We start from the raw sequence: 922,746 nt of genomic DNA, 5'->3' as shown, positions 1-922,746 counted from the left end.
ACGATAGAGCAGAAAATACCGTGATTCTCGCGCAAATCGAAGGTTATTTGGGTTGCGTCGGGAATCTGGCCGTTCAAAAACACGGGCGTCACGGGCGAAGTCGTGGTGCCGATGTTGAAGCCTTTTTCGCGCAAACCGCTCTGTAGGGCCCGTACTACGGTCCAGAGGTTGTCTTTCAGCTCAGGCTTGGTGCGCAGCAGCTCCAGGCGCTTCAAAGCACCTACCACGAGCGGCATGGGCAGGGATTTGGCGAAAATCTGGCTCCGCATGTTGTAGCGCAAATATTCAATTACGCTTTCCGGCCCGGCGACGAAGGCGCCGATGCTGGCCATGCTCTTGGCGAAGGTCGAAAAATAAAGGTCGATACCGTCCTGTACGCCCTGTTCTTCGCCCGTTCCGGCGCCCGTAGCGCCCATCGTGCCGAAGCCGTGGGCATCATCGACGAAGAGGCGGAACTCGTATTTTTCCTTCAGGGCTACCACGCCGCGCAGGTTACCCTGGTTGCCCGACATGCCGAACACGCCCTCCGTAATGACGAGCACGCCGCCGCCGGTTTCGTCGGTGATGCGCTTGGCGCGCTGCAGCTGCTTCTCCAGGCTCTCCATGTCGTTGTGGGTATACACGAAGCGCTTGCCGGCGTGCAGGCGCACGCCGTCGATGATGCAGGCGTGAGACTCGGCGTCGTACACAATCACGTCGTGGCGGCCCACCATGGCGTCGATAATCGATACCACGCCCTGGTAGCCAAAGTTGAGCAGCATGCAGTCGGGTTTCTGCACGAAGTCGGCCAGCTCACTTTCCAGCTGCTCGTGCAGGTTCGAGTTGCCCGACATCATGCGTGCGCCCATGGGCAGGGCCATGCCGTACTGGGCGGCGGCGTCAGCGTCGGCCTTACGGACTTCGGGGTGGTTGGCCAGGCCCAGGTAATTATTCAGACTCCAGGTAAGAACCTCTTTGCCGCGAAAAATCATACGGGGCTCGATTTCGCCTTCCAGCTTGGGGAAGGTGAAATAGCCGTGGGCGTAGTGCGAATGGCTGCCCAGTGGGCCGCGGTTCGCGGCAATCTTTTCGAAAAGATCCACGAGGGAATGGGTTAAATGTGAAAAGGAAACAGATGGGTGGCTGGGGGTTCAACCATCCGATAAAGTACAAAGTTATGGCAATCTGCAAAAGTAGCCCCTGCGCGCGAGGCTTCCAACTCCACGAAAAATAGCCTTCTCGTTTTACGGAGTAGGTAGAATGGCGTTTCTTTGGGCTGGAATTGATTTTCGAGGGTCTTTCCCCAAACGTCACCAATAGGATGTCATTCTAAGCCCAGCGAGGAATCTCGCCTGCATTCGTAATAATACAGCCTTATAACGACTGCGCGCGGGAGGTCTCTTCTCTGCTTGAAGCGCAGAATGGTCGACATGATGTTCTTTTACCCTTTCCCTCTCCTTCTACGCCTTCCTCTCTACTCCCACCGCATGAAAGAAATCAAGAAGCTGCTGGTCGCCAACCGCGGCGAAATAGCCCTGCGCGTGCTGCGCTCGGCCAAGGAAATGGGCTTGCAGACCGTGGCTATCTATAGTGAGGCCGACCGCCAGGCCCTGCACGTGCGCTACGCCGACGAGGCTGTGTGCGTCGGTGGCCCGCAGTCGTCGGAAAGCTATTTGCGCGGCGACGCCATCCTGGAAGTGTGCCGCCGCCTGAACGTGGATGCCATTCACCCCGGCTACGGCTTCTTGTCGGAAAACGCGGAGTTTGCGCGCATGGTCACCGAGGCCGGGCTGATTTTCGTGGGTCCTTCGCCCGAGGCCATGAACATCATGGGCGACAAGCTCTCGGCCAAGCAGGCCGTAAAAGCCTACGACATCCCGCTGGTACCCGGCACCGACGAGGCCATTTCTGACGTGGAGGAAGCCAAGCGCATTGCTTCGGAAGTAGGTTTTCCCATTCTGATTAAGGCCTCGGCCGGCGGCGGCGGCAAGGGTATGCGCATCGTCAATAACGCCGAGGAGTTTGAGGAGCAGATGCAGCTGGCCATCAACGAGGCCACCTCGGCCTTTGGCGACGGCTCGGTGTTTATTGAGAAGTTTGTGACCGGCCCGCGCCACATCGAGATTCAGGTTCTGGGCGACGAGCACGGCAACATCGTACACCTGTTTGAGCGGGAATGCTCGATTCAGCGCCGCCACCAGAAAGTCATTGAAGAGGCGCCGTCCTCGGTGCTCACGCCCGAGCTGCGGGCCGAAATGGGCCGTTGTGCCGTGGACGTGGCCCGGGCCTGCAACTACACCGGGGCGGGCACCGTGGAGTTTCTGCTCGACGATCAGCGCAACTTCTACTTCCTGGAGATGAACACCCGCCTGCAGGTGGAGCACCCCGTCACGGAGCAGATTACCGGCCTCGATTTGGTGAAAGAGCAGATCCGGGTGGCCCAGGGCCTGCCCCTGCCCTTCACCCAGGACGAGCTGACCATCACCGGCCACGCCCTGGAGCTGCGCGTGTACGCCGAAGACCCGCAAAACAACTTCCTGCCCGACATCGGAACCCTGACCACCTACGTGCGCCCCCAGGGCCCGGGCGTGCGCGTCGATGACGGCTTCGAGCAGGGCATGGACATCCCGATTTATTACGACCCGATGATTGCCAAGCTCGTCACCTTCGGCAAGGACCGCACCGAGGCCATCGAGCGGATGCTGCGCGCCATCGACGAGTACCAGATTACCGGCATCCAGACCACCTTGCCCTTCGGGAGCTACGTGCTCCGGCACCCGGCCTTCGTCAGCGGCAACTTCGACACGAACTTCGTGCGCGACCATTTCACCGCCGCCGACCTCGACGCCAAGCCCGACGAAACCACCGCCAAGCTCGCCGCCGTGCTCACGGCCCTGCTCATAAGCGAAAAGAAAGCCCCGGCCGCGGCCAGTAATGCCCCGGCTTCGACGCAGGGCTCGGGCTGGAAGCGCAATCGGCTGGGCGTACGGTAGAGCGTTTGTTTAGTATAGATTTGAAAAGCCCGGCTGGTTGGCCGGGCTTTTTATTTAGCTCGTCCCCAATTCAAGGCAACATGAGATACGTGTTTAGTGCGCTTGTTGTATTAGCCGTGTCCTCTTGTTCACATGATAAAGCGAGCAAGGCTGCACGCCAGCCCGAGCCGTTCCCAGCTATTCTGAGCAAGCAAGAAGTGGTCAGGGAAATTGGCTTGTATGCGGACAGAAATGCGGAAGAACTGACGTCCAAGCTATATCCATCCCTGGTATACATTGAAGTAGCGCAGGATAGTGTCCGTGCTTCCATCACCGTTTCGTCGGTTTCAACTATCAAGTTCTTCGAATACTATCAGCCGTGCGCCCTGAAAAACATAAACAACCACTACGTCTTGGTCAAATACAACCATTGCTTGAATACCATCTCGCCTACTCAACGGCAGTGGGTAAACCAGCATTTAAAGGACGATAGACCTAAAAAAATACTCAAAAGCAACGGCGACACGATAAATCTGGAGACTTATGTTTTATCCCATCCGGAAGTACTGACCATATTTCTACGCGACGGAAAAATCATTCACAAGACGTCTCAGCAGGGCGGCTAAGAACTAGGCCGCACTGCCTGTGTGTAGAGACGCAACCTTGCGTCTCGTCGGTGAACGATACCCTGGACCACTTTTACTGGCCCGTGGCCGCGGCTACCAATACGCCGGGGCTCGCGCGGCAGCCTACGGCCGAAAAGCACCTGGTCCGGGCAAACGACTTGTGGTCCGCCGCAGAATCACCCTAAAAAACGCACGGGGAAGGTAGCAACTAAGGTAGCCGCTGCGTAAGCAGAGTAGAGTATCTTCGCCACGCCCGCGGGCTTTCCTGACTTGTACGCCTATGCCCGTTGCGCCCGAAGCAGCCCTGCTGTTCACTGCCCTGCCCCGGCCCTTTATGCTGTTTTCGCCCGACTTCGTGATTGAAGCCGTGAGCGACGCCTACCTGCAGGCCACGCTCAGCCAGCGCGAGCAGGTGGTCGGGCGAGTGGTGTTTGACGCCTTTCCCGACAACCCGCTCGCGCCCGAGGCCCGCAGCACCCACAACCTGCGCGCCTCCCTGGAACAGGTCCTGGCTACGAAGCAGCCCCACCAGATGGCCCAGCAGCACTACGACGTGCCCGACCCCGACCACCCCGGGCAGTTTGTCGAGCGGCACTGGCAGGTGCTCAACACGCCCGTGCTGGATGCCCAGGGGGCCGTGGTCCAGATCATTCACATGGCCCAGGATGTCACGGCCGAAGTGCAGGGCCAGGCGCGCCTGCGGGAAAGCCAGGCCCGGGAACGAGTTGCCCAGGCTGCGGCCGAGGCCCAGCGCGCCGAGTTGCAGCGGGTTTTTGAGCAAGCTCCCATTGCCCTGTCCCGGTTGCGCGGCCCCGAGTTTGTGGTCGAATGGGCCAACGCCCGCATGGGCCAGATCTGGGGCCGCCCCCTCGACCAGATTGTGGGCCGCCCCCACTTCGAGGCCCTGCCCGATCTGGCGGGCCAGGGCTTTGAGGCCGTGTTTGCCGGCGTGCTGCAAACCGGCGAGCCCTACTATTTCCGGGAGCTGCTCGTGCGCATCGAGCAGGCCCACCAGTACTACCAGGGCTACTTCAACATCACCTACCAGCCCGCCTACGACGAGCAGGGCGGCATTACGGGCCTGATTGCCTCGGCCATCGAGGTAACCGACCAGGTGCGGGCCCGCCAGCAGGTGCAGGACCTCAACCAGGAGCTGGCTACCAGCAACGAAGAGCTCCAGGCAGCCAACGAAGAATACCTGACGGCCAACACCAATCTGAGCGTGACCCAGCAGCGGCTCGAACTGCTCAACCAGCAGCTGGAAGCCCGGGTGCAGGAGCGCACCCGCCAGCTGAGCGAACAGCAGCAGCTACTGCGCCTTATCCTGGGGCAGGTGCCGGCCGCCATTGCCACCTTCAGCGGCCCCGAGCACCGCTACACGTTCTTCAACGACGCCTACCAAACCTTGTCCGGGGGCCGCGCCCGGCTGGCGCAGCCCGTAGCCCAGGTCTTACCCGAGGTCATGGCCCAGGGCTTCGTGGGCTTGCTCAACGAGGTCTACGCCTCCGGTCAGCCCTTTATCGGTACCGAGATGCCCATCATGCTCCTGGACGCGGCCACTGGCCAGCCCGAGCCCCGCTACCTGGATTTTATCCTCCAGCCCCTGGCCGACGAGCACGACACGAGTACCGGGATTCTGGCTTTCATTGTCGACGTGACCGACAAGGGTCGGGCCCGCCAGCAGGCCGAGGCCCTGCAGGCCCAGCTGCTGACCGCTGCCCGGCACCAGGCCGCCGAGCGCCTGGCCTTCTTTTACATCTTCGAGCAGGCCCCCGTCCTGGTGGCCTTGCTGCGCGACCCCGGCCACCGCTTCGAGTACGTGAACCCGGCCTATCAGGCCCTGTTTCCCGGCCGCCGGCTCGTGGGCCTGACGGTGGAGGAAGCCGTACCCGAAATGCTGGCCCAGGGCTTTGTGGCCCTGATGGACCACGTCTACCAGACCGGGGAAACCTACGTGGGCCAGCAGATGCCCTTCTTGGCCCAGCCCGCCCCCGGGCAGCCGCCCGGCCCCGTGTGCTACTATACCTTTACCTACCAGGCCTACCGCGAGAACGGCCAGGTGGCAGGCATTTCCATTTTTGCCCACGACGTGACCGAGCAGGTTCTTATCCGCCAGAAGGTGGAAGGCCTCAACCAGGAGCTGGCCGCCATCAACGAGGAGCTCACGGCCACCAACGAGGCGCTGCTCGACACCAACCAGCAGCTCGTGCGCAGCAACGTGGACCTGGACAACTTCATCTACACCGCCTCGCACGACCTGAAGGCGCCCATCTCCAACATCGAGGGCCTGCTGCTGGCCCTGGAGCACGAGCTGCCCGCCGCCGGCCGCGTCGGCAACGTGGACCAGATGCTGACCATGATGCAGGGGGCCGTAGAGCGCTTCAAGCGCACTCTCCGCCACCTGACCGAGGTTTCGCGCCTGCAGCAGGAATACAAGCAGGCCAGCGCCCCCGTGGAGCTGGCCGGCGTGATTGAGGCCGTGTACCTGGATTTGCAGCCCCTGGTGCAGCACACCCAGGCCCAGGTGGAGGTGCAGGTGCCGGCCGGCCTGACCTTGCTCTTCTCGGAAAAGAACCTGCGCTCGGTGGTCTACAATCTGCTCAGCAACGCCCTCAAGTACCGCGCCCCCGACCGGCCCCCGCGGGTGCGCATCCGGGCCTGGCCCCAGGCAGACTACCAAGTGCTGGCCATCGAGGACAACGGCCTGGGCCTGGACCTGACCCAGCGCCAGGACAAGCTCTTTGCCATGTTCCAGCGCTTCCACGACCACGTCGAGGGCACCGGCATCGGGCTCTACATGGTCAAGAAGATGGTCGAAAACGCCGGGGGCCGCATTGAGGTGGAGAGCCAGCTCGGGCAGGGCAGCACCTTCCGCGTGTACTTCCTGCGCGAACAGCAAGCCCCCGGCAGTGGCCAGTAAGGCTACCGGGATTCGGCCTGGAAGCGGAACCGGCTGGGGGTGCGGTAGAGGGGTTGACCTGGTCAGTTTTGAAAACCCTGAGTAGTTAGCTCGTCTTTACCCAGATTTTATAAAGCGTTCCGGCCATAATCCGGAACGCTTTATAAGTATGGTTGGCAGGCTCTCAGAAAGCAGGAAGTATAGCCCGTTGAGTGGTACCCACCGCTCTTTTAGCGAAAACGACCGTTACCGTGTACACGCTAGTAGTGCATACCTCAGGGATATGAAGTTTTTCTAGTGGTTGGTACAAAGCAGGATAACCCGCAAACAAGCGGCTTGACAGCGCGCGGGTAGGCTGACGGGTGCTTATCCTCTATACTAACTACTTGACTCGATCAACGTACCACCGCCGGCCGATGGTGGTTAATCTTGCCTCGGCATTACGCAGGGCCTGCGCTTCGGCCGCCGCCCCGAGCGCGACCGTCCGGTTGGCGCCGACAATTTCGTATTCGCCTACTTCGGTGTAGGAAAAAATGGCGTTATACGTGGCCGGCAGCGTATCGCGATACGCATACTGGTTGCCTTCGTACAGGCCGGCCGAGGAATACAACGCCAGCGCTTTCTTGCCTTGCAACAGCCCAACCTGTTCGGGCCGGTAATCAAACGCCTTGCCCTTCTGCAGCACGGCATCGAGCCAGAGCTTGACAGGACCTGGTAACGAGAAATTATGTAGGGGATGAGCCAGGATCAGAATATCGGCCGCCAGCAACTGTTCTGTCAACGCATTGTGCGGGGCAATAGCCGCCGCTAGGAGGTAAGTGGAAGATGTTGATTGTATTTTACTTACGGCTGCACCCATTCCGCTTCGGGCAGCTGCATCAGTGCCTGCAAGGCATCTCGAAAAAGGTCTTGTCAACGGAGCTCAAACAGCTAGAAGCCGACGGGTTGGTGAGCCGGGAGCAGCAGGGCCAGTACGTGCGCTATACCCTGACGCCACTTGGGCAGACGGCCGTCCCTATGATTGAGGTGGCGGCGCACTGGGGCAGCCAGTTTCCTGATGAGTCAGATGCGCCGACGGCTGTCGCGAAATAGCGCTTGCAGGCACCTTGAGCTACATGTCTTCCGTTCCCCTATCCTTCATTGCCCGCTGTGGTGCGCTCGACGTGTACTGCGGGTTCCACTTGGGGGCTATGTCGTGCGGGCCCCTGATTTGATTCCGTAGTACGGACATTTACCCTAAATCCAGCTATTGACAACCTACGCCGGTAAGTGCTACTCGAAGGCCCAAGACGCGTGAACCAGTAGCTAGACTGCGGAACTAGGAACTAGCTTCTCTCGCTTGCCAACGTGCGCAGCGCTTGTGTAGATGCCCAGGAGCTTTTTTATAGCCGCTGGGACTAAAATTACGCTAAGCCGTCCCCGATGAGATGCGTTTTACAGACGCATACTAGGCAGAGCCATGAGGAGGCGCTGCCTAGCTTAGCCGCCGGAAAGTTTATGTCGCTTCGCAAAAACAGTCGTGTGCTGCCTGGGCCAACTCCCGCAACTGCTGCTGCAGTTCCGGCGGCGCGACAGCCGTAAACGAGCCGGCCTGGGGCAGCAGCCACGCGGCTAAGTAGCGCAGCCCACCGGGCAGAAAGGCCATCTCCACGGTGCCATCGGGCCGTACTTCTTCCTGCACCCATCCATACTGGTGCTTGGTGTCCTGAATAGTGCGCACGGCCGCGGCCTGAAAGCGCACACGGGCTACTTCCAAGGCTTGGCGGCGCACGGCCTGCGCCGACCAGTAGGATTGCAGCGTTTCCGGCCGCTCTGCAAATGTTTCGTCGCGTACTTCCAACTGCTCGATGCGGTCAAAGCGGAAGTCCCGAAAATCCTGCCGCAGCTGGCAGTATGCGATTAGGTGCCACTGCTGCTGCAGGTAGCAGCCAATCGGCTCGACGTCGCGCGTAGTGCTGGCCTCAGCCAGGCCGGCGCGGTAGCGCAGCCGCACCACGCGCCGGGCCATCGTGGCTGCTAGTAGGCGCTGGTGCATCCCGCTGTCGGCGACAGGCGTCGCCGGCTGCGTGCGCAAACGTCGCACCTCCAGGCGGGGGGCCAGGGCGTCGAGGTAGTCGCGGTCGGGTCGGCGCAACACCGCCCGCAGCTTGTCCAGAGCCGAGCGGCTGTGGGCGGCGGTCTGTTCGTCGGTGAGGCGGGCAGCCAGCTTCTCGCCGGTGAGTAGGGCCACGGCTTCATCGCGGGTGAACATGACGGGCGGCAGACTGTAGCCCTCGGCCAAGGAGAAACCAACCCCGGCTTCGCCGTAGAGCGGTACGCCGGCCGCTTCAAGGGTGCGCAAATCGCGATAAATGGTCCGCAGACTCACGTCGAACCGTTCGGCCAGCGCCTGGCCGCGCACCACGCGCCGGGCCTGCAATTGCAGCAAAATACCGGTAATACGGTCGAATCGATTCATGCAAAACGGAGGAGAGAAAGACAGATTACCGCCCGAAAGCGGGCCGCAAGCGGCGCGCTTTCAGGCTACTGGGCAGGCCCCAACATACGCAATAATGCGCGAAAGAAGACGCCTAGGCCCTGCTGCTGGAAATAGGGCGCGGATGGGGGTTGCCAGCAGCATCGCAACAAAAAAACGGGCGCGCCGCGGGCTGCTGACACACTGCTGTCGCAGTCGCCTTTTTCCTTTGCCGAAGGCTGAAAGGCCAGCTCGTGCTCTTCTATTCTTCCTGCTTCTTACTTCCTGTTCACACTCCATGGCCTCGTCCCCGCTCGCCTTATCCCCCGATTTTGTATCCACCTTCGGTTGCATCGAAGTGCGCGGTGCGTGCGAGAATAACTTGCAACACGTCTCGCTCGACATTCCCAAGCGCCGCATTACGGTGTTTACCGGCGTGTCGGGTTCGGGCAAGTCGTCGCTCGTATTCAGTACCCTGGCGGCAGAGTCGCAGCGGCTGCTCAACGAAACCTACCCGGCCTTTGTGCAGGGCTTCCTGCCCCGCTACGGGCAGCCACACGCCGAATCGCTTACCAACCTCTCGGCCACCATTGTCGTGGACCAGCAGCGGCTGGGGGGAAATTCCCGCTCCACCGTGGGCACAGTCACCGACACCTACGCCCTGCTGCGGCTCGTCTATGCGCGGCTCGGAACGCCCGCCGCTGGGGGCGTTAGCGCCTTTTCCTTCAACGAGGTGCAGGGCATGTGCCCGGCCTGTGGGGGCCTGGGGCAAGTAACTACCGTGCGGCCCGAGCAGTTAACTGACCCCAGCAAAAGCCTCAACGAAGGCGCGTTGCTGTTTCCCACGTTCAGCGTCCATTCTCCGTTCTGGACCATCGTCGCGCAGTCGGGTTTCTTCGACCCCGACAAAAAGCTGCGGGACTACACCGAACAGGAGTGGCATCAACTGCTGTACCTGCCCGAAATCAAGGTACAGCTGGCCGGCGCCCTGGGCACAGGTAAGACCACCTACGAGGGCCTGGTGCCCAAGTTCCGGCGGGTGTACTTGTCGAAAGATGCCAACCAACTGCAGGCCCACCTGCGCCCGGCTTTTGAGCGCATGGTGACGCAGGGAGCGTGCGGCACCTGTCACGGGGCCCGCCTCAACCAAGCCGCCCTGAATTGCCGTATCGGCGGGGTCAACATCGCCGAGTGCGCGAACCTGCCGGTCAGCGAGTTGGCCGCGTTTGTGCGGCAGTTGACCGCGCCCGCGCTGGCCCCGCTGCTCACGGCCCTGGCCACGCGCCTGGAGCAACTGGTTGCCATCGGCCTGGGGTATCTGACGCTGGGCCGGGAAAGCGCCACGCTTTCGGGCGGCGAGTCGCAGCGGGTGAAAATGGTGCGCCACCTGGGGTCGAGCCTAACGGATTTGACCTACGTGTTTGACGAGCCCAGCATCGGCCTGCACCCTCACGACGTACCACGCCTCAACGCGCTGCTACGGCAGCTGCGCGACAAGGGTAACACGGTGCTGGTAGTAGAGCACCGACCCGCTGTCATTGCCATTGCCGACCATGTGGTAGACATGGGGCCGCAGGCCGGCCGGGGCGGCGGGCGGATCGTCTACCAGGGCTCCTACGCCGGGCTGCTGGCGGCCGATACGCGCACGAGCCAAGGCCTGCGCCATCATCAGCCCCTGAAGGCTGTGCCCCGACCACCCACCGGCCAGTTGCAGCTGCGCAACGCCTCGCTGCATAACCTCCGCGATGTGTCCCTCAACTTGCCAACCGGCGTGCTGACGGTGGTCACCGGGGTGGCCGGCGCCGGTAAAACGTCGCTGCTGCTGGGTTGTTTGCCGCAGCAGCACCCCGAGGCCATTGTCATCGACCAACGCATCAGCCGGGGCTCCAAGCGTTCCAACCCGGCCACCTACCTAGGTTTGCTCGACCCTATCCGCAAAGCATTTGCCGTGGCTAACGGGGTAAGTGCCGCCTTGTTTAGTGCTAACTCCAAAGGGGCTTGTCCGAACTGTCAGGGCCTGGGCGTGGTGTACACCGACCTGGCCCACCTAGACCCGGTGGCCACCGTCTGCGAAACCTGCGAGGGTAGGCGCTTTACGGCGGAAGTGCTTGGCTATCGGCTGCGCGGTAAGACCATCAGCGACGTGCTGAATCTCTCTATGGACGAGGCAGGGACGTTTTTCACGGAACCCGCGGTTGGTAAAACGCTCCAGGCCCTTGTGGACGTGGGCTTGCAGTACCTCACGCTGGGGCAGCCGCTGAATACGCTCTCGGGTGGGGAGCGGCAGCGGCTGGAACTGGCCGGTGAGTTGGGCAAGACGGCGCAGGTGTACATCCTGGACGAGCCGACCACCGGCCTGCACCTACACGACGTGGCCACGCTCCTGCAGCTACTCAACCGCTTGGTGGACAACGGCAGCACCGTGCTGGTCGTGGAAAACCACCTGGACGTGATTTCTAGTGCCGACTGGGTCGTGGAGTTGGGGCCGGGGGCCGGCAGCGCCGGGGGCCGCGTCTTGTTTGAGGGTACTCCGGCGGCCTTGCTTACTGCTGCCGATTCGGTCACGGCCCGCTATTTGGCCCAGTACCACCGCACGGGCAGTACAGCCGCCGCCGCACCGCTTTCTCATCCGGCCGGCCCCAATGATTGAAAATGCCCGCTCCCGGTTCCCGCCTATGGCCTGGTAGAAAATAGTTGCTCCCTGCTGACACCTAGTTGTCGCAGTCGCCCAATTCCTTTGCCCGCACACTCACTTTAACCCTTATTACATGCGAACCATTCAAGAAATTGCCGACCGGTATTACGCACTAGCCCAGCGAGGTCAAATCCACCAGATTCAGGACGAGCTGTACGCCCGCGACGCGGTCAGCATCGAGCCGGAAAACGTGTCGCAGCTTCCTATTACGGTCCGGGGCATTGAGGCCCTCCGCGACAAAGAAGCCCTTCTAGAAGCGCAAATCGAGGCGCGTCACGGTGGCTTTTGCGGTCAACCCATCGTGGCTTCGTACTACTTCGCCTGTACCATGGGCATGGACGTAACGCTGAAAGACCGAGGCCGTGTGCAGAAAGACCAGGTGGGGGTATTTGAAGTAGCTGACGGCCACATCGTGAAAGAACAGTTCTTCTATAACGACGCCGTGTATTAAGTATCCGATGCCCGTGGGCGGTTGTACCAACTGGCTACCACCCACGGGCTTCTTTGCTTACCCTTCCTGTCCCATCTCATGCCCGCTCCCTTGGTCACTGTGCCCCCGGTTTTTGAACTAGACATCCACGCCATCGAAGTCTACCGAACAACCCTCACCTCGGCGGAACACGCCGCCGTGGTACTGAAGGCGCTTTCCACATCGTGCCCGGAGCTGACGGCGAGCGTTGATTTGGATGACTGCGACCGAATCCTCTGTCTGCGGTGCCGCCGACCTGGTCCCACCTGTTGGGATCAGGCGTTGGCCGTGGTACGCAAGTTGGGAATTGATATAGAGGTACTTCCGGAATAAAAACGCAACGAGTAGTTGATACACTTGGCCAGTATAGTGATGGATGCCAATCGTAATGGCCTTCCCCGGCAGTGAGTAGATAGAATAGCGTACGCTCTTCCGGCTCGACAACTCATCACGTAAGCGCGGTCTGCAGATGCTTCTAATAGCGCTTGACGCTGAAGAGGCAGATGCCAGTCCTTTCCACAGTTTCGGCCCAAATAGGCTTTTTCAGCACTTTTCTTCCTTGGATTAGGTTGTCGGCATCGAGTTCTTTGGGCGGGCCGATGGGCTTACCCAGGGCGGCAGCAGGTTGTTGGCCGGCCGGGGTCTTCTCCAGGATGTTCTGGCGGTTGTACACGGCCAGCAAGGCCAAGATGGAGAGCATGAACTTGCCCACCGGCGTCGTGGTGCTGATGCCTAGGTCCAGTGCCTTGAAGTGGATGGCGCGCTCGTGCTCTTGTCAGCCTCCATCCTAAGGCAAGGACGTTTTAAACCACCGTTAAAATAAACTGTCCTCTGCTTCTCGGACAGTTTCACGTGGGGCTTAAAAATCGGTGGTGAACGCCACCCAAAACCACCACATGCCCGCCACCAAGTACAGTGCCCCCACCGCTCGGAACCACTTGGGCCCAATAGCCAACAATACGCCGCCGCACAGCAGTAACAGCAGCGGACCGAAAAAGAAAGAAAAAGGCATGCCCAATGCCGTTTCCAGCGGCAGGTGCAGGTGGAGGTAGGTGCGGGTAAATGCTCCCAGCACGGGGTAAAACCCAAATATACCTACGAGACTAGTTAAGAAGGGTACTCTGTCGTCGTTCACGCTGCAAGCTACTTAATGGCAGGTAGAGCACGAAAGAAGTGATTACCAGCAAGACGCTCCTTTCGGTAGAACGACCGTTTTCTTGAACGTTAGAACTCGCTCCTATTCCCCGAGCCTCTGATGGCTGGGGCTGCGTGAGGATACTACCCAGTAGGGTAAGTCACTCCGCTAAGAATACCCAGTAGCTTGGCTACGCAGCCAGCAGAAGAATCGGTATACGTCTGCTGGCTGTAGTATCTTTACGCAGCGCTACTCGATAGGAGAAGTAGCGCTGCTGATCCAGTAACCTTTTTGGTCGATGATGCGTCGTGTTCGCTTTTGGAGGGTGCTGGTCGTGGTCGTACTCCTCATCGTGGGGCTCTTCTGGCGAGTAACGGCGTGGGAAGATGAGCGGTCCGCCAGGTGGTATTCTAGCTCCGTGACCGAAGCACGGGCGAACGGGGTCTTGGTCGAGCAACTGACGGTCTACCCGCCGCAACTCCGCTTTCGCCATTGCCAAGTCGACTCGCTGGAAGCGTGGATCGAACAGGCCAGTCAGTGGGAGCACCGGTTTCTCTTTACCAAAAGCCGCAAGCAACTTCCTGGAAGACGGTTGATCGTGCAGTGGCGGGGAAGGAAACTAGCGCCGGCCCAGGATTCCACTTGTAGTCAACCGTACCTGGTTTTAGAAGGAGAAGGCAGGGGCACACCCATGGTTGACATGCACGAATACATCCAGGTTCTGGAGCCACACGAAAAGCTCGGGCAGGATACGCTACACTTCAGCGTGCTCTGTGATTGGCAGGGACCACGAGCCAAAAACATTGTTGTGTATTCGACCAGGTAGCCTGACTGATGTGCTGTGTGCAGCCACGAGCAAGGGCTAATTGCTCTGTCCGAAAAGTCACCTTATGCTAAATAGCGGCAGTACGACAGTTGCTTATACCACCATTTTCTTGAACTATAGGTGCATACATAGAGCGTCTAGTGTGGGTACATTCGTCGCTGCATACTCTTAGCTTTTCCTACTCCGTGTCCGTTTTCCTTCTTGCTCTTCCTATGATGCTTTCGGAGATGACGTGGAGCCAAGGGCCGACTAATTACCTCGCCCTGTTCGGGTTCCTGGTGGTGGGCTTCTTAATCGGCACCGCACTATGGTGGAGTGCGCTAAAATTATACCGGAGTATGTATCGGGACTGGCGCATCCTCGGAACCTTCTTGATAGTGGTTGCTGCGCTATACAGCATTGCTTTCGTCGTCTTTGTTGTGCTGGCCTTGGTCTTTGCTTAATAAGTACGATTTGTTCCCGTTGTCAACTAAACCAATTGGCTCCTTTCGCTAGAACCACCGTTTTAGTGAACATAAGGGGACTTTTCAGCCAGCCGTGTAAGCTAATATGTATGAACAAATTCATCGGCGTGCTCGCGCTACTTTTGAGCGTGGTGGGATATTGGTCTTTGGGGCAAACGCCGGAAGTTTCGCAACAAGAAGCCATTCGTGTAGCCGAAGCGTTTGTCCAAGACAATGGCTACACTTCCAAACCAGCTCGTTCGGCAACCCTGCATTACGAACTCTTAGACGCCTACGCGAAGGATGCTGGGACCATTCTCAAAGCCAGGAGCAACACACTTCATCCCAACGCCTTTTGCATCGCCGAAGACCCTGAGAGCTGGCACGTTGGTTTTTTATTGACCCGCGTGTCGTTTTCCACGCTGAGTGCTGGACAGAAACAAGCAGACCTTGCCGGGAGAGTAGTGATGGTAAACAAGCGCGACAAAACAGTCAAGATGGCGCATAAAGACCCCTTGTTCTCCCACTTTAAAAAGTTGTAGATAAGCGCTTACGCTCATTTCGGTAGAACCACCGTTTGCGTGAACACAAGCGGACTTCTCGGACATGCTCAGTGTAAGAAAGTGTTCCTTCCCGCGCTTCTCTATCTTGGCTTACTTGTTTCACATGATTACCGCCATGAAGGGTTCCTGTAACTATTGGTCCCGACTTTCTGCTTTTGCCTTAGTACTGAGCACGCTGGCCTTATTGTCTTGTGAGGCGAAGCTGACGTCCGCACAGTCTGCTGTCAACTCTTCCATTCCCTCAAAGGAGATCTATCACGTGCTACAACAGTTTCTGGCCGCCGACACCCTCGACCCGGCGCCTAAAGTACACGTGGCATTCCTTCGTCCAGATACGCTGGCGGGAGATCTATCGGTTTACTTGCTGGATGTGTACAACTCGAATGGTGAGCTGAAGATATTGCCCCTGACCACCTGGCGGGTTGACGAAAAAATTATCTTCGTCTTTACCGGTTTAGAGGCCATCACCTCTGGAGGTGATACTACCTATCATCATCTTATCCGCGCAACCGAAGCGGCGAACAAGGAAAATACAATATGGTGCCCGCCTTTTCGGTGTTGGCGCCTTGATGTGCAAGGCCAGAAAGTGACCAGCATTGACAGGCAAGTCCGAATTTCTCCCGCTTCCTATCCTTTCATTCGTTTCGCTCCTCCACCACCTCCGCCAAAATTTCGTTAATCTGCCTTGCCAGGAATAAGCTATTTGGACCCTTTTCTTGTACCCAGATTACAACATCAGGTAACATCTCAACCAATGTCCTATTCGACGCAGTGGGTTCGATTTCTCCAAGCAGAAGAGGCGTTCTTCACCTGCAGGCAGGAAGTAGTCCAAGATGAAACGGCACTCGGGCACGACCTACAACAGGCACTGGCTAGTATCGAGGGCCGGGAAACGGCCTTGCGCTTGTTAGCGGAAACAACGCTGGCTCTCGCCGTGGTCCAGCCATTACTGGCCGACCTGGTGGCCACCGCCCTCGACAGCAGCAACCTGACGGCTATCGGACTGGCCCGGCAGGTACTGGCCCGCTACAAAGCCGAGGCACAAATCAGAAGCACCATACCGCAGCTGGCCTCGCGATACCTGGCCGAGAATGACGAATGGCACTATCGTCGACTCGCCGAGTTGTACGGGGGCCTTAACTACGAGGAAGAGCTAACCGATTTATTAATGCTGTGCCAAGCCCACCCGAACGCAGAAATTCGGGAGATACGAGCCAACTATCTCCCCACGCAAGAGTAAACCAATCCGCTCCTTTTCGCTAATTAGACCGTTTTTGTAGACAGTATCGGAACATTGCTCCCGAATAGAAGCATGCATCTTTGTCTTATGTCCGAGCGTGTTCACCAGTTCCTTAGCTTCCTTCTATGCTTAGTCTTGACAGTCATGTTTTCGCTGGCGTTGCCCAACAAGTTGCAAGAAGTTGCCGTGGCAGAAAGAGGGAGCTTGGCAACAGTTGAACTACTGGGAGGCTCCGAAACACGCCTCAGTAAGCGACCCAGCTACCAGTTGCACTTTCGATACAACGGCCAGGAACATTCGACGCGCGTCAGTGTGGAGTATTTCCAATCGGTGAAGGACCAACCAACGGCGCAATTGCTTCACCTCGCCGCCTATCCCCGTATCTTCTTTGCCCCTGGACATAGTGAGCAGGGCCAAGTCTTCTCTTGCATCCTGCTCATTGTCTTTTGCGCGGGAGCAACGCTTTGGAGATTTTTTAAGCTCGTAAAGGAAGCCTAAATAAATGCTCCTTTTACTAGAATTCACCGTTTTGGTGAACCTAAGCAAGTTGCACAGTACTTTCGTTTCATGTGGAGCGACCTCCGTGCTGAAATTGACCAAGCCCGCCAACAGCTGCAGCTTTCTGAGCAGGACTTTGCACCCTTGCCCTTTACGACCCATTGGGCGAAGTTGGAAGAGAACCTCTACCAAGCGTTCTGCCGCTTGGACCACCCCACCGTACGCCCACTGTGGTTATGGGAACGGTTTCGGCCAGGCGCCGTGGGCCTGGTGTGCGATGACGAACCCCACACCCGCCTAACCTCTTTGGTGGACCCGGGAGAAGTGGTCTGGCTCATGCTGAACGAAACGGTCAACATGGGAGATAAATTCTGGTTTTACCAAGGGACTCCCCGCGCCATCGGCCGCGTGCTGGCCGAGTGTTACTACTTGGACGAGATTTACTTGATATCGAAAAAGTATTCGTGGCTGCTGTGCTTGAACCACCACGACGTGCTCTTCGGTATTGGGGCTCCTATGCAGGAAAGACTATTGGCCCAGGGAGCGCAGCTTATTACTTGAAACGCTCCTTTCGGCGGAACGACCCTTTCCGTGAACCTCTTACTTTGACGCATGGAAACCAAACCACCGCCTTTCCTTTTTGGTCAGAAAGGCATCATCAGAGGCGGCGAGCACCCTGGCTGGAGTATAGAGATTGTCGACGATACAGCAGGGGAAACGGGCGGCTACTTCATTTATGTCCAAGACCCTAACCCAGAATCAGAAGATTTCATGGGGTTTGATTGGTGGCTTCAACACGCAGCAAACATTCCGGGATTCATCGAGGACATGGAGTGGCAAATTGAGTGGCCAGCTGCCAGTTAAATGCTACTTTCGGTAGAACCACCGTTTGCGTGAACTGAAATTAGCTTCGGGGTTACTTTTGGCAAGCGCGTGAGCCTTCGGTACCTTGGAGTTAGGGTAAAGAACAGCCAGTTAGGTCAGGGCTTGGTGCAGTTCAGCGGCCAGCGTGCGAACCAACTCCGCGGCCGGCAATGCCCGTGACCGGCCTACGCCCGTCCCGGCCCATTGCACGGCAAAGCCTGGTTCTCCAGCCTGCTGGGCCGCGGCAACTAAGGCTTTGCCCGCTTGGTAAGCCCGTGAATAGGCCGCCACGGGTGGGCGGCCCGGCTGGTCAATATCCTCCATAAAGCGGTTCACAAGGCCCCGGGCCGGCCGGCCGGAGATAACGGCCGTGAGCTCGGTGGACAACGGCGGTCGGTGTAGCAGCGCCGCTCGGTAGGCCGGGGAAGCAGCGGATTCGGGGCAGGCCGCAAAGGCGGTGCCGAGTTGCCCGGCCACTGCCCCGGCGCGCATCGCCGCGGCCAAATCAGCCCCGTCCATGAGCCCTCCCGCCGCGATGACTGGCAGGCGCGAATGCTGCACCAGTTGCCGAGTCAGGTCCAGTGTCGCTAGGTTGGGCTCGAAGGCCGGGTCAAATGTGCCCCGGTGCCCGCCCGCTTCCACACCCTGCGCCACGAGCATGTCCACCCCAGCCGCTTCCGCTGCCTGCGCCTCGGCTGGGGACGTCACACAGGCCAGCAGCATGGCACCCGTTTGCCGTAGGGCGGCCAGTTGCGCCGTCGTGGGCAAGCCAAAGTGGAAGCTGATGACACGGGGCCGGGCCTGCACCAACACGGCCAGCAGCGTGTCATCCGTCCGAAAGCTGGGGTAGACTTCCTGCAGCTGCGAGGGGGGCATGCTGTCCAGAGCGGAGAAAAAGGGGGCTAAGTAGCCTAGCCACTGCGCGTCGTGCGCCGGGTCGGCCGGGCAGGGCTGATGACAGAACACGTTGACATTAATCGGCCGGTTTGTGGCTGCAGCCAGCGCCGCAAGTTGTTGTGCGAGAGCTTCGGGATGCGGCAGGGCGGCGGCAGCCAGCGAGCCTAGGGCCCCGGCCTCCGACACGGCCACGGCCAGAGCCGGCGTGGAGACGCCCGCCATCGGGGCCTGAATGATGGGGTACGACAAGCCGAGGGGTTCACAAAAGGAATTCATCACAGACGGAGCTGGGGTATAGCCGGAATTAACGGGGATGGGTGGGGCGAGTTACAGGACCAGCGTGGCCGATACCCCCAGGGACGTTGCTCTAATAAGACTTGATGTTTGATACCCTCCTTTGCCTGAATCGCTACCATGTATATCTAGTAGAGTGGCAAAGTGGCCCAACAGCCCAGGTTGAGTTCAAGAAACTGGTTTATCTTTCAAAGTTCACGAAACCCAGATTAACGATGAGTTTCGTGAACTCCCCACAGTCGCCCACGGGCACGCCGCTACCGCGCCCGTTGCAGGTCGTTCGGGTGGGCGAGTCTCCAGACTCGCGGCGTGAGTAAGGCGCGAGGCACGGCTGCGCCGAAACTCGCGCCAGGAGCGCCGTCACTTGGCTGTTGCCGAGCGCCGGCGCCAGTTCTATCGTTCAACGACAAGACGCCAGTAGGCGTCTCTACCCACAGGAGTTAGGATGTTGTAAGGTTCCTCGTATTTTTTTGACGAACCCTACAAAATTTGTAGGGTTCATCTTATTTTTATCGGTAACCCTACAAACTTTGTATGCCCCGCAAGGCCCTTCCTTCCAACAGCCTTTCGGCAGCCGTTAGAAACCACTTTGGTCTTACCCAGGACGAGCTGGGGCGGTTTCTGGGCGTGAGCGGGGCGGTAGTAGCCCACGCCGAAGCCGGGCGACGAACCTTGCCGGCCCCGGCCCAGCGCCGCCTGCGGCCCCTGGCCCTGCTGCTGCCCGCCCCCGACGGGCTAGGGCCGGCCTACCCTGCCCCGCCCCCGGCCACAGAAGCCCCCGCCGACCTGGGGCCCCTGGACCCGGACCCGGTGCGGGAGCGCCTGCGCCGGGTGCGCTACCTGGCCGGCAAGACCCGCTTCGAGCTCGAAAACCGCCGCCTGCTGCACCAGGCCCGGACCCGGCGCCGGTGGGGCCTGGCGGTGCTGGCCGCCCTGCTGGCCCCGGCTCCCGAGGCCGCGCCCACGCCCGCCGCCCTGGCCGCCGATCCGACCCTGGACCCCACCGCCGACCGCCCCTGGGTGGAGCGCCTGCTAGCCGATACCGAAGCGGTGCCCCCACCTTTATCGGCTACCCAGGCCGCCCTGCTGGCGTTGCGCCTGCGGCTGCTGGAAGCCGAAGCCGACGCCCTCACCGAGCTGCTGGCTGGAGCCGGGTAGGCAGCAAAATAAAAGTGCGCGCCGGCTGGCTATTGTATTCAGCATCGTATATATTAAAACGTTCTTATATACTCACTTTTCCCTTTTTCTAGTTTTTATGACTTATTCGCTTTCCCAACTCACGACCAAGGCCGACTGCGACCTGGTACTGGCCTACATCGCCGACGAGCTGCGTGTGCTCACCCAGCGCCAGAGCGAGTTTATCTACCAGCGTGACACGGCCACCAAAGCCGCCGCCGAGCTGACGGCCGAACTCACGGCCCTGAACGCCGACATCGATTACCTTACCCCCCTTATCCCGACGCTGCCGGTCAGTAAGAAGCGCAAGCAGCGCGAAAATGACCTGCGCACCAGCATCGACCGGCGCGACGAGCTGGTCGCGCGCCAGAACGAGCGCGGCGCGGTAGGCCTGCTCATCCGCGAGCTGGAGCTGGCCCAGATCGAGGTGCAGCTCACCGAAACCCAGGCGCTCGAAACCAGCATCACGGCCCACCGGGCCACCCTCCAGAACTAGGCTATCCCCTATTGCAACTACCCAGGCAGCCGCCCCGAGCGTATCGGGGCGGCTGTTTTTTGCTCGGGCAGCCCCGCACGGGCCGCGCCGCGCCGGCGGGTCTTGGCTGCCGGCGCGGGCCTATCTACCGGGTCGGGCCTACCTTTACCGGTCGGGCACGTATCTTCACGGTCCCTTCTCCCGCCGCCTCCATGCCTTTTGCTTCCTCGTTCCCGGCCGCGGCCCAGTTTGCCGCCGACTCCTTGCTGCCGGCCCTGCTCGACCTGGCGCCCAATGGCCTGGTGTTGTGCACGCCCGTTTACGACGCGACGGGTGGCGTGGTACAGGATCTGGCCTTGGCCTACCTCAACCCCGTCGCCCAGGCCCTGCTCGGACTGCCGGCCCAGCCGGCCGACACCTTCGCCCGGCAGTTTCCCGGCAGTGCGGCGGAGGGAAGCTGGGCGGCGCTGCACGACGCGTTTCTGAGCGGCGAGTCCGGCCCGTTTGCGCTCAGCCTTGCCGCGCCGGGCGTCCGGCAGCCCCTGCCGGCCGTCGGCCAGCGCGTCGATGGCGGCCTGCTCCTGAGCCTGACCGCCCCCCACGCACCGGCGGCCGTTACCTCGGCCGAGAGCCTACGCCTGGAGGAGCGCAGCCGGCAGCTGGAGCGCTTCGACACGGTGCTCGAAGGGCTGCAGGAGTTCGTGTATCTATTTGATCTGGAAGGCCGCTTCCGCTACGTCAACAAGCCCCTGCTGAACCTGTGGGGCCTCACCCTGGAGCAGGCCCTGGGCAAGAACTTCTTCGATCTGGACTACCCGCCGGAGCTGGCCGCGCAGTTGCAGGCCCAGATTCAGCAGGCCGCGGCCAGCGGGCAGCCCGTGACGGGCGAGACGCCCTACACCAGCCCGGGCGGCGAGACGGGCTACTACGAGTACGCCTTCGTACCCCTGCTCGGGGCCGACGGCGCGGTGGAAGCCGTGGGGGGCCGCACCCAGCCCCGGACCGAGTACCGGCGGGCCGCGGCCGCCCTGCGCGAAAGCGAAGCCAAGTACCGCGCGCTCTTCGACAGCATCGACGAAGGATTCTGCCTGATTGAGGTGCTGTTTGAGAACGAGCAGCACCCGGTGGATTACCGATTTTTGGAGATAAATCCCGCCTTCGAGCGGCAGACCGGCTTGGTAGCGGCTACCGGGCGTACCATCCGGGAGCTGGCACCGGGATTCGAGCAGCACTGGTTCGACATCTATGGCGCGGTAGCGCTGAGTGGCAAACCCACGCGCTTCGAGCAGCGGGCCGAGCAGCTGCACCGCTGGTACGACGTATACGCCTTTCGGGTGGGCGAGCCGGGGCAGCATCAGGTAGCCGTGCTGTTCAACGATATTTCCCAGCGCCGGCAGGTGGAAGAAGCCCTGCGCCAGAGCGAGCAGCAGCAGGCCTTTCTGCTCCAGCTCAGCGACCAGCTGCGGCCCCTTTCCGACCCGGCCGATATTCAGTACCAGGCCGCCTGTGCCCTGGGCCAGTACCTGGGTGCCAGCCGCGTGGGCTACGCCGAGGACCAGGGCGACAATGCCCACATCGTCGTGATGCGCAACTACACCCAGGCCGGGGTACCCAGCCTGGAAGGCCGCTACCACTACGACGACTACGGGCCGGAATTGCTGCAAGCCTTCCACGAGGGCCGCACCGTGGTCCGCCCCGACATTGCCCACGACCCGACACTCAGCGCCGAAGAAAAGCAGGCCCACGCCGCCTTGCAGCTCGGGGCTACCGTGAACGTGCCCTTGCTCAAGGACGGGCAGCTCATGGCGGTGCTCTTTATGCACTATCCCCAGGCCCACGCCTGGACCGACTACGAGTTGGCCTTGCTCCAGGAAACGGCCGAGCGCACCTGGGACGCGGTGGTGCGCGCCCGCACCGAAGCGGCCCTGCGCGAGTCGGAAGAGCGGTTTCGGATCATGGCCGACGCCGTGCCGCAGATCGTGTGGATTACCGACGGGGAAGGCCGCACGGAGTTCTTCAACCGGCAGTGGAGCCGCTACACCGGCGTGCCCTATGAGCCGAGCACGGCCGCGGAAGTATCCGCCGGGTTTGTGCACCCCGCCGACGGGCCCCGCACGGTGCAGGCCTTTGAGGAAGCGCGGCGCACCGGCTCCGTGTTCCAGGTCGAGCACCGCATTCGGGCCGCCGACGGCGCGTACCGGTGGTTTCTGGTGCGGGCCGAGCCGTTTCAGGACCCGATCAGTGGGCAGATCACCCGCTGGTTTGGCTCCTCGGTCGACATCCACGACCGCCGGCAGGTGGAGGAAGCCCTGCTGCGCAGCGAAGAGCGCCTGCAAAAGGCCCTGTCCATCGACACGGTGGGCATTCTCTTCTTCGACCTGGAAGGCCGGATTCACGACAGCAACGCGGCCTTTGAGCGCATGAGCGGCTATGCCCACGCCGAACTGGCCAGCGGCCAGGTAAGCCTGAGTACGTTGACCAGTCCGGAGTTTCTTCCGCTCACCCAAAAGTCCCTGCACGAGCTACGCACTACGGGGGAGAGTACGCCGCTGGAAAAGCAGTACCAGCGGCCGGATGGCTCGCGCTGGTGGGGTTTGTTCTCGGGCAAGCGCCTGAGCGAAACCGAATGCGTCAAGTTTGTGCTCGATATCACGGAGGCCAAGCGGGCGGAGGAAGCCCTACGCCGCTCGGAACAGCAACTGCAGCACTCCAACAAGCAGCTCACGCGCACCAACCAGGACCTGGACAACTTCGTGTACGCCGCCTCCCACGACCTCAAGCAGCCCGTCAACAACCTGGGCGGCCTGTTCGCCGAACTCTACCGCAGCATCCGGTTTACCGATCCGGAGGAAGAGCAGATATTGGTGCCCCTGATTCAGCAGGGGCTGCAGCAGCTGGGCAGCACCATCGACGAACTGGCGGCCCTGGGGCAGGCCCAGCAAGCCGGTGAGGTCCCGGCCGAAACCGTGGCGCTGACCGAGCTGACCGAGGAGGTGCTGAGCCTGCTGGAACCCCAGATCCGGGCCGCCCGGGCCCGCATCACCACCGACTTCGCGGCCTACCCCACCGTTTCCTTCCCGCGGGTCAACCTACGCACCGTGCTGCTCAACCTGCTGAGCAACTCCCTCAAGTATGCCGACCCAGCGCGCCCGGCGCGGATCCACGTTTCGGTATGGGTTGATGGCGGGCTGCCCGTGCTGGTCGTGGAAGACAACGGCCTGGGCTTCGATGCGCAAAAGTACGGCGAGGAGTTGTTTCACCTCTTCCGCCGCCTGCACCGCCATACGGCCGGCTCCGGAGTAGGCTTATACTTGGTCAACCGCATCGTACAGGCCAACGGCGGCCGCATCGAGGTCGACAGCCAGGAAGGCGAAGGCGCCACGTTCCGCGTCTGGCTGGGCCAGCCCCCGCAGGGACAGTAAGGCTTAATTCACCAACCCGTCGGTGCGGGCTACCCTTGTCACTCATCACTCCCCGGCGGAGCCGTTTACCACCTGCCGGGCAATGTCTGCGGCAGCGGCCAGTACCCGGCCAGCGGTATCGGCCAGCGGGTCGTAGGAGGCAAAGGTAAGCGCCGTGACGCGCAGGTGCTGCTGCACGGCCCGCACGACGCCCAGCACCTGTTCCACGGTGAGGCCACCGGGCTGGGCGTAGGTATTGGCCCGACCCACTTGCTCGGCATCCAACACATCGAGGTCTACGTGCAGGTAGCACTCGGGCACCTGGGCGGCCAGCTGGGTCAGGGCAGCGCGCAGGGCCGGTGACCCGGAGCCGGTTATTTGCCCGGGAGCTACCACTTGCACACCGGTCTGGAGCAGGGCCGCTTGCTCGGCGTTGCCAAAATCCCGCCCGCCAACGTGGACTACATGGGTGGGTGACACTGGTGCAAAGCCGGGAATAGATGCCGCCAGAGGCCGCCAGCACTGGCCGGTGAGGATGGCCAGGCCCATGCCGTCGAGGAAGCCGCTGGTACTGGTTTCGGGCGTGTTAAAGTCACCGTGAGCGTCCAGCCAGACGACGCCCGCCTGCGGGGCTCCCACGCCGGCTACAGTGCCCAGGGCTGCCCCGCAGTTGCCGGCCAGCACGAGCGGAAACCGCTGCTGCTCCCGGGCCACCCGCACTTGCCCGGCCAGCGCCTGGTAGAGCGTAAAAGCAAAGTTGATTTCGGCCGGCAAGGCGTCGGCTATGCGCACCACAGTGGTAGTGGTGGCATGGCCGGCCTGGCTGAGTTTTTCCTCCAGAACCGGGAGAAGCCGGGCCGGACCCGCCCCCATGCGCCGGCCTTCGTGCCCCGAATCGTAGGGCAGGACCAAAAAAGATATATCCATCACACTCAGGTTAGGCGAAGCTATACGGCCGCCCGGAGCTAATGGTGTGGATTCGCTCACCCCCGGCGGCCAAAACCTGCCCGGGCATACCGGGAAACGTTGGGGGAAGAACGACTTATAAGCAGTCCGTTTCCTTCGAGCGGAAGTCCTTGAGGGTTTCCAGCTCACGCGCTACCCGCTGCTGCCATACCTGCTGGGGCTCGGTCAGCAGCCCGTGGTTGGTTTCGACATCGTATAAGTCGTCCAGGGCGCGCCGGTCTTGCAGCAGGCACTTGATTTCTTCCCTGAGTAGGGCCTGCTGCAACCCGGCTCGGAGTGGGTCCGGGGGCAGACTATTGCGCTTCGCCTGGTAGGCGGCATGCAGCTTCCGGATCCGGCGCGCAATCAACTCAGCCAGGTCGAAGTGCAGCTGCTCATGGGCCAGCAGCCGCTCGGGGTTGCGCACGACGCTGATAAAGTTGCCCTGGGTCTGGCCTGGGTCGAACCACGACTTATCCTTGAGAAAGCGCACGGTGACGTTGAACACTACTTTTTGCTCGGCCGTGGTAAACGACCAAACCCGCACCTCGGAGTAAGACGACGCCAGAAAAGGCTTTCCCACGGTGGGCAGAATTTCGGGTGAGGCGGTAAAATCGCGCTGCTTCAGCCGTTGGTTTTCCTGCCAGCAGATGCTATTCAAGGGAGCTTGCCCCAGCACAGGCTGGGCAAAAACGGCACAACACACAACCAGGCTTTTCCCTACTACGCTCCTCAACCGGCGCATTCGGAGACCAAAGGGCAGCGGAATCATCATATCGGCTTTACAGGAAATTGGCATACCTGACGATACTGTTCCAACACGCCGGCGGCCCCGTTTCGTTCGGTTCTGCCGCCCCCACATCCGGCCCCTCTTACGCCCTACAAACAAAGAGCCGCCCCAACTGTAGCGGGGCGGCTCTTTGGGGCTCTGACCCCAGCGGAACTAGTCTGATTCGTGCGCCTGAATGAGGCTAAAGCAGGGCCGTAATGTCGCGCACGCCCACGGGCCGCTGGCGGGTGAAGCCTTCCCCAAACTCAACGCCGATGATGTGACCAAACTCCCGGGCCCGGGCTTCCATAAACTGGCTGAAGACCGGCGTGGAAAGGTAGGTCACTGGCTCCTGGCTGTTGGGGTCGAAAAACTGGGTTTTGTAGGCCTGAATGGAAGCCCATTTGCCGGGCCAGAACTCGGAGATGTCGACCACGAAGTCGGGGGCAATTTGCCGGTCCTGGATGTAGTGGTACACGGTGCGCGGGCGCCAGGGTTGCTGGGGCTGGCCGTCGGCATCGAAGGTTTCAATCATGCGCAAACCGCTCAGAAAGCAGGCTTCCGAGGCCAAGCTAGCCCCGCGGCCGTGGTCAGGGTGCCGGTCATGAATAGCGTTGCAGAGCACTACGTCGGGCTGGTAGCGGCGCAGGGCGGCAATAAGCGGCAGCTGGTGTTCCCGGTCGTTGCGGAAGAAGCCGTCAGGCAACCCCAGGTTTTCGCGCACGCTCAGGCCCAGAATCCGGCTGGCAGCTTCGGCTTCGGCGGCCCGGGTAGCCGGTGTGCCGCGGGTACCCAGCTCCCCGCGGGTAAAGTCCACGATGCCGATTTTCTTGCCCAGAGCCGCCGCCGCCAGCAACGTACCGGCAGCCGACATTTCTACGTCGTCGGGGTGGGCGCCAAAAGCCAGGATATCAAGTTTCATTGGTACAGGGTGAGATGATGAGCTAGGAAATTGGTGAGTTTTGCCCTCGGCCTTTTTGCCGCCCGTCATCCTGAATGCCGTGAAGCGCCATGCCGAACTTTGCTCACCAGTCCCACAAAAGTCCGGTAAATGTACAAAGCCCTTTACCGAACACTCGGCAAAGGGCTTTGCTGGATAACAAGAATGCTTAATTCGATGAAATGGGGTTTACCACGGTAGAGCGGTATTCGCACTGCACCTCACTATTTACTTAATCCGCAGGGTTTTGCCGGGGCGCAGGGTTTTCACGTTGCCATTCAGGCGCCGGATCTGGGCCTGCGACACGCCGTATTTCTGGGCTACTTCCGAAATCGTGTCGCCGCTGCGGATGCGGTGCGTAACTACGCGGCGGGCCGCTGAGGCGGCCGAGGCGCTGCGCTGCTTGGCAGCCGCCTTGGCCCGCAGGGCTTTGCTGTAGTAGTCAAACAGCGCTGAGGTAATCTGAAAGTTGTCTTTAAGCAGCTTGTAGTCGGGAAAGTCGTACATCCGCTCCGGGTCAATCGGGTTGCCCTCGTAGCGTACTTCAAAGTGCAGGTGGGAGCCGGTGCTGCGGCCGGTGCTGCCCCCACGCCCGATCAGCTGCCCGGCCTTGACGAAAGTACCGGGCGCCACCAGGGCCTTGCTCAAGTGACCGTAGAGCGTTTCGACGCCGTTGTAGTGGCGCACGAGCAGGTAGTTGCCGTAGCCCCCGCCGTCCCACTTCGAAATGCGCACTACCCCATCAAAGGCAGCCCGCACCGAGTCGCCGGTGTTCAGGTCGAGGTCCACGCCGTAGTGCCAGCGGTAGCCCCGGAAGCCGAAGTCGGAGGTCAGCGGGGTCGTGCGCAGGGGCATCTTGGCAAAGCGCTGCTTTTCTGGTTCGGTCAGCCGCAGGTTTAGGGTATCCCGGATACGGCGACCATCCACCCGGTAGGGGTTGATGTTGCGCGTATCCCAGATAGCATAATAGCCGGCCACCTTAATCCAGGAGCTGTCGATCAGCACCTCCTCCGACATTTCCACAATCTGCTGCTCGCCCTCATTGAGCGTAGTTGTGTCCTCGCTCACGATGGAGAGCTTCTTGGCCGGATTGAAGAAAATCGACTTGGCCTCGTCCGAATTATCGTCGGGCAGGTCCTTGGTTTCAATCAGAATCGTGGTATCAGGCCGCACATAGCGGATTTTGGGCGACTTGATGCGGAAGAAGTCTTTCTGCCTGCCCGCCGAGCCCGCCTTGGCTTTGGGCTGCGGCACCTTCCGGCGCTGGGCTGCTAGCCGTTCCGGCACCGCCAACAGCAACACCAGCAGCACCAGCCCAAGCCAGTATTTCACAAATTTCAACAAGAGCAAAGAAGTGAATGAGTGAATCGGTGAATGAGTGAGTGAGTGAATGAGTGGGTTGGCTGTTCTACTAGCATTACCTGCGCAAATAGAACGACAACTCACTCATTCACTCATTCACTCACTCACTTCTAATGAACTCCCAGCGCGGCCAGGTAGCGCTCGGCGTCGAGGGCGGCCATGCAGCCCGAACCGGCGGCTGTCACGGCCTGGCGGTAGGTATAGTCCTGCACGTCGCCGCAGGCAAAGACGCCGTCAACGTTGGTTTTGGCCGAACCGGGAATCGTTTTGAGGTAGCCCTGCTCGTCGTGGTGCAGGTAGGGCTGGAAAATCTTGGAGTTGGGCTCGTGGCCGATGGCCACGAAAAAGCCTTCAACGGCCAACTCGCGCGTTTCGTGCGTGAGCAGGTTTTTTACCCGCACACCCTCTACGGCAAACTGTCCCAGGATTTCGTCGGTAGCCGTATCAAACAGCACCTCAATCTTGGGGTTGTCGAGCACGCGTTTCTGCATGATTTTGGAGGCGCGCATCTCCCCTTTCCGCACCAGCATGTAGACCTTGTTGCAGAGGTTGGCCAGATACGTAGCTTCCTCGGCGGCGGTGTCGCCGGCCCCGACGATAGCCACATCCTTACCGCGGTAGAAAAACCCGTCACACACGGCGCAGGCCGATACGCCCGAGCCGTTTAGCCGCGCCTCCGACTCCAGACCCAACCACTTGGCCGAAGCCCCGGTGGCAATAATCACGGCATCGGCGGTAATCTGCTTGGTTTCATCGATGGTCACCCGGTGCGGGTGGCCCGAGAAGTCGACGGCCGTGGCCAGGCCGTAGCGAATATCGGTTCCGAAGCGGGCGGCCTGTTTCTTCAGGTCTTCCATCATTTCCGGGCCCATAATGCCGTCGGGGTAGCCGGGGAAATTTTCTACGTCGTTGGTAATCGTCAATTGGCCGCCGGGCTGCAAACCCTGGTACATAACAGGGGCCATATTGGCTCGGGCGGCATAAATAGCGGCCGTATAGCCCGCGGGCCCCGAACCGATAATCAGACACTTCACGTGTTCCGTGGTATTCTCCATGAGAGTAGGTATGGCAATTTTGAACTGCAAAAGTAAGCTTCCGCGGCATTTCAACCGCCGGCCGCTACCATTGGGTAGCTCTTAGCTTAAACTGAGCCACAGCCGAGTTTATGCCGAAACGGCAGAGCCACCGCAGCAGCAGGCCCAGAACGTCAGGTGCTGCCGGGCCCGGCAGCATCGTAGCGGGACCGGGCTGTACTTTTCCGGCGATATTGGCTTACCCACAAAGAAAAACCCCAACGATCTGCTGGGGTTTTTCTCGGCGGATAAGTAAAAACTTATCCCAGGTAGGGCTTAAGTGCCTTGCTGCGCGAGGTGTGGCGCAGGCGGCGGATGGCTTTTTCCTTGATCTGGCGAACCCGCTCGCGGGTGAGGTTGAATTTCTCGCCAATTTCTTCCAGGGTCAGGGAATGCTCACCATTGAGGCCGAAATACAGCGTGATGACGTCGGCTTCGCGCTTGGTGAGCGTGCTCAGGGCGCGCTGCACTTCCTTGCGGAGTGAGTCGTTCATCAGGCCAGTATCGGGCGACTCTTCGTCTTCGTTTTCCAGCACGTCCAGCAGGCGGTTCTCCTCACCTTGCACGAAGGGAGCATCTACCGACACGTGACGGCCCGAAATCTTGAGCGTGTCCACTACTTCGGAAGTCGTGAGCTCCAGTACTTCGGCAATTTCTTCGGGTGAGGGCTCCCGTTCGAATTTTTGCTCCAGCTCGGAAAACGACTTGGAAATCTTATTCAGTGACCCGACGCGGTTCAAGGGCAGACGCACAATGCGGGACTGCTCGGCCAAAGCCTGCAGAATCGACTGGCGAATCCACCATACGGCATAGGAAATGAATTTGAAGCCCCGGGTCTCGTCGAAACGCTTGGCCGCTTTGATCAAGCCCAGGTTGCCCTCGTTGATCAAGTCGCCCAAGGACAAGCCCTGGTTCTGGTATTGTTTGGCCACCGACACCACGAAGCGTAGGTTAGCCTTGGTCAGCTTCTCCAGCGCTTGCTGGTCGCCTTCTCGTATGCGTTGCGCCAGCGTTACCTCCTCGTCGGGGGTTAGCAAATCCACCTTACCAATTTCCTGGAGGTATTTATCCAGCGACTGGCTTTCGCGGTTGGTGATTTGCTTGCTGATCTTTAGCTGTCTCATTGCGGGCGCGGAAGTAGAGTATTTCTGAAAATGTTAAAATCGTGTCCCTTTTACGGGTATCGGCTAATTGTGACCAACAGACCGATACCCGCGAAAGTTCTACTACAGGAAAATGGTTAGGCCTGCGCTTCGCCGTTGCTGCTGGCAGCACGCTCGGGCTTGGGCAGGAGCACCTTGCGCGAGAGACGGTATTTACCCGTTTTCTTGTCGATATCCAACAGCTTCACGTCAATTTCCTGGCCTACTTCCAGCACGCCTTCCAGCGTGGCCAGCCGCTCGTGCGACACCTCGGAAATGTGCAACAGACCATCTTTGCCCGGCATGATTTCCACGAAGGCGCCGTAGGGCTGAATGCTGCGCACCTTGCCTTTGTAGGTCTCGCCCACCTCGGGCGTCGCGGCAATGGCGCGGATCCGGCTGATAGCGGCTTCCATGTCTTCCTGGTTGGAAGCATAGATGCTCACGTGGCCTTTCTCGTCCTTCTCCTCGATGATAACCGTGGCGTTGGTGTCCTTCTGAATCTGCTGGATGACTTTGCCACCGGGTCCAATTACGGCACCGATGTACTCCTTGTCGATCAGCATCTTGTGCGAGCGGGGCGTGTGCGGCTTCAGCTCGGCCGCTGGCTGGCTGATGGTCTTAGCCATTTCGCGCAGGATGTGCAGGCGGCCTTCGCGGGCCTGGTGCAGGGCGGCCGTCATGATTTCGGCGCTCAAGCCCTGGATCTTGATGTCCATCTGGCAAGCTACGATACCCTTCTCGGTGCCGGTTACTTTGAAGTCCATGTCGCCGAGGTGGTCCTCGTCACCCAGGATGTCGGAGAGCACGGCGTATTCGCCGGTTTCCTTGTCCTGCACGAGGCCCATGGCAATGCCCGAAACGGCTGCGCGCACCGGGATACCGGCATCCATCAAAGCCATTGAGCCGGCGCACACCGTAGCCATCGACGAAGAGCCGTTCGACTCCAGGATGTCCGACACGATGCGCACGGTATAGGGGTTCTCGTCGTCGGAAGGCATAACCTTCTTCAACGAGCGCAGGGCCAGGTTGCCGTGGCCGATTTCGCGGCGGCCGGGGCCGCGGTTAGGCTTCACCTCGCCGGTCGAGAAGGCCGGGAAGTTGTAGTGCAGCATAAACTTGCTGTAACCCGAGGTCATGGCCGTGTCGATGATCTGCTCATCGAGCTTGGTACCAAGGGCTACTGTGGTCAGCGACTGGGTTTCGCCGCGGGTAAACAAGGCCGAGCCGTGGGCACCGGGCAGGTAGTTTACTTCGCTCCAGATGGGGCGGATTTCGGTGAGCTGACGACCATCGAGGCGAGTGCGCTCTTTGATCATCATGTCGCGAATAGCTTTTTTCTCAGCCGAAGAGTAGTAGCGGCCGAACATCTTCATGTCCAGCTCGGGCTGCTCTTCCAGCAGTTTCTCGGTCAGCGACTTTTTGATGGCGCCAAAACCTTCCTTACGGCCGGCTTTGCTGGTATTGCCCGATTTGGCTACTTGGTAAGCCTGCTCGTACACCCCTTCCAGGATGCGCTTCTTCAGGTCGTCGTTTTCTTCGTACTTGGGATACTCGCGCTTGGTGTGGGATTTCTCCACTTCAGCGGCCAGCTCCAGCTGCACGCGCACTTGCTCCTTGATGGCTTCGTGGGCAAAGGCAATGGCTTCTACCATTTCTTCCTCGCTCACTTCGTTCATCTCGCCTTCCACCATGGCAACCGAGTCGGCAGTAGCACCAACAATCAGGTCAATGTCGGCGCGGGCAATGTCGGCGGTCAGGGGGTTGATTTGCAGCTTGCCGTCGATGCGGGCCACGCGAACCTCCGAGATGGGGCCGGCGAAGGGAATATCCGAAATCGAGAGGGCGGCCGAGGCGGCCAGAGCGGCCAGGGCGTCGGGCTGCACGGTCTTGTCGGCCGAAATCAGGGTAATCATCACCTGCACCTCGTAGTGATAGTCCTTGGGGAACATCGGGCGCAGGATGCGGTCAACGATGCGGCAGACCAGAATCTCGTAGTCCGACAGGCGGCCTTCGCGGCGCTGGAACGAGCCGGGGATGTTGCCGGCGCCGCCGAACTTTTCTTGATAGTCAACCGACAGGGGCAGGAAATCCACGTCGCCGCGGGCGCTGGGCTGCGACACAACGGTAGCCAGCAGCATGGCGTCGCCGAGGCGCACGACTACGGCACCATCCGCGAATTTGGCCAGTTTGCCGGTTTCAATGGAAATCTGCCGACCATCGGGCAGGGTAACGCTCTTGGTAATAGCGGTGTAATTGGGCATCTTCTCAGTTTGCTTGAAAAAGCGACAGCGGGCGAGCAGCCTGGAAAAACCAGGGCCGGCGTTGGGCCTGGTTTTGCTCTGGGTATTAGGAATCGAAAGGGCAACAACCCGCTGGTACCGATTCGTTACCAGTCAGGCCAAAAAAAGAGCAGGGAACCTTCGTAAAAAGGCTCCCTGCTCCAGGCGGGCGAGGTTACTTGCGGATACCCAGCTCTTTAATGATTGCGCGGTAGCGGTTGATTTCGCGGTGCTGCAGGTAGTCCAGCAGACGGCGACGCTTACCAACGAGCTTCAACAGGCCCAGACGGGTCGAGAAGTCTTTCTTGTTCACCTTCAGGTGCTCGGTCAGGTGATTGATGCGGTGCGAAAACAGGGCAATTTGCGATTCGGCCGAACCGGTGTCGGTTGCGGTCTTGGTCAGGCTATTCTTCGCGAAAATTTCCTGCTTAAGTTCGGTAGTGAGTTTCATCGGCAGATAGGTTTCCCCGTCTTGGATTAAATATGAAAGAAAAAACACCCCGCACCTCGGGGTGGCTGCAAAGGTAGGCATTTTATATTGATCGTGCTAATGCATGGTCAATGTGCGAATGGGAGGAATGTAGGGAATGTGCTGAATGTGGAGTGAATACGTCCTTGCGAAGCCTGAGCCGCAGCCATCCATCCTCTGAACTGGGCTGAATGCCCTTAAGCCAAAAGCCCTTTCCCGTACGCAACGGGAAAGGGCTTTCTGGTAAAAGAGCGTTTGTCGCTAGTACTAGTAGAGGACGGATGGCCGCGCTTCGCTCGCAAGGCCCTACTTCCCTACATAAGCACATTCAACTGATATTAGTACATTAAGAAACCGCCTTTTTATAGCCACTACGGAAGGGCAGCTTGAACTTGCGGAAGAAACGACCAAAGATGTCGGTTTCGAGCAGTCCGGAGTCGCGGCGGGCCTGGTTAAGGAAAAACAGCCCAACGGGCAGCAGCAGTACGGTAGCCATCCATACGCCCGAAGCGACGGGCATTACGCCTTCCCGGGCATACTTCTCGCCGATGATGGATAGCACGTAGTAAACGATGAAGAAGACAATAGAAATCAGCACGGGGATGCCCAAACCACCTTTTTTGATGATGGCCCCAAGCGGAGCGCCAATTAAAAACATCAGCAGCACGGCCACCGACTGGGTGTACTTCTTATAGATTTCGATGCGAAAGTTGCCGGCCTCCTTGGCCAAATTGCTCATGTGCTCGGTGGAGCTGCCCACGTAGGTACGCAGGTTGCGAACCCGGTTTTCGGCCTGGTCTAGCAGGTTGGTATTCACGACGGGCAGCTTGGTAGTAGGCACCTGCCAGTTTTCGACCCGCTGGCGCAGGGTCTGCCCGGTCGTATCCAGGCGCACATACACGTAATACGGATTGAGCTGGCGCGGAAACTGCTGCCGCTCGACCACCAGCTTGTTGTGCAGCGAGTCGGTGAACTGCTGGAGCTGGGGAATATTCTTCATCATCTTGTTTTCCTTGAACAAGCTCTTGTCGGTCAGGCTCAGGTCGAAGGAAGACAGGGAAAACGTAATCAGGTTGCGGTCAAAAGCCTGGCGGTAGAAAGAGGCGCCGGCCCGGTCACGGGCGTCGGGCTGCTCAATATAGGTGCGGCCGTGGAACAGCTCCAGGCTCAGGTAGCCGCCCCCGAAGCGGGTAAACATCCGCCCCGAATCGGCTAGAATGACCGTGGCGTTGCCTTGGCCATTGCGGTGGTCGTAAATCATGACGCCCTTGAGCCGGTCGCCGTTCTCACCTTCCTTTTGGTTGACCTTGATGGTAATGCCCGGCAAGCCGTTGTAGAACACGCCCTCCCGAATGTCGAGGGCCAGTTTCTGCTGGCGCACGTCCCAGAGCAGGCTGAAGGTTTCGAGGTTGGCGCTAGGCACGATACGGTTGTTGAACCAGAACGCCAGGCCGGCCAGAAACACGCTCAGCAGCAGCACCGGGCGCAGAATGCGGATCAGCGAAATGCCCGAGCTTTTGATGGCTGTCAGCTCATGGTGCTCGCCTAGGTTGCCGTAGGTCATCAAGGACGACAGCAGCACGGCCAGCGGCAGGGCCGTGGGAATGGTAATCACGCTGAACATCAGAATCAGCTTGGTAATTACCTGCCAGCCCAGGTCTTTGCCGATCAAGTCGTCCATGTACTTGAGCAGAGTCACCATGAGCAGAATGAACTGCACTACCGCGAAGGTGAGCAGGAAGGGCCCGGCAAAGGCCCGCAGAATCAGTTTATCGAGTTTTTTCATGACAGGCACTCCCCTGTCCGCCCACTCTGTGTGGGCGCCACAAGGGAGCAAAAGACAAACGAAGATACGGCCCGTTTTGCTCTTGCTCCCCTAAGTTTATTTTTCGGGTTTCAGCCCCCGACCAACTCGCGCAGCTTCAGAATGAGGCTTTCCCACATTTCCTGCAGCTCGATATCGTCGGTTTCCTCCGAGTAGTCAATCACGCGCAAGTATACTTCTTGCGTCAGTTGCGACTCTTCCAGGCTAAAGTCGAGGTAGTTGGCGTCGGGCGTGTGGCGCTTGTTGTGGTCGAGAAACACGTAGCGCACCGAGCGGTTGGTGCGGTGGGAGTTCATCTCGGCAAAGTGCGACTGGTTGTCCCAAATAAAATTGTAGCGGTGGTCTTCATCGATACGCACATCCTGGCAAAACCACTGCGACAACCCCGACGCCGACGCCAGATACGGGTAAAGAATTTTGGGAGAAGCGTTTACGGGCAGCTCGACCGTGAAACGGTGCTTGGAACGAGTAGCAGAAAGCGGCATAAGCAGAACAAAATGGGAGAAAAAGGTAAGAAAACAGGGCGGAGCCGCTATGGGCTGAGCCAATATACACGGCTTTTTTTTTACACAAGACTTGCGCTAGTCGAAATCTTGTCATTACCTTTGCACCACCAAAACAGGGCGGGGTAGCTCAGTTGGTTAGAGCACAGGATTCATAACCCTGAGGTCACGAGTTCAACTCTCGTCCCCGCTACGAAAAAGGCCTTCCTATTACAGGAAGGCCTTTTCTTTTTTCAGCCACGCCTTGCGCGCTCTACTGCACCCGCCGAAACCCAATAACCCAGACCCACTCATTGCGCACCCAAGCTGAAGGATATATTGAGTCGATGAGGGTGCGGAAGGCGGCCAGGGCGGCGGCACCGTCAGAAGCGGCGAGGCCCTCAGCCTGGGCTTCAGTGGCAGTGATGCCTTGCAGTTGCTCGGCCCGCACGCTGCAGACTTCCAGCACTAGTTCGGGTGCTTCCACAACCTGGAGCAGGTCACCGGGCTGCCCGAAGGGGCAGGTAATGCGCAGGGCGGCGGGCATAGCAGCAGATGGGCGGGGTTCAAACCGGGCTACATCGGCGTCCATCCCACCGAACAGGTAGGCGTCGGGGGCCTCATGCAGGGGCAGACCAGCAGCAAGGCGGCGGCGCGTGACGGTTTTGCGGTTGGCGCGGACAGCTTCGAGCATGGCGGCGTTAAAGGAAATACTGCGGGTAACCGGGGTGCGGGCAGACATAGCGCTAGGTAGCAAAAGAGTAACAGCTGGAGCTCGGAATTTGCCCCGGCTTGGTGGCAAGTAAACCGGACCACTTTGCGCCAGAAAACTATTGACGAGAGTATAGCCCGCAAATCGAGCTAGCCGCCAAGTTACGGCGGTGATATGCCTTATTAACTTCAGAGCAGGCTGTGGCTACCAGAGCCTGGTACGACAGTGAGGAGCAAGCGGCCCCTAGCCCTCTCTTAGCAGACGGGAAATCTACTGCGCCTAATCGGAGAAAAGCTTACCACCTAGCGGCCGAGCTACAGGCACCTGGCGGACACGCCACGCTGCCCAATCGGACGCCGAACTCAACCTCAGGTACGCAGGCTTGCCTATAAAAGCCCACTCACCCTCTTACTAGGCGCACTTTAAGCAAAATCCTATATTTCCTTTACTCCTTAAGCGCTACCGTGCCTGTCACCTGTTTTGCACTTACAACCTCTGTTCAGTTTAGCTACCGTCCAGGTTAGAAGCCTCGCCACGTTGTTCCGTAAGGACGCGGGCAGAAAATAAAAAGGCCCAGGGCGCTTGCCCAGGGCCTTCGTGAGCTACCGGAGTAGCCTAGCTGAACACTGCCAGAAGACCACGGTTAGGATTACCCGGACCTTTGTAGCGCTTATAGTTGGGCCGGTGGATATATCGGCCTGAACGCGTCTTGTCTTTGGGAGCCCTCTTGAAGAGTGGTTGGGCTTCAATCGTCGCGGCAGACTGAACAGCCGCCGAAACGGTCAATTCAGCAGCCAATGAAAGAAGAAGAAGGAGTAGTAGTTTTTTGCACATAATAAGTTTGTTTGCAGATCAGAGTATAAACAAAAGTAATCTTCAAGCAAGCCAAAGTCAACTAGTTACGCAATATAATTGTATTATTTAAAGCTATAATAAATTAAGTACAATTCATTATTTTATCAGTATTCCAAGGATATAACAACACTCCTGATTATAGATCGATTTTCGAATTAAGCGCAAGAATTCTGGTTTGATATATAGGGATTCGTTTTTTGCAGCTTACTTTATCATTGCGCTTTTTTCACCTGCCTCTATGCTCAGCTCGTATCCTTTAACCTCTCCCATCCCCGTAATTCCCACCGCTCGCCTGCTACTACGGGAGCACCGCTTTGCGGACTTGGCCGCCTTCACCGCCATCTTTCAAAAGCCCGACTTTTATGCCTTTCTCGGCGGGCAGCCCTTGCCGGAAGAAGACGTCTGGACAAAGCTGCTGCGCAACAACGGACACTGGTCCCTGCTGGGCTTTGGCTACTGGGCCGTGGAAGAAACCGCGACCGGCCGTTACATCGGCACCGTTGGCTTCGCCGATTGGCGCCGGGCCATGGATCCTTCCCTGAAAGGAGAGCCCGAAATCGGCTGGGTGCTCGACCCGGCCATTCACGGCCGCGGCTACGCTACGGAAGCCGTAGCGGCGGCCCTGGCCTGGGGCGAGGCGCATTTTGCCTGCTCACGCACTGTGTGCATCATCGACCCGGATAATGCCCCTTCCCTGCGGGTGGCGGCCAAGCATGGCTACCAGCCCATTGCCGAAACCATCTACAAGGAAAAGCCCATCGTCGTACTGGCCCGCCCCCAATAACCGGAGGCGGCGCTAGCCCAAAAAAACAAAAAGCCCTCAACCGTTGATGGCTGAGGGCTTTTTGTTTTAGTATTCCGGCTGGCTAGCCAGCGTGGGCTACTTACTTAATCTTGTCCACAATGCCTTTGAAAGCAGCGGGGTGGTTGAGGGCGAGGTCGGCCAGAACCTTACGGTTCAGCTCGATGCCAGCCTTCTTCAGGCCGCCCATCAACTGCGAATACGACAGACCATGCTCGCGGGCACCAGCGTTGATACGCTGAATCCAGAGGGCGCGGAACTCACGCTTCTTGGTTTTCCGGTCGCGGTACGCGTAGAGAAGACCTTTCTCAACGGCGTTTTTGGCTACGGTCCATACGTTCTTGCGACGGCCGAAATAGCCTTTCGCCAGACGCATTACTTTCTTACGGCGGTGGCGCGAGGCCACGTGGTTTACACTTCTTGGCATAACCTACTTTGTTTTTGGCGGCCGGTGACTATTCAAGTGAAGTCTTCGAGACCGGACGCCGGGTTGAAAATTTGGTGATTGTTGGTGGTTGGCTGTCGATGGTTAAACTAATAACAACTGACAATCAGCTTTTTACAATCAGATAACCAGCATGTCCTTCACGCGGTTCATGTCCGCGGAGCTAACCAAGGTTACGTGCGTCAGGTTACGCTTCTGCTTGGTCGACTTTTTGGTCAGGATGTGGCTTTTGAAGGCGTGCTTCCGCTTCACCTTGCCCGAGCCGGTGAGCGAGAAACGCTTCTTAGCACCGGATTTCGTCTTTACTTTCGGCATTGTGGTATGAATTGAGAAAAAAGAAAATGCGGGGATGCAGGCCCGAGCCTATTCCTGTTCCTTGGGCTGCGCTTCTTTGGGAGCCGGAGCTCCTTCTTTCGCGGCCGGGGCAGCAGGCTTAGCCTTGGCAGGCGTGGGCGCTACTTTGGGAGCCAGATACAGGAACATGCGCTTGCCTTCGAGCTTAGGCAGTTGCTCTACTTTGGCGAGTTCTTCCAAAGCCTGAGCAAACTTGAGCAGCAGGATTTCGCCCCGCTCCTTAAACACGATGGAACGACCCACGAAGTGAACGTACGCCTTGATTTTGGCGCCTTCCTTCAGGAATTCCTGGGCGTGCTTGAGCTTGAATGCGAAGTCGTGGTCGTCGGTGTTGGGTCCGAAACGAATTTCCTTCAGAACTACTTTCGTAGCCTTGGCCTTCATTTCGCGGGTACGCTTCTTCTGCTCGTACTTGAATTTCGAGTAGTCGATAACGCGGCACACCGGGGGCACGGCCGTGGGCGAAATCTCAACCAGGTCGAGGTTCTGCTCCTGGGCCATGCGACGGGCCTGCTCAATTGAATAAATGCCTTGCTCGACGTTTTCGCCGACCAGGCGTACTTCCCGGGCCGTAATCTTCTGGTTGATTTTGAACGGCTCCTCGACCTGAGCGCGGGGAATGTAGCGGCGGTTTGGGGTTGCTATGGGTTGGTCCTCCTTCTGAAAGGTGAGCTAATTAACTTTTAAGCTGGTTGAACTCAACCTTTGCCGGAGCAGTGTGGGTTCAATCAGCGGGCGAATATCCGCCTTTTTTTTCAAACCCTCAAAAAAGGCTATATAAAATTGCCCTGGCGAGGGACATTCGCTGGGCGTATGTGCTGGTCGGAGATGGTCGAACCAGGGGCATTGTGTGCAGTGAGAGGTAGCCTGGACGGTAAAATGGGGCAGACATTGCAAGCTAAAAAGCCTCTGACTAGGAGTATAGTCAGAGGCTTTTTGGTGAAAGGGAACTACTCACTGCGCAGAGGCGGATTGCTTCGCTTCGTTCGCAATGACCAAACCTGATTAAACAGCCATCATTTCAGCGACCTGCTCCTGGAAGCTGCGGATGAAGGCTTCCAGGGGCATGCTGCCCACGTCGCCTTCGCCGTGCTTGCGCACCGAGACGATGCCGTTTTCCTGCTCCTTCTCCCCTACGATGAGCATGTAAGGAACCTTGGAGATTTCGGCATCCCGGATTTTACGGCCGATTTTCTCGTCGCGGGCGTCCAGGGAGCCGCGCATTTCGGCCTGTACCAGCTTGTCGTACACCTGCTGGGCGTAGTCCTGGTACTTTTCCGAAATGGGCAGCACGGCAAACTGCTCGGGTGAGAGCCACAAAGGGAAGTTGCCGGCGCAGTGCTCGATGAGCACGGCTACGAAGCGCTCCAGTGAGCCGAATGGGGCGCGGTGAATCATCACCGGCCGCTGACGGGAGTTGTCGGAGGCCACGTATTCCAGCTCGAACCGCTCGGGCAGGTTGTAGTCGACCTGAATCGTACCGAGCTGCCACTTGCGGCCGAGCGCGTCGCGGACCATGAAGTCGAGCTTGGGGCCATAGAAAGCCGCTTCGCCCAGCTCCGTAACGGTATTCAGGCCTTTTTCGGCGGCAGCTTCCTGAATGGCGGCTTCGGCCCGGGCCCAGTTCTCGTCGGAGCCAATGTACTTCTCCTTGTTTTCCGGGTCGCGTAGTGAAATCTGGGCGGTGAAGTCGGGGAAGTCAAGGGCCTTGAGCACGTAGAGCACGATGTCAATCACCTTGAGGAACTCCTCCTTTACCTGATCGGGGCGGCAGAAGATGTGGGCGTCGTCCTGGGTAAAGCCGCGCACGCGCGTCAGGCCGTGCAGCTCACCCGACTGCTCGTAGCGGTACACCGTGCCGAACTCGGCCAGACGCAGCGGCAGGTCGCGGTAGGAGCGCGGCTTGGTCTTGTAAATCTCGCAGTGGTGGGGGCAGTTCATGGGTTTGAGCATGAACTCCTCGCCCGGATTTGGGGTCTTTATGGGCTGGAACGAGTCGGCGCCGTACTTCTCGTAGTGGCCCGACGTGACGTACAGCTCCTTCGAGCCAATGTTAGGCGTTACGACGGGCAGGTAGCCGGCTTTCACCTGGGCTTTGCGCAGAAACTGCTCGAGCCGTTCGCGCAGGGCAGTGCCCTTAGGCAGCCACAGGGGCAGCCCCGCTCCTACTTTCTCCGAAAAAGCAAACAGCTCCAGCTCCTTGCCTAGCTTGCGGTGGTCGCGGCGCTTGGCCTCCTCCAGCTTTTCGAGGTACTCGGTGAGTTCCTTGGCTTTGGGGAAGGTGATGCCGTAGATGCGCGTGAGCTGCTTGTTCTTCTCATCGCCGCGCCAGTAGGCACCGGCCACGTTGAGCAGCTTCACGGCCTTAATAGGCGACGTGTCGGGAATGTGCGGACCGCGGCAGAGGTCGGTGAAGTCACCCTGCTGGTAGAAGGTGATGCTGCCGTCTTCGAGGCGCTCCAGCAGGTCGAGTTTGTAGGGGTCAGCCTTTTCGGTGAAGTAGGCAATGGCATCGGCTTTGCTTACTTCACGACGCTCGTAGCGGCTCTTGTTTTTGGCCAGCTCCAGCATTTTCTTCTCGATTTCGGGGAAGTTATCCGTCGAAATCGTGCGGCCTTCGCCCAGATCAATGTCGTAATAGAAGCCGTTTTCGATGCTGGGACCGATGCCGAGCTTCACGCCGGGATACAGGGCCTCGAGGGCTTCGGCCAGCAAGTGAGCCGAGGAGTGCCAGAACGTGGACTTGCCATCGGTGTCGTTCCAGGTCAGGATTTCGAGCTTGGCACTGTGGTCGATGGGGCGGTTCAGGTCGCGAACCTCCCCGTTTACGCGGACGGCCAAGGCGTTGCGAGCCAGCCCTTCGCTGATGCTGGCGGCCACATCGTAGCCGGTAGCGCCGGCTTCAAACTGGCGGACCGAGCCGTCGGGAAGCGTGATGTCAATCATGAGTGGGAAATAAAGTAGCTATACAAACAGCGTTAGCCCGCAAGTTAGCAGCTTGGGGCGGTTTTTAGCGGCTAAGCATAGAATTGGCCCGATATGGACTAAGATTTTTCGGCTTTGATTACCTAACACTTGTCGGTTCCCGAGCTCCAGTGCGCCAGCCGACTTAGTTAATTACTGACGGCTTGAAACGCTGCACCAAGGGCGCAATGGGCTCCACGGGTCGGCGGCGGTAGAGCGAGTCAGCGCGCAGCTGGCGGGCCTTTTCGCCGGCTTTCCAGACTTTGTAGGTCCAGTGGCGGTTGCCGGGGTTTTCCGCTACCAGCAGCCGGTACTGAGCCAACGCGTCGGCGGGGCGGCCCACGCTTTCGAAGCTTTCGGCCAGCATCGGGCGGGCTTCGGGCAGGCGGGGGGCCCGGCGCACGGCCCGCTGCAGGTGGGGAATGGCCACGGCGTAGCGGCGCTGCTTGAAGGCGGCCAGGGCCAGGCGGTAGTCGGCGCGGTAGAGCGTAGTATCGAGCTGAATGGCCCGCGAATAACAGCGCAGGGCGCTATCAGGCTGGTTTTGCAACTCAAACTGCCGGCCGTGGTCGTACCAGAGCAGGCCGTAGGTAGGCGCCAGCTTCAGCCCACGCTGGGTATAGGCCAGCGCTTCGGCAGGCAGGCGGTAGGCATTCGACAGGAAAGCTAGCTGGTGCAGGGTTTCGGGCTGGCGCGGGTCGCGGGCAATGCTGGCACGCAGGTACTGCAGAGCCTGCACGGTGTCGGTCAGAGCCAGGTAGGCTACTCCCTTGTAAAACAGGGCCCCGGCATGATCGGGCTCCTGCTGCAGGGTCCGGTCGAGCTGGTCGATGGCCTCCTGGTAGTGTCGGGAGGCCAGCTGGGTTTCGCCCACGAGCAGGTTGAGCTCAGGCGAGGAAAAGCCGCGGCGGGAAGCCTCTTGGGCGGCGGCCAACGTCGCGGGCAGGCGGTTTTGGGCGCGCAGGGCCCGGGCCTTGGTGAAATAGAACTCCCCCGGCGCGTCATCAAGGTCAATGGCCCGGTCGATGTCTTGCAGCGCGGCCACTACCTGGCCTGCGTCGAGGCGAAAAGCGGCCCGGCGGGCGTAGAGCGAGGCATTGCGGGGCTGGCGGGCAATGGCGCCTTCGAGCTCCTGGGCCTGAATCTGGGGGCCGCTCTGGACCGTGGCCAGGTTTACCATGGTTTCGGCCCGGCTGGCCGGCGCACTCTCGCAGGCGCTCAGCAGCGCCGCGCTGGCAGCTGTACCCAGAACCAGAAAGAGACGAAGGAAACGCACGGTGGAGAGGGAAAAATACGGCACTGGCGCAAAGATACTCGGCGGCAGCTTGCAGCAGGCGGCTAGAGTGTCTTTTTGACCTTCTGGTGGAGCTGCTTGAGCATTTTCCGGTTGAGCTGAATCAGCATGACACGGCAGCGGCGGCTCATTTCCAGCTCCTCACTCGTGACGGGCGTGAGCTGGGCGGCCTCCTGTAGCACGTTGCTGGCGCGGGTACGCTGGCCCTGGTTGAGGTGCACCCGGGCCAGATCGTAGCAGAACTGAATCTTCTTGGGCTCCAACTCGTGGGCTTTTACCAGGGCTTCAATGGCCTTGGGCGTACTGGCACTGCCAGGCATACCGCCCAGGAAAAACTGGCTGTAGAACTTCTCCAGCGGGTTGTAGTGGTCGACGCGGTAGTGCCAGCGGCCCAGCAACTGCCAGGCATCGGCCCAGTTGGGAGCTTTTTCTACGGCCTTGAAGGTGTAGGGCTTCATTTCCTTGTAGGCTACCAGCCGGCCCCGGGCGCTGAGCAGCGTCGCCTGGTTGACCAGGGCCAGGGCCTCGGCGTAGTTCGACTCAGCTCCTTCCGGCTGCACCACCAACGAGCGGGTCGAATACAGGCGGGCGGCGGCGAAATAAGCGGCTTTTCGGGTTTCGTCGGTGTAGCGGTTGCCGATGTGCACGCTCAGCACGGCGGCCTGCCAGAGCGCCTCGTAGTTGCCGGGAGCCTGCTTAAGCACTTGCTCATACTTGGCCAGGGCCTCCGACTCCTTATACTGCTTCTGCAGCGCCCGGCCCTCGGTAAGCAGCCGGCTGATGTCGGCAGCGCTGGGCTGGCCCAGCGCCCGGGCACCGCTCGACAGCACCGCTCCTGCCGTCAGCAGCAGGAGCAGAAACCATTTGGAAACGTAACGAACCGGGTAAGCGGGCATTGAAAAGATAAGCAACGAACAACGGCGGCCCGGGCTTGGAGCTACCGAATCTGGTCTGGTTCTGCAAGAACACAAAAAGGCCCCGGCTTCTCAACCGGGGCACTTTTTTATTTAAAACAAGCCTAGCTGAGCTTTGGGGCGGCGCAGAATGGCCTGGGCCCGTTCCACGTCTTCACTGGTAACATCCACCGGCCCCGCCATTTCGGGTAGCGGACCAGCTTCCTCCCCTCCACCGGCTCCGGCCGGGCGCGGAATAGTAGCCGGGCCTTTCTTTTTGGCTACCTGCCGACGCTCGGGCTCGGGGCCCTCGTCGGTAGTAAGAGTCACGGTGTGAATCTTGAAGTAGTTGAGCTTGTTGCCCATGGCCTTCCAGCCTTTCACGTCGATAAACTCGTGCAGGTGGAGCTTTTCGGTTTCCTTGTCGGCCTTTTTGTCGCGTTGCAGCTTGATTTCCACCTGGGGTTCGCCAAAGCAGGTAGCACAGAGCAGTTTGGAGCCTTTGGTTTCGGAAATAAAGACGAAGCGCTTCTCCAGGGTGCTGGTTTCAATCTTGAACCGCTTGATGTAGTGCGTCTTGGTTTCACCCTCGGCGTACACGGCGCTGAGCACCGTGTCGGGCTCCAGCTTGCGTAGTAGCACGATGTTGGGCACGTCGAAATGGTGGGCCGGGTCGGGCGACTTAAGCTCGTAAGAACCATCCTTGTAAACCACCAGCACTGTATTATCGGTGTCGAAAGTACCCAGGTAGCGGCCGTGGCCGGCAGTATTGAGGCGGCCCACCACGGAGTCGAAGAAGACCTCCCGGCCACCCAGGGTGGAGTCGCCGAGGCTTTTCTGGGTGATTTTCTTGATGGGCTGCTTGGTCACGATGTTGCCCATGGAGCCCTTGCCCTTGATGGCCAGCTCGGCAAAGTCGAAGTCGAACTGCTTAACCCGGGCCGGGGCCTTGTCCGAAAGCTGGATGCTCACGATTTCCGACTCCGAGTTAGGGTTGGCCGTCAGATACAGCGTCTTCGAGCCTTTGGTGGCCTTGGTCAGGTCGTAGGTTTTGTCGCGGGTGATGCCCGTCACCAGGAAGCGCTTGGCGAAGCTGATGCCCGAGGCGCCGTCCAGGTAAATCATGTTATACACCAACCGGTCGTCGTTCTTGTTGTAGACGCCCACGTGCAGGATGTCCTTGCCCACAAAGGTTTTCTCGGCAATCTTGGTGACCATGAACGTGCCGTCGCGCTTGATGGCAATGATGTCGTCCAGGTCGGAGCAGTCGCACACGAATTCGTCCTTCTTGAGGCCGTAGCCCACGAAGCCGTCCTGACGGTTGACGTAGAGCTTCTGGTTGGCTACGGCTACTTTCTGGGCCGTTACCACGTCGAAGGTGCGCAGCTGGGTTTTCCGCTCCCGGCCCGCGCCGTACTTTTTGAGCAGGCCGTCGAAGTAGGCAATGGCATAGCGGGTGAGGTTGGCCAGGTTGTCGGCTACTTCGGCCAGCTCGGTTTCCAGCTTCTGGATGTACTCGTCGGCCTTGAAGCCGTCGAACTTGGAGATACGCTTGATGCGGATTTCGGTCAGGCGGGTCAGGTCGTCCTCGGTGATGGGGCGGCGCAGCACGATGCGCTGGTCGTCGGCCTTGGCCTTGGAGCCTTGCACGCGCACAAACTTGCTCAGGCCCTTCTCAATCGTGTCGAGAATGTCCTGCCAGGTTTCGCACTCCTCGATTTTGCGGTAGATGCGGTTTTCAATGAAAATCTTCTCCAGCGAGGCCGAGTGCCACTTTTCCTGGAGCTCGTCCTGGCGAATTTCCAGCTCCCGCTCCAGCAGGCGCACCGTTTTCTGGGTGCTCAGGCGTAGCATGTCCTCCACGCCCACAAACCGCGGCTTCTCCTCGATAATCACGCAGGTGTTGGGCGAGATGGAGATTTCGCAGTCGGTGAAGGCGTACAGGGCGTCCATAGTCAAATCCGGCGACACGCCCGTGGGCAGGTGCACCTGGATTTCCACGTCGGCCGCCGTGTTGTCGACCACCTTCTTGATCTTGATTTTATTGGCTTCCGAGGCCTTCACGATGCTTTCCATCAGCGCCGTGGTGGTGGTGCCGTAGGGAATGTCGCGAATGACGAGCATGGTCTTATCAACCTTCTCAATGGTAGCGCGCAGGCGGATTTTGGCCCCGCGCAAACCGCCGTTGTAGTTGGTTACGTCGCAGAGGCCGCCGGTCGGAAAGTCGGGAAATAACTGAATATCCCGGCCCCGGAGCACGTCGATACTGGCCTTGCACAACTCGCGGAAGTTGTGGGGCATAATCTTGGTGCTCAAGCCCACGGCAATACCTTCTACGCCCTGGGCCAGCAGCAGCGGAAACTTCACTGGCAGCGTGGTCGGCTCGCGCTTGCGGCCGTCGTAGCTCATCTGCCACTCGGTGATGTCGGGGTTGAAGACCACGTCGAGGGCAAACTTGCTGAGGCGGGCTTCGATGTAACGTGGCGCGGCCGCCCCGTCGCCGGTACGGATATCACCCCAGTTGCCCTGGGTTTCGATCAGCAGATCCTTCTGACCCAGGTTGACCATAGCATCCCCAATCGACGCGTCGCCGTGGGGGTGGTACTGCATGGTCTGGCCGATGACGTTGGCGACTTTGTTGAAGCGGCCGTCATCCATTTCCTTCATGGCGTGCAGAATGCGGCGCTGCACGGGCTTGAGGCCGTCCTCAATGGCGGGCACCGCCCGCTCCAGAATTACGTAGGAAGCGTAGTCCAGAAACCAGTTCTGGTACATACCGGCCACGGTGGCCACGTCGTGAATCGTTTCGCCGGGGGCAAACTTGGGCTCCTCCTCGGTTTCCTCCGTCACGGGGGTGGGCTCGGTCACGGCCTGCACATCGTCGGCCGACTCAGCCAGCAGCAGCTCGCCGGTTTCACTAACGACGAATTCGGGGGCTTCCTCGCCGGCGGCATCGTCGGCATCCTCGGGCGTGGCGGACCCAAACTCAAAGGAGTCGCCGGCGCCAAACAGGTTGGGCTGCTCTTCGGAATTGGGGTCTTGGGGGTTCTTCTCTTCTGACACGGTGGGGTGTGGCGCTTGCCACGATTTATGTTCTTGTACCTCTCTCCCGGCCTGGGGAGCCGGAAGGCTTTTCACGCAACAAACCCGCCCGAAAAAGGGTGCGGGCACTCAAACTGTACGCTTTATCTCATGGTGGTAGAATGAAGGCAACGATGAAACCAGCAGCGCCTCAAGCCGCCACCGCGGAACCTAGGAATATCAAAAGTACCGTTAGCGGCGCAGAACGCAATATTTCCAAGGCGCAGAGCGTGCATAAAGTTCCTAATTTTATTAGCTAAAGGCAAATCTACAGGTAAGAATAACATCTATAAATCCTTACAAATAACGACTAATCAAGCTTTCATCTGATCTAACAAAGCTAACCACAGTAGTTTTTACAAACCATACGAGACGCCTTTGTTGCGCTGGTTCTAGTTTGGCTGACCACGCAAGCTCAGCGGCGGCACCCGGTGGGTTATTGGATTTCCAAAAGATTATCTGGACCGGTATAGTTACTGTATATATATTTATCTATTCTTCTATTCTTATTTACTGTCGCCATGCCTAAATCCGTACACTGCTTAATTATCAAACCGTTACAGCTGCTATCCTTGCTGGCAGTACTCGGCGGCTTATTACCCGGCTTGGCCCGGGCCCAGCAGCTCCCGACCCGGGCCTATGCCTTTGCCGCCAGCACTGCGCCCTACCAGGACCTGACCAACATCAGCGGGTTTGCGCAGGATATTATGCAGGATAACAACGTTTCGCGGCCCTACCCCATCGGCTTTGCTTTTTCCTATGAAGGCGGTACCTATTCCCAGTTCATTGTATCATCCGACGGCTGGCTTAGCCTGAGTAGTATTTCGAGTAATAATCCGGCTGCCAACAACCTGGATAATACCAATGGGGGCTTACCACTGCCCTTACTGGCGCCATTCTGGGATGACCTGGATATTACCATCAGCAGCTCGGCTCAATACGCAACGCTAGGCACGGCTCCCAACCGGGAGTTTGTGATGGAGTGGCGCAACTGGGGCTGGCCCAGCAACCGGCCCAACCAGCCCAGCTCGATTATCTCCTTTCAGGTGCGGCTTTTCGAGGCCACCGGCGCGGTGCAGTACAGCTACCGGCAGGGCAACGGGGTGCCCGGGCCAGCCAACCAGCTGTCGGCCTCTATTGGCCTGACCGGCAGCGGCGGGTTTCTGTCGCTCAGCGACGCCTCGGCAGCTCCCGCGGTCAGCAGCACCGTATCGACTAATACTATTGCGCAGCGCCCCGCTACGGGCCAGGTATATACTTTTACTCCCCCTGCTTCCTGCCCCCGGGCTACCAACCTCGCCGCTACGGCAACTTCCGCAACTACGGCCAGTGTGAGCTTTGTACCGGCCTCCGGCAACAGCAGCTACGTGGTAAATTACACGGATGTGGCTACGGGCCAGCCCCAGACGGCCACCGGCACGGCTTCGCCCGTCCTGCTTACTGGCCTGACTCCCAACACCCTCTACCAGATTTACCTGGTTAGCACCTGCACCAGCGGCTCGTCCTCGACCTTTACCGACCCTATCTACCTGACGACGCCTCCCGTGCCCAACACAACCGTTACCTGGACCGGGACGGTAAGTACAGCCTGGGACGTGGCGGGCAACTGGAGCACCGGCTCGGTACCCACCCTTACCACCGATGTGCTTATCCCGGCCGTAGCTCGGCAGCCCGTGGTAAGCGGCCCCCAAACGGCCGGCGCTGTAACGCTGCAAACTGGCGCCACGCTGAGCTTGGCTACAAGCAGTGCTGCCCCGGCCACCCGGCTCACCACCAGCGGTACGGTGCTCCTACCCAGCGGCAGTACCCTGGTTCAAGCAGCCGGCACGACACTTTTGGTGGGCGGCGACCTGACCAACAACGGCGCGACGCTCACACTAGCCCTTACCAGCACGGTACTGTTTGAGGAAGGCCAGCACGCGGTAAATGGCTCAGCGGCCACTAGCCTACCTAACTTGACGCTGGGGGAATTGACGGCGCAAAGTCAGGTGGATATTGCCGCGCCGGTGAGCGTGCAGCGGCTGCTCAAAGTCAGCCAGAGCAGTGAGGTGCAGGTGGCGGCCGGCGGCTCGTTGCGGCTGCTGAGCACGGCTCAGGTGGTGCGCGACGCCGACAGCTTCGTGAATGGTGCCGTAACGGCCGAACGGCAGCTGTCCGGCGCGGGGCGGCACTACTACGCGGCCCCGGTGCGCACGGCCACTTTCAGCCAGTTGGCCGCCCTGGGCTTTACACCGGTGGTAAATCCGGCGTACAATACCAGCACCACGCCGGTGACGCCCCTACCCACGGTATTCAGCTACGACCAAAGTCGCATTAGCTCCAATGTGGATGGCTTCGCCGATTTCGAGCGGGGCTTTGCCTCGCCGTCCGCCCTGACCGACGCCTTTGTAGCCGGCCAGGGCTACCGCCTCGATGCCTCAGGGCCGGCCACAGTGGCCGTTACCGGGCCGCTGAACTTCACGACCGTCACCCGCAGTGGCCTCACCCGGGCTACCTTGCCGCAGTCGGGCTACCATTTGCTGGGCAACCCCTTCGCCGCCGCCCTCGACTGGAACGTGGTAACCGCTGCTGCCACGACGACCGGTCTCGACGCGGCCGTATATGTGTACCAGCCCACGGGGCCGGGGGCCGGGACCTATCAGAGCTACGTGAACGGCGTGGGTGGTCCCCGCTACCTGCTGCCGGGCCAGGGCTTTTTCGTGCGGGTCAGCGCGGCCAGCACCCCGGCCAGCGTGGCTTTTACCCAAGCTACCCGCCTTTCCGAGTACTACGACCCGGCCAACCCGCCGGCGGCCGCGGCCGAAACCCGGCCCCTGGTGCAACTAACGCTGGCCGGGGCCACCGGGGCCACCGATAACGCCACGGTGTACTTTCAGGCGGGCGCCTCGACCGGCTTCGACCGGGCCTTCGACGCCCACAAGCTCCCGACCAGTGGGGTGCCCTACCTAGCCTTGGCCGGTCCTGAGCCATTGGCCATCAGCGGCCTACCCGCCTTGGGTACCGCCGAGGTGACTCTACCCCTCGACGTACGCGGCACGGGCGCGGGCACCTATACCCTTACGGCCACTCAACGCCTGAATCTGCCCGCCGACACCTACCTCTACCTGCTCGACGTTATTACCGGCAGCGCCCAGGACCTGGCGCAGCAGCCCACGTATTCTTTCCAGCTCAGCACGGCAGCTGTGCAACGCTTTTCCCTGCTCTTCACCCGCAGCCGGATTCTGCGAACCTCCCCGGCCAGCTTGAGCCAACAGATAGCGCTGTATCCCAACCCGGCCCAGGGCGTGGTCCAGCTGGCAGTGCCGGCCGAGCTGCACCGGCCCCCTTTGGTTGCCACATTGCTTGGCTCCCTGGGTCAAGTAGTACGCATTTTTGAACTGGGCGCGGCCACCGGCCCGCGCAACCTGGATCTGACGGGCGTCGCCCCGGGCCTGTACAGCCTGCGCCTAACCACTCCCCAGGGCACCGTGACCAAGCGCCTGGTCGTGGAGTAGTGGTACCTTGGGTGCTCGGTTCAGTAACCCAAACTGCCTCCTTGACCCTGGCAAGGCCGAGGGGGCCGTTCGGGTTTAATTAGGCCAGCAGGTGGTTTTTCCTGTTTAGTTTTCTCAACAGACTAAGCCTGCCCGGAGACTATTTTATGCGCAACCCCGACTGAATTGCCCAGAATTTGGCCGAAGAGACCCATATTTAAGCCCTGCTGCCACCCTTTTGTCTTCCACCTTTTGGCCTTCTCTCATGCTCGACCTAGTTATTAATGCCCGCCAGGCTTCCATCAGCGCCGGCTTCGATGTGAAGCGGATTCTGCCCTTTCGGGAGCGGCGCATGGTAGGTCCGTTCGTGTTTATGGACCATGCCGGCCCCGTCAGCGTGCCAGCTTCCCAGCTGCAAAGCCTGGATGTGCTGCCCCACCCCCACATCGGCCTGAGCACGGTCAGTTACCTGTTTGGGGGCCAGGTGATGCACCGCGACAGTCTGGGCGTGGAGCAGATCATCCGGCCGGGCGAGGTCAACTGGATGACGGCGGGCAGCGGCATTGCCCACTCCGAGCGGTTTGAGGACCCGGCCACGCTGGCCGGCGGGCAGCTGGAAATGATTCAGACCTGGGTAGCGTTGCCCGAAGCCGACGAGGAAACGGCCCCGAGCTTTACCAACTACCAGCCCCAGGAACTGCCCATCTTCACCGAGCCCGGCGTGTGGATGCGCCTGATTGCCGGCGACGCCTACGGCCTGCGCAACGACGTCCGGACTCACTCGCCCTTGTTTTACCTGCACGTGGTGCTGCAGCCCGGTACCCGCTTCGGCCTGCCCCAGGGCTACCAGGAGCGCGGGGCGTACGTGGCCAAGGGACAGATTGAGGTAGCCGGCCACTTCTACTCGGCCGGGCAACTGCTGGTCTTCACGCCGGGTCAGGACCCGGTCATCATTGCCCGCGAAGCCACCACGCTGATGCTGCTGGGCGGTGAACAGCTCGGGCCGCGCTTTATCTGGTGGAATTTCGTGTCATCGCGCAAGGAGCGAATCGAGCAGGCCAAGGCCGACTGGGCCGCGGGCCGCATTGCTCTGCCGCCTACCGACAACCACGATTTTATTCCTCTGCCCCAGGATAAGTCGCGGCCGGCGTCCTCGGCGGCTCCTGAGCCCCTGTCGTAGTTGGGCGGGCTGCGCAGGCGGGTGGCAGGCAGTAGCCATCTGATTTCGGCGCCGGCCGACGCGGAAACCAAATGAGCCGCTTTCAGGAAGCTGAAAGCGGCTCATTTGGTTTGGTTCGGGATGAGGATTTTACTCAGTTGGTGCTACTGGCCCCAGCCGAAGGAAAACGTCGGGCGGCTGCCCTGCGAGTTCCCGGCTTTGAGGTGACGGCTGGCCAGCAGCAGGCCCAGAAGTACCAGGAGCAAGAGCCAGCCCATTGCCCGCTGCCGCCAGGGCGAGGCAGTGGAGGTGCCGGAGTGGCGGGAGGTGCCCGCGCCGTAAGAGGGTAGTGTTGATGCCATAGGGTTGAGGTAGGAAAGAGCGAGGACCTGCGCAGCGCAGGACGTACTACAAAGAACGAATCTGCATGTATACGGCGGTATCGCATAAAGATGTAGCCGCCTTAGACGAAGCCCGGAAATATGGCGTCGAAACCGGGCTATGACGACGACGAACCTCCACGGCTGGCTAGGGTGCTGCGCATCTACTATATTTCAACCTACGCCGCCTATCAAGCCCGCCCTGGGCCTGACGCGCGGCCCCTGCCGGTGCGCCCGATTAGCAAACCGCCCCACCCGGCTCAGGCCAGGTGGGGCGGTTTTGTGTAGGAGAAAAAGAGGAAAGGAACCCTTATTGGACGACCAAACGAGTGGTCTGGGTGCCGCTGCGCACCACATACACGCCGGTCCGCAGGGTAGCGGGCAACTGTAGCCGAGCCGTGCCGGTGGCATCGGCCGTGGTGGTGAGCACCGGGCGACCCAGCACGTCGAGCACCTGCACCAGGGTCTGAGGCCGGGCCCCGCTCAGGGTGGCGGCTGTGTGGACCGGGTTGGGGTAGAGCGCCAGTGGGGCAGAATCGGAAGATTTGGCCATGGCCAGCGTGGGCGAAGCTGGCACGTAGCTAGCTATATTACTGGCCGCCAGGCCGCCGGCTGTAAGAAATGCTCCGCCCACGTACAACGTATTGCCGCTGCTGGCCAGCGCCGCAACACTATAATTGGTTCCGTTGGTGGCACCGGTACCCAGGCTGCTCCAGTTGGTACCGTCCCACCTGGCCACCCAGTTGGCGGGCTGGCCACCGGCTATGGAAAAGTCGCCCCCGGCGTAAAGAGTGTTGCCGCTTACGGCTAATGAAAATATGGGCCCAGCACCCTGGGTACCGCCGCTGGTACCGGTGCCCAGATTACTCCACTGGGTACCGTCCCAGTGAGCCACAGATGTCGTCGACAAGGTTCCGACCGTGGTAAACCGGCCACCGACATACACTCCCGTACTGCTAGCGGCCAAGGCATTCACGGTGCCGGTGACGCCCGCGCCCAGGCTGCTCCAGCTGGTGCCATCCCACTTAGCTACCTTGCTGACGGGCTGACCACCGGCCCTGGTAAAGTCGCCCCCGACGTAGAAGGTGGTACCGCTTACGGCCAGGGCGAACACCCTACCATCAACGCCGCCGCCTACCCTGCTCCATTGCGTACCATTCCACTGGGCTAGATAGGCGACATCTTGGCCACCGGCCGTCTCGAACTGACCGCCCACGTAAACCGTACTACCGCTCACGACCAGCGAGAATACCGTACCGCCGACGCCGTTGGCGGCACCCGTACCCAGGCTGCTCCAGTTGGTACCGTCCCACTTGGCCACCCGGTTGGCCGTTACACCGCCCGCACGAGTAAAGTGTCCCCCCGCATATAGGGTGGTGCCACTCACGGCCAGGGAAGTGACGCCAAAGTTCATGCCCGAGCCCAGGCTGCTCCAGCGGGTGCCGTCCCATTTCGCTACCCGATTGGCCTCGACCTCACCGGCCTGGGTGAAGTTACCGGCCACGTACACATTCGTACCGCTGACGGCCAGGGCGGTGACAGTACTATTTACCCCGTTTGGAGTGCCAGGCCCCACGCTGCTCCAGGACGTGCCGTTCCATCGGGCTACGTAATTGGCCATGGCCCCGCCCGCGGTAGTGAATAAGCCACCGACCACCAGCGTGTTATTGCTAACGGCCAAGGCCCGTACTTGCTCATTGACAGCACTGGCCGTACCAGTGTTCAGACTGCTCCAACTAGTGCCGTCCCACTGGGCAATCTGCTGGGTGCCAGCCACGCCGGTGCCGGTGAAGAACCCACCCACAAAGAGCCGGTTCCCAGCCAGGGCCAGGGCCCGTACACCATTATTGACGCCATAGCCACCCAGGTTGCTCCACTGCGTGCCGTCCCATTTGGCTAACCGGCTGGCATCAGCTCCACCGGCCTTGGTAAAGTCACCGCCCAGATACACAGTGTTGCCATCCACAGCCAGGGCATGCACCCAATCACTGACGCCGTTAGCCGTGCCCGTGCCCAGGCTGCTCCAGCTAGTGCCGTCCCACTTAGCCACGCGGTTGGCCGTACTACCACCAGCGGTGGTAAACTGCCCGCCCACGTAGACTGAGGTACCGCTCACGGCAATGGCCTGGACGATATTTCCCACTCCGTTGGCCGTGCCGGTTCCTAGACTGCTCCAACTGGTGCCGTCCCACTTAGCCACGCGGTTAGCCGTAATCCCTCCGGCAGTCGTAAACTGCCCACCCACGTAGAGTATGCCCCCGCTGACGGTTAGGGCAAAGACGTTGCTATTGACACCGTTGGTGGTGCCCGTACCCAGGCTGCTCCACTGTGTACCATCCCACTGGGCCACGTAGTTGGTTGATACGCTGCCAGCGGAGGTAAAATAGCCGCCTGCGTAGAGGATGTTGCCGTTAACGGCCAGTGCATTAACTGGCCCCCCAACGCCGTTGGCCAAGCCGCTCCACTGCGTGCCGTCCCATTTGGCTACGAAGTTGGCCGGCACGCCGCCTGCCATGGTGAAGCGCCCGCCCACGTAGATGGTGCTGCCGCTCACGGCCACGGCATCAACAAAGCTGATAGTGCCATTCTGTTGGCCCGGAGCAGCGCCTCCCAGGGGGCTCCACTCCGAAGCACCGGGGCGCAATACGGGCTGGCCATTCTGCCCGTAGCTGAGTTGGTAGCCCTTGGCATCGAAGGAGCCCTGGGCACCAGAACGCAGGGTGCCGTCGGCGTTCAGCACCGTGCTGATGGCTGGTGCCTGGGTCCACCCCAGCCGAGGCAGCGCCAGCAGTGCCAGCAGAAGAAGTAGGAAAAACGGGAGAGCCTGGTGGCTCCGTGGCCGCCAGGTAGCAGTTAGGTAGACGTGTAGCATAGGTGAAAAAAGAAATTAAGTAAACAAGAATTAAAAGAGTATTTCTGTAGCAGAGAGGCAGGCGACAAGCCCTGAGGCAGCCTGAATTCCGAGCTAAAGTAAGCGGATAATTCAGCCATACTATAGGACACAACCATGTTTCGGCTGGCTTACCTTAAAGCTGGCCCCTACAGCCCAGTACCACGCAAAAAAACCCCTTACCAGGTATTGGCAAGGGGTTTTGCGTGGTACTGAGCCAGAATGGGGTCAGAATATCTTATCATTAAGTTGAACCCATAGGCAGGTACTGCCTTCCGTGGCTCTCGGCTACTACAGTGCCCCTGGGCCGGGGCGCGACGGGAATGCTGCCAATTGGTAAGAGCTTTTTAGGCAAAGGCCAGGTCTTCCTCGGCTACTTCGCTCACGGGCAGCACGTCGGAGGTCACCAAGTCTTTCTCCAGGCGCAGGTTGTCGATGATAAATTCCTGGCGGGCCGGGGTGTTCTTGCCCATATAGTAGGTCAAGACCTGCTGAATGGAGCGGTCCGACTGCAGAATCACGGGCTCGAGCTTGATGTTGTCGCCGATGAACTTGCCGAACTCGTCGGGGCTGATTTCGCCCAGGCCCTTGAAGCGGGTGATTTCGGGGTTGCGGCCCAGCTTGCGCATGGCTTCCTGCTTTTCCTGCTCGTTGTAGCAGTAAATGGTGGTCTTCTTGTTGCGCACCCGGAACAGCGGAGTTTCCAGAATAAAGACGTGGCCATTACGCACCAGGTCGGGGAAGAACTGCAGGAAGAACGTCAGCAGCAGCAGGCGGATGTGCATCCCGTCTACGTCGGCGTCGGTGGCAATAACCACGCGGTTGTAGCGCAGTCCCTCGATGCCCTCCTCGATGTTGAGGGCGTGCTGCAAGAGATTCAGCTCCTCGTTTTCGTAGACAATTTTCTTTTTGAGCCCGAAGCAGTTCAGAGGCTTACCGCGCAAGCTGAATACGGCTTCCGTTTCCACGTTGCGGCTCTTGGTAATGGAGCCTGAGGCCGAGTCGCCCTCGGTGATGAAGAGCGTGGTCAGGGCCTCACTTTCCTGCTTGCCCTCACCCAGGTGGAAGCGGCAGTCGCGCAGCTTGCGGTTGTGCAGGTTGGCTTTCTTGGCGCGCTGGTTGGCCAGCTTTTTCACGCCTGCCATGTCCTTGCGCTCCCGCTCACTCTGCTCGATGCGCTTCTTGAGGGCCTCGGCTACGGCCGGGTTCTTGTGCAGGTAGTTGTCGAGGTGCTCCTTGAGGAAGTCGAGGATGTAGCCGCGCACGGTGGGCCCGTCCTCACCCATATTGATGGAGCCCAGCTTGGTTTTGGTCTGGGATTCAAACACGGGCTCCTGGACCCGCACCGAAATGGCCGCCACGATGCTGGCCCGGATATCAGCCGCATCATACTCCTTCTTGTAGTGCTCCCGCACGGTCTTGACCACCGCCTCGCGGAAGGCCGCCAGGTGAGTACCGCCCTGAGTGGTATACTGCCCGTTGACGAAGGAGTAGTACTCCTCGCCGTAGTCGTTGCCGTGGGTCATGGCCACCTCAATGTCGGGCCCCTTGAGGTGGATGATGGGGTAGCGGACCGTCTCGGCGTCGGCTTTGCGGGAAAGCAAGTCGAGCAGGCCGTTTTCGGAGTAGTATTTCTGCCCGTTGAAGTTGATGGTCAGCCCCGCGTTGAGGTAGACGTAGTTCCAGATCTGGTTTTCCAGGTACTCTGGAATGAAGCGGTAGTTTTTGAAGATGGTGTCATCGGGCTGGAACACCATCAGCGTGCCGTTGCGCTGGCTGGTTTTGACCGGCTTAGGGTCCTGCTTGAGGATGCCGCGCTCAAACTCGGCGGCCTTCATCTGGCCCTCGCGCACGCTCTGCACCAGGAAGTAGTTGCTCAGGGCGTTAACCGCCTTGGTACCGACCCCGTTTAAGCCTACAGACTTCTGGAAGACTTTCGAGTCGTATTTGCCGCCCGTATTAATCTTACTGACTACATCCACCACCTTGCCCAGCGGAATTCCCCGGCCGTAGTCGCGCACCTGCACCCGGCTGTCGGAAATCTTGATGTCGATAGTGCGGCCGTGGCCCATCACGTGCTCGTCGATGGAGTTGTCGATAACTTCTTTCACCAACACATAGATGCCATCGTCGTAAGCGGAACCGTCGCCGAGCTTACCGATGTACATGCCGGGCCGCAGCCGGATATGCTCGCGCCAGTCCAGAGAGCGGATGCTGTCCTCGGTGTAGCCGTGGTCGGGAATTGCAGCGATGGGTAGTTCTTCGTCAGCCATGGTACTTTTCGCAAATCAAATTTGAGGTAAAATAACGCAGAAAATCGAGGTTTTCCGCGCCTTGTTTTCGCTACTCAAGTTAGCAAAATCGTTCTTCACAACCTACAAATTTGTCACAAGGTTCAGCAATAAGCCCGCCTTTTCGTTTCCAGCCCCCTTTTCACCACTCCCACATTCCCTAATTTTCTTAGCAATATGCTTCCTCCCGTTACCCAACACCATTTGCCGCCTTCCGGCCATAAGCCCCAGCCCGAGGTCAAGCAGCGCCCCATTGTGCAGTTTACCTTCGTGCTGCTGGCCGGGGTGCTGCTGGTGTACTCGCTCCGCGTACTCGACGACGTGCTGCTGCCCCTGGCCTTTGCCGGCGTCTTTACCTTGTTGCTGCTGCCCATCTGCCGGTGGCTCGAAGCCAAGGGCCTGGGGCGGGTCTGGGCTATTATTCTGTGTTTGCTGCTGCTAATCGTGCTTTTTGCGGGTATCGTGCTGGCCTTTGGCTCCCAACTGACCCAGTTCAAGGACGAGATTCCCAAGCTGCAGACCAAAACCGTGGAGTTCTTCAACCAGGCCCAGGAATGGGCCCACCAGCGGTTTGGCTACAAGCCCATGAGTATTGAGGAAGTCAAGGAATCGACGGTCAAGGCCCTGAAAAAGTCGGGTGGCACCTACCTGGGCACCACCCTGAACACCACCACCAATGCCCTGAGCAACTTGGCCCAGGTCCTGATTTACATTTTCTGCTTGCTGCTCTACCGGGACCATCTGCGCCAGTTCATGTTCCGCTTCGTGGCCCCTGACAAGCGCACCGTGGTGCTGCACACCGTGGACAACATCCAGACCGTGGTGCAGGCCTACATTTCGGGCTTGTTCAAGGTAATTATCATCGTGGCCGTGCTTAATGGCATCGGGCTGCTGGCGCTGGGTGTCAAGTTTGCCATCTTCTTTGCCATTTTCGCCTCGGTGCTGGCCGTTATTCCCTATATCGGCATTATGATTGGGGCCACGGTGCCAGCCATTATTACTCTGGTCGAAACCGGTTCGCCCCTGCACGCAGCCGGTGTCATTGGCGTTTTCGTGTTCGTGCAGTTCTTGGAAGGCAACTTCATTACGCCCATGATTACGGGCTCCCAGGTGAGCATCAATCCGCTGGCCGCCATTCTGGCTCTGATTCTAGGCAATGAGCTCTGGGGCACGCCCGGCATGATTCTGAGCATCCCGATTATGGCCGTTATCAAGGTGGTGCTGGACGCCAACAAAACCACCGAGCCCTGGGGCTTCCTGCTCGGCGACACGGCCGAAGGAGAAGACTCGACCAAGCCCGACAAAGACAAAAACAAAGAGCTCAGCTGGTGGGCTCGGCTGCTGGGCCGCAAACCCAATGCGGCCAACTAGTCCTTGCCCTTACCAGGCACTTTTGCTACCCCGCTGGCTTCGGCCGGCGGGGTATTTTTTTGGCCGGCAGTCTTGGTATCAACCAACGCCACCTAAATTTTATAACATCTTTTTGGTAACCCTACTGTCCGGCTCAGGGTATAAAACCACAGTCGGCCACTTCTGGCTGGCGCCCCGAACCTCTTTCCACCTAAACTTTTCTTGTCTTATGGCAACTATCACCTCGGAAACCGCCCGCGCGTATAACGACCTCGTAGAAATCAACAAAACGGCCGCTAAAGGCTACCAAGAAGCCGCCGAAGGCGTGAGCAGCCCCGATCTGAAGTCGAAGTTCAGCGAGCTCAGCCAGCAGCGCTCCCAGTTCGTATCGCAGCTGACCCAGCAGGCTCAGCAAATCGGCATCAATGCTCAAGATGGCAACACCATTGAAGGTGTAGTCGCCGATGCCGCCGCCGCTGTACACCGCGGCTGGATCAACATCAAATCGGCCATTACGGGCCAGGACGACTCGGCCATTCTGGGCGAGTGTGAAACCGGCGACGCGACGGCCCTTGCCGCCTACGAAACGGCCCTGAAGTCGCAGGAAATTCCAGCTCAGGCCCGCACCGTAATTGAGCAGCAGCACAGCGAAATTCTGTCGGCCAAAAACTGGATTACCCAGCAGAAAGGCCAGCGCTAGGCTTTCCTAGCAAGTTGTATAAAAAAGCCCGCCGGAATCGGCGGGCTTTTTTTGTGGGTGCAAAAGCCGCATTGGCCGACAAATGAATCTTATACCCCAGTGTCTACCCAATCTTAGGCCGGGCGGCGGAGTATCCGGGGCGCAAACTTTGGGGCGTGCAACCTTTGGGAGTGCTATCTTTGTTAGTAATTCTAGCAATACCTTCTCTTACCAGAATCCGCGCCGCATTTGTACGCCATCATTGACCTTGAAACTACCGGCGGGCAGCCTACCCAGGACCGCATTACGGAAGTTGCCATATTTATTCACGACGGCGACAAAGTCGTTGATCAGTACAGTACGCTCGTAAATCCGGGCCGGCCGATCCCCTTCTTTATCACCCAGCTCACTGGCATTACCGACGACATGGTGCGCGACGCACCCAAGTTTCACGAGGTAGCCCGCAAGATTGTCGAGCTGACCGAGGGCTGCGTATTTGTGGCCCACAACGTGCGTTTCGACTACTCCTTCATGAAAAAGGAGTTTGCCGACCTGGGCTATAACTACTCGCGCAAAACCCTGTGCACCGTGCGCCTGAGCCGCTCCCTGATTCCGGGACAGCCGAGCTACAGCCTGGGCAAGCTCTGCCAGAACATCGGCATTCCGCTGGAAGGCCGGCACCGCGCCGCCGGCGACGCTGCCGCTACGGCCATCTTGTTTGACCGCCTGCTCAAAATCAGCCAGCAGGACGAGGCCCTGCGCAACCCGACCGTATCGGCCGCCGACACGCTGGCCTCGGTAGACGCCCTGGCCCCGGCGGGCCGCAGCAAGAAAGCAGCGGCTCCGGCGGCCTCTCCTGCCGGCGTTACGACCAAGCAGCCCAGCCCCCGACGCGTGGCGGCGGTGCAGGAAGCCATTCGCACGGCTTTGCTTCCGCCCAATATTACGCCCGAGAAAGTCGCGTCTTTGCCCCAGGAGGCGGGCGTGTATTACTTTCACAACCAGCAGGGCGAGGTGATCTACGTCGGCAAGAGCATCAACATCTACAAGCGGATTCAGCAGCACTTCGCCGTCGATTATAAGTCGCGCAAGTCGCTGGAGTTCAAGAACAGCATTTCCGACATCACCTGGGAGCTGACCGGCTCGGAGCTGGTGGCCCTGCTCTACGAGTCGGCGGAAATCAAGCGCATGAAGCCGCTCTACAACCGGGCCCAGCGCCGCTCGGTGTTTCCGGCCGGCATCTTTCTGCGCACCGACGAAAACGGCTACAAGCGCCTTTACTACGGCCGCGCCGACGACCACGCCGAGTCCCACCCGCTGATTGCGTTGGGCAACCAGTACAAGGCCAAGGGCTTTCTGTTTCATAAGGTGGCCAAGTTTAATTTGTGCCAGAAGCTCTGCGACCTGTACAAAACCAACGGTTCCTGCTTCGACTACCAGGTGCACCGCTGCAAGGGCGCCTGCCTGGGACTAGAGCCCGCCGAGGAGTACAACAAGCGCGTAGAGGAAGCCATAGAGAGCTTTACCTATGAGCACGGCTCCTTTGTTATTATCGGCAAGGGCCGGCGCGAGGACGAGAAAACCGTGGTAGTCGTGGAGCATGGCCGCTACCTGGGCTTCGGCTACGTGGACGGCGAGTTTTCAGCCCGCAAGCTCAACGATTTCAAGGAAGTCATTACCCGATATAACGACAACAAGGATGTGCAGCAGATCATCCGGCAATATCTGCGCACTAAGCATAAGGATAAAGTCAAGGTATTTAAATAGCCTAACGTTTTAGCAACAGCAAGGCCTGCTTCTTCCGGGAGCAGGCCTTGCTGTGAAAGTAGTTGCATCTTTTACTGTCGAGCCTGGGTTATGATAGGATTTTACCTATATTCAGTACCCTAGAAATTATGCCCGCGCTTTTCCTTCAGTAAACTGTTCCTGCTATGCAAACACTGTTTACCGCTCCCTTCCTACAGATTCACCACGATGGGTTTGGCCACGCGCTGGAGTTGGAATGGCTCGACTTTGCTAATAGTGCCGAACTGCGGCAGGGTATGAATACGGGTCTCACCTTGGCCCGGCAGTACCACGTGCGCGCCTGGATTGGCAACCTTAAGCACATGCGCGTTATTCGCCCTATCGACCAGGAGTGGATCAATGCCGACTGGTTTCCGCGCTTTGCCCAGCTCGACATTCTGCACATGGCCGTGGTGGAGTCGGACGACGTGCTCAACCGCCAGGGCGTAACCCGCGTGATGCACAAGGCCAACGGGCTGGCGCCGCTGAGTACGGCGTATTTCAGCAACGTGGAAGCCGCCCGCCGCTGGGTCAGGACTACGGCCTATGCCCTGCAGCCGTAAGCTCCGGTTAGTCAGGCTTTTTCGGGTTCGGCAGCCTTCCTATCTAAGGTAAAGATGGGCAAGCAGTTACTAATTAGCGCAAAATAAAGCACCGCAAAACGGCCTTGGCTCAGCAATTACCTGTATTATAGTATTCCGCTCTGCTTACCGCCTCCATTTTGCCAACTGCCGCAACTATTCGTTTTTGCTTATTCTGATTTAGCTTTCCCATCTATGGCTGACTTGCGGTATCCTGCCAACGCGTCCCTGTATTATCATAACGAGCTGGCCAACGTGGTGGAATTCACCTTCGGCTACGTACGCATCGACTGGAACCCCGTCCCCATTACCAGTGCAGCCCTACGGGCCGTATACGAACAGGCTCTGAACCTACTGCGCAGTAGGGGCCTTTGCAAAATCCTGACCGACCACCAGCTGATGCCGCCCGTACCGGCAGGCGAACAGGAATGGCTGGTCCAGGACTGGGCGCCGCGGGCTATCCGGGAAGCGGGGTACCGCTACTGCGCCGTGGTGCAGTCCTATGATGTGCTCAATCGGCAGAGTACCCAGCAAATTGTGCAGCGCCTGGGCAAGGAACCGTTTACGGTACGCTACTTCGAAGACGACCAGGCGGCAGAAGACTGGCTGCGCGGCACCGATACTGCCTGCCACGCCATGGGAAAAGTGGCCTAGCCCAGGGTTAAAACAGCCGGTGGCGCAGCAGCCAGCCGGCCGCGTCAAACTCGGTGGCGGCGGGCACGTAGGTCTCCACTTTCACGGGTTTGGCCGCCCGTATCGTGTTCCCGTCGCCGCTGTCGTACACCGTCACCGACGTGTGGGCTTTGGCAACGTCGGTGGTGGTTTTGAGCTCTACCAGGTCCTGCCCGGCTCCGTCGTAGATACCGATGGCAAAGCGGTGGTCGGGCAAGCCCCGCAACTCGAATACGTCGTTGCCACCCAGGCCAAACACCTTGATGGAGCGCGTCTGCCGGTAGTTGAAGGTGCGCTGGCCGACTAGGCTGTCGGGGCGGCCGGTGTGCAGGCTGTAGTGGCTTACGCGCAGCAGTCCGGGCCCCGTAGGTTCCAGCACAAACCGCTCGGGCGCGTCGGTGCCGGGAATTTCGACGTCCTGGGCCAGCAGCTCGTAGAAGCGGGCCGCTACGGCCGGGAGCTGCTGGCGGCGGCCGCGCAGGTTTTCGGTAAACTCACCCCCGGCCTCAGCATACACGGCCTTGGGCCACAGCGCCAGGGCATTGTGAATCACCTGGTCGGACAGGTTGCGCTGCAGGGAATCGGCCACCTGCTGAAAGTCCTGGGCCGTGAGGTAGACCAGCAGTGACTTATCCATGGGCCGGGCGGCGCGGTTAAGGCCTTCCACGTCAGCCAGGCGAATTTTCTGGTGAAAGCTCTGGTAATTGGATTTCACCCAGCCGATGATATGAGTAAAGACCCCGTCGTCGAACTTGAAAAACGCATGGTCCCGGTCGCGCGGGATGGGCCGGTACACGGTAGCGCCGCCGGCTCCCGGAAAGCTGGCCCAGCGCCACTGGTCTTCCCGCCGGCTCCAGTCGCCGAGCCACATATCAAACAGGCGGGCCCGCAGATACCAGCGTGCGTCGATGCGGTGCTGATTGTTGGTCACCAGGTTGGTGAACACTTTGCGGGAGCTTTCCACCTTGGCCGAGCGGCCGAAGCTGCCCACCGTGCGCTGGTCGCCCTCGGGGCGTTCCTCAAACAGGTACAGGGCATTGGCAAAGCTCTGCCGAAACTCGCCCAGGGCCGGGTCGTCGGCCACGTACACCAGCCGCGGATTAGTATGGTACACGCCGGCGGCAGCGGCCAGCGGGGCCACAATGTAGGCCCCGTAGGGGTTGATAACGCTGGTCTGATCCTTCATCAGCTTGCCGATGGGCCCGTCGCGCAAGCCCTCGGGCAGGGCTTTGGTGGCGTCCTTATCGACGGAGCGCAGCACGTACTGCACCCCGTTCTTATCAACCAGGCGCAGGTTCTTGGTTTGGAAGCTGCCGCCTTCCTGCACCGGCGTGAGGCCGCCGGGCACGGCCGTGCGCAAGTTGAACACCGGCGCCTCGACGGGCGTAGCCCAAAGCTTGCGGTAGTGCTTGCCCCAGAAAAAGCGGTGCACCGGCCCGCGCATGTACTGCGTGCCGGCCGCCACCTGCACCGTAGAGTCGGGGCCGATGGTGGGCGGCGGACCGGCGGGGGCCGCCGGGGCCGAACAGGAATCCAGAAGCAGCACGCTCAGCAAGGCACTACCCAGCAGGGTCGGGCTACACACATTCGGAGAAAAAGACACGGGCGCGGGGGAAAGGCGAAAAAATGACCGGCCGCAGCCAGTCCTGCCCCTTATAGCGCAAAGCAGCGGGTAGCGGTTGTGCTTCCTTACTGTCGACTTTTGCGCGAAACCTGCGTTGAAGGACTCAAGCCCTGCTTTTCTTCCGCCTCAATGACCTACCGTTACCTTTGGCTGCTGCCCGTCATGTGCTGTGTTTCCTGCGTCCGGCAGCAGTTTTTTCAACCCGATGCCCGCCTACCCGCTGCCACCGGCCCGGTCCTGACCGACACAGTGCGCGTCACGGTGGGCCGGCATTATCAGCGCGGCGGCCTGCATAATATATTCTGGGGCAAGCACTACCGCCACATCTGGGCCACGCCCGTCACCCTGCCCGTATTTGACATGCGCAAAACGGTGCCCGGCGGCCTGCAGGCGGGCAAAATGGGCGGCGGTTTTCAGAGTACCAGCATCACGCTCAATGCTGCCCAGGGCCGGCAGTACGCTTTGCGCACTCTCGACAAAGACCCCTACAAAACCCTGCCCAAGGTGATGCGCAAGTCGTTTGCGCTTAACATCGTGCGAGATGCTACTTCGGCGGCCAACCCCTACGGAGCGTTTGTGGTAGCGCCCCTGGCCGAAGCCGCCGGCGTGCTGCATACCAACCCGCGCCCCTACTATGTGCGGCCCGACGAAACCAATCTGGGACCCAACTCCAACCTGTTTCAGGGCAGGGTGGTAATGCTGGAAGAAAAGTACGAAGGTCCCGAAAACCTGACCCCCGCCTTCGGCAGTGCCCGCGACCTGGAAGACAGTGACCAAATGCTGGAACAGCGCTACGCCGACCCGACCCACCAGATTGACCAGCTAGCCTTTGCCCGCGCCCGGCTGCTCGACCTGTGGCTTGGCGACTGGGACCGTCACGAGGGTCAGTGGCAGTGGGCCGTGTACGAAAAAGGCGGGCGCACCCTGTACCGGGCCGTGCCCAAAGACCGGGACCAGGTTTTCTACCGGTTCAGCGACGGGCTGGTGCCGTGGCTAGCCAGCCGCCGCTGGGCCGTGCGCAAGTTTCGCACCTTCAAGCCCAAGTACGAGGACATCGGCGGGCTGGTAAAAAATGCCCGCTTCATCGACGAAAGGGCCTTATCGGAAGTAAGCCGAGCCCAGTTTCAGACCATAGCCCGCGACTTGCAGCTGCGCCTGACCGATACGGTAGTGGCCCGGGCCCTGCGCCGGTTTCCGGCCCCGGTGTACGCCCAGGAAGGCGCCCGCACAGCCGCCGCCCTGCGGGCCCGCCGCTCCGAGCTACCCAGAGCCGCCGACACGTTTTACCAGCTCCTGGCCCGGCACGTGACGGTAGCCGGCACCGACCAGGCCGAGCACTTTGTGGTGGAGCGGCAGTCGGATACGGCGACGGTGGTGAGCGTGTACCGCATTCCGGGCAAGAGCGAAAAGGCACCCGGCGACACGTTGCTGTACCGCCGCAGCTTCCACCCCAACGAAACCAAGCGTATTGTGCTGCACGGGTTGCGGGGCAAAGACCTGTTTGAAATCCGGGGTGAGGTGAAGCGCAGCATCCGGGTCGACGTGTACGGCGGGCCCAACGAGGACGCCATTATCAACACCTCCCGGGTGCAGCGCGGGGGCAAGATGACGTTTTACTACGATACCAAACGGGGCAACACCATCGTACGGGGCCACGATTTCAAGGACAAAACTGAGCATGGCGTCAGCATGCACGCCTACGACCGGGAAGGCTACTGACGCTGCTTTTAGAAGAACATACGCACCAAACAGAAAGGGCCACTGGATAAACCAGCGGCCCTTTTTTATGACGAACTGCGTACCGTTTTACCTGACCTTATCGACTTCCTGCAGCATGTCGAGCACCATGTGCTCGGTGGGCGTGAGCAGGTCATTTTCGGCGGGGTTGGCGTCGTGGCGGCGCAGGTAGTCGATGAGCTTGTCGGAATGGAACAGCTCGACTACCTGCGGATGAATGTAGTACTTGCTGCACACGGTGGGCGTATTGCCCAGGCCCGCCGCTACGTCTTTCACCGCCCGTTTCAGCACCTTGTCCTTGGGCAGCTCCGGCTCCTGATTCAGGACCGACTCGAGGCACTCCACCATTTTTACCGTACCGCCCCAGGTCCGGAAGTCTTTGGCCGACAACGGCAAACCAGTCACCTGCTGCAGGTACTCGTTCACGTCGCCTGATTCCAGCTCGGCGCGGTGCCCGTCGGGGGCGTAGTACTGGAACAGGTGCTGGCCGGGAATTTCCTTGCATTTCTGCACCAGGCGGGCCAGTTTCCGGTCGTGCAGGCTGACGTCGTGGGGCACGCCTTTTTTGCCTACGAAGGTGAAATGCACCTCGTCGCCGGCCACCTGCACGTGCCGGTCACGCAGGGTGGTCAGGCCGTAGCTTTTGTTCTTTTTGGCGTATTCCTTGTTGCCCACCCGGATAAAGGACTGGTCCATGAGGGTGAGCACCAAGGCAATGACCTTCTCCCGGTCCAGCTTGGGGCGCTTCAAGTCGTGCTGGATGCGCTGGCGCAGCTCGGGCAGCTTGTCGCCGAAGGCACGCAGGCGGCTGAACTTGGTCAGGCTGCGCGCCTGGTCCCAGGCCGGATGGTAGATGTACTGCTTGCGGCCCTTGGCGTCGCGCCCGGTTACCTGCAGGTGGGCATTGGCTGAGGGGGCAATCCAGACGTCGGTCCAGGCCGGCGGAATCACGAAGCTACCGATGCGGCTGAGCGTCTTCTCGTCGGTGACTTTGTCGCCCTTGGCATCTACATATGAAAACGAGCCCGTGCGCCCGGCTTTGCGGGTAATGCCGGCTTTGGTATCGGGCAGATAGCGCAGGCCGGCCAGTTCGGCCTGCCGGGCGGGGTCTTTGTACAAATCGTGGGCTTCCTCCAGGGGCAGCAGGTGTTTTTTCTTGACTTTGGGGCGGGGCGCGGCAGTGGTAGGCATAGGGGCACAGAATACGCCGCCGGCCGGAGTTGGCACGGCGGATTTCTCTCTACGCAGAATAGTCTGGAAAGTAAGCTCAACGCTGCGGCAACCTTCGCGTGGCCACATCAGGCAGGCCTAGTGAGTACCGGCCTACGCTACCAGGTGCAGAATGGCCGGGGTAGTACTTTTTTTGTTGGGCAACACCGCTCATCAGTAACTCCGGCCTGGGCCGGATAAGCTACCGAAAATCAGGCCTAAACCACGGGCTGCGGTGCATAGCTTGCCCTAAAAATGCGGGTTAAAGCAACGGAAAGGGCTTTCGGGGCGTATCGGGCGAAAGACTTTTGGCACTGTTTTTTCTTCGCCCTGGTCATTCCCGCTTCCTCTACTCCTTTATATTGCCTTCCCCATGCATCGTTCATTCCTCAAGCCTTTATTCCTGGTTGGGTTTGCGGCGGCTTCCTTTGGTGCCGCTTCCTGCTCAAAAGATGGCGACGGCGTCGTCTTATTCTCGGTTCAGGACGATATTGCTCTTGGTGACTCAGTAGCTCAACAAACCGATGAGCTCATGCGCACTAACCCCACTCAGTACGGCCGGCTGCTGGACCGTGCCAACAACGCTGAAGCTTACCGGGCCCTCGACAACGTGGTTAACACGGTACTTAACAACGGCAAGCTTACTTACCGCAACGAGTTCGTCTGGGACGTGAAGATTGTGCAGAAGGACGATAAAAATGCCTTTGCCACGCCCGGCGGCCACATCTACGTGTACACCGGCCTGATTAAGTACCTCGACCGGGAGTCGCAGCTGGCCGGGGTGCTGGGCCACGAAATTGCCCACGCCGACCGCCGTCACACTTCCAAGCAGCTCCAGACCCAGTATGGCATCGATTTTCTGCTGAGCCTGGTGCTGGGCAACAATCCCAACCAGCTGGCGCAAATAGCGGCCGGCCTGGGCCAGCTCAAGTTTAGCCGCGACGCGGAAAGCGAAGCCGACCAGTACTCGGTAATCTACCTACAGAACACGTCCTACACCTGCGACGGCGCGGCTGGCTTCTTTATCAAGGCGCAAGCCGAAGGTCCTAGTAGCACGCCTGCCTTCCTGAGCACCCACCCCGACCCCGACAACCGTATTTCTTCTATTCAGGCCAAAGCCAAAGAGCTGGGCTGCGTGAAATCGACGGAATCGGACACGAACCTGACTACGCTCAAGCGTGTGCTGCCCTAAACAGCTCTGCCACATACCTTTCAAGGCCCGTCCGGTTTCCGGACGGGCTTTTTTTATGGCCGAGAATACCAGTGGTGGGCAACTTGCCCGTGGGCTGCCTGCGTAAGGGTTTGCGAATTGCTTCTTTTCTTTACCCGTACCTATGGCTCCTCTACTCGATAAACTCGGCGACTGGGCCGAAAAAGCCGACGACCTGATCCTGCGGGCCCGTACCCGCCTCGGCCTGCTCGACCCGCTCCAGATTGTACCCTACCGCAGCTACGGCACGCCCACCCGCCTCTACGTAAAAGGCCGGTTGCTCACCGACAAGGGCATCGGCGAACCCGACCCGAACGACTCGCGCTGGCACAACCTGCTGAATATGTACCGGCGGTTTGAGAGCAACGAAATTGCCGGTGCCCAACTGCTAGTGCGCCCCGCCGATGAGTCGGAGCACCTGGTCGTGACCGACGACGAGGGCTATTTTTCCCTGAACCTGGCGCCTCAGGCCCTACCCGAGCCCATCGACTTCATGTGGTACCCGGTCGACGTGCTGCTACAGGCCGTGCCTCCGCCCCTGCCGCTGCCGGCCGGGCTCAAGGCACAGGCGCCGGTCCTGATTCCGCCGGCCGACGCCGAGTACGGCATCATCAGCGACCTGGACGACACGGTGATTCAGACCTCGGCTACGGACATTCTGCGTATGGCCCGCACGGTGCTGCTGCGCAATGCCCGCTCCCGCCTGCCTTTCAAGGGCGTGGCTGAGTTTTATCGGGCTCTGCAGCTGGGTCGCAATGGCAAGCGCAACAACCCATTTTTCTACGTCAGCAGCAGCCCCTGGAACCTCTATGACCTGCTGGAAGACTTTCTGAACCTGAACCAGATTCCGCCCGGTCCGCTGTTGCTGCGCGACTTCGCCGTGGTGCGTAAGGCCGCCAAGGACCCTTCGGAGCACCACGGGCACAAGCTGCGCGAAATCGACAACATCCTACTCACCTACCCCACCCTGCCTTTCGTGCTCATCGGGGATAGCGGGCAGGAAGACGCCAACATTTACCGCGAAGTCGTGCGCCGCCACCCCGGCCGCATCCTGGCCATCTACATCCGCGACGTGCTCCGCCCCGACCGCGCCACGCTGGTCGAGAAGGTATCAGAAGAGCTGCGCGGCGACAAAGTAGAAATGCTACTGGTGCAGGACACGGTACAGGCCGCAGAGCACGCCGCCCAGAAAGGGTTGATTTTCACCGAGGCCATTCCGGCCGTAGTCGAGGAAAAGCACAAAGACGAAACCACGCCCGAGGAGCCTGAAGTTTAAATGTGCTGAGGTGCTAATTGCCTGTCATTACTAACAGAGCAAAGCAATCCGTCCTCTACTAGTGACAAACATTATTTTACCCAAAAGCCCTTTCCCGTTGGCACGAGAAAGGGCTTTTCATAGTAGAAGGCTCCCTACATTCTCTCCATTCGTCTTATCAACTAGAGTGGTCAGCGACAATCACCCACTGGCCGTTGATGCGGCGGAAAATGAGCAGGTAGTGGCCGCTCAGGTCGCCGGCGGCGGGGCGGGCCAGATGCCAGCGGCCCACCACCTGAGCTACTCCGTTGTCCAGGGGGGTGATGCGCAGGTTGGAAAACGTGAGCTGGCCCATGCCGGCCGCCCCAGGGTAGCTACGGCGGTAGTTGTCGAGCGTAGGCTGCCAGCCATAGGTCAGGCCACTCTTGCCAATAAACACCAACGAATCAGACTGCCAGTAGCCCTGCATGAAGCTGGTCAGGTCACCGCGGTTCCAGGCCGCCGACTGCGTGGCCAGCACCTGGGCAATGGCGCGGCGAATCTGGTCCGGGCGCTGGGTTTGCTCCGACTGGGGCTGCTGACCGGGTTGCGACGGCGCGTGGTTGCAGGAGGTGAGGAAAGCGCCGAGGGTAGTAAGGAAAAGCAGCTTTTTCATGGAGTTGGCAGGGTGTAAAGGCCCAAATGGCTTATTCTTCAATTAGCTCGCGCACGTAGGTCGTGCCGCCCAGGCGGCGCATGTTGCGCATCACGCGGCGCTGCTTGGCCCGGGCTGCGGGGCCGGGGTTGCTGGCCCGAAACCGTAGCGGATTGGGCAGCACGCCCGCCAGCAAGGCTGCTTCGGCGGGCGTCACTTGGCTGGCTGGCTTGTGAAAATACCGCTGGGAAGCCGCTTCCACCCCGAAAGTACAGTCGCCCATTTCGGCCACGCTCAGGTACATTTCCATGATGCGGCGCTTGTCCCAGAGCAGTTCGATGAGCATGGTAAAATACGCCTCGGCGGCCTTGCGTACGTAGCTGCGGCCGTGCCATAAGAACACGTTTTTGGCCACCTGCTGCGAAATCGTGCTGCCGCCTACCAGCTTATGACCGTCCTGCATGTTGGTTTTTACGGCCTTCTGCAGGGCGTTGAAGTCGAAGCCGTGGTGCTTGAGAAACAGCTGGTCTTCGGCCGCAATCAGAGCCAGGGGCACGTGGGGCGACACCTCGTCGAGGCCCTTGAAATCGTAGCTGATGCGGCGGCCTTCCTCCCGGATGCCGTAGTAGCCCTTGCCAACCGGAGCGTGGGCCCGGCGCTCCAGCATCAGCCAGGTGGCCGGCGGCGACACCCAGCGGTACACCAGTACCCAGGCAATGGACGTCAGGAATAAAGCAGCCCCTACCTGCAGGCCGATCCGCCAGGCTTGGCGCCAGTACTGTGAATAATTCGCCACTCGTTGCGGGTTGTGCTGATTTCTTTTTCAAAGGCCTGCGCTAGGCCCGGCGGGCAAAAATAGCGGAATTGTGCCCGCACCGCCGTACCCGCCGGCCAATTCGCCGTACTTTTTATCGGTTTCTCTGTTCTGTCTGTATGCCCCGACTCCTAGCCCTGTTTCCCCTGAACCTGGTCGTCTTTCCCGGCGAAAAACTCAACCTGCACATCTTCGAGCCCCGCTACCGGCAGCTGGTACACGACTGCGTGGAAACTGGCGTCACGTTTGGCATTCCGCCCTACCTCAACGATGGGGTCAGCGAGTTGGGCACCGAAATGCGGCTGGTGGGCATCGACAAACAGTACGAAAACGGAGAAATGGACATCCGCACCAAGGCGGTGGGCGTGTTTCGTATCCGGGAATTCCATCGACAGGCTCCCGGCAAACTGTACGCGGCCGGCACGGTCGAGGATATTGCCGATGACCCCGACCAGGATGCGGCCCTCAAAACGCGCATCACCGAGTACGTACAGCAGCTCTATACGGCCCTGGGTCTGCGCAAGCTCTTCGTGGAGTTGCCTCCCACTTACCGCATCTACGACGTGGCCCACAACCTGGGCCTGACCACCGAGCAGGAATACCAGTTGCTGGCGACTACCAGTGAGCTGGAACGGCAGGAAATCGTGCTGGAACACTTGGAAAACATCCTGCCCGTCATCATGGAAACTGAGCGGCTCAAGGACCGCGCCCGGCTCAACGGCCACTTCAAAAACCTGACGCCCCCGAACTTCTAAGCCCGGGGCCCTCCTACTCCTTCACTCTTCCTGACGCCGCTCCTGCTTGGTTACCGTAGCCCAACTCGTATATTTTACCCTGGCCCTGGTGGCCGGCCTGGCCCTTTGGCTGCTATACCGCTTCAGCCTGGAGCGGCGCTACCGACGGCAGCCTTTCGTGGCGCCTGCGGAGGCCGGCTGGGCCAGCCAGACGCCCCAAACTGGCCAGTTACGCCACCGCCTGGCCCTGGTCGGCGACCTGGGCGCGGTGGCCACCGACGGGCAGGACCCGGTGCTCAACCTGCTGCAGCACTGGCTTGGGGAGGCCGGGGCCGAGAGCAGCGTGGTCCTTCTGGGCGACAATGTGTACCCAACCGGTATTCCGGCTCCTACGCACCCGGGGCGGGCGGCGGCAGAAAAACGGCTCAATACCCAGCTCGACGCCTTTCAGCAGTATGCCGGCCGGGTTATTTTCCTCAGCGGCAACCACGACTGGAACAAAGGACGTCCCGACGGTTACCAGTACCTGCTGCGGCAGGAAGCTTACGTGCTGGAGCATCTACCCGCCGCACATTACCTGCCCGCCAAAGGCTGCCCGGGCCCGGTTACGCTGCAGCTGGCCGAGGGCTTGCTACTAGTCGTGCTCAATACGCAGTGGTGGGTGCAAAACGGCCCGCGGCCCCTGGGGCCCGAGTTTGGCTGCACGGTGAGTAATTCAAAGGAGCCCTTTGCGCAATTGCAGGAAATTCTGGAGCACAACCGCCACCAGCAGATAGTAGTGGCCGGACATCACCCCTTGTACTCGAATGCCATGCACGGGGGTAAATTCACGACCAAACAGCACTTGTTTCCCCTAACGGCGGCCCACAAAAAAGCCTACGTGCCGCTGCCTATCATCGGCTCCCTGTTTCCGGCGTACCGCAAGCTCATCGGGGCGGCCGAGGACATGGCCCACCCGCGCTACCGCAAGATGCGCCGCCGCCTGCTGCGGGTGCTACACCAGTTCCCCAATATTATTTACGCCGCCGGCCACGACCACAACCTGCAGTACTTCCACTACCGGCAAGGCCACTTTCTGGTGAGCGGCTCGGGTAGCAAAACGGCTTTCGTGCAGCCAGGCGGCAAAGCCACATTTACCCACGAGCACAAGGGGTTTTTCGCCCTGGAATTTTACCAGGGTGGCGAAGTCTGGCTGCGCACCTACGAGCCCGGCACCAGCGCCGCTGAGCCCCTAGCGGCCGAAGTGTTCCGCAAGCAACTGGTGCCTGCAGCCCCACCGGCTCCTACAGCGGCAGCAGCACCCGCAGACTCTGGGGCTCAATCGTGACCTGCAGGGGTAGCCTGGCTTGCTGCGGCTCTCCATCTACCTGCACTAGTACCTGGTCGTGGCCGGGCACTTCAATGGTGGCCCGGCGGCAGCGCAGTCGCCGGGTATACACCGATTCATCGAAGGCATCGGTGTAGAGCTGGTAGAGAATACCCAGCGCGGCGGTACCGGGAAAGGGCTCAATCAGGCAGATTTCAAACTCCCCGTCGTCGAGCCGGCTGTCCGGATTGATGACTACGTTGCTGCCGAACGTGTTGGCGTTGGCCACCGTGACCATAAAGGCAGGGCCCTCGTAGGTTTCCTGGTCGGTAATAATGCGGTAATGGGCTGGCTCGTAGCCCAGGTACTCCTGCATGGCAATCCGCACGTAGGCCCCCGGGCCGCGGGTGTCGCCGCTGCAGAACCGCTCCACGACCAGCGCGTTGAAACCCAGATCGGCCAGGTGGGCGCAGAACGTGCCGCCTACGCGCAGGGTATCGATGGCGCGTACCTGGTGGTCCCAGATCAGGTGCAGGGCTTCCTGCTGATCCTGCGGAATGCCCAGGTCCTTGGATAAACCGTTGCCCGAGCCCAGCGGAAGTATGCCTAGCGGCAGGTTGGTTTCGGTCAGGGCCTCGGCTACCAGGCTGACCGTACCGTCGCCACCGGCGGCAAATACGGCATCGTATGAATGCTCCCGGATATGTCGCTGCAGCTTGGTCAGGTCATTCTCGCCGGAGGTGTGAAAAAAGGTAACGGTGCGGCCTCGTTCCCGGCAAAAGCTGGTGATGGTATCTTCCAGTGAGGACTTGTCGATATCGCCCGAAATGGGATTCAACACAAACAACAGCCGGAGTAAAATGGGTGGGGCAGCCATGGTGGGAGAAGTTCTAAACTAGGGTAGTTGCTCGCTAGTACGGGATTAAACGCGCTGTGGCCGAGCTTGCGCCCGGCCACAGTTGAAGATAAGGGTTGTTAAGCCATTACAACTACGGCTTGAGGCCCGCGGGTAGTCCCTGCGGAAAGTCGGCGGCAATGGCCTGCTGAATCTCCCCAATACGGTTCCCCGGGTTAGGGTGGGTGCTCATAAACTCCGGCGTGCGGCTGCCGCCCCCGGTTTGCTCCAGGATTTGCATTACCTGAATCATAGCCTCGGGGTTGTAGCCGGCCTGGGCCGTAAAGTCCACCGCTAACCGGTCGGACTCCAGCTCGTCTTCGCGGCCAAAGCGCATCGTTACGAGTTTGGCAACCATAGCCGTGGCGGCCGCGGCCGCAGCCGTGCTGGGGCGGTCCGGGTCGTAGACGGCAATGGCGGCGGCCCCGGTCAGGCCCTGGGTCAGGTTGGATTTAGCTACCTGCTCAGCCGAGTGCCGACCCACTACGTGGCCAATTTCGTGGGCCAATACTCCGGCCACCTGTCCTTCAGTCCGCAGGTTTTTGAGCAAGCCCGCCGTAATGAAAATCTGCCCGCCGGGCAGGGCAAAGGCGTTAATCGTGTTTTCGTCGGCCAGCAAATGAAACTGGAACTTGTAGGGGGTCTGACTGGCCTTGGTGCTGCGCACGAGCTGCTGCCCGATTTCCTCGACCCGGGCTGCAGCTTGCCGGTCGGGATGCAGGCCACCGTACTGCTGGGCCATTTCGGGGGCGGCTTGTAAGCCCAGGGCTATTTCCTGCTCGGCCGTCATATCGACGTGCTGCACCTCCCCGGTTACTTCGTTGGTGGAGCGCTTGCAGTAGTAGGTTATGAATGAAAACCCGGCCAGAACCAGGGCAATTATGTAGCGAATGCTTCCTCTCATGGTGGTGTGGATGTGGAAATGGGCGGATGGAAAATCAGCCCCGAGGAGCTGTTTCGCTTGTAACGCGAAGCAAGTAGTAGGGTTGTGCTAGCTCTATATACCCAAATGGCAGGTATCTGCGTATCAGGCCAAGACCGGTTTGCTGCCGGGCTACTATTTTTCTTTTGATCCTTAATCTTTCCCTCTATATGAACCAAAAACGCACCTTCGGCGCAATCCTGACCATTCTGGGTATCCTCGGCATCATTGCCGGAGCCCTGGGCTTTCTGCAAATCGGTGGGTTGGGCCTGAGCAAGATGAACTCCCTGGTACCGTTCGCCGTGGGCCTCATCTTCTTCTTCGCTGGCATTAACCTGGTGAAGGCCACCGGCGACCGGGCTTAGCACCGGCGCTGACTCTGCTATTGGCTATTCAGCCCTAAAAAGAAAAACCCAACCGTACGGCTGGGTTTTTCTTTGAACGAACAACAAACAACTAGAGGAACAATTTAAAGCTTGGCTAAGCCCTGAGTGCGGGCAAAGGCGGTGAGAGCGGGGTCCAACTGCAAAAACGAGGACGTATAGTTGACGGCAGCCGGGGCGTGGGCGTAAATCACTGAGCCGCCCTTGATGGTGCGAATGATGCTGCCAGCTTGGTCGGTAGGCAGGGCTGGGCAACCCTGGCTACGCCCCAAGCGGCCGTGCTGCCGCACGAAATCCTCGCACACGTACTCGGCCCCGTGCACCACTACGGCCCGGCTGGCGGCATTGCTGTTGTAGCGGGGTTCCAGGCCCTGCAGCTTCAGTGAGAGGCCATGCTTGCCAGTGTAAGTGTTGCCAGTCAGGTAAAAGCCGATGCTGCTCTGCTCCGACCCGTTTACGTTGGAAAACGCTTTGGCAAACTCCTCGCCGGTGTTTTTACCGTGAGCCACCAACGTATTAAACAACACCCGCTGTTTTTTCAGATCAATCACCCACAGGCGCTTCAGGCGGCTGGAGCGGCTAAAGTCGATGACCGTCAGCAAAGGCTTCGTGGCCGAAGCCAGGCCCCGCTGCTGCAGGTTGTAGTAGCCAATCAAAGCCTGCCGAAACACGCTCATCGACAAGCCGCTCTGGGTCAGCCCGCTCTGGGTGTAGGTCAGCAGCATGTGCTGCTCAAAAGCGGCGGTATAAAAAGCTTTCCGGGCCGCGGCGTTGGCCGCAGCCGTGATTTTCTGGGGGTTCCGCGGGTCATCAGTAGCCGAGGCCGGCGCGGAGGGCATAAGAAACGAAAGTGCGGTCAGCAGTAAGCCCGCAAAGGCAGTCCGTGGGGTGGGCATGGGCTGAAATCGGCCTAAAATGACGGGGATAGAAGAACTCCAGGAGCGTGGCTAGGCAAATCTAGTACTTTCGTGCTTCCGTTGCATGCTTCTTGGCGTGTCTAACGAGTCTTTCTTACCGTCGGTTCCCGGTTGTTCTCAGGTTATGCATATTCGTCCGATTCTTCTTTCCGCACTTGGCATGGTGCTACTCTGTAGTTGCGGCCATTCCCTGCCCGAGTTGCCCGGCTTCGATGCCGAGGTGTGGCGCCGCGACCCCTACGCCTGCCAGAACCGCCGCCAAGCCCAACTACCCGCTCTGCAGCAGCACCGGGAGCTGCTCTACGGCACCCGCGCCGACGACATCGACGCGCTGTTTGGCCGCCCCGATGAAGAGGAGCTCAGTGAGCAAACCGAAAAGCTGTATTTCTACTATCTGGAGCCCGGCACCCAATGTGAGCCCGCGCATCAACGTTCCTCGGCCAACAAGCTGGTGCTGCGCTTCGGGCCCCTGGGCACCGTCACCGAGGTACTCTACGAGCGGGCCCCTATCCGGCATTAACTACGCCCGTAGCCCAGCAAAAAGGCGGCTTCCCGGGTGAGGAAGCCGCCTTTTTAAACTTAGCAGAACAACAGCTTAGCCAATGCCGCCTTCGTTGGTGACGGGCCGCTCGGGCTCCGGGTCGCGCTGCTGCTGGGTGTGAAACAAACTCAGCTGGGAAGGCGTCAGAATGCGGCTGCACTCGGCTTCGTACTGGGCTTCGAGCTCGGCAATCTTGGCGTGCTGCTGGCCGGGCTCCGATTTGTACTGCCACTGAATCTCGTCGAGGCGGGACAACTTGATACGGTTAGCCTCGCGCAGGCGGATGTACTGGGCCTCATTCAGGTGGAGCTGGTTGCACATCTGCCGGGTTAGCTCGGCCACCCGGGCTTCGGAGATTTGCTCGGAACCGGGCATCTCGGCGTGTTTATCTTTCTTCTGGGCGCTGGCCACCGTGGCCAGGCTCAAAAACAGGGTCAGTGTGAGCAATAGGGATTTCATAGGAGCGGTAGTGAAAAGCGTACAGGCTGTGAGCTGATAAAACGTAGTGTTAAACGGGACAGAGTACTAACGCCCCGAACTGACCACCATATATATTATCCAAATATATATTCATTTTGTCAAAATCGCAACCGCATTATCAACATCGATTTCAATTACCAAGGTTCCGTATCCAATGGCTTTTAGCAATAAAAAAGGCCGATTTCAGCATCTGAAATCGGCCTTTTTCAACTAAGTCATACTAGACTACTCAATACCTTCGAGCGGCTTGTGGTCGGGGCTCTTAAAGTACTGCATAGCAACCAACGAAATGATAACGCCCGACATCACGCTTTGCAGCATAATGGCCAAAAATGCAATGACTACCGACAGGTCGGCGCCAAACAAGTCTCGGGCCCGCAGCTGGTTCATGATGGAAGGATTGATAACCGTGTACACGACAAAGAACAACCCGAATACCACGGCAGCTACGATAGAAGTAATGATACCCGTGCCGAAGCCGTGCAGGTAAGGCATCCGGTCGTGGCGCACGCTCTTGTAGTGCGAAATAGCCATGCAGATACCGATGGCTAAAACTACGCCGTTTAGAAAACTAAACTCAACCCGGTCGGTGAGGTGCAGCAGCGAGGCCAGGAAGAAATAAACAATCATACCACCGGCCGTCAGCAGCCCATAGCGGAATCCATTTTTTTCGGGGGTGAGGTTTGCACTGTTCATACTTCAGAAGAGAAAAAGTGTATGAGTTAAGACGAAAGAGTGCTTCGGAACTGCAACTTCGTGGGGACTGTTGAAGAAGCCCGCTCACCGCACGTACCAAAGCAGTTGTGATTTATATACTTGGTTCTGAGCAAGGATGTTGTCCCGGGATTTATTTTTTTAGCGGCGCACACCCGTTTAGGGACGGTATTTCCTGGCTTTGCTCCGACTCCGGGGCCTCACTTCGGGTGCTCCGCCCCGCCTCAAATCCCGGCGGGAGCTCCCGAAATATTATGCCCCACGCATTTTGTCTATTTTCGCACTCTGATTGACTTATTTGCCCGCTTTTGCGGTGGGCCCAACCCTGGTTTTCTCGCTTTTCTCCGCATATGATCAGTACCTCCAACGTAAGCCTGCGCTACGGTAAGCGCATCCTGTTCGAAGACGTCACCATTAAATTCCTGCCCGGCAACGTGTACGGCCTTATTGGGGCCAACGGGGCCGGTAAATCCACCTTCCTGAAGATTCTCTCGGGCGAGATTGAGCCCAACACCGGCTCGGTCGACATGCCCGCCGGGGCCCGCCTCTCGGTGCTGCGCCAGGATCAGTTTGCCTACGACCAGTACCCGGTCCTCCAGACCGTGATTATGGGTCACACCAAGCTGTGGAAGGTGATGGAAGAGAAAGACGCCATCTACGCCAAAGCCGACTTCTCGGACGCCGACGGTGAGCGGGCCGCCCTGCTCGAAGGCGAGTTTGCCGACATGGAGGGCTGGAACGCCGACTACGAAGCGGCTGAACTGCTTTCGGGCCTGGGTATTGGTGAAGACAAGCATTACACGATGATGGGCGACCTGGGCGGCTCCGACAAAGTGCGGGTGCTGCTGGCTCAGGCTCTGTTTGGCAACCCCGACGTGCTGCTGCTCGACGAACCAACCAACGGCCTCGACGCCGAGACTGTGCTGTGGCTGGAAAACTTCCTCGACTCATTCCAGAACACGGTGATTGTGGTCAGCCACGACCGTCACTTCCTCGACGCAGTGTGTAACTACATGGCCGACCTGGACTTCTCGAAGATTACCATGTACCCCGGCAACTACTCGTTCTGGTACGAATCGAGCCAACTGGCACTGAAGCAGCGCCAGGAAGTAAATAAGAAGACCGAGGACAAGCGCAAGGAACTGGAAGAATTCGTGCGCCGCTTCTCGGCCAACGCCTCCAAGTCCAAGCAGGCTACTTCGCGCCAGAAGCTGCTGCAAAAGCTGACGCTGGAGGAAATCAAGCCGTCGTCGCGCAAGTACCCCTACATTGCCTTCAAGCCCGAGCGCGAAGCCGGCAACCAGCTGCTCACGGTCGAGAACCTGAGCAAGTCGGTGGAGGGCCAGGTGGTATTCCGTAACGTGTCCTTCTCGCTCGACAAGAAGGACAAGGTAGCCATCATCAGCCGCGACGACCGGGCCGCTTCCCTCCTCTTCGACATCCTGTTTGAGCAAATCAAAGCCGACTCGGGTGACATGAAGTGGGGCACGACCATTACCCCGTCGTATTTCCCGCGCGAAAATGCCGAGTTCTTCGACACCGACTTGAACTTGGTCGACTGGCTGCGGCAGTATTCTACGGAGAAAGACGAAAGCTTTATCCGGGGCTTTTTAGGTCGGATGCTGTTCTCGGGCGAGGAGTCGCAGAAGAAGTCGAACGTGCTCAGCGGGGGCGAAAAAGTACGCTGCATGCTCTCCAAAATGATGATGGAATCGGGCAACGTGCTCGTGCTCGACGACCCAACGAACCATCTCGACCTGGAAAGCATTACGGCTCTGAACAACAGCCTGCGCGACTTCCAGGGTACTTTGCTTTTCTCTTCGCACGACTTGCAGTTTGTCGAAACCGTGGCCAACCGCATCATCGAGCTCACGCCCGACGGCATCATTGACCGCCGCATGACCTACGAGGAGTATCTGGCCGATGACCAAATCAAGGCGTTGCGGCAGCGCAAATACCAACTCGTCTCTTAATCTCGTTAGCATCCTGCTATGAAACGAATTCTGATTACGCTGGCCCTCGCGGGGGCCAGTCTGGCAGCGGCTCCGGCCGCCCAGGCCCAAACCGATACGACCCGTACCTCGACGCAGAAGCCCCAGCTGAACACGGCGCCGCCCGGCACCAGTGCGCCCCGGCCTTCGCAGCCCGCGCCGCGCCAGGCCGTACCGGTACCCGCGCCCCCACCCGTGGACGAGCCGTTGCCGACCCCGCGTAATCCGAATTCGCCCTCGGGCCTGGAGTTTCCCAAGGGTAGCCGGGCTTCCGAGCAGCCCAAGCCGCTGCAGAAATACTTTTTGTATACCAACGTGGGCCTGGGCTACAGCAGCTATGCCGGCCAGGGGCAGTTCAACGTGAGTTTGGCTCCGGCCATTGGCTACCGGGTAAATGAAAAGTTCTCCATTGGCCCCGGAATTAGCTACTCCTATAATAGCCTGAGCTACTCGGAAGATTACCGGCAGCTGCAGCGCCTCTACAACAATGTGGAATACCCCAAACGGGTGCTGTCCAACAACGTGGGATTGAAGGTTTTTGCCCAGTACATGGTCATCAACCAGTTTTTTGCCCACTTGGAGTACGAGGTAACGCGCACTATGCTCAAGGCCGAGTACGACGCCTCTACCGGCCGGCTCAACCGCACTCTGAACACGCCGTTGGCCGGGGCTGGCTACCGCAGCCAGCTCGGCGACCGGATGGCCGCCGACATCGTAGTGCTCTACAACTTCAATGACGGCATTGATGCCCAGGGCTTCCGCACTTCGCCCTACGGCCAGCCCGAAATTCGCTTCAACTTCCTGTACAACCTGACCAAGTAGCGCCGCGCTACTTGGTTATGGTAGCCTTTGGGCAAAACAAAGAGCGGGCTCCCACTTTCGTGGGAGCCCGCTCTTTGTTTTTTCAGACTAAAGCAGCAGCCGTAGTTACACTACGCGGCCGCCGCGGATAACACGCAACAGGATGGCAATGATGGCAATTACCAGCAGCACGTGAATCAGGCTATTGTTGGCCAAACCTCCGCCGAGAATGCCGAAGAAGCCCAGAGCCCAGATGATGATCAGAATGACGGCGATGATATAGAGCAGATTTCCCATGGTGGTTGGTGGTTGGAATGGAAGGTGAAAGAAGGAAAAAAACAAATCCTCTTTGCAGCAGTTGTTAAGGGTTGGAAGTTGCTGTAAGGTGATTTGCGGTTTTGTACGCGGGCCTTAGCAAAAGGATATATCGTGTCAGAAAAATTTAATTAATTCCAGGCTTGTCGAGCTTGAAAAGGGCTATTCCGCGGTGGAAACCGGCTTTTACCGTTCCCTAGATTTTTTCTCACCCCTCCCTTTCCTTTCCGTTTTCTGCATTGGGCTGACCGTAATTTCAGGTTAGCTTTGCGCCGTATTTCCCGGCCGCCGCGCCGGAAGTAGTCCGCAGTTTTCTTTCCCACCCTCCTTTCTCCGCTTTCCATGATGAATGTTGCCGTTATTGGCTCGGGTACTATGGGCAATGGCATTGCCCACGTATTTGCCCAGCATGGTTTTTCCGTTGCCCTGATTGACATCAGCCAGCCCGCGCTGGACAAGGCCTTGACCACCATCGGCAAAAACCTGGACCGTCAGGTGGCCAAGGGCGGCCTCTCCGAAGACGATAAAACGGCCACCCTGGGCCGCATCACTACCTTTACCAGCGTGGCCGAAGGCGTGCAGAACGTGGAGCTGGTGGTAGAGGCCGCCACCGAAAACGTCGAGCTGAAGCTGCAGATCTTCCGCGACCTGGACCAGCACGCCCCTGCCGGCGCCATCCTGGCTTCCAACACTTCCTCGATTTCCATCACTAAGATTGCCGCCGTGACCAAGCGCGCCGACAAGGTCATTGGCATGCACTTCATGAACCCGGTGCCGGTGATGAAGCTGGTGGAGGTAATTCGCGGCTACGCGACTTCCGATGAGGTGACGAGCCGCATCATGGAGATTTCGCGGCAGCTGGGCAAGACGCCCACTGAGGTAAACGACTACCCCGGTTTCGTAGCCAACCGCATCCTAATGCCGATGATCAATGAGGCCATCATTACCCTGTTTGAGGGCGTGGCCGGCGTGGAGGAAATCGATACGGTGATGAAGCTGGGCATGGCCCACCCGATGGGCCCGCTGCAGCTGGCCGACTTTATCGGGCTGGACGTGTGCCTGGCCATCCTGCGGGTGCTGCACGAAGGCCTGGGCAACCCCAAATATGCCCCCTGCCCGCTGCTGGTCAACATGGTCATGGCCGGCCGCTTGGGCGTGAAGTCGGGCGAGGGGTTCTACTCCTGGGGCCACGGCACCAAGGACCTCATCGTGGCCGACCGGTTCAAGAAGTAAGGGCCCAGGGCCTGCCACTCTGCGGTGTCCTGGCACCGATTAGAAAAGTCCTTCCTGAGCAGTCAGGGAGGGCTTTTGCATGAATATACATGCATCCTGCCTGGTCAGCACCAGCTTTTATAAGCTGTAGAAGGCCTGCTGACCAGCCAGCAGGCCTTTTCGGGCTTGGTACAAGGGCTGCTGGCTGGTCAGCAAGGGGTTCAGGAATGCATGACGGGCCTGCTGGCTGGTCAGCAGGCATTTCCGCACGTTGTGGAGGCAGCGCTGACCTGCCAGCAGGCCCCTGGAAACTTTTGCAGAGTACTCTGCCGGACTAGCAGGCACAGTTGGTAGTGAGTTCGGAGCTCAACCCTGCCCGGCGGCCAGCTTTAGGAAATCAATAAGGCCGAGCTTGAAACCTTCAGAGCTGGAATTTGCTTATAGAGTATTCAGTATTTGACTTGGACTTTAGAAATAGAAGAATGGAACAGGCCACATTTGGCGGCGGGTGCTTCTGGTGCACCGAAGCCGTTTTTCAGAACTTGAACGGGGTACAGAAAGTGGTATCGGGCTATACCGGCGGGCGCATTGCCAACCCTACCTACAAGGAAGTGTGCAGCGGCCTGACCGGGCACAACGAAGTCATCCAGGTGACTTACGACCCGCAGGTTATCAGCTACGAGGAGCTGCTGGAGGTGTTCTGGAAAACCCACGACCCGACAACCCTCAACCGCCAGGGCAATGACGTGGGCACGCAGTACCGCTCGGGAATTTATTTTCAGAACGCGGAGCAGCAGCGCCTGGCTGAGCAGTACAAGCAAAAGCTGACCGAGGCCAACGCCTTCGACCAGCCGATTACCACCGAAATTGTGCCGCTCAAGGAGTTCTATCCCGCTGAGGACTACCACCAAAACTACTACAACCTGAACGGTAATCAGCCCTACTGCCAGTTCGTGGTCAAGAGTAAGGTCGACAAGGTGAAAGCCGTGTTTGGCGACAAGCTCAAGAAGTCGGTAGCGTAGCGCTTCTGCGCAAGCTCAACATAACAAAAGCACGGCCCGGGCCGTGCTTTTGTTGTTTTCACCCTTTTCACCCTGCCTGTCATGCCTGACTCTCCCACCAAACGCAAATACGTACTCGTTATTCACGGCGGCGCCGTCAACACCGACCCTTCAACCATTCCCCCGGAAAAAGAAGAGAAGCTGAAACAGGGCCTGAAAAAGGCGCTGATGGCCGGCTCCGAAATCCTGGCCCGCGGCGGGGCCGCCCTCGACGCGGTGGAAGCGGCCGTGAAAAGCCTGGAAGACAACGAGCTGTTCAACGCCGGCCGCGGGGGCATGTTCAACATCAACGGGGAAGTCGAAACCGAATCTTCCATTATGGATGGCAGCACGCTGCGCGGTGGAGCCGTAAGCGGCCTCAAGCTGGTGAAGAACCCCGTGAGCCTGGCCCGCCTGGTGATGGAGAAGTGCAAGCATTCCTTCCTCACGGGTGAGGGCGCCCAGGAATACGCCCTGTCCCAGGGCCTACCCCTGCAAGACCCCACCTACTTCAAAACCGACGCCCAGCGCGAGGAGTGGATGGAGATAATCCAGGAGGCCGAGGTAGAGCACGCCAACAAGCACGACACCGTGGGGGCCGTGGCCCTCGACCAGAACGGCAACCTAGCCATGGCTACCTCTACCGGCGGCATCGAGGGCAAGCTGCGCGGCCGCGTCGGCGACAGCTGCATCTTCGGCGGCGGCGGCTACGCCAACAACGAAGTCTGCGCCGTCTCGACCACCGGTGATGGGGAAATCATCATGCTGGCTGGCGTGGCCCACGAGGTGTATGCCCTGCGCAAGTACAAGAAGATGTCTATCGACAAAGCCGCCCGCGAAGCCGTGGAAATGTACGCCGACAAGCTCGCCGGCGACCGGGGCATCATTGCCGTCGACCCCGATGGCAACTTCACCATCGAGTCGAACACGAACGTGATGCGCTGCGCCTACCAAACCGACGCGGAAGAGCCGTTCGTGGCGGTCTGGAAAGAAGAAGTAGACAAGCAACTGAAGTAGCCGTTGGGTCTTCAAGCCAGACTACAAGCCAAACAAAAAAGCCCGCTACTTAGCGGGCTTTCTTGTTTGACTCAATTCGCTTACCAAAGAACCGGTTAAGCTGTACTAGGTCTTTTCTGAGCCACCCATCAACCATGGGGGTGACTTTAACCACTATTTCCGGGCCGTTCGCCAGAGCCCAGTACTCGTGCTTCACTCCTTTTACAGTAGTATGCCCGAAGCCGCTGGTAAGATGACTCAGGTCAAATGTCTGGGGGCTGCGAAGCCAGCGGCTCACGACTACCGTTCCGGCAGCAGAATCAATGCTGATGCCGGTCAAGGGTGGTTTCAGCAGGGAGTGCACTAACAGGAATGCATTCATCAGGCAAGGCACTACCAGTAACGCTGGCACCGACCATTTCGGATCTTCTCTATTAAGCCACTTTCCTATTCCCAGGCAAACGAGGATAAACAAGTTTACCTGTAGATAGGACTTGACAATCAACCGGGGCCGGTAGCGGAAGGTAGCTGCAGTTGCGTGCTTCACGGCCGGCTTAAACCGAGACGCCGAAGTCGCGCAGGGCGTCGTTCAATGAGGTTTTCAAGTCCGTGCTGGGCTTGCGCTGGCCGATAATCAGGGCGCAGGGCACCTGGTACTCGCCGGCGGGGAATTTCTTGGTAATGGAGCCCGGAATTACCACCGAGCGGGCCGGCACGAAGCCTTTGTACTCCACGGGCTCAGCGCCTGTCACGTCGATAATCTTGGTGCTGCCGGTGATGGTCACGCCAGCCCCGATTACGGCTTCCTTGCCCACGTGGCAGCCTTCCACCAGAATGCTGCGTGAGCCGATGAAGGCGCCGTCCTCGATGATAACCGGAGCGGCCTGCACGGGCTCCAGCACCCCGCCGATACCCACGCCGCCGCTCAGGTGTACGCCGGCCCCAATCTGGGCGCAGGAACCTACCGTGGCCCAGGTATCGACCATGGTACCCTCACCTACCCAGGCACCGATGTTGACGTAGCTGGGCATCAGGATAACGCCCGAGGCCAAGAACGCGCCGTAGCGGGCCGTAGCCGGGGGCACTACGCGCACACCCTGGCTGGCGTAGTCGGTCTTGAGGCGCATTTTGTCCCGGTACTCAAAGGGCTTCAGCTCGATGGTTTCCATCTGCTGAATGGGGAAATACAGGATAACGGCCTTTTTTACCCAGTCATTCACCTGCCACTGCCCGTCGGCGGTGGGCTCGGCTACGCGCAGGCGGCCCTTGTCGAGCTCTTCGATTACGGCGTGAATGGCGTCGGTGGTGGCAGTTTGCTGCAGGAGGCTGCGGTCGGCCCAGGCAGCTTCTATGGTAGCTTGCAGGTTGGTCATGCGAAAGAGTGCAAAAAATGTAGGGTGCAAAACTAGCAGCAAAATGCTCGGGGTTGGTACTCGAATGCCGTAAAACATCCGGGCGCGGCCCCCGGGACGGGTCGGCAAATCCGCGGGCGGCCTCTACCTTTACTTGTGCTTACCCGCTTATGCCCAATTCTAGAGTGCGAGCTGCATGGATATAAGAAGCCTGCTACCCCTTGTCAGCCTGCTGGCCGTCTTTATTTCCTGCATTCTGGCCGTGTTTCTGCTCACGGTCCGGACCCGCAGCTGGCTGAGCAATGCGCTGCTGGCCGGCTTTATCCTGCTCAACGCCCTGGACATCAGCTCGTGGTTTGTCAACCGCTTTTTGGTGGACTACCCTACGCTGTTGCTGCTCAAAATCAGCCTGAACACGCTGATTAATCCGCTGTTCTACTTCTACGCCCTGGCCCTGTGCTACTCCGACTTCCGGCTGCGGGCCAAGCACCTGTGGCACCTGTTGCCCTTCGCGGTGCTGACGCTGGTGCTCATGCCCCGGTTTTATCTGGTGGATGCGGCGGCCAAGCAGGCTTTTCTGGCCCACTACGGTGGCACGCCGGAAGCTACATTCAGCTTTGTACTGGGCCACCTGCAATTCGTGTTCTACATCACGGCCACGTTCCTGACCCTGCGCAAGTACCGCCGCACCTACGAAGAGAATTACGCTGATACCTCGATTATCACCTACCGCTGGCTGTTTCAGCTTACCGTCGTCGATACTGTGCTGCATAGCATTATCGTGGTCAAGGATCTGCTGGGCTTCACGCCTTACAGCCAGCTTTTTAACGGCCTGGAGCTGCTGGTCGGACTCAATGCAACCTGCATTCTGTCGTGGTTTGTACTCAAGGCCCTCTACAACCCCACCCTGTTTCGCAGCATCGACTCAAGCCTGCCACCAGTGGAGCAACTCATCGCCCAGGCACAGGTGGCAGCGGCCCCGGCTGCCATGTCCGAGCCGGCCGCCGACCAAGCCCGGCAGGCCCTGATCCATCGGCTGCGGGCCCACATGGTGCAGGCCGAGCCCTACCTCAACCCCGACCTGACCGTGCAGGATTTGGCCCGGCAGCTGCAGCTGCCCGCGCGGGAGTTGTCGGTGCTTATCAACCACCACCTGGACCAGCACTTCTTCGACTTCGTGAATGAGTACCGCATCAACAAGGCCAAGCACCTGCTCAAGGACCCCAGCCAGGGCAAGCTGACGGTGCTGGAAATTCTCTACGCGGTGGGGTTCAACTCCAAGTCGTCGTTCAATACTTCCTTTAAAAAGCAGACCGGACTAACCCCAACCCAATACCGTAGCACCTGATTCGGGACAGGTTGAGATTTGACTAAAACAACCATTAAGCCCTTATTCATTAGAGTATAACACAAAAGTCGAACGTCTACTGAGTGAAGTCGAACTCATTTTTCGGGAGGAAAAGGGTTCGACTTTTTTTAGTCAGTCGCGGGGCCCGGGGCGGCACCTCACCTTTGGCAGACTTGGCGCTGATGCCAAGCTCTACCAGTCTTTTGCCGCCATGCTTACCGTGCTTGCCCACTTCCTGACTACTACCTTTTCCCGGTCCTTTTCCCGCTCCTGCGCTTCCCTCCTAACGCCACTTGGCTACCTGCGCCACGTTGGGTGCGGCCTGTTGCTGGTTGCCTTTTTACTGTCCAATTCGGCGGCGGCCCAAAACACGATAAGCGGCAATATAACAGATGGCGCAGCGCCCATTGGCTGGGCCAACGTGGTCTTGTTCGGAGCCGATGGAAAGCTGGTAGCCGCCACCGTCAGCACCGAAGCCGGAAGCTTTGCCCTGACGGCAGCCCACGGCACCTACAAGCTCCGGGTCAGCTTCCTGGGGTTCACCGATTGGGAGCAGGATGTGCCGTTGAGCAAGAGCCTTACTATTGCCCCAATCGTGTTGCAACCTAGCACGGCCAGTTTGCAGGAAGTGGTAGTAGTAGGACGCAAAAAGCTAGTCGAATACCAAACCGACCGGGTCGTGTTCAACGTGGAAAACAGCGTGGCCGCGGTGGGTGGAGACGCTGTAGGAGCCCTGGCCGCCGCGCCGGGGGTACTCGTCCGCAACGGCAGTATCAGCATGCTGGGCAAAGGCTCGGCCCGGGTGATGGTAAACGGGCGCCTACTGGAGTTGTCGGGCGAGGAGTTGGTGGCCTACCTCAAGTCGATTCCAGCCAGCAGCATCCGCAACGTGGAGGTGATTACCAATCCGCCGGCCCAGTACGAGGCCAGCGGCGACGGGGGCTTGCTGAACATCAACCTCAAGCAAGGGCCGACCAACGCCTGGCAAAACACGACAACCCTGGCCTACGAGCAAAACAGCTTCGGGGCCGCTACGCTGCAAAACAACCTGGTGTACAGCAAAGACAAGCTGCGGCTCACGCTCAGCGCCAGCGGCAAGCAGGGAAATACCCGGGTAAAGCAACGCCTGGACACCTACTACCCCGCCGGCTCCTGGGAGCTGCGCTACGCCGCCAGGCAGCAAACAGGTACTGCTGCCGGCCAGCTGGCCCTAGACTACGACCTAACCCAGCACACCACCATCGGCCTGCAGTACGCGGGTAGCTCTACTTCGGCCCCCAGCAGCCAGGACCACACCCGAATCGGCCTGTTCAACCCCGCTCACACCCTGGATTCGGTGCTGATGATTACTGGGACCCGGCTGGTGCGCACCAACAGCCACGCCGCCAACGCCCACGTCGTAACTGTGTTGGATACGTTGCAGCGCAGGATTTCCCTCGATGCTGATTACTTCTCCTACTGCTCCGAGGTGGATAACCGTTTTGCCTCCGCCAGCTTTTCCCCCGCACAGGAGTTTTTGAACCCGAATCTGGCGGCCCAGAATATTTCCGGGCAGCAGATTCAGAATTTCAGCGGCAAGGTCGATGTAGAGCACCCGCTGAAGTGGGCCAGGCTGAGCTACGGAGCGAAAGTCAGCCTGATTCAAAGCCGGAGCGCCCTGCAGTACTACAATACGCGGCCAGCTAGGCCCATCCTGGACCCCAGCCAGTCGAACAGCTTCGAGTACCGGGAGCAGACCCAGGCCCTGTACCTGAGCGGGACCCGCCGCCTGAGTACCCACTGGAACCTGCAACTGGGCCTGCGCCTGGAGCAAACCCAAACCCGGGGCTACTCGGCCACGCTGGACCAGCGCACTACTAATGACTACCTGAAAGCTTTTCCCAGCGCCTACCTTACTTATCAGCCCAGCGAGAATCAGCAGATGCAGGCTACCTACGGGCGCCGGGTAAACCGCCCCGGCTTCGCCCTGCTCAACCCGTTCCGCTCCTATATCAACAGCACCAGCTACTCGGAAGGCAACCCGTTTCTGCAACCCAGCTTCGTCGACAACCTGGAGCTGACCCACACTTTCCGAGAGGCGCTGCGTACCACGGCCTTTCTGTCGCGCACCACCGACGGTTTCGGGCCCGTTTTCACGGCCAACCCGACCACGAATACTCTGGTTATCAGCCGCCAAAATTACTTCCGGGAGCTTGCTTTCGGGCTGGGCACTACCTACTCGGCCACGCCAACTAGCTGGTGGCAAACCCACAACACGCTCTACCTGCTCGGTTCCCGCAGCCGCTTTACCGGGGCGCTGGCCGCGGTACCCCGCAACACGCCCCAGCTCTACGCCGCTACCAGTCATACCTTTACCCTGAGCCCTACCACCAAGCTGCAGGCCGACTATACCTATAGCTCCCCGGTAACCCGGGGCCTGTACACCACGGGCTACCTGGCCGGCCTGAACCTAGCCTGGCAGCAGCGCCTGTTTCGTAACCGGGTGCAGGCCACCCTGCTGCTCAATGACGTATTTAACACGGCCTATCTGAAAGATTACACGTCCACGGTCAACGGCGTCAAGCAGGTGTACAGCGAGAACAACAGCAGCCGGTTTGTGCGCTTGTCCCTCTCCTACGACTTTGGCAATCGGCAGCTAAAAGTCGCCCCCCGAGAGTTTGGCAACGACGCCGAGCAGCGGCGGACCAACTAAACCAACTTCCCTGAAGCAGCCGGCCGCTTGGTTTAGTTCGTGGCGCTGAGCAGCCGACAGTGGTTCCAACCTTCGGGAAGCCAAACTATTTCGCAGAACCGGCATCTTTGCACTCAGCAATGCAGCCGACTACCTTCCTTCTGGCCTCCGTCCTCAAACCTCTGGACGACACGCGCATGTACGGCAAATTTGGCCGCACGCTCGTAGAGCGGGCCGGTGAGCAGCATACGGTCCACATTGCCGGCCGCTGGGCGCCTGCCCCCGCAGATACCCCGGTCGGCATCCGGTTTCATTCCCTGCTCCGGGGCAGCCGGTTGAGCTGGCAGCGCTTAGGCGCCCAATGGCGCTACTGGCGCCTGCTCCACCAAGTACAACCCGACGTGGTGCTCGTTCATGCCCCTGAGCTGCTGCCCCTGACCCTGCTCTGGCACCGGCTGGGCTCCGGGCGGAAGTTTCTTTATGACGTGCGGGAGAATTATGCCTTAAACATCCGGACCCAGCAGGTATACCCGCCCTGGCTGCGGGGCCTGCTGGCCGGCTTGGTGCGCGGCCTGGAAACTATGGTCGCCCGGCGGGCGGCGGGCATCATCCTGGCCGAGCGCAGCTACGCCGAGGAGCTGCCCTTTGCCAAGCCCCGGCGCACGGTGGTGCTGGAAAACAAGTTTGCATCCGAACCCGAAACGCCAGCCGCTGCCCCAACCCGCCTAATGTTAATGCCCCGGCCCGGCGAAACACTGCGGCTGCTCTATTCGGGCACCATTTCGGAGCTGAATGGCGTGTTCGAGGCCGTTGAGTTCACGCTCCGCTTGCGCCAGCACTGGCCCCAGGCCCACCTGACCATTATCGGGTTTTGCCAGCGCCCCGAGCAACTTCAGCGCCTGCGCACCGTCATTGCCGCCAACCCCGGCGCGGTGACCCTAATCGGGGGCGACGCGCTGGTGCCCCACGCCCGGATTGTCGCCGCAATTGCGCAAAGTCACCTGGGTTTGCTGCCCTACCGGCCCCACCCCAGCACCTGGCGCTGCGTGCCTACCAAGCTTTTCGAGTACCTGGCCAGCGGCCTGCCAGTGCTGATTCCAGATAACCCCTACTGGACCGGCATCGTGGCCCGGCACCAGGCCGGCGCGGTAGTATCCTTTGATGAAACTTTTGCGGTACCAGCCGTTGTAGCACAGCTCACGGCCGCCCCGTTTTACCCATACGGCGTGCCGGCGGAGGCTTTCTGGCAGTCCGAAACCACAAAATTGTGGGCCCTGCTGGATAGTATCCGGTAACTGCCGACCTTTGCCGGCCGTTAGCGCAGATGAGGGCTAGTTTTTACTATCTTCGCCTCCTTTTTTTCGCTCCGTTTTCCTCGACTATTCCCACTTACCTGATATGAGCACCCTGCGTCATTCCGAAATTGCCGGCGTCGGCCACTACGTTCCGTCCCGCGTTGTCACTAATGCCGACATTACCGAACTCATGGAAACCACCGACGAGTGGATTCAGGAGCGGACCGGTATTAAGGAGCGGCGCTGGTTTGAGGAAGGAAAAGACACCACAGCTAACATGGGCGCCAACGCGGCCCGTAAGGCCCTGGAAATGGCCGGCCTCCAGCCCGACGACGTGCAGATGATTGTCTTTGCCACCCTGTCGCCCGACTATTTCTTTCCCGGCTCGGGCGTGCTGCTGCAGCGCGAGTTGGGCATCAAGGACCCCATCCCAGCCTTCGACGTGCGCAACCAGTGCTCGGGCTTCGTGTATGCGCTGAGCATGGCCGACCAGTTCGTCAAAACCGGCATGTACGACACGGTGCTGGTAGTTGGCTCCGAAATTCACTCCTCAGGCCTCGATATCAGCACCCGCGGCCGGGCCGTATCGGTCATCTTCGGCGACGGTGCCGGCGCTGTCGTGCTGCGGCCCAGCACCCGCGAAGGCCACGGCATTCTGAGCACCCACTTGCATTCCCAGGGCGAGCACGCCGAGGAGCTAATTGTGAAAGAACCCGGCTCGAACCGCAACAACCGCGTGGAATATGTAGTGGCCAACGAGCTAGACATGTACCCTTACATGAACGGCCAGAACGTGTTTAAGCACGCCGTGGTCCGCTTCCCCCAGGTGATTAAGGAGGCCCTCGACCAGAACGGCTACGAGTCGAAGGACATCGACATGCTGATTCCCCACCAGGCCAACCTGCGCATCACCCAGTTTGTGCAGCAGAAGATGGGCCTGACCGACGACAAGATTTACAGCAATATCCAGCGCTACGGCAACACCACCGCCGCCTCCGTGCCGATTGCCCTGAGCGAGGCCGTAGCCGAAGGCAAAATCAAGCGTGGCGACCTGGTTTGCCTGGCCGCCTTCGGCTCGGGCTTCACCTGGGCATCAGCGTTGATTAAGTGGTAAAGCAAGCTTAGGACCCTGCCCCGCAGGAACAGTAAGAGGCTTTCGAGAACAGGAGGTGGCAGGCCAATTCAGGCGGCCACCTCTTTTTTGTTAAGCCGGCTAACGAGGCCTCTTGCCTAAACTTGAGTTTAGAATTTCTACTTTTGAAGCCTAACTTTCTTCTCTTGCCCAGCTACACCGAGGAAAACTACTTAAAGGCCATTTTCAAGCTGGCCGAAGCCGAGCCCGGCTCGGAAGTCAGCACCAACCGCATTGCCGAGGTGCTACAGACCCGGGCCGCCTCCGTAACGGATATGCTGCGTCGCCTGGGCGAGAAAGGACTGCTCAACTACACCCGCTACCGGGGCGTGTCGCTCACGCCGGAAGGCCGGCGCCTGGCGTTGCTCACCATTCGTAAGCACCGGCTCTGGGAAGTATTTCTGGTGCAGAAGCTGGGCTTCAACTGGGACGAGGTGCACGAGGTGGCCGAGGAAATGGAGCATATCCAATCCCCGCTGCTGGTGCGCCGCCTCGACGAGTTCCTGGGCTTTCCGCAAACCGACCCCCACGGGGACCCTATTCCGACGGAGGAAGGGGCCATTCTGCGCCCCCAAAATCGCCTCGTAGCTGACCTTACACCCGGCGACTCCGGCACCGTCGTAGCCGTTAAAAACACCTCAGCGTCGTTTCTGCAGTACCTCGATAAAGTCGGTTTGTGCCTGGGCGCCCACCTTGAAGTTCTAGACAAAGTCAGCTTTGACAACTCCCTGGAAATCAAAGTTAATAAACAAAAGACTACGCTGATTTCGGCCGAGGTCAGCCGCAACCTTTTCGTTACCGGCTAGGTGGTCCGGAGCATGAAGCATCGGCTCCGCGCAGCGTTGAACAGCAATCAGTAGCCCAATCCTGTCACTGCGGTTAGTCGCCCTGCTAAGCGGGAGCTAGCGGCCAGGTTGCGTACCTTTGCGGCTTCACTTTTACGGTTTACCGTTTCGCCGTGGCCCTTCCGCTTCCTCCCGCGCTTTCCGATACCATCGTTGCCCTTTCCACCCCACCCGGTGCCGGGGCCATTGCCATGCTGCGCCTGTCGGGCCCCGAGGCTATTGCCATGGCCGATGCCGTGTTTGCCGGCAAAAAGCTTCAGGACCAGGCCAGCCACACCCTGCACTTCGGCACCATCCGCGACGGGGCCCGCATCCTGGATGAAGTTGTTATCTCGCTTTACAAGGGCCCCAACTCCTACACCCGCGAGGATGTGGTGGAAATCAGCTGCCACGGCTCCGACTACATCGTCGAGCAAATTCTGACTTTGCTCACCCGCCGCGGGGCCCGCCTGGCCGAAGCCGGGGAATTTACCAAGCGCGCCTTCCTGCATGGGGCTTTCGACCTGGCCCAGGCCGAAGCCGTGGCCGACCTGATTGCCGCCGATTCGGCCCTTTCCCACCAGGTAGCCTTGCAACAGATGCGGGGTGGCTTCAGCCAGGAGCTGCGCGACCTGCGCGGCCGGCTGGTCCAGTTTGCGGCCCTGCTGGAGCTGGAGCTGGACTTCGGCGAAGAAGACGTGGAGTTTGCCGACCGTACCGGTTTGGTCAAGCTGCTGAACGAAGTGCAAACCCTGGTCCGCCGCCTGCTCCGCTCCTTCGAACTCGGCAACGTCATCAAGAACGGCGTCACGACCGTTATTGCCGGCCGGCCCAACGCGGGCAAATCCACCCTGCTCAACGCCCTGCTCAACGAGGAACGCGCCATCGTCTCGGCCGTGGCCGGCACCACCCGCGACCTGATTGAGGACGAGGTCAGCATCGAGGGTATCCGCTTCCGCTTCGTGGATACGGCTGGCCTGCGCGACACCGCCGACGTGGTCGAATCCATCGGTGTGGAGCGCACCAAGAAGCGGGTTACTCAGGCAGCCCTGCTCATCTATCTGTTTGATATTACGAGCACAACACCCCAGGCGCTTGAAGCCGAAATTGAAGCCTTGAATCCTGGCCGCACTATCCCGGTGCTGGCCGTCGGCAACAAGCTTGATGTGGCCTCTGATCCGGAAATTGAAGCCTTCCACAATCAGCCCGACGTGCTGCTCATTGCCGCTGCCCGCGGCGACGGCCTCGACGAATTGCGCGAAGCCCTACTGCTGAAAGTGCGCGGCGAGGGTCTCGACCGCACCGGCCAAAGCACCATCGTCACGAACCTGCGCCACGCCCGCAGCTTGGAGCAAACCAACCAGGCTCTCGACGCGGTGTTGCTCGGTATTCAGGCTGGCACCGGCACCGAGCTGCTGGCCGCCGACCTGCGCCAGGCCCTGGCTGCGCTGGGTGAAATCACCGGCGAAATTTCCTCCGACGACCTGCTGACCAGCATCTTCACCCAGTTCTGCATCGGTAAGTAACCTGGTGCCTAGCGGTGCTGGTCGTACTGATTCGGCGACAACGCCCGCCGTAGAGTTTGTAGCTGGGCGGTGCTCAAGGGTACTTGTTGTCCGGACCGGATGGCATCATCAAGCTGCTCAGCGGTTCGAATGCCGAGCACGGCGGAAGCAATAACGGGCTGGGCCAATACGAAGCCCACCGTTACTTCGGCGGCCGTTTGCTGTAAGCTGTCCGCAACCTGCCTTATTGCCGCCGCGGCCTGCTCTACCTGTTGCGGCGCGTAGGTCAGGTAGGGCTTGGCCGGTTTACCCACCAGTAGGCCCTGGGCGTAGCTACCCCGCGCCAGCACACTGATCTGGTGCTGGTGCAGCAATTCCAGACAGCTTTCCTCAGGCCGCCGGTCCAGCAGGCTGTACTGCATCATCACGCTGGCAATGCTGGACTTGCGTACGTACTCCCGGATGACACTGGGTCGAATCGAGGAAATGCCGTATGCCCGGATTTTACCCTGCTCCTTCAGCAATTCAAACGCCTCGATGGTCTCGTCTATCGGGTCGTCGAGGGTGCCGCCGTGCAACTGGTATAAGTCGATATAGTCGGTTTGCAGGCGGCGCAGGCTTTGCTCTATGGCCTGCAGCATATAGGTTTTGCGCGGGTTCCAGTCCCAGCCACTGCCGTCGGGGCGCCACTGACTACCGACTTTGGTAGCCAGCACTACCTCCTGCCGCCGGCCCTGCAAGGCTTTGCCAACGGTTACTTCATTCCCGCCCTTATCATAGAGGTCAGCTGTGTCAAAAAAGGTAATACCCGCATCCAGGGCCCGGCGTAGCAGGGTGGCATTGGCCGTATGGTCTGGACCCAGCGACATGCAGCCGAAGCTGATTTGACTGACCTGAATTGAGGATTTACCCAACTGATTGTAGTTCATGCCGTATAGGTTGCAGCCCGGTTATCGGGATTGTTTTTGTGATTATCCTACCGTTTTCGGGCATTTTGGTTAAGGTACTCTGGCTTTTTGTCCGAAAAACAGGCCCTTGAGGGTGGTTTACAAGTAACTTTTCCGGAATAGTAGAATCTAACCCTTCTTGGGCGTAATTTGCGCGGCGGCCCACACTGAGCCGTCTTGTATCCAAACAACACCCTGGGGCAAGCTGTAGTAATGGTGTTTCTCTCCCGCACTTGCCGGCTCGCCGGTTTAATCTTTAGTTTCGCCCCGCAACCACCTCTCTAACCCAGTCCTATGGCAGAGTCTGCTGAACTGATCCTCGACGGGAAGTCCTACTCCTTCCCCGTCACCGAGGGCACCGAACACGAAAAGGCAATTGATATTGCCAAGCTGCGTGACCAGACCGGTTACATCACTATCGATTCGGGCTACAAAAACACGGGAGCTACCAAGAGCGCCATTACGTTCCTCGACGGCGAGGAAGGCATTCTGCGCTACCGCGGCTATCCGATTGAACAACTGGCCGAGCAGTCCAGCTTTCTGGAAGTTGCCTACCTGCTGATCTACGGCACGCTGCCCACCCAGGCCGAGCTCGACAACTTCAGCCACCAGATCACCAAGCACACGCTCGTGCACGAGGACGTGCGCAAGATTTTTGACGGCTTCCCCTCGGCCGCTCACCCCATGGCCATCCTGAGCAGCCTGATCTGCTCGCTGACCGCCTTCTACCCCGAAAGCGTGTCGCCGGATCTGAGCAAGGAAGAAATTGACCTGAACGTGATTCGTCTCATGGCCAAGATTTCGACCATTGCCGCCTGGACCTACAAGAACAACATGGGTCACCCGCTGAACTATCCGCGCAACGACCTCGACTACTGCTCGAACTTCCTGTACATGATGTTCAGCTTCCCCACGGAGAAGTATGAAATCGACTCGCGTATCGTATCGGCCCTCAACAAGCTACTCATCCTGCACGCCGACCACGAGCAGAACTGCTCCACCTCGACCGTGCGTCTGGTAGGCTCAGCCAACGCTAGCCTCTATGGCTCGGTATCGGCTGGTATCAACGCCCTGTGGGGCCCCCTGCACGGTGGTGCCAACCAGGAAGTACTGGAGATGCTGCAGGCCATCCAGAAGGACGGCGGCGACACAAGCAAGTTCATTGCCAAGGCCAAGGACAAGAATGACCCCTTCCGCCTGATGGGCTTCGGTCACCGCGTCTACAAGAACTTCGACCCCCGCGCCAAGATTATCAAGAAAGCTGCCGACGACGTACTGGGCGCATTGGGCATCAACGACCCCCTGCTCAAGATTGCCCAGGAGTTGGAGCAAGCTGCTCTCACCGATGAGTATTTCGTTGAGCGTAAGCTGTATCCAAACGTTGACTTCTACTCCGGCATCATCTACCGCGCCATCGGCATCCCGACCGAGATGTTCACGGTAATGTTTGCCCTGGGCCGCCTGCCCGGCTGGATTGCCCAGTGGAAGGAAATGCGCGAAAACAAAGAGCCCATCGGCCGTCCCCGTCAGGTATACACCGGTGAGTTGGAGCGCGACTACGTAAGCATCGAGCAGCGCTCGTAATTTCGTACTGCCCCTAATGAAAAAGACCCGCTTGCAGCGGGTCTTTTTTTGTATCAGTTCCTTGAAACCAATGCTGAGAACAGCGCGGGCTACTTACCAGCTAGCGGCCATTGAAGGCCATAACATTCAGTTTCGACTGCGTATAGGCAGCCATCTGCCGGGGCCACAGGATGGCAGCTAAATCCCACTCATAGCGCATCTGCACTTGGGCCAGTTGCTCATCCAGGGCGGCGGTGCCACCGTAGCGGGCCTTTAACTCGGCAACCTCGCTGAGCATGCGCAGATTCAGCTGCTTCACCTTCAGGTATTGCCCTTCATCGAGCTTAGTTGTTTCGGACATGCGCCGGGTCAGGGAGGCGGCCCGGCCCTTCAGAGCCTCGTCGCCACTGCCGGCCTGCGTGGTGAATGGAACGGCGAAACTTGCCAATAGGATGGCAACTACGTACAGCTTTTTCATAGCGGTGGGAAATGGTTGAGTTGGTGGTGGAGCTGCAAACTGACTATACCTGTAAGGGCTTAGTAACCAAAGCACTCAGGGCGTTTAATCATATAGTGAATATACTACTTGTATTAAATAAAAACAATAAAATATGGATATTTTCTAGCGTATAATTTACTCCTTAGTATAGTCCTCTCGTCTTACTGGTTCTAGAGCAGCAAGCACCCGAAAAACAAGAAAGAGCCTGTTGCGGCAGGCTCTTTCTTGTTTTTCGGGCTATTTGGCAGCTCCCAGAGCTGTCATGCTGGTGCGGGCCTGCTGGTAGACGGCGTACTGGGCAGGCCGTAGCACGGAGGCTAGTTCGGCCTCATAGCGGGCCTGGGCGCTGGCCAGCTGCTGATCCATAATGGCGGGGTCGGCGGCGAAACGGGTTTTGAGGTCATCCACTTCCGTGAGCATGCGCAGATTCAGCTGCTTCACTTTCAGATACTGACCTTCGTCGAGCTTGGCTTGCTGAGCAATCGTGCGCGTCAGAGTCGTTGCCCGGGCCTGAAGGCCAGAAGGACCATCGGGGTCAATGGTAGCCAGAGCGGCGGTTTGCGTGCCTAAGGCCAGCAAAGCCAACAAATAGACTTTTTTCATAACAGTGAAAGGGGTAAAGTGAACATGGTAGTTAAAGCTTGCAGTCCTTCAAAAACCACTGGCAGAAACTAAATCAGCTAACTGGGCTTGGAGGCTGGTTTTCTGAAGAACGACCAAACATAACTTCAAATATTTAATAATACAAAGAATTTTTATAATTATTTTATTCAAATACTTTCATAGATGTTTATTATATATTTGATTGTCAGCATTATAATATTCATACCACAAAGACATACTCCAATAAAAAAACCTGGCCGTTGCGGGCCAGGTTTTTGTTCTTTAGCGGAAGAGCTCTAAAGGATCTTCAGTTCGATACGGCGGTTCTGCTGCCGATGCGCATCCGAGTCGTTGGCTACCAGGGGCTTAGTCTCGCCATACCCCTTATAGCGCAGGCGAGTGGCCTTTACCCCGTGCTCTACCAAGTAGGTGTACACCGACCGGGCCCGATTCTGCGACAAAGTAATATTGTCCGCGTCGGCCCCCACGTCGTCGGTGTGGCCCGATACTTCTACCTGCACATCCTGGTACTGGCGCATGAACTGAATCAGGCGGTTGAGTTCGGTGCGGGAAGTAGGCTTAAGCTCATACTCATTCGTGTCAAAAAACAGGTTATTGAGCACGATGCTGCGCCCGGCCCGCACGGGTTCCAGGTAGATATCCAGGGTCAGCGGGTCGAAGGTGCGCTTGTCGGAGTAGTCGAAACTCAGGCTCTTCATTAGGTACTTGTCGGCCACGGCGTACATGGCATATTGCCGGCCTTCGTTGAGGACCACAGTATAGTCGCCGTTTTCTGAGTCGGAGGTTACATACTGGGTCAACTCATCGGTTTGCAGGTCATAGAGCTGCACGTCGGCCTGAATGGGCTTTTTGGTAGTAGCGTCGAATACCCGGCCCTGGGTGTAGGTGCTGGTTTCACGGGCCTTGACGGGCTGGGGCACTTCGAAGGCAAACAATTCGACCGGCCGGTCACGCTCGGCTTTCATGCCTACTTCCGGGGCGCGGGAGCGGCTGCAGAAGCCCCGGCGGTTGTCGGAGCTGATAAACAGGGAAGCCTCGTTCTCGAAGGTGTTTAGTGGGTAGCCTAGGTTTAGCGGGTCGCTCCACTTGTTGCCGGTTTGCAACTCGCAGCGGTACACATCCAGGCCGCCCATGCCTACCAGGCCGTCGGTGACGTAGTAGAGCGTAGTACCGCTGGCGTGGATAAACGGAGCCATGTCCTTGCCCGGTGTGTTGACCGGCTCCCCCAGATTTTTAGCGGCACTCCAACTGCCGTTTTCTTGCAGGGTGGTCACGTAGAGGTCTTCCTGCCCCTTACCACCGCGCCTAGTAGAAGTGAAGTACAGTGTGCGCCCATCGGCCGACAAGGTGGGCTGGGAGTCCCACTCTACCGAATTCACGTTGCGGCCCAGGTTCTGAGGCTTGCTCCAGGTGTTGCCGGTGCGGCGGGAGATGTAGAGGTCGCAGTTGCCCACCGCATTAGGCCGGTCGCAGGAGGCGAAAACCAGGGTTTTGCCGTCGCCGGAAATCGTACCAGCGCCTTCGTTGTAGCTGGTATTGATGGCAGCCGAAATCGGGACGGGGTTGCCCAGGGAGCCGTCCTTGTTCTGCTTGGCAATAAACAGGTCCTCGTTGCTTTGCACCGTGGCCCGGGCCGTGTACAGCAAAAAACGGTTATCGGCTGTTAGAGCAGGAAAATACTGGTAACGGAACGTGTTCATGGGCTCCGGCAGGCGCGTAGGCTCAATACCAACGGGGTTGGCCATGGCTTTCACGGCAAACTCACAGTTGAGCAGTTGGCGCTGGGCCCGAAAGACGAAGCGCTGCCCCTTCGGCGCCGTTTTGACGAAACGCTTGTAATTGTCGCCGGCCGTGGCATAGTCGCCGAAGCTCATGGCCAGGTCGGCCAGGGTATAGTAATCCAGGGAGCGGGCCGGGTCGAGGGCTACTTTGCTCAGGCCGTCGCGGTAGGCTTCGTAGGCGCCGCGGTTTTCCCCCATAGCCTTGAGCAGGGAACCTTTCATAATGTAAGGCTCTCCGAGCGAGGGAAATTTCTGATTGAGGGTGGTCAGCGTTTCAATGGCCTTGTCAAACTGCCGTTCCTTAGCCTGGGCCTGCGCTTTATCGTACAGGTTTTTGGCTTTGGTGTTGGAGCTCGACAGTTTGTTCTGCCCCACTGCCGCTGAAGGCAGGAAGAAACTCAGACCAAATAGCAGCAAAAGGGGAATTGGTAGCAAACGGCGCATAGGGCAGGAAGCTACGGAATATCAAGGTATTTATGCGTCTGCAACGACACCTGCCAGCGCGGATTTTCTTTTACATAATCCACTATCAACGGCATCATTTGCGAGGCTTTGCTCCATTCGGGCTGTAAGTACAGGCGGGTGTGCTCCCCCACCAAGGCCGCGTGCTGCTCGGCCCACTGAAAGTCGCTTTTGTTAAAAACGATAATCTTGAGCTCGTGGGCCTGCTGCAATACCGAAGGCAGCGGGGCCTTGAATTTCTTGGGCGACACGCAAATCCAGTCCCACTGCCCGGTGAGCGGATAAGCGCCCGAGGTTTCAATCCAGTTCTGGCAACCCGCCGCGTGCAAAGCAGCCGTGAGCTGGGTCAGGTCGTGCATGAGGGGCTCGCCGCCGGTAATGACTACGTTGCGGCCGGCATGAGCCGTAGCGGCGGCTACCATGTCGGGGATGGCCACGCGCGGGTGAGCATCAGCGTCCCACGACTCTTTTACGTCGCACCACACGCAACCCACGTCGCAGCCGCCCAGACGCAGGAAGTACGCGGCGCGGCCGGTGTTATAGCCTTCGCCCTGAATCGTGTAAAACTGCTCCATCAGGGGCAGCGCGGCCACCGCCGGCTCTGCGGCCAGGGGTGCCGACGTAAGTGGAAGTACGTGCAGCAAAACGAGAGAAAAACGGGTAAGTCCGGCCGCGGCCCAACGAAGCAAAGTGCGTCTGCACTATGCTCCTGAACCGCAACCGGACCTCAAAAGTACGATAACCGCCTGTATTTCGAAAGGTTGAAGGCCTATTTCCGCCGTTTAGCGCGGGTATATCTCCCCTTTCGCTGCCCGCAGCGTGTTGAGCAGCAGCATGGCAATGGTCATGGGCCCTACCCCGCCGGGTACGGGCGTAATGTAACTGGCTTTGGGAGCCACCTCCTCAAAATTCACGTCGCCTTTCAGGGCCCAGCCAGCCTTTTTGGTGGCATCTTCCACGCGGGTGGTACCTACGTCAATTACCACGGCACCAGGTTGCACCATATCGGCTGTGACGAAGCCCGGGCGCCCCAGAGCAGCCACCACGATGTCGGCAGTGCGGGTAATTTCGGCCAGGTTCTGGGTACGGGAGTGGCATAAAGTAACTGTACAGTTACCTGGCTCCAAGTTCTTGGCTAGCAGAATACTAACTGGCGTACCCACGATGTTACTACGCCCAATTACCACACAGTGCTTACCGTCGGTTACCAACTCGTAGCGGCGCAACAGCTCCACGATGCCCGAAGGCGTAGCGGGCAGTAAGGCCGGCAAACCAGCCACCATTCGGCCAATGTTCATCGGGTGAAAACCGTCCACGTCCTTTTCCGGCCGAATGGCTTCGATGACCTTATTGGGGTCGATGTGCTTGGGCAGGGGCAGCTGCACGATGAAGCCGTCAATCTGCTCGTCCCGGTTCAGCTCGTCGACCTTAGCCAGCAGCTCAGCTTCGGTGATGTCGTCTTCGTAGCGTAGCAGGGTGCTTTCGAAACCAACCCGCTCGCAGGCCAGCACCTTGTTGCGTACGTAGGTTTCGGAGCCGCCGTCATGGCCTACGAGGATGGCGGCCAGATGGGGCACTTTCAGGCCGTCGGCCCGGCGCTGGGCTACTTCGGCGGCAATTTCCACTTTGATGTCTTCGGCGGTCTGCTTGCCGTCGATGAGGCGGTAGGTGGCGGGTGCTTCAGGAGCAGTGGTCATGCTTTATCAGGTTAAGTTATACTAATCCTTGGTCGGGGTTGGGAGTTGTGGGGTGGGCTTGCTGGTGGCGGGCAATGGCGGCAGCGCCTTCGGTCAGAATGGCCTGCTCCATCTGGGGCCAGTCGTCGCGCCACCGGAACTTACGCTCCTGGCCTTTGACAATTTTTTCCAGCTGAGCCTGGCTCGTGCAGTTCTTGGTGAGGGAAGTAGACATGGGATAAGGGAAAGTCATACGACGCCTTTGCAAGAATTGTATGAGGTGAAAAAAGAGGGAATGTGGGTAAAAAAAAACGCGCCCCGAAGGACGCGTTTCTGAAATCAGTCGAGTTTAAGGACGGCCAAAAAGGCTTCTTGGGGTATTTCCACGGAGCCCACCGAGCGCATCCGCTTCTTGCCTTCTTTCTGCTTTTCGAGCAGCTTGCGCTTACGGCTGATGTCGCCGCCGTAGCACTTGGCAATTACGTTTTTGCGCAGGGCCTTCACCGTTTCACGGGCAATGATTTTCTGCCCGATGGAGGCCTGAATGGCAATATCGAACATCTGACGGGGCAGCAGCTCACGCAGCTTTTCGCAGATGCGCTTGCCCCACTCATACGACTTGGAACGGTGCACGATGGCCGACAAAGCATCGACCTTCTCACCGTTTAGCATGATGTCGAGCTTGACCATGTCTGACTCGCGGAAGCCGATGAGCTCATAGTCGAGCGAGGCGTAACCGCGGCTGATGGTCTTGAGCTTGTCGAAGAAGTCGAACACGATTTCGGACAGGGGCAGCTCGAAGTTCATTTCCACCCGGTCGGAGGTCAGGTAGCTCTGGCCCTTGATGATGCCGCGCTTCTCCATGCACAAGGTGATGATGGCGCCTACGTAATCCGAAGCCGTGATGATCTGGGCTTTGATGTAGGGCTCCTCGATGTGCTTAATCAGGTTTGGCTCCGGCATTTCGGAGGGCGCGTTGATGGTCAGCAACTGGTCTTTAGTGCCGGTGGCGTGAAACTGCACGCTGGGCACGGTGGTAATGACCGTCATGTTGAACTCGCGCTCCAGGCGCTCCTGCACGATTTCCATGTGCAGCATGCCCAAAAAGCCGCAGCGGAAGCCGAAGCCCAGGGCCGCCGAGGTTTCGGGCTCCCACACCAGGGAGGCGTCGTTGAGCTGCAGCTTTTCCATCGAGGAGCGCAGCTCCTCGTACTCGGTGGTATCGACGGGGTAGATACCGGCGAATACCATGGGCTTCACGTCCTCGAAACCGACAATGGCCTCCTGAGTGGGACGGGCTACGTGGGTAATTGTGTCCCCTACTTTTACTTCCCGGGCTTCTTTGATGCCCGAAATCAGGTAGCCTACGTTGCCGGCCGCAATTTCCTGGCGGGGCTCCTGGTTCAAACCCAAAATACCGATTTCGTCGGCACCGTACTCCTTGCCGGTCGCCATGAAGCGGAGCTTGTCGCCCTTGCGCATGGTGCCGTTCTTAATGCGGAACAGTACTTCAATGCCGCGGTAGGAATTGAACACCGAGTCAAAGATCAGAGCCTGCAACGGAGCTTCCGGGTCGCCTTTGGGGGCCGGAATACGGTCGCAGATGGCGTTGAGAATATCCTCGATGCCGATGCCGGACTTGCCCGAAGCCGGAATGATTTCGTCCCGGTCGCAGCCGATCAGGTCCACGATTTCGTCGGAAACTTCTTCCGGCATAGCGTGGGGCAAATCGATTTTATTCAGAACCGGAATAATGGTCAGGTCGGAGCCGATGGCCAGGTAGAGGTTGGAAATCGTCTGGGCCTCAATACCCTGGGAGGAGTCGACGATCAGCAAAGCGCCTTCGCAGGCGGCAATGGAGCGCGACACCTCGTAGCTGAAGTCGACGTGGCCGGGGGTATCAATCAGGTTGAGCGTGTACATCTCCCCTTTGTAGGGGTACTGCATCTGGATGGCGTGGCTCTTGATGGTGATGCCCCGCTCCCGCTCCAGATCCATATTATCGAGCAGCTGAGCCTGCATGTCGCGCTTCGACACGGTGCTGGTGAATTCCAGGAGCCGGTCGGCCAACGTGCTTTTGCCGTGGTCGATGTGGGCAATGATGCAGAAATTGCGAATGTTCTTCACTAGTGGCGTATTTTCAAAGACAAAGGTAGGCAAAACCGCCCGCAAATGCTATTCGGGAGCCGCCGGAGCCTGCTGGAACTCAACCCCAGACTCACTACTTTTAGTCCGCGCTAGGCTTTTTAATTTCTCCACCATGTCTGCTCCGGCTCCGGCTGCTCCCTACAGCTCTACTACCAAAACCACCATTACGGCCCTGAATAGCACTGCTATTTACTTGCTGGCTTACTTATTGGTGAACGGGCTTTACCAGCTAGCCACTGTGCGTATGGCCGTGCGTCTGAGTATTCCGGGCGTGTGGCAGGTAAGCAGCGTCAAGTTCAGTATCACCGACCCGGAATGGTGGCGCTCGGCCGTTATTGCTGTTTATGGCGTAGGGCCGGCAGTATGCGCAGTGGTGGGAATAGTAGCAGCCGGGTGGTTCTGGAAGCGGGAACGGGGCCAGCGGGGCTTGTTTAAGCTCTTTCTGGTCTGGGTAGCCTTTCATGCCTGCAACCACGTACTGGGCGCCATGGTGGGCGACACAGTTACCGAGTCGGGCTTTTGGTATGTGCCGAGCTGGCTGTTTCTGGCCGGCAATATTCCCAACCTTATTGTAGCTGTAGTCTTCGGGATTGCACAGATGATTATCGGCTACTTCGCGGCAGTTGGCTTTCTGCAAACTCACGACTCTATTACCCTAATGCAGTATAACAACCGCCGCACCCTGATTATGGCCACCATCTTGGTGCCCTGGGTGGCGGGCAGCATACTGCTAACCCTGCTTAAGCTCCCTGACCTGAGCATGAATGAGCGGCTGCATTTTCTGACCATGGGCCTGCTGCTGCTCCCCTTGAGCGTGGGCTGCCTAAACGAGTTGTTTGAGTTTACCGTGGAGGCCCCGCAGAAAACCCGCCTGGCTTCGGGGCTGATGTTGCTGCTACTGGTAGTGGCAGCGGGCTGGTGGGCCGTTTTGCACCAGGGCATTCATTTCTAGCCGGGGCGGACTAACCTTCCGCAGCATTAGCTGTTGGTAAGGCTCACCCCAACCTACCCCCGATGAGCATTCTTCTCGAACAAGCCCAAAGCGCCGTGCGCGCCGCCCAGCAAAAAGCCCTGGAAATGGGCGTCAAAATGAACATTGCCGTGGTGGATGCCGGGGCCAACCTCACGGCCTTTGCCCGCATGGACGGTGCCTGGCTCGGCTCCCTGGACATCTCCATCAGGAAGGCCAAGACGGCCCGCTTCTTCGATATGCCCACCGGTGAACTGGGCAAGATTTCCCAGCCCGGCGGCCCGCTCTTCAACATTGAACACTCCAACGGCGGCCTGATTACCTTTCCCGGCGGTATCCCGATTACCGACGGCAACGGCCAGGTAATCGGGGCCATCGGCGTGTCGGGTAGCACCGTGGAAGACGACCACGCCGTGGCCGAGGCCGGCGTAGCAGCCCTGCGCTAGATTTCGCCAAAGGCTCCCTTTTCGCAACAGCCGAACTTCCGCCCGGAGGTTCGGCTGTTTGGGTTTCGGGGCAAGCTCTCCGTCAACCAAGGGCCTGCCTGAACGTACTGTCTGCGTATGCCCGGGGTGCCACCCGGGAGCCTCTCTCTCCTACCACTACACCACACTCCATCATGAGCGTCAAACTTAATTCCGCGGCCGTAACCTACGCCAAGCAGCTGATTCAGGACGGTAAAATCAAGAACGACGAAGGCCACTGGGGCGAGCATAACCCCGACTCCAGCGCCGAAAACAAGTTCCTGGACAAGCACGAAATGGATGAGTACGCCAAGTGGCACCTGGGCCAGGACGCCAGCCACGGTGAAGACAGCAAGGGCCGCTACAAGTTTCCCTTCGGCGACTTCAAAACCGTGCACCGCGACGGCCTTATTGCCGCCAAGGAGCGGGCCGCCCAGCAAGGCTATTCCGACATCGAAAAGGCCGCCGACGAGCTGCTCCAGGCCCTGGAGAAAAAGGCCGCCCAGTAGCCCCGCCTGCTTCTAAAAACGATTCTACGCAGCCCCGGCCTACCAAGAGCCGGGGCTGCCGGCTTTTCCCCTAAGCAACCATTTGCCCGGCGGGCAGCATCTACTTCCAAAACTCTCTTACCTGGTTGTATGCCTGCTGCTCGTTTTCGCTTGCTCCTGAGCCTGGGGCCTTTGCTTTCTTCTCTCAGCGGCTTGGCCCAAACTGAGTCCCTGGGCCAGGTCGCCAGCCGCAGCGGCAGCCCCGTTCCCTACGCCTCGGTGGGCGTGAAGGGCAAGGCCGTGGGCACTGTGGCCGACGAGCAGGGTCAGTTCCGCCTTTCTACCCTCGACCGGGCCCTGCCTACCGATACAGTCGTGGTGTCGTGCGTGGGTTACCAGCCCCAGACCCTACCCCTTAGCCAGCTGCGCCAGCGCCCCCGCCTGGCCCTGGCACCGGCCGCCACCGCCCTGCGGGAAGTGGTGGTGCGCAGCAAACAAGGCAAGCAAACCATTCTGGGCCACAACGGCTGGAGCCGGTTTACGGCCCTGAACTTCTACACCACCCGCGACACGGTGCCCCACGACCGACTCGGGCGCGAAGTGGGCGTGCTTATGCCCGTGAAGCACCGCAGCCAGCTGGAAAGCTTTCATCTGTACGTGGCCAGCAACCAGTTTTCCTCCGTCACGCTGCGCCTGAACCTCTACGCGGTACAGAACGGCATTCCGCAGGGCTCTTTGCTGCAACAGGACGTTATTTTCGAGGTTAAAAACCTAAAGCGCGGCTGGCACGAGGTCGACCTTCGCCCCTACGCCATTGAGCTGGCCGGCCAGCAGCAGGTGGCTGCCTCGGTGCAGTGGCTCAGCAGCCAGACCGTCGACGGCAACCACCGCTACTTCGGCATTTCCACCGACCTGAGTCCGTTTCACACCACCATCCTGCGAGACAAAAGTCAGGAAAACTGGGAGCGAATCAAGACTAACACCAGCCTCTACTTCACTGCCTGGGCCAGCCCGGAGTAAGCCAGCTGTAGCTGGACTTGGCCGGGCCAATGTTTTCCATCCGGCCAGCAATACAACCCGCTGGGAAAGCCGTAGATTTATAGTCCGGCCGGGCCGCGTTCAGCACGCCTGGGGCCGGCAGTACTTCTCCGCTCTAATTCTCCCACCGAATGCTGCCTCGCCTGCTGGCTAGCCTATTGCTGCTTTTGTTTTCCGCTTCCGCCTGGGCCCAAGCCGTCATTGTCACCGGCCAGGTGCTCAATGCCTCAACCCACGAACCCGTGCCCTTCGCCATTCTCGGCATCCGGGGCAAGTCCATTGGCACGGCCGCCGACGAGCAGGGCCGCTACCTGCTCCGCCTCCCCTCGCCCGACCTGCGCGACACGCTCATCGTCTCCTGCGTGGGTTTCGAGCCGCGCCTGGTGCCACCGGCTCAGCTTGTGGCCGGCCAACGGGTGTTTCAGCTCACACCTCAGCCACAGGTGCTCAAAGGAGTTACCATCCAAAGCCGCAAGGTGAAGCCCGGCAAGCTGGGCCGCACCACCGACAAGGCCGATGTGCGCTGGCTGGGCGGTAGTTCGGGCAAAACCACCGTCGACGACGAGTGGGGCTGGGAAATCGGGGCTCTGCTGACGCCCGAGCGCCGCTCTACCTTGGAAGAGCTCCACGTCTACTTCACCGATAACAAGTACGAGCTGCTGCGCTTCCGCCTCAACCTCTACACCGTCAAAGACAACCGCCCCGACCAGCTCCTGAGCACCCAGGACGCGCAACTCATCTGCCCGCCCACCCGCAAGGGCTGGCTTAAGCTGGATCTGCGCCCATATAATATCGTGCTCGACGCCCAGCCCGTAGCGGCCACCCTGCAATGGCTGCAAAGCGAGAAGAAAAATCCCGAAGACAAGTACTTTTCCATCCCCGTCGTGCGCCAGAAGCAGCCCGGCATGGTGGAGCGCGAAAACGGCCACGCCGCCTGGACCATCCACAACCTGCTCCCCAGCCTCTATTTCACCGTCCTGACCGAGCAGAAGTAGGAAGTAGCGGCAGTATCTAACGTATCAGTAACGTCTTTTTAGTAGCGTCTGGTTTAACAACGTCTGTCATCCTGAGGCGCAGCCGAAGGACCTTCCTCACCTCCACCACCAAGCCTAATACCAACGCCTCATAACCTTCTCCCGCCCCCAAAGGCGCAGCAGGTGCAGCAGAATCCGGGCTAACCGCCCGCAGCGGGCCACCGACGCCAGGCACTGGCTCCTACCCGTAAGAGTCATGCCACCTCCGTTGAAGCGCATGTCAGCTCCCGCGAAGCGCATGTCAGGCCCGTTGAGGTGCATGTCACGGTATTTCAACCTCATGTCACCCCCATCAAGGTTCATGTCATGCCTGTTGAACCTCTTGCCACCTTGGGTGAAGTCCATGTCACGCCCGTTGAGGCTCTTGTCACCGGCGTTAAAGTCCATGCCACCCCGCCACCAGCCCTTGCCAGGTCGGCCGAAGCCGATGACACTTGGGCAACGAACCAAACTCTTCTGCACCTAGCTAATACACCTCCGGCTCGTAGAAGAATGTATTGGGGGTGGCTACCGAATAATATCCCAAGCCTGAGTAGCCAATAAACCAACTGTCGTCGTCTTTAAAGGGAGCATCATTCCAGATATGCAGCGAAGAGCCGTTGGCGAAACCAACGGTTAAGTCGCCCCATTCCGTTAAAACGGCACTGGTAACCGGAACCCCTTCCAGCTTCTTCAAAGCAGGCGCTAAGCTGCTATCGGCATCTTCCTGCCACGTGCAGAGAACACGCCCCGGTTCAACGATTCGCCAGGCGCAGTAAACCATCAAGGAGAATTCACTTTGGGGAACATCCGACTGTAGCGCGGCCTTAAATTCCATAGTAAATATGGAACCCGTACCGGACCCGGCGTTGCTGCGCCAAGCCTGCTGCCCGGGCAATTCCTGGATGACTTTTTCAAACTCAAGAAAGGAAACACTGCGTTTACCTGGTTCAGACATTACGTAATGAATACGAAGGTTTAGGTCTTGAAATGTAGCACAACCTGACGTGAATAGCCCCATTCCTCTCGCCGGGGCTTTTTTCGTACCTTCGCCTACCCAAATTCCACCCCATTCCCCCGCGCTATGCAAGCAGCTCCCGCCGCTCCCTATAAGCCGAAAAACCACATCCGCATCGTCACCGCCGCCGCGCTGTTCGACGGCCACGACGCGGCCATCAACATCATGCGCCGCATCATCCAGAGCAGCGGCGCCGAGGTCATCCACCTGGGCCACAACCGCTCGGTGCAGGAAATCGTGGACTGCGCCATCCAGGAAGATGCCCAGGCCATTGCCATTACCTCCTACCAGGGCGGCCACAACGAGTACTTCAAGTACATGCACGACCTGCTCAAGGAGCGCGGGGCGGGCCACATCCGCCTCTTCGGCGGCGGCGGCGGCGTGATTCTGCCCTCCGAAATCGAGGACCTGCACGCCTACGGCATCGAGCAGATCTACTCCCCCGACGCCGGCCGCGCCATGGGCTTGCAGGGCATGATCAACGATTTGCTCCAGCGCTGCGACTTCCCCACCGGCCAGAACCTGAACGGCGAAGTAACCCACGTCAAGGAAAAAGACGCCCGCAGCATCGGCCGCCTCATCTCCGCCGCCGAAAACTTCCCCGAAGAGTTCGAGCGGGTCAAGTCCCAGCTCGTCGCCGACTTCCAGAAGGTCGAAGGCACCGCGCCCACGACCACCGCGCCGCAACCCACCACAACTCCCATCTTGGGCATCACCGGCACCGGTGGCGCGGGCAAGTCGAGCCTGGTCGATGAGCTGGTGCGCCGCTTCCTGATGGACTTCCCCGAAAAGACCATTGCCATCATTTCGGTTGACCCCTCGAAGCGCAAAACCGGCGGGGCCCTGCTCGGCGACCGGATCCGGATGAACTCCATCAACTCGCCCCGGGTGTACATGCGCAGCCTGGCCACGCGCCAGAGCAACCTGGCCCTGAGCAAGTACGTGCAGGACGCCGTCGACGTAGTCCGGGCCGCCGAGTTCGACCTCATCATCCTCGAAACTTCCGGCATCGGGCAGTCCGACACCGAAATCATCGAGCACTCCGACGCCAGCCTCTACGTGATGACGCCCGAGTACGGGGCCGCCACCCAGCTGGAGAAAATCGACATGCTCGACTTCGCCGACGTCATTGCCCTCAACAAGTTCGACAAGCGCGGCGCCCTCGACGCCCTGCGCGACGTGCGCAAGCAGTACCAGCGCAACCACGGCCACTGGGACAAGCCCCTGGACGAAATGCCCGTGTTTGGCACCATCGCCTCCCAGTTCAACGACCCGGGCATGAACCGCCTCTACCGGGCCATCCTCAGCATGATTGAGACTAAAACGGGCGTTCCGTTTGCCTCTCAATTGGCTACGACCAAAGAGGACTCCGAGAAAATCTATATCATTCCGCCGCACCGCACGCGGTATTTGTCTGAAATCGCCGAAACCAACCGCCAATATGACCAGTGGGTTCTCAAACAAGCTGACACCGCTCAGCAACTCTACGGAATCAAGCAAGCCATCGGAGCCGTCCAAAGTGTCGGCAACCCCGCTGCAGGACCTGGCGCCGGGAACGGCAGCAGTGGACCCGACCCCGGAAGTCTCGTGGCCGGCCTGGAGAGGACCTTCGAGGAGGTCAAACTCCGCCTGGACGGGCAGAACTGGAAGCTCCTGGAAACCTGGCCGCAAAAGGTAGCCGCCTACAAAGCTCCGGAGTTCGTCTTCAAGGTGCGCGACAAGGAAATCCGCATCCAGACCCACACCACTAGCCTTTCCAACCAGCAGATTCCCAAAGTCAGCCTGCCGCGCTATACCGCCTGGGGTGACCTCTTGCGCTGGCAGCTCCAGGAAAACGTGCCCGGCGAATTCCCCTACACCGCCGGCGTGTTCCCCTTCAAGCGCGAGGGCGAAGACCCCACCCGCATGTTTGCCGGCGAAGGCGGCCCCGAGCGCACCAACCGCCGCTTCCACTACGTGAGCATGGGCCTGCCCGCCAAGCGCCTCTCCACGGCCTTCGACTCGGTGACCCTCTACGGCGAAGACCCCGACCACCGACCCGACATCTACGGCAAAATCGGCAACGCCGGGGTGAGCATCTGCTGCCTCGACGACGCCAAGAAGCTCTACTCGGGCTTCAACCTGGCCAACCCCAGCACCTCGGTGTCGATGACCATCAACGGCCCCGCCGCTACCCTGGCTGCCTTCTTCATGAACGCCGCCATCGACCAGCAGTGCGAGCTATACATTAAGGAGCAGGGCCTCGAAGCTGAAGTAGAAGCGAAGATCAACCAGATCTACGCCGACAAGGGCCTCAACCGCCCCCGCTACCAGGGCGAATTGCCCCAGGGCAACGACGGCCTGGGCCTGATGCTACTCGGCGTTACCGGCGACCAGGTGCTGCCCGCCGACGTGTACGAAACCATCAAAAAGCGCACCCTTTCGCAGGTACGCGGCACCGTGCAGGCCGACATTCTCAAGGAAGACCAGGCCCAGAACACCTGCATCTTCTCCACCGAATTCGCCCTGCGCCTGATGGGCGACGTGCAGGAATACTTCATCAAGGAGAAGGTTCGCAACTTTTACTCGGTGTCCATTTCGGGCTACCACATTGCCGAAGCCGGCGCCAACCCGCTCACCCAGCTGGCCCTGACGCTGAGCAACGGCTTCACCTTCGTGGAGTATTACGTGAGCCGGGGCATGAGCGTGAACGACTTCGCGCCCAACCTCTCGTTCTTCTTCTCTAACGGCATCGACCCCGAGTACGCCGTCATTGGCCGGGTAGCGCGCCGCATCTGGGCCAAGGCCATGAAGCTCAAGTACGGCGCCGACGCCCGGAGCCAGATGCTCAAGTACCACATCCAGACCAGCGGCCGGAGCCTGCACGCCCAGGAAATCGACTTCAACGATATCCGCACCACGTTGCAGGCCCTCTACGCCATCTACGACAACTGCAACTCCCTGCACACCAACGCCTACGATGAGGCCATTACCACGCCCACCGAGGAATCGGTGCGCCGGGCCATGGCCATTCAGCTCATCATCAACCGGGAGCTGGGCCTGGCCAAAAACGAAAACCCGCTGCAAGGCTCCTTCATCATCGAGGAACTCACCGACCTGGTGGAAGAGGCCGTGCTCATGGAGTTTGACCGCATCACCGAGCGCGGCGGCGTGCTGGGCGCCATGGAAACCATGTACCAGCGCGGCAAGATTCAGGAGGAAAGCATGCACTACGAGATGCTCAAGCACACGGGCGAGTATCCCATCATCGGCGTGAACACCTTCCTCTCCTCCAAAGGCTCGCCCACGGTGGTGCCCGCCGAGGTTATCCGGGCCACGGAAGAGGAAAAGCAGTACCAGATTGAGATGCTGCAAAACCTCCACACCCGCAACGCCGACCAGACCGAAGCTCGCCTCAAGCAGCTCCAGCAAGTCGCCATCCAGAACGGCAACCTCTTCGCCGAGCTAATGGAAACGGTGAAGTACTGCTCCCTGGGCCAGATTACGAATGCCTTGTTCGAGGTTGGCGGGCAGTACCGGCGGAATATGTAATTCGCCTATCCAACTAAGTAAAAAGGGCGCTACCTTGCTGGGGTAGCGCCCTTTCTCTTTTCTATGGAAACCATTGAAGTTCGTTTTACTGACTTACGCCGCATGGCAATGCAAGTACTAGCCTTTGTGGAAACACAGTTAGCTTGTGAAGCCCAAGAAAGGTTACGCACCAGCATAGAAGACGATATGGGCAGTTATGGCGACGACACAGTAGAATTGCTAGAGAATTTCGCCAAGCAGTTCAATGTTGATGTTACGAAGTTCGATTTTACTGGCTTTATCAGCCCTGAAGGTTTCGAAGATGGCAATCCACTTCATCTGATTGTATTCTTACTCTTTATCTCGGTTTACGCCGTAGCCTGGGCTACTAAGCTAATGATGGGACTTACCTATTTGCCCTTTAACCCCAAAGCAGCTATAAGCCTTATCAAAGTGCCCATTGGCAACCCTTTCGCCCCAACACACGCACTACATCCCAAGTCCCGTCATGACACCCTGACCATCGGCGACTTTGTAGCTTCCGCCGCTGCAGGGCGCTTCGTGAAGCGGGAGCGGGTACGTTTTGTGTTGGTGTAGCTTAGCTTAAGGAGCCATTTGCTTGGGCTTCTTAAGCTAAGAATTCTGGATAATATTGGTTTACCAAAGCTAACCCTTCATCAATGATGCTGATGGTTACTGTCTCTTCATCATCTAGTTCATAAGTTCCGCTTAGACCTCCAATCAGATTTGCGCCGCCACAAGACTGGTATACTTCACGAAGTCGCTTTAAATGGTGAGGACGGAATATGCGAAATGAACTTTGGGTAAAAACTCGATAAATTACTTCATGAACTGTATGCAAATGGATTTCGGTCGCTTCGTCGTAGAACTCTTTTAGAAGGAAAGAAAACTCCCAGTACCCTTTATTGGACTTCTCTTCAGTTTTTGTTCTGCGAAGTATCAATTTTAGTGTACGACGTACTGCAGGGGGCATTTCATTTATAACCTCTCGCACATTATAATACTTTTCTGGAAAGCATGCTTCACCTTCTGGAAGCTCCATCGTGAATTCGCGAAACTCAGTCTTTCGCTTAATCTTATTTTCACTTTCCACTCGAGCTTGCATGGCTCTATGTATTTCTTTAAGCGTCGATGGAATCTTCGTTTCGACTTGTTTAGATTTAATTATTCGAAAAGGGGTTATTTTTACTGGCTTAGGATTAACAATTAGATTAGTTTCAATGCTATTTTCTTCCACCAATGCTTTAATGTCATCGGTGTAGTGAAACCATTCTCCACGGATACGCGAATCGTGAAATCTTTCATGAAGCTGAGCTTCAACATTACCGGCCACGGCCATGATCACCACTAATTCCGACGAATTAGAACATTGATGACTTTTCAGACGAGCCATAACATCGTCAGTACGGCCAATTTTAACTTTCCCGGAATCAACTTCCTTGATTATGTATGTAAACATGATTGAGAAATGAATTAGAAAAACAATTATTTTCAACTTCAACTACCGTCTGAGAAAATTACTTATGTTTTTTTCAAATTTTTAGATACTTATCGTATCACCCTGCTCTCCTAATCTCAGCAGGGCGGAGTGTCGTGCATAAAGGTGCACCACCCGCCTGGGCAAGCTGGATGGAGTAGAGATTCTACAACAGCTTCTCACGCCTCTTCAGCCATTTCAAAGACGGCGCTGGGGTGCGGGCGCGCCAAGAGTCGTTCTATCATTTCACCACTATATCCTATCGTACCGTATCTGCCGCGCTAGCGGCAAACCCATAATCACGACGCCTGGAGAAATCCGGGCGGCTTTTTTATGCTCTACAGATGCGAAACACCCCAGCGCCACGCCAGCTACCCTCTCCCAACCTCTCCCCAGAACTTTCGTCCCCGCCTCTGGTTAGCAACCCAATCCCCTTTACCCACACAACCAAACCCCGATGAAATCTAACCTTATCCTCGCGGCGGCTCTGGCGGCGCTTGCTACGCAGGCGCAGGCCCAAACTGCCCCCGCCCCGCGCGCCGCCGCCGACCAGATTGCCACCAAGAAAGGCCCGCTCACGGTGCAGCCCATCACCCACGGCAGCGTAGTGTTTACCTGGAACGGCAAGACCATCTACGTGGACCCCTACGGCGGAGCCGCCGCCTACGCCGGCCTGGCCGCCCCCGATGTCATTCTCATCACCGACATTCACGGCGACCACCTGGACCCCAAGACGCTCTCGGGTCTTTCCGTGGGCAAGGCCCTGATGATCGTGCCCCAGGCCGTGGCCGATAAGCTGCCCGCCGAGTACAAAGCCCAGGTCCGCATCCTAGGCAACGGCCAGAAACTCGACACCCTGGGCATGGTAGTTTCGGCTATTCCGATGTACAACCTACCCGAAGCCGCCGACGCCATGCACACCAAAGGCCGGGGCAACGGCTACGTGCTCAGCCTGGGCGGCAAGAACGTGTACCTCTCCGGCGACACCGAGGACATTGCCGAGATGCGCGCCCTCAAGAACATCGACGTGGCCTTCGTCTGCATGAACCTGCCCTACACCATGGACGTGAATCAGGCCGCCCAGGGCGTATTAGCCTTCAAGCCCGGCATCGTGTATCCGTATCACTACCGGGGCCAGAGCGGCCTGAGCGACGTGGAAAGCTTCCGGAAAACGGTGACCACAGCCAACAAGAAAATCGACGTGCGGCTGCGCAATTGGTACCCGGCGGCTAATTAAGCTAACGCAATAACGCAGCACGGTTTACCAAGCACCGGGCGTAGCCGGACCCCAAACTGGCGCGAGTTATGGCCTAGCCGTCACTCGCGCCTACCTATGACTTAGAGGGTGTACCTCTATTGTCGTAACCCGCCAAACCCACAACCGCACCGCCTCCCGGCAGGCATACAGTATGGCCTCGCTAAATGGGTAGCAACCGCACGGAAGCAACTATTCTTTTTCCATGAGTGACGAGAGCAATAATTCCGTTCAACACCATTGGCGAGCTAACCGGTTACTGGGCTTGAACAGCATAAGTTACGGCAATGACACGGTCACTTTGCTGAATATATTCTCCTCGTATGACGCCAGCAAAGACGTCAAAACGCATTATGCATTCCCCCTAGCCGACACGACAATTGCCGGCCTGGAGAAATACAACGATGATTTATGGACCGAAATCCAGTTGTATACCTCTCAGGTAACAACAAAGGACCTGACCATATCGTGTGGGGAAGGCGCGATGGGCAACGAGGGCTGTATCGTCGCCACTACTAACCATAATGAAGTAGTTTGGGCCCTTTTTTCTACAGAATCCAATCCATTCCTGAGGCTAGAACTAGTTGACGATGTCTTAATGGCCTACTCTGATTATGTAGTATACACCATCAACCTTGCTAATCTCACAGATATAACTGTCAAGCAATCTACCCCAAAGTGGCCCTAATGGGCGCGAGTTTTGGCCCTGCCGTAACTCGTGACCAGCCATAACGTGGAGGCCACCCCTCCACTGCTGCAACACGGCAAACCAAAACCACGCCGCCCAGAGAAATCCGGGCGGCGTTGTCATGCTGATGAAGCCCACTCTCTTCCGGCCATTTTACGCCCACAGGCAACGCCGGGCCGTCCGCTGCCATCTGGGGGAATACGCACTACCGCGCCCCCTGTACAGCCCCCGCATGAAAGCCCTCTTCCTTGCCCTGCTGATCCTGCTCAGCCTCCCCACCCTCAGCCAGCAGCTCCCTCCGGGCGTGGTGGGCGACTACACCCCGGGCACGGCCAAAGACGCCCAATACGGCGTCCTGGTGCTCGGGGGCGCGGAAGGGGGTAAGCCCACCGCCCTGGCCAGAATGTTCATCGACCAAGGCTACCCGGTCTTGTCCCTGGCCTATTTCAAGACCGCACCCCTGCCGGCCGAGCTGGAGAACATTCCCCTGGAGTACTTCGCCACCGCCATCAAGTGGCTGGCCCAGCAGGCCCCCGGCAAGCACAAAGGTGTACTCATTGTCGGCTGGTCGAAAGGAGCCGAGCTGGCCCTGCTGCTGGCCAGCCGGTATCCGGCCGTGAAGGGCGTCGTGGCCATTTCCCCCAGCTCCGTGGTGTGGGCGGGCATCCTCAAGGACTGGAAAAAGACGCCGGGCTCCAGCTGGACGGCCCACGGCCAGCCCCTGTCATTCGTGCCGTTCAAGTCCGAGAGTGCCACTTCCCTCCTGACGCTGTACGCCAACTCCCTCAACAATGAGCCGGCGGCCGCGGCGGCCACTATTCCCTTGGAGCAAAGCAAAGCCGCCGTATTGCTGCTTTCCGGTTCGCAGGATGCGGTATGGCCCGCAGCCCTCATGTCCGAGCAGCTGATGGCACGGCTCAAAGCAGCGAACTACTCCCGCTCCTATAGCCACCTCAATTACCCGGAGCTGGGCCACCTTCTGAATGAAAAATTCCTCAGCGCCACTCCCGAGCACCCCTCCCGGTCCGCCATCCTCTCCTTTCTGGGCTCAGTAGAATGAGCCCAAGTCGCTGCTGCCGGGCGAGCCGCCCCGTATGTACACCTGCAGGCGGTGTTGACGGCCCGGCACAATCGGCTTTAAACCAAAGAACCGGCCCGCTCCCCAACCAGGGAAGCGGGCCGGTTCTATTTCCACTCACTCTCTACGCCTCCTGCGCCTCCTCACTCCGGCGGCCCGTCGTTACCAGCTTGCGCGTCTGCCGATACCCCTCATACAGCTCCCGGTTCAGCAATTTGAAGGCTTTCATATCCGCGTCCAGCTCCCGGATTTCCACCATCAGCTCATTCACCAGGTCTTCGAGGGCGGCCCCGGCCACGACCCGCTCGTTGATGGCCTTGCGCGGGGCCGGAGCCGCCGCTGTAAAGGCCGTCAGCGCGTCGCGCAGGGGCTGCAGCGTGGCCGGTTTGAGGCCCTGCTTAGCCAGCTCGGGCACTACGTCGGCGCGGGCGCTGCTTTTCAGCACCGACTCGGCTACCCCGACCAGGCCCAGGGGCCGCAGCTGCTTCAGCTTCTTGCCGCTCAGCGTCACCGCAGCCAGCAGGTCGTTGTCGCCGAGGCGGGTGGCAATCCGCTCCAAGGGACCTAGCAACGCTGGTAGCAGCTCCAGGAGCGTTTTCTTGGCCGCTTTGGCTTCCTGGCTCAGGGCCTTGGTTCGCTTAGCCACGCTGCCCCGCGCCTGCCCTACCAGGGCATAGAGGTCCGTTAGCTGAACGGCCTGTTCTTCGGCCGCCGCGCTGGCCGCAATGGCATCCTTATTCTTAGTCACAAAATCCACCACCTGTCCACACATCACCACCTGATCTTCCTTGTATTTTTTCATTAGAAATAGATATATCTGGCGAAACCACTCCGCCGGGCGTGGTAAACCCTTGCCTACCAGCTCCAAAGTAGCCCAATAACTCAGCAATAGCAATCCTGCTTTATCCTCTTTTCGCCCCTTCGAAACCACACCCGCCCGAACTGAAACCACCCCTGCCCACACGCAAAACCTTACCGCCCTAGCACGAAACAGTAGGGCCCAAGGACAGAACACCTCCGCCCGGCTCGGAAACACCCCCGCCCCCTTCCAAAACACCTCCGCCCGAAGTGAAAACACTCCCGCCCACACGCAAAACCTTACCGCCCCCATCGAACACACCTCCGCCCCAAACCGAAACCCTACCGCCCCCGGCCCGGACAGCGGCAGGCCGGTTTAGATATACCCACAAGTGGGTATTGCCGCCCCTGTACCCGGCCTCTACCTTTGCCTTATACTTCACCAATTCTGCTCCTAGCCCCATGAAGCACACCTACCCTTACCATTCGCTGCTCGCTTTTTTGCTGCTTTGCCTCAGCCCGCTGGTGGGCTGCTCCGAGAAAGAAGAAGAGGCTCCTACCCCCCCGACATCACCGTCTCCGGCTTCCTCGACGGCACTCAGGCCGACCGTAACATCGGCCAATTCACCCTCAAAGTGGATAACCTGAAGGTAGGCGACGCCAAGATTTTCGTCTCCTCGGTTTCGCCCAGCTCCTTCGGCGACAAAATCGTGCTCAAAGACAACAACGACTACTCCTTTGAGCTGAGCTACCAGATGGGCTTCATCACCAACCCTTATACCAAAACCACGTATTCGGGCAGCATTCCCAAGGCCCTGTTTACCAACACCACCAAGCCCAACGTCTTCAAGGTTGCCGTGGTGGGCACCCAGCCCACGCTCTACCTCAACGACACGAAGCTGGCCAACCCCACGGCCGGCTCGGGCTCGGGCGGCTCCGGCGGTACCGGTAGCACTTGCTACGTAGGCACCTGGAAAACCAGCGGCGGCTGCACCACCGACCCCAGCAAGCAGCTGGTCTACGTCTTCGGCCCCCTCGACAGCAACGGCGTGGGTCGCGGCTCCTCCCAGGGCCCCGACTGCAGCGGCATGTGCACCTCCGCACCCAAGTTCAACTTCACCTACACCGTATCGGGCAACACGATCAGCTACTCCTTCACCGGCGTCGACCCGCCCGTGTGCAGCGTGGCCGTACCCCCGATAGCCACGCCCGCGGGCAAATTCTCCATCACCTACACCTGCGGCAACAACGACAATGAGTTGGTGACCGAAGCCGTTAACGTCCAGACCGGGGTACGCACGGTGCTGAAGTTCACCCGCGGCTAATTTCGTAGGTCCCGCTGTCATAAAAGCCTGAATTGGAAGCCCCGATTTAGGCTTTTACTTTTGCCGGTTTCCCCCTCCCCGGCAGCTAGCCCGCCTCTTGTGTAGCCGCCCGGCGCCCCATTTACCCCTAAGACGACGAATAGCAAGTATGAAAAAAGCCTTCCTGACGGCCCTGGTCCTTGTTGGCCTGCCATACGCCCTGCATGCGCAGGTATCCATCAACACCGCCGGCACCGCCCCCCACACCAGTGCCATGCTCGACGTCAGCTCCACGACCAAAGGACTGCTACTACCGCGCATGACCCAGGCACAACGCACTGCCATTGCCTCGCCCGCCACCGGCCTGGTCGTGTACCAGACCGACGCCTCGGCCGGCCTGTATTGCAACAACGGTACTCCCACCGCCCCGCTGTGGCAGCTCCTCTCCGCCCGGGCCCAGCCCGTCTACGGGCAGTATGGCAGCGCCTTTGGTCAGCCGATTCCCGCCAACGGCACCTTCCTCACCGTCGACCTGGCCACGGCTTTAGAGGCCTCGGGGCTCACGTTTAATGCGGGTGCCGACCAGGTCACCATTATTACCCCGGGCCTGTACCGGGCTTTCTACAGCGTGAGCGTCTACGCCCAGTATGCGGGAGCATTGGGGGGGCAGGTATATAAAAACAATGCCCCTGTTGGGCGGACCGCCTACACAGGCCTCCTGCAAAACAACGTCACGTCAATAAGTGACGAAGGGCTCTACACGCTTGCTGCTGGCGACGTAATCACGTTGCGGGTTTCCAATTTCAACGGGGGCAATGCCCAACACTACGGGGGCACCCTGACGCTGGTGCAGATTCAGTAGCGGCAGTGTATGCCCCGGTTTATACAGCCACGGCCCCTGTTCAGCGAAAAGCCCCCGGTTGAAGCCCGGCAATTGCCTAGCTTTACCCCATGCGCATTGCTAACCACCGGTGGAAAAACGTCCTGCTAGCCCTGCTAGTGACTTTCACCGCCTGCTCTTCCCCCGACCAGCCCACCAGCGCCCCCGTTCAAGACCCTAGCACCGGCGAAGTCTACACCCCAAGACGCGTTGTGGTTTCCGATTCCCTCATCCGGGGCCGCCTCCTCGACCGGAACGACTCCGTGCTGGTCGATACCCGCCTCCAGTACCTGCTTAAGCTGCCCCGCCGCGCCCTCGACACCCTGGCCCTGGGCGAGCTGCTGGGCTGGGATTCCACCACCGTCCGCCGACGCATCCAGGAGGCCCTGCCCTATAAAGATGCCTATGGCGTCGCCGTCCAGCTCCGCCTGACCAAGAAAGAAGCCGAGCGTATCCGCCGCGACAGTAGCGCCACCGTGCCCCAGCTTACTCTCACCGAGCGGTACCAGCGCACCTATACTACCCCTGCCGGGGCCCCCGTGCTGGGGTACCGCAGCGCCGAGGCCCAGGCCTTCCTGCGCCAAGCCCGGCGTTACCGGCGGGGCCGCTTCTACCGGCTGCGCAACGGTGGCGTCGAGGCTTATTACAACGGCTTGCTCACCGGTCACCACGGCTACCTGCATCCGCTGCTCGACAAGAAAGGCCAGCCGCACGGCACCTGGGCCAAGGACACCGTCTTCCAACAGGGCCAGGACCTGCACCTGACCATCGACGCCAAGCTCCAGGCCTACGCCGAAAAGCTGCTCGGCAACCGCCGCGGCTACCTCGTGGCCCTGGACCCGCGCACCGGCGAAATCCTGGCTTACGTGTCGGCCCCGGTGTACCCGGCCGCCACCATCACCGCCCCCGACCAGGCCGCCGCCCGCGCCGAGCTGCTAGAACACGAAGACCTGCCCCTGCTCAACCGGCCTGCCATGCTGGCCAACCCACCCGGCTCGGTCTTTAAGCTCGTGAATGCCGCCATTGCGTTGCAGATGAACGCCATTACCCCCGGCTCGGCCTTCCGCTGCGACCAGACCTTGGTGAGCTGCGTGCACCACCACAAGCCGGCCACCAGCCTGACCAAGGGCCTCAAGTACAGCTGCAACCCCTACTTCTACCAGGTCATGCAGAGCCTCATCGACTGCGTACCCGATTCCCTGGCCCAGGACACGGTCGGCGCCCGGCACGCCAACCTGGCCCAGTGGCGGCGCTACGCCCGTTCCTTCGGCCTCGATTCGGTGCTGGGCGTGGACATGCCCCGCGAAGCGCCCGGCTTTCTGCCCACCCCAGCCTACTACGACAAGGCCCGCCGCACCCGGGGCTGGACCTACCGCTCTATCTACTCGCTCAGCATCGGGCAGGGCGAAATCAACCTGACGGGCCTGCAAATGGCGAATATGGCCGCCATTATTGCTAACCGCGGCTGGTATTACCCGCCCCACCTGGTGCGCGGCATCGGCGAGAATGGCCCCTTGCACCGCTTTACCCGCAAGCGCCACACCCTGATCGACAGTGCCCACTTTGCGGCCCTGGTGCCCGGCATGGTGGCCGTGATGCAGCGCGGCGGCACCGCCGACGCCTCCAGCCTGGCCGACGTGGGCATCACCGTGGCGGGCAAAACCGGTACCGTCGAAAACGACGAGGGCGACGACCACGCCGCCTTCGTCGGCTTTGCCCCGGCCGATAATCCCAAGATTGCCGTGGCCGTCTACCTCGAAAACGCCGGCTTCGGGGCCACGGCTGCTGCCCCCTGTGCCGTGATGGTAATGGAAAAGCACCTGCGCGGTTACATTGCGCCCAAGCGTAAGCGCTGGGAAAAGCGGATTCAACACCGGGCGAAGCAAGGCTACTAGGTCACTTATATCTTCGCGAAGCCAGGCTACATTTGCTTATTAAACAGCTGGGTAATTCATCTAAATCTTATCGCTTACGCTTATCATCCACAGAATGAGGACACGCCTAACCTTAGTTATATTCTCGCTTTTCTTATTCAGCTGCTCCAAGCCCACTGATGATCCTCAACCCGTGGCAGGGCCTCCGTCTATAATAGGCAAATGGGAACTTACGGCGGACGTAATCGTCACTTCCTATGATAATGGGTTTAAACCATCTACTCAAACACTTTCGGTAAGCGCCGGGGAAGTAGTGGCTTCGTTCAGCTCACAAGGAATATTTGAAAATACAATTCAGGGCTCTGTTCAAGCCCCCTGCGCATATAACCATACTGGAAATAAGCTAACGTTTACCTTTTCGGCTAATAATTACTCAGAAGCAACGGTTGATGCTCTCACCGACAAAAAATTGGCGTACACCTACCATTCTTATGTAACGGCCCGTGGAGAAAGCTATGCCAGAACGCTTACCTACAAGCGCCTGTAAGCAGCCTACTTACAGCCTCTCATTCTCAAAATACTACTATTTAATACCTATCAATTGGGGTAACCGCATGTAGTAGCGGCGGGCACGGCATTGTTGGGCTTTGAGGAAAAAGCCCTAAGCTTACCGCTATAAACCACCTCGACAATGCAATATTTCTACCCCGTGTCTAGCTCTAGCATCAACAAGTTATTGGCGGCCCTGCTGCTGGCCGTCCCGCTCAGCTCCTGTGGCAGCCTGTTTGGCAAAGAGGTAGCCCGCCTACCCATCAACGCCATCAGCACGCCGGAGCAAGAGGTGGTCAAGGAAGCCGCGCTGCCGCTACAGAAAGGCGAGGAGCTGGCCTTATGGTCGGATATGGATATGGCCTACGAGGGCGAGGCGCCGGTGCGCTTTCAGGTGCAGGTCCTCAAAAACGGCACCGCCTTTCAGCAGCTGGAATTAGACCCCACAGACAAAAACGTAACCGTTGGGGAAGTGAAAACGGCCGTGAATGGCAAGACTACCTGGAGCTTCACCGGCAAGAACGGCAGCCTTACGATTCCGGAAACGGGCACGTACACCTTCAAAGCCCGCCTGGTAGCGGCCGCCAATCCCACCCTGAAAATCACGAAGGCCGAGCTGGTGCTGAAAAAGTAAGCCCTATGCTTTATAAAGTTTGCTTTCCGCTGCTGTTTTTCGGCGGGCTCTACTTTCTGATTCTAAGCATAGGACGCACTATCGCGCTCTACAGCCAGAATCAGCTGGAAGTGGATGCCACCCAAGAAGCCTTTGTACTGACTCTGCCTCAGGCCGGGGAGTATGAAATAGCCACCAAGCGCAGCCAGTTTGCCGGGCTGGCTCCCTCGGATACGCCCTTTGAGGTAGTAGTGAAGAGTACCGGGCAACGCCTGCCCGTCCGGCGCCTGTACAACCTGATGAACGTCAAGCGCATCAATATGTCGGGGGAGCGTATTACGGCGGTGGCCACGTTTACCATGCCCACAGCGGCCGAAATAGAACTGCGCAGCCCGCAAGCCCATACCTTTCAGCCCAAAGACCGGCTGCTTATCATGCCCAGCACGGAAGGGAAAGCCCTGGGGCTGATTTTGGCCATGGTGTTCTCAGGCATTGCCACAATTGGCGGCCTGATTGCCAGCATCATTTTTCTTAGCCGAAGCTAGAGCCCTACCAGCGCGGCTGGCAGTTACCTAAGGCCGTAGCGGAACTTGCCTGAACTGCCTGCAGGAGCTACCACATGGTAAAGCGCCATAACCAACGCTTCCCGAGCGCTGTTTGGCAGGTGGTTCTTTGTTTTACCCTTTCTGCCCGCCAGGCCATGACCACCACAGCCGCCCCAACCATTACCATTGCTCCCCACTCGGCCCAGCCGCTCCCTGTTTCGCGCCTGGGCTACGGCACCATGCGCCTGCCCGGCCCCGAGGTGTGGGGCGAGCCCGCTAACCGCGCCGAGGCCCTGCAGATTCTGCGCACGGCCGTGGAATTAGGCGTAAACTTTCTGGACACGGCCGACTACTACGGCCAGGATGTAACCAACCGCCTGATCCGCGAAGCCCTGCACCCCTACCCGGCCGACCTGGTTATCTGCACCAAAGTAGGCGCCACCCGCCGCCCCGATAAAAGCTGGGTGCCCTATAACCGTCCCGAAAATCTGCGCGCCAGCATCGACAACAACCTGCGTACTCTGGGCCAGGACCAGATTCAGCTGGTACACCTGCGCCTGATGGGCCACGGACCGGTGCCACTACAGGAGCAGCTGGAAGCTATGTTCGAGATGCAGCGGGAAGGCAAGATTCTGCACGTGGGCCTGAGCAACGTGACCCGGCCGGAGCTGGAAGAAGGCCTGCGTCTGGGGCCCATTGCCAGCGTAGAAAACATGTACAGCTACGCCCAGCGCACGACCGTGCAGCTGCCTCACGGCGCTAACCCCGGCGGGGAGGAAGTGCTGGACTTGTGCGAGCAGCACGGTATTCCGCTGATTCCCTTTTTTTCCCTGCTGCACGCCCTGCCCAAAGCTGACAACCGAATCGGCGAAATAGCGCGCAAGTACCAAGCTTCGGAAGCCCAGGTGAACCTGGCCTGGCTGCTGCATAAGTCGCCCGTGCTGCTGCCCATCCCGGGCACGTCCTCCCTGGCCCACCTGCGCGACAACCTGCAGGCCCGGGACCTGCAACTCAGCGCCGAAGACATGGCGTATCTGGGCTAGCTCCCGGACGGCGTGCTGACCTGATTTTTATATGTTTGTCGCATGCTAACCGAAACCTTACGCCAGCTTTTCAGCCGCGACCTGCACCGCCTCCGCCAGGAAATCACGCTTTACCAGGACGAGCGTACCCTCTGGCTGACCGATAAAGCTGTAACCAACTCGGCCGGCAACCTGTGCCTGCACCTGGTGGGCAACCTGCGCACCTACATCGGGGCTGAGCTGGGCGGCGTGGCTTACGTCCGCCAGCGCGACCTGGAGTTTTCCGCCAGGCACGTACCGCGCACCGAACTGCTGGCGCTGCTAGACGAAACGGCCCGCCTCGTGGAGGAAACGCTGCGCACGCTGCCCGCCAGTAAGCTGGCCGAGGAATATCCCTTGCTGGTTCTTGAGGCCCGTACTTCAACCGAGTATTTTCTGGTACATCTGGCCTCGCACCTGGCCTACCATCTGGGGCAGGTCAACTACCACCGCCGCCTGCTGGATTGCTGAGGCAGGGCGCGGACGCAACTAAATGCCCCCCGGCCCGCGTCTTAGGGGCACGGCACTGGATTCTGTGCCTAAACCAGCTTTACTTCGGGGCATGAAACGCAGCTTTTGGTATGGCATTGTGGGCCTGCTACTGGCAGGCCCGGCACACGCCCAGTCCCTGGCGGGCGTCTGGCAGGGCGTGGAAACCGACACCGGAGAGCCCGGCACGACCTGGCCCGCCGTGCTCCGCATTCAGAAAGGCAAGGGTACTGGCCTGTTTGGGGTGCTCTACCAGGAAGTCAGTGGGCAACCCAGCACGTCGGTTACTTTTCAGGTGCAGGGTACGCCCACGGCGGGCGGCCTGCGGGTGGAACACGGGCGCAAGCTCAACGAAACCGGCGGCTCCGCCTTTACTTATTGGTGCGACGGCGCCATCACCTTTACCTACGACCCGGCCCAGGAAAAGCTGTCCGGCAAAGCCACCTACCGGCCCGTCGGCGACTGTGACGTGGGCAGCTTCACGTTTTACCGGGTTAAGCTCAAATCGGCGGCGACGGTGGCGGCCGGCGCCGAAACCACGATTCGCGTCACGGGCCGCAACGTGCTCTGGTACGCCGACGCGGAGCTGAAAAAGCCCGTCACAACGGGCAACACTTACCGCACCAAGCTCAGCAAGACCACCACGTTTTACCTGGCCCAGGGCTATTATCCGACCAAGCAAAGCCCAGTGGTGCCCATCACCATCCGGGTGACGGGCAGCGCCCCCACGCCCAAGGCCGCGCCCCCGCTAGCGGCCCTGCCTACACCGGAACCCTCGCCGGTACTGCCGCCCCTGGATACGGCCCGCCCCGCCCCGGCTCCCGCGCCCGTGGTAGTAGCGCCAGCTCCGGTAGTGCTGCCTACGGTGCTTTTTAAGCTGGGCACGGCCGAGCTGCTGGCCGACGGAATTCCGGCGCTTAACCAACTCGTGGCCGAGCTCAAGGCCCGGCCCGCGCTGCGGGTGCGCATTGCCGGTCATACCGACAAAGTCGGGGAACCGGAGAAAAACCAGGCCCTTTCCGAGCAGCGGGCCGAGGCCGTAAAAGTCTTCCTGGTCAAAGCTGGCATTGCCGCAGACCGTATCAGTACCATCGGCTACGGCGACACCCGGCCGCTCTACTCCTCGCCCGATGCCCGCAACCGGCGGGTAGAAGTAGAAGAAGTAAAATAGCATAAGCCGGTCCGCAAAGCCGGCTTATTTTTTTGATGGCAATACCTAAAAAGTGAGCCCGCAATACCCTAGCTTACGCCTGCTTTACTTTGCTTTCAATGACGTTACTTCATCGTTAGACTGGTTGTTGCTACTTCCCATTTTGGCCATCCTGCGGGCAGCAGCTCTCTTACCGCCAAGCCCTGCTTTTATATATGGCAAGAAAATTAATCGGGGGCATACTCGCCTGTATGCTACCCATTCCGGCTGCGGCCCAACAGCTGAATGGCGTGTGGCAGGGAGTAGAAATAAGTCCACCCAAAACGGACTTTTACCCCGCCGTGCTTACCGTGGGCTCCTACTCCGGGGAAACAGTAACGGGCGTGCTCTACGAGGAGGTTCAGAAAGCTCCAGGCTATAGCGCCACGTTTCGCATGAGCGGCACCGTCAAGGGAAACGTGCTGCAGCTTTCCCATTCCAGTGTGCTGCAGGAGTCGAGTGAGCAGGGCTATGGCTGGTGTCAGGGCGTTATCCTCTTCACCTACGACGCAACTGAAGAAAAGCTCAGTGGCCGAGCCATGTACCGCCCCTCCCACTCTGATTGCGACGGAGGCCTGTATACCCTCTACCGGGTGCGTCTAAAGTCGCCAGCCACGGTACTGGTCGCCGTACCCACCACCCTGCGCGTGACGGGCCAGCAGGTGCACTGGTACGCCGATGCAGCCCTGCAGCATCCCTTGGCCACCGGCAACGAGTTCCGCACCAAGCTCAGCAAGACCACCACGTTTTACCTTACCCAGGGCTTTTTCCCGACCCACCGGCCAGCGGGAGTACCCATTACGATTCGGGTGGCGGAACCTGCTACGAAGGTCCTGGCAAAAAAGCAGCCGACCAAGGCGGCCCCGCGACCGGCTCGGGCAGCAGCGCCAGTAGTATTGCCTACGGTGCTGTTCCACACTACCACGGCTCAGCTCTTGCCGGAATCGGCCCCGGTGCTGGATAAGCTGGCCCAATCCCTGAAGGCCCGGCCCGCCGTGCAGCTGCGCATCGCCGGCCACACCGATCAGATTGGCGAGGCCGCCAAGAATCAGGTGTTGTCTGAGCAGCGGGCCCAGGCCGTGAAGCAGTATCTGGTGCAGGCCGGCATTGCCCCCCAGCGCCTTAAAACAGTAGGCTATGGCCATTCCCGCTTGCTCTACCCCACCCCCGATGTCCGAAACCGCCGGGTGGAAATCGAGGAAACCCCGTAGCCTTGGGGCAGGCTCCGGCTGGATTTACAGGCGTAAAGACCTGGGATTCCTCGTAGATTCGCCTTCCCTCCTTGTTTTCTCTTGCTGATGAAAATTCCGCTTCTCTTGCTGCCAGGTCTGCTTTGCCTAGGTACTGCCGCTACTGCCCAGGCCCAAACCACCAGCGTGTGGAACAACAAGCAGTGCGCCGTGGTACTGACCTACGATGACGCTCTCGACTCGAACCTGGACGTTGTGGTGCCGGCCCTCGACTCGGTGAAGCTGCGCGGCACGTTCTACCTGATTGGCTCCTCGCCGGTGGTGGCCAAGCGCCTGCCGGAGTGGCGGCGGGCCGCCCAGCGCGGCCACGAGCTCGGCAACCACGCCCTGATGCACCCCTGCGACGGGAGCCGGCCCGGGCGCGGCTTCGTAACGCCCGACACCGACCTGAGCAAGTACACCCTGACCCGGGCCGTGAGTGAGGTGCGGGCCTGCAATACCCTGCTCAACGCCATCGACGGCAAAACGGCCCGCACCTTTGCCTACCCCTGTGGCGACCTGACCATCGGCGGGGTGAAGTTCTACGACCAGCTCCAAAACGAATTTGTGGCGGCCCGCGGCGTTACTTCGGGCCTGCAAACCCCGGCTCAGATTGATCTGACCAACATCGACGCCTACATGATTAACGGGCAGTCGGGCGACTACCTGGTGGATTTGGTAAAGCAGGCCCAACAGTCGCACACGCTGCTGGTGTTTCTGTTTCACGGCGTGGGCGGCGGACACGGGCTCAACGTGGACCTGAAAGCCCACCGCCAGTTGCTGCGCTACCTTAAAAGCCAGGAAAAGAACATCTGGGTGGCCCCTATGGTCGACGTAGCCACCAAGGTAAAGGCCAGCCAGACGGCTCCGGCCGGCAAACGCTAACGGCATGGTACGTTCCTGGCTTCTACTCCCCTTCTGTATTGCTTTCTTGGGCCCCGGGCTAAGTAGTTCGGCGCAGGCCCAGCGCCGCTTTAAGCTATCCAACGGTTCGGCGCAGTACTCGGCGGAGCTCACAGTAGCCGGCTGCGCCGAGGATCAATGCCAGGGCCGGGGCACGGTGCGGCTGTTCAGCAAGCAAACCAAGCAGCTGGTACAGACCTTCACATCGGCGGATCTGAATTTCTTTCTCGACAACGCCAACCACACCCAGCCGACCGTGAATGTGGTGCAACTCTACGGCGAGCAAAGCCCGCTGATTTTTGCCGACTTCAACTTCGATGGCACCGAGGACCTGGCCATCCGCAACGGCAACAACAGCAGCTACGGCGGCCCCTCCTACGACGTATACGTGTACGCCAGCCGCCCCCGCAAATTTGTACCGAGTGCGGAGCTGACGGCCCTGGCCACCGAAAACCTGGGCATGTTTCAGCTGGACACCAAGCGTAAGCGCATCATTACGTTCGAGAAAAGCGGCTGCTGCTGGCACCTGACCACCGAGTATGCCGTGGTGCCGGGCCAGGGTCTGGTGGAGGCCAAAACAGTGGAAGAAGACGCTACCGGCGCCGGGGAGCAGGTCGTCGTCACGACCAAGGAAAAGGTGCAGGGCCGTTGGCGCACCACGGTGCGGCGCTTTCCCATCAAGGAGTACTACAAGGACTAGCGGCAGCCGGGCTCACTTTGTTTAATCTATATAGATTTGCCGCTATAAGAGCTTTCATCCGGGTATTACCCGGGCCGAGGCTTATTCCTTTCCTATCATCCTCTCCCTTTTTAGTATGCACACTCGTTCCTTTCTGGCGGCCCTGCTGCCCGCTACTGTAGTTCTGGCCACCAGCTTTACCCCGCCGGCCGATACTTTTACCCAGGGCGTAATCACCACCCGCGTTTCGCTGCCGGGCAACCCCTACGACAAAATGCTCAATAGGCTCGACCCGGCCAAGGGCGACCTGCAGGGCCAGGTGCAGCGGCTGGCTGCCAGCCTGACGCCGGCCGAGCAGCAGCAGTTTCAGGCCGAAGCCGCCCAGCTGAGCCCAGCCATGACGATGGGGGCCTTCATGCTGCCCCGCAAAGGCACGCTCTACTGCCGCGGCTCCCAGGTTCGGGCCACCACCGACGCGCTGTCGTATCACCTGGAAAACTTCTTCGACAGCGCCAAAAACACGGGCCTGCTGCTGCTTGCCGCCCAAGACAAACCCAACCAGGTGGCCTACACCTACGATGCCGCGACGGTGAAGCGCAGCTGGCAGAGCATTGTGGTAACCGAAGTGGATTATACGGTGAAGCCGACCACCGAAACGGCCCTGGTAGCCGGCCTGCCCAGCCAGAAAACAACGTATACGCTGAAAAGCTCCGCGGCCAGCACCTCCACCGACCCGGGTGAGATGGGCCAGAAACCCACCGCCCTCGACGTGTGGACCTCGGCTCAGATTCCGGCCGCGTTGAATTTTGCCCACCCTGTCTACGTCAAAGAAAAGCAGGGTATCACCAAGCTGGTCGTTTACTTCGATAAGGAGCGAAAGCAGCGCATGGTTTACGAGTTTGCCAGTGTGCAGCGCAAGCCCGTTACCGACCAGGACCTCAAAATCAAAACTACCGGCCCGGTGCTCGACTACGCCAAGGACGAAATGCAGATTGCCGGCCAGTCGCTGGGCATCATGCTCGGCGGCGCGGGTGGCCCCAGCCGCCAAGATCAGGACTAACTACTAATCTGACCGTTAATCTGGCACAGCCGGCCCGCTCCCGTCAATCGGAGGCGGGCCGAGTTGTTTCTAATGCCTTACTCTTGAGCCGCTAAACTCCCCTTGTATAAGTCTCATTTTCCCGGTCCCCACACTGCCGAGCTTAATCATACGCCCCGCTTTGGAAATCAAGGGCCTGGCTGTACCTTTCCGGGATAGTAGGAGCGGCTTTTGGGCCTCCTATCTTCTTATCTGCTCTTCCTGCTGTTCATTTTCTACCTGTTGCTGCTTCCTACGAATGGATGATTTAGGCATTGCTGGCCTCGCTATCCTGGCGGTTACCTTTCTGGCTTCCTACCACGGCTTCAAAAACCCGCAGTATTACGACCGGTACCTGTTCCGGGTCAACGACATTCGCTACGGCAAGCAATACCACCGGCTGATTTCCTCGGGCTTTCTGCACGCGGGCTGGTGGCATCTGCTGATTAATGCCTGCACCTTCTACTGCTTTAGCAGCGGTATCGAAGACAGCGTGGGCGTCGGCAACTACCTGCTTATCTACTTCGGCAGCCTGGTGGGCGGCAACCTGTTCTCGCTCTTTCTGCACCGTCACGATTCCGAATACTCGGCCGTGGGGGCTTCCGGAGCTATTACGGGCCTGGTATTCGCTACTATTGCCCTCTATCCCGGCATCCGCGTGGGACTGCTGGGCGTGTATCTGCCGGGCTGGCTCTACGGGCTGCTGTACGTGCTTTACTCGGCCACCGGCATCACTACCCGCCGCGACAATATCGGCCACGACGCCCACCTTGGCGGCGGTATTGTGGGCCTGCTAGCCGCCGTGGCTATGTTTCCGGAGCTGCTCCGCCTCAACTACGGACCTATTGCGGCCCTTCTACTGCCCACGGTAGCCTTTGTATACTTGTTGCTGAAAAAGCCCCAGGCATTGCTGGTAGGCAATATTTTCGGGGCTGCTCCCGAGTACCAAACCCTCGACGACCGGTACCAGGCCCGCAAGCGTCAGCAGGAAGCCGAACTAGACCAGCTGCTCGACAAAATTAGCCGCCAGGGCCTGAACAGCCTGAGTGTCCGGGAGAAAAAAGAACTGGAAAAGCTTTCCAAATAAGCCGCTTTTCTTTTTTGATTGCGCTGCCCTTACTACTTCGCTATAACAGCAAAAGGCTATATTGGCCGAAAATTCCCTGACATTCACTTTTACCTGCTTATGTCATGCGAAAACCATCCGTCACTATTTCCACGCTGCTTTTGCTCGGCGGTGTAGGCTCACTAGGCTTGCTCTGGGCACGGCTCCGCCAACTCAATCTGCGGTTCGACCTCCACGACGAAGACGCGGACACCTACTGCTAGTCGTTGGTTAGTGGTCAGTTGTTATGACAAAGGCGTCAATAATTTGCTCATTTCCGTCAGCCGCCCAGCCCCGTCTCCGACGGGGCTGGGCTTTTTTTAGCCCCTTGCCCAGCTGCTCACCAGCACTGGTGTGGGCTGGTTGCCCTTGTTGGCTGGGCCGCCCCGGGAGCCAAGCGGAGCATACGAAACCGGGTAGTGCCGGGGATAAAAAAGTTATGCTTGCATAACAATTACCTAACCTTTACGTACTATCTTTGCACCCAACAAGCTGAATTGCTTCCACATACCTGCATACTCATGAAAAAGACCACTGCCTTATCGTCGCTGCTGCTGCTGGGCGGCCTTGGATCCTTGAGCTACCTGACGGCTCAACTCAAAGACCTCAACCTGCATTTTGACCTGCGGGGCGAAGACCAGTGCTACTACTGCTAAGCTCCTCGGCTGGCCAATTGTGATGAAAAGCTCCGCCCCGGCGGGGCTTTTCTGTTTTTACACCGGAAATAATCCGCCTGTCAAAATCAGGGGGTTAGAAAACAAGAAATAAAAAAACCACATCCATTCACGCCGGTTTTCGGTACTTCACAGTTCAGCGGCCCGTGCGGGGCGGCTGGCATTGTTTCACCCACCGACTTTTTCCGCGCTGAGCCCACTGTGCTGCGCCGGCCCGGAATATGCGTACAACCTCACCGGTTTATGAACTTAAACAGCCTCCAGGAGCAAATCAGCTACATTATTGGGCGCGATTTGGCCCGCAACTTTGCCCAGCAGGGCTTGCAGCTCGACATCGACGTGCTGGCCGCCAGCCTCAAGGAAGGCCTAGCCGGCGAACCCAGCCGCCTGAGCCAGGAGCAGATGCGCAGCGCTATGGAGCAGCTGCAAGCCCAGATGGGCGGCCCTGAAGAAGAAGACACCCAAGATTCTCAAGATATGAGCAACAACAAACAGGCCGGCGAAGACTTCCTGGCCGAAAACAAGAACAAGCCCGGCGTAACGACCCTGCCCAGCGGCTTGCAGTACGAAGTGCTGACCGAAGGCAACGGCCAGAAGCCCGGCCCCCGCAGCTCGGTAACTACCCACTACCACGGCACGCTCATTAACGGCACCGTCTTCGACAGCAGCTACCAGCGCGGCCAGCCTGCTACGTTCGGCGTCAACCAGGTTATTGCCGGTTGGACAGAGGCCCTGCAACTGATGCCCGAAGGCTCGAAGTGGCGCCTCTACATCCCCTCCGACATGGCCTACGGTAAGCGTGGTGCCGGCCGCGACATCGGGCCCGACTCGGCCCTGATTTTCGACGTAGAGCTGTTGAAAGTAAACAACTGAAGCCCTGCTTCGGCCTCTCATAACGCTAGTGCCACCCAGCCACCGCGCTGGGTGCGCACCAGCACGGCCGAAGTAAAGCAACCCGTTGCCCCGGCAACCATGTCTGCTCCCCAAACGCCTGAGTTGCCCGCGGGGCCCACGCCGGCTCCGTCGTCATTCCCGCCCTTGCCACCTCCTACCCCGCTGGTGGAGCCCAGCAGCCCGCCTCAGCCCACGCTGCGCAGTGAAAACGGCCGCCTGGAGCTAAACGCCGACAGCCTGACCATTAACGGGCAGCGCTACTCCCTGCTCGAGCTGGAAGGCGTGGAAGTACACCCTGTGCGCTGGCTGCTGTGGTTTATGCTCGGGGGCCTGGTACTGGCCGGCTTTACGCTGGCTTTTTTGCAAAACTGGCTACGTACCATGCCCGCCATGTTTGGCATGGCCCTGGGCGCCCTGATTCTGGCCTACGGCAACCGGGGCGCCAACCGCCTGCGCCTGTACCGGCTGGGCCGTGAAGCAGCGTATTTCTCTTTTTCCGGTGACTCGGAGCCTTGGCTGAAACTGGCTGCTGAAGCCAACCGCCGCATCCGCCAGCGCCACGACGAAGCCGCTGCCGCCGCGGCAGCCCTACTACAAGCCGAGCTGGATGCGGCTCAGGCCAGCACCGATCTTACCGATTCTCCTATTCCTTTCTAGCCAGCGGTCCGCCCCGTGCCAGGTCCACAGTATCTTCATCCTTCGTTTAGCCGGTTTGCCCTACCTTTGCCCGCTTTTATTTTTTCAAGGCAAGCTTCTCCTTTACCCCCTACCATGGACGCCAAACATCGGCACACTGCCATTTCCACTGCTGGCTTACTGATTGCCCTCGGAATTATCTACGGTGATATTGGCACCTCGCCGCTGTACGTAATGAAGGCCATAGTGCCCGAGCTGATTGACCCGCGGCTGGTACTGGGTGGTATTTCCTGCGTGCTCTGGACCCTGACGCTGCAAACCACCATCAAATACGTGTTGCTCACGCTCAATGCGGACAACAACGGCGAAGGCGGTATTTTCTCGCTCTACGCCCTGGTGCGCCGTCGGGCAGCTTGGCTGACCGTGCCAGCCATTATCGGGGGAGCTGCCCTGCTGGCCGACGGCGTTATTACGCCACCCATTTCGGTTTCGTCGGCTATTGAAGGGCTCAAGCAGGTCTATCCGCACCTGAGCCAGGACGTCATTGTCTACATCGTCATTGCCATCATTGCCGCCCTGTTTTTCCTGCAGAGCTTTGGCACCCAGATTGTCGGCAAGGCATTTGGACCCATTATGTTTCTGTGGTTCAGCATGCTGGGCGTATTGGGCGTAAGCTGGATTGCCCAAAACCCGACCATCCTGAAGGCCGTCAACCCCTACTACGCCTACGAGCTGCTGGTGCATTACCCCGGCGGCTTCTGGCTGCTGGGCGCTGTATTTCTGTGCACCACCGGGGCCGAGGCTTTGTATTCGGACCTGGGCCACTGCGGCAAGGGCAACATCCGCATCAGCTGGGTATTTGTCAAGACTTGCCTGGTGCTCAACTACTTCGGCCAGGGTGCCTGGCTGCTCAGCAACCAGGGCCAGCAGCTGGCCGGCCGCAACCCGTTCTATGAGCTCATGCCCGACTGGTTTCTGCTCATCGGTATCGGCATTGCCACTATTGCTGCCATTATTGCTTCCCAGGCCCTGATAACAGGCTCGTTTACGCTGGTAGCCGAAGCCATCCGCCTCAATATGTGGCCCAAAGTAAAGCTCAACTACCCCACCGACGTGAAGGGCCAGCTCTACGTGCCCAGCATGAACCGCCTGCTGCTGCTGGGCTGTATCGGGGTGGTACTGTACTTCCGCGAGTCGTCGAACATGGAAGCCGCCTACGGCCTGGCCATCACCCTGACCATGCTCATGACTACGCTGCTGCTGACCGTGTGGCTGCGCTCCAAGCGAGTACCACTCATCGTCGTGGTGGTCTTTGCATTAATCTACGGTGGTATCGAGGGCTCTTTTCTGGTGGCCAACTTAATTAAGTTTCCCCACGGAGGCTGGGTTTCTTTGGCCATCGGCTCGACCCTGATTGGGGTGATGTACGTGTGGCTGCGGGCCTACTACATTAAGCGCCGCCTGACGGAATTCGTCAAGATTGACCCCTACATGGACGCCCTAAAGGAGCTCAGCAACGATGAGTCGGTGCCGAAATATGCCACCCACCTGGTGTTTATGACCTCGGCTGAACGGGCCTCCGAAATCGAATCCAAAATCATCTACTCCATCTTCCAGAAGCGCCCCAAGCGGGCCGACATCTATTGGTTTGTGCACGTCGATACCACCGACGAGCCGTATACCATGGAGTACAAAGTGGTAGAGCTGGCCCCCGACGACGCCTTCCGTATCACGTTCCGTCTGGGTTTCCGCGTTGAGCAGCGCATCAACCTGTATTTCCGCAAAGTGGTGGAAGACCTGGTGCGCAACCGCGAAGTAGACATTACCTCCCGTTACGAGTCGCTAAGCAAGCAGCACGTCACCGGCGACTTCCGCTTCGTGGTGCTGGAGAAGTTCCTCTCGGTGGAAAATGACTTCCCGGTGGTCGAGAAGCTGGTTATGCAGGCCTACTTCTATATCAAACAGTTTATTGCCTCGGAGGATAAGTACTTCGGCCTCGACACGTCCTCGGTGAAGGTGGAAAAAGTGCCGCTGGTTATTACGCCCGTGCGCGACGTAGCCCTGAAACGGGTGATGTAAGTATTTTTCCCGGGGCCGAGAAAATCGGCCGACTACCAAAAGCCCCGCTCATCTCTGCAGCGGGGCTTTTTTGTTTGGGCTGGGGCAGCAGCTACGTGCCGGAAAGCCCAAAAGTTATGCTAGCAGCATATTGCATATCATCTATGTTTTGCGTCCATTCGCTTAGTACTCTGTTCTTTCTACCCCAAACACCCACAACTCTATGCGTACCATTACCCTTCAAGCGGCCCTGCTTGGGCTGTTTCTGGCCGGCTGTCAGCAGCCGGCCGACGACCAGCTGCTGCCCCAGCCGGCCGAAAACCCTAAGGAGGCGCTCAGCAGCCAGCAGCTCGACGAGCAAATCATCCAGAAGCTTAACCAGGACGGCCGCTTCGACTGGAACCGGACCACGCCCCACTTCGTGTGGAGCGCCCTGACCCGCTCCGACTACGTGCTGTCGGTGGGCTACCAGCCCCTGGACTGTAACACCGATATTCCGGAGGATGCCGCCACTGACCCCACCTGGCAGGCCGCCCGCCAGCGGGTGCTGGAGCTGATTCTGGCCGAGGAGCGCAAAACCCGGCCCGATCTAACGCTCAACGACCTGATTGCCTACGAGGAAAACGTGCTGCCCGTGCTCGACGTGACCGTGCGCGAGCTGAGCACCATTCAGCGGCTGCGCAGCTCCAAGCTGGTCCGCTACGCCGAGCCCATGGGCTATGAACCCAACCGGCCCGCTACCACGGCCAACAAAGGTGCGGCCGCGCTTAGCAGCAGCGGCTGCGGCAACAACACGGCCACGGCCGGCCTGGTGGCCGGCTCCGACTACACCACGCTCAGCAACGGCAGCAAATCGAGTTGGAACCAGGCCGACCAGTACCACGGCATCCGGGCCAGCTGGAGCCAGAGCACCGGCCAGGGCGTGAAAATAGTCATCATCGATTCAGGCAGCTCCGACGCCCAGGAAAACCTGGGTTCGGCCTTCAACCAGGGCTTGAGCAGCGGCCGTACCATTGAGCGGCTGGTGACACTGCCCCGCAATTCCGTCTTCGGCATCCCGTACGGCGACGCTGAAACGCCTAACGACGGCTGCGGCCACGGCACCAGTATGGCCGGCGCCGCCGCGGCCCCCCGCGGTGCCGACGGGGCCTCGGTGGGCGTAGCTTACAACGCCAGCCTGATAACCATCCGGGCCGCCGAGGACGTGTTCATTGATGGCAGCCGGGAAGTGAAGGGCGTGTCGGACGCTTACATTCTGGCCGGCAACCGGGCCGACGTGCGCATCATCAGCATGAGCATGGGCCGCCTGACTTCGTCCTCGCAAATGGCCGACGCCATTCGCTACGCCTACGGCAAGGGCAAGCTCATCTTCTGCGCCGCCGGCACTTCCTTCGACTGGAGCGCGGGCATAGTCGGGGTAATTTACCCGGCCTCGCTGGCCGAAGCCGTGGCCGTAACGGGCGTGAAAGACAACCTGACGACCCGCTGCGACGAGTGCCACACCGGTGCCGACGTAGAATTCACTGTGGTAATGCAGCGCACCAGCAACGACCGGCGCCCCCTGACACTGGCCATGAGCGGCGACGCGCCCAGCACCGTGGGCGGCTCGTCGGTGGCTACGGCCAGCATGGCCGGTATGGCTGCCGTGGTGTGGTCGCGCTACCCCTCCGAAACCCGGGCCCAGATTATGAGCCGTTTGGTGGCCAACAGCAGCAACCGCGCGGCCCGCAGCAGCAGCTTCGGCTGGGGCCGCGTGAATGTAGGAGCCGCCGTAGGAGCATTGCCGCTGTAAACAGCTCTGATTTTCAACAAAAAGGCCGCGGAGAAAGTCTCCGCGGCCTTTTTATTTCGGGCAGGCTTACTTTTCTACTTAGTGCGTAGCCACTTGCTGAACACCGTTTGCTGAGCCGCTGTGGGGTTGGGCAGCTTCTCGATACGGTAGCGCTGGGTGGCGTTGGCTACCAGCGGCAGGCTCAGCTCCTTGATTTGTCCGTCGCGGTTAACGAGCAGCATGATAGTCGCGCCGGCCGGGGCACCGGTCAGCAGCTTGTTGGGGTCGTCGGTGAGGCGGGTGCCGTTGATGGCCAGAATTTCATCGGCTACGCTCAGGCCACCTTGCCAGGCGCTGCCGTTGCGCACTACGCTGGTCACGGTGTACTTGCCGCCCGCGGTGCTGACGTTGGCGCCCAGAGCAGCATCCGATGATACGGGCGTGGTGGTTAGCGTCAGCCCGGCGTAGCCCAGAGCCGTGTTGTAGGGCAGGGTTTCGGTGCCGTACACGTTTTTGCGGAAGAAGTCGTCGAAGCGGCGGCCGGCCACTTTGGCCACGGCATCCTGGTACTCGTCGTCGGTAAAGCCCCGGCCCAGCTTCTTGTAGTACTGGTCGTAGAGGTAGCGCATCACGTCGTCGAGGCTTTTCTGGCCCTTGGTCTCGTTGATAATCATCAAATCCAGCACGGCCCCGATTACCTCACCCTTATCGTAGTAGCTGATGCCGGTATTCTGCGAGTTTTCATTGGGCCGGTAGTACTTGATCCAGGCGTCGAAGCTCGACTCGGAGGCGGCCTGCTGCTTGTTGCCGGGCGTATTCTCGACCCGGCCGATGCCGTTGCTGAGGTCAGCCAGGTAGCCCTCGGGCGTTACAAAGCCGGCCCGCTGCACAATCAGGTTGCTGAAGTACTCGGTGCCGCCTTCACTCACCCACAGCATGCGGGTGTAGTTTTCGGCGTCGTAGTTGAACGGACCCAAGGCTACGGGGCGGATGCGCTTCACGTTCCAGAGGTGGAAATACTCGTGGGCCACCAAACCCAGGAAGCCTTTCCAGCCTGCCTCCGAGCTATACGCGTTGCGCGAAACCGACAGGGTGGTCGAGAACAGGTGCTCCAGGCCGCCGGTCCCCCGGTCAATGTTGTGAATGATGAACACGTAGCGGTCCAGCGGGTTCTGGCCTACCACCCGGTGGGCCTCCTCGCAGGTGCGCTTCATGTCGTTGAGCAGCCGGGCCTCGTCATACTGGGGGTTGCCGAACATGGCAATGGTGTGGGGCGTACCATTGGCCTCGAAGCTGAGCACCTTGTGGGTCCCGATTTCAATGGGCGAGTCGGCCAGCTCGTCGTAGTTGGCCGAGCGAAACGTGAAGGCCCCGCCGGCGGGCTTCAGACTGGTTGTCACCTGAGTCCAGCCCTGGGCCGGCTGTACCGTGAGCGTGCTGGGCAACTGCAGCCCTTCTGCCGGGTACATAAATACGCTGGTGCCGTTGAGGTAGCCGTGGGCCGCGTCGATAAAGCTGGTGCGCACGCTCAGCTCGAAGGCATACACGCGGTAATGCACTGTAAAATCCTTGGCTTTCGGGTGATATACCCGCCAGGTGTTCTTGCTGACTTTCTCGGTCCGGAGGGTTTCGGTGCCAGCTTTGGCTTCGAAGCCCTCCACGTTTTTGGCAAATTCCCGTACTAGATAAGACCCTGGTGCCCAGACGGGCATCTTTACGTCCGTGTACGCCTTGCTGAAGCCGCCCAGGGCCATATCGACCTCGAAGTAGTGCGTCTGTGGGGCCGGCATCGATAGGGTGTAGCGCAACGTGGAGGCTGCCCGAGCCGGCGCAAACTGGCTCAGCAGCAGTACCGCAGCTACGGCCAGCAGCCGGCGGAAATAAGAATGCATCATGCGGAAAAAGGGAGTGAGTAAGGAAAGGAACCACAGGCGGCAGCCGCCACTTCCCCGACACCGAAAAGCGGCCGGGGTTGCAAGATAGCGCCGAAACCGAGCCTTAGGCCGCCTAGTAGTGCGGCACCTGCTCAAAAAGCAGTAGGAACCCGCACTCGAGCTCCGCCGTTAGGGCTAACCGGCACCAGAGTATTTCCCAGTGCCTATGTTTTTTGTAGTATGCGTTACGTCTGGCTTACATTTCTTACCCTGGTCACTGGAATCCTGGCTTTTTTCGGCTGGCAGCACTTTCATAAGCAGCCGGGTCGCGTGCTGGCCATAGTCAGCCCCAGCGTCCCAGCCCGGCCCGTTTCCGATACCATGGCCCCGGCTACCCTGGCGGCAGGGGAACTGCCCCAGGCCGAGCGCCTCGTCGACTTCGCCATGCAGCAGCTTGGCTCTCCTTATACTTACGCGGGCACTACTCCCAGCGGCGGCTTCGACTGCTCGGGCTTTTTGATGTACGTGTACAACCACGTAGGCGTGGCCGTGCCGCACTCCACGGCCCTGCTCATCGATGCGGGCCGGGCGGTGCCGCGGGAACAGGCCCGGCGCGGCGATATGGTTATCTTCACCGGCACGGCCAAAACCTCGACTACGCCCGGCCACGCGGGCATTATCATCTCCGAACCGGGCGAGCCGCTACGGTTTATTCACTCCTCCTCGGCCCGCCGCGAGTCAGGCGTGAAAATCAGCCAGGTAGAAGGCACCGACTACGAGCGGCGGTTTATGGGCGTCCGGCGGGTGCTGGGCATAGGGCCTGCTACTGCTGCCCCGGCTACTACGGCGGCTAACTCGGCTCGTCCGGCAGCAGTACCAGCGCTCCGGCCCAAAAAACCTCAAGTGGCCACCAAGCTGGTAGTAGCCGCCCCGAAAGTCATTCACCGCCCTGTGAAGCGCACTAAAACCAAGACGATGGTAAAATCGGCCCGTACCACGCCTTCCAAAAGTAAAGCGAAGGTGACTACGCGCAAGCCCGCAGCCAAACCAGCGGCGAAGAAGCCAGCGCCTAAAAAGCCAGGCACAAAAAAGCCGGTAGCTCCCAGAAGCTAACGGCGCGGCGGCTCAAAACCGGTACAAAAAACGATACCCGGCTTGCCTATGCAAAACCTCCAGGGAGGCTGCTGGGCAAAACCGGGTATCTAATCCTTCAAATCTTACCAAGCGACGAGCCTGGGGTACAGCCCCGTCATCTGTTGAGTAAGACCTTGCCAGAATGCGGGAACCCGCCCTGAGGGGCTAACAGAGGTTCCGCGCGAAAGCTGTTGTTAAGCGCGTCCGGCGGTGAAGCGGACTACATTCGACAGGCTTGGCAGGATTTGTTTGGGACTACTAGACATTTTGTACCTCCTTTCTTTAGATCCGACATCCCCCATCGGCGCTACCCAGCACCTTAGGGCTGCTTAGATGGGGTCGTAGTACTCACTACTGGCTGTTAAAGTAAATAGAGGGTGGGATGGTTCAAAATAGAAACTGCTTTTTTTAGGCGGATTGCGAAGGTTTTTAGTCATACCACTGACCATCAGCACCTTTTTTTCATTAAAAAATTTCTAATGAGGTCTCCCCGGACGCTGATTGTATCTTGGCCTTAAACTTGCAATTCTGGTCCCGACGCGAAAAAACGTGTGCATACCGCTCATTTCGCCGTTTTCTCCTATCTTTTTCCCGTCAACACTCCTCTCACCCCCTATTTCACATGAAAAAAACCCTGTTCCTCTGTCTGGCGCTGCTGTTGGGCTTTACCAGCCTGGCGTCGGCCCAAAAACTCTCTCCCCTCGGTATCTGGACCAACGAGGAAAAGAAGGCTACGTTCGAAATTTACCAGCAAGGCGACAAACTCTATGGTAAAATCGTGTCGCTGACCGTGCCCAATGACCCAGCTACCGGCAAGCCCAAGCTCGACACCCAAAACCCCGATACCAAGCTGCGCAACCGGCCCCGTCTGGGCCTGGTGTTCATGAAGGATTTCAAGAAGGACAGCGAAAACAAGTGGGACGACGGCACCATCTACAACCCCGAAGATGGCAAAACTTACTCCTGCTATATGAAGGTACTCAATGCCAATACCATGGAAGTGAAAGGCTACATCGGCTTCTCTTTGATTGGCAAGTCCCAGACCTGGACCCGGGTGAAATAACCGCCACCCAGTCCCGCAACGACAAGCGACGCCCTATTTCGGGGCGTCGCTTTTTTTGTGCTACCTTCCACCGGAAACCTTCGCCGGCCGGCTGCGGTTACGTCTATCCATGCCCATCCACCTTGAAAACTTTCCTGTTTAGTCTGCTTTTCTTTCTGGCCTGCTCGTGGGGAGCCGTGGCCCAAACGACCGTGCCGCTGGGCGTCTGGGCCGATGATGCCGGCGAATCGCACATTGAAATCTACCGCTGCGGTGAGTTGTTGTGCGGCAAGCTGGTGTGGTTGCAAGAGCCCCAGGAAGCCACCACAGGCAAGCCCAAGCTGGACGCGCACAATCCCGACCCCGAAAAGCGCACGACCCCGCTGCAGAATATGCCGGTATTGCAGGGCCTGCGCTACAATCCCAGCTCCGACCGGTGGGAAGACGGACAGATCTATGACCCCAGCAACGGCCGCACTTATTCCTGCTACCTGAGCCTGGCGGGCAAGGATAAGCTGGAGGTGAAAGGTTACATTGGCTTTTCTCTAATTGGCCGCTCTCACTACTGGATGCGGGTCAAGTAGCGCCCTGGACGGTTTCTGTCTGCCAATTAAAAGACTTCCTCAATGCGGTAGGGTTTGCCGCGGAAACTAAAAGTGTCGCCGACCCGACTCTGAGCCATGGCTTGATAAAGCGGGGAAAACGCGGAAATAGCAAAGTACGGCTTTCCATCTACCTTGATTTCGCCCAGGCTCACGGAAATGTAGAAACACTGGGAGTCAGTCACGACGACGGAACCCACGCCAGGCTGGTCCTTGGGGGGCCGGGCCTCGGGCACCCGCTGCAGGGCCTGCAGACCCGTCAGAGCCTCGTCGAGCTGACGGGCAAACAGGTCGCGCTGAATATGGCAGGCTTCCCGGAACGACTCAAACTTATCCTCAATGGCTCCCTGACTTTCGTTGGCGCTTTCCTGCACATCGAGCATGGCCTGGCGGGCATTATCGGCCTTGAGCTGCTGCACGCGGCGGCATTCTGAAAGCAGCTCTTTCTTAAGAGCGGTACGTTGTTTGGTAGTCATAAAAAGTAGCGGTAACAGTAGAATAGAAAGCGAAAGACCCCAATTTGCCGGCCGGGGCTGCGCGTCCTTCAAAAACTATTTGGAGGCGCTAGTGTTTCATTCTCAAACTCACTCCCTTCCCTTGCTTTCTTTTTTCAAGAAGATATTCGCCAGCCCGAATGCGGCGGGGCCTACCAGTTGGCAGCCCCTAACGCGCACCAAGGCCCAGCAGCGCGCCCACGAGCAATGGGTGGCGCAGCAGGTGTATCTGAACTGGATGGGACCTTTCTTTAAAGCCTACCACTTCCAGAAAACCGGCGTGTGCGCCAAACAGTTGCGGGTGCAGCTCATCCGGGACGAAGCCCGGCAGGGCGCGCTATTTTTCTACGACCCCAGCATCGGACCCGGCAACTTCCGCCACCTCTTTGACTTTATCCGGGACCGGATGGTGGCCCTGGGCTACAACGCAGCCGTGTCGGACAAACGCTTCGTGAACCACGAGCGGTACGCGGAGTGCATCGAGAAGCACTTCCTGAAGCCCCAGCCCCACGACTGCACCGCCACTGGCCGCTGCAACCAGCGTTTTGGCAACGTGACGGTGGATTTGGTCAGCATCAATGGGCAGCCGGGCTTTATCCGGTTTTTCGCCAACCCCTACCAGGACGCCATTTTTACGCCGGCTGCCCCCTTTGACTCGCTCATGGACACGCTGTTCAACCTGCCCCCTGCCCCGCCGGCAGTGCAAGAGCTCATTAAGCAGTATTATAAGTAGCCTCCAATAAAAAGCCCCGCCGGATGTACGGCGGGGCTTTTTATTGGCAAGAAACGCTGAAGCCTACTCGCGCACAAACCGAGCCAGCGAAACCTCGCCTTCCGGAGTTGTTACCTGCAGGTGATAGATTCCCGGAATCAGGGCAGCCGTGGCGAGCTGGGTGTGGCTGGCGCCTACGGTCTGGCGCAGTACCACGCGGCCGGTCATGTCCGTCACCACGGCCTGAGCCGTGCGCATGGTCAGGTTGCTCAGCTGCAGCACCTCGCGGCAAGGGTTGGGGTATACTGCCAGGGGCAGCATGGTAGCGGCCGCTTTGGTTGAGAGCGTATTGTCGCGGCTGACCGTGCCAGGGGCGTTGAGCAGCCACTGGTCGGGGTCTACCTGGAGGCTGGTCACGGTGCCGGCCACGGGCACGGTGAAGCTTGTTTCAGCCTGGCTTTGCCGCAGGCGGACCGTCTGGCTGGTACCATTGCTGTAGTTGATTTTGTAGTCGACCGGGGTATCGAAGAAGGGCGTTACGGTGGGCATCGACACCATTTCGGAGGTTTTCAGATAGAGCGAGCTGCCGGCCTGAGTCCAGCGCACGTTGAAAGTCGGGTAGCCTTCGCCACGGTACCACTGGCGGAAAAAGGTATCGAGCGAGCTGCCGGCTTCGGCTTCGAAGATGCGCTGCAGGTCGCTGGTGCGGGCCGTGCTGCCGGAAAAGCGCGTCTGGAAGGTGCGCAGGGCCCGGAAGAACTTCACGTCATCGTTAAGTAAATAGCGCAGCATGTGCACTACGGCCGCGCCTTTCTTGTAGCTAAGCCGGGTGCTGAAGATGCGGTTGACGCTGGTCGTATCGGCCACGTACACGCTGCCACCGGGGTTCTGCATGGCTATAGCGTGGGCGTTGTCCATCCAGCCGCGGGCCTGGGCCGGCGCTGCAAAGGCATTGAGCGAGAGATATTCGCCGTAGGAAGCAAAGCTCTCATTGAGCCAGATATCCTGCCAGGAAGCGCAGGTCACGTTGTCGCCAAACCACTGGTGAAACAGCTCGTGGGCCGTGAGCGTGAAGTTGAATCCATCCTGGGTGGTCATCGTCTGGTGCTCCATGCCGCCGCCGATGGGTGCCATGGAATGCCCGTACTTTTCCTTGGCAAACGGATAGAGGCCCACTAGATTAGAGAAGTTTGCAATAAAGCCCGGGGTCCGGTCCAACTCCTCGCGGTAGTCATTCAGCGCCGCCGTATTGTAAACGTAGTTGACGATGGGAATGGTGGGCCCACCAGCGGGGTTGGCGTAGTTCACGTACTCCACGTAGGGCGCCACAGCCACCGACACCAGGTAATACGCAATAGGGTAGCGGGACTTCCACTCGTAGCGGCTTTTGCCATTGGGCCGGGGCGTGACCCGCTCCAGAACGCCGTTGGAGCCAACCTTGTTGAGGCTCGAAGTCGTCACCCACACGTCGGAGGAGTCGGCTTTGTCGGTAAGCACCTGCTTGCAGGGCCACCACTCGTAGGCATTGAATGGCTCACTCAGACTCCAGGTCACGCTGGTGCCATAATCCGGGTCTACTTCCGTGTCCAGGGCGTTGCCGATGGCGGCCGAGTTGCCGTTGGGCGCCGTGCCGCGGTAGTAGATGTAAGCATTGAAAAGCGAGTTGGCTGGCACGGCCTGGGCCAGGCGCACGGTCACGTCGCCGAGGGCGCGGCGGGTACCCACTACTTTTTTGCCATTCACTACTACCGAATCAATCGTGAGCGTGGGATACAGCTCAAAGGCCAGCGAATCGAGGCTCGGGCCGCTTTGGGCCAGCATACGCACTGAGCCACCCACGTTGCGCGAGTTGTTTTCGAGGGCAATGTCAAGCTTATAGTACTTCACGTCGTAACGCTCCATCTTCTGGCGGTGCCGAACCGTGGCGGCGGGCTGCCGCAGCGCTCCCTGCTGGTGGGTAAGGGCGCAGCTGCGGGCGGCCGTGCCGTCGAGGTCGGCGCGCTGAGGCTGGTAGCTGGGTATCTGAGCCTGGGCAGCTCCGGCCAGCAAACCGCTGGTTAATAAGGAGTAAAGAATACGACGCATGCGAAACGGAAAAAAAGAGGCCGCCCGGACAACCGCTCTGGTACCGGTGATAAGTGCAGCTAAGATACACACCGGGGCGCAAACTCCCGATGAAACGCTGGGGCCACGGCTTCAGGTTTTGTATCTTTCGAAAGCACTTAGCATTTCCGCCTATGCCTCGTTTTTTACCTCGCTTTTTTCCTGTTCTGCTGCTGCTGATCCTGGGCGCTTTGCCGGGCTGGGCCACCCATATTGTGGGCGGAGAACTGGACCTGCAATACCAGTCGGGCAGCACCTACCGCCTCAACCTCAACTTGTATTTCGACGCCGTGTATGGCAACCCAGGCGCGCTGGACAGCGACCTGTCGGTAGGCATTTTCGAAAAGGGCACCGACCGGCGGATGCAGAATTTGGTTTTACCGCTGGTGTCCAACACCAATGTGGCGTACTCCGATATTGCCTGCACCCTGCCTGTTCTGAGCACCCGCCGCATTCAGTACAGCGGCCCGATTACGCTGGCCGCCGACCGGTATAACAACCCGGCGGGCTACTACGCAGCCGTGGAGCGGTGCTGCCGCAACAACAGCATCCGCAACATTCGCAACCCCGGCAACGCGGGCCAGACCTACTACCTGGAGTTTCCGGCCGTGGTACGCAACGGGCAGCCATTTATCAACTCTACCCCCCGGATTTTTCCGCCCCTGAGCGACTATGCCTGCCGTGGAGAGCTGTTTTACTACGATTTCGGTGGTCAGGACGTGGACGGCGACTCGCTGGTTTATGAGCTTTCGACACCACTGAACGGGCACTCCGATACCAATATGCCCAAGCCCGAGCAGGCCCAGCCCCAGCCCTATGCCCCCATCCAATGGATGCCGGGCCTGAGTGTTCTCAACCAGATTCCCGGCACCCCGGCCCTGAGCGTGAACCGCTTTAGTGGGCGGCTGGAAGTACGCCCTAGTCAGCTGGGACTCTTCGTGTTCGGTATCAAATGCTCGGAATACCGCAAGGGAATAAAAATCAGCGAGGTGCGCCGCGACTTCCAGCTTCAGGTCATCGACTGCCCGCGCAACACCAAGCCCGAGGTGAAAGTGTTGCTGCCGGGCAGCAACCAACCCTACCAGCCCGGCCGGGACGTGCTGCAACTGGGGCCCAGCAACGGCCGCTGCCTGAAGCTGCGCTTCACCGACCCCGACCCTACTTCCCGGCTTAGCCTGTCGATCCGCCCGGTCAACTTCACTGCCCCGCTACCCACGTTCACCGTGTCGCAGGGTATGGTGCGCACGACCGGCGCGCCCGACACCCTGTTTTCGGAGCTGTGCTTTTCCAAATGCCTCGACACGAAGGGTCGAGTGTATCTGCTCGACGTCATTGTGGCCGACAACGGCTGCAGCCTGCCCAAGCGCGACACGGTGCGCCTGGCCTTTACCGGTATCCCCGACCCCAATAGTGTGCCCACGGTAGCCACCACGGCTGGGCCCGGCCTGCCCCTTCGTGTGCGCATCGGCGACCTGGTGACCTTCCAGGTGACGGGCCGGGACCCCGACTCCGACCCCGTAACGCTGGAGATGATCGGCCGGGGCTTTACGCCGGGCAGCGTGGGTGCCACGATGGTGCAGAACACGACCGGCGCCTCGGTAAACGGCACCTTTACCTGGCGCGTGCCCTGCCCGCCGACGGATAAATTTCTGTACGAATTCGAGTTTAGGGCCGCCGCTAAGCCCTGCGACGAACGCCAGGCTTCGCCGCCGATAGTGGTGCCCATTCAAATCGAATACGCCAACACCCCCCCGACGCTCACGGCCTCTGACGCGGCCCCACTTATCCGGCACCGGTTGGGTGAGCCTTACCAGCTTACCCTCGAAGGCCTCGATGCGGATAATGACCAACTGACCTTGACGGCCTCCGTCGACGGACTTACGCTGGCCGAAGCCGGGATGCGCTTTACCGCCCGCAACGGCGCGGGCAAGGCAACGGCTACTTTCGAGTGGGACCCGAGCTGCACGGTGGCCCAGCGCGAAATCACCGAAGTCACGTTTCAGTTGCAGGAAACTACTTGCCGGCCGGTGCCCATTAGCCGCACAATGCGCTTTGAGGTGCTGCGGCCCGAGTATCCGCCCTTCATGCCGGCCAACATCTTCACGCCCAACAACGACGGTAACCACGACTTCTTCGAGCTGCCCACCCTGCCGCCCGACTTCTGCGACTCCCGCCTGGCCAACATCAAAATTTTCAGCCGCTGGGGAAATATGGTGTACCAGACGACCAACCGCACCTTTAAGTGGGATGGGGGCGGCCTGCCCGCCGGCGTTTACTTTCTGCTAATTGAGTTCACCGACAAAAGCTACCGGGGCACCGTAACCATTGCGCCCTAGACGGAGCTGGTGCTGTAAAGATGCCTATTGGCGTCGCGCCGGTGCACGACGACTACCAGCTTCAGCAACGCCTAAGCCGCGAATACGCGCCTCTACCCCCTCTCTGATCTGCATAAAAAAGCCCCGATGTGAGATTCACGCCGGGGCTTTTTTTATTGGGCTGTAGCAGCCTGGCAGACTTAGTACAAGAACAGAAACACGCCGAACAACGCTACCCAGAGGGCATCAATGAAGTGCCAGTAAATATTCAGCATCCGCAACTGCCGGTGGCGGTACGGGTCCCGGATAAATACCAACGAGCGAACCGCGTCTCGGGAGGCGTGCATGGTGCGCAGCATCAGGGCCAGCAGAAAGAGCATGCCGCCCAGCAAGTGCGCCACGTGCAGGGCCGAAATTAGGTAGATATACGTGCCGCTGGCTTCCCCGCTGAAAAAGACACCCTGGTTCATCAGCTCCCGCCAGCCCAGGATCTGGAGGCCCGCAAAGATGCTACCCAACAGCAGCGTGGCTCCTAGGCAGCGGGTAAGGGTGCGCATATCGTCGGAGCGGTAGATGCGCTGAGCTTGACTAAGGGTGTAGCTACTAATAAGTAACACAATGGTACTCAGAGAAAAATAGCGCGGCAGCGGATGGGCACCGGTGGCCATTCCGTTCAGGTGGCGGGTCTGGATATAGGCCGCCACCAGGATGACGAACATCACCGAGATGCCCACCATGGCCAGGTACAGGAGCATGAGCAGCGGCGGTACCCGCTCGATGCGGGTGAAGGCCGACGCCGGCCGGCCGGCACCTACTTTGTCTTTACGTTCTTTGTCGGAATTCATCATCGGGGCAGAGAGGGGCAACGTACGTTCTGGAAACCAATCCAGGAGCCATAAGTTCCGTACTCGACCTCGCCGGCGGCCTTAGTGGCTATAGAGCAAGATACGTAAAATGCCATTCCGCGGCCGGCCTTATTTTGGGTTATCCGCCCTTAAAAAAGGACCCGATTTTTCCCAGCACGGCGTTGAGTGTAATCTTGGCTGTGCGGCCTGCCCCGAAGGTGACATAGGTTTTGCCGGCCACCCGCAAATCCAGGATCAGGCCCAGCTGCCGGGCCAGGTCGTTGAGCTGCTGCAGGGGTCGGGCGCATTGCCGGCTGGGGGCTTGGGCTTTTTCGCCCCCGGCGGCTTAGGAGGCCCGCTGGTGAGCTTGTCGAGCACCCGCTGGTTGGGCAAGTTCACAATCAAGTAGGAGCCCGAGCCGGCAATCTGGATGTCGTCCCCATCCATGGTCACTACCAGGCGCGCCTCAATGTCGAGGCCGCTAGCCAAGGGGCTCCGACTTGGCGGCGGGCAACTGGGGGGCAGCCGGGCTGGCGGCGGGGTTTTCGCCGCGGGTGCGGATGCGCAACGAGCCGTTGAGGCGCCAGGTACCGGCCGGGCCGTTAGGGTTTTGGGCATTGGGCACCTGCAGCTCCATCTGGTCGAAAGCTAGGTTCAGCTCGACGCCACCGGAAAGCTTGGAAAGCAGCGAAGCGGCCGTGTCGGCCCAGCTGCCGGATGATTGGGAAGAATCAGCCATGGGAAGAAAGAAAATAGGTAAATGAAAGGGTGAGTGCTACCGGGCAAACGTACCCGGTCCGCGCAAGTTACAGGGCCTAGCCCCGCCGCAAGCCTGGCAGGCCGTTTGCCGTAGCCGGCGTAAATCTAAATAAAGTTGCCTGCGTATGTTGCCCAGGCCCCGCTCCTACTGTTCACCTTCTCCCGCCATGTCTGCCTTCCCCGCTTTTCGCCTGTTATCGTCCCTGTTGCTGGCCCACTTGCCCCTGACGCCGCCGCTCTGGGCCCAGGTAGCGCCGCCCGCTGCCGCCCGCCCCGCCGCAGCCACCACTGCCCCCGAAACGGCCCCGGCCGCCACCGGCCTCGACTGCCACCACCCCTTTGGCCTTACCGACAACAACGAGCGGGTATACCGCCTGACCTCGGCCGACGGCAAGCCCACTGGCGAGGTGCGCATGCGGGTGGTCAGCCTGAGCTCGGAAATGAACAAGAAGAAGACCGTCGAAACCCATAGCGTGCTGCTTAAGAGCGGCCTCTACGATACCAAGAGCCGCTTACTCAACATGCAGGACCTGACCATTTCCTGCCGCCAGGACACGAGCTTCATCGACGGCATGAGCGAGTTTAAGCCCGAAAGCATCCGCTCATTCCGGGACCGGAAATTCGTGTACTCCCCCGTGGCTCTGGCCTGGCCCCACCAGCCCCAAGTTGGCTCCAGCCTGCCCGCCGGCGGCAGCGAGGTACAGGTCAGCAGCTCGGTGGTCGATATTGCCAAGGTGAGCAGCTTTGCCCGCAAGCGCAAAGTCGTCAGCGGCCCGGCCCCGGTAACCACCCCGGCCGGCACGTTTTCCTGCTACACGATTGAGTCGGAGCATGAGGATGCCACCCAGGCCCGCAAGGACATGGTGATGCGCACTACCTATAAGGTCGTCGACTACTACTCGCCCACGATGGGCATCGTCAAAACCGAAGTCTACGACAAGAAGGGCAAGCTCAGTCAGACCCGCACCCTAGCCAGCGTCAACGCCGGCCAGGGCCAGTAGTACTTTGCGGAAAACCACTAGTTTAGGGGCCGAATCTTCGGCCCCTTTTTCGTTTCTCTCCCCATGACTCTCAAGCACCTTGCCCTGGCCGCCAGCCTACTGGCCCTGGCTTCCTGCCAATCGTCTTCTACTCCCGAAACCACTGCCGCCGACGCCCCGGCCCAGCCCACAGCCGCCGCATCGGCCGCCCCCGGCAAAACCTACGGCGCGGCCATTACCGCCGCCGGCGCCCGCCCCATGAGCGAGCTGCGCCAGGTACTGGGCGGGCAGGATTCGGCCCAGGTGAAGCTGGTGGGCACCGCCGCCGAGGTTTGCCAGGCCAAGGGCTGCTGGCTCACGCTGACCACCGCCGAGGGCAAAGCTATGCGGGTGCGCTTCAAAGACTACGCCTTCTTCGTGCCCAAGGACATCAGCGGCAAAACCGTGGTTATCAATGGCTGGGCCCACCGCGAAGTCGTGCCCGTCGAGGACTTGCAGCACTACGCCAAGGACGCGGGCAAGTCGGCGAAGGAAGTAGCGGCCATTACCCAGCCCGAGGAGCAGCTCAACTTCGAGGCCGATGGCGTGCTAGTGCAGGACTAAGCCACAGACTCAACCCGCTGTAGCGTGAACTGCGTAGGTGGTGCTACGCATTTGCAACCCAAAGGCAGCCCGCAAGAGCTGCCTTTTTCGTTCCTCCCCGGCGAAGTAGCATCCAACTACGACGGCGCAATTACTTACCCCAACGGAGCAGCTTCCCGCCCTGACGGATAAGGCTTCTACCCTGACGGAGAAGCTGCCAAGCCCGGCAGAGCAGCTTTCTACCCCAACGGGGGAGCTGCCAACCCCAACGGAGAATGTTTCTACTCAACGGCGCCCCACCGAACCACTGACACCAAACAACCAGCAACTAAAACTGCGTACACTGTCCGCAACCCGGTTACTTTTGCCCTATGTCCGACACTACCGCCATCCAAGAGAAAATTACGGCCCTCACCGAGCGGCTGCACTACCTCAACCACCAATATTACCAGCAGGACACCTCCGAAGTCAGTGACCAGGAGTTCGACCAGCTGCTGGCTGAGCTCCAGCAGCTCGAAAAAGACTACCCCGAGCTAGCCCTGCCCAACTCTCCCACCCAGCGCGTGGGCGGCACCATCACCAAGCAGTTTCCCACGGCCCCGCACAAGTACCCCATGCTCAGCCTGGGCAACACCTACTCCGAGGCCGACCTGCGCGACTTCGATGAACGGGTGCGCCGCGGCCTGGAAGGCGCCGAGTTTGCCTACGTCTGCGAAATGAAGTTCGACGGCGTAGCCATGAGCCTGACCTACGAAAACGGCCAGCTTACCCAGGGCGTCACCCGCGGCGACGGCACCCGCGGCGACGTGGTCACGAGCAACGTGCGCACCATCAAGAACCTGCCCCTGCACCTGCGCGCCGCCGGCCCCGCCCAGCCCGCCGAGTTCGAGGTGCGCGGCGAAATCTTCATGCCCCTGCCCGTCTTCGATGACCTCAACAAGGAGCGTGAGCAAAATGGCGAGGCCCTGCTGGCCAACCCCCGCAACGCGGCCAGCGGCACGCTCAAGCTCCAGGATTCGGCCCTGGTAGCGGCCCGCCGCCTGCGCTTTTTCGCCTACAGCTTCCTGAGCCCCGTCCGCGGCGTCTTCCCCACCCACAGCGCCTCCCTGGAAGCCCTCAAATCTTGGGGCCTGCCCGTGTCCGACACCTGGCGCCAGTGCCACAGCATCGAGGAAGTCCTCGACTTCATCCACCACTGGGAAAAGAAGCGCTTCGAGCTGCCCGTCGCCACCGACGGCATCGTTATCAAAGTCGACGACTTCCAGCAGCAGGAAGTGCTGGGCTTCACCTCCAAAAGCCCCCGCTGGGCCATAGCTTACAAGTATCCGGCCGAGGCCGCCCGCACCCGCCTCAACAGCATTCAGTACCAGGTTGGCCGTACCGGGGCTGTCACGCCCGTGGCCATGCTCACGCCCGTGCCCCTGGCCGGCACGGTCGTCAAGCGCGCTTCCGTGCACAACGCCAACCAGATTGCCGCCCTTGACCTGCGCCTGGGCGACATGGTCTTCGTGGAGAAAGGCGGCGAAATCATTCCCAAAATCACCGGCGTCGACCTTACCGCCCGCGAGGCCGACAGCCAGCCCATCCAGTATCCCACCGAGTGCCCCGCCTGCGGCACTCCTCTGATCCGGCCCGAGGGCGAGGCCCACTTCCGCTGCCCCAACGACACGGGCTGCGCGCCCCAGCTCAAGGCCAAGCTGGAGCACTACGTTTCGCGCAAGGCGCTGAACATCGACGGCCTGGGTGCCGAAACCGTAGCCCGCTTCTTCGACCTGGGCCTGGTCCGCACCCCGGCCGACATTTACGACCTTTCCGCCGACAAGCTCACCGGCCTGGAGCGCCTGGGCGAAAAGTCTATTCAGAACCTACTCAACGGAGTGGAAGGCAGTAAGCAAGTGCCCTTCGACCGGGTCCTGTTCGGGCTGGGCATCCGCTACGTGGGCGAAACCGTGGCCGAAAAGCTGGCCAACCACTACCGCTCGATGGACGCCATCCTGCAGGCCGCGGCTCCCGAGCTGGGGGCCGTGCCTGAAGTCGGCGGCGTCATTGCCGAGTCCCTGGCTGCCTGGACCCAGAACGAGGCCAACCGTGCCCTGGTCGAGCGGCTGCGGGTAGCCGGCGTGCAGCTGGCTCTCACCGGGGAAGCCCCCCAGGCCGTCAGCGACCGGCTGGCCGGGCTGACTTTCGTGCTTTCGGGCGTATTCGAGGAGCACAGCCGGGAGGAATTGCAGCAGCTTATCGTGCTCAACGGGGGCAAAATCACCGGTTCCATCAGCAAGAAGCTCAGCTACCTGGTAGCCGGCGACAAAATGGGCCCAGCCAAGCGTGAAAAGGCCACCGAGCTCAAAGTGCCCATCATTTCCGAAACCGACTTGCTGGCCATGATTCCAACCGTGACGCAAAACGAGGAAGAGGAAGAAATTTTAACCTCCCAAAACCTCGATTCCAGCGCGGAAACGGCCTCCACTGAGACTTTTCCGGCCCCTGAGCCCACTGCAAACGATTTAGGTCAGTAAGGTTCCCTATTTTAGCGGCTGAAACCACTGTTCCGGTGGTATTTTGGCTTTCAACCGTGAGCCGGACCGCGCCTTGCTGCAAGCCGGTCGATTCCCACCCCGGCTCACGGTTGTAACGCCTTCTGGCGGCGCACTTTGTAGCCCCCGGCTGTTTGCTACTAGCCTGAAAGCCTTCTTCTTACTTATTCCGCTTATGCTTCGCCCCGCCTTTTCGGCAGCTGTGCTCTGCGCGCTGCTAAGTGCTTCTGCGGCTTTTGCCCAAACCACTCCCGCCGGTGGCAACACCCAGCCTATTACCACCGGCCAGCAAACCGCGCCGACCTCTACCGCGCCCAGTCGGCCCATCACGTCCCCGGCCGAAACCCAGAAGCTGCTCAAGAAGCGTAACGTAGTGGTGCTGGATGTGCGCACCCCCGAGGAATTTGCCACTGGCCACCTCCAGGGCGCCCAGAACCTGAACTTCCGCGACCCTAACTTCCCCACCCAGCTGGCCAGCCTCGACACGACCAAAACCTACGTGCTGTACTGTGCCTCCGGCAACCGCAGCGGCAAAGCCGCGGGGCTGATGCAGGAAAAGGGCTTCCGAAAGCTAGTCAACGCCGGTGCGTTCAAGGACTTGAAAGCCGCGGGCGTAAAAACGGAATAGTCCCCGGTCCGGGCGAGCCTAGCGCAGCTGGTTCCATCCTTTTATCAGAAGGCCCTTTTCTACTTCGGTGGAAAAGGGCTTTCTGCTGCATAGCGAAGTTCTTGGCGAAACCTTAGATTGGAAGTTGCTGGGAATATACCCCGTTCTGAAATTCCCAATAGGCGGCCGGTACCAAAGCAGCCACTCAACTGACGCATTCTTGGCTTGTACGCTCTGACAATGTTTCAACACAGGTAATACTATATATTCAAACTCCTAGTTTGCATCGTCTCCGCTAAAGAACTTCTCTTATGGGCATTATCCCTCGTGGGCACCTACTTACCTGCCTGGTTTTCGTGGCTGCTCTGTTGGGCAGATACCTGTTCGCCCAGGCCCGGGTTGCCGAGCCGGCGCCGGCTGATCTGGCACTGGTCGGCGCAAAAATCTACCCTTCTCCGGAGGCCAGCCCCATTCTCAACGGCGTAGTGCTGCTACGGCAGGGTAAAATTGCAGCTGTGGGAACGGCCCGGCAGGTGCGCATTCCGGCCCATACCCCCCTCATTGATTGCCGCGGGATGGTCCTGACGGCCGGGTTCTGGAATTGTCACGTCCATTTCATAGAGCCCAAGTGGCTGAGGGCCGATACCATTGCCGCGCCGCGCTTAAGCCGGCAGTTGCAGCAGATGCTGACCCGCTACGGCTTCACCTACGCCTTCGATCTGGCCACGCTGGACCTGAAGAACCTACTGCGGCTGCGGGCGCGCATTGCTACGGGGCTAGTGCCCGGCCCCACTATTCTCTCCGCCGGTGAGCCTTTTACGCCGCCGGCCGGCAACCCAGCCTACATTGAGCCGCTACAGCTGGCCGAAGCAAACTCGCCCGAGCAGGCTGCCCAGCACGTGCAAGGGCAACTGGCCGCTGGCGCCGATGCCATCAAAATGTGGTCGGCCTCACCTACCGGTCGGGCAGTCGTACCCATGCCCCTAGCTACCATTCGGGCCGCGGTAGCGGTGGCTCATGCCCATCAGAAACCAGTTTTTGCCCACCCAACCAATTTGCTGGGCGTTTCCCTCGCGGCCCAGGGCGGGGTCGATATCCTGACGCACGTGGCTCCGGACGACCGGCGGGTGTGGGATACCCAAACCGTGCAGGCCATGCGCGCGGCCAACATGGCCCTCATTCCGACGCTGAAGCTCTTTAAGTGGGAACTGGAGCAGGCCGGCATTCCTCCCGACAAAAACGCCTTGTTGCAGGTGGGCCAGCAGCAACTGAATGTGTATGCTCAGGCCGGTGGGGAAATTCTTTTTGGTACGGATGTCGGCTACATGCGGGATTATTCGCCCGCCGATGAGTACCTGCTCATGAACCAAGCTGGCCTACGCTTTCCCCAGATTCTGGCGGCTCTAACTACCGCTCCCGCCCGACGCTTTGGCCGGGACGCCCAAACGGGCAAAGTGGCCAAGGGCATGAGTGCGGACTTGGTCATCCTGCGCAGCGACCCGGCTACGGACGTCCGAGCCTTCGCCGATGTGGCCTACACGCTTCACCAGGGCAAGCTGCTTTACAGCCAAGCAAAAAAGGAGTAGGCCCGTCCGCTGCGCAGATTCGCCAACCCCTTTTTCATTGTCATTGCGAGCAAGGCGAAGCAATCCGTCGTCTGAAGTGTGCTGAGCCTTCTAATGTAAAAAGCCCTTTCCCGTACGCAACGGAAAAGGGCTTTCTGGTAAAAGAGCGTTTGTCGCTAGTACTAGTAGAGGACGGATGGCCGCGCTTCGCTCGCCATGACACCGACAAATACTTGCGACCGAGCGTTAGAAGCTCTGTACGATGCTGTTGTGCAGGGTCCGGGGCTTCCAGTAGCCGCTGGCAATGATGCGGCGGATGGTGAACAGCGGGTCTTGCGGGTCGCGCTTCTCGGCCAGCACGAAGGCCGCCACCATACCGCGCTGCTTGAGCTGCGGGATGGCCTCGGGGTTCCAGAGGCCGAAGGGGTAGGCGAAGTACTTGATGTCCTTGCCCGTAATTTCCTCCAGGGTCTTGGTGGGCTTCTCAATCTGGGTTACCCAGTCTTCGCCCTGGTACTTCTTCACGTTGTGGTGGTCCCAGGTGTGGGAGCCGATGACGTTGCCCTCATCCGAGAGCTGCTTCACCTGGGCCTTGCTCATGTAGTTGGGGCGACCTAGGCTCACGGTCATCACGAAGTACACGGCCTTGTAGCCGTATTTATCGAGCGTGGGGCGGGCTACCGTGAACTGGTCGAGGTCGGTATCGTCGAAGGTGAGCATGATGGGCTTGCTCGGCAGTTTGGCGCCCGTGGTCAGGTAGGCATAGAGCTGGTCGGGCAGAATGGTGTGGTAGCCCGAGTCGGCCAGCATCTTGATCTGGTCCTTGAACTGCTGCACCGGAACGATGTAGTCCTTAGCGCCTTTTGAGTCCTTGGCGCGCCAGTCGCGAATCTGGTGGTAGCACAGAATCGGCACCTGGGGACGGGCCGTGATGGTGGCCGCGTCGGCAATCTTGTTGGCCGGAATGCTGCTCGGGTCGGGCGCGGGCGTGGCGTTGGCTTCCTCATTAGTCGTGGCCGCGGTGCCCGACATAGCCGCGGCCGTGGCGGCCGAATCCGACGTTACGGCTTCAGCCGTGGGGCTGCCGGCTTCGGAGGCCGTGGTGGGCTTGGTGTCGCAGGCGGTGAGAAATGAGCTGGCTGCCAGGGCTGCGGCGGCCGCGAAAAGCGGGGTACGGAACAAAATCATTCGGTGAATTGCGGCGGCACAAAGCCAGACCCGGTACTTTTGGGGAGAAAATGCCGGAAGCCAACCGTGACCAAGCGCGTTGTATCTTCGCCACCGGCCTTCCAAGTCACAAAACAACAGCTAATTCCCCGCATGGACAAACTTCGCGGCACGGGCGTTGCGCTCATCACGCCCTTCACCCCCGCCCCCGACCACGCCGTCGACTACCCCGCCCTGCGTCGCCTGCTCGATTTCAACATTGAGGGCGGTGTAGAATACCTCGTTATCAACGGCACCACGGCCGAGTCGCCCACGACGACGGCCGAGGAAAAGGCTGAAATCCTGCGCGTGGTGAAAGAACACGTAGCGGGCCGCGTGCCACTCGTGTACGGCATCGGCGGCAACGACACGGCCGGCCTCGAAACCCTGCTGCGCACCACCGATTTGACCGGCATCACCGCCATTCTCTCGGCCAGCCCCGCGTACAACAAACCCAGCCAGCAGGGCATCATTCAGCACTACCTGCGCCTGGCCGACCTGAGCCCGCTGCCCATCCTGCTCTACAACGTGCCCGGCCGCACCAGCTCCAACCTGACCGCCGAAACCACGCTGCGCCTGGCCCAGCACCCCAACATTATCGGCATCAAGGAAGCCAGCGGCAACCTGGAGCAGTGCATGATGATTGCCGCCCGCCGGCCTGAAGGCTTCCTGCTCATCAGCGGCGACGATATGCTGACCACGCCCATGATTTCCTTCGGGGCCGAAGGCGTGATCAGCGTGCTGGGCAATGCCTACCCCAAGCGCATGAGCGACATGACCCGCCTGGCATTGGCCGGCAACTACCAGGAAGCGACCAAGCTGCTCTTCGAGTTTCTGCCCCTGAACCCGCTCATGTACGAGGAAGCCAACCCTGTGGGCATCAAAGCCGTGCTGGAGGCGCTGGGTATCTGCTCCCCCGCCGCCCGCCTGCCCCTGCTCGAAGCCACCGAAGGCCTGAAGCAGCGGATTCAGAAGCTGCTGTAAGTCTAACATGTCCTTGCGAGGACGAAACAATCCGTCCTCTGCGCAGGCAGAAACGTTCTTTTACCAGAAAGCCCCTTACTCCACGTGGTAGTAAGGGGCTTTTCAGTTTAGAACACTCGGCACATTTCAGAGGACGGATTGCTTCGACCTTTAGCCTCGCCATGACACGCAGCTTCGTCCTGCTTCCCCGCTATGAGCGGCTTATATTTTACCACCCACTAGCCAGCACATCAGCCACATGCATGGTTTTGATGGGCTTTTTCTCCCGGCGGATGTAGGCGTCCAGGTGCATCAGGCAGCTGGTGTCGGTGCTGATGAGGTAGTCGGCGCCGGTGGCCAGGGCATGCTCGACCTTCTGCTCGGCCATAGCTACCGAAATGGCCTCAAACTTCACGGCGAAGGTGCCGCCGAAGCCGCAGCAGGTTTCGGTTTCGGCCATTTCCAACCGCTCCAGGCCCCGTACGGCGTCGAGCAATTGGCGCGGAGCTTCCCGGATGCCGCACTCCCGCAGGGCCGAGCAGGAGTCGTGGTAGGTGTACTTGCCGGGCAGCTGGGCCCCCTGAATGGCAGATACGCCCAGTACGTCGACGATAAACTCGGTCATTTCGAAGATGCGACGCTGCACGCTGTGGTACTGGCCTTGCTCGGGCGTGTTCTCGAAGAGCTCGGCGTAGGTGTTGCGCACCATGCCCACGCACGACGCCGACGGACTCACAATGTAGCGGCCCGTGTCGGAGGGGAAGTCGCGCAGAAACTTGGTGGCTACCGAGCAGCTTTCAGCCTTGTAGCCGGCGTTGTAGGCCGGTTGGCCGCAGCAAGTCTGGTTGCCGTTGTAATGCACCTCGCAGCCCAGCTTTTCCAGCACTTTCACCATGTTCATGGCGGTGTCGGGAAAAAGCTGATCCACGAAGCAAGGAATGAACAAGTCGACAGCAGTAGGCATGGCGTGTGGTTTGGAGTATGGAGACGCATAATTGCGTCTCTATTGTTGCAAAGGGTGTTTATTCTGCTTTTTACCCAGAAAGCATTTCAATGATGGTAGTTCGATGACGAGATGCAACTACTCGTCCCTACAAGCAAAATAGCTCGTCACCCCTTAAAAATGAAACACCGAGCCGGCGGCCTGCCAGGCCTGGGTCAGGGCTTTGGGGTCGAGGCCGGTGTCTTCCCCGATTTCGGAGAAGTAAGCCACTAGGTTTTCCGTGGGCATGTTGCCGGTCAGCTCGTCGGCGGCCATGGGGCAGCCTCCGATGCCGCCCAGGGCCCCGTCGAAGCGGCGGCAGCCGGCTGAGTAGGCCGCCTGCACTTTCTCGCGCCAGGTGCCGGGCGTGGTGTGCAGGTGGGCTCCAAACTCGATGCCCGGAAAGGCCGGAATCAGCTGGCGAAACAGGGGTTCGATAGTAGCCGCCGACGAGGCCCCGATGGTATCCGAGAGGGCTACTACGCGCACGTCCATGTCGGCGAGCTGCTGGGTGAAGTCGGCCACGGTTTCGGGGCTCCACGGGTCGCCGTAGGGGTTGCCGAAACCCATGGACAGGTAGGTAACCAGCGTCTTGCCCGTTTTTTCGCACAAATCCTGCATGGCTGCCAGCTCACTCAGGGCCTCGGGAATGGTTTTGTTGGTGTTGCGCAGCTGGAAGGTTTCGGACACCGACAGGGGAAAGCCGATGTACTGAATTTCGGGGAAGCTGGCTGCCGTTTCGGCCCCGCGTAGGTTGGCCACGATGGCCAGCAGCTTGGTGCGGGTCTGGCTCAAATCGAGGCCAGCGAGTACCTCGGCCGTGTCGCGCAGCTGCGGAATGGCATTGGGCGAGACGAAGGAGCCGAAGTCAAGCGTATCGAAGCCCACGCGCAGCAGGGCGTTGAGGTAGCTGATTTTGGTGGGAGTCGGGATAAACTCGGTCAGGCCCTGCATGGCGTCGCGGGGGCATTCGATGAGCTTCATAGGGCAGAAAGGTTGGGTGGAAGAGCAAAGTAAACGGTTTTTACGCGCTGCCGCCCCCTTGGAACGCCCGACCACTGGCCTCCCAGCTCCCGCGGAGGCCTCGGTACGCGCGGACCAGGAGCTCCGCAGCGCCTGGGCTGTCAGGCGAACCACTAACCCGGATTTAGGGTTTAGACGGATATATCAATCCCGCTCGATGTCCGCTATCCGCCTGTCGCTCCGCTTTCTGTTTCTTATTGTTTTAACCACCGCCTGTAGCCAGCAGCAAACCCTGCAGGGTCTCTTCCAGAAAAGCACGCCCCACGAAGCCTACGCCCGCCGCCTGCGCCAGGCCCAGCTCGACGAAACGGCCCTGGGCCGCGACTGGCTGGCTGCCGCCGACCGTGCCCTGCGCGACTCGCTGGTCGTGACCCTACCCTTCCAGGAAACCGGCCTGTTTCGGGCCGACCGGGCCATGGCCGCCTCCTACCGCTACGCCGTGCGGGCCGGGGAGCGTATCAACATCAGCCTGACGCTGGCCGCCGGCACTGATGCCCACGTTTTTCTGGACGCCTACGAGCTCAGCCCCAACCGCCTGCCCAGCCCCATAGCCTCGGCCGATACCACGGCCCTGTCGTTCAGCTACGACGCCCCCGATGACCAGCAGCACCTCTTGCGGGTGCAGCCCGAGCTGCTGCGTGCCGGCCGCTACACCCTGCGCATTCAGCGGGCTCCATCCTTGGGCTTTCCGGTGAAGGGCAAAAACGACGTGGCCGTGGGCAGCTTCTGGGGCGCCGACCGTGACCAAGGTGCCCGCCGCCACGAGGGCATCGACATCTTCGCCAAGCGCGGCACGCCCGCCGTGGCCGTCGTGTCGGGGATGATTACGCGCACGGGCGTGACCAAGCTGGGCGGCAACGTGGTATGGCTGGCCGATGCCCAACACGGGCAGCACATCTACTACGCCCATCTCGATAAGCAGCTCGTGCAGCCCGGCCAGGTGGTAAAAGCCGGCGACACGCTGGGTCTGGTGGGCAATACCGGTAATGCCCGCACTACCCAGCCCCACCTGCACTTCGGCGTGTACCGGGCCGGCCGCGGGGCTGTCGACCCCTTCCCCTTTGTGCGCCATGCCGACGCCTTGCCGCCGGCTCCGCGGACCAAGCCCGAGCGCCTGGGCCAGTGGGTGCGGGTAAAAGAGAAAACCACCAACCTACGCCGCAGCCCTGCCACTAAGGGTAGCGCCGTGGTAGCCATGAGCCGTAATACGCCCCTATTTGTGCTCGGCAGCCAGGCCAGCTGGTACCGCGTCGAGCAGCCCGATGGCCGCATCGGCTACGTGGCCGCCGAGGCCGTGGTGCCCGCCGCTGCGCCCGCCCTGCGCCGGGAGGCCCTGGCTGCTACCGCCGATTTGTACGCCTACCCCACGGCCGCCGCGGCCCCCCTCGACACGCTGCCGGCCCGTAGTCAGGTAGCGGTGCTGGGTGAGTTCCGGGGGTTCCGCCTAGTACGCAGTACCTCGGGCGCTATTGGCTGGCTAAGCAAAATGGCTATTAAGCAAGGATAGAAAAATGCGACTTCACCCAACCCTCATGTAAGCAGTGAAATCTTGCGCCCAGGTGATTGGATTTAGACATGGCGTGGCTCCTTGGTTGGGGGCCGCGCCATTCTTTTTTCCGCAGGTCCTCCGCCCCGATTTTATACTGTTTGCTCCCTATTCGTAGCCTTATCAGCCGGGCTTATGTTGCTTACAATGCCAACGCTACCACCGCTACGCGCCCCAGTTAAAAGCCTTCAACAGCTGTATCCTACCCTTTAGCTCAAAGCCATTTCCCTTCTGATAAACACCACCTTATTACGTAAAACAACCTTCTTTCTTCGGGACCACTAAAATCGTTAGCACCGGGTCTGCGGTTTGGCCGCTCAGCCAAAAACAAACAAGCCCCGCTGCGAAGGCAACGGGGCTTGGGTAGAGCTCTGGCAGCTCCAATAATCACTATTCTACTCGGCAATTACGACGGCCTTCTGCAGCTTTTTGGCGTAGGCAATGCGGCGCTCTTTGCCGCCTACGGTGATGTAGTCGAAGCCCACGGCCTTGTTGTCTTCCTTTACCGCCGACCAGTTTTGCGGGTCAATTTCGGCGGGCTGGGCCGCGGTCTTAGGCACGGCGGGCTGGGTGAAGCGGTCCTCGCGGAAGAAGTTGTTCATGCCCTTGAGAATGGCAATTTCCTTGTCGCGCACGGTAGCAGCCTGCGGGTCTTCCAGCTCCCGCTCGTCGAGCAGGGCGCTGGCCGGCATTACTTCCTTGCGCAGGGTATCGCCGGTACTGCTGACGATGATGAACTTGGCCTGGGCATTCAGGATCTTAGGCCCCTGAAGCAGCAGAATGAAGTTGTCCTTGGTTTTGGTATTGGAAAAGTAGTGCGTGGTCTGCACCTTGTTAAGCACCGTACGGCTGCTGAGGCGGTTGGTATTCGTGGGGGGCGTGTATACCTTATCCGCGTTCTGTGATGTTCCAACCTCCCGCTCCGTGTTGATACACGAGGTCATTTGCAGCAGGAGAGCCGCACAGGCAGCGGGGAGAACGAGTTTTTTCATTGTGGGGTAATCAACCATCTTCAAATCAGTTCGGCAAAATACAAAACGTCCCGAACAGCCTAGCTACCTGAACAGGAAATCAGCGGCAATTATGCAGCAAAGCAGGGTTGTTGGGTGCATGTACCACAAAAACGAACTGAAGGTTGCCTTTTCACGGCCGGGTATTTTACAAATTACAGCCAGCCCAGCTCCAGCCCGATAACCCAGCGCGGCAGCTCCGGATATTGGGGTTGGGTGGCGGCCGTAAACACGTCCGAAAAGCGGTACCGGGCCGTCAGGGCGTAGCGGCTGGAGCCCGCCCGCAAGCCCGCGCCATAGCTCCAGCGGCGCAGGTAGTTTAGGCCGTGTTCGGTCACGGTTACGCGCTTAGCCCCGGCCCCAGGCCGGTCTTCGTAGTGGTGAGCCGTGCTAATCACCCAGCCGCCCCAGCCACTCACGTCCACGTAGCGGCCGATGACGTTACCGCGCGGACCGTAGTTGAGACGCACGAAGCCTTCGAGCTGGGCCTGGGGCAGGGCCAAATACTCGCGGTAGTGCTGGGCAGAGTTGGGCACCACTTTCTGGGCGTTCTGGGCCAGGTAGTAGGTCACCCGGGCGTAGCGCATATCCAGCCCCAGAGCCAGCGTCTGCGACATCCGAAACTTGTTGCGCAACCCCACCACAATTTCAGCCGAATTGCCGTAGCGCAGCTCGGCCCCGGGCCGGGCACTGCCGGGGCCAGCCACCAGGCCGTAGCCCAGGTAAAAATGGTTGTAGTATGCCCGGTTGGGACCAAACACACTGGCTACGGTATCCTCAGCCGGGTTTTCGCGCAGCAGAATACGTTGGGCCTGCGCGCGCCCGGCCCAGCCCAGCAGCAATCCAATCAGCAGCACAAAGCGGTAGGTGGTCATTGCACGGAATAGCTTTGGGTGATGCCCCGGTAACAAACGCGCACCGTGTCACCGGGGCGCAGGGTGCGTAGCGGAATCTGGAGCACGGCACGCTGGGTTACCTCCCGCACTTCGTAGCTACGCAGCACGCCTCGGTCGTCGGCCACGTGCCAGTAAAGGTAGCCGGGGCGCACCAGCGGCACCAGCACCGGGTCGGCATCCGAAGGCAGCTGGCTCTGGGCGGGGCGTTTGCCCCCGGGCTTGTTCAGCGGCGGAGCCAACTCCTCTCGGCCCGGGGCCGGCCCGGCACCAGGGCGCAGCACCGTGCCAATAGTAACCGAGTCGGCGTACAGGGGCAGCACCTGGGCCGGAATGACGGCCGCTTCAGGTCGAATCAGCACGGCCAGCACGGAATCCTGCCGCACGAAGTCGACGCTGGGGCGCAAACTGGCTGCGGAGGCCGCCGGGCGCAGGAAAGCCGCGGCCTGGGGCAATCCGTAGCCGTGGGCGTAGTCGAAGTACGGATAGAGGTCGGCGCAGCGTTGGAGCTGCTCAAACAGCTGCATAACCGTCAGGTTGCGGTTTTGCTGCCAGGCACAGGCTGCAAAGCCCGCCATCAGCGGACTGGAAAAGGAAGTGCCCTGGGTGCGCAGGTAGCCGCCGGGCGCGGCGGCCAGCACCGTTCCGAAGGCAATAACGTTGGGCTTCAGTCGCCGGTCGGCGCTGGGGCCGTAGCTGCTGAAGTCGATGTGCAGATAGGTGTCTGGGTCGAGGCCGCCCACGGCCAGCACCGAGTCGGCATCGGCGGGCGTGCCGATGCGGTGCCAATCGGGGTCGTCGCCGTCGTTGCCAGCGGCATTCACGACTAGTATCCCCTTGCGCACGGCCAGTTCGGCGGCCCGGGCTACTAGGCTGGTACGGCCGTTCATCTGCTCGGGGAAATAGCGCCGGTCGGTGTAGCCCAGCGAGGAGTTGATAATGTCGGCCCCGTTACGGTCGGCCCACTCGGCGGCGGCCAGCCAGGCTTCTTCCTCGGCGTAGATTTCCCGGTTGAGCCGCTCGGTGCGGGCCAGCAGGAACTCGGCCTGCGGCGCTAGCCCCAGCGGGGTGCCATCGGGCAGCAGGCCGGCAATGCAGGAGAGCACCTCGGTGCCGTGCGTGCCGCTGACAAATACGTTGGGCCGGTTTTTCACGAAGTCGTGGGTGGCAACTACCCGCTTTTCGGCCAGCAGGCGCTGGAAGGCCGGGTGCTGGGCGGCCCCCAGGAAGCCCACGTCGAAAATGGCGATGCGCAGCCCCTGCCCGCCCAGGCCCGCCCGCTGAAAGGCGGCCCCGCCCAGACTGGCCGTTTGGCGACGGGCCAGCTGCTGGTCGTCGGCGGAGATGCTCATGCTGCCCCGCTCAGCAGCGTTTTTGGTTGAAGCTACGAGCGGAGTCTGGGCTTCCCATTTTTCCACGCTGAGCACGCCGGGCAGCTGGCGCAGGCGGGCGACCTGCTGGGGCGTGGCCCGGCACGCCACGGCGTTGAACCAGCGGCTGACCAGCGTCACGGAGTCAACGGTGGCGGTAATCTGGCGCACGAAGTCGGGCCGGACGGGGAAGTCGGAGCTGTCGCAGGCGGGCAGGTGCTGGCGTTGGCGGCGGGCCTGGGCGGCGGGGCTGAAGTACGTGGCCGGGGCGAACTGCACGCCGGCCTTGTGGCGCAGCCGCACCCAGTAGCGGGCGGCAGGCGGCGGGTTGGGCAGGGCCAATGCCGGGGCTACGCTGCCCAGGTTGCCCAGCACCAAACCGGCGCCGGCCAGGAGTTTGCCCCAGCGGGCCGCAACCCAACGAGTAGCCGGAAAAGACAAAGCAGTAGCCAAGCAGAAGCGGAATGAGAAACGGAAGGTACGAGGCCAATACGAAAACCCGGTCCAACCCAGTAAAAATCCAGGTTTTTAAGCGAATAAGCAGATTCAGGCGCGGCGGCCCACTGCCCGACCAAGCCTGCCCCGACCAGTCAACTCCGCCCGAAGCTCAACAACTCCGGGCACGCCTGGCCCGTTTGAAGCAGGACTTACCCGTTTATGTACGCTAATTTATTGCCATGAACCATTCCTTTTTCCGCCCTACCCTTGCCCTATTGCTCAGCACCAGCCTGCTCACCTTGGGCACGGGCTGCGTGTCCCAGAAAAAATACACCGCCCTGCAAAGCCAGTACGACGAGCTGACCAGGTCGCGGGAGCAGCTGCAGGCCCAGAAAACCGCCCTGGAGCAAGACAAAGCCCGCAGTGAGGATGCCCTGCGCTCCAGCCTGCTCAACAAGAATCAGCAGGTAAACCAGCTCAACGACAACCTCAGCGGAGCCCAGGCGGCCAACTCCCAGCTTTCGGCCGATCTGCGTTCCAAGGAGCAGCGCATTGCCGAAATGCAGCGCATTCTCGACCAAAAAGACGCCGCCGTGAAAGCCTTGCGCAAGAAAGTGGGCGACGCCCTATTGGGTTTCAACGCCAATGACCTGCAGGTAAACGTGCGCAATGGCAAGGTCTACGTGTCGTTGTCGGAGCAATTGTTGTTCAAATCGGGCTCGACTAAAGTGGACCCCAAAGGCCAGGATGCCCTGAAAAAGCTGGCCACCGCCCTGCAGGGCAACCAGGACGTAAACGTGCTGGTGGAAGGCCACACTGACAACGTGCCGATAACCAAAGGCACCCTGGGCATGAAGGACAACTGGGATTTGAGCGTGCTGCGGGCCACGGAAATTACCCGGATTCTGACCGAGTCGGGCCTGAGCCCGGCCCAGGTGACGCCCTCGGGCCGCTCCCAGTACGTGCCGGTAGCGGCCAACACCACGCCGGCCGAGAAAGCCCTGAACCGCCGCACCGAAATCATCCTGACGCCCAAGCTCGACGAGCTGTTCCAGATTCTGGAGGCCAACTAAGACCACGGATTCCGGCGGATGCTAAGGAGTGGCCGGATGTTGTGGCTGGCCCTGGGAGGCTGTTTTCCGGCTTTTCTGACTGAACCCGCTGCTTAACCGCCGCTGCTTCTCTTGCGAGGCAGCGGCGGTTTGCGTTTAGGCCGACAAGGAAAATTCAGCTACATTTTGCCACTTCTGTCCGTCGTGGCGAAACAGCACGAAGCTGTGGACCTCGAACGTGGCCTCATAGTGGCGGTGGGCAAAGTCGGCCTTGAGTTCGGGCACAGCGGAGGTGGGCAGGTCGCGGGTGGCCAGGGTCATGTGGGGCGTGAAGGGGCGGTTTTCGCGGGGCACCTGGGGCAGATGCTCGGTGCACCACGCCGTGAGGGCCGCGTGAAAAGCCTGTACCGCCTCGGGCTGGGCCACGTGCACAAACAGGGTGCGGTTGCCAAACCAGCGGAAGTCGCGCAAGCCGACGCTAAACGGACGTTGGGTGCGGGCAAATTCGGCCAGGCCCGCCCGAAACTCCTGCTCAAATGAGTCGGGCTGGCGCAGGGGCGGCACCAGGGTAATGTGCGGGGGCAGGCGCACGGCATTGCGGCTGCCGGTGCGCTGGTGCACCTCCTGCTTCAGGGCCCACACTTCCGAATAAACCGGCTCGGGCGGTAATAGCGCGACGAGGAACATTCTGTTAATGTGCTAAAGTGGGGAAATGTGCTGAGGTGCTAATGAAAAAGGGCCCCTTGCGGGGCTGAAGGCCGAAGCCATCCGTGCTCGGCGAAGGTAGTCCCGCTCTTTACCCACAAAGCTCCTTTCTGGTTTCTGCCCCTCGGGGTAGCTCCTGAAAACAAAAGCCCGGCTTCGAAAGCTATTCAGCCGACTTCCGAAGCCCAACCGAGGGGTTCGAAAGTGGAATATTGGTCTTAAAATGACAAGCCCCAACGCCGGGCGGGCATCGGGGCCTGATAAGAAGATTGGGCGTCGGGGTTCAGGCGTGTGGGCTTGCCGGTAGAAGAACGGGGCTACCTGCGCCGAGCACGGATGGCTTCGTGTTACTCGCTATGACACATTCTCCACCTCAGCACCTTCTTTACATTAGCCTACAAACCGTATTTGCTCATTAGGTAGATCAGGCTGGCCATGCTGGCGCCGCCTAGTTCCAGCTCGCGACGGTTGACTTTGTCGAAGGTGTCGGCGGCGGTGTGGTGGATGTCGAAGTAGCGCTGATCGTCGCAGTCGTATCCGATGAGGGCCTTGGCCTGGTCCTTTAGCGGCTCGATGTCGGTGCCGGAGTGGCCGGCTTTAAACTCGGTGCTGCCGTAGGGCCGGAACAGGGGCTGCCACTGCTGCACTTTCTTCACCGTGGCGGCGGGAGCCTCGATGTTGAAGCCCCGGGGCGTGAAACCGCCGCCATCCGACTCCATAGCGGCCAGGTGCTTCTCCCCCGCCGCCTTGGCCAGCTCGGCGTACTTGGTGCCGCCGCGCACGCCGTTTTCCTCGTTCATAAACAGCACGGCGCGCACCGTGCGCTCGGGCTTGAGGCCAGCGGCGTTGAGCAGGCGCAAAGCCTCAATGCTTTGGACGCAGCCCGTGCCGTCGTCGTGGGCACCCTGGGCCAGGTCCCAGGAGTCGAGGTGGCCGCCAACGACAATAACCTCGTCGGGGTACTTGGAGCCCTTGATTTCACCGACCACATTATAGCTTTTCACCTCAGGCAGGGTTTCACACGCCATTTCCAGCTCGAAGGTCAGGCCGGGGTCGGCTTTGAGCAGCTGGCTGAGCTGGTCGGCACCGTTGGTGCTCAGGGCGGCGGCCGGAATCTTGGTCACCTTCTCGTCGTAGCGCATGGTACCCGTGTGGGGAAAGTCGTCGTGGGCCAGCGTGAGCGAGCGGACCAACGCCCCCACGGCCCCGCGCTTGGCGGCCTCAATGGCCCCGTTGCGGCGCTGGTCGCCGGCGTCGCCGTAGGCCTGGCCGGTTTCGATGAAGGTCGGGTTCATGGGACGGTTGAAGAGCACAAACTTGCCCTTCACCTGGTCGTCGCGCAGGGCGGCCAGCTCGGCCCAGCTTTTGACCTCCACCACCTGGGCCTTGATTTTGCCGTTGGTGCCCACCGAGCCACCCAGGGCGCAGACGTTCATTTCCAGCCCCTTGCCCTTGGCTGGCTTGATTTCGGCTTTTTCCTTGGCCCCGCGCACCCAGTGCGGCACCATTACTTCCTGCAGGTACACCCGGTCGAGGCCCAGCTTTTCCATGGTGGTTTTGCCCCACTGCACGGCCTGCTCGGCCTGGGGCGAGCCGCTTAGCCGCCCCCCGATCTGGCTGGTGAGGTAGCGCAGGTTTTCGTAGCTCTGGCCCCGCAGCAGGGCCTCATCATATATTTTGCGCAGACTCACCGAGTCGGCTTTGTTGACTTTGGTAGCGGCGGCCGTTTGAGCCTGAGCGGTAAGGGTCAGCAGACCAAGGCCCGAGAGCAGCAGCCCACGGCGGAAGATGGAGCGCATAGCAGCAGAAATCTAGCGAGTAAAAGAACCGGTAAAGCTGCCCCAGCGGGCCGGCAATGGGCTCGGGGGACGGGCTAAGGTAACACGAAACGCGGGCGGGCTGCGTAGCCGGGCTACTTTTTTGGCAACAGCCCCCGCTCCCGCAGCACCGGCGCCAGCGGACCTTTGCGCCGAATCAGGGGCAAAAGCTCCTCGTAGGAAAGCACTACTTCCAGAAATCGGTCGGCGTGGTCGGCTCCGGGCTTGCTCAGGGAGGGAGCGTCCCGGTCGTCGTAGGTGAAGACCAAGCCCGCGGGAACCAGCACAAAGCCCCCGGTGGGAAGCCGCGGCGCGACGCCACCCAGCGGCCCGTAGCCGGGCGCGGCGGCCAGGGCCCGCGTCAGCCCCCGCCGAAACAAGGCCAGCAGACGCTTTTTGTAGTCGGCCACCAGCAGGTCGGCCAGGCGCAGGCGCTGCCCGGTCCGCAGGTCGAAGGTGGCGCCGTCGTACCACTCGTGGGGCTCGTAGTAGGGCCCCTGCTGGAAGCTGGCCACCCGCATTACCGAAAACAGGTTGTTGCCATTGTATACCACGTCGGTGAAGCCGTGGAACTGGTAGTGGTTGTGCTGCTGCTGCCGCCGGGCCAGCAGGGTATCTAGGTACAGGGGCATCAGGTCCGGGGCAAAGGGGGCGGCCAGAGCCCGGCGCAGGCGCTGCTCGGCCCCAGGGCTTTTGGGCAGGCTGACCCGCACGTAGAGCTGGTGAAAGAAGGCCGAGTCCAGGGGAATATAGCTCGTGTCGCGCCGCACGGTGTAGCGCCACATTTCCCACAGGTCCTGCTCGTAGCGGGCCGCCCCCAGGTAGGTTTCGCGCAGCAAGAACGGGGCCTGGCGACGGCCATCCGCATTTTCCCAGGTGCCCCGGACCGGGGTAGCAGCCTTGGGAGGCAGGCGCAGGCGGCCGGTCAGGTCCCCGACCGGCGTTTCGCACAAGTTCAGGGTGCGGGGCCCCGGGGAGGCATCGAGGCGCACTTCCAGCCACCGCCCCGCCCGGTCGTAGTAAAAGCCGCCCGTGTAGCTGGTAGCCGCCGAGTCCAGCTCCACGGTCACGGGCTGCTTGCCGATGGTGCCCCGCAGCCGGCGCGGCCCCGGGTACCGCTCGTGAAACAGCAGGTTGGGCCGCGCCGCACTATCCAGGGGCCCAATCAGGCTATACTTGCGGGCCAGCGTATCAACCACGGGCGGCGGAGTGGCGGGCGGGCGGGCGGTATCGGGGGGCTGGCCGATGCCCTGGGCTACCGCCAGAAGACGGCCGCTCAACAGCCCTAGCAGCAACAACAGGCGCACTCGGCTCATTTGCTGGCCGCTGGCACGGCGGCCGCCCCGTACTGCCGAACCGTAGCGGCAGCGGCGCCCGTGGCGGTCAGCTTCACTTCCAGCAGGTAGCTAAACTCATTGTCGGCCACGGCAGGCACGGGCCGGGTGGCACCCAGGGCTTCGGCGGTTTCCAGAATCGTGTTGGAGTGGCCCACTACCAGCACTTTTTTGCCCGCAAACTCCGTCTTGATTCGCTCTACCAGCGCGCTTTGCTGCCGGGCGTCGTAGACCTGGGGGGTGAGGTTGAGCTTCTGGGCCAAGGGAGCGGCCGTGGTGCGGGTCCGGATGGTATTGGTAGTAAAAATGGCCGCAATGGGCTCCTTCCCCAGGGTTTCGCGCAAGGCCAAGGCCCGCTGCTCCCCGGCCGGCGTCAGTACCGGGTCGGCCAGGCCGGGCGTGGGGTCCTTCTCGGCGTGGCGCACGATGTAGACTGTTGTAGAACCGTCGTTGGCAGCCGTAGGCCGGGAAGCTGCGCAGCCCAGCAGGCTCAGCCACAACATGAATAACAGCCCACTCAGGGCCAAAATTCTGTTTTTATCGGAAAGTAGGAAAGCAAGTTTCATAGAACGGAGCGGATTACTTCAGGCTCAGAATCTGTTGCAGCTCGGCGGCCGACACGGTCAGTAGCCCCACCTTGGGCAGCCGCTCGGTGAGGGTGCGCCAGTTAGGTTCCTGCTTGAAAATGGGTTTCAGCAAGGCCAGCGCGGCGGGCAGCTGCTGCTTGTTGGCCAGGGTAATGGCGTGCCAATACTGCATTTCCAGGTTCTTGGGAAACATCTTCTCGGCCGCCTGATATTCCTCAATGGCCTTGGGCATGTCGTTCTTCTCCACGGCCAAGTCGCCGGCATTCATGTGCTCGTAGGCGCGGGTCAGGCGCAGCAGGCGGGCCAGCTCGGGCAGCGGCGCGGCATTATCCTCCACGCGCAGGTCGATGAGCCGGTCGTCCCAGGGCGCGGCGGTGGCTTTGCCGCGCACCACCAGCAGGGCCGCCGACTGCCGCCCACGAATGTCGCCGCCCGCAGCTTCGGCCGCCTCCAGCGCCGACAAAACCCGCTCGGCGAAGGGCAGCTGGGCATTTTTCTCATAGGCCTGGGCCATGGCGGGCCACACCTTGTCGGTGAGCATCATGTTGGCCTGCACCGAAAACTGCTTGCCCTGCTGGTGACCGGCCATATCGACGCACTTCTTGCCGGTGTGGGTGGCCACATTGCCCTGGGCATCCAGAATGGCCACTTGGCGCACGTCGCGGCCTTCGTCGGTAGCCAGCAACTCGTCGAGGGCCTGCTGAGCCGTTTTGCCGCTTTTGAGCAAGGCCAGGCCACGGGTGCCAAACGACTTATTGGTAAATGACTGGGTAGCCACCACTCCCACCCCGGCCTCCCCCACGATACGGCCGTGCCCACCGAAAACCAGTGACTTTGCACGGCCACGGCCATGTCGCCGGTGGCAGGGTCGCGGGCCACAATGGAGTAGGTGTGGGCCAGCGGATCGGTGGCGGTGTAGACCTGGGCCGTGGCGCGCTGGCTCAGGCCCAGGGCCAGCAGAGCCGCCACAAAAAAGCGGGGTTTCAGCAGCATCAGAAAGAAAAGCAGAGTGAATTGGGTGGGGAAGATAACGCACAAATGCCGTTTTCGGGGCTGAACCGCAGTTCTACCCCAAAAACGGCATTTGCGTTGGCAGTTTCAGATTTACTTCTTGCTGGCTTTCTTGGCGGCCGGCACTGCTTTGGCCGCCTTGGCCGGTTGGGGCGAGGTAGCCTTTTTCGTGGCCACTTTGGCTTTCGGCTCGGCTTCGTCCAGGGCCAGCTGCCACTGCTCGTTCATCTGGGTCAGGCCGTGCAGGGCGGTCAGGTCGAACTGGCAGGGCACAATAGAAATGTAGTTCTGGCTCAGGGCAAACTCGTCGGTGTCCTCGCCCTGGTCCTCGTTCACGAAGTTGCCAATCAGCCAGTAGTAGGGGCGCTTGTGCGGGTCGAGGCGCACGTCGAACTCCTCGGCCCACTTGGCCCGGGCCTGGCGGCAGAGCTTGGCTCCGGCAATGGGCTGGGCCTGCTTCTTGGGAAAGTTCACGTTCAGGGCCGTACCCACCGGAATGCCGTTTTGCAGCGCCTGGCGGGTAATGTGCTCGACCCACTCCTCGGTGTGGGAAAAATCGGCCTGGTGACCGTAGTCGCAGAGGGAAAAGCCGATGGCGGGCAGGCCTTCAATGGCGGCTTCAATGGCGGCCGACATCGTGCCCGAGTACAGCACATTTACCGAGGAGTTGGAGCCGTGGTTGATGCCCGACACGACTAAGTCGGGCTGCCGGTCCTTGAGCACCATGTGCTTGGCCAGCTTTACGCAGTCGGCGGGCGTGCCGCTGCACTCGTAGGCCTCGATGCCCTCGAAAATGGTGCTCGGGTCGAGGCGCAGGGAGCTGCCGATGGTAATGGCGTGGCCCATGCCCGACTGCGGGGAGTTCGGCGCCACGACTACCACTTCGCCGATGCGGCGCATCACGCGCACCAGCATGGCAATACCGGGGGCCGTAATGCCGTCGTCGTTGGAAATCAGAATCAGCGGTTTGCGGGGTTTGGCAGGCACGGGCGGCTTGGGTTAAAGGTCAGAAAGTACGGGCAAAGGTAGACAAGGTGGCGGTTTGGCCGGTTACTACTACGTTAAGCCGGGCGTAATGTCAACGCGCCGCGGGTTACGCCCGTATTTGCTGCCAACCATGACCAACACCACCTATCTATACGGCGCCCTGCTGCTGGCCGCCCTCAGTGCCTGCGACTCGGCCTCCAACCGTACTCCGGCCGCCTCTTCCGGCTCGGAAGCGCCGTTTGCCGGCGGCTCAGGTGCTACGGACCCGGCCGCGCTCAGCCCCTCGGCCACCCGCCTGCCCGACTCCCTGCATCTGATTAGCCCGAGTCAGGTGGGGCGGCTGCGCCTGAATATGAAGGAACGGGAGTTGCTGGCCGTGGTGCCCGCCGCCCAGCTCACCAAAACCAGCTACACCTATAAAGGAACCGCCTACCCGGCCTACCGCCTGCGCGACGCCCAACAGCCCCAGGCACCCGAAACGGTGCTGGAGTTTATTCGCAGCGGGGCCGACTCGGTCATGACGCTGCGCCGCATCCGCGTCTACGACCCGCAGTACCGCACGGCCGAGGGCATCGGGGTAGGGTCGCCGTTTGGGGCGGCCCGGCAGGTGTACGGTCTGACGCGCGTGCGCCAGGACGAGGACGATTTTGTAGCTATATCCGGTCAGATGCGCATTGGCTGGATTCTGGACGAGAAATCCTTGCCGACGGGCCACGGCAATGACCTGAGCACCGCCGACATTCCGCCCGCCACCCGCATTATTGGGGTGCGGGTGCGCTAGCGCAGTGCCGGCCCGGCCTGAGCTCGGCGCTAGCACTTATGGGATTCTATCATAATTCTTGTACTTTGGCAACGATGGTGGCTTTGCTATATACCCTCGCGCCACCCCCGCCCCGCCTTTTAGCTCGTCCTTTCTTCCCCTATGGTCCTGTTTGAAAACCGCTACCGCACGCACGATATGGGCTTGTTACTGCTCCGTATCGGCATTGGGGTGATGTTCACCATTCACGGCTATCCTAAGCTGATGGGCGGCCCGGCAATGTGGACTCAGGTAGGAAGCGTGATGAAAATGCTGGGTCTGAACTTTGCTCCCGCGGCCTGGGGCCTGCTGGCGGCCGTGGCCGAGGCCGTGGGCGGACAGTTACTGGCCCTGGGGTTGTTTTTCCGCATTGCCTGCCTGCTGCTGCTTATCACCATGATTGTGGCCACGCTGATGCACGTGCTCAGCGGCGACGACTTCAACGCCTATTCCCACGCCCTGGAATCGGCGTTTCTGTTTCTGGGCCTGCTCTTTGCCGGCCCCGGCCGCTTCAGCCTCGACCAGGCGTTGTTCCCGGCCCGCCGCCGTTTGTATTAGCGCCAATTCTATCGGCGTTCTTGCTTTCACGCAGTGTTTCGCCGTGGTCCGTTGAACGACACGGTGAGCCACGGCGAAACACTGCGTGAAATTTTACTTAGGAAGCAAAGCCCCCCAACTGGTAGTTTAATTCTAGCTTCGCGGCTCTTTGCTACTTTCGTTTGCATGCTCGCCTTCCTGCTTTCCACGCTCCTGGCCGTTTCGGCCCCCACTGCCCCGCGGCCCGCGGCCGACTGGCGCACGCCTTTTGAAAAAGGCAACGGCAATATCACCACCACCCACGCCGAGTGCATTGCCTATTACCAGCGCCTAGACGCGGCCTACCCCGAAATAACCCTGCGCGAGACCGGCACTACCGACATCGGCCAGCCCCTGCACGAAGTGGTAGTATCGCTCGATGGCGACGCGGACCCGGCCTCGGTGCGGCAGAAAAACCGGCGAGTGGTCTTTATCCAGAACGGCATTCACCCCGGGGAGCCCGAAGGCATCGACGCGGCTATGATGCTGGCCCGCGACTACGTGCAGAAAAGGGAGCTGCGCCGGCAGCTGGAAAACGTGACCCTGGTTATCATCCCAATTTACAACGTGGATGGCTCTTTGGTGCGCAACTCTACCACCCGGGCCAACCAGAACGGGCCTGAGAGTTACGGCTTCCGCGGCAACGCCCGCAACCTGGACTTGAACCGCGACTATATCAAGCAGGACTCGCGCAACGCCCGCGCCTTTGCCCAGCTGTTTCAGCGCTGGCAGCCCGACGTGTATGTAGACACCCACACCTCCGACGGGGCCGACTACCAGTACACGATGACGCTCATTGCCACCCAGAAGGACAAGCTCCACCCGGTGCTCAGCCAGTATCTGCAGCGCCGTTTGCTGCCGGCTTTGTACGCGGGTATGGACAAGCGCAAAATGCCGATGACGCCTTACGTGGACTTCGAGGGTCGCACGCCCGACGCCCGCGGCCTGCAGGGCTTTCTGGAAACCCCGCGCTACTCCACCGGCTACACCACCCTGTTTAACACCATCGGCTTCGTGACCGAAACCCACATGCTGAAGGCCTACACGCCCCGGGTGCGGGCCCAGTACGACTTCCTGGACTTACTAGTGCGCTACGTGCACCAGGACGCTGCCGCCCTGGCCGAGGCCCGGCAGCAGGCCCAGCAGCAGCTTCAAACCCAGACGCAATTCCCCCTGGCCTGGGCCATTGACACGACGTCGTTCGAGAAAATCAGCTTCCGGGGCTACGAGGGCAAAACCAAGCCCAGCGCCGTGAGCGGGCAGCCCCGCCTCTGGTACGACCGGCAGGCGCCCTACACCCGCCAAATCAACTATTACAACACCTTCCGGCCCACAGTGAGCGTGGCGCGGCCTCAGGCTTACATCATTCCCCAGGCCTGGGGCGAAGTGCTGGAGCGCCTGCGCCTGAGCGGCGTGCAGCTCAAGAGCCTCACCCGGGACACCACGCTGACCGCCGAGGTCTACTACATTGCCGACTACAAAACCGGCCAGCGGCCCTACGAAGGCCATTACCTGCACAACAAAGTAGAGCTGCGCACCGAACAGCAGCCCCTCACCTTCCGCCGCGGCGACTTTGTAGCCTCGCTCGACCAGCCTGCGGCCCGCTACCTCGTCGAAACCCTGGAACCGCAGGCCACCGACTCTTTCTTCGCCTGGGGCTTTTTCGACGGAATTCTGCAGCAGAAAGAGTATTTCTCCGACTACGTCTTCGAAGACGTGGCCGCCGAGCTGCTCAAGCGTGACCCAGCCCTGCGGGAACGGCTGACTAAGCTGCAGCAGGCCAATCCTGCCTTTGCCGCAAGCGGGGCCGCCCAGCTCGACTTTATGTACCGCCAGTCGCCCAACTACGAAAAGTCCCACCTGCGCTACCCCGTCGTGCGGTGGCAGGGCGGCAAGCTGCCGCTTGAATAGTTATTAGTTACTCATTATCAGTTGTTAGGAGTTATTTGTTGGTTATAGCGTGCTTATGCCTGACAACTAACAACGAGCAACTCATAACTGAAATAACTAACAACTGACAACCAATAACTAACAACTAACGCATGGCTGTTCTTGAGCTCGATAATCTTTCCAAGCGCTACGGCGGCACCACGGCCTTGCGGGGGCTGACCTTGCAGGTGGAGGAAGGCAGCGTGTATGGCCTGCTGGGGCCCAACGGTAGCGGCAAAACCACCACGCTCGGCTTGGCCCTGGGTGTGCTGCAAGCCGATGGCGGGGCGGTGCGCTGGTTTGGACAGCCCTTGTCGTCGCAGAGCAAGCGGCGGGTGGGGGCCTTGCTCGAAACGCCCAACTTTTTCCCCTACCTCTCGGCCCGCCAAAACCTGCTGCTGGCCGCCGACGTGAAGCGCGCCGACCCGCGCACTGTGGACGCTGCCCTGGAAATGACTGGCCTCGCCGCCCGGCAGCACGACGCTTTCCGGGGCTTTTCGTTGGGCATGAAGCAGCGCCTGGCCCTGGCCTCGACCCTGCTCGGCACTCCGGATGTACTGGTCCTCGACGAGCCCACCAACGGCCTCGACCCCCAGGGTATAGCCGAAGTGCGGGAGCTGATTCAGCGCCTGGCCGCCCAAGGCAAAACCATTCTCATTGCCAGCCACCTGCTCGACGAGATTGAAAAAGTATGCACCCACGTGGCGGTGCTGCAGCGCGGGGAATTGCGTACGGCCGGGCCGGTAAGCAGCATCCTGGCTTCCTCCGACCGGGTAGTGCTGCGCGTGGAGCCTGACCTGAATCCGGTTTCCCTGTTGCACGCCTTGGGCCAGCTGCCCTGGGTGAGCGACGTGCGCCCCGAAACCGGCGGGGGCCACAGCGCCGTGCTAGCCCCCGGCCATACCCCGGCCGAGCTGAACCGGACCTTATTTGCCAGCGGCGTCGTGCTGGCCGGCCTCGAAGTACGCCACCGCAGCCTCGAAGCCCAATTCCTGGAACTCACCAAATGAGGTGAAATAGTGAGTTGGTGAACTGGTCAGCTGTCGTCCAAATTGCGCAGCTTGCGCCAAACAGCGCCATCAGAACACTAAACTCACCAATTCACCATCTCACTATTTCACTGCTTTATATGTTTCGCGCTGAGCTTCGGAAGATTCTGCCCTACCGCACCGTCTGGGTTATTTTGCTGCTGTACGTGGTGCTGCTGGCCGGCTTCGTGTCGGTGGGTGGCAGCGTGACCGTGAACGGGCAGCAGCTGGGCAATACGCTCTACGCCTTTCCCGAGCTCTGGAGCCGCCTAGCCTACGTGGCCAGCTACTTCAACCTGCTACTGGGCATTCTGCTCATTATCCTGATTACCGACGAGTTCCAGTTCCGTACCTTCCGCCAGCAGGTCATTGATGGCAGCTCGGTGGCGGGTTTGGTGCAGGGCAAGCTGGCCGTATCGGGGCTGCTGGCGCTGTATGGCGTGCTGGCCGTGCTTGGCGTGGGCTTCTTCTTCGGCCTCACCCGCTCGGCCGAAACTCTGGGACGGGCCACCGAAACCATCGGCGCGGTGCTGCTCTACGGCGTGCAGGCCCTGGGCTACGTGTCGCTGGCCGGGCTGCTGGGCTTTTTGCTGCGCAAAGCCGGCCCGGCCTTTCTGGGCTTTTTGCTCTACGCCTGGGTTGTGGAGCCCCTGCTGCGCTTCGGCACCCCCGACCAGCTTGACCGGTTCTTTCCTGTCAAGATTCTGGACAGCCTCACCCCTACGCCCGGTCGGGAGCTGCTGGCTACCGTCGCGGGGCCGTCCAGCGCCCTGTTGCCCACCCAGGCCGCACCCCTAGCCCTGGCCTACATCGGTTTGTTCTGGCTGCTGAGCTACTTGCTGCTGCGCAGCCGGGACTTATAAGCCCGCCGCTTCCTGTCCACAAAAAAGGAGCCCTGACGAGTAGTCGGGGCTCCTTTTTTGTGGAATAAACTGATTGACTACTGCTTCGGCTGCAGAGAATTGGCATAGTTCACGATGAAGGCCAGTTCCCGGGCATCAGTGAAGTCGAGCTTGTTGTCCTTGGCGTACTGCTCGATTTGCTTGGCCTGTTGGCGAAAGGCGGCCAGCAAATCTTTCTTCGGGCTGCGTAGGGGCAGCACGTTGCCATTGGGCAAGCCCAGGTAAAAGGCATCCTTGATTTCGCGGTAATATGAAGTGCGGGGAACCCCATACGGGTTGCCGTAGCCATAGCCGTAGCCGCCGTACATAGGCCCGTTGTTCATGACGCGCTCCACCAACGCCTCCCGCCGCAGCAGGATGTTGGGCCCGCTGCTGAGCTGCTCAAAAAAGGCCGGCGACTTAAAGTCGCTGTAGTCCTTGTCGTGGTTCCAGCGGTAGGTCCGGAACACGCGCACCAGGCTGGTGTCGGTTTTTTCCAAAAGGCGGCGCGGCGGCATGTCGTAGTAGGGGCTGCCGCGGTAGAAGCCAGAACGGGTGTCGTAAAAATCTTGGTAGACCAGGTTGTTGTCGCGCTTGGCGGCCTTCACGGCAAAGCTCTGCACGGCCACCGCCGACAACGTATTAACCGTGTTATCAGGCATAGTGAGCAGGATAACGTCCTCGTTGCGGTGCAGCGCCAGCGGACCACGCAATGTGTCGCCAGTGGTCAGCAGCACGGTGCTGCCCGCAAACTGCTGGGTGAAGCTGGCCCGCTGCTGGGCGTGGGCCCCGACACTACCACCCACGGTGGCCGCCAGGGCCAGCAGGCTAGAAACAAGGGAGTAACGCAGTCTTTTCATAACGGAAGAAAGATACCCTAAAAATCGGTTTTCATCCACCAGCCAGGCTTGTATCAAGTGCGGCAGCGCCACGAAAAAGCCTGGTACCGGCAGTTGCTTTCGTAACCATTACGGTTAGGCGCGGGTTCACGCGGCCCACGGCTTTTGCGCGGCCCGGCTTCCGCGCCCCCGTGGGGCACGGCCCGCTCGTGGGGGTGTATCGTTTTAGTACCCAGCAGCGAGTTACTGCTCCAAGGCCTGCAGGTAGTACTCGTGAACCACAATATGCTCGGGCAGAACCGAGTGCGAAGAATAATACAGATCGACACCGAATTCGTGGACCTGGTACTGGGTAACGGCGTACGTAGCCTCGTAACGGATGGCTAGAAAGGCACCCTGCGTTAACACAATCTGTAGCTGCTCGGCTAGGGGAAGGCCACAAAACGATTCCTGAGTGAGTGACATAATTGTAGCAACTAAGTAGGCAATCTGCTATATAGAATACCTACCTAACGCCGCTTTTGCTCAATAGCTGCATCCGCCGACAAATTCCTTTGGCACTTTCCCGAGCTGCGGGCCGCGGCCCGCACGCAAAAGGCCCTGTACTGCGCGAGTACAGGGCCTTTTGCGTTGGTCAATTAGTCAGTGACGACCAAAACTTTGTGGTTACCCGACCGGCACGGCCGAGTCGGGGTCGGCATGGGGCTGGCGGTCCTTGGTCAGGATGGTGTGGCCGAGTTTGTCGCGCTTGGTCGTTAGGTAACGCTCGTTGTGGGCGTTGGCGGCAATTTCAATCGGCACCGTGTCCACGATTTCCAGGCCGTAGCCCACCAGGCCGGTGCGCTTGCGGGGGTTGTTGGTGAGCAGGCGCATCTTGCTGATGCCCAGCTCACGCAGGATTTGGGCGCCCACGCCGTAGTCGCGCTCGTCCATGCCGAAGCCCAGTTCCAGGTTGGCTTCCACCGTGTCGCGGCCCTGCTCCTGGAGCTTGTAAGCCCGCAGCTTGTTCAAGAGGCCGATGCCGCGGCCTTCCTGGTTCATGTACACAATCACGCCGCGGCCTTCGCGCTCGATCTGCTCCATGGCGCGGTGCAGTTGGGGGCCGCAGTCGCAGCGGCAGGAGCCGAAAATGTCGCCCGTAACGCAGCTGCTGTGCACGCGCACCAGCACGGGCTCGTCGCCGCTGATGTCGCCTTTGACCAAGGCCAGGTGCTGGGCGTTGGTGGAACGCTGAGTGAAGGCAATCAGCTCGAAGTCGCCGTGCTCGGTAGGCAGCTGCACCGCAATTTCACGGGTGATGAGGCTTTCCTTCTGCAGGCGGTACTTAATCAGGTCCTGCACCGAAATCAGCTTCAGGTTCCAGCGCTTAGCCACTTCCTGCAAATCGGGCAGGCGGGCCATTTCGCCGTCTTCCTTCAGAATCTCGACCAGCACACCAGCCGGCTCGAAGCCCGCCAAGCGGGATAGGTCGATGGCGGCTTCCGTGTGACCAGCGCGGCGCAGCACGCCTTCCTTGCGGGCCTTGAGCGGGAAGATGTGGCCCGGCTTGCCCAGTTCCTCGGGCTTGGTGTCGGGGTCAATCAGAGCCAGGATGGTTTTGGAGCGGTCCGAAGCGGAGATGCCGGTCGTCACGCCGTTTTTGAGCAGGTCGATGCTCACGGTAAAGGGCGTGGAGTGCAGGGCCGTGTTGCGGCCCACCATCAGCTCCAGGCCGAGCTCCTCGCAGCGCTGCTCGATGAGCGGAGCGCAAACCAGGCCGCGGCCGTGGGTGGCCATAAAGTTGATGACCTCGGGCGTGGCACAACGGGCGGCGCAGATAAAGTCGCCTTCGTTTTCGCGGTCTTCGTCGTCCACTACTATTACCACTTTGCCGGCGCGGATATCGGCAATGGCATCTTCAATCGAGTCAAGCATGAGATTGGGGGAGCAGGAGAGTAATGCCCCGGCAGCATAACCACCGACGGCGGCGCGAAGTTACGAGGCTTCAGTTATCTTCTCGGCGTGGGCTCTGGAAATGGACTGTGCAACCCATTTCAGCACCCTACACCCTAGCGTACTACTTCCCGCGCAGTAGGCTTAGTCAACCAATTGCGCTATCTGGTCCGATTCAACCCACACTGCCAGCACGTCCACATCTATTTTACGGATGAACTAGCGGGTTTTCACCGACGCTTTGATCTTGGGCAATCAGCCGAGCGGTGAAGCGGCCCTACTCATGATACTCTAAGCCAAGCTCATAATAGTTAATGATGCACAGCTTGAGCGGGGGATTGTCGGCACCGAGCACGAAGTGAAGGAAGTTGTAGCCCTACCATTCGCCGAACACAAAGCCGCCAGCCTCCAACATGCTATAGCTTTCAGCCAGCCGGGCACGAGCAGACTCCCGGTTATACGTCAGAGCATCAAGCCGAAAGTCCTGGTCGAGGCAGTTTAGAGTGGTGAGGCCGCACCACTTCAGAAACAGACGGTAGGCAAGCGGAAACGGAACGCCAGAAGCTTGTTTCTGCGTGGCTATTTCGGCTTGGGAGCAGCTAGGTTGTAAAAAGCCTGCAGAGACATAGGTGTTTGTTTAGATGTAGCCAACCCCAGTTCAGTAGGCTCAACGGCAAAACCTGTGTCTGCCTCGCTTGCCGCAACCCGCCCCTACTCCCCAAACAGCGCTTCGAGCTTGCCAGTGGCGGCGGCCCAGTTGTAGTGCTGGCGCACGAAGGCCTGGCCGCGGGCAGCCAGGGCCGCGGCGGCTTCGGGCTCGGCAAGCAGCTGGCTGATGCCGGCGGCTAGTTCGGCGGCCGCCTCCCCCACTAACAGATCCTGGCCAGGCACGCCGCGCAAAGCGTTGTTAGCCAAGGGCGTCGTGAGGCAGGGCAGGCGCATGGCCATGGCTTCGAGTAGCTTGTTTTGCAGGCCGGTGCCCACCCGCATGGGCGCCACAAACACCCGGGCCGCCGCGTAGGCGGCCCGGATATCAGGTAGCCAGCCGCTGATAACCACGGCCTCGGAGGCCAGGGCCAGAACCCGGGGCGCGGGCGTGGTGCCGGCAATGAGCAGGCGGGCTTTGGGGTGCTGCTGCCGCACCAGGGGCAGGATTTCCAGGGCCAAGAACTCGGCCGCGTCCACGTTGGGGTGGTAGCTCATGTTACCGCAGAATACCAGCTCGTATTCTTTGGCCGTGTCGGTGGGCTGGAAAAAGTCGGTATCGATGCCGTTGAGCACCACGTGAATCTGCTGGCGGCGCGGGTGGTTGATGAGCTGGCGGTCCTGATCGGAAATGATGGTGTGGTGCCCGAACCACTCAAACACGGCGGCCTCGTAGGCCAGCAGGCGGCGGGCTTCGAGGCTGATGATGGGCCGCTGCCAGCTCGGGGCCTGGGTGGCCCGCCGCTGCATGCCGGCCGAAAACACGTCCATGTAGTCGAGCGTCATAGCATAGCGGCCGGCGTGGGGCCGCAGGTACTCGGCCATCCGGATAAGCTGGCAATACACGTGCGCGGGCTCAAATTCCCAGAGCAGGGTGTCGAGGCGGCGCTGAGCGGCCGTATCGTAGAAGTAGCCCACCTGGGCCGGCAAGCCCTTGACCAGCGCCCGGGCCATGTTCAGGGCAATACCAGGCTTACCCAGCGCGTGTACATGCAGGCCGCCCCGGCACAGAGGGCGCACGGCCGCGTACGACTCCTCGGTCACGGGCTCGTCGGTGAGGGCCAGCAGGCAGATTTCGTGGTGGCGGGCCAGGTGGCGCAGCTGGTGAAAGGCGCGGAGCTTGTCGCCCTTATCGAGCGGGTACGGAAACCGGGACAGCAGAACGAGCAGCTTCATCAGGTGGGAATCGGGAGGGTCGGAACTTAGCCGCGCGGGGCGAGTTGGGCGCGGCTCTGGGCGATGCTGTACAAATCGAGGAAGCCCTCCATGACCCGGCGGTTGTCGTAGAGGCGGGCAATGGTGCGGGCGGCCTCCTGCCCGATGGCCTGCTGGCCGAGCTCCCCGTAGTAGTAGCGGCGCAGAAACTCTACCCAGGCCGAGGGCTCGTCGCCGAGGACAATGTCGAAGCCGTTGCGCACGAAAATGCCCTCTGAGCCCAGCCCGGTGCTGATAATACACTTGCCCAAGGCCATGCCCTCGATAATCTTGATGCGCATGCCGCCGCCCGAGAGCAAAGGCACTAGCATTACCTCGTACTGTTGCATAAACTCGGCGGCCGACTCCACGAAGCCGTGCACAATGACATTCTTCCTGGTCAGGCCCTGCAAGCGGGCGGGCGTGTTTTTGCCGGCAATGTGCAGCTCTAGCCCGGGCAGCTGCTCGTGGGCCTGGGGCCAGACGTGCTCCAGAAACCAGTCGAGGCCTTCCAGGTTGGGCAGCCAGTCCAGGGAGCCTATCATAAACAGTGTCCGGGGCTTGGCCTGGATGCTGGGATTGACCTGGAAACGGGCCAAATCGACGCCGGCGGGCACAAACACGACGGGCTCGGGGCAGCCCAACGCCCGCAGACGGCGCTGGTCGGGCTCGGTAATGGCGGCCACCGCGTCGAAGCGGGGCAGGAAGTCTTCCTCGAATTTCTTTAGCCCCTTGGCCAAATGGCGCAGGTACAGGCGCTTGAGCGGGTTGGCCTCGCCCTGGGCCAGCATCTGCCAGATAGTGTACTCCACGTTGTGAGCCCGCAGCACCACCGGCAGCTTGGAATTCTCGCGCTTGATGACGTCGACGTACCAGGCGACGAAGGTGCCTTCCACCTGCACCACGTCGAACTGCTCGGTGCGCAGGAGTTCCACCAGCCGAGCCTCCACCGCCGGACTGATAAAGCGCTCCACGTTGTAGGGCACCGTGCCCACAAGCAGGTTGCGCAGGGCCTTCACCGGCGAAAGGCGGGTATCGACGGGCACCGTGACGAGGCGCACGCCGGGCAGGTGACTCAGCACCGTGTCGGGCTGGAAGTGCTTGGGCGTGTTGATGGCCAGCACCGTGACCTGGTGGCCCGCGGCAGCCAGGCCGGCCGCCACGTCGTGCATGGCAATAGCCCCGCCATCATGGGGTGGAAACGGAACGCGCGGACAGAGTTGAAGAATATGCACTACGGAAGACAAACGGTAGAGAGCAGGCAGGGCGGAGGGCAAAGCTACGCAGAAGCCTCCGGATGGGCACCCCACCCCAACCCCTGCCCTCCGGGAGAAGGACTTATTTTACTGGTACAACGCCTTTCTGCGCCAGGCTTCGGCAGCCTTTCTTTTCTGCCGGCCTGAAACAGAATACCCACGTCCGGCAACTGAAGCAAGCTTTCCGGGGAAGGATTTTGACCGCAGCAGTGCGCCACCGGCCCTACCGCCAAGCTAAACTAGGCCCCTCTCCCGGAGGGGAGGTGGCTGGGGTGGGGTTACACCCGAAACTGCACGGCCAGGGCGTGAATCTGCTCCTCGGTGCCCAGCACCAGCAGTACGTCGCCGGGGCCGGGGCGGGTGTCGGCGCTAGGACTGACGGTAAACTCGCCAGTGCTTTGCTTGAGGCCGATGACGGTGGCCCCGGTCCGGGAGCGGATGTCCAATTCCCGGATGCTGAGGCCCTGGTAGCTGCGCTGAATCTCGCGGTAGCTGAGCTCTTCGAGCCGCAGCTTGTTGGGTCCCAGGCCGTTCATCATTTCCAGAAAGCGGATTACCTCGGGCCGCATCACCAGGTTGGCCATGTGGGAGCCCCCGATTTCGTCGGGCATCACCACTGAGTCGGCTCCGGCGCGCAGCAGCTTGCTTTCCGAGGTTTTGAGGCTGGCGCGGGCAATGATTTTCAGGTTCGGATTCAGCTCCCGGGCCGTGAGGGCCACAAATACGTTGTCGGCATCCTTGGGCAAGGCCGTAATCAGGGCCCGGGCCCGGCGGATGCCGGCAGCCAGCAGGGTTTCGTCGGTAGTAGCGTCGCCGATGACGGTGGCAATGGCCCCGCTCCCATTTTCCGAGGCATCGCGCACCAGCTCGGGACTTTGCTCCACGACTACCACCGTGGCCCCGTTGGCCCGCAGCTCGTGGTAAGCCTTGCTGCCGTTGCGCCCGAAGCCGCAGACGATGACATGGTCGTGGTAGCCCCGGATTTCTTGGTCGGTCTTAAACATCTTGAAAATAGTACGCAGCTCGCCGTCAAAGATATAGGTCGTGAGTACCGAGACGAGGTAGGCAATGACCAGCAGGTTAAAGAAAATATACACCGACACGAACAGCCGCCCCGCCCCGAGAGCGGGTGCAACTCGCCGAAGCCCACCGTGGAGATGGTAATCATCGTCATGTAAAGCGCATCGAAGAAGTTGTAGCCCTCGATGGTCATAAAGCCGATGATGCCCGTCGCAAATCCGCCCACGGTCAGCAGCACGGCAATGACGAAGCGGCTCAGATTAGCGCGTTTCCACATGTAGGTTGGTTTCTATTCAATAGGTGCCATCTCGCGTGCAATGGTAAAATCAGTTACTACTGCACGCGAAATGTCTCCCGATGGTCGACAGGACGGGCTCATTGGCTGAGAAGCCTTCCATCGCCTACCCATTTACCCGCGGAATGACCGTGCCGAGCATGTTGCCCAAATCGTCGTCCATCTTCTTGAGCAGCTTGATGGTGTGCAGGGTTTCGAGCAAAGCCAGCTCGTCCATGGGGTGGCGCAGGGCTTCGAGGCGGATAGACAGCTCGCGCTGCACGTTCACCTTGTTGAGGCGCAGAATGGCGTTGTCGCAGGCCTGCTGAAGCTGGTCGACTTCCCGGGGCACGTAGATCTGGTGGGTGCTCCAGTTGGGGCTCAGCTCGTACTTCTCGGTAGCCAGGTCGCTGACCAGCATGCGGATGTCGCTGCGGCCGTGCTGGATAAAGGTGCGCACCTCGGGCCAGCGGCCTTCCTCCATTTCCTGGCGGCAAAGATGGAGCAAGTCGGCGTAAATCGGGGTCTGGATGGGCGTTTCCTCCAGCTGCCCGAAGATGTACTGAGCCACGGCTAGGTCCTCAGTAAGTGGCTGGGCGGCGTAGAGCAGCAACAGGCGCACCACTTCCCGCTCACAGGCCTGCAACACGTCGGGCACGGGTTCCACGTCGGTGTCGGCCTCCGCGCCGGAGCCGCCGGCCGCGGCCAGCTCGTCGGGCGTGGCGCCGTACATGGCCATTTCGGCCTCTTCCTCGGGGCTCAGGCCGCCGCTGGCTGCCGGCTGACTCGAGCTAGGTGGCGAGTATGGGCGGCTGCCCGACTGCGGTCGGTTGCCGGCCCCGCTCCCACTGCTTTGGCTTCCTTGGCTGCCCTGCCCGCCGCTGGGGGCGGCACGCTGGGAATCTTTCTTGACGAGCTTATTATACTCGGTGATGAGCACCTGCTCGTCGATGGCGAAGGTGGTGCTGGTTTGCTGCAAAAACACCTGCCGCTTGATCGGGTCGGGCACTTTGGCAATGCTCTGGAGCACCTCCCGGATGGCTTCGGCTTTCTTTACCGGGTCGTGGGCCGCTTCCTGCGACACTAGCCGGGTCTTGAAGGAAATGAAGTCCTGGCTGTTCTTATCCAGGTACTCCTTGAAGCGCTGGTCGCCAACTTTACGGATATAGCTGTCCGGGTCGTCGCCGTCGGGGAACAGCACTACGCGCACGTTCAGGGCGCCTTCGAGCAGCATGTCGATACCGCGCAGGGAGGCCCGGATGCCGGCTGCGTCGCCGTCGTAGAGCACCGTTACATTGTCGGTATAGCGCCCGATGAGGCGAATCTGGCTTTCGGTGAGCGAAGTGCCCGACGAGGCCACCACGTTTTTGATGCCGCCCTGGTGCAGGCTTAGCACATCGAGGTAGCCTTCCACGAGGTAGCACACCTCCTCGGTCCGAATGGCCTGCCGGGCCTGAAACAGCCCGTAAAGCACATCCGACTTGTGGTAAATGTCCGACTCGGGTGAGTTGAGGTACTTGGCCGTCTTGTCGTTGGCCTTGAGCGTGCGGGCCCCAAAACCAATGACCCGGCCTGAGACGTTGTGAATCGGGAACATGACCCGGCCCCGGAACCGGTCGTAGCGCCGGTTGGGGTCGTCCTCGCGCACGATGGTCAGGCCGGTTTTCTCCAGGTACTTGGCCTCGAAGCCTTGTTTCTGGGCGGCCTTGAGCAAATCGTCCCACTGGTCGAGGGAGTAGCCCAGCTCGAAGGTTTTGATGGTGGTCTGGTTCAGGCCGCGCTGCATCAGGTAGCTCAGCCCGATACTCTCCCCTTCTTCCGACTCGTGGAGCAGCTTCTGGTAGTGGTCCTTGGCCCAGTTGGAGACGATGAACTGAGAGTCCTTCTCGTTCTGGACGAGCTGCTCCTCGGGCGTCTTTTCCTCTTCCTGGATGTCGATGCCGTACTTTTTGGCCAGGTACTTCAGGGCCTCCACGTAGCTGGTGCCCTCGATGTCCATGATGAACTGCACCACCCCGCCGGCCTTGCCGCAGCCAAAGCACTTGTAAAGCCCTTTGGCCGGCGCCACCGAGAAGCTAGGCGACTTTTCGTGGTGAAACGGGCAGCAGGCCCACATATTCTGGCCCTTGCGCTTCAGGGTTACGAAGTCACCCACCACCTCGACGATGTCGGCGTGGTGAATGATCTGGTCAACGGTTTCTTTCGGGATACGGGCCAAGGGTACTCGGGGCAACAGGTTTCAAGGACGCGGGAACGGGTGTACGAAGGTACGAGGTTCGGAGGGCAGAAAGCTAGAATTTCGTTTGGGGGTCCGGGCGCGAATTCGGGGCCGGTGGGCTGCTTAAAACAGCGAAAGGCGGCCCCTGCTCGTGCAGAGGCCGCCTTTCCTAGGGTTGTCAGCCGCTTTTTCGCCCAGCTGCGGCCGACGGTTTCTACCGTATCGGGAGCCCGCCACTCACAAGCGGACCGCCAAGACGCCTCGGGGGTGTTGCAGCAACCCGGCAGCGTGGTAGAGCACTGGTTTCTTTTTTCCCATAGCGGTAACCCGGGGTGGAAGGTTACATAAAAATGCAGGCCTCTTCGCAGATTGCAACCACTTCAGGGGAGCTTACTTAGCCTTGCGCAAATAGATGTTGCCCATCAACGACTTCATCATAATCTCGGCCCCGCCCCCATTGAGCTTGCCGTAGGTCCAGCTGTCGATGTTGAGGCGGTAGACGCCGTCCTGGGTGGTGCGGTTGACCTTGGTCGGAGCCTTGTCGGGGGCCAGATCAAAGTCGCTATAAACCTCGCCCTGGTCCGATTTGAGCTTCAGCGAAGCCTTGGCCGCGGGCGGTAGCGTCACGTCCACGGCGCCGTTGACGGTGGAAAAAGCCATGGGCGCGCCGGCCGTTACGGTCTTGAAGAAGGCCTTGATAGGGCCATTGACCGTGTTGGCTACTGCCGAACCCGAAACCTGCCGCATAACGATGGCTCCGTTTACGTTGCTGAGCTCCAGTTCCCCGTTCACGTTTTCCACCACAATGTCGCCCTCATTCACGGTTTTGAGTTGCAGGGAAAACCGCTGCGGCACTTTGACGGTCATGTGGATGGGCTGTTGCCAGGAGTTGGTCTTGACGTAGACCTTGTTGTCTTTTTCCTCCACCGTCACGTCGAAACCGGGGTTAGGAGAAATACGCCGCAGGCCCTTGGCACTTTCCTTTTCGTCCTCGTCCCGGTCGTCATCGTCGTCGCGTGAGCGGCCGGGGCTGCTGACGTCCACCACGACGTCCTTGCCGCCGTAGCCCACCACGCTGATGGAGCCATTGACCAGTTTTACGCTCAGCAGGCCGGGCTTGCCGGGGGCGCTCAGGGGCACCACGAGTTGCTCCTTGCCCTGGGCTGCAGCGGTGAGGGAAAGAGGAAATAGGAGCAGAAGCACGCCGGCCCGAAGCCGGCAGAAGAAGGTTTTCATTAGGGTCGTCGTTTGATGGTCACGTCGCCGTTGAGGGTCTCGAAGCGGAAGTCGTTGCCGCCCTTACCCAGCCGCACGGCCGTGCCTTTGGAGAGTTTATACCTGGTGCCGCCGGTGCTGCTTTCCTTGTTTTGCACTACCTGCACCGGCAGGTTTTCCACGTTCGGGAAGTCGGTCAGCAGCTCGCCGTGCATGCTTTTGAAGCGCACGTCGGCGGCCACGTCGGCCGGGTACTGCACGGTGATGTCGCCGTTGATGGTGCTGTAGCGGCAGCTGCCGGTGGGGCTGCTGGCGTAGGCCGCGTCCACGTTGCCGTTGATGGTGGCCGCGTCGGTAGTGCCCTGCACGTTCTTGAGCGTCACGGCCCCGTTGATGTTGTGGGCCTTGAGCGGGCCGCTGACGTCCTGCACCGTGACGGCCCCGTTATTGATGGTCGACACGTTCAGCGTCATCTGGCTGGGCACTTTGATGACGTACTCAAACGTGTAGTGGTACTCGATGTCGTCGTGGTTGAAATGGCGGCCGTTGCGGCGGGGCCGGGAGTCGTAGGGGCCGGCCATGTAGGCCACGATACTGTCGTTGCGCTGCAGAAAGCCCGGTACGGCCTCCTTTTTACCCCGCTCCAGGTCGGCCTCGTTGTCGGCCCGGATGAGGCGGGTTACTTCCACTACTACTTTGTTGCCGCTGGTGCCCTGCACGCGCACCGGCCCGTCAATGTTGTACACGGCCAGCACGCTGCGGGCGGGGTCGGCGGTGAGGGTGAACTCGCGGCTGACCTGCTCTCGGAATTCGCGTTTCTGAGCCTGGGCCTGGCAGCTAGACAGCAAGACCAGCAGGGCTATTAGGCTGGGATGAATAAGTAGTTTCATGAGATGGTTCGGTCGTTGAGGGCGCGGCAGCGGGCCGGCCAGTGGAAAGGTGTTTGATGCTTTCTTCAATCTTGCTTTTGACAGCCTCGTTCAGGTCGGGCTGCTGGAGCAGGCGGCGCAGGGGCTGCACCGAGCGGCGTTCCTGCAGCTGCACCATCACGTCGGCCAGGGCGCTCTGCACCAGGGGCGAATCCTGGTTTTTGAGAGCTTGTACCAAGCCCATCCGTACCTTAGGCTCGTGGGCCAGCTGGGCCAGGGCTTCGAGGGTAGCCAAGCGCACATTCACGTTTTCGTCGTGATTGAGCGTGCTCAGCAGGGCTTCAATTACCTTGTCGTTGGCCCCACTCAGTTCCTTGGTGTAGCTCACGGCCCGCAGCCGCTCGGTGGCCGAGGGGTTTTCGATGAGCGAGAGCAGCATCACCTGCCGCATCTGCTCCACCTGGCTGGTCAGGGCCGCCAGTTGCTGCTGGTCGACCGAGGCCGGAGCAACTTTCGGGCTGCTACGGAGCCAGTAGCCCGCCGCCAGGCCCACCACCAGCAACCCCAGACCGTAGGCTAGGCGCAGGGCCGGACCAGGCACCAGCAGAGCCCGCAGTTTTTCCCAGAAGCCCACCAGCTTGGCTTGCGGCGTCGACTCCATTTCTTCTTTATAAGAAGCCAGCATCGAGTAAAAGGCTGGGCGCAGGTTTTCACTCGGCGCGGGCTCGGGCTCGGCGCCCAGGGTTTGCCACACCCGGCGCACGGCCTGCAGCTCCTCCTGACAATCCGTGCACTGGGCCAGGTGGGCATCCAGGCGGGCCTGTTCGGTGGCGTTGAGCTCCAAGTGTAAGTAGTCAATCAGCTGTTGCTGAGCTTGCTGGCAATTCATGTCCATCCCGTCAGTTTTCAATGCGCAGGTAAATTGTTTTCAACTCGTTCAGGGCCCGGTGCACCCGCACTTTCACCGCGCCTTCGGTTGTATTCATCACCCGGGCTATTTCCTCGTACTTGAGCTCCTGAAACCGGCTCAGGATGAGCACCTCCCGGTTTTCGGCGCTCAGCCGGCCCAGGGCCTTGTGCAGGGTAGCTACTTCCTGCTCGCGCTGCAGCCCTTCGTCGGCCCGGGTGCCCCCCCGATTTTCTCGGCGAAGTCCTGCACGTCGGCGTGGTGGGTGCTGTGGCGGTTTTTCTTGATGTGGTCGGCCAGTACGTTGCGGGCCAAGTGGTACATCCAGGTCCGGAACTCGCCCTCGCCGGTGTAGGTGTGCCGGTATTTGAGCATGCGGTAAAACACGGTCTGCACCAAATCTTCGCTGGTATCCGCGCGGCCCAGCATGTGGTAGAGAAAGGAATACAGCTTGCGGTGGTAGCGCTCAAAGAGCAGACCCATCCGGTCCACATCCCCGGCCTTGACCCGGAGCATAAGCGCGTTATCTGACAGCGAGTCCAACCGGAGTAGAGGTGGTAGGTGGTGGGTTATTTGGTTGTGGACACCGCCCTGCGAGGGGAAGGTTACAGCAAAGCAGAAATTATTTTTTGACTTGGCAGCATGCGTCAGCAAAACGTCATGTCTCTCGCTGGTCGACATGACGTTCTTAGTGGACTGTATCTGCTTCCCTTTTTATAAAGCCAGCCTGGCAACTTCCACCCGCATTTGTGGGTTATCTTTGCACCCTGCATTCTGCATTTCTGACCTATGGCTATTACCAAAGAAGACGTCCTCAAGGCCCTGAGCTACGTGGAAGAGCCCGATCTGGGCAAAGACCTCGTGACCCTCAACATGATTGAGGACGTGCATATCGACGGCAAGACGGTGTCGTTTTCCGTGATTCTGACCACGCCCGCCTGCCCGCTCAAGGAGCTGATTCACAACGCCTGCGTGCGCGCCATCCATACGATGGTCGACAAGGACGCCGACGTGAAAGTGAACCTGACCTCGCGCGTCACTACCGCCCGGGCCGCCAACTCGGCCGTGCTTAACGGCGTCAAAAACATCATTGCCATTGCCTCTGGTAAAGGTGGCGTGGGTAAAAGCACCGTCACAGCCAACCTGGCCATTGCCCTGGCTCGCACCGGCGCCAAGGTCGGCCTCGTCGACGCCGATATTTCCGGCCCCAGCATGCCCGTCATGTTTGGCGTAGAAGATGCCCGCCCCCACGTATTCCAGGGCCCCGACGGCCGCAACCTGATTCAGCCCATCGAGAAGTTCGGCGTCAAGCTCATCAGCATCGGCTTTTTGGCGCCTTCCGATAGCGCCATCGTGTGGCGGGGCCCCATGGCTTCCTCGGCCCTGAAGCAGTTCATCACCGAAGTGGATTGGGGCGAGCTGGACTACCTGCTGCTCGACATGCCCCCCGGAACCTCCGACATTCACCTTACCCTGGTGCAGACGGTGCCCGTAACCGGCGCCCTCATCGTAACCACGCCCCAGAAAGTGGCCCTGGCCGATGCCCAGAAGGGGTTGCAAATGTTCCGCCAGCCCCAGATCAACGTGCCCGTGCTGGGCATCGTGGAGAACATGGCCTGGTTTACGCCCGCCGAGCTGCCCGACAACCGCTACTACATCTTCGGCGAAGGCGGCGGCAAGGCCCTAGCCGACAAGCACGAAGTGCCCCTGCTGGGTCAACTGCCGCTGGTGCAGAGCATCCGTGAAAACGGCGACTACGGCACGCCCGCCATTACCCAGCCCGGTACGCCGGCTGCCATTATGTTTGAGCAACTGGCTGAGGAACTGGCCCGGCAGGTGTCCATTCGTAACGCCGTGGCGCCCCGGACGCAGGTGGTTGAAATGAAGTCCTAAGCTCGACTATACTTCCTGCTTTTCCCGTATTGGGTAACTTTGTGGCCTTTCCCGGTGTTATTTCCGAGCCAGCCGAAAGCTGTATCTTTACCCGCCTACCCCCTGATTCCGGCGTCAGGGTCAATTTACTTCCCATGAATTCTACCGCTGTTTTAGAGCATCCTTTGTTGTCCCGCGTCGAGCAGGCCCTGGACACGATTCGCCCCTACCTGGCGGCCGACGGCGGCAACGTACGCGTGCTGAACATCACCGACGAGCTGGTGCTCCAACTGGAGCTGATGGGTGCTTGTGGCACCTGCCCCATGTCGCCGATGACGCTCAAAGCCGGCGTGGAAGAGTCGGTAAAAAAGGCCGTACCCGAAATCATCCGGGTAGAGGCCATCAACGGTACTCCCTTCGCCGAGCAGCCCGCCGGCCAAACCGGCCACCCCGTGTCGCCGGCTCCGGTGCCCACGCCGGAGTTTTAGATTTGCTTATTAAGTTGAAAAGCCAGCTTCCTTGTGGGGAGCTGGCTTTTCTGTTTATTACGTTCTTACGCCCTTCTCAGCCGTCGTAGGCACTATTCAAATGAATAAAGCCCTTTGCCTGATTGCTATTCTATATTGTTTAACGGTGCAGGATATCAAAGCCCAGGCTACGAGTAGCTATGAGCAAGCGGCTTTCATTTTTTGTTTAGATAGTGTACTGGCAAAAAGCAACCTTAAAGCATGGATCTATTTCTCGGGTAAGACAAACAATAGCCTTACTCAATCCTACTTTTACAGTAAATCATGCTTCAATCAGATAAACAGTCGTTTGCAATCAAATGAAGGCCAAGCCGAATCTAAGGTTATTACCATCCCTACCCATATTAAGTATATCAAAACATCAAAAAAGCAAACAATAAAAAATTAAGAATGGAAGTATTCAACTCAATAGAAATTGAAAACATTCATTATGTGCGAATCAGCATTATCAAGAGACACGACAGCGCCGCGCATTATTTCTTTATGCTAAATAAAGACCAAAGTATTGTTAAGTGGTGCTATATTCCTGAAATATTTTAAACATCGTTTCTTGTCACTGCTGTCAGTTTTAAATGTACTAATCTGACCAATGAAAGAAAAAATCAAAAACTTCATATGGCTTATCAGCAAGCACGGTCCTAATTCCAATATTAAAATCAACTTGTTGTGCAAGCTCTTCCTTTGTTAGCAGGCTGTACATGTATATATCAAATACACCTTTTACTTTCTCAATTTCTTCCCTCCATAATTCAGCATCAACCTCGTCGATACTTTTGGATCTTATAAACCCTGATGATCCACCTACATATTTCCCATTCTCTTCCGACACGGACCACTCAGAGGCTCCATAATACCAATAAGGAACCAGGTTGGAAACATAAATCAAAATTCCTTTTGTCCAGTGGGTCAGTCTGTTTTTATACTGCTCCGTCTTTATGCCGGACCCATCCTTTTTAGAAATTTTAATAGTTATGTAGGAGCCAAATCCACTGCCATAATAGGTAAAGTCAGGCTCTACGAGCAATTGATAATTATCTTTAATCCTGCCTACAATTGCTTTGATATAATTTTCAACTTCCGAAATACTACCGGTAGTAAATGGAAAAAACTCCCCCATTACCTTATCCTTAGCCAGTTGTTTTAAGAACTCTTCGCTGTACATGCTTACTAGGTTATTTGGCCTTGCTTCAGATGTAAAAGTACCCTGTAGGCTACTGCTACTGCTCTTGGTCAGGGAGCCACGGCCCAAGGTAGCCGCTTCCCCGGATTCCGCCTAACAGCCGCGCCGTTCAGCTCCCTACCCTATCTTTGCCCATCACCCTACGCTATTCCTTTCCTATGCCCAACCCGAATAACCCGGCCCTGCACTCCTGGATTGATATTGCCCCAACCAGCGACTTTCCCATTCAGAACCTGCCCTTTGGTGTGTTTGAAACTCCAGAACGCGGCCCGCGGCTGGGCGTAGCCATCGGCGACTACGTGCTGGATTTATACGCCGTGAGCCAGTTCGGCTTTTTTCAGGACCTCGATATTCCGACCCAGCCCAAGGTGTTCCGCCGCCGCTCCCTGAACCAGTTTATTGCCCTGGGCCGGCCGGTGTGGCGGGCCGTGCGCCTGCGCGTGTCGGAGCTGCTGCGCCACGACAACGGCGAGCTGCGCGACAACGAGGAAGCCATGCGCAGCTGCCTCGTGCGGCAGAGCGAGGTGCAGATGCTGCGCCCGGTGAAGCCCCACAACTACACCGATTTCTACTCCAGCATTGAGCACGCCACCAACGTGGGCATCATGTTCCGCGACCCGGCCAACGCTTTGCTGCCCAACTGGCGCCACATCCCGATTGGTTACCACGGCCGGGCCAGCAGCATCGTGGTCAGTGGCACCGATATTCGCCGGCCCAATGGACAGCGCAAAGCTCCCGATGCCACGGCACCCACGTTTGGACCCTCGCAGCAGCTGGACTTTGAGCTGGAAGTGGCCTTCGTGTGTGGCAAAAGCACTGAGCTAGGGCATTCTATTCCGCTGCAGCACGCCGAGGAGCACATTTTCGGACTGGTCTTGTTCAACGACTGGAGTGCCCGCGACATTCAGAGCTGGGAATACGTGCCGTTGGGGCCGTTTCTGGGCAAGAGCTTCGGCAGCAGCGTTTCGCCCTGGGTGGTGACGCTCGACGCGCTGGAGCCCTTCCGCACGCCCGGCCCGGTGCAGGAACCTGAGCCGCTGCTTTACCTGCGCCAGGTAGACCAGCACAACTTCGATATTAACCTGGAAGTGGGCATTCAGCCCGCTGGTGCGCCCGAAACCACCGTGTGCCGCTCAAATTTCCGCTACATGTACTGGAGCATGGCTCAGCAGCTGACCCACCAAGCCAGTAATGGCTGCAACCTGCAAGTCGGCGACTTGTACGCCAGCGGCACCATTAGCGGCCACACCCCCGACTCATTCGGCTCGATGCTGGAGCTGGCCTGGAAGGGCACCAAGCCCCTGACCCTGACCGACGGCTCGGAGCGTAAGTTCATCCAGGACGGCGACATGGTAACCATGCGCGGCTTTGCCGAAAAGGACGGAATCCGCATTGGCTTTGGGGAAGTGCGTGGCACGGTGCTACCGGCCAACCCGCTGTAACGCACTCGATACTTTACTGCCGAATAAAAAGAGCCGCTGGAATCTTCTGACGGCTCTTTTTATTCGTTTTGCCCGTTGGGAGCGGCTGTGGCCAGCGGAGTTTGGTCGGGTTCGTCCAGCAAATCCAACTCGTGCAGGGCCGTAGCGGGGTCGAAGGCGTGCAGCAGGCTAAAGACTGATTCTTCCATTATTTCGGGCGGCGTGGGCTGGGCGGGCATCTGGCTGCCGGTGGGCTGGGGCTCATTCATCGTACAAGGGGTAAAGGACTACTTTTACTTGCTACGTAATTAACTGTTATATAGGCGCTAAATAACCGAAACTTCCAGACCGCGGTAGTAGCAGTTCAGGATGGAATCCATGGGCTGTTGGCCCGCCGCCACGGCTGCTACCGTACTCTGGTACTGCGTATCAAGCAAGGGTAGCAGCGGTTGCTCCACGCGGTTGAACTGCTCGAAGGCGGCCAGCAGCTTGGCATCCCACTCGGCGTGAAAGTGCAGCAAATCGTCGGGCAAGACGCGGGTGCGGGAACTGCCGGGCTCGGGCAAGGCATCAAACGGCTCCCAGACGTTGAGGTAGCCGTAGTCGTCGGTGAGCTCCTGGCCGGGGTGAATATCGCGCACGGCCAGTTCGAAGTTGTATGGCGTTGAAACCAGCTGGAATTGAACGAGTGATTTACGAAGCGGGAATTGTCCCAGCACAGCACAAAGTTGCCCCGGGCGTCGCGGTAGCTATACTTGTTGAGAATGTCGCGGTGAATCTGGCCGAGCTGCTGCACCTGGGCGGGGGTGAAAACCTGGTCGAAGGCGTCGAAAATCCAGCAGATGGTGCCCTTGGGAATAAAGCGGGTGGCTACCACGCCATAGCCAATTTCGGGGCTGATAAAGCGCAGTTCCGTGTGCGGATGAATCATAGAGCAAAACCTAAAAACGAGTTGACCCGGCGCCAACTGGCAAATGAGCTTTGTAGCGTAAATGACCGTTTTCCGTTATAGCCGAGCTTTTGGGACGTAGCGGCTGGCACAAACTACCTGTTTGGGGAAAGCAAAGCCAAATCGACAGCGCCGCTTGAAAGACGGGGTCATACTCAGTATTTATCCCAAAATGCACCACGGATAAATACGTATTTACTAACAGTTGTACTTAAACTTTAAACTCTATAATTCTAGGTCAGTACTATCTGTTGTCGACGTTGGCAGCCTCGGGCCGGTAGTTCCTGCCCGGTGGCTCCGATACGGCCCTCACTCCATCCACCACTAACCAACCAAGATTCCTATGTTAGCAATGGAATATCGGGGCCCCAAAAGGGTCCGTGCCGTGCAAAAACCAATGCCGGAAATCAAGCATCCCCAGGATGCCATCGTTCGGGTGCTGCGCACCTGCATCTGCGGTTCCGATTTGCACCTATACAACGGCAACGTACCCGACACCCGCGTAGGCTCCACTTTTGGCCACGAGTTTATCGGTGAAGTGGTAGAAATCGGCTCGGAAGTAACCAAGCTCAAAACCGGTGACCGGGTTATCGTGCCCTTCAACATTGCCTGCGGTGAGTGCCACTTCTGCCGCCAAGGCATGTTTGGCAACTGCCACGAATCTAACACTGAGGCTACGGCTGTCGGTGGTATTTTCGGCTACTCCCACACGGCCGGTGGCTATGATGGCGGCCAAGCCGAGTATGCCCGCGTGCCTTACGCCAACGTAGGCCCCACCATCATTCCCGAAGGCATGGACTTGGATGATGCCGTGCTGCTCACCGACGTAGTACCGACCGGGTATCAGGCCGCTGAAATGGCTGGTATCCAACCCAATGACACGGTAGTAGTATTCGGCGCGGGTCCGGTAGGCATCATGGCCGCCCGTTGCGCCTGGTTGTTTGGGGCCGGCCGCGTCATCATCATCGACAAGCAAGACTACCGTCTGGAGTTTGCCCGCAACTACTCATACTGCGAGGCTTACAATTTCGAGGAAATTGGTGACCCGGTCGTGTTCATTAAGAAAATTACCGACTGGATGGGTGCCGACGTCGTAATCGACGCCGTGGGTGCCGAAGCTGCTGGTAGCGCCATGCAGACCATCACGGGCCGCAAGCTGCTGCTGCAGGCCGGCTCGGCTACGGCCGTGCACTGGGCCATCAACTCCGTGAAGAAAGGCGGCGTGGTATCGATTGTGGGTGTATATGGTCCTACCGATAACCTCATTCCGATTGGCAACGTGCTCAACAAGGGCCTCACTATCCGGGCCAACCAGGCTTCGGTGAAGCGCCTGCTGCCGCGCCTGATTGAACACATCCAGAACGGCACGCTCAACCCCAAAGGGCTGATTACGCACCGCATTCCGCTGGCCGAAGTGGCCGACGGCTACCGCATGTTCTCCGCTAAGCTGGACAACTGCATCAAGCCGGTGATGATTCCCTAACCTGCCAATCTGAAACGCCGAACGACCATGGAACCGAACGTAGTAAATACCCCCATCGACCCGAAGCAGATTCCCGGCTGGGGTGTGGATGCGGACCCGAAGAACGACCCGACCTACCCCATGCGGGCCCGCATGAACGTGACTCAGGACCCGGACCCCAAACACCGGCCCGACACGTTGCAGCCGGTGGACGTAGAGAAGCTGCGCTCCATTGAGCGCCCCAACATAACGGCTGTATATGGCACCACCGTACCGCCCATGGGGCTGAGCGGGGCCATTCGCCGGCTGGCTTTCAAGTACAGCGAAAACCGTTACCGCCACTGGCTGCCCCTGATTGTGGCCGACCGCGTGCAGGTAGTGGAAGGCATCCTGGATGATTTGGTGCATGGCAAGGTGCCTAACATCTGGGCCGAGAAAGGCTACGACGTGGAGTGGAAACACAACCGCTCGGCCTTTGTCACCAAGATGGCCACCATTGCGGCCGTTACGGCCGGCACGATCATCTGGCTCAACTCAGGCAGCAAGAACAAAGGCTTCCGGCGCCGCGACAACCAGCGCCGCTACTAGTCACTGTTAGCCTCTCACTTACTAAAAAGCCCGCTCGGAACTGCTCCGGGCGGGCTTTTTTGGTTAAAATCAGTGCTACCGGTTCACGTAGTCGAGCAGGAACTGGCCGCTCTGGTAACGTATTTTGGTTACGGAGCCGTAGTCAATATTTAAGCGAAACGCGTTGGCCAGCGGCAGACCCAGGCAGTGACAGAGCAAGGTCCGAATGAGGGCAGCGTGGGCAAAAACCAGCACGTCGGCATCGGGCTCGGCAGGTTGCGTTAGCACGTCGGTGAGGAAGGCTACGGCCCGCTGCTGCACCTCGGTAAAGGTTTCGCCCTCAGGAGCACGCTGGGTCACGAAATCGGCTTTCCAGGGCTCCAGCTCGTGGCTGGGCAGCTCGGCCCAGGCCTGCATTTCCCAGCGGCCGAAGTGGTATTCCTTCAGGCGCTCATCCAGGCAGATAGGACCTTCCACCACATCTTCAGCCAGCCGGCGGCAGCGCGACAGTGGGCTGGCGTAGGCCCGCACCATTCCCGCGCCCAGCCCAGCGGCCAGCACCCGACACAGCCGCGCTTTTTCGTGCTCGTAGCGCGGGCTAAGGCCCACGTCGGTCTGCCCGTAGCAGATGCCCGGCGCCGTTTCCACGCTCGTATGTCGAATCAGGTAGATATCCATGTAAAAGTAACTGCCGCCGAAGCAGCAATCCTCTAAGATACGCGGCCAGTTGCAGTCTGGCAGAAATAAGCGGAGACAAAAAGCCCGGCTGGTAGGCGTACCAGCCGGGCTTTTGCTTAACGAAGAATTACTTGCGGCCGTTGATAATTTCCTCCACTACGGCCGGGTCGAGCAGGGTCGTCACGTCGCCGATGTTGCTGGTTTCGCCCTCGGCCACTTTGCGCAGGATGCGGCGCATGATCTTGCCCGAGCGGGTTTTGGGCAGGCCTGATACCATCTGAATCTTGTCGGGCTTGGCAATCTTGCCGATCTGGGCCACCACGGTCTCAATGATGCTGGCTTCCACCCGGGGCTTGTCGGCATCATTGGCACAGGCTCCGTCGCGGCAGATGACAAAGGCGTAGATGCCCTGGCCCTTCACGTCATGGGGGTAGCCGACTACGGCGCTTTCTACTACGTTGTCGTTTTCGTTGATGGCATTTTCGATTTCGGCCGTGCCGAAGCGGTGCCCACTCACGTTGATGACGTCGTCCACGCGGCCGATGATGCGGTAGAGGCCGTTTTCGTCGCGCCGGGCTCCGTCGCCGGTGAAATAGTAGCCCGGATACGGCCCGAAGTAGGTTTGCTTGGCCCGCTCATGGTCGCCGTAGGTGGTACGGATGATGCCCGGCCAGGGCCGCTTGATGGCCAGGTAGCCTTCCTGGTCGTTGCCTTCCAGCTCCTGGCCTTCCTGATTCAGCAGCACCGGCTGCACGCCCGGCAGGGGCTGGCCCGCGTGGGCCGGCTTGGTAGGCGACACCCCGGCCAGGGCTGAAATCATGATGCCGCCGGTTTCTGTTTGCCACCAGGTATCAATGACCGGGCAGCGCTCCTTGCCCACGTGGGTGTGGTACCAGTGCCAGGCTTCCTCATTTATCGGCTCTCCCACCGAGCCCAGAATGCGCAGCGAGTCGAGCGAGTAGCTGAGCACGTTGTCGAGGGGCGTGGCCATTAGACTGCGAATGGCCGTGGGCGCGGTGTAAAATACCGTAACGCCGTGCTTGTCAATCACCTCCCAGAAGCGGCCGGCATCGGGGTAGGTCGGCACGCCTTCGAACATGAGCGTGGTAGCCCCGTTGAGCAGGGGGCCGTAGAGCAGATACGAGTGACCCGTGACCCAGCCAATGTCGGCGGTGCACCAATAGATGTCGTTTTCCTCGACCTGGAACACGTTGCGGAAGGTGTAGTCGGCCCAGACCATGTAGCCGGCCGTGGTGTGCACCACGCCCTTGGGCTTGCCGGTGCTGCCCGAGGTATAGAGGATGAAGAGCATATCCTCGGCGTCTATTTCCTCGGCCGGGCAGGTTTTGGCTGCTTCCTGGGCTTCTTCGTGGTACCACACGTCGCGGCCTTCCTGCATGTGCACGGGCCAGCCCAGGTGCTCCACTACAATGACGCGGCGCACCGAAGGGCAGCTTTCCAGGGCCTCATCCACGACGCGCTTCACCGGAATCTGCTTGGGGCCGCGGTTCAGGCCGTCGGAAGTCAGCACCACCGAGGCCTGGGCGTCGTTGACCCGGTCGGCAATGGCGGTGCTGCTGAAGCCGGCGAAGATGACCGAGTGCACGGCCCCAATCCGGGCGCAGGCCAGCACGGCAATGGCCAACTGCGGAATCATGGGCATGTAGAGGCACACCCGGTCGCCTTTTTCCACGCCGTTGTTGAGCAGCACGTTGGCAAACTGGCACACCTGCTGGTGCAGCTCCCGGTAGGTGTAGCGAATCTGCCGGGTCTTGGGGTCGTTGGGCTCCCAGATCAGGGCCAGCTTGTTGCCGCGGGTGGCTAAGTGGCGGTCCAGGCAGTTTTCGGTGATGTTGAGCTTGGCGCCGCCGTACCATTCATTGTGGCCGTCGACCATATCGGCTTTGAGGACCGAGGTCCACTTGCGGCGCCAGGTAAAGGGCTCGGCCACGTCGGCCCAGAACTGCTCGGGGGTTTCAACGCTGCGACGGTAGGCATCCTGGTAGTCTTCGAAAGTGCGGATGCGGGAGTGTTCGAGGGGCATAGTCGGGGTCTTGGTCGGGGCTTGGAGGTCTGAGCGGCAGTTTACGAAAAAGTTGGGCCCCATCCCTCCCGTATTGTCGCAGTTTGCTTTGGGCAAATAGCAGAGTGCGCCTCCCACCAGCTTTGGTGCACCAGCCAGCCCCGGCGAAAAAAGAGCCTGCGCCGTCGTCGCCCACTCCCCTTTCGCCAGGCCTTTCCCCTATTTAAGCCAACCTCAGCCTACGGGGCTGCTGACCAATTCGCGCATCCAGGCCAAGCCACCGGCCGAGTGCAGCCGTTCCATCGACACGATGGACATATCGGCGGCTTCGGCAGCGCGGGCGCGCATGGTCATTTCGTAGTGGCTGATGGCCTCGCGGGCACTGCTAAAGCCCGTTTTGGTCAGGCACTCGCTCAGCTCCAGCGCGTCGAGCATGGCCATGTTCACGCCTTCGCCGGCGTAGGGCGGCATGAGGTGGGCCGCGTCGCCGAGCAGGGTAATAGTAGGCTGGGCTTCCCAGTACTGGTCGAGGGGCATGCAATACTGGGGCCGGGGCACAAAGTAGGCCGCCGCAAACAGCTCCCGCCACACGGGGCTCCAGGCAGCAAAATCCCGAGCAAACCAGGCCGCAACCTGGGCCGAGTCGTGGAAGTCGATGCCGCTGGTCTGCACCCAGTTTTCGGTGCTGGGCTGGCAGGTGTAGAAGGCCAGGCTACCGTCGCCCTTGGCGCTGAGGATGATGGACTGCTCTCCCTCCAGGGCAAACACTTTCCCGCCCCGCACCAGCTCCCACAGGGCCGGGGCCTGCCGGGCCGCGTCGTACACGTTGCCCTCCACGATGGTAAAGCCCGTGAAAAAGGGCGGCAGCGGCGTCACTTGGGCCCGCACCTTGGAGTTGGCCCCATCAGCCCCCACGACCAGGTCGGCGTACACCGCGGGTCCGTCCCGGAACTGCAGCTGCCAGCCGTCGGCCGCGGGCTTCAGGCCCAGCAGCTGGCAGTTCCAGACGATGGTGCCGGGCCGCAGCGAGTCGATGAGCAAGTCGCGTAGCGGCCCCCGGTCAATTTCGGGCCGAAAATGCTCGTGCCCGAAGTCAGCTGGGGTGCTGGTTTGCTGGTGCTGGTCGAAGTGAATAGTGGCCTGGGCGTCGGTGAGGCGGAGCTTGTCGGCGCCGGGGCGGTAGTGGGCCCGGAAGGCGTCGAGCAGGCCCGCCGCGCGCAGGGCCCGCAGGCCGGATTCGTCGTGCAAATCCAGCGTGGCACCCTGCTGGCGGGCGTGGCGGTCGGCGTCGCGCTCAAAGATGGTTACGTCGGCGCCGTGTTGCTGAAGCAGGCGGGCCAGGGTCAGGCCACCGGGGCCGGCGCCGATAATGGCGGTTTTCTTACCAGTAAGGAGCATGGTCTTCGTAAGTTAAATGGGTACGAAGGCAAAGCTATTCCTGGGGCCAAGCGGAAAATTGTATAAATCGGTCGTCGGCGTTGCGGGCCAGATCCTTGGGCCGGACGCCGGCAAACTTGCGCACTTCCCGGATAAAATGCGCCTGATCGGTGAAGTCCTGCTCCGGAAACAGCCGCCCCGCTTTGAGCTGCGGAAACGAGGCCCGAAACCGCAGAATGGCGCAGTAGGACTTCAGCGACAACCCAAAATACTCCTGGAAGTAGCGGTTCATCTGCCGGCTGCTCCAACCCGCCTCGGCCGCCAGCTGGTGCACCGGCGAAGCCCCATCGGTAGCATAAATCTGCTCAAACAGCCGCAGCTTCCGCAGGTCCGTGGCCGGGCTGAGCAGCGTGGGCAGGGTGGCGTTGAGTTTGGCGTAAAACTGCCGGAAGTCGGTCAGGTCTGCCGCCGTGATACCCCAGAAATCGGAGGGCAGCGGCCGGGCACTGTTCAGGATATCGGCCACGCGGGTGCCAAGCAGGTATTCGGCCGCCGGCAGCCGCAGACTCACGGCGCACATCACCGTTTCGGCGGCCAGCGTGACTTGCTCGGCCTCGGTGCCCAGTCCCATAAGCATTACGTGCAGGGGCTCGGTGCGGGAATACGAAAAGAGCACGTCGAGGCGGCCATCGGGCAAGAGCAGTACCGGCTTATCGACTACGGCGCCGGTTTGCAGCCGCCAGAAGCTTTCCACGATGGGTGCTAGCGTTGCGGCCGGCGGCTGTATTTCGTAACTCAGCTTATGCATAGAATCCTGGAATAAAGCGGTTACCCGGCCGGGCGGCGGGTTTTGGGCCTGACGTTTCAATGCATCTGATACTTTAAGAACGTCATTCTGAACCTGAGCCGGGAGCCAAAGGCGTGGCTAACCTTGCGGGCTGCCGTTGTTTAGGTTGTCATCCCTCATCTGACGTCCGCCTGCGAAGAACCTTGTTCTCCTCCCTCCCACTACGCTTGATACCAACGTGCAAAAGCCCTCTACCAGCGGCTGGTAAAGGACTTTTATGTGTTGAATGCTGCTTATCAGAATAGGGAGAAAGGTCCTTCGCTATGTTTAGGATGACAGACAAAACAACGACTGCACGCTAATCCATAATCCGCACGTTGCGCACGTCTTTCATGTACTTCATGCCCACCACGAAGCAAATCAGGGCAATGAGGACCGGATAGAGCAGGCCCGAGAGGCTGCTGTGGTCTTTCCAGAACGTGCCCGCCGGCTGGGTGGCGGCCCACACCGAAATCCAGGTAGCTACCAGCGGCACGAAGCCCCCAAACACCCCGTTGCCGATGTGGTAGGGCAACGAGAGTGAGGTGTAGCGCACTTTGGTCGGAAACAGCTCCACGAGGTAGGCCGCAATGGGCCCGTAGACCATCGTCACGAACAAGACCAGGCAGAAGGTGAGGGCAATAAGGGCCGGCAGGTTCGGGGTCAGGGCCTTCAGCACGGCGGGCACGGCCTTACCGGCGGCATCCACGGTGGCCGGCGTTACTTCCGTGAGCGGACCAGCAAAGGCTTGGATGCCGTGAAAGAGCGGTACCGTGAACAAGGCCCCGCAGAGCATGCCGGTCATGATGATGCGCTTACGCCCGATACGGTCCGAGAGACTGCCAAAGTACACGAACAGCGGGGTAGCCAGCAGCATGGCCGTGACGAGCACAATGCTGGCGTCGACGAGGTCCATTTTCAGGGTGTTCTGCATAAAGGAGTAGGCCTGAAACTGGCTGGTGTAGAAAATCACGCCCTGCCCCATCGTGACGCCAAACAACGCTACGAGCACCAAGCGGCGGTTCACCGGATTCACGAACGAGTCGCGCAGAGGGTTGGTACTGGTCTTGCCCTCGGCCTTGGCTTTGGCAAACAGCGGCGACTCGTGCAGCTTGAGCCGAATGTAGTACGAGGCCACCACCAGCAGCGAGGAAAGCAGGAACGGCACCCGCCAGCCCCAGTCCTTGAAGGCTGCCTCGCCGGTGAGCTTGCGGGTAAGGACGATAACTAGAATGCTCAAAATCAGCCCGCCGGTGGCCGTAATCTGGATAAAGCTGGTGAAGTAGCCCCGGCGCTTGTCGGGGGCATGCTCGGCCACGTAGGTAGCGGCCCCGCCGTACTCCCCGCCCAGGGCCAGGCCCTGCAACAGGCGCAACACCAGCACGATCAGGGGAGCGGCCAACCCGATTTTGTCGTAACTCGGAATCAGGCCCGTGATGACCGTGGAGCCGCCCATGATGAGCAGGGTGAGCAGGAAGGTATACTTGCGCCCGATCATGTCGCCGACTCGGCCGAAGAACAAGGCCCCAAACGGCCGCACCACGAAGCCGGCCCCGAACACGGCCAGCATGCCCAGCAGGGTTTCCTCGGGCTTGCCCTGGGAGCCAAACAGTACCGGCCCGATAATGGCCGCCAACGAGCCGAAGATGTAGAAGTCGTACCACTCGATGACGGTGCCCACCGAGGAGGCGGTAATCACCTGCCAGATTTTGCCGGTTTCAACGGCGTTGTTGTCGTGGGCCACCGGCGCGTCGGCGGGGGCGGCGGCATTGAGGTTAGGGCTGGGCGTATCGAGGCCGAGTTCCATAAGCGGGAAGGGGTTGGGATGAGCGGGCCGGCACCTGGCCATAACCACGGGAAGGACAAGATTTTCAACCTCAGCCTGCTAGGCCTGGCATTTCCCAAGTAAAGCGAAAAATCCGGTTCCGGGCTCCTGTTCCCTCCTGCCGGCCTAGCTTTTTTTCCCGGCGGGCCCTTCCCAGCGCATCAGCAAGAACTTGTCGCCGGCTTCAGTCACGACCGTACCCCCGCCCACGAGGTTCTCGGGCTGCTGAAAATACGCTTGCAGCTCGGGTAGCGTCAGCACCTGGGACGAGGGCCGGGTCTCGGTTTGGCGCGGGGCCTGCACAGCGTACTTTTTCACCCAGTTCATCACGCTCACGTGGCTCACGCCCAGCAGCCGCTCAATCTCCCGGTAGCTCACGCCCTCCAGGTAGAGCTGCAGGGCCTTGACCACATAGTAGGTATTGACTTCCCTGCCTATCTTGGCCACCGTGAAGTGGTAGCCGCAGTTCTTGCAGCGGTAGCGCTGCCGCCCCGCGATGATGCCGCTCTTGGTGGCGTCCTTGTGTTGGCACTTGGGGCAGACGGGCTGGTTCATAAGCAGCCTATACGCAGGAAACAGCTAAAAGCTATAAGTAATTAGCAAAAATATAACAGATTTAGCACCTATGATTCCTTACCGCAAGGGCACCAGCTTCGTGATAAAAAAGAAAGGACGGGGAGGCAAGCGCCATTTGCGCCGGTTGCAGCACGACAGCAAGACTCCCGGCTGGCTCTGGCTTCCTGGACTGCAGAAATGGCATTACCAGTATGAAAAGCTGGGCCTGGCACCTTGGCACTGGCATCATCGGCAGCCACCGCGTATCGTGCGGCAGCTAGCCGCCCAGCACTTACTGACTACCTTTTTTGCCTGGCAACCTGAACTGGCAGCGCTCAACGAGCCTGTATACTCTGCCGTGTGGCTAGTGGAGGCTGAGTTTGCCCACAGTTCGCAAGTGGCAGTTGGTATAAGGGAATGTGTGGCTGACTATCAAAACCGGCATGGAGACCCAATAGACAATGCTCCCTCCCTGCCCACCGAGTACCAGCAGCTGCCGGGCGCCAACCGACTATCCTGGACTACGCACTCCTGGCAAGTACTGCACGAGGATTGTGACTATCCCAACGGCTGGCCCCACTACCTGCTTCGCCTTCCCCACTACGATTACCACTGGCAAGGTCGCACCTTTTTGGTCGTGCAAACGGGCTGGGTCTGGGTAGGGCAGTTACCTGAGCAAGGCACAAGTGCGCAGCCCGGCACTGTCCTTTAGATACCGTAGCAGCTTGCCCTACTCTTTACGCCGAATACCCTGCAACTCCCCGCCCGGCCACCCGCACTACAGCCCCAACACCACCGCCAGCAGGGCTTCCACGCTCAAACCCAGGCGGCGCATATCGAGCCGGTTGAGGGTGTCGGTGGGTTCGTGGTAGTGCTTGTTGCGGTAAAAGGCGGTATCGGTGAGCAGCACGGCCGGGTAGTCGAACTGCCAGTAGTTGAGGTGGTCCGAGAAGTCGATGCCAGGCAGCCAGGCCGGGGCCTTGAAGCGCTTCACGGGCACGGCTGCCTGGGCTTTGTAGCGGCGGGCAAACTGCCGACCGAAACGCCCGTTGCCGAATTTCTGGGCCACCGTCACGTAGTTGCCCCGGCTGCCATACACCAATTTGAGCGGCCCGAAGGGGTAATCCTGGGTATGTTTCCGCTCGTCGTAGTAGCCCAGCATTTCCAGGGCCACCATGCCTTTGACTTTTACCCCGGCATCGTGCAGAAACTTGGCGTGCACGTAGCTGCCCATGTGTTTAGTCCGAAAAAAGGGCGGCTCTTCCAGCGTGTAGGCCACCAGCTCTACGCGGTAGGGCAAGCTGGGCTGCTGGCCCAGCAGGCGGGCCAGCTCTAGCAGGGCCGCTACGCCGGTACCGTTGTCGTCGGCCCCGGGCTGCTCCCCGCACACGTCGTAGTGGGCCCCGATAATCAGGCGGGGGCCGGTTTCCGGGCCGAAGGAGCCAATCAGGTTGCGGTAGGTATTGCCCTGCACCACGTAGGGCTGCTCACTGAGGCGGGCCCCGGCCAGTTGCCACTGTTGTTGAATATACCCTGCAGCTTGGTTGAGGCTGGCCAGGTGCTGGTAGTTGCGGGGCTCCGGCGTGCTGGTCAGGGCCAGCAGGTGCTGGCGCAAACGCACCGTATCGGCCGGCGCGACGGGGCGGGCCGTACTATAGAAGGCCGACCAGAGCAGCGGCAGCAGCGCGGGTAAAGAGCGTTTCAGAGGCACCATAGACGACGGCGGATTTTTCCAACGAATGATGTAGAGAGGCGAATACACGTCTGAATCGTTGCACGCACGACTGCACTCACCGGGCTCCAGCGGCCATACAAACGGTGTCCGCAACGATTCAGACGCAACTTACTTCACCACCAGCCGGGCCTTTTCCGGGGCCACGCCGATGGTGGCAATAGCGCCGGCGTTGAACTGCAGAAAGTCGGTTTCTACCCCGTCGGAGAAGATGACCCCGTTGCTGGGCATAAAGGACTCAAGCAGCAGCGGCTCGTATTCGCCCAGAATCCCGGTTGTGATACCGGCCTGGGTACGCTTGCTCTGGAAGGCCTCCCGCACCACGAACATCAGCTCATTTTCGGCTAATACCGGCTGGGGCACTGGCTCCTCATCCGGGTCGAGGTACCGCCGCATGCCGGCCGTCATGTTGAAAATGGAGCTCAGCCAACCCGTGGAGCCCGACTTGGTCGAGACGATAACGCCCGAGGAAGAGTGGCTTTCCTCCTCGTCCAGGTAGCCGATGCGGTAGCGGGCCGACACGTGGGAGGCGGCCCCGATAAAGAGGTCGTTGAAGGCCAGCAGGCGCTGGCCGTCGTTGAGGCGGGCCTCGGCCAGGGCGGCTTCCCGCACCTTGTGCTTCCCCGCCATCACGCGCTCCACGGCCCGCAGAAAATCCTCGGGCGTGAAGGGCAGCAGCACCCCGTCGTAGCGCTCCGGGTCGGGGTTGACGGCAATAATGGGAATGCCGTTGACGTACTTGGCCGTGTTGGCCACCAGCCCGTCCTGCCCTACCACGACCACCAAATGCTTGGAACTAAACAGGAAAGACGGCAAAAAGGCGCGCTCCACCACCTTGTTCTTCACCACCGACGAGAGCCGGCGCTGCACCAAAGAAAACGACTCCTGGAACTGGTCGTGCTCCTGCTCGTAGTCGGCAAATTCCCCACCCAGGCTTTCGATGTAGAACCGGGCCTGCCCCTGGGTATTAAACCGCTCGATGAGCTGCTCCAGCCGGGTTTTGTTGCGTACCAGGATGGCGTAGTCGATGCCGCTGCTCATCGTCTGGGCTGCGGCTGTTGCGGATTGGGCCGGGGCTGGTCGGAGGCGTCACTGACCAGGGAGTCGAGCAGGTCGGGCGAGATGTTGAGGGTACCGATTTTGGCGGCGTTTTCGGCCAGCTCCCGGAAAGCCAGGGCAATGTTGAACTTAGGGTCGGGGTTGTTGCTCAGGGCCACCAGCAGCTTCCAGTCCATGTCCTTGTAGGGCCGCAGGGTGGTTTCGAGCACGTAGCCGCGGGTATCGGCCTCGCGGCGCTGGTTTTCGGCGTTCTGCTCAATCAGGAACTTGCGCTGCTCTTCCACAGCAATATCGGCCTGCACCTGCATTTCGCGCAGCTGCCGGTTGCTGGCGGCCCGCTGCATCTCGCCCTCGATTTGCTTCTCGGCAATCTGCTTGTTCTTTTCCTCCACCGCAATTTCGGTGTTCAGCTCGCTCTCCTTGATTTTGCGCTCCTGCTCCACGGCAAAGTTGCGGCGCTCAAACACGGCCTGATCAGCCTCCTGCTGGAGCTTTTCGCGGGTCTCGGTTTCCAGGGCCCGGCCCATTTCCGGGGTGGCCTTCACGGCCAGAATATTCACGCCCAGTACCTCGATGCCCAGCAGCCCCACGGCCCGGGAGGCAGCCAGCCCCTCCACAATGTTCACCTCAATAGCCTTAGCCGCCCGCATGGCATCCTTCAGGCCCAGGCTCTGCACGAAGGTGGCCGTGGCCGTCTGGGCCTCGTTCACGATGCGCTGATGCAGCTTTTCCAGGTCGTTCTTCTTGTACACGCCCCGGCTGTCCACGGTGAAGTCGAGCACCTCGGCCAGCTGCTTGGGGTTGCCGGCCTTGTAGGTTATCTGGCCCTGAATCGAGACAGTCTGGTAGTCGTGGGTGGTTTCGTTAAAGATGAAGGGCAGGTCATTACTGCCCATGGGAATGGCCACAATGGAGCTGTTGGGCCCGAAATAATAGAACGACAAGCCCCGTCCCTCCTTCGCAATGCGGCCATTCTTATAGTGAATGGCGTAGGTCATCGAATCGAACTTGATATGGTTTATTCCGAACATAGCAGGTGTGGTAAGGAAGGTGGCGCGCCGGTAAAAGTATCCATAGTTGCCAATATTGGCTTGCTGAATAGCAAAAGAACGTCATGCTCTATCTGGTGTCTGCGCCGCCGAAGCAAGACGCGCTTTTCCCGACAACGACATAGCAACGTCCGCCCGCGAGGTTCCTCGGCTGCTTGGCCTGACGTTCTACCGACAACTATTTGCCTATAATCCCTGAACTTCGCCCGCTCAACCCAGCCCTGACCTATGCTCTCTTCTGTTCCCACCGCCTCGTTCCGCACCATCGATCCGGCCGTTATCAAGCCCAGTGAGCTGCACCCGTTTCTGGTGGGCGCCGTGGCCCCGCGGCCGGTGGCCTTTGCCAGCACCATCTCGGCCGACGGCAGCGTAAACCTGAGCCCCTACAGCTTCTTCAACTGCTTTGGCTCCAACCCGCCGATTCTGGTGTTTTCGCCCGCCAACCGGGTGCGCGACAATTCCCAGAAGCACACCCTGCAAAACGTGCGCGAGGTGCCCGAAGTCGTCATTCACATCTGCGACTACGCCATGGTCGAGCAGATGTCGTTAGCCAGCACCGAGTATGAGAAGGGCGTTAATGAGTTTGTCAAGGCCGGCTTTACCCAGGTACCGAGCCAGAAAGTGAAGCCGCCGCGCGTAGCCGAGGCCCCGGCCGCCTTTGAGTGCGTGGTCGAGCAGGTTATCGAGCTGGGCCAGAACAACGGGGCCGGCAACCTGGTCGTCTGCCGGGTGGTGCTGGCCCACTTCCGCGAGGACATCGTGCTGCCCTCGGGCACCGGCATCGACCCATTCAAGCTCGACGCCATTGCCCGCCTCGGCGGCGACTGGTACTGCCGGGCCGCGGGCAGCAGTTTGTTTGAAGTGCCCAAGCCCAACCGCAACATGGGCATCGGCTACGACCAGCTCCCCGAGTTCCTGCGCACCTCCGACCTGCTCACCGGCAACAACCTGGGCCGCCTGGGCAACATCGAGCGCGAAGCCTTACCCACGCCCGAGCAGGTAGCCGCCTTCCGGCAGGAGCCGCTGGTAGCCTACACGCTCAACAAGTACCGGGAGCAGCCCCAGGAATTGAAGCAGCAACTGACGCTACTAGGCAAGCAGTTTCTGGAGGAAGGCAAGCTGCTGGAGGCCTGGAAAGTGCTGCTGCTGACCGAATAAGCTAGGGTAGAGACGCACATTTGCATCTCATCGTTCGGTACCACACCAACGGTTGTCGTTCAACGGCGAGACGCAAGTATGCGTTTCTACCCTAGCGTACACTCCATTTCATACAACGACAACTCCATCGGCTCCCACCCGGCGGCTTGCAGAAATTCGTAGCCAGGGCCCGGAGTTACCATCGGCATTGTCAGCGGCGGCCCGGGGAAGGCGGCTTCTACGGCCCGTAGCAGCTGGCGGCCCCAGCCCTGCCGCCGGTACTCGCGGCGCACAAGGATGGTCTGCACCAGGGTCCGCTCGGCCTCGGGGCGCAGCAGCGCAAAGGCTTTATCATCCAGCGAAAAGGCCCGCGTAGGTGCCGTAGCCGCCATCAACGACTCAGCCGAGAACATCCAGGGCAAATTTTCTTCGCCTTCCCGCAGCACCAGATGAGCCACGGCCAGCGGGTCGACTTCCGTGAGTTGGGCAGCAGCTTTTACCTGTTGCGGCACGCACCGGAAAGTAAACAGCTCCCGGGTATTGCGGAAGCCCAGCCGCTCGTAAAGACGGCGGGCCCGTTCGTTGGGCACGAATACTTCCAAAAGTACCGACCGGTCGCCGCGGGCCCGGGCTTCGTCGAGGGCCGCTTGCAGCATCTGTCGGCCGTAACGCTGGCCCCGGGCTTCGATAACCAGGCCCATGGCCGCCACCCGGCTCGTGTAGCCCCGGCGCGCAATGAGCACCAGGCCCACCAGCTCCTCGCCCCGAAACCAGACCTTGCTGGCCAGCGCATCGAGGTGCTCGGAGCGGAAGCGCCGCTCGAAGGTTTCGGGCGTAAACACCAGGGGCACGAAGTACTCCTCGAAAGAGCGGTTCATGGCCTCGGTGACTTCAGCGGAAGGAAAATCGAGGACGGGGCGGGCGGTAAGCTGGACAGAGGTAAGAGCAGAATCCATAAACATGACGTTGAAGCCGCTAAAAAAGCAAAAAGCCCGCACCACAGCGCAGGCTTTGCCAAAATTGAATCCGACTGCAAAGTCCGACCAATTCGTAAAATCCGTCGAATCCGTGGTTCAGGCTAATTCCGCACGGCTATCATCAGGCCCAGCTCCTTGTAGCGCATGTTGAACTTCTTGGCAATGGAAGCATTGGTCAACGAGCCTTTGTAGACGTAAACGCCCGAGCGGAAATGCTCATTGGTAAACAACACCTCGTTGATGCCCCCATGCTGGCTGATTTCCTGCAGGATGGGCGTAAAGATGTTGCTCAGGGCATTGGTAGCCGTGCGCGGCACGCGGGAGGCAATGTTGGGCACGCAGTAGTGCACCACGTCGTACTTGCGGAACACGGGCTTGCTGTGGCTGGTCATTTCCGAGGTTTCGAAGCAGCCGCCCTGGTCGATGCTCACGTCGATAATAACCGAACCCGGCGCCATGCTGGCCACCACGCTTTCGGGCACCATAAACGGAATCCGGCCTTCCTCGGCGTTCAGCGCCCCAATCACCACGTCGGCCCGGCGGATCTGCTGGTTGAGCACGAAGGTGTCAAGCGTGCTGGTATAGAGCATGGTGCCCAGGTTTTGCTTGAGGCGGCGCAGCTTATAGAGGTGGTTGTCGAAGACCTTCACCTCGGCACCCAGGCCGGTAGCGGCGCGGGCGGCGTACTCGGCCACGGTGCCGGCCCCCAGAATCACGACCTGGGACGGGGGCACCCCGGTAATACCACCCAGAATGACGCCCTTGCCCTCGTTGGAGCGGGCCAGGTACTCGGCCGCCACCAGCATGACGGTGGAGCCCGCAATTTCGCTCATGGCCCGCACCACCGGCCGGGCCCCCGAAGGGTCCTTAATCAGCTCGAAGCTAATGGCGTTCACCTTCTTGCGCAGAATGGCGGTGATATACTCGGCCGTGAGGGAGCCAAACTGCAAAGCCGAAATCAGGGTCTGGTTGGCCTTCAGAAACTCAATTTCCTCCTGGGTCGGCGGGGCCACCTTCAGGATGATGTCGGCCTCGTATACTTCCTTAGCGGAGTAAGCAATGGTGGCCCCGGCCTCGGAGTAGTCGTGGTCGGAGTACTTGCTGGGTTCCCCGGCCCCACTTTCCATCACCACCTCATGGCCCTCGTTGACGAGGTGCTTCACGGCTTCGGGCGTCAGGCAGATGCGGTTTTCCTGCAAGGAGGTTTCCCGGGGCAAGCCGATAAAGAGCTTGCGCTTGCGCGTTTCCACGGCCAGCATGGATTCCTGGGTGAAGTAAGCGCGGCTCGTGGCCAGCGACTCAAATCCGGGGGGTATTGCTTCGGGCATTGGGCAGGTAAGGGTTCAGCGGCTCAGTCGGCCAGCGGTTCGAGTTGCAACAGGCGCGACTCGGGCCCGGTAACGGTGAGCGTGACGAGCAGCCTCTTCGGGGGCAAAAGCGCCTCCACGCGGCTTGGCCACTCTACCAGGCAAAGATAGCCAGAATCAAAGTACTCTAGCACGCCAATGTTTTCGGCCTCTTCAGGCTTCTCAATTCGGTAAAAGTCGAAATGGTAAATCGGCTGGTCGTGGGCGTCGCGGTACTCATTGACCAGGGCAAAGGTGGGGCTGCTCACGTCGTCGGGTACGCCTAGCTCCCGGCACAAAGCCTTGATAAAGGTGGTTTTACCGGCTCCCATTTCGCCCTCAAACACCAGAATGGAGTGGCCCGTCAGCAAGGGCACTACCTGGGCCGCGGCCTGGGGCAGGGCCGCCAGCGTCGGAATCGTAATTTCAGTCACGGACATAGCAACAGGGTTTCAGGACGCAAGTTTAGCATTCTGCGGCGGCAAGGCCCATCTTTAGGCTTTGTAGCTTTACCCGGCTGCCCGTGCTCCGCCTTTCGTTCCGACTATGAAACTGCTCCGCTCCTACCTGCTGCTGTTGCTGCTGCCCGCGCTGGCCTGCTCCCGCCCGCCCCAGCCCACTACCGCAACCGCGCAAGAGCCAACAACTTACTACCCCGGCCCGGGCAACCGCTGGCAACGCCAGCAGCCCGAACAGGCCGGCTTCGACCCGGCCCGCCTGCAGGAAGTCGTGGCCTGGGCCCGGCAGCAGGAAACCACCCAGATGACCCCCAACTTTTCAACTCAGGCCGACATCTTCGGGACGCCCCTGGGGCCCCTGCCCGCCAGCCGGGCCGCTACCAACGGCCTGATCTTGCGCCACGGCTACATCGTGGCCGAATGGGGCGACACCGAACGGGCCGACCCAACCTACAGCGTGGCCAAAAGCGTGCTGTCGACTATTCTGGGCCTGACCCTGGAAAAGGGCCTGATTAAAGACATTCACGCCCCGGTAGCCAGCTCCATCCACGACGGGGGCTACGACTCGGAACACAATAAGAAGGTAACCTGGGAGCACCACGTGCGCCAAAGCAGCGAGTGGGAAGGCTCGATGTGGGGCAAAAATGCGGATTTCATCGGCAAGGAAGCCTTCGGCAAAGGCGAGCGAAAACCCCGTGCGTTGCAGGAGCCTGGCTCCTACTACGAGTACAACGACGTGCGCATCAACCGCTTTGCCCTGTCCTTGCTGCAGCTCTGGCGCCGGCCGCTGCCCGAGGTATTCCGCACCGAAATCATGCAGCCCATCGGTGCTTCCAACTCCTGGCAGTGGGTGCACTATGCCAATTCCACGGTCCAAATCGACGGCAAACCCATGGCCTCGGTAAGCGGAGGCACGCGCTGGGGCGGCGGCCTGTGGATCAGTGCCCGCGACGAGGCCCGCTTCGGCTACCTGTTTCTGCGCCAGGGCCGCTGGCAAAACCGGCAACTGGTGCCCGCCGCATGGGTGCAGCAGGCCACCACGCCCGGCGGCCCCGGCCCCGACTACGGCTACCTCTGGTGGCTCAACTCCCAGCGCAAGGCCTGGCCTGACGCACCGGCTACGAGCTACGCGGCTCTGGGCGCGGGCTCCAACACCATCTGGGTCGACCCCGAGCACGACCTGGTCATCGTGTGGCGCTGGCACAACGGCAGCCCCAACGAGCTGATTAAGCGGGTGCTGGCCGCCCTGAAAAGTTGATGCGCAGTGGAGGGGCTGCCTTCCTGCTCTCCTTTTACGAGGCTCCAAGAAAAATCTTTTTGTCATGAGGCAACCTTCATGATATATCATACATCTATCTATTACCGCTGGAATCTTCCCTCATGCTCTCTACCGTCCTCTTTTACTCGCTCGACAAGGCCATCAAGCAATACCGGCGTTTTGCTCAGGCCAACATCGACCGGGCCGGCATCGCCATTACCATCGACCAGTGGCTGGTGCTGCGCGTGATTCTGGAAACCGACGACCTAACCCAAACCGAAATCGGCGACCGGGTCTTTAAGGACCAAGCGTCCGTGGCCCGTATTATCCGCCTGCTGGCCGAGCGGGGCCTGCTGGCGGCCGAGGCCCTGCCCTACGACGGGCGCCGCACCCAGCTGCGCGTGACCGAAGAAGGCCAGCGCATCCTCGACGCGGTGCAGCCCATCGTGCTCAGCAACCGCAGTATTGCCCTACAGGGCCTTTCCGATACGGATAAGGCCGTGCTGCACCAGCTGCTGGAACAGATTTACCGGAACTGTACCCCGCCCTCCGCCTAGCCGCTTATGGTAAAGGCAGGCTGAGGGAAAACGAAAATATTCATCAAGTCTTTTGAATATACGAAACACTTCGTATGTTTGATACGAAATAATTCGTACTGCTCTTTTCTCCTGTCGGTCGGCCGCGGGCGGGAGAAGGTGGGTCCGGCCGGCCCACGCTGCAGTGCTTGGTTTCCCTGCTTAACGCCTTGGGTCCTTATGGGGGCCTGTGGCTGAATTCTCAGCGCGTTAGCCTCACCCCTCCTGCCTTTTTCCATGAAACCATCTGTCTCCGGACGGCTCCTGCGGCCTTCCCTCCTCGTGCTGCTCGGTAGTTTGCTGTTCGGCACTACAACTTACGCCCAAACCCGCACCCTGATTACCGGCCAGCTGACGGCCGCCAGCGGCGCACCCATCGACTACGCCACCGTGACCCTGCACCGCGCCACCGACTCGACGGTGGTCAAATCGGAGTTTAGCGACGAGAAAGGCACGTTCCGCTTCGAGCAGACTGCCGCCGGCAATTACCTCGTATCGGCCTCGCAGGTGGGTTTTGTGCGCACCTGGAGCAAAGCCTTTACTGCCGGAGCCGAAACCGTAGCGCTGCCGGTGCTGACCTTGCCGGCCAGCGGCGCCACGACCCTGAAGGAAGTGAAAGTGGTGGGCCAAAAGCCGCTGTTTGAGCGCGAGGCCGACCGTACCATCGTGAATGTGGAAGGCTCGACGCTGGCCGCGGGCAATACCAGTCTGGACGTGCTCAGCCGCTCACCGGGCGTAACCCTGGACGGCAACGACAACATCGGGCTGCGGGGGCGGCAGGGCGTGCTGGTCCTCATCGACGGCAAGCGCCAGCCCATGACGGGCGCCGAGCTGGCCGACTACCTGCGGGCGTTGCCCGCCGAGCAGCTCAAAAGCATAGAGCTCATTACCAACCCGCCGGCCAAGTACGAGGCCCAGGGCAGTGCGGGCATCATTGCTATCAACCTTAAAAAGGATCAGCGCGTGGGCACCAACGGCACGCTCAGCAGCAGCTACGGCCACGGCCGCTTCGGCCGCTTCACCTCGGGCCTGACGCTGAACCACCGCACCAAAAAAACCAACACCTTCGGCTCCTACACCTTCGCCGACCGCCGCAACTACGGCGCCCTGACCATTCACCGCGACTTCTACCGACCTACCGACCAGGGCCGGGAGTACAAAGGCAGCACCGACCAGGACAACTACGGGGCGGGCCACAATCTTTCCCACACCTGGAAGGCCGGCCTGGACTACACTCTCTCGGAACGGACGGTGCTGGGCGTGGCGGTAAACGGCCTGCAAAACCGCAACACCCAGCGCGGCAGCAACCTGACCACCCGCACCGACTCCGCCGGCAACGCCTTGCGGGGCTACAACTCGACCAACAACCGGGAGGCAACTTTCCCCAACGTGGCTGGCAACCTGAACTTCAAGCACACCTTCCCGGACTCGGCCGGTACCCGGGAGCTGACGGCCGACGCCGACTACGCCCGCTACGACACCCGCCGCCGGCAGTTTCTGGACACCTACCAGGATCGGGAACCCATTGAGCTCCTTACCCGCCGCAACGGCGACCAGCAGGGCCAGCTCACCATTCAGAGTGTCAAGGCCGACTACACCCACCCGCTGACCAAAAAGGCCCGCCTCGATATGGGCGGCAAGGTGAGCTGGGTGCATTCCGACAACGACGTGGAGTTTACCATTCCCTTCGTGGACCCCACTTCCGGCGCCGTAAACCTGAGCTATCTGGTGCGCGACCCGAAACTGTCGAACCGCTTCCGCTACGACGAGAACATCAATGCGGGTTATATCAACTACAACCAGACCCTGCCCGCCTGGACCCTGCAGCTGGGCTTACGCGGGGAGCACACCAAGGGCGTGGGCAAGTCGGACAATGCCCAGCAAGATGCCAACTTCAGCCGCAACTACTTCCAGCTCTTTCCCAGCGCGGCCGTCAAGCATACCTTCACCGACAAGCACGAAACGTCCGTGTCGCTGAGCCGGCGCATCGACCGGCCGGGCTACGGGCAGCTCAACCCTTTCCGCTCCTACATCGACGCCACCACCTACGGCTCGGGCAACCCCGAGCTACGGCCCCAGACCAGCTATAATGTAGAGTTTACCCACACCTACAAGCAGAAATACAGCCTGGGGGTAAGCTACAGCCAAACCACCAACCCGATTGTGGGCACCGTGCAGCCGGAAACGGACAGCAGCCGCATCGTGGTATCGACCTCGCGGAACCTGGGCACCCAGTACTACTACGCCCTGACGCTGACGGCCCCGGTGGAGCTGGCCAAGTGGTGGAACGTGTACAACAACGGGGTATTCTACTACAACCGCTACGTGGGCAGCATTGCGGGCACCACCCTGGGCCGCAACAGCGCCCGACCGGCCTTTTCGCTCAGCAGCAACAGCACCTTCACCTTCGGCAAGGGCTGGAGCGCCGATTTGAACGCCAACTACCAGTCGCGGGAGCTGTCGGGCTTCTTCGACACCCGGCCCTTTGGGCAGGTGGCGTTCGGCATCCAGAAAAGCTTGTGGGAGCGCAAAGCCAACTTCAAGCTCAACGTGACGGACGCCTTTTACACCGGCGCCATCCGGGCCACCTCCAGCTACGACAACTACGTGGAGCGCTTCTACCAGCGCGGCGACTTCCGGGTAGCTACCCTGGCCTTTACCTACCGCTTCGGCAACGACAAGCTGGCTCCTGCTAAGCGCCGCAGCGGCGGAGCCGAAGACGAGAAGCGCCGGGCCGGCGGCTCCTAAGCCCTCTTCTACCACTGTTTGCAAACGGCCCCGGATTCTGCAATCCGGGGCCGTTTGCTTGGCGGGCTACCGTTTGGAGCGAGAACAAAACCGGCCTACCACATATATATGTTATTCTATATTATGGGGTAAATGCGTATCTTCACTCTCCCGATTCCCTACCGCCCACCCTGCCCGTGGCGAGCCAGCTTGTAGCAGCTGCCAAGCCCCGCCCCGTACCCGCAGGCCTGCTTGCCGCCTATTGCAAAGCCCCCCGGCGCCATCTTTCGCCGGGGTTAACCCGGGCCCCGTGCCGCCCGCAACTCTCCTTTGCCATGGCTGAATACAGAGTGTGGTTTAAGCCTTTCACCCGCGACAATTCCCGCCTGCTGCGCATCCTGGAAGCCCTGGAGCAGGTCGGCGTAGGGCTGCAGGCCGTGCACCTGGGCGACACGCCCGAGGGGGCAGGCATCATTTTTCTGGATCATCAGGCCTCGCTCGAGGAAATTCAGGAAACCCTGGAAGCCTACACCCTCTACGCCGACACCAAAATCATTGCCGTGGCCGTGAGCCTGCTGCCGACCTCCAGCACCTGGGCCCTGCTGCGCAGCGGCGTGGTGGAGGTTTTTTCCTGGTTTGAGGTCGAGAAGCCGGTGCAGATAATTGTGTCGCGCCTGCAGTACTGGCAGCTGCTGGAGGAGAAAGTGGCCTACCTGCAGCAGCGCATGGTGGGCAAAAGCCGCTGCTGGCTGAACACCCTGCGGCAGGTGGTGGACATGGCTTTATCCAACTGCCAGGTGCTGATCATGGGCGAGAGTGGCACCGGCAAGGAGCTCGTGGCCCAGGAAATTCACCAGCTCGACCCCCGCCCCGCCAAGCGCGACTGTGTGGTGGTCGACTGCACCAACCTGATTCCGGGCTTGTCGGGCTCGGAGCTGTTTGGCCACGAGAAAGGCGCCTTTACCAACGCCATCAGCACCCGCGACGGCGCCCTGGCCCTGGCCCACGAAGGCACGCTGTTTCTGGACGAGCTGGGCGAATTGCCCCTGCCCCTGCAGGCCGAGCTGCTGCGGGCTCTGCAGGAAGGCACCTACAAGCGCGTGGGCAGCAACACCTGGCGCAAGGCCCACTTCCGCTTGGTTAGTGCCACCAACCGCGACCTGCTGGCCGAAGTCCACAAGGGCACGTTTCGGCAGGATTTGTACTACCGCATTTCGGGCTGGACCTGCCAGCTGCCACCCCTGCGCGAGCGAAAAGAAGACATTGTGGTGCTGGCCGAGCACTTTTTCCGCCAACAGCACGGCCTGCACCAGCCCGTGGACCGGCAAGTGTACGACTTCCTGCTCCTGCGCGACTACCCCGGCAACGTGCGCGAGCTACAGCAGCTCATCAACCGCATTGCCAACAAGCACCTGGGCGAGGGGCCCATTACCATCGGCGACATTCCGCGCTCCGACTGGCCCGACTTTGCCCGCCTGGGCCCCACGCTACAGGGCAGCGACCTGGAAGCCGGCGTGAAAGGCTTGCTCTACCAGGGCCTGGGCCTGAAGGAAATCAAAGACCAGGTGACCGAAATAGCCAAGAAAGTGGCCATTACCCACGAAAACGGCAACCTGAAGCTGGCCGCCCACCGCCTGGGCTGCAGCGAGCGAATCCTGCAGATGCACCGGCGCGGCGAGCCGGAAGTGGCGGGGGCGCCGGGGTAGAGCAGCACCGTTGTGACTGGCCCCAACCAGCTTGAATCAGGACATTCCCTGGGATGCGTTTGGCAGCAGAACAATGCGTTGCTTGCTTCTAAAGCCGCTCTATTGCCGCTACTTGTTAATTGGCACGCTTCGGCAATAGCCCTACCGTAAAACCACCCACTATTTAGGTCAGCTAAGCGTGCGGCACTTATCATTGATGCTATTTTTCTTGTTTTTCACCGGTTGCCGACACCGCTATAGGGCAGCAGTAGAACTCACGCAAGAATTCAACAACAGGTCCACCCAGAAGATGGATACGCTCGTTGTTGAACACCATGAGTGCACAGAATGCCTGGACCTATACATACGGCAGGGAAATATTACGATTCCGACTGCTATAGCCGCCCGCTTAACTAACGCTTCCAACCGGGACCTAAACGTCTGCGGGCACTTTCCCCTGGACCTAATTGACGTGACCTCATTCAATTTTGACCCGAATCGCAAGTTTAAAGTTATTGGCAAAGTAATTAAGGCTGATACAAGCGCCACGGGCGTTGTTCCCTTATTTTATGTTGAAAGCTGGGCCTCAACCCCGCTTTACAAGTGAAGCCCGAAATTACCACTGCTCTTACTTCAGTCACGGGTTGAACCTGGCATTCTACCCTGCCTAGCTCAACCCGAACCGGGCCAATAGCGCCTCCTTGTGCTGCTTGCCGATGGGCAGCTTTTCGGGCAAATCATATAGCTCGGCCTCGTTGCCGCTGATGGCCCGGATGGCGTCCATGCGCACGATGTAGGACTTCTGGATGCGGGTGAAACGGGTGGCCGGCAGTTGGTCTTCCACCCGGCTCATGCGTAAATACGTGATGATGACGCGGTTTTTGAGGATGATTTTGATGTAGTCCTTCATGCCCTCGATGTAGTAGATTTCGTCGAAGAGCACCCGCTGCAGGCTGTGACCTTCCTTGACGAAGAGAAACTGGGGCTCCTGTGGGGCCACGGCCAAGGGGCGGCTGTTGATGATCTGCTGGGCCTTGTTCACAGCCTTGAGAAAGCGCGGAAACGAGACGGGCTTGACGATGTAGTCCAGCGCGTCGAGCTCGAAGCCTTCGAGGGCGAAGTTGGGGTAGGCCGTGACGAAAATGACGTAGGGAGGATTCTGCAGGGAGCGGATAAACTCGATGCCGTTGACCTGGGGCATGTTGATATCGGAGAAAATCAGGTCGACTTTCTGCTGCTGGAGCACTTCCAGCGCGTCGAAGACATGCTCGCAGCTGGCCAGCAGGTGCAGGCCTGGAAACTTGGCCACGTAGCCTTCCAGCAGCTCCCGGGCGAAGGGCTCGTCGTCGATAATGAGGCAATTAATCATGGCGAAGGGGTAAGCGGGGATTGCTGTAGCAGGTTGTTGGACTGAAGAAAACTCCGGGCTCGTCACACCGGGTCGAGGCGCAGCACTAGGGCCACGCGGTAGGCTTGGCCGTCGGGCTGGGGCCCGAGGTGCAGCGCGTACTCCTGGGCCGGGTAGTGCAGGGCCAGGCGCTTTTGCACGTTGGCCACCCCCACCCCGCCAAATTCACGCTTGGCGCCGGTGGGCGTTAGGCTGTTGCTCACCTCGAAATGCAGCTGCCCACCCTGCACGGCCAGGGAAATAGTAACCCAGCTGGCATCCAGGCTGCTATCCACACCGTGCTTGAAGGCGTTTTCCACGAAGGGAAAGAACAGCAGCGGGGTAATCCGAAACTGGTCCAGCGGCCCGGCCTTATGGTACTCAATACTGACTTTGCGGCCGTAGCGCAGGCGCTCCAGCTCCAGGTAGTCTTCCAGAAACTCAACTTCCCGGCGCAGCGGCACCTTTTCCGCGTCCGACTCATACACGGTATAGTGCATCAGGCCGGTGAGGTGCTGCACCATGGTGGGGGCACGCTCATCCTGCTTGACGACCATCGTGTAGATGTTGTTCAGGGTGTTGAAGAGAAAGTGGGGGTTGACCTGGGCCTTGAGGAAACTTACTTCCAGCTTGAGATTTTCGCGTTGCAGGCGCAGGCTCTGGTTGCTGGTGGTCAGCAGAAACTGCACAAACCGGATCAGGACGGCGGGCAGGGTCGTGACGGAAAAGTCGCTGATGCCCATGCTAATGGCCCGCCACGAGAAGACGCCACCCCAGAGGCCATAATCGATAACGCGGTGCATGTAGTCGTAGGAGTTTTTGGAAATCAGCCCATACTGGTCCAGCAGCAGGTAATACACGAAGGAAGTCAGGCCCCAGATGTAGTAAACTCCCAGCAGCCCCAGGGCCATCAGCAGCCAGCGGCGGGGCAACACGAAGCGCGGCAGCACGACCAGGGAAAAGAAGTAATAGGCCAGAATGGTGGCCACCACATCCTTGACTACGAAGCCGCCGGTGACAATGGCCGTTTCCTCCCAGCCGCTGAAAACCACCCACTCATAGAGCATAAACAGGCCCCACCAGAACACGGGGGTAGCCCAGCGCATAAGGGCCGGGGGCAACAGCGGGCGGCGGGACCTTTGCAGGGCAGCAGTTTCCATGGCTTAAGCTAGCTGAATGGTAAGCAGAACGTGCACCTGCCGGGGTGTTTCGGTAAGCTCCAGCGTGTGCTGCCCGGGGTACTGCAGCTCCAGGCGGCGCCGGGCCGCCAGCAGGGCCGCGTCGGTGGCGTAGGGCTGGGGCCAGGGTTGCTCGGCGGTGCGCCGCAAGTCCAGCGTCAGGGTATGGGAACTCACCCGGAGCTGGCTACGAAACGCTACCGGCCCGGCCGGGGCCGCCTCCAGGCCGGCAAAGAGCCGCTCCAGAAACGGGTGCAGCAGCAGGGGCGCAATCAGCTCGGTGGTGGCCGTGCCGCTCACCTCGTGCTCAATGACGGTAGTAGCCGGACTGCGCAGCCGCTCCAGGGCCAGGTAATCGTCGAGAAACTCCAGCTCCCGGCTTAGGGGCACCCGCTCGGCCTCGGTTTCGTAGAGCGTGTAGCGCATTAAGTCAGCCAGGTGCAGCACGACGTCGCCGGCCCGCTCGTCGCGGGCCTGGGTCATGGCGTTGAGGCTGCCCAGGGTGTTAAACAAAAACTGCGGATTGATCTGGGCCTTGAGGTAGCTGCGTTCGAGTCGCAGATTGTCGCGTTCCAGGGCCAGGCGCCGCCGGTCGACCACCAGGGCGTACGCCAGAAAGCTGATGATCAGCGGAAAAAGCATGGGGGCCAGCATGCCCGCGAAAGAGGCCAGCATGCCCATGGGGCTGACCAGGTTGGTCCTCAGGTTCTCGACGTAGTACCCGTGCAGGGTGCGGCGCAGAACCGGGTCGAGGGCCACGTAGGTTTCGGCCAGGCGGGAGCCGGCGTACATCCAGAGGCGGTAGCCATACATCAGGGCCAGGGCCCCGGCCAGGGCCGGCCACACCCGGCCTTGCAGCAGCCAGCGCGGAATAATAAGATACACCAGGCTATTGAAGAGCACGACGGCAAAGCCGAGCTCCATCAGAATCAGTGGCCAGATGGGACCGGCGAAATGGTAGTTGGGGCGGCTGTTCCACAGAATGTAGAAGCCGGTGAGCAACCCCCACAGCAGCAGCTGGAGCAGGAGGGCACTGGCGCGGGGGCTGAGCTGCTGCCCGCGCCGGGCCAGGCGGTGGAGCAGCTCAGTCATGAAAAAAGGCAGACCACTTCGTGCTTTGGTGGTGTGGGGCCATACGTTGGTCGAATAGAATTCCAGGCCTTAAAGCTGCGCAATTTCTTTGACCCAGATTCAACCCCCAACTAAAGAAACTGCCCCATGCTCCTCTCCTGCTCCTGGCTGCGCACCTTCGCCCTGACTGCCTCTGCCACCCTGCTGACCTCCGCTGCCGCCCTGGCCCAGGACAGCACCCTGACCCGCCTGATTCAGAAAAACCAACTGCCCATGCTGCAAACCGGTCGGCAGTTTGCGGGCACCGGCTGGGACAAGCTCCGGCAGGAAGTGGCCCAAAGTCAGTTTGTAGCCGTGGGCGAGGCTCACGGCACGGCCCAGATTCCGCAGTTTACCGCCGCCCTGGCCCAGGTCCTGCAGCCCAAGGTATTTGCCGCCGAAATCAGCCCCACCGAAGCCCAGGACCTGACCCGCGTCATCGACCAGCCCGCCACCCACCGGGCCTTTCAGCAGCAGCATCCCTTTGCCCTGTCGTTTTTCAGCTGGACCGAGGAAGCGGCCCTGGCCCGGCAGCTGCGCGCCCAGAACGTGCAGATTATGGGCATCGACCAGAATAACATGTTTGCCGCGGGCCGCTTCTACTCCCGCCTGGCGGAGCTGAGCACCGGTAAAGCCGCCAAAACCTACCTGCTACGCCGCGCCGCCGCCATCCAGGCCCACGACCGGGCGGTGATGGGCAGCCAGGGCGAGCAACTGACCATGCTGCAGCAGTCGGCGGCCAGCCTGGATAGCCTGGTAAGCCTGACGCGCAAGGAAAGCGCCCAGGTGCAGGCCCTGGTGCAGGGCTACGTGACCAGCGCCCGGATTTACCAGAACAACGTTAAGCCGGCCACCAACGCGGCCAGCCACCTGGAGCGTATCGGCCTGATGAAGCACAACCTGCTCCGCCAGCTGCGCGCCTACCAGCCCACCGGCACCGAGCCCCTGCCCAAGATGCTGCTCAAGTTTGGCGCCGAGCACAGCGGCCGGGGCCTGAGCCGCTCCGGCGTCTACGACGTGGGCAACCTGGTAGTCAACCTGGCCGACATGCAAACCCAGAAAAGCCTGCACATCATCGTGCTGGGCAAGCAGGGCACTACCACCGCCGGCTTCAATCCCGAGGATGCCAGCAAAAACACCCAGTCCTACCAGGCCGACCCCACCAGCACCTACAAGTTGTTCCTGGACCAGACCGGCCCGCAGGCCTGGAGCGTGGTCGACCTGCGCCCCCTGCGCCGCGCCCTGAATAGCCGCAAGCTGCAAGTAAGCAGCACCACGCTGGAACGCATCATCCAGGGCTACGACTTTTTTGTCATCATCCCCGAAACCACGGCCAACCCGGTGCAGTAGCCAGCTTCTGTATAGCTAGCCCGATTTTTACCCTTTTCATTCCTACGCTACCCAGCCGGACCGGAGCCTATTCCGGTCCGGCTTTTGGCCTGTAGGCCCGGTGGCCTTGCGGGGCGCCGCTACCGGGGGCAGGGCAGACGTTCGGACTTTGGTCATGTGGTGGGTGGCGCCAGTAGTTTGGTGGGCCGCGGGCAGCTAAAAGGGCGGACGACTTCGCACTTTGGTGGTGTGGGCCCGTTGCTTGGTCGAATAAACTTCCGGCCGCAGGGCCACCGCAGTTCCTTTGGGTCAGATACTTCACTACCCCAACCAGCCCCGGAATATGCGTTACTTCGCCCCTACCGCCGCCCCCGTTACAACTAGCCTGCGCCGCGCCCTGCTCCTGCTAGTGGTGCTGCTCACCGCCACGGCCGCCCGCGCCCAGACCACGCTCACCGGCCGGGCCATCGACCTGCGCACCCAGGAAGCCCTGAGCTTTTCGACGGTGGTGCTCAAAACCGCCGGCGAACCAGCTACCATCGTTACCTCGGCCCTGGCCGATGCTCAGGGCAATTTTGTGCTGAAGGCCAGTCAGGCCGGCAACTACCAGCTGCAGGTGCTGATGCTGGGCTACGCCACCCACACCCAGCCGGTGGTGCTGGCCGCCGGCCCGGCAACGGTCAGCCTGGGCACCATCGGCCTGCAGCCCGCTACCCAGCAGCTGGGGGAGGTAACCGTGACGGCCCAGCGCCAGCTGCTGCTGCAGAAACCCGACCGGGTGGTGATGAACGTGGGGGAAAGCCTGTTGGGCGCCGGCAACGACGCCTACAGCATTCTGGGCATGGCGCCCTCGGTGCAGCTGCTGGAAGGCAAACTTACCTTCCGGGGCAAAGCCAACGTGCTGATTTACCTCAATGGCAAGCGCCTGCCCGGAGCTAACCTGGAAGCGGTGCTGGCCAGTATCCCCGGTGACCAAATTGACCGTATCGAGCTGATCAGCAACCCTTCGGCCAAGTACGACGCCGACGCCTCGGGCGGGGTTATTGAAATCTATACCAAGCGCAGCAAAACGCTGGGCTGGAACGCCAACCTGGGCGGCAATCTCAGCCAGGGCCAGCGCCGCGGCAGCGGCCTCAACGGCGGCCTGCGCCTGAGCTCCCCCAAGCTCGACTTCGTGACCAACGCCAGCCTGGCCAGCAAGGGTGGCTTCGAGCGGGGCAGCTACCGCCGCACGCTTTACCAGGGCTTTATGCCCGTGGCCAGCCTGGAGCAGCAAAACGACCTGGACAAAACCCTGCGCGACAACAGCTTCAGCACCAGCCTCAACTACCACTTCACCCCCAAAACTACCATCGGCTTCGACTTCGACCTGACCCAGGGCAGCCTGACCGGCGCGGGCTGGACCCGGGCCACCGTGACGGAGCGGGCCGGCCTGACCCGCAACCGCGTGGAGGACGAGGTGTACCTGAGCCAGACTTTTGTGAACTACACGCTTTTTGCCAAGCACCAGCTCGACAGCCTGGGCTCCAGCCTGCTGGTGAGCGGCAACTACGCCCGCTTCAGCAGCACCCAGCAGCAAACCTTCGGCCAGTACCTGCAGGTGCCTTCAGACTCGCTCGAAACGCGCAGCAGCTTCCGCAACGACATTCCGGCCACCTACCGCATCTACACCGGCGTGCTGGATTACGCCAAGATCTGGAACGCCTGCACCCGCCTGGAGACGGGCCTGAAGTACACCGCCACCCGCAACGAAAGCCGGCAGCTGATTCAGACCCTGCAGAACGGCGAATGGCCGGCCGGCACTACCAACCTGACGGGCTACCAGGAGCACATCGGAGCCGCCTACCTCAACCTGAACCAGACCGTGGGCAAGCTCAGTCTGCAAGCCGGCCTGCGCGGCGAACTGACCCGCTACCGGGTGGGCGCCGGCCCCGACTCAAGCTACGTGAACCTGTTCCCGAATCTGCGGGCCGACTACCAGGTGTCGGACAGCTACTCGACGTCTTTGGCCTACGCGGAGAACATTCACCGCCCGGCCTACGAAAGCCTGATTCCCTACGAGCGGCTGCTCGACACGTACACTTCGACCAAGGGCAACGCCGCCCTGCGGCCCGAATACGCCCACAGCCTGAGTTGGAACCACCTCTACAAGGGCTACGGCCTGCAGCTCAGCCATACGATTACGCCCAACGCCATTTCGTCGGTCTACACCTACGACCAGCCCCAGCAGCGGCTGGTATATACCCAGCAGAACGTGGCGCGGCAGCACCTGACCAGCCTCACCCTGACGGCTCCTTACTCGCCGGCCAAGTGGTGGAGCATGACCAACACCGGCAACCTCTACCACCGGGAACTGAGCTTCCCTAACCCGCTCGACAACGCTGCGGTCCTGCGCAAAAGCAAAACCTACTTCACCCTCAGCTCCGACAACACCTTCAACCTGGGCCACGGCTGGAGCACCCGCCTCTACGCCCTCTACAACTCGCCTTCCTTCAACGGCCTGACGGATTACGACTCCTACTCGTACGTGATGCTCTCGGCCAAAAAGAGCTTCTGGGACAAGAAAGCCTCCCTCAAGCTCGACGTCCTCGACCTGTTCTACCAGCTTAATTTCCAGGTTAGCTCCAACGTGGTGCCGGTCGTCAACACCAGCATCAATTACAACGATACCCGTCGGGTGCGCCTCTCATTTACCTACAACCTGGGCAAGACCGACCTGAAGAGCAAGCGCGTCGAAACCACGGGCAACGCCGCCGAGCGAAACCGCCTGGGCCAGTAGGCGGGCCCGGCCCACCTTATCGGGCAAACGGGCGCGGAGGGCCGCTACATAAAGCTCCTTCCCGCCTACCCCAGTCAAGTCACCCACCACCGGGGCCAGGCTCTCTACCACCAGCGTAGTAAAGACCTGGTCCCGCTGAATCCAGCTGGCCGCCTGGGCCGGAATGGCTTTTCATTCTCCTCAAGATGGCTGAAGATACCAGCTGCAGGCGCCTTTAGGGCCGCACCAGCCACGGGTCGCGCCACTCCTGGCTGAGCTCGGCCGCCGGCACCGCAATCCGGCGCAGGGCCGCGGCGTTCGGCTGGGCCTGCACGGTGCTGAGCAGGCCCAGCAGGTTGCCGGCCACTACTTGCTGGGCTTCTTCCCGGCTCAGGTGCAGGGCCTTGATTTTGGCCAGCTCCACGCCCGGGTGCAGCCAGGGACCATCGGAGCCAAACAGGAACTTGTGGGCCCCGGCCCGGTGCACGGCCCGCTGCAGAATGTCGAAGCGCCGCACCCCGCTGGTGTCGGTGTAGATGTTGGGAAAGCGCACGAGGTGGTCGATAAGGCCAGCCTGGGCCCGCCAGTCGTCGGAGAAGGAGCCCAGGTGCGGGATGATGAAATTCACGTCGGGGTACTGCTCGCCCAGCAGCTCTACTACCGCAATTTCGCCCACCACGTCGTAGAGCACCGGCAGGCGGAAAGCCCGGGCCACGTCGCAGATTTCGCGGCTGATGCGGGCGTCGAAGCGGTGGCACTTGATACCGCAGAAACCGTACTGTTGCACGGCCGTGCCCACCAGCTCCCGGATGCGGCCCCGGTCGCGCTGGGCGTGCACGAAGGCAAAGCCGTAAAACCGCTCGGGCTGCTGCCGCACCAACCGGGCTACCTCGGCGTTGGCCACGGCATAGTCGGAGTGAAAAGCGGCGAAGAGCACCGTGCGCTGAATTCCGGCCTCGTCGGCCCAGGCCAGGTAGGGCGCCAGGGGCGCGTCGGTGTCCCAGGGGCCGGTCAGGCCGTCGCCTTGGCCGGCGTGGCAGTGGCAGTCGATGATGAGCATAGCGGGGCGGAAGTAGAAGTGAGCTGGCCCAGACGGCGCAGCAAAAACAGGCTGGTGCGGATGCCGCGCCAGAAGTTGGGCAAATACAGAAACTCGTCGGGGCCGTGCTTGTGGTCGTCGGGCAGGCCAAAGCCCATGAGCACCGTCGGGATGCCCAGGTGCTGCTCGAAGAGGCTGACGACGGGAATGGTCCCGCCCGAGCGTTGGAGCACCGGCCGGCGCCCGAAGCCGTGGGCGTAGGCCTGGGCCGCGGCCTGCATCACCGGCAGCCGGGGCGGCACCGTGTAGGGCGGAGCATGCAGCTGGGCCGCTACCGTCACCTGCACCTGGGGCGGGGTTAGCCGGCGCAGAAACGCCCGCAGCTGCTGCTCCACCTGGTGCGGGTTCTGGCCCGGGGCCAGCCGGAAGCTAAGCTTAGCCGAGGCCCGGGCCGGCACGATGGACTGCACACCGGAACCCTGGTAGCCGCCCGTCAGACCGGTGATGCTCAGCGAAGGCCGCAGCACCGTGCGCTCATACAGGGAGTAGCCCGGCTCACCCCAGCCCTGCGCCACCTGGGCCTCGCGCCGCAGCTGGGCATCCGCGGGGCCGTGGTGCCGCAGGTAGGCCCGCTCGGCCGTCGAAGCCGGGTGTACCGAATCGTAAAAGCCGGGAATGGCCACCCGCCCGGCTTCGTCGTGCAAAGCGGCCAGCAGCGTGCACAGGGCTTGCAGGGGATTGAGCACCGCGCCGCCGAAAATACCCGAGTGCAGTTCCGCACGGGGCCCCGTCACGGTCAGCTCGACGGCCAGGGAGCCGCGCAACCCGTAGGTCAGGGCGGGCCGGGTGGCCGACAGCAGGTTGGTATCCGAGAGCAGGGCCCAGTCGGCGCGCAGCTGCCGGCGGTGAGCCCGCACGAATGCGGCCAGATTGGGGCTGCCGATTTCCTCCTCGCCTTCCAGCAGGATTTTCACGTTCAGCGGCAGCGGCCGGCCCGAGTTGAGCAGCAGCTCCAGGGCTTTTAAGTGGATAAAAAACTGCCCTTTGTCGTCGGAAGCCCCGCGGCCGAACAGCTGGTTGCCGCGAATCAGCCCGGCGAAGGGCGGCACGGTCCAGGCGGCTTCGGGGCGGCGGGCTGCACGTCGTAGTGGCCGTAGATGAGCAGCGTGGGCAGCCGGGAACTCACCAGCTTTTCGGCGTAAACAATGGGGTGGCCGGGCGTAGAATACACCTGCACGCCGTCGAGGCCAAGGCCGCGCAGGTGGCGGGCCAGCCAGGCGGCGCAGGCCCGCACGGCGTCGGCGCAGCGCGGGTCGGTGCTGACGCTGGGAAACCGTACCAGCTCTTGCAGATCAGACAGGAAAGCGGCATTCATGGCGCAGGCCCAATGGGAGAGGAAACAGCCCGGGCGTTAGAACCCGGTTTCGGACACCAGGTCCTTGTTCAACCCCACGGCAAAGAACAGCTCCCCATCGGCCGTCCAGCCCTTGGCCTTGTGGTCCTGGATGTAGCGGTTGGTGACGTAGTAAGCCGATAACTGCCCCTGCTCGACCCACTTGCGGGCCGTTTCCACGTCCACGGGTACGCCTTTGATATTGATGACCTCGATTTTGGTGCCCTTACCAGTGATGCCCATCTTGGCCCCGTCGGAACGGTTGAGGCTGCGGTCCTGAATGGCCAGGTGCTCTTTGGTGTGGCCCTTGGCCGCCAGCGTCATGACGGGCGTCACGTGGCCGGCATCCACGCGCCGGTCTTTGGCCGTGCGCCAAGCGGGCTTGCCCCCTTGCCATCCTTGACCAGGAACTGCAGCGGGTGCTTGGGGTCGGAGTGAATTTGCTGGGCCATAGTGCGCCTGAACTTCTGGTTGAAGCGGCGGTACTCTTCCTCCAGCTCCCGCTGCTCCTGCTCCCACTCCCGCTCGGTCAGGATTTCGCCCAGCAGCTCGTCGAGCACCGTGCGGGGCGCCGGGGCCGCAGCACCCTGGCAATGGCCGCAGCCGCAGCTACACCCCGGCGCGTGCGGGTTGGAGCGTACGAGCCGCAGAGTGGCCCCGCGGAAAAACCGGTTCAGGAACCGTTGCAGCCCCTGCCGGCAGGGCGCGCAGCCTCCCGCCGGCCCCACGACGAGCAGCACGCTGCGCACCCGCACCGGAAAGCCCGGCTCGGCCGCGGCCCGGCGCTGCAGCCAGCGCAGCAGCTGGGTTTCGGGGTGGCCGGCGCACCCGCGGCTGGCTTCCGGAGCCGGCCGCAGTGGGACGCGCAGGGTGGCCCCGCCCCGGGTATAGATGGTGGCGTGGTCGGGACTTACACCGGCAAAACGGCCCACTAGGTGGCGGTTGGCACCGGGGGCAAGCGGCATATCAAGGTTCATGGCAACAGCAGCGTAGAGCGGTGAGAAACAGAAAACCAATCGGGGCGCCGGGCCTGAGCGGCCAGCAGCCCGGTCAGGCGGCGCAGGTCGGCGGGGCGGTGGTCGGCGCGCAGGCAGAAGGCCACCTGAGGCACAGTAGGCCGGGCCGCATCAGCCAGCAGCAGGGCCTGAAAACCTTCTTCGCGCAGCAGCTGGTAGAGGCCCAGGCTGGCCGAGGCCCGGGGCAGCACCAGCTTTTGCACCGGAAACCACCCGCCCCGCAGCCGCAGCCCGGCGGCCTGCAGGTCCTGCCGAAACTGCCCGATATGCCGGGTCAGCTGGTGCCGGGCCGCTTCACCGTGGCGAGCGTCGTGCTGCAGCACCTGGGCCGCGGCCGCCGCGTGCCAGCCCGACACCGGACTGGTGTGCACCCGCACGGTGCTGCACTGCTCGTAGTGACGCAGCCACGCCCGGGAGCCGGCCAGCACGGCCACGGGCACACCCAGCCCTTTGGCCAGGGAAGTAATGGTCAGAACCTGGGGGTGCCGCACGCCCAGATAAGGCAACGTGCCGCCCCCACCCTGCCCCAGCGGCTGCCGGACCGAGGGCCGGGCCCCCAACACCCCGAAGGCCTGGGTGTCATCAACGAGCAGCGCGGAGGCCGAATCGGGAGAAAGCAGCTGCAAGTAGCGGGCCAGCGGGGCCGGACCTGCACCATTGAGTCGCCAGCCGTCGGTGAGCAGCCAGGGCGTGCGGCCCTGCGCTCGGTAGGTGTGCAGCTGCCGGGCCAGGGCGGGCAGGTTGGCCGCCGAAAATGGCACGACGGGCAAGCCCCGCAGCACGGCCCGGGCCGCACCCCACTGCCCCACCGGGTACATGGTTTTATCAATAAAAACCACGCCCGAGCGGGGCAGCAGCGTCAGCACGTCCCAGAACAGATGCAGCGTTGAGGGCGCCAGCAGGCCGGTTTCCAGGCCCTGCCGCCGCGCCACTTCCCCGGCCACCCGCCGGTGCCAGTCGGGTTCCTGCAACGCCGCCGGCCGGCCCGTGGTCAGGGGCAAGCCAGCGGGCAGCTGCAGCCGCGGCGGACCTAAGTACAGCGCAGAAGTAAAGTCAACCATGGGCCCCACAACGACAAGCCCGTCGCGCGGGCCGACTACCAGGCGGCAGCCGGCCCGCGCGGCGGACACCTTACCCGGGCAGGACGTTGCGCCGGGGCACGGCCACGCCCTGGGGCAGGTTGGGGGCCAGGGCATTGACGCGGGCCGGGGCCAACTGCCCGCGGCGGCGCAGCTGCTGGTGCTGCATGGCCGTTTGCCGCTCAATGAGCTGGGCCGGCTGCAGGTAGCGCTCCTCGTTGTCGGCCGTGTTCAGGCGGGCATCCACGATGTCGGAAGCCAGGTCTACCCCGGTTACGGCCTTGTAGGCGTGGATGTAGCGCTGAATTTCCTCCCGCCAGTAGTAGGCCCAGTTGGCGGCATTGGTAGCGCCCACGCCGGGACTGTTCCAGGAGCCGTAGCGGATGCTCAGCAAGAGCTGCTCGCCAAACGCGCCCAGGTCGTGGAAGTGGCTGATGTTGGCCGGGTTCCAGCCCTGGAGCTGCTTCATGTTGTCGACGCGGTCCATCCAGGCCTCGGTGTAGGGCACCATGATGCGGCCCCCCAAGAACTCGCGCACCTCGGGCCGGGCCAGCAGCCACTGCTGCACCAGCATTTCGGAGCGGGCCGTCCAGGGCAGGTCGCCGTACTGGTTGTGGGCGCCCTCGGCCAGGGTTAGGTGCACCTCCCGCAGGTGGTTCAGAATCGGGAAGCCGTCGGGAATGACGGTGGTGAAGTTGGCCTGCTGGTAAAACTCGGTGGCGGCCCGCAGCAGGCTGTGGAAGCCGCGCAGGAAAAAGGCCCGCGACTCAGCCACCGGAATGTCCTGAATGCCGCGCCCAATGAGCCCGAAGCCGTACTCGTAGCGGTACTCCAGGTTGCGGCGGTTCATGCTCAGCCGGAACCGCTCGTCCTCGATATAGCCCCAGAACAGGTTATTCAAGGGGCGCAAGGGGTCCAGGTTCAGGTTGGCCAGCGGGTCCTGACCAGGGCCGCCCTGGCGCACGTTCTGGAAGCGCAGGCTGATGGCGTTCATGGTTTGCACCAGCCCGCCTTCCTCGTGCCAGTACGACCAGATCAGCTCCATCAACGGCGGGGCCTGGAGCTTGGACTTGAGAATACCGTAGCACACGTCGGCGCCCAGCGGGCCCAGGTCGGCCGTGTCCTTGAGGGGCACTTCAGCGAGCTTTTCCCGGATCAGCTTAAAGTAAGGCAGCACTTTGCCTTCCTCGTTTTCGAGCTGCTCCAGGTATTCCTCGCGCAGCTCGCTGGGGCTAAACGTGCTACCTCCCAACCGGCGCGACTCGGACGAGTCGTGGCGGCGGGGCAGCACGTTCAGGTTGCCGCTGCCCTCCTGCTTGGGCTCGGGGGCCAACCCCGTTTCCTGCATCAGATACAGCTCGGTGGCCGCCTTGAGCATGGAGTAGGAAGCCAGGCGGTTGAAGGGCACAAACAGGCGGCCACTGGTGGCGCCCGAGAGCTTGTCCCGTTTGGCCTGGTCCGTGTTGTGGGCGCAGAGCACGCTGTCGATAAAGGCCCGGTAGCGGTTAAAGTCGACGGTGCGGTGCCGGATCAGGCTCCACAGGGGCTGGTCGTTGGTTTCCTCCCGCTTGGCTTCACCCAGGCTTACGCGCACCGGCCGGTCGGCCTCGCCGTCCATTACCACCAGCTTCACGGGCCCGAAGTCCTGCTTCTCCCCGTCCACGTCGCCTTTCACGAGGTAGGTGCCGGCTTCGTCCCACTCGTTGAGGCTCCAGATAATGTCGACGGCCTGCTTGTTGTGCAGCGAAACCGAGTCGCTCTTGAGCTTGATCCGGTCAAACAAGCTTCCTCCCAGGGGACTGTCCCCGTCCCGCAGCCGAATTTTCAGGCGGTTGTCGGCTTCGATGGAGTAGACAAAGTGAAATTTTACCGGGTCGTGGTCGGTGGTCAGGTTATCGAAAGTGAGCAGAATAGTGCCGCCCTGGGCATTCAGGGCCGATTGCACGGTGCCGCCTGGGCTTTCGGCACTCAGCTCCAGCGTCAGCACTGAGTTGTCGCCGAGCGAAACATGGGAAGCGTCGAGGCTTAGTTCGCGGTTCATGGATTCTAGGAAGTTAAAGAGTGAGAAGTAGGCGCCCCCAGACGCGGGGCCGGGGGCTGCCCGTAGGTGCGGGCCCGGTTCAGGGCCCAGCGGGTGAGCTGCCGGGTCAGCAGCTGGTATTCCTGGGGCGCGGTGAGCACCCCATCGGCCCGGGCCTGCCCGATGACGGCAAACACTAGGGACGGGGCCGCCGCCTCGCGCAGCTCAGGCTGCTGCTGCCACTGCCGAAACAGGGCCTGCAGCTGGGCGGGCTGGCGCTCGGCCACGGGAAACAAGTCGGCCAGGCGCTGCTTGCGCAACGCTTTGGAGCGGTGGTTGAGCACGAGCTGGGCAAAGCGCGGCAGCAGGCTCACCAGCAGCTCAATGAGGCGCTGTTTGCTGGCCGTCAGCCCGGCGGTTGGGTACAGGTCGCCCCACTGCCGGGTCAGGGCAGCCCACTGCGGGTGCGGGTAGAGGGCCTCGCCCAGGGCCAGGCTCAGGCGCACCCGAATCCAGGGAAACGGGTGGGGCCCGTCGGTACCGATGCGGAAAACGAAGTAGCTGGGCAAACTCACCACGCTCATCAGCCCGTAGGTGGCCCCGATGCCCAAGTGGCCCAGGGCCCAGAAGTCGGACAGAACTTCGTTGAGCCAGCGGTTGAGCAAGAGCCACCCGATTTGCTCGGGCCCGCCCTTGGCGGCTTCCTTGTCCAGCTCGGCCCGCAGGGAGGTCGTCAGCTCCAGCAGCTCGGAGCCCTGGTGGCCCACCTCGTGAATGAGCGACGAGGCAATGCCGCTGCCCACCATTCGCTCCCGCGGAATCTGAATGACGCCCACCGGGTTGTCGTCGCCGCCGGGCAGGCGGGTGCGGGCCCGCCGAATGGCCGCCCCGTGCCCCCGCTCCACAAAGCAGATCAAGGGCGGCGGGTCGTAGTAGTGCCCCGGCAAACACAGCGCGTCCTCGGCCAGCACGTCCAGCCCCGCCAGCCAGGTGCCCGTGCCGTGCTCCCCGCGCTGGCTGAGCACGTCGGCAAAAATGTCGACCTGGTCGAGCAGGTTGTTGAAGCGCAGCTTGAGCAGCACGAATTTGGCCTGGGCCTGGGCCGTAGTCAGGTTTTGGCTTTCCTCGGCCCGTATCCAGCGGATAAATTCCTTGAGGCGGCGGCGCAAATCGAAGGCTATGCGGGCCAGGTGGGCGTTGATGGCCGTTTGGGCCGGGGCCGACACGGCCGCCGCCAGCACCATAGGCATGTTGAGCGTGAAGGAGCGCACCGTCTGGAGGCGGCTGAACAGCGCCAGGGCCTCGTTCACCAGAAACTGCGTATCGGCGGCGCGGCGCATAGCTCAGAGCTGAATAACGAGCGTCCGGCCCCGGCGCATCCAGGTGCCGCGGGTGGCGCGCCCGGTGGGCATGGGGGCGTAGTCCTGGTCGGCGCCGCCGCTGGCATCCTGCCCAAAGCCCGAGGGGTCGAAGTTGAAGCTGTCGTCGTCGCCACCGCCTGGGCCGTCGGGGCCCGGCTGCGTCTGGGCAAAGCTGCCGTTCACGTTCAGGTTGCCGCCGCCGGTGCCGGCGTAGCCGGTTTGGGCAAAGGGCACGCCGTAAGGCCGGCCGGGGCCGCGCCGGCTGCTGCCGCCATTGGGGCTGATAAAGCGGCCGTTGGCACCGCGGGTGGGTTGAGTCCGGTTGCGCAGCAAACCCGGGGCGTACTGGCGGGCGGCCTGGCTCAGGGCCGTGCGGGCCAGCGCCGGAGCTGGTACGCCGGGGCGCTGCCGCTGCAGGGTGGCCCCGCGGCGCACGGCGGCATTGGCAAAGCGCACGTAGGCCCGGGCCGTTTCAAACTCCCGGTCCTCGGGACTGAGGCCTTCGAGCTCCAGCTCAAAGAGGTTGCTGGCCATCGAGCCCAGCTTGCCCCCGATCATGCCGCCCACCGGGCCGCCTACGAAGGTACCCAGGGCCTTGCCGGCCAGCGGAATAGCGACCTTGGCCACCGACTTCAGGGCCCCGCCGATGCTGCGCCCAATGGGCGAGTTGGCGAAGTTGCCGATGGCCCGGCCGGCGCCTTTAATCAGCTTGCCCAGGAACATGTTCAGCTCATGCTCATTGCTGACTTCGAGCAGCTCGTGGGCCAATTCCAGCTCCTGGGTTTCGTGCAGCTCCCCGCTCATTTCGTACGACTCGCCGCTGGTTTCGCCCATGAATTCGGGGTTGAACTCAAAGGTTTCCTGCGAGCTGCCGTACTCCTGCTCCTGGCCGAGGGCTTGCTCAAATTCCTGTGAAAACTCGTTGTTATACATGGTTCGAAAGGTGAAGGGGTGAGATGGTGAATTTGTGAAATGGTGAATCTGGAAGTGGTGAAATGGAAGCCGGATAGTCTGATGGCGCGGGCCGCACTGCTATTCACAACTTCACTTTTCACTACTGCACCGCCGCTCAGACGTCGTAGAGCACCAGGGTGCGGCCGCGGCGGACCCAGGTACCGCGGTTGGGCTGGGCCGAGCCATTGCCATTGCCATTGCTATTACTGCCGTAGCCGGGCGAGCTGGGGGCGGCGGGAGCTATGCCTTCGGTCAGGCCCGGGGCCAGCTGGGGCACCGAGACGCCCAGCACCTGGCGGCCGAGCTGGGCCGGGGTCAGGCGGGGGTTCTGGCGGGCCAGGCGGGCGGCGCGGCGGCTCACGTCGGAGGCGAAGCGCACGTAGGCCCGGGCAATTTCCAGCTCCTGACTTTCGGGGTTCAGGCCTTCAAATTCGAGGTTGAAGACGCGCTGGGCGTTATTGGCCAGCCAGTTGCCGGCTTGGGTGCCGGCCCAGCCGCCCACGGCCCGGCCTGCCGCCTGCCCGGCCTGATTGCCGAGCCAGCCCCCGGCTTTGGCGCCCAGGGGCCCGAGCCGCCCGCCCAGGGCCGCACCGGCCCGGCTGCCCAATGCTCCGCCGGCCTGGCCGCCGTACTGGGCGCCGAGCTGAGGCAGGGTGTTGCGGCCCACGTCCACGAGGTAGTTGCCCACGCTCTTGCCCACGGGCGAGGCCACGAAGCTCGAGGCGGCACCCTTGACGGCGCTGGCGGCCTTGCTCACCAGGTCGCCTAGAAACTGATTGAGCTCCTGCTCATTGCTGACTTCGAGCAGCTGGTAAGCCATTTCCAGCTCTTGGTTTTCCTGCTGGCTGGCTTCGCCGCTGAATTCCTGATTGAACTCCTGGCTGAACTCGTGCCCGAACTCCTGCCCCATTTCCTGGCCGTACTCGCCTTGGGTTTCAAATTCGAAGCTATTCTCGTACTCGCCGGTTGTGGCGCTCGACTCCAGCTCCTGGAGGGTCCGATCAATATTGTGCATGACTGACAAGCGGTTAGGGTGAAGGACTAGTGCTATCCTCCTTTTTCCAAACCCGGTGCCAGCTTGCCAAACCCCGTTTCCAGCCCCTGGGAGGCCCTGCCCCCGAAATAGATTTCGGTCTGCCGCCTGCGCCGCCTAATCGGCGAAATGCATTTCACCACTTCTCTGTCCCTGGCCTCACTGCGACTCCTCATCGGGACTTCGCGGCTCCGAGCCGCGACATTGCGACTCCGAGCCGCAATACTGCGATGCCAGACCGCGACAATGCGGTTCAGCACCGCGCCGGGGCGGTGCTGAACTGGGAAAACGTATAAAGCTGCCGATTAGGCCCGGATGCGGCGCAGGGCCGGAATTTCGAGCAGGTGGCTCACGGTGTGCGTGGGGTGCAGGGCCCGGCACTGGTCGTCGTCGCCAAAGCCGAAGGTGACCCAGCAGGAATCAATGCGGCTGTTGCGGGCAAACTGCAAATCGGCGGTGGTGTCGCCCACCATCAGAATCCGGTCGGTGGGCACTTCGGGGAAGCGGGGCAGCACCACCTCGTGAAACACCATGGGGTCGGGCTTTTTGGCCAGCTGCTTTTCCGGCATGGTCCCGTCGCCGATAACCAGGGCCACGAAGGGCAGCAGCCCCTGCTGAGCCAGGGAAGCTTCCAGCACCGCCGCGCCCTTGTTGCTGAGCACCCCGATCAGCACGCCCCGGGCCGTGAGCTGGGCAAATAAATCGTAGGCTCCGGGAAAGGGCGTGACCAGCGGCTCGGCCTCCCGGGCGTAAATCCGGCGGTAGGTAATGACCCATTCTTCCAGCTCCGCAGCCGAGAGCTCCGGCCGCAGTTCATGCAGCATCTGGCCCAGCACCAAGCCCCGACCTATCATTGAGTATACCGTTTCGGGAGCCGGCTGCGGCACCTGGTAATGCTCGAAGGTGCGCTCAAAGCCGTGAAGAATAGCCTGGCGGGTGTCGCACAGTGTGCCGTCGTAATCGAAGAGGAACAGGGAGTAAGGCATGCGGGCGTAAGGTAAAGGCCGTGTAAGCTACGACGGGCAACCCGAATGCGGACAGCCTGCGCTTGTAAAATAAATATTATCCGTACTGTTGTGGATTCTATTCTACGGCGGCATCAGAGCAGGCAGAGGCCTCACCAATAGGCTTCCTACCGCTTAATTCAGTCCATACAGTTTACCTCTATCCCCAATGGCTCATCCTACCCAACTCCTGACTGCCGGCATCCTGCTTTTCAGCCTCGTAGCCCAGGCACACACCCCAGCATTTAGCCAGTCCCGTCCGACAAAAGGCGACTCGGCCCAGCAGCAGCCCCCACGAATTATTTGCGCTCAATTGCCTGTTCCAACCAAGCCATTGTGCGTGGTGAACGGCCGCCCAATGCCGGAAACCTTTACACCGGATGCTATTCCAGCCAAGTATATCAAGGAAGTAAAAGTACTAACGGGAGGAGCAGCCACGGCTATTGGTGGTGCCCGCGCCGCCAATGGCCTGGTGCTCATCACCACTAAGCGCCCGTACCCGCCAACCGTCAACTAAGGCTTCTGCTTTCACCCATGAAACGCCACCGCACCACTTGTCACGAGCTGTAGGTACCAACCTACAACTCAGATGAAACAACCCAAAAAGCGCTGGGCCTGGACGGCCCGGCAGCACGGCCGCAGCCGGCTTTACAGCAGCTTCTCGTACCAACTCTACCAGCCCAGCCGATCCTCTCGTGAGCGGCACTGGGGCCAGCACCGCACGCAGACCCGAACCGCGCTGCACCAGCTTTGGCAGGGTGCCGAGGAAACGGAAGTGCAGTTTCCGTATCAGCATAAGTACTCCGCTCACTGGGATTGTACTTAATAAGAAGGGCAGCCCAAGTGTGCTGCCCTTTCTTATTTATAAGCGTAATTGGTCAATCCGCCGTCTACAAGAAGTTCCGTGCCGGTGACGAAGCTGGCATCATCTGAGGCCAGAAATAACAATGCCTTTGCAAGCTCCTCTGGCTGACCTAATCGTTGTAAGGCCGTAGATGCGGCAAAATGGCTCAACACTTCTCCCGGTACAGTTAATAATAATTCGGTTGCAATCGGCCCCGGGCTAACGACATTTACGCGAATTTTTCGTCCTGCCAGTTCATTGGCGGCAATCTTTGCGATTTTGTTTAAGGCTGCTTTGGTCGCCGCATACACGCTCGTGTTCAGGCTGGCCGTGGTGGCGGAAGCCGAAGAAGTGAACAACACGGATGCCCCATCCGCCAGATACGGAAGCAGTTTCTGCAACGTAAAGTAATGTCCCTTCACGTTGGTATTGAATTGGGCATCAAACTCCGCTTCCGTAGTCTGCTCAATCGACTTTATACCCACGATGGCAGAATTTAACAGCAGCACATGAATAGCAGCGCCACTTTCTTGCACGGCTTGTTCTAACGCGGCAATACCGGCCAGACCGGAGGTGTCGGCTACAACGGTTCTTAGGTTAGGACTATTGAGTTTTGCGGCCGCGGCCTGTAGGTTTCCTTCCCCTCGGCCGGTTATCCAAACCGTCGCCCCTGCCGTGAGAAAGGCCTGGGCGGCAGCAAAACCAATACCGGTAGTTCCTCCGCAGATAACTGCATTTTTCCCTGTCAGACTCATATTGAAAAAGATTGGTTAGTTGACGGGTCAAAGGTAGACTGCCTTGGTTCCGTTTAGTAACTTTGTAATCGAAAATAACCGTTACACCGGTGTAACCAAGTAACATAGCCATGTCGCCACAAGAAGACTTTCAAGCTACTCGTAAGCGCCTAATGAGAACGGTTCAGGACTCCATGGACGTGCTGAACGGCAAATGGAAAATTGCTATTATTGCCTCGCTTTGCTGTTTCACTAAACGACGGTTTTCCGATATTTTGAATGATGTCGTCGGAATTTCCAACCGAATGTTGAGCAAAGAATTAAAGGAGCTGGAACTAAACCAGGTGATAAAGCGGACCGTTTTAGATACGCAACCTATAACGGTTCACTATGAGCTTACAGAACATGGCAAAACGCTACAACCCATTATCGAAGATTTAGCGGCTTGGGGAGTTGTTCACCACAAACAAATAGTTGGTAAGTAGAGCGTAAGCAAATACCGCTTATTGCCGACAAGCAGATATGGCTCAAAAAGCAATTATATAATAAAAGGCTGCTCGAAGGGCAGCCTTTTATTATATAATGCTGTTGATGTCCAGTTTACCCCAGGTTCCTTCCGTTAGATTCAGCCTGACGTTAAAATAACAGAGGCCCCCTCCATTAACATCCAATGGGTTAATCTCCTTTTTCCAGTTTGGATAGTCTTCATAAACCGACTCGCAAAAGCAATTAACCCATACGGTTTTCACCCCTTTACTATTTACACTGACCACCAACTGCTTGCGATACTCCGCAAGAAAGATGGAAAGGTGGCCATTGGGGTAAGGCAGATCTGACTTGGCTCTGAAATCCCGTTCGGCCTTTACATTGTATTCCGTCACGCACAGCTGCAGCAAGTCAGCGACTTGGTCTAGCTCGGCATCGGATATTGGGTCCGGATCAATAGAAGGTATAACCGCGAAATTGGTGAGCTTGGTTTTGTGCGTAACCGTCGGGCTGTGGCTTTGCTTCAGGTTACTATCCGGCCCTGCTTTGGAATTGGGTGAAGTGCAGGCAGCCATCAGCATACACAGGCTGCAATACAGTATATTCTTCATCCACATCAGTTTATAACACAGCCAACTAGCGGCGAGTATTCGAAGAGACCCGCCGCTACGAATGTATTCAAATTCCGAACCCGCTACGCCTTATCCGTTACAGCTGCCAGGCAACGCCCAAGTCCAGACGGGGCAGCAGGGTGTGCTGGGTACGGCTGATTTTGTTGGCTATGCCCACACTGCCATCAACAGATAGATGTGCTCCGAGGCTGCGCCGCAGCCCATATTTCAGGCCCACGACGGAGGCTATAGCCAGGTTGGGCACCTCAACGAGGTTGTTCTTCGCCAGCGGCTGTTCCCCAAACAGGGCGAAATAGTTGGCTGCGTTGTGCCGGATGTCTTTGCCCGCGCTAGCCCGATGAAACAGGGTATGATACAGCCGGAATTCACCGAAAGCGTAAGGAGTGATACCACCAGTGCTATAATCTCGGCCAAAGACCGGGTCAAGGACGTTCAGAAAGCGGGTGCCGCCGATAGGAAAACCGGTGGAGTAGTACGAGTAATGAGCGCCCAGACCATAAAGAAAGGTGACACTGCTGCCCAATCGGCGCTCTTGTCCTACACTGGCTCCCAGGTAATTAATGGCAAAGGCAGTAATTACCTTTTCAACCTGCACGGTGAGTAGCGCCGGGCTGGGCAGAGCTTGGCAATAAGCCGGCATGGAAAGAGTTGTGCCCACAAGTCCACCAAGGCTAAGGGCAATAGGCGTAGTCTTCATACAAAGGAGTAAAAAGCCGGGCGGAAGGCATACTTCCGTATCAGACCCGTTTAAAAATTAATTCTTGCTGCTGTATTATCCGCATTGCCGTAACGAGCGGAATCCTATAGTGAATTGCGGGCAGAAGTATACAAAAAGGGGAGCCATACACCTATAGCTCCCCTTTCAACTGGATTCTCGTACCGTTTAGCCTTTCGGCGTGAGGGTAATGAACGGGATAATCACCTCTTCCAGAGAGATGCCGCCGTGCTGGAACGTGTCCTTGTAGTAGTTCACGTAGTAGTTGTAGTTGTTGGGGTAGGCGAAGAAATAGTCGCCCAGGGTGAAGACGTAAGCGGTGCTCACGTTTTCGCGGGGCAGGAAAATCCGCTCCGGCTTGCGCACCACGTACACGTCCTTGTCGGTAAAGCCCAGGTTTTTGCCATGCTTGTAGCGCAGGTTGGTGTTGGTGTTCCGGTCGCCGACAATCTTAAAGGGGCGCTTCACCCGAATCGTGCCGTGGTCGGTGGTGATGATGAGCTTGCCTTTCTTATCGGCAATCTGCTGCAGCATCTCATACAGGGGCGAGTGCAGGAACCACGAGCGGGTGATGCTGCGGTACGCCGACTCGTCGGCGGCCAACTCCCGAATCATGGCCATGTCGGTGCGGGCGTGGCTGAGCATGTCCACGAAGTTGTAGACGATGACGTTGCACTTATAATTGTTGTGCAGGTTGCTCATCTTGCCCAGCAGGTCTTTGCCGGCCTGCAGGTTGGTAACCTTGTTGTAGCTGAACTTGTGCTTCTGATTGGCCTTCTGGAACATGATTTCCATGAATTCGGCCTCGTTCAGGTTCTTGCCCTCGTCGTCGTCGTCGTTGACCCACAGGTTGGGGTACTTCTTCTGAATCTCGCCGGGCATCATGCCCGAGAAGATGGCGTTACGGGCGTAGGCCGTGGTGGTAGGCAGAATGCTGTAGTACATCTCCTCCTGGTCCACCGTGAACAGCTCGGCAATGATGGGCTCGAGAATCTTCCACTGGTCGTAGCGCAGGTTGTCGATGAGCACGAAGTAGACCGGGGTGTCGCCGGTTTCCTTCAGCAAGGGGAACACCCGCTTCTGGAACAACTCGTGCGACATCATGGGCGCGTCGTCGGCCTCGTTGTTGACCCACTCCTCGTAGTTGTCCATGATGAACTTGGAGAAGTAGTTGTTGGCCTCGTCCTTCTGCATGTTGAAGACCTCGGCCATGCTCTTACCCTCGGTTTCGTCGATTTCGAGCTCCCAGAACACCAGCTTCTTATACACGTCGGCCCACTCCGAGGGCGAGAGCCGGTCGCCGAGCTGCATGCCGAGCTGGCGGAAGTCGCGCTGGTAGCTGCTGTTGGTTTTCTCCGAAATCAGACGCTTGTTGTCGAGCACCTTCTTGACGCTGAGCAGAATCTGGTTCGGATTAACGGGCTTGATGAGGTAGTCGGCAATCTTGGAGCCAATGGCGTCCTCCATGATGTGCTCTTCCTCGCTCTTGGTAATCATGATGACGGGCAGCGTGGGCTTAGCCGCCTTGATTTCGGTCAGGGTTTCGAGGCCGGTCAGGCCGGGCATGTTCTCGTCGAGAAACACGATATCAAAATTCTGCTCCTGCACCTGCTCAATAGCGTCGGCGCCGGAATTGACGCCGGTTACGTCGTAGCCTTTTTCGGTCAGAAAGAGAATGTGGGGTTTCAACAGGTCGATTTCGTCGTCGGCCCAGAGGATGGAGTAACGTTGCATATTGGGGTCTTGGGAATCTTGAAAAGGTCGCGCCCGGCTTCAAGCCCGGCGTTTCAGAAAGGGGACATTCGGGCAATTCAGCTCGGCACCGGGGTCAGGCCTCAAAGAGGACGAATGGCGTAAGCAGGTTGCAAATGACGTTTCGTAAGTAGCTTTACTCCCAATACCCGGTTTTTGGTTCTGAAAAATTACGGCAATCCGATATTCGGCCGCCGAACTCCGCCGTAAAGAAGTTAAAAATTGTTGATTTGGGGACCGTATGTCCGTCGCGCGCAACTTCTGCTTCGCGTAGCGCGGCTAAAAAAGCGGACCAACCACAACGACGTTCAACGACCCGCGAGGCTGCAGCTTCGCGCTACAGCTTCCCTCCTTTGAACAAAAAGAAAATCTTCAACGACCCGGTCTACGGCTTTGTCACGGTGCCCACCGAGTTGCTGTTCGACTTGATTGAGCACCCGTATTTTCAGCGCCTGCGCCGGATTCAGCAGCTCGGCCTTACCGGCTTTGTATACCCGGGCGCCCTGCACACCCGCTTCCACCATGCCCTGGGCGCCATGCACCTGATGACCCTGGCTTTGCGCACGCTCAAAGACAAAGGCGTCAAGATTTCGGCCCGGGAAGGCGAAGCGGCCCTGACTGCCATCCTGCTCCACGACATCGGCCACGGGCCCCTCTCCCACGCTCTGGAGCACGCTATTTTCCACGAGGTGCCCCACGAGCAGCTCAGCTTGTTTCTGATGCAGAAGCTCAATAAGGAACACGACGGGGCCCTGGATCTGGCCATCCGCATCTTCCAGGGCACCTACGAACGGCCGTTTTTTCACCAGCTCGTCAGCTCCCAGCTCGACATGGACCGCCTCGACTACCTCAACCGGGACTCGTTCTACACCGGCGTGCAGGAAGGCCGCCCCGGCGCCGACCGCCTCATCAAGATGCTCACGGTAGTAGATGAAAAGCTGGTGCTGGAGGAAAAAGCCGTGTATAGCATCGAGAACTTTCTGGTGAGCCGCCGCCTGATGTACTGGCAGGTGTATCTGCACAAAACCGTGACCAGCGCCGAGCAGATGATTATCCGCATCATCCAGCGGGCCCGGGATTTGGTGCGCTCCGGCCACGAGGTGCCCGCCTCGCCCGACCTGCACTTTTTCCTGGCCAAGCCGGTCAGCATCCTCAACTTCTCCCAGGACGAGAGTATCCTGCAGCGCTTCGTGCAGCTCGATGACACGGACGTCTGGAGCGCGGTGAAAATGTGGGCCGGCCACCCCGATAAGGTGCTCAGCTATATGTCGCGCAGCATGCTGGACCGCAAGCTGTTCAAGATTTTGCTGCAGACCGAGCCCTTCGACGACGACCTGGGCCTGGGCGTCATTGAGCTCATTGCCGAGAAGTTTGGGCTTTCGCCCCAGGATGCCAGCCAGCTCATGCTGGCCGGACGCATCAGCAACAACGCCTACGACGCGGCCGGCAAAGACACCATCGACGTGCTGACCAAGAGCGGCCGGGTGGTCAACGTGGCCGAAGCCTCGGACCTGCCCAACATCCGAGCGCTAGGGCAGCGCGTAGAAAAGCATTATATCTGTTATCCCAAGGAAATTGCCCATTAACCGCAAGTGCTGGGCGCTTGGTGCTTAGGATCTGGCTATTAGAACCAACTCCGTCAATGTTGGGCTAAAGCCAAAACCCGATGCACCAAGCCCTAAAAACCAAGCACCAACTTTTCTCTACTTTTGCGCAATGGAATTTACGGTAGGCCAGATTGCGGAAGTGCTCCACGGGGTCGTCGAAGGCGACGCCTCGCAGCGCATTGACCGCTTGGCAAAAATAGAAGAAGCACAGGCCGGGGCCCTCTCCTTCCTGTCGAACCTCAAGTACGAGCCCCACCTGTATACGACCGGTGCTTCGGCCGTCATTGTGAGCAAAACCCTGGCCCTGAAACAGCCCGTTGGCCCGGCCCTGATCCGCGTCGACGACCCGTACACCAGCTTTACTACCCTGCTCGAATTTTACCAGCAGGCCACCCGCACCGGCCGGCGCGGCGTGGAAGAGCCCGCCTTTATCGGTGCCGGCTCGGTTATCGGCGACAACCACTACCGCGGGGCCTTCTCCTACATCGGCCAGGACTGCCGCATCGGCCGCGACGTGGTGATTTTCCCCCAGGCCTACATCGGCGACCGGTGCGTGATTGGCGACGGCACCATTATCTACGCCGGAGCCAAGATCTACGCTGAAACCGTCATCGGCAACCGCTGCACCGTACACGCCGGCGCCGTTATCGGCTCCGACGGCTTTGGCTTCGCGCCCCAGCCCGACGGCTCCTACAAGACCATCCCGCAGATCGGCAACGTAGTGCTCGAAGACAACGTCAGCATCGGGGCCAACGCCACCATCGACTGCGCCACCATGGGCTCGACCATCATCCGGGAAGGCTCCAAAATCGACAACCTGGTGCAGATTGCCCACAACGTCGAAATCGGCCGCCACACCGTGGTAGCGGCGCAGTCGGGCATTTCAGGCTCCTCCAAAATCGGGGATTTCTGCGTGCTGGCCGGCCAAACCGGTATTGCCGGCCACCTCACCCTGGCCAACCGCACGACGGTTACGGCGCAGTCGGGCGTGGGCAAGTCCATCAAGACTGAGGGCGTGCTGCTGCAGGGTTCCCCAGCCTTCAATTTGCGCGACAGTTTGCGAGCCAACGCCATTTTCCGCCACCTGCCCGAGTTGGAGCGCCGCCTCAGCGACTTGGAGCGTACCTCATCCACGCCGGAAAAGTCCTAGCTTTGCGCCCTATTTAGTGGTCAGTTGCTTGTTGTCAGTTGTCAGGACAGTTCTATTCGAGACTATCCGGTAGCTAACAACGGACAACTGACAACGGCCAACTCTACCAATGAACGACAAGCAACATACCATTAAGGCGCCAGTAACCGTGAGCGGCATTGGCCTGCACACCGGCGTTTCGGCCAACATGACCTTCTGCCCCGCGCCGGTAAATCATGGCTTCAAGTTTCAGCGCATCGATTTGCCCGGGCAGCCCGTCGTGGATGCCGACGTGGACAACGTGGTGGACCTTTCCCGCGGCACGACCATCGAGCAGAACGGGGCCCGCGTAAATACCGTGGAGCACACGCTGGCCGCCCTGGTGGGCCTGCAGATTGATAACGTGATGATTCAGCTCGACGGCCCCGAACCGCCCATCATGGACGGCTCCAGCTACGAGTTCATCAAGGCCCTGATGGAAGTGGGCCTGGAGGAGCAGAACGCGCTGCGCAACTACTTCGAGATTCCTGAGGAAATCCGCTTTGTCGACAACGGCCGGGCCGTGGAAATTGCCGCCCTGCCCCTGAACGATTACCGGCTGACGGTAATGGTGGACTACAATTCGCCGGTGCTGGGCTCCCAGCACGCCTCCCTGACCGATATTACGCAGTTTACGGCCGAAATTTCCAGCTCGCGCACGTTCTGCTTCCTCCACGAGCTGGAAGCCCTCTACAAGTCCAACCTGATTAAGGGCGGTGATTTGAGCAACGCCATTGTGGTCGTCGACCGGGTGGTGAGCGACGAGGAGCTGAGCGAGCTGGCTACGATGCTGGGCAAGCCCAAGGTGGCCGTCAAGAAGGAAGGCATCCTCAACAACGTGGACCTGCGCTACAAAAACGAGCCGGCCCGCCACAAGCTGCTTGATTTGGTTGGTGACCTGGCCCTGGTAGGCCGGCCGCTGAAAGGTCAGATCCTGGCGGCCCGGCCCGGGCACGCGGCCAACGTGGCCTTTGCCAAGAAGATCAAGAAGAAGATGATGGAGGCCAACACCTCCCCCGTGCCGAGCTACGACCCGAACCGGGAGCCGGTGATGGACATCAACCAGATCATGCAGGTGCTGCCCCACCGCTACCCCTTTTTGCTGATCGACAAGGTGATTCACCTGGATAGCACTACAGTGACCAGCATCAAGAACGTGACCATCAACGAGCCGTTCTTCACGGGGCACTACCCCGGCAATCCGGTTTTCCCGGGTGTGCTCCAGGTAGAGGCCATGGCCCAGACCGGGGGCATCCTGGTGCTGAACACCGTGCCCGACCCCGAAAATTACACGCCTTACTTTATCGGCATCGAAAACTGCCGCTTCCGCAAAATGGTGAAGCCCGGCGACACCATCATTTTCCGCTGTCAGCTGTTGTCTCCCATCAAGCGCGGCATTGCCAAGATGAAAGGCCAGGCTTTCGTCAATGGTAAAGTGGTGATGGAAGCGGAGATGAGCGCGGCCATTGTTCGCAAAGACGCCTAGATGTACTTCCTTATTAATACTTAAGAATGGATAATGTGTAGCTCTTGCGCACGTTATTTGAACAAACGCCCCATTCATAAGTATTCATTCTTCAGCCTAACTCCCCCCTGAATGAACCAGCCGCTCGCCTACATTCACCCCGAAGCTAAAATCGCCCAGAACGTGGTGGTGGAGCCTTTCACGACCATTGATAAGGATGTGGAAATCGGGGAAGGCACCTGGATTGGACCCAACGTGACGATTATGTCGGGGGCCCGCATTGGCAAGAACTGCAAGATTTTTCCCGGCGCCGTGATTGCCGCCATGCCCCAGGACCTCAAGTTTGCCGGCGAGAAAACCACCGTGCACATCGGCGACAACACCGTTATTCGGGAGTGCGTGACGGTAAACCGCGGCACTGTGGACCGGCTCAAGACAATCGTGGGCAGCAACTGCCTGCTGATGGCCTACGTGCACGTAGCCCACGACTGTATCATCGGCAACCATTGCGTGCTGGCCAACAGCGTGCAGCTAGCTGGCCACGTCGAAATCGGAGACCACGCCATTATCGGTGGCACCTCGGCCGTGCACCAGTTTGTGAAAGTAGGCCCCCACGCCATGATTTCGGGCGGCTCTCTGGTGCGCAAAGACGTGCCGCCTTTCGTGAAGGCCGGTCGGGAGCCGCTCACCTACAGCGGCATCAATAGCATCGGTCTGCGCCGCCGGGGATTTTCCGACCAGAAAATCAGCGAGATTCAGCAGCTCTACCGGTTGCTCTTCCTCAGCGGCCTGAACAACAACGACGCCCTCGACAAGATTGAGCTGGAGTTGCTGCCTTCGCCCGAGCGCGACGAAGTAGTGAACTTTGTACGCAACTCGGGCCGGGGCGTAATCAAGGGCTATTCCCGCAACGGCAACGGTGCAGATTGAAGCAAGCGGGCTGGGCAAACGCTTCGTACGGGACTGGATTTTTCGGGGCTTGAGCCACGTATTCCGGCCCGGCACCGCCACGGCCGTATTGGGGCCCAACGGCTCGGGTAAAAGCACCCTGCTCAACACCCTTTCCGGCCAGATTTTGCCTACTGAGGGCACCCTGACGTATTCCTGGCAGGGTCAGCCCGTAGCCGTGGAAGACGTGCCCCGCCGCCTGGCCTACTGCGCGCCCTACCTGGAGCTCATCGAGGAGCTGACCCTAACCGAGCTGCTGCAGTTCCATACCCGCTTCAAGCCTCTGCGCCCGGGCCTGACGCCTGCCCGACTCATCGAGCTGATGTACCTGGAAAAGTCGCGCCACAAGATGGTGCGGGACTTTTCTAGCGGTATGAAGCAGCGTCTTAAGCTGGCCCTGGCCCTCTACGCCGATACACCCCTGCTCCTGCTCGACGAGCCCACCACCAACCTCGACCGGACCGGCGTGGAATGGTACCTGGAACACGTGGCGGCCACCGTGGCGGGCCGGCTGGTTATTGTCAGCTCCAATGTACCCGAGGAGTATAGCTTCTGCCAGCAACAACTCAGCGTGACGGATTTTGGGGCCAAAGCGGCCCGCTAACGGCGCCTCGGAGCAGCTTTCCCGACTTACAGGTTTATGGCCTTAAGGCAAGCTCAAAGGGCGCTGCTAGGACCCACTGACCACTGCCATAAAACTCGATGTTACAGACCATAACGCCCTTACCGACGCTATAACCGGCTTTTTGGGAGCTCAAGCGTATCCTGTCTGGCGGGCAAAAAAGCTTGGTGAGCCGGGAATTTTCCTGCTGATTTTTACCTTGCAAGTCCAACCTGCGGTTGCTGCGCCCGTATCTTCGCAGCCGGACCTGCTTCGTTCGTTTATTCATCTTTTCCCACTTTACTGCCCCTGACAAGGCCATGAAACAATACGACGACCTCGACGACGACTTCCTCGACGATGACGATGAGCTGGATACTTTCGCCAAAACCGGCGGCACTAAAACCCGCGGCAACGACGAGGACCGCCTTAGCGCCAAGTATGCCGATTATCTGATGTGGCGCGACACGGGCTCCTCCCACGACGAGGCCCTGGACCTGGCCAGCATGACGGAGGAAGAGTACACCACGGCCGAAGCCGCCGAAGATCCGGATGGCAGCGGGTTCGCCAGCCTGGATGACGACGATGACTTCGCCGATGATGATGACGATGATACGTTTGGTAGCGCCCGCAGTAGCCGGGGTTCCCGCTACTCGGATGACGACGACTATTAAGCTTGGTTGTTGGTTGGCAGTTGTCCGTTATTAGGTCCTGCCCGTTACGAGCCAACCAAAAAAGGCCCGCCTGAAACTCTTCAGGCGGGCCTTTTTATGCTCATTCTCAAGAACGAGCAACGAATAACGAACAACCAAACTACCCCTGCTTGCCGCCAAATACGCGGCGCAGCAACTCGGTGGTGCGGGCCACGGGATTTTCGCGGATGTTGGCTTCTTCCTGGGCAATGAGGGTAAACAGGCCACCAATGGCCTTGTCGGTGGCGTACTGGTTCAAGTCGGTTTGCACAGGCTTCACCAGCGGAATCATGTTGTAGCGCGTGGTCAGGTCGGTGTAGTAGCGCGTAGCGTTGACCTTATCCAACGACTGCTGAATGATGGGCTTAAAGGCCGTGGTCAGCTGGGAGGTGGTGGTGCGCTTGAGGTAGTTGGTGGCCGCATCTTTTTCCCCGGTCAGAATGCCCCACACGTCTTTAAACGTGAGACTTTTGATGGCCGACAAAAAGATTGGCTTGGCGCTTTTGGCCGCATCCTCCGCCCCGCGGTTCAACGACAATTCAAACTTATCGACCTGGGAACCCAGACCGATGGCCCGCAGCGAGGTAGCCACGCGTTGGGCATCGGGCGGGAAAGGAATCCGGATAAGCCGGTTCAGGTAAAAGCCGTCCTGCCGGGAAGCCTGGTCCGCGCCTTTGGTAATGCCTTGGGTCAGGGCTTCTTTCAGGCCCATAGCGGCCTCGTTCTGGCTTACGCTGCCCGAGGTCGTGGTGGTACCGGTTTTGGCGGCGGTGCCCACTCTGTTGGTCAGAATCTGGCCAATCTTGGATAAGTCGATGCCTTGGGCCGAGGCCGAAAAATTACAGGCCAAACCGGCCAGAACGAGCAGAAGAGAAGCTTTCTTTTTCATGGTGCGCAGGAGCGAAATGCCCGGCCAATCCGACCGGCTCTAGCCGTAAAACACAAACCAGACCAATTTCCTCCAATTGGCGGGCCGAAGCTTGGAATGAAAAAAGCCCAGCTGGTTTAATCGACCGGCTGGGCTTTTCCCTCGACGCACACAGTTGGCTCCTACTTGCCGAAGGCGCGCTTCAGCGCGTCGGAGCCGCGGGCGGCGGCATTCAGGCGGATGCGGCCTTCCTCCTCGGCCATGAGCGTAAACAGCCCATCGGAGGTTTTCTGAGTGGCGTAGGCCGTCAGGTCGGCGTTGATGGGTGTCACGAGCGGAATCTTGTTGTAGCGGGCCACCATTTCCTTGTAGAGCTTAGTGGCGCCGGTTCTTTCCAATGACTGCTGCACGATGGGCGTCAGGGCCGCTACAAGCTGGGGCTCGGTGTTTTTGTGCAGATAAAGCGTGGCCGCGTCGGGCTCCCGGGTAGTGACCAGGGCCATGGCATCGGCGAAGCTCAGGTTCTGCACGGCGCCCAGGAAGATGGGCTTGGCCTGGGCGGCGGCGGCCTCGGCCCCGCGGTTTAGGGCCAGCTCAAAGTTGTCGACCAGGGCACCCATACGCAGGCCGCGCAGCGTGGTAGAAACCAGCTCCGCCTCGGGTGGAAACGGAATGCGGATGTCGGCATTGGCATTGAAGCCGTCGGTGGAGCCGGCAATGTCAGTGGCCCGGGCAATGCTCTGGGTCAAAGCCTCGCGCAGGCCGGTAGTAGCCTCAGGTAGCGTGAGCGGGGCCGGCGGCGTCACCACGACTGGCGTAGTCGTTTTGGTGGTTGTCTTGGTCGTGGTGGTTTTGGCCGGGGTTTTCGCCGTCGTCTTAGCCGGCGTTTTGGCCGTCGTTTTCTTGGTGGTCGTAGTTTTAGCCGTGGTCTTGGTTTGAGCCTGGGCTACGTGGGTGCTGGCCAGGGACAGAGCCAGGGCCGCAACGAGAATGCGAAAACGCAACATAGTGGTGGAAAAAGCGAAAAACCTGAGGCCCTTAGTGAGCGTCTTATCCGCGTTGGCCCCAAATTGCATCAATTTCCCTCTCCTTCCTAACTCCGTCCATATGTCCCTCATTCCAGACGCTGAAATCATTACTATTGGCGACGAACTTCTCTACGGCCAGGTCATTGATACCAACTCCGCCTTCATGGGCCAGGAGCTGGGCAAGCTCGGCATCCGGGTCCGCCAGATTACGAGCGTCTCCGACCGCGCCGACGAGATTGTGCAGGCCCTGGATGCGGCCCGGACCCGGGCCCGGGTAGTACTTATCACCGGCGGCTTGGGCCCTACCAAGGACGACCTGACCAAGAACATTCTGACCGAATACTTCCACACCGAGCTGGTGCTTAACGAGGCTTCCCTGCGCGACGTGGAGTCCATCTTTGCCCGTTTCAACCGGCCCATGATGGAGGTCAACCGGCAGCAGGCGTTTCTGCCCGCTTCCTGCACGCCGGTGCGCAACGTGGTGGGCACCGCGCCGGGCATGTGGTTTGAGGACCAGGGCGTGGTATTCGTGAGCATGCCCGGCGTGCCCTTCGAGATGAAGCGCATGATGACCGATACGGTACTGCCCCGCCTCAAGCGCCACTTCCAGACCCCGCCCATCGAGCACATCGTCGTCCAGACTGTCGGCCTGGGTGAGTCGTTTCTGGCCGAAAAAATAGCTACCTGGGAAGATGCCCTGCCTGCCAATATGAAGCTGGCCTACCTGCCCTACCTGGGCGGCGTACGCCTGCGCCTGACGGGCTCCAGTGACGGTCAGCCCGAGCTGCGCGGCCGCATGGAAGCCCGTATGCCCGAGCTGCGCGCCCTGCTCGGCGACTATATTTTTGCCGAGGGCGAGGTACCACTCGAAGCCGCCGTAGGCCAGCTGCTGCTGGAGCGGGGCCTCACGCTGGGCACGGCCGAAAGCTGTACCGGCGGCTACGTGGCCCACAAGCTGACGAGCGTGGCGGGCAGCTCCCGTTACTTTTTAGGAAGCATCGTTTCGTATCATAATGATATCAAAGTCAAAGAGCTAGGTGTAAGCACCGAAAGCCTAACTGCACATGGTGCGGTGAGCGAAGAAGTGGTGCGGCAAATGGCTGAAGGCGCCCGGCAGCGCCTAGGCGTCGACGTAGCTATTGCGACCAGCGGTATTGCCGGCCCCGACGGCGGCAGCGAGGAAAAACCCGTGGGTACCTTCTGGCTGGCCTACGCCGATGAACACCAGACGGTAGCCCGCAAAATTACCTTCAACCGCGGCCGGCAGCTCAACATCGAATACGCTACGACCAGCGTGCTGAACCTGCTGCGTCAGAGCCTGCCGCAGCACTAAAACCAGGATTTTGGGAACCTCTAGGGCAGAACTACTAACAGGCGTTCAGGGAAGGCGCGCTCTGCTTTGTGGTTTCTGTTACCTTTGAGGCCTCAATCTCCCACCCAACAACCCCCAACAACCAACAACCGCATGGCACGAGTGGAAATGGTGATGCCCAAAATGGGCGAAAGCATTATGGAAGGCACTGTCCTGAAATGGCTCAAGCAAGTCGGCGACGCCATCGAGCAGGACGAATCGGTGCTGGAAGTGGCCACCGATAAAGTAGATACCGAAGTTCCCGCCATCTACGCTGGTGTACTGCAGGAAATCCTGGTCCAGGAAGGCCAGGTAGTCGCGGTGGGTGCCCCCATTGCCATAATTGAAACCGACGTAGCCAGTGCTGGTGCGCCAACATCTACGGCTGCCCCCGCCGCGCCCCAGGAAGCTTCCGCTCCTTCGCTGAACGGGGCTGAAGTGAGCGTACCTTACTTGCCCGAGCAAAACGACCCACAGGCCGACCAGCGCCTTGCTGTAGCCCAGCCCGGCCGCTTCTACTCGCCCCTGGTGCTGAGCATTGCCCGCCAGGAAGGCATTTCGATGGCCGACCTGGAATACCTGCCCGGTACCGGCAAGGAAGGCCGCGTAACGAAGCAGGACATCCTAGCCTACGTGGAAAACGGCAAGCAGCCCCTAACGCAGGCCGCCCCGGCAGCTTCGGCTCCGGCTGCTACTCAATCCGCTGCTCAGCCTCAGGCTGCCCCGACTCCGGCTCCCGCTGCTCAGCCCCAGGCTGCTCCGGCTACCGTGGCCAGCAAGCCCGCCCCGTCGGTGAACGGCAACAACGAGCTGATCGAGATGGACCGCATGCGCAAGATGATTGCCCAGCGCATGGTCGACTCGAAGCGGATTTCGCCCCACGTTACCTCGTTTGTCGAGGCCGACGTGACTGAGCTCGTAAACTGGCGTAACAAGCATAAGGACGCCTACAAGAAGCGCGAGGGTGAAAACCTGACCTTTACGCCTATCTTCATCCAGGCTGTTGCCCGCGCCATTCAGGATTTCCCCAACATCAACGTGTCGGTGGATGGGGACTACATCATCAAGAAGCGCGACATCAACATCGGGGTGGCCGTGGCCCTGCCCTCGGGCAACCTGATTGTACCCGTGATTCACAACGCTGACCAGCTCAACCTCAACGGGCTGAGCAAGCGGGTGAATGATCTGGCTTCGCGGGCCCGGGCCAACAAGCTCAAGCCCGAGGATCTGGAAGGCGGCACTTACACGCTCAGCAACGTGGGCTCCTTCGGCAACGTGATGGGCACGCCCATCATCATGCAGCCCCAGGTGGCCATCATGGCCGTGGGCGCTATCAAGAAGAAGCCGGCCGTGATTGAAACTCCCCAGGGTGATTTGATCGGCGTGCGGCACTTCATGTTCCTCTCCCACAGCTACGACCACCGCGTGGTCGACGGCTCGCTGGGCGGCATGTTCGTGCGCAAGGTGGCTGATTACCTGGAGCAGTTCGACCCGAACACGGCTATCTAAGCACGCCGGGCCTGCTTTACTTTTACCAGAATAAGCCCGTCAAATCGACGGGCTTTTCTTTTTGATAATCAGACTTGTATGAAAAACACGATTTACCTGATTGCCCTGGTAGTGTCCCTGGGCTGCATTCTGTTTCTGTACCAGAAGCTTACCACCACGGAAGAAGCGCTGCACCAGGCCGAGCAGAAGTTTGCTGATTGCCAGCAAGTCACCTTTCAACTCCAAAACCAGCTCAGCCAGAAGAAGCGGTGAACTGGTGAAGGGATGAGTTGACGTTCAACAACACTTGTCGTTACGAGGCGCAGCTGTGGCAATCCGTCCTCAGGAATATAGAAAGCCTTCTAACGTGAAAAGCCCTTTACTCCAGCTGGAGTAAAGGGCTTTCTGCTAAAAGACAAGGAGCGTACTGCGCCGAGGACGGACGGCTTCGCTCTGCTCGCAAGGACAAGCGTTGTTGAACGTCAACTCGTCCCTTCACCAGTTCACCTTACGGCCGGCCGCCGCTAGGGCCCTGGGCGGGCGTGGCGCCGGCGCCGTTGCCCCCGTCATTGTTGCCGCCGTCCTTGAGGTCATCGTTGCTGACCGACTTTTTGCGCCGGGTTGGGGCCATGCTCATCTTGCCGATGCGGTAGCTCAGGTTGACGCGCAGACCGGTGCGGTGAAACACGTTGAGGCTGTTTTGGTCGAGGGTAGCGGAAGATATTTCGCTGCGCACCTTGTTTCTGGGCGTAAAGAAGTTGTCGGCTCCAAAGCCGATGGTACCTTTCTTCTCGTTGAAATCCTTCTTCACGCTCAGGCTATACACCCCAAAGCCACCCTGATAGCCCTGCAGCTGTACCTGGCGGCCGCGGTAGAAACTAAAGGCTTGCAGCCCCCAGCCCTTGGTGAAGTTGTAGCCCCCCATCAGGCGGCCGCTGGCCACCCAGCCCTGGTTGCTGGCCGCGTAGAGCGGGTCCGCGACGTTGTTGTCGAGCGTGGCGTAGTACACGTCGGCGCCGCCGCCCAGGGTCAGCTTGTTGTTGATGTTGACGTTGGCAAACAGACTGCCGCCGTAGGCGTTTTCGGTGCCGATGTTGGCGTAGCTGGTTTGGATGGCCCCGCCTTCCAGGGGCGTGCGCACGGGCTGAATCGAGCCGGTGGTGTTGCGCACGAAGGTGGAGAAGTTCAGGGAAGTCTGCTTGATGAAGGTGTTGTAGCTCAGCTCGTAGTTGTTGGTGTATTCGGGCTGGAGCGTGGGGTTGCCCACGGTGATGTTGAGCGGGTTGGCCGCCTGGGTGTTCGGGTTCAGAAACTGCAGGGAAGGCCGCTGAATCCGGCGGTTGTAAGCTGCTTTAATCGTGTTGCCGTTGGTGAGCTTGCGCGAGAGGTTCAGGCTGGGCACCAGCACCCCGTACGAGGGAATGGCGGGCGCATTTTCGGTTCGGAAGTCGGCATCGATGGTGGTGTACTCGTAGCGGGCCCCGGCCTTGAGGGTGTAGCTCTTCAGGAAACCCAGGGTGTAGGAAGCGTAGCCGGCCGCCACGTTCTGACGGTAGGTGAAGACATTACTCAGGTTGATGCCGGCCGTGGGCTGGCCGTTGAGCAGGGTGGTGTAGTCGCTGTTGACGCGGCGCATGATGTCCTTGCCCCCCAGCTCCACCAGCTGGTTTTTGCCGACGGGCGTCTGGTAATCGGCCTGCACGGTTACTTCCTCGTTGTAGCTGTCGTTCTGGTTGCTACGGGTGCTGCCGGCCCCTTCGCCCGTGAGGATATAGTTCGAAAAGTCGTTGTTGCGGGTGTTACGGCTGTATTGGGTCAGCAGGCTAAACTCGCGCTGGGGCGTCTCGAAGGTGTGGGTGTAGTTGAGCGTGGCATCCAGGGTGTTGGAGTTGTCGAGCACCTTCACGTCGCGCCGGGAGCTGGTTGCGGGCGTAGTGCCGTCAAAAAACTCGGTGGTGGAAGCCAGCCCGTCCTGGTAGCTGGTGCCGTTGCGCAGGCCCAGCTGCACCGAGGCCGAGAGGAAGTTGTACTTGTTGATGTCGTAGTCCCAGCCCAGGGAATAGCGCCCAAACACGTTGTTATTGCGCGTGTCGGCCGTTTGCAGGGTGCGGCTGCGCAGCGTGCGGGTGCTCAGGTCGGAGCCCAGCAGGCTGTAGGTGGTTTGCTCGTTGGTGAAGCTGCCAGGGGTGTTGTACATGGCCCGGCCGCCGCCGCCCAGCGAGAAGCCCATCTTACCTACCCGGTAGGTGGCGTTCAGGCCCAGGTCGGAGCCGCGCAACCCGGCGCTGCTGCGCAAGTCCAGGGTGAAGCCCTGCAGGTTGTTTTGCTTGGTGACGATGTTGATGATGCCGCCCGAGCCCTCGGCATCGTACTTGGCCGAGGGCGAGGTAATGACTTCCACACTCTTGATCTGGTCGGCCGGAATCTGCTTTAGCGCGTCGGCAATGCTGCTGGCCGAAATCGTGCTGGGTCGGTTGTTGATGAGTACCCGGATGTTGGACGAGCCGCGCAAGCTCACGTTGCCGTCGAGGTCGACGCTGAGCATGGGCACGCGCTTGAGCACGTCGGTGGCGTCGCCTCCCCGGGTCGTTTCGTCTTTCTCGGCGTTGTAGACGGTCCTATCGACCTTCTCCTCCACCAGGCTGCGCTGGCCTTCCACCACTACTTCGGCCAGCTTCTGCACCGATGATTCCAGCGTAATCGTGCCCAGGGCTACCGTATTGCCGGCCTCGGTAATGACCACGCCGGGCTGCTCCAGGTTCTTGTAGCCGATGAAGCTGATCTGGACGGTATACGTCCCGGCTGGCACCCGCGGAATCGAGAATTTCCCTTTGTCGTCGGCCGAAGTACCGTCCACGGCCTTGCCCGTAGCCGGGTTCAGAATTACCACCGTGGCGTAGGATACGGGCTCCTTCGAAGCTGCGTCCGTGATAGTGCCGGTGATGCGGCCGGTGCCTACGGCGGCCTGCGGCGCCCCCTGCGGGCCTTGTCCGGGAGCCCCGGCCGGCCGGGTAGCTCCGGCGGGCCGCTCGCCCTGCGGCATCTGGGCCCAGGCCAGGCGGCCGGCGGTAGTTAAAATCAGAACGAGGAAAATCTTTTTCATGAACGTTAATCGAAAGCAACCCGGTGTGGTGCTGAGGGTAGGCGGTTGTTGGCACGAACTTACCGTGGGCGGGAAAGGCCCCCAAGTCGAATCGACGGAACGGCCGGTTCTTCCCCCGCAAACCGGTAAAGCATCTGCTGGTTGCGCCCGAGAGGCACAGACACGGTTTTGCCCGCGGGGTGGCATAGCCGGAAAAAAATAGTCATAGATGAGCTTCCCAAGCCGCGGCCAGGGCAAAAGAAAAGGCCAGCTGGAGCAGCTGGCCTTTCTCATTCAGAAATACCCTTAACGATTTACAGCGCCGCCAGGCTTTGCTCCAGGGCGGCAATTTTCGATTCGGCATCGGCCTGCTTCTGCCGCTCGCGCTCCAGCACGTCGGGCTTGGCGTTCTGCACAAACTTCTCGTTGCTGAGCTTCTTGAGCACCGTGTCGCGGAAGCCGCGGGTGTACTCCAGCTCTTTTTCCAGCCGGGCCTTTTCCGCACCCAGGTCAATCTGGCCTTCCAAGGGCACGAAAAACTCACTGCCACCCGACACGAAGCCTACCGAAGCGGCGGGAGCGTCCTGCACCAAGCTCACCTCGGTCAGGGCGGCCAGCTTGCGGATGATGCCGTCGTAGTCCTGCAGCAGCTGGGCATCGTCGGTTTTGGCCGCCAGGGTCAGGGGCTTGTTGGGGCCCAGGCCCTTCTGGTTACGGATGTTGCGCACCCCGGCCACGATGTCCAGGGCCTTGTCCATGCGGCTGAGCAGCTCGGCGCTGCCGGCCACCGGGGCCAGCTTGGGCCAGGGTGCCACGCAGAGGTACTCCTTGGGGCCCCGCTCCTTCAGCTCGTGCCAGATTTCTTCGGTGATGAAGGGCATAAAGGGGTGCAGCAGCTTGAGCAGGGTTTCGAGGTAGCCGATGGTGTGCTTCAGCGTCTCGGCATCAATCGGGGCCTGGTAGGCGGGCTTCACCATTTCCAGGTACACCGAGCAGAAGTCGTCCCATACCAGCTTATACACCGTCATCAGCGCGTCGCTCATGCGGAACTTGGCAAAGTGCTCATCCAGCTCGGCCAGAGTCGTTTGCAGCTTGGCCCCGAACCATTCCACCGCCTTGGCCGAGGCGAAGGGCAGCTCGTTGTTCACCTCCCAGCCCTGGGTCAGGCGGAAGGCGTTCCAGAGCTTGTTGGTGAAGTTGCGGCCCTGCTCCACGAGCTTGATGTCAAAGAGCAAGTCGTTGCCGGCCGGCGAGGAAAAAAGCATGCCCGTGCGCACGCCGTCGGCGCCGTAGGTGGCAATCAAATCGAGCGGGTCGGGCGAGTTGCCGAGCTGCTTACTCATCTTGCGGCCCTGGTCATCGCGCACGATGCCGGTGAGGTACACGTTGCGGAAAGGCACTTCCTTACGGTACTCCAGGCCGGCCATAATCATGCGGGCCACCCAGAAAAACAGGATTTCGGGAGCCGTTACCAGGTCGTCGGTGGGGTAGAAATAGTTGATATCGGCATTGTCGGGGTCCTTGAACCCGTCGAACACTGAAATCGGCCACAGCCACGACGAAAACCAGGTATCGAGCACATCCTCGTCCTGGCGCAGGTCCGTGAGTTGCAGGTTGGCGTTGCCGCTCTGCTCCCGGGCCTGTTCCAGGGCCTGCTCCTCGTTGAGGGCTACTACAAAGGTGCCGTCGGGCAGGTAGTAGGCCGGAATCCGCTGGCCCCACCACAGCTGGCGCGAGATGCACCAGTCGCGCACGTTCTCCATCCACGACCGGTACATGTTCTTGAACTTGGGCGGGTGCAGCTTGATTTCGTCGTTTTCAACGACCTCCAGCGCCTTTTTGGCCATGTGGTCCATCTTGCAGAACCACTGCAGGCTGAGCTTGGGCTCAATCACCGCGCCGGTCCGCTCCGAGGTTTGCAGCACGCTGTTGTAGTCCTCAATCTTGTCGAGCAAGCCGGCTTCCTGCAGGTCTTTGGCAATCTGCTTGCGCACGGCAAAGCGGTCCTGCCCGACGTAGAGCTGCGCCTTTTCGTTCAGCGTGCCGTCATCATTCAGGATGTCGATAACGGGCAGGTTGTGCTTGACGCCTAGCTCGTAGTCGTTCAAGTCGTGGGCGGGCGTCACCTTCAGACCGCCAGTGCCGAAGTCCATGGCCACGTACTCGTCCAGAATCACCGGGATTTCGCGGCCCAGCAGCGGGATACGCACTTTCTGCCCGTGCAAGTGGGTGTACCGCTCGTCGTTGGGGTTTACAGCCACAGCCACGTCGGCCATAATCGTTTCGGGCCGCGAGGTAGCCACGGTGATGAACTGCCCGTCCTGTCCTACCACTTCGTAGCGCAGGTAGTACATTTTGGCCACAGTGTCCTTGGCAATAACTTCCTCGTCACTGATGGCGGTGCGGCCCTGCGGGTCCCAGTTGACCATCCGGATGCCGCGGTAAATCTGGCCTTTCTGGTACAGGTCCACGAACACGCGCAGTACGGCCTCGGTCAGCTCGGGCTCCATCGTGAAGCGCGTCCGGTCCCAGTCGCAGCTAGCACCCAGCTTCTTAAGCTGCTCCAGGATGATGCCGCCGTACTTTTCCTTCCAGTCCCAGGCGTGGGTCAGAAACTCTTCCCGGCTCAGGTCGCGCTTCTCAATACCCTTTTCCTTTAGCAGGGCTACTACTTTGGCTTCGGTAGCAATGGAGGCGTGGTCGGTGCCGGGCACCCAGCAGGCTTCCTTGCCCTGCATCCGGGCCCGGCGCACCAGCACGTCCTGAATCGTATTGTTGAGCATGTGGCCCATGTGCAGCACGCCCGTCACGTTGGGCGGCGGAATCACGACGGAGTAGGCGGGCTTGCGCGGGTTGGCTTTGGCTTTAAAAAAGCCCTGCTCCTGCCAGCGCTGATACCATTTGGCTTCAACGTCGGCGGGGGTATAGGTTTTGGCGATGGACATCGTCAACGGGGAATAGCGGTTCGGAATAAAGGCAAAAGTAGACAATTCAGGCCGGGGCGGGAAATTCGGGGCTCTTGGCTGGTTACGGCCCAGCTTAGCCCAACATTAAAACATTTCCACCGGCTTCTATATGCCTCAAATCGAGTTACCTTTGCCAGCGACAAAAAAATACCGTGGAGGTTTAATCAGATTGTAGTAACTTCTGAGAAATTTTTTCTGCCCTGCCTTTTGCCTCTATGGCTTCGCTTTTCTCTTTTCTAAAGAATAAGAAACCAGCTTTGGCGCCGGTTTCAACTGCTCCCCACCCCGAACCTACTGCTACCGTCCGCATTGGCCTGGGCCAGCTGCTGGTTGAAGGCGGCGAGCCGCTACGCAACCTCGAACGGGCCTCCCAGATGATTGCCGACGCGGCCCAACAAGGCTGCGACCTGGTATTATTGCCTGAAACCCTGGATTTTGCCTGGACTCACCCCAGCGCCCTGACCGAGGCGCTGCCCATTCCCGGCGCCTTCAGCGACGCGCTGTGTCAGGAAGCCATGCGGCACAACATCATGGTGTGCGCCGGCCTGACCGAGCGGCTGAACGGACGCAATTACAACGCGGCCATCCTGATCAGTGCCCAGGGCGAAATCCTGACTAAATACCATAAAATCAACCTCCTTACCGTGGAGCAGCCGTTTTATGCGGTGGGCCAAACCCTGAATGTGGTGGATACGCCCTTGGGCAAAATCGGGGTCAACGTGTGCGCCGATAACTACCTGGAGGGCCTGTCCATTGGGCACACCCTGGCCCGCATGGGCGCCGAGTTTATCCTGGCCCCGGCGTCCTGGACCGTGGATTACTCCATCACGGAAGAAAATGACCCGTACCAGCAGAAATGGGTGCGGCCTTTTTCTATTCTGGCCCAGCTCTACAACGTGGCCGTGCTCAGCACCACCTCGGTGGGCTACATCGTGGGCGGCCCCTACGAGGGCAAGAAAAGCATTGGCTGCTCCCTGGCCGTGGATGCTTCCGGAGTGCGCGCCCAGGGTGTTTTCAATGAGTTTGCCGGCCAGCTGGTCGTGACGGATATGCCCCGGCCGGTCCGGCCCGAGCAGGGCACGGCCATTGGGGACATGCTGCGCCGCAAAGGCTACCGCTTCGACGAATTGCCCGTTTAAAGCCCACCCCAACCTTACCCTACTCCACTTGTCCACTTCTACCGCTGCTCTTTCCCCTGCTGCCCACTCCCGCCCTTTGCCTATGACGCACGGCTACCAACGCTGCACCCGCTGTATTATGGATACTACTGTACCCGGTATTCAGTTTGATGCCCACGGCGAGTGTAATTTTTGCCTGTTGCACGATAAAATGGACCAGGCTTTCCCGCTGGGCGAAGCCGGCCGCAAAAAAGTGCAGGAGCTGGCCGCCGATATCAAACGCCTGGGCAAGGGCCGCAAATACGACTGCGTGCTCGGCGTCAGCGGAGGCCGCGACAGTTCCTTTACCCTGTGGTACTGCGTTACCCAGCTGGGCCTGCGGCCCCTGGCAGTACACTTCAACGACGGTTTTGGTAACCCTGTGGCCGGGGAAAACATGCTCAAGGCCTGCCGCAAGCTGGGCGTGGAAATGCGCACCATCACCTCCGACTGGCGTGAATCCAAGGACCTGAAAATTGCCTTCCTCAAGGCCTCCACGCCCGATATGGAGGAAGGTACCGACGTAGGCATTGCCACCGCTCTTTACGGCGTGGCGGCCAAGGAAGGCATTCAGCGCATCATCATCGGGCAGTCGTTCCGCACCGAGGGCATAGCCCCGCTGTCGTGGAACTACCTGGATGGCAAATACCTGAAGGCCGTGCACGAGCGTTTCGGCTCGGTGCCGCTTCGGGCCTGGTCGCCGAATGACCCGGGCTTTAATCTGGGTTTGAAGGAAATGTTCTACTACACCTTCGTGCGTCGCATCAAGACCGTGACCCTGCTCTACCACGTGGATTACGTACGCAGCGAAGTCGACGAGCTGCTGGCCCGGGAGCTGGACTGGCAGAACCCCGGGGCCCACTACTTCGACGACCTGTACCAGAGCGTTATTTACTACCTGAACCGGACCAAGTTCAACATCGACCGGCGCCTGTTCAACTACTCGGCCCTGGTCCGCTCGGGGCAGATGAGCCGGGAAACGGCCCTGGAACGCACAGCCAAAATCAACTCCATCGAAGACCCGCGCGTCATCGACCTGTGCATCAAGCGCCTGGGCCTCACCCGCCAGGAGTTCGACCAGATTGTGGCCACTCCTCCCCGCACCTTCCACGACTACCCCAACAACTACCGCCTCATCCGCAAGCTGCGCTGGCCCATCCAGGCCCTGAGCCACCTAAACCTGCTCCCCGAGTCGGCCTACGACAAGTACTTCAACTGCGGCACGTGAGGTGAGATGGTGAACCTGTGAAATGGTGAGTTGCCGTTCAGTATGCGTGCACGGTCCTGTTTTTCTTGTGTCCTTGCGAGCGAAGCGAAGCAATCCGTCCTCTGCGCAGTACGAAATGACCTTTAACCAAAAAGCCCTTTCCCGTTGGTACGAGAAAGGGCTTTTTGCTTGGAAAGCAGAGCAAATCAGAAGAGAATGGCTGGCTAAGTTCGTCCGAACGACAACTCACCATATCACTAATTCACTATCTCATAGTTACGCGTGCAGCCACTCTTTCTTGCTGATGAGCTTCTCCTGGCTTTCGCGGTAGTCGGGGTCGTCTACGCAGCAGTCGACGGGGCACACGGCAGCGCACTGGGGCTCTTCGTGAAAGCCTACGCACTCGGTGCACTTGTCGGACACGATGTAGTAATACTCATCCGAGACGGGCGTTTGGGGCGCCGTGCCGGCAACCGTAGCGCCCCCGTCGACCTGTACTTCCTTCAGCGTAGTGCCGTCGGCCCAACGCCACTGGGCGCCGCCCTCGTAGATGGCGGTGTTGGGGCATTCTGGTTCGCAGGCACCACAGTTGATGCACTCGTCGGTTATCATGATGGCCATAGCCGGGTTCCTCTGGGTTGAGTTGATGCTAATGAATTACTACCCTATACGCAGAAAATGCGGGAGCAGTAATTGGGAAAGGCACGCAAAAGTAGAAACTAACCCGTACTCTTGCGAGTTTTTTAGTTGTTCCACTCCCTTCCACGCGGCTTTGCTTCGGCTAAGCTAAGCGTTTACCCGCATTTTTGCTCCTCTCCCATGAATCATTCCGACCGTGTCGCCGCCTTTATAGCCCTGGGCCAGCGCCTGCAGCACCTTTCCGGCGACGAGCTAGCCGATCTGGTCCGGCGGGCCCGCAATAGCAACACCTGGTTTGACGAGCCCAACGTAACGGCCGCCGTGCAGGGCGTGGCCGAACTGCTGACCGAAGACACGCTCCGGACCTGGGCCAGCCGCTACCCCACCGAGCCCGAGCAGGCCCGCCGCGTGGGCGTGGTTATGGCCGGCAACATTCCCCTGGTCGGCTTTCATGACTTGCTCTGCGTGCTCATCAGCGGCCACTATCTGCTGGCCAAGCCCAGCGCCGATGACAAGGTGCTCATGACCTGGATTGCCCAGGAGCTGACGACACTTGAGCCCCGCTTTGCCGAGCGAATCAGCTTCGTGGAACGGCTCAACGAGGCCGATGCCTTCATTGCCACCGGCTCCAATAATACGGCCCGCTACTTCGAGTATTATTTCAGCAAGAAGCCCAACCTAATTCGGCGCAACCGCACTAGTCTGGCCATCCTTACGGGCGAGGAAACCGCCGACACGCTGGCAGCTTTGGGCCGCGACATTTTCCAGTACTACGGCCTGGGCTGCCGCAACGTGTCGAAGCTCTACGTGCCCGAAAATTACTCTTTCTCGCCCCTGCTCGATGCGCTGCAGCCCTGGGAACGGGTATTGACCCACAACCGCTACCAGAACAACTACGACTATAATAAGAGCATTCTGCTGGTCAACAACGTGCCCCACTACGACAACGGCTTCCTGTTACTTAACGAAGCGGCTCCGCTGGTGTCACCGATTTCGGTGCTGCACTACGGCCGCTATACCAGCGAGGTAGACTTGGTGGATCAATTGACTGATGCTGCCGAGCAGATTCAATGTATTGTGTCAGATGGAGGGCGTTACGCGGGCAGCTTTGCCTTCGGGCAGGCCCAGTCGCCCAAGGTTACGGACTATGCCGACGGAGTGGACACCATGGCTTTTTTGGCCGAAATAGTCTGATACCGCCGTTGGATAGCACGAAATAAACAACTTCACAAGATTAGTTGATTTTTAATAGCATTTTTCAAACTGAATCCCCAAGTTAACAGGGCACTTCTCACCTATACGCCCTATATGCACACGCTTGAACAATCCCCAGAATTGGTAGCCAAGGAAATCATTGGCACTTTCCGGTTTCCCACCGACGACGTCCTGCCCCTGCCCGCTCAACGGCAGTGGCGGCGCTACGAAGCCGAGCGGGCCACGACGCTTGGCAACGGCTACCACGGCAAGGTTGACATCTACTTTAAAACCGCTGATGGTCATACTAAACGCGTATACACTACCGTTTGGGCTTGCGATGCAGAACACCTGACGCTGAAGTCGGGCGGGGCTCTGCCACTACGGGCTGTCGTTGGGTTCGACTTCTACTAAGTTCGACGCTCTATTTCCACCGGCGAATTTTCACTGCTGCAACAGTTTTCGCCAATAGCACAAAACAAAGCCCCGGTCTGAACAGACCGGGGCTTTGTTTTGTGCTATTGGCTCCAAGCCATAGCCAAGGCAATTTGAACTATTCTACTAGCCAAACTTTTTAAATCCGGTCGAGCGTCTTTTGGATCAGGTCGTTGACGGTAGCCTCGGCGTTGGTGGCAAACTCGCCGGTGGCACGGTTAGCTACAATGGCATTGAGCGACACCACTTCGTGGCCCAGCATGCGACCCAGACCATAGTAGCCAGCCGTTTCCATCTCGAAGTTGGTCAGGCGAAACTCACCTTCAGCGCTCTGGTACCGGAAGTTCTGGAAGCGGCTGATCAGGTCGGGCTGACGCAGGTCGAGGCGCAGCACCCGGCCTTGGGGACCGTAGAAACCGGGGCAGGTGAGCGTATTGCCCACCACCATGCCGGCACCTAGTTGCTCACGCAGCAAGTCGGAGCCGCGCACGCAGTACGGGCGGTAGGCCAGGTCCAGGCTCTGCTGGATACCGGTCGATACCTCTACTTCGAGGCCGGTTTCCACTAATGGGTAAAACTGCATGAGCGAGTCGAGGCCTACAGCGTGCTCGGTCACGAGGTGGGAGCCAATCGGGATATCAGCCTGCAGGGCGCCGCTGGTGCCCACACGCACGATGCGCAGGGAAATACGCTCCTCCAATGGGCGGGGCTCCCGGGTCACGAAGTCAATATTAACCAGCGCGTCGAGCTCGTTAATGAGGATGTCAATGTTATCGGTACCCATGCCGGTGGAAATTACCGTGAGGCGCTTGCCCTGATAATAGCCCACGTGGGTTACGAATTCCCGCTTGTGGATCTGGGTTTCGATAGAATCGAAGTGCTGGCTGACCAGCGGCACGCGCTCCGGGTCGCCGACGGTGATAATCGTTTCGGAAATATGGTCGGGCAGCAGGTTCAGGTGGTACACGCTGCCGTCGCGGTTGATGATCAGCTCCGATTCGGGAATGGGCATGGTGGGAAGGTTGAAAGTGGAATGGTAACGGTTGAATGAGGGCCCAGTGGGCAGCAGCTGCCGCAGGTAGCAGGAAACTGCTGTAGTATTTAACGAAAGAAGCCGGAATTGGTGTTTCCGGCTTTTTCAGTGGACTGCCTTACGGCGTGAAATTCGGATAAACTACGCCCCCGGCGGCCGGTACGAAAGCAGGCCTTGTTCGGGGTTATAGTGGTTGCTCAGCTTCGGATACGTGCCCGTGCCGTCGTAGGGCCGCTTATCGGGGTGCTCCTGGCAGGCCGTCGAGCAAGCACCATCGAGCTGCTGGCCGCAGGTTTCGCACAGGGCTACGTGGGCATTGCAGTGCGGGTTGGCGCAGTTAATCATCCGGTCGGAAGGCGTGCCGCAGTGGTGGCACTGGGCAATGACCGTGGGGTTGATGCGGTTCACGTCCACCGTGACGCGGTTGTCGAATACGTAGCACTTGCCGTCGAAGTCCTCGCCGCCGGTTTCGATGCCGTACTTGATGATGCCGCCGTGGAGCTGGTACACGTTTTCGAAACCCTGCTCCAGCAGGTAGGCGCTGGCTTTTTCGCACTTCACGCCACCGGTGCAGTAGGTCAGGATCTTCTTGTCCTTGAACTCCTTGAGCTTCTCGATTCGCTCGGGAAAGTCGCGGAAGTTCTCCATGTCCAGCGTCACGGCGTTCTTGAAGCGGCCCACGTTGTACTCGTAGTCGGAGCGCACGTCGACCACCACCACATCGTCGCGGTCCTTGAGGTCCTTGAACTCCTGGGGCGAGAGGTGCTGGCCGGTTTTTTCGTGGGGGCGCACGTGGTGCAGGCTGCTGTGCACGATTTCGGGCTTCACGCGCACGTGCAGCTTCTGAAACGTGTGGTCCGGGGCTTCGTCAACCTTAAACTCCAGGGCCGCAAACCGCGGGTCGGCCTTGATGATGCGCATGTATTCCTCGCAGTCGGCTGCTAGGCCCGATACCGTGCCGTTCAAGCCTTCGTGGGCCACGATGATGCGTCCCAGCAGGTTCAGACGCAGGCACAGGCGGTGATGCTCGTCGCGAAACGCCACCGGGTCTTCGATGGGCGTATAGCAGTAGTAGAGTAAAACGCGGTAATCCATAGTAAAGAACTGTGAGCTTAGAATTTAGAGCTTTGATGTGGATTCAGAAAGTTACTTGGCAGCCTCTGAGTTCTCCATTCTGCGCTCTAAACTCTGCCATTAGACTTTCTGAGCGGGGTTGCCAAAGACGGTTTGGTTGGCGGGCACATCGGCCACGACTACCGAGCCAGCCCCGATGCGGGCCTTGGCGCCAATCTTGACGCCGGCCACGATGATGGCGCCCGAGCCGATAAAGGCCTGCTCATCTACTTTCGCCCCGGGGTTGAGAATGGCTCCGGCGCCCACCTGCACGTAGTCGGCCAGCTCGGCCCCTACTTCCACTACAGCGTTGGCACCCACCAGGCAGCCGTTGCCCAGCTTGGCATTGCTGGCCACCACGGCTCCGGCGCTGATGAGGTTGCCGTGGCCCAGCCAGGCGTGCTCGGCCACGCTGGCCCGGGCATGAATGGCGTTGACGGGCACCACTTCGTACTCGTCGCGCAGCATGTTGGTCAGGCTGCGGCGGCTGGCAGTATCTTCGGTAGCCACAAACACTTCACACTTTTTGCCCAGCAGCTTGAGCAGCTCCTTGTCGTCGGTGTTGCCCATCACGGGCACGTTGTTGAGCTCGGAGTTCTGGAGCTTGGCGTCGTCGTCGAGCAGGCAGTAGACCACTACATCATTGCTGGTAAAGGCATCGAGGGCCGTGGTGCCGAGGCTTTGTGCCCCCAGAATAATGACAGGATTTTCCATGCAAACAATTGAAAGCCGAAGGTCGGCGGTGCTTTAAACCAAACCGCAAAGATACAATGTGGCCGGGGCTACAACAAACCAGAAGGCAAAGCGGTGCAGTTGAGTCTGAAATTACAGTCCGATGCGGCGCAGCCAGCGGGCCGCGTAGCTATTCTGCAACGCCAGCAGCAGCAGGTACGGCAGCATCACGGCCCGGTAGCGGTTGAGCGTACCCAGATTGGGCGTACTCAGCCCCAGCAGGGCCGCCAGCACCAGGCAATAAAAGCCCAGGGCCAGCACCAGGGCAAACGGCAGCTGCCCCCACTGCCCGCGTGCGGCAGCCACTACGGCCATTACCAGCACAATGACCAGCAACACATTTTCCAGGCCGGCAGCCACGTAAATCGGGGTAGAGTCTTCCCAGGGCATGGGCCGCACCACGGCACTGACTACCGCCTTGGGTGCATTGCGCAGCAGGCTCGGTACGGTGGGTGCCAGGTCGGCGTACTCGATGTGGGGCCGGCGCCGGGAGCCTTCCCGCAGGTCGGAGTAATTGCGAATCAGCTGACTGGTAAACTTATTCAGGCGAAAAACGGGGCTGACTTCACTGCCCGCCCAGGCACCCAGGCTGAGCGTAGCGACGAACAGCAGCACCGTTACCCAGCGGTTTCGGGTTCCGCCCAGGTGCTGGGCTACCCGCACCACGGCCAAACCAGCCAGGGCGGCGAACAATAGCACGGCGAAGAAATACCGCATTTTGAAGTGCAGCACGGCCAGCAGCAATGTTCCTAAAAAGGTGCTCAAGTGCGGCTTTTCAGCTCCGTAAAGCCAACGCAACACCAAAGCCAGCAGCCAGGTGCCGCTGCCCACCAGCAGGCACTCCTTGGTCAGACCGGCCGTCCAGTATACTACCGTAGGCCAAAGAAGAAACGCCACCACGGGTGCCCCTGCCGGCGCGTGCGGAAACAGGCGGATTAGCGTCTTGGTCAGTTCCCAGCCGCCCACAAACCCGAACAACGACAAGTAGAGCCCATTAGCCCAGAGGTTGCCCAGCGTGGCAGCATTCAGCACCGAGAGGAGCTTGATAATAAAGAAGGTATTGGAGTAGCCGTGGAAAACCAGGCGTTGGCCGCGGTATTCGAAGGCGTCGCCGAGCAGGGTACGGAGCCAGGCCCCGGGGGCTTCCCAGAGCTGGGCAGTCAGGCTCAGGGACCAGCGCTGAAAGTAGTCGGCATCGTCGCTGAGCAGCCAGCAGGCAATCAGGCAGGCTACCACTTTCAGGCCCAGCAGCGGCAAAAGCCAACGACCCAACCTGGGGTGCCGGTATTGTTGCAGCAGCCAAGCCCCGGTTAGGGCCAGCAGCCCACAATTCAGAAGAACAGCAACCAGAACCCTCACCCCAGAACCAGGTTTTGCTGCAGAATTTGACTACCGATAGAGCAGCGCAGGCACTGCCGGGGCCCGCAGTAGGCCCGGTTCAGGGCCAGCAAGCCCTGGGAATCAGCGGCCGAGCGGTGCGTAAAGCCCAGCACCTCGTACGGTTCGGTCAGGTGGTTGTGTTCAGCAGGCAGGTGTTCGAGTAAGGCCACGGCAGATTCAATAAGCTCCGGCTGCCCCACGTAGCGGGCGTAGGCCACCCGTAGGGGCACCACCACGTTGGCAATAAGCAAATGTAGGCTACTGCGGCCAAGTACGGGCACCTTGCCCGGTTTGCCGGGCCGGTAATGCTGCCGCCAGTACTCGGGCACGGGCGCAGTAAAGAACTGCTCTAGGGTGCGTATGTCGGCGGCCGTAAGCAGGGCGTTGAACAGCAGGGGCCGCGCGTGCAGCAGGGCTACCAGCTGGGCCAAGCGGACGGTGGGAAAGTTGGCGGGCCGCAGCCGAAGAAAATTCCACTCGTGGGCGGAAAGGGCCGCCCCCAGTTGGTACTTGTGGCGCAAAAACTCATACTCCTGCGCTAATTTGCGCAGATATTCGTCCTCGGCTAACAAGCCTTCATCAGCCAGAAAGCCTGCCTGCCCGAACACCAGGGCTTCCAGCGGCCGCTCTTCGTGGCGGTGACGGCGCACCACAGCCAGCGGCAGGGCTTTGGCAAGTCGGGCCAAGGGCTCACTGTTTTTCTTGAAACCAAAGCCCGCCGCCACCGTGTGGTAGGCCGTGGCTTCCCAGTCCTGGCCCAGCTGCTCGTGCAGGGCCGCTACGGCATCGGCTTTCTGCTCGACGCGCTCCAGCAGAGCCCGTTCAACCATCATCGTGCGGGTTATCATCGGCACGCGGGGCAGCAGCGCGGCGCAGGGCAACACGGCCGTAGCGCCGGGCTCCACCAGATTCAGGTAGGTGTGAACCAAGCTCAAGGCAATGCGCGAGTTCAGGGCCAGGGCCGGAATCAACGAGCCATTGGTGCGGACAATATCCTGGTCGGCGGTGTAGACCACGTGCAGGATTACCTGGTCGTATTTGGGGTCGGTTTGGTGCTGGTGGCGCAGCCAGTCGGAGGCCCGTAAGTGGATTTCCACGGCTCCGTTCCACTCCACTTCCCCTATTTGCAGGCGGGCGTTGAGAAAGTCGGGGCCGGCGTCGGCGTTGCGGTAGCCGGGTCGGAGCACCGTTATGGCCTCGCCCTGCTGGGTTTGGAGGTTGGTTTTATCAAAATACTGGTGCTGCCAGACATAGTGGAGAAAATCTTCTTTCATAGGAATACACCTAAATAGAACTAAACCTGCTAAATGCAGGCAGGTAAAGTACTCATTCGGTAGCTGACGGCCTATTGCCCTGGTAATATTTCGGCTTCGGCATGGGCCTAAAACCAAACCGGCCCGCTTCTGCGCGTAGCAGAAGCGGGCCGGACATTTCGGCAGAAGCCGTGCAGCTTAACGCAGGTCGATGACCTTCACGCCTTTGTACTTGGTTTTGTCGAAGTTGAAGGTCGTGGCGTCAATCGGGGGATTGGGCTGGAACTTGCGGATGGTGTAGGTGTAGCGGTTGCCGTTCTTCTTGAACATCTTCCAGTTTTTCACCGACTTATCCACCTTGCTCACCGTCAGGCGCACCTTGAAGACGGGGTTGTCCTTGTTTTCGGGCGAGAGTTCAATTACGTCGCAGGCTTCCCCGGCTTCCTTGGTTTCCTGCACGTAGGAGTATTTATAGCCTTTTTTGTAGAGAGTAAAAATCTGGGTCGGCGACACTTCCTGCTCGTCTGGGTCGAAGTCGGAGATATTCACCTCGTTTTCGGCCTTCATGTAGGTCCACATGGTTTGGCCGTTGTTGATGATTTCCTGGCCGTTGAGCTTGATGCGGAATTTCTGGCCGCTGACGGTGATGTCGCCGGTCAGGTTTTCCTTTACCTTGGCCGCGTCGTTTTCCAGGGTCTGGGTGAAGTTGGCTTTGAAAGCCTTCATGGCCTGGTACTTGGCACTCATCTGATCCAGAATCTTGCCGGCTTTGGGGTCCTGCTGGGCACTGGCCGCGTGGGTCAGCGTAACCGAAAGGGCGAGCAGGGCGAGTACTTTTTTCATTAGAAAGGAGTGGTGTCTTGAGAAGCGTTAGAGGCGGAAGGCGGAACTAGGTTTAATCCTGAATGACAAGAGCCTAACCAAAATGCGGCTCTTTTGTCTCCCGCCGCGCCAACTAACTTTTCGGGAGGTTATTCAACAACTGTTCCAAACTGTATTCGTCCGGAATTAATACCTCCCGGGCCTTGCTGCCTTCGAAGGGCCCGACGATGCCGGCGTGCTCGAGCTGGTCGATGAGGCGGCCGGCGCGGTTGTAGCCCAGCTTCAGGCGGCGCTGCAAGAGCGAGGTGCTGCCCTGCTGGTGGGTGACGATGACGCGGGCAGCTTCTTCAAACATACTGTCGCGGGAGGCGGCGTCGAAGTCTTCGTCGCCACCGTTGCCCCCACCGCTTTCCCCGGCCACTTCGGGCAGCAGGTAGGCATCGGGGTAGCCCTGCTGTTCGCCGATAAAGTCGCAGAGGCGGTCTACCTCGGGGGTATCAATGAAGGCACACTGCACGCGAATAATATCAGAGCCCTGGGAAATCAGCATGTCGCCCTGCCCCACGAGCTGGTCGGCGCCGCCAGCGTCGAGGATGGTACGCGAATCAATTTTGGAAGTTACCTTAAAGGAAATCCGGCAGGGGAAGTTGGCCTTGATGATACCGGTAATAACGTTCACGGAAGGGCGCTGGGTGGCCACAATCAGGTGAATACCGATGGCGCGGGCCAACTGGGCCAGGCGGGCAATAGGCGTTTCGACTTCCTTGCCGGCCGTCATCATCAGGTCGGCCAGCTCGTCGATGACCAGCACGATGAAGGGCATGAAGCGGTGGCCCTTCTTGGGGTTAAGCCGGCGCTCCACGAACTTGCGGTTATACTCCTTCAGGTTGCGGCAGCCAGCATCCTTGAGCAGGTCGTAGCGCTTGTCCATCTCCATGCACAGCGAATTGAGCGTGTTCACCACCTTTTTGGTGTCGGTGATGATGGCTTCCTCCGTGTCGGGCAGCTTGGCCAGGAAGTGGCGCTCAATCTTATTGAAGATGCTCAATTCCACCTTTTTCGGGTCGACGAGCACAAACTTGAGCTGGGCGGGGTGGCGCTTATAGAGCAAGGAGGCCAGAATCACGTTCAGGCCCACCGACTTACCCTGACCCGTGGCACCGGCCATGAGCAAGTGGGGCATCTTGGCCAAATCGACCACGAATACCTCGTTGGTGATGGTACGGCCGAAGGAAATCGGCAAATCCATTTCGGTGTTGATGAACTTGTCGGTGGCGAATACCGAACGGATACTCACCATTTCCTTCTTGGTGTTGGGCACCTCAATACCGATAGTGCCCTTGCCCGGAATGGGCGCGATGATACGAATGCCGAGGGCGGCCAGGCTTAGGGCAATATCGTCTTCCAGGCTCTTAATCTTGGAAATCTTGATGCCGGCCTCGGGCACGATTTCGTAGAGCGTAACCGTGGGCCCAATAGTGGCCTTGATGCTGGCAATACCGATTTTGTAGTGGCCCAGGGTTTCCACGATGCGGTCCTTGTTGGCTTCCAGCTCTTCCTTGCTTACCTGGGCCTTGGCTTGCCCGTAGTCGTTGAGCAGCTCTAGCGTGGGGTATTGGTAGCGCGAGAGGTCGAGCGTGGGGTCGTAGTTGACGGTGGGCATGGTTTCCATGTCCTCGTCGTCTTCGGCAATGGACGCCATATCGGCCCCGGCCGCAGGGTCCAGCTCCACGGGCGCCGTGTCGATCTGCAGGGGTGGACCGGCAGTTTCGCGCACGGGAACCGGTGCGGGCAGCGGCAACGTGGCGGGCAAGGGCGCCTCGTTGTCGCCGGCCAGATCGGCCATGGACAAGGGCGTCGGGATGCGCGACGGGGCCACGCTCAGCGGCTCGGGGTCAGAGGGTATTTCGATGGAGAAGCTTGGGCCGCTGGATACGGCGCTGGCAGCAGCCGCCGCTCCGGTAGCCGCAGCGCTGGCCAGACTAGCGGCCGGGGCTACGGTGAGCGGTACGGCCGCAGCACTGGCCGCTATGACGGGGGCCGGCTCGGGCGTAGCAATGCTAAAGGCGGGACCGGACGCACCCACCGGCCCCGAGCGGAACGGGGGCTCATCGGTGACCGGCAACTCCAGTTCGGCCTCGTCGGCTTCTTCTACCACCAGCTGAGCAGCCGCCGCAACGGGCGTAGCAGCGGGTCCCGCCACCGGGCCCACGCGGCGCAGGATCATTTCGGGAGCGGCCTCTTCTTCCTCCTCGTCATCGTCGTAGGAGGCAGCAGATGCTGCGGAAGCCAGGAAGGCACTGTTCTTGACCCGGTTGGCGGCCATAGCCGGGGCCACGGCCGCAGCAGTTTCTTCGTCCTCGTCGTCGGCGCGGCGCAGGTTGAGGCTGGTCACGTTGAAGAAGTACACCACGAAGGAAATCAGCAGGAAGGCCAGCAGCAGCACCGTACCCCAGCCCAGCAGGCTGTCGAGCCAGGAGGCAGCCTCGTAGCCAATGCCCCCGCTCAGGAAGTCGAGGCTGTGGGCCATGGCCGGGTCGGCGTCGGGGGCTTCGAGGCTGAGCACTACGTAGCCCATCAGCACGCTCAGCCAGAACATTGAGAACAGGCACAAGGCCAGCACGTAGCTCAGGGACACCTCAGCGCGACGGAACACAATTTTGTAGCCCAGGAAAAACACGATGGGAATCACGGCAAAAGCCGCTACGCCAAAGCCCTTGTAAATCAGGAGCTGAGCCAGCATGGCGCCCACCAGCCCGAGCCAGTTGCCCGATTCCTGCCCGGCTTCCTTGACCGGCGTCGAACCCAGGCCTTCCACCACGCTTTGGTCGGCGTGCCCGGTAAAGACGAAGGACACGAAAGCAATGGTCAGGTAAATGGAACTGAGCAGGAAAAAGAAGCCCAAAAAGAGCTGAAAGCGCCGGTCGCGCAGGAAGCCAAACACATTGCCCACCTTGAAGGCGGGCAGCTTTACCGACCGGCCGGGCGTTTTGGGAGTTGCTTTGGGCGCACTTGGCCGGGGCTCACGGGGAGCCTCACGGGGCGGCTCGGCCGTGGGCCGGGCCTGGTTTCGCGCCGGGCGGGGTTCATTGCCCCGGCTCGGAGCAGCAGGAGCGTTCTGCTTGTACGTATTTTTTGCCATCTATCACGCACTAAAAGGCCAAATCTAGGGAATTCCGGCGGTTTTATGCCCCGCCGGGGTTGAGGGCAGCCGACCAATGGTTAGGGCTGCACTTCGTAAAGATACAGGTGCCAGTACGCGTTCCTAGCCGAAAACTCCCCACGCGGAATCAATCCGGAGCGGGCGGGCCGGGCTAAGCGGGCGGCAGCCAGCACATAACGGCCGCCCAGGCGCCGGAAGGCGGCGGCATCAAAGGCAAAATCCTGTACCACGCGCTGCTGGAACGCCCCCACCCGAAAATTCTTGCCCAGCTCGGCCGAAAACAGGTAGCACCGGTTGCCCCAGTCGTCGAAGTAGGTGCGCAGGGCCGGATTCTTGGCCAGCTCCCCGGCAATGATGGGACGGAAAGCGTGCTTGTAAGCCAGCGGGTAGTTGTTCTGGTAACTGTCGAGGGTGTAAAAGCCGTTGAGCTGAGCAATGGCCGGCGGCAGGCCCAGGCAGGCTAGGCGGTAGTCGCGCGGGGCCTGACCGGTGGCGAGGCGGATGGTATCCTGGACGCGGGCAAACAGCGAGGCAGCCACGAACTGCTGATAGTTGGGCTCGGTGGGCTTGGGCCGACCGGCCAATTCTCGCACGTTGAGCAGCCACTCAGTATTCATACCAATACCCGCAAATAACTGCAACATTACCAGCGCTGTAACCAGTCGACCATTACGCACTACTTGCAGACTCAGGGCCAGTAGCACGAAGCCCAGCAGTGCCGTCAGGAAGTGGAAGCGGGTCAGGTTGAAAGCGCCCAGAGCCGGCACGGCCCGCTGCAGGGGCTCAATCAGGCGCGGGTACACGCCGCAGAACAGCGCCACAGCCAGCAGGGCGGCCAGCAGCAGCACCAGCACCCGGCGGCGCCCCGGCGCTAAGTGGTTGCGGCCCAGTAGGGCAGCGGCTAAGGCCAGCAGTATGGCGCCCCGAAAAAACCGGCTGGCGTGGTACTGGCCCATGAAAAAATACTGCCCCGCCGACTTCAGCGCCCCGCCCCAGCTTTGGGGGCCGAGCTGGCTTAAGTTGAACTCCAGGCGGTGGGGCACAAACTGCTTGGCCACCAGCAACGAATACAGCAGCGGATACTCCACCACCAGGTAGAGCCCCAGCAGCAGCACCATACCGCCTACCACCGCCCACGACCAGCGCCGGTGCTGCCCCAGGTCCCAGAGCAGCAGCAGCCCCAAAGCTACGGCCACAAACGGCCCCACAAACACGAACATGGACCAGAAGGGAAAAGCTGCAATCAGCAGCCAGTCCGTCCAGCGGCCTGCCCCGCGGCGCAGGTTCAGGAAGGCGTACAGCAGCCAGGGCTGGCCCAGCACCGAGAGGCCGTAGATGGAATAAAACGGCAGCACGGCCCAGGCCAGGCTCAGGCCCGCCGCTACGGCGCGCTCGGTGGGCCCACGCAGCAAATGGCGGCGCAACAGCGTGTACATACCCAACAGGGCCAGCAGCCGCACCAGGACCTGCTGCACCAGGTAGGCCGGTAAGGGTTCCAACACCCCGAAAAGCAGCATCGTTATGCTCAGGCCGGGCCGCAGGGCGTTACGCGGCAGCCCGTTCATAACGGGCTCCACTACGGTCGTGGTGCCGTAATCCAGGGCGACGTGGTGACGGGTGAGCAGGTAGGGAATGGTCAGCTCCACGTCCAGGTTGTCGTCGAGGGTGACGTAGCTACGCTCCCGCAGCAGCAGAAAGGGCAACAGAAACAGCAGCAGGGCCAGCAAAGCCCAGCCCAGAGGGGAAACCAAACGACGAGGTGCGCGCATGAGCAGAATAGGCTAGCCGCAAAAGTAGCTACTCCCTCCTCCCCTGCCGCACCAAACATTTCAGTCCCGTATTACGTGCTAGGAAGCAATAGAACTACCTGCTTACAGTTGTCTTCCTATGACCGGCCCTTCCTTTCTGCTCAGTAACCAGGCCCGGCACGCCTATTGTGCGGCCCAGTACGAACCCGAAAATGAGTGGATCCGAATTACCTGGAGTGGCTTTGTTATCAACGACGACGGCGTGCAGGGGCTACGGCTTACCTGACCATGCTGCAGGGAGAGCCGTGCACCATGTTGCTCAACGACAACAGCGGCGTCACCGGCCCCTGGTTTGACTCTATCGACTGGCTGGAACACGTATGGGCGCCCCAGGTGGCCGCGCTGGGCTTGCGCTACGTGGCCCACGTGTTGCCCACCAATGATTTTCCGTCGGTACTGCCCCCGGCCAACACGTTTGCCGGGCAATTTGAGCTGCAGATTTTCAGCACCGTGGCCGAAGCCGAGCAGTGGCTGCGCAGCTGCCGCCACGGCCGCTCGTCCGGTCAGGTAGCCTAGGTTTAGCCAGCCTAGCTGCGGGGGTGAAACTCGGTGATGATCTGGCGCAGGTAGTCCCGGTCGAGGTGGGTGTAGATTTCGGTGGTGGTAATGCTTTCGTGGCCCAGCATTTCCTGCACGGCCCGCAGATCGGCCCCGCCCTCGATGAGGTGGGTGGCAAAGCTGTGGCGGAACGTGTGCGGACTTACCACCTTCTGCACCCCGGCCTTATCGACCAGGTCCTTGATGATGTTGAAAATCATGACCCGGGAAAGCTTGGCCCCGCGCCGATTTAGGAACACGAAGTCCTCGTTACCGGGCTGAATATCCAGGTGGCAGCGCACCCCGCTGATGTAAAACCCGATGTGCTTCAGCGCGTCGCGGCCGATAGGTACCAGGCGCTCCTTGTTGCCTTTGCCGGTCACGCGCACGAAGCCCTGGTCAGCGTAGAGGTTGGAGAGGCGCAGATCGGTCAGCTCCGACACGCGCAGGCCGGAGGAGTACAGGGTTTCGAGAATGGCCCGGTTGCGGGTGCCCTCGTTGGTGCTTAGGTCCACGGCCTCCAGCACCTGGGTTATTTCCTCGTAGCTGAGCGTGTCGGGCAGCTTACGGCCCACTTTGGGCGCTTCGAGCGTGTCAGTCGGGTCCAGGGTCAGCAAATCCTCCATTATCATAAAGCTGTAGAAAGCCTTGATGCCCGACAAGGTGCGGGCCTGGGAGGTGGCACTCATGCCCAGCTCGCCGAGCCAGGCCAGAAAGTCGCGCAGGATGCGGGTCGTGACCTGGGCCGGGGAGGCTGGCAGCTTCGATATCTCCAGGTACTGACGCAGCTTGCCGATGTCGCGTACATAGGCCTCCACCGAGTTGGCGGACAACGACTTTTCCAGCTGCAGGTAGCCTTCGAACTGCTTGATGCTAACGGACCAGTTGGACACGGAAGAGGGAGAAGGTGAAACGGTGAATTAATAAGCCTTTACGTCGAAGCGGCCCTCGGTGAGCTTGGCTTTCTGCCCGCTGGCGGCGTGGGTAGCCTCAAACTCAAACGTGCCCGCTACGATGGTGTAGCGCACTTCCCCGCCCGTGGGCATCTTTTCCGTATGGGGCTCCACCTTGGTGATAGTCAGCGTGGCTGGGCCCGCGGGCGTCGTTACAAACTCATTACCTGCTTCCAGGCGAGCCTCAAAGCCAGTAGCCGCGGTGTAAGTGCCCAGCTTGAGTGGTATGCCGGGCTGGTTCAGCACGCTCAGATGAATGTACTGGTAGGGCTTCCCTTCGGGTTCCTGCTCGGCGCGCAGATGAAAAATACCGCCGCCGGTGAAAGCATAATCGGCTTCCAGCTTGCTGTCGAGCGTGTGCTGCACGAAAGGCAGCCACAGTGTGCCATCGACCATACAGCCGAAGGTGCCTTTGCCCTCTTGCGTAGCCTCGGGCAGCTTGGGCTTCACAATATCCTCGACTTTCTTGCAGCCGCTGCCGGCCAACAAGGCCAGCACTAAACCGAAGGAAGCGGACCGGTGACCGTTGGCGAATATCTTTATCATATAGTCGCAAGTTAGAGAATTGGCTTTGACTTGAGTCCACACTGCCCCTCCTGGCTGGGCGGCTTACCTTTACCCGCTCTTTCCCTGCTCTACGACCCCAACTATGCAAATCTTAATCATCAACGGACCCAACCTCAACCTGCTGGGCCGGCGCGAGCCGGGCATCTACGGCACCCGCTCGTTCGAAGCCTACCTGCCCGAGCTGCGCGAGGCCTTCCCCGACTTTACCCTGGAATACTTCCAAAGCAACCATGAGGGCGAGCTAATCGACAAGATCCACGAGGTCGGCTTCACTTACCACGGCATCATCCTCAACGCCGGAGCCTACACCCACACCAGCCTGGCCCTGGCCGATGCCCTGGCCGCCATCGACTCGCCGGTGGTGGAAGTGCACCTCTCCAACGTAGCCGCCCGCGAGGAAATCCGCCACAAGAGCCTGATTGCCAAAAACTGTATCGGCAGCATCAGTGGCTTCAAGCTCGACAGCTACCGCCTAGCCCTGCACTACTTCGAAGGCATCCGCCCCAAGCGGGTGGGCTTTCGGGTGTGAGATGGTGAACTAGTGAGGTGGTAAAATGGTGAGTTGTCGTTCTATTAGTCCAGAACCGCCCAACCCGAACAACAAACTCACCATCTCACTATTTCACCATCTCACCTTTCCTACCTTTGCGGCTCATCCCCTAGCCTTTTCCACCTATGTATACATTCAACCCCGGTCCCTCGCAGGTGTATCCTGAGCTGCGTGGCTACTTGCAGGATGCTTTCGACGAGGGCTGGCTCTCGGCGCCCCACCGCGGGGAGCGGTTTACGGGCCTGATGCGCCAGACCGTGGCCGACCTGAAAACCAAGCTCAACATCCCGCAGGACTACACCGTGTTTTTTCTGAGCTCGGCCACCGAGTGCTGGGAAGTATTGGCCCAGAGCCTGACGCCGAACAAGAGCTTCCACCTCTACAGTGGGGCTTTTGGCGAAAAGTGGTTTGAGTACGCCAAGGCCCTGCGCCCCAACAGTACCGCCCTGCAGTTCGGTATCGACGAGCTGCCCGAGGTCTACACCCTGCCCCTGCCCGACGACTCGGTTGACTTGGTCTGCATCACCCAGAACGAGACTTCCAACGCCACCCAGCTGCGCGACGGGTTTATTCTGAACCTCTACAACCGCCTGGGCAACGCTCTGCTGGCCGTGGATGCTACCTCGTCTTTGGGCGGCATCCAGCTCAAGTACATCAAGGCCGACATCTGGTATGGCTCGGTGCAGAAGTGCTTCGGCATGCCGGCCGGCCTGGGCATTATGGTCTTGTCGCCAAGGGCCGTGGCACGCTTCCGCCAGATCAACGAGCGGAGCCACTACAACAGCCTGGTGGCCCAGTACGAGAAGATGCTCAACTACCAGACCACCCACACGCCCAACGTGCTCGGCATCTATTTGCTGAGCCGGGTGCTGACGGACCGGGAGCCCATCAAGGCCGTGCACCAGCACCTGCTCGACCGCGCTACCAAGCTCTACGACTACTTCGACCAAGCCACCCAGCTTACCCCGCTGGTAACCAACCCCGAAACCCGCTCCACGACCGTCATCGGCCTGCAGGGCCCGCCGGCGCTTATCGACGAAGTGAAGCGCCGGGCCAAAGAGCAAGGCCTGCAGCTGGGCAACGGCTACGGCAACTGGAAAGCCAACTCGCTGCGCATCGCCAACTTCCCCGCCATTCCCGACGCGGCCTACGAGCAGCTGGTCCAATTCTTCGCCCGCGAATTCGCGTAGCGAAGCGGTGAGATAGTGAACTGGTGAAATGGTGATTTTGACGTTCAAGCTGCACCATTTGCGCAAAACGCGCCACCAGAACCTAAAACTCACCATTTCACTAGTTCACCATCTCACCTTATGTTCAGCCTTAAGGAAATCTTCTCGGTTACGCTTACCCTGTTTGCGGTGATTGACATTCTAGGCTCCATCCCGATTATCATCCAGATCCGGCAGCGCGAGGGCAAGATTCACTCCGAGAAGGCTACGCTGGTAGCGGGCTTGCTGATGGTGGTGTTCTTGTTTCTGGGCCAGAGCATTCTGTCCTTATTTGGGGTTGACTACCAGTCGTTTGCCCTGGCCGGGGCCATTATCATCTTCCTCATCGGCATGGAGATGATTCTGGGCATCGAGCTGTTTCGCAACGACCCCACCACCCGCACCGGCTCCATCGTGCCCCTGGCGTTTCCCATCATCGTGGGGGCCGGCACCATGACTACCCTGCTGAGCTTGCGGGCCGCTTACTCCCTGCCCAACGTGCTGGTGGGCATCGGCTTGAACCTGGTATTCGTCTTCATCGTGCTCAAAAGCTCGGCCTGGATTGAGCGCAAGCTGGGCAAGGCCGGCGAAGACATCCTGCGCCGCGTCTTCGGCGTGATTTTGCTGGCCATTGCTATCAAGCTGTTTAAATCAAACTTCTAATTTCAATGTGCTCATGTGGAGGAATGTGCTGATATGCCAATGCAGAACGACCAGTAGCACCTCAGCAAATCCCTCCATATAAGCACATTAAACCCCATGATTCAACTCTTTACCGACGGCTCCTCCCGGGGCAACCCGGGGCCGGGGGGCTACGGCGCCATTCTGCGCTACGGGCCCCACGAAAAGGAAATTACCCAGGGCTTCCGGCTCACGACCAATAACCGCATGGAGCTGCTGGCCGTCATTATCGGCCTGGAAGCCGTGACGCGTCCCGAAATTCCGATTACCGTCACCACCGACTCCAAATACGTGGTAGATGCCGTGGAGAAAAAGTGGGTGTTCGGCTGGGCTGCCAAGCCCGACTTTGGCAAGAAAGCCAACGAAGACCTGTGGCGCCGCTTTATCAAGATCTATAAGCAGCGCAAGGTGCAGTTTCGCTGGGTGCGGGGCCACAACGGCCACGCCGAGAACGAGCGGTGTGACCAACTGGCCGTGCGTAGCGCCGTGCACGGCCCCCTGCTCATCGACGCCGGCTACGAAGCCACGGCGGGGCAGCTTTCATGAAGCCAGCCGCTTACTTCCCCGCCCTGACGGGTTTTCGGGCAGTGGCGGCCCTGGCGGTGTTTCTGTTTCACTTCCCGCCAGTGGCGGGTACGGGTGAGCTGCTGCCTGACGCCCTGCACGCCCTGTTTCGGGAGGGCCACGTCGGGGTTTCGCTGTTTTTTACCCTCAGCGGCTTTCTAATCAGCCGGCGCTATTACCACCAGTCGTTTTCCGGGGCCGAGCTCCGGACGTATCTGTACCGGCGCTGGGCCCGGATTTACCCGGTGTTTTTCCTGGTTACCACGGCCACATTCATCCTCGACAAGCTCTATCAGAAAGAAGATGCCGTGCGCCTTTTCCTGGTTAACCTGACCTTGGTAAAGGGCTTGCTGACCAACTACGCCTTTTCCGGCGTGCCCCAAAGCTGGTCGCTGACGACGGAGGAATGCTTTTACCTGCTGGCCCCGGCTCTGTTCTGGCTGGGCCGGCGGGCCTCGCGGCGCTGGTGGCCTGCCGTTGTCCTGGGCCTGCTGCTAATCGGGATTCTGCTTTATGCGCCGGGCTTCCTGACCGGCCAGCAAACCTTTGAGGACGCGCATTTCGTGCTGATTGTCACCATTTTTGGGCGAAGCGCGGAGTTTCTGCTGGGCGCCGCCTTTGCCCAGGCCCCGGCCGGGTGGCTGCGGGGCCGCGCCACCCTGCTCGGGGCAGTGTGGGCCTGGTTGTGGGAGCCGGAATGGTTGCCATTCAGTTGCACGCGGGAAAAGCCAGCATCGATACGCCCCTGGGCTTGGCCATCAACAACTTCGTGCTGCCGCTGGCAACGGGCCTGCTGCTCTACGGCTTGGCTTCCGAAACGACTTGGCTGCAACGCCTGCTCAGCACCAGGGCTTTCCAGCAGCTGGGCCGAGCTTCCTACTGCTTCTACCTGCTGCACATGGGCTTTCTGCACGACTTTTTGCTCCGGTGGCAGCCCACGGGGTGGCCGGCGGCCTTGCAATACGCGCTGGTGTTGCTGCTAACGGAGGCCGCCTCCCTGGGCCTCTATTACCTGGTAGAGCAGCCGGTGCACCGCTGGCTGCTGGGCCGCTCCCGGCGGGTGGCAGTAGCCGGATAGTGGGCGAAATGTGCTTCCTTCGTCCAACCTTGGCCGTTCGGGGCGGGCTTTTCGTACAGCCGATTATTATGAAACTCTCCTTTTTTCCCGCCTTACTTGCCGGGCTCAGCCTCGGGGCCTGCCAGCAACAGATGGAAAGCTCGACGCCGGCCTCGGCCCAGAGCGTGCCGGTGCGGCCGGCCGTAGTCTGCAGCTGCCCGGCTGAAGTGCCCCAGGCCAGCACCACTCCCGACACCCTGTTCGTGTTTTCGGCGGGGCCGGCCGTGTCGGTGTGCGGCTCCCGGGAAAAGGGCCAGGCGCAGGAGTTTTTCTCGGAATTCGCCGTTTCTACCTGCCAGCCGCGCAAGGTGCTCAAGTACTGGGATGTGCGCGAAAAGTGCCGCCTGAGCTTCCGCAACGACACGCTGACGGTGGAATCGGTGAAGAACCTGCCGGCGGGCAAAAACTTCAGCTACGAATTCGTGACCTTCCGCATCGACCAGTTTTTCCCCCGTCAGGGCCAGATTCGGCACCACTCCTTTCTCAACAAACAGCTGGCACCCTACTCTGCCGAGGAAGTGGCCCGGGTGAAGCAGGAATTTGAAAAAACCGCTACGCTCAAGCCCGAGAAAAGCATCGAGCTGGCCAACCGTTTGCTGCTCAGCGCCCTGAGCGGCGACCAGCAGGCGGGCGTCTACTTCCGGCAGTTTCCTGATAAATATCCGCTGAGCGGGGGCTACGCCGAGGAATACGCCGAGCTCCAGCGCCTGCTGCGCGACTGGGACCGGGAAGCCGCCGCCCGCCGCTAAGGCCGTTCTAGTTCTCACTTCTTGCCCGGCAGCCCGTTGGCGAATACCTACTTCCGCTTCAAGCATTTTACCATCGACCAGGCTGAGTGCGCCATGAAGGTGTGCACCGATGCCTGCGTGCTGGGCGCAACGGCCGCGCTGACTACCGCCACTCGTATCCTGGATATCGGCACGGGTACCGGCCTGCTGGCTCTGATGGCTGCCCAGCGCAACCCCACGGCCACCATCGACGCCGTCGAAATTGAATCTTCGGCCGCTGCCCAAGCCGCCGCTAACGTAGCCCACAGCCCCTGGTCCGGCCGAGTTCGGGTGCAGGCCGGCAGCCTGGCCACGCTGGCCGCCACCGCCCCACCCGCCTACGACCATATCCTGTGCAACCCCCCGTTTTTTCGGGAGTCGCTCCGCTCTCCGTCGGCGGCCCGTACCACGGCCCGGCACACCGCCCCCGATACCCTATCGTTTGCGGAGCTGGCCAGGTTTGCCGCCCACTTCCTGACGCCGGCCGGGCAGTTGAGCGTGTTGCTGCCGCCCCCGGAAATGCAGCACTTTGAGCGGGAAGCGGCCCACGCCGGGCTGTTTCCGCAGCAGCGCCTGGTGCTGAGTCACCGGCCCGGCAGCAAGCCGTTGCGCCACATTACTCATTTTGGCCGCCCGGCCCGCGCCGCCGACCAGCAACTACTGGCTATTCACGAACCCGACAGCGAGGTGTATTCGGCCGAGTTCCGGGCCCTGCTGCGCGACTTTTACCTGGCCTTTTAACTTCCCGACGCGGGCAGCAAGTGGGCAATCTGGGTTAGCTTGTCGTGGTAGAGCGAATCGAGCAGGTCGGCTGACAAGGAGCCAAATTCCGCGGCCGGGTAATGACGCTGCACGGTGCCGCCGGCCAGCAGGGTAATTTCGTCACAGGTTTCGGTCAGGGAGCCCAGCAGGTGCGAGGTCAGCAGGATGCCGCGGCCCTGGGCCCGCAGACGCAGCAGGATTTCCTTGAGCAGCAGGTTGGTACCCATGTCCAGGCCGTTGAAGGGCTCATCCAGAATCAGGTAGCGAAAGTCCTGCACCAGCAGGGCCAGCAAGGCCAGTTTTTTCTTCATGCCGGCCGAATATTCCTCGGCGTACTGATCGAGCGGCAACTCCAGCAGGCTGTTCCAGGCCGTAAAGTCGACCCGGGGCCGGCGGCGGGCCTGCAGACAGAACTCCAGGTATTCGCGGCCCGTAAGGCGGGGATAGAAGTAGGGCTCATACGGTAGCACGCCGGTATGCTCCCGGATGGGCAGCCCGGTCGTTTCCTGAATCTGGCCCGAGTAGTCGGTCAGCAGCCCGTAGAGACAATGCAGCAGGGTCGTTTTGCCAGCCCCGTTGGCGCCCACCAATCCGTGTAGGGAGCCCGGCCGCAAGGTCAGATTGACGTGGTGCAGGACCTGGTGAGAACCGTAGCTTTTTCCCAGATTTTGAATGCTAAGCATGCCAGTACAGTTGGAGCCGCTTCCGGCTTTTCCAGAGTAAGCCCGCCGCCACCGCGGCCAGCACGGGCGCATAGCTGGCATCGAGCAGCGGCAGCAAGGCTGCTGTCACCGCCCCGCCCTGAGTCAGGCGGACCAGCGTGTTGTGGGGATAAAACGCGTATTTGGCCAGAATGCTCAGGCTCAGCACCAGCATACCCCAAAGCAACGCCCCCAGGGTGCCGCCCCACCCGGCCGGACTCGTGCCCGCCAGCGCCAGTAGCGGCAGCGCGGTAACCAAGTAAAGCTCTAGCGCCAGCAGCAGTTTGCGCCTACCGAATACTGTCGGGCCGCTGTATACAGTAACCATCGTGGTGGGCTCAGAAATGGCATAGATGGCGGTCAGCAGCAAGCCCCAGCCCACCAGCGCCACGGCGGGTACTACGGTGGCGTGCTGCCACACGGAGGCCCCCAGAGCTACCAGCCAGCCCACTGCCAGCACCGGCTGCCGAAACCCACTGACCCACTCGAAGGCTTCGCGGCGAAACAAGCTCCGGCGCTGCCGCTGGGTGGTCGTGCGGCGGGCTATGGGCAGAAACGGCCCCAGCAGCCCCGCGCCCACCGTAGCTAACGCCGCCTCCCAATGCCCTAATCCCAACAGCAAACCCCACACGGGCAGCAAGAGCAGGGCTGATTCTACACTTAGCCACGTCTTGTACCGCGGGGATACTATTGGCAGAAAGTCCAAATCGGTGCGCTGCCGGTAGCCCGACCAGCTCATGGTCACTCCTAGCACGGGTCCGGCCCACTGCAACTGAGGCTTGGCCAGTAGCAGCTCCAGCAGCTTACCTGCGGCTACTACCAGCATCCCGCCCAGCAGCAGGCTCCGCACCCACCCGACTTCAGCTAATAACCGCCCCAGCACCAACAGCCGCAGCCGCAAATATGCTTGCATCGTTTACCGCTCAATGGTTTAGGCCGGCACCCCGGGTTGCAGACTCACCTCGTGCTCCTCGAAGCGGATGCCGTAATCCGCCGCCAACTCATTTAAGATGGGCTCATACAGGCTGGGCTCGGTCGGGATGAGTACGCCGCGCTGCGTTACCAAGCCCGCGGCCAGCCGCCGCACAGCCATAGCCACCGGCAAACCCACGGTTTTGGCCATGGCCGTGTGCGTGGCATCATCGCCGAGCACGACCAATGACGACTCCCAGCGGTGCGGCACGCCAGCCAGGGTGTAGTCTAGGGTATGCTGCATCACTATCATGTCGTGGTCCCCGTCCTGCAGCTGCCACTTCTCGGTGAGCAGGCGCTCCAGCAGCTGGGCCGGCGTGGCATCGGCCAAGCCTACCGGCCGTTCCGTAAACACGTCCAGCCAGATCAGGCGCTGCATCTCGGGGCCTTCGGGGGCCAGCCCCAGGTACTCGGCCGTACGAGCCGCCAAGGGCTCTTTGCTACCACTTGGGGCGGGCAAGAACGACTCGACCAGCGCGGCCCAAGTCATGTCGGCGGCGTTACCCAGGTGTACCGAGTCGTCGGTGAGGCCCAGGCGCACGAAGGCCTGCCAGGCGGCGCAGTAGCCGGCCCGGCGCAGGGTGCCGCGCAGCATGGTCGGGATGTCGTCCAGGCCGTAGGGCGCCCGGTAGCTAAGCGAGTCCCGGTTGGCGTAGCCGTCGAATTCGCCGTAGCCGGCCACCGTAATGGGCGTGGTGCGGGCAAACAGCTGCTGGTACGGAATAAAGCGCAGATGACCATTTTCGAGGTACTTGGCCGTGCTTTGCCCGGCCAGCACCACGTTGCGCGGGTTCCAGGTAAACTTATACCTCCACGGATTATTTCCTTCCGAATCCGGGGCCAGCAGCCCGCCGCAGTACGAGCGGAAGGCCGTCAGCTGCCCGCCCCGGGCCCGGATGTCGTGCAAGGCCCGCATGGCCGACATGTGGTCCAGGCCCGGGTCCAGGCCGCATTCCATCAGGATCAGGATGTCGGCGGCCTTGGCCTGGGCGTCCAGCTCCCGGATTTCGGCCGACACGTAGCTGGCCGTTACCAGGTGGCGCCCGTACTGCACGCAGGCCTTGGCCACCGGCAGGTGAAACAGGGCCGGCAGCATAGAAATGACGATATCAGCCTGCCCGACCAGCTCGTGCAGCTGGGCTTCCTGCTGAATATCAAACGCCACGGCCCGGGCATATTCGGTGTGCGCAGCCAGCGTAGTGGTTAAATGAGCGGGGTTTACATCGGCCACCGTAAGCTGCCAGCCTTCGGTGGCGGCGTGCAGCAACAGATAATGCAGCAGAGAGGAAGCTGAGCGGCCGGCGCCCAGAAGCAGAATGCGGGACATGGAAAGGCAGTCAAGTAGGATGCAGGAACCGATGGTGGAGTAAGGGCTCCTGCACGGGGTGGGAATTGGGGCCAATAATCGGCAAAAAAAGCTACTCCCGACATGAACCCTGGTTTACGCCTCGTCCGCCAGCTCAACCGCCCGCTGACAAATGTTACCGGCTATTGGATAATTGTAGTACATTCACCGCCCCTTACCGGAACGGGGCCGCCATTCGGTTCCCGAACATTGTATTTTTCTCCCGATGGCCCACCCGCTCCATCTGACCATCACCGTCGAGGTGCTGGCCTCCGAAGCCGAACTCACTCCCGCCGAAGCAACCACGTGGCAACAGGCCCGTGCCGCCACCGACCAGGCATATGCGCCCTACTCCCACTTCCACGTGGGCACGGCACTGCTGCTTGATAATGGCACCATTCACAAAGGCACCAACCAGGAAAACGCGGCCTACCCTTCCGGCCTCTGCGCCGAGCGGACCGCCCTGTTTGGCCTGGCGGCCTCCCAGCCCGAACGCCGTATCCTGTGCATGGCCGTGGCCGCCCGCCCCGCCAATGGCGACTTCGTGGCCGTCACGTCCTGTGGGGCCTGCCGCCAGGTCATGACCGAGTACGAAAACCGCCAGGGCACGCCCATTCCGCTGCTGCTGCCCGGCCCCAACAACACTATTTACCGGTTCCGGTCCCTGGCCGACCTGCTACCCTTCCAGTTTTCGGCCAGTGACCTGCCGACGGTGAGTTAATGAAATGGTGAGATGGTGAGTTGCCTTACAAACCGCAGACTTATGCGCCGTTAAAACATAAACTCACTATTTCACAAGTTCACCATCTCACTATATGGAACGTCACCTCACGGTTACCCGCTCGGCCCGCTACTATCAGGCGGGTGAGCTGAGTGCGGCCACCCGGCAGGTGTGGTTTGTGTGCCACGGCTACGGGCAGCTGGCAGCTTACTTTATCCGTCATTTCCACCGCCTTGCCCAGGCCAACCCTACCACGGTTATCATTGCGCCGGAAGGGTTGTCGCGCTTTTACCTGAGCGGCACCAGTGGCCGGGTTGGGGCCACCTGGATGACGCGCGAGGACCGGCTCAGCGAAATCGATGACTACGTGGCCTACCTCAATCAGCTGGCCGGCACCGTGCTGGCCGAGTGCAGCCCGGCCGTGCAAGTCACCGTGCTGGGCTTTTCGCAGGGCGCGGCTACCGTCAGCCGCTGGCTGGCGCGGGCATCGTTCCGGCCCAGGCACCTCATCCTTTGGGCCGGCGCCTTTCCGCCCGACATGGACTTCACCGTGGCCACACACCTACTCCGGCAGCTGCCCGTCACCCTGGTATGTGGCACCCGGGATGAGTTTATTGATGAGGCAGCCCTTACCCAGCAGCAGGATTTTCTGCAAAAGCTGGGCGTCGAGCCCGAAATCATCCGGTTTGAAGGCAAGCACGAGCTAAACGCCGCCGTGCTGGACCAGTTGCATCGGCCAACGCAATAAAAAAAGAGCCGACCACGCATTGTGGTCGGCTCTTTTTTTATTGCGTTGCTGGCCTCTGGCTTAGCGGCGGTTTATCAGCGTAGCCGCGCCCTGGGCACCGGCAAACACGGTAATTTCGGCAATGTGTACGTTGGCCGGCCGGGTAACCATGAACTGAATCACCTCGGCAATATCTTCGGGCTTCAGCGGGTCGTAGCCCTGGTACACCTTGGCCGCCCGCTCGGTGTCCCCCTTGAAGCGGACCTGGGAAAACTCGGTTTCCACCGCCCCCGGATTCACTTCCGCCACCCGGATGTTCAGCGGCAGCAGATCAATACGCATGGCTTTGGTCAGGGCCGCCACCGCAGCTTTCGAGGCGCAGTACACGTTGCCGTTGGCGTACACCTCGTGGCCAGCAATGGAGCCGATATTAATAATGTGGCCCTGTTGCCGTTCCCGCATGCCCGGCAGCACCGCCTGGCTCACGTTGAGCAGCCCTTTCACGTTGCTATCCAGCATCACGTCCCAGTCATTAGGGTCGCCGTCCTGAATTGGGGCCAGGCCGTGGGCCCCGCCGGCGTTATTGATAAGCACGTCGATCTGCTGAAACTCGGCGGGCAGACTGGCCACGGCAGCGTCCACGGCGACCCGGTCGCGCACGTCGAAGGTCAGCAGGTGCACCCGGGTAGGTGCCAGCTGCTCGGCCAGCTCTTCGAGGCGCTCCTGGCGCCGCCCGGTCAGAATCAGCTGAAAGCCCACTTGCGCCAGAGCTACAGCCGTGGCGCGGCCAATTCCGGAGGAAGCCCCGGTTACAAAGGCAGTACGAGTCATATAATGTGGCAAGAACCGGCCGGAGCCGGCTATTCGAAATTCAGGTACAGTGTGACGGTGTTGCTTTTCATGCTCTGCAAACTGCGGCTGTACACGTCGTTGCCGGGTACCCGCAGATTGGTCAGGCCGTGGGAAAACCGCAGCTCCGGAGCAAATTTGAACAACGGGTAAAACAGGTCAAGCCCCACCCCATACTCGATGGCGAGGTCACCACTGGCAGCTTGCAGCTGGTTGCGCAGCGGGTCTTTGCGGCGGTTGCCCACGTTGACGCTGGGCTTGATGCCGCCCACCACGTACACGCGAGCGTTGCGCCGCCGCTCCGACTTAAACTTGAGCAGCAGGGGTAAATCAATCTGCGTGCCCCCAATTTCCTGGGTAAAAACCGAGTCGGCGGGCTGGTAGCCGTAGGGTTTGAACTCGATGCGCCGGGTCAGAAAGCTCACGCCGGGCGCAAACCGTAGGTTGAAATAATCGGCCAGCCGCACGTCGCCGATAAAGCCCACCGACAAGCCCGGGCTGACCAGCGAGTTAGCCGATACGGCCGTGCCATTCTTAATGGCCTGCACGTAAGCAGCCGACTGCTCAATCTTGTAGCGGGAAAAGTTGGGGGCAATGTAGAAACCGGGGTGAAACCACTTATCGTCGTAGCCCGGCAGGTTATTGACCGTAATGGACTTCACCTGGCCCCGACTCCCCTTACTGGAACTGGATTTACTTTTTTTCTGCGCGAAGCTCGTGTGCGGGGCCAGGCCGGCCACCAAAGTCAGCGCCGTCAGTGCGGCTACTTTTGCGCCGTGTAGATGGAGCTGATGCCAAAAGTGAGGGGTTGCCATGTAGGATTTGTAAAACCAACCTGCGTGAGAATAGTCAGGAAATTCTGACCATCGGGGAAGGCCTGCACCGACTCGGGTAAGTAGGTATAAGCCGCGCGGTCCTTGGAAATCAGTTTACCAAACACCGGCAGAATGTGCCGGAAATAAAAGTTGTAGGCCTGCTTCATCGGGAACACCGTGGGCTTGGAAAACTCCAGAATCACCACTTTGCCACCCGGCCGCAGCACCCGCTGCATCTCGGCCAAGCCCTTCTGCAGGTTCTCGAAGTTGCGCACCCCAAAGGAAGCCGTTACCGCATCGAAGTGGTTGTCCGGAAACGGCAGGTTCTCCGAGTCGCCGAGTTCCAGCTGAATTCGGTTGGCCAGGCCCTTTTCTGTGAGCTTGCGCCGTCCCACTTCCAGCATGCCTTCCGAAATATCTACCCCCGTCACCTTGGTTTCGGGCGAGAGGCGCAGGCTTTCGATGGCAAAGTCAGCTGTGCCGGTAGCAATATCCAGAATCCGGGCCGGACGCAGGGTCTTGAGTTCATTCACGGCCTTGCGACGCCAGTAGATGTCGGTGCCAGCGCTGAGGAAATGGTTCAGGAAGTCGTATTTACCAGCAATGCTGTTAAACATCTGGGCTACCTGCGACTTTTTGCCGGCAGCATCATCTTTGTAGGGAACAACGGACATACTTCTAGGGCGAAGAACGAAAACTTATCGGGAGAATTGCCCAAACATAACGCTAGCTGCGGCATTATGTTGAAAAAAAACGGGCCGGGCGAAATGCCCGGCCCGTTTTGCGCAGCTTAGAGGACAGCTTAGTCGTTGTCCGTCTTTACTTTGGTCTTCTCGCCATTAGCGTCCTTGGTCTTAGCGTCAATCGTACCATTTTTGGTTTTGGTTTTCGCTTCTTCACCGTTGGCGCCTTTGGCCTTTACTTTTACTTTGTCGTCATCCTCGTCCACCTTGGTTTTAACCTTGGTGCCGTCGGCCATCTTTACCTTGCTCTTGCCGGGTACCAGCGTAGCCGGGTTGTTGCCCGACGAGCCGGGCGTACCGGAGCCGGTACCGCTGCCCGTAGACGAAGCGCCGGTAGCGGCAGGCTTCAGGCTCGGCATAGCCTCACCTTCCTTCAGGATGGGGCGGAACTCCACGCGGCGGTTGAGCTGCATGTTCTCGGGCGAGTCGTTGGTAGCCGCTGGGCGACGCTCCCCGTAGCTCACCGTGGTCAGGCGGGTTTCAGCAACGCCGCTTTTCTTCAGGTAGTTGTAGGCAGCATCGGCGCGGTTCTGGCCCAGTACAATGTTGTACTCGTCCGTGTTGCGCGAGTCGCAGTGACCTTCAATCGAGATGTTCAGGCCGGGGTTAGCTTTCAGGATGCCGCTGATGTTGTTCAGCTCCTTAATCGACTCGGGGCGCAGCTTGTACTTGTCAGTGTCGAAGTAGATCTTCTTGAAGTTGACGCCGGCAATGCTGGTGGTGTCAACATAAGGTACGTAGAAGTTCTTCTCAATTACCGTCGAGTCGCTGGTCGATACCGGCACAGCAAACTCCTGGGTTTCGATGTTCTTGCCATCCTTCGAAACGGCTACCTGGTAGGTACGGCCCGAGAGCACGCTTACCTGGTAGTCACCGGTTTCGGGCTTGGTCACGTCGCGGTAGCTCAAAGCCGTTTTGTCGGCCTGGGTGCCCGAGAAGACCAGCTCTACGCCGGGAATAATGGTGCTGTCGCGCTGCGAGTACACCTTACCCCGGATGATGGCGTTCTTGATGTAGTTGATGGTGTAGATGTCCTTCTCACCGTAGCCACCAATGCGGTAGCTGGAGAGGTAGGCGTAGCTACCATCGGGGCTCAGGCGGTAGTATGTGTCATCGTCGGGGGTATTAACGGGGTAGCCCATGTTCTCGGGGCGGCCCCAGGTGCGACCTACCGAGTCATACTCCGATTTAAAAATGTCGTAGCCGCCCATCGTATTGTGGCCGCGCGAGCTGAAGTACAGCGTCTTGCCGTCTTTGCTCAGGTAGGGGCTGTCATCGTCGAAGGGCGTATTGACTACGTTGCCCAGCGACTTCGGCGCACCCCAGTCGCCGCCCGGCTGCCGGGTAGCGTAGTAGATGTCCAGCGTATTCTGGTCCGAAAACTTACTGGTCGAGAAGTAAATCGTCAGTCCGTCCGGCGTGATGTAGGCATCCGACTCAAAGGCGGGAGAGTTGATGTTCTTGTTGAGCTTCTTGGGCTCGGTCCAGTCGCCGCTGGCCTTTTCCGAGTAGAAGATGTCACCATTCTCATCCTGGCGATACATCAGCATCTTGGTGTCGTTGTCGAACACCTGGATGGAGGCATCATGGCCTTTGCCGTTGAGGGCGCCGCTGAGCGAGCGGGGTTTCTCCCAGTTCTCGTCGTCAATGCGCTTGGCTTCGAAGATATCTTCGTAGTACTCGCCGTCGGCCGCTACGCTCTTGTTCTTGGGGTTGGCCGTCGAGCCAGCTGCACCAGTCACGTTCTCGCCGCGCGAGGTGAACAGCAACAACTTGTCATCATTGGAAATCACGGGGCTGTGCTCCGAGAAAGCCGAGTTGATCGTCGGACCCAGGTTCTTGACGAAGATGTCTTTGGGGCTGTTGAACTGAATCTTGGCGTTTTTGCTGTGCTGGATCAGCTGAGCCAACGCTACTTTGCGGGTATCTTTCTTGCCGAGCGTGGTGTTGTAGGCCTGAAAGTGCGCAATAGCCTCGTCGAAGTTGTAGTTCAGGTGATCCACGCGGCCGAGCCAGTACTCCACATCTTTCGAAACCTTCGGCTTCAGGCGCTGAGCCTTATAGATGTAGTCGCTGGCCTTTTCCTTGTCAAAGGACATGTACGCAATACCAGCCCGGAACAGGGCCAGCGCGTTGTTCGGCTCCTTGGCCAACACCTGCTCGTAGAAAGGGATGGATGCCCGGTAGTTCTCTTGGTCAAAGAACTTGTTTGCAGTCTTTAGCGTCTTGCGGGTGCTCTGGGCCAGCGCAGGCTGGGCCACGGCCGCGGCAAGAGCAAAGGTGCAAGAGGCTTTCAATAACCTTCTGACTAAGTTGTCCATTGTAGGAGGGGTTTGAGAATAAGGAGTTGCAGGGAGGTTTGCAGAAAAAGAGCCGCCCTTTGCGGCTGCAAATTTTTTAAGAGTTGCCTCTTATACTGAAAACCTGTTCCAGGGTTAAGCCTGCCAGCCGTTTTTTTCTGGACAGAAGCGCTATAAAAGGAACTTTCACGCTTCAAAGGGCACCAGCTTGGCAATACGGAACAAGGCAAGTTGCGGGCAAAGATAGAAATTTTATAATACGACCTTAGCCGTATCCAATTGCAAAATGGTTTTACATAATCTGAAGCGGCAAAAGGTCCTGGGCTTCTGTACGTAAGAACGGGCTACAGGCCGCGCAAATATAGGTGTGCTTCGTAAACTGCAAGGTTTTCCCGTAAAAATTTATTGCGCGGCTTCACCCGTCGTTATCTGCTACCTTTGCAGCCTCACCCCAGCATTTTGGCTTATGATTATCCGCGAAGCGAAATTTATGATGAGCAATTCGCGCGTGGACCAGTGTCCGCCGCCGACCTTGCCCGAATACGCCTTTATTGGCCGTTCCAACGTAGGTAAATCTTCGTTAATTAATATGCTGACTGGGCATAAAGGCTTGGCCAAAACCTCGTCTTTGCCGGGCAAAACCCAATTAATCAATCATTTCTTAATTAATGACAATTGGTACCTGGTCGATTTGCCCGGCTACGGCTACGCGAAAGTCAGCAAGGATTCGCGGGCCACTTGGGGCAAAATGATTAATTACTATATGCGCAATCGGGAAAACCTGGCGTGCGTATTTGTTCTGATTGACTCCCGCCACGCCCCATTGGCGCCCGACTTGGAATTTATGGAAATGCTCGGTGCGGCAGGTATTCCGTTCGTGATGGTTTTTACCAAAGCCGACAAGCAGTCGAGCTCCCGCACGCAGCAGAATATCACGGCCTACTTGCAGAAGATGCAGCAAAGCTGGGACGAGTTACCGCGTCATTTTATTACATCGGCCGAGGAGAAAACGGGCCGTGAAGAAGTGCTGGCTTTTATTGACGAAATAAACCGTCAATTAGCCCAGGAAGCGGAGAATGCGTAGATTGGCCCTGTAATTGCCACGCTCACCGGCCAACAATTCACCCCTTATTTTCTCTTTTTTCTCCCGGTTTTTTCCATGAAAAAAATCCCATTTATTCTGGCCTTGGCCCTTCTCGCCGGTACGTCAACGGCCTTTGCCCAAAAAACGAAGGTTAAAGTAAAGACTGAAGGACCTACACCCGAGCAAACTACCCCCGCGGCGACGGAGGCCGCTCCCGCCGCTGCGCCGGCGCCGGGCCACGTCGGCAAGTCCATTCCCGTGGCCGAGTACTACGAGGGCGGGCAGGAAGCCCTGTACGCCTTCATCGAAAAAGAATTGAAATACCCAGTTATGGCGCGCCGCAACCGGATTCAGGGCACCTGCATCGTGAGCTTCACGCTGAACACCGACGGCACGATGTCGGGTATCAAGCTGGTGAAAAATATCGGCGGGGGCTGTGGCGAAGAGGCCTTGCGCGTAACGCGCCTGCTCAAGTTCAACAAACCCGGGTACGCCGTCCTGACCAGCCTGCCCATCGTATTTAAGCTGCCCGCTCCGGGCAAGGAGGCGGCTCCTGCCCCTACCGAGTAATAGTTGTTTTTCTTACCCAACCTTTCTTTTTATGCCCTACGACCTCAAGGAAATTGCCGCCATCAGTGGAATGCCCGGTCTGTATCGCCTGGTGCGTCCTACCCGTGCCGGCGTCATTGTAGAGTCGCTTGATGAACGCGGCACCCGCTCCGTAGCTTCGGCGCGCAACAAAGTTTCGCTGCTGCAGGAGATTTCCATTTACACCCAGGATTACGACCAGACGGTTCCGCTGACGGAGGTGTTTGACCGGATCTACCAGAAGTACGGCACTGACCTGACCGTTACCAACAAGTCGGACGACCGGGAACTGGCCACGTTCATGGGTGAAATCATCCCGGACTACGACCGGCAGCGCGTGTACATGTCGGACATTAAGAAGCTGGTGACCTGGTACAAAGCCGTAAGCGGCCGCCTCGAATACCAGGCTGCCGACGCCGAAGCCGGCGCCTCCCCGGAGGAAGCGGCCGATGGTCAGTCCAATGGCCAGAATCAAACCGCTACCAAGGAATCGACCGAAGCCGGCACCCAGCAGGATACGCCAGCAGCCGATGAGGCCCTGAGCACCGCTGGTATTATTCCGACCGAGCAGGATTCGGAAGCGGCTGGCAACCCCGAAGCCGTTACGGCAGCTCCGGCCAAAAAGGCGAAGAAGAAAGCGGAGTAAGTTTCGCTTTTACGCATATAAAAAAGCCCGGCGGATATTATTCCGCCGGGCTTTTTTATATGTATGAGCTCAGTCTACGACTAGAGCGAGGCTACTGCGTCGGTGTATTCAGCGGCCAGGAATTCCTCGGCCTTTTCGACCAGTTCCGTGGAACCGATAAACAGCGGACTCCGGTCGTGCAGGCCCTTGGGCTCGATTTCCATGGTGCGGCTGCGGCCGTTGCTGGATTTGCCACCGGCCTGCTCCACGATGAAAGCCAGGGCGTTGCACTCGTACATGAGGCGCAGTTTGCCGTTGGGGGCTTTCTTGGTAGCCGGATACATGTAGATGCCGCCCTTGAGCAGGTTGCGGTGAAAATCGGCCACCAACGAGCCGATGTAGCGAGCCGAGTAGCCCTGCTGCTTGCAGTGAGTTACGAAGGCGGCCATACCTTCGGAGAAGTACTCCGAGCTGCCTTCGTTGATAGAATAGATAGCGCCGGTTTGGGGCGTGCTGATGTTGGGGTGCGAAAGGAAGAATTCGCCCAGGGAGTGCTCGTAGGTGAAGCCGTTCACCCCGTTGCCGGTCGTGTATACGAGCATGGTGCTGGAGCCGTAAATCACGTAGCCGGCCGCTACCTGGTGGGTGCCGGTCTGCAGGCAGTCCTGCTCGGTGCCCTCGGTGCCGGTGGGCGACACGCGGCGGTAGATGCTGAAGATGGTGCCGATGCTGACGTTGACGTCGATATTGGAGGAGCCGTCGAGCGGATCGATGGCCACGACGTACTTGCCCTGGTTGTTGCCAGTCTGAATCATGTCCTCATCTTCTTCGGAAATGATGGTGCAGACTTCGCCCCCGTTGCGCAGCGCCCGGATAAAGCGGATGTTGGCAATGACGTCGAGCTTCTGCTGGTCTTCGCCCTGCACGTTCTGGTTGCCGTAGGCGCCGGCAATGTCGATGAGACCGGAACGGTTGATTTCGCGGTTTACAATCTTGGCTGCCAGGGCAATATCACGCAGCAGTTGCGAGAGTTCCCCGGTAGCGTAGGGGAAGTCCTCCTGCTTGCGCATAATGAATCGGTCGAGGGTGGTACCGACGGGGAGAGCCAGTTTGTTGTGGTCCATAAAAGTGGGTGGGTGAGCAGGTGGTTCTGGCCTACAAAACTAAGCTTTTTCGCCACATCTGCCGCCCGCTGCCTACTTTTGGCCCATGCAGGAACCCCATTTGCTCCAGGTATATAAGTTCGGCGGCGCCTCGGTAAAAGACGCTGCCGCCATCCGGAATCTAACCCAAATCGTGCGGGAGCACGCGGCTCAGCAGCAGCTACTCATCGTGGTTTCGGCCATGGGCAAGACCACCAACGCCCTGGAGGAAATCTTTCAGCTGGCCTTCACCGGGCAGGACTACGCACCCCCACTCGCTACGCTGCGCTACTTCCACCTGAGTGTGGCTCAGGAGCTGTTCGGCGGCGAAGCTGGGGAAGCTAGCCAGCTTCATGACCTGCTGGAGCAACTGGACCAGCAGCTAGCCACGCTACAGAAGCAACCCGCCCCGGCCGATGCCTACGACCAGCACTACGACCAGGTCATCAGCTTCGGCGAGCTGCTGGCCACCTGCATTGTAGCCCGGGCCCTAGAAGCCCAGTGGCTTGACTGTCGCCCCCTGCTGCGTACCGACCACACCTGGCGCGAGGGCCGCATCGACTGGCCCACCACCGAGTGGAACGTGCGCGACCAGTTGCCTGCCCTGCTGCAGCGCGGCCCAGTAGTAACCCAGGGCTTTCTGGGTGGCACGCCGAATGGCCAAACCACCACCCTAGGCCGGGAAGGCTCCGACTACACGGCCGCTATTTTTGCCTACTGCCTGCAGGCAAAGGCCGTGACCATCTGGAAAGACGTGGCCGGGTTGCTCAATGCCGACCCCAAGTTCTTTGCCGACACAGTGCGGTTTCCGGCCATCAGCTACCAGGAAACCATTGAAATGGCATACTACGGGGCCTCGGTTATTCACCCCAAAACCATCAAGCCCCTGGCCGTGCGCCAGATTCCGCTTTTCGTCAAGTCATTTCTGGACCCGGCGGCCGAGGGCACGCGCATCGGCGACGGGCGGCACGAGCCGCTGGCCCCGGCCTTTATTCGCAAGGACGGGCAGTGCCTGATTTCGTTTGAGTCGAAGGACCTGACCTTTATTTCCGAGGAAAACCTCCAAGTGATTTTCGGTACTCTGGCCCAGGTTCGGCTCAAAATCAACATGATGCAGAACTCGGCCATCTCCTTTTCGGTCTGCACCGACTTCTCGGCCTACCGCCTGGAAAAGCTGCTGGGCCAGCTGCGCGACCAGTTCACGATTCACTACAATACGGAGCTGGAGCTTTACACCATCAAGAACTACGATAAGGCCAGCTTGCAGCGGCTCACCACGGGCCGGGAGCTGCTACTTGAACAGCGCAGCCGCCAGACCTTCCAGTTTGTGTGCCGGGCCGTGCCAGTAGATGGGTTGATTTAGTCGGGAGCTAGATTTCGGAAACCTGATTTTAATCGTTTTTTAAACCTTTTTGGCAAGCAATAGCTTCTCCAACTACCTTTGTGGAGAATCATTCTTACCTGTGACACCTTTTTCCGACCATCCTGAGTTCCCCGGCTGCCAGCCCAACCGGGACGAGCTGCGCCAGCGCCTGGCCACAGCCGGGCTGCGCGCCACCACCCAGCGCATCCTGATTCTGGAAAGCCTCGTGGTGCTGCCGGGCCACCCTACCGCTGAGCAGGTACACCGGCAGGTAGCCGCTACCGAGCCGACCGTATCGTTGGGCACTGTGTACAAAACGCTGGACAGCTTCGTGGCTGCCGGCCTCACCAAGCGTGTGGCTTCTGCCGAGGGCGCTTGCCGCCGCTACGACTCCGACTGCTCGGCCCACCACCACTTGTACTGCACCGACACCAAGGAAATCATCGACTACAGCAACCCCGAGCTGGACGCGCTGATCCGCGACTTCTTTGCCACTCGCGGCCTGGGCAACTTTCAGCCCCACTCCTTTTCCCTGCACATCGCCGGCTCCCGGACCTCTTCTTGACTAGTTGTTCGTTGCTCGTTGTCAGTTGGTAGGTCGTGCTGACGCTTGCTCCTACCAACTGACAACGAGCAACGAACAACTAAAAACTTTTCCTTTTTCACTTTACCTAATACTCCAAAAAATGGCAGTTCTCGTTGGCAAGCGTGCTCCTTCTTTCAAGGCTACGGCCGTAATCGACAGCGAATTCGAAGAGGATTTCTCCTTGGACCGCTACCTGGGCAAGAAGCACGTTATCTTCTATTTCTACCCCGCCGACTTCACGTTTGTGTGCCCCACCGAAATCATTGCGTTCCAGGACCGTCTGGCCGATTTCGAAGCCAAGGGCGTGGCCATTGTGGGCTGCTCGACCGATACCCACTTCTCGCACTTTGCCTGGCTGCAGACGCCCCGCGACAACGGCGGCATCGAGGGCGTAACCTACCCGCTGGTGGCTGATGCTACCAAGACTATCGCCTCGAATTTCGACGTGCTGGGTGGCCACTACGACTACAACGAAGCCGGCGAAATGACCTTCGTAGGCTCGCCCCTAGCCTACCGTGGCCTGTTCCTGATTGACAAGGACGGCATCGTGCGTCACCAAGTGGTAAACGACGGTCCGCTGGGCCGCAGCATCGACGAAGCCATGCGCATGGTTGATGCTCTGCAGTACTTCGAAGCCAAAGGCGAGGTATGCCCCGCCAACTGGGAAGAAGGCAAAGAAGCTATGCACGCCACCCGTGAGGGCGTAGCCAGCTACCTCGGCAAGCAGGCCTCGCACTAATTCGGCCGACCATGGCTGCTGCTCGGGAAAGTCCGAACTGCATGGTTCAGCCATACTCAAACTGCAAAACGCTCTGGCTACTGGCCAGAGCGTTTTTTTGTGCCAAGATGCTAGTCTTGGCACCGGCTGACACGCATTGGACCGTTAGGAGGCACGCCAAGTAGCGGAAAAACTGTTATCTGGAATAGGGCGTGCCACCCATCATGAGTCCGAATTTTGCGCAGGATGAACAAGAGTAATACGCTTCTCTTCCAGCAAGGCATCGTGAAGTCGCAGTTGGGCTTTCCAAACTTATTGTGCGGTAATCGGCGTGGGCAGGCAAGAAATTCCCATGTTGTAGGGGGCTCCTCTCATCCGGCCCCGGCCTAAGGCAAACGGCACCAAGGAGTTCAGGTACGCAGCGAGGTGTACGGGCAGTTGGCGGCGCTGGGGCGCAATGTGCTGTGTCGGGTAACAGTCACCACTTCGCTGCTATTTTTGCTGATCCTACCCCTAACGCTTCTAATACACCCGCTATTCGACTCTCCGATTCTGTGAATTGACTATCACCAGGTACCGGGTTGGCTGCAGGTGACCTGGCGGAGCGAACAGAATGAGCAGAGTATAATGGCTGGCTGCAAGCAGATTCTAGCCTTGCAGCAACAACAGCGTTGTGGGAAGCTGCTGATGGGTAGTTCGCCCGTCAGCAGCATGTGGGAGCGCCCTGCCGAGTAGGGTGCCCAGGTGTGGTTTCCTGCTTTGCAGCAAACGGGGCTGCGCTACGTGGCCTGGGTATATTCAGCCGGTTTCTATAGTCGTATGGCGTTTGATTAAGCTAGCAAAAACGTCAAGCAGCCCATTGTTCTAACCTTTGACGATACGGTTAGCGCTGAGCACTGGTTAGCGCAGGTATAGCCGCTGCCGAGGCGCGCTACCAACAAGCCTTCTCGACTTAGCTTGCTCCAGTCAATGGCCTTTGCATCAATACTGTAAAATACTATGTTTGCCCGCTATGTGGTTATCGTCGCTTTTTGTTGCCAAGCCGACGCCGTCGCGCCCGAGCTACCGCGACCAGTGGGTGCAGTTGGCGCTCATTCCGCTCATAACTGGGTTTAGTTACTACTTAACGTATAACAACATCCGGCTCAACTGGATGATGGCTTACGAGCTCTTCAGCGACGCCTTCAAGATTCTGCTGGTGTGGCAGGTGGCACGCGCCGTAGTAGTGTGGCTCGACGGGCGCCAGCCGTGGCAACGGGGCCTCCTACCACGTCTGGTTAGGCAGGTGCCGCTGACGTGCTTGGCCGGTACCGCTACCCTGACCGGACTGGTACACCTGGAGTATGCTTTCCTGCGCGACTATCCCATGGAGCACTACTGGGACTTTGACCTGGTTATCGCCCTGATTTTTCTGCTCCTATTCAACGTTATCTACACGGGCCTGTATTACTACGACCTATACCGACGCCACCATAGCCTTTACCAACGGAGCGAGGCAGAAAAACAGGCCTTGGCCGAGCAAATTCAAGGCTTGCAAAGTCAAAAAGACGTAATCGAAAGTCCTGGCTTGACACCCGCACCGGAGCACCTGGTGGTGAAGCTAGGTCGCCGCGACATCGTGGTGCCCTATGGCGACATCCGCTGCTGCTATTCCGCCGAGAAGGAAACCTACCTACTCACCCTCGATGACCGGCAGTACCTGCTGGACCAGTCGCTGGACCGCCTGACTGAGCAGTTGCCGCCCGCTCTTTTTTTCCGGGCCAACCGGCAGTTTCTGCTCAGCGCCAAAGCCGTGGAGCAGGTGCAGCCCGACACGCACGGCAAGCTACTGGCGCAGCTGACCGCCGCCCCGCGCCTGCCACAGCACATTGTCATCAGCCGCGACCGGGCTCCGGCATTTCGCCAGTGGCTACGGGGCGCAGCACTCTACGATTCGTCGCCAAAATAAGGGCGGTTCAGCTTGAAAGTAGCTTTTCTTGGCTGTGAAGGCGGTTTAGGCGCTCTTCCTTTGTGCCATGAAATCTACTTGGCTTCCGCTTAAAGAACTGTACCTAGCGCTGGCAACGCTACTCCTTCTCGGCCTTACTGCCCGGCATACCCAGGCCCAGGCCCTAACCGCCGCCACCCGGCACCGCATCGATTCGGTGTTTGCCCGCTGGGATACTTCCTCGTCGCCGGGGCTGGTGCTGGGCGTAGTGCAGCACGGCCAACTCATCTACCAACGGGCCTACGGTCAGGCCGATGTGGCCCGTCATCAGCCCTTGACTACCGAGCACCGCTTCTGGGTGGCATCCATGGCTAAGCAGTTTACCGCCGCTAGCATTGCCTTACTCGCCGAGCAAGGCAAGCTGCGCCTCGACGATGACATTCGGCGCTACCTGCCCGAGCTGCCGTACCTGGGCGACACGGTACGCATCCGGCACCTGGTACACCATACCAGCGGGCTGCGGGATGGATTCACCCTAATCGGGTTGACGCTGCGCGGCGAGCGGCACTACACCAATGCCAACGTGCTGCGGCTACTCAGCCAGCAGCGCGGGCGCAACTTCCGGCCCGGTGACCGGCACGAATACAACAATGGCGGCTACGTGCTACTGGCTGAAATCGTGGCCCGGGTGTCCGGGCAGTCGTTTGCCGACTTTACTACCCAGCATATCTTCCGTCCGCTGGGCATGAGCCACACCCGGTTTAACGGCCGCATTTCGGCCGCTATTCCCCACTTGGCCACTGGCTACACCGCGCGTCACCGCAAGGGGCAACTCCACTACCGAAGCCAGTACTTTCAGGGCCACACCGTCGGCTCCTCGGGCCTGACCACCACGCTGGCTGATCTGGTGCGCTGGGACCAGAACTTCTACCGGAACCGCCTGGGGCAAGGCCGGCCGGAACTGCTGCGCCTGTTGCTCACCCCTGGCCGGCTGAACGACGGGACGTCGACCGGCTATGCGTTCGGCCTGGAGGTAGCTCCCTATCGGGGCAGCCAGCCGTTACCCACAGTGGCACCGACCCCGGTTACCAGGCCGAGCTGGTGCGCTTGCCCCAGCAGGAGCTGAGCATCATCTGCCTGGCAAACACGCAGAACCTGTACGGGCTTACCCAGCAGCTCTTTCGCCTTGCCGAGCACCTAGCTCCGGGGGCTTTTCCTCCCGCCCCGCCCGTGGCTACCTTGCCGGCCGGGCCGGCCACTGATTTGCCGGGCATCTATCTGGAGCCGACTTCCCTGACCAACGTGCGCATCATTACCGAGCAAGACGGCCTTCTGCGGGCCGCCCGCTCCAACCGGGGCTACGCCCAGCCCTTGCGCGCCACAACCCCGGATACGTACGTCAATCAGGGGCAAGGAGAAACCAGCTACGCCTTTGCCCGCGCCGAGGACGGCCAAGTGCGCCACCTACGCTCCGTTGAGCGGGGCAACGCAATAGTCCTGCAGAAAACTGCTCCCGCGGCCCTCTCGCAGGCTGCGCTGCACCGCTATACCGGCCGCTACTACTCGGCGGAGCTCAACCAGCATTTCCGCCTGACCCAACGGCGCGGGCAGCTACGTCTGAGCTTATATCGCCTGGTTCACGTGCCATTTGTCGCGCTCGAAGGCCACCGGTTCCTAGCCGATCTGCAAGGGCACAACTGTGTGGCATTCCAACTCGATCCAGCAGGCAAGGTCACCGGGTTCACCTTCCACCGCGAAGCCATCAACGGGCTGGTTTTCCAACGCCAGCGCTAACGCAGAGGCTCTATTCCCCCAGTGACTGCAGGACCTGCCTGGCACTAGTGGGCTCATTCACTCCCAATTCTTCCGCTATGAAAACGTTTCTCGCGTTGGTGGCCGCCCTGGCGCCCCTGACGCCGGCTGCGGCCCAGTCGCGCGGGCCCGAACTGCGCCGCCATGAGTTTGTGGCCGGAGGGGGCCTATGGTACGGGTCATGCTCGATCAACAGGCCTCGCCCCTCCTCTACCGAGCCAAAGGGGCAGCCTTCCAGCTGGGCTACACCCGACGAGGCTCCAATTCCCGGTTCAGCATTGAGCTACAGCCGATTTTTGGGCAAGACCTGCCGAAGCGCTACGGCGTGCGCCTCTACAGCAATGGCCTGGGCACCTACGCCATTCAGTCGACCTATTACGATGCCAGCCTGAGCCTGCGCTACCTCCGGCGCCTGCCCACGGCAGACCCGGCCCGGTTTCGTCTGTTTGCCGGGCTGGGCGTGCAAAACCGCCTGCAGATTTCGGATGCCGTGGCCAACCTGTACTGGGGACTGAACGTGGCCGGCCTCTATGCGGAGGGCCGGGCCGAGTACAATCCTACGCCTCGCCAGCAGATTACGGCCGAGCTGAGCGTGCCCGGCCTAGCGGCCGTCACGCGCCACACCTACGCCAATTACCCAAAATCGACGGATGACGGCAATTTGGTGGCTTTTTTTCGGCAGGGTACCCGGTGGGCCACGGTGGCTGACTTGCAGCAGGTGCAGGCCTCCCTGCGCTACCAGTATACGCTGTTTGGGCGGTTTAACGTGGGAGCGCGCTACCGTTTTCAGTGGCTGCACTTTCCGGCGCCGCGCCCCATCCGCACTTACGACCAGAGCCTGATCGGGCAGCTGGGCTACCAGTTTTAACGTTCGTCTTTTCTGCTATGAAAACTAGTCATCTACCGCACCTCAGCCGGTTGGCGGCACTGTTATTAATCCTTCTGGCAACGCCGCTAAGCAGCTGCGACAAGCTGCTGGTAGGCCCCGAAACGCCCAACACGCCCGAGCAGAACTTCGAATATCTCTGGCAGACGTTCGACCGGCTCTACGGTACTTTTAAGGTAAAACACGTGAACTGGCAAGCCCTGCACGACCGTTACCGCCCCCAGGTAAAGCCCACTACTTCCGATGCCGAACTGGTCGCCATCATGGGCCAGCTGCTCGACCACCTCGACGACAACCACGTGTTTATTCGCCCGCTCAAGGCTAGTGGGGCCCCCAACTATAACGGCGGTATTCTGGGCCGGCGAAAGTTCGAGGATTACGACCAGACGGTGGCCGCCTGCTACCTTACCACCCGCAAAACCTACGGCAACGACATCGTGTACGGCTGGCTAACGACCAAGGTGGGCTACATTGACTTGCTGGCCTTCAACAATAATTATGACTATTACGCCAAGGCGCTAGATACGGTACTCGGCGAGTTGAACGATGCCGAAGGCATTGTGGTCGAGATGCGCGAAAATGACGGGGGCGAAGACCGGGTTGCCCAATACATTGCAAACCGGTTTGCTTCTGCGCGCCACCTTTCCTTTACCAGCCGCGTGCGTAACGGTCCGCGCCACTCCGACTTTGGGCCGGAGCTGCGCTTCTACACCGAGCCGCAGGGCAGCTTTCAGTACACCAAGCCCGTCGTCGTGCTGCAGCGCCGCGCTACCTTCAGCTCGGGCGAAACCTTTGTGCTGGCAATGCGGCAAAACCCGAATGTGGTGACCGTCGGCGACAGTACGGGCGGGGCTTTCGCCGACGCCGTACGCCAGGAACTGCCCAACGGCTGGAATATTCGCGTGCCTATTGCCGACGTACGCGCTGCTGACGGTAAAAACTACGAAAGCATCGGCCTGGCCCCGGACTACCTCGTTAAAAACACGAAACAGGAGCTGGCCAGCGGCCATGACAAAGCTCTGGAAACCGCCTTGCAGTTGCTGCACTAGGATTATCCGCCAGGGGCGGGCCTTGTTTTTCAAGGGGTAAAATCCTTACCTACCCTCACGCCCCCGTCACTTGCGTCATTGCCTTACAAATCTGAAATACATAGAATAGCTACATATAACAACTCGTCCAGAATCCGAGGAAGGCCGGCGGCAGGCAGGAGCACCTATCGGTCACCTAAGCGTCTGCTTCGATGCTATAGTCCTTATTTTGAATCCGAAACCTGAGTTGCAGCTCGAGCTGGGCAAGACCTTTCTCAAGCATCCGAATAGTTTAGGAGGCCCTGCCGTCGGCAACAGGGCGGAAGGCTACTAAAGTGAAATGCATGAGTACTTGACACATGACATGGCGCAGTTGCTAGCGGACTGCCAGCAATACGATAAAAGCGTTCCGGCCATCAGCCGGAACGCTTAATAAAGCTTGAGGCTGGCTAAAGTCGACAGGTTGGGGCTTTTTTCGTTTAACGGCTGGCAATAACCTATTTTTGCCGAATTATCCGGCTTTTCCGCTTCGCCTTCCCCGTTTCACGCTCCCCGACTTGCGTTTTCTCTATACCATTGGCCTCCACCTCTACGCCCTGCTGCTGCGGCTGGTAGCGCCCTTCGTGCCCAAGGCGGCGCAGTGGGTGGCCGGCCGCCGGGGCTTGCTGGAGCACATCCGCCAGACGCTACAGCACGATACCGCGCCCCGAGTGTGGTTTCACTGCGCCTCCCTGGGCGAATTTGAGCAGGGCCGCCCGCTGATCGAGGCCTACGCCGAGCGCCACCCCGGCCACAAAATCGTGCTGACGTTTTTCTCGCCCTCGGGCTACGCAGTGCGCCACAACTGGCCCGGGGCCGACTATGTCTTTTACCTGCCCCTCGATACCCAGGCCAATGCCCAGCAGTTTCTGGACGCAGTGCAGCCCCGGCTGGCGGTGTTTGTGAAGTACGAGTTCTGGTACTACCTGCTCTCGGGTTTGCGGCAGCGCAGCGTGCCTACGATCTGCGTGTCGGCCATCTTCCGGCCCGGGCAGGTGTTTTTCAAGCCCTGGGGCGGCTTTTACCGCCGCATGCTGCAGTGCTTTACCCACATCTTCACCCAGAACGAGGCCTCAGTGCAGCTGCTGCGTGAGGCGGGCATCACCCAGGCCAGCGTGGCCGGCGACACCCGCTTCGACACAGTGGTGCGCACGGCCCTGGCGCCGCCGCGCGACTTGCCGCTGGTGGATGCCTTTACCGACGATTGGTTACCGGTGTGTATCGTGGGTAGCAGCTGGCCCGAGGATATGCCGGTGCTGGCCCCTTTGATGCAACAGTATCAGCAGGAGTTGCGCTTTATTGTGGCACCCCACGAAATCAGTGAGGCCAACCTGCGCATCGTGGAGGAAGCCTTGCCCGGTAAAGTGGTGCGCTACTCCCAGGCCCAACCCGCTACCGTGGCCCAGTCTACGGTGCTGCTCATCGACAACGTGGGGTTGCTCAGCCAGCTGTACCGCTTCGGGCACTTCGCCTATATCGGTGGGGCTTTCGGCAAGGGGCTGCACAACACGCTGGAAGCCGCCGCCTTCGGGCTGCCCCTGTTCTTTGGCCCCACCTACGGTAAGTTTCAGGAGGCCCTGGACCTGGTAGAAATAGGTTGCGCCTTCCCCATACGCACGGCCCAGGAACTAAAAGATGCCTTTGCTCCTCTCTTCCGCCACGAAGCCAATCGCCTCGTCGTTCAGGACCTGAGCCTGGAATACGTCCACCAAAAAGCCGGCGCCACGGCCATCATCATGCAGTGGCTCGACGGTGAATGAGTGAATAAGCGAATGAGTGAAGCTGAAGTTCTTCCTGCGCGGAGCCATGCAGCAGACTATTTCACTTGTGTACTTATCCATCAATTCACTCATTCACCAACTCACTCATTCACTCTATGACTGGTATTGTAGTTAAATCGACGGGCTCTTGGTACCTGGTGCGCGAAACGGCGACGGGCAAGCTGCACCGCTGCCGGCTGCGGGGCAAGTTTAAGAACAAGAACCTGAAGGTGAGCAACCCGCTGGCCGTCGGCGACCAGGTGGACTTCACGGTGGAGGAACAAACTGAAGGGGCGGGCGTAATTCACCACATTGAGCCCCGGCGCAACTACATTATCCGCCGCTCGGTGCACAAGGCCGAGCATGCCCACATTGTGGCCGCCAACCTCGACCAGGCGTTGCTGGTCGTGACGCTCGTGTCGCCGGCCACCTCATTCGGGTTTATCGACCGGTTTCTGGTCACGGCCGAGGCGTATAGCATTCCGGTGACCCTTGTCTTCAACAAGACCGACCTCTACGATGAGGATTTGTCCGACTACCAAGATCAGATTCTCAAAATGTACAAGCGCACGGGCTACCCGGGCCTGCGCTGCTCGGCCGAAACGGGCGTGGGCGTGGCCGACGTAGACGCCCTGCTCGACGGGAAAGTATCCTTGCTTTCGGGCCACTCGGGCGTGGGCAAAAGCACGCTCATCAACGCCCTGGTACCCGACCTGGACTTGAAAACCCAGGAAATCAGTGAGTTTTCCGACAAGGGTGTGCATACCACTACTTTCGCCGAAATGCTGGAAGTACGCCCTGGCACCTACCTCATCGACACGCCCGGCATCAAGGAGCTGGGTCTGGTAGATATTCCGCCCGGGCAGCTGGCCCACTTCTTTCCCGAAATGCGCGCCTTGCTCAACCAGTGCCGCTACCACAACTGCCAGCACGTGCACGAGCCCGGCTGCGCCGTGCGTGAGGCCGTAGAGAAAGGCAAAATTGCCCTTCCCCGCTACGATAGCTACGTGAGCATGCTCAACGACGAGGACAACCGGCACTAGGCCCGCCTGAGATGCTATAAAAAGAACGTCAGGTCGAGCCCAGCGAGATGTTTCGCTGGGCTCGACCTGACGTTTTGTGTGAATTGCTAGACTACTGCTAAATGTTCGGCGCGGGAGGCAGCAGCACCTGGTCGACTACGTGGGTCACGCCGTTGCTGGAAATGACGTCGGGAATCTGAATGGTGGCGTTGTTGACCATAATCTTGCCGCCTTTAACGGAGATTTTTACTTTCTCACCATTCACGGTGGTCAGCTCCTGCCCGTCTTTGAGGTCGGAGGCTACGAGGCGGCCGGCAATGACGTGGTAAGTGAGCACGCCCTTGAGCTTTTCCTTGCTTTCGGGCTTCATCAGGCCGGCCATAGCGCCCTTGGGCAGCTGGATAAAGGCCGAGTTGGTGGGTGCAAACACCGTGAACGGGCCGGGTCCGCTGAGCGTACCACCCAGGTCGGCGGCCGATATGGCCCGCACCAGGGTGCTAACGCTACTGGCCTGCACCGCGTTCTGAATGATGTTTTTGTCGGGGGTCATGGCCACGCCATCCACCATTACACCCTCGGGCTTGCCCATGCGGGCCGAGTCGGTCAGCATAGCGGCCGAGTCAACGGTGGCAATGGCCTCGGTTTCGGTGGTGGCTTTTTCGGTAGTCTTGTTGTCGGAGGAGCAGCTGCTCAGGCTGGCGGTGGCCAGCGCGGCGGCGCACAGGGCAACGGTGGCGTTTCTTAGGGTCTTCTTCATCGGGACGCGGAACGGGGTTAGGGATTGGCTTGAGGGAAGGCAAGTAAGGTCGGGGCAATATCGAAATATTCAGCTTCCGGCATTGTGGCTTGCGTGTACGCAACTCGGCCGCCCGACGGATGTTTTGCCGGGAGCCGATTTGGTTACCTTTGCCCAGCGTCCGAAACCTTTTCCGGCCTTCAACGCTTTGTAACCTTCCACCTATTCTCTTTCCCACTGCATGAAAACTGCCGAAATCCACACCACGCACGGCGTGATGAAAGTTGAGTTCTTCGAGCAAGACGCTCCTAACACGGTAAAGAACTTCACCGACCTGGCCCAGAAAGGCTTCTACGACGGCCTGAAATTTCACCGCGTAATCCCCAATTTCGTCGTGCAGGGCGGTTGCCCCAATACCCGCGAGGGCGCTAAAGGCACGCCCGGCACCGGCGGCCCCGGCTACAAAATCGACTGCGAGCTGAAGGGCGGCAACCAGTACCACGACCGTGGTGTGCTGAGCATGGCCCACGCTGGCCGCAACACTGGCGGCAGCCAGTTCTTCATCGTGCATAGCCGCGACAACACCGCCCACCTTGACCGCAACCACACCGTATTCGGCAAAGTGGTAGAGGGCCTGGACATCATCGACCAGATCAAAGCCAACGACGAGATTAAAAAAATCGTGGTAGCCGAGGCGTAGTTTTTAGTTGTCCACTGTTCGTTGTCCGTTATTAAATCGTGCTGACGGCTGCTTCTAATAACGGACAACGAGCAACTGATAACTACTAACAACAGAAGAGCCAGCTGAATTATCAGCTGGCTCTTCTGTTGTTGCGCAGGTCGGTGTGTAAAAAAACCAGTAGTTATTTCTCCTTCCACAAATTCTATGAAGGAGCAGCGGCCTACCAGCGCTGGAAAAACCAACGGCTGCCGTTGGGATTGTATTGCTTGTAATTGGGACGGTGCATGGTGGGCCGGCCTTTGCTTACGCTCCGCACAAACGGAACCCGACCAGCCGCGGCAGCCGGGGCGCTCGGCACCAACAGGGTGATAACGAGGAGCAGCGAGGCGAGGCGGGCAATAAGGGAAGCGTTCATGGCAGAAAAAGGATGGAGCGTAGAAGTGTCGTTTCAGGTCTTTCCGTAGCCCGTTTGGCCGTTGGAATGATACAAAGCAACACTACCGGTTCCTGCCGTTGCGAAAGTTTCGCCCGAGGGCGAGCTTTCGTTGGTGAATGAACGATATTCCTTCGTGAGCGGATTTAGGCCCCTGGTAATAAGCCCAAAATTTTCCTAGGTTCGATGAGCTTGGCAGCAGCTTTACCGAGTACCCAACTGCTTTTCTTACCCGTAACCAAGCTCTCCGCCAGCGCGGCCTGGTGGCGGCCTAAGGGGGCCGTACCTTGGTTGGCAAGGCATTGCCGCCAGAATAAGCACCCACGAGTATCTTGCTTTCCTTCCCCGTTCAAGCGCTCCGGTTTATGTCCTCCCTTGGTATTCTACCCTCTGCTCCTACCGCCGTCCAGTTAGTAGCCATTCCAGGCGGAGAAATCATGCTGCGCGACGACCGGCTGAAACAGCAGTGGCGGGTAGAAATTGCCCCTTTCTGGCTGGCCAGGTTTCCGGTAACGCAAGGGCTCTACCGGGCCGTCACGGGGGAGTCGCCGAGCAGCTTCAGCGGCGACGAGCACCCGGTGGAGTCGGTATCGTGGCAGCAGGCCGTGCAGTTTTGCAATCAGCTTTCCCGTACTGAGGGCCTGCAGCCTTGCTATGAAATGGCTGCGGGCACCGAAACCATCTGCTTTGCGCCCGGCGCCAACGGGTACCGCTTGCCTACCGAGGCCGAATGGGAATATGCCTGCAAGGCGGGCAGTACCGGGAGCCGGTACGGAGAGTTGGCGGCCATAGCCTGGTACAAAGACAACGCCGACGGGCAGACTCAGCCCGTCGGCCGGAAGCAGCCCAATGCCTGGGGCCTGCACGATATGCTGGGCAACGTCTGGGAATGGTGCTCCGACATCTACGACGCCTCGGTCTACGGCTCCTACCGCATCATGCGGGGCGGGGGCTGGAGCGACGAGCCCCGCGGCTGCCTGGCCACCAACCGCCGCCGCAGCCACCCCACCAAGTTTGCCATTGATGATTTAGGGTTTCGGGTAGCCCGCAACCTGCTGTAAACCAGAAAGCCCCGCTGGCTGCGTAGCCGACGGGGCTTTTTTTAAGGGTAGCACGAGGCGAAGAGAAGCATCATCACAAGTCAACCCTAGTGCGGGCCGGCGACGGGAGCGGCTCACGCCACGAGATAGTCGACGATGGCCGCTGAATGGATTTGTACCGTATCGAACACGGGCACGGAAAAATCGGCTTGGCTGATGAGCAACGGAATTTCGGTACAGCCCAGCACCACGGCCGTGGCTCCGCTGCTGACTAACGCCTGCGCAATGGAGATGTAGCGCGCCTTGGTTTCGGGGTTGATAACTCCCCGACCCAGTTCCTCCTTGACAGTATGCTGCACGTAGTCCCGGGTTTCCTGCGCTGGGGGCGTTAGTACGGTGATGCCAAACGCCTCCAGCCGCTCCCGGTAGAAGGGCATTTCCATGGTGAATTTGGTGCCCAGCAGTCCAATGGTCGTGTGGCCTTCCCGCCGCAGCACTTTCGCCGTCTCGGTCACGATGTGGATGAGGGGCAACTCCAGCTCCTTCTCCAGCTGGTCGGCAAACAAGTGGGCGGTGTTGGCGCAAAGAGCAAGGGCCGTGGCATCAGCGTCCTTGAGACTTAGGCAGGCGTCGCGCAGCAGGTTGTAGGCGTGTTCCCAGGTGGCAGCCTGCACGTCGGCAAAGTTGAGGGAATAGATAAGCAGCTCGGCAAAGTGGAGCCCGCCCAGCCGGCTATTTACGCCTTCGTTGATGAGCCGGTAATAGTCCAGGGTGGAAACCCAGCTGATGCCGCCGACCAACCCGATTTTCTTGCCTTTCATGCGTCCAACTCAAATAAACGACACCGCTACCTGAAGCTATGCTGAGCGTGCACCTGCTTCACTTTAGCAAGTAGCCGCTACGGTTTCAGCCTTACGTAGCGCTCAATATTAACCCGGTCCACGCCCGCACTTGCTACCTTCTCCACACCACTTTGCGTGAGGGTATCGTTTTTTAAGGTGACGGTGAATACAAAATCATTATCCTCCCAGTTGCGGGCGCTGCAATACTCTAGGTGCTCGCTGTAGAGGCTGTCTTGGAGGGAATACTTGCCGCCCCCGGCCACAAACACCGCCGCGGAATCCTTGCCTTTGTGCAGGTCGTGCTGTAAAAAGGCGAAGTGGGTGTCATTAATGACTTTGATAAACGATTCGTTTTTGCTGCTGGCCGTGGTCACCGTATCTCCCTTCTCAATAACGGTTCGGTTGACCAGCTGCCAAGTACCCGTGATAGGCATTTTACTGGCTTTGCGAGAGGTTTCCGTTTCCGACGTGCAAGAAAGGAAGCTGCCACATACAGCGGTGAGGGCAACTATAGTTACTATTCTCATTGCATTAATTTTCAAACCCAGAAACGTTGTTACTGCATTAGCTATAGGACCTGGCTTTTCCACTACCAGCGCAACTAGCTGCGGCTAAAGTAGCAGGATTGTATATATAGTGTTTTTAAAGCTTTCTACATACGAACGCCCCGCGCATCTTTCGATACGCGGGGCGTTTTTGGCACTAGCGCGAATTGTATAGTTCGCGTACAGGAAAGACAATTGCTGTAGCGGCGCTACCGGCGCGGGGTACGCGAACTACAAAGTTCGCGCTACACCTTAGCGCCGGCGGCGGGGCTTGGTATCTTCTTCGTCCTCGTCGTCATCCCCGCCGAAGCTGGGCATAGTGAACATCGACGACAAGAGGTCCTTGAACTGGGTGCCGGCCGTGACGCGGTTGCGCGAAATCAGGCTGTGCTCGGCCAGGCCGTGCAGGCAGAACTCCATCAGGAACCAGGTCGTATCCGCGTCCTCGTTGGGGTGCAGGAAGGTCACGATGTTGCGCAGGCCGGGTACCTGCTCCAGGGCGGCGTGGTAGTCCTTGTCGGAGCCGTCGTTGAGCACGTCGACGGTGTTGCCGGCCCCGAACCAGTCCTGCACCTCCTTGTAGGGGTTCGGGATGTTCTTCTTTTTCTTCTGCTTGTCGGGGTCGGGGAAGTAGTTTAGGAACAAGGTGCGGATGGCTTTGCCCATCAGCTTCTCGGCCACGATGCCGGCTCCCTCCTGCTCACCTTCATATACCAGCTCCACCTTGCCGGTGAGAGCGGGCACGGCGGCCAGGAAATCGGCGATGCGCACGTAGGTTTTCTTTTCACCATTAATCAAGGCGCGGCGCTCGGCGGCACTCACCAGGCTTTCGTAGGCGGCAATGGTCAGGCGGGCGGATACGCCGCTCTTAGCATCGACGAACTCCGAGCCCCGGGCCTCAACGGCCACCTGCTCCACCAGGTCGTGAATGATTTCGTTGCTAACCACCATGCCCTTCTGCTCGGGCTTGATGCGGGCCTCCTGCTTGGTGATGCGCTTCCCGATTTCGATGCTCTTGGGGTAGTGCGTGATAATCTGGGAGTCAATCCGGTCCTTGAGCGGAGTCACGATGGAGCCGCGGTTGGTATAGTCCTCGGGGTTGGCCGTAAACACGAACTGAATGTCGAGCGGCAGGCGCACCTTGAAGCCCCGGATCTGAATGTCGCCTTCCTGCAGGATGTTGAACAAGGACACCTGGATGCGGGCCTGCAAGTCGGGCAACTCGTTAATCACGAAAATGCCGCGGTGCGAGCGGGGAATCAAACCGAAGTGAATTACCCGCTCGTCGGAGTAGGGCAGCTTCAGCGTGGCGGCCTTGATGGGGTCGGCGTCGCCGATGAGGTCGGCCACCGATACGTCGGGCGTGGCCAGCTTCTCGGTATAGCGCTCCGAGCGGTGCAGCCACGAAACGGGCGTGGCGTCGCCTTTCTCGGCAATGAGGTTTTTAGCATAAATGCTCAGGGGCTCCAGCGGGTCGTCGTTGAGCTCCGAGCCTTCCACTACCGGGATGTACTCATCGAGCAAGTCGACCATGAGGCGGGCAATGCGGGTTTTGGCCTGCCCGCGGAGTCCTAGCAGATTGATGTGGTGCATGCTCAGAATGGCGCGCTGCAGGTCGGGAATAACGGTTTCCTCGTAGCCGTAGATGCCGGGAAACACTTCTTCTTTGGCCTGGAGCTTGGCAATCAGGTTGTCGCGCAGCTCCTGCTTCACGGAACGGGGCTGGTAGCCGGACTTCTTCAAGTCACCGAGGGTACGGATGTCAGTTGATTTCATATCAGGGATAGGGAGTGTACCGGACCTACGCAAAACCGGGGCGGTTGGCGCTCGGGCCGGGCATCAAATGGTACAACTAGCCAACCGGGTAGTTGGTTCGGACGCAGGCTGCGGGTCAGGCAAAAATCGTACGGATGTTGGCTCGAACTGTAGAATCCCCAAGCAAAGGAAAACGTCCTGTTGAGTCCCGCGAGTCATCTTGCAGGCAATGGTAACTGTCAGGCTCAGCATATCGGTCGAACGGTTTTCGCGCTTCGCCTCATGTGCCCTGGTACCCTGGCCAACGGCCAACAGCAGGGCAATATTAAACTCAAATTAAAAATTTACTCTTCCTGGACGATTTAATCCAGTTTTAAGTAGGCGCTTCTTATTCGACTATAATTTTGCCCCCTGAATAGAATTCCATTCGCTCTAATGGCGCTTCGGGCGGGTAGACGGCCTGCCGAAAGGCCGGGCCAGGTAGCTCCTGGCTCAGTACGTCAAAACCTCACTGGCATCCCACCGTTGAGCTTATCACCACACACTCATCGAGTAGCGCAGCTGTTCCCGAAGGCCCCGCGGCCGGGCGGAGCACCGCGCTAGTTGACGAACACCCTTTGCTCTCATGGCCTCAAAACAACTGGCTCTGCCCCCACCTACCCCCTGGCAGCGGCTGACCCGCATGCTCGAACCGGAGCGCCGCTCCATCCGCTACATTCTTTTCTACGCCATTGCCACCGGCCTGATTAGCCTGACCCTACCGCTGGGTACCCAGGCCGTGTTCAACCTCGTTTCGACCGGGGCCGTGTTCGGCTCCACTTACATCCTGATTAGCGTCGTGGTGCTGGGCGTGCTGCTGGCCGGTTTGCTGCTGATCGGGCAGTTTACGCTGGTAGAGGCCATGGAACAGCGCCTGTTTGCCAAGGCGGCCATCGAGTATGCCTACCGCCTGCCGCGCATCGACCCCAAGGCCCTGGAAGGCGAAAACCCGCCGGAGCTGGTCAACCGCTTCTTCGACATCCTGACTGTGCAGAAGGGCCTGACCAAGCTACTGATTGACTTGATGTTTGCCGGCATCCAGATTCTGTTTGGCGTCATCGTACTGTCGTTTTACCACCCCGTTTTCGTGGGCCTGGGCCTGACGATTCTGGTGCTGCTCGGCTTGATTTACTTCATGAATTACCGCCGGGCGCTGCGCACCAGCATCGAGGAATCGGCCCATAAATACGAGGCTGTGGAATGGCTGGAAAAAGTAGCCGGAACACTGCCCAGCTACCGCAATAACCCCACTGCCCAACAGCAGGTTCTGGACCACACCGACGAGCTGACGGCCCAGTATTTGCGCGCCCGCAACAGCCATTTCAGCGTCCTGAAAAGCTACTACGGCTGGGGCATTGCCCTGCGCACCCTGCTCACCGGCGGCCTGCTGATTGCGGGTACTTTGTTTGTAGTGTCGCGGCAAATGACCCTGGGCCAGTTTGTGGCCGCCGAAGTACTCATCGTGCAGATCAGCAGCTCAATTGAAAAGCTGATGACCGGCCTGGCCACCGTGTTCGACATGCTGACCGGCGTGGAGAAACTGGCTGCCGTGACTGATCTGCCCCTCGTAGAAGAACCTCATTCCGCCGCCAGCCATGCTTAATCTATCTAACCAAGGCGTCGACGAATCGGTATGGCACGAGGATCTGGACCGCTCGCGCCAGGAGCTGCTTGAGCCCAAGGGTGCCCGCCTACTGGGCCGGGTGCTGACGGCCGTGGGCCTGATCTTCGTGATTATTCTCTTTTTGCCCTGGCGCCAAACCATCGAGGGCTCCGGCTCCCTGACCACTCTAAGCCCCCAGGACCGCCCCCAAACGGTGCAGAACGCCATTGCGGGCCGCATTGAGCGCTGGGCCGTGCGAGAGGGCCAGCTCGTACAGCAGGGCGACACGCTGCTGACCATTTCCGAAATCAAGGACGAGTACTTCGACCCCAACCTGCCCGAGCGCCTGCGCGAGCAGCTGACTGCCAAGCAGGGCAACGTAGCCGCCAACGCGGCCAAGATTCAGGCCACCGACCAGCAAATTGAGGCCCTGCGCCTTACGCTGAACGTGCAGCTCGACGCGGCCCGAAACCGCGTGACCCAGGCCCGCAACACCGTGCGCATCGACAGCGCCGACCTAGTGGCCGTCAACAACGCCTTCCAGGTGGCCCAGTCCCGGCTGGCCCGCTACGAGGAAGGCTACAAAAACGGCCTGTTCTCCCTGACCGACATTGAAACCCGCCGGCTCAAGCTACAGGAAGATCTGGCCAAAGTCACGGCCCAGCGCAACAAGCTGCTGAACTCCAAGCAGTCCTTGGCCAACGCCAGCATCGAGCTCAGCAACCTGCGCGCCAAATACGGGCAGGATTTGGCCAAAACGCTGTCGGACCGCAGCTCGGCCGTGTCGAGCCGGTCATCCTCGGAGGGCGAGGTAGCAGCCCTGCGCAACAAGATCAGCAACGTGGAAGTGCGCCGTGGCCTGTACGTGGTGCGGGCCCCGCAGGCCGGCTACGTTGTGCGTACGCTCAAGGCCGGTATCGGCGAAACCATTAAGGAAGGCGAATCCATTGCCACGCTGCAGCCCGACGCGCCCGTGCTGGCCGTGGAAATGTACGTGCGGGCCATGGACGTGCCCCTGATTCAGCGGGGCCGGCCAGTGCGTCTGCAGTTCGACGGGTGGCCCGCCATCCAGTTTTCGGGCTGGCCCTCGGCCGCCGTCGGCACCTTCGGGGGTACCGTCACGGTGATTGACGTGGTGAGCACTACCGACGGCAAGTACCGCCTGCTGGTGCGCCCCGACCGCCACAACGAGCAAGACCCGAGCTGGCCGGCCCAGCTGCGCCTGGGCTCAGGTGTGTACGGCTGGGTAATTCTGGACTCGGTGCCGGTGTGGTACGAAATCTGGCGGCAGCTCAACGGCTTCCCGCCCACGCTGCAGACCGCCCCCGACGAGACTCCCATCAAGGCGAAAGCTGACAAGAAGTAGGCGCATGACGACGGTATCTTTTCTTGCCATCGGCCGCCGGGCGCGGGCCTGGCTGCTGCTGGGCTTGCTCTTATTGAGCACTGCGCCGGTGGCCCACGCCCAAACGCCCACCCTGCCCCGCCGGGCCCCGGGCCTCGACCCGGCTCCGCTCCAGACCCGGCAGCTGGCCGCCGACCGCCCGGCTGTTGATACGGCCCGGGTGTTTTCCCTGCAGGATCTGGCTGATCTGGTGTTTGCCAACCACCCCATGGTAAAGCAGGCCGCCCTGCTCAGTGCCGACGCCCAGGCCCAGGTGCTGGCCGCCCGCGGCGGCTTCGACCCTAAACTGGGTTCGGGTTTCGACCGGAAGCTGTTCGGCGGCACCGACTATTATAACAAGTGGGCCAACGAGCTGAAAGTACCCATCTTACCCGGTGGTATCGATTTGAAGGCCGGCTACGACCGGATGGTGGGCACCTACGTCAACCCCGAGTACCGCACCCCGCTCGACGGGCTGGCCGGCGTGGGCCTGTCGGTACCGCTGGGGGCCGGCTTGCTGATTGATGCCCGCCGCAGCACGTTGCGCCAGGCCCGCATCATGGTGACGGCCGCCGAAGCCGACCAGGTCAAGCAGATCAACGAGGTATGGTTGCAGGCCGTCAAGGACTACTGGAACTGGTACTACGCCACCCAGCAGGCCAACCTCGTGCGTGAGGGCGTAGCCCTGGCCGATACCCGCTTTCAGGCTACCAGCCGCCGCGCCCTGCTCGGCGACCAGGCTCCTATCGACTCGGTGGAGGCGCGCATCACGGTGCAGGACCGGCAGCTACAGGCCGAGCAGCTCAGCGTGGAGTTGCTCAACGCCCGCTTGCTGCTGTCTAACCACCTCTGGAACAAGGACGCCCAGCCCGTGGAGCTGCCTGCCTACGCCGTACCCCAGCGCCCGACGCTGGTGCGGGTGGATACGGCCCAGTTTGGCCAGCTGCAAAGCCAGGCGGCTGTGTCGCACCCTACGCTTATCAAGCTCGACGCCAAAATCCGGCAGCTGGGCGTAGAGGAGCGCTACCGCCGGGAAATGCTCAAGCCCAAGCTTAGCGTGAGTGGCATGCTGCTCAGCCGCGGCGACTTTTACCGCCCTGAGATGCCCGCCTACTACGACTTTGGCCGGAACAACTACAAGCTGGGCGTGGATTTCGCCTTCCCGCTGTTTTTGCGCCAAGAGCGCGGTAAGCTTCAGCAAACCCGTCTGAAGGTGCAGGACGCCACCCTGGAGCAGCAGCAGAGCCGCCGTACCATCGTCAACCAGGTACAGGCCGTCTACAACACGCTGCTGGCTTACGAGCGACAGTTGGCGTTGCAGGAGCAGACCATTGCCAACCAACGCACGTTGCTGCAAGCCGAGCTGCAAAAGTTTGAGTTGGGCGAAAGCACTATTTTCCTCATCAACGCCCGCGAATCCAAGCTGATTGAGCTGCGCATCAAGCAGGAAAGTCTGCGGGCCAGCTACGAAAAAACCCGGGCCGAGCTCTACTACTACGCCGGCACCCGGACGCTGGGGGCACAGTAGCACCAACTAGCAGTAGCTTCTGCACGCCCCGAAGTAGCCACACAACAAAAGGCCGTTCTGCTGAGCAGAACGGCCTTTTGTTGTGTGGCTATACCCGCTGTTTACAGCGTCTTGCGGCGGTTGCGCTTGTAGTCCTCGAACACCAGGTGACCCAGGCCTTTGAGGCTACTGTAGTAGGCTTTGCCCTGATTGACCTGGGTAAACTCCTCCACAAACTGCTGCAGATACGGGTCGGAGGCAATCATGAAAGTAGTGATGGGCACTTTGAGGCGGCGGGCGGCGGCGGCTAGGTTCAGCGTCTTATTAACCACTTTGCGGTCTAGGCCGAAGCTGTTTTTGTAGTAGCCGTTGCCTTCCTTCAGGCAGGTCGGCTTGCCGTCGGTTATCATGAAAATCTGCTTGTTGGCCGTCTTGCGCTTGCGCAGCAGATCCAAGGCCAGCTCCAGGCCGGCCACCGTATTGGTGTGGTAGGGCCCGACTTCCAGGTAGGGCAAATCCTTGATGGTAATGGGCCAGGCGTCGTTGCCGAACACGATGACGTCGAGGAAGTCTTTGGGGTACTTCTGCTTTACCAGCTCGGCCAGGGCCATGGCCACCTTCTTGGCGGGCGTGATGCGGTCCTCACCGTAGAGGATCATCGAGTGCGAGATGTCAATCATCAACACGGTACTGGTCTGGGTCTTGTGCTCGGTTTCGCGCACTTCCAGGTCGCCTTCGGCCAGCATGAAGTCATCCGACAAGCCGTGATTAAGCTGGGCGTTGCGAATGCTCTCGGTCATCGAAATCTGCTCCAGCGAGTCGCCGAAGCGGAAGTCGCGGACGTCGGTGCTCAGCTCGTCGCCCTGCCCGGTCTGGGGCGTGCGGTGGTTGCCGGTGTTACCCTTCTTGAGCTTGCCGAAGATTTCCTCCAGGGCGCTCTTGCGGATGCCCTGCTCGGTTTTGGATGTAATCTTGAAGGCGCCCCGCTCCTGCTCGTTCTCATCGATATAGCCTTTTTTCTTCAGGTCTTCGATGAAATTGCCCATCCCGTAGTCGTTGTCGGTCAGGCCGTACTGCTTGTCGAGCTCATTAAGCCACGACAAGGCCTCGGCCACGTCGCCCGACGTGATGGTAACCAGTTGCATGAATAGCTTAAACAGTGTCTCGAAGCCTTTCTCGGACGACTCTTCGGGCACGAAATCCCGGAAACGAAAACCTGCGGACATAATTCTGGGAGTTGAAGTCTGATAACAAAGCGGCGGGCGGCAATGTTCATCCGTAGCGCGAAGCTCCAGCTTCGCGTATTGTTGCCTGAAGCCAGGGCAATACCGTCGTTCACCGATACGCGAAGCTGGAGCTTCGCGCCACTATCCCACCATGAAAGCCATTTGGAACGATACCGTAATTGCGGAAAGCAACGACACGGTGGTAGTCGAAAATAACCATTATTTCCCTGCCGACGCCATCAAGCGCGAGTTTTTCGAGGACAGCATTGCCCAAACCTCCTGCCCCTGGAAAGGCCGGGCCAGCTACTATTCCCTGCGCGTGAATGGGGAACTGAACAAGGATGCGGCCTGGTACTACCCCGAGCCCAAGGACGCGGCCCAGCAGATCAAAAACCGGGTGGCGTTCTGGAAAGGCGTAAAAGTGGTGGAATAAGCGGCCTGCCCGTCTATCTTCACGGCTACGCTTGCCGTATAGGCGGCTATACCCTTTTTTACCCGTTGTATGCGTACCTCTTCCCGCCTCCTTCTGGCGGCTTCCCTGCTGGCCACGGCCGCCGGCTGCGACAGTGCCCGTGAAACTACCACCGGTCAGCCCAACCCTACTACTTCCGCCGCGCCCGAAGCTGCTCCGGCCCCACCGCCTGGCTTCAACAAAACCCTGACGGCCGCGCCCTATACGTTTGTGGTCAGCTCGACCGGACAGCTAGGCCAGCGCCGGCTCCTGGTGCGGGCCGAGCAGGACGGGCAGGAGCTCACTACGGCCCAGGACTCGATTTTGGGCGAAGTGAAAGATGCCCAGCTGGTCAAGCTGACCGCGGGACCCGGCTCCGAGCTGCTGGTGTTCGTGGAAGGCGCCGGCAGCGGCTCCTACGGCGAAGTGCGCGGCTACTGGTTTGGCGGCAAAGACTGGGAACGAATGAGCATGCCCAAGCTGACGGGCCCGGCCGCCCGCGGCTACCAGGGCCAGGACAAATTTCGGCTCCAGGGCAAGGAAGTAGTGCGCTCCTTCCCGATTTACCAGGAAACCGACCCTAACTGCTGCCCCAGCGGCGGCACCCGCACCATCCGCTACGTGTTGCCCGAAAAAAGCCTGACGTTCCGGCAAACCAGCGTGGTAAACGAAGCTCCGGCCGTGCAATAAGTGGCTGATACTACTTGGCAAAGCCGTTGCTCATTCGGGCAACGGCTTTTTGTTTTTTCGGGGGCAAGTGCGCAAGAATCGGGTTTCGGCCGGGCAGGCCGGCGTGTAGCTTTGAAAACTAATCTGCTTCTGCCATGACTGACTACCAACGCATTGCCGCCGCCATCGGCTACATCCGGGACAATTTTCGCGCCCAGCCCACACTGGAGCAAATTGCCGGGCAGGCCCACTGGAGTCCATTTCATTTTCAGCGCAAGTTCCAGGAGTGGGCGGGAGTAAGCCCCAAGAAGTTTCTGCAGTACATTAGTGTAGAGCACGCCAAACGCCTGCTTCAGCAGCAGCTTTCCGTGGCCGAAGCTACCTACGAAACCGGCCTCTCGGGCCCCGGCCGCCTCCACGACCTGTTCGTAACCCTGGAAGCCATGACGCCGGGCGAGTACCGGCAGGGCGGCGCGGCCCTAACCATCCGTTACAGCTTCGGGGAAAGCCGGTTTGGACCCTACCTGGTGGCGTCTACCGCCAAGGGCATCTGCCGTCTGCACTTTGCCGATGACGCCGAACTGGCCCTGGCCGAGCTGCGCCAGGAATGGCCCCAAGCCACGCTGCTGGAACAGGCCGCGCCGGAGCATGCCCAGGTGGCCCGCTTCTTTGCCCGCGAGTTTGGCCCCACCGACCGGCTGCACCTGCACTTGAAGGGCACCGATTTCCAGCTCAAAGTGTGGGAGTCTCTGCTGCGGATTCCCGAAGGCCGGCTCACGACTTACGCCGGGCTGGCCACCCAGGCTGGCTGCGGACTAGCCGTACGGGCTGTAGGCACGGCCATCGGCGCCAACCCCGTGGGCTACCTGATACCCTGCCACCGCGTGATTCGCCAGGGCGGAGAGCTGGGCCAGTACCGCTGGGGTGCTACGCGCAAGGTGGCCCTGGTGGGTTGGGAAATGGCCCAGCAAAATCCGGAACAAACCACGGTGTAGAACCGGATAAACAGAAATGGCGGGCTGCTCAGGAGCAGCCCGCCATTTCTAGCCGGAAGGCAACACTTATAACACCACAAGCTGCTTTGTAACTATCTCCGTACCGGCTTGCAGACGCACTATATATACGCCGGCGGCCAAGCCCTGAGTCGACAGTATTCCACTTGCCTTACCACTTTGCACCGGCAGTAGGGTTCTAACTTGCACTTGGCCCAAGGCGTTGAGGATACTGGCCTGCACCTGTTTTACATCGGCACCAACAGGCCATCCTACTTGCACGCCGACGGTTGTTTCAACTGGGTTAGGAAAAACGTTGAGCTGCTCAGAATCAGCGTTTATAGTACTGGTTGCTACGCTATTCTGATTCAGCAGAACACTGGTTACCGTGGTCACCGTATTGATATTCGATCTAACCGCCAGAATATCCAAATCGTCGTCTCCGTCCAGGTCTCCGCTCAGCAGAAAGTTAGGGGCACCGGAGATGGGGGCACTTACGGTGGCACCAGCGGAGAAGCTACCCACGCCATTGTTCAGCAGCGGCCTAACTTCTTGTCTAACACCACCACCACCACTGACTAGCAAATCCAGGTCCCCATCTCCATCGACATCACTCGGCACCAAGTCAATAGAACCGCCCAGATTGTTGACTACAGTAGCGGAGCCAAAACTACCATTACCAGTATTAGGAATGCTTAGCACCGTAAATGCACCACACATCAGCAAATCCAGGTCTCCGTCAGCATCGATGTCGCCCATAGCCATTTTGTTAAAGCGGGTTGGGACGTCCAGCTCTGTCGTACCACTAAAGCGACCATTGCCGTCGTTGAGGCGCACACTTATCGGGTACGAGGTAGTATTGGGACTGCCATTTCCTTGACTGCTCACAACCATGTCTAGGTCACCATCGTTGTCAACATCCTCTATTATCATGTCCCTTTGGTACTGAACTACTGCTAAGCTTCCGCCATTGGAAAAACTTCCACGCCCATTGTTGAGGCGTATGCTAACAACTCCACTAGGATAGTTGGCAACCAGTAGGTCCAGATCCGCGTCGCCATCGATATCAGCCAGAACCGGATCTTTGGGATAAGTACCAATTTCCACGTCAGGGGCGGTGGCAGTGAATGTTCCGCTGCCGTTGTTGAGCCATATGCGGGCCGTAGTGCCATAGAAGCTGAGCACTAGTAGGTCCAGGTCATGATCCCCATCGATGTCACCTAGGACCAGATCTCCTCCCCCTCCGATATTTGTTACGGGGACCCCGGCGCTGAACTTGGCTTTACCATCATTAAGCTGAACATTTACCAAGTTACCACCACGGTGAGCAATAAGCAGGTCCAAGTCGCCATCACTATCAATGTCACCCGTGACAGCCCCACTGGGAGACTCATAGGCAGGGCCAGTGCTAATTTGCGAATCGACCAGGTAAGTGCCGCTGCCACCGCGGCTGGCCACAGTGAAGCCGTACACATACGGCACCGCGCTGCTGCCGGTGCTGCTTTGGACAGAGGCGGGCACGCTAACATGCACGGTCTCACCGGGCCTGAAGGCGGCCGTGGCGGCCGCCGGCGCCGTGGGAGTCAGGGTAACGGTATTGCCTGTCGTAACGGCGGTAGCCGTCCGCTGCCCGCGGTATTGGTTGCTAAAAATCTTGATACTGTTGGCCGTGGCAGGGTCAATGCTCTGCGAAAAAGGAATAACGAGCGGCGCCGTAGCACTGGCAGCGCGGGCGTTGCGCACCGGGCTCAGCGCGCCACTATTTACGGTCAGGGTCTGGGCGTGCGCCACGCTGCCCACAAGGTAGAATGCTAAACCTAGCCAGCTAGCTGGACGGTAGAGAAAAGAATGCATAAGGCAGTGGTAGAAGTGAACAATAGGTGTAGTAGGAGAAAATCGAAACCAAGCTGATTTAACAGGCACACGAAATGAGCTCAGGAAGCTCAGCCATGCGGTAAACATACTTGTGTTGCCTGGCAAAATCTAATGGGCTCAGGTCTGTGCTACATTTATTAACAAGCGCTATTGGCACTATCTGCGAGAGGGTGTAGATAGTGCCGAAAAAGCAAAGAGGCCAAGTGGATTACTCCACCTGGCCTCTTTGCTTTTTAGCGTAGCAGGGTTCTACACCTACCTACTCAATCCACTTGAACTTGTATTCGAGCTTGGGCACCGGCATGCGGTCGGCGACGCGGCGCAGGCGGTTGGGCAGGGCCATGATGTAGTCGCGGGCTTTCTCGGCGGCGCCATTCAGGCCCGTAATGTGCTCCAGCTTCCAGGTAGTAATCAGACCTTCCAGAATGTCGGTGTAGTCTTGGCTGGTGTACACACCCAGGCGCTGGGCCGCATCGGTGAAGTGGCCGAAGGTTTTGCCCATTTCCACGCCCAGCTCGCGCATGTAGTGGGCCGGCATCACGATTTTCTTGCGCATCATGTCCTCGAAGGCCAGCATCATTTCCGAAGGGTCCACTTCGAAGATCTTGTCGACAAACGTCTGGTAGACGCGGGCGTGGCGGGTTTCGTCGCCGGCAATCATGCCGCAGATTTTGGACAGTTGCGCGTCGCCGGCCTTGCGGGCCAGGGTGCCCACGCGGCGGTGCGAAAGGTTAGTAGCCGCTTCCTGGTAGCTGGTGTAAATGAAAGCCCGGTACGGGTCGTGGGCCGTGCCCAGATCGAAGCCGTCGGCAATCAGGTACTGGGTGCTGGTTTCGAACTCGCGCATATTCACGCGGCCCGACAGGTAGAGGTAGCGGTTGAGCAAATCACCGTGGCGGTTTTCCTCGGCCGTCCAGCCCCGAATCCACTGCGCCCAGCCGTTGTTGGGGTCGCGGTTCAGGTCGTCGAGCTGGTGAAACCAAGCCTCGTAGTTGGGCAGAGCCTCTTCCGTGATAGTGTCGCCAATCAGCACCGCTAACAGGTCGTAGCTCAATCCTTTAGCTCGTTCGCGCAGTTCGCGCACTTCGTCGAAGAAGGTTTCCGAGCGGGAGTCGGGCAGAAAGTCGGCGGGTTGCCAGCTGTCCTCGACCTTTCTAAGAAAGCCGTCCAGATTTTCTTTTAGAAAGGATTCGAGATGCTGAAGCACCTCCCCGCGGGAGGCCACAGTTGCAATCATAGGAAGAGAAAAAGGAGGAATTTGGGTCAAATGTAGGCATTCACCTTGCACAGATACGTAAAACCACCCCTGTCCGACGCCTACAAAATTTTGGCATTTTACCCTTATTTCATCTTTTCCACATCCACGGCATACGGCTGAGGCAGGCCCGTAGCTGGAGCCGTTCCGGCCGACCGGGGCCGGACACTCATTCGCCAACCCTGCGCGGCCAGATAAGCCGACAGCCATGGCACCGTTTCGGGGGCCAGCCACCAGTGCGTGGTGGGCCGCTGCGCCAGCTGTACCAAAGCCGGAACCAGCGCCCGGCGGCCGGTGAGCCGGGCCCGCAAGGCGGGCTGGGATGGGTCGAGGGTGGGCCAGCCGGTGAGGCTGAGCACGGAGTGGGGCGCAAACCGCAGCACCCGAAACGGGGACTGGGACTTATAAGCAGCTTCCAACCCGGCTGTTACGAGTACCGCGCCCCGCTGGGTGGCCGCCTGGGCGGGCAGCAGCACAGTCAGGCCTTGCTCCCGCTCCTGGCGCAACACCTGGCGCCGGTGCGCGGTTTTGAAGGCGTAGGCAATCAGCAGCAGGGTCAGCACGGCGAAAAAAGCCGGGGCCAGCCGGGGCAAGGGCCGGCGGGTGTCGCGCAGAAAGTATATGAGCGTGGTCAGCGTCCAGAGGCTGAACACGGGCATTCCCAGCCGGGGCGGCAACTTGAGGACTACCCCCAGCCCGAGCAGCAGGCCCCCGAAAAAGAGCTGCACGAGCCAGAAGCTTTGGCGCTGCGGGTAACGACGGCTACGGGCCACCAGCAGCCACCCCACCGCCAGCAGTATGAGCAACGCAAAATAATCCCGCCCGAGCAAGCTGCCCCAAACCTGCAACTTACCCGGCGCCACCTGGCTCAGAAAGTGACCCGCCTCAAACCGAGTGGCGCGCCCAAACAGTCCGGCGTTGACCAGAGTGGAGTCGCCGAGGGCCCAGTGCGCCAGGGCTTGCAGGCCCAGCGTATCGGCGGAGGTGGCAGGCGTGGTACGGTAAAGCTCGTAGTCGTTGACGTTGGACTTGAGGACATCCAGGGTGCGGTAGCTAGCCTCGGCCGGGGTGCGCGTGAGCAGCAGGCTGGCCGAGGCTAGCAACAGCAGCGCCAGGCCCGCGCCCGCCAGGGAAGCCCCGCGGCGGCCGGCCAACCATAAGGCCCCCGGCCCGGCGGCCACCAGGCCCAGCAGGGCCGCGCTGGGCCGAATCAGCCAGGCCAGGGCCAGGGCCAACACGGCCACGGCTAGCACGCGGCGGCGAGTGGGCCGCTGGGCCGCTAACAGCAGCGCCGTGCCCGCCAGCAGTACCGGCACCCGCACGTAATTGAACCAGAGCCCGTGCTCCAGCCAGGCCAACCCAAAAAAGCAGAGTAATACAAGAAAAATCCGGGTTCCGGCGAGCCGGCCCCGCAGCAGCTTATCGAGCACGGCAAAGCTGAGCACCGTGGCTAGGTACAGCAGCGCGTAGAGCAGCAGCCCATACCAAGGCAGCCCGGGCCAGTGCTGGTACAAACCCGCCAGCACTGGGGCCAGCCCGTGAAAGTACAGGTGCAGGTCGGTGACGGGCGCGGCGGCCGTGCTGCCCTGCAGCAGCAGCGTGATGCTCACGTCGTCGTTGGTTTCGTAGTAACAGCCTAGGCCCAGGCCGGCCAGCACCAGCAGCAGGGCCGGCAGCACGACAACGCGCAGGAATCGGGAGTGGAGCATCGGGGCAGGCGGGCGGCGCGGAAGCGGGAATGAAGGCCGCGCCGCGGTAAAGATGAGAAACCCGCCGGGTTTCCCAGCGCTGACGGGGGTGCATAGCGTAGCACAACTGGCCTGGCGGCGGGCAATTAGCGCCAAATCGGTTGCTTTGCAGTTGTGAAGCCCCTATATTCCTCCCGCCTGCCCGACCTGACGCTGGCTTTCGTGCTGCTGCTGACCGTGGCTTACTTTCTGCTGACGCACGAAGGGCTCTACGACCTGGACGATTATTTCTACGCCCGCTACGCCCACCAACTGGCCAGCGGCACGTTTCGGGTAGAGCCCGACCCACTGGGCTTGCTCCACGACCCGCTCAAGGAACGGTGGCTGATTTTCGGGCCAGTAGCTTTGCTCTACCGCGTGTTCGGCATCGGCATCATCACCACCACGCTCTGGCCGCTGCTGGCTACACTGGGCTGCTCCCTGGTCATCTGGGCCACCTACCGCCGCCACGAGCCGGTGGTGGCAGCCGGGGCCATGCTGCTGCTGGGCCTGCACTACTTCACGCTGAACCTGACGAACTATCTCTACCCGGACAATATTCTGATGTTCTGGTGCCTGTGCTGCGGCGTTGCCTTGCTCAAAGGCCGGCAGGCCGCGCGGCGGCCATGGCGCTGGGGCGCGGGTTTTGCCTTGCTCAACTTCGCGGCCCTGCTCAGCAAGGAAACCATTGTGTACTACCTGCCTTGCTACCTGGCCCTGCTGGCCGTGGACGTTTTCCGACGGCGCCACGCGCGGTTCTGGCTGGCCGCGGCCGGCGTGGGCGTGGTAATGCTGGGGGCATATCTGGCCTTTTATCAAGCCTACACCAACGACGCGCTGTACCGGATTCACCTGATTGAGCACACCAATGAGTACCTGAAGGAAGGCAACTTCCTGGGTGGCAACCGTGGAGCGCTGCTGGCCCGCCTGACCTATCTGCCCCTGGTTTTTTTCGTTGGCACCGGGCTGGCCGGGGCGTTGGTATTGGCCGGAGCGGCCGGGCTGCAACGCCGCCTGTGGCTAAGCCCGGATGCGCGTTTCTGGCTCCTGCTCACGTTTACCACGCTGGCCTTTTACTGGCTGGGCAGCACATCACTGAGCCAATACAACCCCATTACGCTGCTGCCGCGCATGAGCACGCCCCTGCTGCCGCCCCTATGTCTGGCCGCCGGCTTCGGGCTGCGCTCCTTCTTGGACTCGGGCCGGGGCGGCTACTGGCTGACCCTGCTCCTGCTGGCGGCCGCCGCCTGGCTGCACAACAGCGTTTCGGTTATCTACGGCCTGCTGGCGCTGTATTTTGCCGGGGCTACCTGGTGGGCAGCGCGGGCCACCGAGTCAAGCTGGCGGCCGGGTACGGGGCGTTTCGCCAGGCTGGCCCTGGGCACGTTGGCGTTGGCTCTAAGCATCCGGCCGGTGTATTTTATGGGTAAGCCCCGCGTATCGGCCCACTTTGCCCAGCAGCGCGTTATCAGCCAGCAACTGGCGGCCCCGGCCCGAGGCGTGGTGTTCGTGGATAACTTTCTGGTGGGTAACTACGACTTCTACTATGGCTTCCAGGTGCCGGCCGGGCTGCGGTTCCGGCGCTACACCGCCGCCGACTCGGTACAGGTGGGCCCCGGAGAACAGGCCTGGCTGCTGGTCAACAGCCGCACGCTGACCAACCCCGAGCTGACCCGCAAGCTGATTCGCTCCTCCGAGGCCGAGGTGCTGGCCCGCTTTCCGCGCCGCCGCCTGTTGACCCAGGACCAGCAGGTACGGCTCTACCGGGTAGAGTTGCCGCCCGCCGACTAGCGCCGGCGCAGGGCGGCGTAGCAACTCAGTAGCCAGTCCAGGGGGCGCACGGCCCGGGTTTGTTGGAGTAGTTGATACAGGTCTTGGCCCTCGCGGAAATTGCCCCAACGCACGGCCTGGCGCAGCTCCCAGCGCAGGCGCACGGCCAAGGCGGACCGCTCTTCGGGGGTGCGGCACAAGGCCAGGGCTTTTTCACAAACCCGGATGGTGGAAGCCAGAAACGGGTCGTTGGGTCGGTAGCCCCGCCGCGACATAGAGCTCGGGTGCAGCCGCTTCTGGGTCGTGACCTGGTCCAGAAAGTAAAAGCGCCAGTGCCGGGCGGCCCGCACCCAGAAGTCGAAGTCCTCGTAGGCCAGGGTTTCGTCGTAGCCGCCGAGCTGTTCCAGGGTAGCCCGGCGCATGAGCATGGTGGGCGTGCTGATGAAGTAGCGGCTAAGTACATCGGCAAACACCCAGCCTGAGGCCGGGCGCGGGTGCAGGCCGGCCGCGTCGCGCCGGTAGTGGCGGCGCACGAAGCGGGAAGCCTCGTCGATGAGCTCGGCATCGGTAAAGACTACGCCATAATCGGGCTCCAGGCGCTGGAAGCAGGCTACTTGCTGGGCTATGCGCTCGGGCAGCAATACGTCGTCGGTGGCAAAGTCCACGACAAACTCGCCGCGGGACCTACGAAAGGCCTGGTTGAAAGCCCGGCAGTTGCCCTGGTTTTCGGGCAGCAGGTGCAGCTCCCAGGCGGGGTTGCGGGCGGCGTAGTCGCGCAGAATGGTGGCGCTGCCATCGGTACTGGCATCGTCCACGAGCAGCACTTCCAGGTGGGGGTAGGTCTGGGCCAGAATGGAATCCAGGGCGGCGGCCAGAAACGGGGCGTGGTTGTAGCACAAGGCCACGATGGTCACCAGCGGCAGGGTTTCTGCTCCTGGGGGCGGGCCTTGGGGTTCTGCATGGTTCACTGCAACTGCTTTCATAGTCAATCAGCGCCAGTACGGCCGGAAATACATCAGGCAGCCCAGCAGCAGGATGCCAAACCGGGCAGCGTGGGCCAGGGGAGCACCCAGCAAACCGTAGCGGGGCAGTAGCACGGCCAACAGCCCGGCATACAATACGGCCGAGCCCGCCTGCACCGCCACGTAGCGCCCCACCCGGGCCTGGGCCATGAGCAGAAACAGCAGCGTCCAGGTCAGAAACTTGGCCCAGTCGCCGATAAACTGCGGGGCCAGCAGGTCGCGGGCGGCGCCAAACTGGGCGTCGAAAAGCAGAGGCAGCAGCCAGTCGCGCACCAGATAGAGCAGCCCCAGCCCCAGGGCTGCCCCGGGGGCCAGCACCAGCAGCACGGTACGCACGTAGCGTCGTAGCGGGCCCGGCTGCCCAATCAGGGCCGAGAGGCGGGGGTAAAACACGCTGCCCATCACGGCCGAAAACACCATGGTATAGTTGTCAGAAAGCTTGGCTACAGCCTGCCAAAGCCCGGTTTGGTACAGACTGAAATACCGAATCAGCACGTCGCGCATCACGAAGTCCACGGCCTTGCTAAACACCAGCACGCTGACGGCCATGAGCAGAAACCGCCCCAAATCCCGCGCGGCCCCGCGGCTGAGGCGCCCCCGCAGCGGCGGCAGCAGCCCGTAGCGGGCACACAGGCCCAGCGTGGGCAGCAGGGTAGCGCCCTGGGCCAGCAGGTAGGCCAACAGCACGTTTTCCACCGGCAATCCCGCATACAGGGCCGCTCCTACCCCGCCCACGCCCACCGCGCTCAGCACCACCGTCAGCCAGACGTAAGCCCGCAGCCGGCCGGCGGCCAGCAGCACGGCTACCCAGAACGTGTTGGCCGTGAGCAGCCCGATGCCGGCGGCAAACAGCGCCACCCAGGTTAGGGAAGGCGCGAAAATGCTCACCAGCGCCTGCCTGCCAGCCACCAGTACTACCGTGCCCAGCAGCAAAGCCAGGCCGTTGAGCAGCAGCCCCGCTCCCAGCCAGGCCCGGTACCGCCCCGAGCCGGCCCGCAGCGGGGCCAGATACTTGACGAGGCCCACGTGCGTGCCCTCATTGGGCAGGGTCGTAAACAGGGCCATCAGGTTCTGGAAGTGAGCCAGCAGCGTGAGGCCGCCCGGCCCGCCGTACACGGCCAGCAGCTTGTTGAGCAGCAGGGCCCCGGCCGTGCGCGCCCCCACGGCCAGGCCTGAGCCCAGCGCCCCGCGCAGAAAACGCCGGGCCCCACTCGCCACGGGGGGAGCAGTGCCAGCAACGGCGGCAGGTTGGGGCGAGTCGGGGGCTTCCATGGTCGGCAAAAGTAGCGGATGTTCGGGCACGGGCCGCCCCGGGGCCAGAGCACGGCCCTACGCCGGTGTAGAGAGCCTACCAAGTCCGTGGCAGGCGTCCTTCACCTGTGAAGAGCCCTTTTCGGTCCTTCTTCAGCACTGCCGATACCAACCGGAGAACCCTGGCGGGGCGCGCCGCTACCGCTCAAAGGTGAGTTTAAGGCTGGGCACGCCGCCGAGGTGGCGCTTGAACTGCAGCAACGAGCTGTTCAGGCCCTCAGGTAGCGTGGAGGTGCCCAAATCCAGGAGCTGCTGCCCGTTGGCGCGCCCGAAGGCGTGCAAGCCCTCGTTGAGCAGCACCACCGGGCTAAAGGTGTTGTAGGCCAAGGGGCTGGCTGGGTAAAAGTTGTAGAGCACCCGGCTGTTGACCCGGATGGCAATGGTCAGGGCCGCCCAGTCGCCGCCGGGGGTGCGCACCGAAAACAGGAAGTGGTCCTGGGGAAAGAGCCGGAACAGCTCCTGCAGCCGCTCCAGACTCAACGACAGCGCCTGGCCCTTTTCCTGGCGGCAGCGGCTCAGGAATTCGTAGGCCAGGGGCAGATACAGCGGGGTTTCCTGCTCAAAGACAAAGCCCTGCTGCTTGCACTTGCGCAGACGGCGCTGCTCCGAAGGATGCAGCCGCGCCCGAAAATCCTCGTTCAGGGGCAGGTGGTGGTTTATTTCAGCCAGGGCCACCCGGTAGCCCAGCTGCTGCAGGGTGTGGGTCAGCAAGGCGCTACCGGCCGGGTCGTAGACAAACGGGTGACTGCGCAAACGCACGCGGTCCAGCCCCGGGTGGCCAGCTCAGCGTGCACCTGTTCCAGAAAGGCCCGCAGTACCGCCGCTGGCAGCTCCGGGACCAACTGCACCGCCCCAAACGGGGCCTGCCACGGGCTGTAGCCCCAGCCTTGGGCCGCGTCGGCGGCTACGTGCAGCTGGGCCACGGTGAGCTGCCGGGCCTGATCTTCGAGGTAAAAAGTGAGCTGCTCGCCGGCAAAGCGTTGCAGCGCCTGGTGCTCGGGCCGCAGGTACAGGTGGGGCTCAAAAGCCAAGGGCAGCACCGGGGGAGTCGCCACTTCCGGGCCCGGCCCGGACTGCCACCGCACCACGTACCGGCTTCCTTCCACGGGCAAAGGCAGCAGCTGAGGGAAGGCAAGGGGCATGCGGGACAAGGGAAAAAGGCGACAAACGGGGCTGGGAGGGCGAAAGTACAAGTAAAATTGGGGTGCCGGCTGCAAAGCCCACCGCCGCGTCGTATTTTTGCGGCCCTTTTGCCGTTCCCCTCCCCTTCACCGCTTTAATTCCCGCATGCTCGCACTTTTCCTCTCGGTTCTTTGCTCGGTTACTATTGTTTTCATTTTCAAATACTTTGCCCGCTTCGGCGTCGACACTTTCCAGGCCCTGATTGTCAACTACGTAACCTGCGTGGTGGTGGGCTGGCTGGCCTCGGGGCGGCCCAGCCTGGCCCCGCTGCTGGCTGGCGGCCCCTGGCTTGGCGCGGCCGTGGCGTTGGGCGGCTTGTTTATCGGCACGTTCTACCTGGTGGCCCTCACAGCCCAGCGCGTGGGTGTGAGTGCGGCCTCAGTGGCCAATAAAATGTCGCTGATTTTGCCCGTGCTGTTCAACTTACTGGTGTTGCGCCTCTCCCAGCGGCCCTACACCTTCATCAACTACGCCGGCATGGCGCTGGCCCTGCTGGCCATTCTGCTCACGGCCCTGCCCCGCCGCACCGTGGCTCCAGCCGCTGATTCCAACGCTCCTCCCACTACGCCCGCGGCCGGCTGGTGGCTGCCCGTGCTGCTGTTTGTGTCCAGTGGGGCCGGCGACTCCCTGCTGAACTTTGCCAGCTCCACGCTGCTGCCCGATGCGGCCACCCGCACGCTGTTTCCGCTCGTGACCTTCGGGACGGCCGGCGCAATTGGCCTGGTGCTGCTGCTGGTCCGCGTGGCGCAGGGCGGCCAGCAGTTTGCTTCCAAAAACCTGGTTGCAGGCATGATTTTGGGCATTCCCAACTACTTCTCGATTTACTTTCTGATCCTGGCCCTGGGCAACTTCGGCAACGACGGGGCCTTCGTCTACCCCGTCGCCAACGTGGCCACAATTCTGCTGGGAGCCGTGGGCGCGGGCTTGTTGTTCCGGGAGCAGCTTGGCCTCCGGGGCCGCCTGGGCCTGGCCACGGCCGTCGTGGCCCTGATGCTGATTTCCTACCAGGAAATCGTGGCCGTCTTCTAACCAAAGCCGTTACTTGTGCCCTCCTCGTCGCCCATCGAATTCTGTGTTTCGGTGGGCGACGCGTTTATCTGGCTCTCTGGTTTGCCTGTCCGGCCAAAAAAACGTCTACTTCACAGCTTCTTCATTGAAACCCCACGCCGGAAGCCCTACTTTTCCGTTGGCGGAGGCCCGCCCCCTTCCCTGCTGCCTTAGCTGCGCCTTACTTTTTTGCTCATGACTGCCGACTCTTCCCTACCGCTGCCCACTGCTCCCGACCTGTCGCAGGAAACCGAATCTGAAGCTCCGCGGGCCGGTATTTCCGACCGGGCAGCCACCCAACAGGCGCGCGAGCAGCAAGTGGGGCAGCGGCCCGGCACGCTCACCATCCGGGAAGGCTCCCTACCGCCCCGCCTGTTTTTGATTTCCTACAGCGACTCGTTTTTCACGGAAGCGGAATACCGCAATTACGACGACCTGTGGGCGTATTTTCAGGCCAACCCGCAGCTCAAGCACTGGCTCGACGTGCGCGGCTACAACGACCTGGCCCTGATGCAGCGCCTGATGCAGGATTTCGGCATCCACGCCCTGCACATGGAAGACGTACTGGGCGACTACCAGCGCGCTAAAGTGGACGTCTTTGATGAAAGCCGCCTGTTTCTGGTGTCGCGGATGACCGACTTCACCTCCTCGCTGGAAATCGACGACGACCAGCTCTCCCTCGTGACGGGCTCCAACTTCGTGGTGTCGTTTCAGGACGATTACGACGACTGCCTCGACTCGGTGCGCAACCGCCTGCGCTCGGGCTTCAGCATGATCCGGCGCAAGTCGTCGCTGTACCTGGCCTACGCCCTGACCGACGTAGTGCTTGACCACTACTACCCCACCATGGCCGCCATCGGCGACTATATCGAAGTCCTGGAAGACCGGATTTTCAACGGCCGCCCCAATCGCCGTTTGCTTAGCCGCATTCTGCAGATCAAGAAAGACATTGTGCGTTTTCGCCGCCTGGTGTACCCGGAACGGGAAAAGATTGCCGAAATTCTGCGCATGCCCGAGCAGGTCATTCCCGAGGATATCAAGGTGTACTTCAAGGACTGCTACGACCACGCCATTCAGGCCATGGACCTGGCCGAGAGCTACCGCGAATCCATCAGCAGCCTGATGGACCTCTACCTCTCCGACCAAAGCAACCGCATGAACGAGGTCATGAAAGTGCTGACCATCATCAGCAGTATTTTCATCCCCTTGAGCTTCGTGGTGGGTCTCTACGGCATGAACTTCCAACGGGAAAACCCCGACGGCACCATCAACCACCTCAACATGCCCGAGCTTTACACGCCCTGGGGCTATCCTGCCCTGCTGGGCCTATTAGCCGTCATCGTGGCCGGCCAACTCATCTACTTCTACCGCAAAGGCTGGCTGACGAACCGGTGAGTTTTAGTTGTTCGTTGCTCGTTGTCAGTTGTTAGGTCGTTCGGAATCAGAATCAGAACAACTGACAACGAGCAACTGACAACTAAACGCCTAATTAATTAAACTTCAACACCGTGCGGCGGAGCTCGTTGCCGATGATGCGGTAGAGCTGGTAAGTGTTGGTGCCGGCGTCATAGGAAAGGCCAACGCTGGGGGCGCTGCTGTCGAAGGGCTGCCCGCCCACTAGGCGGCCCTGGGTGTCGTAGATATAGGCTTTGTGCGGGCCGGGCTCGGTCAGCACGTAGGCGTCGCGGCCGGGACCGAAGCTCAGGAACTGCACGGGCTTGGGACCGGAAGTCACAAAGCTTTGGCTGAGCAGCTGCCGGCCGGTGGGCTCAAATAGGTGCAGGTGCCCCCCATCCTGACGCGCTATTACATACCGGCGCTGGGCCTGGTCAGGAACCATTCCAAATACCGAGCTGCGGCTCCAGGTCGCCACCCGGTTGCGTCCCACGATTTCGCCGCTCAGCGTGAAGCTCACCCGCTCCCCGTGCTGGCTAACTACTGTGAGTCGGGTGCGGCGCAAGGTGGGTCCGCTCTCCACGAAAGCCCCCGAGTGCAGCCGCGCCCCCACGCTGATGGGGAAGCCCGGATACACACTACCCTGCTCATCGAAGGCGTAGATATAGCCGTTTTCGAGCAGCACCACAATCACGTCGCGGCCTCCTATTACCAGGTACTGCGGCGGGGCGGCCAGCCCGAATTCCATGCGCTTGGGCTGCCAGCCCGGGTAAGCGCGGCCGTTGGTATCGTACAAGAACAGATTGCCGCCCCCGCCGCCCACCAGCAGCCGCGGCGCCAGCCGCCCCGTTACCGGCGAAATAGTCAGGGATGAGGCCTGCACACTGTCGGGCAGGTTCAGGGGGAAGTCGGGCCGCTCCCGGCCGCTCTCATCCAGCAAGTGTACCCGGCCGGGCGTGGCAAACAAATACCCTTGCGCTGGGCCCGTCGTGAGGCGCTGTACCGAGCCCACCAGCGGCCCGGGCAACGAATCGGACCAGGCTACCACGTTGTCGGGCGTCACGTAGTGCAGCACTTGCTGATTGTCCTGCACCAGTACGCCGGGCACGCGGGCCCCCGTTACGGGTACCAGAACTGGGGCACTGGTCAGGGGCGTTTTGAAAGCCAGCGCCACGCCCGTCCCGTTGGCCGACTGGGGCTTGGCTACGGCTGGCCCAATGGCGGGGTGGCGCAATACCAGCTGAGTGAAATATTGGGCACCGGGCTCGGCTTCGTTAGCCGGCGGTACAAACTGCAGGGCAATCTGGGGAAAGCGCTGAAACAGGGTTTCGTTGCGCAGCAGGCCGGCCCGCCGCTCTTCCACCAGGCCGCGCAGCAGCACGTTCCAGCTGTTGCGCGTGTCGATGAGTACCCGCATCCGGGCCAGGGGCTGGGTTTCCTGCAAAAAAGCCACCTGCGTGGGCGAGCGGCTCCACACTTCCCCGGCTGCCACATCCGTAAGCCAGAGCCGCAGGTCGGCGGCTTCTTCCCCGAAGGCGAGGTAATTGCCCACCTGGGCCACGGCGGGCAGGGCAAAGCCGCGGAACAGCGGCCCCAGCAATTGCGCCGGCAACTCCGCTACGCCGGTCTGGTAAATCTGGTAGGGGCCCACCCGCTCAAAGGCGGGAGTAGCTCCGTTTTGCCGCCGCAGTTGGCCCAATAGGATGGCGGCCTTGCCCGGGTTGGCGCAATACACCAAGGCCAGCTTGGCCGGCCGAATCCGGGCGGAGGGCGTGGCCAGGTAGCACAGGGCCGCTTCCTCGCGCAAGCCGGCGGCCAGACTATCCAGCAGGGGCTGGTTTTGCTGGTCCAGCGAATCGGTAGCGGCGGGCCGGGCCGGGCGTAGCACCTGCACTGGTCCCAGGCCCAGGTGCACCAGCATGGCCGTGCGCAACGACAGTACCTCGGCCATGCGCAGGCGCTGGGTGGGCTGCAGGCGCAGACGCTGCTGGAGCGCGTCGCGGGCCGTTTCAGGGTTAGCAAAGCCGTTAAAAACAACCTTGTTACCAGCCAGCTTCATTTCAAACTGCCCGTTGCGGGCCAGGCTGGTGACGGTGCTGATACCGGGCTGGGCTTCGGGACGGAAAAACACGCTCAGAAACTGGGGCAGCCGCCGGTAGTTGATGAGCAGCGTAGCATCCACGTCCTTGAGCTGCAGGAAATCGGTGCTCTGAAAATCGGCGGCTACCGAGGGCAGGCTGGGGTGCTGCAGGCGCTGAACTACGGCCTCGACCAGTGGGGCACTGGCACTTAGCACCAGATGGTTGCGGTAGTTGAAAAACGTAACGCCCTCGTCGGTATCCCGCTCCCGGATGCTGGTCAGCTGCTCACCCAGATACTCGCGGGTACTAACCTGGTAGTGCGGGTCACGGGTCAGGCCATCTACCAGGGTCCGCACCTGCCGGTACTCCCGCACGCTGCCGATGGGCACCTGCAGGAGCACATCGAAGGTGCGTTTGCCGGTAACGTGCACCGAGGTCAGCACTTTTTTAGTACCCAGAAACCGCAGCACCACATTGGGCGTGCCGGTGATGCTGTCGACCAGGCCCACGTGCTCCTCCACCTGCTGAAAGTAGCGCACGGCCGTCAGGTTGTCCCAGAGCTGGGTTTCCTTCAGGTGGCGCACCAGCGTGGCATGGTCGCGGGTGGCTACCACAAACACCGCGTCGTCGGGCACCAACGACCATGGGTCGACGGGCACGCTGGCCACGGCGCGGCGATAGTATACATAGGAGCCGAGGGCCGAAACCAGCAGCAAGCCTATCAGGAACACCAGAAGCTTTTGCGACATTACGCGGTGGCGGGAGAATGGGCGGGCGGCAAAAATAGCTATTCGCCGCCCAACTGCGCGGCCGCGGGCCGAGCCTGCTGCACGTGCACCCGCACGGCATTGCTGACCAGACTTACGCGGGGCACGCGGCGCAGTTGCCGCTGCATGGCGCTCCAGTGCTGGGCCCGGAGGCTTTCCTGGGTTTGTCCGGCGTGCTGGGGCCAGTAATTATTGTCGCCCATCCACCGCTTCTGCTCCGGCTCCAGGGTGGAATAATGAAAGGTTATTTCGTAGTCGCCGGCCGGCAGCGTGGGGTAAACCTGAGGAATCTGAAACTCAACCTGGGCCACTTTGAGCAGCGGGTTGAAACTGGCCTGGGGCTGCAGCTTAATAAAGTCGGTGGAATCGAGGCTGTTCAAAATGCCGCACCGGCTACCAGCGGCCGGCAACTGGGCGGGCCGGAGCTGCCGGGCCATAAAATACGCCGCCGGGGCCCGAAAAAGGGCTTCGGAGCCATCCAGCGCGTATACCAGTGTCAGGGCGGAGTCGGCCTTGTTCTGAATCCGTACCCGGAAGATAATTGGCTCTCCTTGGTAATATTCCTTTGCGATGGGCTCAATGGTGCAGGCCAACTGCCGGGCCGGAACCCGGGGGCGCTCCTGGCGCTGGGCGGCCCCAGGCAAGGCAGCCAGCTGCAGGCAGCCCAGAAATAGTACGTAACGAAGTGACATAGAAAACAAGCTCCTAGGGCCCAGCCGTGCGGCTAGTCCGGGTACGAATCGTATCTTGGACAAGATACACTGTTTCGCGCGCTATGCTCCGTCGTCGTTGGCTTTTGCTGCTTGCTCTGCCGCTGCTGTGCGCGGCCTGCTTCCAGATTCGGGAGCCCGAGCCCGCCGACGCCGTCAGCGACTGGATCAGCCCCACGCAGATTGACATTCTGCTCGCCAACTTCACGGCGGCTGTGCAGCGGGCCAACGTAACCAATTACGAGCGGTGCTTCAGCGGTCCGGCCTACCGCTTCGTGCCCGACCCCACGGCTGCGGGCACGGCCACTTCGTTGTTTGCCAACTGGAGCGTGAGCGAGGAGCGCGACTATTTCAACAGCCTACGCCGCCGCATGACTCCTTCTGCCACCAACCAGCTCACCCTCACCGACCGGCGCGACCAGCTCTTCACGGCCGACTCAGCCGAAGTGTCGGCGCTGTATCAGTTGCGCCTAACCCAGCAGGACACGGCATTTCGAACCAACCTGGTTGAGGGCAACATCCGGCTGCTGGTACGCCGGCGCAACAACGAGTGGAAAATTGCCGGCTGGCGTGACCAGCGCACCTCCGCCCGCGGCACCTGGACCGACGTCAAGAAGTACTTTATAACGCACTAAGAATGTAGTTGTCAGTTGTTCGTTGTTAGTAGCAGCCGCCAGCAAGAACTAACGACGGACAACGAGCAACTGACAACTAATAACATGCAACGGCTTCGGGTTTTTATGGCGGAAATGGTAGAGCTGAGCCCAGGGCGGCGCGGAGCGCTGGCTACGGCGGGCGTGCTGCTCTTGGCGGCCTGCAACCCCTTCGCCCCGGCCCTCGACGACGTACCCACCGACCCCAATAAGCTGCTGGGCAACCCGGTCACGGTACAGGGCTTTTTCGAGCGGTTTCGGGCCAGCTACCAATTGCGCGACTCGACGCTGTACGGGCAGCTGCTGGCCCGCCCGTTTACCTTCACCTTCCGCGACTTTGCCAACAACGTGGACCGTTCCTGGAACCGCGACGTGGAAGTAAACACGACCTACCGCCTGTTTCAGGCTGCGCGCACCGCCAACCTGCAGTGGACCCAGTATTTGCCCACCTCCGACACAGCCTTTTCCGATACGCTGGCCTACGTGGAGCGCTCCTTCAGCCTGACCATCGAGCAGCGCGACAACCAGACCTTTACCGGGGCCGGCAGTGCCCGCCTGGTGCTGGTACGCAAAAGCCGCCAGGACCCGTGGCGCATGCGCAGCTGGTACGACCGGAGCGAGTTTTGATTTCAACTGTCTGCGGCCCCCAAAGCGCTACTGTCTTAGAAGAAGCCCGCTGCTTGCCGCGGGCTTTTCTTTTCTATCTTCCGGCCTCCAAACGCCCTCATTCTTTCTCTATGCCCGAACAACAAGGCCACTTTCAGCGCGCCATTACCCTTTTCGACGCCGTCATGATCGTGACCGGCAGCATGATTGGCTCCGGTATCTTTATCGTGTCCGCCGACATTTCCCGGCAGGTAGGCTCCAGCGGCTGGCTGCTGGTGGTGTGGCTGCTCACCGGCGTCATTACCCTGGCCGGGGCCGTGAGCTACGGCGAGCTGGCCTCCATGTTCCCGAAAGTGGGCGGGCAGTACGTGTATCTGCGCGAGGCCTATAATAAGCTGGTGGCCTTTCTCTACGGCTGGACGCTGTTTCTGGTAATCCAGACCGGCGTAATTGCGGCCGTGGGCGTGGCCTTCGCCAAGTTTACCGGCGTGCTCATCCCCTGGTTCAGCGTCAAGAACGTCCTGTTCAAAACCGGCCCGCTGGTCGGCGACTACGCTTTTGAGTTCAGCAGTGTGCAGCTGCTGGCCATTCTGCTCATCGTGGGCATCACGGCCATCAACGCCCGGGGTGTGCGGGCCGGCAAGCTGATTCAGAATGTGCTCAGCAGTACCAAGCTCGTAGCCCTGGCCTTGCTCATCCTCGGGGGCCTGGCCCTGGGCCTCAATGCTGAAGCCGTGCAGGCCAACTTCCACGACCTGTGGACGGCCGTGCGCTACCCGGCTCCCGGCGTGACGGCGGCCCCGCTCCCACTGAGCCTGAGCGGCCTGGTGGTAGCCATCGGCATGGCCATGACCGGCTCCCTGTTTTCCTCCGACTCCTGGAACAACATCGGCTTTGCCGGCGAGGAAATCGTGAACCCCGAACGGACCCTGGTGCGCAGCATGGCCATCGGTACGGCCATCGTCACGGCCCTCTACATTCTGGTTAACGTGGTGTATCTGCTGGCCCTGCCCCTGGTAGGCTCGCCGGACGCCACGACTATAGCCGGCCGGGGCATTCAGTACGCCACCGATGACCGGGTAGCCACCGCCGTAGCCGAACACGTGCTGGGCCCGGTGGGAGCCGTAGTTATGGCCGTCCTGATCATGCTCAGCACCTTTGGCGCCAACAACGGCATCATTCTCTCGGGTGCCCGGGCCTACTACGCCATGGCTAAGGACGGACTATTTTTTCCCGGCCTGGCCCGCCTTAATGCCGCTGGCGTGCCGGCCCGCGCCCTGTGGGCCCAGTGCCTGTGGGCCTGCCTGCTCTGCCTAAGCGGCTCGTATGGGCAGTTGCTCAACTACGTCATGTTCTCGGTAATCCTGTTTTACGTCATTACCATCATCGGCATTTTCGTGTTGCGCCGCACCCGCCCCGACGCCCCCCGGCCCTACCGGGCCTGGGGCTACCCCGTGCTACCCATTATCTACGTGGTGCTGGCCTCCATCTTCTGCATCATCCTGCTGGTAGCCGAAGACACGGCCCTTTTCTCGCGCCGTGGCCTGATGCTGGTAGCCCTGGGCGTGCCGGTCTTCTTCCTGTTTGGCAAGCGCTTCGCCAACAATCCGGCAGCGTAACGCTCCGCCTGTCTCAAAACGCAAAAAAGGCCGCCTAGTACTGGGCGGCCTTTTTTGGCTTCGGTAGCGTAGCCGACTAGCGGCGCCGGCGTTTGCCACCCTCAGAAGGAGTCAGCGTCACATTGAGGGGCTGGCCGCCGCGGGCCCGCATTTCCTGGTCCTGGTAACCGCCGTAGCCATACACCAGCGTATTGTCGCCGGCGGGCACTTCCAGGGTGTAGTTGCCATTGGCATCGGTGCCGGTACCCTTGCGCGAGCCTTTCACCAGCACGGTAGCCCCAGCCAGGGGCCGACCGTTTTCATCCAGAATGCGGCCCGAAAGCGTCACATTGGCCGGCTCGACAGGAGCGGCGGCTACTTCCGGCGCGGCGGCTTCCGGTACCGGCGCAACTTCGGTCGTGGTCATTTCGGCGGGCCGCACGGGTTGCGCTGCCACGGCGGCTGTGGCAACCGGGCGGGCGGCGGGCTTAGCCGCCGTGGCGACGGGCTCAGTAGCCGCGGCCGATTCGGTGGCCGTTTCTTCGGCGGGCTCTTCCTCTACCGGTCGGCTGCCGGTTACGGTGGCATCGCCGAGTACGAAAGAGGGCATTACGCTGGAAATAGCTGTTTTTGCCGTCTTGACGGGCACGAAGGCATACCCCAGGCCGGCAAATAACACAATAGCGCCCACGATGATGGCCAGCTTACCATTACCGGAGGAAGAATACTCTTCCTCCGCACTGGCCAGCAGCGCAGCCTCGTCAGTTTGTGAATCATTAGAAGGAGTAGAAGTGCTCATAGATGTGAGAATTGGGGTTGTAAAAAGTTGATCGGTAGGCCAGCTAAAGCCGTCAAGGGTGCCGGGTTGCGGCCTGTTTACTTGTAGCTTTAATTCGGGTTTCTAAAGATATATAAATAGTCATACACGCTCCTAACATTTTCGTAACCCCGCGGTTACACTTGCCGTAGCAGCCACCCTAGCCTATTTAGTTTACCTGTAAGACCCTAGGCCTCTGAGCAGTTGATTGGCCGGTATCCAGCCTTTTCCTCGCCTTCTTTCAGGCCGGGTAGGGCCACTACTCCACAAAAAAAGCCCCGCACACCAGGCACGGGGCTTTTTACAAATAGCAAACTATTCACGCTGCTAGTCGCGGGGCGTTTTGGGCGGGCCGCTCGGCGCTTTCTCGCCAAATTGCTGCTCACGGGTGCGGATGTCCATATCCTTTTCGTAGCTGCCTTCCGACTCAAAGCCCGGTCCTTGGGACTGTTCGCCTGGGGTAGCATGGTTGTTGGCCCCGTAGGGCGTCAGGTCGTCGCCGCCGATGTGCAGGTTTTCAAGTTGGTCTTTCTGGTCGCTGCGCTGGGTGTAGCCATTGGCGCCCATGTTGCGGTGAGCAGAGGGGTCATCGGAGGCTTTGCCGTTGCTTTCGCCTTCTTTGTATTCCCGCTCTTTTTCCAGGCCCTCGTTCTTGCTGGTGCCGGGGGTCTTGGTGATTTCTTCGTTTTCGTTATCGACAGCCATGTGGGTAGGTGCTTTGGTGATGATAGTGGGATTTGCTACTAGCTTACGCACTGGCGGCGGGGAGGTTGGGGCCAGCTGGCCGGAGTTCTGAGTCAAGCCAGACCCAGACCCAGCTAAAGGGCTGACAAAGACGGAGAGCTTCTACCCGAACCACCGCCCGTAGCGGCATTTTGCACTGAGCCGCCTACATTTGAGTACCGGTCGGCGCCGGCTGGCTCCTCTTTTCTTATTTCGTATGCGCCTCCTCATTATTGGTAATGGCATAACGGGCGTCACGGCGGCCCTGACGGTACGCCGTCTGCAGCCCGCGGCCCAGATTACGCTGGTGTCGGGGGAAAGCGCCCACCACTATTCCCGCACGGCGCTGATGTACGTGTACCTGGGCCACCTGCGCTACCAGGACATCAAGCCTTACGAAGACTGGTTTTGGGCTGAAAACCGCCTGGAGCTGGTTGAGGCCACCGCTACCGGCCTCGATACTGAAAGCCAAACCGTGACCCTCCACGACGGCCGGCAGCTGGGCTACGACAAGCTGCTGCTAGCTACCGGCTCGGTGAGCCGTCGGGCCGATTGGCCGGGCCAGGAGCTGGGCGGCGTGCAGGGCCTCTACGGTCTGCCCGACCTGGCCCGCATGGAGCGCGATACCCACGGCATCGGGCAGGCCGTGGTGGTGGGCGGCGGTCTGATTGGGGTGGAGCTGGCCGAAATGCTGCACTCGCGCGGCATCGAAACCACACTACTGGTGCGCGACGCGCATTACTGGGGCTCGGTGCTGCCTGCCCCGGAAGCCCGGCTCGTGGATCAGCAGTTGGCCGAACACCACGTGGCCGTGCGCTACCAGACCGAGCTGGCGGAAATTCTGGGCGACAACCAGGGCCGGGTGCGGGCCGTGCGCACCACGGCTGGCGAGGAACTGCCCTGCCAGTGGGTGGGCCTGGCCACCGGCGTAACACCCAACCTGAGCCTGGTGCAAGGCACGGCCGTGGAAACCGACCGGGGTATTCTGGTGGATGCCCAGCTGCAAACCAGCGTGCCGAACGTGTATGCCGCCGGCGACTGTGCCCAGCACCGGCAGCCGGGTCCGGATGAGGTGCCTATCGAGCAGCTCTGGTACACCGGGCGCATGCAGGGCGAAACCGTGGCCCATTCCATCTGCGGGCAGCCCACAACCTACCAGCGCGGGGTGTGGTTTAACTCGGCCAAGTTCTTTGCCCTTGAATACCAGACCTACGGCCGCGTGCCCGCCCGACCCGAAGCCGGCATCGACTCCTTTTATTGGGAGCACCCTAGCGGCCGGCTGGCATTGCGCATCAACTTCAGTAGTGAGCCGGGCTTCGCCGTGACGGGCTTCAACGCCCTGGGCTTGCGGCTGCGCCACGAGGTGTGTGCCCGGTGGATCAGCGCCCAAACACCCATTCGGGAGGTAATGACCCAGCTGGGCGCGGCCAACTTCGACCCAGAGTTTTACCGCCAGCACGAGCCCGACATGATCCGGCAGTTCAATGCCCAGTTTCCCCAGCACGCCACGGTATTGCAGCGCCGCAAAGGGCTGTTTTCCCGGTTCTGAGCTGAACAAGGCCCTGTCGGTTTGCTGGCGACGCCCTACTTTCCCCAGCAGAGCCGCTAACTTTCTGCTGCCGCGCCCGAATCATTCCGCCCGGAACGGGCTTGTAGCTACTTCACCCCCTTTTGCTTCCCATGGATTTCACCAAGCTCTACCGGCCCAGCGCCCTGAACAGCTACCAGTTTATTGCCGTTACCGGCCTGATTATGAGCGGGGCTGCCCACCTGATCCTGCACTACTTCGTGCATCGTGTGCCCGAGGGCTACACCTGGCTGTACGCGTGCTGGGCGGGACTGTACGTAGTAGGGTCCCTGCTCAACTTGTTTGGTAAGCCTAGTGAAGGGCATCACCACCACCATTAAGTGGCCGGGCCGCATGCTTGGTTGCGGCCAATAGCTTATCTTACTGCTCCGCTTGCCAAACTACCTCTCTCCGCTGCCCCCTTCACCGCTTCTCTCCGATGCCTTCCTCTGCTGCGGCCGCTAGCCTGGCGCTGGCCCAGCCGCCCTTACCCACCGTTTCCCCCCCCGAGAAAACCACGCTCACCGTCATTGGCCTGGGCTTTCTGGCCCTGCTCGTGGCTGCCGCCGCTGCGGATGCCTACCGGGCCCAGCTTAGCCTGTACGCGGGTTTGGGCCTGATAAGCGGCGGTACGTTGGTATGGGCCTGGCTTAAGTATGGCCGCCAGCCCGCCGGCCTGCAACACGACAACCTCTGGCTGCGCAGCAGCACCAGCCGCGGGGCCGTGGCCTGGGTTACGGCCGTGGTCCTGACGGGCTTCTACGTGCTGCTCTATTGGTACAGCTCCCCCGACGACAAGGGCAATTTTGGCCTGCTCAACGGCTTGGTGCATACCCTCGACCCGTTCAGCCAGCTGCTGCGGCAGCGCCCCGCCGACCAGTGGTTTCTCTACGGCACGTTTTACACCCTGGCCATTCTGCTCATGGGCGGGCGGGCTCTGTGGAAATACCGCCACTCCCCCTACCAGCGCCTGCGCACCGTATCGGTCATGTTTTTTCAGCTGGCCTTTGCTTTTTTGCTGCCCGGTGTGCTGCAGTTTTTTCAGCAGCCCGAGTTCTATTTTACTTATTTCTGGCCCCTGAAGTACGACTACCTGTTTCCCAGCTCTTTTGAATACCTGATTCGGGACGGACAGGCACTGGGCGTATTCATGGTGGTCTGGGGCGCGGTTATGTCGTTTGTGGCCACGCCGGTACTTACCTATTTCTACGGCAAGCGCTGGTACTGCTCCTGGGTGTGCGGCTGCGGGGGCCTGGCCGAAACCGCCGGGGACCCCTACCGTCAGCTTTCCGACAAGAGCCGGGCCGCCTGGCGCTGGGAAGTGCGCCTGATTTACCCGATTCTGGGCCTGATTCTTCTGGTAACCATCGTGGTGTGGCTCAACTACTGGCTGCACGGCGCCATCCTGGGCTCCTTGGCCGACGGGCTTTACCGGTTCTACGGCTTCGTTATCGGAGCCGTGTTTTCGGGGGTAGTGGGCGTGGGCTTCTACCCGATTCTGGGCAACCGGGTGTGGTGCCGCTTTGGCTGCCCCATGGCGGCCTATCTGGGCTTGCTGCAAAAGCACTTTTCCCGCTTCCGCATCACCACCAACGGCGGCCAGTGCATCAGCTGCGGCAACTGCTCCAACGTCTGCGAGATGGGCATCGACGTGAAGCAGTACGCCCAGCGCGGAGAACCCATCATTCGGGCTTCCTGCGTGGGCTGCGGCATGTGCAGCACGGCCTGCCCCCGCGGCGTGCTCAACCTGGAAAACGGGCCGCGGGAAGGCCGCTACCAAGGCTCCTCCTTTATTCACGCCGATAGTCTGCGGCTACTTTCTTAATCGTTATGCGAAGCTCCGGTTGCAGTCGGCTTCTGCTGCTAGGTATGCTCGGCGGGCTTGGGGCCTGCCAAACGGCCTTTATCCGCTACCAATTTCCCACGGCTCTGCGTGGCACAGCGCCCACTAGCACCCGACCCGGCACTTACAGCGCCCAAACCGGCGTACCGCTCCAGCTTTGGGATGAGCGGCAGGTGCAGCGCATCGTGCGGGCCGAAGACGAGGAAGCTCCGGCCGGCGACGCTCAACTGCTACAGCCTTACCAGGGCTTCTCCGATGCCCGGGTGGTAGGCTTGCGCTTTGCCGCCGACACGGCTACCGTGGCCCTGGCCCGCCTGCGGGCCCTGCCCCCGCCCAGTCCCAAGATTCAGAAAGCCGAAGACGAGGGCGTACTTCCGCCCGGCGTGGTCTGGATTGGGGACCGGTTCCAGATGGACGAGGTAGAAGTGCCCAACGTGGAATGGCAGACGTTTTTGCACAGCCTGTCCACAACCAAGTCCGCGGCCGAAGTCCGGCTGTATCTGCCTGACTCCACGGTGCAGCCCGTGCGCGGCTACTTCACCAACCCCTTTTACCGCCTCTACCCCGTGGTGGGCATCAGCTACGAGCAGGTGCTCGAATACTGCCGCTGGCGCAGCCGCACCGTAACCCGGCTGCTCAACGAGGGCCGCAGCATCCGCAACTCCCGGGACCCCAAATTTGTGCGCGTCACCTACCGGCTGCCTACGGAGGCGGAATGGGAGTTTGCGGCCCGCTACGGCACCCAGCTGCCCTACGGCTACGAGGTATCGACGGCGGAAGTAACGGTGAATCCGCAGGCGGCCGAATACCTACAGCACCGCTCGGGCAGCCCCAACTCGGCGGCCCAGATTCGCAAGGACATTCTGGCCTTCAACCGCCAACGCTCCGAAATCGTGATGTTCAACTGCCGCCGGGAAGCGCCTTACTTTTTGGCGGCCTCCACGCCCAGCTACGTCTACGATTTGCCGGTCAACGGCCTGGGGCTCTACCACATGACCGGCAACGTGGCCGAGCTGGTGCAAGAACAGGGCGTGACCAAGGGCGGCAGCTACCAGGACCGGCTCGTGGAGTGCGCCATCAAGGAGTGCGGCAGCTACCAGGGCCCGGCGGCTCACATCGGCTTCCGGGCCGTGTGCGACATCGAGTTTCCCAACCAAGCCCCGCTGGCCAGCTCGCAGAAGCGCTAATCTTCTTGTCAATGCCTACTCAATTTTGCTTACGGAGCGGCTTATTGGCGTTGGCCTGCGCCTTGGCCGGCTGTTATACAAGTCAGCCGCCGACCAGCATCCTGCCCGGGCGCTACAGCGCTACCACGGCCCTGCCTTTCGCCGGCTCGCGCCTGACGCACCTGGCCGTAGGCGTGCAGGACCACCTCGTTATCCGATTTAAGCCTAGCGCTAAGGTCTGCACCGAGCCGTATGGCTCCCCTAGCTTTCCCCTACGGTCGGCCTGGAGAAAGAGCGGCCTGATTCAGCCGCCCGGCATTGTGCCCATTACTGAAAATGGCTTGGGCATTGACGAGGCCGAAGTATCGAATCTGGAGTGGAAATTCTTTCAGGAGCAGCTCAGCCGGTCGTCGCCCGCGGTGGCAGCCAGCATGCAGCCCCTGGCCTCGGCCCTGCCCACTACCGATTACTACACTAATCCGTTTTACAACCGATTTCCGGTAGTAGGCATCAGCTACGAGCAGGTGGTGGCATTTTGTAAATGGCGCAGCAAGGTGGTAATGCAAGCCTATAATTCCAGCCCTACCGCGCCGGATACGCTCAGCGCCAACTACATCCGATTTACCTACCGCCTGCCCACCGAGGCCGAGTGGGAAAGCGCCGGCTTAGTGGAACGAGGGCAGCCCTTTGGCACAAAGTGTACTGATCTACCGGTGGAGGTGAACCCGAAGGCAGCTACGTATCTGCAACTGCGCTCGGGCACTTCGAAAAGCGCGGCCCAGGTAGAGGAAGATATTAAGACCTACAACCGGAGCAAGCCCACCCGCAGCTGGATTAATTATCGCCAGACGGAGCCTTATTTTCTGCAGATGCGAACTCCGGGCTACGTCTGGCAGGGTCCGCCCAACGATTTGGCCACCTACCAGCTGCTGGGCAACGCGGCTGAGCTGGTACAGGAGCCGGGCCTGACCAAAGGCGGCAGCTACCACGACCCGCTGGAGGCCTGCACGCTTAAAGCCCGGGGCCACTACACCGGCCCGGCCCCGACCATCGGCTTCCGCTGCGTCTGCCAGGTCTCGTTTCCGAACCGCCGCTAACGCCAGACCTTACTTCACAAAGGCCAGCAGCGCCTCCCGAAATTGAGCAAACGCCTCCAGGTGGGGAATGTGGCCCACGTTGGCCAGCTCCACCAGCTTGGCGCCCTTGATCTGGGCGGCGGTGCGCCGGCCGAGCTCCGGATACTGGCCCATTGCAGCCAGTACTTTCGGGTCTTTGATCAGGTTCTTGCCCACCACCGTGCGGTCTTGCTGCCCGATGATGAGCAGCGTGGGCACCTGGATGCGGCTGAACTCGTAGCTGACCGGCTGCTGGTAAATCATGTCGAAGGTCAGGGCGTTGGCGCGGGCTACTTTGGGGAAGTCCGGGCTTTTGGTTTGGGCCGCCAGCGGCAACAGCCACTCGTCGTGAGCCTTGGGGTAGCCACTGGGGTAATACGTAGCGTGGTACTTGCGAATACTCTCTTCGGTGCTTTTGCGCTCGGTGGCCTCGGCCTGGTCAATGGGCTGAAACGGTACGCCGACGCGGTAATCCTCCAGGCCAATCGGGTTTTCGAGGACCAGCCTTTCGGTCGTGGCCGGATACTGCAACGCAAAGCGGGTGGCCAGCATGCCGCCCATGCTGTGGCCTACTACCACGGCCTTTTGCACGCCCAGCGTATCGAGCAGGCGCTTGGTATTGCGGGCCAGCTGATGAAAGGAATAATGAATATCGGGCTTGTCGGACTTGCCAAAACCCACCTGGTCGGGCACGACCACGCGGAAGCCCGCGCCCGTCAGCGCCTTGACGGTTTCGCGCCAGTAGGCCCCAAAAAAGTTTTTGCCGTGCAGCAGCACTACGGTGCGGCCGTTGGCTTTGGCAGTGGCGGGCACGTCCATGTAGGCCATGCGCAAGGCCTGCCCGTCGAGCTTCAGGGGCAGGTATTTAACCGGAAACGGATACTCGTAGCCATCCAGCGTGGCGTTGAGGACGGTGTTTTGGGCCAAGCCGGGGTGCGTGAAAAGCAGGGCCAGCAGCAGAACAGAAAGGAACCGAAACATGCGCAAATGGGTCAGTAAGTTGCCCGTGGTTACGCAGAATCGGCCCCAGAGGCTGCGCTGGGCCGAACAATTACCCCTCGCCAAGCTTATCCAACGCCCCCGGCTGCTTGCGCAGCAGCTCGATGGTGCGCGTGTCTTCGTTGCTCCACACCACGCTGCGGATACTGTCCACGTCCATCACGCTGTGGCCGTCGGCCTCGGCAAACTGGGTGTAGACCTCCAGCAGCAGCTCGTCTTCGGTGAGGCGGGCCACGTAGCCGTAGAACGAGGTATCCGAATACGTTTCGAGCTGGAGCAACTGGTGGGTTTCGTGGGCTTTTTGCAGCAGGGCCGCCACGCTCAGGTCTTCACTGCTGATGCCGTCGGGGACGGCGGGCAGCCCGTACACCACCTCGGGGTTGTGTTCCTTGAACTCAATCAGGCGCACGTACCGGTCGTCGAAATGCACCTGGGTCACGGAGTGCATGCTCAGGGTCTGGACGCCGGTGGGCAGGCCCTGGCGGGTAAGAGTGCGCAGCAAGAGCAGTTCGGCGTTGTGGCTGAGCACATAGCCCAGCAGCATGGGGCCGCCGGTTTGCACGGCCACTACGCGGCGGCTGCGCTGGGCGCGCTGCAGCATGTCGGTTAGTAAGGCTCCCATCGGTTTACTTTTCCAGGCCAGCTAGTACGTCCTTGGCGGTACTGACGTGGTCGGTAGCCCGGTTCAGGGAGTTGAAGATGTACTGGATAACCCCTTGTTTGTCAATAACGAAGGTAACGCGGCCGGGAATGATGCCCAGCAGGGCCCGGGGTACTTCGTAGAGCTTGCGCACCTGCCCGCCCACATCGGCCAGCAGCGGAAACGGCAAGCGGTGCTTCTGGGTAAACTTCTGATGGGAGGCTTCCGAGTCGGAGCTTACGCCCACTACTTCAGCGCCCAAATCGAGAAAGTCTTCGTACTGGTCGCGAAACGAGCAGGCTTCGGCCGTGCAGCCGGGCGTGTCGTCTTTGGGGTAGAAATACAGCACGATGCTACGCTTGCCGCGCTGGTCGGAAAGGCGGAACGTTTCGCCGGAAGTGGTTTTGAGGGTAAAATCGGGAGCTGGGTCGCCAACCTGAAGCATGCGCGGGAAATAAGGAAAATGAAATATAGACCGAAACCTATCCGGCCCGCCGAAGGTTTGAGCTCGGCACTAGGGTTAAACGAATAACCGCGCTGAAGGTGCATCTTTGCGGAGGATTTGTGGTCTGTCGGGCCCGGTCCGCTCCCTTTTTCGCCCGGCCCTCCCACCGACTCCACCCCTATCCATGCCCGATTTGCCCGCCACGCCGCGTATCCACGTCATTATTCCGGCCTACAACGAAGAACAGTCCATTGCCCTGGTGCTGGCTGAAATTCCGGCCGGGCTGGTCGATGAGGTAATCGTGGTGGACAACAATTCCCGCGACAACACCGGGGAAGTGGCGCGGGCGGCCGGGGCCACGGTGGTGCGCGAAAACCGGCCCGGCTACGGCCACGCCTGCCTGGCGGGCATGGCCTACAGCTTCGGCAAGCCCGCCGCCGAGCAGGCCGACATCATCGTGTTTCTCGACGGCGACCATTCCGACTATCCCGCCGACATGCCCGCCGTGCTGGCCCCCATTCTGCGCGGCGAGGCCGATATGGTTATTGGCTCCCGGGCCCTGGGCGAGCGGGAAAGCGGCTCGATGCTGCCCCAGCAAATCTTTGGCAACTGGCTGGCGACTACCTTACTGCGCAGCTTATACGGGGTAAGATTCACCGACCTGGGTCCTTTCCGCGCCATCCGGGCCGAGGCCCTGCGCAATCTGGGCATGGCCGATACCACGTATGGGTGGACGGTGGAAATGCAGCTCAAGGCGGCCAAACAGCGCCTGCGCAACCAGGAAGTGCCCGTGCGCTACCGCCGCCGTATCGGGGTTTCGAAGGTTTCGGGCACGGTGAAAGGTACCTTGGGCGCCGGCTACAAGATTTTGTGGACGATTTTCAAGTATTTGTAGCGCGCCCCGCCCTGTTTTGATTTGTACATTGACTTTGTTGCCCGTTTAAATGCAAGGACTGGAAATAGTTCTTCTGGTTCTCTACGGCCTCTGCCTGATTTTTATTCTGGGCTTTAGTCTGACTCAGTTCCACCTGACCCGCCTGGCCCGGCGTGCTTACGCGCGGCCGGCGCAGCCTCCAGCTCCGGCTCCGGCCGAATGGCCCCGCGTGACGGTGCAGCTGCCCATCTACAACGAACTCTACGTGGTAGAGCGCATCATCGAGGCCGCTGCCCGGCTCGACTACCCCCTCGACCGGCTTCACATCCAGGTGCTCGACGACTCCACCGACGAAACCGTCACGCTGGCCGCCGCTGCCGTGGCCCGTTACCGCGCCCAAGGCTTGCGCATCGACCAGGTGCGGCGGCCGACCCGGGAAGGGTATAAAGCCGGGGCCCTGGCCTACGGGCTGCGGGAAACCGACGGGGAGCTCATTGCCATTTTCGACGCCGACTTCGTGCCCGAGCCCGACTTCCTGCGCCGCACGGTACCGTATTTCACCGGCCCCGAAGTGGGTGTGGTGCAAACCCGCTGGACTCACCTCAACGAGGAATATTCTCTGCTCACCGAGCTACAGGCTTTCGGGCTCAATGCCCACTTCCTGGTGGAGCAGGTGGGCCGCAACCTGGGCGGGCACTTCATCAACTTCAACGGCACCGGCGGCGTATGGCGGCGGAAGTGCATCGAGGACGCCGGCGGCTGGCACGCCGATACGCTCACCGAAGACCTGGACCTGAGCTACCGGGCCCAGCTGCGGGGTTGGCGCTTCGTGTATTTGCCCGGGGTGCAGGCCCCGGCCGAGCTACCGGCTGCCTTGCCCGCTCTCAAGTCGCAGCAGCACCGCTGGACCAAGGGCGCCGCCGAAACGGCCCGCAAGCACCTGCGCCAGGTGCTGCGCTCGGGCCAGAGCACCAGCACCAAGCTCCACGCCGCGTTTCATTTGCTCAACAGCACTGTATTCGTGGCCATTCTGCTGATGGCTGTGCTCAGCGTGCCCCTGCTCTACATTCGGGAATATGAGCCCCGGTTTCAGCCCGTTTTCCGCCTGGCCTCGGTTTGTGTTCTGGGATTTTTGCCGCTGACCTATTACTTCTACACAGCTTGGCGAGTGGGCAGCCCGGCGGGGCGCTTGGGGCAATTTGTGCCGCGGTTCCTGCTGTTTCTGGCCGTCACGATGGGCTTATCACTGCACAATTCCCGGGCGGTGCTGGCCGGCCTGGCCCGGCGCCCCTCGGCCTTCATCCGGACGCCGAAGATGGGGCTCATCAAGCGGCAGGGCACCTGGGTGGGCCGCCGCTACCGCACCGGTAGCCTGGACGGCCTGACCATGCTGGAAGGCCTGCTGGCGCTGTATTTCCTGTTTGGGTTGGGGTTGGGCCTGTACTTCCGCAGCTACGGGCTGCTGCCCTTTCACGGCCTGCTCACGGTCGGCTTCGGCCTGATCTTCTACTATTCCCTGCAGCATAACCGCGCTACCTCGTGAACCCACGGCTAACCGGCGCGCACGGGCTGGCGGCGGTTTTGAGCGCCACAGCTTACTTGGGGCTGGCCTACGCCATTCCCCGGTCGGATTTCGGGCTGTTGCTGGCGCTGTATACCGTGGCCTTCGGCGGCTATGCCCTGCTCTTGCGCCGTCCCCTGCCCCTGCGCTACGGTCTGGGTCTGGCTCTAATCCTGCGTCTACTCTGGCTGCCTGCTCTACCGGCGCTGTCCGACGATTATTTCCGCTTCCGCTGGGATGGAGCCCTGGTGGCGGCCGGCCAAAACCCCTACCGGCTGCGCCCCGCTGACAGGATGGCCCCGGCCGCCGATTCCACAGTTAGTCCTCTGCCGCCTTTGTCCAAGCAAGCAGCCCGGCAGCTCTACACCCAACTTAATTCGCCGCATTACTACTCCGTGTATCCGCCCGTTTGCCAAGCGGCCTTTGGGTTGGCCAGCAAGTTGTTTCCAACCCGTGAGCAAGGATTTGTCCTCGTGCTGCGGCTGGTGCTGCTGATGGCCGAGGCGGGCACGGCCCTGCTGTTGCTCCGGCTGCTGCCGCGCTTCGGGTTGCCTGATAGCCGGGCACTGACCTACCTGCTCAACCCCTTGGTGATTGTGGAGTTGACTGGCAACCTGCACTTCGAAGCTTTGCTAATCTGCGGTGTGCTGGCGGCGCTGTGGCTGCTGGCCCAAAACCGCCGGGCAATGGCGGCGGCGGCTCTGGCCGCCGCCATTGCTACCAAGCTGCTGCCGGTGCTGGCCCTGCCCCTGTTGCTGCGCCGCCTGGGCTGGGCACAATTCTTGCGCTACGCCGGCCTTACGGTGGTGTTTCTGCTGGTGCTGTTTGCACCTTTCGTATCCGCCGATTTGCTGCGCAACCTGGGCCGCAGCCTCGACCTGTACTTCCACAAGTTCGAGTTTAATGCTAGCCTGTACTACCTGCTGCGGGCTGTGGGCTACTGGCACACGGGCTACAACCAGATTGCCCGCCTGGGTACTTTCCTGGCCCTTGCTACCGGTCTCGGGGCCCTGCTACTAGCCGCCACGGAAAAGCGCCCTACACTGGCCACGCTGCCAGGCACCTTGTTATTTACGCTCACGCTGTATTTTGCCCTGGCCACCACGGTTCATCCCTGGTACATTACCACGCTGGTAGCCCTGAGCAGTTTTACCCGTTACCGGTTTGCCCTGGTATGGTCGGCCCTGATTCCGCTGTCCTACGCGGCCTACCAAACCAGCGCCTACACCGAGAACCTGAGCCTGGTGGCTGCGGAATATGCCGTGGCAGGAGCCGTGCTGCTCTGGGAAATACTCCGGGCAAACCCGGAGCCGCGCCCAGAGTAGCCACCACCGGCTTATTCGTAAACCTTATTGCCCTTGCTAAGCCAGGGGCTCCACAGGGCCGAATATGGGTGCACGTTCTGGGTTAGGCCCTGCTGGTTGTACACCGGCCGGCCTTCGTTTACCCACTGGAAAATTCCGCCGTACAGGTTTTGCACCTGGGTAAAGCCCAACGCCCGCAGCCGCTCCCCAACCCGCTCACTGCGGTACCCGACGGAGCAGTACACCACCACTTTCCGGTCCCGGGGCAGGTCGGCAAAGGTGGCCTTGTCGTAGGTATCGAAGTCGACGAAACGGGCGCCGCGTAGGTGGCTGACCTGGTACTCGGCCGGGGTGCGCGTGTCGAGTACTATCACTGCGGCCGGGTTTTGCTGCAGCTCCTGGGCCAGGGCGGCAGGCCGAATGGCGGGTACGGTGTTCTTGTAGAGCGTGCGCAGCAGCCGGTCGTAAGCCGGATTGTCGCCCGACTGCGCATTGGAGCCGCAGGCCGACAGCAGCAGCCCCCAGGCCAGCAAAGCGGGTCGTTTCATATCACGCCAGTTACTAACTAATGTGCTGATGTGGTTGAAGGTGCTGATGAGCCAAGGCAAAGGCACCTTGGCACATTCAACCGCATCAGCACATTACCATTACATGCTCATTTCCTTGGCCTTATTCATCATCTGCACGCCGTGTACCAGGGCCGCGCCGCCTTTGATGGCTGCGGCTACGTGTACGGCTTCCATCATCTGGGCTTCGTCGGCACCTTTTTGCAGCGAATCAGAGGTGTAGGCGTCGATGCAGTACGGGCACTGCACGGCGTGGGCCACGGCCAAGGCAATGAGGGCTTTTTCGCGCTCGGTCAGGGCGCCTTCCTTGAAAACTTCACCGTAGTACTCGAAAAACTTGCGGCCCATTTCGGGCTGCCACTCCGAGATATTACCAAATTTGGCCAGGTCGGCAGGGTTGTAGTAAGTCGATTTTTCCATGGTGGGGTTGCGTGTAGCGGGCTGTAGCCCAGGTAAGAAAAGAAACTAAACGATACGATGCTCAATGAGCTCAACCGTACAGAAGCCAAGTTAGCTTAGCGCTGCCGAACCCGGATAATAACTTTTTCTTCGTCTTCCCGGGTCAGGGGCTCCACTTCAATTTCGTCGACCTCATCGAAGTACGTTGCCAGCCCCCGGATAATTCCCACGGCCAGCGCGCCCATCCGCCGCTCCGACTCATACTGCACCTCCAACTCCTTATCCGACAGGCGGGTGACGTGCAAAACCGGTGGGCGCGTGCCGGGCGCGTCCCGGCGCACGGCCCCGTGCATGGCTTCCTCCGTGTTTTCAATCATTTCCAGCGTGCCCCACCCTGGCTGCACATAGCGCTTGTACACCAGCATCAGGTCGGGCACCAGAAACTCGCCAAACTTTTCCTGTAGCTGCTCGGCCGGAATCCCGGTCATACTGGCCGCCTGACCCACCAGAGCATAAATTTGCGCATCCGGGTACACCTCGTTCATGTCGAAGTCGGCGCTGGACAGGCCCGAAAGCTCGACCAGCTTCAGCCAGGTGCTGTAGTCGTACTGGGTTTGAACGAAACGTTTGAGCAGGTTGAAAATAGATCCGTGCACGAAAAAGGAATAAAATGGTACTGGTACTAATACCCTCTGAAGCAGCTTATTGTTAAGCTCTCTTCTGAAAGTACCAGTACCAGTACAGTGCGGGTAAGCAACTAGGTGTGCGGAGCGGCTTAGAATTTCCCTAAAACCGTCATGGTCGATAAGGTCGGGTTTTCACTGCCGCCGGCGGGCTCTACGGTCATGGCGAAGGCCTCAGCGCTGGCCACGTCCTTCATCTGCTGCAGGCTGTCGCCGGCGGTGGTGGTGGCGGCGAGCATACCAGCATCCACGGGCTTGCCTTTATCCAGGGCCCAGAGCTGATATTGCTTGCCTTCGGGCAAAGCGGGCAGATTACGTACATCTACGTACACAGCCTTGGTAGCCGGGTTGTAGAGCACCCGGGCTTTGGCCTTAGGCGCGGCGGGCGTGCCGGCCAGCTCTACGGAGCGAAACTGCTCACTACGCAGTACAGCCAGTTCCTGAGTGCGGGTGTCTAGGCGCTTTTCCACGGCCTGCATGGTCGAGGCCACGCGCGACTGATCGGCCTGCAGGGCCACGAGCTGGGTTTCGCTGTCTTTCCAGCGGTTGTACAAAATCAGGTTGGCCGCGGCGCTTAGCACCAGCAAGGCTACGGAAGCCGCCATCATCCAATTAAAGCCGGAAGCCGGGGCTTCTTCGGCCACCGGGGCCGAGCTGATGGGCCGGACCACGGTTTCAGCCACGGGAGCCGGAGCTTCCGGAGCCGCCTGAGGAGCTTCCTGCTGCCGGATGGCGGCCTGCCACCCCGCCAGGACCCGCTCCCGCATTCCGGCGGGAGTTGTTTGCGTATGTGCCTGAGCATAAGAGTCTAAACCTTGCTGCACAAGGTCGAGCTCCTGCCGAACTTCTGGGTATTCGGCGGCGTAGCGCTCCACTTCGGCGCGCTGCGCCTCGTCGAGCACGCCTAGGGCGTATTCTTCCAGAATTCCAGATTCGATGTACTCCTGAATATTCACGGCTATCGAATCAGTTTTGCAAGTACTTTGATGGCCGCCCGGGCCCGGGTTTTCACCGTTCCCAGCGGCAGGTTGAGTTCTTCAGCCACTTCGCTTTGTGTAAATCCACCAAAATAAAGCAGGTCAATGATTTGCTTTTGCTCCGGAGCAAGCTTACCAGTCATTTCCTGCAAACCAATGTGCTCAGGCCGGAACGTGGGAGTTGCAGCCTGGCGCAGCGCGGCACTTTCTTCAATGGGCTGCGTGCGAGTACCTACGCGGTACTGTCGAGACCGGATTTTGTCAATTGCTAAATTCCGGGAAACATTCAGAACCCAGGTAAAAAGCCGCCCTTTGCTGGCGTCGTACGAGGGAAAAGAGTTCCAGATTTTGACCAGGCTTTCCTGCAGGACGTCCTCGGCAATTTCTTCCTTCTTGACAATGCGCAGAATGACGCCGTACAAAGCCGCTGAGTACTTATCGTAGAACAGCGTCATGGCCGACTCATCCCGGTCGCGCAGGCGCTGCACGAGCAGCTCTTCGGTAACGGATGTCGGTGATTCGGGAGTGGTGGGAGACACAGGCAACAGCGTTGAAAAGCCGACAGCACGTACGCTACGCGCCCAGCGGTAAGACGAAAGTACACTATAAACCGTATTCTGCAGTGCGCAGCCTCGGTTTGGCAGCGCAAAAGTACTGGGTTTGGGGCCTACGGTGGAGCTTACACCCCCACTGTATTCCTTAAAACCTATGTTCTGCCTAACAGTACGCAGCAAGAGTTGTTTGTACTCTTCCCAAGCACTTTTTCTTTTTTTGCATGGCTATCGAATCCTTTAACCCTTATACCGGTAAGGTGCTGCGGCGCTTCCGGACCTTCTCCTGGACCAAAACCGAGCGGATTCTGGCCCAAGCTGCCCGGGCCGCTACTGAGTGGCGTGAAAGCTCCTTTGCCGAGCGCCGCCGCCTTATGCACCGCGCCGCCGACCTGCTGCGTGAGCGGCAAAACGAGCTGGCCCGCCTTATGGCCCTGGAAATGGGCAAGCCCGTAACCGACGGCCGGGCTGAGGTGCAGAAGTGCGCCCTGACCTGCGACTACTACGCCGACCACGCCGAGGAATTTCTGGCCGATGAGCAAATCAAGACCGAGGCCCGGCGCAGCTTTATTGCCTACGAGCCCCTGGGCGTGGTGCTGGCCATTATGCCCTGGAACTTCCCCTTCTGGCAGGTTATCCGCTTTGCGGCCCCGGCCCTGATGGCCGGCAACGTGGGGTTGCTCAAACACGCCTCCAACGTGCCCCAGTGCGCCTTGGCCCTGGAACAGATTTTCCACGACGCTGGCTTCCCCCCTGCTACCTTCCGCACCCTGCTCATCGGCTCCGACCTGGTGGAAAAGCTGCTGCAGGACGACCGGGTAAAAGCTGCCACGCTCACGGGCAGTGAACTAGCCGGCTCGAAAGTAGCCGCCACGGCCGGGGCCCAGATCAAGAAGACGGTACTGGAGCTGGGCGGCTCCGACCCCTTCGTAGTGCTGGCCGACGCCGACCTGGAGCTGGCTGCCAAAACCGCCGCCCAGGCCCGTATGGTCAATGCCGGGCAAAGCTGCATTGCCGCCAAGCGCTTTATTGTCCATAAGTCCATCCTAAAACCCTTCATCAGCCAGCTTAAAACCCACCTGCTGGCTATGCGCACCGGCGACCCGCTCGACGAGGCCACCCAATACGGCCCCCTGGCCCGCCCCGACCTGGCCGACGAGCTCACCAAGCAGGTAGACGACACGGTGAAAGCCGGAGCCAAAGTCGAGCTGTTCGGCGGGCAGAAAGAGCCCGGCACCGCCCTGTTCCGCCCCATGATTCTGTCGAATATCAAGCCCGGGCAGCCGGCGTACTACGAGGAACTCTTTGGCCCGGTAGCCCTCATCCTAGAAGCCCGCGACGAAGCTGACGCTGTGCGCCTGGCCAATGACTCGCCCTTCGGCCTGGGCGCCTCCGTCTGGACCCGCGACCAGCAACGCGGCGAGGCCGTGGCCCGCCGCATCGAGTCGGGCGCTGTGTTCGTGAATGCCATGGTCAAGTCGTCGCCGGAAATGCCCTTCGGCGGGGTCAAAAAGTCGGGCTACGGCCGGGAGCTATCCTACCTCGGCATCCGGGAGTTCGTCAACCAGAAAAGCATCTGGGTAGCCGGCGAAGCGCCCGTGGCGAAGAAGAAAGTAGAGTAGGTTTTTTTTAAGTAATAAATGTGGTTGAATGTGCTCAGGTGCTAACGCCCTTGCTGTCCTTACGAGCAGAGCAGAGCCATCCGGCCCCGGCGTAGTACGACCCGTTCTTCTAGTAGAAAGCCCTTTCCCGCACAAACAGGAAAGGGCTTTTCACTTTAAAAGGCTCCACCCATTTTAGAGGACGGATGGCTTTGTCATTCTTCCTGGCAAGGACAGGAGTATTCAATTTTCACTTTCCTCCACATTAAATATACCCCAGCACTTTATAGGTCACGTATCCGAGCAGCTCGTGGAGCAGGTGGCTCCAGCGGCCCAGGGCAGTGGCATCGGGGAGCCAGTAAGTGAGGGAAGCCGGGCCACCGTCTTCGGTGCGAAAGTCAACGGGAAAGGGCGTGGGGTGCAGGCCGACTTTGACAAAGCAGCCCAAGGCCCGGCGCTGGTGAAAGGCCGAGGTAACCAGTACCAGGCTCTTGATGTCCGGGTGTTGGGCCAGTAATTCCTTGGTAAACTGGGCGTTTTCGCGGGTATTGCGGCTGCGCTCCTCCAGCAGAATATCCCGGCTCGGCACGCCGGCCAGCCGTAGCAGCGTGGCAATGTCCTGGGCTTCGGTGTGGGCCACTTCCCGCAACGATCCCGAGCCCCCGCTGATAATAATCCGGCGAATCCGCCCAGCCCGGTACAGCCACAAGGTGTGCGTGACCCGGTCGGCCCCTTCAGAAAGGTAGACCCGGTCGTGGGGCGACTTCTGGGGCTTGGTGACGCCGGTGAGCAGCACGCCCGCGTCGTGGGGCCCGATGGTGCGCAGCGGCACGGGCGGCAGTTCCCAGGCCAGCCAGGCCTCGTTGACCAACCCGCCATTGGTACCGATGAGTATGAGTACTAGAGCAGCCACCACGAACCCACGCTGCCGGCCGGGCCGCTTGCGACTCAGCAGAGCCCCTACCAGCAGGGCCAGCAGCCAGATGGCGGGCTCCAGCAGGTAGGGCAAAATTTTGGAAACGACGAAAAACACGGCCGCGAAGCTAGGAGGAAATTAGCGGGAAGCCGCCCTAGATCAGTAGAAACAGCAGCAGAAACGTCAGCAGCACCCCCGCATCCTTGTGTAGCCCAAGCCGCATGCGCCGACTATTTAGTTGTTTTGGGGCAGCCACTCGCGCAGGCGCTCCAGCATGGCCTGTACTTCGGCTTCGGCCGTGAGCGTGTCGCACTCCAAAATACGGCCCTGGCAGTAGCTGACAAAGAAGGGAGCCACTTTCTGCTGCATCAGCTTTTTAGCCACCGGACTTTCCTCCGAGGCCAGGCGCAGAAACAGGATGGTTTCGTAGGGCTCGTCGTTGGCAAATTTCTCGAAGGGCGGGGCCAGGCTTTCGCAAATCTCGCAGTTATCGGAGGTAAACTTGACAAACACCTTCATGTGCTCGTGGGTGTAGCGGCGCAGGCCCTCATCGTCGGTTTGGTAGACGCGCTGACGGTCTTTCTCTTGCATAAAACGGGTAAAAAGCGGAACTAGGGGTATACGGGCAGCTGGTAAAACCGGGTACGCCGATCAGGCATAAAGACGTCATGTCTCCCGTTGGTCGACATGACGTTCTATACGTTGCTATAGTCAATAGCCCAGGGCTCCCCTACGCTGGCTTTTTCAGCATCATGTTGCGGATGTAGCGCACCGGGGCGCTGCCGTAGCTGAGAAACTGCTCATTAAACGCCTTCAGATCGAAGCTGCTGCCCTGCTCCTTTTTGAGCTCCTGGCGCAAATCGTAGATTTCGGTGTAGCCGGTAAAGTAGCTGGCCAGCTGCACCTGGCTCAGGGTGGCCCGCCTCCACTTGTTGGTAGCTTCCGACTGCTCCTGGAACCCGTCGCGGGTGAGCAGGGCCACAATGCTGGCCTCGGAGGCGTTGTTGACCTGAATTTCGTGGTCGATGATGGCGTTCAGGGTGACGCGCATGTTCCACTTGTCCCACATCAGCCACATTTCGTCGGAGTTGCCACCGTAGCCGCTTTCCAGCATCATGCGCTCGGCGTACACGGCCCAGCCCTCAATCATGGCTCCGTTGCCGAAGATGGATTTGATGAGCGAAGGTGAGCGGTTGGCGTACACGAGCTGGGTGTAGTGCCCCGGAATGGCTTCGTGAATGTTGAGAATCTGCAGGGTATACTCATTGTACTCGCGCAGGTAGCTGTTGGCCTGCTCGGCCGGCTGCCCGTCGAGGGGCTCCACGTTATAATAGGTGTCGGCGGCCTTGTCGTAGGGGCCCGGGGCCGAAACGGAGGCCCCGGCCCCGCTGCCGCGCATGTAGGCCGGGGTTTCGCGCACCACCAGCGGCTTGGTTGGGTCCTGGGTGAGCAGCTTTTTGTCGTTGACAAACTTGACCAGGGTCGGAATCTGGGCTTTCACCGCCGCCACGAAGCCGGCCTGGGTGGCGTGGTTCTGGGAAAGGCGGCTAATCACCTGCTTGACGGCGGCCAGGGAGTCGGTGGGCAGGGGCTGGCCGGCAAAGTACTTAGGCCAGAGCCGGGCGGCGCGCTTGTTCATGTCGCGCAACAGTTCCTGCCTGTGCTGCTGGGCCTTCTGGTAGACTTGGTCGGCGGAGTAGCTGCTCTGGATGTCGTAGTTGAATTTGCGGTCGTAGAGGGCCTTGCCCAGGCGGAAGCTGCGGAACTTGCCGGCGGGCAGCACCTCGTTTTGCAAAAAGCCGATGTAGTTTTCCAGCATCAGCCGGGTAGTGGCTACCCGGTCGCGGAAGTCCTTTTTCTCCCGCTCCGACAAGCCCGAGCGGCCCAACGAATCCAACAGGGCCGGCCCAAATACCTCCAGGGCACCCTTGGTTTGGCGGATAGCCAGCTCGGTATGCTCCCGGGTAGGGTTCTGGATGTTTTCCTCGGCGGCAGCATAGTAGTCGGTAGCCCGGGAAAGCTTCCACGAAATGCTGCGCAGGCGGCGGTCCAGGGGCTGGTAGCGGCCATTCAGGATTTCGGCTACCGACCCGCCCAGGTTGTAGTTAGCCGGGTTCCACTGCCACTCCTTTAACGTGTCGGCGTACCAACGGGCACTGTTCAGGTAGTTTTCAATCAGGCGGAAGTCGGTCTGGTTATTTACCGACAGCTCCCCCACCGGAATCGTAGCCAGCTGCTTGCGCACCCGGGCCTGCTCCTTGGCTTCCACCTGCCGGCGAGCGGCGTTGGGCACCACCAGCAAAGAGTCGTAGCGGTGGTAACCCTGGCTGCTGGCCCACTCGGGGTTGTAGTACCAGAGCGAATCAATAAACTGGGTTTTAAACCGTTCGAAGTTGGCATCGGCGGTAGGCGTTTCGGCCGAGCCGGCGTGCTGCTCCTGCCCGCAGGAGCCCAGCCACAGGGCCGACGCGCAACTGGCGGCCAGGAAAAGCAATTTAGGAGTAGAGGTTGGGGTCATGTATACTTGTGCTGAGAAATAGAGAAGCAAGGTAGGCTACAATGACTCTATTTCCCGCGCCACGTTGCCACGCAAGCAGTATCAAGGAGACAGATCAGGATCTGTCACTTAAAATCAGGCCTCGGCGAAAAGTGTGACAACCATTGTCACAATCACAGGAGTCACATTTATAGTTGTGACATACCTGTCTGTGACAGTGCTTGTCACAAAATATTATAGTTTATCGTATTCTGTGACGAATCAGTAACTACTACTGTTTTTTACCATTTTTAGGCTGGTTATCAAGCGTATGCCCAATCAATCGAGCGAAGGGAACCTCCGACAGCTGCTGGGCCTGACTCAGCTGGAGCTGGCAGTGCACCTGCGCATTTCGCGCGACCTGCTGGCCCAGGTCGAAATTAACCGCCGCCAGCTGCCCACTCCAGCCCTGATTCGGCTGGCTCCCCTGCTTACGCTGCATTCGGCCAACGGTGGCACTGATAAGGAGCCGCCCTTGGCCGACGTCGAAGCCAATTCGCAGCACCCGGATGCGGCGCCGGGTTTAAAGGAAGTGCGCCAGCGAATCGGGCAGTGCCAGAACGAAGTCGATACTATCCGCTACCAGCTGGAAAAGCTGCGGCGACAGGCGTTGCCCTTGCGTCGGCGCATCGTGGTTTTGACGCCCGTGCTGGCGGCCCTGCCCCCGGCGCCTACCGACGGTAGTCCGGACCCTGATGCCCGGGACCGGAGCTGGTACACCGACCTGCTGGCCGATGCCCGTTGGCAGCTTACCCGGTTTGGCGCCGTTCCCCAAGCCCAACTCGATGCCCGAATTCAAGCCCTGGACCTTGAAATTGCGGCTTTGCAGCGGCTCTTACCGCCGGCCAAGGGCTAGTAGGTAGCTGCCCCAGATCTGCTACCTTCGCGCTATGTCCCGTCTGCTGTTTCTTTTGCCCGCTGCCCTACTGGCCTGCTCCCAGTCGCAACCCGAAACTTCCCGTCCGCCCCTGCCCGACGGCCCCCCGGCTATTCCGGTCGAATCGGCGGGTAGCAGCGGCCCAGCGGCCCAGGTGCCCACCGGCAGTGGTCTGACCGAAACTTTCGAGGCGGGCAGCAAAGGCGCGTATTCGACGGCCGACGAGACCCTGACTACCGGAGCCTGGCACTTCGAAGACGCCTTGATTGGCTCGGCCGATGAAGACCACAAAAACGGGCAGCACGCGGCCCGGCTGCGCAATCAGGGCAAACTCCGGATGAACTTTGACGCCCCGGCCGGGGTGCGCAGCATCCGCATCAGCGCGGCGGCCTACGGCAACGACCCGGCCAGCACCTGGGAGCTGTGGGGCAGCGTGGATGGGGGCCGTAGCTTCCGCCGCATCGGGCAGCCGGTGCGCACCCAGGGCCCGCGCCTGGCGGTGAATACCTTTGCCGGGGGCACTACCAACCGGCTCCGCCTGGAAATTCGCAAAACCGGAGGCAGCGGCCGGCTCAACATCGACGATGTGCAACTCGAAACGACGGGCAGCCTAGCTACCGACAGCGGCTCTAGTGGCACTTCCGGCACTACACCCACGGGCAGCGGCGGTGCTTCGCCGGGCACTTCCCTGCCCCCGGCCACCACCCGCAAGGCTTCGGCCGTGGTGACCAGCCGGGACGACAACATGGCCCTGGGCAACCCCAGCGGAGCCACCAGCAGCCCCGACAATCTGACCAACTACCTGCTCGTTAAGCCCCAGTTCAGCATCGGCTACAACGCCAACCGGGGCATCCCGACCTGGGTGAGCTGGCACCTAAACCGCACCTGGATGGGCTCGGCACCCCGGCAGGACGACTTCCGCCCCGACCCGGCTCTGCCCCGCGGGTTCTACGCCGTGACGCCGCGCAGCTACTCGGGCTCGGGCTTCGACAAGGGCCACAACTGCCCCTCGGCCGACCGTACCACCGACCTGGACGACAACTCGGCCACGTTTCTGATGACCAACATGATTCCGCAGGCGCCCAACAACAACCAGCGCACCTGGAGCAGCCTCGAAGAGTGGGGCCGCACCCAGGTAAACCGGGGCCAGGAAATCTACGTCATTATGGGCAGCTACGGCAAGGGCGGTACGGGCTCGAAGGGCTTCACTACTACCCTGGATGGCGGCAAGGTGACCGTGCCGGCCCGGGTCTGGAAGGTACTGGTAATTCTGCCCGAAGGCTCCGACGATTTGGCCCGCATTCCTAGCCAGGCCCGCATCCTGGCCATCGACACGCCCAACGACAACAGTGTCAGCGCCGACTGGAGCCAGTACCGCGTCTCGGTCGACGCCATCGAAAACGCCACCGGCCTGGATTTGCTCAGCAAGCTGCCCGTGGACGTGCAGGCCCGGCTGGAGGCGCAGGTGGACAAGGGCCCGACGAGGTAAGGCAGGATAAGAAGAAAGGTATTTCGCTAATTATCTTGGGCATCTCGCGCTTTTAGATACCTATTCACCGAACTGCCATAGTAGGTAACCAACCTTTGTGTTGTCACCTAAAATTGCTAGTTCCCGCTCAAGGTTATTTAGAAAAGCGGTAGGAAGGGCTTGCTGCTGAGTCTGCCCGCCACCATTGCCTGCTCCCTTATCAACTCCGGTTCGGGCGGCAGTGGAGCTTCTCTACCTCGGGCAACTCGATGGAAATCGAGGGCCTGCGCAGTGAAATCCGGGAGCAGGAACCCCTTGAAATCAAGCGCCACCAGCTCAAAGCAGCCGCGCGGGAGCAGAAAGCCAACCAACTGCGCACAGGTAATTAATAAGCGCAGCAGCTTTCCGGAACACACTTAGAGCGGCTCGCCAAAGTCTGGGGAGCCGTCGGCGTGCCAGGTGAAGGGCTTGTAGCGAATCTGCCGGGCCCAGCCGGCCTGGCTGCGGCGGGCGGCGTGGTAGATAATGTAGTCCTGCCCTTCGACCTCAACAAACGAGGCATGGCCGGGGCCGAAGATGGTGCCGGTTTTGGCAAATACCGGCCGAGGCTCCTTGCGCCAGGATGCCGGATTGAGCGGGTCGCCGCCGAGGTAGGTGAGCTGGCCCAGGCAGTAGTCGTCGGTCCAGCTGCCGGAGGCGGAATAGATAACAAAGGTGCGGCCCTGGCGCTGCAGTACCTGCGGGCCTTCATTGACGTGGGGGTACCCCTGCCTTTCCCAGTCGTGCTCGGGCCTTGAGATGCAGACCCTATCGGAGCTGATGGTCCAGGGGTTACTCAGGCGGGCGATGTAAATATTCTGGCTCACGTTGGCGAAACCCTCCCATCCCGACCACAGAAAATACAGCTGGCCGTCACCGAGGCGGAGCACGGTGCCGTCGATGGCCCACCGGTCGGTGGGTACTTCCAGCCGGCCCATAAACTCGTACTCCCCCTGCGGGTCGGCGGAAATTCCCCGCAGGGCGTAGAGCCGCTCCTCCCCGAGCCGGGCATTGTAGAGGGCAAAGTACACGTACCACTGCCCGTCGATGAGCTGTAGTTCGGGCGCCCAGATTTCCACGAACTCCGGCGTGGCGCCTTGCAAACCAGGCCACACTTCGACCAGCTCGGCTGCGGCCATATCCTCTAGGCGGGAAAACTTAGCCACCAGAATTTTGCGCTTCAGCCGGTCCACGGTGCAGTAGTACAGCTGGCCTTCGTGGCTAATCACCCAGGGGTCTTCGCCGTCGGGCACCAACACGTGCGTTTGGTCGGCGCTGGGCGGCTGGGCCCGAGCTGCGCGGGTCAGCTCGTTTATTTCGGCCACGGTCATGGGCGCCAGCTGTGCTTCCTGGTAGATATGGTCGTCGGGCGTGGGCATGGGCGGTCGGGGTGGGATGGTTTGGGGTAGTTCTTCAGGCCTTAGTTTCATCTCTCATCCTTCATCTGACGCAGGCCCAGCGAAGGATGACAGCATAAACAACCTCGGCCCGCGGGATTTCTCGCCAGGCTCGGAATAACGTTTTGATGACTGCTCTACCAATTAAGCACTCGTTTTCTAGGCCTCGCCCATCATCAGGCCTTCAATGGTATGGCCCTGCATGATGGGCTCCAGCTCGTCGACGAGGCGGCAGGTCAGGTGCTGCCGCAGGCTCTCGGGCAGCGTGGCGTAGAATCGGTGGGTGAGCTGCAGGTCGTGGCGTTCGGCGTTGTTGGCCGTGGGCGCGTCCACGCCCAGCACCAGGGCTGGCCGCGACTTATCCGAGTTATTGGCCGTGCCGCGGTGAATGGTCAGGGCCGAGCGGGCGGAAATGTCGCCCATCTGGGGCATTTTGCGCTGGGCCCGGGCCTCGTAGCGGGGGCTGTTCGTTTTGGGCGGAAACATGTCGTGCTCAAAGCCGATGGGCAAATCCCACTGGGTACCGGGCGCAATTTCAAACGGGCCCATGTCCTCGTACACGTCCACAGTAGTCAGGTTGAAGGCCAGGGAGTTGAGCCGCCGACCCCGGATAGTATCCTCGTTGGCGGGAAAGTCGCGGTGCCAGGGCTGGTTCATGGCTCCGGGATTGGGCACGTCGAAGCCGATTTCCACGATTTTGTAGTCGGGTCCCAGCACGGCTTCGCACACGGCCGTCAGCCACGGGTGGGTAGCCAGTTCCAGGAAGCCGCGGATACTTTCGGGGTGAATTTCGACGTAGTGCCGCTTGGGGCCCCGGCCCAAGGCACCGCCGGGCCGCTGCAGAGCTTCCTGGTAGAGCACGGCAATATCCTCGCCCAACTGCTGAGCCCATTCGCGGCTAAAGGCCCCTTTCAGACCAATGATACCGTCGCCGTAGAGGCCGCCCATAATCTGGGCAATGTCGTAGGTGGCCGTCACGGGCTTATTTTCTTCCACTGCTTTCATATAGATCTGCGTTAGGATTTCAGCTACACTACCAGCCGGGGCAAGCTCAAGCGTGGCTTCGGGGAACGGGCTGGCACCTGGTTTCTAACGCATGTACGCCGGGTTTGGTGGCACAAAGCGTACTACCGTTCAGCTCAGCAGAGCCTGAATCAGCCTCTGCTCCAGGCTCTTGCAGCAGCGACGCAACGCACGGTCTGGTTTACCTTTTCTCCGAACTCCGACGCTTTCCGGCCAGAACTCTTAACTTGGAGTACTTCCTATTTCCACGCTATGCCTCAGCTAAAGCCTTCCGCCGCCGGCCCGAAAACGCTGGTCATACTTGCTGTCCTTGCCAGTACCACATTGCCGGCTCGGGCCAAATGCATAAACAGTGGCCTGCGGGTGTGGCCCCAGGCCCGGACGGTGCACGCAACTCCGGTATTCGTTGTGGATGGCTATTCGGCCAGCCAGGAAATAATCAGGGGATTGGGCAGCACCTACAAAATCTATTTGCAGGCAGCTGACCAGCAGATTCCGCTGGAGGTGCAGCAGCTGTTGCTGGGCGAGTTTGCCGTTACCCAGGCCGTGCTCAAACCAAGCCGCCGCCTGGAAGTCGGCCGGCAGTACGAGCTGGTGATTACCGAAGCCCGGAAGAAAGGCACGGCCAAGCAAAACCTCGTCTTCCAGCTCCACCGCAGCCGGGTGCTCTACACCGTGGTACCGGGCCAGGACCAGACGCCTCCCGCCTGGCTGGCCCGGCCCACCGAAAAAGGCCAGCAGTACACCGAGTACGGGTGTGGCCCGGATGTTTCCGTTGACTTCACGTGCCCGGTCCGGGACGAATCGGAGTACATAGTAAAGGCCACCGTGAGGAGCCTGAGCAGCGGCCAGCAAACGACCTATTACGTCATGCCGGACAAGCAAGGCATTCTTTTCATTGGGCGGGGCATGTGCGGCGGCCCGTTTATGCTGGACAAGGGCCCAGACTACTCGGTAACGTTTGCCCTTCTGGATGCCTCGGGTAACACCACCCCCTGGGCCTATCCACCCCTGCAGTTTACCCAGCCCCAGCCCAACAATCAGGCCCTGCGCCAGCCCGAACCCCGCCTGCCGGGCGAATACTAGTTGTCCGGCCCTTTGCCGCTGATTTTGCGCCAAGCGCCCAAAAGATGTCTGGGCACGACCATGTTTTTTATCTGTTGGACGAGAAAGCCAGGAGCCGGCTAATTATGGTGCTGGGTGGTGGAATGGCTGCCGTTGCGTGTGTCGTAAGTGTATTGCGTTTACTTTTTAGGCCAATCTGCTGGTTTTTATACCATTCAAATGCTTGCTTTCTCCAAATCAGGAACAATAAATTAGGGCGGATTACCCTTATCAGCCCGGCTGTTTCTGGCTGGAAACAAGCCTAAGAGTACACCAAAACAATTCTTCGGGCCTTACACAACCGATTATCTTACCTACCCCGTGGCGGCTCTACGCCTGAGTTCGGCCTAAGCCGGCCTTCACTCCTTACCCTTCCCCACCCATCCTGACTATGACAACGTCCCGCCGCGCTTTCGTAAAATCTGCCGCCCTGCTCTCAGCCGGAGTATTGGTTTCCCCTGCTTTGCTAGCGGCTCCCAAGCAGTACATTGGCCTGCAGCTCTACACCGTGCGCGAGGACATGCAAAAAGACCCGGCCGGCACGCTGGCCCGCATTGCCAAGCTGGGCTACACCTCGGTGGAAGGCGCTACGTATACCGGCAGCCAGAAATTTTACGGCATGGAGCCCGCCGCCTTTGCCAAGCTGCTCAAGCAAAACGGCCTGATTATGCCCAGCAGCCACTACCGTCTGGGCGAGGAGCAGGAAAAAGGCCAGCCCGTGCAGGGCACCATGCTCCACGGCTGGGACAAGGCCGTGGACGACGCGGCTCAAGCCGGCGTGAAGTACATGGTGTGCGCCTACCTCTCGGACGCCGAGCGCGGTGGCCTGGACCACTATAAGTATGTGGCCGAGCAGCTCAACAAAGCCGGGGAGCGAAGCAAAAAGGCCGGCATCCAGCTCTGCTACCACAACCACGACTTCGAATTCGCGGCCCAGAACGGCCAGCTGCCCTACGATTTGCTGCTCAGCAGCACCGACAAAAATCTGGTGCAGATGGAGCTGGACCTCTACTGGGCCACCAAGGCCGGCCACGACCCGGTGGCCCTGTTCACGAAGCACCCCGGCCGCTTCCCGCTCTGGCACGTGAAGGACATGGACAACACACCCAAGCAGAACTTCACCGAAGTCGGCAGCGGCACCATCGACTTCAAGCGCATCTTCGCTCAGGCTAATAAAGCGGGCCTGAAGTATTTCTTCGTTGAGCAGGATCAAACGCCCGGCTCCCCCTTCGACAGCATCCAGAAGAGCATCACCCACATCAAGCGCACGCTGGTGTAGTTGCTCGTTCTTCGTTGTCAGTTGTCAGTGAAAAGAAGGTTCGAGCAACCTAACAACTGACAACGAACAACTAGAAATCCGCCCTACCATTCCCCACCCTTTTTATGGAAAAGAATACCTACGACGCTATTGTCATTGGTTCCGGTATTTCGGGCGGCCTGGCTGCCAAGGAATTGACGGAAAAAGGCCTGAAAACTATCTTGCTGGAGCGGGGCCGCAACGTGGAGCACATCAAGGACTATGTGAATGCCAACAAGGCGCCCTGGGAGTTGCCCCACCGCGGGGGTAAAACCCAGCAGATGATGGCCGACCATCCCGTGCTCAAGCGCGACTATACCCTCAACGAAAGCAACCTGGAGTTCTGGGTCGATGAGCGGGAAAGCCCCTACGTGGAGGTCAAGCCCTTCGACTGGTTCCGGGGCTACCAGGTGGGCGGCCGCAGCCTGATGTGGGGCCGGCAGAGCTACCGCTGGAGCGACTACGACTTCGAGGCCAACGCCAAGGACGGGGTGGCCGTCGACTGGCCTATCCGCTACAAGGACCTGGCCCCCTGGTACAGCTACGTGGAGAAATTCGCGGGCATCAGCGGCAACCGGGACGGCCTGCCCCAGCTACCCGACGGCGACTTTATGCCGCCCATGGAAATGAACTGCGTGGAAAAGGACGTGGCGGCCCGCATCAAAAAGAACTACAAGGACCGCCACATGGTGATTGGGCGCACGGCCAACATCACCGTGGCCCATAACAACCGCACCAACTGCCAGTACCGCAACAAGTGCTGGCTGGGCTGCCCATTCGGGGCTTACTACAGCACCCAGGCCGCCTCCTTACCCGCCGCCGTAGCCACCGGCAACCTCACGCTGCGGCCGTTTTCCATCGTGACCAAAATCCTTTACGACAAGGACACCAAGCGGGCCAAGGGCGTAGAAGTGCTGGACGCAGAAACCAACCAGACCTACGAGTACTTCGCCAAAATCGTGTTTCTCAACGCCTCCACCCTGAACTCAGCCTGGGTGCTGATGAACTCGGCCACCGACGTGTGGCCCGAGGGGCTGGGCAGCAGCAGCGGGCAGCTGGGCCACAACCTGATGGACCACCACTTCCGGGTGGGGGCCCACGGCGAGATGCCCGGCTACGAAGACAAGTACGTGTTTGGCCGCCGGGCCAACGGTATTTATGTGCCCCGCTTCCGCAACCTCTTTGGCGACAAGCGCGACTACATCCGCGGCTTCGGCTACCAGGGCGGCGCCGGGCGGGAAGGCTGGAGCCGGGAAATTGCCGAAATGAGCATCGGCGGCGACCTGAAAGACGCTCTGTCGGAACCCGGCAACTGGACGATGGGCCTGGGCGCCTTCGGCGAAACCCTGCCCTACCACGACAACCGCGCCTTCCTCGACAAAGACAAGAAGGACAAGTGGGGCCTACCCGTGCTGGCTCTCGACGCCAGCATCCGGGACAACGAGCAGAAAATGCGCATCGACATGATGCAGGATGCCCAGGAAATGCTGGAAAAGGCCGGGCTCAAAAACGTGAAGACCTACAACAACGGCTACGCCATGGGCGGCGGCATCCACGAAATGGGTACCGCCCGCATGGGCCGCGACCCGAAAACGTCGGTGCTCAACGCTCACAACCAGGTCTGGGACGCGCCCAACGTGTACGTCACCGACGGGGCCTGCATGACTTCCTCGGCCTGCCAGAACCCTTCCCTGACCTACATGGCCCTCACGGCCCGCGCCGTCGACCACGCGGTAAGTGAGCTGAAAAAGCAAAACGTCTAATCCGTACCACTATGAACAGAAGAGACGCCCTCACCCGGGTAGCCCTCATCATGGGCGGCACCCTTATCGGCGGTGACTATTTTTTGAGCAGCTGCTCCTCGCCCACCGAGGAAAAGAATGCCAAGGCCACCACGGCCGCTAAAAAGGAAAAGCCTTTTCTCAATCAGGATCAAGTTGCCTACCTCAATGAGGTAGGGGAAACCATCCTGCCCACCACCAAAACGCCCGGGGCCAAAGCCGCCGACGTGGGCTCGTTCATGGCCGTCATGGTCAAGGACTGCTACGAGCCCAAAGACCAGCAGATTTTCCTGGAGGGCCTGACTAAGCTGGAGCAGGCCAGTAAGCAGAAAAACGGTAAGGGCTTTCTGGAAAGCACCCCGGAGCAGCGTACTGTCCTGCTCACGGCCCTGGACGCTGAACAGAAAAATTACAGCAAAACCAAAACCCTGGAAGCGCCCAACCACTACTTCCGCATGCTCAAAGAGCTGACTTTGCTGGGTTACTTCACCTCCGAAGTGGGCAGCACCAAGGCCCTGCGCTACCTGCCCGTGCCGGGCAAATACGACGGCTGCGTGCCCTACAAAAAAGGCGACCGGGCCTGGGCTACTACTTAAGTTGTTCGTTGCTCGTTGTTAGTTGTCAGGTAAACTGCAGCAAAGACTAACAACGGAAAACGAACAACCAACAACTAAAACCGAATGAAACTACGACTGGGCATGATAGGCGGCGGGCAGGGAGCCTTTATTGGGGCTGTACACCGCCACGCTGCCGCCTTGGATGGGCTATATGAGTTAGTTGCCGGAGCCTTCAGCAGCAACCCCGACACCTCCCGGGCCAGCGGGCAGTTGCTAGGCCTCCAGCCCGAGCGGGTTTACGGCTCTTACGAGGAGCTGATCCAGCGCGAAAAAGAGCTGCCCGCCGAGCTGCGGGTGCAGGTGTTGTCCATCGTGACGCCCAACCACCTGCACTTCGCCCCGGCCAAGCTGGCCCTAGAAAACGGCTTCCACGTCATTCTCGACAAGCCCATGACCTTTTCTTTGGCCGAAGCCAAGGAGCTGCAAGCTGTGGTCGAGGCCAGCCCGACCCGCTTCTGCCTGACCCATACCTACACCGGCTACCCCATGGTGAAAGAAGCCCGGCAGCTGGTTGCAGGTGGGGAGTTGGGCACCATCCGCAAGGTGTACGTAGAGTATCCGCAGGGCTGGCTGAGCACCTTCGAGGAAGGCTCGGCCAACAAGCAGGCCGCTTGGCGCACCGACCCCGCCCGCAGCGGCGTCGCCGGGGCCATGGGCGACATTGGCACTCATGCCTTCAACCTGCTCGAGTACGTCACGGGCCTAAGCGTGACCCAGCTCTGCGCCGACATCAACACCGTAGTACCCGGCCGGCAGCTCGACGACGACGGGGCCGTGCTCTTGCGCCTTTCGGGTGGGGCCAGCGGCGTGCTGGTGGCTACACAGGTGGCGGCCGGCGAGGAAAACAACCTGCGCCTGCGGGTGTACGGGGAAAAAGGTGGCCTGGAATGGCAGCAGGCCGATGCCAACACCCTGCTGGTAAAGTGGCTTGACCGGCCTACCGAAATTCGCCGGGCGGGTACGGGCTACGTCAGTTCCTACGCCCGCCACAACGCCCGCACCCCCGCCGGCCACCCCGAGGGCTACCTCGAAGCCTTTGCCAACCTCTACCGCAACTTCGCCCTGAGCCTGCAAGCCGACCTGGCCGGCACCCCCGCCCCACCCGAAGCTCTGGACTACCCCAGCATTGAAGAAGGGGTGCGGGGCATGGCCTTCATCGAAAACGTCATTGCCTCGGGCCGCTCCGAACAGAAGTGGACCGAGTTTACCATTTAGCCACGCATGAAAACTATCAAAGGGCCCGCTATTTTTCTGGCCCAGTTTATTTCCGAACAACCGCCGTTTAACAGTCTGGACAGCATCTGCCAGTGGGCCAGCAGCCTGGGCTTTAAAGGCGTGCAGCTTCCGAGCTTGGACAAACGCTTCATCGACCTGCAGCTGGCGGCCGAGAGTCAGACCTATGCCGACGAAGTAAAAGGCAAGGTGCAGACCGCCGGCCTGGAAATCACCGAGTTGTCGACCCACCTGCAGGGGCAGCTGGTAGCCGTAAATCCTGTGTACGATTCGCTCTTCGACGGCTTTGCCCCCAAGGCCTTGCACGGTAACCCCAAGGCCCGGCAAGAGTGGGCGGTGCAGCAGCTCAAGTACGCAGCTAAGGCGTCCCAGAACCTGGGCCTTACTGCCCACGCCACCTTCAGCGGGGCGTTGCTTTGGCCAATGGTCTACCCCTGGCCCCAGCGCCCGGCGGGCCTCGTGGAAATGGGCTTTACGGAGCTGGCTAAGCGTTGGCTGCCGATTCTGCAAACCTTCGACGAGTGCGGCGTGGACGTGTGCTACGAAGTGCACGCAGGTGAAGACCTGCACGACGGCATCAGCTACGAAATGTTTCTCGACAAGGTGCAGCACCACCCCCGCGCCTGCCTGCTCTACGACCCCTCTCACTTCGTGCTGCAGTGCCTCGACTACCTGGAGTACATCGACCTCTACCACGAGCGAATCCGGGCCTTTCACGTCAAGGATGCCGAGTTTAACCCCAGCGGCCGGCAGGGCGTGTACGGGGGCTACCAGGCCTGGGCCGACCGCGCCGGCCGCTTCCGTTCCCCCGGCGACGGGCAGGTCAACTTCAAGGCCATTTTCAGCAAACTGGCCCAGTACGACTACCCCGGCTGGGCCGTGCTGGAATGGGAATGCGCCCTGAAACACCCCGAAGACGGTGCCTGCGAAGGCGCCACGTTCATCAAAGACCACATCATCCGCGTCACCGACAAGGCCTTCGACGACTTTGCCGCGTCCGGGGTTGATGAAGCCAAAAACAAAGCCCTGCTGGGCCTTTAAGTAGTAGCTCGCAATCATGAAAAAAGCCTTCCTATTTCTGAGCTTCGGCGCGATGCTGGCGGCCTGCTCTTCCGGATCGGAGAAAAAAGCCAGGGAAGAATACACTCTGGCTAATACCGAGGAAACCTTGGCCACCGACAGCACTACTGGTGCCAACGTCACGGCCGTCGCTCATCAGCCCCAGATTGACACCAGCGCCACCAAAATCGGAACCGGGCCCACGGGCGGGGCGGTAGCCAAGGGCGCTAAGCTCATCGAGGGTAGCGACTGTATGGGCTGCCACCGCGAAAACGAGAAGCTGCTGGGCCCTGCCTACAAAGCCGTAGCCGAAAAATACCCCAGCAACGACGCCAACGTGAGCATGCTGGCCGGCAAGATTATCAAAGGCGGCAAGGGCAACTGGGGTGACATCGCCATGACACCCCATCCCGGCCTCTCAGAAGCCGATGCCCAGGAAATGGCCCGCTACATCTTGAGCCTGCGGTAGTAGTTTCAGTAAATAACATCCTCTGCCTGTCATCCTTAATCTGACGGTCATGCAGCGCAGCGGAGTGAAGGACCTTCCTCGCTTACCCCACTGCAGCTAAATACCGACGTGAAAAGCCCTTTGCTCTAACAAGGATATAGTGCTTTGGTACTTTGAATGAAGCTTGTCACTGAGGCGAGAAAGGTCCTTCGCAAGCTCAGGATGACAGGCCTGACAACTAACAACGAGCAACTACATTTCACCCCCACCGCCCATGAATACCACCATCCGCATCAAGCTGTCCATCATGATGTTTCTGGAGTTTTTTATCTGGGGCGCGTGGTTTGTGACGCTGGGTACCTACCTGCTGCGCAACCTCAATGCCACCGGCACCCAGGTGGGCGTGGCCTTTCTGACTCAGTCCATCGGGGCCATTGTGGCGCCTTTCATCATTGGGCTTATTGCCGACCGGTTCTTCTCGGCCCAAAAGATTCTGGGGGTGCTGCACCTGGCTGGGGCGGCCCTGCTGTGGCACGCCTCCACCGCGCCCGACTTCAGCTCCTTCTATCCCAACATTCTGACCTACATGATTCTGTACATGCCCACGCTGGCCCTGGTTAACTCCATTGCCTTCCGGCAGATGCAGAATCCGCAGAAGGAGTTTGCCACCATCCGGGTACTGGGTACCCTGGGCTGGATTGTGGCTGGCCTAACCATCGGCTGGCTCAACTGGGAGCAAAGCGGCAGCCTGCAAAGCACCTTCCTGATGGCGGCCGGGGCCTCAGCCTTGCTGGGCTTGTTTAGCTTCACGCTGCCGGCCACGCCGCCCGTCAAAACCGGGCAGGCCAGCTCCCTGGGCGACATGCTGGGCCTCGATGCCATTGGGTTGCTCAAGAACCGCTCCTACCTGATTTTCTTTCTGGCTTCCATTGCCATCTGTATTCCACTGGCCTTTTACTATGGCTTTACCAACCCGTTCTTGAACGAAGTGGGCATGAAAGCGGCAGCCGGGGTGCAGAGCCTGGGCCAGGTATCCGAGCTGCTGTTTATGCTCCTGATTCCGGTGTTCTTCAGCCGCCTGGGCGTCAAGAAGATGCTGGCCATCGGCATGGGGGCCTGGGTTTTGCGCTATCTGTGTTTCGCCTACGGCAACGGCACGGGCAGCTACTGGATGCTGATTGCGGGCATCGTGCTGCACGGCATCTGCTACGACTTCTTCTTCGTTACGGGCCAGATTTACACCGACAACCTGGCCGGGGAACGGTTCAAGAGCTCGGCCCAGGGCTTTATCACCCTGGCTACCTACGGCGTGGGCATGCTCATCGGCACTCTGCTCTCGGGCCGCATCTTTGACGCCTACCAGACTACGCCCACGACCCACGACTGGCGCATGATCTGGCTGATTCCGGCCGGCATAGCCGTAGTGGTGCTCTTCTTGTTCCTGCTGCTGTTCAAGGACCGCGCCCAGGCCCAGGCCGCCGAAGCCCCGGCCTTTGATGCGGCTGCTCCTACTTTGGCGCAAGCCAACTAACCGCCGTGGCTACCTGGAATCGGCGGGCGGCGGTGAAAGGGCTGCTGGCCGGCACGGCAGCCGTGAGTACGCTGGGTCTGGGCGGGGCCTGCGCCGCCGAGGATAAAAAAACTGCCCTAGCTATGCCGCTTAAGGGCAACATCCGGCAGTCGGTGTGCCGCTGGTGCTTTCAGGACCTGCCCCTGGAACAGCTCTGCGCTGCGGCCAAGGAAATGGGTATCCGGGGCATTGACTTAGTGGGGCCCAAGGACTGGCCGACACTGCAGAAGTACGGTCTTGACTCGCCCATGTGCAACGGGGCCGAAATCAACCTGACCGACGGCTTTAACGACCCGCAGTTTCACGCCCGCCTGCAGAAGCAGTACGCCGAGATGATTCCGCGGGTAGCCAAGGCCGGCTACCAGAACTTAATTTGCTTTAGTGGCAGCCGTCGGGGCATGTCGGATGCGGCAGGCTGGGACAACTGCGTACGGGGTCTCCAGCCCCTGCTCAAGCTGGCTGCCCAGCACAAGGTAGTGCTGGTCATGGAACTGCTCAACAGCAAAATTGACCATAAGGACTACCACTGCGACCATACTGCCTGGGGAGTGGAGCTGGCCAAAAAGCTGGGCTCGGAGCACTTCAAGCTGCTCTACGACATCTACCACATGCAGATCAATGAGGGCGACGTCATCCGCACCCTGACCCAGCACCACGAGTACATTGCCCACTACCACACCGCCGGCGTGCCCGGCCGCCACGAGCTCGACGACCAGCAGGAGCTCAACTACCCAGCCATCATGCGGGCCATCCAGGCCACCGGCTTCCAAGGCTACGTAGCCCAGGAATTCATGCCCCGTAATGCTGATAAGCTGGCCTCCCTACGCCAGGCCGTGCAGCTCTGCGACGTGTAGCCGGCTGTTCTTATCTTGCCCCTCCACTCCTGCTCTGACCTCGCCCCGTATGAAGCTGCCCCTGCTGTTTTCCGCCGTTCTTTTCGGCTTTTCCACCATGACCCAGGCCCAGCAAACCGGCAAGCCCGAAGCCACCGAAGTGTGGGAGCCAGTGCCCAAAACCGTGACGGCTAACCCTCTTTTTACCCCGCCACCCTCCGACGCGGTAGTGCTCTTCAACGGCAAAGACCTCAGCCAGTGGGTATCGGCTGACGACCGCGCGGCCCCGGCCCGGTGGAAAGTAGCCGGCGGCTTGCTCACCATTGACAAGGCCACGGGCAACATCGAAACCAAGCAGGCCTTTACCAACTACCAATTGCACTTGGAATGGCGGGTGCCGGCCGGTATCAGCGGCACAGGCCAGGCCCGCGGCAACAGCGGCATCTTCCTGGCTTCGTTGGGTAAGGGTGACCTGGGCTACGAGCTGCAAATCCTGGATTCTTACCAGAACAAGACCTACGCCAACGGCATGGCGGGCAGCATTTACAAGCAGCATATTCCCCTGGCCAACCCCGCCCGCAAGCCCAGCGAATGGCAAAGCTACGACGTGCTCTGGACCGCCCCGACCTTCAAGCCCGACGGCGCAATGCTGACCCCGGCCCGCGTAACGGTGCTCTTCAACGGGGTAGTCGTGCAGCAAAACGTGACCCTGGCCGGCCCCACGGTGTATATCGGGGCGCCCAGCTACCAGCAGGCCCACGGCCCGGCCCCCATCAAGCTCCAGGCCCACGGCGACAAAAGTGAGCCCATCAGCTTCCGCAATATCTGGGTGCGGGAGCTGTAGGGTCGGCAGTAGCTTTTTAAAGTTGGGGTAAGAGGTTAAAACCCCGGTCATAGCCTACTTGAAATACTGGGCGTACTGCTTGGGCATGGCATCCAGGGGCTTGATCATGATACCCTTGTAATACACTTCGGCCGCTTCGCTTTGCAGCTGAATCTTACCACTGGTCAGGGGCTGGCGCTGGCCGTTGACCACGAAGGAGGAGTTGTCGACGGCCAGCACGACATGGCCGTTGACCAAATGTATGCTCTTGCCATTCACGTTGATCAACTCCAGCTCGTTCCACTGCCCGTTGGGTAGTTCATAGTTGGCCGCGGCCTGGCAGAAGCCCTTGCCGCCCTTGCCCATCGTGACCGGCGCGGCGGCAGGATTGTACTTAAGCGTGTCTTTGGTGGCGTCGAAGGAGGCGCGGATGTCGGCTGCCGAGTTGGCGATGCACCAAAAGTCGCCCATGGCGTTGCCCTTCTGATGCTCCGAGACCTGGAATTCCTGGCTCAGCATCCAGCTTTTCCAGTAGTCGACGCCGCACTCGCCCTGGCTGTTGTAGAGGATGCCACTGTCGCGGGGCTCGTCGAGGCGGGGCACCCACTTCTTGCCGCCCCACTTCACCTTGAGCTTGAGGTCGTAGTTGCTGTAATCCTGCTTGGTAAACACGCACCCGTAGATTTCCCCGCTGATGCGCAGCACCGGCTCCCCTTCCTGCATTTCCACGGAGAAGACATCAGCCTCGTTCTTATCGTAGCCCAGAGGCGGAATCACCTGTCCGTTGGCATCGGTGGGTGCCTGGCCCCGGTAACCCACTTGGTGCCGATAGCTTTGGAACGTCCGCCACTTGCTCAGCTTTTGGTCCAGCAACGGCTCCCAGCCCTTAGCCGGGGTAAAGGAAACGGAGGTTAACAGCAGCGTAGCACCCAGCACCAGGACCGTAGATTTTTTCATTAGAATGAAGCAGGATAGATAGAATTTTTCGAGAGTTCCAATCTACTGGATTTATGCTAGAGCTGAGTACCCGGTGACCGGAAGATTTGTCAAAAATCAGAGCGTCAGATCAAGTATTCTGTGCATGAAGCAGAGACGAAACATCTTGTGTGCCGGCGTTATTACTATTGTTATCCTAAGGCGCAGCCGAATGCCCTTCCTGGCCTACCCCCCTGCCCATTATACCAACGCACAAAAGTCTTTTTCTCAGACTGATAGAAAAGGGCTTTTGTGCGTTAAAAAATGCGCGTCAGGACATAGAGGCATATCCTTCACTTTGCTTCGCGCCGCTCAGGATGAGAGCCGAAATAAAACGGCAGACGGATTGCCCCCAACTTATCCCGTTGTAAAATCTGCCACTAAATGCAGGCACACCGGGGCGGGCATCTCCGTAGAAAAGCCCGTGGGGGTGAGCTGGCCGGTTTTCGGGTCGACATGGTAGCTGAAGATGTTGTTGGTGTGCTGATTGGCGACCAGCAGCAGGCGGCCGTCAGGCGAAATCGTGAAGTTGCGTGGGAATTTGCCCTGGGTGCTGGCGTGCTGCACCAGGCTTAGCCGGCCGCTGTCCTCGTCTACGGCCATTACCACGATGCTGTCGTGCCCGCGGTTGGAGCCGTACACAAAGCGGCCGTCGGGCGAAACGTGGATGTCGGCGCAGTAGCTAGTGCCGGCGTAGCCCGCGGGCAGGGCCGACAGGGTATGCAGTTCCGTAAACGTGCCCTGGGCGGCATCGTAGCTCAGAGCCGTGACGGTGGAGTTCAGCTCGTTAATCAGGTAGGCCCAGCGGCCGCCTGGGTGAAAGGCCAGGTGGCGGGGGCCAGCTCCGGGCTGCCCTTTAAAAGCCGTTTTGCCCGGTAGCTGGGGTAGCCCGGTAGCCGGGTTCAGCGCGTAGCTCAGCACTTGGTCATTGCCCAGGTCTACGGCCAGGGCGTAGCGGCCCTGGGGATCGGGCCGGATAAAATGGGCGTGGGGCTTGTCCTGATTTTTGTGGGGCCCGGAGCCCTGGTGCTGGTCGACGACGGCGGCTGGGGCCAGCTGCCCGCCCGGCTGCACCGGCAAGGCGCTGATAGTGCCGCCGCCGTAGTTGGCGGCCAACACGGCTTTGTTGCCCGGGGCGAGGCTAACGTAGCACGGGCCCGCCCCGGCCGAGGGCTGTTCGTTGAGCACCGACAGCCCGCCGCTGCCCTGGTCGATGCCAAAGGCCCGGATGGCCCCGCTGCCGCTGCCCTCAATCTCCAGGGTGGCGTAGAGGAAGCGGTGGTCGGTAGAGAGCGTCAGAAAACCCGGCTTCACTCCGCCCCGAAAGCCCGCTACCCGGGTAAAAGCGCCGGTGCGCGGGTGCAGGCGGTAGAGAAAGATATTATCCTGCTCAGCCGCGCCGTAAGTACCGATGTAAAGCAAGTATTCCTTGGTGGCTTCCGCAGCCCCCTTGCCCGTGACGCAGGCGGCCAGCAGCGGGCCGGCGGCGACCAAGGCGGTACGTTGAAGAAAGGTGCGGCGGGTAATAAAAGGGTTTAGCTTCATAGCAAGGCGGGTTGCGGGAGCTGCCAATATACGCAGGCAACCGGGCGTATCAGTCCTTGCCTGATCGATATTGCCTATTGCCACCCAGTCAGGGCGTGATGACATTGGCCGCAAGCCCTGACGTGGCCTCAACCCCACCTGCTCTGGCCGAAAAGTCGTTACTTAAGCCATTCTCTACGCATCACCACTCCCTACCATGGCTCAGCAGCAGGCCGCCCTTCAGAACGAAGCCGTGCGGCAATATTCCTTCCTGGCGGAAATGTCCGCCGACTCCTACTTCCCCAACCACTTGGTCGATAAGGGCAAGGCCATCCTGGTAGAGCTTTGCTTCCACATCGAGCAACAATATCCCCAGGACCTGGAGGCCCTTTATAAGCTTACCCACACTGCCACCGACCAGTTCAACGACTTGCAGGAGGAGTTCTGGGAAGCCGACAGCGAAATTGAAACTGCCGCCCGCGACTGTATTGCCCGGGACTTCAAATTTGTTGCCACGGCATACGGGTTTGAGGCCGATCTGGAAGAACTGATTGCCACGCGGGATTGGTGAGGAATTGGCACCAATTGCGGTAAGCAGGCCAAATTCCTACCGTCTACACGCATGCCAGCGCGGGCATGGCCGAGCCATTTTCTTCCGGCACCTGTACAGCTAATACTTGATTTCTTATGTGCAGAAACAAATTAATGTTTTCCGGCTCCTTACCGATAAAAATATCCGCCCTGGCAAAGCCTGCCGACATAGCCAAATTAATCAACTGCTCCTCCGTTCGATGATTAAGGCGCCAGTCACCGAAGAATTCCATATAAAATCGATTAGGATTATTATCCTCATTAAAGTTGCCGATTATCATTTCCCCACCTGGCACCAACCACATTGAAAATCTTTTCAGCAGTAACACAAAAGCTTTATCATCAAAATAATCAAACAAGCCCGCCGACCATATTATATCAAACTTGTTTTCGGCTTCGTATCTGAATATGTTCTTATTTACAAATTCAATCTTATCTAAGTAAGCTTCATTCAAAAACTTAGCGTGGCCAATTGCCTGCTTGTCCATTTCCACGCAGGTAGTCAGCAGCTGGCAGCCCTGGTTTTCAGTATACAGCTCATACAAGTCTCTGGCCGGACCGCTGGCTATATTAAGAAGCTTTCCTTCCCCTTGCAACTTACCTGAAACATGGTCCTTAAAATACTTCTTCCGGTTTCGGACGGCCTGAGCAGCAGAACTGGCCAGTGAATAATCATCCCACTTACGATGGTCGTTCGACGTATCACAGGTGTAAATTCTATCGATTATCGAAAAATCCCCGGCATACCCGAAAGGCTTGTGCAAGATATGGCCCATGATAGACCGAGTCGTATCGAGAAAACCACAGTTTTCTTTTAATCTAGCCAGGTCTTCGGGATGAATAGTATTATCCTTAACTTTTTTCTCAAATACCTGAATTAAAGAATCAAGAAATTGATACTCTTCCTTATCAGGCCCGTTCTTTACAAGAAAGGAATTGAGGCTGTGCAGTAGCTCGTCGTTTTTCATATATGTGTTGTGAGAGTGTTACAACACAAAGGTCTTTTGGCAGGCCGGGCGAGGCTTTTGTCAAAAGGATTCGAGTCTTTTGCAAACGGATTTTTTGAATTGCCCAGCTACTGGCAATCTTCACGACAGGCACGCGGAATGAGTATCAGGTCTTTGCTAGCTATGCCATTCACTACTTATTCCCACAGCCTCACCATGAACCCGAAGTTAACAACTACCCTATTGCCTTTAATGAGCAATAGTAAATGGGTGAAGCTCATTGCCAGGCTGGTAGAAAACTGCCACCTGATTAAAGAGTGCCGGGTCAAGCTCCTTGGCGAAGAGTATACCGGCTTGCGCCTCCTGCGCATCGACGAGGACGTTACGTTTAATTTCGACTACTACCCGGCCGCGATGGAAGCCATGATTTCGGGCAAACCCTATGGTTGGAAATTCTACTGCCAAATCGAGTGGCTGGACTTTCCGAGTACCGTTACGGACGCCCAAGGCCGCCCCGTCGCGCAGGATACCGCAGCTATCCAGGACCAGATTGCCGAAGTGGGCCGATTTCAACTGGCCTTGACGGGGGATAACCTGCGGCTGTATGCTTATCAGCAGGTCAATTCTTCTACCTGACGGGCTCATCATACTAATAGAGGCTAACAGAATCCATTACTTCACTCTGCAGACACTTCCGTTAGCCCCCATTGAGGAGAAGATATTTCGTTTAGAGCTGGAAGATTGGGAGATATGGTTGCGTTACGAAGCTGCCTTTAAGGCCGGAAAAGCAACACCCGATATGCATCCAGCCCTTCCTGATGACCAAGCCCGGCACCAGGAAATTCGTCAAATACTATCCGAGAAGTCCCAGGACAGAAACTGTCACGTCCTACAAGTGACTGGTGAATTTGTATACGGCGTGACTACCACTGTTACTTGGCTATTGGCTGCTGACTGAACCTCCTAAAACGGTTTAGCCACCTCAGAACACAACCATTCCACCTTCTTTCCTACCTTGCTGGCTTCAACCCCGAAGCTGATGAAACTGCCGTTCCTTTCCGTTCTTCTTTTTGCCTCCCTTTCCACCCTGGCTCAGCAAAAGGCCAAGCCCGCCGAAAACCTGGTGCAGTACGCCCGGCCCATCATCGGGACCCAGAAGATGGGGCACACTTACCCCGGGGCCACGGTGCCCTTCGGTATGGTGCAGCTCTCCCCCGACACCGACACGCTACAATATGCCAAGGACGGCAAGTACAACCCCGATATCTACCGCTACTGCGCCGGCTACCAGTACGATGACCCCACCATCGTGGGCTTCAGCCACACCCACTTCAGCGGCACCGGCCACTCCGACCTCGGCGACTTCCTGGTGATGCCCACCACGGGCCCTTTGCAACTCAACCCCGGCACGGCCCAAAAGCCTGAATCCGGCTTTCGCTCCCGCTTTTCCCACCAGAACGAAACCGCCGAGCCCGCCTATTATAAGGTCAAGCTCGACGACCACAACATCCAGGCCGAGCTGACAGCTACGACCCGGGTGGGCATGCACCAGTACACGTTCCCGAAGTCCGACCAGGCTCACATCATCCTGGACTTGATGGCCGGCATCTACAACTACGAGGACAAAAACGCCTGGACCTACGTGCGGGTGGTAAATGACTCGCTCATCACGGGCTACCGCCAAACCAACGGCTGGGCTCGCACCCGCACGCTGTACTTTGCTATGGCGTTTTCCAAGCCCTTCAAGCAGTACGGCTACCGCAACTTCTCCAAAAAGCAGGTCTACCGCGGGTTCTGGGGCAAGTTTGACCAAAGCAAGAACTTCCCCGAAATGGCTGGCGAGCAGCTACGCGCCTACTTCGACTTCAACACCCGGGAAGGCGAGAAAATCAAGGTGAAGATGGCCCTCTCGCCCGTCAGCCAGGAAGGCGCGGTGGCCAACATGCAGGCCGAGCTGCCGGGCTGGAACTTCGAGCAAACCAAGGCCCAGAGCCAGGCTTTGTGGCAGCAGGAGCTGAGCAAAGTCACGATTCAGAGCCCGAAGAAGGACGATAAAATCAACTTCTACACGGCCCTTTACCACACCTTTTTGGGCCCCACCGTCTACCAGGACGCCGACGGGCAGTACCGGGGCCTCGACCAGAACAACCACCGCGCCGAGGGCTTTACCAACTACACCACCTTCTCGCTCTGGGACACCTACCGCGCCCTGCATCCGCTTTTCAACCTGGTGCAGCCCAAGCGCAACGCCGACATGGTGCAGAGCATGCTGGCCCACTACCAGCAGAGTCCCGAGCACATGCTGCCCGTGTGGAGCCACCACGCCAACGAAAACTGGTGCATGATCGGCTACCACTCGGTTTCGGTTATTGCCGACGCCGTGCTCAAGGGCAACGCCACTTTCGACGCCAACAAGGCCCTGGACGCCTGCGTAGCCACGGCCCGCCACGATTCCTACGACGGCATCGGCTTCTACCGGCAGTTGGGCTTCGTGCCCGAAGACAAGAACTCGTCGTCGGTGAGCAAGACCCTGGAGTACGCCTACGACGACTGGTGCATTGCCCAGATGGCCCAGAAGCTCGGCCGCCAGGACATCTACCAGGAGTTCAGTAAGCGGGCCTTGAGCTACCAAAACGTGTACGACGCCCGCCTGGGCTTCATGCGCCCCAAGCTGGCCGACGGCAGCTTCCGCAAGGAATTCGACGTGCTCAGCACCCACAACCAGGGCTACATCGAGGGCAACGCTTGGAACTACAGCCTCTACGTGCCCCAGGACCCCAAGGCTTTGATTACGCTCATGGGTGGCTCCAAGCGCTTCACCGAGCACCTCGACTCGCTCTTTACCATGCACTTGCCCGATAAGTTCTTCGCCGAAACCGAGGACATCACCCGCGAGGGTATCATCGGCAACTATGTGCACGGCAACGAGCCCGCCCACCACGCCGCCTACCTCTACAACTGGACCGACCAGCCCTGGAAAACCCAGCAGCGGGTGCGCATGATTCTGCCCAAAATGTACCGCCCCACCCCCGACGGCCTCGGCGGCAACGACGACTGCGGGCAAATGTCGGCCTGGTACGTCTTCTCGGCCCTGGGCTTCTACCCCGTAGCCCCCGGCTCCCCGGAATACGCCCTGGGCAGCCCCGCCATCCACGGCGCCACGATGACGCTGGAAAACGGCAAAACCTTCCGTGTCACGGTTAAAAACCAGAGCGACAAAAACGTCTACGTCAAGGAAGCCCGCCTAAACGGGCAGAAGCTGACCCGGCCGTTCCTCAATCACCAGGATATTGTGAATGGCGGGGAGTTGGTGTTTACCATGGCGGCGCGACCATGAAGTCTGGTACAATAGCTCGTAAATTAACTATTCTCTGTGGGGCTAGCGTAGGCGTAATTCTGCTCGGCTTGTCCGTCTGGTTTATTGCTTTCGAAATAAAGAAACAGCAGAAGATTAAGGCGAGTACCCAGCTAATAGCCAACCTAAAAACGTACCGGCAAAACCAAAGCAGATTGCCTGATATGGATGACTGGAAAACCTTGGAAAAATTAGGCTTCGTACTTAAAGATTTGGGCACTGATCCTTCCTACGAAAAGCTATCAGACAATTCATACAAGCTCATTTTCTTCACAGGATTTGACGGGCCTTACATACCGTTCCACTAAAGAGCGGTGGGAGATAGAGCAATATACATTCCGTCACTAACGCTCTTCACCTAGTCAAATATCCCTTATGCGCAAATCCTACCTGCTTCTATTCCCTATTTCCTTCCTAGCCGGCTGCTCGGCTCAGGATACGCTACGGAAGCAGCCCGTGGCTATTCGGGAAGAATTCTGGCCCCTAGACACCACGGTTGCTCGTACCGACACGGTTTTTCGCACCCCCAACCTATACCGTATCACTATTGCGACGCGCAGCCTGAACGACAGCGCCGCCACCTACAAAGCCACTGACGACACCGGGAACCTGCTTATCCACGCTCATCAGGTTGTTTCGCAGGTTACCATTTACAAGGACGGGCAACCCCTGACCCAGGCCTCGTTCACCAAAGCCCTTTTCCGCGGGCGGGACTCAGAGCTGGTCCTGGCCAGCACCTCGTTTGTAGCCCAGCAAGACGAAGAATTTCTGTTCAACATCGAGGCCTGTGTGCCCGACTCCGACATCTGTGAGAAAGCCCAAGTAGCCGTTAATTCCACCGGCCGAATTAAAGTCCGGCTTTAGGAGCCTTGCCAGCGCCTACCCCCGACCTACACTAACCGCCGCAACGCGGCCCACTTCCGAAAATGGAATTCTACTCCGCGCAAATCGAACGAATCAAAAGTAAGCTGAAACAAGCCCGGGAAGCGGATAAATCGTTAGCTGTTTTCGGGGCCGACCAGCACCGCTACATTGTCGGGCCGCCCGTCAGTGAGCAGCAGGTCTGGGCGTTTGAGGCAGCGTACGGGTTGGAGCTACCCCTGGCCTACAAACTGTTCGTCACCCAGGTAGGCAATGGGGGCAAGTCGTACCGGGAGTCGGCGGCGGGCCCTTATTATGGTATCTACAAGTTTGGGGAAGAAGTCGATGACATTATTGATGACCCGCAGCACTACCTGGCTCGGCCGGCCACGCTATTCCCCGGCTTGACGGCCGAGCATTGGACAGCACTTACCGCCGCCATAGAGGCCGACGACTGCAGCGACGAAGTATTCGCCGAGCAGATAAACATCCTCTATCAGGGCTTGCTGCCCATTGGCTCTCAGGGCTGCACCTACGTTACGGCGCTAGTGGTGAGCGGGGAGCACAAAGGCCGGGTTGTCTACCTGGACCAGGACCGCTACCTACCGCGCTTTGCCTTCGAGGCCAACTTCCTAGATTGGTACGAGCGGTGGCTAGACGAAGTAATTCGGGGCTATCTGCAACAGGATGGCCCTTCGTGGTTTGGCTACTCGCGCGCAGGCACCGAAGACGAACTCATGGCGCAGTACCAGGCCACCACCGACGAAGAGTTGCGGCTGGAATACCTGAACGGCTTCTTCAAGCTGCCCACGATACATACCGGAGCCCAGGATTTTTTAGCGGCCGAAAGCGAGAATCCGAATGAGCCAATCCGCACGATGGCGCTGCAGCTCCTTACTAAATACGCCTACGCCAGTGCCAAAAGCCGGCTAAAAGAAGAGTTTCAGCGTATGCCCCTACCCGTGCTCAAATACGTGCACTGGTACGCCAAGTCTTATGCGCTCGACTGGCAGCCGGAACTACAGGCGCTTTTTGCCAGCGGCATCCAGGATCCGGACCTGTTCTACTTCGCGACGTACGTGCTAAGAAATGGTCCCAGCAATGTCGAGCAGCTATTACTGCCCTACACGACCCACCCCAACGAGACTATTCGCAAGTCGGCCGTATACACGCTCAACCAACACGGCTACAAGTGGCCCCTATAGCAAGAATGCTGAGCCAAAAGCCGTAATAATTCCTATTTCTAACCTTCCAGAACAACCCATAGGTTGGCAACAATTTGGCAACTGCCTGGCAAGAATGCCTGCTCCCAGGCTGGGTACTCCGTCACGGGCTAGGTACGGTCACCCAACAAAACAGATCCGTGCGCGGCTCGGGGAAGTCAGGCAGCAACCGGTGACCACCTATGAGGCAGAAGCTATAAACCAGAGTAAAAAACTTCAAAAGTTTTTTGCAAGCAACTCCATCAGCACTTGCTTCCTTTCCCGTGCTATTGGCAAGGTAACGGCTGACAAGTGAGCCGTGAAGCCGTCTATGGAAGTAATGCACTTTGCTTGTACCACATACGACCGGTGGATCTGGATAAATTTTTCTATCGGCAGTAGCCCCTGCAGCGCTTTCAGTGTTTTGTGAATGGTAATCGTCCGATTGCCACTCAAGTGAAGCTGCACGTAATTTTGCAGGCTTTTCACATACAGAATATCATCAACGAATATCCGATGTTCTGCTCCATGCTCTTTGAAGAAGATAGATTTCTGCTCCGCGCTTTCCGGATGCATCAACTCGTATAAGCTCTTGGCTTTCAATACTGCTTTTTCGAAATCTTCAAAAAAAATGGGCTTTAGCAGATAATCTATAGCATTTACTTTGTACCCTCTTAGCGCATACTGCGGATAAGCCGTAGTAAATATAATCATAACAGCATTATCGTCAATCATTTCAGCGAACTTCAAACCATTAATTCTGGGCATTTCTATATCCAGAAAAATCAAGTCGACCTCTTTGTTTTTGAGCAGCTCAATCCCTTCGCTGGCGTTAGCATATTCTCCTATACATCGGAGAAAGTCAAATTCCCTTACAAACTCCCGGAGCCCCTCGCGGGCAATCGGCTCATCATCGATTATCAGGCACCGAATCATAGGTATAAACGCAGTTCTAGTTTGACGCAGAATATGTCGCCGATTTCTTGTACGGCTAAGGCATAACGATTGGGATACGCTAAGCTCAACCTTTCACGCACATGCTTCAAGCCCACGCCCTGGGGTTTTCCGGCCCGTACGTGTTTGTCAAACGTATTTGTTATTTCAAAAATGAGGTTTCCTTGCTCGGTCAAGGTGCAAGTCTGCCGGATAAAGTATTCGCCCATCTGAGCCGGCAATACGTGCTTGAAGGCATTTTCCACGAAAGCAGATAAAATAAATGGGGTTATCTGAAAGCTATTTTCAATAACATTCCATTCAGACACTATTTGCAGCTTATCTACATATCTATTGATTTCTAGATCAAAGTACTGTTTCAAGAACGAAACCTCATCATCAACAGTAATAAATTCTTTCTGCGACTCATATATATAGTAGCGCAGTATCCGGCTATACGTTGACAGCAGACGCAAAGCCTTTTGCTGATCTTTGCGAATAAGAAACTGCAGGTTATTCAGCACATTAAACGTAAAGTGTGGACTCAACTGATTCCGTAGCAGGCTTAGCTCCATTTCCAACGCCTTGCGTTTTAACACCTCCAATTCCTTGTCCTTTATCAGGGAGTCTTTGTATCTCTCGAGCAAGTAACTAAGTCCCGACACAAAGCCACTCACGATAAAAAACCCAAAAAACACGGGCGTGGAATTCTTTAAGATATCGGCAGCGGCTGTCTCCTGCATAGTCAACTTTATAACTGCATAGTTTTCCAGGGACAGAATCAATGCTACTACAAAGCAAGAAGCAATAATTAGAGCAGCTAGCTGTACGGAGTTGAGACGGGCCGTAAAACCCTGAACCAGCTTTGCAGATATGGATTGAATATAAATTCGGAGCGTAAGCACTATGCACCCGGTACACAGAAGAGCGGAAGACAGCGGCAACTCTTTACTGAAAGACAACTGAAGTAAAACACCCAGGGTAAAAAACGTCCAAATGAAACTATTGAGTTTATTCTTCAGTGGCATAGAAAGTATCTTTGCAGCAAATCACGGCATATTCCTTCATACTCTCTCATCAATTCGTCACTAAAAATCAACCGTTCGTCAAAATAGCCTCCGGGCCCTAACATTTCGCCCATGAAATAATACCGTTGGTCAAAAGCAGGTTTTATCTCCTATAGAGCCCCCATAGCTTTGTCCTATCATCCACCAACGACACAAGAAAATGAAAACCACTTATCTGACCGGACTCGCGCTCTTTGCTGTTCTACCTGGCGCTTTTGCCCAGGGTACTCCCTCCCGGCTCGCGTTGACAGTAGGGTTGATAAATAATTATGACGTAACCGCAAGAAATAGCGCAGTAAAAAATTATTACAGCTTGGGAAGCAAAGTAAACATTATTTTTAATGATGCCTGGTTTGTAGGCTTTGCGCAGCTAAATAGCATTACCCCTAAAAATACGCTGAGGATAAATTCGTCAGAGCAAATAAAAACAGGAGTATCAGAGTATGCGCTAGTGGGAGGCCGTAAATGGAATCTTACTCCCAAAACCTATGCATTGGGTAGTGTAAGGTTCGGAGTAAGCCAGTTGGTATTGCGTAATGACCAGGACTTGTTGTTAAAAGATATTTTCAGTGACAATCACGAGGGCTGGAAACAGGAGGTTGCAGAAGCCTTTGGTGCGGATCGCCGCCAATCTTCCTTTATGGCCGGCGCTGAAGTAGGGGTTGGCTTTACAATAAATAAGTTCTTGGCGCTTGAAACCAGCACTAATTATCGCCATCATTTCCGGGATGAAAAGCTTCCTATTGCCACCCACGATTTAAATAAAGTAGGGTTTGCTCTTTCCCTGGTGGGAACAATTAATTTGAAGTAGCGTTGTTGGCTGCCCAACGCCGCCGGGAGCCATCTGGGCGGCGTTGGGCATTGCAAGTAATACAGCATGCCTCAAAACTGAACTTGGCCCCGCCGCGTACGCTTGAGCTAGTTAAACCATGCTCGTTTGCGTCGAATGGCGCGCGTGACCGAGCCATTATCTGGCATGCACAACCTCGTTTATAGCACCTGGGGGCTGGTACATTTGCTGGCAGCGGTGCTGTCGTTGCTTCTGGGCACCGGGGTGCTGGCGCTGCCGAAGTGGGGGCGGCTGCACAAGCGCCTGGGCTATGGCTACGTGGGCAGTTTGGCCGTAATGCTCGCCACCTCCTTTACCATTTACCGCCAATTTCACGGCTTCGGCATTTTCCACGTGGCGGCCCTACTCAGTGGCTTTACGCTGCTGGCGGGCATGGGGCCAGTGTGGCGCAAGTGGCCGGCCCGGGGCTGGCTGCCGTTGCACTACGGCTTTATGTATCTGTCGGTGCTGGAGCTCTACGTGGCCCTGGTAGCCGAGGTGCTAGTGCGCCAGCCGGGTTACTCGTTCTGGCAGGTAGCGGGCATTTCCTCAGCCGTAGTGCTGCTGCCCGGCGCCGGATTGTTTCGGCGGCTACGCCGGCAATGGCTGGGGGCCGCTCCTGGGCCCGCCAAACGCCGGTCGGCCGCTGGCTACCGGGTCTATAAAGCCGCCTAATGCCCAGCCGCCGCTTCGAAGGAGGCAAGCTTAATTACCGGCCCCACCCCCTGGTGGCTTACCTTTGCCGCCGACACTTTCCCGTACCCGAGCCGCCGAACTCTACCCGCGCCATGAACCGTATTGACCGCCTGTTTGGCATTACCACGCTCTTGCAAGCCAAGAAATACGTTTCAGCCGAGCACTTGGCCGAGCAATTTGGTATCAGTGTGCGCACGGTGTACCGCGACATCAAAGCCCTGGGCGAGCAGGGTATTCCGGTGAGCTTTGAGCCGCACAAGGGCTATTTTCTCGTGCAGGGCTACTTCCTGCCGCCGGTGTCCTTTACCCCCGAGGAGGCCAACTCCCTGGTCCTGCTCGAAACCATTGCCGCCACCCTGGCCGACGCCTCCATTCAGGCCCAATATACCGCGGCCCTGACCAAAGTAAAGGCCGCCATGCGCGAGCGGGAACGGGAGCGGCTCGAACAGTTTACCAGCCGCATCAAGATGCACCTGCCGGAGTACTTCCGGGGCCCGGCCGACTACCTGGCTACGCTGCAGTCGGCGCTGGCTGACCGCCGGGTAATCGAGTTGGAGTACTGCGACAAAAGCGGGCAGAGCAGCCAGCGCCCGGTGGAACCCATTGGGTTGGCATTTTACAATTTGTCCTGGCACCTGATTGGCTGGTGCCAGCTGCGGCAGGATTACCGCGACTTTAAAGTGGCCCGCATCCGGCAACTCACGACCACCACCCGGCCCTTCACCAAGCCCGACCACCTGCTGCTCACCGAGTACATTGCGGGCCTGAACCTGCCTTACGTGCCGTAGTTATTTTTTCGGGGGCCTAATTCAGACTGCCATAGGGTTGTCAGTGGGCGGGCGGAGCTTTGGGGCATCATTCATTTTTTACCTGATTCCCCATGAAGTTTGCCTCCATCCGCGTAATTACCAACGACGTGCCCCGCCTGGTGCAGTTCTACGAGCAGATCAGCGGGCTGCCCGTGCGGCAGTACACCGAAGACTTTGCCGAGCTCCAAACCCCGACGGCCACACTGGGCATCGGCAGTACCCGCACCCTGCAATTTGGCGGGCAGCACGTGGCCCGCGCCGCTCACAACTCCTCGGCCATCCTCGAATTCCGCGTCGCCGACGTGGACGCCGACTACCAGCGCCTGGCTCCCGTGCTTGGCGAGGCCGTAGTGCAGCCCCCTACCACCATGCCCTGGGGTAACCGCTCCCTGCTCTTCCTCGACCCGGACGGCAACCTCGTCAACTTCTTTGCCCCCGTCACGCCGGAAGCCCGACAGCGGCTCGACGGGTAAGCGCTGGTGAGCCGGGCCGCTGATAAACGCTTCGCACAGCAGCCAGGAAAAGGCCAAACGAGTGGCTATAGCTTACCCGGAGCCTCCGCAAAACACCGGGGCCCTCTGGTAAGCTGTAGTTGCTCGTCAAAGAATTCTCGCTCCGTTCAGAAAGCCTTTCGCGGCACCCGGCAAAACTTCCGGGTGCCCGTGAAAGGCTTTTTAGATCGGCGGAGAAAGCGCGGGGTGGCCGCGAAAGGTTTTCTGAGCCGTTACAAATAGCGCCGGGCACGGGGAAGCTTTTCGTGGCCGCTGGGCAAATGCGCGGGGCATCTGCAAAACGTTTTAGCATAAAGCAATTTGGGGATCCGCAGCATTGTCTGCTATTGCCAAGACTGGTACTTTAGCCAGCCCGGGAAAGATCCGTGCAGCTGTATTCCATTCGCTACTTATTCTTATTTCTCATTCATGGAGTCTACTCAAGTACTCACTGCCGCGCATCCGACGCCGCTTAGCACCAAGCCGCACTACGCCATTCTGGACGGGTTGCGGGGCGTGGCAGCCCTGATGGTCGTGGCCTTTCACCTTTGTGAATCGCACGCCACCAGTCACCTCGACCAGGTCATCAACCACGGCTACCTGGCCGTCGACTTCTTCTTCCTGCTCTCGGGCTTCGTTATTGGCTACGCCTACGATGACCGGTGGAGCCGGCTCACGCTCAAGGAGTTTTTCCGCATCCGCCTGATACGCTTGCAGCCGCTGGTGGTGCTGGGCATGGTAATCGGCGCTATCTGCTTCTATTTTCAGGCCTCGCCCGTGTGGCCGGGCATCGCTGCGGTACCGGCCTGGAAAGTGCTGCTGGTGATGCTTGTTGGCTTCACCCTGCTGCCGCTGCCGGTATCAATGGACATCCGGGGCTGGCACGAGATGCACCCGCTGAACGGGCCGGGCTGGTCGCTCTTCTACGAGTACGTTGCCAACCTGCTTTATGCGCTGGGAGTACGCAAGTTTTCTAATACGGCGCTGGGCATCCTGGTAGCTCTGGCCGGCGCGGCCCTGATTCACCTGGCTGTGACCAGTCCGGCTGGCGACGTAATCGGGGGCTGGTCGTTGGAGCCCGAGCAGCTGCGCGTTGGGGTTAGCCGGGTTATGTTTCCATTTTTTGCCGGGTTGCTGCTCTCGCGCGTAGCGCCGCTGGCCCGGTTCAAATCCGCTTTTCTGGCATGTAGCGTGCTGCTGGTACTGGTGTTGGCCATGCCGCGCATTGGGGGGCGGAACGGCTGTGGCTCAACGGCCTCTACGACTCGCTGAGCATCGTGGTGCTGTTCCCGCTCATCGTGTGGCTGGGAGCCAGCGGGCAGATTGCCGGCGAAAAACCGGCCCGCCTCTGCAAGTTTCTGGGCGACATCTCCTACCCTATTTACATGACCCACTTCCCGCTAGTGTACATCTATACCGGCTGGGTGGGCACGCATAAGCCGACGCTGGCGCAGGCCCTGCCGGTAGCGGTACTCACGTTTGGGGCGGCGGTTCTGCTGGCCTATGTTAGCTTGAAATTCTACGATGAGCCGGTGCGACGCTGGCTTAAAAACCGGCTGGCACCACGCTAGACCCGCTCGTATTGTCTGCCATCCCCGCCCGGCCACAGGCCAAGCACAAAGCCCCACCCCGGCCGAAAAGGCCAGCCGGTGGGGCTTTGTGCTGATGAGGCGTTAGGTAAAACTAGTTACCAGAAAGGAAGCCCGGCGGATTTACGCCCTTGGCTTTGTTGCGGTTATATAGGTAGGCCGCTCCAGCTGCCAGCAGAGCACCGGTAGCCAACTTGCGGCCCATGCCTGCGGGGCGGGCAGCGGGATTGGACGTGCCGGTGGCTGGACTGCCACCGCCAATGGTACGAAACAGACCCGACAGCAGGCCTCCCATGGAACCGCTTGGGCGGTCAGAACCAAATATGCTCATGATTGACAAGGGAATATGGTGGAGCTGGTATAACGCAAGCCCGAGCGGCATGGTTATGCTCTGGCTGCAACTCACTGGGCCCGGCGCTTCTCGTCCTCGGCCCCGGAGCGGCGGTTCGTGGAAGTTAGCTTATCGTTGCCCAGGCGCCAGCTCAAGGACAAAGTAGCCACCCGGGAGTCGCGGCGCAGGTAGAGGTCCTCCTGGTAGTTGTTGTAGGTGGAGCGGGCCCGTAGCGGGGTGGTCAGCAGGATGTCGGTGGCGGCCAGGCGCAGGGTCGCTTTCCGGTCCCAGAGCGCCTTTTGCACGCCCAGGTTTACCTGTCCGTAATCCTGGAAGACGAAAAAGCCCACCCGCTGCCGGGAGTAGTAGTTGCCGCTCAGCTCGGCGCCCCAGCCCTTGCCGAAGGTGAACGTGCTGTTGCTACTGAGCGTGAAGGCACCCTGCCCGCGGCTGAGAGAAGTATTGGCCAGGGTACCCTGGTAGTGGATGTAGAAAAACACTGCGTTGTTGTATACCTGCCACCATTTCGTGGGCGTGAGCGGGGCCGTCAGGGTCAGGGCCGCGTAGTGCTGCTGGTTCAGGTTCACGTACATCGACACGGTAGAGGTGCGTGACTCGGGCTGGGCCACGTCGGTAATGGGGTTCTGGGTGAGACTGTAGCTCAGGCTGGTGGTGAATTTCTGCTTGAAGGTGTGGGCCAGTTCGAGATTGTAGCTGGTTTCGGGCCGCAGCTCGGGGTTGCCCTTGCCGGTGGTGGTGGGGTCAATGACGAAGCGGAACGGGTTGAGCTGCCGGTACGAGGGCCGGTTGATGCGCCGGCTCAGGGCCGCCATCCACTCATGCACCGCGCTGGGCGTGTATTTCACCGAGGCCGTGGGAAACAGCTGGTAATAGTCGCGGCGGAAGTTGTCGGACTCCACTACCTGCTCGCCTGTGGCGTGGGTTTGCTCCCCGCGCAGGCCCGCCTGCAGATTCAGCTTGCCTACTTTGTGACTTACATTCACATAGGCGGCCGAAATCAACTCGTCGTAGCGGAACCGGTTGGTCCGGCCCTGGTCTACGCTCGTGATGCCCTCTACTGTGGTCAGGAACAGAATGTCGTTGTCGGAAAACACCCGGCTGGCTTTGGCCCCGGCTTCCATGGTCGTGTTTTCGCTCAGGGTTCGGCTATAATCAGCCTTGGCCGCCTGAATGACCAGCTCGCCCGTTTGGTCGCCGTTGAGCAGGACTTGGGGCCGCCCCGACAGCTCGTAAAACGTGGTCAGGCTCTGCAAACGGTGGGTGTAGTAGCGGGCATAGTCGAGGTCGGCCGTCAGCTCGGGTTTGACCGTTTTGGCCTTGGCAAATACGTGCCGAAAGTTAAGGTTGGCCGTAACGTTGGGGTTATAGCCCACCCCCGTGCCCTGGGCCGTGTAGTAATCGGTCAGCTGGCCGGCTCCGTCGTAGAAGTAGCTCACGTTGGTGCTGCTCCCGCCGGGCCGCGGATTGGGCACGGCAAAGCCCGTCACCACCCCGCCCAGGGTCGTATTGGCCGACAGGTTTACGTCGGTGCCCAGCCGCCAGATCAGAAAATGGTCACTGCCGATCTGGTTATTGCGCTGGTCGGCCTGGCTCACCAGCTCGGGGCCCGTGTCGGCCGTTTCGTAGTACGAGCGGTAGGTGTTGCGCAAGCCAAAGTTGCGGCGGCGGGTGTAGGTAGTCGAGGCAAACAGGTTGAGGCCTTTCTGGCGGTGGTTGCCCGAGGCGCTGGTCGAAAACCGGCCGAACTGCCCGCGGCCGTAGCTGAGGTTGCCACTGCCATTAGTACCCTGGCGCTGGTCCTTTTTGAGCTTAATGTCGATAATGCCCGCGCTGCCCTGAGCATCGTACTTGGCCGGCGGACTGGTAATGAGCTCTATGCTCTTGAGCTGGTCGGCGGGCAGGGCGCGGAGGTAGTCGGCCAGCTCGGCACCGGTCATGGGCTGGCGCTTGCCATCAATCATGACCAGCAAGCCCTGCCGCCCGCGCAACGCCAGGTTGTCGTTGGCATCCACGGTTACGCCCGGGGCCCGGCTCAGTACTTCCAGCGTGGAATTGCCGGTGGCCAGCGTCGAGCCTTCCACATTCACGATGGTACGGTCGGCCTGGCGCTCAAACAGCGGCTTTTGCCCCACTACCTGCACTTCCTTGAGTTGGGTAGCCGAGTTTACGCGCAGCGTGATAACCGGAACCGCGCTGCTGCCGGGCAGCGTAAACGTAGCGCTCCAGGCCCGGTTGTAGCCCACCTGCGCCGCCGACACCCGGTAGTTGCCGGCGGGCGGCAGCTCAAACCGGTACTCGCCTTTCGCGTCGCTAAACTCTGTCTTGACCAGCGTGGAATCCGCAGCGCGGTGCAGCGTGACGGTGGCATAGTCAATGGGGGCACCGGCCTCGGTCTGCACCCGGCCCGTGACGGCGGCCGCAGTTTGGGCCGCAGCGGCGGACGGCAGTAACAGCCCCGCGGCAACGGCGAAGGCCAAGCCAGCCGTAGTTGAGTAGAAGTTGTTTTTCACGGTGCGGAAGTGGTTTGGTAAGCTGGCAGCAGTAGTTCGGAAAAGGCAATGGAGTTCTGCAGCGCCAAAAAATGACGCCGGCAACGGGGTAAAAGCCGGTTTTGGTAAGCATCACACTGGGGCCCCCAACACGACTACCCGAACCAACGGGCACCGTGCTGCGGCAGCGGCGAAGTGTACTTCAGCGGTGGACACTGCGCCGACGGGGGAAGGTTACAGCTCCGGGCAACTTTTTTTCGGGCCCGTCATCTTTGGGGCCCCCACTGCCGATTCATGCTCTGCCAAAACCCTGGGCAGGCAGGTGAAGCAGTTGGGAAATAGCCGTTAATTTGAGCTCCTTCTCTAACAGCCACAAATTCCTATGAAATTTACCCTGCTGCTACCCCTACTCACGTTTGCCACCACAACTTTCGCCCAAAATGGCCCTGTCAAGGTCGAAGTAAAGCAGGGCAACGGCCGCTACGAGCTGCTGCGTGGCGGCAAGCCATACTTCATTAATGGGGCCGGCGGCGGGCAGTTTCCGGAGCGGGTAAAAGCCTACGGCGGCAATTCCATCCGCACCTGGAGCACCGAAAATGCCGATAAGGTGCTGGCCGAAGCTGGCAAGAACGGCCTCACGGTAATGGTGGGCCTCGACGTGGCCCGGGAGCGGCACGGCTTCGATTATAACAACCCCGAAGCCGTGGCCCAGCAGCTGCAGAAAGTAAAGGCCGAAGTGCTCAAGTACAAGGACAACCCGGCCGTGCTATTCTGGGGCATTGGCAACGAGCTGAACCTGGAATACACCAACCCCAAGGTATGGGACGCCGTGCAGCAGATTGCCCAGATGATTCACGAAGTCGACCCTAACCACCCCACCAGCACCGTGCTGGCCGGCCTCAACCAGAAGGAAGCCGACTACATCAAGGCCAAGTGCCCGGCCGTGGATATTCTGAGCATCAACACCTATGCCGGCCTAGCCGAAATTCCGCAGCAGGTGCGCAAAACCGGCTGGACCGGCCCTTACGTGGTGGCCGAGTGGGGCCCCACTGGCCACTGGGAAAGCCCCGTCACGCCCTGGAAGGCCTCGGTGGAAGAAACCAGCAGCCAGAAAGCCGCCGTGTACCAGAGCCGCTACGAGGCCTCGGTGGCTAAAGATAAAACCCAGTGCCTGGGCACCTACGTGTTCTTATGGGGGCAGAAGCAGGAACGCACGCCCACCTGGTACGGCATCTTCACCGAAGACGGTAAAGAGTCGGAAGTGGTGGACGTAATGCAGTACCTGTGGAGCGGCCAGTGGCCGAAGAACCGCGCCCCGCACCTGGCTTCGTTTACCCTGAATGGTAAAAAAGCCACCGACAACGTGTACGTGCAGCCCGGCCAGAGCGTGCCCGTGGTAGCCACCGTGACAGACCCCGACAAGGACGCGCTGACTTACCGCTACGAGCTGCTGCCGGAAAGCACGGACCTGAAAACCGGCGGCGACCGGGAAAGCCGCCCCACAGCCATTCCGGGCCTGGTACCGGCCGGCGCCAAGGGCCAGACTACATTGAAAGCACCGGCCACAGAAGGCGCGTACCGGCTCTTCGTGTATGCGTATGACGGCAAGGACAATGTGGCTACGGCCAACATTCCGTTTTACGTGCAGGGCAAGTAAGGCATGAAAGCAAGCCGGCTGCCTGACTTTGAAATAGTAGCGAATCTTATCCGAAACTTCGTAATCAAACCTAAGCGGGACCGATATCTGGCTATGATTGAGAAGCCCGGCAAGCATGGCGGCTACGGGTTCGGGGAGCTGGCGCACTTTACAAGGAACCTGGACTTACAGTTCTGCTACAAGATTCCCAGCCTGTCCTATCAAGCAGAAATAGACTACATCCTGCAAGAAATACGAAGGCACACTAAAAGTGAGGACTGTTACATCCTGCACGAATCAAAGAAGTTAGACGGCCAGTGGATGCAATTGGAAGAAGCCGTTCAAGCTATAGCCGGGCAAAACGAGGGTGCCTTCATAATCCTCGACAATGGCCAAGTGATGTATCACGAAAGCGAAACAGTGAAGGAACGATACATTGGAGCACGCAAACCAGCTATTAGTTAAACAAGCTGATCTTCTTCATGTCCTGGCTCTCCGCTCGGAATACCAATAAGAATGTAACCAACACGAAAAAGGCCTCTACCAGCGCGTGCTAGAGGCCTTTTCGTGTTGGCAGCAACTATGCAGTGAATTGGTGAGCAAGGCCCTTACTAACTTAGGGTGACGGTCGAAAGCTTAACTTTTTCCCGCCAGCTGGGTCAGGCTTTTGGCGGCCTGGGTAAACTCCGAAGGCACCATCACGATGGTCGTGGTATTATTGTCGATACCGATTTCGGAGAGCATCTGCAAGCGGCGCAGCTCCAGGGCAATAGGGCTTTCCTCCATCTGCCGGGCCCCCTGGGTGAGCTTGATGCTGGCTTCGAGCTCGGCCTCGGCCTTGATGATACGGGCCCGCTTTTCGCGGATGGCTTCGGCCTCCCGGGCCATGGCCCGCTGCATGGATTCGGGAATTTCCACGTCCTTGATTTCCACCATTTCAATCTTGACGCCCCAGGGCTCTGTGGCAGCATCCACCAAGCCCTGCAACGTGGCATTAATCTGCTGGCGTTCTTTGAGCACCTCATCCAGCTGGTGCTGCCCGATGATGTTGCGCAGGGCCGTGACGGAAAGCTGGTACACAGCCTGGTTGAAGTTGGCCACTTTGATAATGGCCGCGGCCGGATCCACCACCCGAAACCAGAGCACGGCATTCACCTTGATAGTCACGCTGTCCTTAGTAATGGTTTCCTGCTGCTCCAGGTCCACGGTTTTGGTGCGCATGTCGATGGTTTGCTGCCGCTCGATAAACGGGATAATTCAGTAGAGCCCGGGGCCGCGGGTACCCACAAACCGACCCAGGCGGAAGACAATGGCCCGCTCGTATTCCTGGGCAATGCGCAAGCCCAGCAGCAGGAAGATGACGAGAACGAGAAGAACGGAATAGAGTGACATGGCAATGAGAAATAAGGGTACAGAGTTACGTTGTTGCTCCTGCTACCACACCGCTCATGCCAGCTTTACTGCTATCCTTCCCAACTGTCTTTCTTCGTCTGGAAAAGCCGTTTTTTCTGGCTCTCTCTTGTCTTTGCGCCCCGTTACGATTGCCTTACCCTACCATTATGGGGTGGCCTGTTTGTTTTTTTGGAGTGCTTCCTGCCTCAAATACAAAGCCCCAACTCCGTGTTTGGAACTAGGGCTTTGTATTTGAGGCAGGAGCCGCTTACGCTTAGGTTTCGGTCAGTACCGTTTTGAAGCCGGCCAGCTTGCCGTCGGAGGTGCGGCCCAGGGCGTATGCTTGCACCTGCGGGCCGGTGCCCACGCGGTACACCTTGGTTTCGTCCAGCTCCTGCTTCATAAACATCTGCAGGGCTTTATAGCGGTTCGAAAGAGCTGGGTCGCCCAGCACTCCATCGTCGGCCGTGTGGTTGCGCAGAAAGTGCATCAGGTCCACGGTTTCGACCTTGGTACCGGCCGGCTGACCGGTAAGCTCAAGCAATTCAGCATCCGTCACAGCGCCTGCCGGAGCTGCGAGGCTGACGACCTCCAGCGGCGCATCCGACTCACTGACAAACTGCAGTCCCTGCGTTAGATTCCGCAGCTGCTGAGCCGTGGGGTCAGTTGCAGTATTGACCGCACTGGTGCTTGTCGTTTCGTTGGTTTCTGTGGTTTCCCGCTCGGCTTTGCTGGCCAGGGGCTTTACCTCGGTACCAGCCTTGGCACCACCGCCCGCAGGCACCTGAGCACTGATGGCGGCGGCCAGCTCGTTCATGCGCCGCTCCTCCACCTTGATTTTAGGATTGGCAAAGTTCATATCTGCCACCTTGGTCATCGGAATCAAGTGGATGTGGGCGTGGGGGACTTCCAGGCCGATAACGGCTACGCCTATCCGCCGGCAGGGCACGGCTTGCTTCACGCCCTTGGCCACGCGCTGGGCAAACTGGTGCAAAGCGGCCAGCTCCTCGGGCGCCATGTCGAAAATATAGTCCACCTCCCGCTTGGGAATCACCAGCGTGTGGCCTTCCACCAGCGGCGTGATGTCGAGAAAAGCCAGGTGGTGCTCGTCCTCGGCAACTTTATAAGCGGGCAGCTCGCCCGAAACAATGCGGGAGAATATCGAAGGCATGTGGTGAGGTGGTGAAATGGTTAGGTGGAGAGTTTGAGGTTCTGCTTGCGCCAAAGTACGGGGCAAAACGCAAAAAGGGCGAAGCTGACAGCTTCGCCCTTAGCCGAAATGGAAAAACTCACCATTTCACAGTCTCACAAGTTCACCACTTAGCGGCTTACTTCCAGAATCTGGAACTGCAGCTTTCCGGCGGGTACGGTGATTTCAGCCGTGTCGCCGGCGGATTTGCCGAGCAGGCCTTTGCCGATGGGCGACTTCACCGAAATCTTGCCCGCGGCCAGGTTAGCTTCTTCCTCGGCCACGAGCAGGTAATCGAGAATCATGTTATTCTTCAGATTCTTGAGCTTTACTTTACTCAGGATCAACACCTTGGTCACGTCCATGTTGGTGTCGTCGATAACGCGGGCGTTACCAACGATTTCTTCCAGCTTGGAGATTTTCAGTTCTAGCAGGCCCTGTGCTTCTTTGGCGGCATCGTACTCGGCATTTTCGCTCAGGTCGCCTTTGTCGCGGGCTTCGCGTAGGTCCTCAGCTGCTTTGGCCCGGCCGCGGATTTTGAGGTCCTGCAACTCGTCTTTGAGCTTTTGCAGGCCTTCGGGGGTATAGTAATTTACGGTAGCCATGTCGGGGGATGGGTTTGCTAAAAAACAAGGAGAACGGTCAGCGGGGCCGACCGTTCTCCGGAACAGGTTTAGGACAAATATACGAACCCGCAGCAATTTCTGCTAGCGGGTCGCTCGGGCGCCGCGCAGAAATTCTCCGATTTTACGGGCCAGCACCTCATTTATACGCCGGTACGACTGAAAGCTCCAGCCTCCGATGTGGGGCGAAAAAAATACGTTGGGCGACGCTTGCAGAAAGTCCAGGTTGGCCTGCTGCGCTGCGGTCAGGGTCGAAAGCTTCTCGTTTTCGAGCACATCGAGGGCCGCGCCCCGCACCTGCCCGCTGTGCAGGCCCCGGACCAGGGCCGCGTGGTCGAGCACCTCGCCCCGGGCCGTGTTCAGCAGCCAGATCGGGTTGCGGAAACCCGTGAGCAGCTCGTCATTCACGAAGTGCTTGTTACTGGCCTCGTAAGGAATGTGGATACTCAGCACATCGGCCCGCTCCTGCAGCTCCTGTAGGCTCACCAGAATGGCGTTATGGTCGCCCAGGTGGTCGGGGTTCCGGTCGTGGGCCAGCACGGTGCAGCCAAAGTTGCTCAGGCGCCGGGCGAAGGCCGCGCCCATGTGGCCGTAGCCCAGAATCCCAATGACTTTACCGGCAATTTCTTCGCCCCGGTTGGCTTCGCGCTGCCAGATACCCTGACGCACTTCCCGGTCGGCCCGCACGATGTTGCGAAACAGGGCCAGCAAGAGGCCCAGCGTATACTCTCCCACCGCGTCGCGGTTGCCTTCGGGTGCGTTGAGCAAGGTTACGCCCGCCGCAGCCAAAGCAGCTTCGTCGATATTATCGACGCCGGCCCCGGCCCGGGCCACGTAGCGCAGGTGCGGGCCCTGGGCCAGAAGCTCGGCCGTGATGCGCAATTTGCTGCGCACAATCAGCCCGTCGTAGGGCTCAGCGGCCAGGGCTGCCGGAATTTCGGCAGCTTTCAGATCGGGCCGGAAGTGCAGCGTCACGCCCAGGGGCGCAAGCAATTCGGGCAACGACGGGTGCATTTCATCCACGCAGAGGCAAAGCGACTGCGCAGCTACTGCAGGGTGGCGGGGTTGACTGGGTTCGGGAGGCAGGGCAGGTTCACTCATCCGGGGGCGGGGTTAGCGAAGCTTATTCTTCTTCGGTTTCGTCGGCAACGTTCTTTTCGCGCCGGGACTTGGCGTTGTTGACACTCGGCGGAGCAATAACGCGGTGCTGTTCGATGTGTTTGGTCAGCTCCACGAAATCGGCCACGCCCAGCTGTTCGGCCCGCTTTTCAAACACGGGGTTGGTGGTCGCCTCGGGCACCATGCCAAAGGGCTTCAGGGCATTGCGCAGGGTTTTGCGCCGGGTCTGAAAAGCCTGCTTGACCACCTGAAAAAACAACTTTTCGTCGCAGCCCAGGTGCTCAGTGTCGTTGCGCGTGAGCCGCACTACCGCCGACTGTACCTTGGGCGGAGGAATAAAGACGTGGGGCGGCACGGTAAAGAGCATTTCCACGGTGTAGAAGGCTTGCAAAAGCACGCTCAGAATGCCGTAGGTTTTCGAGCCCGGCGGCTCGGCCAGCCGGTCGGCCACTTCCTTCTGAATCATGCCCACCACCTCGCGCACCTGCTGCCGGTGGGCCAGCACCTGGAAGAAGATCTGGCTGCTGATGTTGTAGGGAAAGTTGCCGATAATGCTCAAGGGCTGCCCAGGGAACAGTTTGTTCAAATCCTGCTTCAGAAAGTCGGCAGACAGAATGCGGCCTTCCAGGGCGGGGAAGTTGCGGCCCAGGTAGTCCACCGATTCCCGGTCAATTTCGACCACCGTGGTGCGGTATTCGGAGTGCTTGAGCAAGTCGCCGGTCAGCACGCCCATGCCCGGCCCGATTTCCAGCACTTCGGTCACGCCGTCGGGCAGGCGCAACGAATCCACGATGCGCCGCGCGATGTTGGGGTCGGCCAGAAAGTGCTGGCCTAAATGTTTTTTGGGGCTAACGTGGTCCATGTTGCAGAAATATGCGCCGCTGAAGCGTAAAAGGAAAAAAGCCGGCGCCGCAGCTGCCGTTGGGAAGAGCACAGGCCCGAACCACTCGGTTCTGGGTCCTTATACTATAGTTCTACCAAAGGCTGCCTACCTTGCGCGCCCTAACTCGCCCCAAAGATACGCCCGTCTATGTCGATTCAACTAGCCACCGCCACCGAGCTGCCCCAGCACGCTACGGCCGTCTTCCTGCTGCCCGCCGGCACCAAGGAGCTTCCCCAGTCGCTGCAGGATCTGCACGAAGCTGCCCGTCAGTACGTTGCCGATCAGCTCGCCGCTGACAGCAAGCTCATTACGGTCAACCACTTTTCCCACCAGCATTACTTTGTTGTCGCCGCCGAAAAATCGACGATTCACCTCGTTGCCGAAGCCGTGCGCAAGAGCGGCCATCAGCTCCACGCCCAGCTGAAGGCGGCCAAAGTAGCTGAGCTCTACGTGCAGGACTTGTCGGACCACCCCGATTCGACCCTGGCCCTGGCCCTAGTAGAAGGAATTGCTTTGACGGCCTACCAGTTTGAAGGCTACAAAACCGACGAGAAATCCAAGGAACCCGCCAAGCTGGCCCATATCCACGTCGTAGGCACTGCCACCGACAAGGAGCTGCGGGAGCTGGATGGTGTGCTACAGGGCGTATTCCTGGCCCGGGACCTGATCAACATGCCGCTCAACAAGCTCAATGCCGAGCAGTTTGCCGAGCGGATGGCCGCCGCGGGCGAAGAGGCCGGTTTCCATACCGAAATCCTGGATTTGGTCCGCATCGAGGCCCTGCGCATGGGCGGCCTGTTGGCCGTCAACCAAGGCAGCCCCGAGCCGCCCACGTTTACCATCATGGAGTACAAACCCGAAGGTGCCACCAACGCCAAGCCCTACGTGCTGGTCGGCAAGGGCGTAGTATTCGATACCGGCGGCCTGAGCCTGAAGCCCACCCCGGCCTCCATGGACATGATGAAGTGCGACATGTCGGGTGGGGCGGCCGTAACGGGCGTGCTCTATGCCCTGGCCAAAAACCAGGTTCCGCTCCACGTTATCGGCCTGGTGCCCGCCACCGACAACCGCCCCGGCGGCCTGGCCTTTGCCCCCGGCGACGTGCTGACCATGTACAGCGGCCTGACCGTGGAAGTGCTGAACACCGACGCTGAAGGCCGCCTTATCCTGGCCGACGCCCTGGCGTTTGCCAAGAAATACGAGCCCGAATTTGTGGTTGATATTGCTACGCTCACCGGCTCGGCCGCCCGCGCCATCGGTAAGGAAGGCATTGTGGCTATGGGCACCGCCTCGGAAGACCAGATGGCCGAGCTGAAAAAGTCCGGCAACCGGGTGCACGAGCGGGTGGTAGAATTCCCAATGTGGGAGGAATACGCCGAGCACATCAAGTCCGACATTGCCGACATCAACAACCTGGGTAAGGCTGAAGCTGGCGCCATTTCGGCCGGTAAGTTCCTGGAGCGTTTCACCGGCGGCTACCCCTGGGTCCACCTCGACATTGCCGGCCCGGCCTACCTGATGGCCCCCGACTCTTACCGCGGCAAAGGCGGCACCGGCACTACCGTACGCTTGCTCTACGACTTCCTCAAAAACCGCGCGTAGCCTTCTGCCTCTTCCCTGTCATCCTGAGCTTGCGAAGGACCTTATCCTGTTAGTACGACTTCGTAACAACGACTTGTTCTAGCAGGATAAGGTCCTTCGCAAGCTCAGGAGGATGACAATCGTTTTTTTAATTGCAGCTTCCCCAAGCACACCACGCATATGAACCCTCTTCCCCGCCTCGGTATTTCAGTTGGCGACCTAGCCGGTATCGGGCCGGAAATCATTTATAAAACCCTGCTGGACACCCGCCTGCTCAAGTACTGCACGCCGGTGGTCTACGGCACGGCCACGGCGCTCTTCGACGACTTTCCCACCGAAGAGCACGCCGCACCCCTCACCTTTCGCCAGGTGCGCTCCGCCGCCGACATTGACCCCGGCAAGCCCAATGCCGTGACCTGCTGGGACGAAGACTACACGCTCACGCCCGGTCAGCCTTCGGCCGCCTCCGGCCGCGCCGCCCGGGAGTCGCTGCTAGCGGCCTCGCGTGACCTGAAAGCCGGCTTGCTCGACGGCCTCGTCACGGCACCCATCAGCAAGGAAAACACCCAGTCCGACGAGTTTCGCTACCCCGGCCATACCGAATTTCTGACCAGCTTCTTCGACGCTCCCGAAAGCCTGATGCTGCTGGCCAGTGAAGACCTGCGCGTGGCCACGGCCACCGGCCACATAGCCCTGAAAGACGTGCCTGGCCGCCTGACCAAGGAGCTGCTGACCACCAAGCTGCGGATTTTGCTCAAATCATTGAAAGGAGATTTTGGCATCGATAAGCCCCGGGTAGCGGTGCTCGGCCTCAACCCCCACGCCGGCGAAAAGGGTCTGCTGGGCTCGGAAGAAGCCGACGTAGTAACGCCCGTTATTGAGCAGTTGCTCAGCGAAGGCCACCTCGTCTATGGCCCCTTCCCCGCCGACGGCTACTTCGGCACCAGCCAGTACCGCTCCTTCGACGCGACCCTGGCGTTGTACCACGACCAGGGCCTGATTCCGTTCAAAACTATTGCCTTCGAGCGGGGCGTCAACTTCACGGCCGGCCTGTCGGTCATTCGCACTTCTCCCGACCATGGCACGGCCTACGGCCTGGCCGGGCAGTTCAAGGCCGATGAAACCTCGTTTCGCGAGGCCGTCTATATGGCCTGCGACCTGATCCGGCAGCGCCAGAAGTATGCAGGCCTCAAGCCGTTGGTGCCGGGTCCGGCGCCACGGGGTGGCCGGATGGAGTAGAGTATTTCGCTTTGGGATAGATTCTTTCCAAAAGCGAAATTTTATTTGTCAGATCAAAACTCTGTTGTAGCTTTGCAGCTCCTAAGCGGGTAGTTGTTGCCCGCGCCACTCTGTCTCAACGTCTCCGCATGACTCTTCACACCCCCGCTGACTACCGCACGGCCCTACGCCGACTTGATGCGCTGGCGGCTGCGGGAGTGGAAGGCAACCCGGCGCTGGAAGCCGAGTTTCGGGAGTTGATTGTAGCCCTGGACGCTTATGAAGGCCAATTAGGGCTGCTACCCATCCCGACGCTGCCAACTTCCCTGGCCGAGATGATTGAGCTGAAGCGGCAGCAGATGCGCCTCAAGCAAAAGGAGCTGGCCGAGCTTCTGGAAGTGCCGGCCGGCCGCCTTTCCCAGATTCTGAGCGGCAAGCGCCGCGTCACGCTGGATTTGGCCAAGCGCCTGTATGAGCGGTTGAATATTCCGTCCGACTTCATTCTTAAGAACGCCTGAACCAACCGCCCAAGCGTTGCTCGTCTTCCTAAAACGGGGAAATCTTTCTACTTTTGCCCCCTTCTACAAATAATCCTGTGAAAAAGGACTCTAAATACGACTTGAACATTGCCAAGCTGGCCAGCAAAACGCACCATTTCGCGTTTGAGCTGGACCACGCTTTCTTTGAGCAGTTCGAGCAGAACCTGATCCAGGAAGGCCAGCTCCACGCCGACGTGAATCTGACCAAAACGGATCTGCTTATCACCCTGGACTTTCACATCGTGGGTACCGTGCGCCTGATCTGCGACCGGAGCCTGGATGAGTTCGACCAGCCCATCGACGTGCGCCACTCCCTGCGGGTGCGCTTCGGCGACCAGGCCCTGGAACTCGACGACGACGTGCTGCAAATCACGCCCGAAACCCAGACCTTGCCCATTGCCCAGCACTTATTCGACTACATCGGCTTGGCTATTCCCATGAAGAAGCTGCACCCGCGCTTCCAGAATGAGCCCGATGAAAATCCCGATGCCGAAACTAAGCTCATCTTCACCACCCGCCAGCCCGGCGACATTGAGGATGACGACGAAGGCACCGACCCCCGTTGGGATGCCCTGCGCAACCTCAACTAAGTGCTACCTGGCATTTCTCATTTCAATAATTCAACTTTTAATACTTCCCTGTACCCATGGCACATCCTAAGCGCCGTCAATCCTCGACCCGCCGCGACAAGCGTCGCACCCACGACAAGCTGACTCCCAAAGCAGTTACCATCTGCCAGAACACGGGTGAGCTGCACCTGCGTCACAAGGCGTACGTGGTAGACGGCGACCTGTACCTGCACGGTAAAGTAGCTATCAAAGACTACGCTCCCGTAGCTGCCGCGGCTCCTGCTTCCGACGAAGAATAAGCCCGCTTCGCCGGCTGCGGCCGGCCCGCCTTCCCGACTCCCTACCCCTTGACACCTCGTACATGAAGATAGCCCTGGACGCAATGGGAGGCGATTTCGCCCCCCAGGCTGCCGTGGACGGCGCCGTGCTGGCAGCCCAAAAGCTTGCCGGCGCGGCTCAGATTGTGCTCATTGGCCAGGAAGATGCCGTGCGCCCCTTGCTCCAGCAGCACGGGGCCGCGGCCGACGGCCTGATTCTCGTAGCTGCCTCGCAGATTATCGAGATGGGTGAGCACCCTGCCAAAGCCTACCAGCAAAAGCAGGATTCCAGTATAGCCGTGGGCTACCGGATGTTGCACAACGGTGAAGTGGAAGCTTTCTGCTCCGCCGGCAACACGGGTGCCATGCTCGTTGGCGCGATGTTCAGCGTGAAGCCCGTTTCGGGCGTGATGCGCCCGGCCATTGCCAACTTTGTTCCCAAGCTCAAAGGTGGCTTCGGCATCCTGCTCGACGTGGGCGCCAATGCCGAGTGTAAGCCCGAGATGCTGGAGCAGTTCGGCGAGCTAGGCTCTCTCTACGCCCAGTACGTGCTCGGCATCGACAAGCCCAAAGTGGGCTTGATGAACCTGGGTGAGGAAGAAGGCAAAGGCACCGTGATTACCCAGGCCGCGCACCAGTTGTTGAAAGTGAACCCCCATATTCATTTTATCGGCAACATCGAAGGCCGCGACCTGTTCAATGACAAAGCCGACGTGATTGTCTGCGACGGCTACACGGGCAACGTGGTGCTGAAAATGGCCGAATCGGTGTACGACATCTTGGCTGAAAAGCAGATGCACGACCCCTTCTTCGACAAGTTCAATTACGAAGCCATTGGCGGCAGCCCGATCTTGGGCATCAATGACAACGCCATTATCGGGCACGGCGTGAGCACGCCGGAAGCTATTTGCAACATGCTCCTACAGGGCTATCAAATGGCTAAATCCGGCATTGCCGACCAGATAAAAGACACTTTCAAGTCCTAGCGACTAAGTCCGGCTGAGGCCGGACTTTTTTTGCCTATTTTTTCCCGTTTCCCGAATGAAAATCACTGCTGCCATAACCGGAGTTGGCTCTTACGTGCCCGACTACGTGTTGACCAATCAAGAACTCGAGAAGATGGTAGACACCACCGACGAGTGGATTACGACGCGCACTGGCATCAAGGAACGACGAATTCTGAAGGGCGAGAACCAGGGCACTTCGGTGATGGGCATCAAGGCAGTGCAGCAGTTGCTGGACAAGACGGGTACCCGCGCCGAGGACATCGACCTCCTCATTTGCGCCACCACCACCGGCGACATGGTGTTTCCAGCCACGGGCAACATTATTTCGCACGGCGTGGGGGCCATCAATGCCTTCAGCTACGACGTGCAGGCCGCCTGCTCGGGCTTTCTGTTTTCACTGGCTACCGGCGCGCAGTTCATCCAAAGCGGCATGTACAAAAAGGTCATCGTGGTAGGGGCCGACAAGATGTCGAGCATCGTGGACTACACTGACCGGTCGAACTGCATCATCTTCGGCGACGGGGCCGGGGCCGTGCTGCTCGAACCCAGCACTGACGGCTACGGTATTCTGGATCAGGTGCTGCGCACCGACGGGAAGGGAGAGCACTACCTCTACCAGAAAGCCGGAGGCTCGCGCCGCCCACCGTCGGCCGAAACCGTGGCCAATCGGGAGCATTTCATTTACCAGGAAGGCGCTACGGTGTTCAAGTTTGCCGTAACCAATATGGCCGACGTAGCCGCCCAGGTGATGGAGCGCAACAACCTCAGCAAAGAGGATGTCGCCTGGCTGGTGCCTCACCAGGCCAATAAGCGCATCATCGACGCGACGGCCAACCGCATGGGCGTGGGGCCCGAAAAGGTGATGCTCAACATTCACCGCTACGGCAACACAACCAACGCCACGATTCCGCTGTGTTTGGCCGACTACGAGCAGCAGCTCCACAAGGGCGACAACCTGGTGCTGGCCGCCTTTGGAGGCGGGTTTACCTGGGGCTCTATCTACCTGAAATGGGCCTACGACCCCAAACCTGACCCGCAACAAGCGTAAATAAGCGGGCTGGACGCGGAAAACTCCTATACTTGCACTCCCAACGTGCCGCCCCGCCACTCTCCGGGACGGCACGTTGCGTTTCCGCCCAGCATCTGAAACCCTGAAACTTAAGCAGGTAGAGCAGTTGGACCGTTTCCGTAGCCAACTTCTTCCTGTCAGCATATTCCTTTCAAAATTCCCAAGCATGGCCACTACCGCAGATTTTCGCAACGGTCTGGTACTCGAGTACAACAATGACCTCTACGTCATTACCGAATTCCAGCACGTGAAACCGGGCAAAGGTCCCGCCTTTGTGCGCACCAAGCTCCGTAACATCAAAACCGGCAAAGTGCTGGACAACACCTTCAACGCCGGCGTGAAAGTAACCACCGCCCGCGTCGAGCAGCGTCCGCACCAGTTCTTGTATAAGGACGACTACGGCTATACGTTCATGGACAACTCGACCTTCGAGCAGGTATCCCTGCCCGAAGCCATGGTGCCCTTCGCCGACCTGATGAAGGAAGGTCAGGAAGCAACCATCCTGTTTCATGCCGAAACCGAGCAGCCCCTGACGGCCGAACTGCCCACCACCGTGGAGCTGATGGTGACCTACACCGAGCCCGGCCTGCGCGGCGACACCGCTACCAACACGCTGAAGCCCGCCACCGTGGAAACCGGGGCCCGCATTCAGGTGCCGCTGTTCATTGAGCAAGACACCAAAATCCGCGTCGACACCCGCGACTACTCCTATGTCGAAAGAGTCAAATAAGCAGCCGAAACACCCCACCGAAGCCGCCATGAAAGCCAAAGAACTCCAGGACCTGATTGATTTTATCGCCAAATCAGGGTTGAACAAAGTCAACATCGAAACCGAGGAATTTAAAATCTCGGTGCAGCGCGAGCCCAACACGAAAGTAGTGAGCAGCCACGTAGCCGCCGCTCCGGCTGCCGCTCCACAGGCAACCCCCGCCCCCGTAGCTGCTCCTGCCGCAGCTGCGCCAGCCGCTGCTCCCGCAGCTGCCCCGGCCGCGGCCAGCAGCAACCATCAGCCGCTGAAAGCCCCGATGATTGGCACGTTCTACCGCAGCAGCAGCCCCGAGTCGCCGGCTTTCGTGAACGTAGGCGACGTGGTGGAGAAAGGCCAGGTTATTTGCATCATCGAAGCCATGAAGCTCTTCAACGAGATTGAAGCCGAAGCTTCGGGCCGCATCGTGAAGGCGCTGGTGGAAAACGCCACGCCGGTCGAGTACGACCAGCCCCTGTTCCTGATCGAGCCGATGTAATTTGAGAACTAAGAACCAAGAGCTTAGAGCTGAGACCAAACCACGGAAACACCGTCTAAAGTCTAAGTTCTAAGCTCTTGGTTCTTCCATCCACCCTAGAGCTGTGTTTAAGAAAATACTGATTGCCAACCGGGGCGAAATTGCGTTGCGCATTATTCGCACCTGCAAGGAAATGGGCATCAAGACGGTGGCCGTTTACTCTACTGCCGACAAGGAAAGCCTGCACGTACGTTTCGCCGACGAGGCCGTGTGCATCGGCCCGCCCAGCAGCGCCCAGTCGTACCTGAACATCCCGACGCTGATTGCCGCCGCCGAAATCACCAACGCCGACGCCATTCATCCCGGCTACGGCTTCTTGTCGGAAAACGCGGAATTCTCGCGCATCTGCCAGGAAAACAACATCAAATTCATCGGGGCCTCGCCCGAGATGATCAATCAGATGGGCGACAAGGCCTCGGCCAAAGCCACTATGATTAAAGCCGGCGTGCCCTGCATTCCCGGCTCGGTGGGCCTGCTTGACTCTCTGCAGGACGCGCTAAAGATTGCCCACAAGATCAAGTACCCGGTTATCCTCAAGGCGACGGCCGGCGGCGGGGGCCGCGGGATGCGCGTGGCCCACAACGACGAGGAGCTGGAAAAAGGCTGGAATGACGCCCGTACTGAGGCCAAAGCCGCCTTCGGTAACGACGGTATCTACCTGGAGAAATTCGTGGTGGAGCCCCGCCACATCGAAATTCAGATCTGCGGCGACCAGTACGGCCACGTGTGCCACTTGTCGGAGCGTGACTGCTCGATTCAGCGCCGCCACCAGAAGCTAGTTGAGGAAGCTCCTTCGCCCTTCATGACCGACGAGCTGCGCGAGAAGATGGGCAAAGCCGCCATTGCTGGCGCGGCGGCCATCAACTACGAAGGCGTGGGCACCATCGAATTCTTGGTCGATGCCAACCGTGACTTCTACTTCATGGAGATGAACACCCGGATTCAGGTGGAGCACCCTGTGACCGAGGAAATCATCAACTACGACCTGATCAAAGAGCAGATCAAGGTGGCGGCCGGCGTCCCGATTTCGGGCAACAGCTACTACCCCAAGATGCACGCTATGGAGTGCCGCATCAACGCCGAGGACCCCAAAAACGGCTTCCGCCCCTCCCCCGGCAAAATCACCGTGCTGCACATTCCCGGCGGCCACGGTGTGCGCGTCGATACCCACGTGTACGCGGGCTACACCATCCCGTCGAACTACGACTCGATGATTGCCAAGCTCATTACCGTAGCCCAGACCCGCGAGGAGTGCATCGTGAAAATGAAGCGGGCGTTGTCGGAGTTCGTGGTAGAAGGCGTGAAAACGACGATTCCCTTCCACCTCGCGCTGATGGACAACGCCGATTTCAAAGCCGGCAACTTTAACACCGGCTTCCTGGAATCGTCCTTTGACTTCTCGACGCTGTAAGACGCCGACCCTTTGCCCTCTTATCCTTTATGCCCGTTTGACTTTGCTCAAACGGGCATTTTGCTTATGGACTTCATTGATTATTACGGCTTTGTTCACAACACATTAGGCTTAACTGTTGGCGCAGCAGTTATTGTGTCTTTCGTCATATTTCAGGCCGGCATGGCCAAACCGGAGAACCGGTATGTCCTCAAGAATCCGATATTCAAGTTTTTGTGGGTTAGCGGTACTACCGGGTTTATTATACTATTCGTGGTCGGAGGATCTATCGATTGGTATTTGCAGTCCCGTTTCAGAAAGCATGCGAAAGCTACTGCAGCCACTACCCGCCAGGTAGTGATAAATGATAAGTTAACTACAATGCCCGGCGCCTTTTTCGCCGATTTACAGCGTACGGTGGACAGGGTTGACGGCCGCAGCACCTTTCTCCCTGAATGTTTGACTACCGTTATTTTTCAGGATGGCGGCAGGCCTGATACCTTTCTATTTGGTCAGGATAGCCGCGACAGTTCCCGCTACTGGATTCTGTATCCTCGCTATAAGGTGTCACAGCGAGAAGCAATTGACCGGATTCAGACCTCTCATTTAGGGCCCGTCCTGACTTCATTCCGGTAAGTGGCAGCAACAGCGTCCCTTTTTTTCCTGCCTACTTCATCCAGAGTAAGCGGGGTTTCTTGGGCGCCCGGAATCTAATCCAAACTTTTTAAGTCCTTTTTGGCTATTCTCAGAGTTATACTAAACCCATTTAGCAACTGTCATTTCTTGCGTAATTTATTACGATTAATATCTCGCAAACAGACACTTAACTACCTATTCAGCTATAGATTACAAAAATACCAACGAAAATGACTTTTCATTAACAATACCGAAATTATGTAGCATCATTTATAGAATATTACTTTATACTTGCCCTATACTTCTGCCCTAACCAAAACTCCCACAGTATGAACAAACTTTCCGCAGCGGCCCTTTCGGGTCTGCTTGCCGCAGGCTTGCTCTTGCCGTCCTGTTCCAAGGATGGCGTGCAGCCCGGCACCACTTCGTCGCCCGTCGCGGCGGCTACTACCAACGACGCCGTAGCCGTCAACGGCGTGATGATGCAGGCGTTTTACTGGGACGTACCCCAGAGCAACCCGGCCGGCACGTGGTGGCAAAACCTGGGCAGCAAGGCCGCGGAGCTAAAGGCGGCCGGCATCACGGCCCTTTGGCTGCCCCCAGCCTACAAGGGCGGCAGCGCCACCGACGTAGGCTACGGCGTATATGACCGTTACGACCTGGGCGAGTTCAACCAGAAAGGCACCGTAGCTACCCGCTACGGCACGATTAGCCAGCTGCAGGGCGCTATTACGTCGCTGCACAACCAGGGCATTCAGGTATACGAGGACATGGTGATGAACCACCTTACCTTCGCCGACAACCAGGAGCTGGCCAACAACCAGTACAACGTCTACACCAGCTTTACTTACCCCGGCCGCAACAACACCTACAGCTCCTACAAGTGGCACTGGTACAACTTCTCGGCCACCCAGCAAGCTCCCAACAACGGCTGGTACCAGTGGGCCTCGTATGACTTCCAGCCCTACGCCAACGGTGACGCCTACGACAACCTGCTGGGCTCAGAAATCCGTTATGCCGATACCAATAACGCCAACGAAACCATTACCTGGGGCAACTGGATTACCACCAAGCTCAGCCTCGACGGGTACCGCCTCGACGCCACCAAGCACATCCAGACGGCCTACGTGAACCGCTGGCTCGACGCAGTGAAGGGCAGCCGCTTTGCCGTTAGTGAGGCCTGGTTCCGTAACCTCACGGACCTGAACAACTACGCCGCCGCCACCGGGGGCCGTACCAGCCTCTTCGACGTGCCCCTGCACTACACCTTCCAGGACATGAGCAACGGCAACGGCAGCTGGGATATGCGCGGGCTGCAATTCGCGGGCTTCACCGAAGCCAACGGGGCCCTGTCCGTGTCCTTCGTCGACAACCACGACACCGACCACCCCGGCGCACTGTATTCGCCCGTCACCAACCTCAAGATGCTGGCCTACGCCTACATCCTGACCCGGGAGAAGGGCTACCCTTGCGTGTTCTACAAAGACTACTACAACTACGGCCTGGGTGGCCAGATCAAGAAGCTCATCGAAATCCGCCGGGCCAACGCCTACGGGGCGGCCAATGAGTACACCTCCATCAACGACGCCGACGTGTACGCCTACTCCCGGGCCGGTGACGCCTCCCACCCCGGCCTGCTGGTCATGCTCAACGACGGCAGCTCGGGCCGCTCCAAAACCATTACCACGCCCTTCAAGAGCGTAACCCTTACCGACAAGACCGGCAACAGCACGGCCACCGTCACCACCAACTCGGCCGGCACCGGTACCTTCCCCGTCAATGCCCGCAGCTACTCAGTGTGGGTGCCCAGCACCGGCACCACCACGCCCCCGCCCACCACGGGCACCACGGCTGTGTCGTTCAACGTGACCTACAGCGGCACCACCACCGGCCAGGATGTGTACGTGCTGGGCAGCACCGCCCAGCTTGGCGCCTGGAACACGGCCAACGCCATCAAGCTCAGCGGCGCTACCTACCCCGTCTGGAAAGGCACCATCAACCTGACTAGCGGCACGAGCGTGCAGTACAAGTACATCCGCAAGGACGCGGCCGGCAACGTGCTCTATGAAGGCGGCACCAACCGCAGCTTCACCCCCAGCGGCACCACCCAGACCCGCACCGAAACCTGGCAGTAACCAGTTGAACAAGTGAGGTGAATGCCAAAGGGCCGACTACTGCTAGTCGGCCCTTTTGGGTAGTTGCCCCTCTTGCCAAACGGCTGGCTACATTTGAATTCACCTCACCGCTTGCCATGTTCCTGTTCCTGGTCCCCCTCACTGTGCTTTGTTCATTTGCCTGGCACTACCGCCGGAGCCCGGCCGTCAAGTGGATTTTCTACTGGCCGCTAGTCTTCCTTCTGGTATATCTGACCGCTACCGACAGAGTCCCAACCCGGAAAGGGACATTAACTATTGCAGACTTTGAGCACCATGATGGGAGGAGTATGATGGCCGGCATAAATGACGTTCTACCGTATTGCACTCCCATTTACCAAGAAGAATACCAGGTGGATAGGCTAGCCTTTTGGGGTCCTTTAGCAGGGCTCTTAATCCTGTTTATTCTGCCGAAAGGAGAATTTCGCACTATGCAGAGAAACCTGTTCCTGGCATTCATCCCCACCTTATATATTCCCTTTATTTTCTATTTCGCTTATATGGCAGCACCTGACTTAAGACGCCCTAGATATGATCCTGACAACTTGCCTCCCATTGGTACGGAGGTAGAGCAGGAATAACGTCAGTAGCTCACCTAAAAGGCCCGACTGGTAGTCGGGCCTTTTCCTTTCTAGTTTTCCCTGTTTCTGCACAGTAGCAGCCCAGGCCCTCGCGCCGCGTTCTTCCCGCCTTATAAGTTCTCCACGCGCTGGCCGAGTGCATCAAACGCAACGACGGGCAACACATACGGTCCCAAAATGCGCACGGGCTTCGCGTCGGGCTCCCCAAACTCGGTTTCGCTGTCGTCGGCCAGGTAGCTTCCGCCCTGCCGGAATACGATGTTATAAAATGGGTTGTGGGGCTGCTGCGGGTGGGTAAAGGGCACCAGCACATCTACCCCGAAGCCGGCCGAAAGCTGCCGGCCCAGCCACAGTGCCCGGGCTTCCTCGTCCTCGCCCGCGGGCGTACGGTAAATGGCCAGGTGCCAGGCAAACTCCGGCACCTCCGACGGCAGCGTTTCGAAGAAAATATGAGCCGGATTGCTCGAATCAAACTCCATTGGCTCCTCCTCCCCCAGCAGCAACGCCCAGGGAAACACCGTCAGCCCCGGCAGCACCGATTGCAAAAACGCCTGAATCTGGGTCGCCGGCAGCTCCCGGCTCACATACATTTCTTCCATTATCGGGTGGGGTCAGGCCCCCAAGTTACCACCAGTCCCGCCTAGCGGGGCTCCCAGAGCTCAATCTTGTTGCCATCCGCGTCTAGGACGTGCACGAATTTGCCGTAGTCGGAGCTGGCAACGTCGTCGAGGATGGTCACCCCATTCTCTCGCAGCCTGTTCACTAGCCCCTCGATGTTCTGTACCCGGTAGTTAATCATGAACTCCTTGTGGGAAGGCGCGAAATAGTTGGTGCCGGTCTGAAAAGGGCTCCATTGCAGCGCGTGCACTTCCTCGGGCCGGTCCACGTTGCGGAACTCGAAGGTCGAGCCCCACTCGTTGACTTCCAGGCCTAGGTTGAGGGCATACCAGTCCCGGGTTTGCTGGGGGTTGTCGGAGAAAAAGAAGATCCCGCCGATACCGGTCACTTTCGGGGTAGAGTCGGCAGTAGAGGTTGGGGCGGCTTTGCGTTGCTGGTCTTCCATGGGGTCTGTTTTTAAGGCGAGGAAGCCGCAACTTATCATTCCAGATCCGGCCCCGCAACTCCGCCGAGTCCTTGATTTACAGCGCCTAACGATTTTGTCGCAAACCACCCTTGCGGGCGCCAAAAACACCGGCTCGGCAGGTAGCTTTTTTAGCTGGCATGTATATGAATATATAATTAATAAACTAAACTGGCCCAAGGCCCGTAAACTCGACCACACCTTTCACTCCTTTCTCACAATATGCACTACTTTATCAACGCCCTCAAAAACCATTACGCCGACTTCAATGGCCGTGCCCGCCGCGCCGAGTACTGGTACTTTATGCTTTTCAACATCATCGTCTCCTTCGTGCTGGGCTTCGTGGCGGGCATGCTGAAGATGCCCTGGCTGGCCAGCCTCTTCTCCCTAGCCGTGCTCATACCCGGCATTGCAGTAGCAGTGCGCCGTATGCACGATGTGGGCAAAAGCGGCTGGTATCTTCTGATCCCCATCTACAATATCATCCTGGCCTGCACCGAAGGCGAGAAGGGACCAAACGCTTACGGCGCCGACCCCAAAGGTGCCACTGCTACCGTAGCCTCGAACCCTATAGCATAGGCAATAGTCCGCTGGTATGCCTATAAGCCGGCAACTAGACCACAAAAAAGGCCGACTCTGGAGTCGGCCTTTTTTGTGGCTTACGCGTTGATCGGCGGGCTGTTGGTTTCAATCTCAGTAACCAACTCCTCGTACCATTCCTCCCCATACTTGCGCACCAGGGGCTCTTTGAGGAACTGGTAGATGCGCACTCCGAGGCTGGCACCGAAGCTGCAGGCCGGGTTGCAGATGTTCCACCGGTCGTAGTTCAGGGCCTCAAAGTCCTCGTACTTGGTAATGCGGATCGGGTAGAGGTGGCAGCTGATAGGCTTTTTGAAGGTCGTCACGCCCGCCAGATAGGCCTGCTCGATGCCGCACTTGAGGATGCCCCGCTCGTCGTACAGGGCGTAGGCGCACTCCCGGTCGTTGATGGTCGTGGTGCTGTAGTCACCCTCCCAGTCTTTGATATACAGGCCCTGTTGTTCGATGGCCTGCTGCCCGGCCTCGGTGAGGAAGGGTTTAATCTTGTGGTACTCGTCCTGCAGAATCTGCAGCTCATGGGCCTCCAACGGGGCACCAAGGTCACCTTCTACGCAGCAGGCGCCCTTGCAGGCTTCCAGGTTGCAGACAAAGAAATTGTCGCGCACGTCGTCGGAAATGACCGTATTCTGAATGATAATCATGGAATTGCAAAGAAGCGAACTGCAAAGATACACCCGGCGTTGAGAAGCAGTTCAAACCCGAACTGAAACTATAGTTCGAAGGCTGCAACTCCGCAGGCAAAGCCCTACCTTTGCCCCTTAGCCGAGGCGCTGATTTACTTGACGAATGGCATTAGATTACAACAAACTCCTGAACCCCTCGCAGGCCGCCGCGGTGCTGCAAATCGACGGCCCCTGCATGATTATCGCCGGTGCCGGCTCGGGCAAAACCCGGGTGCTGACCTACCGCATTGCCAACCTGCTTGAGCAGGGCGTCGACCCGTTCAACATCCTGGCCCTGACCTTTACCAACAAGGCCGCCAAGGAAATGCGCGCCCGTATCGAAAAGGTAGTGGGCCCCGAGGCCAAGAACGTCTGGATGGGCACCTTCCACTCGGTGTTTGCCAAAATTCTGCGCTCCGAGGCCGACAAAATCGGCTTCCCCCGCCACTTTACCATCTACGACACCCAGGACTCCAAGACGCTGATTACGCAGATCGTCAAGGAAATGGACCTGGACGACAAGCTCTACAAGCCGAGCATGGTGCTGGGCCGGATTTCGGCGGCCAAGAACAAGCTGATTTCGGTACAGCAGTACCTGCAGGACCCCGTCATCCGCCAGGACGACGACGCGGCCCTGCGCCCCAAAATTGGCGCTATCTACCAGCAGTACCACGCCCGCTGCTTCAAGGCCGGCGCCATGGACTTTGATGATCTGCTCTTCAACACGAACGTGCTCTTCAAGGACCACCCCGACGTGCTGAACAAGTACCAGAACATCTTCAAGTACGTGATGGTCGACGAGTATCAGGACACGAACTACTCCCAGTACCTAATAACGCGCAAGCTCTCGGCCAAGGAGCGGAATATCTGCGTCGTCGGCGACGACGCCCAGAGTATCTACGCCTTCCGCGGGGCCGACATTACCAACATTCTCAACTTCGAAAAGGATTACCCCGAGTTGCAGGTGTTTAAGCTGGAGCAGAACTACCGCTCCACGAAGAACATTGTGAAGGCCGCCAACTCGGTCATCAAGAACAACAAGGCCCAGCTGCGCAAGGACGTTTTCTCGGAAAACGAGGAAGGTACCCTGATTGAGGTTATCAAAGCTGCCTCGGACAACGAGGAAGGCAAGCTGGTGGCCAACAGCATCTACGAGGACAAGATGAACCAGCATCTGTCGTATGATGACTTCGCCATCCTCTACCGCACCAACGCCCAGAGCCGGGCCATGGAAGAAGCCCTGCGCAAGCTCAACATCAAGTACAAGATTGTGGGCGGTCTGAGCTTCTACCAGCGCAAGGAAATCAAGGACCTGGTGGCCTACCTGCGCCTGACGGTGAACCACAACGACGAGCAGGCCCTGCGCCGGGTTATCAACTACCCCAAGCGCGGCATCGGCGACACGACCATCAGCAAGCTGATTAACACGGCCGAGGCCAGCAACCACTCCCTGTGGGAAGTGGTCAGCAACGCCAACTCCTTCCTCACGGCCCGCATTGCCAACCCGATTGAAACCTTCGCCGAGCAGATCAAAAGCTACGCGGTGCTGGCCGGCAAGGAAGACGCCTTCGAGGCGGCCAAGTTCATTGCCAAGAACTCGGGCATGATTGAGGAGCTCTATGCCGACAAGAGCATCGAGGGCCTGAGCCGCTACGAGAACATCCAGGAACTCCTGAACGGCGTGAAAGCCTACACCGAGGACCCGGAGCGCGAAGACAAATCGTTGGCTTCCTTCCTGCAGGACATTGCCCTCGTCACCGACGCCGACACCAAGGACGCTAAGGACGAAGGCGAGGCCGTCACGATGATGACCATTCACTCGGCCAAGGGTCTGGAGTTCCGCAACGTCTACATCGTGGGCATGGAGGAAAACCTGTTCCCCTCGCAGATGATGATTACCTCCCGGGCCGATTTGGAGGAAGAGCGCCGCCTGTTCTACGTGGCCATTACCCGGGCTGAGAAGAAGCTGACCCTGAGCTACGCCACGTCCCGCTACCAGTGGGGCAACCTGCGCAGCTGCGAGAAAAGCCGCTTCCTCGACGAAATTGACCCCCAGTTCGTCGACTTCAAGTTCTCCTCGGCCGGCCCGGGCGAGTCGCCATTCGGCCACGTGGTGGAGCGCCGCTCGAACCTTATTCCCCCTGCCCCGCGTAAGACGGTGGCCAAGGGCTACACCCCGCCGGCCGATTTCCAGCCTAGTGATACGAGCAACCTGCAAACCGGGCAGCGCGTGGAGCATCCCAAGTTTGGTTTCGGCAAGGTCACCAAGCTCGAAGCCCAGCAAGGCTCCACCAAGGCCATTATCGAGTTCGAAGAAGTCGGCGAGAAGACGTTATTGCTGAGTTTTGCGAAATTGCGGGTGCTGAGCTAGGGTGAAGGTCGTAACTTGACCCGCTAGCCACCGTTTGCTGATTAGCTACTCGTTGTACATCAGCCTCTTGAGTGTAGCCCACTCTCCTACTTCTTGACTTAACCAGCTGCTTTTCAGAGTGGCTACGCCTTTTTCCAATGGCATTACCTTCGCCTTTTAAACATGAGCTGCTCCTGCGCGAATACGGGCAGAGCACCTACGAGCTGATTCAGCAGCTGCGCACGATTGAAGATCGGGAAGAGCGCACCAAGCGGGCTCAGCAGATTGTGCAGCTCATCTTCCGTCTCAACCCCACCCTGCGCGAGCAGCCCGACGCCCAGGCCAAAGTCTGGAACCACGTCTTCGAAATGACCGACGGTGAGCTGGATGTGGACAGTCCCTTCCCGCTGCACGCCCTGGATATTCTGGCCAAGCAGCCCGCCCGCGTGGCATATCCTATCAAGTCGCCCAAGCTCAAGGCCTACGGCCGCAGCGTGGAAGTGATGATTGAGCAGGCTCTGGCCCTGGAAGATGCCGCCGAACGGGAGCAGGCCACCATCACCATCGGCCGCACCATGAAGTTCTTGTACCGCTCCTACAGCAAGGAAAACGCCAAGGATGTAACCATCCTCAAGCACCTCAAAGAGCTGTCGGGCGGCAAGCTGGAGCTGGACCCGGCCCAGGTGGATGCCAATAATCTGTTCGACTTCGCCGCTGCTCCTGTTGGCGGCCGGCCAGCGCCCTTCATCGTACCCCAACCCCGCGCCGAGCGGGCGGAACGCGGGGAGCGTGGCGACCGGGAAGGCCGCCGGGGCGGCAACAACAACCGCCGGGACAAGCAGCGGCGCGGCGGCAAAAAAGGCCGCCAGGAACCTCAGCAGCCACCCCAGTAAGTTTTTAGTTGTTCGTTGTGCGTTGTCCGTTATCAGGCGATATCATCCCTGATAACGGACAATCTGCACTTGTCAACGAGCAACTGAGCCTATGCCCACAGACCTACCAACGGACAACGAATAACCAATTAGTACATGGCTTCATTTGAAGTAATCGGCGGCCATCCGCTGAAGGGTGAAATTGTGCCTCAGGGCGCTAAAAACGAAGCCCTTCAAATCCTGTGTGCGGTTTTGCTCACCTCCGAGCCCGTCACCATCAGCAACATTCCCGACATCCGCGACGTGAACAAGCTCATCGAGCTGCTCCGCGACATGGGCGTCAAGGTTGGGAAGCTTGCCTCCGACACCTACCGCTTCCAGGCCGACGCTGTGAACCTGGACTACCTTGACTCCGAGCAGTTCGTGGCCCAGGGCCGGGCTTTGCGCGGCTCCGTGATGATTCTGGGCCCCATGCTGGCCCGCTTCGGCAAGTGCCAGCTACCCAAGCCCGGTGGCGACAAGATTGGCCGGCGGCCCATGGACACCCACTTTTTGGGTTTGGAAAAATTGGGCGGCAAGCTCACCCTTGAAGGCACCGATTTCTACCGTATCAAGGCCGAGAACGGTCTGCGCGGCACCTACATGCTGCTCGATGAAGCTTCGGTAACGGGTACGGCTAACATCGTCATGGCTGCCGTTCTGGCTCAGGGTACTACTACCATTTACAACGCTGCCTGTGAGCCGTACTTGCAGCAGCTGTGCAAAATGCTGGTGCGCATGGGCGCCAAAATTAATGGCATCGGCTCCAACCTGCTGACTATCGAAGGGGTGGAAAGCCTGGGCGGTACTGAGCACCGCATGCTGCCCGACATGATTGAAATCGGCTCATTTATCGGCCTAGCCGCCATGACGGGCTCCGAAATCACCATCAAGGACTGCCAGGTACCCGAGCTGGGCATCATCCCCGACACCTTCCGCAAACTGGGCATTCAGCTCGAAGTGCGGGGCGACGATATCTACGTACCGGCCCAGGACCATTACGAAATTGCCACCTACCTCGACGGCAGCATCCTGACTGTATCGGACCACACCTGGCCCGGCCTCACTCCCGACCTGCTCAGCATTGTGCTGGTAGTAGCCATCCAGGCCAAAGGCACCGTACTGATTCACCAGAAGATGTTCGAGTCGCGCCTGTTCTTCGTGGACAAGCTCATCGACATGGGCGCCCAGATTACGCTCTGTGACCCGCACCGCGCCATCGTCATTGGCCTCGACAAGCGCAACGCCCTGCGCGGCATCAGCATGACCTCGCCCGACATCCGGGCCGGCGTGGCCTTACTCATTGCGGCCCTCTCGGCTGATGGCCGCAGCGTCATTGACAACGTAGAGCAGATTGACCGGGGCTACCAATTCATCGACAAGCGCCTGAATGCCTTGGGCGCACAGATTCGGCGGCTCTAATTCGCCCGCTAGGTTTTTATAGAAGCCTTAAAATTTAAAAGCCCGGTCTGACTTCCAGATCGGGCTTTTTTGGCTTATACCACACCGCGTGGGTTACCCGTTACACCTGAGTTGATTAAGGAAAAACGTGGTTGGCTTTAGTCACTTTACTCCTTTCTTCTATGAAATTACGCGTGTGGAGTTTACCTATCCTTCTGCTGGCTATGGCCTGCAGCCAACAAAGCCCCGAAACGGCTAAGCAGACACCACCAGCCCTGAACGCCATGGAATTACCGCCCCCAGCTCCCGAAGCTCCCGGTGCTCCCGATGCTGGGGAAACAGCTTCACCCTCTGTCGCGCCGGCAGCTACGCGCAAGATTATCTACCATGCCGACGTGCGGGTGAAAGTGGCAAGCCTGCCCCAGGCCAACGCGCGCATGGACAGCCTCATCCGCGCCTTTGGCGCCTACGTTTCGGATGCCTCCGAGAAGCGGGAAGACGGCCAATGGGAGCATCAGATGACCATTCGGGTGTTGCCCGCCCGCTTTCAGGACTTGCTCAACCATCTGAATGGGCTGGGGGCTCTGGAGTCGAAGACCCTGGGCAGTGACGATGTAACAGCTGAGCACGCCGATATTGCGGCTCGGCTACGTACCAAGCGCGCCGTAGAGCAGCGCTATGTAGCCTTGCTGAGCCAGGCCAAAAAGGTAGCTGACATTCTCGAAATAGAGGAGAAACTTGGCGAGGTTCGCGGAGACATTGAGGCTACGGAAAGCCGGCTCAAAACCCTCGACGACCAGGTTGGCTATTCCACTATCACCCTTACCTACTTCCAGCCAATTGCCCTGTCGACACCCGATGCGCCGGTTCTATCCTTTGGCAGCCGTTTGGTAGAGTCGTTTTATTCTGGCTGGACGCTCTGCACCGACCTTGTGCTGGGTTTGGTGACCATCTGGCCATTGGTAGTGGTAGGAGCTGCGGCCTACTGGGGTATCCGCACGTGGCGCCGCCGCCGCACGCGAGTACTGCCCGAAAAAGCTTAAGTCTACCACAACCACAACAAAAAAGCCCGGTTCTGTGACCGGGCTTTTTTGTTGTAAGTCAGAATGCCTAGTCAATAACCATGTCTACCACGGAAGTCACCAGGGACAGGGCAACGCTGAAGATCAGGGCTGAGATAAAGCCGTCCAGCTTAAAGCCAGCCAGCAGCCAATCGGCCAGTAGTACGATTACGGCATTAATCACCAGCAGGAACAGGCCCAGAGTAAGCACGGTAATCGGGAAGCCGAGAATCTTCAGAATCGGCTTGAGCACTGCGTTCAGAATAGCCAGCACGATTACCAGCAAAATGGCGTCGGTAAAGCCCCCCAGGTGCGCCCCGGGCAGAAAGCGGGCCAGAACGTAGGTGATAATGGCAGTCAGCAGCAATTTGAGGAGAAAACCCATGTGGCGTGTGGTTGGGATGAGGAATGGAAGGGAAAGAAGCTCCGCTAGGAACCCACAACCTTACGAAAAAAAGGGCACTCCGTTGGCTCCGGCCTACTTCTCCGAAATCCGGGCCTTGATGCGTCCTTGAGAAACGCCCATCCAGTGCGCCATCTGAAATAGCAGGCGGGCACCCACAATAGCATTCCACTCGGTGTCCCCGGGCGCTACCTCGTTCAGGTCGCAGCCGATAATTTCCCGCCCCGACTCCACGACGGCGCGAATCAGGTACAGGGCTTCCTCAAACTCCAGGCCGCCAGGCACGGGCGTACCGGTACCGGGGCAGAGCTTGGGGTCCAGGCCGTCAATATCGAAGCTCAGATACACCTTGGGCGGCAGTTGGGCAATGATTTTACCGCACACCTTCTTCCACGATTTCTTGGCAAACTTCTCATTCGACAAAAACCGGTTATGGAACATCACCACGCGCCCCCCGAATGCTCGACCAGCTCGGCTTCCTGCTGGCACAGGTCGCGAATGCCAACCTGCACCAGTTTCTTGACCTGGGGCAGTTGCAGGGCGTTGTACATGATGGAGGCGTGCGAGTACTGGAAACCCTCGTAGGCGGGACGCAGGTCGCAGTGGGCGTCAATCTGCAGAATGCCAAACTCCTGGTGCCGCTCGGCCAGGGCGTGCATATAGCCCAGCGGCGTGCTATGGTCACCACCGAGTAGTACCACCCCTTTGCCCGCGTCGAGGTAGGCCCCGGTTTTCTGCTTAAGGTAATCCAGCAGTACTTTGCCCCGCTCGGTCACCTGGGCTGGCACCGTAGCAAAGTTCTGGGCCTTGTCGGCTGGCTGACCGGCTTCGAGCCAGCCAATGTAGTCGGCGGCCAAGGTGCGCAGGTTGCGGCTTTCCTCGGCCACTTTTTCATCTTCGTCCTCCATAGCCAGGCCCATGCGCCAAGCTTCGGGAATATCGGGTTCGTACAGGTCGACCTGCAACGAGGCTTCCCGGATAGCCTCGGGGCCCTGGGCAGTACCGCCCCGGTACGAAACGGTTACTTCCCACGGCACGGGTACTACTACCACCTGCGCTTCGTCGACGGTGAAGGGCAGACCATAGAGGCCGCCGGCACTGTCTCCCAGGGCATTGGGGTCGAAGGAGGCTAGTTTTTTTTCCAGGCTGGAAGCAGCTGACTGAGACATAAGCAAAAATAAAAAGCGTGAAGTATGGGTGGTAAGTGCAGCAGGCACGAAACGCGGCTGTCCTATCTGATGCTGGCCGGCCGGCCGGAAAGGCAGACTCGGCGCGCGTCGGATAGGACAGCCACAAGCGGAGCGGTTGAAATTACCCTATCGGGTTGCTTTCCTGGCCACCTAAAAAGTCATACGTCCGGATAATGTCCAGAATCTTTTCGAAGGTGTTCCGGTCGAAAAACAGCATCAGGGGCAGTTCCACCGAGTTTTCTTTGTCGGAGAACTGGGTAATGACCGAGAAAATCAGCGGCTGTACTTTGGGCTGACTCGCAATCAGGCTGGTTAATGAGCTGGCAATGTTGCCTTTGGGTGCTTTGGGCGGCGCACCGTAAATCTTGGCCTTGAGAATGTTGGCCAATTGCGTGACCAAAGCACCGGTGATGATGTTGCTGATTTCCAGCAGCAGCGACTCCTGCATCTCATCAATCTGAATCGAGTCGGGCACCGACATGCGCAAGCATACCCGCGAGAGGCGCTGCACGTGCTGGCCGGAGAAAAACATCAGCGTGGTGCCATTGAACTCGCCCCGAATATCGGATTGAATGATGGCGTGAGTGCCCTCAAACTCGTGCACTTTATCCAGGATGTTGCTCCCGGGCATAATGTCCAGATTCGGAACTTCCAGCAGCACCTTTTCCTGCGCGATTACTGCAAAGGAATCAGCCGCCCGGGCCAACCCGATGTTCAGAATCTCGCGGATAATATCACGCTCTAGTTCCGTCATGTGCAAATCCATAGGAGTGGGTCAAATGAAGGGGCTGCCGTTGCCGGAAAACCCGAATTTCGCATTACGTTGATTACGGTCGCTTGGCTAGAAAAAGTCGAGTCAGCGCCGGCACATCAATTACTAGACAAACCTGACCGCTCCCCAGAAGCGTAACGCCCCCGAATAAATCAATCATGTCCAGTGGTTTACTCATTGGCTTGATGACAATATCCTGCTGACGTAGGAAACGGTCCACGATTAAGCCAAGCTTACGGTTATTGTAGTTAACAATGATAATATCCTGTCGGCCAGCCAGTTCCGATTTCACAGCTGGCTGCAACGGACCATCATTGTTATGGAGGAGCTTGCGCAAATCTACAACGGGAATATTTTCCCCGAGCAAACGTGCCATCAGGATGCCGCCTACCACGTGTAACTGCGTGGGTTGCAGCGACACGACGGAGTCAGTGTGCATCAGCGGAATGGCATAACTGCGCTCTTCCAGCTCAAATAGCAGGGCGCCTTTCACGGCAATCGAGGTGGGTAGGACCAGGGTAAAGGTGGTCCCCTGCCCCAGCACCGAGTCGACGCGCAGCTGCCCGCCGAGCGAGTCGATGGCCAGCTTTACTACGTCGAGGCCTACGCCGCGGCCAGAAATGTCGGTTACTTCCTTGGCCATCGAAAAGCCGGGCTCAAACAGGAAGGCCCGCACGGCATGAGCATCCAGGGACCGGGAAACCTCGGCCGAAACCAGTCCGCGCTCCACGGCCTTGCGGCGTACCTGCTCCACGTCAATGCCCTTGCCGTCATCGATTACCTGAATCAGCACGTCGTCCCGCTCTGTCTGCGCCGACAGCGTCAGGCTGCCCTGCTCGGCTTTACCGGCCCGGCGCCGCTCCTCGGGCGTTTCCAGCCCGTGGCCAATGGCATTGCGCACCAAGTGCAGCAGCGCATCGGTGATGATCTGCAGAATGTTACGGTCAATCTGGATGTCTTGCCCATTGATGGTGAGCTCCACTTCCTTCTTTTCGGCCACGGCCACGTCGCGCACCACCCGGGGGAATTTATTGAACAACGAGCCCACGTTTACCAGGCGCGCGTCCATCACACTGTATTGCAGGTCGTCGGCAATGCGGAACAGGTGCGAAGCCGCCGCCTGCAGCGCCGAGTTGCCAATTTCCTGACTTAGGGTCAGAATCCGGTCCCGGTCAATAATCAGCTCGCCTACTAAGTTGAGTAAGTGGTCCAGCTTCTTGATCTGGATGTACACCAGATCCGACAGTTCCAGCTTCCGCGAGGCATCCTCGTCGGCATTCTTGTCGGCATCTTCCTCCAGCACCGGCTCCTGACCTTCTACCAGCAAATCCAGGTTGCGCAGCAACTGTTCCGGGTTGGCTACCGGCGCGTCCTGATCTACGCCGCGAATCATGCTGCCGATGGTATCTACGCCGGTAAACAGCACAGGTACCAAAGATCCCGAAAATGTGCGCTCCTTGCTGCGAATCAGCCCAAAGATGGTTTCCATCCGGTGAGCCACCTCCCCAATGTCGTTGAATCCCATGGCCCGGGCATTGGCCTTGAGATTGTGCATCAACCGGAATAGCTCGTTCAGCGCTTTTTCGTCGGCTGGGTCTTTCTCCAGCTCGCTGATGTGGCGGCTCATCGCATCGTAATACTCGAGCGCCTCAGCCATGAAAATTTCCCGGTATTCCTCTTCCCTTGATTTCATCGAGTAGCGAGCTGCGTGGATGAGGAGAAAGAAGAAGCCCGGTTGATGCGCAACTGGGTAGCCAGGCGGCTAACATAGCCGGCAATGTCGTGCAAAGGCGCGACGATGTTAGCGGCGCCGGTCTGAATAACGGATTTGGGCATGCCAAACACAGCCGAGGAAGCCTCGTCCTGAGCAATGACCATCCCGCCGTGCTGGCGGATGCTCTGGGCACCTTGAGTCCCGTCGCGCCCCAGACCGGTAAGAACCACACCTAGCACGTTGCGTCCTACGGTGTGCGCTACCGACTGCATCAGCAGGTCCACGGAAGGCTCATCGGGTATGGGGCTGGCTTCGGTGGTCGTGTCGGTATGCCACGACTGCCACGGGCCTCGTACCAGAGACCGGACCACCATGTTTTGCCCGCCGGGCGCCACGATGATTTTGCCGGCCTCCAAAGTAGTCCCGGGCTTGCCCACTACCACCGGTAACGACGTAGCCCGACGCAGGCGGTTGACGAAGGACTCGGTAAAATGAGCGGGCAAGTGAATGGCTACCAATACGGCACTGGTAAGAGAAGCCGGCAGGGCCCGCACGAGGGTTTCAACGGCCTGAGCACCTCCGGTAGAGCCGCCGATAACGGCTACTCCGCTTGGCGGTATGGCAATTATCTGGCGTTTGACTAGCGCCGCTTGAGCAGGCTGCTGGCAAATAGTCCGGATTTTGGCTATTACCAACTGTCGGCAACGGGCAAAATCCGGATGGTCCTTGCTCGGAATAGACGGTAGGTAATCGGCCACGCCCCACTGCGCCAATTCCCGGGGCACCACCGAACCGGCCATCGAGGAACTGTAGAGGAGCACCGGAACCGGGTACTGCCGATTCAGTCGTTCGAGGCCCGCTAATTGGTTTTCGCTCGCAATAACCAACCCGGGCCGTAACCGCCGGGCCTGCGCTACCAGCTCCGAGGCACTAGCGGCCGAGCCAATCACCCGCAAATCGGGCTCAGCATGCAGCAGTCTAGTCAGCTCCAACCGCACGAAGGCGGGCAGATCACCGAGCAATAGAGTGAAAGGGACAGAAGGGTTATGCACTGAGGGAATTAGAACGAACGCTAGAGCGGCGTTTTTGATGTACTAAGGAAACTGGTAGGGCGCCAGAATCCAGGATTAGGCTTCGGTAGAATCAGCGGAATTGGAGTCTTGGTTCTGCAGGGCACCACCAACGATTTCCAGTACTTTTTCCTCGGAAAAAGGCTTCACGATATAGGCCGTAGCGCCGCTTTCGAGGGCTTCGTTCACGATTACCTCCTGGCCTACAGCGCTGCACATTACCACTTTGACGTCCGGCTGTTCCATCCGGATACCTTTGAGCACGTCCAAACCGGTGTTATCGGGCAGAATCACGTCCAGAGTGATAAGATCAGGGCGGGTGGCGCTGGCCATTTCCAAGGCTTGCTGACCGTTGGCAGCTTCACCGACTACCTCGTAGCCGGCGTCGGTGAGCATATTCTTGAGCATCGTGCGCATATAAAATGAGTCGTCCACGATGAGAATGCGGTTTTTCATACAGGGTAAGTCAGTGTGTCGAATGAGGGGAAGGGTCAGGTGAAAATCAAGCGTGTGTACGGGTTGCTACCGAGTAAGATTTTTTATTTCGGCTGCAGTTGCATGATTTCCGTGGGGGACAGCAGCTTGGGCATATCCAATACAATGATGATGCGCCCATCCACTTTAGCGATTCCCTCAATGTATTTATCCTGGATGTTGATATCCTGAATGAATTCCGGGGTTTTTTCGATGATTGACAACGGAATTGACAGCGGCTGGGGCACTTCGCGCACCACGATTCCAATGGTGTAGTCTTTGGCTTCGATGGCCAGCGTGTAACTCACCGTCGGCAACGATTCATTGGCGGGTCGCAGCTTGAAGCGTTCCTCCAAATCGATGATGGCAATGATGTCGCCGCGCAGGTTGGCAATGCCCTTGACGAAGGAAGGCGTTTTGGGCATCCGGGCAATTTCCGGGGTGATGGTCACCTCCTTCACCTGCTCAATGCGAATGCCATATTCCTCATCCCCCAGGCGGAACACGATAAGCTGGATGAGCTTGTCCTGCTTAGCGGCTTTCTTTTCGCTGGTTTGCTCTGATTCAGGCATGCTGGAATACATTATTGAGCGTAGCCGCAAAGCCTTGCGGCTACGCTCAAAATGATAAAGGGAATGAGTGAATTACTTGGCTTTCGATTTGGTCCGGGGCTTGGGAGCCGCCTTGCCGTTTTCGTTTTCGGCCTGAGCTGCGGGCTTGGCCACATTCCTCACCCGGCGGTTGGGAGCAGCAGGTGCGGCACCATCAGTCTCCGGTTTTGCCGGGCCTTCCGCCGCCGCTTTGCGGGCAGCCTTGCGCGCTGGGGCACTAGCCGCACCACGACGTGGTTCGGGCGTAGCAGCCACGGCTACGGTACGGCGCTGCGGCCGCTCCCGGGTTGCGGCAGGAGCTACCACCTGAGAAGCGGTTCGCTGAGCGCTCATGCGACGCAAGCTACCACGGATGGGGTCAGGCTCGGGCTCAGGCAGCACGTCTTCCATCAGCTGGAAGGCCGACAGACCTACCTGCAGGTCGTCCGCAATGTCGGTCAGGTTCTGGCTTGAAGTTGTCAGTTCCTGCATCGACGAGGAGAGCTGCTTGGCAGTGCTAGCCACTTGCTGAGTGCCGGAAGCCGTTTGCTCGGCAATGGCTACCACTTCTTCCACGTATTTCACAACGTCGCCAATCGAGGTTTTCTGTACCTCGGTAGCCGTCAAGATGTCGCGGGAGGTGCGAAGCGTTTCACCGCTGGAGGTGGCAATATTCTTAAAGGCGCTGGATGCTTCGAACGTAGCATTCTTACCCTTGAGAACTCGGCCTTCCATGGTCGAAATAGCGGTAGCGGCTGAAGTCGTATCTTTCTTTACGTCTTCTACCAGCGTCGCAATTTCCGAGGCCGACTTGCGGGATCCTTCGGCTAGTTTGCGGATTTCCTCGGCTACTACCGCGAACCCACGGCCGGCTTCCCCGGCGCGGGCGGCTTCGATAGCGGCGTTTAGAGCCAGCAGGTTGGTCTGCGAAGCAATGTCGGTGATAACGCCCAGCGACTTACTGATTTCCTGCGAGCGGGTGCTCAGTACTTCAATGGTTTTACTGGTCTGGGCAGCAGCGTTGGAGATTTCCTCCATGTTCTTTACCACCTCAGCCACCGTTTTCAGACCGAGCTGCGAGGTTTGCTCACCCAGGATAGCCGATTTGTTCACGATGTCAGCTTTGCCAGCCGTTTCCTTGGTGGCCTGCATGATTTCTTCGATCAGCTTAAAGGCCTGGTCGGTCTTCAAAGCCTGGTTCTGCGCGCCTTCGGCCATCTGCTGCATGGCCAAGGCCACGTCAACCGTTACCCGGCTCATCTCCTGGCCTTTAGCCGCCATTTCCTCCGACGACTCCCCTACAATCTGCGACGAGTCGTTGATTTCGCCGAGCAGCTCGTTGAGGTTTTCAACGGCGATGTTCAGAGCGTTCGACATGGCAAGAATATCGCCGGCGGTCTGAATCTCTACTTTCTGGGTCAAATCACCTTCCGAAATGGCGCGTACCACGCGGGACACTTCGAGTACCGGTGAAGCAATGGATTCGATCAGGTCGTTGAGCGTATCCACGATTTCCTTCCAGCTACCCGATACCCCGCCTACCGTGGCACGCTCAGTCAGCTTACCTTCCACCCCGGCTACTTTCGCCACGCGGCTTACTTCCAAGGCGAGGCGGTTCAGGTCGTCCACCATTCGGTTGATGGTGTCGGCGAGTTCGGCCACTTCGCCTTTCGCTTCTAGGCGCAGCTTCTGGGTCAAGTCACCCTGTGATACGCCGGTTACTACCTTCACAATGCCTCGTACCTGCGTGGTCAGGTTGGCCGCCATCGTGTTTACGTTGTCGGTCAAGTCCTTCCAGATACCCGATACGTTGGGCACGTTGGCCTGGCCGCCCAGGCGACCTTCGGTACCTACTTCCTGCGCCACGCGGGTTACCTCGCCAGCGAAGATGTTGAGCGAATCCACCATTCGGTTGATGTTGTCCTTTAGGTCGAGCAGCTCGCCTTTAACATCTACCGACACCTTCTGGCTCAAGTCGCCGCGGGCTACGGCCGTCGTTACGTTGGCAATGTCCCGTACCTGCGAGGTCAGCGAGGCGGCCATTGTGTTTACGTTGTCGGTCAAGTCCTTCCAGGTGCCGCGCACGTTGGGCACCACGGCCTGGCCGCCCAGGCGACCTTCCGTGCCTACTTCGCGGGCCACACGGGTTACTTCGTCACCGAACGTGTTGAGCGAGTCCACCATCTGGTTGAGGTTCTCCTTCAGCTGCAACAGCTCGCCGCGTACGTTTACTGTCACTTTCTGGCTTAGGTCGCCGCGGGCTACGGCGGTAGCTACGTTGGCAATGTCTCGTACCTGAGAGGTCAGGTTCGAGGCCATCGTGTTTACATTGTCGGTTAGGTCCTTCCAGGTACCCGATACGCTCGGCACGTTGGCCTGACCGCCCAGAATACCTTCTGTACCTACTTCACGCGCCACGCGGGTTACTTCGCCAGCGAAGATGTTTAGCGAGTCCACCATCTGATTCAGGATGTTTTTCAGGTCGAGAATCTCGCCTTTCACATCTACTGTCATCTTCTGGGTCAGGTCACCTTTTGCTACGGCGGTAGCTACGTTGGCAATGTCTCGCACCTGAGAAGTCAGGTTAGCAGCCATCGTATTTACGTTGTCGGTCAGCTCTTTCCAGGTACCACCCACGCGCGGCACGTTGGCCTGGCCGCCGAGCTTTCCTTCGGTACCTACTTCGCGGGCCACGCGGGTTACTTCGTCACCGAAGATGTTCAGGGAGTCCACCATCTGGTTCAAGATATTCTTGAGCTCCAGGATTTCGCCCTTCACGTTAACCGTCATCTTCTGGCTTAGGTCGCCGCGAGCTACGGCGGTAGCCACGTTGGCAATGTCTCGCACCTGAGAGGTCAGGTTCGAGGCCATGTAGTTTACGTTATCCGTCAGTTCTTTCCACACGCCGGCCACGTTCGGTACGCTGGCTTGCCCGCCCAGTTTACCTTCCGTACCTACCTCTTGAGCCACACGGGTTACTTCGCCGGCGAAGAGGTTGAGCGAGTCCACCATCTGGTTCAGGTTCTGCTTCAGCTGCAGCAGCTCGCCCTTTACATCAACGGTGATTTTCTGGCTTAGGTCGCCGCGAGCTACGGCGGTAGCCACGTTAGCAATGTCTCGTACCTGAGAGGTCAGGTTCGAGGCCATGTAGTTTACGTTGTCCGTCAGTTCTTTCCACACGCCGGCCACATTCGGTACCGAAGCCTGGCCACCTAGGCGGCCTTCGGTGCCTACTTCCTGGGCCACACGGGTTACTTCGCCGGCGAAGAGGTTGAGCGAGTCCACCATCTGGTTCAGGTTCTGCTTCAGCTGCAGCAGCTCGCCCTTTACGTCTACCGTAATCTTCTGCGACAAGTCGCCTTTGGCTACGGCCGTGGCTACGTTGGCAATGTCTCGTACCTGAGAGGTCAGGTTCGAGGCCATGTTATTTACGTTGTCGGTGAGGTCTTTCCATACGCCCGAAACGTTGGGTACAATGGCCTGACCGCCGAGCTTACCCTCAGTACCTACTTCCTGGGCCACACGGGTTACTTCGCCGGCGAAGAGGTTGAGCGAGTCCACCATCTGGTTCAGGTTCTGCTTCAGCTGCAGCAGCTCGCCCTTTACATCAACGGTGATTTTCTGGGTCAGGTCACCCTTAGCTACGGCCGTGGCTACGTTGGCAATATCTCGCACCTGAGAAGTCAGGTTCGAGGCCATTGTGTTTACGTTGTCAGTCAACTGCTTCCACACCCCGCCCACGTTCGGTACCGAGGCCTGGCCGCCGAGCTTTCCTTCCGTACCTACCTCTTGCGCCACGCGGGTTACTTCGCCGGCGAAGAGGTTTAGGTTGTCAATCGTTTTGTTGATGGTTTCGGCCATCACTTTGAAGTCGCCCGACACGGGAATCTGAAAGGTTTCGTCCAGATTCCCTTTACTGATGTTCTTCAGTACTTTGCCTACTTCCAATACCGGTACGGCGATGCTGTCCACCAAGCCGTTGATATTGTTGATCATGTCGCGCCAGAAGCCCGAGGCATTTTCGGCCGAGGCCCGGGCTTTCAGGTTACCCTCTACCCCGGCAACCTTGGAAATGCGCGACACCTCGCCCCCTACCCCGCCGATCATCTCTACCATCGAGTTGTAGGCTTCGGCAATCTCGGCGAAGATGTCGTCGTTCTGCTTGGTCAGGCGCACCGATACGTCGCCTTTCTTAAAGGCATCGAGGGCGTAGAGCACCCGGTTGAGCTGGTCATTTACATAATCGGCTTCCTGGCTGTCTTCCGAGCCCCGGCCACTGCCGCGTTTGCGGGTAATGTCGGAACTGGTGCGGGCGCCGGAGGGGCGCAGCAAGGAACTACGATCGTAAGGAGCCGAAGGAGTATGTGAAGGAGTTGGGTTCGAAGACGGAGAATCCTGCTCAGGAGCGTTGTTTTCCGGCGTATTCGTATTCTTGGTAGTCTTACCTGAAGCCATACAAGGGGTGGGGTTGCGAAGCCTGGTGTAGAGAGGCGATGCTGTAAACCAGGAATACCAGTGCTGGAGTTCCTAGACTTACAAAGGTAGCAAATACCGCTTTTCCCACCACATTCTGATGGTTTTATCGAAATGATTCTCCAAAGTCGCACCCAGTGAACTACTTGGCCGCGGCAAGGCGTTAAAAAAAGCTGATTGGAAGGGCTCTTACGGCGGAGGCTTCCAGCATAATTACTATCCGCAGCGGTTGCACACCGGATTATTCCAGCATCTTTGCGGCAAAATTCAACTTTTCCTCTCGCTCGGCCGTTTCCTAAGTCCGAACCCGTTTGTATCCCGCCCTCGCCTAATCTTATATGGTCAAAAATCTAGTCATCGTAGAGTCCCCAGCCAAAGCCAAAACCATTGAGGGTTACTTGGGCAAGGACTTTATCGTCAAATCCAGCTTCGGCCACGTCCGCGACCTGCCCAAGGATAATAATGCCATTGACATTACCAATGGATTTAAGCCGACCTACGTCGTGTCGCCCGACAAGCGGGAAATCATTTCCCAGCTGAAGAAGTTGGCGAAGGAGGCCGAAATGGTCTGGTTGGCGAGTGACGATGACCGCGAGGGTGAGGCCATCAGCTGGCACCTGTCGGAAACGCTGAACCTGAGCGAGGCCAAAACCCGGCGCATCGTATTTCGGGAAATTACCAAGAACGCCATTCTCAACGCCATTAATAATCCCCGGGAAATTGACTTGAACCTGGTAAACGCCCAGCAAGCGCGACGCGTGCTCGACCGATTAGTGGGCTTTGAGCTGAGCCCGGTGCTGTGGAAAAAAGTAAAAACCGGCTTGTCGGCGGGACGGGTACAGTCGGTGGCAGTTCGGTTTGTAGTAGAGCGGGAACGAGAAATAAATCAGCACAAATCGTCGTCGGCGTACCGCGTAACGGCGCGCTTTGATGCAGGTCGGGGGACGGTGCTGGAGGCCGAGTTGCCGACGCGCTTCAAAACGCAGCAGGAAGCCCAGGAATTTCTGACCCGCTGCATTGGGGCCACTTACCGGATTGAGAATCTGGAAAAGAAACCGGGCAAGCGCAGTCCCGCACCACCTTTCACCACCTCTACTCTACAACAGGAAGCCTCGCGCAAGCTGGGCTTCTCGGTAGCGCAGACCATGAGCGTGGCCCAAAAGCTCTACGAGGCCGGTAAGATCAGCTACATGCGGACTGACTCGGTAAACCTCTCGCAGGACGCACTGGCCGCCGCTAAAGCCGAAATCAGTTCGACGTACGGCCCGGAGTACGCCCACACCCGCCACTTCAAGACCAAATCAGCCTCGGCCCAGGAAGCCCACGAAGCCATCCGCCCCACGGACTTTGCGCTGGTCAAAGCCGGTTCCGACTCAGCCGAGCAGCGCCTCTACGATTTGATCCGCAAGCGGGCTATGGCCTCGCAGATGGCCGATGCCACTATTGAGCGGACCGTAGCCACAATTGGTATCAGCACCCAGCCTGGCACGCCGCTCACGGCCACGGGCGAAGTCATTACGTTTGAGGGCTTTTTGAAAGCTTACAGCGAGTCGAAGGACGAGGAAACCCTGGACGAAGAAACAAGCACCGAGTCGTCGTTTTCGCGGGGCTTGCCACCGCTGAACGTGGGCCAGGAGCTGCCCCTGCAGCTGCTGCGCGCAACCGAGCGGTATTCTTCGCCGCCGGCCCGTTACACAGAAGCTTCGCTGGTGAAAAAGCTGGAGGAAATGGGCATCGGGCGCCCGTCGACCTACGCGCCGACCATCAGCACGATTCAGAAGCGGGGCTACGTGGAAAAAGACACCCGGGAAGGCAAGGAACGCAAGTTTCACGTGCTGACTCTGGACGGGGACCAGGTGAAAACCGAAGCCAAAACCGAAACTTTCGGCGCCGATAAAGCCAAGCTGTTCCCGACGGATACGGCCATGGTAGTCAACGACTTTTTGGTGGAGCACTTCCCCATTATTATCGACTACCAATTCACGGCCAAGGTAGAAGGCGAATTTGACCAGATTGCCAACGGCCAGGAGCAGTGGGGCAAGATGCTGGCCGATTTCTACGGCACCTTCCACGAAACCATCGAGCGGGGCCAGGACATTGAGCGTAGCACCCTGGGCTCGACCCGGGAAATTGGAATTCACCCCGAAACCGGCCAGAAGCTGACGGCCCGCCTGGGCCGCTATGGCCCTTACGTGCAGATTGAGCCCAAGGAAGGCGCGCCGGAAGGTGAAAAGGCGGTGTATGCCAGCCTGCGCAAAGGCCAGTTTATCGAAAGCATCACCTTAGAAGAAGCCCTGGACCTGTTTAAGCTGCCACGTATTGTAGGCCAGTTTGAGGACAAGGACATGACGGCCGCTCTGGGTCGGTTCGGGCCGTATATTCGCCACGATAGTAAGTTCTATTCCCTGACCAAGGAGCAGGACCCGCACACCATCACCGCCCAGGAGGCCATTGACCTGATTGAGGCCAAGCGCAAAGCCGATGCCGAGCGGCTGATTAAAGATTTCCCTGGTCGGGAAGACGTGCAGGTGCTTAATGGTCGTTTTGGGCCCTACATCGTGGTGGGCAAGAAAAACGTGAAGATTCCAAAGGGCGAAGAACCCATGGAGCTCACTTTGGAGCGCTGCCTGGAGCTGGCCGAAGCTACCCCCGATAAGCCCGCCAAGGGTGGGCGGTTTGCCAAGAAAGCTGCTCCCGCCGCTGAAGATACGGCCGACAAGCCCGCGAAGAAAAAACCCGCTGCCAAGGCTCCGGCCAAGAAGGCCGCCGGTACGGCGGCAAAAAAACCGGCAGCTAAAAAGCCCACAGCCAAAGCCAAGTAACTGGCTTTAAGATCTCAGCAAAAAGCTCCTCCCCATTTGGGTGGGAGCTTTTTTTTGTGGACGTAAAATTCCCGCCACGCGCGGCCGTTATATAGCTCCACTCCGATACAGCCCACCGTGAAAAAACCTGAATTCTGGCTTTTGCTTTTTCTACCGGCTATGGCCTTTGCCCGGGCCCAACCCACCGTTTCTACAGGTGCAGAAAGAAATCCGGTGCGGGCCAACCAGTATTCCTGGCTGAGTGCGGGGCAGTATAGTCCGCAGCAGACGTTGGCCACGCGCTTTGCCCCACCCATAGGCGCGGCGCGGGTACCAGCCCCGGCAGGCTCCTTCGGGGCCTGGCTACGGTATCTGCCCTTGTTGCCGGCTGGCACGGCCGTGCACCTGTACGATGGTCAGCTGAAAAAACCGCAGACCGTGCATGCAGCTGTGGTTCGCATCGACGTGGGCAGCCGGGATTTGCAGCAGTGCGCCGACGCGGTAATCCGGCTGCGGGCCGAATATCTGTTTAGCCAGAACCCGGACAAGGTGCATTTTCATTTGACCAGCGGGCACGACATCTGGTTTTCGGACTGGTACAACGGCAAGGGCTTCCGCGTCACGGGTGAAACGGTGGAATCGGCGCCGAAAGCCGTGGAACACCCCACGCATGCCGTATTCCGGCGCTATCTGGACCAGATTTTCACGTACGCCGGCACCCGGTCGGTAGAGCGCGAAATGCAGCCTGCTGCGCTGGCCACGCTGCAGCCGGGTGACGTCTTTATCAAAGGCGGCTCCCCGGGGCACGCGGTGCTGGTACTCGACATGAGCGTGAACTCACGGACGGGGCAGCGGTATTTTTTACTGGCCCAGAGCTACATGCCAGCCCAGCAAATCCACATTTTGCGTAATCTGCAGAACCCTAAACTGAGTCCGTGGTACGAGCTCAATGAGAAAGCCGATTTGGAAACGCCCGAGTGGGCTTTCACGTCGAGCCAGCTGCGGCGGTTCTAGGGCATATTGGCTACTGCTACACTATGAAACAGAAAATCGTGGTTTTGACCGGGGCGGGTATCAGCGCCGAAAGCGGGCTGGCTACTTTCCGGGGCTCCGACGGGCTATGGGAAGGTCACCGGGTAGAAGATGTGGCCTCGCCCGAAGGTTGGGCCCGCAATCCGGAGCTCGTTCTGGAGTTTTACAACCAGCGCCGGGCTGCCGCCCGCGCCGCCCAGCCCAACGCCGGCCACCTAGCCCTAGTGGCCCTGGAGCAGGAATACGAGGTGGTCATCATCACCCAGAACGTGGATGACCTGCACGAACGGGCCGGCTCCAGCCGCGTGATTCATCTGCACGGCAAGCTGTTCGAGTCGCGCAGCACCCGCTTCGAGCACCTGGTCTACCCCATGACCTCGGACCGGATTGAGCTGGGTGAGCAGTGCGAAAAAGGCCACCAGTTGCGGCCCAACATCGTCTGGTTTGGCGAAGCCGTGCCCTTAATGGAACGGGCTATGGAGGAAACCGCCACCGCCGACATTTTCATGGTAATCGGCACTTCCCTGCAGGTGTACCCGGCGGCCAACCTGGTGCACTATACGCCCACGAACTGCCCCACGTATATCATTGACCCTAACCAACCGCCGCTGTCGGCCAGGGCCAATCTGCACTTCGTCCGGGAACCGGCGACGGTGGGCGTACCCCGAATTGCTGCTGAACTACTGGCCCAGGCTTCCAACTAACTACTGTATGGCTTCTGCTTTTGGCCATGCCTTGCTGGGCGCTACGCTGGGCAAGCTGCTGCTTCCCTCCCGCCCCAACTGGCCTTGGTGGCTGCTGGCCGCAGCCTGCGCCGTGTTGCCCGACGCCGACGTAATCGGCTTCAAGTTTGGAGTGGCTTACGACAGCCTGTGGGGACACCGGGGCCTGAGCCATTCTATCCTGGTAGCGGCACTGCTGGCGGGCGGACTCGTAGCGCTTAGTCGGCTACTGCAGCCCCAGGCAGCCCCACCAGCGGCGGGCCGCCTGGGGCTGCTGCTGTTTCTGGCTACCGTGTCGCACGGCGTACTTGATGCCCTGACTACCGGGGGCTTGGGTGTGGCGTTTTTCAGTCCGTTTGAGCAACAACGGTACTTTTTCGGTTTCCGGCCCATCCAGGTGTCGCCCATTGGAATTAAACGGTTTGCTGGTGCGGCAGCCTGGCGGGTACTGCGCAGCGAGGCCATCTGGGTAGGTATTCCTTGCCTGTTGCTGTATGTGGGCCAACGAATTCTACGCCCTGCGGCTGTGAATGGTGCGGGGTGACGCACCCTGACGAGGTTTATTTCGTACAGCAGAGAATACCTCTGTTCTACGATTCGCTTTCCTCATGCGAAAAACCTACCGTCTGCTCCTGGCAGCGCTGCTTACCACACTATCTGTTCCGTTGGTCGCGCAAACTCAGCCGGCCACGCACGCTGTCTACTTACTGGGAAATACCGCCGGCGACGCCGTTTCGGACGCTCATGTGCGGGCCTTGCGCCAGCAGCTTGAGCAGCAGAAAGGCGCCTTTACCGTGGTTCACCTCGGGGACATTGCCAGCAACAAGGGCCTGAAAAAAGAGCCCGAAGCCGCTACCACTGCCCGCCTCGACCAGCTTATCGGCTTGGTGAAAGGGCTGCCCAACGGCCGCATCTACTTCGTGCCCGGCGACAAGGACTGGGACAATTCCGGCTCCGACGGCCTGAAAAAGGTGAAGCGGCTGGAGGAGTATATCGAGCAAAAGCTACCGGGCCAGAACGCCTTTCTGCCCACTGGCGGCTGCCCCGGCCCCGAAATCATCGACGTAGCGCCCAACGTGCGCCTGGTAGCCATCAACTCGCCTTGGTGGACCCACCCCTACGACCGGCCCGAAGCCCCCGACACGGAGTGCAAGACCATGACCAAGGAGGAATTCCGGGAGCAGTTGCAGGACGTGCTGGACGACACCAAGGGCAAAAACGTGCTGGTTGTAGGCCACCATCCGGTGATGAGTAATGGCGTGTATGGGGGCCGGATTCCACTGGGCCGCCACCTGTTTCCGTTCGACAATGGGGTGCCCCTGCCTGTGTTTGGCTCAGTGTATGCGGCTTACCGGCAGAATGTGGGCACCCCGCGCGACGTAGCCAACCCGGCTTATAGTGACCTGCGCAAAAATCTGCTCAGCACCTTCAAAGACAACCCCGGCGTAGTATATGCTGCCGCCCACGACTACAGCCTGCAGCTTACCCGCTTCGAGGACAACTACCATTTGGTGTCGGGCAGCTTTGCCGAAGAAGAACACGTGGGGTCTAATTCCCGGGCCATGTACAACAAGGCCGAAGAAGGTTTTTCCCGGCTCGATTACTACGCCGATGGAACGGTCAAGTCTTCCTTCTTCACCTTCGCCAAAGACGGGGCCACGGCTCAGGAAAGTTACAACGCTACCTTGTTTCAATCGGCCTGCACTGAGCCCCGCCTGCCCAACGTGCCCGTCAACGCCTTTATTCCGGAATGCCCCACGGCGCCCAAAGGCGTAGCTAATCAGAAGCCGGACGCGCCGTTTCAGCCCTCGGTGACCATAACGCCGGGCCCGCAGTACCAGGCCGGTCCGGGCAAACGCTTTTTCCTCGGCCCGCTCTACCGTAGTTCGTGGACCACGCCGGTTGAAGTCAAAACCCTGAACCTGGCGACTGAGAAAGGCGGGCTACGCATCTTCGGCAAGGGCGGAGGCCGGCAAACGACTTCCGTCAAGCTCATTGCCGCCGACTCCTCCGAGTACGTGTTCCGCTCCGTGGACAAGGACGTGACCCGCATCCTGCCGCCCGAGCTGCGCAACTCCATTGCCGCCGACGTGTTGCGCGATATTACGCCCACGGCCCACCCCTACTCGGCTTTGGTAACCGGCTCTTTGCTTGACCAGACCGACATTCTGCACGCCCGCCCCCGGTTGTTTGTGTTGCCCGACAACAGCCAGCTCGGCCCTTACCGGGAAGACTACGCGGGCCTGCTCGGCACGCTCGAAGACCGGCCCGTGGACCCCAAGCCCAACCTGCCCGGCTTCGGCGGGGCCGATGAGGTGCGCCGCTCGTTTAGCTTTTTCCGCCAGCTCTATAAAGACCACGACAACCAGGTCGATGCCGTAGCGCTGGGCAAAGCCCGGGCCTTCGACATGCTGGTAGCTGACTTCGGCAAGCACGAGGACAACTGGAAATGGGCTGGCTACAAGCAGGGCAAAAAGACCATTTTCCGCCCCATTCCGCGCGACCGGGACCAGAGCTTTACCCTCTGGAACGGCCTGCTGACCTACATTGCCAACCGCGAATGGGCCGTGCCCAGCATCGAGGACTTCCAGGAAGAATTCCATGACCTAGAAAGCCTGAACTGGCCCGCCCGTCACCTCGACCGGTTCCTGCTCCAGTCCCTGACCCGGGACCAGTGGCAGCAGATTGCCCGGTACATGCAGGAGAAAATCACGCCGGCCGCCATCGACCAGTCGACGGTCCAGCTGCCCAAGGAAGTACAGCCGATTTCGGGCAACGACCTGAACCGCAAGCTCAAAGCCCGGATTCAGGAGCTGCCCAAGGCCTTGGACGACTACTACCTGATGCTGGCCAAGCGCGTGGATGTGGTGGGCTCCAACAAGGCCGAGGTGTTCCAAATAAACCGCCTCGACGACGGCAAGGTGCGGGTGCAAATGTTTGACAAAGCCAAGGATTCGGACGACATTAATGGCGAGGCCTTGTTTGACCGCACCTTCGACCCCAAGGAAACCGACGAAGTTGCTATTTATGGTCTCGACGGCAAAGATATTTTCAGTGTGACCGGCAAAGCCCGCAAGAGCGTGCTGGTGCGCATCATTGGCGGCGACGGTAAGGACCGGATAACGGATGAGTCGAGCGTGAGCGGGCTGCGCACCAAAACCAAGGTGTACGACCTGACCGATACGGAGCTAAAGTTGAGCAAGGAAACCGACAACCACACTTCCGACAAGCTGGCCGTGAACCGCTACGACCGGGAGGCCTTCGAGTACGACGGCTACAACCCGCGTGCCACGCTGATTTACAACCAGAGTGACGGATTTGGGGCCGGGGCCGGCTTTGATATCGTGCGTCAGGGCTTCCGCAAGCCCGACTACAAAAACCTCTACGGCTTCGACGTGCAGGGCTCGACCAATGGCAACTTCCAGGTGGCAGTGAATATGCGCCACCGCCACGCCATCAAGGATTGGGACATCGGGGCCCGCGCTGAGTACGGCAACTTCTTCCAGTTCTACAACTTCTTCGGCCTGGGCAACAACACGACCAAGGACGAAGGCCTCTACGACGCCAACTTCTACAAGGCCCGCTACAAAGGCTACCAGGCTAGTGTGTTTACGGAGAAGGTATTCCTCAACCGCAGTGTCTTCCGCTTCGGCCCCACCTACGAGCAGTACCAGTCCAACTTTGCCGATAACAGTTTGCTGGGTGAGCTCAACACCCGCCAGCCCATTACTGCTGACCAGCGCCCGAACACGGCTTTCCAGCGCCTGCTGGGTTTGAACGCTCTGCTTGACCTAGACTTGCGTGACCGGCAGACCTTCGCCCGCAAAGGCTTCCGCCTCCGTGCCCAGCACGACAGCTACCACCAGCTCAACCGCACCGAGGGCAACTTCGGCCTGACCCAGCTCTTCGGGGAGTACTACGCCACGGCCCGCCTGGGCATCCCGGTGACGTTCGTAGTCAAAGGCGGCGGGGCTAAAAACTACGGCGACGACGACGAAATTCCGTTCTATAAGTTTACCAGCCTAGGTCAGCGGGAAAACCTGCGCGGCTACTACCGCAACCGTTTTACCGGCGACGCCAGTGCCTACGTGAACACCGAAGTGCGCCTCGCGCTGGGCCGGGTACGCAACAACTTCCTTCCCTTCTCGTACGGCATCTTCGGTTTCTACGACCAAGGCCGCGTCTACTTCAAGGGCAATTCGCCCGGGGGGTGGCACTCCGGCTATGGCGGAGGTTTCTACATTGCCCCGGTCACCGACCAGCTGGCTTTATCCATTTCCATCCAGAATTCCGAGGAGCAAACGGCGCTCCTGCAGTTTGGCGTCGGCTTCCGGATTGACCAATAGTTAAGTTGTCCATACTAAGCCCGGTCTACTAAGGCCGGGCTTTTTTATGGGCTTTTTGGTAGCTGCTTAATCAAATCGGCCGCAACTGCCGTAGTATTCGGCTAGCCTACTTTTGGCAAACCTGTATCTTTGGCCTCTCTTTTCACTTCTTTCCTTGCGTTGCATGAATTATCCGCTCCTGAAACTGGCTGCTATTGATATTGGGTCGAATGCTGTACGGTGTCAGATTTCAGCGGTGTTGCACTACGGTGACCGGTATCGGCTTAAGCGCGTGGAATATGTGCGCTACCCGCTGCGCCTGGGCGAAGATGTGTTTGCCACTGGCCGCATTTCCCCGGCCCGGGAAGATAAGTTTGTCAAGTTTCTGCACGCGCTGAAACTGCTGATGGAAGTACACGACGTGGCCCACTACTTGGTGTGTGCTACCTCGGCCATGCGTACGGCCGCCAACGCGCCCGAAATCGTGGCCCGGGTGCAGAAAGAGCTCAACATGCCGATTCAGGTTATCGACGGGCAGGCTGAAGCCGCCTACATCAACCGTGTAATCGAACATTTGCTCGAAGACAACAAGCACTACCTGCACATCGACGTGGGCGGGGGCAGCACCGAGTTCAACATCTACCACGACCGGCGCAAAGTAGCCTCTCAGTCATTTGAGGTGGGTTCCATCCGGCGCATGCAGCAGGAAGAAAGCGGCTTGTCGAACGACGCGCTGAACGGCACCTGGCAGCGTATGGAAGACTGGGTCAAGGAAAACGGCCGCAAGTACCACGTCACCCGCGCCATCGGCACGGGCGGCAACATTAATAAGCTCTATAGCCTGGCTCAGCCCTCCCTCGACAAGCCCGTTACGCGCCGCCGCATCGGCACCATTCTAAGCAACTTGAGCAAGATGAGCATGGACGAGCGGGTCAACGTGGCCATGCTCAACCCCGACCGCGCCGACGTCATCGTGCCCGCCGGCCAGATCTACCTTTCGGCCATGGAGTGGTCCAACGTCAACCAGATGATTGTGCCCGACATCGGCCTCAAAGACGGCATGCTCCAGACCCTGTTCGAGCAGCATTTCGACGAAATTGACCCACTCAGTAACGGGGCCGAACACCTGCCCCTGGCTACTGTCCCGAGCCGCACCAACGGTATGGAATAAAACCAAAAAGGCCCGCTGCATGATTTGCAGCGGGCCTTTTTGGTTTAGTTGCTAGGTATTCGTTGTCAGTTGTTAGTAAGAACGACCTAACACTGACAACGAATACCTGGCAACTAACAGGCAACTCACGAGTTGGCGAAGTCGGCTTTTTCGTCGGGCTCTCCTTCTACCAGCGCCTGCACGATAGAAACCTCCTGAGCCGCCTGCTCAGTCAGCTCATCCTGCTCCTCTTCCTGGGCTTCGGCGCAGGCTTCCGCCAATTCATTGGCTTCCTCTTCCGCTAAGGCCGCTGCATCGTCGGCCTCCTGTTGATTACGGCGGGTTTGCTGAAACAGCAGATGCAACAGGCCTTCGGGCGTTGCGCCGGCCAGCCGCTCCTCGTCGCGGCGGTAAAAGTCCCGGTGTACGTTCACAGTGGGCTCGTCGGCGGCCGGGCGGTTACGCACGTAAGCCCCATCCTCACGCATGAGGTAGGAGTTCTGGTTGTCGAGCAGGTTGAGCATCAGAATGCTGATAGCCTCGCGCTTGAGCTGGGGATTGACAATCAGGAACAGGGCCTCAATGCGCCGGTCGAAGGAGCGTACCATGATGTCGGCCGAGCCGGCGTACACTTTCGGGTTTCCGGCCTGGTGGAAGTAGAACAGGCGGGAATGTTCCAGCAAGTCGCCCACGATGCTGCGCACCTCGATATTCTCGCTCAGCCCGGGCCGGCCGGGGCGCAGGCAGCAGATGCCGCGCACCACGAACCGAATCGGCACACCAGCCTTGGATGCCTTGTAAAACTCGTCGATGAGCTCCTTGTCTTCCAACGAGTTCATCTTCATCACAATGCCGCTGGGCAAACCCTTCTTGGCGTTGCGCACTTCCTCCCGAATCAGGTGAATAATCTGCTGGCGCATGTCTTTAGGCGCCGTAATCAGGTATTCGTAGTCGTCGGGCTGGGAGTGGCCGGTAATTACGTTGAAAAACTCCGACACGTCGTGTCCATACACGTCGTTGGTTGTGAGGAGGCTTACGTCGGTGTAAATCTTGCTGGTTTGCTCGTTGTAGTTGCCCGAGCCGATGTGTACGTAGCGCGTCACCTTCTCCCCTTCCTTACGGATAATCATGAGCATCTTGGTGTGCGTCTTGTACTTGCTCACCCCGTAAATCACGAAGCAGCCGGCCTTTTCGAGCTTGGAGCCCTCCCGGATGTTACGCTCCTCATCAAAGCGGGCCTTCACTTCGAACAAGACCGACACGTGCTTGCCATTCTCGGCCGCCTTGAGCAAAGCCGCCGTTACGCGCGAGTCGTCGGCCAGGCGGTAAATGGTTTGCTTGATGCCCAGTACGTGCGGGTCCTCGGCGGCCTGTTCCAGCAGCCGCACCACTGGGTCGATGCTGTTGTAGGGATGGTGCAACAGCACGTCGTGGTGCTTCAAGAACTCGAACAGGTTTTCCTCGGCCCCTTCCGGCAAGCTCAGCGGCACTACCGGAGCCGGCATGCGCGTCGATTTGCCACGGAAGTTGGGGTGCTTCAGAATTTGCAGCAGGCCCTTCATGTCAATCAGGGAGTTGATGACGAAGACGTTGCCGTTGTCAATCTTCCAGCGCTCCTTGAGCACGGCCATCATCACCGGGGAAGCGTCGTTTTCAACCTCCAACCGCACTACCCGGCCCTTCTTGCGGGTTTTGAGGCCCACCTGAATTTCCTTGATGAAGTCCACGTCGATGTCGTCCGACTCTTCCAGGGTGAAGTCGCCGTTTCGCGTAATCCGGAACAAGTCAGCCGACACGATTTCCACATTGCGGAACAGTTTGGGCAAGTTGGCCCGCACTATTTCCTCAATGGGCACGAAAATCACCTTGTCCTTGCGCGTGAGCTCAAAGAAGCGCGAGAGGTTCTGGGGAATCTGCACGAAGGTGAGTCGCTCGTGCCCGTTGTCCATCACGCTGTCGGGCCCGGTGCGCGTTACCACCCCAAAGATGAGCATCTGGTTCATCATCAGCGGGAAGCCGTGGTAGGAGTCGTATACCATCGGCGTGAGCAGCGGGAAGATGGTGTTCTTGAAGTAGCCATCGGCCTTCTTCAGTTCCAATTCCGTGAGCTCCGTCATCCGCAAAATATTGAAACCGGCCTTTTCAAACTGCGGCTTCAGCTCATTCTGGTAGGTCAGCGACTGGTCGTTGGTAAAACGGTGGGCAAAATCGAGCAGCTTACGCCGGAACGGCAGCTCCCGCAGGCCGGAGTAGTCTACCCGCTCCTTGCCGTAGTCGAGGTAATTGTAGAGCGAACCAACCCGGATCATGAAAAACTCATCGAGGTTGGACGAGGTAATGGCCAAAAACCGCAGCCGGTCGAACAGCGTGCGGCTCGTGTCCTTGGCCATGTCCAGCACCCGATAATTAAACCGCAGCCAGCTTAGGTCCCGGCTGATGTATTTGCTTTTGCGAATGAGGTCGGCAGATTTGAATAATTTCATGGCTAGGCGGTAATGCGGGCTAAGATACGCAGCCAGGCTGCGCAAAGGCGTATTTTAGGGTTAAGAAATAATGGCTGTGGCTTCAATTTCGACCAGCAGCCGGGCATCTATCAACGCCCGAACCTCAACCATCGTGGCCGCGGGCCGGATGGCGGCGAAAAACTCCCCATGGGCCCGCCCGATTTCCTCCCACTGGCTGATGTCGGTGGTGAAAATCCGGGTGCGCACTACGTCGGTTAGCGCGGCCCCGGCTTCGGTTAATGCATCCGCAATTTTCTCCAAAGCCCGGCGGGTTTGCTCGTAGGCGGTTAAGCCCGTAATGGTTTCTCCGTCCTGGGCCGTGGTACCAGCCACTTCCACTACGTTGCCGATACGCACGGCTCTGGAATAACCCACAATACTTTCCCAGGGTGCCCCGGAGGCAATGTTCTGCCGCATGTACGATGCTTGTTTTTCTTTGAAATTGGAACGTCATGTCAACCAGCGGGAGACATGACACAACGAAATAGGGTTTGTTGATTTGTTAGGCAAGCACAATAAAAAAGCCCGCTTGCGGCGGGCTTTTCTACTATTGGCTGCTTATACGTCCAGTTTGGCGTATTTCGCGTTTTTTTCGATAAAGTCGCGGCGGGGCGCTACTTCGTCGCCCATCAGCATGGCGAACAGGTGGTCGGCTTCGGCGGCCGATTCCACGTCCACGCGCTTCAGGGAGCGGGTATCGGGCTGCATGGTGGTAGTCCAGAGCTGCTCAGCGTTCATCTCACCCAGACCTTTGTAGCGCTGCACGTTCACCGTTTCGGGTTTGCCGCGGCCCATTTCTTCCTGGGCATCCATACGCTCCTGCTCGGTCCAGCAGTACCGCTCTTCCTTACCGCGTTTCACCAGGTATAGTGGCGGCAGGGCAATGTAGATGTAGCCTTTGTCGACCAGCTCCCGCATGTAGCGAAAGAAGAAAGTCAGAATCAGGGTCCGGATGTGGGAGCCGTCGATGTCGGCGTCGGTCATGATGATGACCTTGTGGTAGCGGAGCTTGTCCAGGTTCAACGACCGGGTGCTGCTGCCATCGTCCTCGTCGGTCTTCTTCTCGAAGCTCACGCCAAGGGCCGTAATCATGTTGCGGATTTCCTCGTTTTCGTAAATGCGGTGTTCCTGCGCCTTCTCCACGTTCAGGATCTTACCCCGCAGCGGCAGAATGGCCTGGAAGGCGCGGTTGCGGCCCTGCTTGGCAGTCCCACCGGCCGAGTCACCTTCCACCAGATACAGCTCGCAGATTTCGGGGTCCGATTCCGAGCAGTCAGCCAGCTTGCCGGGCAAGGAGTTGGAACCCAGTACAGTTTTGCGCTGTACCATTTCGCGAGCCTTACGGGCCGCAATCCGGGCGCGGGCAGCCAGAATCACCTTTTCGATGATGATACGGGCTTCCTTAGGGTTTTCTTCCAGGTACTGATTCAGGATTTCACCTACTACGGTGTTTACCGCGCCGCTCACGTCGGAGTTGCCCAGCTTGGTTTTGGTCTGGCCTTCAAACTGCGGTTCCTGCACCTTCACCGAAATAACGGCGGTGAGGCCTTCGCGGAAGTCGTCGCCCTGAATCTCCACCTTGGCCTTCTCCAGCATACCCGACTTGTCGGCGTATGCCTTCAGCGTGCGGGTCAGGGCCGAGCGGAAACCGGCTACGTGCGTACCGCCCTCGATGGTGTTAATGTTGTTGACGTAGCTGAAGATGTGTTCCTGGTAAGAATCGTTGTACTGCAGAGCTACTTCTACTGGTGTGCCGCCCTTCTCACTGATGACGTGAATGGGGTTGGGCATAAGCACTTGGCGGCCACTGTCGAGGTACTGCACGAATTCGCTCAGGCCGCCTTCGGAGAAGAATATTTCCCCCAGAAACGAGCCGTCATCGTTTTTCTCCCGACGGTCAGTCAGCGTGATGCGGATACCCTTGTTCAGATAAGCCAGTTCGCGCAGGCGGTTAGCCACGGTTTCGTACTTGTAAACCGACTCCGTGAAGATGGTGTTGTCAGGCAGGAACTCTACCTGGGTGCCGTGCTCGTCGGTGTCGCCGATTTCCTTGACCGGATACTGGGGAACACCGATTTTGTATTCCTGCTGGTAGATGTGGCCGTTGCGGCGCACGGTTACCTTCAAATCCTGGCTTAGCGCGTTTACGCAGCTTACGCCCACGCCGTGCAAGCCGCCGGAAACCTTGTAGGAATCCTTGTCGAACTTACCACCAGCGTGCAGCACGGTCAAAACCACCTCCAGGGCCGAGCGGCCCTCTTTCTGGTGGAAGTCCACGGGGATGCCGCGACCGTTGTCCTTGACGGTAATCGAGTTATTTTCGTTGATGGTTACTTCAATCTGGTCGCAGTGACCGGCCAGGGCTTCGTCGATGGAGTTATCGACTACTTCCCACACCAGATGGTGTAGTCCTTTGATGCCCGTGTCGCCGATATACATGGAGGGGCGCTTGCGCACGGCCTCAAGGCCTTCGAGTACCTGGATGCTATCCGCGGAGTACTCAGCGCCGCCTTTTACTTCTTTCGTTTCGCTCATGTAAGACGCTATTATTTCAGCTTTCTACTAACATACAAAGATACCGATTTTATCCGGTTTTTGCCAGTTTTTGCGGCATTTAGCCCGGTATAAAGTCAACTGTTAGCCCTAACAGAGCCGGTATCTGCCGAAGCGGAATAGCTATAAAAAAGGCCTTCCCCAACCGAATGGGAAAGGCCTTTTTTGAGGACTTGGAAGAAAGACTACTCAATCACCAGTTTCTGCTGAGCTACACCGTTTTCGGTGCGCACCTCCAGGGTGTAGAGGCCGGCCTTTTCCTTGCTCATGTCGACCGTAGCAAGCTGAGAGGCAATAGCCGTAGCGTTCAGCTGCTGGTTCAGCACCTGACGGCCCAGCGCATCAAATACCCGCACGTTGGTACCGGCTTTGATGGCAGAGCTGAGTTTCAGCGAGAACACGCCCGTAGCACTGGGGTTCGGATACACCGACAAAGCGTTTTGCAACTCGGTGTTCCGGGAAGTACCCAGAATGGTAGTAGAAGCCTTGTAGATACCACCCGCGCCGTTGGCATCGGTGAAACCACCTGCGTAACCGGCAGTACGGCTAGCGAAATCTACCGACGTATACTGCTTGTTACGGTCGATGTCAACCCAGGTAGCACCGTTATCGGCACTATACGACGAGCCATATTGGGCCAAGCTAGTAGGCGAATCCACGCTAGCGCCAACACTGACAATCAGGTTAGTCCCGGGTACATTGGTGATATCACCGCCGAAGAAGTTGCCAGTGAAAGTGCGAGGCTGCCAAGTAGCACCGCCATCGGTGGTATACGCCAGTGCCACACCGCTATGAGCAACACCATTGTTGGCATCGATCATGGCAATCTTGTTGATCTGACCCGTACCCTGGAAGATTGGAATCACGTTGGAAGCGGTCCAGGTCAGCCCACGGTCCGTGGATTTGAGGATACGTGCAGGCTTACCCGTTTCTTGATCTGCTTCAACGTGGGTAGTACCCGCCCAGATAGTATTTCCAAGCGCCGTATACGAGCCTACCAGGCCGTACTCAAACTGATCGAGAGGAGCCGGCAGGTTGGAGGCTGGCACACGCGTCCAGGTGGTACCACCATTGCTGGTAGTATAAATTTCAAAAGAGCCCAGGGTAGGGTCACCCAGCGTAACTCCATTATTGGCATCGAAGAAGTATACCCAGTTGGCAAAGCTACCCGAAGCGTTGTACTGGTTAGCGCCCGTGATTTTGGTCCAGGTGGTACCAGCATTCGTTGTTTTAACAACTTCTCCTCCAGTTGGGCCCCACTGGGCGGCGTACGCAGTATTAGCATCAACGCCATGGATGTTACCGGCCTGAAAATCGGCGGTGCCGCCCATGAAGCCAAGCTGCCAGGAAGTACCACCGTTGGCAGTTCGGGAGAACGTGTTAATAGCGGAACCGTTAACACCCTCCCGTATCAGTTGCCAAGCCACTTGGTCACTTACGGTATGCAGGTAGTAAGAATAAAAATCCGGGGGAGTTTCTGGATTAAGCGTGTTTTGCTGAACCCATTGTGCCTGCGCCGAGAGGCCCATTCCGCACAGAAAAGCCAGAGGGAGTAAGATTTTTTTCATCGGAAACGGAAAGAAAGGAAAGGTTAATTAAAAAAGTAGCGGACAGCGGTACTGTTTGAATGATACAGCAACTACAAAGATTATAACATCTTCGCTGCCCAATATAGATGTTTAATCCAAAAAATCCACCCAGCTCCTGCTTTTGCCTAAATTGGTCGGAGTACCTGAAGGGCTTACAACGGGGAGGACTTGCTGGATTCTGGTTATCTAACAGAGGAGTTTTGGCAGCTTCACCCATCATGGAGTAGTTACGGGGTACAGTATCCAAACGCAAGACGCCGTTGAGCTCTGAAGGCTCAACGGCGTCTTGCGTTTGGATACTGTACCCCGTAAGAGATTCGAACTCCTGACCTACTGCTTAGAAGGCAGCCGCTCTATCCAACTGAGCTAACGAGGCAACTAGCAGGCTGAAAGTCAGGCAAAGGTAGCGGAAGACTTTCGGCTTACAAAAAAAGGCCTTCTGAGGGATTCAGAAGGCCTTTTGGTTTCAACAGTTTGAAACGGGAAACGTCGGGGTGGCAGGATTCGAACCTGCGGCCTCCTGCTCCCAAAGCAGGCGCGATACCGGGCTACGCTACACCCCGAAACAAACGGAGGTGTCCTCGATGAGAACAACCCGATGAAGGGAAACTTCAGGCTTTTGGTGTTCCAAGGCCCTGAAAAACCCGTGGCGGAGAGAGGGGGATTCGAACCCCCGGTAGCCTTTAGAGCTACGGCAGTTTAGCAAACTACTGGTTTCAGCCACTCACCCATCTCTCCTAGACAAGTCCCTTATTGCTGTAAGGGTGTGCAAATATACGAGGAGAACGCAAAAACAAACCCTTCTAGAAAAAAAATCTTCATTTTCTGGTACCCCGCAGCAGTTTCCAGAAACCTATCTTTACACCCTACCCGGGCCCGCGGCCACTGTTTCTGTATGAATCCTAACCAGTTGAGTTTAGAAGTAACACGATGAACTGGGCTTACCCCTTGTCCTGGACGGAGCTGCTGGGCGCAATATTTTTTTTAATTCTATACGTGGGCTATGCCCTGCGTACCCGCCGCTTGGCCGCTCCGCTCGAACAGCGGGGTTGGAAGCTGGGGTGGAAAATGGCCTTGCGCCTGCTGTATTTCCCCTTGTTGCTGCTGGCTCTGCTGGGCCCGGCCTATGGAGTCACGCAGCAGCCGGTGCGCACAGCGGGCAAAGACGTGTGGCTGTTGGTAGATTTGTCGCGCTCGATGGATGCGGCCGACGTGGCCCCTACCCGCCTGCAGAAAGTGAAAGCCGAGCTCGGTACACTGGTTAGCCGGTTTCAGGCCGACCGGCTCGGACTAATTGTATTCGCCGGCGAGGCCGTGGTGCAGTGCCCGCTTACGTACGACCAGAGCGCCTTGCAACTTTTTCTGAATACGCTTGAGACGAATCTGGTGACCACAACGGGCACGGACCTGACGCCGGCGCTGGAGCTGGCCCTGGCCCGGATGAGTGCCAGCCCGCCGGCAGCCGCCAGCCCGGCCCGTGTTACAGCCCTGGTGCTGGTAAGCGACGGGGAAGACTTCGGCGAAAATTTGGAGCCTACCTTGCGCGTGCTGGCCCGCTCGGGAGCCCGACTTTATAGTATGGGGGTCGGCACCCTGGAAGGCACGCGGCTGCCCCGCCCCGCGGGAGCCGGCTACCTGCGGGATGCGCGCGGCCGGGAGGTAGTCAGCCGCCTGAACCCGGTGACGCTGCGGCGCCTGGCCGAGCAAACCAACGGACAGTATTTTGAACTAACTGACCGGCGCAATGAATTCCCATTGCTGGTAAATGCCCTCAACCGGCTGGAAGGCCAGGCCGAGCAGGTACGCACGGTGGCCGTGGCTGACAACCGCTACCGTTACCCGCTGGCGCTGGCACTACTGCTGCTGGCCCTCGACATTCTACTTACTGTAAAAGTGATTCGCCCGTGAGAGTTCTGCTGATGGTAGTACTGCTGGCGCTGCCGGGCTGGGCTAGCCTAACCCGCATCCGGGACCGGAACGAGGCCGTGCGGCAGGCGCAGGCTGCGTATAGCCAGGGCAACTTTGCGCAAGCCGCCCAACTGTACCGCCGGGCGGTGGATGAGTTTGGAGCGCAGGAGGAGGCCGTGGTGCTTAACACCGGTCATGCTTACGCCCGGGCTGGGCAGGCAGCGGCGGCGCGGGCCTACTACGGGCGGCTCCTGACCAGTCAGATGCCGTCCGTCCGCAGCGTGGCCCGGCAGCAGCTGGCCGTGCTGGCGGCCCAGAAAGGCGAATATGCGCAAGCAGTAGGCCTGTTACGCCAAGCCTTATTGGCCGACCCTACTAATAAGAGTGCGCGCTATAATTATGAGGTACTGCGCGACTATCTGGCCCGGCGGCCCAACGAGCTGAAAATGCCTCCGGCGGGTGCCCCCCAGCGAGGCGCCCCCAAGCCTGGTGAAGACCAGAACCAAAGCCGGCAGCCCGAGTCCCGCCCCGGCCAGGATAAGCAAGGCCAGCTCAACGACCCCAACCAGCCCGAGGACCCACGCAACACCGCCCAGCAGCGCCCCGACCAAGCTGGCCAGCGCAACCCGAACCAGCCTGAGCCGGGAGCCGGCAGCCAGACCGGGGAAAATTTCCAACCCGGCCGCGGCCCGCAGCAGCGCGTAGCCCAGGGCAGTCAGCCCGGCAGTACGCGGGGGCTGGACACGGGCACGGCCGCCGAGCCGAACGGAACCCGCAGCCCGCAGGCCGGTAGTGAGCAAGCTACTCTCGATGACACCCAGCTCCAGACTCAGCGCGAACGGCTGCAACAAATGAACCTGAGCCCGGGTCAGGCGCGGCAACTACTCGACGCGCTCCGCACGGCCGAGCAGCAGTACCTGCAACAGATGCCGCGCCGCTCGGCTCAGAAACCCGATCCGAAAAAGCCGACCTGGTAAATCCGCTGCGCCCGGAAACAACACGGGCGGGCCGGAGGTTTTGCAGACGGTGATGGGGCTTCGCTGGCTGCAAGCAGCGCAATTCGTACTTTTGCCCGTCATTCATCCCAAACTCCCACCCTTTCTCTTTATGCAAATCAAAGAAGTATATATCATTTCGGCCGTGCGCACGCCTATTGGCAGCTTTGGCGGCAGCTTGGCCTCTCTGTCGGCTACCGACCTGGGCGCCATTGCCCTGAAAGGGGCGCTGGAAAAAGCCGGCGTCGAGGGCAAAGAAGTTGACCAGGTAATCATGGGCAACGTTATTTCGGCCAACCTGGGCCAGGCTCCGGCCCGGCAGGCCGCCAAGAAAGCCGGTTTGCCCGACACGGTAGAGTGCACCACCGTGAATAAAGTGTGTGCCTCGGGCACCAAGGCCATCATGTTTGCGGCCCAGGCCATCATGCTGGGGCAGTCGGACGTGATTCTGGCCGGCGGCATGGAAAGCATGTCGAACGTACCCTACTACCTCGACAAGGCCCGTTTCGGCGCCAAGTACGGCCACAGCCAGATGATTGACGGCCTGATGAAGGACGGTCTCTGGGACCCCTACAACGACTACGCCATGGGCAACGCGGCCGAGCACACGGCCAAGGAAATGGGCTTTACCCGCGAGCAGCAGGATGAGTTTGCCATTGAGTCGTACACGCGCAGCGCCAAAGCAGCCAAGGAAGGCAAGAAAAAAGACGAAATCGTGCCCGTAACCATCGAAAGCCGCGGCAAAACCACGGTTATCGAAGACGACGAGGAGTATCTGAAAGTAGACTTCACCAAAGTAGCCGGTCTGCGCCCCGCCTTCACCAAGGACGGCACCGTAACGGCTGCCAACGCCTCGACTCTGAACGACGGCGCCGCCGCCATCCTGCTCATGAGCAAGGAGAAGGCCGAGGAGCTGGGCGTAACGCCGATTGCCAAAATCCGGGGCTTCGCCGATGCCGAGCAGGCACCGGAGTGGTTTACTACCTCGCCTTCCCTGGCGATTCCCAAGGCGTTGAAAAATGCCGGCGTAGACGCCAGCGAAGTGGATTTCTACGAAATCAACGAGGCTTTCTCGGTGGTATCGTTGGCCAACAACAAACTGCTGAACCTGGAAGGCACCAAGGTAAACGTGTATGGCGGTGCCGTATCCCTGGGCCACCCGCTGGGCGCTTCGGGGGCCCGCATCGTGACTACGCTGCTGAACGTGCTCAAGAACGAGGGAGGCAAAATCGGGGTAACCGGTATTTGCAACGGGGGCGGTGGTGCTTCCAGTCTCGTGGTAGAGAGAATCTAGGTATGTATGGCGCAGCTTGCGCCGTACTTAAGGCTAGCCTATTACTAAGTAAAAAGCCGCTCTTGGCTAAGAGCGGCTTTTTATTTGCTATTTCGTTTTGGCAAACTAAAGCCGGCTGGCTTGGCGTTTGCTGACTGGGCGGAATCTACCCGAGCTGTTCGGTCCGCTTTTTTCTTTTACTGACTGATGACTGTAAACAAGTTGTTTTCCTTTCGATTGGGGCTACTGGCGGCCGGAATAATTCTTACCACCCAGGCAGCCCAGGCCCAAAAGCTGCGCCGGCTGGTTTCGTACTACGACTCGACCAACACCCGGAAGCGGGAAGTATACTCGGCCCTGGTAGCCGGCGACACCGTGCTGGAAGGCCCTTACAAGCGTTTTTACCGCTCCGGCAAGCTCGAAGCCCAGACCCGCTACGCCGGCGGCAAGCGTGACTCGGCCTACGTGGAGTTTCACCCCAGTGGGCAGCGCCGTCTGGAAGTAACCTACAGCCAGGGCACCCGCCAAGGTCCGTTCAAGACGTACTACGAATCGGGCAAGGTGGCCCAGGAAGGCACGTACGAAAACGACCAGCCGACCGGCACGCTGCGCTATTACCATCCCAGTGGCGAAATCAAGCTGGAAACCACGCTCAACAACGGGCAGCCGGCCGGCGTGGTGCGCGAGCTGTACTCCTCGGGCAAGCCCAAGGCCGAAATAACGTACCAGAACGGGCAGGCCAATGGACCGGTGAAAACCTACTACGAAAACGGGCAGCTGCAAAGCGAGGCCACCTTCAGCCGCGGGTTGCTGGCGGGCCCCTACAAAACCTACTACGACAACGGGCAGGTAGAAACCGAAGTACTGGCCGACCGCACCGGCCGCGGCAGCTACCGTAGCTACTACCGCTCGGGCAAGCTGCGCACCGAGGGCACCTACGTGGCGTCGGTTCTGAACGGACGGGCCGTGAAAAACCCGCTCGGGGATGATCTGACCAAGCAGGCTCACCAGCTCACGGGCGGCACGGCCAACCTGGAAGGCCCGGCTAAAGCCTACTACGAAAGCGGAGCGGTCAAAAGCAAGATGACCTACCGCAACGGCGCACTGACCGGTACCCAGCAGGATTTCTACGAATCGGGCAAGCCGGAGCAAACCATTGAGTACGCCAACCAGGGCCGGGACCGGAAAATATCCTTGTACTTCGAGGACGGCATGGCCAAGGGGGAGCAGCAATACAAGAACGGGCAGCCCAGCGGCACGTGGCGCACCTTTTACCCGGGCGGCAAGCAGGTGCAAACCCAGGAAACGTACGTGAATGGCAAGCTCAGTGGTGAAAAGCTCACCTACTACGACAACGGCACGGTGCAGACCAAGTTGCCATACGAAAACGGCCGTCCGGTGGGCGTAGGCCGTGAATTCTACAGCTCGGGCAAGCTCAAATCGGAAACTACCTACGTCAAAGGACTCAAGATGGGCCCGTTTCGGCAAGTGCGCGAGGATGCCACGCCCGAAGTTACCGGCGCTTTTCGCAACGGCAAGGAAACCGGCATCTGGACCTACTTCGGTCCTGATGGCAAGACAGTAACGAAAAAGGTCACGTTTCGCAATGGCCAAGAGGTGAAGCCTGGCAAGTAAGCCCTGATTCCCGCCGGCCGGCCCGGATAACCAACTTCTTCATCCTCGCTGCTCCCCTTCTTCGGGAGGCAGCGAGGATTTTTTATTTCACACATACTACTAGTAGCCAGGTACTTATTTATTATTCACAATACTTAATATAAAAAAGTTGCGGCTTCAGGCAGCCCTTTACCCCTGCCTGCCATCTTATTACCAAGCTGCAGGCAATAGTGCATGGTTGGGCCGCCAAACTACAATTTGGCGGATATTTTCTCCTGTAAATGCAAGGGTTTTAAGGGATATGAAAATAAATTTTAAAACTACCTTGCATCACATAGTACCATGCGTTACTTTTGTCATGTTCTTCCACTCTAGCTAGCAAGCAGCTCCTAAGCTGTGTACCGCCGCCAGAGTAGCCCCATTAGCTGGGGTCCTGACCCACAGCTGGTTGCCTTGGCTACCACTGTATGGCATGAACCTTCCTGCCCATTGCGTTGCCCCCGGCTACTGACCGGGAACAGAACCGCGGCTGTTTAGACGCGCAACGGCTGGCCTTTGTCCTCACTTTCCTCTTTGTGCCCCTACTATGAAAACTTCCTTTGCTTTCCGTGCCCTCGCCGTATTTCTGTTCGTGGCCCTGCTGATTTCCGGCGTGCAAGGCTCCTCCACTCCCACTGCCCACTATGGCACGCTCACTGGGGTTCTGCGTGATGCCGACACCCACGAGCCCATTCCCGGTACCAATGTCGTGCTGATCAGCAGCAGCGGTAAGCAGCTGGTTTGCAGTGCTAAAACCCGCCCTGACGGCACCTTTCGTCTCGAAAAAGTGCCTTTTGGCAGCTACTCAATTCGCACCACGGTGCTGGGTTACCAGCTGCAGCAGCCCAAGGTGACTTTCAACGCCAAACAAGCCCATGTAGTCCTGGGTACGCTAAGCCTGCAGCCAATGAACACTCCGCTCCTGGCTCTTTCTATCCCCGGACGGTAACCATTGCCAAATGGCGAAGTTACCCGGTTGTTGATCAACGATAACTACCTGGCAAACGCCTACTTACAGGCTAACACCCCTGCTTCTTCTCACTAGTACGCTTGCTTTTTGGCCGGTCGCGGGTGCGGCTGCCCTTCACTTTCCAACTTCACTCTTCACCTTTCTGAGTTATGAAAACTTCCCTGATTTCCCGTCTGAGCATGCTGGCAGTAGTATTGGGCTTGTCCATTTCGGCAGCTACCGCCCAGCCGACCATCTACACCGAAGACGCTAAGCAGCCTGGCGCAGGCTACTGGACTATCGAAACCGACGCGGCCCAGCGTGACCACAGCATTGTGCGCTTTTATACCGCCAACCACGAGAAAATCTACGAGGAACGCTTGGATGCCCTGCACCTAGACCCTAGTAAAGGCACTGCGGCGGCCCGGCGCACGGCTCGTATGCTGAACAACGCCCTGGTACAGGTGCAGCAGACCCGCAACACTTCTATGATATCGAAGGGGCTGGGACTTAACCGCCGGTTGCAGCAAACCTACGCCGTCCGCTAAGTGGGTGCTGGCCAACGCTAGCCCACATCTTCCTAGACCGGCCGCGGGGCCTGTATCCCGCAGCTTCGCGGCCGGTGAGGAGGAAATACCGATTGTCCCAGACCTTTTTAGGTTACGGCTGCCATGCAGCACGCTCTCTTACTTAATTGTTTTACAACCGGTTAGCCAACCACCTGTGTAAAACAATTATTTTTTTTGCAAAGGTACCTTGCGTCACATAGTACCTTCTACTACATTTGTATCAGTAGTTCGCCACTTCCCTTTCCTACGGCTCACCCAACTGGGGTAGCTGGTTTCAAACCGCCTTTTTCCCGCTTTGCAGCACCTTATCTGTAGCCCGGCTCTTCACAGCCGCCGCTCCGGGTAAGTGGAAAAATGCTGGCTCCCGAAAGGATTCTTCAGCCTTACCTACCTCCCTGTGCCAGGGAAGCCCAGCGGATCCGCGGCCGCCTGGATTGGCTTCGCCTTGCCTGGTTTTTTCACTCACACTTCTTCTTGTCATGAACTTCTCCTCTGCTTTTAGCCGGGCGCTGCGGTGCCTGGGGCTGCTTGTTACGCTCCTGCCACTGGGTTTGCGGGCCCAAAATATCGGCTCCACTCCGGGCTCCGTGGCCGGAACCCTGCTCGATAACAGCAACGGCCAGCCCCTATCCTTTGCTTCGGTCGTTTTACTGCGGGCCCAAGATTCTACCTTCGTTAGTGGGGGCCAGACCGGCGAAAACGGCGCTTTTCACCTGGAAAAAGTAGGACTGGGCCACTATCTGGTGCGGGCTACGGTGCTGGGCTACAAGCCCCTGCGTAAAGCTGTAACCTTGACGCCTGCCGCGCCCGATGCGCAGTTGGGTACCGTGAAGCTCCTGAGCACGACCACCCAGCTGGCGGGCGTGACGGTGCAGGGGGAGCGGGCCGCCGTGGTCGACAACCTGGACAAAAAGGTGATTAACGTGGAGAAGGATTTGAGCAGCGTGGGTGGCACGGCCGTAAATGTGTTACAGAACGTGCCTTCGGTGTCGGTGGACCAGAGCGGGGCGGTGAGCATGCGCGGCAGCAGCAACATCACTGTGCTCATCGACGGCAAGCCCAGCGGGGCCGCCAACGGGGGCACCGGCACGCGGCTGGAGCAAATTCCGGCCAGCGCCATTGAGAAAGTAGAAGTGGTAACCAACCCCTCGGCCCGCTACGACGCGGCCGGCTCGGGCGGCGTTATCAACATCATCCTGAAAAAGCAGCGCAAAGACGGCTGGAACGGGCAGGCCATGGCTACCCTGGGCACGGCCGACAAGTACAACACTTCCCTCAGCCTGAACCGCCACCGGGGCAAAGCCAACCTGTTTGGCAGCTACAACGCCCGCGACGACCGATACCGTCAGCAAAACAACGTGGACCAGACCGTGGTCCTCGACAACCAGACGATTCTGCTGCACCAGGAAGGCCGGGGCCAGCGCCACAGCAGCTCCCACAACGGCCGCCTCGGCCTGGACTACACCATTAGCCCCGAGCAAAGCCTGAGCTTTACGGCCGAGCCCCAACTGAATAATGGCCTGAATACGGCTACCCAGCAGGCCTTGCTCAACGGAGTGGCGCAGCAAAACACCCAGCGCGTGACGGAAGACGTGAAAACCCTGGATATGTCGACGGACTACCGCCGTACCTGGGCCCAGCACAAAGGCCGGGAACTAACCGCCAACCTGGGCTACACCAACCTGTGGGCCACGGTGGTAGTAGGCCAGCAATTGACCAGCAACTCGGTGCCCGAGCCCGAATGGAAACAGGATTTGGGCGTGCGTCTGCAGGCCGTGTACAACCAGATAGACTACACCCACCCGCTCGACTCGACGAGCCGCGTAGACCTGGGCCTCAAGGGCCAGTGGCAGACCAATGACGGCACGTATGACTACCTGCTGCAGAACACCGACCAGCCCTGGAACTATGCCCGCATCGATAGCCGCTCGGTGGCCTACAACTTCCAGGAATACTTGCAGGCCGGCTACGCTACCTACCAATTGCAGCGCGGCAAGTGGAGCTACCAGGGCGGCGTACGGGCCGAGTACACCCGCACCCAGGGCAACGTGAAAGGTGGCCAGGGTGCTTTCAACCTCAACTACCTCAACCTGTTTCCCTCGGCCACGGTGGTGCGCACCCTGCCCGGCGACCAGCGCGTGCAGGTGAGTTATGCCCGCCGCCTCAACCGGCCCAACTTCATGCAGCTGCTGGCTTTCCCGCTCTACCAGGACCAGCGCAGCTACCGCCTCGGCGACCCCAGCCTGCGGCCCGAGTACATCAACGCCTTCGAGCTGGGCCACCAAGTGTCGATGGGCGGAGCCAGCCTGAGCACCACGGTCTTTTACCGCCAGACCAACAACGCCATTCAGCGCCTCCGGGAGGTCGATGAGGAAGCTACCCGGCTCAACGGCGCCGCCGGCGTGGTAACGGCCGAACTAAACCGCAACTTCGGCCAGACCCGCAGCTACGGCCTGGAAATGAACTTAAACCAGCCCCTGGCTAAGTGGTGGCGCCTGACGGCCAGCGGCTCGTTGTTTCGCAACACGGTAACGGCTCTGGCCAACACCGAAGCCAGCCGCAGCAACATGACCGGCACGGCCCGCCTGATGAACAGCTTTACGCCCCTGCCCAAGCTCGACGTGCAGGTAACGGGCACCTACCGGGCCGCCGTGATTACGCCCCAGGGCCGGCTGCTGCCCCAGGGTGGCGTGGAAGTGGCCCTGCGTCAGAAGCTGTTCAATGACCGGGCGGCCCTCACGCTGCGGGTTAGCGACATCCTGAACACCCAGCGCCAGCGCATCGAGGCCTTCGGTGACAATGGCTACCGCGCTACTTACCTCAACAAGTACGAAACGCGCGTCGGCTACCTGGGCTTCAGCTGGTACTTCGGCTCGAACAAGCCCCCGAAAAAGATTGAGTCGGCGCCACAGGGTGGCGGTGGGGGCTTCGGTGGCTAGGCCCAACGACCCGGAACGGTCCTTCTGAGGAAGTCTTGGAAGGGCCGTTTTGGTAACACCCAAACCATACTCTATACTCTTTACCCTGTTCAGTACCTTTTCCTTCCCGTCCTTCTCCACCGTTTCTTCTCTTGCTTTATGAAAATGACTACTTATCTGGCGGCCCTCGGAATGACCCTGACGCTTACTACCAACACCTGGGCCCAAGCAATTCAACCAACTCAATCAACACAACGGACGCCGGCTGCCGACAGCGTGGATATGCTGGTGCAAAACAAGATGCGGCAGCTGCGTATTCCGGGCTTGCAGCTGGCCGTAGTGCACCACGGCAAGATTGTGAAGCTCAACAACTACGGCTTGGCCAACGTGCAGGACTCAGTGCCGGTAACCAGCCGCACGGTGTTCCCCATCAACTCCATTACCAAGGCCTTTACCGGCGTGGCGGTGATGCAGCTGGTGGAAGCCGGCAAACTGGATCTGGCCGCCCCTATCGGGCAGTATTTGCCGGGGCTGCCGGCCGCCTGGCAGCCGGTTACCATCCGGCAGCTGCTGGCCCACAGCTCGGGCATTCCCAACATTATGCCCGACGACGAGCAGGTAAGTGAAGCCGAGCAGCAGGCGGCCTGGGCAAAGGTCCAGACCCAGCCCATGGAATTTAAGACCGGGGAGAAATTCGGCTACAACCAAACCAACTACCTGCTGCTGGGCAAGCTAATCGACAAGCTCAGCGGCCAGCCATTTGCCCAGTTCATTGAGCAAAAGCAGCTTTGGGCCGTGGGCATGCCCCGCACCGGCTTCGCCGACGCCCACACAGTAACGCCGCACGCAGTGCGGGGCTACAGCTTCCTGCACGCCGTGGATGGCGAATTGCGCCGCGGCAAGGAACTGCGCAACGTCTTCGAGGTATTTGCGCCGATGCTCTACACCGCCGCCGGCCTCAACTCCACCGCCGCCGATATGGCTCACTGGGCGCTGGCCCTGCAGCAGGGCCAGCTCCTGAAACCGGCCAGCCTGACCACCCTCTGGACGCCGGTGCCACTCAACAACGGCCAGACCGCGGGCTTTAGCCGGCAGCTCAATGGCTACGCCGCCGGCTGGCCCACCGTAGGACGGCCCGAGCATCCGGCCGCCGCGGCCGTGGGCGGGGGCCGCAGTGCGGTATTTGTGTACCCCAACGACGACCTGGCCGTGGTGGTGCTCACCAACCTGATTGGGGCCAACCCCGACCGGTTTGTGGATGAAATAGCCAGCTTCTACGTACCCGATATGCGCGTGGCCACCGGCTTTGGCCTGCCGCCCCAGCTGCGGGCCCTGCACCAGCAGCTGCGCAAACAGGGCTTTGACAAAGCACTGGAGCTGGTGCGACAGGAACAAAAGAAAAACGCGGCCTACCAGCTGCCCGAAGACGACGTGAACGCCTGGGGCTACAGCCTGCTGCGCCAGAACCAGCCCAAGGAAGCCCTGGAAATCTTCAAGCTCAACGTGAGCCTCTACCCCAGCAGCGCCAACACCTACGACAGCCTGGCCGAAACCTACCAGGAGCTGGGCAACAAGCCGCTGGCCGTGAAGAACTACAAGCAGGTACTCAAGCTGGACCCCAACAGCCGCAATGCCGCCGAGCAACTCAAAAAGCTGCAGTAACCTCGTTCCAGCCGCTTTATGAAACACCTAGTATCGTCGGGGCTGATGCTGGGCCTGCTGCTCACCGGCTCCCAGGCCCGCGCCCAAACCTACGACCAGCTCCTGGAAGGCGCTGCCCGCCAACTTGGGCAGAAAAACTACTGCGAAGCCAGCGCAGCCTTTGTCCAAGCCTTTGCCGACACCACCAAAGCTGGCCCCTTCGATCTGTACGCCGGAGCCGGAGCGGCAGCCAACTGCCCCGGCCAGCAGGCCCAAGCCCTGCGCTGGTTGCTACGGCTGAGTCGGCAGGCCAATGTGCCCATCACCGCCCGCGACGTTGACCAAATGGCGCAGGACCCGGGGTTAAGCAGCCTGCACGGCTTTCCGCAGTGGTTCTACTTTTTAAGCCAGCTGCGGCAAACCGCCGCCCGCCGCGCCGCTGAAGCCCAGCGCGCCGCCGCGGCGTGGCAACAAGCCGCGCTAAGTCAGGCGCTGCCGGCATCCCCAAAATCGGGCAGCTACGCGGCAGTTCAGCCCGGCTTTGCCCTGTACTACGCCCCTGTCGATACAGTGCGGGTGCCGTATTTGGTGTACGTACCCAAAACCTACCAACCGACCCGGCCGACGGCCTTGCTCGTGTATTTGCACGGCGGAATTACCAGCACGCCGCAATTCCGCTCAGCCAACCCTGGTGTGACGCAGGAGCCTATTTTTGCCGCCGCGGCCGAGCAAAACGCCCTGGTGCTTTATCCCTTCGGCCGGCAGTCGTTCGGGTGGCTGGAACAACGGGCTGCTCTGGAAAACGTGCGCACGATGGTGGAGCAGGTAAAGCAGCGCTACCACGTCGACAGCCGGCGGGTGTTTCTGGGCGGCATGTCCAACGGCGGCACGGCGGCGTTCTGGTACGCCTGCCAGTCGCCGGCGGGCTTTGCGGGGTTCTATGCCCTTTCGGCCCGGCCCATCAGTGCCCTGGGGCCGCTGAACTTCAAGCAACTCCGTCGGGGCGCCCCGCTGTATTCGCTCCACGCCCAAGACGACGACGTATTTGCCTATCAAGAGGTGCGCGCCACTTACGAGCAACAGCAAGGCCAGGCCAGGCAGTGGCACTTCCTTTCCCGGCCCACCGGCGGCCACAGCTTTTTGTACGGTCCCGATGGCCCCGCCGCCCTGCGCACGTTGCTGGCCCAGCTGATGCAGCCGCCGGTACCGACCAAAGCCCACTAGAAGAACAGCAAGCCACCAGTGGAGGCCGGAAAGTTGGAACAGCCTCCGCTACGGAAGTTTTTCCCAACTTTCCGGCCTCCACTGGTTTTGGGCCACCTAATCCGGCCTATTCCGTTACGCACCGCCCATGTATCCCGCCCTGGCCTTTCTTCTGCTGTTTTTTGCTGGCGGCCGGGTACCCGTCAACCGGGAGTTTCGGCCCACGCCAGGCGGAATTCCGGTGTTCGTGGTGTCCAACGGCTTTCACACCGACATTGTGGTGCCCGTGCGCGAGCCCCGCACGGGCACCGACTGGCTCCAGCAGCTTGGGCAGCCCCAGCTCACGGCGCAGTTTTCCGCCCACGAGTACGCGGCGTTCGGCTGGGGTAGTGAGCGGTTTTACCTGGCTTCCTATGGCGGCCGAATGCCCGGCGTGGGCACGGTGCTGCGCGCCGCCGGGCCGGGCCGCACGCTCATGCACGTGGGTTTCTACCAAAGCGCCCCGCGGCCTGGTCAGCACGTGGTGGCGTTGCAGATTTCGGCAGACCAGTACCGGCGCCTGACCACTTTGCTGCAAGCGTCTTTCGCGCCCGACAGCGCCGGGCGGGCCCAGCTGCGCAACGCGGCTGGCTACACTCCTTCCGACTTTTTCTTCCGGGCCCGGGGCCGCTACCACGCCTTACGCACTTGCAACGACTGGACCGCCGCGACCCTGCGCCGGGCCGGCCTGCGGGCCCCGCTGAAGTCGCCGCTGGCGGGGCCGGTGCTGCGGCAGCTGCGCCGCAGCCGAGCCGCGGCCGGCCAAGCGCCACAGTAGCCGCTACTTTCTTGTCAGCAGTCAGTATTTCCTTATTTAATACCAAGTCGCGGGCAGAGTCCAACTCGTATTGGGAAGCCGGTAGAGCCCTCCTGCTCTTCCTGTGCCCACCTGCCGCCCGGTTATGCTTGATGTTCATCGCGAAGAATTACCACAGAGCTATTTGTTGGTTCTGGCCCCTTCCAGGCAGGAAAAGGATGAGCTCAAGCTGACGCGGGCCCTGCACCGGGCCAGCCGGAGTCCTAAAAAAGCCATTTGGGTGGATTGCAGTCTGCTCGACCACCTCTCGGCCGAGGCCATCGACCTGCTGCTGGCCTACGCCTACATGCTGCACTGCCAGGAGCGCCGCCTCGTGCTCTGCCACGTACCCGACACCGTGCGCCACCACTTTCTGGACCTGGACGCCGAGTCGCAGCCGCTGGTGGTGCCCTCCCTGCTCGACGCGGAAAGCTTTGAGCCAGGCAAGGCGGCCGGCTCTTCGTCGCACTAGCGGGCCGCACTACTACAATAGGGCGCGGGGGCTGGGCGAAGTCAGGCGGGGCGTTGTACCTTCGCCCCATCATTCCGCATATTACCCGATGAGCGCCCAAAAACCCAGCATTCCGAAAGGCACCCGCGACTTTGGCCCGGCCGTGGTGGCCCGCCGCAACTATATTTTCGGCATTATCCGCCGCACCTTCGAGAAGTTCGGCTACGCCCCACTCGAAACTCCGACCCTGGAAAACCTGTCGGTGCTGACCGGCAAATACGGCGACGAGGGCGACCAGCTCCTGTTTAAAGTCCTGAACTCGGGCGACTTCCTCAAGGACGTAACGGCCGACGACCTGCAGAACGAAGACGGCAAAGCAACCCGCCGAGTCCTGCCCAAAGTAGCCGAAAAAGGCCTGCGCTACGACCTGACCGTGCCTTTTGCCCGCTACGTGGTCATGAACCGCGGCACGCTGACGTTTCCCTTTAAGCGCTACCAGATTCAGCCCGTGTGGCGCGCCGACCGGCCCCAGCGCGGCCGGTACCGCGAGTTTTACCAGTGCGACGCCGACGTGGTGGGCACTGATTCGTTGCTCTGCGAGGCCGAAATCGTGCTGATGATGAGCGAGGTGCTGAATACGCTGGGTTTGGAGGACTTTACCATCAAAATCAACCACCGCGGGGTGCTGCGCAATATCTACCAAGCTCTGAACAGCGAGGCCCGCGAAACCGACCTGTTCGTGGCCATTGACAAGCTCGACAAAATCGGGCGCGACGGGGTAACCAAGGAACTGCTGGAGCGGGGCTTTTCCGAAGCCGCTGCCGGGCAGCTGTTTGACCTGCTGGCCGTGGAAGGCTCGTTTACGGACAAGCTGGAGAAGCTGCGTGCTGCTTTCGGGGCCGCTAGCGTGCCGACGGATGCCGCCGATACGTACAAAGGCTTGCAAGAGCTGGGGCAGGTTGTGGACTTCCTTTCCAGCTTCGGCTTCGAGCAGTTTAAGCGCCTCGAATTCGACCCGACGCTGGCCCGGGGCCTCTCCTACTACACGGGCTGCATCTTCGAAATCAAGATCAACAACGTGAATATGGGCAGCGTCAGCGGCGGGGGCCGCTACGACAACTTAACCGGCGCCTTCGGGTTGCCGGGCGTGTCGGGCGTGGGCTTCAGCTTCGGCGTCGACCGGCTCTACGACTGCCTGGAGGAACTAAACCTGTTCCCCGAAAACGCGGCCACGACCACCCGCTGCCTGCTCACCAACTTCGACGCCGAGGGCATGCTAAGCCTGCTACCGGTGCTGCGAGCCCTGCGCGCGGCCGGCGTGCCGAGCGAAATGTACCCGGAGAGCAAGAAACTGGCCCAGCAGTTCAAGTACGCCGACGCCAAGGGCATTCCCTACGTCCTCATCCAGGGCCCCGAGGAGCGGGTTGCCGCGCAGTTTAAGCTCAAGGAGCTGCGCACGGGCGAAGAAAAAACCCTGACCCTGGACCAGGTGCTGGCTACGCTGGCCTAGCCCCCTTGCGGTAGCGGTTCCGGCCCTTACTTACGAGAAAGCCCCGTGGGGCGGCACCTACCTTGTGTGGTGTCGCTCCACGGGGCTTTTTTGGGCGCTGCTCTTCCCTTTTCGGTTTCTGGTGCTAACTCACCTAGCTAAGACATTCAAAATCCGGAATGCTCTGCTGAACTCAGGCAGAGGAGGGCGGGACGGCAAATTGGGCGGCGAGGTAGCCGGTTCCAAAAGATTTGAGGAACTTGCCGGTCACCCTTTTCCCTTTTTTCCACCACCCCGCATGCCTGCCGACGTTTTTTACCTCGACCCCAGTACCCACCTCGATTTAGCCACGCTGCGCCAGCTTTTGGCAACTCAGCAAACCGTAAAGCTTAGCCCGGCCGCCACCCAGCGCATTGAAGCTTGCTACCAGTACCTGCACCAGCGCCTGGCCGCCTCCGACGCGCCCGTGTACGGCATCAATACCGGCTTCGGGGCCCTCTGCGACACCGGCATTGCCCCCGAGGAGCGGCAGCAGCTGCAAGTCAACCTGATGATGTCGCACGCCTGCGGCACGGGCGAGGAAGTGCCGGCCGAGCTAGTGCGCCTGATGCTGCTGCTCAAGGCCCAGAGCCTGAGCTACGGCCACAGCGGCGTGCAGCTGGCCACCGTGCAGCGCCTGCTCGACTTCTACAACCGTGGCATTCTGCCCGTAGTCTATCAGCAGGGCTCCTTGGGTGCCAGCGGGGATTTGGCCCCGTTGGCCCACCTATGCCTGCCTTTGCTGGGCCTGGGCGAAGTGAATTACGAAGGCTACCGCTTGCAGGCCGCCGATGCCATGCACCTCTTTAGCTGGCAGCCGATTACGCTGGAAGCCAAGGAAGGTCTGGCCCTGCTCAACGGGACCCAGTTTATGCTGGCCTACGGCGTGCACTGCCAGCTGCGGGCCGAGCGTCTGGCCCAGGCCGCCGACGTAGTGGGGGCCTTGTCGTTGGAAGCTTTCGACGGCCGCAGTGAGCCCTTCGACCACCGCCTGCACCAGATCCGGCCCCACGCCGGGCAGCTGAAAGTGGCCGAGCGGATCCGCAGCTTCTTGCAGGGCAGTGAGCTCCAGCAGCAGGAGAAAGTGGCCGTACAGGACCCCTACTCCTTCCGCTGCCAGCCCCAGGTGCACGGTGCCTCCCGCGACGCGCTAGCCTACGTGGCCCAGGTGCTCGAAACCGAGTGCAACGCTGTAACCGACAACCCCAACATTTTCCCCGCCGACGACCTGATCCTCTCGGGCGGCAACTTTCACGGGCAACCCCTGGCCCTGGCCCTCGATTTCCTGGCCATAGCCGTGGCCGAGCTGGGCAGCATTTCGGAGCGCCGCACCTACCAGCTGATCGGTGGGCAGCGTGGCCTGCCGCCCTTTTTGGTAGCGGAGCCGGGCCTGAATTCGGGCTTCATGATTCCGCAGTACACCGCCGCCGGCATCGTGAGCCAGAACAAGCAGCTTTGCACCCCAGCCTCGGTCGACAGTATCGTGAGCAGCAACGGGCAGGAAGACCACGTGAGCATGGGTGCCAACGCCGCCACCAAGGCCCGCCGGGTACTCGACAACGTGGAGCAGATTCTGGGTATTGAGCTCATGAATGCCTGCCAGGCCCTGGCTTTCCGCCGGCCGGCCCGCACCTCGGCGGTACTGGAGCAAGTGGTGGAAGCCTTCCGCGAAAAGGTAAAATTCGTGAGCCGGGACCGGGTGCTTTACCCTGATCTGCACGCCGCCGCCGCCTTCGTGCGGGGCTACGAGTGGCCGTAGTGGAAAAAATGGGGGCACTTTCTATTGGTCATCCTAAGCAAAGCGAAGGGCCTTCCTTACCCATTCTCCAGAAGGATATACCAACGTACAAAGCCTTTTACTACTGCGGTGGTAAGGGGCTTTGGCGCTGAAGAACGGGGGTTACTTACGAGAAGAAGGTCCTTCGCTATAGCTCAGGATGACAGAATAAGCCTACTATTGCGCGGGCCGTGCCTATTTTAGCCTCGTGCCAAACGCTAATGCGGATGTCGTACGTTATGAGCCCTGTGAACTCCTTTCGCCTTTTCGTATTTCTGCTGCTGCTGGGGCTGGCCAGCCTGAGCCCCGCCCGGGCCCAGTGCCTGAACCCACTGCCCGGCAACTGTGACCAGCCTTTCGAAGCCTTCGACGTGCAAACCAACCTGCCGGTGCAAAGCTTCTGCGTGGGCCGCCCGGTGCGCATCGTTATTACGTGCCCGGGCCGCGCCGGCGTCGACCGGAACGCGCTGTACTACCAGTTTGTGCCCGGCGCCCGGACCTCGGCGCCCTGCACGGGCTATACCAGCCGCACGGCCACCTTCACACCCACCCAGGCCGGCCCGGTCACGGTGGCCGAAAATGCCCAGGCCGGGGCGGGCACCGGTACTATTTTTCTGCGGGTATACGAGGTATTTGCCACCAACAAGCCCACGTTCCAGGTGGAAGCCTGCGCCCCGGGCTTCGTGCGCGTCAACGTAACCGACCAGGCCTACGATGCCTATACCATCCGCATTGATGACGGGCCGGTGCAGCCCGTGAGCAAGGGCGCGGGTCCGCAGGTGTACGCCGTGGCCAACACGACGGGCAAAATCGTGGTGACGGGCTTCTACGCCGTGGGCGGCCTGTGCGTGGGGGCCGACAGCACTACCTACTCGACTCTGCCGGTGGCGCCCACGCCGGTTATTCGCCGCCTGACCCTGGCCGGCAGCACCCTACAGTTTCAGCTCGATGCCCTGCCCACCGGCTACCGCTACGAGCTACAGCAGGCCGATGCCGGCAGCCCTGGCGGCTACCGCACTCTGCCGCAGGCTGTTTTCACGGGCACTGGAGCCACGCTGAGCGCAGCTGCGGGCCCGGAGTGCTACCGCGTCGCCATTCGGGATGTGTGCGCCACGGTGGCCCTGCCGGTTTCGCCGCCGGTGTGTTCCCTGTTTCTGACGGCCAGCTCTACCAATGGGCAAAATACCCTGACCTTTCCCGGCACAGGCGCCACGTATCAGCTCCGGCGCAACGGCCAAACCCTGGCCACACTGCCGGCCGGCACCACTGCCTACACCGACGCGGCCGTAACCTGCGGGGTACAATATTGCTACCAACTGGAGGCCGTAAGTGGACCCGCTGCAGCCCGCACGACCATCGTTTCTAATGAGGCCTGCGTCACGACGACGCCCAGCCCGGTGCTGCCCGTACCGCAGCTAGTAGCCAGCTTTACGCCCGCCAATCAGGTGGAGCTGACGGCTACCGTGCCGGGCTTGCCCACCGGCGGCCGGGTGCGCTACCTGCGCAGCGCCGCTTCGGGTGCCCCTACCGAAATCGGTCTGACGGCCCGCCGCAGCCTGCGCGACTCTACCCAGCGCTTCAACTCCGAGGCCGGAGCCTGCTACCAGGCTCAGTTTGTGGACGACTGCGGCAACAGCTCGGCGCTGAGTCCGGCCTTTTGCCCGGTGCTGCTCATCGCCAAAGCCGCCGACCTGGAAGGCAACTCAGTGCAGCTAAGCTGGACCGAGTTGCGCGGCCCCGACCCTACGGTGCAGTACTCTGTGCAATTAGTAGATGCCAAAGGAGCCGTGCTCAGCCAGCCCGCGGCCAATGCTACCGGCCAGTCGTACCTAGACCAGGCCCCACCCACCGACCGGCAAGTGCTGCGTTACCGCATTGCCGCCACCAGCCCCGGTCTGAGCCAGCCCAGCTACTCGAATATTGCCGTGGTAGCCCGCGAAATGAAAGCTGTGCTGCCCACGGCCTTTACGCCCAACGACGACGGGCTCAACGACGTGCTGGAGGTAAAAGGCCGGTTCCTGTCTACGTTTACCTTCACCGTGGTAGACCGCAACGGCCAGCAGGTTTTCCGCGGCACCGACCGAACCCAGGTCTGGAACGGGCGGGTGGGCAATGAGCAGCCCGTACCCGGTGCCTACGTCTGGCGCTTCGAAGCCACCGACGAGACTGGCAAACGAGTAGTGCAGCACGGCACGATTACGCTGCTGCGCTAGGGCTTGGGCAACCTCTTCGCAAAAGCGAGTTAGTATGCCGACGGTTTTCTTTAGAACCACATTGCTAGCTTCACACTCAGCTCCCCTACCCCAGCTTCTGCCTGCCCAATTCCGGCTTTTGCACCAAGCCAACTGAGCAGGAATTCAGACGCGCGGCCCCTAGTAAACACCATCCACAATCTAGATATTATGTTTACCAAATTAGAGAACTGCTAGCATGCGTTTTGTATAAAAAAGATATACACTAAAGCGCATTTCCTAATACTGCTTACCATATTTAGTAAACAATCTTAAAGAATGTGCTTTAGTGTATATCTGCTAGAATAATAGTATGCGGGTGTCAGTAATAACGGCAACCCAGAGGAGCACTTGCGTATCTTAGCCTGCGAACCAGCCGTTTTTCGCTCAATAGGGCTATTTCTCGATTATCAGCTTCTGGGTCTGGATTTGGCTGCCCAGCAATAGGCGGCAGGTGTAGAAGCCGGCGGGTAGAGTTTTGCTGTCGAGGGTGAGTTGGTAGAGCTGGCCGGCCGTGGCGGGCTCGTCGTAGAGCGTGGCTACCACCTGGCCCAGGGCGTTGAGGACCTGCACGCGGGCGGTAGTGGATTGCGGGCTGCGGAAGCTGATGGTAGTACGCTCAGCAAAGGGATTGGGGTAGGCCTCGAAAGCAGCAAAGCCCGAGGCAGCGGTACGGGCTTCGGTGGCGGGGTCGGTGGCGCAGGTAGCCAGTTGGTCCTGGTGGTTGGTCAGGTGGGCGGCCACGGCGTTGCTATCGACGCAGAGCAGCTTTCCGTTGTGGCAGATGAGCACCTTGTCGTTTTTGTTGCCGCAGCGGGCATCCACCACTTTCAGCGTAACCGAGGCCGTGGCCGTGCAGCCGTACTCGTTGGTTACCGTCACGGTGTAAACGTACGAGCCGGGCGCGGCGGCGGTAAATACCGGGGCGGCCACCGAGGCGTCGCTCAGGCCGGCAGCGGGGCTCCAATGGTAGCGCAGGCCACCCGAAGCCGTCAGCGTTGCACTTTGCGGCCCGTAGCCCAGGTAGAGCGTCGTGGGCACTCCACCAGTGTACACGGCATTGGCGGGCGCCATGGCAATGGCCGCCGTGGGCAAGCTACCAAGCACCGTAACGGTAGCAGCTGCCGATGCAGAGTTGCCGTTTTTGTCGGTTACGGTTAGGATTACGGGGTTAGTGCCCAGATTGGCGCAGGTAAACACGGCCGGGCTTACTGCCCGGGAGGCAATACCGTAGGCGTCGGAAGAGCCGTTGTCGACGTCGGGGCCGCTGATGCGGGCCTGGCCGGTGGCGTCGAGAGTTACGGTAATATCCTGGGCCAGAGCCACTGGCGGCACGTTATCCACGGTCGTAAACGACCAGACTTCCCCGACCACGGTTTCCCCGTCCTGCACTTCATCCCCGTCGTAGAGGGCATCCACGCGCCAGTAGTATTGCTTCAGCTCGGCCTGGGCGGCCAGCAGCAGGCTGGTTTCGGTGGTGGTGGCTACCAATTCCAGCTCCTGCGCCGACGCGCCCACAAAGACGTTGTAGCGGCTCGCCGAGCCGTTCCAGCGCAGGGCCAGGTTTTCGGGCTGGGTAGCGGCATCGGCATTAGCCGGAGCCACGTTGGTAGCGCTGCTGCCCAAGCGCGTCGTGCTGCCCCCAACCAGGGTAATGCTGGGCGTGGGCGGCGGAGCCATGTCGCCGCCGAGGTAGTAGCTGGGGTGCGGGGGCTGGTTGTAGGCCGAGTTCTGCAAAGCTATCTGCGTGCGGTACTGCGCATCGTGCATCAGCGTGGGCAGGCGGTAGGTGGTCGGAATGGTAGTGGTCAGAACAATCAGGCTTTGGTTGTCGAGGCTGCGGCTGATGACTTCCTCCCGCCAGTCGCCGAGGATGTCGGCCGAGACGCCGGGGTTGCGCTTGGTTGTGTTGTTATAAGCCATGTTAAAGGGCTCGGCATAAATCGAGGCAAGGCGGGTAACTGAACTGGTAGCCGGGTTCCACTTATCGATTTTGTCGCCGTCGAGCAGTTCGCGCTGCAGGTCGCCGTCCCACCACAGCCCGAAGTTGATGCTGGGCCGGGAAGTGCTGAGTTGCTGGCCGGTGCAGCTATAGACGCCGCCGGTAGAGCCCCACAGCTCGGCGCCTTTATAGCGCGGGTCAATGTCGGCGGCCATGGCCCGGCCGACGTCGCCGGTGGTAGGCACGCCGAAGATGAGCTGACCGGTGCGGGCATCGCGCAGCTGCAGGCCTTTGCCGGCGTATTTGGCCGGCTCTTCCTGGCACTGCCACACTTCCTGCCCGGGCCGGTCGGGGCTCAGGTCGCCCATGTGCAGGGCGTCGCCGTGGCCAGCCCCGCTGCTGAACAGGCCCCGGCCGTTGTCGTCGATGGTGCTGGCCCCGTTGCAGACCTCGTCCTTGCCGTCGCCGTCCACGTCGCCCACGGTGAGCTGGTGGTTGCCCTGCCCGGCATAGGCCGAGTTGCCGGAGGTGTTGCTATCAAACGTCCAGCGCTGGGTGAGCTGGCCGCCGCGCCAGTCCCAGGCCACGCGCACCAGGCGGGTGTAGTAGCCCCGGCCCATCACCAGGCTGGGCCGCTGCCCGTCGAGGTAGGCAATGGCCGACACGAACCGGTCGACGCGGTTGCCGTAGTTGTCGCCCCAGCTGCTGACCGTGCCGCGGGCGGGCAGGTAGTTGGTGGTGGCCATGGCTGCGCCGGTTTGGCCGTTGAACACGGTCAGGAACTCGGGACCCGAGAGGATGTAGCCCGAGGAGTTGCGGTAGTCGGCCGTGGTGCTGCCGATAACGGCGCCGCGCCCATCCACGGTGCCGTCGGCGGTTTTCACTGCTACTTCGGCCTTGCCGTCACTGTCCAGATCATACACCATCAGCTGGGTATAATGGGCTCCGGCGCGGATGTTGCGGCCCAAATCAATGCGCCACAGCCGGGTGCCGCTGAGCTTGTAGGCGTCGAGGTACACGTTGCCGGTGTAACCGCTCTGGGAGTTGTCCTTGGCGTTGCTAGGGTCCCATTTCACGACGATTTCATAGTCGCCGTCGCCGTCGAGGTCGGCCACGGAGCAGTCGTTGGCCGAGTAGGTGTAGGCCTCACCCGCGGGCGTGGTCCCGCCGGCCGGAAGCTGGAGCGGAATCTTTAGAAACTGCTGGGCCCGGGTGGGCGTGGTAGCCGAGCCGGCCTGCTCTACCCCATTGAGTACCGCCCGCACGCTGTAAGTGGCGTCGGTAGAGGTATTATCGACGAAGTTGGTGGAGTTGGTAATCGGTACCGAGTTGGCCTTGGTGCTGCCGCGGTACACGTTGAAGCTGATGCCGGCCGGGTCGTTGCCGAACAGGCGCCAGCCCACGTACACCTGGCTGGAGCTGGTGCGCACGGCCACTACGCCGCGGTTGAGCTTTTCGAGAAACTTCTGGGCCTGGGCGGGCAGCGTGAGCATGAGCCACGTGAGGCACAGCAGCCAGACCTTGCGGCCGGGAGGTAAGGTTGTTTTCATGGTAGGAATTTTGGTAAGTGGAAAAGGTCGGCGCGGGGCCGCAGCCCACAGGCTGGCAGCAGATCGAAAGTCCTGAATTCCAAGCGGGCAGGTGTCCTGCACTATCCTGCTAGGGGCTGATTATTTCCAGGGGCCGCGTTGCAGCGCATTGTAGCGCGAACAGTGTAGTTTGCGTACCGGAACAACGGGTATTGCGCGGGGCACACGAACTACACAGTTCGCGCTACTGGCGCTATTGAGCGGGCATGACAGTACAGGTGTGCTAGGGCCGGGGCAGCGGCTACTTTTAGCTCCTTTCGTTGCCAACCCCGCCCGCATGACGCCCACCCTTTTCCCCACCGCTTTGCTGGCCGCCGGCCTACTTGCCCACGGCGCTGCGGCCCAGCCGGCTACCTCCGCCCAGCCCCAGCCGACGACGTTTAAATTCGACTTTGGCAGCGGCGCTGCGGCCCCGGGCTACACTGCTGTGGGCGCAGCGGCTTACTCACCCACGCTGGGCTACGGCTTCGACTTTGGCACGACCGTGACGGCCGTGGACCGGGGCGGCAAGGACGCACTGCGCGCCGACTTCGTGACCAGCCAGCAGCCGTTTTACTTTTCCGTGAACCTACCCGAGGGCAACTACACCGTCACCGTGACGCTGGGCGACGCCAAGGGCGCTTCCAGTACCATGCTCAAGGCCGAGTCCAGAAGGCTGCTGCTGGAAACGACGACCACCCGGCCCGGACAGTTCGTTACCCAGACCTTCACGCTCAACGTGAAAAGTCCGCGCATCAACGCCGCCGAATCAGTCAGCCTCAAGCCCCGGGAGCTGGATAAGCTCGATTGGGACGACAAGCTGACGCTGGAATTCAACGGCCCGAGTCCCTGCCTGGCGGCCCTGGAAATCGTGCCGGCTCCGCGGGCTACCACCGTGTTTCTGGCCGGTAATTCCACCGTCGTGAATCAGGATGATGAGCCCTGGGCGGCCTGGGGGCAGATGCTGCCGCGGTTTCTGGGGCCTGGGGCGGCCGTGGCCAACCACGCCGAGTCGGGTCTGACGCTGGGCTCGTTTCTGAGCTCGAAACGCCTGCAGAAGGTGCTGAGCGTGCTACGGCCCGGCGACTACCTTTTCATCGAGTTTGGGCACAACGACCAGAAAGACAAGGGCTCAACCGACGGGGCCTGGAAATCCTACACTGAGCGGCTGCGCCTGTTTGTGCGCGAAACCAAGCAGCAAGGCGGCATCCCGGTGATTCTGACTTCCACCAGCCGCCGCACCTTTAGCCCCACTGGCAAGATTGAAAACAGCCTGGGCGACTTTCCCGCCGCCGCCCGCCAAGTGGCCCAGCAGGAGCAGGTAGCTTTGATTGACCTCACCGCCATGACCACCATACTTTATGAAGCTATGGGCCCGGAAGCGTCGATTAAGGCCTTCGTGCACTACCCGGCCGGTAGCTACCCCGGCCAAGTGCAGCCCCTGGCCGACAACACCCACTTCAACCCCTACGGGGCCTACGAAATTGCCCGCTGCGTGGTGGAAGGCATCAAGGCCAACCAGCTGGGCCTGGCTAAGTACCTGCGCGACACGCCCGCCTTCAATCCCGCCCGACCCGACCCGCTCACCGCCTGGCAGTGGTTTGACAGCCCCCGCAGCGCCGTCGCCAAGCCCGACGGGAATTAGGGCTGCTGGGCTGCTCAAGCGCCCTTCTGGCTTGCCACTAGCTCCATCGGCAGTGTAGGGTTGCATCGTTGCCGAAATCCGGAAGCCTACAGGTCGGGGTAGGATTCCACCGACTTCAGAACCCTCAACCCTACACCGTTTATTAGTTTCTAGTATGAAATATCTCCTGTTTTTATTCCTGCTACTGCCCTCTGTTTACACCCCAGCCCAAACCCAGCCGGCCGGCAAGCTCGCGCCCAAGCCCCTGTTCCGGGACCCGGTGTACGACGGGGCCGCCGACCCGGTCGTTATCTGGAACAAGCAGGAGCAGAAATGGTGGATGTTTTACACCAACCGCCGCGCCACCGATACTACCGCCCGGGGCGTCACCTGGGTGCACGGCACCCGCATCGGCATTGCCGAATCCGGGGACGGTGGGGCCACCTGGCGCTACCGCGATACGGCCAATATTGGCTACCGTCCCACCCCGCTCTACACCCACTGGGCCCCGGACGTGGTGGAAAGCAAGGGCGTGTACCACATGTTTCTGACCTACGTGCCGGGCGTGTTTACCGACTGGAACCACCCCCGCAGCATCCTGCACCTGACCAGCCCGGACTTGCTAAACTGGAAGTATGAGTCGGCACTGGCCCTGGCTACGGATAAGGTTATCGACGCCAGCGTGCTGCAATTGCCCGACGGTACCTGGCGCCTGTGGTACAACAACGAGCGGGACGGCAAGAGCATCTACTACGCCGACAGCCCCGACCTCACCCACTGGCAGGACCACGGCAAAGCCCTGGCCGAGCGCGGCGAAGGCCCGAAAGTGTTCCGCTGGCACAACCAGTACTGGATGCTACTCGACAAGTGGCAGGGCCTGGCCGTGTACCGCTCCCCCGACCTCAAGACCTGGACGGCCCAGCCCGAGCGGCTGCTGGAAAAGCCCGGCCAGGGCCCCGAGGACCAGGCCATCGGCGGCCACTGCGACGTGGTGGTGCGCGGCGGCCGGGCCTACCTGTTCTATTTTACCCACCCCGGCCGCACCCAGGGCACACCGTCGGCCGCCAGCAGCATTGCCGCCAAACGCAGCCTGATTCAGGTGGTGGAGCTGCATTACGCCGACGGCAAACTCACCTGCAACCGCGACGAGCCCACCTTTGTGGACCTAGACGCGGGCAGCAAGCGGAACCGGAAGAAGTGAGCCACAACAGCTGTTCAATACGTCCGTCATGTCGAGCCAGGCGAGACATCTTGTGCGCTGACATTACGCCGCCAAACTCCTTTCTTCCTCATAACGAGCCATAATGCCGCTCCCACTCAAAACGTTGGTTGTTACAGCTGTTCTAGCCGTTACTTGCCTCCTGACCGCTCCGACGGCCCACACCCAGCAAGTACCCCAAGGCCAGGCGCTGGTATTTGCCTACTTCAAAGGCAACAGCAAGGATGGTCTGCACCTGGCCTACAGCCGCGACGGCTACCACTGGAAGGCCCTGAAAAACGACAGCTCCTTCCTCAAGCCCGCCGTGGCCCACGACCGCCTCATGCGCGACCCCTGCATTCTGCGCGGCCCCGACGGCCGGTTTCACATGGTCTGGACCGTGAGCTGGAACGACAAAGGCATCGGCTACGCCTCCTCGCCGGATTTGGTACACTGGTCGGAGCAGCAGTTTGTGCCCGTGATGCAGCCCGAGGCCGGGGCGCGCAACTGCTGGGCCCCGGAAATCAACTACGACCCCCAAACCAGGCAGTACGTCATCTATTGGGCTAGCACCATCACCGGACGCTTTCCCGAAACCCAGGCCCAGGGCGAGAGCAGCTACAACCACCGCATCTACTATACCACCACTCAGGATTTCAAAACCTACGCCCCGGCCCGCCTGCTCTACGAGCCTGGCTTCAACGTCATTGATGCCAGCATCCAGCCCTATAAGAAGGGTTACGTGATGTTCCTCAAAGACGAAACCGTGGAGCCCAAACCGCAGAAAAACCTGCGCCTGGCTTACGCCAAGCTCCTGACCGGGCCCTACGAGCAGCTTTCTGCCCCCATCACCGGCGACTACTGGGCCGAAGGCCCCACGGCCGTGCGCCTGGGCCAGGACTGGCTGGTGTACTTCGATAAGTACCGCCTGCACCGCTACGGGGCCGTCCGCTCCCGGGACCTGAAAACCTGGACCGACGTCTCGGACCAGATCCAGCTGCCGGCCGGCCTGCGCCACGGCACCATCCTGCCCATTTCGGAAAAGGAATTGCAGGTGCTGCTGAAGGTGAATTAGTTGTTCGTTGCTCGTTGTCCGTTGTTGGGAGCAGACAGCAGCACGACCTGGCAACGGACAACGGACAACTAAAAAGACAGGAAACTACAGGACGCTCCGCAACCGGCGTTGCGCTAGGTTAGCGTTTGGTAGCCCGGCTGCCCTTCTCCGAACCCTTCCCACTTTTCTCTTCCCTTATGGGCCTTTCTACTACTTTCCGTAAGCTTGCCCGCTGCCTGCTGGTTGGCGCGGCGCTGCTTAGCACCTTGCCGGCCGCCGCCCAGACCGGCCCGCACAAGCAGGTGCAGTACTTGTCAGGGCGCGACAACAAGCCGACTGTGCAATGGGATTTTTACTGCACCGGGGGGCGAAAAAGCGGATTCTGGACCAAAATTGCGGTACCGTCCTGCTGGGAGCAGCAAGGTTTCGGCAGCTACAACTACGGCCGTGATTACAAAACCTACGGCAAGAACTTCCGCTTCGCCGACGAGCAGGGCCAATACAAGCACCAGTTCACCGTGCCCGCTGGCTGGCAGAATAAGCAGGTATTCATCGTCTTCGAAGGCTCGATGACCGATACCGAGGTACGCGTCAACGGGCAGAGTGCCGGCCCGATTCACCAGGGCGCGTTCTACGAATTCAAGTACGACATTACCGACAAGCTCAAGCCCGCGGGCCAGAGTAATTTGCTGGAGGTCACAGTGAGTAAGATGTCGGCCGAGCAGTCCGTCAACAACGCCGAGCGCCTGGCCGACTACTGGGTGTTCGGGGGCATTTTTCGGCCGGTGTATATTGAAGCCTACCCCCGGCAGTTCATCTCCCATACTTCCATCGACGCCAAGGCCAACGGCTCGTTTGGCATGCAGGTCTTCGTGCGCAATGCTCCGGCCGGAACCCAGGTCCAGGCCGACATTCTGGACGCTACGGGCCAGGTCGTCGGCACGGCCAGCGCGGCCCTGAATCCCAAAGATACCGTTGTGACGCTGCGCACTTCCGTGAGCAAGCCCCGGCTCTGGACCTCGGAAACTCCGAATCTGTACCGGGTGCGCACGAGTTTGAAGCAGGACGCGAATACGCTCTACCAGACCACCGACAAGTTCGGGTTTCGCACCATCGAGGTGCGGCGCGGGCAGGGAATTTACGTCAACGGCACCCAGGTCAAGATGAAGGGCATCAACCGCCACAGCTGGTGGCCCGAAACCGGCCGCACCCTCAACGACTCCATCCAGCTCTCCGACGTGCGCCTGCTGAAGGAAATGAACATGAATGCCGTGCGCATGTCGCACTACCCGCCCGACGTGAAGTTTCTGGACCTCTGCGACTCGCTGGGCCTTTACGTGCTCGACGAGCTGGCCGGCTGGCAAAAGGCCTACAGCACCAGGGCCGGCGAAAAGCTGGTCAAGGAAATGGTGATTCGCGACGCCAACCACCCGAGCATCATCTTCTGGAGCAACGGCAACGAGGGCGGCACCAACAAAGAGCTCGACGACAACTACGCCCAATTTGACTTCTCCCGCCGGCCCGTCATTCACGCCCACCACCGCCCCGGCAACCAGCACAGCGGCATCGACTGCAACCACTACGAGAACTACTACAGCACCCAGAAAATCCTCTCCGACTCGCTTATCTACATGCCCACCGAATTCCTGCACTGTCAGGACGACGGCGGCGGGGCCGTGGGCCTCTCCGACTTCTGGGAGCTGCACTGGAAGTCGCAGCGCTCGGGCGGGGGCTTTCTGTGGGCCCTAGTGGATGAAGGCATCGTGCGCACCGACCAGCGCAATATCATCGACGTGAACGGGGTTAACGCGCCCGACGGCGTGGTGGGGCCCCACCGCGAAAAGGAAGGCAGCTTCTACGCCATCCGCGAAATTTTCTCCCCCATCAAAATTGACCTTAAAGAGCTACCAAGCAAGTTCAACGGCACGGTAGAAGTCGAGAACCGCTACCATTTCAACAACCTACAGCAGTGCTTTTTCCAGTGGGAGCTGGTCAACTACCGCAAGCCCACCGACCCGTTTGCCGGCTCCATTCCGGGCAAGAAAAGTCGGATTAAAAGCCCCGAGGCCAAGCCCCTGGCCAAGGGCAAGCTCAAGTTGAATTTGCCCAAGGGCTGGCAGAGCTACGACGCGCTGGTTCTCTCGGCTTTCGACCCGCAGAAAAACCTGGTCTATAAGTGGACCTGGAAAACGGGCGGCAACCCGAAAGTGCTCGACGGGGTGGTGGCCTTGACCACGGCCCAGAAAAGCCCGGTGGAAGTAACCGACGCCGATTCGTTGCTAACCCTGAAGGCCAGCAACATTACTGTTACTTTCAACAAAACGAACGGCAAAATCACCGGCGTGAAGGGCAACAATGGCGACAAGCTTTCCTTCGCCAATGGTCCGGTACTGGTCAGCGGCACGGCCACCTTTACCGGCCTGACCCACCGCCCCGAGGCCGACGGCGAAGTAGTAGACGTGACCTACAGCGGCGACCTGAAGGCCGTGCGCTATAAGATGCACGGCTCGGGCTGGCTCCAAATGGACTACGAATACACCCTGCCCACTGGCGACTATGCCTTCAGCGGGCTGAGCTTTACCTACCCCGAAAACTACGTGCTAGGTGCCAAGTGGCTGGGTAAAGGCCCCTACCGGGTCTGGAAAAACCGCCTGCAGGGCGTGGGGAACAACGTCTGGGAAAATGCCTACAACAACACCCAGACCGGGGCCGCCCCCTGGATTTACCCCGAATTCAAGGGCTACTTTGCCGACATTGCCTGGCTGGAGATGAACACCGTGGAAGGCAAATTCCTCGTAGCCTCCCCCAATAAGGGCCTCTACGTCCGCCTGTTCGACTTCTACGGCCTGTCGGGCGTGAAGCCCTCCCCGGGCCTGCCCCTGGGCAACCTGTCTTTCCTGGATGCCATTCCGCCCCTGGGCACCAAGCTGGCTTTGAACATTGACGCCAACACCAAAAACCTGGGCCCCCAGAGCGAGCTAAACCACCTCAGCGGCAGCACCAAGCGCACGTTGTACTTCTACTTCGGTTTGCAGCAAACCACGGCCAAGCCCCAGCCCTACACGGCTCCAGTCAAGGACGACTTGTTTTAGAGCGTTACCAGTAACCCAGAGTTCCCCGGCCTGAAGTCATAGCCCGGCAGCCGTTGAACTGGCCCGAACAACTCCACGCCGGGGAATTTCGCGTTAGGGCTTATCCCTCGCCTAATGGGTACAGCGTGACTTTGCCCGACTCTTCGAGCAAGGCAAACTGCTTACGGTCGGCCGTGGGCAGGGCGGCCAGGAAGCCCCCCGTGCTTTCGAAGCTGCGCACCAGACGCGGGCCTTCGGGGACTAAGTGGTAGAGCTCCGCCGCCTGCTCATCAACTACCGCCACGTGCTCGGGGCCCACGAAGCGCAGGTCCATGTTGGCGGCACAGGTGGTTTCCAGTTCCGGGTCAGGCTCCTGGTCGTAGGGTTCCCCGGGCGCGAGGGGGTTCCAGATCCGGAGTCCATGTTGCGTGGATATTGCCACCTGCAGCCGGGCCGAGTAGGGCGAACGAGCCAGCTGCACCACAACGCTACTGAGTTCGTAGGCCAGATAAGGGCCCAGTTCTTCCAGAATGACCAGCCACTGATTCCAGTAGGAATAATACCGGCCGGCCTCCTCAAACAACTCGCAGGGCCACCCCCGCTCCACGGCCACGAATGAGGGCGCTATTTCCGTCAGGTCGTAGGTTTGAGCTTTGGGAAACGGGCTCGTGCTGGTCAATGCCTGCACCTTACCGCCTTCCTGCAAACTCATGGTAATAATGTTGCCATTAGGCAACAGTGCTAGTCGGGTGGGCCATTCGGGCAGCCAGGGCGGGCACTCCACAGTCAGGCTTTGAGCAAAGTACTTGTTTTTGGACAACACCTTGGTATCCAGGATTACCCCGCGGGATGGGCGCACCAGAATGCGGGTACTGTACCGCTCATCCGCCACCAGCACCACGCGCAGGCCGGGGTCAATGGGGCTGGGCCAGGAGTAGTATTCCACGTTGCCGTACCAGTTGCAGCGGGCCAGATGAAGCTGGTTGCCGCGCTGGCCGATGACCACCCACTGCATACCGTGGCTGGTGGCCGTGAGCCAGGTAATGGTGGCGTCCAGCTGAAAGCTGGCCGGAGAGGTCGGGAGTGCGTCGCGCAGGTGCTTTTGCCGGCCCGTGGCGTAGCGGCTCACATCGGCGGCCAGCAGACGGTCGGTGGGCAGGAAATGGCGCAGCAAAGCCAGCGGGGCGGTATTGCCGGCCGCGGCTTCAGCACTCACCACTTCGTAGGCCACGTCCCGGGACGTAGCCAGCAGTTCCGCATTGGGGTGCTGCTCATTGACGGCGGCCAGCACCTGGAGCAGAGCCACACGCCGCTTAGCGGGCGTATGCCGCTGGTAGACAAAGTTTACCTGGGAACATAGATCAGGCTCCGATTCTGCCGCAGCCAGGGTGAAATACTGCTTCAGACAGTTTTCCGCCTGTCGGGAGTCAGCCCAGCCATCAAGCAGGATTTTCTGCGCCAGCGCAGTGTACCCTAATTTGTCGTTGAGAATCCGGGCCGCGTCGAGGTGGTCCTGGTTGCCGAGTTGCACTTCTACGCTCCGCTCGTAGTGGCGGGCGGCTAGTTCAGGTTGGTCCAGCTGCTGGTACAAGTCGCCGGCTTTTTCGTGCTGCTGCAACTCGTCGTAGAGCGCCACGGCTTCGAGCAGCAGACCGCCGTTTTCGAGGCACTGGGCCGCCGCGGGCAGGTTTTTGAGGTGGTCTTTGTACAGCGCCGCCGCTTCCCGGTACAAGCCCCCCTGCTCCAGGGCCTGGGCCGCAGCCAGAAAGTTGCCCAGCAAATGCGCGTGGATATACGCCGCTTTCTGGTAGCGTCCCGCCTGCGCTTCCTGTCGCGCCGCGGCCTCATAGCGCTGCTGCAAATCGAAGCGGTAGTCGTTCAGGTTCCAGCTGTCGACGCCCCGCCCCCCGCCCAGGTTATTCAGGCTGAAGTTGGTAGAGCGTGGGCCCAGGCGGGCCGACGGCGGGGCGATACCCCGGTCGGCGTAGGGGCTGCCCAAGGGAATGGCATAGCGCAGGGCTTCTTCCGGGTTTTCGCCAAAGAGGCGCAGCAGGCGCTCAATCTCATTGTTGCGCTTCTGCTCCAGGTCTTTCAGGTTGCCGCCCAGCCACTGCTCCAGCTTTTGCAACACTCCAAAGCCAGCCCCGGAGCCTCCGGCGGACCCCGTACCGGAGCCCCTGCCCGGCCGCACTGGCTGGTACGTGGTGCCCGAATCGGCGCGGTCGGAAAAATGCTGAATGATACGGGCCAGCACCATACACAGCACCATGAACACCAGGCCCATGGCTTGTCCACCCTCACTGAATAGAAATTTCACTAGAACCAGCAACAGCCCCACTCCTATTGCTACCGCGGCAACTCCACCCAGCACCCGAAACGGCCGGGCGCCAAAAAAACCGCGCAGCACCTGCACAATGCTCAGCAGCCCGGTGAGCAGCCGGCGCTGCGCACTGTCGAGCAAGCGCCGCACAGCACCGGCTGGCGCCGGGCCGGGCAGCTGTTCCAGGGGCACAGTGCCTACTTCCTGCTGGATGGCCTGCACTACTTGCTCGGCCGTGGGCGCCAGCACCCGCACCTGGTGCAGGCGGGGCTTCGGCGGCTCCACGGCCAGGGCCATGCCCCAGTCGGTGGGCCGGGGCGGACCGCAGTCGAGCAGCGTAGCCAGGTCCAGCTCGTCGGTGTCGGCAAAGCCTACCAGGCCAATGCTGGGATGCAGCAGCTGCCGGGGCCAGAGCAGGGCCGCGCCTAGCTCCTGGGGCGTGGTGGCCGGCCACAGCCGGGCATGGGTGGGCACGTACAGGCGCCCAGCCACCACGCCGTAGGGTTCGAGCACATCGGCGGGCAGCGCAACGTCCTCGGCGGCCACTACCAAGAGTCCGGCCGGCTGCGGATGGTGAATAGACTCGGGCACCAGATAGCAGCGCAGCTGGGCGGCGGCTACTCCCCAACGACCCAGCTCACGCAGCCAGGCAGCCGGCTCGGAGCCGCGCAGGAAAGCCGCACAGATCGGGCGCTGAGCCCGTTCATCATAGTGGAGCGTGAGGCGCATAGCTTAAGTCAGGCGGGCAATAAAGCGGAGAAGATACCGGTCCACGAAGTCGGCCACGGACAGACTTTGTTTCAACTCAGAGCCGGTGAAGTATGAAGCGCCGCAGGTGGCGCCATCGGCAGCCCAGGCAGCGGCGGGCTGGCCCAGCACCAGCACCAGGGTTATTTCGGGAATGGTGCTATCCGAGCTGCGCAGGTGCAGCAGCCCGCGGGTGTCGACCACGGCCTCACTACCATCGGCCCACTGAAACCGACGGAACGTAAGTTGCGGGTTGTCCGGCTGCGGCTGCGTTTCCACCCGCTCGGCCCGGCAGCGCATAACGGAATTGGCATAGTACGTTTTAGCCGCCAGCACCAACTCCTGCCGGGCCGGCTCGTCGTGTATGACCAGCCGCACCTCGTACCCGTCCACCACCAGCTCATTGGCCGTATTAACGCCCAGCCTATCCACGCGGTGCAGCACCGAGTAGCCGTTATTGATATAGCGCTTCACATGGCCAAAGTCCGGTTTGGAGCCGGCCGCCGGCAGCTTGAGCGGGCGCGGCCAGGCGTGGTGCATCTCCCGGCGGCGGCAGTCAAACAGCAGCTTACGCCCGCCGCAGAGCACGTAGTAGCACCCGTTCTCAAACCCGACCTGCGTCGGCTCCTGCCCGGGGTCCAGCTCGTCGGACAAGTCGACCATGTCAATTTCCGGAGCAATAGCGGCAGCCGTAAACGACGTGGTAGCAAAAAAATAAACGCGCAGCACATCAGCCCCACTTACCAGCAGATAAATGCAGGACTTGTGGTCGGTGGCATACGTGTGGTCGGCGCCAAAATGGTAGCTCCCAGCTTCCATAACGGGCAGCAGCTCCCGGGCGCCGTAGCTGCGACTACGCCAGTAGAGTACCCGGCGGGTATCGGTGACGACCACCACGCCCAAGGCCGGATGGTAAAAGGTATTGCGCACGGACACCCGTACGCCTACCGTCGGAAAAAATAGCGGGGCGGGCTCTTGCAGCAAAAAGGCGGGCGTAAAGCCATCCAGTACCCGCGCCGGCAGCGGGCGGCGGGGCATACGGGGCCCTAGCGCAAACAGCAGCTCCTCCAAATCGAAACGACTGGTACTAAGCAGCGTGCGGTGCCCATTCTGGTACTCGTGCAGCTGCAATTCCCCGTCCCGACTCACCGTCAGCAGAAAGCGTAGCGTGGTTTTCTGCTCGGCAAGAACAGCTACGAACTCGGGCTCGTGCAGCAGCTCGGCTTGGGTAATAAGCAGCCCGTCGGTGGCCGCATCGGCAGCCGATGCCGCCTGCTCCTGGGCAAAGTGCCGCAGGGCCGTCCCGGCGTGTAGGGCCACATCCAGCCGCCCCATCGTCTCGATTACGCCCTCCAGCGAGGTGAGGTCCACGGGCTCGGCGAGTTGCCCACCCAGGGCGTAGGCCAGCACCGGCGCGGGCGGGTGGCCGTGGGCCGAGTTGCGGGCCCAAGCCAGGGCAGCGGCCAAAGCAAATACCTTCGGCACGCCCCACAGGCGCAGAGTGGTATCGAGCAGAATGACGCGGGGCCGGACCTCATGCGTCGGTGGAGCTTCCCGCCGCAAGTATAGTGCCTCGTTGTTAATCAGGCGGGCCGTCAGCGTCAGGTCGTCGTGGGCCAGCTCGCTGAGTAAAAGCCGGTCGAAGTTGCCCCGGTTGGTAACGTCGGAGATGCCGCCCAGGGGCTGCTCACTGGCCGCGCGGGTGTGTAGCGGAATCCGCAGGGCGGCTACCAGCCGCTGGGTAAGCCGGGCCAGCCCCGCCGTGCGCACGTCCCGGGCCAGCTCGTCGAGCAGGTCGGTGGGCTCATCGGGCGGAGTTTCCGGCAACTCGGGCAACGGCTCGGGCACCCGGTCTTGTCCGGTGCGCAGGCGCAAGGCGAGCAGGTCGGTGCTGGGAAAGCGCTGGAAAGCGCGGTCCAGACACAGCAGGTCAGCCAGGAAATAGTCGTTGGTAGCCACCGCCGCCGGAGCTTGCAGAGCGGCATCGAGGCGGCCACTGCACCATTCATCCACGCTCTGCTGACTTCTGACCTGCTGCAGGTTCAGCACGACGGCCAATGAAGCCGGGCCTGTCTTGCGGTTGGGTTCCTGCAATACTTCCCGAAACAAGTGCAGTTTGGGCGGGCCGGTACGCAGTTCCCGCGGCAGAGCATGCACCAGATTCAGAAACCGGATGGTCTGGTTCAGGTAAAACTCCCGCTCATCAGCGGCCCCTGGCTGCATCAGAAATCTGGCCGTAGCCTGCAGCACACCCAGCGCCCTAGCGCCCGGCCAGGCGTCGGAGCAGGAGGCCAGCAGCAACAGGACCGCACCCAACGGCGGTAATCCCTCGGGGGCCAATGCGGAAAGAACGGCCTGCAGCTCCTCGCGGTAGCAGATTGTTCCCCCATTTTGCCACTCCACAACTTCCCCGCCCTCGGCCCAGTGCCAGAAGTAGCTCTTGGGAGCCTGAAAGTATTGCAGCGCCTGCTGGGTAGCCAAGGAAGGGGACGCGCTACGCATGGCTGAAGCTCTGAGCCGTTCGGCGTACGGCGCTACGGGTAGCGGGCACTAGGTTGGAAGTCAAAACTTGCTCCCAGCGGCCATTGGAAACAAAAACCACGAGGGAATCAGCGGCGGGATTCAGGCGGCGGGCCAGCAAAGGAGCCAGCAGTGGCGCCTCAAAATCGAAGCCGGCCGGCAGCAGCATGCCTTCCTGGAGCCAGTACTCCTGCCCGGCCAGCGGCGGCAGAGGCGCACCCAGCACCAGTACCCGCTCATCTTCCGCAACGGCGAAACGCAGGTGGCGCAGCCGGATTTCGGGGGCCGTTTCAACGTAGGCCAGCCAGGCCGCCAGCGTCGTGAGTAAGGCGCTACCCGCCACTGCCCGGGCCGAGGGCACCAGGCGCACCCGGTAGCGCAGGCGGGCCTGGCCAGGCAGCGCGGCCGTGGGCAGCTCCAGCGGCACAAACTCCTGAATAGGCAGCCACGCCAGGTCCGGCAGATGGGCCGTGGGCGTCAGCTGACCAGTGGCAAACAGCCGGTTCTGCGCATCCAGGGCATACGCGGCTGCAGCGGGCAGCCTGCGCGCCGCCGCCGGCAGCTCCCCGGTAGCGGGCAGGCCGCGCACCCACAGTTGCCCGGCCGCTTCGGCTACGCGCAGGCCAGGCACGGTGCGCACATAGCCCAGAACCGCCCGGTCGGCGCTGGCCAATACGAGTACACGCTCCGTCATCATGCCTGCAGCACTTTCTGCCATAGTGCGTCCAGAGGCTCCTGCACGTAGCTGCGCTGCACCTCGTTGGGTAGCCACTGGGTACGGCCGTGCAGGTAGCGCAGCTGGTCCTTGATAACGGTACGCTCGGCCAGGGTGGTTTCGGGCTGGTCCCACTGGGCCGTCAGGGCCTGGACTTCACTCATAATAGCATCGGCGTTGGGTGCTTCGGCGCCGGCGGCGCGCGGGTGCTGGCCAGGCTGCTCATCGGCCTGCACCACAGCATCGACAATGCCAGCAATGATTTCGCGCTGCTCGTCGGTGTCCCAGATGTAGCGCAGCACCCACATATCCGACGTAATCACGGCCGTGCGCTGGCAGAGCAGGGCGCTGGCTGCCAGCAGCCGCTGCAGCTTCACCGCCCGCCGGTCGGACACGGCCACGCCGGCCAGGCGCAGCTTGCTGACCAGTTCCACGTACTGGGCCCGCACCGGCTGCACATCAATGGTGGAAATAGCTGCCTGCAACTGGAGCACCTCGGCGGCCGTGATGGTAGGCGCCGCCGCTTCATTTTTTCGCTCTAGGTTCCAGCCCGCCTCAAGCACGGCGGCCAGGGCGTCGGGGGCCACGTAGTCGCAGTGCACGCGCACCAGAAATCGGTCGAAGAGGGCTTGCAGGGCCTCGTCTTCGGGCAGGTGGTTGCTGGCCGCCACCATCAGCAGGGCGGGCAGAGCGCGGGTTTCGCGGCCCCGTCGGAACACCCGCTCGTTGAGCACCATTAGCAAGCTATTAAGAATGGCGCTGTTGGCATTCAGCAGTTCATCCAGAAAGATGAGGTTGGCTTCGGGCAGCATGCCTTCGGTGTTGGTTACCAGGTCGCCCTCGCGCAGCTTGCGGATGTCGAAGGGACCAAACAGCTCGTTGGGCTCGGTGAAGCGGGTGAGCAGGTATTCGAAGGTTTTGCCTTCCAGGCACTGGGCCAGGGCCCGCACCAGGGCGCTTTTGGCTGTGCCGGGCGGCCCCAGCAAAAACAGGTTTTCGCGCCCTACCAGGCACAGGCTCATCAAGTCAATGATGTCGTCCTTGCCCACGAAAGTGGTTTTGAGGTGGCGGGTTACATGGTTGAGTTTTTCCACCAGCGGCCCAATCTCAGTCAGCATGTTTTCCATCAGTCGGTAAAAGAGTAAAGGCCTGAAAATCGGGCCAGAGCGTGGCCGCGTGGCCACCCAGCGCCGCCTGCACCAGGGGCCGCAGGTGCTCCTGCCCCGCCCGCCGCCGGTCCTGGGCCCGGATGATGCGGTCCACGTATTCCTGGCGCAGGGCCGGGTGGACCAGCACCCGGGCTTCGGCTTCCGGATCAGGCATTTCCGAGCTTACAAACGACAAGGGCCACTGCCGGGCCAGAGCTTGCAGGCGGGCCACCAGTGCGTCGCCGGGCGCCAGGCCTTTGGCCAGGCGCAGCAAGTCGGGCAAGTAGCGCAGCATAAGGTCGGCCGAATACAGAACTTCGGGGGTGAGGTCGGCCGTGAAATCCGCCAGGGCCTGGGCAATAACGGCCTCGTCCAGCTCGCGCACCAACGTCAGCTGAATCGTGTAGTAGAGCAACCTGGCCGCCCAGAGCGCCGCCGGGGCGTCGAACGCCGGAGCCGAATGGGGCATTTGCTGGGCATCCTCGGCGTGGTATGTTTGCAGCAAGTCGGTAGCGGCCAGCAGATCATCGGGCACAAAAGGCGTGGGTCGGCCCGTCAGGGTAATGCTGCCTGTGGTTAGCAGGTCTTGTAAAAAACTGGTGATCAGCATGATACGCAAACAAGGACAACCCAACCGCCATTCGACATCAGGCCCTGATCTAAATGGCTCCTAAAGTATTCTATTTCCGGCGTAGTCAGGCAACCAGCAGGCTCTGGGTCGTGAAATAAGCCACACGCCGGCCGGATAAACAGGCCAGCCAGAGGTGCAAAGCCCAAAAAAGCTGCTGGCTCCGGAGCCAGCAGCTTTGTCGATGGAGTAGCCGGGCAACTTGCCAGGGCTGCTACGGTTGGGGCTTCACTTTCAGATCCGTAAAGCTGCCGCTGAGCGTAATGTCGCACTTGGTGTCGATAGAAAATTCCAGCGGGTCAGTTTGTCCGGGGGCCTGTACCTCGTAGGTACCACTGATGAGCTGGCGCTTGGTATCATAGGCCGTGATGGTCACGTGGCCGGTCAGCGTTTGAGTAAAGTCGCTGAAACGGAAAATGCGGTAGCCATCGGTATGGTAGGAATAAGACACGAATACGGGGTCAGCCGGCCGCGCCCGGCACCTGAGCGGGTAAACGCCTTTCCAGTCGGGCTTGAGCTGGGCCCGCTCGATTTCAAAATGAGGCATGTCGGCCTTGGCCTCAAAATCCAGGGCCAGCACTGTCGGATGCAACTGGGCTTTGCCAGTAATATCTTGGTTGGGATGGATAACGGCCGCTGCACCGTTGGTCGCCGGGTAGTAGAAATAATGACTCAAGGCATAGGTAGGCGCCGGGTCCGGCGTGGGGGCCGGCTCCTCGTTTTTATCGGAGCAGGACGTGAGCAGGCTGGCCGTCGTCAGGGCTAGCAGAAACAGGGAGCGGGTAAAGATTGGCATAGAAAAAAATAAGAAGTAAAAGACCTTTGGTTCAATGGTAGCGGTATTTCCAAGGACTGTACCAAACCAGTCTCAATCAGCTCACCGCACGGCCTTCGACCAGACTTCTTTTGGTAGTTTATTCCACTTTTCAGCAGATTAACTACCAGATTTTCAACACTTAGCTCAACTCACTAAAAAAGTTCCAAAAACAATCCTTGCTATACCGGATCCAAGGTGGACTTCTCCCCCATTAGCAGTTTGTACCGCTCGGCCTGCGGGTAGCGGCCAGCCCCCAGCTGCCCTATGCATCAACCTCCCAGCGCTTACTTTAGCACCTGTGCATTCGGCAGCTTCATGCCCTGGCCCAGATAATACCCGGGGTGGGGCGGCTGGTTATAGCCCACATTTTCGCGGGCCACGCCCAGGCGGTAGGCCCGGTCCTGCATGAGCGTCACGAAGCGGTGCTCGGTGGGAACGGTAGTGGTAACAAGCAGTAGGGCATCGTTGGTCGCCGTGCGCCACACCACTTCCTCGCGCCAGTCGCCGAGCAGGTCGGCCGAAAGGCAGGGTGTAGCCTTGCTCCCGTTGCAGGAAGCCGCACCCAGGAGTTTGCCATCCAGCAGCGTGGTCATTTGGGCCGACTGGTAAGCCCACTTATATACCGCCGGGCCGTCCAGCAACTCGCGTTGCAGGTCGCCGTCCCACCACAGCCCGAAATTGACGGCGCGCGGGGCCGGCCCTATTTTCTCGCCTCGGCACGAGAGCAGCCCCAGTTCCGGGCTGCTGGCCCACAGCTCAGCGCCGGGGTAGCGCGGGTCAATGTCGGCGGCCATGCCCGGCCCACGTCCTGGCCAGGCAGCTCAGCCAGCAGGAGGGTGCCGGTGCCGGCAGCGTAGAGCGCCGCGCCGGGGCCGTTTTCGTGGCCGGGCACCTTGTCCTCGTTTTCGTGCACGCCCCAGGCTTCCAGGCCCGGCGTAACGGGGTCCAGGTCCGACACGTGCAGGGCGTCGCCGTGGCGCAGGCCGGTGCTGAACAAGCCCCGGCCGTCGTCGTCGACCACCATAGCCCCGTACACGATTTCGTCGCGGCCGTCAGCGTCCACGTCGTTCACGCTCAAGCCGTGGTTGCCCATACCCGAAAACGGGTTTTTATCGTCTCTCGAGTCGAATAGCCAGCGCTGGGTGAGCTGGCCACCGCGCCAGTCCCAGGCGGCCAGCACGGTGCGGCCGTAGTAGCCGCGGCACATCACCAAGCTGGGGCGCTGCCCATCCAGGTAAGCCACAGCGGCCAGAAAACGGTCGGCGCGGTTGCCGTAGCGGTCATTGCCGCCATTGCCCCCGATACCACCCCAACCGTCGAGCGGGGCGCGGCCGGGCACATAGGCTGTGGTGGCCAGCGCGGCGCCGGTTTGTCCATTGAAAACGGTGAGGTATTCCGGCCCAGCCAGGATGCGGCCAAACTTACTGTCGCGGGCAGTAGCCACGGCCTCCCCGTCGGTGGGCACAGTGAGGGTGCGGTAGTCTTTGCCCGCGTCGCCAATGGTTTTGCCCTGCCCGTCCAGGGTGCCGTCGGCGGTTTTGCAGGCTACTTCGGCTTTGCCGTCACCGTCGAGGTCGTAAACCATAAACTGGGTGTAGTGCGCGCCAGCCCGGATATTGCAGCCCAGATTGATACGCCAGAGCTGGGTGCCGGCCAGGGTGTAGGCATCCAGCAGCACCGGCCCGGTGATGCCCGCCGAGCCATTGTCACGGGCGTTGCTGGGCTCCCACTTCAGCACGATTTCATACTGTCCGTCGCCGTCGAGGTCGGCTACCGAGGCGTCGTTGGCCGAGTAAGTGTAGCTGCTAACCTCACTCCCACTACTCACCGTCCCGCCCGCGGGTTGTTGGAGCGGGATGCGCAGAACGCTCTGGGCCCAAACGGCAGCTGTTGAGGGCTTGGTCTCTTTGGTGCCCGCTACCTCTACCGAATAGGCCACGGGCCGCGGGGCTTTGCCAGTGGGCCCCAGGTTATCCACCCAGTTGGTGCGCGAAGTAGCTTGGCCGGTGACTTTCTCCTTTTGACCGTTGCCGAGGTGGCGGTAGAGCGTGAACCGCACTGAGGCCGGGTCGGAGGCCAGCAGACGCCAGCTCACGAAGATTCGGCCGTCGGGCTGGGCCACGGCCACCACGCCCCGCCCCAGCCGCTCGGCCTGCACCGGCGGCGCGGCGGGCAGGTCGGGGCAGAATACTGTGGGCCCCACTCCCCGAATGCCAAAGTGCTAGTAGTCAGCAAGAGCCAGCAGGCACCGCGCCAAGCCGCGTGCCCCGGCTTGGATCTCAATAAGCTTATGACCGAAAAGGAACGATACGGGGTGAACATAGAGAGCAACAATAGGAAAGAAAACGGCCGAAAAGCTCATATCAGAGAATTCAGGGTAAAAAAGAAGCTGCCCCCAACTGAGGCAGCCTCTTTACTGCATGAAATGATGAATCGGCCTTGCCAAGCTTAGTTGTAACCGGGGTTTTGCTGCCAGAAGCCGGGATTGATGCGCAGCTCGGCCAGCGGAATCGGGAACAGCAAATCGGTTTCGGTCAGGGCCTGGGCGCGGGGCAGCTTGTTGTCGGTGATAAACTGGTTCATCACGGCCAGGGCGCGGCCGGTGCGCACCAAGTCGTGCCAGCGCAGGCCCTCGGCGGCAAACTCCCAGCGCCGCTCCCGCTCCAGGGCCAGGCGGAAGTTGACTTTACTCATGCTCGTGAGGGCGGGCACACCCGAGCGGGTCCGGATGCGGTTCACGTAAGTCAGAGCCTGGGCGGACACGTTGCCGCCGTCGGCTACTTCCTCGTTGAGCACTTCGGCCTGCATTAGCAGCACGTCTTCGAAGCGGATAACGGGGTAGTTGTTGGGGTAGTCGCGCTGGCCGGTGGGCGCCGTGGTGCCTTTTTCCAGAAACTTGGTGAACTGCACCCGGCCGGACTTGGCGTTGGTTTTGGTGTCGACGTAGCCCGAGTCGAGGGTGGCTTCCTTGCGCAAATCCTTTTTGGGCCAGCCCGCGCCCAGCAGGTTGGGATTTACGCCCGCATCGAGGCCGAAGGGCTGGAACGCCGACCACTGCGAGGGAAACTGAAACGCCTGATCCGACGGAATCTGGCTACCCAGGCCGCCGGTGCCGGAAATGTACTGGATTTCGAAGAGGTGAAACTTGTTGTCGTTGGCGGTCTGAAACAGGGCCTTAAACGAACTCGACATGGTGGGCACGCCGGCCTTGCCTTCCTGGGCAATGACGTCGGCCAGCTGCTGCTTGGCCAGCGGCAGGGCACTGGCTTGCTTGAGCGGATAGCCGTACATGGTCAGGTATACTCGGCCCAGCAGGGCTTTGGCCGCCCATTTGGTGGCCCGCCCCTTTTCGGTGGTGTAGGTGTCGGGCAGGTTTTCGGCGGCAAACTTCAGATCCTCCACGATGAAGCTATACACGTCGGCAATGGAGGCACGCGGAATCTGCTTGGCCTCGGTGGCCGTCACCACTTTGTCGACAATCGGGACCGGGCCCCAGAAGCGGACCAAGTCGAAGTAGGCCAACGCCCGCAGAAACCGCGCCTCGCCCTTGAATTGATTTACGCGGGCAAACGTGAAGGGCTGAATCTTTTCCTGGAGTAGGTTGGCCCGGTACACGGCCTCAAACAGGTCGGCCCAGGTGGCCTGAAACTGCCCGGTTTGGGAGGAAGCCAGGAAAAAATTGATGTCAGCGTAGTCGCGCTGGGCATTCAGGTTGGTGCTCACCACGATATTGTCGCCGCGCATCTCGGCCATGTTCCAGTAGGAATTGGTCGGAAACGACATGCAGCTGTTATAAATCGAAATGACGCCCTGGTTCACGTCCGACTCGTCCTTGTAGAAATCGGCGGTGCTGTTGCGGGCCTCGGGGCTGATATCGAGCTTGTCTTCGCAGGAAGCCAGCAGCAGGGTGCCCAGGCCAAGGAGTGCCGCGCAAGTGAGGTGTTTGAAAGTCTTCATCGTCTTCGGAGAGAAAAAGCGTGGCGGCTCGGTTACAGGGTCAAGTTGAAGCCCAGCGTGTAGGTACGGGCAATGGGGTAGCCGCCGTAGTCGCCGCCGGCGTCGTTGGCTGCCTCGGGCGAGAAGCCGCCCGTGTACTTGTCGAACAGGAAGGCATTCTCGACGGCCAGGTACAGGCGGGCCCGGTCGTAGAAGCGCACTTTAGGCAGGTTGTAGCCCACCGTCACGTTCTTGATGCGGATGTAGTCGGAGCTATACAACCAGCGCGTGTCGTAGTAGGCACTCGGGGCGCCCATGCGGGGCGTCATGCCGTCGCCGGTATCTTCCTCCGACTTCCAGCGGTTTTCCCAGCGGGCCAGCTTGTTGTAGAGGTAGCCCATGCCCGGCGAGTCGAGGTTACGACCCACGATGGAGTAGATTTTGCCGCCCTGCTGGGCGTTGATCAGCACTGAGAAATCGAAGTTGCGGTAGGTTACCGAGTTGGTGATACCGAAGATGAACTTAGGCTGAGGGTTGCCCACCAGGGTACGGTCGGCGTCGGTAATCTGGCCGTCGCCGTTTACGTCGCGGTACTTCTGGTCGCCGGGCACCGTTTTGGCCATGCGCGGACTGTTGTTCACGTCTTCCTGGTTTTTATACACGCCAATGACGTCGTAGAGCACGAAGGAATTGATGGGCTGCCCAACCTGGATAATCTGGGTCAGGCCGCTGAAGCCGGTGGTAATGGGCGTGTTTTCGGCCGTGAGGGCCGTCACCTTGTTCCGGTTGTAGGACACGTTGAAGGAGGTATTCCACCGCACCGCACCCACCGTGTTCTGGGAGTTCAAGCCCAGCTCCACGCCTTTGTTATTCACTGAGCCGATGTTCTGGTAGCTGCTCACGAAGCCCGTCAGGGCCGACTGCGGGGCCTGGAGCAGCAGCCGCTCGGTGTCGCGGTTGTAGGCATCCACCGACACCTGCAGGCGGTTGCTGAACACGCCAAAGTCGAAGCCCACGTTGTAGCTGCTGGTTTGCTCCCAGCCCAAATCGGGGTTGGCGTAGTTGCCGGGCGCGTAGCCGGTGTAGGCCACGTTGTTGAAGGAATAGTTGCCGGGGTTGAGCAACGAATACTGCACATTGTCGGGAATCCGGTTGTTGCCGGTTACGCCGTAGCTAGCCCGCAGCTTTAGGTCGGTAAGGGCCGTAATGCCCTTCATGAAGTTTTCGTCGGAAAGGCGCCAGCCCACCGAAGCGGCCGGAAACAGGCCCCAGTGTGAATTCGCGCCAAACTTGGAGGATCCGTCGCGGCGCAGGCTGGCCGAAAACAGGTACTTCTGGCGGAAGTTGTACTGCACCCGGGTGAAGTATGAGATGAGCGCCGTTTTGTACGGTACCGCCGTGTTGGTCGTGGTGGTGGAGTTGGCGCTGCTGAATTGGCCCGACCAGTCGTTGGGCAGCTTGGTGGCTTCCTGGAAGCTGTCTTCGCGCTTGGTTGTTTCAAGCGAGTAGCCCACGATGCCGTTGAGGTTGTGGCTGCCGATGGTCTTGGTGTAGCTCAGCACGCCCTGGGCCAGGTAGCGGGTGCCGTACTGCTGGGTGCGGCGCGAGCGGCTCAGGGCGCCTTCGTTGGCGGCCGTGGCCCAGTCGCGGCTGGCGTTGGTGGGGTAAAACTGGTTGTCGAGGGTATAGTTGTTGTCCATGGCGCCTAGCAGTTGCAACTGCAGGCCCTTGTAGACCTCAATGTTGAGGCCCATGTTGGCGTTCAGGCGGGTGCGGGTCGTCTTGATCTGGGTGCGCTCCATCACCGCAATCGGGCTGATGTAGCGCCCCGACCAGGCGTAGGCCGCGTAGGGGTCGGCGCCCACGTAGAGGCCGGCTTCCTTGGGTCCCACGGGCGGCATGGTCATGGCGTTCTGGGCCTGGTTGTCCTTGCCATCCACCCGGCCCAGCCCCGACCATTCCGTCGAGGGCGCCAGGGTCATGGTCAGCTTGATGCCCTTGCGGATGCGGGCGTCGAAGTTGGCGCGCAGCGTGGCCCGCTGCAGGTTGGTACCTACCACGATGCCGTTCTGGTTGAGGTAGGAGCCGTTCACGTTGTAACTGAAGTCGTCGGTGCCGCCGGCCACGCCAATCTGGTACTGCTGCATCACGGCCGGCTTGAAAAAGGCGTCCTGCCAGTCGGTGAAGGCCAGGCTGTCGGAGCCGTACGCCCACTTCGGGTCGTACATGTAGGTCGGGTTGGGCGTGCGCAGCGTGATGCCGAGCTCCTGGGCCCGGTACTCCTGCGAGTCGGAGGCCTTGTAGGGCTTATTCACGGCCGGGGTTTTGCCGCGGTTCACCCAGGCTTCGTCAATGCCTTCCTGGCGCTGCTGAATCCACTGCTCGGGCGACATCAAATCAAGGCGGCGCTCCAGGGTCTGAATGCCGGTGAAACCCGAAAACTGCAGCTTGGGCGGGCCTTTCTTGCCACGCTTGGTGGTGATGAGCACCACGCCGTTGGAACCGCGCGAGCCGTAAATAGCGGCTGAAGCCGCGTCTTTCAGCACATCGATATTGGCCACATCAGTGGGGTTAATACCGCGCAGGTTATCCACCGGCACCCCGTCGACCACGTAGAGCGGCTCGTTGGAAGCGTTGATGGAACCCGTGCCCCGCACCCGAATCGAGAGTTCGGCGCCCGGTTCCCCGGTCGTGGTTTGCACCGTCACGCCGGGCATTTGGCCAGCCAGGGCATTTTCGATGCGGTTGACGGGCCGCTCCTCGATTTCCTTGGCCGTAATGCCCGTAATGGCGCCGGTTACGTCGGCTGCTTTCTGAGTGCCGTAGCCTACCACCACCGTTTCCTGCAGCATCTGAGCATCTTGGCTTAGTACTACATTAACGTTTGTTTGATTGGTTACGCTAACCTCTTTGGTCAGGTACCCAACGAAAGAGAATACCAGCGTGCCGCCGGTGCTGGGCATGCTTATCGAGAAAGTACCATCAGGGTTGCTGCCAGTACCAATAGTGGTTCCTTTGAGTACAACCGTCACGCCGGGCAGTGTCTCGTTGTTTTCCGCCGTGGTAATCTTGCCAGTAATGGTTCGGTTCTGGGCCTGCAGGGCATGCCCAAGCAGCAGCAGAACCAGTAGCGGCAGTACTTTGGCTACATAGTACAGCTTTTTCATAGAGTGTGGGAAGGGAAGGAAGTGGGGAGAGAACTGTCAGATATTCAACTCTATGAAGGTAGAGTGAGTATTCACTAACGGCGTCCCGCACTCTCCTGCTCCCAATAATTTTATTCTCCTTCTTCGCTAGGCACAAAAAAAGCCCGGCACAGGGCCGGGCTTTTGCCGAAGATCAAGAGAGCAACTTTACGCCTCAACCTGTCTTTAAGCTAAACCGTAGCAGACGGCGTTACATCTGGCCCGTATTACTATTCTGCAACTTCTAATCCTGAGCTGCAGCAGCGTTGTTCGTTTCCTCTGAGGTAGTAGCCACCTGCCCCGCCGACGTTTCTGTAGGCTCTACTCGGGCTTCCGGGGCGGCTTCTGTTTCCGAGCCCAGGTAGTTGCCGTAGCCCACAATCACCGTCGACAACACTACCGCCAGAATGCCCAGTGACACGGTGCGCATGGTGAGGCGGTTGGCCCCGCGCCACTCGTGCAGGTACAGGCCCCAGAACGAGCTGAATGCAATGATAAAGGCCATGTGCAGCGTCCAGCCCGAGAAGCGGAACTCGCCCATCTGCGAATCGCCCATGCCATAGAAGAAAAACTGCAGGTACCACGTAAAGCCAGCAGCGGCGCAAAACAGGACGTTGCGCAGAGCCGGGGCCGTGGGGTTGAGGTAGTCGGTGTAAGTCTTGTTCTTGATGTTGAGGTAAATACACCAGATGGCGTTGGTGGTCAGGCCGCCCAGTAGCACCACGACCAGCACGGCGTTGTTCATGTAGAGCGGGTCGGTGCCGGAAGCCTTGGCCAGGTCGGCAATGGGCTGCCCGGCCGTCAGGCCAAACGACATGCAGGCACTCATTACGCCCGAAAAAATAGCTACCCCGATGCCTTTGCGCAGGTCAAACTCGGCCACGCCCTCCTTTTTCTGGTCGGCCGTTAGGTGCTTTTCCTTCATGATGCCGGCCAGGCCGCAGATCAGAATGCCCATTACACACACCACCAGGCCCATCAGAATCATCTGCCCGGAGGCCGACTGAATCAGCGTCGGGAAAGTACCGAGCCAGAGCGGCGGCACGATGGTGCCAAACACGGCGCACAAGCCCAACGTGACGGCCATGCCCAGCGAAAGACCCAGGTAGCGCATCGCCAGGCCGAAGGTAAGGCCGCCGAAGCCCCAGAGCACGCCCCACATGTAGGTCCAGGCCAGCGTGGAGGTATCGGCCTGGGCCAGCACGCCGAACAGGTTTTTCACGGTCAGGGAGCCCATGATGAGGGGCGCAAACACCCAGCTTACGATGCCGCCCACCAGCCAGTAGCTTTCCCAGGACCAGCCTTTCACTTTCTTGTAGGGCAGATAAAAGCTGCCGGAGGCAAAACCGCCTAATGCGTGTAAGATTACTCCCCAAATGACTGCCATAGTGGTAAATGTGGTGGGTTTAGGCAAATCTGCCCTTCTCCTGGCGCCCAACTTTCCTGTGCTCTCCTGCCTGGAAAAGTAACGACTCACTTATTTTTCGTTGCAGTGGCCGGCAATAATTATTTTCCCGCTGAGCAGGAGAGTGCAGGATGTTGGCCCCAGGCCGGCCCGCGTAATTTGTTGAAAAGCAATTCTTACCTGTTTTCTGCATACTCCCTAAACAGAAGCGCCATCATGGAAAAAACGCTGACCTTTCAACACGTTAGTTATCTCTGGGACGAAGCCAAGGCGCTAGAGTTAAGCAACGACGAAGTTGCCCTGTTTCTATACCGCTCCAACCTGCTCGGCGCCGATTTGCGCCTGACCAACTACGCCGGCGGCAATACCAGCTGCAAGCTCACCGAAACCGACCCCGTCACGGGCCAGCCGGTGGAAGTTATGTGGGTGAAAGGCTCGGGCGGCGACATTGGCACGCTCACCAAGGCCGGCTGCGCCAACTTATATGTAGAAAAGCTGCACGCGCTAAAAAACCGATACCGCGGCCTGCAATTTGAGGATGAAATGGTGGCCCTGTTTGAGTACTGCCTCTTCGACCCCAAGTGCGCCACGCCGAGTATTGATACGCCCCTGCACGGCCTGCTGCCCTTCAAGCACATCGACCACCTCCACCCCGATGCCCTGATTGCCATTGCCGCCAGCAAGGACGGCGAGCAAATCATGCGCGACATTTGGGGCGATACCATGGGCTGGCTGCCCTGGCAGAAACCGGGCTTCGACCTGGGCTTGCAGCTGGAAAAAATCGTGGCTGAGAATCCGAATCTGCGTGGCGTTATCCTGGGCGGACACGGCCTCTTTACCTGGGGCAATACGAGCTACGAGTCGTATATCAACACGCTGGAAGTCATTGAAATGGCGGCCACGTACCTGGAGGCCAACTACGGCAAGCACAAGCCGGTTTTCGGCGGGGTGAAGCTGGAAAACGGTCCCGACGCCGAAACCCGTAAGCAGCAGGCGGCCGAGGTAATGCCCATCCTGCGCGGTTTGGCCTCCGGGCAGCGCCGCATGGTGGGCCACTACACCGACGACGCCCGGGTGCTGGAGTTTGTTAATTCCCACGACCTGGCCCGCCTGGCCCAGAAAGGCACCTCCTGCCCCGACCATTTCCTGCGCACCAAGATCCGCCCGCTGGTGCTCGACGAGGCCACCATGCGCCAGCCGCTTTCGGCCGTGAAAGAGTACCTGCAGGAACAGTTTGCCGCTTACCGCCAGGACTATGCCGCCTATTACGAGCGCAGCAAGCACAGTAATTCGCCCGCCATGCGCGACCCCAACCCGGTGGTGATTCTGTGGCCCGGGGTGGGCATGTTCTCCTTCGCCAAAGACAAGCAGACCGCGCGCGTGGCCGCCGAGTTCTACACCAACGCCATCAACGTCATGAAGGGCGCTGAGGCCGTGTCGGAATACACCGGCCTGGCCGAGCAGGAAGCTTTCAACATCGAGTACTGGCTGCTCGAGGAAGCCAAGCTCCAGCGCATGCCCAAGCCCAAAAGCCTGTCGGGCCAGGTGGCCTACGTCACGGGCGGCACGGGCGGCATCGGGCTGGCCATCTGCGAATTGCTGCTGCAAAACGGCGCTGTGGTAGTGGCCACCGACCGGGACCGGCTCGACGAAACCCAGACTAACCTGCGCAAGCGCTACGGCCAAGACAACGCCCTGACGGCTCCCATCGACGTGACCAATGCCCAGGCCATTGCCGACTCGTTCCGGGCCACGGTGCTGCAGTTTGGCGGCGTCGACATTGTGGTCAACTGCGCGGGCCTCTCCATCAGCAAGCCCCTGGCCGAAACCACCCAGGCCGACTGGGACATCCTCAACGATGTGCTGGTGAAAGGCCAGTTTCTGGTAACCCAGCAGGCCGTGGAGATTCTGCGCAAGCAGAACCTGGGTGGCGACGTGGTCAACATTGCCAGCAAAAACGGCCTGGTGGCCGGCCCCAACAACGTGGCCTACGGCACAGCCAAAGCCGCTCAGCTGCACATGTCGCGCCTGTTGGCCGCCGAGCTGGGCGCCGACAAAATCCGCGTCAACACCGTGAACCCCGACGCCGTGCTGCGCGGCTCCAAGATCTGGGAAAGCGGCTGGGCCGAAGGGCGGGCCAAGGCCTACGGCGTGAGCGTGGAAGAGCTGCCGGCTCACTACGCCAAGCGCACCCTGCTGGGCGAGGAAGTGTTGGCCGAAGACATTGCCAAGGCGGTGCTGGTCTTCGTGGACGGCTCTTTGAGCAAGAGCACCGGTAATGTGCTTAACGTGGACGGCGGCGTGGCTATGGCCTTCGTGCGCTAAGTCTGGACCTTCCTGGTATCCTACCAAAACCTGGCGGGCCGATTCTACGGATTGGTTCGCCAGGTTTTGGCTTTCCCGGGCAATTCCGGCCTATTTCTTATCTTTAGACTACGTAGATACGATGGGTTTTTAGCTTCCTGAAGCTGAGTTGGTTGCCGGCCCCTCTCCAGGCCTGTTTCCGCTTTGGCCTTGCCAATATTCAATTTTATGGATTTGCCTATCCGCCCTTTCTGCTTTATCATGACCTCTCCTTTCCCACCCCAGCCTTTCTCCTGTCATGATTGTCAACTCGGATTACCGCGGCCGGAATACCACCTCGGGCGCTAAAGACCCTCAGCGCGATTCTGCCTCTGCCGGCTCCTATTCTCTCCAGCTCAAGCCCCACGACAAAACCCCGAAGTACAAGCAGATTGTGCAGTCGGTTATCATGGACATTGAGCGCGGCATCCTGCGCAACGGCGACCAGCTCCCCTCTATTTCGGAGCTCAGCGTGGAACACTACCTGGCCCGCGACACGGTGGAAAAAGCCTACCGCGAACTGCGCGAGCGGGGCTTTATTACCTCCGTGCAGGGCAAGGGCTACTACGTGCAGGCCAACGACACGCCCAAGCTCAAAATCCTGCTGGTCTTCAACAAGCTGAGCTCCTATAAGAAGATTATCTACTACGCCTTCCTCGAAGCCCTCGGCGACCAGGCCACCGTCGACTTGCAGATTCACCACTACAACGTGAACCTGTTCCAGGAAATCATCGAGAAAAGCCTGGGCAAGTACAACTACTACGTGGTGATGCCCCACTTCACGCTCGACACGCCCAAGGAAACCTACCAAAGCATCCTGAACACGATTCCGAGCCAGGAACTGGTGCTGCTCGACAAGGATTTACCCGAGCTTAAACACGACTGCCTGCGCGTGTTCCAGGACTTCGACAAGGACATCTTCAACGCCCTGGAAAATGCCCGGGACCTGCTCGACAAGTACTCCCGCCTGGTCCTGATTCTGCCCTCTGATGCCAACCACCCCGAGGAGTTGCCCTGGGGCTTCCGCTCCTTCTGCCTGATTCACAACAAGACCTTTGCCGTGGTCGAAAACGCCATGAGCGAGGTGCTCGAAACCGGTACGGCCTACGTCGTCATCCGGGAAACCGACCTGGTGGAACTGGTCAAGAAAATCCGGCAAACCAGCTACTTGCTGGGCCGGGAAGTCGGCATTATCTCCTTCAACGAAACCCCGCTGAAGGAACTGCTCAACATGACCGTCATCACCACCGACTTCGAGGCCATGGGCAAAACCGCCGCCACGAAGCTGCTGGAAAAGCACCGCGGCAAGGTCCGCAACCCGTTTTATACTATTCGACGCGGGTCGTTGTGACCCCACCCCCAGCCCCTCCCCTCTGGGAGAGGGGTGCCATAGTAGCACAACTGTTTTCTTTATCTTGATTCAAGTTATAGTGGTACAAGCTATTGATTATGAATCAGGATTCTGAGAAGCATTCGCCCTATCCGTTTGGCATGTATACTACAGATGCTAAACGTTGGGTTAAGGGGTTGAAGGAGCATGCACGGGCTAACCGCAAGAATTCGACTCCGGCCGAAAAACGGTTGTGGCAAGAACTCCGTGCTCAGAAGATGGGCGCACCGTTTCGCCGTCAGCACGCCATCCAGCAATTCATTGTCGACTTTGTATGCCTGCCCGCGTGGTTGATTATTGAGGTGGACGGCAGCATTCACGATGATCTTAGCCAAGCCGAATACGACGGTGGCCGCACGCATGACTTGCAGGAAGCGGGTTTTCTAGTCCTACGCTTCACAAACGAAGCAGTATTGCACAGCACGCCACAGGTGCTGCAGGCTATTACTGAGCACCTGAAACTACTTCTACTAGCTTACCAAGGATAGGCAGTTTAGCATCTAGCGAACCGAACAACGCTAATCTCACGCCTGGATCCCCTCTCCCGGAGGGGAGGGGCCAGGGGTGGGGTAAAATAAAATCCCGGATACAGGAGAGTTCAGAACAGTTCGGGCCGAGTTGATAGGCTACTTTGCTGCTGTTAAAACCCACGGTCCCCACCGGTTCCGGCAACGCTGAGCGACTTACGGCCCGGCGCTTTTCCGGCCACCCCAACCCCGCCTGCCCATGCTTACCGACCAACGCCTCCACGACCTCAACCGGCCCTTGCTAGCTGAGCATCAACTGCAGTTTTCGTACCTGGCCGATTTGCTGAGTCGGCGCCAGCAGGACGCCCAGGCAGTGGTGCAGGAGCTGGTCCGGTTTCAGGTAGCTATTCCGAGTTGGGCGTTGGGCACCGGCGGCACCCGCTTCGGGCGCTACCCGCTGGGCGGAGAGCCGCGCAACCTGGAGGAAAAGCTCGGCGACGTGGGCCTGCTGCACCAGCTCAACCGCTCCTCCAACTCGATTTCCCTGCACATTCCCTGGGACATCCCGCAGGACATTGCCGGCCTGGAACAGCTGCAACGGGAGTACGGACTGGTTATCGACTCGGTGAACTCCAACACCTTCCAGGACCAGAAAGACCAGGCGTTTTCCTATAAGTTTGGCTCCCTGAGCCATACCGAGCGGGCCGTGCGCCAGCAGGCCATTCAACACAACATCGACTGCATCAACTACGGCCGGCAGCTGGGCGCCAAAACCCTGACCGTATGGCTGGCCGACGGCTCCAACTTCCCCGGTCAGAGCCACCTGCGCCGCGCCTACCTGCGCACCCAGGAGTCGTTGGCGGCCATCTACGAGGCCATGCCTTCCGACTGGCAGATGCTCATCGAGTACAAGCCCTACGAGCCCCACTTCTACTCCATGGTCATTCCCGACTGGGGCACTTCCTACTCCTTGTGCCAGAGCTTGGGGCAGAATGCCAACGTGCTGGTCGATTTGGGTCACCACCTGCCCAACACCAACATCGAGCAGATTGTGGGCCGGTTGCAGCAGTTTGGCCGCCTTGGGGGCTTCCACTTCAACGGCTCCATGTACGGCGACGACGACCTGACCACCGGCAGCATCAAGCCCTTCCAGCTGTTCCTCATCTTCAACGAACTGGTCGATGCCGCGCGGGATACGGCAGTTACTAACCCGCTGGTGGCCTACATGATTGATGCCAGCCACAACACCAAGGACCCGCTGGAAGACCTGCTGCAGTCTGTCGAAAATATCCTTGGGGCCTATGCCAAGGCACTTTTGGTTGACCGTGAAGCCCTGCACGAAGCCCAGGAGACGAACGACGTGGCCCGGGCCGAGGAAATTCTGCGCGACGCCTTTTTGCTTGACGTGCGGCCCCTGGTTTCGGAAGCCTACCGCCAGAGTGGCGGGGCCCTGAAGCCCGTGCAGGCCTACCGCGCCGCTGGGGTGCGCGAGCAACTCATTCAGCAGCGGGGCAAACTGAGCGTGTCGACCGGACTATGAAAAAGGGCATGAAAAAGTCGATTTACGCCGTTTTCGACATCGGCAAGACCAACAAGAAGCTCATCCTCTTCGACGAGGACCAGCAGATTATCGACGAGCAGCTGCACGTCTGCACCGACGTGCTCGACGACGACGGCTTCGACTGCGACCATCTGCCCCGCCTCACCGAGTGGGTGCTCAAGCATTGGAAAGACCTGCGCCAGAGTCCGCACTACTCGGTCAAGGGCGTGAACTTCACGGCCTACGGGGCCAGCTTCGTGCACCTGGGCGCCGACGGGCAGCCGGTGGCACCGCTCTACAACTACCTCAAGCCGATTCCCGAACAAATCCAGCAGCAATTCTACGCCGCGCTGGGTCAGTCGCCCGACGAATTTGCGGCCGACACCTGCTCGCCCCAATTAGGCCTGCTGAATTCGGGTTTGCAGCTTTACTGGCTTAAATATGCCAAACCCGAGCTCTACGCCCAGATTCATACCTCGCTCCACCTGCCCAACTACCTCTCCTACCTGCTCACGGGCGAGAAGTTCAGCGACTACACCTCCGTGGGCTGCCACACGGCCCTCTGGGACTACCAGCGCCGGCAGTACCACGACTGGGTGCGCCGCGAGGGCATCGACGAGAAGCTCGCGCCCCTGACCAAGGACTCCATTGCCTCCGTCGTGGATGGCATTATGGTGGGCGTAGGCCTGCACGACAGTACCTCGGCCGTGATGCCCTACTTGGCCGAAAACGACGAGCCCTTCGTCTTGATTTCCACCGGCACCTGGTCGGTTACCATCAACCCGTTTAACAGCCAGCCCCTCACGCCCGAGCTGCTGCGCCGCGACTGCCTGAGCTTCATGACGCCCCGGGGCGAGGCCACCCGCGCCTCCCGCGTATTTCTGGGCCGGGAGCACGACTACCAGGTCGAGCGCATTGCCTCGTACTTCCACGTCAAACCCGATTTTTACCGCAGTATTGTACTGGCTCGGCCCTACGACGAAACCTCGACCAGCTTCACGCCCGCCTGCATGGCCGGTACCGGCCCCTTCCCCGACCAGCCCGCCGACGACTGGGACTTGTCGGGTTTCCGCACTGCTAGTGATGCCTACCAGCACCTGATGCACGGGCTGATCAACATCCTGCTCGAATCCATTCATTTGGTGTGGCAAGGCGAGAAAACCATCTTCGTCGACGGCGGCTTCGCCCGTAATCCCCTGTTCATGCAAACCCTGAGCTGGAACTTCCCCAAAGCCGAAATCCGTACCCTGGAAGTGCCCCAGGCCACTGCCCTGGGCGCCCTGGTGCACCTGGAGCAAGGTGAAGCCTGGAAGAAAACCCAGCTTCTCTTCACCTAACGCTTGAGGGCTGGAATGAATACCCGGCCTAATTCCCCCCTTTTTTAAGGAAGGGTGCCCGAAGGGCGGCGTGGTCCAATCGTTGAGCGACGCCCTGCCACGCATGAGCAACTTCCGCGACGCTTGAGACGCAAGTACGCGTCTCTACCTCACCCATGCCCATTGGCAGAAAGCAAACACCCAATCGAGCAACCCGAAACACCTCCCGGCTAAAGCGAAACAACCCATGCGCGTTGCCCTTTTCATCCCCTGCTACGTCGACCAGTTTTACCCGCAGGTGGGCATTGCTTCGCTGCAACTGCTGCAGAAGCTGGGCGTGCAGGCCCACTTTCCGGCCCAACAAACCTGCTGCGGCCAGCCCCTGGCCAACAGCGGCTGCGAGCGGGAGGCGCTACCCATCTACCACCACTTCGTCGACACCTTTCAGGACTACGACTACGTGGTAGCTCCTTCGGGCAGCTGCGTCTACCACGTGCGCAAGCACTTCGACAAGCTGGAGCAAACCGCGCCAGTGCAGAAAGTGCGCGCTGCCACCTACGACCTCATTGACTTTATCACCCAGGTACTGGACATTACCGAGCTGCCGGGCCAGTTTCCCCACAAAGTCGGCCTGCACCTGAGCTGCCACGGGCAGCGCGGCCTGCACCAAGCCAACGAGTCGGAGATGACGCCGGTGCGCGACGGGCAGCTGCGCCGCCTGCTGTCTTCCTTGGACGGCATCGAGCTGACCGAGCTGGACCGCAACGACGAATGCTGCGGCTTTGGGGGCACGTTCTGCGTGTCGGAAGAAGCTATTTCGGCCCGCATGGGCCAGGACCGCGTCCAGGACCACCTGCGCAACGGCACCACCATTCTCACCGGCGGCGACATGTCGTGCCTGATGCACCTACAGGGCATTGTCCGCCGCCGCCAACTCCCGATGAAGGTGCTGCACGCGGTGGAAATTCTGAATGGGACTAGGTTTTAGTTGTCAGTTGCTCGTTGTCAGTTGTTAGGCTCAACGGCCTCACACGACGAGCAACCCGAACCTGACAACTGACAACGAGTAACTAACAACTAACCATGACTCACTCCAGCCGCGCTGCCACTTTCGTTGCCGATGCTGACCGCACGACCTGGCACGACGAAACCCTGTGGTTTGTGCGCCAGAAGCGCGACAAGGCCGTGTACGCCGTGCCTGAGTTCCAAGATCTGCGGGAGCTGGCCTCGCAGATTAAGGAGCACACCCTAAGCCGGCTGGATGAGTACCTGCAGCAGTTTGAGGCCAAAGCCCAGCGCAATGGCGTGCACGTGCACTGGGCTGCTGATGCCCAGGAGCACAACGCCATTGTACTCGATATTATCCGGCGGCATAACGCGACGCGCGTAGTCAAGAGCAAATCCATGCTGACTGAGGAGTGCCACCTGAACCCGCACTTGATTGGGCATGGTATTGAGGTGATTGACACCGACTTGGGGGAGCGGATTATTCAGCTGCGGGAGGAAGCGCCGAGCCACCTGGTACTGCCGGCCATTCACCTGAAAAAGGAGGATGTTGGCGCCACGTTTCACTTGCACCTGGGCACTGAAAAAGGCAACCACGACCCCCAGCAGCTGACCGAGGCGGCCCGGCAGCACCTGCGGGCCAAGTTTCTGGCCGCGGAAGTAGCCATTTCGGGCGTCAACTTTGCCGTGGCCGAAACTGGCGGCGTGGTGATTTGCACCAATGAGGGCAACGCCGATTTGGGCGTCAACCTGGCCCAGGTCCACATTGCCAGCATGGGCATCGAGAAGCTGATTCCTAGGCTTTCCGACCTGGGCGTATTTACCCGCCTGCTGGCCCGAAGCGCCACCGGGCAGCCCGTCACGACCTACACTTCGCACTACACCAAGCCCGCCGAAGGCCGGGAAATGCACATCGTCATCGTCGACAATGGCCGCACCCAGCAACTAGGCCGCCCCGATTTCCGGGCCTCGCTCAAGTGCATCCGGTGCGGGGCCTGCATGAACACCTGCCCGGTGTACCGGCGCAGCGGCGGCCACAGCTACGATTTCACCGTGCCCGGCCCCATCGGCGCTATTTTGTCGCCCAATATCGACCTGAAAAAGCACAGCTCGTTGCCCTTCGCCAGCACGCTCTGCGGCTCCTGCACCGACGTGTGCCCGGTCAAAATCGACATTCACGTGCAACTCTACAAGTGGCGGCAGGTGCTGACCGAAGCCGGTGAAATTCCGGCCGCCAAGAAGTGGAGTCTGAAGTTTATGGGCCGGTTTCTGGCCAGCCCCAAGGCGTTTGGAATAGGTGGCAAAGTGGCCCGCACCGGCCTGCGCCTGCTTCCCTACCAGCTCACTCACGCCAAAGCCTTCAACGCCTGGGCTGTGGCCCGGGAGCTGCCCGAACCGCCCAAGCAAAGCTTCCGCGAATGGTATGCACGGACGGTGGAATAGAGAGATGATGAAATAGTGAGTTGTTGTTCTGGCTTCCTGTCATGGCGAGGCACGAAGCCATCGGGCCTCTGCGCAGTACGACTCGACCTTTTACCAGAAAACCCTTACTGTTGGTTTGATAAAGAGCTTTTCAGTTAAGCACACTTAGTATACTTCAGAGGACGGATGGCCACGGCTGGGCCTTACCATAACAGACGAATTCATTTTTCACATTCCCCACATCAGCACATTCAAAACCCATTCCCTCCCTTGTCTTCCTCGCGCGAAAGAATCTTAGCGGCGGCCCAGGCCAACAAGCCAGCCGAAACGCCCCTGCCCACCGTTCCCGACTTTGGGGGTGATGCCTCCGTCGAGCGCTTCACCGAGGTACTGGGCAGCATTGGGGGCCGGGTGGTTTGGGTAGCAAACCCGCAGCAGTTGGGTCCCGTGTTACGGCAGTTGTTTCCGGATGCGCAGCGCACGGCTTCGCCCCTGCTGGCCGCTACGGTGCCGGTGAATGAGCAGACGCCCACCGACGTGCTGGCCGACGTGGATCTGGCCGTGCTGCCCGGGGAAATCGGGGTGGCCGAGAATGGCGCCATTTGGCTGCCCGAGGTCAATATGCTGCACCGGGCCCTGCCTACGGTCACGCAGCACCTGGTTCTGGTGCTCGACCACCGCCGCATCGTGGCGACCATGCACCAGGCCTACGCTCAGTTGCCTAGCACCGGTGGCTACGGTGCATTTGTGGCCGGCCCCTCCAAGACGGCCGACATTGAGCAGTCGTTGGTGATTGGGGCCCACGGGGCCCGCAGCCTCGTCGTGCTGCTATATTAACCTGATTTCAGGCACTCCCCAGCGTGGTTTCGTGCTTAATTCAGCCCCACGGGCTACGCTTTTTTCAGCAAGGATTCGGAGGCTTTTGCTCAATTTCCCGAAATAGGCGGTCTTTATGCAATACACGCCGTAGCCGGCACACCGGTAGCGGAGCATACCAGACCCTTTATGAGGAAGCAGAGCATACTACATGAGGTGCAGGCCGGCAAAGCCGAGAACTACTACCGGCTAGTAACCGATGCCGCGCTGTATTATGCCGTAGCGGGATTTCTGCCCCACGCGACGCGCCTACTGCAGGCCCTTTGGCACCAGAAGCTTCCTCATAGCCGCCATGTACGGCTGCAGGATCAGGCGTTTGCGGTGTTGTGGCAGGTGGCTGGCCTGCCAGTTCCCGAAGCTCCGTTTCGCGTGCTGGCTCTGGCCGACATCGAATGGCACCACCGCGGCTACCTTGGTGGCGACCGGTACGCGTATCCGATGCCCGCCGTGGAATGGGCGGAGCTTCGGGGGAAGAATGCGTTTCGTCAGGCCCAGACCTGGTTTAGCTCGGGCGACTACGACCCACAAATTCTAGTACTAATCCAGCACGCGCTGCAGCAACCTCAGGAATTGGCCCCGTATGAGCTCTGCGACGCGCTCTGCATTGGGGCCGAGGTAGCCGCCAAGACTGGCAACGAAGAGCTGGTCCTAACTCTGCTGCACCGCTGGGCCCCGTATGCCGCCGACGATAACGCGCGACTATCGGTAGCGACTATGGCCTCCAGTCGGCACGTCGCCCCGCTGTTGCTGCGCGGAGTGCTGGCCGCCGATCTGAACCTAACGGCAGAAAGCTGCCAGCAGGAGGTAACCGAGCTGATTGCCGCCTTAACCCGGCGCTTGGCCCAGGGCCCGCAACCGCTCTACGCTCATCTTGCCTGGCCCCAACTGCTCGCCCAACTCAACCAACTGGCCCTGGCCGCCGAACCCGACCTGCTGACGGACAGCCAGTGGCCGCAGCCCTGGATTGGGCGGGAGCCGGCCAGTGCAGCCGATATTGCCGCCACCGAGCAGCGGCTCGGCCTGGAGTTGCCGGCCGACTACAAGGCTTTTCTGCAAGCATCCAACGGTCTGGTCAACTTCTCCGGCGTGGACCCCGAGCTTCTTCCCGTGGCTGAAATCAACTGGTATAAGCAGGCCGAATCCGCGGAGCTATATGCCCATACCCAGACCTACCCGGACGTGGAAAGCGACGAGGAGCAAGCCATCATCGGGCCCTACCTGGAAAGGGCGGTGCTGATTAGCAGCCTCGACCAGGAGCAACTGCTGTGGCTCATTGCGCCGACGGAGCCCAGTGGCCAGTGGCAAACCTGGTTTTTTGCCGCCTGGCAGCCCGGCGAAACGCGCTACCCAACTTTTCGGGCCTACGTGGAAGAGCAGCTGCAGGCCCTGGAGCAGCAAGACGCCTAAATCAGCGGGAAGGGCTGCGTAAAAACTTTTCGGACTGTAGCATCAAAATGCGCTATGGGCTGGCAGCATCGGCCGGTACAGTTACCTTATCTACTCCCCTCGCCATCATCGAAGACCAGCCCGGCATCCGGCAAACCTACGCCACCTACTTGGCCGCCTAGCCCGAGTCTGAGGTGGTGCTGGTGGCCGGCTCCGTCGAGGAGCTTTGGGAAACCCTGCCCGCCGCCCGCCTCGCCCGGTGCTCTCCGACATCGGCCGGGCACGACGGGTACCGAGGGCATTTCGCGTCTCAAGCGGGTGCTGCCCCAGGTAGAAGTCGTGCTCATCACCGTGTACAGCGACGCTGACTGCTACAGCAAAAAGGCTGTCTTGCGCGCAAGACAGCCTTTTTACCGGTATCGGGGTAGCAGCAAGTTACTGCACCACAATGCGCTGGGTCCGGGTCTGGTTGCCGTGGAAGCGCAGCAGGTAGATGCCGGGCCGCAGCGTGCCGCTGGCAATAGTGACCTGGGCTTGCTGGTCGACGCTAACCTTTTTGAGGACGCGGCCCGTCACGTCGAGCACGTCGATACTGCGCACCTGCAGCGGGTTGGCGCCCAATACCACCGTGAGCTTGTCGTGGGCAGGGTTAGGGTATACCTCGATGCCGCTGGCGGCTGCCGAGGCCGTGTTGCCGGTAATGGTGCAGTTGGTAGCCGCGCCGCCCAGGCCGCTGATAGAAGCCAGGGAGGTAGCCAGCACCAGCTTATCGAGCTTGGCCCCGCCCCCGGTGTTGTAGGCAATGGTTAGCGTGTGGTTGCCCACGGGCAGCACCATATCCTTGAGCTTGGTCCAGTTCCAGCCGCTGCCGGCATTGACTTCCTTGACGCTGACGTCGTCGATATAGTAGGTGTTGGCCACCTGGCCCATATCAAACAGGAAGGTAGTGGAAGCTATGGAAGCCGTGATGGTCCAGGTGACCTGCTGCCAGGCCGTGCCGATGGTTTGGTCGGCCTGGTACTGGGCGCTACTCGGGCCGGTGGAAAGGCGGATGGAGCCCCCGGCGGCCGCTGCTCGTACCCAGTACGAAATGGTGTACTGCTTGCCAATGGTGGTGGGAAAAGCGGCGCTGCTCACCTGCACCCGCCACTGGTTGCCGGGTTGGGCCGTCGGGTTCACGACCTTCATCGAGCCGGTGCCAGTACGAGCCTCGGCCGCCACCGTGTTGGCCGAAATAGTAGCGCCGGTCGAGTTCAGAGTAGTCCAGCCGGTTAGGCCGTTTTCGAAGCCCGCATTGGCTATTAGCTGGCTGCCAATGGATTGAAAGGCCTCATTGTCAATTTTCATCCAGTAGCCGTACTCCTCCCCAGCCGGCACGTTTTGCCGGGCCACCAGGTTATAGGTGGCGGCGCTGTCGATGCGGAAGGGCAGAATCAGCTGGGAAATCGTGGTGGTCGGGGCCGTGGTTGGGCTGCTCAGGCCCGCTTTTACCCGCACCGACTTCCCGTTGGAGGCGTCGGTGTCGTTTACCATATCCCAGTTCGAACCCACCGTAGCGCACTCGGCTTCCATCCAGATGCGCTTGCCCAAGGGCTCGGCGGGCAATACAGGGTTGGCCGTACCCCACCACTGGTACCAGCGCTGGTAATTCAGCTGCGGGTACGGATGCACCATGATGTTGGTATTGACGCTGGTGTTGCCGAGCAGAAACTTGTCGACAAAGGCCTCTACGGCCGGGCGCTGGGTGGTGGGAATGGCACAGTGACCATGGCCGCCATCAATGTAGAACCCAAACCGGTCGCCGATGCCGAAGGTTTTCCACACCTCGTGCGCAGCTCTGGCCGACACGTAGGCCGAAGGGTTGGCCAGCCACTCGAAGTCGGTGTTGCCGGTTACGAGCAGGGCGCGGGGCGCAATCATGGCCATCAGCTCGTGGTGGTCGTGGGGCAGCTTGGCCACGTTGGCCTCGGCAAACTGCTTCATATCCTCGCGAAACCACTTGTAGTCGGTAGCGCCCAGCTTTTCTACGGCGCCCAGGGTTTCGGAAACGCGCCAGGCCGGCGCCCCGCCCCCACCCGATTCCTGGGCAATGGTCAGGGCAATCCGCTCGTCGAAGGCTCCGGAAAACAGGGCCATTTTGCCGGCGTAGGAGCATCCCGTTACGCCCAGGCGGCTCATATTAACAGGCAGGCTGGACTGCACCAGTGCCAGGCCGTCGATCAGGCGGCTCACGCCCCAGGCCCAGGCACTGTACTGGCCTGAGTTATCCAGGTTTTGGTCGGGATAGAGCCGGTAGTAAGGATCGGTGAGCTGGGGGTTGCCGTAGGTAGTCACCTGGTTGTGGTTGAACCGGATGGTAGCAATGTTGCGGCTGGTGAAGATGTCGGTGGGCACGCTGCCCGAAGCGCTGTTCATGCCAATAATGGCCGGAAAAGGGCCATTGCCGGCCGGCAGCACGACTTCCGACGTGAGCGTGAGAGTTTGGCCGTTCACCGTGACGTTCACCGTAAGGACGCCCGCGGCGTAGCTGGCCGTAATGTTCTGGGGCCGGGCGGGCTTGGTGCCAATTTCGTAGTTTTCGATTTCGGCCTTGATTTCATTGCGCCGGCACTCCCAGGTGCTGAAGCTCGTGGAGCGCCCCCGCCCATCGGACCACATAAACGGGTCGGTTAGCGGCTCTACGGTAGGTAGCTGGCTGAACGTGGGCAGCGGCGGAGCCGTGCAGGTCGCGCCGGTATTCTCACTGCTGTACACCAGCGGCAGCTGGGCATAGAGGCTCAGATTCAGGAATGTAAGCACCACAGCTATCAGCCAGGTCCTGGTTTGCTGCCAAGGGTGCTGGGCAGCACCCAGCCGCCGCGTTCCGGTAGCAGTTAGAGAGGAAAGGTTAGTTCTCATAGAAAAGGGTTTGGTGGGTAAGGAAGTGTAGAGCGTACTTGGGCAAGGTCAGAGGCCGGTAATAGTCAGGACTACTATCGGTTAAGGCTGTCAGGACAGCATTTATGAAAGCCTTCCGCAAACGTTTCCGGGTATAAGTACAATTGGAACACCCAGGACCTGAACAGAAGCCTATCTGTCTTATTATGGCCGTTTAGAGTTTATAGACCGCTTGTACTGGAAGATAACCCTCGAAAAAAGTCACACCACCCTTCTCACCAAACCGAGGAAAATGAAAGTACCGCAACCGATTGCGGAAACGTTTGGATACCCACTAAGTCGCAAACTATTTTACTCAGGCTCTACCCTGCCACTGGTACCAAAGTTGAGGACTCTTTTCACCGATTGATTACCTGTCGACAAAGAATAGTGCAAGTACGCTACCCTGACAGTAGAGGCCCTTTCCCTCCACCTGGGCCAGGGCTCCAGACCGGCGCGGCCCCTGGAGACAATTTCCTGAGGACGTAAAACAAAAACACCGGGCCGGCAAACGGCCAACCCGGTGTCTCTTGGTCCCAGCGTGTCTGGCGGCTAAACCAGCACGTTGCCGCCATCTACGACAATGCTCTGACCAGTACCATAGCGCTGCTGCATCAGGTAGAGGTAGGTCTGAGCAATGTCGGTGGCTTCGCCCACGCGGCCGACGGGCAGACTGTGGCCAATACTGGTGTACATAGCGGCCCGGTCGGAGTCGGACATTTCAGCCCACAGGTCGGTTTTTACCACGCCGGGGGCCACGTTATTCACCCGAATCGGGGCCAGCTCCACGGCCAGGGCCCGGGTAAGGGCGTCCATAGCCCCACAGATACTGGCTCCCACGCTCCAGCCTTTACCGGGCCGCCGACTAGCAATGCCCGACGTGAGCGTAATGGAGCCGCCGGGCCGTAAGTGGGGATGGGCATACTTCACCGCCGCCAGGGCACCGTAGTAGCGCAGCTCAAACGCCCGCCGGATGGCGGACAAATCGGTAAAAGCCAGCTCGCCCAGCAGCAGCGACTCGCCGGCGGTAAAGACGAGGTGGTCGAAAGCGCCGATACGCTCGAACAGCGCCTGCAGCTGAGCTTCCTGGGTCAGGTCGGCGGTGTGACCGGTGCTGGCGGCGGGCAGGCTCCGCAGGGCCGCCAGCACCCGCTGCTCGTTGCTGGAGACGATGACAACCTGGGCGCCGGCCGCCGCCGCTGCTTGCGCCGTGGCCAGGCCGATACCGGCGCTGCCGCCGAGCACCACAACGCGCTGGCCGGTTAATACTTCTGCAGTGATTTGCTCGTGCATGGGTTTGGAGGATGTTGGTTGAACACCACAAAGGTCCTCGGCGGCCCCGCCGTAGTCACTTACCAAATGGTAAAAACGGCCCTAGCGGCGGCCCCGGCGAATTCGGCTGAGCGACTGGGGCGTGATGCCCAGGTAGGAGGCTATATCGGTGAGCGACACGCGCCGGGCAACGTCGGGCTGGCCCTGCAGAAAACGTTGGTAGCGCGTGGCCGAGTCCTGGCCCAGATACGCGTTACGGGTCTGAATCTTGTCGAGCAGGCCCTGCTGAATGATCTGGTCGATGCGGGCGCGCAGGTAGGGCAGCTGCTGGTAAAGCGCCTCCAGCCGGGGCTTGCCGATGGCCAGAACCCTGGTCGGGCAAGCCGCCTGGATAGATTCGGCGGCGGGTACTGCGTGGGTAAAGCTGTGCAGAATCGTGCAGAATCGATTTTCAGCCAGAAAAAAGTGGGTCACCTCCTTGCCCGTTTCCTGGGCTACCATAATGCGCAACACGCCCTCTTCAATGAAAAACAGCTCCTGACACACCGAACCCGCCGCAAACAGCGTCCCGCCTTCGGCCACGCTCCTGGGCGTCCAGGCGTCGGCAATAAGCGCCTGATCGGGTGCCGGCAGTGGGCCAAACAGGTGCAAATATGCCAGCAGAGCAGCAGCCATGGAAACAGAATGAAGGGTCAAAACTGGGGCAATATCCCAAAAACAAAAAAGCGGCCCCTACCAGAGGCCGCTTTTTTCTCCCAATCCAATAAAAAGGTTTTAAAACTTCATGCCCGTGCTGTTGATGACAGCCACCGGCTCCTGGTCCTGGGCCGTGATGTTGATGTTTTTCACCCGCCAGCCCGTACCGTAATTGATGCCGCCGGCGGTTTCGGCCGTCATCGTAATGTTTTCCAGGGTCATGTTTTCGAGCAAAGAATTGGCCTGGCCCTCGGCCGAAATAGCCGTTTTGGCGTTGCGCACCCGCACGTTGGTAATGGTCACATCCTTGAAGTGGGGAATGCCCTTCTCGGCGGGCTCCACTTTGGTCAGCATGGCTTTCCAGTGGGCGGGCAAGGTTTCCTGGGTGTAGCCTTCGGGCAGAGACGAGTAGCTGTAGGCTGGGTTCCAGTTCATGGTCATCAGGATGGCCGTGCCCACGCCGTCCATTTCGATGTTGTCGACGGTAATATCCTCCACGGTGCCACCGCGGGTGAGGGCCGATTTGATGCGGATACCAACTTTGGTGCCCTTGGCCTTGAGGTTGCGGGCAATGACGTGGCGAATGCCGCCGGAGGTTTCCGAGCCGCAGGTGAAAAGCCCGTCGCCGGCCCCGGCCACGCAGTTCTGAATCAGGATGTACTCGGTGGGGCGGTTTACGCGCAGGCCGTCGGCGTCGCGGCCGGCCTTGAGGCAGAAGTTGTCGTCGTTGCAGTCGATGTCGCAGTTCTGGACCAGCACGTAGGAGCTCGAGTCAATGTCGATGCCGTCGGTGCTGGGGCCGTGTCCGCCGATGTTGTTGCGAATTGTCAGTCCGTCGGCTGTTACGTTTTTGGAATAGAGAATGTGGACCGTCCAGAAACCGGCCCGCTGCAGGGTAATGCCCTTGAGCGTCACGTTCGAGGAATTCGCCACCAGCAGCGTGCGGGGGCGCTTGGCGTCGTAGTCCACAATCCAGCGCAGGCCCTTGGGGTCGTAGTCTTTGCGCATGGCCCAGTAGTTGTCCCAAAATGGCTTGCCCTGCCCGTCCACGGTGCCTTCGCCGGTAATGGCCACGTTGTCTTGGTCGAGCACGTTAATCAGGGCCGCAGGCCACTTCATTTCGATGCCGGCCACGCGGGTGGGTAGGTCGGGGTAGTCCTTCAGGTCCTGGCTGCCGAGCAGGGTCACGTCCTTGGGCAGGTTCAGGGTTACGCCTTTTTTGAGGAAGATGGAGCCCGTCAGGTATTGGCCCGGCGCGAAGGTCACCACGCCGCCTTTCTTGGCCGCCGCGTCAATGGCTTTCTGAATAGCCTGGGTGTTGAGGGTTTTGCCATCGGCCACCGCCCCGTACTTGGCAACCAGGAAGGTGCTTTTGGTTGATGGAAGCGTTTTGGCACCAGTTTCTTTCACCCAGGCCGGGTCGGCGGGAGCAGCAGAAACGGCAGTAGCCGGCACGGGCTCCGTGAAGCTGCCTAGCCAGGTGAGCAGCGGCAGCAGAAAAGTCAGGTTCAGGAACATAAGGCGGTGGGTTTGCGGGGCGGGGAAGAAAACCCGTGGGGTGACGCGTGGCCGGCAGCAGGAAAGGCAAATTCCCACATAAGCTTTCCGCCGCCATGATGGCCACGCGTCAGTCAACAAGGCTCTCCACTAACTCAAATGTGCGGATTGCCTGCCCCCAAACTCTCCCGCACCCTCCTGCTACCCGGTTTCTTTCGTGTAATAGCCTTCTGTATCCTTGCGAGCAACGCGAAGCAATCTGTCCGCTGAAATGTGCGGAGCGTGCCTAACTGAAAAGCCCTAACGTCAGAGCAGACGTTAGGGCTTTCTGGTAAAAGGGAGTTTGTCACCAGTAGAGGACGGATAGCCGCCGCTTGATACGCGGAATGTCGTACCTCCTCGCAAGGACAGGAAGGGCGGGCAGCTAGCTTCCGGAATCTGGACTTAGTAGCCGGGGTTCTGCTCAGCCTGGCGCTGGTCGGCGTTCAGGGGCTGGCCGTTGCGGGAGATTCGCTCCAGGTGCTCCCGCGGAATCGGGCGCAGCTTGTGGTAGGCCTGGATATTGTCGCGGGTGTCAGGGTTGAAGGCTTTGGCGCGGTCCACCAGGGTTTCGGTGCGTACCAGGTCTTCCCAACGGTGCAGCTCACCGGCCAGCTCCCGGGTCCGCTCATTGAGGATAAAGTGAATGAAGCGGTCCTTTTGCGAAGTCACGGAGGCCGGGTACAGCTCGGCCGGGTCGTTGGAGGTAAACTTAGCGGTAGTGACCTGCAGGGCCGCGGCCGTGCTGCTCACGTCGCCGCGGGTGCCACCTTCCACGAGCGAAAATGCGGTAGGCTTCACTTCCCCGGCCTTATAGGCGGCCCGGTTGCGCAGGGTGTTGATGTAAGTCAGGGCCTTGCTGTAGTCGCCCTTACGGCCGTAGGCTTCAGCCGCAATGAGGTAGGTTTCGGCCAGGCGGGCCAGAACGCCGTCCCGGGTGCCAGCTTCCTCATTCACGCCCGCGCCCTGCCGGAAGGGGTCAATGTACTTCACCAGTTGGGGGTATTTGTTGCGTACCCCCACCGGGCCGGTCGGGTCGTAGGCCGAGGCGGTGCCGCCGCTGGCGGTGCGGTAGTAGCGGGCAAAGGTGCGGTAGCGGGCGCGGGCAATGCGCTGCTCGGTCCAGGCGGTTTGCTGGGCGGTGTTGACCACGATGAAAATGGCCGTGTCGCCGAGGGCAAACTTGTTTTGCCCTACCAGCGCCGGCGTGGGCGCGTCGGCGGCCGTCCACTTCGGAATGGTGGCCGAGTTATTGGCCAGCCAGGCCGTTTTGAAGCTCTTGTAAAAACGCGAGTCGTTTTTCCGGTCGTAGATGTCCATCGTGTAGTTGGTGGCCATCAGGCGACGGAAGGGCCGGTCGTTGAGCAGGTCGCGGGCCATGCCGGGCTGGTCCTCGTAGAACATGGTGAAGTACGAATGCACGCGGTTGCCGAAGCGCCCGGCCAGGGCCGTGACATTGTTGAACTGGGTCGAGAAAATGATTTCCCGGCTGGTCTGGGCGGCCCGGCTGTTGGCGTAGCTGGAAATGTCCCAGAGCTTGCCAAAGTCCGATTCCAGGGCGAAGCGCTGGGAGGTTATTACCTGGTCGGCGTAGTAGGCGGCGCTGTCGATGTCGGTGGCCTGTTGGCCGCGCTGGTCCTGCACGGCGCTGCCCCGGGTGAGGTAGACCTTGGCCAGGTAGTGCTGGGCGGCACCTTTGGTAGCCCGGCCAAACTCGGAAGTAGTAGCCGATAGATTGTCGGCAGCGAAGCGCAAATCACTGACAATTAACCGGTACACCTCGGGCACGGGCGTACGGGTGTATTCGAGCTGCACGCTCTCGGTGGCTTTGGTCGACACCGGAATAGCCCCGTACTGCTGCACGAGCTGGAAGTAGTAATAGGCCCGCAAAAACCGCAGCTCGGCCACGCGCTGGGTCTTTTGGGTGGGCGTGGCTAATGAGCTGGTACCGTTGACGAGCGGAATCTTCTCGATGCCGATGTTGCAGCGGTTGATGCCGTCGTAGTCAGCCGTCCACACGTCGTGTACGAAGCTCTCGATGCCGTTGCCGGTGTTCAGGCGGTTTCTATCATAGGTGTTCCAGTAGATGTAGTTGACCTGGTCGGCGTGGGTGAATTCGTCGGTGCCGAAGTTGAACATGGCGTAGCTATGCTCGTTGGCGTACTTGAAGCGGGTGGGCTCGTAGGCGGCCTTCACCAGGTCTTCCAGGCCCTGCTCGGTTTCGTAGTAGTCATTGGTCAGGGTCGAAACCAGCTCTTCCTCCAGAAAGTCTTTGCAGGAAGTAGTAAAAGCCAGCGACGACACCAGGGCCGCCAGCAGCAAGGTTGAGGGGCGTTTCATAAACATACAGGTGGGAGTTCGTCGTGGAAATTAGAAACCGAGGCGCAGGCCAAACACCAGGCTCTTGGTGCCCAGGTTGCGGGCCTGGGCCAGCTCACCGGTGGTAGTACCCACGTCGGTAGCTTCAGGGTCGAGGCCCTCGTACTTGGTAATCAGGAAGGGGTTCACCGCGTTGACGTACACGCTCAGGTTGTTGCCGTAGAACTTGGAAATCAGCTCCTTGGGAAAGGTGTAGCTGAGCGAGATGCTGCGCACCTTGGCAAAGCTGCCGCTGCGGTAGAGCATCGAGGAGCTGTAGGTGGCCTGGTCTTCGCGGCTGTTGGGGCGCGGGGCGCTGTTGCTGGGGTTTGCCGGCGTCCAGTAATCGACCTGCATGCCGGGGAAACGGCCGCCGAGGCCGGGCCGGTAGCCGGTGCCCAGCAATTGGCCCACCCGGGCATACACCAGAAAGCTCAGATCAAAGCCGCGGTACGACACGGAGTTGCTCACGCTGCCGCTCCACTTCGGCCGGTTCGAGCCCAGCACCACCTGGTCGGCCGTGTTGATCAGGCCGTCGTTGTTGATGTCGACCACCTTGATGGTGCCCGGCGTGGCCTTGTAGCGGGCCAGGCCCTCGGTTTCCCAGCTCTGCCAGATTCCGTCGTATTGGTAGTCGTAGTAGACGCCCAGGGGCTGACCAATAAACCAGCGGTTGCCGATGTCGTCCTGCTTGCCCGAGGCCAGCTCCACGAATTCCTCCTTGTTTTTGGTGAAGATGAAGTCGGAGCCCCAGCGGAACTTGCCCTTCTCCACGTTCACCGTCGATAAGGACACTTCGACGCCGGTATTGCGCGTGGCGCCGATGTTCTGGAGCACGTTGTTGAAGCCCGAAACGGTGGGCAAAGCGCGAGGCAGGAGCAGGCCGGTGGTGTTGGCGCGGTACACTTCCACCGAGCCCGTCACGCGGTTGCGCAGAAAGCCGAAGTCCAGACCCACGTTGATGGTATTGGTCCGCTCCCACTCCAGGTCCCGGTTGGGCAGGCCGCCCAGGGTGTTGGGCAAAGTGCCGGGCGTAGGCGTGTAGCCGTAGGCCGCTATTTCATCCCACACGTAGGGCGTTTGCTGCAAGGTGCCACCGGTGGTGTAGGGGTCTACCGAGGCCTGGCCGACCGAGCCGTAGCCGCCGCGCAGCTTCAGCTCACTAAGGTAGCTCAGTTCCTTGAAGAACGCCTCCTCCTGCAGCTTCCAGGCCAGGGCCACCGAGGGAAAAAATGCCCATTTACGGCCCTGAGCCAGCACCGAGGCCCCGTCTGCTCGGCCGGTGGCCGTCAGCACGTAGCGGTCCTTGAACGAGTAGTTGATCCGGCCCATGTACGACATCAGCCGACGCCGCACGAAGGGGCCGGAGCCGAAGCTCTGGGCCTGGGCGTTGTAGGTCGAGCCGATGTTGTACCACTTCTGGCTGTCGTAGGGCAGGTTGGTGGCGCTGATGGACGACCCTTCGCTGCGGTCCTGCTGGGCGCTTTGCAGCAGCGTCACGCCCAGGCTGTGGTTTTCGCTGAGCTGCTTGTCGTAGAAAAGCAGATTTTCGATGACGTAGGTGAAGTTCTGGCTTTGGTCGTACTGGGCAAACGACACGGCATTGGCGCCGCCGCCCTGCCCCGTGGAGCGGGCCCCGCGAAACTGCCCGTTGCGGGCGTTGCGGAAGTCGGGCCCGATGTTGAGGCGGTAGCGCAGACCTTCCAGCAGACGGGCTTCCGCATAAAGGCTGGTAAAGAAACGGGCCACCCGCCGCTCGTTAAACGTATTTTCCGGGTCGCGCAGTGGGTTCAGAATGTTGGCGTCGGCGCCGGGGTTGTACTGAAACACGCCATTGGCATCGTAGGGCGCGGCGTAGGGCAGCTGGCCCACGGCCTTGCCGTAAATGTCGGGCCCGTAGTTTTGCACGCCCAGGCTGGCGTTAGTCGAGCCGCCCACCGAAATGATGTTGTTGACCCGAAAGTCGAAGGTGGCGCGGGCCGTGTAGCGGGTAAAATCCTGCCCATACTGAATGCCTTCCTGGTTGAGGTAGCCCACCGACAACGAGGCGCGCAGGTTTTCGGAGCCCCCGCTGGCGCTGAGCTGGTGGTTCTGGGTAAAGGCCGTGCGCAAAGCTTCCTTCTGCCAGTCGGTAGTTTGGATTTTGCTCGGGTCGTACACCGGAATCTGGGTGACGTTGGGGAAGCCGTACTGGGCAAAGCGGGCTTTTTCCTCGGCCGTGGCCTCGCGGGTTTCCGGAATCCGGGCGGTGCGGTCCTTCCAGGTGTAGGCGTTGGCAATGTTGTTCCACACGTTCGGGTCGGTGCCAAACAGCGTGAAGTCGTTCGTGGGGTTTGGATAGGGCGTGGTATAAGAGCCCGAGGTGCGGTAGGCCTCGCGGCGCACATCGGCAAACTCGGCCCCGTCGAATACATCGAGGGTACGCTGGGCCTGGTCGAAGCTGGCGTAAGTGTTGTAGCTGATGCTGAACTTGCCTTCCTTGCCGCGCTTGGTGGTCACGATTACCACGCCGTTGGCCCCGCGGGAGCCGTAAATAGCCGTAGCCGAGGCATCTTTCAGGACTTCAATGCTCTCAATATCGTCGGGGTTGAAGTCGTTCAGGCCCGTGCCCTGGGCCAGCGGAATGCCGTCGACCACGTACAGCGGCTCGTTGGAAGCCCGCACCGAGCGGTTGCCCCGGATGCGGATAGAAGGGGCTTCTCCGGGCCGGAAGTTGGAGCCGGTTACGTCCACACCCGCCGCCCGGCCTTGCAGGGCCTGGGTTACGTTCTGCACCGGCACCTGCTTGATTTTCTCTTCCGACACCGACGACAGGGCTCCGGTCACGTCGCTCTTTTTCTGGGTACCGTAGCCTACCACTACCACGTCGGCCAGCTGCTTCACGTCTTCGCGCAGCGTCACGCTGATGGGGCCCGCCCCTACCAGCACTTCCTGGGTCAGGTAGCCCACAAACGACAAGACCAGCGTAGAACCGGGTGCCGCTTGCAAGGAGAAGGAGCCGTCGGGGTTGGTGCTGGTACCTACCGTGGTACCTTTCACGACCACCGTCACGCCCGGCAGGCTGGCTTGGTCGGCCGTCACGACGCGTCCGGTGACGGTTTGGGTGGCTTGGGCCAAAGCCCCGGCCGGCGCCAGGCCAACAACCACCGTGAGGGGTAGCCAGCGGGCCGTATTGTAGAGTTTGAGCATGAGAAGGAACGCTTGAGTGGGAAGGAGAAGTAGGTGAGTCCTCACCTAGCCCAAAGAAATGGCCTGCTCCTGCCCCAGCCGTACCGCACTCTCCTGCTACGACCCCAATATTTTTTCTCGGCGCTAACCGGCTAGCAGCCAATAAAAAGCCCGCTCCGAAGGTAAGTACCTTCGGGGCGGGCTAGGGCGGACTGCGCGGCGGGCTTACGGCTGGTGAAATACCCGCACCAGGGGTCTGACCACGGGCGAATTATCGGGGTTGGTTTCCATCAAGTCGGCCATGTAGGCCCACCAGCGCTGCATAATTTCCTGGTCCGGAAGCTGATTGGTGGTGTGGCCCGGCCGGCGCTTTTGCACGGCGAAAAGCCGGCCGCTGTCCTGGTCGAGGAAGATAGAATAGTCGCGGATGCCAGCGGCATGAAGCAGCGCGGTCAGCTCGGGCCATATTTCGTCGTGGCGGCGCTGGTATTCGGCGGCCACACCAGGCTTAAGCTGCATGGTAAAGGCTATTTCTTCCATCGTACTAGGGAGTTAATCTTACAGCAGGCCCTGGGTTTTGAGCTTCCACTGGTCGGTGCGGAAGGGCGAGGCGGGCAGGCCGGCGGCATTGTAGAAGTTGGGACTGGGAATGGCGCGCCAGGCAAAACGCACGGCTACCGGCTGCTTTACAGCATCATTCCACACTATTACCGAATTGCCCTCAATGCGGGCCTGGGCGGGGCGGAATACGCTGTCGGGGCCGGCAATGGTGAATTCGCGCAAGGGGCCGTTGCGGGCCTGCAGGCCGCCGTCGGTGTGGTCGAAGCGCAGGCGTACTTGGCCGTTTTCTACCTGCATATCGTGGTAAATGGGGCCCGAATAGACGGTTTTCTTTTGGCCGTACTCCTTAGCCAGCGCCCATTGAGCCAGGCGGTGGCCCACCACCTGCTTGTTGCGGGGGTGAATGTCGAGCGAGTCGCCCCAGTCGGTGATGACGGCCATGCCGGTGCGGGGCACGGTTTGCATGGTCAGCAGCTGGGCCTCCCGGATTTCGGGATTCTGGCTGCGGTGCGGAGAAATCTGGACGAAGTAAAAGGGCATCTCGGGCTGCTGCCACTCCTGGCGCCAACTTCTAATCAGAGCCGGAAACAGGCGGCGGTACTGGTAGGCCCGGTCGGCGTTGTTTTCGCCCTGGTACCAGAGTACGCCTTTGAGCGTGTAGGGAATCAGGGGCCGAATCATGCCATTATACAGCTTGTAGGGCGACTTATTCGACATGGCCCCCACCGGCGCAAGGGGTGCCAGGCGGGTCGTTTGGGGGTTGGCGGCCCGCTCCTGCTGAAACTCGGCCAATTGCCGCTTGTAAGCAGCCTGGTCCTGCTCGAAGGTGGTCAGGCCCCGCTCGTAGCGGCGCAGAATGGGTTGAAAGTCGGGGTCCTGCTCCAGCACGTCCCGGCGCGTCCAGGACTCGGCCGGAGTGCCGCCCCAAGTGGAGTTGATCAGGCCGATAGGCAGCTTCGTGTGCTCATGGATTTCCTGGGCGAAGAAGTACGCCACGGCCGAAAATTCGCCCACGGTTTGGGGGCTGCATACCTGCCACTGTCCCTTGGTGTCGCGCTGGGGCTCGTTGGCCACGGTATTCTTGACGGTAAACATGCGGATGGCCGGGTAATTGGCCTTGGGCACCACTTGCGCCTCGTTGATTACGCCGGTATACGAGCCGCTGTTGGGCTTTTTGCTGATGGAAAACGCCATGTTCGACTGCCCCGAGCACAGCCACACTTCCCCCAGCAGCACATTGCTCACCGTCAGCTGATTCTTGCCCTGAAAGTTGACAGTATACGGCCCGCCGGCTTTGCCCGTGGGCACCCGCACCAGCCAATTGCCCTGGGCATCAGCCGTGGCCTTGACCGGCGCTTTCTGCCAGCTCGCCGTCACCGTCACCGCTTCTCCTGGCTCCGCCCAGCCCCAAAGGGCCACGGTGCTTTGCTGCTGCAACACCATATTGTCGGCAATCAGGGCCGGCAGGGTGACGTTGGCCTGGGCCGCGTAGCTCAGGGTTAAGAGGCAGGCGGATGAGAGCAGGTGGGAAAGGCGCATGGATTTGGAGCGGATAATGAGGAGAGAGGGCCGTCATGTCTCCCACTGGTCGACATGCCGCGCTGGGAATAAACGTTTCTGCCACCCTACTGCACCTGCTGGCCGGTACTTGTCGGGGTTAGAGTTACGGGGCCGAGTAGGCCGGACTCGCGCGGGGCCCATTTCTCGGCGGTGAACAGGCCGTCGGCCCCGCGGTTTTCCTTAAGCTTGCTCGACATGTTGATGTTGTAGGCGTTTTTGTAGGACACGTGGTTGCGGTCCATGTCGCTGATGCGGTTGGCCATACTGTTGCTCACGGCCACGGTCAGGGTGTTGGTAGCTTTGAGCTGGGTTTTGGGAATAAAGACCTGGTAGCTGGGTCCGATAAGCGTGGCCAGCGGCTGGCCGTTGAGTTGCACCCGGGCCGTTTCGGCCACCCGTCCCAGGTTGAGCAGCCAGCCATCGGCCGCACCGGAGGGCATGGCAAAGGCCAGGGTGTAGGTAGCCGTGCCGGCAAATTTCTTTACCGCGTCGCCGTTCCAACCCGTCCAGGAAGACAGGCTTTGAACCTGGGTTTTAGCCGGCAGTTCGGGCCCGCCCGATACGAAGTTTACGTCCCAGGTGCCCGTGAGCGGCTGAGCTGGCCCGGCCGGTTTCTGGTAAGCATAAGCCGGGGCACTGACCGCCGAGGCGGAAGTTTCCAGCACGCACGACTCGCCGGGGGCCAGCTGCACGTACACTTCCAGCTGCCCCTGACCGGCGGTGCGCACTGCGGCCATACCCAGCTGCTCGGTCATGGGGTTGTAGAGCGCCACCGACTTAGCCGCAGTTTGCAGCGGCAGCCAGGCATTCACCGGCTTACCGCTCCAGTTGGCCACAAAGTAGGTATAGCCCTTGGCCGAGCGGCGGCGCTCCACCTGCAACCCCGCGTCGACCATGGTTTCGCGCTTCACCCCGGCCTGAGCCAGGAGTTGGTCGACCGAGGAGCCGACCAGGACCACACCTTTGCCGAACACCGCTTTCTTGCTGCCATGGGTGCCGGCCGTGAACTTGAGCTGGGCCAGCTGCTTTTGGAAGGCGGCGCGGCGGGCATTCAGGTTCCCCAGGCCGGGCACGTCATCAGGTAGGCCATTCTGAAACACGATGGTGGCGCCGTTGCCAGCCAGCTTCAGCAGCTGTTCCAGGGTCGGTAAGGGCAGCACGCGGGCGTCGGGTACGAGGATGGTTTGGTAGGTGGCCCCGCCGGTTTGCAGGGCTTTACCGGTCGTAGTTACCTGCTGCAGCTGTTTGTCGGAAATAAAGTCGAAGCCGTAGCCGCGCTTGAGCAGCTCCTCGCCGGTAGTGCCCACCGTCATGCCCTTGAAGCCGTGCTCGATGCCGTCGAAGTGCTGGAGCAGCACCTTGCCGGGCCGGGCGTAGGCATCGTAGATGGGCAGATACACCAGCACGTCATTGGCGGGCTTACCGGCCTGTAAAAACGACTGGCAGTGGGCCATGTAGCGGTTTAGCTGGCTGAAATCCGTCCAGAAGGTGTTGTTGGGGTTGAAGTGGACGGCCGCGTAAAACAGCCAGCCCGGCCAGGGCGCGGCCTGGGGCGAGTAGTTGGTACCGTGGTAAAAGGTGTGGTTGATGCCGCCAAGCAGCATGCGGTCCATAGCCTTTTTCACGTCGGAGAGCGAGGACAGGAAATGGTCGTTTTCCCAGGTAGCCGTTTCCGCGGAAGCCAGCTTTTTGCCCGTTACGTGGGCGGCCGAGGAGGCAAACTTGATGCGCAGCAAGTCCTCCCCTTCCGTCTCGGGAATGTCGGTAACGGCGTACAAATCCAGGATGTTGGCCGGGGAGCCGTGGGCCTGGTTGCGAATCAGCGCGTTATGCGTTTTGGCCCAGGTGCTCCAGGTCTGGGTGTAGTTTTCGAGCAGCAGCTCCGACACGGTTTCCCGGTAATCGGTCAGTACGCGCTGATTTTCGTCGGCCGGGCCCTGGCCGAACAAGGCGGGCAGGTGCTGGCGCAAGTCGTAGCCCCGGCGCTTCTGAAACTCGCTGAACATGAGCGGCGTCCAGTTGGCTTCTCCTTGCGCGTCATCGACTTCGTAGGAGTCGTTGAAAAAGGCGCGCAGGCCCTTCAGGTTGCGGCCTTTAAAGGCCTGGTCAAAGTGCTGGAGGTAGTGCTGGGTGGCGGTTTTGGAAAAGTGGTCCACCACGTCGCCTTCCCCGCCGGGGCCGGCCCGCTCCACCTGCTTGCCGTGCCAGCCTTCGAACAGGGCGTAGAGCTTCCAACTGCCGGCCGGGGCGGTCCAGGTGAGCTTGCCGGCGGCATCTACCTTACTGGTCAAATCCAGCGTCTCGCCCTTGTCGGAGTAGGCCATCAGCGCCTGCAGGGGCAGGGGCTTTTCGAAGCGCACCTGGTCGAAGGCGTGGAGCTGCAAGTTGGGGTTGCTGGCCACCGGTTCTTTGAGCTGCTTGAGGTCGATGGGCTGGCCCACGGTGCGCAGAATCGGCTTTTGCATGAACGTCACGGCCTCCTGGAGCTGTTCGCCGCCTTTCACCGCATACGTCTGATACGTAGCGTACTTGCAGGCATCGGCCGAGCTAACCCAGGGCCCGCCAAACGGCCAGCCCGAAGCCTGAGCCATATCCACGCCCAGCCCGAGCCGCCCCGACTCCCTGAGCGTGTGCTCCAGCATATCCAGCCACTTGGGCGAGAGGAAGTTGATGAATTGCGGCTCGGCGCCCTTTTGCCCATAAATCGTGGTGATTTCCACGCCACCCAGCCCGGCCTGCTGGTATTGAGTCAGCAGCCGGGTCAAATCCTGCTCATTCACGGCGCTGCCCTGCCACCACCAGCGCGTCCAGGGCTTGGCTTGCTGGGTTATTTCGGGCCACTTCGGCGCCTGCGCCACGGCGGATGGGTGCGGCAGGGCAGCGGCCAGAAACAAGGCGAGAGACAGGGGCTTTTTCATGGTAGAAAGGCGGGATATAAAAGCCCGGACCCGGCGTAGTAACGCCAGCCCGAGCTTTATAGAGCGTTATGGTTGCAGCTTGTAGACCTCACTGCCGGCCAGCAGGAAGCAGCCCAGGCCGTAGTCTTCGAAATCAGGCTTGCTGGTGTAGCTCACCGGCTGCCCGTCCTTGGGTTCCTTGCCAGTGCCCTGCACGTAGCCCAGGAAGCCGTCGGGGTGCAGGCAGTCCTTAATCATGCCCTGCCAGGCTTTGGCAATGATGGGCTGGTAGGTTTTGCGGTCCAGCAGGCCGTGGTTGATGCCCCAGGCCATGCCGTACACAAACAAAGCCGTGCCCGAGAGTTCCTTGCCGCCAAAGTGGGTTTGGTCGTGCAGACTCACATTCCAGAACCCGTCGGGGCGCTGCAGCGGCGGCAGGGCTTTGATCATGCTCATGTACATCTGCACGTATTCGTCGCGGTGCGGGGCATTGCGGGGCATCACGTCGAGCACGCGCGCCATGGCCGCCACCACCCAGCCGTTGCCCCGGCTCCAGTAGCAATCCTGGCCGTTGGGTTCTTTGTAAGGGGCTACAAAGTCCTTGTCGCGCCACCAGAGCTGGTCTTCCGGATTGTAGAGCCCCTTGCCACCGTGCACCGTCTTGGAGTAGTTGTAGATCTGGTACATCTTCTCGTAGTAGCGGCTGTCCTGGTACTCCACCCCGAGCTTGGCAAACACGGGCATGGCCATCTGCAGGGCGTCAATCCAGCTCCAATCGTCGACTTTCGGGCTTTTCACCATATTGTCGATGCAGGCTTTGATGTCGCGAATCCGCTCGGGCTTACGGTCAATTTCATACAGCTCGATGTAAGTCTGGCCTGCGCACTGGTTGTCGGCATCCCGGTCCGTAATGCCGTTGCGGATGCCCCATTTGTGCTTTTCGCCCCAGTCCACGGCGTAGTCGTAGTAGCTCTTTTGCTTATCGATGCGGTAGAGGGCCATCAGGCCTTCGTAGTACACGCTGCGGGTCCAGATATGGCTGGGACGCAGCTTGTTGGTCATAATATCCTTGCCCGGGTCGGGCCACTTGCTCATGAAGTAGGCATTAGACAAGGTCATGGCTTTAAGCACTTTCTGTTTGCTGGGCAGCTTCTGGGCCGGAGCCGGGGCGGCCGTCAGTACCAGGCCCAGAAAACTCAGGCCGGCAAGGGAATGGGTGAGCAGGGAAGGAAGCTTCATGGAAGACGAGGAAAGGAAATCGGGTGATGAAAGGCGGGACCCGGAAGGTAGGGCGAGGACGCGGTTTTCACCACCTCCCGCTCCCTTGGCGGGGCTTGACCTTTGTAGTTAGCCCGAAAATTAACCCATTTGCGCAAGCCTAAACCAGGCAGGCGGCTATCAGACACGAAAAGCTGGCAACGGGTGGCAGGCATTGGCGCGGCAAAAAGCGGGGCCCACAAGCCGCGGGTGGCCCCGGCAGCTTTAGGTTCCGCAAGAAAACCGGTGGCCCGGCCCAAACCCTCCTGTACTCTTCGGTGCCCCGCTTTTTGTACTCTGGCAGCCCCGCTTCCTGCCCTTGTTTCCCCCACAGGAGAGTGCAGGATGGCCCCGGCCGGCGGCCGTGCGTCCTTGCCAGTGTGTAACAGGACAGGCGTAGCGCTGCCCCAACTCTACCACCCATGAAAATTCCGCTGACTTTCCGCTTCGGCCTGTTGACCGTGCTGGCCTGCACCGGCCTATTACTGGCCTTTGCCCAAGCACCCAAACGGCCCACGCTCTTTCTCATCGGCGACTCGACGGTGCGCAACACCAACGCCCCGCAGATGGGCTGGGGCACCCGGTTACCAGCCTTTTTCGACTCCACCAAAATCAGAATCGACAACCGGGCCATGGCCGGGCGCAGCACCCGCACCTTCGTTTCGGAGCAGCGCTGGCGCGTGGTCGACTCCCTGCTGCGGCCCGGCGACTTTCTGCTGTTGCAGTTTGGCCACAACGAAGGCAGCGTGCCCGATACCACCAAGGCCGGCCGCCGGGGGGTACTGCGCGGTACCGGGGAGGAAACCAAGGAACTAACCTGGCCCAACGGCCGCCGCGAAACGGTGCACACCTACGGCTGGTATCTGCGCCAGTTTATCCGCGGAGCCAAAGCCAGGGGCGCGACGCCCGTCGTGGCTTCCATGATTCCGCGCAACCAGTGGCAGGACGGCAAAGTAAAGCGCGCCACCGAGGACTTCGGCCGCTGGGCCCAGGAAGTAGCCCGGCAGGAAAATGTGGCCTTCATTGACCTCAACCAGCTCACGGCCAACAAGTACGACCAGCTTGGCCCCGACGCCGTAGCTCAGCTCTTCGCCGGCGACCATACCCACACCAACGAAGCCGGCGCCCTGATCAACGCTGCTTCGGTCGTGGAAGGCATCCGGGCCAACGGGAAGATTGCGCTGAACAAGTACTTAGTAAAGAAGTAATTCGCGGTTACTCTACTCCCCTGCCCACCATGAAACCCATCCGTGCCACCTTCGCCTTGCTCCTGGCTCTGATCTGCCTTTCGGCCTTTCTGCCCAAGCCCAAAGTCCGGCCCACGCTTTTTCTTATCGGCGACTCGACGGTAAAAAATGGCAAGGGCCGCGGCGACGGGGGCCTTTGGGGCTGGGGCAACTTCCTGCCAGCCTACTTCGACACGACCCGTATCAAAATCGAGAACCATGCCTTGGGCGGCACCAGCTCCCGCACGTTTCGCACCCAGGGCCACTGGGCTAAGGTGCTGCCCCGCATCAAGCCCGGTGACTTTGTCATCCTGCAGTTTGGCCACAACGACAGCAGCCCCCTCAACGACTCGACCCGGGCCCGGGGCACCATCAAAAGCAACGGGGAGGAAACCCAGGACATCGTGAACCTGCTCACCAAGCAGCCCGAAACCGTTCACTCCTACGGCTGGTACCTACGCCAGTTTATCAGTGAAGTCAGGGCCAAAGGCGCTACGCCCTTCGTCTGCTCCCCGATTCCGCGCAACGCCTGGACTGCCGGCAAAGTCAACCGCAGCGCCCAGGATTACGGCCGCTGGGCCGCGGAGGCCGCCCGGCAGGCCGACGCCCCGTTTATTGACCTCAACCAGCTCGTCGCCGACCACTACGACCAGGCCGGTGAAGCCACCGTGCGCGCTACCTACTTCAACGCCACCGACCACACCCACCCCATCGAGGCCGGGGCTCGGCGCAATGCCCTAGCCGTAGCCGAGGGCATCCGCAGGTCGAAAAGTCTGGCCTTGCGCAAGTATTTGCGGAAGTCGTAAGGAGAAATCAGCACGAAAAACAATCTTGCCCGCTCGTTTTCCGCCTTACTCCTTCCCAACCAATGCACTACCTACCAAATCCGGCCCGCTACCAGGACATGACCTACCGCCGTTGCGGCCGTAGCGGCCTCAAACTGCCCGCCCTGTCGTTGGGGCTTTGGCACAACTTCGGCGACGTCGACCAGCTTTCTGTGGGCCGCAGCACCCTGCGCCGGGCCTTCGACTCGGGCGTAACCCACTTCGATCTGGCCAACAACTACGGTCCGCCGCCCGGCTCGGCCGAGCTCAACTTCGGCCGGGTTTTGCGCGAGGATTTTGCCGGCTACCGCGACGAGCTGATTATTTCGACCAAGGCCGGCTACCACATGTGGGAAGGTCCCTATGGCGAGTGGGGCTCCAAAAAGTACCTGGTCAGCAGCCTCGACCAGAGCCTGCGGCGCATGGGCCTGGAGTACGTCGACATCTTCTACCACCACCGCCCCGACCCCGACACGCCCCTGGAGGAAACCATGTCGGCGCTAGACCTCATCGTGCGCCAGGGCAAGGCTTTGTACGTGGGCATCAGCAACTACCAGCCCGCCGAGGCCCGGGAAGCCTTCCGCATTTTGCGCGAGCTAGGCACGCCCTGCCTGATTCACCAGCCCAAATACTCTATGTTTGAGCGGTGGGTGGAAGACAGCCTGCTCGACTTGCTCGGCCAGGAAGGCGTGGGCTGCATTCCCTTCTCCCCTTTGGCCCAGGGCCTGCTTACCGATAAATACCTGCACGGCGTCCCGGCCGATTCGCGGGTAGCCAAGGGCGTGGGCTTCCTGACCGAAAACCAATTGACGCCTGAGCGCCTCAGCCAGGTGCAGCGCCTCAATGAACTGGCTCAGGGCCGCAACCAAAGTCTGGCCCAAATGGCCCTGGCCTGGCTGCTCAAGGACGAGCGGGTTACCTCGGTGCTCATCGGCGCCAGCCGCCCCGAGCAGCTCACCGACTCGCTCCACTGCCTGCAAAACCTGAATTTCACTCCGGACGAGCTGGCTGCTATTGAGCAGATCCTGCAGCCCGAGTAAGACGTAATAGCCGCTTATAAAAAAGGCCGCGCCCGACTATGCATAGTTCGGGCGCGGCCTTTTTTGTGAGTTTCTCACATGTAGCCCGCTAAGCTTTTGGGTAAGAGCTTTGCCTATGAATTTAGGCCTAGTTCAGCAATTGGGCACACTGGCGGGCAATTTCCAGCTCCTCGTTGGTGGGAATGACCAGAATCCGGGCCCGGGACGACGCCGTGCTGATGTCGCGCAGCCCCGGGGTGCGCAGCTGGTTTTGGGCCTCATCCAGCTCCAGGCCGAAGAAGCCCATATCCTGGCACACACGGCTGCGTACCAGCGCGTCGTTTTCGCCTACCCCGGCCGTGAAGACAATGGCATCCAGGCCGTTGAGCACCGCCGCGTAGGCGCCGATGTACTGCCGGATGCGGTAGGCGTACAGATCATAGGCCAGGGCGGCGCGGGTATCTCCGGCGTTCAGGGCCTTGGTCACGTCGCGCATGTCGCTAAAGCCGCTCAAGCCCAGCATGCCGCTTTCCTTGTTGAGTAGGGTGCTCACCTGCTCCACCGAATAGCCCAGCGGCCCCAGCAGATGCAGCAGCACCGAGGGGTCGAGGTCGCCAGACCGGGTGCCCATCACCAGGCCGGCCAGCGGCCCAAAGCCCATGGTGGTATCCAGGGCCCGGCTGCCGCGCACGGCGGCCATGCTGCAGCCGTTGCCGAGGTGAATGGTAATCAGGCGGGCCTCGGGCAGGCCCAGGTGCGTCGCGGCCTGCCGGGCTACGTACTGGTGGCTAGTGCCGTGAAAACCGTATTTGCGGATGCGCTGCTCGGTATACAGCGCCTCGGGTAGGGCGTAGCGGAAGGCATATTCGGGCAAGGTCTGGTGGAACGCCGTATCGAACACGGCCACCTGCCGGGCCTGGGGAAACAGCTGCTCCGCAACCTCAATGCCGAGGTAGTTGGCCGGGTTGTGCAGGGGTGCCAGGGCAAACAGGCGCTTGATTTCGGCCTTTACCGCCGGCGTAATAAGCGTAGTGGCCGCAAACTCTTCCCCGCCGTGTACCACCCGGTGCCCGATGACGTGGATATCGGCCGGATTCTGAATAACGGCCGTTTCGCCGGCGGTCAGCAGGCCCACTACCTCGCGTAATCCGGCTTCGTGGTCGGGCAGGGCCAGCGTCAGGTGCTGCTCGGCAGGGGCTGTTGTAGGGTTGGTGGGGTCAAATACCTTGTGCGTGATAGTAGCTTGCTGCTGCCCGATCCGCTCGACCAGTCCGCTACACACAGGCTGCTCGGCCGGCCAGCGGAAGAGTTGGTACTTAATGGAGGAGCTACCGGAGTTGACGACGAAGATGTTCATGAGAAAGGTGCTGCTGCCCCTACCGCGGGGCAGGAAGTAAGGCCGAATAACTGGCGGTAAACCACACTACGAGCTTTGGGGCGGCAAAGTACGCCCATCCGCCGCTCTACAATACGCAGCGGCCCAGACAAAACAATCAGGCTCATAGCCGGTGGCGCATAACCGGCTCCTGCCAAAGCCGAGCGGGTTGTGGCCGCATTGCTGGTCGCCTCAACTGGCCACGCTTGGCTCCCCTGACTTACCCATCGACACAAACAGTTTAAAATCAGCCCATTGATTCAGTTCACAAGTAGCCCAAAGGTGCGACCCGAAAATAAATCATCTGGCTGCCAAAATATTTTATTTGCTAACTTTGAAAAACAAAGTACTTTTGAAGCATCACAACCGAATACGCCAGCTGCCGCGCCAGGAACCAGGTAAATCCGCCGCTGACACCGCAGCCGCGCGGGGCTAGCGGACAGCGACCCTGACCACTACATAACTACCCTCCGGAATAGACGCTACCCACCGATGAGCCTTTCTTCCACTCTCGATACCCTCCATGGCCAGGCCAAGCGCAACCAGTGGCTGCGGTACTTCACCATCTTCAACCGGGTGGTTTTGGCAATGGGCTTTTTACCGTCGGGCTACGTCAAAATTATTGGGGAGCGGTTTACCAATTTGGTTGTCAGTCACCCGATGGGCCATTATTTGGAAGCCTTCCACCGCACCGGTTTTTATTACCCGTTTGTGGGCGTCATGCAAATGACAGCGGCCGTTCTGCTGCTTATTCCGCGCACGGCCACTTTGGGAGCCGTACTGTATTTCCCTATCATCCTGAATATTTTCGTCTTAACGATATCAGTACGCTTTGTAGGCTCCCTGCTTACTTCTCCCCTGATGGTACTGGCCAACTTATACTTACTGTGCTGGGACTACGATAAATTAAAATATATTTTCCCTTTTCAGCAGCCTACCGCTACGGACTTGGAGGCTCGCAAAAACATCGATACTACGTTCCCAACTTATTTCTTCGCCGGAGTATTTGCAGCCGTTCTGGCGGTAGGTTTTACGGTTACGAACATGTATTCTATCCAGCCTTATAATAACTCCAAGGATTGCAAAAGACGCTGTGAAGGCAGTAATAAATCCGCGGCCTGCTACACGTTTTGCGACTGTATTCACCAAGGCGGACAACCCATTAACAAGTGCCTCGACGAGTACAATAACGCTCCCGCCGACGCCGTACGCAAGTGATACAAAAACAGGAGGTTTACCCTGACAACCAGCAACAACAACTCAGTTTCTCACCTTTCACACGAACCCTCAAACCTCAAAACCCATGGTCATGAACAACACCTCAAATGCTTTGGCAAACGCTTTTAATGCTGCCGGCTGGCTTTTTGGCCTGGTGGCTGTGGCAATCGGCGCAGTGAACACCTTTTGGGGCAATGACCCCGGCTTCGGCCTGTTTATTATGCTTCTTTCCCTGGCGTTTTTTCCGCCGGTAAACACACTAATAAAAATAAAAACCGGCTTCTCTATTCCCGTAGTAGCCAAATGGCTCCTGGCTTTCTTTATTCTCTGGGCTTCCCTGGGCGTAGGTGAGTTATTCGATAAGATTGACCTGATGATGGCCAGTTTCTAACCATTCATCGTAATTAATAGTAGCAGTCAGCAACTACCTGTTTTACCTAGCTTACATCCTTTGATTTTATTTATTCTGCTAATCTATTATAATACACAACTCTACTGCTTATTTTATTCCATAATAAAAGCAGGCCAAAAACAACTGCTGCGTTGTTTTTGGTCTGCTTGTGTGCTTAAATTCCGGGGCCGTTATTGCTGCTGACTTTGAATAGCGGTTATAACCACCGTGTTGAACACGTCGTCCACGGTGCAGCCGCGGCTCAGGTCGTTTACCGGCTTGTTGAGGCCCTGCAGTACCGGGCCGATGGCCAGAGCGCCGGTTTCGCGCTGCACGGCCTTGTAGGTGTTGTTGCCGGTGTTCAGATCGGGGAAAATCAACACGCTGGCCTGCCCGGCTACCTCCGAGCCCGGCAGCTTCTGCCGGCCCACCAGCGGGTCGACGGCCGCGTCGTACTGGATGGGACCTTCCACTTTCAAATCGGGCCGCTTCTGCCGCACCAGCTCGGTGGCCTGCCGCACCTTGTCTACGTCGGCCCCGGCGCCCGAAGTACCCGAGGAGTAGGACAGCATGGCCACCCGGGGCTCGATGCCGAAGGCCCGGCTGCTTTCGGCCGAGGAAATGGCAATTTCGGCCAGCTGCTCGGCCGTCGGGTTAGGGTTCACGGCGCAGTCGCCGAAGACGGCCACCCGGTCGGGCAGGCACATAAAGAACACCGACGACACCACCGACACGCCCGGCTTGGTCTTGATGAACTGCAAAGCCGGCCGGATAGTGTGCTGGGTGGTGTGCACCGCCCCCGACACCATACCATCGGCGTGGCCCTTATACACCATCATCGAGCCGAAGTAGGACACGTCGCGCAGCAGGTCGCGGGCCATGTCCTCATTCACCCCCTTGTCCTTGCGCAGCTCATAGAAGGTGTTGACGTAGTCGTCGTAGAACTCGCTGTGCACGGGGTCAATGATGCGCACGTGGTCGGCGGGGAAGCTCAAACCCAGGCGCTTGACGGAAGCCAGTACTTCCTCGGTAGTGCCCAGAATAGTCAGGTCCACAATATTCTGGTGCAGCAGTTGGGCGGCAGCCCGCAGAATCCGGTCGTCGTTGCCTTCGGGCAGCACAATATGGCGGCGCTGGCGCTTGGCCCACTGCATGAGCCGGTACTGGAACATGTGCGGGGTGATGCCCTCCGACTGGAACGTGGTGAGCTGCTCGGCCAGGGCCGGCACGTCGACGTAGCGCTCAAAGGTGCGAATGGCCAGCTGCACCTTCTTAGGGTTGTCGGCCGAGATGCGCGACTTGACGGCCGCCAGTCGGGCGCTGGTTTCGAAGGTGCCCGTGGGCACGGCCAGAATGGGAATCACTGTCTGTAACCCGCGCAACAGGCGCAGAATCGGCTCCTCGGGCTCCCAGCCGGCCGTCAGGACCACGCCGGCCACCTTGGGGTAGCTGGCCGACAAGTTGGCCTGCACGGCGCAGATAACGATGTCGCCCCGGTCGCCGGGCGTCACGATGACCACGTTTTCCTTGAGGTAGTTCAGGAAGTTGGGCACGTTCATGGCTCCGGTCACAAAGTTGTCGACCTGGTTGCCGAGCAGCTCCTCCCCGAAGAGCAGCCGCCCGCCCAGGGCCTCGTGGATTTCCTGCATTGTGGGGTTGAGCAGGGCCTTGTCCTCGGGAATGACGGAAAGGATAACCTCGGCCGGCAGCTGGGCACGGAGCAACTGCTGCACGTCGGGGACCTGCTCGGGGCGCACTTTATTAGCTACTACCGTGAGCACCTGTACCTCCCGGGCCTCGAAGCCGCGCAGGGCCGTGAGCGTGTTGCTGATAATCTGAGCCGTGGTCTTGTTCTCACCCGACACGACCAGCAGCACCGGCTCGCCCAGGTTTTTGGCGATGGTCACGTTCAGGTCAAACTCGAAGGCGGTGCCCTGGCCCACGAAGTCGGTGCCTTCGACCACGATGAAGTCGTGCTGCTCTTCCAGCTGCTTGTAGCGGCGGATGATGGTGTCAATCATCTCGCCTTGCCGCTCGGTTTCAATCAGCCGCAACACTTCCGGCCCGGTGTAGGCAAAGGTATCCTCGTAAGCCAGGGGCAGTTGGAAGTGGCGCAGCACGGTATCGATGTGGGCGTCGTGCTTGTCCTCAGGGCCCGGGGTGATGATGGGCTTGAAGTAGCCGACTTTCTGGGCTTTGCTGAGCAGCATATTCACAAGGCCCAGCGTGACGAGGGATTTGCCGCTGTAGGGCTCGGCGGAGGCAATGAAGACGGTTTTGGTCATAATAGGACTAACGTAGGGCGGGGCGCGGGTGTTGGGTCAGCGGCGACAAGCCTCTTTTGGGTGCTTAGGGTGTAGCAGCTGCCATTTACCGAAGTCAGCCCGGTAAAATAGAACAGCGGAGGCGGCTCCAGGTCCAGCCATCCGCTTTTGCGGGCCACAAAAGTAGCGCGCCCGACGCCGGCAAACCGTGGCCCACACCCTGATAGAAGTCATGGGTTTGGCTGACGCGCATCATGCGCGGGCGGGGCTCCAGGGCCGACTTTTACACCATCGGCAACGCCTGCCGCGCCAGATTCTTCCCCAAACCACCTTCTGCCATGCTCCCCGCTTTTGTAGTACTCACCGACTTATCGGCGGCCGCCGAATCGGCCCTGACCTACGCCACGTATCTGGCCCAGCGGCTCAGCGGCCGGATTCAGCTGTTGCACGTGTACCAGGACCCGATGGTGGTGCCCGAGGCGGCCATGGTCACGGTTCCGCTGGTGCTGGAAAGCCGGCAGGTTATGCTCAGCGAATTAATCGAACGAGCCCTGCGCCTGCCCATTCCCGCCAGCGCCGAGCTGGCTGTAGGCCCCTTTCGCGACGCGGTAGGCGAAGCCGTGCGCCAGCATCAGCCACTGCTGCTGGTGCTGGGCCGCGAAAAAGACCCGACCCTGCTCGACCAGCTCATCCGGGTGCAGGCCACGCCCATTCTGCAGGCGGCCCGCTACCCCTTGCTGCTCGTGCCTGAAGGCTGGAGTAGCCACCAGCTGCCCCGCCGCCTCGTAGTAGCCGCCGACGACCAGCCGTTCTGGCTCACGGCACCTTCCCTGGCCTTGTCGGGGCTGCTGGACCACTGCTACGCCACCACGACGGTGGTTCACGTCGCACCCAAAACCGGCCCCAGCCGCGCCGACGTGGGCCTGGCCTCGCTGCAGCGCACGGGTATGTTTGGCCAACTTACCGGCAACAGCCTCTACGAAATCAGGGAGGAAGCCCCTGCCGACGGTATCCTGCAGGCAACCGAGGAGCTGCAGGCCGATATGGTCGTAGTGCTGGCCCGGCCCCACAGCTTCCTGGGCGGCCTGTTTCACCGCAGCGTTACGGCTCAGGTACTGCGCCACAGCAAAGTACCCGTGCTAGTATTGCCTACCACGGCCTAGCTCCTATAACAAGGCCCTGTATTGCCTAGCCGCCAACTGCGGCCTACCCCGCACTGCCGGGCGTGGGCCGCAGTTGGCGGCTAGGGGCAGTGGCAACTCGGCTGGGAGGTCGTAGTAAAAGGGGCAATTGGGGTTAGCAGCTTGCCTTGCCAGTAGTTTCTGGGCGGGCTGCTTCCGTTAAGGCGCAGCCCACTGCCGGCCAAGGTGCGGGGGCTTTGCGTAAATTGCCCCAAAATTCTGCTTTCCATACGCTGCAAGGCTGGAGTGCGAGACAGCGCCGGAATTATTCAGATCAGCGCCGCTCCTGCCCTACCTTTCTCGTATTCAACCGTATGCAACCACCCTTCCAGCGCACTGGAAATAACGTTTAGAACCTATGTTTGACATGATGGGCATGATGGGCAAAGCCAAAGAGCTACAGGAAAAGCTCCAGAAGGCCCAGAGCGAGCTGCAATACCTGACCGTCACGGCCGAGTCGGGCGGGGGGCTGGTGAAGGCCACCGTAAACGGCCACCGCCAGCTGCTCAAGCTCGATATTGACGACACGCTGCTCACGCCCCAGGACCGCGACATGCTGGCTGACCTGGTGGTAGCGGCCGTAAACAAAGCCATGAACGAGGCCGCCGAAAAGGGCAAAGAAGAGCTCAAAAGCAAGACCTCCGGCCTACTGCCCAATATTCCCGGCTTCGACTTGGGCAGCTTTGGCCTCTAATCCGGCCGCGCCCGGCGGCCTCTGCGCCGACGTGGCCGTGGTGATTCTGAACTGGAACGGGCAGCAATTTCTGCGGCAGTTTCTGCCCGCCGTGCTGGCCCACTCCGACGGGGCCCGTATCATCGTGGCCGACAATGCCAGCACGGATGACTCGGTAGCAATTCTGGGCCAGGAGTTTCCGACGGTAGAAATCATCCGCAACCCCAACAACCTGGGCTTTTGCGACGGATATAACCGGGCCTTGCAGCAGGTGGAGGCCAAGTATTATATGCTGCTCAACTCCGACGTGGAGGTGACGCCCGGCTGGCTGCTTCCGTTGCGAGAACTGCTGGAAACCCGGCCGGAAGTAGCCGCCTGCCAGCCCAAAATCCGGCAGTACAGCACCGAAACCACGCAGCGGGAGCTGTTTGAGTACGCCGGGGCCGGCGGGGGCTACCTCGACCGGCTGGGCTACCCCTTCTGCCGTGGCCGCCTCTTCGACACCCTGGAAAAAGACCTGGGCCAGTACGACGACCCGCGGCCGGTAGCCTGGGCCACTGGCGCCTGCATGCTGGTGCGGGCCGCCTCCTGGCACCAAATGGGCGGCCTGGAGTCAACCTTTTTTGCTCACATGGAGGAAATTGATCTGTGCTGGCGCCTCTGGAATGTGGGGCAGCAGGTGTGGTACCACGGTGGCAGCACGGTCTTTCACGTGGGTGGCGGCACGCTGCACAAGTCGAACCCGCGCAAAACTTACCTCAACTTCCGCAACGGCCTAGCCCTGGTGTATAAGAACGTGGCCGAGGCCGAGCTAACCGACGTGCTCCTCATTCGGCTAATGCTGGACTGGGTGGCGGCCCTGCGCTTTCTGCTCCAAGGCAACACCGGCGACTTCAAAGCCATTCTGCGCGCCCACCGCGACTTTTACAAGCAACGGGCTTATTGGAAGCAAAAGCGCCAGGAAAACCCGCAGAAGCAGCTCACCCACCAGCGGCCGGGCGTCTACCAGGGAAGCCTGGTTTGGGCTTACTTCGGCCAAGGCATCCGCGCCTTCAGCCAGCTTAGCCCGAAAGATTTTGGTACCACACTGCACGCACCAAACACTGCCACTAGTCAAAGTAGCTCACTCACAAACTCACCATTTCACTAATTCACCATCTCACCTATAGGTCCCAGACGGTGCTGCGCTGCCGGCGCATGGCCCGGCGCACGTTCATCCAGAAGGCCAGGGCGAAGTACAGCACGATGGGCGAGCCAAAGGTGAAAAACGACGCGTAGACAAAGGAGAGCCGCACGCTGCTGCTAGAGAAGCCCAAACGCTGCCCCAAAGCATTGCAGACGCCAAAGCTCTGCTGTTCGATGAAGTCGGTTAATCGTTTCATAGCTCCTCATTTTTAACCGGTTGAACCGGTTACTGCTCCTCAAAATAACAAGAAAACCGCCGGACGGCAAGCTCAGCTACTACAATTGAGCACAATTTCTGACCCCTCGCGGCAGTTTTTACGTTTGTAGGCCAGAATTTCTGCCCCGCCTCCGTCCTGCCTAGCTTTTTGCCTATGAAAGTTTATTTGCGCCTGTTTCCGTCCGTGTGGGTAGTGCTGGCCGCGGCCGCACTGCCGGGTTGTACGTTGCCCCGGATGCTAAAGGTTGCGCAAGAAGGCCAGCAAGTTACGGTGCAGCCCTCGGTGCTGGAAAGCAACGGCGAAAACGTCTTGTTTGAAGTCACGGCCCGGGTACCGGCTAAGCACCTCAAGAAGGGCAACGCCTACAACCTGGGCCTGAGCTACCGCTACGACAACGGCCTGCGCGAAGACACCGTGGGCCGCCTGACCTTCGTCTCGGGCGAGTACACCTACGACACCGAGAAAAAAGACGAGCTGGTCATCACCAAGCAGTTTTCCTTTCCCTACTCGCCCCGCAAAAGCCCCGGCGAGCTACTGGCTTTGCCCGATGCCCACCAGCTCAAGCCCAACGGCAAGCGGGTGAAGGGTACGCAGTTTCGGTTGGCCCGCGGCATCGTCACGACGGGCCGGCTGGTGGTGCGTCAGGATACGGCCATTGGCCTATTGCCCGAAACGGCCGACAACAACATGAGTGGCACCCGCATTCTGCCCTTCTTTTTCGACCAGGGCAGCGCCGCCATCCGCAATTACCTGGGCACCAATGTGCAGGCCCTGGAAGACTTCATTGAGGCCAACCAGCACACCAAGAAGGTGATGATAGCCGCCGGCCACTCGCCTGACTCTATCGACTCGCGCGACGCCCGCCTGGCCGACCGCCGGGTGCAGGGCCTGATGCGCTACTATAAAAAGCGCGTCGACACCGATTCGTATCTGAATAAGGTCAGCAACATTCAGTTTGAAACTGTGGCCTACCATCGGCGGTGGGATTTGTTTCTGAACAAGGTGCAGAACTCGGCCCTGAAGCCGGCCCAGATTGACTCGGTGGTCATGCTCATCAACGACTCCAAGGGCAGCTTTGCCCAGAAAGAGAGGCAGCTGCGGGACCTCTCCTTCTACGACTATATCGAGCAGTACATCTACCCGGTGATGCGCTTCGGCACCGTAGCCGTGGAGTACACCGCTCCCAAGCGCTACGACTCGGAAATCTATTTGCTCTCCAAAAAGATTGTGGAGAAGGAAATGGAGGCCGATGCCCTCACCCCTGAAGAGCTGCGCTACTCGGCTACGCTCACGCCGCTGCTGGCCGAAAAGCAGCGCATCTACGAAACCGCGGTGGCTACCACCGGCCGTTGGGAAGCCTACCACAACCTGGCCGTAGTGCTCTTGCAGCGCTCGGAAAAGGAAGTCAGCGACAAGGTGCGCAAAGCCTACCTGCGCCGGGCCGCTACCAACTTCACCCTGGCCGCCCACCGCAACCCCACTGCCGACTTGTTTTACCGCGTGGCCACCGCCTACCACCGGGCCGGCGACCGGCTCGAAGCCCTGCAGAACTACGACTACGCCATCAAGCTCGGCGGGCCGCGGCCGGTGCTGGAAAAGGTATTTGCCGATAAAGCCGCCCTGGAAATCGAGGTCGGACAGCTCGATGACGCCCTGGGCAGCATCAGCTACAGCGGAAAAAGCTACCAGAACACGATGAACCGGGCCCTGATTTACTTGCTGAAAGGCAACTACGACGGCGCGGCCGGCATTTACCGCGAAGCCCTGGACCTCAAGCCCAACGACCCGATGGCCTACTACTGCCTGGCCGTAGTGGCCGCCCGCCGCCAGGACGAAGCCCAGATGGGCCAGTACCTGATCCGCGCCGTGCAGCTCGACCGCACCTACGCCCAGCGTGCCGTCGAGGACCTGGAGTTCCGGGATTACGCCGCCGGAAAAGTGTTCCTGGAAGCCCTGCGGTAACACCTAGCAGCTATGCTTTCTATTAACCAACACATTATCACCTTTACCGGCAAGCCGGTCCGGGAAGTTGGCACGGTGCGCTTCTCCCCTTCCTTTCGCTTAGCCGTGGAGGATGTGCGGCTGATTGGGCGGGCCCCACGTCTGGTAGTAGATGATGAAAGCAGCTTTATCGTATTGGTGGATAAAACCCAAGCTATTCACTACTTCAACACCGATCTGGTAGCGTCAGATACCTTAGCACAACTGGAGCAACTCTTCGGCTTTAGCTTCCGCAACGATACCTCGGCCTACACTTATGAGCAATACACACAAGGCATAACCGAGGTAGTATATCCTGCATCGTTGCGGGGAAAGCCCCTATTTAAACGCTGGTCCTGGTTTTCACCGCGGGGCCTGCTCAAAAACGTCGGTTACGCCCTAGGCATGGACAACCCGAAGTGGGAACGGATGACGGCAGAAGTAAAGACCAACATTGAATGGTAATCCAGCCGATGCTTGCCGCTACGACCTCCTCGCTTCAGTAGAGCGTGTCAGTGGTTCGCGTTGCTCGGTTAAACTTGAATCATAATCGTGCTTGCCCGTCCCGGCTGCGGGTTGTAGCTTTACGGGCCGGAAAATTTCCGGCATTTTGTTTCTGACGTTTCGAATTCCTGTAAGCTGATTATGCGGACCATCCAATTCCGGGAAGCCCTGCGCGAGGCCATGTCTGAAGAAATGCGGCGCGACCCGCGCGTGTTTCTGATGGGCGAAGAAGTAGCTGAGTACAACGGCGCCTACAAAGTAAGCCAAGGCATGCTCGACGAGTTTGGCCCTGAGCGCGTGATTGATACGCCGATTGCCGAGCTGGGCTTCGCCGGTATCGGCGTGGGAGCGGCCATCAACGGCCTGCTGCCCATCATCGAGTTCATGACCTTCAACTTCTCGCTGGTCGCCATTGACCAGGTGATTAACTCGGCCGCCAAGATTTACTCCATGTCGGGCGGGCAGTACTCCTGCCCCATCGTGTTCCGCGGCCCCACCGGCAACGCCGGTATGCTGTCCTCGCAGCACTCCCAGAACTTCGAGAACTGGTACGCCAACACGCCCGGCCTGAAAGTAGTCGTTCCCTCGAACCCCTACGATGCCAAGGGCCTGCTCAAAGCCGCCATCCGCGACGCCGACCCGGTGATTTTCATGGAGTCGGAGCTGATGTACGGCGACAAGGGCGAAGTGCCCGAGGAAGAATACGTGCTGGAAATCGGCAAAGCCAACGTGGTGCGTCAGGGCAAGTCGGTGACGCTGGTGAGCTTCGGCAAAATGATGAAAATTGCCTTGGCCGCCGCCGATGAGCTGGCCAAGGACGGCATCGAAGCCGAAGTAATCGACCTGCGCTCGGTGCGCCCCATCGACTATGACACGCTGGTGGAGTCGGTGAAGAAAACCAACCGCATGGTGGTCGTGGAAGAAGCCTGGCCCCTGGCCAGCATCAGTTCGGAGCTGGCCTACACCGTGCAGCGCCGCGCCTTCGACTACCTCGACGCCCCCGTGGTGCGCGTAACCTGCATGGACGTACCCCTGCCCTACGCCCCCACCCTGATTGAAGCCTCGCTGCCCAACGTAGCCCGCACCATTCAGGCCGTGAAAGAAGTAACTTACCAGAAAGCCTAGTATTTAGGCTTCTGATTGCTATAAAAGCCCTGGCTACCGTGGTAGTCAGGGCTTTTTTGTGCGTGTTCATTTTGGATCTGTCATCCTGAGGCGCAGCCGAAGGACCTTCCTTCTCTACCCCACTACGGCGTATTGCCACTGTGCCCAAGCCCTTTTCTTCGCTGGCAGGAAAGTGCTTTTCGCGTTGAAGAAAGCTTAGCAAAACACGGAGGAAGGTCCTTCGCAGAGCTCAGGATGACAGTTCTAACAACGGACAACAATCAACTAGCAATTAACCCCATTTTGTGTTGCAGAAGTCCGGGTTTGTATAGGCCCTACGAAGTGTGTAAGCCAGACCTTTGGCAAAGCTACTTGTATGGCAGCACCACTCTCAAACTTTGCCTGATGTCACTTACTAATTTCCGAACCCTGGGCCGTTCCGGCCTTATTGTTAGCCCGCTGGCCCTGGGCACTATGACCTTCGGCACCGCCCGCTGGGGCTCCGACGACGACGTTTCCCAGGCCATTTTCAATGCCTACGTAGACGCGGGCGGCAATTTCCTGGACACCGCCGACGTGTACTCGGGCGGGCAGAGTGAAGAAATGCTGGGCCGCTTCGTGGCCGAGCGCCGCCTGCGCGACCACCTGGTGCTGGCTACCAAGTTCAGCTTCGGCGGACAGGCCAACACCCCCAACGTGGGCGGCAACGGGCGCAAGAACATTCACCGGGCCCTGGAAGGCTCCCTGCGCCGCCTCCAAACCGACTATGTGGACCTCTACTGGCTGCACGCCTACGACTCGGTGACGCCCGTGGAAGAGGTGCTACACACCCTGGGCGACCTGGTGCGGACGGGCAAGATCCGCTACTTCGGCTTCTCCAACGTGCCCGCCTGGTACGCCACCAAAGCCGCCACGCTGGCCGCTGCCCACGGCATCCCCGGCCCCGTGGCCCTGCAAGTGGAATACTCCCTGGTGGCTCGCCGCATTGAGCAGGAGCACGTACCGGCCGCTCGGGACCTAGGCTTGGGCATCACGCCGTGGAGTCCGCTGGCGGCGGGCTTTCTGGCCGGCAAGTACCAGCGCGAAGGCGCCGGAGCCAGCGGCGAAGGCCGGCTTACGGGCCCCAACCCCTTCGGCAACATGAAATTTACGGACCACAACTGGCAAGTGCTCGACGCGCTGCGGCCCGTGGCGGCCGAGCTAAACCGGCCCCTGGCCCAAGTGGCCCTGGCTTGGGTGGCACAGCAGCCCGGCATCAGCTCGGTCATCGTGGGGGCCAGCAAGGTGGCGCAGCTGCACGAAAGTGTGGCCGCACTCGATATTCAGCTCACGCCCGCGCAGCTCCAGTCGCTGGACGAGGCCAGCATTCTGGACCCGTTTCAGGACCGGTTCTGGTCGGTGCTCAAAAAGGCCGTATTTGGGGGCGGTAGCGTGCAGGGCTGGCAGTAGCCGCGTTTTGTGTTGCAGAAGCGCGGGTTTGTATACCTCGCTAGGCAGCTTGGCGACGGACCTTTGTCAGGTAGAAACTATTCTTCATTCTAACCGGAACACGAAATGAGCACCATCAATAAAGTAGCCCTGGGCAGCCAGGGGTTGGAAGTACCCGTGCAAGGCCTGGGCTGCATGGGCATGACCGGCGGCATCAACGGCATGAGTGTGTACGGCGAGGCCGACGAGGTGGAAAGCGTAGCCACCATTCATAGGGCCCTGGAACTGGGCATCAACCTGCTCGACACCGCCGACCTGTACGGGCCCATGCACAACGAGCGGCTGGTGGGCCGGGCCATTGCCGGGCGGCGTCAGGAAATTATTCTGGCCACCAAGTTCGGCTTTGAAGTAGACGACCAGGAAAACTGGGCCGGCGGCTACAACGGCCGCCCCGAGTACGTGCGCAAGAGCATCGAGCGGTCGTTGCGCAACCTGCAAACCGACTACGTGGACCTGTACTACCTGCACCGCATCGACCCCAACACCCCGCTGGAAGACACCGTGGGGGCCATGAGCCGCCTGGTGGAAGAAGGCAAGGTGCGCTTTCTGGGCCTGTCGGAAGTAACGGCCGAAGAACTGCGCCGGGGCCACGCCGTGCACCCGATTACGGCCTTGCAAACCGAGTACTCTCTCTTCGACCGGGGCGTAGAGGAAGACGGCGTACTACAGGCCACCCGCGACATGGGCATCGGCTTTGTGGGCTACTCGCCGCTGGGCCGGGGCTTCTTGTCGGGCGACATCAAGACGCCGGACGACTTCGAGGCCAACGACTCGCGCCGGTTTTTCCCGCGCTACCAGGGCGAGAATTTTTATAAGAACCTGGCCTTGGTCGAGAAGCTCCAAAGCCTGGCCCAGGCCAAGGGCGTGACGGCCGCCCAGCTGGCGTTAGCCTGGGTGCTGGCCCAGGGCGTAGTAGCTATTCCCGGCACCAAGCGCCGCAAGTATCTGGAGCAGAACGTGGCCGCCGTCAGCCTCACGCTGAGTGCGGCCGAGCTGGCGGAGCTGGAGGCCATTATGCCGGTGGGCAGCTCAGCCGGCGCCGCGTATCCGGAGGGATTTTAGCCAAAGGCGGGGCCGAGCCTGGTGCGGCCCCGCCTTTGGCACTTCGGGTAAATACCGTACTTGCCAGCCGAACTACATCTGACTGCATGGGCTACCCGGTAGGATACCGCCGCCTCGACGTACCTGACGCTACTCTGAACCTGACGCTGCCCCTGGTCCTCCTCTACCCAGGCCAGGAGCCGGAACAGCCGGAAGCCCTGGGGCCCTATCTGTTGAGCGTAGCCCGAAACGCCTCTCCCGCAGCCGGGCAGTTTCCTGTAGTCCTGATTTCCCACGGCACCGGCGGCTCGGGCATGGTATACCGCACCCTGGCGCACTCTCTGGCGAGTGAGGGTTTCATAATAGGCCTGCCGGAACACCCGCATAACAACCACGCGAACGACAGCTGGGCCGGCACTCCGCAGAACCTGACGGCCCGTCCCCGCCACTTGCAGCTGGCCCTCAACGCCCTCTTGGAGGACCCGCAAATCGGGCCCGTAGCACTTCCCGGTTCGGTGGCCCTGATTGGTCATTCCCTGGGCGGCTACACTGCCTTGGCTCTGGCCGGCGGCACACCTACTACGTTGCCCCACGAGTCGGCCGACGGGCAGCCGCGCCCGATTCCGACGCCGGCAGATAGCCGCATCCGGGCCTTGGTGCTGCTGGCACCGGCCACGCCCTGGTTTCGGGAGCCCGAAACCTTGCGCCAGGTGGGGGTGCCCATTCTGTTGCTTACCGCCGAGAAAGACGAGCACACGCTGCCCTGGCACGGCCAGAACGTGCTCCAGGGTGTGCCGGATCCGGCCCAGGTGCAGCACCGAGTAGTTTCCAATGCCGGGCATTTTTCTTTTCTGAGCCCCTTTCCCACCGAGCGGATCAGCCAGGCCTTTGCCCCATCTCAGGACCCGCCCGGCTTCGACCGGGCCCAGTTTCAGCGGGAGCTGCAGGCCGAAGTGCTGACGTTTCTGCGGGCGGTGCTTTAACCTGTGGGGGCCCCGGCGGGTTTGTAGCTTAACGGCCCGCGGGCGACAATTAGCAACCACTTCCATCCTTCTTATGAAACAGTCGGCCCGAGAATTCAAAACGTTGTCCACGGTATCGGATTTCACCCAGCACTTCGGGTTTCCGCCGCCCGCCCACCCGCTGCTCACCGTCATTGACCTGGAAAAGACCCGCCATTTGGTGCCACCTACTACGCCGGTGCTGCGGCAGCTCTACATTATTGCGCTCAAGAAAAACATGCAGGGCAGTCTGCGCTACGGGCACCGACCCTATGACTTCAGTCAGGGCGTGCTGGCTTTTTACGCCCCGGGCCAGTACTGTGAGGGCTCCGATGGGGTCGACATTTCCCAGATCAGCGGCTGGATGCTGGTCTTTCACCCCGACCTGCTGCTCAAGTACCCGTTGGGCAAGAAGATTAGCAGCTACGGGTTCTTTTCCTACGCCGTGCACGAGGCCCTGCACCTCTCCGACGGGGAAGAACAGACCCTAGAAGGCCTGATGAACAGCATCCGGCACGAGTACCAGCAGGCCATCGACGCCTTCAGCCACGACGTGCTGGTGTCGCAGCTGGAGGTGCTGCTCAGCTACGCCAACCGCTTCTACCACCGCCAGTTTCTGACCCGGCGCACGGCCGAGCACGACTTGCTGACCCGCTTTGAAACCCTGCTGACGGCGTATCTGGCCCAAGATGGGGAGCAGCCCTTGCCCACGGTGCAGCACTTCGCCGACCAGCTGCACGTGTCGCCGGCTTACTTGAGCGACATGCTGCGCACCCTCACCGGCCAAAACACCCAGCAGCACCTGCACCACGGGCTGATTGAGAAGGCCAAGCACCTGCTGCTAAGCACCTCGCTGAGCATCAACGAAACCGCCTTTCAGCTGGGGTTCGAGTACCCGCAGTACTTTACCCGCTTGTTTAAAAGCAAAACCGGCCTGACGCCGGCCGCCTTCCGGTTTTCGGCCCAGTAACGGCGGTCGGCGGGCCTCAGCGTGGCGCTTCGGCGCTACCCAGCGGGGCCAACACCCGCACGTCGGCCGTGAGCTGGGCCTGGGTCTGGGCCGACAGCCGGAAGCAGAGCAGCAGAAACACCACGTAGGCAGCGGCCGCCAGAGCTATTTTGGGCCAGGAAACCGCCGGCCAGGAGGGCCTCCACTGGGCTCCGCCAAAGCAGGCAATCGCATAGAGCAGAAGCTGTAAGGGCAGCAAAAAGCGGCACTCGGTAGCCAGAGGCAGGGCCGCCAGGCAGGGCAGCAGCAGCGCGACTCCCGTAAGCAGCACCCGCCCACTAAACGCCCCCCGCCGGATACCGCACCCGGCCACGAGCAGCGCTCCAAACCAGACCGAATAGTGCAGCCCCGCCAGCCCAGACGAGCGGGCCGCCACCTGCACTACAAATAAGCTGGGATACTGTACATCCAGGCCATTAAATAAATGACGCCCGTAAAGGCCGGCAAAAGCCAGCGGCTCGCGCAGCACCGTGGCCAGATACGGCCCGTAGCCGGTGAAGTGGTGGATGTTCAACCGCCGCAACAGGGCTTGGCCGGCCGCGTCGGTGTAAAGCATGCGCGGCGCCGGAAAGCTTGGGTCCAGACTGGTTTCATATTTCTGAATAACTACCCCCCAGCCCAGTTGGGCCAGATATAGGTTGGCTGTGGGCAGGCGGGCGTCGCGGGAGAGCACCAGTGGCGTGGCCACATGGTGGTGGCGCAGGTTGAGCAGCAGCTGCGGCCCGGCAATCAGGGCAAAGCCCAGCAGCAGGCCCAGTACGTTTACCAGGCGGTGGCGGTGGTTAGAGGCCGTCAGCAGGCCTAGCACTAGCACCACTGGGGCGGCCAGCAGGTATACGGGCCGGATGTTGCTGGCCGCCGTGAGGCAGGCTCCGGCCAGTACGGCCAGGGTCCAGCCTTGGCGCCCCAGCACCAACCACAGGCTTAGCACCAAGGCCAGCAGGGCCGGAAAGTCAGATAGCACGAAGTTGAAATAGTCGCGCCAGAACAGGAAGCCCAACCCCGCAAATGCCAGGCGCGGCAGCCAGCCCAAACGGTGCTGCGGAAACAGCCGCAGCCACAGCCCAGGCCCGGCCCAGCCAAACAACGCCGCCGCGTAGGCTGCGCCCATCAGGCGGGTAAGCGTGAGGGGGGCAGCCCCCGTGAAGTGCACCGCCGCCTTGGCCGGCAGGTTGAGCAACGGCAGCAGGTAGCCCCGCAGCGCATTATCGTAGGCCAGCAGGTGGAAGCGGCCGCCCCGGAAAAACCGCTCGGTCAGGTTCCAGTAGCCCAGGGCATCGTAGACCATTTCCGAATAGCCCGAAAACGGCAGATACAGGCAATAGAGCAGAAAAATGCCACCCGTCAGCCACCAGCCCACGGGCCGGCTCCGGCAGCGCGGCGCATCAACGGTTTCGGGTTCATTCATCGGCGGGCCACGTAGTGCCCCGACCCAGGAACGCCCGGGGGTAGCAGACAAGCAAGTAAAGGCAAGTAAGTCAGGCGCAAAACGAAAGGAAATGACCAGAAAAAAGGTCTGCGGAGGCCCGGGCAACAGTTCTAGCGTCGGGCTGCAACTGGGTATTTTACGTACCTTTTGCCCAAATCTACTGACTTCTTCCCGCCCCCACCCGCATGAATCACCGTCTGCACATCCGGTTCGAGCAACTCGAACAAGTCACCAACCGCCTGCTGGCTTCGGCGCAGGCTCTGGGCGAGAAGTCCCACCAGTCGCCCGGAGCGGGGCAGTGGTCGGCGGCGCAGGTGGTGCAGCACCTGCTGGTGTCCGAAATCGGTATTGGGCAGTACATCAACAAGAAGATTCAGCAGGAAGAAGGCTTGCGCAAAACCAGCTTCCTGACGTTTGTCCGCTCCCGGGTGCTGCGGCTGGCCTTGCGCCTGCCGTTTCTGCGCTTCAAGGCGCCCAAATACCTGGCCGCCCTCACTCCCGAAACCGCCCCACCCCTACCCGAGTTGCGCACCGAGTGGGAGCGGGTGCGCCGGCAGCTGGAGCAAACCCTCAACGAGTTTCCCAGCCCGCTGCTGAACCGCGACATTTTCAAGCACCCCCGCTCGGGCATGCTCAACATTTACCAGACCCTGGACTTCATGGTCGACCACGTGCTGCACCACCAGAAGCAGCTGGAGCGGATTACGAAGGCGGTGAACTAGTGAGCTGGTGAACTGGTGAGCTTGAGGTTCGTCTTGCGCCGTGGGCGTGAGAGAACTTTTTATGCTTTGCCGGGAAGTTTAAAACCGATGCAGAAAGCCCTTTACCACGATATGGCAAAGGGCTTTGCTAGTTGAGGGCAAGGTTCTTGGCAGTGGCCGGCATGCGCCGCTTTTGCTAGCGGAACGTCAACTCACTAGCTCACAATTTCACCACCTCACTTCTGACCCCGCTCGATGTCGGCGTAGGTTTCGTGCTTGTCGAGCTGGAGCATGGCGGCTACCATTTCCACGGGGGGTACGGTGAGCTTGCGCAGGCGCAAATCGAGCCAGGCACCATCGACGGCCACGGTGGCGGCTACGCGGCCGTCGGCTTTGAAGATGGTGTGGATGATGCGCCACCGGGACCCATCGGCGCTGAGGCCGCTGAGCTCGGCGGTTACCCTGATGGTTTCGCTCAGGCTGATTTCCTTGAGAAAGCGGGTGTCTTCGCGGAACAGAATCGGGCCGATGCCGAGCTCGGCGAAGCGCTTCATGGGGAAGCCGGATTCGGCTAGAAATTCCAGGCGCAGCTGGGCGGCGTAGTCGGTGTAGGCCGAGTGGCGCATGTGCACGTTGGGGTCCATGTCGGCCCAGCGGGCAGTGTAGGTTTTGGCGTATTCCATAGGTAGTATCAAAAGTGCAGGCGAAACCGGCAACGGGTTCCGCCGGTTAAGGCCGCAGCTCCATAACAAGGTTTTACTGCTTGTGCTCAGCAGCTTATATTCCCGGACGGGCGGCTAGACGTTGTCGATGTTCTGCTGCTTGAGCGTGAGGCGCACCAGGTACTGCTGCTGGTCGTCTTCGCCCAGAAACTCGACTTCGTAGCCGGCTTCCTCAGCATAATCCTGCAACAGGCCGGCATCCACGAACAGCCAGTCGAAGGACGTACCGGTTTCCTCGCCGTAGGTCATCGAGTACTCTACTTCGCCGTAGTAGGGGCCGTTGAGGTTGATGACCAGGGCGCCCTCCTCGTCTTCGTAGAGGTAGCTGATGTCGGAAGACGTGGCCAGAATCTGGCCGCCGGGGGCCAGCAGGTGCTTGGCTTGGTGCAGAAATTTCTCCAGCCCCTCCAGCGTACCCACCAGGCCCATGCCGTTCATGAGCATCAGAATCGTGTCGTAATGCTCGCCGGCGGGCAACTCGAACAGGCTGTGGCAGGCTGCTTCCTGCACCCCGCGCTGCTGCAGCACCTGCACGGCACCGGGCGAGGCGTCAATGGCCTTGACCTGAAACCCGCGGCTTTGCAGCTCCAGGCTGTGGCAGCCGGCCCCGGCCCCGGCGTCGAGCACCCGGCCCCGGCACTCTTCCAGGGCGGTGCGCTCCAGCTCGGGCATTTCCCAGAGGGTGCGAAAAAAGTAGCTGGCCGGCAGGGGCTCTTCGTCGGCCACGTTGCTGTGCACGGTCAGCTCAGCCTTCTGGTTGCCTTGTAAATAGGCCAGCATAGCGTGGCCGATGGGGTCGGGAGCAGGAGTTCGGGACATGGGGCAAAGGTAAGAGGAGTTGCCACAGGGTACGGAATTCCTGCATTTGGGTAGTAAGGGCCGAGCCTGCTGGGCCGTTCCGAGCCGGCGCGCTGTATCCTTCTGCGGGGTATCTGCGTTGTTTCAGCAAAGACTATATATCCCCTTTCGCCCTTTCTGCAATGGCCAGCAACCTCGATTACCTCGACCCCGCCCTGATTCCGCTCGAAGACAAAGTAAAAGCCTATTTGGAGGCCGAAGAAGACCTGCGCAAGGCTATTGTCGAATCCAAGTCATTGCCCAACTCGGCCGCCAGTGAGGCCCAGGCCAACCAGGCCTTCGACCACCGCCCCGCCACCGGCAGCTTCGACCAGCACACCGACGAGGTGGAGCAGCGCATTCAAAACCTGCAGGACGATTTGCAGCTGCTGCGCCAGGAAATTATCGGCATGCTGCCTTCCCGCAACGAGTTTGTGAAAGTAAATCTGGGCTACGGCCCTAGCCGGGTGGGCGCCTTCACTGTAGACCACGGCGACGCCGCCTCGGCCGCAGAGCCCCGGTACGAGCTGCGCATCGTGCACTAGCCCCTGCCTGTTCCACGATAACAAAAGCCGCTCCTACCCGGTAGAAGCGGCTTTTTGCGTACTGGCCGGGTCAAAAAATTACTCTGCCGGCAGTACCAGCACGGGTACCGGGCTGTGCAGCAGCACGTGGGCCGTGACGCTGCGGTGAAACCACCGGCCCAGGAAGGTGCGCGGGCGGGCCACGACCACGACCAGGTCAAACTCGCCGGTGGCGGCTTGCTCCACAATACTGGCTGCCACCTCGGGCCGTACCAGGGGACGTAGCTGGGGCGCGGCCGCGCCCGTAATGCCCGCCTGCTTCAGGGCCTCGGCGGCGGCGGCGGCCCCCGCGGCGGCGGGCGCGGGGCTCACGTGCAGCACGGTGAGCTGGCTGGGCAGCTGGGCGAGGAAATACTGGATAAAGCGGGCATGCCCACCCAGGCTGAAGCTTTCGGCATCGAGGGCCACGAGCACCCGGCGCGGGAGCGTCAGGCTGGATTGCGGGGGCACTACCACCATGGGGCAGGGCGCGGCCCGCAGCAGCTCCAGGGCCGTAGTCGAAACCAGCTCGTCGGGCAGCACCTCGTTGTCGGGGCGGCCCAGGACGAGCAAGGCCGGCCGATGCTGCGCCAAGGCCTTGGCCACGGCCTCAACCACCGGACCTTCCTGCACTTCGGCCACGGCTGGTACGGTGAGTTGGTCGGTGAGGCTGCTTAGAGCCAGGGCCGTGGCTTCCGCACTGCGGGGCGTTATGCGGCCCGTGAAGCGCTCCGCGTCGAAGGCCGCCGTGCGGCGCACGTGCAGCACTACCAGGGGCGCGGCCAGGGCGGTAGCCAGATTGGTGGCGTAATCCAGGGCCCGGTGGGCGGGCTGGCGGAAGTCGGTAAGCACAAGCAGGGAAGCAGCCATAACCAGGAAGTGTAAGGGTGAAAATGCGGCAGCAAGGTTGCGCCATCCGGGCCGCCAAACCCTGCCAGAAATTAGGGCCCGAAGCTGATTTTTGTCAGGTAGGCGAACTGGCTTTGTGACTTATCCGCCCCAGCTGGCACCTCCTTATGACACAGGCTGAGGTATCGGACGGCTGGCGGGCCGGAGCTTGCTGAGCAGCAGCGGAGCCAGGGCCTCATCGGTGGGCAGGCCCTGCTGGCGCCACAGCTCTACCCCTTGCTGCACCAGCACCAGGGCCGGCAACTCGGTGGCCTGAAAGCTGTGCACCACGGCCGGGTGGCGGGCCTCTTCCACCCGCAACACCCGCACGGCCGCCCCGAGCTGCCGCTGCAGGGCCTGGAGCGCAGTTGGAGCCGGGCGGGCCGCCCCTGCCTCGGGCAGCAGCACCAGCAGCACCGCGGCGTCGGTGGGCCGGACAAGAAAGGAAGAGGACGTTGGCATGGGAACTCAGGATAAGGGTGCAGCCGTAAAATTACCGGACCGGACCCGCCGCTTAGATGATGCCGGTCAGCAGGCCACCTGATTTTTGTCAGCTGAAGCCCGAAGCCGTCTTCTTCTATCTTCGCACCCGCCACGGAGTTTGTTTGCTGCTCCGGCGCGTATTTCGTTCTATGCTGCCTGCCGCCTTTGCCCCTATCCTACTCGACTTGCTCTACACCCAGGCCCGGGAGTTTGTGGGCCTGTATGACCTGACCCAGGGCTGGTTTACCCAGGTCAACCCGGCCGGGCTGCAGTTGCTGGGCTATCCATCGGAGGAAGCATTTCTCACGGACCCGGCCCGCACCCTGCGCGCTACGCCCTGGGCCGATGGGCAGTGGGCAGCGCTGTGCGCCCAAACCCAGCGGGAAGGCCGCCAGGATATCGAGGTGGAAATCCGGCGCTACACCGGGGGCGGCACGTTTTGGGGGCGGGTCGAGCTGGCCTACTTCGAGCAGAGCGGGCAGCCGTTTCTGCTGGTGCGCCTCACCGAGCAAAACCGCCTGCAGCAGGCCGAGCGGGAGCTGGCCCACAGCGTGCGGCGCTTTGAGGCCGTCTTTACCAACGCTACCATCGGCATCGTTGTCTGCGACCGGCCCGGCACCATCGTATCGGCCAATCAGCTTTCCGAGCAGCTTTTCGGCTACCAACCTCAGGAATTAATCGGCCACAGCATCGACGTGCTGGTGCCCAACGCTGCCGGCCGCCACCACGACCAGCTGCGGGCTTCTTTTAACGAGAAACCCTCGGTACGCGGCATGGGTCACAACCGCGACCTGCTGGGCCAGCGCAAGGACGGCTCAGTGTTTCCGGTGGAAGTCAGTTTGAGCTATTTCTACCTCGACGAGGAGCTCTACGTGGTGGCCTACGTGCTCGACATCACCTTTAAAAAGGAAGCCGAGCAGGAGCTCATTGCCCAGCGCGAACATGTGGAGCGTCTCAACGCCGAGCTGGAACAGAAAGTGGCCGACCGCACCCACGCCCTGCTCAGCACCCTCGAGCAGCTTGAGCAGCGCAGCCAGGAGCTGACCCAGGCCCTGGCCGCCGAGCAGGAACTCGGGGAGCTCAAGTCGCGCTTCGTGAGCATGGCCTCCCACGAGTTCCGGACCCCGCTCACGGCGGTGCTCACCTCGGCCACGCTCATTGAAAAATACCCGGCTACCGAGCAGCAGGACAAGCGTCTCAAGCACTTGCAGCGCATCCGGGCCTCGGTGAATCACCTCAACGACATTCTGGAGGAATTCCTCTCGGTAGGCCGCATTGAGGAAGGTAAAATCGAAGCCCGCCCGGTGAACCTGGACTTAGCTGATTTGCTGGAAGAAACCGCCACCGACGTGCAGGGCATGCTCAAAGCTGGCCAGCGCATCGAGCGGCAGGTGCTCTGCCCCGGCCCGGTGCGCCTCGACCCGTCCTTGCTGCGCAAAATCCTGGTCAACCTGCTTTCCAACGCCATCAAGTACTCGGGCGAAAACTCGGTGGTGACGGTGCAGGCCGCCTGCCAGCCGGGCCGGCTCACGCTGCGGGTGCAGGATCAGGGCCTGGGCATTTCCCGGGAAGACCAGGAGCATTTGTTCGAGCGGTTTTTCCGGGCCCGCAATGCGGCCAACCTGCCTGGCACCGGCCTGGGCCTCTACATCATTGCCCGCTACCTGGAGCTCATGGACGGCGCTATTTCGCTGGAAAGTGAACTGAACGTGGGCACCACCGTTACCATCACCATTCCCTATGAAAACCATTCTGCTGATTGAGGACAACGAGCTGATCCGCGAAAACACGGCCGAAATTCTGGAGCTCTCGGGCTACCACGTGCTGACGGCAGAAAACGGCAAAATCGGGGTGGAACTGGCCCTGGGCACCAAGCCTGATTTGGTGGTGTGCGACATTATGATGCCGGTGCTCGACGGCTACGGGGTGCTCCAGATATTCAACCAGAACCCCCAGCTCTCCGGCGTGCCCTTTATCTTTCTGACGGCTAAAACCGAGCGGAGCGACCTGCGCAAGGGTATGGAGCTGGGCGCCGACGACTACCTGACCAAACCCTTCGACGAGGCCGAGTTGCTGAGCGCCATTACCGGCCGCCTGCGCCGCTTCCGCCACCTCAAGCCCGACTACGACCTGCAGGCCCCCGGCGGCCTCAACGACTTCCTGGACGATGCCCGGACCGTGGCTAACCTGGAAAGCCTCTCGGCCGACCGCCGGGTGCATACCGTCCGCAAAAAGCACGACATCTACCTCGAAGGCGACGAGCCCACCCGGGTGTATTTCGTGAAAAGTGGGCGCATCAAAACCCTGAAAGTCACCCCGGGCGGCAAGGAACTGATAACGGGCCTCTACGGTCCTGGCGAGTTTTTCGGCTACCTGCCCCTGCTCGAACACACCGCCCACAGCGACTCGGCCGTAGCCCTCGACGACTCCGAGTTGGTCTACATCCCGCGCGACGATTTTTCCCAGCTTTTGCGCAACCCCGAAGTCGGGCAGCAGTTTATTCGCCTGCTGGCCGGGCGCGTCACCGAGCGGGAGCAGCAGTTGCTGGGCATGGCCTACAATTCCATCCGCCGCCGCGTGGCCGACACCCTGCTGCGCATGCACGAGCAAGCCGCCACGGCCCCCGACGCGGCCATCTACCTCTCCCGCGACGACATGGCCGCCCTGGTCGGCACCGCTCCCGAGTCCTTGATTCGCACTCTGAGCGAGTTCAAGAACGACGGCCTGATTGAGCTGACGCCCAAGAACATCCGGGTGCTACAGCCCGAGAAGCTGCGCCGGGCCCACTGGTAGTAGCCGGGTTTGTTGTTCACATCACCCAAGAGGAGCTGTCCACTGAGGTTACGGCCGGCGACTACGTCATTATTGCGAGCGGGGCGCCTCACGCGCTGAGCTGCCTAGAAGACGCCCGGGGTCCGATTTTCCGCTAGCCGGGCTTGTTCCCAAAGCAACGGCCCGCCTCCGAGTAACTCGAAGGCGGGCCGTTGCTTATTAGCAGTAAGACTGCTGGTTAGGCTACGTGGCTAATACCTGATTAATTAAAACAGACCCTCCTGGCGAGCCATGAGGGTCTGTTGGGGTTTTACCAACCTCTGCCCTACAGTAACGACAGCGGGTTGCGCTTGCGGAGGCGGTACTCGAACATGGTGGCAATGTTCACGGCCCGCTCTTTGGCAATATCGGCCACGGGACCGGCGAAAAGCTCGTCGACGGTGGCTTCGAAAAGCTGCATCCAGCGGGTAAAGTGAGTGGCATCGACGGGCAGGGGGATATGCTTGGGGAAGGGCCGCCCGGCATAGCGCGAGGTGCCCAGCAGCAGGCTGCTCCAAAAGTCGTACATGATGGGCAGGTGGCGCTGCCAGTCGACGTGGGCAAAGCCGTTGAAAACCGGGTCGAGCAGCTCGTCTTGGTTGACTTTCTGGTAGAAGGTATCGACGAGGCGCTGCACGTCGGCTTCGGAGTGGATATCGGGGCGGAACTGGGTCATGAGTGAGGGAAAGGAAGGTTAGGCGGGTACCTGGGCGGCTTTGCGGCCCGCCACCGGTGCGCGGGCCACCTGCAGGGCCCAGCGGAAAACCCAGCTGCCGGTAAGCAGCAAGGTCAGCAGCTTGACTACTTCCAGGCCAATATAGACCGTGTGCAGGGAGCTGGGCGGGGCCAGGTGGCCGGCCAGCAAGGCCAGAGCCCGCACATCCAAAGCCGGCAAGAGCCAGAAGGTTTGAAGCAGCAAAATGCCGCTGAGCAAGCCCAGCGTAGAGGCAATGTGAGCCGGCACCCGCACTACCAGGGCGCTGATTACGGCCACGGTGGCCAGCAGCAGCTCTACTTTATTCAAAGCCCCAAACACGATACGGCCAATGCCTAAACCCAAGGGCACCGTAATATGGGGCGCGGTAAACTTGAGTGGCGCTTCCAGAAAGGAAATGCCGGCCACCATACCGGCCCAGACAAACAGGGCCAGCACCAGCAGCAAGGAACCGGTAGCGTGGGAACGAGGCATGGCAACGAGCAAAAAAGCAGACCGGACCGACAGCAGCGTCGGCCCGGCTGCTACGGAACAACAGGGCAAAGATGCGGGTTCGGCCGCGGAGTTTCGGCTGAGATGAATCAGCGGGGCGGGCTGACATTCGTCAGCTTTTCGGCGGCCTGCGCACCGGAGCTTTGGGTTTCCAATAGCCTAGCTCCGCCCGTGTCGACTGCCACTGCTTCCGCCCCGCTTCTCACCCACCTGGCCTGCGCCCACTGCGGCGACGACTGCCCGCCCGAGCAGCCCATCCGGCTGGCGGCCCGGCCCGAGCTGGCCTTTTGCTGCCCGGGCTGCAAGGCCGTCTACGAGCTGCTCGACGCCCGCAACCTATGCACCTACTACCGCCTCGACGAGCAGCCCGGCCAGAAAGTAAAGACCGTGGAGCTGCCCGGCCGCTTCGACTACCTGGCCCTGGAATCGGTGCAGAGCCAGCTGCTTACGTTCCAGTCGCCGACGCTCAACCGGCTCACGTTTAACATCCCGCAGATGCACTGCGCCTCCTGCATCTGGCTGCTCGAAAACCTGTTTAAGCTCAACCCCGGCATTACGGCTTCCCGGGTCAACTTCCTGCGCAAGGAGCTGACGGTGAGCTACCAGCCTGCCGCCACCAGCCTGCAGGAAGTTGTGACCTTGCTGGCTTCCATCGGCTATGAGCCCCGGATTACCCTGGCCGAGCTGGGCACCCAGCCCCACCACGCCAACCGGCGCCTGTACTACCAGCTGGGCCTGGCCGCTTTTGCCTTCGGCAACGTGATGCTGATGGCCTTTCCCGACTATTTTTCCTTTACCGAGCAGCTCCAGAGCCTGTTTGGCCGCTTCTTCGGCGCTCTGAGCTTCTTGCTGGCCCTGCCCGTGCTGCTCATCAGCGCCCGCGACTTTTACTTCTCGGCCTGGCAGGGCTTGAAGCAGCGCTACATCAACCTTGACTTTCCCATCAGTCTGGGACTCACAGCCCTGTTCACGACCAGCGTGTTCGACATTGCCACCGGCCGCGGCCCGGGCTACTTCGACTCGTTTACCGGGCTGGTATTCTTTATGCTCATCGGCAAGTGGGTGCAGCAGCGCACTTACGATGCCCTACGCTTCGATAGGGACTTCACCTCCTACTTCCCCGTGGCCGTGACCGTGCTCAGCAAGGATGGCGGCGAGGAGTCGGTGCCGGTGAAGGAGCTGCGGGCCGGGCAGCGCATTCGGGTGCGGCACCAGGAAATCGTTCCCGCCGACGCAGTGCTGCTGCGCGGCACCGGGCAGGTTGACTACAGCTTCGTCTCGGGGGAAAGTCTGCCGGTGCGCAAGCAGGTCGGGGAAGTGGTGTACGCCGGCGGCCGGCAGGTGGGCGAGGCTGTGGAGCTGGAAGTAGTGCGGGAAGTGTCGCAGGGCTACCTCACCCAGCTCTGGAACAACCCCGCCTTTCAAAAGGAAGGCAAGCCCACGCTGGAAACCTACGCCAACAAAGTAGGCCGCTACTTCGTGGCCGTAACCCTGCTGCTGGCCGTGGGCGCGGTGCTCTACTGGTACCCGCGCGACCCGCAGCTGGCCCTGCGGGCCTGCACCTCGGTGCTGGTTATTGCCTGCCCCTGTGCCCTGTCCTTGGCCACGCCCTTTGCCCTGGGCGCCACCCTGCGGGTGCTCGGCCGGCATAAGCTGTATTTGAAAAACGCGGCCGTGGTCGAAACCCTGGGCCGGGCCACCACGCTGGTATTCGACAAAACCGGCACCCTCACCGACGCTCACCGCGCCGTGGTTAGCTTCCACGGCTTGGCTTTGAGTGCCGAGGACGAGCAGCGCGTGGCTGCCCTGGCCCGGCAGTCGACCCACCCGTTGAGCCAGCGCCTGGTCGAAAAGCTCGGCGCCTCGGCTCTGCCCGTAACTAACTTCCGGGAAACCATGGGCCAGGGCCTCTGTGGCACGGTGGCGGGTCGGGAAGTGCGCCTGGGCTCGGCCGCCTACGTTGACTTGCCTTCCGCGACGCACGGCGAGCGGCAGGCCCGGGTGTACGTGGCGCTGGATGGGCTCGTGGAAGGCTGGTACGAAGTGAGCAGCGAATACCGCCCCGGCCTGGGCAACCTGCTGCAGGAACTGGGTCAAAGCTACCAGCTGGCCCTGCTCACGGGCGACAACGCCGCCGACGAACCCCGCCTGCGCCAGCTCTTCGGTCCCGAGGCCGAACTGCGCTTCCACCAGTCGCCGCTCGACAAGCTGCACTTCGTGGAACGCCAGCAGGCCCAGGGCCGGCGCGTGGTCATGGTCGGTGATGGGCTCAACGATGCCGGAGCCCTGCAGCGCTCTGATGCCGGGGTAGCTCTTTCCGAGACGCTCACCAACTTCTCCCCCGCCTGCGACGCCATCCTGGACGCCAGCAGCTTCGGGCAGCTGAGCACCGTGCTCAAGTTTTCCCAGGACTGCCTGCAAATTGTGCTGGCCACTTTCGTACTCTCGTTCTGCTACAACGGCATCGGCCTGGGCCTAGCCGTGCAGGGCAAGTTTACCCCCATCGTGTCGGCCATTCTAATGCCCATCAGCTCGCTGAGCGTAATGGTGTTTGCTACCCTGCTGGTGCGCTACGCCGCTTACCGCCGCCAGCTGTAACCTCTCCCGACTATGACCATTATCTTTCTGCTAATTGGTATCAGCCTCCTAGTCGCCCTGCTGTTTCTGGGCGGCTTCCTCTGGGCCGTGCGCTCGGGCCAGTACGAAGACGACTACACGCCCTCGGTGCGTATGCTCTTCGATGACGAGCCGGAGTAATGCAGATCGTCTACGCTACCTATTCAAGCACTGAAGCCCGCCACATCCTTCACTGGACTTGGCGGGCTTCTTGGTGTGCTGCACTTACGGCAATCTGAACTAGCTTCTCGGAGCGGCCAGCTTTTCCAGGGCAGCTTTGAACTCGGGCGTGTCGTAGTCGGCCATGCCGTCGTGGCGGGCGGCCACCTGCCCGTCGGGGCCCAGGATGACGGTACTGGGAATGGAATTGGAATCGAAGGGCGCGGGCAGATTAGCCGTGGGGAAGTACACTGGGAAGGTGTAGCCCTTGCGCTTGATTAGGTTTTGGGCCTTGGCCGGGTTCTGGTCGAGGGAAATCATGACGAAGGCCACCTTCTTCGGGTCCAGCTTCTTATACAGGGCGTGAATACCGGGCATTTCGGCCACGCAGGGCGGGCACCAGCTGGCCCACAGGTTGACGAAGACCACCTTTCCTTTGAGCGCACTCAGGCTTACTTCCCGGCCCTGCTGATCCAGCAGCGTCAGGTTGTGCGGGTAGCCGGTGCTGCTGGTAGCCACCACTGGCGCTTTTTCCGGCAGCTTGGGCGCATCTGCCTGCCACAGGCCGGTGGCCAACAAGCCGCGCTGCAAGGTACCCAGCACCGGGGTGCGCAAATCGGTGAACATGACCACGGCCAACAGGGCGAAAGGCAGCCACTGCAACAGGTTTTTACGATTCATAGGAAAGGGGCGCGGGCCGGGAAAAGAGAACTGCTCGGCTAACAGCGGCGAAGGTACGGCGGTTTCAGACTTGGCACTTGCCGGCACGTCGGACAGCGCCTTTTCGCGTGGTAGAGCGGCGGCCGATTTACAAACAAATGTGCAGGAGCCCCGCTCGGAGTTAGCCCAGCGAGTACTTTTCCAGCAGTACCGTATTGCCAGCCCGCTGGTACCAGTCGTTATACACCAGCTCCAGGTCCTGCACTTCGAAGTCGCCGAAGAAGCAATGCTCGTACTGCCGGATCTTCTCCATCAGCCGGGCCGGGTCGCGCAACGGGGTGGTAAACCGGGCCACCGTGGCGTGGGCCGTCTGGATACTGTAGCGCTGGTCGATGGACTGCTGCAGTTCGGAGTGCCGGAAAAACGCCCGCACCTGGTTGCGTAGCTCACTCAGACCCTCATCCACCATAAAGCCCTGCACGATGATGGCACCAGGCGAGGCTGTCAGGCCGGCAAAGCGGATGGTAAAGGGCTTCGCCGACTCCACGATACGGCGCACGGCCTGTTGGTAGTCGGCGGGGTTTATCAGGTCTAGGGTAAAGCCGCTGTAGCAGGAAATGATGGACAGCACCGTCAGGTGCAGGTCGGAAACGGGGTAATAATACTGGTCGGGCTCGATCTGGCGAAAGTCGGCCAGCACAGCCTCAATAGCCGCTGCCACCGCGGCCGGCGGCCGGGCCAGCAGGGTAAGGCCGCGGCGGGTATCGGTGGCAGCTGAATGCAGCAGCGGGTCCAGCTCGGCCTGCCCCTGCCCGAGCTGCAGGAAAGCGGCCTGGCGCATGGCGGCGTAGTAGTCGGGCAGGTTCATAAGTGGTATGAATAGGTCGGAAAGATAGGCCCAGACCGCCAAAACGGAAGTGGGAGCTTTGGTCGCCTGACATCAATCAGCCCGGCAGCTGACATTCGTCATCTTTTCCAAAACGGCCTTGTAGGACCTTTGAAGCAGTAAAACCACTACTTCTGAAGGCTATGCAAGTCGAATCCCTACCGCCGGTTGTCGCGCCCCACGCGCCGCTGGTACCCACTACCCCCGCCCGGGCCGTCGACACGTTTTTCTACGACAACAAGATCGTGCGCGACTTCGGGGTGGCCACCGTCATCTGGGGCATTATCGGCATGCTGGTGGGCGTGCTGGCGGCCTTCCAATTGGCCCGGCCCGAGCTCAACATGGGCACGGCCTACACCACCTTCGGCCGCATCCGCCCGCTGCACACCAACGCCGTGATTTTCGCCTTCGTCGGCAACGGCATCTTCACCGGCGTGTATTACTCGTTGCAGCGCCTGTGCAAAGCCCGGATGTTCTCCGATAAGCTGAGCAAAATTCACTTCTGGGGCTGGCAGCTCATCATTCTCTCGGCCGTGGCGACCCTGCCGATGGGCTTTACCACTAGTAAGGAATACGCCGAGCTGGAGTGGCCCATCGACATTGCCATAACGCTGGTCTGGGTGGTCTTTGGCTGGAACATGTTCGGCACCATTGCCCGGCGCCGGGAGCGGCACCTCTACGTGGGCATCTGGTTCTACATTGCCACCTTCCTCACGGTGGCCGTGCTGCACATCGTCAACTCGATGGCCGTGCCGGTGTCGCTGCTGAAAAGCTATTCGCTCTACGCCGGCGTGCAGGATGCCCTGGTGCAGTGGTGGTATGGCCACAACGCGGTGGCCTTCTTCCTGACTACGCCCTATCTGGGCCTGATGTACTACTTCCTGCCCAAGGCCGCCGGCCGGCCGGTGTACTCCTACCGCCTCTCCATCATCCACTTCTGGTCCCTGATTTTCATCTACATCTGGGCTGGCCCCCACCACTTGCTCTATACCGCCCTGCCCGACTGGGCCCAGAGCCTGGGCGTGGCCTTCAGCGTCATGCTGATTGCGCCCAGCTGGGGCGGCATGATTAACGGCCTGCTGACCCTGCGCGGGGCCTGGGACAAAGTGCGCGAGGAGCCCGTGCTCAAGTTTATGGTCGTGGCCGTGACAGCCTACGGCATGGCCACCTTCGAGGGGCCCATGCTGAGTTTGAAGAACGTCAACGCCATTGCCCACTTCACCGACTGGATTGTGGCCCACGTGCACGTGGGGGCCCTGGGCTGGAACGGCTTTTTGACCTTCGCCATGCTTTACTGGCTCTGGCCCCGCCTCTACCGCACCGAGCTGTATTCCAAGAAACTGGCCACGACCCACTTCTGGCTGGGCACCATCGGCATCCTGTTCTACGCCTTGCCCATGTACTGGGCCGGCTTCATCCAGGGGTTGATGTGGAAGCAGTTCAACGGGGAAGGCATGCTGCAATACCCCAACTTCCTCGAAACCGTGCTGCAGCTGGTACCCATGTACTACCTGCGCGGTATCGGCGGGGTGCTCTACCTGAGCGGGGTGTTTGTGATGCTCTACAACCTGGTCAGAACCGCCAACGCTGGCTCCCTGCTGGCTGATGAAAAAGTCCAGGCTGCACCCCTTATGCCCGCCGAGCTGGTCGAAGAGCACCAGGGCGGCCACTGGCACCGCTGGATTGAGCGGCGGCCCGTGCAGCTCAGCATCGGCGCTACCATTGCCATTCTCATCGGCGGCGCTATCGAAATGATTCCCACGTTTTTGGTCAAGAGCAACGTGCCCACCATTGCCGCCGTGCAGCCCTACACCTCGCTCGAATTGCAGGGCCGCGACATCTACATCAAGGAGGGCTGCTCGAACTGCCATACCCAGATGGTGCGCCCCTTCCGCTCCGAAACCGAGCGGTACGGCGAGTACTCCAAAGCCGGCGAGTTCGTCTACGACCGGCCCTTCCTCTGGGGCTCCAAGCGCACCGGCCCCGACCTGCACCGCGTGGGTGCCAAGTACCCCCACTCCTGGCACTACAACCACATGCTGGACCCCACCAGCATGTCGCCCGGCTCGATTATGCCCGCCTACCCCTGGCTCTTCGAGAACAGCATCGACTACAGCACCCTGCCCAAGAAAATCACCGTGCTGCAAAGCCTGGGTACGCCCTACCCCGCCGGCTACGGCCAGCAGGCCGTGGCCGACGCCCAGCGCCAGGCCCAGGGCATCGTGGCGGAACTGCGCAAAGAAGAAATCGAAGTAAAGTCCGACAAGGAAATCGTGGCCCTCATTGCCTACCTCCAGCGCCTGGGTACCGACATAAAAGTCAAGCCTGAGCAGGTAGCCGCCGCCTCGGCCGAGTAAATAGCCTTGCCCGTCCTGTCGGCCAACGGGAGACATCTGGCGTGCAACAGTAATCAGATTACTCCTGCAACATCAGCACGCGCCGTCCTAACAAATGGCTCTTTAGCAACCCACTGTCATGCACAAGAACGTCCTGCAATCCATAGCCGGCATTGAGATTTATCCGCTCATTTCCCTGGCCATCTTCTTCCTCTTTTTCCTGGGTTTGCTGGCCTACGTGGTGTTGGCCAACCGCCGGCATATCACCACCATGAGTCAGCTGCCGCTGGCCGCCGACACCTACGACGAAACCCTCTACTCCCTTAACCCCGACGTGTTATGCTAACCAAGCGCGCTTCCCTGCTGACTATCCTGGGCCTGCTGACTACCTATATGGCTTCGGCCCAAACGGCGGCCGCCAGCGGCCCCCAACCTATCGACATTCTGGGCTGGCTGGCCTGGTTCGTAGCCGCCGTGGTGCTGATTTTCGGGGTAATGACGGCCTCCTCCCTAGCGGCCGTAGCCGCTGAAGCCGCCGAGGCCGACCTCAACGACAAGCCCGCTACTCCAGTACACGTTGTGGCCCAGGCCCCGGTAGCCACGCCACCTTCGGCCGCAGTTCCCACCGAGCAGCTCGTGGCGGCATGAGGTTAGTACCAAACGTTTTGCGCGGCACCGGCGCCCTGCTGGCCCTGCAGTTGGTGGCCCGCCCGGCGCTGGCCCAGGCGGCAGAAGCGGTGGCTTCGACCGGCCCTGCCGCCTCCGATTTTCAACGGATGCTGCTTTGGTTTTTGCTCGGCACCCTGGCCCTGGTTATCCTGCTGATTGGGCTGCTCACGGCCACGCTCGTAGTGCGCCTGCGGCCCCAGCTGCGCCGCCTCTACGAGCTGCCCACCGTGCGCCCCACCTGGAGCGGCCGGGTGCTGGGCCTGGCCGTGGGCGACGCCACCCTGGTGCGCGGCGAGGTGCGCGACGAGCTCCTGGACCACGACTACGACGGAATTCATGAGTTCGACAACGACCTGCCGCCGTGGTGGAAGTACAGCTTCTACGCCACCATCGTCTTTGCCATCGGCTACCTGAGCTACTTCCACCTCACCCAGGCCGGCCAGCTGCAAGGGGCCGAATACGCCGCCGAAATGCAGCAGGCTGCCCTGCTCGTCTCGGCCGATGCCGACGACTCCAACAAGCTCACCACCTACGCGGCCCTCACTGCCGCCGCCGACCTGAGCAGCGGCAAGAGCCTGTTCACGACCAACTGTGCCCCCTGCCACGGCATGAATGGCGAAGGCAAAGTAGGCCCCAACCTGACCGACGAGTACTGGCTGCACGGCGGCGAAATCAACCACGTCTACAAGACCATCAAGTTTGGGGTGCAGGGCAAGGGCATGGTGGCCTGGAAAGGCAAGCTCTCGGGCAAGCAAATTCTACAGGTCAGCTCCTACGTGCTGAGTTTGCAGGGCACCAAACCCGCCGGCGCCAAAGAGCCCCAGGGCGAGAAAGAAGCCCCGGCCAAGCCAGTAGCCAAGCTGTAGGCAGAATAGCAGAATCCAGGAGAACGTCGTGTCGAGCTAAGCGAGACATCTCGCGTGCTGATGTCTGATTAGTAACTCAACGAAGCCAGGCGAGATGCCCCCGCTGGTCGACATGACGGCCTCTTAAAACAACACCTTACCTCTCCCAACCCCATGCCGACCACCCAAACTCCGCCTGCCGCATCGTTCCGCGACTCCATCGCCACGGTGGACGCGGCCGGCAAGCGGGTGTGGCTCTACCCCAAAAAGCCCAGCGGCCGACTCTATAACCGCCGCAAGTGGCTCAGCTACGGCCTGCTGGCACTGCTCTTTGCCGGCCCCTGGCTGCGTATCAACGACTTACCGCTGTTGATGCTCAACTTGCCCGCGCGGCGCTTTATCATCCTGGGGCAAATCTTCTGGCCCCAGGACTTCTTTATCCTGCTGCTGGCCACGCTCACCTTCGTGCTGTTCATCATCATTTTCACGGTGGTCTACGGGCGGGTGTTCTGTGGCTGGGTCTGCCCCCAGACTATTTTTCTGGAAATGGTGTTTCGCCGCATCGAGTACTGGCTCGAACGCGACGCGCCCCAGCAAAAAGCCCTCGACCGAGCCGCCTGGGACTGGAACAAGACCTGGCGCAAAACCACCAAGCATGTCCTGTTCCTGGTCCTTTCTTTCTTGATTGCCAACACTTTCCTGGCCTACATTATCGGCTCGGATGAGCTGGTTAAGATTGTAACCGACAAGCCCACTGAGCACCTGGGTGGCCTCGCGGCCATGGTGTTGTTTACGGGCGTGTTCTACGCCGTCTTTGCCCGGTTTCGGGAGCAGGTCTGCACTATTGCCTGCCCTTACGGCCGCTTGCAGGGCGTTTTACTGGATAAAAACAGCCTGGTAGTGGCCTACGATTATCAGCGGGGCGAGCCGCGGGAAAAGAGGCGCAAAAACCAGCAGCGCACCGCCGGCGACTGTATCGACTGCCACCAATGCGTGCAGGTCTGCCCCACCGGCATCGACATCCGCAACGGGGCCCAGCAGATGGAATGCACCAACTGCACGGCCTGCATCGACGCCTGCAACACTATTATGAACCTGGTGAATTTGCCCGAGGGCCTGATTCGCCACGCCTCGGAAAACAACATTGCCCAGGGCACTAAACCGAAGTTCACCGGCCGGATGAAGGTGTTGTCGGGGGTGCTGGCTTTGCTGCTGGCCGTGCTCACCGGCCTGCTCGTGTCGCGGGCCAACGTGCAGGCCACGGTGCTGCGCACCCCGGGCCAGCTGTTTCAGAAGACTAACCACGGCACCATTACCAACCTGTACAATATTTCGGTTATCAACAAAACCAACCGGCCCTACCCGCTCACGCTGCGGGTGCTGGAGCCGGACCAGGGTACCATTTCCCTGGTCGGCACCGACGGCTTGCACCTACCGGCCCAGGGCCTGACCGAAGGCGTGTTCTTCGCCGAGCTGCCCCGCACCGCCCTGACCCGCACCAGCCAGCAAATCCGCATCGGCCTGTACTCGGGCCCCGAACTGATTGCCGAAGCTAAAACCAAGTTTTTGGGCCCGGTGCAGTAAACAAGCTCCCATTATAAGCCGGTCATGTCGAGCCTTAGCGAGGCATCTCGCGTGCAAGGGTGATTAGGCAACAAAGCGGCAGGAATGCTTCGAACAGGTCAACAGGGCATTATTTCTTCATTATCCCACAGCCTCTCCCAACTCATGGCAACTGCCCCTACTTCCCAGCGCACGTTCTGGCCCTACGCCATTATCCTGACCTTCGTGCTCTTTGCGGGCTACATCGGCTTTATGGTGCAGCAGGCCATGCGTACCCGCGTCGATTTGGTCAGCCCCGACTACTACAAGCAGGAGCTGGCCTACCAGCAGCGCATGGAAAACGCGGCCCGCACCGCAGCGCTGCCCGCCCCGGTACAGGTGCTGCTCGACGCGGAAGCTCAGCGCCTGACCCTGACGCTGCCCACGCCCCTGGCCGGCCAGGCAGTGCAGGGCCAAGTGCACTTTTTCCGCCCCTCCGACCAGCAGCGGGATTTCAGCCTGCCCCTGCAGGTTGGCCCCGATAACCAGCAGCACATCAATACCGCCAAGATGCAGCCCGGCTACTGGCGCGTCCGCCTCGACTTTACCGCCGGAGGGCAGGCGTATTTCGTGGAAAGAAATATCACCCTCGGCAGCTGATTTTTGTCATGCCCGGCCCGGCAGCGGCGGCGGAACTTGCCGACAGTTTCTGTCACGCTTCTTTTCGCTGCTGTAATGCTTTGGGCCGGGTTTGTTTTTGGGTTGTTGGGTAGCTTCCACTGCGTAGGCATGTGCGGAGCCATTGCCCTGGCCCTGCCCGGCCGCCCTGATGCCGCCTCGGCCCGCTACGTGGGCGGACGGCTGCTCTATAACCTGGGCCGGGTCACGACATACTCGGTGCTGGGCGCCGCTGCTGGCCTGGTCGGGCAAAGCCTGCGCCTGGTTGGCCTGCAGCAAAGCTTGTCCATTGCCTCGGGCCTGCTGATTCTGCTGCTCGTGGGTTTGCCCCAGCGCTACGCCCAGGCCCTGAGTGCGGGGCAGGGCCTGAGCCGGCCCCTGGCCTGGGTGAAAAACCACCTGACCCGCCTGTTTCAGCAGCATTCGTGGCGGGCTTTATACCTGACGGGCCTGCTCAATGGCCTCTTGCCCTGCGGCTTGGTGTACTTGGCGTTGGCCGGGGCCCTGAGCGCGCCGGGCGTACTGGGAGCGGCAGCCTACATGGCCTGCTTCGGCCTGGGCACCTTGCCCCTGATGCTGGGCCTCTCGCTCACGAGCCGCCTGGTGCCGCTGCAGTGGCGCACCCGCATGCGGCAGGCCGTGCCCTATGTGGCTTCGCTACTGGCAGTACTCTTTATCGTGCGGGGGCTGGGCCTGGGCATTCCCTACCTGAGCCCGCAGCTGCCGGCCGCGGCTCCCAAGGCCCAGCCGGCTCCGCAGGCAGTCCACTATTGTCATTAATTCGGCTTCATCCCCGCCTTTTTCTTTCGCTAAGCATCCCATGAAAACCATCCTCGTTCCTATCGACCATACCACCGCGGCTGAACACACCCTGGCGTATGCCAACAAGCTGGCCGTGCGCTGGCCCGCCGAAGTGGTGCTGCTCTACTGCCACCCCGATTCGGCCCTGACTTCAGCCCCGGCAGCGGAGCTGGCCCGTCAGGAACAGCGGCTGCGGAGCCTGGTCGAGCGCCTGCGCTACCAGCAGCTTACCCGCCAGGATGGACGCCGAATTCAGTACCGCTACCGCATTCTGAGCGGCTGCCTCCACGACCACGTGCAGCAGGAAGTCATGCAGCACTCAGCCGACCTGCTTGTGATGGGGCTTGAGCACATCGACTGCGGCCAGCAGGCCGCGCCCGGCAACCACGCCGCCGCCATTACCGAGCTCGTGACCTGCCCGGTGCTCGTAGTGCCGCCCGGCCGCCGCAGCCTGCCCAGCCGTCTGGTTTTCGCCGCCGACTTTAGTACCCTGAACCCAAGCCTATTGCCCCGGCTGTCCGCGCTGCAGGAGGCTTTTCCGGCCCCGCTGGATTTGGTGCAGTTTTACCCGCCCACCGAGCGGCCCCGGCGCCGCACGTTCAAGCAAGCCCTGACCAAAGCAGCAGCTCACTTGCCCTGGCTTATGCTGGCCCCCCACTTGGTAGAAGACGATGCCCCGCTGGAAGGCACCAGTGAGTTTTGCGCCCGCAACCAGGCCCAGCTCCTCATCATTGCCCCTACGAGTCACGAGCAGCTTTTGCGCTATTTCGACTCGTGCCACACCACCACCCGGGCCTACCACACCCAGATTCCGGTGCTCGTGCTCCGGGCCCAGGAGCGCCAGCCCAGCGTGGCTTGCTGCGACAAGTGCGCCGAGCGCCTGGCCCTGGCAAATAAGAAGTCCATCCTGCCTGATTACCATTCGGTTCGCTGGGCCTAACTCCCGGCTCCTCTCCCTTTTCCGTTTGCCTTTACTTTCCCATTCGTTATGAATACCGTTGCTGCCCCCGCTCTTGCTCCAACCCGGATTGTTGTTGAAAACTGGATGCGCCACTTCCAGGACTGGCTGTGTCACCGCCTCGAATCGGCTGATGGCGGCGGGGTGCGGTTCCGGGAAGATGCCTGGCAGCACGAAGGCGGCGGCGGGGGCCTCACCCGCGTCATTCAGAATGGGGCCGTGCTGGAAAAAGGCGGCGTGGCTTTCTCGGCCGTGTGGGGCCAGATGAGTGACAAGGCCGCTAGCCAGCTGCTCATGCCCGATGCCCGCTACTTTGCCACCGGCGTAAGCGTAGTGCAGCATCCGCGCAGCCCCATGGTCCCGATTTCGCACATGAACGTGCGCTACTTCGAAGCCGGCAACGGCGAAGCCTGGTTTGGCGGCGGCCTCGATTTGACCCCCATTTACGTGGATGAGCAGCAGGCTCGCTGGTTTCACAAGCAGATCCGGGAAATCTGTGACCGGCACCACCCCGACTACTACGCCCGCTTCAAGCCCTGGGCCGACGAGTACTTCTACCTGCCTCACCGCCAGGAAACCCGGGGCGTAGGTGGCATCTTCTTCGACCGGCTCACCGTGGGCCAGGATGGCTCGTTTGAGGAGCTCTTCGCATTCATTCAGGATGTGGGCGAAGTGTACGGCCGCACCTACGGCACCATCATGCGCCAAAACGCCAAACTCCCTTACACGGAGCGCGAAAAACAGTGGCAACTGGTGCGCCGGGGCCGTTACGCCGAATTCAATCTGGCCATTGACCGGGGCACCAAATTTGGCCTCGAAACCGGGGGCCGCACCGAAAGCATCCTGATGAGCCTACCGCCCCAGGCCGAATGGCACTACAACCAGCAGCCCGCGCCAGGCTCGGCCGAAGCCGCCACCCTGGCGTGGCTGCGCAAGGACATTGCGTGGGCTTAGACCCACCTTGAGTGGCTACCGGGGCGGCTTGGGTAGCCACAGCGGCCATAAAGACCTCCCTAAGCGCTACTTCCCTTCCGACACCTACATCTACGCCTTTACCGGCGGCGCTTACTACACCCAGCCCGACAAGGCACCGGGCCAGCGCATCGGGCTAAACAGCCGCGGCCTCAGCACCCAGGCCGCCGAGCCCAGTAACCTGGTGAACGGTAGCTAAACCAGTCCGGGGCTATTGCCTGCACAGCGGCGGCAATGGCGCAGGTTCAGCAAATGGGTTCCTAGCAGGCCAAACGAGGCGGCATACTGCACCATTTCCAGTTCGGGCCAGCGGCCGGCCAGCAACACGGTAATGGCAAATAAGCCCAAAAACGCCCAAAACGCCACCCGGAGCCGCCACGAAACCAGCCGGCGAGTGGCCGCGGCTACCAGTACGCCGCTTACCAGCAGAAACACTGTATCCCAGTAGGCCGCCGGTTCTGCACCCCGACTACCGCTCCACCAAGCCCACAGCACCGGACCAGCCGCACAGTGCACCAAGCAAAGCCCAGCATTCAGGATACCACCGTAATCGGCTAAGGCACGAGGCAAATACTCTTTCATAGGACGAAAGTAAAAGACGGGTTTCTTATTTGCAACATAGTTGCAAATAAGAAACCCGTCTTTCTGCCCTAGCGGGTTATAGCATCAATGCTGTCCGTAATAAAAACGCACTGGCGTTGCGCTTACTTGTGCCAGCACAAAAATGCCCTTTCACCAGTGAAAGGGCATTCCAGCAACAAAGAAAGGCGCTATTCTACGCAGGGTGGCACTCCCGGCATAGGCCTGCTAGCAGGTAGTCGCGGTGGACGGCCTCAAACTTATCGGGCAGCGTAACGGCCGGAATGGCTACCTGATTTAGGCAGTAAACGTGCTGGCAGCTGGTGCATTTGAAATGCACGTGGTTATCGAAGTGGGCTTTGGCACTGCACTCTATCGAACACGTGGCGTAGCGAATCACGTCGGAGGCATCTATTACCCGGTGAATCAGACCGCTTTCCTCAAACGACTTCAGGGTCCGGTACAAGGTGATGCGGTCGGTGTCGGGCGGCAGCTGGGGTTCAATCTCCCCCACCGACAACGCAAACGGGGAATTCGTCATAACCTGCAGCACGGCCCGCCGCACCGGGGTTTGGCGCAGGCCGTGGCGGCTCAGCGTTTGGGCAATACGATCGGGCGAGAGCATAAGCAAGAGGCGAAGGTGGTGAGGACCGCAGCGCTAGCGGGTTAAGGCAGAAACAACTGCAAAAGTAACGAAGTTGCAAAGCATCTGCTCCGCACCGGGCCGACTTGTTGCGGCGGTACCTTCTTCTAAGGTAGCCACGGGCGGCGGCTGTTACAATTGTAGCTCCGGCAAATCTGGCCGCGCCCTACTCAGGGCTGCACCTGCACTTTGCCGGAGACCGTCTTGCCCTCGGGCGTGCGCAGGCTTACCTGGTAGAGGCCGGCCGGCACCGTTCCGAGCGCCACGTGCAGGTTTGCTTGATCCGGCGTCAGCACTACTTGCTGGCGGCCGAGCTGCTGGCCCAGCGCATTGCGCACCAGCAGCTCGGCCCGGTGGCTACCGCCGGCAAAGCCCGCGGGCAGCGCCAGCGTGAAGCTGCCGCTGGTCGGATTGGGGTAAGCGGCGGCTACCTGGCCCTGGTGAGCCCCGGCGGCGCTGCTGGCGACGGGCTGAATCACGAGGTTGTCGATAACCCAGCCCCAGCCGTGAATGCTGGCGTTGGAGGACAGGACGAAACGCAGCCGCACCACGTCGCCGGCCGCGTAGGTTTGCCGCAGGTTGATGGTTGCCCGGCGGTAGAGGCTTTCGGTTGGCACCCCGGTTGAATTGTTGTCTGCGTCGCGCGGGTTGTAGAGCGTCGACCAGGCACTAAATGTGGAGGACTGATACGAACCCAGGGAGCTCCAGGTGGTGCCATCGTCCTTGCTGCCTTCCACCCGTACCCGGTCGTCGCCGAAGAGAATGGCATTCGAAATATCGGGCCCGACGAAGGCAATATGGTCGAAGCTGACGGTGGCCGCGGTGGCGCGCACGACGATGGGCTGCAGCAGCAGGTAGGTGAAATTCGCGTTGTTGCCGTACGGATGCGTGCTGTGCAGGGCGGAATTGGCGAAGCCCGCGGGCTGGGTTACCGAAAAGCCGTTGCCGGTGAAGTCGAGCGGCGTGGGTGTGTCAAAATTGTTCGAGTAGCTGACCTGTGGAGTTTTGTAGCCGACAATGCTGACGGTGTACACGCCGCTGGCCGGAGCCGTGGCCTGGTTGGGCGTGCTGGCCCCATCGCGGGCTACGAGGCGGTAAGTCAGCACGTCGCCCGGTTCGATGGGGCCGGCGGCGGTGGTCAGCGTAGTCGTATACTCCGAGCTGCTGCCTTGCCGGGTCAGCGGCAGGGCCGGGCGGGCGGTACCGTTGATGCTGTACTCCAGCGTGACGGTGCCCATCCCAACGCTATCTGCGGCCTGCGCCGTGATGGTGTACGGCAATTGATTGGTAAAGAGCAGGCTGGGTGCCTGGTGCTGAATGCTGGGCGGCACCACGTCGGGCCCCACGAAGAACTCGTACCAGGGCTGCCCGGCGCTGGCGCCTGGCAAGGCAGCGGCTGGAGCAGTATAGGTGCGGCTGGTTTGGTTGTCGGCGGCCGCCAGGTAATAGCGCACCGTTTTGCCGGCGCCCGGGTTCGGAATCGAGGCCGCGTACTCGTTGGTCACGCCCGTGGCCGTCAGCGGCAGCGACACCGGGGTTGCGTTGTCGATCTGGTAGTGCAGTAGCAGGGAGCCGGGCGTGAGCGTACCGTCGCTCACAATAGTAGCCGTGACGGGGAAGTCCCGGGCCGTTTCGGTGCTGGGCAGCGGGCGGTGGCGGATGGCTGTGCCTACCCAGCCCATCTCGCGCAGCATGTTCAGCATCAGCGGACCCGGATTGTGAATGGCCTCGCCCGCGCCGCGAAACGGAGTCATCAGCGAGTTGACGTTGCCGGCGGGGTACGTGTCCTCGTCGAAGTGGCTGAGGCTAGAGCCGTCGGAAAAGCTGCGGGGCGCGTAGATGCGCGGCAGCTGCCCACCGTTGGCGGCCGCAGCTAATGGGCTGCCAAAGTACACCTGCCCGCTGGTCAGCTGCGCCGTCAGGGCAGCCGAGGGGTTGGCAAACAGGGTTGGGTTGGCCAGCTGCTGCCCGGCCTGGTTTTCGAGGTGAGTGGTAAAAAGGGTGAGCGGGATGCCCTGGGCTGTGGCCGGAAATTCGGGGAAAGCCCTGAATTGGGCGTCGAAGCCCAGCCCGTGACCCAACTCGTGCAGCACCACCGAGACAAAATCCATCTGCGAGGCTCCGGGGTTGGCGTCGGTTCCCAAATACCACGTTTGGTTACTGTTGAAAGCCAGCAGGATGTCCGGGTCGGTGGTGGGGTTTAGCTCCCGGCCTGCCAGCTTTTCGGCCAGGGGTGCCGGGTATAGCACGTTGCGGCGGTGCCCGCCGTTGACAGCCATAAACTTGGTGGTAGGATACGAGCCCCCCAGCGGCCCGGGGCCCAGGCTTTCCCAAAAGGCATACACCCGAATGGGCACCGGCGAGTTGATCTGGGCCGCCCAAATGCCCACGGCGTAGTCGAAAGCCGCGCGGGCGGTGGCGGGAAAGTTGGCAGAATACGTCACCACGAAGTTGGCCGCCGTGGGACGCGGGACGGTACCGGGCCGGAAGTTGGCCGGCGCCGCCACCCGCGTACGGGCCGGAGGGCCAGCGGGGCAAAGAATGGGTTGGCCGCGCTCAGCCGGGACCGGCACGAAGGTTTGCCCGGCGGCCGGGCGCAGCAGGGCCAGCAGCCCCAACAGGAGTAGTAGTTGCTTCATAGGGAGGAATAGGGCAAGTGGGCAAGCTGGCCGGAATGCCAGCAACGCGTGTGCCCTGCAAAGCTACGGGTGCAAATGCCTCATAAAAAAGCCCCGCGGCAGCAGTCAAAAGCCCGACTGTTGCCGCAGGACCGCCAGTAGACACTTAACGGCCCGGCTGTAGCATGTTGGGCAGGAAGCAGCGCGGCATTTCGGCCGGCCTGCTAACATCCTACAACAAGATGCAAACGGCTGGGACAGGAGCCAGAACTGGGAATTTACATTTGTGTAGCCATTTTTCCCTTCGTCCCGGGCATTGCCTGATCTGCAGCTACCGGTCGGGTTTCTGCCACTCAGGCCTTGCTTTACCTCCCCCCGAAGCCCGACCTTCTGCCCAGCCGTGAACAGCCGAGAATCGTCAGGAACAGCACTCCCTTTTTCGCCGGGCCTCCGGCGACGGGTACTGGCGTGGCTGCTCCTGCTGCCTTTCTTGGCTTCGGCACAGCAGCTCAAGGTGCAGCACCTAACCTGCGACTACCAGAGCCAGCCACTCAGCGTAGAGCAAAGCCACCCGCGGTTCAGCTGGCAGCTCAGCTCCGAGCAACGCCAGGTGACGCAGACCAGCTACCGGATTCTGGTGGCCGACAGTGAAAAGCAGCTGCAGAAAAACGTGGGCAACCTCTGGGACTCCGGGCCGGTGGCCTCGGGCCAATCCATTCAGGTACCCTACGCGGGCCGGGCCCTACAGGCCACCAAAACCTACTTCTGGAAGGTAATGGTGTGGGACAACACCCACCGGGTCTCCCGTTGGAGCCCGCCGGCCCGGTGGCAGATGGGCCTGCTCTCCCCCGCCGACTGGCTCAACTCCGAGTGGGTAGCCTACGAAAAGCTGCCCGAGGAGCACGTAACCGTGCTGCCCACCGATGGTAAAAAGGACCCGTTTTTTGGTGCCAACGTGCTGCCTTTGCTGCGCAAGGACTTTGTCGTGGGTAAGCGCCTGCACAAGGCCACGGCCTACGTCTGCGGCCTGGGCCAGTTTGAGCTGCACCTGAACGGCCGCAAAGTAGGTGACCATTTCCTGGACCCAGCCTGGACCAAATACGACCAGCACGCCCAGTACGTAGCCTTCGACGTGACCGAGCAGTTGCGGAAAGGTCCCAATACCGTGGGGGTGCTGCTGGGCAACGGCTTTTACTACGTGCCGCCCGTGAAAGGCCGCTTCCGCAAGCTAAAAACCGCGTTTGGCTACCCCAAGCTACGCTTGCGCCTGGTGCTTGACTACCAGGACGGCCACCGCGAAGACGTGCTCAGCGACGCCTCCTGGAAAACCGCCCCCGGCCCCGTCACTTTCAGTAGTATTTACGGCGGCGAGGACTACGATGCCACCCTGGAGCAGCCCGGCTGGGATGCCCCCGGCTTCCGGGACCAGACCTGGAAACCGGCGCTGGTGGTCAGCGGCCCGCCCGAACTCACGGCCCAAAATGCCGAGCCGCTGAAGGTGCACGAAACCTTTACCAACCCGAAAATCGTGCTGGCCTCGCCCGGCAAGTGGGTGTACAACTTTGGCCAGAACGCCTCGGGCATCGTCGAGCTGCGGGTACAGGGCCAGGCCGGCGACACGGTGCGCATCTTGCCGGCCGAACTGCTCAAAGCCGATAAGACTATTACCCAAAAGGCCACCGGCGGCCCGTACGTTTTCACCTATGTGCTGCGCGGCACCGGTGTGGAAACCTGGCGGCCCCGCTTTAGCTACTATGGCTTCCGGTACGCGCAGGTGGAAGGCGGCGTGCCCCAGGGCCAGCCCAATCCCCAAGGCCGCCCGGTAGTGCTGGCCCTTACGGCCCTACACACGCGCAATGCCGCGGCCCGGGTGGGTGAGTTCAGTTGCTCCAATGACTTGTTCAACCGCACCAACACGCTCATTGACTGGTCGGTGAAGAGCAACTTGGCCAGCGTGTTTACCGACTGCCCGCACCGGGAAAAGCTGGGCTGGCAGGAGCAAACCCACCTGATGGGCGCTTCCATTCGCTACGCCTACGATATAGCCACGCTCTGCCGCAAGGTGATTGACGATTTGCGGGTGGCCCAGACGGCCGAGGGGCTGGTGCCGGAAATAGCGCCCGAGTATGTCAAGTTTGAGTGGGGCGGCGACATGTTCCGCGACTCGCCCGAGTGGGGCAGCAGCAGCATTCTGCTCCCGTGGTACGTGTACCAGTGGTACGGCGACCGGCAGGTGCTGGCCAGTAGCTACCCCATGATGCAGCGCTACGCGCGCTACCTGGGCACCAAGGCCCAGGGCCATATCCTGAGCCAGGGCCTGGGCGACTGGTACGACCTGGGGCCCAAGCCGCCGGGCGTGTCGCAGCAGACGCCGATGGGCGTGACCGGCACGGCCATGTATTACCACGACCTGACCATCCTGGCCGGCGTGGCCCGACTGCTGGGCAAGCCCGCCGATGCCGCCGACTACGAACAACTGGCGGCACAGGTGCGCACGGCCTTCAACCAGAAGTTCTTCAACCCTCAGACCAGGCAGTACGCTACCGGCAGCCAAGCCGCCAACGCCATGGCTGTCTATATGGGTCTGGTGGAGCCGGCCGACAAAGCAGCGGTAGTAGAAAACCTCATCCGGGACATCCAGAGCCGCAACAACGCGCTGACGGCCGGCGACATTGGCTACCGCTACCTGCTGCGCGTGCTGGAAGATGCAGGCCGCTCCGACGTGATTTTCGCTATGAACAACCGCTCCGACGTGCCCGGCTACGGCTACCAGCTAACCCGGGGTGCCACGGCCCTGACAGAGTCGTGGGCGGCGCTGCCGACGGTATCCAACAACCACCTGATGCTGGGGCACTTACAGGAATGGCTGTACGGCGGCCTGGCCGGCATCCGGCCCGCCAAGGACGCGGTGGCCTTCGACAAGATTGACTTTCGGCCCGAGCCCGTCGGCGACGTCACCAGCGCTCAGGCCCGCTACGAGTCGCCTTACGGCCTGATTGCCAGCCAGTGGCAGAAATCAGCTGATGGCTTTGCATTGACTGTGACCATTCCGGCCAATACCACGGCCACCGTGTATTTGCCTACCACCAACCCGGCTACCATTACCGAAGGCAACCAGCCCCTGAGCCGGCACCCGGAGCTGCACGTGCTGGGCACCGACCAGGGCAGAACGCGCATTCGGGCCGGCTCGGGCACCTACCGCTTTGTCGTTGGCCCAAACTAGGGCTGCTCACTTCCTTTCTCTTCTTCTCATGAAACGTCTTTCCCTCTTTTGCCTGCTGTCGGTGGCCTTGCCCGGGCCGCAAGCCGCCGTTGCCCAGACCAGGCCCGCAGTGGTGCCGGCCGGCGTGATGCAGCGGGTGTACGAGGAAGTCAAAACGCCCCACAAGTACGGCCTGGTGCTCGTCACGGACGACAACAAGCGAAAAATGGACTGCCCCAGCGTGTTCCGCAAAGGCAAAAAGTGGTACATGACCTACATCATCTACGACGGGCGCGGCTACGAAACCTGGCTGGCCCAGAGCAAAGATTTACTGAAGTGGGATACCAAGGGCAAGCTCCTGTCCTTCACCGACACCACCGACTGGGACACCAACCAGAAAGCCGGCTACGTAGCCCTGCAGGATCACAAGTGGGGCGGCTCCTACCAGTGGCAGCCCTACCAGGGCAAGTACTGGATGTCGTACTTCGGCGGCAATTCCCGGGGCTACGAAAAGGGCCTGCTATCCATCGGTATGGCTTATACCAGCCAAGCCCCGACCACCGTGCACGCCTGGCAGCGCCTACCTGCGCCGGTGCTCAAGGCCACCGACCCGGACGTGCGCTGGTGGGAAAACCACACGATTTACAAAAGCTCGGTTATCTGGGACAAGCAGCAGCAAACCGGCCACCCCTTCGTGATGTACTACAACGCCAACGGTGATTCGCTCGACACCAAGCGCGGGGCCGAGCGCATCGGCATGGCCGTGTCCGACGACATGGTGCACTGGAGCCGTTACCTGCGCAACCCCGTGCTCAACCACCACAAGGGCATCACCGGCGACGCCTATCTGCAGCAGCTGGATGGCGTGGACAAGGGCCTGTGGGTTATGTTTTACTTCGGCGCCTTCTATCCCGGCGTAAGCGGGGCCGTGAACCGCTTTGCCTGCTCCTACGACCTGCAGAACTGGACCGACTGGACCGGCCAGAACCTCGTGGAGCCTTCCGAACCCTACGACGAGCTATTCGCCCACAAGTCCTTCGTAGTGAAGCACAAGGGCGTGGTTTACCACTACTACTGCGCCGTGAACAAGGCCGACCAGCGCGGCATTGCCGTGGCTACCTCTAAGGATATGGGCAAGAGCACCGTGACCTTCATTGCCCCGCCCGAAAAGAAGAAAAAGGAGGCCAAAGCTGCCACGAACTAGGTCTTCCCGAGACCAAACCAACCGTTATGTCGAGCCTTAGCCAGACATAACGGTTGGCTGGCGCCCGAATGTAATCCGACGAGAAAAAACCCCGCCTGACATCAACCGGCAAGCTCGGAATAACGGTCAGACAACCTGCTCCCACCATGCGCTACTTTCTCTCCTTTCTGCTCCTGTTGCTGCTCAGCGCTGCCCGCGTCGCGGAAGCGGCCCAGCCATCGGTACGCGGGGTGGAGAGCTTTAACAAAGGCTGGAAATTTTACCTCGGGGATAATGCCCAGGCCAAGGAAGCGGCTTTCGATGATGCCAGCTGGCGGCCACTGACCCTGCCCCACGACTGGAGCATCGAGGGTAAATTTGACGAGAAAAACCCGGCCAAGCCCGAAGGCGGCGGCCTGCCCACCGGCATCGGCTGGTACCGCAAAACCTTCACGCTGCCCGCTGCGGCCGACAAGCGCATCTACATCGAGTTTGACGGGGTATACCAGCACTCGGAAGTCTGGCTGAACGGCTATTCCCTGGGCCAGCGACCCAACGGCTACATCTCCTTCCGCTACGAGCTGACCCGGCACCTGCGCCCCGCTGGGCAAGCCAACGTGCTGGCCGTGCGCGTCGACAACTCGGCCCAGCCCAACTCGCGCTGGTACTCGGGCTCGGGCATCTACCGCAACGTGCGCCTGGTCACGACCAATGCCGTAGCCGTCGACCATTGGGGCACCTTTGTGACTACGCCCAAAGTCGGCGCTGAGGCCGCTACGGTGCGCGTGCAAACCACCATTCGCAACGCGGGCAGCAAGGAAGCCAAGCCGTTGCAGGTAGAAACGCTGGTGCTTGATGCCCAAGGTAAAACGGTGGCGAAACAGACCGCCGACAACGTGAAACTGACGGACTCGACCACCGTGCTGACCCAAACCATCAGCCTAGCCAAGCCGCAGCTCTGGTCGGTGCGGCGGCCCTACCTGTACCGGGTGCAGACGCGCCTGCGGCGGGGCAAAACGGCCGTGGACGAGTACAGCACGCCGCTGGGCATCCGCTATTTCGAGTTCAACGCCCAAACCGGCTTCTCGCTGAATGGGCAGAAGCTGCGGATTCTGGGCGTAAACCAGCACCACGACCTGGGCGCGCTGGGCGCCGCCTTCAACGTGCGGGCCGCCAGGCGGCAACTGGAAATTCTGCAAAAAATGGGGTGCAACGCTATCCGGATGGCGCACAACCCGCCCGCGCCCGAACTACTGGACCTCTGCGACCAGATGGGCTTTCTGGTCATGGATGAGGCCTTCGACCAGTGGCAGAAAAAAAAGAACGGGCAGGATTATCACAAAGACTTTAAAGCCTGGCACCGCCGCGATTTGCAGGACATGGTGCGCCGCGACCGAAACCACCCGTCAGTGGTTATCTGGAGCATCGGCAACGAAATCCGGGAGCAATTCGACTCCACCGGCGTGCGCCTGACCAAGGAGCTGACCGCCACCGTGAAGCGCCTGGACCCAACCCGCCCCGTTACTTCGGCCCTGACCGAGCAGGAGCCCGGCAAAAACTTCATCAGCCAGGCCGGGGTGCTGGATGTACTGAGCTTCAACTACAAACACGAAGGCTACCCCCTGCTGCCTAAAAGCTTTCCGGGCAAACCCTTTCTGGCCACCGAAACCGCAGCGGCCTTCGAAACCCGGGGCCACTACGATCTGCCCTCGGACAGCATCCGCGTCTGGCCCCTGGATGGCAAAACCAAGCTCACCACCGGCAACCCCGACTTCACGGCCTCCAGCTACGACAACGCCCGGCCCTACTGGGGCGCCACCCACGAAAGCTCCTGGCGGGCCGTCAAGCAGAACCCGCACATCACCGGCTTGTTCGTGTGGTCGGGCTTCGATTACCTGGGCGAGCCCCTGCCCTACCCCTGGCCCGCCCGCAGTTCCTACTTTGGCCTCATCGACCTGGCCGGCTTTCCCAAGGATGCCTACTACCTCTACCAAAGCGAGTGGACCACCCAGCCCGTGCTGCACCTGCTGCCGCACTGGAACTGGCGCCCGGGCCAGACCGTGGACGTGTGGGCCTACTTCAGCCAGGCCGACGAAGTAGAGCTGCTGCTCAATGGCAAATCCCTGGGCGTAAAGCGCAAGCAGCCCCACGACCTGCACGTGCAGTGGCAGGTACCCTACGCGCCCGGCACCCTGCAGGCCGTGTCGCGCCGAGGCGGCAAACCGGTATTAACGCGCACTATACACACGGCCGGCCCGGCGGCGACAATCGAGCTAAGCGCCGACCGTAGCCGCCTCACGGCCGACGGCCTGGACCTCTCCTTTGTGACTGTGCGCGTGCTTGATGCCCAGGGCAACCTGGTACCCGACGCGGCCAACCAAGTGAAATTCAGTCTCAGCGGCCCCGCCACCCTAGCTGGCGTCGACAACGGCTACCAGGCCAGCCTGGAGCCCTTCAAGGCCGATTCGCGCAAGGCTTACAACGGCATGTGCCTGGCCATCCTCCAAACCACCGAGCAAGCCGGCACCATCACCCTGCAAGCTATGGCCGAAGGCTTGCAACCGGTCAGCATCACCCTCAAAAGCGGCGCGGCCAGCTCCACTTCCACCAAAAAACCGGCTGCTACGGTAGCCACGGGTAATTAAGAAATCAACCAAAATGTGCTTCTTACCCCTCTTCCCCACACAAGCCCAGCTGCGCCGCCGTGGCACCCCCTCTCCTTTTTGGAGTCTCTGCGCTTCAAGCAGATGCGGCCGGGGGGTGAGGCGCCTCGTCAGCACAGTTCTGCTCCTGTTACCCTTCGCCGCCCAGGCCCAGGAAGCCAGCGTGTATTTTTTCCCCGGCGTATCGAACCCACCGAAAATCTACCCCACCGAAGCCGACGGCTACCAGGTGCCGCAGATTACCGAGCTAAACCGCGACCCGGCCCGGGCTACGGCTTACTCTTTTGCTACCGAAGCCGCCGCCCTGGAAGGGACCCGGGAAAAGTCTGGCCGCCTGCTGAGCCTCAACGGCAACTGGGACTTTCGCTTTGCCCCCAAACCTAGTGACGCGCCCCAGGATTTCTACAAAAGCCGGGTGAGTGGCTGGAAGCCGTTGGTTGTACCTTCAAACTGGGAAATGAACGGCTATGATTTGCCCATTTATAAAAGCGCCAAGTACCCCTTCCGCCCCGTCAACCCGCCCTTTGTGCCCCAGGACTACAACGGTGTGGGTTCCTACCAACGCACCTTCACAGTGCCCGCCAGCTGGCAAAACCAGAACGTGACCCTGCACTTCGGCGGGGTCAGCTCGGCCTTTAAGGTGTGGGTCAATGGCCAGTTTCTGGGCTACGGCGAGGACAGCTGCCTGCCCTCGGAGTTCAACGTGACGCCCTATCTGCAGGCCGGTGAAAACACGGTTTCGGTGCAGGTCATGCGCTGGTCGGATGGCTCCTACCTCGAAGACCAGGACCACTGGCGCCTCTCGGGCATCTACCGGGAAGTGCTGCTGCTGGCCGAGCCCAAGATGCGCCTGGCCGACTTCCACTGGCAGGCCAAGCTCGATAAGCAGTACCACGACGCCGTGCTCAGCATCCGGCCCCGCCTGGAAAACCTGACTGGTGACAACGACCTGAAGGGCTACCAAGTTAAAGCCCAACTCTACGACCAGGCGGGCAAACCAGTATTGGACAAGCCCCTGCAGCGCACGGCCGAAAGCATCATCAACGAGCCCTACCCCCGCCTCGACAACGCCAAGTTTGGCCTGCTGGAAACCAAGATTCAGAACCCGCTAAAGTGGAGCGACGAGGCGCCCAACCTGTACACCTTAGTGCTGACGCTGACTGACAAAACCGGTGCGGTGCTCGAAGCCAAGAGCTGCAAAGTCGGCTTCCGCAGCATCGAGTTTTCGAAGGAAAACGGCAAGCTGCTCCTCAACGGCAAGCTCACCTACCTCTACGGCGTGAACCGCCACGACCACCATCCCACCAAGGGCATGGCCGTCTCGCGGGAGGATATCCGCCAGGATGTGCGCACGCTCAAGCAGTTCAATTTCAACTGCATCCGAACCTCGCACTACCCCAACGACCCCTACTTCTACGACCTCTGCGACGAGTACGGCATCCTGGTCATCGACGAGGCCAACCTGGAAACCCACGGCCTGGGCTCCAAGCTCAGCAACGACCCGGCCTGGACGGCTGCCTACCAGGAGCGCAGCATGCGCATGGCCCTGCGCGACAAAAACCACCCCAGCATTATCTTCTGGAGCTTGGGCAACGAGTCGGGGCGCGGACCCAACCACGCCGCCATGGCCGCCTGGCTCCACGACTTCGACATCACCCGGCCCATTCACTACGAGCCGGCTATGGGCGACCCGCACGTGGAAGGCTACATCGACCCCAACGACCCCGCTTACCCCAAGAACCACGCCTACCGCATCCAGACGCCCCGCGACCAGGCCTACGTGGACATGGTCAGCCGCATGTACCCGGGCTTGTTTACCGGCGAGCTGCTGGCCAATCAGCAAAACGGAGACACCCGGCCCATCTTCTTCTGCGAGTACGCTCACTCCATGGGCAACGCCACCGGCAACATGAAGGAGTTCTGGGACGGCTGGCGCGCCACCAAGCGCGTCATCGGCGGCTGCATCTGGGAGTTCAAGGACCAGGGCCTGGCAAAGCGCGACTCCACTGGCACGGCCTTCTACGCTTACGGCGGCGACTTCCAGGAAAAGTACTTCGACGACTTTACCATCAAGGGCATTGTGGCCTCCGACGGCAAGCCCCACGCGGCCATCTACGAGTGCAAACGGGTATACCAGCCCCTGGAAAGCACTTTGACCGACGCCGGCAAAAGCCTGGTTAAAGTCGAGAACCGCCACGCCTCGAAATCGGCTGCCGACTACGCCGTGACCTTGGTCGTGCGCGAAGATGGCCGCGTGGTAAGCACCAAACTGCTGCCCCGCCTGCGCCTGGCCGCCGGCCACGACACGGTGGTCAGCCTGGGGCCTTACCTGCCCAAATTCAAAGCTGGCGCGGAATATCTGGCTACCCTCAACTTCACTTTGCCCGAAGCCGCTAGCTGGGCCCCGAAAGGCCACGAAGTAGCCAGTAACCAGTTTGCCCTGAGTGGCCTGGCCCAGCCCCAGGCCAAAGCTGCCAAGCACCCACCAGTAGCCGTGCGCGACGAGGCCCAGGCCTACTCGCTCAGCGGCAAGGACTTCCAGGTAACCATCGACAAAGCTACCGGCGCTTTGACTTCCTACCGCCACCGTGGCACCGAGCAGGTGGCCGCGCCCCTGCTGCCCCACTTCACCCGCCCCCTCACCGACAACGACCGGCGCGGCTGGAAAGCGGACAAGAAGCTCAAGGAGTGGTTTACGGCCGAGCCCAAGCTCCAAAGCCTGACGCTCGACCATTCGAAACCCAGTCAGCCCCGCCTTACCAGTACCTACTCGCTTATCGACGGCAAAACCACCGTGCGCATAACCTATACCGTGCACGGCGACGGTACGCTGAAAGTAGACTACGCCCTCACGCCCGCCGCCGGTTTGCCCAACATTCCCAGAGTGGGCATGCAGCTCGGCATCCGCCGCGCCTACGACAAGATCAGCTTTTATGGCCGCGGGCCGCTGGAAAACTACCTCGACCGGCGCTACGGCTTCGATGCAGCTATCTACAGCCTTCCCCTAAGCGAGTTTGCTGATTCCTACGTGGTGCCCATGGAGTATGCCAACCGCACCGACGTGCGCTGGATGCACCTGGCCGACGAGCAAAACGCCGGCCTGCTGGTAGTAGCTGACAGCTTGCTGAGCATGAGTGCCTGGCCCCACACCGAGCAGAACATTCAACGGGCCCGGCACACCAACCGCCTTCAGGACGCGGGCTTTATCACCCTCAACATTGATCTGGCCCAGATGGGCGTAGGCGGCAATACCAGCTGGGACGCTCAGGCCGCGCCCATCGACAAGTACCAATTGCCCGCCAAGCCCTACCGCTACAGCTTCTACTTATTGCCCGTTGCGGGCAAACAGGAGGCTATTGCCGCGCGGGCCCGCAAGGTGCGGTTTGCAAGTCAGCCGCCGGTTTCCCCCGGCTCATCATCTACCCCGGGTAGCACCGGCAGGTTGTAACATGAACCGCTGGCATTCTTTTGCTCGCCTTTCGGGCCTGATCCTCGGCCTGGCCGCCGGCCTCGGCCCTGGCACGGCCCGGGCCCAATCCGCCCCGACGGCGGACGATTTGGAGCAGGTGTTTAAGTCGCCGCCCGAAGCGGCCCGGCCCTGGGTGTTCTGGTACTGGATGAACGCCGCCGTGACGCCCGAGGGCATCACCGCCGACCTCGAAGCCATGCGCGAGGCTGGTATCGGGGGTGCCTACCTCATGCCCATTAAGGGCGTGGAAAACCCGCCGGCCATTACGCCCCCGGCCGTGCAGCTCTCGCCGCCGTGGTGGCAGATGGTGAAGCACGCCATGATGGAAGCCGACCGCCTGGGTCTGAAGCTGGCCATGCACGTCAGCGACGGATTCGCCCTAGCCGGCGGCCCCTGGATTACGCCCGAGCTATCCATGCAGAAGGTGGTGTACTCCCAAACCCAGGTGAAGGGCGGACGGCGTATCAGCCAGGTGCTGCCGCGGGCCGCCACGGTCCAGAATTACTACCGCGACATTGCCGTGTACGCCTACCCTACACCCACGGGCGCTACTACCAACCCCAAACCGCAGGTAACGAGCAATATACTCGGTAGCAAGCCCGAACTATTGGCCGTGACCGGCAACAAAGAGGGCCTCAAAACCAGTGAGCCAGGCTGGATTCAGTACGCCTATACCCAGCCCTTCACCTGCCGCTCCATCCGCATCCGCTCCAACGGCTATAACTACCAGGCCAACCGCCTGCGGGTGGAAGCCAGCCTCGACGGCCGGACCTTCCGGCTCATTACCCAACTAACTCCACCCCGCAGCGGCTGGCAGGACAGCAGCGCCGTAACCCACGCCCTGCCCCCCACCACGGCGCGGTTTTTCCGCTTTGAATTTGACCCGGCTGGTTCCGAGCCCGGGGCCGAGGACCTGGATGCGGCCAAATGGAAACAGTCGTTGAAAGTGACGGAAATTCGCCTCTCGCCCGAAGCGCGAATCCACCAGTACGAAGGTAAAAACGGGGAAGTATGGCGGGTGAGTCAGCCCACCACGGCCCGGCAGCTGCCCGACTCCTTGTGCGTGCCGCTGCGCAAAATCATCAACCTGACCGGCCAGCTCGACGCCAACGGCCACCTAACCTGGACGGCCCCGTCCGGCAACTGGACGGTGCTGCGCGTGGGCCACGGCTCGACGGGCCAGATCAATACCACCGGCGGCGGGGCCCGGGGTTTGGAGTGCGACAAATTCAACCCCGCGGCCGTCAAGCTGCAGTTCGACAGCTGGTTTGGCGAGGCCATCCGCCAGGGCGGGCCCGAGCTGGCCGGGCGGGTGCTGAAGATGTTTCACGTCGACAGCTGGGAGTGTGGCTCCCAGAACTGGTCGACCAATTTCGCTACGGAGTTCCGGCAGCGCCGCGGCTACGATTTGCTGCCCTACCTGCCCGTGCTGACCGGCCTGCCCCTGGAAAGCGCCGACGTCTCGGAGCGGGTCTTGTCGGATGTGCGCCAAACCATTGCCGAGCTGGTCAATGACAAGTTCTACGTGACCCTAAAAGAGCAGGCCCACGCCAAGGGCTGCACGTTTTCGGCCGAGGCCATTGCCCCGACGATGGTCAGTGACGGGCTGCTGCACTACCAGCACGCCGACGTGCCCATGGGCGAGTTCTGGCTGCGCAGCCCCACCCACGACAAGCCCAACGACATGCTCGACGCCATTTCCGGGGGCCATATCTACGGCAAGAACATCGTGCAGGCCGAGGCCTTTACCGAGCTCCGGCTGGCCTGGGACGAGCACCCGGGCATGCTCAAGGCCCTGCAGGACCGCAACTACGCGCTGGGCGTCAACCGGATGGTGTACCATGTGTTTGTGCACAACCCCTGGCTGGATCGTAAGCCCGGCATGACGCTCAGCGGCATCGGCCTGTTTTTCCAACGCGACCAAACCTGGTGGAAGCCCGGCCGCGCCTGGGTCGACTATGCCCGCCGCTGCCAGGCCCTGCTCCAGCTCGGCCACCCGGTCGTCGACGTAGCCGTGTTTACCGGCGAGGAAACCCCGCGTCGCGCCCTGCTGCCCGACCGGCTGGTTTCGACCCTGCCCGGCATTTTTGGGGCAGCCACGGTAGCCCAGGAAAAACAGCGGCGGGCCAACGTGGGCCTGCCCATGCGCGAGCAGCCCGAAAAGGTATCGGCCTCGGCCAATATGTACACGGCTGAGCAGCTGGTCGACCCGCTGCACGGCTATGCCTACGACTCGTTTAACAAAGACGCGCTGCTGCGCCTGGCTACCGTGCAGAACGGCCGCATCGTGCTGCCGGGCGGGGCCAGCTACGGTTTGCTGGTGGTACCCGGCGCCCACCCGCTGGCGCCCGACAGCACGGCCATGTCGGCGGCCGTGGCCCAGAAGCTCCGGGAGCTGGTGCAGGCCGGCGCTACCGTACTGCTGAACCGGCGCCCCACTCACTCCCCCGAGTTGCGCAACTACCCCCAGGCCGACCAGGAAATTCAGCAGCTGGCCGCGCAACTGCCCGCCTCGAGTGGCCCAACTGCATCTACGGCGGTGACGCCGCGGTCCTACGGGCGGGGCCGGGTGGTGACGGGGCCCTATACGGCGGCCTCCTTTGACGCGCTGGGACTGGCGCGCGACGTGGTAGCCACAGCCGCCAATGGTCAGCCGGCCCGCGGCCTGGCCTGGAATCACCGGGCCGGCGAGGGGTTCGACATCTACTTCATCTCCAACCAGCTTGACTCCGCCCGCACCGTTGAGCTGTCGTTGCGCGTGGCGGGCCGGATACCGGAATTGTGGGAGGCAGCCACCGGCGAAACCCGCGTGGCCCGGCAGTGGCAAATTGACCAGGGCCGCACCCGTCTGCCTTTGCAGCTGGAACGCAACGGCTCGGTGTTCGTCGTGTTGCGGCAACCTACTACCCAAACCGCCGCCCGCGCGGGCAGCAACTGGACGGAAGTAACGCCGGTGCAAGCTCTGACCGGTTCCTGGCAGGTGAAGTTTGATACCCAGGCCGGAGGACCACCGCAACCCGTTGCCTTTCCGCAGCTAACCGATTGGAGCAAGCACGCTGATGCCGCCATTCGCCACTACTCCGGCACGGCTGAGTACACGACGTCTTTCCGCTGGAAGCCCAAAAAGCGTGGCCCGCAGCGCGTGTGGCTGGAACTAGGAGAGGTAGCCAATCTGGCCGAAGTGCAGGTCAATGGCGTGCCCTGCGGCATTTCCTGGACCGCGCCCTACCGCGTGGACATTACCTCGGCCGTGAAAAAAGGCGACAACCAACTCCGTATCCTGGTGACCAATACTTGGGCCAACCGCCTCATCGGCGACCAGGCCCTGGCGCCCGACAAGCGTCCGACCTGGACTCCGGCCGCGTCGCCGGCCGCCGGCAAGCCGCTGTTGCCGGCGGGCCTGCTCGGGCCCGTGAGCATTGGAGTTTCTTCTGAACCGGACTTTAAATCTTCCAGATAGGCGGTCATGCTGAGCTTGCCCAAGCATCTCTAGCGCAGGGCTAAGCAACTGATTTGAACAACGAAGCAGTGGACATGCCTGATTACGCCTTCCTCCGGTTCGACTTCGCTCAACATAACGGCTTCATTCACATCGTATGCGCATGAATTACCTCACTTATAAGTTTCTCACCGCGGCCCTGCTCACCGGTCTGGCCGTGGCTGCCCGCCCGGTTGCTGCCCAAGACAAGGGCCTTGTCAATACCAGCACCAGCAAGTACGCCAAGCTCAGCGGCGTAGACCTGAGCAGCGTGCAGTGGCAGCCAGGCGGCTTCTGGGCCGACCGGTTCCAGGTGCTGCGCGAGTCCATGATTCCGACCATGTGGGCCCTGTACCACGACCCGGTACGCAACCACGCCTTCCGCAACTTCGAAATTGCCGCCGGCCTGCAAAAGGGTGAGCACAAAGGGCCGCCCTTCCACGACGGCGACTTCTACAAGCTGCTCGAAGCCGTGGCTGCCACCTACGCCACTACCCACGACCCGAAGCTGGATCAGATGATGGACGAGGCCATCCAGGTCATTGCCAAGTGTCAGCGCCCCGACGGCTACCTGAACACCCAGGCCACCATTGCGGCTTTGAATACGGGCAAGAGCACCGCCTTTCAGGACCGGCTCAACTTTGAAAGCTACAACCTGGGCCACCTGATGACGGCCGCCTGCGTGCACTACCGCGCCACCGGCAAAACCACGATGCTGGACCTGGCCAAAAAGGCCACCGACTACCTCTACAGCTTCTACAAACGCTCCTCGCCCGAGTTGGCCCGCAACGCCATCTGCCCCTCGCACTACATGGGCGTGGTGGAAATGTACCGCACCACCCACGACCCGCGCTACCTGGAGCTGGCCCAGCAGCTGATCAACATCCGCGGGCTGGCCGGCGACATCGGCACCGACGACAACCAGGACCGCCTGCCCTTCCGGCAGATGCAGAAAGCCGGGGGCCACGCCGTGCGCGCCAATTACCTGTTTGCCGGGGTGGCCGACGTGTACGCTGAAACCGGCGACGCGACCCTGCTCACCACCCTCAACAAGATGTGGGACGACGTGACCTCGCGCAAGATGTACGTCACCGGCGCCTGCGGGGCCCTCTACGACGGCGTCTCGCCCGACGGGACGGCCTACAAGCCCGACACGGTGCAGAAAATCCACCAGGCCTACGGGCGCGCCTACCAGCTGCCTAACCACACGGCCCACGGCGAAACCTGCGCCAACATCGGCAACGTGCTCTGGAACTGGCGCATGCTGCAGCTCACTGGCGAGGCCAAATACGCCGACGTGCTGGAAACGGCCCTCTACAACAGCGTGCTGAGCGGCATCAGCCTCGACGGCAAGAAATTTCTCTACACCAACCCGTTGGCCTATTCCGATGCCCTACCTTTCCAGCAGCGCTGGAGCAAGGACCGCGTCGACTACATCAGCCTCTCCAACTGCTGCCCGCCCAACGTGGTGCGCACCGTGGCTGAAGTCGGTAACTACGCCTACAGCGTATCTGAGAAAGGCCTGTGGCTGAACCTGTACGGCGCCAACAACCTCAGCACGAAGCTGAAAAACGGCGTCGGCATCAAGCTTCAGCAAACCACCAACTACCCCTGGGATGGCGCCGTGCAACTGACGGTGCAGGAGGCCACGGCCACGGTGTTTTCCGTGTTCCTGCGTATTCCGGGCTGGGCCGAGGGCGCCAAGGTGCTCGTAAACGGCAAGGCGCAGTCGGTGGCGCTGACGCCAGGTACGTACGCCGAAATCAACCGCGCCTGGAAAAGCGGCGACAAAGTAGAGCTGACCTTGCCCATGCCGGCGCAGCTAGTCGAAGCCAATCCGCTGGTGGAGGAAACCCGCAACCAGGTAGCCGTGAAGCGCGGGCCCATCGTGTACTGCCTCGAAACCAAGGACTTTCCGGCGGGTCAGCCGCTGTCGGCCCTCACCATCCCGGCTACTATCAAGCTCACGCCCAAGCCGCTCATCATCGAAGGCAGTCAGGTAATGAGCCTCACCGGCAAGGGTGAGCTGGCCGCCGAGCCGCAGTGGAACGGGCAGCTCTACCGTCCGGTATCGGCCCGCAGGCCTACCATCGTGCCCCTCACGCTGGTGCCCTACTACGCCTGGGGCAACCGCGGCCACGCCGACATGGAAGTCTGGATTCCACTGAGTCGGTAAGGGCGCCTGACATCAGCACTGATGCCCGCTACTTGGTTCCAACTCCTCGCCTTCTCACTGCAACTTCACAGAAAACACTCCCTTCCCTCTTGGCTCTCCCGAAGAATGCTTGATCCGCATTCCCTTTTCGGAGCGGGGGCCGGGGGGTGAGGCACTCATTCGCATGAACGCCAAGCCTTTCCTATTTTCCGCCGCCCTGCTCCTGGCCCCACTGTTGCTGCGGGCCGAACTGCGTCTGCCCTCTATTTTCACCGACAACATGATTTTCCAGCAGCAGGCCGAGTGCGCCGTCTGGGGCTGGGCCAAGCCGGGCAGCAAAATCACCGTGGCCCCGTCGTGGGCGAAGGCCAAGTACCAAACCCAGGCCGACGACAAAGGCCGCTGGAAGCTCAAGGTGAAAACGCCCGCCGCCGGTGGGCCTTACACGGTAGGTTTCAGTGGCGACGGAAAGCCCGTAACGTTGCACAACGTGCTGGTGGGTGAGGTCTGGCTCTGCGGCGGGCAGTCGAATATGGAAATGCCGATGAAGGGCTTCAAGGGCCAGCCGATTCTGGGCTCCAACGAAGCTATTCTACACTCGGCCAACCCCAACATCCGCCTCTACAACGTGCCGCGCAACTCCCGCACCGCGCCCAAAGACAACAGCAAGCCCTTCGTCTGGAAGCTGGCCGAGCCCGAAGCCGTATCGAACTTTAGCGCCACGGCTTACTTTTTTGGCCGGCTGCTGCAGGAGCAGTTGCACGTACCGGTAGGCCTGATTAACTGCAGCTACGGCGGCTCCACCATCGAGGCGTGGATGAGTGAGGAAACCTTACGGCAGTTTGCGGGCATCAGCATCCCGCCCAAAACTGACTCCATCCAGGTTGTGAACCGCACGCCCACTACGCTTTACAACGGCATGCTGCACCCGGTGGCTGGCTTCGGTATTCGCGGGGCCTTGTGGTACCAGGGCGAATCGAACTACGAGCACCCGGATGAGTACCCGGCCCGGCTGCAGGCCCTGGTGAAGCAATGGCGCGCCGAGTGGGGCCAGGGCGAATTTCCGTTTTACTACGCTCAGATTGCGCCCTACAACTACGCCCAGCTGCCGCCCTACAACCAGGGCGGCAAGTTTAACTCGGCCTTTCTGCGCGACGCTCAGCGCCAGGCCGAAAGCCAGATTCCCAACGCGGCCATGGCCGTGCTGCTCGACGTGGGCGAGGAAGCCAGTATCCACCCCATGCGCAAAGAGCCCGGCGGGCAGCGCCTGGCTTTGCTGGCCCTGCAGAAAACCTACGGCCGCAAGGGCTTCGGGGCGGGCAGCCCGGCCTACGAGTCCGTGGAAGTAAAAGAGGGCACCGCACTGGTGAAGTTCCGCAATGCTCCCAACGGCATGACGAGCTTCGGAGAGGCGCTGACGGGTTTCGAAGTAGCCGGCGCCGACCAGAAATGGTACCCGGCCAAAGCCAGTATCGACGGCAGCACGATAAAGGTCACGGCCGAGCAGGTCAAGCAGCCCGTGGCCGTACGCTACGCCTTCCGGGACTTCACCCGCGCCACGCTCTACAGCACCGAAGGCCTGCCGGTGTCCTCGTTCCGCACCGACGACTGGGCGCAATGAACAGGCTGCCATCATTTCTCGCAGGGTTTCGCCGTGTTAGGCGCAGTATTTCGCCGGGCTCAGGCAGCAGACCCCGGCGGAATACTGCGTTTTTCCTCTGCGAACCGAAGGGAGGCGTTTTCTGCCAAAGACGGCGAGAAACTACCGCCTGGGCCTTCCTACTGCTTCTAACGAGCCTTCGAGCTTCCGCCCAAAGCCCTGAGCTGGCCACCAACAACATCACCTGGACCAGCCCGAGCCGGAACGCCGCCGAATCCATGCCCTGCGGCGGCGGCGACATCGGCCTGAACGTGTGGAGCGAGAATGGTGACGTGCTCTTCTACGCGGCCCGCAGCGGCACCTTCGACGAGAATAACTCCCTGCTTAAGCTCGGGCGCGTACGCCTGCGCCTGACCCCCAACCCGTTCGAGCCTGGCAGCAGTTTCACCCAAACCCTGAACCTGCAAACCGGCGACGTGACGCTAACTGGCGCGAAAGGCCCATTGAAAGCCCAGGTACACATTTGGGTCGACGTGTTCCGCCCCGTGGTGCATGTCGAAGTCAGCAGCAACCAAAAGCTCAGCGCCGAGGCCCGCTACGAAAGCTGGCGCCACCAGGACCGGGTGCTCAAAGGCAAGGAAAACAACCAGAACTCCTACAAGTGGGCCCCGCAGGGCGAGGTGCGCACCCGCCACGACAGTATTGCATTTCGCAGCGGCACGGTGGAATTCGTGCACCAAAACCGCCCCGTAACCGTCTTCGACGTGACCGTGCGCCAGCAGGGCCTCGAAGCCGTGAAATCCCAGTTGTTCAACCCGCTGCAAAACCTGGTGTTCGGCGGCGTGCTGACGGGTGAGAACATGCAGTCCGCCGGCACCACCGAGGGCGAGTACCAACGCACACCCTTCCGCGCCTACGCCCTACGCAGCCACTCGGCCGCTCGTAGTCATTCACTTACCCTGGCCCTGCACACCAGCCACACGCCCAGCCTGCCGCAGTGGCAGCAGGAACTGCAGCAGACACTACGCGCCGCCCAGCACAACCCCAAAGCTGCCCGGCAGCAGACCCTGACCTGGTGGCGCAGCTTCTGGCAGCGCAGCTTTATCCATGTGCAGCCGGGCAAGTCAGCCCCAAACAGCGCCGAGTGGCAGGCCGGCCGCAACTACCAGCTGATGCGCTACCTGCTCGGCTGCAACGCCCTGAGCCAGTGGCCGACTAAGTTCAACGGCGGCCTGTTTACCTACGACCCGGCCCTGACCGACTCTACACTTAAGTTTACTCCCGACTTCCGCAACTGGGGCGGCGGTACCCACACAGCCCAGAACCAGCGCCTGGTGTACTGGCCCCTGCTCAAAAGCGGCGACGTGGCCCTCATGCAGCCCCAGTTCGACTTCTACCTGCGCATTCTTCGGAACGCGGAGCTGCGCAGCCAGACCTACTGGAACCACCCCGGCGCCTGTTTCACCGAGCAGCTCGAAAACTTTGGCCTGCCCAACCCCGCCGAGTACAATTGGAAGCGCCCCGCCGAATTCGACAAGGGCCTGGAGTACAACGCCTGGCTGGAATACGAGTGGGACACCGTGCTGGAATTCTGCCTGATGATGCTCGACGCTCAGCAGTACGCTGCCCAGGACGTGCGGCCCTATTTGCGCTTCATCGAAAGCTGCCTGACCTTCTTCGACCAGCACTACCAGCAGCTGGCCCGGCAGCGCGGTGCCAAGTCCCTCGACGGTGAAGGTCACCTCGTACTCTACCCCGGCTCGGGCGCCGAGACCTACAAGATGGCCTACAACTCCACGGCCACCATCAGCGGCCTACGTACGGTGCTCACGCGTCTGCTGGCGCTGCCGCCACAAGTCGGCACCGCGGAGCAGCGCAGGACCTGGACGGCCCTGCTCGGCCGAATTCCCGATATCAGCTTCCGTGAAACTGATGGCCATAAGATGCTGGCACCGGCCAAAAGCTGGGAGCGGGTCAACAACGTGGAAAGCCCGCAGCTCTACCCGGTGTTTCCCTGGGGCCTTTACGGCATTGGCAAGCCCGACCTGGAAACCGCCCGGAATACCTACCGCTACGACCCGGACGTGCAGAAATTCCGCTCCCACATCGGCTGGAAGCAGCACAATATCTTCGCCGCCCGCCTGGGCCTGACCGACGAAGCCGCCGCCCTCACGGTGCAGAAGCTGCAGGACTCCGGCCGCCGCTTCCCCGCCTTCTGGGGCCCGGGCTACGACTGGGCCCCCGACCACAACTGGGGCGGCGCGGGCATGATTGGCCTGCAGGAAATGTTGCTGCAAACCCACGAGCGGAAAATCTACCTGCTGCCGGCCTGGCCCAAAAGCTGGGACGTGCATTTCAAGCTCCACGCCCCCTACCAGACCACCGTGGAATGCACCGTGAAAGATGGGAAGGTCCAGAACCTGAAAGTAACGCCCGAGTCGCGCCGGGCCGACGTGGCAGTGCTGCTGCAGTAGGCTGTTCACAACCGACGCGCCGGCCTCAGGAGCTGGCGTAGCTCCCGAAGCCAGCGCGTCATGCCTGCTCATCCCGCAACCAGCAAGACGGCAGCTTAGTGGGCTCCGGCAGCCTGGAACCTGCTGTTCATCACGGCAAAGGCCTGGGCCGGGTTGGCCAGAGCGAGGCGGTAGAGGTCGGCAGTTTGCCCCACGTGGATTTCGAACACGTCCTGCTCCAGGGCCGTCAGCAAGGCTTCGGCCACCTGCCGGGGCGCAATGCCATTAGCCCCACCAATGACGGCCGAAAACTCGGTATCCACCAGCGGCGGCATCAGCTCAAACACCTTCACGCCCGGCAGGTGCTGGCTCAGGGTGTGGCGCAGGCTCTGGGTGTAGGAATGCAGCGCCGCCTTGCTGGCCGTATAGGTCGGGACGATGGCCGAGGGCACGAAAGCCACGATGCTCGACACGTTTACCACCGCCGCCTCGGGCTGGCGCTGCAGCACCGGCAACAGGGCTTCAGTCAGCCGGACGACAGCCAGGTAGTTGGTTTGCATTTCGGCCTCGGCCATGGCGTGGGCCCCGGCCCCAGGCAGCAACTCGTAGGCCGCGGCGTGCCCAGCATTATTGACCAGCAGGCTCAATTCCCCAAACTCAGCTTCGATCCGCTCTACTAACCGGCGCACCGACGCCGCGTCGTTTACGTCGCAGGCAATGGGCGTGACGCCGGGCAACTCGGCGGCGGCCTGCTGCAGGCGCGCTTCGTTGCGGCCGGTGATGATGACGCGGTTGCCCTGCTGGCTCAGTACACGCGCAATAGCCAGCCCGATGCCCGAGCCGCCGCCGGTAATAAGAGCCGTGTGATTGATGGTTTTCATGACGAGGTTGGTAAGAAAATGAGTGAAAGAAAAACTCCGGCCGCAGCCGGAAAATGAAGTCGTTAGTGGCCCTGGTACTTGCGCACGATGAGCGTAGCCGTGTGCCCGCCAAAGCCAAAGGAATTGCTCATGGCGTAGGACACGGGGCGGTAAGCGGCCTGCCCCAGCGTGAGTTGCAGGTGCGCAAACTCGGCCTCGGGCTCCCGGGTATTGATGGTCGGCGGCACTGCGTCATCCTGCACGGCCTGCACGCAGGCAATGGCTTCCACCGCCCCGGCTGCTCCCAACAGGTGGCCGGTCATGGATTTGGTGGCGCTGATATGCAGGTGGGGCGCCGGCCCGAATACCCGCGTTATGGCCTGTAGCTCGGAAGCATCCCCCAGACCGGTAGAAGTGGCATGGGCGTTCAGGTAGTCGATTTGGGCGGCGTGCAGACCGGCGTCGTCCAGGGCGGCCTGCATGCTCAGGTAAGCGCCTTCGCCTTCGGGGTGGGTGCCAGTGAGGTGGTAGGCGTCGGCGGCCATGCCTCCGCCAACTACTTCGGCTAGAATGGTGGCTCCGCGCCGCCGGGCGTGCTCGTATTCTTCCAGCACCAAGGCTCCGGCTCCCTCGCCTACCACGAACCCGTCGCGGGCCTGGTCAAAGGGCCGGGAGGCAGTGGCCGGGTCGTCATTGCGAGTCGAAAGGGCGCGCAGAGCGTTGTAGCTGCCCACCCCGACTTCATTAATAGCCGCTTCCGAACCGCCCGCAATCAGTACATCGGCCTGGCCCCAGCGCAGGTAGTTAAAAGCCTCAATGATAGCCGTGGTGGAGGTGGCGCAGGCCGAAACGGTAGTGAAGTTCAGCCCGCGCAGCCCGTAGCGGATGGAAATCAGTCCAGCGGCAATGTTAACCAGCATCTTGGTGCCCAGAAAGGGATTGAAGCGCGGGGTACCGTCGCCGCGGGCAAACTCCAGCAACTGTTCCTGTACGGTGCCCAGTCCGCCCACGCCCGAACCCCAGATCACGCCGATCCGGTTGCGGTTCAGCGTCCCGAATTCGAGGCCGGCGTGGCGAATGGCTTCGTCGGCAGCTACCAGCGCGTACTGGGTAAACAGGTCATACTTGCGCGCCTCAGCCTTTTCGAAAAAGCTCAGCGGCTCAAAGCCCTTTACTTCGCAGGCAAAGCGGGTCTTGAACTTGGCCGCATCAAAGCGGGTGATAGGCCCGGCCCCGCTGACGCCCGCGCGCAGGGCCTGCCCGAAGGCTGCGGCTGTGTTTCCAATGGGCGTCAGCGCCCCGACGCCGGTAATGACCACTCGTTTTAGCTCAGGCATGAGAAAAGAGGTTGAGTTAATTTTATACCAATCGGTATATTCACAGGCAAAAAAAAGTCAGCGTACCACCAGCTCCTTTTCGATGAGCTGCTCGATGTGGGCCAGGCTGGTGTAGAGCGCCTTGGCGTCGCCGGTGGCTTTGGCCACCATGATTCCGCCTTCGGTCAGGGCAATAAACAAAGTAGCGTAGCGGCCCGCCTCAGCCGCGGGCTGAATCTCGCCGGTCTGCTGGCCCTGTTCGATGAGGCGCACCACGTTGCGGTGCCAGCGGGCCAGGCTGTCTTGCACCCGCTGGCGTAAGGCCGTGGGCGGCGCGTCGTCGGTTTCGATGGCGGCATTGAGCACCGGGCAGCCGCCGCGCTGGCAGAACGTCGGGTAAGCCTCGCGGTAGAAACGGGGCATGGCCAGCAGCTTCTCGCGCACGGTGGCGGCGCTGTAGAGGCCCGCGTTCAGGCCTTCGTGCACCAGCCCCAGGTTGTAATCGAAGGCGGCCAGGGCCACTTCCTCCTTGTTTTCGAAGTTGCCGTAGATGGCGCCCTTGGTGAGGCCAGTGGCGGCCGTCAGGTCGTTGAGGGAGGTACCCACGTAGCCCTGCTTGTTGAAAATCGGGGCGGTCTGCTCGATGATGAACTGGCGGGTGCGCTCGGCTTTGGACATGGTAGCGGGTGGAAGACGGGGCAAATATACCGATTGGTATCAAAACCCCAATAGCTGAAAAAGGTTTTCTCACCAGGAGAACTAGCTGGGGGTTGACTGCGCCCCTAGTGCGCAGAAGATTGCGCAGCCGTACGCAGTCGTTGTTCTGTCAGAGGGCCTGATACCGTACCACGTACTCGCGGCCGGGCTGCAGCTGCAGCTCGTACTGCCCGCCTCCTTTCGCTTGGATTTTGGCGCCTTTGACGCTGGGCTTGCTTTTGCTTTTAAAGCGTAGCGTACCGGTACCACTGGCGCCTTTTACTTTCAATTCCTTGGGCGTGGCGCGCACGGCAATGTCGCCCTGGGGCGTGGGCACCGAACCTTCCATCCACTGCAGGCCGCCGAGCGTGGGCACCACTTCGTAGGTAGCGTAGCCGGCCGACAGAGGCTTGACGCCCAGGTAGTACTTACCCAGCAGGTAGATCGGGCTGGCGCCCCAGGCGTGGCAGAGGCTTTTGCCGAAGGGCCGGCCGTACATGGAAAGGTTCTCGGTGCCCTTCTTCGCGGGGTCGTATTCTTCCCAGAACGCGGTGGCGCCTTCGCTGAGCATGCCGCCCCAATAGTTCTTCATTTCCTTGAGCACGTAGGGCTGCTCGCCCAGGGCACAGAGGGCTTCCAGCTCGTAGAAGCGCATGTAGGGCGTGGTGATTTTGGCCACCTGCGGGTTCAGCAGCACTGATTTTTTCACCTGCTGCTCCTGCTCCTGGCTGAGGTAGTCGAAGAAGATGGCGAACATGTTGGCGTAGCGCGTCACGTTGTCGGTGGGATGGCCGTTGACGCGGCTGTGCACCAGGGCGCCCTTGGCGGGGTTCCAGTAGGTGGCGAAAATCTTGGCTTTCAGATCAGCGGCCAGCTGCTGGTACTTCCGGGCGCCGGCCTGGTCGCCTACCACGTTGGCGCACAAAGCCATGCTTTCCAGGCTGCGGCACAAGAGCAGCTGCTCAAAGCTGACTTCGCCCTTTTTGCTCAGGCCCTCAGCCCAGTCGATGAACACCCAGTCGCCGGCCAGGCCTTCCATGTAGCCGTCCTGGTTGCGCCGGCTCAGGCAGTAGTCCATCAGGCTTTGCATGCGCGGGTAGAGCTGCTGCACCACGGTTTTGTCGCCGGTGTACTGGTAGGCGTCGTAGATGCCGATAAACCAGTAGAAGGTGTAGTCCATGATGGTGTTCACGTGGCTGGTCACCGGGTCCTTGCCGCGCAAAGCGAAGGTGGTGCGGTTCACCGTCGGCGTGTCGAAGTACAGGTAGTAGTTCATCAGGTAGCTCTGGTAGGCGTCGCCCGACCACACCCATCTATCCCGCTTGATGCCGTCGATGAAAAACTCCCGGCTCGTCAGCTGCATGGTGTAGGCGGCCACGTCCCAGATCTTGTTGAGCTGCTCATCCGAGCACCGGAACCGCCCCCGCTCCGTTAGCGGCGCGTACTCGTAGAGCATGGACACTGAATCCACGGTCACGCCCTTTTCCGGCCGGATGTTCACGAAGCGGAAGGCCTTGGTCAGCGTCGTGAGCTTGTCGGCCTTCTGCGGTTGGTTTACCTCCAGGCGCTCTAGCGTCTCGCAGCCTTCCACGCTCAGCGCCTCCTCCTTCGACTCGCCGAAGTACAGGGTCGTCGGCCCCTGCCCTTGCAGCCCGTGCAGGCGCACGTAGCCGAAGGTTTCGCGCCCGAAATCCACCAGCAGGCTGCCGTCGGCGTTGCGCGTGACCTTGGCGGCCCGCCGCGGCTCGGTTTTGAGCTTGAAGGCCGAGGGCAGCGCCTGGGCCTCGTCGAAGTTCCAGCTCCCGGCCGTCAGCCAGGTGGTGCCCGACTGATCCGACACCTTGCCCGAGGCGTCAATCCACTCCTTGTCCTCGTAGGTCACCAGCCACTTGCCATCCGTCTCGATGGTTTTGCCCTGCACGAACACCGCCGGTACGTGCTGCTGGTTGTAGACTTTGATATTGAGCCGGTGCTTGCCCGCGGGCACCGTCAGGCGCGTGGGGTAGCCGGTGATGAGCTTGCCGTCGAGTTTGACGTTGTACTGGCCCTCGGCACGCAGCTCCACCTCCTCGGCCTGCTTCAGGTCAAAGTCCTGGTGAAAGTCGATGAGCGGGTAGTGGCTGTCGAGGCGCCAGAAGGGCGGAAAAAACGAGCCGCGCTCGGTGCGGCGGTTTTGCATCTGGTTGCTAAGCCAGATTTCATAGTCGCCCGGGTACCAGATCCAGGTGGCTTTGGCGGCCTGCTGGGCCCGTACTTGCCCACCCAGCGCCAGGGCCACGACGAAAGCAATGCGGTTTAGGCGGGAATTCAGCATAAGGTAGGGTTAAGTAATATTTTGCTGACCGTTATGACCGGTGGTCCAAAGCCAAGCTTCAGGGCTTTACTTGCCGGCAGTAGCGCGCAGGTCGTGGTAGGCGGGCTCCAGGCCGGCGGCCTGCTTAATGGCGTCGGACACCATCGGCCCGTTGTTTTTCCAGACGTTGTTTGGGCCGTTGGCATTGGCCAGAAATTTCTCGGCCGGGCACCAGTTGTCCTGCACCGTAATGCCGGAGGAGCCCTCGTCGAGGTAGAGGTAAAACCAGTGGTCCGGGTCGTGCACGTAGGGCGCGTGCCCAATTTCCTCCACCCGGTTTTCACTGATGACGGTGCCGGGCTGGGCCGACAGCGTGTAGATGCCGGCCACGTCGTAGGTGTGCTGGGCATAGTGGTGGATGTAATTACCGGTCAAGCGGTTATCGTGCATGGCGTTGGCCGTTTTGGTCCAGCCCCAGCCCAGGCTAATACCGGTGTAGGGCACTTGGCTGATTTCGTTGTGGCGAATGGTAGTCTGGCGCACGTAGCCGGCGGCTATGCCCACGCAGCCCCAGTCCTCGTTGCCGCAGTCGGTCAGCAGGTTGTTTTCCACCACCTCGTTGGTGCAGATTTCCCGCGGGTCGATGGGGTTGTAAGGCAGGTGGGTTTCGGTGCCTTCGTCGGAGAACTTGCCCATTTGCAGGCCGTTGCCGGCAATGTCGCGGAAAGTGCAGCCCGTCACGGCGTCGTCGTGGGTGCCACTCCGGTAGTCGAGCCCGGCAGAGGCCAGATGCTCGAAGCGGCAGCGCGTGAAGCTGGTATGGTGGGCCCCGCTCAGCTCCACGGCAGCGGACGGGCGGCCCAGCCAGGCCTGGTTTTCGAGGTCTTTCTTGTCGGGAGTGCCGGGCGTTTTCAAGGAGTAGGCATCGAGCATAAACAAGCCGGCCTGCAGCGGTACGTGGCCCTGCTCGGAGGGCCGCAGCCAGGTAGTATAGGCGAAAGTCAGGCCCCGGAACTGCACGTAGCTGACTGGCTGGTCAAGTGAGCCCGACACGCGCACCAGGGTCTCGAGGGCGGGGACTATCACCTGCGCGGTGCTCAGGTTTTCGCCGGGGCGTGGCCAGTAGAGTAGCTGCCCGCGGGCGGCATCGTAAAACCACTCGCCGGGCTTATCCAGCAGCTCCACGGCGTTGGTCAGGTAGAAGGCCGAGCTGCCGTTTTTGCCGTCGATGATGGGCCGGGGCCAGGGGTGCTCGAACTGAATGCGGCTTTCGGGCTCGTGGAAGGTCACGCGGGCTTCCTTGCCCTGCGCCACTACCGACTTCACCCGCAGCACGTTGACGGCCCACATCTGGTGCAGCACCATTTCCAGCTGGCCCGGCTGCTTCACCCCACCCAGCGCGGCGGCCGGAATCCAGGCTTCGCGTTTGTTGGTGTCCCAACGCAGCAGGCGGGGCAGCTGGTCGTTGTTGGGCGTGCGGGCGCGGATGGCCTTGCGGCCGTTTACCCAGAGCTGGCGAAAATCAAAGGTACGGCCGGCCAGCAGAGGCGCATCGGCCACCCACAGCTGCCCCTGCGCTACCTTGGGCAGGCCGGGCACGGCTGCCGCTGCTTTCTTCCAGCCCGTCACCGACATGCCGCCGCTCAGTACCGGCTGCTCCCCGGGCGCGGCTTCGATAATGGTTGGACTGCTGGCGGTGCCGGCGTCTTCGGGCCGAAACAGCCAGGGCTCCGCTAGCCGATACTCGCCGCCTTTCACCCAGATATGCACCCCGTTCTGCACCGAGGCGTCGCGCAAACGGCGCAGGTCGCGGGCCTGGCGCAGGGCCATGGTCAAGGTAGCCAGGGGCTGGGCGGCGGTGCCGGGGTTGCGGTCGGAGCCATTGGGGGCCACCCAGATGTCGGCGGCGCGGGCCGGCATGGTCAGTGCGCTGAGTAGCAGGAGGAGGCTGGCGGGAATCGAGCGGATCATCAAGCGGGTCTGAGTGTAGCGCTGAACTGTACTTGGCGCTGGCGCCAAAGGCGCCAAGGTGGTTCTGGGTTATTCGGGCAGACGGCGCGGTTCGGCACCCACGGCGCAGGCGCCGAACCGCGCTACACGGGGGCAGACCTAATTCTTGTCGGCCTGGCCTGGCACCGCAGTCTGGTTGAACAAGGCCTGCAAAGCCTCGAAGCTGTGGATGGCATTGGCCGGCAGCCCCTCCCCTTTCGGACCGAATACCAGCTGTTGCTCCTGCTTCTCCACGGTCACCTTGGTTTCGTCTAGCTGGCCGCTGGCATCCTGGGCCATGCGCAGGTTCAGGGCCAGGTGCTGGGCCATAAACTGGTACATGGCTTGGCGCTTGGAGGCACCGTAATCGTGGCCCTCCTTGGGAAAATGCGCGTTCTGTACCAAGCCGGGCTTGCCGTAGTAGCCATAGATGTTCTGCAGGTAAGGCATGACTACGCCGGGCGTCTGGGCGGTCCAGTCGCCACCGTCGGTTATGGCCAGCATGGGGCGCGGGGCGGCCATAGCAGCCAATTCGGCGTTGTTGGTGCCGCCCCCGCAGAGGTGTACCGGCATGCCGCTTTCGCAGGGGCAGCCCCCGCTGTGGTAGGTCGAGAGCATGACTACTGGCACACCGACTTTAATTCGGTCGTCGAGGGCGGTGAGCAGCATGGTCTGGCTGCCGCCACCCGAGCCACCGGTCACGGCTACCCGGTCCGTATCGGCGTTTTTCTGCGTTAGCAGAAAGTCCAGGGCCCGCAGGCCGTTCAGGGCCTGCACCGTCATGGCCAGGCTGCGGCGGTGGTCCTCGGGCTTGAACTGTAGCAGCGACTCGCCCCAGGCAAACAAATCGTAGCTGTAGACCAGGGCGCCCATGCGGGCTAGCGTGGCGCAGCGCTTTTGAGCATCGGCCCGGTAGCGCCCGTCGCCGAAGTGGCCGTCGGGGCTGATGATAACCGGAATTTTGCCCGTGGGCTTGAGCGGGCGGTACAGGGAGCCGGTGACGTACACGCCGGGCAGGGTTTCCAGGGCCACATTTTCTACCGTGTAACCGTCGTACGTGCGTTTGTTCGTGATGAGGGGCTTGCTGGCGGGCTTGGCGGGCAGCGGGGAAAGCCGCAACGCGTCCCAGATACAGCTGCGCAGTTCCGCTTTGCGCTGTTCCCAACTGGCCTGGTCGTGGTAGCGGGCAGCCAACTCTTTTAGCTGGCTGACGCCTTCTTCCGGCGTTTTGAGATGGTACTGGTAGGTTTTGAGCTTGTAAGTTTTGTCGCCCGTTTTGGCGGCCTGATAATCGAGGGGGCCCAGCACGTTGCGCAGGGTTTCCTCCACGTCGGGGCGGAAGCGCCACTGGGCGTAGGTCACGTACTTGTCCTTGACCATGGCCGCGTCGGGCCGGATTTTCACCCCGTAGCGCTGCTGGATTTCGTCGAGCACCTGCTGCAGCGGCTCGCGGTATTGCTCGTCCGAGGTTTGGGCCCGGGCGGTGGTAGCAACCGTGAGTAGAAGCCCGGCAGCGAAGAAGTAAAGCGGTTTGAACATGAGTGGATTCAGTCCTTGGTAATTTCGGCGGCGCCTTCCGGGGCTTTGTAGCCTTTGATGGCGGGCCATTTGCCGTCCTTAATTTTCACCAGCTTCATCTTTTTCGGGTCCAGCACGGCATGCTTGATGCTCTTGCGCCGCCAGGTATACACGAAATGCACCAGCCCGTCCCGGGTTTGAATCACCGACGGATAGGAATACTGGCTGATGGGCGAGTCTTCCAGAATGGCCGCCGCGTACCAGGTTTTGCCGTCCTTGGAAACCGACACGTTCAGCGGGGTGCGCGGGCCTTTGGCCAAGGTGCCGGGCGGCAGCACGTGGTTGTAGACCAGCAATTGACGGCCGTCCTTGAGCGTCACGGCGTCGGTGCCGGAGTTGTTGCCGGGCAGCGTGGTTTTGGCCAGCGGGGTCCAGGTCCGGCCCTGGTCCGACGACCATGATTCCAGAATGGCCCGGTCGCGGCTGCGGCAGAGCAGCTGGAGCTGGCCGTTTTTGTGCTTTAGAATGCTGGGCTGAATGGCGCCTTTGGTTTCCCCGTTTTCGATGGGGCCAATCATTTTCCAGGTTTTGCCGTTGTCGGCGGTTTCCTCCAGGTGTACGCGCCAGCCCCCGCTGCCTTCGGTGCTGGTGGGGCTCAGCAAACGGCCGTCGGCCAGCAAAACCGGCTTGTTTTTCACCGGCCCGATGTAGCCGTCGGGCAGCGCCTCCGCGGCCGACCACGTCACGCCGTCGTCGGTGGAGCGGCGCAGGTAGCCTTTCCAGTCGGAGGGCTTGGGGCCGATTTTGTAGAAGAGCAGCAGCTCGCCGCCGGGCACCTGGTAGAGGACCGGGTTCCAGGTCGGGTAGCGCAGGGTTTCGCTCTGCACGCCGTTGGCTACTTCCACCGGGGCGGTCCAGCGGCCGTCTTCCTGCCGGCTGATCCAGATGCCGACGTCGGGGTTACGCTCCTTGGTGCCCCCAAACCAGGCCGTGACCAGGCCCCGGGGCGTTTCGGCAATGGTGGCGGCGTGGCTTTCCGGAAAGGGCATTTTCTCTAGGATAAACTCGTCGGTGAGGATGCCGTGCTTCCAGGGCTTGGTCTGGGCCGCGGCGCTTAGCAGCAGCAGGCTACCTAATAAAGTCAGAACTGTCTTTTTCATGCGGGGTGGTTGGGGCTAGTCTGGAGGGCTATTGGTTGAGCTCCAGACTGGCCAGAATAAATGGGCCGGTTCCCTTGGGGTCATTTACCCGAATCGGCTCCTTGATGTAGTACTCGTAGCTACCGTCCCGGTCGGCGCTCAGGCCGGCTACTTCGCACACCTGCAGCAGGTTGACTTCCCCATCGGGCTTCACTTCCACCAGCTGCCGGGTGATGCCGGCGTAACCTTTCTCAGCCGCGCTGCGGTAGGTTTTGGGCAAATAACCGCGGTTGGTCCCTTTCGCCAAGGCATACACGAACATGCTCGACGCCGAGGCCTCCAGGTAGTTGCCGGCCTTGGCGGGCTGATCCACCACCTGGTACCACAACCCCGATTTGGGGTCCTGGTACTTCACTACGGCCACGGCCAGGCGGTCCAGAATCTGGAGCAGCTCCTTGCGCTGCGGGTGCTTGGCGGGGAAGTAGTCCAGCACGTCGACCAGGGCCATACCGTACCAGCCCATAGCCCGGCCCCAGACGTTGGGCGAGGCACCGGTGGTTTTGTTGGCCCAAATCTGCTGCCGGCTTTCGTCGTAGCCATGGTAGAGCAGGCCGGTTTGGGGGTCGCGCAGGTGCTTTTCCAGCAAAATCAGCTGGTTGGCTACCTCGTCGAAAGCGGCCGGCTCATTGAAAGTAGCCGCGTACTGGGCCAGAAACGGACTGGCCATGTAGGCTCCATCGAGCCACATTTGCTGCGGGTACTTGAGCTTGTGCCAGTAGCCGCCTTCACTCGTGCGGGGCTGTTTGCGCAGCTGCTCGCGGAGCTGGTCGAGGGCCTTGCGGTACTTCTCGTCCTTGGTCTGGGCGTAGAGGTTAAACAGCACCTTGCCCGAGTTGAGGTTGTCGAGGTTGAAATCCTCCGGCTTATAGGTTTTGATCTGGCCCTGGGCGTCAATCATCTTGTCGCCGTAGCGCTGAATGTAGGCCAGGTACTGCGGGTCCTTGGTTTGGCGCCACACCTGCTCCAGGGCGTAGATAATTAGGCCCTGGGTGTAGCCCCAGGTGTCTTTTTGGCTGGCGTCGGCCATCCACGGGCTGCGCTTCAGCACCGACTGCAACATACGCTCCGACCATTTCGCCGGGGCTGGCGCGGGCTGCACCGTGCCCGCCGCCAACTGCTCACCACTAGGCACCGCCACCGATGCACTGACGCAACTACTGCCCATCCCAAAAGTCAGGGACAACGCCAGCAGGCCAGTCCGGTAGGTATTCGTTTTCAAGATCATAGGTGTATCCGTCAATCCTTTTATTTCACCACGAAAGCGTAGTCGCCGGAGCCGACTTCAAACACGGCCCGGTCGCCTTCCTGGCGCAGGAACTTTACGCCTGGTGCCGACGTGGCTTTCTTGCCACCTTCCTGCACCTTCTCCGCGTCCTTGGCCGGGATGTAGACCAGGGCCTTGGTGTTGCCGGGCACCGTGATATTCCAGCTGAAGCGCTTGGCGTCCTGCTTCCAGCTGCTTTTGATCAGGCCGCGCACCGATTGGTAGGAAGCGTTGACCGAGGTCAAACCAGCCGTGGGCGTGGGCTTCATCTCCAGGCGCTGGAAGCCCGGCGCGTCGGGGGCGGATTTGATGCCGGCCAGGTTTTCGTACTGCCAGATGAGCAGGTCGCCGAGCAGCATCACGTGGTTTTGCGAGTTCATGGCCGGGTCGGCGGTGTTGCCGTTCCACAGCTCCCAGATGGTGGTGGCCCCGTTGGCGGCCATGTAGCCCCAGCTGGGGTAGTCGCGGTTGGAGGCCAGGCGCAAAGCCACGTCGGGGCGGCCGCGCTGGGTGAGGCCGCGCATCAGCCACTGGGTGCCAATGACGCCGGTGCTGATGTGGCCTTTATTTTCCACCATGATTTTGTCGACGATGTTCTGGAAGACCTTGGCCTCGGCCTCGGGCGGCACCATGCCGTAGGACAACGGCAACAGGTTGGCCGTTACGGTGTTGTTCGAATACTGGCAGCTTTCCGGGTTCAGAAATTTCTGATTGAAGGCCGTTTTCAGCGTGGCCATCTGCTGGGTGTACTCGTCGGCGTCCTTGGTCTTGCCCAGGGTGCCGGCGAAACCGCGCATCAGGTTCAGCATATGGTAATAGGTGCTGCTGGCAATGAGCACGCCGTCGGTGTTGCGGGCGGGATCCTTGGAGTGGATGAGCTTCTCCGACTCCGGCGGCACACACCAGTCGCCGTACTTGTCCTTGGTCACGAGGCCGTTTTCGGAGTAGTTCTGGCCCATGTAGACGAGCCAGCGGCGCATGGAGTCGTAGTGGCGGGCCAGCACCTGCTCGTCGCCGTACTGGCGGTAGAGCATGTCGGCCACGGTGAGGTAGGTGCCGGGCCAGGTCACGTTGTCGCCGTAGTAGCGCCAGAAGGCGGGGGCCACGTCGGGGATGCTGCCGTCGGCTTTCTGGGCCTGCTCGATGTCGCGCAGCCACTTGGCGTAGAGGCGGCTGTTATCGAACACGAAACTCTCGCCGTAGGCCCCGGTGGTCCGGTCGCCGAGCCAGGGCTGCCGCTCGTTGCGCTGCGGGCAGTCCACGGGCATGCCCTTGTAGTTGCTGCGGATGCCCCAGTAGGCGTTGCGGTACACCTGGTTGATGGTGGCGTCGGAAGTAGTCAGCGCGCCGGTGGTGGCCATGTCGTCATATACCACGCGGCCGTCGAAGTCGGCCAGGGTGGGCGCCGCGCCGGCGGGCCAGCCGCTGATTTCCACGTAGCGGAACCCGTGGTAGACGAAGCGTGGCTCCCAGGTTTCGCGGGTGCCGCCTTTTAAGCTGTACACGTCGGTGACCAGGGCGTCGCGCAGGTTGCGCACGTACAGCTCGCCGCTGGGCTGCAGGGTCTCGGCGAAGCGCAGCGTCACCTTATTCCCGGCTTTGCCCTGCACCCGCAGGCGCAGCCAGCCGGCCAGGTTCTGGCCCATGTCGAGGATGTACTTGCCGCCAGCCAGGGGCTTGATGGCCACGGGCTTGAGCGTTTCCATCACCTTCATGTTCTCGTTCATCTGCGCCTCGAAGGCGCCGCCGGGCTCCTGCACCAGCTCGGCCTTGAGCCAGCTTTTGGCGTCGAAGCCGGCCGAGGCCCAGCCGCTCATTTCCTTGGTGGCGTCGTATTCCTCGCCGTCGTACTCGTTGTTGGTGCGGATGGGGCCGTCGGCGGTGCCCTGCCAGGTGTCGTCGGTCTTGACGATGTCGCGCGTGCCGTCGGCGTAGGTCACCTCAATCTGCATGAGCAGCTTGGGGTAGCCGAAGGTCTTGATTTTGTAGGGCTTGTAGTTCTGCCGCATGGCGTAGAAGCGGCCGTTGCCCAGGGTCACGCCCACCGCGTTGGGGCCGGCTTTGAGCAGGCCGGTCACGTCGTAGGTGTTGTACTTCACGCCCTGGCCGTAGTCGGTGGGGCCGGGGGCCAGCACCTGCTCCCCTACCCGCTGCCCGTTCAGGTGCAGCTCGTACAGGCCCAGCCCGATGATGTAGGCCGTGGCCTGGCGGATGGGCTTGTCGGCCTGGAACTCCTTGCGGAAGTAGCGGGCCGAGAGGCGGGCGTGGCTTTCTTCCTTGTCCCAGGGAAAGGCGCGGTCGAAGCCGATCCAGCGGCCTTTCCAGTCGAGGTAGTTGAGCAGGCCCATGCTCCAGGAAGCCGGCGCGCTCCAGGCCGAGGGGCCCTGGCTGGTCCAGGTGCGCACCTTCCAGTAGCAGCGGGTGCGGCTGCGCAGCGGCTGGCCGGCGTAGCGCACGTGCACCGATTGGGCCGACGCGACCTGGCCGGAGTTCCACAGGTCGCCCTCGTCGGCGGCCAGCTTGTCGGGGGTGGAGGCCACCAGCACCTGGTAGGCGGTTTGCTCCAGGCCGCGGGCCGGGCCGCTCAGCTCCCAGCTCAGGCGCGGGGTGGTGGCGTCGATGCCTTCGGGGTTGGTGAGCAGCTCGCAGCGCAGGCGCTGCAGCTGCACGGCCGCGGGCTTGTCGGCGCGAAAGGCCGTGAGCAGCAGGGCGGTGAGAAGCGAAGAAAGTACAATGCGCAGGTTCATCGGGACGGGCTGCCGCACCCCGCGGCCCCCGCTACGACAGCAGCAGGGAAGCCGGCCGCTACACGGGCCGGCGCCACGGGGCGGTGCTAGGCACTTTTGGCGTCCACTAGTTCACCATTTTTCCCGCACCAACATTCTACGATCTTAGCATAAAGCTTTAGGATTTGGGCATGGTGGGGCCAAGTAACCCGAAAAAGCAGTGCGTATCTTTACATAAAACCCTAACTATAATATTTCATTGTAAAAATTTCACCCATCAGCTTTCTTAACAATTTCTCTATGCGTGAATATATCAATAGACTTTCCATCTTCAGTAAATGACAACATTCGACATGACTTATCAGCAGGATTTTCAACCAATGATATTTCATCTATCGATTTTATTTCATTAATAATTTCATAACATATTTCACCCATATAAGCATATCCTTTTATATGCTCACAATCTTCCATGTCACCTCTACATACAGAGCATTCGGAGCTTGACACAACACAGCCCCTACTAGCAAAATACATTTTCGGGAATATTATGTTTTCATATAAATGCAATCTATGAGCGTACCCTTGCAAATACCTGCCGTCAAATGGATGGTTTCTAATAGCTAGTGAAATTTGATATTGAGCATCAATCAGAGCTTGCCAAGCAAAATCAGGCTCATCTCTCTTCAAGCTCATTACAAAATACAACTCGTTCTTTACAGCAGTGGCACATAGCTCAAAGCAGAGAATGAGATTTGCCTTTTTCTCATCCTTTTCTTCAACAGCAATTGCTTTTTGAAGTTTTATTTCCTCAATAAGCTGCTTCAACTCTTCAACTTGCGCCTCTTGTATTTCAATACCTCGCACAAATATTGCCTTGCTTTGGGCTTTCTGAAGTGCTTGATTATATACTTCTATAAATGCATTTAGTTCAGGAAAAGGATTTTTATTCATCTTTAAGGCTTTTTATAACATCAGCTAATCCATTCAACCCCTCTACATTCCCTTCATATGTTATACTCTTATATTTCTTCTTCGGATTTACTTCTACAATTATTTCAATCTTTACTTTTTTGTCACCAAAAGTACCTTTGAAGATATCGTAAACATAACTTGAAAGAACATTCAAACCCACAGAAGCGAGTTCAGGATTTTCAGACAAAACCGAATACCCAATAAATAATACAGGAGCAAAAAAGTCTACTGACCGCCTTTGCCGATAAGCTCTAGTATCAGTCTTGACAACATCAACGTTCACTCCATTCTTCTTTAAATACTTCTTCACAGATAAAGTTGTATCTGTGAAGACAAACTCATCTACTGAAGCAGCATCTTCAATATTTTCAGGCAAAATACAGAAGTCACTAGGCAAATTCACGTTCAAATATTTTAGCTTCTGATCCAAATTAATAAAATCAGAAATTTCTCTGTTGATATCCAGCTTCATATTCTTGAAAATGTTAAATACTTATCTCACAATGCCGAATGAGAAAAAACCAAATCAGTCTCATTATTAATATTTAGCGTAAAATCATAAACCAAGACAAAGCTTTTAGTTTTTTGACTATTCAATACAGGCTTAAAATTATTTATTAATTTGCTCTCGATGTCATCAAGAATATCTTCAGCTGTTTTCCTGACACCAACAAATTCCAGAGGTAAATAAGAACCCAACTTTTCACTATAAAGCATAACCTGACATACATATATATACTTATCATAATCCTTATAAATAGGGTCCAATAATTTTATTGCAGCTGAATGACCTGATTTAAATCTAGAATTATCCGATGATGTCTTACCAACATAAACTACTCGCTGAACATCAGCAGACTCAATGGTTATTATGTAAATGGGATGAGAAACGTTCGGAGGCTCCTTTAACTGATCTAATATATCAGCACGGTCCTCATGATCTAAACTAGACCCATCATACTCATACGCAATATTTATCGCCTTTTTATAATAATCCCTATTTAATTCCCAAGACTCATTGAACCCAAGAATCTTGTTTTCACTAAGAGCAATTTCATGAAAAGGCAACTTATGATTGACACCCAGCCAAATCATAACATCATCCCTCCTATTAGGATCATCCTTATCTAAATCATCAGATTTAATCAAATCAAGGTCAACTCTGTTCAAATCATCCAAACTTGAAAGGTCACGTTTTCCTTTCAGCCAAGGTCTCAAAAACGAGTTATTAGGTATTGCCATTGTCGAAATATTATCTGAAAGACACTTGGTGCCATTATTTGTACATGTGTCTGCAATATAATAGAGTTATAACGTCCTACCGCTGCCCGACCGACTTATCCTGCGCCTGCTGGCCGGAGAAATCGAAGTAGAGGGTCATTTCCTTGGCGTACGAGGGGTCTTTGCCGTAGTCGTAGTACATGTTGGTCTTGCCCATCGGGCCCATGTTCTCGGCTTTCTGCGACTTGGTACCGATGGCCGGGATGCCGTGCATGAAGGAGAGCTGGCCGCCGGGGAAGGCCGGGGCCGTGTTGTAGGGCGTGGCCGAGAAGCGCGGCGTGAACAGGCGCAGGTACACGTCTTCCTGGTCGCAGACTATCGTGAGGGGCTGGCCGGTGGTCTGCAGGGTGAGCCAATAGAAGTTGGAGTAGTAGCCCTTAAACTCGGGGTACTCGGGGCCGCGGGTGCCTTCCATCTCGCCGGTGCTGGTGTTGTTGTAGGCCTTGGTCCACACGCCCAGGTTGGTGCCCTTCAGGCGGTCTTTCCAGACGCGGTAGGGCCCGTCGCCGCGCCACTGAATGCCTTTGACTTCCTTTTCGGGGTAGTTGAAGTTGAGGCCGGCCAGCTGGAAGTCGTAGTCCTTGGGGAAGTACTTGGCGGTCATTTTCACCCAGCCCGAGGGGTACACCGTCCACTGCAGCGACTGGTAGCGGCTCTGCTTGCCGAATTTGGCTTCGATGACCACGCTGGCGCCGTCCTGCCGCTGCGTCAGGCCCTCGAAGGCGGTTTCGCCCTCGGCCAGCACGGGGCCGTTGGAGAGCGGGATGATGCCCTTGGCGTTGCGCACCTGGCGCAGCAGGCCCGAGCGGCGGCTGAAGGTCAGCTCCACGCCGTTGGCGGCCACCGAGTAGAGCGAGTCGGTTTCGGTGAGCTTGGCGGTGCCGGGGGCTTCGAGGCGCACGAGCTGCTGGGCCACGGCGCCGGGGCGGGCAATGGGCCAGCTCCAGGTGTAGATTTCGCGGCCGTCGGGGTACTGGGCGGTGATGTAGAGCACGTCGAAGCCTTGCCACTTCGAGGGCAGTTCGAGGCGCAGGGTGCCGTAGGTGCCGCCGGGCGCGATGCTGGGCGCGGTGAGGGTGCCGGTTTGGGTGGCGAGGGTGGCGGCTTTGGCGCCGGGGCCGGGCAGCTGGGCCAGCTTCCAGGTGAACTTACACTGGTTCAGATCGGTGAAGTGGAAGCGGTTTTGCACGCGGAAGGTGCCGTCGAAGGCCGGGGTGATTTCGCGGCGCTCGAAGAACACGGGGCTCCAGACTTCCTTGATGGTGAAGAAGCTGCCCTCCTTTTCGCGGTAGGGGCCGAGGATGCCGTCGGCGCCGTGGTTGCCGTCGGTGTCGAGGATGCCGCCCTTGTCGGTGCGCACCACGCCGGCGTCGGAGAAGTCCCAGAGGAAGCCGCCGGCCGAGCGCGGGTGGGCCCACATCTGCTCCCAGTAGTCTTCGAGGCCGGCGCCGTGGCCGCCGTCGTAGAGGCCGTGCAGAAACTCGGTGGGAAACACCACGTTGTGGCCCTGCAAATGCGTGCCGTTGCCGTAGTCGAAGTTGATGTAGTGCTGGGTGTCGGTGCCGCGGAACACCTGCCAGGCGTGGATGACGGGGCGCTGCTGCAAATCCATGCGGTCGAGCACCGGGTCGAGGTCGAAGTTGTGGCCGCCTTCGTTGCCGTTCACCCACACCACGATGCTGGGGTGGTTTTCGTCTTTGCGCACCATTTCTTCGGTGAGCTTGGTGCCGGTGGGCGTGTCGTAGTTGCCGTGCCAGCCGGCTACTTCGTCGAGCACCATCAGGCCCAGCGAGTCGCAGGCGGCCAGGAAATGGTCGTCGGGCGGGTAGTGGGCCATGCGCACGGAGTTCATGTTCATCTCGCGCATCAGGTTCACGTCGAGGATGCTCAGCGCCTTGCTGGTCACGCGGCCGGAGCTGGGCCAGAACGAGTGGCGGTTGACGCCCTTGAACTTGATTTTGACGCCGTTCAGGTACATGCCGTCCCGCTCGCGCACTTCCATGGTGCGGAAGCCGATGCGCTTGTCGACGGCGTGCACCGGCTGCCCGCCTTTGCGCAGGGTGAAGGCCACGCGGTAGAGGTTGGGGGTTTCGGGCGTCCAGAGCCGGGCCTGGCTGAGCGAAGTTTGCAGGCGGGTGGTGGCGGCGCCACCGGCTACTGCCGCGCGGAACTCGGCGCCGGCTTTCTGCCCGTCGAGGGTGTAGAGCTGGCCCACGACTTCGTCGGCCCCGCTGCCTTGGGTGTACACGTCGGCGCGCAGGCTTCCGTCGGCCTTGGCGTCCACGGCCACGCGGCTGATGTGGGTGGCGGGCAGGGCTTCGAGGAACACCGGGCGGAAGATGCCGCCGAACAGCCAGAAGTCCCCGCGCCGCTCGGCGTCGTTGACCGACTCGTTGGCCGAGTGCTTGCTGACGGTGGCTTCGAGCAGGTTGGTTTTGCCCGGCTTGAGCAGCCGGGTAATGTCGTACTTGAAGCGGTAGTAGGAGCCCTGGTGCATCGGGCCGGCCGACTGCCCGTTGATGCGTACCTCGGTGTCGGTCATGGCGCCGTCGAAGACGATGTTCACCGTCTTGCCGTCCCAGTTTTTGGGCACCTTGAACTCGTACTGGTACTGGCCCACTTCCTTGCCGCGGGCGGTGTCCTTGGCGTGGCCGTAGTTGTACTTGCCGAAGCCCTGCAGCTCCCAGTTGGAGGGCACCGGGATGGTGGTCCACTTGCCCGCCTTACGGCCGGCCGAGCAGTGGAACTTCCACTTCACCGTGTGGTCTTTGTCGGTACCGGAGAGGTACTGGATTTGCGTCTGCTGGGCGTGGACGGACGCCAGGGGCAGGAGCGCGAGAAGGTATGGGAGGAAACGTTTGGGCATATCGGGCTGGGGGCCTTGTGTGCGCCTCACCCCCGGCCCCCTCTCCGAAAAGGAGAGGGGGAGCCTGACGTGTTCTTTGGGGAGCTTGGGGTGGGCGCTGGGGCTTATTTCAGGTGGGCTTTGATGGCCTGGAGAACTTGTTCGGTTTCGTGGAGGGCTTGGTCGTTGGCGAAGCGCAGGACTCGGTAGCCTAGCTCGGCCAGGATGTCGGAGCGGCCTTTGTCGTATTCAGCCTGGTCGGGCTCCAGGTGGCCGGCGCCGTCCAGCTCTACTATCAGCTTGCAGGAGAGGCAGACGAAATCGGCAATGAACCTATCGATGCTGTGCTGGCGGCGAAACTTCACCCCGAGCTGGTTGCCGCGTAGCCGTTGCCAGAGCAGTTCTTCGGCCGGCGTAGGTTCGTGCCGCATTCCGCGCGAGCGGGCTTTCAGATCCAGCTTACCGTACAGCTTCCGGTCGGCGGTGAAGATTTTATCCTGCGGCAGGTAAGGCTCGTTGGTTTCCATAGAGTCGGTTAGAATCAGCAAACCAACAAACTACCAAAACCCACCCGCGCCGCCAAGGCTCCCCCTCTCCTTTTCGGAGAGGGGGCCGGGGGGTGAGGCGCCGTCAGGGCGTCACCGGCCCCGACGTCTTCAGCGACTTCAGGTAAAACACCGCCAGTTTCTCCGACTCACCGGCGCGGGGCAAATCGTAGGCTTGGTCGGCGGGCGTGTCGGGCGTGGGGAAGTGGCGGGCGGGGCCGGTGCGCAGCATCACCCGCTCGAAGGAGGCTACCGGGGCGAAGAAGATGAAGGTGCTGGTCTTGCCCCGTTCACCGACACCGTGCAGGTGCGGTTGGGCGCGTCCAGGGTCACTTTCAGGTCCAGCTGCTGGCCGGCCTGGTACTTGGTCACGCCCTTGAAGCGGGCCCCGGCCTTGTAGCTGAGCGTGCCGGTGGAATCGAAGCTCAGCTGCACGGCCGGCTGGCCCTTGGCGTCCTGAAACTCGATTTGCAGCAGGCCATGGTCGTTCTGGGCAGGCACTACCGACAGCTCGGCCGTCAGCTGCTTGCTTTCGGGGATGATGCGCTCGGCCTTGGCGTAGTCGAAGCGGTCCGAGTCCTTGAACACGAGGCCCTTGCTCCCATCGGGCAGCGGCCCAATTTCAACTGGCGCTTGGACTAAACTGTACGTGTTCCACTGGTCCAGTTCCTGCCCGGCGGGCAATTGGGCAAACACGTCGTTGGCGTGGCTGGTAGCCGTGGCGCGTATGGGCACCGGCACCGAGGCAATCCAGAGGTCCTCCTTGTTCACGCTGTAGCTTACCCACATCTTCTTGTCGGGCGGCGTGCCGTCGCCTTCCTGGATGCCGCGCACGTATTGCGGGCCGTAGGATTTGTAGTTGCCGCCGTAGCGCATGGGCGTGATTTCGCCGTGCACCAGCCAGAGGTCGGTGTAGTCGAGGCCGTTCGATGAGGTCGATACGGCCAGCGGCCAGCGGAACTCCGAGGGGTTGTACACCGTGGCGTAGCGGCCATCGGAGGTGCGCTGGCCCCAGATTTTGGCGTTGCTGTTCACGAAGTGCGGGGCGCGAATCACCGGGTTGGGCCAGGTTTTGCCGCCGTCGGGGCTGATGCTGGTGAGGGCGTGCTTCCAGAGGCCCACCACGCGGTTGCCATCGGGCAGGTGGTAGTAGCTGAAGGCCTTGTACTCCTTGCGCAGCGGAATGAGCTGGTCGTCGCGGTCCTGCTCCTCCACCATCTGCTGCATCATCAGCGGCGAGGCCAGGATTTCCTCGCAGGCGGCCACGAAGCCCTTGTCCTTGCTCTTGGTGTAGAAGGGGTAGGCCGATTTCGACTGGTCCCAGGTTTTGTTGTAGCGCAGGAAGTAGATGGGCCCGAACTTGCCGCCGGACAGTACCTCGCGCACCACCCGGCCGATGCCCTGCCCGTCATTGGGGTCGTCCTTGGCGTCGAGGGCAATGCCGTAGTAGCCCAGGGTCAGCAGGCGGTTTTTCTTGGAGGTGTAGAAGCCCACGCGCTGGTGCATCACGGCCTCCAGGTTTTTGGCCACCTTGCCGGGCTGATTGGCCTTGGTAAAGCCGTCGGGCACCTTGTAGGGCGGGAAGATGACCACCGGGTTGGTCCAGGTGTAGCCGTCCTTGGAGGTCAGTAGCAGGGTGCGGCCGGGCGGAATATGCTCGCCGGCGGGGTTGCTCAAATACTGGTAGTAGAACTGCCCCTGCCAGTAGGCCAGCATGGGCGCGTGGTTGTAGGTCCACCCCTCCCCGTTCGCGGCGCTAGGCTGCTCGCGGTTGGCGCGCAGCACCTGCCGGGCGTGCGTGCCGATGGCCGGGCGCAGCTGCCCGTGGTGGTAGTCCACGTTGCTGAGCGTGGTGCCGGTGTAGCGGATGGTTTCGGCCGTCTGGGCCCGGGCCGAAACGCCGCCGAGCGTCGCCGCTACTGCTGCCCAAATTCCTATCTGCTTATTCATGCGTTCCGCTCGTCGAGGTAGTGGCCGCGGGCGCCGCCGAGGCGCTGCGCAACAGGTGTTTCAAGGTCTTGCGCGGGGCCATAAACACGGTGCCGTGCTTGTGCCCCTGGGGCACGCTGGTCTGATTCGAAACGTCGGTGAACGTCTTGAAATCGGCCGTTTTCATCACGCCGTAGCGCTTTTCCTGGTAGGCGTCGTAGTAGATCAGCCACTCCTTGTTCGGCAAGGCCAGCACGCTCGGCCCCTCGGTAAAGTTGCCGGTGAAGGGAGCCGAAACAGGCGAAAAAGGGCCCGTAGGGCTTGGAGCAAAGGCTACCTTGATGTTGCGGTTAGGTCGGGTGTTGTCTTTCACTACCAGCACGTAGTTTTTCGGGCTGCGCGGCACGACGACGGCATCAATGGAGCTGAAGCCGGGGTCGAACAGCAGCTTGGCCGGCGCAAAGGCCTGAAAATCTTGCGTGGTAGTATAGTACAGCCGGTGGTTGTTGTCTTCGGCTTCGATGCCCTTTTCAAACCGAAGCGGAATGGTCGAGGCCCAGATGATGACGTACTGCTTGCTGGGCGCGTCGTAGAAGATTTCCGGGGCCCACACGTTCACCGTCGTGGGCTCGTGGCTCATCACGTCGATGAAGCGCTGCGCCGACCAGTGCACCAGGTCCTTGGAGGAGGCGTAGCCGAAGCCCTTGTCGCCCTTCCAGCCGCTGGTCCAGACGAGGTGGTAGGTGCCATCCGGCCCGCGGGCAATGCTGGGGTCGCGCATGATCTTGCTGGGTCCGACTTGTGGGGTCAGAAAGATGCGGTTCAAATCCTGCCACTGGTAGCCGTCGTAGCTGTAGAGCAGGCGCAACCCTTCGTTGGCCGGCTCGTGAAAGGAGGTGAACAGGTACACGTCTTTCGAGGCGGCGCAGGCACCCAGCAACAGGCTTAGCCCAACCGAAAGCAGGCCGGTTTTCATCGGAGGTTGATTTTGGTTGCTGAATCCAACGTCAGTACCCAGTCGTTGCCGTCCTTTTGGGCCCCGGGCGGGTCAAACTCCTTGGTACCCGTATTGGGAAAGGTCCCAATACGCGTAGTTTTTCCGTCGCGCGGACTGTACCAGGCGGCCTGCACTTCCTTACCCGGAATTCGGCCCAGGTTCACCCTGATATTGCGCCCGGTGTAGGTATAGACAAAGGCGTAGTTCTTGCCCCGCGTGGCTAGCAGCCGGTCGTACTTCTCCCCTACTTCGCCCGCAATCAGCGACTGGTCCGGCACCCGCTCGAAGAACGGCCGCGACAACATCAGCTGCTTCAGATACTGCATCTGCGCGGCACCCGGGGCGTTGAGGGCCGAGGACCATAGTTCCGAGGAGCCGTAGGCGCTGCCCTTGTCGAAGGAGCTGTGCATCTGCATCACCGAGTTCTGCCCGTAGGTGTAGCCAAAAGCGCCGGCAAACACGGACCAGTAGCCGTAGCGGCGCACGTCGGCGTCGGTCCAGCGGGGCTGCTTGATGTCGTGCAACCCCTGGGGAATACCCTCGTACGACGGCTCCCCGTCAAGGCTGGGCTTGGCAGGCTTCAGCTGGTTATCGACCAGCTGGTAGCGCCAGTTGTCCTCGCCGTAGAGCTTTTTCTCCTTGCGCGAGGTATCCTGCTCGTAGCGCCGGTGCCCCGACTGGTACATGTTGAAATCCAGCCACGAAGCGTTGTGGAACCAGTCTGAGGACTGCGTCCGGCCGCGCGGGTGGTAAGTTACCAGGTGGTTCGGGTCGACGGTTTTCAGGGTGCTGCCGATAGTATTCCACACCTTCAGGGAGTCGGAGCCGGCAATGTCGCCGCCGTTGAGCCAGATGATATTCGGACGGTTCTTGTAGCGCTCGGCCAGGAAGGTAGCGTAGGTCTTGGCCTGCTTTTGGTTGACCTTGCCGGCCTTCACATTAGTGCCCCACACCGGCACCAGGCCCATGTACATTCCCTTCTTGGCCGCCAAGTCCACGATGTAATCGACATGGTCCCAGAAGTCATACTGCGCCGGGTCGGTGGGCGAATTGCCTTTCGTCGTGAGTGGCTGGGCCACGTTGCCGCGCACCAGGGCCGAGTCGCCGTACACATTCACGGCCGGCACCTGGTGCAGCACCATCACCTGGATGACGTTGAAGCCCTTTTTGCGGCGGTCTTCGAGGTAGGTTTCGGCCTCTTCGCGCTTGAGCTTGTTGAACAGGAGCCAGCCAGTGTCGCCGAGCCAGAAGAAGGGCTGGCCGGCCTCGGTTTGCAGATAGCGGCCGTTGCTGGACACTTTGAGCGGGCCCGTTGGCTCCACGGTTGGGGCAGCGGCCAGCAGCGCCAGGGGCAGCAGCGAGGCAAAGAAATGGCGGGGCTTGAAGGGCATTTGCTTGATTATAGTGCTCTACTCAGGGTAGTAAAGCGTCGTGCTTCGGCAGGCTTGGCACGACGTTCTTCCAAAGGCTGTTATTTACGACTTGGCTTTGCCGGCCGCGGGGTGCACAGTCTGGAGCGGGACGACGCTGTTGAGGTACTCCTCGATGTTGGCGTAGCCGTCCTTGTCCCGGTCCTGGGTGGCGTCGGCGGCGTTTTTGGGGTTGAGACCATGCTTGGTTTCCCAGGCGTCGGGCATCCCGTCGTTGTCAGCATCGGCGTAGGGCTTGCCCTGGTACACGGGGTAGCCTCCCACCTGCGCGGGGTCGGTGATGATGCCCTGCTTGTAGGAATCGGCGGGCAGGCGGCGCTTGATGTAGGGACTTTGCGGAGTCGGCTGGGCGTTTTTGGCGTAGCTGATTTTGCCGGTGCGCACGTCCTCCACGATGCGCGCATCCACGGCGTCGCGCCGGGGCAGGGAGCAGCCGGCGTTGGCCAGCACGTACTGGTAGGCTTCCTGAGCCGGCAGCACGGTATTCATGCCCGGCAGCGTGAAGGGCTTATCCGTTTTGATTTCGGCCAGAAACGTATCGGCGTCGGGCAGGTCTTCTAGTTGCACGCCGCCGGCCCAGTTGTCCTGGGTTACTTTGGCGTTGCCCTCCACTACGTTGCCGGCCACGTAGGCTTTGCCAAACTTCTTTGCCTGGTCTTTGTCGCGGCCCGATTCGGGCTTCAGAATTCGGTAGCTGATGGGCTGACCCGCGGGCGTAATGGGACCAGGCTTGTAGTAGTTGTTCACGAAGTTGTACTCCGAGTTGTTGTCGCCGCCGTCGGCCGAGCGGTTCCACCAGTTGAACACCACGTTGTTGGCGAAGTTGAAGTCGCCGTACATGCCTACTGAGGGGTTGCGGGCAATGTTATTGGCCCACAGGTTGCGGGTAAACAGGCTGTTCAGGCCCCCAATAGTACTGCCAAAGGCGTGGTTGTAGGTGTCGAGGCCTTCCGAGAAAATGGAGTTCTGAATGGTCACGTTCACTGTCGGCAGCTTGTCGGCCTTGCCGGTTGCGGGGTTGTGGTACACGTGCCGGTAGATGGACATGTTCTCATCCAGCCCCCAGCTCGCCGAGACGTGGTCGATGATGATGTTGCCCACCGGGTTGCCGCCCAGGCCATCGTCGCGGCGAGCTACATCGGTGGCGCCGCGGCGGAAGCGCAGATAGCGCACCACCACGTCGTGGGTGTTGATCCAGATAGATTCGCCGGCCACGCAGATTCCGTCGCCGGGCGCGGTCTGGCCCGCCAGGGTGACGTAGGGTGCCCGAATGATGATGGGGCTTTGCAGCCGGATGATGCCCGCCACGTTGAAGACGATGATGCGGGCTCCGCCCTGCTCCAGAGCCTCCCGCAGCGTGCCGGGGCCGCTGTCGGCCAGGCTGCGTACCACGTACACCTTGCCGCCTTGCCCGCCAAACACGTGCGCCCCGCCGCCTTCCGCGCCCGGAAACGCCAGCCGGCTCGACTGGGGCAAATCCGAGGGCTTGGCTGCCCACGGCACGTAGGGCTTGCCAGCTTTGGCCTCCGCTTCGATGATGGGCAGAGCCTTTTTCCAGGCTTCATCCGAGCGTTTTTCGGCTTCGGCCAGGGCGGCATCGGCCTTGGCCTGCTCTTCCGGCGGAATCTTGGGGTATTGGGCCAGCGCGGGACGGGCAACGGCAGAAGCCAGAACAGAAAGGAAAAGCAGACGCTTATTCATACAAAGCAAAAAGCTGGCGTTAAGACGAATAGAGAAGCAAAGAGCTTAGTAGCCCGGGTTCTGCTGAAAATCCCCTTTGTTGGTTACCGCGTCGATGTCGCTCTGCGGAATAGGGCGCAGGGCATGAAACTCCTGGATAGAAGCCTTGGCGTCGGGGTTGTAGAGGCGCACGCGCTCCGCGAGCTTGCCGGTGCGCTTCAGATCCAGCCAGCGCACCTGCTCGCCGGCTAGTTCCCGGGCCCGCTCGTCGAGGATGAAGTCCAGGGTCATCTGGGCGGGCGTGACCTGCATGGCGGCCGTGCGGCCGGGCAATGCGGCGCGGGTGCGCACCTGGTTCACGTAGTAGGCGGCCGAGTCGGTGCGGCCGAGGCGCACCTGAGCTTCGGCCCCGATGAGGATGATGTCGCCGAGGCGGAGCATGAAGGCATCCCGGGCGCTTTCCGTCACGGTGGGCGTGGCGCGGGTGGGGTCGTCGAACTTGCGCAGCGAGGGGTAGTAGCGCCGTTCGCCTTTCAGGGAGCCGTCGGCATTATACAGGTCGTCGATGTCGTAGACCTTGTAGCGGTAGCGCTGGGTGTAGCGCTGCCGAAAGTCGTCGATGCTGCGCTTGCTGGTCAGCACGGCCGTGTCGTTTACGGCGAATTTAGGCTGATTCAGCACCGGGGCCAGGGCCGGGTTCTGATTGACTTCAGCCTGCGTCCAGCGCGGAATGTTGGTGTTGGAGTTGGCAATCCAGGCTTGCTTAAATGAACCCAGGTAGCGGGCGTCATTCTGCTCGTTGTAGAGGTCGAGCAGAAAGCGCGTGGGCATGTAGCGCACCCCCGGCAGCCCGTTGGCCACGTCGCGCACCATACCAGGCTGGTCGTCGTACTTCATCAAAAACCACTGGTGGGCCGTGTTGCTGCCCGCGTTGAAGGTCAGGTTGGTGGAGTAGTTCACTGCCCAGAGCACCTCAGAATTCTTCTGGTTGTTGAAGTCCCAGAGGCTGGCATAATTGCTCACCAGCCGAATTCCCTGCCCGGAGTAGGTTGTAGTGACCTTGCGGGCAAAATGGGCGGCGCGCTGGTACTGCCCGTTCGAGAGGTAGGCCTTAGCCGCAAAGGCTTCGGCGGCGGGCCGGGTGATGCGGCCGTAGTCGTTGGCCGTGGCCGGGGCCGGAAACTGGGTTAGCGTCACGGGCAGGTTGCGCACGGCAAACTCCAGGTCGGTGAAAATCTGGGCGTACACGTCCTGTACCGAGGCCCGGGTAGCGGTATTGACCACGCCCTCGGTGGGTTCCAGGCGCAGGGGCACTGGCCCGTAGCTTTCCACCAGGTGGTAGTAGTACCAGGCCCGCATGAAGCGTAGCTCGGCCTCGGCCGAGGGCCGGCGGGTCGAGGGCAGCCCGGCCTGGTCGATGTACTTCAGGGCCTGATTCACGAGATTGATGCCTTGGTAGCAGGGCGTCCAGAGGTTATTTTTCACCCACACGTTGTCGGTCTGCAACCCCTGGTAGTTCATCAGCGGGGGCTGGGGGCGGGTGTTGCTGGCGGCCGAAGCGTCGTTGCTAGCAGCAGCCGTCCAGATATCGGTACCCATTTCCAGCAGGGCAAAGCCGGATTCCTTGCCGTAGATGACGCGGTTGTAGGTGTAAGCACCGTTGACGGCCGTTTCAAAGCCTTCGGGCGTGGTAAACACGGCTTCGGCGGTGGCGCCGCTGGGGTTGTATTCTTCGAGCTGGTCTTTACAGGCAGAAGCGGCCAGCACCAGCAGGGCAAAAGTCAGGGAACGAATGATTCTATGCATGATGGTCTGGTCAGGTTAGAAGCCCACGTTCAGGCCTATTACAAAAGCGCGGTTCAGCGGCCGGTCAATGACGCCTTCCCCCTCCGGGTCGAAATCCTTGATGTTACTGAGCGTATAGAGGTTACGCCCCGACACATACACGCGCACGTTGTCGATGCTGGCTTTCCCGACCAGGCTCTTGGGAATGGTATAGCCCAGGGTCACGTTGCGCACTTTGGCCCAGGAGGCTTCGCGCTCGGTGAGCGTGGTGACGTAGTTCAGGGTGCGCGTGGCGTGGGGGCGGGGGTAGTCGTTGGTGGGGTTTTCCGGCGTCCAGTAGTCCACGATGGCGCCGTTGTTGTTGCCGCTGCGGGTGTACTTGGCGTAGTAGTCGGAGCTGATCCACTGGCCCACGCGGGCTACCACCAGCACGTTCAAATCGAAGCCCTTGTAGCGCACGTCGTTGCTCAGGCCGCCGGTCCACTTGGGCACCCGGGAGCCGATGATGGTGCGGTCGGCAGCGGTTATTTTGCCGTCGGGCACGCCGTCGGGTCCGGAAAGGTCCGCCACCCGGATGTCGCCGGGGATAAACTGCCCGGGCGTGCCGTAGGAAGCGGCCTCCCCTTCCTGCCCCAGCTGCCAGATGCCGATTTTCTGGTAGTCGTAAAAAACCTGCGAGGGCTGGCCCACAAGCAGGGAATTACGGTAATCGTCGGCAATAACGTCGCCGTTGGGCAGCTCCACGATGGTTTCGCGGTTGCGGGCGTAAGTCAGCGTGGTCGACCAGGTCAGCTTCTCGTTGCGCACGTTCTGCGAGGTCACGGACACTTCCAGGCCGCGGTTGCGTGTCTTGCCAATGTTGCGGTTCACGGTCGTCACGCCCGTAAACGCGGGCAGGGTGAGCGGGAAAATCAGGTCTTTGGTCAGCGCGTCGTAGTAGTCGACGGTGCCGGTGAGGCGGTTATCGAACAGGCCGAAATCCACACCCAGGTCGGTGGTGTAGGTTTTCTCCCAGCCCAGGTCGGTGTTGCCGATAAGCGGCGCAATGGTGTAAGTGGGGGCTGCCGTGGCGTCAGTAAAAGAAAACTGTGTAGTAGTCAGTGAGTTCTGCGTGGCGTAGGGATTAATGCCATCGTTGCCCGACACGCCGTAGCTACCACGTAGCTTCAGCTCGGTCAGGAAGGTGAAGTCCTGCATAAACGACTCGTCGATGATGCGCCAGCCCAGGCCCACGGAGGGAAAATAGTCCTGCTTGCGCGCCAGCTTGGAGGAGTTATCGACGCGGGTGGTGGCCGTGAGCAGGTAGCGCCCCTTCCAGCTGTAGTTGACGCGCCCGGCAAAGGAAATCAGGTCGTTACGAGTGAAGCCGGAGCCAAAAAACGGGTTCTGATTGGCGGCTCCCAGGTTGTAGAACGACTGCGAAGGCAGCACCTGGTTTTGGCCGCCGGCAAAGCTGTTGGTGCTGATAAATATGAGGTTGCTGGCCACGCCGGTGAGCGTGAGCGAATGGTCGCCGATGTCCTTCTTGTACGTCAGTACGTTTTCCCAGCTCAGGTTGCGGTTCTGGGTGTTGGTGATAGAGGCCTGGGAGCGGTTGCCGGCCCCGTCGATGGTATTCACCCCGTAAAAGTTGCCGGCTTCGGCGGTAGCGAAGTTGGCCGCAAAGGTGGAGCGCAGGCTTAGCCCGGGCAGCGGGGTCAGCTCCACGTAGGCGGCGGCCGTGAAGCGGTTGGTCTTGGTGTTGCGGTCGTATACGCCGGGCTGCTCGTCGGCCAGCGGGTTAATCTGGGTGCTGCCCAGCAGGCGGTAAATGAGCTTGCCCTCGTCGTCGTAGGCCCGGCCCAGGGGCACAGCCTGGGAAGCCAGGTTGAACGGGTCGCGGCGAATGTCGTTGTTGATGTAGGCCAGCTGGGTCTGCACGCCCGCTTTTAGCCACTTGCTCACCGTCTGGTCCACGTTGGCGCGCAGGGTGTAGCGCTTGAAGCGGTCAATTTTCATCAGCCCCTTCTCGTCGTAGTAGCCCAGGGAGAAATACACTTTCGTGTTATCCGAGCCGCCGGTGAGACCCACCTGGTAGTTTTGCTGCAGGCCGTTGTGCAGCAGCTGGTCGGGCCAGTTGATGTACTGCTCGTTGGCAATGGCCTCGCGCTGCTGCGGGTTGAAGGCCACGGCGTCGTCGGCGGGCGAGTTCCAGGTGCCGGCGGCGCGGAAGGCCTCCCGGCGGAAAGCTACCCACTCGGGCCCACTCATAAACTGCCCGTAGCCGGCCACCTTCGTGACGCCCGAATAGGCGTTGAAGGTAATTTTGGGCTTGCCGCTGCTGCCGCGCTTGGTAGTAATCAGGATAACGCCATTGGCCCCGCGCGAACCGTAAATGGCCGTCGACGAAGCGTCCTTGAGCACCTCAATGCTCTGCACGTCGTTCGGGTCGATGTCGGCCGCGTTGACGTTCTGCACCCCGTCGACGATGTAGAGCACGTTGTTGGAGGAGCCCGGATTGGAAATCGAGCGGTTGCCGCGGATGCGGATGCTGGCGCCCTGGCCGGCGTAGCCGTTGGCTCGGGTGATGTCGGCGCCCGGAATCTTGCCCTGCAGGGCCTCGGTTACGGTCGTAACGGGCAGCTTGGTTACCTCCTCCCCTTTCACCGACGTAACGGCCCCGGTCAGGTCGCGCTTTTTTACGGTGCCGTAGCCAATAACCACCACGTCGTCGAGTTCGGCGGCAGCCGGCGACAGGCGTACTTCCAGACGGGATTGGTCGGGCCGCACAGCCAGCTCCTGGGTTTTAAAGCCGATGTAGGAAATCACCAGGGTCAGGTCCTGCTGGCCGGCCACCTGCAGGGTAAATCGGCCCTCGGGGTCGGTGCTGTTGCCATTGGTGGTGCCTTTCACGACCACCGTGACGCCAGGCAGCGGCTCGGACTTGTCAGTGCTGACGACCTGGCCCGTGATGGTGCGCGTCTGGGCCTGGGCGGCCACTGTTACGCACAGCACGGAGGCGGTGAGAAGGGGAAGAAAGGGTCTCATAGGTGGGATTTTGGAGCAGAAGCAATAAGTAGTAAGAGCTTGCCAGCAGCTAGTTAGGCAGCACCAGGTGCTTCACCCGGTCTTTGGCCGCATCCGCCGTCAGGCCGATTACGTCGCCGCAGAAGTGCACTTCCACGCCCAGCTCGGCCAGGGCGGCAGCCTTGATGCGGCAGGCCTGGTGGGCCTTGGCTTCGTAGGGAGCGTACACCACCTGAATGTGGTTGGCCTTGTGGCGGGCCATCATCTGGTTGCGGCTCACTCCACGCAGCACGGCGTGCATAATGGGCCACTCGGGGGTAGTTTCCTGCCAACGGCGCTGGGTTTCGGCGGCGGGCAAAGCCACGGCTTCGCCCACGCCCAGGTCGCAGTGCAGCTTGCCGTCCATGACGTATATTCGGCTCCAGACCAGGGAGCCCGGCCGGCTGATGCCCTTGAGGCTGCCCCCGCCCAGACGGAAGTACATGGGGGGCTGCCGCTCACTGCTGGCGCCCTGGTAGCCGCCCACGAAGTGCGCCGGCGGGGCCGCGCCCGAAATCAGGAACAGCCACACAAATTCCTCGCCTTCGCCCGTGTCGTAGAGTTGGCCCCAGCGCAAATCGTGCAGGGTCGTTTCGCCCGACATGCCCAGTTCTTCCCAGAGGCGGTACGTCAGCAAGGCATCCAGGCCGGCGCACTCGTCGACTTCGTTGAAGTGGGGTAAAGCCCGGCCGGGGTAGAGCTCCTCGCCGGCAGCGGAAAATACCGGGGGCCGGTCGGTGTTGTTGAGCAGGCCCTCGACCAAGTCGCTGGCGGCGGTGAGGTCTTTGAGGCCCTGCTGGTACTGAATGCCGATGGTGTCGCAGCCGAACTCGGCGGCCAGACGCACGGCGGCCACGTACATTTTGCACTGGTCCAGGGTCTGGGTGCGGGTCAGCTCGGTGGCCTCGTCGGTGCCCCAGTTAAACTTCATGCCCTTGGCCAAGAGCCAGTCGAGCACGGCCTGGGCATCCTGGTCGGTTACCTCCCGCATGGCGGCGTAGAGCGTGGCCTGACTCAGGCGCTCCTTGAATACGCCGGTGGGGTGCAGCAGCTCGTCGGGCACAATGGCATTGTACATGCCCATGCAGCCTTCGTCGAACACGCCCATAATGGCCTTTTGCTGGCGGAAGCGGCGGCCGAAGGCCCGGCCTGTCTGCTCGTCGGCGGCAGGTAGCGTAGCGGCGGCAAAAGGCTGCACGTGGCTCTGGTCCTGGCTGATGCGGCCTTCATTAAGCCACTGCTGCAGGCCAGCTTCGAAGAACTCGTCGGTGAAATCCTCGCTCCAGAGCGTGCTATACGCCACGCCAGCTTTGGTCAGGCAGCCGTTCAGGTTGAGCATGCCCACTAGCCCGGGCCACTGCCCGCTCCAGTTAGCCACCGTCAGAATGGGGCCCTGGTGGGTGGTGAGGCCGGCCAGCACGTGGTGGGAGTACTGCCACACGCTTTCGGCCACGATGAGCGGCTGCTGCGGGTCGATACCGCGGAACACATCCATGCCCATCTTCTGGGAGTCGATGAAGCCGTGCTGCTTCCGCGGGTCGTAGGCGTGGGCGCGCTTCACGGTGTAGCCCTGCCGGGCCAGGGCGGCGCCCAATTGCTCTTCCATGGCCTGCTGGGCGGCCCAGCAGTTCTGGTTGGCTGCCAGGCGCAAATCACCGCTGGCAACGAGTACTACTTCTTTGAGGATAACGGGAGCCACTGTGTGCGGTTTAGGGGTTCAGGGAGGGAACTGGCGGGGTATCGGGCGGCCGTGCCGGCGCAACCTGAGGCCGGTGAAAAACTTTTTTGAGCGGAGTCCGGCAGTCGGGCCAAAAGGCGCGGGCGTCGGAAAAACGATGGTAAAGCCGCCGTAACAAATATGCCGGACGAAGCCGCGGGCACCCTGCCGATTCTTAGCTACTTAGTATAGGATATTAGCATAGCCGGCCTAAGCCGGGCCCTGGAGCGGCCACAAAGGGCAGATAGTAAATACCGGCCAGGACAAGTACCCACTCACCCATTTCACCGGCTCCGGAAGCCGAATCTGGACCGGAGCAGTAGACTACAGGAGAGTGCAGGCTCCACGGCAAAATATATTAGTGTCCACTCACTACCAGAAAGGCTCCGTAACAGCGTCTGACTTTCAGCTCTTGGCCCAGGCTAAGATCCTAGAGTAAGGTCGCCGGGCCCCTCCTTCCTGCCCGCAAATGCCGAGCGAAGCCTCTTTGACTAGTGGGAGTTTTCCGCAGCCCGTTCTCCGTTCTTCGGGGCGCGGACCTTTCCAGTTCCCACCTTCATCCACCCTGTCATGAAAGCGCACTTCCACAAAGTCCCGGTCAGCACCCAGAGCTCGTTCAGCATTCGGCACGACCGAAAGCCTAACTTCGGCACCACCTGGCACTACCACCCCGAGCTGGAGCTGCACTACGTGATTCGGGGCGAGGGCGTGCGGCTGATTGGCGACAACATCAGCAACTTCTCCTCGGGCGAGATTATCCTGCTCGGCGCCAACCTGCCCCACACTTGGCGCTGCAACGAAGAGTATTTCCAGAACGACCCCGCCCAGGAAGTGGAGGCCGTCGTTATCCAGTTTTTGCCCGAGTGCCTGGGCCGCTACCTGCTGGGCCTGCCCGAGGCCTACCTGATTCCCAAGCTGTTCGAAAAAGCCAAGAGCGGCCTGCTCATCGGCGGCGAAGCCAAGGCCCGCCTGGCTCCCCTGATGCTGGCCGCCGTGCAGGCCACCGACCTGGACCGCATCATCATCTTCTTGTCTATTCTGAAAATCATTTCCGAAACGTCGGAAATCCAGTCCATTGCCGCCGAGCACCACGCCTACAAGCAGTCGACCGAGTCGGACAACCAGCGCATCAACAAGGTGTGCAACTACACGCTGTCCAACTACAAAAAGGAAATTACCCTGGAGGAAATTGCCTCCATCAGCAACTTGAGCGTGACGTCGTTCTGCCGGTATTTTAAGCTGATAACCAAGAAAACGTACTACGATTTCCTCATCGAAATCCGCATCAGCCAGGCTTGCCGCCTGCTCATCGAGGACAAGATGCCCACGGAGGTTATCTGCTTTGAGTGCGGCTTCAACAACGTGTCGAACTTCTACCGGCACTTCAAGAAAATCACGAAGATGACCCCGCTGGAGTACAAGCGCAAATACCTGCACAGCTACAAGGAACTGGCGGCCGCCTAGCCAACGAATAACAAGAAGGGAGAGAAAAAAGGCCGCTGTCAGCATTGACAGCGGCCTTTTTTCTCTCCCTTCTTGTACGCTACTCCTTCCTTTATTTGTCTTACTAAGCTAGTTCCAGGCTGCGGCTCAGGGTCAGATAGTCGCCGCTGAGGGCCTCCACGCCCTGGCGCACGGCGCTGGAAAAGTTGCCGACCTGCCGGCGCGTGAAGGTCGAAATATCGATGCCGCGCTGCTTGAGCGAGTACTTGGCCGCAATGGGATACACGTGGTGCATCACGTCCATGTTGCGGATGAAAAACTGCTGCACTTCCTCTACTTCAGTTTGTAAATGAGGCTGGTCGTAGTTGTCGCAGAGCCACACAATGAGCTCAGGGAAGAAGTTGCCCTGAATACAGGACAAACCCGCTGCCCCAGCCCGCAGCGAGGCCACGGCATGACCCATGTAGGCATCGTAGAGGCCAAACGGATGGCCTTCGGCCGCGGCCAGCTTGGCTTTTACCTGGTTGATATCCAGGCAGGTGTCCTTGTGGTAAATTACGCGCCCGGTTTGCACAAACTGACCCAGCTGCTCGGCCGAGAGCAGGCGCTTGTAGGGCTCGGGGCATTCGTAGAAGCCCAGCGGAATGCCCGGCGTCCAGCTCAGCAGCCGAAACACCCGCTCGTTGAACACGGCATCCGACTCGCTCTGCTCGGCCAGCAGGCCCGTGATGACGATGACCGCCTCGGTGCCAGTTTCGTAGACGCGCTTCACGAAGTCGGCCTGCTCGGTGAGAGAGCCGGCGAAGGTGCCGGTAGCCACCACGGGCACGGCCCCGCCCACCACGTCCACCACGTGACGGATGCTTTGCAGGCGCTCCTGGGCGCTGAGCTCGAACATCTCGCTCGACAAGCAATTGGCAAACAGTCCGGACGCACCGGCCTTTAAGTACAGCTCCGTCAGGCGCGTCAGCGCCGGGTAGTCGATTTGCCCATCGTTCTGAAAAGGCATGAGCATGACCGGGACAAATCCTTTGCGTGATTTTTCCATCTCCTAAACCAGTAATAGTCAGTTAGAATAGCCGCTTCGGGGCTATGTAGTTACGTCTTGGGGGCCGGCGGCTAGTGCACCTGTTCGGCCGCGGCCAGGGTTGGTTCGGGGGGAACTGCTTTGGCGCCGCGCCACTTGGTGAGCAGCAAACCGACCAGGAAAATAGTGAGCGTGCCCACCACGATAATCATGCTCTTGTGCAGGGGGTTGCGGAAGGAAGCCAGCTCCTCGGGCAGCTTGCCCGAAAACGTCATCCAGAGAATAACCAGCACCCCGATAATGGTAGCAGTAAGGGCCTCGTGGTTGCCGGTTTGCCGGCTGATGACGCCCAGCAGAAACAAGCCCAGCATGCCCGCGGCAAAAATGCCCGACAGCTCCCACCACACGTCCAGCACGCTTTTCACCCCAATCATGGCAATGCCGGTGCCCATGCCCAGCAAACCCACCACCACGGTGCCCAGGTGCAGCATGCGCATGGTCTGGCGCATATTCAGGTTGGGCTTGAAATACCGCTCGTAGATGTCGGCCGTGAATACCGTGGCCGAGGCATTCATACCCGAGCTGATGGTGCTCATAGCCGCCGATAGAATAGCTGACACGATGAGCCCCACGAAGCCCGAAGGAATCTTAGTAACCATGAAGTGGGGCATGACTTTGTCGCCGTAATCCGAGGGCAGCAACTGGGCCGCGGCCTGGCTGATCTGGGCGGCCGTGGCCGTGAGGGGCAGCTTTTCGGCGGCCACTTTCAGCTTCACGGCCTCAATCAGCTCGGGGTGCACCTGGTAGTAGGCAAACAACGCCGAGCCGATGACGAAGAACAAGAGCGAGGCGGGCAGGTACAGCCACACGCACAGCCAGATGGACTTGGCCGCCTGCTTGGCCGAGGCCGCCGTGTGGTAGCGCTGCACGTAGTTCTGGTCGACGCCGAAGTTGTTGAGGTTGATAAAAAAGCCGTAGAGCAGCACCACCCAGAAGGTGGACTGAGTGAAGTCGGGCAGGAAGCCGCCCAGGCTGAACTTGTCGTGCTGCTGCCCGATGGCTACCACGTTGGGCAGGCCGCCGGGCATGTTCTCGATAATCAAATACAGAATCAGCAACGCCCCGAAGGTCTTAATGACGCCCTGCACCACTTCGGTCCAGATAACGGCCTCAATGCCGCCCAGTACAGTATAAACAATGATGCAGATGCCGGTGCAGAGCATAATCATCTCCATCGAAAAGCCCGTCAGCGCCTGCAGGGTAAGGGCAATACCGAAAAAGATGGAGCCGATGCGGGCCAGCTGGGTCAGCAGAAAACAGACCACGGCATAAGTGCGGGCCCAGCTGCCAAAGCGGTGCTCCAGGTGGGTGTAGGCCGAAATTTCACCGGTGCTGCGGTAAAATGGCACAAAGTAGCGGGCCGCTACCCAGGCCGCCAGCGGCATCGACAGACTGAAAACAAAGGCGTTCCAGTTGGTCCCAAATGCCTTGCCCGGCACGCCCAGAAAGGTATTGCTGCTCAGGAAGGTGGCGTAAATCGACAGACCAATAGCCCAGCCCGGAATGGAGCCCGAGGCGCTGGAGTACTGCTCCGGATTCACATTTTTCCGCGCGAAGTACACCCCCACGGCTATCATAGCCAGCAGGTAGAGGGCAATAATGGACAGGTCTAGAACTCGCAGGTTGCTCATGAAACAAACATTGCCAAAATGCCGCGAAATCTCGCCCGGTACCCAAGGTTAAAATCCTGTTAGCAAAGGTATCAGCCCGGCCCGCAGGCTACGTGTACCATCTTCCCCTTCTATTGTAGCATCTTGACTTTTGGAGTTTTAGTTGTTGGTTGGTGGTTGTTCAATAGCTGAACGTCATTTCGAGCCCCGCGAGAAATCTCGCATGCTGACGTTGCAATAGTAACTGTCATGCTGAGCTTGCCGAAGCATCTCTACCGCAGTAGTAATCTTCCATTGCTGGTACAACGAAGCGGTAGAGATGCTTCGGCAAGCTCAGCATGACGTTCTTACCTACCAACAATTACCCTTACTGCACTTCCAAACCCGACACGCTCAGCCCGGCGGCGTCGATGGCGGTGAGGCGGACGTTGTAGCTGCCCGCGTTGATCATGGTGGCGGTAGAGGACGCCAGGTAGTTCCACTTGCCGGGCTTGGAGGGCAGCAGCTCCACGGCTTCTTCCCGCAGCAGCGTGCCGTCGGCGGCCGATACAGTCAGCTTGCCCTTGAGCGGGCGGGTTAGTTGGTTGGCGTAGCGCAGCGTTAGGGAATAGGTATCGGCCACACCGACCTGGATTTTCCACTCCACGGCCCCGCCAGTGGCTTCCTTGAATGTGAGGCTTTCCTTGGCGTGCACGATTTCTTTCACCACTCCTGGCCCCGTTATGCGGGCTGTAGCCGGCTTGTAGCCGGTTATGGCTTTCAGGTCGTAGGCTGGCTCGATGGTCGTGGCGCGGTTGACGGCCACCAGATAGTTACTGCCCGCACCCAGCGCTACGGTAGCGCCGGGCGCAAACCGGCGCCGGTACACGCGGAAAAGTCGGCCGCCGGTCTCGTTGGTCGTGAGCGTGGTTTTGGTGTCTTCGTATTCTTTGAGCCAGGCAGGCAGGGCTTTCTGCGGCGCGTCCAGACTGATGTAGACATCGGCAGCGGTGCTGACTTGGAAGCTGGCCAGCGGCTCGCCGGCGGGCAACTGTTGGGGGCGGCGTAGCCATTCGGCTCCGTACAGGGCCGAAGGCAGAGCACTAATAGCCACGGGCGAATCGGTGTAGGGCTGGTTGCCGGTATCGAGCCAGGTTTCAGCGGTCCACTGCGCAGCTGCCCCCGGATTGGTCTGTTGCAGGCCGCTGATTACCGACTGGGGCGCGGGAGCGGGTTTCAAACCGGCATCGAGGCTGGCAATGGCTATAGCCGAAACTACAGCTTGGCCCGAGGCCACGTGCGGAAACGACACGACCAGCTGCCCGCCAGTGACGTGCACCCGCACGGTCTTTTTTAGGGCCTGGTCGTGGCCGGCTTCCTTCCAGATGTCCAGATCTTTGAGCACCGTTTCGTTGTTCACGGCCACATCAAACAGGCGCCAGCTAGTGCAGTCGAGGCCCCCACCGGTACCCAGCCAGGGCTCCACAAAGTACAGCTCCACGAGGTAGTCGCCATCGGGCACGGGGAAGCTGTAGCGCAGCTTTTCGCGGCCGTAGCGGAAATCCTGAAACAAAGGCCAGTCGGTAGTGCCGCCGATGGGGTCGTGGGTGCGGCGTTGACTGGCAAAGAAGGGCGAGAGGCCAGCAAAGTCCTGGGTCCACGACTCCGAGCCCCAGGTGGCGGGGCCGGTGCGGGGCTGGTCGGCCAGCCAGCGGCTACCGTGCCGGTCCACGTAAGCCGGTCCGCCGCAGTTCACGCGGTAGAGGTAGTTATAGTTGGGTTGGGGCGCGGTCAGGGGTTGAGCACCGGCCCGCAGCTTGTCGAAGTTGGGCGCTGGGGGCAAGTGGTGCAGCACGATGACGTCGCGCGCCACGGCCTTGCCGGCCACATAGCCCACGGCGTAGAGCACGTTGTAGCGCACCTCTACCCCATCCCACTGAAAGTGCGTGCCGATGCCGGAGCGGGTTTTGCGGCCCAGAGAGGCGGCGTCCACATCATTAAAGAGCTCTACCTCGTCGCAGTTGGAATACACAATCAGGCTGTCCTGACGGCCGGGCTTGAGCCACCGGTCGGGCCAGGTGTGGGAAGCCAGGTACACCATGGGCTCCGTGGTTTTGGGGGCGTAGTTGGCCCGGAACATGTAAAATGCGTCGGTGGGCTCTTCCCAGGGCGTGAGCAGGCCTTTGTAGTTTACCGGCCCAATGCGGTCTAGCTCCCGCTGCCCTTCCCCACCCTGCACCCGGCCGGGATTGTCGTGGGAGGTCAGGAGCCAGAAAAAGTGGCCGGCGGTTTTGTCGCGGGCGGCTTCGGCCAGGCGCACTTTGAGCTCCATGAGTTGGGTAAACCGGTCTTCGCTGAACGGCCCGGTGTTGAAGGCCGGCGGGCCTTCCGAGTGCAGATCCAGGGTGCGCCAGGCGCCGTATTCGCCGATGAGCACCTGCCGCTCCACGTCGGCCGCGTACTGGTTTGGGTCGCCACCGTAGGTACCGGTCCAGTTCTGGGGCACGTCCCAGTCGGTGCCCTGCCCCCCATTGCAGGTCGTGACTTTCCGCTCCCGCGAAGCCGTGGGGTCGAGCTGGCGGATCAGGGCGGTGCATTCCCGGGCGAAGTCGGCGGGCAGGGTGCTTTCATTTTCCAGGCCCCAGAGCACTACCGAGGGCGAGTTGCGCCGCTCCTTGACCCACTCGGTAAGCAGAGTCTTAAAATTCTGGCGAAACTCCGGCGTGTCGTACCACACGTGGGCTGCCAGCTGGGGCCACCACAGCCAGCCCAGGGAGTCCCAGTTGGCCTGGTAGCGCAGGTTGTGGGGCTGGTGGGCGTCGCGGAAAGCGTTGAAACCGGCCGCTTTCATCTGCCGCACGCGGGTACGAATCTGAGCGGCCGAAAAGGCGTGGCTCTGACCCAGCAGGTGCTCGTATTCGGCAATACCGTTGATAAATACGGGTTTGCCGTTGAGCAGAAACTGCTTTTGCCCGGCCGCCGCAGCCTTGCCAATCGGCCAGCTGATCCAGCGGATGCCGTAGGGCGTCTCCAGCTCATCCAGCAGCTTGTTGCCGGCGCTGATGCGGGTTACCAGCCGGTACAGATACGGGTCTTCCACCGACCACAGGTGCGGCTGATTCAGTTGTGGCAGTTGCTGGCGCAGCTCGGCCGTGGCGCCGGCTGCGAGTTTCCGCTTGCCCCGAATTTGAGCCACTACCCTCCCCTGCCGGTCGAATAATTCGTTGAGCACGGTCAGCGTCTGGGCCTTGGGGCCGTAGTTTTTGACTTCCGTTGTCACCTGCAGGCGGGCAACCTGAGCGTTGAGCGTAGAGTCGGCCCAGATGTGGACGCCGAAGGGCCCGATGCGCACGGCATTGGTAGAAACCAGCGTAACGGGCCGGAAAATACCCAGGGGCTGGGAGCCTTCCGAAAAGCCCCGCTCCTCGGAGCAGCCCCCGCAGACCCAGGGCAAGTCCTGAATGCCGGCGGGGTGGTCGGCGCGCACGGCCAGCACATTGGGGCGGCCGTCGGTACGCAGCGCCTCAGTGACGTCGAGGGTAAAGGTAGTACGGCCCCCGGCGTGGCGGCCTACGAGCTTGCCGTTGAGCCACACGGTAGCGTAGGAGCCCACGCCTTCGAAGAACAGAAAATGGCGCTGCTGGCTTCCGGTAGCCTTGGCGGTGAAGCTTTTGCGGTACCAGGCGTAGCCGTGGCGGTTGCCGTGGCGCTGGCGGCGGTAGCCTTCGTAGGCGTCCCAGTTGTGGGGAACGGCCACCGTCTGCCAGCTTTGGTCCTGGAAATCAGCCTGCTCGAAGCCAGTATACACCTGGCTGTTTTTGTCGTCGGCCACGGTGCGCCAACCGTCGATGAGCGGCAGTTCGGTGCGCACTGCCGACTGGCCGGCTGCCGCTGTAGCGGCCAGCCAGGACAGTAGAAAGAGCAATAGGCGCAGGCAGCTTGACATAAGTGGAATGCTACTGATTGAAAGACCGTCCTGTTGAGCCCCGCGCAGCATCTCTGCCGCAGTAGTAACTGATTTTACCATTGCACGCAAGATGTCTCGCGGAGCGCGACAGGACGGGCTGGGTTGGTCATTGAAACGAAGCCGCAGGGATGCTTCGGTAAGCTCAGCAGGACGACCAGCTTGGGATACTCTATTTTCCATTGCCCAAGAGTTGCAAGCTGCCATTCAGGCGGTAGGTCTTACCGGTTTTAGTAGCCAGACTACGCTTTTGGCCCGCGTAGCGCAGTTCGCAGGGCTGGCCGGCTTCCGACTTAATTTCAACCTGCTGTAGCTGCCCGTTGCTCCAGCGCAGGTTCACCACGAAGCCGCCGCGGGCCCGCAGGCCGCGCACTTCGCCGCTGGGCCAGGCGGTAGGTCGCGCTGGCAACAGCTCCAGGTAGCCGTCGTGGCTTTGCAGCAGCATTTCGCCCATGCCGGCCGCCCCGCCGAAGTTGCCGTCAATCTGGAAGGGCGGGTGGGCGTCGAACAGGTTTTTGTAGACTCCGCCCTGCTCACTGCCGGTGGCGTTGTCGGCCGGGGAAAGCAGCTTTTCCAGGATGCGCAGGGCGTGGTTTCCGTCGCGAAAACGGGCCCAGAGGTTGACTTTCCAGGCCAGGCTCCAGCCCGTGCCCTCGTCGCCGCGCTGCAATAAGGAGGTGCGGGCCGCTTCCATTAGCGTAGGGACGGTGGCCCAGGTAATGTCGGCGCCGGGAAACACGCCCCAGAGGTGGGACACGTGGCGGTGGGTGTCCTGGGGGTCGTCCCGGTCTTCGAGCCACTCCTGCAGCTGCCCGTGCCGCCCGATGTGGTTGGGAGCCAGCTGCCGGGCTTTTTCTTCCAACTCCCGCTGAAAACCGGCTTCCACGCCCAAGGTCTGAGCCGCGGCGCGGGTCGTGCGAAACAGCTCCCGGATAAGCTGGTGGTCCATGGTGGGGCCGGCGACCAGCCCGCCGTGCTCGGGCGAGTTGGACGGCGTGCTGATGAGCTGGCCGGTGCGCGGGTCCTTGACCAGGAAATCCAGGAAAAATAGCGCCGCCTGCTGCATCACGGGGTATTCACGCCGCAGGAATTTCTCGTCCTGGGTAAACTGGTAGTGCTGCCAGATGTGCTGGCTGAGCCAGGCCGCGCCCGTCACCCAGATGCCGTGGTTGGAGGCATTGATGGGGGCCGTGCCCCGCCAGATATCGGTGTTGTGGTGCAAGACCCAGCCGCGGGCATTGTAGTGCTCCTTGGCCGTGACCTTGCCCGCTTCGGCGGCTTCCCGTGTCAACCCGAACAGTGGCTCGGCGCAGGCAGCCAGGCCCAGCTGCTCGGCGGGCCAGTAGTTCATTTGCAGGTTGATATTGGTGGTGTACTTACTGCCCCAAGACGGGGTCAAGGACTCGTTCCAGAGGCCCTGCAAATTGGCGGGCTGCCCGCCGGGGCGGGACGAGGCAATGAGCAAATAGCGGCCGTACTGCTGATACAAAGCCAGCAAGCCCGGGTCGGCCGAGGTGCTGAATTTCAGAATCCGCTGGTCGGTGGGCAGGGCTTCGTTCGGGCCGTGACCCAGGTCCACGGCGTAGGTACTGAACAGGTGCTGGTAGTCGCGCACGTGCTCGGCTTGCAGCTTGTCGAACGACTTGCCCCGCAAGCCGCGCAACGTTTGCTGCACCTGCTTTTCGGGGTTGGCATCAGCCTTTTGATAGTTTACGAAGCTGGTGGCCGCCATCAGGTAGAAGGTTGCCTCGTCGGCGTTTTCTACCTGCAGCTGGTTTTCCCGCACGGTCACCTTACCACCCTTGGCCTCCACCCGCAGGTAGCTCACGCCCCACAGCACCCCGTCGCGCACCGGCACGGCCAAGGCCAGCGTATGGTCATCGACGCGGTAGGTTCGGAAGTTGCGGTGGGGGCTTTGCAGGCGGGCCGTGAAGCTGACGCGGCCTGTTGAGGTGGCCGTCAGCCGGCCGCCAACGGCATTGCGCGGAGCACTGGCGAAATACTCCCGGGTGAACTGAACGCCGGCCTGCGTGTACTGGGCGCGGGCCAGGGCCTGATTTATATCGAGTTGGCGCTGGTAGCCAGTCACCGCGCCGGTGGGCGGGAAGTCCAGCAGCAGGTCGCCGAAGGGCTGGTAGGAAGCCTGGTAGCTCGGCGCCAGCGGGGGCTCCTGATCCTGCACCCAGTACTGCCAGGCAGGACTTAGGGCCACGCCCACGGTCGGATCGGCGCCTTCGGGGTAGGCCACAAACACGGGCTGCTGCTCTTTAACCCCAATCAGGCCGCCCTTGTCGTAGTAGTTGAGTACCTGAATGGTCACCTCGTTGCGGCCGGGGCGCAGCACGGCAGCCGGCACCCGGTAGCGCCGCTTTTTGCTGATGCCCTCGTCGGCACCAATGCGCAGCCCGTTGACGTAGGTCACGTCCTGGTCGCGGATACGGCCCAGACTGATTGTGAGGTCTTTACCAGCCCATGCAGCGGGTAGCTCAAAGGTGGTTTTAAGCCAAACCACGCCGTCGAGGCCCTCCAGGCCCAGGCCGGCACTTTCCCAGCCATTGAGCGTCGGAATGGCTATTGGTTGCCAGCCCGGGGCGGCTTGGGCCTCAGTGACGGTGACGGCCTGTACTTTTTGCAGCCAGGCAGCTTTTTCGGCGGGGTAAGTTTCCTCATGGTCGCGCCGGCCCATAAACTGCTCGGCGGCCAAGACCTCGGCTTCCTGCTGTTTGCCTTCCGCGAGCAGCTGCCGGATGCGGGGCAGATACTGCGCGGCCCCGGGATGGGCATAGGCGCGGGGTCGGCCGGTCCAGAGCGTGGCCTCGTTGAACTGAATTCTCTCCTGAGTTACCCCGCCGAAAATCATGGCACCTAACCGGCCGTTGCCGATGGGCAGGGCATCGGTCCACTTCTCGGCGGGCTGGGTGTACCAGAGCGTCAGCGGACCCGGCTGGGCCGCGGCAGAACTCAGGACAAGCCAGGAAAGGAAAAGCAGCGGCAAACGGAGCATACGGCGGAGCAGACGAGGGTTCCCGCAGAGGAACACAGAGGGTTTCGCAAAGGGCGCGGGGAAGGGCAGGCAGCTTAGTTAACCACTACTTTTTCCGGTACGGCCGCATCCTGGCTAACTGGGGTCTTCAGCGCTTTGAAGTGGTTATTTTGCAGCACGATGTTGCGGGTTTTGGCGCCTTTGAGCTTGAGAAAGGTTTCGGTGCCGGCGGCCGGGAAGGAATTGTAGACGAAGACGTTTTCGGTGTTGGTCAGCTCCACCACCGGCGTAGCGGCAGGCAGGGCGCTGCGCAGGCCATCGAGGCGCAGCTCCTGCACGTTTTCGGCCCGCAGTGCCGGGCCCAGCTGAGGATTCACCTGCACGTTGTGAAAGGCAATGTTGCGGGCTTCCTTGACCGTGAAGCCCTGTTTGGCGTCGATGTTGATATTCGAAAACGTGACGTTTTCGATGGGCATTTCCGCGAGGCCGTTCAGGTAGCCGGCCTGGTTGCCTTCGGCCGTGATGTTGCTGAAGTGAATATTGCGAAACCGCGGGGTGCGCTCCGACACGGGCTCGGCCGGGGTTTTGGCGTACTGCATATCCAGCACGATGACCTGCTCCCGAATGTTTTTCATCACAATGTTATCCACCCGGATATCCTCCACCACCCCGCCCCGGCCCCGGGCCGTTTTGATGCGGATGCCCCGGTCGGTACCGTCGAAAATGCAGTTGGTGATGGTAATTTTCTTGACTCCGCCCGACATTTCCGAGCCAATAACCACCCCGCCGTGGCCCGAGAGCATGGTGCAGTTGGTGATGGTGTAGTTTTCGGCCGGCACGTTCATCTGCCGCCCGGCCCGGTCCTTGCCCGATTTGATGGTGATGCAGTCATCCCCAACGCTGATGTGGCAGTCGGAGATGTGCACGTTGCGGCACGACTCGGGGTTGATACCGTCGGTATTCGGCGACTTGGGGTTGTTGATGGTGACGCCCGTAATGGTCACGTTTTCGCAGAACTCGGGGTTTACCGTCCAGAACGGGGAGTTGCGGATGGTGATGCCTTCGATGCGCACGTTTTTGCAGTACATGGGCTGAATGAAAGGCGGGCGCATAAAGCCCCGCTCCATCACGCCGGGCTCGTCGGGCTTGAGGATGTTCTGGTTGAGCCGAAAAAACTCCTGCTGCCACTTCGAGTCCTGGCTGGCCCTGGACTTACCTTCGGCAAAATCCCACCACTTCTTGCCCTGCCCGTCGATGATGCCCCGGCCCCGGATGGTGATGTTCTCGGCCTTGTAGGCGTAAAACAGCGGCGAGAAACTGGTGATGTCAATGCCCTCGTAGCGGGTGGGCACCATGGGCAAGTAGTCGTCAAAATTGTCGCTGAAGTAAAGAACTGCCCCGGCGTCAATGTCGATGGTGATGTTGCTTTTCAGATGAATCGGGCCGGTGCGGTACTTGCCGGCCGGGAAGTACACCGTGCCCCCGCCGGCCTTGCTGGCCGCGGCTATAGCCTTTTTGATGGCCTCGGTGCTGAGTTTGGTGCTGTCGTTGCGGGCCCCGTACTTGAGCACGTTGTAGTACTGCTGGGCCTGGGTTGAGATTGTGCAGAGCAGCAAAAGCAACGTCAGTAGCAGACAAAGCGCCTCCCCCCCGACCCCGCATCTGCTTGAAGCGCAGACTCCAAAGAAGCAGAGGGGGAGCCAGGCGTATTTTTATTCGTATCCATAGTTAGGGAGTTCAGATATAGACTTTCCGTTCTATTATCGGCTGGCACTCCTCTGCTTTTCGGAGAGGGGCCGGGGTGAGGCGCTACAACTTGGCCGTCAGGCGCTGCAGCTTATCGGTCCGCCCGATTTCCTGGCCGTCGGCAAACACGCGCAGGCCGGGGCCCCTGCCGTACTTCTGACCGGTTTTGTCCCAGATAACGGTGAGCAGGCGGCCGTGGTAGCGCACCTGGTCGAGGCAGAAGTAGTCCCACTGGCCCTCGGGCACCAGGGGAACTACTTCTACCACGTTGTCGGGGCGGGGCTTGAGGCCGACTAGGCCGGTGATGATGAGGTCGGCGAAACCGGAGTGGTTGTAGTAGCTGCTGCGCGGGTTGTCGCCTTTCAGCCACTCGCCGTTTTTCTCGTCCTGGTACTCGCCCAGGTAGGGCTGGCCGTTTTTGCGGTGCGACAGGGCGTATTTGCGCAGCTCGTCGTAGTACACCTGCCGGCTCATGCCGTCCTGGTGCTTGTAGGCGGTGAGCAGGTTGGCCAGGCCTTTCAGGGTTTGGGTGGTAGCGTAGGGCCACACGGCCCCGTCCCACTCGCAGCCGTGGCCCGAGCCGTGGGTGCGGAAGCCGGGGGCGCGCCGCTCGGCCGTAGTCAGGCCCCAGGGCGCCCGGAAACCGCCTTCGTCGGTGAGCTGCTCCCACTGCTTGGCGTACTTGGCCTTATCGTCGGGCAGGCTGAAGTACCACGGGATGTAGCCCAGCTCCTCGCGCCACTCGCAGAGGCCGCCTTTCTCGTACTGCACCTTGAAAAACGCGGCTTTTTCGTCCCAGAGCACGCGCTGCACGTCGGCGCGGAGTTGCTTGGCTTTGGCGGCGTACTTGCGCTGCAATGAATCATTTTTCGCCAGCTTGGCCATGGCCGTCAGGGCTTTGGCGTTACCGTACATGTAGGAGTTGATGGTTGGGCGCACGTTTTTCACCTTGCGCCCCCCGCTGATGGATTCTTCCATGGCGTCCTTCACGTCATACTGCCAGAACATGCCAGAAGGCAGCATCCGCTCTTTTTCCCAGAGCTTGTAGTCCGCATTCAGGGCCGGCAGCAGCTCCTGCACCAGCGGCTTGTTGGGACTTACCAGGTGAAAACTCCATACCGCATCCTGCAGCCAGCTGCTGAAGCCGTGCAGCCGGGGGGCGCTGCGCTTCGAGTCCACATAGAGCCAGAACTTGGTGTACTGCTCAATGTACTGCGGGTCGTGCAGCCAGCGGCCTTCGTAGATATGGTGGCCCAGGGCGCTGCTGATGGTGTTGTGGGTGCCGCCGTGCTTCATCGGGGTGATGAACTCGGTAAACACGTAGCCGTCGGGCGTCTGCTTGAGGTGCTTGCGCATGCACCACCAGCGGTAGTAGTAGGTGTGCTGCAAGGCCGAGTCGGGGCACTCGAAGCGGGGCACCTGCTGGCTCATCCAGTCGGCCGCTTGCGCGTTAGGCACCAGGTTTACCACGTCCTCTTTATCCAGCTCGTTGAAGCGGGCTACGTCGGCGCGCAGGGTAGCGTCGGTCAGCACGAAGCCGGCCGGGGCCGTTTGGGCGGCAGCGGGGCTGGCTGCGCTCAGCAGGCCAAGGACAAGTAAAAAGCCGGAGACGGGGAATTTCATAGGTAGGGGCAGCGCGGTTATTCAAACAGCCAGTCCAGCTCGCCATCCTTGTTGGCGGCGCCCAGACCGGCGTTGTAGGTGCGGATGGGCTCCTCGGCCGGCACAAAGCCCAGCAGCAGGGCGACGCCCTTGCCCAGATTGAGCGTATGCGTACCGGCCTTGAAGGAATAGGTATGCACGTTCACGGGCGGAAGGCCGGCCACCGTCACGGCATTGCTGATTTTAATATCGGCCTGCCCGTAGTCGTTGGCGCTGGCGTCGATTTCCAGGGTCGGCACGGGCAGGTAGCGCGGGCTCTTGGCGTTGAAATAGCCCACCAGCAGCTTTACCGGCTGTTTAGTAGTAAAGCGCAGCTCGGTGCCTTTGCGCATCTGGGCCTGGTCGAGGCGAATGCCTTTGAGCCCGGCCAGTTCGGGGGCCAAGGCTGTGAGCAGCACGGTAGTATCGGCGAAAATGGACTGGCCCGGCCCGGACCGGAAGCTGCCAGCCTTGCTCAGGATGGTTACCGGGGCGTTGCGCAGCGGGCTGGTATCCACCATGGTCAGCTGGGCGTTGGTGGATTTCAGCTGGGTTAAGTGGCCCTGAAAGCTGGCCAGCTCTTTCTGGTAGACGGGCAGCATTTCGGCCCAGGTAATGTAGGTGGCATCCACGCCGCGCATCGGGATTTTGCGCTGGGCCGTCTGCATGCTGTTGGCGTAGAGGTAGGTATCCTTGGTCAGCTCCACCATACGTTGCCAGTGCTGCACGCTGCGCACCAGGTAGGGCTCGGCGGCCTGCAGGTCGGCCATGTTTTTGGAATACTTGTAGCGCAACGTCAGCAGGGCGGCCTGCACCTTGTCGGCGTAGAAATTGGCCAGGGCCTGCTGGCAGTACAGGTCGTTTTTGACCCGGGCAAATTCGGCCTGGTTCTTTGTGACAGCCGGCGCCGCCCGCTCAATTGCCGCCACAGCGGCCTGGCCGTGGGCTACCACTTCGGCCGCCACCTGGGGCGGGGTTTCACCGATGTGCTTCTCCCCTTTCGCCTCCTTTTCGGCGTACTCGATAATCATCTCCCCTTCCGGCGCTTCCGACTCATAGAGCAGCGTAAACAGGCCGTAGCGCCGGGGGTTGATGAGCTGGGTCATGAGCATGCCCAGGGTCAGGGTCTGGCGGTTGCCGTCGGTGATGCCGTAGCGGCGCAGCAGCTTGGGCTCAATCTCGCCGGCCTGTTCGTAGGCTTCCAGCACCTGCTTGCCAGCCGCGGCATCGGTGCCGAACTGCTGTCCCAGCTGCTGGCCCCAGTAGTCAATTTCCTGCGGCCGGGGCCGGTCGGCTTTCCAGGCGTAGCGGGCCCACTGCTTGTACCAGAGCCAGTCCCGGTCCACCTGCAGCAGGCGCTCGGGCGTTTTGTCGGCGGTGTAGGGCCAGTCCCAGTACGAGGCCTGGGGGTAGAGGTGCAGGCCGTTGGCCCCGTAGGTACCGTGCATGGCCTGCACTGATTTCTGGATGAAATCGGCCGAGCCGTAGCGGAAGGGCTCCAGGTTGGCCAGGATGTGGACGTTTTCGATGTGGACCGAATTCATGCCGCTCAGGGTGCGGTGCAGCTCGGCCCAGGAACCCCGGGGCGTATAGGTGGTCAGGGCCTCGCCGTTGAATTTGGCCTCGGTATACAGGTTCTTGTACAGCGGCAGCGCGGCCTTGATAACCCGTGGGGCATCGGTGTCGTGGGCGCGCAGCACGATGGGCGGCTGCTCGGTCTGGCCCAGGGCCCGCAGGCCGTCCTGCACGCCGGGAATGATGGTTTGGGTAAACCAGTCCACGTCGTCCTGACCCACGCCTTCCATGGCCTCGCCCAGGGCTACCATCAGGCCCACGTTGGGGTATTTCTCCACGAAGGCAGCAATGGACTTGCGGGTGTAGTCGCTCAGCAGCGGGGTAATGGGCCGGGCCCGGTCCTGGGTTTTGATGCCGTGGTGCTCGGCAAAGGGCTTGGAAACGATGATGTTGTAAAACATCTGAATCACCCAGATGCCGCGCTTATCGGCCTCCTGCGCCAGGAAACGGTACATTTCCTCGTTCTTGCGGAACGTCGCGTCGTCGACTTCCACCGCGTAGGGGTAGTCCTTCAGGCGCACCAGGGACGCAAAGGGGTGGCCGTTCCAGAGGTAGAGCGAGTTCATGCGGTTGTCGGCCAGCATGTCGAGGTACTTCACCCACAGGGCCTTGTCGTAGAGCCAGGGAAAGGTTTCGGGCGTATAGGGGTACTCGTACACGGTGCGCCCGGGCAGGTAGTACGGCTTCTGCACCCCGATGCAGGCCCCGCGCAGCACCATTTCGGGCTGGTCGGTCAGGCGGATATTGCCACTGAGCTTTTGCTGGCTTTGGACCTGCTCGGCCAACTCCAGGCAGCCGTACAGTGCCCCAGTGTTGTCGGCTCCGCTGATGAGAATCGTATTTTTGTCGGCCGATACGATGGCAAAGCCTTCTTTGCCGGCAGCCTTGGCTTGCTGGGCATGAAGCACCGAAGCGGCCTGCTGCAGCAGTGCATCGGTAGCGCGGCCCACTATTATCAAGCCTTTTTTGCCGCCAACTTTGTCCTGCTCCGTGATATTCACCTTATACCCAACTGCCCGCAAAGCCGTAGCCAGCCGCTCGGCCCCGTAGCGCAGGCGGGCGTGGGCCTTTTTAGGCAGCACGATGGTGCGCTGCCCGGTGGCCGAAACCGGCCCGGCAGCCTGAACGCAGAGCGAGGAAAGCAGCAGGCAGCCGAGCAGAACATAACGAGTGGCAAGGTGCTTCCACAGACTCCGGCGCATACGACTTGAAGTTAGGCTAGGAAAAACGCTTCAGAAGTCCGGCCGGGGCAGCATGGGGCTAGGCCAGGGCAGAAAAGCGGAATAAAAGGCCTCAAAGGTATCCGCGGGCGGGGCCGGGGTCTTATACCATCTTCTCCGGCTCTTGTAGCATGTTGCCATCGGCCCATTTTCCAGCTATGGGCTGTTCTTAACGGCTTTTTGTCAGGAGTGAGTATTCCCTCACCGGGGCCCAGGACAGAGCCTTATCCATGCGCTTGTACCTACTACTCTTGGCAAAGGGGCTAATCAGCCGCAAAATCAGGCTTGCGTCTATAAGGAGTAAACGAGTATCCGTTCAAGCCTCGTCCGCTGCCAAGAGGGAGCCGTCTGAAACAGAGCCTAAGCCTCGGAGAAGCTACTCCACAGGGCCCAACGAGCAGGTATGCTAACATCCTACACAGGCTCGAAAAAATGGTATAGGTCAGGGGCGGCTTTGTCCTGTTATTTAGCTGCGGTTAAAACCCCACCTTCCCTATGAAAAAAATTGCTGGCTCCCTTCTCGGTTTGGCCGTGTCCGTCTCGACCCACCACGCGGCCCTGGCCCAGTACCCCCAGATTCCGGCCGACGTGCAAAAAGCCAGCAAAGAGCTGATGGACGAGGCCACCCGCCAATCGGAGCTGGCCTGGGCCAAGGCCTACCCCATCATTCAGCAGGAAGCCCGCCAGGGCAAGCCCTACATTCCCTGGGCCGCCCGCCCCATCGACTTGCCCCAGTCGCCGCTGTTGGCGTTTCCGGGCGCGGAAGGCGGCGGAGCCCACTCCTTCGGGGGCCGGGGTGGCAAGGTCTACGTCGTGACCAGCCTGGAAGACCGGGGGCCGGGCACCTTGCGCGAGGCCTGTGAGCAGGGCGGAGCCCGCACCATCGTCTTCAACGTGGCCGGCATCATCCGGCTGAAAACTCCGCTCATTATCCGGGCGCCCTACATTACCATTGCGGGCCAGACCGCCCCCGGCGACGGGGTGTGCGTGGCCGGCGAATCGGTGTGGATTAATACTCACGACGTAGTGATTCGCTACATGCGCTTCCGTCGCGGCGAAACCAACGTGGGCCGCCGCGACGACGCCATCGGTGGCAACCCCATCGGCAACATCATGATTGACCACGTTTCAGCGAGCTGGGGGCTGGACGAGAACATGTCGATGTACCGCCACATGTACAACGACAGCACCGGCATTGCCGAGCAGAAGCTGGGCACGGTCAACATTACCATTCAGAACAGCATCTTCTCCGAGGCCCTCGACACCTGGAACCACGCCTTCGGCAGCACCCTGGGCGGGGAGAACTGCACCTTCATGCGCAACCTCTGGGCCGACAACGCGGGCCGCAACCCCTCCATCGGCTGGAACGGCGTGTTCAACTTCGCCAACAACGTCATGTTCAACTGGGTACACCGCTCCACCGACGGGGGCGACTACCGGGCCATGTACAATATTATCAACAACTACTACAAGCCCGGCCCCCTCACGCCCAAGGATTCGCCGGTGGGTCACCGCATCCTCAAGCCGGAGTCGGGCCGCAGCAAGCTCAAGTACCAGGTGTACGGCCGGGCCTACGTGAGCGGCAACATCATGGAAGGCAACGACAAGGTAACCAAGGACAACTGGAACGGCGGCGTGCAGGTAGAGGAGCTGGCCGACGCGGGCAAATACACGCCCGACATGCGCGTGAACTCGCCCCTGCCCATGCCCGAGCTGACCATTCTGCCGGCGCAGAAAGCCTACGGCTACGTGCTGGAAAATGCCGGTGCTACCCTGCCCAAGCGTGACCCGGTGGACACCCGCGTGGTGGAGCAGGTGCGCACCGGCAAAATCACCTACAAGGACGGCGTGCAGCTGCCCGAAACCCAGTTCAAGCACCGCCGCCTGCCCCTCGACTCCTACAAACAGGGCATCATCACCGACATCAGCCAGGTGGGTGGCTACCCCACCTACGCCGGCCAGCCCTACCAGGACGCCGACAAGGACGGCATGCCCGACCAGTACGAAAAGAAGAACAAGCTCAACCCTAACGACGCCTCCGACGCCAGCCAGGTCCGCGGCAAAGACGGCTACACCAACATTGAGGTATACCTCAACAGCGTGGTGCCGGTCAAAGAAGTCAAGCCGACCTAAGTGGAAGTTTGACTTTCTTAAACCCTCATGCTGCGCTTGCCGAAGCATGACACGCTAATTCAAGCTTCCTTCCCCCCGATTCGCCCAGTGCCCACTTCCCGCTTCCTGCCTGTTCTGCTGTTTCTCCTTGCCGCCAGTGCCGGGTCCGGGCTAGCGCAGGGCCCTAAGCCCGTAAAAAAACAGCCACCTGTTTCGACCGGCAAAGACGGCAAGCTGGAGTACGCCCCCGACTCGTTGGGCAACCGGATTCCGGACTTTTCCTACTGCGGCTACCGGGCCGGGGCGCAGGTTATTCCGCTGGTGCCCAGTAAAGTAACCGTACCCACCCAGACCGGGGATGCCACGGCCCGTATTCAGGCAGCCCTGGATTACGTGGCCACTCTGCCTCTGGGCAAGGACGGTTTTCGGGGTGCGGTGCTGCTGGGCAAAGGCCGGCACGAAATAGCCGGCCGCCTGCTTATCCGCGCCTCGGGCGTGGTGCTGCGCGGCAGCGGCATGGGCCCCGATGGAACTACGCTCCTGGGCACGGGCTACAGCCGGGAAAACCTGCTAACCCTGGCCGGCCGCAACAACCGAAAGCTAGAAACTGCCCAGCCGATTACCGACCGGTACGTGCCCGTCAATGCCCGCACGGTGCGCGTGGCCAACGCGGCAGGCTTCAAAACAGGTGACCGGGTGCGGGTGCAGCGGCCCAGCACGGCGGCCTGGATTCAGACGCTCGGCACCCAGTCATTTGGCGGGGGCGAATCGGCCCTGGGCTGGAAACCCGGGCAGCGCGACCTGTTCTGGGACCGGCAGGTAGTGGCTGTGGACGCCAACGGTATTACCCTGGATGCGCCCCTGACCACCGCCCTGGACCAAACCTACGGGGGCGGCACCGTGGCCCGTACTAGCTGGCCTGGCCTTATTTCGCAGGTCGGCGTGGAAAATCTGCGGCTGGAATCGGCGGTAGATGCGGCCAATGCCAAGGACGAAGACCACCGCTGGATGGCCATAGTGCTGGACAACGTGCAGGACGCCTGGGTGCGGCAGGTTGTGTTTCGCCATTTTGCCGGCTCGGCCGTGCTGGCCCAGGAAACCACCCGCCGTATCACCGTGGAGGACTGCATTTCCACCGAGCCAGTGTCGGAAATCGGTGGGGAGCGGCGCAACACGTTTATGACCAAGGGCCAACAGGGCCTGTTTCAGCGCCTCTACGCTGAGGCGGGCTACCACGACTTTGCCGTGGGTTACTGCGCAGCCGGCCCCAACGCCTTTGTGCAGTGCGAGGCCGAAGATGCCTTCAGCTTCAGCGGCGCCATCGACAGCTGGGCTGCGGGCACTTTGTTCGACATCGTGAAAGAGTACGGTCAGGCTCTGCGCTTCGGCAACCGGGAACAGGACGGCCAAGGAGCCGGCTGGGCCGCGGCCAACAGCGTGTTCTGGCAGTGTACCGCCGCCCGCGTGGACTGCTACCAGCCTCCCACGGCCCAGAACTGGGCGTTTGGCACCTGGGCGCAGTTTGCCGGCAACGGCCACTGGGACCAGTCCAACGAACATATTAAGCCCCGCAGCCTGTATTATGCGCAGCTCCAGGACCGTCTCGGCGCCGGCGTCGCCAGCCGCGCTGTGCTGTTGCCTATTTCCACCGAAGCCTCCAGCAGTCCGCCCGTAGCCGTGGCCCAGGAGCTGACCAGGCTCTCAGCTCAGGCTGCTCCTACCCTGCGGGCTTTCATTGAAGCCGCCCCGAGCCGGCAGTCCATTGCCACCCAACCCACGGCCCCGAGCATCGACCAGCTGAAGGTGAAGCCCGCCGCCCGGCCTGCCGCCGCCGCGCCCCTGCAGGTGACAAGCGGCAAGCTGGTGCGCGGCCTGGCTCTGGTAACGGGCCGCCGCCAGGAAGTGCCCTGGTGGAACGGTAGCGCTCGACCCTACGGCCTGCGCAACCCCAAGCCTCACGTCACGCGCTTCGTGCCAGGCATGACGGGCCCGGGCCTCACCGACGACCTGGCCGAAATGACCGACTCCATGCGGGCCGAAAACGTGGTGGCTTTGTCGCACAACTACGGCCTGTGGTACGAGCGCCGCCGCGACGACCACGAGCGGGTAAAGCGCATGGATGGCGAGGTATGGGGCCCGTTCTACGAGCAACCTTTCGCCCGCAGCGGACAGGGTACCGCTTGGGACGGCCTGAGCCGCTACGACCTGACCAAGTACAACAAATGGTACTGGGGCCGCTTGGCCGAGTTTGCCGACCTGGCCGACCAAAAAGGCCTCGTATTGCTCAACCAGCACTATTTCCAGCACAACATCATCGAGGCCGGGGCCCACTACGCCGACTTCCCCTGGCGGCCGGTCAATAACATTAACCACACCGGCTTCCCGGAGCCCGTGCCCTACGCCGGCGACAAGCGCGTGTTCATGGCCGAGCAGTTTTACGACGTGACGGATGCCACCCGCCGCCCCCTACACCGGGCCTACATCCGGCAGTGCCTGAGCAACTTCGTGGGCAAAACCGGCGTGGTCCACCTGATTGGAGCTGAATTCACCGGGCCCCTGAGCTTCGTGCAGTTCTGGCTCGACACGGTGAAGGAGTGGGAAACTGAAACCGGGCAGCAGGCCACCATTGCCCTGAGCACTACAAAAGACGTGCAGGACGCCATCCTCGCCGACCCCGCCCGGGCCGCCGTCGTCGACGTGATTGATATCAATTACTGGTACTACCAGGCCGACGGCAGCGCCTACGCCCCGGCGGGCGGCCAGAACCTGGCTCCCCGCCAGCACGCCCGCCTGCTCAAGCCCAAGCGCAGCTCCTTCGAGCAGGTGTACCGGGCCGTGCGCGAGTACCGCCAGCAGTTCCCGGGCAAAGCCGTGCTCTACTCGGCCGACAGCTACGACACCTTCGGGTGGGCCGTGCTGCTGGCCGGCGGCTCGTTGCCCAGCCTGCCCCACGTAGCCGATGCCCAGTTTGCCGCTGCTATATCCGCCATGACCCCACTGGAACTACCCGGTCAGCCTGCCGGCCAGTGGGCCCTAAGCAACGGCAGCACCGGCCTGCTGCTCTACCGCGAAGGTGCGGCCCCGGCCCAGCTCGATTTGTCGGCGCTGAAAGGCTCGTTTGTCGTGCGCCGCATCAACCCCAAAACCGGGCAGCTCAGCGCTGGCAAGGAAACCGTGAAAGCCGGGCAACTCGTGACGCTGCCGGCCCGGGGCCCGGAGGCCGAAGTGCTGTGGCTGCAGAAAAAGTAAGGATGAAAACGACTCGAATCGGCCTGCTGCTAGGGCTGCTGCTGCTGGCTTCCTCGGCCCGGGCCTGGGTGGTGCTGCCGCGGGTGCTGGGCCACCACATGGTGCTGCAGCGCAACCAGCCCGTGCCCATCTGGGGCACCGCCGCGCCCGGCGAAGCCGTGACAGTAACCTTTGGCGCCCAGCAGCTGGGTACTACAGCCAATGCTGCCGGCCGTTGGCAGGTTACGCTCAAGCCCTTGCGGGCCTCGGCTGTGCCGGCGGAACTGGTCATTGCGGGCCGCAACACCATTCGGCTGCAGAATATTCTGGTGGGCGAAGTCTGGCTGTGCTCGGGGCAGTCGAATATGGAATATACCATGCGCAAGAACAGCAAGGTGACTATTCCCGCCACCGAAGACGCCGGTCCGCTGGCCGAGCTGGAACACGCCCGCAACCCCGCACTGCGCATTTTCCTGGTCAACCGCAAGGAGCTGGCCAAGCCCGATTCCCTGCACCGGGGCTGGAGCATCGCCCAGGATTCGGCGCTGCGTGCTTTTTCGGCCCCGGCCTACTTCTTTGCCAAAGAGCTGTATGCGCACCTGCACGTGCCGGTGGGCGTCATTTCCTCGGCTGTTCCCGGCTCCCGCATTGAGCCCTGGATTGCCGAACAGGCCTTTGCCCAGGATGCCTACTACGCCAGTCAGAAAGTCGACGGGGACCCGGGCAAGTTCTACGAGCCCATGATCCGGCCGCTGGTGCCCTTCGCCGTGCGTGGCTTTCTGTGGTACCAGGGTGAGTCGAACTGCTTTCTGGCCGAAACCAGCACCTACACCCACAAGCTCCAAACGCTGATACAGAGTTGGCGTGCGGCCTGGCACAACGACCAGCTACCCTTCTACTTCGTGCAGCTGGCCCCTTTTCTGTACTCCGAATCCAAAGACCCCAGGGTGCCCCTGACCCGCGAAACCCTGCCCCGCTTCCGAGAAGCCCAGCAGGCCGTGCTTCGGACGCCTCACACCGGCATGATTGTCACCACCGACCTGGTCACCAAGCTCGACGATATTCACCCGCCCTACAAGTGGAAAATTGGGCAACGCCTGGCCCTGCTGGCCTTGTCCGGCACCTACCGCCGACCTAAGGCAGAAGGCGTCGGGCCGGTATTCCGGCGGGTGCGCTTTCGTAAAAATGAGGCGGTGGTATCCTTCGAGCCGCTGAAAAGCCGCCTCACCAGCAAGGATGGCCAGCCGCTGACCGACTTTACCCTGGCCGGTGCCGACGGCGTGTTCGTGCCCGCCCAGGCCCGCATTGCGGGCCAGCGCGTGGTGGTTTCAGCGCCCGGCGTGGCCAAGCCGGTGGCCGTGCGCTTCGGCTGGGACGAGGCCGCCAAGCCCAACCTGTTTTCGGCCGCCGGCCTGCCCGCCCGCCCCTTCCGCACCGATACGCTCCCACCTTCTACCCCACCCCTGCCATGAAGCCCGTCGTTTCCCGCCGCGAATTTCTCCGAGCCGGCTCCCTGCTTACGGCCGGCCTGCTCGTGCCTGGCTTGCGGCCCTCCCTGCTGGCGGCCCGCCCGCTCCGCTACAAAATTGCGGTGGTCGACTTGATGCTTCTCAAGCGCCAAAAGCTGGGCGCCCTGGCGCTGACCAAGGAAATCGGCGCCGACGGAGTGGAAATTGACATGGGTGGCCTGGGCCAGCGCGACACCTTCGACAACCAGCTGGCTAAGCCCGAAATCCGCCAGCAGTTCCTCGACAAGGCCAAGGAATTGAACCTGGAAATATGCTCGTTGGCCATGACGGGCTTCTACGCCCAGTCGTTTGCCACCCGGCCCACCTACCAGCGCATGGTGCAGGACTGCCTCGACACGATGCAGCAGATGCAGGTGAAAGTGGCCTTTCTGCCCCTAGGTACCCAGGGCGACCTGGTGCGCAACCCCGAGCTGCGTCCCGCCATTGTGGAGCGGCTCAAGGTGGTGGGCAAAATGGCCAAGAAGGCGGGCGTGGTCGTGGGCATTGAAACCGCACTGGATGCCCGCGGCGAAGTAGAGCTGCTGCGCGAAATCAACTCGAAGCACATCCAAATCTACTTCAACTTCTCCAACCCGCTCAAGGCCGGGCGCGACCTGCACGAGGAGCTGCGGATTCTGGGTGCCAAGCGCATCTGCCAGATGCACTGCACCGACGAGGACGGCGTGTGGCTCGAAAACAACACCCGCCTGGACATGCGCAAGGTGAAGCAAACCCTGGCCGAGCTGAACTGGCAGGGCTGGCTGGTAATAGAACGTTCCCGCGACGCCAACGACGCGCGCAACGTGCGCCGCAACTTCGGGGCCAACGCAACTTACCTAAAGTCCATTTTTCAAGCGGGTTAGCTCGCCAATGGGCAGGGAGAGGAAGCAATCTGCGCCTAGCAATGACCGGTGCACACCGGAACTGGAGTTCTAATGCAACTTCAACAGGTACCATTATAGCAGTGGGGTTAGTACTTACTCACTCCACCGCATGCAGATGCTAAGATTGTATAATAAGTTGGCTAAAAGCTGGAGGCTAGCAGCGGGGGCACTACATAACTTGCTTCACCTTTAAGCAGTTACGCAACCCGTCATGTCGTACACTTTCTCTCGCCTGCTGTTAGCTAGTTTTTTGGCCACTACGGCCGCTGTTGAGGTCTCAGCCCAGACGACCCCAACCGAAACCAAGGAAGCAGCCTATACGCGCACCGTCAATGAGCGGGCGGGCAAAATCGTGGAGAAGCTGGGACCTCTCTCTCCTGCCGCGGCCCAGCAGGTGCAGAGCATCATTGCCGACCAGTATCAGCAGCTGAACCAGGTGCACGAGCGCCAGAAAGCGGAGCTGAGCCCGTTGAAGGCCCAGCCCAAGACCGAAGCCACCGCGGCCGCCATCAAGCAGGTAGAGGAGCGCACCAACCAGGACCTGGCCAAGCTGCACACCAAGTACCTGCGCAAGCTGAACCAGAAGCTCAGCCCGGCCCAGGTCGAGCAAGTCAAAGACGGCATGACCTACGGCGTGCTGCCCATCACAATGCGGGCCTACCAGGACATGCTGCCCAACCTGACCCCGGAGCAGAAAGCCCAGATGCTGGCCTGGCTTACCGAAGCCCGCGAAAAGGCCATGGACGCGGGTTCATCGGAGCAGAAGCACGCCTGGTTTGGCAAGTACAAAGGCAAGATCAACAACTACCTCTCGGCCGCCGGCATCGACATGAACCAGGCCGGCAAAGACTGGCAAGCCCGCCTTGCGGCCCGCAAAGCCGCTGAGGCGGCCCAGTAATCATTTGCAGCAATTCCCCTCTGAAGCACGCGTTTTCTCTCCCCACCATTGCTATGACGCACTTTCTACCCTTATTTCCCACCCGCCCGACGGCCCTGTGCCAGGGGGCTGCCTACACGCTACTCGCCGGCCTGCTACTCGGTGGCGCCCCGACCTACGCCGCAGCGGCTGACAGCCCAGCCACCACGGCCCGACCGGTGTTTATGAACATCACCGGCACCGTGCGCGACGCCAAAGGCGAACCTATTCCGGGCGTCAGCGTGGTGATTAAGGGCACGACCACGGGCACGGCCACCGATGCGCAGGGCGTGTTTCGCATCAACCTGCCCACCGGCAACGAGGTGCTCGTGCTCAGTTCCATCGGCTTTAAGAAGGTAGAAGTATTGGCCGGCGGCCGCACTACCATCGACGTGACCCTGGAGGAGGAAACTTCCAAGATTGATGAGGTGGTCGTGGTAGGCTACGGCACCCAGTCGAAGGCCACGCTGACGGGCGCCGTGTCGACCGTCGACATGAAGGCCATTGAGGAGCTGCCGGTTGGTAGCCTCTCGACGGCTCTGGTGGGGCAGACGCCGGGCGTGGGCGTGAGCGGCGGCACGGGCCGTCCCGGCGACAAAGGGCAGATTACGGTGCGTAACCCCTTGGTGCTGACCAAGGACGGCGGCACCACCCGCCCGCTCTACGTCATCGACAACGTGGTGCGCACCGAGGAGGACTTCAACCTGCTCGACCAGTCGGAAGTAGAAGCCATTTCGGTGCTCAAGGATGCCTCAGCGGCCATTTACGGGGCCCGCTCCAACCAGGGCGTGGTCGTGGTAGCCACCAAGCGCGGCAAAGCTGGCCCGCCCAAATTCTCCTACAGCGGCTCCGTCGGCCAGGCCGACGCGGTGCGCCTGCCCACCATGATGAACGGCGTGGAGCTGGCTACCTACCTCAACAGCTACAACATCTACCGGGGCCGGCCGCTGACGGATCCGGCCATCTACACCCCCGACGAGCTGGCTCACTTCCAGCAAAACAACTACAACTGGCTGAAAGAGGCCTGGAAGCCGGCCACCGTAACGCGCCACGCCCTAAACGTGAGCGGCGGCAGTGAGCGGGCTACGTACTTTGCCGGCCTGTCGTACAACTACCAGAACGGCAACTTCGACAACATCAACGCCAACAAGTGGACGTTCCGGGCCAGTACCGACGTGAACGTGACCAAGCGCCTGAAAGCGGGCCTGTCGCTGAGCGGCGACTTGTACCAGAAGCGCATGTACTACCTCAAAATAGGGGGCGAAAGCGCGGAAAACGACGTGCGCGGTCTGCTCTACACCCCGCAGTTCAACCAACCTTATGTCAACGGGCTGCCGGTGCAGCTCTCCAGCGGCACGGGCTTCGACTCGTTTCACTTTTTCGAAATTCAGAACTCGGACAACTACTCCTCCCAGCGCAACACGGGCCTCAACATCACGGCCAACCTCGACTACGAGCTGCCCTTCATCAAGGGCCTAAAAGCGCGGGTACTGTACAGCAAGACGATGGACAACAACTTCGGCAAGCAGTACGGCACGCGCTTTCCGGTGTACCAGTTTTCCATGCTGGGTACCAATAAGCACATCTACGGCGGCACCGTCACCAAGCAAAACTTCCTCAACAATGGGGACATCGTGCGCCTGGTGCCCAGCTACACCAACAGCTACCAACTGAACGGCTACCTGAACTACGACCGGCAGTTTGGCCGGCACCAGGTTTCGGCCATTGCCTTCTTCGAGCAGTCGGAAACCTTCTTCGACGAGGCCGAAACCTACAAGACTAGCCCCATTCCTGGCGCCATCGACAACGTGCGCTTTGCCACGGGCAGCACCTATTCCTACGAAAGCCAGTCGGAGTCAGGCATCCTCTCCTATGCTGGCCGCATCAACTACAGCTACGCCAACAAGTACCTGCTGGAAGTGGCCATGCGCTACGACGGCTCCACGAACTTTGCGCCGGAATACCGCTGGGGCTTCTTCCCGTCGGTTTCGGCCGGCTGGGTGATGTCGGAAGAGCCGTTTTTTCCGACCTCCGACCGGGTGAACTTCCTGAAGCTGCGCGGCTCGGTGGGCATGCTCGGCGGCGACGCTACCCGGGCTTACAACTGGCAGGAAAACTACCGCTTTGAAACCGGCAAAGGGGCCGTGTTCGGCGGCAACAACGACCGTACGCTGACAGCCACGCCCAACAATGCGCTGGCCAACCGGGCTGCCCGCTGGGACGACAACACCAAGTACAACCTGGGCGTAGATGCCCGCTTCCTGGATAACCACCTCTCGCTCACGGCCGACGGCTTCTACGACCACCGCTACAACATGCTCACGGCCCTGGTCAGCTCGGCACCCCTGCTGATTGGAGCCTCGCTGCCCTCCGAAAACTTCTCGACCATCGACGCTTTCGGCTACGAAGTGTCGCTGGGCTACAACAACACGATCAACAAGGACTGGCAGTACCGCCTGAACACGTTCTTCACCTGGAGCGACAACAAGCAGATCAAGGTGGACGTGGAGCCGGGCAAAGTCGGGCAGTGGGACGACCCCACGGGCCACTCCACCGACCAGGGCGTGGTGGGCTACAAATACCTGGGCATGTTCCGCAACCAGGGTGAGGTAGATGCCTTCCTGGAACAGAACAAAGGCTACACTCTCTTCGGCGACGCCCCTAAGCCCGGCATGCTCTACTACCAGGATATCCGCGGCCCCAAAGATGCCTCGGGCCAGTACACGGCTCCCGACGGCAAGATTACCGAGGACGACATGACTTTCCTCAATAAAAAGGAGCAAAATCACTACAGCGTGGGCCTAAATCCCAGCCTTTCCTACAAGGGCTTCAGCATGCAGCTCACGATGGGCATTTCATTTGGGGGCCAGGGCACAGTGGAAAGCGCCGCCCGCAAAGCCGCAACGGCTACCTCCAACCGCCCCGCCTTCTGGACCGACCACTGGACGCCCGAAAACCAGGGCGCCCAATACCCGGCTCCCTTCACAAGCAACAGCTACGACCGCACCTCGGAGTTCTGGTTCCGCAGCTCTACTTCCGTGGGAATTCGCAACGCTACCGTTTCCTACAGCCTGCCCGCTGGCCTGACCAGCCGCATGGGCCTGAGCAGCGTGAAGGCCTACCTGGTAGCCGTCAACGCCGTCAACTTCTACAATCCTTACAACTACAAGGCCTACTCGGGTGCTTACGATACCTACCCGGTGCTGCGCTCCTTGTCGCTGGGTATCAATGTGGGCTTCTAACCGTCGGATGAACTCATGAAACTTTCTCGTATCACCGCCCTACTGGCCTGCTCGGCCTGGTTTGCCCTCTCCGGCTGCGAAGACACCCTGGACAAAATGGATTTGAGCGCCTCAACCGAGGACGTGGTTTTCCAGGACGAAGCCTTTGCCACGCTAAACCTAAGCTACATCTACGACCAGAACCTGCCCGTCTGGTTTGGCCAGACCGGGATTGGCCTGGGCAACACCAATCCCAGCATCCTCTCGGACGAGGTTCAGGGGGAAAGCGTCTTTCTCGAAGGCACGGTGCAGGTCAATACCGTCACCGATTTTGGCACCAGCCTCGACGGCAAGAACAACTACGGTAAGATCCGCACCATCAACATGTTTTTGCGGGCCCTCGACCGCTCGCCGCTGACCAAGGAGGTCAAAGACCGGCTCCGGTCCCAGGCTCTGTTTTTCCGGGCCTGGCGCTATTTCGACCTCGTGCGGATTTACGGCGGAGTGCCGCTGGTGCTGACCCCGCTCGAAGCCGTGGGTGTGGAGGCCCGGGCCGCCGCCTACCTGCCGCGCAACACCTCCACCGAAACCTTCTCCCGCATTGTGGCCGACCTAGATACGGCCATTACCTACCTGCCCGGCAAATGGACGAATAGCTCCGTCGACTGGGGCCGGATTCACAAAGGCGGCGCCGCGGCATTCAAGGCCCGGGTGCTGCTCTACGCTGCCAGCCCTCAGTTCAACCCCAGCGACGACGTGAGCAAGTGGCAGGCCGCCTTTGCGGCCAGTCAGCAGGCCAAAACCCTGCTCTCGGCCAATGGCTTCGGCCTGCACACCTCCTTCGACCAGCTCTGGTTTGAGGAAGTCAACAACCGGGAGGCGGTTATGGTAACCAGTTTTAATACCGCCACGGCCGACCAGCTCAAGAAAAGCAACACCTACGATAACACCACCCGCCCGGCCTACACCGGCACGGGAGCGGCTCGGCCAACCAGCCCACCTGGGAGCTGGTGAAAGCCTTCCCGATGCTGGACGGCAAAAAGCCCGGCCAGTCGACCAAATACGCGTACTCGGACCAACTGTTCTTTAAAAACCGGGACCCGCGCTTCAACAAGACCATTGCCTACAACGGCACCAGCTGGCCCCTGAACGGTGATACCGGCTACCGGCTTTGGACCTACTACCGCGGCAACTCTTCCGTAGAGCCCACGGCCAGCCGTACCGGCTTTTATACGCGCAAAGCCATTGATTCCCGTCTGAGTCCGGCCCAGGCCCAGTTCGCGGGCACCGACTGGATTGAAATCCGCTACGCCGAAGTGCTGCTCAACCTGGCCGAAAGCGCCTGCGGCGTAGGCAACATAGCCGAGGCCTACACCCAGCTCAAAGCCCTGCGGCAGCGCGCCGGCATCGAGGCTGGTGATGGCAACTACGGACTGCAGGCGGGCATGAGCCGCGCCCAGATGTTCGAGGCCATTCTCTACGAGCGGCAGATTGAGCTGGCCCTGGAAGGCAAGCGGTTCTGGGATTTGCGCCGGTGGAAAAAGATGGAAAGCGTGCTCAACGGCAAGAAGCGCACGGGCGTGACCATCACCCTAAAATCCACTGCCCCGGCCAACTTTGCCACCATCCGCGACGGGCTGAGTCTGGATCAGGTCTACACCGATTACTTTGAGGTCATCAAGTTCAAAGACCTGGACACGCGCTACACCGCCGGTATCAAATGGAAGCCGGAGTACTACTTCTTCGCCATTCCGCAGCAAGCCCTTGATAACAATCCGCAGCTCAAGCAAAACCTGCTTTGGCCCAGCGGCTCCTTCGACCCGGTGCAGTAAGTCAGGTCGGCTGAGTCCCCCACAAACAACCCCAATAACCAGTCGTTGCAAACCAGGAACACCAACCGTGGCGTGGGAACTGCGGTATGGATTCGTGTGGCCCTTGGAGAGGGGCTGGGTTTGTAGCGGCTGGTACTGGGCGTACTACTCTCCCAAACGTCGCCTACGCTCCAGCACCGGGCACCCAGCTTTTGGTTACCAAGCCTGCTGTGCCCGCGGAAAGGCAGGATAGAACGACGAAAATGAATATGCACCGCCCTGGCAAACCACCAGGGCTATTTTATGTACCGGAATAAACGTAAGTCGGCTTGCCACCCGAATGGGCAGGCAGCATTTGGGCATAAAAAAAGGACGCCGAGTCGACGTCCCCTTTTCCACAACCAAAACACCTAAAAAACTATTCTTTCAGAATTTTCACTTACAAGTTCTGTGCCAAAATACTTGTCCGCGGGTCAAAAGGCGCACGGTCTTTCTTTTATTTTCAGAAACATGAGGCGGTTTCTGAGTCCACTACCTGAAAGATGAACTTTGCTACTAAAAAGTTTCACAAAGTCTCATCTCGTGCGGTTAGGTGCCTAGGTGTTCAAGCTGTTGTAATTTTCTTACCGAACTGTAAGAATACAATGGCGTGGTAGTTATTGCTTCACAACCCGAGTTACGGTCTTGGCGCCTCCTGCTTCCAGGGTTACCAGGTATACGCCAGCTCGTAGTTGCGGCAAGTTCAGTTCCGTGCGGTTGGCACCAATCCGCATGGCGACCGGTAAGGTCAGGACGCTGCGCCCCACCAAATCCGATACCTGTACCGTGGCAGTATCCGTGGTACGGGCGTCGAAAGTGAGCGTAAACGAGTTCTGGAACGGGCTGGGGAAGGCTGCGAAAGTGCCGTTTACAATGGCAGTTGCAGAACTTAGCACCAAGGAAAGGTTCTTGGCCCCGCGCAGCACCTGCCCGCGGATTTCCCCGCTGGGGAACTGCGCCGTGTGCAGGTTCACGTACATACTATCGCGCCGGAACTGGATAGAGCGACGCAGGGTGAATGGGCGGTTGGCATTTGGAGCAGCGTTGGCCGTCATCTGCCAGTAGCCATCAGCGGCCATGGGAACCGTCGCATTATCGAAAAAGGGCATCAGATCAAACACGACGGGGCCAGCCTGGGTGATGAGACCCGTGTGGAAGTGGCCGGCCTGGGCCGGGCCGGTCAGGCCGCCCCAGGAGAGCATAAAGTGCGCGTTGCTTTGGTCCCGGTCGATAGAAACCAGGCCTGAGCCGAAGCCAGGTGAAGCAACTGGCGTCGGACGCTCCTGGTTACCGTTCATAGCAAACGTATAGCCTTCACGAGCCAGCCGATATGCCTGGCCCCGGATTTCGCCGTTGGGGCGGGCAGCCGTAGCCAGCTGCAGATTGATATTACCGGCCAGTAAGGTGCGGGTCAGTGTATTACCTGGCGCATTCAGACCCGTAAACAGCACTCCCAAAAATTCATTCTGGATAAAGCTTACCATCTCGGCGCTGGCCTGCACGCTGGCCGTATTGGCCTCACCCACCGGCGATGCGTAGAGCAGTGCCGACGTAACCGGGCCGCTCAAGCCGGCATAGGTGGCAAATACGTACATCGAGTCGAGCGTGGGGCTCAGGCGCAGAATAGCAATGCCTTTACCCGGCGAATGGCGGCCACCTACCACCTGGGCACTATCCAGGCGGGCGTCAAAGTTGATAAAGGCACGGTCCTGGAAAATACGGCCCCGGATTTCGCCCCCGGCGTTAGCAGCCGTCGTGACGTTGACATACAGCGTACCAGCCTCGAAAGCAGCCAGCACGGCGGGCGTAGGCGTAAACTCGCCGCTGAACACGTTCGGATTCAACTGGTCCCGGAAAGGCAGCAAGTTGAGTACGGAAGTACCGGCCGTGGTGGCGGTAGCATTGCGCAACTCCATGCCGGTAATGGCCCCGCTGAGTCCCCGCACGATGGTTTGAAACTTGATTTTGCTTTTATCCTGGGAAAGGGCAAAGCCGCCGAAGCCGGAGGCCGTCGTCGTCACGGCAGGTACGGCTCCAGCGCCGTTTAGCTGGGTGATGTAGGCAAAATCCTTTTCGAGCTCAATCTGGCCCCGGATTTCCCCGTTCGGGTTGGCGGCGGTGTGGACATTAATGTAGTAAGCGCCGAGCAGGTATTTACGGCGTTTGGCCACATCGAAATCGGAACCGGTGAGAAAGCCCTGCATCCGGTTGCCTCTCAGCATAGGTTCCAGGCTGGTTACAATGGGACCAGCTACGCCCCGGGCACCCAAATGCACGTGTGCGCCAGTGATGGGGCCACTCAACCCTACGAACGTAGCAGTAATGAAGAGCGTATCCCGGGTCGGGTTTATCGTGAAGCTGGCTACGCCTTTGGCGTTTGTGTTCACAGCGGGCACTTCCTGAGCGCCTTCCAGCTTGGCCGAGAGCAGCAGGTGGGCCCGCAGATGGTCGGCCCGTAGCAGCCCGGACGTCAGCAGCAATAATCCGGTCAGGATCAGAGTAAGGTGTTTTTGCATGATAAGTGGATTTGGTGAGAAAAAAACGACTAGACGGGGAAGGTACGTAGGTTCGGCAAATGCATACGCAATTACCACTCGTAGCAATACGGAGTAACTCGTAGAGTGACAAGCAAACGGTTGCTTTTTCTTAAAAAGTGCTATTACTAGTTGGCAGGCAAGTAGCGTGCTGCCAGTACTTTAGCCCGGAATACCAGGCCCGGATGCTGCTCAATTCCTGGCGCAAGCGTACCTTGCGGGCTTTTCCCTCCTATTCCCTTTTTCTATGGAAGCCCCCCGCGACGAGTTCATGCGTGAAGCCATTCGCCTGTCAATTGAGAAAATGCAAGCCGGCTTCGGTGGTCCTTTCGGTGCTGTGGTGGTCAAAGACGGCCGCATCATTGCCCACGGCTTCAACCAGGTAACCAGCACCAACGACCCCACCTGCCACGCCGAGGTAGATGCCATCCGCAAGGCCTGCCGGGAGCTGGGCACCTTCCAGCTCGACGACTGCGACCTATATACCAGCTGTGAGCCCTGCCCCATGTGCCTGGGCGCTATTTACTGGGCCCGCCCCCGCCGCGTGTTTTACGGCAATACCAAGCAGGATGCCGCCGCCATCGGCTTCGACGACCAGTTTATCTACGACGAAATCGAGAAGCCACTGGCCGAGCGTCAGGTGCCGATGACCCAGCTGCTGCGCGACGAGGCCCTGGCCGGCTTCCGGGCCTGGGAAGCCAAGGAAGGCAAGACCGAGTATTAACCCCGGGCCCATAATTAGCGTGAAATAGAAAGGCCTCTGCAGAGGCCTTTTATTATCTTACACCTCATGAAATACACTACGTTGATTGCCGCGCTGGGCTTGCTGCTCACCGCCTGCGGCACGAGCCCTGAAGAACAGCAGGCCATTGCGGCCGTGGAGCGCTACGTGCAGCAGCAGGTAGACCGCCCCATTACCCCGATTCATTCGGAGGCCCACACCGGTCACCAGGAAGACGCCCAGGGCCGCAACCGCAGCGGCTACACCGTGGAATACACCTTCGAAATGGAGCCTACCCCGGGCCAGAAGCAGGAAGTTACGGCCGTCTATTTTGCCGACTCGGCGGGTAATGTCGCGCCCTCTACAAAGTAAGCCCTGCCCGCTATGGCGGGCAGAACTTCTTTGATATTTCCTATATTTTACATTTACAGTACGAAACTATTACTCGCGCAGGAATCTTATTCTACCAGTGTTTGAACTGTCTTTTAGAGAGCTTCAATTGGTATAATTATAATTCGACTCCTGGACTTGAAACACGTCGTCGCTACCCTCTATTTACTATTTCTGTTGATTTCAACGGGCCGCGCCCAGACCGGGAGCTGGAACCCGCCGGGCGCCGACCAGTCGTACCCCCGGACGCTGCTGCGGGCCGAAGCAGTACCCGCGGTGCAAGCCGCTTTGCAGCAGCCCACGACCCAGCGGCTGTACCAGGGACTTTATCAGAGTGCCGTAGTCCAGCCCACCACGGATAATACTTCCTCGGATGGGCGGCGCCAGCGGGCTACCCTGGCCAAGAATGCAGCCTTCGTGGCCCTGCTCGACCGGCAAGTGCAAAACGGGGCGGTTAGTCCCCTGCCGGCAGCCGACAAGGCGGCCCTGATTGCCAGCACCCGCGGCCTGCTCGAAACCATCAATACCAACGTCGAGGTGTTTGCCACGCTGAGTAATCCATCGTCGTACAACGACTGGCAGTGGCGCTCCAAAGACCTGATTGACTACCTGATAGCCTACGACCTGCTGCGCGGCGCCGGTGAAACCGACAACTCCCTGGCCGTAGCCAAGCGCCGGCTGCAGGAGTTTGCCGGCAACCTCGATTCCCAGGCCGTGAAGCCCTTCCGGCCGGTAAGCTTCGTGAGCTACGAGTTTTTCAAGCAGGTCAAAAACAACCACGCCCTGATGACGGCCGCGGCCCTGGGCATGGCCGCCGTAGTGCTCAACGACGTAGGCAGTGCCACCTACGTCAGCCGGCGGCCAACTTCCTGGATTAACCACGGCCTGTACAACCTCGACAACGTGCTCTGGCAGGACGCCCAGCGGCAGTCGGACCCGGCGAAGGTGGCGGGCTACGCCGAAGGGCCCTACTATTTCAAGTACGCCTTTCTCAACTGCCTGCCGTTTTTCCGGGCCATGGGCAACTTCCTGCCCGACAACACGCTGACTTACTCGTTTGGCGGCACTTCGCGCGCCATTCGCAACCCGTATTACGACCCGCGCTACGACCAGCTTTACACCTGGATTACGGCCATTCTACTGCCCGATGGCCGGCTGCCCGCTCTGGAAGATTCCTACGTGGACATGGGCATGCCCGAGTTGGCCCTGACCGGAAAGAGCCGCTACCTCAAACCCTTGCACCTGGGCAATTTGTCGGGCCGGCAGCTAAACTCACTGACTACCCAGCTGCGCGATATAACCGTGGACATGCGCGCGGCCTACCTGGCGGCCAACCTCACGCCCACTGCCCCGACCAACGCGGCCCTGACCGTGCTGCCGCAAAGCGGCAACCTGGTGTTCCGCTCCGGTAACGACTCCCTGGCTACCTACCTGCACGTAAACGGCAAGGGCGGCGCCGCCCAATCCAACTCCGGCGGCCACAGCCAGGCCGATGCCAGCTCCTTCCTGCTCTACGCCCACGGCCAGCTGCTGGCCCTCGACCCGGGCTACCTCAGCTACGGCCGCCGCGACTCGCTGGGTCAGGCTACCAACCACAACATGCTGCTGGTCGATAACGCCGGGCCGGCCATCGGGGCGCCCAGCACGCCCAACGATGCCCCGGCCAGCATCCGCACCACGTTCCAAACCGATAAACTCTCCTACGGGGAAGTACAGACGAGTTACAAAGCGGCCACGATTACGCGTAAAACCCTGTTTATCCGCAACAGCTACTACCTGCTGGCCGATTTTGTGCAGGCCGGCGCGGCCCACACCTACACCTGGCAGCTGCACGGCTACGGTCTGGAAAACGGCCCAACCGCCACCGGCACCTTCACCGATAAGCTCGCCGACCACGAAGGCGTGTGGCAGAAAAACGGCGCGAGTCTGCTGGCCCACGTCACGGCTACCGGCGGGGCCTCGGGCTACGCCAAAGCTACCAACCGCCACGAACTGACCTACAATCTCTCGGAAAAGCACACGACCTTGCTGGTCCAGAAAACCGGAGCGGCATCTACGCAGTTTCTGGCGGCCCTGGTCCCTTTCACCACGGCCGCCCCGCGCCTAACTACCAGTAGCACCGCCGCTACGGCCGCCGTAACGGCCCGCGGCGACTACCAGGACCTAGCCTTTGCCCAAGCCGATACCGTGCTGACCACCGATGCCAGCAACCTGCTTTCCCAACCGGTCAAGGCCGATGGGTTGGTGAATTTTTTCTCCCAGGATGCGGCCGGCAACTTCGCCCAGCTGTTTCTGGAGCAAGGCACAGTGCTGTATTATGGCGCCGCGCCGGTTGTGCAGTCGGCTAAGCGGGCTACTATCAGCTGGCAGCGTACGGGCGTTACAACCTACGGCGGCTACGTAAGCCGGGCTACCACTCTGACCATTCCGATGAGCAATGCGCCCACGGCCGTTACGGGTGCTGGCATCACCAGCTTCCGCTATAATGCTGCTAATCAGGAATTGAGCATTATCCTGTCCCAGGCTTCCGATTTTCGGGTGACGCTGCCCATTTCCGGCGGCAACGTACTGTCCGTGGAGCTTACCGGCTTTACGGCCCTGCGCACGAACCGCGGCACCCGCCTAGCTTGGCAAACGGCTTCGGAACACCACAACCGCGGCTTTGCCGTGGAGCGGCGTACTACGGCAGAAAGCCAGTTTCGGGAAATTGGCTTTGTCAACGGCCTTGGTACGGCCACCACTGCGCAACGCTACCAGCACCAGGATGCCACCGCCCCCGCCGACGCCGTGTACTACCGCCTCCGGCAACAGGATGAGGACGGCAGCACGACTTACTCGCCGGTAGTGGCTTTGCCCGCCGTAGAAGCAGTTCCCGCCCTTAGCGTCACGCCCGTTCCGGCCCAGGATTTTCTGACGGTTTCCCTTACCGGTACTGCTGATCAACGCGTTGAGCTGACGCTGCTGGATCAGCGGAGCCGGGTCGTGCTGCGGCAAGCGGTGCGCGGTGAGGCCCGGCTGGAGGTGAGCAGCCTGGCGCCCGGCCTCTACTTCGTACGCGCTACGGATGCGGCCGGCACCCTGGTGGGTAAGCCGCAGAAGGTGCTGATTGTGCGGTAACTTCCAAGGCGTTTACTTACGGCTCCTCCACCCAACCTGGAACAATTTTCGTCCCGTCAAACGGTTCCAGCACACCATCACTCCAATCATTGTCAACGTAAGGGCTGGTGCGCCGGGCAGCGGCACGCCGCATGCGCAGTAATTTTCGCACGCTCGTCCAAAATAATTCCGTGCCCTGGTGCGGCGCGCCCAGCCGAATATTTCGGTAAGACCGTTGAAGAGCTTCCCAGAAGAGCTGCTGATTCCGGCGGGTCAGACTACGTAGATCTAAGTTTCGGAATATCGTTAGCCCGTCTGACTGGCGCACGAAAAGTGCATCACCTGTACTATTCTCTTCGGGAACGTCGGGATTAGGTATGAGACCTTGCAGAAACTGTTTAAACTTCTGCTCATAAGGATCCTCGCCCAGACCATCAATAACGAGCTGTAGAACCATGTCATAGGCCCGCCACCGAGGCGCAAATCCCCGGCCGTCGTCAAGCGTAATAAACCCTTTAGCCATACTGGGAAGGAGACTGGAAGCCGTTTAAGCTTTGATCCACGGAGCCACTGTATACCGTACAAGCACCAAACAGAAAGGCCGGTTCATAAAGTATGAACCGGCCTTTCTACTACTTTTTATTGTCAGCCTACCGGCCGCGCATGCCCATCATTTTGGCCATTTGCTGCATACCGCCCTTGGTAGAGCTCATCTTGTTCATGGTCCGCATCACCTTGCGCATGTCCTCGAACTGCTTCATCAGGTTGTTGACCTGCTGAATGTCGGTGCCGGAGCCCTTGGCCAGGCGGCGGCGGCGGGAGCCATTAAGCAGCTCGGGCTGGGCGCGCTCCTGCGGGGTCATGCTCTTGATGATGGCCTCAATCGGCTTGAAGGCATCGTCGTCGATGTCCACGTCCTTGATGGCCTTGCTCATGCCGGGAATCATGCCCACCAGATCCTTGAGGTTACCCATCTTCTTGATCTGCTCCAGCTGGGAGAGGAAGTCGTCGAAGTTGAACTGGTTTTTGCGGATCTTCTGGTTGATGCGCTTGGCTTCGTCCTCATCGAACTGCTGCTGGGCCCGTTCCACGAGCGAAATAACGTCGCCCATGCCCAAAATCCGCTGCGCCATCCGGTCGGGATAGAACATGTCCAGGGCTTCCATCTTTTCACCCGTGGAGATGAACTTGATGGGCTTTTCAACCACGGCCCGAATCGAGAGGGCCGCGCCGCCGCGGGCGTCACCGTCGAGCTTGGTGAGCACCACGCCGTTGAAGTTCAGCCGGTCGTTGAAGGTCTTGGCCGTGTTTACCGCGTCCTGACCCGTCATGGAATCCACCACGAATAGGGTTTCCGAGGGGTTGATGGCCGTTTTGACCTGCTCGATTTCGCGCATCATCTGCTCATCCACGGCCAGGCGGCCGGCGGTGTCGATGATGACTACCTTCTTGTTGTTTTTCTTGGCGTAGGCAATGGCGTTCTGCGAAATCTCGACCGGATTCTTGTTTTCCGGCTCCGAGTACACCTCCACGCCCACCTGCTCGCCGAGCACCTTGAGCTGGTCGATAGCAGCCGGACGGTACACGTCGCAGGCTACGAGCAGCACAGTGCGGTTTTGCTTCTTAATAAAGGTAGCCAGCTTGCCGGCGAAGGTCGTTTTGCCCGAACCCTGCAAACCCGAAAGCAGAATCACGGCCGGGTCGCCCTTGAGCACCACGTCTTCCTTGGTACCGCCCATAAGCTGGGTCAGCTCGTCGTAGACGATTTTGGTCATGAGCTGGCCCGGCGACACGGTCGTCAGCACGTCGCGACCCATGGCCTCGTCTTTGATCTTGTCGGTGACTTCCTTGGCCACCTTGTAGTTCACGTCGGCATCGACCAGGGCGCGGCGGATTTCCTTGATGGTGGCCGCAACGTTGATTTCGGTGATGCTGCCCTGGCCTTTAAGGGTTTTAAAGGCTTTGTCGAGCTTGGTACTTAAATTATCGAACATCGGTAGATGTGCTGCTTAGTTGCGTGGGAATAAAGGTTGGACCAGCCAGGACGCCGGGCCTCGTGCTGTTGAGAAAGAAGAAACAAAAACTTCTTGACCTTGCAAACCGGCCTACAGACCAGCTGTATAGGCTGAAACGCTCTTCCGTTCTAACAGACAAGATACACGAAACGTCGCCATTCCGCCCCCAAAATTAGCCAGAAAACCCCAAAAGCCTACGGGTGCTTACCTTCGCGGTCCAAAACCGCTCAAAAACCGTCTTCCGCCCTATGCGCCTGCTCGTCATTACCTACTATTGGCCGCCTTCCGGGGGCGCGGGCGTGCAGCGGACGTTGAAATTCGTCAAGCACCTGCCCGGCTTTGGCGTGGAGCCCACCGTCATTACAGTCGACCCCGAAAAGGGCGCGTATCCGGTGCTGGACGAGTCGTTGGCGGCTGAAATTCCGGCCGGGGTGCGGGTAATTCGCACGGGCACCTCCGAGCCATTTGGCTCCTACAAGAAGCTTACCGGCCGCCAGCAGATTCCCTACGGCGGCTTTGCCAACGAAAGCAAAACCAGCCTGCAGCAGCAGTTTTTCAAGTTTGTGCGCGGCAACGTGTTCATTCCCGACCCACGCCGGGGCTGGAACGACCACGTGCTGCGGGCCGTGGCCGGGCTTATTGAGCAAGGCGAAACCTTCGACGCGGTGCTGACCAGCTCCCCGCCCCACTCCACCCAGCTTATCGGCCTGGTCCTGAAAAAGCGTTACGGTTTGCGTTGGCTGGCCGACATGCGCGACCCGTGGACCGACATTTACTATACCAAGGAGCTCAACAAAACCCGCCTGGCCCGCTGGCTCGACGCGCGCTACGAGCGGCAGGTGCTGGAGCAGGCCGACGAAGTACTGGTAACCAGCCCCGATACCAAGCGGCTGTTTTTGGGGAAGTCGCCGACGCTGGCGGCCGGCAAGTTTCACGTCATCCCGAACGGCTACGACGAGAGTGACTTTCGGGAGCCTTCTGCCCCCCCCTCGGACGCGCTGCTGATTACCCACACCGGCACGATTTCGGAAACCTACCACGTCGAGGAGTTCCTACGGGCCTGCGCGGAGTGTGCGCGGCGCCACCCCACGGTGCCGCTGCAACTACGCTTTGTGGGCAAAGTTTCGGCGGGTTTGCAGGCGCAGATTGCGGCCGCGGGCCTGGCCGAACGCACGGATTTTGTGGCCTTCGTGCCCCACGAAGAATCGGTGCGCTACCTGCTGCGGGCTTCGGTGCTGCTAATGGCTATTCCCGACGTGGCCCACAACTTCGGGATTCTGCCGGGCAAGGTGTTTGAGTATCTGGCCGCCAACAAGCCCATTATCTGCATCGGTCCGGTGGGCTCCGACGCTGATAATCTGCTGCAGGAATGTCACGCGGGCCGCGCTTACGCCTACGACGCCTACGACACCATACTGGACTACCTGGAAGAGCTGGCCCGGCAGTGGCAGCAAAGCCCTAATCTGGACTTGCCAGCCCTCAACCACACCCGCTACTCCCGCCGCGCCCTGACCGAGCGACTAGCAGGGCTGATTAGTAAGTAAGTTACTTGATCAGCTTGCCCAGCAGTCCTTTGAGCTTGGCCGGCACCCGGCTGGCTACTTCGGCCCGCAAATCAATCCAGGCCGAGCGACTCAGCTGCTGACCCTGCCACTGCCCGATGGCCTCTGCGGTACGCTGAGCCAGGGTGCGGTAGTGCTGGCGCTGGTAGTGACGCAGGTTGTTGGTCACGTCGGCGGGCGTTTGCACGAAGCCGCGCACGTCGATGATAAAGCAATTGACAGTCCCGGCCACGAAGTCAGCTAAGGCCTGGTTCATTTCCTTATGCCGCTGCCGGGCCCCGGTTTCCCCCGAGCTCGGCACGTCGATTTCGGCTCCGTTGAGAAAGAAAAGCGGGACGGCAGCCGGGATTTGCTGCCGTAGCCACGCCAGATTTTCCTGAAAACGGCTAGGAGAAATCTGGCCGGCAAACTCGAACTCCTGCCGGAAGCGGCGCAGGAAGGCTTCGTCCAGCCCCCGAAAATGGCGCTGAGCATATTTAGCGGCTTGGGCGGCGGGGTCAGCCTGGGTTAGGTTTTGGTAGCCACCAAAGGGAATTTCGGCCCCGGTAGCTTTTTCGCGGTACAGTTCCTGGGTATAGTCCATCAGGGGGCTATACACCAGCACATCGAAATCGTTGGCCCAGAGCTTGGTATCGAAGGCTTCCCGGCCCAGAAACGGCAGCTGCAAAGCCAATCGTTGCTTTTCCGCATCAGGCAGCTCCCGGCCCTGGCGCAGCAGCGCGGTGTGCTCCACGTGCACCGGAATCTGGTTTTCGTTGTTGAAGTTGAACTCCTCCTCTACCGTCAGCTCGTAGGCCTGCAGAAACGGCGTCAGCTGGCCCAGGTCACAGCCGCCCTTAAGTAGCACACGTAGCTTTTCGGTAGCCGGTTTGGTGGCGCTTTCGGCTTGAGCAGCCGCAGCCTCCTGCGCGGTTTGCACCGTAATCCAGTCGGGCTTGTTGGTGGTATTGAGCTCAGTCGCTACATCACCCTGTACTTCCAGCGCCGGAAAGTTCAGCCAGGCGTAGGTAAACTGCTCAACGCCCAAATGCAGGATGCGGCAGGAAAACACAAGCTGCGTAAGCCGGTTTTCGGCCAAGCTCACCGCGTACACGCCCACCAGACCATAGTCGCCGAACCGGTCCTGTACCCGCACGGTGCCCCAGCGCTGCCCGGGGTGTTGCAGGTCGGCCCGCAGGCTGTCCTTGCTGACGCGCTGCTTGGTAAAATTCAGCTGGTTGGAACGGTTGATGAGTTCCTCAATCCGGTCGAGGTCGGGCAATACCTGCGCGCCTTCCCGAAACTCGATGCGCACCTGGGAGTCGCGCAAAAACGCCAGGTTGTCCTGGTAGCCGGAGCGGGCCTGCTGCTGGCGCTCCAGCAATTTGTACTGCTCCAGGCGGCTAAACGCGGGGTCGGGCTTGCCGCTGGCCCGCAGCCAGGGTGCCAGCTCGACCAAGTCGGCCGGGTCGGCTACCTGCAGCTGGGGGTTATAGTACAGCGCCTCGGCCCGGTTGATGGGGTTGTCGTCCAGGAACAAAGCGTTGGGCGCCCGCAGCTGCATCTTTTCCAGCAGCTCCTTGATAATGGGGCCTTTGGGCTGCCAGCTAATCTGGGGAAACACGAACAGGTCGCGGATACCCAGCTCGATGAGCTTGGCTTCGGCCGGCGCGAAGTCGTTTTTGGAAACGATGGTGTGCACGATGCCGCGGGCGGCCGTGTCGCGCACAAAGGCCAGATTTTCCTCCAGCGCCTCCACGGCGCCTTCCGAGAGCGTGCCCCGCCAAAAGGTGTCGTCCAGGTCCCAGATAATGACTTTGACGGGCTCGGGAGCTGGTTTTTCGGGGCTGGTTATTACTTTTTCGGTCATTCGTTGGCCCGGCTGCGGGGTGTTTCGGTTGCGAAGGCCCAGGAATCTGACCCAGGTGGCCAAAAGCTAAAACCTAGCAACCAACAACCAAGCCCCGACAAAAGTACGGAAGCTAGGCCGGGAATGCCTACTTTTGCCCTCCTTTCGCCCGCCCGTCGGGCGGCAACGGCTTTTCTCTACTTATGAGCCTCGACTTAAATCATAAATCCATTCTGGTAACGGGTGGTACCGGTTCTTTCGGCAAAAAATTCGTCCAGGCCGTCTTCGAGAAGTATCCGCAGGTCAAACGCCTGGTGGTGTACTCCCGCGACGAGCTGAAGCAGTACGAAATGTCGCAGGTGTTTCCCCACGAGAAATACCCGGCCATCCGCTACTTCATCGGCGACGTGCGCGACGGGGAGCGGCTCAAGCGCGCCTGTGAAGGCATCGACGTGCTGGTACACGCCGCAGCCCTCAAGCAGGTACCCGCCGCCGAGTACAACCCGATGGAGTGCATCAAGACCAACATCTTCGGGGCCGAAAACGTCATCAACGCCGCCCTCGACTGCGGCGTGAAGGACGTGGTGGCCCTGAGCACCGACAAAGCGGCGGCGCCCATCAACCTGTACGGCGCTACCAAGCTGTGCTCGGACAAGCTCTTTGTGGCAGCCAATAACATGAAAGGCTCGCGCGATTTGCGCTTTTCGGTGGTGCGCTACGGCAACGTAATTGGCTCGCGGGGCTCGGTGGTGCCGTTTTTCCTGCAGCGCCGCCACACCGGCGTGCTGCCCATCACCCACCCCGACATGACCCGGTTCAACATCTCCCTGGAGCAGGGCGTGGACCTGGTGCTTTACGCCCTGGAGCACGCCTGGGGCGGCGAAATCTTCGTGCCCAAGATTCCCTCCTACAAGATTACGGAAGTCGCCAAGGCCATTGGTCCTGAGTGCAAGCAGGAAATCGTGGGCATCCGGCCCGGCGAGAAGCTGCACGAGGCCATGATTACCGAAACCGACGCGCTGAGCACCGTAGAGCTGGAGAAATACTACGTGATTCTACCCTTCACCCCGCGCTGGGATGTGGAAGAGTTTATCCGCAACTTCCGCGGCAAGCGGGTACCCGACGGCTTCTACTACGACTCAGCCAACAACGAAGAGTGGCTCACCGCCGAGCAGATCCGCGAGGAAATCCGCCTGCACGTGGATGCTGATTTTCAGGCATAAATTGGGCTATTCTGCCACCGCGCATTAACTAAAAGAGGGCGTTCCTGCAGTAGGAACGCCCTCTTTTAGTTAATGCTTTTCCGAATCATCGACTTACCGGACTACTTCCACCCACCCCCGGTACTGCTGGCCATCAGCTATCCGCGTAAGCAGGTAATAATACGTGCCGGCCGCTTGACCAGCCGCGTCCCATTTGTTGTCGTAGCTGGCCGTTTGGTAAATGCGGGTGCCCCAGCGGTTGTATACCTCTAGTCGCCAGAGTTGAGGGTTGAGCCCCTTTAGCACGAAGGTCTCGTTTAACCGGTCCCCGTTGGGGGTAAACACGTTGGGAATAGTAAAAGGACAGTCGCTGGGGCGCACCACAATTTCGTCCTGGCCGGTACAGCCCCCTGGCGTGGTTACAACCAAGGAGTAGGTGCCGGCCGTAACGGCGGCAAACGTGCTGGCTGTGGAGCCATCCTGCCACCGGTAGGTGCTGCCCGCCGGTTGGGCATTGGCCTGCAGTAGTACCGGCTGATCCAAGCAGGAGCTGATGTCGGCTCCAAGCTGCACGCTGGGTACTGGACTCATAGTAACGGTAGTGGCAGCCTGCGTACTGCAGCCCGCCGCCGAGGTAACCGTAACGCTATACGTTCCGGCTCGGGTAGCGGTAAAGGTACTGGCTGTAGTACCGTCTTGCCACCGGTAGGTAGTACCTGCCGGTTGGGCACCAGCACTCAGCGTGAGGCTTTGCCCTTCGCAGAGTACTTGAGTAGCAGCTCCCAGGCTAGCCGTGGGAGGCGCCACGTACTGCACTGCCACGCTGCTTTGGGCCGTACAGCCAGCAGGTGAAGTAACCTGCACCGTATAAGTACCCGCGCTGCCGACCGCAAACGTGCTGGCCGTGGAGCCATCCTGCCACCGATACGTGGTGCCGGCGGGCTGGGCGCCAGCCGTTAGCACGAGGCTTTGCCCTTGGCACACCTGTCGGTTGGGACCTAGGTTCACAAGGGGCGCGGGCAGCACCTGCACGCTCACGCTGGCCCTAGTCACGCACCCAGCGGCCGAAGTAACATCAACGGTGTAAATGCCAGTACTGGCCGCCGCATAGGTCGTACCAGTGGAGCCATCCTGCCAACGGAAAGTAGTGCCAGCAGGCTGCGGACCGGCATTGAGCACCAGCTGGCTACCCTGGCATACCTGCTGGGCCACCGACCCCAGATTTACTACGGGCAGAGCATTAACTGTGACTTGCTGGGTGATGCTCAAGGGGAGGACAATACCGGGGGCCACTACGCTCAGCGTGACGGTATAGGTACCCGCGGTGCTGTAAGTGTGCGTAGACGTCTGCCCGGTACCGGTATTGGCTGAGCCAGAGGCTGGGTCGCCGTAGTTCCAGGTAAATGTAGCGTTCAGCAGACTAGGTGAGGTAGAAGCCGTGAAGCTGGAGGCCGTTCCCAGGCACGCGGAAGTAGCTGAAAAGGTGGCGGTGGGAGCTACTGGAGCCGGACTGCTGGGAAAGTTAGGCAACCCCAGTTGGCTTTGTCGACCGCCTAGAAATACAGCACGGTCATTGAAGCCACAGGAAGTTCCTAAGGCATCAGGGTTCGGAATAGCACCCAAATATTGGCTATTGTACTGAGCCAGGTAAATCTGCTTATCAGGCCCTAGTTGCAGAGCCCCACAGAAACCAGGAGTGGCAACCAATGTGGCCGACGCGGCAATGGCGTTAGCAGAACCAGCCAGCAAGTTAAACTGATAGATATTGCCCCCATCAAGTGTGGTACCATAGAGTCGGGTACCATTTGGCGAGAAGGCTACTCCGTAGCTGCGGTAAAATCTTTGGAGCGGCACATAGTTGGAAAACTGACCGGTATTATTGTTGAAATCAAACAACTCGAAGATATTGTCGCGCATGGATATAGCGAACTTATTTCCATTCGGCGAAGCCTTCATGTAGCCTACGGCATTCGCATTGCCATAAGTACCGCCCCCGCCGGAGTGAACAGAACCAATGTTAGTGGTAATAGGTGTAGTAGCTATTCCCGCCGGCGAAAGCAGGTAACTATAGAACGTACTCGATTGCCATCCATGGGTGATAATCCAGGTGTCTCGGCCGTTGGCGTGCGGTACGGCCGTTACCCGCTCAGTCATTGAGATAGTACTTAACTGAACGCCACGGGCGGTTACGGCTCCCAGACCATTATTTTGGCTCATATCCACCACTGAGTATTTCAACCCGTCCCGTAGCTGATTTTCGCAGCCATCAACAACGAACACATAATACTGAGCTGCATTAGCCGGGTTTTTTACAATCAGGGCACCCTGTGAGGCTGATTCGTTGCCCCCAATTAACAGCCCATTGGTCATAATTTGGTGGTTACGGTTCCACACATTTACGCTGTTCGTATAGAACAACAGGGCACCAGCCCCGTCGGACACGGTAGCTGTGGCTTCATACGTAACCATGGCACTGTTTAGCAAAGCAACTGGGGTGCCGCTGGCGAAGCTAATAGCAGCATTATTACCAAAGTACCAATTGTTATTTTCCTGTTGGGCCAACAGCCGGATTGGCAAACACCAAAGAACAACCAGATAAGTAAACAGTTTCTTCATTCGAACGAAGCCAATAACAGTTGAGGTCAGCTACTGCTGATTAGATGGAATTTAACAGCGTAAAGGTATATACAAAACGGTGCTGTAAGCAGAACCTTACCTCATAAGACTGCTATCCTTGCTCAACTTCCAACTATCGGCTTACTGTATATTTGCAATCAGTTCAGGCTAGCGCGGGGAACCGGGCTCAGACAGCTGCACTTCTTGTTCTTAGCTCCTTTCCTTTTCCTATGCCTTTTCAGCCTCAACACCCCATTCCCTATGGGCGCCAACACATTACCGACTCCGACATTCAGGCTGTCACGGCAACCTTGCGCTCTGATTTTCTGACCCAAGGACCGAAGGTGGCCGAGTTCGAGGAAAAGTTTGCCGCCTATATTGGGGTACGTTACGCTGTGGCCGTAAGCAACGGTACAGCAGCGCTACACTTGTGTACGCTGGCGCTGGGCGTAGCACCTGGTCAGCGCGTCATTACTACGCCCATCACTTTTGCTGCTTCGGCCAACTGTGTGCGCTATTGTGGTGGCGAGGTGCATTTTGCCGATATTGACCCTGCCACCGCACTGATTGACCTAGCTAAAGTCCGGGCGTTGCTGGAAGCCCACCCCAAAGGCTATTTCCAAGGTCTGATTCCGGTAGACTTTGCCGGCTTGCCGGTAAACCTGGAAGAAGCCCGGCAACTGGCCGACGAGTTTGGCCTCTGGATTATTGAGGACGCCTGTCACGCGCCCGGCGGCTTTTTTACCGACAGCCAGGGCCGGGAACAGCACTGCGGCAACGGACAGCTGGCCGACCTAGCTATTTTCTCCTTTCACCCGGTCAAGCATATTGCCACCGGTGAAGGCGGCATGGTCACGACCAACAGCCCCGAACTCTACGAAAAGCTGCTGATGTTGCGCACTCACGGTATCACAAAGGACCCCGCCAAGATGCAGCGCCACGACGGGGGCTGGTACATGGAAATGCAAGCCCTGGGCTACAATTACCGTATTCCGGACATGCTCTGTGCCTTAGGCATAAGTCAGCTGGAACGGGCCGATACGGGGTTAGCACGACGGCGCGAGTTGGCCGCCCGCTACGATGAAGCCTTTGCTGAACTGACCGCCGTGACGACCCTAGCTACGGCTCCCGGACATGCCTATCATCTGTACATTATTCAGGTAGCCAACCGGAAAGGACTGTACGACTTCCTGCGGGAACGGCAGATTTTTGCCCAGGTACACTACATTCCGGTGCATACCATGCCGTACTACCAGGAGCTGGGCTGGCAAGAAGGTGATTTTCCGCAGGCTGAGCACTACTACGCCCACTGCCTGAGTATTCCGATGTTCCCGACCTTAACCGACGAGGAGCAGCAGTACGTAATTGCCAGCATTCGGAAATTTGTGGCATGAGTAAGATTGGCATCATCTCCCAGGCCCGCATGGGCAGCACCCGCCTACCGGGCAAAGTCCTCATGACGGCCCGGGGCCGCAGCATGCTGGAGTTCCACCTTACCCGCCTGCAAACCAGTGGCCTGCCAGTGTATTTGGCCACTACCACTGCTCCGGAAGACGACGTACTGGAACAATGGGCCCGGCAACACCAGGTACCCTGCTACCGCGGCGACTCGGCCGACGTACTGAGCCGCTATTACAAAACGGCCACGCAGTTTGGCCTCGACACCATCGTGCGCGTCACATCCGATTGCCCTTTGATTGATGGGCAGCTGATTAGGCAGGCCGTACAACGCTACGAGGCCGCCGCCAACCCGCAGCTTTACATGAGCAATGGCTTGCAACGTACCTTTCCGCGGGGGCTCGACTTCGAGGTTTTCTCTTTCCACCTCCTGAATCAGGCCCAGCAAAACGCCAGCAGTGAATCGGACCGGGAGCATGTCACGCCCTATATTCATCAGAACCGGTCAGGTCAGGTAGAGTTTGCTCACGTGCTGCACCCTACCGATGCCAGCCGGTTTCGCATCACGCTCGACACCCCCGAGGACTGGGAGCTGATTAAGGTGTTGCTGGAGCAATATGACGCTGATGGGTTATCTACCGAAGCCTTGGTAACCCTGCTGGACCAGCACCCCGAGCTGGTGGCGCTGAATGCAGCCATTGAGCAGAAAAAATACGATTTCACGAAGTAGAAAGCTCTCCGCTTTAGCTACGCTAACTTCTACTGCATGCGCCTTCTTTTCCGCGCCGATGGCAACGCCACGATTGGGTTGGGGCACGTGGTTCGTTCCCTGGCCCTGGTCGACATGGTCCGGACGGTGGCGCCGTGCTGGTTTGCCATTCAGAATCCGTCGGCCGCTATTCGGGAATTACTCGGCCAAGCCCAGGTAACGCTGCTGGAATTGCCGGTCCAGCCCATTGCCCAGGAAGCAGCGTACTTGGCCGCCCAGGTCCAGCCAAACGACGTGGTAGTGCTGGATGGTTACTCGTTTGATACTGCCTATCAGCACACGCTCCAGACTAGCGGCTGCCGGCTGGTGGTCATTGATGATCTGCGCGCCTGGCCTTCTGCCGCCGATTTAATTATCAACCATTCCCCGGGCGTGACGCCAGCCATGTATCAAGCCCGGGCCGAAACGCGGTTTTGCCTCGGCCCCGACTACTCTTTGCTCCGCGCCCCCTTCCTGGCCGGTTTCCGCCTGCCCGCACCTCCCACTCCGGCTGAGAAGGTGCTGATCTGCTTTGGGGGCGCTGATCCGCTGCAACTGACCAGCCGGTTTCTTGCCGCGCTGCTACCAGTGGAGGCCGTAGCTGAAATTGGCGTTATCACCGGCAGTGCCTTTCCCCACACCCCGCAGCTACAAGAACTGGCCGCCGGGTATCCACGAAAGCAAGTCACCTTTTACCAGAACGCCGCGGCCCCGCAAATGGCAGACCTGCTTCAAGGCCACGATGCCATTGTGTGCCCGGCCAGTACCATCCTGATTGAAAGCCTCTTTTTGGGTAAAGCCGTGGCAACAGGATATTATGTAGAAAATCAGCGGCATCTAGCCACCTACGTACACGAAAACCAGCAGGCTTTTTCCCTCGGTGACCTAAACAATATTGCCGTCGGCGACTTACAAGCTATTCTTACCGAGGCTCTCTACTACCTAGAGCATCACCCCCGCCAACCCTACGTGCAGGCGCCTGGCCCTGGGCGCCTGCAGAACGAGTTTCGCCATTTGCTGCCTGCTGGCCCCGAAATAGTGCCGTAGATTACGAAGTCGGTTATCTTTACCCAATGGAAGAAACAGCCTTGGTTCACCTAAGCAAGTCCTACACCTCAGAGCGCCTGCTTTTGCGCAGCCTCAAACCCGCAGACATCGACGACGCTTTTCTGAGCTGGTTCCAGGACGAGGACCTGATGCGGTTCTACACGAACTCTCGCCAGACTCACACCCGCGAGTCGCTGTTACAGAGCATTGAACAGGGCATTGCTTCCGGTACGGTCTACGTTTTCGCCATTATCGACCGGGAAACGGATGCTTGCATTGGGACCATCAAGGTAGGGCCTATCAACCGGGACCACAAGATTTCGGATCTGGTGGTGCTTATCGGCGACCGGCGCTTTCACGGCAAGGGGCTGGCCATTGAGGCCATCCGGTTGGGCAATGCCATTGCTTTCGAGGAGTTTGGTATCCGCAAGCTGTTCGGGGGCATGTTCGAAACCAACCAAAGCTCCTTTAAAGCCTACACCCGGGCCGGCTGGGTCGAAGAGGGCCGCCTCAAAGGCCATTATTTGGTTGATGACAAACCTGTTGACCGAATCCTAGTAGCCTGCTTCAACCCCGCATTTTTTCCGGTTTCCGCCTAAGCAGAACCCACCTTTGTTACGCAACGCATGTCTACTGTTTCGATAGGTGGCCGCCTAGTCGGCCCCGACCACCCCCCGTTTATTATTGCCGAGCTCAGCGGCAACCACAACCAGTCTCTCGACCGGGGCTTGGCCATTGTGGACGCCATGGCTGCTGCCGGTGCCCATGCCATCAAGCTCCAGACTTACACCGCCGACACCATGACGCTGCCCGGCGTGCACCGAATCGAGGACCCTAACTCCTTGTGGTACGGCCGGGAGCTGCACGACTTGTACCAGGAAGCCCATACGCCCTGGGACTGGCACAAAGTCCTGTTCGACCGGGCTAAGTATCACGGAATGCTGGCATTCAGCTCGCCATTCGATGAGTCAGCCGTCGACTTTCTGGAAAACCTGGACGTGCCAGCTTACAAAATCGCCTCGTTCGAGAACACAGACTGGCCCTTGCTGCGCCGAGTAGCGGCTACAGGCAAGCCCGTTATTATGAGTACCGGAGCCAGCACCCTGGCTGAAGTAGCCGAGGCCGTGGCTGTGCTACAAGAAGCTGGCTGCCGAGAACTGGTGCTGCTCAAGTGCACCAGCACCTACCCCGCTACGCCTGAGAATACGAACCTGCGCACCATTGCTCACCTGACCCAACTCTTCCCGGACTACCCCATTGGCCTCTCTGACCATACCATGGGCGTAGGTGCGGCAGTAGCGGCGGTGGCCTTGGGTGCCAGTGTGGTGGAAAAGCATGTGACCCTGCGCCGGGCTGATGGGGGTGTAGACTCAGCATTTTCCCTGGAGCCCGAGGAAGTAGCCCTGCTGGTAACCGAAACAGAGCGGGCCTGGCAGGCTCTGGGCCAGATTCAGTACGGCGTGCAGCGGGCCGAGAAAAACAGCCGCCTTTACAAACGTTCCCTGTACGTGGCCCAGGATATCCAGGCTGGAGAGCCTTTCACCAAGGAAAACCTGCGGGTGGTGCGGCCTGGTGACGGTTTGCCCCCGCGTTACTACGACCAGCTCCTGGGCAAGCCAGCCCGACAAAGCTTGACGGCAGGTACTCCGATGACCTGGGAAGCCCTTTAACGGCGGCCTATGACCCTGCTGGCTGCCGCCGTAGTCCGGACCCGTGACATTCTGCAACTGCGGTTTACAGACCTGTTTGCCTCGTTGCCAGCCCGGACGCTGGCTCCCATCTCCCCGCCCAACCCCTTGCGCCGCCTACTGAAAGTAGCCGGCTACGCGGCTCTGCGCCTGGTCGGCAACGTGTTTCAGCCCATCCGGAACCCCGAGCCGCTGCGGGGCACGGTGTGGCTTTATGTGGTGAGCCAGAACAACTACGAGGCCCTGCGCTTTATCCGGGAGGCCCGGCCCGACAGTGTGCTGGTGGCAGGGCAGAGCAAGGAAATCGGGCGGTATAACGGGCAGGTCAACCGGTTGTCGTTGCGGCGGAAGCTACTATATTACTGGCAGTTGCCTTTCATTTTTCGGGGCTTACAAAAGACCGAAGGCGGGCGGGTCTGGCGCTTTTTTGACCTGATTTTCAACGCCATTGGCTACTACGAGGTCTACGTGCGGGCATTGCGCCACTACCGGCCCCGGGCCATTGTCTTTGCCAACGACCACAACGACGACGCCCGGGCTCTGCTGCTGGCCGCCCGGGCCTGCGGGGTGCCCACGGCTTACGTGCAGCACGCCAGCGTGAGCACCAATTTTCCGCCCCTGGGCTTCGACCTTAGCTTGCTCGAAGGCCAGGACGCGCTGGACAAGTACCAGCAGTGCGGGCCGGTGCGGGGCCGCGTCGCGTTGGTGGGTATGCCCAAAGCCGACGCTTTTTTGCCAGGCAAGAACCTGAATTCAGCCGTGGGGCGGGTCGGAATTGCCATCAACATGCTGGACGAAACGGCCGCTATAACCGCCACCGTGGAGTATCTGCTGCAGGAGTTTCCGGCCCTGCGCTTCACCCTGCGCCCCCACCCCGGCGACCGGCGCGACTTTGGCTTTTTGCAGCAACAGCACCCGCCATTGCTATTTTCCGACGCCCGTCAGCAGAACGTCTTCGAGTTTTTGGGCCAGCAGGACGCCCTGATTGCCGCCGATACCAGCACCCACCTCGAAGCTACCTTGCTCAATGTGGTAAGTCTGTACTTCCGCTTTGGGACCCACGGCGTGGCCGACGACTACTACGGCTACGCGGCCCACGGCCTGGTAGAGCGGGCCGACACGCTACCGGCGCTGGGCGAACTGCTGCGCCGCTACCAGCAGCACAAGCCCGCCGACCTCTACCGCCGGGCCGCCTACTACAACGCTACCTTGGGCACGCCCGACGAGGGCCGCAGCCAGCAGCGGGCCGTGCGCCTGCTGGCTGAGTGGCTGACCCCGCCAAGCCTAAGCACCTGATTATTGCCTGACAAGCAAAGTGAAGCCGGACGCTTTGCCGTACTTTGCGGCTCTATGCTGCCGCCCTTGCCCCCTGCTGCCCCTGTATCCGCCGAAACCCGCCTGGCGTATGTGCTGGAACACTTCCGACGGGCATATACTGCTGTGCCCGATGTCCGCATTGGCTACGCGGAGGCGCAGGGGCAAGTGCAGATTGTAGAGGGCAGCAAGGCGTTTTTTACCCAAACTCAGCCGTACCCGCCGGCCCCCAACTGCCGGGAATGGCTGGGCCAGTCAATTCCCTTTTTCTTCGATGCAGCCCCGGATAAGCCCCTGCTGGAGTGGGTCCCCGACGGGCGCGTATTTATTCACGCCGACATTATTGCCGCCGCTTTCTATCTGCTCAGCGGCTGGCAGGAGCTTTTCTCCGAGGAGCGGGACCGGCACGGGCGCTTTCCCTACGCGGCCAGCGTGCAGCACCGCTACGGCTTCGTGACGGTGCCGGTGGTCAACTACTACTTCGACGTGCTCAAAACGGCCCTGGAGCAGATAACGGGCCAGCAACTACAACCACGGCAGTGGCTCCAGGCGGCCCAGTGGGCCGCTTTCGTCACCCACGACATCGACAACCTGTACAGCGCCTGGAAAACTCCGGCCAAGGCGGCCCTGCGCCGTGGCGACCTGCCGGACTTTTTTCGACAGGTCGGCCAGCACCTGACCCGGCCCGATGCCTGGGACAACTTGGCCGAGGTGCGGGCGGCCGTGGCTTCTTACAGAGCTAAAAGCACGTTTTTCTTGCTGCCCGAGCACCGCCCCGGCGCCAACGGCACCCCTAATGCCGACTACCGCCTAGCCAACGTCTGGCCGAAGGTGGCCGCGGCCATCGGCGGGGCCGAAGTGGGGCTGCACGCCAGCATCGGGCGGGCTACGCACGGGGGCAACCTCAAGCAGGAAACCCACCGCCTGCAGCGCTGCACGCGGCAAAACTCGGTGCCAGGCATCCGCTTCCATTACCTGAGCTGGGAGCCCCGCCTGACGCCTACTTTGCTGGATAGCTTCCTTTTCGACTACGACACGACCCTGGGCTTTGCCGAGCACTTTGGCTTCCGCAACTCCTACTGCCTACCCTTTCACCTGTTCGACTTCGCCCAGAACCGCCCCTACCGCTTCCTCGAAGTCCCGCTCACCGTGATGGACGCCACCCTGCACCACCCCAACTACCTGCAGCTGGCCCCCGACGAAGTCCTGCCGGCCCTGCGGCCCATGCTCCAGCAAATCGAGCGGTTCGGAGGCGTCTGCACCCTGCTCTGGCACAACGAAAACTTCGACCCGGCCAACCTGCGCAACGGCCCGCGGGAGTTCCACCGCATCATGAGTTACCTTCGCAGCCGCAACGTCGCCTTCGTCGACGGGCAAGACATCTGTGAGATGGTGAGCTAGGGAAAGAACATGTCAATGCGAGGCGTAAGCCGAAGCCATCCGCCCTCTGCGCAGCATGACCCGACCTTTTACCAGAAAGCCCTTTTCTCTAGGCTACGATTAAGGGCTTTTCCCATTAAAACACTCGGCACATTTCAGAGGACGGGTTGCTTCGGCTTACGCCTCGCAATGACAGGAAAGAAATACCTCCCGGTAATTCAGCCAGGACCAAAGAATCAACTCACTTATTCACTAACTCACTCCTTCACAGCTTGGGTATCGTTCAGCGGCAAGGGCTGCGCAACACGGTTATATCGTATTTGGGGCTGGCCCTGGGCTTTGTAAATACGGCCTTTGTGCTGCCCCGCCTGCTGGCGCCCGCGCAGCTGGGCCTGACCAACCTGCTCGTGTCCATTGCCACGGTGTACGCGCAGTTTGCCGCCTTTGGCTTTGCCAGCGTCGGGATTCGGTTCTTTCCCTACTTCCGCAACCGCGAGGCGGGGCACCACGGCTTTTTGCCCTTTCTGCTGGGCATTCCGCTGCTGGGGTTCGTGGTGATTACGGCCGTGTATCTGCTCGGCAAGCCCCTGATTCTGGCCCAGTACGAGCCCGAGGACATGGCGCGGCTTCAGCCTTTTTACGCCTGGGCCGCCTTGCTGGCTTTGTTTACCCTGCTCTACTCCTTGCAGGACGCCTACCTCAAGGGGCTCTACCACACCGCGTTTTCGTCGTTTTTGCAGGACATTGTCCTGCGCGTGCTCATTGCCGGGCTGGCCCTTTTGTATGGCCAAGGCCTGCTGGCGTTTCCGGAGTTCGTGCTCTGCTACATCGGGCTCTACGGCACTATTGCCCTGCTGCTGACCGGCTATTTGGCCTACATCGGGGAGCTGCACCTGCGGCCGACCAAGGCGGCGCTGGGCGTGCGGCCGGTGGGCGAAATCGTGCGCTTCGGGGCCTTTGCCCTGCTTTCCAGCCTCTCAGGCAGTATTCTGGGCTTTATCGACTCCTGGATGGTGGGGGCGCAGATCAGCCTGGCGGCGGCGGGCATCTACGGCATTGCCTACAACATCAGTACGGCCCTGACCATCCCGGCCCGCTCACTCAACAAGATTGCCTTCCCCCTGCTGGCCCAGTACTGGAAAGACCAGGACCTGCCCCGTATGGCCGACTTCTACCGCGACACCACTAGGCTCAACACCATCCTGGGCTGCTACCTGGCCCTGGGCATCGGGCTCAATCTGGACTTCATTTACTCGCTTATCAAGAACCCGGTGTACGCCACCGGCACCACCGCCGTGCTGCTGCTGCTGGCCGGCCGCCTCTACGACGGCATTACGGGCGTCAATGGCCTCATCGTCGTCACCTCCCCGCGCTACCGCTTCGATTTGATCTTCAACCTGTCGTTGGCCGGCATCACCATCCTGCTCAACCGCCTGCTGATTCCGCGCCTGGGCATTACGGGCTCGGCCCTGGCCACACTCTTTGCCATTGTGAGCATCAACACGGTCCGCACCTGGTTTGTGTGGTACAGCTACCGGCTCCAACCCTTTACCTGGCGCATTCCGGTGGTGCTGGCCGTGGCGGCCGGCAGCGGCCTGCTGGTGTGGCTGCTGCCCACCTTGCCCTCCAAGCTGCTCACCATGCTGCTGCGGGGCTCGGTCCTGACGGGGCTCTACGGCGGGGCCTTGCTCGGGCTGGGCTTGGTGCCCGAAGCCCAGCCGTTGCTCCGAAAGCTGCTGCGCAAATAAGCTGTACCGCGAAGTTCCACTTCGCGAGGCGTAGGCGCCGTCAGCACGACGGTCGTTCAACGTCTCGCGAAGTAAAACTTCGCGGTACATCCAAACCTTCTTCACCGATGAAGAGGCCCCACCACGACCCTGGGAGGCACCCTTCACCAGTGAAGAAGGCTTCCCAAGGCCGTGGCAGACAGCCTGCACCGGTGAAGAGCCACTAAAAAGGCCTTGGGAGGCGTTCCGCACGCGTGCAGAATGCCTCCCAAGGCCTTAAAAACAGTTTTGCACGCGTGCGGAATGCCTGCCGAGCCCTTGACCAGCGCTCCGCACGCGTGCGAGGTGCCCACCAAGCCGCTAGGATACGCCTACCCTTGGCCCTGCTCCTGGCCCAGCTTGCTGTGCTTCTTACCGTAGCCGTAGTAGATGGCCAGGCCGATGGCCAGCCACACGAAGAGCCGCAACCAGGTGTCGAGGGGCAGCGAAATCATCATCAGCACGCAGGTCAGAATGCCCAGGATAGGCACCACCGGCACCCAGGGCGTGCGGAAGCCGCGCGGAGCGTTGGGTTCTTTTTTGCGCATAATCAGCACGCCCAGGCACACCATCACGAAAGCCAGTAGGGTCCCGATACTGGTCATTTCGCCCACCACGGAGATGGGCACGAAGCCGGCAAACAGGCTGATAAAGGCCCCCAGCAGCAGGTTGGACTTGTGCGGGGTGCTGAATGTGGGGTGTACCTCGGCAAAGACTTTGGGTAGGAGCCCGTCCTTGGACATGGAGAAGAACACCCGGCTCTGCCCCATCAAATCGACCAGGATAACAGAGGTATAGCCGATGAGAATGGCGATGATAATGGCCGAGGACAACCAGCCGTAGGGCGTCTTTTCGATGGCAATAGCCACTGGGGCGGCGCTGTTTTTAAATTCGGTATAGTTGGCCACGCCCGTCAGCACGTGCCCGAAGAGAATGAAGAGCACGGTGCATACCAGCAAGGACCCGATAATGCCGATGGGCATGTTGCGCTGCGGGTTCTTGGTTTCCTGGGCCATCGTGGCCACGATATCGAAGCCGATAAAGACGAAGAACACGACCCCGGCCCCGCGCAGGATGCCGCTCCAGCCAAACTCGCCGAACGTGCCCGTGTTCTGGGGGATGTAGGGTTGGTAGTTGGCGGGGTCAATGTATTGCCAGCCCAAGGCAATGAACACCAGCACGACGGCCACCTTCAAAGTCACGACCAGGGCATTGAACCAGGCCGAGCCCGAGGTACCCCGGATGATGATGGCCGTAATAGCCAGCACGATGAGCATGGCCGGGATGTTGACCAGGCCCGTGACGGTGCCGCCATCGGCCAGCTTGGCCGTTTCGAAGGGCGACATCACCAGTTGGGGCGGAATGTGCAGGTTGAACTTGTCGAGCACCTTGACCAGGTACTGCGACCAGCTGATGGCCACCGTGGCGGCTCCCACCGAGTACTCCAGAATCAAATCCCAGCCGATAATCCAGGCAAACAGCTCGCCCATCGTAGCGTAGGAATAGGTGTAGGCCGAGCCGGCAACGGGCACCATGGAGGCAAACTCGGCGTAGCACAAGGCCGAAAAGGCGCAGCCCACGGCGGCTACCAGAAAAGACAAGGTGACGGCCGGGCCGGCGTTGTTGGCGGCGGCAATGCCGGTGAGCGAGAACAAGCCCGCCCCGATAATAACTCCGATGCCGATGGCCACCAGGCTAAAGCCGCCCAGGCTGCGCTTGAGGGTACCGGCTCCCGTTTCGGCCGCCTCGATGCGAAGCAGCTCCAGTGATTTTTTAAGCATAAAAAGAGGTAGGAACGCGCCGCAGCCCGCTCAGAGGTGAAGAAGGTTCCGGCTGCGGCCCAGCCGCTGCTGCAACAACGGCCGGCCCGCGCAACGGCGCAGAGCCCGGCCACAACCGGAGATAGAAAAGATTACGAGGCAATGGCTCCGCAGACGCGGGAGCCGGGCGGCACGGGGGCCGCAGGGGCTAGTGCCCGGCGCTTCAGCAACAGCAACAACACCCGTGCTTGCCGGCTACAGTCACCAGGGACGCAGCAGATACGGCGGCAACACAAACAGCAACGGGCAGGCGGGGGAAGCAATCCACGGCAACTTGTTTTTATATGGGCAGGAATTGGCACCGTTCCGCCAGGGGGCGGGGGGTTGCCGGCGCTTCGCGGAGCCTGTCTCTCAGCGCCTCTGTATAAAAACAATCCTTTGGGCAGAAAGAATTGATGGCGCAAAGGTAGCGCGGCCCGGGCCGGATTTGCAACCGGGCCGCTAAATTCACCACCGGAAGGCGTGCCAGGCAGTCCGCCTGGGCAGCCACCGCGGCCGGGAACCCATTGGGAGTGGGCCGGGAGCAATAAAAACGTCATGTCGAGCGAAGCGAGACATCTCACGTGCAAAGGCAATTGTATTACTATTGCAACGGCAGCACGCGCGGTTCCTCCCTGCACTCGGAAGGACGTTCCCTTGTTTCAACCAAGCCCCCGCTGCGTTACCTGCCCTAGCCGGCCCGCTCCTGCCGCAGCTTAACCTAATGCGGGCAAAAGCAGTAGGTGTCGGTACGGTTTCGGCGCCTGGGCGCTGGTTAGCCGTTTTGCTTGTCTTCCTCGTTCATCCTCACCGGCCGGGCGGCGGCTTTTTACACTGCCAGCTGCTTACAGCTACCGCCCCGGCCCTTCTGCACCCTATGCACCCCGGAGTAAAAACCGCCCTGAAAATAACCGGCTACACCCTTGGCTCCCTCGTGGCCGTGGCCGGCCTCTACGTCGCCTCCTCGTTTGCCTTGTCCCGCATTCCGGTCAACGCCCAGGACCAGGACCCGGCCGAAGACGTGGACATCTACATCCTCTCCAACGGCGTGCACACCGACATTGTGACGCCGGTGCGCACCCGCTACATCGACTGGACCACGCTGGTGCCCTTCGACAACACGCCCGCCCGCGACGCGTCGGCCCAGTACGTGGGCTTCGGCTGGGGCGACAAGGGCTTTTACCTCGACACGCCCACCTGGGCCGAGCTCAAGGCCAGCACCGCCTTCAAGGCCATGTTCCACTTGAGTTCCTCGGCCATGCACGTCACCTTTCACCAGACCATGCGGGAGTCGGAGAGCTGCGTCCGGATCCGCATCAGCCAGGAAGAGTACCAGCGGCTGATTGCCTACATCAAGGCCAGCTTCGACTACGACGCCCAGGGCCGCCCCTTCTACATTCAGGGCCACAGCTACGGTCAGCACGACTCCTTTTACGAGGCTCAGCGCACCTACAGCTTTCTGTACACCTGCAACACCTGGGCTAACAACGGTCTGAAGGCCAGCGGCCAGAAGGCCTGCTTCTGGACGGCCTTCGATTCGGGAATCTTCTACCAATACCGCCGTAAAGGTCCCAACGTGGTGCGCAACGCGGCCAAATCAGTGGTGCGGCAGGGCTACGCGGCGGCCAGGCCCAAGCGCAGCCGGTAGCAGTTCATGGCCGTGGTGCTAAGCTGTTCTATCAGTTTATAATTGGCCACGGCCCCCACCGCCGCCCCAATCACCGGCACGAGCTGGGCCAGCTTAGCCAGGTCGATATAGTCGCGGTATTCCTGCTGAAACGTGCGCCAGTCGAAAGCCTGCGGGTCAGTGGGCAGGGTTTGGCGGTAGGCGTCCCAGTCGGCTACCCGATGGTACACCTCGTTGCGGCTATGCTGGGAGGAAAAGGCCAGCTGAAACACGTGCAACAAATACAGCCGCTCGGTGTAGTCGTGGGCATCGAAGCCGTAGAGGGCGGCCACCTCAAACAGGAACTTCAGCTTGATACCGAGCAGCAAGGGAAAATCGGCCAGACCCAGCAGGATGCCCCCGGCTCCGGTCACGGCACCTTCGGCGGCGGCCGTAGTGCGGTAGTACTTCAGATGCTGGCGCACGGTCTGTTCCCGCTCCTCCAGACTGCCTTCGGTTACCGGCCGGCGGCTGGTGTAGCGCGAGCCCAGCAGCACGCCGCTCACCATCTGCTTAATGGCGGCCGTAATGGCCTTGTGGACCTTCTCGGGCAGCAGGTTGTTGAGCCGGATCTGGACTTGGCGGGCAAAGCGGTTCAGGTACGACGGGGCCCGCTGCATCTGCTGCTGCCACTGTTGTAGTTCCTGTAGGGCCTGCTGTTCGTAGGTGCTCATGGCCCAAGATACAAAGCCGGCGCAACCGGGCGCCGCCTAGGGAAGCAATTCGAGCAGGTACGGAGCCTAGTAGTTGTAGGAAATGCCCACCGACAGGCCCGTCGACCGGCCCAGGTTGCGGCCCGCCACGTACTGGCTGGCGCCCAGCACCACGCCCACGCCCTTGGCCAGGGGCCGGAACACACTGGCCCCGACGCGGGTGTAGTTGACGCGGGTAGCGGGGAAGTACAAATCGAAGCCGGGCTGCAGGATGTCGGTGCCCTTGCTGCTGGACTGCTGGAACGAGGCCCAGGCTTCGGCGTAGAACTTCAGGCCGGCGTAGCCCACTTTCGCGTCGGCAAGGAAGGCATTGGGCACCCGGCCCGTGCGCAGACTGTAGCCGGCCTGCCCCGTCAGAAACACGCCCGAGGGCGTTTTGAGGTGGGCAATACCTAAGGTGTTGACTTTAGTAGCTCGGTTGCCGATGGCAATGATGTACTCCAGGCCCTTATTCGACTGATAGTTGCTGGCCGGCGTGGTTACGCCCACCACCCCCAGCAGATCCAGCACGTTGTTGCCCACCGTCGTGGAGTAAGCCTTGAACTTGAGCAGCCCCGAAATGTCCTGTAGGCCGCTGCGGCTGTTGGTGAAGCCCTGTCCGTTGCCCTCACCCTCCGACTTGACATACGGCAGACTAACGACGGCCTCGACTTTGTCGCTGATACCATAATTGGCGTAGACGCTCACCGAAGACACCTTGATTTCCCGAAATATGGGCACCTCACGAACCCTTTCGGGCACCAGATACACGCTTTTGTAACGCTCAGCCGTGCCTGTAAAAGAGACTGAGCCGTGGCCTTTGCCCACCATGAAGCCGCTGACCAGGCTCTGGGCCCGTGCGGAGGTGCCTAATAACAGGGTGGCGAAAAAGAATATGGAGAGTGAGTAGCGTTTAGACATACAGGCAGAAAAAGGGCAAAACAAGTCGTAGCAGAAGCTGGAAGTCCCCGATAAACAATACTATAGCAATACTGTTCAGCTTTTGGGTCGGCAAATTTACGCGCCCGGTTTGCCCCCGGATTTCTCAATCGTAGAAATTTTTCCGCCTGCTCCCATTCCGGGAAATCCGCAGTCTTTCCCGGCTCGTTTGTATGCCGCACGTCCCGCAACTGTTCTTTACCATTTCCGCCTCCCCTGTCTCCTGTTGCCCATGAAATACTCTTTACCGACCTCTTTCGCAGCCGCTCTTTTTGCTGCCGCGCTAACCTTTTCCGGCTGCTCCAAGGATATGGAGGCCGATCCTTCCATTGCCGGCATTGCCGTAGCCAACGACGACTTCAGCGTACTGGAGGATGCCGCCATCCGTGGGGGCGTGGTCGAGGTATTGTCCAACAAAAACCCCAACGACCCTCAGGGCAACTACACCGTCTTTGCCCCTAACAACGTTGCCTTCAGCCGCCTCGGTTTGCGCCAGGCCACCGATTTGCAGGCCCTGCAAACCAGCTTCCTGACCAGCACCCTACTTTATCACGTCGCGGGCGGTACGCTGCCCGGCAATTCCTTACAGCCCGGCTCGTCGTCGGCCTCGGCCCTGGGCCCGGTGCGCCGCATCGTGAGCCGCGGCGGTAGCCGCTACGTCAATGGCTCCCGCATCGTGGCCACCGACGTAAAGGCCTCCAACGGCACGGTCCACGTCATCGATAAGGTGCTGCTGGCCACCGGCGCCGACGTGGTGCAGTCGGCCGTGGCGGTAAGTACATCCAAGGTGTTTGTCAAACCCGACTTACAGTACCTGGTGTATGCCGTGGGATACTGCGGCCTGGCAGGTGCGTTGTCGGAAGGCAGTCCCCAACTCACCGTGTTTGCCCCCAATGACCAGGCTTTTAAGGATTTGTATAAGCAGTTTGGCATCACTCTCAACGAACCCAAAGACCTGGAGAAGCTGCCCAACGCCAAGGAAACCCTGAAGGCCGTGCTGCTCAACCACGTGGTGCTGGGCTCCCAGAGCGGCAAGCTTACCCAGTTCACCACCGAGTTGCCCGACAATGCTACCCTGCCCACGCTGGGCGGTGGCCACCTGCTCTTCGGTACCTTCAACAATGGTCTGCTGCCCGTGCGGGGCGAAGGCAACGGCACCTCCGACGCGGCCATAACCATTCCTGACATCCTCTGCACCAATGGCGTAGTCCACGTTATTGACAGAGTTCTATTACCGCGGTGATAAACTGAGGTAATCTTCCTACTTTTGCGGCTATATTTCACAGGTATAGCCTTATAGGTTAGCTGGCTAGTTCCTGATTTTCTTGCCTTTTCGCTCTGACTGCCTACCTATTGTCATTGGGGCAATGCCTCCTTCGTGAGCGCGCGGCTCCTGCTTACTTCTGTTACATGAAGAATACATTTACTGGCTTGCTGTGGAGCTGGATACTACTACTCGGGTTTTCCGTCGGAGCTGCCGCTCAAGACCAACCCCCAACTCCCGCTCCGGCACCCGCCGCACCAGCTACTCCGGCAGCACCTGCGCCCGCAGCAGCTCCGGCGACTAAAATTCCCCTGGATGGCCAGTGGAAAGGCGAATTACCTGTTCCGGGTGGTAGCTTGCCCGTTGTTATTACGGTTACGGATCTGGCGGGCGGCGGTTATTTTGCCGTTCTCGATGTGCCGGCGCAGCGCATCAGCCACGCTGTTCTCAACGTTGAGCAGCGCGCCGATACCCTACTCTTCAGTTCCGACGAATTAGGCTGCCGCTTCACCAGCCAGCGCTCCGCCGATGGCAAGCAGCTGGCGGGCCTCTGGAAGCTGCAAACCTATCAGACTCCGCTGACGCTGGCCTTTTCGGCCAAGGCGGGGCCCTCCAAAAACTTTAAGTTTCCTCCGCCCTACCGGGTAGAGGAAGTGTCCTTTAGCAATCCGCAGGACAATATCAAACTGAGCGGTACGCTGAGCATACCGCCCGGCGAGGGGCCCTTTCCAGGGGTGGTACTACTCAGCGACATGGGCCCCCAGGACCGCGATGCAACGCAGGGTGAATTCAAGATGTTTGGGGCGTTGTCCGATTTTCTGGCTCGCCATGGCATCGCCGTTCTGCGCCTCGACGACCGGGGTATCGGCCAGTCGAGCGGCGACTTTACCGCGGCCACTACCGCCGACCTGGTGCGCGATGCCCAGATCAGCCTGAACTACTTGCGGACCAAGCCCCTAATTGATTTTGGCAAGCTGGGTCTGATCGGACACGGCGAGGGCGGCAACGTAGCGCTGCTGGCGGCGGCCCAGCCCCTGCCCCCGGCCTTTGTCGTGACGCTGGCTGCCTCCGGGGCGGCGGGCAAGGATGTGCTTAGTCAGCAAGCCGCGGGCTTTTTGAAAGCTGGCGAAGCCGATACAGCCCAGGCGGCCCTAGTTAAAAAGCAGCTGATGGATCAGTGGCTGCTCGACCAGAAAATAAAGCAGCTGCGGGCCAAAGGGGCTAATACTGCCCAGATCCAGACCCTGGAAATTCAGCACAACATGCGCAAGCGGGACGAGCTGAAAAAACTACAGGAAACCATTGCCAAGCAGCAGCGGGCTATTCTGGACGTAATCCAGCAAACCACCGACAATGCCCAGGCCCAGCCCATTGTGGCCAATATGGTGGCGCAGTCGAATCCCGGCCTGGATGCGGCGCAGGTACAGGCCCGTACAAACCTGATAACCAGCCGCTGGTACCGCTCCTACCTCAACTTTGATCCGCAGCTAGAGCTGGGCAAGGTGAAAAGCCCTGTATTGCTCATGCACGGCACGGATGACAACCAAGTGAGCGTCAACAATGTGTCGTTGCTGGAAAAAGGCCTGAAAAGCAAGGGCAACAAGCAGGTAGAAGCCCGTCGGTTGGCCGGCATCAACCACCAGTTCCAGCCCCCAGCTACGGAATGGCCACTGATGGGTGGGGAACCTAAGCCTGTACTTTCGCCCCAGGTGCAGCAAACCATCCTCGAATGGATTAATCTTAGAGTGGCCAAATAGCCCGGCTTTTGATTGACTGAAGCGGCTCCCACCGCAAGCGCCTAGTTGGTGCTTGCAGTGAGAGCCGCTGGTTTTAGCACCGGTTCGGCCTTGGGCGGACCTGCTTACTTCAGACTATAAATCCGCTCGATAATCTCCACTACCTTCAGGCCTTCCAGAGCATTGGTGGTAGCAAAGCCGCGCTTTTGCACGGTATCTACCACGTTTTCAATTACCTGCACGTGGTTGGCGGCGCTACCCTGGTAGGGGCCGTAGTCGTTGGCAGGGTTCGTGGGCGGCAGCTCGGGCAGCGTATAGTCGCGCAGGTGACAGTACTCCACCTTGTCCATGTACTGCCCCCGATTTTGAGGCTGCCGTGCTCGGCTACCACAGTCAGGGAGCTTTCCAGGTTCCGGTCCCACACGGCGGTGCTGTATTGCAACGTGCCGCTGCCGCCCCGCACCAAATCGAACGCAACCAGGCCACTGTCTTCGAACTCCGTGACTTGCTGGTGGTTGAAGTCGCGGAAGCGGGCCGAGATATTGGTAATGTCGCCGAACACCCAGTAAAGCAAGTCGACAAAGTGGCTGAACTGGGTGAAGAGCGTGCCGCCGTCCTGGGCCAGGCTGCCCTTCCAGCCACCGGTCTTGTAATAGCGGGCGTCGCGGTTCCAGAAGCAATTAATCTGAACCAGGTAAATCTGCCCCAGCCGGCCTTGCTCGTACACCTGCTTAAGCCAGGCTGCGGGCGGGGAATACCGGTTTTGCATCACGCCAAATACCAGCCGGCCGGTTTGCAGGGCCGTGTGCACGATATCCTCAGCGTCGGCTTTGCGCAGGGCAATGGGCTTTTCGATAACCACGTGCAGGCCCTGACGCAGGCCGGCAATGGCCTGAGGCGCATGCAAATGGTTGGGCGTGGCGACGGTCAGCACGTCGGCGGGCGGGCCCTGGGTCAGGTAATCAGCCAGAGAGCGAAAGAAGGGCACGCCCGGAAATTCGGCGGCCAGAGGTTGCTCTAGTTCGGGACGCACGTCGATGAGGGCAGCCAGCTCAGCGGCAGGATGGGCTTGCACGAAGGAAGCGTGGCGACGGCCAATATGGCCTACTCCACAGATAACAAAACGAACGGGGGCAGCGGCAGTAGTACTCACAGACTGCGAATGTAGCGGAATGTGCTGCCTTGCGGCTAGGGCGGGCGTAAAAAGAGCAGGCCGAGCCAGTTTGGCGGGCTTCTGGCTCGATCCGCTTAGCCAGGCAGCAGGGGCTTTCACGAAGGAAAACCCCGCATTCGGCCAAGATATACCCGCTGCTTTACCAGGGAAAATAAGTTTGTATAGCTATGTGGCTCTTGCGCTGCGTTGCGCCTACCGTTTTTGATTTCTTCCGCGCCTGTTATATGCCTATCCGCCAGTTCCTTGCCCTGCTACAATTTCTGCTATTAGCCGTTGTGTGCTTGGGCGGTGCCTACTTTTTCAGCCACCGCAGCACGCCCGCTGCACCGCGCCCGGCGCCTGTTTTCCTGACGTACTCATCAGGCGCTATTCTAACAGCCAAGTAAAAGGCATTTTTGGTCGAAAACACCGCCTACAATACTTACTATCCGGCAGTTAGCTTATTCCACCTTCGCGCCAAGGAACTCCTTCACGGCTTCTACAATGTAGTGCTGCTGCGCCGGGCTCAGGGTGGGATGAATGGGCAACGACAGTACCGTGCGGCACAGCGCTTCGGCCACCGGAAACTGCTCCGGCTGGTAGCCCAGATACTGATAGGCGGGCTGCAAGTGGGTGGGCACGGGGTAATACACCACGCTGGGAATTCCCCGCTCCCGCAAAAATTCCTGCAGTGCGTCGCGTTGCCCAGCCGCTACAGTCACCGTGTACTGGTGAAACACGTGGGTACTGCGCGAATCGCGCACCGGCACTTGCAGGCCCGGCACGCCGCCGAGCATTTTATCATAAAACGCCGCGGCGTGCTGGCGGGCGGCCGTCCAGGTGGGCAGGTGGCGCAGCTTCACGCGGAGCACGGCGGCCTGCAGGGTGTCGAGGCGGGAATTCAGGCCCACATGCTCGTGGTAGTACTTGCGGGTTTGCCCATGGTTGGCCAACTGCCGCAAATACGTAGCCCGGGCGGCGTCGCGGGTAAACAAGGCTCCCCCGTCGCCGAGCGCGCCCAGGTTTTTCGACGGAAAAAACGACGTGGTGCCCACCTCGCCCACCGTGCCGGCAAACACGGCCGCTCCCTGCGCCGGCTGCCAGGTGGCTCCAATGGCCTGGGCATTGTCTTCAATCAGGGCCAGATGGTGCTGCCGGGCCAGCTCAGTCAGGGCCGTCAGATCGGCGCACTGCCCAAACAAGTGGACGGCAATGATGGCACCGGTACGGGGCGTAATGGCCGCCGCCACGGCCGCCGGGTCGAGGCAGAACGTATCGGGCAGCACTTCGGCGCACACCGGCCGCAGCCCCAGAATGGCCACGGCTTCCATGGTGGCCACGTACGTAAAAGCCGGCACAATAACTTCTGCGCCGGCCGGCAGCCGCAAGCTCATCAAGGCCAGTTGCAGGGCATCGGTGCCGTTGCCGCAGGGAATTACATGGGCATTATCGAGGTAGGCCCCGAGTTCCTGGGCAAACTCCGCCACAGCCGGCCCCTGAATAAAGGCGGCCTGGCTTAGCACCTGCTGGAGGGCAGCCTCGATTTCGGATTGAATAGGAGCATGTTGGGCTCCCAGGTCGAGCAAGTGAATGGGGGCGGCGGTGGCAGAAGGCGTAGACAAAGGCGGCAGGTCGAAACTGGTTTTGGTCAAAGATAAAGCGTGGGGCTGAACCAGTCGGAAAAAGCCGACAGCGTAACCTGAGCAGAAAAGCTTGCGTTAAGCGGGCCAAGCGGCTGTATTAAAAGCCTGCTATATACCTCCCCCACCAACCGTTCACTCCATGTTCAAGAAGCACCTATCCATACACGCGCTGGCCACCCTGTTGCTGCTCGGCGGCGCCACCTTCACCCAAACCAGCTGCTCGCAGGCCGATAAAAAGGAAGTTTCGCAGGAAAGCGACCAGGCCTACGAAGATTTTAAAACCTTCGTGACCAACGCCGAAACCAAGGCCGACAACGTTGGCGACCAGGTTGAGGCTGACTACGAGCGGGAAACGACCGAAATGAAGAGCGAATTCGACGCTAAAGTATCGGCCGTAGATAAGTATGCCGACCAGTACGACGACACCCGTCGCCAGGAAATCGAGCAACTGCGCACCCGCTACACCACTGCCTACGACAAGCGCGACATGGCCTGGAAAAACCGGCCCAGCACCGTGGCCGGCACCAGCACGGGCGGCACTACCACCCGCTTGTACGAATCGGCAGCTGGTAAATACAGCGCCCTGACGGCGGCCAACATCCGCGGCACCTACGAGGCATTCACGGCCCAGATCAAGGAAAACGAGGACCGCTACGGCATCGAGGATTGGCGCACGGTGAATGCCGACTGGAAAGCCCTCGACGACCGGTACGACCAGATCAAAAAAGACGTTAGCACCGCCGACCGGGCCGAAATTGCCAAGGAAAAAGCCAAATACGCCGCCTTCAAATCGTACGACAAAGCCGAAGCCCGCGTAGCCCAGGGTGCCGACGCCGTACAAGGTGGTGCCCAAAAGGCAGAAGCAGAAACCCGCGACGAGCGGCAGGCTGTGGGCACTGCCGCCTCCAACACGGCAGCCGATGTAAAAGACGCCGGCAAAACCGTAGGCCAGAAAATTGGCAACGCCGCTAAGAAAGTTGGCGAAAAGACCAAGGAAGGCTACAAAGAAGTGAAGTCGGAAGTAAAGAATACCGACAACGACTAAGTTTCGCAACACCGATAGAAAAGCCCGTTTGCTAATGCAAACGGGCTTTTTCGCTTTTCAGGGGCGGGCTTAGTTCCTGTAGCAGCCAGTGCAGCTTGAGCAAATCGAAGCGGCGCAGGTCGGGGCTGGCCGAGAGCAGGTTGCGGCGCAGCGCGGGCAGCAGCAGGCCCAAAGAGGCCTGCACGAATTTGCACAGCTTGGTACGGCGCACTTGCAAAGCCAGCCGCATCAGCTTGGTATCGGCGCCCAGTCGCTCGTGCTGGTAGAGCAGGGCCAAGTTGCGCACGGCCTGGTGACTTTTCTCCAAAAATACGGCCGCCGGCTCCAGCCCGTCGTGCAATACAGGGTTGTCGAGGTGGCGCACCGGTATCTGGGCCTGGCGCAGCAGCCAGCCGAACTTGGTGTCCTCGTGCCCGTAGCGGGTCAGGTTTTCATCGAGCCCAAACTGGTGGAACACGGCCGCCTGAATGAGCATATTGTTGAGCGTAAGCTGGCCGTAAGGCTCCTGCTGGCGCTGCTGGGCCGTCCGGGCTTCCCGCTTGCGGCCGTAGTACCAGCGCAGGCGCAGCTCGGGCTCGGCGGGCGGCAGTGGGTCGTAGGTGGTGCCCCCAATCAGGACCGGAGCCAAAGCGCGGGCCTGGGCGTAGCGGGCCAGAAACTGGCCGTCGGGCAGTAGGCTGTCATTGTCGAGCAGCAGCAGCCAGGGGTGCTGAGCGGCGGCGGCCAGTTGATTACGAATAGCCGAGCGGCCCACGTTCCGGGGCAATTCCTGGTAGCGCACGGCGGGCCACACGGCCAGTAGCCGGTTTAGCTCTTGAAACTCCGGGGCCGAAGCATCGTCCAGGCACACGATTTCGGCGGGCCCGTCCCAGTCAGTCAATTGCTCCAACAACGTGCACACCAGCGGGGTTACGTTGCGGTTATAGACCGGAATCAGCACCGAAAGACCGGACCCAGGCATTTGTTATTCGGGCAAAGTCACGGTGGCGCGGGCCGAGTCGAGCAGTTGCCCGTTTTCGCACTTGAGAATCCGCTTCGGATACTGGCGGATAATCTGGTAGTTGTGCGTAGCCATAAGCACGGCGGTGCCCGCATTATTGATTTCCACGAACAGGCGCATGATGCTGTCGGCCACGTCGGGGTCGAGGTTGCCGGTGGGCTCATCGGCCAGCAGCAGCACCGGCTCGTTGAGCAGGGCCCGGGCAATAACCACGCGCTGCTGCTCGCCCCCGGAAAGCTGGTGGGGCATTTTGCCAGCCGCCCCGGCCAGGCCCACGCGCATGAGTACTTCGGAAATGCGCTGCTGAATCTTGGCCTTGCCGCGCCAGCCGGTGGCTTTGAGTACAAACAGCAGGTTTTCGGCCACCGTGCGGTCGAACAGCAGCTGGAAGTCCTGGAAGATGATGCCCAGCTTGCGGCGCAGAAACGGAACTTTGTCGGCCCCCAGCTTCAGCAGGCCGTAGCCGGCCACGGTACCCACGCCCCCACCCATGGGCAGGTCGGCGTAGAGCGTCTTGAGCAACGAGCTTTTGCCCGACCCCGTGCGCCCCACTAGGTAGGCAAACTCGCCTTTGTCGAGCGTGAACGAGACTTTCTGCAGAATGGTATTGACGTCCTGCATCACGTACACATCGTGCAACTCAATTACCGGTGTGGAAGAAGTGGGCATTCTGTAGTTGGAACGTAGAGCGAAGAGCGTAGAACTCAGAAAAAGCGTCGAATGAGCCTTTTCCGCTGGCGGTCTTACCGCAACTGACCCTTAGGCAAGCTCCAGCTTTTGCAGCTTGCCAAACGAAAGGCCCTCGATTACCGCCGCCAGCGACTCTTCCTTGCCTTCCAGCCCGTAGCGGTGCAAATCCTTCAGCGGCCGGTCGGCCCGGAAGTAGGCAATGAGCACAAAGTTCTCGTCGCGCAGCTGGATATAGTCCGGAATCTTGGCCTTGCCCTTTACTTTGATGATGTACATCTCTTTAATGTGCGAGTGTGCTAAAGTGGTTGAATGGGAGAAATGTAGCAGATGAGTTTTTAAATATCATTTCACATTTCTTCCATTCAACCACCTTACCCACATTATTTACGAGTTAACCCGCTTGTGGTCGGCCAGGAAGGTAGCCAGGCCATTGTCGGTGAGCGGGTGCTTGAGCAGGCCGGTAATTACGCTGAGCGGGCAGGTCACCACGTCGGCACCCATTTCGGCGCACTGAATCAGGTGGGGTACGTGGCGCACCGAGGCAGCCAGCACCTGGGTGGGGTAGCCGTAATTGCTGAAGATGTCCACGATTTGCTGCACTAGCAGCAAGCCGTCGTGCCCGATGTCGTCGAGGCGGCCCACGAAGGGCGACACGTAGGTAGCCCCGGCTTTAGCGGCCAGTAAGGCCTGCCCAGCCGAGAAAATCAGGGTGCAGTTGGTCTTGATACCCTTTTCGGAGAAGTACTTGATGGCCTTCACCCCGTCGCGGGTCATGGGCACCTTCACCACGATGTTGGGGTGCAAATCGGCCAGCATCTCCCCTTCCCGCACCATCTCTTCGAAGTCTACGGCAATTACCTCGGCCGATACGTCGCCGTCCACGATTTCGCAGATCTGCTTGTAGTGGGCCATCACGTTGTCGGTGCCTTTGATGCCCTCTTTGGCCATCAACGACGGATTGGTCGTCACGCCGTCGAGTACGCCGAGGTCCACGGCTTCCTGAATATCGTTGAGGTTGGCGGTGTCAATGAAGAATTTCATGCGGGAATTGGGTTAAAAAAGAATGCCCCAAAGCTAACCGTTTGCCAGCAAATGCGGCTACGCGGAAGCGTTGGGGACAGGACAAAAAAATAGCGAGCCAAAATCGCACCGCTCAACCACTTACCCTTGCTACCTTCCGGTCCTGGGGGAGTTCAGCAGGAGCTGGTCGTTCTGACTCGCCGCTGCAAATATACGCGGCTTATTTTCCAGAAAGCACAAATGGCGTCAAGTTTTTTGTCTCGACGCCATTTAGTAGCAGATACTCAGGGGCTTTATTTTTCAAAAAAACCCGGATCTAGTGCTTCCAGGCCTTATTAGCGGCCTTGCTTTGCTTCTTGAGCTGCTTTTGGTAGTGCTCAATCGGGTCGAGGCGGAAAGTCGTGGGCTGCATCGTATTGATGGGAAGCTGCATTTCCTGGTAGCCGGCGTAGCTGGCCCGCAGCACCGGCGTAGTAGCCGTCGACTGAATCATGAACTGCCCGTCGGCATTGGTGGTAATGACTTCGCCTTTCTCGGAAATCACCGTGGCGCCGGCCAGCGGCTCACCTTCTTCATTGAGCACGTAGCCGGTAAGCACCTTCACGGCGTTTTTGGCGGGTGCGGCCGGTTTTTTAAGCACCTCGGTAGTGCTCGGGGCCGGTGCAACAGCGGCAGCTACCTGCTCCGTGCCCGATTTAGCCCGGGCTGGCGCGGTTTTAGGCGCTGATTGGGCAGCTACTACTAAAGGAAAAACAACGCAGGCAAGGCTGCAAACAGTACGGATCAGGTATTTCATTCAGACTGCGGTAAGATGAAAACTACTCGCCACCCGGCTTCCGGAATGGGCGAATGACGCTCTTATACGGGACCGGAAAGATTTTATCCGACTCGCCGGCAGATAAAATTTGGGCCTTCTGCTCGGGGAATAACGCCAAAAAGCCCGCGGCTGGTATGGCCGCGGGCTCTGCCGATGGGACAGGAAAACAATAGCGGGTTAGTGGCGGCTGCTTTTGGTTAGCTTTTTCTTGTTGGCGGCCGGGAGCAACTGGACGCTGGCGGGCAGGAAATTGCTGGCTTTCAGTTGCTGCTCCTCGTAGCCAGCGTAGCTGAAAGTGAGCGTGTGTACCCCGGCCGGCGCGTCGAGACGGTATTCCCCCTTGGCGTCGGTGCTGACAAAGGCGGCGGCATCCTTAATGAATACCACGACGCCAGCCAGGGGCTTGTTTTCTTCATTGAATACCCGGCCGGTGAGCGTAGCTATTTCGGCGGCCGCGGTGGTAGTCGTGGTGGTGGTGGCGGGCGCCGCTGCGGCTTCGGGCTCAGCTTCCGATTCGGGCTCAGCCGTTGTTGTGACGGGCTGTTCCTGGGAAGACTTGGTTTCGGGGTTCGGAGCGGAGCTGGGCTTCTTCTCTACTTGAGCCGCAATCAGCGAAGCGTTGGGATTTGTCGTCTGAGCCAGGGTTGAAAAAGCGGAACCCAGCAGGCAGAAAAGGCCAAATACGCGGAGAGTGTGGGACATAGGAGCAGTTTTTAGAACCGAAAATCTGCCCAAAGATGTACCTGGCGAGGGTAGCAGGAAAGGCTAAACTACTGGCAACTGTGATGTTGACTATGCGGTTATTACATAGTAAAAAACCTATTTTAACGCCTTGTTTTGGAATCTAGCACTGGTTTATCAGCTCCAAAAGGAATGATTTGTGACATGAATAGGAAAGGTCGCCGACGGTAAGCGGCCGGTGAAATGATAATACGCCCGGGTTTTGCTTGCCCGGCCACGGTTAGTACCTTTGCCCATGCCTCAACAGATTTTAATTCTCGATTTCGGCTCCCAGTACACGCAGCTCATTGCCCGACGCATTCGGGAATTGAACGTCTACTGCGAGATTCATCCGTTTACGCACGCCCCGGACCTCACTGAGGATATCCGGGGCGTCGTGCTTTCCGGCAGCCCCTGCTCGGTGCGCGACCCGGAAGCGCCCAACCCCGATCTGAGCCGCTACCTGGGTAAGGTGCCGGTGCTGGGTGTGTGTTACGGCGCCCAACTGCTGGCAAGCCAGAACGGCGGCGACGTGCTGCCCGCCACCATCCGGGAGTACGGCCGGGCCCGCCTCAGCCACCTCGACCAAAGCAACCCGCTCATGCGGGAGCTGACCGGCGGCTCCCAGGTCTGGATGTCGCACGGCGATACGATAAAGACCCTGCCCGCCGGCTTTGAAATCATTGCCAGCACCCCGGAAGTAGATGTGGCTGCCTACCACGTGCTGGGCCAGGAAACCTACGGCATCCAGTTTCACCCCGAGGTGACGCACTCCACCGAAGGCAAGCTGCTCATGCGCAACTTCGTGGTCGACATCTGCGGCTGCGACCAAAGCTGGACGCCCGAGCACTTCGTGGATAGCATGGTCTTGGCGTTGCAAAATACCATCGGCCCCGACGACAAGGTAATTCTGGGCCTCTCCGGTGGCGTCGACTCCAGCGTGGCGGCCTTGCTGCTGCACCGGGCCATCGGGCCGCGCCTGCACGGCATTTTCGTCAATAACGGCCTGCTGCGCAAAGACGAGTTTGAGAGCGTGTTGCACTCGTATAAGGACCTGGGCCTGAACGTGCGCGGCGTGGATGCTTCTCAGGAGTTCTACACTGCGCTGGCCGGCATTTCCGACCCCGAAGGCAAGCGCAAGGCCATTGGCCGCACATTCGTGGAAATCTTCGACCAGGAAGCCCAGAAGGTGGAAGGTGCCCGGTGGCTGGCCCAGGGCACGATTTATCCGGACGTTATTGAATCGGTGTCGGTGAAAGGGCCGGCCGTCACGATTAAGAGCCACCACAACGTGGGCGGCTTGCCGGAGAAGATGAACCTGAAAATCGTGGAGCCGCTGCGGGCCTTGTTCAAGGACGAGGTGCGGCAGGTAGGCGACGCGCTGGAGCTGCCCCACAACATCCTGCACCGTCACCCCTTCCCCGGCCCCGGCCTGGGCATCCGCATCCTGGGCGACGTGACCCCGCACAAGGTGGATTTGCTGCAGCGGGCCGACGCTATTTTCATCGACGGCCTGCGCGAGTTTGGCCTCTATGAGGAGGTGTGGCAGGCCGGCGTGATGCTGCTCCCGATTCAGAGCGTGGGCGTGATGGGCGACGAGCGGACCTACGAGCAAGTCGTGGCCCTGCGCGCCGTGACCAGCGTAGACGGCATGACGGCCGACTGGGCCCACCTCCCCTACGACTTCCTGGCCCACGTGTCCAACAAGATCATCAACCAGGTGCGCGGCATCAACCGCGTGGTGTACGACATCAGCTCCAAGCCCCCGGCTACGATTGAGTGGGAGTAAGTCTGAACTTCGGATTTTGTAGCCGATAATCTTTTCAGCAAAAAGGCTGTTCCGGACTTTCGGAGCAGCCTTTTTTGGTATTTGCGGGGCTGGGCCGACTACTTTTGCAGCTCACCCGATTTGTTGGAACGCCTGATTGGAACGCCGATGCTGTTTATTGCCCTGCTGGTTGCTTTGGTAAGTTTGTGGATGGCTTGGCCGGGCTTACAGCGGCCCGCCGGGACCTCGCCGCTGAGCTATGCGCTGCGGTGGGTGGTATTTGGCTTGCTGCTGGGTAGCACGCTGTTTCTACTGAACTGGATGCTTGGCTTATTACTGTACAGCCTCTAAATTACCTTGAGGGCACTGCAGACCGGCTTTTACTTTTCAGGCTTCAGTGCTTTCGGATTAGCCTTTAGCTCTAGCAAGGCGCTGCCACTGTAATCGTAGCGGACGGTATCCTGGCGGCTACTACGGCTTAGCTCGGACAGGTACAGCTGCAACGTGGCGTTGGCGCCGCGGGCCGTAAGCGTAAGGCCCTTGGCCGGAAGCCGAATTCCAGCCAACTCCTCTTCAGTAGTAGCGGCGGGGTGACGCTGCACCAGCGAATCGGCCAGGGCTCCGGTTTGGGCCGTAAGCCTGATTTGCCAGCGGCCATCAGCCCGCAGCTGCTCCAGATGAAGCCAGCGGCGGCGGCCGGTGCTGCGCAACCGGAAAGTACCTTCCCCCAGCACCAACTGTGCCAGCGTATCATCGTCGGGTTTCTGGTAATAGTCGGGCGCGACGCGGCGCAGCCAGTAGCGGCCCGGCCCCAGGGGCTGCGCCTCAGGTGGTTCGACAGTAAACGAAGACCTTGTTTCGGGAAATTCATCTTCTTCCTCGTAATAGCCAACCCGGTCAATATGACTGGCTGCAAACAGCCGCTGGGTTTGCCAGCTGCGTTGCTCGTCACTCACGGCATTGCGCAATGAATCGGGTAGTTGGAGGGAGACGGCAAACAGAGGCTGCAGCTGGTCGATGGCACCGCGCTCCGCAAAAAACACAAAAATGGACGTAATCCGCTTGCGGGCCGCAAAAGGCAGCTTCGGTGCCCGCCGCCCCGCTGAGTCGAGCCGCCCATTTTGCAGCAGCTGGTGCTGGGCACTCAGCTCCTTTAACTCCCTGAGTTGGCTCCGCTCGGCCACCGCCACCGCGCTCCAGGGCCCCAGCAACGTGAGCAGAGCCACTACAGCCAGGGAAGCCGGAATCCAGATAATGCCCCGCCCCTGGTGCCAGAGAAAATACGCCAGCATAATGGCCAGCCACCCGGCCAGCACCAGCACGTAGTAGCGCTCCTCGGTAAAACCATACGCCTGAATTCGGGTGTTGATGGCCACGACCAGCAGGCCCAGCAGCGGCAGCAAGGCCCGGTAAAACCAGCGGGAAAAGGTGCGAATCCAGGTGTTTCCGGCCGCGTCGCGGATGGGGTGAATCAGGAGCAAGGCAAAGATGCCGGCCACCGAAAATGCCAGAATCAGAATGGAAACCCAGCCTTTGGGCAACTCCCACTGCACCACAATCCGACCCAGGTAGGCGTAGAGAATGCCTAAATACAGCACCACCAACGGCAGCAGCACAAACTGGGTAAAGACCTTTAGTCCTTTCGGATAAGGGGCTTCCTGTTCCAGGGCGGCAAAGTCCTGAGGCACGCCGGCCAGGAAAAACCAGGTGTTGAATAGGGTGGCCAGCACCGTAAACAGGTAGCCAAATAAGTTGTCATCTAGCTTGACATCAAACAGGTTTTTAACGGCTACCAAAGCCAGGGAGCAGCCGGCATACAGCACGCCCGAGTACAGTCCGGCCGTAAGAATGCGCAAAAACAAGGTTTCGTTGTAACGCCAAAAGCCGGGCGTATCGGCCTGGCGGCGCAGCTCGGGCAGGTAGGGCACCACGGCCACCAGCAAGTGCGAGGCCACCAGCAACACAAACAACCGCAGCACCCACACCATGTCGGGCTTAGCAGGAGCCGCTACGTACCACAAGACCAACAACCCGACGGTGCCCAGGGCTGCGGCCAACTTGCCTACCAGAGGCCAGCGGTACCGCTCAGCCGCCAGGGCCAGGCTCAAGGTCAGGGTCAGGCCGAGCGCCGCCGAAGAGGCCAGCGGAAACAGCCACTTCAGCTTTTGCTCCTCCGGGTAGTCGAGGCTGATCGTATAGATGCCAGCCACGCAGAGGACCAGGGCACACAGCAGCGTGAGCGGGAAACGGCGAACCACCCGGGTGGCTTCGGCAACGACGTGCTGTAAGGAAGGAAGTTTCATAGCAAGTATCGAATATAGCAGCCAAGAAACGGCTTTCTGGCGAGTAAACTCGACGTTGGCGCTGGCTCAGGCGGTTTTGTGTTGTCGTGGCCGAGCCGGATTAGGTCCGCACCGCAGCGGGGGCGTATCTTTGCCCCGGTGCCGCTTATTGGCAATCCCCCCTTTGTCCCTTCTGACAAATGCTTGTTAACCCGCTCCGGGTTGGGCCGCGCACATTGTTCACTGCGCTGCTCCTTCTGTGCTGCTCTTTCGCCCAGGCCCAGCACCCCCACTCCCCCGCTCCCGGCCCGGCCGACCGGTCCAGCACCCACGGTATGCTGATTTTTGGGCAGCAACAGGTATTCGCCTCCCACCTGCCCATGTTCCACACGCCACACGACTACCAGGTGGTGCTGGAACTGGAACTCGGCGACTCGGCCCAAGCGGCGTACCGGGCCAGCCAGCAGCAGTTTCCGCAGCAAACCGTCTACACCCTGGAGCCCGAGCAATTTGTGCTGCCCCAGATGGTGCAACAGCCTCGGCCGTTTCGGGCTACGCTCTACCGGGGCCATTTTGAGCGGGGCGGCACGCCCATTGCCCGCCAGATTACGGTGCGTATCAGGCAGGTGCTGTATTTTCAGCGCCTCACACCCAGCGCCACGCCCGAGCCGGCCCTGCTGCTGGTTGGCCAGGAGCCCGAGCAGTTTGTAATCCACCGCATTGCCGGCCAGCCCGATTTCGACCAGGTTGTACAATTGGCAGCAACCCGAGCAGCCGTAAAAGGCCAGCCCGAGGCGCTAGTACAGATACTTTTCACCCAAGCGGCCAAAGTGCCCCTGCAAGCCGGCCAGCAACTACTGGCAAGGCCCGCTACGGGCGGAGAGCTCCGGCCGCTGCAGGTCAGTTATAGTCTTTACCTCGAACACGACGATTTGCGCTAGCCATGCGGATTCATTGCTACCAGCACGCAGCTTTCGAAACGCCGGGCGTACTGCTCGACTGGGCCGCCCACCACGGTCACACCTGGACCTACACCCGTCTGTACGAGCCCGGCCCGCAGTTTCCGCCTACTACCGACTATGATTGGCTGCTAGTACTGGGCGGGGTGATGGGCGTGCACGAGGAAGCCGAGTACCCGTGGCTGCGGAATGAAAAAGCGGGAATCCAGGCAGCTATTGGAGCAGGCAAAGTGGTACTGGGCATCTGCCTGGGTGCCCAACTGCTGGCCGAAGCCCTGGGAGCAACGGTGTACCGCAGCCCGGCCCTGGAAATCGGTTTTTGGCCGGTTTACCCGCCGGCCATAGCACAACAGCACCCGTTTGTAGCACCCTTGCCCGAGCCCCTGACCGTGTTGCACTGGCACGGCGACGCGTTTGAGCTGCCTTCGGACGCCGTGCCACTGGCTAGCTCGGCGGCCTGCGCCCAGCAAGGCTTCATTTTTGACAACCGGGTGGTGGGCTTGCAGTTTCACCCCGAGCTAACTCCGGAAATTCTGGCGGCCATGCTGCACCACGACGGCCACGAGCTGGTGCCGGGGCCCTGGGTGCAGTCGGCGGCCGAGCTGCGGGCCCGTGCCGGGGAACTGGCGCCCGGCAACGCCTTTCTGCTAGGCTTGCTTGACCGGCTGGCGGCCCAGACGCTGCGGTAAATCAGGCGGCCAGGTGGGGCTATTCGGCCGGAGCAGGCTGCAGGCGGCCCAGCAGACGCACGGTGCTGTAGCCAATAACCAGGAATACGCCGAACAGCAGCGTAACGCCCCAGGTGCGGGGGTGGGCCGCCGGATGCAGCACCCGGTTCAGGATGTCGTAGAACAGCGTCAGCGGGTTGGTGATAATATCCCAGCTGTTGAAGCGCAGAAACCGGCCCAGGTAAATTCCGAAGCTACTCAGCAGCAGCGCCACTACCACGAATACCCAGCTGGCGGCCGAGCCCATGCGGCGCTGCACTAGGTTTTGCATATCCAGCAGCGAAGCGTAAGCCAGCATCAGTCCGTTCCAGGCGCAAGTCAGAATCAGGGCCAGATCATACCAGTAGGGCACGCCGCTGCGGGGCTCCAGGTGAAACAAGTCGGTGAGAATGTAGGGCGCGTTCGGGAAAAACAAGAGCCACACGGCTCCCACCGGCAGCAGTACCCGGGCCCGCACCGGTCCAGCGGCCAAGCCCAGCATCGTACTCAATCCGAAGGGAATCAAAGCCAGAAACAGGTTCCAGAGCAGAAATACGAAGTAAATCTTCTGGGTCAGGAACACCCGGAACACAATCAGCACCACGCTCAGCGCGAGCGAAGCGCCGAGCACCAGCAGCAGGTTGAGCCGCTGGCGAAGCTCGGGCCGGGAAAAAGCGGCGGCAGAAGTTTGCATAGGACTCGTAACGTAAAGGGAGCGTGCTGGAGTATGCCCCAACCCGCCGGAAGAGCGGGTAAAATACGGCGTAAATCTGACTCCTACATCTTCCCGCCCGATCCTGCGTACCTTTGCCCGAATGTTGCCGGCCGCTGGTTTGGCTGGCAACTCCCTTTCGACCTAACTCTCCGGCCCTCTGCTATGAGGCATCTTGTTGCTCTTCGGCTGGCAGCCACGCTGCTGCTTTCCTCTTCTACCCTCACGGGGCTGGCCCAACAGCCGACCACGCCCAAACCCGCCGCGCCGCGCCCGGCCGGCACGACCACCGTACCGGCGGCCAAAAAGCCGACTGGGGTTCCGAGCAAAACGCCCGGCCCCGCTCCGGCTACCTCCGCCACCAAACCCACTACTGCGCCCGCCAAGCCCGCCGCGGGCAAACCGGCCGCTACGCCAGCTACGGGCGCTACCAAACCGGCTGCTGCTAATAGCACCAAGTCCGCCGCTGCTTCGCCTACGAGCCCTACCAAAGCGGCTGCTACCACGGCTCCGACCACGCCCAAACCTGCCCTGCCCACCCCGTCCAAGCCCCAGGTACCGCTGCCCGCCAACCTGGGCTCCAGTGACCCGAACGTGCGCTACCAGAACGGCAAAACCCTCATCAACCAGACCCGCTACGACCTGGCTATGCAGGAGCTGGAACCCCTGACGCTGCCCACGGCCAAGTTCGACCGGTCCCCCGACGCGGCCTACTTATATGCCATTGCTGCCACCCGGGCCAAGAAATGGGCCGAGGCCGAGCAGATGCTCAATCTGCTGCGCAACGAGTACCCCAACTGGCCCAACCTGGCGGAAGCCTTTTTCCTGCAGGGCCAGGTATCTTTCGAGCAAGGCGAAGCCGACAACGCCCTGAAAGTGCTGGCTCAACTGCCCGCCGGCCGCCTCGAAACCGAGCGGGAAGCCATGAAAGCCGTGTATTTGCCCCGCATCAAAGACAAGGTACTTTTTCAAAACCTGCTGCAGCGCTACCCCCAGGATGCTGCCGTAGGCCGGGCTTACGCCGACAAGCTCGTGGCTGGCGGCTGGTACACCGACGCCGACAAGCCTGTCCTCGACCAACTCGTTACCCAGTTCAGCCTCGACCGAACCCGCTACACGCCCCGTCCTAAAGCCCAGAAAAAGAGCTCCTACAACGTGGCCGTGCTCTTGCCCTTCGAATTCGACGACCCCAGCTGGGAAAAGCAGCGCAAAAACCAGTTTGTGACGGACCTCTACGCCGGTATGCGCCTGGCCCAGGATTCACTGCAGCGCGAGGGCCGCCCGATTCAGCTCTTCTCCTACGACACCGGCGCCGACACGCTGCAGCTCAAGCAGGTGCTGGCCTTGCCCGAGCTGGCCGGCATGGATATGATTATCGGCCCCATTTATAAGTCGGGCAGCAAGATTCTGGCCCGCTACGCTCAGCAGCGGCAGATTATCTGCATCAATCCCCTTTCCCAGGACGCCGACCTGGTGCAGGACAACGGCTGGCACTACCTCTTTGAGCCCAGCACCGTAACCCAGGCCAAGCAAGCGGCGCAGTTTGCCATTTCCCGCTTCACGGGCCGCACGGCCGTGGTGCTCTACGAGGATACCAAGGACGAAGCCGCCTTCGGACAAGCCTACAAAACCGCCTACGAAGCCCTGGGTGGCAAGGTCCTGCAGCTGCGCCGCATCAACTCCGACGTGGAAGAAACCCTGAGTGCAGGCTTTGCTGGTGTCGACCTTAAAACGGTGGGCCACCTGGTAGTGGCTTCCGACCACCGCAAGGCTGGCCCCTACACCCTGGGCGTAATGCAGAGCCAGGGAGCCCGCCTGCCACTGCTGACCTACGCCTCCTGGCTGGAAAACTCCCGGGTGAGCCTGGGCCAGCTCGACTCGCGGGACGTGTTTTTTATTCATCCCAAGTATCTCGACAAGCTCAACCCCGGCGTGCGCCGCTTCCGCCAGCTTTACACTCAGCGCCAGAACCTGCCGCCGTCGGTGTTTGCCTTCACTGGCTTCGAACTGCTTTACTACTTTGGCTCCCAGCTGCACCTGAACGGCCCCGGTTTCCAGCAGAATCTGGCTGCCTCCGGCCCAATTTCAGGCTCCGTGTTTCAGGGCATCGGCTACCCCACCGGCGCCCACGACAACCAGTACGTGCCGTTTACCAAATTGGAGCGCCTGGAAGTGGAAGTACAGAACCCAGTTGGCTTCCGCTAGGTTATACTTCAGTAAGAGCGGGTAAAAAGTAGTGAGATATCCGCTGTTCAATGTCAACTTTACCCTCTCGCTACGCCTTCTTCCCTGCTCCTCATGGCTCAAGAATCAGCTCTGACTACTGACCTCAACCTCGCTACTTCCGACGCGCTGTTTACCCGCGCCAAAGACCATATTCCCGGCGGCGTCAACTCGCCGGTTCGCGCCTTCCGCGCCGTGGGCGGCCACCCCGTGTTCATGCAGTCGGCCAAGGGTGCCTGGCTGACCGACGTGGACGGCAACCGCTACATGGACTTCATCAACTCCTGGGGCCCCATGATTCTGGGTCACGCCCCGGACGTGGTGCTCAACGCCGTGCAGGACGCCATCCAGGGGTCCTTGTCGTTTGGGGCGCCCACCCGCCGCGAGGTCGAAATGGCCGAGCTCATCAAGAAAATGGTGCCCAGCATCGAGAAGGTGCGCCTGGTCAACTCGGGCACCGAGGCCTGCATGTCGGCCATCCGGGTGGCCCGCGGCTACACCGGCCGCAACAAGATTATCAAGTTCGAAGGCTGCTACCACGGCCACGGCGACTCTTTCCTGATTGCGGCCGGCTCGGGTGCCCTCACTCTGGGCACGCCCGATTCGCCGGGCGTAACCGAAGGCGTAGCCCAGGACACCATTACGGTGGCCTACAACGACCTGGCAGCTACCCGCGCCGCCATTGAAGCCAACCAAGACCAGGTTGCCGCTCTGATTCTGGAGCCCGTAGTAGGCAACATGGGCCTCGTCGCGCCTGACCAAGGCTACCTGCAGGGCCTGCGCGAGTTGTGCACCGAGTACGGCATCGTCCTGATTTTCGACGAAGTCATGACTGGTTTCCGCCTGGCCCGCGGCGGCGCTCAGGAACGCTACGGCATCACGCCCGACATGACCACGCTAGGCAAAATCATCGGCGGCGGTATGCCCGTCGGGGCTTACGGTGGCCGGCAGGACATTATGGACTGCGTGGCGCCGGCCGGCAAAGTCTACCAGGCAGGTACGCTCTCGGGCAACCCCATTGCCACTGCCGCCGGCATTGCCCAGCTCACCTACCTGCAGGAGCACCCCGAGCTCTACACCGAATTGGAGCGTATCACTACCCGCATTGCCGACGGCACCCGCCAGATTGCCGCCGAGTTGGGCCTGAACTATACCGTCAATCAGGTGGGCTCGATGTTCAGCGTGTTCTTCACGGATAAGCCGGTTCACAACCTCGAAGACGCCAAAACTTCCGACACCGAGGCCTTTGGCCGCTACTTCCGGGCCATGCTGAACCGCGGCATCTACCTGGCTCCCGCCCAGTATGAAGCCTTGTTCGTGTCCACGACCATCACCGACGAGCTGGTGGATCAATACCTGACCGCCTGCCGCGAGTCGATGCGCGAAGCTCACGGCCTGTAAGTAAGAGCCCGTCCTTGCGAGGCTAAAGGCTGAAACTGTCCTCTGTTGGTGACAAACGCTCTTTTACCAGAAAGCCCTTTCCCGTTTCACACGAGAAAGGGCTTTTTAGTTTGGAAGGCTCCACACAGCTCAGAGCACAGATGGCTTCATCGTTCAGCCTCACAAGGACACATTGCAGGCTAAATACACAGTTTTTTGCCTGCTTTTCCGAACCACGGCGCCTTCTGGTTACCTTTGCGGCCAATCTGCTTTGCTGCCATGCGCCTATTTCGCCTTTTCTTCTCCCTCTTTTTCCTGCTTGTCGCCTCGCTGGGCCCCTTGCATGCCCAGGTAGAAGCCCCGGCCGCGGCTAATAAGCGCCTGTTCGACCGCACCGTGGACGAGCTCAACTTCCGGACTATGGAAACGGTGTACGACAAGTCGTTTACCCGCAACAAGTTTCCGGTGACGCTGCGCAGCCACAAGGCCCGTAAGGAGTTCGACGGCTTCAGCGGCAATGCCAACCTGAAGAAGCTTTTTCTCAACTACAACGATGTGTCGGAGCGCTTCAAAAACCGCTTCGGCAAAGGCCGCACCGACTTGGCCGAGTTTGAAAAGCAGCTCAACACGCTGCTAATCGACAAAAACTTCGAGTTCTTTATCCGGGTACTGCCCCGCGACGAACGGGTGGCCCTGATTCGCTCTCTGCAGCGCAGCATCAAGCAGGCTTCGGCTCAGTTTAATGCCTCCGAGGACCCCAACCCGGAAGACGTAGCCGTGGACGAGGCCGCCGTGCCGCCCGCCGACATCGACGCCATACCTTCCACCACTACTGTGGCCGAAGACCCCACCCCCCAGCCCGAACCAGAGGTGGGCACCCTGCGGCCGGCCGGCGGCCCGACCGTGCGCCCCGTGGACGTCTCCGTGCACCACGACTGGGTAGATTACCTGGCCCTGCTGCTCTCGGCAATTTCGACGCTGTTGCTGTTTCACATCATTGCCAACGTGCTACCCGATCTGCGCGCCCGCCTCGATGGCCTGGCTGAAGAGCTGGAAGAGCGGCAACCTAATGGCACCCGCCCCAACAAGCGCGCCGCCAACTCCTTGCCCCAGGACCGCTACGGCGACGAAGACGACCCCGAGTAGTCTTCGTTGTTAGTTGCTGGTTGTCAGTTGTTAGGTCGTTCCGTCAGTGCGCTTCAACAATTGAAAACAGATAACTAACAACGGACAACGAACAACTGACAACTAACTTCCCCTTCATGATTCTTACCGATCAGCAGATTCTGGCCGAAATTGAGCGCGGCAACATCGTTATCGAACCCTACGACCCTAGCTGTCTGGGCACCAACTCCTACGATGTACACCTGGGCCGCTACCTGGCTACCTACCGCGACACCGTACTGGATGCGCGCAAGCACAACGAAATCGACGTGTTTGAAATGCCCGAGGAAGGCTTTGTGCTCCAGCCCGGCGTGCTGTATCTGGGCGTGACGGAAGAATATACCGAAAGCCATGCCCAAGTGCCCTTCCTGGAAGGCAAGTCGAGCGTGGGCCGCCTCGGCATCGACATTCACGCCACAGCTGGCAAAGGCGACGTAGGCTTCTGCAACACCTGGACTCTGGAAATCTCCGTGACGCAGCAAGTGCGCGTCTACGCCGGCATGCCCATCGGCCAGCTCATCTACTTCGCCGTTCAGGGCGACGTGCAAACCTTCTACAACCGCAAGGCCAACGCCAAGTACAACGACCGCACCGACAAGCCCGTGGAGTCGATGATGTGGAAAAACAGTTTCTAATGTATGGAATAGGCTGATAGCCTCCGTGACCTTGCGAGGCTGAAGGCCGCCGAAGCAATCCGCCCTCTGCGCAGGTAGTCACAGCCTTTACCCAGAAAGCCCCTTTATTCCAGTTGGAGTAAGGGGTTTTTCAGTTAAGAGCACTTAGTACATTTCAGAGGAAGAGTGGCCGCGCTTCGCTTGCAAGGACACATCTGTTCATTTCTCACATTCTCTCCCAGTAGCACATCAGCACATTCCCCCAGAACTCCCTGGCATAGTTTTTCGTTAAGGAATGACATCTGCCGGGCGCTGGGGCTCTTGTTTCAGCTGAGGGGCAGCCTTTCACTTGTTAATCTAACTGCTTCTATACCATGAGAAATCAACTTGCCACCGCCGCGCTGATTCTGGCTGCTACGCTGGGCGCGCAGGCTCAGCAGAAGCCCGCTATAGTGCAGCCTCAGGATAAAACCAAAGCCACGCCCCGCCTCAACCCGGTGCAGGAACGCGCCAAGCGCCTCTCCGACCAGATGGCCCGCGACCTGCGCCTAAACGGCTACCAGTCGACCCGCCTGCGGGCCATCAACGAAGATAAGGTCGCCAAGATGGCCGCCATTGAGCAGAAAAATGCCGGTAACCCCCGCCTCATCGACGAGCAGTGCGGGGCCGTATGCCGGGAGCGTGACCAGGAACTGCGCACCGTGCTCAGCAACTCCCAGTACAGCGCCTACTACGACTCGCGCGAGGAATTCTATAAGTACGACAAGGACTACGCCAAGCAAACCAACGCTGTGTTTGTAAAGTCGGTCCGGAACCCGCTGCCGGCCAGCAGCCGCGGTGCTACCATTGGGCCGGCCCGGACCACGCCTGCCGAAGATGGCCGCTAACCTCTGTTAGCTTCTTGGGATAGAAAAAGCCCCGCTGGAACACTCCAGCGGGGCTTTTTCTATGTTGTTTGCGGTGGCTTAGCGCTGCTCGGCTTCCTGCTTGTTGAGGTAGTCAGTCAGTTCGCGGCAGAGGTTGCGCATTTTGGTGGCCATTTCGGTGTCGTTGGTGGCCGTAATCAGGCTTTCGGCCATGGCACCCATCGTGTCCACGTAGAAGCGCTTCATCTCATCGACGGGCATTTCCTTGGTCCAGAGGTCAATTTTCATCGTGCCCCGCTCATCCCGGTCCCAAAGGGCAATGTTGATGGCCTTGGCGAAGTGAATATCAGGGCCCGCGTCGGTAGCCGTCCAGCTGATGGCCTCGGGCACTTTCTGGTCGTCGAGGGCAATGCTGAAGCGGATTTCAGATTTTTTCATCGGAAGGATGTTCTTGTAAAAAAGTGTGTCATCCTGAACTTGCGGAGGACCTTATTTCAATTGAACGGCGGTCATGACAACGACTCGTTCTAGCGTAATAAGGTCCTTCGCAGGGCTCAGGATGACAGATGGTTTTTTGTTTAGGCTGGTAAACCGCGCTTACACGTAGTTGTTCAGCATTACCGGCATCACCAGCATCAGGATGCTCTCGTTGTCGTCGGCGACGGTGGGCATGAGCAAGCCGGCGCGGTTAGGAGTGCTCAGCTCCAGGGTGATTTCCTCGGAATCGATGTTGGAGAGCATTTCGGCCAGGAAGCGGGCGTTGAAGCCGATTTCCATGTCCTCGCCCTCGTACTGGCAGGCCAGGCGTTCGTTGGCTTCGTTGCTGAAGTCGAGGTCTTCGGCCGAGATAGTCAGCTCGGAACCGGCCAGGCGCAGGCGAACCTGGTGGGTGGTCTTGTTCGAGTAGATCATGATGCGCTTCACCGAGTTGAGGAACTCCGAGCGGCTGATGATGAGCTTGTTAGGGTTGCTCACCGGAATTACGTTTTCGTAATCGGGGTAGCGCTCATCAATCAGGCGGCACACGAGGCGCATCTGGTTGAAGCTGAAGAAGGCATTGGAATTATTGAACTCGACGCGCACGGTAGTTGCCTCGGAGGGCAGGGCACCTTTCAGTAGATTAAAGGCCTTGCGCGGAATAATCAGGTTGGCCGTCTGGCCCGCGCCCACGTCGGAGCGACGGTAGCGCAGCAGGCGGTGGCCATCGGTGGCCACGAAGGTCACCTGGGCATCAGCCAGCTGCACCAGAATACCGGTCATGGCGGGGCGCAGCTCGTCGGTGCTGACGGCGAAGATGGTCTTGTTGATGGCCCGCTGCAACGACGAGGAGGGAATCTCAATCGGCGAGGAGCCTTTCACCACCGGCACCCGGGGGAAGTCGGTGGCGTTTTCACCGGCCAGCTTGTAGCGGCCATTGGCCGAGGCAATTTCGATGGTATACGTTTCCTCGTCCAGGGTGAAGGTCACGGGCTGGTCGGGCAGGTTCTTTAGCGTGTCGAGCAGGATACGGGCCGGGGCGGCAATGCGGCCACTTTCGCGGGCTTCCACGGGCAGCTCGGTAATCATGCTGGTCTCCAGGTCGGAGGCGGTAATCGTCAGCTTGCCATCCTCGATTTCAAAGAGAAAGTTCTCCAGAATCGGCACTACGGGGTTGTTGGTCACCACGCCATTGATGCTCTGCAATTGCTTGAGCAAGGCGGATGATGAGACGATAAACTTCATATAGGCGGGGTTGGCTGGCGTTGTAAGGAAGAGGACAAAGATAGGAAACCGCGGCGGGGTTTTCTAGTGGCCCGGCGGGCAGGTTTAGGTGCTTGCACGGGCTGATAATAGGGCCTAACCGCCGAAAGAGCCACGACTCGCGTATCCGGCCTAGCTTTTATTCTACCTCGACCACAGCCTTTTGCCTTGCATAACGCGTATTCACAATACTTTATCTGGTCTGCTATATGCCTCTGCCCTTAGCCTATCCTCTGCATCACTTAGCGTACCAGAGCACGGCGACCAGCATTCCTACCGAGCAGGAACTGAAAGAGCTACTGGCACAGGCCCGGGCCATCAACCTGGAATATGGCCTTACGGGCATGCTGCTCTACAGCCGAGGACGGTATATGCAGGTGCTGGAGGGCTCGGCAGAGGCCGTTCACCTTGTCTACGCCCGGATTGAGCGGGACCCGCGCCATCACAACGTAACGGCCCTGACGGACGGGCCCATTAGTCACCGTAGCTTCGCCCACTGGTCGATGGGCTTTAGCGTACTGCGCTCCGAGGACTTCCAGAACGTGGTCGGATATCTGAACCCCGACCTGCCGGCCTTTCCGGCGGTCCTGGCCGCTAGTAGTACTACCTTATTGCACACCTTGTTAGCTTCCTTTCTGACGGAGGAGCCGATTCGGTATTAAGTCGGGAGGAAGCCAGGCGCCGGGCTGGCGTGCATCTACCAAAGCTTTTTGCTTACTTGCACGGAGCGTATTTTTATTTGCACCGCATGCCTGCTGCCCCCCTCTATCATCTGGCCTACCAAAGCAACGTAACGGCCCCCCTCAGCGAATCGGAGCTGGAAGCCCTGCTCGTGCAGTCGCGCGCCTGGAACCATAGCCACGACCTGACGGGCGTGCTGCTTTATTGCGACTCCAACATCATTCAGGTGCTGGAAGGACCAGAAGATGAGGTGGAATACATTTTCAACCGCATTGCCCAGGACCTGCGCCACTACGACGTGACCAAGCTCGCCGACGGGCCTATTCAGCAGCGCAACTTCTCGCAGTGGTCCATGGGCTTCAAGTCGGTGCATCCCGAAGACTTCACCTACCTGACCGGGTACCTGAACCTGACGGCCCCCTCCTACCCACCCCAAATACTTGAGGCCGAGCCTTCATCGTCGTTGCATGAGCTGCTGGCCTCCTTCGTAACCGACCCAAAGATCCGCTATTAGAGCTACCCAAACTGCCTGACACGAGCAAGAAACCAGGCAGGCGTGAAACACATTTGGTTGAAACACTTTATATTGTTTCAGGCAAATGTGTTTCATAAGCTCTATCTACTTACCCACTCATGGCCGACGAGATTCGAGAGAAACTGGGTCTTTCGCAGGACATGCTGGGCAACTGGCTAGGCATTTCCCGCAATAGTGTTGCCTTGGCCGAGGGCCTGCATCGTGCCTGGCCGCTGGGCACGGCCGTGCAACTCATTCGTCTTACCCTGGCCACTATTGGACTGGTGTATGACCCGGCCGGTAACCGCCCTGCGCCCCCACCATTGCCAGCTCCCCCACCCGACCATGAGCCACTACAGGCCCGCTTGACCTACTGTCAGCACCACGCCAGCCGTCTGCGCTACGAGCTGGCGGATTTACGCCTGAAGGCCGCGCCCTACGAAGCCCGGCTCGCGGCCTTACCCGCCCTGCGGGCCTTTCCCGAGCCAGTAAAGAACCCGGCCCACGAAGAGAATTGGCTGGCCCTACTCGAAACGGAGGCCGAAACTGCCCTGCTCTACGACTGCGGCGCCGGGCCCCAGAAGCTGCTGGAGGCGCGCATTGCGGGACTGGAGCGGGAAGCCGAGGTGCTGCGGGATGCTCTAGAATAGCTAGTTATTTTCAACAATCAGGACCTCTGTAAAAGCGCCTTCCCATGGAAACCCATACTCCTAAAAGACTGCAACAAGCTGCAAAAGATTTAAATGCAAGTATGCTTGTCCTTGTTAATTTTTTAGCCTCAAAAGGACATATAGTGGAGAGTAAGCCGACAACTAAACTGACTGCACATCAAGTATCTCTCTTAGATGACCTGGACAGAGAGATAAACCATCTAACATTTAAAAAGCAGAAGGCTCAGGTACCCCCCTCAGCTATTACTACTCCACTTAACACACCATCGAACCCTAGCCCTACCACCATTGCAACTATAGATAAAATAAGAGAAGAGAAAGGAATTCCTAAAACTATATACAAATTTTATGGCACTGAAAAGTACCATTTTGAAAGCTTGAGAGAAAGCTACATATACTTCGCCCCTCCTTCAAAATTTAATGATCCCTACGATTGTAGCCTTGACACAATCACTTTTAGCGTAAAAAAGCAGACTAATTACAGGAAAAATAAGGAAAAAGAGTTTAAGGAAAGGTATACAACTTTAGGTGTTTGTTGCTTTTCGAGGAAAAACACATCTATTCTAATGTGGTCCCATTATGCAAATTGTCATAAAGGGTTTTGCCTTGAGTACAGAATTGAAAACAAAAAGTCTGTTATACGACCCTTTGATGTCAATTATACAGATCATTATGTAACCATGGATTTTTCCCGGGAGCCAAAGGAATCCATTTTCAATATGATATTAACCAAACACAGACAATGGGAGTACGAAGAGGAAGTAAGATATTTCACCGGAGGATTTAGAACCAATGATGAAAGAAAATATCCTCTACAACGCAATGTTTTAGAAGCAGTTTATCTAGGAATAAACTGCGAAGCTGAAACTATCAACACAATCAGGTTGATACTCAAAGAACACTACAATAGCTCTATAAAGGTATACCAAGCAAAGAAATGCAAAGGATCTTTTGAAATAGAATTTCAGCAAATCAATCTGTAGTCGATATTAAAACGACGCGTAGCGCCGCTTGCGGCGCCAGGCCCGCACGGCTCCGAAGAGGCCCAGCAGCGCCAGGGGCGCAGCAATATTGAGCAGCTGCCAGCGGCTTTTCTGCTCGATGACCTTGAGCTTATCGAGGGGGCGCAGGGTGATTTGCTTGCCCCGCACCGAAATCAGGCCGCTTTCGTCGAGCATGTAGTCCACGGCGTTGAGGACCAGCTCGCGGTTGGCAAATTCGGTGTTGGCCAGCCGGTCGAAGCCCAGGCGGTAGGGGTTGCCGGTTTTGGGGTCCAGCTCGGAACGGATAAAGTCGCCGTCGGAAATGACCAGCACTTTGGAGGGCTTGGCGTTGGGCGAAGTGGCGGGCAGGAAGTTGCTGGTGCCGGGCTCGGCGCGGTTGGCGTAGAGCGACTGAAACTGGCCTTCGAGCAGGTAGCCTACGGGCTTAAAGCTTTCCTTGTAGAGCTTCTGGTTGGGCTCCAGGCGGGCATCGTTGAAGTTGATGGGCACGGGTGCGGGCAGCACCCGGGTGTAGCGCGAGGTAAACAGCAGCGGGGTCTTGCGGATGCCGGCCGCCTTTACGGTATCAATCGTGCTGATGAATTTGGTGTATACCGCGTCGAGGTTGCGGGTGATGGGGTGCTTGCTGAAGGAGTTGATGAGCGGGTAAAACTGCCAGGGCATGGGCTCCACCTTGGGCTTGTCGCCCTCGGTGCCGGTGACGAGTGGAATGACACCCGAGTTGAGGTCGAGCAGCAAGTCGGGGTTCACGCGCACGCCGTACTTGAAGAGCTGGTCTTCCAGGTTCAGATCCAGCGGGAAAGAAAGCATGCCGCCGCGGTTGGCGCTGTCCAGGTTCACCCGCATGGCATCCACGAAGAACAGCGCGTTGCCGCCCTGCGTGATGAACTGGTCGAGCTTGAACTTCTCGGGCTCGGTGTAGGCCGTGCTGGGCTTGGCTACCACAATGGCGCTGAGCGTGCGCAGATCCTGGGGCCGGGTTTTGCGCAAATCCACCCGGAACACGTCGTAGTACTGCTGCAAGGAGCCGATGATGTCGCCGGCTTCGGCGTTGCTGAGTTCCCCGTGGCCTTCGAGCACCCCAATCCGCTTGCGCTGCCCGGGGTTGAGCTTGCGCACGGCGCTGGCCAACTCGTATTCCAGGCCCTCAATGCTTTGGTTGAGGCGCACGTCGGAGGGGGCAGCCTGGTTGCCGCGCAGCAGCAGCACCTGCTCCTCTTTGCCCCCAGCTGCTACCGTGGCCCAGGGAAAGATGATTTTCTCGACCCGCTTGCCGTTTTCGTTGGCGCCGAGGTTGGTGGGCCGCAGGCCCTTCTTGAGCAGGGAAGCATAGTACTCGTTGCGGGCCTTTTCGGTGCCGGCCGCTGAGGGGTCGACAAAGACGTAGTGCAGGTTAGAGCCGCCGTAGACCTGCATTTCGTTCAGGGTTTCGCGCACGGCCTGCTGCAGGCGGCGGAAGCCGGGCGGGAAGTCGCCGTCCAGGTACACGGTCACCGTCACGGGCTGCTTCAGATTCTCGAGCAGGGTTTTGGTGGCCGGGGCCATGGTGTAGCGCTTCTCCTCAGTCAGGTCGAGGCGGAAAAAGAATTGCTGAGCCAGAAAGTTGAGCAACAGCAGCGCGCCGACTACTGCCAGAAAGCGGAGCAGGTCGCGGCGTTTGCGGGAGGTGGCAGGAGCAGAAAGTTCGGGCGTATCAGAAGCCATAGAGTGGCAGCTATTTTTTTGAGCTATAAGCTCCCTCCTTGTTGAAAGCAGGGGTGGCCGAAGGGCGGAGTAGTTAGCTAGAACAAGTCGTTGTGCTGGTTTGCCTTACTCCTAGTCTCTCTCCGAAAAAGGAAAGGGGACTAGTTTGTAGTTGATTACCAGTTGCGGCTTTGCAGCACGAGGCGGGTAGCGACGAGCAGGCCCACAATCAGACTGATGAAGTAGAGCAGGTCGCGGGAGTCGATAAGGCCTTTGCTAATGTCGCGGTAGTGGGCGGCAATGCCGAGCTGACTGATGTAGTAAGCCGGGGCTCCGTCGAAGACCGAGGCCAGGGAGTCGAAGCCGGAGTAGACCAGAAAGCAGCCCACGACGGCCACCAGAAAGGCAATGATTTGGTCCCGGGTAATGGCCGAGGCGAAGATGCCGATAGCAGCAAATACCGCCGCCAGCAAGGCCAGACCAATGTAGGAGCCCACGGTAGCGGCTGAGTCAATGTTGCCGATAGGGTTGCCAAGCTGGTACACCGAGTAGTAATACAGCAGCGTGGGCACCAAAGCCAGCAAGGCCAGCAGCAGGCAGGCCAGGTACTTCCCTCCTATTATCTGCCCGTCGGTGAGCGGGCGGGTGAGCAGCAGCTCGATGGTGCCGGCCTTTTTCTCCTCGGCGAAGGTACGCATGGTAATGGCCGGAATCAGAAACAGGAAAATCCAGGGAGCTATATTGAACAGGGTCTGCAGGTCGGCGTAGCCGTACTCCAGCACCGAGCTGTCCGGGAAGACCCATACAAACAAACCGGTAGCCACCAGAAACACCCCGATAACCACGTAGGCGACCGGCGAGCTAAGGAAGGCGTTAAATTCTTTGCGAAGGATGGCAAACATCAGGGGATGTGCTGATTTAGTACTTCTGGGAAAAGTTGCCCGTCATTCCGAGCTTGCGAGGAATCTCGCGTGCAATGGCAATGAGATTACCACTGCAACGTCAGCACGCGAGATGTCTCGCGCTGCTCGACATGACGTTCTTAGGAATTGGGAAATATCATCTCGTCAAGGACTGAAACACCTGCTCCAGGGACTGTTCTTCCTGGCGCAGGCCGAGCAGTATCCAGTCCTGCTGGGCGGCCAGGCGGGAAATGGCCCCGCGCATATCCGTGCCACCAGCAGCGCGGATACGGTAGCGGTTGCCAGCTTCGGGTTCCACTCCCAGAATACCCGGCAAGGCCCGCAGCGGCGCCACGTCGATGGGCTGCTCAAACTCGGCGCGAATGATGGTTTCACCCGCGGCCTTAGCACCCAGGTCGGCGACGGGCGAGTCGGCTACGAGCTGCCCGCGGTTGATGATGACCACCCGGCTGCACAGGGCCGTGACTTCGGGCAGGATGTGGGTGCTAAAAATAACGGTCTTGTCCTGGCCTAACTCCCGGATCAGGGTGCGGATTTCACCAATCTGGTTGGGGTCGAGGCCGGTGGTGGGCTCATCCAGAATCAGCACGCCGGGGTCGTGAATCAGGGCCTGGGCCAGCCCCACGCGCTGCCGGTAGCCTTTCGATAAGGCCCCGATCTGCTTGTTCTGCTCCCGGCCCAGGCCTACCCTGTCCACCATCTGCTGCACCCGGGTGCGGCGCGGCTGACCCTTGAGGCCGTGCACCGAGCCGATGAATTCCAGGTACTCGTGCACGTACATATCCAGGTAGAGCGGGTTGTGCTCGGGCAAGTAGCCCACCCGGCGGCGCACTTCCAGCGCATCGGTCTGCACGTCGTAGCCGTCCAGCTTTACGGTGCCGTGGCTGGGCGGCAAATAGCCCGTAGCAATCTTCATCGTGGTGGACTTGCCTGCCCCATTGGGCCCCAGAAAGCCCAGGATTTCGCCCTTGCCCACGGAAAAGGAAATATCATTCACCGCGGCCTGGGTCCCGAAGATTTTGCTGAGCTGTTGTACTTCAACCATAGAGTAAGTGGGTAGGCAATCCCGTCGTAGATAAACCTGTCCTTGCGAGGTCAGCCGTGGCAATCCGTCCTCTGACATGTACTGAGCCTTCTATCTTGACTAGCCCTTGACTATTAATAGCGAAAAGAGCTTACCGGGTAAAGACTGTGACAACCTTCGCAGAGGATGGATTGCTTCGGCTGCACCTCGCAAGGACAGGCTTCATCCCAAGGACCAACAATTATTTTTTCGGCTGCAAGGGTCGCATTTCAATGTCTACGAGGTGGAAGTTGAAAGGCGTTTCCAACGCGTAAATAATGGTATCAGCAATGTCCTGGGGCTGCATCATCGAGGCGTTGGCCTCGGTGCCGGGAATGTCGTCGAAGAAGTTGGTTTGCGTCGAGCCGGGGTAGAAACACGTGACTTTGATACCATCGTTGCGCACCTCCTTATATAAGGACTGCGAGAAGCCCCGCACCGCAAACTTGGTAGCGCAGTAGCCCGCCATTTTCTCAATGCCCGTCGTGCCGGCAATAGACGAAATATTGATGATGTGGCCCAGCTGCTGCTGTTTCATCTGGGGCAGCACGGCCTTGGTGCAGAAGAACATACCGTGCACGTTGGTGTCGAACATCAGCTTCCAGTCGTCGGAGGAAAACCCGTCGACTTCGCCCGAAATACCCAGGCCGGCGTTATTCACCAGCACGTGGATTTCGGCGCCCAGTTCCCGGCGGGTGTTGACGTAGGCTTCCTGCACGGCTACTTCGTCGCGCACGTCGCACTCGAAAAACTGGAACCGCTCGTGCTGTAATCCCTCGGGGGCAGTGCGGCCCCAGCCGGCCACGATGGCGCCCTTGGCCAGCAGCGCCTCGGCCGTAGCCCGGCCTATTCCTTTGCTGACGCCCGTCAGAATGGCTATCTTGCCCGTCAGGTCCATAAAGTAGAGATGTTTCGAAGTACCATTTGGCCGCAAGTTAAGCGCACCTGGCGGGTTTTTAGTGTTAGCGCCTCCGCCGCGGCCCTGGCCGTCCTATTCGGCGGCTGCGGCGACGGCCACGAGATGGACTGCCTGAAAAGCACCGGCAAGGTCATTACCGAGCGTCGCGAGTTGCAGCCCTTCCAGGTAATCACTGCCTACGACAACGTCGACGTAACGTTGGTGCAGGGCCCCGAAACCTACGCCGAAGTACGGGCTGGCAAGAACTTGCAGGAAGATCTTGAGTTGCGCGTCGAGCACGGGGAACTAGTAATTCGCAATACCAGCCGCTGCAACTGGGTGCGTACCTACGACACGCCCCGGGAAGTAACCCTGCACCTTCCCCGCATTCATGACCTGTTTCTGCGCGGCTCAGGCGATATACGCACGGCCGGCAACTTCCGCGCCGACACGCTCTTCTGCCACCTCGTAGGGGCCGGCGACTACGACCTGGACATTACCAGCGAGTACTTGAACATGGATATGTACGAGCTGGGCGACTACCGCCTGCGGGGCCGGGCCGACGATTTCAACCTGCTCGTAGGGGGCAGCGGCAGCCTCTACGCCAGTGGGCTACAGTCCCAGCGGTGCAGCTTTACCTTCAACCACGACAGCGACGGCGACGCCCACGTGACGACCACCGGCTACCTCGGCGGCACGCACGCGGGCACCGGCACGCTGTTCTACTATGGCACGCCCCAACAGACCGGCATCAAGGTAACCGGCAAGGGCAAAGCAGTGCAGCAGAAGTAATTAGTTGGTTTACAGGTCGCCGAGCTGGGGCCGGATCAGGAGCTCCTCAATGACGGCCTGGGGCGACAGGGAATACGCGCCGAACACGGCTTGGGCCACGTCTTCGGCCTTGATAAACCGCTCGGCGGGCAGATCCACGCCTTCCCAGCTGGCGGTAAGCGTGGCACCGGGCAAGATGGCCGTCACGCGCAGGTTGTGCTCCTTGAGTTCTTCGCGCAGACCCTTGGTCAGGCCCAGCAAGGCAAACTTGGCAATGCTGTAGGAGCCGCCGTTGGGATAGGCCATAATGCTGGCCGTAGAGCACATATTGAAAATATGCCCCTGGCGCCGCGCTATCATACCCGGCAGCAAGGCCCGGGTCACGTCGTAGGCACTGTAGAGGTTCACGTCTATCATCTGGCGCAGTTGGGAGCCATCGGCAGGCTCATCCTGCAGGCGGCCCGGCACGAAGGCCCCGGTGTTGTTGACCAGTACCTCCACGGGCACGCCCAGGTCCAGCACAAACTCGGTGAAGCGCCGCGTTTGGTCGGCTTGGCTCAGGTCGGCGGCGAAGGTGTGAAGCACGGCGCCGGGAACATCCTGCTGCACAGCGGTTGTAAGAGCCCGCAGGTCCTGCTCGGAACGGGCGCAGGTGATGACCCCAAACCCGGCCTGGGCAAAGCGTAGCACCAGGGCGCGGCCGATTCCTTTCGTGCCGCCCGTGACAACGATATATTTTTGCATTCCTTTGATTGACGTTTTCGTTTTTACGTAAGGTACCCCGGGCCTGAGCTGGGCGCTAGGCCACCGCGTCCGGCCCCGCAAGTTTGAGCTTTTATCTTTTCTCCTTCTCTTTTTATGGTTAAAACCTTCGGTGAATTTCTGCTCTTCATGCAAAGCATGCTGGTGCGGAAGGAACGGCTGGGCACACTCTGGCAACGTACCCTCGATGAAGCCATCCTCATCGGCATCGACTCCGTCTTTATCGTGGCCATCGTTTCGGCCTTTATCGGGGCCGTTACCTGCGTCCAGATTGCCTATAACCTAGTCAATCCCCTCATTCCTAAGTCCACCATCGGTTTCATGGTGCGTGAAATGACGATTCTGGAACTGGCCCCCACCATCACCAGCATCGTGCTGGCCGGCAAAGTGGGCTCCAGCATTGCCGGCGGTCTGGGTACCATGCGCATCACCGAGCAAGTCGATGCCCTGGAGGTGATGGGTATCAATTCGGCCTCCTACCTGGTGCTGCCCAAGATTGTGGCCGCCATGCTCATGTTTCCGCTGCTGGTTATTCTGGCCATGGTATTGTCCATCATGGGCGGCTATTTGGCCGGTACCCTGTCGGGTGCCATGTCGGCCCAGGAGTACGTGGAAGGCATCCGCACCGATTTTGTGCCTTACAACATCCTGTTTGCTCTGATTAAATCGGTGGTTTTTGCCTTCCTTGTTTCGGCTATTTCCGCGTACAAAGGATATTACACCAAAGGCGGAGCCCTGGAAGTAGGTGCTGCCAGCACCGGTGCCGTTACCAACTCTATTATTGCCATCCTGCTGGCCGACTATGTGCTGGCCGCAGTTCTGCTTTAATGTGCGAATGTGGGTGAATGTGCTGATGGGTTAATGATTTGCCTCATTTCTCACATTAGTCACTGTAGCACCTCAGCACAGTAGTAATTAGCACATTAGACACCATGATTGAAGTTCATAACGTTCAGAAGTCGTTCAATGGCAACCCGGTACTGAAGGGCATCACCTGCACCTTCGAAACGGGCAAATGCAACCTGCTGCTCGGCGGTTCGGGCACGGGCAAAAGCGTGCTGCTGCAGTGCATCGTGGGTTTGATGAAGCCCGACTTAGGCAGCATCACCTTCGACGGGCTGGTGTTTACGAACAACAAGGTGGACATCAAGCAGGAAATCCGGCGCAAAATCGGGATGCTGTTCCAGGGCGGCGCTTTGTTCGACTCGATGACCGTATTCGAAAACACCGAGTTTCCGCTGAAAATGCTCACCCCCGAAATGAGCAAGGAAGAGCGGCGCGACCGGGTGGAGTTCTGCCTCAAGCGCGTAGGACTGGAAAATGCCGGCAACAAGATGCCCTCCGAAATTTCGGGCGGCATGAAAAAGCGCGTCGGCATTGCCCGCGCCATTGCGCCCAACTGTACCTACCTGTTCTGCGACGAGCCCAACTCCGGCCTCGACCCAGCCACCAGCATCAAGATTGACGAACTGATCTACGAAATCACCCACGAGTACGGTATTACCACTGTCGTTATCACCCACGACATGAACTCGGTGGTCGAAATTGGCGACCATATCATCTACCTGCACCAGGGCCGCAAGCTTTGGGATGGCAACAAGGACGAAATCCTGAATACCACGGTGCCTGAGCTAAAGGAGTTTATTTTCAGCAGCAGTCTGGTACGAGCCGCCAAGAAAGTGGACGAGGAAACCGAGGGTGGTCTGGCCGCCGCCACCGCCGACGACGCCTACAACATCTAAGCCTTGCTCATATAAAGCCACAAAAGGCCGGTTCACGCACGTGAACCGGCCTTTTGTATTATAAGTCAACTACCTAAAACCCTTCCCGACGGCGCAATTCTGTGATATGCGCCAGATGGTGCTGCCCGTGCCAGGCATACGAGGCCAGGGCCTGGTACAGGGTGACGTCGCGCTTGGACTCCGGATGGTGAAAGGTTCGCAGCCACTGCTCGTCCGTGAGCTGCCGCAGCAGGATGGTCCAGCGGATATGCAGCGCCTCCAGCAAAGCCAGGGATACAGCCACGGGCGTCGCCGCCACGTCCGGCAGTTCCGACCATGCCTGCTCATCGTAGGGGCGAATAGTCGGGTTAGTTTCCGTTAGGGCTAGCCGCATCCGCGTGTAAGCGTTCAAGTGGGAGTCGGGCAGGTGGTGAATTACCTGGCGCACCGTCCAGCCGCCGGGCCGGTAAGGCGTATCCAGCTGGGCGGGTGTCAGGCCGGTTACGGCGGCCCGCACCTGGTCGGGCAGTACGGCAATGCGGGCAATCAGGGCCAGGCGCGTACCTTGGTTCAGGGGCTCGTTGGGCAGCTGTACGTGGCCAATGGGGTAGCGGAGGTCGGGGGCAGTTGTGGTTTGCATAAGGAGCCAAAGGGTTGGGACGGCAAGGTACTAAAACCACGTAGCTCCTCACTTTCGCTTTTTCGGCCTCACTCCTACTATTCCCAACTGGCCCGCCCATCACCAACCGGGCCGGTCAAAGTCCATGGGGCGCAGCGGCTCGGGGCCCCGGGCCCGCAACGCCAGGTATTCCTGGTCCCGCTCCCAGGGCAGCGGATCTAGTTCAACAGAGAAATTATTGTGCCGCACCCGTTCCTTGTTTTTAGATTCCGGAGCAGACGTCGGGCGGGCGGAAAGATGCTTGCTTTTCATGGGGCAGGCGTTTGGGAAAGGTGGAAAGAAAGGTAGCTGCCAGGGTAGCCGGCAGTTCCTTTTCAAACGCAACCACAGCAGCCAAGGCCGTAAAAGGGCGCTTTACAACCATAAAATAAGTATTTGTCAATACCTATATTGCTAAAAACACGCATTGCTTACGATGTAAAAACGGAGCCTTACCGCAGCCCAGCAGACTGGTACTTCCCTATCGTGTGCTCCTTCGCGGTAGCGGTGGTACCAACGCTTACGGATGCGGCCAAAAACAAAACGGCTTCCCTGCTTCAGGGAAGCCGTTTTGTTAGCTAAAAAGCCTCTTAGCCGTTTCGCTTGTTTAGTTCGTCACGGATTTTGGCAGCCTTTTCATAATCTTCTTTTTCGAGGGCCTGGGCCAGCATCTTGGTCAGCTCGTCCAGGGAAACCTGCCCGCTGGGGTCGCGGGGCGTCGGCTCTGGCTTGGGGCTGCCCGTGGTGTCGTCATCCTCGTCCTCGTCATCTTCGTCGGTATCGTCGTCGGCATTCTCATCCAAATCGCTCAGGATAATACCAGCCTCGCTCAGCACGCTTTCCACAGTGTAAATAGGCACGCCGAAACGCAGGCCAATGGCAATAGCGTCACTGGGCCGGGCATCCAGCTCAAAGGTCGTGGCACCGTCGGTGCACACGATTTTGGAGTAGAACACGCCCTCTTTCAAATCCGAAATCAGGACTTCCAGCACGGCTACGTGTACATGCTCAGCAAACGACTTGAACAAGTCGTGGGTCAGCGGCCGGTTGGGGTTGATTTTCTCAATCTGGATGGCAATGCTTTGCGCCTCAAACATGCCGATGATGATGGGCAAACGACGGTTGCCGGTTTTCTCACCCAGAATCAGGGCAAAGGAGCCGGACTGCGACTGGCTGGAGGAAAGGCCCAGAATTTCGAGCTGTATTTTTTTCAAGGTATCTAGGAGCTTAGGGTCTTGGGAGCTTGGGGTCTTGGACGCGTCAGAGGAACAAAGCTAGGCTTTCTCGTTTCTGAAACCCAAGACCCCAAGACCCTAATTCAATTCCTTAATGGCCTGGGTGAGCTTGGGCAGTACTTCGAAAACGTCGCCTACGATGCCATAATCAGCCGCCTTAAAGAACGGTGCCTCCGGATCTTTGTTGATTACGACAATCACTTTCGAGGAGTTGACCCCGGCCAGGTGCTGAATAGCGCCCGAAATACCGCAAGCAATGTACAGGTTAGGCGAAACAGTGATACCGGTCTGGCCCACGTGCTCGTGGTGAGGGCGCCAGTCGACGTCCGACACGGGCTTGGAGCAGGCTGTAGCCGCACCCAGAGCCTTAGCTAGGTCCTCAATCAGGTGCCAGTTTTCGGGGCCTTTCATGCCGCGGCCACCCGATACGACACGGTCAGCCTCGGGCAGCAGCACGCCACCGGCCTGATCCTGCATCACTACCTGCTTGGGAGCGTCAGCAAAGTCAGCATCCGAGAGGCTAGCCGAGAAAGATTCCACCGTAGCGGTTTTACCGGCTTCGTGCAGGGCCTCAATCGAGTTTTTCTTGACAGCCAGAATTTTCCGGTCGCCAGTCAGCACCACGTCGGCAAAGGCTTTGCCCGAGAAGGCACCGCGCTTCACTGTGAAGGAGCCCCCATCATTTTTGGGCAGCTCTACCACGTTGGTAGCCAAGCTAGCCTTGAGGCGCACCGACAGGCGCGAGCCCACGGCGGCACCGATGTTGGAGTTGGCCAGCACGATTACCTGGGCGCCTTCTTTCTCAGCGGCGGCGGCAATCAGCTTGGTATAGGCACCATTCACGAAATCCTTCAAGCGAGGCTCTGCGTCATACAGCACCTTGCTGATGCCCTGCTCACCGAGCTGGGCCAGGTTGGCTTCGGTAGCCTCGCCAACGGCTACGGCCGTGGCCGTGGTGCCGAGCATCTGGGCTACCTGGCTTCCGTACGAAGCCACTTCCAACGACGACTTTTTAACCTCGCCGCCATCACATTCAACTACTACTAGAACTGACATTATTTCTTAGAACTAAGAGGTTAGAGCTTAGAACTTAGATTTTGGCCGGAACTGCACACCCAATAAAAAACAGGTCTGAGTTCTAAGCTCTAAAATCTAAGCTCTCCAACTAGATGACCTTGGCTTCGTTGCGGAGCAGCTTGATCAAATCACCAGCCGATTCGGCGGGGATGAGCTTCACGCCCTGCTTCTTGGGGGGCAACGCGTACTCGGCTACCGAGGTGCGGGCACCTTCACCAGTAGGCTCCACTACTTTCAGCGGCTTGGTGCGGGCCGTCATAATGCCGCGCATGTTCGGGATGCGGGGCTCGCACATGGGCTGCTGGCAGGAAGCCACGAAGGGCGTAGCTACTTCCACGATTTCCTTGCCGCCTTCGATTTCACGCTCCAGCGTGGCCGTGTTGCCGCTCATATCGAGCTTCATGGCCGGGGCTACGGTCGGGATGCCGAGCAGTTCGCCCACCATGCCGTGCACCTGGAAGCCATTATAGTCAATGCTTTCCTTACCCATCAGAATCACGTCGTAGGCGCCTTCCTTGGCAATGGCGGCAATCTGCTCGGCCACGAAGTAGGCATCCTTGGGCGCGGCGTTGACGCGGATAGCGTCGTCGGCGCCGATGGCCAGGGCTTTACGAATGTTGGGCTCGGTGTCGGCTTCGCCAACGTTGAGGACGGTTACGGTGCCGCTGCCCTGGGCTTCTTTGAGCTCAATGGCGCGGGTCAGGGCGTATTCGTCCCAGGGATTAATCACGAACTGCACCCCGGCCTTGTTGAACTCCTTGTTATCGGGCGTGAAGGTGATTTTGGTGGTCGTGTCGGGAACGTTGCTGATGCAAACGAGAAACTTCATCTACGGCTGCTTGTGGATGGGAGATAAACTACGGGAAAGCCCCTAATTTCGGGCGAAGATACAGAAAACTCCCTCCCGATGGATACCACGCCGACCCGCCTGCAGCAGCTGCTGACCTTTTACAACGAAGACCCGAACGACCCGTTCATCATCTACGCCCTGGCCACTGAGTATCGGACGACGGAGCCCCAACGGGCTATGGAGTATTACCAGAAACTGCTGGATGAGCACCCTGATTATGTGGGTACGTACTACCACGCAGGCAAGATGCTGGAGCACCTACAAAATCCGGAAGAAGCGGAAAAGGTTTACCGGCGTGGGCTGCAGATCAGCCGCAAAGCGGGCCAGATGCACGCCGCCAGTGAAATTCAGCAGGCCCTGAACTCGCTGCTTGGCCTCGATTACGAAGACGAGTAAGCTGCCCGGGCCGCTTCCGGCATCTAATAAACGTCATGGAACAGTGGCAGACATAAGGCGGAACGGCAAAAGGTGAAGGTATGACAAGCGCGGGGCGAACCACCAGCGCCTGTTCTCCTGAGAGAACGGGTAGGTGGTGGTTCGCCCCGCAAAATACGCTGCATGCCGAGCATTTTCAAGTAAAAGCGCAGAATAATTGTAACCTGTAAAGAGAAATTGCGTTTTAACGAGGCTTTATCGAAATATTCGAACGATAAAATGGTGGCGCGTGTCAACAGAGCATGCGTAAGACCACTCTGCTGACCACCGCCGGGCTGTTGCTCGTCGGCTCCGCCCGCACCCTGGCCCAAACTACTGACCCCAGCCTCGGCAACGAAGACACGCCTTTTGTGCGCAATATTCGCCCCGACCGGCCCGGGCAGACCATTACTACCAACATGCTGAACCCCGGCCAGTTTCAACTCGAAACCGGCATCAGCAGTCAGCCCGACCCGTTTGCCCCCGGCACTTCGACCACTCGTAATCTGAGTACCGGCCTGCTCCGGATAGGCTTCTTCAACAACATCGAGTTGCGGGTGTCCCAGGGCTACCTCTCCCCCTTGGCGGCAACCAGCCGCGCGACGGAGGCGGGTAGTACTGACGTAGTGCGGCCGGCCGGCTTTACGCCCACCACGGTAGGCGCCAAGTTTCTGGCTTCCACTACGCCCAATGCCCGATCCCAGGTGGTGGTACTGGCCGAAATGACCATGCTCAATGGCGACAATACCCTAAAGCCCACGCAGTATGAGCCGGCAGCCCGCCTGCTGGTTTCCCAGCAAATCGGGGAGCGGTTTGGCCTGGAAGCCAATTTCGGCTTTCGGCAACGGGGCTTTAAGGCGGCCGACACCAAGCGCGGTACCTACCTGGGTACTTTGGCCCTAAATGGCCCACTGACAAATTCCGTGGGCTTTTTCGCGGAAACCTACGCCACCTGGCAGCAGCAAAGCACTCTGGCGCCCGGCGTTACGTCGGGGCTATACTGGCGGCCCTGGCCAGGTCTGCGCCTGGACGTCAACGCAGGCAAAGCATTTTCCGGCCTTGCTAAGGGCACTACCGTAGGAGCTGGCTTAAGTCTGCGGGTAGGCCGTTAACTTTCCTTATTGCATTATAAAGCTCAAAGAGTGGGTGGACTTGGGTCCGCGTATTCTTTGAGCTTTATTTTTGGTACTTATATTATATTTTATTATACTTGATTTATACATACGTTTATCCCACCCCTATGAAACACTCCTACACATTCGTTTTCGGCCTGCTGCTGCTCATGCTTTCCTTCGCCCCCGTGCGGGCCCAAATGGCACCGGACAGCAATGGGCATTACCGACCTACAAAGGGGCTCAGCGACCCGGAACAACCCGACCCGCGCTATGCCAGCAGCGTGGAAGTAAATGAGCTAAAAGACCAAATCAAGCTGCTTACGGATGCGTATAGCCGGCTTGTGGAGCAGCACAACCAGCAAGCCGACCGGCTGCAGACCTTGGAAAGGGCGACGCGCACGGCTGGTCCGCCCGCCCCCGGGAATTACCGGCCAACATCATCACCATCCGCAAGCTGTAGCGAGACGTTGTTACAACGCTTGACGTGGCTACCAGCTGCGGCGTCCATACTAAAAAAGCCCTGGCCAATGCTATTGGCCAGGGCTTCTGGGTTTAGAAAGTGTCAGGTTTAGGGCCGCTGACCCACGGTCTCCGGGCTGATCCGCGTGGGCGTCTGCTGGCCCGACACGATACCGGCAGAACTGCGGGCAATGGCCGTAATAACGGCTGTCATGTTGGCCAGGTCCAGGCTTTCAATTTCGTCGTCGACGGTGTGGTAGCGCTTGTCCGTCGGAATCTGGTCGGTACTGATGGTATGGGCTGGTACGCCCAGACGGGCCAGCGTGGCGTTGTCGGAACGGTAAAACAGATTTTGCTCAGGATACGGGTCGGGCTCGAAGCGGAAGGGCGTGCCGGTGAGGTTGCGCTGCAGCAGCTTGCCGAAGTCCGACTTGTCGAAACCGGTAATAAAGGCCGTATTCGGGCCAAACTTTGCCTGCTTGCCAATCATTTCGATGTTGAACATGGCCGTAATCTGCTTCGCGTCGAGCTGGCGTGAGAAGTACTGAGAGCCGAAGCCGCCGATTTCTTCGGCCGTGAAAGCCGCAAATACCAGCGTACGGGCATTGTCATTCTTCTTTTTGAAATACTCGGCCAGCGCCACGACGGCCGTGGTGCCACTGGCATCGTCGTCGGCGCCGTTGGCGATGTTGTCGCCGGCCACAGGCGCGATTAGCCCCAGATGGTCATAGTGGGAAGAAAAAACGACCATTTCGGCGGCCCGGGCCGGGTCTTTGCCCGGCAGCACGCCCACTACGTTACGAATCTCGATGGGCCGCACGGTGGTATTGGCCGCCACACGAAATTTGACGCCGGCATTCGGAGTCGCTGTCAGGGCCACTACGCAGGAGTACGGGCCGGGCTTTTCGGCCGACAAGCGGCCTCGTTTGGTGTAGTCAACCAGGCGCTGGAAATCCTCGGCGCGGGCGGGGTCCAGAATGACAATCAGGTTTTCGGTAGGCTCCAGAATTTGCCGGAACACCTGCCGGGGCATGGCCTGAGCCCCGATAACCATGACGCGGGCGGCGGGGTCATCCTCACTGGTCCAGTTCAGCTGCGGCTGCCCCGATACCAGCAGGGTCTTATCTTGCGGCACATTGGTACCGTTAATCGTCACGTAGAGGGCAGCCGTTTTGCTTTCATATACCGGAAACACCTGCTCATATCCTTTCACGCCGGGCAACGACTCCAGGCCCAGCTTCTGAAATTCAGCCGCCAGAAACTGGGCCGCTTTCAAACCGCCGGGCTGGGTAGAGGCCCGGCCTTCCATGGCATCATCGGCCAGGGCCCGGGCTACTCGTTCTACCGTGGCGGGTGCCACGGCAACGGCTGGCCCAGAAGTTGCAGCCGTGGATTTCTTTTGAGCAATAAGCGGGCAGGAGAGCAGGCAAAGGAATAAGAAGATTGGGGGGATTTTTTGCATAACGCAAATTAAGCCTTTTGGCAACTCTTCAATACGGTTTCGGCGGCTTTTCGGCATTTTTTCTACCACTTTCGCGCTTTTCAACGCAGTTGTTACTCCTCTTTTCATGAACACTTCCCTATTCTTATTATCCGCCACTGTTTTCGTTCAGCTGCTGGCTAGCTGCCAAACTACGGCTCCAGTTACGGCCACTCAGCCGGCAACGGCAGCTACCACCCCTCCGGCCGAGCTGCGCAATACCCGCTGGGTGCTACGCTCACTACACAACCGTGCCATAACGACGCCAACCAATGGTGAAGCCTACCTGCTGCTGCGTAACGAAGAGCAACAAGCCGAAGGAAATGCCGGCTGCAACCGATTTGGGGGCTCTTTTTCTCTACCCAAAGCCGGAGCGCTGCAGTTTGGGCCGCTCAGGAGTACCCGTATGGCTTGCCTATCGGAGCAGGACAATACCACGGAACAAGGTTTTCTGACCGTGCTGGCTGCCACTCGTACCTACCAGATCAGCGGGGATACGCTGCGCCTGTACGCCGAAAACACCACCCAGCCCGGAGCCGTGCTGCACGCCGTATATCTGCACTAACGAATGACGCACCCCGCGCACAAAAGCCGGTCTGTTAGTACAGACCGGCTTTTGAATTTATAGCAAACCAGTAAGGAGTCTTTTCTAAGCCAAGGTCAGCACCAGGTCGTCGGCGTTGACCAAAGTGCCTTCCGGGAGCTGCACGCCCTGCACGGTGGTATCGTCGGGGGCGGTGATGGTGGTTTCCATCTTCATGGCCTCGATGATGAAGAGCGGGGTGTTGCGCTTCACCTGCTGCCCGCTTTCGACTAATACCTTGGAGAGCATGCCCTGGAGCGGGGCCCCCACCTGCCGGGGATTGGCCTTGTCGATTTTCTGATTGCGCACCGTCTTGACTTCCACCGATTTGTCGCGCACTTCCAGGTTGCGGGTCTGGCCGTTGAAGGAGAAGAACACCGTGCGGCAACCGTCGTCGTTGACTTCGCCCACGGAGCGCAGCTTGACAATCACCGATTTACCGCGGGCAATGTCGATGATGGTTTCCTCGCCGGGCTTGAGGCCGTAGAAAAACACCCGCGTGGGCACAAGGGAAACGTCGCCAAACTGCTGGAAATGGGCCCAGTACTGCTCGAACACCTTGGGGTAGAGCAAGTAGCTTAGCAGGTCGGTGAACTTGACGCCTTCGCCGAATTTCTCCTCAAACTTCTTCCACTCCTTCTTGAAATCAATGGGCTTGAGGTGTTCGTTGGGCCGGTCGGTGAAGGGCTTTTCGTCCTTAAGAATCAGCTTTTGCAGCTCCTGGGGCCAGCCGCCTTCCGGTTGTCCGATGTCGCCGCGGAACAAACTCTGCACCGACTCTGGGAAGCTCAGGGAGTGGCCTTTTTCGAGCACGTCGCTCGTGGTTAGGTTGTTGGAAACCATGAACAAAGCCATGTCGCCGACCACTTTCGACGACGGGGTCACCTTCACGATGTCGCCGAACAGCTCGTTGACATCGGCAAAGGTCTTTTTCACCTGCTCAAATTTGTCGCCGAGGCCCAGGGCGGCGGCCTGGGGGCGCAGGTTGGAATACTGACCACCGGGAATTTCGTGCTGGAATACCTCCGACGTGCCGGCTTTTAGGCCCGACTCGAACGGATAATAATACTCGCGCACCGTTTCCCAGTAGTTGGAAAAGTCGTTGAGGCTGTCCTGGTCAAACTCCCGGTGCCGGGGCGTGCCGCGGAACATTTCCACCACCGAGTTGAAATTGGGCTGGGAGGTCAGGCCCGACAAGGAGCCCATAGCCACGTCGATGACATCCACGCCGGCTTCTACGGCCTTGAGGTAAGTAGCGGGCTGCAACGACGAGGTGTCGTGGGTGTGCAGGTGAATGGGGATGTTGACCGTGTCGCGCAGGGCGGTGATGAGCTCGGTAGCGGCGTAGGGCTTGAGCAGGCCGGCCATGTCCTTGATGCACAGGATATGGGCCCCGGCATCCTCGATTTGCTTGGCCAGGCGCAGGTAGTAGTCCAGGGAGTATTTCTGGTTGCGCTTGGGGTCCAGAATGTCACCGGTGTAGCAGATGCTGGCTTCGGCCAGACCTTTGGTTTTCTTGCGCACAAAGTTGATGCAAGACTCCATGCCCGGCATCCAGTTGAGCGAGTCGAAAATGCGGAACACGTCGACGCCGGTTTCCCAGGCCTGCTGCACAAACCGCTCGGTGAGGTTATCCGGGTAGGCCTTGTAGCCCACCCCGTTGGCCCCGCGAATCAGCATCTGGAGCAAAATATTGGGCACGGCTTCCCGGATTTTGGCCAGCCGCTCCCAGGGGTCTTCGTGCAGAAAGCGCAGAGCCACGTCGAACGTTGCGCCGCCCCAGACCTCCATTGAAAACGTCTGGGGGTGCAGCTTGGCGTAGCGCTCAGCCACTTTGAGCATGTCGAAGGTGCGCATGCGGGTGGCCAGCAGGCTCTGGTGAGCGTCGCGGAAGGTGGTATCGGTGTAGTGAACGAGCGGGTCTTCGCGCAGCCACTTGGCAAAGCCCTCGGGGCCCAGTTCGGTGAGCTTGTTCTTAGTGCCGGGCTGGTAGGCCGCGTCCAGGTCGAACTTGGGCAGAATGGGTTTGCGCAGCTCTTTTTTCGGGTCAATCAGCCCTTTCACATCGGGGTTACCATTGACGATAATATCACCGACGAAGCCCAGAATCTTGGTGCCGCGGTCCTGACGCGGCTTGAATTTGAACAGCTCCTGGTGGTCCTTGATGAAGTCCACATTAGCCTGCCCGCCGACGAAGGTCGGGTTGGCAATGATGTTCTGTAGGAACTGGATATTGGTGCGCACCCCGCGGATGCGGAATTCGTCCAGGGTGCGGGCCATTTTGGAGGCCGCACCTTCCAGCGTGGGCGCGTGGGCCGACACTTTCACCAGCAGCGAGTCGAAAAACGGTGAAATCTTGGCGCCCTGGTACACCGAGCCCTGATCCAGACGGATGCCGAAGCCCCCGGCCGAGCGGTAGGCCACGATGGTGCCGTAGTCGGGCTTAAAGTCGTTTTCGGGGTCTTCGGTGGTAATGCGGCACTGAATGGCGTAGCCGTTTTTCATTGGCCTCCCTCCCACTTCCAGTCCGATTTCGGGGTCCGAGAGCCGGGCACCGTCGGCAATGTATATCTGGGTTTTAATCAGGTCGATGCCGGTAATCATTTCCGTGACGGTATGCTCGACCTGGATGCGGGGGTTCACCTCGATAAAGTAAATCCGGTCCATTTCGGGGTTGACCAGAAATTCGACCGTACCCACGTTGTTGTAGTTCACGGCCCGGCCCAGGCGCAGCGCATACTCATATAAGAGGTGGCGCATGTGGTCGGGCAGGTTGAGCGAGGGCGCTACCTCCACCACTTTCTGGTAGCGGCGCTGTACCGAGCAGTCCCGCTCGTAGAGGTGGACGATGTTGCCGTGGGTGTCGGCCACGAGCTGCACCTCGATGTGCTTGGGGTTCTCAACAAACTTCTCCAGAAACACGGTGTCGTCGCCGAAGGCTTTCAGGGCCTCGTTGCGGGCCTCGAAGAAGCCGCGTTCCAGCTGCTCGTCGTCGCGGATGACGCGCATGCCCCGGCCCCCGCCGCCGCTAGCTGCCTTCAGCATCACCGGGTAGCCGATGCGGTTGGCTTCGCGCTGGGCGGTTTCCAAGTCGTTGAGGTCTTCGACACTGCTTTCAATGATGGGTACCTGGCACTGCACAGCCACTTTTTTGGCTGCCACTTTGTCGCCAAGGGCTTCCATGACTTCGGGGCGTGGTCCGACGAAGATGATGCCTTCCTCCCCGCAGCGCCGGGCCAGCGTTGCGTTTTCTGACAAGAAGCCGTAGCCGGGGTGAATAGCGTCCACGCCGTTGGCCTTGGCAACGCGCAAAATGCCTTCAATATCCAGGTAGGGCTTCAGCGGGTCATCGTCGCGGCCAATCTGGTAGGCTTCATCGGCTTTATAGCGGTGCAGCGAGTAGCGGTCCTCGTAGGTGTAGATGGCCACGGTGGGAATGCCCAGCTCGGTGGCGGCCCGTAATACGCGGATGGCGATTTCGCCCCGGTTGGCGACCAGCAGTTTGCGGATGTTCATAGACTACGGTAGACGTGTTTGGCAGTGGAAAGAGCGTTGAGGTCGGAAAGCTAGGAAAAAGGCAGGTAAACCCTAGAATTTTGCAGCGAATTTTTGCTAACTGCTGCAATTCGCAAACAAACATTCGTTATTTTTTGCATTAAGGTTACAAGATATAAACCTTGGGGAGCTGGCTCAGTTGTGTTTTCACAACCTCGGCACTACTCCACCCATGAACTTTTCAGAAAAGAATATTTTGCTCGTCGGCGCTTCCTCCGGCATTGGCCTGGCCACCGCTCAGCTCCTGCACACGCTGGAAGCCAAGCTCTTCACTATTTCCCGCCACCTTTCGCCCGAGCTGGCTGAGTTGAGCACAACCCACTTTGAGGCCGATGCTACCCAGCCGCTACCGGCCGAACTGCTGACCCAGCTCCCCGAAACCCTGCACGGCGTGGTATACTGCCCCGGCAGCATCAAGCTCCGGCCCTTCGAGCGAATTCCACTGGATGACTTCCGCTCCGACTTCGAGCTGAACGTGCTGGGTGCGGTGCAGGTGTTGCAGGCCACGATGAAGAAGCTCAAAAAGGCCGAAGGCGCTTCGGTAGTGCTCTTTAGCACCGTGGCGGCCACCACGGGCATGAGTTTCCACACCAGTATTGCCACGGCCAAAGCTGCGGTGGAAGGCCTCACCCGGGCCCTGGCCGCCGAGTACGCCGGCAGCAACATTCGCGTCAACGCTATTGCGCCTTCTTTGACCAATACACCTTTGGCCGCGCCCTTGCTTAACTCACCCGAGAAAGCAGAGGCTGGGGCCAAGCGCCACCCGCTGCAGCGTATCGGCCAGCCCGAGGACCTAGCCTACATGGCCTCCTTCCTGCTTTCCAACCACAGCGGCTTCATCACCGGGCAGGTCATGCCCGTGGATGGGGGTTTGGGCAAGCTGAAGTAATTTTTAGTTGCTCGTTGTCAGTTGTTAGGAGCAGGCGTCAACCGACCTTACAACTGACAACGAACAACGAACAACCAATAACTAACAACTGACAACGAGCAACTAACAACTAAGCGAAGCAATGAAAATAGCCTTGTTCTGGCACCGGCGCGACTTACGGCAGCACGACAATGCGGGCCTGACGGCGGCTTTGCAAAGCGGCTACCCGGTCGTGCCGCTGTTTATCTACGACCGGGAAATCCTGGACTTGCTGCCCAGCCGCCGCGACGCCCGGGTAACCTTTATCTACGATGAGGTGGAGCGCCTGGCCCGGCAGACCGAGCAGGCCGGCGGTACGTTTTTGGCCTTTTATGGCAAGCCGCTGGAGGTTTTTGCCCAGCTCACGCAGCAGCACGATGTAGCCGCCGTGTACACCAACGAAGACTACGAGCCCTACGCTGCCGTGCGCGACGCGGCCGTGGCCGAACTGCTGCAACAAGCCGGGGCGGAGCTGCAGCTGTATAAGGACCAGGTGATTTTTGCCAAGAATGAAATTCTGAGCAAGTCGGGCACGCCGCCCAAGGTGTTTGGGGCCTACAGCAAAGCTTGGCTGGCCGCCCTGCGCGACGAGCATTTGGTGCCCTACCCTTCGCGGGACTTATTTACCAAGGTAAATCTGGCTCAGCTGCCCGGTGCCGCGCCGCGCCCGACACTGGAACAGATGGGCTTCGAACGGTTTGAGCAGGAGGTACCTGCCGCTGAGCTGCCGGCCGAGGAGCTGGTGCGCAACTACCACAACACCCGCGACAAACCTGGCTTGGTGAACAGCAGCACGCGCCGCTCGGTGCATTTGCGCTTTGGGACGCTGAGCGTGCGGGAGCTGATGCGGCAGGCCCGGGAGCTAAATCCCAAGCTGCTGAACGAGTTGATCTGGCGGGACTTTTTCATGATGCTGCTCTGGCACTTTCCCTACACGGCCACCGAAAGCTACGACCCACGCCTGCGCCAAGTGCCCTACCGCAACAATGAAGCAGAATTCCAGGCCTGGTGCGAGGGCCGCACCGGCTACCCGCTCGTCGATGCTGGCATGCGGGAGCTCAACCAGACCGGCTACATGCCCAACCGGGCCCGGATTGCCGCGGCGGGCTTTCTGGTCAAGCACCTGCTTATCGACTGGCGCTGGGGTGACCGATACTTTGCCGACAAGCTGCTCGACTACGACATGGCCCAGAACGTGGGCAACTGGCAATGGATGGCCGGCACCGGAGCCGTGGCCGCGCCGTGGTTTCGGGTGTACAGCCCGCAAAGTCAGCAGGAACAGTATGATGCCACCTTTGCCTACGTCTGGCAGTGGGTACCCGAATTTGGCACCTGCGAGTATCCCAAGCCCATTGTCGATCATAAGTTTGCCCGGGAGCGGGCCATTGCTACATTTCGCGCCGCTTATCAGGGTGCCAGCTAGCTTAGTGTCTGTTTAGTGGTTCCCTTCCCTGGTTTTCCTTAGTCGAAGCCTCAGTCAATAGAAATGAGTCCGATAGAGCAACGCATTGCCGAGGTAAGCACTTTCTGGCGCAGCCTTTCCGAAGACGAGCTGCAGCGGCGGCCGTCCCCCAACAAGTGGAGTAAGAAGGAAATCCTGGGTCACCTGATTGATTCGGCCCAGACCAATATCCGGCGTGTTGTTGTGGCCCAGCATCAGCCGGGGGCACACATTGTGTATGAGCAGAACGCCTGGGTACAGGCCGCTGATTACCAGACGTATCCTTCGAATGAGCTACTGCAGTTGTGGGTGCTGCTGAACCGGCATTTTGCCCGGTTGGCAACGCAGGTGCCCACCGCCCAGCTTTCTTCCTTAATAAACTGGGGCCGGGACAAACCAGAGTTGGTTTCGCTGGGTTTAGTAATTGAAGATTACCTGACGCATCTGGATCATCACCTGGGTCAGCTTTACCACACCGGCTCCGTTTAGCCAAGCATTCCACTTCTTATGGACAAGGACCGCATCAAACAGGCTTACCTCGACTACGTGCTCCGCAAGGGCACCCCGCCCGCGTCGGTGTATAAGCTGACCAGCAAGCTCAACATTCCGGAGGCGGAATTCTACCAGTACTACGCCAATTTCGACGCCATCGACCGGGAAATCTGGGCCGACTTTGCCCGGCAGGCCCGGCAGCGTGCCGCTACCGAGCCGGTGTGGGAACAGTATGGGGCCCGCGAAAAGCTACTGGGCTTCTATTACACGTTGCTGGAGTTGCTCAAGCAGAACCGCAGCTACGCCCTGAACTCGTTGCGCCGTTCCTTACACCGCATGCCTGGCCTGACGCCGCGGGTGCTCGACGATTTCCGCCAGGACTTCGAGCAGTTCGTGCAGGACATTTTGCAGGAAGGCAAGCGGACCGAGGAAGTAGCCGTACGGCCCCTGGTGCAGGAGCAGTATCCTCGCCTGTTCTGGCAGCAGGCCCTGTTTGTGCTGGGCTTCTTCGCTAAAGACGATTCCCTGAACTTCGAGCGCACCGACGCGGCCATTGAAAAAGCCGTAACGCTGAGCTTTGACTTGGTGGGCCGCAACACCCTGGATTCGGCCCTGGACCTGGCCCGCTTTCTGGTAAACCGCCGCTAATGAGTGACGACCTGAATACGTCCGGATCGGCAGCCTCCGCGCCAACCGACTCCCGGCAGTTGGCCTCCTTGCCCACCACGAAAGTGGCCCGGGCGGCCCGCTTTGCCAAAACTGGCCTAAAAGTGGGGGCCAACTACGTGAAGCACTACGCCAAACGTGCAGCCGGCGTCACGAGTGAAACCGAGGACCTGCACGCGGCCAACGCTGCCGAGCTCTACGGTGCGTTGAGCGAGATGAAAGGCTCGGTGCTCAAGGTGGCCCAGATGCTGGCCATGGAGAAAAATATGCTCCCGACGGCCTACTCCGACCTGTTTGCCCAGGCCCAGTACCAGAGCCCGCCCCTATCAGGTCCGCTGGTAACCAAGGTGCTGCGGGATGCTTTCGGCCGCTCCCCGTTTGAGGTTTTCGACGAATTCGACATCAACGCCCGGCAGGCGGCTAGCATTGGGCAGGTGCACCGGGCTCGTAAAGATGACCGTACGCTGGCCGTGAAGGTGCAGTACCCGGGCGTAGCCGACAGCATCCGTTCGGACATCCGGCTGGTGAAACCTATTGCCCTGCGAGTACTGGGCCTGGATGAAGCTCAGGTGCGGCCCTACCTGGAGGAAGTAGAAGCCCGCCTGCTGGAGGAAACCAACTATGCCCTGGAATTGCAGCGCGGCACCGAAATAGCCGCCGAGTGTGCCCACATTGCGCACCTGGAATTTCCGCGCTACTACCCCGAGCTGTCCACCAACCGGGTATTAACCATGGACTGGCTGCCGGGCCAGCACCTGAAGGAGTTTCTGGCTACGAACCCAAGCCAAGAAGTGCGCAACCAGCTCGGACAAGCGTTGTGGGACTTTTACGCCTTTCAACTCCACACCCTGCACCGGGTGCACGCCGACCCGCACCCCGGCAACTTCCTGCTGCGGGCCGACAATGGCGGCACGGTGGGCGTGTTGGACTTTGGCTGCGTCAAGGAAATTCCGGCCGACGTGTACGCGCTGTTTACGGCCCTGCTCACGCCCGAAACCCTGGCTGACGAAACTCGCCTGGCCGATCTACTGACCCAGGCCGGCGTGCTGCGCCCCGAGGATGCCCCGTCCCGCCGGGAATTTTACCTACGCACCATGCAGGCCTCGCTCGAACTTGTAGGCCGCCCTTTCCGCCAGGCTGCCTTCGACTTCGGCGACCCGGCTTATATGGCAGCTCTCTATCAGCTCGGCGACGACCTAATGCAGCAGCCCGAGCTTCGGCAGCAGCGGGAGCCCCGGGGCTCCGAGCACTTTATTTACCTGAACCGCACCTATGTAGGACTGTATGCTCTGCTCACGGAGTTGCGCGCCTCGGTGCAAACTGGCGCTGCGGCTGTGGGCTAGCCGGCACTGCCTATGTGCCTCTCACAAGCTACTGAAAGCCTGACCTCATTGGCCTGCCCTTGTTCAAATTTTCTAATTTGTGCACGCCTCATCGAAGGGCAAATGACGAAGTGTTCAGTTCTAGCGCTCAAACTTCTTAAGCGCCGTGGTGCGAGCTAATCCGGGGACGTAAAAGGCGGCAATGGCGCGCGCCAGGCCCGGCAACAGTTCGCCGTCGTTGGTGACCACTACAACCGTGTAGCCTTCCTCGGGGAAACGCCAGACATCCCCCAGTCCCGGCCCGCCGCTGTGGCCCGCATACGTAATGCTCGTTTCCTCCTCCGGCAAACCCCAGCCGGCGGCACTGAAAGCTGAAGGTTTCCCGCCAACGGAGCCGCGCGTATACAGCAGGGGGTTAGCAAAGGAAGCCGGGAAGAGCACGTTCTGATCCAGCCCAATGGCCCAGTTGGCTAGGTCGTCGATGGAGGAAAAATATCCCCCCGCCGTGTAAGAGTACTGGGGGTAGATAAATTTATAGGCTCGCAGCTGCTTTTCCCAGTCGTAGTACGTGGTGGCCTTTTGCGGAATCAGGTCCGTGCGCATAATTGAGCCCACGCGCCGTTCCATGTCGTAGGCCCTATCCGTCATGTGCAGTGGGAGCAAGACCCCCTCGCGCAGAATTTGTGGAAAAGGTTTGCCGTAGATCTTTTCCAGGATGTGGCCCGCAAGCATAAAATCCGCCTGTGCATAGTGCTGCCTGGTAACCGGTTCGTACTCCAAGGTGGAGTCCTTGAGGGCCCGCACGACGGTGGCAGTTGACGCATACGTCTCTCCCCGAAATTCGCGGAGCCCGCTCGTATGCGAGAGCAGGTGCTGGACGCGGAGGGGTTGCCAGCTGGTGGGAATGGAGTCCAGGTACTTGCCGATGGGGTCCTCCAGGCGCAGCTTGCCGGCATGAATGGCTTTGAGCACGAGCGTGGAAGTCAGCAACTTGGTACACGACGCAATCTGAAAGTTGGTGTGGATTGTGACCGGACAATTCCATTCAAGATTGGCAGTACCGTACGCGCTGACTTTTACTCGTTTGCCGTTCTTAATCACGGCTACCGCCAGCCCGGGAATACTGAGGGCTTTCATTTGCTGCCCGATGAAAGCATCGACGGCGTGATTGACGGATTTGGGCTGTTGGACGAACCCAGCGAGCGTTAAGCACACGAGGTAATAGAAGCAGGGCCAGATGCTTTTGTAGCGAGTAATAAGGAGGCAAGAGGGGAAGAAAGCGCACCTAGAATACCTACAAGTAGGTATTGTCGGGCCTAATAAGGGCCCCTACCTTTGTCGAGTATACCCCATTGCGTCTTCCCCGCTCCCCTGTTCTTTTTCAACAGGTTTGAGCGCTACCCCTCCCCTACCTTATTGCACCCGCTTTGACTCAACGCTCTACCCTTGCCCCAGCCCTGCTCAGCGGCCTGCTGCTACTCGGTATTAGCTCCGCCGCCCGTGCTCAGGCTCCCAAATCAGTTTCCCAGGAAGCTGTTCAGGAAGTAGCCCCGTCCGTGAGCGAGGCTCCTGCCGCTCCCGTGCAACGCCGCACCGACGCCCACACCATCAACATTACCATGGACTCGGGTCCGGCTACGGCACCCGCCGTGGGAATACCGAAAGCCGGTAGCCCCGAGGCTCAAGCACAAAAAGCCTTAAATGGGCTGCCTCCGGCCGTGGATGCCGGCACCTTCCAGGCCCTTCCGGCTGAAGGCGCCGCCCTGGACCCGCTGAGCCGACGTGCCCGCCTGCAAAACAAGCCCCGCTAGGCTTTCAACACCCGTATTTTCCTGAAAATGAATCAGTCTATACTGCGTATAGGACGCTGGCTGTGTGGCCTGCTGTTTGTCATTGGCATTGTCGTAGCCTGCAAAAAAGAAGGCGAAACCGCTACCCCTACTGCGAAGGGCCAAGTCTTGTTCTGGACGGATAAGGCCGCTACCTGCGGGCCAATTACCGTAACCATTGAGGGCCAAACCGGCACCGTAACCGGCGCCTTCCCCACCACCGCCCCTGACTGCGGCGCGGCCGGCGGCTATACCGTGAGCCTGGCTCCGGGCACCTACACAGCCACGGCCAGTAACTGCGCCGGCCAAACCTGGAGCAAGGCCATTACCGTCGTTGCCGACCGGTGCGTGAGTGCCTTGCTGCCCAGCAGTGCGCCTTCAACCAGCAACGGTAGTATCGTGTTCTGGAATAACCAAAGCACAGTACCGACCGTTTCCGTAACACTGAGTGGCAGAAGTACAGCTTCGATTACTTCCTCTTTTACTACGGCTCCCGGTTGCGGCGCAGCTGGCGCGGCTACTTTTGGCAGCTTGCCGGCGGGTACGTATACCTATACCGCTACTGCTAACGGCTTCACGGCACTTAGCGGTAGCGTGGTAGTGACCAACGGTACCTGCACGCCCCAACAATTGACATTTACCGCAGCAGGTGGAACCACCAGCGGAGGTACTACTTCGGGCACAACCTCAGGCACTACGACTAGTGGAACCACAGCGGGCACTACTGCGGGCACTACGACCGGCGGCTCAGGCCCAACGCCGACAGTAATTTGGACGAGGCTGGATTTTTTAAATATGCCCATTACTGTTACCATGGGCCCGCAAACTAAAACTATAACCTCTAAACTGTATACAACACCGGAATGCGGTGACGTAGGAGCTGCCACGTTTACTTGGCCAACAGCTGGAGGCTCATACAATCTGACGGCCAGCACGACTTACTATCCGGGCACAAGCTACTCGGCCCCTCCCCGTACTATCACATGGTCTATTCCGTCAGTGAGTGTTGGAACAGGAGGTTGCAGGCCTATTGAACTTACTCTTGCTAATGCAACCAGCGGTGCGCCGGGCAACGTAATGTTCTGGTTAGGCAGCGTGATTAATAATACTGTATTTGTGACGCTTACAGGTCAAGGTCTATCACAGGAAGTAAAGACTATAACATCTCCAAGTTTGAGCATGCCTAGCTGTGGAGCCTACAATACTGCCACATTCACTGCCCTTCCTCCTGGCACTTACAGTTTCACGGCACGGAATGATGCGAACACCCTCCATTGGTCGGGTACAGTTCAGGTGACTGCGAATTCCTGCTCTGCTTATCAACTGTCAACAGCTAACTCTACCTCTGGTGGTCTTGCTTTTTGGGTGCGTGGGAATGGACTCTTACAAAACCCTATAACGCTGATAGTTTCACCGGTTGGGCAGACGTATGCGAGGTCCACCATAACTACTGCGACGCCAGCGGCAATAGACTGTTCGTCAACCACCACTGGCGGAGCCAATTTTCGTGGACTCGCTCCGGGCACATATCAATTCTCTGCTACTTCTGCTTCCGGGGTTTCACCATCGTCTGGCACTTTAACTGTTACCCCGAACAGCTGTATTGTGCAGGAACTCGTGCCCCAGGGGAATGCCGTGTTCTGGACCAGCCAACCACTGAGTGGTAGTGCTACCGTTACGCTCGATAATGGTCGGACGGCTTCTGTAAGTAGTACCCTCCCATCACCACCAAATTGCACAGGAACGGCTGCTATAAACAACTTAGCCCCCGGTACCTACAGATATACTATTAGTGGCAGTGGGCAAACCTGGAACTCGGGCAGCATAACCGTACCAGCTGGTGGCTGTGTTGCCACTCAGATAACATACTCAACCGCGCCTACTACTGGGCAGGTAGTCTTCTACGTACCAGGGGGCGGGGCAACCTTAAGCACGCCTATCACAGTTAGCATCTACGGCCAGACGGGTACCGTCTCTCGTACCAGTGCTGGTAATTGTGGCGATGCTGGAGCAGCCACAATTACCCTACCTGCCGGCTCTTACACCTATTCAACTTCACCTAGCGCCGGTAGTGGAAATCTGGTCGTATCAAGTGGTAACTGTACTCGCGTCCCCTTGTCGGGTGGCACCACTACGGGCGGCTCAACAACCAGCAGCACGACTAGTGGTACCACAACGAGCACGACTAGTGGCACCACTACGGGTGGGGGAGCGTGTGCATCGTACAATGGGTCCCTACTTATTACCACCGCTAATACCTCTCCCCTGTGTGGTGCTGGAGCCTTAAAGGTGACAGCTAAAAACAATAGTAACCAAACACTGGCTATTCGAATTTGCTTGAAACAAGCTAATGGAAAGTGGGCCGGTTATACCTCAGGGGGTATAGCACCAGGTCAGAGTTTCTCTGCTGATATCTGCTCCCCTGATGCCTCACGTGTATATCAGGTACAATCCCTGCTGAGTTCAGACTGGGCAGCAAGCAAATGTAATTTCTCGGCGTGTCCTTAATTCGGCTGGAGATTCCAGTTGTCTAATATTCCACTCTCCGACCCGGCAGCGTACTTGCTGCTGGGTCGTTTTGGTATGTGGTATGACAAACCTCTTCCTCGCCTTTGTAGCCTTTAATCATTTTGTACTATGAGATTCTGTTTTAGGCTCCGCGTACTTTCTCTGCTTGTTTTTATACTGCTTGCTCTTCCCTCGGCAACAGTGGTTGCTGCAAAGCAGGGCCCCATCCAAGCAACGGGTAGCGTGATGGTGTGGGTGTACGGGCCGGGCACTACGCTGAAGCTGCCGATTTCCGTGGATTTGTTCGACGCTGACCATGCCCAGCAGCGTACTCTTACCAAGTCTTGCCCCAATGCTGCTTCCTGCGCCTCCACACCGGAAAACACGTTTACTGGTCTGCGCCCCGGCCGCTACGAATGGGTTGCTACCACGGGCCAGACGCCCCCTATACAAGGCACCCTGACGGTGGTAGCGGGTAAGCGCACCAGCCAGCAGGTCACCGTGAATGGCAGCACCAACGCTAAGGGCAGCGTCATGTTCTGGGTCGGAGCCAGCAAATCGGCCTTACTGGCGCCTTCCCCACCCGTAACGCTGACCGGAGCAACGCCGGCAACCCGCCACCTGAGCATTTCCTTCACCGCTCAGCCCTTGTGCAATACGGTCGGGACGGCAACCTTCATGGAACTAGAGCCGGGCGCGTACCGCTACACCTCCTCCGGCACCACTCCATCCAGTGGAACTATCAACATTATTCCGGCTACCTGCGTCACTCAGCGGCTGACCCTCGGCACCACCAGTTCCGGTACCACGTCGGGGTCTGGCGGAACCACCGGTATACTGCCAACAACGTCAGGCAGCACGAGCGGCACAACCCGGGGCAGCACCTCCACGGGCAGCACGACTTCCGGCGGTGGCACGCCCGGCACCACCTCGGGCACTGGCACGACCTCCGGCACCACCAGCGGCAGCAGTACCAGCACCCCGGGCAACACCACTAGCACCTCCGGCAACGGCAGCACCACGGGTAAGCCCGGCACCACCGGCGGCAGCAGCGGCGACAAGTGCGTATCGATGAACGACTTTATTGAAATCGTTAGCAACGAGAGCAATTCGGTCTGCGGCACACCTGGGGGCCGGACGGTAACCGTGCGCAACAACAGCAGTCAGGCCGTCAGCATTCAGCTCGGCATTGAGCGCACCGACGGCAGCTACAAGTGCGCCGGTGCGCTAAGTCTGGCCCCAGGAGAGAAGCTGACTAATAGCAGCTGCACCTCAACCGGTAAAATTGTTATTCGCTCAGTGGCTTACGCCGACCGGCAGAAGAACGGCTGCAAACTATCTTGCCCCTAAGCGGCGCTACCACCTGAGCGGCGCACGAATCATCCCCGGCTTTCACCACCCCACAGCCCGGCAGCTCTTTGCTACCGGGCTGTTTCATTGCGGCCAAGGCTCACTGGCACTCACAGAGCACCTCGCGCGTGGGTTCGGCTACCTGATAATCGGGCAAGGACACTTCCTTCATATACACGACCACCAGATGACTTAAAGGCGGGTTGGCCGGATTTTCCCGCCACTTCCGCAGCAGGTAGTTGCAGTAATAAGGCCGCATCCATTCGTTGGAGACAAACAGATAATTCTCCGAATACTTGCGCCACCGGTCATTCGAAAACAGACTGACCACGGCCGCGGGCTTGCCGTACGAAGCCGGCTGCCCGCCCCGGTTCAGGTCCAGCAGGCGGCCATCCGGGGTGCTACCTTCCAGAATATACCAGCCGTCGTCTTTAAATACCGTGGGGGCAAACATGCCCCAGTGCTGGTCAACCCGAAAGGCATAGCCCAGCCAGCGTAGCGGCTCGCTCATCAGCAGGCTGGGGGTGGTAGCAATACCGTCGAGGTTCCACCAGCATACGTAGAGCAGCAGCACGCCCACCACAGCCTCGCGCGCACCCCGCAGCAATACCCGGGTAGCCGGCCCAAGCCCGGTGGGCTGCTGCTCAAGCCGCCAGGGAAGCCGGGGCCAGTGCAAAGCGAACTGCCTGGTCTTTGCCGCGTGCTGCTGCCAGTATGCCCAGAGCCGCAAGGCCTGAGTTTGCAGCCAGCTCAGAGTGGAGGCGGGCAACAGTCCCAGACCAGCTACGGAGCAGATAATGAAGAAAAGCCCAACAAATAGCGTCAGGCTCACGCCTAGGTGGAAGCTCAGCGTCAGGAACAGAAAAGCCAGACGGGCTCTGCGTACCCCAAACGGCAGAAACAGCAGAAACGGTACTAGCAACTCGCCATACCAGGTACCCAGCGTGAGAATTCGCAGCAGCGCAGGATAAGGATACAGCACCTTGCCCAGGGGCAGCACCAGCTGGTCGAGACTAAGCGCGTAGTACAGCGCGGTGCCCTGCTGAGTCCACTCGGGCCCAAACTTGAGCAGGGCGGTACACCAGTACAGCAAAGCCAGCTGCACCACGTAGGCCACGGTGGCCGCGCTGCAGTAGGCATACGATAGGACCGGGCCCCGCTGCCGGGCATCCCGTGACCACACCCGGCCCCAGGGCAGAAACAGACCCCAGAAGAGCAGCATACGCAGCAAATCATCGCCGCCCTGCCCGATCATCGGGTTGCGGTTCTGCACCGACACCAGCAAAATCCAGGACAACAGCGTGGCCAGCCGGGTGTGGTAGCCTAGCAACAGCGCCACGGCGCACCCGGCCGCCAAGCCGAAGAGCAGGGCCTGCAGCTGCCACAGGCCGGTGGCAGCGTGCAGGGAAAACTGGTAGGGCGTCCAGAGGTGGTCATAGAGCGCCGCCACGGGCAGCACTCCCTGGTTGGAATAGTGCGCTTCCAGGTCGGTGCTGCGAATACCCAGGTCGAGCAGGACTACGCCGGCTACAGCCGCCCGCAGCAAGGCCAGAGCCCGTAAATCGAGGGTAAACGGACGACCCAGAAAAGTGAGAAAAGGAAGCGACGCCGGGGCGGGACGAGAAGATTCCACAGGCAAAACGGTGAGCTGGCAAAGGTAGCGCGGGCCAGAAGCCAGGAGTAGCAAGAACTGTAGCACCCGGCCCCTACTCTGCCCCAAAGTGGGTCAGAACGGTGGCATGAAGGTATAACCAGGAAGTCGAAGCCCCGCCCCTTACCCCTAAAATACCCAGAAGCAGGTATAGTACTACCCGCAATTTCTCTGGTACTTGATGCGCTGATTAGGTTGGGGTACATGCGCCGGGACGTAGCGGCCGGTTCAGAAAGGAAGCTGCCGCCAGGTGCCTTCTCTAATGCACGCTCATCTTGCTCAAAGTCAACATCATTTCTCACCAGATGCTTTACCCACGTTTTTTTGCCTGTTTCGGCGTAGCTGCTTTGCTGGCCGGCTGCACCATACCGGATTCGAAGGTTGCCGAAAAGAAAGTTCAGGTGGCTTACACTATAAAAGAGGGTGAAAAGACCCTGGACTTCAAAGGCAGCAAAGCGTGGCAACCGGCGTGGAGCGACTCACTGATTGCCCGCCTGGAGCGGGGTTCTATTCCAGCCTACGACACCGACAACAAGCCCCTTGCAGCCACCGCCCTACCCCGGGGCCGGCAGGTTCACGGATTGGTTTTGGAGCAAACGAAAGACGGAGAATTGCGCGACGACGGTGTAATGCTGTTACCCCCGCGCAACGTCATTGGCGTGCTCGGAAATGACGCCACTTCCGGCATAACCCTCTACTTCTATGACCAGTCTGTGTCGATGGAGCACTTTTATGCCCGCGTACGTCAGGCTGACCTGGAAAAGTTAATCGGTGCCCCGCTCGAATTTGTTGCGGCCCAGCAACCGTAGTTCCTCTCTTTACCCCGTACCCTGCCAACTCATCACTTTACCGCTGAGCCAGTCGGTGACACGCTACCTTGGGTGACGGGGTAACCGGCCCAGAGCGTAGTGAGGAAGCATATGCCAGCAAACTATTTATCAGTCCGGTAGTTTTTAGCCTCCACAGTGGCTTTTAAGGCTGTATAGGCCCACAAACCCACTTTTTATCCTCCACACTTCCCCTACCGTTCTGTTTCATGAAAAAACTCTGGACTCTGTGCGCTGCTCTACTCAGCGTCGTATCCGTGGCCTCGGCCCAGGTAAGCACCAGCCCGCCCAAAATGAGCTGCTGCGCGCGGCCCACGGCCGGTGCCAATGCCACGGAGGTTTTTGCCATGCTGGCTACCAACGAGGACTTCTCTGGCGGCCACGACGCGCCCCTACCCTACACGTATGAGGGCCAGGGTGAAATGATTGAGTTCAAGACCACCGACGGCCAATCGGCCAAGGCCTTTGAAATCAAGAGCAACGTGCGCTCCGACAAATACCTGTTCGTGATTCACGAGTGGTGGGGCCTTAACGACTACATCAAAAAGGAAGCAGCCACCTACGCCAACGAGCTTAAGGGTGTCAACATCATTGCCCTCGACCTCTACGACGGTCAGGTAGCCTCCACCCCCGATGAAGCCGGCAAGCTGATGCAGGGTGTGAAAACCGAACGCGCCGAGGCCATTATCAAAGGGGCGCTGCTCTACGCCGGGCCTAACGCTAAGGTGTCCTCCATCGGCTGGTGCTTCGGCGGCGGTTGGTCGTTGCAGACGGCCCTGCTCGCCGGCCCCAAAGCCGTGGGTTGCGTGATGTACTACGGCATGCCCGAAAAGGAAGTAGCCAAGCTCAAAACCCTGAACACCGACGTACTGGGCATTTTTGCCAGCCAGGACAAGTGGATTAACCCCGAAGTAGTAGCCCAGTTCCAGAAGGACATGGCCGCTGCCAAGAAAAAGGTGACCATCAAGAGCTACGACGCCGACCACGCCTTTGCCAACCCCTCCAACCCCAAGTACAGCCAGAAGTATTCGGCCGATGCCCATGCTGCGGCCCTGGAATACCTGCGCAAGAACTTCAAGCTCAAAGGATAACCCGCTTCTTAACTACCTGATATAAGTAAAAAAGCCACTCCCGAGGGAGTGGCTTTTTTGTTGAAAATAGAATACCAAGCGGCGCTACGCAGGCTGCAGCTCCCAGCCACTCGACAGTACAGCGGCCAGTTCGGCGACGCTTTCAGTGAGCTGCTCCCAGCCTTTGAGCACGAAGTACTGGTCTTGCAGCTGCGCTTCGCTGTAGGGCGTGTGCAAGGCGGTGGCCAGTTCAAAAGGGCGGCGGGTACTCTCATCGGCAATACAATGGTGTATTTCACCCGATGAGGACAGCAAACCGGCCCCGTACATGCGGGTGGCGCCTTCCTCCTCTACCAACCCAAACTGCACCGTAAAGCCGTAGAGCCGCTCCAGGCGGGTCAATGCGGGGGCATCGTGCAGGTGCTGAGCCGCTACCCGACCCAAAAAGTGCAGAAAATCGGCAAAGGCCTGGTCCATCAGCAAGGGCACGTGGCCGAAGACCCCGTGAAACAAGTCAGGTTCCTGCACGAAGTCGAACTGGGCCATAGACCGGATCCAGACCGTAGCCGGAAACTTACGCTCGGCCAATAACCCGAAGAACGCAGCGTCGTCGAGCAGGCCGCTGACGGGCTCCAGTTGCCAGCCGGTGGCCTTCTGCAACCGCTTGCTGACTTCCTCAAACCGCGGCAAGGCATTACGGTGCAGGCCAGCCTTGGCCAAGCCCCGCTCGAAAACCTGGGCAGCGCGTTTGTGCAGCAAAGCCGTCTGACGGTCAAACAATACTTTCCAAACCAAGTGGTCCTGGGTGGTGTACCGGTCGTAGTGCTGGGTTACCATGGCAAGAGACATAAAAAAAGCCCGGCTCCTGGGAGGAGTCGGGCCTTGACGTTTTCAGAGGGTTAGTAGCATGAGCTTCTAGCTTCCGTACCGGCAAAATGGCCCGACTTCGTCCATCACAGGACGAATATTTAGGCAGAAGCATTTCGCGGGTTGGTTCATCATACTGAATGCAAATATATACAAGAATAAAAATAACTTGTATACCGATGAGCCATATTTTTAACAGCCCTTTTTTATCAAGACAAGTATATTTATCAAAATGCACCCTCTAATTAGAAGGGCTTTTTATCAAAACATCCTTATTTATAGAGAAAGCACCCATATATTTATAGGCATAATATTGCAAAATAACTGAGTTTAGCTATCAACTACCCCTTGTCGTACCAGGGGCCTTACTTTGAAAAGAAATAAGTATTTCTGGTTACAAAAGTCGGCACCCTGGCATACCTAACCTCTTTGTTGACAGATAGTTGCCCAGCGCATAGCAGCACCGTCTTACGAACCAGGCAAGCTTTGCCATCGTCTTGCCCCTCTCCTTCCAGCACAAGCAGCCAATCTTGATTGGGCGACACTGCGTTCTGGTTTATCCGTAGTACCACGGCGTCCCAGGTCAGGGTTCGTCCGTCGGCCGACAGCTCCACTTGGTCGGCCCCCGTGACTTGCCGGCCACTGGGTTCCTGGTAGATGAAATCCAGCGTCAGTTGGCCGGCCGCTGATGCCCTTCCAACCAGCTTGGTAGGCAGCGTGACGGGCTGCTGGGAGCGGTAGTCTAGGTAAGTCAGCGTGCCATGCCAGGGCTGGGCCAAGCGCTGCAGCTGGAGCCAGGTCAGGGGTTCCGGTGGGTTTTGAGCTGGCGCTTGACCAGTGGTCAGCAGCAGCAGGATAGTAAAAGCAGCAGCCGCTACGGCCCACGGCCGGGGAACGGGCTGCGCGAAGCGGTTCAGCCAGTACTCCGGAAAATAGCGCCCCACGGCCGTAAGCTTGGCGGCCTCGGTAGCCGTGTACAGACTTACCAGCTTCGACCAGCCAATGGCCATGGACAGGCCCAGGTGCAAACGAAACAGCCGCCAGGCCACAGCAGCGGCGCGCATGGGCAGAGCCCGGGCGTAAAACAGTACCTTTTTCATAACCAGAAAGCGTAATCAGGTTACTGCTGGCCGTTGGGCTCGTAGTTCATGCGCAGGTTCGTGTCGCCGGTGACGCGCAACTTCACGTTGGCTGTTTGCGCCGGGGAGCCGTTGAGCAGCACGGCCGTGGAGCCCGCCATGTAGCGGAGCGTGGCGGCTTGGCCGGGCTGCAGGGTGGCGCGCCCGAAAATGCCACCACCGCGGGGCCGCTCCCTGAACTCTACGGCCACCTTGCCTACGTTGCGGGCCACTACTCGAAAGGCCCCGGGCTGCCCCCCACCCAGGGCGAACTGCTTGCCGGGCTGAATGAATAAGTCGGAGTTGAGACTGGCCCAGCACAGGGAATACGAGGCGCCTAAGGTCAGTAGCAGGCCCAGCACAGAAACGGGCCGCAGGATGAATTGGTAACGCATAGCAGAGGGGGTTGAAATGAAACGATGCCTCAAAGCAACCCGCTGCAACTGCCCCAAACGCTCCGACTTACGGTCTGGGACGTCCCAACGTATAGTTTGGCACCACCCGCGCCTATTCCGGCCGCGCCACCTCGCCGGGGGTAATGCCGCGCAGCTTTTTGAACACGCGGTTAAACGTTGACTTCGAGTTAAACCCGGCTTCCAGGGCTACGGCCAGTAAGGTATAATGGCGGAAGCGCGGGTCCTGCAGCCGGGCTTCTGCCTCCCGCACCCGGTACTCGTTGATGAAGTCGTTGAAGTTCTGCCCACAGCCGGCGTTAATGACCCGCGACAACCAGGAGGTATTGGTCCGCAACTGAGCCGCCAGCTCGCCCAACGTCAGCTCGGGCGCCAGATATGGCCGGGCCTCAGCCATGTGAGCCAACAGGCGGGTGGTCCAGCGGGTCAGCTCAGCATCGGCCCCGGGCGTTACGGCTGCTTTGGGGGCAACAGTAGTAGCGGTAGCGGCCCGTTCGGGATTTTCGGTTACCACCAGCTGCTGGGGTGGCGCAATCAGCACCGGCTCAGGGACTGCCTCAGGTTCCGATTTTGGTAGTAGAACCGAGGTTTCGGCGGGGGGCTGAAAGTGGAGGCCGGCCAGTTGGTGGCCGGTGAGCAGGCCGGCAATGCTGAGGTAATAAATCAGCAAGCCGGTGAAAAAGTAGTCGTACCAGGCCTGGTAGTAGCTGAGCGGAGTTACGAAGCTATTGGTAATGGCAAAGGCCAGGCTTACGCCGGTACCAATTAGCACGGCCACCAGTACGTTGCGCAGCCAACGGAACCGGATCTGATCGGTGTCGGAGAAGTTGTCGTTGAGGTAGCGGGCGTAGGCGCGGTACTCGCGCAGGGTCCGCAGGGCATAAGCGCCGATGAGCAGGTACGCACCAACCTCAACAACGTACTCCAGCGGTACTTCGTCGAGCTGCTGGGCCAGAGGGCCTTTGGTGCCGAAGTGAGCCGGCAGCGGCTGCCCCCGCAAGCCATGCCACAGGCCAATGTCGTAGAGCAACACCCCAAGCCGCAGCGCCAGATACGCCAGAGCCGGGGCCAGATGCCACCACTGCCGCCGCGAGAATCGGAATTCCTGATTGGTCAGGCTGCGGAAATAGAAGTACAGCACCGGCCCCACCGCCAGCCGGTTGCTGAATGGGAAGTAAAACATAAAGGTGGAAAAGGCGTCGTGCGAGTCGTACCAACCCGCGAAGCCCAACATCCACTGGGCCAGCCGCAACGTGTGTAGCAGCAGCAGCACGGCCAGCCAAGCATCGGCCGCGCTGCCGTAGCGCCGCCTGCGCCTGAGCAGCACCCCGCTTACCACCACGCCCTGCACGAAAAACGGCAGCAGCAATCCACTGTAGACGCTGAAAGTGAAGGGCATGCGTTAGTTGTCAGTTGGTAGTTTTCAGTTGTTAGGTCGTGCTAGCGCTGTGCTTAAAGGTAACAGCCCACAGGCCCACTTACTGAAATTCTTCAGGCCAAAAAAGAAGGGCGCAAATCTTTGCGCCCTTCTAACAACTGACAACGAACAACTAAACTACTCCAGCTCCTGGCGCAGGGCGTATACTTTGCGCAGGTTGCGGATCAGGCGCTCCGACTCCTGGAAGTTCAGGGTCTGGGCCCCGTCGGACGCGGCTTCCTCGGGCTTTTCGTGGGCTTCGTAGAGGATGCCGTCGGCGCCGGCCATTACCCCGGCCAACGCCATGGTGGGTACATAGTCGCGGATGCCGATGCCGTGGGAGGGGTCGACTACCACGGGCAGGTGGGTTTTCTCCTTCAGAATGGGTACGGCGTTCAGGTCGAGGGTATTGCGCGAAGCCGTTTCGAAGGTGCGGATGCCCCGTTCGCAGAGGATCAGCTTCTCGTTGCCGCCCGAAAACACGTACTCCGCCGACGACAAGAGCTCCTCAATCGTGCCCGAAATGCCGCGCTTGATGAGCACGGGCTTATCTACCCCGCCTAGGGCGTCGAGCAGGTTGAAGTTCTGGGTGTTGCGGGCGCCCACTTGGAACACGTCCACGTAGTCGTGCATTTCCTCCACCTGCGACACCTGCATAACCTCAGTCACGATTTTGATGCCGCGGGCCCGGGCCATCTGGTGAAACAGCTTCAGCCCTTCCATGCCCAGGCCGCGAAACGAGTAGGGCGACGAGCGGGGCTTGAACACCCCCCCGCGCATCAGGCGCACGTCGTTGTCGACGAGGTGCTGCATGATTTTCTCCATCTGGGCCTCACTCTCGATGCTGCAGGGGCCGGCGGCAATGCTCAGGCTCCCCTCCCCGATGCGGACTCCGTCACCGAGGTCGAGCACGGTGGGGCGCACCCGCCACTTGCGGCTCACCAGCTTGTACTCGTCCGACACGCGGTGAATGTCCAGGATGCCGGGCAGCTGGCCCAGGGTGCGTAGGTCCACCTCGGCCTTGCCGGTGCCCACCAGGTAGCTGGCCCGCTGGGTGTCGACTTCGGTAACCTTGAACTTGGCGTCCTTGACGCGGGCAATGATGTCGGCTTTCTGTTCGGCCGAAATGTTCTTTTCGAGTTGAATTATCATGAGGGCAAGGGCGGGTTGTTTGGTTCTGTCATCTTTGGTTGAGAAAAGACAGGCGAGAGTTTATTTCGCTAGGGCAGCGAAATCAGTGGAGAATAGAAGAAACGAACTGCTTAGCCGCAGCGGGGGCATCGGGGGCATCTTCCAGGGCCCGGATAAAGGCCGAGCCGATAATGGCGCCGTGGGCGTGGCTGGCAGCCCGCTTGAACGAGGCTTTGTCGCCGATGCCGAAGCCGATGAGACGGGGATTGCGCAGGTTCATACCGGCAATCCGCTCGAAATAGGCTTCCTGCACGCCCTCAGCCTGAGTGTTGGCCCCACCTGTGGTACCGGGACCCGACACCAAGTACAGGAAAGCGTCGGTGAGCGTGTCCATGTGCTGGATTCGCTGCGGCGCGGTCTGGGGCGTAATCAGGAAGACGGGCTGCAGGTTGTACTTCTTGAAAATCGACTGGTACTCCTGCTCGTACTCCACCAGCGGCAGGTCGGGCAAAATCAGGCCGTCGACGCCGGCTTCGGCCGCGGCTTGGCAGAATTTCTCCATACCAAACTGCATAATCGGGTTGAGGTAGCCCATGAGCAGCAGCGGGGTATCAGGCACCTTGGCGCGCACTTCCTTGAGCTGGTCAAACAGCACATAAAGGTTCATGCCGTTGGCCAGCGCCACCGAGCTGCTCTGCTGAATCACCGGGCCATCGGCCAACGGGTCGGAGAATGGCATCCCGATTTCGATAAGGTCGGCGCCGGCTTCAGTCAGAGCCTCAATCAGCGGAATGGTGTCGTGCAGCTTGGGGTAGCCAGCCGTGAAGTAGACGTTGAGCAGGTTCTGGCCTTTTTTGGCAAAGGCTTCTTGAATACGGTTGGGCATGATTACTTAAGCTTGTCGGCGTACTTCATGTAGGTTTCCAGGTCCTTGTCGCCGCGGCCGGAGAGGTTGATGACCACCACGTCGTCGGGGCCGGCACCCAGCTGCCCCAGGGCAGCCAGGGCGTGGGCCGTTTCCAGGGCCGGAATAATGCCTTCGAGGCGGCTGCACTCGGCCACGGCCGTCAGCGCGTCCTCGTCCTTGATGCTGATAAACCGGGCCCGACCCGAAGCGCCCAAATACGCGTGCAGCGGACCGATACCGGGGTAGTCGAGGCCGGCAGAAATGGAGTAGGGCTCGGTAATCTGCCCGTGCTCGTCCTGCATGAGCAGGGTGCGGGAGCCGTGAATGATGCCCGGCGTGCCCAGCACCGAGGTAGCGGCCGAGTGACCCGAGTGAATGCCGTGGCCCGCGGCTTCTACCGCTACTAGTTGCACCGAAGGCTCATCCAGGAAGTGGTAAAACGCGCCGGCCGCATTCGAGCCGCCGCCCACGCAGGCCACCACGTAGTCGGGCAGTTCCCGGCCGACTTTCTCCAGCAGCTGCTTGCGCATTTCCTCGCTGATAACCGACTGCAGCCGGGCTACCAGATCGGGGTACGGGTGCGGGCCCACCACCGAGCCGATGATGTAGTGCGTGTCCACCGGGTTGCTGATCCAGTCGCGGATGGCTTCGTTGGTAGCGTCTTTCAGGGTCTGGCTGCCGCTGGTGACGGCCACCACTTTGGCGCCCAGCAGGCGCATGCGCTCTACGTTGGGCTTTTGCCGCTCGGTATCGGTTTTGCCCATGTACACGATGCACTCCATGCCCATCAGGGCGCAGACGGTGGCCGTGGCCACGCCGTGCTGCCCGGCGCCGGTTTCGGCAATGATGCGGGTTTTGCCCAGGCGCTTGGCTAGCAAAATCTGCCCTACTGTATTGTTCACTTTGTGGGCACCGGTGTGGCAGAGGTCCTCGCGCTTGAGGTAGATGCGGGTGTTATAGCGGGCCGACAGCCGTTTGGCCTCAAACAGCGGGGTGGGCCGGCCCACGTAGTCGCGCAAGAGCTGCTGATACTCGGCCTGAAACGCGGGGTCGGCCAGGATCTGCAGGTATTGTTCGCGCAGCTCTTCCACGTTAGGGTAGAGCATTTCGGGAATAAAGGCCCCGCCGAACTCGCCGTAGTAGCCGCGGGCGTTGGGCTGAAACTGGGAAGTGGTGGTCGTATTCACGGTATTGTCGGGATGACGCAGCCTTAGGCCGCGGGTGAAGCTGGAGAAGGAAATATGGGCCGCAGGCTTCGGAACATGCGAGCCAGCCTGAGGTCGTCTTTCAGGCCGGGCTGCAGCTCAAACCGGCTGTTTAAGTCCACGGCGAAGAGACCAGGTAGTTGCAACGTTGCCAAGGACCCGGCATGCTGCTCATCGAGGCCACCGGCCAGGAAGTAAGGCACGTCGAACGGATAGTCTTGCAGCAGCTGCCAGTCGAAGGTGGTGCCATTGCCGCCGGGCTGTTCCCCTTTCGTGTCGAAGAGAAAATACGTGCAGTAAGGTGCGTAGGGTCGCAGGGTGTCGAAGTCAAAGCCGGCATCAAAGGCAAAGGCCTTGATAACCGAAATGCCTGCGGCCTGCAGCTCGGCGCACTGCTCCGGCGTTTCGTGGCCGTGCAGTTGCACCAAGTCCAGGCCGTAGCGGGCCACTTGCTGCTGTACCACGGCCGGGGTTTCATCCACGAACACGCCCACCTTGCGGCAGCCGTCGGGCAGTTGCCTAAGCAGCTCCGCGTCTAGGGTATCGGCCACGAAGCGCTTCGATTTCGGGTAGAAGATAAAACCCAGAAAGTCGGGCTGCAAAGCCGCCACAGCTGCCACGTTGGCCGCCTCCCGCATACCGCACACTTTGATGCGCAGCCCGGGGGACGGTTTGAACGAGGAGGTGGTGGAGGTGGGCGTGGTCATGACCGGTGGCAGCTTAAATCAGCGTAATCGGCTCGGTGGCATGCAGTTCCTGCACCAGGCTGTAGCAGGCTTTTTCGGGCCGGCTGCTGCGCATGAAGGCTTCGCCGATGAGGAAGCCCCGGTAGCCGGCCTCGCGCAGCATCTGAATGTCGGCGGCCGAGTGCAGGCCACTTTCCGTCACTTTTACAAACTCCGCCGGAATCTGGGCGGCCAGCTCTTTGGACGTGTCGAGGCTGAGGCTGAAATCGTGCAGGTTGCGGTTGTTGACGCCCACTAGGCTCACCGCGTCGGGGTGCAGGGTGCGGGTCAGCTCCTCGGCGCTGTGTACTTCCAGCAGCACTTCCAAGCCCAGGCTCCGGGCCAGCTGCCCGAAGCGCAGTACTTCCTCGGCCGTCAGCACGGCGGCAATCAGCAGGATAACGTCGGCACCGATGCTCTTGGCTTCCAGAATCTGGTACTCGTCGACCACGAAGTCCTTGCGCAGAATGGGGCAGTAGTTGAAGCGCCGGGCAATGGTCAGATCCTCGTTCTTGCCGCCGAAAAACTCCCCGTCCGTCAGCACCGACAAGGCCGAGGCCCCGGCCTGCATGTAGCCCAGCGTAGTACGCTCCACCGGGGCGTGCTGGTTGATCCAGCCCTTGCTCGGCGACTTGCGCTTGAACTCGGCAATGATGCCGCTCAAGTCGTCGCGCAGCAGGTATTTGCGCAGCGACAAAGGCTGGTTCTGGAAGTACAGGCTACGCTCAAGCAGCGTGGCGGGCACCAGGCTCTGGCGCTCAGCCACCTCGCGGCGCTTGTGGGCCACAATTTTGTCGAGAATGGTGCCGGTCGTGGGGGAAGTACTCATAGGATAAGGGCGCCGATGATTACGCGGCCAAAAGTGAATCAGGAAGTAAAACCGTCAAGCAGTGAAAAAGGTACCCGGCGGCAATGTTTTAGGCAATTTTGGCAGTAGCGGGAAGCTGGGGCCTCGCGCTACTGCTATCCCAGCAGCTTGCCGAACGCCTGCCGGGCACGGCCCGAGTCCAGTGACTCGCGGGCTTCGGCCAGGGCTTCGGCAAAGCTCAGTTCAGGCCGCAGACACTGAATACCCAGGGCCGCATTGGCCGTCACCACGTCGCGCTGGGCGGCGGTGGCCTGCCCGTCGAGGATGCTCCGGAACAGCGCGGCCGACTCAGCCACGGTGCGGCCGCCGGCCAGTTCCTGGGGGTCGTAGGTGGTCAGGCCCAGGTCTTCGGCTGTCACAAACTGCTCACCGCGCCCGGAGCTCAGCTTGGCCGCGCCGGTCAGACTCAGCTCGTCGTAGCCATCCAGGGCGTGGACCACGGCGTAGCTCGTGCCGGTTTGCTGAAACAGATAATTGTAAAGGCGCAGCAGCTCCAGGCTGAACACGCCCGCCAGCTGGGCCGTGGGCCGGGCCGGGTTTACCAAGGGGCCCAGAATGTTGAAGAAGGTCCGCACGCCCAGCTCCCGGCGCACCGGCCCGGCGTGGCGCATGGCCGGGTGAAAGGCCGGGGCGTGTAGAAAGCAGATATTGGCTTCCTCCAATTGCCGCCGCAACGCGTCGGAGGAGGCCTCGAAGTCGTAGCCGAAGTGAGCCAGGATGTTGGACGAGCCGCAGATGCTCGACACGCCGATGTTGCCGTGCTTGGCCACCTTGTAGCCCGCCCCGGCTACCACGAAGCAAGCCAACGTGGAGATATTGAACGTGTCTTTGCCGTCGCCGCCGGTACCCACGATGTCGAGCACCTCACGGGTGCCCAGCTGCGGGTCGCGGCAGAGGTCGAGCAAGGCGTCGCGGAAGCCAGCCAGCTCGGGCACCGTGATGGGCCGCATGCGGTACACGGTCATGAAAGCGGCGGTTTCGGCCGGATTGGCCGCTCCCTGCCCCAGCTGCGACAAGGCCTCGTGGGCTTGGTCCCGGCTCAGGGTCTGCTGCTCAAACAGGGTAGTGAGAAACTTTTTCAAAGGAAAGACTTAGGTAAAAGTGAGGCAGTAAATCAATCCGGAACGTCATTCCGAGCTTGCCGAGGAATCCCGCGTGCTGGTGTTGCTGGAAAAAGAACCAGGCGTGGCCTGCTTGCCTCTACTCGAAGCATTTCTTCCTCATCAACAGTTAATTACCATTGCAAGCGAGATGTCTCCCGTCGGGCGACATGACATTCTTACTTGTTTGATTACTCGCCCTCGAGCCAGTTGCGCAGCATCTGGTGGCCGTGCTCGGTCAGGATGGACTCGGGGTGAAACTGTACGCCGCGCACATCATACTGGCGGTGGCGAAAGGCCAGAATCTGCCCGTTCAGGTCCCGGGCCGTTATTTCCAACTCTTCGGGAAAGCCTTCCGGCGTCACCACCCAGGAGTGGTAGCGCCCGACTTTGAACCGCTCGGGCAGCCCGTTGAAGAGCCGGTCCTCGCCGGCCACGATGTCGGCGTCGGTGGCAATGCCGTGGAGCACGGCCGGCAGGTTGTAGAGCTGCCCGCCAAACGACTCGGCAATGCCCTGGTGGCCCAGGCACACACCCAGCATGCGTTTGGTAGGCGCGTAACGCCGGATTACCTCTGGCATCAGCCCGGCCTCCGAGGGCACGCCCGGCCCCGGCGACAACATGATGGCGTCGTACTGCTCGATGTCGTCGAGGTTGATTTTGTCGTTGCGCACCACGTCGGTGCTATCCCCATAGCCTAGCTCCCGCAGCAACTGCACGAGGTTGTAGGTAAAGGAGTCGTAATTATCGAGAACTAGGATTTTCATGGCTGTTGGTGTTTTCCGTTTAAACCGTGGCGGTGAGCTTCTCTCCTACTGCTTCGGCCGCTTCCAGCGCCTTGCGCAGGGCCGCCAGCTTGTGGTGCACCTCATTAAGCTCAGAGTTAATGTCTGAGGCGGCCACGACGCCGGCGCCGGCCTGGTAGTAGAGTTGGTTGCCGGTACTCAAAAAGGAGCGAATCATGATGGCGTGGTTGAAGTCGCCGTTGAAGCCCAGGTGGCCCAGGCAGCCGCCGTAGTAGCCGCGGCCCGTTGGTTCGAGCTCATCGATGAGCTGCATGGCCCGGTGCTTGGGCGCTCCCGAGAGTGTACCAGCCGGGAAGGTATCGGCCACGACTTGCAGGGAGTCCGCATTCGGCGCCAGCTTGGCATTGACCTCGCTCACGAGGTGAATGACGTGGGAATAGAACTGAATTTCGCGGAACACCTTGACTTTCACCTCGTCGCCGTGGCGGGCCAGGTCGTTTCGGGCCAGGTCTACCAGCATCACGTGCTCAGCGTTTTCCTTGGGGTCGGCGGCCAGCTTCTGGGCCAGTTCGGCGTCCTGGGCATCGTGGCCAGTGCGACGGAAAGTGCCGGCGATGGGAAATAAGCTGGCCTGCCGCCCCTTGATCAGCAGCTGGGTCTCGGGCGAGGAGCCGAAGATTTTGAAGTTGCCGTAGTCGAAGTAAAACAGGTAAGGCGAAGGATTCACCGAGCGCAGAGCCCGGTACACGTTGAACTCGTCGCCGACAAATCCTTGCTGAAAGCGGCGCGACAACACAATCTGGAACACGTCGCCGCGGCGGCAGTGCTGCTGCCCGGCCGCCAGTCGGGTCAGGAATTCCTCGTCGGTCTGGTTGGTTTGCTCCTCCCCTACCAGCCCAAAGCCAAACTCGGGCAGGCTCGGGTTACGGATCAAATTTACCAGCCGGGTCAGGCCGTCGTGGTCGGTGGGCTCCCCGACGAGCGTGTGCTCAAAGACGAACAGCTCGTTGCGGAAGTGGTTGATGGCAATGACGTACCGATACGTGCCGTAGATGATGTCCGGAATCTGGCCGGCTGCTACCTTTTCCTCGTTCAGCGTCAAATCCTCGAAGTACTGCACGCCCTCATAGCCGATGTAGCCAAACAAGCCGCCGGTAATGAAGTCGAACTCCACCTTCTCAGCCTGAAACGAGTCGGCAAACTCCTGCAGGCGGGTCAGCGCGAGGCGGGGCTGGACCAGCGTTTCGGTGATTACCGAGCCGTCGACCAGAGTCTGGCGCAACTCCCCGCGGCTCACCTCGAAGCGGGCCAGGGGCTCAAAGGCCAGGTAGCTGAAGGCGTTTTGCTGACCGTGGTAGTCGGAGCTTTCCAGCAGCAGGCAGTTGGTGTACTGGTCGCGCAGGCGCAGGTACAGGCCCACGGGCGTCACGGTATCGGCAAGCAGGCGGACGTGGCGGGTTTTAAGGTGTACTGGGTTCATCAGCGGTTCCCGCGGCGGCGGGCTAGGTTGTGAGAGGTGAAGTAGAAGCGGCTGACGCGGGCGGAAATAAAAAAAGCCCGGCGGGCGGCCGGGCTTTCCTTTAATATGCTTGATGCGAGGTTGAGTTGACTACGACCTTACCGCACGCACAGGTTTTCCCGTCCGGAGTTTCGGAGAGGCCACCACCATGCTTGCTGGGTTACGTGAAAGGTCATTGTTAAAATTGTTGAGCCTTGTTGTCGGGCTCCAACGCTGCAAAGATAGAAGCGGTTTTCGGAATTCAGCAACAACTTTTTGGTTTTTCTCTTATCGAATCCGCAAGGGTGGTAAGCCAGACTCACCAAATTCGCAGTAAACCAGCTGGGTTGTTAGCAAGTTTACTCCTTGAGTAGGGTTTGGCTGCCCGACTGTTTGCCACTGCTCAGGCGCATGAAATAGGCCCCTTTCCCCAGCTTGCTCACCTCTACGCGTTGCCCGGCGCGGACCTTGCTTTTGAGCACCACTTGGCCCGTTGAGTCCAGCACTTCCAGCCGGGCTTCCTTTACCGTTTCGGGCAGCTGCACGGTCACGGCATCCTTAGCCGGCACCGGGTAAACGCTGAAGGCCAGAGCCGCCTGTGGATTCTTCGCTGCAGTTACCGTAGCCGGAGCCAGCAGCCACTGGTAGGCCGCCGAAAACTCTCGTTTCCAGAACCACTCGGCGTGCTGTCCGTCGGGGCGGGCATTGAAACTCAGATTGGCCGCCGGTACGCCCCCGCTCCGCAGGGCGTCGTGCATCTGCTGGATCAGGGGCACCATGGTCTGGCTTTCCTGGGCACCGCTCACGAAGTAAAAGCGGGTGGCCGGGTTAGCCGGGTGCTGCTGCACGTATTGGAACAAGGACTGCTCGGCAAACCAGAAGGCCGGCGAGAACACGCCCACCTTGCTGTAGACGTTGGGGTACTTCAGAGCCGCATACACCGAAATCAGGCCGCCCATGCTGCTGCCGGCAATGCTGGTATACTCCCGGCCGGTTAAGGTGCGGTAGTTCGAGTCGATATACGGCTTCAGAGTTTGCACCAGAAAGTCCACGTACTGGTCGCCTTGTCCGCCGCCGTACTGCGGGTTGTTCCAGGGCGAGTATTCATTCAGGCGCTGGGCCCCGTCGTTATCCACGGCTACTACGATGCTGCCAGTAGCGTCGAGGCCCTGCTGCTGGAGCTGGCTTAGGGTTTCATCCACACCCCACTCGCCCGAGAAGCTGGTGCAGTTGTCGAATACATTCTGTCCATCGTGCATATAAAGCACGGGGTAGCGCTTGGTGGTATTGCTGGCGTAGTCGTTGGGCAAATACAGCCACACCCGCCGGGTGCGCCCCAGCTGCGGGATGGCAAAGTTCGTAGCCATGACCCGCACGTTGGGGCTCAGCGCCGATGACTGGCAGCTGCTACCCCCGGCCAGGTCCTCCCAGTTCAACACGGTGTGCGTCACGGTAGCCGGGCCGCTACCAAACGTGTAGGTGCGGTTGGGCACCGAGCCGTTGGCAGCGTTGGTTTCCACCGACGACCACGCCCCGCGGGTAAACTTATACTCCATCGTACCCGTGGCTTGTGGCAGGGTAATCTGGTAGCTGCCGTCGGCGTTTTTGGTCAGGGCATGGGCCGCATTGCCGGGGTTCCAGCTGTTGAAGCTGCCGGCTACATATAAGGTGGCGCTGGCCGGGGTGTTAGCCGGCACACTAGTCAGCTTAAGCGTAACCTGGGCGTGGGCGGCCCCGGCGGCCAGCAGAGCACCGAAAGCAAGGAAATATTTCATGCCCCAAAGTACCAGAATTACCGTCCGAGAGCTGCTTGCTGGCGGCCACAAAGCCGCTGGTGTACTGATAAAAGCCTAGCCTGCTTACAAATAGGTTGATGATTTATCTACGCAAGAAATTCTTTGTGTCGAATTGTATTTCCCATCCCGCCCGTCTGGGCAATTACCGAAGGTTCATTTCTGGGGTTTCTAACCAACAGAACCCGGTTAAAATTTAGGACAAATTCAAGTCAACCGATTTCGTATTTCCGGCTTCAAGCGAGTTAGTTGGTGACTACGCACTCACTTTGCCTAGGCTTTTGATAAGGTCTAAAGAAAATGAATACGCCTTATTTCTAGGTTTTGACCCTGATAAAGGACCGCGAAATGAGCGTTTTGGCCTTGCGCAAACCTTTGCACTAGAAATAGGCTGAAAACTATTTTTACCGCAAGGTTACGTCACCTTGTATTTCTTGCTTTCAAAACTTTATCTTGCGTAGTTTATTAACGAGAAAGGTGATGTTGGGCGAAGATAAAACTAGACGAAACCGTGTTGAACCATCACGACTTCGTTCTGGATTATCCCGGCCCTACCTCAGCCCGCCGCTGGCCTGGCCAGTTAAAAAATTCCCTCTCCTAACCCATTTTCAATGAAACACACTTACCTAGCGAAACTACTGTTTCTGCTACTGTTCGTTTGTGCTGGCTTCACCAGCGCTTTCGCCCAAAACGGGGCCGTGAGTGGCCGCGTCTTGGACGAAAAGAGCCAAGGAGTACCTGGCGCCACCGTGCTGATTGAAGGCACCACGCTGGGTAGCTCGACCAATGCCGACGGTACCTATCTGATTCAGAATGTACCGGCCGGTGCCCAGACCCTGGTAACCTCGTTTGTGGGCTACAACGCCAAGCGCCAGCCTGTAACCGTAACGGCTGGCCAGACCACCAATCTGCCCGACATTGCCCTGGCCGAAAACACGACGCTGCTGAGCGAAGCCGTTGTAGTAGGTTATGGTACCCAGCGTCGGCAGGACGTGACGGGCTCTATTGCTACCATCTCCGAAAAGCAGTTTGTGCAAGGTCAGGTTACCAACCCCGAGCAGCTGATTCAGGGTAAGGTAGCGGGTGTGCAAATCACCTCGGGCGGCGGTGCTCCCGGCGCTTCGTCCCAGATTCGCATCCGCGGCGGCTCCTCGCTGAACGCCAACAACGACCCACTGATCGTAATCGACGGCGTACCGGTTGACAACTCCGAGAACAAAGGTGTTTCCAACCCGCTCACGCTGGTTAACCCCAATGACATTGAAACCTTTACGGTTCTCAAGGACGCTTCGGCCACGGCCATCTACGGCTCGCGCGCTTCCAACGGCGTTATCCTGATTACCACCAAGAAGGGCCTGTCGGGCGAGAAGCTGCGCGTGACGTTGAACTCGCAGGCTTCGGTTTCGATGAAAACCAAGACCATCGACGTCCTCTCGGCCGATGAGTTTCGCAACGTAGTCAACACCTACGGCAATGCTTCCCAGAAAGCGTTGCTGGGTAACAGCAGCACCAACTGGCAGGAAGAAATCTTCCGCACCGCCAAGACGTTCGACAACAACCTGAGCCTGATTGGCTCGGTGGGCAAGCTGCCGATCCGCGCTTCCGTGGGCAACACGGTACAGGAAGGCATTCTGCTGACCAACAAGTTGGTGCGTAACACCGGTTCGATCAGCCTCACTCCTACCCTGCTCGACAACCACCTGCGCATCGACATCAACGCTAAGGGCAGCTGGGTGGATAACACCTTTGCCGACGCGGCAGCCATCGGCAACGCGGCTCGTTTTGATCCTACGCAATCGATTACGAGCGGCGACGATAGCCGCTTCGGGGGCTACTTCGAGTGGCTCAACGGCGACAAGACCCTGAACACGAACGGCACCAAGAACCCGGTGGCTCAGCTGAACCAGAAGCGTGACCGCAGCACCGCCAAGCGGGCTATCGGTAACATTCAGTTCGACTACAAATTCCACTTCCTGCCCGAGCTGCGGGCCAACCTGAACCTGGGCTACGACATGCTGCGCAGCAACGGTTCGACCTTCGTGCCCGCTCTGGCGGCCATCGAATTTGGCAACAAAGGCGCCAACAACATCTACTCGCAGAAGAAGGACAACAAGCTGCTGGATTTCTACTTGGAGTATGCCAAGCAGTTTGGCGAGAGCCGCGTGACCGTACTGGGCGGCTATTCCTATCAGGACTTTATCCGCGACCAGCCCCTGGACTCGTACCAGGCCTCGGCTGATGGCACCGAAATCCGGCCGGCGTTCCCCTTCAAGACTCAGTACACGCTGGTGTCGTTTTTCGGCCGCTTGAACTACAACTTCAAGGACCGCTACTCGCTGACGGCCACGATTCGCCGCGACGGTTCGTCGCGCTTCCTAGACGGCCAGCAGTTCGGCACCTTCCCCGCAATCGGTTTAGCCTGGCGCATCAAGGAAGAAGACTTCCTGAAATCTTCCAGCCTGTTCTCCGACCTGAAACTGCGCGTGGGCTACGGCGTCACGGGTCAGCAGGACATTGAGAGCATCGTAGGCAACTACCCTTACCTGGGCCGTTACACCCGGGGCGAAAACTCGGCTTCTTACCAGTTCGGCAACACGTTCGAGAACACGCTGCGCGCTGAAGGCTACAACACGGCCCTGAAGTGGGAAGAAACCACGACCTACAACGCCGGTATCGACTACGGCTTCCTCGACAACCGCATCACCGGTACCATCGACGTATACCTGCGTCGCTCGGATGACCTGCTGGCCAAGATTGCTCCTGCTGCCCTGACCAACCTGACCAACGAGTTTGCCTACAACATTGGCAGCCTCGAAAACAAGGGTATCGAGTTTGCCATCAACACCAACCCGGTTCGGACCAATGACCTGAACCTGAACCTGAACTTCAACGCGACCTATAACGAGAACAAAATCACGGATCTGGGCAAAACCCTGCCCGGCTTCCAGGGCTACGCCGTGGGTGGTATCGGTGGTGGTGTTGGCGACAACATTCAGAACAACTCGGTGGGCTACCCAGCCAACTCGTTCTACGTGCTGAAGCAGGTGTACGACGCCAACGGCCGGCCACTCGAAGGCCTGTATGCCGACGAGAACGGTGACGGCAAGAGCACGGCTGCCGACGACCGGTACCGCTACAAGTCGCCCGCTCCTAAAGTGACCTTGGGCTTCGGCTCCAACGCTACCTACAAGCAGTTCGACTTGGCTTTCACACTGCGGGCCAACCTGGGCAACTACGTGTACAATAACATCAACTCCCAGCAAGCAGCGTTGGCGGGCATCTCTACCAACGGCTTCCTGCAGAACCTGACGCCCGACTTCAACAACACGAACTTCCGCAACTACCAGAAATTCTCCGATTACTACATCGAGAATGCCTCGTTCCTGCGCATGGATAACGTGACGCTGGGCTACAACTTGCGCAGCGCTGCTGACAGCAAGCCTAGCATTCGGGTAACGGCCGCGGTGCAGAACATCTTTACCATCACGAAGTACTCGGGTCTTGATCCGGAAATCCGCGACGGTATCGATAACAACTTCTACCCCCGCCCCCGCACCTTCACGCTCGGTCTCAATCTAGGTTTCTAAATCGTACGTACGTACTGCAAAACATGAAAAAGACGTTTGTAAGACGCTTCGCGACCCTAGCGGTTGCCAGCTCTCTACTCGGCGCTGCGACGACTTCCTGCGTAGGAGACCTCGACCGCAACCCGTTTAATGAAGTTACCTCCGACGTAGTATATTCTGATCCGGCCAACTACAAGCCCATCCTGGCCAAGCTCTACGCGGGCCTGGCCCTGAGCGGCCAGACGGGTCCTTCGGGCAAGCCCGACCTGTCGGGCGTGGATGAAGGCTTCTCGAACTATATCCGCCAGTACTGGTCGATTCAGGAGCTGCCCACCGACGAGGCCGTTATTGCCTGGGGCGACGATGGCCTGCAGGATTACCACCTGATGAACTGGACGGCCAACAACCCGTTCATCCGGTCGATGTACAACCGGATTTTCTACCAGATTACCGCCTGCAACGAGTACATCCGCGAAACCAAGGATGACAAGCTCAGCAGCCGCAACATCACCGGGGCTAGCCTGGAGAACATCAAGCACTACCGCGCCGAAGCCCGCTTCCTGCGCGCGCTGAGCTACTTCCACGCCCTGGATTTGTTCGGCCGGCCCCCGTTTGCCGACGAGAACGAACAGATTGGCAACTTCACGCCCCGCCAGATTTCGCGCGCCGAGCTGTTCTCCTACGTGGAGAAGGAACTGCTGGCCATCGACGCGGAGCTAGTAAATGCCCGGCAGAACGAGTACGCCCGCGTCGACAAAGCGGCTGCCTGGATGCTGCTGGCCAAGCTGTACCTGAACGCTGAAGTATACACGGGCACTTCCCGCTACACCGACGCAGTGACGTACGCCAGCAAGGTTATCGGCGCTGGTTACACGCTGCAGACGGCGGCGACGGCTAAGTCGTCGGCGTACGGCCGCAACTTTCTGGCTGACAACAACACCTCGCCCGAGCTGATCTTCCCCGTCGCTTTCGACGGGGTATCGACCAAGGGCTACGGTGGCACTACCTTCATCATCCACGCCGGCGTGGGTGGCGACATGCCAGCGGCGGCTTTCGGCATCGACGGCGGCTGGGGCGGCACGCGGACCACGCGCGCGTTGTTCAACCTGTTTCCCGATACCGCGGCTGACCGCCGGGGCCGGTTCTTCACCAAGGGCCAGAAGCTGGATATCGACAACCTGACCGAGTTTAAGGATGGTATAGGCGTGGTCAAGTTCAAGAACGTGAAGTCGGATGGTGTTGTGGGCAAGGACCTCGTGTTCCCCGACACCGACTTCCCTATGTTCCGTTTGGCTGATGCCTACCTGATGTATGCCGAGGCCGTACTGCGTGGCGGCACGGGTGGCAGCCGGAGCAAGGCGCTGGAATACGTGAATGAGCTGCGTACGCGGGCCTACGCCGGCAGCACCAGCGGCAACATCAGCGACGCTCAACTGACGCTGGACTTCATCCTGGATGAGCGCGGCCGTGAACTGCACTGGGAAGGTCACCGCCGGACCGACTTGATCCGCTTCAAGAAGTTTACCACGAATGCTTACCTGTGGCCTTGGAAAGGTGGCGTGAAGGAAGGCCGGGCAGTGTCCGACAACCTGAACGTCTTCCCGATTCCGTCGACGGATCTGGTGGCTAACCCCAACCTGACCCAGAACACGGGCTACTAAGACAAGCCTTTTTTGGCGGCGGGAATCTTCTGCTGGTTCCCGCCGCTTTAAAGTCACTTAACTCAACAAAATTCCCATGAATAACTGGCTTACCCGCATTGTGGGGCTGTGTGCCGCCGTGGTCGTAGTGACATCCTGCGAAAAGGATGAAACCAAGGCTGTGCTCAACACAAACTCTGCTCCCCAGCTCACGGCTACTACTGCCAAGGCAACCATTTCGCCTACCACTGGCTCCCAACCAGCGGTGACTTATACCTGGACAAATCCTGATTTCGGCTACCAGGCAGCGGTGAGCTACACCCTGCAGTTTGCCAAGAAGGGCACCAACTTCAAGCCGATGCAAGAGTTTGAAATGGGTTCTAGCTTGACCAAATCATTCACTGTAAATGAGCTGAACAGCGTCTACAATGGCCTGGACTGCAATATTACGGCCCCAGTAGCTACCACCCTTGATGTGCGCGTGAAAGCTACGCTGGGCGGGACTGTTGAGCCAATCTATTCCTCCCTGACCAGCATCGAGGCCACTCCCTTCCAGGCGCAATCGGCTCCTGCTGATAGCTGGGCTATTATCGGTGAGGCAACGCCAAACGGCTGGAATACGGAAACCCGGATGTCGTATGACTACTGCAGCCGCGTTTGGAGTGTGACCCTACCCCTGAAAGCCGGGGAGTTTAAGTTTCGGGCTAATAATGGCTGGGACAAGAACCTGGGTGATGAGGGCACCGGTGATCCTATGACCACAGGTCGCAAGCTGGTGTACAACGTTGCTCCAACTCCCAATCCTTCGAACATTAAATTGGCTACGGCTGGTACCTACCTGATTACGTTAGATATCAACGCAACCCCGAACCCCATCTTTAAGCTTTCGCTTAAATAGTCCCTAGGGTAAGAGAATCAAAAACGAAAAGCCGCTAGATCCTAGCGGCTTTTCGTTTTTCTGACAGTTGATGTGCACCCGCCATCAGGCTTCGCCTACTGGCAAATAATGCCGCCAGCGTCCTTACACCGGGTAGTAACGGTACTGTCCCAGGCGGTTTGATCTAAAAATACTGCGCAACTTATAAAATATAGCCGGTGTGAGTCATTGCTTACTACTCACTCGTATTCAATCCCAAAAAGCCTTATTTTGGCTCAAAACCGACCTTTTGAGCCGTTCAGCGGGCCGCTACAGGACCTCAAGCCCGCGCCGCGCCGCCGATTATGTGCATCGCCACTGCCGTACGTTTCGGCTAACCTGCTAGCTTCGCAACTGAATAGCTTGCGCGTGGTTTGGGCCACGGGGGCGGCTATTGGCTGAAATCGGGGTGTGCCGCTTTGGGCCGGGCGTATGGTCCGGCCGCGGGGCAGGCTCCGGATTCAGGATTCTTTCTTCCCTACCATTACTACCTACCGTATGATTCTCATTGCCGACGGCGGCTCAACCAAGAGCAGCTGGTGTCAGCTCGACGAGACTGGCAACCGGGTGTACTTCAACACTGAGGGCTATAACCCGGACTTCATGCAAACGGCCGCTATTGCCGCTTCGCTCGATAAAAACCTGCCCGAGACACTAGCGCGCGAAACCGTGCGCGAAGTGCATTACTACGGCGCCGGGGTGTCGTCCTCGAAGAAAGCTGATGTCATTGCCCAGGCCATGCGGCAGATTTTTCCCAACGCCAACGTCGACGTCGACCACGACCTGCTGGCCGCGGCCCGTGCCCTGCTGGGCCGCAAGCCAGGCTTTGCGGCCATTCTGGGCACGGGTACCAACTCCTGCCTTTACGACGGCGAGAAAATCACCTACAACGTGGATTCGCTGGGGTATTTCCTCGGTGATGAAGGCTCGGGCTCCTTCATTGGCAAGCGCCTGATGCGCGACTACCTGCGCGGCTTGCTACCCGACGGCCTGCAGGACATTTTCCGGGAGGAGTACAAGCTGACCCGCGAGGATATCCTGGACCGGCTCTACAACCAGCCCCTGCCCAACCGGTTTCTGGCCAGCTTCGGCAAGTTTGCCTACGACCACAACAACATCAGCTACTGCCGCGAAATCGTACTGCAGGGCTTTGAGACGTTCTTCGAGAACATCGTGCTGCACTACCCCAACTACCAGGACTACTCCTTCAACTGCGTGGGCTCGGTGGCCTACAACTTTCGCGACGCGCTGTTTCAGGTGGCCCGCAGCCACGGCATGGAAGTCGGCAAAATCATCCGCTCCCCCATCGATGACCTGGTAAGCTACCACGAGCAGGAAGCGTAGCGGTGGGCTAGTAAAATGGTAAGGTGGTGAGCTGTCCTTCATGACACTTGCCACCAGCACACCAGCCAAGACAACAAAAGAGGCCCATTCCTTACGGAATGGGCCTCTTTTGTTGTTACTCAGTTTATCTTCTGAGGTTTACCCTTAGTGCTGCACTACCAAACGCGTGGTCTGGGTCAGGGCACCGGTATTCAGGCGAATCAGGTAAACACCGTTGGCCAGATCCTGCACGGGCAGGCTGAGCTGGTAAGTACCGGTGGGCTGCTTAACGCCCGAGCTTACGGTGCGCACGGTGGCGCCCAGCAGGTTCTGTACCGTCACGGTGACGGTGGCAGGCGTAGCCAGCTCGTAGCGGACCTGGGCCGTGCTGCTGGTCGGGTTCGGGGCAGCCGTCAGGCGCAGGGCGTCGGTAGCACGGGCCTTGTTGCTGAGCACGGTGGCCTTCTTGAGCAGCTTGGAAGTATACACCGCGTACTGGCCGGGCTGCAGCGTGAGGGGCGCCGTGGTGCTCGACACGGTAATGGAGTCGCCGGTCATGTAGTTGTACCACTTGCCGGTTTGCTGGAACTCGGGGTTGACAGGCTGGGCCGTCACGTCGAAGTTGCCGAGCACGGTTACTTTCAGGTTGGCGTCGCTCAGGTGAATCGACTTGGCAGCGCCGCTCAGCTTCTGGGTGTAGGTGCCGGTTTTGAACACGGGCTGGGTTTTCTTCAGGGCAATCAGCTCCCGGTACGTGTTGTAGAGCTTGCGGCGGTTGGCATCCTGGTAGTAATTCCAGCGAATCGGCTTGTTGCCCACACGGCCGTTTTCGTCGATGCTCACGTCGTAGCCCACTTCGCCAAACTGCCAGATCATCTTGGGGCCGGGCACGGTAAAGAAGAAGGCCGCGGCGGCTTCGTTGCGGGCCAGGGCCGTATTCAGGTCACGCACGTTGTGGGCGGGGTTGGTCTGGTTCCCGTAGGTCAGGTTCTTGAACATGAGGCGCTCCTCATCGTGGCTTTCCATGTAGCTCACCAGGTTCGGGCTGTTCCAGCCGCGGGCCCCATGATAAACGCCGCTGAAGTCGGAGGTAGTCACGTAGCCCATAGTGGCTTCGTTGTAGGCATGGCTCATGTTGCCCCACAGCATCATGCCGTAGTCGGCCAGCACCTTCTCCTCGGAATTGTCGGCGAAGTGCTCCAGGATGCAGTACACGCTGGGGTCCACGGTCTTCATAAAGTCGTAGTAATCCTTCCAGATGTCGATGCGCGACTGGTCGTAGTTACCCCAGGCACCCACGTCGGTATTGGTACGCTGGGTAAAACCCTTGCTCAGGTCGAAGCGGTAGCCGTCAATCTTGTATTCCTGCAGCCAGAACTCCATCACGCGCTTGGAGAAGTACTTGGTGAAGGCGCTTTCATGGTTGAAGTCGTAGCCCACGTTGAAGGGATGGGTAGCATCCGGGTTAAACCAGGGGCTATTGGCGGCGGGCTTGTCGTTCTGGAAGTAAAGCTGCACCATCGGCGACTGGCCGAAGGAGTGGTTCAGCACCATGTCCAGGACCACGGCAATACCGCGGCGGTGGCACTCGTCGATGAGGCGCTTCAGTTCGTCTTTGGTACCGTAATACTTGTCGGGGGCGAAGTAGAACGACGGGTTGTAGCCCCAGCTTTCGTTGCCCTCAAACTCGTTGATGGGCATCAGCTCGATGGTATTCACGCCCAGGCGACTCAGGTAGTTGAGCGTGTCGCGCAGGTTTTTGTAGTCGTGGTCCCGCAGGAAGTCGCGCAGGTGCAGCTCATACACCACCATATCGGTGCGGGCCGGGCGGGCGAAGGTCGTAGTTTGCCACTGATAGGCCGGCTGGTTGGTTTGCAGCACCGAGACGATGCCCGTGGTCAGGGCCGAGGGGTAGGCCTTCAGGTTGGGGTAGGTGGCTACGGGAATAAACCGGTCGTTGCTGGGGTCCAGAACCTTTTCCGAGTAAGGGTCCGCCACGCGCAGGTTGCCATCTACCAAATACTGGTAGGCGTATTCCTGGCCGGGCGTCAGGCCGTTGATTTGAGCCCACCAGTGGTTGCCGTCAGGCGTCTTGTTCATGTAGCCGGCCTCGGTGGGCTGGAAGTTGTTGAACTCGCCAAGCACGTAGGCGAACTGCTTGCCTGGAGCCGTCAGCTTCAGAATCACCGAAGTGCCGCCGTTGAGGTAGGTAATGCCGTCCTTAGCGCCAGCGGGCAGCGCCGCTACCGTTACCGTAGGCCGGATGACGACGATAATCGAGTCGGAAACCGAGGTGGTGCCGCTGGTGGCCGTCAGGCGAATTACGTTGCGGCCGGCCTGCGTGGGCGTTACCGAGCCGGTGAGCGAGGTCGAGTTGCTTTGCTGGGTTACCAGGGTCTTATTCAGGTACAGCGCCAGGTTGGCCGCGGCCGAAGCCGTGCCGCTCACGCTCAAAGCCGTATTAGCGGCCACGAACAGCGGGTTGCCGCCGCCGGGTGCCACGGGCGTCGTGATGCGCACCGACAAGGCCGAGCCCTGGGTTACGTCCACAAAGATGTCGCCACCACCGGTAGCCCGGCCTACAATCGAGCCGTCCCCGTTTTTGAAAATCATGGCCAGCTTCAGGATCTGGTCGGTGGCGGGCACGCCGTAAAACGTGCGGGGCGTGAAGGTGATGGTGTACAGGTTGGGGTTGGTGGTGCTGCGCGTGAGCTGGGCGGCCGGGTCGGGCGTGCTGAACGAGGGGCTCTTTACGTACTTCCAATCCGAGTTCGAAGTGCTCTTGTCGGTGATGACGCCGGTCCAGATGTAAACCGGGCCGGTGAAGTTCGCCAGTGCGCCGTTGCCCTGGGTAGCGTTGAAAGTGAGCGTGACCTGGTCGGTGTCGCGGAAGAAAGTCGGCTGCGCGGTTACGACCTGGGCCTGGGCCGTCGTAATTCCGCCACTCAGGAGCAAAAGCAGCCCCAGCAATAGTCGAAGTGTTTTCATTGAAACTGTGGGAATTGGTGGAAGATTTTGAGTCGGAGAAAGATGAAAATATTACGCAAGTTAAACACCCGACTGCCGTGGTCAAAGGGCTTTCCAATTATACTCACCCCGCCCCTGCTTGAAGGCCGCTCCGGGCTTTTGTGCGTAGCTTTACGGCCCTGCTTTGGCAGTCTGCCGGCTTCTTTCTGAATGAGTACATTTTCCCGCCCGTTGGCTTTGTTTTGCGCCCGGTTCCTGCTGCTGCCGGGCTTGGTACTGGGCGCGGGTTTAGCCGTGCAGGCCCAGCAGCCGGCCGCGCCTACCAGTCTGCCTCCTGCCGCCCCGCCGCCCGATTCCACTCTTGTCTCGACGCCCCGCTCCCACCGCCTACCGATTTTGGCCGGGGGGCTGGTGGTGAGCTACACCGGCCTGCTGTATCTGCTCGACCAGGGTTGGTATACCGGTCCCCGCAGCGACTTCCACTGGTTCAACGATTTGCCCGAGTGGCAGCAGATGGACAAGGCCGGGCATTTCTGGGGCGCGTTTCACGAAAGCCGGGGCGCGGTAGATATGCTGCGCTGGGCCAAGGTGCCGGACCGCACCGCCACCTGGTACGGCGGCTTCGTGGGATTTCTGCTGCAAAGCCCCATCGAGTTGCTCGACGGGCGCGACCCGGCCTACGGGGCCTCCGCTACCGATTTGGCGGCCAACTTTCTGGGCTCAGCGGCCCTGATTGGCCAGCAGCTGGCCTGGAATGAAGTGCGCATCATGCCCAAGTACTCGTTTCACACCACGCGCTACGCCCGGCTGCGGCCCAACGTGCTGGGCAAGTCCCTGGCCGAGCAACACCTAAAAGACTACAACGGCCAAACCTACTGGCTCTGCGCCGACCTGGCCGCCTGGCTCCGGCCCGAAAGCAAGTGGCCCAAGTGGCTGCAGCCCGCCGTGGGCTACGGGGCCCAGGAAATGGTGTACAACGACCCCGACGCCAACGCTGCCTTGGGCCTGTACCCCTACCGGCAGTACTACCTCAGCCTCGACGTGAATCTGCGCCGAATCCCGACGCGCAGCAAGCTGCTCAAACGGGTGTTCTACGTGGCCAGCATATTCCACCTGCCCGCCCCGGCCCTGGAATACAACGCCCGCCGCGGGGTGGTACTGCACGGGCTGTATTTTTAGTTGCTGGTTGGTAGTTGTTTGTTGGTAGGCCAACGCGGCTGCAACCAACACGCCGGGCGGTAGCGTTAGGCCTAGCAAAGGCCTGCTGCTGATTGAAGGATAAAGGATATCGGAGGGGGTGGTTGCGCCGTAAAAGGCTTGCGGGCCAATTGTACGTACCTTGCAGCTCTGCTCCCAATCAACGCCTCTCGTAGATTGCACGTTGTTGCTCTGCCCCACCCCCGCAACAAGCAGCGTCCAACCATCAACCACCCACCCAGCAACTAACCTTTCCGATATGAACGTAGGAGACCGGGTCCGTTTACTAACCGGCCGCGAAGAAGGCATTATCACCCGCCTGCTCGACAGTGAGCTGGTGGAAGTAGCCATTGACAACGACTTTACTATTCCTGTGCTGCGCCGCGAAGTTGTGGTGGTAGCCGCCGAGGAAACCAAAACCTTCGGGCTAAGCGCCAGCGCCGCCGCTGCCGAAAAGAAAGCCGCCTCGTCGGGCGCTTCCCGCGCGGCCAAGGCGGCCGGTGTAGCCGCCCCGGCCGCCCCCGCCAAGGCTGCCGCAGGGCCTGCGGCGCCGCCGGCCCCCAAGGCCCCACCGGTACAGAAAGGCCTGTATCTGGCCCTGGTACACCAGTCGCCCGAGCTGCTGGCGTTGCACATCATCAACCACACCGACCGGGACGTGCTCTTCACCTACGGCGAGGAGACGGCCGGCAAGTACCGCGCCCTGTATGCCGACAAGCTCAAGGCCAAGTCGGTGAGTGCGCCGCTGGGCCACTGGCACCTCAAGGATTTCGACAAGTGGCCCGCCCCGGTGATTCAGTTGCTGCCCCACTTGCTGAACGACACCACCGCCTACGAGCTGCTCACCAAGCGCGTGCAGTTCAAGGCCAACAGCTTCTACACCAGCCGACAGGCCAACGTGCCGGTGCTGCAGCGCGAGGCGTATTTGTTTCAGCTCGACGAAAAGCCTCCGGTTCCGGTAGCCGTGGCGCCCGAGAAGCTGGCCGAAACCCTGCAGCAGCAGCTTAGCGGCAATGCCCCGGCCAAGCCCGCTGCCGTAGCCCCGGCGCCCGAGCCCGCCAAGGCCCTGGTAGCCCCGCCCCACGAAGTAGACCTGCACCTGGAAGCCCTGGACCCCGAGGCCGCCAAAGCCGAGCCCCCGCTCAGCAACACGGCCATTCTCAAGCTTCAGCTCGAAGCCTTCGAGGATACGCTGAGCCGGGCCCTGGCGACCAACATGCACGAAATCATCTACATCCACGGCTCCGGCAATGGCACCCTACGCAAGGAGCTCCATAAGCTGCTAAGCCGCAACAAGGACATCAAGTTCTTCGAGGACTCCCAGAAAGAGAAGTTCGGCTACGGCGCCACGCTGGTGCGGCTGAAGTAAATTTTCACCATTGGTCGTCATTCCGAGCAAAGTCAAGGAATCTGGCGTGGTATCGTTTGATTACTAATCAACCGTCAGCCCGCCAGATTCCTTGACTTCGCTCGGAATGACGTTCTTTTTTCCGCCTCTTATGCCCAGCGTGTTTGCCCAACCCACGCTCGTCACCCTGCCCGACCAGCGCCGCCTGGAAATAATCCGCCACGGCGACCCTACGCACCAGCCAGTCCTGTTTCACCACGGCTACGCCTCCTCGGGCCTAAGCATTCCGCCCAACGCCGAACTGCTAGCCCAACTGGAGCTGCAAATACTTGCCCCCAACCGCCCCGGCTCCGGCAACTCAGATGTGCACCGCCACCTGACACTGGAGTCCTTTGCCGAAGACGTGTTTTTTGCTCTCGACGCGCTGGGCATCCGTGGGCCGCTGCCGGTGCTGGGCTGGTCGGCGGGCGGCTTGTATGCTCAGGCTCAGGCGGCTCTGTATATCAGCCGCGTCACGGCCCTGCACCTGCTCAGTACCTGCCTGCCGCTGGGGGAGCCCGAAACCTACCGGGCCCTGCCGCCCCGCTGGAAAACCATCAAGTTTCTCAACGACTATGCCGCAGGCCTGGCCAAACCGGTTTTCCGCCGCCTCAGCCAGCAGTGGACCCGGGAGCCTGACCGGATGATTGACCGGTTTATGAACATGCTGGGGCCCGCTGAGCAGGAGGAAGCCGGCAACCCCGTCTCGCGCATGGTTCTGCGCGACGCGGCCCAGCACGCCTTCACCCACCAGGGCCAGGGCGTGTACTACGACGGCCAAGCGCTGTGCCGCCGCCCCGAATTTACGCTGGCTGCCATCCGGGCCCCCACCACTATCTGGCACGGCACCGCCGACTTCATCTGGCACCCCGCGCCGATTCACTACCTCTCCACCCGCCTGCCCCACGCCACCCTGCGCATGCTCCCCGACGAGGGCCACATGCTGTTTCTCAGGTACTGGCGCCAGATTCTGCAACAGGTGCGTAGTGAGTTGAGCTAGCGGAGTGGTTAAAAAGCCGAACGTCATATCGAGCACAGCGAGACATCTTGCGTGCTGCCGTTGCCAGATCAAGCACGACGTTCTTTTTCCAACAACGACTAACAATGACTGACAGCGAGGTTCCTCGGCTTCGCTCGCAATGACGATCTTGTATTTCCTTCTATTCCTACCCTATGCACTACGACTTAATTGGTGATATCCACGGCCACGCCGACGAGCTGCGCCGGCTACTCACCAAGCTTGATTATACCCTACAAAACGGTGTGTACCGCCACCCTACCCGCCAAGTCATCTTTGTAGGTGACTTCGTGGACCGGGGCCCTAGCATCCGGGAAACGCTGCAGATTGTGCGGGCTATGGTTGACGGTGGCGCAGCCCTGGCCGTGATGGGCAACCACGAGTACAACGCCATCTGCTTCTATGAACAGCACCCGCAGGGCGGCCACCTGCGGCCCCACACCCCGCGCAACATCCTGCAGCATGTGCGCACCCTGGAGGAATTCAACGGCCGGGAGTTGTACCAAGAGTGGCACGACTACATCCAGTGGTTCAAGACCCTGCCCCTTTTTCTGGACCTGGGCCAGCTGCGAGTAGTGCACGCCTGCTGGGACCCGCGCCACATCGAGCTGCTGCGCTCCGAGCTGACCGATGACCGGCTTACCGCCGACGTGCTGCTCCGCGCTGCCGACCGCAGCACGCCCGAGTACCTGGCTATCGAAGAAACCCTGAAAGGCAAGGAAATAACGCTGCCGCCCGGCCTGAGCTTCTACGACAAAGACCGGAACGAGCGCACCAAAATGCGCATCCGCTGGTGGTGCAACCCCCAGGGCTGCACCTACGCCGACTACTACCTGGAAAGCATTCCAACCTTGGACGCCCACCCGGTGGACCACGCGGCCCTGCCCGATGCCTACCACTACGCCGAGGAAACCCCGGTCTTTTTCGGACATTACTGGCTGCGTGGCACCCCCCAGATTCTGCGCCCCCACGCCGTCTGCCTCGATTATAGCGTGGCCCGGGGCGGGCAGCTGGTAGCCTACCGCTGGAGCGGCGAACAGGTATTGCGGGCCGAAAACCTGGTAACGGCTTAAGGCCTGGCTTCTCGTCGTCAGTGATGTTGTACCCACACAGGCTGTACCAAAGTATTTTTGGTACAGCCTGTTTGGGTACAGCTTCGGGTGCGTTTTACTCACGCCTGCCTTGGGCAGCTTGCAATGGGGCAGAAAAAGCCCGGCCCTCATCTTCGTTTCACGCAGCCCCGACCCGAACCTCGTTACTTTGCAGTAACCTATTGCTCTTCTATGCCCCTTCCGCTTTCCCGTTTGCTGGCTACGGCCGGCCTGTTGCTCGTTTCCCTGCTGGCCGCGGCCCAACCCACCCTGCCCGTGCCGCTGAATCTGCAGAAAACCTACGCCCGCGGCACCCGCGCCCAGAACGGGCAGCCCGGCCCCAAGTACTGGCAGAATACGGCCGACTACGACCTCAAAATCAGCTTCGACCCTAAAACCCGCCTGGTAGCCGGCACGGTCAGCATCAGCTACGTCAACAACAGCCCCGATTCGCTGCAACAGCTCTGGTTTAAGCTCTACCCCAACCTCTACCAGAAAGGCGCGCCTCGCTCCAGTACCTTCAAGCCCGAGGATATTCACGACGGAGTGAAGATTTCGGCCCTGGCCATCAATGGCCAGACGTTCGATGTGCAGAAACTGCGCATCGATGCCACCAACATGCCCGTGCCAGTCAGCAAAGCCATTGGCCCCAAGCAAACGGCTAAGGTGACCATTGCCTACTCCTACACGCTCAACAAAGGCTCCCACATGCGCACCGGCGAGATTGAGCCCGGCGCCGACTTTGTAGCCTACTTCTTTCCCCGCATTGCCGTGTATGATGATATTGACGGCTGGAACCGCTTCGCCTACAACGGCAGCCAGGAGTTCTACAACGACTTCTGCAACTTCAAAGCCGCCATTACCGTGCCCCGCAACTTCGTGGTGTGGGCTACCGGCGACCTGAAAAATGCCGACCAGGTGCTGACGAAAAAGTACGCCAAGCGCCTGGCCGATGCCGAGCAGAAAGATGCCGTGGTCCACATCATCAACGAGAGTGACCTCAAGCGCCAGGACATTACGGCCGCCAATGCCCAGAACACCTGGCGCTTTGAGGCCCAGAACGTGACGGACTTCGTCTTTGCCACCGCCGACCACTACGTGTGGCAGTCTACGAGCTTGGTGGTAGATCCGGCCACCAAGCGCCGCACCCGCGTGGACGCCGTGTACAACACCAAGCACAAGGACTACCAGGAAGTGGTGCACTTCGCCCGCAAAACGGTGGAGGCCATGAGCTACAGCTTCCCCAAGTGGCCTTTCCCCTACGCCCACGAAACCATCTTCGACGGCCTCGACCAGATGGAGTACCCGATGATGGTGAACGACAACCCCGTGGACTCCCGGGAGGACGCCATTACCCTCACCGACCACGAGATTTTTCACACGATGTTCCCGTTCTACCTGGGCATCAACGAAACCAAGTACGGCTGGATGGACGAGGGCTGGGCCACCATCGGCGAGTGGATTATCAGCAACATTATTGACCCTAAGCTGGTGGACGAGTACGGCGTGGAGCCCTACGCCCGGGCCGCCGATTCGGAAAACGACCTGCCCATCGTCACGCTTAGCACCCAGCAAAACGGCACGCCCTTCTTCCTGAACTCCTACCCCAAGCCCGCCCTGGGTTACTACTATGTGCGGGATTTGCTGGGCGAGGAGCTCTTTACCAAGGCCCTGCACAACTACATCCGCACCTGGAACGGCAAGCACCCCATGCCCTACGACTTCTTCAACTCCATGAACGAGGGCGCGGGGCAAAACCTGAACTGGTTCTGGCAGCGCTGGTTTTTCGACGGCGGCTACCCCGACCTGGCCCTGCAGAGCGTGAGCAAGGAAAGCATCATCGTGGAAGCCAAAGGCAGCAAGCCCATGCCCGTGGATCTGACCGTCACCTACGCCGATAACTCCACCCAGAAGCTGCACCGCACCATTGCCGTGTGGCAGGACGGCAGCAAGACCGTCACGATACCGCTGGATGGCAAAAAGGCCGTGAAGAAAGTGGTGCTAGGCCACACCTACACCCCGGATAATAGCAAGGCAAACAACGTATGGGAGGCGAAGTAAAACAAGCGTATGGCGCCCGAAGAGAACAGCAGCCTGGAAGCTACCCGGGTTGAGGCAGACGAGCTGAGAAGGCAGTTCTACTCGCAGCAAGACCGGCTGGAGGCACTGCTGGCCGTAGATCCGCAGCCGGTATTCACTATCCTTTTCCGCATAACCGGGACGCTGATCCACCTGCTTGGAGTGGAGTCAGGCATTATTGCTCATGACTTCAGCAGCTTTGCCCGGTACCATAAACCCAATAAAAATTGGGCAGAAACGCAGGCGGCGGTGGGAAATTTAGATGGCGGCTTCACCATGAAGGGCTCCGTGTATCGCCGTATCATTTCCAGAATAATGCAGATACAGGACGAGGACCGACTGGACGTGTATGCCGCCACCCCCGATTATCCACGGATGGTGGCGCTGTGTACCCAGCTGCTGGCAACTGAAAACGTTGCCCTGTACCACCAGCAGCTGAAGGAAGCTCAAGCGGTATTCAAAGAGCATGTAACCGGTGACCCACGGGGCGTAAGCACCTACCGCCTGCCCATCCCCATTGATTTTGCGGCGCTGCGCCAAACTACTATCGGCGCCGTCAGGGCGTTTGCTCCGGTCCATGAGTTGGCCCGGCTTATCCTGCCTCTCAATGAGACGCTGCTGGCAGAATTCGAGAAATCAGCTTAGTGCCTTTATTCCATTATCATGATGATGAGTAAGCCTACGGCGGCGAGTAGGGCTAGTTTGGAAATGAGGAAAGCTCGGGCAACGCAGAGCTTCCTTCCATAGAAAAGGCCCGCCGGATATCCAGCGGGCCTTTTCTATGGAAGGAAGCTACTTTGTCTCTTACAGGTGGGCAATGGGGTCGGCTGAGCCGTCGGGGTCATTTTTCACGTTGCCGCTGGTCGTGAAGGCTTTGCCCTTCAGCAATAACACGCCGGCCATGTGGGGCGCGGCCATGGAAGTGCCGCTAATGGTGTTGTAGCCCCCGCTCAGCCAGGTCGACTGGATGCTGACGCCGGGCATGCAGTAGTCCACGGGCGGGTTGCCGAAGTTGGAGAACGAAGCCCAGCTGTCGGTGCTGTTCATGGCCGAGATGGTGTAGATGTTGGCTCCATTCACCCGGGCTGGGGAGTGGTTGTTGGCGTTGTCGGTTTCGTTGCCGGCGGCCAGGGCGAAAAGCACGCCCCCGGCCGAAGCCCGCAGCACGGCATCATCCAAAGCCTGCGACACGCCCCCGCCCAGGCTCATATTGGCCACGTCGCCGGCCTTGCCATTGGCACCTACGTAATCCACACCGGCAATAACCCCGGAGTTGGAGCCGCTGCCACGGGAGTTGAGCACCCGCACGGCTACTACCGTTGCATTGGCAGCCACGCCTACCACACCAATCGTGTTGTTCTTGGCCGCAATGGTACCGGCTACGTGCGTGCCGTGCCCGTTACCGTCGTTGGGGTTGGTATAATCGGCGCCGCTGGTCAAGAACGACTTGCTGCGGGCCACGTCTACGTTCAGGTCGGGGTGCGTCAGGTCGATGCCGCTGTCGATAATCCAGGCGGTGCGGCCGGTGCCATCGGCCGTTCCCACGCGGTTGATGCCGTAGGGCGTTACCTGGGCGGGCTGGGCAGCGGTGCCGCCCCCGCCAGCCGTGGCGCCGGGCTTACCCAGGGAAATAATCTGGTCCTGCTCCACGTAGGCTACCCGCGCATCGGCCCGCAGCTCGTTGGCTTCAGCTGCCGACAGCGTGGCCGAGAAGCCTTTCAGGGCGTGGCCGTAGGCATAGCCCAGGGCCTCGGCGCGGGCTCCCCGCGACTTAAGAATACCCTGTCCTACTTCCTTTACCTTCTTTACTTTCTCCGAGTAGGACTCACTGGCGCTAGTGGCCACCGCGTCATCCTTGAGCACCACGATGTACTGACCCGGAATACCCCCTTCTTCCGATTTGGCTTCGCTGCTGCTGCTCTGGGCCACGCCTGCGTCGGCGGGTTGGGCTTCCTCTTTCGAACAGGCACTGAACATCGTGCTGGCCGCAATGGCCGAAGCACTCACTAACCAAGCAAACCGAGCATTGTGTTGTTTCTTCTGCATTCTACTGGGGGTAAAGGGTGGAAAAGAAAGAAGGCTAAGCAGTTGCGATAAACTCCGACTCACGGTGAGCCGAACCTCGGGTAAGTTATATTTCACACCCGCCCTGGCTGCTGAAGCATTGTACGGACCTAACTAGCTTTTGTCACAAAGAATTCCACCGTTCATTGATATTATTTCAATTTTTACCACATAAGTGCATACATATATCAACTAAACAGCTAATTATCCGCTATAAACGCAGCGTTAAACAGCCTTGAATATAATTTTGATAATAGGAGTAATTATATAATAGAATGGTATAGCTCAGCAGCACCCAGCATACGCACTAAATGTTTTATTCATATTTTAATATGTTCCTTTAAACTCTTATACAGGCAGGCCTTCAACTTTTTATAACCCAGCCGATTGCCTCACCCACCCCTGCTATAATGAAGACGGTACCTAGAGCAGCCCTCCTACTATTAATGGTCATACTGCTGCCCAGAGCCGGGGTTAGCTGCAAGTGTGCACGACTATCCTTTAGGCAGGCCGCGGCTCATTACCCGTTGATTTTTGCCGGCCGTCTGGTTCGGGTAATTCATCCCGCCGACCAGCCAGCAACGACTGTATATCAGTTTGTGGTTACCCGCACCTGGCGCGGGGCCCGGCCCGATACCATTACCCTGCTCACCGACCCCGGCAACTGCGGCTTAGGCATGAGTGTTGGCCTGGAGCCTGGTAAAAGCTACCTGCTCTTCACCGACCCCAAGCAGGGTCTTTCCTCCTGCCATCGAATGAGCAGCACCAACCTGCCGACTAAGACGCAAAAGCTGGACAAACTTTTCCGCCGCCGGCGTTTTCAGCAATTACAAACGTGAAACTAGTACCTTTGCCCGCAGTGATGGGTCGCCCCACCGCGGCAAGGGAGGCAACTCCGGCGACGAGGAAAGTCCGGGCAACGCAGAGCACCCTGCTTCCTAACGGGAAGGACTGGCACGCGTAAAGCAAACCAGGACAGCCAGTGCCACAGAAAAGTACCGCCAGGCGGTGAGTGGTGAGATGGTGAACTAGTGAGTTGCTGTTCAATCTGCGCAAGCAGAACGAAAAACTCACCATTTCACTAATTCACCATCTCACCTTTTGGTAAGGGTGAAAAGGTGCGGTAAGAGCGCACCAGCGGCTGGGTGACCAGGCCGGCTGGGTAAACCTCAGGGGTTGAAAGACCAAATAAGCTGGCACGCACGTCCTTCGGGAAGTGCACCGGGCGGCTCGTCCGGCGCCAGCGGGTAGGTTGATGGAGCCTTTCCGCGAGGACTGGCCTAGATAAATGGTGGGGCCGTGGCAACACGGACAAAACCCGGCTTACAGACTCATCACCAGCTCTACAGACGGCCGCCGCAACTCCCCGAGTGCGGCGGCCGTTTTGCGTAGTCTCACTCGGCCCGTAACAGTAGTACCAAGGCAAAAATAATTGTTGCAGAGCCGGTACCATGTTGACCCTGTTCGCCAACGATTGTTTCTTTCTCCATTTTGTCTCTCCCGGCATGCAAACTGATGTTTCGAAGCCGGGAGGGACAAGACCGGCTCTCCGACGATTGTTTTTGCTCTGAGAAGCAATGAGCAGCCCGTGGGAGAGCCGCCAATTTGCCTTTGCCCATCCGGCCGTACCGCGCCAACTCCGGTTTTTCGTGCCTGGCTACACTGCGCGGCTCACTCTTTTCGTTACATTCGCTCCCCTACTCCTCTTCCAACCCCATGCCCAGAATCCTGATAATTGACGACGAAAAGGCCATCCGGAACACTCTGAAAGAGATTCTGGAGTACGAGAGCTACACCGTCGACCAGGCCGAGGACGGCCCGACCGGCCTCGACATGCTCATCAAGAACAAGTACGACGTGGTGCTCTGCGACATCAAAATGCCCAAGATGGACGGCATCGAGGTGCTGGAGCGGGCCCAGATTGCCTCCCCTGACGCGGCCTTTATCATGGTGTCGGCCCACGGCAACATCGACACGGCCGTGGATGCCACCAAAAAAGGCGCGTTCGACTTCATCCAGAAGCCGCCAGACCTGAACCGCCTGCTCGTAACGGTGCGCAACGCCCTGGACCGCACCAAGCTCGTCACCGAAACCAAAACGCTCAAGAAAAAGATTGCCAAGAGCTCCGAGATGATAGGCTCCTCGCCCGAGCTCGAAGCCGTGCGCAAGCAGATTGCCAAAGTAGCCCCCACCGACGCCCGCGTGCTCATCACGGGGCCCAACGGGGCGGGCAAGGAAATGGTGGCCCGCCAGCTGCACGAGCTCAGCAACCGTGCCGGCGGCCCCATGATTGAGGTCAACTGCGCCGCCATCCCTTCGGAGCTGATTGAATCCGAGCTGTTTGGCCACGAGAAAGGCTCGTTCACGTCGGCGGTGAAGCAGCGCATCGGCAAGTTTGAGCAGGCCGACGGCGGCACTCTTTTCCTGGATGAAATCGGCGACATGAGCCTCTCGGCCCAGGCCAAGGTGCTGCGCGCCCTGCAGGAAAACAAGATTACCCGCGTGGGCGGCGAAAAGGAAATTTCGGTGAACGTGCGCGTCATTGCGGCCACCAACAAGGACTTGCAGCAGGAGATTGCCGACCGCAACTTCCGCGAGGACCTTTACCACCGTCTCTCGGTTATCCTAATCAAAGTGCCGGCCCTGAACGACCGCCGCGACGACATCGGCGACCTGGTGCAGCGCTTCCTGCAGGATATTGCCCGCGACTACGGCGACAAGCCCAAGAACATCGACCCCAAAGCCCTGGAGTACCTCAAAGGCCTCGACTGGCGCGGCAACATCCGCGAATTGCGCAACGTGGTCGAGCGCCTCATCATCATGAGCGACGACACTATCACCGAAGCCGACGCCAAGGCTTTTGCCGGGAAGTAAAAGCTCCATGTCCTTGCAAGGCTGAAGGCCAAAGCATTCCGTCTGCTGTTAGCGACACACGGCCTTTACTTTAAAAAGCCCTTTCCCGTAGCAACGAGAAAGGGCTTTTCATATTTATTAAGGCCGGTCGCTTGAGAGAGGAAGCTCCGTCGCTCCGCTTCGTTGCGCTCAGGATGACAGACAAAAAATTCTACCCGGCCATTTGATTGCAGCCGCGCACATCGGAGTTATCCATGCGGCCCAGCACTTCAAACGAACCATCCGGGTACTGGCGGGCCAGGTCCTTGGTTTCGATAAAGGCGCAGGAGTCGATATTGGCCAGGTCGATGACGTTGATGGCGCCGTCGGGCCGGGTGGAAGATACCGAGAATGGGTCGGCTGGGTCGCGCAGCAGGATGCGTAGCGGCGCGGGGCAGTGGAAACGGCCGTCGCCCAGGCTATAGGCCTGAGATAGTAGCTCGGTCATGCCGTACTCGGAGTGAATACCGGCGGGCCCAAAGGCTTGCTGCAGCTCGGCGTGCAGTTCCTCCCGAATCATTTCGCGGCGCCGCCCCTTCATGCCGCCGGTTTCGAGCACGGTGAGGCCTTGCAACTCGGGCGCAGCCCCGTACTCGGCCACTAAGTCCAGCAGCGCATACGACACGCCGATAAGCATAACGCGGCGCGTGGAGTCTTTTTTGGCTTCGGCCAGGGCTTGCAGCAGCGCGGCATGGTCGTGCAGGAAGAAGGCAGGCTGCGCCTGGCCCGACTCGGTGGCGAAATAATCCACCATAGCCACCAACGACGACTGGCCCTGATCCAGATACGACGGCAAAAGAGCCAGAAAGGTCCACTGGGTGAGCGGCCGGCCGTATACCTGCTCGAAGATACGGGCCGCGTTTTGGCGGTAGAGCTGCGGGTCGCGCACGAGGTGGCGGCTGCGCTGCTGCTGGGTGGTGCCACTGCTCAGAAATACTTCCTGCGGCTCCCACTCCGTGGGCTCGGTGCGCACCTCGTGGGTTTTGAAGAACTCGATAGGCAGGAAAGGGATTTCTTCCAGGTGTGCTATATGCTCTACCTGGCAGCCCAGCAGCCGCAGCCACTGCTGATAGGGCGGACAATGCCGGGCCTGGTGGCGAAACAGGCGGAGCGCCGCCGCTTCGAAGGTGGCAGGCGTAAGGGCCGGAAGGGTGCGGAGAAATTCGTCGCGGAAACTCATTAGGCAGCGGCGTGGTTAGCGAATTAGTATAACAAACCCGGCGGCACTTCGTTGAGAAGTTGTACCTTCCGCCTCTGGGTGCGGCCCCGTTTTTCTACCTCTACTGCTGCTTTCTATGACCATGTTTCGTACTCTGAAAATCGGTACTGCCGCTGCGCTGGTGGCTACAGCCGGGCTACTGACATCTTGCTTGGAGGCACCCGATTACCCGATAGAGCCTCGCATCGACTTCAAGGAACTCCGGGTAGTGCGCTACAGCCCCGGGGGTGGCTTCATACCGACTGATACCATCAAGGTTACGGTTGACTTCACGGACGGAGACGGAGACCTGGGCCTCTCTACTGAAACCGGAGGCGATATTAATGCGCCATATAACCCCACCAACCCCGACGGCACCTATAACCGCACGACGCACAATTATTTCATTACCCCCTACGTTCGGCGGCCCCCCGCGACTGAGTTCTCGCCAGTTATCTTGAATGAGCAAGGGGGTTTTAATAGTCGCTTTCCAAAGCTCTACGTCGAAGGCGGCAAGCCTAGCCCCCTGAAAGGTACGCTTACGCTGGACGTGGTAACAACCTTAGGCAGTCCCTTCCGCCCCGGCGACGAAGTTCGCTTCGAAGTTAGCATCATGGACCGCGCCCTGCACGAGAGCAACAAGATTACGACCTCTAGCTACACCGTACAGCCCCGTTAGGCGCCGCTTCTGATTCCATATAAAAGCCGGCCGGATGTTTCAGCATCCGGCCGGCTTTTGCTTGTAGTAGCCTTAGTAAATGGTCGGAAAACGCTTGGGGTCGGCTTCGTGCATGAGCTCATACACGGCGTCGAATACGTCCTCCGCGTTGGGCTTGGAGAAATAGTCACCGTCGGAGCCGTAGGGCGGACGGTGAGCCTGGGCGGCAAGGCAGCGGGGCTGGGAATCGAGGAAGCGGTAGCCCTGTTGCTCGTCGAGCACGTGCTGCATCATGTAGGCCGTGGCCCCGCCGGGCACGTCTTCGTCGGCAAACAGTACCCGGTTGGTTTTGCGCAGGCTGTCGGCAATGACGTGGTCAATATCAAAGGGCAGCAGGGTCTGCACGTCGATGATTTCCACCGAAATGCCCACCTCGGCCAGTTGCCGGGCGGCATCCTGCACGATGCGGCACATCGAGCCGTAGGTCACGATAGTAATATCCTGGCCTTCCTGCAGGATTTCGGGTACGCCCAGAGGTACCGTGAATTCGCCCACGTTCTGCGGAATCCGCTCCTTGAGGCGGTAGCCGTTCAGGCACTCAATGACGAGAGCCGGCTCGTCGGAGCGCAGCAACGTGTTATAGAAGCCGGCGGCCTGGGTCATGTCGCGGGGCACCAGTACGTGCATACCGCGGATGCTGCTCAAAATCATCCCAATAGGAGAGCCGGAGTGCCAGATGCCTTCCAAGCGGTGGCCGCGGGTGCGTACAATCAGCGGAGCTTTCTGCCCGCCCTTGGTGCGGTACTGCAGGCAGGCCACATCGTCGCTCAGAATCTGGATAGCGTAGAGCAGGTAGTCCAGGTACTGGATTTCGGTGATGGGCCGCAGGCCGCGCAGCGCAGCGCCAATCCCCTGCCCCACGATGGTGCATTCCCGGATACCGGTGTCGGTCACGCGCAGCTCCCCAAACTTGTCCTGCAAGCCGGCAAACGCCTGGTTCACGTCCCCGATTTTACCCACGTCCTCCCCGATGGCGAAGATGGTCGGGTCGCGGCGGAAGTTGGCCTCGAAGCAAGCCTGCAGCACTTCCCGGGCATCGACTTGGGGCGTGTTGGCCGCAAACTCGGCGGGCACGACCTCAATATTCAACGCCGCCTGCTCGCTCTGGCTGTAGAGGTAGGAGTTGTAGCGGTCCGAATTTTCGGCCAAGGCCTGCTCCAGATGGTTTTGCAGGCTGCGGCGGGCACCACTACGCGTATCGCGCACCAGGCGCAGGGCCCGCTTGATGGTGCGTACAATGTCGGCACGGATGGGCGTCGGGTTGTGGCGCAGCTGCTCCACCATTTCGTGGAGGCGGTTTTCCTCCCCGGTTTCAGCCACCAGCTTTTCCAGCAGCGCCACGGCCTCGTCGCGCTCCTGCTTGATGGGGTTGAAAAACGAATCCCAGGCGGCCACGCGGGCTTTTTTCACCACGTCTTTGGTTTCACTCTCAATCTGGTCGAGCTCCTCGGCTGAGGCGTGGCCTTCGCTGAGCAGCCACTCGCGCATTTTGCGCAGGCAGTCGTGCTCTTCTTCCCAGCTCAGGCGCTCCTTGCTCTTGTAGCGCTCGTGGGAGCCGGAGGTGGAGTGGCCCTGGGGCTGGGTTACTTCCGTGACGTGAATCAGAACGGGCACATGCTCGCGGCGGCAGACCTCAGCGGCCCGCAGGTAGGTATCGACCAACGCCGGGTAGTCCCAGCCCTTGACCACGAAAATTTCGAAGCCCTGCTCGCCTGGCGCGTTGCGCTGAAAGCCAGCCAGGATTTCGCTGATGCTCTGCTTGGTGGTCTGGTACTCGGCGGGCACCGAAATGCCGTAGTGGTCATCCCAGACCGAAATCAGCATCGGAATCTGGAGCACGCCGGCCGCATTGATGGCCTCGAAGAACATGCCTTCCGAGGTGCTGGCGTTGCCAATCGTACCAAAGGCTACCTCGTTGCCATTCACCGAAAACTGCGTCAACTCGTGCAGTTCGGGGTTTTGGCGGTAGAGCTTGGAGGCATAGGCCAGGCCCACGAGGCGGGGCATCTGGCCGGCAGTGGGCGAAATATCGGCCGAGGAGTTCTTGAGTTCTGCCAGGTTTTTGAAGTTGCCGTCTTCGTCGAGCAGCCGGGTGGCGAAGTGGCCGTTCATGGCGCGGCCGGCGGTGGCGGGCTCGGCTTCGGCGTCGGGGGTGGCGTAGAGCTGGGCAAAGTACTGCTGCAGGGTCAGTTCGCCGGCGGCCAGCATAAAGGTCTGGTCGCGGTAGTAGCCGGAGCGGAAGTCGCCGGGCTGGAAGGCGCGGGCCATGGCCAGCTGGGGCAGCTCTTTGCCGTCGCCGAAGATGCCGAATTTGGCTTTGCCCATGAATACTTCCTTGCGGCCGGCCAGGGAGGCCTGCCGGCTTTCCCAGCCCAGGCGGTAGTCGCGGAGCAATTCTTCTTTGCTTAGGGCGGCAGCGGCCGCTACGAGGGGTTCAGCAGTGGGCATATCGAAAGGAAGTAGGCGGGAATTGGAGGCAAAAAATCGGGGTGGGAACGAATGCCCGCCGGAGCAGGCGCACAAAAGTACGGATTTGGGCGCGAGCTTTCACGAGGCGGCTTTCTGGCACCCCTACGAATCAGGCGCGTTTTTGTCTATCTTTGGCTGACAGGCCACGCCGGTGGCCGCCCGTTTTGCCTTCGTCTATCCTCTACTTGCTTTACTTATGAAAAATCTCGCCTCCTTTTTCCTGGCTCTGGTACTGGGAGCCGCCAGCTTTGGAGCCCGCGCCCAGGGCGTCATGACGTTCGAGAAAGAAGCCCACGACTTCGGCAACGTGGCTGAGGGCACCATGGCTACGCACGAGTTCAAGTTCAAGAATACCGGTAATCAGCCCATCATTATTGCCAACGTGCAGGCCAGCTGCGGCTGCACCACTCCCGACTGGACCAAAACGCCCGTTTTGCCCGGCAAGAGCGGCATCATCAAGGCCATGTACAGCAGCGCCGGCCGGCCCGGTATTTTCAACAAAACCGTAACCGTGACCAGCAACGCCAGCACGCCCAGCGCCGTGCTCAGCATTAAGGGTAACGTGCTGAACAAGGAAGAGGTGAAAGCTACGCTCACGCCGGCCCAGCTGGCACAGTCGCCCCGCCTGGTGCTGGACCGCACCAGCCACGACTTTGGCAAGATGGAAGCCGGCCAGCAGCCCGTGGCCAAGTTTACGGTGCGCAATACCGGTAAGCAGGATCTACAGCTCGGCGCCCTGACTTCGTCGTGCAACTGTGTGGGCTACAAAGCTACGCCGGCCCCGATTAAGGCGGGCCAGAGCGCTACGGTAGAACTGATTTATGCCCAGCGCCAGGTTGGTACCGTGAGCGACATAGTCACTATCGGCTCGAACGACCTGCACGGCGACGCCAAGCTGACGCTGAAAGCCAACGTGGTGCGCGACCTGAACGCGGCCAGCATGGTAAAGGAAAGCGGCGTGGCCGTGCCATTCAAGTAGGTCTAGCCAGACCCATTTGTAGGATCTGTCATCCGGCCTTTCTGGCCCGAATGAGAAGGTTACTGTTACAACAAAAAGCCCTTTGCCAACGGTTGGCAAAGGGCTTTTTGTTGTAACAGTAATTTGGTAGGGGTAGATGAGCAAGCGCCTTCACTTTGCTTCGCGCCGGCTCAAGATGCCCGCTCCGGTTGGAGATTTTTGTACGGAGCTACTTTGCCCTCTTGTGCAACCCGGTGGAACCTTCCTTGTCAATAGCCGCATTTTACACCCACGAAGCCGGCTTCTTTTGTATCTTTGCGGCCGTTTTCAGATAGTATTTCCCCTCCACCCACTCTTCAGTTCCTCCCATGATCATCGGCGTACCGAAAGAAATCAAAAACAACGAAAACCGTGTCGGCCTCACCCCAGCTGGTGTGGCTGAATTCCGCAAGCACGGCCACGACGTGTATGTGCAAGCCACGGCCGGTGAAGGCAGCGGTTTTCAGGACGCTGAGTACGAGCAGGCTGGCGCTACCATCCTGCCTACCATTGCGGCCGTGTACGAGAAGGCCGAAATGATTGTGAAGGTAAAAGAGCCGATCAAGGAGGAATACAACCTGATTAAGGAAGGCCAGCTGCTGTTCACCTACTTCCACTTTGCCTCGGGCGAGGAACTGACCCACGCTATGATTGAGCGCAAAGCGGTGTGCCTGGCCTACGAAACCGTAGAACTGCCCTCGCGCGCCCTGCCTTTGCTTATCCCGATGAGCGAGGTGGCTGGCCGCATGGCCCCCCAGGAAGGTGCCAAGTACCTGGAGAAACCCCTGAAAGGCCGCGGCATTCTGCTCGGCGGCGTACCCGGCGTAAAGCCCGCCCACGTGCTGGTACTCGGCGGCGGTATCGTTGGTACCCAGGCTGCTAAAGTAGCCGCCGGCCTCGGCGCCCAGGTAACCATCATGGACATCAGCCTGAACCGTCTGCGCGAATTGGACGATTTCATGCCCAAGAACGTGGTAACCCAGTACTCGAACGAGTACAACATCCGCGAAGCCATCAAAACCGCCGACCTCGTGGTGGGTGCCGTCCTGATTCCCGGCGCCAAGGCTCCGCACCTGATTACCCGCGAAATGCTCAAGACCATGCGCCCCGGTACGGTGCTCGTGGACGTGGCCGTGGACCAGGGTGGCTGCATCGAGACCTGCGTGCCCACGACCCACGAAAACCCTACTTTCATCATCGACGACATCGTGCATTACTGCGTGGCCAACATGCCCGGTGCCGTACCGTACACTTCGACTCTGGCGCTGACCAACGCCACGTTGCCTTACGCCGTGAAGCTGGCCAACCTGGGCTGGCAGGAAGCCTGCCGCCGCGACGCCTCGCTGCGTCTGGGCCTGAACGTGGTGCACGGCGAAGTGGTGTACCCCGGTGTGGCCGAAGCCTGGAATCTGCCGCTGGTAAGCGTGGATACCGTGCTGGAAGGCGCCACCGCCTAAGCTTTTTAAGTACCAAAAAAAGCCTTCCCGACTCATCCTCGGGAAGGCTTTTTTTCTGTAGCGCGCCGCTCCAGCGGCGTGTTTCGTTGCACGAATTTCGCGGGCACCCCGTTTGGGTCCTGACGACCCGCGGGGCTGGAGCTTCGCGCTACTTTCATGAAAGGAATTCTGTATACCGGCGGCGAGTTGACTGACCTAGTAAGCTTTGCCCGCCTTCCCTCCTATCTGCAGACCTTTTTGCGCGAGCAAAACGGCGTGGTGGCTTACTTTGGTGGATTGCACATCCGGGGCTGCGTGCAGGAGCCCACCTGGCACTCCTTGCACACCGCCTGGCAAAGCGGAGCTGCTTTCTGGCACACCTACGCGGAAGTGCTGGAAACCGACATTCCCTTTGCCCAGGACTGTGTGGGCAACCAGTTTCTGCTGCGCGGCGACGCGGTGCTGTTTCTGGACACCGAAACCGGGGAGCTGGCCGATCTGGAAGTCGACTTCAAGCACTTTCTATTCGGAGTTGAGAAGTTTCCGCTCGATGCCCTGGGCATGGAGCCGCTGCGCGCGTTTCAGCAGCGGGGCGGCAAGCTGGAGCCCGGTCAGTTGTTGAGCGTTGTGCCGCCCTTGTGCATCAAATCGGCGGTGAAACCGACGCTGAAGCCGGAACCCGTGGCTGAGCGGCTGAGTTTTCTGGCCAGCTTTTACAAGCAGATCAAAGACTTGCCCGACGGCCAGAATATTCACCTTAAGCCCAGCCAGGACTAACGCCGTTGACTGCCCGCATGATTTCCCCGCTGTTGCGTTTGCTGGTGCGCCGCCTGCTGTTGCTCATGGGCGCTTACGTGTTCTTGCGTTTGGGCTTTTACTGGGCCAACTATGCGGCATTTCAGGAAGCTAGTCTCAACCAGGTGCTCTGGGCTTTTCTGCACGGCTTCCGGTTCGATATTTCGGCCATTCTACTGCTGAATATTCCCTTCCTGCTGCTGTCGTTGGTTCCTAGCTTTGGCCGCAGCTGGCAACGGGCGCTGCGCGGAGTGTATTTGGTGCTGAATGCACTGGGGCTGGCCGTCAACCTGATTGACACTATCTACTTTAAGTTTATCGGGCGGCGCACCAGCAACGAGTTGTTTACCATTACCGGCGACATTCAGCGGCAAGCCGGGCAGCTGGTAGGCCATTACTGGTTCCTGCTGATTCCTTTTAGTCTGCTGTTTGGGCTGCTGTGGTATTTCTACCCGATGCCTACGGTCCGGGATGCCGAGTACTATGCCCGTGAGCCGCGCACTATCCGCCGCTTTGGCCGCGTGGCGCTGGAAATCGTGGTGCTGGCTGCTTTTACCGTGCTCGGTATTCGGGGTGGCCTGCAGCTCAAGCCCTTGCGCACCGGCCACGCCTTTATGCAGACCTCGCCCCCGATTCTGGGCCACGTCACGCTGAACAGCACCTTTACCTTCCAGAAAAGCTTTGGCTACGAGCCCGTAGAGCGGCGCAACTACTTTACTACGCCAGCAGCCTTGCAGCAGGCGCTGGCTATTCACAAGCCCCTGCCCCGCTCCGGTGCCCCGCGCGACAACGTGGTGATTCTGCTCATCGAAAGCTTTGCCTCGGAGTACAACGGCATCGAAAACGGCGGCAAGGGCTACACCCCGTTTTTCGACTCGTTGGCGACGCAGGGCCTGTTTTTCCGGGACCACTACGCCAACGGCCGCCGCTCCATCGAGTCGTTGCCGGCGGTGCTGGCGGGTTTGCCCGGGCTGATGGACAGCCCGTTTATCACCTCCAATTTCCAGACCGACGAGCTGCACGGCCTGGGCGAGCTGCTGGGCCGCCACGGCTATTCAACTTCCGTATTTCACGGGGCCGAAAACGGCACCATGGGCTTCAATACCTTCAGTGGCATTGCCGGCATGCAGCGCTACTACGGGCTGAACGAATACCCCGGCGGGGCCAAAAGCCCGGATTACGATGGCCACTGGGGCATCTTCGACGAGCCCTACCTGCAGTACTTTGCCCGGGAGCTGGGCCAGCAGAAGGAGCCGTTTTTGTCCACGGTGTTCACCCTGACTTCGCACGAGCCGTTTCCGGTACCGGCCAAGTACAAGGGCAAATTCGCGCCCGGCGAGCTGCCGATTCACGCTTCCATCGGTTACACCGATTTTGCCCTGCAGCAGTTCTTCAAAGCCGCCAGCAAGCAGCCTTGGTTTAACCGCACGCTGTTCATCATCCTGGCCGACCACACTTCCCAGACCCTACGCCCCGAGTACCAGAACGTGCTGGGTTCCTTCAAAACGCCACTGCTGCTCTACCATCCCGGGGGCCCGCTGCCCGCCGCCGACGTGCACCGCATCACCCAGCAGGCCGACGTGACGCCCACCGTCATCGACTACCTGGGCATTGCGGCCGAGAAGCAGCTGCTGCCCTTTGGCTACTCCGTGTTTGATAACCGCACCAGCGGCCGGGCCATCTTTCTGCGCGACAATTCCCACTTCCTGGTGCACCGCGACTTCGTGACGGAGCTGACGGCCACCAACCAGGTGCGGCTCTACCCCTACCAGACGCACAGCATGCCCGCCGAGCCGCTGAAAAACCCCGACCCGCAGAAGCTCAAACAGTACGGCGACGAGCTCAAAGCCTGCCTGCAGCTCTTCACCAACGGCTTGCTGGATAACTCCCTGTATAAGCGCTGATTACCACGCCAGCCGCGCCCGGCACTCCCGGCAAAGCTGCTCCCGGGCACGGTCGACGGTAGCGGCACGGCCGCGGGCATCCTGCATAAAGCACGTGGCCGTACCCGACTGGCAGTGGGGCAAGCTGAGCAAGTGCCCCACTTCGTGCAAACTAACTTTGCGCAGCCGGTCGGTCCGGCCCCCGAGCCGAAAGGAGGATACCACGCAGGCATTGCCCCCGGCATGATTGGCCAGGCCCATTACGCCCCAGTGCGGCCGGCGGGTGCCGTCCTCAATTTCTACGTCCTTAGTCGTCAGGGCCAGAATTTTGCCGGTGGTGCTGTCGGGTAGCAGTAATTGCAGGTGCTCCAGCACCGCGGCGGCCCGGTGCCGGTGGCGCACCCGGCAAATGGTAGCTGCAGTGTGGTGCTGGGTGGGTAGCAGGTGCACCGGGCGGCCATAGAATTTCTGCACGGCCTCTCGCACGATTTGCACCCGCTCGGCGGGCAGCTCATCAAACGAAGTGAGGTACAGTACCTGCGGGCGCGAATGACAGCCAACTGCCAAGCCTAGTAGTAACAAACTGCCCAGCCAGAACCGCAGTCCCTTGCAGACCGGTATCATGAGGCGTCGGGGTGGGCCAGGGCCAGTAGCTCCAGCGCCTCGGCGTAGGTGGGAATAAAAGACAAGGCTTGATTGGTACGGTTCAGGGAATGGACCCGCCAGCAGAAGTGCTGCACCCCGTTCGTGACCAGCAGCAGCGGAGCCCCGATGGTTTGGTTATAGGTACCGATCTGCATGGCTACGGCACTCGTCAGGGCCACCGAGGAGGCCTTGCACTCGACCAGCAGCAACGGTTTGCCGCTGGCATCAAAGGCGCAGAGGTCGGTGCGCTTCTGGCGCTTGTTGTAGGCGTGGCCCCGTTCCAGGCTCAGCAGGCTTTTCGGATACCCCAGGTGGTCAATCAGATAGTGTACCACGTGCTGACGGACCCATTCCTCGGGCGTGAGCACCACTTGTTTGCGGCGCAGAATATCCCAGATTAGCAAATTTTCGCCGGATTGGGTAACTTTGTACCCGAAAGGCGGCAGATTCAGTTCTTGCATCACCTACAAAGGTACGGCCCGGAGCCTCTGCTACAGCTTTTCGTCCGGGTACCGTCGTACAGTTGTTCGACGGTTTTTTTGTACCCGAGCGGTGCATGAGTGAAATGGTGAATGAGTGAGTTTCTTCTCTAATTCCTCGTTTGCTTTATCCCTCCTACTTCACTCATTCGCTCATTCACTCATTCACTCTTTCCCACATGAAAACCAAAGCCGACATTGTCGAGAACTGGCTGCCCCGCTACACCGGCGTGCCCCTGAACGAGTTTGGCCAGTATATTCTGCTGACCAACTTTATTAACTACGTCACGATGTTCGCCGAGCAGTTCGGCGTCGAAATTCGGGGCATCGACAAGCCCATGCAAACGGCTACGGCCAACAACATCACCATCATCAACTTCGGCATGGGCTCCCCCATGGCCGCTACCGTGATGGACTTGCTGGGTGCCATTAAGCCCAAGGCGGCGCTGTTTTTGGGCAAGTGCGGCGGGTTGAAAAACAAGACCAAGCTCGGCGACCTCATCCTGCCCATCGCCGCCATTCGCGGCGAAGGTACTTCGGACGACTATCTGCCGGCCGAAATTCCGGCTCTGCCCTCCTTCCGCTTGCAGCGGGCCGTGAGCAGCATGATCAAGAAGCACGAGAAGGACTACTGGACCGGCACGGTGTACACCACCAACCGCCGTGTATGGGAGCATGACGAGAACTTCAAAGATTACCTGCGCCAGATCCGGGCTATGGCCGTAGATATGGAAACGGCCACGATTTTCACCGTGGGCTTTGTCAATGAAATTCCCCACGGCGCCCTGCTGCTGGTGAGCGACAACCCGATGACGCCCGAGGGCGTGAAAACTTCTGAGAGCGACAAAAAGGTTACATCCGACTACGTGACCTCCCACCTGCAAATCGGTATCGATTCGCTGATTGAGCTGCAGAACTCGGGCGAATCGGTGAAGCACATGCGCTTCGAGTAGGCAGAATATACCGTTTGCACGGTTGAGCTAGCTACTTAAAAATCCCCGGCACCACCCATGGTGCCGGGGATTTTTCGTAATCTGCGGCTTCAAACCTGCACTCCACCTACCTCGAACCACACTATTTTGTCCCGCTTATGGCCTTGTTTTCTACCGCTTACCTGGAAATAACTTACGACACCACCCGGCAGGTACTCGTGGCTAAATGGCTGCGCGGGGTGATGCCCTTCGAGCTGCACCGCGGCTACCACGCCTTGCTCGAGGCGGCCGTGGAGCACGACTGCCGGTTTTGGCTGCTGGACGTGCGCCGCCGCGCCGGTATCGACTCGGCCGATATCCTCTGGACCCTGAACGAGTTCTTGCCCCTGGTGCATCCTCGCCTGAAGCGCACGACGTACCTGGCCTTCCTGATGCTGCCCCACCACCTGGCCGGCGACCTGTCGGATGGCCGGGTGCCCGACGCAACTTACTACGACAACCGGCCCTACCGCAACGAGCGGTTTACGGACGAGGAGCCAGCCCTGGAGTGGCTGCAGCAGTGCCAACACATGGAAACTGTGCCCCGCTAAACCCAACCACCGAAAGGCAGCGGCTGCGTACCTTCGCCGCATGACTTCCTACCGCCGCCTCGCGCTGTTGCCCTTGCTGGGCGCACTAGCCGCTTCCTGCTCCACCTCCTCCCGCCAGCCCGCCGACCTGCTGGTCTACAACGCCACGGTGTATACTGTGGACTCTACCTTTTCCCAGGCCCAGGCCTTTGCCGTGCAGGACGGCAAGTTTGTAGCCGTGGGCTCGGCCGACGAGTTGCGCCAGAAGTTTCAGGCCAAGCAGGAAGTAGACGCCCAGGGGCAGTTTATCTACCCTGGCTTCTACGATGCCCACTGCCACTTCTACCGCTACGCCCTGGGGTTGCGCGATGCTGATTTGGTCGGGACTACTTCCTGGGATGCCGTGCTGCAAAAGCTGCAGCAGCACCGGCAGCAGTACCCGCAGGCCGCCTGGCTCACGGGCCGGGGCTGGGACCAGAACGACTGGGCCGACAAGCAGTTTCCGACCAAAGACGAGCTGGATAAGCGCTTCCCCGACGTGCCCGTATTCATTATCCGGGTGGATGGGCACGCCGCGCTGGTCAACCAGAAAGCCCTGGACCTGGCCGCGGTGACGGCAAGCACGCCCATCAGCGGCGGCACCATCACCCGCGACGCCCAGGGCAAGCTGACGGGTTTGCTGGTCGATAACGCCGTGGATTTGGTATCGGTGAAGATACCCGAGCCGACGCCCGCTGAAGCCAATACCCTGCTCTTGCAGGCCCAGCAGCTATGCCTGGCGGTAGGGCTGACCAGCCTGGCTGACGCCGGTCTTGATAAAGCCAACATCGACCGGATGGAAGCGTTGCAGAAGCAGAATAAGCTTAAGCTGCGCCTCTACACCATGCTCAACCCAACGGCGGCCAACAAGGAGTTCTACTTCAAGAACGGCCCCGTATACCAGGACCGGCTCACGGTCAATTCCTTTAAGGTGTATGCCGATGGCGCCCTGGGCTCCCGCGGGGCCTGCCTGGTCGAGCCTTACCACGACCGGCCCAAGGAAACCGGCTTTTTGCTCTCGACGGAGAAGGAATACCGCGCTCTGGCCAAGGAAATTGCGGCCAGCAAGTTCCAGATGAACACCCACGCCATCGGCGACTCAGCCAACCGCATCATCCTTAATATCTACGGGGAGGCCCTGCAAGGCCAGAAAGACCGGCGCTGGCGCATCGAGCACGCCCAGGTCATCACCCCGGCCGATATGCCCAAATTCGGGCAGTTCGGCATCGTGCCCTCGGTGCAGCCTACGCACGCTACCTCGGACATGTACTGGGCCGGGGAGCGGCTGGGGCAAGACCGCCTGAAAACGGCCTACGCCTACGAGGAGCTGCGCAAGCAGTACGGGCAGGTGGCCATCGGCTCCGACTTCCCGGTGGAAGACATCAACCCGCTGTTTGGCTTCCACTCGGCCGTGGCCCGGCAGGATGCCAAGAACTACCCCAGCGGCGGCTTCCAGATGGAAAACGCCCTGAGCCGCCCCGATGCCCTGCGCGGCATGACCACCTGGGCCGCCCACGCCGCCTTTGAAGACAAACAGAAAGGCAGCATCAAGCCCGGTATGGCCGCCGACTTCGTGGTCCTGAACAAGGACTTGCTCAAAGCCCCCGCCACCGAGCTGCGCGGGGCCCAGGTGCAACAGACCTGGATTGCCGGCGAACAGGTGTACAAGCGCAAGTAGCCGTGGTGGCGATCCACTTCACGGGTTGGCAGTACGGCTTCCAAGCCATAGCCTTTACTAAGCTTTTAATGACATCCGGCTACAGGCTGAAAGAAGCCAAGGAGGCAGCCGACCAGCTTTTAGCCGGAATGTCTTTAAGAATAGCCGCTCCTTCCGTTACGGCCGCCACTGACCTGTTGTGGCAGGCGCAGCGACTAGGAGCCGTTGGGCACGTAGCTTGACATAGAAAGCCCTTTCTCGTTGGTACGGGAAAGGGCTTTCTGGTAGAAGAGAGTAACTACCTGCGCGGAGGATGTATTGCTTTGTTCTGCGTCCTCGCAAGGACGGACTGTGCTTACTTCGGCGTCGCGGGCATCCCGATGTTGGGCGTGGCGGGCGGCGGGCCTACGGTGGTCGGAGCATCAGTCGGCTCATCGCGCAGCTTGCGGCCGCGCAGGGTGAGCAGGAACACCAGGCCCAGCACGAAGAACACGATGAGCGACAGAATGCTATTGCGCATGGAGCCCGTAATCTGGGCAATGATGCCGAAGACGGCCGTGCCGATGACGATGCTGAGCTTCTCGGTTACGTCGAAGAAGCTGAAGAAGGCGGCGGTGTTGGGCGTGTTTTCGGGGATAATCTTGGAGTAGGTGCTGCGCGAAAGGCTCTGAATGGCCCCCATCGTGAGGCCGATAACCGAGGCCAGGGCGTAGAAACTCCAGCCAGCCTGCACGTAATAGCCAGCCACGCAGATCAGCATCCAAATAAACACCGACCAGCTCAGGGCCCGGGTGTTGCCGATGCGCTCCGAGAGTTTGGAAAACAGCCAGGCCCCCAGAATACCCACGAGTTGGAGCAGCAGAATGGTTAGGATAAGGGCCGAGCTTTCGAGCTTCAGCTCCTCGTCGCCGAAGATGGTGGCCACGTACATCACCGTCTGCACGCCCATGTTGTAGGTGAAGTAAGCCAGCAGGAAGCGCTTCAGGTTGGGCAAGCCTTTAAGCTGAGCCCACACCTTGCCCAGCTCCCGGAAGCCGTTGAGCAGCCAGCCCGAATCATCGGCGGCCCCGGCGGGACGGCCAGGGTCGGCAGGCAGGGTGAAGAAGGGAATCTGGGCGAAGCCGGCCCACCAGATGCCCGTGAGCAGGAAAGCCAGGCGGGTGGCAAAGCCTTCTTCCAGCCCCAGCTTATCGTGGCCCATAATCAGGCCCAGGCAGATAACGAGCAGCAATACCGAGCCGATATAGCCCATGGAAAAGCCCCGGGCCGAGAGCGAATCGTACTTTTCCTCCGAGGAAATCAGGGGCAGGTAGGAGTTGTAGAAGACGATGGAGCCCGAGAAGCCAATGGTGGCCGAGATGAAGATAAAGGTGCTGGCCGTGAAAGTATCCGGGGTGAAGAAGAACAGGGCCGCGCAGGACAGGGCTCCCAGATAGCAGAACACCTGCATGAAGAGCTTCTTACGCCCCGAGAAGTCGGCCAAGGACGTCAGAAACGGGCTGATAAGGGCAATAAGCAGGAAGGCGGCCGATATGGCGTAGGTCAGCAGCGACGAGCCCGGCACCTGGAAGCCTAGGAAGTCGACGGGGCTCTTGCCGCTGTCGGTACCGGTCACCTGCTTCACCATCGCGCCCCAGTAGATGGGAAAGATGGAGCTGGTAATGACCAGCGGGTACACCGAGTTGGCCCAGTCGTAGAAGGTCCAGCCGCGGGTGATGCGCTTGTCGTCCTTGGGAATGTCGCTGAAAGAAGCATCGGGCGCGGCGGCCGACGGAGTAGAAACGGTGGTCATGGAGGCGAAAGGTTGGCAGTGTGGTGCTGGGCAAGATAACGGGAATTCGGCGGGGCCGTTGCCCAGCTTAGGGATTAGTGACGCGGCAGATAGTCGAAGTTGGCCCGGACCATGCCAGCGTACTCGGCCGAGTCGAGGGCGGCTTCTTGCCAAATTTGCCGGGCTTCCTCGGCAGCTTCCCGCCCCTCGGCAACCGAAAGCTTTAATGCATCAAGAAACTCCTGCTCCGGATTGCTTAGAGGTAGGTTAAAAGTAAATCTGCCCAACATGTACATCTGGCGCAGCCCCTTCAAATGCTCAATACGGCTTTTGATAAGATCGGGCCGGTCGAGGCCAAAGGCGCGGATACTTTCTTCGCCCCGGTCATCGAGCCCTTTGATGGCATCCCGCACGAAGGTCAGGTGCTTTTCCGGGTCGTCCTGGGTGGGGTCCAGCAGCAGGGGTTGCTCCAACGACAGTACCTCCGCGTGTGACTGGGCGCGGGCGGCTTGGTTTCGCAGGGGGAAGTAGTTGCCCTTGTACTCCTGATTACACAATTGGCAGGAGAAAAACAGATTGCTCCACTCGTAAGCCAGCCAATAATAGCCTGGTTTGTGCAAGGGGCCCTCCCACTCCTGCTGGTACCCAGCCTTGGGGCGGAAGTGCTCCACATCGCCGTAGCTGGTAGCAGTAAAGAGGGATTCACAGTAGCAGCACTTCTTGTGCTGATCTTTCCGGAGCTGGTCTTTTACGGTCGTATCGTTATAGATACCGTCGCGGGAGTGCAGGATCGTGTTATCGGGAGCCTGGCAGGCGGCGGGATTGGCCTCTTGCAGCTTTTCCAATTGCCGCACGTGCCGGGTGCCCCGCCGGGCCAGGATAGCCGGCGCGGGCTGACTTTTGGTAACCTTAATCATAACGGGCTACTCCAGGAAGTCTTCATCCTTGAGGTTGCGGGCCAGCCGGGCCAGCAGATTTTCTACCCGTCGCTCGGGCTGCGTATCACTGATGGGCTGGGTCGTGAGCTTGTCGTCCAGCTCTTTCAGCTCCGCCTTTTCCTTCGCGGTCAGGCGCTTCTTCAGCAACAGGGCATTGCGGCGCTGCAAATCCGTTTCCGTTTGCGGCGACAAGGACGAGGCATCTTCGAATAGCTCACTGTTTAGAATCTGGTCGACCCGCCAGCGGCGCACGTCGGGCAGGTTCTGGACTACTACCGTCTGATCATTCTCACGCTTGAGCAGTACGATATTGGCGTCCTTGTCCCCGGCCGCCTGCACCACCAGAGGGCTGTGCGCGGTGGCAATAAACTGAGTGTTCTTGAAGATGCCGCTGAGGAAACCAATGAGCTTGCGCTGCCAGCTCGGGTGCAGGTGCAGGTCGATTTCATCAATGAGCACAATGGCCGGCTCTTCCAGCGGGTTCTTACTCTCAGGGTAGCGGATAAAGAGCTTGCTGGCAAAGTCCGTAAGCCACACGACCAGGGTTTGATAGCCTAAACTCATGTCGCGCAGGCGTACCCAGCCGTAGGGCGTAAGAAGCTCTAGCTGCTGCTGATACCCTTTACTGACAATATTAACATCTGTCACATCCGGTAAAACTTGAAGTAAGACATCGCGCACTTGCTGCAACGACTTTTCTGCCTGTTTATCTCCTTTAAGAGAGCTGTACTCCATCTGAAGAAACCATTCTTCCGGATTAAGTAAATCCGCTCTATCATCAAAGAGACTAATACAGGTATCAATTGTCTTGGAAACATCACTAAGGGTTGAGTTTCCTGTTTTACGACCAGCCCCATAGCCGTAACAGATAAGTCCTAAGTCCTGTCTTAAGATGGAAGTACCATCACACTCATAATCGCCGTGTTCATCTGAATGGAGCCTTACCCACTTCTCCTCGGCATAAGCTTTACTCTCTTGGGCAGGCTCAGTAAGCACCCCATTATATTGTATGTTCGTTTCTATTAGTAGGTCTTGAAAGTTATTTCGCTTAGGAGCCCATTCTTCGTCAGACATCATATGATGAGCGTATGCATACTCCTCTCCTTGGGAAGAAAATAATGCCTTACGTGCCATCATCCCCGCCAACGCCTTCAACACCGTCGTCTTCCCTACCCCATTATCCCCGAGAATAATCGTCCACTGCGCGGGCCTTCCGTCTTCTCGGGCAAAGGAAATCGTCTGCTTCTCTCCGAAGCTGCGCACATTTTCCAGGCTGAGGGAGAGGAAATAGGCGGGCGGCGGGGTGGCGGGTTGCTTGGACATAGCACGAAAGGTAAGGATGCCGGGCGCGGGAAGTGGCCCGGCCCCAAAAATAACGGGCCTGCCGGAATCGGCAGGCCCGCAGGGCAGTTTAAGCGGACATAGTAATGTCCGGGCCCGGACATTACTATGTCCGCCGCCGGACATTACTATGTCCGGCTATCGGCCTCGCTGGCTTTACGACGGGCAGCACGAGCGACTGAGTCGGCTGAGGGGGCCGCGACCCGACGGAGTTGAGCGCCCTGCATGGCCGAGGCGAAGAGCTTGCCGGGGCGGAATACCACTTTCACATTGTCGATGAGGGCGGAGCTGAACTCCTTTTCGGAGTCGGCTCCCTGGCCTTGCAGGCTCACGGAAAAGGAGCCGAAGTCGCCGAAGCGTACGATGCGACCGGCGGCTAGCTCGCGGGGCACGGTCTGGAAGAAGGCTTCGAGCACGGCCATCACGTCGACGGTGCTGACGGTGCTCATTTCGTTGATGCGGCCGGCCATGTCGCGCACACTGGTTTCGCCCTGGGAGCGGGCTACGGGATAAAACTTCTTGGCTTCGTTGGGCTTGGCAGGGTTGCGGCGCTCAGCCAGGGAATATTCGATAGGCATAAGTAAAGAGGTTAAGGATGAGCTAGTAATATAGTGGGAGCTGTTTATATAATATTCAACATTAAACCCCTTTTATTAAAATAGTTTCAACCAATAACTACATACCTGCCAATCCGTTGTCATTATCACAGCAATCAGCAAAACCTACCCGTCATCCTGAGCCTTGGCGAAGGACCTTCCTCGTCTTCGAGATAAGCCTTCTTCAACGTGACCAAGCCCTTTACCACAAGCGCGGTGCAGGGCTTGGTCACATTGGTATAAGCCGCAGTGGGTTAGGCGAGTAAGGTCCTTCGCAGGGCTCAGGATGACAAGCTAAGGGGTGGATGACAGGCGGGGGTGGATGACAAGTGAGAGGTGGATGACAGGCCATGAGTAGATGATAGATAAGCACTCAGGATGACAGGCGCGGGGTAGATGGCAGCTGGGCGGTAGTGGCTAGCAGCTGCTGGTACTGCTCTTGCGTGTCTACATCTACAGCAGCGGGCGGGAAGGGCACGGCGGCGACCAACTCGGGGTGCCGGCGCAGGAGCTGGGCGGCCCCGGCGGCATCGGGCAGGGTGCGCAGCAAGGGCAGCACCTCGCCCCCAAACAGCACCGGCACGCCCCGCACCCCGTCGTACTCGGCGGCTACGATGGGCTGGCTGGTGGCGGCGTGGGTGGCGTGGAGCTGCCCGAGCAGTTCGGGCGTGACGTGGGGCTGGTCGCAGAGCAGGACCGTGACAGTCGTGAGCGGACCAGCCGTTTCCAGGGCCAAGAGGCCGGTTTTGAGCGAAGCGCCCATGCCCCGCTCCCACTGCGGGCAGCGCACCGCCTGCACCGGCAGGCCGGCCAGCTCGGGCAAGAGCTCCGCGTGCAGGGCCCCGGTCACGACCAGGACCGGGGCACCCTGGGCGGCGGCTACGGCGGTTTCGGCGGCGCGGCGCAGCAGGGTCTGGCCCAGGTAGGGCAAGAGCTGCTTGGGCCGGCCGAGGCGGGTAGAAGCGCCGGCAGCCAGCAGAATCAGGGCGTTATCAGAGGTCACAGGCGGCTGTGGTGCGTCCTTCCGCTACCAAGGGGGCGTTGGCTTGCAGGGGCGGGTGAATCGGGTGGGGCGAGTCGCGCAGGAAGCCCGCGGGCCGCCCAGCCAGTACCGCCTGGATTTCGGCCACGATGGAGAGGGCAATTTCCTCGGGCGTTTCGGCCCCCAGGTTCAAGCCAATGGGACTATACAGCCGCCCCTGGAGCTGCTCAGCGGCATTGGGCACGTCTTGTTGGAGGTCTTCCAGGAGGCGGTCGTACTTCTTGCGCGGTCCCAGCAGCCCGATGTAGGGCGCGGGGCCAGCCAGCAGATGGCGCAGCACGGCCAAGTCGTAGTAGTAGTTGTGGGTCATGAGCAGGGCAAAGCTGCGGTCGTAGGGCTCCTGGCTGATACGCTCCAGGGGCAGCACCCACACGGCCTCGGCCTCGGGAAAGCGTAGGGCCTGGGCCTGGTTGGGCCGTCCATCCACGACCTGCACCCGCCAGCCCAGGCCGGCAGCCAGGCGCACCACCGGCTGCACATCGTTGCCGGCCCCGTACACCGTCAGGCGCACCGGGGGCCGCAGCAGCTCCAGGCTCACCCGTACCGTGGCGGCCCCGAGGGGGAAGTGCCGGGTAGCCGGCTGCCCGGCGGCCAACGCCGCCCGGGCCTCAGTAAGAATGGGCTGGTAGAGCTCGAAGCTTTCCCGCAGATTACCTTCCACTTCTCCCTGCGAAGTCAGCAGCAGCCGCTCCCCCACCTGAGCGTTGGCGGCGGTACCGCTCAGGCTAAACACGGTAGCCACCACGGCCGGCGCCTCCACACCTGCCGCCCAGCGGCGCAACAGTTCCAGGGGGTTGTCGGGGTTCTGAAAGTCGAGGGGCTCCAGCAGGATCTGCACGATGCCCTGGCAGCCCAGCGCGGCCCCGAATTGCAGATCGTCTTCGGGGTCGGTAGAGTCGTAGGTGACCACCGTGGGGCGGCCCTGTAGGATGGTTTGGCGGGCCCGGCGGCGGGCATCCCCTTCCAGGCAGCCCCCGCTAATAGCTCCGGTCAGCTGCCCGTCTTCGGTGACCAGCATGCGGGCCCCGGGCCGGCGGTAAGCCGAGCCGGCCACATCCACTACCGAGGCCAGAGCACAGGCCCGGCCCGCCGCGCGGTGCTCGTCGTAAGCCAGGATCAGACGTTGTAATTCGTTCATATAGGTAAAAGCGTACTGCCTGGGTAGTACGCAGGAGAAGATACAGAGGGTGCGTTGATGCTAGCTGGTAGGGCTAGGGAAGCCGGATTTCTGGCACCTAGAACAACTGCCTGCACGGTTAGGCTGTTCAGCCACCTTATCGGGTCCCGACGAAAACGCTTCATCCTCAAGGCGTCAGGAGACCAGTGGCTTGGTACACAACCAGCAAGTCCGCTTCCGGTTATGAACCGCGCCAGCTTTCAAGTCTGCACCCCGTAACGTACGCCCGGCTACAGCTCAGGCTACAAGCAGCAGCGCAGCTTGGGCCGTTTGACCAGTCACTACCCTATCACCCAGCAGTAAAAAGGGACGCAGCCAGTGGCTACGTCCCTTTTCATTTGCTTGCCGGCTTGCGGGCTACTCCAAGGCTGGAGGCGGCGAATCTGCGTAAATAACCAGGGGCTTTTGGGTCAACGGGTTAGAAATGATGTGCATCGTCAGCCCGAACACGTCTTCCAGCAGCCGCGCCGTCAGCGCATTGGGTTTAGTTAGCGTCTGGTACACCTCGCCCTGACGAATAAACACGAGTCGGTCGGCGTAGGTCAGGGCCAGGTTGATATCGTGCAGCACGGCTACGACGATGGCGCCCTGCCGGGAAAAGTCGCGGGCAATCTGCAAGAGCTGGTGCTGGTAGCGCAAATCGAGGCTGGATACGGGCTCATCGAGCAGCAGCACCCGGGAGCCGGAGGCCGGAGCTTCCCAGATCTGGGCCAGCACCCGGGCCATCTGCACCTTCTGGGCTTCCCCACCGGATAAGGTCGAGTAGTCCCGGTCGGCAAAGCTGCTCATGCCTAGCTGGTCGAGGGCCTGGCGGCAGATAGCCTGGTCGTGGGCCGAGGGGCTGCGCTGAAAATGCGGGTAACGGCCCATCAGTACCACATCGGCCACGCTCAAGGGGAAGGCCAGCTGGATTTCCTGGGACAGCACCGCCCGGGACTTAGCCAGCTCACTGGTCGAAAACGTGCTCAGCGGCTTTTCGTGGTACAGCACCCGGCCCGCCGAAGGCTGGTACAACCCGGCCAGCAGGCGCAGCAGCGTGGTTTTGCCCGCGCCATTGGGCCCCATGAGCACCGTAAACTCGCCTGGCCGGCACTCCACCGAGGCCTCGTGCAGCAGCACCCGGTCCTTGACCTGAAAGCTGACAGAATCGGCCCTAAGCATAAAATCCGCCCCGCTGGTTGAGTTGCTGGTAGTGGGAAAGCATCCACAAAAACACCGGCGCCCCGATAAAGGCCGTGAGCACGCCGATGGGCAACTCGGCCGGGGCAATGATAGTGCGGGCCACGGTGTCAGAAACTATCATCAGAATGGCCCCCAGCAGACTGGCACCCAGAATCAGCAGGCGGTTGTCGGCAAACCGCACGAGGCGCAGCAAGTGCGGCACGACCAGCCCCACGAAGCCGATGACGCCGACGGTAGCCGTAGCCACGGCCACGAGCAACGTGTTGAGCAACAGAATCCGGGTTTGCAGCTGCCGGGTATTCACGCCCAAGTACTGCGCCTCATTCTCGCCCAGCTGCAGGGCGTTCAGGGCCTTGGCAAAGCGCAAGGCCAGCCCCACTCCCACCACCGTCACGGTGAGCACCATGTAAAACGAAGGCCAGTCGGCGCTGCTGAAGCTGCCCAGGCTCCAGAAGGTGATGGAGCGGGCCTGCGGGTCGCGGGCAATGTAAGCCAGGAAGCCCGTGCCCCGGCCGCCAGGGCATTTACCGCAATACCGGCCAGCAGCATCGAGGCTACCGTCACGCGGCCCTGCACCCGGGAGAGGCGGTATACCAGACCCGTAGCCAGCAAAGCCCCCACAAATGCTGCCGCCGGCAGCACGAAAGTTCCCAGAAACGTCGAATTGACCCAGCTCATGGAAGCACCCAGCACGAAAATTACGGCTGCCCCCAGCGCCGCGCCCGCCGAGGTGCCAATCAGGCCCGGCTCCACGATGGGGTTGCGAAACAAGGCCTGCATCAAGGTGCCCGATACCGACAAAGCGGCCCCTACCACGGCGCACAGCAGCACCCGTGGCAGCCGGATCTGAAAGAACACGCCCTCGTGCAGAATCGCCGTGGGGTCGTTGCTGGCGGCGGCCAGCCCCACGCTCTGGGCCAGGTAGCCCCCGATTTCGCCAAACGTCAGCACCACCGCGCCCAATCTAGCCGACACGATGATGCACACGGCCAGCACCGCCAGCAGCCCGCCAAAATACAGCCGAACCCGGCCCGCGCTCAGCCTCACAGCTTGGGCGCGGGCTGGTGAATCAATTCCATGAGCTTGAGCACGTTTTGCCCTGTGCGCGGCCCTAGGTACACCATATCGTGTTCCTCGACGCGGTAGATACGGTTGTTCTTGGCCGCTGGCGTGAGGGCCACGCCGGGCAACGTTTTGAACTTCTCCAGTCCGCCCATCCGGTCGAAGCCGAAGTCGGTGGCCAGGATTACGTCGGGCTGGGCGGCGGCAATCAACTCGGGGCTGATAGGCTTCATACCCTCGGTGGCATCAATAGAATTGACACCGCCGGCCCACTGCAGCATCTGGGTGCCGGTGCTTTTCTGGCCCATAGCCAGGTAAATGTTCTTTTGCAGACCGTAGTGAATGATAACCACCTTCACGGGCTGGTCGCCAAACTGCTTGCGCTTCTCGGCGGCCGTGGCCATGTCGGCCGTGAGCTGCTGAGCCAGACTGTCGGCCACTTTACGCTTGCCGAACCCGTCGCCGAGCTGCTGGAGCAGCTGGCAGGCTTCCTCAATGGTCTTGGTTTGCTTGAACTCCTTCACCGGAATACCCACCTTCTGGAGCTGGGTCATGACGGCTTCCGGGGCCACGTTGCCGTCGGAATACACCACGGTGGGCTTTAAGGACACGATGCCTTCGGAGTTGAGCAGGCGGTGGTAGCCCACAGTGGGCAGCTTTTTGGCCTCGGCCGGATAGGTGCTCGATAGGTCCACGCCCACGAGCTTATCTCCGGCGCCGAGGGCAAAAATCATTTCCGTGAGCTGCTTCGACACCGACACGATGCGCTCCTTGCCGGGCACATCACCGGCGGTTTTATCTTCGTTGCGGAACCGGTTGCAGGCCACCGAAACCAGCAACAGGGTTGCGTACAGGACTTTTTTCATGTTGTTGGAAGGCATTGAAACGTCATGCAGAGAAGTAGTTGAGCATCTCGCCTGCTGACGTTGTTGAGAAAGGGCGGCATATCGAGCGAAGTCGAAGCATCTCTCCCGCCACAGTAGTTTTTATTACCATTGCACGCGAGATTCCTCGGCTTCGCTCGGAATGACGTTCTGGGGTCTACCCTCTAAAAAGTGTAGCTTAGGTTAACGCCGCTGTACCAGTTGCGGGGCATACCGGGATTGTAGAAGGTCGGGGCCTTCACGGGCGTGGCCTGGTTCAGGGCAATAGACACGGCGTAGTGCTTATCGGTGATGTTGTCGAGACCGGCAAATACGTCGTAGCTCAGGTGGCCAGCAATTTTACCACGGGCTCCTACTTTGCTGTTAAACAGCCAGTAAGCGGCAGCAAAGCGGTTGTTGCTGTCGGCCATCGGGGTTTTGTCGGTGTACTGCGAGGTCAGGTTCAGGTACACGCCCACCTTGGTTTCCAGGTCGAGGCCGCCGGTGAAGAGGTTCTTGAACGTGCCGGGCACCTGCTTGCCGCTGAAGTCGTTGGCAGCCAGCTGGTAAGACTTGAACTCCGCATCAGTGTAAGTGTAGCTCACGAAGGGCCGCACATGGGTCAGCACGCCGGCTTGGTCGGCCGCCACCAGATTGCCCGACAAGGCCACTTCCACGCCCTTGTATTCCGACTCGCCCGAGTTGACGAAGTAAGTCACCTTGTCGGCGTTGGTCTGCGACACCAGGCCGTTTTTGACCTGCATGCGGAAGGCCGTCACGTCGTAGTTGAGCTTGTTGCCCAGGATGCTGCCGCGGGAGCCCAGCTCCAGGTTGTTGTTGCGCTCGGGCTTCAAATCAGGGTTAATCGGGCCGGTCGACAACGAAATCTGGCTGCTGATGGGCGGCGAGAAGCCGGTACTATACTGGGCAAACACCGAGAATTGGTCGTTGAAGGTGTGAATCAGGGCCACGCGGGGCGTGTGTACGGGTTTAAACTGCCGGTAGCCGGTCAGGCTCAGGGCCGGGGCGGTCTTAGGAATTAAATCCTGGATGTCGTACGTCACCACGTTGTAGCTGTCGCCCACGGTCAGGGTCGTGTGCTCGGTAATCGACACCTCGGCCTGGGCAAAAGTGTTGAGCTGGGTCGCGCGGATTTCCTGGTCTGAAGTCAGAGCCATCGAAGCGCCCAGGGCCGTGATGCCGTAGCGCTTGTTGTTGTCCTGGTTGGAAATGTACTCCGTGCCCACAGCGAAGCGCGTCTGCAACCCACCTAGCTCGGGCGAGTACGTAAACACGCTGCGCACGCCGCGCTTGCCGCGCTGGGTGTGGGCAAAGCTCGGCTCCGCCGGGCTCAGCGCGTACGAGGTGCTCATAAACAAGGTCGTGGTGTTCACGAAGTTGCCGGTAAAGCGGTACGTGTGGGTCAGGCCCAAGCGGGTAATTTCGGCGTCCACGCCCACGTCCTTAAGTTTGTAGGCCGGCGCCAACTTGGTGTAGTTCGTGAAAAAGTCGGTGCTGTCCAACTCCCCGGCGTAGTTGTCGTGCTGGTTGGTGTAGGTGCCCAATACACTGACGGTCTGCTTGTCGCTCACGTAAAAGTCGCCGGCTACGGTCACGAAGTCCTTGCGGCTGTTGGAGTGGTCGTCGCGGAAGCCGCGGGTTTCCTGGTGGCCGTAGTTAACCAGCAGGTTTACTTTATCGGTGCCGATGCCGATGCCGGTGTTGGTGCGGAACAAACCATATTTGCCGACTACAGTACCCAGGTTGATGCTGGTGCCGGGCGCGGCCTTACGGGTCTGGAACGACACGACGCCGCCCAACGTAGCCCCGTAAATGCTCGAAGCCGGGCCTTTAATTACGTCCATGCGGCCGATGGTGGTGAAGTCCAGGTCGTCGAGCGAAGTGGTACCATCAGCTTCCGAGAGCGGAATACCGTTTTGGTAGAGCTTGATGCCGCGGATGCTGAAGCGGCCGTAGGTGCTGCCGATGCCCCGAATCACCAGGTTCGACTGCGAGGCGGCGCTGCGCACGTTCATCCGCACGCCAGGCACTTGGTTCAGGGTGTTCTGCAGGAAGATGGAGTTGTTGCGCTGAATGTCCTTTTCGGTCACCACGCTCAACGCCACGGGCGTTTCGAGCAGCTTTTTCTCGGTAGCATAACCCACCACCTGTACTTCGCTCAGCCCTGTATTGGATGGCTCCAGAGCAATGGTCAGGGCGTTGGTATTGCCGGCTTTGATGGTCACATCCTGGGCTAGGTAGCCCAGGTACTGCACCTTCACGGTGCGCAGTTCTTCGGTAGAAGTCAGCTGAAAACGGCCGTCCTTATCAGTGGTGGCGGCGGTAGCGGCGCTGGACGCTACCACGGCGCCCACCAGGGGCTGGCGGGTCTGTTGGTCGACTACGATACCCGACGTGGTGAACTGGGCAAAAGCGCCCGTGCTCAGGCAGAGGGCGCCCCATAGCAGGAGCACCCGGAATAAAACTGGTTTCATGAAATGCGAATAGGTTGTGGCCCAACTCAATGCCAGGCCCATGGGTTAGCTCCCACCATAGCTAAGGCTGGCGGGGCAGGTGTCATGATGGAAAATTGCCGCGGCTCCCGGCCCGACTGAAAGGCGGCCGGTGGCGGCGGGCGGCGGAGTGACTGGCTGACTATGGCAGCTCACTCGCCCTGCAGACAGCAACAAACCCAACGCGCCGTTTTTCAGTCGCCGGGCTCTGGTCGTCTACCTACTATACTAAAGGAGTGCCCGGCATGCGGCTGGCCGTGTTGCGCTAGCTAAGCCAGCCAAAATACCCGAACCGGCCCGGTGGCACCTCAGGCCCGCTCCGGCGGGGGCTGCACTACTGCCGCCGGCAGGCACCGGATGGCGGAGGAAAAAACCCGGTAGGGCGGCTGGCTCGGTTGCAGAGCCGCCGCCACGACCTCAGCGGCGGAAGCAGAAAAAATAGCCAGCTTGAATAAGTGGTCAAACAGCTTTTTGGCTGTTTTCCCGGCTGAGCTGTCCGGGTGGGTTAGCTGCTCAACATGCTTTTGCAGGCCGGCTAGCAGCTTTTCCTCACCTTGGTCGCGCCAGCAGAAGTAGGTGATACTGTCGGCCGCCACGTGCTGGCGTACCACGTCGTAGAGCCCGCCCCGCCACCGAAACTCGTGCTTTTCCTGCCACTGCAGTTCCAGAGTTCCGGCGCGTGCCACCCGGATGCGTACCAACGCCTTATCGGGCAGTTGGGCCCGGCGCTGCTGCTCAGCCTGCTTCCGAAACTGATGCTGCCGCCACGTGTAAGCCGGATAGAACCCTACCAGGTTGTACGCAAACAGGAACAGGAGTACAAGGGAAATAAGCTGCTTCAAGGAACCGGCGCAGGGTGTGAAACAAAAATACCGCAAAAGCCCCCAGCCTACCTAGCTTTTTTTAATCTGGCTTTAATAAGTAGCCGCACTGACCTGCTGGTGCTTGGACTAAGCCGTTTTCCGCGGGCCCAAATAAGCTTCATGTTTTTGGCACCTAAGTTGTAAAAGTGCTACCCGCAAGCCAGTGAAGCTTGTTTTTCCTTTCAACTCAATTCTGGTACTCATGCATAAGATTCTGATTTTGTTAGCCACTTTTTCCTTGTCAGTTGGCATGGCCTCGGCTCAATCGGTGGTGAAAAAAGCTAAGCTCAAAACCGAAGCCGCCAAGCCTAAGCACGCTCCCAAAACTCCGGAGCAACAGGCTGACCACTTCGCCCAGCGCCTAACCCAGAAGCTGGCTCTTTCCACCGACCAGTCGCAGCGGGTGCGGCAGCTTAGCCTGGTATATCACCAGGAAGAGCAGGCACTGAAAGCCAAGTACGGCCCCGAGCGTAAAAATCCAGCGAAGCACCAGGAGCTGAAAGCCGCCCGCGCCCGGTTCGAAACCCAGCTCACCCAGGTTTTGAGTGCCGATCAGGCCACCAAGTACGCTCAGCTGCGCGAGGAAAAAATGCAGAAGCACGGCAAGAGCAAAGAGAAGCTCAAGGCCAAAAGTTAATTCGAACTCAATCCCTGAAAAAAGCCCCGACCTCCTCTGGCCGGGGCTTTTTTCGGGACCACTAGGCTGAACTTACCTTTCCACTTCCCCAGAGCATATTTTCGACTCTCATTAACATCAGAGATGTAGGCTGGCCACCACTACTCGTGGTTTGCCCGCACCCATCTCCAGCCCAATCAGCAGGAACTGGTGTAGGTGCCCTCTTCCGGGCTGTGAATAACGGTAGCTACCTACAACCCGGCTAATGCTTCCAAGCCCGTACAGATACTGGTGATTCTCAATGCGCGGCTTCAGCTGTTACGTGAAAGGGTTTACATACTCGCAGACGGCGCAAATGCAACCCGCTCCATAGACTTTGCGTATGCAGTCGGCAGCCTTTTTCCCAATACTGTATTGACAGTAGCTGCGGCTCTGACTTCAGGGGAGCCCTAGGTATCGGCTTAGGCGTTTGTTTGCCAAAAAAGGCCACCCAATTCGGTGTCGTACCCAAGGCCAGCAACTGGCAAAATTGTAGTTTCTAAAGCTACTATTACCACAATATCAAGAACAAGCCCACTACCACAACTAATTTGGTCAATACAGTACCATAAGTGGCAAAAATAGTAGTGGAATTCACTGGATCAGCCCCCTACCTTAGTATTATAGAACAAGGCGCTAAAACACGGCCACTTGATTCTTCGGTTTGATAACTGTTCGGCTTGATCGAAGCCTCGTTATCGGAGCCGCTTAGCAAGAAAAAATCCGGAGGACAACTACCTTTCTAGGTGTCGCCTGCGGTTTACTGATAAAGGATCGGACTGGCGTTGGGTGGGAATTTTCGCCGGTCACGATTCATTGAAAGGGCGTTCCGGGTGGGGCGCCTTTTTTTGTGCCCTTACTTTCCGGCTTACTACTCTCCCCCGGCTTGGCTTCTCCTGCCGCCTGTAGTGCCCCTCCTACTCTGTTTTCTTTTTGTGGTTAGTTGCTGGGTCTAGGCTAAGACGACAACAATCATAGCTTACCCAGGCTGTCTGATAGCAACGACTGACCGCCGGTATACCCACAGGCAGGCAACTTTGGGCATTTTAATTGCCTGGGCAGGTCAAAGGTGAGGACTAACTCAACCGTAGATTCGACTGGCCCAAAAACAAACCGGCCGAATCAGTGGAACACCGATTCGGCCGACTACAGATTTTGGGATACCGATAAGTCAACTTGCTGAGTGGGAGAGCCGGTTGATTTCTCAGTAGTACTTGCCAGACGGGGTGGGGTTCATCTGGTAAACAGGGCGTGGGAATTTTAATTATCAGCCAGCCGGGGGGATTAGCTGGCTGATAACTGGGACAATATTAAGCAACAGGTCTTACAGTTGCACTATCGGCGTAAAAATTTTTAGTAAGTGCTTACTCACCTTTTATAGTAGCGGCTTGATTTCCAATAATTTACTATTGCATTAAAAATTCCTTAAAAAATACAACCCACCCTATAAGATGAGCGAACTGGTAGAAAACAGGTTGTGCAGAGCGGCGGCCATGCCGGGGTTGGTCCAGCGAAAGGAATTGAGCAGACTAGCCGTGCCAAAGGCGTAGATACCACTCTGCCCCGCCTCGGAGGCGGCATTCCTGCTGTCGCCGGCTACCCCGAGCATGTGAATTTGGTAGCCAGAAAGCATGGGGGCACTGTGACGCTGGCTACAGTTCAGGCCTTGCACCTGGCGTAATGCTGCAGGGAAGAAGGTACGGAAAGAATAGACGAAAATGCGGAGAGCAGGCCGCCCCCGACGTGGTCCAGATTCTCATGCAGGAATAGCTGCGCGTGCTGCTTACCGCTACCCAGCTCAACTGCCTTCGCGCCTGGGAGCAAACCGCCCTGGAGGCCCGGCAGTTCAGCCTTATTGCCCTGAGGCACTAGGCCTACGCAACCTTCTGCGACTCCATCCGGTCAGTCCTCGACTGCGCCCCGCCGCCTACCGGGCCGCCTTCACCGCCCGACTGATGCGTAGTTCCCAGGTCAGCCGACCTGAGGAAAACAAAAGCGGTGAAAATGGCTGGTTTCGTCTAGGTCTTTGGCTTGGTGGCCTGTTACCGAAGGCGGCGCAGGGTGCTTTCTCTGGGTTTACGGCCGCAGCTTTTTTGTTTTATTCCTCTGCCTATGGTTTCTCTTTTTACTCCCGATTTGCTGACGCCCCAACTGGAAAAGTCGGCTCTGCAGGTACCATTGGTCGTGCTGTGCCGGTCTACGGAGTGGAGCTCAGCAGAACAGCAGACGCTGGCGTTGGCCGTGGCCCTGCAGCAGGCGGGGCGGCGCGTGTTACTGGCTGCCGCGGCAGGGTCGTTTCTGCTCCAGCAAGCCCGCACCGAGCACCTGATTTGCGTGGCCCTGCCGACCGGCCTACGGGGCGCACAGGAGCTGGCCCGCCTGATTCGGCGGCAGCTGGTAGGTGTGCTGCTCACCACACGCCCCGCAGATATCGGCCTGGCGCGGCTGCTGAAGCTCTGGCGCGGTCGGGGACTGCAGCTGGTGCACCGGCAGCTCGACCACGACGAGGTGGCCCCGGCCAACCCATGGCGGCGCTGGTGGCAAGCTCACTCTTTCCGGGCCGTCGACGCCTGGGTGGCTTCGTTTCCGCGCCAGGCCCGGCAGGCCCGGCAGGACGCCGGCCTCAACCCGCGCCGGCTGTGGGTGGTACCACCATTGTTTGAGCCCTCCGGGGCAAGGGACAGGCCCGGCCGCCAAAGTCAGGCGCGGCACCTGCTGCGCCTGCCCGCGCCGGCGCCCCTTATCGGTGTAGTAGCCCACGACACTCAGGGGCCCATGTTTGCTCTTGAAACCCTGTACCGGCTGCGCGAAGAGCTAAACCTGGCGGCCGAGCTGGTTGTCATCGGCAGCCCCGCTACACCCGCCGGGCCAGCTTACTGGGCCGAGCTGCACGAACTGGCCCGGCAACTGCGCCTGCACCACTGCGTGCACCTGCGGCCCTTGCACAACTCGGCCCAACGCACGCTGTTTTATCAGGCCCTGGATGTGCTGCTGCTGCCTAGCCTGGCTTCGGTGATGGGCGGGGCGCTGCTTGAGGCTATGGCCTCGGGCTGCCCGCTGGTAAGCCTTGCCGAGGCCGACGCGCCTGATTTGCTGGAGCAGGACGTGACCGGGCGGCTGTTTACCCTTCACAACGTAGCCGCCGCCACCACGGCTCTGGCTACGGCTCTAGGCCAACCCGCGGCCGGGCAGCGCATGGCTCGCCGGGCTGCGGCCCTGGTGGCCCAGCGCTGCGGCGCCCAGCAGCAGAGCCTGCAGCTGGAGTCTGTGTTTCAGTATATCGGCCGATACCAGGCGCTGGTCTAGCGGCGCGGCTGTGGCGCTGATCCGGCGGCGCACCTCCCCCCTACCGACAACTCGTTTTCGGCCAATACTCTGGGGCCAAAATCATTGGGTTGCTAAAGCATAACTGCCCAAAGAGCTTAAAGCCTAGATTCTGGCTCGTTACGAGGTGGCCCCTAGCCAGCTGGAAAAGGACTGGTACGATTTGGTAGCCCGGCTGCGCGACTATAACTTGCTTGATTCCGACGCCAAGCTGCTCAACTTTTCAGGTTCAGTCATAGGGTCCGGAAGCTGGGCATCCGCACGTTTTGTTTCTACCAGTATACAGATCAATACAGGGCTTCCAGCGGTGCTGAAGCCGATGTGCGCTGTTCCTGGGCCATGAGCAGCAGATAAACCCCGCCGGATACGAAGAAGCCGACAAACCAGGCGTAGTCGTAGAGCGCAATCAGGCCCGGCCAAACCGTCTGCTTGTCGAGTACGCCGATGGCGGCCAGGAAGCCCGGAATATTGGGCAGGATGCCAATGATGAGGGCCACCACAGCCCGCAGGTTATAGCCGTTGCGGTAGGCGTACTGGCCCTGGTACTGGTAGAGCTCGGGCACGTCGAGGTGCTCTTTGCGCAGCAGGTAATAATCGGCCAGCATAATGCCGCCGATGGGCCCGAGCAGGCCGGAATAGCCCACAAGCCAGGTAAAAATGTAGCCCGAAGGGTCGGCAATCAGCTTCCAGGGAAAAATCAGCAGGCCCAACACGCCGGTAATATAGCCGCCGGTCTTAAAGGAAATCCGCTCCGGCGACACGTTGGCAAAGTCGTTGGCGGGACTCACGATGTTGGCCGCAATGTTGGTGGCCAGCGTCGACAACGCCACGGCCAGCATGGCCACGCTTACCAGCAGCTTACTGTCGAATTTGCCGGCCAGCACCACCGGGTCCCAGATGGTCTTGCCGTAAATCACAAACGTAGCCGAAGTCACGACCACGCCCACGAAGGAGAAAACTGTCATCGACGAAGGCAAGCCCAGAGCTTGCCCCAACAGTTGGGCCCGCTGGCTTACGGCGTAGCGGGTGAAGTCGGGAATGTTCAACGACAACGTGGCCCAGAAGCCTACCATGCCGGTGAGGGAAGGGAAAAAGAATGCCCAGAAGGCCGCGCTGGACGTGAATTTCGAGGGTTGGGCCAGAATCGGGCCCAGGCCATGGCCGGCCGCAATAGCCCACCACAGCAAAGCCAGGGCCGCAACGGGCAGGAAGAAGGCCTTGAACACGAGCAGCTTGCGGATGCTCTCCACGCCTAGGTGCACCACGTACATATTCAGCAGCCAGAACAGCACGAAGGTAATGGCTGGCCCCGTGGCCAAGGCCCAGGATGCCGGGAATACGGCCGGCAGTGTGGCCAGGCCCGGCAACCAGAGCACGCCCATCTGGTAGAGGGCGTAGCCGCCAATCCAGGTTTGAATGCCAAACCAGCCGCAGGCAATCAGGGCGCGCAGCAGGGCCGGAATGTTGGCCCCGCGCACCCCAAAGCTGGCCCGGGCCAGCACCGGAAAGGGAATACCATACTTGGCGCCCGCCCGGCCGTTGAGCAGCATCGGCACCAATACAATCGTGTTGCCCAGAAAGATGGTTAGCAGGGCCTGCCACCAGTTCATGCCGCCTTCAATCAGGGAGCTGGCCAGCATGTAGGTCGGGATGCACAGGCTCATGCTGATCCAGAGGGCGGCGTAGTTGCCGGTGCCCCAGCGGCGCTCAGCCGGCGCAATTGGGGCCAGATCTTCACTGCTGAGGCCGGGGTCGGCGACGGGGGCGGTGCGGGGTAGAGCGGTGTTCATGGGGCGCTTCGGGAAGAAGTGGTTCGGACTGCCCTGGCCGGCAGCCTTCTGTTCCTTAAAGCTAGAAGAATTAGGCACTTGTCCACGCTCCGCACCCGCTTTTACCCGACCCGGACCCGCTCCCGGCCAGACTTAGTTCCCGGAGCCCTTACGGCACGAAGGAGCTGGTGTAGCTTTTGGTCACCAGCTCCGGCTCGGGCTGGCGCACGGAAGAGTTGCGCACCAGCAGCTCGGGCCGCAGCGCCACCTGCCGGGGCGTAAATGGCGCGCCGGCCGCATCAATTACTTCCAGCAGCAGGCGCACGGCGGCCTGCCCCATTTCCTCACAGCGCTGGTCAATGGTGGACATGGCCGGTTCGGTGATAAGCGTAAAGGTCTCGTTGCTGAACCCGGAAATGGCCACGTCCTGGGGCACGCGCAGGCCCTGGCGCCGGGCTTCCTGCATGGCCCCCAGGGCACTGTAGTCGCCGGCGGCAAACACGGCGTCGGGGGGCTCGGGCAGGAGCAGAAACTGGCGCATGGCCGCGCTGCCCTGCTCCTGGCTCATGTCGGCGTAGTAAATCAGGGATTCATCTTCGGCAATGCCGGCCTCCCGCAAGGCATCGAGGTAGCCCTGGCGGCGGTTTTTGTAGATGTTCAGGTGCTGGGGGCCAGCCAAGTGGGCAATGCGGCGGCAACCCTGGCTCAGCAAGTGCCGGGTCGAAACGTAGCCACCTTCCTGGTCGTTGAGCACCACGGCATTCACGTTGTCACCTTCCACAATCCGGTCGAAGAACACCAGCGGCAACCCTCGGCTGCGCACTTTCTCAAAGTGGCGCACGTCGAGCGTGGTGCGCGACAACGACACGAGAATGCCCGCTACCTGGGCGCTGAGCAGGATTTCGAGGTTGCGCCGCTCCTGGGCCACGTCCTCGTTCGACTGGCAGATAATGACGTTGTAGCCCGCTTTGCTGGCCGCCGTTTCGATGCCGTGCACCACCGACGGAAAAAACCGCCCCTCGATGTAGGGCACGATGATGCCGATGAGCTGGCTTTTGCCCTTGCGCAACGCCGAGGCCAGCCGGTTGGGCTGGTAGTTGTACTTCTTGGCCAGCTTGAGCACCTTCTGCTTCATGGCCGGCCCAATACTATGATGGTCGCTCAGAGCCCGCGAAATGGTAGTCATCGATACGCCTAGCTCCCGGGCCAGGTCGGCCATGGAAACGGGTGTGGTAGGAATTTGGGCCGGGGCTTGTTTTTTTCGGGGCGCCATAGAGGAAGTACGCAACACAATGCTTTGTGTAAAGATAGGATTATATGGTATCTGGCAACACAAAATGGCCTTCCAACCGAATTATTCCCGAATTGGGTGTTGCTAAAACCTATTATCGGGCTTTCGTTGCCGAGTGAGAATCCAGCTCCTGGCAAGAAATTTTCTGGTCAACGCTGAGCATGTTGCGATTTTCCTATTACTTTACACAAACGATTGTGCAACTTCTCAACGGGCTTTTGCTCCGCTGCTGCGGGCATCTCCACTGCAGCAGCTTTTTCCTGGCTCCTACCCTGGCCTTTTCTCGGCCCGGAATATTCTTCGCTCATTTCATCCTCCTGTATGCCCACCTCTTTTCCCACCCGATTCGGGCGGCTCGCCAGCAGCGTAGCCCTGTCTTCCCTGGGTCTGGCTCCGGCCCTGGCCCAAACCAAGCCCACCGCGGCCAACACGATTACCGTGCAGGTCAACAAGCCCGGGGCGCCCATCGCCAAGACCATGTACGGGCTGTTTTTCGAGGACATCAACTTTGCCGCCGACGGAGGCCTCTACCCCGAGCTGGTCAAGAACAAGTCGTTTGAGATTCCCGGGCAGCATTTTATCGGCTGGAACGCCATTCGCGGGGCCGCCGCGCTGGAGACTTATACCGTTAGCAGCGACAAGCCGATTAGCGCTACCAACAACCACTTCGTGCGCCTCACTGCCAAAACCGCCAGTCCCGATGCGGGCCTGATCAACGAAGGGTTTCGGGGCATGGGCCTCAAGCAGGACGCGGAATATACCTTCTCGGTATACCTGCGCCGCGGCCCCGGCAGCGTGAGTGGCCTGAACGTGACGCTGGAAGAGGAAGCCCGCAGCGGTGCCGGCCCCGAAGCCGCGCCCTCGGGCCGGGTGCTGGCCCAAACCAAGATTTCGGGCCTCACGGCCGATTGGAAGAAGTATACCGTGGTGCTCAAGTCGGCGGGCACGGCGGCCAAGGCCCGGCTCAAGCTGACCCTGGACGGAGCCGGCACCCTGGATATGGACGTGGTGACGCTGTTTCCGAAGGACACCTGGAACAAGCGCGAGAATGGAATGCGCACCGATTTGGTGCAGCTGCTCAAGGACATGAACCCGGGCTTTCTGCGCTTTCCCGGCGGCTGCATCGTGGAGGGCCGCACCCTGACCGAGCGCTACCAGTGGAAGGAAACCATCGGCGACGTGGCTTCCCGGGTGCCGCTGGTAAACCGCTGGAACATGGAATTCCGCCACCGCTCCACCCCAGATTATTACCAGTCGTTTGGCTTGGGCTTTTTCGAATACTTCCAGCTTTCGGAAGACATTGGCGCCGAGCCCGTCCCGATTCTGAACGTGGGCATGGCCTGCCAGTTCAATTCCTCGGAGCTGGCCCCGATTACGGCGGCCGGCGGACCCAGCGCGAACGAAGGGCCAGCCCACAACCACGCCGACGATGACCCGACGCTGGAAACCTTTATTCAGGACGCCCTGGATTTGATTGAGTTTGCCAACGGTCCGGTCAGCAGCCCCTGGGGCGCCAAGCGCGTTGCTATGGGCCACCCGGCACCGTTCAACCTCAAGTTTATCGGCATCGGCAACGAGCAGTGGGGCCCACAGTATTTGGAGCGCTACGAGCCGTTTGCCAAGGCCGTGAAGGCTAAGTACCCCGGTATCAACATTGTATCCAGCGTGGGCCCCAGCCCCGACGGGGACTTGTTTGACAAAGCCACTAAACGCCTGCGTGAGCTCAAGGCTGAGGTAATCGACGAGCACTACTATGCCAGCCCCGAGTGGTTTCGTCAGAACGTGGGCCGCTACGACAACTACCCGACCACCGGCTCTAAGATTTTTGCCGGCGAGTACGCCGCTCAGACCGTGGGCATTGCCAGCCCCGACAACAAAAACAGCTGGGACGCGGCCATTTCGGAAGCGGCCTTCATGACCGGCCTGGAGCGCAACGCCGACAAGGTGATTATGGCCTCCTACGCTCCGCTTTTCGCCCACGTCGATGCCTGGCAGTGGACGCCGGACATGATTTGGTTTGACAACCTGCGCGCCTATGGGACACCCAACTACTACGTGCAGAAAATGTACTCCACCAACCCCGGCACCACCATGCTGCCAGTGCAGCGCGCCGACAACGGCAAAAACGGGCAGGACAACCTGTTCAGCAGCGCCGTAGCCGACGACAAAACCGGGGAAATCGTGGTGAAGCTGGTCAACTACTCCGCCGAGGCTCGGCTGGTGGCCATCAACCTGCAGGGCGTGAAAAAGCTGGGCAAGAATGGCAAAGCCACCGTGCTGGCTTCCAGCGACCTGAACGCCGTCAACAGCCTGGATAAACCCCAGAACGTGGCGCCCAAGGATGAGTCGTTCAAGGTGAACTCGGCAAACGTGACGTACACCCTGGCTCCCAACTCCTTCACGGTGCTGCGGATTCCCGGCAAACGCTAAGCTTTGGCAATGATGACGATGCACAAAACTCTGCTCTTGACCGGCTTACTACTAGCTACTGGGCCCGTGCTGCTGCCTTCGGCGGCGCGGGCCCAGGCCCTACCCGAACCGGCAGCCGGCAATCCCATTATCAAGGACAAATACACCGCCGACCCCGCCGCGCTGGTCTACAACGGCACGGTCTACCTCTATGCGGGCCACGACGAGGCCCCGGCCCGGCAGGAGCGCTACGTGATGCACGAGTGGCTTTGCTACTCCTCCCAGGATATGGTGACCTGGAAAGAGCATCCGTCGCCGTTGAATGTCAAGGCTTTTGCCTGGGCCAAGGACGACGCCTGGGCCTCGCAGGTGATAGAGCGGAACGGCAAGTTTTACTGGTACGCCGCCGTGGAGCACAGCTCGATTCCGGGCAAAGCCATTGGCGTGGCCGTGGCCGACAACCCGCTTGGGCCGTTCAAAGACGCCCGGGGCTCAGCCCTGATTACCAACGACATGACCACCGAGGCCAAAATCAGCTGGGATGACATTGACCCCACGGTGATTGTCGACGACAAAGGCCAGGCCTACCTGTATTGGGGCAACACGATTTGCTACTGGGCCAAACTTAAGCCCAACATGACCGAGCTTGACGGGCCCATCAACAAGGTGACCACGCTGCCTAAGTTTACGGAGGCGCCCTGGGTGCACAAGCGGGGCAATTGGTACTACTTAAGCTACGCCTACCAGTTTCCCGAGAAAATTGCCTACGCCATGAGCCGCAGCATCGAGGGGCCCTGGGAGTTCAAAGGTATTCTGAACGAGGTGGCCGGCAATTCCAACACCAACCACCAGGCCATTATCGACTTCAAGGGCCAGTCCTACTTCATCTACCACAACGGCAGCATCCCGACCGACGGGGGCTCGTTTCGCCGCTCGGTCTGCATCGACAGGCTGGAGTACAATAAGGACGGCACGATGAAGCGTGTGGTGATGACGACCGAAGGCGTGAAGCCGGTCAAGTAGCCGCTCTATCTTCTCACGCCGATGCTGAACAGACTTTTCCCCTCCTCTGCACAATCGTTTATGTGTCGAAACTGCCTTTTCGGGCTGCTGTTGGTTAGTGGCTTGCTGACTAACACCCCCGGCGCGGCCCAGGCGCAAACCCCGGCTTTAATTGGGGCCCACGACCCGGTGATGATCCGGCAGGACGGCACCTACTACATGTTCGGCACCGGGCCAGGCATAGCGGTGTGGTCGTCGCGGGACCGGCAGCACTGGACGCCGGAGCAACCGGTGTTTGCCCAGGCACCGGCCTGGGCCGTGCAGGCCGTGCCCGGCTTCAAAAACCACATCTGGGCCCCGGACATTTCTTTTCACAACGGCGTGTATTCGCTGTTTTACTCGGTGTCGGCCTTTGGGAAAAACACGTCCTGCATCGGGCTGGCCACGAATAAAACCCTGAACCCGAAGTCGCCCGACTACAAGTGGGTGGACCACGGGCGGGTGGTGCAGTCGGTGCCGGGGCGCGACATGTGGAACGCCATTGACCCCAACCTGATTCGGGACGAAGCCGGCCGCCCCTGGCTCACGTTTGGCTCGTTCTGGGAAGGCATCAAGCTGGTCCAGCTGCGGCCCGACCTGACGGCCCCGGCCCAGCCCGAGCAGTGGCGCACCCTGGCCCGCCGCCCCCGTGACCCCAAGCTCAACGACTCCTTGCCCGGCGACGGTGCCATCGAAGCCCCCTTTATCTTCCGCAAAAACGGCTTTTACTACCTCTTTACTTCCTTCGACTACTGCTGCCGCGGCCCGCAGAGCACTTACCGCATCGTGGTGGGCCGGGCCAAGAGCGTGACTGGGCCCTACGTGGACCAGGCCGGCGTGGCCCTGGACCAGGGTGGCGGCACCCCGGTGTTGAGCGGCGACAAAAACTGGTACGGCCTGGGCCACAACTCGGTGTACAGCTTCGACAACCAGGACTACCTCGTCTTTCATGGCTACGATGCCGCTGACAAGGGCCACTCCAAGCTGCGGGTCGAAAAGCTTACCTGGAATGCCGCCGGCTGGCCGGTGGTGCAGCCGTAGCTGGTTTGAGTACCAAGAACCACTGACTTACCTCTGCACACCAAAAGGCCCGGCCGTGAACTTCACGACCGGGCCTTATTCTTGCCAGGAGTACCTAAGAAAAGACTATTTGCCCACCGTTACTTCCTGGGGCTGGCGTGAAATAAGGTCCACGTCGGTGAGCTGCTGGGGAAACCAGACGGTCATTTCGCCCTTGCCCCGGTTGGCCCAGGCGTAGTACGGAATAGCTGTCAGAGTCTGGCGGGTGGTGCTGATGGAGGTATTGGCCGCGTCAACCTGCACGGCCGGCACGGTGGCCTGGAGCTGCATGATGCCGTTGAGCACCTCAGGTTGGAAGCTGGCCGTGAAAGTGGTAGCGGCCGGCACCAGTAGGTTGCTGGCCTTGCCCTGGTTGTCTTTCCACTCGGCGCAGTACACCACCGGGCCGCGCTGCAGCGCCACTTTGCCCAAGTCGTCCTGTACTTTGGGGTTGGCCACTACCTGGCGCACATTCATGGGCAGCTGCACTTCCACCACGTCGTTTTTGCGCCACTTGCGGGCTAGCACCGCGTAACCGTTGCGGATAGTGTATTTGGCTGGCTGCCCGTTCACACGAATGGTAACGGCGGGCGTTTCCGATGCCGCAAAGCGGTACAGATCCGACGGTACGGCCTGGCCTTGGGCCCACCCCGGCAGGCGCACGAGCAGGTTGAAATCGGGCGTAGCCGTAGCGTTTACGGTGAATTTCAACTCGCCCTGCCAGGGATAGTTGTTTTGCTGAGTAATGCGCACCGGCTTTTTGTTGACCAGCAAATCGGTTGTGCCGCTGATAAAGAGGTTGGCGTACACGTCGCGGCCGTTCTGGGCGTAGACGTAGCCCGGCAAGGAAGGCATGAGGCGGGCCAGGTTGGTGGGGCAGCACGAGCAGTCGAACCAGCCGGCGCGCTGGGGCTCGGTCTGGGGAAAGCTGGCGCTGTTTTTCACCTGCATGGCATTGGAGTAGAAAAAGGACTTGCCATCCAGCCCCACGCCCGAAATCAGGCCATTGTAGAGGACCTTTTCCAGCACGTCGATGTACTTGGCCTCGCCGTGGAGCTGGAACATGCGCTGGTTCCAGTAGATGTTGGCCACCGCCGCGCAGGTTTCATTGTAGGCCGTCGTGTTGGGCAACTCGTAGTTGCCCCCAAACCGCTCCCCACCCGGCACCGCGCCCGTGCCGCCGGTCACGTAGAGCTTCTTGCTGACCATGTTCTGCCAGATAGAGTCTACGGCCGCAAGCAATTTCTGGTCACCGGTGAGAGCGGCTACGTCGGCCATGGCCGAGTACAGGTATTCGGCCCGCACGGCGTGGCCCTCAGCCTCCTTCTGGTCCACGACGGGCTTGTGGTCCTGCCAGTAGGAGCCGTTGCGCCACGGGTCGTTGCTTTTGGGGTCGTATTTAAACTGGCCGCGCTGGTCGAGGAAGAACTTGGCCGTGCTCAGGTATTCGGGCTTGCCGGTCACGCGGTAGAGCTTCACCAGGCCCATTTCCACGATTTCGTGGCCCGGCGCCACGGCCCGTTTGCCGGGTCCGAAGACGGAGCATACCAGGTCGGCATTTTTCAGGGCAATGTCGAGCAGGTTTTTCTTGCCCGTCGCCTCGTAATGCGCCACAGCGGCTTCGTAAAGGTGGCCGGAGTTGTAAAGCTCGTGGCTGAGTTCCCGCTCCTTCACCCACCGCTCGGGCCCGGCCCAGTCGTGGGGGTGGGCCGGGTCGATGGTGCGGGCCGTGTAGAGGTAGCCGTCGGGTTCCTGGGCCGCCGCCACTTTCCGGATCAGCTCGTCCATATACTGGTTTAGCTTTTCGTCGGGGTAGAGCTTAAGCGAGTACGAGGCCCCTTCGATGGTTTTGTAAATGTCGGTGTCGTCGAAGGGGAAGATGGTGGCAAACTTGCCCTGCCGGGCGGCGGCCATTTCGAAGTTCTTCACCCGGTTGGTAGCCTCACAGCGCTGAAACGAGGCCGGAATGGTCACGTCGGTATTGGTCTTGAGCCGGGGCAGCCAGAAATTATCCGCCAGCTTGACCCGGGTAAACGACACGGCCTGAATTGGGTAGTCGGAGCGTTTGACAGCCTGGGCCTGGGCCGGCGTAACCAGCAATCCGAGGGCAGCAAGGGAAAGAACAAAATGTTTCATGGCAAAGGCAAGAGGTAAAAACTTCTGGGATTAGAAGGCTAATCAATTCCCTTCCTTTTCAAGGAGGGGTTTCCCAAGGGAGGGGTGGTTACTTGCTGAACAGGTTTTAGAATCTACCTCTAAAAAGTCGTTCTGATGGTTCAACCACCCCTACCCCCGGTCCGCCTGACGGGCGAAGTCATTTGAGGAGGGGAAGTAGCTTCTGGCTTATGTTTCAGCAACTGAAATTTTAATAGCGCATAGCTGCTATAGGGTACTGCCAGCCACTTTTCCGCCTATATTTGGCCGGTAGCCGGCATCGAAGCTCATTCTACAGCCCCGGGCTCACAGGTAGTAAGCAAGGGCTAGCAGCGAAGAGTTTCGCAACACTGGCAAGTATATCTGGTGCCGACGGCAGCCGGGTGAAAAACTCAGCCGAAACGTTGCGGTTTTTGACGAGGTGTTGCGGAGTAAAGTGGAAGCAAAAATTCGAAAAGTCTCCGCAACGCTCCAGCTTCACTCCGCAACAAACTCATTACTGCAGTACCACTTTCTGGGTGAATGTACCTTGCCTACTGCTGATGCTTAGCAAATAAAGTCCCGTCCGCAACCCAGTTTCCACCGCTATTTCTGCGGCCCCGGCACTGCGGCGACTATATACCGTCCGGCCCTGGGTATCGGTCAGGGTAATGGTTACGGGCGTATTGCGGAGCTCCTCCCCTACGCTCACCACGAAACGGCCCAGCTCGGCCGGGTTAGGAAATACGGAAACGTTGCGGAGCGTGGGTGTTTGCGCCGCCAGCACGCCCCGGGCCGCCGTGGCCGGCGCAATACCCCATTTCTGGCAGTTGTTGGCCAGGTAGTCGTAGAGGGCTAGCTGCACGCCAGCGGTAGTCGAGCAGCCCGCCACTTCCACCACCCGGCCCCCGTTCACCGATGCCACCACGTAGTTGCCCGCGTTGGTCCGCTCGATTTTGAAGCGCTGCCCGGCAATGCCGCTATAAGCATAAAGTTGCAGCTTGGCGCCGTTGCTGGGGCTGTTGTTGACCACGTCGGCCGAGAGGCCCGCCCCTACCGCCGAGGTGATTTTATATTCGCCGTTGCCGTCGGGCGTCAGGTTCCACTGCTGGCAGGCCAGGCCGGCGCTGTAGGTGCCCTGGGCAATGGCCTGACCCGAGGCCCCGGTGCAGCCCCAGGCATCCCAGACCAGGTTGCTGTTCTGGTTGCGGAGCGTGTAACGGCCGGCGGCCAGCCAGTCGCGGGTAAGAAAGGGCCAGGCGGCGCCGTCCCAGCCCATGTTGCCCACGCTCAGCCGGGCCCGACCGTTCTGGTTGGAGTCGTAGTAGTGGTGGCTGAAGTAGTTGGCGCCGTTTTCCTGGAACAAGCCCACGTGCCCCGGCCCGACATAGTTGCCTTGGGTAGCCATGAGAGTCGTGCCGCCGTTGCGGTTCAGGTCCACCCCGTTTTTGTCGACGTAGGGGCCGGTGATGCTGGTGGAGCGGCCCACCTGAATATAGTAGGTACTGCTGGAGCCGTTGCAGCAGGCTCCCTTGTTGAGAAACAGGTAGTAGTAGCTGCCGTTGCGTACGATATAGGGCGCCTCGCTGCCGCTGTTGTTGCGGGTCACGCCGTCGGCGGCCACGTTGCCGGCCAGCCAGGTGAAGCTCGTGCCGGAACGTTTTCCGGTGGTGCCATCAAGCCGGATCAGGCCGATACCCTTGAAAAACGACCCGTAGCTCATCCACAGCCCGCCGTTGGCGTCCGTCACCACGGCTGGGTCAATGGCGTTGCAGGCGCTGCCCGCGCCGCTCGACACCACCTCACCCTGATCTACCCACTGGTAATTGGGGCTGGCTGGATCGAGCGTCACGTTGGTTACCAGCCCGATGGTCGACACGCTGGAGCCGAAGGTCGAGACGGAGTAGTAGAGGTAAAACCTGCCGTTGCGGTACACGCACTCCGGGGCCCAGAAGTCGCCGGTGAAGCCCGGCACCTTGGTCTTGATCCAGCTTGGATAAGCTCCGGCCGCAAACACCGGCCGCGGCCCCGACTCCCACTTCACCAAGTCGGTGGAATACATGCCGTAGATGCCGGTGCCGGTGGTGAAAATCCAGTATTTGCCGCCGTCCTTGACGATACTCGACGGGTCGTGGCAGTTGTCGTTGCCCTGCAACGCCCGCACGTTACGGCTCAGCCCAAGCAGGCCGACGAGCAGTAAGAGCAGCAGGCGCCGGGCCCGTAAACCAGGCCCAGCGACGGTAGTAAGCGTGTTTTTCATGATGGTGGGAATTGGTTGGAGGAAGAAAGAGCGAGGGTCGGAAGCCAAAACGGGGACGCGAATCCTGTTCACGTCCCCGTTTTGGTGGAATTAGCGGCAACTGCGGGAGTTGCAGGGCAGGCTGGTTTTCAGCAGCTCAGAAAGAACATGGTTGGGGCTTGACTGCGGCCCCAGCGGCTACCAGAACCGCACGTACAAAGCCGTGAGCAGCAGCATGGTCACCACGATGAGCGACATGGTCTGGGTACTAACGCGGAACATGGCGGAGTTGAGCTGAATAGCCCGGGCATTGACAACCGGCCCGGCCAGACTCACGCCGACCATCAGCACCATGGTAATGGCAAAGGACAGGCCCATGCAGATCAGGAAGGGAATTTCATACACGCCGGCGCTGTTGCGGAAAGCCGTGTAGAGCAGGGTTTCTGGCCCCAGCACCGCCGGGGCGTAGTTGTTGAAGAACACCGACAAAGCAAAGCCGGCCAGGATGCCCACGATGCCGGCCGTAGCCGTGGTGCGCTTCCAGAACATGCCCAGCAGGAAGATGGCCAGGATACCGGGCGAAATGAAGCCGGTGTACTTCTGAATAAATTGGAAGCCCCCTTCGCCCCCGATGCCGAGCAAATCTTTCCAGGTCATGGCCACGCTGAGCACCACGGCGGCCAGAATGGTGAGGCGGCCCACCCACACCTGCTTTTTCTCGGTGGCCTCGGGGTTGAGGTAGCGCTTGTAAATGTCGAGGGTAAAAATGGTCGAAATCGAGTTGACCTTGCCGGCCAACGAAGCCACAATGGCCGCCGTCAGGGCCGCCATGCTCAGTCCTTTTAAACCATTGGGCAGGAAAGTCAGGATGGCCGAATAGGCGTTGTCGGAGTTGAAGGCGCCGGTGCTCGCCATTTCGGCCTGCAATCCGCCATTTTTATACAGCACGTAGGCCGCAATGCCGGGCAGCATTACAATCACCGGCATCATGAGCTTGAGCAGACCGGCAAACAGGATACCAGTGCGGGCCGTGTGCAAATCGGCGCCCAGGGCCCGCTGGGTAATGTACTGGTTGCAGCCCCAGTAGTTCAGGTTCACAATCCACTGGCCGGCGAAGTACATGGCTATGCCGGGCAGAGCCAGGTACTTGTCGACTTCCACCTGCGGGGTGTTGGCCGTGGGCTTGTCGAAAATCATGTGGAAGTGATCCGGGGCTTTGTCCATCAAGGCATTGAAGCCCGCCAGCGCCCCGCCGCCCAGGCCGAACTGCTCACTGACCAGGGTCAGGGCAATGTAGGTTGTGACCAGGCCGCCGACCACCAGCACCACTACCTGCACCACGTCGGTGTAACCCACTACTTTCATCCCACCAATAGAAATCAGCAGGGAAAAGACGGCCAGCAGCACGATAATCAGGTGAAAAGTGTCGCCCCCAATCAGGTTGCTCAGCGCCAGGGCGCCCAGGTAAAGAATCGAGGTCAGGTTGACCAGCACGTACAAGAACAGCCAGAAAATGCTCATAATCAGGCTGAGCGTGGCATTGTAGCGCTGTTCCAGAAACTGGGGCATGGTGAAGATGTGGTTCTTCAAGTACACCGGCATAAAGAACACGGCCACGATGATAAGCACCACAGCCGCCACCCACTCGTAGGCCGCCACGGCCACGCCCACCTTGAAGCCCGAGCCCGACATGCCAATGAACTGCTCGGCCGAAATGTTGGAGGCAATCATCGAGGCCCCAATGGCCCACCAGGTCAGGGAGCCTTCGGCCAGAAAGTAGTCCTTGGTGCTTTGCTCGGCCTTTTGCTTGCTCTTGTAGATGTAGAAACCGTAGGCCGAAACCCCGATTAGGTACACAAAAAAGACCAGCAAATCGAGCGTAGTAAGGTTGTTACGCATGAAAATGAGCGGGGAATTTGGAAGAGTATGGGCACAAAAAAGAACGTCATGCTGAGCGCAGCCGAAGCATTTCTACCGCCATGGTATTCAGATGCCAGAGCAACGAAGCGGTAGAGATGCATCGACAGGCTCAGCATGACGTTCGGATTGGTTTAGCGCATCATAACCTGGGCTTAGCGCTGGCTGAAAGCCACGTCGTTGTAGCGGAGCTCGTTTTTGAAAGTGCGCAGCTTGGTCTCGTCGTCGATGATGAGGTACTCGATGCCGGCCATTTCGGCGAAGTCTTCCAAATACTCGGCCGTCAGGTTTTGGCTGTAGCCGGTGTGGTGAGCCCCGCCGGCCAGAATCCAGGCGGCCGCGCCCACGCTCAGGCTGGGCTTCACTTTCCAGAGCACCCGGGCCACGGGCAGCTTGGGCAAATCCTGCTCGGGTGCTACGGCTTCCACTTCGTTTACTACCAGGCGGAAACGGTGCCCAAGGTCTACGATGGTGGCATTCAGGGCCGGACCGGCGGGGCAGTTGAACACCAACCGAGCCGGGTCGGCCTTGCCCCCGATGCCCAGGGGGTGCACTTCCACTTTGGCTTTGCCCTCGGCAATAGTGGGGCAGATTTCCAGCATGTGGGAGCCCAGTACCTGCTCGTTGCCGGGCTGGAAGTGGTAGGTGTAGTCTTCCATAAAGGAGTTGCCGCCGGGCAGGCCCGCGCCCATCACCTTCATAGCCCGCACCAGAGCGGAGGTTTTCCAGTCGCCCTCGCCGCCAAAGCCGTAGCCTTCAGCCATTAGGCGCTGGGTGGCAATACCGGGCAGCTGGGCCATGCCGTGCAGATCCTCGAAGGTGTCGGTGAAACCGATGGCCTTGGTGTCTTGCAAAAACTGGCGCATCCCCGCTTCAATCCGAGCCGCCTCGCGCAGACTCTCGCGCTGCTCCCCGCCTTCCTTGAGCGAGTCGCCCAGCTCGTATTCTTGTTCGTAAGTGGCCAGCAGCTTGTTTACCTGCTCGTCGCTCACGGCGTTAATCACCGCTACCAAGTCGCCGATGCCATAGGTGTTGACCGAGTAGCCAAACTTCAATTCGGCTTCCACCTTGTCGCCCTCGGTTACGGCCACGTAGCGCATGTTGTCGCCGAAGCGCACGATGCGGGCACCTTGCCAGTCGGCCCAGGCGCAGGCGGCACGGCTCCAGATGCTCAGCCGCTCGTGCACATCGGCGCTTTGCCAGTGGCCTACCACCACCTTGCGCTTTAGCTTCAAGCGGGCCCCGATGAAGCCAAACTCCCGGTCGCCGTGGGCCGACTGGTTGGTGTTCATGAAGTCCATGTCGATATCCGACCACGGAATGTCGCGGTTGAACTGGGTATGCAGGTGGGCCAGGGGTTTCTGGAGAATCTTCAGGCCGTTGATCCACATTTTGGCCGGCGAGAAGGTGTGCATCCAGGCAATCAGGCCCACGCAATTGGCCGTCGTATTAGCTTCCTGTACCAGCTTGTAAATCTCGTCGGGGCCCGTCAGCACGGGCTTATAGACAATCTTAATCGGCAGGGCCGAGCCCAGGGCTTCGGCAATCTGCTGGGAGTGCTGGGCGACTTGCTCCAGGGTTTCGGGGCCGTAGAGGTGCTGGCTGCCGGTGATAAACCAGGCTTCGTAGGTGGAAATATCAATCATGGTATGCGGGGGTGAAAACCTTGGGTGGTTTAGAGTTATGCTAGGGGGTGCCCAGCTAGAATGCTAGAAGCCAGTTCCCCCTTGAAAGAGAGAGGGGAACTAACTCTAAAAAGCTTTTGAGCCTTCTAGCTTTGGCCGTAATAAGAATGCACGCCGTGCTTACGCTCGTAGTGTTTTTGAATCAGGGCCTGCTTGAGGCGGGGCACGTCGGGGCGCAGGGTGCAGCTGAGGTAGGCCATACGGGCTACTTCTTCGAGCACGGCGCTGTGGTAGACGGCTTTTTCCACGGTTTTGCCCCAGGTAAAGGGCGCGTGGTTGCTGAGTAGCACCATTTCCACCTCCGTGGGCGAAAGGCCGCGGCGTTGAAACTCGTTGATGATCTGCCAGCCGGTTTGGTGCTCGTAGTCGCCGGCTATCATCTGGTCGTCCATGGGCGGGGCGCAGGGAATATCGGCCGTGAGATGGTCGGCGTGGGTGGTGCCCAGAATCGGGATGTCGAGCTGAGCCTGGGCCCAGGCCGTGGCGTAGGTGCTGTGCGTGTGCACGATACCGCCGATATGGTCCCAGTGCGCGTAGAGCACAGCGTGGGTTTTGGTATCCGACGAAGGGCGCTTCTCGCCCTCCACTACCTTGCCCGCAAAGTCGACAATGACAATGTCCTCGGGCCGAAGCGTAGCGTAGGGCACCCCGCTGGGTTTAATGGCAAACACCCGGTTTTCCCGGTCGACCACGCTGGCATTGCCGAAGGTAAAAAGCACCAACCCGAGTTCGGGCAGCTGCATATTGGCCGCGTAGCAGGCCTGTTTAAGTTCTTGGTATTGACTCATAATACGAGTGTGAAGCCGTTTGAACGAGCTTACGTAGCCCTCGGCAAGGATCAGTCAGACAATCTGGGGGCTTGCCATCACCGAAACGGTGATTCCTAAGGCCTTTTTGGTCTTAGCGAGGCCGTTCATTTCGCTTTCGATACAGCGGCAAGACTAGACTAGGATACTGGTTTCGGCTGGCTCGCCCAGTGTGGCGTGCTCTACATACTGCCCGAAAGCCTGGTACTGCTCATAGCGGCGCTGGTAGTCGGCTACGCGGGCCGGGTTGGGCTGGTAGCTCTCCGCAAAGCCGTTGCCCATAGCCTTTTGCGCCGAAACCACGTCGGGATGAATACCGGCGGCGACGGCCGCGTACATGGCCGCACCCAGGGCCGGCGCCTGGTCCGATTCGGCTACTTTAATGGGGCGGTTGAGCACGTCAGCCAGAGTCTGCATCATAAAGGCCGACTTCTTGGCCACGCCGCCCAGCCCGATTACCTGCTTGATTGGAATGCCTTCCTGCTCGAAGCGCTCCACGATTTGCTTGGAGCCGTAGCAGATGGACTCGACCAGGGCCCGGAAAATGTGGGGGGCCGAGGTGCCCATCGTCAGGTTCATGATGGCGCCTTTCAGGGCCTGGTTGGCGTCGGGCGTGCGGCGGCCGTTCACCCAGTCCAGGGCCAGCACCTGTGACTCGTCGGGGTCGACGGCCGCGGCGGCCTTGTTGAGTTCCACCATCATGTTGTCGCTCATTTCCTGGCGCAGAGCCGCTTGTTGTTCGGCGCTCAGCACTTTGGAAGAAGCCAGCATGGTCTGCAAGGGCCACTCGATTACCTGCCGGAACCACGCCAGCAAATCACCCACCGCCGACTGCCCGGCTTCGAGGCCCAGCATACCGGGAATCACCGAGCCATCCACCTGCCCGCAGATACCGGGCACGAGCTTCTCCCCTACTTCGTCCATGGGCGCCACCACGATGTCGCAGGTGCTGGTGCCCATTACTTTTACCATCGAGTAGGCCTCGATTTCGCCGGCCACGGCCCCGGCATGAGCGTCGAAAGTACCCACGGCTACCACGGTTTTGGTGGTCAGGCCCAGGCGGGTGGCCCACTCCTCGGAAAGGTGGCCCGCTACTTCGTCGGCCGTAAACGTGTCCTGGTACAAATGGCCGCGCAACAGGGTCAGCTTGGGTTCGAGCTCCACGATGAAGTGCTCCATGGGCAGGCCGCCCCAGCTGTGGTGCCACATGGCCTTGTGACCGGCGGCGCAGCGGCTGCGCTTGAAGGTGTGCAAATCGGCGCCGGTGAGCAGCAGGGTCAGCCAGTCGCAGTGCTCCATCCAGGAGTAGGCGGCCTGGGCCACAGCTTCGTCCTGGCGGGTCACGTGCATGATCTTGGCCCAAAACCACTCCGAGGAATAGATGCCACCCTCGAACTTGGTGTAGTCGTCGCCGCCCCAGGAGCGGGCCTTCTGGTTAATTTCGGCCGCCTCGGCCAGGGCCGTGTGGTCTTTCCAGAGCACGAACATGGCGTTGGGGTTTTCGGCGAATTGGGGCAGCAACGCCAGGGCCACCCCCTGCTCATTCACCGGGCCGGGCGTCGAGCCGGTGGTATCCACGGCTAGGCCCACAATCTGCTCGGCGGGCACCTTGCTGGCCACTTGGCGGACGGTGGCTTCCAGACCTTCGATGTGGTCGAGGGGGTGTTGGCGAAACTGGTTTTTGGCCGCGTTGCAGTAGCGCTGCTCTTTCCAGCGGGCGTAGGGGTGCACGGCCTGGGCTACTTCGGCACCGGTGCGGGCATTCACCAGCAGGGCCCGCACGGAGTCGGTGCCGTAGTCGATGCCAATAACGTAAGAGTCGGAGGTTTGCATAGTAGGAGCGCCTTATTAGCGCCCGGCGTTAAATGGATGAAGTTTTAAGACGCGCCCTGTGCCCGCCAGGCCCTGAAATGAGGTAGATATTCTACCAATCCGCTCGTTTCTAGGTTGACTGATTTCGGACAAGTGTAGCCAACCCGAGCCTAAGGAAATCGAGCGCCGAGCCGATGGCCCGAACAAAACAAGGACCGGGCGAGTGTGCTGCGTCCTTACCGCCCAAAGGCGTAAACGGTGGTAGAGCGCAGCGTCTGGCCGGGCTGCAGGGTGGTGCTGGGAAATTTGGGCTGGTTGGGCGAGTCGGGGAAGTGCTGGGTTTCCATACAGAAGCCCGCGTGCTTGCCGTAGACCGTACCACCCTTCCCTTTCAGGCTGCCGTCGAGGAAGTTGCCGGTGTAGAACTGCAGGCCGGGCTCGGTGGTCGTGACCGTCATCGTGCGGCCCGTAGTGGGCTCAAGCACGGTAGCCGCCGCGTGCAGTCCGGCCGTTTCAGTAAGCACCCAGTTGTGGTCGTAGCCGCCGGGCACCTGGGCTATTCGCTCCCCAATGGTGTGGGCAGTGGTAAAGTCAAAGGGGGTGCCTTTCACCGGCCGCAGCTCCCCGGTCGGAATCAAACCTGCATCGACCACCGTGTACGTATTGGCCGGAATAGTAACCTGGTGGCCGAGCACGTCCTTGCTCCCACTCAGGTTGAAGTAGGCGTGGTTGGTCAGGTTGACGGGCGTGGCTTTATCGGTGGTGGCGGTATAATCAATCTTAAGCGCGTCGTTGTTGGTCAGGGTGTAGACCACTGTCACGTCTAGGTTGCCGGGGTAGCCTTCCTCCCCGTCCTTACTGCGGTAGGCGAGGGTAAGCGTCTGCCCCTCGGCCGATGAACCCGGCTTGGCCTGCCATATCACCTTGTCGAAGCCCTTGGTACCGCCATGTAGGGTGTTTTCGCCATTATTTTTGGCCAGGGTGTACTCTTTGCCATCGAGGGTGAACTGGCCTTTGGCAATGCGGTTGCCGTAGCGGCCAATCAGGGCCCCGAAGTAGGGGCCGGATTTCTGGTACTCCGGGCTCTGGTAGCCGCTTACGTTGTCGAAGCCCAGCACGATGTCGCCGAGCCGGCCGGCCTTGTCGGGCACGTGCAGACTGGTCACGATGCCGCCGTAGTTGGTGATGGTGGCCTTCAGGCCGTGGGCGTTGGTGAGCGTGTAGAGCTGGACTTCGGTGCCGTCCGTGGTCTTGCCGAAGGAAGCGGAAGTGGGAACAGCGGCCGTCGTCTGGTTTTGGGCCGGTTCGCTGGCGCTGGGCGAACTAGCACCCTGCTCCGGCGAGGATGTTTGGTTACAGGCTGCCAGGGCCAGCAAGCCGGTTACGGCAACCAGCCCCCCAAGCAGTCGGCCGGTAGTATTTTTAGTGTTAGTCATGAGCGGAAAGAAGGTGGGAATTCATAAAGGCAGCGACGGAATAGCAAGAGTCGAAGGCAGCCATAGTTGGCGGGTGGGGTCTTAACAATGGATTGTGCATGACTAAATACCAATCTGCATGCTCATTACCAGACGATTATACAATAAGCTAACTGCCATCCAACGCTGCAGTACAGCTGGCTCAGCCAGTTATTTGGTGCGTAAAGTAGATAAACTTTCGCATCTACACAATCGTTTGTGCACCACTAATTGTCTCCTCGTTTTTCCTTCTCCCATCAGGCCGCGTCCGAAGGCTTTAGTGCACCGTGATTTTTTGCGTGGTCATACGCCCGCCACGTTGCACGCGCACTAGGTACAGACCCACTGGCAACGACTTAGCAACCAGCATCTTCTGCTGCCGGGCGCCAAACTCACCCTGGTACAAAGTGCGCCCGGCCACATCCGATACACTGACGTAGGTAGCTCCAGCCCCAGCCGCAGCGTCAAGCTCGATGGTAAAGCCGGTCTGCGTGGCCGGAACCGGGTATATACTCACGCCTGGCAACTGCCCGCTCCCGGTCGTAGCCAGCGTGCCCCCCACTGCCGTCAGGCTCCAGTGCTGGCAGGCACAACCGTTGTAATCCCAGAGCCCGAGCTGCTGCCCGGCAGTGGTGGCCGCATTGGGCACTTCCACTACCCTATTACCATTGGCCGAGGCCAGAACTAGCGTGCCGTCGTTGGCCCGGTCGATGCGGAAGCGCTGGCAGGCGGCGCCACTGTAGGCCAACAGCTGCAGCTTGGCCCCGGCCGCGGCTGAGCAGCCCACCACATCGGCAGCCAGTCCGCCCAGGGCGTTGGTGATTTTGTACTCGCCGTTGCCCAGGGCCGTGAAGTCCCAGCGCTGGCAGTTTATTCCGGACGGGGTGCCCTGCGCAATCATCTGGCCTGCAGCACCGGTGCAGCCCCAGGCATCCCAGACCAAGTTGCTCAGTTGGTTCTTGATTTCGTAGCGGCCCGCCGCCACCCAGTCGCGGCTGATGATGGGCCAGCCCGTGGCGCTCCACGTCAGCTTGGCCAGGTTCAGCTTGGGCGCGCCATTGTCCTCGCCATCGTAGTAGTGGTGGGAAAAGTAGTTGACGCCGCCCTCGGTAAAGATGCCCGCGTGCCCGGCCCCAATGTAGCGGCCGCCGCTGCCCAGTACCAGCGTACCGCCGTTGCTGTTCAGGTCGTTACCGCTCTGGTCCAGAAACGGGCCGCTCACACTGGTAGAGCGACCCACCCGGACGGTATAGGTACTATTGATGCCGTTGCAGCAGCTGCCACGGTTGATAAACAGGTAGTAGTAGGTGCCCTGCTTCACCATGTAGGCCGCCTCCACGTCGCCATTGGCCAACGAATACGTGGTGGTTCCCAACGGCTTGCCGGTGGCCGCATTAAGCTGGGTGCTGCGAATACCGCCAAAAAAGGAGCCGTACAGCAGCCAGGCGTCGCCGTTAGAGTCCTGAAATACGGCCGGGTCAATGGCGTTGGCGGCGCTGGCCGCATTCGACGAAACGACTTCGCCCTGGTCTTCCCAGCGGTAATTGGGGCTCGTGGGGTCCAGGGTCACGTTGGTTGCCAGCCCAATGGCCGACACCTTGGAGCCAAACGTGGAGCAGGAGTAATAGAGGTAGTATTTGCCGTTGCGAAACACGCACTCGGGCGCCCAGAAAGTGCCCTGAAAACCCGGCACCTTGGTGTTTATCCAGCTCGGGTAGGCATTGTTGACAAACACCGCCCGCGGCCCCGGCGTCCAGTTGACCAAATCGGTGGAGTACATGCTGTAAATACCTTGCCCGGTGGCAAAAATCCAGTATTTGTCGCCTTCTTTGACGATAGTAGACGGGTCGTGGACGCCGGTAAAGCCTTGTAGCGCCTGCGCCTGGGGCCGGGCCAGCAGCATGAGTAGCATAATCAGCCAGGACAGGCCGCGGCGGGGTGGGAGTACGGTTGAAGTCATAACAAGTGGGAATTGGAGGGGAGAGTTAGGTTGTGTGCACACCGGGGACGAAGCCTATGGCCCCGAGCAAAACAGCCGCCCCAGGCAGATGCCGGAGCGGCTGTTAGGAGTTCCGCTTAGTAGCCCGTGTTCTGGCGCAGCGCCGGGTCAATGCCCAGGTCGCGGCGCGGAATAGGTAGCAGCTTTGAGATACCCGGGCGGAAGTTGGTAAAGTCCGGGTCCCGGCCCTTGAGCTCTTCAAGACCAGCCGGGTTGTCCATCAGGCCCCAGCGCAGAATATCAAACCAGCGCGTGCCTTCCCCGGCCAGCTCCCGGGCCCGCTCCAGCCGAATCAGTTGGCGCAGTTGCTCCTCCGAATAGGAGCCCGTTAGCGGGGCCAGATCCACGCGGGCCCGCACCTGGTTTACCAGGGTCAGAGCCGGACCAAACTGCTTGAGCTCGGTCTGGGCCTCGGCCTGCATCAGCAGCACGTCGGCGTAGCGAATCACGCGGTGGTTGATGCCCGAGGAGAAGTTCTCGTTGCGCTGCCCCGGGGCCGTGCGCGTCCGGTCGTTGAGGTACTTGCGCCAGTACTGCTGGTTGGGGTTCCAGCCCCACTCGGCGAAAGTTTGCCCGTAGAAACGGTCCGGGTTATCGACGTGGATAATGCTCACGTCGCGGCGGGGGTCAATCTGGTGCTTGGTTTTGCTGCCGGGCGCCAACGATACCGTCGAGTCGGTGTAGGCGTCGAGTAGCCAGCGGCGGGGCTGTACGTCGGCGTAGGTGGGGCCGGGAGGGCCGAAGAAGTTGGGCCGGTCGTGGGTTTCGGCCGAGGAGCCGTTGTCTTGCCCCTGCCCTACTTCCAGCACCGCGCCGGAGAACTGCACCTCAAACACCGATTCGCGGTTGTTTTCGTTGTTATCGGTGAAGTTGTCGACGTAGTTGGGCACCAGGCCGTACTGGCCCGAGGCCTGAATTTGCGCAAACAACGCCGAGGCCTCGGCCCACTTGCGCTGCTGCATGTATACTTTGGCCAGCAGGGCCTGGGCCGCGCCCTTGGTAGCCCGGCCCTTTTCAGCATCGTTGTAGGAAAGCGGCAAATCCGGAATGGCAGCCTGCAAATCCACAATCATCTGAGCCTCCAGTTGGGCCTGCCCCACCTGCGGAGCGCGGTAGTTCACGTCCACGGGCTCCTCCAGAATCAGGGGAATGTTACCGAAGAAGTAGGTCAGGTCGAAGTACGACAGGGCCCGCACAAACCGGGCTTCGGCCACCAGCTGCCGGCGCAGCTTCTCGTCCATCTGGATGCCCGGAATCCGGCCGATGGCCTGATTGGTCCGGTAGATGGTGCGGTAATAGTCGTTCCAGGCAAACGAGGAAATAAAGAAGTCGACGTTGGGCTGGATGAAGCGGGTAAAGTCGGCTAGCTCCACAAACGGGCTCTGGCTAAACGACTCGTCGGAGCGGTGGGCCATAAAGTGCCAGCTGCGGTAGTAGCAGGCAAACTGCTGCAGGCCTGAGTAGCAGGCGTAAATGCCCTTGGTAGCGTCTTCCTGGTTTTGCCAGAAGTTCTCCTTGGTCGGCGCGTTGGGGTTGGCTTGATCCAGCAGATCTTTGTCGCAGGCTGTGGTCATGAACAGACCACCCACGAGCAAGAGTGCAGCTATTTTATTGACTTTCATGGAAGTAGCGGGAATTGAGTGGAATCGGGGCCGCTGCGTAAGGCGCGGCCCCGCCGGACCTTAGAAGTTGAGCTGAATGCCGCCGGTGAAGCTGCGCACGTTGGGGTAGGCGCTGATGTCGACGCCCCGGCTGTAGAAGCCAGTGCCGGTGATTTCCGGGTCGAAGCCCGAGTAGTCGGTGATGGTGAACAGGTTGCGGGCCGTCACGTAGAGCCGCACGCCGCTCAGGCTGGGCACCTTGCTGGTCAGCTCCTTGGGGAAGGTATAACCCAGCTGCACGTTGCGCAGGCGCGTGTAGGCGCCGTCTTCGAGCCAGCGCGTGGTGTTGCGTTTGGAGTTCATGGAGGCCGCTACGGCCAGGTTGCCGGGGCCCCCACCCTGCAGCAGGCGCGGCGTGGTGGTCGAGGGATTTTCGGGCGTCCAGGGCTGCACGTCGGCGTTATAGTTGTTGGGGCCGACGTAGCCTTCCAAATCTACCCGGGCCTGGTTGAACACTTTGTTGCCGCTCGATGAGTTGAAGAACACCGACAGGTCGAAGCCCTTGTAAGCAGCATTCAGGTTCAAGCCCATTAGCAGATTCGGAATCGACTGGCCTGAGTACACGGCGTCGCTGTCGGTGATGGTGCCGTCGCCGTTGGTATCCTGGTAGCGCACGTCGCCGGCCGAGGCGTAGGGCTGAATCACGGTGCCCTGCGCGTTCTTGTAGTTGGCCACTTCGTCCTGCGACTGGAAAATACCGTCAAATGGAATCAGGTAAAACTCGCCCAGGGAGTGCCCCACTTCCGAGCGGGTCAGCAGCTCGGGGCCGTCCAGTACCTGGCCTTTCACGGGCAGCGAGGTTACCTCATTTTTCACCGTAGTCAAGGTAAAATCAGCACCGTAGGTGAAAGCCTTGCGGTTTTCGTGGTAGCCCAGGGCCAGCTCGAAGCCGCGGTTTTCGATAGTGCCCGCGTTCTGGTAAAGCGTGGTGCCGAAGTGGCCCAGGTAAGTCAGCACCTGTACTGGCGCCAGGGCGTTGCGGGTTTCCGAAACGTAGTAATCAGCCGCCAGCGTAATGCGGTTGTCCCACAAGCCCAGGTCCAGGCCGGCGTCTTTGGTGTAGCGTTCCTCCCACCGGATGTCGGGGCTGGGCAGGGCCAGCTGGGTAGCGCCGTTGACAATACTCTGGCCCGTGCCGATGACGTAGTTCACGTTCTGGCCCACGATAGGGGCCGTCAGGTAGCTGCCGCCGTAGGCGCCGTTTACGGCATCGTTGCCGTTGGCGCCGTAGCTGGCCCGCAGCTTCAGGTTATTCACTTGGGGCAAGGTGCCTTTGAAAAACTCTTCCTCGCTCAGGCGCCAGCCCAGGGACGCGGCCCCGAAGTTACCCCAGCGGTTTTCTGGCCGGAAGCGCGACGACCCGTCGCGGCGGCCACTGACCGACAGCAGGTAGCGGTTCTTGAAGTCGTAGGTGGCCTGGGCAAAGTAGGAGCGCTTCGTAAACTTATAGGAGGAGCCCTGGATGCCCCCTACTTTGGGGGCGGCGCTCAGCTCGAAAAAGTACTGGCCACCAGCCGGGGTGTAGCCCTGCCCGGTAGCCTGCACCCCGTGCTGGCGGAAGCTCTGCTCGGAGTAACCGGCCAGAGCATTGATGTTATGGTCGCCGAAGCGTTTGTTGAAGTTGAGCGTATTCTCGCCCAGCAAAAACAGGTCGTAGCCCAGAAACTCGTTCAGTGAGGACGTGGGAATCGTGGTATTCTGCCGCAGAATGCCGGTTTTCTGGGCATCAGCATTGCTGTAAGTGTGCCCGTCCAGGGCCACGTTCAGCCGGTAGGTCAGAAAGTCGAAAATCGAGTACTCGGCGCTGACGTTGCCCGCCAGACGGTTGTCCGACTGCGTGCGCCGCAGCAGTTGCTGGGCCCCAATCGGGTTGGTGGCAAACGTGTTCTGAATGGGGGAGCCCGTGCCGAAACCACCCTCGTTGGCCGAATTGTAAACCGGAATGCTGGGCAGCATGATAAGCACGTCCACGAAGGGCAGGCCATTGAGCAACGTCACATCCAGGTGAGTCAGCTGGGCATTTTCCTGAAATTTAAACCGTCCCCGGGTTAGGCCCGAGTTCAGGCGCAGGCTGTAGCGTTTAAAGTCCGGGCCTTTCACAATGCCTTCCTGGTGAAAGTACTCGCCCGAAATCAGGAAGTTGGTGGCCGACTTCTCCCCCGCCGAACCTCCCGAAAACGACAGGTTATAGTCTTCCAAGGTGCCGGTTTGGAAGAACTCCTTCTGCCAGTCGGTATCCACGTTGGGGTCGAAGGCTCCTCCGGGCCCTTTCACCGCCCCGGGCAAGCTGTTCTGCCCCGCATTCAGCGGGTCGATTTTAGCATTGGCATAGGCTTGCACGGCCCGGTCGGCCCACTCGCTGGCGTTGGTCAGGTTGTAGCGCTTGTACACCTGGTCGACCCCGCGGTAGCCGTTGAAGCTGATGGTGGGCACTCCGGCCCGGCCTTTCTTAGTGGTAATCTGGATAACCCCATTGGCCCCGCGCGAGCCGTACACGGCCGTCGAGGAAGCATCCTTGAGCACCGTCAGGCTCTCAATGTCGTTGGGGTTCAGGTCGCGGATGTTATCGGTCCAGAGTCCGTCGATAACGTAGAGCGGGCCGCTGCTGGCGTTGCCCAGGGTGCCGATACCGCGAATGTTGACGATGGGCGCATCACCCGGTCCGCCCGAGCCCGTCACCTGTACCCCCGAAACCCGCCCTTGCAAAGCCTGGGTAGCAGTGGCCACTGGAGCCTTGCTGGCTTCGCGCACGTCGAGGCTGCTCACCGAGCTGCTCACGTTCTGGCGGTCTTCGGTTAAGTAGCCCACCACTACCACTTCCGACAGGCTTTTTGCGTCGGGCGCCAATGCCACGTTCATCGTAGCTTGCCCATTGACGGGCACTTCCCGGGACGCGTAGCCCACAAATGAAAAGACCAATGTCCCGTTGTCGGGAGCCGTGAGGCTGAAGCGGCCCTCAGCATCGGTCTGCACTCCTACATTGGTACCTTTTACGATTACGTTTACGCCGGGCAGACCGGCGCCAGTTTCATCTACTACGCGGCCGGTAACGGGAATATCAGCTGGCGCAGCCACGGCAAGAACCTCGGAAGAAGCTACCACTGTTTCTGCCAGAGCAGACTGCAGGGGCAGGCAGCAGAGCAAAGCCGGAAGGGTAATCCGACCCATTTTGGGTACTGGCTTTTTCATAAAAAAAAGTTTGTGGGAATTGGAGAGTTTATAACACAATCGTTTGTGCATTATTTGGATTCACAATCGTTTGTGTAAAAAGGCAAAAAAAAGAGCGTGATACAAAAATGGCGTTTTCGAGGCCCTGGACGAGGTTTTTGCATAAATACCCCGAACGTTCCCAAGGCGACACCGGGTTTTGATGAGTAAGGTTAATGAAATCACAACAAATAACCAACAAATTATTACCCGCCTGCCCCGGCGCAAAAAACGCGGGAGTACTCTCGGTTAGAGAAAACGCGGGGCTGCTCAGAACCCCTCAGACGCGAGCTGCTCCCCTCCCACCGCGGCACAGAAGAATCTGGTGGCTACCCCATGCTGCTGCCACCTGCCCTGTGGTACGCGTTGGTAGAATATTTGCGTTTTTATACTACATTGACTTAATTATAATAACGACCGATCCGCTTGCTAGACTCTTATGAATGTCAATCTTATTCCTCCAAACGAAGCAGCTAGGCTCCGGGCCGTGGCCCGTTACCGCAGCTTGGGCAACCTGCACGAGCAAGTATTTGACGAGTTAGTAGCCCTGGCTGCCTGCCTATGCCGGGTTCCTATTTCATTTTTATCCCTGGTCGAGGCAGAGTCGGTCTGGTTTCGCTTCACGGCCGGCTGGCTTGGCGCCGAGCACCTGGCCCGCGACTACAGCCTGTGCTCCGTAGCCATTCTGCAGGACCACGCCACTATATTCGAAAACCTGCGCAAAGAACCCTGCCAGCTGATTCAATCGGCGGAAATTGAGCTGCTCAACCTGCAGTTCTTCGTGGGTATTCCGCTCAAAACACCCGATGGCTTCAACATTGGCATTCTGGCCATTGCCGATCATCACCCCCAGCCCATTAATCTCGAAGACCAGCGGCTGCTGGAAGCCTATTCCCGCCTCACGGTCGGGCTGCTGGAGCTATATCGGGCCGCAGCCCAGAGTGTGCCCATCGCCACTGACATCTACGAGGCAGTAGAAGATTCCGTCCGGTGGATGCAGACGCTGAGCGCTACGCTGACGCGGCTAACTCCTCCTTCGCCGGAAGAAGCTAGTCGGGTAAAGCAGGCCATCGAACAGGAAGCCCGGGACATGACCCAGCGGCTGCGCCAAGTACTGGGCCCGTGGCAATCCTCGGTGGGTGCCGCCTAAAACAGCCTGAGCGTGGGGCACGCTACCCGGGCCCCACGCTCAGACGGGCATCCTGCAGCTCCACGTTCAGGTGGCCAATCAGGCGCTGCAGCACGTGGCTGGTACGGTCAATTAGGGGACTAAGGTGGGCTTGGTCGAAGGCACCAGACCAGGTATCAAGCTGCTGTACCACGGGCAGAATCAGGTGTACCTGTAGATGCTCCAGACTGGGCTTGAGCTTGTGGGTTGTGGCCCGCAGCAGCTCGACATTCTGGGTTTGCTGAGCCTGACGCAGGTCGCGCACGGCTTCCTGGGCGCCTTCTACAAACGATTCCAGCATCAGCACCGTGAAATCCGGGTCGCCCTGCCCAATCTGGTAAATCAAGGCCAGGTTATACAGCGGAGCGGTCAGAGCCGGGGCACCCGGCTCCTGCACGGAGTTGCCCACCAGGGGTTCGCCCAGGGTCCAGTAGCTGATGACTTTTAGCAGATCGTCCTCCTGAAACGGCTTGGAGAGGTAGTCGTTCATGCCGGCGCGCAGGCATTTTTCCCGTTCGCCCTTAATGGCATTGGCCGTAAGGGCAATGATGGGCGTAGTCAGGCGCAGCTCTTCGCGGAGCTGGGCGGTGGCTTCCAGGCCGTTCATAATCGGCATCTGCACGTCCATCAGTATCAGGTCGAAGGCCTGCTGACGGGCTAGCTCCACGGCCACGGCACCGTTTTCGGCTTCCGTAACGTGCAAGGCTGCATTTTGCAAAAAACCCTTGGCAATCTGCCGGTTGAAGGCATTATCCTCAGTGAGCAGCACCCGCTTGCCACGCAGCCGCTCCCGGATATCGGCGGTAATAGGAGCTTTTTGGGGCAGGTCCTTTTCCGCTCCTACGGGCAGCAGCAGCGTGAAGGAGCTGCGGGTGCCTTCGTTTTTCTGGCTGACAATAGCAATTTCGCCGCCCATCAGGTTTACCAGGCTACGGCTGATGCTCAGCCCCAGACCCGTGCCCCCAAACTTGCGGGTCACGGACGAGTCTTCCTGGCTGAATTCCTGAAAAATATTGCCCAGAAAGTCGGCGTCGATGCCAATACCAGTGTCGGCTACGGTGAAGCGCAGCTCCACATGCGCGGGCGTTTGGCGCGCCAGCTCACAGGTAATGGATACCTCCCCTTTTTCGGTAAACTTAATGGAGTTGCCGGCTAGGTTCAGCAGCACCTGGGTGATGCGGTACGGGTCGCCGAGCAACACCGGGGGTAAGTCGGCATCGGCCTGAATCAGGAAGCGCAGACCCTTTTCCTCGGCCTTGAAGTGCAGGCTCTTTTCGATTTGCTGGAGCAGGGTCGTCACGCTGAAGCCAATCCGCTCGATAAACAACTGGCTGGCCCCGATTTTAGACAAATCCAGAATGTCGTTGATGATGACCAGCAGGTTTTCGCCCGAGGTGGCAATGGCCCGCAGGTAGTTTTGCTGCTCGGCGTCGAGCGGCGTTTTGGCCAGCAGCTGCCCCATGCCCAGAATGGCGTTCATGGGCGTGCGGATTTCGTGGCTCATGTTGGCCAGAAACAGCTCCTTGCTGCGCGCCGATTCCTCGGCCGACTCCTTGGCCGTGCGCAGGTTGTGCTCCAGCTCTTTGCGGTCGGTAATATCGAGGGTGATGCCGATGGAGCCGTACACTTCCCGGGCATCATTGTAGACCGGGGCGGCGCTGATAAGCAGCCACTTGCGCCGCCCGGCTTTGCTGGTAATCGTCAGCTCATAAGTGTCGGAGATGCCCCGGGCCCGGTCGGCGTTCTTTTGCATCAGGAGCTGCATATCCTCGGCACTGACCACCCGCTGCATGGCCTGCTGGTGCAGGAACTCGTCGAAGGCAAAGCCGGTAATGTCGCAAAAGGCCTGGTTGACGTAGGTTATTTCCCCATCCATGTCCATTTCCACCAGCCCCAGCTTCATGTATTCGATAATGCTGCGGTATTTTTCCTCGCGGCGGCGCAGCTTGTCTTCACTGTTGTGCCGCTCGGTGATGTCCTGAAACTTCCACAGGTAGCCGATGTACTGGTCGTCGATGTGAATGGGCACAAAGTCGCCCTGCAGGGTACGGCCCTGCTTCAGGGCGAAAATTTCACCCGTGACCAGCTGCTGCTGCTCAATCAGCTCTGCGTAGCGCGCCACGAAGTCGGCCTCGTCGCGGAAGCGGTTTTTGGCCTGCTTCCCAAACTTGCGGGCATCGAGGCCCACGAGCCCGGCGGCAGTGGTCTGGCTGTTAAACAGCCGACAGATGGCGTCATTGGCCAGCACCACCCGGTGGTGCTCATCGACCAGCAGAATGCCTTCCTGAAAGTTGGCAATGGTAGAAGAAAGCCGCAGCCGCGAGGCTTCCAGGGCGGAATTGGCCGACTTGATGGCCGAAATGTCGGTATGGACGCCGGTCATAATCAGCGGCTTACCTTCGGCATCAACCTTGGTAACCAGGCCGCGGGTCAGCACCCACTTATACTCCCCGTTCTGGCAGCGCAGGCGGCGCTCTACAGAGTAAATGGGCTCTTTGCCCGCCAGATACGCGTCTGAGGCCTGCAAACTGACGGCAATATCATCGGGGTGAACGTGAGAAAGCCAGCTTTGGTGGTCTTGGGCAAATTCTTCCTCACTGTACCCCAGCATGGCTTGGTACGCGGCCGAGAAATACTCTTCGCCGGTTTGGTAGTTGAATTCCCAGGCCCCGTCGCCGAACCGCTCCATGGCCAGCTGCCAGCGCTGCTCATTGGCCCACAGGGCTTGCTCGGCCTGCTTCAGGGCCGTTACATCTACCAGAATTCCGCTGTGCAGGCTGCCATCAGCATCGGAGAGGGAGCGGACGGCCGTACCGCGGCACCAGCGTAACGGTTGCCCGGGCACCAGCAGGCGGCCCTCAAAGGACCAGCTGTCACCCTGCTGGCGGGCCTGCTGCATGGCCGCTTTCCAGCGCGGCCGGTCGGCGGGGTGAATAAACTCCTCAAGGGACTGCTCCGGGGTGAGTACGATGCCGAAAATATCCCGCAGGCGCGGGCTCACATACACCAGACCGGACGGCTTGCCGTGGTTTTCGCGCCACTGAAACAACACGCCGGGAACATGCTCGGTTAGGTACCTAAACCGCACTTCACTTTCGGCCAACGCCTGTTGGGTTACCTTGGAATCAACTAGCCGCTCCAGCAGGGCCACAAACCGCCCAGGCGCGGCCGTCGGCGGCAGGGGCTGCACCTTGACCCGCGCCCATTGGAACGAGCTGTTGGAATGCGGCAGCAGGGCCTCGTAGCGAAACGCGGCCTGGGCACTCAGCTGCTCCCGCAGATAGGCAGCCGGGACCCGGCCCGCACCGCTGCCCCCGAGCACGGTCCAGGCGGCCTGCTGGCGCAGCTCGGCGGGTGAGTAGCCTACCAGCTTAGTCAGGCCGGCATTGCTCCACAGAATATTCCCTTGCTCATCAAGCACCGCCACCGCGTCGAAAACCTGTTGCACCAACTGCAAGTCCGTCTCCCAGGGATACGTGGAGTTGATAGAAAATTGCTCGTTCACAATAATCGTCGGATGGGAGGTGTAAGGGCAAGTAGCATAATTTTCCCGAACCCTCGATACTATAGATTTCAGCCCTGCGGCACCACAACCCAGCCAGCCCGTATGCCCTACCGCTACCCTGGCGCCCGCCCACAACCGGCAACACCAATAAGTAGCTACTGCTCAGCCTTTCTGCAAAATTAACAACTAACCCGGAATCTGACCAGGCTTCTGGGCAAAAGCCGGTGGCAACCAACCCGGCCGGGCTCGAAGCGCCGGGAGAAAAGTAAGTGAAGCGGCTTGCAACTATTCGGACCGGGGTACACTCTTAGCTGAGAACAACAACTACTAACTGGCTATGAAAACGACGTTATATCCGCTGCTGATGGGCCTGCTTCTGCTGGGCGCCACAGCGTGTGAGGAGGAATCGGCCACCCCGGAAACGCAGCCCGAGTTTTTTGTAAAAGCCCAAAAGGCTGGCCAAGCCTGGACCGTGCCGGGCTCGGGCGTGTATGTGCGCACAACCAAGAAATTTCACGTATACGGAAACCAAAACCAGGCAAACATGCCCGAAGCGTACCTGCGGCTCGATTTCGAGGCACCTACGCAGGGCACCACGGTAGCAGCCCAGGCCGAATGGTTGGAACTGGTGGGCGGCGACGTAATCGTGGACAACTATTCCACGACCGGGGTAGCCGAGCCTTCCAGCGTAGAAGTTACCCGACTCGACACGGTACAGCGCGTTCTGGAAGGCCGCTTCCAAACTACCCTGCGCCGGGACCAGCGCTGGAGTACGCGCGGCGAATTGCTGCCCTTCAGCAATGGCTCCTTCCGCATCCGCTACACCGTCGTCCAGTAAAGCCAGGCCCGCCACGCAGGCTCATTGCCGGGCTTTTTGCCTTATAGCCGCAAGGCTGGCTAGTTAGACCGAGCCTACTGCCGGTGGGTTGCCTGGTGGCGAAGTGCGGTGCGGAATCCGGATTCGAACCTGGGTGCCGCAGTTGGGCGAAGAATCAATCCTGAGGTTGCCGCCCAGCAGTTTTACCCGGTCGGTGAGCATTTGCAGGCCCATACCCTGGGCTGGCTTGGTCTCAGGGCTAAACCCGCGCCCGTTGTCATCGGCCCAGAGCTCCAGCCATCCGGCTGGCGCGCGCAGGTGCAGGGTAGCTTCCGACGCCTGGGCATGCTTGACGATGTTGTTGGCCAGCTCCTGGGCCATGCGAAAAAAGGCCAGCTCCAGCGCTGGTGGCAGCGTGGGCACCGCGGCTACCTCACTCGTAAAGCGCAGCTGCGGAGTGGTAAAGTCGCGGCAGATACCCTGCAAAGCCACTACGAGCCCGAAATCCTCAAGCTCGGTGGGAATGAGTTGGTGCGAGAGGGCGCGGGTTTGCCAGATGGCCGCGTGCAAGAGCTGCGTAATCCGGTTTTTGCGCTCCCGAAAGACCGGCTCAGCGGTGGTGGCAGTCAGGCCGTCGAGGTGCAGTTGGGTGGCGTAGAGCTGCTGCCCCAGCCCGTTGTGCAAGCTTTCGGCGATGCGGCGGCGTTCGGCTTCCTGGGCCGCCAGCACGGCGTTGGCCAGCTGTTGCTGCTGCACGCGCTCTAGGCGCAGCAGCTCGGCCGTATCCTGCTTGCGGGCCGTGATATTCTCCACGGTGGAAGCCGCTCCGTCGCCGAGCTTAACGGCCGTCCAGCGAAACCAGCCCTGAAATCCGTCGCCGTCAAAATAATGTTCCATGTCCAGGGGCTGACCGGTTTCGACAGTGCGCATTACTCCATCGAAGAGCCCAACGGCGCGGCTATGGGGCCAGTCGACGAGCATGCGTCGCCCGATGAGGGGGCCATTGGCTTCTACCTCCGCCGTTTTATTGGCCTGCACTACTTCGAAGTCGATGATGCGGCCGGCCGCGTCGCGGATGCTGCGCAGCACGTGCAGGGCCAGCGTAGAGCTGTCGAATATGGCCTGCAGCCGATCTTTGCCCGCGCGCAGCTCCTGTTCCAACTGCTTGCGGGTGGTAATGTCGAGGGAGGCATTGATTAGCCCGTCGCCCAGGCGGGCGTAGGACACGTCGAGCCACCGGATCTGGTCCTGGAAGTGGTGTTCCAGTTCTAGGTGCTGTGATTCCCCGGTTTCGATAACCTGGGTGATGATTTGCCAGACTGGTAAGTTCCGCAGCTCCGGCAATTGGGTCGACATAAGCTGCGGGCTAGGGATCTCAGGCAACTGCATGAGGGCAGTGGAGGCATGGTTTACCGCTACGGCGCGCAGGTCGATAAGCTGGCCCTGGGCGTCGCGCACGGCCTGATAGTAACCCAGTTGCAGCGGCACGGCTTCAAAAATAGCTTCGAGCTGGGCGTAGGCTTGCTGCAGCTCCTGCCCGGCTTGCTTGGCGGCAGTTATATCTTCAATGGTGAGCAACAGGCCGCTTTCCAGCGGCACACCGGTCCAGCCAAACCATTGCTGCCGGCCCGCCGCATAGTACTCCAGCCGCCAAGTTTCGGCCTGAGCCGCCGCCTGCCGCAACTGTTGGCATAGATCCGCCGGCAGCACGGCTTCCAACGCGTGGCCCAGCAGGGCCTCCGAACGGTGGCCGAGCAGTTGCTCGGCCGCAGGATTCACCAATTCCACCACGCCTGCCGCACCGAGGACCAGCACCGCGCCGGGCAGCCTGTAGAGAACCTGCAGCGGCAGCGCGGCCGGCCGCTGATCTGCCAAGCCGTGCTCGGGCGAAAGAAAAGAACTATCAGGCAGGGAGGAATGCGGCATACAATGGGAAAAGTGCCAATAGCACGGCGGAGGAGCTACTGAAAAGTTGCCGGGTAGTGAAAAAGCAACTACAAGCACGACGGCAAGTTGTTTAACCCACTGGCTGAATAGCGAATATAACTCAACATTGCGTAATGCCGAGCTTACTCCGGCGGGCTTGCCCCACATTTCTGTGGGTTGAATTGCCGAGCTGAACCACGTTCCCCCTGCCGCACGCTGGGCTACCCGGGCTTGTTGACAGCCCAAGCCACACCGAACCTAATTTGGCCAGCGGCATTGACTTTAGAGCTCTAGCTCCTGAAAAACGGCGCCGGTTTGCAGGCCGATTAAAAGCAAAAAGCCTGCTTGCGGCTTGCAAACGGGCTTTACTGCAGAGAGGATGGGACTGCTCCTTGTATGTGGTTGCTGGCCCAACGCGTTAGCCTATTCGCTCCTCGCCGTGCGGACAGGCTTGCGCATGTCCTCTTGCAATCGAGCCAACTCCTCGTTCACGGTTTCGGTGAAGCACGTGCGCATGGTGACTTGGAACCGCGACGCGCGGTCGTTGTAGGGATGAAAGCTGCCGTTGTAGTAGGTCTCGGCGGGTGTGGTAGAATCCGGATACCGGCCCGCGCCGGGTTCCACCAAGACGAAATCCTTCAGTTCGTACTTGTAGCGACCCGCGCGCACTGAGATCGTGGCGGTGTAGCGCAACTCACACAGCAGGGCTTTCCCGCCCCAATCGTAGGCAAAGGGGCGGGCAGCGGTCGTGCGCACCACTTCTGTATCGGGACCAGTGGCCAGGACCGGGACTTGGCCAGCCGACGCGGCCCGCTGGGCCCACGCGCGCGCTCGGAGAACCAAGTCCGCCTGGCTGACGCCGGCGACCGGCACGACCGCCGCGTACGCAAAGCGGTGCGTCATGGGGTACAGGCGCCCGCCCAGCGGGGCTTGCCCCCAACCCGCGCTGGGCAAGCCGACGAGGCCGACCCACAGCAACCACCGGCGGCCGGCAAATACGGAGCAATGCTTCATTCAACAGGGCGTAAAGTGCGCAAAAAAATGGCTCGGTCCTCTCCAAGGACAATCAAGGACAATAAGGCAGCCACGGGGTGATCACAAGCTACCACTTTTTCAAGGTCTGACCGGCCCTATTCACGAAAACGGACGGAAGATAATTGAGCGTTTTAGAGGCCGTGTGAAAATGCAACCACTCCTGCGCTTATCTGGATAGGGTCCCTTACCATAAGGGGCGTTTTCGGATAACTCTCGAAATAAGGACGGGCTTGAGCCTCCTTCCAGGGCGCGGCCAGCTCGGTACTTTCCCAGGATGATAAGTTTATTTCTTGGCCTATCCCTGCTGCCCATTTCGGATAAATAGATTACCTCAACCCAAACTGGGCTGTGCCTATTCAATAAATTGCGCTAGTGTGGTTTGTAGTTTTTCCCCATGTAGGTCAATCGCCACGATGTTGCCCATCGGGTCCACCAAAAAATTCTGTGGAATGGCTTGCACGCCATACAGGAGAGCAGCCTGATTCTTCCAGCCGCGTAAATCCGACACTTGCGTCCAGGGCAAGTGATCATCGGCAATCGCTTTCACCCATTTCGTGCGGCTTTTCTCATCGTCCAACGAGACTCCAAGAATCTCGAAGTTTCGGCCGTGATAGATATTATAAGCTTGGAGCAGGGCGGGGTTCTCTTTACGGCAGGGGCCACACCAGGAGGCCCAGAAGTCGATCAGAACGTACTTACCACAGTAATTCACAAGCGATACGGGCTGACCATCGGGTGTAGGCTGGGTAAACGCAGGGGCGGGAGTGCCGGTAAGATCACCAGCAGGTACCGGCGCGCGCACTTGAGTTGCCTGTAGCCCTTGGAGCAACTCGCCATATCGGCGGCCGGGCTCACTGTTACGCAAGGCGGAGCTGAACGCTTCATAGAGTGGAGCAACCTCGGCATACTGGGGCTGCTCGACCTGATTGAGTTGCCAGAGCACATACAGGCTCATCCACGAAGAAGGATTCGCTTTGATAAAGGCCTTTTTAGCTTGGATATAAGCTTGTAGTTGTTCTTGGGGGGCGGTTTTTGGCTTGCTGAAAATAGCGTCCTCTATTGTGTGCAGCTGCTGATAGTCTGCGGTGAGAGAGCCACCCGTGATGTGCGCGTTGCGGAGCGAATCGGAACTGGTGATGACCACCGGGCCGGGCTCTAGCATGACCGTCGTTCGGTCGGGCGACTTAAAATACGCCCCTTCCCCGTGTAGCTTGTCTCGCCGTTTGCCCTGACGCTCCAATACCAACTCGGCCGGGAAGGGCAGATCCGTGGTGCCTTTCAGCTCGAATTTCCCATTTCGTAGCCAGGCCGAATCCACTCGTGCGCCGTACATCAGGTAAACTTTGGCTGGAGCGTCCAACCGGCCAATCCTCCCTTTTACAACGAATGGGTAAGACGGTTGCGCACAAGCCAAGCACGGGGCTAGCAACAGGGAGCTAAGCAGTTTTTTTCTCATGGTACAGTGGCAAGGCGAGAGCAAGGAAGGGGCTAAAAGCAGGTGTTGCTTAACACCATCGGCAACAGAAAAGAAGCTAGCATTAAGCTATTTACGTTCTATATACGGCCATTCACAGCATGTAATTCACGCCCTGCAGTGTTTAGGCAAACGGTCGAAATATCAGAACGAACTTTTGCCAAAACGGCCATAACATATAGTTATTTCACCATTAGATTGCGAATTAGCAGAACTACCGAGAAGATACCTGCTATAGAAAAGTAAAACACATTAACTGGATAGGATAGCTCGAAAATATACAGGTATAATAGACTTAATCCTATACTGGCAAGGGCGAGCAACCTTGTGATTGACAGGGATAAAGGCTTGTGAAATACTTTAACTACCTCACTCAGAAATACAATAGGCAGCCAAATGGCCTCAAGCCAACAATTGCCTGTTGCGTAGTAAATAGTAATATGTTCGGGCTCACAGTCTATTTCTTAGTAAAGTTCAGCGAAACGATTGTTCCCCCGAAAGGAGCGTTTGTCCATTGCTTGTTATCGAACGTAATAGCTAATAAAGGCGCAGCGTGCTGTGTCGGTCTCATTAGCAAAAGGGACAGGGCCTTCCACCTTAGTCACGAGCCGGTGTGGGGTGAGTTGTAAGATGGTCCAATACCCGCCGTCTCTGTTCTCCAATCGGATGGTGTCGCTGTGCCGCTCGTAGGGCCACGTCTCCATAGGTTCGCCCCCATCCCGGTACAAGTGAATGGCCTTGCTGGTGATGACCATGCTGCCTAACGCTTTCCCCTCCGCGGAGTCACGGCTAATGAGCTGGTGTGCCGCGTTGTAATACCGATACGCCGTACCGTAATTACGCCAAGTTCCTTCCAGTAAAGGCACTGAGACCACTTCATCGCTACTTGGTGTACAGCCGACAACCGTTCCCAGCAGCAGGCAGCAGTACTGCATCGTGAGGGAGATGTTCATGTGAGAGTGTTCTCGTTCAGGAAAACGGTCGTTTAGGTTACTAGCCCTTCATCACACCGTAGCGCCCGTAAATTGCAGGCGTTTATGGGCTCGCACGGTGCGTTACCCGGTAGGGAGTGCAATTCCTTCGCCGGTTGCCAGCTACACCGTAGACCAGAGCTGAACGTACACGCGTGCATAATTCACCCCCAAAAGTTAAGTCCCGGCTGGGGCCCGGGGCATTTCATCAGAGCCCGGCAATATAAGTTCTGCAGCTATGGCTAATGTCCATTGAAGATATCAACGGTATCGATGCTCTGGTAAGGAGCCTGGAATTTAGGGTACTTAATCATCCTTGCCAGAGCCCCTACCTTTTGCCGGTTTTGCGGCCTATTATTTACAAAAAGAAAGGCCGCCACATCTCTCGACGCAACGGCCTTGCCCATGGATAGGAGCTGGCAACTACTTACCCAACGGGCAAGGCAAAGATAATCTATCGGCTCAAAATTAAGCCGATTACCGCGCACGGTTATATATCCATACAGATGGCGTGTACCCCTACGCGTACCCCAGAAAAGCAAAAACCCCGCCTGCGTAATGCAAACGGGGTTTTATGCAGAGAGGATGGGATTCGAACCCACGATGACCTTTTGAGCCATACACACTTTCCAGGCGTGCTCCTTCGACCACTCGGACACCTCTCTGGGTCGGTAATCGGGTGCAAAGTAACGGCCCTTTTTCCGGATACACAAGCCCGGAGGAGCCAGAATTAGCCTAAAGATATTTCGCCGCGCAGGTCCTGGGCCAGCAAATGGGCTGTTTCGCGGGGGCTGCGGTTTAGGCCCAGCACAAACATGAGCTTGGTGATGGCGGCTTCGGTGGTGATGTCCTCACCGCCAATGATGCCCAGCTCAGTGAGTTGGGAGCTGGTTTCGTACTGCCCCTGAATCACGCGGCCTTCCTCGCACTGGCTCACGTTGAGAATCTGTACGCCGCGGGCGTGGGCATCGCCGAGGCAGCGCAAAAACCACGGCGCGGTGGGCGCATTGCCCGAGCCGTAGGTTTCGAGCACGCAGCCGCGCAGGTCGTCGACCTCCAGCACGGCCCGCACGATCCGCTCGGTGATGCCGGGAAACAGCTTTAGAATCACGACTCGCTCATCGAGGTGCTGGTGCACGCGCAAGGGCGCAGAAGGCAGATGGCGCACCTGCATATCGTCGAATTCCACCTCAATACCGGCCCGGGCCAGGGGCGGGTAATTTTCGCTGCGAAAAGCGTTGTACTGCTGGCTTTCCACCTTTTTGGCCCGGTTGCCGCGAATCAGCAGGTCGTTGAAGAACACGCATACTTCAGGCACACGCACGGTGCCGGCTTTGGCGTGCCGGGCCACGGCAATGTCCAGGGCCGTTATCAGGTTGCGGCGGGCGTCGGTGCGGATACGACCCACGGGCACCTGGGAGCCGGTAAACACCACCGTTTTACCCAGATTTTCGAGCAAATAGCTCAACGCCGCCGCCGAGTACGCCATGGTATCGGTGCCGTGCAGCACCACGAAGCCGTCGTACTGCGCATAATTTTCCTCGATAATGGCGGCCAGCCCCAGCCAGTCGGTGGCCGTCACGTTCGACGAGTCGATGGGCTGGGGCAAGCTCAGCACCGAAATATTCATGTTGAGCTGCCGCAGCTCGGGCATTTTCTTGCGGATCTGCTCGAACTTCATCGGCACCAGTTCCCCACGCTTATTATACTCCATGCCAACCGTGCCACCGGTATAGATAACCAGCACCGACGTAGCGGGCCGGGTACCGTGGCCGGCCGGCGTAATATCAACCAGGGAAAGGGTAACGGGCATGTCGGTTAATGTGCGAATGTGGTTGAGTGGGCTAATGCAAAACCTGGGTCCTTGCGAGGCACGGCCATTCCACGCAGCAAGCGGCGTCAATCCGTCCTCGGCGAAGGTAGTCATGGCCTTTCATCACGCAGCCTTTTTTGTTATTCGAATCAAGGACTAGCCATAACAGAAAGCTCGGCCCATTTCAGCGGACGGCTGGCTTCGGCCTTCAACCTCGCAAGGATTGCTAACGCTACAACTTAAACAGCTGCTGGGCATTGCGGGTAGTAGCTTCGGCAATTTCCGCGGGGTCTTTACGCAGCAGCTCGGCCACGCGGCGGGCAATCAGGGGCAGGTAAGACGGCTCGTTGCGCTTGCCGCGGTGGGGCACGGGGGCCAGATAAGGGCAGTCGGTTTCGAGCAGCAGGTGCTCCAGGGCAATGTCGGGCAGAAACTTGTCGGCCCCGCCGTTCTTGAACGTAGCCACCCCGCCGATGCCCAGCTTAAAGCCCAGTCGCAGCACCCGCGCCGCTTCTTCCGGAGTGCCCGAAAAGCAGTGAAACACGCCGGTGAGCGTGCCATCCTGGGCGGCCTCGATGATGTCGGCGGTTTCCTGGAAGGCGTCGCGGGTGTGGAGCACCAGTGGCAGGCCGTGCTTTTTGGCCAGTTCTACCTGCACCCGCAGGGCTTCCTGCTGCCAGGCCAGCGTGGTTTTGTCCCAATACAAATCGATGCCGCACTCCCCTACTGCCGCAAACGGGCGCTTGCCGAGCCATTCTTCTACCAGGTACAGCTCCCGCGCAAAGTCCTTATCCACTGAACACGGGTGCAGACCCATCATCGAAAAGCACTGCTGTGGGAAGCGGGCCTCGGTTTCGAGCATGCTGTCGATGCTGGTGTGGTCGATGTTGGGCATGACGATAGTCGTGACGCCGGCCTCGTAGGCGCGGTGCAGGGCCTCGTCGCGGTCCGTTTTGAACTGTTCGGAGTAGATATGCGCGTGGGAGTCGGTGAGTTGCATGAGTAGTTGTTCATTGTTTGTTGGCAGTTAGCAGCTGTCAACGGTTCGGTTGGTTCGTAGTCGTCGGGCTTATTTATACACGCGGCCTTTCCAGTCGAAGGCCAGCGGCAACAGGCGGAATACGCTCAGGCTAATGGTGAGGGCAATGGTATAGAGTTCGAAGGCGGGCAGCAGGTGCCAGGGCATGCGGCGGCCGGCACGGTGGTAGCAGGCGGCCGCCAACAGGCCCTGCAGCAGCATTTTAGCTGCCAGCACACTCACGGCCGCCAGTGGCCCGGCCACCCAGGCCAGCACCAGCAGCAGCGGGTAAAAGCCGGCGTAGAACAGCAATCCGCCCTGCAGCCACCACGGCAGGGCCTCCACGCCCTGCATCCAGCGTCGCCGCTGGTGCAGCAGCCGCCCGGGCGTACTGATGGGCAGCGAGGCGGCCAGCACTTCGGGCCGAAACACGTTGCGAAACGTGAAGCCCTGCTTCAGTACTGCTTGAAACAAGGCGTAATCCTCCGTGACGGAAAATGGTAGCTGCTCGTAGCCACCGGTGGCCTCGTAGGCCGCCCGTGTGACCAGCATATTGTTGCCCATAGCCGTGACGGGCCGGCCAAAATCCGACACGACCTGCACCAGCCCCAACGACTGCAGCCAGTCGAGGCCCTGAAGCCGGTCGAACAGGCGCGGGCCCTCGACCACCGTCAGCCCCGTGACGGTGCCAACCTCGGGTTGGGCAAACGGCAGCAGGCCCTGAACCCAGCCGGTAGGCACGGCAATGTCGGCGTCGGTGATGAAAAAAAACTCGGTGGTAGCGGCGCGGGCCAGGTGTGCCAGCACATTGGCCTTGCCCCGGGCTAACCCCAGCGGCTCAGTGATGGTGATACAGCGAAAGTTTCCAGTATAGCCCGGCATCACGGCTTCAGCCACAGCCCGCGTCTGGTCGGTGGAAGCATCGTCGCCGAGCAACACTTCCACCAGCTCCGGCGGGTAGCTCAGGGCCCGGATAGCGCGCAGGCAGCGGCCGATGGCGGCTTCCTCGTTGCGAGCGGCAATGAGGATGCTGACCCGGGGCCAGGGCTGGGGTAGCGGCGCCGGGGCTGGCCGTCGCCGAACCCAAAACAGCAGCGTGGAGGCAGCCAGAATCAGAAACCAGAGCGTGAAATAGGTGGTGAGCAGCAGCATTCCAGAGGGCTAAAGCAGCTCAAACCGGTAGCCTTGCCCGGCGAAGTGCGCCAGGTAGCGCGGCAGCACATAGCGCAGGTTGCGGCTGGCCTTGATGCTGTCGTGAAACACCACCACGGAGCCAGGCCGCGTCAGACGCAGGGCGTCGCGCAGGCACTTTTCGGGCGCGTAGTCCTTATCGTAGTCGCAGGTCAGCAAGTCCCACATGACGATGCGGTACTGGGGTTCCAGCTGGCGGTTGAGACCCGGCGTAATGCGGCCGTAGGGCGGACGAAAAAAGCGCGGGGCCGCTTGGCTCTGCACCGCGTCGAGGGCCTGCTGGCAGCGGGCAATATCGGCGTAGTACTGGGCGGCCGGCGTGCTCCAGCCGCTGAGGTGATGGTGGGTATGGTTGCCAAGTTGGTGGCCAGCGGCCAGGGCCGCGCGGGCAATGTCAGGGTTACGCTGCAGGTTGTCGCCCACGCAGAAAAACAGAGCTTTGGCGTTGAATTCGGCCAACTGCTCCAGCACCCAGGGCGTTTCCTCCGGAATCGGGCCGTCATCGAAGGTCAGGTAGAGCGTGGAGGCGGCCATTTCCGCGTGCGGACCGCGCCAGATAGTATTGGGCAGCCAGCGGTGCATTACTTCGGGCAAACGGTGAAGATGCATGCGCAGAGGGGAGATGGTGAGGTAGTGAGTTTTATCGGGGCAGCTGCCCGGCCGTGACTTCAACAATGTTCTGCCAGATTTGCTCGGCACTGCGCACCCAGGAAAAGCGCTGCACGTTGGTCAGGCCTTGCTGCACCAGCTCGGTACGCAGTGTGGCATCGGTTTCCAGGTGGGTCAGACCTTCGGTAATGGAGGCTACCGACAGCGGGTCGACGAGCAGGGCGGCCTCGCCGGCCACCTCGGGCATGGAGCTGCAGTTCGAAGTCAGCACCGGGGAGGCGCAGGCCTGAGCCTCGATGATAGGAATGCCAAAACCCTCGAAATACGGCACGTACACCGTGGCCTGGGCCGCCGCGTAGAGCTGCACCAGCTCCACGTCGGTGACACGGCCGGTGAGGTGCACAGCCCCGCGGTGCTGCATCTGCTGGTAGGTGTCGAACATGGCTCCGGCTTTCCAGGCTGTGCGGCCCACGATGAGCAGCTTGGTTGCCGAGCCGGTGCGGGTTTTAAACTGGTCGAAGGCTTGCAGCAGATTCACCAGATTCTTGCGCGGCTGCAGGGCCCCCACAAACAAAAAGTAGGGTTTGCCGGCGCTGAACCGGTCCCGCACGTCCTGCTGCTCCTCGGCCGGCAGGGGCCGAAAGTGGGCATCGGCGGCGTTGTAGACCACCCGGATTTTGTCGGCCGGGGTGCCGTAGGTCTTAACCAGGTCCTGCTTGGTAGCCTCCGAAACGGCCACGATGCGTGCCGAAGCCCGCACGAACTTCGGCGTAAAATAGTGGTAGTACTTGCGCTGCAGCCAGTCTACGTCCTGGGGGAAATGCTCGAAGGCCAGGTCGTGAATCACCGTCAGGCGGGGCACTTTGGTACGCAGCGTGGTAAAGCCGTCCGGGCTCAGAAACACGGCCGGGCGGTGCTTATTGAGCCAACTAGCCACGGCCCCTTCAAACCAGGCCACGAACAGAAACGGGTGGCGGGCCGGGGGCAGCAACACGTGGGGCACCACGTTGTCGGCAAACAAGTAGCGCGGGTCGTAGGCCCTGTCGAAGAGGAAATGAAAGGTGTGCTCGGGGTGCTGCCGCACCAGGCGGCTGAGCGTTTCGAAGCTGAAACGGCCTATGCCTTCGAGCTTGTCGCCGGGCAGCAGGAAACGGACGTTAACGGCAATATTCAACGGCAGCAGGAGTTCGGAGGCGCTAAGATGCCCGTTTTTTGAAAAAGATACCCGGCCCAGGACCAATCAAGGCAGCTCAGCGGCGCAAGGCTTTGAGTTCGGCAACCCGCACGATGCCGGTGCCGAAGAGAATGGCAATAAAGGCCAGCCCCGCTCCTATGGCTTCGAGCAACCAATGATTCAGCAGCTGCTGCAGGCCCCAGAACACGCCACAGAGCAGCCCAAAGGCCAGCAGCAGCCGCCCAATGGTGCCCCAGGGAATAATTACGCCCGTGCGCCGACTCACCAGCCACAGGTAGCCGCCCGAGACGAACACGACACACAGCAGCGTGTTCAGAGCTGCGGCCACCGCCCCATAGCGCGGCAGCAGAAACACGTTGAGCAGCACATTGAGCCCGATGCTGCCGGCTACGAGCCAGCTCACGGGTTTTTCGTGGTTGGTGCTGGTAAGCAGGGTGCTGTAAATGGCAAAGAAGGCATGCACCAGCACATTCACGAACAGGATTTTGAGGCTGCGCGTCATCTGCTCCAGTTCGGCGGCCGTGCTGTGGGTGAACTGCCAGAACAGCACTTCCCCGCGAAACAGCACGAAGGCACACATGAACAGCAGCGGCACCGTCACCACGCGCTGCCCGAACCAAAGCAGCTCCTGCTGCTCCTTAGGCTTGCCAGTGGCGTAGGCAAACTTGGCAAAAAACAGCGGCAGCACCGTCCAGAGGTACATCATAAGGACATCGACCCAGCGGTAGGCGGCCGCGTAGTAACCCGCCTCGGACGGGGAGGCCAGCCGCTCCAGCATCAGCATATCGACCCGCTCGTTGAGGCCATACACCAGCGTAATCAGGGCCAGGGGCAGGCTGGCGCGGAGCAGGCTGCTGGCGTGGTCCCAGCGGAGCTTGTAGCGCACCCGCCCGTAGAGCCGCGTCACTAGGCCATAGAGCACCACAAACGTAAAAAGCACGGCCACGGCTCGGGCTCCTACGTAGCGGTCCAGGGTAATGCCCACCGGAATCAGAGCTAGCACCAGCACCAGCAGCAGGGCTTTTTCCAGCACCGACAACATCGCATCGGTATTGAAGCGCTGATGGGCCTGCAATGTGCCGCGCAAAAACTGCGTGTACTGCGTGACTAATAAAGAGGCACCGGTAAGCGTCAGCAGCGTGAGCGTATGGCCGTGGTAGCCCAGCAGCCAGCCGCTGCCCACCATCACCAGCAGAAACAGCACCGACAGCCAGCCTTTCAGGGGCAACAGCGTGGGAAAGTACTCGGTCAGAAACTCCGGGGTGGCCGCTACGCGCTTGGTAGTGAGCTGGGTAGTACCCAAATCGGACACGGAGGCTACAATCAGCGTCCAGTTGAACAACGCCGTGAACGTACCGAAGGCGGCGTGGCCCAGCCGGTCCTGCACTAGGCTCTCAAGTACCACCCAGCCCGGCTTCACCAGCAGGTTCAGCAGGACGACGAAACTGATATTTCCGAAAAACTTTTTGATACAGCCAGGGCCTAAATGGAAGCCAAAATTACGCAAAAACCGCAGCCCGCCCCCATCTAACCCTGTTGGAGGCCCCACGAGCCACGGTTTTTGCGATTAAACCGGTGAATTCCACCGCCGGTCGGATGGGCAATAGCATCGGGCTGGTTTTCGTTGGTTTCAGCGCGGCCGAACCTATTCAATGCGCAGAATTTGGAGTAGCTTTGCCGCAATGCAGTCTGCCGAAAACCGGTCGAACCTGCCTCAGTCGTCCTTTTACCTTTTGCATGTCATCCCGCTCTTATTCGCTACTGGGCTTGTGGCCCGTTATTAACCGGTGGAAGTTTTTAGTGGCCGCAGCCGTTGCATTGGCACTGATTATCAGTGTCGTGGTGAGCCTGAGCCTGCCGAATATCTACAAGTCCACCGCCGTATTTTACCCAACCAACCCCAACACCACCGACCCCGACCGGATTGTGTCGGACGGGGGTAAGCTGGAACTCGGGGGCCGGGCCGAAGACCTGGACCGCGTCATCACCATCGGCGAGTCGCAGACGCTGGCTGAGCTCATTATTCGGCAATACAAGCTGCACGAGCATTATAAAGTCGGGGCCGCCGGTGACGACCTGGCCGATCAGTCGGCGCTGGATGAGTTCAACAGCAACTTTACCATCGTCCACAACGACCGGGACGCTATTGAAGTCAATTTCCATGACCGCGACAAAGTGCTGGCTGCCAAGGTTGCCAATGCCATTGTGCAGGCCATCGACTCAATCAACCAGCAGCTGACGTTCGAAAACCGTCGCAAAATCATTGACCTCTACCAGGGCCGCAAGGAATTCCTGGAGCGCGAGTACTCCGCCGCCCACGATTCGCTGCTGGCTGGCCGCCGCCGCTACGGCATCTACGGCATGGAAAATGAGTCGCGCTACCTGGGTCGGGCCATTGTCGAGACGGAAACCAAGCTGCGCCAGGCCGAAGGCGAAGGCAACAGCAGCAAGGCGGCCGGCTACCGCAAGGCCTTGCGCGGCCTCACCCAGGCCGACGGCGGCAACTTCCTGAACCTGGAAAACTACGTGAAGGGCACCGACCAGATGGCCACCGTATACGCCCGCTTCGCCGACATCCAGGGCCGCCTGATTACGGCCCGCAACGCCTACGAAACGGCCAAGCTGGCCATCAGTGGCAAGATTTCCTCGATTTACGTGGTGCAAAAGGCCTTCCCGGCCACCAAGAAAACCAAGCCCGTGCGCTGGCTCATCGTGGCCTCCTCGGTGATTGTCACGCTGGTGTTGTCCATCATTCTCATCACCCTGCTGGAACTCTACCGCGGCAACCTGAGCGTGGGCCGCCCCGGTACCGAGCCGCAGTATTAACCTTCCCTGCTGATGGCCGCTGTTGCTTCCCTTCTGGCGCGCCTGCGTCCCCAAGACTCGGCCCAGCGCCTGTTTATCGGATTTATCCTGCTGCTGCTGGTTAGTGGCTCGGCCGCGCTGCTGCTCCAAACTCCGCTGTGGCTGGCCCTGCCCTTTGCCGGCGTAGGCGTAGCGGTACTGCTCGTCGACTGGCGCTGGGTGTATTACCTGCTGCTGCTCACGCTGGCTTTTTCGCGGGAAATTCCGCTGCCCGGCGGCCTGAGCATGGACGTGCCCTCGGAGCCGCTGATGCTGGTGCTGCTGGGCTGCTTCGGGGTGAGCGTGCTGCTGGGCCGAACTCAGCTGTCGGCCCGCATCTGGACGCATCCGCTGGTAATTATCATGGGGCTGGCCCTGCTGTGGTCCACAGTGTCGATGCTGTTTTCGGTGAACACCATGAAATCGGTGAAGTACCTGCTGGCCAAGACCTGGTACATCGTGCCCTTCGTGTTCGTCACGGCCTCCATTGTGCGGCGGCCCGCCGACGTGTGGCGGCTGGCGGCTTTTTACGTGGTGGGTGCTACCATCACGGTGGTGTATACCACCCTGCGGCACTCCACCAAAGGGCTGAGCTTCGACTCCATCAACTGGGCCATTCAGCCCTTCTACATCAACCACGTCATCTACGCCGTGGTGCAGGCCCTGCTGGTGCCCTACGCGTTTTACGCGGCCAAGGACAGCCGCGGCACCACCCGGCTACTGTGGCGCCTGGCCCTGGCGGTCCTCATATTTGGGGTGCTGTTTTCCTACACCCGGGCCTCCATTGTGTCGCTGCCTATTGCGGGACTGTTCTATCTGGCCATCCGCCTGCGCCTGACCCGCCTGATTCTGGGCGCGGGGGCTATTGCGGCCGCCTGTGGGGCTTTCTACTTCATGCACCAGAACAACTACATGCTCTACGCTCCCGACTTTGAGAAGACCGTGTTCAACGGGCACAACTTCGAAAAGCACCTGGAGGCGACCTACAAGCTGGAAGACGTATCGGGCATGGAGCGGGTGTACCGCTGGGTGGCCGCCGCCCGCATGATCAGCGAAAAGCCTCTGACTGGCAGCGGCCCCAGCACGTTTTACCCCGAATACAAGCGTTTCACGGTCAAGAGCTTCCGTACCTACGTGAGCGACAACCCCGAGAAGTCGACCACGCACAACTACTTCCTGCTGCAGCTGGCTGAGCAGGGCTTCCCGGGCTTTCTACTGTTCGTGATTCTATTCGGCACGGCCCTGGTAATGGTCGAGAACCTCTACCACCGGAGCCGTTCAGCCCAGAACCGGCGCGTAGTGTTGGCCGCCGGCCTCTCCCTGGTCGTCATTATCTTTCACCTGCTGCTCAACGAGCTGGTGGAAGTAGATAAAGTAGGCTCTTTCTTCTACATTGCCCTGGCCCTGCTCATGCGCGCCGAAGGCTGGATTGGGGAGGAGGAAAGTGCGTTAGTGCAGGAGTGATGTACTGAGTTAGTATTTTAACCGCACAAAGCCTCTTGTACTCCTGTCCTTCCGAGGAGGTACGACGAAGCCATCCGTCCTCGGAAATGTGCTCAGCCTTTTACCAGAAAGCCCCTTCCTACATGCGGTAGTAAGGGGCTTTCTGGTAAAAGGTCAGGGCTATCTACGCAGAGGACGGATGGCTTCGTCGTACCTCCTCGCAAGGACACGAACCGTTGATCGAGAACTCACAAACTCACCATTTCACTATCTCACTTAAACCGGCAGCTGAGGATAGTGATGTCGTCGGCGAAGTGATTTTTAGTTACGCTGAACTCCTCGATTTCGTGCAGCATTTCCTTGTGCAGGGCCGAAAGAGGCAGGTAACGGTTGCGCCGGATAAGCTTAATAAGGCCTTCTTCCCCGTATTCGGCCCCGCTTTCGTCGAAGACTTCGGTCAGGCCATCGGTGTAGCTGAGCAGCAGGGAGTGAGGCGGAATATCGGCCTCTCCCACCGTGAGCATGGGCAGCTTTTCCATGATACCGAGCATCACGGTGCCCGATTTTAAGTACTGAATCGGGCCGGTGTCGGGCAGCAGGATGGGGTCGTTGTGGCCGGCATTGACGTACTGCAGCTGGCGGGTGGCGCGGTTGTAGATGCCAAAGAAGACGGTGATAAACTTCTCCCCGCCCGAATTGCGGAACAGCAGGTGATTGAGCTCGTGCACTATGGTGGCCAGATCCACGTTCTGACGCAGCAAGGTGCGCAGGCCGGCCTGGAAGTTCGACATCAGCAGCGAAGCCGGTACGCCCTTGCCACTCACGTCGGCCACGCAGAACAGGAACCGGTCCTGGTCGATGCTGACCACGTCGTAGTAGTCGCCGCCGATGGCGGTGTGGGGCACGTAGCTGGCGTGCACGGCCACCTGGGCGTCGTTGGGCAGCTTGCTGGGGAAGAGCAGGTTCTGCACTTCCTGGGCAATTTCAATTTCCTTGCGCATGGCGGCAGCCGAAATCCGCTGCCGGTTCAGGCGGCGGTTTTCAATGGCCCCGACCAGGATGTTGCTCAGGGTTTCGAGGAACTTGATGGCCTCATCGTCGGCGTAGTCGTCCTGGACGTTGCCAATCATGACGTAGGCCAGCACCGCGTCTTGCTGGGTCACGGGAATCACCGTATCGAGCTTCTGCCACTCCGGGCCCAGCTTCAACGAGGAGATGGAGCAGGCCCCGGCCACGCAGTTGTCGATAATTTCGTCGGGCAGCTCGATCTTGCGGAAATCGGCCAGCTGGAAACCAAACGAAACGGTGCACTGCCAGCGGCCTTCATCCTTGACGTAGAGCACGATGCGCCGGATATTGAGCTGACCGAGCAGGGTAAACTGGAAAATCTTGTAAAGCGTCTCCTCGGTCGTATCCTGGTTGATAGCCTGGGTGATTTCCAGCAAGGCGCTCAGCTCCTGCTTTTTCAGCAGCAGCACCTTGCGCAGGCTCAGAACGTCGGGGTGCACGTGGCTCGTATCAGGCATTTGATTTAGTTGTTAGTTGGTCGTTGTCAGTTGGTAGTTATTGGTCTTATGCATTGACTAACAACTGACAACTAACAACTAAAAACTATCCTCCCAGCGGAGTTTTGGGGTCGTAAGCGTCGCGCAGACCGTTGCCGAGCAGGTTGAAGCTCAGCACCAGCAAGCTAATGGCCAGGCCCGGCAGCAGCGTGAGCCACAAGCCGGCCTGGGTGCCCAGCAGCTGGAAGCCTTCGTTCACCATCAGGCCCCACGACGGGGCCGGCGGCTGCACGCCCAGGCCTAGAAAGCTCAGGCCCGCCTCCAGCAATATTGCTGCCGCAAAGTTACTGGTTGCAATTACAATCAGCGGGCCGGTCATGTTGGGCAGCAGGTGGCGCGCTATCAGGCGGCTCTGGGGCAAGCCCAGTACCCGGCCAGCCTCCACGAAAGTTTTCTCGCGCAGGCTCAGCATCTGACCTCGTACCACCCGGGCCACATCGACCCACATGGTGAGGCCCACGGCCACGAAGGAAGTCCAGACGCCCTTGCTATCCAGGGCCAGGGAAATGGCAATGACGAGCATAATACCCGGAATGCTCCACACCACGGTCATCAGGCCCATCAGCACACTATCGACCCAGCCGCCCACGTACCCGGCCACCGCCCCGATGAGCATACCCAAAGCCAGGGAAATGAGCACCGCCACCAGGCCAATGCCCAACGACACGCGCGTGCCCAGCAGCAGGCGGCTGAGCGTGTCGCGCCCGGCCTTGTCGGTGCCCAGCCAGTAGGTGCGGACCTGGTCTTCGTACTTACGGACGGCTATGACTTGCTCGGCGGCACGGGGGGCATCGGGAGCCGTCCAGGGCCGGAAGCTGACCGAGTCGTATTTCATTTCGCCCAAGCTACCCGTAGCAATGGGAATTTCCCGGAACTCCGGAGTTTTGCCCCGGAGCCAGGTACCGAAAAAACCGGTTGCCTTGTAGGAGGAATCAGGCAGTGGGAGGCGTAGCAACTGCACCCGCAGGCCCGGCGGCTGCTTTTGCAACTGCACGAGGCTGTTGTTGGCGTCGGGTGAGTTATCGGGCAGCACCCAGTAGCCCAGTAAAGCGACCAGGGTACAGAGCACGATAAAGCCCAGGCCCAGCATGGCGGGCCGGTTTTGCAACAACCGCTGCCGCACGTAGTAGCCCGGCGGGCGGGCCGGCGGCGCAGTAGCCGGAGAGAAAGAAACGGTGCGCGGGGCCACCTAGCGGCTGTTGTGGGCCAGCAGGCCGGGCTTGGTAGCCAGGAAGTAACAGTCGCGCACCAGGGCCCCGAAGGAAGTGACTTCGTAAGCCAGCTCCGTGTCGGGGTCGGGGTAGAAGCACTTGATATAGTCCTGCTCCAGCAGGCCGCGTAGGCTGTGCTCCAGCTCGGCGGCGGGCAGGTTGGTTTTTTCGCGCAGGGTAGTGAAAGGAGTGACGAAGTAGAGCTCGTCGAGGATGTCGTATTCGGTATCGGTCACGGGGAGCGGGGCAGGTGAAGTAAGCAAATGTAGCTCTGCGCGGCGGGAAAGGGAAATGCTGGGGCGGTTTTGGGACGAGCTTGTCCCCTGCTCTACCGCGAGCAGCAGAATTAACGCCACCCCAACTCCACCAGTTTGTGGTACACAAGTGCTAAGCGCTGTTCTACGGACAAGTCACCGTGTATTTCCAGAGTAGGGCTGGTGACTTGCGTCAGCCAGGTCCTATGATTCGCCAGGGTACGGTTGCCCCCGCTGGAGTTGTCGTCGTACCCGGCGGCCCACGTCAGGAACGCCTGGTATTGCGCGGCACGAGCGGGCTCGGTGATAATTTTAGCTCCATACCTCTCATGTTCCCGCTGCTGTAAGCGCCGCAGACGCAGGGCGGGAGGCAACCAGAGAAAGACAACCAAATCGAAGGCCGAGAGCCACTGGTCACCCCAGCCGACCAAAGAGCCCCCAGAACCCAGCGGGGATGCTGACTCAACTCCCTGCACAGAGTGGCATTGCGCACAAGAGCGGGATGCCGCTCGGTAAAGGGAGGGTCGGACTCTACCCAGAAATACTGGTCGCTGTCAAAATACGGAACAGCAAGTGTCTGGCTCAAGGCCTTGCCCAAAGTCGTAACGCCGGAGCCAGAAGCACCGAGAATGTGTAGTCTCATTTCTTGCTACATGGTTTGTCCTGCCGGCCCGCGTCGGACACGCGAGCCGGCACTACCGCACCGCAACGGTTCCAGCCCCTGTTATCCCCGACTCTACCTCAATATAGGCCAGAATATTTTTGATTTCGGTCTCAGAAAGCTGGAAGCTGGGCATTTGCTGCTTCTGGTATAAGTTGAAGATTTTCACCCCGTATTCGTCGCCAGCAGCTACCATTTTGCTGGAGTTCTTCACCCAGGGCACCAGCCAGGCAATGGAGCGGCGCTTGTGCACGTTTCTGAGGGCCGGCCCTACTACCACCTCATTAATAGCGTGGCACTGGGCGCAGTTGCTTTCAAATATGCTTTTGCCCTGGATGCTGGCCGCCAGCGTAACGGAGTCAATGGGAACGGGAGTGGCCGCCAGCTGCGTGGAATCAAGGAGCTGTACTTGCGTGCTGTCGGTGGCTACGACGGGTAAGCTAGCGGCATCCGGAGGCACGATGGAAATCAGGCCGGCCGCGCTCAGCAGCAAACCACCCATGGCTACAACAATAGCCAGCATACAGGCTGGCAGCATCCAGACAAAATCGTACTTGCGCATGGCAGAGTAGGCGTTTTACCGCCCATTGATTCACTAGATAAGTACGCTCCACAATAACGAGAAAACAACCGCCGCCACCCTGTTTTATCGGGTATTTCTGTCGTAGCTTGGCCGGTTTTGGCCGGGCCCCAAACGCGCACCGCCCCCGGCCTAGGGAGGCCGGGGGCGGTGGGTTGCAGAGTAGAGTGACCCTGCCTAGCAAGGGCGGTTACGGGTTACTCATGCACGAGGCGCGCGGTGCGAGTGGGCTGCCCAGGCCGCGCGGCTCGTAGCAGGTAGAGGCCGGGAACTACCTCTCGTAGGGAGAGACGGCTCCCTTGCCCCGTAGCTACGCGCCGGCCCTGGGCATCAAATAAGCTTAACTGCGTGTCACTGGGCCAGCCCGGCAGTTCGACTTGGTCGTGAGCTGGGTTGGGCACCAACGAAAGCACTGGCCCCGTGGTGGCTGAGCGCGTGGCAGTAGGCAAGAGTGGATAAATAAGCAGTGGAGTTGTCCTGACCCAGGGTCGGCCAGCACCGAATTGACCATAGTAGTCATTGCCCCAGGCCCAGCGCGTGCCATCCGTGCGCACCGCCAGGCTATAATACTCGCCTGCTGCCACACTTTGCCACGTCGCGGTGCCAATTTGAACGGGGGCTAGGCGCGAGGTATTAGTCCCATCACCGAGCTGTCCGTACTGGTTTTTTCCCCAGGCCCAGAGCGTACCGTCCGTGCGCAGGGCCAGCGTGTGGTCTAGCCCACCCGCGGCGATACTTTGCCACGTTGCGGTGCCAATCTGAACGGGCGTCAGCCGATCCGTCGTGGTGCCATCGCCCAGCTGCCCATAGGAGTTACTGCCCCAGGCCCAGAGCGTGCCATCCGTACGCACCGCTAGCGTGTGATAGATAGCTACCGCTACATTTTTCCACGTGGCGGCCGTGCCTACTTGGACGGGCGAAGGGCTATTCGTGGTGGTGCCATCGCCGAGCTGCCCATACGAATTATAGCCCCAGGCCCAGAGCGTGCCGTCCGTGCGTACCGCTACGGTATGAAATTCGCCAGCCGCGATACTTTGCCACGTAGAGCCAATGCCTATCTGAACGGGCACCGGATGATCCGTCCTGGTACCATCGCCCAGCTGCCCATAGAAGTTATTTCCCCAGGTCCAGAGCGTACCATCCGTGCGCAGCGCTACCGTATGGTGGACGCCCGCCGCGATGCTTTTCCAAGTTGCCGTCCCAATTTGGACGGGCGTCGGCCGATCCGTGGTGGTGCCATCGCCCAGCTTCCCATAGGAGTTATTGCCCCAAGCCCAGAGCGTGCCGTCCGTGCGCAGTGCTACCGTCTGATGCTCACCGGCTGCGATACTCTGCCAGGTGGAGGCCGTGCCTACCTGGGCGGGTACGTAGTCATCTGCTCCAGTACCGGTCCCGAGTTGCCCGAAGTAGTTACTCCCCCAGGCCCAGAGGGTGCCATCCGTACGCAGCGCTAGCGTATGACTTAAGCCGGCCGCAATACTTTTCCAGGCGGAAGCCACACCAATCTGGGTGGGAGTCGGGCGAATGGACGTCACTAAAGTGCTATGTCCTACTTGCCCGTCGCTGTTGCTTCCCCAGGCCCAGAGCGTGCCGTCCGTCCGTATGGCCAGTGTGTGATACCCGCCTGCGGCGATATGTTGCCAAGTAGAAGCCGTGCCAATCTGAACGGGCATAGTACGAGTGCTTATGGTGCCATCGCCCAGCTGCCCATAAAGGTTATAGCCCCAGGTCCAGAGCGTGCCGTCCGTGCGCATAGCAACCGTGTGGTACCCGCCTGCGGCGATATGTTGCCACGTCGAGGTTGTGCCTACCTGTGTGGGCACGTTGCGATTGGTGGTGGTCCCGTCGCCGAACTGCCCCAGTGCATTACTTCCCCAGGCCCAGAGCGTGCCGTCGGTGCGCAGCGCTACGGTATGGCCCTCACCGGCTGCGATACTTTGCCAAGTGGAGGCGGTGCCAATCTGGACGGGCGCGGTGCGAAAGGAGGCGGTGCCACTCGGCGTAGTACCGTCACCGAGCTGCCCCAGTGCATTATTTCCCCAGGCCCAGAGCGTACCATCGCTGCGCACTGCCAGCGTGTGGCTCTCGCCCGCCGCTACACTTCGCCAAGTCGCCGTGCCAATTTGAATGGGCGTCAGCCGATCCGTCCTGGTGTCATCGCCTAGTTGACCGTACTCGTTACGGCCCCAGGCCCAGAGCGTACCATCCGTGCGCACCGCCAGCGTGTGATGGTAGCCCGCCGCTACACTTTGCCACGTCGCCGTACCAATCTGGACGGGCGTCAGCCGCTCCGTGGTAGTGCCATCGCCCAACTGCCCAGCATAGTTACTTCCCCACGTCCAGAGCGTACCATCCGGGCGCAGCGCTACCGTATGGAAGGCACCCGCCGCTACACTTTGCCAAGTCGCCGTGCCAATCTGAATAGGCACGGTCCGCTCGGCCTTAGTCCCATCGCCGAGTTGGCCACCGAGGTTACTTCCCCAAGCCCAGAGCGTACCGTCGGCCTGGATGGCTAGTGAGTGGTTGAAACCGGTAGCCAGACGCTGGGCACGAACAGGAGTTAGCCCTAAGGCTAGCAGCAGCACGAGCAGGCAGCAGGAGAAGGTCCGGAAAGAAACGGTACGATATGGCGTCAAATTCGCCGGGAAAAAGGAGCAGAGGTGTGGCATAGGCAAGCAGGGCATACATTCAGGCAAAAGGCTGTTAGGGTGCAAGGTACAATAATCTTTAGCCCTGTTTAGCCCTTTCCCGCTAGTAGGTCCAAACTGAACTCTGCTTCGAAGAGCTTACACTACTCAAACCACCGTTTGGGTGAACAGTGACATCTGACATTCACGGCCCACTAAAACAGCTACCTTGTCCCAATGAAGTTAAGCAACTCCGTTAGCGGCGCCCTACGCACCTTCGCCTATTTTATGGCAAGCGGAAGCCATAGTCAATTACAGGGCATTGATTACTTGGCTTTATATGGCGAGGATCCAAGCGCGATTGAGCAGGCTTTTGCCATCTATGCAAACGTGTTGGAATTCAACGAGACCGGGCAGGTTACTAATGCGAAATATGCAGAGTGGAGAGCCACGCAATACATTCGGTCGTACTGTGATGATTCTTATCAAGTAATCCCTGACTTTCAGGAGTGGGAGCTAACATTACACGAGCCTCCTGTACAGGATGTGCTGAACTAACCCTCCTTTTGCTAGAACTACCGTTTCGCTACACAACTTTTCGGCTGCTAACTATAGCAGCACGCGGCGGCAGGCTTTTACGTGCGCTTGAAACACCAGGCGGTAGCGGACCCGATTATAGACTGAATCTACAGGTACTCCGGGTGTAATAGGCCAGTGCTCCACGGAATTTTCAAAGTACAAGATAGGCAGCCCAGTGAAGGTGGTATCATAAGTCTCTCGATAGAAACTCTACACAGGGGTTTCCTTTGTCAGCTTGGCCCAATACCAGTGGCATACCAAGGCCCGCTGCTGCACGAGTGCGGGCCACTGTAGCACGCCGGTCATCTCGATCAACTTAGTCGAGTCGTGGCGTGCTAAAAATAAGGGGGGGCCATATGGGGCAACCAACTGCCGTGCCGCAACCTGGGTGCTGCGGCTTTCACTGGCCAGACGCAGGTCCTCAGCCTTAACCGCCTAGTCGTATTTACGCCATTTGTCGGGCGACACCCCACTGGTTTTGGTTGCCATAACTGAAGAAATATACGTCCTTCTTCTGTCCACCTCGCCTAGACCACCTCAACGAGGGCATCTACTTGGGCAGCAAATATTAGCTGTATCGTTCCAGAAAGTTTAGTATTTAACAAGCTTATGTGTAATTCGCCTATTTGAACTAGAGTCCAAAATAATCGAGTAAACTCCTGATGCTAAGGGAGTAATATTAATCTGCTCCGTTCTATCTGCCTCTTTTAGTGTCTTAACTAGTACTCTTCTCCCCAAGACGTCATATAAGGTCATGTGATAAGTATCGGTACATCCTTCCGTTACCTGTATGCGAAAGGCGCCAGTAGTAGGATTAGGGAATAAAGCTATTTGCGCATCTGCACACGCGCTGCCAGCGTCTGCAACGGATTCTAGACCATTAAAATAATGCTGGGGGAAATTGGGAAGGCCAGGGCCTAGGGCACCGGGACGAAAATCAATAGTTTGATAGAACACGGCGCAGGCATATCCCCGACGGTTGGGGTACTGAATGACGTACAAGTTATCTCCTCTAGGCGCCGAAGGCGTTTCGTCTTGATATTGGCTTGCCCCATACAGACGCCCGTCTGATCCTAGCTGCAAAGCATAATAGCCAGCTACATCCTGTTGTTGGGCACTAATGTTCGTGGTAGGATTACCCACCACAATACTGAGGCCTGATGCTACAACAGCTGCGTCATCTCCTGCTTGTAAGTCAAACTGGAGAAGGATGTTACGGGTGCCCATTGTAAGCTGAGAAAGGCGATAATCTTGGGCGTACAGTTTAGTGTTATCTGGGGAGAAAGAGATTCCCCCTCCCCCTAGCAGTTGCCCTAAGGAGATAAAATGGCTGATATCCCCAGTAGCCGGATCGAAATCGAAAAGGCTAAGGGGTACTCGCCCTGCCGAAGCATACGCTAGATAACGACCGTTAGGAGAGGCACGTAGGGTACCCTCTATGTCTTGTTGTTGCGCTGTTGCGGGTAGTTGTGGACCAATAGCCTGAGTTCGCGCCAAGACAACACCTAGTGCATCCACGCGGTACACGCGGAACTGGTTGCCCGGCCACTCATGTACCACAACCCAGTAATCTACCCCATTGGCATGCCGAATGCCCGTCAATTGTTGTGTGAATTGGCCGGTTAAGATTCGTCCTTTTTCTTCGGGCACTACATCCCCTAAACCTGCTGCTAGTAACATATCGACGCGAGAATAGGTCAGAGTAGTACCCAATCCGGACGTAGGCACGAGGTTAAATAAATAGTATTGATGCGCTTGACCTGGCACAGGGAGAATTAGGGCCCCTTGCGAAAAATTTCGGAAGCCTAACATGCTGTCTCCATGGGCCATGCGCTGATGACGACGGTTCCAGACTTGTTCCCCATTGGTATAAAATTGCACTTCTTCTGTGGTGCCGTCCGAAACTACAGCCGTAGTATAGCCCGTCAACATCGCGCTGGTAGCAAGTGGCAAGGGATGGCCCGTAGAGAAATCAAAGCCCGCCTTGTTTCCAAAGTACCAAGTAGTAGCTTCTTTCTGCGCGCTGGTGGGATGATAAACGAAGAGAAAGAGTGCTAGTAGCAACCTCTGGTGCGCTTGTAAGAATGGATAAGAAAGAACTGCCATAATAAATTCAATCCTAGATATAAGTAATAAACTCCCATAAACGGAGAGTTTAGGCAAGGTCTATTAAGCAAATTTGCTCGGGATTAAAGATAGAAGTTTGCGAGAAGAATTGGGCAAGTGTTTGACCTTGCTTGAGATATAGGTGATGTCGGCAGTCCAGACTTCGTTGGGGGCAGTAAGCGCCTACTCGCGCAACAAGTACGAGGAGGCGCGACACTTTCGCTCGGCGCGCTTGGGGTAACCGACTCATGGTCCATTACTCACACGAGCCACACGCGCTTTTCGTTAATGATAAAGTCCAACTGAAGCAGATAGGTACGCAGGCTCAGCACACCGTTGAAGATGAGGCATGTGAACTCCTCGTACGGCAGAGGCTTGAGCTCTAGGTCCGGCGTGCTTTTGTTGCAGGGGCGTAGTTGCGGGCCAGCCCCAGAGCTTAGCTGTGTGCCTGCATCGAGCCTTACGCCGCTGGCTCGCACAAGGGCACGTTGTCAGGCTATGCACATGACAGCAGCATTTTTGCATCTGGCTACTCTACCGAACCAAGGTCTTTACTATGGAGCTTCAGCGGCTAAAGTTTCTGTTTGGGCTGTATCAAGAGTTGGCCGGACAGTAGCGCGAACGGCGTAGTTCGCGTACCAGAGCGACTCCTAAACGGGGTGGGGGGACACGCGAACTACACCGTTCGCGCTACAGCTGCCGTTCCTTCCAGACGTAGCTACCGCGTAGCCCCAGCAACCCCGTAGCCAGGGCGTAGGGCGCATAGAGCAGTTGGAGTACGGCTACCCAGCGCAGCCACTGCGGGCACCCCAGGAACGCCAGCACCGGGCGCAGAAACCAGGCATCGGCGGCCAGCTTGAGTAACCAGGCGGCCAGGGTCCAGGGCCAGAGAGCAGGGCGGCCGACTGTCAGCAGCAAGCCCAGGAACAGGGCCAGGTTGGTCCCCAGCACCAGCAGGGCCAGCTGCTGGGAGGCCGGGTGCTGGTAGTGCCGCCACTTGCTGGCCCAGCGCACCCGCTGCCGCAGCAAAGCCCCCAGTGTGGCCGGGGCGGCGGTAGAAACCAGGGCCGCCGGGCTTTTAAGGAAGCGGATGCTGCCGGGAAAAGCCGCGTGCAGCTTGTGGAGCAGAAATTCGTCGTCGCCGCTGGCCAGGTGCTCGTTGCCGGCAAAGCCCCGCACGGCCGCGAAGGAAGCGCGCTGGTAGGCCAGGTTGGCCCCGTTGCACATGGTAGGGTTTTGCCGCCCGATAGTGGCCGCCCCCACCCCCACCAACCCCGCGAATTCGAGGCCCATTAGCTCTTGCCAGGCCGTGGCGGGTCCCGTGAGCCGCACCGGACCGCTGATAAAGCGCACCGTGGCATCGGAAGTGACCAGGGCGGCGTAGCTGCCCAGCCAGTCGGGGCCGAAGCGACAGTCAGCATCGGTGCAGACTAGCCAGGGGCCCCGGGCATGGTGCAAGGCAGCTTGCAGGGCGGCTTTCTTGCCCGTACCGGCCGTGGGTAACTCGCTGAGCGACACCAAGCGTAGCGGAAACGGGCTACGCCGGGCGGCTTCGGCGACGAGGTGGGCGGTAGCGTCAGTGGAATGGTCGTCGGCAATGAGCACCTCAAACTGACTGGCAGGCAGGCGTTGTTGGGCCAGGTCGTGGAGCAGGTTGGGGAGGTTGTCGGCTTCGTTGCGGGCGGCAACAAGGACCGAAAATAGCGGACCCTCGGCCGTTGGCAGCGGCTTAATAGGCAGCTCAGTGGGCGTCACCGTGGGCAGGGCTTCCCAGGCTCGGCGCAGGCGCAGCATCAGAGCCGCGTACACGGCGGGCAGCACCAGCATGGCCCCTCCTATCCACAGCGTGCTCATGCCTGCGGGGCTTTAGCAGCCTGACTTTTCTTGCGAAACACCTTCAAGCGCAGCACAAACAGCAGGCCGGCGGCGCTGGGCAGGGCAATGTTAATTACCCACAAGCTTAGGCTGGCGCTGAGCACCGGCAGGGCCGGCTCGTGCAGCAGCCCAAACAAGTGCGTGGCCGACAGCTCCCGCACGCCCACGTCAGCCAGGGCATTGAGCGAGGGCACCAACGACTTCATCAAAAATGTACCGGCAATGGCGGCCAGGCCCGGCCCCACCGGTGGCGAGGCCCCGTAGGCCCAGAGCAGCAGCCCAAATTGCAGGCAGAACACGGCGTAGCGCAGCATCGAGAGGGCCAGAATCCAGTGCAGGGCGTGGGCCGGATACGTGGGCATGACGGCCAGAAACCGCCGGAACCGCCGCAGGGGCTTGATAACCGTCAGGGCCGTGAGCAGCAGGCGTGACCGGTAGAGCGGCAGAATCACCCCGGCGTTTATTAGGATGGTAGCTACCACTAACCCTAGCCCAGCGGAGGGGTAACCGGGCAGGTAAAACGTCAGCAGAAAATAGAGCAGCCCCACGGTGCCAGCCACCACGGTAGCCACCAGTTGGCAGTAGCGGCCCAGAAACACGGCCCCCAGCGCATCGAGCCGGCGGCTTTTAAGCTCGATGATGCGGCCGGCGTAGTCGCCCACGCGGTTGGGCGTCACGAAGCCCAGCGTCAGGCCTACCAACACCGCGCGGAAGCAGCGCCCATACGAAACGGGCTCCAGATGCCGGGCCAGGCGCCACCACTTCCAGGCTTCCAGCCCCCAGTTGACGGGCACCAGGGCCAACGCGGCTAGTACCGGCGCCCGCCCCGAGCCGCTGAGCGTGGTGCTGAGCAGTTTGCGCCAGGCCGCGGCCGTGGCCCCATCGGCGTACACGGAATTATAGAGCAGACCCAGGGTAAGGACCGTAATGAGCAGCTTGCCCCCGATAACCAGCAGCCGGCGGCGGGAAGGTGCCGGTGGTTCCGGGTTTTGGACGTAGTTTTGTAAGTTGGGCGGGGGCAAAACGGCGGCGTGGTGATTAGCTTCGGCAAGTTACCGATGAAAACAGCAACGGCACTCCTGCTCTTTCTCCGTCTTCGCCCCCTCTCCTCCCGCCTATGCTTCTGCCCCACGCCGCTTCCCAGGATTTGCTTCCCAAAATTATCATGGGCGTCGACCCCGGCACCCAGATCATGGGCTACGCCGTGATTGAGGTGCAGGGCTCCCGCGTCACGGTGCTGCGCTACGACGTGATTGACATGAAGAAAATCGGCAACAACCACGCCCTCAAGCTCAAGAAGATCTTCGAGCGGATGCTGGAGCTGATTGACGAGTTCTTACCCGACGAGCTGGCCATCGAAGCCCCGTTCTTTGGCGTCAACGTGCAGAGTATGCTCAAGCTGGGCCGGGCCCAGGGCGTGGCCATTGCCGCCTGCCTTTCCCGCCAGATTCCCTACGTGGAGTACGCTCCCACCAAGGTGAAGCAGGCCGTAACGGGCTCGGGCTCGGCCAGCAAGGAGCAGGTGGCCAAGATGCTGCGTCAAACCCTGAAGCTGCCCCCCATCGAGGAAGCCCCCAAATTCTTGGACGCCACCGATGCCCTGGCCGTGGCGTTGTGCCACCACTACCAGAAAGGCAACAACGTGAAAGCCGGTACCAAGAGCTGGGACAAATTCCTGACCGATAACCCCGAGCGGATGGCCAGCGCCTCCAGCACCAAGAAAGCCCCGGCCAAGGCGAAGGTGAAGTAGGCGCAAACTCGGTCCTTGGATCCCTACACATGCCGGCAGCTCCCCGCACCACTCTATTCGTACTCGCGGCCCTGGGTGGCAGTTGGCTTTCCGGCTGTGAAGGCGGCACGACCCAGCCAACCACGACCCGGCCGGCGAGCAGCCCACTTCCTGCCCCTGCGCCCAACGTTACCCTCTACCAGGACAGCGTCTACGAGCTGATCGGTCCGGCGCAGCAGTACGCGACAGTTGTCAAGATGGGCCAGCCAGCCCCGCCGCCGCGGCCCGGGGTGACCACGCTTTTTCAGAATGAGGCCATTTCCGTACTCGGCGACACTGCTTTGCAGGGCGAGTTCGAGCTGTATCAACGCTTTACCTACCGCCACGCTTTTGCGGATTTCCCCGCCGCGCCGGGTCGTGGTGCGCACGTCCGGCCCGACTTTAAAACGAACCCGCAGGCCAGGTGGCATATTACCCGTATAACCGAGGGGGCCAAGCAGCCCGCCAACTTTGCGGGCCACTACCGCCTCGTTACGTGGGGCTGCGGCAGCTCCTGCCAGATGTCGGTACTGGTGGACCAGCATACCGGCCGCATCTACGACGTTCCGCAAACGTCCTCGGGCCTGGAATATCGCCTCAACAGCCGGCTGCTCATCACGGACCATTTTGCCGAGGAAGGCGACACCAGTACGTATCTGGTAAACTCCATTTATCCGGCCCCGGCCTTTTACCTCTGGACCGGCCGGCAGTTTCAAAAGCTGGAGTAGAGCCGTACGCGCCAGTAGGTGCTGATTCCGGATAGCCAGAATGAGTCCGTTACAGGCTACATTACATGCAGCGTCTCGATTACCGCTTCTCTCAGTAGACTACAGACTAACTATTTCCACGATGCTACGCCGTCCGATCCGCTCTACTTCGCTCAAAGCCGTAGGGTACGATGCCGCTTCCCTGACCCTGGAAATCGAGTACCGTAATGGCCGCGTGGTGCGCTACACCGGCGTGAGCGAGGCGGTGTACCAGGGCCTGCTGGCCGTGCCGGGCAAGGCGCAGTTTGTGGAGCAGGTCCTGGAAAACAGCGGCTATGGGCGCGAACAGGTGAAGTAACCCGTTACTGCGGCCACTTGTAGGCTTCCGACCATTCCTGTAGCTCTTTTACCTCGCTCGGGTGCTGCTCCAGCCACTGCTGGGCCTCGGGCTGCCCGGGGCGGGCGGCCTGAATGAGGTAGGCCAGCGTGGGCAGGTAACCAGCTTTTTTCAGGGTGATGAAGTACGGCACGTAGTAATTCCAGGCAAAGCCCGGGTGGGTTTCCGGCTTCTTCTCTTCCAGATTCTCGCACAGCAGCGTAAGCTTCTCAGCCAGCCGCACCGTGGTCGACTTATCCTTGTTTTTCTCGTCGTAATCAAGGGCCGAAGTCATGGTCAGCAGCATATCGGTCATACCGAAGTTGTCGGGCATATTTTTCTTGCCGTTCATCTGCTTGAGCATGTCGGGCGACATATTCAGGGTTACGGCATTTTCGCCGGTTTTGCGCACGTTCTGCCCCATAAGCTTGTCGAGCACCTCCAGGCCGCCGACGGCCCGCTGCCCGCGCGGCTCCAGTTGCAAAAAGCGCACGGAGGCGAAAATGGCCGGCACCCGGTTGCTCTGCGCCGTGAGCAAAGCCAGAATCCGGTGGGCGCTGGCGTGCTTCGGGTTCTGGCGCACGGCCATCTGCATACTTTCTGTGGCGTCTTGGTAGCGCTGCATGCCGGCCTGAGTTACGCCCAGGTTGAAGTAGAGCAGGCCACTGGCGGGGTATTTCTTGATGCCCGCCTGGTAGATGCGCACCGCTTCCTGGGGCCGTTTCAAGTCGTCGAGGGCGCTGCCATAGGTTACGTACACGCTGGCATCTGCCTGCTCACTTTTCAGCAGCTGCTTGCAGAGCTCCACCACTTCCTCGTTGCGACCCAACGAGCCGTAGGTCATGGCCAGCTCGTATTGGGCCGTAAAGTTGTCCGGCGCCAGCTTCAGGGCCTGCTTATAGCGCAGCACGGCCTCGTCGTACTTGCCCTCGTCGTAGAGCGCCACGCCCTGCTTAATAAGGGTTTTGACTTCGTCGGGCGCCTGGGCCTGGGCGGTGCTCGTAAGGCTGGCGCAAAGAAGAATCAGCAAGAATTTCCGACTAACAGCAGGCATAGCAGAAAGGCACTACAAGGTGGCCGTGACCGGACGTACTAAGGCCGGAGCAGCACTGCGTCCGGCCCCCAAGATGTCAACTAACCGGAGGCTTTACAGCTCTCCCAACTCAATTTCGCCCTTCAGGTAGGTCACGGCGTAGCCGCTCATCAGGGCTCGGTCTTGGCGCAGCTCGCACCACAGGTCGCCGCCCCGGGCCGACACCTGGCGGGCGCGCAGCTCGGTTTTGCCCAGGCGCCCGGCCCAGAACGGAATCAGGGAGGCATGGGCCGAGCCGGTCACCGGGTCTTCGGGTACGCCCACGCGGGGCCCGAAAAAGCGGGAGACAAAGTCGATGCCGTTGGTGCCGGGTGCGGTGGCAATAACGCCGATGTACTCCAACTCGGCCACCTTAGCCATATCCGGGTGCAAAGCCAGCACCTCGGCCTCGGAGTTGAAGAGCACGACCAGGTCGCGGGAGGCCAGCACTTCCAGCGGGGTGGCACGTAGGGCGTCGAGCAAACCGGTGGGGTGCGTGGCTAGCGGCTGCGGGGGGCGCGAGGGAAAGTCGAGGGTGAAGCGGCCGTCGGCGGCGTGACGCACCCGCAGCGGGCCGCTCTTGGAGTGGAAAGTTATTTGCTCACCCTGAAAGTTGAGGTGGCGAAACAGCACGTGGGCCGAGGCCAGCGTGGCGTGGCCGCAGAGGTCAATTTCGGCCGTGGGCGTAAACCAGCGGATTTCGTAGTCGGAACCGCCGCGGGGCACGAAGTAGGCGGTTTCGGCCAGGTTGTTTTCGGCGGCAATGGCCTGCATGGTTTCGGCGGGCAGCCACTCGGTGAGCGGGCAGACGGCAGCGGGGTTGCCGGCAAAAACCCGGTCGGTGAAGGCGTCGATTTGGTAGAGCGGAAGCAGCATGGGGCAAGAGTGGCGCGGGGTAGGCGGCCGGCGGTTTGGGAATGAAGGAAGACGGCGCTAAAGGTACAGGAAGAACCCGAAGGCGCGGCAGCGGAAGTGCGGTAGAAATTGCGGTTTTTTGGGTCCGGTTTCGGAGTAAAAACTTATCCGCAACTATTTTTTTACCCCACGCAACCCCAACTGCCAGGGGCCGGTCATGGGGGCAGAACGCTAATCTGATTGTATTTCTACCTGCTTATCTGCCCTGCCTATGGCCGAATCAATTGACGCCCTTGTAGACGGCTGCCGCCGGGGCCGGCCCGCGGCCCAACGACGCCTCTACGAACGGCTGGGCTATCAGCTCATGGGCGTGTGTTTGCGCTACTGCCCCTCGCGGGCCGAGGCCGAGGACGCGCTGCAGCTCACTTTCGTTAAGATATTTACCCGGCTCGACCAGTTTCGCAACCAGGGTCCCTTCGAGGCCTGGGCCCGGCGCATCGCCGTGACCACCTCGCTGAACCTGTGGCAGCAGCACCAGCAGCGCGGCCTGCACCTCGACCCCGAGGAAGCCGCCGACGTGCACCACCCCGACGGCACGCCCTTCGACCAGCTGTCGGCCGATGACGTGCTGCGGCAGATGAACGCCCTGCCCCTGGGCTACCGCACGGTTTTAAACCTCTACGCCATCGAAGGCTACACGCACGCCGAAATCGGTGAGCTGCTGGGCATTTCGGAAGGCACCAGCAAGTCGCAGCTCTCCCGGGCCCGCCGCTTGCTGGAAGAACGCCTGCACCAGCAGGCCCATACTCCCCTCGCATCATGACTGAACACGAATCAGAACAATTTTACAAAGACCTCCAGCAGAAGCTGCACGGCTACGGCAGCGCCCCGCCCGAAACGGTGTGGCGCGGAATCAGAGAGCAGGTGCCGGCCCGCAAGCGCCGCTTCCGCCCGGTGCTGTGGCTCTTGCTGGTCGGGGCGCTCCTGGTGGGCGTTACGGTGGGCACCCAACAGTGGGGCCACGCGGTTTTCGGTCCCGGCACTGCGGCCGACCCGGCCCCGGTAGCCAGCCGCAGTGAGCAAACCGGTAGCGAAGCCCGCTCCTCCGCTGGCAATGCCGCCGGCCAGCCCAACGGCGCAGTAGCCACAACGGAGCCCCGGGGTAACGCGGCCGACCAACTGGGCAACAGTGGCAACGCCGCCGGTAACGACAATATAACCCCAGCGGATTCGAATCCGGCAGCCACGACGGCCAGCGCCAGCAGCGGGGCCCGAAACGCACGGACTTCGGCAGCTTCGAAGCAGTTGCTTTTGGCCCGCATCGACACCCGCGGCAAACGCGCAGTCCGTATCGGAGCCGCTAGCCATTCAGATGCAGCCCGCTCCTCCACCCAGCCCGGTGAAGAAGGCTCCGCAACTGCGGCTTCGGCTTCGAAGGCCGTATCGGCGGCCACTGCCTCGACGACAGCCGCCCGCAACCGTAGTTTGCGGCGCAACGCCCGCAACTCGGCTCCGTTGCTGGCCGCTGCTGGAGCCCGCGCGGCAGCTACCCGCAAGGCTTCTTTTTCGGCCAGCCGCCGCGCTGCCACGGAGCTTGCCCGCACGGCCTCGGCCAGCCACAGCCGCACGGTGGCTACTCGCTCGGCCATTAGCCGGACGCGTGTTGGCCGCTCGGCCGCCAGCCGGTCAGCCGCCGCTACCCCCACCCTGCTGGACGCGGAAGCAATGGGCACCCGTGACCTGGCTAGTACCGAAAGCGTAGCTAGTATCCGTCGTCGACGGGCGCAACAAGCCAAAATCAGCAATGAGCCGCTGGATTTGCTGGTGATACGCCCCGAGGTAGCCGAAGCGCCGGAGCCGGAAGTGAAAGCCACCCGTCGTCGTCCGGCCCGGCGCCCGACACGCCAGGAAATCAGACTGCGCAACTGGAGTGCCCAGCTGCTGCTGGGCTCGGGTCTGAGCTACCGGGCCCTGGGCGGCTCGGCCACGCCGCTGGAACGCCTGGAGCGGCCCAGCATGAGCTTCAGCGGGCAGGCTACGGCTACCTATGCCCTGTCGCGGCAACTGGCCATGAGTGCGGGCCTGGGCTATTCTGAGTACGCCACTTCGCTAAACTACCGGCTGCGGAAAGGGAATTCCGACTCGCTGGGAATGCAGCAGAAGAAGTTCCGGGATGTGTACCGCTTCCTGACGATTCCGGTGCAGGCCCAGCTGACGCTGGCCGGCAATGCCCGCTGGCGCTACGGCGTGCAGTTCGGCGGCACGGTGGCCTTCCTGACCGATGCCAAAACCACGGAAGGCTCGGCCTGCAACTGCCAACAGGTACAATGGAGCAGCTCGACCCGAACCATGCCCTTCAATCGCACCAATCTGACGCTCACCGGCGGCGCTTTTGCCAGCTACCAGTTTGCCCCGGGGCAGTGGTTTACCCTCCGGCCCCAGGGTGATATTTTCCTCAACTCCGTGTCTACCGGCACCAGCGGCCGGGCGCCGCGCCGGCCCTGGAACCTGGGTTTGCAGGCCGGCTACAGCTGGGACCTGGACCCGCGCAAGCACTAACCCGGCGCATTATTTCCCCTCTACTTAACGACTCTATCCCGAATGAAACGTTTGCTGCTTTTTGCCCTTGCGGCCCTGACTTTGGTCGTGCCCGCCTGCCAGTTCGACTCTAGTGTGGTCATTTGCGAAGATGGCACCACGCCCGGCCCGGTGACAATTCCGCCCACGCTGACCGCCCTGACGACCCAGCTCGGCGCCCCGGTTCAGACGCTGACCTATAACCCGGGTCAGACCAATGAGTTTATCAGCGCCAAAGGTACCCGGGTCACTATTCCGGCCAATGCCTTCACCAAGAATGGGCAGCCCGTGACTGGACCCGTGGAGCTGGCTTTTCGGGAAGTATTCAGCCGGGCCGATATGGTACTGAGCAACATGCCCACTATTGCCAACGGCAGACTGCTCGAATCGGCAGGCGAAGTGTACCTGCGGGCCGCCAAGGATACGGCCGTGCGCATGGCCCCCGGCGTCCGGCTGACGCTGCAAGTCCCGACGCCCGCCAACGCTTCCCGCGACTCGATGAGCCTGTTCGTGGGCGGCTGGGGCGGCGGCACAGTCACTCCCTGCTTCGAATGGACCCTCAACCAGGACCCGGGCTCTTCGTTACGGCCCAACGCCAGCGGCACCAGTAACATCATCTCGGTGAGCAGTACGCTCTACAACTCGGGCCTTAACTGGCTGAACTGCGACAGGTTCTACTACGACCCTAACCCCACGACCACCGTGAAGGTAAGCGTGCCGGGCACCAATATTGACCCGGCCAAGAATACGATGGTGTTTGCCGTATTCCGCACCTTCAATGGAGCTATCCGCATCTGCAACTTCAAGGCGCCCAACTTTTTCGAGATGCCCGGCATTCCGGCCACGACGGCCATGAGCATCGTCGTTATCCGGACCGTGGACAGCAAACTCTACTACGGCCGCCAGGATGCCACCGCGCAGGCCGGCCTCGTCGTGGCGCCCACGCTGCAGGAAACCACGCCCGCGGCGCTGGTAGACGCTCTGAATCAGCTGTAATTACCGTCGAGTTCTTATCCGACTATCCCGCTTTTATCTGTACCAATTCGATATTCCTGTTTACCGGCGAGAAACAAAAAGGCGGCCCGTGGCCGCCTTTTTGTTTTGTATTCAACGGGTTTCCTACTCCAAATCGGCAGGGCAAACCACGCCGCCGATAATGACTTCGCGCACCGGGTTTTCGCCCAGCCAGTAGGGAATTTCCTGGTAGTCGGGCACGTCGAGTACCAGGATATCGGCCCGCTTCCCGACTTCGATGCTGCCGATTTCGGACTCTAGCCGTAGGGCCCAGGCGGCATTGATGGTAACGCCGGCAATGGCTTCCAGCGGCGTCAGGCCCATTTTCAGACAGGCCATCGACAGCGCCAGCCACAGGTTTTTGCTCGGGCAGGAACCAGGGTTGAAGTCGGTGCTGATGGCCACGGGCAGGCCCCGGTCGATAAACTGCCGGCCGGGCGCGTACTTTTCCTGGCGCAGGAAAAGCGGCACCAGGGGCAGGAGTACGGCAATGGTTTGGCCTTCGCCGCCGTTGCCCAGCCGGGCCGCATCCTCCAGGTTGAGGTAGTCGCAATGGTCCACGCTTACGGCCCCGAGGCTGGCGGCCATGGCGCAGCCGCCCAGGTCGTGGAGCTGCTCGGCATGAATTTTCAGCCAGAAGCCCAAAGCCTGCGCCTGCTGCAGGTAGCGCCGGGAGTCTTCCACGCTAAAGGCCCCTTCCTCGCAGAAAATATCCACGAACGTGGCCTGCCCCCGCAGCTCGGGCAGCACTTCCCGCACCAAAAAGTCGAGGTAGTCGGCCGGGCGGCCTTTGTACTCGGGCGGCACTACGTGGGCCCCCAGAAACGTGGACACTACCCGCACTGGCTGCTGCCGGCCGGCCTCCTGGGCCACGCGCACCAGGCGCAACTCGGTTTCCTTGTCGAGGCCGTAGCCGCTTTTGGCCTCCACCGTCGTGACGCCGTAGCGCCGAAAGTCGCGCAGGTGGCGCAGGGCGTTGGCAAGCAGCTCGGTTTCGGAAGCGGTTCGGGTGGCGCGCACCGTACTCAAAATCCCGCCGCCCGAGGCCAGAATATCAAGGTAGGACTCGCCCTGCAACTTGCGCTGAAACTCATGGGCACGGTTGCCGGCAAACACCAGGTGGGTGTGGCATTCGACCAGGCCCGGCATCACGACCCGGCCCCGGGCATCGAGCACCTGAGTTTCGGTCGTCACCTGGCTTTCATCGAGTTCCGCCATGGGGCCCACCGCCACTATTTCGGGGCCCCGGCAGGCTACGTAAGCGTCGGGCAGAATAAGCCAGCCGGTGGCCAACGGACGGTTGGGCCGGCCCCCGGCCAGGGTCAGCAGCTGGCCGCAGTTGCGGATGAGCAGAGAGTACGACACGCAGTACGGGCGCCCGGGGTGGAAACGGGCCGCGGCCCCAAACTACTCATATAAAAAAAGGATACGCCAGTGGTTGGCGTATCCTTTTCAAACCGGGCAAGTTGACACACGTATCAGTCAGCGGCTTACGTCCAGTACTGAATGGGAGCCCAGGGGAAGCGGCGCTGCCACTCGGTGAAGAAGAACTGCTTGAGCGTGCGCATATCCTCGGGCTGGTACACGTACTTGGTGCCCCCAAACTTATTGCGCTTTACGGCCCGGCCGGCTTCCTCCAGGTCCAGGCTGGTATTGGGGTACCACTGCAGCAGCACGTCTTTGGAGCCGGGCGTAAAGCGGTGGCTAATCATTTCCACGGTCAGGTCGCAGGGAAAGTCGAGGGTGGCGGCCAGCCGGTCGAGCAAAGCGGTGTAGTGCTCCCGCCACTCGGGAATGGGCATAATAGGGGCCAGCACCACGCCAACCGGGTAGCCGCCCCCGCCCTGCTCCCGGGGTAAAGCCAGCTGCCGCAAGGCTTGCAACCGAGCTTCCACCGAGGCCGTCCCGCCTTCCAGGCGGCGCGCAATGGGCTCGGCATTCAGGCTAAACCGGGCCCGGGTGTGGCCGTTGTGCGGCAAGTTCAGCAGGGAGCTAACCTGGTCATACTTGCTTACAAACCGCAACTGGGCTCCTTCGCGGGTGCCGTAATAACGGATGCACTCGGCCAGGCTGCCCGTCAGGTGCTCGATGCCAAGCACGTCGGTGTAGCAGCTCACCTCGAAGGAGGTCTGCCGCCCGGCCTGCTCGTAGCTGGCTGTAGCTTCCAGCAACTTGGGCAGGTTGGCGTAGGCCCGCACCACTGGCGGCCCCTGCAGGCTACCGGCCAGGTAGCAGTACTGGCAGTGGGCGGGGCAGCCTTCGGCCAAGTTCATCTGCCAGTCGGCCGAGGGCGGAGTGGGCTGTAGCTTCAGGGCACCGGGCGGGGCGCACACCACGGCCAGAGTGTTTTTGGCGTTGCGGTAGGTTTCGCGCACGTCGGCACCGCGCAGGCCGGTGAGGCGGTTGCTTTTGAGCAGCTCGATATCGAGGTTGTGGGCCTGAGCCCGCTCATACATCTGCTGGCCGAAAGGCTCCTGCAGGGCGTCAGGGGTGAAAAGCACGCGCTTGGGCAGCCACAGCTTAGCCGAGTGCGTGCGGGGTTGCAGGACCGGGATAGGCTGGTCGGTGAGCAGGGTATCGGAAAGCTGGATAACGGCGCCGGTTTCGAGCATCAAGTCAGGTAGCTGGTGATGCTGGTAAAACAGCGCAACGGCCTTTTTAAGTCCATTTCAGCATTAATAGACAGTAATTTTACGCCTTGAAATTCAGTTGTTTAAGTGCACAAATACCTTTTCCGGCTACATTTTCACCCGGGTCAGGCAGCGGTTGGGCAGGTGGCAGCCGTCCTTGGTAGAGCAGCCCTCGGCAAGACCCTGGTTTTCCTTTTATTGCCAACCTCCACGCTTATGAAAAACTGGTTGTATCTCGCTTTTCTATTCCTCGCTCCCCTGCACCTGCAGGCTCAGCAAGGCTCCGCAGGCTTGATTAGCGCCGAGCGGGACTTTGCCCGGGCGGCCGTCCAAACCTCGACCAAGCAGGCTTTCCTGGCCAATATGGCCGATTCAGCCATTATGTTTGCCAACGGCCGGCCCGAGCTAGCCAAGCCCTCGTGGCAAAAACGTGCGGAGCAACCCAACGCGCCCAAGCTTATCTGGGGCCCGGCCTTTGCCAGCCTGTCTGGCTCCGCCGACCTGGGCTACACCACCGGACCCTGGCTGATTGAGCAGCCGGATGGTAAACGCGTGGCGTACGGGCAGTTTTTCACGCTTTGGGGCCGGCAAACCGATGGCAGCTGGAAGTTTCTGCTGGATGTGGGCGTGTCGCACCCGCAGCCGGCTGCGCCCGAGCCGCCCGCCAACGTCGTTGCCCGCCCCATTGCCCAAACCCGCCTGACCAAAACCTCCCGCATCCAGCTCCCAGGCCTCGACCAGGAGCTGAACGCGGCCATTGCAGCCCGGGGCCCCGGTTCGGGTTACGCGGCCTGGCTCAGCCCGCAGGCCCGACTGCTACGCAAAAATACGCCGCCCCTGACTTCGCCGGCCGCCGTGGCTGCCCAGGTGGCCGCCGAGCTGCCTCGGCGCTTCACGCCCCAGGGCAGCCACCTGGCCCGGGCCCACGACCTGGGTTACACCTACGGTACGTACCTTGGCGTCCAGAACTCCACCGACCAGGGCGGTTACCTGCACGTCTGGCAACAGGAAGCGGGCCGCTGGCGTTTAGTGGCCGAAGTTCTTACTCCTACTGCCCCACCCAAGCCGTAGCCTTGCGCAGCCAACGGCTGGGTTCCTTACTCCTCTTCGCATGAAAGCACTGTTGCTGATTGACATTCAACCCGATTTTTTGCCCGGCGGCTCGTTGGCCGTACCTGAAGGCGACGCGGTAATTCCGCTGGCTAACGCTTTGCAGCCCCATTTTGACCTAGTAGTCGCTACTCAGGATTGGCACCCAGCCACCCACAAAAGCTTTGCCGCCAACCACGCTGGCCACCAGCCGTTCGAGCAGATTGATCTGCACGGCCTGCCCCAGGTGCTCTGGCCGGTACATTGCGTGCAAGGTACGTCCGGTGCCGAGCTGGCTACAGCTGTGGACGCTAACCGCGTGGAGGCCATCTTCCGCAAAGGCACCGACCCGGAAATCGACAGTTACAGCGGCTTTTTCGACAACGGCCACCGCAAGGCCACGGGCCTAGCCGACTACCTGCGCGGCAAAGGCATCCGGCAGGTGTACGTGGCCGGGCTTGCTGCCGACTACTGTGTGTATTTCACGGCTAAGGATGCCCTGCAGGAAGGCTTCGAAACCTTCCTGATTGAGGATGCCACCCGCCCGATTTCGGCGGAGGGCTTTGCCCAGGCCAAGGCCGACCTGCAGCAGCTGGGCGGCCACATCATCCAGAGCCGGGACCTGCTCGGCCAGGGCTAAGGCATGGATACGTCGCCCCCGCTCATTCTGACCCTGGCCCTAGACGAGGCAACGGCCGGTTTTTTCAACGCGTTGCGCCGCCAGCACTTTCCGCCCGAGCGCAACTACCTCGACGCCCACCTCACCTTGTTTCACCACCTGCCCGGCGCCGAGCAGCCGGCCATTGCCGCGGTGTTAAGCGAATATGTCCGGCGCCTGGCCCCACTGCCGCTGCAGGTAGCGGGCCTGCAGTTTCTGGGCCAGGGTGTGGCTTACCGCGTCGGGAGTGAGGCCGTGGAGCAGCTGCACCGCGACTTACAGCAGGAGTGGTGGCCTTGGCTTACGCCCCAGGACCGGCAGAAGCGGCGCCCCCACGTGACCATTCAAAACAAAGTGCGCCCGGAAGTGGCCCGCAGCCTGCACCAGCAGCTCAGTGCCTCCTTCGAGCCCTTTGCGGCCACTGGCACGGGGCTGCAGCTGTGGGCCTACCGCAACGGGCCGTGGGAGGCGCTGCAACACTTCCCGTTTCAGGCGTAGCCGAATAGCTAGACCCTTAGCCAAATATTCATTTTATTCTATTCTTTCTTTTTCGCCCTACCCTTCCGGTCGGTGGGGCGAAAGCGCGGTTTGGTGCCCGGCGCGAGAGGTTCATCGAATACTACGGCAGCGCTATACTCTACAGTGTAGCTTTGGGATTCTAAAAATCTGCAGTAGATTTGATATTACCCGCCCTCGAACGACCACGCCCCGTGCATGCAACAGTTTTGTTTTCTCTTCACCGCGGCGCTGCTGGCCGGCGCGGCACCGGCTGCGGCGGCACTTTCGAGTAGGTCTAGTATTGCCAGTGCTTCTTCGAAACATCCAATTAATTACCTGGCATCCGAAGAAACCGTAGGAGGAACTGTGCGCGGCGAAGACGGGGAAGTACTGCCTGGGGCTACCGTTTTTATCAAAGGTTCGTTTATCGGTACCAGCACCAATCAGCTAGGGCAGTTTCACATGAAGCTGGCCCTCGACAAGGGGCCCGTGACGCTGGTTGTGTCTTTTGTAGGCTACGAATCAAAGGAAATTACCCTGGCCGAAGCCGACCATGAACTACTGATTGACCTGGTCCCGAGTCCGGCGGCGGTGAGTGCTACGGTGGTATCGGCCTCACGAGTAGAGGAAAACATCCTGCGCACGTCCGTGACCATCGATAAAGTTACGAGCCGGCAGATTGAGCGGCTCAGCACGCCGGAGGTGCTGGCCGGGCTGGGCCAGCTGCCCGGAGTAGACGTGAACTCGGCCTCGATGCTGTTTACCAGCGTCAGCACCCGCGGCTTCAACACGGCCAAGAGTGAACGTGTCATCCAGCTGGTGGACTACATGGACACGGCCCTGCCGAGCCTGAACCTGAGCCCGGGCAACCTGGTGGGCATACCCGAGCTGGACATGGAAAGCATCGAGCTCATCCACGGCCCGGCCTCGGCGTTGTACGGGGCCAATGCCTTGAGCGGGGTGGTCCTGTTCAACAGCAAGGACCCGTTTGTCTACGAGGGGCTGAGCGTGCGCCTGCGCGGCGGGCAGCGCCGCCTGCTCGACGGGCAAGTGCGCTACGCCCACAAGCTGGGCGACAAGTGGGCCCTGAAGCTCAACGCCAGTGCCTTCCAGGCCAACGACTGGATTGCCGACAACCGCGCGGCGGCCAGCTTCTCGACCAACGCGGCCGACTCCCCCCTGGGCTACGATGCCGTCAGCAGCTACGGCGAGCTCAACTTTCAGTATACCCCCGACCCGCGCCAGCAAATGCCGGGCGGCACTCACCCCGACTTGTACGGCAAGACGGTGTACATGCCCGGCTTCACGGAGCAGGAACTCATTGGCCCCGACCAGAAAACCAAGTCCTACCGGGTACAGGGCGCGTTGTCGTACCTGATTAAGGATGACCTGCAACTGACGCTGGAGGCCAAGTACGCCACCGGCACGTCCACGTATCAGAATATCAGCCGCTTCCGCATCAAGGACCTGGGTACGAACCAGTACCGGGCCGAGCTGAAAAGCGCCAAGGGCTTTATCCGGGCCTATTCCACCGAGGACTTCACCGGCAACAGCTACGAGTTTACTCAGCTCGGCGCTCTACTGCTGAACTCCCCGGCCCCGGTAAACACGCCGTACGGGTCCATGAGCTACGCCCAGCTGTATTTCACGACCTATAACGCGGCCTACAAGCAAGCCATTCAGCAGCCTTCCGTGACACCGGAGCAGGCCCAGGCTCGGGCCCGGCAGGCCGCCAATGCTACCCAGCTGCAGGCTTCTGACCCACGCTTTAGCGAGTTGCGCCGCCAGATTATTGCCAACGACGTACCCGGCCGCGGCGCCCAGCAGAACTTCAACTCGTTTCTGAACGACATCAGCGCCCAGCGCAGTTTCCAGGTGTCGGATTTTGGCACCGACCTGATTGTGGGCGGGGCGTACCGCGAATACCGCCTGGGCTCGGGCGGCAAGTTGTTCTCGGACACCGACGGGCAGCGCATCCGCAACTACGAGTTTGGGGCCTACTCCCAGCTTACCCAAACCGTGCTGCACGACCACCTCAAGCTAGCGTTGGCCGGCCGTGTGGATTACTTCCAGAACTTCTCCCCGGCATTGTCGCCCCGCGCTTCGGTCGTGTATTCCTTCGGGCCCGACCAGCGTCACAACTTCCGCGGCAGCTACTCGGCCGCTTACCGCAGCCCCTCCCAGCTGGAGCAGTACGGGCAGTCGGATGTGACTACGTTTATCGTGCTGGGCAACATTGGGCGGGGTTTCCAGGGCTACGGCTTCACCGATGCGGCCGGCCGGCCCTACGGCACGCCCGGGGTTCCGCTGTCGGCCTTCGCAATCACGCTGCCCAAGCTGACACTGGAACACGCCCAGACCGTGGAAATAGGTTACAAAGGCATGATTTTACCCAAGCTGTACGCCGACGTGAGCTACTTCCGCAGCCTCTACACCGACTTCGTGGGCGCCAAAACCTTTGCCGGCAACGTGGACGGCTCCCGCCCCACCCAGCAGCAGCTCGACGAAGGCCTGCCTACTCTTTCCGACCGAACCAAGCCCACGCGCTTCATCTTTAGCTGGTACAACCACGACCAGCAGGTCCGCACCCAGGGCGCCACGCTGGGCCTGGCTTACCACCTGCACAAGGCCGTGAGCCTGAGCGGCAACTACTCACTTAACGTGCTAGACCGCAGCAACCTGCCCAACGATTTTCAAACATTCTTCAACACGCCCAAGCACAAATTCAACCTGGCCGCTACCGGCACTGTGGTTCCGAACCTGACTTACTCCCTGAATTACCGCTGGGCCCAGGGGCACCGCCAGGAACTGCCCTTTGCCTCGGGCACCGTGCGCGACTATAGCTCCACCGACGCTTACCTGGGCTACACCCTGCCCAAGCTTTCGACCACCTTCCAGGCGGGCGTGTCCAACCTCTTCGACACGAACAACATCCAGATTGTCGGGGGGCCGCAAATCGGCCGCCTGGGATTTCTAGGCGTGCTGGTGAATGTGAAATAGGCTTCTTTATCCGACAAATCTGTCGTTCTGAGGCGCAGCCGAAAAGCCTTCCTCCTTCACCCCGATACGGCTATTACCAACGTGACAAAGCCCTTTACCACCAGCGCGGCAAAGGGCTTTTGTGCGTTGAAAGACATTTATCAGGTCGTAGGCAGAGGCCGGCCTTTCGTCACATCTTTCCTGCACGGAACACTCAGTATGCTAAACCTTACCGGTTGTTCATCAATTGGAACCGGGCCTCTGTTGCTTCGCGAACCGCCTTCCGGATTTCTTCCGAGGTACCGTAGCCCACTTCCTCTTCGCCGTTAGCCAGGCGCTCCATAATCGAGTCGGCAAAGGCATCGACGGGCACGCCAAAGGTGTGCAGACCGGCCCCACCCAGGTCGGTATTCACGGCCGGCGGCACGATTTCGAGCACCTTGATGGGCGTGGCGGCCAGCTGGTGACGCAACGACAGGGTAAACGAGTGTAGCGCAGCCTTGGTAGCACTGTAAATGGGCGCAAACGCGGCTGGCGCAAACGACAAACCCGACGTCACGTTGATGATGGCCGGGTTGGGCTGCTGCTGCAAATGCGGAATAAAGAGCATAGCCAAATGAATCGGGGCCTCGAGGTTGATGACGAGTTCCTGCCGACGCGTTTCCCAGTCCTCGGTATCAGTGGCCAACTGCAGGCGGTTCTGGATGCCGGCATTGTTAACCAACACGTTGACCTGAGCAAACTCGGTTTGCACCCAGCGCAGCAGCTCCTGCCGGTCGGCGGCCGAGGCCACGTCGCATACCCGCGTGTGCAGGCTGGGCAGCTGCGCCTGGGCTTCACGGAGCTTGTCTTCGCGGCGCCCCACTACAATAACCTGGCTGCCGGCCTTCACGAAACGCTCGGCCAGAGCCAGGCCAATGCCGGAGGCGCCCCCGGTAATCAAAACGGTGTTGTTAGCTAAGTTCATACGGAATAAAGACGCTGAATGTGTGGCAAAAGCTTGGAGAGGATAGTACCCGCCATACGGGCAATTTGTTGGCTGCCGGGTATTTTTTCTTCCCTGGTTTAATGCCGTATTTGCAGGCTCATCTAATTTAACTTAGCCCTATAATGCGCCTACCTTTACTTATTGCCGCTGCTTCTATTTTAAGCTGCCTTACCGCTACGGCCCAGGTCTTCGAGCCGGGCCTGTTGGTTACCACCGCCGGGGATACGGTACGGGGAGAAATCGAGAATGCCTTCTGGGAAGCAAACCCTTCCTCCGTGCGGTTCCGGCCCACCGCCGACGCAGCTATTACCAGCTACTCCCCCGCTCAGCTCCGCTCCTTCCAGCTCGCCACGGGCCGTTATTTCCGCACCGAAACCCTGCCCATCGACCGCTCGGCCGAAACCCGCACCCAGTTTCTGCAGCGCTTTGTAGCCTCCACCCAGCAGCCCGAAACAGTTTTCGCCGAAGTCCTGGTAGACGGGCCGGCTCCTCTGCTGCGCTACGTCATTCCGGGCATCGTTCATTTTTTCGTGCGCCGCGAAAACCAGGGCTACCTTGAACTGACTGAGCGCAAATACATCGACCAGGACAAGCAGGGCCGACGGGTAATTGTGGATGGCAACCGGTACCGGATTCAGCTTCAACAGTATTTCGGCGACTGCCCCGCCGCCGTGCAGCAGGTGGCCAAAGCCCAGTACACACCCGCTGACCTGGCGGCCGTGGTTCAGGCCTACAACCAAAGCTGCTCCAGCACCGGGCAGGCGGGAAAGAGCTTTGTGGCTACCGCCAAGCCCGCCCGCGGCATGACGGTGAATGCCGGGCTACTGGCGGGCGCACAAATTCAGACGATGCGCCTAGACGCCTATAGTAGCTCGATTGAGTACGGTAGCTCGACTGAGTACGCGGAGGCTCCTTCCTTTGACGGGGTTGATATTGCCCGCGGCATCCGTCCCGTCGGCGGCATATACGCCGATGTGCTTATGCCCAAGCGTAAGCTGGCTCTGCACGCCGACCTGAGCCTGAGCACCCTGGGCCAAAGCGGCTCGCTGGCGGCCCGCGGCAACGTGCCCGCGGCTGAGTACAAGTGGAAAGGCACCATCACCTCCATCCGGGTCGGGGTGCGCTATTTTGTGCCACTGGGGGTTCGCCAGCAGCTTTTTCTGGGCAGTGGCTTGGGCTTCGACCGGTTTAACGTTACCGAGTCGAGCTTGCGCTACGGCACCGGGCAGCCCCGCCAGTTTGCCGGCGCTACCTTACCCCAAACGGGTACTATGCCGGGCATTACGGTGAACAAAAATACCGGCTTCAGCCTGCCTTACCTGGAAACCGGTTTCCGCCGCGGGCGTTTCACGGTTTCGGCGGATGCCCGGCTTATGGGCGGCGGCACCTACGAGGACCTGATGACCGTCGGCCACATTCACTACGATAACCAGAACCGGGTATCGTATCTGGAGCCCAACCAGTACTCAACCATCTACTGGATTTTTAACGGATTGGTAGCCTACCGCTTAACCAAAAACCAGGACGTGGCTCCCGCTGCGGCCGGGTCGGCTGGCCGCTAGGCAAGCTCGACCCTACTGGCCCTAGTAGCCGCTAAAGGCACTTTTTTGCCAATATGGGCCAACAAAAGCGCCTTTTTTTGCTTTTCGACGTAGGCAATACCTTTGCCGACTTCTTTGCTACGTCACCCCTATGAATACTACCGATAACTCTCCGGAAAGCGCAGTCGATGTCGTGCTTATCGGCGCCGGCATTATGAGTGCCACGCTGGGCATGATGCTCAAGGAGTTACAACCCGACCTGACCATCACGGTGCTCGAGCGCCTAGATGTGGCCGCCGCCGAAAGCTCCGACGCCTGGAACAACGCTGGCACTGGCCATTCCGCTTTTTGCGAGCTCAACTACACCCCCGAGCGGCCCGACGGCTCCATCGATATCAGCAAGGCCATCGGCATTGCCGAATCGTTTGAAGTCTCGAAGCAGTTCTGGTCGTTCCTGGCCGAGAAGTATGCCGTAAAAGAGCTGCAGCGCTTTATCAACCATATTCCGCACATGAGCTTCGTGTGGGGCAACGACAACGTGGAATACCTGCGCAAGCGACACGCGGCCCTGACCCAGTCGCCCTTGTTCAAGGGCATGGAGTTTTCCCAGGACCGTCAGCAGATTGAGCAGTGGATTCCGCTGGTGATGGAAGGCCGCGACGCCAGCCAACCCGTGGCCGCTACCAGTATGGAGCTGGGCACCGACGTGAATTTCGGCTCCCTGACCCGCGGCATGTTCTACCTTTTGCAGGAAAAGCCCGGCGTTACGTTCCACTTCAACCACGAAGTAAGCAAGCTTAAGCGCCGCGACGACGGCAGCTGGAGCGTGAAGGCCACCGACCGCCTCAACGGCCAAAGCCGGAAAGTGCGGGCCAAATTCGTGTTTATCGGGGCCGGCGGCGGCTCCTTGACGCTGCTGGAAAAGTCTGACATTCCGGAAGGCTACGGGTTCGGGGGCTTCCCCGTGAGCGGGCAGTGGCTCAAGTGCGTCAACCCCGAAGTTATTGAGCGTCACGAGGCCAAAGTGTACGGCAAAGCGGCTGTGGGTTCGCCGCCCATGTCGGTACCCCACCTCGACTCGCGCATGATCAACGGCAAGCGGGAGCTGCTCTTTGGGCCGTATGCCGGCTTCAGCACCAAGTTTCTGAAGAAGGGTTCCTTTCTGGATTTGCCCGCCTCCATCCGGGCTGGCAACCTGCGTCCCATGATTATTGCCGGCCTCAAGAACATTCCGCTTACCCGCTACCTCATCAACCAGGTGCGGCAGTCGCCCGAAGACCGGCTGGCGGCCCTGAAGGAGTATCTGCCCAACGCCCGGGCCGAGGACTGGCAGCTGGAAATTGCCGGCCAGCGCGTGCAGGTCATCAAAAAGCACGAAAAGGAAGGCGGCGTGCTGGAGTTTGGTACCGAGGTTGTCAGCGCCGCCGATGGGTCCATTGCCGCGTTGCTGGGCGCCTCGCCGGGTGCTTCCACGGCCGTCAGCATCATGGTCAGCCTGATTCAGAAGTGCTTTCAGCAGCAGGGCAATTCGCCCGAGTGGCAGGCCAAATTCAAGGAAATGATTCCTTCTTTCGGCCAGAAACTCAACGACAACCCCGAGCTACTGGAGCAGATCCGCAACCACACCAGCTCTGTGCTAGGCCTGGCCGCCCCCGCCGATATGATTGGGAAATAGCCCCTGCTTAAACGAAAAAGCCTCCGAACGCACCATTCGGAGGCTTTTTTGTGCGCTTGTGCGGGGCCTTATGGCTTGGTAGCCACCACCGAATACACCAGCGGGGCCTGGTCGCCGAGCGGACCGATGCGGAAGGTGCCGTCGGGCTGGGCCACGGTGTGGGCAAAGCAATTGTAGGGCGAATAGTCGTATTCCTGGAAGCTGGTAAGTTGCAGGCCCTGGCCTAGCAGGCTGCCAATGACCTCGCTCAAACTGTGGTTCCAGGTCACGGACTGGTGCACGATGTCCGCGGCGCGGTCGGCGTAGGTACCCACCTCAGTTTCCTCGATGGGGCCAGTATTGAAGTAGCTGTACTGCAGGCGGGCAAAGTCGTTATCGAACATCCAGACCACCGGGTGAAACTCGGCCAACACCAGCCGGCCGCCGGGTCGTAGGTAGCGGCTGAGCAGCGCGGCCCAGCGTGTGAGGTCGGGCAGCCAGCCCAACACCCCGTAGCTGGTAAAGACGACGTCGAACCCTGCCTCGGGCAGGTGCTGGGGCAGATTGTACACGTCGCAGCAGATAAACTCGGCCGCCACCCCGATTTCGGTGCTCAACTGGCGGGCCGCCGCTATGGCTTCATCCGACAAGTCGACGCCGGTGACCTGGGCGCCCAGACGGGCCAGCGAGAGGCTGTCTTGCCCGAAATGGCACTGCAGATGCAGAATTCGCAGGCCAGTCACGTTGCCCAGCAAGTCGAGCTCGATGCGGTTCAGGGAAGACTGGCCGGCTTTGAAGGCTTCCACGTTGTAAAAGTCGGAGGCCAGGTGCGGACCAGTGCGGGCGTTCCAGAGGGCGCGGTTCAGGTCGAGGTAAGCGGCAGGCGTCGTCATAGGTTTAGGGCAATATAGGCAGAGTAGCGTTTCGGCGAAGGTATCAGTCCCGGAATAAAACGCCAAGGTGTGAACTAAGCTCAACCATAGTCGTAAACGAGCTTCCGCTCTTCCCTTTGTATGTACCATACCTTACCCGCCCGCGAGTTTCAAAACCTGAGCTACCGGGACGACGTCTGCTTTATTATCAACCGGATTTTGCGCCCTTTGGCCCCCACCGAAATTCAGGAGGCGTACTCCGTGATGCTCGAAGCGGCCAACCACTACGGCTGCCAGCACTGGCTCATTGATTTGCGCCGCGACGCTACTTACCGGCCCAAATTGCTGAGCACATTTTTCCCCCAGCCCGGCGACCGGGCCGGCTCCCTCACCTACCTGGCTTACCTGGTGGCGCCGGCGCTGCTGCACGATATGGAAGACCAGGGCGACGTGCCCAGCCAGGATTTCTACGATGGCCAAGCCTTCCGGGCCCGCATTTTCGTAGACGAGCAAGCTGCTCAGGACTGGCTGGCAATGGTTGCCCACACCTAAGCTCAGGCTAGCGGCGGCAGGAATATTTCGGCCAGCATGCAGCGGGCACTTCCACCCCGATGGTTTCAATGGTGGGAATGGCCAGCGGCAACAGGTCGCAATGCTGGCTAAGCCGGGCGCGTTGCTCGGGCATCAGCGCGTCGTAGGCACTCTGCGACAACACTAGCAGCTCGGGGCCGGTGGCGGGTTGTACCGTGAGCATATTGCCGGCAAATCGGGCCACCTGGGCCAGGGAAATGGCCACAATATCGTGCCCGGTCGTGGTCAAGGATTCGATTACGCGGGCCTGCTCGGTAGCATCCGTAATGCTTTCCAGGCAGATAACGGCAAACCGGGCCCCCACGCACAGCATCACGTTGGTGTGGTAAATCAGGTGGCCCAGGGCATCGAAGGCGTGGAAAGCTACCGGTTCGTAGCCCAGGCGGGTGGCTACCTCCTCGAACAGCCCGGCATCGGTGCGCGCCGAAATACCGGCGTAGGCCCGGCGGTGCACATGGTCGAAGATGATGCTGCCGGTACCTTCCAAAAACCGTCCCTGCTGCTCGTGGTGCGACAAATCTACGATTTCGGAAAGCACAAACTGCTGCCCCAGCCGCTCCAGAATCTCGGGGCGACGCTCGGCGCGGCGGTTGGGGGCGCACATGGGGTAAAGCAGCACGCGGCCGTCGGGGTGAAACGTGCCCCAATTGTTGGGAAACACGGCATCGGGCTTGGCCGGCGCGGGCGTATCGTCTTCCACCAGCACCCGCACGCCCCGGTTCCGCAGCGTAGCCACCGCGTTGTCGAACTCGGCAAAGGCCTGCTGCTGCACCTGCCCGGCGCTGAGCCCGGTCAGGGTTTGCTGGAAATGGTTGGACTCGGCTGTTTCGGCATTGAAGGCGAAGCTGGCGGGCCGCACGAGCAGCACAGTAGAGGCAGATTGCATAAGCGGCGCGGGCTGGGTAGTAAGCACGTAATTCTGGCAAATATGCGTTGAATACGGCGCTTATACTACCCGCCCAGCGCCCAAAAGCCGGAACCGGAGCAGAACGGCTCTAGTCCCGGTTTGGGAAGCAGTGGTTGGGTTACCGAGAAGAAAGCCGCCAGTAGCAATGGCGCTGCTTGTAGCCTTACTGCCAGCGGGACGGCAGCCACAACAGGCTCGCCGGCAGGATCAGGCCCACCGACCAGGTCGACAGCCTGTACCCGAAACGAGCGGCAAAACAGCAACCTCGGGCGCGGCAGCAGCGGCAAAATGACCATCAATGTATAGAGAACTGTAACCCACTCTTCTATTCGCTGTTGCAGCCTCCGCCAGCCTTCAGCGTATAGTGAAAGGGTGGGAAGCCAGGGTCGGGCTAGAGCTGCTTGGTCAGGCGCAGACCACCGTAGGAATAGCCGTTCACGTTTACGCCCTGTAGGGGCGTTACTGAGAGGCCGCGGCCACTGGTTGTTTTGTGCAGCTGGGGTACCAGTACGCCCACCGTGGCGCCCACGGCGTAGCCCACCAGGTTGTCGGAGAGGAAGTGCTTGCCGGCCTCCATGCGGTAGTAGGCCACCACGGCAGGCACTACGGCGGCGGCTCCCCACACGTAGGGCTGAGCAGGCGAGTTGGGGTTGAAATCGTGGAATACCTTGGCCGCGAAAAAGGTAGCGGTGGCCGTGTGGGCGGTGTGGCCGGCAAAAAAGGAATTGGTAGAAATCTTGCTGCTCCGCTCCCGGTCAGTGCCTTCCGAGCCGTAAAGGAAGGGCCGGTAGCGGTACACGTTGCCCACGGTGGAGGTAAAAATGGCCGAGCTGGTAGCCATGGTTTCCAGGTAAAGCACCATTACCTGCCCGTACTTGCCCCGGATGTCGGGGTTGAGGGCCAGCAGGCCGGGGGCCGCTGCCAGGGAGCCATAGCAGAAAATGTCACTGGCCGTCTGGGCCTTCTCACTATAGTTACCGGCCACAAACCGGTCGAACTTCGGAACGTCGTTTCGGTTGAGAGCCGCCAGCTCGGCTTCGTTCAGACCGTTCTTTTGCTGCACCCGGTACAGGCCAAACGCGTTGACAGCCCCCAGACCCAGAATCACGGGCGCATCGACGGCGAAACGGGTGTGGTAGGGGGACGAGGAATTGTGCTGGGCGGTGACAACGGGCGTAGCGGCCAGGCTGAGCGCCCCGGCGAGCAGCAAGGAGGAAACGAGCTTCATACTGGTGATAGTAGGGAGAATGAGGCTGAAACGGGGAACTCCTGCGCAAGGTTGACAGCTCGGCTGTAGTCACATATACCCCTCTCACTATCAACCAAATTCTTCACCACCAACTCTACTCCACCACTTCGTTCTTTTCTGCTACAGTTCATGAACCCTGCCAACCAGACAGGCGCGAAGCCAGGCCTGGGCCGCGGGCAGATTATCGAACAGCTCAATCTGGAACCGGCCATTGACCCGCTCGCGCAGGGCCGCCGCCGACTCCTGGGAAAACGCGTCGGGATTGTCGAGGTGGGCCCAGAACTTGAGGCCGGTTTGTACGGCGTACGGTATCCACTCGCGCTCCAGCCAGTCGAGGGAAGCATTCCAGCCGCCCACCAGGTGGCGGTTGTCGTTGAGCACGGCGACGCAGCGCTGCCGCTGCATCTGGTCGAGGTAAGCCCGGGCGCCTTTGAGCACATTGCCGCTAGTGGGGTAGCCTACCCAGTCGGCATAAATCCAGGGTCCTTCGGCTTGGTAATGTATTTCCAGGAACAGCTTACCAACGGATGAATACAATTCTTCGAGAAACATACGCGGGCAAAGAAAGCTACACTAAAACAGGTGGCGGATAACCGGCTACGGCTGAGCTTTGTTTGCCCCGCAACACATTTATGTTCCTATTTGGGGCCGCTTCTCCCTTACCCTTAAGGCCTAATGCTCTACGTGGGTCTCCAGCTGAATCCAGGGACGGGCGGCTTGCAGGAGCTCGTCGCCGGTGAAGGTAAACGAAGTACCCGGGCCCGGCCCAGTGTCGATGCGGGTGGTATAAAGCGTCGTCCAGAGGGATTTTTCCGCCCGAAACGGCCCCAGCGCTGCCCACGGAATCAGCAGGGGTACGTGCCCGATACGGAACGGGAAACCCGTGCTTAGCCCTAGTCCCTGCGTCGTTACCATAGCTTGCAGCGTGCCCTGGTAGCGGACCAGCCCCAGGTGCGCGAAGCCGACGCGAACCCGGGTGCCGGCGGGCAGCGCGGCCACGGCGAAGTGCCGGGCCAGGGGTTGCCAGGCCAGCAGGGAAATCAGCTTCACGACCAGGCACCATATCCCGACGAAGCCGGCAACACATAGCGGAGCCAGCGGTAGCAGCGAGTACTTCATGCTAGTGCTTACGCGTCTTAAGGCGCAAAGTCTGGTTCAACAGGCCGCTCCCCGCCGGTACTCGCGGTGGGCAATACCGCCCGGGGCACTGCGCATTACCTGCTTGGCCAGCAGCGTCAGGCTCTCATCGTGGCCGGCGGCCAGCTCCTGGGTAAAAGCCGCCACCTCGGCCGCAGTGAGCAGCAAGCTCATCTCGTACCAGGCGCTGGTGCCGCACACGACTTGCAGGTAATAGCGGCCGCTGGGCTCGTCCTGCAGCAAATCGTACATCCAGGGCTGGTTGCGGTAGAGCAGCGTCATCTTGTGTTGTGCGCGGTAGGAATTCGGTCAAAGTTAGGCAAAGCCGCGCGGGCCGGCGTCAACCTTTCCGCGGGTCGGCCGGTACACTGCGGGTACGTTTGCCGGCGGCTTTCTGATCCGGCAGCAGCTTTTATGAGAGAACAAGCCGAACATCTGCTTTCCCACTTTCCCGAAATTTTCACCGGCCTGGGCATTTTGCTCGGCGGCCTGCTCATCGGGCTGGTGCTCAAGTACGCCGTATTCAGCGTGCTGCGGGCCTTTGGGCGGCGCGAAGACACAACCCTGGCCCGCTCAGTAGCCAAGCACCTAAACCAGGCCAGCACCTGGTTTTTCCCGGTACTGGCCATTTCGCTGGTGTTGCCCCTGGTGCCGCTGCCGCCCAAGCCCTTCGAGGTGCTACGCCGCCTTGTGGAAGTGGCCTTGGTACTGACCTTCGCCTGGGGCCTGATCAAAACCGTGGACGTGCTGCAGGACCTGGTGCAGCAGCGCTACCGCCTGGAAGGCGCCGACAACCTGCGGGTACGCAAACTCTTCACGCAGTTGCAGTTCGTCAAGAAGCTGGTCGTGTCGCTGATTGCCTTCGTGGCCGTGGGCCTGGTGTTGATGAGCTTCGAAACAGTGCGCCGCCTGGGCACGGGCCTGCTCACCTCGGCCGGTATTGCCAGCGTCATTGTGGGCTTTGCTGCCCAGCGCTCCATCAGCAACCTGCTAGCCGGCTTCCAGATTGCCTTCACCCAGCCCATCCGCATCGACGACGTGCTGGTGGTGGAAGGCGAATGGGGCCGGGTCGAGGAAATTACCTTTACCTACGTGGTGCTCAGCATCTGGGACGAGCGGCGCCTGGTGCTGCCGCTCAACTATTTCATCGAAAAGCCCTTCCAGAACTGGACTCGAACCAGTGCCCGCCTCACCGGAGCCGTGCACCTGCAAACCGACTACACCGTGCCCGTTGATGCGCTGCGCGCCGAGCTGCGCCGGATTCTGGAAGTCCACCCGCTCTGGGATAAGCGCGTGTGCGTGCTGCACGTCACCGATGCCAAGGAGCGCACCCTGGAGCTGCGGGCCTTGGTCAGCGCCGCCAGCGCGGGCGACGTCTGGGAGCTGCGCTGCGCCGTGCGCGAGCAGCTTATTACATTCTTGCAGCGTGAGTACCCCGGCAGCCTGCCCCGCACCCGCGCCGTAGTGGAGCCGGATGGCCACCGGCCCGAAGTAGGGATAAGCCTGCCGGGATAGGCGGGGGTTAACCACCCAGCCCCAGCTTCGGCTCAAAGACCACCTTCCCATTTCGGTAGTAGCTCGCCCCAAAAAAAGTGCTTAGATCTTCGCTGCCCACAATGGCGTAGGCCGGCTTTTTATCGTTTTGGTGGTCAATTGCCAGGATGGCTACGCTTTCGGCCGGCCATTGCACCAGCCCGTCCAGCAACTCCCGCACACCTTTCATTTCGATGCCGTTACAGTCTGCGTGATAGGAAAACCGCAACCGAAACACGTGCTCGAACTGAACCCGGTTCACGACGGTCTGCCGCAGGGTAAAATGTGCGGGATGAGTTAGATAATCCGTGAAATGCCGGGCATAGTCTCCCGCTTGCAGGAAAGTGCTGACCACTGCCCGCAGCTCAGCCTCCGGCCTGACGATTTCGATATGGGACTTCATGGTACAGAGAAAAATTTGCGTTTTTCAGCCGGTTGCTACTACCTCCAAGGTACAACAGTCACCATTGGAGCCAGCGCTTAGCGCAACGCGTCCTTGCGCATCCAGCCCCGGGTAGTTACTTTTTCCCAGTTGGTAAAGGTGACATACACGGCCTGGCCCTGCTCCTGGCCCAGATTTACTTTGTCGCCCTGCTCACAGTAGGCCCGGCGGGGCGTCAGCAGGTCGGGCGAGTTGTAGAAGTACGAGCGGGCCACGCGCACCACGGCCGTACGGGCGCCGCTGGCACGAGTTCCCGTCTCGAAGCCAGGCGCTGGGGTTTCCGGCGTTTCTGCCGGAGCACTGGGCCGTGCGGGGGGCCGCTGCACGGCACTGCTGGTAGCCAGGCGGCTTACTTCTTCCTGTTTCAGCCAGCCGGTTATGGTAGCCCCGGCCGGATTTACAAACTGGGTGCGAACAAAGCCGTTGCCTTCCATCTGCCCGTAGAGCACGTCGCCGCGGCGCAGGTACTGGCCCGTGGGCTTGGTTTGGCGGGGCGAATCGTAGAAGTAGGCCGTTTCGGCCCGTACCCGGTAGCGGCTGCCTGTGACGGGCGCGGGTGGTGAGGTTTCGACGCTGGGAGGGCTGCTGGGGGCTTGCGGGGCAGCGGCCGGTTGGTCTACGCGCAACTCGGAATCCTGCCGCCGGGCCGGCTCGTCGGCGCACGCGCATAGGGTGCCGACAACGGCCGCAGCTAGCACCCAGCAGAGAGCTTGTGGCCCAGGCTGCGGGGAGCTTTTTGCTTTGGTGGCTCCAGGAAATTGCTTGCTCATCATCGCGCATGGTGGGCCCGGCCCGTGGGTGTACGTTGCTGGGTACGCATTTTGGCGGAGGCAGGCCGGCTTTTGCCGCCCAGCAAACGGAGTAGGTGTAGGCAGGCAGCACATCCTGGGCCGAAGTCCGGGCAGCCGGTATATTTACCGCTACCGTAGCGCGTGGCACGGCCTGACTTTTCCTCTATGCGTAACTTCCTGGCAACTCTGACTGCCGTTACCCTGCTGGTTCTACTCATCTTTACCGGCCTGCACCTGCTCCACATGAGTACGGGCACGCTGGTCGACTGGATAATTGGCATTGGTATCTTTTGGTGGCTGGCCGCAGTAGTGGTGCTGCCCTGGAACACCCATTTTGCCGCCCAGGATGTGCTGGAAGAGGCCCGCCAGTCGCGTGAGAAGGGCATTGCCGTCAGTGAGGAAACCGTTGGGTTTGCCCAACGCCTGGCCCGGCGCTTTCTGTGGCTGGCCATTGCCCTACACTTGCTGTCGGCCCTGACGCTGTACCTGCTGGCGTACTACCAACTCACGGTGGTGGGCTACGCCGCCTCCGCCGCGGCGTTGCTGCTTACCTTTGCCCGGCCCGCGCAACGGGCCTACGAGCACCTGAGCCGCCGCCTCCAGGCCATGACGCGCCATATTCACTACCCCCGGGAAGATGTGGTGGAGCTGCGTACCCGGATCCAGGACCTGGAAGCGCAGCTTGGGGAAGTACGGGCGGCCCTCAATGTAGCGCAGCCCGGCTCCTGGGCCCATGACCAGGCGCAGGGCCAGGCCACCCTGCGCCTGCAGCTCGACCGGCTCGATGGCCGCCTGGAGGAACTCACCCGCCAAAATAGCCGTGACCACGAGGCGTTGGCCCGCCAAATTGCCACCGATATTGCCCGCCTCTCCGAAGACGCTCAGTTTTTAAATCAGGTGCGGGAGCTGATCCGCTTTTTCAAAAGCGCCTAGCTGCCTCTTACGCGCCCATCTTACTCGGGCTGTGGCAACTGCCAACCCACTTTTTCGGCCCACAGCTCGGCGGCTTGGTAGAGCAAATGAAATACGGGCTCCTTTAGAAATAAATCCCCCTCGATACTGGTCGGGAAAAGCTGGGCGGCCCGCTGCTTGAGCAGCTCATACTCCTGCCGGGCCGGGGCGTGGGCGCGCAGGTAGTCGCGGCAGAGCAGGGCGTAGCGCGCGTTGAAGCGGCCCGCTCCCCGAACGTGCAGGTGCAACCGCCGCTCCCCGGCCGGCTCCCGCAGGTAGAGCTTGCGCAGCTCCGGCGAATCAGAGGGCAGCGGATGAAAAATGTCATACTGCCAGTCCTCGCCGCGGCGGAAGCCCACCCGGCGCAGTGCTGCCAGCCAGCCGCTGGCCTGGGCCAGCGTAGCGACAGTCAGCTGCACGTCGATGACGTCCTTGGCACTCAGGCCGGGCACGGCCGTCGAACCGATATGGTCGATACGCGCTAGGCCAGAACCCGCCGCGGCCCGCAGGCGGGCGGCCAGCCGCTGCTATTCCTCGGCCCAGGCCAGGCAGTACGACTCCAGCACCACGGGTCGGGACTCAGGGAAGAAAGCAGGCAATGACATAGCAGAAAGCAGGTAGCAGCGCGAAAATAGCATGTCCGGTCCATCCTCACCCGGAGCCCGAGACCTTCCATGCTACCCACCCACACGACTTTTCCGACCCCACCCCGGGAAGCTGCGTATGGAGGAGTTCAACAAGGCGCACCTTGCCTTCCCCACGGCCGGTCATGAAAACTCTTTTGCCCATCTTCTCCCTACTGCTCGGCGGGTGTGGCACCTGCCAGGAAGTGACGTTGTCGGCCGACGAACGGGCCTGGTTTGCCAACTACACAGAGGGTAGCCGACTTACGTTCCGCAGCAACCAGGGCCGCACGGCCACCGCCACGGTGCTGCCCCGGCAGGAGTGGCATGAAAACACGAATTGCAACAAGCTGGAAGCCGGGTCCTACCAACCCATTTTCAGTCAGCTCGTGCTGCGGCCCGCTGCCCCCTACGATGCCCAGCACCGCGACTTTGTGGTGAACATCCGTAAGCACAATCCCAAGCGCGCCGGCTGGCTTACGCTCAACCTAGCCGGCCTGGAGTGCGCCACTGCCGCCCGGTCCGGCGTCCCTTTAGCCCAGCTCGTACGCCAGGCCTGCACCTTGAGCACGACCGGCAAAACCTACCCGGCAGCCTATGTTTTTCGCCTGGGCCAGAACGCCACCCAACGCGGCACCGGGCCCGTGCGCGCCTTTTACTGGGACAAGCAGGACGGCCTGATTCGCTACGAGCTGGCCGGGGGCGAGATCTTTGAGCTGACGGCCCGCTAACCCTGGCGGCTGTTTGCGGTTACTTAGTGCATTCACCTTCTGAACTCATGGATTCCACCACTACTGCACCTTCTTCCGACTCGTCTGCTGCTTCGGCAGCTCCCATCGTACTGGCCGGCGCCACCGGGGCCCTGGGCTTGCTGATTGCCCACGCCCTACGCCAGCGTGGTGCCACAGTGCGGGCCCTGGTGCGCCCCTTGGCTACCACCGGCGCCGAAGCCACCTCCCTGCGCCTGCAGGGCGTGGAAGTGCTGGCCGTGGAATATGATGACGCCGCGGCCCTGACCCGGGCCTGCCAGGGCGCTACGTGCGTTGTTTCGGCTCTCTCGGGGCTGCGGGAGGTGATTGTGGATGCCCAAACCCGCCTGCTTGACGCAGCCGTGGCAGCCGGCGTACCGCGCTTTATTCCCTCCGACTACTCCGCCGACTTCACCCGCCTACCCGAGGGCTCCAACCGCAATTTCGACCTGCGCCGCGAGTTTGCCCGCCGCCTCGACCAGGCTCCCATCCAGGCTACTTCGGTGCTCAACGGCATGTTTACGGACCTGCTTAAGGGCCAGGCGCCGGTTATCCTCACCGGGCCGCGCCGGGTGCTGTACTGGGGCAGCCCCGACCAGCCCCTGGACTTCACCACGATGGTCAACACGGCCGAGTTTGCGGCCGCCGCGGCCCTGGACCCGACCACGCCCCGCTACCTGCGCGTGGCCGGCGAAGTAGCCAGCATCCGCGGGCTGCAGGCGGCGGCTCAGGCGGCCACGGGCCAGGAGTTTAAGTTGTTGCGGGCCGGCGGCCTGGGCGTGCTAGCGGGCCTGATTAAGGTGACCAAAACGGTGGCGCCGGCCCAGAATGAGGTATTTCCGCCCTGGCAGGGCATGCAATACCTGCACAACATGCTCAGCGGCCAGGCCAAACTGACCGAGCCCCTGGACAACGACCGGTACCCGGAAATCCGGTGGACCAAGGTGCGCGAGGTGCTGGCCGGCCGCGACTAGCGCAGCGTACGTATTTGTGCTGCACTTACGAGCCGTAGCGGGAGGAAGCAGCCTGGCTAAACCAACTGCTGAAAGTACACGCGGCAATCGCGCCAGCAGTTCTAGACTGCTGGCGCGATTGGCTTTAGCCAGCCGCCGCAGGTCCGCTGTCAATGGCATTTTGAGGACCTGAACTCTGGCAGCCATGGCTTAGCGAATGCCTCTGGTGCATTCCCCCTTTCCTGGCCTTGAGGGCTTAGGAGTTACAGGTGTGCCCAAACGTAGCTACTGCAGCGAGCAACTGCTTATAAGACGACGGCCCCCTGCTCCCATGCGTCGGCACGGGGGCTTTGCTGCCTGCAAGCCAGTCGTACCAGACCCAATACCCCATCTGCCGAAACCAACCGGCACCACTATCCTACGGTTGTCAGCAACTGGGAAAATATTTTTACAATCTTTTATGATAGTAAAACTATCAATATAGAAAGTATCTGTATGTTTGCAGCGTTGAGCCGGGTTGGCTCAACGCTGCAAACATCCTTAACTGTCTTTTGCTCATGCAGTCACCTATTCCCATTACAGTAGCTACCGGCGACGGTATCGGCCCGGAAATCATGACGCAAACCCTGCGCGTACTCGAAGCCGCAGGGGCAGCGCTGCAGCCCGAGTTTATCGATGTTGGTGAGCAGGTGTACCGAGCCGGTCATAGTTCGGGCATTCATCCGGCGGCCTGGGAATCGTTGCGGCGCACCCGGGTGCTCCTCAAGGCGCCCATCACCACGCCGCTGGGCGGAGGCTATAAAAGCCTGAACGTAACCTTGCGCAAAACCCTGGGCCTCTACGCCAACGTGCGGCCCTGCCGCTCGCTGCATCCGGCCGTAGCCACCCGCCACCCGAAACTGGACGTGGTCATCATCCGCGAAAACGAGGAAGATCTGTACGCCGGCATCGAGCACCAGCAAACCCCCGACGTGGTGCAGTGCCTGAAGCTGGTGTCGCGGCCGGGGTGCGAGAAAATCGTGCGCTACGCCTTTGAGTACTGCCGCCAGCACGGCCGCCGCCGGCTTACCTGCATGACCAAGGACAACATCATGAAGCTGACCGATGGCCTGTTTCACCGGGTGTTCGAGGAAATTGGCCAGGAGTACCCCGAGGTGGAGCAGGACCACCAGATTATCGACATTGGCACGGCCCGGCTGGCCGATACGCCCGAGCGCTACGACGTGGTGGTGACCATGAACCTCTACGGCGACATCCTCTCCGACGTGGTAGCCCAGCTGACGGGCTCGGTAGGCTTGGCCGGCTCGGCCAACATCGGCGACAGTGGAGCCCTGTTCGAGGCCATCCACGGCTCAGCCCCCGACATTGCGGGCCGGAACGTGGCCAACCCCTCGGGCTTGTTGCAGGCGGCCGTGTTGATGCTGGGCCACCTGGGCCAGCACGATATAGCGGCCCGTATCCACAACGCCTGGCTGCGCACGCTGGAAGATGGCCTGCACCCGGCCGACATCTTCCACCCCGAAACCAGCCAGCGGAAAGTCAGTACCGCAGAATTTGCCGACGCAGTGATTGCGCGCCTGGGCCAGGAGCCGCAGCAGCTGGCCGCTGTGCCCGTGCGGGAAATTGAGGCGCCGAAGGCACCGGTTCTCAGTCCCGTGCCTCTGTACGGCAAAGCCCCCGTGCGGCAGCAGTTGGTGGGCATGGATATCTTCCTGCGCTGGGACGGGAAACAGGCCGCCAAGCTGGGCCCGCAGCTCGAACGCCTCACCGGCTCGCGCACGAAGCTCAAGCTCATCACCAACCGCGGCGTAAAAGTTTATCCCGACGGCCACCCCGAAACCTTTTGTACCGACCACTGGCGCTGCCGCTTCGTAGCCACTGATGCCCTGGTAGGCAGCTCCCAGCTGGAATTTACCCCCGTGCCCTACCTGGACGTGCTGTTCCTGCTACACCGCTTGGCCGATTTCAACTTCTACGTCATCAAAACCGAGCACCTGTATCTGATGGACGGGCGACGGGCCTTTTCATTAGGTCAAGGAGAGTAAACCTTGTGGTACGGGCCACGACAGGTGCAGCAAAGAAAGCAAAACTATCATCTTTGGGAGTGCAACCCTTCTTCACCTGACCGTATGAACCCGCAACTCCGCATCGAGCTGAACGAAAAACTCTACCTGCGCGACCCGCAAGGCACGGACTTGGGCCGCCGCCTAGTGGCTGAAAGCGTGCTGCTGATTGACGAAATCGGTTTTGAGCAATTTACCTTCAAGAAGCTGGCCCAGCGGATGGAGTCCACGGAGGCCTCGCTCTACCGGTATTTCGAGAATAAGCACCGGCTGCTGGTGTATCTGGTAAGCTGGTACTGGGCCTGGTTGCGCTACCAGATTCGGTTTCACACCCACAACGTGCCCGACGCCCGGGAGCGGCTGCGCCTGATTCTGGGCATTCTCACCCGGGCCTACCAAGACGACCCGGCAACCAGCCAGCTCGACGAGGCCGCCCTCTACCGCATCGTGGTGCACGAGGCCTCCAAGTCTTACCTCACCCGCGACGTGGACGACGACAACCGCGAAGGGCTGTTTCGGGAATACAAGCAGCTGGCAGCCGGCATTGTGGCCGTAGTGCAGGAAATCAACCCCACCTATGCCTACCCGCACGCGCTGGTCAGCACCCTGCTGGAGTCGTCGCGCAAGCAGCTGTTTTTCGCCCAGCACCTGCCCTCCCTAACCGATGCGCCGGCCCGCGAGGCAGCCAGCAATACGATCTACGCCTTTCTGGAGCAGCTCGCTTTTGCTTCTCTGGCTTAGGCGGCATGCAGCCCGCCGCTGCCCTAGCGCGGGCAGTACGTCATTGGGGGTTGTGAGCAGCGAGGCGCGGAGGTCCTTCCTAGTAGTGGTTATGGCTTTTAGCATACCGGGGGTAGGCTGCTGGTCGGCGGCCTGCCGGTGGTGAAGCTGGTTGATGTAACCGAATGCATATAGTAGCCCCTGTTTACCCATTTTAGCCAAAACTTTGCCTGCCGCCCGCCGCGCGTGCAACTCCAAATTCCGCTTCTTCTCCGGCGCATCATTGGCCGCGGCGGCCCCGCGCAGTATGCCCGCCACGGCCAATCGGCAGCCACTGCTGCCAACTTATTCAGTTAGCTAAAGCCCGCATTACGACGCGTCCCAAGCCTTCCGGCAGCTCTTGCTGGCTAGGCCTGGCCGACTATGCCCCGGCCCCATCCTCCAAGCCTTCCTTTTTCCCTGTCTACATGGATACCCACGTACTGCTCTCCAACCTGACTAACCCGACCCTGCTTTTCTTCGTGCTCGGCATTATCGCCACGCTGGTGAAAAGTGACCTGGAGATTCCGCCCACCACGGTCAAGTTCATTTCTCTGTACCTGCTTTTCGCCATTGGCTTTAAAGGCGGACAAGAGCTGGCCCACAGTGCGTTTAGCCAGGAAATTCTCTACTCGCTGGGTTTTGGCCTAGTGGTGGCGGCCCTGATTCCGCTCTACACCTTTTTCGTGCTCAAACGCCGGCTGAGCGTGGCCGATGCCGGGGCGGTGGCCGCCGCCTACGGCTCGGTCAGTGCCGTCACGTTTGTGTCGGCCGTGTCGTTTCTGGAAGCCCAGCAGCTGACTTTCGGCGGGCACATGGTGGCGGTAATGGCCCTGATGGAGGCACCCGCTATTATTGTGGGGGTTATCCTGATGCAACGCTACGAAGCCGATTCGGCAGCGGCCCGCCCCAGCCTGGGCTCCATCGTGCAGCACTCCTTTACAAACGGCAGCGTCCTGATGGTGCTGGGCAGCCTCATCATCGGCCTGATTGCCGACACCAAGCAGGCCGATGGCATCAAGCCCTTTACCACCGACATCTTCAAGGGGTTTCTGGCTATTTTCCTGCTCGAAATGGGCATGGTCACGGCCCGGCGCTTCACGGCTTTTCGCCACTATGGGCGCTTCGTGACGGCCTTTGCCCTGCTTATGCCCCTGCTCAACGGCTCCCTCGTGGCCGCGGCCAGCCACTGGATTACCCCGAGCGAGGGCAACCGCTTCATCTTTGCTATTCTGGCGGCCAGTGCTTCTTACATAGCCGTGCCAGCCGCCATGCGCTTGGCCGCGCCCAAAGCCGACCCCGGTCTGTACCTGCCCATGGCGCTGGGCGTTACGTTTCCCTTCAATATCACCGTGGGCATGCCGCTCTATTTTGCCATCGTTCAGCACTCCTGATCCGGATGCCGGCCCGGCGCAGAACCAAGGGAATGGCAAGGCCAGGCAACTTTACTGCACTGCTGGGCCCTGGAGCGGATGGCCACTATTTTTGCTAACAGCTGCCCGATTCTTCAACTGACCAGAATTTGCCGGACCTTTGGGGCCTATTAGGCAAGAGCGCACGCAATGAACGCAACGGAACGAGAAGAACGGGAATACCTGGAGGAGATTAAAGAGAAGCTGACCTTGGCGGTGAAGTGGGTAGACGACTCGGTTAGGCAGTTTTCCGACGAGCTCCGCCAGAAAAAGCAGTATATCCACGAGCATCAGTCGGGCATGGACGACGCGGACATGGTAGCCGCCGGCCAATCCATCAACCGCATGGCCTTTACGGGCGAAGCCGCCGTGGCCCGCAAGCGCAAGCTGCTCAAGCTGGCCCAGTCGCCCTACTTCGGCCGCATCGACTTTGCCGCCCCGAACAAGGCCGCTACGCCGGTGTACATCGGTGTGCACTCCTTCACCGACGTGCAGCAGCACCAAAGCCTGATTTACGACTGGCGGGCCCCGATTTCCTCCATGTTCTACGATTTTGAGCTGGGCGACGCCTTTTACACCACGCCCTCCGGCACGGTCAAGGGTACTATTGAGCGGAAGCGGCAGTACAAAATCCGGGACGGGCGGCTGGAGTTCATGCTCGAAAACGACGTGAACATTCACGACGACGTGCTGCAGCGCGAGCTGGCCAAGTCCTCGGACGACAAGATGAAGAACATTGTCGCCACCATTCAGCGCGACCAGAACGCGGTGATTCGCAACGAGGAAGCCCTGGTGATGGTCATTCAGGGCGTGGCCGGTTCGGGCAAAACCTCTATTGCCCTGCACCGCATTGCGTTTTTGCTGTACCGCTACCGGGAAACCATTGCGGCCAAAGACATCCTGATTATTTCGCCCAACAAGGTGTTTGCCGACTATATCTCGAACGTGCTGCCCGAGCTCGGGGAAGAGCACATTCCCGAGATGGGCATGGAGGAGCTGGCCGCCGACCTGCTCGACAACCGCTACACCTTCCAGACGTTCTTCGAGCAGGTGTCGGCCCTGCTGGAGCACCACGAGGCGGCCTTCATCGAGCGAATCCGGTTTAAATCGTCGTTTGAGTTCCTGAGCAAGCTCAACCAGTACCTGCTCCACATCGAGAATACCTACTTCGCCGTCACCGACCTGCGGGTCGGCAACATCGTTGTACCACGGCAGCTGATTCTGGACAAGTTCAAGACCTACCACCGCGTGCCGCTGCTGAAGCGGTTTGCTCAGGTGGCCGAAGACGTGCGGGCCTACGTGCGCGACGCCGTGCGCCGCAAGCTGACCGGGCAGGAGAAAGCCGCCATCGGGGAAGGAATTCCGCGCATGTTCAAGCAGAATAACGTGCTGGACCTCTACCGGGACTTTTACCGCTGGATTGAGAGGCCCGAACTGCTCAAGCTCGACCACCGCCTGCACTTGGAGTACGCCGACGTCTTCGCCCTGATTTATTTGCGCCTGCGCCTGGAAGGCATCAGCGCCTACGACCAGGTAAAGCACCTGCTGGTGGATGAAATGCAGGACTATACCCCGGTGCAGTACGCGGTATTATCGCGCCTGTTCCGGTGCCGCAAAACCATTCTGGGTGATGTCAGCCAGACGGTGAACCCCTACAGCGCCTCCTCGGCCGAAACCATTGAGCGGGTGTTTCCGCAGGCCGATGTGGTCCAGCTTTTCCGCAGCTACCGCTCCACGCTGGAAATTACCCGCTTTGCCCAGCGCATTGCCCCCAACCCCGACGTTATCCCGCTGGAGCGGCACGGGCAGGAGCCGGCAGTACGGCCCTGTAACAGCCAGGACGAGGAGCTGGCCGCCATCCGGGAGCTGATTACGGCGTTTAAAAGCTCCGGCAACCACTCCCTGGGCATTATCTGCAAAACCCTGCGGCAGGCCGCGCGGGTACACGAGGCGCTCCAGGCTCCCGGAATCTACTTGCTGACGCCCGAGTCCACGACGTTCAAGGAAGGCATCATCATTACCACGGCCCACCTGGCCAAGGGCTTGGAGTTTGATGAGGTTATCGTGCCCTTTGCCTCAGCCCGTAACTACCGAACGGAGGTTGATAAGAGCATGCTTTACGTGGCCTGCACCCGGGCCATGCACCAGCTTACCCTCACGTATTCGGGCGCAGCTACGACCTTTCTGTCGGCTTAGCGCCGGGCGGCCGTATCGAGGCGCACGGATTGCAGGGTCTGGTAGGCTTCCCGGGCCAGATTTTGGCAATTCCGCTGCTTGCATTCGAACAGCAAGGTAACTTCCCAGTTATACCCGGCACTTTGCAGCACGGTCACGGCCCTAACCTGCTCGTAGGGCGTGGCTACCATCGTACTGCCGCCGAAGGATTCAACCACGGAAAACGTGCGCCCATGGACAGCCAGCAGCTTTTTCGCCTTCCAGACCGTGGGCGCGAGGTCGAGGCCCCGGCTGACTTCATCCATGTGCTCGATTCGGCGGGCCACCGTCGTCAGGCTTTCCGCCGCGCTGCTAGTCATTTGAGTGATAATGGTCAGCCGGTCGAGGGTGTCCTGGCACACGGTGCCCGCTTTGTAGAAGCCGCTTTCCTGCAATAAGCACCCGCTGGCGCCCACAAAGCGGTATTTGGCTTTGTCGCCCATCGGCGTATCGGCCTGGTCGAGCCAGGTGAGCAGGGTATCGTAGCGGGCTGGCACGTGCAGGGTGAGCGTGCCCGTGGGTGAGAGCAGCTTGGGCCGGGCTACAAAGCTGACCGTGCGCGGTACAAACCCGACCGGCACGGCCAGGGCTTGCTGCGGCTCCCGCTCGGGCGCCGAGCAGGCACTTAATACTAGCAAAACAAGCAGCGCGACGAACGGCATACAACTCGGTGGTAAGAAGAAATTAACGGAAATCAACCGGGGCCGCCGGAGTGGTCAGGCGCGGTTTGCTGATGGCCAACCGTAAGCTCCCCAGGGCCAGCAGCAGCGTAAGAGGAGTAAAAACCAGGCGCTCCAGGTTGGTTTGGGCCATGAGGTTGCCCAGCGTGTTCAGCAAGAACAGGCCTGTCATCAGCCACAGCGCCGCTTTGAGCAGGCCCCAGCTAACGCGCAGCCGTAGCCACCCCGCCACGACGCCCACCACGGCCAGCATCAGCAGGTTCAGGGTAATGGATACGGTTTCGAACCGGAGCATCTGCTCATGGCTGGTCAGCCGGCCGCCCCACACGATGCCGTAAGGAATGACGCCGGTGAGCACCAGCAGGTGGAACACTACAACCAGGCTCAGAATGACCAGGATGCCAATGGCAGCGGCACGGGCGGAGAAAAGGTTTTTCATCAGCAGCAGGTAGCAGATGGCGGGAAGTAACGACTAGTTTGGCAAATCACCCTCAACTCGGAAACCACCAAGCTTATTTTCCCAACGGCTGCAGATACGGAGGCGGAATCGGCAGGCCTTGCAGGCGGTTGGTCATGGCCAGCAGAATAAGCAGAGCCACCACCAGCCCCGTACTGCCCAGGCCCCAAGCCTGCCGCCGCGCCCTGGCTTCCCCCCAAAGCCGGGTTCCTTTCTGGTAATGCACGCTGGCAAGGTGGAGGAAAACGGCAGCCACGGCCAGAAAGTAATACGGGACAAAAAAGAGGCTAAACGGAAAGGTATTGATGCCGGCCGCTGCGAAATACAGGTTGGTATCGAGCCCAAACCAGGCCCGCCCGGTGAGCACGGCACTGGTATGCACCAGCAGGAAAAAGGCGAGGTACAACCCGGAGAAGACCTGAACCCGGCCCGCCAACGGTCGGGGCGGCTGCTTTCGACCCTGCCAAACCAGGCGTAGGCCCGTGAAAATCTGCGCCCCGACGGCCAGCAGCAAACCGGCTTCGACCACGGGGTGGCGGTACACCTGGCGCAGGGCGGCCATCGTCGCCTGGTGGGCGGGCACGCTCCAGAGCGCTACCAAATGATTAGCCAAGTGCACCAGGATGAAGCCGGCTAAGACCAAGCCAGTCCAGTAATGATAGAATTTGACGGCTGGGCGCATCGGGCGGGGTAAATAGTGTGGCTGCAATATTAGCTGGCCCCAATATAATTTCCCGTATCAGCACCACCGGCCGCTGAGCAGCCCTGCGGCCTGAGCCAACCGTACTGCCCTGAGACGGGCGGTAACGCTACCAGAACCGGCCTCGCTTAAGGCTTGGTCAAAGGCAAATAGAGGCTGATACCCTTGGATTCGCCGGCGCGCAGGTCGAGCTGCCCGGGCTGACGCTGGGCGTCTTTGGCGGGCAGCAACGGCGTGAGCGTACCGTCGGCAGCTACTGTAGCCACGTTCTGGTAGGCAATGAACACGCGCAGCTGGTCGCCGGTCTGGTAGTAGTTCAGGAAGGGCCGCAGGTCGGCTTGCGGCTTTTCGACGAGCAGAATGGGTAGTACTGGCCGGCCGTTGCGCACCAACGTGACTTCCGCGTGGCGAAACCGGTAGGCCTGGGCCGGGCAGCCCGCATCAGGCGCTACGCGCAACGTGGCGGCAGCCGGCAAAGCAATAGCCGTAGCGGGCAGGGGCTGACCGCTGCGCAGCAGTTGCACCACGGGCTTGGCGCAGTCGGTTTGGGCGAAGACAGCGGCCGGGGCCAACAGCAACAGGGACGCCAGAAACACTTTAGGCATATACATAACGGGAAGTAAGCAGTAGATAAGAGCCCAACGCGAAAACCGGGTCCGCCATTGTCTGCGGCCGCAACTGGCCCGCCTTACGGCTGTGGGGCCGGCTGAAACCAGCGCTGGTAGGCCGGGGCCACCAGCCGCTGCCACTGGGGGTGGCGCTTGAGGTAGCTGGTCACGAAGGGGCACAACGGAATCAGCTGCCGCTGCCGCCGCTCGATTTCGGCCAGGACCTTTTCCACCAGGGCCGTGCCTACCCCCTGCCCTTCCAGCTGCCCCGGCACTTCAGTATGGAACAAGGCCAGGGCCCCTTCCCGGTCGCCGTACTCCATAAATGCGGTGGAATGGCTGACGGTCAGCTCAAAGCGGTGGCTGCCGCTGTTGTCGATGAGGGGCAGGTCTTGGAGTTCAGGTTTCATAGCCTAGGAAGCAAGGAGGTTACTTGCACGGCCCGGCGTGGGCCAGCGGGGGGTTAAAACTACCCAAGTCGGGCGGCAATCAACTAAGTCGGCCCGTAATTTAGGGGTTTGCCCCCTTGGTCTGGCGCGATACAAAGGCCCTACCACTACTGAGAATTTACGTGTATTATGCAGGCATGAAAAACCTCCTGCTCCTGGGTGTTTTGCCCGGCCTGCTATTCGTGCAAGCAGCTTTTGCCCAGACCGCCCCACCTGCTGCCAAGATGAAAGCTTCCGTGACGCGGGCCGCGGCTGGCAACCCGGTTTTTCCCGGCTGGTATGCCGATCCGGAGGCGGTTATTTTCGGCAAGCAGTACTGGGTATATCCCACGTACTCGGCCCCGTTTGACCAGCAGGTGTTTATGGATGCCTTTTCCTCGCCCGACTTAGTGCACTGGACCAAGCACCCGCGCATCGTCGATACGACCAGCATCAAGTGGGCCCGCCGCGCCATGTGGGCCCCGGCCGTGGTGCAGAAGGACAAGCAGTACTTCCTCTTTTTTGGGGCTAACGACGTGCACGAGGGCGAAGTGGGCGGCATCGGGGTGGCCGTGGCCGACCGGCCCGAGGGCCCCTTCCGGGATTACCTAGGCAAGCCCCTAGTTGGTACTATTCACAACGGAGCCCAGCCCATCGACCAGTTCGTATTCCGGGACCAGGACGGGCAGTACTACCTGATTTACGGGGGCTGGTCGCACTGCAATATTGCCCGGCTCAAGCCCGATTTTACCGGCTTTCTCCCCTTCCCCGACGGGCAGACGTTCAAGGAAATTACGCCCCAGAACTACGTGGAGGGCCCCATCATGTTTCGGCGCGCGGGCAAGTACTACTTTATGTGGAGCGAGGGCGGCTGGGCCGGGCCCGACTACTCCGTAGCCTACGCCGTGGCCGACTCGCCCCTGGGCCCGTTTCAGCGGGTGGGCAAGATTTTGGAGCAGGACCCCCAAGTGGCCACCGGGGCCGGCCACCACTCCGTTATTCAGGTGCCGGGCACGGAGGAGTGGTACATCGTGTATCACCGCCGGCCCCTGGGCGAAACCGACATGAACCACCGCGTCACCTGCATCGACCGACTGTATTTCGACGCCCAGGGCCGTATCCAGCCGGTGAAGATTACCAAGGAAGGCGTGGCGAAACGGGGGTTGTAGAAAGAACAAGGGGAAGGCCAGCGCATTCAGAAATCCGTGTCCGCAGTAGGAAGGTGCTGCTCGATGAAGTCGGCAAAGGAGTCGGCCAGCGTTTCTTCTTCGTGACTATCGTGGTAGTACACCCGGACTTTGCCGGCGGGGTCCAGAATAACCGGGTCGCCGCTGCCCGTCGTGGTTAGTACGCAGCTCTGAGCCAGGATGGGCCAGCGGGCGTCTACGGCATAGGCTTTTCGAAACTCCAGGGTGAGTTGGATGACGGTGGTATCGGGTAGCATCGGGCAGGCGTTGAACCCATATACCGGCACGCCCACATAGCTGGCGCCGAACAGGGCAAGGAACTCCCGGTAGTCCGGGTCGAGTTGAAGCTGCACTTCGGCGTCGGCCAGTTGCTCGGGCCTAGCAGGGGTGCCCCAAAATAGCTCGTTTTCCGCCAAAAAAGCGCTGATCCGGTGAAGCAGGGACTGTTGCATACGCCTTGCAAGGTACGGCCGCTGCCGGACATGCAGGAGGGTAAGCGTTGAGGCAGATAGGGAGGCCGGTTCGGCTTATAACACGGCTTTTGCGTAAGCGGTACTATACCCACCCGGCCTTGACAGAGACCGGCCGGGACCTGCTGCTCTATGGATATTCGCCCCCGCGCCAACGCTTCTTCCTGGCAACAAAAGGCTTACCGCGTCATTTTCGAATCGGATACCCGGGCCGGGCAGCTCTTCGACATTGCCCTGCTGGTAGCCATTGTGCTAAGCGTGGTGGCCGTGATGCTCGAAAGCGTAACCAGCATCAATGCCCGCTACGGCCCGGCTTTGCGGGCCGTGGAATGGTTCTTTACCGGCCTCTTCCTGCTCGAATACCTGATGCGCCTGCTGGTGGTGCGCCGCCCGCTCAACTACGCCCTGAGCTGGCTGGGCATCATCGACTTTCTGGCCATCGTGCCCACGCTGGCGGCCCTGGTGCTGGCCGGTAGCCGCTACCTGCTCGTGATTCGGACGCTGCGGCTGCTGCGGGTGTTTCGTATCTTCAAGCTGGGGCAGTTTATCGGCGAAGGCGAGTTTATCCTGAGTGCGCTCCGGGCCAGCCGCTTCAAGATTCTGGTGTTTCTGAGCTCGGTCATCACCCTGGCCGTGGTGGTAGGCACCTTGATGTACGTGGTGGAAGGCGGCCAGAACGGCTTCACCAGTATCCCCAAAAGCATTTACTGGGCCATCGTGACCATGACGACGGTGGGCTACGGCGACATCTCCCCTTCCACGGTGCTGGGCCAGACCCTGGCCTCGGTGCTGATGATTATGGGCTACGCCATTATTGCCGTGCCCACGGGCATCGTTTCGGCCCAAATGGCGCAGCCCGCCTCTGGCCGGCCCGCCTACAAGCAGGCGGTGTGCCACGTGTGCCAGGCCCAGGGCCACCGCGACGACGCCGAGTACTGCTGGCGCTGCGGGGAGAAGCTATAAGAGGCGGAAATAAAAAAGGCTCTAGGCTGCTAGGCTGGATCTGCCCATAGCCGGATGCAGGAACCAGACTGAGCCCGTTTGCTTTCCAACAGCGAACAAGTCCGCTTACAGGTACGACAGCCACCAGTAGGTGTGCTGCTGCTTGAAGCGCTGGTACCAGCGGCAGGGCCAGTACATGGCCAGCACTACCAGAACCCATACCAGATAGACCCGCCCCAGATTAGGCACGTAGGCCGGGGGCCAGTCCTTGGCCGAGACAAAGGCGAAGTTTACCGCCCGGCCAAAGGTGAGCATCGTCCAGACCCAGGCGGCGCTGCTGATAAGGGCGAAGTGCAGCAGGTAATAAAAGAACGGTACTTGCCCGAAGGTGCGCAGCACTTCGCTGAGCCGGCCGGTGGCCGTTTCTACCTGGCTCATTACCAGCAGCGCCACGCCTAGGGTAAGACTCACAAAGAGCAGGGACGGCGGCGACTTAGTCACGTTCAGAAAAGACAGCACCGTGTGCAGCGGCCCCGAGGGCTGCACGCTCCAGGGGACCGGGTCGCCGTACCAGTTGGTGAAGCGCAGCACGACAAACAGCCCCAGCAGGACCACCCCGGCCCAGCGCAGGCGCCGGTTGCGCTCGGGCAGCGGCAGCTGAAACCAGGGCCCGGCCAGGTAGCCGGCCAGCAGTACCCCCAGCCAGGGGCCCAACGAATACCCCACCAGCACAGTGCGGCCCAGCACCGGCACCGCAAACGGCCCGTTGCACAGCAAGGCCCGCCCAGCGTCGGCCGCCGTCGTGACGTTGATATTCGGCACTAGATTGTGTCCGGCCAGGATAATGAACGTGAGGGCCGCCAGCACCCAACGGGGCAGCCAGAGCAGGCCCGCCAGCAGCACCATCCCGGCCCCGATTACCCAGATAACCAGCAGCAAAATCAGGTCGTGGCTCCAGGTCAGAATGAAGGTGAGCAGCACTATTTCGAGCAGAATCAGCCACAGGCCCCGGGTGAGCAGAAAGCGGCTGACGGCGGACCGGTCGGCCCGCTTCTGGGCGTACAAGTAGACGCTGCACCCCGACAAAAACACGAACGTAGGCGCGCAGAAGTGGGTAATCCAGCGGGTGAAGAACAGTAGCGCCGAGGCCTGGGTTACGTCTTCGGGCCGCACGGGTGTGGCGCCCCAAAAGTCGCGGGTATGGTCGAGGGCCATGATGACCATAACCAGCCCCCGCACAATGTCCAGGGCCCGCACGCGGGGAGTGGCCGAGCGGGGCAGAACGGCAGCGGGAGCAGCAACGGGCGTGGGCAGCATGGACAGGAAGTTCGGAGGTGGCAGGGTAAGGCAGGCGGGCAGGATACGAAGGGCGGCGCCAGGGGCTTGCCGGCGCTATTTACTTCAGGGCAACCTTGTATTGGTGCTGAAAGCGGCAGCCGTTGCGAATGACGGGTACGTAAGTTATAGCCGCTTATCCGCGCATTCAGCCGAAGCCCAATATAGCAAACTACCGGACTAGGGCGGGCCCCGGCCGGACCTCCCCCGCTGAAACGACAACGCCGCCCAGGTTTCCCCGGGCGGCGTTGTGTTGGTGGGCCGCTGATTCCTAATGCAGCAGCCATTTCGGCGGCGTTGGCCGGCTACTTCAGCTTGATGCCCTGAGCCTGCATGGCCTGCTCCTGCTTGGCCTGGTTGGCCAGGAACTCGGCGTGCTGCTCCGGCGTGCGCTCGGTGCCGAGGCTAGCCAGGTGCTGCTGCACCTGGTCGGCGGGCAGGTCGTTGCAGTAAATGGGGCCGCCGGGCTGCTGCCGCCACGACTCGCGCATCGTGCCGCCGTCGAGAGCGTCGAAGCCCAGTTCCTCTACCAGGGCCATTACTTTCTGCTTGGCGGCAGCATCGTCGGAGGCTACGGGCAAGGCAATGCGGCCGGGAGTGCCGGCTGGTTTGCCGTTGTTTTCGAGGTGGGCAGCGAAGATGTTGTTGAACACCTTCACCACGGGGCGGCCCAGGTGCTGCTGTACCCAGCCGCTTTCGGTCAGGTCGCCGGTTTCCAGCTCGGGGATATGGCCGTCGCGCAGCAGCGGGTAGTAGTTGCTCGTATCGATGACGGGCACCTCGGCCGGCACGTTCGCCAGCAGGTCTTTGGGCAGCTCGGGGATTTTTTCCAGCGGAATGGTCACCACGATAAGGTCGGTGCCGCGCTGGGCCGCTTCCTGGGCCGTCACGGGCGTAGCGCCGGTTTTCTGGGCCAGGTCCGTCAGGGTTTCGGGGCCGCGGGAGTTGGCAATGTAGACGGTATGGCCCAGGCTGGTGAGGCGCACGGCCAGGGCGCTGCCGATGAAGCCGGCGCCAATGATTCCAATGTTCATACTCGGGAAAGGTTGCGTGGTTTGCGCGGCGGCACTGCGCCGCCGTGGTGGGGTAAACAGCCAAGGCAGGCATTTTGCTTTTTCTCAGCCGCTAGTTGCCGGTAGTAGGCACCCTTACGGCTGAGGCTGAGTGGCTTTCCGGAGGCGCAGGGCGGCCAACAAAAAGTAAAACGCCCCGAACGCCGCGTAGCCGGCCAGATTGGCTACCCCCATCTTGGGGGCATGGGCCATAGCCACAAACGACACGCCCGCCAGTACCGACTGCCCGCCGCTCAGGATCATCGGCCATTGCCCGCCCAACTGCCGCCGCCGCAGACCCAGCAACAGCTGAATGACCCCGGTCAGCGCGGCCCACACGCCGTACACGATGAGTACCGCCGGAACGCCACTACGCAGGGCCAGGCCGACGGCCAGTGTCGTGACGCTGCCCACGCCGATGTTGACGTACTGGGGCAGCAGCGAACCAGTGCCGCGGTTGGCCCGGATATCCCCGAAGGTAGCCAGCACGTCCCAGGCCGGATACAGCAGCAGTAAGGTGGCCGTGAGTGTAGGCGAGGATTTCGCCCCAGCAGCATAAGCCCAACCCAACTCAGGGAGAAAGCGGCCCTGACGAAGTACAGGGAACGGAGTGCGTGGGCGGTACGAACGGGGGCCGGAACGGTGGAAGCAGCAAGACTAGACATGGCAGTTGAGGGAAAAAGTGAGCGGTGAACGTCTGTAGCTACCGGGCTATTGACCGGGGCTAGATGACGGGGCAAAGGTGCCAACGGCAAGGAGCCCAGCTTTTCACCTAGGTTAAAAAGCGCGAACCAGCCGTTGGCCCAGGGTCACTTCCTCAGCCACCGTAGGCCGGGCACCGACCGTAGCCACCAGAATGCAGTAGTTTCGCAGGCGTCTTACTTCCCGGTTTCGTATGAATTCTCCCGATGCTTCGTCCCAGGAGCTGCTGGTTCAGCAGCTGCGCGCCTTTGCGCACTTATCCGATGACGACCTGCGCTTGGCGATGCCGAGCTGGACAGCCCGCACCATTGCCAAAAATGAGTTTTTCAACTACCGCAATGCGGTATGCCGCTCCGTGGGGTTCATCGTGAAGGGCCTGTTCCGGGTGTATTATGTCGATCCGGCGACGCAAACCGAGCACACCATTGCCTTTGTGCCCGAAGGGGCCTTTATCACCTCGCTCAAAAGCCTGCTCACCCAGGAGGCTTGCCCCTACTACATCGCGGCGTTGGAAGACGCGGAGCTGCTGGTAATTGGGATAGAGCAACTGCACGGGCTCTACGCCCAGGCTCATGGCTGGGAACGGTTTGGCCGCCTCCTGGCCGAGCAGTATCTGGTGCTACAGCAGGCCAAGGGCGAAGGGCTACTGTTTCAAAGTGCCGAGCAGCGCTACTTAACCCTGCTCCAGCAGTTTCCGGGCATCACGCAACGGGTGTCGCTGGGACACATTGCGTCGTATCTGGGCATTCAGCAGCCCTCCCTCAGCCGGATTCGGGCGAAGCTGGGC

Annotated in this window: 764 protein-coding genes, 5 tRNA genes, 2 other RNA genes, 6 pseudogenes and 1 riboswitch (2 of these 778 only partly in view); of the genes and pseudogenes, 392 read left to right on the top strand and 385 right to left on the bottom strand. The window is 60.2% G+C overall.

Features of this window, described 5'->3' with window-relative positions; translation table 11 throughout:
* On the bottom strand, positions 1–1,082 hold the 5' portion of the coding sequence (locus MUN80_RS17855; RefSeq protein ID WP_244714821.1) for an aminotransferase class I/II-fold pyridoxal phosphate-dependent enzyme. It extends 163 nt beyond the left edge of the window; the window shows 1,082 of its 1,245 coding nt (coding positions 1–1,082); it begins with the start codon at positions 1,080–1,082; its stop codon lies off the left edge, out of view.
* Between the two features lie 384 nt (positions 1,083–1,466).
* Between MUN80_RS17855 and accC (MUN80_RS17850) the strand changes: the two genes are divergently transcribed.
* The 3 genes from accC (MUN80_RS17850) (at position 1,467) to MUN80_RS17840 (ending at position 6,497) form a co-directional block, all read left to right on the top strand.
* A complete protein-coding gene (accC, locus tag MUN80_RS17850; protein WP_244714820.1) occupies positions 1,467–2,972 on the top strand; it encodes an acetyl-CoA carboxylase biotin carboxylase subunit in 1,506 nt (501 codons plus the stop codon).
* A gap of 20 nt (positions 2,973–2,992) precedes the next feature.
* Positions 2,993–3,577 carry a hypothetical protein gene (locus tag MUN80_RS17845; protein ID WP_244714819.1) on the top strand — a complete coding sequence of 195 codons (585 nt, stop codon included), beginning with the start codon at positions 2,993–2,995 and terminating at the stop codon, positions 3,575–3,577.
* A 280-nt stretch (positions 3,578–3,857) separates the two neighbouring features.
* The gene (locus MUN80_RS17840) at positions 3,858–6,497 is read left to right on the top strand and encodes a PAS domain-containing protein (RefSeq protein WP_244714818.1); all 2,640 of its coding nucleotides are present in this window, start codon (positions 3,858–3,860) and stop codon (positions 6,495–6,497) included.
* Positions 6,498–6,858: 361 nt separating this feature from the next.
* On the opposite strand, the gene MUN80_RS17835 is transcribed toward MUN80_RS17840, so the two are convergent.
* Complete coding sequence (locus MUN80_RS17835; protein WP_244714817.1) at positions 6,859–7,335, bottom strand: NAD(P)H-dependent oxidoreductase; 477 nt, start codon at positions 7,333–7,335, stop codon at positions 6,859–6,861.
* Between MUN80_RS17835 and MUN80_RS17830 the strand changes: the two genes are divergently transcribed.
* Positions 7,302–7,568 (top strand): winged helix-turn-helix transcriptional regulator, encoded by a 267-nt coding sequence (locus MUN80_RS17830; RefSeq protein ID WP_244714816.1) that lies wholly within the window; start codon positions 7,302–7,304, stop codon positions 7,566–7,568. The two genes, MUN80_RS17835 and MUN80_RS17830, sit on opposite strands and share 34 nt — an antisense overlap.
* Before the next feature lie 403 nt (positions 7,569–7,971).
* Here the strand turns inward: MUN80_RS17830 and MUN80_RS17825 are convergent, their stop codons facing one another.
* Complete coding sequence (locus MUN80_RS17825) at positions 7,972–8,934, bottom strand: helix-turn-helix transcriptional regulator (protein ID WP_244714815.1); 963 nt, start codon at positions 8,932–8,934, stop codon at positions 7,972–7,974.
* A 295-nt stretch (positions 8,935–9,229) separates the two neighbouring features.
* Here MUN80_RS17825 and MUN80_RS17820 point away from each other — a divergent pair, with 295 nt between their 5' ends.
* Entirely contained in the window at positions 9,230–11,581 is a 2,352-nt protein-coding gene (locus MUN80_RS17820; protein ID WP_244714814.1) for an ATP-binding cassette domain-containing protein, read from the top strand.
* A 118-nt stretch (positions 11,582–11,699) separates the two neighbouring features.
* Positions 11,700–12,077, top strand: coding sequence for a SnoaL-like domain-containing protein (locus tag MUN80_RS17815; RefSeq protein WP_244714813.1), 378 nt, complete (start codon positions 11,700–11,702; stop codon positions 12,075–12,077).
* A gap of 493 nt (positions 12,078–12,570) precedes the next feature.
* On the opposite strand, the gene MUN80_RS17810 is transcribed toward MUN80_RS17815, so the two are convergent.
* On the bottom strand, positions 12,571–12,852 hold the full coding sequence (locus MUN80_RS17810; RefSeq protein ID WP_262922083.1) for a recombinase family protein: 282 nt from the start codon (positions 12,850–12,852) through the stop codon (positions 12,571–12,573).
* A gap of 102 nt (positions 12,853–12,954) precedes the next feature.
* Positions 12,955–13,170: a hypothetical protein gene (locus MUN80_RS17805; protein ID WP_244714811.1), complete on the bottom strand. Its 216-nt coding sequence runs from the start codon at positions 13,168–13,170 to the stop codon at positions 12,955–12,957.
* 1,098 nt (positions 13,171–14,268) lie between these two features.
* Here MUN80_RS17805 and MUN80_RS17800 point away from each other — a divergent pair.
* The 7 genes from MUN80_RS17800 to MUN80_RS17770 all read left to right on the top strand — a co-directional run bounded on the left by MUN80_RS17800 (position 14,269) and on the right by MUN80_RS17770 (position 17,664).
* Positions 14,269–14,499: a hypothetical protein gene (locus MUN80_RS17800; protein WP_244714810.1), complete on the top strand. Its 231-nt coding sequence runs from the start codon at positions 14,269–14,271 to the stop codon at positions 14,497–14,499.
* Between the two features lie 110 nt (positions 14,500–14,609).
* Entirely contained in the window at positions 14,610–15,041 is a 432-nt protein-coding gene (locus tag MUN80_RS17795; RefSeq protein WP_244714809.1) for a hypothetical protein, read from the top strand.
* 124 nt (positions 15,042–15,165) lie between these two features.
* Positions 15,166–15,741 (top strand): hypothetical protein, encoded by a 576-nt coding sequence (locus MUN80_RS17790; RefSeq protein ID WP_244714808.1) that lies wholly within the window; start codon positions 15,166–15,168, stop codon positions 15,739–15,741.
* Between the two features lie 75 nt (positions 15,742–15,816).
* Complete coding sequence (locus tag MUN80_RS17785; protein WP_244714807.1) at positions 15,817–16,302, top strand: hypothetical protein; 486 nt, start codon at positions 15,817–15,819, stop codon at positions 16,300–16,302.
* A gap of 87 nt (positions 16,303–16,389) precedes the next feature.
* On the top strand, positions 16,390–16,800 hold the full coding sequence (locus MUN80_RS17780) for a hypothetical protein (RefSeq protein WP_244714806.1): 411 nt from the start codon (positions 16,390–16,392) through the stop codon (positions 16,798–16,800).
* A 69-nt stretch (positions 16,801–16,869) separates the two neighbouring features.
* A complete protein-coding gene (locus MUN80_RS17775; protein WP_244714805.1) occupies positions 16,870–17,361 on the top strand; it encodes a DUF6756 family protein in 492 nt (163 codons plus the stop codon).
* Between the two features lie 51 nt (positions 17,362–17,412).
* Positions 17,413–17,664 (top strand): hypothetical protein, encoded by a 252-nt coding sequence (locus MUN80_RS17770; RefSeq protein ID WP_244714804.1) that lies wholly within the window; start codon positions 17,413–17,415, stop codon positions 17,662–17,664.
* A 111-nt stretch (positions 17,665–17,775) separates the two neighbouring features.
* Here MUN80_RS17770 and MUN80_RS17765 read toward each other — a convergent pair whose 3' ends face one another.
* Complete coding sequence (locus tag MUN80_RS17765) at positions 17,776–18,837, bottom strand: NAD(P)H-dependent flavin oxidoreductase (RefSeq protein WP_244714803.1); 1,062 nt, start codon at positions 18,835–18,837, stop codon at positions 17,776–17,778.
* Between the two features lie 552 nt (positions 18,838–19,389).
* Between MUN80_RS17765 and MUN80_RS17760 the strand changes: the two genes are divergently transcribed.
* The 3 genes from MUN80_RS17760 (at position 19,390) to MUN80_RS17750 (ending at position 23,928) form a co-directional block, all read left to right on the top strand.
* On the top strand, positions 19,390–20,013 hold the full coding sequence (locus tag MUN80_RS17760; RefSeq protein WP_244714802.1) for a hypothetical protein: 624 nt from the start codon (positions 19,390–19,392) through the stop codon (positions 20,011–20,013).
* A 97-nt stretch (positions 20,014–20,110) separates the two neighbouring features.
* Positions 20,111–20,527: a hypothetical protein gene (locus MUN80_RS17755; RefSeq protein WP_244714801.1), complete on the top strand. Its 417-nt coding sequence runs from the start codon at positions 20,111–20,113 to the stop codon at positions 20,525–20,527.
* Positions 20,528–20,718: 191 nt separating this feature from the next.
* A complete protein-coding gene (locus MUN80_RS17750; protein ID WP_244714800.1) occupies positions 20,719–23,928 on the top strand; it encodes a PAS domain-containing sensor histidine kinase in 3,210 nt (1,069 codons plus the stop codon).
* 45 nt (positions 23,929–23,973) lie between these two features.
* Here MUN80_RS17750 and MUN80_RS17745 read toward each other — a convergent pair whose 3' ends face one another.
* The 10 genes from MUN80_RS17745 to MUN80_RS17700 form a co-directional block, all read right to left on the bottom strand.
* Entirely contained in the window at positions 23,974–24,834 is an 861-nt protein-coding gene (locus MUN80_RS17745) for an arginase family protein (protein WP_244714799.1), read from the bottom strand.
* A gap of 115 nt (positions 24,835–24,949) precedes the next feature.
* Positions 24,950–25,513: a hypothetical protein gene (locus tag MUN80_RS17740; protein ID WP_244714798.1), complete on the bottom strand. Its 564-nt coding sequence runs from the start codon at positions 25,511–25,513 to the stop codon at positions 24,950–24,952.
* A 310-nt stretch (positions 25,514–25,823) separates the two neighbouring features.
* Positions 25,824–26,543, bottom strand: a complete 720-nt coding sequence (gene bshB1 / locus MUN80_RS17735; protein ID WP_244714797.1) for a bacillithiol biosynthesis deacetylase BshB1 — start codon at positions 26,541–26,543, stop codon at positions 25,824–25,826.
* Positions 26,544–26,789: 246 nt separating this feature from the next.
* Positions 26,790–27,893: a M23 family metallopeptidase gene (locus MUN80_RS17730; RefSeq protein ID WP_244714796.1), complete on the bottom strand. Its 1,104-nt coding sequence runs from the start codon at positions 27,891–27,893 to the stop codon at positions 26,790–26,792.
* A 140-nt stretch (positions 27,894–28,033) separates the two neighbouring features.
* Positions 28,034–28,978, bottom strand: a complete 945-nt coding sequence (trxB, locus tag MUN80_RS17725) for a thioredoxin-disulfide reductase (RefSeq protein WP_244714795.1) — start codon at positions 28,976–28,978, stop codon at positions 28,034–28,036.
* Between the two features lie 278 nt (positions 28,979–29,256).
* A complete protein-coding gene (locus MUN80_RS17720; protein WP_073111364.1) occupies positions 29,257–30,120 on the bottom strand; it encodes a sigma-70 family RNA polymerase sigma factor in 864 nt (287 codons plus the stop codon).
* A gap of 116 nt (positions 30,121–30,236) precedes the next feature.
* The gene (pnp, locus tag MUN80_RS17715; protein ID WP_244714794.1) at positions 30,237–32,402 is read right to left on the bottom strand and encodes a polyribonucleotide nucleotidyltransferase; all 2,166 of its coding nucleotides are present in this window, start codon (positions 32,400–32,402) and stop codon (positions 30,237–30,239) included.
* Between the two features lie 193 nt (positions 32,403–32,595).
* Positions 32,596–32,871, bottom strand: coding sequence for a 30S ribosomal protein S15 (rpsO, locus tag MUN80_RS17710; RefSeq protein ID WP_226177922.1), 276 nt, complete (start codon positions 32,869–32,871; stop codon positions 32,596–32,598).
* 364 nt (positions 32,872–33,235) lie between these two features.
* A complete protein-coding gene (locus MUN80_RS17705) occupies positions 33,236–34,675 on the bottom strand; it encodes an LptF/LptG family permease (protein WP_244714793.1) in 1,440 nt (479 codons plus the stop codon).
* Between the two features lie 110 nt (positions 34,676–34,785).
* Entirely contained in the window at positions 34,786–35,199 is a 414-nt protein-coding gene (locus MUN80_RS17700) for an START-like domain-containing protein (protein ID WP_244714792.1), read from the bottom strand.
* A 137-nt stretch (positions 35,200–35,336) separates the two neighbouring features.
* Here MUN80_RS17700 and MUN80_RS17695 point away from each other — a divergent pair.
* Positions 35,337–35,410 (top strand) — tRNA-Met (locus tag MUN80_RS17695).
* A 60-nt stretch (positions 35,411–35,470) separates the two neighbouring features.
* Here the strand turns inward: MUN80_RS17695 and MUN80_RS17690 are convergent.
* Entirely contained in the window at positions 35,471–35,938 is a 468-nt protein-coding gene (locus MUN80_RS17690; RefSeq protein ID WP_244714791.1) for an ASCH domain-containing protein, read from the bottom strand.
* Positions 35,939–37,001: 1,063 nt separating this feature from the next.
* On the opposite strand from MUN80_RS17690, the gene MUN80_RS17685 reads away from it, so the two are divergent.
* Entirely contained in the window at positions 37,002–37,547 is a 546-nt protein-coding gene (locus tag MUN80_RS17685) for a GNAT family N-acetyltransferase (protein WP_244714790.1), read from the top strand.
* Positions 37,548–37,647: 100 nt separating this feature from the next.
* Here MUN80_RS17685 and rplT read toward each other — a convergent pair whose 3' ends face one another.
* From rplT to MUN80_RS17650, 7 genes and pseudogenes are all read right to left on the bottom strand, one after another.
* Positions 37,648–37,992: a 50S ribosomal protein L20 gene (gene rplT / locus MUN80_RS17680; RefSeq protein WP_100336011.1), complete on the bottom strand. Its 345-nt coding sequence runs from the start codon at positions 37,990–37,992 to the stop codon at positions 37,648–37,650.
* A gap of 138 nt (positions 37,993–38,130) precedes the next feature.
* Complete coding sequence (gene rpmI / locus MUN80_RS17675) at positions 38,131–38,325, bottom strand: 50S ribosomal protein L35 (RefSeq protein WP_135392367.1); 195 nt, start codon at positions 38,323–38,325, stop codon at positions 38,131–38,133.
* 126 nt (positions 38,326–38,451) lie between these two features.
* Positions 38,452–39,009, bottom strand: a pseudogene (gene infC / locus MUN80_RS17670) (translation initiation factor IF-3); the annotation flags it as partial.
* 360 nt (positions 39,010–39,369) lie between these two features.
* Positions 39,370–41,310, bottom strand: a complete 1,941-nt coding sequence (thrS, locus tag MUN80_RS17665; protein ID WP_244714789.1) for a threonine--tRNA ligase — start codon at positions 41,308–41,310, stop codon at positions 39,370–39,372.
* Between the two features lie 163 nt (positions 41,311–41,473).
* Positions 41,474–42,604 carry a tetratricopeptide repeat protein gene (locus tag MUN80_RS17660; RefSeq protein WP_244714788.1) on the bottom strand — a complete coding sequence of 377 codons (1,131 nt, stop codon included), beginning with the start codon at positions 42,602–42,604 and terminating at the stop codon, positions 41,474–41,476.
* 62 nt (positions 42,605–42,666) lie between these two features.
* Positions 42,667–43,518 (bottom strand): tetratricopeptide repeat protein, encoded by an 852-nt coding sequence (locus MUN80_RS17655; RefSeq protein WP_244714787.1) that lies wholly within the window; start codon positions 43,516–43,518, stop codon positions 42,667–42,669.
* A gap of 111 nt (positions 43,519–43,629) precedes the next feature.
* Positions 43,630–46,383: a DNA gyrase/topoisomerase IV subunit A gene (locus MUN80_RS17650; RefSeq protein WP_375373989.1), complete on the bottom strand. Its 2,754-nt coding sequence runs from the start codon at positions 46,381–46,383 to the stop codon at positions 43,630–43,632.
* A gap of 734 nt (positions 46,384–47,117) precedes the next feature.
* Between MUN80_RS17650 and MUN80_RS17645 the strand changes: the two genes are divergently transcribed.
* On the top strand, positions 47,118–50,090 hold the full coding sequence (locus tag MUN80_RS17645) for an NIDO-like domain-containing protein (protein WP_244714786.1): 2,973 nt from the start codon (positions 47,118–47,120) through the stop codon (positions 50,088–50,090).
* 244 nt (positions 50,091–50,334) lie between these two features.
* Positions 50,335–51,249, top strand: coding sequence for a pirin family protein (locus MUN80_RS17640; RefSeq protein WP_244714785.1), 915 nt, complete (start codon positions 50,335–50,337; stop codon positions 51,247–51,249).
* A 143-nt stretch (positions 51,250–51,392) separates the two neighbouring features.
* Here MUN80_RS17640 and MUN80_RS17635 read toward each other — a convergent pair whose 3' ends face one another.
* The 3 genes from MUN80_RS17635 to MUN80_RS17625 all read right to left on the bottom strand — a co-directional run bounded on the left by MUN80_RS17635 (position 51,393) and on the right by MUN80_RS17625 (position 56,771).
* Entirely contained in the window at positions 51,393–51,590 is a 198-nt protein-coding gene (locus MUN80_RS17635; protein WP_244714784.1) for a hypothetical protein, read from the bottom strand.
* A gap of 328 nt (positions 51,591–51,918) precedes the next feature.
* Entirely contained in the window at positions 51,919–54,480 is a 2,562-nt protein-coding gene (locus tag MUN80_RS17630; protein ID WP_244714783.1) for a T9SS type A sorting domain-containing protein, read from the bottom strand.
* Positions 54,481–54,845: 365 nt separating this feature from the next.
* Positions 54,846–56,771 carry a DNA topoisomerase IV subunit B gene (locus MUN80_RS17625; protein WP_244714782.1) on the bottom strand — a complete coding sequence of 642 codons (1,926 nt, stop codon included), beginning with the start codon at positions 56,769–56,771 and terminating at the stop codon, positions 54,846–54,848.
* 195 nt (positions 56,772–56,966) lie between these two features.
* Between MUN80_RS17625 and MUN80_RS17620 the strand changes: the two genes are divergently transcribed.
* The 5 genes from MUN80_RS17620 (at position 56,967) to MUN80_RS17600 (ending at position 61,838) form a co-directional block, all read left to right on the top strand.
* Complete coding sequence (locus MUN80_RS17620; RefSeq protein WP_244714781.1) at positions 56,967–58,160, top strand: AI-2E family transporter; 1,194 nt, start codon at positions 56,967–56,969, stop codon at positions 58,158–58,160.
* A 208-nt stretch (positions 58,161–58,368) separates the two neighbouring features.
* Positions 58,369–58,839 carry a ferritin-like domain-containing protein gene (locus MUN80_RS17615; protein WP_244714780.1) on the top strand — a complete coding sequence of 157 codons (471 nt, stop codon included), beginning with the start codon at positions 58,369–58,371 and terminating at the stop codon, positions 58,837–58,839.
* A gap of 228 nt (positions 58,840–59,067) precedes the next feature.
* Positions 59,068–60,585, top strand: coding sequence for an exonuclease domain-containing protein (locus tag MUN80_RS17610; protein ID WP_244714779.1), 1,518 nt, complete (start codon positions 59,068–59,070; stop codon positions 60,583–60,585).
* A gap of 164 nt (positions 60,586–60,749) precedes the next feature.
* Positions 60,750–61,166 (top strand): hypothetical protein, encoded by a 417-nt coding sequence (locus MUN80_RS17605; RefSeq protein ID WP_244714778.1) that lies wholly within the window; start codon positions 60,750–60,752, stop codon positions 61,164–61,166.
* A gap of 213 nt (positions 61,167–61,379) precedes the next feature.
* Positions 61,380–61,838, top strand: coding sequence for a hypothetical protein (locus tag MUN80_RS17600; RefSeq protein WP_244714777.1), 459 nt, complete (start codon positions 61,380–61,382; stop codon positions 61,836–61,838).
* A 7-nt stretch (positions 61,839–61,845) separates the two neighbouring features.
* Here the strand turns inward: MUN80_RS17600 and MUN80_RS17595 are convergent, their stop codons facing one another.
* Positions 61,846–63,459, bottom strand: a complete 1,614-nt coding sequence (locus tag MUN80_RS17595; RefSeq protein ID WP_244714776.1) for a hypothetical protein — start codon at positions 63,457–63,459, stop codon at positions 61,846–61,848.
* A gap of 150 nt (positions 63,460–63,609) precedes the next feature.
* On the opposite strand from MUN80_RS17595, the gene MUN80_RS17590 reads away from it, so the two are divergent.
* Positions 63,610–65,199, top strand: a complete 1,590-nt coding sequence (locus tag MUN80_RS17590; RefSeq protein WP_244714775.1) for a hypothetical protein — start codon at positions 63,610–63,612, stop codon at positions 65,197–65,199.
* A gap of 87 nt (positions 65,200–65,286) precedes the next feature.
* Here MUN80_RS17590 and MUN80_RS17585 read toward each other — a convergent pair whose 3' ends face one another.
* On the bottom strand, positions 65,287–66,408 hold the full coding sequence (locus MUN80_RS17585; RefSeq protein WP_244714774.1) for a DNA topoisomerase IB: 1,122 nt from the start codon (positions 66,406–66,408) through the stop codon (positions 65,287–65,289).
* A gap of 391 nt (positions 66,409–66,799) precedes the next feature.
* Here MUN80_RS17585 and MUN80_RS17580 point away from each other — a divergent pair, with 391 nt between their 5' ends.
* Both MUN80_RS17580 and MUN80_RS17575 read left to right on the top strand, forming a co-directional pair.
* Positions 66,800–67,618: a M48 family metalloprotease gene (locus MUN80_RS17580; protein ID WP_244714773.1), complete on the top strand. Its 819-nt coding sequence runs from the start codon at positions 66,800–66,802 to the stop codon at positions 67,616–67,618.
* 142 nt (positions 67,619–67,760) lie between these two features.
* Positions 67,761–68,912 (top strand): App1 family protein phosphatidate phosphatase, encoded by a 1,152-nt coding sequence (locus tag MUN80_RS17575; RefSeq protein ID WP_244714772.1) that lies wholly within the window; start codon positions 67,761–67,763, stop codon positions 68,910–68,912.
* Positions 68,913–69,069: 157 nt separating this feature from the next.
* On the opposite strand, the gene MUN80_RS17570 is transcribed toward MUN80_RS17575, so the two are convergent.
* A complete protein-coding gene (locus tag MUN80_RS17570) occupies positions 69,070–69,546 on the bottom strand; it encodes a YybH family protein (RefSeq protein ID WP_244714771.1) in 477 nt (158 codons plus the stop codon).
* A 31-nt stretch (positions 69,547–69,577) separates the two neighbouring features.
* Complete coding sequence (mtgA, locus tag MUN80_RS17565) at positions 69,578–70,321, bottom strand: monofunctional biosynthetic peptidoglycan transglycosylase (protein WP_244714770.1); 744 nt, start codon at positions 70,319–70,321, stop codon at positions 69,578–69,580.
* Positions 70,322–70,458: 137 nt separating this feature from the next.
* On the opposite strand from mtgA, the gene MUN80_RS17560 reads away from it, so the two are divergent.
* Complete coding sequence (locus MUN80_RS17560) at positions 70,459–71,094, top strand: LON peptidase substrate-binding domain-containing protein (protein WP_244714769.1); 636 nt, start codon at positions 70,459–70,461, stop codon at positions 71,092–71,094.
* Between the two features lie 46 nt (positions 71,095–71,140).
* Positions 71,141–72,400, top strand: coding sequence for a metallophosphoesterase (locus tag MUN80_RS17555; protein WP_244714768.1), 1,260 nt, complete (start codon positions 71,141–71,143; stop codon positions 72,398–72,400).
* On the opposite strand, the gene MUN80_RS17550 is transcribed toward MUN80_RS17555, so the two are convergent.
* Positions 72,357–73,256, bottom strand: a complete 900-nt coding sequence (locus MUN80_RS17550; RefSeq protein ID WP_244714767.1) for a diacylglycerol/lipid kinase family protein — start codon at positions 73,254–73,256, stop codon at positions 72,357–72,359. The two genes, MUN80_RS17555 and MUN80_RS17550, sit on opposite strands and share 44 nt — an antisense overlap.
* 112 nt (positions 73,257–73,368) lie before the next feature.
* Positions 73,369–74,178: a M48 family metallopeptidase gene (locus tag MUN80_RS17545; protein WP_244714766.1), complete on the bottom strand. Its 810-nt coding sequence runs from the start codon at positions 74,176–74,178 to the stop codon at positions 73,369–73,371.
* 188 nt (positions 74,179–74,366) lie between these two features.
* Between MUN80_RS17545 and MUN80_RS17540 the strand changes: the two genes are divergently transcribed.
* Positions 74,367–74,561: a hypothetical protein gene (locus MUN80_RS17540; protein ID WP_100335980.1), complete on the top strand. Its 195-nt coding sequence runs from the start codon at positions 74,367–74,369 to the stop codon at positions 74,559–74,561.
* 104 nt (positions 74,562–74,665) lie between these two features.
* On the opposite strand, the gene MUN80_RS17535 is transcribed toward MUN80_RS17540, so the two are convergent.
* Positions 74,666–75,418: a murein L,D-transpeptidase catalytic domain family protein gene (locus tag MUN80_RS17535; RefSeq protein ID WP_244714765.1), complete on the bottom strand. Its 753-nt coding sequence runs from the start codon at positions 75,416–75,418 to the stop codon at positions 74,666–74,668.
* 238 nt (positions 75,419–75,656) lie between these two features.
* Between MUN80_RS17535 and MUN80_RS17530 the strand changes: the two genes are divergently transcribed.
* On the top strand, positions 75,657–76,016 hold the full coding sequence (locus tag MUN80_RS17530) for a hypothetical protein (RefSeq protein ID WP_244714764.1): 360 nt from the start codon (positions 75,657–75,659) through the stop codon (positions 76,014–76,016).
* 75 nt (positions 76,017–76,091) lie between these two features.
* Here the strand turns inward: MUN80_RS17530 and MUN80_RS17525 are convergent, their stop codons facing one another.
* Positions 76,092–76,496, bottom strand: coding sequence for a hypothetical protein (locus MUN80_RS17525; protein WP_244714763.1), 405 nt, complete (start codon positions 76,494–76,496; stop codon positions 76,092–76,094).
* A gap of 246 nt (positions 76,497–76,742) precedes the next feature.
* Positions 76,743–77,213, bottom strand: coding sequence for a DUF4199 domain-containing protein (locus MUN80_RS17520; protein ID WP_244714762.1), 471 nt, complete (start codon positions 77,211–77,213; stop codon positions 76,743–76,745).
* Positions 77,214–77,581: 368 nt separating this feature from the next.
* Between MUN80_RS17520 and MUN80_RS17515 the strand changes: the two genes are divergently transcribed.
* Both MUN80_RS17515 and MUN80_RS17510 read left to right on the top strand, forming a co-directional pair.
* The gene (locus tag MUN80_RS17515; RefSeq protein WP_244714761.1) at positions 77,582–79,204 is read left to right on the top strand and encodes an ABC-F family ATP-binding cassette domain-containing protein; all 1,623 of its coding nucleotides are present in this window, start codon (positions 77,582–77,584) and stop codon (positions 79,202–79,204) included.
* An 18-nt stretch (positions 79,205–79,222) separates the two neighbouring features.
* A complete protein-coding gene (locus MUN80_RS17510; protein WP_244714760.1) occupies positions 79,223–80,044 on the top strand; it encodes a hypothetical protein in 822 nt (273 codons plus the stop codon).
* A 105-nt stretch (positions 80,045–80,149) separates the two neighbouring features.
* Here MUN80_RS17510 and MUN80_RS17505 read toward each other — a convergent pair whose 3' ends face one another.
* The gene (locus MUN80_RS17505) at positions 80,150–80,320 is read right to left on the bottom strand and encodes a lmo0937 family membrane protein (RefSeq protein ID WP_244714759.1); all 171 of its coding nucleotides are present in this window, start codon (positions 80,318–80,320) and stop codon (positions 80,150–80,152) included.
* A gap of 360 nt (positions 80,321–80,680) precedes the next feature.
* Here MUN80_RS17505 and MUN80_RS17500 point away from each other — a divergent pair, with 360 nt between their 5' ends.
* Positions 80,681–81,571, top strand: a complete 891-nt coding sequence (locus tag MUN80_RS17500) for a 3-hydroxyacyl-CoA dehydrogenase family protein (protein ID WP_244714758.1) — start codon at positions 80,681–80,683, stop codon at positions 81,569–81,571.
* Positions 81,572–81,688: 117 nt separating this feature from the next.
* On the opposite strand, the gene MUN80_RS26020 is transcribed toward MUN80_RS17500, so the two are convergent.
* Positions 81,689–81,820 carry a hypothetical protein gene (locus MUN80_RS26020; RefSeq protein WP_262922016.1) on the bottom strand — a complete coding sequence of 44 codons (132 nt, stop codon included), beginning with the start codon at positions 81,818–81,820 and terminating at the stop codon, positions 81,689–81,691.
* Positions 81,821–82,032: 212 nt separating this feature from the next.
* Between MUN80_RS26020 and msrA the strand changes: the two genes are divergently transcribed.
* Complete coding sequence (msrA, locus tag MUN80_RS17495) at positions 82,033–82,572, top strand: peptide-methionine (S)-S-oxide reductase MsrA (protein WP_244714757.1); 540 nt, start codon at positions 82,033–82,035, stop codon at positions 82,570–82,572.
* 81 nt (positions 82,573–82,653) lie between these two features.
* Entirely contained in the window at positions 82,654–83,607 is a 954-nt protein-coding gene (locus MUN80_RS17490) for an isoaspartyl peptidase/L-asparaginase family protein (RefSeq protein ID WP_244714756.1), read from the top strand.
* Positions 83,608–83,656: 49 nt separating this feature from the next.
* Here the strand turns inward: MUN80_RS17490 and MUN80_RS17485 are convergent, their stop codons facing one another.
* On the bottom strand, positions 83,657–84,061 hold the full coding sequence (locus MUN80_RS17485) for a hypothetical protein (protein WP_244714755.1): 405 nt from the start codon (positions 84,059–84,061) through the stop codon (positions 83,657–83,659).
* A 79-nt stretch (positions 84,062–84,140) separates the two neighbouring features.
* A complete protein-coding gene (locus MUN80_RS17480) occupies positions 84,141–84,959 on the bottom strand; it encodes a 2,3,4,5-tetrahydropyridine-2,6-dicarboxylate N-succinyltransferase (RefSeq protein ID WP_244714754.1) in 819 nt (272 codons plus the stop codon).
* A gap of 175 nt (positions 84,960–85,134) precedes the next feature.
* Here MUN80_RS17480 and MUN80_RS17475 point away from each other — a divergent pair, with 175 nt between their 5' ends.
* The 6 genes from MUN80_RS17475 to mnmE all read left to right on the top strand — a co-directional run bounded on the left by MUN80_RS17475 (position 85,135) and on the right by mnmE (position 93,734).
* A complete protein-coding gene (locus MUN80_RS17475) occupies positions 85,135–86,286 on the top strand; it encodes a helix-turn-helix domain-containing protein (RefSeq protein ID WP_244714753.1) in 1,152 nt (383 codons plus the stop codon).
* 211 nt (positions 86,287–86,497) lie between these two features.
* Positions 86,498–88,978, top strand: coding sequence for an outer membrane beta-barrel family protein (locus MUN80_RS17470; RefSeq protein WP_244714752.1), 2,481 nt, complete (start codon positions 86,498–86,500; stop codon positions 88,976–88,978).
* 119 nt (positions 88,979–89,097) lie between these two features.
* Positions 89,098–90,252, top strand: coding sequence for a glycosyltransferase (locus tag MUN80_RS17465; protein WP_244714751.1), 1,155 nt, complete (start codon positions 89,098–89,100; stop codon positions 90,250–90,252).
* A gap of 112 nt (positions 90,253–90,364) precedes the next feature.
* Positions 90,365–91,366 (top strand): 3-oxoacyl-ACP synthase III family protein, encoded by a 1,002-nt coding sequence (locus MUN80_RS17460; protein WP_244724911.1) that lies wholly within the window; start codon positions 90,365–90,367, stop codon positions 91,364–91,366.
* 164 nt (positions 91,367–91,530) lie between these two features.
* Positions 91,531–92,190 carry a metal-dependent transcriptional regulator gene (locus MUN80_RS17455; RefSeq protein WP_244714750.1) on the top strand — a complete coding sequence of 220 codons (660 nt, stop codon included), beginning with the start codon at positions 91,531–91,533 and terminating at the stop codon, positions 92,188–92,190.
* A gap of 152 nt (positions 92,191–92,342) precedes the next feature.
* Positions 92,343–93,734: a tRNA uridine-5-carboxymethylaminomethyl(34) synthesis GTPase MnmE gene (gene mnmE, locus MUN80_RS17450; protein ID WP_262922015.1), complete on the top strand. Its 1,392-nt coding sequence runs from the start codon at positions 92,343–92,345 to the stop codon at positions 93,732–93,734.
* 8 nt (positions 93,735–93,742) lie between these two features.
* On the opposite strand, the gene MUN80_RS17445 is transcribed toward mnmE, so the two are convergent.
* The gene (locus MUN80_RS17445; protein ID WP_244714749.1) at positions 93,743–94,642 is read right to left on the bottom strand and encodes an aldo/keto reductase; all 900 of its coding nucleotides are present in this window, start codon (positions 94,640–94,642) and stop codon (positions 93,743–93,745) included.
* A gap of 312 nt (positions 94,643–94,954) precedes the next feature.
* Between MUN80_RS17445 and MUN80_RS17440 the strand changes: the two genes are divergently transcribed.
* A complete protein-coding gene (locus MUN80_RS17440) occupies positions 94,955–96,244 on the top strand; it encodes a citrate synthase (protein ID WP_244714748.1) in 1,290 nt (429 codons plus the stop codon).
* Positions 96,245–96,344: 100 nt separating this feature from the next.
* On the opposite strand, the gene MUN80_RS17435 is transcribed toward MUN80_RS17440, so the two are convergent.
* The 7 genes from MUN80_RS17435 to lepA all read right to left on the bottom strand — a co-directional run bounded on the left by MUN80_RS17435 (position 96,345) and on the right by lepA (position 103,392).
* Positions 96,345–96,701, bottom strand: a complete 357-nt coding sequence (locus tag MUN80_RS17435) for a hypothetical protein (protein WP_244714747.1) — start codon at positions 96,699–96,701, stop codon at positions 96,345–96,347.
* A 258-nt stretch (positions 96,702–96,959) separates the two neighbouring features.
* Positions 96,960–97,325 (bottom strand): hypothetical protein, encoded by a 366-nt coding sequence (locus MUN80_RS17430; protein ID WP_244714746.1) that lies wholly within the window; start codon positions 97,323–97,325, stop codon positions 96,960–96,962.
* Positions 97,326–97,621: 296 nt separating this feature from the next.
* Complete coding sequence (locus MUN80_RS17425; protein WP_244714745.1) at positions 97,622–99,544, bottom strand: OmpA family protein; 1,923 nt, start codon at positions 99,542–99,544, stop codon at positions 97,622–97,624.
* 38 nt (positions 99,545–99,582) lie between these two features.
* Entirely contained in the window at positions 99,583–100,164 is a 582-nt protein-coding gene (locus tag MUN80_RS17420; RefSeq protein WP_244724908.1) for a 7-carboxy-7-deazaguanine synthase QueE, read from the bottom strand.
* Between the two features lie 207 nt (positions 100,165–100,371).
* Positions 100,372–101,286 carry a bifunctional 5,10-methylenetetrahydrofolate dehydrogenase/5,10-methenyltetrahydrofolate cyclohydrolase gene (locus MUN80_RS17415; protein WP_244714744.1) on the bottom strand — a complete coding sequence of 305 codons (915 nt, stop codon included), beginning with the start codon at positions 101,284–101,286 and terminating at the stop codon, positions 100,372–100,374.
* 16 nt (positions 101,287–101,302) lie between these two features.
* Positions 101,303–101,500 carry a hypothetical protein gene (locus tag MUN80_RS17410; protein WP_244714743.1) on the bottom strand — a complete coding sequence of 66 codons (198 nt, stop codon included), beginning with the start codon at positions 101,498–101,500 and terminating at the stop codon, positions 101,303–101,305.
* A gap of 104 nt (positions 101,501–101,604) precedes the next feature.
* Complete coding sequence (gene lepA / locus MUN80_RS17405) at positions 101,605–103,392, bottom strand: translation elongation factor 4 (RefSeq protein ID WP_135392460.1); 1,788 nt, start codon at positions 103,390–103,392, stop codon at positions 101,605–101,607.
* Positions 103,393–103,525: 133 nt separating this feature from the next.
* Between lepA and MUN80_RS17400 the strand changes: the two genes are divergently transcribed.
* The 5 genes from MUN80_RS17400 to MUN80_RS17380 all read left to right on the top strand — a co-directional run bounded on the left by MUN80_RS17400 (position 103,526) and on the right by MUN80_RS17380 (position 107,368).
* Complete coding sequence (locus tag MUN80_RS17400; protein WP_244714742.1) at positions 103,526–104,365, top strand: hypothetical protein; 840 nt, start codon at positions 103,526–103,528, stop codon at positions 104,363–104,365.
* A 62-nt stretch (positions 104,366–104,427) separates the two neighbouring features.
* The gene (locus tag MUN80_RS17395; protein WP_244714741.1) at positions 104,428–104,829 is read left to right on the top strand and encodes a GlcG/HbpS family heme-binding protein; all 402 of its coding nucleotides are present in this window, start codon (positions 104,428–104,430) and stop codon (positions 104,827–104,829) included.
* A gap of 173 nt (positions 104,830–105,002) precedes the next feature.
* Positions 105,003–105,356 (top strand): hypothetical protein, encoded by a 354-nt coding sequence (locus MUN80_RS17390; protein ID WP_244714740.1) that lies wholly within the window; start codon positions 105,003–105,005, stop codon positions 105,354–105,356.
* A gap of 129 nt (positions 105,357–105,485) precedes the next feature.
* A complete protein-coding gene (locus MUN80_RS17385) occupies positions 105,486–106,355 on the top strand; it encodes a carboxypeptidase-like regulatory domain-containing protein (RefSeq protein WP_244714739.1) in 870 nt (289 codons plus the stop codon).
* Positions 106,356–106,504: 149 nt separating this feature from the next.
* Entirely contained in the window at positions 106,505–107,368 is an 864-nt protein-coding gene (locus MUN80_RS17380; RefSeq protein ID WP_244714738.1) for a carboxypeptidase-like regulatory domain-containing protein, read from the top strand.
* Positions 107,369–107,873: 505 nt separating this feature from the next.
* Here MUN80_RS17380 and MUN80_RS17375 read toward each other — a convergent pair.
* Positions 107,874–108,344, bottom strand: a complete 471-nt coding sequence (locus tag MUN80_RS17375; RefSeq protein ID WP_244714737.1) for a hypothetical protein — start codon at positions 108,342–108,344, stop codon at positions 107,874–107,876.
* 126 nt (positions 108,345–108,470) lie between these two features.
* Here MUN80_RS17375 and MUN80_RS17370 point away from each other — a divergent pair, with 126 nt between their 5' ends.
* Complete coding sequence (locus MUN80_RS17370) at positions 108,471–111,935, top strand: methylmalonyl-CoA mutase family protein (RefSeq protein WP_244714736.1); 3,465 nt, start codon at positions 108,471–108,473, stop codon at positions 111,933–111,935.
* A 63-nt stretch (positions 111,936–111,998) separates the two neighbouring features.
* Positions 111,999–112,511 (top strand): DUF1493 family protein, encoded by a 513-nt coding sequence (locus tag MUN80_RS17365; protein WP_244714735.1) that lies wholly within the window; start codon positions 111,999–112,001, stop codon positions 112,509–112,511.
* Between the two features lie 31 nt (positions 112,512–112,542).
* On the opposite strand, the gene MUN80_RS17360 is transcribed toward MUN80_RS17365, so the two are convergent.
* Complete coding sequence (locus MUN80_RS17360) at positions 112,543–113,394, bottom strand: GIY-YIG nuclease family protein (RefSeq protein WP_244714734.1); 852 nt, start codon at positions 113,392–113,394, stop codon at positions 112,543–112,545.
* A 475-nt stretch (positions 113,395–113,869) separates the two neighbouring features.
* Here MUN80_RS17360 and MUN80_RS17355 point away from each other — a divergent pair, with 475 nt between their 5' ends.
* From MUN80_RS17355 to MUN80_RS17345, 3 genes are all read left to right on the top strand, one after another.
* Positions 113,870–114,649: an MBL fold metallo-hydrolase gene (locus MUN80_RS17355; RefSeq protein WP_244714733.1), complete on the top strand. Its 780-nt coding sequence runs from the start codon at positions 113,870–113,872 to the stop codon at positions 114,647–114,649.
* Between the two features lie 223 nt (positions 114,650–114,872).
* Positions 114,873–115,355, top strand: a complete 483-nt coding sequence (locus MUN80_RS17350) for a hypothetical protein (protein WP_244714732.1) — start codon at positions 114,873–114,875, stop codon at positions 115,353–115,355.
* A 232-nt stretch (positions 115,356–115,587) separates the two neighbouring features.
* Positions 115,588–116,415, top strand: a complete 828-nt coding sequence (locus tag MUN80_RS17345; RefSeq protein ID WP_244714731.1) for an alpha/beta hydrolase — start codon at positions 115,588–115,590, stop codon at positions 116,413–116,415.
* 142 nt (positions 116,416–116,557) lie between these two features.
* Here the strand turns inward: MUN80_RS17345 and MUN80_RS17340 are convergent, their stop codons facing one another.
* Positions 116,558–117,235 (bottom strand): hypothetical protein, encoded by a 678-nt coding sequence (locus MUN80_RS17340; protein WP_244714730.1) that lies wholly within the window; start codon positions 117,233–117,235, stop codon positions 116,558–116,560.
* A 505-nt stretch (positions 117,236–117,740) separates the two neighbouring features.
* Between MUN80_RS17340 and MUN80_RS17335 the strand changes: the two genes are divergently transcribed.
* The 19 genes from MUN80_RS17335 to MUN80_RS17250 all read left to right on the top strand — a co-directional run bounded on the left by MUN80_RS17335 (position 117,741) and on the right by MUN80_RS17250 (position 136,783).
* Positions 117,741–118,556, top strand: coding sequence for a hypothetical protein (locus MUN80_RS17335; RefSeq protein ID WP_244714729.1), 816 nt, complete (start codon positions 117,741–117,743; stop codon positions 118,554–118,556).
* 148 nt (positions 118,557–118,704) lie between these two features.
* Positions 118,705–119,397, top strand: a complete 693-nt coding sequence (locus tag MUN80_RS17330) for a phage tail-like protein (protein WP_244714728.1) — start codon at positions 118,705–118,707, stop codon at positions 119,395–119,397.
* An 89-nt stretch (positions 119,398–119,486) separates the two neighbouring features.
* Complete coding sequence (locus MUN80_RS17325) at positions 119,487–121,310, top strand: peptidoglycan D,D-transpeptidase FtsI family protein (protein ID WP_244714727.1); 1,824 nt, start codon at positions 119,487–119,489, stop codon at positions 121,308–121,310.
* A 670-nt stretch (positions 121,311–121,980) separates the two neighbouring features.
* Positions 121,981–122,472, top strand: a complete 492-nt coding sequence (locus MUN80_RS17320; RefSeq protein ID WP_244714726.1) for a hypothetical protein — start codon at positions 121,981–121,983, stop codon at positions 122,470–122,472.
* A 5-nt stretch (positions 122,473–122,477) separates the two neighbouring features.
* Positions 122,478–122,996, top strand: coding sequence for a hypothetical protein (locus MUN80_RS17315; protein ID WP_244714725.1), 519 nt, complete (start codon positions 122,478–122,480; stop codon positions 122,994–122,996).
* 155 nt (positions 122,997–123,151) lie between these two features.
* Positions 123,152–124,039 carry an aldo/keto reductase gene (locus MUN80_RS17310; protein ID WP_244714724.1) on the top strand — a complete coding sequence of 296 codons (888 nt, stop codon included), beginning with the start codon at positions 123,152–123,154 and terminating at the stop codon, positions 124,037–124,039.
* A 42-nt stretch (positions 124,040–124,081) separates the two neighbouring features.
* Positions 124,082–124,528 carry a DinB family protein gene (locus MUN80_RS17305; RefSeq protein ID WP_244714723.1) on the top strand — a complete coding sequence of 149 codons (447 nt, stop codon included), beginning with the start codon at positions 124,082–124,084 and terminating at the stop codon, positions 124,526–124,528.
* Positions 124,529–124,619: 91 nt separating this feature from the next.
* A complete protein-coding gene (locus MUN80_RS17300; protein ID WP_244714722.1) occupies positions 124,620–125,717 on the top strand; it encodes an OmpA family protein in 1,098 nt (365 codons plus the stop codon).
* A 230-nt stretch (positions 125,718–125,947) separates the two neighbouring features.
* Positions 125,948–126,946 carry an OmpA family protein gene (locus MUN80_RS17295; RefSeq protein ID WP_244714721.1) on the top strand — a complete coding sequence of 333 codons (999 nt, stop codon included), beginning with the start codon at positions 125,948–125,950 and terminating at the stop codon, positions 126,944–126,946.
* A gap of 87 nt (positions 126,947–127,033) precedes the next feature.
* Positions 127,034–127,849, top strand: coding sequence for a polysaccharide deacetylase family protein (locus MUN80_RS17290; protein ID WP_244714720.1), 816 nt, complete (start codon positions 127,034–127,036; stop codon positions 127,847–127,849).
* Between the two features lie 4 nt (positions 127,850–127,853).
* Positions 127,854–128,567, top strand: coding sequence for an XAC2610-related protein (locus MUN80_RS17285; RefSeq protein WP_244714719.1), 714 nt, complete (start codon positions 127,854–127,856; stop codon positions 128,565–128,567).
* A gap of 115 nt (positions 128,568–128,682) precedes the next feature.
* The gene (locus tag MUN80_RS17280; RefSeq protein ID WP_244714718.1) at positions 128,683–129,606 is read left to right on the top strand and encodes a hypothetical protein; all 924 of its coding nucleotides are present in this window, start codon (positions 128,683–128,685) and stop codon (positions 129,604–129,606) included.
* 277 nt (positions 129,607–129,883) lie between these two features.
* Positions 129,884–130,711 (top strand): rhomboid family protein, encoded by an 828-nt coding sequence (locus tag MUN80_RS17275; RefSeq protein ID WP_244714717.1) that lies wholly within the window; start codon positions 129,884–129,886, stop codon positions 130,709–130,711.
* A gap of 104 nt (positions 130,712–130,815) precedes the next feature.
* A complete protein-coding gene (locus MUN80_RS17270) occupies positions 130,816–130,953 on the top strand; it encodes a hypothetical protein (protein ID WP_244714716.1) in 138 nt (45 codons plus the stop codon).
* A gap of 297 nt (positions 130,954–131,250) precedes the next feature.
* Complete coding sequence (locus MUN80_RS26015; RefSeq protein WP_262922014.1) at positions 131,251–131,385, top strand: hypothetical protein; 135 nt, start codon at positions 131,251–131,253, stop codon at positions 131,383–131,385.
* A gap of 261 nt (positions 131,386–131,646) precedes the next feature.
* Entirely contained in the window at positions 131,647–132,276 is a 630-nt protein-coding gene (gene bamJ, locus MUN80_RS17265; protein ID WP_244714715.1) for a BamJ family beta-barrel-assembly machinery protein, read from the top strand.
* Between the two features lie 99 nt (positions 132,277–132,375).
* The gene (locus tag MUN80_RS17260) at positions 132,376–132,954 is read left to right on the top strand and encodes a hypothetical protein (RefSeq protein WP_244714714.1); all 579 of its coding nucleotides are present in this window, start codon (positions 132,376–132,378) and stop codon (positions 132,952–132,954) included.
* A 114-nt stretch (positions 132,955–133,068) separates the two neighbouring features.
* Positions 133,069–135,012, top strand: coding sequence for a KUP/HAK/KT family potassium transporter (locus tag MUN80_RS17255; RefSeq protein ID WP_244714713.1), 1,944 nt, complete (start codon positions 133,069–133,071; stop codon positions 135,010–135,012).
* Between the two features lie 202 nt (positions 135,013–135,214).
* A complete protein-coding gene (locus MUN80_RS17250; RefSeq protein WP_244714712.1) occupies positions 135,215–136,783 on the top strand; it encodes a S8 family peptidase in 1,569 nt (522 codons plus the stop codon).
* A 74-nt stretch (positions 136,784–136,857) separates the two neighbouring features.
* Here the strand turns inward: MUN80_RS17250 and MUN80_RS17245 are convergent, their stop codons facing one another.
* On the bottom strand, positions 136,858–138,657 hold the full coding sequence (locus MUN80_RS17245; protein WP_244714711.1) for a M61 family metallopeptidase: 1,800 nt from the start codon (positions 138,655–138,657) through the stop codon (positions 136,858–136,860).
* Between the two features lie 219 nt (positions 138,658–138,876).
* On the opposite strand from MUN80_RS17245, the gene MUN80_RS17240 reads away from it, so the two are divergent.
* From MUN80_RS17240 to MUN80_RS17230, 3 genes are all read left to right on the top strand, one after another.
* The gene (locus tag MUN80_RS17240; RefSeq protein ID WP_244714710.1) at positions 138,877–139,749 is read left to right on the top strand and encodes a C40 family peptidase; all 873 of its coding nucleotides are present in this window, start codon (positions 138,877–138,879) and stop codon (positions 139,747–139,749) included.
* Positions 139,750–140,392: 643 nt separating this feature from the next.
* Positions 140,393–140,833 (top strand): DUF2147 domain-containing protein, encoded by a 441-nt coding sequence (locus MUN80_RS17235; RefSeq protein ID WP_244714709.1) that lies wholly within the window; start codon positions 140,393–140,395, stop codon positions 140,831–140,833.
* 122 nt (positions 140,834–140,955) lie between these two features.
* Positions 140,956–141,396: a DUF2147 domain-containing protein gene (locus MUN80_RS17230; RefSeq protein ID WP_244714708.1), complete on the top strand. Its 441-nt coding sequence runs from the start codon at positions 140,956–140,958 to the stop codon at positions 141,394–141,396.
* Positions 141,397–141,422: 26 nt separating this feature from the next.
* Here MUN80_RS17230 and MUN80_RS17225 read toward each other — a convergent pair whose 3' ends face one another.
* Positions 141,423–141,890, bottom strand: a complete 468-nt coding sequence (locus MUN80_RS17225) for a hypothetical protein (RefSeq protein ID WP_244714707.1) — start codon at positions 141,888–141,890, stop codon at positions 141,423–141,425.
* Between the two features lie 121 nt (positions 141,891–142,011).
* On the opposite strand from MUN80_RS17225, the gene MUN80_RS17220 reads away from it, so the two are divergent.
* A complete protein-coding gene (locus MUN80_RS17220; RefSeq protein ID WP_244714706.1) occupies positions 142,012–142,641 on the top strand; it encodes a hypothetical protein in 630 nt (209 codons plus the stop codon).
* A gap of 63 nt (positions 142,642–142,704) precedes the next feature.
* Here the strand turns inward: MUN80_RS17220 and MUN80_RS17215 are convergent, their stop codons facing one another.
* Positions 142,705–144,705 (bottom strand): M1 family metallopeptidase, encoded by a 2,001-nt coding sequence (locus MUN80_RS17215; protein WP_244714705.1) that lies wholly within the window; start codon positions 144,703–144,705, stop codon positions 142,705–142,707.
* Positions 144,706–144,857: 152 nt separating this feature from the next.
* Between MUN80_RS17215 and MUN80_RS17210 the strand changes: the two genes are divergently transcribed.
* Entirely contained in the window at positions 144,858–147,059 is a 2,202-nt protein-coding gene (locus tag MUN80_RS17210) for a T9SS type B sorting domain-containing protein (RefSeq protein ID WP_244714704.1), read from the top strand.
* 179 nt (positions 147,060–147,238) lie between these two features.
* Here MUN80_RS17210 and MUN80_RS17205 read toward each other — a convergent pair whose 3' ends face one another.
* From MUN80_RS17205 to MUN80_RS17195, 3 genes are all read right to left on the bottom strand, one after another.
* Positions 147,239–147,886: a cytochrome c oxidase subunit 3 gene (locus tag MUN80_RS17205; protein WP_244714703.1), complete on the bottom strand. Its 648-nt coding sequence runs from the start codon at positions 147,884–147,886 to the stop codon at positions 147,239–147,241.
* A gap of 252 nt (positions 147,887–148,138) precedes the next feature.
* A complete protein-coding gene (locus tag MUN80_RS17200; protein WP_244714702.1) occupies positions 148,139–148,372 on the bottom strand; it encodes a hypothetical protein in 234 nt (77 codons plus the stop codon).
* On the bottom strand, positions 148,365–148,622 hold the full coding sequence (locus tag MUN80_RS17195) for a hypothetical protein (RefSeq protein WP_244714701.1): 258 nt from the start codon (positions 148,620–148,622) through the stop codon (positions 148,365–148,367). The genes MUN80_RS17200 and MUN80_RS17195 overlap by 8 nt, the downstream gene beginning before the upstream one ends.
* A 187-nt stretch (positions 148,623–148,809) precedes the next feature.
* Between MUN80_RS17195 and MUN80_RS17190 the strand changes: the two genes are divergently transcribed.
* The 5 genes from MUN80_RS17190 (at position 148,810) to MUN80_RS17170 (ending at position 154,931) form a co-directional block, all read left to right on the top strand.
* Positions 148,810–149,643, top strand: a complete 834-nt coding sequence (locus MUN80_RS17190; RefSeq protein ID WP_244714700.1) for a TapB family protein — start codon at positions 148,810–148,812, stop codon at positions 149,641–149,643.
* 63 nt (positions 149,644–149,706) lie between these two features.
* On the top strand, positions 149,707–150,225 hold the full coding sequence (locus MUN80_RS17185; protein WP_262922013.1) for a DUF4920 domain-containing protein: 519 nt from the start codon (positions 149,707–149,709) through the stop codon (positions 150,223–150,225).
* 350 nt (positions 150,226–150,575) lie between these two features.
* Complete coding sequence (gene ligA / locus MUN80_RS17180) at positions 150,576–152,720, top strand: NAD-dependent DNA ligase LigA (RefSeq protein WP_244714699.1); 2,145 nt, start codon at positions 150,576–150,578, stop codon at positions 152,718–152,720.
* A gap of 193 nt (positions 152,721–152,913) precedes the next feature.
* Entirely contained in the window at positions 152,914–153,366 is a 453-nt protein-coding gene (locus tag MUN80_RS17175) for a rhodanese-like domain-containing protein (RefSeq protein ID WP_244714698.1), read from the top strand.
* Positions 153,367–153,701: 335 nt separating this feature from the next.
* Positions 153,702–154,931: an amidohydrolase family protein gene (locus MUN80_RS17170; RefSeq protein ID WP_244714697.1), complete on the top strand. Its 1,230-nt coding sequence runs from the start codon at positions 153,702–153,704 to the stop codon at positions 154,929–154,931.
* Between the two features lie 225 nt (positions 154,932–155,156).
* Here MUN80_RS17170 and MUN80_RS17165 read toward each other — a convergent pair whose 3' ends face one another.
* Entirely contained in the window at positions 155,157–156,098 is a 942-nt protein-coding gene (locus MUN80_RS17165; RefSeq protein WP_244714696.1) for a polysaccharide deacetylase family protein, read from the bottom strand.
* A 132-nt stretch (positions 156,099–156,230) separates the two neighbouring features.
* Here MUN80_RS17165 and dapA point away from each other — a divergent pair, with 132 nt between their 5' ends.
* On the top strand, positions 156,231–157,100 hold the full coding sequence (dapA, locus tag MUN80_RS17160) for a 4-hydroxy-tetrahydrodipicolinate synthase (protein WP_244714695.1): 870 nt from the start codon (positions 156,231–156,233) through the stop codon (positions 157,098–157,100).
* A 208-nt stretch (positions 157,101–157,308) separates the two neighbouring features.
* Here dapA and MUN80_RS17155 read toward each other — a convergent pair whose 3' ends face one another.
* Together MUN80_RS17155 and MUN80_RS17150 are read right to left on the bottom strand one after the other, a co-directional pair.
* Positions 157,309–158,043 carry a (Fe-S)-binding protein gene (locus MUN80_RS17155; protein ID WP_244714694.1) on the bottom strand — a complete coding sequence of 245 codons (735 nt, stop codon included), beginning with the start codon at positions 158,041–158,043 and terminating at the stop codon, positions 157,309–157,311.
* Between the two features lie 153 nt (positions 158,044–158,196).
* Positions 158,197–159,045 carry a hydroxymethylglutaryl-CoA lyase gene (locus tag MUN80_RS17150; protein WP_244714693.1) on the bottom strand — a complete coding sequence of 283 codons (849 nt, stop codon included), beginning with the start codon at positions 159,043–159,045 and terminating at the stop codon, positions 158,197–158,199.
* Positions 159,046–159,241: 196 nt separating this feature from the next.
* Between MUN80_RS17150 and MUN80_RS17145 the strand changes: the two genes are divergently transcribed.
* Positions 159,242–160,591, top strand: coding sequence for a peptidoglycan DD-metalloendopeptidase family protein (locus MUN80_RS17145; RefSeq protein WP_244714692.1), 1,350 nt, complete (start codon positions 159,242–159,244; stop codon positions 160,589–160,591).
* Between the two features lie 434 nt (positions 160,592–161,025).
* Here the strand turns inward: MUN80_RS17145 and MUN80_RS17140 are convergent, their stop codons facing one another.
* From MUN80_RS17140 to MUN80_RS17130, 3 genes are all read right to left on the bottom strand, one after another.
* A complete protein-coding gene (locus MUN80_RS17140; protein WP_244714691.1) occupies positions 161,026–161,622 on the bottom strand; it encodes a hypothetical protein in 597 nt (198 codons plus the stop codon).
* Positions 161,623–161,795: 173 nt separating this feature from the next.
* Entirely contained in the window at positions 161,796–162,515 is a 720-nt protein-coding gene (locus tag MUN80_RS17135) for a hypothetical protein (RefSeq protein ID WP_244714690.1), read from the bottom strand.
* Complete coding sequence (locus MUN80_RS17130; protein WP_244714689.1) at positions 162,512–164,356, bottom strand: S8 family serine peptidase; 1,845 nt, start codon at positions 164,354–164,356, stop codon at positions 162,512–162,514. The genes MUN80_RS17135 and MUN80_RS17130 overlap by 4 nt, the downstream gene beginning before the upstream one ends.
* A gap of 224 nt (positions 164,357–164,580) precedes the next feature.
* Between MUN80_RS17130 and MUN80_RS17125 the strand changes: the two genes are divergently transcribed.
* Positions 164,581–165,414: an OmpA/MotB family protein gene (locus MUN80_RS17125; RefSeq protein ID WP_244714688.1), complete on the top strand. Its 834-nt coding sequence runs from the start codon at positions 164,581–164,583 to the stop codon at positions 165,412–165,414.
* A 135-nt stretch (positions 165,415–165,549) separates the two neighbouring features.
* On the opposite strand, the gene MUN80_RS17120 is transcribed toward MUN80_RS17125, so the two are convergent.
* The 6 genes and pseudogenes from MUN80_RS17120 to surE all read right to left on the bottom strand — a co-directional run bounded on the left by MUN80_RS17120 (position 165,550) and on the right by surE (position 171,834).
* On the bottom strand, positions 165,550–166,080 hold the full coding sequence (locus MUN80_RS17120; protein ID WP_244714687.1) for a 2'-5' RNA ligase family protein: 531 nt from the start codon (positions 166,078–166,080) through the stop codon (positions 165,550–165,552).
* A 413-nt stretch (positions 166,081–166,493) separates the two neighbouring features.
* Complete coding sequence (locus MUN80_RS17115; protein WP_244714686.1) at positions 166,494–167,897, bottom strand: M20/M25/M40 family metallo-hydrolase; 1,404 nt, start codon at positions 167,895–167,897, stop codon at positions 166,494–166,496.
* Positions 167,898–168,010: 113 nt separating this feature from the next.
* Positions 168,011–169,231: a hypothetical protein gene (locus tag MUN80_RS17110; RefSeq protein ID WP_244714685.1), complete on the bottom strand. Its 1,221-nt coding sequence runs from the start codon at positions 169,229–169,231 to the stop codon at positions 168,011–168,013.
* Positions 169,228–169,815, bottom strand: a complete 588-nt coding sequence (locus MUN80_RS17105) for a histidine phosphatase family protein (protein ID WP_244714684.1) — start codon at positions 169,813–169,815, stop codon at positions 169,228–169,230. Before MUN80_RS17105 ends, MUN80_RS17110 begins: the two co-directional genes overlap by 4 nt.
* A 13-nt stretch (positions 169,816–169,828) precedes the next feature.
* Positions 169,829–170,688 (bottom strand): annotated as a pseudogene (locus tag MUN80_RS17100) (DUF1028 domain-containing protein).
* 252 nt (positions 170,689–170,940) lie between these two features.
* A complete protein-coding gene (surE, locus tag MUN80_RS17095; RefSeq protein ID WP_262922012.1) occupies positions 170,941–171,834 on the bottom strand; it encodes a 5'/3'-nucleotidase SurE in 894 nt (297 codons plus the stop codon).
* 130 nt (positions 171,835–171,964) lie between these two features.
* Between surE and MUN80_RS17090 the strand changes: the two genes are divergently transcribed.
* From MUN80_RS17090 to MUN80_RS17070, 5 genes are all read left to right on the top strand, one after another.
* A complete protein-coding gene (locus MUN80_RS17090; protein WP_244714683.1) occupies positions 171,965–172,615 on the top strand; it encodes a hypothetical protein in 651 nt (216 codons plus the stop codon).
* 141 nt (positions 172,616–172,756) lie between these two features.
* Positions 172,757–173,191, top strand: coding sequence for a DoxX family protein (locus MUN80_RS17085; protein ID WP_244714682.1), 435 nt, complete (start codon positions 172,757–172,759; stop codon positions 173,189–173,191).
* 165 nt (positions 173,192–173,356) lie between these two features.
* On the top strand, positions 173,357–175,120 hold the full coding sequence (locus MUN80_RS17080; RefSeq protein WP_244714681.1) for a M14 family zinc carboxypeptidase: 1,764 nt from the start codon (positions 173,357–173,359) through the stop codon (positions 175,118–175,120).
* Between the two features lie 131 nt (positions 175,121–175,251).
* Positions 175,252–176,148: an ABC transporter ATP-binding protein gene (locus MUN80_RS17075; RefSeq protein ID WP_244714680.1), complete on the top strand. Its 897-nt coding sequence runs from the start codon at positions 175,252–175,254 to the stop codon at positions 176,146–176,148.
* 119 nt (positions 176,149–176,267) lie between these two features.
* Positions 176,268–177,029 carry an ABC transporter permease gene (locus MUN80_RS17070; protein WP_244714679.1) on the top strand — a complete coding sequence of 254 codons (762 nt, stop codon included), beginning with the start codon at positions 176,268–176,270 and terminating at the stop codon, positions 177,027–177,029.
* Between the two features lie 77 nt (positions 177,030–177,106).
* Here the strand turns inward: MUN80_RS17070 and MUN80_RS17065 are convergent, their stop codons facing one another.
* From MUN80_RS17065 to MUN80_RS26125, 13 genes and pseudogenes are all read right to left on the bottom strand, one after another.
* The gene (locus MUN80_RS17065; RefSeq protein WP_244714678.1) at positions 177,107–177,907 is read right to left on the bottom strand and encodes a hypothetical protein; all 801 of its coding nucleotides are present in this window, start codon (positions 177,905–177,907) and stop codon (positions 177,107–177,109) included.
* A gap of 222 nt (positions 177,908–178,129) precedes the next feature.
* Positions 178,130–178,351, bottom strand: coding sequence for a hypothetical protein (locus MUN80_RS17060; RefSeq protein WP_244714677.1), 222 nt, complete (start codon positions 178,349–178,351; stop codon positions 178,130–178,132).
* A gap of 201 nt (positions 178,352–178,552) precedes the next feature.
* Entirely contained in the window at positions 178,553–179,800 is a 1,248-nt protein-coding gene (locus MUN80_RS17055; RefSeq protein WP_244714676.1) for a bifunctional 3,4-dihydroxy-2-butanone-4-phosphate synthase/GTP cyclohydrolase II, read from the bottom strand.
* Between the two features lie 729 nt (positions 179,801–180,529).
* Positions 180,530–181,699, bottom strand: a complete 1,170-nt coding sequence (locus MUN80_RS17050; protein WP_244714675.1) for a glycosyltransferase — start codon at positions 181,697–181,699, stop codon at positions 180,530–180,532.
* Between the two features lie 26 nt (positions 181,700–181,725).
* Complete coding sequence (locus tag MUN80_RS17045; protein WP_244714674.1) at positions 181,726–182,952, bottom strand: glycosyltransferase family 4 protein; 1,227 nt, start codon at positions 182,950–182,952, stop codon at positions 181,726–181,728.
* Between the two features lie 299 nt (positions 182,953–183,251).
* Entirely contained in the window at positions 183,252–184,070 is an 819-nt protein-coding gene (locus MUN80_RS17040; RefSeq protein ID WP_244714673.1) for a potassium channel family protein, read from the bottom strand.
* 71 nt (positions 184,071–184,141) lie between these two features.
* A pseudogene (locus tag MUN80_RS26215) lies at positions 184,142–184,186 on the bottom strand (hypothetical protein); the annotation flags it as partial.
* Between the two features lie 208 nt (positions 184,187–184,394).
* Positions 184,395–186,485, bottom strand: a complete 2,091-nt coding sequence (gene dnaG / locus MUN80_RS17035) for a DNA primase (RefSeq protein WP_244714672.1) — start codon at positions 186,483–186,485, stop codon at positions 184,395–184,397.
* A gap of 390 nt (positions 186,486–186,875) precedes the next feature.
* Positions 186,876–187,721: a DUF4097 family beta strand repeat-containing protein gene (locus tag MUN80_RS17030; protein WP_244714671.1), complete on the bottom strand. Its 846-nt coding sequence runs from the start codon at positions 187,719–187,721 to the stop codon at positions 186,876–186,878.
* Positions 187,721–188,590 carry a DUF4097 family beta strand repeat-containing protein gene (locus MUN80_RS17025; RefSeq protein WP_244714670.1) on the bottom strand — a complete coding sequence of 290 codons (870 nt, stop codon included), beginning with the start codon at positions 188,588–188,590 and terminating at the stop codon, positions 187,721–187,723. Before MUN80_RS17025 ends, MUN80_RS17030 begins: the two co-directional genes overlap by 1 nt.
* On the bottom strand, positions 188,538–189,458 hold the full coding sequence (locus tag MUN80_RS17020) for a HEAT repeat domain-containing protein (RefSeq protein ID WP_244714669.1): 921 nt from the start codon (positions 189,456–189,458) through the stop codon (positions 188,538–188,540). Before MUN80_RS17020 ends, MUN80_RS17025 begins: the two co-directional genes overlap by 53 nt.
* Positions 189,459–189,468: 10 nt before the next feature.
* Positions 189,469–189,678, bottom strand: a complete 210-nt coding sequence (locus MUN80_RS26130; protein WP_311136296.1) for an RNA polymerase sigma factor — start codon at positions 189,676–189,678, stop codon at positions 189,469–189,471.
* Positions 189,657–189,992: an RNA polymerase sigma factor gene (locus MUN80_RS26125; protein WP_311136244.1), complete on the bottom strand. Its 336-nt coding sequence runs from the start codon at positions 189,990–189,992 to the stop codon at positions 189,657–189,659. Before MUN80_RS26125 ends, MUN80_RS26130 begins: the two co-directional genes overlap by 22 nt.
* A gap of 273 nt (positions 189,993–190,265) precedes the next feature.
* On the opposite strand from MUN80_RS26125, the gene MUN80_RS17010 reads away from it, so the two are divergent.
* Positions 190,266–191,369, top strand: a complete 1,104-nt coding sequence (locus MUN80_RS17010) for an Mrp/NBP35 family ATP-binding protein (protein ID WP_244714668.1) — start codon at positions 190,266–190,268, stop codon at positions 191,367–191,369.
* Between the two features lie 134 nt (positions 191,370–191,503).
* Positions 191,504–191,836 (top strand): NifU family protein, encoded by a 333-nt coding sequence (locus MUN80_RS17005; protein WP_244714667.1) that lies wholly within the window; start codon positions 191,504–191,506, stop codon positions 191,834–191,836.
* Positions 191,837–192,452: 616 nt separating this feature from the next.
* Here the strand turns inward: MUN80_RS17005 and MUN80_RS17000 are convergent.
* Positions 192,453–193,037: a hypothetical protein gene (locus MUN80_RS17000; protein ID WP_244714666.1), complete on the bottom strand. Its 585-nt coding sequence runs from the start codon at positions 193,035–193,037 to the stop codon at positions 192,453–192,455.
* A 176-nt stretch (positions 193,038–193,213) separates the two neighbouring features.
* Here MUN80_RS17000 and fahA point away from each other — a divergent pair, with 176 nt between their 5' ends.
* A complete protein-coding gene (gene fahA, locus MUN80_RS16995; RefSeq protein ID WP_244714665.1) occupies positions 193,214–194,497 on the top strand; it encodes a fumarylacetoacetase in 1,284 nt (427 codons plus the stop codon).
* A 59-nt stretch (positions 194,498–194,556) separates the two neighbouring features.
* On the opposite strand, the gene MUN80_RS16990 is transcribed toward fahA, so the two are convergent.
* Both MUN80_RS16990 and MUN80_RS16985 read right to left on the bottom strand, forming a co-directional pair.
* Positions 194,557–194,745 (bottom strand): hypothetical protein, encoded by a 189-nt coding sequence (locus tag MUN80_RS16990; RefSeq protein WP_244714664.1) that lies wholly within the window; start codon positions 194,743–194,745, stop codon positions 194,557–194,559.
* A gap of 57 nt (positions 194,746–194,802) precedes the next feature.
* Complete coding sequence (locus tag MUN80_RS16985) at positions 194,803–195,117, bottom strand: SET domain-containing protein (RefSeq protein WP_244714663.1); 315 nt, start codon at positions 195,115–195,117, stop codon at positions 194,803–194,805.
* 17 nt (positions 195,118–195,134) lie between these two features.
* On the opposite strand from MUN80_RS16985, the gene MUN80_RS16980 reads away from it, so the two are divergent.
* The 3 genes from MUN80_RS16980 (at position 195,135) to MUN80_RS16970 (ending at position 197,475) form a co-directional block, all read left to right on the top strand.
* The gene (locus MUN80_RS16980) at positions 195,135–195,488 is read left to right on the top strand and encodes a hypothetical protein (RefSeq protein ID WP_244714662.1); all 354 of its coding nucleotides are present in this window, start codon (positions 195,135–195,137) and stop codon (positions 195,486–195,488) included.
* Between the two features lie 280 nt (positions 195,489–195,768).
* Positions 195,769–196,908: a zinc-dependent alcohol dehydrogenase gene (locus MUN80_RS16975; RefSeq protein WP_244714661.1), complete on the top strand. Its 1,140-nt coding sequence runs from the start codon at positions 195,769–195,771 to the stop codon at positions 196,906–196,908.
* 27 nt (positions 196,909–196,935) lie between these two features.
* The gene (locus MUN80_RS16970) at positions 196,936–197,475 is read left to right on the top strand and encodes a hypothetical protein (RefSeq protein ID WP_244714660.1); all 540 of its coding nucleotides are present in this window, start codon (positions 196,936–196,938) and stop codon (positions 197,473–197,475) included.
* A 75-nt stretch (positions 197,476–197,550) separates the two neighbouring features.
* Here MUN80_RS16970 and cobC read toward each other — a convergent pair whose 3' ends face one another.
* The 6 genes from cobC to MUN80_RS16940 all read right to left on the bottom strand — a co-directional run bounded on the left by cobC (position 197,551) and on the right by MUN80_RS16940 (position 204,738).
* Positions 197,551–198,132 (bottom strand): alpha-ribazole phosphatase family protein, encoded by a 582-nt coding sequence (cobC, locus tag MUN80_RS16965; RefSeq protein WP_244714659.1) that lies wholly within the window; start codon positions 198,130–198,132, stop codon positions 197,551–197,553.
* A gap of 127 nt (positions 198,133–198,259) precedes the next feature.
* Positions 198,260–200,176, bottom strand: coding sequence for an acetate--CoA ligase (acs, locus tag MUN80_RS16960; protein ID WP_244714658.1), 1,917 nt, complete (start codon positions 200,174–200,176; stop codon positions 198,260–198,262).
* 213 nt (positions 200,177–200,389) lie between these two features.
* Positions 200,390–201,553: an FAD-dependent oxidoreductase gene (locus tag MUN80_RS16955; RefSeq protein ID WP_244714657.1), complete on the bottom strand. Its 1,164-nt coding sequence runs from the start codon at positions 201,551–201,553 to the stop codon at positions 200,390–200,392.
* A 34-nt stretch (positions 201,554–201,587) separates the two neighbouring features.
* Positions 201,588–202,340 (bottom strand): helix-turn-helix domain-containing protein, encoded by a 753-nt coding sequence (locus MUN80_RS16950; protein ID WP_244714656.1) that lies wholly within the window; start codon positions 202,338–202,340, stop codon positions 201,588–201,590.
* A gap of 337 nt (positions 202,341–202,677) precedes the next feature.
* A complete protein-coding gene (locus tag MUN80_RS16945; protein ID WP_244714655.1) occupies positions 202,678–204,165 on the bottom strand; it encodes an MFS transporter in 1,488 nt (495 codons plus the stop codon).
* Between the two features lie 144 nt (positions 204,166–204,309).
* Positions 204,310–204,738 carry an IS1/IS1595 family N-terminal zinc-binding domain-containing protein gene (locus MUN80_RS16940; RefSeq protein ID WP_244714654.1) on the bottom strand — a complete coding sequence of 143 codons (429 nt, stop codon included), beginning with the start codon at positions 204,736–204,738 and terminating at the stop codon, positions 204,310–204,312.
* A 70-nt stretch (positions 204,739–204,808) separates the two neighbouring features.
* Between MUN80_RS16940 and MUN80_RS16935 the strand changes: the two genes are divergently transcribed.
* Positions 204,809–205,450 carry a hypothetical protein gene (locus MUN80_RS16935; protein WP_244714653.1) on the top strand — a complete coding sequence of 214 codons (642 nt, stop codon included), beginning with the start codon at positions 204,809–204,811 and terminating at the stop codon, positions 205,448–205,450.
* A gap of 66 nt (positions 205,451–205,516) precedes the next feature.
* On the opposite strand, the gene MUN80_RS16930 is transcribed toward MUN80_RS16935, so the two are convergent.
* From MUN80_RS16930 to MUN80_RS16920, 3 genes are all read right to left on the bottom strand, one after another.
* Positions 205,517–206,452, bottom strand: a complete 936-nt coding sequence (locus MUN80_RS16930) for a M28 family peptidase (protein ID WP_244714652.1) — start codon at positions 206,450–206,452, stop codon at positions 205,517–205,519.
* Positions 206,453–206,581: 129 nt separating this feature from the next.
* Positions 206,582–207,511, bottom strand: a complete 930-nt coding sequence (locus MUN80_RS16925; RefSeq protein WP_244714651.1) for an NAD(+)/NADH kinase — start codon at positions 207,509–207,511, stop codon at positions 206,582–206,584.
* On the bottom strand, positions 207,508–208,560 hold the full coding sequence (locus MUN80_RS16920) for an SPFH domain-containing protein (RefSeq protein ID WP_244714650.1): 1,053 nt from the start codon (positions 208,558–208,560) through the stop codon (positions 207,508–207,510). The genes MUN80_RS16925 and MUN80_RS16920 overlap by 4 nt, the downstream gene beginning before the upstream one ends.
* Positions 208,561–208,806: 246 nt before the next feature.
* On the opposite strand from MUN80_RS16920, the gene MUN80_RS16915 reads away from it, so the two are divergent.
* Positions 208,807–209,736, top strand: coding sequence for a flavin reductase family protein (locus MUN80_RS16915; RefSeq protein WP_244714649.1), 930 nt, complete (start codon positions 208,807–208,809; stop codon positions 209,734–209,736).
* An 86-nt stretch (positions 209,737–209,822) separates the two neighbouring features.
* Here the strand turns inward: MUN80_RS16915 and MUN80_RS16910 are convergent, their stop codons facing one another.
* The 3 genes from MUN80_RS16910 to tsaE all read right to left on the bottom strand — a co-directional run bounded on the left by MUN80_RS16910 (position 209,823) and on the right by tsaE (position 212,478).
* Entirely contained in the window at positions 209,823–210,671 is an 849-nt protein-coding gene (locus MUN80_RS16910) for a GNAT family N-acetyltransferase (protein ID WP_244714648.1), read from the bottom strand.
* A gap of 122 nt (positions 210,672–210,793) precedes the next feature.
* Positions 210,794–212,020 carry an alanine dehydrogenase gene (locus tag MUN80_RS16905; RefSeq protein WP_244714647.1) on the bottom strand — a complete coding sequence of 409 codons (1,227 nt, stop codon included), beginning with the start codon at positions 212,018–212,020 and terminating at the stop codon, positions 210,794–210,796.
* Between the two features lie 23 nt (positions 212,021–212,043).
* Positions 212,044–212,478, bottom strand: coding sequence for a tRNA (adenosine(37)-N6)-threonylcarbamoyltransferase complex ATPase subunit type 1 TsaE (tsaE, locus tag MUN80_RS16900; protein ID WP_244714646.1), 435 nt, complete (start codon positions 212,476–212,478; stop codon positions 212,044–212,046).
* 106 nt (positions 212,479–212,584) lie between these two features.
* Here tsaE and MUN80_RS16895 point away from each other — a divergent pair, with 106 nt between their 5' ends.
* The 4 genes from MUN80_RS16895 to MUN80_RS16880 all read left to right on the top strand — a co-directional run bounded on the left by MUN80_RS16895 (position 212,585) and on the right by MUN80_RS16880 (position 218,762).
* Entirely contained in the window at positions 212,585–213,754 is a 1,170-nt protein-coding gene (locus MUN80_RS16895) for a serine hydrolase domain-containing protein (RefSeq protein WP_244714645.1), read from the top strand.
* A 122-nt stretch (positions 213,755–213,876) separates the two neighbouring features.
* The gene (locus tag MUN80_RS16890; RefSeq protein ID WP_244714644.1) at positions 213,877–214,311 is read left to right on the top strand and encodes a MarR family winged helix-turn-helix transcriptional regulator; all 435 of its coding nucleotides are present in this window, start codon (positions 213,877–213,879) and stop codon (positions 214,309–214,311) included.
* 255 nt (positions 214,312–214,566) lie between these two features.
* Positions 214,567–217,077 carry a TonB-dependent receptor gene (locus MUN80_RS16885; protein ID WP_244714643.1) on the top strand — a complete coding sequence of 837 codons (2,511 nt, stop codon included), beginning with the start codon at positions 214,567–214,569 and terminating at the stop codon, positions 217,075–217,077.
* A gap of 314 nt (positions 217,078–217,391) precedes the next feature.
* Positions 217,392–218,762, top strand: a complete 1,371-nt coding sequence (locus MUN80_RS16880) for a sigma 54-interacting transcriptional regulator (protein ID WP_244714642.1) — start codon at positions 217,392–217,394, stop codon at positions 218,760–218,762.
* A 646-nt stretch (positions 218,763–219,408) separates the two neighbouring features.
* Here the strand turns inward: MUN80_RS16880 and MUN80_RS16875 are convergent.
* The 3 genes from MUN80_RS16875 to MUN80_RS16865 form a co-directional block, all read right to left on the bottom strand.
* A complete protein-coding gene (locus tag MUN80_RS16875) occupies positions 219,409–220,110 on the bottom strand; it encodes a LytR/AlgR family response regulator transcription factor (protein WP_244714641.1) in 702 nt (233 codons plus the stop codon).
* A 62-nt stretch (positions 220,111–220,172) separates the two neighbouring features.
* Entirely contained in the window at positions 220,173–221,288 is a 1,116-nt protein-coding gene (locus MUN80_RS16870) for a sensor histidine kinase (RefSeq protein WP_244714640.1), read from the bottom strand.
* A 3-nt stretch (positions 221,289–221,291) separates the two neighbouring features.
* A complete protein-coding gene (locus MUN80_RS16865) occupies positions 221,292–222,398 on the bottom strand; it encodes a sensor histidine kinase (protein ID WP_244714639.1) in 1,107 nt (368 codons plus the stop codon).
* A 126-nt stretch (positions 222,399–222,524) separates the two neighbouring features.
* On the opposite strand from MUN80_RS16865, the gene MUN80_RS16860 reads away from it, so the two are divergent.
* Positions 222,525–223,766: a hypothetical protein gene (locus MUN80_RS16860; protein ID WP_244714638.1), complete on the top strand. Its 1,242-nt coding sequence runs from the start codon at positions 222,525–222,527 to the stop codon at positions 223,764–223,766.
* A 322-nt stretch (positions 223,767–224,088) separates the two neighbouring features.
* The gene (locus tag MUN80_RS16855) at positions 224,089–226,524 is read left to right on the top strand and encodes a TonB-dependent receptor (protein WP_244714637.1); all 2,436 of its coding nucleotides are present in this window, start codon (positions 224,089–224,091) and stop codon (positions 226,522–226,524) included.
* A gap of 214 nt (positions 226,525–226,738) precedes the next feature.
* Here the strand turns inward: MUN80_RS16855 and MUN80_RS16850 are convergent, their stop codons facing one another.
* The 11 genes from MUN80_RS16850 to MUN80_RS16800 form a co-directional block, all read right to left on the bottom strand.
* A complete protein-coding gene (locus tag MUN80_RS16850; RefSeq protein WP_244714636.1) occupies positions 226,739–227,563 on the bottom strand; it encodes an amidohydrolase family protein in 825 nt (274 codons plus the stop codon).
* Positions 227,515–228,651 (bottom strand): M20/M25/M40 family metallo-hydrolase, encoded by a 1,137-nt coding sequence (locus MUN80_RS16845; RefSeq protein WP_244714635.1) that lies wholly within the window; start codon positions 228,649–228,651, stop codon positions 227,515–227,517. The genes MUN80_RS16850 and MUN80_RS16845 overlap by 49 nt, the downstream gene beginning before the upstream one ends.
* A complete protein-coding gene (locus tag MUN80_RS16840; protein WP_244714634.1) occupies positions 228,630–228,917 on the bottom strand; it encodes a hypothetical protein in 288 nt (95 codons plus the stop codon). The genes MUN80_RS16845 and MUN80_RS16840 overlap by 22 nt, the downstream gene beginning before the upstream one ends.
* A gap of 36 nt (positions 228,918–228,953) precedes the next feature.
* Positions 228,954–229,286 carry a polymorphic toxin type 5 domain-containing protein gene (locus MUN80_RS16835; protein WP_244714633.1) on the bottom strand — a complete coding sequence of 111 codons (333 nt, stop codon included), beginning with the start codon at positions 229,284–229,286 and terminating at the stop codon, positions 228,954–228,956.
* Positions 229,268–229,900, bottom strand: coding sequence for a hypothetical protein (locus MUN80_RS16830; RefSeq protein ID WP_244714632.1), 633 nt, complete (start codon positions 229,898–229,900; stop codon positions 229,268–229,270). Before MUN80_RS16830 ends, MUN80_RS16835 begins: the two co-directional genes overlap by 19 nt.
* A gap of 8 nt (positions 229,901–229,908) precedes the next feature.
* Positions 229,909–231,081 carry an aminotransferase class I/II-fold pyridoxal phosphate-dependent enzyme gene (locus MUN80_RS16825; protein WP_244714631.1) on the bottom strand — a complete coding sequence of 391 codons (1,173 nt, stop codon included), beginning with the start codon at positions 231,079–231,081 and terminating at the stop codon, positions 229,909–229,911.
* 1 nt (position 231,082) lies between these two features.
* Positions 231,083–233,071 carry a hypothetical protein gene (locus MUN80_RS16820; protein WP_244714630.1) on the bottom strand — a complete coding sequence of 663 codons (1,989 nt, stop codon included), beginning with the start codon at positions 233,069–233,071 and terminating at the stop codon, positions 231,083–231,085.
* 5 nt (positions 233,072–233,076) lie between these two features.
* Positions 233,077–234,390 (bottom strand): hypothetical protein, encoded by a 1,314-nt coding sequence (locus MUN80_RS16815; RefSeq protein ID WP_244714629.1) that lies wholly within the window; start codon positions 234,388–234,390, stop codon positions 233,077–233,079.
* 3 nt (positions 234,391–234,393) lie between these two features.
* The gene (locus tag MUN80_RS16810) at positions 234,394–235,344 is read right to left on the bottom strand and encodes a hypothetical protein (protein WP_244714628.1); all 951 of its coding nucleotides are present in this window, start codon (positions 235,342–235,344) and stop codon (positions 234,394–234,396) included.
* A gap of 136 nt (positions 235,345–235,480) precedes the next feature.
* Entirely contained in the window at positions 235,481–236,380 is a 900-nt protein-coding gene (locus tag MUN80_RS16805; RefSeq protein ID WP_244714627.1) for a hypothetical protein, read from the bottom strand.
* Between the two features lie 323 nt (positions 236,381–236,703).
* Entirely contained in the window at positions 236,704–237,384 is a 681-nt protein-coding gene (locus MUN80_RS16800) for an HAD family hydrolase (RefSeq protein WP_244714626.1), read from the bottom strand.
* A gap of 187 nt (positions 237,385–237,571) precedes the next feature.
* On the opposite strand from MUN80_RS16800, the gene MUN80_RS16795 reads away from it, so the two are divergent.
* A complete protein-coding gene (locus tag MUN80_RS16795; RefSeq protein ID WP_244714625.1) occupies positions 237,572–237,919 on the top strand; it encodes a hypothetical protein in 348 nt (115 codons plus the stop codon).
* 72 nt (positions 237,920–237,991) lie between these two features.
* Positions 237,992–238,228 (top strand): hypothetical protein, encoded by a 237-nt coding sequence (locus MUN80_RS16790; RefSeq protein WP_244714624.1) that lies wholly within the window; start codon positions 237,992–237,994, stop codon positions 238,226–238,228.
* A gap of 32 nt (positions 238,229–238,260) precedes the next feature.
* Here MUN80_RS16790 and MUN80_RS16785 read toward each other — a convergent pair whose 3' ends face one another.
* Positions 238,261–239,001, bottom strand: coding sequence for an SDR family oxidoreductase (locus MUN80_RS16785; RefSeq protein ID WP_244714623.1), 741 nt, complete (start codon positions 238,999–239,001; stop codon positions 238,261–238,263).
* A 110-nt stretch (positions 239,002–239,111) separates the two neighbouring features.
* On the opposite strand from MUN80_RS16785, the gene MUN80_RS16780 reads away from it, so the two are divergent.
* Complete coding sequence (locus MUN80_RS16780; RefSeq protein WP_244714622.1) at positions 239,112–239,465, top strand: winged helix-turn-helix transcriptional regulator; 354 nt, start codon at positions 239,112–239,114, stop codon at positions 239,463–239,465.
* Between the two features lie 90 nt (positions 239,466–239,555).
* On the opposite strand, the gene MUN80_RS16775 is transcribed toward MUN80_RS16780, so the two are convergent.
* The 3 genes from MUN80_RS16775 to porX all read right to left on the bottom strand — a co-directional run bounded on the left by MUN80_RS16775 (position 239,556) and on the right by porX (position 242,547).
* Positions 239,556–240,077, bottom strand: coding sequence for a hypothetical protein (locus MUN80_RS16775; RefSeq protein WP_244714621.1), 522 nt, complete (start codon positions 240,075–240,077; stop codon positions 239,556–239,558).
* A gap of 97 nt (positions 240,078–240,174) precedes the next feature.
* The gene (locus tag MUN80_RS16770) at positions 240,175–240,795 is read right to left on the bottom strand and encodes a hypothetical protein (RefSeq protein WP_244714620.1); all 621 of its coding nucleotides are present in this window, start codon (positions 240,793–240,795) and stop codon (positions 240,175–240,177) included.
* A 186-nt stretch (positions 240,796–240,981) separates the two neighbouring features.
* On the bottom strand, positions 240,982–242,547 hold the full coding sequence (porX, locus tag MUN80_RS16765; protein ID WP_244714619.1) for a T9SS response regulator signal transducer PorX: 1,566 nt from the start codon (positions 242,545–242,547) through the stop codon (positions 240,982–240,984).
* Positions 242,548–242,918: 371 nt separating this feature from the next.
* Between porX and MUN80_RS16760 the strand changes: the two genes are divergently transcribed.
* The 6 genes from MUN80_RS16760 (at position 242,919) to MUN80_RS16735 (ending at position 249,028) form a co-directional block, all read left to right on the top strand.
* A complete protein-coding gene (locus MUN80_RS16760; RefSeq protein WP_244714618.1) occupies positions 242,919–244,151 on the top strand; it encodes an HD domain-containing protein in 1,233 nt (410 codons plus the stop codon).
* A gap of 130 nt (positions 244,152–244,281) precedes the next feature.
* Complete coding sequence (gene lpxD / locus MUN80_RS16755) at positions 244,282–245,322, top strand: UDP-3-O-(3-hydroxymyristoyl)glucosamine N-acyltransferase (protein ID WP_244714617.1); 1,041 nt, start codon at positions 244,282–244,284, stop codon at positions 245,320–245,322.
* A gap of 109 nt (positions 245,323–245,431) precedes the next feature.
* On the top strand, positions 245,432–246,826 hold the full coding sequence (locus MUN80_RS16750; RefSeq protein WP_244714616.1) for a bifunctional UDP-3-O-[3-hydroxymyristoyl] N-acetylglucosamine deacetylase/3-hydroxyacyl-ACP dehydratase: 1,395 nt from the start codon (positions 245,432–245,434) through the stop codon (positions 246,824–246,826).
* Between the two features lie 111 nt (positions 246,827–246,937).
* Positions 246,938–247,735, top strand: coding sequence for an acyl-ACP--UDP-N-acetylglucosamine O-acyltransferase (gene lpxA / locus MUN80_RS16745; protein ID WP_244714615.1), 798 nt, complete (start codon positions 246,938–246,940; stop codon positions 247,733–247,735).
* Positions 247,725–248,357 (top strand): ABC transporter ATP-binding protein, encoded by a 633-nt coding sequence (locus MUN80_RS16740; RefSeq protein ID WP_244714614.1) that lies wholly within the window; start codon positions 247,725–247,727, stop codon positions 248,355–248,357. The genes lpxA and MUN80_RS16740 overlap by 11 nt, the downstream gene beginning before the upstream one ends.
* A 317-nt stretch (positions 248,358–248,674) precedes the next feature.
* Entirely contained in the window at positions 248,675–249,028 is a 354-nt protein-coding gene (locus MUN80_RS16735; protein ID WP_244714613.1) for a hypothetical protein, read from the top strand.
* A 139-nt stretch (positions 249,029–249,167) separates the two neighbouring features.
* Here the strand turns inward: MUN80_RS16735 and MUN80_RS16730 are convergent, their stop codons facing one another.
* Both MUN80_RS16730 and MUN80_RS16725 read right to left on the bottom strand, forming a co-directional pair.
* The gene (locus tag MUN80_RS16730; protein WP_244714612.1) at positions 249,168–249,935 is read right to left on the bottom strand and encodes a DUF4197 domain-containing protein; all 768 of its coding nucleotides are present in this window, start codon (positions 249,933–249,935) and stop codon (positions 249,168–249,170) included.
* Positions 249,936–250,096: 161 nt separating this feature from the next.
* Complete coding sequence (locus tag MUN80_RS16725) at positions 250,097–250,921, bottom strand: DUF4197 domain-containing protein (RefSeq protein ID WP_244714611.1); 825 nt, start codon at positions 250,919–250,921, stop codon at positions 250,097–250,099.
* A gap of 100 nt (positions 250,922–251,021) precedes the next feature.
* On the opposite strand from MUN80_RS16725, the gene MUN80_RS16720 reads away from it, so the two are divergent.
* The 3 genes from MUN80_RS16720 (at position 251,022) to MUN80_RS16710 (ending at position 254,054) form a co-directional block, all read left to right on the top strand.
* The gene (locus tag MUN80_RS16720) at positions 251,022–252,275 is read left to right on the top strand and encodes a competence/damage-inducible protein A (protein WP_244714610.1); all 1,254 of its coding nucleotides are present in this window, start codon (positions 251,022–251,024) and stop codon (positions 252,273–252,275) included.
* A gap of 132 nt (positions 252,276–252,407) precedes the next feature.
* Positions 252,408–253,802, top strand: coding sequence for a dihydrolipoamide acetyltransferase family protein (locus tag MUN80_RS16715; RefSeq protein WP_244714609.1), 1,395 nt, complete (start codon positions 252,408–252,410; stop codon positions 253,800–253,802).
* A gap of 78 nt (positions 253,803–253,880) precedes the next feature.
* Complete coding sequence (locus MUN80_RS16710) at positions 253,881–254,054, top strand: hypothetical protein (protein WP_244714608.1); 174 nt, start codon at positions 253,881–253,883, stop codon at positions 254,052–254,054.
* 235 nt (positions 254,055–254,289) lie between these two features.
* Here MUN80_RS16710 and MUN80_RS16705 read toward each other — a convergent pair whose 3' ends face one another.
* Positions 254,290–256,884 (bottom strand): TonB-dependent receptor, encoded by a 2,595-nt coding sequence (locus tag MUN80_RS16705; RefSeq protein WP_244714607.1) that lies wholly within the window; start codon positions 256,882–256,884, stop codon positions 254,290–254,292.
* Between the two features lie 293 nt (positions 256,885–257,177).
* The gene (locus MUN80_RS16700) at positions 257,178–259,808 is read right to left on the bottom strand and encodes a valine--tRNA ligase (RefSeq protein WP_244714606.1); all 2,631 of its coding nucleotides are present in this window, start codon (positions 259,806–259,808) and stop codon (positions 257,178–257,180) included.
* A 236-nt stretch (positions 259,809–260,044) separates the two neighbouring features.
* Between MUN80_RS16700 and MUN80_RS16695 the strand changes: the two genes are divergently transcribed.
* Positions 260,045–260,968 carry a carbon-nitrogen hydrolase family protein gene (locus MUN80_RS16695; protein WP_244714605.1) on the top strand — a complete coding sequence of 308 codons (924 nt, stop codon included), beginning with the start codon at positions 260,045–260,047 and terminating at the stop codon, positions 260,966–260,968.
* Between the two features lie 82 nt (positions 260,969–261,050).
* Complete coding sequence (locus tag MUN80_RS16690) at positions 261,051–262,214, top strand: N-acetyl sugar amidotransferase (RefSeq protein WP_262922081.1); 1,164 nt, start codon at positions 261,051–261,053, stop codon at positions 262,212–262,214.
* A gap of 255 nt (positions 262,215–262,469) precedes the next feature.
* Here MUN80_RS16690 and MUN80_RS16685 read toward each other — a convergent pair whose 3' ends face one another.
* The gene (locus MUN80_RS16685) at positions 262,470–262,814 is read right to left on the bottom strand and encodes a 4Fe-4S binding protein (protein WP_244714603.1); all 345 of its coding nucleotides are present in this window, start codon (positions 262,812–262,814) and stop codon (positions 262,470–262,472) included.
* A gap of 198 nt (positions 262,815–263,012) precedes the next feature.
* Between MUN80_RS16685 and MUN80_RS16680 the strand changes: the two genes are divergently transcribed.
* Both MUN80_RS16680 and MUN80_RS16675 read left to right on the top strand, forming a co-directional pair.
* A complete protein-coding gene (locus tag MUN80_RS16680) occupies positions 263,013–264,026 on the top strand; it encodes an acyl-CoA reductase (RefSeq protein ID WP_244714602.1) in 1,014 nt (337 codons plus the stop codon).
* A 114-nt stretch (positions 264,027–264,140) separates the two neighbouring features.
* A complete protein-coding gene (locus tag MUN80_RS16675; protein ID WP_244714601.1) occupies positions 264,141–264,440 on the top strand; it encodes a hypothetical protein in 300 nt (99 codons plus the stop codon).
* A 160-nt stretch (positions 264,441–264,600) separates the two neighbouring features.
* On the opposite strand, the gene MUN80_RS16670 is transcribed toward MUN80_RS16675, so the two are convergent.
* From MUN80_RS16670 to MUN80_RS16635, 8 genes are all read right to left on the bottom strand, one after another.
* The gene (locus MUN80_RS16670) at positions 264,601–265,473 is read right to left on the bottom strand and encodes a nucleoside phosphorylase (RefSeq protein ID WP_244714600.1); all 873 of its coding nucleotides are present in this window, start codon (positions 265,471–265,473) and stop codon (positions 264,601–264,603) included.
* Positions 265,474–265,635: 162 nt separating this feature from the next.
* Positions 265,636–266,589, bottom strand: a complete 954-nt coding sequence (trhO, locus tag MUN80_RS16665) for an oxygen-dependent tRNA uridine(34) hydroxylase TrhO (RefSeq protein ID WP_244714599.1) — start codon at positions 266,587–266,589, stop codon at positions 265,636–265,638.
* A 99-nt stretch (positions 266,590–266,688) separates the two neighbouring features.
* Positions 266,689–267,321: a NeuD/PglB/VioB family sugar acetyltransferase gene (locus tag MUN80_RS16660; protein WP_244714598.1), complete on the bottom strand. Its 633-nt coding sequence runs from the start codon at positions 267,319–267,321 to the stop codon at positions 266,689–266,691.
* A 111-nt stretch (positions 267,322–267,432) separates the two neighbouring features.
* Positions 267,433–268,611: a hypothetical protein gene (locus tag MUN80_RS16655; RefSeq protein ID WP_244714597.1), complete on the bottom strand. Its 1,179-nt coding sequence runs from the start codon at positions 268,609–268,611 to the stop codon at positions 267,433–267,435.
* Between the two features lie 83 nt (positions 268,612–268,694).
* Positions 268,695–269,993: a DUF2851 family protein gene (locus tag MUN80_RS16650; RefSeq protein WP_244714596.1), complete on the bottom strand. Its 1,299-nt coding sequence runs from the start codon at positions 269,991–269,993 to the stop codon at positions 268,695–268,697.
* A 177-nt stretch (positions 269,994–270,170) separates the two neighbouring features.
* On the bottom strand, positions 270,171–270,815 hold the full coding sequence (gene lolA1, locus MUN80_RS16645; protein ID WP_244714595.1) for an outer membrane lipoprotein periplasmic chaperone LolA1: 645 nt from the start codon (positions 270,813–270,815) through the stop codon (positions 270,171–270,173).
* Between the two features lie 112 nt (positions 270,816–270,927).
* A complete protein-coding gene (locus MUN80_RS16640) occupies positions 270,928–273,936 on the bottom strand; it encodes an FtsK/SpoIIIE family DNA translocase (protein WP_244714594.1) in 3,009 nt (1,002 codons plus the stop codon).
* Positions 273,937–274,016: 80 nt separating this feature from the next.
* On the bottom strand, positions 274,017–275,726 hold the full coding sequence (locus tag MUN80_RS16635) for a DUF6044 family protein (RefSeq protein ID WP_244714593.1): 1,710 nt from the start codon (positions 275,724–275,726) through the stop codon (positions 274,017–274,019).
* Between the two features lie 118 nt (positions 275,727–275,844).
* On the opposite strand from MUN80_RS16635, the gene MUN80_RS16630 reads away from it, so the two are divergent.
* Entirely contained in the window at positions 275,845–275,991 is a 147-nt protein-coding gene (locus tag MUN80_RS16630) for a hypothetical protein (protein WP_244714592.1), read from the top strand.
* Positions 275,992–275,993: 2 nt separating this feature from the next.
* On the top strand, positions 275,994–276,281 hold the full coding sequence (locus MUN80_RS16625) for a hypothetical protein (RefSeq protein ID WP_244714591.1): 288 nt from the start codon (positions 275,994–275,996) through the stop codon (positions 276,279–276,281).
* A gap of 11 nt (positions 276,282–276,292) precedes the next feature.
* On the opposite strand, the gene xerD is transcribed toward MUN80_RS16625, so the two are convergent.
* On the bottom strand, positions 276,293–277,195 hold the full coding sequence (gene xerD, locus MUN80_RS16620) for a site-specific tyrosine recombinase XerD (protein ID WP_244714590.1): 903 nt from the start codon (positions 277,193–277,195) through the stop codon (positions 276,293–276,295).
* Positions 277,196–277,222: 27 nt separating this feature from the next.
* Complete coding sequence (locus MUN80_RS16615) at positions 277,223–277,801, bottom strand: Riean_0653 family protein (RefSeq protein ID WP_244714589.1); 579 nt, start codon at positions 277,799–277,801, stop codon at positions 277,223–277,225.
* A gap of 103 nt (positions 277,802–277,904) precedes the next feature.
* On the opposite strand from MUN80_RS16615, the gene aroQ reads away from it, so the two are divergent.
* The 7 genes from aroQ (at position 277,905) to MUN80_RS16580 (ending at position 283,450) form a co-directional block, all read left to right on the top strand.
* Entirely contained in the window at positions 277,905–278,351 is a 447-nt protein-coding gene (gene aroQ, locus MUN80_RS16610) for a type II 3-dehydroquinate dehydratase (RefSeq protein ID WP_244714588.1), read from the top strand.
* 146 nt (positions 278,352–278,497) lie between these two features.
* The gene (locus MUN80_RS16605) at positions 278,498–279,562 is read left to right on the top strand and encodes an aminotransferase class V-fold PLP-dependent enzyme (protein WP_244714587.1); all 1,065 of its coding nucleotides are present in this window, start codon (positions 278,498–278,500) and stop codon (positions 279,560–279,562) included.
* Between the two features lie 120 nt (positions 279,563–279,682).
* Positions 279,683–280,243, top strand: a complete 561-nt coding sequence (locus tag MUN80_RS16600) for a MarC family protein (RefSeq protein ID WP_244714586.1) — start codon at positions 279,683–279,685, stop codon at positions 280,241–280,243.
* Positions 280,244–280,339: 96 nt separating this feature from the next.
* The gene (gene rnhA / locus MUN80_RS16595) at positions 280,340–280,807 is read left to right on the top strand and encodes a ribonuclease HI (RefSeq protein WP_244714585.1); all 468 of its coding nucleotides are present in this window, start codon (positions 280,340–280,342) and stop codon (positions 280,805–280,807) included.
* Positions 280,804–281,808 (top strand): acyltransferase family protein, encoded by a 1,005-nt coding sequence (locus MUN80_RS16590; RefSeq protein ID WP_244714584.1) that lies wholly within the window; start codon positions 280,804–280,806, stop codon positions 281,806–281,808. Before rnhA ends, MUN80_RS16590 begins: the two co-directional genes overlap by 4 nt.
* A gap of 163 nt (positions 281,809–281,971) precedes the next feature.
* On the top strand, positions 281,972–282,691 hold the full coding sequence (locus tag MUN80_RS16585; RefSeq protein ID WP_244714583.1) for a hypothetical protein: 720 nt from the start codon (positions 281,972–281,974) through the stop codon (positions 282,689–282,691).
* A 36-nt stretch (positions 282,692–282,727) separates the two neighbouring features.
* The gene (locus MUN80_RS16580; RefSeq protein ID WP_244714582.1) at positions 282,728–283,450 is read left to right on the top strand and encodes a tRNA1(Val) (adenine(37)-N6)-methyltransferase; all 723 of its coding nucleotides are present in this window, start codon (positions 282,728–282,730) and stop codon (positions 283,448–283,450) included.
* On the opposite strand, the gene MUN80_RS16575 is transcribed toward MUN80_RS16580, so the two are convergent.
* From MUN80_RS16575 to MUN80_RS16565, 3 genes are read right to left on the bottom strand one after another with little or no spacing between them, the layout of a single operon-like run.
* On the bottom strand, positions 283,447–284,154 hold the full coding sequence (locus tag MUN80_RS16575; RefSeq protein WP_244714581.1) for an ATP-binding cassette domain-containing protein: 708 nt from the start codon (positions 284,152–284,154) through the stop codon (positions 283,447–283,449). The two genes, MUN80_RS16580 and MUN80_RS16575, sit on opposite strands and share 4 nt — an antisense overlap.
* Positions 284,147–285,085, bottom strand: coding sequence for a hypothetical protein (locus MUN80_RS16570; RefSeq protein ID WP_244714580.1), 939 nt, complete (start codon positions 285,083–285,085; stop codon positions 284,147–284,149). Before MUN80_RS16570 ends, MUN80_RS16575 begins: the two co-directional genes overlap by 8 nt.
* Before the next feature lie 18 nt (positions 285,086–285,103).
* Entirely contained in the window at positions 285,104–286,471 is a 1,368-nt protein-coding gene (locus MUN80_RS16565) for a saccharopine dehydrogenase family protein (protein ID WP_244714579.1), read from the bottom strand.
* 244 nt (positions 286,472–286,715) lie between these two features.
* Between MUN80_RS16565 and MUN80_RS16560 the strand changes: the two genes are divergently transcribed.
* Positions 286,716–287,210 (top strand): cytidine deaminase, encoded by a 495-nt coding sequence (locus tag MUN80_RS16560; RefSeq protein ID WP_244714578.1) that lies wholly within the window; start codon positions 286,716–286,718, stop codon positions 287,208–287,210.
* Between the two features lie 94 nt (positions 287,211–287,304).
* On the top strand, positions 287,305–287,958 hold the full coding sequence (locus MUN80_RS16555) for an alpha/beta hydrolase (RefSeq protein ID WP_244714577.1): 654 nt from the start codon (positions 287,305–287,307) through the stop codon (positions 287,956–287,958).
* 60 nt (positions 287,959–288,018) lie between these two features.
* Here MUN80_RS16555 and MUN80_RS16550 read toward each other — a convergent pair whose 3' ends face one another.
* The 4 genes from MUN80_RS16550 to MUN80_RS16535 all read right to left on the bottom strand — a co-directional run bounded on the left by MUN80_RS16550 (position 288,019) and on the right by MUN80_RS16535 (position 292,641).
* Positions 288,019–288,768: an SDR family NAD(P)-dependent oxidoreductase gene (locus tag MUN80_RS16550; RefSeq protein WP_244714576.1), complete on the bottom strand. Its 750-nt coding sequence runs from the start codon at positions 288,766–288,768 to the stop codon at positions 288,019–288,021.
* A gap of 29 nt (positions 288,769–288,797) precedes the next feature.
* The gene (gene porT, locus MUN80_RS16545) at positions 288,798–289,601 is read right to left on the bottom strand and encodes a type IX secretion/gliding motility protein PorT/SprT (protein ID WP_244714575.1); all 804 of its coding nucleotides are present in this window, start codon (positions 289,599–289,601) and stop codon (positions 288,798–288,800) included.
* A complete protein-coding gene (gene ubiE / locus MUN80_RS16540; protein WP_244714574.1) occupies positions 289,550–290,275 on the bottom strand; it encodes a bifunctional demethylmenaquinone methyltransferase/2-methoxy-6-polyprenyl-1,4-benzoquinol methylase UbiE in 726 nt (241 codons plus the stop codon). Before ubiE ends, porT begins: the two co-directional genes overlap by 52 nt.
* Positions 290,276–290,403: 128 nt before the next feature.
* Positions 290,404–292,641, bottom strand: a complete 2,238-nt coding sequence (locus MUN80_RS16535; RefSeq protein WP_244714573.1) for an OmpA family protein — start codon at positions 292,639–292,641, stop codon at positions 290,404–290,406.
* 469 nt (positions 292,642–293,110) lie between these two features.
* On the opposite strand from MUN80_RS16535, the gene yihA reads away from it, so the two are divergent.
* From yihA to MUN80_RS16520, 3 genes are all read left to right on the top strand, one after another.
* Positions 293,111–293,728 (top strand): ribosome biogenesis GTP-binding protein YihA/YsxC, encoded by a 618-nt coding sequence (yihA, locus tag MUN80_RS16530; protein ID WP_244714572.1) that lies wholly within the window; start codon positions 293,111–293,113, stop codon positions 293,726–293,728.
* A 75-nt stretch (positions 293,729–293,803) separates the two neighbouring features.
* Positions 293,804–294,298: an energy transducer TonB gene (locus tag MUN80_RS16525; protein WP_244714571.1), complete on the top strand. Its 495-nt coding sequence runs from the start codon at positions 293,804–293,806 to the stop codon at positions 294,296–294,298.
* A 31-nt stretch (positions 294,299–294,329) separates the two neighbouring features.
* A complete protein-coding gene (locus tag MUN80_RS16520; RefSeq protein ID WP_244714570.1) occupies positions 294,330–294,962 on the top strand; it encodes a DUF5606 family protein in 633 nt (210 codons plus the stop codon).
* Positions 294,963–295,042: 80 nt separating this feature from the next.
* On the opposite strand, the gene fbp is transcribed toward MUN80_RS16520, so the two are convergent.
* Positions 295,043–296,065, bottom strand: coding sequence for a class 1 fructose-bisphosphatase (gene fbp, locus MUN80_RS16515; protein ID WP_244714569.1), 1,023 nt, complete (start codon positions 296,063–296,065; stop codon positions 295,043–295,045).
* Between the two features lie 85 nt (positions 296,066–296,150).
* Here fbp and MUN80_RS16510 point away from each other — a divergent pair, with 85 nt between their 5' ends.
* The 10 genes from MUN80_RS16510 to rsgA all read left to right on the top strand — a co-directional run bounded on the left by MUN80_RS16510 (position 296,151) and on the right by rsgA (position 307,245).
* Positions 296,151–297,446, top strand: a complete 1,296-nt coding sequence (locus MUN80_RS16510; RefSeq protein WP_244714568.1) for an aspartate kinase — start codon at positions 296,151–296,153, stop codon at positions 297,444–297,446.
* Between the two features lie 100 nt (positions 297,447–297,546).
* Positions 297,547–298,011, top strand: coding sequence for a Fur family transcriptional regulator (locus tag MUN80_RS16505; protein ID WP_244714567.1), 465 nt, complete (start codon positions 297,547–297,549; stop codon positions 298,009–298,011).
* Between the two features lie 121 nt (positions 298,012–298,132).
* Entirely contained in the window at positions 298,133–298,771 is a 639-nt protein-coding gene (locus tag MUN80_RS16500; RefSeq protein ID WP_244714566.1) for a peroxiredoxin, read from the top strand.
* 991 nt (positions 298,772–299,762) lie between these two features.
* Positions 299,763–300,698, top strand: a complete 936-nt coding sequence (locus tag MUN80_RS16495; RefSeq protein WP_244714565.1) for a LytR/AlgR family response regulator transcription factor — start codon at positions 299,763–299,765, stop codon at positions 300,696–300,698.
* Positions 300,699–300,765: 67 nt separating this feature from the next.
* Positions 300,766–301,803, top strand: a complete 1,038-nt coding sequence (locus MUN80_RS16490; protein WP_244714564.1) for a serine hydrolase domain-containing protein — start codon at positions 300,766–300,768, stop codon at positions 301,801–301,803.
* Positions 301,779–302,471, top strand: coding sequence for a hypothetical protein (locus MUN80_RS16485; RefSeq protein WP_244714563.1), 693 nt, complete (start codon positions 301,779–301,781; stop codon positions 302,469–302,471). The genes MUN80_RS16490 and MUN80_RS16485 overlap by 25 nt, the downstream gene beginning before the upstream one ends.
* A gap of 199 nt (positions 302,472–302,670) precedes the next feature.
* Positions 302,671–303,357 carry a hypothetical protein gene (locus MUN80_RS16480; RefSeq protein ID WP_244714562.1) on the top strand — a complete coding sequence of 229 codons (687 nt, stop codon included), beginning with the start codon at positions 302,671–302,673 and terminating at the stop codon, positions 303,355–303,357.
* Between the two features lie 17 nt (positions 303,358–303,374).
* Positions 303,375–304,424, top strand: a complete 1,050-nt coding sequence (locus MUN80_RS16475) for a S41 family peptidase (RefSeq protein WP_244714561.1) — start codon at positions 303,375–303,377, stop codon at positions 304,422–304,424.
* 536 nt (positions 304,425–304,960) lie between these two features.
* Positions 304,961–306,202, top strand: coding sequence for a 3-deoxy-D-manno-octulosonic acid transferase (locus tag MUN80_RS16470; protein WP_244714560.1), 1,242 nt, complete (start codon positions 304,961–304,963; stop codon positions 306,200–306,202).
* Between the two features lie 116 nt (positions 306,203–306,318).
* Positions 306,319–307,245, top strand: coding sequence for a ribosome small subunit-dependent GTPase A (gene rsgA, locus MUN80_RS16465; protein ID WP_244714559.1), 927 nt, complete (start codon positions 306,319–306,321; stop codon positions 307,243–307,245).
* A 97-nt stretch (positions 307,246–307,342) separates the two neighbouring features.
* Here the strand turns inward: rsgA and MUN80_RS16460 are convergent, their stop codons facing one another.
* A complete protein-coding gene (locus MUN80_RS16460; RefSeq protein WP_244714558.1) occupies positions 307,343–307,981 on the bottom strand; it encodes a fasciclin domain-containing protein in 639 nt (212 codons plus the stop codon).
* 220 nt (positions 307,982–308,201) lie between these two features.
* Here MUN80_RS16460 and MUN80_RS16455 point away from each other — a divergent pair, with 220 nt between their 5' ends.
* Positions 308,202–308,660, top strand: coding sequence for a peptidylprolyl isomerase (locus tag MUN80_RS16455; RefSeq protein WP_244714557.1), 459 nt, complete (start codon positions 308,202–308,204; stop codon positions 308,658–308,660).
* A 202-nt stretch (positions 308,661–308,862) separates the two neighbouring features.
* On the opposite strand, the gene MUN80_RS16450 is transcribed toward MUN80_RS16455, so the two are convergent.
* Positions 308,863–309,057, bottom strand: a complete 195-nt coding sequence (locus MUN80_RS16450) for a hypothetical protein (RefSeq protein WP_244714556.1) — start codon at positions 309,055–309,057, stop codon at positions 308,863–308,865.
* A gap of 383 nt (positions 309,058–309,440) precedes the next feature.
* On the opposite strand from MUN80_RS16450, the gene MUN80_RS16445 reads away from it, so the two are divergent.
* Positions 309,441–310,136: a formylglycine-generating enzyme family protein gene (locus tag MUN80_RS16445; RefSeq protein WP_244714555.1), complete on the top strand. Its 696-nt coding sequence runs from the start codon at positions 309,441–309,443 to the stop codon at positions 310,134–310,136.
* Positions 310,137–310,249: 113 nt separating this feature from the next.
* Here the strand turns inward: MUN80_RS16445 and MUN80_RS16440 are convergent, their stop codons facing one another.
* From MUN80_RS16440 to MUN80_RS16430, 3 genes are all read right to left on the bottom strand, one after another.
* Positions 310,250–310,936, bottom strand: coding sequence for an aspartate/glutamate racemase family protein (locus MUN80_RS16440; protein ID WP_244714554.1), 687 nt, complete (start codon positions 310,934–310,936; stop codon positions 310,250–310,252).
* Between the two features lie 77 nt (positions 310,937–311,013).
* Positions 311,014–311,547 (bottom strand): hypothetical protein, encoded by a 534-nt coding sequence (locus MUN80_RS16435; protein ID WP_244714553.1) that lies wholly within the window; start codon positions 311,545–311,547, stop codon positions 311,014–311,016.
* Positions 311,548–311,754: 207 nt separating this feature from the next.
* On the bottom strand, positions 311,755–313,278 hold the full coding sequence (locus tag MUN80_RS16430) for a sigma 54-interacting transcriptional regulator (protein WP_244714552.1): 1,524 nt from the start codon (positions 313,276–313,278) through the stop codon (positions 311,755–311,757).
* Between the two features lie 604 nt (positions 313,279–313,882).
* Here MUN80_RS16430 and MUN80_RS16425 point away from each other — a divergent pair.
* The 3 genes from MUN80_RS16425 to MUN80_RS16415 are packed head-to-tail and all read left to right on the top strand — an operon-like array spanning position 313,883 to position 317,811.
* Entirely contained in the window at positions 313,883–314,899 is a 1,017-nt protein-coding gene (locus MUN80_RS16425; protein ID WP_244714551.1) for an ABC transporter transmembrane domain-containing protein, read from the top strand.
* The gene (locus MUN80_RS16420) at positions 314,892–316,265 is read left to right on the top strand and encodes an HlyD family secretion protein (RefSeq protein WP_244714550.1); all 1,374 of its coding nucleotides are present in this window, start codon (positions 314,892–314,894) and stop codon (positions 316,263–316,265) included. Before MUN80_RS16425 ends, MUN80_RS16420 begins: the two co-directional genes overlap by 8 nt.
* A gap of 4 nt (positions 316,266–316,269) precedes the next feature.
* Complete coding sequence (locus MUN80_RS16415; RefSeq protein WP_244714549.1) at positions 316,270–317,811, top strand: TolC family protein; 1,542 nt, start codon at positions 316,270–316,272, stop codon at positions 317,809–317,811.
* A 101-nt stretch (positions 317,812–317,912) separates the two neighbouring features.
* Here the strand turns inward: MUN80_RS16415 and MUN80_RS16410 are convergent, their stop codons facing one another.
* The gene (locus tag MUN80_RS16410; RefSeq protein WP_244714548.1) at positions 317,913–319,016 is read right to left on the bottom strand and encodes a vWA domain-containing protein; all 1,104 of its coding nucleotides are present in this window, start codon (positions 319,014–319,016) and stop codon (positions 317,913–317,915) included.
* Between the two features lie 151 nt (positions 319,017–319,167).
* Between MUN80_RS16410 and MUN80_RS16405 the strand changes: the two genes are divergently transcribed.
* The 3 genes from MUN80_RS16405 to MUN80_RS16395 all read left to right on the top strand — a co-directional run bounded on the left by MUN80_RS16405 (position 319,168) and on the right by MUN80_RS16395 (position 321,131).
* Positions 319,168–319,449 carry a DUF427 domain-containing protein gene (locus MUN80_RS16405; protein WP_244714547.1) on the top strand — a complete coding sequence of 94 codons (282 nt, stop codon included), beginning with the start codon at positions 319,168–319,170 and terminating at the stop codon, positions 319,447–319,449.
* A gap of 69 nt (positions 319,450–319,518) precedes the next feature.
* A complete protein-coding gene (locus MUN80_RS16400) occupies positions 319,519–320,157 on the top strand; it encodes a hypothetical protein (RefSeq protein ID WP_244714546.1) in 639 nt (212 codons plus the stop codon).
* Between the two features lie 134 nt (positions 320,158–320,291).
* Positions 320,292–321,131 carry a bifunctional transcriptional activator/DNA repair enzyme AdaA gene (locus tag MUN80_RS16395; RefSeq protein WP_244714545.1) on the top strand — a complete coding sequence of 280 codons (840 nt, stop codon included), beginning with the start codon at positions 320,292–320,294 and terminating at the stop codon, positions 321,129–321,131.
* Positions 321,132–321,197: 66 nt separating this feature from the next.
* On the opposite strand, the gene MUN80_RS16390 is transcribed toward MUN80_RS16395, so the two are convergent.
* From MUN80_RS16390 to MUN80_RS16380, 3 genes are all read right to left on the bottom strand, one after another.
* Positions 321,198–322,982, bottom strand: coding sequence for an FG-GAP-like repeat-containing protein (locus MUN80_RS16390; RefSeq protein ID WP_244714544.1), 1,785 nt, complete (start codon positions 322,980–322,982; stop codon positions 321,198–321,200).
* A gap of 280 nt (positions 322,983–323,262) precedes the next feature.
* Entirely contained in the window at positions 323,263–324,240 is a 978-nt protein-coding gene (locus MUN80_RS16385) for an acyl-ACP desaturase (RefSeq protein ID WP_244714543.1), read from the bottom strand.
* Positions 324,241–324,344: 104 nt separating this feature from the next.
* The gene (locus MUN80_RS16380) at positions 324,345–325,967 is read right to left on the bottom strand and encodes a hypothetical protein (protein ID WP_244714542.1); all 1,623 of its coding nucleotides are present in this window, start codon (positions 325,965–325,967) and stop codon (positions 324,345–324,347) included.
* Between the two features lie 153 nt (positions 325,968–326,120).
* Between MUN80_RS16380 and MUN80_RS16375 the strand changes: the two genes are divergently transcribed.
* Positions 326,121–327,776, top strand: coding sequence for an ArnT family glycosyltransferase (locus MUN80_RS16375; protein ID WP_244714541.1), 1,656 nt, complete (start codon positions 326,121–326,123; stop codon positions 327,774–327,776).
* Here the strand turns inward: MUN80_RS16375 and MUN80_RS16370 are convergent.
* The 4 genes from MUN80_RS16370 to MUN80_RS16355 form a co-directional block, all read right to left on the bottom strand.
* Positions 327,773–328,738 (bottom strand): glycosyltransferase family 2 protein, encoded by a 966-nt coding sequence (locus tag MUN80_RS16370; protein WP_244714540.1) that lies wholly within the window; start codon positions 328,736–328,738, stop codon positions 327,773–327,775. The two genes, MUN80_RS16375 and MUN80_RS16370, sit on opposite strands and share 4 nt — an antisense overlap.
* A 6-nt stretch (positions 328,739–328,744) precedes the next feature.
* Entirely contained in the window at positions 328,745–330,049 is a 1,305-nt protein-coding gene (locus tag MUN80_RS16365; protein WP_244714539.1) for an MATE family efflux transporter, read from the bottom strand.
* A gap of 177 nt (positions 330,050–330,226) precedes the next feature.
* Positions 330,227–330,847 (bottom strand): hypothetical protein, encoded by a 621-nt coding sequence (locus MUN80_RS16360; RefSeq protein ID WP_244714538.1) that lies wholly within the window; start codon positions 330,845–330,847, stop codon positions 330,227–330,229.
* The gene (locus tag MUN80_RS16355; RefSeq protein ID WP_244714537.1) at positions 330,793–331,230 is read right to left on the bottom strand and encodes a hypothetical protein; all 438 of its coding nucleotides are present in this window, start codon (positions 331,228–331,230) and stop codon (positions 330,793–330,795) included. The genes MUN80_RS16360 and MUN80_RS16355 overlap by 55 nt, the downstream gene beginning before the upstream one ends.
* Positions 331,231–331,375: 145 nt before the next feature.
* On the opposite strand from MUN80_RS16355, the gene MUN80_RS16350 reads away from it, so the two are divergent.
* Both MUN80_RS16350 and corA read left to right on the top strand, forming a co-directional pair.
* Positions 331,376–332,299: a hypothetical protein gene (locus MUN80_RS16350; protein WP_244714536.1), complete on the top strand. Its 924-nt coding sequence runs from the start codon at positions 331,376–331,378 to the stop codon at positions 332,297–332,299.
* 213 nt (positions 332,300–332,512) lie between these two features.
* On the top strand, positions 332,513–333,712 hold the full coding sequence (gene corA, locus MUN80_RS16345; RefSeq protein ID WP_244714535.1) for a magnesium/cobalt transporter CorA: 1,200 nt from the start codon (positions 332,513–332,515) through the stop codon (positions 333,710–333,712).
* 94 nt (positions 333,713–333,806) lie between these two features.
* Here corA and MUN80_RS16340 read toward each other — a convergent pair whose 3' ends face one another.
* Positions 333,807–336,542, bottom strand: coding sequence for a hypothetical protein (locus tag MUN80_RS16340; RefSeq protein ID WP_244714534.1), 2,736 nt, complete (start codon positions 336,540–336,542; stop codon positions 333,807–333,809).
* A 38-nt stretch (positions 336,543–336,580) separates the two neighbouring features.
* Positions 336,581–337,252, bottom strand: a complete 672-nt coding sequence (locus MUN80_RS16335) for a hypothetical protein (protein WP_244714533.1) — start codon at positions 337,250–337,252, stop codon at positions 336,581–336,583.
* Between the two features lie 83 nt (positions 337,253–337,335).
* Between MUN80_RS16335 and MUN80_RS16330 the strand changes: the two genes are divergently transcribed.
* From MUN80_RS16330 to MUN80_RS16320, 3 genes are all read left to right on the top strand, one after another.
* Positions 337,336–337,905 carry a hypothetical protein gene (locus tag MUN80_RS16330; RefSeq protein WP_244714532.1) on the top strand — a complete coding sequence of 190 codons (570 nt, stop codon included), beginning with the start codon at positions 337,336–337,338 and terminating at the stop codon, positions 337,903–337,905.
* Between the two features lie 84 nt (positions 337,906–337,989).
* Positions 337,990–338,550, top strand: a complete 561-nt coding sequence (locus MUN80_RS16325) for a hypothetical protein (protein ID WP_244714531.1) — start codon at positions 337,990–337,992, stop codon at positions 338,548–338,550.
* Between the two features lie 110 nt (positions 338,551–338,660).
* On the top strand, positions 338,661–340,148 hold the full coding sequence (locus MUN80_RS16320) for an APC family permease (RefSeq protein ID WP_244714530.1): 1,488 nt from the start codon (positions 338,661–338,663) through the stop codon (positions 340,146–340,148).
* Between the two features lie 76 nt (positions 340,149–340,224).
* On the opposite strand, the gene MUN80_RS16315 is transcribed toward MUN80_RS16320, so the two are convergent.
* Together MUN80_RS16315 and MUN80_RS16310 are read right to left on the bottom strand one after the other, a co-directional pair.
* The gene (locus MUN80_RS16315) at positions 340,225–340,926 is read right to left on the bottom strand and encodes a carboxypeptidase-like regulatory domain-containing protein (RefSeq protein WP_244714529.1); all 702 of its coding nucleotides are present in this window, start codon (positions 340,924–340,926) and stop codon (positions 340,225–340,227) included.
* 345 nt (positions 340,927–341,271) lie between these two features.
* Positions 341,272–341,649 (bottom strand): hypothetical protein, encoded by a 378-nt coding sequence (locus MUN80_RS16310; protein ID WP_244714528.1) that lies wholly within the window; start codon positions 341,647–341,649, stop codon positions 341,272–341,274.
* A gap of 235 nt (positions 341,650–341,884) precedes the next feature.
* Here MUN80_RS16310 and MUN80_RS16305 point away from each other — a divergent pair, with 235 nt between their 5' ends.
* The 5 genes from MUN80_RS16305 to MUN80_RS16285 all read left to right on the top strand — a co-directional run bounded on the left by MUN80_RS16305 (position 341,885) and on the right by MUN80_RS16285 (position 347,340).
* Positions 341,885–343,216 carry an NAD(P)/FAD-dependent oxidoreductase gene (locus MUN80_RS16305; RefSeq protein WP_244714527.1) on the top strand — a complete coding sequence of 444 codons (1,332 nt, stop codon included), beginning with the start codon at positions 341,885–341,887 and terminating at the stop codon, positions 343,214–343,216.
* Positions 343,217–343,347: 131 nt separating this feature from the next.
* Positions 343,348–343,575, top strand: coding sequence for a hypothetical protein (locus tag MUN80_RS16300; protein WP_244714526.1), 228 nt, complete (start codon positions 343,348–343,350; stop codon positions 343,573–343,575).
* A gap of 98 nt (positions 343,576–343,673) precedes the next feature.
* Complete coding sequence (locus tag MUN80_RS16295) at positions 343,674–345,059, top strand: 4Fe-4S binding protein (RefSeq protein WP_244714525.1); 1,386 nt, start codon at positions 343,674–343,676, stop codon at positions 345,057–345,059.
* 44 nt (positions 345,060–345,103) lie between these two features.
* Complete coding sequence (locus tag MUN80_RS16290; protein WP_244714524.1) at positions 345,104–346,264, top strand: formylglycine-generating enzyme family protein; 1,161 nt, start codon at positions 345,104–345,106, stop codon at positions 346,262–346,264.
* An 11-nt stretch (positions 346,265–346,275) separates the two neighbouring features.
* Entirely contained in the window at positions 346,276–347,340 is a 1,065-nt protein-coding gene (locus MUN80_RS16285; RefSeq protein ID WP_244714523.1) for a formylglycine-generating enzyme family protein, read from the top strand.
* A gap of 9 nt (positions 347,341–347,349) precedes the next feature.
* Here the strand turns inward: MUN80_RS16285 and MUN80_RS16280 are convergent, their stop codons facing one another.
* The 3 genes from MUN80_RS16280 to MUN80_RS16270 form a co-directional block, all read right to left on the bottom strand.
* Positions 347,350–348,339, bottom strand: a complete 990-nt coding sequence (locus tag MUN80_RS16280; RefSeq protein WP_244714522.1) for an alpha/beta fold hydrolase — start codon at positions 348,337–348,339, stop codon at positions 347,350–347,352.
* A gap of 70 nt (positions 348,340–348,409) precedes the next feature.
* Positions 348,410–348,979, bottom strand: a complete 570-nt coding sequence (locus MUN80_RS16275) for a hypothetical protein (protein WP_244714521.1) — start codon at positions 348,977–348,979, stop codon at positions 348,410–348,412.
* Positions 348,980–348,983: 4 nt separating this feature from the next.
* The gene (locus MUN80_RS16270; protein ID WP_244714520.1) at positions 348,984–349,442 is read right to left on the bottom strand and encodes a peroxiredoxin; all 459 of its coding nucleotides are present in this window, start codon (positions 349,440–349,442) and stop codon (positions 348,984–348,986) included.
* Between the two features lie 184 nt (positions 349,443–349,626).
* Here MUN80_RS16270 and MUN80_RS16265 point away from each other — a divergent pair, with 184 nt between their 5' ends.
* The 3 genes from MUN80_RS16265 to MUN80_RS16255 are packed head-to-tail and all read left to right on the top strand — an operon-like array spanning position 349,627 to position 353,202.
* Entirely contained in the window at positions 349,627–350,337 is a 711-nt protein-coding gene (locus MUN80_RS16265) for a glycosyltransferase family 2 protein (protein WP_244714519.1), read from the top strand.
* A 49-nt stretch (positions 350,338–350,386) separates the two neighbouring features.
* Complete coding sequence (locus tag MUN80_RS16260; protein WP_244714518.1) at positions 350,387–351,859, top strand: cellulose synthase family protein; 1,473 nt, start codon at positions 350,387–350,389, stop codon at positions 351,857–351,859.
* Entirely contained in the window at positions 351,856–353,202 is a 1,347-nt protein-coding gene (locus MUN80_RS16255; protein ID WP_244714517.1) for an MptA/MptB family glycosyltransferase, read from the top strand. The genes MUN80_RS16260 and MUN80_RS16255 overlap by 4 nt, the downstream gene beginning before the upstream one ends.
* A gap of 11 nt (positions 353,203–353,213) precedes the next feature.
* On the opposite strand, the gene MUN80_RS16250 is transcribed toward MUN80_RS16255, so the two are convergent.
* From MUN80_RS16250 to MUN80_RS16230, 5 genes are all read right to left on the bottom strand, one after another.
* Positions 353,214–353,729 carry a rhodanese-like domain-containing protein gene (locus tag MUN80_RS16250; protein ID WP_244714516.1) on the bottom strand — a complete coding sequence of 172 codons (516 nt, stop codon included), beginning with the start codon at positions 353,727–353,729 and terminating at the stop codon, positions 353,214–353,216.
* Positions 353,730–353,828: 99 nt separating this feature from the next.
* A complete protein-coding gene (locus MUN80_RS16245) occupies positions 353,829–354,167 on the bottom strand; it encodes an arsenosugar biosynthesis-associated peroxidase-like protein (RefSeq protein ID WP_244714515.1) in 339 nt (112 codons plus the stop codon).
* A 95-nt stretch (positions 354,168–354,262) separates the two neighbouring features.
* The gene (locus MUN80_RS16240; protein ID WP_244714514.1) at positions 354,263–354,802 is read right to left on the bottom strand and encodes a heme NO-binding domain-containing protein; all 540 of its coding nucleotides are present in this window, start codon (positions 354,800–354,802) and stop codon (positions 354,263–354,265) included.
* 119 nt (positions 354,803–354,921) lie between these two features.
* Positions 354,922–355,785, bottom strand: coding sequence for an anti-sigma factor (locus tag MUN80_RS16235; RefSeq protein WP_244714513.1), 864 nt, complete (start codon positions 355,783–355,785; stop codon positions 354,922–354,924).
* Between the two features lie 2 nt (positions 355,786–355,787).
* The gene (locus MUN80_RS16230; protein WP_244714512.1) at positions 355,788–356,345 is read right to left on the bottom strand and encodes an RNA polymerase sigma factor; all 558 of its coding nucleotides are present in this window, start codon (positions 356,343–356,345) and stop codon (positions 355,788–355,790) included.
* A 236-nt stretch (positions 356,346–356,581) separates the two neighbouring features.
* Between MUN80_RS16230 and MUN80_RS16225 the strand changes: the two genes are divergently transcribed.
* Positions 356,582–357,979, top strand: coding sequence for an NAD-dependent succinate-semialdehyde dehydrogenase (locus MUN80_RS16225; RefSeq protein WP_244714511.1), 1,398 nt, complete (start codon positions 356,582–356,584; stop codon positions 357,977–357,979).
* A gap of 244 nt (positions 357,980–358,223) precedes the next feature.
* Here the strand turns inward: MUN80_RS16225 and MUN80_RS16220 are convergent, their stop codons facing one another.
* The 3 genes from MUN80_RS16220 to MUN80_RS16210 all read right to left on the bottom strand — a co-directional run bounded on the left by MUN80_RS16220 (position 358,224) and on the right by MUN80_RS16210 (position 361,392).
* A complete protein-coding gene (locus MUN80_RS16220; protein WP_244714510.1) occupies positions 358,224–358,991 on the bottom strand; it encodes a YdcF family protein in 768 nt (255 codons plus the stop codon).
* Positions 358,992–359,108: 117 nt separating this feature from the next.
* Positions 359,109–359,465 (bottom strand): thioredoxin family protein, encoded by a 357-nt coding sequence (locus MUN80_RS16215; protein WP_244714509.1) that lies wholly within the window; start codon positions 359,463–359,465, stop codon positions 359,109–359,111.
* A 139-nt stretch (positions 359,466–359,604) separates the two neighbouring features.
* Complete coding sequence (locus MUN80_RS16210; protein ID WP_244714508.1) at positions 359,605–361,392, bottom strand: DUF885 domain-containing protein; 1,788 nt, start codon at positions 361,390–361,392, stop codon at positions 359,605–359,607.
* A gap of 289 nt (positions 361,393–361,681) precedes the next feature.
* Between MUN80_RS16210 and MUN80_RS16205 the strand changes: the two genes are divergently transcribed.
* Together MUN80_RS16205 and MUN80_RS16200 are read left to right on the top strand one after the other, a co-directional pair.
* Positions 361,682–362,266, top strand: a complete 585-nt coding sequence (locus MUN80_RS16205) for a helix-turn-helix domain-containing protein (RefSeq protein ID WP_244714507.1) — start codon at positions 361,682–361,684, stop codon at positions 362,264–362,266.
* Positions 362,267–362,300: 34 nt separating this feature from the next.
* The gene (locus tag MUN80_RS16200) at positions 362,301–363,776 is read left to right on the top strand and encodes a DNA/RNA non-specific endonuclease (protein WP_244714506.1); all 1,476 of its coding nucleotides are present in this window, start codon (positions 362,301–362,303) and stop codon (positions 363,774–363,776) included.
* A gap of 395 nt (positions 363,777–364,171) precedes the next feature.
* On the opposite strand, the gene MUN80_RS16195 is transcribed toward MUN80_RS16200, so the two are convergent.
* Both MUN80_RS16195 and MUN80_RS16190 read right to left on the bottom strand, forming a co-directional pair.
* Positions 364,172–365,173 (bottom strand): glycoside hydrolase family 43 protein, encoded by a 1,002-nt coding sequence (locus MUN80_RS16195; RefSeq protein ID WP_244714505.1) that lies wholly within the window; start codon positions 365,171–365,173, stop codon positions 364,172–364,174.
* 177 nt (positions 365,174–365,350) lie between these two features.
* On the bottom strand, positions 365,351–366,196 hold the full coding sequence (locus tag MUN80_RS16190) for a phytanoyl-CoA dioxygenase family protein (protein ID WP_244714504.1): 846 nt from the start codon (positions 366,194–366,196) through the stop codon (positions 365,351–365,353).
* Between the two features lie 270 nt (positions 366,197–366,466).
* Here MUN80_RS16190 and MUN80_RS16185 point away from each other — a divergent pair, with 270 nt between their 5' ends.
* From MUN80_RS16185 to MUN80_RS16140, 10 genes are all read left to right on the top strand, one after another.
* Positions 366,467–367,300, top strand: coding sequence for a hypothetical protein (locus MUN80_RS16185; protein ID WP_244714503.1), 834 nt, complete (start codon positions 366,467–366,469; stop codon positions 367,298–367,300).
* A 409-nt stretch (positions 367,301–367,709) separates the two neighbouring features.
* On the top strand, positions 367,710–368,597 hold the full coding sequence (locus tag MUN80_RS16180; protein ID WP_244714502.1) for a sugar phosphate isomerase/epimerase family protein: 888 nt from the start codon (positions 367,710–367,712) through the stop codon (positions 368,595–368,597).
* 104 nt (positions 368,598–368,701) lie between these two features.
* A complete protein-coding gene (locus MUN80_RS16175; RefSeq protein ID WP_244714501.1) occupies positions 368,702–370,378 on the top strand; it encodes a GMC oxidoreductase in 1,677 nt (558 codons plus the stop codon).
* A gap of 11 nt (positions 370,379–370,389) precedes the next feature.
* The gene (locus tag MUN80_RS16170; protein ID WP_244714500.1) at positions 370,390–370,992 is read left to right on the top strand and encodes a gluconate 2-dehydrogenase subunit 3 family protein; all 603 of its coding nucleotides are present in this window, start codon (positions 370,390–370,392) and stop codon (positions 370,990–370,992) included.
* Between the two features lie 84 nt (positions 370,993–371,076).
* The gene (locus MUN80_RS16165; protein WP_244714499.1) at positions 371,077–372,228 is read left to right on the top strand and encodes a Gfo/Idh/MocA family protein; all 1,152 of its coding nucleotides are present in this window, start codon (positions 371,077–371,079) and stop codon (positions 372,226–372,228) included.
* A 6-nt stretch (positions 372,229–372,234) separates the two neighbouring features.
* On the top strand, positions 372,235–373,287 hold the full coding sequence (locus tag MUN80_RS16160) for a sugar phosphate isomerase/epimerase family protein (RefSeq protein WP_244714498.1): 1,053 nt from the start codon (positions 372,235–372,237) through the stop codon (positions 373,285–373,287).
* A 16-nt stretch (positions 373,288–373,303) separates the two neighbouring features.
* On the top strand, positions 373,304–373,774 hold the full coding sequence (locus MUN80_RS16155; RefSeq protein ID WP_244714497.1) for a c-type cytochrome: 471 nt from the start codon (positions 373,304–373,306) through the stop codon (positions 373,772–373,774).
* Between the two features lie 253 nt (positions 373,775–374,027).
* Positions 374,028–375,284: a nucleoside permease gene (locus MUN80_RS16150; RefSeq protein WP_244714496.1), complete on the top strand. Its 1,257-nt coding sequence runs from the start codon at positions 374,028–374,030 to the stop codon at positions 375,282–375,284.
* Between the two features lie 5 nt (positions 375,285–375,289).
* Positions 375,290–376,177 carry a hydroxypyruvate isomerase family protein gene (locus MUN80_RS16145; RefSeq protein ID WP_244714495.1) on the top strand — a complete coding sequence of 296 codons (888 nt, stop codon included), beginning with the start codon at positions 375,290–375,292 and terminating at the stop codon, positions 376,175–376,177.
* 49 nt (positions 376,178–376,226) lie between these two features.
* Complete coding sequence (locus MUN80_RS16140) at positions 376,227–377,000, top strand: 3-keto-disaccharide hydrolase (protein ID WP_244714494.1); 774 nt, start codon at positions 376,227–376,229, stop codon at positions 376,998–377,000.
* Between the two features lie 54 nt (positions 377,001–377,054).
* Here MUN80_RS16140 and MUN80_RS16135 read toward each other — a convergent pair whose 3' ends face one another.
* Both MUN80_RS16135 and MUN80_RS16130 read right to left on the bottom strand, forming a co-directional pair.
* A complete protein-coding gene (locus MUN80_RS16135) occupies positions 377,055–377,936 on the bottom strand; it encodes a 3-keto-disaccharide hydrolase (protein ID WP_244714493.1) in 882 nt (293 codons plus the stop codon).
* Positions 377,937–378,311: 375 nt separating this feature from the next.
* Positions 378,312–379,499, bottom strand: a complete 1,188-nt coding sequence (locus MUN80_RS16130; protein ID WP_244714492.1) for a lactonase family protein — start codon at positions 379,497–379,499, stop codon at positions 378,312–378,314.
* A 196-nt stretch (positions 379,500–379,695) separates the two neighbouring features.
* Here MUN80_RS16130 and MUN80_RS16125 point away from each other — a divergent pair, with 196 nt between their 5' ends.
* Positions 379,696–380,049, top strand: a complete 354-nt coding sequence (locus tag MUN80_RS16125) for a DUF5713 family protein (RefSeq protein ID WP_244714491.1) — start codon at positions 379,696–379,698, stop codon at positions 380,047–380,049.
* Positions 380,050–380,092: 43 nt separating this feature from the next.
* On the opposite strand, the gene MUN80_RS16120 is transcribed toward MUN80_RS16125, so the two are convergent.
* On the bottom strand, positions 380,093–381,037 hold the full coding sequence (locus MUN80_RS16120; protein ID WP_244714490.1) for an SAM-dependent methyltransferase: 945 nt from the start codon (positions 381,035–381,037) through the stop codon (positions 380,093–380,095).
* Positions 381,038–381,268: 231 nt separating this feature from the next.
* Here MUN80_RS16120 and MUN80_RS16115 point away from each other — a divergent pair, with 231 nt between their 5' ends.
* The 4 genes from MUN80_RS16115 (at position 381,269) to MUN80_RS16100 (ending at position 386,437) form a co-directional block, all read left to right on the top strand.
* Positions 381,269–381,652: a hypothetical protein gene (locus tag MUN80_RS16115; RefSeq protein WP_244714489.1), complete on the top strand. Its 384-nt coding sequence runs from the start codon at positions 381,269–381,271 to the stop codon at positions 381,650–381,652.
* 403 nt (positions 381,653–382,055) lie between these two features.
* Complete coding sequence (locus MUN80_RS16110; protein WP_244714488.1) at positions 382,056–384,353, top strand: GH92 family glycosyl hydrolase; 2,298 nt, start codon at positions 382,056–382,058, stop codon at positions 384,351–384,353.
* Positions 384,354–384,746: 393 nt separating this feature from the next.
* Positions 384,747–385,235, top strand: coding sequence for a DUF4738 domain-containing protein (locus MUN80_RS16105; RefSeq protein ID WP_244714487.1), 489 nt, complete (start codon positions 384,747–384,749; stop codon positions 385,233–385,235).
* Positions 385,236–385,297: 62 nt separating this feature from the next.
* Positions 385,298–386,437 carry an SMI1/KNR4 family protein gene (locus MUN80_RS16100; RefSeq protein WP_244714486.1) on the top strand — a complete coding sequence of 380 codons (1,140 nt, stop codon included), beginning with the start codon at positions 385,298–385,300 and terminating at the stop codon, positions 386,435–386,437.
* A gap of 234 nt (positions 386,438–386,671) precedes the next feature.
* On the opposite strand, the gene MUN80_RS16095 is transcribed toward MUN80_RS16100, so the two are convergent.
* Both MUN80_RS16095 and MUN80_RS16090 read right to left on the bottom strand, forming a co-directional pair.
* Positions 386,672–387,370, bottom strand: coding sequence for a LytR/AlgR family response regulator transcription factor (locus MUN80_RS16095; RefSeq protein ID WP_244714485.1), 699 nt, complete (start codon positions 387,368–387,370; stop codon positions 386,672–386,674).
* Positions 387,367–388,395, bottom strand: coding sequence for a sensor histidine kinase (locus MUN80_RS16090; protein ID WP_244714484.1), 1,029 nt, complete (start codon positions 388,393–388,395; stop codon positions 387,367–387,369). The genes MUN80_RS16095 and MUN80_RS16090 overlap by 4 nt, the downstream gene beginning before the upstream one ends.
* A 199-nt stretch (positions 388,396–388,594) precedes the next feature.
* On the opposite strand from MUN80_RS16090, the gene MUN80_RS16085 reads away from it, so the two are divergent.
* The 6 genes from MUN80_RS16085 (at position 388,595) to MUN80_RS26010 (ending at position 392,830) form a co-directional block, all read left to right on the top strand.
* Positions 388,595–389,245, top strand: coding sequence for a hypothetical protein (locus MUN80_RS16085; RefSeq protein WP_244714483.1), 651 nt, complete (start codon positions 388,595–388,597; stop codon positions 389,243–389,245).
* Between the two features lie 165 nt (positions 389,246–389,410).
* A complete protein-coding gene (locus MUN80_RS16080; protein ID WP_244714482.1) occupies positions 389,411–389,938 on the top strand; it encodes a DUF2306 domain-containing protein in 528 nt (175 codons plus the stop codon).
* A 113-nt stretch (positions 389,939–390,051) separates the two neighbouring features.
* Positions 390,052–390,747 carry a helix-turn-helix transcriptional regulator gene (locus tag MUN80_RS16075; protein ID WP_244714481.1) on the top strand — a complete coding sequence of 232 codons (696 nt, stop codon included), beginning with the start codon at positions 390,052–390,054 and terminating at the stop codon, positions 390,745–390,747.
* 92 nt (positions 390,748–390,839) lie between these two features.
* The gene (locus tag MUN80_RS16070; protein ID WP_244714480.1) at positions 390,840–391,241 is read left to right on the top strand and encodes a VOC family protein; all 402 of its coding nucleotides are present in this window, start codon (positions 390,840–390,842) and stop codon (positions 391,239–391,241) included.
* Positions 391,242–391,688: 447 nt separating this feature from the next.
* Positions 391,689–392,531, top strand: coding sequence for an acyltransferase family protein (locus tag MUN80_RS16065; protein WP_262922011.1), 843 nt, complete (start codon positions 391,689–391,691; stop codon positions 392,529–392,531).
* A 5-nt stretch (positions 392,532–392,536) separates the two neighbouring features.
* Entirely contained in the window at positions 392,537–392,830 is a 294-nt protein-coding gene (locus MUN80_RS26010) for an acyltransferase family protein (RefSeq protein WP_262922010.1), read from the top strand.
* A 112-nt stretch (positions 392,831–392,942) separates the two neighbouring features.
* On the opposite strand, the gene MUN80_RS16060 is transcribed toward MUN80_RS26010, so the two are convergent.
* Both MUN80_RS16060 and MUN80_RS16055 read right to left on the bottom strand, forming a co-directional pair.
* Positions 392,943–393,179, bottom strand: a complete 237-nt coding sequence (locus MUN80_RS16060; protein WP_244714479.1) for a hypothetical protein — start codon at positions 393,177–393,179, stop codon at positions 392,943–392,945.
* Positions 393,180–393,250: 71 nt separating this feature from the next.
* Positions 393,251–395,710 carry a TonB-dependent receptor gene (locus MUN80_RS16055; RefSeq protein ID WP_244714478.1) on the bottom strand — a complete coding sequence of 820 codons (2,460 nt, stop codon included), beginning with the start codon at positions 395,708–395,710 and terminating at the stop codon, positions 393,251–393,253.
* A 361-nt stretch (positions 395,711–396,071) separates the two neighbouring features.
* Here MUN80_RS16055 and MUN80_RS16050 point away from each other — a divergent pair, with 361 nt between their 5' ends.
* Positions 396,072–397,346 carry a glycoside hydrolase family 2 TIM barrel-domain containing protein gene (locus MUN80_RS16050; RefSeq protein ID WP_244714477.1) on the top strand — a complete coding sequence of 425 codons (1,275 nt, stop codon included), beginning with the start codon at positions 396,072–396,074 and terminating at the stop codon, positions 397,344–397,346.
* 93 nt (positions 397,347–397,439) lie between these two features.
* Positions 397,440–397,790 (top strand): hypothetical protein, encoded by a 351-nt coding sequence (locus MUN80_RS16045; protein WP_244714476.1) that lies wholly within the window; start codon positions 397,440–397,442, stop codon positions 397,788–397,790.
* A gap of 171 nt (positions 397,791–397,961) precedes the next feature.
* Here MUN80_RS16045 and MUN80_RS16040 read toward each other — a convergent pair whose 3' ends face one another.
* The 6 genes from MUN80_RS16040 to rsmA form a co-directional block, all read right to left on the bottom strand.
* Positions 397,962–398,570, bottom strand: coding sequence for a slipin family protein (locus tag MUN80_RS16040; protein ID WP_262922080.1), 609 nt, complete (start codon positions 398,568–398,570; stop codon positions 397,962–397,964).
* Positions 398,571–398,582: 12 nt separating this feature from the next.
* The gene (locus tag MUN80_RS26005) at positions 398,583–398,717 is read right to left on the bottom strand and encodes a hypothetical protein (protein ID WP_262922009.1); all 135 of its coding nucleotides are present in this window, start codon (positions 398,715–398,717) and stop codon (positions 398,583–398,585) included.
* A gap of 274 nt (positions 398,718–398,991) precedes the next feature.
* Positions 398,992–399,888: a nuclease A inhibitor family protein gene (locus MUN80_RS26120; RefSeq protein WP_311136243.1), complete on the bottom strand. Its 897-nt coding sequence runs from the start codon at positions 399,886–399,888 to the stop codon at positions 398,992–398,994.
* 149 nt (positions 399,889–400,037) lie between these two features.
* The gene (gene greA / locus MUN80_RS16025) at positions 400,038–400,511 is read right to left on the bottom strand and encodes a transcription elongation factor GreA (protein ID WP_100335677.1); all 474 of its coding nucleotides are present in this window, start codon (positions 400,509–400,511) and stop codon (positions 400,038–400,040) included.
* 102 nt (positions 400,512–400,613) lie between these two features.
* Positions 400,614–401,630, bottom strand: a complete 1,017-nt coding sequence (locus tag MUN80_RS16020) for an NAD(P)-dependent oxidoreductase (RefSeq protein WP_244714474.1) — start codon at positions 401,628–401,630, stop codon at positions 400,614–400,616.
* Between the two features lie 22 nt (positions 401,631–401,652).
* On the bottom strand, positions 401,653–402,510 hold the full coding sequence (gene rsmA, locus MUN80_RS16015; protein ID WP_244714473.1) for a 16S rRNA (adenine(1518)-N(6)/adenine(1519)-N(6))-dimethyltransferase RsmA: 858 nt from the start codon (positions 402,508–402,510) through the stop codon (positions 401,653–401,655).
* A 168-nt stretch (positions 402,511–402,678) separates the two neighbouring features.
* Between rsmA and MUN80_RS16010 the strand changes: the two genes are divergently transcribed.
* The 12 genes from MUN80_RS16010 to MUN80_RS15955 all read left to right on the top strand — a co-directional run bounded on the left by MUN80_RS16010 (position 402,679) and on the right by MUN80_RS15955 (position 414,275).
* Positions 402,679–404,133, top strand: a complete 1,455-nt coding sequence (locus tag MUN80_RS16010; protein ID WP_244714472.1) for a leucyl aminopeptidase family protein — start codon at positions 402,679–402,681, stop codon at positions 404,131–404,133.
* Positions 404,134–404,292: 159 nt separating this feature from the next.
* Positions 404,293–405,351, top strand: coding sequence for a 4-hydroxythreonine-4-phosphate dehydrogenase PdxA (gene pdxA, locus MUN80_RS16005; protein ID WP_244714471.1), 1,059 nt, complete (start codon positions 404,293–404,295; stop codon positions 405,349–405,351).
* A gap of 128 nt (positions 405,352–405,479) precedes the next feature.
* On the top strand, positions 405,480–405,848 hold the full coding sequence (locus MUN80_RS16000; protein WP_244714469.1) for a helix-turn-helix domain-containing protein: 369 nt from the start codon (positions 405,480–405,482) through the stop codon (positions 405,846–405,848).
* Between the two features lie 77 nt (positions 405,849–405,925).
* On the top strand, positions 405,926–406,459 hold the full coding sequence (locus MUN80_RS15995; protein ID WP_244714467.1) for a YceD family protein: 534 nt from the start codon (positions 405,926–405,928) through the stop codon (positions 406,457–406,459).
* 56 nt (positions 406,460–406,515) lie between these two features.
* Positions 406,516–406,737: a 50S ribosomal protein L32 gene (gene rpmF / locus MUN80_RS15990; RefSeq protein WP_100335670.1), complete on the top strand. Its 222-nt coding sequence runs from the start codon at positions 406,516–406,518 to the stop codon at positions 406,735–406,737.
* Between the two features lie 62 nt (positions 406,738–406,799).
* Positions 406,800–407,741, top strand: coding sequence for a phosphate acyltransferase PlsX (gene plsX / locus MUN80_RS15985; RefSeq protein ID WP_244714466.1), 942 nt, complete (start codon positions 406,800–406,802; stop codon positions 407,739–407,741).
* A gap of 55 nt (positions 407,742–407,796) precedes the next feature.
* Complete coding sequence (locus MUN80_RS15980; protein WP_244714465.1) at positions 407,797–408,810, top strand: beta-ketoacyl-ACP synthase III; 1,014 nt, start codon at positions 407,797–407,799, stop codon at positions 408,808–408,810.
* Between the two features lie 187 nt (positions 408,811–408,997).
* Positions 408,998–409,561: an elongation factor P gene (efp, locus tag MUN80_RS15975; RefSeq protein WP_100335667.1), complete on the top strand. Its 564-nt coding sequence runs from the start codon at positions 408,998–409,000 to the stop codon at positions 409,559–409,561.
* 28 nt (positions 409,562–409,589) lie between these two features.
* Positions 409,590–410,075 (top strand): acetyl-CoA carboxylase biotin carboxyl carrier protein, encoded by a 486-nt coding sequence (accB, locus tag MUN80_RS15970; protein WP_244714463.1) that lies wholly within the window; start codon positions 409,590–409,592, stop codon positions 410,073–410,075.
* A gap of 103 nt (positions 410,076–410,178) precedes the next feature.
* Positions 410,179–411,525, top strand: coding sequence for an acetyl-CoA carboxylase biotin carboxylase subunit (gene accC, locus MUN80_RS15965; protein ID WP_244714462.1), 1,347 nt, complete (start codon positions 410,179–410,181; stop codon positions 411,523–411,525).
* A 66-nt stretch (positions 411,526–411,591) separates the two neighbouring features.
* Positions 411,592–412,140: a hypothetical protein gene (locus MUN80_RS15960; protein ID WP_244714460.1), complete on the top strand. Its 549-nt coding sequence runs from the start codon at positions 411,592–411,594 to the stop codon at positions 412,138–412,140.
* A 329-nt stretch (positions 412,141–412,469) separates the two neighbouring features.
* The gene (locus tag MUN80_RS15955; RefSeq protein WP_262922008.1) at positions 412,470–414,275 is read left to right on the top strand and encodes an alpha-amylase; all 1,806 of its coding nucleotides are present in this window, start codon (positions 412,470–412,472) and stop codon (positions 414,273–414,275) included.
* Between the two features lie 709 nt (positions 414,276–414,984).
* Here MUN80_RS15955 and MUN80_RS15945 read toward each other — a convergent pair.
* Both MUN80_RS15945 and MUN80_RS15940 read right to left on the bottom strand, forming a co-directional pair.
* Entirely contained in the window at positions 414,985–415,473 is a 489-nt protein-coding gene (locus tag MUN80_RS15945; protein WP_244714458.1) for a hypothetical protein, read from the bottom strand.
* A gap of 41 nt (positions 415,474–415,514) precedes the next feature.
* The gene (locus MUN80_RS15940) at positions 415,515–415,937 is read right to left on the bottom strand and encodes a VOC family protein (protein ID WP_244714457.1); all 423 of its coding nucleotides are present in this window, start codon (positions 415,935–415,937) and stop codon (positions 415,515–415,517) included.
* 240 nt (positions 415,938–416,177) lie between these two features.
* Here MUN80_RS15940 and MUN80_RS15935 point away from each other — a divergent pair, with 240 nt between their 5' ends.
* Positions 416,178–416,534: a DUF805 domain-containing protein gene (locus MUN80_RS15935; RefSeq protein ID WP_244714455.1), complete on the top strand. Its 357-nt coding sequence runs from the start codon at positions 416,178–416,180 to the stop codon at positions 416,532–416,534.
* Between the two features lie 80 nt (positions 416,535–416,614).
* Here MUN80_RS15935 and MUN80_RS15930 read toward each other — a convergent pair whose 3' ends face one another.
* Entirely contained in the window at positions 416,615–417,196 is a 582-nt protein-coding gene (locus tag MUN80_RS15930; RefSeq protein WP_244714453.1) for a DUF3109 family protein, read from the bottom strand.
* A 145-nt stretch (positions 417,197–417,341) separates the two neighbouring features.
* Between MUN80_RS15930 and MUN80_RS15925 the strand changes: the two genes are divergently transcribed.
* The 4 genes from MUN80_RS15925 (at position 417,342) to MUN80_RS15910 (ending at position 422,922) form a co-directional block, all read left to right on the top strand.
* Positions 417,342–419,588, top strand: coding sequence for an ATP-dependent helicase (locus tag MUN80_RS15925; protein ID WP_244714451.1), 2,247 nt, complete (start codon positions 417,342–417,344; stop codon positions 419,586–419,588).
* A 137-nt stretch (positions 419,589–419,725) separates the two neighbouring features.
* Positions 419,726–420,460 (top strand): DUF4290 domain-containing protein, encoded by a 735-nt coding sequence (locus tag MUN80_RS15920; RefSeq protein WP_244714450.1) that lies wholly within the window; start codon positions 419,726–419,728, stop codon positions 420,458–420,460.
* A 135-nt stretch (positions 420,461–420,595) separates the two neighbouring features.
* Positions 420,596–421,900, top strand: a complete 1,305-nt coding sequence (murA, locus tag MUN80_RS15915; RefSeq protein WP_244714448.1) for a UDP-N-acetylglucosamine 1-carboxyvinyltransferase — start codon at positions 420,596–420,598, stop codon at positions 421,898–421,900.
* Positions 421,901–422,061: 161 nt separating this feature from the next.
* Positions 422,062–422,922, top strand: a complete 861-nt coding sequence (locus MUN80_RS15910; RefSeq protein ID WP_244714446.1) for a DUF4349 domain-containing protein — start codon at positions 422,062–422,064, stop codon at positions 422,920–422,922.
* 67 nt (positions 422,923–422,989) lie between these two features.
* On the opposite strand, the gene MUN80_RS15905 is transcribed toward MUN80_RS15910, so the two are convergent.
* From MUN80_RS15905 to MUN80_RS15870, 9 genes are all read right to left on the bottom strand, one after another.
* Entirely contained in the window at positions 422,990–423,325 is a 336-nt protein-coding gene (locus tag MUN80_RS15905) for a phage holin family protein (RefSeq protein WP_100335654.1), read from the bottom strand.
* A 93-nt stretch (positions 423,326–423,418) separates the two neighbouring features.
* Positions 423,419–423,784, bottom strand: coding sequence for an arginase family protein (locus tag MUN80_RS26115; protein ID WP_311136295.1), 366 nt, complete (start codon positions 423,782–423,784; stop codon positions 423,419–423,421).
* Positions 423,784–424,512, bottom strand: a complete 729-nt coding sequence (locus tag MUN80_RS15900) for an arginase family protein (RefSeq protein ID WP_311136242.1) — start codon at positions 424,510–424,512, stop codon at positions 423,784–423,786. The genes MUN80_RS26115 and MUN80_RS15900 overlap by 1 nt, the downstream gene beginning before the upstream one ends.
* A gap of 142 nt (positions 424,513–424,654) precedes the next feature.
* Positions 424,655–425,287, bottom strand: a complete 633-nt coding sequence (locus MUN80_RS15895) for a chemotaxis protein CheC (protein ID WP_244714445.1) — start codon at positions 425,285–425,287, stop codon at positions 424,655–424,657.
* A 73-nt stretch (positions 425,288–425,360) separates the two neighbouring features.
* Positions 425,361–426,998: a chemotaxis protein CheA gene (locus MUN80_RS15890; RefSeq protein ID WP_262922007.1), complete on the bottom strand. Its 1,638-nt coding sequence runs from the start codon at positions 426,996–426,998 to the stop codon at positions 425,361–425,363.
* Positions 426,995–428,071 carry a chemotaxis protein CheB gene (locus tag MUN80_RS15885; protein WP_244714441.1) on the bottom strand — a complete coding sequence of 359 codons (1,077 nt, stop codon included), beginning with the start codon at positions 428,069–428,071 and terminating at the stop codon, positions 426,995–426,997. The genes MUN80_RS15890 and MUN80_RS15885 overlap by 4 nt, the downstream gene beginning before the upstream one ends.
* Before the next feature lie 75 nt (positions 428,072–428,146).
* Entirely contained in the window at positions 428,147–428,545 is a 399-nt protein-coding gene (locus MUN80_RS15880) for a response regulator (protein ID WP_244714440.1), read from the bottom strand.
* 83 nt (positions 428,546–428,628) lie between these two features.
* Positions 428,629–429,135, bottom strand: a complete 507-nt coding sequence (locus tag MUN80_RS15875) for a chemotaxis protein CheW (protein ID WP_244714438.1) — start codon at positions 429,133–429,135, stop codon at positions 428,629–428,631.
* Positions 429,136–429,207: 72 nt separating this feature from the next.
* The gene (locus MUN80_RS15870) at positions 429,208–433,608 is read right to left on the bottom strand and encodes a HAMP domain-containing protein (protein WP_244714437.1); all 4,401 of its coding nucleotides are present in this window, start codon (positions 433,606–433,608) and stop codon (positions 429,208–429,210) included.
* A gap of 356 nt (positions 433,609–433,964) precedes the next feature.
* Here MUN80_RS15870 and topA point away from each other — a divergent pair, with 356 nt between their 5' ends.
* From topA to MUN80_RS15840, 6 genes are all read left to right on the top strand, one after another.
* Positions 433,965–436,448, top strand: a complete 2,484-nt coding sequence (topA, locus tag MUN80_RS15865) for a type I DNA topoisomerase (RefSeq protein ID WP_244714435.1) — start codon at positions 433,965–433,967, stop codon at positions 436,446–436,448.
* Between the two features lie 159 nt (positions 436,449–436,607).
* Positions 436,608–437,441, top strand: a complete 834-nt coding sequence (locus MUN80_RS15860; RefSeq protein WP_244714434.1) for a DUF4846 domain-containing protein — start codon at positions 436,608–436,610, stop codon at positions 437,439–437,441.
* Positions 437,442–437,464: 23 nt separating this feature from the next.
* A complete protein-coding gene (locus tag MUN80_RS15855) occupies positions 437,465–438,163 on the top strand; it encodes an SIR2 family NAD-dependent protein deacylase (RefSeq protein ID WP_244714432.1) in 699 nt (232 codons plus the stop codon).
* A gap of 7 nt (positions 438,164–438,170) precedes the next feature.
* On the top strand, positions 438,171–438,725 hold the full coding sequence (locus MUN80_RS15850; RefSeq protein WP_244714430.1) for a metal-dependent hydrolase: 555 nt from the start codon (positions 438,171–438,173) through the stop codon (positions 438,723–438,725).
* 64 nt (positions 438,726–438,789) lie between these two features.
* Complete coding sequence (locus tag MUN80_RS15845; RefSeq protein ID WP_244714429.1) at positions 438,790–442,527, top strand: hypothetical protein; 3,738 nt, start codon at positions 438,790–438,792, stop codon at positions 442,525–442,527.
* Between the two features lie 163 nt (positions 442,528–442,690).
* Entirely contained in the window at positions 442,691–443,677 is a 987-nt protein-coding gene (locus MUN80_RS15840; RefSeq protein ID WP_244714427.1) for a Ppx/GppA phosphatase family protein, read from the top strand.
* A gap of 125 nt (positions 443,678–443,802) precedes the next feature.
* On the opposite strand, the gene ppk1 is transcribed toward MUN80_RS15840, so the two are convergent.
* The 7 genes from ppk1 to MUN80_RS15805 form a co-directional block, all read right to left on the bottom strand.
* On the bottom strand, positions 443,803–446,139 hold the full coding sequence (ppk1, locus tag MUN80_RS15835) for a polyphosphate kinase 1 (RefSeq protein ID WP_244714426.1): 2,337 nt from the start codon (positions 446,137–446,139) through the stop codon (positions 443,803–443,805).
* Positions 446,140–446,199: 60 nt separating this feature from the next.
* Entirely contained in the window at positions 446,200–446,577 is a 378-nt protein-coding gene (locus MUN80_RS15830) for a RidA family protein (protein WP_244714424.1), read from the bottom strand.
* Between the two features lie 141 nt (positions 446,578–446,718).
* A complete protein-coding gene (gene gyrB, locus MUN80_RS15825; protein WP_244714423.1) occupies positions 446,719–448,695 on the bottom strand; it encodes a DNA topoisomerase (ATP-hydrolyzing) subunit B in 1,977 nt (658 codons plus the stop codon).
* A gap of 203 nt (positions 448,696–448,898) precedes the next feature.
* The gene (locus MUN80_RS15820) at positions 448,899–450,281 is read right to left on the bottom strand and encodes a T9SS type A sorting domain-containing protein (protein ID WP_244714422.1); all 1,383 of its coding nucleotides are present in this window, start codon (positions 450,279–450,281) and stop codon (positions 448,899–448,901) included.
* 323 nt (positions 450,282–450,604) lie between these two features.
* Positions 450,605–450,678 (bottom strand) — tRNA-Arg (locus tag MUN80_RS15815).
* Positions 450,679–450,791: 113 nt separating this feature from the next.
* Positions 450,792–450,865, bottom strand: a tRNA-Pro gene (locus tag MUN80_RS15810).
* An 84-nt stretch (positions 450,866–450,949) separates the two neighbouring features.
* Positions 450,950–451,040: transfer RNA gene (locus tag MUN80_RS15805), tRNA-Ser, on the bottom strand.
* Positions 451,041–451,232: 192 nt separating this feature from the next.
* Here MUN80_RS15805 and MUN80_RS15800 point away from each other — a divergent pair.
* The 14 genes from MUN80_RS15800 (at position 451,233) to MUN80_RS15735 (ending at position 470,215) form a co-directional block, all read left to right on the top strand.
* Positions 451,233–452,210 carry a vWA domain-containing protein gene (locus tag MUN80_RS15800; RefSeq protein ID WP_244714421.1) on the top strand — a complete coding sequence of 326 codons (978 nt, stop codon included), beginning with the start codon at positions 451,233–451,235 and terminating at the stop codon, positions 452,208–452,210.
* The gene (locus MUN80_RS15795; protein ID WP_244714419.1) at positions 452,207–453,187 is read left to right on the top strand and encodes a hypothetical protein; all 981 of its coding nucleotides are present in this window, start codon (positions 452,207–452,209) and stop codon (positions 453,185–453,187) included. Before MUN80_RS15800 ends, MUN80_RS15795 begins: the two co-directional genes overlap by 4 nt.
* A gap of 130 nt (positions 453,188–453,317) precedes the next feature.
* Positions 453,318–454,499 carry an acetyl-CoA C-acyltransferase gene (locus tag MUN80_RS15790; RefSeq protein WP_311136241.1) on the top strand — a complete coding sequence of 394 codons (1,182 nt, stop codon included), beginning with the start codon at positions 453,318–453,320 and terminating at the stop codon, positions 454,497–454,499.
* 186 nt (positions 454,500–454,685) lie between these two features.
* Positions 454,686–456,113 (top strand): toxin-antitoxin system YwqK family antitoxin, encoded by a 1,428-nt coding sequence (locus tag MUN80_RS15785; protein ID WP_244714417.1) that lies wholly within the window; start codon positions 454,686–454,688, stop codon positions 456,111–456,113.
* A 565-nt stretch (positions 456,114–456,678) separates the two neighbouring features.
* Positions 456,679–457,080, top strand: a complete 402-nt coding sequence (locus tag MUN80_RS15780; RefSeq protein ID WP_244714415.1) for a carboxypeptidase regulatory-like domain-containing protein — start codon at positions 456,679–456,681, stop codon at positions 457,078–457,080.
* Positions 457,081–457,250: 170 nt separating this feature from the next.
* Positions 457,251–457,628: a hypothetical protein gene (locus MUN80_RS15775; protein ID WP_244714413.1), complete on the top strand. Its 378-nt coding sequence runs from the start codon at positions 457,251–457,253 to the stop codon at positions 457,626–457,628.
* Positions 457,629–458,128: 500 nt separating this feature from the next.
* Positions 458,129–460,588 (top strand): TonB-dependent receptor, encoded by a 2,460-nt coding sequence (locus tag MUN80_RS15770; protein WP_244714412.1) that lies wholly within the window; start codon positions 458,129–458,131, stop codon positions 460,586–460,588.
* Positions 460,589–460,726: 138 nt separating this feature from the next.
* Complete coding sequence (locus tag MUN80_RS15765) at positions 460,727–462,229, top strand: serine hydrolase domain-containing protein (protein ID WP_244714410.1); 1,503 nt, start codon at positions 460,727–460,729, stop codon at positions 462,227–462,229.
* An 18-nt stretch (positions 462,230–462,247) separates the two neighbouring features.
* Entirely contained in the window at positions 462,248–463,432 is a 1,185-nt protein-coding gene (locus tag MUN80_RS15760; RefSeq protein WP_244714409.1) for a dienelactone hydrolase family protein, read from the top strand.
* A gap of 127 nt (positions 463,433–463,559) precedes the next feature.
* Positions 463,560–464,228 carry a TIGR02117 family protein gene (locus MUN80_RS15755; protein ID WP_244714408.1) on the top strand — a complete coding sequence of 223 codons (669 nt, stop codon included), beginning with the start codon at positions 463,560–463,562 and terminating at the stop codon, positions 464,226–464,228.
* Between the two features lie 163 nt (positions 464,229–464,391).
* A complete protein-coding gene (locus MUN80_RS15750; protein ID WP_244714407.1) occupies positions 464,392–464,718 on the top strand; it encodes an STAS domain-containing protein in 327 nt (108 codons plus the stop codon).
* Between the two features lie 88 nt (positions 464,719–464,806).
* A complete protein-coding gene (hisS, locus tag MUN80_RS15745; RefSeq protein ID WP_244714406.1) occupies positions 464,807–466,207 on the top strand; it encodes a histidine--tRNA ligase in 1,401 nt (466 codons plus the stop codon).
* Between the two features lie 277 nt (positions 466,208–466,484).
* On the top strand, positions 466,485–467,984 hold the full coding sequence (gene hutH / locus MUN80_RS15740; protein ID WP_244714404.1) for a histidine ammonia-lyase: 1,500 nt from the start codon (positions 466,485–466,487) through the stop codon (positions 467,982–467,984).
* Positions 467,985–468,250: 266 nt separating this feature from the next.
* Positions 468,251–470,215 (top strand): T9SS type B sorting domain-containing protein, encoded by a 1,965-nt coding sequence (locus MUN80_RS15735; protein ID WP_244714403.1) that lies wholly within the window; start codon positions 468,251–468,253, stop codon positions 470,213–470,215.
* A gap of 414 nt (positions 470,216–470,629) precedes the next feature.
* Here MUN80_RS15735 and MUN80_RS15730 read toward each other — a convergent pair whose 3' ends face one another.
* Positions 470,630–473,725 carry a rhamnogalacturonan lyase family protein gene (locus MUN80_RS15730; RefSeq protein WP_244714401.1) on the bottom strand — a complete coding sequence of 1,032 codons (3,096 nt, stop codon included), beginning with the start codon at positions 473,723–473,725 and terminating at the stop codon, positions 470,630–470,632.
* Positions 473,726–474,041: 316 nt separating this feature from the next.
* On the opposite strand from MUN80_RS15730, the gene MUN80_RS15725 reads away from it, so the two are divergent.
* The 4 genes from MUN80_RS15725 to MUN80_RS15710 all read left to right on the top strand — a co-directional run bounded on the left by MUN80_RS15725 (position 474,042) and on the right by MUN80_RS15710 (position 480,711).
* Entirely contained in the window at positions 474,042–475,388 is a 1,347-nt protein-coding gene (locus MUN80_RS15725) for a rhamnogalacturonan acetylesterase (RefSeq protein WP_244714399.1), read from the top strand.
* 154 nt (positions 475,389–475,542) lie between these two features.
* Positions 475,543–476,568, top strand: a complete 1,026-nt coding sequence (locus tag MUN80_RS15720; RefSeq protein ID WP_244714398.1) for a glycoside hydrolase family protein — start codon at positions 475,543–475,545, stop codon at positions 476,566–476,568.
* A gap of 103 nt (positions 476,569–476,671) precedes the next feature.
* Positions 476,672–477,640 carry a glycoside hydrolase family 43 protein gene (locus MUN80_RS15715; protein ID WP_244714397.1) on the top strand — a complete coding sequence of 323 codons (969 nt, stop codon included), beginning with the start codon at positions 476,672–476,674 and terminating at the stop codon, positions 477,638–477,640.
* A 176-nt stretch (positions 477,641–477,816) separates the two neighbouring features.
* Positions 477,817–480,711 (top strand): glycoside hydrolase family 2 protein, encoded by a 2,895-nt coding sequence (locus tag MUN80_RS15710; RefSeq protein WP_244714395.1) that lies wholly within the window; start codon positions 477,817–477,819, stop codon positions 480,709–480,711.
* A gap of 100 nt (positions 480,712–480,811) precedes the next feature.
* On the opposite strand, the gene MUN80_RS15705 is transcribed toward MUN80_RS15710, so the two are convergent.
* From MUN80_RS15705 to rhaT, 10 genes and pseudogenes are all read right to left on the bottom strand, one after another.
* Positions 480,812–483,739 (bottom strand): bpX3 domain-containing protein, encoded by a 2,928-nt coding sequence (locus tag MUN80_RS15705; RefSeq protein WP_244714393.1) that lies wholly within the window; start codon positions 483,737–483,739, stop codon positions 480,812–480,814.
* Between the two features lie 3 nt (positions 483,740–483,742).
* Entirely contained in the window at positions 483,743–486,259 is a 2,517-nt protein-coding gene (locus MUN80_RS15700) for a hypothetical protein (RefSeq protein WP_244714392.1), read from the bottom strand.
* Complete coding sequence (locus MUN80_RS15695; protein ID WP_244714391.1) at positions 486,252–486,995, bottom strand: hypothetical protein; 744 nt, start codon at positions 486,993–486,995, stop codon at positions 486,252–486,254. Before MUN80_RS15695 ends, MUN80_RS15700 begins: the two co-directional genes overlap by 8 nt.
* The gene (locus MUN80_RS15690; RefSeq protein ID WP_244714389.1) at positions 486,971–488,110 is read right to left on the bottom strand and encodes an AAA family ATPase; all 1,140 of its coding nucleotides are present in this window, start codon (positions 488,108–488,110) and stop codon (positions 486,971–486,973) included. The genes MUN80_RS15695 and MUN80_RS15690 overlap by 25 nt, the downstream gene beginning before the upstream one ends.
* The gene (locus MUN80_RS15685; protein WP_244714387.1) at positions 488,100–488,750 is read right to left on the bottom strand and encodes a conflict system bpX4 domain-containing protein; all 651 of its coding nucleotides are present in this window, start codon (positions 488,748–488,750) and stop codon (positions 488,100–488,102) included. Before MUN80_RS15685 ends, MUN80_RS15690 begins: the two co-directional genes overlap by 11 nt.
* A gap of 232 nt (positions 488,751–488,982) precedes the next feature.
* Positions 488,983–489,564, bottom strand: coding sequence for a hypothetical protein (locus MUN80_RS15680; protein WP_244714386.1), 582 nt, complete (start codon positions 489,562–489,564; stop codon positions 488,983–488,985).
* A 305-nt stretch (positions 489,565–489,869) separates the two neighbouring features.
* A pseudogene (locus MUN80_RS15670) lies at positions 489,870–491,680 on the bottom strand (rhamnogalacturonan lyase).
* Between the two features lie 353 nt (positions 491,681–492,033).
* On the bottom strand, positions 492,034–493,542 hold the full coding sequence (locus tag MUN80_RS15665) for a RagB/SusD family nutrient uptake outer membrane protein (RefSeq protein WP_244714382.1): 1,509 nt from the start codon (positions 493,540–493,542) through the stop codon (positions 492,034–492,036).
* Positions 493,543–493,574: 32 nt separating this feature from the next.
* Complete coding sequence (locus MUN80_RS15660; RefSeq protein WP_244714380.1) at positions 493,575–496,688, bottom strand: SusC/RagA family TonB-linked outer membrane protein; 3,114 nt, start codon at positions 496,686–496,688, stop codon at positions 493,575–493,577.
* Between the two features lie 262 nt (positions 496,689–496,950).
* Entirely contained in the window at positions 496,951–498,093 is a 1,143-nt protein-coding gene (gene rhaT, locus MUN80_RS15655; protein WP_244714379.1) for an L-rhamnose/proton symporter RhaT, read from the bottom strand.
* Positions 498,094–498,327: 234 nt separating this feature from the next.
* Between rhaT and MUN80_RS15650 the strand changes: the two genes are divergently transcribed.
* The 9 genes from MUN80_RS15650 to MUN80_RS15610 all read left to right on the top strand — a co-directional run bounded on the left by MUN80_RS15650 (position 498,328) and on the right by MUN80_RS15610 (position 509,877).
* Positions 498,328–500,436, top strand: coding sequence for a bifunctional aldolase/short-chain dehydrogenase (locus tag MUN80_RS15650; protein ID WP_244714378.1), 2,109 nt, complete (start codon positions 498,328–498,330; stop codon positions 500,434–500,436).
* 277 nt (positions 500,437–500,713) lie between these two features.
* Positions 500,714–501,805: a GntR family transcriptional regulator gene (locus MUN80_RS15645; protein ID WP_244714376.1), complete on the top strand. Its 1,092-nt coding sequence runs from the start codon at positions 500,714–500,716 to the stop codon at positions 501,803–501,805.
* 98 nt (positions 501,806–501,903) lie between these two features.
* Positions 501,904–502,332: an endonuclease domain-containing protein gene (locus MUN80_RS15640; protein ID WP_244714374.1), complete on the top strand. Its 429-nt coding sequence runs from the start codon at positions 501,904–501,906 to the stop codon at positions 502,330–502,332.
* Between the two features lie 238 nt (positions 502,333–502,570).
* Positions 502,571–503,851 carry a sugar isomerase gene (locus MUN80_RS15635; protein WP_244714373.1) on the top strand — a complete coding sequence of 427 codons (1,281 nt, stop codon included), beginning with the start codon at positions 502,571–502,573 and terminating at the stop codon, positions 503,849–503,851.
* An 8-nt stretch (positions 503,852–503,859) separates the two neighbouring features.
* Positions 503,860–505,188: an FGGY-family carbohydrate kinase gene (locus tag MUN80_RS15630; protein ID WP_244714372.1), complete on the top strand. Its 1,329-nt coding sequence runs from the start codon at positions 503,860–503,862 to the stop codon at positions 505,186–505,188.
* A 226-nt stretch (positions 505,189–505,414) separates the two neighbouring features.
* Positions 505,415–506,155, top strand: coding sequence for a (Fe-S)-binding protein (locus tag MUN80_RS15625; protein WP_244714371.1), 741 nt, complete (start codon positions 505,415–505,417; stop codon positions 506,153–506,155).
* 95 nt (positions 506,156–506,250) lie between these two features.
* Complete coding sequence (locus MUN80_RS15620; protein WP_244714370.1) at positions 506,251–507,615, top strand: lactate utilization protein B; 1,365 nt, start codon at positions 506,251–506,253, stop codon at positions 507,613–507,615.
* A gap of 249 nt (positions 507,616–507,864) precedes the next feature.
* Positions 507,865–508,431: a LutC/YkgG family protein gene (locus tag MUN80_RS15615; protein ID WP_244714369.1), complete on the top strand. Its 567-nt coding sequence runs from the start codon at positions 507,865–507,867 to the stop codon at positions 508,429–508,431.
* Between the two features lie 168 nt (positions 508,432–508,599).
* A complete protein-coding gene (locus tag MUN80_RS15610; RefSeq protein WP_244714368.1) occupies positions 508,600–509,877 on the top strand; it encodes an SMI1/KNR4 family protein in 1,278 nt (425 codons plus the stop codon).
* A 414-nt stretch (positions 509,878–510,291) separates the two neighbouring features.
* On the opposite strand, the gene MUN80_RS15605 is transcribed toward MUN80_RS15610, so the two are convergent.
* The 10 genes from MUN80_RS15605 to MUN80_RS15560 form a co-directional block, all read right to left on the bottom strand.
* Positions 510,292–512,754 (bottom strand): glucuronyl esterase domain-containing protein, encoded by a 2,463-nt coding sequence (locus MUN80_RS15605; RefSeq protein WP_244714367.1) that lies wholly within the window; start codon positions 512,752–512,754, stop codon positions 510,292–510,294.
* A gap of 570 nt (positions 512,755–513,324) precedes the next feature.
* Complete coding sequence (locus tag MUN80_RS15600) at positions 513,325–514,065, bottom strand: SDR family oxidoreductase (protein WP_244714365.1); 741 nt, start codon at positions 514,063–514,065, stop codon at positions 513,325–513,327.
* 81 nt (positions 514,066–514,146) lie between these two features.
* On the bottom strand, positions 514,147–514,719 hold the full coding sequence (locus tag MUN80_RS15595) for a Crp/Fnr family transcriptional regulator (RefSeq protein WP_244714364.1): 573 nt from the start codon (positions 514,717–514,719) through the stop codon (positions 514,147–514,149).
* Between the two features lie 99 nt (positions 514,720–514,818).
* The gene (locus MUN80_RS15590) at positions 514,819–516,258 is read right to left on the bottom strand and encodes a glycoside hydrolase family 28 protein (RefSeq protein ID WP_244714362.1); all 1,440 of its coding nucleotides are present in this window, start codon (positions 516,256–516,258) and stop codon (positions 514,819–514,821) included.
* A 423-nt stretch (positions 516,259–516,681) separates the two neighbouring features.
* On the bottom strand, positions 516,682–518,616 hold the full coding sequence (locus MUN80_RS15585) for a RagB/SusD family nutrient uptake outer membrane protein (protein ID WP_244714360.1): 1,935 nt from the start codon (positions 518,614–518,616) through the stop codon (positions 516,682–516,684).
* A 30-nt stretch (positions 518,617–518,646) separates the two neighbouring features.
* Complete coding sequence (locus MUN80_RS15580) at positions 518,647–521,823, bottom strand: SusC/RagA family TonB-linked outer membrane protein (protein ID WP_244714358.1); 3,177 nt, start codon at positions 521,821–521,823, stop codon at positions 518,647–518,649.
* Positions 521,824–522,027: 204 nt separating this feature from the next.
* On the bottom strand, positions 522,028–522,342 hold the full coding sequence (gene rhaM, locus MUN80_RS15575) for an L-rhamnose mutarotase (protein WP_244714356.1): 315 nt from the start codon (positions 522,340–522,342) through the stop codon (positions 522,028–522,030).
* Between the two features lie 18 nt (positions 522,343–522,360).
* Positions 522,361–523,902, bottom strand: a complete 1,542-nt coding sequence (locus MUN80_RS15570) for a sialate O-acetylesterase (RefSeq protein ID WP_244714354.1) — start codon at positions 523,900–523,902, stop codon at positions 522,361–522,363.
* Positions 523,903–523,988: 86 nt separating this feature from the next.
* A complete protein-coding gene (locus tag MUN80_RS15565; RefSeq protein ID WP_244714352.1) occupies positions 523,989–526,841 on the bottom strand; it encodes a glycosyl hydrolase in 2,853 nt (950 codons plus the stop codon).
* Positions 526,842–526,907: 66 nt separating this feature from the next.
* Positions 526,908–528,059, bottom strand: coding sequence for a glycoside hydrolase family 88/105 protein (locus tag MUN80_RS15560; RefSeq protein ID WP_244714350.1), 1,152 nt, complete (start codon positions 528,057–528,059; stop codon positions 526,908–526,910).
* Positions 528,060–528,499: 440 nt separating this feature from the next.
* Here MUN80_RS15560 and MUN80_RS15555 point away from each other — a divergent pair, with 440 nt between their 5' ends.
* The 3 genes from MUN80_RS15555 to mgrA all read left to right on the top strand — a co-directional run bounded on the left by MUN80_RS15555 (position 528,500) and on the right by mgrA (position 531,167).
* A complete protein-coding gene (locus MUN80_RS15555; protein WP_244714348.1) occupies positions 528,500–529,285 on the top strand; it encodes a rhamnogalacturonan acetylesterase in 786 nt (261 codons plus the stop codon).
* A 29-nt stretch (positions 529,286–529,314) separates the two neighbouring features.
* Positions 529,315–530,109, top strand: coding sequence for a rhamnogalacturonan acetylesterase (locus MUN80_RS15550; RefSeq protein ID WP_244714346.1), 795 nt, complete (start codon positions 529,315–529,317; stop codon positions 530,107–530,109).
* 62 nt (positions 530,110–530,171) lie between these two features.
* Positions 530,172–531,167, top strand: coding sequence for an L-glyceraldehyde 3-phosphate reductase (gene mgrA / locus MUN80_RS15545; protein ID WP_244714344.1), 996 nt, complete (start codon positions 530,172–530,174; stop codon positions 531,165–531,167).
* Between the two features lie 127 nt (positions 531,168–531,294).
* On the opposite strand, the gene MUN80_RS15540 is transcribed toward mgrA, so the two are convergent.
* Positions 531,295–532,503, bottom strand: coding sequence for an acetate/propionate family kinase (locus tag MUN80_RS15540; RefSeq protein ID WP_244714342.1), 1,209 nt, complete (start codon positions 532,501–532,503; stop codon positions 531,295–531,297).
* Positions 532,504–533,013: 510 nt separating this feature from the next.
* Here MUN80_RS15540 and MUN80_RS15535 point away from each other — a divergent pair.
* A complete protein-coding gene (locus MUN80_RS15535) occupies positions 533,014–533,739 on the top strand; it encodes a DoxX family protein (RefSeq protein WP_244714340.1) in 726 nt (241 codons plus the stop codon).
* Positions 533,740–533,830: 91 nt separating this feature from the next.
* On the top strand, positions 533,831–534,130 hold the full coding sequence (locus MUN80_RS15530; RefSeq protein ID WP_244714338.1) for a hypothetical protein: 300 nt from the start codon (positions 533,831–533,833) through the stop codon (positions 534,128–534,130).
* A gap of 191 nt (positions 534,131–534,321) precedes the next feature.
* On the opposite strand, the gene pta is transcribed toward MUN80_RS15530, so the two are convergent.
* Positions 534,322–536,415 (bottom strand): phosphate acetyltransferase, encoded by a 2,094-nt coding sequence (gene pta, locus MUN80_RS15525; RefSeq protein ID WP_244714336.1) that lies wholly within the window; start codon positions 536,413–536,415, stop codon positions 534,322–534,324.
* A gap of 317 nt (positions 536,416–536,732) precedes the next feature.
* On the opposite strand from pta, the gene MUN80_RS15520 reads away from it, so the two are divergent.
* From MUN80_RS15520 to MUN80_RS15510, 3 genes are all read left to right on the top strand, one after another.
* Positions 536,733–537,557, top strand: coding sequence for a universal stress protein (locus tag MUN80_RS15520; protein WP_244714334.1), 825 nt, complete (start codon positions 536,733–536,735; stop codon positions 537,555–537,557).
* A gap of 376 nt (positions 537,558–537,933) precedes the next feature.
* Positions 537,934–538,269 carry a YbaB/EbfC family nucleoid-associated protein gene (locus MUN80_RS15515; protein ID WP_244714333.1) on the top strand — a complete coding sequence of 112 codons (336 nt, stop codon included), beginning with the start codon at positions 537,934–537,936 and terminating at the stop codon, positions 538,267–538,269.
* Positions 538,259–539,398, top strand: a complete 1,140-nt coding sequence (locus tag MUN80_RS15510) for a glycosyltransferase family 2 protein (RefSeq protein ID WP_244714332.1) — start codon at positions 538,259–538,261, stop codon at positions 539,396–539,398. The genes MUN80_RS15515 and MUN80_RS15510 overlap by 11 nt, the downstream gene beginning before the upstream one ends.
* Before the next feature lie 13 nt (positions 539,399–539,411).
* On the opposite strand, the gene MUN80_RS15505 is transcribed toward MUN80_RS15510, so the two are convergent.
* Positions 539,412–539,630: a PspC domain-containing protein gene (locus tag MUN80_RS15505; protein ID WP_135393029.1), complete on the bottom strand. Its 219-nt coding sequence runs from the start codon at positions 539,628–539,630 to the stop codon at positions 539,412–539,414.
* A gap of 174 nt (positions 539,631–539,804) precedes the next feature.
* Here MUN80_RS15505 and MUN80_RS15500 point away from each other — a divergent pair, with 174 nt between their 5' ends.
* From MUN80_RS15500 to MUN80_RS15470, 7 genes are all read left to right on the top strand, one after another.
* The gene (locus MUN80_RS15500) at positions 539,805–541,613 is read left to right on the top strand and encodes a tetratricopeptide repeat protein (protein WP_244714331.1); all 1,809 of its coding nucleotides are present in this window, start codon (positions 539,805–539,807) and stop codon (positions 541,611–541,613) included.
* A 12-nt stretch (positions 541,614–541,625) separates the two neighbouring features.
* Complete coding sequence (locus MUN80_RS15495; protein ID WP_244714330.1) at positions 541,626–542,096, top strand: hypothetical protein; 471 nt, start codon at positions 541,626–541,628, stop codon at positions 542,094–542,096.
* A gap of 180 nt (positions 542,097–542,276) precedes the next feature.
* Positions 542,277–543,260: a pyruvate dehydrogenase complex E1 component subunit beta gene (locus MUN80_RS15490; protein ID WP_244714329.1), complete on the top strand. Its 984-nt coding sequence runs from the start codon at positions 542,277–542,279 to the stop codon at positions 543,258–543,260.
* Between the two features lie 384 nt (positions 543,261–543,644).
* A complete protein-coding gene (locus MUN80_RS15485; protein WP_244714328.1) occupies positions 543,645–544,688 on the top strand; it encodes an aldo/keto reductase in 1,044 nt (347 codons plus the stop codon).
* Between the two features lie 105 nt (positions 544,689–544,793).
* Positions 544,794–545,789 carry an aldo/keto reductase gene (locus MUN80_RS15480; RefSeq protein ID WP_244714327.1) on the top strand — a complete coding sequence of 332 codons (996 nt, stop codon included), beginning with the start codon at positions 544,794–544,796 and terminating at the stop codon, positions 545,787–545,789.
* A gap of 86 nt (positions 545,790–545,875) precedes the next feature.
* Positions 545,876–546,751: an alpha/beta hydrolase family protein gene (locus MUN80_RS15475; protein ID WP_244714325.1), complete on the top strand. Its 876-nt coding sequence runs from the start codon at positions 545,876–545,878 to the stop codon at positions 546,749–546,751.
* 73 nt (positions 546,752–546,824) lie between these two features.
* Complete coding sequence (locus tag MUN80_RS15470; protein ID WP_244714324.1) at positions 546,825–547,739, top strand: helix-turn-helix domain-containing protein; 915 nt, start codon at positions 546,825–546,827, stop codon at positions 547,737–547,739.
* A gap of 16 nt (positions 547,740–547,755) precedes the next feature.
* Here MUN80_RS15470 and MUN80_RS15465 read toward each other — a convergent pair whose 3' ends face one another.
* Positions 547,756–549,186: a hypothetical protein gene (locus MUN80_RS15465; protein ID WP_244714323.1), complete on the bottom strand. Its 1,431-nt coding sequence runs from the start codon at positions 549,184–549,186 to the stop codon at positions 547,756–547,758.
* A 206-nt stretch (positions 549,187–549,392) separates the two neighbouring features.
* On the opposite strand from MUN80_RS15465, the gene MUN80_RS15460 reads away from it, so the two are divergent.
* Positions 549,393–549,929: a DinB family protein gene (locus MUN80_RS15460; protein WP_244714322.1), complete on the top strand. Its 537-nt coding sequence runs from the start codon at positions 549,393–549,395 to the stop codon at positions 549,927–549,929.
* Positions 549,930–550,144: 215 nt separating this feature from the next.
* Here the strand turns inward: MUN80_RS15460 and MUN80_RS15455 are convergent, their stop codons facing one another.
* Both MUN80_RS15455 and MUN80_RS15450 read right to left on the bottom strand, forming a co-directional pair.
* Positions 550,145–550,591: an acyl-CoA thioesterase gene (locus tag MUN80_RS15455; protein ID WP_244714321.1), complete on the bottom strand. Its 447-nt coding sequence runs from the start codon at positions 550,589–550,591 to the stop codon at positions 550,145–550,147.
* Positions 550,592–550,705: 114 nt separating this feature from the next.
* Positions 550,706–551,449, bottom strand: a complete 744-nt coding sequence (locus MUN80_RS15450; RefSeq protein ID WP_244714320.1) for a class I SAM-dependent methyltransferase — start codon at positions 551,447–551,449, stop codon at positions 550,706–550,708.
* Between the two features lie 161 nt (positions 551,450–551,610).
* Between MUN80_RS15450 and MUN80_RS15445 the strand changes: the two genes are divergently transcribed.
* Entirely contained in the window at positions 551,611–552,012 is a 402-nt protein-coding gene (locus MUN80_RS15445) for a hypothetical protein (protein WP_244714319.1), read from the top strand.
* Between the two features lie 78 nt (positions 552,013–552,090).
* Here MUN80_RS15445 and MUN80_RS15440 read toward each other — a convergent pair whose 3' ends face one another.
* Both MUN80_RS15440 and MUN80_RS15435 read right to left on the bottom strand, forming a co-directional pair.
* Entirely contained in the window at positions 552,091–552,900 is an 810-nt protein-coding gene (locus MUN80_RS15440; RefSeq protein ID WP_244714318.1) for a universal stress protein, read from the bottom strand.
* A gap of 144 nt (positions 552,901–553,044) precedes the next feature.
* The gene (locus tag MUN80_RS15435; protein WP_244714317.1) at positions 553,045–553,380 is read right to left on the bottom strand and encodes a thioredoxin domain-containing protein; all 336 of its coding nucleotides are present in this window, start codon (positions 553,378–553,380) and stop codon (positions 553,045–553,047) included.
* Positions 553,381–553,550: 170 nt separating this feature from the next.
* On the opposite strand from MUN80_RS15435, the gene MUN80_RS15430 reads away from it, so the two are divergent.
* Both MUN80_RS15430 and MUN80_RS15425 read left to right on the top strand, forming a co-directional pair.
* Positions 553,551–555,164 (top strand): sensor histidine kinase, encoded by a 1,614-nt coding sequence (locus MUN80_RS15430; protein WP_244714315.1) that lies wholly within the window; start codon positions 553,551–553,553, stop codon positions 555,162–555,164.
* A complete protein-coding gene (locus tag MUN80_RS15425; protein ID WP_244714313.1) occupies positions 555,142–556,194 on the top strand; it encodes a response regulator in 1,053 nt (350 codons plus the stop codon). Before MUN80_RS15430 ends, MUN80_RS15425 begins: the two co-directional genes overlap by 23 nt.
* A 304-nt stretch (positions 556,195–556,498) precedes the next feature.
* Here the strand turns inward: MUN80_RS15425 and MUN80_RS15420 are convergent, their stop codons facing one another.
* Positions 556,499–556,888 (bottom strand): group III truncated hemoglobin, encoded by a 390-nt coding sequence (locus MUN80_RS15420; RefSeq protein WP_244714311.1) that lies wholly within the window; start codon positions 556,886–556,888, stop codon positions 556,499–556,501.
* 18 nt (positions 556,889–556,906) lie between these two features.
* Positions 556,907–557,401, bottom strand: a complete 495-nt coding sequence (locus tag MUN80_RS15415) for a hypothetical protein (RefSeq protein WP_244714310.1) — start codon at positions 557,399–557,401, stop codon at positions 556,907–556,909.
* Between the two features lie 189 nt (positions 557,402–557,590).
* Here MUN80_RS15415 and MUN80_RS15410 point away from each other — a divergent pair, with 189 nt between their 5' ends.
* Together MUN80_RS15410 and ccoS are read left to right on the top strand one after the other, a co-directional pair.
* On the top strand, positions 557,591–560,017 hold the full coding sequence (locus tag MUN80_RS15410; protein ID WP_244714309.1) for a heavy metal translocating P-type ATPase: 2,427 nt from the start codon (positions 557,591–557,593) through the stop codon (positions 560,015–560,017).
* A 12-nt stretch (positions 560,018–560,029) separates the two neighbouring features.
* Positions 560,030–560,176, top strand: coding sequence for a cbb3-type cytochrome oxidase assembly protein CcoS (ccoS, locus tag MUN80_RS15405; protein WP_100335566.1), 147 nt, complete (start codon positions 560,030–560,032; stop codon positions 560,174–560,176).
* Positions 560,177–560,275: 99 nt separating this feature from the next.
* Here ccoS and MUN80_RS15400 read toward each other — a convergent pair whose 3' ends face one another.
* Positions 560,276–560,875, bottom strand: coding sequence for a TlpA family protein disulfide reductase (locus MUN80_RS15400; RefSeq protein ID WP_244714308.1), 600 nt, complete (start codon positions 560,873–560,875; stop codon positions 560,276–560,278).
* A gap of 160 nt (positions 560,876–561,035) precedes the next feature.
* The gene (locus MUN80_RS15395; RefSeq protein ID WP_244714307.1) at positions 561,036–561,722 is read right to left on the bottom strand and encodes a 2'-5' RNA ligase family protein; all 687 of its coding nucleotides are present in this window, start codon (positions 561,720–561,722) and stop codon (positions 561,036–561,038) included.
* Between the two features lie 161 nt (positions 561,723–561,883).
* Between MUN80_RS15395 and ccoN the strand changes: the two genes are divergently transcribed.
* From ccoN to MUN80_RS15345, 10 genes are all read left to right on the top strand, one after another.
* The gene (gene ccoN / locus MUN80_RS15390) at positions 561,884–564,097 is read left to right on the top strand and encodes a cytochrome-c oxidase, cbb3-type subunit I (RefSeq protein WP_244714306.1); all 2,214 of its coding nucleotides are present in this window, start codon (positions 561,884–561,886) and stop codon (positions 564,095–564,097) included.
* Positions 564,098–564,215: 118 nt separating this feature from the next.
* Complete coding sequence (locus MUN80_RS15385; RefSeq protein ID WP_244714305.1) at positions 564,216–564,422, top strand: hypothetical protein; 207 nt, start codon at positions 564,216–564,218, stop codon at positions 564,420–564,422.
* Entirely contained in the window at positions 564,416–564,724 is a 309-nt protein-coding gene (locus MUN80_RS15380) for a hypothetical protein (RefSeq protein WP_244714304.1), read from the top strand. Before MUN80_RS15385 ends, MUN80_RS15380 begins: the two co-directional genes overlap by 7 nt.
* Positions 564,721–565,611 (top strand): cbb3-type cytochrome c oxidase N-terminal domain-containing protein, encoded by an 891-nt coding sequence (locus MUN80_RS15375; protein ID WP_244714303.1) that lies wholly within the window; start codon positions 564,721–564,723, stop codon positions 565,609–565,611. The genes MUN80_RS15380 and MUN80_RS15375 overlap by 4 nt, the downstream gene beginning before the upstream one ends.
* A gap of 153 nt (positions 565,612–565,764) precedes the next feature.
* On the top strand, positions 565,765–567,174 hold the full coding sequence (gene ccoG / locus MUN80_RS15370) for a cytochrome c oxidase accessory protein CcoG (protein WP_244714302.1): 1,410 nt from the start codon (positions 565,765–565,767) through the stop codon (positions 567,172–567,174).
* Positions 567,175–567,318: 144 nt separating this feature from the next.
* Positions 567,319–567,792, top strand: coding sequence for a FixH family protein (locus MUN80_RS15365; RefSeq protein WP_244714300.1), 474 nt, complete (start codon positions 567,319–567,321; stop codon positions 567,790–567,792).
* Positions 567,793–567,867: 75 nt separating this feature from the next.
* Positions 567,868–568,590: a sulfite exporter TauE/SafE family protein gene (locus MUN80_RS15360; RefSeq protein ID WP_262922006.1), complete on the top strand. Its 723-nt coding sequence runs from the start codon at positions 567,868–567,870 to the stop codon at positions 568,588–568,590.
* Between the two features lie 40 nt (positions 568,591–568,630).
* Positions 568,631–569,551 (top strand): universal stress protein, encoded by a 921-nt coding sequence (locus MUN80_RS15355; RefSeq protein WP_244714296.1) that lies wholly within the window; start codon positions 568,631–568,633, stop codon positions 569,549–569,551.
* A gap of 48 nt (positions 569,552–569,599) precedes the next feature.
* Positions 569,600–570,523 carry an oxygen-dependent coproporphyrinogen oxidase gene (gene hemF / locus MUN80_RS15350; protein WP_244714294.1) on the top strand — a complete coding sequence of 308 codons (924 nt, stop codon included), beginning with the start codon at positions 569,600–569,602 and terminating at the stop codon, positions 570,521–570,523.
* A 28-nt stretch (positions 570,524–570,551) separates the two neighbouring features.
* The gene (locus MUN80_RS15345; RefSeq protein WP_244714293.1) at positions 570,552–570,740 is read left to right on the top strand and encodes a hypothetical protein; all 189 of its coding nucleotides are present in this window, start codon (positions 570,552–570,554) and stop codon (positions 570,738–570,740) included.
* Here the strand turns inward: MUN80_RS15345 and MUN80_RS15340 are convergent.
* The 3 genes from MUN80_RS15340 to MUN80_RS15330 all read right to left on the bottom strand — a co-directional run bounded on the left by MUN80_RS15340 (position 570,737) and on the right by MUN80_RS15330 (position 574,402).
* Positions 570,737–571,123, bottom strand: a complete 387-nt coding sequence (locus tag MUN80_RS15340; RefSeq protein WP_244714292.1) for a MerC domain-containing protein — start codon at positions 571,121–571,123, stop codon at positions 570,737–570,739. The two genes, MUN80_RS15345 and MUN80_RS15340, sit on opposite strands and share 4 nt — an antisense overlap.
* A 193-nt stretch (positions 571,124–571,316) precedes the next feature.
* The gene (locus MUN80_RS15335; protein WP_244714291.1) at positions 571,317–571,745 is read right to left on the bottom strand and encodes a Fur family transcriptional regulator; all 429 of its coding nucleotides are present in this window, start codon (positions 571,743–571,745) and stop codon (positions 571,317–571,319) included.
* A gap of 188 nt (positions 571,746–571,933) precedes the next feature.
* Complete coding sequence (locus tag MUN80_RS15330) at positions 571,934–574,402, bottom strand: T9SS type A sorting domain-containing protein (protein ID WP_244714290.1); 2,469 nt, start codon at positions 574,400–574,402, stop codon at positions 571,934–571,936.
* A 469-nt stretch (positions 574,403–574,871) separates the two neighbouring features.
* Here MUN80_RS15330 and MUN80_RS15325 point away from each other — a divergent pair, with 469 nt between their 5' ends.
* The 8 genes from MUN80_RS15325 (at position 574,872) to MUN80_RS15290 (ending at position 594,605) form a co-directional block, all read left to right on the top strand.
* Positions 574,872–577,604 carry a family 78 glycoside hydrolase catalytic domain gene (locus tag MUN80_RS15325; protein WP_244714289.1) on the top strand — a complete coding sequence of 911 codons (2,733 nt, stop codon included), beginning with the start codon at positions 574,872–574,874 and terminating at the stop codon, positions 577,602–577,604.
* Positions 577,605–577,632: 28 nt separating this feature from the next.
* On the top strand, positions 577,633–578,787 hold the full coding sequence (locus MUN80_RS15320) for a glycoside hydrolase family protein (RefSeq protein ID WP_244714288.1): 1,155 nt from the start codon (positions 577,633–577,635) through the stop codon (positions 578,785–578,787).
* Positions 578,788–578,933: 146 nt separating this feature from the next.
* Positions 578,934–581,411 carry a beta-galactosidase GalB gene (gene galB, locus MUN80_RS15315; protein ID WP_244714287.1) on the top strand — a complete coding sequence of 826 codons (2,478 nt, stop codon included), beginning with the start codon at positions 578,934–578,936 and terminating at the stop codon, positions 581,409–581,411.
* A 115-nt stretch (positions 581,412–581,526) separates the two neighbouring features.
* Positions 581,527–584,877: a glycoside hydrolase family 2 TIM barrel-domain containing protein gene (locus MUN80_RS15310; RefSeq protein WP_244714286.1), complete on the top strand. Its 3,351-nt coding sequence runs from the start codon at positions 581,527–581,529 to the stop codon at positions 584,875–584,877.
* Position 584,878: 1 nt separating this feature from the next.
* The gene (locus MUN80_RS15305; RefSeq protein ID WP_244714285.1) at positions 584,879–588,358 is read left to right on the top strand and encodes a glycosyl hydrolase; all 3,480 of its coding nucleotides are present in this window, start codon (positions 584,879–584,881) and stop codon (positions 588,356–588,358) included.
* A 142-nt stretch (positions 588,359–588,500) separates the two neighbouring features.
* A complete protein-coding gene (locus MUN80_RS15300; RefSeq protein WP_244714284.1) occupies positions 588,501–590,552 on the top strand; it encodes an aceric acid hydrolase in 2,052 nt (683 codons plus the stop codon).
* 163 nt (positions 590,553–590,715) lie between these two features.
* Positions 590,716–592,152: a sialate O-acetylesterase gene (locus MUN80_RS15295; protein WP_244714283.1), complete on the top strand. Its 1,437-nt coding sequence runs from the start codon at positions 590,716–590,718 to the stop codon at positions 592,150–592,152.
* Between the two features lie 47 nt (positions 592,153–592,199).
* Positions 592,200–594,605, top strand: coding sequence for a DUF5703 domain-containing protein (locus tag MUN80_RS15290; RefSeq protein ID WP_375373988.1), 2,406 nt, complete (start codon positions 592,200–592,202; stop codon positions 594,603–594,605).
* A gap of 95 nt (positions 594,606–594,700) precedes the next feature.
* Here the strand turns inward: MUN80_RS15290 and MUN80_RS15285 are convergent, their stop codons facing one another.
* From MUN80_RS15285 to MUN80_RS15180, 22 genes and pseudogenes are all read right to left on the bottom strand, one after another.
* The gene (locus MUN80_RS15285; protein ID WP_244714279.1) at positions 594,701–595,465 is read right to left on the bottom strand and encodes an SDR family oxidoreductase; all 765 of its coding nucleotides are present in this window, start codon (positions 595,463–595,465) and stop codon (positions 594,701–594,703) included.
* Positions 595,466–595,527: 62 nt separating this feature from the next.
* Positions 595,528–596,781: a beta-ketoacyl-ACP synthase II gene (fabF, locus tag MUN80_RS15280; RefSeq protein WP_244714278.1), complete on the bottom strand. Its 1,254-nt coding sequence runs from the start codon at positions 596,779–596,781 to the stop codon at positions 595,528–595,530.
* A gap of 57 nt (positions 596,782–596,838) precedes the next feature.
* Positions 596,839–597,438, bottom strand: coding sequence for a TetR/AcrR family transcriptional regulator (locus tag MUN80_RS15275; RefSeq protein ID WP_244714276.1), 600 nt, complete (start codon positions 597,436–597,438; stop codon positions 596,839–596,841).
* Between the two features lie 148 nt (positions 597,439–597,586).
* The gene (locus MUN80_RS15270) at positions 597,587–599,770 is read right to left on the bottom strand and encodes an alpha-L-rhamnosidase-related protein (RefSeq protein WP_244714274.1); all 2,184 of its coding nucleotides are present in this window, start codon (positions 599,768–599,770) and stop codon (positions 597,587–597,589) included.
* A gap of 66 nt (positions 599,771–599,836) precedes the next feature.
* Entirely contained in the window at positions 599,837–601,720 is a 1,884-nt protein-coding gene (locus MUN80_RS15265; RefSeq protein WP_244714272.1) for a right-handed parallel beta-helix repeat-containing protein, read from the bottom strand.
* 138 nt (positions 601,721–601,858) lie between these two features.
* Complete coding sequence (locus tag MUN80_RS15260; RefSeq protein WP_244714270.1) at positions 601,859–603,277, bottom strand: alpha/beta hydrolase family protein; 1,419 nt, start codon at positions 603,275–603,277, stop codon at positions 601,859–601,861.
* Positions 603,278–603,285: 8 nt separating this feature from the next.
* Positions 603,286–604,416, bottom strand: coding sequence for a sialidase family protein (locus tag MUN80_RS15255; protein ID WP_244714269.1), 1,131 nt, complete (start codon positions 604,414–604,416; stop codon positions 603,286–603,288).
* A 28-nt stretch (positions 604,417–604,444) separates the two neighbouring features.
* Entirely contained in the window at positions 604,445–605,680 is a 1,236-nt protein-coding gene (locus tag MUN80_RS15250; protein WP_445991632.1) for a glycoside hydrolase family 88/105 protein, read from the bottom strand.
* Positions 605,681–605,700: 20 nt separating this feature from the next.
* Positions 605,701–608,466, bottom strand: coding sequence for an alpha-L-rhamnosidase (locus MUN80_RS15245; RefSeq protein WP_244714265.1), 2,766 nt, complete (start codon positions 608,464–608,466; stop codon positions 605,701–605,703).
* Between the two features lie 249 nt (positions 608,467–608,715).
* Positions 608,716–609,399 carry a hypothetical protein gene (locus MUN80_RS15240; protein WP_244714263.1) on the bottom strand — a complete coding sequence of 228 codons (684 nt, stop codon included), beginning with the start codon at positions 609,397–609,399 and terminating at the stop codon, positions 608,716–608,718.
* On the bottom strand, positions 609,392–609,892 hold the full coding sequence (locus MUN80_RS15235) for a hypothetical protein (RefSeq protein WP_244714261.1): 501 nt from the start codon (positions 609,890–609,892) through the stop codon (positions 609,392–609,394). The genes MUN80_RS15240 and MUN80_RS15235 overlap by 8 nt, the downstream gene beginning before the upstream one ends.
* 26 nt (positions 609,893–609,918) lie before the next feature.
* Positions 609,919–610,638: a hypothetical protein gene (locus MUN80_RS15230; RefSeq protein WP_244714260.1), complete on the bottom strand. Its 720-nt coding sequence runs from the start codon at positions 610,636–610,638 to the stop codon at positions 609,919–609,921.
* Positions 610,639–610,738: 100 nt separating this feature from the next.
* A complete protein-coding gene (locus MUN80_RS15225) occupies positions 610,739–613,567 on the bottom strand; it encodes a glycoside hydrolase family 2 protein (RefSeq protein WP_244714259.1) in 2,829 nt (942 codons plus the stop codon).
* A 104-nt stretch (positions 613,568–613,671) separates the two neighbouring features.
* On the bottom strand, positions 613,672–614,073 hold the full coding sequence (locus MUN80_RS15220; protein WP_244714258.1) for an endonuclease domain-containing protein: 402 nt from the start codon (positions 614,071–614,073) through the stop codon (positions 613,672–613,674).
* Positions 614,074–614,176: 103 nt separating this feature from the next.
* Entirely contained in the window at positions 614,177–614,326 is a 150-nt protein-coding gene (locus tag MUN80_RS15215) for a hypothetical protein (protein WP_244714257.1), read from the bottom strand.
* Positions 614,327–616,041, bottom strand: a pseudogene (locus MUN80_RS26270) (six-hairpin glycosidase); the annotation flags it as partial.
* On the bottom strand, positions 616,034–616,996 hold the full coding sequence (locus MUN80_RS15205; RefSeq protein WP_244714255.1) for a glycoside hydrolase family 43 protein: 963 nt from the start codon (positions 616,994–616,996) through the stop codon (positions 616,034–616,036). The pseudogene MUN80_RS26270 and the gene MUN80_RS15205, both read right to left, overlap by 8 nt.
* The gene (locus tag MUN80_RS15200) at positions 616,993–618,408 is read right to left on the bottom strand and encodes a glycoside hydrolase family 140 protein (RefSeq protein WP_244714254.1); all 1,416 of its coding nucleotides are present in this window, start codon (positions 618,406–618,408) and stop codon (positions 616,993–616,995) included. Before MUN80_RS15200 ends, MUN80_RS15205 begins: the two co-directional genes overlap by 4 nt.
* Positions 618,409–618,492: 84 nt before the next feature.
* Positions 618,493–620,148 carry a pectate lyase family protein gene (locus MUN80_RS15195; RefSeq protein ID WP_244714253.1) on the bottom strand — a complete coding sequence of 552 codons (1,656 nt, stop codon included), beginning with the start codon at positions 620,146–620,148 and terminating at the stop codon, positions 618,493–618,495.
* Positions 620,149–620,193: 45 nt separating this feature from the next.
* The gene (locus tag MUN80_RS15190) at positions 620,194–621,933 is read right to left on the bottom strand and encodes a RagB/SusD family nutrient uptake outer membrane protein (RefSeq protein ID WP_244714252.1); all 1,740 of its coding nucleotides are present in this window, start codon (positions 621,931–621,933) and stop codon (positions 620,194–620,196) included.
* A gap of 15 nt (positions 621,934–621,948) precedes the next feature.
* A complete protein-coding gene (locus MUN80_RS15185; protein WP_244714250.1) occupies positions 621,949–624,939 on the bottom strand; it encodes a SusC/RagA family TonB-linked outer membrane protein in 2,991 nt (996 codons plus the stop codon).
* A gap of 49 nt (positions 624,940–624,988) precedes the next feature.
* On the bottom strand, positions 624,989–626,656 hold the full coding sequence (locus tag MUN80_RS15180; protein ID WP_244714248.1) for a fucose isomerase: 1,668 nt from the start codon (positions 626,654–626,656) through the stop codon (positions 624,989–624,991).
* A 588-nt stretch (positions 626,657–627,244) separates the two neighbouring features.
* Between MUN80_RS15180 and MUN80_RS15175 the strand changes: the two genes are divergently transcribed.
* A complete protein-coding gene (locus MUN80_RS15175) occupies positions 627,245–628,138 on the top strand; it encodes an AraC family transcriptional regulator (protein WP_244714246.1) in 894 nt (297 codons plus the stop codon).
* Positions 628,139–628,241: 103 nt separating this feature from the next.
* Here MUN80_RS15175 and MUN80_RS15170 read toward each other — a convergent pair whose 3' ends face one another.
* The 7 genes from MUN80_RS15170 to MUN80_RS15140 form a co-directional block, all read right to left on the bottom strand.
* Positions 628,242–629,165, bottom strand: a complete 924-nt coding sequence (locus tag MUN80_RS15170; RefSeq protein WP_262922005.1) for a dihydrodipicolinate synthase family protein — start codon at positions 629,163–629,165, stop codon at positions 628,242–628,244.
* A 71-nt stretch (positions 629,166–629,236) separates the two neighbouring features.
* Positions 629,237–630,835, bottom strand: a complete 1,599-nt coding sequence (locus tag MUN80_RS15165) for a sodium:solute symporter family protein (protein ID WP_244714242.1) — start codon at positions 630,833–630,835, stop codon at positions 629,237–629,239.
* Between the two features lie 346 nt (positions 630,836–631,181).
* Positions 631,182–634,718, bottom strand: coding sequence for a malectin domain-containing carbohydrate-binding protein (locus MUN80_RS15160; RefSeq protein ID WP_244714240.1), 3,537 nt, complete (start codon positions 634,716–634,718; stop codon positions 631,182–631,184).
* Between the two features lie 211 nt (positions 634,719–634,929).
* Positions 634,930–637,761, bottom strand: a complete 2,832-nt coding sequence (locus tag MUN80_RS15155; RefSeq protein WP_244714239.1) for a glycoside hydrolase family 95 protein — start codon at positions 637,759–637,761, stop codon at positions 634,930–634,932.
* A 74-nt stretch (positions 637,762–637,835) separates the two neighbouring features.
* Positions 637,836–639,356: a glycoside hydrolase family 28 protein gene (locus MUN80_RS15150; protein WP_244714237.1), complete on the bottom strand. Its 1,521-nt coding sequence runs from the start codon at positions 639,354–639,356 to the stop codon at positions 637,836–637,838.
* 193 nt (positions 639,357–639,549) lie between these two features.
* Positions 639,550–641,109, bottom strand: coding sequence for an MGH1-like glycoside hydrolase domain-containing protein (locus MUN80_RS15145; protein ID WP_244714235.1), 1,560 nt, complete (start codon positions 641,107–641,109; stop codon positions 639,550–639,552).
* Positions 641,110–641,126: 17 nt separating this feature from the next.
* On the bottom strand, positions 641,127–643,904 hold the full coding sequence (locus tag MUN80_RS15140; protein WP_244714233.1) for an alpha-d-galacturonidase: 2,778 nt from the start codon (positions 643,902–643,904) through the stop codon (positions 641,127–641,129).
* 513 nt (positions 643,905–644,417) lie between these two features.
* Between MUN80_RS15140 and MUN80_RS15135 the strand changes: the two genes are divergently transcribed.
* The 8 genes from MUN80_RS15135 to MUN80_RS15100 all read left to right on the top strand — a co-directional run bounded on the left by MUN80_RS15135 (position 644,418) and on the right by MUN80_RS15100 (position 657,623).
* Positions 644,418–646,055: a pectate lyase family protein gene (locus tag MUN80_RS15135; RefSeq protein ID WP_244714232.1), complete on the top strand. Its 1,638-nt coding sequence runs from the start codon at positions 644,418–644,420 to the stop codon at positions 646,053–646,055.
* A 27-nt stretch (positions 646,056–646,082) separates the two neighbouring features.
* Positions 646,083–649,283 (top strand): DUF6298 domain-containing protein, encoded by a 3,201-nt coding sequence (locus MUN80_RS15130; RefSeq protein ID WP_244714230.1) that lies wholly within the window; start codon positions 646,083–646,085, stop codon positions 649,281–649,283.
* Positions 649,284–649,285: 2 nt separating this feature from the next.
* The gene (locus MUN80_RS15125; RefSeq protein WP_244714229.1) at positions 649,286–650,734 is read left to right on the top strand and encodes a sialate O-acetylesterase; all 1,449 of its coding nucleotides are present in this window, start codon (positions 649,286–649,288) and stop codon (positions 650,732–650,734) included.
* Positions 650,731–651,633, top strand: a complete 903-nt coding sequence (locus MUN80_RS15120) for a sugar phosphate isomerase/epimerase family protein (RefSeq protein ID WP_244714227.1) — start codon at positions 650,731–650,733, stop codon at positions 651,631–651,633. The genes MUN80_RS15125 and MUN80_RS15120 overlap by 4 nt, the downstream gene beginning before the upstream one ends.
* Before the next feature lie 232 nt (positions 651,634–651,865).
* Positions 651,866–652,552, top strand: coding sequence for a DUF3826 domain-containing protein (locus MUN80_RS15115; protein WP_244714225.1), 687 nt, complete (start codon positions 651,866–651,868; stop codon positions 652,550–652,552).
* Between the two features lie 53 nt (positions 652,553–652,605).
* A complete protein-coding gene (locus MUN80_RS15110) occupies positions 652,606–655,812 on the top strand; it encodes a SusC/RagA family TonB-linked outer membrane protein (protein ID WP_244714223.1) in 3,207 nt (1,068 codons plus the stop codon).
* Positions 655,813–655,827: 15 nt separating this feature from the next.
* Positions 655,828–656,805: a RagB/SusD family nutrient uptake outer membrane protein gene (locus tag MUN80_RS15105; RefSeq protein WP_244714222.1), complete on the top strand. Its 978-nt coding sequence runs from the start codon at positions 655,828–655,830 to the stop codon at positions 656,803–656,805.
* Entirely contained in the window at positions 656,802–657,623 is an 822-nt protein-coding gene (locus MUN80_RS15100; protein ID WP_244714220.1) for a RagB/SusD family nutrient uptake outer membrane protein, read from the top strand. Before MUN80_RS15105 ends, MUN80_RS15100 begins: the two co-directional genes overlap by 4 nt.
* Before the next feature lie 635 nt (positions 657,624–658,258).
* Here the strand turns inward: MUN80_RS15100 and MUN80_RS15095 are convergent.
* Positions 658,259–660,157, bottom strand: coding sequence for a CHRD domain-containing protein (locus MUN80_RS15095; RefSeq protein WP_244714218.1), 1,899 nt, complete (start codon positions 660,155–660,157; stop codon positions 658,259–658,261).
* Positions 660,158–660,422: 265 nt separating this feature from the next.
* Between MUN80_RS15095 and MUN80_RS15090 the strand changes: the two genes are divergently transcribed.
* From MUN80_RS15090 to MUN80_RS15080, 3 genes are all read left to right on the top strand, one after another.
* Positions 660,423–660,899, top strand: a complete 477-nt coding sequence (locus MUN80_RS15090; RefSeq protein WP_244714216.1) for a nucleoside deaminase — start codon at positions 660,423–660,425, stop codon at positions 660,897–660,899.
* A 66-nt stretch (positions 660,900–660,965) separates the two neighbouring features.
* Complete coding sequence (locus MUN80_RS15085) at positions 660,966–661,268, top strand: hypothetical protein (RefSeq protein WP_244714214.1); 303 nt, start codon at positions 660,966–660,968, stop codon at positions 661,266–661,268.
* Between the two features lie 156 nt (positions 661,269–661,424).
* Positions 661,425–664,403 (top strand): heparinase II/III domain-containing protein, encoded by a 2,979-nt coding sequence (locus MUN80_RS15080; protein ID WP_244714212.1) that lies wholly within the window; start codon positions 661,425–661,427, stop codon positions 664,401–664,403.
* 16 nt (positions 664,404–664,419) lie between these two features.
* Here MUN80_RS15080 and MUN80_RS15075 read toward each other — a convergent pair whose 3' ends face one another.
* Together MUN80_RS15075 and ffh are read right to left on the bottom strand one after the other, a co-directional pair.
* On the bottom strand, positions 664,420–664,905 hold the full coding sequence (locus MUN80_RS15075; RefSeq protein ID WP_244714211.1) for a hypothetical protein: 486 nt from the start codon (positions 664,903–664,905) through the stop codon (positions 664,420–664,422).
* 127 nt (positions 664,906–665,032) lie between these two features.
* Entirely contained in the window at positions 665,033–666,376 is a 1,344-nt protein-coding gene (gene ffh / locus MUN80_RS15070) for a signal recognition particle protein (protein WP_244714209.1), read from the bottom strand.
* A 269-nt stretch (positions 666,377–666,645) separates the two neighbouring features.
* Between ffh and MUN80_RS15065 the strand changes: the two genes are divergently transcribed.
* Positions 666,646–667,941, top strand: coding sequence for a glycosyltransferase family 4 protein (locus tag MUN80_RS15065; RefSeq protein WP_244714207.1), 1,296 nt, complete (start codon positions 666,646–666,648; stop codon positions 667,939–667,941).
* Position 667,942: 1 nt separating this feature from the next.
* On the opposite strand, the gene MUN80_RS15060 is transcribed toward MUN80_RS15065, so the two are convergent.
* Positions 667,943–669,808 carry a hypothetical protein gene (locus tag MUN80_RS15060; RefSeq protein ID WP_244714205.1) on the bottom strand — a complete coding sequence of 622 codons (1,866 nt, stop codon included), beginning with the start codon at positions 669,806–669,808 and terminating at the stop codon, positions 667,943–667,945.
* A 182-nt stretch (positions 669,809–669,990) separates the two neighbouring features.
* Between MUN80_RS15060 and pseB the strand changes: the two genes are divergently transcribed.
* The gene (gene pseB / locus MUN80_RS15055; RefSeq protein WP_244714203.1) at positions 669,991–671,010 is read left to right on the top strand and encodes a UDP-N-acetylglucosamine 4,6-dehydratase (inverting); all 1,020 of its coding nucleotides are present in this window, start codon (positions 669,991–669,993) and stop codon (positions 671,008–671,010) included.
* 93 nt (positions 671,011–671,103) lie between these two features.
* Here pseB and MUN80_RS15050 read toward each other — a convergent pair whose 3' ends face one another.
* Positions 671,104–673,458 carry a T9SS type B sorting domain-containing protein gene (locus MUN80_RS15050; protein ID WP_244714202.1) on the bottom strand — a complete coding sequence of 785 codons (2,355 nt, stop codon included), beginning with the start codon at positions 673,456–673,458 and terminating at the stop codon, positions 671,104–671,106.
* 377 nt (positions 673,459–673,835) lie between these two features.
* Between MUN80_RS15050 and pseC the strand changes: the two genes are divergently transcribed.
* From pseC to MUN80_RS15010, 8 genes are all read left to right on the top strand, one after another.
* Positions 673,836–674,999 (top strand): UDP-4-amino-4,6-dideoxy-N-acetyl-beta-L-altrosamine transaminase, encoded by a 1,164-nt coding sequence (pseC, locus tag MUN80_RS15045; RefSeq protein WP_244714200.1) that lies wholly within the window; start codon positions 673,836–673,838, stop codon positions 674,997–674,999.
* Positions 674,996–675,733, top strand: a complete 738-nt coding sequence (locus MUN80_RS15040; RefSeq protein ID WP_244714199.1) for a cytidylyltransferase domain-containing protein — start codon at positions 674,996–674,998, stop codon at positions 675,731–675,733. The genes pseC and MUN80_RS15040 overlap by 4 nt, the downstream gene beginning before the upstream one ends.
* A 36-nt stretch (positions 675,734–675,769) precedes the next feature.
* Entirely contained in the window at positions 675,770–676,798 is a 1,029-nt protein-coding gene (pseG, locus tag MUN80_RS15035; protein WP_244714197.1) for a UDP-2,4-diacetamido-2,4,6-trideoxy-beta-L-altropyranose hydrolase, read from the top strand.
* Positions 676,799–676,824: 26 nt separating this feature from the next.
* Complete coding sequence (locus MUN80_RS15030) at positions 676,825–677,397, top strand: GNAT family N-acetyltransferase (RefSeq protein WP_244714195.1); 573 nt, start codon at positions 676,825–676,827, stop codon at positions 677,395–677,397.
* A 27-nt stretch (positions 677,398–677,424) separates the two neighbouring features.
* Positions 677,425–678,468, top strand: a complete 1,044-nt coding sequence (pseI, locus tag MUN80_RS15025; RefSeq protein ID WP_244714194.1) for a pseudaminic acid synthase — start codon at positions 677,425–677,427, stop codon at positions 678,466–678,468.
* Positions 678,469–678,477: 9 nt separating this feature from the next.
* Entirely contained in the window at positions 678,478–679,782 is a 1,305-nt protein-coding gene (locus tag MUN80_RS15020; RefSeq protein WP_244714192.1) for a hypothetical protein, read from the top strand.
* 54 nt (positions 679,783–679,836) lie between these two features.
* The gene (locus MUN80_RS15015; protein WP_244714190.1) at positions 679,837–681,201 is read left to right on the top strand and encodes a DUF7033 domain-containing protein; all 1,365 of its coding nucleotides are present in this window, start codon (positions 679,837–679,839) and stop codon (positions 681,199–681,201) included.
* Positions 681,202–681,452: 251 nt separating this feature from the next.
* The gene (locus MUN80_RS15010; protein ID WP_244714188.1) at positions 681,453–682,928 is read left to right on the top strand and encodes a lipopolysaccharide biosynthesis protein; all 1,476 of its coding nucleotides are present in this window, start codon (positions 681,453–681,455) and stop codon (positions 682,926–682,928) included.
* A 350-nt stretch (positions 682,929–683,278) separates the two neighbouring features.
* Here the strand turns inward: MUN80_RS15010 and MUN80_RS15005 are convergent, their stop codons facing one another.
* On the bottom strand, positions 683,279–684,727 hold the full coding sequence (locus MUN80_RS15005) for an amino acid permease (protein ID WP_244714186.1): 1,449 nt from the start codon (positions 684,725–684,727) through the stop codon (positions 683,279–683,281).
* A gap of 316 nt (positions 684,728–685,043) precedes the next feature.
* Positions 685,044–685,137, bottom strand: a riboswitch (SAM riboswitch).
* Positions 685,138–685,622: 485 nt separating this feature from the next.
* Here MUN80_RS15005 and MUN80_RS15000 point away from each other — a divergent pair.
* Complete coding sequence (locus tag MUN80_RS15000) at positions 685,623–686,393, top strand: TIGR02117 family protein (protein ID WP_244714184.1); 771 nt, start codon at positions 685,623–685,625, stop codon at positions 686,391–686,393.
* Here the strand turns inward: MUN80_RS15000 and MUN80_RS14995 are convergent.
* Together MUN80_RS14995 and MUN80_RS14990 are read right to left on the bottom strand one after the other, a co-directional pair.
* Entirely contained in the window at positions 686,360–687,085 is a 726-nt protein-coding gene (locus MUN80_RS14995; RefSeq protein WP_244714183.1) for an EcsC family protein, read from the bottom strand. The genes MUN80_RS15000 and MUN80_RS14995 overlap by 34 nt on opposite strands.
* Positions 687,086–687,151: 66 nt before the next feature.
* A complete protein-coding gene (locus MUN80_RS14990; protein WP_244714182.1) occupies positions 687,152–688,024 on the bottom strand; it encodes a hypothetical protein in 873 nt (290 codons plus the stop codon).
* Between the two features lie 250 nt (positions 688,025–688,274).
* Between MUN80_RS14990 and MUN80_RS14985 the strand changes: the two genes are divergently transcribed.
* Both MUN80_RS14985 and MUN80_RS14980 read left to right on the top strand, forming a co-directional pair.
* Positions 688,275–689,285, top strand: a complete 1,011-nt coding sequence (locus MUN80_RS14985) for a fasciclin domain-containing protein (protein ID WP_244714181.1) — start codon at positions 688,275–688,277, stop codon at positions 689,283–689,285.
* Positions 689,286–689,452: 167 nt separating this feature from the next.
* On the top strand, positions 689,453–691,063 hold the full coding sequence (locus MUN80_RS14980; RefSeq protein ID WP_244714180.1) for a serine aminopeptidase domain-containing protein: 1,611 nt from the start codon (positions 689,453–689,455) through the stop codon (positions 691,061–691,063).
* Positions 691,064–691,274: 211 nt separating this feature from the next.
* On the opposite strand, the gene MUN80_RS14975 is transcribed toward MUN80_RS14980, so the two are convergent.
* Together MUN80_RS14975 and MUN80_RS14970 are read right to left on the bottom strand one after the other, a co-directional pair.
* On the bottom strand, positions 691,275–692,195 hold the full coding sequence (locus MUN80_RS14975) for a Gfo/Idh/MocA family protein (protein WP_244714179.1): 921 nt from the start codon (positions 692,193–692,195) through the stop codon (positions 691,275–691,277).
* 461 nt (positions 692,196–692,656) lie between these two features.
* Positions 692,657–693,847 carry a DegT/DnrJ/EryC1/StrS family aminotransferase gene (locus MUN80_RS14970; RefSeq protein WP_244714178.1) on the bottom strand — a complete coding sequence of 397 codons (1,191 nt, stop codon included), beginning with the start codon at positions 693,845–693,847 and terminating at the stop codon, positions 692,657–692,659.
* Between the two features lie 130 nt (positions 693,848–693,977).
* Between MUN80_RS14970 and MUN80_RS14965 the strand changes: the two genes are divergently transcribed.
* Entirely contained in the window at positions 693,978–694,883 is a 906-nt protein-coding gene (locus tag MUN80_RS14965; RefSeq protein ID WP_244714177.1) for a DUF6565 domain-containing protein, read from the top strand.
* A gap of 31 nt (positions 694,884–694,914) precedes the next feature.
* Here MUN80_RS14965 and MUN80_RS14960 read toward each other — a convergent pair whose 3' ends face one another.
* The 7 genes from MUN80_RS14960 to MUN80_RS14930 all read right to left on the bottom strand — a co-directional run bounded on the left by MUN80_RS14960 (position 694,915) and on the right by MUN80_RS14930 (position 699,112).
* Positions 694,915–695,844, bottom strand: coding sequence for a glycosyltransferase (locus MUN80_RS14960; protein WP_244714176.1), 930 nt, complete (start codon positions 695,842–695,844; stop codon positions 694,915–694,917).
* A 3-nt stretch (positions 695,845–695,847) separates the two neighbouring features.
* Positions 695,848–696,552, bottom strand: a complete 705-nt coding sequence (locus MUN80_RS14955; protein WP_244714175.1) for a cell division ATP-binding protein FtsE — start codon at positions 696,550–696,552, stop codon at positions 695,848–695,850.
* Positions 696,553–696,642: 90 nt separating this feature from the next.
* On the bottom strand, positions 696,643–696,849 hold the full coding sequence (locus MUN80_RS14950) for a fructose-6-phosphate aldolase (protein ID WP_244714174.1): 207 nt from the start codon (positions 696,847–696,849) through the stop codon (positions 696,643–696,645).
* Between the two features lie 108 nt (positions 696,850–696,957).
* Complete coding sequence (gene fsa / locus MUN80_RS14945; protein WP_244714173.1) at positions 696,958–697,614, bottom strand: fructose-6-phosphate aldolase; 657 nt, start codon at positions 697,612–697,614, stop codon at positions 696,958–696,960.
* Between the two features lie 86 nt (positions 697,615–697,700).
* Positions 697,701–697,797: signal recognition particle sRNA small type (ffs, locus tag MUN80_RS14940), an RNA gene on the bottom strand.
* Between the two features lie 112 nt (positions 697,798–697,909).
* Positions 697,910–698,389 carry a carboxypeptidase-like regulatory domain-containing protein gene (locus MUN80_RS14935; RefSeq protein WP_244714172.1) on the bottom strand — a complete coding sequence of 160 codons (480 nt, stop codon included), beginning with the start codon at positions 698,387–698,389 and terminating at the stop codon, positions 697,910–697,912.
* A 198-nt stretch (positions 698,390–698,587) separates the two neighbouring features.
* Complete coding sequence (locus tag MUN80_RS14930; RefSeq protein WP_244714171.1) at positions 698,588–699,112, bottom strand: carboxypeptidase-like regulatory domain-containing protein; 525 nt, start codon at positions 699,110–699,112, stop codon at positions 698,588–698,590.
* Between the two features lie 274 nt (positions 699,113–699,386).
* On the opposite strand from MUN80_RS14930, the gene guaA reads away from it, so the two are divergent.
* A complete protein-coding gene (guaA, locus tag MUN80_RS14925) occupies positions 699,387–700,919 on the top strand; it encodes a glutamine-hydrolyzing GMP synthase (protein WP_244714170.1) in 1,533 nt (510 codons plus the stop codon).
* A gap of 123 nt (positions 700,920–701,042) precedes the next feature.
* Positions 701,043–701,249 (top strand): hypothetical protein, encoded by a 207-nt coding sequence (locus MUN80_RS14920; protein WP_244714169.1) that lies wholly within the window; start codon positions 701,043–701,045, stop codon positions 701,247–701,249.
* Positions 701,250–701,278: 29 nt separating this feature from the next.
* On the opposite strand, the gene MUN80_RS14915 is transcribed toward MUN80_RS14920, so the two are convergent.
* Complete coding sequence (locus MUN80_RS14915; RefSeq protein ID WP_244714168.1) at positions 701,279–703,201, bottom strand: DUF4153 domain-containing protein; 1,923 nt, start codon at positions 703,199–703,201, stop codon at positions 701,279–701,281.
* A gap of 179 nt (positions 703,202–703,380) precedes the next feature.
* Between MUN80_RS14915 and MUN80_RS14910 the strand changes: the two genes are divergently transcribed.
* Together MUN80_RS14910 and MUN80_RS14905 are read left to right on the top strand one after the other, a co-directional pair.
* Positions 703,381–704,121 (top strand): hypothetical protein, encoded by a 741-nt coding sequence (locus tag MUN80_RS14910; RefSeq protein WP_244714167.1) that lies wholly within the window; start codon positions 703,381–703,383, stop codon positions 704,119–704,121.
* A gap of 2 nt (positions 704,122–704,123) precedes the next feature.
* Positions 704,124–704,828, top strand: coding sequence for a type 1 glutamine amidotransferase (locus tag MUN80_RS14905; RefSeq protein ID WP_244714166.1), 705 nt, complete (start codon positions 704,124–704,126; stop codon positions 704,826–704,828).
* A gap of 19 nt (positions 704,829–704,847) precedes the next feature.
* On the opposite strand, the gene MUN80_RS14900 is transcribed toward MUN80_RS14905, so the two are convergent.
* Positions 704,848–705,540: a DUF1361 domain-containing protein gene (locus MUN80_RS14900; protein WP_244714165.1), complete on the bottom strand. Its 693-nt coding sequence runs from the start codon at positions 705,538–705,540 to the stop codon at positions 704,848–704,850.
* Between the two features lie 183 nt (positions 705,541–705,723).
* Between MUN80_RS14900 and MUN80_RS14895 the strand changes: the two genes are divergently transcribed.
* The 5 genes from MUN80_RS14895 (at position 705,724) to MUN80_RS14875 (ending at position 711,826) form a co-directional block, all read left to right on the top strand.
* Positions 705,724–707,763, top strand: a complete 2,040-nt coding sequence (locus MUN80_RS14895; RefSeq protein WP_244714164.1) for an ABC transporter substrate-binding protein — start codon at positions 705,724–705,726, stop codon at positions 707,761–707,763.
* A 93-nt stretch (positions 707,764–707,856) separates the two neighbouring features.
* A complete protein-coding gene (gene hemL / locus MUN80_RS14890) occupies positions 707,857–709,182 on the top strand; it encodes a glutamate-1-semialdehyde 2,1-aminomutase (RefSeq protein WP_244714163.1) in 1,326 nt (441 codons plus the stop codon).
* A 258-nt stretch (positions 709,183–709,440) separates the two neighbouring features.
* A complete protein-coding gene (locus tag MUN80_RS14885; RefSeq protein ID WP_244714161.1) occupies positions 709,441–710,307 on the top strand; it encodes a hypothetical protein in 867 nt (288 codons plus the stop codon).
* A 116-nt stretch (positions 710,308–710,423) separates the two neighbouring features.
* Positions 710,424–710,960, top strand: coding sequence for a dCTP deaminase (gene dcd / locus MUN80_RS14880; RefSeq protein WP_244714160.1), 537 nt, complete (start codon positions 710,424–710,426; stop codon positions 710,958–710,960).
* Between the two features lie 353 nt (positions 710,961–711,313).
* Positions 711,314–711,826, top strand: coding sequence for a DUF4890 domain-containing protein (locus MUN80_RS14875; RefSeq protein ID WP_244714158.1), 513 nt, complete (start codon positions 711,314–711,316; stop codon positions 711,824–711,826).
* A 78-nt stretch (positions 711,827–711,904) separates the two neighbouring features.
* Here MUN80_RS14875 and gldC read toward each other — a convergent pair whose 3' ends face one another.
* Together gldC and dnaN are read right to left on the bottom strand one after the other, a co-directional pair.
* Positions 711,905–712,243, bottom strand: a complete 339-nt coding sequence (gldC, locus tag MUN80_RS14870; RefSeq protein WP_135393154.1) for a gliding motility protein GldC — start codon at positions 712,241–712,243, stop codon at positions 711,905–711,907.
* 159 nt (positions 712,244–712,402) lie between these two features.
* Positions 712,403–713,527 (bottom strand): DNA polymerase III subunit beta, encoded by a 1,125-nt coding sequence (dnaN, locus tag MUN80_RS14865; RefSeq protein WP_244714156.1) that lies wholly within the window; start codon positions 713,525–713,527, stop codon positions 712,403–712,405.
* A 227-nt stretch (positions 713,528–713,754) separates the two neighbouring features.
* On the opposite strand from dnaN, the gene MUN80_RS14860 reads away from it, so the two are divergent.
* From MUN80_RS14860 to MUN80_RS14845, 4 genes are all read left to right on the top strand, one after another.
* A complete protein-coding gene (locus MUN80_RS14860) occupies positions 713,755–714,207 on the top strand; it encodes a BLUF domain-containing protein (protein WP_244714154.1) in 453 nt (150 codons plus the stop codon).
* An 86-nt stretch (positions 714,208–714,293) separates the two neighbouring features.
* Positions 714,294–714,740, top strand: a complete 447-nt coding sequence (locus tag MUN80_RS14855; RefSeq protein WP_244714152.1) for a BLUF domain-containing protein — start codon at positions 714,294–714,296, stop codon at positions 714,738–714,740.
* 119 nt (positions 714,741–714,859) lie between these two features.
* Positions 714,860–715,390 (top strand): helix-turn-helix domain-containing protein, encoded by a 531-nt coding sequence (locus tag MUN80_RS14850; protein ID WP_244714151.1) that lies wholly within the window; start codon positions 714,860–714,862, stop codon positions 715,388–715,390.
* A gap of 44 nt (positions 715,391–715,434) precedes the next feature.
* On the top strand, positions 715,435–716,394 hold the full coding sequence (locus tag MUN80_RS14845; protein ID WP_244714149.1) for a DUF2971 domain-containing protein: 960 nt from the start codon (positions 715,435–715,437) through the stop codon (positions 716,392–716,394).
* 6 nt (positions 716,395–716,400) lie between these two features.
* Here MUN80_RS14845 and gldG read toward each other — a convergent pair whose 3' ends face one another.
* The 4 genes from gldG to MUN80_RS14825 form a co-directional block, all read right to left on the bottom strand.
* On the bottom strand, positions 716,401–718,119 hold the full coding sequence (gene gldG, locus MUN80_RS14840; protein WP_244714148.1) for a gliding motility-associated ABC transporter substrate-binding protein GldG: 1,719 nt from the start codon (positions 718,117–718,119) through the stop codon (positions 716,401–716,403).
* Positions 718,120–718,274: 155 nt separating this feature from the next.
* Complete coding sequence (gene gldF, locus MUN80_RS14835; protein WP_244714147.1) at positions 718,275–719,000, bottom strand: gliding motility-associated ABC transporter permease subunit GldF; 726 nt, start codon at positions 718,998–719,000, stop codon at positions 718,275–718,277.
* A gap of 157 nt (positions 719,001–719,157) precedes the next feature.
* A complete protein-coding gene (gene gldA / locus MUN80_RS14830) occupies positions 719,158–720,066 on the bottom strand; it encodes a gliding motility-associated ABC transporter ATP-binding subunit GldA (RefSeq protein ID WP_244714146.1) in 909 nt (302 codons plus the stop codon).
* A gap of 220 nt (positions 720,067–720,286) precedes the next feature.
* Positions 720,287–720,982, bottom strand: a complete 696-nt coding sequence (locus MUN80_RS14825) for an SDR family oxidoreductase (RefSeq protein ID WP_244714145.1) — start codon at positions 720,980–720,982, stop codon at positions 720,287–720,289.
* 9 nt (positions 720,983–720,991) lie between these two features.
* Between MUN80_RS14825 and MUN80_RS14820 the strand changes: the two genes are divergently transcribed.
* Complete coding sequence (locus MUN80_RS14820) at positions 720,992–721,774, top strand: head GIN domain-containing protein (protein WP_244714144.1); 783 nt, start codon at positions 720,992–720,994, stop codon at positions 721,772–721,774.
* Positions 721,775–721,783: 9 nt separating this feature from the next.
* Here the strand turns inward: MUN80_RS14820 and MUN80_RS14815 are convergent, their stop codons facing one another.
* Positions 721,784–722,497: an SDR family oxidoreductase gene (locus MUN80_RS14815; protein ID WP_244714143.1), complete on the bottom strand. Its 714-nt coding sequence runs from the start codon at positions 722,495–722,497 to the stop codon at positions 721,784–721,786.
* 114 nt (positions 722,498–722,611) lie between these two features.
* Between MUN80_RS14815 and MUN80_RS14810 the strand changes: the two genes are divergently transcribed.
* Positions 722,612–723,343, top strand: a complete 732-nt coding sequence (locus MUN80_RS14810) for an MlaE family ABC transporter permease (protein WP_244714142.1) — start codon at positions 722,612–722,614, stop codon at positions 723,341–723,343.
* 104 nt (positions 723,344–723,447) lie between these two features.
* A complete protein-coding gene (locus MUN80_RS14805) occupies positions 723,448–724,257 on the top strand; it encodes an ABC transporter ATP-binding protein (protein WP_244714141.1) in 810 nt (269 codons plus the stop codon).
* 73 nt (positions 724,258–724,330) lie between these two features.
* Here MUN80_RS14805 and MUN80_RS14800 read toward each other — a convergent pair whose 3' ends face one another.
* The 5 genes from MUN80_RS14800 to MUN80_RS14780 all read right to left on the bottom strand — a co-directional run bounded on the left by MUN80_RS14800 (position 724,331) and on the right by MUN80_RS14780 (position 728,035).
* Complete coding sequence (locus MUN80_RS14800) at positions 724,331–724,876, bottom strand: YfiT family bacillithiol transferase (RefSeq protein ID WP_244714139.1); 546 nt, start codon at positions 724,874–724,876, stop codon at positions 724,331–724,333.
* A gap of 99 nt (positions 724,877–724,975) precedes the next feature.
* The gene (locus MUN80_RS14795; protein ID WP_244714138.1) at positions 724,976–725,167 is read right to left on the bottom strand and encodes a hypothetical protein; all 192 of its coding nucleotides are present in this window, start codon (positions 725,165–725,167) and stop codon (positions 724,976–724,978) included.
* A gap of 317 nt (positions 725,168–725,484) precedes the next feature.
* Entirely contained in the window at positions 725,485–726,108 is a 624-nt protein-coding gene (locus MUN80_RS14790; protein ID WP_244714136.1) for a bifunctional nuclease family protein, read from the bottom strand.
* A gap of 99 nt (positions 726,109–726,207) precedes the next feature.
* On the bottom strand, positions 726,208–727,185 hold the full coding sequence (locus tag MUN80_RS14785) for an electron transfer flavoprotein subunit alpha/FixB family protein (protein WP_244714134.1): 978 nt from the start codon (positions 727,183–727,185) through the stop codon (positions 726,208–726,210).
* 109 nt (positions 727,186–727,294) lie between these two features.
* Positions 727,295–728,035, bottom strand: a complete 741-nt coding sequence (locus MUN80_RS14780) for an electron transfer flavoprotein subunit beta/FixA family protein (RefSeq protein WP_244714133.1) — start codon at positions 728,033–728,035, stop codon at positions 727,295–727,297.
* A gap of 78 nt (positions 728,036–728,113) precedes the next feature.
* Here MUN80_RS14780 and MUN80_RS14775 point away from each other — a divergent pair, with 78 nt between their 5' ends.
* The 3 genes from MUN80_RS14775 to MUN80_RS14765 all read left to right on the top strand — a co-directional run bounded on the left by MUN80_RS14775 (position 728,114) and on the right by MUN80_RS14765 (position 730,157).
* On the top strand, positions 728,114–728,452 hold the full coding sequence (locus MUN80_RS14775; protein ID WP_244714131.1) for a tetratricopeptide repeat protein: 339 nt from the start codon (positions 728,114–728,116) through the stop codon (positions 728,450–728,452).
* Between the two features lie 281 nt (positions 728,453–728,733).
* Entirely contained in the window at positions 728,734–729,582 is an 849-nt protein-coding gene (locus tag MUN80_RS14770) for a transporter (RefSeq protein WP_244714130.1), read from the top strand.
* Positions 729,583–729,710: 128 nt separating this feature from the next.
* On the top strand, positions 729,711–730,157 hold the full coding sequence (locus tag MUN80_RS14765; RefSeq protein ID WP_244714129.1) for a hypothetical protein: 447 nt from the start codon (positions 729,711–729,713) through the stop codon (positions 730,155–730,157).
* Here the strand turns inward: MUN80_RS14765 and MUN80_RS14760 are convergent.
* Entirely contained in the window at positions 730,154–731,404 is a 1,251-nt protein-coding gene (locus MUN80_RS14760; protein ID WP_244714128.1) for a M20/M25/M40 family metallo-hydrolase, read from the bottom strand. The two genes, MUN80_RS14765 and MUN80_RS14760, sit on opposite strands and share 4 nt — an antisense overlap.
* A gap of 208 nt (positions 731,405–731,612) precedes the next feature.
* Here MUN80_RS14760 and MUN80_RS14755 point away from each other — a divergent pair, with 208 nt between their 5' ends.
* On the top strand, positions 731,613–732,089 hold the full coding sequence (locus tag MUN80_RS14755; RefSeq protein WP_244714127.1) for an META domain-containing protein: 477 nt from the start codon (positions 731,613–731,615) through the stop codon (positions 732,087–732,089).
* A gap of 84 nt (positions 732,090–732,173) precedes the next feature.
* Here the strand turns inward: MUN80_RS14755 and MUN80_RS14750 are convergent, their stop codons facing one another.
* Positions 732,174–735,623 carry a pyruvate carboxylase gene (locus MUN80_RS14750; RefSeq protein WP_244714126.1) on the bottom strand — a complete coding sequence of 1,150 codons (3,450 nt, stop codon included), beginning with the start codon at positions 735,621–735,623 and terminating at the stop codon, positions 732,174–732,176.
* A gap of 211 nt (positions 735,624–735,834) precedes the next feature.
* Here MUN80_RS14750 and MUN80_RS14745 point away from each other — a divergent pair, with 211 nt between their 5' ends.
* The 5 genes from MUN80_RS14745 to MUN80_RS14725 all read left to right on the top strand — a co-directional run bounded on the left by MUN80_RS14745 (position 735,835) and on the right by MUN80_RS14725 (position 740,511).
* Entirely contained in the window at positions 735,835–736,551 is a 717-nt protein-coding gene (locus MUN80_RS14745) for an SDR family NAD(P)-dependent oxidoreductase (RefSeq protein WP_244714125.1), read from the top strand.
* A 121-nt stretch (positions 736,552–736,672) separates the two neighbouring features.
* Positions 736,673–737,992, top strand: coding sequence for a cryptochrome/photolyase family protein (locus MUN80_RS14740; protein WP_244714124.1), 1,320 nt, complete (start codon positions 736,673–736,675; stop codon positions 737,990–737,992).
* A 63-nt stretch (positions 737,993–738,055) separates the two neighbouring features.
* Positions 738,056–738,499 (top strand): DinB family protein, encoded by a 444-nt coding sequence (locus MUN80_RS14735; RefSeq protein ID WP_244714123.1) that lies wholly within the window; start codon positions 738,056–738,058, stop codon positions 738,497–738,499.
* Between the two features lie 18 nt (positions 738,500–738,517).
* On the top strand, positions 738,518–739,150 hold the full coding sequence (locus MUN80_RS14730) for a TetR/AcrR family transcriptional regulator (RefSeq protein WP_244714122.1): 633 nt from the start codon (positions 738,518–738,520) through the stop codon (positions 739,148–739,150).
* The gene (locus MUN80_RS14725) at positions 739,150–740,511 is read left to right on the top strand and encodes an ABC1 kinase family protein (RefSeq protein ID WP_244714121.1); all 1,362 of its coding nucleotides are present in this window, start codon (positions 739,150–739,152) and stop codon (positions 740,509–740,511) included. Before MUN80_RS14730 ends, MUN80_RS14725 begins: the two co-directional genes overlap by 1 nt.
* 120 nt (positions 740,512–740,631) lie before the next feature.
* Here the strand turns inward: MUN80_RS14725 and MUN80_RS14720 are convergent, their stop codons facing one another.
* A complete protein-coding gene (locus tag MUN80_RS14720) occupies positions 740,632–741,705 on the bottom strand; it encodes a serine hydrolase domain-containing protein (protein WP_262922004.1) in 1,074 nt (357 codons plus the stop codon).
* A 212-nt stretch (positions 741,706–741,917) separates the two neighbouring features.
* On the opposite strand from MUN80_RS14720, the gene MUN80_RS14715 reads away from it, so the two are divergent.
* Both MUN80_RS14715 and MUN80_RS14710 read left to right on the top strand, forming a co-directional pair.
* Positions 741,918–742,301 carry a hypothetical protein gene (locus MUN80_RS14715; RefSeq protein ID WP_244714117.1) on the top strand — a complete coding sequence of 128 codons (384 nt, stop codon included), beginning with the start codon at positions 741,918–741,920 and terminating at the stop codon, positions 742,299–742,301.
* 2,727 nt (positions 742,302–745,028) lie between these two features.
* The gene (locus MUN80_RS14710; RefSeq protein WP_244714115.1) at positions 745,029–746,177 is read left to right on the top strand and encodes a hypothetical protein; all 1,149 of its coding nucleotides are present in this window, start codon (positions 745,029–745,031) and stop codon (positions 746,175–746,177) included.
* A gap of 100 nt (positions 746,178–746,277) precedes the next feature.
* Here the strand turns inward: MUN80_RS14710 and MUN80_RS14705 are convergent, their stop codons facing one another.
* On the bottom strand, positions 746,278–747,810 hold the full coding sequence (locus tag MUN80_RS14705; protein ID WP_244714113.1) for an HTTM domain-containing protein: 1,533 nt from the start codon (positions 747,808–747,810) through the stop codon (positions 746,278–746,280).
* A 293-nt stretch (positions 747,811–748,103) separates the two neighbouring features.
* Between MUN80_RS14705 and MUN80_RS14700 the strand changes: the two genes are divergently transcribed.
* Positions 748,104–748,637, top strand: coding sequence for a hypothetical protein (locus MUN80_RS14700; RefSeq protein ID WP_244714111.1), 534 nt, complete (start codon positions 748,104–748,106; stop codon positions 748,635–748,637).
* Between the two features lie 227 nt (positions 748,638–748,864).
* Positions 748,865–749,746, top strand: coding sequence for a dienelactone hydrolase family protein (locus MUN80_RS14695; protein WP_244714109.1), 882 nt, complete (start codon positions 748,865–748,867; stop codon positions 749,744–749,746).
* Positions 749,747–749,830: 84 nt separating this feature from the next.
* Here MUN80_RS14695 and MUN80_RS14690 read toward each other — a convergent pair whose 3' ends face one another.
* The 13 genes from MUN80_RS14690 to MUN80_RS14630 all read right to left on the bottom strand — a co-directional run bounded on the left by MUN80_RS14690 (position 749,831) and on the right by MUN80_RS14630 (position 763,495).
* On the bottom strand, positions 749,831–750,574 hold the full coding sequence (locus MUN80_RS14690; RefSeq protein ID WP_244714107.1) for a phenylalanine 4-monooxygenase: 744 nt from the start codon (positions 750,572–750,574) through the stop codon (positions 749,831–749,833).
* Between the two features lie 383 nt (positions 750,575–750,957).
* Entirely contained in the window at positions 750,958–751,692 is a 735-nt protein-coding gene (locus tag MUN80_RS14685) for a hypothetical protein (protein WP_244714105.1), read from the bottom strand.
* 20 nt (positions 751,693–751,712) lie between these two features.
* Positions 751,713–752,105 carry a hypothetical protein gene (locus MUN80_RS14680; protein WP_244714104.1) on the bottom strand — a complete coding sequence of 131 codons (393 nt, stop codon included), beginning with the start codon at positions 752,103–752,105 and terminating at the stop codon, positions 751,713–751,715.
* A 112-nt stretch (positions 752,106–752,217) separates the two neighbouring features.
* Positions 752,218–753,522, bottom strand: coding sequence for a helix-turn-helix domain-containing protein (locus MUN80_RS14675; protein ID WP_244714102.1), 1,305 nt, complete (start codon positions 753,520–753,522; stop codon positions 752,218–752,220).
* Positions 753,523–753,678: 156 nt separating this feature from the next.
* Positions 753,679–754,692: a 3-deoxy-7-phosphoheptulonate synthase gene (gene aroF, locus MUN80_RS14670; protein ID WP_244673723.1), complete on the bottom strand. Its 1,014-nt coding sequence runs from the start codon at positions 754,690–754,692 to the stop codon at positions 753,679–753,681.
* 82 nt (positions 754,693–754,774) lie between these two features.
* Entirely contained in the window at positions 754,775–755,557 is a 783-nt protein-coding gene (trpA, locus tag MUN80_RS14665; protein ID WP_244714100.1) for a tryptophan synthase subunit alpha, read from the bottom strand.
* Positions 755,558–755,559: 2 nt separating this feature from the next.
* Positions 755,560–756,765, bottom strand: coding sequence for a tryptophan synthase subunit beta (gene trpB, locus MUN80_RS14660; RefSeq protein WP_244714099.1), 1,206 nt, complete (start codon positions 756,763–756,765; stop codon positions 755,560–755,562).
* A 23-nt stretch (positions 756,766–756,788) separates the two neighbouring features.
* A complete protein-coding gene (locus MUN80_RS14655; RefSeq protein WP_244714097.1) occupies positions 756,789–757,490 on the bottom strand; it encodes a phosphoribosylanthranilate isomerase in 702 nt (233 codons plus the stop codon).
* A 13-nt stretch (positions 757,491–757,503) separates the two neighbouring features.
* Entirely contained in the window at positions 757,504–758,337 is an 834-nt protein-coding gene (gene trpC, locus MUN80_RS14650; protein ID WP_244714095.1) for an indole-3-glycerol phosphate synthase TrpC, read from the bottom strand.
* 134 nt (positions 758,338–758,471) lie between these two features.
* Positions 758,472–759,458: an anthranilate phosphoribosyltransferase gene (gene trpD, locus MUN80_RS14645; protein WP_244714094.1), complete on the bottom strand. Its 987-nt coding sequence runs from the start codon at positions 759,456–759,458 to the stop codon at positions 758,472–758,474.
* A gap of 209 nt (positions 759,459–759,667) precedes the next feature.
* Positions 759,668–760,243: an anthranilate synthase component II gene (locus MUN80_RS14640; RefSeq protein WP_244714092.1), complete on the bottom strand. Its 576-nt coding sequence runs from the start codon at positions 760,241–760,243 to the stop codon at positions 759,668–759,670.
* A gap of 19 nt (positions 760,244–760,262) precedes the next feature.
* Positions 760,263–761,702, bottom strand: coding sequence for an anthranilate synthase component I family protein (locus MUN80_RS14635; RefSeq protein ID WP_244714091.1), 1,440 nt, complete (start codon positions 761,700–761,702; stop codon positions 760,263–760,265).
* 377 nt (positions 761,703–762,079) lie between these two features.
* The gene (locus tag MUN80_RS14630) at positions 762,080–763,495 is read right to left on the bottom strand and encodes an alpha/beta hydrolase-fold protein (RefSeq protein ID WP_244714089.1); all 1,416 of its coding nucleotides are present in this window, start codon (positions 763,493–763,495) and stop codon (positions 762,080–762,082) included.
* Between the two features lie 629 nt (positions 763,496–764,124).
* Between MUN80_RS14630 and MUN80_RS14625 the strand changes: the two genes are divergently transcribed.
* The 4 genes from MUN80_RS14625 (at position 764,125) to MUN80_RS14610 (ending at position 770,979) form a co-directional block, all read left to right on the top strand.
* Positions 764,125–767,100 carry a SusC/RagA family TonB-linked outer membrane protein gene (locus MUN80_RS14625; RefSeq protein WP_244714087.1) on the top strand — a complete coding sequence of 992 codons (2,976 nt, stop codon included), beginning with the start codon at positions 764,125–764,127 and terminating at the stop codon, positions 767,098–767,100.
* 23 nt (positions 767,101–767,123) lie between these two features.
* Complete coding sequence (locus MUN80_RS14620) at positions 767,124–768,740, top strand: RagB/SusD family nutrient uptake outer membrane protein (RefSeq protein ID WP_244714085.1); 1,617 nt, start codon at positions 767,124–767,126, stop codon at positions 768,738–768,740.
* A 76-nt stretch (positions 768,741–768,816) separates the two neighbouring features.
* The gene (locus MUN80_RS14615; protein WP_244714083.1) at positions 768,817–769,617 is read left to right on the top strand and encodes a SusE domain-containing protein; all 801 of its coding nucleotides are present in this window, start codon (positions 768,817–768,819) and stop codon (positions 769,615–769,617) included.
* A gap of 516 nt (positions 769,618–770,133) precedes the next feature.
* Entirely contained in the window at positions 770,134–770,979 is an 846-nt protein-coding gene (locus MUN80_RS14610) for an N-acetylglucosamine kinase (protein ID WP_244714082.1), read from the top strand.
* Positions 770,980–771,123: 144 nt separating this feature from the next.
* Here the strand turns inward: MUN80_RS14610 and MUN80_RS14605 are convergent, their stop codons facing one another.
* Complete coding sequence (locus MUN80_RS14605) at positions 771,124–773,946, bottom strand: alpha-amylase family glycosyl hydrolase (protein WP_244714080.1); 2,823 nt, start codon at positions 773,944–773,946, stop codon at positions 771,124–771,126.
* A 189-nt stretch (positions 773,947–774,135) separates the two neighbouring features.
* On the opposite strand from MUN80_RS14605, the gene MUN80_RS14600 reads away from it, so the two are divergent.
* The 6 genes from MUN80_RS14600 to MUN80_RS14575 all read left to right on the top strand — a co-directional run bounded on the left by MUN80_RS14600 (position 774,136) and on the right by MUN80_RS14575 (position 781,342).
* On the top strand, positions 774,136–775,104 hold the full coding sequence (locus MUN80_RS14600) for a YfiM family lipoprotein (RefSeq protein WP_244714079.1): 969 nt from the start codon (positions 774,136–774,138) through the stop codon (positions 775,102–775,104).
* A gap of 277 nt (positions 775,105–775,381) precedes the next feature.
* Positions 775,382–776,491: a Smr/MutS family protein gene (locus tag MUN80_RS14595; RefSeq protein ID WP_244714078.1), complete on the top strand. Its 1,110-nt coding sequence runs from the start codon at positions 775,382–775,384 to the stop codon at positions 776,489–776,491.
* 130 nt (positions 776,492–776,621) lie between these two features.
* Positions 776,622–777,509, top strand: a complete 888-nt coding sequence (locus MUN80_RS14590; RefSeq protein ID WP_244714076.1) for an alpha/beta fold hydrolase — start codon at positions 776,622–776,624, stop codon at positions 777,507–777,509.
* Between the two features lie 173 nt (positions 777,510–777,682).
* The gene (locus MUN80_RS14585; protein ID WP_244714074.1) at positions 777,683–778,600 is read left to right on the top strand and encodes a metallophosphoesterase; all 918 of its coding nucleotides are present in this window, start codon (positions 777,683–777,685) and stop codon (positions 778,598–778,600) included.
* A 210-nt stretch (positions 778,601–778,810) separates the two neighbouring features.
* Complete coding sequence (locus tag MUN80_RS14580) at positions 778,811–780,679, top strand: M1 family metallopeptidase (RefSeq protein ID WP_244714073.1); 1,869 nt, start codon at positions 778,811–778,813, stop codon at positions 780,677–780,679.
* A 9-nt stretch (positions 780,680–780,688) separates the two neighbouring features.
* On the top strand, positions 780,689–781,342 hold the full coding sequence (locus tag MUN80_RS14575) for a hypothetical protein (RefSeq protein ID WP_244714072.1): 654 nt from the start codon (positions 780,689–780,691) through the stop codon (positions 781,340–781,342).
* A 159-nt stretch (positions 781,343–781,501) separates the two neighbouring features.
* On the opposite strand, the gene MUN80_RS14570 is transcribed toward MUN80_RS14575, so the two are convergent.
* Positions 781,502–782,743, bottom strand: coding sequence for a S8 family serine peptidase (locus MUN80_RS14570; RefSeq protein ID WP_244714071.1), 1,242 nt, complete (start codon positions 782,741–782,743; stop codon positions 781,502–781,504).
* A 545-nt stretch (positions 782,744–783,288) separates the two neighbouring features.
* On the opposite strand from MUN80_RS14570, the gene MUN80_RS14565 reads away from it, so the two are divergent.
* The 3 genes from MUN80_RS14565 (at position 783,289) to MUN80_RS14555 (ending at position 785,635) form a co-directional block, all read left to right on the top strand.
* Entirely contained in the window at positions 783,289–783,600 is a 312-nt protein-coding gene (locus tag MUN80_RS14565; RefSeq protein ID WP_244714070.1) for a hypothetical protein, read from the top strand.
* A 20-nt stretch (positions 783,601–783,620) separates the two neighbouring features.
* An RNA gene (gene rnpB, locus MUN80_RS14560) (RNase P RNA component class A) lies at positions 783,621–784,103 on the top strand.
* Positions 784,104–784,477: 374 nt separating this feature from the next.
* Positions 784,478–785,635 carry a sigma-54-dependent transcriptional regulator gene (locus MUN80_RS14555; protein WP_244714069.1) on the top strand — a complete coding sequence of 386 codons (1,158 nt, stop codon included), beginning with the start codon at positions 784,478–784,480 and terminating at the stop codon, positions 785,633–785,635.
* Between the two features lie 190 nt (positions 785,636–785,825).
* Here the strand turns inward: MUN80_RS14555 and MUN80_RS14550 are convergent, their stop codons facing one another.
* Complete coding sequence (locus MUN80_RS14550) at positions 785,826–786,833, bottom strand: long-chain-fatty-acid--protein ligase (RefSeq protein ID WP_244714068.1); 1,008 nt, start codon at positions 786,831–786,833, stop codon at positions 785,826–785,828.
* Positions 786,834–786,954: 121 nt separating this feature from the next.
* On the opposite strand from MUN80_RS14550, the gene MUN80_RS14545 reads away from it, so the two are divergent.
* A complete protein-coding gene (locus MUN80_RS14545) occupies positions 786,955–787,530 on the top strand; it encodes a hypothetical protein (RefSeq protein ID WP_244714067.1) in 576 nt (191 codons plus the stop codon).
* Between the two features lie 72 nt (positions 787,531–787,602).
* On the opposite strand, the gene MUN80_RS14540 is transcribed toward MUN80_RS14545, so the two are convergent.
* Positions 787,603–790,017 (bottom strand): alpha-ketoacid dehydrogenase subunit alpha/beta, encoded by a 2,415-nt coding sequence (locus MUN80_RS14540; RefSeq protein ID WP_244714066.1) that lies wholly within the window; start codon positions 790,015–790,017, stop codon positions 787,603–787,605.
* 217 nt (positions 790,018–790,234) lie between these two features.
* Between MUN80_RS14540 and MUN80_RS14535 the strand changes: the two genes are divergently transcribed.
* The 4 genes from MUN80_RS14535 to MUN80_RS14520 all read left to right on the top strand — a co-directional run bounded on the left by MUN80_RS14535 (position 790,235) and on the right by MUN80_RS14520 (position 795,170).
* Positions 790,235–791,017: a DUF1573 domain-containing protein gene (locus tag MUN80_RS14535; RefSeq protein WP_244714064.1), complete on the top strand. Its 783-nt coding sequence runs from the start codon at positions 790,235–790,237 to the stop codon at positions 791,015–791,017.
* A 347-nt stretch (positions 791,018–791,364) separates the two neighbouring features.
* Positions 791,365–792,492, top strand: coding sequence for an alanine dehydrogenase (gene ald / locus MUN80_RS14530; protein ID WP_100335339.1), 1,128 nt, complete (start codon positions 791,365–791,367; stop codon positions 792,490–792,492).
* Between the two features lie 156 nt (positions 792,493–792,648).
* Positions 792,649–793,248 (top strand): SMI1/KNR4 family protein, encoded by a 600-nt coding sequence (locus MUN80_RS14525; RefSeq protein ID WP_244714062.1) that lies wholly within the window; start codon positions 792,649–792,651, stop codon positions 793,246–793,248.
* 17 nt (positions 793,249–793,265) lie between these two features.
* Positions 793,266–795,170 (top strand): LTA synthase family protein, encoded by a 1,905-nt coding sequence (locus MUN80_RS14520; protein ID WP_244714060.1) that lies wholly within the window; start codon positions 793,266–793,268, stop codon positions 795,168–795,170.
* On the opposite strand, the gene MUN80_RS14515 is transcribed toward MUN80_RS14520, so the two are convergent.
* Complete coding sequence (locus tag MUN80_RS14515; RefSeq protein ID WP_244714058.1) at positions 795,171–795,773, bottom strand: zinc metalloprotease; 603 nt, start codon at positions 795,771–795,773, stop codon at positions 795,171–795,173. It abuts the gene before it with no gap.
* Positions 795,770–796,198 carry a type I restriction enzyme HsdR N-terminal domain-containing protein gene (locus tag MUN80_RS14510; RefSeq protein WP_244714056.1) on the bottom strand — a complete coding sequence of 143 codons (429 nt, stop codon included), beginning with the start codon at positions 796,196–796,198 and terminating at the stop codon, positions 795,770–795,772. Before MUN80_RS14510 ends, MUN80_RS14515 begins: the two co-directional genes overlap by 4 nt.
* A gap of 254 nt (positions 796,199–796,452) precedes the next feature.
* On the opposite strand from MUN80_RS14510, the gene MUN80_RS14505 reads away from it, so the two are divergent.
* The 3 genes from MUN80_RS14505 to MUN80_RS14495 all read left to right on the top strand — a co-directional run bounded on the left by MUN80_RS14505 (position 796,453) and on the right by MUN80_RS14495 (position 799,491).
* A complete protein-coding gene (locus MUN80_RS14505; protein ID WP_100335335.1) occupies positions 796,453–797,226 on the top strand; it encodes an AMP nucleosidase in 774 nt (257 codons plus the stop codon).
* A 137-nt stretch (positions 797,227–797,363) separates the two neighbouring features.
* On the top strand, positions 797,364–797,795 hold the full coding sequence (locus tag MUN80_RS14500; protein WP_244714055.1) for a hypothetical protein: 432 nt from the start codon (positions 797,364–797,366) through the stop codon (positions 797,793–797,795).
* Positions 797,796–797,835: 40 nt separating this feature from the next.
* The gene (locus tag MUN80_RS14495; RefSeq protein ID WP_244714053.1) at positions 797,836–799,491 is read left to right on the top strand and encodes an amidohydrolase; all 1,656 of its coding nucleotides are present in this window, start codon (positions 797,836–797,838) and stop codon (positions 799,489–799,491) included.
* Positions 799,492–799,825: 334 nt separating this feature from the next.
* Here MUN80_RS14495 and MUN80_RS14490 read toward each other — a convergent pair whose 3' ends face one another.
* From MUN80_RS14490 to MUN80_RS14440, 11 genes and pseudogenes are all read right to left on the bottom strand, one after another.
* The gene (locus MUN80_RS14490; protein WP_244714051.1) at positions 799,826–801,262 is read right to left on the bottom strand and encodes an MFS transporter; all 1,437 of its coding nucleotides are present in this window, start codon (positions 801,260–801,262) and stop codon (positions 799,826–799,828) included.
* A 74-nt stretch (positions 801,263–801,336) separates the two neighbouring features.
* Positions 801,337–802,158, bottom strand: a complete 822-nt coding sequence (locus MUN80_RS14485) for a retron system putative HNH endonuclease (protein ID WP_244714050.1) — start codon at positions 802,156–802,158, stop codon at positions 801,337–801,339.
* A 6-nt stretch (positions 802,159–802,164) separates the two neighbouring features.
* A complete protein-coding gene (locus MUN80_RS14480; RefSeq protein WP_244714049.1) occupies positions 802,165–803,502 on the bottom strand; it encodes an AAA family ATPase in 1,338 nt (445 codons plus the stop codon).
* 146 nt (positions 803,503–803,648) lie between these two features.
* Positions 803,649–804,098 carry an HU family DNA-binding protein gene (locus MUN80_RS14475; RefSeq protein WP_244714048.1) on the bottom strand — a complete coding sequence of 150 codons (450 nt, stop codon included), beginning with the start codon at positions 804,096–804,098 and terminating at the stop codon, positions 803,649–803,651.
* 391 nt (positions 804,099–804,489) lie between these two features.
* Complete coding sequence (locus MUN80_RS14470; protein WP_244714047.1) at positions 804,490–805,119, bottom strand: nucleotidyltransferase family protein; 630 nt, start codon at positions 805,117–805,119, stop codon at positions 804,490–804,492.
* Complete coding sequence (locus MUN80_RS14465; RefSeq protein ID WP_244714046.1) at positions 805,109–806,296, bottom strand: XdhC family protein; 1,188 nt, start codon at positions 806,294–806,296, stop codon at positions 805,109–805,111. Before MUN80_RS14465 ends, MUN80_RS14470 begins: the two co-directional genes overlap by 11 nt.
* A 396-nt stretch (positions 806,297–806,692) precedes the next feature.
* Entirely contained in the window at positions 806,693–807,496 is an 804-nt protein-coding gene (locus MUN80_RS14460) for a heme ABC transporter ATP-binding protein (protein WP_244714045.1), read from the bottom strand.
* A pseudogene (locus tag MUN80_RS14455) lies at positions 807,489–808,468 on the bottom strand (FecCD family ABC transporter permease). The gene MUN80_RS14460 and the pseudogene MUN80_RS14455 overlap by 8 nt, the downstream one beginning before the upstream one ends.
* Before the next feature lie 92 nt (positions 808,469–808,560).
* Entirely contained in the window at positions 808,561–809,445 is an 885-nt protein-coding gene (locus MUN80_RS14450; RefSeq protein ID WP_244714044.1) for a heme/hemin ABC transporter substrate-binding protein, read from the bottom strand.
* A 182-nt stretch (positions 809,446–809,627) separates the two neighbouring features.
* Entirely contained in the window at positions 809,628–811,937 is a 2,310-nt protein-coding gene (locus MUN80_RS14445; RefSeq protein WP_244714042.1) for a TonB-dependent receptor, read from the bottom strand.
* 326 nt (positions 811,938–812,263) lie between these two features.
* Entirely contained in the window at positions 812,264–812,797 is a 534-nt protein-coding gene (locus MUN80_RS14440) for a hypothetical protein (RefSeq protein ID WP_244714040.1), read from the bottom strand.
* Between the two features lie 223 nt (positions 812,798–813,020).
* On the opposite strand from MUN80_RS14440, the gene MUN80_RS14435 reads away from it, so the two are divergent.
* On the top strand, positions 813,021–813,455 hold the full coding sequence (locus MUN80_RS14435; RefSeq protein ID WP_244714039.1) for a DUF4890 domain-containing protein: 435 nt from the start codon (positions 813,021–813,023) through the stop codon (positions 813,453–813,455).
* Between the two features lie 1,462 nt (positions 813,456–814,917).
* Here MUN80_RS14435 and MUN80_RS14430 read toward each other — a convergent pair.
* Entirely contained in the window at positions 814,918–815,106 is a 189-nt protein-coding gene (locus MUN80_RS14430) for a hypothetical protein (RefSeq protein WP_244714038.1), read from the bottom strand.
* A gap of 479 nt (positions 815,107–815,585) precedes the next feature.
* Here MUN80_RS14430 and MUN80_RS14425 point away from each other — a divergent pair, with 479 nt between their 5' ends.
* Complete coding sequence (locus MUN80_RS14425) at positions 815,586–816,779, top strand: glycosyltransferase family 4 protein (protein WP_244714036.1); 1,194 nt, start codon at positions 815,586–815,588, stop codon at positions 816,777–816,779.
* Between the two features lie 305 nt (positions 816,780–817,084).
* Here the strand turns inward: MUN80_RS14425 and MUN80_RS14420 are convergent, their stop codons facing one another.
* Together MUN80_RS14420 and MUN80_RS14415 are read right to left on the bottom strand one after the other, a co-directional pair.
* Entirely contained in the window at positions 817,085–818,587 is a 1,503-nt protein-coding gene (locus tag MUN80_RS14420; RefSeq protein WP_244714034.1) for an NCS1 family nucleobase:cation symporter-1, read from the bottom strand.
* Between the two features lie 148 nt (positions 818,588–818,735).
* Positions 818,736–819,839 carry a LacI family DNA-binding transcriptional regulator gene (locus MUN80_RS14415; protein WP_244714033.1) on the bottom strand — a complete coding sequence of 368 codons (1,104 nt, stop codon included), beginning with the start codon at positions 819,837–819,839 and terminating at the stop codon, positions 818,736–818,738.
* 339 nt (positions 819,840–820,178) lie between these two features.
* Here MUN80_RS14415 and MUN80_RS14410 point away from each other — a divergent pair, with 339 nt between their 5' ends.
* Genes MUN80_RS14410 through MUN80_RS14400 form a run of 3 tightly spaced genes read left to right on the top strand, consistent with a single transcriptional unit; the run spans position 820,179 to position 824,348 of the window.
* A complete protein-coding gene (locus tag MUN80_RS14410) occupies positions 820,179–822,287 on the top strand; it encodes an alpha-L-arabinofuranosidase family protein (protein WP_244714032.1) in 2,109 nt (702 codons plus the stop codon).
* An 18-nt stretch (positions 822,288–822,305) separates the two neighbouring features.
* The gene (locus tag MUN80_RS14405; RefSeq protein WP_244714031.1) at positions 822,306–823,289 is read left to right on the top strand and encodes a glycoside hydrolase family 43 protein; all 984 of its coding nucleotides are present in this window, start codon (positions 822,306–822,308) and stop codon (positions 823,287–823,289) included.
* Positions 823,290–823,349: 60 nt separating this feature from the next.
* Positions 823,350–824,348, top strand: coding sequence for an arabinan endo-1,5-alpha-L-arabinosidase (locus MUN80_RS14400; protein ID WP_244714030.1), 999 nt, complete (start codon positions 823,350–823,352; stop codon positions 824,346–824,348).
* Positions 824,349–824,453: 105 nt separating this feature from the next.
* Here MUN80_RS14400 and MUN80_RS14395 read toward each other — a convergent pair whose 3' ends face one another.
* The 10 genes from MUN80_RS14395 to MUN80_RS14350 all read right to left on the bottom strand — a co-directional run bounded on the left by MUN80_RS14395 (position 824,454) and on the right by MUN80_RS14350 (position 843,261).
* On the bottom strand, positions 824,454–826,502 hold the full coding sequence (locus MUN80_RS14395) for a glycoside hydrolase family 127 protein (RefSeq protein ID WP_244714029.1): 2,049 nt from the start codon (positions 826,500–826,502) through the stop codon (positions 824,454–824,456).
* A 514-nt stretch (positions 826,503–827,016) separates the two neighbouring features.
* On the bottom strand, positions 827,017–828,759 hold the full coding sequence (locus tag MUN80_RS14390) for a family 43 glycosylhydrolase (protein WP_244714028.1): 1,743 nt from the start codon (positions 828,757–828,759) through the stop codon (positions 827,017–827,019).
* A 177-nt stretch (positions 828,760–828,936) separates the two neighbouring features.
* A complete protein-coding gene (locus MUN80_RS14385; protein ID WP_244714027.1) occupies positions 828,937–830,637 on the bottom strand; it encodes a sodium:solute symporter family transporter in 1,701 nt (566 codons plus the stop codon).
* Positions 830,638–830,810: 173 nt separating this feature from the next.
* Complete coding sequence (gene araA / locus MUN80_RS14380) at positions 830,811–832,301, bottom strand: L-arabinose isomerase (protein ID WP_244714026.1); 1,491 nt, start codon at positions 832,299–832,301, stop codon at positions 830,811–830,813.
* Positions 832,302–832,426: 125 nt separating this feature from the next.
* The gene (locus MUN80_RS14375) at positions 832,427–833,128 is read right to left on the bottom strand and encodes an L-ribulose-5-phosphate 4-epimerase (RefSeq protein WP_244714025.1); all 702 of its coding nucleotides are present in this window, start codon (positions 833,126–833,128) and stop codon (positions 832,427–832,429) included.
* Between the two features lie 153 nt (positions 833,129–833,281).
* Complete coding sequence (locus MUN80_RS14370; RefSeq protein ID WP_244714024.1) at positions 833,282–834,979, bottom strand: ribulokinase; 1,698 nt, start codon at positions 834,977–834,979, stop codon at positions 833,282–833,284.
* 215 nt (positions 834,980–835,194) lie between these two features.
* Entirely contained in the window at positions 835,195–836,394 is a 1,200-nt protein-coding gene (locus MUN80_RS14365; RefSeq protein ID WP_244714022.1) for an aldose epimerase family protein, read from the bottom strand.
* A 295-nt stretch (positions 836,395–836,689) separates the two neighbouring features.
* Positions 836,690–838,372, bottom strand: coding sequence for a family 43 glycosylhydrolase (locus MUN80_RS14360; protein ID WP_244714020.1), 1,683 nt, complete (start codon positions 838,370–838,372; stop codon positions 836,690–836,692).
* 116 nt (positions 838,373–838,488) lie between these two features.
* Positions 838,489–840,033: a RagB/SusD family nutrient uptake outer membrane protein gene (locus MUN80_RS14355; RefSeq protein ID WP_244714018.1), complete on the bottom strand. Its 1,545-nt coding sequence runs from the start codon at positions 840,031–840,033 to the stop codon at positions 838,489–838,491.
* Positions 840,034–840,093: 60 nt separating this feature from the next.
* Entirely contained in the window at positions 840,094–843,261 is a 3,168-nt protein-coding gene (locus tag MUN80_RS14350; RefSeq protein WP_244714017.1) for a SusC/RagA family TonB-linked outer membrane protein, read from the bottom strand.
* 457 nt (positions 843,262–843,718) lie between these two features.
* Here MUN80_RS14350 and MUN80_RS14345 point away from each other — a divergent pair, with 457 nt between their 5' ends.
* A complete protein-coding gene (locus tag MUN80_RS14345; RefSeq protein ID WP_244714016.1) occupies positions 843,719–844,429 on the top strand; it encodes a GAF domain-containing protein in 711 nt (236 codons plus the stop codon).
* A 22-nt stretch (positions 844,430–844,451) separates the two neighbouring features.
* Here the strand turns inward: MUN80_RS14345 and MUN80_RS14340 are convergent, their stop codons facing one another.
* Entirely contained in the window at positions 844,452–847,952 is a 3,501-nt protein-coding gene (locus MUN80_RS14340; RefSeq protein WP_244714015.1) for a PAS domain S-box protein, read from the bottom strand.
* Positions 847,953–848,289: 337 nt separating this feature from the next.
* Between MUN80_RS14340 and MUN80_RS14335 the strand changes: the two genes are divergently transcribed.
* Entirely contained in the window at positions 848,290–848,790 is a 501-nt protein-coding gene (locus MUN80_RS14335) for a hypothetical protein (protein ID WP_244714013.1), read from the top strand.
* Between the two features lie 63 nt (positions 848,791–848,853).
* On the opposite strand, the gene MUN80_RS14330 is transcribed toward MUN80_RS14335, so the two are convergent.
* The 10 genes from MUN80_RS14330 to MUN80_RS14285 all read right to left on the bottom strand — a co-directional run bounded on the left by MUN80_RS14330 (position 848,854) and on the right by MUN80_RS14285 (position 861,550).
* Positions 848,854–850,695 carry a sensor histidine kinase gene (locus MUN80_RS14330; RefSeq protein WP_244714011.1) on the bottom strand — a complete coding sequence of 614 codons (1,842 nt, stop codon included), beginning with the start codon at positions 850,693–850,695 and terminating at the stop codon, positions 848,854–848,856.
* Between the two features lie 423 nt (positions 850,696–851,118).
* Positions 851,119–851,598: a hypothetical protein gene (locus MUN80_RS14325; protein ID WP_244714009.1), complete on the bottom strand. Its 480-nt coding sequence runs from the start codon at positions 851,596–851,598 to the stop codon at positions 851,119–851,121.
* Between the two features lie 484 nt (positions 851,599–852,082).
* On the bottom strand, positions 852,083–853,186 hold the full coding sequence (locus MUN80_RS14320; RefSeq protein WP_244714007.1) for a TlpA disulfide reductase family protein: 1,104 nt from the start codon (positions 853,184–853,186) through the stop codon (positions 852,083–852,085).
* Positions 853,187–854,752: 1,566 nt separating this feature from the next.
* Positions 854,753–854,840, bottom strand: a tRNA-Ser gene (locus MUN80_RS14315).
* Positions 854,841–854,905: 65 nt separating this feature from the next.
* Positions 854,906–855,988 carry an asparaginase gene (locus MUN80_RS14310; protein ID WP_244714005.1) on the bottom strand — a complete coding sequence of 361 codons (1,083 nt, stop codon included), beginning with the start codon at positions 855,986–855,988 and terminating at the stop codon, positions 854,906–854,908.
* A gap of 232 nt (positions 855,989–856,220) precedes the next feature.
* A complete protein-coding gene (locus MUN80_RS14305; protein WP_244714002.1) occupies positions 856,221–856,988 on the bottom strand; it encodes a TatD family hydrolase in 768 nt (255 codons plus the stop codon).
* Between the two features lie 69 nt (positions 856,989–857,057).
* A complete protein-coding gene (locus MUN80_RS14300; protein ID WP_244713999.1) occupies positions 857,058–858,158 on the bottom strand; it encodes a glycosyltransferase in 1,101 nt (366 codons plus the stop codon).
* A gap of 9 nt (positions 858,159–858,167) precedes the next feature.
* Positions 858,168–858,806, bottom strand: coding sequence for a polysaccharide deacetylase family protein (locus MUN80_RS14295; protein WP_244713996.1), 639 nt, complete (start codon positions 858,804–858,806; stop codon positions 858,168–858,170).
* 31 nt (positions 858,807–858,837) lie between these two features.
* Positions 858,838–859,980, bottom strand: coding sequence for a glycosyltransferase family 4 protein (locus MUN80_RS14290; protein ID WP_244713993.1), 1,143 nt, complete (start codon positions 859,978–859,980; stop codon positions 858,838–858,840).
* A 76-nt stretch (positions 859,981–860,056) separates the two neighbouring features.
* Positions 860,057–861,550 carry an oligosaccharide flippase family protein gene (locus MUN80_RS14285; protein WP_262922003.1) on the bottom strand — a complete coding sequence of 498 codons (1,494 nt, stop codon included), beginning with the start codon at positions 861,548–861,550 and terminating at the stop codon, positions 860,057–860,059.
* Positions 861,551–861,738: 188 nt separating this feature from the next.
* On the opposite strand from MUN80_RS14285, the gene MUN80_RS14280 reads away from it, so the two are divergent.
* Positions 861,739–862,827 (top strand): GumC domain-containing protein, encoded by a 1,089-nt coding sequence (locus MUN80_RS14280; protein ID WP_244713989.1) that lies wholly within the window; start codon positions 861,739–861,741, stop codon positions 862,825–862,827.
* 12 nt (positions 862,828–862,839) lie between these two features.
* Positions 862,840–864,309, top strand: a complete 1,470-nt coding sequence (locus MUN80_RS14275) for an O-antigen ligase family protein (RefSeq protein WP_244713987.1) — start codon at positions 862,840–862,842, stop codon at positions 864,307–864,309.
* Between the two features lie 251 nt (positions 864,310–864,560).
* Here MUN80_RS14275 and MUN80_RS14270 read toward each other — a convergent pair whose 3' ends face one another.
* The 5 genes from MUN80_RS14270 to MUN80_RS14250 form a co-directional block, all read right to left on the bottom strand.
* A complete protein-coding gene (locus MUN80_RS14270; protein ID WP_244713985.1) occupies positions 864,561–865,814 on the bottom strand; it encodes a PP2C family protein-serine/threonine phosphatase in 1,254 nt (417 codons plus the stop codon).
* A gap of 85 nt (positions 865,815–865,899) precedes the next feature.
* A complete protein-coding gene (locus tag MUN80_RS14265; protein WP_244713983.1) occupies positions 865,900–867,042 on the bottom strand; it encodes an ABC transporter permease in 1,143 nt (380 codons plus the stop codon).
* Complete coding sequence (locus MUN80_RS14260; RefSeq protein WP_244713981.1) at positions 867,043–867,300, bottom strand: hypothetical protein; 258 nt, start codon at positions 867,298–867,300, stop codon at positions 867,043–867,045. It abuts the gene before it with no gap.
* Positions 867,301–868,013: 713 nt separating this feature from the next.
* Positions 868,014–868,541, bottom strand: coding sequence for a c-type cytochrome (locus MUN80_RS14255; protein WP_244713979.1), 528 nt, complete (start codon positions 868,539–868,541; stop codon positions 868,014–868,016).
* A 215-nt stretch (positions 868,542–868,756) separates the two neighbouring features.
* Positions 868,757–871,195, bottom strand: a complete 2,439-nt coding sequence (locus tag MUN80_RS14250) for an RCC1 domain-containing protein (protein ID WP_244713977.1) — start codon at positions 871,193–871,195, stop codon at positions 868,757–868,759.
* A 228-nt stretch (positions 871,196–871,423) separates the two neighbouring features.
* On the opposite strand from MUN80_RS14250, the gene MUN80_RS14245 reads away from it, so the two are divergent.
* Entirely contained in the window at positions 871,424–871,744 is a 321-nt protein-coding gene (locus tag MUN80_RS14245; protein ID WP_244713975.1) for a DUF7677 family protein, read from the top strand.
* Between the two features lie 612 nt (positions 871,745–872,356).
* On the opposite strand, the gene MUN80_RS14240 is transcribed toward MUN80_RS14245, so the two are convergent.
* From MUN80_RS14240 to MUN80_RS14230, 3 genes are all read right to left on the bottom strand, one after another.
* The gene (locus MUN80_RS14240; RefSeq protein ID WP_244713972.1) at positions 872,357–873,928 is read right to left on the bottom strand and encodes a T9SS type A sorting domain-containing protein; all 1,572 of its coding nucleotides are present in this window, start codon (positions 873,926–873,928) and stop codon (positions 872,357–872,359) included.
* Between the two features lie 633 nt (positions 873,929–874,561).
* Positions 874,562–875,725 carry a glycosyltransferase gene (locus MUN80_RS14235; RefSeq protein ID WP_244713969.1) on the bottom strand — a complete coding sequence of 388 codons (1,164 nt, stop codon included), beginning with the start codon at positions 875,723–875,725 and terminating at the stop codon, positions 874,562–874,564.
* Positions 875,722–876,768, bottom strand: a complete 1,047-nt coding sequence (locus tag MUN80_RS14230; RefSeq protein ID WP_244713966.1) for a lysylphosphatidylglycerol synthase transmembrane domain-containing protein — start codon at positions 876,766–876,768, stop codon at positions 875,722–875,724. Before MUN80_RS14230 ends, MUN80_RS14235 begins: the two co-directional genes overlap by 4 nt.
* Positions 876,769–876,863: 95 nt before the next feature.
* Between MUN80_RS14230 and ruvC the strand changes: the two genes are divergently transcribed.
* The 3 genes from ruvC (at position 876,864) to MUN80_RS14215 (ending at position 878,579) form a co-directional block, all read left to right on the top strand.
* Positions 876,864–877,496, top strand: coding sequence for a crossover junction endodeoxyribonuclease RuvC (ruvC, locus tag MUN80_RS14225; RefSeq protein ID WP_244713964.1), 633 nt, complete (start codon positions 876,864–876,866; stop codon positions 877,494–877,496).
* Positions 877,497–877,525: 29 nt separating this feature from the next.
* Complete coding sequence (locus MUN80_RS14220; protein ID WP_244713961.1) at positions 877,526–878,242, top strand: hypothetical protein; 717 nt, start codon at positions 877,526–877,528, stop codon at positions 878,240–878,242.
* A 121-nt stretch (positions 878,243–878,363) separates the two neighbouring features.
* Positions 878,364–878,579, top strand: a complete 216-nt coding sequence (locus MUN80_RS14215) for a KTSC domain-containing protein (protein ID WP_244713959.1) — start codon at positions 878,364–878,366, stop codon at positions 878,577–878,579.
* 4 nt (positions 878,580–878,583) lie between these two features.
* Here MUN80_RS14215 and MUN80_RS14210 read toward each other — a convergent pair whose 3' ends face one another.
* Both MUN80_RS14210 and MUN80_RS14205 read right to left on the bottom strand, forming a co-directional pair.
* On the bottom strand, positions 878,584–879,627 hold the full coding sequence (locus MUN80_RS14210; protein ID WP_244713956.1) for a tetratricopeptide repeat protein: 1,044 nt from the start codon (positions 879,625–879,627) through the stop codon (positions 878,584–878,586).
* Positions 879,628–879,744: 117 nt separating this feature from the next.
* Positions 879,745–880,545: a PhzF family protein gene (locus MUN80_RS14205; protein WP_244713954.1), complete on the bottom strand. Its 801-nt coding sequence runs from the start codon at positions 880,543–880,545 to the stop codon at positions 879,745–879,747.
* 250 nt (positions 880,546–880,795) lie between these two features.
* On the opposite strand from MUN80_RS14205, the gene MUN80_RS14200 reads away from it, so the two are divergent.
* The 3 genes from MUN80_RS14200 to MUN80_RS14190 are packed head-to-tail and all read left to right on the top strand — an operon-like array spanning position 880,796 to position 884,097.
* Entirely contained in the window at positions 880,796–881,347 is a 552-nt protein-coding gene (locus MUN80_RS14200; RefSeq protein WP_244713952.1) for an RNA polymerase sigma factor, read from the top strand.
* Entirely contained in the window at positions 881,344–883,083 is a 1,740-nt protein-coding gene (locus tag MUN80_RS14195) for an outer membrane beta-barrel protein (protein ID WP_244713950.1), read from the top strand. Before MUN80_RS14200 ends, MUN80_RS14195 begins: the two co-directional genes overlap by 4 nt.
* 42 nt (positions 883,084–883,125) lie before the next feature.
* The gene (locus MUN80_RS14190) at positions 883,126–884,097 is read left to right on the top strand and encodes a hypothetical protein (protein WP_244713948.1); all 972 of its coding nucleotides are present in this window, start codon (positions 883,126–883,128) and stop codon (positions 884,095–884,097) included.
* A gap of 123 nt (positions 884,098–884,220) precedes the next feature.
* Here the strand turns inward: MUN80_RS14190 and hutI are convergent, their stop codons facing one another.
* Both hutI and MUN80_RS14180 read right to left on the bottom strand, forming a co-directional pair.
* On the bottom strand, positions 884,221–885,480 hold the full coding sequence (hutI, locus tag MUN80_RS14185; protein WP_244713946.1) for an imidazolonepropionase: 1,260 nt from the start codon (positions 885,478–885,480) through the stop codon (positions 884,221–884,223).
* A gap of 125 nt (positions 885,481–885,605) precedes the next feature.
* Entirely contained in the window at positions 885,606–886,727 is a 1,122-nt protein-coding gene (locus MUN80_RS14180; protein WP_244713944.1) for a spore photoproduct lyase family protein, read from the bottom strand.
* Between the two features lie 234 nt (positions 886,728–886,961).
* Between MUN80_RS14180 and MUN80_RS14175 the strand changes: the two genes are divergently transcribed.
* The 4 genes from MUN80_RS14175 (at position 886,962) to MUN80_RS14160 (ending at position 891,990) form a co-directional block, all read left to right on the top strand.
* Positions 886,962–887,816: a DUF4440 domain-containing protein gene (locus tag MUN80_RS14175; protein WP_244713942.1), complete on the top strand. Its 855-nt coding sequence runs from the start codon at positions 886,962–886,964 to the stop codon at positions 887,814–887,816.
* 40 nt (positions 887,817–887,856) lie between these two features.
* On the top strand, positions 887,857–888,474 hold the full coding sequence (gene pncA / locus MUN80_RS14170) for a bifunctional nicotinamidase/pyrazinamidase (RefSeq protein WP_244713940.1): 618 nt from the start codon (positions 887,857–887,859) through the stop codon (positions 888,472–888,474).
* 3 nt (positions 888,475–888,477) lie between these two features.
* Positions 888,478–888,990, top strand: a complete 513-nt coding sequence (locus MUN80_RS14165; RefSeq protein WP_244713937.1) for a 2'-5' RNA ligase family protein — start codon at positions 888,478–888,480, stop codon at positions 888,988–888,990.
* A 216-nt stretch (positions 888,991–889,206) separates the two neighbouring features.
* Positions 889,207–891,990, top strand: coding sequence for a TonB-dependent receptor (locus MUN80_RS14160; protein WP_244713934.1), 2,784 nt, complete (start codon positions 889,207–889,209; stop codon positions 891,988–891,990).
* A gap of 208 nt (positions 891,991–892,198) precedes the next feature.
* Here the strand turns inward: MUN80_RS14160 and MUN80_RS14155 are convergent, their stop codons facing one another.
* Positions 892,199–892,936: an SDR family oxidoreductase gene (locus tag MUN80_RS14155; RefSeq protein WP_244713931.1), complete on the bottom strand. Its 738-nt coding sequence runs from the start codon at positions 892,934–892,936 to the stop codon at positions 892,199–892,201.
* Between the two features lie 143 nt (positions 892,937–893,079).
* On the opposite strand from MUN80_RS14155, the gene MUN80_RS14150 reads away from it, so the two are divergent.
* Together MUN80_RS14150 and MUN80_RS14145 are read left to right on the top strand one after the other, a co-directional pair.
* Complete coding sequence (locus tag MUN80_RS14150) at positions 893,080–894,519, top strand: hypothetical protein (protein WP_244713928.1); 1,440 nt, start codon at positions 893,080–893,082, stop codon at positions 894,517–894,519.
* Positions 894,520–894,649: 130 nt separating this feature from the next.
* Entirely contained in the window at positions 894,650–896,173 is a 1,524-nt protein-coding gene (locus MUN80_RS14145) for a malate:quinone oxidoreductase (RefSeq protein ID WP_244713925.1), read from the top strand.
* A 68-nt stretch (positions 896,174–896,241) separates the two neighbouring features.
* Here MUN80_RS14145 and MUN80_RS14140 read toward each other — a convergent pair whose 3' ends face one another.
* Positions 896,242–897,045, bottom strand: coding sequence for a class I SAM-dependent methyltransferase (locus MUN80_RS14140; RefSeq protein WP_244713923.1), 804 nt, complete (start codon positions 897,043–897,045; stop codon positions 896,242–896,244).
* Between the two features lie 120 nt (positions 897,046–897,165).
* On the opposite strand from MUN80_RS14140, the gene MUN80_RS14135 reads away from it, so the two are divergent.
* A complete protein-coding gene (locus MUN80_RS14135; protein ID WP_244713920.1) occupies positions 897,166–897,576 on the top strand; it encodes a hypothetical protein in 411 nt (136 codons plus the stop codon).
* 7 nt (positions 897,577–897,583) lie between these two features.
* On the opposite strand, the gene ctlX is transcribed toward MUN80_RS14135, so the two are convergent.
* The 5 genes from ctlX to MUN80_RS14110 form a co-directional block, all read right to left on the bottom strand.
* Positions 897,584–898,501 carry a citrulline utilization hydrolase CtlX gene (gene ctlX / locus MUN80_RS14130; protein WP_244713917.1) on the bottom strand — a complete coding sequence of 306 codons (918 nt, stop codon included), beginning with the start codon at positions 898,499–898,501 and terminating at the stop codon, positions 897,584–897,586.
* A 412-nt stretch (positions 898,502–898,913) separates the two neighbouring features.
* Positions 898,914–899,750, bottom strand: coding sequence for a phosphatase PAP2 family protein (locus MUN80_RS14125; RefSeq protein WP_244713915.1), 837 nt, complete (start codon positions 899,748–899,750; stop codon positions 898,914–898,916).
* A 141-nt stretch (positions 899,751–899,891) separates the two neighbouring features.
* Complete coding sequence (locus MUN80_RS14120; protein WP_244713913.1) at positions 899,892–900,323, bottom strand: hypothetical protein; 432 nt, start codon at positions 900,321–900,323, stop codon at positions 899,892–899,894.
* Between the two features lie 120 nt (positions 900,324–900,443).
* Entirely contained in the window at positions 900,444–900,890 is a 447-nt protein-coding gene (locus tag MUN80_RS14115; RefSeq protein WP_244713911.1) for a hypothetical protein, read from the bottom strand.
* Positions 900,891–900,926: 36 nt separating this feature from the next.
* Positions 900,927–901,190 carry a hypothetical protein gene (locus tag MUN80_RS14110; protein WP_244713909.1) on the bottom strand — a complete coding sequence of 88 codons (264 nt, stop codon included), beginning with the start codon at positions 901,188–901,190 and terminating at the stop codon, positions 900,927–900,929.
* Positions 901,191–901,322: 132 nt separating this feature from the next.
* On the opposite strand from MUN80_RS14110, the gene MUN80_RS14105 reads away from it, so the two are divergent.
* Positions 901,323–902,423 (top strand): mechanosensitive ion channel family protein, encoded by a 1,101-nt coding sequence (locus MUN80_RS14105; protein ID WP_244713907.1) that lies wholly within the window; start codon positions 901,323–901,325, stop codon positions 902,421–902,423.
* Positions 902,424–902,430: 7 nt separating this feature from the next.
* Here the strand turns inward: MUN80_RS14105 and MUN80_RS14100 are convergent, their stop codons facing one another.
* Complete coding sequence (locus MUN80_RS14100; RefSeq protein ID WP_244713905.1) at positions 902,431–902,844, bottom strand: hypothetical protein; 414 nt, start codon at positions 902,842–902,844, stop codon at positions 902,431–902,433.
* Between the two features lie 77 nt (positions 902,845–902,921).
* The gene (locus MUN80_RS14095; RefSeq protein WP_244713903.1) at positions 902,922–903,581 is read right to left on the bottom strand and encodes a hypothetical protein; all 660 of its coding nucleotides are present in this window, start codon (positions 903,579–903,581) and stop codon (positions 902,922–902,924) included.
* A gap of 258 nt (positions 903,582–903,839) precedes the next feature.
* Here MUN80_RS14095 and MUN80_RS14090 point away from each other — a divergent pair, with 258 nt between their 5' ends.
* A complete protein-coding gene (locus MUN80_RS14090) occupies positions 903,840–904,607 on the top strand; it encodes a hypothetical protein (RefSeq protein WP_244713901.1) in 768 nt (255 codons plus the stop codon).
* Between the two features lie 20 nt (positions 904,608–904,627).
* Here MUN80_RS14090 and MUN80_RS14085 read toward each other — a convergent pair whose 3' ends face one another.
* Positions 904,628–905,146, bottom strand: coding sequence for a GrpB family protein (locus tag MUN80_RS14085; RefSeq protein ID WP_311136294.1), 519 nt, complete (start codon positions 905,144–905,146; stop codon positions 904,628–904,630).
* 248 nt (positions 905,147–905,394) lie between these two features.
* Here MUN80_RS14085 and MUN80_RS14080 point away from each other — a divergent pair, with 248 nt between their 5' ends.
* The 6 genes from MUN80_RS14080 to MUN80_RS14055 all read left to right on the top strand — a co-directional run bounded on the left by MUN80_RS14080 (position 905,395) and on the right by MUN80_RS14055 (position 913,380).
* On the top strand, positions 905,395–905,979 hold the full coding sequence (locus MUN80_RS14080) for a hypothetical protein (RefSeq protein ID WP_244713899.1): 585 nt from the start codon (positions 905,395–905,397) through the stop codon (positions 905,977–905,979).
* Between the two features lie 47 nt (positions 905,980–906,026).
* The gene (locus tag MUN80_RS14075) at positions 906,027–906,971 is read left to right on the top strand and encodes an NmrA family NAD(P)-binding protein (RefSeq protein WP_244713896.1); all 945 of its coding nucleotides are present in this window, start codon (positions 906,027–906,029) and stop codon (positions 906,969–906,971) included.
* A 536-nt stretch (positions 906,972–907,507) separates the two neighbouring features.
* Positions 907,508–908,995, top strand: coding sequence for an NADP-dependent isocitrate dehydrogenase (locus MUN80_RS14070; RefSeq protein WP_244713893.1), 1,488 nt, complete (start codon positions 907,508–907,510; stop codon positions 908,993–908,995).
* An 84-nt stretch (positions 908,996–909,079) separates the two neighbouring features.
* The gene (locus tag MUN80_RS14065) at positions 909,080–909,754 is read left to right on the top strand and encodes a TetR/AcrR family transcriptional regulator (protein WP_244713890.1); all 675 of its coding nucleotides are present in this window, start codon (positions 909,080–909,082) and stop codon (positions 909,752–909,754) included.
* A gap of 446 nt (positions 909,755–910,200) precedes the next feature.
* Positions 910,201–911,166, top strand: coding sequence for a sodium-dependent bicarbonate transport family permease (locus MUN80_RS14060; RefSeq protein WP_244713888.1), 966 nt, complete (start codon positions 910,201–910,203; stop codon positions 911,164–911,166).
* Between the two features lie 168 nt (positions 911,167–911,334).
* Complete coding sequence (locus MUN80_RS14055; protein WP_244713885.1) at positions 911,335–913,380, top strand: HelD family protein; 2,046 nt, start codon at positions 911,335–911,337, stop codon at positions 913,378–913,380.
* Here MUN80_RS14055 and MUN80_RS14050 read toward each other — a convergent pair.
* From MUN80_RS14050 to MUN80_RS14030, 5 genes are all read right to left on the bottom strand, one after another.
* Positions 913,377–914,060, bottom strand: a complete 684-nt coding sequence (locus MUN80_RS14050; RefSeq protein ID WP_244713882.1) for a hypothetical protein — start codon at positions 914,058–914,060, stop codon at positions 913,377–913,379. The genes MUN80_RS14055 and MUN80_RS14050 overlap by 4 nt on opposite strands.
* Before the next feature lie 22 nt (positions 914,061–914,082).
* Positions 914,083–914,517 (bottom strand): hypothetical protein, encoded by a 435-nt coding sequence (locus MUN80_RS14045; RefSeq protein ID WP_244713879.1) that lies wholly within the window; start codon positions 914,515–914,517, stop codon positions 914,083–914,085.
* Positions 914,518–914,590: 73 nt separating this feature from the next.
* Positions 914,591–915,217 (bottom strand): succinate dehydrogenase/fumarate reductase transmembrane subunit, encoded by a 627-nt coding sequence (locus MUN80_RS14040; RefSeq protein ID WP_244713877.1) that lies wholly within the window; start codon positions 915,215–915,217, stop codon positions 914,591–914,593.
* Between the two features lie 146 nt (positions 915,218–915,363).
* Positions 915,364–915,840 (bottom strand): hypothetical protein, encoded by a 477-nt coding sequence (locus MUN80_RS14035; protein WP_244713874.1) that lies wholly within the window; start codon positions 915,838–915,840, stop codon positions 915,364–915,366.
* Between the two features lie 83 nt (positions 915,841–915,923).
* Entirely contained in the window at positions 915,924–916,253 is a 330-nt protein-coding gene (locus tag MUN80_RS14030; protein WP_244713871.1) for a GNAT family N-acetyltransferase, read from the bottom strand.
* Positions 916,254–916,429: 176 nt separating this feature from the next.
* Here MUN80_RS14030 and MUN80_RS14025 point away from each other — a divergent pair, with 176 nt between their 5' ends.
* Entirely contained in the window at positions 916,430–917,440 is a 1,011-nt protein-coding gene (locus MUN80_RS14025; protein WP_375373961.1) for a glycoside hydrolase family 43 protein, read from the top strand.
* Positions 917,441–917,466: 26 nt separating this feature from the next.
* Here the strand turns inward: MUN80_RS14025 and MUN80_RS14020 are convergent, their stop codons facing one another.
* Positions 917,467–917,910 (bottom strand): SMI1/KNR4 family protein, encoded by a 444-nt coding sequence (locus tag MUN80_RS14020; protein ID WP_244713868.1) that lies wholly within the window; start codon positions 917,908–917,910, stop codon positions 917,467–917,469.
* Positions 917,911–918,060: 150 nt separating this feature from the next.
* Between MUN80_RS14020 and MUN80_RS14015 the strand changes: the two genes are divergently transcribed.
* Entirely contained in the window at positions 918,061–918,891 is an 831-nt protein-coding gene (locus MUN80_RS14015; protein ID WP_244713865.1) for an ion transporter, read from the top strand.
* A gap of 105 nt (positions 918,892–918,996) precedes the next feature.
* On the opposite strand, the gene MUN80_RS14010 is transcribed toward MUN80_RS14015, so the two are convergent.
* The 3 genes from MUN80_RS14010 to MUN80_RS14000 all read right to left on the bottom strand — a co-directional run bounded on the left by MUN80_RS14010 (position 918,997) and on the right by MUN80_RS14000 (position 921,827).
* A complete protein-coding gene (locus tag MUN80_RS14010; protein ID WP_244713862.1) occupies positions 918,997–920,187 on the bottom strand; it encodes an acetyltransferase domain-containing protein in 1,191 nt (396 codons plus the stop codon).
* A gap of 323 nt (positions 920,188–920,510) precedes the next feature.
* A complete protein-coding gene (locus tag MUN80_RS14005; protein ID WP_244713859.1) occupies positions 920,511–921,239 on the bottom strand; it encodes an NADPH-dependent F420 reductase in 729 nt (242 codons plus the stop codon).
* A gap of 114 nt (positions 921,240–921,353) precedes the next feature.
* The gene (locus MUN80_RS14000; protein ID WP_244713856.1) at positions 921,354–921,827 is read right to left on the bottom strand and encodes a hypothetical protein; all 474 of its coding nucleotides are present in this window, start codon (positions 921,825–921,827) and stop codon (positions 921,354–921,356) included.
* 325 nt (positions 921,828–922,152) lie between these two features.
* Between MUN80_RS14000 and MUN80_RS13995 the strand changes: the two genes are divergently transcribed.
* Positions 922,153–922,746, top strand: the 5' portion of a protein-coding gene (locus MUN80_RS13995) for a Crp/Fnr family transcriptional regulator (protein ID WP_244713853.1). It continues 18 nt past the right edge of the window; 594 of the gene's 612 nt are visible here — the first part of the coding sequence; it begins with the start codon at positions 922,153–922,155; its stop codon lies off the right edge, out of view.

This window comes from Hymenobacter cellulosivorans, from assembly GCF_022919135.1.
Lineage (GTDB): Bacteria > Bacteroidota > Bacteroidia > Cytophagales > Hymenobacteraceae > Hymenobacter > Hymenobacter cellulosivorans.
Note: the sequence above shows the minus strand (reverse complement) of the source record. Positions and strands in the feature narration are given on the sequence as shown.

What these genes read in the sequence shown, in the direction of transcription:
- accC (WP_244714820.1), top strand. Translation starts at nt 1,467, where the DNA reads ATGAAAGAAATCAAGAAGCTGCTGGTCGCCAACCGCGGCGAAATAGCC.
- MUN80_RS17840 (WP_244714818.1), top strand. Translation starts at nt 3,858, where the DNA reads ATGCCCGTTGCGCCCGAAGCAGCCCTGCTGTTCACTGCCCTGCCCCGG.
- MUN80_RS17830 (WP_244714816.1), top strand. Translation starts at nt 7,302, where the DNA reads ATGTTGATTGTATTTTACTTACGGCTGCACCCATTCCGCTTCGGGCAG.
- MUN80_RS17835 (WP_244714817.1), bottom strand. Translation starts at nt 7,335, where the DNA reads ATGGGTGCAGCCGTAAGTAAAATACAATCAACATCTTCCACTTACCTC.
- MUN80_RS17825 (WP_244714815.1), bottom strand. Translation starts at nt 8,934, where the DNA reads ATGAATCGATTCGACCGTATTACCGGTATTTTGCTGCAATTGCAGGCC.
- MUN80_RS17820 (WP_244714814.1), top strand. Translation starts at nt 9,230, where the DNA reads ATGGCCTCGTCCCCGCTCGCCTTATCCCCCGATTTTGTATCCACCTTC.
- MUN80_RS17815 (WP_244714813.1), top strand. Translation starts at nt 11,700, where the DNA reads ATGCGAACCATTCAAGAAATTGCCGACCGGTATTACGCACTAGCCCAG.
- MUN80_RS17800 (WP_244714810.1), top strand. Translation starts at nt 14,269, where the DNA reads ATGATGCTTTCGGAGATGACGTGGAGCCAAGGGCCGACTAATTACCTC.
- MUN80_RS17795 (WP_244714809.1), top strand. Translation starts at nt 14,610, where the DNA reads ATGAACAAATTCATCGGCGTGCTCGCGCTACTTTTGAGCGTGGTGGGA.
- MUN80_RS17790 (WP_244714808.1), top strand. Translation starts at nt 15,166, where the DNA reads ATGATTACCGCCATGAAGGGTTCCTGTAACTATTGGTCCCGACTTTCT.
- MUN80_RS17785 (WP_244714807.1), top strand. Translation starts at nt 15,817, where the DNA reads ATGTCCTATTCGACGCAGTGGGTTCGATTTCTCCAAGCAGAAGAGGCG.
- MUN80_RS17780 (WP_244714806.1), top strand. Translation starts at nt 16,390, where the DNA reads ATGTCCGAGCGTGTTCACCAGTTCCTTAGCTTCCTTCTATGCTTAGTC.
- MUN80_RS17775 (WP_244714805.1), top strand. Translation starts at nt 16,870, where the DNA reads ATGTGGAGCGACCTCCGTGCTGAAATTGACCAAGCCCGCCAACAGCTG.
- MUN80_RS17770 (WP_244714804.1), top strand. Translation starts at nt 17,413, where the DNA reads ATGGAAACCAAACCACCGCCTTTCCTTTTTGGTCAGAAAGGCATCATC.
- MUN80_RS17765 (WP_244714803.1), bottom strand. Translation starts at nt 18,837, where the DNA reads ATGAATTCCTTTTGTGAACCCCTCGGCTTGTCGTACCCCATCATTCAG.
- MUN80_RS17760 (WP_244714802.1), top strand. Translation starts at nt 19,390, where the DNA reads ATGCCCCGCAAGGCCCTTCCTTCCAACAGCCTTTCGGCAGCCGTTAGA.
- MUN80_RS17755 (WP_244714801.1), top strand. Translation starts at nt 20,111, where the DNA reads ATGACTTATTCGCTTTCCCAACTCACGACCAAGGCCGACTGCGACCTG.
- MUN80_RS17750 (WP_244714800.1), top strand. Translation starts at nt 20,719, where the DNA reads ATGCCTTTTGCTTCCTCGTTCCCGGCCGCGGCCCAGTTTGCCGCCGAC.
- MUN80_RS17745 (WP_244714799.1), bottom strand. Translation starts at nt 24,834, where the DNA reads ATGGATATATCTTTTTTGGTCCTGCCCTACGATTCGGGGCACGAAGGC.
- bshB1 (WP_244714797.1), bottom strand. Translation starts at nt 26,543, where the DNA reads ATGAAACTTGATATCCTGGCTTTTGGCGCCCACCCCGACGACGTAGAA.
- trxB (WP_244714795.1), bottom strand. Translation starts at nt 28,978, where the DNA reads ATGGAGAATACCACGGAACACGTGAAGTGTCTGATTATCGGTTCGGGG.
- MUN80_RS17720 (WP_073111364.1), bottom strand. Translation starts at nt 30,120, where the DNA reads ATGAGACAGCTAAAGATCAGCAAGCAAATCACCAACCGCGAAAGCCAG.
- pnp (WP_244714794.1), bottom strand. Translation starts at nt 32,402, where the DNA reads ATGCCCAATTACACCGCTATTACCAAGAGCGTTACCCTGCCCGATGGT.
- rpsO (WP_226177922.1), bottom strand. Translation starts at nt 32,871, where the DNA reads ATGAAACTCACTACCGAACTTAAGCAGGAAATTTTCGCGAAGAATAGC.
- MUN80_RS17705 (WP_244714793.1), bottom strand. Translation starts at nt 34,675, where the DNA reads ATGAAAAAACTCGATAAACTGATTCTGCGGGCCTTTGCCGGGCCCTTC.
- MUN80_RS17700 (WP_244714792.1), bottom strand. Translation starts at nt 35,199, where the DNA reads ATGCCGCTTTCTGCTACTCGTTCCAAGCACCGTTTCACGGTCGAGCTG.
- MUN80_RS17690 (WP_244714791.1), bottom strand. Translation starts at nt 35,938, where the DNA reads ATGTCTGCCCGCACCCCGGTTACCCGCAGTATTTCCTTTAACGCCGCC.
- MUN80_RS17685 (WP_244714790.1), top strand. Translation starts at nt 37,002, where the DNA reads ATGCTCAGCTCGTATCCTTTAACCTCTCCCATCCCCGTAATTCCCACC.
- rplT (WP_100336011.1), bottom strand. Translation starts at nt 37,992, where the DNA reads ATGCCAAGAAGTGTAAACCACGTGGCCTCGCGCCACCGCCGTAAGAAA.
- rpmI (WP_135392367.1), bottom strand. Translation starts at nt 38,325, where the DNA reads ATGCCGAAAGTAAAGACGAAATCCGGTGCTAAGAAGCGTTTCTCGCTC.
- thrS (WP_244714789.1), bottom strand. Translation starts at nt 41,310, where the DNA reads ATGATTGACATCACGCTTCCCGACGGCTCGGTCCGCCAGTTTGAAGCC.
- MUN80_RS17655 (WP_244714787.1), bottom strand. Translation starts at nt 43,518, where the DNA reads ATGCCCGCTTACCCGGTTCGTTACGTTTCCAAATGGTTTCTGCTCCTG.
- MUN80_RS17645 (WP_244714786.1), top strand. Translation starts at nt 47,118, where the DNA reads ATGCCTAAATCCGTACACTGCTTAATTATCAAACCGTTACAGCTGCTA.
- MUN80_RS17640 (WP_244714785.1), top strand. Translation starts at nt 50,335, where the DNA reads ATGCTCGACCTAGTTATTAATGCCCGCCAGGCTTCCATCAGCGCCGGC.
- MUN80_RS17635 (WP_244714784.1), bottom strand. Translation starts at nt 51,590, where the DNA reads ATGGCATCAACACTACCCTCTTACGGCGCGGGCACCTCCCGCCACTCC.
- MUN80_RS17630 (WP_244714783.1), bottom strand. Translation starts at nt 54,480, where the DNA reads ATGCTACACGTCTACCTAACTGCTACCTGGCGGCCACGGAGCCACCAG.
- MUN80_RS17625 (WP_244714782.1), bottom strand. Translation starts at nt 56,771, where the DNA reads ATGGCTGACGAAGAACTACCCATCGCTGCAATTCCCGACCACGGCTAC.
- MUN80_RS17620 (WP_244714781.1), top strand. Translation starts at nt 56,967, where the DNA reads ATGCTTCCTCCCGTTACCCAACACCATTTGCCGCCTTCCGGCCATAAG.
- MUN80_RS17615 (WP_244714780.1), top strand. Translation starts at nt 58,369, where the DNA reads ATGGCAACTATCACCTCGGAAACCGCCCGCGCGTATAACGACCTCGTA.
- MUN80_RS17605 (WP_244714778.1), top strand. Translation starts at nt 60,750, where the DNA reads ATGCAAACACTGTTTACCGCTCCCTTCCTACAGATTCACCACGATGGG.
- MUN80_RS17600 (WP_244714777.1), top strand. Translation starts at nt 61,380, where the DNA reads ATGGCTGACTTGCGGTATCCTGCCAACGCGTCCCTGTATTATCATAAC.
- MUN80_RS17590 (WP_244714775.1), top strand. Translation starts at nt 63,610, where the DNA reads ATGACCTACCGTTACCTTTGGCTGCTGCCCGTCATGTGCTGTGTTTCC.
- MUN80_RS17585 (WP_244714774.1), bottom strand. Translation starts at nt 66,408, where the DNA reads ATGCCTACCACTGCCGCGCCCCGCCCCAAAGTCAAGAAAAAACACCTG.
- MUN80_RS17580 (WP_244714773.1), top strand. Translation starts at nt 66,800, where the DNA reads ATGCATCGTTCATTCCTCAAGCCTTTATTCCTGGTTGGGTTTGCGGCG.
- MUN80_RS17575 (WP_244714772.1), top strand. Translation starts at nt 67,761, where the DNA reads ATGGCTCCTCTACTCGATAAACTCGGCGACTGGGCCGAAAAAGCCGAC.
- MUN80_RS17570 (WP_244714771.1), bottom strand. Translation starts at nt 69,546, where the DNA reads ATGAAAAAGCTGCTTTTCCTTACTACCCTCGGCGCTTTCCTCACCTCC.
- MUN80_RS17560 (WP_244714769.1), top strand. Translation starts at nt 70,459, where the DNA reads ATGCCCCGACTCCTAGCCCTGTTTCCCCTGAACCTGGTCGTCTTTCCC.
- MUN80_RS17550 (WP_244714767.1), bottom strand. Translation starts at nt 73,256, where the DNA reads ATGGCTGCCCCACCCATTTTACTCCGGCTGTTGTTTGTGTTGAATCCC.
- MUN80_RS17545 (WP_244714766.1), bottom strand. Translation starts at nt 74,178, where the DNA reads ATGAGAGGAAGCATTCGCTACATAATTGCCCTGGTTCTGGCCGGGTTT.
- MUN80_RS17540 (WP_100335980.1), top strand. Translation starts at nt 74,367, where the DNA reads ATGAACCAAAAACGCACCTTCGGCGCAATCCTGACCATTCTGGGTATC.
- MUN80_RS17535 (WP_244714765.1), bottom strand. Translation starts at nt 75,418, where the DNA reads ATGCCCTCCGCGCCGGCCTCGGCTACTGATGACCCGCGGAACCCCCAG.
- MUN80_RS17530 (WP_244714764.1), top strand. Translation starts at nt 75,657, where the DNA reads ATGGTGCTACTCTGTAGTTGCGGCCATTCCCTGCCCGAGTTGCCCGGC.
- MUN80_RS17525 (WP_244714763.1), bottom strand. Translation starts at nt 76,496, where the DNA reads ATGAAATCCCTATTGCTCACACTGACCCTGTTTTTGAGCCTGGCCACG.
- MUN80_RS17520 (WP_244714762.1), bottom strand. Translation starts at nt 77,213, where the DNA reads ATGAACAGTGCAAACCTCACCCCCGAAAAAAATGGATTCCGCTATGGG.
- MUN80_RS17515 (WP_244714761.1), top strand. Translation starts at nt 77,582, where the DNA reads ATGATCAGTACCTCCAACGTAAGCCTGCGCTACGGTAAGCGCATCCTG.
- MUN80_RS17510 (WP_244714760.1), top strand. Translation starts at nt 79,223, where the DNA reads ATGAAACGAATTCTGATTACGCTGGCCCTCGCGGGGGCCAGTCTGGCA.
- MUN80_RS17505 (WP_244714759.1), bottom strand. Translation starts at nt 80,320, where the DNA reads ATGGGAAATCTGCTCTATATCATCGCCGTCATTCTGATCATCATCTGG.
- MUN80_RS17500 (WP_244714758.1), top strand. Translation starts at nt 80,681, where the DNA reads ATGATGAATGTTGCCGTTATTGGCTCGGGTACTATGGGCAATGGCATT.
- msrA (WP_244714757.1), top strand. Translation starts at nt 82,033, where the DNA reads ATGGAACAGGCCACATTTGGCGGCGGGTGCTTCTGGTGCACCGAAGCC.
- MUN80_RS17490 (WP_244714756.1), top strand. Translation starts at nt 82,654, where the DNA reads ATGCCTGACTCTCCCACCAAACGCAAATACGTACTCGTTATTCACGGC.
- MUN80_RS17480 (WP_244714754.1), bottom strand. Translation starts at nt 84,959, where the DNA reads ATGACCAACCTGCAAGCTACCATAGAAGCTGCCTGGGCCGACCGCAGC.
- MUN80_RS17475 (WP_244714753.1), top strand. Translation starts at nt 85,135, where the DNA reads ATGGATATAAGAAGCCTGCTACCCCTTGTCAGCCTGCTGGCCGTCTTT.
- MUN80_RS17470 (WP_244714752.1), top strand. Translation starts at nt 86,498, where the DNA reads ATGCTTACCGTGCTTGCCCACTTCCTGACTACTACCTTTTCCCGGTCC.
- MUN80_RS17465 (WP_244714751.1), top strand. Translation starts at nt 89,098, where the DNA reads ATGCAGCCGACTACCTTCCTTCTGGCCTCCGTCCTCAAACCTCTGGAC.
- MUN80_RS17445 (WP_244714749.1), bottom strand. Translation starts at nt 94,642, where the DNA reads ATGAACTACAATCAGTTGGGTAAATCCTCAATTCAGGTCAGTCAAATC.
- MUN80_RS17440 (WP_244714748.1), top strand. Translation starts at nt 94,955, where the DNA reads ATGGCAGAGTCTGCTGAACTGATCCTCGACGGGAAGTCCTACTCCTTC.
- MUN80_RS17435 (WP_244714747.1), bottom strand. Translation starts at nt 96,701, where the DNA reads ATGAAAAAGCTGTACGTAGTTGCCATCCTATTGGCAAGTTTCGCCGTT.
- MUN80_RS17430 (WP_244714746.1), bottom strand. Translation starts at nt 97,325, where the DNA reads ATGAAAAAAGTCTATTTGTTGGCTTTGCTGGCCTTAGGCACGCAAACC.
- MUN80_RS17420 (WP_244724908.1), bottom strand. Translation starts at nt 100,164, where the DNA reads ATGGAGCAGTTTTACACGATTCAGGGCGAAGGCTATAACACCGGCCGC.
- MUN80_RS17415 (WP_244714744.1), bottom strand. Translation starts at nt 101,286, where the DNA reads ATGACCACTGCTCCTGAAGCACCCGCCACCTACCGCCTCATCGACGGC.
- MUN80_RS17410 (WP_244714743.1), bottom strand. Translation starts at nt 101,500, where the DNA reads ATGTCTACTTCCCTCACCAAGAACTGCACGAGCCAGGCTCAGCTGGAA.
- MUN80_RS17400 (WP_244714742.1), top strand. Translation starts at nt 103,526, where the DNA reads ATGTCTGCTCCGGCTCCGGCTGCTCCCTACAGCTCTACTACCAAAACC.
- MUN80_RS17395 (WP_244714741.1), top strand. Translation starts at nt 104,428, where the DNA reads ATGAGCATTCTTCTCGAACAAGCCCAAAGCGCCGTGCGCGCCGCCCAG.
- MUN80_RS17390 (WP_244714740.1), top strand. Translation starts at nt 105,003, where the DNA reads ATGAGCGTCAAACTTAATTCCGCGGCCGTAACCTACGCCAAGCAGCTG.
- MUN80_RS17385 (WP_244714739.1), top strand. Translation starts at nt 105,486, where the DNA reads ATGCCTGCTGCTCGTTTTCGCTTGCTCCTGAGCCTGGGGCCTTTGCTT.
- MUN80_RS17380 (WP_244714738.1), top strand. Translation starts at nt 106,505, where the DNA reads ATGCTGCCTCGCCTGCTGGCTAGCCTATTGCTGCTTTTGTTTTCCGCT.
- MUN80_RS17375 (WP_244714737.1), bottom strand. Translation starts at nt 108,344, where the DNA reads ATGTCTGAACCAGGTAAACGCAGTGTTTCCTTTCTTGAGTTTGAAAAA.
- MUN80_RS17370 (WP_244714736.1), top strand. Translation starts at nt 108,471, where the DNA reads ATGCAAGCAGCTCCCGCCGCTCCCTATAAGCCGAAAAACCACATCCGC.
- MUN80_RS17365 (WP_244714735.1), top strand. Translation starts at nt 111,999, where the DNA reads ATGGAAACCATTGAAGTTCGTTTTACTGACTTACGCCGCATGGCAATG.
- MUN80_RS17360 (WP_244714734.1), bottom strand. Translation starts at nt 113,394, where the DNA reads ATGTTTACATACATAATCAAGGAAGTTGATTCCGGGAAAGTTAAAATT.
- MUN80_RS17355 (WP_244714733.1), top strand. Translation starts at nt 113,870, where the DNA reads ATGAAATCTAACCTTATCCTCGCGGCGGCTCTGGCGGCGCTTGCTACG.
- MUN80_RS17350 (WP_244714732.1), top strand. Translation starts at nt 114,873, where the DNA reads ATGAGTGACGAGAGCAATAATTCCGTTCAACACCATTGGCGAGCTAAC.
- MUN80_RS17345 (WP_244714731.1), top strand. Translation starts at nt 115,588, where the DNA reads ATGAAAGCCCTCTTCCTTGCCCTGCTGATCCTGCTCAGCCTCCCCACC.
- MUN80_RS17340 (WP_244714730.1), bottom strand. Translation starts at nt 117,235, where the DNA reads ATGAAAAAATACAAGGAAGATCAGGTGGTGATGTGTGGACAGGTGGTG.
- MUN80_RS17330 (WP_244714728.1), top strand. Translation starts at nt 118,705, where the DNA reads ATGAAAAAAGCCTTCCTGACGGCCCTGGTCCTTGTTGGCCTGCCATAC.
- MUN80_RS17325 (WP_244714727.1), top strand. Translation starts at nt 119,487, where the DNA reads ATGCGCATTGCTAACCACCGGTGGAAAAACGTCCTGCTAGCCCTGCTA.
- MUN80_RS17320 (WP_244714726.1), top strand. Translation starts at nt 121,981, where the DNA reads ATGCAATATTTCTACCCCGTGTCTAGCTCTAGCATCAACAAGTTATTG.
- MUN80_RS17315 (WP_244714725.1), top strand. Translation starts at nt 122,478, where the DNA reads ATGCTTTATAAAGTTTGCTTTCCGCTGCTGTTTTTCGGCGGGCTCTAC.
- MUN80_RS17310 (WP_244714724.1), top strand. Translation starts at nt 123,152, where the DNA reads ATGACCACCACAGCCGCCCCAACCATTACCATTGCTCCCCACTCGGCC.
- MUN80_RS17305 (WP_244714723.1), top strand. Translation starts at nt 124,082, where the DNA reads ATGCTAACCGAAACCTTACGCCAGCTTTTCAGCCGCGACCTGCACCGC.
- MUN80_RS17300 (WP_244714722.1), top strand. Translation starts at nt 124,620, where the DNA reads ATGAAACGCAGCTTTTGGTATGGCATTGTGGGCCTGCTACTGGCAGGC.
- MUN80_RS17295 (WP_244714721.1), top strand. Translation starts at nt 125,948, where the DNA reads ATGCTACCCATTCCGGCTGCGGCCCAACAGCTGAATGGCGTGTGGCAG.
- MUN80_RS17290 (WP_244714720.1), top strand. Translation starts at nt 127,034, where the DNA reads ATGAAAATTCCGCTTCTCTTGCTGCCAGGTCTGCTTTGCCTAGGTACT.
- MUN80_RS17285 (WP_244714719.1), top strand. Translation starts at nt 127,854, where the DNA reads ATGGTACGTTCCTGGCTTCTACTCCCCTTCTGTATTGCTTTCTTGGGC.
- MUN80_RS17280 (WP_244714718.1), top strand. Translation starts at nt 128,683, where the DNA reads ATGCACACTCGTTCCTTTCTGGCGGCCCTGCTGCCCGCTACTGTAGTT.
- MUN80_RS17275 (WP_244714717.1), top strand. Translation starts at nt 129,884, where the DNA reads ATGGATGATTTAGGCATTGCTGGCCTCGCTATCCTGGCGGTTACCTTT.
- MUN80_RS17270 (WP_244714716.1), top strand. Translation starts at nt 130,816, where the DNA reads ATGCGAAAACCATCCGTCACTATTTCCACGCTGCTTTTGCTCGGCGGT.
- MUN80_RS26015 (WP_262922014.1), top strand. Translation starts at nt 131,251, where the DNA reads ATGAAAAAGACCACTGCCTTATCGTCGCTGCTGCTGCTGGGCGGCCTT.
- bamJ (WP_244714715.1), top strand. Translation starts at nt 131,647, where the DNA reads ATGAACTTAAACAGCCTCCAGGAGCAAATCAGCTACATTATTGGGCGC.
- MUN80_RS17260 (WP_244714714.1), top strand. Translation starts at nt 132,376, where the DNA reads ATGTCTGCTCCCCAAACGCCTGAGTTGCCCGCGGGGCCCACGCCGGCT.
- MUN80_RS17255 (WP_244714713.1), top strand. Translation starts at nt 133,069, where the DNA reads ATGGACGCCAAACATCGGCACACTGCCATTTCCACTGCTGGCTTACTG.
- MUN80_RS17250 (WP_244714712.1), top strand. Translation starts at nt 135,215, where the DNA reads ATGCGTACCATTACCCTTCAAGCGGCCCTGCTTGGGCTGTTTCTGGCC.
- MUN80_RS17245 (WP_244714711.1), bottom strand. Translation starts at nt 138,657, where the DNA reads ATGATGCATTCTTATTTCCGCCGGCTGCTGGCCGTAGCTGCGGTACTG.
- MUN80_RS17240 (WP_244714710.1), top strand. Translation starts at nt 138,877, where the DNA reads ATGCGTTACGTCTGGCTTACATTTCTTACCCTGGTCACTGGAATCCTG.
- MUN80_RS17235 (WP_244714709.1), top strand. Translation starts at nt 140,393, where the DNA reads ATGAAAAAAACCCTGTTCCTCTGTCTGGCGCTGCTGTTGGGCTTTACC.
- MUN80_RS17225 (WP_244714707.1), bottom strand. Translation starts at nt 141,890, where the DNA reads ATGACTACCAAACAACGTACCGCTCTTAAGAAAGAGCTGCTTTCAGAA.
- MUN80_RS17215 (WP_244714705.1), bottom strand. Translation starts at nt 144,705, where the DNA reads ATGCGTCGTATTCTTTACTCCTTATTAACCAGCGGTTTGCTGGCCGGA.
- MUN80_RS17210 (WP_244714704.1), top strand. Translation starts at nt 144,858, where the DNA reads ATGCCTCGTTTTTTACCTCGCTTTTTTCCTGTTCTGCTGCTGCTGATC.
- MUN80_RS17205 (WP_244714703.1), bottom strand. Translation starts at nt 147,886, where the DNA reads ATGATGAATTCCGACAAAGAACGTAAAGACAAAGTAGGTGCCGGCCGG.
- MUN80_RS17195 (WP_244714701.1), bottom strand. Translation starts at nt 148,622, where the DNA reads ATGGCTGATTCTTCCCAATCATCCGGCAGCTGGGCCGACACGGCCGCT.
- MUN80_RS17190 (WP_244714700.1), top strand. Translation starts at nt 148,810, where the DNA reads ATGTCTGCCTTCCCCGCTTTTCGCCTGTTATCGTCCCTGTTGCTGGCC.
- MUN80_RS17185 (WP_262922013.1), top strand. Translation starts at nt 149,707, where the DNA reads ATGACTCTCAAGCACCTTGCCCTGGCCGCCAGCCTACTGGCCCTGGCT.
- ligA (WP_244714699.1), top strand. Translation starts at nt 150,576, where the DNA reads ATGTCCGACACTACCGCCATCCAAGAGAAAATTACGGCCCTCACCGAG.
- MUN80_RS17175 (WP_244714698.1), top strand. Translation starts at nt 152,914, where the DNA reads ATGCTTCGCCCCGCCTTTTCGGCAGCTGTGCTCTGCGCGCTGCTAAGT.
- MUN80_RS17165 (WP_244714696.1), bottom strand. Translation starts at nt 156,098, where the DNA reads ATGATTTTGTTCCGTACCCCGCTTTTCGCGGCCGCCGCAGCCCTGGCA.
- dapA (WP_244714695.1), top strand. Translation starts at nt 156,231, where the DNA reads ATGGACAAACTTCGCGGCACGGGCGTTGCGCTCATCACGCCCTTCACC.
- MUN80_RS17155 (WP_244714694.1), bottom strand. Translation starts at nt 158,043, where the DNA reads ATGCCTACTGCTGTCGACTTGTTCATTCCTTGCTTCGTGGATCAGCTT.
- MUN80_RS17150 (WP_244714693.1), bottom strand. Translation starts at nt 159,045, where the DNA reads ATGAAGCTCATCGAATGCCCCCGCGACGCCATGCAGGGCCTGACCGAG.
- MUN80_RS17145 (WP_244714692.1), top strand. Translation starts at nt 159,242, where the DNA reads ATGTCCGCTATCCGCCTGTCGCTCCGCTTTCTGTTTCTTATTGTTTTA.
- MUN80_RS17140 (WP_244714691.1), bottom strand. Translation starts at nt 161,622, where the DNA reads ATGAAAAAACTCGTTCTCCCCGCTGCCTGTGCGGCTCTCCTGCTGCAA.
- MUN80_RS17135 (WP_244714690.1), bottom strand. Translation starts at nt 162,515, where the DNA reads ATGACCACCTACCGCTTTGTGCTGCTGATTGGATTGCTGCTGGGCTGG.
- MUN80_RS17125 (WP_244714688.1), top strand. Translation starts at nt 164,581, where the DNA reads ATGAACCATTCCTTTTTCCGCCCTACCCTTGCCCTATTGCTCAGCACC.
- MUN80_RS17120 (WP_244714687.1), bottom strand. Translation starts at nt 166,080, where the DNA reads ATGTTCCTCGTCGCGCTATTACCGCCCGAGCCGGTTTATTCGGAAGTG.
- MUN80_RS17115 (WP_244714686.1), bottom strand. Translation starts at nt 167,897, where the DNA reads ATGCGCTCCATCTTCCGCCGTGGGCTGCTGCTCTCGGGCCTTGGTCTG.
- MUN80_RS17110 (WP_244714685.1), bottom strand. Translation starts at nt 169,231, where the DNA reads ATGAGCCGAGTGCGCCTGTTGTTGCTGCTAGGGCTGTTGAGCGGCCGT.
- MUN80_RS17105 (WP_244714684.1), bottom strand. Translation starts at nt 169,815, where the DNA reads ATGAAACTTGCTTTCCTACTTTCCGATAAAAACAGAATTTTGGCCCTG.
- MUN80_RS17090 (WP_244714683.1), top strand. Translation starts at nt 171,965, where the DNA reads ATGACCAACACCACCTATCTATACGGCGCCCTGCTGCTGGCCGCCCTC.
- MUN80_RS17085 (WP_244714682.1), top strand. Translation starts at nt 172,757, where the DNA reads ATGGTCCTGTTTGAAAACCGCTACCGCACGCACGATATGGGCTTGTTA.
- MUN80_RS17080 (WP_244714681.1), top strand. Translation starts at nt 173,357, where the DNA reads ATGCTCGCCTTCCTGCTTTCCACGCTCCTGGCCGTTTCGGCCCCCACT.
- MUN80_RS17075 (WP_244714680.1), top strand. Translation starts at nt 175,252, where the DNA reads ATGGCTGTTCTTGAGCTCGATAATCTTTCCAAGCGCTACGGCGGCACC.
- MUN80_RS17070 (WP_244714679.1), top strand. Translation starts at nt 176,268, where the DNA reads ATGTTTCGCGCTGAGCTTCGGAAGATTCTGCCCTACCGCACCGTCTGG.
- MUN80_RS17065 (WP_244714678.1), bottom strand. Translation starts at nt 177,907, where the DNA reads ATGAAAAGACTGCGTTACTCCCTTGTTTCTAGCCTGCTGGCCCTGGCG.
- MUN80_RS17060 (WP_244714677.1), bottom strand. Translation starts at nt 178,351, where the DNA reads ATGTCACTCACTCAGGAATCGTTTTGTGGCCTTCCCCTAGCCGAGCAG.
- MUN80_RS17055 (WP_244714676.1), bottom strand. Translation starts at nt 179,800, where the DNA reads ATGCTTGACTCGATTGAAGATGCCATTGCCGATATCCGCGCCGGCAAA.
- MUN80_RS17050 (WP_244714675.1), bottom strand. Translation starts at nt 181,699, where the DNA reads ATGAAGCTGCTCGTTCTGCTGTCCCGGTTTCCGTACCCGCTCGATAAG.
- MUN80_RS17030 (WP_244714671.1), bottom strand. Translation starts at nt 187,721, where the DNA reads ATGAAAACCTTCTTCTGCCGGCTTCGGGCCGGCGTGCTTCTGCTCCTA.
- MUN80_RS17025 (WP_244714670.1), bottom strand. Translation starts at nt 188,590, where the DNA reads ATGAAACTACTTATTCATCCCAGCCTAATAGCCCTGCTGGTCTTGCTG.
- MUN80_RS17020 (WP_244714669.1), bottom strand. Translation starts at nt 189,458, where the DNA reads ATGAATTGCCAGCAAGCTCAGCAACAGCTGATTGACTACTTACACTTG.
- MUN80_RS26125 (WP_311136244.1), bottom strand. Translation starts at nt 189,992, where the DNA reads ATGCTCCGGGTCAAGGCCGGGGATGTGGACCGGATGGGTCTGCTCTTT.
- MUN80_RS17010 (WP_244714668.1), top strand. Translation starts at nt 190,266, where the DNA reads ATGGCTATTACCAAAGAAGACGTCCTCAAGGCCCTGAGCTACGTGGAA.
- MUN80_RS17005 (WP_244714667.1), top strand. Translation starts at nt 191,504, where the DNA reads ATGAATTCTACCGCTGTTTTAGAGCATCCTTTGTTGTCCCGCGTCGAG.
- MUN80_RS17000 (WP_244714666.1), bottom strand. Translation starts at nt 193,037, where the DNA reads ATGTACAGCGAAGAGTTCTTAAAACAACTGGCTAAGGATAAGGTAATG.
- fahA (WP_244714665.1), top strand. Translation starts at nt 193,214, where the DNA reads ATGCCCAACCCGAATAACCCGGCCCTGCACTCCTGGATTGATATTGCC.
- MUN80_RS16990 (WP_244714664.1), bottom strand. Translation starts at nt 194,745, where the DNA reads ATGAATGAGCCCCAGCCCACCGGCAGCCAGATGCCCGCCCAGCCCACG.
- MUN80_RS16980 (WP_244714662.1), top strand. Translation starts at nt 195,135, where the DNA reads ATGGCGTTGAAACCAGCTGGAATTGAACGAGTGATTTACGAAGCGGGA.
- MUN80_RS16975 (WP_244714661.1), top strand. Translation starts at nt 195,769, where the DNA reads ATGTTAGCAATGGAATATCGGGGCCCCAAAAGGGTCCGTGCCGTGCAA.
- MUN80_RS16970 (WP_244714660.1), top strand. Translation starts at nt 196,936, where the DNA reads ATGGAACCGAACGTAGTAAATACCCCCATCGACCCGAAGCAGATTCCC.
- cobC (WP_244714659.1), bottom strand. Translation starts at nt 198,132, where the DNA reads ATGGATATCTACCTGATTCGACATACGAGCGTGGAAACGGCGCCGGGC.
- acs (WP_244714658.1), bottom strand. Translation starts at nt 200,176, where the DNA reads ATGCCCCTCGAACACTCCCGCATCCGCACTTTCGAAGACTACCAGGAT.
- MUN80_RS16955 (WP_244714657.1), bottom strand. Translation starts at nt 201,553, where the DNA reads ATGCTCCTTACTGGTAAGAAAACCGCCATTATCGGCGCCGGCCCCGGT.
- MUN80_RS16950 (WP_244714656.1), bottom strand. Translation starts at nt 202,340, where the DNA reads ATGCATAAGCTGAGTTACGAAATACAGCCGCCGGCCGCAACGCTAGCA.
- MUN80_RS16945 (WP_244714655.1), bottom strand. Translation starts at nt 204,165, where the DNA reads ATGGAACTCGGCCTCGATACGCCCAGCCCTAACCTCAATGCCGCCGCC.
- MUN80_RS16940 (WP_244714654.1), bottom strand. Translation starts at nt 204,738, where the DNA reads ATGAACCAGCCCGTCTGCCCCAAGTGCCAACACAAGGACGCCACCAAG.
- MUN80_RS16935 (WP_244714653.1), top strand. Translation starts at nt 204,809, where the DNA reads ATGATTCCTTACCGCAAGGGCACCAGCTTCGTGATAAAAAAGAAAGGA.
- MUN80_RS16930 (WP_244714652.1), bottom strand. Translation starts at nt 206,452, where the DNA reads ATGGTGCCTCTGAAACGCTCTTTACCCGCGCTGCTGCCGCTGCTCTGG.
- MUN80_RS16925 (WP_244714651.1), bottom strand. Translation starts at nt 207,511, where the DNA reads ATGAGCAGCGGCATCGACTACGCCATCCTGGTACGCAACAAAACCCGG.
- MUN80_RS16920 (WP_244714650.1), bottom strand. Translation starts at nt 208,560, where the DNA reads ATGTTCGGAATAAACCATATCAAGTTCGATTCGATGACCTACGCCATT.
- MUN80_RS16915 (WP_244714649.1), top strand. Translation starts at nt 208,807, where the DNA reads ATGCTCTCTTCTGTTCCCACCGCCTCGTTCCGCACCATCGATCCGGCC.
- MUN80_RS16910 (WP_244714648.1), bottom strand. Translation starts at nt 210,671, where the DNA reads ATGGATTCTGCTCTTACCTCTGTCCAGCTTACCGCCCGCCCCGTCCTC.
- MUN80_RS16905 (WP_244714647.1), bottom strand. Translation starts at nt 212,020, where the DNA reads ATGCCCGAAGCAATACCCCCCGGATTTGAGTCGCTGGCCACGAGCCGC.
- tsaE (WP_244714646.1), bottom strand. Translation starts at nt 212,478, where the DNA reads ATGTCCGTGACTGAAATTACGATTCCGACGCTGGCGGCCCTGCCCCAG.
- MUN80_RS16895 (WP_244714645.1), top strand. Translation starts at nt 212,585, where the DNA reads ATGAAACTGCTCCGCTCCTACCTGCTGCTGTTGCTGCTGCCCGCGCTG.
- MUN80_RS16890 (WP_244714644.1), top strand. Translation starts at nt 213,877, where the DNA reads ATGCTCTCTACCGTCCTCTTTTACTCGCTCGACAAGGCCATCAAGCAA.
- MUN80_RS16885 (WP_244714643.1), top strand. Translation starts at nt 214,567, where the DNA reads ATGAAACCATCTGTCTCCGGACGGCTCCTGCGGCCTTCCCTCCTCGTG.
- MUN80_RS16880 (WP_244714642.1), top strand. Translation starts at nt 217,392, where the DNA reads ATGGCTGAATACAGAGTGTGGTTTAAGCCTTTCACCCGCGACAATTCC.
- MUN80_RS16875 (WP_244714641.1), bottom strand. Translation starts at nt 220,110, where the DNA reads ATGATTAATTGCCTCATTATCGACGACGAGCCCTTCGCCCGGGAGCTG.
- MUN80_RS16870 (WP_244714640.1), bottom strand. Translation starts at nt 221,288, where the DNA reads ATGGAAACTGCTGCCCTGCAAAGGTCCCGCCGCCCGCTGTTGCCCCCG.
- MUN80_RS16865 (WP_244714639.1), bottom strand. Translation starts at nt 222,398, where the DNA reads ATGACTGAGCTGCTCCACCGCCTGGCCCGGCGCGGGCAGCAGCTCAGC.
- MUN80_RS16860 (WP_244714638.1), top strand. Translation starts at nt 222,525, where the DNA reads ATGCTCCTCTCCTGCTCCTGGCTGCGCACCTTCGCCCTGACTGCCTCT.
- MUN80_RS16855 (WP_244714637.1), top strand. Translation starts at nt 224,089, where the DNA reads ATGCGTTACTTCGCCCCTACCGCCGCCCCCGTTACAACTAGCCTGCGC.
- MUN80_RS16850 (WP_244714636.1), bottom strand. Translation starts at nt 227,563, where the DNA reads ATGCTCATCATCGACTGCCACTGCCACGCCGGCCAAGGCGACGGCCTG.
- MUN80_RS16840 (WP_244714634.1), bottom strand. Translation starts at nt 228,917, where the DNA reads ATGAATGCCGCTTTCCTGTCTGATCTGCAAGAGCTGGTACGGTTTCCC.
- MUN80_RS16830 (WP_244714632.1), bottom strand. Translation starts at nt 229,900, where the DNA reads ATGCCGCTTGCCCCCGGTGCCAACCGCCACCTAGTGGGCCGTTTTGCC.
- MUN80_RS16820 (WP_244714630.1), bottom strand. Translation starts at nt 233,071, where the DNA reads ATGAACCGCGAACTAAGCCTCGACGCTTCCCATGTTTCGCTCGGCGAC.
- MUN80_RS16815 (WP_244714629.1), bottom strand. Translation starts at nt 234,390, where the DNA reads ATGCGCCGCGCCGCCGATACGCAGTTTCTGGTGAACGAGGCCCTGGCG.
- MUN80_RS16810 (WP_244714628.1), bottom strand. Translation starts at nt 235,344, where the DNA reads ATGTATAACAACGAGTTTTCACAGGAATTTGAGCAAGCCCTCGGCCAG.
- MUN80_RS16805 (WP_244714627.1), bottom strand. Translation starts at nt 236,380, where the DNA reads ATGCACAATATTGATCGGACCCTCCAGGAGCTGGAGTCGAGCGCCACA.
- MUN80_RS16800 (WP_244714626.1), bottom strand. Translation starts at nt 237,384, where the DNA reads ATGCCTTACTCCCTGTTCCTCTTCGATTACGACGGCACACTGTGCGAC.
- MUN80_RS16795 (WP_244714625.1), top strand. Translation starts at nt 237,572, where the DNA reads ATGGCTCATCCTACCCAACTCCTGACTGCCGGCATCCTGCTTTTCAGC.
- MUN80_RS16790 (WP_244714624.1), top strand. Translation starts at nt 237,992, where the DNA reads ATGAAACAACCCAAAAAGCGCTGGGCCTGGACGGCCCGGCAGCACGGC.
- MUN80_RS16785 (WP_244714623.1), bottom strand. Translation starts at nt 239,001, where the DNA reads ATGAGTCTGACAGGGAAAAATGCAGTTATCTGCGGAGGAACTACCGGT.
- MUN80_RS16780 (WP_244714622.1), top strand. Translation starts at nt 239,112, where the DNA reads ATGTCGCCACAAGAAGACTTTCAAGCTACTCGTAAGCGCCTAATGAGA.
- MUN80_RS16775 (WP_244714621.1), bottom strand. Translation starts at nt 240,077, where the DNA reads ATGAAGAATATACTGTATTGCAGCCTGTGTATGCTGATGGCTGCCTGC.
- MUN80_RS16770 (WP_244714620.1), bottom strand. Translation starts at nt 240,795, where the DNA reads ATGAAGACTACGCCTATTGCCCTTAGCCTTGGTGGACTTGTGGGCACA.
- porX (WP_244714619.1), bottom strand. Translation starts at nt 242,547, where the DNA reads ATGCAACGTTACTCCATCCTCTGGGCCGACGACGAAATCGACCTGTTG.
- lpxD (WP_244714617.1), top strand. Translation starts at nt 244,282, where the DNA reads ATGGAATTTACGGTAGGCCAGATTGCGGAAGTGCTCCACGGGGTCGTC.
- MUN80_RS16750 (WP_244714616.1), top strand. Translation starts at nt 245,432, where the DNA reads ATGAACGACAAGCAACATACCATTAAGGCGCCAGTAACCGTGAGCGGC.
- lpxA (WP_244714615.1), top strand. Translation starts at nt 246,938, where the DNA reads ATGAACCAGCCGCTCGCCTACATTCACCCCGAAGCTAAAATCGCCCAG.
- MUN80_RS16735 (WP_244714613.1), top strand. Translation starts at nt 248,675, where the DNA reads ATGAAACAATACGACGACCTCGACGACGACTTCCTCGACGATGACGAT.
- MUN80_RS16730 (WP_244714612.1), bottom strand. Translation starts at nt 249,935, where the DNA reads ATGAAAAAGAAAGCTTCTCTTCTGCTCGTTCTGGCCGGTTTGGCCTGT.
- MUN80_RS16725 (WP_244714611.1), bottom strand. Translation starts at nt 250,921, where the DNA reads ATGTTGCGTTTTCGCATTCTCGTTGCGGCCCTGGCTCTGTCCCTGGCC.
- MUN80_RS16720 (WP_244714610.1), top strand. Translation starts at nt 251,022, where the DNA reads ATGTCCCTCATTCCAGACGCTGAAATCATTACTATTGGCGACGAACTT.
- MUN80_RS16715 (WP_244714609.1), top strand. Translation starts at nt 252,408, where the DNA reads ATGGCACGAGTGGAAATGGTGATGCCCAAAATGGGCGAAAGCATTATG.
- MUN80_RS16710 (WP_244714608.1), top strand. Translation starts at nt 253,881, where the DNA reads ATGAAAAACACGATTTACCTGATTGCCCTGGTAGTGTCCCTGGGCTGC.
- MUN80_RS16705 (WP_244714607.1), bottom strand. Translation starts at nt 256,884, where the DNA reads ATGAAAAAGATTTTCCTCGTTCTGATTTTAACTACCGCCGGCCGCCTG.
- MUN80_RS16700 (WP_244714606.1), bottom strand. Translation starts at nt 259,808, where the DNA reads ATGTCCATCGCCAAAACCTATACCCCCGCCGACGTTGAAGCCAAATGG.
- MUN80_RS16695 (WP_244714605.1), top strand. Translation starts at nt 260,045, where the DNA reads ATGGCTTCGCTTTTCTCTTTTCTAAAGAATAAGAAACCAGCTTTGGCG.
- MUN80_RS16690 (WP_262922081.1), top strand. Translation starts at nt 261,051, where the DNA reads ATGACGCACGGCTACCAACGCTGCACCCGCTGTATTATGGATACTACT.
- MUN80_RS16685 (WP_244714603.1), bottom strand. Translation starts at nt 262,814, where the DNA reads ATGGCCATCATGATAACCGACGAGTGCATCAACTGTGGTGCCTGCGAA.
- MUN80_RS16680 (WP_244714602.1), top strand. Translation starts at nt 263,013, where the DNA reads ATGAATCATTCCGACCGTGTCGCCGCCTTTATAGCCCTGGGCCAGCGC.
- MUN80_RS16675 (WP_244714601.1), top strand. Translation starts at nt 264,141, where the DNA reads ATGCACACGCTTGAACAATCCCCAGAATTGGTAGCCAAGGAAATCATT.
- MUN80_RS16670 (WP_244714600.1), bottom strand. Translation starts at nt 265,473, where the DNA reads ATGCCCATTCCCGAATCGGAGCTGATCATCAACCGCGACGGCAGCGTG.
- trhO (WP_244714599.1), bottom strand. Translation starts at nt 266,589, where the DNA reads ATGGATTACCGCGTTTTACTCTACTACTGCTATACGCCCATCGAAGAC.
- MUN80_RS16660 (WP_244714598.1), bottom strand. Translation starts at nt 267,321, where the DNA reads ATGGAAAATCCTGTCATTATTCTGGGGGCACAAAGCCTCGGCACCACG.
- MUN80_RS16650 (WP_244714596.1), bottom strand. Translation starts at nt 269,993, where the DNA reads ATGAAAGAAGATTTTCTCCACTATGTCTGGCAGCACCAGTATTTTGAT.
- lolA1 (WP_244714595.1), bottom strand. Translation starts at nt 270,815, where the DNA reads ATGAAAAAAGTACTCGCCCTGCTCGCCCTTTCGGTTACGCTGACCCAC.
- MUN80_RS16640 (WP_244714594.1), bottom strand. Translation starts at nt 273,936, where the DNA reads ATGGCAAAAAATACGTACAAGCAGAACGCTCCTGCTGCTCCGAGCCGG.
- MUN80_RS16635 (WP_244714593.1), bottom strand. Translation starts at nt 275,726, where the DNA reads ATGCGCGCACCTCGTCGTTTGGTTTCCCCTCTGGGCTGGGCTTTGCTG.
- MUN80_RS16630 (WP_244714592.1), top strand. Translation starts at nt 275,845, where the DNA reads ATGACCGGCCCTTCCTTTCTGCTCAGTAACCAGGCCCGGCACGCCTAT.
- MUN80_RS16625 (WP_244714591.1), top strand. Translation starts at nt 275,994, where the DNA reads ATGCTGCAGGGAGAGCCGTGCACCATGTTGCTCAACGACAACAGCGGC.
- MUN80_RS16615 (WP_244714589.1), bottom strand. Translation starts at nt 277,801, where the DNA reads ATGATAAAGATATTCGCCAACGGTCACCGGTCCGCTTCCTTCGGTTTA.
- aroQ (WP_244714588.1), top strand. Translation starts at nt 277,905, where the DNA reads ATGCAAATCTTAATCATCAACGGACCCAACCTCAACCTGCTGGGCCGG.
- MUN80_RS16605 (WP_244714587.1), top strand. Translation starts at nt 278,498, where the DNA reads ATGTATACATTCAACCCCGGTCCCTCGCAGGTGTATCCTGAGCTGCGT.
- MUN80_RS16600 (WP_244714586.1), top strand. Translation starts at nt 279,683, where the DNA reads ATGTTCAGCCTTAAGGAAATCTTCTCGGTTACGCTTACCCTGTTTGCG.
- rnhA (WP_244714585.1), top strand. Translation starts at nt 280,340, where the DNA reads ATGATTCAACTCTTTACCGACGGCTCCTCCCGGGGCAACCCGGGGCCG.
- MUN80_RS16590 (WP_244714584.1), top strand. Translation starts at nt 280,804, where the DNA reads ATGAAGCCAGCCGCTTACTTCCCCGCCCTGACGGGTTTTCGGGCAGTG.
- MUN80_RS16585 (WP_244714583.1), top strand. Translation starts at nt 281,972, where the DNA reads ATGAAACTCTCCTTTTTTCCCGCCTTACTTGCCGGGCTCAGCCTCGGG.
- MUN80_RS16575 (WP_244714581.1), bottom strand. Translation starts at nt 284,154, where the DNA reads ATGCTTAGCATTCAAAATCTGGGAAAAAGCTACGGTTCTCACCAGGTC.
- MUN80_RS16570 (WP_244714580.1), bottom strand. Translation starts at nt 285,085, where the DNA reads ATGCAAGCATATTTGCGGCTGCGGCTGTTGGTGCTGGGGCGGTTATTA.
- MUN80_RS16565 (WP_244714579.1), bottom strand. Translation starts at nt 286,471, where the DNA reads ATGTCCCGCATTCTGCTTCTGGGCGCCGGCCGCTCAGCTTCCTCTCTG.
- MUN80_RS16560 (WP_244714578.1), top strand. Translation starts at nt 286,716, where the DNA reads ATGGCCCACCCGCTCCATCTGACCATCACCGTCGAGGTGCTGGCCTCC.
- MUN80_RS16555 (WP_244714577.1), top strand. Translation starts at nt 287,305, where the DNA reads ATGGAACGTCACCTCACGGTTACCCGCTCGGCCCGCTACTATCAGGCG.
- MUN80_RS16550 (WP_244714576.1), bottom strand. Translation starts at nt 288,768, where the DNA reads ATGACTCGTACTGCCTTTGTAACCGGGGCTTCCTCCGGAATTGGCCGC.
- porT (WP_244714575.1), bottom strand. Translation starts at nt 289,601, where the DNA reads ATGGCAACCCCTCACTTTTGGCATCAGCTCCATCTACACGGCGCAAAA.
- ubiE (WP_244714574.1), bottom strand. Translation starts at nt 290,275, where the DNA reads ATGTCCGTTGTTCCCTACAAAGATGATGCTGCCGGCAAAAAGTCGCAG.
- yihA (WP_244714572.1), top strand. Translation starts at nt 293,111, where the DNA reads ATGATTATCCGCGAAGCGAAATTTATGATGAGCAATTCGCGCGTGGAC.
- MUN80_RS16525 (WP_244714571.1), top strand. Translation starts at nt 293,804, where the DNA reads ATGAAAAAAATCCCATTTATTCTGGCCTTGGCCCTTCTCGCCGGTACG.
- MUN80_RS16520 (WP_244714570.1), top strand. Translation starts at nt 294,330, where the DNA reads ATGCCCTACGACCTCAAGGAAATTGCCGCCATCAGTGGAATGCCCGGT.
- fbp (WP_244714569.1), bottom strand. Translation starts at nt 296,065, where the DNA reads ATGGACCACAACAAACTGGCTCTCCCCGTCGGTACCACCCTCGACCGA.
- MUN80_RS16510 (WP_244714568.1), top strand. Translation starts at nt 296,151, where the DNA reads ATGCAGGAACCCCATTTGCTCCAGGTATATAAGTTCGGCGGCGCCTCG.
- MUN80_RS16500 (WP_244714566.1), top strand. Translation starts at nt 298,133, where the DNA reads ATGGCAGTTCTCGTTGGCAAGCGTGCTCCTTCTTTCAAGGCTACGGCC.
- MUN80_RS16495 (WP_244714565.1), top strand. Translation starts at nt 299,763, where the DNA reads ATGTGGTTATCGTCGCTTTTTGTTGCCAAGCCGACGCCGTCGCGCCCG.
- MUN80_RS16490 (WP_244714564.1), top strand. Translation starts at nt 300,766, where the DNA reads ATGAAATCTACTTGGCTTCCGCTTAAAGAACTGTACCTAGCGCTGGCA.
- MUN80_RS16480 (WP_244714562.1), top strand. Translation starts at nt 302,671, where the DNA reads ATGCTCGATCAACAGGCCTCGCCCCTCCTCTACCGAGCCAAAGGGGCA.
- MUN80_RS16475 (WP_244714561.1), top strand. Translation starts at nt 303,375, where the DNA reads ATGAAAACTAGTCATCTACCGCACCTCAGCCGGTTGGCGGCACTGTTA.
- rsgA (WP_244714559.1), top strand. Translation starts at nt 306,319, where the DNA reads ATGACTGGTATTGTAGTTAAATCGACGGGCTCTTGGTACCTGGTGCGC.
- MUN80_RS16460 (WP_244714558.1), bottom strand. Translation starts at nt 307,981, where the DNA reads ATGAAGAAGACCCTAAGAAACGCCACCGTTGCCCTGTGCGCCGCCGCG.
- MUN80_RS16455 (WP_244714557.1), top strand. Translation starts at nt 308,202, where the DNA reads ATGAAAACTGCCGAAATCCACACCACGCACGGCGTGATGAAAGTTGAG.
- MUN80_RS16450 (WP_244714556.1), bottom strand. Translation starts at nt 309,057, where the DNA reads ATGAACGCTTCCCTTATTGCCCGCCTCGCCTCGCTGCTCCTCGTTATC.
- MUN80_RS16445 (WP_244714555.1), top strand. Translation starts at nt 309,441, where the DNA reads ATGTCCTCCCTTGGTATTCTACCCTCTGCTCCTACCGCCGTCCAGTTA.
- MUN80_RS16440 (WP_244714554.1), bottom strand. Translation starts at nt 310,936, where the DNA reads ATGAAAGGCAAGAAAATCGGGTTGGTCGGCGGCATCAGCTGGGTTTCC.
- MUN80_RS16430 (WP_244714552.1), bottom strand. Translation starts at nt 313,278, where the DNA reads ATGAAATCAACTGACATCCGTACCCTCGGTGACTTGAAGAAGTCCGGC.
- MUN80_RS16425 (WP_244714551.1), top strand. Translation starts at nt 313,883, where the DNA reads ATGGCCTCAAAACAACTGGCTCTGCCCCCACCTACCCCCTGGCAGCGG.
- MUN80_RS16420 (WP_244714550.1), top strand. Translation starts at nt 314,892, where the DNA reads ATGCTTAATCTATCTAACCAAGGCGTCGACGAATCGGTATGGCACGAG.
- MUN80_RS16415 (WP_244714549.1), top strand. Translation starts at nt 316,270, where the DNA reads ATGACGACGGTATCTTTTCTTGCCATCGGCCGCCGGGCGCGGGCCTGG.
- MUN80_RS16410 (WP_244714548.1), bottom strand. Translation starts at nt 319,016, where the DNA reads ATGTCCGCAGGTTTTCGTTTCCGGGATTTCGTGCCCGAAGAGTCGTCC.
- MUN80_RS16405 (WP_244714547.1), top strand. Translation starts at nt 319,168, where the DNA reads ATGAAAGCCATTTGGAACGATACCGTAATTGCGGAAAGCAACGACACG.
- MUN80_RS16400 (WP_244714546.1), top strand. Translation starts at nt 319,519, where the DNA reads ATGCGTACCTCTTCCCGCCTCCTTCTGGCGGCTTCCCTGCTGGCCACG.
- MUN80_RS16395 (WP_244714545.1), top strand. Translation starts at nt 320,292, where the DNA reads ATGACTGACTACCAACGCATTGCCGCCGCCATCGGCTACATCCGGGAC.
- MUN80_RS16390 (WP_244714544.1), bottom strand. Translation starts at nt 322,982, where the DNA reads ATGCATTCTTTTCTCTACCGTCCAGCTAGCTGGCTAGGTTTAGCATTC.
- MUN80_RS16385 (WP_244714543.1), bottom strand. Translation starts at nt 324,240, where the DNA reads ATGATTGCAACTGTGGCCTCCCGCGGGGAGGTGCTTCAGCATCTCGAA.
- MUN80_RS16380 (WP_244714542.1), bottom strand. Translation starts at nt 325,967, where the DNA reads ATGCTCCACTCCCGATTCCTGCGCGTTGTCGTGCTGCCGGCCCTGCTG.
- MUN80_RS16370 (WP_244714540.1), bottom strand. Translation starts at nt 328,738, where the DNA reads ATGAAAGCAGTTGCAGTGAACCATGCAGAACCCCAAGGCCCGCCCCCA.
- MUN80_RS16365 (WP_244714539.1), bottom strand. Translation starts at nt 330,049, where the DNA reads ATGGAAGCCCCCGACTCGCCCCAACCTGCCGCCGTTGCTGGCACTGCT.
- MUN80_RS16355 (WP_244714537.1), bottom strand. Translation starts at nt 331,230, where the DNA reads ATGCCCCTTGCCTTCCCTCAGCTGCTGCCTTTGCCCGTGGAAGGAAGC.
- MUN80_RS16350 (WP_244714536.1), top strand. Translation starts at nt 331,376, where the DNA reads ATGCTCGCACTTTTCCTCTCGGTTCTTTGCTCGGTTACTATTGTTTTC.
- corA (WP_244714535.1), top strand. Translation starts at nt 332,513, where the DNA reads ATGACTGCCGACTCTTCCCTACCGCTGCCCACTGCTCCCGACCTGTCG.
- MUN80_RS16340 (WP_244714534.1), bottom strand. Translation starts at nt 336,542, where the DNA reads ATGTCGCAAAAGCTTCTGGTGTTCCTGATAGGCTTGCTGCTGGTTTCG.
- MUN80_RS16335 (WP_244714533.1), bottom strand. Translation starts at nt 337,252, where the DNA reads ATGTCACTTCGTTACGTACTATTTCTGGGCTGCCTGCAGCTGGCTGCC.
- MUN80_RS16330 (WP_244714532.1), top strand. Translation starts at nt 337,336, where the DNA reads ATGCTCCGTCGTCGTTGGCTTTTGCTGCTTGCTCTGCCGCTGCTGTGC.
- MUN80_RS16325 (WP_244714531.1), top strand. Translation starts at nt 337,990, where the DNA reads ATGCAACGGCTTCGGGTTTTTATGGCGGAAATGGTAGAGCTGAGCCCA.
- MUN80_RS16320 (WP_244714530.1), top strand. Translation starts at nt 338,661, where the DNA reads ATGCCCGAACAACAAGGCCACTTTCAGCGCGCCATTACCCTTTTCGAC.
- MUN80_RS16315 (WP_244714529.1), bottom strand. Translation starts at nt 340,926, where the DNA reads ATGAGCACTTCTACTCCTTCTAATGATTCACAAACTGACGAGGCTGCG.
- MUN80_RS16310 (WP_244714528.1), bottom strand. Translation starts at nt 341,649, where the DNA reads ATGGCTGTCGATAACGAAAACGAAGAAATCACCAAGACCCCCGGCACC.
- MUN80_RS16305 (WP_244714527.1), top strand. Translation starts at nt 341,885, where the DNA reads ATGCGCCTCCTCATTATTGGTAATGGCATAACGGGCGTCACGGCGGCC.
- MUN80_RS16300 (WP_244714526.1), top strand. Translation starts at nt 343,348, where the DNA reads ATGGATTTCACCAAGCTCTACCGGCCCAGCGCCCTGAACAGCTACCAG.
- MUN80_RS16295 (WP_244714525.1), top strand. Translation starts at nt 343,674, where the DNA reads ATGCCTTCCTCTGCTGCGGCCGCTAGCCTGGCGCTGGCCCAGCCGCCC.
- MUN80_RS16290 (WP_244714524.1), top strand. Translation starts at nt 345,104, where the DNA reads ATGCTCGGCGGGCTTGGGGCCTGCCAAACGGCCTTTATCCGCTACCAA.
- MUN80_RS16285 (WP_244714523.1), top strand. Translation starts at nt 346,276, where the DNA reads ATGCCTACTCAATTTTGCTTACGGAGCGGCTTATTGGCGTTGGCCTGC.
- MUN80_RS16280 (WP_244714522.1), bottom strand. Translation starts at nt 348,339, where the DNA reads ATGTTTCGGTTCCTTTCTGTTCTGCTGCTGGCCCTGCTTTTCACGCAC.
- MUN80_RS16275 (WP_244714521.1), bottom strand. Translation starts at nt 348,979, where the DNA reads ATGGGAGCCTTACTAACCGACATGCTGCAGCGCGCCCAGCGCAGCCGC.
- MUN80_RS16270 (WP_244714520.1), bottom strand. Translation starts at nt 349,442, where the DNA reads ATGCTTCAGGTTGGCGACCCAGCTCCCGATTTTACCCTCAAAACCACT.
- MUN80_RS16265 (WP_244714519.1), top strand. Translation starts at nt 349,627, where the DNA reads ATGCCCGATTTGCCCGCCACGCCGCGTATCCACGTCATTATTCCGGCC.
- MUN80_RS16260 (WP_244714518.1), top strand. Translation starts at nt 350,387, where the DNA reads ATGCAAGGACTGGAAATAGTTCTTCTGGTTCTCTACGGCCTCTGCCTG.
- MUN80_RS16250 (WP_244714516.1), bottom strand. Translation starts at nt 353,729, where the DNA reads ATGAAACGACCCGCTTTGCTGGCCTGGGGGCTGCTGCTGTCGGCCTGC.
- MUN80_RS16245 (WP_244714515.1), bottom strand. Translation starts at nt 354,167, where the DNA reads ATGGAAAAATCGACTTACTACAACCCTGCCGACCTGGCCAAATTTGGT.
- MUN80_RS16225 (WP_244714511.1), top strand. Translation starts at nt 356,582, where the DNA reads ATGGCTATCGAATCCTTTAACCCTTATACCGGTAAGGTGCTGCGGCGC.
- MUN80_RS16215 (WP_244714509.1), bottom strand. Translation starts at nt 359,465, where the DNA reads ATGCAAGAGAAAGACCGTCAGCGCGTCTACCAAACCGACGATGAGGGC.
- MUN80_RS16210 (WP_244714508.1), bottom strand. Translation starts at nt 361,392, where the DNA reads ATGACCCCAACCTCTACTCCTAAATTGCTTTTCCTGGCCGCCAGTTGC.
- MUN80_RS16205 (WP_244714507.1), top strand. Translation starts at nt 361,682, where the DNA reads ATGCCCAATCAATCGAGCGAAGGGAACCTCCGACAGCTGCTGGGCCTG.
- MUN80_RS16200 (WP_244714506.1), top strand. Translation starts at nt 362,301, where the DNA reads ATGTCCCGTCTGCTGTTTCTTTTGCCCGCTGCCCTACTGGCCTGCTCC.
- MUN80_RS16195 (WP_244714505.1), bottom strand. Translation starts at nt 365,173, where the DNA reads ATGCCCACGCCCGACGACCATATCTACCAGGAAGCACAGCTGGCGCCC.
- MUN80_RS16190 (WP_244714504.1), bottom strand. Translation starts at nt 366,196, where the DNA reads ATGAAAGCAGTGGAAGAAAATAAGCCCGTGACGGCCACCTACGACATT.
- MUN80_RS16185 (WP_244714503.1), top strand. Translation starts at nt 366,467, where the DNA reads ATGCCTCAGCTAAAGCCTTCCGCCGCCGGCCCGAAAACGCTGGTCATA.
- MUN80_RS16180 (WP_244714502.1), top strand. Translation starts at nt 367,710, where the DNA reads ATGACAACGTCCCGCCGCGCTTTCGTAAAATCTGCCGCCCTGCTCTCA.
- MUN80_RS16175 (WP_244714501.1), top strand. Translation starts at nt 368,702, where the DNA reads ATGGAAAAGAATACCTACGACGCTATTGTCATTGGTTCCGGTATTTCG.
- MUN80_RS16170 (WP_244714500.1), top strand. Translation starts at nt 370,390, where the DNA reads ATGAACAGAAGAGACGCCCTCACCCGGGTAGCCCTCATCATGGGCGGC.
- MUN80_RS16165 (WP_244714499.1), top strand. Translation starts at nt 371,077, where the DNA reads ATGAAACTACGACTGGGCATGATAGGCGGCGGGCAGGGAGCCTTTATT.
- MUN80_RS16160 (WP_244714498.1), top strand. Translation starts at nt 372,235, where the DNA reads ATGAAAACTATCAAAGGGCCCGCTATTTTTCTGGCCCAGTTTATTTCC.
- MUN80_RS16155 (WP_244714497.1), top strand. Translation starts at nt 373,304, where the DNA reads ATGAAAAAAGCCTTCCTATTTCTGAGCTTCGGCGCGATGCTGGCGGCC.
- MUN80_RS16150 (WP_244714496.1), top strand. Translation starts at nt 374,028, where the DNA reads ATGAATACCACCATCCGCATCAAGCTGTCCATCATGATGTTTCTGGAG.
- MUN80_RS16140 (WP_244714494.1), top strand. Translation starts at nt 376,227, where the DNA reads ATGAAGCTGCCCCTGCTGTTTTCCGCCGTTCTTTTCGGCTTTTCCACC.
- MUN80_RS16135 (WP_244714493.1), bottom strand. Translation starts at nt 377,936, where the DNA reads ATGAAAAAATCTACGGTCCTGGTGCTGGGTGCTACGCTGCTGTTAACC.
- MUN80_RS16130 (WP_244714492.1), bottom strand. Translation starts at nt 379,499, where the DNA reads ATGAAGCTAAACCCTTTTATTACCCGCCGCACCTTTCTTCAACGTACC.
- MUN80_RS16125 (WP_244714491.1), top strand. Translation starts at nt 379,696, where the DNA reads ATGGCTCAGCAGCAGGCCGCCCTTCAGAACGAAGCCGTGCGGCAATAT.
- MUN80_RS16120 (WP_244714490.1), bottom strand. Translation starts at nt 381,037, where the DNA reads ATGAAAAACGACGAGCTACTGCACAGCCTCAATTCCTTTCTTGTAAAG.
- MUN80_RS16115 (WP_244714489.1), top strand. Translation starts at nt 381,269, where the DNA reads ATGAGCAATAGTAAATGGGTGAAGCTCATTGCCAGGCTGGTAGAAAAC.
- MUN80_RS16110 (WP_244714488.1), top strand. Translation starts at nt 382,056, where the DNA reads ATGAAACTGCCGTTCCTTTCCGTTCTTCTTTTTGCCTCCCTTTCCACC.
- MUN80_RS16105 (WP_244714487.1), top strand. Translation starts at nt 384,747, where the DNA reads ATGCGCAAATCCTACCTGCTTCTATTCCCTATTTCCTTCCTAGCCGGC.
- MUN80_RS16100 (WP_244714486.1), top strand. Translation starts at nt 385,298, where the DNA reads ATGGAATTCTACTCCGCGCAAATCGAACGAATCAAAAGTAAGCTGAAA.
- MUN80_RS16095 (WP_244714485.1), bottom strand. Translation starts at nt 387,370, where the DNA reads ATGATTCGGTGCCTGATAATCGATGATGAGCCGATTGCCCGCGAGGGG.
- MUN80_RS16090 (WP_244714484.1), bottom strand. Translation starts at nt 388,395, where the DNA reads ATGCCACTGAAGAATAAACTCAATAGTTTCATTTGGACGTTTTTTACC.
- MUN80_RS16085 (WP_244714483.1), top strand. Translation starts at nt 388,595, where the DNA reads ATGAAAACCACTTATCTGACCGGACTCGCGCTCTTTGCTGTTCTACCT.
- MUN80_RS16080 (WP_244714482.1), top strand. Translation starts at nt 389,411, where the DNA reads ATGCACAACCTCGTTTATAGCACCTGGGGGCTGGTACATTTGCTGGCA.
- MUN80_RS16075 (WP_244714481.1), top strand. Translation starts at nt 390,052, where the DNA reads ATGAACCGTATTGACCGCCTGTTTGGCATTACCACGCTCTTGCAAGCC.
- MUN80_RS16070 (WP_244714480.1), top strand. Translation starts at nt 390,840, where the DNA reads ATGAAGTTTGCCTCCATCCGCGTAATTACCAACGACGTGCCCCGCCTG.
- MUN80_RS16065 (WP_262922011.1), top strand. Translation starts at nt 391,689, where the DNA reads ATGGAGTCTACTCAAGTACTCACTGCCGCGCATCCGACGCCGCTTAGC.
- MUN80_RS16060 (WP_244714479.1), bottom strand. Translation starts at nt 393,179, where the DNA reads ATGAGCATATTTGGTTCTGACCGCCCAAGCGGTTCCATGGGAGGCCTG.
- MUN80_RS16050 (WP_244714477.1), top strand. Translation starts at nt 396,072, where the DNA reads ATGAAATTTACCCTGCTGCTACCCCTACTCACGTTTGCCACCACAACT.
- MUN80_RS16045 (WP_244714476.1), top strand. Translation starts at nt 397,440, where the DNA reads ATGATTGAGAAGCCCGGCAAGCATGGCGGCTACGGGTTCGGGGAGCTG.
- MUN80_RS26005 (WP_262922009.1), bottom strand. Translation starts at nt 398,717, where the DNA reads ATGTCACTCTATTCCGTTCTTCTCGTTCTCGTCATCTTCCTGCTGCTG.
- MUN80_RS26120 (WP_311136243.1), bottom strand. Translation starts at nt 399,888, where the DNA reads ATGCCTTCGATATTCTCCCGCATTGTTTCGGGCGAGCTGCCCGCTTAT.
- greA (WP_100335677.1), bottom strand. Translation starts at nt 400,511, where the DNA reads ATGGCTACCGTAAATTACTATACCCCCGAAGGCCTGCAAAAGCTCAAA.
- MUN80_RS16020 (WP_244714474.1), bottom strand. Translation starts at nt 401,630, where the DNA reads ATGAGTGAACCTGCCCTGCCTCCCGAACCCAGTCAACCCCGCCACCCT.
- rsmA (WP_244714473.1), bottom strand. Translation starts at nt 402,510, where the DNA reads ATGGACCACGTTAGCCCCAAAAAACATTTAGGCCAGCACTTTCTGGCC.
- MUN80_RS16010 (WP_244714472.1), top strand. Translation starts at nt 402,679, where the DNA reads ATGTCGATTCAACTAGCCACCGCCACCGAGCTGCCCCAGCACGCTACG.
- pdxA (WP_244714471.1), top strand. Translation starts at nt 404,293, where the DNA reads ATGAACCCTCTTCCCCGCCTCGGTATTTCAGTTGGCGACCTAGCCGGT.
- MUN80_RS16000 (WP_244714469.1), top strand. Translation starts at nt 405,480, where the DNA reads ATGACTCTTCACACCCCCGCTGACTACCGCACGGCCCTACGCCGACTT.
- rpmF (WP_100335670.1), top strand. Translation starts at nt 406,516, where the DNA reads ATGGCACATCCTAAGCGCCGTCAATCCTCGACCCGCCGCGACAAGCGT.
- plsX (WP_244714466.1), top strand. Translation starts at nt 406,800, where the DNA reads ATGAAGATAGCCCTGGACGCAATGGGAGGCGATTTCGCCCCCCAGGCT.
- MUN80_RS15980 (WP_244714465.1), top strand. Translation starts at nt 407,797, where the DNA reads ATGAAAATCACTGCTGCCATAACCGGAGTTGGCTCTTACGTGCCCGAC.
- efp (WP_100335667.1), top strand. Translation starts at nt 408,998, where the DNA reads ATGGCCACTACCGCAGATTTTCGCAACGGTCTGGTACTCGAGTACAAC.
- accB (WP_244714463.1), top strand. Translation starts at nt 409,590, where the DNA reads ATGAAAGCCAAAGAACTCCAGGACCTGATTGATTTTATCGCCAAATCA.
- MUN80_RS15960 (WP_244714460.1), top strand. Translation starts at nt 411,592, where the DNA reads ATGGACTTCATTGATTATTACGGCTTTGTTCACAACACATTAGGCTTA.
- MUN80_RS15955 (WP_262922008.1), top strand. Translation starts at nt 412,470, where the DNA reads ATGAACAAACTTTCCGCAGCGGCCCTTTCGGGTCTGCTTGCCGCAGGC.
- MUN80_RS15945 (WP_244714458.1), bottom strand. Translation starts at nt 415,473, where the DNA reads ATGGAAGAAATGTATGTGAGCCGGGAGCTGCCGGCGACCCAGATTCAG.
- MUN80_RS15940 (WP_244714457.1), bottom strand. Translation starts at nt 415,937, where the DNA reads ATGGAAGACCAGCAACGCAAAGCCGCCCCAACCTCTACTGCCGACTCT.
- MUN80_RS15935 (WP_244714455.1), top strand. Translation starts at nt 416,178, where the DNA reads ATGCACTACTTTATCAACGCCCTCAAAAACCATTACGCCGACTTCAAT.
- MUN80_RS15930 (WP_244714453.1), bottom strand. Translation starts at nt 417,196, where the DNA reads ATGATTATCATTCAGAATACGGTCATTTCCGACGACGTGCGCGACAAT.
- MUN80_RS15925 (WP_244714451.1), top strand. Translation starts at nt 417,342, where the DNA reads ATGGCATTAGATTACAACAAACTCCTGAACCCCTCGCAGGCCGCCGCG.
- MUN80_RS15920 (WP_244714450.1), top strand. Translation starts at nt 419,726, where the DNA reads ATGGCATTACCTTCGCCTTTTAAACATGAGCTGCTCCTGCGCGAATAC.
- murA (WP_244714448.1), top strand. Translation starts at nt 420,596, where the DNA reads ATGGCTTCATTTGAAGTAATCGGCGGCCATCCGCTGAAGGGTGAAATT.
- MUN80_RS15910 (WP_244714446.1), top strand. Translation starts at nt 422,062, where the DNA reads ATGAAATTACGCGTGTGGAGTTTACCTATCCTTCTGCTGGCTATGGCC.
- MUN80_RS15905 (WP_100335654.1), bottom strand. Translation starts at nt 423,325, where the DNA reads ATGGGTTTTCTCCTCAAATTGCTGCTGACTGCCATTATCACCTACGTT.
- MUN80_RS26115 (WP_311136295.1), bottom strand. Translation starts at nt 423,784, where the DNA reads ATGTTCCATAACCGGTTTTTGTCGAATGAGAAGTTTGCCAAGAAATCG.
- MUN80_RS15900 (WP_311136242.1), bottom strand. Translation starts at nt 424,512, where the DNA reads ATGTCTCAGTCAGCTGCTTCCAGCCTGGAAAAAAAACTAGCCTCCTTC.
- MUN80_RS15895 (WP_244714445.1), bottom strand. Translation starts at nt 425,287, where the DNA reads ATGACGGAACTAGAGCGTGATATTATCCGCGAGATTCTGAACATCGGG.
- MUN80_RS15890 (WP_262922007.1), bottom strand. Translation starts at nt 426,998, where the DNA reads ATGAAATCAAGGGAAGAGGAATACCGGGAAATTTTCATGGCTGAGGCG.
- MUN80_RS15880 (WP_244714440.1), bottom strand. Translation starts at nt 428,545, where the DNA reads ATGAAAAACCGCATTCTCATCGTGGACGACTCATTTTATATGCGCACG.
- MUN80_RS15875 (WP_244714438.1), bottom strand. Translation starts at nt 429,135, where the DNA reads ATGCCTGAATCAGAGCAAACCAGCGAAAAGAAAGCCGCTAAGCAGGAC.
- MUN80_RS15870 (WP_244714437.1), bottom strand. Translation starts at nt 433,608, where the DNA reads ATGGCTTCAGGTAAGACTACCAAGAATACGAATACGCCGGAAAACAAC.
- topA (WP_244714435.1), top strand. Translation starts at nt 433,965, where the DNA reads ATGGTCAAAAATCTAGTCATCGTAGAGTCCCCAGCCAAAGCCAAAACC.
- MUN80_RS15860 (WP_244714434.1), top strand. Translation starts at nt 436,608, where the DNA reads ATGGCCTTTGCCCGGGCCCAACCCACCGTTTCTACAGGTGCAGAAAGA.
- MUN80_RS15855 (WP_244714432.1), top strand. Translation starts at nt 437,465, where the DNA reads ATGAAACAGAAAATCGTGGTTTTGACCGGGGCGGGTATCAGCGCCGAA.
- MUN80_RS15850 (WP_244714430.1), top strand. Translation starts at nt 438,171, where the DNA reads ATGGCTTCTGCTTTTGGCCATGCCTTGCTGGGCGCTACGCTGGGCAAG.
- MUN80_RS15845 (WP_244714429.1), top strand. Translation starts at nt 438,790, where the DNA reads ATGCGAAAAACCTACCGTCTGCTCCTGGCAGCGCTGCTTACCACACTA.
- MUN80_RS15840 (WP_244714427.1), top strand. Translation starts at nt 442,691, where the DNA reads ATGAATTATCCGCTCCTGAAACTGGCTGCTATTGATATTGGGTCGAAT.
- ppk1 (WP_244714426.1), bottom strand. Translation starts at nt 446,139, where the DNA reads ATGAAATTATTCAAATCTGCCGACCTCATTCGCAAAAGCAAATACATC.
- MUN80_RS15830 (WP_244714424.1), bottom strand. Translation starts at nt 446,577, where the DNA reads ATGCGGCAGAACATTGCCTCCGGGGCACCCTGGGAAAGTATTGTGGGT.
- gyrB (WP_244714423.1), bottom strand. Translation starts at nt 448,695, where the DNA reads ATGAGCGAAACGAAAGAAGTAAAAGGCGGCGCTGAGTACTCCGCGGAT.
- MUN80_RS15820 (WP_244714422.1), bottom strand. Translation starts at nt 450,281, where the DNA reads ATGAAAAAAATCTTACTCCCTCTGGCTTTTCTGTGCGGAATGGGCCTC.
- MUN80_RS15800 (WP_244714421.1), top strand. Translation starts at nt 451,233, where the DNA reads ATGAACTGGGCTTACCCCTTGTCCTGGACGGAGCTGCTGGGCGCAATA.
- MUN80_RS15790 (WP_311136241.1), top strand. Translation starts at nt 453,318, where the DNA reads ATGCAAATCAAAGAAGTATATATCATTTCGGCCGTGCGCACGCCTATT.
- MUN80_RS15785 (WP_244714417.1), top strand. Translation starts at nt 454,686, where the DNA reads ATGACTGTAAACAAGTTGTTTTCCTTTCGATTGGGGCTACTGGCGGCC.
- MUN80_RS15780 (WP_244714415.1), top strand. Translation starts at nt 456,679, where the DNA reads ATGAAAACTTCCTTTGCTTTCCGTGCCCTCGCCGTATTTCTGTTCGTG.
- MUN80_RS15775 (WP_244714413.1), top strand. Translation starts at nt 457,251, where the DNA reads ATGAAAACTTCCCTGATTTCCCGTCTGAGCATGCTGGCAGTAGTATTG.
- MUN80_RS15770 (WP_244714412.1), top strand. Translation starts at nt 458,129, where the DNA reads ATGAACTTCTCCTCTGCTTTTAGCCGGGCGCTGCGGTGCCTGGGGCTG.
- MUN80_RS15765 (WP_244714410.1), top strand. Translation starts at nt 460,727, where the DNA reads ATGAAAATGACTACTTATCTGGCGGCCCTCGGAATGACCCTGACGCTT.
- MUN80_RS15760 (WP_244714409.1), top strand. Translation starts at nt 462,248, where the DNA reads ATGAAACACCTAGTATCGTCGGGGCTGATGCTGGGCCTGCTGCTCACC.
- MUN80_RS15755 (WP_244714408.1), top strand. Translation starts at nt 463,560, where the DNA reads ATGTATCCCGCCCTGGCCTTTCTTCTGCTGTTTTTTGCTGGCGGCCGG.
- hisS (WP_244714406.1), top strand. Translation starts at nt 464,807, where the DNA reads ATGAGCGCCCAAAAACCCAGCATTCCGAAAGGCACCCGCGACTTTGGC.
- hutH (WP_244714404.1), top strand. Translation starts at nt 466,485, where the DNA reads ATGCCTGCCGACGTTTTTTACCTCGACCCCAGTACCCACCTCGATTTA.
- MUN80_RS15730 (WP_244714401.1), bottom strand. Translation starts at nt 473,725, where the DNA reads ATGAAAACAACCTTACCTCCCGGCCGCAAGGTCTGGCTGCTGTGCCTC.
- MUN80_RS15725 (WP_244714399.1), top strand. Translation starts at nt 474,042, where the DNA reads ATGACGCCCACCCTTTTCCCCACCGCTTTGCTGGCCGCCGGCCTACTT.
- MUN80_RS15720 (WP_244714398.1), top strand. Translation starts at nt 475,543, where the DNA reads ATGAAATATCTCCTGTTTTTATTCCTGCTACTGCCCTCTGTTTACACC.
- MUN80_RS15715 (WP_244714397.1), top strand. Translation starts at nt 476,672, where the DNA reads ATGCCGCTCCCACTCAAAACGTTGGTTGTTACAGCTGTTCTAGCCGTT.
- MUN80_RS15710 (WP_244714395.1), top strand. Translation starts at nt 477,817, where the DNA reads ATGGGCCTTTCTACTACTTTCCGTAAGCTTGCCCGCTGCCTGCTGGTT.
- MUN80_RS15705 (WP_244714393.1), bottom strand. Translation starts at nt 483,739, where the DNA reads ATGCGCCTCACGCTCCACTATGATGAACGGGCTCAGCGCCCGATCTGT.
- MUN80_RS15700 (WP_244714392.1), bottom strand. Translation starts at nt 486,259, where the DNA reads ATGCGTAGCGCGTCCCCTTCCTTGGCTACCCAGCAGGCGCTGCAATAC.
- MUN80_RS15695 (WP_244714391.1), bottom strand. Translation starts at nt 486,995, where the DNA reads ATGGCAGAAAGTGCTGCAGGCATGATGACGGAGCGTGTACTCGTATTG.
- MUN80_RS15690 (WP_244714389.1), bottom strand. Translation starts at nt 488,110, where the DNA reads ATGCTGACTGAGATTGGGCCGCTGGTGGAAAAACTCAACCATGTAACC.
- MUN80_RS15685 (WP_244714387.1), bottom strand. Translation starts at nt 488,750, where the DNA reads ATGCTGATCACCAGTTTTTTACAAGACCTGCTAACCACAGGCAGCATT.
- MUN80_RS15680 (WP_244714386.1), bottom strand. Translation starts at nt 489,564, where the DNA reads ATGCCAATCTTTACCCGCTCCCTGTTTCTGCTAGCCCTGACGACGGCC.
- MUN80_RS15665 (WP_244714382.1), bottom strand. Translation starts at nt 493,542, where the DNA reads ATGAAGACTTTCAAACACCTCACTTGCGCGGCACTCCTTGGCCTGGGC.
- MUN80_RS15660 (WP_244714380.1), bottom strand. Translation starts at nt 496,688, where the DNA reads ATGAAAAAGCTGTACTATGTAGCCAAAGTACTGCCGCTACTGGTTCTG.
- rhaT (WP_244714379.1), bottom strand. Translation starts at nt 498,093, where the DNA reads ATGGCAGTCATTTGGGGAGTAATCTTACACGCATTAGGCGGTTTTGCC.
- MUN80_RS15650 (WP_244714378.1), top strand. Translation starts at nt 498,328, where the DNA reads ATGGAAAAAACGCTGACCTTTCAACACGTTAGTTATCTCTGGGACGAA.
- MUN80_RS15645 (WP_244714376.1), top strand. Translation starts at nt 500,714, where the DNA reads ATGATTGTCAACTCGGATTACCGCGGCCGGAATACCACCTCGGGCGCT.
- MUN80_RS15640 (WP_244714374.1), top strand. Translation starts at nt 501,904, where the DNA reads ATGAATCAGGATTCTGAGAAGCATTCGCCCTATCCGTTTGGCATGTAT.
- MUN80_RS15635 (WP_244714373.1), top strand. Translation starts at nt 502,571, where the DNA reads ATGCTTACCGACCAACGCCTCCACGACCTCAACCGGCCCTTGCTAGCT.
- MUN80_RS15630 (WP_244714372.1), top strand. Translation starts at nt 503,860, where the DNA reads ATGAAAAAGTCGATTTACGCCGTTTTCGACATCGGCAAGACCAACAAG.
- MUN80_RS15625 (WP_244714371.1), top strand. Translation starts at nt 505,415, where the DNA reads ATGCGCGTTGCCCTTTTCATCCCCTGCTACGTCGACCAGTTTTACCCG.
- MUN80_RS15620 (WP_244714370.1), top strand. Translation starts at nt 506,251, where the DNA reads ATGACTCACTCCAGCCGCGCTGCCACTTTCGTTGCCGATGCTGACCGC.
- MUN80_RS15610 (WP_244714368.1), top strand. Translation starts at nt 508,600, where the DNA reads ATGAGGAAGCAGAGCATACTACATGAGGTGCAGGCCGGCAAAGCCGAG.
- MUN80_RS15605 (WP_244714367.1), bottom strand. Translation starts at nt 512,754, where the DNA reads ATGAGAACTAACCTTTCCTCTCTAACTGCTACCGGAACGCGGCGGCTG.
- MUN80_RS15600 (WP_244714365.1), bottom strand. Translation starts at nt 514,065, where the DNA reads ATGCACGAGCAAATCACTGCAGAAGTATTAACCGGCCAGCGCGTTGTG.
- MUN80_RS15595 (WP_244714364.1), bottom strand. Translation starts at nt 514,719, where the DNA reads ATGGCTGCTGCTCTGCTGGCATATTTGCACCTGTTTGGCCCACTGCCG.
- MUN80_RS15590 (WP_244714362.1), bottom strand. Translation starts at nt 516,258, where the DNA reads ATGTTCCTGAACCTGACTTTTCTGCTGCCGCTGCTCACCTGGCTAGGC.
- MUN80_RS15585 (WP_244714360.1), bottom strand. Translation starts at nt 518,616, where the DNA reads ATGAAACGCCCCTCAACCTTGCTGCTGGCGGCCCTGGTGTCGTCGCTG.
- MUN80_RS15580 (WP_244714358.1), bottom strand. Translation starts at nt 521,823, where the DNA reads ATGCTCAAACTCTACAATACGGCCCGCTGGCTACCCCTCACGGTGGTT.
- rhaM (WP_244714356.1), bottom strand. Translation starts at nt 522,342, where the DNA reads ATGGAAGAAATAGCCTTTACCATGCAGCTTAAGCCTGGTGTGGCCGCC.
- MUN80_RS15570 (WP_244714354.1), bottom strand. Translation starts at nt 523,902, where the DNA reads ATGCGCCTTTCCCACCTGCTCTCATCCGCCTGCCTCTTAACCCTGAGC.
- MUN80_RS15565 (WP_244714352.1), bottom strand. Translation starts at nt 526,841, where the DNA reads ATGAAAAAGCCCCTGTCTCTCGCCTTGTTTCTGGCCGCTGCCCTGCCG.
- MUN80_RS15560 (WP_244714350.1), bottom strand. Translation starts at nt 528,059, where the DNA reads ATGAAGCTTCCTTCCCTGCTCACCCATTCCCTTGCCGGCCTGAGTTTT.
- MUN80_RS15555 (WP_244714348.1), top strand. Translation starts at nt 528,500, where the DNA reads ATGAAAATTCCGCTGACTTTCCGCTTCGGCCTGTTGACCGTGCTGGCC.
- MUN80_RS15550 (WP_244714346.1), top strand. Translation starts at nt 529,315, where the DNA reads ATGAAACCCATCCGTGCCACCTTCGCCTTGCTCCTGGCTCTGATCTGC.
- mgrA (WP_244714344.1), top strand. Translation starts at nt 530,172, where the DNA reads ATGCACTACCTACCAAATCCGGCCCGCTACCAGGACATGACCTACCGC.
- MUN80_RS15540 (WP_244714342.1), bottom strand. Translation starts at nt 532,503, where the DNA reads ATGAACATCTTCGTCGTCAACTCCGGTAGCTCCTCCATTAAGTACCAA.
- MUN80_RS15535 (WP_244714340.1), top strand. Translation starts at nt 533,014, where the DNA reads ATGAGCCTTTCTTCCACTCTCGATACCCTCCATGGCCAGGCCAAGCGC.
- MUN80_RS15530 (WP_244714338.1), top strand. Translation starts at nt 533,831, where the DNA reads ATGAACAACACCTCAAATGCTTTGGCAAACGCTTTTAATGCTGCCGGC.
- pta (WP_244714336.1), bottom strand. Translation starts at nt 536,415, where the DNA reads ATGACCAAAACCGTCTTCATTGCCTCCGCCGAGCCCTACAGCGGCAAA.
- MUN80_RS15520 (WP_244714334.1), top strand. Translation starts at nt 536,733, where the DNA reads ATGCTCCCCGCTTTTGTAGTACTCACCGACTTATCGGCGGCCGCCGAA.
- MUN80_RS15515 (WP_244714333.1), top strand. Translation starts at nt 537,934, where the DNA reads ATGTTTGACATGATGGGCATGATGGGCAAAGCCAAAGAGCTACAGGAA.
- MUN80_RS15505 (WP_135393029.1), bottom strand. Translation starts at nt 539,630, where the DNA reads ATGAAACGATTAACCGACTTCATCGAACAGCAGAGCTTTGGCGTCTGC.
- MUN80_RS15500 (WP_244714331.1), top strand. Translation starts at nt 539,805, where the DNA reads ATGAAAGTTTATTTGCGCCTGTTTCCGTCCGTGTGGGTAGTGCTGGCC.
- MUN80_RS15495 (WP_244714330.1), top strand. Translation starts at nt 541,626, where the DNA reads ATGCTTTCTATTAACCAACACATTATCACCTTTACCGGCAAGCCGGTC.
- MUN80_RS15490 (WP_244714329.1), top strand. Translation starts at nt 542,277, where the DNA reads ATGCGGACCATCCAATTCCGGGAAGCCCTGCGCGAGGCCATGTCTGAA.
- MUN80_RS15485 (WP_244714328.1), top strand. Translation starts at nt 543,645, where the DNA reads ATGTCACTTACTAATTTCCGAACCCTGGGCCGTTCCGGCCTTATTGTT.
- MUN80_RS15480 (WP_244714327.1), top strand. Translation starts at nt 544,794, where the DNA reads ATGAGCACCATCAATAAAGTAGCCCTGGGCAGCCAGGGGTTGGAAGTA.
- MUN80_RS15475 (WP_244714325.1), top strand. Translation starts at nt 545,876, where the DNA reads ATGGGCTACCCGGTAGGATACCGCCGCCTCGACGTACCTGACGCTACT.
- MUN80_RS15470 (WP_244714324.1), top strand. Translation starts at nt 546,825, where the DNA reads ATGAAACAGTCGGCCCGAGAATTCAAAACGTTGTCCACGGTATCGGAT.
- MUN80_RS15465 (WP_244714323.1), bottom strand. Translation starts at nt 549,186, where the DNA reads ATGAATGAACCCGAAACCGTTGATGCGCCGCGCTGCCGGAGCCGGCCC.
- MUN80_RS15460 (WP_244714322.1), top strand. Translation starts at nt 549,393, where the DNA reads ATGAATCACCGTCTGCACATCCGGTTCGAGCAACTCGAACAAGTCACC.
- MUN80_RS15455 (WP_244714321.1), bottom strand. Translation starts at nt 550,591, where the DNA reads ATGGAATACGCCAAAACCTACACTGCCCGCTGGGCCGACATGGACCCC.
- MUN80_RS15450 (WP_244714320.1), bottom strand. Translation starts at nt 551,449, where the DNA reads ATGTCCCGAACTCCTGCTCCCGACCCCATCGGCCACGCTATGCTGGCC.
- MUN80_RS15445 (WP_244714319.1), top strand. Translation starts at nt 551,611, where the DNA reads ATGGCCAGCAACCTCGATTACCTCGACCCCGCCCTGATTCCGCTCGAA.
- MUN80_RS15440 (WP_244714318.1), bottom strand. Translation starts at nt 552,900, where the DNA reads ATGGCTGCTTCCCTGCTTGTGCTTACCGACTTCCGCCAGCCCGCCCAC.
- MUN80_RS15435 (WP_244714317.1), bottom strand. Translation starts at nt 553,380, where the DNA reads ATGCCAACGTCCTCTTCCTTTCTTGTCCGGCCCACCGACGCCGCGGTG.
- MUN80_RS15430 (WP_244714315.1), top strand. Translation starts at nt 553,551, where the DNA reads ATGCTGCCTGCCGCCTTTGCCCCTATCCTACTCGACTTGCTCTACACC.
- MUN80_RS15425 (WP_244714313.1), top strand. Translation starts at nt 555,142, where the DNA reads ATGAAAACCATTCTGCTGATTGAGGACAACGAGCTGATCCGCGAAAAC.
- MUN80_RS15420 (WP_244714311.1), bottom strand. Translation starts at nt 556,888, where the DNA reads ATGACCCAGTTCCGCCCCGATATCCACTCCGAAGCCGACGTGCAGCGC.
- MUN80_RS15415 (WP_244714310.1), bottom strand. Translation starts at nt 557,401, where the DNA reads ATGCCTCGTTCCCACGCTACCGGTTCCTTGCTGCTGGTGCTGGCCCTG.
- ccoS (WP_100335566.1), top strand. Translation starts at nt 560,030, where the DNA reads ATGACCATTATCTTTCTGCTAATTGGTATCAGCCTCCTAGTCGCCCTG.
- MUN80_RS15400 (WP_244714308.1), bottom strand. Translation starts at nt 560,875, where the DNA reads ATGAATCGTAAAAACCTGTTGCAGTGGCTGCCTTTCGCCCTGTTGGCC.
- MUN80_RS15395 (WP_244714307.1), bottom strand. Translation starts at nt 561,722, where the DNA reads ATGAACCTGCCCGACTACTACGCCGCCATGCGCCAGGCCGCTTTCCTG.
- ccoN (WP_244714306.1), top strand. Translation starts at nt 561,884, where the DNA reads ATGCAAGTCGAATCCCTACCGCCGGTTGTCGCGCCCCACGCGCCGCTG.
- MUN80_RS15385 (WP_244714305.1), top strand. Translation starts at nt 564,216, where the DNA reads ATGCACAAGAACGTCCTGCAATCCATAGCCGGCATTGAGATTTATCCG.
- MUN80_RS15380 (WP_244714304.1), top strand. Translation starts at nt 564,416, where the DNA reads ATGCTAACCAAGCGCGCTTCCCTGCTGACTATCCTGGGCCTGCTGACT.
- MUN80_RS15375 (WP_244714303.1), top strand. Translation starts at nt 564,721, where the DNA reads ATGAGGTTAGTACCAAACGTTTTGCGCGGCACCGGCGCCCTGCTGGCC.
- ccoG (WP_244714302.1), top strand. Translation starts at nt 565,765, where the DNA reads ATGCCGACCACCCAAACTCCGCCTGCCGCATCGTTCCGCGACTCCATC.
- MUN80_RS15365 (WP_244714300.1), top strand. Translation starts at nt 567,319, where the DNA reads ATGGCAACTGCCCCTACTTCCCAGCGCACGTTCTGGCCCTACGCCATT.
- MUN80_RS15360 (WP_262922006.1), top strand. Translation starts at nt 567,868, where the DNA reads ATGCTTTGGGCCGGGTTTGTTTTTGGGTTGTTGGGTAGCTTCCACTGC.
- MUN80_RS15355 (WP_244714296.1), top strand. Translation starts at nt 568,631, where the DNA reads ATGAAAACCATCCTCGTTCCTATCGACCATACCACCGCGGCTGAACAC.
- hemF (WP_244714294.1), top strand. Translation starts at nt 569,600, where the DNA reads ATGAATACCGTTGCTGCCCCCGCTCTTGCTCCAACCCGGATTGTTGTT.
- MUN80_RS15340 (WP_244714292.1), bottom strand. Translation starts at nt 571,123, where the DNA reads ATGAAAGAGTATTTGCCTCGTGCCTTAGCCGATTACGGTGGTATCCTG.
- MUN80_RS15335 (WP_244714291.1), bottom strand. Translation starts at nt 571,745, where the DNA reads ATGCTCTCGCCCGATCGTATTGCCCAAACGCTGAGCCGCCACGGCCTG.
- MUN80_RS15330 (WP_244714290.1), bottom strand. Translation starts at nt 574,402, where the DNA reads ATGAAGCAACTACTACTCCTGTTGGGGCTGCTGGCCCTGCTGCGCCCG.
- MUN80_RS15320 (WP_244714288.1), top strand. Translation starts at nt 577,633, where the DNA reads ATGAAACGTCTTTCCCTCTTTTGCCTGCTGTCGGTGGCCTTGCCCGGG.
- galB (WP_244714287.1), top strand. Translation starts at nt 578,934, where the DNA reads ATGCGCTACTTTCTCTCCTTTCTGCTCCTGTTGCTGCTCAGCGCTGCC.
- MUN80_RS15305 (WP_244714285.1), top strand. Translation starts at nt 584,879, where the DNA reads ATGAACCGCTGGCATTCTTTTGCTCGCCTTTCGGGCCTGATCCTCGGC.
- MUN80_RS15300 (WP_244714284.1), top strand. Translation starts at nt 588,501, where the DNA reads ATGAATTACCTCACTTATAAGTTTCTCACCGCGGCCCTGCTCACCGGT.
- MUN80_RS15295 (WP_244714283.1), top strand. Translation starts at nt 590,716, where the DNA reads ATGAACGCCAAGCCTTTCCTATTTTCCGCCGCCCTGCTCCTGGCCCCA.
- MUN80_RS15285 (WP_244714279.1), bottom strand. Translation starts at nt 595,465, where the DNA reads ATGAAAACCATCAATCACACGGCTCTTATTACCGGCGGCGGCTCGGGC.
- fabF (WP_244714278.1), bottom strand. Translation starts at nt 596,781, where the DNA reads ATGCCTGAGCTAAAACGAGTGGTCATTACCGGCGTCGGGGCGCTGACG.
- MUN80_RS15275 (WP_244714276.1), bottom strand. Translation starts at nt 597,438, where the DNA reads ATGTCCAAAGCCGAGCGCACCCGCCAGTTCATCATCGAGCAGACCGCC.
- MUN80_RS15270 (WP_244714274.1), bottom strand. Translation starts at nt 599,770, where the DNA reads ATGCTGAATTCCCGCCTAAACCGCATTGCTTTCGTCGTGGCCCTGGCG.
- MUN80_RS15265 (WP_244714272.1), bottom strand. Translation starts at nt 601,720, where the DNA reads ATGATCCGCTCGATTCCCGCCAGCCTCCTCCTGCTACTCAGCGCACTG.
- MUN80_RS15260 (WP_244714270.1), bottom strand. Translation starts at nt 603,277, where the DNA reads ATGTTCAAACCGCTTTACTTCTTCGCTGCCGGGCTTCTACTCACGGTT.
- MUN80_RS15255 (WP_244714269.1), bottom strand. Translation starts at nt 604,416, where the DNA reads ATGAAAAAGACAGTTCTGACTTTATTAGGTAGCCTGCTGCTGCTAAGC.
- MUN80_RS15250 (WP_445991632.1), bottom strand. Translation starts at nt 605,680, where the DNA reads ATGATCTTGAAAACGAATACCTACCGGACTGGCCTGCTGGCGTTGTCC.
- MUN80_RS15245 (WP_244714265.1), bottom strand. Translation starts at nt 608,466, where the DNA reads ATGAACCTGCGCATTGTACTTTCTTCGCTTCTCACCGCCCTGCTGCTC.
- MUN80_RS15240 (WP_244714263.1), bottom strand. Translation starts at nt 609,399, where the DNA reads ATGAATAAAAATCCTTTTCCTGAACTAAATGCATTTATAGAAGTATAT.
- MUN80_RS15235 (WP_244714261.1), bottom strand. Translation starts at nt 609,892, where the DNA reads ATGAAGCTGGATATCAACAGAGAAATTTCTGATTTTATTAATTTGGAT.
- MUN80_RS15225 (WP_244714259.1), bottom strand. Translation starts at nt 613,567, where the DNA reads ATGCCCAAACGTTTCCTCCCATACCTTCTCGCGCTCCTGCCCCTGGCG.
- MUN80_RS15220 (WP_244714258.1), bottom strand. Translation starts at nt 614,073, where the DNA reads ATGGAAACCAACGAGCCTTACCTGCCGCAGGATAAAATCTTCACCGCC.
- MUN80_RS15205 (WP_244714255.1), bottom strand. Translation starts at nt 616,996, where the DNA reads ATGAAAACCGGCCTGCTTTCGGTTGGGCTAAGCCTGTTGCTGGGTGCC.
- MUN80_RS15200 (WP_244714254.1), bottom strand. Translation starts at nt 618,408, where the DNA reads ATGCCCTTCAAGCCCCGCCATTTCTTTGCCTCGCTGCTGCCCCTGGCG.
- MUN80_RS15195 (WP_244714253.1), bottom strand. Translation starts at nt 620,148, where the DNA reads ATGAATAAGCGTCTGCTTTTCCTTTCTGTTCTGGCTTCTGCCGTTGCC.
- MUN80_RS15190 (WP_244714252.1), bottom strand. Translation starts at nt 621,933, where the DNA reads ATGCATAGAATCATTCGTTCCCTGACTTTTGCCCTGCTGGTGCTGGCC.
- MUN80_RS15185 (WP_244714250.1), bottom strand. Translation starts at nt 624,939, where the DNA reads ATGAGACCCTTTCTTCCCCTTCTCACCGCCTCCGTGCTGTGCGTAACA.
- MUN80_RS15175 (WP_244714246.1), top strand. Translation starts at nt 627,245, where the DNA reads ATGAAAGCGCACTTCCACAAAGTCCCGGTCAGCACCCAGAGCTCGTTC.
- MUN80_RS15170 (WP_262922005.1), bottom strand. Translation starts at nt 629,165, where the DNA reads ATGGAAAAATCACGCAAAGGATTTGTCCCGGTCATGCTCATGCCTTTT.
- MUN80_RS15165 (WP_244714242.1), bottom strand. Translation starts at nt 630,835, where the DNA reads ATGAGCAACCTGCGAGTTCTAGACCTGTCCATTATTGCCCTCTACCTG.
- MUN80_RS15155 (WP_244714239.1), bottom strand. Translation starts at nt 637,761, where the DNA reads ATGCTCCGTTTGCCGCTGCTTTTCCTTTCCTGGCTTGTCCTGAGTTCT.
- MUN80_RS15145 (WP_244714235.1), bottom strand. Translation starts at nt 641,109, where the DNA reads ATGAAATTCCCCGTCTCCGGCTTTTTACTTGTCCTTGGCCTGCTGAGC.
- MUN80_RS15140 (WP_244714233.1), bottom strand. Translation starts at nt 643,904, where the DNA reads ATGCGCCGGAGTCTGTGGAAGCACCTTGCCACTCGTTATGTTCTGCTC.
- MUN80_RS15135 (WP_244714232.1), top strand. Translation starts at nt 644,418, where the DNA reads ATGAAAAAAATTGCTGGCTCCCTTCTCGGTTTGGCCGTGTCCGTCTCG.
- MUN80_RS15130 (WP_244714230.1), top strand. Translation starts at nt 646,083, where the DNA reads ATGCTGCGCTTGCCGAAGCATGACACGCTAATTCAAGCTTCCTTCCCC.
- MUN80_RS15125 (WP_244714229.1), top strand. Translation starts at nt 649,286, where the DNA reads ATGAAAACGACTCGAATCGGCCTGCTGCTAGGGCTGCTGCTGCTGGCT.
- MUN80_RS15120 (WP_244714227.1), top strand. Translation starts at nt 650,731, where the DNA reads ATGAAGCCCGTCGTTTCCCGCCGCGAATTTCTCCGAGCCGGCTCCCTG.
- MUN80_RS15115 (WP_244714225.1), top strand. Translation starts at nt 651,866, where the DNA reads ATGTCGTACACTTTCTCTCGCCTGCTGTTAGCTAGTTTTTTGGCCACT.
- MUN80_RS15110 (WP_244714223.1), top strand. Translation starts at nt 652,606, where the DNA reads ATGACGCACTTTCTACCCTTATTTCCCACCCGCCCGACGGCCCTGTGC.
- MUN80_RS15105 (WP_244714222.1), top strand. Translation starts at nt 655,828, where the DNA reads ATGAAACTTTCTCGTATCACCGCCCTACTGGCCTGCTCGGCCTGGTTT.
- MUN80_RS15095 (WP_244714218.1), bottom strand. Translation starts at nt 660,157, where the DNA reads ATGCAAAAACACCTTACTCTGATCCTGACCGGATTATTGCTGCTGACG.
- MUN80_RS15090 (WP_244714216.1), top strand. Translation starts at nt 660,423, where the DNA reads ATGGAAGCCCCCCGCGACGAGTTCATGCGTGAAGCCATTCGCCTGTCA.
- MUN80_RS15085 (WP_244714214.1), top strand. Translation starts at nt 660,966, where the DNA reads ATGAAATACACTACGTTGATTGCCGCGCTGGGCTTGCTGCTCACCGCC.
- MUN80_RS15075 (WP_244714211.1), bottom strand. Translation starts at nt 664,905, where the DNA reads ATGGCTAAAGGGTTTATTACGCTTGACGACGGCCGGGGATTTGCGCCT.
- ffh (WP_244714209.1), bottom strand. Translation starts at nt 666,376, where the DNA reads ATGTTCGATAATTTAAGTACCAAGCTCGACAAAGCCTTTAAAACCCTT.
- MUN80_RS15065 (WP_244714207.1), top strand. Translation starts at nt 666,646, where the DNA reads ATGCGCCTGCTCGTCATTACCTACTATTGGCCGCCTTCCGGGGGCGCG.
- MUN80_RS15060 (WP_244714205.1), bottom strand. Translation starts at nt 669,808, where the DNA reads ATGACCGAAAAAGTAATAACCAGCCCCGAAAAACCAGCTCCCGAGCCC.
- pseB (WP_244714203.1), top strand. Translation starts at nt 669,991, where the DNA reads ATGAGCCTCGACTTAAATCATAAATCCATTCTGGTAACGGGTGGTACC.
- MUN80_RS15050 (WP_244714202.1), bottom strand. Translation starts at nt 673,458, where the DNA reads ATGGTTACGTATGAAGCCACAGCTACCGTGTCCGACGGGGCTGGTGCC.
- pseC (WP_244714200.1), top strand. Translation starts at nt 673,836, where the DNA reads ATGCCTTTTCAGCCTCAACACCCCATTCCCTATGGGCGCCAACACATT.
- MUN80_RS15040 (WP_244714199.1), top strand. Translation starts at nt 674,996, where the DNA reads ATGAGTAAGATTGGCATCATCTCCCAGGCCCGCATGGGCAGCACCCGC.
- pseG (WP_244714197.1), top strand. Translation starts at nt 675,770, where the DNA reads ATGCGCCTTCTTTTCCGCGCCGATGGCAACGCCACGATTGGGTTGGGG.
- MUN80_RS15030 (WP_244714195.1), top strand. Translation starts at nt 676,825, where the DNA reads ATGGAAGAAACAGCCTTGGTTCACCTAAGCAAGTCCTACACCTCAGAG.
- pseI (WP_244714194.1), top strand. Translation starts at nt 677,425, where the DNA reads ATGTCTACTGTTTCGATAGGTGGCCGCCTAGTCGGCCCCGACCACCCC.
- MUN80_RS15020 (WP_244714192.1), top strand. Translation starts at nt 678,478, where the DNA reads ATGACCCTGCTGGCTGCCGCCGTAGTCCGGACCCGTGACATTCTGCAA.
- MUN80_RS15015 (WP_244714190.1), top strand. Translation starts at nt 679,837, where the DNA reads ATGCTGCCGCCCTTGCCCCCTGCTGCCCCTGTATCCGCCGAAACCCGC.
- MUN80_RS15005 (WP_244714186.1), bottom strand. Translation starts at nt 684,727, where the DNA reads ATGCTTAAAAAATCACTGGAGCTGCTTCGCATCGAGGCGGCCGAAACG.
- MUN80_RS15000 (WP_244714184.1), top strand. Translation starts at nt 685,623, where the DNA reads ATGCACCCCGGAGTAAAAACCGCCCTGAAAATAACCGGCTACACCCTT.
- MUN80_RS14995 (WP_244714183.1), bottom strand. Translation starts at nt 687,085, where the DNA reads ATGAGCACCTACGAACAGCAGGCCCTACAGGAACTACAACAGTGGCAG.
- MUN80_RS14990 (WP_244714182.1), bottom strand. Translation starts at nt 688,024, where the DNA reads ATGTCTAAACGCTACTCACTCTCCATATTCTTTTTCGCCACCCTGTTA.
- MUN80_RS14985 (WP_244714181.1), top strand. Translation starts at nt 688,275, where the DNA reads ATGAAATACTCTTTACCGACCTCTTTCGCAGCCGCTCTTTTTGCTGCC.
- MUN80_RS14980 (WP_244714180.1), top strand. Translation starts at nt 689,453, where the DNA reads ATGAAGAATACATTTACTGGCTTGCTGTGGAGCTGGATACTACTACTC.
- MUN80_RS14965 (WP_244714177.1), top strand. Translation starts at nt 693,978, where the DNA reads ATGTTCAAGAAGCACCTATCCATACACGCGCTGGCCACCCTGTTGCTG.
- MUN80_RS14960 (WP_244714176.1), bottom strand. Translation starts at nt 695,844, where the DNA reads ATGCCTGGGTCCGGTCTTTCGGTGCTGATTCCGGTCTATAACCGCAAC.
- MUN80_RS14955 (WP_244714175.1), bottom strand. Translation starts at nt 696,552, where the DNA reads ATGCCCACTTCTTCCACACCGGTAATTGAGTTGCACGATGTGTACGTG.
- MUN80_RS14950 (WP_244714174.1), bottom strand. Translation starts at nt 696,849, where the DNA reads ATGTACATCATCAAAGTAAAGGGCAAGGCCAAGATTCCGGACTATATC.
- fsa (WP_244714173.1), bottom strand. Translation starts at nt 697,614, where the DNA reads ATGAAATTCTTCATTGACACCGCCAACCTCAACGATATTCAGGAAGCC.
- MUN80_RS14935 (WP_244714172.1), bottom strand. Translation starts at nt 698,389, where the DNA reads ATGAAATACCTGATCCGTACTGTTTGCAGCCTTGCCTGCGTTGTTTTT.
- MUN80_RS14930 (WP_244714171.1), bottom strand. Translation starts at nt 699,112, where the DNA reads ATGTCCCACACTCTCCGCGTATTTGGCCTTTTCTGCCTGCTGGGTTCC.
- guaA (WP_244714170.1), top strand. Translation starts at nt 699,387, where the DNA reads ATGCCTCAACAGATTTTAATTCTCGATTTCGGCTCCCAGTACACGCAG.
- MUN80_RS14915 (WP_244714168.1), bottom strand. Translation starts at nt 703,201, where the DNA reads ATGAAACTTCCTTCCTTACAGCACGTCGTTGCCGAAGCCACCCGGGTG.
- MUN80_RS14910 (WP_244714167.1), top strand. Translation starts at nt 703,381, where the DNA reads ATGCTTGTTAACCCGCTCCGGGTTGGGCCGCGCACATTGTTCACTGCG.
- MUN80_RS14905 (WP_244714166.1), top strand. Translation starts at nt 704,124, where the DNA reads ATGCGGATTCATTGCTACCAGCACGCAGCTTTCGAAACGCCGGGCGTA.
- MUN80_RS14900 (WP_244714165.1), bottom strand. Translation starts at nt 705,540, where the DNA reads ATGCAAACTTCTGCCGCCGCTTTTTCCCGGCCCGAGCTTCGCCAGCGG.
- MUN80_RS14895 (WP_244714164.1), top strand. Translation starts at nt 705,724, where the DNA reads ATGAGGCATCTTGTTGCTCTTCGGCTGGCAGCCACGCTGCTGCTTTCC.
- hemL (WP_244714163.1), top strand. Translation starts at nt 707,857, where the DNA reads ATGGCTCAAGAATCAGCTCTGACTACTGACCTCAACCTCGCTACTTCC.
- MUN80_RS14885 (WP_244714161.1), top strand. Translation starts at nt 709,441, where the DNA reads ATGCGCCTATTTCGCCTTTTCTTCTCCCTCTTTTTCCTGCTTGTCGCC.
- dcd (WP_244714160.1), top strand. Translation starts at nt 710,424, where the DNA reads ATGATTCTTACCGATCAGCAGATTCTGGCCGAAATTGAGCGCGGCAAC.
- MUN80_RS14875 (WP_244714158.1), top strand. Translation starts at nt 711,314, where the DNA reads ATGAGAAATCAACTTGCCACCGCCGCGCTGATTCTGGCTGCTACGCTG.
- gldC (WP_135393154.1), bottom strand. Translation starts at nt 712,243, where the DNA reads ATGAAAAAATCTGAAATCCGCTTCAGCATTGCCCTCGACGACCAGAAA.
- dnaN (WP_244714156.1), bottom strand. Translation starts at nt 713,527, where the DNA reads ATGAAGTTTATCGTCTCATCATCCGCCTTGCTCAAGCAATTGCAGAGC.
- MUN80_RS14860 (WP_244714154.1), top strand. Translation starts at nt 713,755, where the DNA reads ATGCCTCTGCCCTTAGCCTATCCTCTGCATCACTTAGCGTACCAGAGC.
- MUN80_RS14855 (WP_244714152.1), top strand. Translation starts at nt 714,294, where the DNA reads ATGCCTGCTGCCCCCCTCTATCATCTGGCCTACCAAAGCAACGTAACG.
- MUN80_RS14850 (WP_244714151.1), top strand. Translation starts at nt 714,860, where the DNA reads ATGGCCGACGAGATTCGAGAGAAACTGGGTCTTTCGCAGGACATGCTG.
- MUN80_RS14845 (WP_244714149.1), top strand. Translation starts at nt 715,435, where the DNA reads ATGGAAACCCATACTCCTAAAAGACTGCAACAAGCTGCAAAAGATTTA.
- gldG (WP_244714148.1), bottom strand. Translation starts at nt 718,119, where the DNA reads ATGGCTTCTGATACGCCCGAACTTTCTGCTCCTGCCACCTCCCGCAAA.
- gldF (WP_244714147.1), bottom strand. Translation starts at nt 719,000, where the DNA reads ATGTTTGCCATCCTTCGCAAAGAATTTAACGCCTTCCTTAGCTCGCCG.
- gldA (WP_244714146.1), bottom strand. Translation starts at nt 720,066, where the DNA reads ATGGTTGAAGTACAACAGCTCAGCAAAATCTTCGGGACCCAGGCCGCG.
- MUN80_RS14825 (WP_244714145.1), bottom strand. Translation starts at nt 720,982, where the DNA reads ATGGACCTGACGGGCAAGATAGCCATTCTGACGGGCGTCAGCAAAGGA.
- MUN80_RS14820 (WP_244714144.1), top strand. Translation starts at nt 720,992, where the DNA reads ATGTTTCGAAGTACCATTTGGCCGCAAGTTAAGCGCACCTGGCGGGTT.
- MUN80_RS14815 (WP_244714143.1), bottom strand. Translation starts at nt 722,497, where the DNA reads ATGCAAAAATATATCGTTGTCACGGGCGGCACGAAAGGAATCGGCCGC.
- MUN80_RS14810 (WP_244714142.1), top strand. Translation starts at nt 722,612, where the DNA reads ATGGTTAAAACCTTCGGTGAATTTCTGCTCTTCATGCAAAGCATGCTG.
- MUN80_RS14805 (WP_244714141.1), top strand. Translation starts at nt 723,448, where the DNA reads ATGATTGAAGTTCATAACGTTCAGAAGTCGTTCAATGGCAACCCGGTA.
- MUN80_RS14800 (WP_244714139.1), bottom strand. Translation starts at nt 724,876, where the DNA reads ATGCAAACCACAACTGCCCCCGACCTCCGCTACCCCATTGGCCACGTA.
- MUN80_RS14795 (WP_244714138.1), bottom strand. Translation starts at nt 725,167, where the DNA reads ATGAAAAGCAAGCATCTTTCCGCCCGCCCGACGTCTGCTCCGGAATCT.
- MUN80_RS14785 (WP_244714134.1), bottom strand. Translation starts at nt 727,185, where the DNA reads ATGTCAGTTCTAGTAGTAGTTGAATGTGATGGCGGCGAGGTTAAAAAG.
- MUN80_RS14780 (WP_244714133.1), bottom strand. Translation starts at nt 728,035, where the DNA reads ATGAAGTTTCTCGTTTGCATCAGCAACGTTCCCGACACGACCACCAAA.
- MUN80_RS14775 (WP_244714131.1), top strand. Translation starts at nt 728,114, where the DNA reads ATGGATACCACGCCGACCCGCCTGCAGCAGCTGCTGACCTTTTACAAC.
- MUN80_RS14770 (WP_244714130.1), top strand. Translation starts at nt 728,734, where the DNA reads ATGCGTAAGACCACTCTGCTGACCACCGCCGGGCTGTTGCTCGTCGGC.
- MUN80_RS14765 (WP_244714129.1), top strand. Translation starts at nt 729,711, where the DNA reads ATGAAACACTCCTACACATTCGTTTTCGGCCTGCTGCTGCTCATGCTT.
- MUN80_RS14755 (WP_244714127.1), top strand. Translation starts at nt 731,613, where the DNA reads ATGAACACTTCCCTATTCTTATTATCCGCCACTGTTTTCGTTCAGCTG.
- MUN80_RS14750 (WP_244714126.1), bottom strand. Translation starts at nt 735,623, where the DNA reads ATGAACATCCGCAAACTGCTGGTCGCCAACCGGGGCGAAATCGCCATC.
- MUN80_RS14745 (WP_244714125.1), top strand. Translation starts at nt 735,835, where the DNA reads ATGAACTTTTCAGAAAAGAATATTTTGCTCGTCGGCGCTTCCTCCGGC.
- MUN80_RS14740 (WP_244714124.1), top strand. Translation starts at nt 736,673, where the DNA reads ATGAAAATAGCCTTGTTCTGGCACCGGCGCGACTTACGGCAGCACGAC.
- MUN80_RS14735 (WP_244714123.1), top strand. Translation starts at nt 738,056, where the DNA reads ATGAGTCCGATAGAGCAACGCATTGCCGAGGTAAGCACTTTCTGGCGC.
- MUN80_RS14730 (WP_244714122.1), top strand. Translation starts at nt 738,518, where the DNA reads ATGGACAAGGACCGCATCAAACAGGCTTACCTCGACTACGTGCTCCGC.
- MUN80_RS14725 (WP_244714121.1), top strand. Translation starts at nt 739,150, where the DNA reads ATGAGTGACGACCTGAATACGTCCGGATCGGCAGCCTCCGCGCCAACC.
- MUN80_RS14695 (WP_244714109.1), top strand. Translation starts at nt 748,865, where the DNA reads ATGAAAAAACTCTGGACTCTGTGCGCTGCTCTACTCAGCGTCGTATCC.
- MUN80_RS14690 (WP_244714107.1), bottom strand. Translation starts at nt 750,574, where the DNA reads ATGTCTCTTGCCATGGTAACCCAGCACTACGACCGGTACACCACCCAG.
- MUN80_RS14685 (WP_244714105.1), bottom strand. Translation starts at nt 751,692, where the DNA reads ATGAAAAAGGTACTGTTTTACGCCCGGGCTCTGCCCATGCGCGCCGCT.
- MUN80_RS14680 (WP_244714104.1), bottom strand. Translation starts at nt 752,105, where the DNA reads ATGCGTTACCAATTCATCCTGCGGCCCGTTTCTGTGCTGGGCCTGCTA.
- MUN80_RS14675 (WP_244714102.1), bottom strand. Translation starts at nt 753,522, where the DNA reads ATGCCCTTCACTTTCAGCGTCTACAGTGGATTGCTGCTGCCGTTTTTC.
- aroF (WP_244673723.1), bottom strand. Translation starts at nt 754,692, where the DNA reads ATGATAATTCAACTCGAAAAGAACATTTCGGCCGAACAGAAAGCCGAC.
- trpA (WP_244714100.1), bottom strand. Translation starts at nt 755,557, where the DNA reads ATGCCCAACCGTATTCAAGAAGCCTTTGCCAAAAAAGGCCAGAACCTG.
- MUN80_RS14655 (WP_244714097.1), bottom strand. Translation starts at nt 757,490, where the DNA reads ATGACCACGCCCACCTCCACCACCTCCTCGTTCAAACCGTCCCCCGGG.
- trpC (WP_244714095.1), bottom strand. Translation starts at nt 758,337, where the DNA reads ATGAGTACTTCCCCCACGACCGGCACCATTCTCGACAAAATTGTGGCC.
- MUN80_RS14640 (WP_244714092.1), bottom strand. Translation starts at nt 760,243, where the DNA reads ATGAAAATCCTAGTTCTCGATAATTACGACTCCTTTACCTACAACCTC.
- MUN80_RS14635 (WP_244714091.1), bottom strand. Translation starts at nt 761,702, where the DNA reads ATGAACCCAGTACACCTTAAAACCCGCCACGTCCGCCTGCTTGCCGAT.
- MUN80_RS14630 (WP_244714089.1), bottom strand. Translation starts at nt 763,495, where the DNA reads ATGAAATATTTCCTTGCTTTCGGTGCTCTGCTGGCCGCCGGGGCCGCC.
- MUN80_RS14625 (WP_244714087.1), top strand. Translation starts at nt 764,125, where the DNA reads ATGAAACACACTTACCTAGCGAAACTACTGTTTCTGCTACTGTTCGTT.
- MUN80_RS14620 (WP_244714085.1), top strand. Translation starts at nt 767,124, where the DNA reads ATGAAAAAGACGTTTGTAAGACGCTTCGCGACCCTAGCGGTTGCCAGC.
- MUN80_RS14615 (WP_244714083.1), top strand. Translation starts at nt 768,817, where the DNA reads ATGAATAACTGGCTTACCCGCATTGTGGGGCTGTGTGCCGCCGTGGTC.
- MUN80_RS14610 (WP_244714082.1), top strand. Translation starts at nt 770,134, where the DNA reads ATGATTCTCATTGCCGACGGCGGCTCAACCAAGAGCAGCTGGTGTCAG.
- MUN80_RS14605 (WP_244714080.1), bottom strand. Translation starts at nt 773,946, where the DNA reads ATGAAAACACTTCGACTATTGCTGGGGCTGCTTTTGCTCCTGAGTGGC.
- MUN80_RS14600 (WP_244714079.1), top strand. Translation starts at nt 774,136, where the DNA reads ATGAGTACATTTTCCCGCCCGTTGGCTTTGTTTTGCGCCCGGTTCCTG.
- MUN80_RS14595 (WP_244714078.1), top strand. Translation starts at nt 775,382, where the DNA reads ATGAACGTAGGAGACCGGGTCCGTTTACTAACCGGCCGCGAAGAAGGC.
- MUN80_RS14590 (WP_244714076.1), top strand. Translation starts at nt 776,622, where the DNA reads ATGCCCAGCGTGTTTGCCCAACCCACGCTCGTCACCCTGCCCGACCAG.
- MUN80_RS14585 (WP_244714074.1), top strand. Translation starts at nt 777,683, where the DNA reads ATGCACTACGACTTAATTGGTGATATCCACGGCCACGCCGACGAGCTG.
- MUN80_RS14580 (WP_244714073.1), top strand. Translation starts at nt 778,811, where the DNA reads ATGCCCCTTCCGCTTTCCCGTTTGCTGGCTACGGCCGGCCTGTTGCTC.
- MUN80_RS14575 (WP_244714072.1), top strand. Translation starts at nt 780,689, where the DNA reads ATGGCGCCCGAAGAGAACAGCAGCCTGGAAGCTACCCGGGTTGAGGCA.
- MUN80_RS14570 (WP_244714071.1), bottom strand. Translation starts at nt 782,743, where the DNA reads ATGCAGAAGAAACAACACAATGCTCGGTTTGCTTGGTTAGTGAGTGCT.
- MUN80_RS14555 (WP_244714069.1), top strand. Translation starts at nt 784,478, where the DNA reads ATGCCCAGAATCCTGATAATTGACGACGAAAAGGCCATCCGGAACACT.
- MUN80_RS14550 (WP_244714068.1), bottom strand. Translation starts at nt 786,833, where the DNA reads ATGAGTTTCCGCGACGAATTTCTCCGCACCCTTCCGGCCCTTACGCCT.
- MUN80_RS14545 (WP_244714067.1), top strand. Translation starts at nt 786,955, where the DNA reads ATGTTTCGTACTCTGAAAATCGGTACTGCCGCTGCGCTGGTGGCTACA.
- MUN80_RS14540 (WP_244714066.1), bottom strand. Translation starts at nt 790,017, where the DNA reads ATGCCCACTGCTGAACCCCTCGTAGCGGCCGCTGCCGCCCTAAGCAAA.
- MUN80_RS14535 (WP_244714064.1), top strand. Translation starts at nt 790,235, where the DNA reads ATGAAAAATCTCGCCTCCTTTTTCCTGGCTCTGGTACTGGGAGCCGCC.
- ald (WP_100335339.1), top strand. Translation starts at nt 791,365, where the DNA reads ATGATCATCGGCGTACCGAAAGAAATCAAAAACAACGAAAACCGTGTC.
- MUN80_RS14525 (WP_244714062.1), top strand. Translation starts at nt 792,649, where the DNA reads ATGAAAGGAATTCTGTATACCGGCGGCGAGTTGACTGACCTAGTAAGC.
- MUN80_RS14520 (WP_244714060.1), top strand. Translation starts at nt 793,266, where the DNA reads ATGATTTCCCCGCTGTTGCGTTTGCTGGTGCGCCGCCTGCTGTTGCTC.
- MUN80_RS14515 (WP_244714058.1), bottom strand. Translation starts at nt 795,773, where the DNA reads ATGATACCGGTCTGCAAGGGACTGCGGTTCTGGCTGGGCAGTTTGTTA.
- MUN80_RS14505 (WP_100335335.1), top strand. Translation starts at nt 796,453, where the DNA reads ATGAAAACCAAAGCCGACATTGTCGAGAACTGGCTGCCCCGCTACACC.
- MUN80_RS14500 (WP_244714055.1), top strand. Translation starts at nt 797,364, where the DNA reads ATGGCCTTGTTTTCTACCGCTTACCTGGAAATAACTTACGACACCACC.
- MUN80_RS14495 (WP_244714053.1), top strand. Translation starts at nt 797,836, where the DNA reads ATGACTTCCTACCGCCGCCTCGCGCTGTTGCCCTTGCTGGGCGCACTA.
- MUN80_RS14490 (WP_244714051.1), bottom strand. Translation starts at nt 801,262, where the DNA reads ATGACCACCGTTTCTACTCCGTCGGCCGCCGCGCCCGATGCTTCTTTC.
- MUN80_RS14485 (WP_244714050.1), bottom strand. Translation starts at nt 802,158, where the DNA reads ATGATTAAGGTTACCAAAAGTCAGCCCGCGCCGGCTATCCTGGCCCGG.
- MUN80_RS14480 (WP_244714049.1), bottom strand. Translation starts at nt 803,502, where the DNA reads ATGTCCAAGCAACCCGCCACCCCGCCGCCCGCCTATTTCCTCTCCCTC.
- MUN80_RS14475 (WP_244714048.1), bottom strand. Translation starts at nt 804,098, where the DNA reads ATGCCTATCGAATATTCCCTGGCTGAGCGCCGCAACCCTGCCAAGCCC.
- MUN80_RS14465 (WP_244714046.1), bottom strand. Translation starts at nt 806,296, where the DNA reads ATGAACGAATTACAACGTCTGATCCTGGCTTACGACGAGCACCGCGCG.
- MUN80_RS14460 (WP_244714045.1), bottom strand. Translation starts at nt 807,496, where the DNA reads ATGCTTAGGGCCGATTCTGTCAGCTTTCAGGTCAAGGACCGGGTGCTG.
- MUN80_RS14450 (WP_244714044.1), bottom strand. Translation starts at nt 809,445, where the DNA reads ATGAAAAAAGTCCTGTACGCAACCCTGTTGCTGGTTTCGGTGGCCTGC.
- MUN80_RS14445 (WP_244714042.1), bottom strand. Translation starts at nt 811,937, where the DNA reads ATGAAACCAGTTTTATTCCGGGTGCTCCTGCTATGGGGCGCCCTCTGC.
- MUN80_RS14435 (WP_244714039.1), top strand. Translation starts at nt 813,021, where the DNA reads ATGCATAAGATTCTGATTTTGTTAGCCACTTTTTCCTTGTCAGTTGGC.
- MUN80_RS14430 (WP_244714038.1), bottom strand. Translation starts at nt 815,106, where the DNA reads ATGCTTTCTGGCTACCAAATTCACATGCTCGGGGTAGCCGGCGACAGC.
- MUN80_RS14425 (WP_244714036.1), top strand. Translation starts at nt 815,586, where the DNA reads ATGGTTTCTCTTTTTACTCCCGATTTGCTGACGCCCCAACTGGAAAAG.
- MUN80_RS14420 (WP_244714034.1), bottom strand. Translation starts at nt 818,587, where the DNA reads ATGAACACCGCTCTACCCCGCACCGCCCCCGTCGCCGACCCCGGCCTC.
- MUN80_RS14415 (WP_244714033.1), bottom strand. Translation starts at nt 819,839, where the DNA reads ATGGCGCCCCGAAAAAAACAAGCCCCGGCCCAAATTCCTACCACACCC.
- MUN80_RS14410 (WP_244714032.1), top strand. Translation starts at nt 820,179, where the DNA reads ATGCCCACCTCTTTTCCCACCCGATTCGGGCGGCTCGCCAGCAGCGTA.
- MUN80_RS14405 (WP_244714031.1), top strand. Translation starts at nt 822,306, where the DNA reads ATGCACAAAACTCTGCTCTTGACCGGCTTACTACTAGCTACTGGGCCC.
- MUN80_RS14400 (WP_244714030.1), top strand. Translation starts at nt 823,350, where the DNA reads ATGTGTCGAAACTGCCTTTTCGGGCTGCTGTTGGTTAGTGGCTTGCTG.
- MUN80_RS14395 (WP_244714029.1), bottom strand. Translation starts at nt 826,502, where the DNA reads ATGAAACATTTTGTTCTTTCCCTTGCTGCCCTCGGATTGCTGGTTACG.
- MUN80_RS14390 (WP_244714028.1), bottom strand. Translation starts at nt 828,759, where the DNA reads ATGAAAAACACGCTTACTACCGTCGCTGGGCCTGGTTTACGGGCCCGG.
- MUN80_RS14385 (WP_244714027.1), bottom strand. Translation starts at nt 830,637, where the DNA reads ATGCGTAACAACCTTACTACGCTCGATTTGCTGGTCTTTTTTGTGTAC.
- araA (WP_244714026.1), bottom strand. Translation starts at nt 832,301, where the DNA reads ATGATTGATATTTCCACCTACGAAGCCTGGTTTATCACCGGCAGCCAG.
- MUN80_RS14375 (WP_244714025.1), bottom strand. Translation starts at nt 833,128, where the DNA reads ATGAGTCAATACCAAGAACTTAAACAGGCCTGCTACGCGGCCAATATG.
- MUN80_RS14370 (WP_244714024.1), bottom strand. Translation starts at nt 834,979, where the DNA reads ATGCAAACCTCCGACTCTTACGTTATTGGCATCGACTACGGCACCGAC.
- MUN80_RS14365 (WP_244714022.1), bottom strand. Translation starts at nt 836,394, where the DNA reads ATGACTAACACTAAAAATACTACCGGCCGACTGCTTGGGGGGCTGGTT.
- MUN80_RS14360 (WP_244714020.1), bottom strand. Translation starts at nt 838,372, where the DNA reads ATGACTTCAACCGTACTCCCACCCCGCCGCGGCCTGTCCTGGCTGATT.
- MUN80_RS14355 (WP_244714018.1), bottom strand. Translation starts at nt 840,033, where the DNA reads ATGAAAGTCAATAAAATAGCTGCACTCTTGCTCGTGGGTGGTCTGTTC.
- MUN80_RS14350 (WP_244714017.1), bottom strand. Translation starts at nt 843,261, where the DNA reads ATGAAAAAGCCAGTACCCAAAATGGGTCGGATTACCCTTCCGGCTTTG.
- MUN80_RS14345 (WP_244714016.1), top strand. Translation starts at nt 843,719, where the DNA reads ATGAATGTCAATCTTATTCCTCCAAACGAAGCAGCTAGGCTCCGGGCC.
- MUN80_RS14335 (WP_244714013.1), top strand. Translation starts at nt 848,290, where the DNA reads ATGAAAACGACGTTATATCCGCTGCTGATGGGCCTGCTTCTGCTGGGC.
- MUN80_RS14330 (WP_244714011.1), bottom strand. Translation starts at nt 850,695, where the DNA reads ATGCCGCATTCCTCCCTGCCTGATAGTTCTTTTCTTTCGCCCGAGCAC.
- MUN80_RS14325 (WP_244714009.1), bottom strand. Translation starts at nt 851,598, where the DNA reads ATGACGCACCGCTTTGCGTACGCGGCGGTCGTGCCGGTCGCCGGCGTC.
- MUN80_RS14320 (WP_244714007.1), bottom strand. Translation starts at nt 853,186, where the DNA reads ATGAGAAAAAAACTGCTTAGCTCCCTGTTGCTAGCCCCGTGCTTGGCT.
- MUN80_RS14310 (WP_244714005.1), bottom strand. Translation starts at nt 855,988, where the DNA reads ATGCCCGTTACCCTTTCCCTGGTTGATATTACGCCGGCCGGCCACGGT.
- MUN80_RS14305 (WP_244714002.1), bottom strand. Translation starts at nt 856,988, where the DNA reads ATGCAACTCACCGACTCCCACGCGCATATCTACTCCGAACAGTTCAAA.
- MUN80_RS14300 (WP_244713999.1), bottom strand. Translation starts at nt 858,158, where the DNA reads ATGCTGCTGCTCACCACCTATTTCACGCTCTGGTTTCTGATTCTGGCT.
- MUN80_RS14295 (WP_244713996.1), bottom strand. Translation starts at nt 858,806, where the DNA reads ATGCATCTTCACCGTTTGCCCGAAGTAATGCACCGCTGGCTGCCCAAT.
- MUN80_RS14280 (WP_244713989.1), top strand. Translation starts at nt 861,739, where the DNA reads ATGTCATCCCGCTCTTATTCGCTACTGGGCTTGTGGCCCGTTATTAAC.
- MUN80_RS14275 (WP_244713987.1), top strand. Translation starts at nt 862,840, where the DNA reads ATGGCCGCTGTTGCTTCCCTTCTGGCGCGCCTGCGTCCCCAAGACTCG.
- MUN80_RS14270 (WP_244713985.1), bottom strand. Translation starts at nt 865,814, where the DNA reads ATGCCTGATACGAGCCACGTGCACCCCGACGTTCTGAGCCTGCGCAAG.
- MUN80_RS14255 (WP_244713979.1), bottom strand. Translation starts at nt 868,541, where the DNA reads ATGCGCAAGTACGATTTTGTCTGGATGCTGCCAGCCTGTATGCTGGCT.
- MUN80_RS14245 (WP_244713975.1), top strand. Translation starts at nt 871,424, where the DNA reads ATGAAGTTAAGCAACTCCGTTAGCGGCGCCCTACGCACCTTCGCCTAT.
- MUN80_RS14235 (WP_244713969.1), bottom strand. Translation starts at nt 875,725, where the DNA reads ATGAGCACGCTGTGGATAGGAGGGGCCATGCTGGTGCTGCCCGCCGTG.
- ruvC (WP_244713964.1), top strand. Translation starts at nt 876,864, where the DNA reads ATGCTTCTGCCCCACGCCGCTTCCCAGGATTTGCTTCCCAAAATTATC.
- MUN80_RS14220 (WP_244713961.1), top strand. Translation starts at nt 877,526, where the DNA reads ATGCCGGCAGCTCCCCGCACCACTCTATTCGTACTCGCGGCCCTGGGT.
- MUN80_RS14215 (WP_244713959.1), top strand. Translation starts at nt 878,364, where the DNA reads ATGCTACGCCGTCCGATCCGCTCTACTTCGCTCAAAGCCGTAGGGTAC.
- MUN80_RS14205 (WP_244713954.1), bottom strand. Translation starts at nt 880,545, where the DNA reads ATGCTGCTTCCGCTCTACCAAATCGACGCCTTCACCGACCGGGTTTTT.
- MUN80_RS14200 (WP_244713952.1), top strand. Translation starts at nt 880,796, where the DNA reads ATGGCCGAATCAATTGACGCCCTTGTAGACGGCTGCCGCCGGGGCCGG.
- MUN80_RS14195 (WP_244713950.1), top strand. Translation starts at nt 881,344, where the DNA reads ATGACTGAACACGAATCAGAACAATTTTACAAAGACCTCCAGCAGAAG.
- MUN80_RS14190 (WP_244713948.1), top strand. Translation starts at nt 883,126, where the DNA reads ATGAAACGTTTGCTGCTTTTTGCCCTTGCGGCCCTGACTTTGGTCGTG.
- MUN80_RS14180 (WP_244713944.1), bottom strand. Translation starts at nt 886,727, where the DNA reads ATGCTCGAAACCGGCGCCGTTATCCAGCTTTCCGATACCCTGCTCACC.
- MUN80_RS14175 (WP_244713942.1), top strand. Translation starts at nt 886,962, where the DNA reads ATGAAAAACTGGTTGTATCTCGCTTTTCTATTCCTCGCTCCCCTGCAC.
- pncA (WP_244713940.1), top strand. Translation starts at nt 887,857, where the DNA reads ATGAAAGCACTGTTGCTGATTGACATTCAACCCGATTTTTTGCCCGGC.
- MUN80_RS14165 (WP_244713937.1), top strand. Translation starts at nt 888,478, where the DNA reads ATGGATACGTCGCCCCCGCTCATTCTGACCCTGGCCCTAGACGAGGCA.
- MUN80_RS14160 (WP_244713934.1), top strand. Translation starts at nt 889,207, where the DNA reads ATGCAACAGTTTTGTTTTCTCTTCACCGCGGCGCTGCTGGCCGGCGCG.
- MUN80_RS14155 (WP_244713931.1), bottom strand. Translation starts at nt 892,936, where the DNA reads ATGAACTTAGCTAACAACACCGTTTTGATTACCGGGGGCGCCTCCGGC.
- MUN80_RS14150 (WP_244713928.1), top strand. Translation starts at nt 893,080, where the DNA reads ATGCGCCTACCTTTACTTATTGCCGCTGCTTCTATTTTAAGCTGCCTT.
- MUN80_RS14145 (WP_244713925.1), top strand. Translation starts at nt 894,650, where the DNA reads ATGAATACTACCGATAACTCTCCGGAAAGCGCAGTCGATGTCGTGCTT.
- MUN80_RS14140 (WP_244713923.1), bottom strand. Translation starts at nt 897,045, where the DNA reads ATGACGACGCCTGCCGCTTACCTCGACCTGAACCGCGCCCTCTGGAAC.
- MUN80_RS14135 (WP_244713920.1), top strand. Translation starts at nt 897,166, where the DNA reads ATGTACCATACCTTACCCGCCCGCGAGTTTCAAAACCTGAGCTACCGG.
- ctlX (WP_244713917.1), bottom strand. Translation starts at nt 898,501, where the DNA reads ATGCAATCTGCCTCTACTGTGCTGCTCGTGCGGCCCGCCAGCTTCGCC.
- MUN80_RS14125 (WP_244713915.1), bottom strand. Translation starts at nt 899,750, where the DNA reads ATGAAGCTCGTTTCCTCCTTGCTGCTCGCCGGGGCGCTCAGCCTGGCC.
- MUN80_RS14120 (WP_244713913.1), bottom strand. Translation starts at nt 900,323, where the DNA reads ATGTTTCTCGAAGAATTGTATTCATCCGTTGGTAAGCTGTTCCTGGAA.
- MUN80_RS14115 (WP_244713911.1), bottom strand. Translation starts at nt 900,890, where the DNA reads ATGAAGTACTCGCTGCTACCGCTGGCTCCGCTATGTGTTGCCGGCTTC.
- MUN80_RS14110 (WP_244713909.1), bottom strand. Translation starts at nt 901,190, where the DNA reads ATGACGCTGCTCTACCGCAACCAGCCCTGGATGTACGATTTGCTGCAG.
- MUN80_RS14105 (WP_244713907.1), top strand. Translation starts at nt 901,323, where the DNA reads ATGAGAGAACAAGCCGAACATCTGCTTTCCCACTTTCCCGAAATTTTC.
- MUN80_RS14100 (WP_244713905.1), bottom strand. Translation starts at nt 902,844, where the DNA reads ATGAAGTCCCATATCGAAATCGTCAGGCCGGAGGCTGAGCTGCGGGCA.
- MUN80_RS14090 (WP_244713901.1), top strand. Translation starts at nt 903,840, where the DNA reads ATGCGTAACTTCCTGGCAACTCTGACTGCCGTTACCCTGCTGGTTCTA.
- MUN80_RS14080 (WP_244713899.1), top strand. Translation starts at nt 905,395, where the DNA reads ATGAAAACTCTTTTGCCCATCTTCTCCCTACTGCTCGGCGGGTGTGGC.
- MUN80_RS14075 (WP_244713896.1), top strand. Translation starts at nt 906,027, where the DNA reads ATGGATTCCACCACTACTGCACCTTCTTCCGACTCGTCTGCTGCTTCG.
- MUN80_RS14070 (WP_244713893.1), top strand. Translation starts at nt 907,508, where the DNA reads ATGCAGTCACCTATTCCCATTACAGTAGCTACCGGCGACGGTATCGGC.
- MUN80_RS14065 (WP_244713890.1), top strand. Translation starts at nt 909,080, where the DNA reads ATGAACCCGCAACTCCGCATCGAGCTGAACGAAAAACTCTACCTGCGC.
- MUN80_RS14060 (WP_244713888.1), top strand. Translation starts at nt 910,201, where the DNA reads ATGGATACCCACGTACTGCTCTCCAACCTGACTAACCCGACCCTGCTT.
- MUN80_RS14055 (WP_244713885.1), top strand. Translation starts at nt 911,335, where the DNA reads ATGAACGCAACGGAACGAGAAGAACGGGAATACCTGGAGGAGATTAAA.
- MUN80_RS14050 (WP_244713882.1), bottom strand. Translation starts at nt 914,060, where the DNA reads ATGCCGTTCGTCGCGCTGCTTGTTTTGCTAGTATTAAGTGCCTGCTCG.
- MUN80_RS14045 (WP_244713879.1), bottom strand. Translation starts at nt 914,517, where the DNA reads ATGAAAAACCTTTTCTCCGCCCGTGCCGCTGCCATTGGCATCCTGGTC.
- MUN80_RS14040 (WP_244713877.1), bottom strand. Translation starts at nt 915,217, where the DNA reads ATGCGCCCAGCCGTCAAATTCTATCATTACTGGACTGGCTTGGTCTTA.
- MUN80_RS14035 (WP_244713874.1), bottom strand. Translation starts at nt 915,840, where the DNA reads ATGCCTAAAGTGTTTCTGGCGTCCCTGTTGCTGTTGGCCCCGGCCGCT.
- MUN80_RS14030 (WP_244713871.1), bottom strand. Translation starts at nt 916,253, where the DNA reads ATGAAACCTGAACTCCAAGACCTGCCCCTCATCGACAACAGCGGCAGC.
- MUN80_RS14025 (WP_375373961.1), top strand. Translation starts at nt 916,430, where the DNA reads ATGAAAAACCTCCTGCTCCTGGGTGTTTTGCCCGGCCTGCTATTCGTG.
- MUN80_RS14020 (WP_244713868.1), bottom strand. Translation starts at nt 917,910, where the DNA reads ATGCAACAGTCCCTGCTTCACCGGATCAGCGCTTTTTTGGCGGAAAAC.
- MUN80_RS14015 (WP_244713865.1), top strand. Translation starts at nt 918,061, where the DNA reads ATGGATATTCGCCCCCGCGCCAACGCTTCTTCCTGGCAACAAAAGGCT.
- MUN80_RS14010 (WP_244713862.1), bottom strand. Translation starts at nt 920,187, where the DNA reads ATGCTGCCCACGCCCGTTGCTGCTCCCGCTGCCGTTCTGCCCCGCTCG.
- MUN80_RS14005 (WP_244713859.1), bottom strand. Translation starts at nt 921,239, where the DNA reads ATGAACATTGGAATCATTGGCGCCGGCTTCATCGGCAGCGCCCTGGCC.